The 922,746-nt window shown below is 46.8% G+C and carries 845 protein-coding genes, 14 tRNA genes, 7 pseudogenes, 13 riboswitches and 2 other annotated features (2 of these 881 only partly in view); of the genes and pseudogenes, 648 read left to right on the forward strand and 218 right to left on the reverse strand.

Translation table 11 applies throughout. The features are described 5' to 3' along the window. The 15 genes from MY7_RS03355 to thiC all read left to right on the forward strand — a co-directional run. Positions 1 to 42: transfer RNA gene (locus tag MY7_RS03355), tRNA-Met, on the forward strand (it extends 35 nt beyond the left edge of the window). A gap of 8 nt (positions 43 to 50) precedes the next feature. Continuing rightward, positions 51 to 127 (forward strand) — tRNA-Asp (locus MY7_RS03360). Positions 128 to 137: 10 nt separating this feature from the next. Further along, a tRNA-Phe gene (locus tag MY7_RS03365) sits at positions 138 to 213 on the forward strand. A 3-nt stretch (positions 214 to 216) separates the two neighbouring features. Next, positions 217 to 289: transfer RNA gene (locus MY7_RS03370), tRNA-Thr, on the forward strand. Between the two features lie 11 nt (positions 290 to 300). Beyond that, positions 301 to 385 (forward strand) — tRNA-Tyr (locus tag MY7_RS03375). Positions 386 to 395: 10 nt separating this feature from the next. Next, a tRNA-Trp gene (locus MY7_RS03380) sits at positions 396 to 469 on the forward strand. 29 nt (positions 470 to 498) lie between these two features. Then, positions 499 to 574: transfer RNA gene (locus MY7_RS03385), tRNA-His, on the forward strand. 9 nt (positions 575 to 583) lie between these two features. After that, positions 584 to 655 (forward strand) — tRNA-Gln (locus tag MY7_RS03390). Between the two features lie 53 nt (positions 656 to 708). Further along, a tRNA-Gly gene (locus MY7_RS03395) sits at positions 709 to 783 on the forward strand. 6 nt (positions 784 to 789) lie between these two features. Beyond that, a tRNA-Cys gene (locus tag MY7_RS03400) sits at positions 790 to 860 on the forward strand. Positions 861 to 867: 7 nt separating this feature from the next. Next, positions 868 to 956: transfer RNA gene (locus MY7_RS03405), tRNA-Leu, on the forward strand. Positions 957 to 1,200: 244 nt separating this feature from the next. Next, positions 1,201 to 1,282, forward strand: a tRNA-Leu gene (locus MY7_RS03410). A gap of 147 nt (positions 1,283 to 1,429) precedes the next feature. Then, on the forward strand, positions 1,430 to 3,001 hold the full coding sequence (locus MY7_RS03415) for a Na+/H+ antiporter NhaC family protein (RefSeq protein ID WP_007610201.1): 1,572 nt from the start codon (positions 1,430 to 1,432) through the stop codon (positions 2,999 to 3,001). Between the two features lie 85 nt (positions 3,002 to 3,086). Beyond that, positions 3,087 to 3,785, forward strand: a complete 699-nt coding sequence (locus MY7_RS03420) for a peptidase E (protein WP_029325987.1) — start codon at positions 3,087 to 3,089, stop codon at positions 3,783 to 3,785. A 49-nt stretch (positions 3,786 to 3,834) separates the two neighbouring features. Further along, positions 3,835 to 3,945: riboswitch (TPP riboswitch) on the forward strand. 121 nt (positions 3,946 to 4,066) lie between these two features. Then, the gene (gene thiC / locus MY7_RS03425; protein ID WP_007610204.1) at positions 4,067 to 5,836 is read left to right on the forward strand and encodes a phosphomethylpyrimidine synthase ThiC; all 1,770 of its coding nucleotides are present in this window, start codon (positions 4,067 to 4,069) and stop codon (positions 5,834 to 5,836) included. Positions 5,837 to 5,876: 40 nt separating this feature from the next. Here the strand turns inward: thiC and MY7_RS03430 are convergent, their stop codons facing one another. Then, entirely contained in the window at positions 5,877 to 7,232 is a 1,356-nt protein-coding gene (locus MY7_RS03430) for an FAD-binding oxidoreductase (RefSeq protein WP_029325986.1), read from the reverse strand. Positions 7,233 to 7,491: 259 nt separating this feature from the next. Here MY7_RS03430 and MY7_RS03435 point away from each other — a divergent pair, with 259 nt between their 5' ends. The 6 genes from MY7_RS03435 (at position 7,492) to MY7_RS03460 (ending at position 13,279) form a co-directional block, all read left to right on the forward strand. Beyond that, the gene (locus MY7_RS03435; protein ID WP_007610206.1) at positions 7,492 to 7,671 is read left to right on the forward strand and encodes an FbpB family small basic protein; all 180 of its coding nucleotides are present in this window, start codon (positions 7,492 to 7,494) and stop codon (positions 7,669 to 7,671) included. Between the two features lie 2 nt (positions 7,672 to 7,673). Further along, positions 7,674 to 9,395, forward strand: a complete 1,722-nt coding sequence (locus MY7_RS03440) for an ABC transporter substrate-binding protein (protein WP_007610209.1) — start codon at positions 7,674 to 7,676, stop codon at positions 9,393 to 9,395. 68 nt (positions 9,396 to 9,463) lie between these two features. After that, a complete protein-coding gene (locus MY7_RS03445; RefSeq protein WP_007610211.1) occupies positions 9,464 to 10,420 on the forward strand; it encodes an ABC transporter permease in 957 nt (318 codons plus the stop codon). 12 nt (positions 10,421 to 10,432) lie between these two features. Next, positions 10,433 to 11,338 carry an oligopeptide ABC transporter permease gene (opp4C, locus tag MY7_RS03450; protein ID WP_007610212.1) on the forward strand — a complete coding sequence of 302 codons (906 nt, stop codon included), beginning with the start codon at positions 10,433 to 10,435 and terminating at the stop codon, positions 11,336 to 11,338. Beyond that, a complete protein-coding gene (locus tag MY7_RS03455) occupies positions 11,335 to 12,321 on the forward strand; it encodes an ABC transporter ATP-binding protein (protein ID WP_007610216.1) in 987 nt (328 codons plus the stop codon). The genes opp4C (MY7_RS03450) and MY7_RS03455 overlap by 4 nt, the downstream gene beginning before the upstream one ends. Further along, positions 12,314 to 13,279 carry an ABC transporter ATP-binding protein gene (locus tag MY7_RS03460; protein ID WP_007610218.1) on the forward strand — a complete coding sequence of 322 codons (966 nt, stop codon included), beginning with the start codon at positions 12,314 to 12,316 and terminating at the stop codon, positions 13,277 to 13,279. The genes MY7_RS03455 and MY7_RS03460 overlap by 8 nt, the downstream gene beginning before the upstream one ends. A gap of 71 nt (positions 13,280 to 13,350) precedes the next feature. Here MY7_RS03460 and katA read toward each other — a convergent pair whose 3' ends face one another. Beyond that, entirely contained in the window at positions 13,351 to 14,796 is a 1,446-nt protein-coding gene (gene katA, locus MY7_RS03465) for a catalase KatA (RefSeq protein WP_003155420.1), read from the reverse strand. 256 nt (positions 14,797 to 15,052) lie between these two features. On the opposite strand from katA, the gene MY7_RS03470 reads away from it, so the two are divergent. The 6 genes from MY7_RS03470 to rpsN all read left to right on the forward strand — a co-directional run bounded on the left by MY7_RS03470 (position 15,053) and on the right by rpsN (position 20,422). Beyond that, entirely contained in the window at positions 15,053 to 15,988 is a 936-nt protein-coding gene (locus MY7_RS03470; protein ID WP_007610230.1) for an amidohydrolase family protein, read from the forward strand. 223 nt (positions 15,989 to 16,211) lie between these two features. Then, complete coding sequence (locus tag MY7_RS03475; RefSeq protein ID WP_007610240.1) at positions 16,212 to 16,979, forward strand: ABC transporter ATP-binding protein; 768 nt, start codon at positions 16,212 to 16,214, stop codon at positions 16,977 to 16,979. Between the two features lie 15 nt (positions 16,980 to 16,994). Next, a complete protein-coding gene (locus MY7_RS03480) occupies positions 16,995 to 17,984 on the forward strand; it encodes an aliphatic sulfonate ABC transporter substrate-binding protein (protein ID WP_007610242.1) in 990 nt (329 codons plus the stop codon). Continuing rightward, positions 17,984 to 18,817, forward strand: a complete 834-nt coding sequence (locus MY7_RS03485; RefSeq protein ID WP_007610243.1) for an ABC transporter permease — start codon at positions 17,984 to 17,986, stop codon at positions 18,815 to 18,817. The genes MY7_RS03480 and MY7_RS03485 overlap by 1 nt, the downstream gene beginning before the upstream one ends. A 24-nt stretch (positions 18,818 to 18,841) precedes the next feature. Beyond that, on the forward strand, positions 18,842 to 19,978 hold the full coding sequence (gene ssuD, locus MY7_RS03490; RefSeq protein WP_007610244.1) for an FMNH2-dependent alkanesulfonate monooxygenase: 1,137 nt from the start codon (positions 18,842 to 18,844) through the stop codon (positions 19,976 to 19,978). Positions 19,979 to 20,152: 174 nt separating this feature from the next. Beyond that, a complete protein-coding gene (rpsN, locus tag MY7_RS03495; protein ID WP_007610245.1) occupies positions 20,153 to 20,422 on the forward strand; it encodes a 30S ribosomal protein S14 in 270 nt (89 codons plus the stop codon). Between the two features lie 20 nt (positions 20,423 to 20,442). Here rpsN and MY7_RS03500 read toward each other — a convergent pair whose 3' ends face one another. Together MY7_RS03500 and MY7_RS03505 are read right to left on the reverse strand one after the other, a co-directional pair. Then, entirely contained in the window at positions 20,443 to 20,910 is a 468-nt protein-coding gene (locus MY7_RS03500; RefSeq protein ID WP_007610246.1) for a hypothetical protein, read from the reverse strand. Then, positions 20,907 to 21,110, reverse strand: a complete 204-nt coding sequence (locus MY7_RS03505; protein ID WP_003155407.1) for a helix-turn-helix transcriptional regulator — start codon at positions 21,108 to 21,110, stop codon at positions 20,907 to 20,909. The genes MY7_RS03500 and MY7_RS03505 overlap by 4 nt, the downstream gene beginning before the upstream one ends. A 190-nt stretch (positions 21,111 to 21,300) precedes the next feature. On the opposite strand from MY7_RS03505, the gene MY7_RS03510 reads away from it, so the two are divergent. Then, positions 21,301 to 21,374, forward strand: a tRNA-Gly gene (locus MY7_RS03510). A gap of 89 nt (positions 21,375 to 21,463) precedes the next feature. Here the strand turns inward: MY7_RS03510 and MY7_RS03515 are convergent. Next, on the reverse strand, positions 21,464 to 22,087 hold the full coding sequence (locus tag MY7_RS03515) for a hypothetical protein (RefSeq protein ID WP_007610249.1): 624 nt from the start codon (positions 22,085 to 22,087) through the stop codon (positions 21,464 to 21,466). An 84-nt stretch (positions 22,088 to 22,171) separates the two neighbouring features. Between MY7_RS03515 and queG the strand changes: the two genes are divergently transcribed. From queG to MY7_RS03605, 18 genes are all read left to right on the forward strand, one after another. Next, a complete protein-coding gene (gene queG, locus MY7_RS03520; protein ID WP_007610250.1) occupies positions 22,172 to 23,332 on the forward strand; it encodes a tRNA epoxyqueuosine(34) reductase QueG in 1,161 nt (386 codons plus the stop codon). A 76-nt stretch (positions 23,333 to 23,408) separates the two neighbouring features. Continuing rightward, the gene (locus tag MY7_RS03525; protein WP_012117141.1) at positions 23,409 to 24,320 is read left to right on the forward strand and encodes an amidase domain-containing protein; all 912 of its coding nucleotides are present in this window, start codon (positions 23,409 to 23,411) and stop codon (positions 24,318 to 24,320) included. 36 nt (positions 24,321 to 24,356) lie between these two features. Continuing rightward, entirely contained in the window at positions 24,357 to 24,839 is a 483-nt protein-coding gene (trmL, locus tag MY7_RS03530) for a tRNA (uridine(34)/cytosine(34)/5-carboxymethylaminomethyluridine(34)-2'-O)-methyltransferase TrmL (RefSeq protein WP_007610253.1), read from the forward strand. A 136-nt stretch (positions 24,840 to 24,975) separates the two neighbouring features. Next, positions 24,976 to 25,608 (forward strand): YhbD family protein, encoded by a 633-nt coding sequence (locus MY7_RS03535; RefSeq protein ID WP_007408428.1) that lies wholly within the window; start codon positions 24,976 to 24,978, stop codon positions 25,606 to 25,608. Continuing rightward, positions 25,599 to 26,312: a polymer-forming cytoskeletal protein gene (locus MY7_RS03540; RefSeq protein ID WP_007610254.1), complete on the forward strand. Its 714-nt coding sequence runs from the start codon at positions 25,599 to 25,601 to the stop codon at positions 26,310 to 26,312. Before MY7_RS03535 ends, MY7_RS03540 begins: the two co-directional genes overlap by 10 nt. 11 nt (positions 26,313 to 26,323) lie before the next feature. Continuing rightward, complete coding sequence (locus MY7_RS03545; protein WP_007610255.1) at positions 26,324 to 27,034, forward strand: hypothetical protein; 711 nt, start codon at positions 26,324 to 26,326, stop codon at positions 27,032 to 27,034. A gap of 358 nt (positions 27,035 to 27,392) precedes the next feature. Continuing rightward, a complete protein-coding gene (gene prkA, locus MY7_RS03550) occupies positions 27,393 to 29,288 on the forward strand; it encodes a serine/threonine protein kinase PrkA (protein WP_003155391.1) in 1,896 nt (631 codons plus the stop codon). 190 nt (positions 29,289 to 29,478) lie between these two features. Further along, positions 29,479 to 30,663 (forward strand): sporulation protein YhbH, encoded by a 1,185-nt coding sequence (yhbH, locus tag MY7_RS03555; RefSeq protein ID WP_007610258.1) that lies wholly within the window; start codon positions 29,479 to 29,481, stop codon positions 30,661 to 30,663. Between the two features lie 179 nt (positions 30,664 to 30,842). Next, complete coding sequence (locus MY7_RS03560) at positions 30,843 to 31,307, forward strand: MarR family transcriptional regulator (RefSeq protein ID WP_003155389.1); 465 nt, start codon at positions 30,843 to 30,845, stop codon at positions 31,305 to 31,307. Between the two features lie 36 nt (positions 31,308 to 31,343). Further along, positions 31,344 to 32,009, forward strand: a complete 666-nt coding sequence (locus tag MY7_RS03565) for an HlyD family secretion protein (RefSeq protein WP_007610259.1) — start codon at positions 31,344 to 31,346, stop codon at positions 32,007 to 32,009. 94 nt (positions 32,010 to 32,103) lie between these two features. Continuing rightward, complete coding sequence (locus MY7_RS03570; protein WP_139325666.1) at positions 32,104 to 33,645, forward strand: DHA2 family efflux MFS transporter permease subunit; 1,542 nt, start codon at positions 32,104 to 32,106, stop codon at positions 33,643 to 33,645. A gap of 24 nt (positions 33,646 to 33,669) precedes the next feature. Continuing rightward, positions 33,670 to 34,203, forward strand: coding sequence for an NAD(P)H-dependent oxidoreductase (locus tag MY7_RS03575; RefSeq protein WP_003155386.1), 534 nt, complete (start codon positions 33,670 to 33,672; stop codon positions 34,201 to 34,203). Positions 34,204 to 34,215: 12 nt separating this feature from the next. Next, a complete protein-coding gene (locus MY7_RS03580) occupies positions 34,216 to 34,587 on the forward strand; it encodes a hypothetical protein (RefSeq protein ID WP_003155385.1) in 372 nt (123 codons plus the stop codon). Positions 34,588 to 34,706: 119 nt separating this feature from the next. Then, positions 34,707 to 35,474 (forward strand): hypothetical protein, encoded by a 768-nt coding sequence (locus MY7_RS03585; protein WP_029325985.1) that lies wholly within the window; start codon positions 34,707 to 34,709, stop codon positions 35,472 to 35,474. A 2-nt stretch (positions 35,475 to 35,476) separates the two neighbouring features. Beyond that, positions 35,477 to 35,854 (forward strand): GntR family transcriptional regulator, encoded by a 378-nt coding sequence (locus tag MY7_RS03590; protein ID WP_025650314.1) that lies wholly within the window; start codon positions 35,477 to 35,479, stop codon positions 35,852 to 35,854. Next, complete coding sequence (locus MY7_RS03595; protein ID WP_007610264.1) at positions 35,844 to 36,560, forward strand: ATP-binding cassette domain-containing protein; 717 nt, start codon at positions 35,844 to 35,846, stop codon at positions 36,558 to 36,560. The genes MY7_RS03590 and MY7_RS03595 overlap by 11 nt, the downstream gene beginning before the upstream one ends. Continuing rightward, a complete protein-coding gene (locus tag MY7_RS03600; protein WP_007610267.1) occupies positions 36,561 to 37,478 on the forward strand; it encodes an ABC transporter ATP-binding protein in 918 nt (305 codons plus the stop codon). It abuts the gene before it with no gap. Then, positions 37,471 to 38,418 carry an ABC transporter permease gene (locus tag MY7_RS03605; RefSeq protein WP_003155377.1) on the forward strand — a complete coding sequence of 316 codons (948 nt, stop codon included), beginning with the start codon at positions 37,471 to 37,473 and terminating at the stop codon, positions 38,416 to 38,418. The genes MY7_RS03600 and MY7_RS03605 overlap by 8 nt, the downstream gene beginning before the upstream one ends. Before the next feature lie 90 nt (positions 38,419 to 38,508). On the opposite strand, the gene cspB is transcribed toward MY7_RS03605, so the two are convergent. Beyond that, positions 38,509 to 38,709, reverse strand: a complete 201-nt coding sequence (gene cspB / locus MY7_RS03610) for a cold shock-like protein CspB (protein ID WP_003155376.1) — start codon at positions 38,707 to 38,709, stop codon at positions 38,509 to 38,511. Positions 38,710 to 39,091: 382 nt separating this feature from the next. Here cspB and MY7_RS03615 point away from each other — a divergent pair, with 382 nt between their 5' ends. After that, positions 39,092 to 39,922 (forward strand): MetQ/NlpA family ABC transporter substrate-binding protein, encoded by an 831-nt coding sequence (locus MY7_RS03615; RefSeq protein ID WP_007610268.1) that lies wholly within the window; start codon positions 39,092 to 39,094, stop codon positions 39,920 to 39,922. Positions 39,923 to 39,938: 16 nt separating this feature from the next. Here the strand turns inward: MY7_RS03615 and MY7_RS03620 are convergent, their stop codons facing one another. Beyond that, complete coding sequence (locus MY7_RS03620; protein ID WP_007610270.1) at positions 39,939 to 41,018, reverse strand: GGDEF domain-containing protein; 1,080 nt, start codon at positions 41,016 to 41,018, stop codon at positions 39,939 to 39,941. A gap of 151 nt (positions 41,019 to 41,169) precedes the next feature. Between MY7_RS03620 and MY7_RS03625 the strand changes: the two genes are divergently transcribed. Next, positions 41,170 to 42,561 carry an L-cystine transporter gene (locus MY7_RS03625; RefSeq protein WP_029325984.1) on the forward strand — a complete coding sequence of 464 codons (1,392 nt, stop codon included), beginning with the start codon at positions 41,170 to 41,172 and terminating at the stop codon, positions 42,559 to 42,561. 105 nt (positions 42,562 to 42,666) lie between these two features. Here MY7_RS03625 and MY7_RS03630 read toward each other — a convergent pair whose 3' ends face one another. Continuing rightward, positions 42,667 to 43,245: a hypothetical protein gene (locus MY7_RS03630; RefSeq protein WP_007610273.1), complete on the reverse strand. Its 579-nt coding sequence runs from the start codon at positions 43,243 to 43,245 to the stop codon at positions 42,667 to 42,669. A 144-nt stretch (positions 43,246 to 43,389) separates the two neighbouring features. On the opposite strand from MY7_RS03630, the gene MY7_RS03635 reads away from it, so the two are divergent. Both MY7_RS03635 and MY7_RS03640 read left to right on the forward strand, forming a co-directional pair. After that, entirely contained in the window at positions 43,390 to 43,929 is a 540-nt protein-coding gene (locus MY7_RS03635; protein WP_003155362.1) for a YhcN/YlaJ family sporulation lipoprotein, read from the forward strand. Between the two features lie 120 nt (positions 43,930 to 44,049). Beyond that, complete coding sequence (locus MY7_RS03640; RefSeq protein ID WP_029325983.1) at positions 44,050 to 44,952, forward strand: hypothetical protein; 903 nt, start codon at positions 44,050 to 44,052, stop codon at positions 44,950 to 44,952. Here MY7_RS03640 and MY7_RS03645 read toward each other — a convergent pair whose 3' ends face one another. Continuing rightward, a complete protein-coding gene (locus MY7_RS03645; protein ID WP_007610275.1) occupies positions 44,953 to 45,618 on the reverse strand; it encodes a spore coat protein in 666 nt (221 codons plus the stop codon). Between the two features lie 192 nt (positions 45,619 to 45,810). Here MY7_RS03645 and MY7_RS03650 point away from each other — a divergent pair, with 192 nt between their 5' ends. Beyond that, positions 45,811 to 47,865, forward strand: coding sequence for a 5'-nucleotidase C-terminal domain-containing protein (locus tag MY7_RS03650; RefSeq protein WP_007610276.1), 2,055 nt, complete (start codon positions 45,811 to 45,813; stop codon positions 47,863 to 47,865). Further along, on the forward strand, positions 47,862 to 48,458 hold the full coding sequence (locus MY7_RS03655; protein ID WP_007610277.1) for a class D sortase: 597 nt from the start codon (positions 47,862 to 47,864) through the stop codon (positions 48,456 to 48,458). Before MY7_RS03650 ends, MY7_RS03655 begins: the two co-directional genes overlap by 4 nt. On the opposite strand, the gene MY7_RS03660 is transcribed toward MY7_RS03655, so the two are convergent. Further along, entirely contained in the window at positions 48,455 to 49,363 is a 909-nt protein-coding gene (locus MY7_RS03660) for an RluA family pseudouridine synthase (protein ID WP_007610278.1), read from the reverse strand. The two genes, MY7_RS03655 and MY7_RS03660, sit on opposite strands and share 4 nt — an antisense overlap. Before the next feature lie 109 nt (positions 49,364 to 49,472). On the opposite strand from MY7_RS03660, the gene MY7_RS03665 reads away from it, so the two are divergent. From MY7_RS03665 to MY7_RS03725, 13 genes are all read left to right on the forward strand, one after another. Then, complete coding sequence (locus MY7_RS03665; RefSeq protein ID WP_029325982.1) at positions 49,473 to 49,868, forward strand: DUF5365 family protein; 396 nt, start codon at positions 49,473 to 49,475, stop codon at positions 49,866 to 49,868. Between the two features lie 131 nt (positions 49,869 to 49,999). Beyond that, positions 50,000 to 50,422, forward strand: coding sequence for a CBS domain-containing protein (locus MY7_RS03670; protein WP_007610283.1), 423 nt, complete (start codon positions 50,000 to 50,002; stop codon positions 50,420 to 50,422). A 127-nt stretch (positions 50,423 to 50,549) separates the two neighbouring features. Continuing rightward, positions 50,550 to 51,239 (forward strand): HAD family hydrolase, encoded by a 690-nt coding sequence (locus tag MY7_RS03675; protein WP_003155347.1) that lies wholly within the window; start codon positions 50,550 to 50,552, stop codon positions 51,237 to 51,239. Further along, entirely contained in the window at positions 51,232 to 52,770 is a 1,539-nt protein-coding gene (locus MY7_RS03680) for a bifunctional GNAT family N-acetyltransferase/carbon-nitrogen hydrolase family protein (RefSeq protein ID WP_003155346.1), read from the forward strand. Before MY7_RS03675 ends, MY7_RS03680 begins: the two co-directional genes overlap by 8 nt. Before the next feature lie 242 nt (positions 52,771 to 53,012). Next, positions 53,013 to 54,365 carry an aspartate aminotransferase family protein gene (locus MY7_RS03685; protein WP_101670211.1) on the forward strand — a complete coding sequence of 451 codons (1,353 nt, stop codon included), beginning with the start codon at positions 53,013 to 53,015 and terminating at the stop codon, positions 54,363 to 54,365. 16 nt (positions 54,366 to 54,381) lie between these two features. Further along, complete coding sequence (locus tag MY7_RS03690) at positions 54,382 to 54,957, forward strand: glycerol-3-phosphate responsive antiterminator (RefSeq protein WP_007610287.1); 576 nt, start codon at positions 54,382 to 54,384, stop codon at positions 54,955 to 54,957. Positions 54,958 to 55,129: 172 nt separating this feature from the next. Continuing rightward, entirely contained in the window at positions 55,130 to 55,957 is an 828-nt protein-coding gene (locus MY7_RS03695) for an MIP/aquaporin family protein (RefSeq protein WP_029325980.1), read from the forward strand. A 16-nt stretch (positions 55,958 to 55,973) separates the two neighbouring features. Further along, positions 55,974 to 57,464 carry a glycerol kinase GlpK gene (gene glpK, locus MY7_RS03700; RefSeq protein ID WP_007610291.1) on the forward strand — a complete coding sequence of 497 codons (1,491 nt, stop codon included), beginning with the start codon at positions 55,974 to 55,976 and terminating at the stop codon, positions 57,462 to 57,464. A gap of 138 nt (positions 57,465 to 57,602) precedes the next feature. Continuing rightward, positions 57,603 to 59,270, forward strand: a complete 1,668-nt coding sequence (glpD, locus tag MY7_RS03705; protein ID WP_003155341.1) for a glycerol-3-phosphate dehydrogenase — start codon at positions 57,603 to 57,605, stop codon at positions 59,268 to 59,270. Between the two features lie 139 nt (positions 59,271 to 59,409). After that, the gene (locus MY7_RS03710) at positions 59,410 to 61,152 is read left to right on the forward strand and encodes a phospho-sugar mutase (protein ID WP_007610293.1); all 1,743 of its coding nucleotides are present in this window, start codon (positions 59,410 to 59,412) and stop codon (positions 61,150 to 61,152) included. A 145-nt stretch (positions 61,153 to 61,297) separates the two neighbouring features. Beyond that, a complete protein-coding gene (locus tag MY7_RS03715) occupies positions 61,298 to 62,434 on the forward strand; it encodes a GAF domain-containing sensor histidine kinase (RefSeq protein WP_007610295.1) in 1,137 nt (378 codons plus the stop codon). Then, entirely contained in the window at positions 62,434 to 63,081 is a 648-nt protein-coding gene (locus MY7_RS03720) for a response regulator (protein WP_007610297.1), read from the forward strand. Before MY7_RS03715 ends, MY7_RS03720 begins: the two co-directional genes overlap by 1 nt. Further along, positions 63,078 to 63,602, forward strand: coding sequence for an NADPH-dependent FMN reductase (locus MY7_RS03725; protein WP_007610299.1), 525 nt, complete (start codon positions 63,078 to 63,080; stop codon positions 63,600 to 63,602). Before MY7_RS03720 ends, MY7_RS03725 begins: the two co-directional genes overlap by 4 nt. A 14-nt stretch (positions 63,603 to 63,616) precedes the next feature. Here MY7_RS03725 and MY7_RS03730 read toward each other — a convergent pair whose 3' ends face one another. Then, positions 63,617 to 63,859: a YhdB family protein gene (locus tag MY7_RS03730; protein WP_003155335.1), complete on the reverse strand. Its 243-nt coding sequence runs from the start codon at positions 63,857 to 63,859 to the stop codon at positions 63,617 to 63,619. A gap of 191 nt (positions 63,860 to 64,050) precedes the next feature. On the opposite strand from MY7_RS03730, the gene MY7_RS03735 reads away from it, so the two are divergent. Then, positions 64,051 to 64,374 carry a DUF3889 domain-containing protein gene (locus tag MY7_RS03735; protein WP_007610300.1) on the forward strand — a complete coding sequence of 108 codons (324 nt, stop codon included), beginning with the start codon at positions 64,051 to 64,053 and terminating at the stop codon, positions 64,372 to 64,374. A 44-nt stretch (positions 64,375 to 64,418) separates the two neighbouring features. Here MY7_RS03735 and MY7_RS03740 read toward each other — a convergent pair whose 3' ends face one another. From MY7_RS03740 to MY7_RS03750, 3 genes are all read right to left on the reverse strand, one after another. Beyond that, on the reverse strand, positions 64,419 to 65,873 hold the full coding sequence (locus MY7_RS03740) for a C40 family peptidase (protein ID WP_007610305.1): 1,455 nt from the start codon (positions 65,871 to 65,873) through the stop codon (positions 64,419 to 64,421). A 179-nt stretch (positions 65,874 to 66,052) separates the two neighbouring features. Then, complete coding sequence (gene nsrR / locus MY7_RS03745; RefSeq protein WP_007610306.1) at positions 66,053 to 66,487, reverse strand: nitric oxide-sensing transcriptional repressor NsrR; 435 nt, start codon at positions 66,485 to 66,487, stop codon at positions 66,053 to 66,055. A gap of 130 nt (positions 66,488 to 66,617) precedes the next feature. Continuing rightward, positions 66,618 to 68,132, reverse strand: a complete 1,515-nt coding sequence (locus MY7_RS03750; RefSeq protein ID WP_007610307.1) for a mechanosensitive ion channel — start codon at positions 68,130 to 68,132, stop codon at positions 66,618 to 66,620. Positions 68,133 to 68,301: 169 nt separating this feature from the next. On the opposite strand from MY7_RS03750, the gene MY7_RS03755 reads away from it, so the two are divergent. After that, positions 68,302 to 69,708 carry a SpoVR family protein gene (locus tag MY7_RS03755; RefSeq protein ID WP_007409274.1) on the forward strand — a complete coding sequence of 469 codons (1,407 nt, stop codon included), beginning with the start codon at positions 68,302 to 68,304 and terminating at the stop codon, positions 69,706 to 69,708. A 37-nt stretch (positions 69,709 to 69,745) separates the two neighbouring features. Here MY7_RS03755 and MY7_RS03760 read toward each other — a convergent pair whose 3' ends face one another. After that, positions 69,746 to 71,125, reverse strand: coding sequence for an alkaline phosphatase (locus tag MY7_RS03760; RefSeq protein ID WP_007610308.1), 1,380 nt, complete (start codon positions 71,123 to 71,125; stop codon positions 69,746 to 69,748). 458 nt (positions 71,126 to 71,583) lie between these two features. Here MY7_RS03760 and MY7_RS03765 point away from each other — a divergent pair, with 458 nt between their 5' ends. Beyond that, a complete protein-coding gene (locus tag MY7_RS03765; protein WP_007610309.1) occupies positions 71,584 to 72,408 on the forward strand; it encodes a C40 family peptidase in 825 nt (274 codons plus the stop codon). Between the two features lie 68 nt (positions 72,409 to 72,476). On the opposite strand, the gene MY7_RS03770 is transcribed toward MY7_RS03765, so the two are convergent. After that, positions 72,477 to 73,352 (reverse strand): LysR family transcriptional regulator, encoded by an 876-nt coding sequence (locus tag MY7_RS03770; RefSeq protein ID WP_007610310.1) that lies wholly within the window; start codon positions 73,350 to 73,352, stop codon positions 72,477 to 72,479. 109 nt (positions 73,353 to 73,461) lie between these two features. Between MY7_RS03770 and MY7_RS03775 the strand changes: the two genes are divergently transcribed. The 4 genes from MY7_RS03775 (at position 73,462) to MY7_RS03790 (ending at position 78,721) form a co-directional block, all read left to right on the forward strand. Further along, a complete protein-coding gene (locus MY7_RS03775) occupies positions 73,462 to 74,565 on the forward strand; it encodes a citrate synthase/methylcitrate synthase (RefSeq protein WP_029325979.1) in 1,104 nt (367 codons plus the stop codon). Positions 74,566 to 74,644: 79 nt separating this feature from the next. After that, positions 74,645 to 75,514 carry an SDR family oxidoreductase gene (locus MY7_RS03780; protein ID WP_007610321.1) on the forward strand — a complete coding sequence of 290 codons (870 nt, stop codon included), beginning with the start codon at positions 74,645 to 74,647 and terminating at the stop codon, positions 75,512 to 75,514. 333 nt (positions 75,515 to 75,847) lie between these two features. Further along, entirely contained in the window at positions 75,848 to 77,251 is a 1,404-nt protein-coding gene (locus MY7_RS03785; RefSeq protein WP_007610322.1) for an amino acid permease, read from the forward strand. Between the two features lie 114 nt (positions 77,252 to 77,365). Next, positions 77,366 to 78,721, forward strand: a complete 1,356-nt coding sequence (locus MY7_RS03790) for a sodium-dependent transporter (protein WP_007610324.1) — start codon at positions 77,366 to 77,368, stop codon at positions 78,719 to 78,721. 36 nt (positions 78,722 to 78,757) lie between these two features. Here MY7_RS03790 and MY7_RS03795 read toward each other — a convergent pair whose 3' ends face one another. Genes MY7_RS03795 through sigM form a run of 3 tightly spaced genes read right to left on the reverse strand, consistent with a single transcriptional unit; the run spans position 78,758 to position 80,593 of the window. Beyond that, positions 78,758 to 79,048 (reverse strand): anti-sigma-M factor, encoded by a 291-nt coding sequence (locus MY7_RS03795; protein WP_003155315.1) that lies wholly within the window; start codon positions 79,046 to 79,048, stop codon positions 78,758 to 78,760. Further along, positions 79,036 to 80,112, reverse strand: coding sequence for an anti-sigma factor (locus tag MY7_RS03800; RefSeq protein WP_087920756.1), 1,077 nt, complete (start codon positions 80,110 to 80,112; stop codon positions 79,036 to 79,038). Before MY7_RS03800 ends, MY7_RS03795 begins: the two co-directional genes overlap by 13 nt. Next, positions 80,102 to 80,593: an RNA polymerase sigma factor SigM gene (gene sigM, locus MY7_RS03805; protein WP_003155312.1), complete on the reverse strand. Its 492-nt coding sequence runs from the start codon at positions 80,591 to 80,593 to the stop codon at positions 80,102 to 80,104. The genes MY7_RS03800 and sigM overlap by 11 nt, the downstream gene beginning before the upstream one ends. A 240-nt stretch (positions 80,594 to 80,833) precedes the next feature. Here sigM and MY7_RS03810 point away from each other — a divergent pair, with 240 nt between their 5' ends. Further along, positions 80,834 to 81,433, forward strand: coding sequence for a lysophospholipid acyltransferase family protein (locus tag MY7_RS03810; RefSeq protein WP_007610331.1), 600 nt, complete (start codon positions 80,834 to 80,836; stop codon positions 81,431 to 81,433). A gap of 45 nt (positions 81,434 to 81,478) precedes the next feature. Here MY7_RS03810 and MY7_RS03815 read toward each other — a convergent pair whose 3' ends face one another. Both MY7_RS03815 and MY7_RS03820 read right to left on the reverse strand, forming a co-directional pair. Further along, positions 81,479 to 82,813, reverse strand: a complete 1,335-nt coding sequence (locus MY7_RS03815) for a hemolysin family protein (protein WP_003155308.1) — start codon at positions 82,811 to 82,813, stop codon at positions 81,479 to 81,481. 61 nt (positions 82,814 to 82,874) lie between these two features. Next, positions 82,875 to 83,300, reverse strand: coding sequence for a MerR family transcriptional regulator (locus MY7_RS03820; protein WP_007409263.1), 426 nt, complete (start codon positions 83,298 to 83,300; stop codon positions 82,875 to 82,877). Between the two features lie 179 nt (positions 83,301 to 83,479). Between MY7_RS03820 and MY7_RS03825 the strand changes: the two genes are divergently transcribed. From MY7_RS03825 to MY7_RS03835, 3 genes are all read left to right on the forward strand, one after another. Next, complete coding sequence (locus MY7_RS03825) at positions 83,480 to 84,664, forward strand: pyridoxal phosphate-dependent aminotransferase (RefSeq protein ID WP_029325978.1); 1,185 nt, start codon at positions 83,480 to 83,482, stop codon at positions 84,662 to 84,664. A 32-nt stretch (positions 84,665 to 84,696) separates the two neighbouring features. Next, positions 84,697 to 85,941 (forward strand): beta-ketoacyl synthase N-terminal-like domain-containing protein, encoded by a 1,245-nt coding sequence (locus MY7_RS03830; protein ID WP_007610335.1) that lies wholly within the window; start codon positions 84,697 to 84,699, stop codon positions 85,939 to 85,941. A gap of 231 nt (positions 85,942 to 86,172) precedes the next feature. Continuing rightward, the gene (locus tag MY7_RS03835) at positions 86,173 to 87,561 is read left to right on the forward strand and encodes a hemolysin family protein (protein WP_007610337.1); all 1,389 of its coding nucleotides are present in this window, start codon (positions 86,173 to 86,175) and stop codon (positions 87,559 to 87,561) included. A 13-nt stretch (positions 87,562 to 87,574) separates the two neighbouring features. On the opposite strand, the gene crcB is transcribed toward MY7_RS03835, so the two are convergent. The 3 genes from crcB to MY7_RS03850 are packed head-to-tail and all read right to left on the reverse strand — an operon-like array spanning position 87,575 to position 89,044. After that, positions 87,575 to 87,934 carry a fluoride efflux transporter CrcB gene (gene crcB, locus MY7_RS03840; protein ID WP_007610339.1) on the reverse strand — a complete coding sequence of 120 codons (360 nt, stop codon included), beginning with the start codon at positions 87,932 to 87,934 and terminating at the stop codon, positions 87,575 to 87,577. After that, the gene (locus MY7_RS03845) at positions 87,931 to 88,326 is read right to left on the reverse strand and encodes a fluoride efflux transporter FluC (protein ID WP_029325977.1); all 396 of its coding nucleotides are present in this window, start codon (positions 88,324 to 88,326) and stop codon (positions 87,931 to 87,933) included. Before MY7_RS03845 ends, crcB begins: the two co-directional genes overlap by 4 nt. Position 88,327: 1 nt before the next feature. Beyond that, positions 88,328 to 89,044, reverse strand: a complete 717-nt coding sequence (locus MY7_RS03850) for a glycerophosphodiester phosphodiesterase (protein ID WP_007610342.1) — start codon at positions 89,042 to 89,044, stop codon at positions 88,328 to 88,330. A 169-nt stretch (positions 89,045 to 89,213) separates the two neighbouring features. Between MY7_RS03850 and MY7_RS19490 the strand changes: the two genes are divergently transcribed. The 3 genes from MY7_RS19490 to MY7_RS03860 all read left to right on the forward strand — a co-directional run bounded on the left by MY7_RS19490 (position 89,214) and on the right by MY7_RS03860 (position 91,391). Continuing rightward, positions 89,214 to 89,318 carry a YhdX family protein gene (locus MY7_RS19490; RefSeq protein ID WP_003155299.1) on the forward strand — a complete coding sequence of 35 codons (105 nt, stop codon included), beginning with the start codon at positions 89,214 to 89,216 and terminating at the stop codon, positions 89,316 to 89,318. 162 nt (positions 89,319 to 89,480) lie between these two features. Continuing rightward, complete coding sequence (locus MY7_RS03855; RefSeq protein WP_015239489.1) at positions 89,481 to 90,596, forward strand: mechanosensitive ion channel family protein; 1,116 nt, start codon at positions 89,481 to 89,483, stop codon at positions 90,594 to 90,596. Between the two features lie 63 nt (positions 90,597 to 90,659). Beyond that, positions 90,660 to 91,391, forward strand: coding sequence for an NAD-dependent protein deacylase (locus MY7_RS03860; RefSeq protein ID WP_394852442.1), 732 nt, complete (start codon positions 90,660 to 90,662; stop codon positions 91,389 to 91,391). Positions 91,392 to 91,423: 32 nt separating this feature from the next. Here MY7_RS03860 and MY7_RS03865 read toward each other — a convergent pair whose 3' ends face one another. Continuing rightward, positions 91,424 to 92,272 (reverse strand): polysaccharide deacetylase family protein, encoded by an 849-nt coding sequence (locus MY7_RS03865; protein WP_007610352.1) that lies wholly within the window; start codon positions 92,270 to 92,272, stop codon positions 91,424 to 91,426. Positions 92,273 to 92,528: 256 nt separating this feature from the next. On the opposite strand from MY7_RS03865, the gene dat reads away from it, so the two are divergent. Beyond that, positions 92,529 to 93,380, forward strand: a complete 852-nt coding sequence (gene dat, locus MY7_RS03870) for a D-amino-acid transaminase (protein ID WP_029325975.1) — start codon at positions 92,529 to 92,531, stop codon at positions 93,378 to 93,380. 41 nt (positions 93,381 to 93,421) lie between these two features. Here dat and MY7_RS03875 read toward each other — a convergent pair whose 3' ends face one another. Continuing rightward, positions 93,422 to 94,006 (reverse strand): TetR/AcrR family transcriptional regulator, encoded by a 585-nt coding sequence (locus MY7_RS03875; protein WP_007610356.1) that lies wholly within the window; start codon positions 94,004 to 94,006, stop codon positions 93,422 to 93,424. Between the two features lie 108 nt (positions 94,007 to 94,114). On the opposite strand from MY7_RS03875, the gene MY7_RS03880 reads away from it, so the two are divergent. Then, positions 94,115 to 94,666, forward strand: coding sequence for a hypothetical protein (locus MY7_RS03880; RefSeq protein ID WP_007610358.1), 552 nt, complete (start codon positions 94,115 to 94,117; stop codon positions 94,664 to 94,666). Between the two features lie 38 nt (positions 94,667 to 94,704). On the opposite strand, the gene MY7_RS03885 is transcribed toward MY7_RS03880, so the two are convergent. Beyond that, positions 94,705 to 95,205, reverse strand: a complete 501-nt coding sequence (locus MY7_RS03885) for a universal stress protein (RefSeq protein ID WP_003155289.1) — start codon at positions 95,203 to 95,205, stop codon at positions 94,705 to 94,707. 421 nt (positions 95,206 to 95,626) lie between these two features. Between MY7_RS03885 and MY7_RS03890 the strand changes: the two genes are divergently transcribed. Both MY7_RS03890 and MY7_RS03895 read left to right on the forward strand, forming a co-directional pair. Beyond that, positions 95,627 to 97,384, forward strand: coding sequence for an ABC transporter ATP-binding protein (locus tag MY7_RS03890; RefSeq protein ID WP_007610360.1), 1,758 nt, complete (start codon positions 95,627 to 95,629; stop codon positions 97,382 to 97,384). Beyond that, entirely contained in the window at positions 97,381 to 99,402 is a 2,022-nt protein-coding gene (locus tag MY7_RS03895) for an ABC transporter ATP-binding protein (protein ID WP_007610361.1), read from the forward strand. Before MY7_RS03890 ends, MY7_RS03895 begins: the two co-directional genes overlap by 4 nt. A 39-nt stretch (positions 99,403 to 99,441) precedes the next feature. Here the strand turns inward: MY7_RS03895 and MY7_RS03900 are convergent, their stop codons facing one another. The 6 genes from MY7_RS03900 to MY7_RS03920 form a co-directional block, all read right to left on the reverse strand. After that, a complete protein-coding gene (locus tag MY7_RS03900; protein WP_029325974.1) occupies positions 99,442 to 100,065 on the reverse strand; it encodes an NAD(P)-dependent oxidoreductase in 624 nt (207 codons plus the stop codon). A 28-nt stretch (positions 100,066 to 100,093) separates the two neighbouring features. Beyond that, the gene (locus tag MY7_RS19865; RefSeq protein ID WP_007610363.1) at positions 100,094 to 100,219 is read right to left on the reverse strand and encodes a hypothetical protein; all 126 of its coding nucleotides are present in this window, start codon (positions 100,217 to 100,219) and stop codon (positions 100,094 to 100,096) included. A gap of 101 nt (positions 100,220 to 100,320) precedes the next feature. Next, on the reverse strand, positions 100,321 to 100,527 hold the full coding sequence (locus MY7_RS03905; RefSeq protein WP_007610368.1) for an alpha/beta-type small acid-soluble spore protein: 207 nt from the start codon (positions 100,525 to 100,527) through the stop codon (positions 100,321 to 100,323). 224 nt (positions 100,528 to 100,751) lie between these two features. Then, positions 100,752 to 100,967, reverse strand: a complete 216-nt coding sequence (locus tag MY7_RS03910; protein ID WP_012117190.1) for a YheE family protein — start codon at positions 100,965 to 100,967, stop codon at positions 100,752 to 100,754. Between the two features lie 82 nt (positions 100,968 to 101,049). Continuing rightward, the gene (locus MY7_RS03915; RefSeq protein ID WP_007610372.1) at positions 101,050 to 102,408 is read right to left on the reverse strand and encodes a YheC/YheD family endospore coat-associated protein; all 1,359 of its coding nucleotides are present in this window, start codon (positions 102,406 to 102,408) and stop codon (positions 101,050 to 101,052) included. Next, positions 102,398 to 103,489 (reverse strand): YheC/YheD family endospore coat-associated protein, encoded by a 1,092-nt coding sequence (locus MY7_RS03920; RefSeq protein WP_007610374.1) that lies wholly within the window; start codon positions 103,487 to 103,489, stop codon positions 102,398 to 102,400. The genes MY7_RS03915 and MY7_RS03920 overlap by 11 nt, the downstream gene beginning before the upstream one ends. Before the next feature lie 237 nt (positions 103,490 to 103,726). On the opposite strand from MY7_RS03920, the gene MY7_RS03925 reads away from it, so the two are divergent. After that, on the forward strand, positions 103,727 to 104,860 hold the full coding sequence (locus MY7_RS03925) for a DUF445 domain-containing protein (RefSeq protein WP_007610375.1): 1,134 nt from the start codon (positions 103,727 to 103,729) through the stop codon (positions 104,858 to 104,860). A gap of 85 nt (positions 104,861 to 104,945) precedes the next feature. Beyond that, positions 104,946 to 105,296: a YlbF family regulator gene (locus MY7_RS03930; RefSeq protein ID WP_014720937.1), complete on the forward strand. Its 351-nt coding sequence runs from the start codon at positions 104,946 to 104,948 to the stop codon at positions 105,294 to 105,296. 38 nt (positions 105,297 to 105,334) lie between these two features. Here MY7_RS03930 and MY7_RS03935 read toward each other — a convergent pair whose 3' ends face one another. Beyond that, positions 105,335 to 106,474, reverse strand: a complete 1,140-nt coding sequence (locus MY7_RS03935) for a DNA alkylation repair protein (protein ID WP_007610377.1) — start codon at positions 106,472 to 106,474, stop codon at positions 105,335 to 105,337. 383 nt (positions 106,475 to 106,857) lie between these two features. Between MY7_RS03935 and MY7_RS03940 the strand changes: the two genes are divergently transcribed. The 3 genes from MY7_RS03940 (at position 106,858) to MY7_RS03950 (ending at position 110,727) form a co-directional block, all read left to right on the forward strand. After that, the gene (locus tag MY7_RS03940) at positions 106,858 to 107,724 is read left to right on the forward strand and encodes a Cof-type HAD-IIB family hydrolase (RefSeq protein ID WP_012117197.1); all 867 of its coding nucleotides are present in this window, start codon (positions 106,858 to 106,860) and stop codon (positions 107,722 to 107,724) included. A gap of 112 nt (positions 107,725 to 107,836) precedes the next feature. Further along, positions 107,837 to 109,339 (forward strand): coproporphyrinogen III oxidase, encoded by a 1,503-nt coding sequence (locus MY7_RS03945; protein ID WP_029325972.1) that lies wholly within the window; start codon positions 107,837 to 107,839, stop codon positions 109,337 to 109,339. Positions 109,340 to 109,437: 98 nt separating this feature from the next. Continuing rightward, positions 109,438 to 110,727 (forward strand): lysine N(6)-hydroxylase/L-ornithine N(5)-oxygenase family protein, encoded by a 1,290-nt coding sequence (locus MY7_RS03950; RefSeq protein WP_029325971.1) that lies wholly within the window; start codon positions 109,438 to 109,440, stop codon positions 110,725 to 110,727. A 26-nt stretch (positions 110,728 to 110,753) separates the two neighbouring features. On the opposite strand, the gene MY7_RS03955 is transcribed toward MY7_RS03950, so the two are convergent. Genes MY7_RS03955 through MY7_RS03965 form a run of 3 tightly spaced genes read right to left on the reverse strand, consistent with a single transcriptional unit; the run spans position 110,754 to position 112,854 of the window. Beyond that, entirely contained in the window at positions 110,754 to 111,968 is a 1,215-nt protein-coding gene (locus tag MY7_RS03955) for a cation:proton antiporter (RefSeq protein ID WP_003155266.1), read from the reverse strand. 7 nt (positions 111,969 to 111,975) lie between these two features. Continuing rightward, on the reverse strand, positions 111,976 to 112,473 hold the full coding sequence (locus tag MY7_RS03960; protein ID WP_003155265.1) for a cation:proton antiporter regulatory subunit: 498 nt from the start codon (positions 112,471 to 112,473) through the stop codon (positions 111,976 to 111,978). A 27-nt stretch (positions 112,474 to 112,500) separates the two neighbouring features. After that, positions 112,501 to 112,854: a hypothetical protein gene (locus tag MY7_RS03965; RefSeq protein WP_007610381.1), complete on the reverse strand. Its 354-nt coding sequence runs from the start codon at positions 112,852 to 112,854 to the stop codon at positions 112,501 to 112,503. A gap of 184 nt (positions 112,855 to 113,038) precedes the next feature. Here MY7_RS03965 and MY7_RS03970 point away from each other — a divergent pair, with 184 nt between their 5' ends. After that, positions 113,039 to 113,806, forward strand: coding sequence for an enoyl-CoA hydratase (locus MY7_RS03970; RefSeq protein ID WP_007610382.1), 768 nt, complete (start codon positions 113,039 to 113,041; stop codon positions 113,804 to 113,806). Positions 113,807 to 113,830: 24 nt separating this feature from the next. Here the strand turns inward: MY7_RS03970 and MY7_RS03975 are convergent, their stop codons facing one another. Beyond that, positions 113,831 to 114,016 (reverse strand): YhzD family protein, encoded by a 186-nt coding sequence (locus MY7_RS03975; RefSeq protein WP_015239502.1) that lies wholly within the window; start codon positions 114,014 to 114,016, stop codon positions 113,831 to 113,833. 105 nt (positions 114,017 to 114,121) lie between these two features. On the opposite strand from MY7_RS03975, the gene MY7_RS03980 reads away from it, so the two are divergent. From MY7_RS03980 to MY7_RS04005, 6 genes are all read left to right on the forward strand, one after another. Further along, positions 114,122 to 115,018: an ABC transporter ATP-binding protein gene (locus MY7_RS03980; RefSeq protein WP_007409231.1), complete on the forward strand. Its 897-nt coding sequence runs from the start codon at positions 114,122 to 114,124 to the stop codon at positions 115,016 to 115,018. Beyond that, entirely contained in the window at positions 115,011 to 116,270 is a 1,260-nt protein-coding gene (locus tag MY7_RS03985) for an ABC transporter permease (protein ID WP_007610385.1), read from the forward strand. The genes MY7_RS03980 and MY7_RS03985 overlap by 8 nt, the downstream gene beginning before the upstream one ends. A gap of 110 nt (positions 116,271 to 116,380) precedes the next feature. Beyond that, on the forward strand, positions 116,381 to 117,604 hold the full coding sequence (locus tag MY7_RS03990) for a metallophosphoesterase family protein (RefSeq protein ID WP_029325970.1): 1,224 nt from the start codon (positions 116,381 to 116,383) through the stop codon (positions 117,602 to 117,604). Continuing rightward, the gene (locus MY7_RS03995; protein WP_007610387.1) at positions 117,601 to 120,483 is read left to right on the forward strand and encodes an ATP-binding protein; all 2,883 of its coding nucleotides are present in this window, start codon (positions 117,601 to 117,603) and stop codon (positions 120,481 to 120,483) included. The genes MY7_RS03990 and MY7_RS03995 overlap by 4 nt, the downstream gene beginning before the upstream one ends. A gap of 73 nt (positions 120,484 to 120,556) precedes the next feature. Continuing rightward, positions 120,557 to 121,501 carry a 3'-5' exoribonuclease YhaM gene (gene yhaM / locus MY7_RS04000; RefSeq protein WP_003155251.1) on the forward strand — a complete coding sequence of 315 codons (945 nt, stop codon included), beginning with the start codon at positions 120,557 to 120,559 and terminating at the stop codon, positions 121,499 to 121,501. 114 nt (positions 121,502 to 121,615) lie between these two features. Continuing rightward, positions 121,616 to 121,843, forward strand: coding sequence for a sporulation YhaL family protein (locus MY7_RS04005; protein WP_007610389.1), 228 nt, complete (start codon positions 121,616 to 121,618; stop codon positions 121,841 to 121,843). A 38-nt stretch (positions 121,844 to 121,881) separates the two neighbouring features. Here MY7_RS04005 and MY7_RS04010 read toward each other — a convergent pair whose 3' ends face one another. Further along, positions 121,882 to 122,739 (reverse strand): peptidylprolyl isomerase, encoded by an 858-nt coding sequence (locus MY7_RS04010; protein WP_007610390.1) that lies wholly within the window; start codon positions 122,737 to 122,739, stop codon positions 121,882 to 121,884. Positions 122,740 to 122,897: 158 nt separating this feature from the next. Here MY7_RS04010 and yhzE1 point away from each other — a divergent pair, with 158 nt between their 5' ends. Together yhzE1 and yhzE2 are read left to right on the forward strand one after the other, a co-directional pair. Continuing rightward, positions 122,898 to 122,984 (forward strand): sporulation protein YhzE1, encoded by an 87-nt coding sequence (gene yhzE1 / locus MY7_RS19030; RefSeq protein ID WP_017417375.1) that lies wholly within the window; start codon positions 122,898 to 122,900, stop codon positions 122,982 to 122,984. Positions 122,985 to 123,108: 124 nt separating this feature from the next. Next, positions 123,109 to 123,195 (forward strand): sporulation protein YhzE2, encoded by an 87-nt coding sequence (gene yhzE2 / locus MY7_RS04020; RefSeq protein WP_003155248.1) that lies wholly within the window; start codon positions 123,109 to 123,111, stop codon positions 123,193 to 123,195. A gap of 56 nt (positions 123,196 to 123,251) precedes the next feature. Here yhzE2 and MY7_RS04025 read toward each other — a convergent pair whose 3' ends face one another. Both MY7_RS04025 and MY7_RS04030 read right to left on the reverse strand, forming a co-directional pair. Further along, positions 123,252 to 123,470, reverse strand: coding sequence for a hypothetical protein (locus tag MY7_RS04025; RefSeq protein WP_003155245.1), 219 nt, complete (start codon positions 123,468 to 123,470; stop codon positions 123,252 to 123,254). Between the two features lie 60 nt (positions 123,471 to 123,530). Beyond that, positions 123,531 to 124,061, reverse strand: coding sequence for a DUF3267 domain-containing protein (locus MY7_RS04030; protein WP_007409225.1), 531 nt, complete (start codon positions 124,059 to 124,061; stop codon positions 123,531 to 123,533). 210 nt (positions 124,062 to 124,271) lie between these two features. On the opposite strand from MY7_RS04030, the gene MY7_RS04035 reads away from it, so the two are divergent. Continuing rightward, positions 124,272 to 124,613, forward strand: coding sequence for a YhaI family protein (locus MY7_RS04035; protein ID WP_003155243.1), 342 nt, complete (start codon positions 124,272 to 124,274; stop codon positions 124,611 to 124,613). On the opposite strand, the gene MY7_RS04040 is transcribed toward MY7_RS04035, so the two are convergent. Both MY7_RS04040 and MY7_RS04045 read right to left on the reverse strand, forming a co-directional pair. Further along, the gene (locus MY7_RS04040; protein ID WP_007610395.1) at positions 124,610 to 125,221 is read right to left on the reverse strand and encodes an HTH-type transcriptional regulator Hpr; all 612 of its coding nucleotides are present in this window, start codon (positions 125,219 to 125,221) and stop codon (positions 124,610 to 124,612) included. The two genes, MY7_RS04035 and MY7_RS04040, sit on opposite strands and share 4 nt — an antisense overlap. A 179-nt stretch (positions 125,222 to 125,400) precedes the next feature. After that, entirely contained in the window at positions 125,401 to 125,757 is a 357-nt protein-coding gene (locus MY7_RS04045) for a YtxH domain-containing protein (protein WP_007409224.1), read from the reverse strand. 117 nt (positions 125,758 to 125,874) lie between these two features. On the opposite strand from MY7_RS04045, the gene MY7_RS04050 reads away from it, so the two are divergent. Continuing rightward, positions 125,875 to 126,066 (forward strand): hypothetical protein, encoded by a 192-nt coding sequence (locus tag MY7_RS04050; RefSeq protein WP_007409223.1) that lies wholly within the window; start codon positions 125,875 to 125,877, stop codon positions 126,064 to 126,066. Positions 126,067 to 126,126: 60 nt separating this feature from the next. On the opposite strand, the gene MY7_RS04055 is transcribed toward MY7_RS04050, so the two are convergent. The 3 genes from MY7_RS04055 to MY7_RS04065 form a co-directional block, all read right to left on the reverse strand. Then, positions 126,127 to 126,642, reverse strand: a complete 516-nt coding sequence (locus tag MY7_RS04055; protein WP_029325969.1) for a tryptophan transporter — start codon at positions 126,640 to 126,642, stop codon at positions 126,127 to 126,129. Positions 126,643 to 126,762: 120 nt separating this feature from the next. Then, positions 126,763 to 127,842: a 3-phosphoserine/phosphohydroxythreonine transaminase gene (gene serC / locus MY7_RS04060; protein WP_007610399.1), complete on the reverse strand. Its 1,080-nt coding sequence runs from the start codon at positions 127,840 to 127,842 to the stop codon at positions 126,763 to 126,765. Between the two features lie 135 nt (positions 127,843 to 127,977). Continuing rightward, entirely contained in the window at positions 127,978 to 128,415 is a 438-nt protein-coding gene (locus MY7_RS04065) for an HIT family protein (RefSeq protein WP_007610400.1), read from the reverse strand. Positions 128,416 to 128,905: 490 nt separating this feature from the next. Here MY7_RS04065 and ecsA point away from each other — a divergent pair, with 490 nt between their 5' ends. Genes ecsA through MY7_RS04080 form a run of 3 tightly spaced genes read left to right on the forward strand, consistent with a single transcriptional unit; the run spans position 128,906 to position 131,615 of the window. Next, positions 128,906 to 129,649, forward strand: coding sequence for an ABC transporter ATP-binding protein EcsA (ecsA, locus tag MY7_RS04070; protein ID WP_003155231.1), 744 nt, complete (start codon positions 128,906 to 128,908; stop codon positions 129,647 to 129,649). Next, complete coding sequence (locus MY7_RS04075) at positions 129,642 to 130,868, forward strand: ABC transporter permease (protein WP_007610403.1); 1,227 nt, start codon at positions 129,642 to 129,644, stop codon at positions 130,866 to 130,868. The genes ecsA and MY7_RS04075 overlap by 8 nt, the downstream gene beginning before the upstream one ends. A 42-nt stretch (positions 130,869 to 130,910) precedes the next feature. Beyond that, positions 130,911 to 131,615: an EcsC family protein gene (locus MY7_RS04080; protein WP_007610404.1), complete on the forward strand. Its 705-nt coding sequence runs from the start codon at positions 130,911 to 130,913 to the stop codon at positions 131,613 to 131,615. Positions 131,616 to 131,637: 22 nt separating this feature from the next. Here the strand turns inward: MY7_RS04080 and MY7_RS04085 are convergent, their stop codons facing one another. The 3 genes from MY7_RS04085 to hmoB form a co-directional block, all read right to left on the reverse strand. After that, positions 131,638 to 132,825: a M20 family metallopeptidase gene (locus tag MY7_RS04085; RefSeq protein ID WP_029325968.1), complete on the reverse strand. Its 1,188-nt coding sequence runs from the start codon at positions 132,823 to 132,825 to the stop codon at positions 131,638 to 131,640. A 68-nt stretch (positions 132,826 to 132,893) separates the two neighbouring features. After that, positions 132,894 to 134,279 (reverse strand): hypothetical protein, encoded by a 1,386-nt coding sequence (locus tag MY7_RS04090; RefSeq protein WP_007610408.1) that lies wholly within the window; start codon positions 134,277 to 134,279, stop codon positions 132,894 to 132,896. Between the two features lie 117 nt (positions 134,280 to 134,396). Next, positions 134,397 to 134,897: a heme-degrading oxygenase HmoB gene (gene hmoB, locus MY7_RS04095; RefSeq protein WP_007610409.1), complete on the reverse strand. Its 501-nt coding sequence runs from the start codon at positions 134,895 to 134,897 to the stop codon at positions 134,397 to 134,399. Positions 134,898 to 135,019: 122 nt separating this feature from the next. Here hmoB and MY7_RS04100 point away from each other — a divergent pair, with 122 nt between their 5' ends. The 6 genes from MY7_RS04100 to MY7_RS04125 all read left to right on the forward strand — a co-directional run bounded on the left by MY7_RS04100 (position 135,020) and on the right by MY7_RS04125 (position 143,947). After that, positions 135,020 to 137,161 (forward strand): transglycosylase domain-containing protein, encoded by a 2,142-nt coding sequence (locus MY7_RS04100; protein WP_007610416.1) that lies wholly within the window; start codon positions 135,020 to 135,022, stop codon positions 137,159 to 137,161. A gap of 123 nt (positions 137,162 to 137,284) precedes the next feature. Next, entirely contained in the window at positions 137,285 to 138,346 is a 1,062-nt protein-coding gene (gene hemE, locus MY7_RS04105; RefSeq protein ID WP_029325967.1) for a uroporphyrinogen decarboxylase, read from the forward strand. A 75-nt stretch (positions 138,347 to 138,421) separates the two neighbouring features. Beyond that, entirely contained in the window at positions 138,422 to 139,357 is a 936-nt protein-coding gene (gene hemH, locus MY7_RS04110; RefSeq protein WP_007610420.1) for a ferrochelatase, read from the forward strand. A gap of 27 nt (positions 139,358 to 139,384) precedes the next feature. Further along, complete coding sequence (hemY, locus tag MY7_RS04115; protein ID WP_007610422.1) at positions 139,385 to 140,818, forward strand: protoporphyrinogen oxidase; 1,434 nt, start codon at positions 139,385 to 139,387, stop codon at positions 140,816 to 140,818. A 148-nt stretch (positions 140,819 to 140,966) separates the two neighbouring features. Then, positions 140,967 to 141,539: a TetR/AcrR family transcriptional regulator gene (locus tag MY7_RS04120; protein ID WP_007610428.1), complete on the forward strand. Its 573-nt coding sequence runs from the start codon at positions 140,967 to 140,969 to the stop codon at positions 141,537 to 141,539. 74 nt (positions 141,540 to 141,613) lie between these two features. Next, a complete protein-coding gene (locus MY7_RS04125) occupies positions 141,614 to 143,947 on the forward strand; it encodes a YhgE/Pip domain-containing protein (RefSeq protein WP_029325966.1) in 2,334 nt (777 codons plus the stop codon). Positions 143,948 to 144,008: 61 nt separating this feature from the next. On the opposite strand, the gene fabHB is transcribed toward MY7_RS04125, so the two are convergent. After that, positions 144,009 to 144,986, reverse strand: coding sequence for a beta-ketoacyl-ACP synthase III FabHB (gene fabHB, locus MY7_RS04130; protein ID WP_007610438.1), 978 nt, complete (start codon positions 144,984 to 144,986; stop codon positions 144,009 to 144,011). Positions 144,987 to 145,122: 136 nt separating this feature from the next. Next, positions 145,123 to 145,344 (reverse strand): hypothetical protein, encoded by a 222-nt coding sequence (locus MY7_RS20075; RefSeq protein WP_007610440.1) that lies wholly within the window; start codon positions 145,342 to 145,344, stop codon positions 145,123 to 145,125. A gap of 131 nt (positions 145,345 to 145,475) precedes the next feature. On the opposite strand from MY7_RS20075, the gene MY7_RS04140 reads away from it, so the two are divergent. Next, complete coding sequence (locus tag MY7_RS04140; protein ID WP_394852441.1) at positions 145,476 to 146,507, forward strand: M42 family metallopeptidase; 1,032 nt, start codon at positions 145,476 to 145,478, stop codon at positions 146,505 to 146,507. A 39-nt stretch (positions 146,508 to 146,546) separates the two neighbouring features. Here MY7_RS04140 and MY7_RS04145 read toward each other — a convergent pair whose 3' ends face one another. Continuing rightward, positions 146,547 to 147,836: a cation:dicarboxylate symporter family transporter gene (locus MY7_RS04145; protein ID WP_007610442.1), complete on the reverse strand. Its 1,290-nt coding sequence runs from the start codon at positions 147,834 to 147,836 to the stop codon at positions 146,547 to 146,549. A gap of 234 nt (positions 147,837 to 148,070) precedes the next feature. Then, entirely contained in the window at positions 148,071 to 148,211 is a 141-nt protein-coding gene (yhfH, locus tag MY7_RS19040; RefSeq protein ID WP_012117221.1) for a protein YhfH, read from the reverse strand. A 151-nt stretch (positions 148,212 to 148,362) separates the two neighbouring features. Between yhfH and MY7_RS04150 the strand changes: the two genes are divergently transcribed. The 4 genes from MY7_RS04150 to MY7_RS04165 all read left to right on the forward strand — a co-directional run bounded on the left by MY7_RS04150 (position 148,363) and on the right by MY7_RS04165 (position 152,507). Further along, positions 148,363 to 149,097 (forward strand): MBL fold metallo-hydrolase, encoded by a 735-nt coding sequence (locus MY7_RS04150; RefSeq protein ID WP_007610443.1) that lies wholly within the window; start codon positions 148,363 to 148,365, stop codon positions 149,095 to 149,097. 12 nt (positions 149,098 to 149,109) lie between these two features. Next, a complete protein-coding gene (gene lplJ, locus MY7_RS04155; protein ID WP_007610445.1) occupies positions 149,110 to 150,105 on the forward strand; it encodes a lipoate--protein ligase LplJ in 996 nt (331 codons plus the stop codon). Between the two features lie 80 nt (positions 150,106 to 150,185). Next, positions 150,186 to 150,830, forward strand: coding sequence for an SDR family oxidoreductase (locus MY7_RS04160; RefSeq protein ID WP_029325965.1), 645 nt, complete (start codon positions 150,186 to 150,188; stop codon positions 150,828 to 150,830). A gap of 135 nt (positions 150,831 to 150,965) precedes the next feature. Continuing rightward, positions 150,966 to 152,507 (forward strand): fatty acid--CoA ligase family protein, encoded by a 1,542-nt coding sequence (locus MY7_RS04165; RefSeq protein ID WP_007409202.1) that lies wholly within the window; start codon positions 150,966 to 150,968, stop codon positions 152,505 to 152,507. A 49-nt stretch (positions 152,508 to 152,556) separates the two neighbouring features. On the opposite strand, the gene MY7_RS04170 is transcribed toward MY7_RS04165, so the two are convergent. Then, complete coding sequence (locus MY7_RS04170) at positions 152,557 to 152,952, reverse strand: hypothetical protein (protein WP_003155199.1); 396 nt, start codon at positions 152,950 to 152,952, stop codon at positions 152,557 to 152,559. A 154-nt stretch (positions 152,953 to 153,106) separates the two neighbouring features. Here MY7_RS04170 and MY7_RS04175 point away from each other — a divergent pair, with 154 nt between their 5' ends. Continuing rightward, positions 153,107 to 154,357: a M48 family metallopeptidase gene (locus MY7_RS04175; RefSeq protein ID WP_007610452.1), complete on the forward strand. Its 1,251-nt coding sequence runs from the start codon at positions 153,107 to 153,109 to the stop codon at positions 154,355 to 154,357. A 45-nt stretch (positions 154,358 to 154,402) separates the two neighbouring features. Here MY7_RS04175 and MY7_RS04180 read toward each other — a convergent pair whose 3' ends face one another. Beyond that, positions 154,403 to 155,551 (reverse strand): S8 family peptidase, encoded by a 1,149-nt coding sequence (locus MY7_RS04180; protein WP_007610454.1) that lies wholly within the window; start codon positions 155,549 to 155,551, stop codon positions 154,403 to 154,405. 488 nt (positions 155,552 to 156,039) lie between these two features. Here MY7_RS04180 and MY7_RS04190 point away from each other — a divergent pair, with 488 nt between their 5' ends. Further along, entirely contained in the window at positions 156,040 to 156,918 is an 879-nt protein-coding gene (locus tag MY7_RS04190; protein WP_007610460.1) for an ABC transporter substrate-binding protein, read from the forward strand. Positions 156,919 to 156,933: 15 nt separating this feature from the next. Here the strand turns inward: MY7_RS04190 and MY7_RS04195 are convergent, their stop codons facing one another. From MY7_RS04195 to MY7_RS04220, 7 genes and pseudogenes are all read right to left on the reverse strand, one after another. Further along, positions 156,934 to 157,509 (reverse strand): histidine phosphatase family protein, encoded by a 576-nt coding sequence (locus tag MY7_RS04195; RefSeq protein ID WP_007610462.1) that lies wholly within the window; start codon positions 157,507 to 157,509, stop codon positions 156,934 to 156,936. Positions 157,510 to 157,560: 51 nt separating this feature from the next. Continuing rightward, entirely contained in the window at positions 157,561 to 158,652 is a 1,092-nt protein-coding gene (locus MY7_RS04200) for an acetyl-CoA C-acyltransferase (RefSeq protein ID WP_007610464.1), read from the reverse strand. Continuing rightward, positions 158,640 to 160,076: an acyl-CoA synthetase gene (locus tag MY7_RS04205; RefSeq protein WP_007610466.1), complete on the reverse strand. Its 1,437-nt coding sequence runs from the start codon at positions 160,074 to 160,076 to the stop codon at positions 158,640 to 158,642. The genes MY7_RS04200 and MY7_RS04205 overlap by 13 nt, the downstream gene beginning before the upstream one ends. Before the next feature lie 11 nt (positions 160,077 to 160,087). After that, positions 160,088 to 160,645: a biotin transporter BioY gene (locus tag MY7_RS04210; RefSeq protein WP_007610468.1), complete on the reverse strand. Its 558-nt coding sequence runs from the start codon at positions 160,643 to 160,645 to the stop codon at positions 160,088 to 160,090. Positions 160,646 to 160,775: 130 nt separating this feature from the next. After that, positions 160,776 to 161,291, reverse strand: a complete 516-nt coding sequence (locus MY7_RS20130) for a methyl-accepting chemotaxis protein (RefSeq protein ID WP_369878811.1) — start codon at positions 161,289 to 161,291, stop codon at positions 160,776 to 160,778. Between the two features lie 243 nt (positions 161,292 to 161,534). Beyond that, positions 161,535 to 162,194 (reverse strand): annotated as a pseudogene (locus tag MY7_RS20135) (protoglobin domain-containing protein); the annotation flags it as partial. Next, positions 162,191 to 163,714 carry an FAD-dependent oxidoreductase gene (locus MY7_RS04220; protein ID WP_007610476.1) on the reverse strand — a complete coding sequence of 508 codons (1,524 nt, stop codon included), beginning with the start codon at positions 163,712 to 163,714 and terminating at the stop codon, positions 162,191 to 162,193. The gene MY7_RS04220 and the pseudogene MY7_RS20135, both read right to left, overlap by 4 nt. A gap of 124 nt (positions 163,715 to 163,838) precedes the next feature. Here MY7_RS04220 and MY7_RS04225 point away from each other — a divergent pair, with 124 nt between their 5' ends. After that, positions 163,839 to 164,696, forward strand: coding sequence for an SDR family oxidoreductase (locus MY7_RS04225; protein ID WP_007610477.1), 858 nt, complete (start codon positions 163,839 to 163,841; stop codon positions 164,694 to 164,696). A 30-nt stretch (positions 164,697 to 164,726) separates the two neighbouring features. Here the strand turns inward: MY7_RS04225 and MY7_RS04230 are convergent, their stop codons facing one another. Then, entirely contained in the window at positions 164,727 to 164,960 is a 234-nt protein-coding gene (locus MY7_RS04230) for an IDEAL domain-containing protein (RefSeq protein ID WP_007610478.1), read from the reverse strand. 315 nt (positions 164,961 to 165,275) lie between these two features. Between MY7_RS04230 and MY7_RS04235 the strand changes: the two genes are divergently transcribed. From MY7_RS04235 to MY7_RS04250, 4 genes and pseudogenes are all read left to right on the forward strand, one after another. After that, positions 165,276 to 165,854, forward strand: coding sequence for a competence protein ComK (locus MY7_RS04235; RefSeq protein ID WP_003155179.1), 579 nt, complete (start codon positions 165,276 to 165,278; stop codon positions 165,852 to 165,854). Positions 165,855 to 165,999: 145 nt separating this feature from the next. Next, positions 166,000 to 166,368, forward strand: coding sequence for an iron chaperone (locus MY7_RS04240; RefSeq protein ID WP_012117235.1), 369 nt, complete (start codon positions 166,000 to 166,002; stop codon positions 166,366 to 166,368). A 26-nt stretch (positions 166,369 to 166,394) separates the two neighbouring features. After that, on the forward strand, positions 166,395 to 166,766 hold the full coding sequence (locus MY7_RS04245; protein WP_029325961.1) for an iron chaperone: 372 nt from the start codon (positions 166,395 to 166,397) through the stop codon (positions 166,764 to 166,766). 122 nt (positions 166,767 to 166,888) lie between these two features. After that, positions 166,889 to 167,397 (forward strand): annotated as a pseudogene (locus tag MY7_RS04250) (MepB family protein). A gap of 228 nt (positions 167,398 to 167,625) precedes the next feature. On the opposite strand, the gene MY7_RS04255 reads toward MY7_RS04250, so the two are convergent. Next, the gene (locus MY7_RS04255) at positions 167,626 to 168,336 is read right to left on the reverse strand and encodes a YrpD family protein (protein ID WP_029325960.1); all 711 of its coding nucleotides are present in this window, start codon (positions 168,334 to 168,336) and stop codon (positions 167,626 to 167,628) included. Positions 168,337 to 168,531: 195 nt separating this feature from the next. Between MY7_RS04255 and MY7_RS04260 the strand changes: the two genes are divergently transcribed. Further along, positions 168,532 to 168,801: an excalibur calcium-binding domain-containing protein gene (locus MY7_RS04260; RefSeq protein WP_003155168.1), complete on the forward strand. Its 270-nt coding sequence runs from the start codon at positions 168,532 to 168,534 to the stop codon at positions 168,799 to 168,801. A gap of 32 nt (positions 168,802 to 168,833) precedes the next feature. On the opposite strand, the gene MY7_RS04265 is transcribed toward MY7_RS04260, so the two are convergent. The 4 genes from MY7_RS04265 to MY7_RS04280 all read right to left on the reverse strand — a co-directional run bounded on the left by MY7_RS04265 (position 168,834) and on the right by MY7_RS04280 (position 171,339). Beyond that, positions 168,834 to 169,151 (reverse strand): YbjQ family protein, encoded by a 318-nt coding sequence (locus tag MY7_RS04265; RefSeq protein WP_003155166.1) that lies wholly within the window; start codon positions 169,149 to 169,151, stop codon positions 168,834 to 168,836. Between the two features lie 41 nt (positions 169,152 to 169,192). Then, positions 169,193 to 170,662: a sodium:solute symporter family protein gene (locus MY7_RS04270; RefSeq protein ID WP_029325959.1), complete on the reverse strand. Its 1,470-nt coding sequence runs from the start codon at positions 170,660 to 170,662 to the stop codon at positions 169,193 to 169,195. Then, positions 170,659 to 170,859 (reverse strand): DUF3311 domain-containing protein, encoded by a 201-nt coding sequence (locus MY7_RS04275; RefSeq protein WP_007409181.1) that lies wholly within the window; start codon positions 170,857 to 170,859, stop codon positions 170,659 to 170,661. The genes MY7_RS04270 and MY7_RS04275 overlap by 4 nt, the downstream gene beginning before the upstream one ends. A gap of 120 nt (positions 170,860 to 170,979) precedes the next feature. After that, positions 170,980 to 171,339 (reverse strand): hypothetical protein, encoded by a 360-nt coding sequence (locus MY7_RS04280; RefSeq protein WP_029325958.1) that lies wholly within the window; start codon positions 171,337 to 171,339, stop codon positions 170,980 to 170,982. A 152-nt stretch (positions 171,340 to 171,491) separates the two neighbouring features. Here MY7_RS04280 and MY7_RS04285 point away from each other — a divergent pair, with 152 nt between their 5' ends. The 4 genes from MY7_RS04285 (at position 171,492) to MY7_RS04300 (ending at position 174,864) form a co-directional block, all read left to right on the forward strand. Further along, the gene (locus MY7_RS04285) at positions 171,492 to 172,118 is read left to right on the forward strand and encodes a TVP38/TMEM64 family protein (protein ID WP_007610492.1); all 627 of its coding nucleotides are present in this window, start codon (positions 171,492 to 171,494) and stop codon (positions 172,116 to 172,118) included. Continuing rightward, positions 172,115 to 172,630: a signal peptidase I gene (lepB, locus tag MY7_RS04290; RefSeq protein WP_007610493.1), complete on the forward strand. Its 516-nt coding sequence runs from the start codon at positions 172,115 to 172,117 to the stop codon at positions 172,628 to 172,630. Before MY7_RS04285 ends, lepB begins: the two co-directional genes overlap by 4 nt. Positions 172,631 to 172,775: 145 nt before the next feature. Continuing rightward, entirely contained in the window at positions 172,776 to 174,254 is a 1,479-nt protein-coding gene (locus MY7_RS04295; protein ID WP_007610495.1) for a monooxygenase, read from the forward strand. An 88-nt stretch (positions 174,255 to 174,342) separates the two neighbouring features. Then, complete coding sequence (locus MY7_RS04300; RefSeq protein WP_007610496.1) at positions 174,343 to 174,864, forward strand: MarR family transcriptional regulator; 522 nt, start codon at positions 174,343 to 174,345, stop codon at positions 174,862 to 174,864. Positions 174,865 to 174,899: 35 nt separating this feature from the next. Here the strand turns inward: MY7_RS04300 and MY7_RS04305 are convergent, their stop codons facing one another. From MY7_RS04305 to MY7_RS04325, 5 genes are all read right to left on the reverse strand, one after another. Then, positions 174,900 to 176,057: an AbrB family transcriptional regulator gene (locus MY7_RS04305; RefSeq protein WP_025284526.1), complete on the reverse strand. Its 1,158-nt coding sequence runs from the start codon at positions 176,055 to 176,057 to the stop codon at positions 174,900 to 174,902. Positions 176,058 to 176,224: 167 nt separating this feature from the next. Then, on the reverse strand, positions 176,225 to 177,421 hold the full coding sequence (locus MY7_RS04310) for an MFS transporter (protein WP_007610499.1): 1,197 nt from the start codon (positions 177,419 to 177,421) through the stop codon (positions 176,225 to 176,227). 15 nt (positions 177,422 to 177,436) lie between these two features. Continuing rightward, positions 177,437 to 178,057 carry a TetR/AcrR family transcriptional regulator gene (locus tag MY7_RS04315; protein ID WP_007610500.1) on the reverse strand — a complete coding sequence of 207 codons (621 nt, stop codon included), beginning with the start codon at positions 178,055 to 178,057 and terminating at the stop codon, positions 177,437 to 177,439. Positions 178,058 to 178,285: 228 nt separating this feature from the next. Beyond that, positions 178,286 to 178,795 (reverse strand): ferritin-like domain-containing protein, encoded by a 510-nt coding sequence (locus MY7_RS04320; protein ID WP_007610501.1) that lies wholly within the window; start codon positions 178,793 to 178,795, stop codon positions 178,286 to 178,288. A 68-nt stretch (positions 178,796 to 178,863) separates the two neighbouring features. Beyond that, positions 178,864 to 179,577 (reverse strand): DUF421 domain-containing protein, encoded by a 714-nt coding sequence (locus MY7_RS04325; protein WP_007610502.1) that lies wholly within the window; start codon positions 179,575 to 179,577, stop codon positions 178,864 to 178,866. 141 nt (positions 179,578 to 179,718) lie between these two features. Here MY7_RS04325 and addB point away from each other — a divergent pair, with 141 nt between their 5' ends. The 5 genes from addB (at position 179,719) to MY7_RS04350 (ending at position 191,845) form a co-directional block, all read left to right on the forward strand. After that, positions 179,719 to 183,219 (forward strand): helicase-exonuclease AddAB subunit AddB, encoded by a 3,501-nt coding sequence (gene addB, locus MY7_RS04330; protein ID WP_007610504.1) that lies wholly within the window; start codon positions 179,719 to 179,721, stop codon positions 183,217 to 183,219. After that, positions 183,206 to 186,910 (forward strand): helicase-exonuclease AddAB subunit AddA, encoded by a 3,705-nt coding sequence (gene addA / locus MY7_RS04335; protein ID WP_029325957.1) that lies wholly within the window; start codon positions 183,206 to 183,208, stop codon positions 186,908 to 186,910. Before addB ends, addA begins: the two co-directional genes overlap by 14 nt. Before the next feature lie 64 nt (positions 186,911 to 186,974). Further along, a complete protein-coding gene (gene sbcD / locus MY7_RS04340; protein WP_007610508.1) occupies positions 186,975 to 188,147 on the forward strand; it encodes an exonuclease subunit SbcD in 1,173 nt (390 codons plus the stop codon). Next, positions 188,144 to 191,536, forward strand: a complete 3,393-nt coding sequence (gene sbcC, locus MY7_RS04345) for an exonuclease subunit SbcC (RefSeq protein WP_007610511.1) — start codon at positions 188,144 to 188,146, stop codon at positions 191,534 to 191,536. Before sbcD ends, sbcC begins: the two co-directional genes overlap by 4 nt. 15 nt (positions 191,537 to 191,551) lie before the next feature. Further along, complete coding sequence (locus MY7_RS04350) at positions 191,552 to 191,845, forward strand: hypothetical protein (RefSeq protein ID WP_007610512.1); 294 nt, start codon at positions 191,552 to 191,554, stop codon at positions 191,843 to 191,845. A 43-nt stretch (positions 191,846 to 191,888) separates the two neighbouring features. Here the strand turns inward: MY7_RS04350 and MY7_RS04355 are convergent, their stop codons facing one another. From MY7_RS04355 to MY7_RS04385, 7 genes are all read right to left on the reverse strand, one after another. Beyond that, the gene (locus MY7_RS04355; RefSeq protein ID WP_003155143.1) at positions 191,889 to 192,107 is read right to left on the reverse strand and encodes a spore germination protein; all 219 of its coding nucleotides are present in this window, start codon (positions 192,105 to 192,107) and stop codon (positions 191,889 to 191,891) included. Between the two features lie 39 nt (positions 192,108 to 192,146). Further along, positions 192,147 to 192,542 (reverse strand): spore germination protein GerPE, encoded by a 396-nt coding sequence (locus MY7_RS04360; protein WP_007610514.1) that lies wholly within the window; start codon positions 192,540 to 192,542, stop codon positions 192,147 to 192,149. Further along, complete coding sequence (locus MY7_RS04365; protein ID WP_003155141.1) at positions 192,542 to 192,718, reverse strand: hypothetical protein; 177 nt, start codon at positions 192,716 to 192,718, stop codon at positions 192,542 to 192,544. Before MY7_RS04365 ends, MY7_RS04360 begins: the two co-directional genes overlap by 1 nt. After that, entirely contained in the window at positions 192,715 to 193,332 is a 618-nt protein-coding gene (locus tag MY7_RS04370) for a spore germination protein GerPC (RefSeq protein ID WP_003155139.1), read from the reverse strand. The genes MY7_RS04365 and MY7_RS04370 overlap by 4 nt, the downstream gene beginning before the upstream one ends. A gap of 35 nt (positions 193,333 to 193,367) precedes the next feature. Then, a complete protein-coding gene (locus MY7_RS04375; protein WP_007409164.1) occupies positions 193,368 to 193,604 on the reverse strand; it encodes a spore germination protein GerPB in 237 nt (78 codons plus the stop codon). A 12-nt stretch (positions 193,605 to 193,616) separates the two neighbouring features. Continuing rightward, positions 193,617 to 193,838, reverse strand: coding sequence for a spore germination protein (locus MY7_RS04380; protein WP_003155135.1), 222 nt, complete (start codon positions 193,836 to 193,838; stop codon positions 193,617 to 193,619). 189 nt (positions 193,839 to 194,027) lie between these two features. Beyond that, complete coding sequence (locus MY7_RS04385; protein ID WP_007610516.1) at positions 194,028 to 194,243, reverse strand: aspartyl-phosphate phosphatase Spo0E family protein; 216 nt, start codon at positions 194,241 to 194,243, stop codon at positions 194,028 to 194,030. A 217-nt stretch (positions 194,244 to 194,460) separates the two neighbouring features. Here MY7_RS04385 and MY7_RS04390 point away from each other — a divergent pair, with 217 nt between their 5' ends. Beyond that, complete coding sequence (locus MY7_RS04390) at positions 194,461 to 195,366, forward strand: fumarylacetoacetate hydrolase family protein (RefSeq protein WP_007409162.1); 906 nt, start codon at positions 194,461 to 194,463, stop codon at positions 195,364 to 195,366. A 93-nt stretch (positions 195,367 to 195,459) separates the two neighbouring features. Then, positions 195,460 to 195,816, forward strand: a complete 357-nt coding sequence (locus MY7_RS04395) for a YisL family protein (RefSeq protein WP_007409161.1) — start codon at positions 195,460 to 195,462, stop codon at positions 195,814 to 195,816. Here the strand turns inward: MY7_RS04395 and MY7_RS04400 are convergent. Both MY7_RS04400 and MY7_RS04405 read right to left on the reverse strand, forming a co-directional pair. Continuing rightward, positions 195,813 to 196,046 carry a hypothetical protein gene (locus MY7_RS04400; RefSeq protein WP_139325661.1) on the reverse strand — a complete coding sequence of 78 codons (234 nt, stop codon included), beginning with the start codon at positions 196,044 to 196,046 and terminating at the stop codon, positions 195,813 to 195,815. The two genes, MY7_RS04395 and MY7_RS04400, sit on opposite strands and share 4 nt — an antisense overlap. A gap of 35 nt (positions 196,047 to 196,081) precedes the next feature. Continuing rightward, positions 196,082 to 196,624 (reverse strand): DUF2777 family protein, encoded by a 543-nt coding sequence (locus MY7_RS04405; protein WP_029325956.1) that lies wholly within the window; start codon positions 196,622 to 196,624, stop codon positions 196,082 to 196,084. 175 nt (positions 196,625 to 196,799) lie between these two features. Between MY7_RS04405 and asnB the strand changes: the two genes are divergently transcribed. Both asnB and MY7_RS04415 read left to right on the forward strand, forming a co-directional pair. Next, positions 196,800 to 198,641 (forward strand): asparagine synthase (glutamine-hydrolyzing), encoded by a 1,842-nt coding sequence (gene asnB / locus MY7_RS04410; RefSeq protein WP_007610521.1) that lies wholly within the window; start codon positions 196,800 to 196,802, stop codon positions 198,639 to 198,641. An 85-nt stretch (positions 198,642 to 198,726) separates the two neighbouring features. Then, complete coding sequence (locus MY7_RS04415; protein ID WP_029325955.1) at positions 198,727 to 199,467, forward strand: squalene/phytoene synthase family protein; 741 nt, start codon at positions 198,727 to 198,729, stop codon at positions 199,465 to 199,467. A 35-nt stretch (positions 199,468 to 199,502) separates the two neighbouring features. Here the strand turns inward: MY7_RS04415 and MY7_RS04420 are convergent, their stop codons facing one another. Beyond that, the gene (locus tag MY7_RS04420; RefSeq protein ID WP_003155121.1) at positions 199,503 to 200,870 is read right to left on the reverse strand and encodes an MATE family efflux transporter; all 1,368 of its coding nucleotides are present in this window, start codon (positions 200,868 to 200,870) and stop codon (positions 199,503 to 199,505) included. A 122-nt stretch (positions 200,871 to 200,992) separates the two neighbouring features. On the opposite strand from MY7_RS04420, the gene MY7_RS04425 reads away from it, so the two are divergent. Then, entirely contained in the window at positions 200,993 to 201,856 is an 864-nt protein-coding gene (locus MY7_RS04425; protein WP_007610524.1) for an AraC family transcriptional regulator, read from the forward strand. 32 nt (positions 201,857 to 201,888) lie between these two features. Continuing rightward, positions 201,889 to 202,198, forward strand: a pseudogene (locus tag MY7_RS19870) (Gfo/Idh/MocA family oxidoreductase); the annotation flags it as partial. Positions 202,199 to 202,243: 45 nt separating this feature from the next. Here MY7_RS19870 and MY7_RS04440 read toward each other — a convergent pair. The 5 genes from MY7_RS04440 to MY7_RS04460 all read right to left on the reverse strand — a co-directional run bounded on the left by MY7_RS04440 (position 202,244) and on the right by MY7_RS04460 (position 206,866). After that, positions 202,244 to 202,738, reverse strand: a complete 495-nt coding sequence (locus MY7_RS04440; RefSeq protein ID WP_029325953.1) for a DinB family protein — start codon at positions 202,736 to 202,738, stop codon at positions 202,244 to 202,246. Positions 202,739 to 202,892: 154 nt separating this feature from the next. Next, entirely contained in the window at positions 202,893 to 203,519 is a 627-nt protein-coding gene (locus MY7_RS04445; protein WP_007610529.1) for a pentapeptide repeat-containing protein, read from the reverse strand. A 179-nt stretch (positions 203,520 to 203,698) separates the two neighbouring features. Then, positions 203,699 to 204,139, reverse strand: a complete 441-nt coding sequence (locus MY7_RS04450; RefSeq protein ID WP_007409151.1) for a GNAT family N-acetyltransferase — start codon at positions 204,137 to 204,139, stop codon at positions 203,699 to 203,701. A gap of 82 nt (positions 204,140 to 204,221) precedes the next feature. Continuing rightward, on the reverse strand, positions 204,222 to 206,063 hold the full coding sequence (locus MY7_RS04455) for a bifunctional homocysteine S-methyltransferase/methylenetetrahydrofolate reductase (protein ID WP_007610532.1): 1,842 nt from the start codon (positions 206,061 to 206,063) through the stop codon (positions 204,222 to 204,224). Positions 206,064 to 206,152: 89 nt separating this feature from the next. Continuing rightward, positions 206,153 to 206,274, reverse strand: a riboswitch (SAM riboswitch). A 100-nt stretch (positions 206,275 to 206,374) separates the two neighbouring features. Next, positions 206,375 to 206,866: a YajQ family cyclic di-GMP-binding protein gene (locus MY7_RS04460; protein WP_003155112.1), complete on the reverse strand. Its 492-nt coding sequence runs from the start codon at positions 206,864 to 206,866 to the stop codon at positions 206,375 to 206,377. Positions 206,867 to 206,965: 99 nt separating this feature from the next. On the opposite strand from MY7_RS04460, the gene MY7_RS04465 reads away from it, so the two are divergent. The 4 genes from MY7_RS04465 (at position 206,966) to MY7_RS04480 (ending at position 212,040) form a co-directional block, all read left to right on the forward strand. Then, positions 206,966 to 207,862: a CvfB family protein gene (locus MY7_RS04465; protein WP_170936341.1), complete on the forward strand. Its 897-nt coding sequence runs from the start codon at positions 206,966 to 206,968 to the stop codon at positions 207,860 to 207,862. A 171-nt stretch (positions 207,863 to 208,033) separates the two neighbouring features. After that, positions 208,034 to 209,011: a BMP family lipoprotein gene (locus tag MY7_RS04470; RefSeq protein ID WP_007610540.1), complete on the forward strand. Its 978-nt coding sequence runs from the start codon at positions 208,034 to 208,036 to the stop codon at positions 209,009 to 209,011. Next, on the forward strand, positions 209,008 to 210,657 hold the full coding sequence (locus MY7_RS04475) for a methyl-accepting chemotaxis protein (RefSeq protein WP_007610541.1): 1,650 nt from the start codon (positions 209,008 to 209,010) through the stop codon (positions 210,655 to 210,657). Before MY7_RS04470 ends, MY7_RS04475 begins: the two co-directional genes overlap by 4 nt. A gap of 132 nt (positions 210,658 to 210,789) precedes the next feature. Then, a complete protein-coding gene (locus tag MY7_RS04480) occupies positions 210,790 to 212,040 on the forward strand; it encodes a cytochrome P450 (protein ID WP_007610542.1) in 1,251 nt (416 codons plus the stop codon). A 49-nt stretch (positions 212,041 to 212,089) separates the two neighbouring features. Here MY7_RS04480 and MY7_RS19500 read toward each other — a convergent pair whose 3' ends face one another. Together MY7_RS19500 and MY7_RS04485 are read right to left on the reverse strand one after the other, a co-directional pair. Next, entirely contained in the window at positions 212,090 to 212,212 is a 123-nt protein-coding gene (locus MY7_RS19500) for a hypothetical protein (protein ID WP_003155105.1), read from the reverse strand. A 48-nt stretch (positions 212,213 to 212,260) separates the two neighbouring features. Beyond that, complete coding sequence (locus MY7_RS04485) at positions 212,261 to 213,112, reverse strand: DegV family protein (RefSeq protein ID WP_029325952.1); 852 nt, start codon at positions 213,110 to 213,112, stop codon at positions 212,261 to 212,263. 125 nt (positions 213,113 to 213,237) lie between these two features. Here MY7_RS04485 and MY7_RS04490 point away from each other — a divergent pair, with 125 nt between their 5' ends. Together MY7_RS04490 and MY7_RS04495 are read left to right on the forward strand one after the other, a co-directional pair. Further along, positions 213,238 to 214,080, forward strand: a complete 843-nt coding sequence (locus MY7_RS04490; protein ID WP_007610547.1) for a YitT family protein — start codon at positions 213,238 to 213,240, stop codon at positions 214,078 to 214,080. A gap of 14 nt (positions 214,081 to 214,094) precedes the next feature. Next, positions 214,095 to 214,556, forward strand: coding sequence for a BsuPI-related putative proteinase inhibitor (locus tag MY7_RS04495; RefSeq protein ID WP_003155099.1), 462 nt, complete (start codon positions 214,095 to 214,097; stop codon positions 214,554 to 214,556). A 36-nt stretch (positions 214,557 to 214,592) separates the two neighbouring features. On the opposite strand, the gene MY7_RS04500 is transcribed toward MY7_RS04495, so the two are convergent. The 3 genes from MY7_RS04500 to MY7_RS04505 all read right to left on the reverse strand — a co-directional run bounded on the left by MY7_RS04500 (position 214,593) and on the right by MY7_RS04505 (position 215,837). Beyond that, a complete protein-coding gene (locus tag MY7_RS04500; RefSeq protein WP_003155097.1) occupies positions 214,593 to 214,790 on the reverse strand; it encodes a DUF3813 domain-containing protein in 198 nt (65 codons plus the stop codon). Beyond that, positions 214,790 to 214,939, reverse strand: a complete 150-nt coding sequence (locus MY7_RS19715; protein WP_003155094.1) for a hypothetical protein — start codon at positions 214,937 to 214,939, stop codon at positions 214,790 to 214,792. The genes MY7_RS04500 and MY7_RS19715 overlap by 1 nt, the downstream gene beginning before the upstream one ends. An 85-nt stretch (positions 214,940 to 215,024) precedes the next feature. Then, complete coding sequence (locus MY7_RS04505; RefSeq protein ID WP_007610550.1) at positions 215,025 to 215,837, reverse strand: Cof-type HAD-IIB family hydrolase; 813 nt, start codon at positions 215,835 to 215,837, stop codon at positions 215,025 to 215,027. A 120-nt stretch (positions 215,838 to 215,957) separates the two neighbouring features. Here MY7_RS04505 and MY7_RS04510 point away from each other — a divergent pair, with 120 nt between their 5' ends. Together MY7_RS04510 and MY7_RS04515 are read left to right on the forward strand one after the other, a co-directional pair. Next, positions 215,958 to 216,725, forward strand: coding sequence for a prolyl oligopeptidase family serine peptidase (locus tag MY7_RS04510; RefSeq protein WP_007409140.1), 768 nt, complete (start codon positions 215,958 to 215,960; stop codon positions 216,723 to 216,725). A 62-nt stretch (positions 216,726 to 216,787) separates the two neighbouring features. Continuing rightward, on the forward strand, positions 216,788 to 217,096 hold the full coding sequence (locus MY7_RS04515) for a metal-sulfur cluster assembly factor (protein WP_003155088.1): 309 nt from the start codon (positions 216,788 to 216,790) through the stop codon (positions 217,094 to 217,096). A gap of 108 nt (positions 217,097 to 217,204) precedes the next feature. On the opposite strand, the gene fosM is transcribed toward MY7_RS04515, so the two are convergent. Continuing rightward, positions 217,205 to 217,648: a FosM family fosfomycin resistance protein gene (gene fosM, locus MY7_RS04520; RefSeq protein WP_007409139.1), complete on the reverse strand. Its 444-nt coding sequence runs from the start codon at positions 217,646 to 217,648 to the stop codon at positions 217,205 to 217,207. Between the two features lie 321 nt (positions 217,649 to 217,969). Here fosM and MY7_RS04525 point away from each other — a divergent pair, with 321 nt between their 5' ends. The 10 genes from MY7_RS04525 (at position 217,970) to MY7_RS04570 (ending at position 229,764) form a co-directional block, all read left to right on the forward strand. After that, positions 217,970 to 219,406 (forward strand): FAD-binding oxidoreductase, encoded by a 1,437-nt coding sequence (locus MY7_RS04525; protein WP_007610553.1) that lies wholly within the window; start codon positions 217,970 to 217,972, stop codon positions 219,404 to 219,406. Beyond that, positions 219,403 to 219,945, forward strand: a complete 543-nt coding sequence (locus MY7_RS04530) for an MFS transporter (protein WP_007610555.1) — start codon at positions 219,403 to 219,405, stop codon at positions 219,943 to 219,945. Before MY7_RS04525 ends, MY7_RS04530 begins: the two co-directional genes overlap by 4 nt. Positions 219,946 to 220,111: 166 nt before the next feature. Beyond that, positions 220,112 to 221,149, forward strand: coding sequence for an N-acetyl-gamma-glutamyl-phosphate reductase (argC, locus tag MY7_RS04535; RefSeq protein ID WP_014417398.1), 1,038 nt, complete (start codon positions 220,112 to 220,114; stop codon positions 221,147 to 221,149). Positions 221,150 to 221,171: 22 nt separating this feature from the next. After that, positions 221,172 to 222,389, forward strand: coding sequence for a bifunctional ornithine acetyltransferase/N-acetylglutamate synthase (gene argJ / locus MY7_RS04540; protein ID WP_007610558.1), 1,218 nt, complete (start codon positions 221,172 to 221,174; stop codon positions 222,387 to 222,389). Between the two features lie 14 nt (positions 222,390 to 222,403). Further along, the gene (argB, locus tag MY7_RS04545; RefSeq protein WP_007610559.1) at positions 222,404 to 223,180 is read left to right on the forward strand and encodes an acetylglutamate kinase; all 777 of its coding nucleotides are present in this window, start codon (positions 222,404 to 222,406) and stop codon (positions 223,178 to 223,180) included. After that, the gene (locus tag MY7_RS04550) at positions 223,177 to 224,334 is read left to right on the forward strand and encodes an acetylornithine transaminase (RefSeq protein WP_007610567.1); all 1,158 of its coding nucleotides are present in this window, start codon (positions 223,177 to 223,179) and stop codon (positions 224,332 to 224,334) included. Before argB ends, MY7_RS04550 begins: the two co-directional genes overlap by 4 nt. Before the next feature lie 69 nt (positions 224,335 to 224,403). Further along, the gene (locus MY7_RS04555) at positions 224,404 to 225,462 is read left to right on the forward strand and encodes a carbamoyl phosphate synthase small subunit (protein ID WP_007610568.1); all 1,059 of its coding nucleotides are present in this window, start codon (positions 224,404 to 224,406) and stop codon (positions 225,460 to 225,462) included. Continuing rightward, positions 225,455 to 228,550: a carbamoyl phosphate synthase large subunit gene (locus MY7_RS04560; protein WP_007610569.1), complete on the forward strand. Its 3,096-nt coding sequence runs from the start codon at positions 225,455 to 225,457 to the stop codon at positions 228,548 to 228,550. The genes MY7_RS04555 and MY7_RS04560 overlap by 8 nt, the downstream gene beginning before the upstream one ends. Then, positions 228,538 to 229,509, forward strand: coding sequence for an ornithine carbamoyltransferase (gene argF / locus MY7_RS04565; RefSeq protein ID WP_007610570.1), 972 nt, complete (start codon positions 228,538 to 228,540; stop codon positions 229,507 to 229,509). The genes MY7_RS04560 and argF overlap by 13 nt, the downstream gene beginning before the upstream one ends. 75 nt (positions 229,510 to 229,584) lie before the next feature. Further along, the gene (locus tag MY7_RS04570) at positions 229,585 to 229,764 is read left to right on the forward strand and encodes a YjzC family protein (protein ID WP_003155070.1); all 180 of its coding nucleotides are present in this window, start codon (positions 229,585 to 229,587) and stop codon (positions 229,762 to 229,764) included. 36 nt (positions 229,765 to 229,800) lie between these two features. Here MY7_RS04570 and MY7_RS04575 read toward each other — a convergent pair whose 3' ends face one another. Next, positions 229,801 to 229,986: a YjzD family protein gene (locus tag MY7_RS04575; protein WP_003155069.1), complete on the reverse strand. Its 186-nt coding sequence runs from the start codon at positions 229,984 to 229,986 to the stop codon at positions 229,801 to 229,803. Between the two features lie 260 nt (positions 229,987 to 230,246). Between MY7_RS04575 and MY7_RS04585 the strand changes: the two genes are divergently transcribed. The 4 genes from MY7_RS04585 (at position 230,247) to MY7_RS04600 (ending at position 232,877) form a co-directional block, all read left to right on the forward strand. Beyond that, on the forward strand, positions 230,247 to 230,981 hold the full coding sequence (locus MY7_RS04585) for a hypothetical protein (protein ID WP_007610576.1): 735 nt from the start codon (positions 230,247 to 230,249) through the stop codon (positions 230,979 to 230,981). An 82-nt stretch (positions 230,982 to 231,063) separates the two neighbouring features. Then, complete coding sequence (locus MY7_RS04590; RefSeq protein WP_007610577.1) at positions 231,064 to 231,630, forward strand: hypothetical protein; 567 nt, start codon at positions 231,064 to 231,066, stop codon at positions 231,628 to 231,630. Positions 231,631 to 231,719: 89 nt separating this feature from the next. After that, positions 231,720 to 232,673 (forward strand): BMP family ABC transporter substrate-binding protein, encoded by a 954-nt coding sequence (locus MY7_RS04595; protein ID WP_007610578.1) that lies wholly within the window; start codon positions 231,720 to 231,722, stop codon positions 232,671 to 232,673. Positions 232,674 to 232,685: 12 nt separating this feature from the next. Continuing rightward, positions 232,686 to 232,877, forward strand: coding sequence for a ComZ family protein (locus MY7_RS04600; protein ID WP_003155061.1), 192 nt, complete (start codon positions 232,686 to 232,688; stop codon positions 232,875 to 232,877). 28 nt (positions 232,878 to 232,905) lie between these two features. Here the strand turns inward: MY7_RS04600 and MY7_RS04605 are convergent, their stop codons facing one another. Continuing rightward, positions 232,906 to 233,124, reverse strand: coding sequence for a hypothetical protein (locus MY7_RS04605; protein ID WP_007610579.1), 219 nt, complete (start codon positions 233,122 to 233,124; stop codon positions 232,906 to 232,908). 167 nt (positions 233,125 to 233,291) lie between these two features. Between MY7_RS04605 and MY7_RS04610 the strand changes: the two genes are divergently transcribed. The 9 genes from MY7_RS04610 (at position 233,292) to MY7_RS04650 (ending at position 243,063) form a co-directional block, all read left to right on the forward strand. After that, positions 233,292 to 234,230: a beta-ketoacyl-ACP synthase III gene (locus tag MY7_RS04610; protein WP_007409122.1), complete on the forward strand. Its 939-nt coding sequence runs from the start codon at positions 233,292 to 233,294 to the stop codon at positions 234,228 to 234,230. A 22-nt stretch (positions 234,231 to 234,252) separates the two neighbouring features. Then, positions 234,253 to 235,491 (forward strand): beta-ketoacyl-ACP synthase II, encoded by a 1,239-nt coding sequence (gene fabF / locus MY7_RS04615; RefSeq protein ID WP_007610580.1) that lies wholly within the window; start codon positions 234,253 to 234,255, stop codon positions 235,489 to 235,491. An 82-nt stretch (positions 235,492 to 235,573) separates the two neighbouring features. Further along, positions 235,574 to 236,359 carry a DUF2268 domain-containing protein gene (locus MY7_RS04620; protein WP_029325951.1) on the forward strand — a complete coding sequence of 262 codons (786 nt, stop codon included), beginning with the start codon at positions 235,574 to 235,576 and terminating at the stop codon, positions 236,357 to 236,359. 173 nt (positions 236,360 to 236,532) lie between these two features. Beyond that, the gene (locus MY7_RS04625; RefSeq protein WP_029325950.1) at positions 236,533 to 237,519 is read left to right on the forward strand and encodes an ABC transporter ATP-binding protein; all 987 of its coding nucleotides are present in this window, start codon (positions 236,533 to 236,535) and stop codon (positions 237,517 to 237,519) included. Next, positions 237,516 to 238,505, forward strand: coding sequence for an ABC transporter ATP-binding protein (locus tag MY7_RS04630; protein ID WP_007610590.1), 990 nt, complete (start codon positions 237,516 to 237,518; stop codon positions 238,503 to 238,505). Before MY7_RS04625 ends, MY7_RS04630 begins: the two co-directional genes overlap by 4 nt. A 77-nt stretch (positions 238,506 to 238,582) precedes the next feature. After that, a complete protein-coding gene (locus tag MY7_RS04635) occupies positions 238,583 to 240,211 on the forward strand; it encodes a peptide-binding protein (RefSeq protein ID WP_029325949.1) in 1,629 nt (542 codons plus the stop codon). 75 nt (positions 240,212 to 240,286) lie between these two features. Continuing rightward, complete coding sequence (gene appB, locus MY7_RS04640) at positions 240,287 to 241,237, forward strand: oligopeptide ABC transporter permease AppB (RefSeq protein WP_007610596.1); 951 nt, start codon at positions 240,287 to 240,289, stop codon at positions 241,235 to 241,237. A gap of 14 nt (positions 241,238 to 241,251) precedes the next feature. Beyond that, positions 241,252 to 242,163, forward strand: a complete 912-nt coding sequence (gene opp4C / locus MY7_RS04645) for an oligopeptide ABC transporter permease (protein ID WP_007610598.1) — start codon at positions 241,252 to 241,254, stop codon at positions 242,161 to 242,163. A gap of 147 nt (positions 242,164 to 242,310) precedes the next feature. Continuing rightward, the gene (locus tag MY7_RS04650; protein ID WP_007409116.1) at positions 242,311 to 243,063 is read left to right on the forward strand and encodes a YjbA family protein; all 753 of its coding nucleotides are present in this window, start codon (positions 242,311 to 242,313) and stop codon (positions 243,061 to 243,063) included. 32 nt (positions 243,064 to 243,095) lie between these two features. Here the strand turns inward: MY7_RS04650 and trpS are convergent, their stop codons facing one another. After that, positions 243,096 to 244,088: a tryptophan--tRNA ligase gene (gene trpS, locus MY7_RS04655; protein ID WP_012117281.1), complete on the reverse strand. Its 993-nt coding sequence runs from the start codon at positions 244,086 to 244,088 to the stop codon at positions 243,096 to 243,098. 55 nt (positions 244,089 to 244,143) lie between these two features. Further along, positions 244,144 to 244,355 (reverse strand) — a binding site (T-box leader). A 476-nt stretch (positions 244,356 to 244,831) separates the two neighbouring features. Between trpS and MY7_RS04660 the strand changes: the two genes are divergently transcribed. The 8 genes from MY7_RS04660 to spx all read left to right on the forward strand — a co-directional run bounded on the left by MY7_RS04660 (position 244,832) and on the right by spx (position 252,992). After that, the gene (locus MY7_RS04660) at positions 244,832 to 246,466 is read left to right on the forward strand and encodes a peptide ABC transporter substrate-binding protein (RefSeq protein WP_007610603.1); all 1,635 of its coding nucleotides are present in this window, start codon (positions 244,832 to 244,834) and stop codon (positions 246,464 to 246,466) included. Between the two features lie 106 nt (positions 246,467 to 246,572). Further along, positions 246,573 to 247,508, forward strand: coding sequence for an ABC transporter permease (locus MY7_RS04665; RefSeq protein ID WP_014417417.1), 936 nt, complete (start codon positions 246,573 to 246,575; stop codon positions 247,506 to 247,508). Between the two features lie 3 nt (positions 247,509 to 247,511). Further along, positions 247,512 to 248,429, forward strand: a complete 918-nt coding sequence (gene oppC, locus MY7_RS04670) for an oligopeptide ABC transporter permease OppC (RefSeq protein WP_007610606.1) — start codon at positions 247,512 to 247,514, stop codon at positions 248,427 to 248,429. Between the two features lie 12 nt (positions 248,430 to 248,441). Then, a complete protein-coding gene (locus MY7_RS04675; protein WP_003155039.1) occupies positions 248,442 to 249,518 on the forward strand; it encodes an ABC transporter ATP-binding protein in 1,077 nt (358 codons plus the stop codon). Beyond that, positions 249,511 to 250,428, forward strand: a complete 918-nt coding sequence (gene oppF, locus MY7_RS04680; RefSeq protein ID WP_007610608.1) for an oligopeptide ABC transporter ATP-binding protein OppF — start codon at positions 249,511 to 249,513, stop codon at positions 250,426 to 250,428. The genes MY7_RS04675 and oppF overlap by 8 nt, the downstream gene beginning before the upstream one ends. A 106-nt stretch (positions 250,429 to 250,534) precedes the next feature. Then, positions 250,535 to 251,722, forward strand: a complete 1,188-nt coding sequence (locus MY7_RS04685) for a putative glycoside hydrolase (protein ID WP_029325948.1) — start codon at positions 250,535 to 250,537, stop codon at positions 251,720 to 251,722. A gap of 117 nt (positions 251,723 to 251,839) precedes the next feature. Beyond that, positions 251,840 to 252,418, forward strand: a complete 579-nt coding sequence (locus MY7_RS04690; RefSeq protein WP_007409110.1) for a GNAT family N-acetyltransferase — start codon at positions 251,840 to 251,842, stop codon at positions 252,416 to 252,418. Positions 252,419 to 252,596: 178 nt separating this feature from the next. Continuing rightward, entirely contained in the window at positions 252,597 to 252,992 is a 396-nt protein-coding gene (gene spx / locus MY7_RS04695; protein WP_003155034.1) for a transcriptional regulator Spx, read from the forward strand. A 56-nt stretch (positions 252,993 to 253,048) separates the two neighbouring features. Here spx and MY7_RS04700 read toward each other — a convergent pair whose 3' ends face one another. Next, entirely contained in the window at positions 253,049 to 253,705 is a 657-nt protein-coding gene (locus MY7_RS04700; protein ID WP_007610610.1) for a TerC family protein, read from the reverse strand. 275 nt (positions 253,706 to 253,980) lie between these two features. On the opposite strand from MY7_RS04700, the gene mecA reads away from it, so the two are divergent. The 3 genes from mecA (at position 253,981) to pepF (ending at position 258,005) form a co-directional block, all read left to right on the forward strand. Then, positions 253,981 to 254,637, forward strand: coding sequence for an adaptor protein MecA (gene mecA, locus MY7_RS04705; RefSeq protein ID WP_003155032.1), 657 nt, complete (start codon positions 253,981 to 253,983; stop codon positions 254,635 to 254,637). Positions 254,638 to 254,787: 150 nt separating this feature from the next. Further along, positions 254,788 to 255,948 carry a competence protein CoiA family protein gene (locus MY7_RS04710; RefSeq protein WP_007610612.1) on the forward strand — a complete coding sequence of 387 codons (1,161 nt, stop codon included), beginning with the start codon at positions 254,788 to 254,790 and terminating at the stop codon, positions 255,946 to 255,948. Positions 255,949 to 256,175: 227 nt separating this feature from the next. After that, the gene (gene pepF, locus MY7_RS04715; protein WP_139325667.1) at positions 256,176 to 258,005 is read left to right on the forward strand and encodes an oligoendopeptidase F; all 1,830 of its coding nucleotides are present in this window, start codon (positions 256,176 to 256,178) and stop codon (positions 258,003 to 258,005) included. Positions 258,006 to 258,042: 37 nt separating this feature from the next. On the opposite strand, the gene MY7_RS19725 is transcribed toward pepF, so the two are convergent. The 5 genes from MY7_RS19725 to MY7_RS04740 all read right to left on the reverse strand — a co-directional run bounded on the left by MY7_RS19725 (position 258,043) and on the right by MY7_RS04740 (position 261,288). After that, on the reverse strand, positions 258,043 to 258,210 hold the full coding sequence (locus MY7_RS19725; protein ID WP_003155026.1) for a hypothetical protein: 168 nt from the start codon (positions 258,208 to 258,210) through the stop codon (positions 258,043 to 258,045). Between the two features lie 285 nt (positions 258,211 to 258,495). Further along, positions 258,496 to 259,398, reverse strand: a complete 903-nt coding sequence (gene spxH / locus MY7_RS04725; protein ID WP_003155024.1) for a protease adaptor protein SpxH — start codon at positions 259,396 to 259,398, stop codon at positions 258,496 to 258,498. Beyond that, entirely contained in the window at positions 259,395 to 259,793 is a 399-nt protein-coding gene (locus MY7_RS04730) for a globin domain-containing protein (protein WP_007610618.1), read from the reverse strand. Before MY7_RS04730 ends, spxH begins: the two co-directional genes overlap by 4 nt. Before the next feature lie 228 nt (positions 259,794 to 260,021). Beyond that, positions 260,022 to 260,708, reverse strand: coding sequence for a lytic transglycosylase domain-containing protein (locus MY7_RS04735; protein ID WP_007610620.1), 687 nt, complete (start codon positions 260,706 to 260,708; stop codon positions 260,022 to 260,024). 4 nt (positions 260,709 to 260,712) lie between these two features. Further along, the gene (locus MY7_RS04740; protein ID WP_007610622.1) at positions 260,713 to 261,288 is read right to left on the reverse strand and encodes a CYTH domain-containing protein; all 576 of its coding nucleotides are present in this window, start codon (positions 261,286 to 261,288) and stop codon (positions 260,713 to 260,715) included. A gap of 124 nt (positions 261,289 to 261,412) precedes the next feature. Between MY7_RS04740 and MY7_RS04745 the strand changes: the two genes are divergently transcribed. From MY7_RS04745 to MY7_RS04760, 4 genes are read left to right on the forward strand one after another with little or no spacing between them, the layout of a single operon-like run. Next, on the forward strand, positions 261,413 to 261,778 hold the full coding sequence (locus MY7_RS04745) for a hypothetical protein (protein ID WP_003155020.1): 366 nt from the start codon (positions 261,413 to 261,415) through the stop codon (positions 261,776 to 261,778). A 27-nt stretch (positions 261,779 to 261,805) separates the two neighbouring features. Beyond that, positions 261,806 to 262,441, forward strand: coding sequence for a GTP diphosphokinase (gene yjbM / locus MY7_RS04750; RefSeq protein WP_007610625.1), 636 nt, complete (start codon positions 261,806 to 261,808; stop codon positions 262,439 to 262,441). Between the two features lie 17 nt (positions 262,442 to 262,458). After that, a complete protein-coding gene (locus MY7_RS04755; protein ID WP_003155018.1) occupies positions 262,459 to 263,259 on the forward strand; it encodes an NAD kinase in 801 nt (266 codons plus the stop codon). Between the two features lie 14 nt (positions 263,260 to 263,273). Beyond that, positions 263,274 to 264,167 carry an RluA family pseudouridine synthase gene (locus MY7_RS04760; RefSeq protein WP_007610628.1) on the forward strand — a complete coding sequence of 298 codons (894 nt, stop codon included), beginning with the start codon at positions 263,274 to 263,276 and terminating at the stop codon, positions 264,165 to 264,167. Positions 264,168 to 264,200: 33 nt separating this feature from the next. Here the strand turns inward: MY7_RS04760 and prpE are convergent, their stop codons facing one another. Then, positions 264,201 to 264,950 (reverse strand): bis(5'-nucleosyl)-tetraphosphatase PrpE, encoded by a 750-nt coding sequence (gene prpE / locus MY7_RS04765; protein WP_007610630.1) that lies wholly within the window; start codon positions 264,948 to 264,950, stop codon positions 264,201 to 264,203. A 228-nt stretch (positions 264,951 to 265,178) separates the two neighbouring features. On the opposite strand from prpE, the gene MY7_RS04770 reads away from it, so the two are divergent. The 10 genes from MY7_RS04770 (at position 265,179) to MY7_RS04815 (ending at position 274,090) form a co-directional block, all read left to right on the forward strand. After that, positions 265,179 to 267,023, forward strand: coding sequence for a monovalent cation:proton antiporter family protein (locus tag MY7_RS04770; protein ID WP_007610641.1), 1,845 nt, complete (start codon positions 265,179 to 265,181; stop codon positions 267,021 to 267,023). Positions 267,024 to 267,076: 53 nt separating this feature from the next. Beyond that, positions 267,077 to 267,185, forward strand: a riboswitch (TPP riboswitch). An 87-nt stretch (positions 267,186 to 267,272) separates the two neighbouring features. Beyond that, the gene (gene tenA / locus MY7_RS04775; RefSeq protein ID WP_007409099.1) at positions 267,273 to 267,980 is read left to right on the forward strand and encodes a thiaminase II; all 708 of its coding nucleotides are present in this window, start codon (positions 267,273 to 267,275) and stop codon (positions 267,978 to 267,980) included. After that, positions 267,958 to 268,575: a thiazole tautomerase TenI gene (gene tenI / locus MY7_RS04780; protein ID WP_007610645.1), complete on the forward strand. Its 618-nt coding sequence runs from the start codon at positions 267,958 to 267,960 to the stop codon at positions 268,573 to 268,575. Before tenA ends, tenI begins: the two co-directional genes overlap by 23 nt. Continuing rightward, a complete protein-coding gene (gene thiO, locus MY7_RS04785) occupies positions 268,559 to 269,668 on the forward strand; it encodes a glycine oxidase ThiO (protein WP_007610647.1) in 1,110 nt (369 codons plus the stop codon). The genes tenI and thiO overlap by 17 nt, the downstream gene beginning before the upstream one ends. After that, positions 269,665 to 269,868 (forward strand): sulfur carrier protein ThiS, encoded by a 204-nt coding sequence (gene thiS / locus MY7_RS04790; RefSeq protein ID WP_007610653.1) that lies wholly within the window; start codon positions 269,665 to 269,667, stop codon positions 269,866 to 269,868. The genes thiO and thiS overlap by 4 nt, the downstream gene beginning before the upstream one ends. Then, on the forward strand, positions 269,865 to 270,635 hold the full coding sequence (gene thiG, locus MY7_RS04795; protein ID WP_007610655.1) for a thiazole synthase: 771 nt from the start codon (positions 269,865 to 269,867) through the stop codon (positions 270,633 to 270,635). The genes thiS and thiG overlap by 4 nt, the downstream gene beginning before the upstream one ends. Beyond that, positions 270,632 to 271,642: a thiazole biosynthesis adenylyltransferase ThiF gene (gene thiF, locus MY7_RS04800; protein WP_007610659.1), complete on the forward strand. Its 1,011-nt coding sequence runs from the start codon at positions 270,632 to 270,634 to the stop codon at positions 271,640 to 271,642. Before thiG ends, thiF begins: the two co-directional genes overlap by 4 nt. A gap of 22 nt (positions 271,643 to 271,664) precedes the next feature. Further along, positions 271,665 to 272,477 carry a bifunctional hydroxymethylpyrimidine kinase/phosphomethylpyrimidine kinase gene (gene thiD, locus MY7_RS04805; RefSeq protein ID WP_007610664.1) on the forward strand — a complete coding sequence of 271 codons (813 nt, stop codon included), beginning with the start codon at positions 271,665 to 271,667 and terminating at the stop codon, positions 272,475 to 272,477. Positions 272,478 to 272,607: 130 nt separating this feature from the next. Next, positions 272,608 to 273,384: an enoyl-ACP reductase FabI gene (gene fabI, locus MY7_RS04810; protein WP_007610665.1), complete on the forward strand. Its 777-nt coding sequence runs from the start codon at positions 272,608 to 272,610 to the stop codon at positions 273,382 to 273,384. Positions 273,385 to 273,481: 97 nt separating this feature from the next. Then, entirely contained in the window at positions 273,482 to 274,090 is a 609-nt protein-coding gene (locus tag MY7_RS04815; protein WP_029325946.1) for a CotO family spore coat protein, read from the forward strand. A 59-nt stretch (positions 274,091 to 274,149) separates the two neighbouring features. Here the strand turns inward: MY7_RS04815 and cotZ are convergent, their stop codons facing one another. From cotZ to MY7_RS04840, 5 genes are all read right to left on the reverse strand, one after another. Next, positions 274,150 to 274,593: a spore coat protein CotZ gene (cotZ, locus tag MY7_RS04820; RefSeq protein WP_007409091.1), complete on the reverse strand. Its 444-nt coding sequence runs from the start codon at positions 274,591 to 274,593 to the stop codon at positions 274,150 to 274,152. Between the two features lie 148 nt (positions 274,594 to 274,741). Further along, entirely contained in the window at positions 274,742 to 275,224 is a 483-nt protein-coding gene (gene cotY / locus MY7_RS04825) for a spore coat protein CotY (RefSeq protein ID WP_007610670.1), read from the reverse strand. A 150-nt stretch (positions 275,225 to 275,374) separates the two neighbouring features. After that, positions 275,375 to 275,875: a spore coat protein CotX gene (gene cotX / locus MY7_RS04830; protein ID WP_007409089.1), complete on the reverse strand. Its 501-nt coding sequence runs from the start codon at positions 275,873 to 275,875 to the stop codon at positions 275,375 to 275,377. 91 nt (positions 275,876 to 275,966) lie between these two features. Beyond that, positions 275,967 to 276,278: a hypothetical protein gene (locus MY7_RS04835; RefSeq protein ID WP_007409088.1), complete on the reverse strand. Its 312-nt coding sequence runs from the start codon at positions 276,276 to 276,278 to the stop codon at positions 275,967 to 275,969. 39 nt (positions 276,279 to 276,317) lie between these two features. Then, positions 276,318 to 276,704, reverse strand: a complete 387-nt coding sequence (locus tag MY7_RS04840) for a spore coat protein (RefSeq protein WP_029325945.1) — start codon at positions 276,702 to 276,704, stop codon at positions 276,318 to 276,320. A gap of 170 nt (positions 276,705 to 276,874) precedes the next feature. On the opposite strand from MY7_RS04840, the gene MY7_RS04845 reads away from it, so the two are divergent. The 4 genes from MY7_RS04845 to MY7_RS04860 all read left to right on the forward strand — a co-directional run bounded on the left by MY7_RS04845 (position 276,875) and on the right by MY7_RS04860 (position 278,390). Continuing rightward, positions 276,875 to 277,231: a DUF1360 domain-containing protein gene (locus tag MY7_RS04845; protein ID WP_014417437.1), complete on the forward strand. Its 357-nt coding sequence runs from the start codon at positions 276,875 to 276,877 to the stop codon at positions 277,229 to 277,231. A 287-nt stretch (positions 277,232 to 277,518) separates the two neighbouring features. Then, positions 277,519 to 277,716 (forward strand): hypothetical protein, encoded by a 198-nt coding sequence (locus tag MY7_RS04850; RefSeq protein WP_007610676.1) that lies wholly within the window; start codon positions 277,519 to 277,521, stop codon positions 277,714 to 277,716. Positions 277,717 to 277,807: 91 nt separating this feature from the next. Beyond that, positions 277,808 to 277,969 carry a YjcZ family sporulation protein gene (locus MY7_RS04855; protein WP_007610678.1) on the forward strand — a complete coding sequence of 54 codons (162 nt, stop codon included), beginning with the start codon at positions 277,808 to 277,810 and terminating at the stop codon, positions 277,967 to 277,969. 166 nt (positions 277,970 to 278,135) lie between these two features. Continuing rightward, on the forward strand, positions 278,136 to 278,390 hold the full coding sequence (locus tag MY7_RS04860) for a stage VI sporulation protein F (protein ID WP_003154986.1): 255 nt from the start codon (positions 278,136 to 278,138) through the stop codon (positions 278,388 to 278,390). 68 nt (positions 278,391 to 278,458) lie between these two features. Here the strand turns inward: MY7_RS04860 and MY7_RS04865 are convergent, their stop codons facing one another. Then, positions 278,459 to 280,744 (reverse strand): ATP-dependent helicase, encoded by a 2,286-nt coding sequence (locus MY7_RS04865; RefSeq protein ID WP_029325944.1) that lies wholly within the window; start codon positions 280,742 to 280,744, stop codon positions 278,459 to 278,461. A 120-nt stretch (positions 280,745 to 280,864) separates the two neighbouring features. On the opposite strand from MY7_RS04865, the gene MY7_RS04870 reads away from it, so the two are divergent. Both MY7_RS04870 and bla (MY7_RS04875) read left to right on the forward strand, forming a co-directional pair. Then, positions 280,865 to 281,119, forward strand: coding sequence for a hypothetical protein (locus tag MY7_RS04870; RefSeq protein WP_007610685.1), 255 nt, complete (start codon positions 280,865 to 280,867; stop codon positions 281,117 to 281,119). 69 nt (positions 281,120 to 281,188) lie between these two features. Beyond that, on the forward strand, positions 281,189 to 281,938 hold the full coding sequence (gene bla, locus MY7_RS04875) for a subclass B1 metallo-beta-lactamase (RefSeq protein WP_007610686.1): 750 nt from the start codon (positions 281,189 to 281,191) through the stop codon (positions 281,936 to 281,938). 41 nt (positions 281,939 to 281,979) lie between these two features. On the opposite strand, the gene MY7_RS04880 is transcribed toward bla (MY7_RS04875), so the two are convergent. From MY7_RS04880 to MY7_RS04905, 6 genes are all read right to left on the reverse strand, one after another. Beyond that, positions 281,980 to 282,702 carry an ABC transporter permease gene (locus MY7_RS04880; protein ID WP_007610687.1) on the reverse strand — a complete coding sequence of 241 codons (723 nt, stop codon included), beginning with the start codon at positions 282,700 to 282,702 and terminating at the stop codon, positions 281,980 to 281,982. Continuing rightward, the gene (locus MY7_RS04885; RefSeq protein ID WP_007610688.1) at positions 282,695 to 283,432 is read right to left on the reverse strand and encodes an ABC transporter ATP-binding protein; all 738 of its coding nucleotides are present in this window, start codon (positions 283,430 to 283,432) and stop codon (positions 282,695 to 282,697) included. Before MY7_RS04885 ends, MY7_RS04880 begins: the two co-directional genes overlap by 8 nt. Next, positions 283,433 to 283,666 (reverse strand): AbrB/MazE/SpoVT family DNA-binding domain-containing protein, encoded by a 234-nt coding sequence (locus MY7_RS04890; RefSeq protein WP_007409078.1) that lies wholly within the window; start codon positions 283,664 to 283,666, stop codon positions 283,433 to 283,435. It lies immediately after the preceding gene. Positions 283,667 to 283,825: 159 nt separating this feature from the next. Next, positions 283,826 to 284,257 (reverse strand): GNAT family N-acetyltransferase, encoded by a 432-nt coding sequence (locus MY7_RS04895; protein ID WP_007610689.1) that lies wholly within the window; start codon positions 284,255 to 284,257, stop codon positions 283,826 to 283,828. Between the two features lie 4 nt (positions 284,258 to 284,261). Continuing rightward, entirely contained in the window at positions 284,262 to 284,777 is a 516-nt protein-coding gene (locus tag MY7_RS04900; RefSeq protein ID WP_007610690.1) for a YjcG family protein, read from the reverse strand. Positions 284,778 to 284,802: 25 nt separating this feature from the next. Next, positions 284,803 to 285,525, reverse strand: coding sequence for an esterase family protein (locus tag MY7_RS04905; protein WP_007610692.1), 723 nt, complete (start codon positions 285,523 to 285,525; stop codon positions 284,803 to 284,805). 174 nt (positions 285,526 to 285,699) lie between these two features. Continuing rightward, positions 285,700 to 285,825, forward strand: a riboswitch (SAM riboswitch). Between the two features lie 69 nt (positions 285,826 to 285,894). On the opposite strand from MY7_RS04905, the gene MY7_RS04910 reads away from it, so the two are divergent. The 3 genes from MY7_RS04910 to MY7_RS04920 all read left to right on the forward strand — a co-directional run bounded on the left by MY7_RS04910 (position 285,895) and on the right by MY7_RS04920 (position 288,395). After that, positions 285,895 to 287,016, forward strand: a complete 1,122-nt coding sequence (locus MY7_RS04910) for a methionine biosynthesis PLP-dependent protein (RefSeq protein ID WP_007610693.1) — start codon at positions 285,895 to 285,897, stop codon at positions 287,014 to 287,016. Next, positions 287,009 to 288,184 carry a cystathionine beta-lyase gene (metC, locus tag MY7_RS04915; protein WP_007610695.1) on the forward strand — a complete coding sequence of 392 codons (1,176 nt, stop codon included), beginning with the start codon at positions 287,009 to 287,011 and terminating at the stop codon, positions 288,182 to 288,184. The genes MY7_RS04910 and metC overlap by 8 nt, the downstream gene beginning before the upstream one ends. 138 nt (positions 288,185 to 288,322) lie before the next feature. Next, positions 288,323 to 288,395, forward strand: a tRNA-Val gene (locus MY7_RS04920). Between the two features lie 586 nt (positions 288,396 to 288,981). On the opposite strand, the gene MY7_RS04925 is transcribed toward MY7_RS04920, so the two are convergent. Then, on the reverse strand, positions 288,982 to 289,317 hold the full coding sequence (locus MY7_RS04925) for a hypothetical protein (protein ID WP_007610697.1): 336 nt from the start codon (positions 289,315 to 289,317) through the stop codon (positions 288,982 to 288,984). Between the two features lie 21 nt (positions 289,318 to 289,338). Continuing rightward, entirely contained in the window at positions 289,339 to 291,177 is a 1,839-nt protein-coding gene (locus MY7_RS04930) for a T7SS effector LXG polymorphic toxin (protein ID WP_007610699.1), read from the reverse strand. Between the two features lie 523 nt (positions 291,178 to 291,700). Between MY7_RS04930 and MY7_RS04935 the strand changes: the two genes are divergently transcribed. The 4 genes from MY7_RS04935 (at position 291,701) to MY7_RS04950 (ending at position 294,405) form a co-directional block, all read left to right on the forward strand. After that, positions 291,701 to 292,063 (forward strand): hypothetical protein, encoded by a 363-nt coding sequence (locus MY7_RS04935; RefSeq protein ID WP_007610709.1) that lies wholly within the window; start codon positions 291,701 to 291,703, stop codon positions 292,061 to 292,063. A 289-nt stretch (positions 292,064 to 292,352) separates the two neighbouring features. Then, complete coding sequence (locus tag MY7_RS04940) at positions 292,353 to 292,739, forward strand: VOC family protein (RefSeq protein WP_007610710.1); 387 nt, start codon at positions 292,353 to 292,355, stop codon at positions 292,737 to 292,739. A gap of 350 nt (positions 292,740 to 293,089) precedes the next feature. After that, positions 293,090 to 294,010 (forward strand): class A beta-lactamase, encoded by a 921-nt coding sequence (gene bla, locus MY7_RS04945; protein WP_139325663.1) that lies wholly within the window; start codon positions 293,090 to 293,092, stop codon positions 294,008 to 294,010. Between the two features lie 74 nt (positions 294,011 to 294,084). Then, positions 294,085 to 294,405 (forward strand): putative quinol monooxygenase, encoded by a 321-nt coding sequence (locus tag MY7_RS04950; protein ID WP_007610713.1) that lies wholly within the window; start codon positions 294,085 to 294,087, stop codon positions 294,403 to 294,405. Positions 294,406 to 294,504: 99 nt separating this feature from the next. On the opposite strand, the gene MY7_RS04955 is transcribed toward MY7_RS04950, so the two are convergent. From MY7_RS04955 to lacG, 9 genes are all read right to left on the reverse strand, one after another. Beyond that, on the reverse strand, positions 294,505 to 295,917 hold the full coding sequence (locus MY7_RS04955; protein WP_007610714.1) for an MDR family MFS transporter: 1,413 nt from the start codon (positions 295,915 to 295,917) through the stop codon (positions 294,505 to 294,507). Between the two features lie 142 nt (positions 295,918 to 296,059). Continuing rightward, entirely contained in the window at positions 296,060 to 296,533 is a 474-nt protein-coding gene (locus MY7_RS04960) for a MarR family transcriptional regulator (RefSeq protein WP_007610715.1), read from the reverse strand. Between the two features lie 285 nt (positions 296,534 to 296,818). Continuing rightward, the gene (locus MY7_RS04965; RefSeq protein ID WP_007610716.1) at positions 296,819 to 297,931 is read right to left on the reverse strand and encodes a glycoside hydrolase family 53 protein; all 1,113 of its coding nucleotides are present in this window, start codon (positions 297,929 to 297,931) and stop codon (positions 296,819 to 296,821) included. 51 nt (positions 297,932 to 297,982) lie between these two features. Then, positions 297,983 to 299,482, reverse strand: coding sequence for a UDP-glucose--hexose-1-phosphate uridylyltransferase (galT, locus tag MY7_RS04970; protein ID WP_007610717.1), 1,500 nt, complete (start codon positions 299,480 to 299,482; stop codon positions 297,983 to 297,985). A gap of 1 nt (position 299,483) precedes the next feature. Then, positions 299,484 to 300,476, reverse strand: a complete 993-nt coding sequence (gene galE / locus MY7_RS04975) for a UDP-glucose 4-epimerase GalE (protein WP_007610718.1) — start codon at positions 300,474 to 300,476, stop codon at positions 299,484 to 299,486. Positions 300,477 to 300,479: 3 nt separating this feature from the next. Next, positions 300,480 to 301,649: a galactokinase gene (locus MY7_RS04980; protein WP_007610719.1), complete on the reverse strand. Its 1,170-nt coding sequence runs from the start codon at positions 301,647 to 301,649 to the stop codon at positions 300,480 to 300,482. 15 nt (positions 301,650 to 301,664) lie between these two features. Then, positions 301,665 to 303,362: a PTS lactose transporter subunit IIBC gene (locus MY7_RS04985; RefSeq protein ID WP_007610721.1), complete on the reverse strand. Its 1,698-nt coding sequence runs from the start codon at positions 303,360 to 303,362 to the stop codon at positions 301,665 to 301,667. Between the two features lie 11 nt (positions 303,363 to 303,373). Next, positions 303,374 to 303,688 carry a PTS lactose/cellobiose transporter subunit IIA gene (locus tag MY7_RS04990; protein WP_007407323.1) on the reverse strand — a complete coding sequence of 105 codons (315 nt, stop codon included), beginning with the start codon at positions 303,686 to 303,688 and terminating at the stop codon, positions 303,374 to 303,376. Positions 303,689 to 303,750: 62 nt separating this feature from the next. Further along, complete coding sequence (gene lacG / locus MY7_RS04995; RefSeq protein WP_007610723.1) at positions 303,751 to 305,151, reverse strand: 6-phospho-beta-galactosidase; 1,401 nt, start codon at positions 305,149 to 305,151, stop codon at positions 303,751 to 303,753. Positions 305,152 to 305,403: 252 nt separating this feature from the next. Here lacG and MY7_RS05000 point away from each other — a divergent pair, with 252 nt between their 5' ends. Both MY7_RS05000 and MY7_RS05005 read left to right on the forward strand, forming a co-directional pair. Continuing rightward, the gene (locus MY7_RS05000) at positions 305,404 to 306,165 is read left to right on the forward strand and encodes a DeoR/GlpR family DNA-binding transcription regulator (RefSeq protein WP_007610724.1); all 762 of its coding nucleotides are present in this window, start codon (positions 305,404 to 305,406) and stop codon (positions 306,163 to 306,165) included. A 17-nt stretch (positions 306,166 to 306,182) separates the two neighbouring features. Further along, positions 306,183 to 306,866 (forward strand): HAD family hydrolase, encoded by a 684-nt coding sequence (locus tag MY7_RS05005; protein WP_007610725.1) that lies wholly within the window; start codon positions 306,183 to 306,185, stop codon positions 306,864 to 306,866. A gap of 191 nt (positions 306,867 to 307,057) precedes the next feature. Here MY7_RS05005 and MY7_RS05010 read toward each other — a convergent pair whose 3' ends face one another. Both MY7_RS05010 and MY7_RS05015 read right to left on the reverse strand, forming a co-directional pair. Beyond that, positions 307,058 to 307,405: a DUF3147 family protein gene (locus tag MY7_RS05010; protein WP_007610726.1), complete on the reverse strand. Its 348-nt coding sequence runs from the start codon at positions 307,403 to 307,405 to the stop codon at positions 307,058 to 307,060. Further along, the gene (locus tag MY7_RS05015) at positions 307,389 to 307,814 is read right to left on the reverse strand and encodes a MarR family winged helix-turn-helix transcriptional regulator (RefSeq protein WP_015239656.1); all 426 of its coding nucleotides are present in this window, start codon (positions 307,812 to 307,814) and stop codon (positions 307,389 to 307,391) included. The genes MY7_RS05010 and MY7_RS05015 overlap by 17 nt, the downstream gene beginning before the upstream one ends. 360 nt (positions 307,815 to 308,174) lie before the next feature. Here MY7_RS05015 and MY7_RS20140 point away from each other — a divergent pair. Beyond that, positions 308,175 to 308,571 (forward strand): annotated as a pseudogene (locus MY7_RS20140) (MgtC/SapB family protein); the annotation flags it as partial. 283 nt (positions 308,572 to 308,854) lie between these two features. Here MY7_RS20140 and MY7_RS19055 read toward each other — a convergent pair. The 4 genes from MY7_RS19055 to MY7_RS05035 form a co-directional block, all read right to left on the reverse strand. Beyond that, on the reverse strand, positions 308,855 to 309,037 hold the full coding sequence (locus MY7_RS19055) for a hypothetical protein (protein WP_074534190.1): 183 nt from the start codon (positions 309,035 to 309,037) through the stop codon (positions 308,855 to 308,857). A 113-nt stretch (positions 309,038 to 309,150) separates the two neighbouring features. Continuing rightward, positions 309,151 to 309,324, reverse strand: a complete 174-nt coding sequence (locus tag MY7_RS19060) for a YjfB family protein (RefSeq protein ID WP_007610732.1) — start codon at positions 309,322 to 309,324, stop codon at positions 309,151 to 309,153. A 43-nt stretch (positions 309,325 to 309,367) separates the two neighbouring features. Then, on the reverse strand, positions 309,368 to 309,769 hold the full coding sequence (locus MY7_RS05030; protein WP_029325856.1) for a ribosomal maturation YjgA family protein: 402 nt from the start codon (positions 309,767 to 309,769) through the stop codon (positions 309,368 to 309,370). Positions 309,770 to 309,867: 98 nt separating this feature from the next. Further along, the gene (locus MY7_RS05035) at positions 309,868 to 310,437 is read right to left on the reverse strand and encodes a YjgB family protein (RefSeq protein ID WP_007610734.1); all 570 of its coding nucleotides are present in this window, start codon (positions 310,435 to 310,437) and stop codon (positions 309,868 to 309,870) included. A gap of 124 nt (positions 310,438 to 310,561) precedes the next feature. Between MY7_RS05035 and fdhF the strand changes: the two genes are divergently transcribed. The 4 genes from fdhF (at position 310,562) to MY7_RS05055 (ending at position 316,663) form a co-directional block, all read left to right on the forward strand. Then, positions 310,562 to 313,519 carry a formate dehydrogenase subunit alpha gene (gene fdhF, locus MY7_RS05040; protein WP_029325857.1) on the forward strand — a complete coding sequence of 986 codons (2,958 nt, stop codon included), beginning with the start codon at positions 310,562 to 310,564 and terminating at the stop codon, positions 313,517 to 313,519. Next, positions 313,512 to 314,054 carry a DUF1641 domain-containing protein gene (locus MY7_RS05045; protein WP_007610745.1) on the forward strand — a complete coding sequence of 181 codons (543 nt, stop codon included), beginning with the start codon at positions 313,512 to 313,514 and terminating at the stop codon, positions 314,052 to 314,054. The genes fdhF and MY7_RS05045 overlap by 8 nt, the downstream gene beginning before the upstream one ends. 207 nt (positions 314,055 to 314,261) lie before the next feature. Next, positions 314,262 to 315,482 carry a cytochrome P450 gene (locus MY7_RS05050; protein WP_007610746.1) on the forward strand — a complete coding sequence of 407 codons (1,221 nt, stop codon included), beginning with the start codon at positions 314,262 to 314,264 and terminating at the stop codon, positions 315,480 to 315,482. Beyond that, complete coding sequence (locus MY7_RS05055; protein WP_007610747.1) at positions 315,479 to 316,663, forward strand: macrolide family glycosyltransferase; 1,185 nt, start codon at positions 315,479 to 315,481, stop codon at positions 316,661 to 316,663. The genes MY7_RS05050 and MY7_RS05055 overlap by 4 nt, the downstream gene beginning before the upstream one ends. A 42-nt stretch (positions 316,664 to 316,705) precedes the next feature. Here MY7_RS05055 and MY7_RS05060 read toward each other — a convergent pair whose 3' ends face one another. Beyond that, positions 316,706 to 316,891 carry a hypothetical protein gene (locus tag MY7_RS05060; protein WP_003154919.1) on the reverse strand — a complete coding sequence of 62 codons (186 nt, stop codon included), beginning with the start codon at positions 316,889 to 316,891 and terminating at the stop codon, positions 316,706 to 316,708. Between the two features lie 175 nt (positions 316,892 to 317,066). Here MY7_RS05060 and MY7_RS05065 point away from each other — a divergent pair, with 175 nt between their 5' ends. Beyond that, complete coding sequence (locus tag MY7_RS05065) at positions 317,067 to 317,885, forward strand: uroporphyrinogen-III synthase (protein WP_007610748.1); 819 nt, start codon at positions 317,067 to 317,069, stop codon at positions 317,883 to 317,885. 25 nt (positions 317,886 to 317,910) lie between these two features. Here MY7_RS05065 and MY7_RS05070 read toward each other — a convergent pair whose 3' ends face one another. Genes MY7_RS05070 through MY7_RS05080 form a run of 3 tightly spaced genes read right to left on the reverse strand, consistent with a single transcriptional unit; the run spans position 317,911 to position 320,421 of the window. After that, positions 317,911 to 318,672 (reverse strand): ABC transporter permease, encoded by a 762-nt coding sequence (locus MY7_RS05070; protein ID WP_007610749.1) that lies wholly within the window; start codon positions 318,670 to 318,672, stop codon positions 317,911 to 317,913. Position 318,673: 1 nt separating this feature from the next. After that, positions 318,674 to 319,411, reverse strand: a complete 738-nt coding sequence (locus tag MY7_RS05075) for an ABC transporter ATP-binding protein (protein ID WP_007610750.1) — start codon at positions 319,409 to 319,411, stop codon at positions 318,674 to 318,676. Positions 319,412 to 319,437: 26 nt separating this feature from the next. Continuing rightward, positions 319,438 to 320,421 carry a DMT family transporter gene (locus tag MY7_RS05080; protein WP_029325858.1) on the reverse strand — a complete coding sequence of 328 codons (984 nt, stop codon included), beginning with the start codon at positions 320,419 to 320,421 and terminating at the stop codon, positions 319,438 to 319,440. Between the two features lie 129 nt (positions 320,422 to 320,550). Here MY7_RS05080 and MY7_RS05085 point away from each other — a divergent pair, with 129 nt between their 5' ends. The 8 genes from MY7_RS05085 to MY7_RS05120 all read left to right on the forward strand — a co-directional run bounded on the left by MY7_RS05085 (position 320,551) and on the right by MY7_RS05120 (position 330,146). Then, positions 320,551 to 321,048 (forward strand): cupin domain-containing protein, encoded by a 498-nt coding sequence (locus MY7_RS05085; protein ID WP_029325859.1) that lies wholly within the window; start codon positions 320,551 to 320,553, stop codon positions 321,046 to 321,048. Between the two features lie 385 nt (positions 321,049 to 321,433). Then, a complete protein-coding gene (locus MY7_RS05090; RefSeq protein WP_003154908.1) occupies positions 321,434 to 321,850 on the forward strand; it encodes a DUF1641 domain-containing protein in 417 nt (138 codons plus the stop codon). Between the two features lie 39 nt (positions 321,851 to 321,889). After that, the gene (locus tag MY7_RS05095; protein ID WP_007610755.1) at positions 321,890 to 323,068 is read left to right on the forward strand and encodes an NAD(P)/FAD-dependent oxidoreductase; all 1,179 of its coding nucleotides are present in this window, start codon (positions 321,890 to 321,892) and stop codon (positions 323,066 to 323,068) included. A 185-nt stretch (positions 323,069 to 323,253) separates the two neighbouring features. After that, positions 323,254 to 324,651: a glucuronate isomerase gene (uxaC, locus tag MY7_RS05100; protein WP_029325860.1), complete on the forward strand. Its 1,398-nt coding sequence runs from the start codon at positions 323,254 to 323,256 to the stop codon at positions 324,649 to 324,651. Between the two features lie 24 nt (positions 324,652 to 324,675). Then, positions 324,676 to 326,067 carry an MFS transporter gene (locus MY7_RS05105; protein WP_007610758.1) on the forward strand — a complete coding sequence of 464 codons (1,392 nt, stop codon included), beginning with the start codon at positions 324,676 to 324,678 and terminating at the stop codon, positions 326,065 to 326,067. A gap of 69 nt (positions 326,068 to 326,136) precedes the next feature. Continuing rightward, positions 326,137 to 327,135, forward strand: coding sequence for a LacI family DNA-binding transcriptional regulator (locus MY7_RS05110; RefSeq protein WP_007610759.1), 999 nt, complete (start codon positions 326,137 to 326,139; stop codon positions 327,133 to 327,135). A gap of 75 nt (positions 327,136 to 327,210) precedes the next feature. Beyond that, entirely contained in the window at positions 327,211 to 328,656 is a 1,446-nt protein-coding gene (locus MY7_RS05115; RefSeq protein ID WP_007610761.1) for a tagaturonate reductase, read from the forward strand. Next, a complete protein-coding gene (locus MY7_RS05120; RefSeq protein WP_029325861.1) occupies positions 328,653 to 330,146 on the forward strand; it encodes a UxaA family hydrolase in 1,494 nt (497 codons plus the stop codon). The genes MY7_RS05115 and MY7_RS05120 overlap by 4 nt, the downstream gene beginning before the upstream one ends. Positions 330,147 to 330,179: 33 nt before the next feature. Here MY7_RS05120 and MY7_RS05125 read toward each other — a convergent pair whose 3' ends face one another. Continuing rightward, positions 330,180 to 330,944 carry a sulfite exporter TauE/SafE family protein gene (locus MY7_RS05125; RefSeq protein ID WP_007610763.1) on the reverse strand — a complete coding sequence of 255 codons (765 nt, stop codon included), beginning with the start codon at positions 330,942 to 330,944 and terminating at the stop codon, positions 330,180 to 330,182. 145 nt (positions 330,945 to 331,089) lie between these two features. Then, entirely contained in the window at positions 331,090 to 331,557 is a 468-nt protein-coding gene (locus MY7_RS05130) for a DinB family protein (RefSeq protein WP_029325862.1), read from the reverse strand. A 204-nt stretch (positions 331,558 to 331,761) separates the two neighbouring features. Between MY7_RS05130 and MY7_RS05135 the strand changes: the two genes are divergently transcribed. The 3 genes from MY7_RS05135 (at position 331,762) to MY7_RS05145 (ending at position 334,118) form a co-directional block, all read left to right on the forward strand. Next, on the forward strand, positions 331,762 to 332,898 hold the full coding sequence (locus MY7_RS05135; protein WP_139325664.1) for a Rap family tetratricopeptide repeat protein: 1,137 nt from the start codon (positions 331,762 to 331,764) through the stop codon (positions 332,896 to 332,898). After that, positions 332,888 to 333,022 carry a PhrA family phosphatase inhibitor gene (locus MY7_RS19505; RefSeq protein WP_003154881.1) on the forward strand — a complete coding sequence of 45 codons (135 nt, stop codon included), beginning with the start codon at positions 332,888 to 332,890 and terminating at the stop codon, positions 333,020 to 333,022. The genes MY7_RS05135 and MY7_RS19505 overlap by 11 nt, the downstream gene beginning before the upstream one ends. Positions 333,023 to 333,164: 142 nt before the next feature. Further along, on the forward strand, positions 333,165 to 334,118 hold the full coding sequence (locus MY7_RS05145; RefSeq protein WP_007610769.1) for an N-acetylmuramoyl-L-alanine amidase: 954 nt from the start codon (positions 333,165 to 333,167) through the stop codon (positions 334,116 to 334,118). Positions 334,119 to 334,155: 37 nt separating this feature from the next. Here MY7_RS05145 and MY7_RS05150 read toward each other — a convergent pair whose 3' ends face one another. Further along, positions 334,156 to 334,533, reverse strand: coding sequence for a PH domain-containing protein (locus MY7_RS05150; RefSeq protein ID WP_007610770.1), 378 nt, complete (start codon positions 334,531 to 334,533; stop codon positions 334,156 to 334,158). Positions 334,534 to 334,642: 109 nt separating this feature from the next. Between MY7_RS05150 and MY7_RS05155 the strand changes: the two genes are divergently transcribed. Next, complete coding sequence (locus tag MY7_RS05155; protein WP_029325863.1) at positions 334,643 to 335,248, forward strand: poly-gamma-glutamate hydrolase family protein; 606 nt, start codon at positions 334,643 to 334,645, stop codon at positions 335,246 to 335,248. Between the two features lie 138 nt (positions 335,249 to 335,386). On the opposite strand, the gene MY7_RS05160 is transcribed toward MY7_RS05155, so the two are convergent. After that, a complete protein-coding gene (locus MY7_RS05160) occupies positions 335,387 to 335,977 on the reverse strand; it encodes an ImmA/IrrE family metallo-endopeptidase (RefSeq protein ID WP_007610775.1) in 591 nt (196 codons plus the stop codon). Between the two features lie 148 nt (positions 335,978 to 336,125). Next, positions 336,126 to 336,464 carry an HTH-type transcriptional regulator Xre gene (gene xre / locus MY7_RS05165; RefSeq protein ID WP_003154871.1) on the reverse strand — a complete coding sequence of 113 codons (339 nt, stop codon included), beginning with the start codon at positions 336,462 to 336,464 and terminating at the stop codon, positions 336,126 to 336,128. Between the two features lie 190 nt (positions 336,465 to 336,654). Between xre and MY7_RS05170 the strand changes: the two genes are divergently transcribed. The 36 genes from MY7_RS05170 to MY7_RS05335 all read left to right on the forward strand — a co-directional run bounded on the left by MY7_RS05170 (position 336,655) and on the right by MY7_RS05335 (position 363,402). After that, on the forward strand, positions 336,655 to 336,834 hold the full coding sequence (locus tag MY7_RS05170) for a hypothetical protein (protein ID WP_029325864.1): 180 nt from the start codon (positions 336,655 to 336,657) through the stop codon (positions 336,832 to 336,834). After that, positions 336,824 to 337,651, forward strand: coding sequence for a hypothetical protein (locus MY7_RS05175; protein ID WP_007610778.1), 828 nt, complete (start codon positions 336,824 to 336,826; stop codon positions 337,649 to 337,651). Before MY7_RS05170 ends, MY7_RS05175 begins: the two co-directional genes overlap by 11 nt. Then, complete coding sequence (locus tag MY7_RS05180; RefSeq protein WP_032864616.1) at positions 337,551 to 338,351, forward strand: ATP-binding protein; 801 nt, start codon at positions 337,551 to 337,553, stop codon at positions 338,349 to 338,351. Before MY7_RS05175 ends, MY7_RS05180 begins: the two co-directional genes overlap by 101 nt. Further along, a complete protein-coding gene (locus MY7_RS19730) occupies positions 338,351 to 338,518 on the forward strand; it encodes a hypothetical protein (RefSeq protein ID WP_003154863.1) in 168 nt (55 codons plus the stop codon). The genes MY7_RS05180 and MY7_RS19730 overlap by 1 nt, the downstream gene beginning before the upstream one ends. A gap of 97 nt (positions 338,519 to 338,615) precedes the next feature. Next, complete coding sequence (locus tag MY7_RS05185) at positions 338,616 to 338,957, forward strand: hypothetical protein (protein ID WP_007610780.1); 342 nt, start codon at positions 338,616 to 338,618, stop codon at positions 338,955 to 338,957. Continuing rightward, positions 338,947 to 339,150: an XtrA/YqaO family protein gene (locus tag MY7_RS05190; protein WP_007610788.1), complete on the forward strand. Its 204-nt coding sequence runs from the start codon at positions 338,947 to 338,949 to the stop codon at positions 339,148 to 339,150. Before MY7_RS05185 ends, MY7_RS05190 begins: the two co-directional genes overlap by 11 nt. Before the next feature lie 106 nt (positions 339,151 to 339,256). Continuing rightward, complete coding sequence (locus tag MY7_RS05195) at positions 339,257 to 339,769, forward strand: sigma factor-like helix-turn-helix DNA-binding protein (RefSeq protein ID WP_029325865.1); 513 nt, start codon at positions 339,257 to 339,259, stop codon at positions 339,767 to 339,769. A 112-nt stretch (positions 339,770 to 339,881) separates the two neighbouring features. Next, on the forward strand, positions 339,882 to 340,679 hold the full coding sequence (locus MY7_RS05200) for a terminase small subunit (protein WP_007610797.1): 798 nt from the start codon (positions 339,882 to 339,884) through the stop codon (positions 340,677 to 340,679). Next, positions 340,676 to 341,974, forward strand: coding sequence for a PBSX family phage terminase large subunit (locus MY7_RS05205; RefSeq protein WP_029325866.1), 1,299 nt, complete (start codon positions 340,676 to 340,678; stop codon positions 341,972 to 341,974). The genes MY7_RS05200 and MY7_RS05205 overlap by 4 nt, the downstream gene beginning before the upstream one ends. Before the next feature lie 48 nt (positions 341,975 to 342,022). Beyond that, positions 342,023 to 343,414 (forward strand): phage portal protein, encoded by a 1,392-nt coding sequence (locus MY7_RS05210; protein WP_139325668.1) that lies wholly within the window; start codon positions 342,023 to 342,025, stop codon positions 343,412 to 343,414. 19 nt (positions 343,415 to 343,433) lie between these two features. Beyond that, complete coding sequence (locus MY7_RS05215; RefSeq protein WP_007610804.1) at positions 343,434 to 344,279, forward strand: XkdF-like putative serine protease domain-containing protein; 846 nt, start codon at positions 343,434 to 343,436, stop codon at positions 344,277 to 344,279. 26 nt (positions 344,280 to 344,305) lie between these two features. Continuing rightward, on the forward strand, positions 344,306 to 345,241 hold the full coding sequence (locus MY7_RS05220; RefSeq protein WP_007407274.1) for a phage major capsid protein: 936 nt from the start codon (positions 344,306 to 344,308) through the stop codon (positions 345,239 to 345,241). 16 nt (positions 345,242 to 345,257) lie between these two features. Beyond that, a complete protein-coding gene (gene yqbG / locus MY7_RS05225) occupies positions 345,258 to 345,641 on the forward strand; it encodes a protein YqbG (protein WP_007610805.1) in 384 nt (127 codons plus the stop codon). Beyond that, positions 345,638 to 345,994: a DUF3599 family protein gene (locus MY7_RS05230; RefSeq protein ID WP_007610806.1), complete on the forward strand. Its 357-nt coding sequence runs from the start codon at positions 345,638 to 345,640 to the stop codon at positions 345,992 to 345,994. The genes yqbG and MY7_RS05230 overlap by 4 nt, the downstream gene beginning before the upstream one ends. Continuing rightward, positions 345,991 to 346,494, forward strand: coding sequence for an HK97 gp10 family phage protein (locus tag MY7_RS05235; RefSeq protein WP_007610807.1), 504 nt, complete (start codon positions 345,991 to 345,993; stop codon positions 346,492 to 346,494). The genes MY7_RS05230 and MY7_RS05235 overlap by 4 nt, the downstream gene beginning before the upstream one ends. Then, positions 346,491 to 346,937, forward strand: coding sequence for a hypothetical protein (locus MY7_RS05240; protein WP_007610808.1), 447 nt, complete (start codon positions 346,491 to 346,493; stop codon positions 346,935 to 346,937). The genes MY7_RS05235 and MY7_RS05240 overlap by 4 nt, the downstream gene beginning before the upstream one ends. Beyond that, the gene (locus MY7_RS05245) at positions 346,934 to 347,143 is read left to right on the forward strand and encodes a hypothetical protein (protein WP_007610809.1); all 210 of its coding nucleotides are present in this window, start codon (positions 346,934 to 346,936) and stop codon (positions 347,141 to 347,143) included. The genes MY7_RS05240 and MY7_RS05245 overlap by 4 nt, the downstream gene beginning before the upstream one ends. Beyond that, positions 347,143 to 348,540 (forward strand): phage tail sheath family protein, encoded by a 1,398-nt coding sequence (locus MY7_RS05250; protein WP_007610810.1) that lies wholly within the window; start codon positions 347,143 to 347,145, stop codon positions 348,538 to 348,540. The genes MY7_RS05245 and MY7_RS05250 overlap by 1 nt, the downstream gene beginning before the upstream one ends. 1 nt (position 348,541) lies before the next feature. Next, complete coding sequence (locus MY7_RS05255; protein WP_003154837.1) at positions 348,542 to 348,985, forward strand: phage tail tube protein; 444 nt, start codon at positions 348,542 to 348,544, stop codon at positions 348,983 to 348,985. Positions 348,986 to 349,060: 75 nt separating this feature from the next. Continuing rightward, complete coding sequence (locus MY7_RS05260) at positions 349,061 to 349,507, forward strand: phage tail assembly chaperone (protein WP_003154836.1); 447 nt, start codon at positions 349,061 to 349,063, stop codon at positions 349,505 to 349,507. Between the two features lie 41 nt (positions 349,508 to 349,548). Next, entirely contained in the window at positions 349,549 to 349,701 is a 153-nt protein-coding gene (locus MY7_RS19510; RefSeq protein WP_015239684.1) for a hypothetical protein, read from the forward strand. Continuing rightward, complete coding sequence (locus MY7_RS05265) at positions 349,689 to 354,572, forward strand: transglycosylase SLT domain-containing protein (protein WP_007610814.1); 4,884 nt, start codon at positions 349,689 to 349,691, stop codon at positions 354,570 to 354,572. The genes MY7_RS19510 and MY7_RS05265 overlap by 13 nt, the downstream gene beginning before the upstream one ends. Next, positions 354,565 to 355,224: a LysM peptidoglycan-binding domain-containing protein gene (locus tag MY7_RS05270; protein WP_007610816.1), complete on the forward strand. Its 660-nt coding sequence runs from the start codon at positions 354,565 to 354,567 to the stop codon at positions 355,222 to 355,224. Before MY7_RS05265 ends, MY7_RS05270 begins: the two co-directional genes overlap by 8 nt. 13 nt (positions 355,225 to 355,237) lie before the next feature. Then, positions 355,238 to 356,215, forward strand: coding sequence for an XkdQ/YqbQ family protein (locus tag MY7_RS05275; RefSeq protein WP_007610817.1), 978 nt, complete (start codon positions 355,238 to 355,240; stop codon positions 356,213 to 356,215). Next, entirely contained in the window at positions 356,215 to 356,481 is a 267-nt protein-coding gene (locus MY7_RS05280) for a DUF2577 family protein (protein WP_007610818.1), read from the forward strand. The genes MY7_RS05275 and MY7_RS05280 overlap by 1 nt, the downstream gene beginning before the upstream one ends. A 103-nt stretch (positions 356,482 to 356,584) precedes the next feature. Next, positions 356,585 to 357,010, forward strand: a complete 426-nt coding sequence (locus MY7_RS05285) for a DUF2634 domain-containing protein (protein ID WP_003154825.1) — start codon at positions 356,585 to 356,587, stop codon at positions 357,008 to 357,010. Then, positions 357,003 to 358,049 carry a baseplate J/gp47 family protein gene (locus MY7_RS05290; protein ID WP_007610819.1) on the forward strand — a complete coding sequence of 349 codons (1,047 nt, stop codon included), beginning with the start codon at positions 357,003 to 357,005 and terminating at the stop codon, positions 358,047 to 358,049. The genes MY7_RS05285 and MY7_RS05290 overlap by 8 nt, the downstream gene beginning before the upstream one ends. Further along, complete coding sequence (locus tag MY7_RS05295) at positions 358,033 to 358,611, forward strand: YmfQ family protein (RefSeq protein ID WP_007610822.1); 579 nt, start codon at positions 358,033 to 358,035, stop codon at positions 358,609 to 358,611. Before MY7_RS05290 ends, MY7_RS05295 begins: the two co-directional genes overlap by 17 nt. After that, on the forward strand, positions 358,608 to 358,880 hold the full coding sequence (locus tag MY7_RS05300) for a hypothetical protein (protein WP_007610824.1): 273 nt from the start codon (positions 358,608 to 358,610) through the stop codon (positions 358,878 to 358,880). The genes MY7_RS05295 and MY7_RS05300 overlap by 4 nt, the downstream gene beginning before the upstream one ends. Before the next feature lie 2 nt (positions 358,881 to 358,882). Beyond that, positions 358,883 to 360,514 carry a hypothetical protein gene (locus MY7_RS05305; RefSeq protein WP_007610826.1) on the forward strand — a complete coding sequence of 544 codons (1,632 nt, stop codon included), beginning with the start codon at positions 358,883 to 358,885 and terminating at the stop codon, positions 360,512 to 360,514. A gap of 12 nt (positions 360,515 to 360,526) precedes the next feature. After that, positions 360,527 to 360,898 carry an XkdW family protein gene (locus MY7_RS05310; RefSeq protein WP_007610831.1) on the forward strand — a complete coding sequence of 124 codons (372 nt, stop codon included), beginning with the start codon at positions 360,527 to 360,529 and terminating at the stop codon, positions 360,896 to 360,898. 4 nt (positions 360,899 to 360,902) lie between these two features. Continuing rightward, positions 360,903 to 361,100: an XkdX family protein gene (locus MY7_RS05315; protein ID WP_007610833.1), complete on the forward strand. Its 198-nt coding sequence runs from the start codon at positions 360,903 to 360,905 to the stop codon at positions 361,098 to 361,100. 56 nt (positions 361,101 to 361,156) lie between these two features. Continuing rightward, entirely contained in the window at positions 361,157 to 361,918 is a 762-nt protein-coding gene (locus MY7_RS05320; protein ID WP_029325867.1) for a hypothetical protein, read from the forward strand. 51 nt (positions 361,919 to 361,969) lie between these two features. Continuing rightward, positions 361,970 to 362,233 carry a hemolysin XhlA family protein gene (locus MY7_RS05325; protein WP_003154815.1) on the forward strand — a complete coding sequence of 88 codons (264 nt, stop codon included), beginning with the start codon at positions 361,970 to 361,972 and terminating at the stop codon, positions 362,231 to 362,233. A 13-nt stretch (positions 362,234 to 362,246) separates the two neighbouring features. Beyond that, positions 362,247 to 362,510, forward strand: coding sequence for a phage holin (locus MY7_RS05330; RefSeq protein WP_003154813.1), 264 nt, complete (start codon positions 362,247 to 362,249; stop codon positions 362,508 to 362,510). 13 nt (positions 362,511 to 362,523) lie between these two features. Next, a complete protein-coding gene (locus MY7_RS05335; protein ID WP_007610836.1) occupies positions 362,524 to 363,402 on the forward strand; it encodes an N-acetylmuramoyl-L-alanine amidase in 879 nt (292 codons plus the stop codon). A 34-nt stretch (positions 363,403 to 363,436) separates the two neighbouring features. Here the strand turns inward: MY7_RS05335 and MY7_RS19875 are convergent, their stop codons facing one another. From MY7_RS19875 to MY7_RS05360, 6 genes are all read right to left on the reverse strand, one after another. Further along, on the reverse strand, positions 363,437 to 363,562 hold the full coding sequence (locus MY7_RS19875; RefSeq protein WP_003154809.1) for a hypothetical protein: 126 nt from the start codon (positions 363,560 to 363,562) through the stop codon (positions 363,437 to 363,439). 96 nt (positions 363,563 to 363,658) lie between these two features. Continuing rightward, positions 363,659 to 363,829 carry a type II toxin-antitoxin system SpoIISB family antitoxin gene (locus tag MY7_RS05340; RefSeq protein ID WP_003154807.1) on the reverse strand — a complete coding sequence of 57 codons (171 nt, stop codon included), beginning with the start codon at positions 363,827 to 363,829 and terminating at the stop codon, positions 363,659 to 363,661. After that, positions 363,830 to 364,576, reverse strand: a complete 747-nt coding sequence (locus MY7_RS05345; protein ID WP_007407256.1) for a type II toxin-antitoxin system SpoIISA family toxin — start codon at positions 364,574 to 364,576, stop codon at positions 363,830 to 363,832. A gap of 104 nt (positions 364,577 to 364,680) precedes the next feature. Beyond that, the gene (locus tag MY7_RS05350; protein WP_007610840.1) at positions 364,681 to 365,679 is read right to left on the reverse strand and encodes an inorganic phosphate transporter; all 999 of its coding nucleotides are present in this window, start codon (positions 365,677 to 365,679) and stop codon (positions 364,681 to 364,683) included. A gap of 12 nt (positions 365,680 to 365,691) precedes the next feature. After that, positions 365,692 to 366,309 (reverse strand): DUF47 domain-containing protein, encoded by a 618-nt coding sequence (locus MY7_RS05355; protein WP_003154804.1) that lies wholly within the window; start codon positions 366,307 to 366,309, stop codon positions 365,692 to 365,694. Positions 366,310 to 366,594: 285 nt separating this feature from the next. Next, complete coding sequence (locus MY7_RS05360) at positions 366,595 to 367,911, reverse strand: APC family permease (RefSeq protein WP_007610842.1); 1,317 nt, start codon at positions 367,909 to 367,911, stop codon at positions 366,595 to 366,597. 322 nt (positions 367,912 to 368,233) lie between these two features. Between MY7_RS05360 and MY7_RS05365 the strand changes: the two genes are divergently transcribed. The 3 genes from MY7_RS05365 to MY7_RS05375 all read left to right on the forward strand — a co-directional run bounded on the left by MY7_RS05365 (position 368,234) and on the right by MY7_RS05375 (position 372,490). After that, positions 368,234 to 369,184, forward strand: a complete 951-nt coding sequence (locus MY7_RS05365; protein WP_007610844.1) for a ring-cleaving dioxygenase — start codon at positions 368,234 to 368,236, stop codon at positions 369,182 to 369,184. Between the two features lie 181 nt (positions 369,185 to 369,365). After that, positions 369,366 to 371,507 (forward strand): glycosyltransferase family 39 protein, encoded by a 2,142-nt coding sequence (locus MY7_RS05370; RefSeq protein WP_007610845.1) that lies wholly within the window; start codon positions 369,366 to 369,368, stop codon positions 371,505 to 371,507. 11 nt (positions 371,508 to 371,518) lie between these two features. After that, positions 371,519 to 372,490, forward strand: a complete 972-nt coding sequence (locus MY7_RS05375) for a glycosyltransferase family 2 protein (protein WP_007610846.1) — start codon at positions 371,519 to 371,521, stop codon at positions 372,488 to 372,490. 43 nt (positions 372,491 to 372,533) lie between these two features. Here the strand turns inward: MY7_RS05375 and MY7_RS19735 are convergent, their stop codons facing one another. Next, positions 372,534 to 372,710 (reverse strand): hypothetical protein, encoded by a 177-nt coding sequence (locus tag MY7_RS19735; RefSeq protein WP_014417532.1) that lies wholly within the window; start codon positions 372,708 to 372,710, stop codon positions 372,534 to 372,536. A 99-nt stretch (positions 372,711 to 372,809) separates the two neighbouring features. Then, positions 372,810 to 374,159: a serine protease HtrA gene (gene htrA, locus MY7_RS05380; protein ID WP_152529878.1), complete on the reverse strand. Its 1,350-nt coding sequence runs from the start codon at positions 374,157 to 374,159 to the stop codon at positions 372,810 to 372,812. A gap of 286 nt (positions 374,160 to 374,445) precedes the next feature. Here htrA and MY7_RS05385 point away from each other — a divergent pair, with 286 nt between their 5' ends. From MY7_RS05385 to MY7_RS05430, 10 genes are all read left to right on the forward strand, one after another. Further along, on the forward strand, positions 374,446 to 376,005 hold the full coding sequence (locus MY7_RS05385) for an MFS transporter (RefSeq protein ID WP_007610850.1): 1,560 nt from the start codon (positions 374,446 to 374,448) through the stop codon (positions 376,003 to 376,005). Positions 376,006 to 376,160: 155 nt separating this feature from the next. Further along, positions 376,161 to 376,985, forward strand: coding sequence for a M55 family metallopeptidase (locus tag MY7_RS05390; RefSeq protein ID WP_007610852.1), 825 nt, complete (start codon positions 376,161 to 376,163; stop codon positions 376,983 to 376,985). A gap of 14 nt (positions 376,986 to 376,999) precedes the next feature. Then, a complete protein-coding gene (locus MY7_RS05395; RefSeq protein ID WP_007610853.1) occupies positions 377,000 to 377,926 on the forward strand; it encodes an ABC transporter permease in 927 nt (308 codons plus the stop codon). Positions 377,927 to 377,931: 5 nt separating this feature from the next. Continuing rightward, positions 377,932 to 378,879: an ABC transporter permease gene (locus MY7_RS05400; RefSeq protein WP_007610858.1), complete on the forward strand. Its 948-nt coding sequence runs from the start codon at positions 377,932 to 377,934 to the stop codon at positions 378,877 to 378,879. A 5-nt stretch (positions 378,880 to 378,884) separates the two neighbouring features. Beyond that, the gene (locus tag MY7_RS05405; protein WP_007610859.1) at positions 378,885 to 379,913 is read left to right on the forward strand and encodes an ABC transporter ATP-binding protein; all 1,029 of its coding nucleotides are present in this window, start codon (positions 378,885 to 378,887) and stop codon (positions 379,911 to 379,913) included. Further along, entirely contained in the window at positions 379,910 to 381,529 is a 1,620-nt protein-coding gene (locus tag MY7_RS05410; RefSeq protein ID WP_007610860.1) for a peptide ABC transporter substrate-binding protein, read from the forward strand. Before MY7_RS05405 ends, MY7_RS05410 begins: the two co-directional genes overlap by 4 nt. Positions 381,530 to 381,616: 87 nt before the next feature. Next, positions 381,617 to 382,552 (forward strand): S66 peptidase family protein, encoded by a 936-nt coding sequence (locus tag MY7_RS05415; protein ID WP_007610861.1) that lies wholly within the window; start codon positions 381,617 to 381,619, stop codon positions 382,550 to 382,552. A gap of 36 nt (positions 382,553 to 382,588) precedes the next feature. Continuing rightward, positions 382,589 to 383,656: a dipeptide epimerase gene (locus MY7_RS05420; RefSeq protein ID WP_394852440.1), complete on the forward strand. Its 1,068-nt coding sequence runs from the start codon at positions 382,589 to 382,591 to the stop codon at positions 383,654 to 383,656. After that, a complete protein-coding gene (locus tag MY7_RS05425) occupies positions 383,653 to 384,552 on the forward strand; it encodes a C40 family peptidase (RefSeq protein ID WP_007610863.1) in 900 nt (299 codons plus the stop codon). The genes MY7_RS05420 and MY7_RS05425 overlap by 4 nt, the downstream gene beginning before the upstream one ends. 3 nt (positions 384,553 to 384,555) lie before the next feature. Then, complete coding sequence (locus tag MY7_RS05430) at positions 384,556 to 385,527, forward strand: ABC transporter ATP-binding protein (RefSeq protein WP_007610864.1); 972 nt, start codon at positions 384,556 to 384,558, stop codon at positions 385,525 to 385,527. Between the two features lie 27 nt (positions 385,528 to 385,554). Here the strand turns inward: MY7_RS05430 and MY7_RS05435 are convergent, their stop codons facing one another. After that, positions 385,555 to 386,604 (reverse strand): lactonase family protein, encoded by a 1,050-nt coding sequence (locus MY7_RS05435; RefSeq protein ID WP_007610865.1) that lies wholly within the window; start codon positions 386,602 to 386,604, stop codon positions 385,555 to 385,557. A gap of 70 nt (positions 386,605 to 386,674) precedes the next feature. Then, the gene (locus MY7_RS05440) at positions 386,675 to 387,535 is read right to left on the reverse strand and encodes a dimethylarginine dimethylaminohydrolase family protein (protein ID WP_007610869.1); all 861 of its coding nucleotides are present in this window, start codon (positions 387,533 to 387,535) and stop codon (positions 386,675 to 386,677) included. 189 nt (positions 387,536 to 387,724) lie between these two features. On the opposite strand from MY7_RS05440, the gene MY7_RS05445 reads away from it, so the two are divergent. From MY7_RS05445 to MY7_RS05480, 8 genes are all read left to right on the forward strand, one after another. Further along, a complete protein-coding gene (locus MY7_RS05445) occupies positions 387,725 to 388,243 on the forward strand; it encodes an acyl-CoA thioesterase (protein ID WP_021493808.1) in 519 nt (172 codons plus the stop codon). Between the two features lie 99 nt (positions 388,244 to 388,342). After that, positions 388,343 to 388,888 (forward strand): GNAT family N-acetyltransferase, encoded by a 546-nt coding sequence (locus MY7_RS05450; protein WP_007610873.1) that lies wholly within the window; start codon positions 388,343 to 388,345, stop codon positions 388,886 to 388,888. A gap of 12 nt (positions 388,889 to 388,900) precedes the next feature. After that, positions 388,901 to 389,009: riboswitch (guanidine-I (ykkC/yxkD leader) on the forward strand. A 66-nt stretch (positions 389,010 to 389,075) separates the two neighbouring features. After that, a complete protein-coding gene (locus tag MY7_RS05455; RefSeq protein WP_007407236.1) occupies positions 389,076 to 389,414 on the forward strand; it encodes a DMT family transporter in 339 nt (112 codons plus the stop codon). Beyond that, complete coding sequence (locus MY7_RS05460) at positions 389,414 to 389,728, forward strand: DMT family transporter (protein WP_007407235.1); 315 nt, start codon at positions 389,414 to 389,416, stop codon at positions 389,726 to 389,728. The genes MY7_RS05455 and MY7_RS05460 overlap by 1 nt, the downstream gene beginning before the upstream one ends. Positions 389,729 to 389,802: 74 nt before the next feature. Next, the gene (gene purU / locus MY7_RS05465; protein ID WP_007610875.1) at positions 389,803 to 390,705 is read left to right on the forward strand and encodes a formyltetrahydrofolate deformylase; all 903 of its coding nucleotides are present in this window, start codon (positions 389,803 to 389,805) and stop codon (positions 390,703 to 390,705) included. An 86-nt stretch (positions 390,706 to 390,791) separates the two neighbouring features. Next, positions 390,792 to 391,005: a binding site (T-box leader), on the forward strand. Between the two features lie 69 nt (positions 391,006 to 391,074). Continuing rightward, positions 391,075 to 392,187: a glutamate 5-kinase gene (gene proB / locus MY7_RS05470; RefSeq protein WP_007610876.1), complete on the forward strand. Its 1,113-nt coding sequence runs from the start codon at positions 391,075 to 391,077 to the stop codon at positions 392,185 to 392,187. Next, a complete protein-coding gene (gene proA / locus MY7_RS05475) occupies positions 392,184 to 393,431 on the forward strand; it encodes a glutamate-5-semialdehyde dehydrogenase (protein ID WP_007610878.1) in 1,248 nt (415 codons plus the stop codon). The genes proB and proA overlap by 4 nt, the downstream gene beginning before the upstream one ends. A gap of 117 nt (positions 393,432 to 393,548) precedes the next feature. Beyond that, positions 393,549 to 393,974, forward strand: a complete 426-nt coding sequence (locus MY7_RS05480) for an organic hydroperoxide resistance protein (protein WP_007610880.1) — start codon at positions 393,549 to 393,551, stop codon at positions 393,972 to 393,974. Positions 393,975 to 394,001: 27 nt separating this feature from the next. Here MY7_RS05480 and MY7_RS05485 read toward each other — a convergent pair whose 3' ends face one another. Next, positions 394,002 to 394,511, reverse strand: coding sequence for a MarR family winged helix-turn-helix transcriptional regulator (locus MY7_RS05485; protein ID WP_007610881.1), 510 nt, complete (start codon positions 394,509 to 394,511; stop codon positions 394,002 to 394,004). Between the two features lie 75 nt (positions 394,512 to 394,586). On the opposite strand from MY7_RS05485, the gene MY7_RS05490 reads away from it, so the two are divergent. The 4 genes from MY7_RS05490 (at position 394,587) to MY7_RS05505 (ending at position 397,337) form a co-directional block, all read left to right on the forward strand. Then, on the forward strand, positions 394,587 to 394,997 hold the full coding sequence (locus MY7_RS05490; RefSeq protein WP_029325869.1) for an organic hydroperoxide resistance protein: 411 nt from the start codon (positions 394,587 to 394,589) through the stop codon (positions 394,995 to 394,997). Positions 394,998 to 395,137: 140 nt separating this feature from the next. Then, positions 395,138 to 395,722 (forward strand): hypothetical protein, encoded by a 585-nt coding sequence (locus tag MY7_RS19880; protein WP_029325870.1) that lies wholly within the window; start codon positions 395,138 to 395,140, stop codon positions 395,720 to 395,722. Positions 395,723 to 395,743: 21 nt separating this feature from the next. Beyond that, positions 395,744 to 396,205 carry a hypothetical protein gene (locus MY7_RS05500; RefSeq protein ID WP_029325871.1) on the forward strand — a complete coding sequence of 154 codons (462 nt, stop codon included), beginning with the start codon at positions 395,744 to 395,746 and terminating at the stop codon, positions 396,203 to 396,205. 4 nt (positions 396,206 to 396,209) lie between these two features. Beyond that, positions 396,210 to 397,337, forward strand: coding sequence for a glycosyltransferase (locus tag MY7_RS05505; protein ID WP_007610886.1), 1,128 nt, complete (start codon positions 396,210 to 396,212; stop codon positions 397,335 to 397,337). A gap of 19 nt (positions 397,338 to 397,356) precedes the next feature. Here the strand turns inward: MY7_RS05505 and MY7_RS05510 are convergent, their stop codons facing one another. Further along, entirely contained in the window at positions 397,357 to 398,394 is a 1,038-nt protein-coding gene (locus MY7_RS05510) for a BclA C-terminal domain-containing protein (protein ID WP_007610888.1), read from the reverse strand. A gap of 266 nt (positions 398,395 to 398,660) precedes the next feature. Further along, positions 398,661 to 399,845: an MFS transporter gene (locus MY7_RS05515; protein WP_029325872.1), complete on the reverse strand. Its 1,185-nt coding sequence runs from the start codon at positions 399,843 to 399,845 to the stop codon at positions 398,661 to 398,663. Between the two features lie 81 nt (positions 399,846 to 399,926). Between MY7_RS05515 and yeiL the strand changes: the two genes are divergently transcribed. Next, complete coding sequence (gene yeiL, locus MY7_RS05520; protein ID WP_029325873.1) at positions 399,927 to 400,598, forward strand: transcriptional regulator YeiL; 672 nt, start codon at positions 399,927 to 399,929, stop codon at positions 400,596 to 400,598. A gap of 48 nt (positions 400,599 to 400,646) precedes the next feature. On the opposite strand, the gene metE is transcribed toward yeiL, so the two are convergent. Both metE and MY7_RS05530 read right to left on the reverse strand, forming a co-directional pair. Beyond that, the gene (gene metE, locus MY7_RS05525) at positions 400,647 to 402,935 is read right to left on the reverse strand and encodes a 5-methyltetrahydropteroyltriglutamate--homocysteine S-methyltransferase (protein WP_003154751.1); all 2,289 of its coding nucleotides are present in this window, start codon (positions 402,933 to 402,935) and stop codon (positions 400,647 to 400,649) included. Positions 402,936 to 403,018: 83 nt separating this feature from the next. Next, positions 403,019 to 403,173, reverse strand: a riboswitch (SAM riboswitch). Between the two features lie 139 nt (positions 403,174 to 403,312). Further along, positions 403,313 to 404,272 carry a S8 family peptidase gene (locus MY7_RS05530; RefSeq protein ID WP_007610894.1) on the reverse strand — a complete coding sequence of 320 codons (960 nt, stop codon included), beginning with the start codon at positions 404,270 to 404,272 and terminating at the stop codon, positions 403,313 to 403,315. Positions 404,273 to 404,491: 219 nt separating this feature from the next. Here MY7_RS05530 and MY7_RS05535 point away from each other — a divergent pair, with 219 nt between their 5' ends. After that, complete coding sequence (locus MY7_RS05535) at positions 404,492 to 405,325, forward strand: STAS domain-containing protein (RefSeq protein ID WP_007610897.1); 834 nt, start codon at positions 404,492 to 404,494, stop codon at positions 405,323 to 405,325. A 45-nt stretch (positions 405,326 to 405,370) separates the two neighbouring features. Here MY7_RS05535 and MY7_RS05540 read toward each other — a convergent pair whose 3' ends face one another. From MY7_RS05540 to MY7_RS05550, 3 genes are read right to left on the reverse strand one after another with little or no spacing between them, the layout of a single operon-like run. Then, positions 405,371 to 406,132: an energy-coupling factor transporter transmembrane component T family protein gene (locus tag MY7_RS05540; RefSeq protein WP_007610899.1), complete on the reverse strand. Its 762-nt coding sequence runs from the start codon at positions 406,130 to 406,132 to the stop codon at positions 405,371 to 405,373. Further along, complete coding sequence (locus MY7_RS05545) at positions 406,107 to 407,744, reverse strand: ABC transporter ATP-binding protein (protein WP_007610904.1); 1,638 nt, start codon at positions 407,742 to 407,744, stop codon at positions 406,107 to 406,109. The genes MY7_RS05540 and MY7_RS05545 overlap by 26 nt, the downstream gene beginning before the upstream one ends. After that, positions 407,731 to 408,330, reverse strand: a complete 600-nt coding sequence (locus MY7_RS05550; RefSeq protein ID WP_007610905.1) for an ECF transporter S component — start codon at positions 408,328 to 408,330, stop codon at positions 407,731 to 407,733. Before MY7_RS05550 ends, MY7_RS05545 begins: the two co-directional genes overlap by 14 nt. A gap of 179 nt (positions 408,331 to 408,509) precedes the next feature. Continuing rightward, positions 408,510 to 408,623, reverse strand: a riboswitch (TPP riboswitch). A gap of 148 nt (positions 408,624 to 408,771) precedes the next feature. Between MY7_RS05550 and MY7_RS05560 the strand changes: the two genes are divergently transcribed. From MY7_RS05560 to mgtE, 3 genes are all read left to right on the forward strand, one after another. Continuing rightward, complete coding sequence (locus MY7_RS05560; protein WP_007610909.1) at positions 408,772 to 410,034, forward strand: glycoside hydrolase family 18 protein; 1,263 nt, start codon at positions 408,772 to 408,774, stop codon at positions 410,032 to 410,034. A gap of 87 nt (positions 410,035 to 410,121) precedes the next feature. Further along, entirely contained in the window at positions 410,122 to 410,259 is a 138-nt protein-coding gene (locus tag MY7_RS19520) for a transcriptional regulator SplA domain-containing protein (RefSeq protein ID WP_003154740.1), read from the forward strand. Between the two features lie 106 nt (positions 410,260 to 410,365). Further along, a riboswitch (M-box (ykoK) riboswitch) is annotated at positions 410,366 to 410,531 on the forward strand. 234 nt (positions 410,532 to 410,765) lie between these two features. After that, positions 410,766 to 412,121, forward strand: coding sequence for a magnesium transporter (gene mgtE, locus MY7_RS05565; RefSeq protein ID WP_007407216.1), 1,356 nt, complete (start codon positions 410,766 to 410,768; stop codon positions 412,119 to 412,121). 35 nt (positions 412,122 to 412,156) lie between these two features. On the opposite strand, the gene tnrA is transcribed toward mgtE, so the two are convergent. Beyond that, positions 412,157 to 412,489, reverse strand: a complete 333-nt coding sequence (gene tnrA / locus MY7_RS05570; protein ID WP_003154734.1) for a MerR family transcriptional regulator TnrA — start codon at positions 412,487 to 412,489, stop codon at positions 412,157 to 412,159. A 193-nt stretch (positions 412,490 to 412,682) separates the two neighbouring features. Here tnrA and MY7_RS19525 point away from each other — a divergent pair, with 193 nt between their 5' ends. From MY7_RS19525 to MY7_RS05585, 4 genes are all read left to right on the forward strand, one after another. Continuing rightward, complete coding sequence (locus MY7_RS19525; RefSeq protein ID WP_003154733.1) at positions 412,683 to 412,838, forward strand: hypothetical protein; 156 nt, start codon at positions 412,683 to 412,685, stop codon at positions 412,836 to 412,838. 88 nt (positions 412,839 to 412,926) lie between these two features. Beyond that, positions 412,927 to 413,109: a Fur-regulated basic protein FbpA gene (locus MY7_RS05575; protein ID WP_003154731.1), complete on the forward strand. Its 183-nt coding sequence runs from the start codon at positions 412,927 to 412,929 to the stop codon at positions 413,107 to 413,109. A gap of 142 nt (positions 413,110 to 413,251) precedes the next feature. Then, positions 413,252 to 413,716: a MarR family winged helix-turn-helix transcriptional regulator gene (locus tag MY7_RS05580; RefSeq protein WP_007610911.1), complete on the forward strand. Its 465-nt coding sequence runs from the start codon at positions 413,252 to 413,254 to the stop codon at positions 413,714 to 413,716. Positions 413,717 to 413,895: 179 nt separating this feature from the next. After that, the gene (locus tag MY7_RS05585; protein WP_007407215.1) at positions 413,896 to 414,450 is read left to right on the forward strand and encodes a YkoP family protein; all 555 of its coding nucleotides are present in this window, start codon (positions 413,896 to 413,898) and stop codon (positions 414,448 to 414,450) included. 9 nt (positions 414,451 to 414,459) lie between these two features. On the opposite strand, the gene MY7_RS05590 is transcribed toward MY7_RS05585, so the two are convergent. Continuing rightward, the gene (locus MY7_RS05590) at positions 414,460 to 416,295 is read right to left on the reverse strand and encodes a DNA ligase D (RefSeq protein ID WP_007610912.1); all 1,836 of its coding nucleotides are present in this window, start codon (positions 416,293 to 416,295) and stop codon (positions 414,460 to 414,462) included. A 2-nt stretch (positions 416,296 to 416,297) separates the two neighbouring features. Further along, positions 416,298 to 417,179 carry a non-homologous end joining protein Ku gene (ku, locus tag MY7_RS05595; protein WP_007610913.1) on the reverse strand — a complete coding sequence of 294 codons (882 nt, stop codon included), beginning with the start codon at positions 417,177 to 417,179 and terminating at the stop codon, positions 416,298 to 416,300. Between the two features lie 513 nt (positions 417,180 to 417,692). Between ku and MY7_RS05605 the strand changes: the two genes are divergently transcribed. From MY7_RS05605 to MY7_RS05620, 4 genes are all read left to right on the forward strand, one after another. After that, positions 417,693 to 418,328, forward strand: coding sequence for a DedA family protein (locus MY7_RS05605; protein WP_394852439.1), 636 nt, complete (start codon positions 417,693 to 417,695; stop codon positions 418,326 to 418,328). Positions 418,329 to 418,573: 245 nt separating this feature from the next. After that, the gene (locus MY7_RS05610) at positions 418,574 to 419,356 is read left to right on the forward strand and encodes a TerC family protein (protein WP_029325875.1); all 783 of its coding nucleotides are present in this window, start codon (positions 418,574 to 418,576) and stop codon (positions 419,354 to 419,356) included. Positions 419,357 to 419,632: 276 nt separating this feature from the next. After that, the gene (gene sigI, locus MY7_RS05615; protein ID WP_003154719.1) at positions 419,633 to 420,388 is read left to right on the forward strand and encodes an RNA polymerase sigma factor SigI; all 756 of its coding nucleotides are present in this window, start codon (positions 419,633 to 419,635) and stop codon (positions 420,386 to 420,388) included. Beyond that, positions 420,385 to 421,554 carry an anti-sigma-I factor RsgI family protein gene (locus MY7_RS05620; RefSeq protein WP_007610924.1) on the forward strand — a complete coding sequence of 390 codons (1,170 nt, stop codon included), beginning with the start codon at positions 420,385 to 420,387 and terminating at the stop codon, positions 421,552 to 421,554. The genes sigI and MY7_RS05620 overlap by 4 nt, the downstream gene beginning before the upstream one ends. 6 nt (positions 421,555 to 421,560) lie before the next feature. Here MY7_RS05620 and MY7_RS05625 read toward each other — a convergent pair whose 3' ends face one another. After that, positions 421,561 to 421,755, reverse strand: a complete 195-nt coding sequence (locus MY7_RS05625) for an alpha/beta-type small acid-soluble spore protein (RefSeq protein ID WP_029325876.1) — start codon at positions 421,753 to 421,755, stop codon at positions 421,561 to 421,563. Between the two features lie 135 nt (positions 421,756 to 421,890). After that, positions 421,891 to 422,592, reverse strand: coding sequence for a DUF1836 domain-containing protein (locus tag MY7_RS05630; RefSeq protein WP_007610930.1), 702 nt, complete (start codon positions 422,590 to 422,592; stop codon positions 421,891 to 421,893). Positions 422,593 to 422,739: 147 nt separating this feature from the next. On the opposite strand from MY7_RS05630, the gene htpX reads away from it, so the two are divergent. The 4 genes from htpX to MY7_RS19530 all read left to right on the forward strand — a co-directional run bounded on the left by htpX (position 422,740) and on the right by MY7_RS19530 (position 426,085). Then, positions 422,740 to 423,633 carry a protease HtpX gene (htpX, locus tag MY7_RS05635; RefSeq protein ID WP_007610932.1) on the forward strand — a complete coding sequence of 298 codons (894 nt, stop codon included), beginning with the start codon at positions 422,740 to 422,742 and terminating at the stop codon, positions 423,631 to 423,633. A gap of 158 nt (positions 423,634 to 423,791) precedes the next feature. After that, positions 423,792 to 425,144, forward strand: coding sequence for a TrkH family potassium uptake protein (locus tag MY7_RS05640; RefSeq protein WP_007610933.1), 1,353 nt, complete (start codon positions 423,792 to 423,794; stop codon positions 425,142 to 425,144). A gap of 94 nt (positions 425,145 to 425,238) precedes the next feature. Continuing rightward, positions 425,239 to 425,913 (forward strand): DUF421 domain-containing protein, encoded by a 675-nt coding sequence (locus MY7_RS05645; protein ID WP_032864618.1) that lies wholly within the window; start codon positions 425,239 to 425,241, stop codon positions 425,911 to 425,913. A 1-nt stretch (position 425,914) separates the two neighbouring features. Then, a complete protein-coding gene (locus MY7_RS19530) occupies positions 425,915 to 426,085 on the forward strand; it encodes a hypothetical protein (protein WP_007610936.1) in 171 nt (56 codons plus the stop codon). Positions 426,086 to 426,126: 41 nt separating this feature from the next. Here the strand turns inward: MY7_RS19530 and MY7_RS05650 are convergent, their stop codons facing one another. Further along, complete coding sequence (locus tag MY7_RS05650; RefSeq protein WP_007610938.1) at positions 426,127 to 427,149, reverse strand: acyltransferase family protein; 1,023 nt, start codon at positions 427,147 to 427,149, stop codon at positions 426,127 to 426,129. A gap of 255 nt (positions 427,150 to 427,404) precedes the next feature. Between MY7_RS05650 and MY7_RS05655 the strand changes: the two genes are divergently transcribed. Then, on the forward strand, positions 427,405 to 429,624 hold the full coding sequence (locus MY7_RS05655; RefSeq protein ID WP_007610939.1) for a PAS domain-containing sensor histidine kinase: 2,220 nt from the start codon (positions 427,405 to 427,407) through the stop codon (positions 429,622 to 429,624). Then, entirely contained in the window at positions 429,621 to 430,118 is a 498-nt protein-coding gene (locus MY7_RS05660; RefSeq protein WP_007610941.1) for a methylated-DNA--[protein]-cysteine S-methyltransferase, read from the forward strand. Before MY7_RS05655 ends, MY7_RS05660 begins: the two co-directional genes overlap by 4 nt. Before the next feature lie 241 nt (positions 430,119 to 430,359). On the opposite strand, the gene mtnA is transcribed toward MY7_RS05660, so the two are convergent. The 3 genes from mtnA to MY7_RS05675 all read right to left on the reverse strand — a co-directional run bounded on the left by mtnA (position 430,360) and on the right by MY7_RS05675 (position 433,748). Next, positions 430,360 to 431,421 carry an S-methyl-5-thioribose-1-phosphate isomerase gene (gene mtnA, locus MY7_RS05665; RefSeq protein WP_007610944.1) on the reverse strand — a complete coding sequence of 354 codons (1,062 nt, stop codon included), beginning with the start codon at positions 431,419 to 431,421 and terminating at the stop codon, positions 430,360 to 430,362. Between the two features lie 6 nt (positions 431,422 to 431,427). After that, positions 431,428 to 432,612 (reverse strand): S-methyl-5-thioribose kinase, encoded by a 1,185-nt coding sequence (mtnK, locus tag MY7_RS05670; protein ID WP_007610947.1) that lies wholly within the window; start codon positions 432,610 to 432,612, stop codon positions 431,428 to 431,430. A 109-nt stretch (positions 432,613 to 432,721) separates the two neighbouring features. Continuing rightward, positions 432,722 to 432,876, reverse strand: a riboswitch (SAM riboswitch). Positions 432,877 to 432,968: 92 nt separating this feature from the next. Then, positions 432,969 to 433,748, reverse strand: coding sequence for a carbon-nitrogen family hydrolase (locus MY7_RS05675; protein ID WP_007610948.1), 780 nt, complete (start codon positions 433,746 to 433,748; stop codon positions 432,969 to 432,971). Positions 433,749 to 433,839: 91 nt separating this feature from the next. Here MY7_RS05675 and MY7_RS05680 point away from each other — a divergent pair, with 91 nt between their 5' ends. From MY7_RS05680 to MY7_RS05705, 6 genes are all read left to right on the forward strand, one after another. Further along, positions 433,840 to 435,036, forward strand: a complete 1,197-nt coding sequence (locus MY7_RS05680; RefSeq protein ID WP_029325877.1) for a pyridoxal phosphate-dependent aminotransferase — start codon at positions 433,840 to 433,842, stop codon at positions 435,034 to 435,036. 36 nt (positions 435,037 to 435,072) lie between these two features. Next, positions 435,073 to 435,172, forward strand: a riboswitch (SAM riboswitch). Positions 435,173 to 435,253: 81 nt separating this feature from the next. Next, positions 435,254 to 436,468 (forward strand): 2,3-diketo-5-methylthiopentyl-1-phosphate enolase, encoded by a 1,215-nt coding sequence (gene mtnW / locus MY7_RS05685; protein ID WP_007610951.1) that lies wholly within the window; start codon positions 435,254 to 435,256, stop codon positions 436,466 to 436,468. Beyond that, positions 436,465 to 437,169, forward strand: a complete 705-nt coding sequence (mtnX, locus tag MY7_RS05690) for a 2-hydroxy-3-keto-5-methylthiopentenyl-1-phosphate phosphatase (protein WP_007610963.1) — start codon at positions 436,465 to 436,467, stop codon at positions 437,167 to 437,169. Before mtnW ends, mtnX begins: the two co-directional genes overlap by 4 nt. Then, on the forward strand, positions 437,127 to 437,756 hold the full coding sequence (locus MY7_RS05695; protein ID WP_007610966.1) for a methylthioribulose 1-phosphate dehydratase: 630 nt from the start codon (positions 437,127 to 437,129) through the stop codon (positions 437,754 to 437,756). Before mtnX ends, MY7_RS05695 begins: the two co-directional genes overlap by 43 nt. A gap of 15 nt (positions 437,757 to 437,771) precedes the next feature. Beyond that, positions 437,772 to 438,308 (forward strand): 1,2-dihydroxy-3-keto-5-methylthiopentene dioxygenase, encoded by a 537-nt coding sequence (locus tag MY7_RS05700; RefSeq protein WP_007610968.1) that lies wholly within the window; start codon positions 437,772 to 437,774, stop codon positions 438,306 to 438,308. 278 nt (positions 438,309 to 438,586) lie between these two features. After that, a complete protein-coding gene (locus tag MY7_RS05705; protein ID WP_003154690.1) occupies positions 438,587 to 438,847 on the forward strand; it encodes an aspartyl-phosphate phosphatase Spo0E family protein in 261 nt (86 codons plus the stop codon). A 210-nt stretch (positions 438,848 to 439,057) separates the two neighbouring features. Here MY7_RS05705 and MY7_RS05710 read toward each other — a convergent pair whose 3' ends face one another. Continuing rightward, entirely contained in the window at positions 439,058 to 440,575 is a 1,518-nt protein-coding gene (locus MY7_RS05710) for an ATP-binding protein (protein WP_046559543.1), read from the reverse strand. 198 nt (positions 440,576 to 440,773) lie between these two features. On the opposite strand from MY7_RS05710, the gene MY7_RS05715 reads away from it, so the two are divergent. Then, on the forward strand, positions 440,774 to 441,220 hold the full coding sequence (locus MY7_RS05715) for a MarR family winged helix-turn-helix transcriptional regulator (protein WP_003154686.1): 447 nt from the start codon (positions 440,774 to 440,776) through the stop codon (positions 441,218 to 441,220). A 35-nt stretch (positions 441,221 to 441,255) separates the two neighbouring features. Here the strand turns inward: MY7_RS05715 and motB are convergent, their stop codons facing one another. The 3 genes from motB to clpE all read right to left on the reverse strand — a co-directional run bounded on the left by motB (position 441,256) and on the right by clpE (position 445,094). Next, on the reverse strand, positions 441,256 to 442,041 hold the full coding sequence (motB, locus tag MY7_RS05720) for a flagellar motor protein MotB (protein WP_003154685.1): 786 nt from the start codon (positions 442,039 to 442,041) through the stop codon (positions 441,256 to 441,258). Then, positions 442,013 to 442,828: a flagellar motor stator protein MotA gene (gene motA / locus MY7_RS05725; RefSeq protein WP_007610974.1), complete on the reverse strand. Its 816-nt coding sequence runs from the start codon at positions 442,826 to 442,828 to the stop codon at positions 442,013 to 442,015. Before motA ends, motB begins: the two co-directional genes overlap by 29 nt. 169 nt (positions 442,829 to 442,997) lie before the next feature. Then, a complete protein-coding gene (gene clpE / locus MY7_RS05730; protein ID WP_029325878.1) occupies positions 442,998 to 445,094 on the reverse strand; it encodes an ATP-dependent protease ATP-binding subunit ClpE in 2,097 nt (698 codons plus the stop codon). Between the two features lie 401 nt (positions 445,095 to 445,495). Here clpE and MY7_RS05740 point away from each other — a divergent pair, with 401 nt between their 5' ends. The 6 genes from MY7_RS05740 to queF all read left to right on the forward strand — a co-directional run bounded on the left by MY7_RS05740 (position 445,496) and on the right by queF (position 450,338). Continuing rightward, complete coding sequence (locus tag MY7_RS05740; RefSeq protein ID WP_007611012.1) at positions 445,496 to 446,533, forward strand: YkvI family membrane protein; 1,038 nt, start codon at positions 445,496 to 445,498, stop codon at positions 446,531 to 446,533. Between the two features lie 97 nt (positions 446,534 to 446,630). Further along, the gene (locus MY7_RS05745; RefSeq protein WP_007611014.1) at positions 446,631 to 447,752 is read left to right on the forward strand and encodes a hypothetical protein; all 1,122 of its coding nucleotides are present in this window, start codon (positions 446,631 to 446,633) and stop codon (positions 447,750 to 447,752) included. Between the two features lie 108 nt (positions 447,753 to 447,860). Then, a riboswitch (PreQ1 riboswitch) is annotated at positions 447,861 to 447,905 on the forward strand. Positions 447,906 to 448,001: 96 nt separating this feature from the next. Continuing rightward, a complete protein-coding gene (gene queC, locus MY7_RS05750; protein WP_003154679.1) occupies positions 448,002 to 448,661 on the forward strand; it encodes a 7-cyano-7-deazaguanine synthase QueC in 660 nt (219 codons plus the stop codon). Continuing rightward, a complete protein-coding gene (queD, locus tag MY7_RS05755; protein ID WP_007611020.1) occupies positions 448,662 to 449,102 on the forward strand; it encodes a 6-carboxytetrahydropterin synthase QueD in 441 nt (146 codons plus the stop codon). After that, positions 449,095 to 449,826, forward strand: a complete 732-nt coding sequence (queE, locus tag MY7_RS05760) for a 7-carboxy-7-deazaguanine synthase QueE (protein WP_003154676.1) — start codon at positions 449,095 to 449,097, stop codon at positions 449,824 to 449,826. The genes queD and queE overlap by 8 nt, the downstream gene beginning before the upstream one ends. A gap of 17 nt (positions 449,827 to 449,843) precedes the next feature. Beyond that, positions 449,844 to 450,338 carry a preQ(1) synthase gene (gene queF / locus MY7_RS05765; protein ID WP_003154673.1) on the forward strand — a complete coding sequence of 165 codons (495 nt, stop codon included), beginning with the start codon at positions 449,844 to 449,846 and terminating at the stop codon, positions 450,336 to 450,338. Between the two features lie 315 nt (positions 450,339 to 450,653). Here queF and MY7_RS05770 read toward each other — a convergent pair whose 3' ends face one another. Together MY7_RS05770 and MY7_RS05775 are read right to left on the reverse strand one after the other, a co-directional pair. Continuing rightward, positions 450,654 to 450,905 carry a hypothetical protein gene (locus MY7_RS05770; RefSeq protein ID WP_007611022.1) on the reverse strand — a complete coding sequence of 84 codons (252 nt, stop codon included), beginning with the start codon at positions 450,903 to 450,905 and terminating at the stop codon, positions 450,654 to 450,656. Next, entirely contained in the window at positions 450,889 to 451,230 is a 342-nt protein-coding gene (locus MY7_RS05775; RefSeq protein ID WP_007611023.1) for a winged helix-turn-helix transcriptional regulator, read from the reverse strand. The genes MY7_RS05770 and MY7_RS05775 overlap by 17 nt, the downstream gene beginning before the upstream one ends. 168 nt (positions 451,231 to 451,398) lie before the next feature. On the opposite strand from MY7_RS05775, the gene MY7_RS05780 reads away from it, so the two are divergent. From MY7_RS05780 to MY7_RS05785, 3 genes and pseudogenes are all read left to right on the forward strand, one after another. After that, on the forward strand, positions 451,399 to 452,145 hold the full coding sequence (locus tag MY7_RS05780; protein ID WP_007611025.1) for an SDR family NAD(P)-dependent oxidoreductase: 747 nt from the start codon (positions 451,399 to 451,401) through the stop codon (positions 452,143 to 452,145). 1 nt (position 452,146) lies between these two features. Further along, a pseudogene (locus MY7_RS19080) lies at positions 452,147 to 452,242 on the forward strand (preQ(1) synthase); the annotation flags it as partial. A gap of 348 nt (positions 452,243 to 452,590) precedes the next feature. Next, positions 452,591 to 452,866 (forward strand): DUF3219 family protein, encoded by a 276-nt coding sequence (locus tag MY7_RS05785; RefSeq protein WP_007611027.1) that lies wholly within the window; start codon positions 452,591 to 452,593, stop codon positions 452,864 to 452,866. A 73-nt stretch (positions 452,867 to 452,939) separates the two neighbouring features. Here MY7_RS05785 and MY7_RS05790 read toward each other — a convergent pair whose 3' ends face one another. Continuing rightward, positions 452,940 to 453,125: a YkvS family protein gene (locus tag MY7_RS05790; RefSeq protein WP_003154669.1), complete on the reverse strand. Its 186-nt coding sequence runs from the start codon at positions 453,123 to 453,125 to the stop codon at positions 452,940 to 452,942. Between the two features lie 163 nt (positions 453,126 to 453,288). Here MY7_RS05790 and MY7_RS05795 point away from each other — a divergent pair, with 163 nt between their 5' ends. The 6 genes from MY7_RS05795 to MY7_RS05820 all read left to right on the forward strand — a co-directional run bounded on the left by MY7_RS05795 (position 453,289) and on the right by MY7_RS05820 (position 459,758). Next, positions 453,289 to 453,483 carry a hypothetical protein gene (locus tag MY7_RS05795; protein ID WP_029325879.1) on the forward strand — a complete coding sequence of 65 codons (195 nt, stop codon included), beginning with the start codon at positions 453,289 to 453,291 and terminating at the stop codon, positions 453,481 to 453,483. A gap of 274 nt (positions 453,484 to 453,757) precedes the next feature. Continuing rightward, positions 453,758 to 454,381: a cell wall hydrolase gene (locus MY7_RS05800; RefSeq protein ID WP_007611030.1), complete on the forward strand. Its 624-nt coding sequence runs from the start codon at positions 453,758 to 453,760 to the stop codon at positions 454,379 to 454,381. Between the two features lie 115 nt (positions 454,382 to 454,496). Beyond that, on the forward strand, positions 454,497 to 455,837 hold the full coding sequence (locus tag MY7_RS05805) for a polysaccharide biosynthesis protein (protein ID WP_007409593.1): 1,341 nt from the start codon (positions 454,497 to 454,499) through the stop codon (positions 455,835 to 455,837). A gap of 62 nt (positions 455,838 to 455,899) precedes the next feature. Beyond that, positions 455,900 to 456,394 carry an endospore biogenesis thiol-disulfide oxidoreductase StoA gene (stoA, locus tag MY7_RS05810; RefSeq protein WP_007611032.1) on the forward strand — a complete coding sequence of 165 codons (495 nt, stop codon included), beginning with the start codon at positions 455,900 to 455,902 and terminating at the stop codon, positions 456,392 to 456,394. 242 nt (positions 456,395 to 456,636) lie between these two features. Beyond that, positions 456,637 to 458,550, forward strand: coding sequence for a heavy metal translocating P-type ATPase (locus MY7_RS05815; protein WP_007611033.1), 1,914 nt, complete (start codon positions 456,637 to 456,639; stop codon positions 458,548 to 458,550). Positions 458,551 to 458,663: 113 nt separating this feature from the next. Continuing rightward, complete coding sequence (locus MY7_RS05820; RefSeq protein WP_007611047.1) at positions 458,664 to 459,758, forward strand: M24 family metallopeptidase; 1,095 nt, start codon at positions 458,664 to 458,666, stop codon at positions 459,756 to 459,758. A gap of 57 nt (positions 459,759 to 459,815) precedes the next feature. Here the strand turns inward: MY7_RS05820 and MY7_RS20015 are convergent, their stop codons facing one another. Further along, complete coding sequence (locus MY7_RS20015; protein ID WP_014721086.1) at positions 459,816 to 459,941, reverse strand: hypothetical protein; 126 nt, start codon at positions 459,939 to 459,941, stop codon at positions 459,816 to 459,818. 98 nt (positions 459,942 to 460,039) lie between these two features. Between MY7_RS20015 and MY7_RS05825 the strand changes: the two genes are divergently transcribed. From MY7_RS05825 to MY7_RS05865, 9 genes are all read left to right on the forward strand, one after another. Then, a complete protein-coding gene (locus tag MY7_RS05825) occupies positions 460,040 to 461,005 on the forward strand; it encodes a LacI family DNA-binding transcriptional regulator (RefSeq protein ID WP_029325880.1) in 966 nt (321 codons plus the stop codon). A gap of 50 nt (positions 461,006 to 461,055) precedes the next feature. After that, on the forward strand, positions 461,056 to 461,922 hold the full coding sequence (glcT, locus tag MY7_RS05830; RefSeq protein ID WP_007611051.1) for a glucose PTS transporter transcription antiterminator GlcT: 867 nt from the start codon (positions 461,056 to 461,058) through the stop codon (positions 461,920 to 461,922). Positions 461,923 to 462,152: 230 nt separating this feature from the next. Continuing rightward, a complete protein-coding gene (ptsG, locus tag MY7_RS05835; RefSeq protein ID WP_007611063.1) occupies positions 462,153 to 464,249 on the forward strand; it encodes a glucose-specific PTS transporter subunit IIBC in 2,097 nt (698 codons plus the stop codon). Positions 464,250 to 464,345: 96 nt separating this feature from the next. Beyond that, positions 464,346 to 464,612 (forward strand): phosphocarrier protein HPr, encoded by a 267-nt coding sequence (locus MY7_RS05840; RefSeq protein WP_003154654.1) that lies wholly within the window; start codon positions 464,346 to 464,348, stop codon positions 464,610 to 464,612. Continuing rightward, a complete protein-coding gene (gene ptsP, locus MY7_RS05845; protein WP_007611069.1) occupies positions 464,612 to 466,327 on the forward strand; it encodes a phosphoenolpyruvate--protein phosphotransferase in 1,716 nt (571 codons plus the stop codon). The genes MY7_RS05840 and ptsP overlap by 1 nt, the downstream gene beginning before the upstream one ends. A gap of 87 nt (positions 466,328 to 466,414) precedes the next feature. After that, the gene (locus MY7_RS05850) at positions 466,415 to 466,654 is read left to right on the forward strand and encodes a transcriptional regulator SplA domain-containing protein (protein WP_003154646.1); all 240 of its coding nucleotides are present in this window, start codon (positions 466,415 to 466,417) and stop codon (positions 466,652 to 466,654) included. Between the two features lie 84 nt (positions 466,655 to 466,738). After that, positions 466,739 to 467,767 (forward strand): spore photoproduct lyase, encoded by a 1,029-nt coding sequence (splB, locus tag MY7_RS05855; RefSeq protein WP_007611071.1) that lies wholly within the window; start codon positions 466,739 to 466,741, stop codon positions 467,765 to 467,767. Between the two features lie 126 nt (positions 467,768 to 467,893). Next, on the forward strand, positions 467,894 to 469,861 hold the full coding sequence (locus MY7_RS05860) for a methyl-accepting chemotaxis protein (protein ID WP_029325881.1): 1,968 nt from the start codon (positions 467,894 to 467,896) through the stop codon (positions 469,859 to 469,861). A gap of 81 nt (positions 469,862 to 469,942) precedes the next feature. Then, a complete protein-coding gene (locus MY7_RS05865; RefSeq protein WP_007611073.1) occupies positions 469,943 to 470,809 on the forward strand; it encodes an NAD(P)-dependent oxidoreductase in 867 nt (288 codons plus the stop codon). A gap of 35 nt (positions 470,810 to 470,844) precedes the next feature. On the opposite strand, the gene MY7_RS05870 is transcribed toward MY7_RS05865, so the two are convergent. After that, positions 470,845 to 471,621, reverse strand: coding sequence for a CAP domain-containing protein (locus MY7_RS05870; RefSeq protein ID WP_007611074.1), 777 nt, complete (start codon positions 471,619 to 471,621; stop codon positions 470,845 to 470,847). Positions 471,622 to 471,957: 336 nt separating this feature from the next. On the opposite strand from MY7_RS05870, the gene MY7_RS05875 reads away from it, so the two are divergent. Together MY7_RS05875 and MY7_RS05880 are read left to right on the forward strand one after the other, a co-directional pair. Then, the gene (locus tag MY7_RS05875) at positions 471,958 to 474,090 is read left to right on the forward strand and encodes a peptidoglycan D,D-transpeptidase FtsI family protein (RefSeq protein ID WP_007611075.1); all 2,133 of its coding nucleotides are present in this window, start codon (positions 471,958 to 471,960) and stop codon (positions 474,088 to 474,090) included. Positions 474,091 to 474,267: 177 nt separating this feature from the next. Then, on the forward strand, positions 474,268 to 476,088 hold the full coding sequence (locus MY7_RS05880) for a PAS domain-containing protein (RefSeq protein WP_029325882.1): 1,821 nt from the start codon (positions 474,268 to 474,270) through the stop codon (positions 476,086 to 476,088). Here the strand turns inward: MY7_RS05880 and MY7_RS05885 are convergent. Both MY7_RS05885 and MY7_RS19740 read right to left on the reverse strand, forming a co-directional pair. Then, a pseudogene (locus tag MY7_RS05885) lies at positions 476,069 to 477,282 on the reverse strand (aminotransferase A). The gene MY7_RS05880 and the pseudogene MY7_RS05885 sit on opposite strands and share 20 nt — an antisense overlap. Before the next feature lie 200 nt (positions 477,283 to 477,482). Then, a complete protein-coding gene (locus tag MY7_RS19740; RefSeq protein WP_007409608.1) occupies positions 477,483 to 477,644 on the reverse strand; it encodes a hypothetical protein in 162 nt (53 codons plus the stop codon). Between the two features lie 188 nt (positions 477,645 to 477,832). On the opposite strand from MY7_RS19740, the gene cheV reads away from it, so the two are divergent. Beyond that, positions 477,833 to 478,744: a chemotaxis protein CheV gene (gene cheV / locus MY7_RS05890; protein ID WP_007611092.1), complete on the forward strand. Its 912-nt coding sequence runs from the start codon at positions 477,833 to 477,835 to the stop codon at positions 478,742 to 478,744. A 42-nt stretch (positions 478,745 to 478,786) separates the two neighbouring features. Here the strand turns inward: cheV and MY7_RS05895 are convergent, their stop codons facing one another. From MY7_RS05895 to MY7_RS05910, 4 genes are all read right to left on the reverse strand, one after another. Beyond that, positions 478,787 to 479,251: a YkyB family protein gene (locus MY7_RS05895; RefSeq protein ID WP_003154622.1), complete on the reverse strand. Its 465-nt coding sequence runs from the start codon at positions 479,249 to 479,251 to the stop codon at positions 478,787 to 478,789. 122 nt (positions 479,252 to 479,373) lie between these two features. Continuing rightward, on the reverse strand, positions 479,374 to 480,666 hold the full coding sequence (locus tag MY7_RS05900) for an MFS transporter (RefSeq protein WP_007611093.1): 1,293 nt from the start codon (positions 480,664 to 480,666) through the stop codon (positions 479,374 to 479,376). A 75-nt stretch (positions 480,667 to 480,741) separates the two neighbouring features. Continuing rightward, positions 480,742 to 481,236: a L,D-transpeptidase family protein gene (locus MY7_RS05905; RefSeq protein ID WP_087920795.1), complete on the reverse strand. Its 495-nt coding sequence runs from the start codon at positions 481,234 to 481,236 to the stop codon at positions 480,742 to 480,744. A 74-nt stretch (positions 481,237 to 481,310) separates the two neighbouring features. Then, positions 481,311 to 482,174: a metallophosphoesterase gene (locus tag MY7_RS05910; RefSeq protein WP_007611096.1), complete on the reverse strand. Its 864-nt coding sequence runs from the start codon at positions 482,172 to 482,174 to the stop codon at positions 481,311 to 481,313. Between the two features lie 143 nt (positions 482,175 to 482,317). Here MY7_RS05910 and fadH point away from each other — a divergent pair, with 143 nt between their 5' ends. The 14 genes and pseudogenes from fadH to MY7_RS05980 all read left to right on the forward strand — a co-directional run bounded on the left by fadH (position 482,318) and on the right by MY7_RS05980 (position 492,607). Further along, the gene (gene fadH / locus MY7_RS05915) at positions 482,318 to 483,082 is read left to right on the forward strand and encodes a 2,4-dienoyl-CoA reductase (RefSeq protein WP_029325883.1); all 765 of its coding nucleotides are present in this window, start codon (positions 482,318 to 482,320) and stop codon (positions 483,080 to 483,082) included. A 113-nt stretch (positions 483,083 to 483,195) separates the two neighbouring features. Further along, positions 483,196 to 483,742, forward strand: a pseudogene (locus MY7_RS19890) (hypothetical protein). 137 nt (positions 483,743 to 483,879) lie between these two features. Further along, a complete protein-coding gene (locus MY7_RS05925; protein ID WP_007611099.1) occupies positions 483,880 to 485,100 on the forward strand; it encodes an EAL domain-containing protein in 1,221 nt (406 codons plus the stop codon). 443 nt (positions 485,101 to 485,543) lie between these two features. Further along, positions 485,544 to 485,783 (forward strand): YkuJ family protein, encoded by a 240-nt coding sequence (locus MY7_RS05930; RefSeq protein ID WP_003154613.1) that lies wholly within the window; start codon positions 485,544 to 485,546, stop codon positions 485,781 to 485,783. A gap of 122 nt (positions 485,784 to 485,905) precedes the next feature. Then, positions 485,906 to 486,424, forward strand: coding sequence for a ribonuclease H-like YkuK family protein (locus tag MY7_RS05935; RefSeq protein WP_007409617.1), 519 nt, complete (start codon positions 485,906 to 485,908; stop codon positions 486,422 to 486,424). 140 nt (positions 486,425 to 486,564) lie between these two features. Further along, entirely contained in the window at positions 486,565 to 486,756 is a 192-nt protein-coding gene (gene abbA, locus MY7_RS05940) for an antirepressor AbbA (RefSeq protein ID WP_003154609.1), read from the forward strand. 143 nt (positions 486,757 to 486,899) lie between these two features. Beyond that, positions 486,900 to 487,343, forward strand: a complete 444-nt coding sequence (gene cbpB / locus MY7_RS05945) for a cyclic-di-AMP-binding protein CbpB (RefSeq protein ID WP_003154608.1) — start codon at positions 486,900 to 486,902, stop codon at positions 487,341 to 487,343. Positions 487,344 to 487,482: 139 nt separating this feature from the next. Then, positions 487,483 to 488,364 carry a transcriptional regulator CcpC gene (ccpC, locus tag MY7_RS05950; protein WP_007611101.1) on the forward strand — a complete coding sequence of 294 codons (882 nt, stop codon included), beginning with the start codon at positions 487,483 to 487,485 and terminating at the stop codon, positions 488,362 to 488,364. A gap of 111 nt (positions 488,365 to 488,475) precedes the next feature. After that, a complete protein-coding gene (locus MY7_RS05955) occupies positions 488,476 to 488,949 on the forward strand; it encodes a flavodoxin (RefSeq protein WP_007611103.1) in 474 nt (157 codons plus the stop codon). Then, on the forward strand, positions 488,939 to 489,832 hold the full coding sequence (locus MY7_RS05960; protein ID WP_007611105.1) for a WD40/YVTN/BNR-like repeat-containing protein: 894 nt from the start codon (positions 488,939 to 488,941) through the stop codon (positions 489,830 to 489,832). Before MY7_RS05955 ends, MY7_RS05960 begins: the two co-directional genes overlap by 11 nt. 26 nt (positions 489,833 to 489,858) lie before the next feature. Beyond that, positions 489,859 to 490,314 carry a flavodoxin gene (locus tag MY7_RS05965; RefSeq protein WP_007409622.1) on the forward strand — a complete coding sequence of 152 codons (456 nt, stop codon included), beginning with the start codon at positions 489,859 to 489,861 and terminating at the stop codon, positions 490,312 to 490,314. Positions 490,315 to 490,395: 81 nt separating this feature from the next. Beyond that, complete coding sequence (gene dapD, locus MY7_RS05970; RefSeq protein ID WP_007409623.1) at positions 490,396 to 491,106, forward strand: 2,3,4,5-tetrahydropyridine-2,6-dicarboxylate N-acetyltransferase; 711 nt, start codon at positions 490,396 to 490,398, stop codon at positions 491,104 to 491,106. Positions 491,107 to 491,176: 70 nt separating this feature from the next. Beyond that, positions 491,177 to 492,301: an N-acetyldiaminopimelate deacetylase gene (locus MY7_RS05975; protein ID WP_029325884.1), complete on the forward strand. Its 1,125-nt coding sequence runs from the start codon at positions 491,177 to 491,179 to the stop codon at positions 492,299 to 492,301. A 60-nt stretch (positions 492,302 to 492,361) separates the two neighbouring features. Further along, entirely contained in the window at positions 492,362 to 492,607 is a 246-nt protein-coding gene (locus tag MY7_RS05980) for a YkuS family protein (RefSeq protein WP_003154596.1), read from the forward strand. Positions 492,608 to 492,640: 33 nt separating this feature from the next. Here the strand turns inward: MY7_RS05980 and MY7_RS05985 are convergent, their stop codons facing one another. Continuing rightward, the gene (locus MY7_RS05985) at positions 492,641 to 493,447 is read right to left on the reverse strand and encodes a mechanosensitive ion channel family protein (protein ID WP_007611108.1); all 807 of its coding nucleotides are present in this window, start codon (positions 493,445 to 493,447) and stop codon (positions 492,641 to 492,643) included. Positions 493,448 to 493,735: 288 nt separating this feature from the next. Between MY7_RS05985 and MY7_RS05990 the strand changes: the two genes are divergently transcribed. Both MY7_RS05990 and rok read left to right on the forward strand, forming a co-directional pair. Beyond that, positions 493,736 to 494,194 carry a TlpA disulfide reductase family protein gene (locus MY7_RS05990; protein WP_007611110.1) on the forward strand — a complete coding sequence of 153 codons (459 nt, stop codon included), beginning with the start codon at positions 493,736 to 493,738 and terminating at the stop codon, positions 494,192 to 494,194. A 451-nt stretch (positions 494,195 to 494,645) separates the two neighbouring features. Beyond that, complete coding sequence (rok, locus tag MY7_RS05995) at positions 494,646 to 495,242, forward strand: transcriptional regulator Rok (RefSeq protein ID WP_003154591.1); 597 nt, start codon at positions 494,646 to 494,648, stop codon at positions 495,240 to 495,242. Positions 495,243 to 495,265: 23 nt separating this feature from the next. Here the strand turns inward: rok and MY7_RS06000 are convergent, their stop codons facing one another. Continuing rightward, positions 495,266 to 496,258, reverse strand: a complete 993-nt coding sequence (locus MY7_RS06000) for a hypothetical protein (RefSeq protein WP_007409627.1) — start codon at positions 496,256 to 496,258, stop codon at positions 495,266 to 495,268. A 145-nt stretch (positions 496,259 to 496,403) separates the two neighbouring features. On the opposite strand from MY7_RS06000, the gene MY7_RS06005 reads away from it, so the two are divergent. From MY7_RS06005 to sipT, 14 genes are all read left to right on the forward strand, one after another. Then, a complete protein-coding gene (locus MY7_RS06005; protein ID WP_007611112.1) occupies positions 496,404 to 497,006 on the forward strand; it encodes a molybdenum cofactor guanylyltransferase in 603 nt (200 codons plus the stop codon). A gap of 51 nt (positions 497,007 to 497,057) precedes the next feature. Further along, entirely contained in the window at positions 497,058 to 498,077 is a 1,020-nt protein-coding gene (locus MY7_RS06010; RefSeq protein WP_007611113.1) for a molybdopterin-synthase adenylyltransferase MoeB, read from the forward strand. Between the two features lie 17 nt (positions 498,078 to 498,094). Next, positions 498,095 to 499,387 (forward strand): molybdopterin molybdotransferase MoeA, encoded by a 1,293-nt coding sequence (locus tag MY7_RS06015; RefSeq protein ID WP_007611114.1) that lies wholly within the window; start codon positions 498,095 to 498,097, stop codon positions 499,385 to 499,387. Further along, positions 499,348 to 499,869 carry a molybdopterin-guanine dinucleotide biosynthesis protein B gene (mobB, locus tag MY7_RS06020; protein WP_007611115.1) on the forward strand — a complete coding sequence of 174 codons (522 nt, stop codon included), beginning with the start codon at positions 499,348 to 499,350 and terminating at the stop codon, positions 499,867 to 499,869. Before MY7_RS06015 ends, mobB begins: the two co-directional genes overlap by 40 nt. Next, on the forward strand, positions 499,870 to 500,340 hold the full coding sequence (locus MY7_RS06025; RefSeq protein ID WP_007611116.1) for a molybdenum cofactor biosynthesis protein MoaE: 471 nt from the start codon (positions 499,870 to 499,872) through the stop codon (positions 500,338 to 500,340). Continuing rightward, a complete protein-coding gene (gene moaD / locus MY7_RS06030) occupies positions 500,337 to 500,570 on the forward strand; it encodes a molybdopterin converting factor subunit 1 (RefSeq protein ID WP_007611118.1) in 234 nt (77 codons plus the stop codon). The genes MY7_RS06025 and moaD overlap by 4 nt, the downstream gene beginning before the upstream one ends. Before the next feature lie 322 nt (positions 500,571 to 500,892). Continuing rightward, positions 500,893 to 501,591 (forward strand): Yip1 family protein, encoded by a 699-nt coding sequence (locus tag MY7_RS06035; RefSeq protein ID WP_007611122.1) that lies wholly within the window; start codon positions 500,893 to 500,895, stop codon positions 501,589 to 501,591. A gap of 1 nt (position 501,592) precedes the next feature. Continuing rightward, a complete protein-coding gene (locus MY7_RS06040) occupies positions 501,593 to 502,729 on the forward strand; it encodes an efflux RND transporter periplasmic adaptor subunit (protein WP_007611124.1) in 1,137 nt (378 codons plus the stop codon). Continuing rightward, positions 502,730 to 503,422, forward strand: a complete 693-nt coding sequence (locus MY7_RS06045) for an ABC transporter ATP-binding protein (RefSeq protein ID WP_007611126.1) — start codon at positions 502,730 to 502,732, stop codon at positions 503,420 to 503,422. After that, positions 503,419 to 504,612, forward strand: a complete 1,194-nt coding sequence (locus tag MY7_RS06050; RefSeq protein ID WP_007611127.1) for an ABC transporter permease — start codon at positions 503,419 to 503,421, stop codon at positions 504,610 to 504,612. The genes MY7_RS06045 and MY7_RS06050 overlap by 4 nt, the downstream gene beginning before the upstream one ends. Before the next feature lie 283 nt (positions 504,613 to 504,895). Continuing rightward, positions 504,896 to 505,651 carry a DeoR/GlpR family DNA-binding transcription regulator gene (locus MY7_RS06055; RefSeq protein ID WP_007611128.1) on the forward strand — a complete coding sequence of 252 codons (756 nt, stop codon included), beginning with the start codon at positions 504,896 to 504,898 and terminating at the stop codon, positions 505,649 to 505,651. Beyond that, a complete protein-coding gene (gene pfkB, locus MY7_RS06060) occupies positions 505,648 to 506,559 on the forward strand; it encodes a 1-phosphofructokinase (RefSeq protein WP_007611129.1) in 912 nt (303 codons plus the stop codon). Before MY7_RS06055 ends, pfkB begins: the two co-directional genes overlap by 4 nt. Positions 506,560 to 506,573: 14 nt before the next feature. Further along, positions 506,574 to 508,478 carry a PTS fructose transporter subunit IIABC gene (locus tag MY7_RS06065; RefSeq protein ID WP_007611131.1) on the forward strand — a complete coding sequence of 635 codons (1,905 nt, stop codon included), beginning with the start codon at positions 506,574 to 506,576 and terminating at the stop codon, positions 508,476 to 508,478. A 131-nt stretch (positions 508,479 to 508,609) separates the two neighbouring features. Further along, positions 508,610 to 509,191 carry a signal peptidase I sipT gene (gene sipT / locus MY7_RS06070; protein ID WP_007611132.1) on the forward strand — a complete coding sequence of 194 codons (582 nt, stop codon included), beginning with the start codon at positions 508,610 to 508,612 and terminating at the stop codon, positions 509,189 to 509,191. A gap of 37 nt (positions 509,192 to 509,228) precedes the next feature. Here the strand turns inward: sipT and MY7_RS06075 are convergent, their stop codons facing one another. Then, complete coding sequence (locus MY7_RS06075; RefSeq protein WP_007409641.1) at positions 509,229 to 509,498, reverse strand: hypothetical protein; 270 nt, start codon at positions 509,496 to 509,498, stop codon at positions 509,229 to 509,231. 163 nt (positions 509,499 to 509,661) lie between these two features. Here MY7_RS06075 and MY7_RS06080 point away from each other — a divergent pair, with 163 nt between their 5' ends. Beyond that, positions 509,662 to 511,281, forward strand: coding sequence for an ABC-F family ATP-binding cassette domain-containing protein (locus tag MY7_RS06080; protein WP_007611134.1), 1,620 nt, complete (start codon positions 509,662 to 509,664; stop codon positions 511,279 to 511,281). A 112-nt stretch (positions 511,282 to 511,393) separates the two neighbouring features. After that, entirely contained in the window at positions 511,394 to 512,302 is a 909-nt protein-coding gene (locus MY7_RS06085) for a ketopantoate reductase family protein (RefSeq protein ID WP_007611143.1), read from the forward strand. Between the two features lie 30 nt (positions 512,303 to 512,332). Here MY7_RS06085 and MY7_RS06090 read toward each other — a convergent pair whose 3' ends face one another. The 3 genes from MY7_RS06090 to mreBH all read right to left on the reverse strand — a co-directional run bounded on the left by MY7_RS06090 (position 512,333) and on the right by mreBH (position 514,879). Then, a complete protein-coding gene (locus tag MY7_RS06090; protein ID WP_007611144.1) occupies positions 512,333 to 513,565 on the reverse strand; it encodes an aminopeptidase in 1,233 nt (410 codons plus the stop codon). A gap of 100 nt (positions 513,566 to 513,665) precedes the next feature. Beyond that, positions 513,666 to 513,800, reverse strand: coding sequence for a protein YkpC (locus tag MY7_RS19535; protein WP_003154559.1), 135 nt, complete (start codon positions 513,798 to 513,800; stop codon positions 513,666 to 513,668). A 71-nt stretch (positions 513,801 to 513,871) separates the two neighbouring features. Continuing rightward, positions 513,872 to 514,879: a cell shape-determining protein MreBH gene (gene mreBH, locus MY7_RS06095; RefSeq protein WP_003154558.1), complete on the reverse strand. Its 1,008-nt coding sequence runs from the start codon at positions 514,877 to 514,879 to the stop codon at positions 513,872 to 513,874. Between the two features lie 271 nt (positions 514,880 to 515,150). Between mreBH and MY7_RS06100 the strand changes: the two genes are divergently transcribed. From MY7_RS06100 to ade, 5 genes are all read left to right on the forward strand, one after another. Next, the gene (locus MY7_RS06100) at positions 515,151 to 515,435 is read left to right on the forward strand and encodes an AbrB/MazE/SpoVT family DNA-binding domain-containing protein (protein WP_003154557.1); all 285 of its coding nucleotides are present in this window, start codon (positions 515,151 to 515,153) and stop codon (positions 515,433 to 515,435) included. Between the two features lie 172 nt (positions 515,436 to 515,607). Beyond that, on the forward strand, positions 515,608 to 516,912 hold the full coding sequence (locus MY7_RS06105) for an ATP-binding protein (protein WP_029325885.1): 1,305 nt from the start codon (positions 515,608 to 515,610) through the stop codon (positions 516,910 to 516,912). 1 nt (position 516,913) lies between these two features. Next, on the forward strand, positions 516,914 to 517,741 hold the full coding sequence (locus MY7_RS06110; RefSeq protein WP_007611149.1) for a gamma-glutamylcyclotransferase: 828 nt from the start codon (positions 516,914 to 516,916) through the stop codon (positions 517,739 to 517,741). Between the two features lie 40 nt (positions 517,742 to 517,781). Further along, positions 517,782 to 518,447 carry a Ktr system potassium transporter KtrC gene (gene ktrC / locus MY7_RS06115; RefSeq protein ID WP_003154554.1) on the forward strand — a complete coding sequence of 222 codons (666 nt, stop codon included), beginning with the start codon at positions 517,782 to 517,784 and terminating at the stop codon, positions 518,445 to 518,447. 148 nt (positions 518,448 to 518,595) lie between these two features. Next, complete coding sequence (ade, locus tag MY7_RS06120; RefSeq protein ID WP_007611150.1) at positions 518,596 to 520,329, forward strand: adenine deaminase; 1,734 nt, start codon at positions 518,596 to 518,598, stop codon at positions 520,327 to 520,329. Positions 520,330 to 520,362: 33 nt separating this feature from the next. On the opposite strand, the gene rnjA is transcribed toward ade, so the two are convergent. Both rnjA and MY7_RS06130 read right to left on the reverse strand, forming a co-directional pair. Continuing rightward, positions 520,363 to 522,030, reverse strand: a complete 1,668-nt coding sequence (rnjA, locus tag MY7_RS06125; protein WP_007611151.1) for a ribonuclease J1 — start codon at positions 522,028 to 522,030, stop codon at positions 520,363 to 520,365. Between the two features lie 5 nt (positions 522,031 to 522,035). Beyond that, positions 522,036 to 522,245 carry a DNA-dependent RNA polymerase subunit epsilon gene (locus MY7_RS06130; RefSeq protein ID WP_007611152.1) on the reverse strand — a complete coding sequence of 70 codons (210 nt, stop codon included), beginning with the start codon at positions 522,243 to 522,245 and terminating at the stop codon, positions 522,036 to 522,038. A gap of 354 nt (positions 522,246 to 522,599) precedes the next feature. On the opposite strand from MY7_RS06130, the gene MY7_RS06135 reads away from it, so the two are divergent. After that, positions 522,600 to 523,373 carry a Cof-type HAD-IIB family hydrolase gene (locus MY7_RS06135; protein WP_007611153.1) on the forward strand — a complete coding sequence of 258 codons (774 nt, stop codon included), beginning with the start codon at positions 522,600 to 522,602 and terminating at the stop codon, positions 523,371 to 523,373. Positions 523,374 to 523,407: 34 nt separating this feature from the next. Here MY7_RS06135 and def (MY7_RS06140) read toward each other — a convergent pair whose 3' ends face one another. Both def (MY7_RS06140) and MY7_RS06145 read right to left on the reverse strand, forming a co-directional pair. Next, positions 523,408 to 523,962: a peptide deformylase gene (def, locus tag MY7_RS06140; RefSeq protein WP_003154544.1), complete on the reverse strand. Its 555-nt coding sequence runs from the start codon at positions 523,960 to 523,962 to the stop codon at positions 523,408 to 523,410. Positions 523,963 to 524,074: 112 nt separating this feature from the next. Beyond that, positions 524,075 to 524,263: a YjcZ family sporulation protein gene (locus tag MY7_RS06145; RefSeq protein ID WP_007611154.1), complete on the reverse strand. Its 189-nt coding sequence runs from the start codon at positions 524,261 to 524,263 to the stop codon at positions 524,075 to 524,077. Positions 524,264 to 524,507: 244 nt separating this feature from the next. Between MY7_RS06145 and MY7_RS06150 the strand changes: the two genes are divergently transcribed. The 14 genes from MY7_RS06150 to lpdA all read left to right on the forward strand — a co-directional run bounded on the left by MY7_RS06150 (position 524,508) and on the right by lpdA (position 584,284). Further along, positions 524,508 to 525,146, forward strand: coding sequence for a YkyA family protein (locus MY7_RS06150; RefSeq protein ID WP_032864631.1), 639 nt, complete (start codon positions 524,508 to 524,510; stop codon positions 525,144 to 525,146). Between the two features lie 457 nt (positions 525,147 to 525,603). Next, positions 525,604 to 527,910, forward strand: a complete 2,307-nt coding sequence (fabD, locus tag MY7_RS06155; protein ID WP_007611156.1) for an ACP S-malonyltransferase — start codon at positions 525,604 to 525,606, stop codon at positions 527,908 to 527,910. Between the two features lie 21 nt (positions 527,911 to 527,931). Then, a complete protein-coding gene (locus MY7_RS06160) occupies positions 527,932 to 540,192 on the forward strand; it encodes an SDR family NAD(P)-dependent oxidoreductase (protein WP_007611159.1) in 12,261 nt (4,086 codons plus the stop codon). Further along, positions 540,192 to 544,955: a type I polyketide synthase gene (locus tag MY7_RS06165; protein ID WP_007611161.1), complete on the forward strand. Its 4,764-nt coding sequence runs from the start codon at positions 540,192 to 540,194 to the stop codon at positions 544,953 to 544,955. The genes MY7_RS06160 and MY7_RS06165 overlap by 1 nt, the downstream gene beginning before the upstream one ends. 47 nt (positions 544,956 to 545,002) lie before the next feature. Beyond that, positions 545,003 to 553,711 (forward strand): type I polyketide synthase, encoded by an 8,709-nt coding sequence (locus MY7_RS06170; protein ID WP_029325886.1) that lies wholly within the window; start codon positions 545,003 to 545,005, stop codon positions 553,709 to 553,711. Next, complete coding sequence (locus MY7_RS06175; RefSeq protein ID WP_007611166.1) at positions 553,704 to 560,708, forward strand: SDR family NAD(P)-dependent oxidoreductase; 7,005 nt, start codon at positions 553,704 to 553,706, stop codon at positions 560,706 to 560,708. The genes MY7_RS06170 and MY7_RS06175 overlap by 8 nt, the downstream gene beginning before the upstream one ends. Positions 560,709 to 560,731: 23 nt before the next feature. Then, complete coding sequence (locus MY7_RS06180) at positions 560,732 to 566,443, forward strand: type I polyketide synthase (RefSeq protein WP_029325887.1); 5,712 nt, start codon at positions 560,732 to 560,734, stop codon at positions 566,441 to 566,443. Continuing rightward, positions 566,443 to 573,822 carry a type I polyketide synthase gene (locus MY7_RS06185; protein WP_029325888.1) on the forward strand — a complete coding sequence of 2,460 codons (7,380 nt, stop codon included), beginning with the start codon at positions 566,443 to 566,445 and terminating at the stop codon, positions 573,820 to 573,822. Before MY7_RS06180 ends, MY7_RS06185 begins: the two co-directional genes overlap by 1 nt. Before the next feature lie 50 nt (positions 573,823 to 573,872). After that, on the forward strand, positions 573,873 to 577,724 hold the full coding sequence (locus tag MY7_RS06190) for an alpha/beta fold hydrolase (RefSeq protein ID WP_007611169.1): 3,852 nt from the start codon (positions 573,873 to 573,875) through the stop codon (positions 577,722 to 577,724). A gap of 32 nt (positions 577,725 to 577,756) precedes the next feature. Continuing rightward, positions 577,757 to 578,848, forward strand: coding sequence for a serine hydrolase domain-containing protein (locus MY7_RS06195; RefSeq protein ID WP_029325889.1), 1,092 nt, complete (start codon positions 577,757 to 577,759; stop codon positions 578,846 to 578,848). Between the two features lie 470 nt (positions 578,849 to 579,318). Beyond that, the gene (gene pdhA, locus MY7_RS06200; RefSeq protein WP_007611171.1) at positions 579,319 to 580,434 is read left to right on the forward strand and encodes a pyruvate dehydrogenase (acetyl-transferring) E1 component subunit alpha; all 1,116 of its coding nucleotides are present in this window, start codon (positions 579,319 to 579,321) and stop codon (positions 580,432 to 580,434) included. A gap of 3 nt (positions 580,435 to 580,437) precedes the next feature. Continuing rightward, entirely contained in the window at positions 580,438 to 581,415 is a 978-nt protein-coding gene (pdhB, locus tag MY7_RS06205) for a pyruvate dehydrogenase complex E1 component subunit beta (protein WP_003154528.1), read from the forward strand. 123 nt (positions 581,416 to 581,538) lie between these two features. Then, positions 581,539 to 582,867, forward strand: a complete 1,329-nt coding sequence (gene pdhC, locus MY7_RS06210; protein WP_007611173.1) for a pyruvate dehydrogenase complex dihydrolipoyllysine-residue acetyltransferase — start codon at positions 581,539 to 581,541, stop codon at positions 582,865 to 582,867. Between the two features lie 4 nt (positions 582,868 to 582,871). Further along, positions 582,872 to 584,284, forward strand: a complete 1,413-nt coding sequence (gene lpdA, locus MY7_RS06215) for a dihydrolipoyl dehydrogenase (protein WP_007409663.1) — start codon at positions 582,872 to 582,874, stop codon at positions 584,282 to 584,284. A 47-nt stretch (positions 584,285 to 584,331) separates the two neighbouring features. On the opposite strand, the gene MY7_RS06220 is transcribed toward lpdA, so the two are convergent. Further along, positions 584,332 to 584,706 carry a hypothetical protein gene (locus MY7_RS06220; RefSeq protein ID WP_007409664.1) on the reverse strand — a complete coding sequence of 125 codons (375 nt, stop codon included), beginning with the start codon at positions 584,704 to 584,706 and terminating at the stop codon, positions 584,332 to 584,334. A 248-nt stretch (positions 584,707 to 584,954) separates the two neighbouring features. On the opposite strand from MY7_RS06220, the gene MY7_RS06225 reads away from it, so the two are divergent. Further along, the gene (locus MY7_RS06225) at positions 584,955 to 585,755 is read left to right on the forward strand and encodes a polysaccharide deacetylase family protein (protein ID WP_029325890.1); all 801 of its coding nucleotides are present in this window, start codon (positions 584,955 to 584,957) and stop codon (positions 585,753 to 585,755) included. Between the two features lie 113 nt (positions 585,756 to 585,868). Further along, positions 585,869 to 585,988: a GapA-binding peptide SR1P gene (locus MY7_RS19115; protein WP_003154518.1), complete on the forward strand. Its 120-nt coding sequence runs from the start codon at positions 585,869 to 585,871 to the stop codon at positions 585,986 to 585,988. A 47-nt stretch (positions 585,989 to 586,035) separates the two neighbouring features. On the opposite strand, the gene MY7_RS06230 is transcribed toward MY7_RS19115, so the two are convergent. Continuing rightward, positions 586,036 to 587,508, reverse strand: a complete 1,473-nt coding sequence (locus tag MY7_RS06230; protein WP_029325891.1) for an aminotransferase class I/II-fold pyridoxal phosphate-dependent enzyme — start codon at positions 587,506 to 587,508, stop codon at positions 586,036 to 586,038. Between the two features lie 179 nt (positions 587,509 to 587,687). Here MY7_RS06230 and MY7_RS06235 point away from each other — a divergent pair, with 179 nt between their 5' ends. Continuing rightward, complete coding sequence (locus MY7_RS06235) at positions 587,688 to 587,954, forward strand: UPF0223 family protein (RefSeq protein ID WP_007611176.1); 267 nt, start codon at positions 587,688 to 587,690, stop codon at positions 587,952 to 587,954. A 34-nt stretch (positions 587,955 to 587,988) separates the two neighbouring features. Here MY7_RS06235 and MY7_RS06240 read toward each other — a convergent pair whose 3' ends face one another. After that, on the reverse strand, positions 587,989 to 588,621 hold the full coding sequence (locus tag MY7_RS06240; protein WP_007611178.1) for a DUF1054 domain-containing protein: 633 nt from the start codon (positions 588,619 to 588,621) through the stop codon (positions 587,989 to 587,991). Between the two features lie 236 nt (positions 588,622 to 588,857). Here MY7_RS06240 and MY7_RS06245 point away from each other — a divergent pair, with 236 nt between their 5' ends. The 3 genes from MY7_RS06245 to MY7_RS06255 all read left to right on the forward strand — a co-directional run bounded on the left by MY7_RS06245 (position 588,858) and on the right by MY7_RS06255 (position 590,416). Beyond that, positions 588,858 to 589,046, forward strand: a complete 189-nt coding sequence (locus MY7_RS06245; protein ID WP_007409669.1) for a hypothetical protein — start codon at positions 588,858 to 588,860, stop codon at positions 589,044 to 589,046. Positions 589,047 to 589,179: 133 nt separating this feature from the next. Next, positions 589,180 to 589,977, forward strand: coding sequence for an inositol-1-monophosphatase (suhB, locus tag MY7_RS06250; RefSeq protein WP_007611181.1), 798 nt, complete (start codon positions 589,180 to 589,182; stop codon positions 589,975 to 589,977). Then, positions 589,964 to 590,416 carry a GNAT family N-acetyltransferase gene (locus tag MY7_RS06255; protein WP_007611182.1) on the forward strand — a complete coding sequence of 151 codons (453 nt, stop codon included), beginning with the start codon at positions 589,964 to 589,966 and terminating at the stop codon, positions 590,414 to 590,416. The genes suhB and MY7_RS06255 overlap by 14 nt, the downstream gene beginning before the upstream one ends. 51 nt (positions 590,417 to 590,467) lie before the next feature. Here MY7_RS06255 and MY7_RS06260 read toward each other — a convergent pair whose 3' ends face one another. Beyond that, positions 590,468 to 592,033, reverse strand: coding sequence for a M4 family metallopeptidase (locus MY7_RS06260; RefSeq protein WP_029325892.1), 1,566 nt, complete (start codon positions 592,031 to 592,033; stop codon positions 590,468 to 590,470). Between the two features lie 322 nt (positions 592,034 to 592,355). Here MY7_RS06260 and MY7_RS06265 point away from each other — a divergent pair, with 322 nt between their 5' ends. From MY7_RS06265 to MY7_RS06280, 4 genes are read left to right on the forward strand one after another with little or no spacing between them, the layout of a single operon-like run. Then, positions 592,356 to 594,293 carry a hypothetical protein gene (locus MY7_RS06265; protein ID WP_007611184.1) on the forward strand — a complete coding sequence of 646 codons (1,938 nt, stop codon included), beginning with the start codon at positions 592,356 to 592,358 and terminating at the stop codon, positions 594,291 to 594,293. After that, on the forward strand, positions 594,283 to 594,552 hold the full coding sequence (locus MY7_RS06270) for a hypothetical protein (protein ID WP_007611185.1): 270 nt from the start codon (positions 594,283 to 594,285) through the stop codon (positions 594,550 to 594,552). The genes MY7_RS06265 and MY7_RS06270 overlap by 11 nt, the downstream gene beginning before the upstream one ends. Beyond that, complete coding sequence (locus MY7_RS06275; protein ID WP_007611187.1) at positions 594,553 to 595,113, forward strand: sigma-70 family RNA polymerase sigma factor; 561 nt, start codon at positions 594,553 to 594,555, stop codon at positions 595,111 to 595,113. It abuts the gene before it with no gap. Further along, positions 595,070 to 595,363, forward strand: a complete 294-nt coding sequence (locus MY7_RS06280) for an anti-sigma factor family protein (RefSeq protein WP_007611188.1) — start codon at positions 595,070 to 595,072, stop codon at positions 595,361 to 595,363. Before MY7_RS06275 ends, MY7_RS06280 begins: the two co-directional genes overlap by 44 nt. 36 nt (positions 595,364 to 595,399) lie before the next feature. Here MY7_RS06280 and MY7_RS06285 read toward each other — a convergent pair whose 3' ends face one another. Next, positions 595,400 to 596,017, reverse strand: coding sequence for a hypothetical protein (locus MY7_RS06285; protein ID WP_007611190.1), 618 nt, complete (start codon positions 596,015 to 596,017; stop codon positions 595,400 to 595,402). 311 nt (positions 596,018 to 596,328) lie between these two features. After that, positions 596,329 to 596,517: a YlaF family protein gene (locus tag MY7_RS06290; RefSeq protein WP_003154504.1), complete on the reverse strand. Its 189-nt coding sequence runs from the start codon at positions 596,515 to 596,517 to the stop codon at positions 596,329 to 596,331. Between the two features lie 111 nt (positions 596,518 to 596,628). Between MY7_RS06290 and typA the strand changes: the two genes are divergently transcribed. Together typA and MY7_RS06300 are read left to right on the forward strand one after the other, a co-directional pair. Continuing rightward, positions 596,629 to 598,467 carry a translational GTPase TypA gene (gene typA / locus MY7_RS06295; protein ID WP_007409675.1) on the forward strand — a complete coding sequence of 613 codons (1,839 nt, stop codon included), beginning with the start codon at positions 596,629 to 596,631 and terminating at the stop codon, positions 598,465 to 598,467. A 56-nt stretch (positions 598,468 to 598,523) separates the two neighbouring features. Further along, a complete protein-coding gene (locus MY7_RS06300) occupies positions 598,524 to 598,844 on the forward strand; it encodes a YlaH-like family protein (protein ID WP_007611192.1) in 321 nt (106 codons plus the stop codon). 42 nt (positions 598,845 to 598,886) lie between these two features. On the opposite strand, the gene MY7_RS06305 is transcribed toward MY7_RS06300, so the two are convergent. Together MY7_RS06305 and MY7_RS06310 are read right to left on the reverse strand one after the other, a co-directional pair. Further along, positions 598,887 to 599,096 (reverse strand): YlaI family protein, encoded by a 210-nt coding sequence (locus tag MY7_RS06305; protein WP_007409677.1) that lies wholly within the window; start codon positions 599,094 to 599,096, stop codon positions 598,887 to 598,889. Between the two features lie 102 nt (positions 599,097 to 599,198). Beyond that, complete coding sequence (locus MY7_RS06310; protein WP_007611198.1) at positions 599,199 to 599,822, reverse strand: YhcN/YlaJ family sporulation lipoprotein; 624 nt, start codon at positions 599,820 to 599,822, stop codon at positions 599,199 to 599,201. A 154-nt stretch (positions 599,823 to 599,976) separates the two neighbouring features. Here MY7_RS06310 and MY7_RS06315 point away from each other — a divergent pair, with 154 nt between their 5' ends. Next, positions 599,977 to 601,305 (forward strand): PhoH family protein, encoded by a 1,329-nt coding sequence (locus MY7_RS06315; RefSeq protein WP_007409679.1) that lies wholly within the window; start codon positions 599,977 to 599,979, stop codon positions 601,303 to 601,305. Here the strand turns inward: MY7_RS06315 and MY7_RS06320 are convergent. Next, positions 601,300 to 601,776, reverse strand: a complete 477-nt coding sequence (locus MY7_RS06320; protein ID WP_007611200.1) for a hypothetical protein — start codon at positions 601,774 to 601,776, stop codon at positions 601,300 to 601,302. The genes MY7_RS06315 and MY7_RS06320 overlap by 6 nt on opposite strands. A 103-nt stretch (positions 601,777 to 601,879) precedes the next feature. Between MY7_RS06320 and glsA the strand changes: the two genes are divergently transcribed. The 4 genes from glsA (at position 601,880) to pyc (ending at position 608,137) form a co-directional block, all read left to right on the forward strand. Then, positions 601,880 to 602,809 carry a glutaminase A gene (gene glsA, locus MY7_RS06325; RefSeq protein WP_029325894.1) on the forward strand — a complete coding sequence of 310 codons (930 nt, stop codon included), beginning with the start codon at positions 601,880 to 601,882 and terminating at the stop codon, positions 602,807 to 602,809. A 107-nt stretch (positions 602,810 to 602,916) separates the two neighbouring features. Continuing rightward, positions 602,917 to 603,198, forward strand: a complete 282-nt coding sequence (locus tag MY7_RS06330) for a YlaN family protein (protein ID WP_003154494.1) — start codon at positions 602,917 to 602,919, stop codon at positions 603,196 to 603,198. 205 nt (positions 603,199 to 603,403) lie between these two features. Then, on the forward strand, positions 603,404 to 604,615 hold the full coding sequence (locus tag MY7_RS06335; protein WP_007611202.1) for an FtsW/RodA/SpoVE family cell cycle protein: 1,212 nt from the start codon (positions 603,404 to 603,406) through the stop codon (positions 604,613 to 604,615). Positions 604,616 to 604,690: 75 nt separating this feature from the next. Next, positions 604,691 to 608,137, forward strand: coding sequence for a pyruvate carboxylase (pyc, locus tag MY7_RS06340; protein ID WP_007611203.1), 3,447 nt, complete (start codon positions 604,691 to 604,693; stop codon positions 608,135 to 608,137). A gap of 55 nt (positions 608,138 to 608,192) precedes the next feature. Here the strand turns inward: pyc and ctaA are convergent, their stop codons facing one another. Continuing rightward, entirely contained in the window at positions 608,193 to 609,119 is a 927-nt protein-coding gene (gene ctaA / locus MY7_RS06345) for a heme A synthase CtaA (RefSeq protein WP_007611205.1), read from the reverse strand. A 343-nt stretch (positions 609,120 to 609,462) separates the two neighbouring features. Here ctaA and cyoE point away from each other — a divergent pair, with 343 nt between their 5' ends. From cyoE to ctaG, 6 genes are all read left to right on the forward strand, one after another. Next, the gene (gene cyoE, locus MY7_RS06350; RefSeq protein ID WP_003154486.1) at positions 609,463 to 610,380 is read left to right on the forward strand and encodes a heme o synthase; all 918 of its coding nucleotides are present in this window, start codon (positions 609,463 to 609,465) and stop codon (positions 610,378 to 610,380) included. A gap of 217 nt (positions 610,381 to 610,597) precedes the next feature. Continuing rightward, positions 610,598 to 611,668: a cytochrome c oxidase subunit II gene (gene coxB, locus MY7_RS06355; RefSeq protein ID WP_007611226.1), complete on the forward strand. Its 1,071-nt coding sequence runs from the start codon at positions 610,598 to 610,600 to the stop codon at positions 611,666 to 611,668. A gap of 31 nt (positions 611,669 to 611,699) precedes the next feature. After that, the gene (ctaD, locus tag MY7_RS06360) at positions 611,700 to 613,568 is read left to right on the forward strand and encodes a cytochrome c oxidase subunit I (protein WP_007611227.1); all 1,869 of its coding nucleotides are present in this window, start codon (positions 611,700 to 611,702) and stop codon (positions 613,566 to 613,568) included. Beyond that, entirely contained in the window at positions 613,568 to 614,191 is a 624-nt protein-coding gene (ctaE, locus tag MY7_RS06365) for a cytochrome c oxidase subunit III (protein WP_003154482.1), read from the forward strand. Before ctaD ends, ctaE begins: the two co-directional genes overlap by 1 nt. Positions 614,192 to 614,193: 2 nt before the next feature. Continuing rightward, positions 614,194 to 614,526, forward strand: coding sequence for a cytochrome c oxidase subunit IVB (ctaF, locus tag MY7_RS06370; protein ID WP_007409686.1), 333 nt, complete (start codon positions 614,194 to 614,196; stop codon positions 614,524 to 614,526). A 24-nt stretch (positions 614,527 to 614,550) separates the two neighbouring features. Beyond that, the gene (gene ctaG / locus MY7_RS06375; RefSeq protein WP_007611233.1) at positions 614,551 to 615,435 is read left to right on the forward strand and encodes a cytochrome c oxidase assembly factor CtaG; all 885 of its coding nucleotides are present in this window, start codon (positions 614,551 to 614,553) and stop codon (positions 615,433 to 615,435) included. 34 nt (positions 615,436 to 615,469) lie between these two features. On the opposite strand, the gene MY7_RS06380 is transcribed toward ctaG, so the two are convergent. Continuing rightward, positions 615,470 to 615,829, reverse strand: coding sequence for a YugN family protein (locus MY7_RS06380; RefSeq protein WP_007409688.1), 360 nt, complete (start codon positions 615,827 to 615,829; stop codon positions 615,470 to 615,472). A 140-nt stretch (positions 615,830 to 615,969) separates the two neighbouring features. Here MY7_RS06380 and MY7_RS06385 point away from each other — a divergent pair, with 140 nt between their 5' ends. From MY7_RS06385 to coaD, 9 genes are all read left to right on the forward strand, one after another. Continuing rightward, positions 615,970 to 616,413, forward strand: coding sequence for a CBS domain-containing protein (locus tag MY7_RS06385; protein ID WP_014417702.1), 444 nt, complete (start codon positions 615,970 to 615,972; stop codon positions 616,411 to 616,413). An 84-nt stretch (positions 616,414 to 616,497) separates the two neighbouring features. After that, positions 616,498 to 617,538 carry a CAP domain-containing protein gene (locus MY7_RS06390; RefSeq protein WP_007611243.1) on the forward strand — a complete coding sequence of 347 codons (1,041 nt, stop codon included), beginning with the start codon at positions 616,498 to 616,500 and terminating at the stop codon, positions 617,536 to 617,538. Between the two features lie 175 nt (positions 617,539 to 617,713). Then, a complete protein-coding gene (locus MY7_RS06395) occupies positions 617,714 to 618,124 on the forward strand; it encodes a YlbD family protein (RefSeq protein WP_029325895.1) in 411 nt (136 codons plus the stop codon). A gap of 15 nt (positions 618,125 to 618,139) precedes the next feature. Next, the gene (locus tag MY7_RS06400) at positions 618,140 to 618,379 is read left to right on the forward strand and encodes a YlbE-like family protein (RefSeq protein ID WP_003154475.1); all 240 of its coding nucleotides are present in this window, start codon (positions 618,140 to 618,142) and stop codon (positions 618,377 to 618,379) included. Between the two features lie 70 nt (positions 618,380 to 618,449). Continuing rightward, the gene (locus tag MY7_RS06405) at positions 618,450 to 618,899 is read left to right on the forward strand and encodes a YlbF family regulator (RefSeq protein ID WP_003154472.1); all 450 of its coding nucleotides are present in this window, start codon (positions 618,450 to 618,452) and stop codon (positions 618,897 to 618,899) included. A 58-nt stretch (positions 618,900 to 618,957) separates the two neighbouring features. Next, on the forward strand, positions 618,958 to 619,230 hold the full coding sequence (locus MY7_RS06410; protein ID WP_014417705.1) for a YlbG family protein: 273 nt from the start codon (positions 618,958 to 618,960) through the stop codon (positions 619,228 to 619,230). Positions 619,231 to 619,320: 90 nt separating this feature from the next. Next, entirely contained in the window at positions 619,321 to 619,530 is a 210-nt protein-coding gene (locus MY7_RS06415) for a hypothetical protein (RefSeq protein WP_007409692.1), read from the forward strand. After that, positions 619,530 to 620,084, forward strand: a complete 555-nt coding sequence (gene rsmD, locus MY7_RS06420; RefSeq protein WP_007611251.1) for a 16S rRNA (guanine(966)-N(2))-methyltransferase RsmD — start codon at positions 619,530 to 619,532, stop codon at positions 620,082 to 620,084. The genes MY7_RS06415 and rsmD overlap by 1 nt, the downstream gene beginning before the upstream one ends. A gap of 4 nt (positions 620,085 to 620,088) precedes the next feature. After that, positions 620,089 to 620,571 carry a pantetheine-phosphate adenylyltransferase gene (gene coaD, locus MY7_RS06425; RefSeq protein ID WP_007611252.1) on the forward strand — a complete coding sequence of 161 codons (483 nt, stop codon included), beginning with the start codon at positions 620,089 to 620,091 and terminating at the stop codon, positions 620,569 to 620,571. An 18-nt stretch (positions 620,572 to 620,589) separates the two neighbouring features. On the opposite strand, the gene ylbJ is transcribed toward coaD, so the two are convergent. After that, the gene (gene ylbJ, locus MY7_RS06430) at positions 620,590 to 621,816 is read right to left on the reverse strand and encodes a sporulation integral membrane protein YlbJ (RefSeq protein ID WP_007611253.1); all 1,227 of its coding nucleotides are present in this window, start codon (positions 621,814 to 621,816) and stop codon (positions 620,590 to 620,592) included. Positions 621,817 to 621,995: 179 nt separating this feature from the next. On the opposite strand from ylbJ, the gene MY7_RS06435 reads away from it, so the two are divergent. Then, a complete protein-coding gene (locus MY7_RS06435; protein ID WP_014304961.1) occupies positions 621,996 to 622,775 on the forward strand; it encodes a patatin family protein in 780 nt (259 codons plus the stop codon). Positions 622,776 to 622,780: 5 nt separating this feature from the next. After that, positions 622,781 to 623,803: a SepM family pheromone-processing serine protease gene (locus MY7_RS06440; RefSeq protein ID WP_007611255.1), complete on the forward strand. Its 1,023-nt coding sequence runs from the start codon at positions 622,781 to 622,783 to the stop codon at positions 623,801 to 623,803. Between the two features lie 18 nt (positions 623,804 to 623,821). On the opposite strand, the gene MY7_RS06445 is transcribed toward MY7_RS06440, so the two are convergent. After that, a complete protein-coding gene (locus MY7_RS06445; protein ID WP_007611256.1) occupies positions 623,822 to 625,069 on the reverse strand; it encodes a nucleotidyltransferase in 1,248 nt (415 codons plus the stop codon). Positions 625,070 to 625,277: 208 nt separating this feature from the next. On the opposite strand from MY7_RS06445, the gene MY7_RS06450 reads away from it, so the two are divergent. The 3 genes from MY7_RS06450 to gerR all read left to right on the forward strand — a co-directional run bounded on the left by MY7_RS06450 (position 625,278) and on the right by gerR (position 626,730). Then, complete coding sequence (locus tag MY7_RS06450) at positions 625,278 to 625,796, forward strand: YceD family protein (RefSeq protein WP_007611260.1); 519 nt, start codon at positions 625,278 to 625,280, stop codon at positions 625,794 to 625,796. Positions 625,797 to 625,817: 21 nt separating this feature from the next. Continuing rightward, the gene (rpmF, locus tag MY7_RS19125) at positions 625,818 to 625,997 is read left to right on the forward strand and encodes a 50S ribosomal protein L32 (protein WP_003154457.1); all 180 of its coding nucleotides are present in this window, start codon (positions 625,818 to 625,820) and stop codon (positions 625,995 to 625,997) included. A gap of 157 nt (positions 625,998 to 626,154) precedes the next feature. After that, positions 626,155 to 626,730 (forward strand): sporulation-specific transcriptional regulator GerR, encoded by a 576-nt coding sequence (gene gerR, locus MY7_RS06455; RefSeq protein WP_003154450.1) that lies wholly within the window; start codon positions 626,155 to 626,157, stop codon positions 626,728 to 626,730. 39 nt (positions 626,731 to 626,769) lie between these two features. Here gerR and MY7_RS06460 read toward each other — a convergent pair whose 3' ends face one another. Beyond that, positions 626,770 to 627,252: an N-acetyltransferase gene (locus MY7_RS06460; RefSeq protein ID WP_007611262.1), complete on the reverse strand. Its 483-nt coding sequence runs from the start codon at positions 627,250 to 627,252 to the stop codon at positions 626,770 to 626,772. Between the two features lie 162 nt (positions 627,253 to 627,414). On the opposite strand from MY7_RS06460, the gene MY7_RS06465 reads away from it, so the two are divergent. From MY7_RS06465 to MY7_RS06720, 50 genes are all read left to right on the forward strand, one after another. Further along, positions 627,415 to 628,296, forward strand: coding sequence for a 2-dehydropantoate 2-reductase (locus MY7_RS06465; protein ID WP_029325896.1), 882 nt, complete (start codon positions 627,415 to 627,417; stop codon positions 628,294 to 628,296). A gap of 86 nt (positions 628,297 to 628,382) precedes the next feature. Beyond that, entirely contained in the window at positions 628,383 to 630,002 is a 1,620-nt protein-coding gene (gene bshC, locus MY7_RS06470; protein WP_029325897.1) for a bacillithiol biosynthesis cysteine-adding enzyme BshC, read from the forward strand. A 125-nt stretch (positions 630,003 to 630,127) separates the two neighbouring features. After that, a complete protein-coding gene (gene mraZ / locus MY7_RS06475; RefSeq protein ID WP_007409703.1) occupies positions 630,128 to 630,559 on the forward strand; it encodes a division/cell wall cluster transcriptional repressor MraZ in 432 nt (143 codons plus the stop codon). 69 nt (positions 630,560 to 630,628) lie between these two features. Beyond that, positions 630,629 to 631,564, forward strand: a complete 936-nt coding sequence (gene rsmH, locus MY7_RS06480; RefSeq protein ID WP_007611275.1) for a 16S rRNA (cytosine(1402)-N(4))-methyltransferase RsmH — start codon at positions 630,629 to 630,631, stop codon at positions 631,562 to 631,564. Positions 631,565 to 631,603: 39 nt separating this feature from the next. Beyond that, positions 631,604 to 631,957: a cell division protein FtsL gene (ftsL, locus tag MY7_RS06485; protein WP_003154442.1), complete on the forward strand. Its 354-nt coding sequence runs from the start codon at positions 631,604 to 631,606 to the stop codon at positions 631,955 to 631,957. Between the two features lie 6 nt (positions 631,958 to 631,963). Continuing rightward, on the forward strand, positions 631,964 to 634,108 hold the full coding sequence (gene pbpB / locus MY7_RS06490) for a penicillin-binding protein 2B (protein WP_007611277.1): 2,145 nt from the start codon (positions 631,964 to 631,966) through the stop codon (positions 634,106 to 634,108). Positions 634,109 to 634,221: 113 nt separating this feature from the next. Then, positions 634,222 to 636,141: a stage V sporulation protein D gene (locus MY7_RS06495; protein WP_007611278.1), complete on the forward strand. Its 1,920-nt coding sequence runs from the start codon at positions 634,222 to 634,224 to the stop codon at positions 636,139 to 636,141. A gap of 195 nt (positions 636,142 to 636,336) precedes the next feature. Further along, positions 636,337 to 637,809, forward strand: coding sequence for a UDP-N-acetylmuramoyl-L-alanyl-D-glutamate--2,6-diaminopimelate ligase (locus MY7_RS06500; RefSeq protein ID WP_003154436.1), 1,473 nt, complete (start codon positions 636,337 to 636,339; stop codon positions 637,807 to 637,809). A gap of 107 nt (positions 637,810 to 637,916) precedes the next feature. Next, positions 637,917 to 638,891: a phospho-N-acetylmuramoyl-pentapeptide-transferase gene (gene mraY, locus MY7_RS06505; RefSeq protein WP_007409707.1), complete on the forward strand. Its 975-nt coding sequence runs from the start codon at positions 637,917 to 637,919 to the stop codon at positions 638,889 to 638,891. Then, the gene (gene murD / locus MY7_RS06510; RefSeq protein WP_007611280.1) at positions 638,892 to 640,247 is read left to right on the forward strand and encodes a UDP-N-acetylmuramoyl-L-alanine--D-glutamate ligase; all 1,356 of its coding nucleotides are present in this window, start codon (positions 638,892 to 638,894) and stop codon (positions 640,245 to 640,247) included. A gap of 58 nt (positions 640,248 to 640,305) precedes the next feature. After that, positions 640,306 to 641,406 carry a stage V sporulation protein E gene (gene spoVE, locus MY7_RS06515; RefSeq protein WP_003154430.1) on the forward strand — a complete coding sequence of 367 codons (1,101 nt, stop codon included), beginning with the start codon at positions 640,306 to 640,308 and terminating at the stop codon, positions 641,404 to 641,406. 116 nt (positions 641,407 to 641,522) lie between these two features. Then, on the forward strand, positions 641,523 to 642,614 hold the full coding sequence (murG, locus tag MY7_RS06520) for an undecaprenyldiphospho-muramoylpentapeptide beta-N-acetylglucosaminyltransferase (protein WP_007611282.1): 1,092 nt from the start codon (positions 641,523 to 641,525) through the stop codon (positions 642,612 to 642,614). 25 nt (positions 642,615 to 642,639) lie between these two features. Next, positions 642,640 to 643,551 carry a UDP-N-acetylmuramate dehydrogenase gene (gene murB, locus MY7_RS06525; protein ID WP_015388267.1) on the forward strand — a complete coding sequence of 304 codons (912 nt, stop codon included), beginning with the start codon at positions 642,640 to 642,642 and terminating at the stop codon, positions 643,549 to 643,551. A 128-nt stretch (positions 643,552 to 643,679) separates the two neighbouring features. After that, positions 643,680 to 644,468, forward strand: a complete 789-nt coding sequence (locus MY7_RS06530) for a cell division protein FtsQ/DivIB (RefSeq protein ID WP_007409710.1) — start codon at positions 643,680 to 643,682, stop codon at positions 644,466 to 644,468. A 549-nt stretch (positions 644,469 to 645,017) separates the two neighbouring features. Beyond that, entirely contained in the window at positions 645,018 to 646,331 is a 1,314-nt protein-coding gene (gene ftsA, locus MY7_RS06535) for a cell division protein FtsA (RefSeq protein WP_007611286.1), read from the forward strand. Between the two features lie 35 nt (positions 646,332 to 646,366). Continuing rightward, positions 646,367 to 647,515: a cell division protein FtsZ gene (gene ftsZ / locus MY7_RS06540; protein ID WP_003154424.1), complete on the forward strand. Its 1,149-nt coding sequence runs from the start codon at positions 646,367 to 646,369 to the stop codon at positions 647,513 to 647,515. Positions 647,516 to 647,788: 273 nt separating this feature from the next. Further along, a complete protein-coding gene (locus tag MY7_RS06545) occupies positions 647,789 to 652,084 on the forward strand; it encodes a S8 family peptidase (RefSeq protein WP_007611289.1) in 4,296 nt (1,431 codons plus the stop codon). 215 nt (positions 652,085 to 652,299) lie between these two features. Beyond that, a complete protein-coding gene (spoIIGA, locus tag MY7_RS06550) occupies positions 652,300 to 653,229 on the forward strand; it encodes a sigma-E processing peptidase SpoIIGA (protein WP_003154422.1) in 930 nt (309 codons plus the stop codon). Positions 653,230 to 653,286: 57 nt separating this feature from the next. After that, a complete protein-coding gene (gene sigE / locus MY7_RS06555) occupies positions 653,287 to 654,006 on the forward strand; it encodes an RNA polymerase sporulation sigma factor SigE (RefSeq protein WP_007409714.1) in 720 nt (239 codons plus the stop codon). Positions 654,007 to 654,146: 140 nt separating this feature from the next. Next, positions 654,147 to 654,929 (forward strand): RNA polymerase sporulation sigma factor SigG, encoded by a 783-nt coding sequence (gene sigG, locus MY7_RS06560; protein ID WP_003154420.1) that lies wholly within the window; start codon positions 654,147 to 654,149, stop codon positions 654,927 to 654,929. Between the two features lie 128 nt (positions 654,930 to 655,057). Then, on the forward strand, positions 655,058 to 655,855 hold the full coding sequence (locus MY7_RS06565) for an ABC transporter ATP-binding protein (protein WP_007611292.1): 798 nt from the start codon (positions 655,058 to 655,060) through the stop codon (positions 655,853 to 655,855). Positions 655,856 to 655,859: 4 nt separating this feature from the next. After that, positions 655,860 to 655,965, forward strand: a riboswitch (TPP riboswitch). Positions 655,966 to 656,041: 76 nt separating this feature from the next. Then, positions 656,042 to 657,322 (forward strand): acetylornithine deacetylase, encoded by a 1,281-nt coding sequence (locus MY7_RS06570; protein ID WP_029325898.1) that lies wholly within the window; start codon positions 656,042 to 656,044, stop codon positions 657,320 to 657,322. Between the two features lie 60 nt (positions 657,323 to 657,382). Next, the gene (locus tag MY7_RS06575; protein WP_003154415.1) at positions 657,383 to 657,634 is read left to right on the forward strand and encodes a YlmC/YmxH family sporulation protein; all 252 of its coding nucleotides are present in this window, start codon (positions 657,383 to 657,385) and stop codon (positions 657,632 to 657,634) included. Between the two features lie 154 nt (positions 657,635 to 657,788). After that, entirely contained in the window at positions 657,789 to 658,625 is an 837-nt protein-coding gene (pgeF, locus tag MY7_RS06580; protein WP_029325899.1) for a peptidoglycan editing factor PgeF, read from the forward strand. 4 nt (positions 658,626 to 658,629) lie between these two features. Beyond that, positions 658,630 to 659,322 carry a YggS family pyridoxal phosphate-dependent enzyme gene (locus MY7_RS06585; protein WP_007611295.1) on the forward strand — a complete coding sequence of 231 codons (693 nt, stop codon included), beginning with the start codon at positions 658,630 to 658,632 and terminating at the stop codon, positions 659,320 to 659,322. Beyond that, positions 659,319 to 659,777 (forward strand): cell division protein SepF, encoded by a 459-nt coding sequence (sepF, locus tag MY7_RS06590; RefSeq protein ID WP_003154410.1) that lies wholly within the window; start codon positions 659,319 to 659,321, stop codon positions 659,775 to 659,777. Before MY7_RS06585 ends, sepF begins: the two co-directional genes overlap by 4 nt. Before the next feature lie 6 nt (positions 659,778 to 659,783). Further along, a complete protein-coding gene (locus MY7_RS06595; protein ID WP_003154408.1) occupies positions 659,784 to 660,062 on the forward strand; it encodes a YggT family protein in 279 nt (92 codons plus the stop codon). Positions 660,063 to 660,123: 61 nt separating this feature from the next. Then, positions 660,124 to 660,894 carry a YlmH family RNA-binding protein gene (locus tag MY7_RS06600; protein WP_007611296.1) on the forward strand — a complete coding sequence of 257 codons (771 nt, stop codon included), beginning with the start codon at positions 660,124 to 660,126 and terminating at the stop codon, positions 660,892 to 660,894. Between the two features lie 94 nt (positions 660,895 to 660,988). Beyond that, on the forward strand, positions 660,989 to 661,483 hold the full coding sequence (divIVA, locus tag MY7_RS06605) for a septum site-determining protein DivIVA (RefSeq protein WP_003154406.1): 495 nt from the start codon (positions 660,989 to 660,991) through the stop codon (positions 661,481 to 661,483). A 341-nt stretch (positions 661,484 to 661,824) separates the two neighbouring features. Beyond that, positions 661,825 to 664,590, forward strand: coding sequence for an isoleucine--tRNA ligase (gene ileS / locus MY7_RS06615; protein ID WP_029325900.1), 2,766 nt, complete (start codon positions 661,825 to 661,827; stop codon positions 664,588 to 664,590). Between the two features lie 149 nt (positions 664,591 to 664,739). Continuing rightward, positions 664,740 to 665,111 carry a TraR/DksA family transcriptional regulator gene (locus MY7_RS06620; protein ID WP_003154399.1) on the forward strand — a complete coding sequence of 124 codons (372 nt, stop codon included), beginning with the start codon at positions 664,740 to 664,742 and terminating at the stop codon, positions 665,109 to 665,111. 101 nt (positions 665,112 to 665,212) lie between these two features. Beyond that, positions 665,213 to 665,674 (forward strand): signal peptidase II, encoded by a 462-nt coding sequence (gene lspA / locus MY7_RS06625; RefSeq protein ID WP_003154398.1) that lies wholly within the window; start codon positions 665,213 to 665,215, stop codon positions 665,672 to 665,674. Between the two features lies 1 nt (position 665,675). Beyond that, positions 665,676 to 666,590, forward strand: coding sequence for an RluA family pseudouridine synthase (locus MY7_RS06630; RefSeq protein ID WP_007611300.1), 915 nt, complete (start codon positions 665,676 to 665,678; stop codon positions 666,588 to 666,590). A 188-nt stretch (positions 666,591 to 666,778) separates the two neighbouring features. Further along, positions 666,779 to 667,324, forward strand: a complete 546-nt coding sequence (gene pyrR, locus MY7_RS06635; protein ID WP_003154392.1) for a bifunctional pyrimidine operon transcriptional regulator/uracil phosphoribosyltransferase — start codon at positions 666,779 to 666,781, stop codon at positions 667,322 to 667,324. Positions 667,325 to 667,478: 154 nt separating this feature from the next. Further along, complete coding sequence (gene pyrP / locus MY7_RS06640; protein ID WP_029325901.1) at positions 667,479 to 668,789, forward strand: uracil permease PyrP; 1,311 nt, start codon at positions 667,479 to 667,481, stop codon at positions 668,787 to 668,789. Positions 668,790 to 668,931: 142 nt separating this feature from the next. After that, complete coding sequence (locus tag MY7_RS06645) at positions 668,932 to 669,846, forward strand: aspartate carbamoyltransferase catalytic subunit (RefSeq protein ID WP_029325902.1); 915 nt, start codon at positions 668,932 to 668,934, stop codon at positions 669,844 to 669,846. Beyond that, positions 669,830 to 671,116, forward strand: coding sequence for a dihydroorotase (locus MY7_RS06650; protein WP_007611304.1), 1,287 nt, complete (start codon positions 669,830 to 669,832; stop codon positions 671,114 to 671,116). The genes MY7_RS06645 and MY7_RS06650 overlap by 17 nt, the downstream gene beginning before the upstream one ends. Further along, positions 671,113 to 672,207, forward strand: a complete 1,095-nt coding sequence (locus tag MY7_RS06655; RefSeq protein WP_007409730.1) for a carbamoyl phosphate synthase small subunit — start codon at positions 671,113 to 671,115, stop codon at positions 672,205 to 672,207. The genes MY7_RS06650 and MY7_RS06655 overlap by 4 nt, the downstream gene beginning before the upstream one ends. Then, on the forward strand, positions 672,192 to 675,407 hold the full coding sequence (gene carB / locus MY7_RS06660; protein ID WP_007611305.1) for a carbamoyl-phosphate synthase (glutamine-hydrolyzing) large subunit: 3,216 nt from the start codon (positions 672,192 to 672,194) through the stop codon (positions 675,405 to 675,407). Before MY7_RS06655 ends, carB begins: the two co-directional genes overlap by 16 nt. Continuing rightward, positions 675,404 to 676,174, forward strand: coding sequence for a dihydroorotate dehydrogenase electron transfer subunit (locus MY7_RS06665; protein WP_007611306.1), 771 nt, complete (start codon positions 675,404 to 675,406; stop codon positions 676,172 to 676,174). Before carB ends, MY7_RS06665 begins: the two co-directional genes overlap by 4 nt. After that, complete coding sequence (locus MY7_RS06670; RefSeq protein WP_007611307.1) at positions 676,174 to 677,109, forward strand: dihydroorotate dehydrogenase; 936 nt, start codon at positions 676,174 to 676,176, stop codon at positions 677,107 to 677,109. The genes MY7_RS06665 and MY7_RS06670 overlap by 1 nt, the downstream gene beginning before the upstream one ends. Next, positions 677,078 to 677,797, forward strand: a complete 720-nt coding sequence (gene pyrF / locus MY7_RS06675) for an orotidine-5'-phosphate decarboxylase (RefSeq protein ID WP_007611308.1) — start codon at positions 677,078 to 677,080, stop codon at positions 677,795 to 677,797. The genes MY7_RS06670 and pyrF overlap by 32 nt, the downstream gene beginning before the upstream one ends. After that, a complete protein-coding gene (gene pyrE / locus MY7_RS06680) occupies positions 677,794 to 678,426 on the forward strand; it encodes an orotate phosphoribosyltransferase (RefSeq protein WP_007611309.1) in 633 nt (210 codons plus the stop codon). The genes pyrF and pyrE overlap by 4 nt, the downstream gene beginning before the upstream one ends. Positions 678,427 to 678,526: 100 nt before the next feature. Then, positions 678,527 to 678,631, forward strand: a riboswitch (SAM riboswitch). A 126-nt stretch (positions 678,632 to 678,757) separates the two neighbouring features. Continuing rightward, positions 678,758 to 679,459, forward strand: a complete 702-nt coding sequence (locus MY7_RS06690; protein WP_003154369.1) for a phosphoadenylyl-sulfate reductase — start codon at positions 678,758 to 678,760, stop codon at positions 679,457 to 679,459. Positions 679,460 to 679,471: 12 nt separating this feature from the next. Then, the gene (locus MY7_RS06695; protein WP_007611311.1) at positions 679,472 to 680,536 is read left to right on the forward strand and encodes an inorganic phosphate transporter; all 1,065 of its coding nucleotides are present in this window, start codon (positions 679,472 to 679,474) and stop codon (positions 680,534 to 680,536) included. A 48-nt stretch (positions 680,537 to 680,584) separates the two neighbouring features. Further along, complete coding sequence (gene sat / locus MY7_RS06700) at positions 680,585 to 681,733, forward strand: sulfate adenylyltransferase (RefSeq protein WP_007611312.1); 1,149 nt, start codon at positions 680,585 to 680,587, stop codon at positions 681,731 to 681,733. 13 nt (positions 681,734 to 681,746) lie between these two features. Further along, entirely contained in the window at positions 681,747 to 682,340 is a 594-nt protein-coding gene (gene cysC / locus MY7_RS06705) for an adenylyl-sulfate kinase (protein ID WP_007611313.1), read from the forward strand. A 124-nt stretch (positions 682,341 to 682,464) separates the two neighbouring features. Further along, positions 682,465 to 683,238, forward strand: a complete 774-nt coding sequence (cobA, locus tag MY7_RS06710; protein WP_007611314.1) for a uroporphyrinogen-III C-methyltransferase — start codon at positions 682,465 to 682,467, stop codon at positions 683,236 to 683,238. After that, positions 683,239 to 684,024 (forward strand): sirohydrochlorin chelatase, encoded by a 786-nt coding sequence (locus tag MY7_RS06715; protein ID WP_007611315.1) that lies wholly within the window; start codon positions 683,239 to 683,241, stop codon positions 684,022 to 684,024. It begins immediately after the preceding gene. Continuing rightward, positions 684,005 to 684,493, forward strand: a complete 489-nt coding sequence (locus MY7_RS06720) for a precorrin-2 dehydrogenase/sirohydrochlorin ferrochelatase family protein (RefSeq protein WP_007611316.1) — start codon at positions 684,005 to 684,007, stop codon at positions 684,491 to 684,493. The genes MY7_RS06715 and MY7_RS06720 overlap by 20 nt, the downstream gene beginning before the upstream one ends. Before the next feature lie 416 nt (positions 684,494 to 684,909). Here the strand turns inward: MY7_RS06720 and MY7_RS06730 are convergent, their stop codons facing one another. Continuing rightward, complete coding sequence (locus MY7_RS06730) at positions 684,910 to 686,616, reverse strand: Rqc2 family fibronectin-binding protein (protein ID WP_007611318.1); 1,707 nt, start codon at positions 686,614 to 686,616, stop codon at positions 684,910 to 684,912. 119 nt (positions 686,617 to 686,735) lie between these two features. On the opposite strand from MY7_RS06730, the gene MY7_RS06735 reads away from it, so the two are divergent. From MY7_RS06735 to spoVM, 17 genes are all read left to right on the forward strand, one after another. After that, a complete protein-coding gene (locus tag MY7_RS06735; protein ID WP_007611325.1) occupies positions 686,736 to 689,408 on the forward strand; it encodes a calcium-translocating P-type ATPase, SERCA-type in 2,673 nt (890 codons plus the stop codon). Between the two features lie 81 nt (positions 689,409 to 689,489). Continuing rightward, positions 689,490 to 690,365, forward strand: coding sequence for a YicC/YloC family endoribonuclease (locus tag MY7_RS06740; RefSeq protein ID WP_014417740.1), 876 nt, complete (start codon positions 689,490 to 689,492; stop codon positions 690,363 to 690,365). Positions 690,366 to 690,441: 76 nt separating this feature from the next. Continuing rightward, positions 690,442 to 690,711: an extracellular matrix/biofilm regulator RemA gene (gene remA, locus MY7_RS06745; RefSeq protein WP_003154355.1), complete on the forward strand. Its 270-nt coding sequence runs from the start codon at positions 690,442 to 690,444 to the stop codon at positions 690,709 to 690,711. A 7-nt stretch (positions 690,712 to 690,718) separates the two neighbouring features. After that, the gene (gene gmk / locus MY7_RS06750; RefSeq protein ID WP_003154347.1) at positions 690,719 to 691,333 is read left to right on the forward strand and encodes a guanylate kinase; all 615 of its coding nucleotides are present in this window, start codon (positions 690,719 to 690,721) and stop codon (positions 691,331 to 691,333) included. A gap of 3 nt (positions 691,334 to 691,336) precedes the next feature. Beyond that, entirely contained in the window at positions 691,337 to 691,540 is a 204-nt protein-coding gene (gene rpoZ / locus MY7_RS06755) for a DNA-directed RNA polymerase subunit omega (protein ID WP_003154346.1), read from the forward strand. Positions 691,541 to 691,630: 90 nt separating this feature from the next. Next, on the forward strand, positions 691,631 to 692,851 hold the full coding sequence (gene coaBC, locus MY7_RS06760; protein WP_007611340.1) for a bifunctional phosphopantothenoylcysteine decarboxylase/phosphopantothenate--cysteine ligase CoaBC: 1,221 nt from the start codon (positions 691,631 to 691,633) through the stop codon (positions 692,849 to 692,851). Further along, positions 692,848 to 695,259 (forward strand): primosomal protein N', encoded by a 2,412-nt coding sequence (gene priA, locus MY7_RS06765; protein ID WP_007611341.1) that lies wholly within the window; start codon positions 692,848 to 692,850, stop codon positions 695,257 to 695,259. The genes coaBC and priA overlap by 4 nt, the downstream gene beginning before the upstream one ends. A 24-nt stretch (positions 695,260 to 695,283) precedes the next feature. Then, the gene (gene def, locus MY7_RS06770) at positions 695,284 to 695,766 is read left to right on the forward strand and encodes a peptide deformylase (protein ID WP_029325903.1); all 483 of its coding nucleotides are present in this window, start codon (positions 695,284 to 695,286) and stop codon (positions 695,764 to 695,766) included. Between the two features lie 4 nt (positions 695,767 to 695,770). Then, a complete protein-coding gene (fmt, locus tag MY7_RS06775) occupies positions 695,771 to 696,724 on the forward strand; it encodes a methionyl-tRNA formyltransferase (RefSeq protein ID WP_007611345.1) in 954 nt (317 codons plus the stop codon). Further along, entirely contained in the window at positions 696,711 to 698,054 is a 1,344-nt protein-coding gene (rsmB, locus tag MY7_RS06780; protein WP_007611346.1) for a 16S rRNA (cytosine(967)-C(5))-methyltransferase RsmB, read from the forward strand. Before fmt ends, rsmB begins: the two co-directional genes overlap by 14 nt. 3 nt (positions 698,055 to 698,057) lie before the next feature. After that, on the forward strand, positions 698,058 to 699,149 hold the full coding sequence (gene rlmN / locus MY7_RS06785) for a 23S rRNA (adenine(2503)-C(2))-methyltransferase RlmN (protein ID WP_003154339.1): 1,092 nt from the start codon (positions 698,058 to 698,060) through the stop codon (positions 699,147 to 699,149). Between the two features lie 5 nt (positions 699,150 to 699,154). Beyond that, positions 699,155 to 699,916 (forward strand): Stp1/IreP family PP2C-type Ser/Thr phosphatase, encoded by a 762-nt coding sequence (locus MY7_RS06790; protein WP_029325904.1) that lies wholly within the window; start codon positions 699,155 to 699,157, stop codon positions 699,914 to 699,916. Beyond that, positions 699,910 to 701,853, forward strand: coding sequence for a Stk1 family PASTA domain-containing Ser/Thr kinase (pknB, locus tag MY7_RS06795; RefSeq protein WP_007611349.1), 1,944 nt, complete (start codon positions 699,910 to 699,912; stop codon positions 701,851 to 701,853). Before MY7_RS06790 ends, pknB begins: the two co-directional genes overlap by 7 nt. Before the next feature lie 14 nt (positions 701,854 to 701,867). Then, the gene (gene rsgA, locus MY7_RS06800; RefSeq protein WP_007611350.1) at positions 701,868 to 702,758 is read left to right on the forward strand and encodes a ribosome small subunit-dependent GTPase A; all 891 of its coding nucleotides are present in this window, start codon (positions 701,868 to 701,870) and stop codon (positions 702,756 to 702,758) included. A 1-nt stretch (position 702,759) separates the two neighbouring features. Next, the gene (gene rpe, locus MY7_RS06805) at positions 702,760 to 703,410 is read left to right on the forward strand and encodes a ribulose-phosphate 3-epimerase (protein WP_007611355.1); all 651 of its coding nucleotides are present in this window, start codon (positions 702,760 to 702,762) and stop codon (positions 703,408 to 703,410) included. Between the two features lie 69 nt (positions 703,411 to 703,479). Next, on the forward strand, positions 703,480 to 704,124 hold the full coding sequence (locus MY7_RS06810) for a thiamine diphosphokinase (RefSeq protein ID WP_007611361.1): 645 nt from the start codon (positions 703,480 to 703,482) through the stop codon (positions 704,122 to 704,124). Between the two features lie 86 nt (positions 704,125 to 704,210). Next, positions 704,211 to 704,291: a stage V sporulation protein SpoVM gene (spoVM, locus tag MY7_RS06815; RefSeq protein ID WP_003154329.1), complete on the forward strand. Its 81-nt coding sequence runs from the start codon at positions 704,211 to 704,213 to the stop codon at positions 704,289 to 704,291. A gap of 77 nt (positions 704,292 to 704,368) precedes the next feature. On the opposite strand, the gene rpmB is transcribed toward spoVM, so the two are convergent. Beyond that, a complete protein-coding gene (gene rpmB / locus MY7_RS06820) occupies positions 704,369 to 704,557 on the reverse strand; it encodes a 50S ribosomal protein L28 (protein ID WP_003154328.1) in 189 nt (62 codons plus the stop codon). A gap of 258 nt (positions 704,558 to 704,815) precedes the next feature. On the opposite strand from rpmB, the gene MY7_RS06825 reads away from it, so the two are divergent. From MY7_RS06825 to mutL, 124 genes are all read left to right on the forward strand, one after another. Beyond that, a complete protein-coding gene (locus MY7_RS06825; RefSeq protein WP_003154327.1) occupies positions 704,816 to 705,178 on the forward strand; it encodes an Asp23/Gls24 family envelope stress response protein in 363 nt (120 codons plus the stop codon). Positions 705,179 to 705,193: 15 nt separating this feature from the next. After that, positions 705,194 to 706,861 carry a DAK2 domain-containing protein gene (locus MY7_RS06830; protein WP_029325905.1) on the forward strand — a complete coding sequence of 556 codons (1,668 nt, stop codon included), beginning with the start codon at positions 705,194 to 705,196 and terminating at the stop codon, positions 706,859 to 706,861. 142 nt (positions 706,862 to 707,003) lie between these two features. Further along, positions 707,004 to 707,666: an L-serine ammonia-lyase, iron-sulfur-dependent subunit beta gene (gene sdaAB, locus MY7_RS06835; RefSeq protein WP_003154325.1), complete on the forward strand. Its 663-nt coding sequence runs from the start codon at positions 707,004 to 707,006 to the stop codon at positions 707,664 to 707,666. 20 nt (positions 707,667 to 707,686) lie between these two features. Beyond that, entirely contained in the window at positions 707,687 to 708,589 is a 903-nt protein-coding gene (gene sdaAA, locus MY7_RS06840; protein WP_003154324.1) for an L-serine ammonia-lyase, iron-sulfur-dependent, subunit alpha, read from the forward strand. Then, positions 708,567 to 710,615: an ATP-dependent DNA helicase RecG gene (recG, locus tag MY7_RS06845; RefSeq protein WP_007611376.1), complete on the forward strand. Its 2,049-nt coding sequence runs from the start codon at positions 708,567 to 708,569 to the stop codon at positions 710,613 to 710,615. The genes sdaAA and recG overlap by 23 nt, the downstream gene beginning before the upstream one ends. A gap of 106 nt (positions 710,616 to 710,721) precedes the next feature. Beyond that, positions 710,722 to 711,288, forward strand: coding sequence for a transcription factor FapR (gene fapR / locus MY7_RS06850; protein WP_007611377.1), 567 nt, complete (start codon positions 710,722 to 710,724; stop codon positions 711,286 to 711,288). A 13-nt stretch (positions 711,289 to 711,301) separates the two neighbouring features. Continuing rightward, positions 711,302 to 712,300, forward strand: coding sequence for a phosphate acyltransferase PlsX (gene plsX, locus MY7_RS06855; RefSeq protein WP_007409758.1), 999 nt, complete (start codon positions 711,302 to 711,304; stop codon positions 712,298 to 712,300). 18 nt (positions 712,301 to 712,318) lie between these two features. Beyond that, positions 712,319 to 713,272: an ACP S-malonyltransferase gene (gene fabD / locus MY7_RS06860; protein ID WP_003154316.1), complete on the forward strand. Its 954-nt coding sequence runs from the start codon at positions 712,319 to 712,321 to the stop codon at positions 713,270 to 713,272. After that, positions 713,265 to 714,005, forward strand: a complete 741-nt coding sequence (gene fabG, locus MY7_RS06865; protein WP_007611378.1) for a 3-oxoacyl-[acyl-carrier-protein] reductase — start codon at positions 713,265 to 713,267, stop codon at positions 714,003 to 714,005. Before fabD (MY7_RS06860) ends, fabG begins: the two co-directional genes overlap by 8 nt. 84 nt (positions 714,006 to 714,089) lie before the next feature. After that, positions 714,090 to 714,323: an acyl carrier protein gene (gene acpP, locus MY7_RS06870; protein ID WP_003154310.1), complete on the forward strand. Its 234-nt coding sequence runs from the start codon at positions 714,090 to 714,092 to the stop codon at positions 714,321 to 714,323. Between the two features lie 138 nt (positions 714,324 to 714,461). After that, positions 714,462 to 715,211: a ribonuclease III gene (rncS, locus tag MY7_RS06875; RefSeq protein WP_014417754.1), complete on the forward strand. Its 750-nt coding sequence runs from the start codon at positions 714,462 to 714,464 to the stop codon at positions 715,209 to 715,211. Positions 715,212 to 715,312: 101 nt separating this feature from the next. Continuing rightward, positions 715,313 to 718,873, forward strand: coding sequence for a chromosome segregation protein SMC (smc, locus tag MY7_RS06880; protein ID WP_007611381.1), 3,561 nt, complete (start codon positions 715,313 to 715,315; stop codon positions 718,871 to 718,873). Between the two features lie 19 nt (positions 718,874 to 718,892). Next, positions 718,893 to 719,882, forward strand: coding sequence for a signal recognition particle-docking protein FtsY (gene ftsY, locus MY7_RS06885; RefSeq protein ID WP_007611382.1), 990 nt, complete (start codon positions 718,893 to 718,895; stop codon positions 719,880 to 719,882). Between the two features lie 83 nt (positions 719,883 to 719,965). After that, complete coding sequence (locus tag MY7_RS06890) at positions 719,966 to 720,736, forward strand: phosphotransferase family protein (protein ID WP_007611383.1); 771 nt, start codon at positions 719,966 to 719,968, stop codon at positions 720,734 to 720,736. Positions 720,737 to 720,857: 121 nt separating this feature from the next. Continuing rightward, entirely contained in the window at positions 720,858 to 721,190 is a 333-nt protein-coding gene (locus MY7_RS06895; RefSeq protein WP_003154299.1) for a putative DNA-binding protein, read from the forward strand. A 13-nt stretch (positions 721,191 to 721,203) separates the two neighbouring features. Next, a complete protein-coding gene (gene ffh / locus MY7_RS06900; protein ID WP_007409763.1) occupies positions 721,204 to 722,544 on the forward strand; it encodes a signal recognition particle protein in 1,341 nt (446 codons plus the stop codon). 105 nt (positions 722,545 to 722,649) lie between these two features. Then, on the forward strand, positions 722,650 to 722,922 hold the full coding sequence (rpsP, locus tag MY7_RS06905) for a 30S ribosomal protein S16 (protein ID WP_007611384.1): 273 nt from the start codon (positions 722,650 to 722,652) through the stop codon (positions 722,920 to 722,922). After that, the gene (locus tag MY7_RS06910; RefSeq protein WP_007611392.1) at positions 722,922 to 723,167 is read left to right on the forward strand and encodes a KH domain-containing protein; all 246 of its coding nucleotides are present in this window, start codon (positions 722,922 to 722,924) and stop codon (positions 723,165 to 723,167) included. The genes rpsP and MY7_RS06910 overlap by 1 nt, the downstream gene beginning before the upstream one ends. 90 nt (positions 723,168 to 723,257) lie before the next feature. After that, positions 723,258 to 723,644, forward strand: a complete 387-nt coding sequence (locus tag MY7_RS06915) for a YlqD family protein (protein ID WP_003154291.1) — start codon at positions 723,258 to 723,260, stop codon at positions 723,642 to 723,644. Positions 723,645 to 723,648: 4 nt separating this feature from the next. Then, on the forward strand, positions 723,649 to 724,173 hold the full coding sequence (gene rimM, locus MY7_RS06920) for a ribosome maturation factor RimM (protein WP_003154290.1): 525 nt from the start codon (positions 723,649 to 723,651) through the stop codon (positions 724,171 to 724,173). Further along, entirely contained in the window at positions 724,170 to 724,901 is a 732-nt protein-coding gene (trmD, locus tag MY7_RS06925) for a tRNA (guanosine(37)-N1)-methyltransferase TrmD (RefSeq protein ID WP_007611393.1), read from the forward strand. The genes rimM and trmD overlap by 4 nt, the downstream gene beginning before the upstream one ends. Positions 724,902 to 725,041: 140 nt before the next feature. Continuing rightward, positions 725,042 to 725,389: a 50S ribosomal protein L19 gene (gene rplS / locus MY7_RS06930; protein ID WP_003154288.1), complete on the forward strand. Its 348-nt coding sequence runs from the start codon at positions 725,042 to 725,044 to the stop codon at positions 725,387 to 725,389. Between the two features lie 142 nt (positions 725,390 to 725,531). Then, positions 725,532 to 726,380, forward strand: a complete 849-nt coding sequence (gene ylqF / locus MY7_RS06935; RefSeq protein ID WP_007611396.1) for a ribosome biogenesis GTPase YlqF — start codon at positions 725,532 to 725,534, stop codon at positions 726,378 to 726,380. Between the two features lie 72 nt (positions 726,381 to 726,452). Beyond that, on the forward strand, positions 726,453 to 727,220 hold the full coding sequence (locus MY7_RS06940) for a ribonuclease HII (RefSeq protein ID WP_007611398.1): 768 nt from the start codon (positions 726,453 to 726,455) through the stop codon (positions 727,218 to 727,220). Between the two features lie 16 nt (positions 727,221 to 727,236). Next, positions 727,237 to 728,940, forward strand: a complete 1,704-nt coding sequence (locus MY7_RS06945; RefSeq protein WP_007611400.1) for a hypothetical protein — start codon at positions 727,237 to 727,239, stop codon at positions 728,938 to 728,940. After that, complete coding sequence (locus MY7_RS06950; protein ID WP_007409769.1) at positions 728,937 to 729,218, forward strand: FlhB-like flagellar biosynthesis protein; 282 nt, start codon at positions 728,937 to 728,939, stop codon at positions 729,216 to 729,218. Before MY7_RS06945 ends, MY7_RS06950 begins: the two co-directional genes overlap by 4 nt. Before the next feature lie 174 nt (positions 729,219 to 729,392). Beyond that, on the forward strand, positions 729,393 to 730,550 hold the full coding sequence (gene sucC / locus MY7_RS06955; RefSeq protein ID WP_003154283.1) for an ADP-forming succinate--CoA ligase subunit beta: 1,158 nt from the start codon (positions 729,393 to 729,395) through the stop codon (positions 730,548 to 730,550). A 28-nt stretch (positions 730,551 to 730,578) separates the two neighbouring features. After that, the gene (sucD, locus tag MY7_RS06960) at positions 730,579 to 731,481 is read left to right on the forward strand and encodes a succinate--CoA ligase subunit alpha (RefSeq protein ID WP_003154281.1); all 903 of its coding nucleotides are present in this window, start codon (positions 730,579 to 730,581) and stop codon (positions 731,479 to 731,481) included. A 65-nt stretch (positions 731,482 to 731,546) separates the two neighbouring features. After that, complete coding sequence (gene dprA, locus MY7_RS06965; RefSeq protein ID WP_029325906.1) at positions 731,547 to 732,446, forward strand: DNA-processing protein DprA; 900 nt, start codon at positions 731,547 to 731,549, stop codon at positions 732,444 to 732,446. A 181-nt stretch (positions 732,447 to 732,627) separates the two neighbouring features. Continuing rightward, positions 732,628 to 734,703, forward strand: a complete 2,076-nt coding sequence (topA, locus tag MY7_RS06970) for a type I DNA topoisomerase (RefSeq protein ID WP_029325907.1) — start codon at positions 732,628 to 732,630, stop codon at positions 734,701 to 734,703. Positions 734,704 to 734,767: 64 nt separating this feature from the next. Beyond that, positions 734,768 to 736,075, forward strand: a complete 1,308-nt coding sequence (gene trmFO, locus MY7_RS06975) for an FADH(2)-oxidizing methylenetetrahydrofolate--tRNA-(uracil(54)-C(5))-methyltransferase TrmFO (RefSeq protein WP_007611407.1) — start codon at positions 734,768 to 734,770, stop codon at positions 736,073 to 736,075. A gap of 69 nt (positions 736,076 to 736,144) precedes the next feature. Further along, complete coding sequence (gene xerC, locus MY7_RS06980) at positions 736,145 to 737,062, forward strand: tyrosine recombinase XerC (RefSeq protein WP_007409774.1); 918 nt, start codon at positions 736,145 to 736,147, stop codon at positions 737,060 to 737,062. Positions 737,063 to 737,077: 15 nt separating this feature from the next. Further along, positions 737,078 to 737,623 carry an ATP-dependent protease subunit HslV gene (gene hslV, locus MY7_RS06985; RefSeq protein ID WP_003154267.1) on the forward strand — a complete coding sequence of 182 codons (546 nt, stop codon included), beginning with the start codon at positions 737,078 to 737,080 and terminating at the stop codon, positions 737,621 to 737,623. A 16-nt stretch (positions 737,624 to 737,639) separates the two neighbouring features. Beyond that, positions 737,640 to 739,043: an HslU--HslV peptidase ATPase subunit gene (hslU, locus tag MY7_RS06990; protein ID WP_007611413.1), complete on the forward strand. Its 1,404-nt coding sequence runs from the start codon at positions 737,640 to 737,642 to the stop codon at positions 739,041 to 739,043. Between the two features lie 37 nt (positions 739,044 to 739,080). Continuing rightward, positions 739,081 to 739,860: a GTP-sensing pleiotropic transcriptional regulator CodY gene (codY, locus tag MY7_RS06995; protein WP_003154263.1), complete on the forward strand. Its 780-nt coding sequence runs from the start codon at positions 739,081 to 739,083 to the stop codon at positions 739,858 to 739,860. A 353-nt stretch (positions 739,861 to 740,213) separates the two neighbouring features. Continuing rightward, positions 740,214 to 740,603 carry a flagellar basal body rod protein FlgB gene (gene flgB / locus MY7_RS07000; protein ID WP_003154260.1) on the forward strand — a complete coding sequence of 130 codons (390 nt, stop codon included), beginning with the start codon at positions 740,214 to 740,216 and terminating at the stop codon, positions 740,601 to 740,603. Further along, positions 740,603 to 741,055 (forward strand): flagellar basal body rod protein FlgC, encoded by a 453-nt coding sequence (flgC, locus tag MY7_RS07005; protein ID WP_007409776.1) that lies wholly within the window; start codon positions 740,603 to 740,605, stop codon positions 741,053 to 741,055. Before flgB ends, flgC begins: the two co-directional genes overlap by 1 nt. A gap of 10 nt (positions 741,056 to 741,065) precedes the next feature. Next, positions 741,066 to 741,386: a flagellar hook-basal body complex protein FliE gene (gene fliE / locus MY7_RS07010; protein WP_007409777.1), complete on the forward strand. Its 321-nt coding sequence runs from the start codon at positions 741,066 to 741,068 to the stop codon at positions 741,384 to 741,386. 42 nt (positions 741,387 to 741,428) lie between these two features. Beyond that, the gene (gene fliF, locus MY7_RS07015) at positions 741,429 to 743,039 is read left to right on the forward strand and encodes a flagellar basal-body MS-ring/collar protein FliF (RefSeq protein ID WP_007611422.1); all 1,611 of its coding nucleotides are present in this window, start codon (positions 741,429 to 741,431) and stop codon (positions 743,037 to 743,039) included. 12 nt (positions 743,040 to 743,051) lie between these two features. Beyond that, a complete protein-coding gene (gene fliG, locus MY7_RS07020) occupies positions 743,052 to 744,068 on the forward strand; it encodes a flagellar motor switch protein FliG (protein ID WP_003154256.1) in 1,017 nt (338 codons plus the stop codon). After that, positions 744,061 to 744,816 carry a flagellar assembly protein FliH gene (gene fliH / locus MY7_RS07025; protein WP_007611429.1) on the forward strand — a complete coding sequence of 252 codons (756 nt, stop codon included), beginning with the start codon at positions 744,061 to 744,063 and terminating at the stop codon, positions 744,814 to 744,816. The genes fliG and fliH overlap by 8 nt, the downstream gene beginning before the upstream one ends. Continuing rightward, positions 744,813 to 746,129: a flagellar protein export ATPase FliI gene (gene fliI, locus MY7_RS07030; RefSeq protein WP_007611430.1), complete on the forward strand. Its 1,317-nt coding sequence runs from the start codon at positions 744,813 to 744,815 to the stop codon at positions 746,127 to 746,129. Before fliH ends, fliI begins: the two co-directional genes overlap by 4 nt. 4 nt (positions 746,130 to 746,133) lie before the next feature. Beyond that, the gene (gene fliJ, locus MY7_RS07035; RefSeq protein WP_007611431.1) at positions 746,134 to 746,577 is read left to right on the forward strand and encodes a flagellar export protein FliJ; all 444 of its coding nucleotides are present in this window, start codon (positions 746,134 to 746,136) and stop codon (positions 746,575 to 746,577) included. 11 nt (positions 746,578 to 746,588) lie between these two features. After that, positions 746,589 to 747,203, forward strand: coding sequence for a MotE family protein (locus MY7_RS07040; protein WP_007611432.1), 615 nt, complete (start codon positions 746,589 to 746,591; stop codon positions 747,201 to 747,203). Between the two features lie 6 nt (positions 747,204 to 747,209). After that, a complete protein-coding gene (locus tag MY7_RS07045) occupies positions 747,210 to 748,553 on the forward strand; it encodes a flagellar hook-length control protein FliK (RefSeq protein ID WP_007611433.1) in 1,344 nt (447 codons plus the stop codon). After that, on the forward strand, positions 748,554 to 748,994 hold the full coding sequence (flgD, locus tag MY7_RS07050; protein WP_007409782.1) for a flagellar hook assembly protein FlgD: 441 nt from the start codon (positions 748,554 to 748,556) through the stop codon (positions 748,992 to 748,994). It begins immediately after the preceding gene. 24 nt (positions 748,995 to 749,018) lie between these two features. Beyond that, positions 749,019 to 749,795: a flagellar basal body rod protein FlgG gene (gene flgG, locus MY7_RS07055; RefSeq protein WP_007611434.1), complete on the forward strand. Its 777-nt coding sequence runs from the start codon at positions 749,019 to 749,021 to the stop codon at positions 749,793 to 749,795. Positions 749,796 to 749,834: 39 nt separating this feature from the next. Continuing rightward, entirely contained in the window at positions 749,835 to 750,050 is a 216-nt protein-coding gene (locus MY7_RS07060) for a flagellar FlbD family protein (RefSeq protein WP_003154243.1), read from the forward strand. Beyond that, entirely contained in the window at positions 750,047 to 750,466 is a 420-nt protein-coding gene (gene fliL, locus MY7_RS07065) for a flagellar basal body-associated protein FliL (protein WP_007611437.1), read from the forward strand. Before MY7_RS07060 ends, fliL begins: the two co-directional genes overlap by 4 nt. A 33-nt stretch (positions 750,467 to 750,499) precedes the next feature. Next, positions 750,500 to 751,498: a flagellar motor switch protein FliM gene (gene fliM / locus MY7_RS07070; protein ID WP_003154240.1), complete on the forward strand. Its 999-nt coding sequence runs from the start codon at positions 750,500 to 750,502 to the stop codon at positions 751,496 to 751,498. Then, the gene (fliY, locus tag MY7_RS07075; RefSeq protein WP_007611438.1) at positions 751,488 to 752,624 is read left to right on the forward strand and encodes a flagellar motor switch phosphatase FliY; all 1,137 of its coding nucleotides are present in this window, start codon (positions 751,488 to 751,490) and stop codon (positions 752,622 to 752,624) included. Before fliM ends, fliY begins: the two co-directional genes overlap by 11 nt. A 26-nt stretch (positions 752,625 to 752,650) precedes the next feature. Further along, positions 752,651 to 753,013, forward strand: a complete 363-nt coding sequence (gene cheY, locus MY7_RS07080; protein WP_003154238.1) for a chemotaxis protein CheY — start codon at positions 752,651 to 752,653, stop codon at positions 753,011 to 753,013. Positions 753,014 to 753,027: 14 nt separating this feature from the next. After that, positions 753,028 to 753,681, forward strand: a complete 654-nt coding sequence (gene fliZ / locus MY7_RS07085; RefSeq protein WP_003154237.1) for a flagella biosynthesis regulatory protein FliZ — start codon at positions 753,028 to 753,030, stop codon at positions 753,679 to 753,681. Continuing rightward, positions 753,674 to 754,339, forward strand: a complete 666-nt coding sequence (gene fliP / locus MY7_RS07090) for a flagellar type III secretion system pore protein FliP (RefSeq protein ID WP_007409786.1) — start codon at positions 753,674 to 753,676, stop codon at positions 754,337 to 754,339. Before fliZ ends, fliP begins: the two co-directional genes overlap by 8 nt. 14 nt (positions 754,340 to 754,353) lie before the next feature. Then, a complete protein-coding gene (gene fliQ / locus MY7_RS07095; protein ID WP_003154234.1) occupies positions 754,354 to 754,623 on the forward strand; it encodes a flagellar biosynthesis protein FliQ in 270 nt (89 codons plus the stop codon). 6 nt (positions 754,624 to 754,629) lie between these two features. Beyond that, the gene (fliR, locus tag MY7_RS07100; protein ID WP_007611440.1) at positions 754,630 to 755,409 is read left to right on the forward strand and encodes a flagellar biosynthetic protein FliR; all 780 of its coding nucleotides are present in this window, start codon (positions 754,630 to 754,632) and stop codon (positions 755,407 to 755,409) included. After that, the gene (gene flhB, locus MY7_RS07105) at positions 755,409 to 756,488 is read left to right on the forward strand and encodes a flagellar biosynthesis protein FlhB (protein ID WP_029325909.1); all 1,080 of its coding nucleotides are present in this window, start codon (positions 755,409 to 755,411) and stop codon (positions 756,486 to 756,488) included. The genes fliR and flhB overlap by 1 nt, the downstream gene beginning before the upstream one ends. Before the next feature lie 33 nt (positions 756,489 to 756,521). Continuing rightward, the gene (gene flhA / locus MY7_RS07110) at positions 756,522 to 758,555 is read left to right on the forward strand and encodes a flagellar biosynthesis protein FlhA (RefSeq protein ID WP_007611442.1); all 2,034 of its coding nucleotides are present in this window, start codon (positions 756,522 to 756,524) and stop codon (positions 758,553 to 758,555) included. Beyond that, positions 758,555 to 759,646 (forward strand): flagellar biosynthesis protein FlhF, encoded by a 1,092-nt coding sequence (flhF, locus tag MY7_RS07115; protein WP_007611443.1) that lies wholly within the window; start codon positions 758,555 to 758,557, stop codon positions 759,644 to 759,646. The genes flhA and flhF overlap by 1 nt, the downstream gene beginning before the upstream one ends. Next, on the forward strand, positions 759,643 to 760,536 hold the full coding sequence (locus tag MY7_RS07120) for a MinD/ParA family protein (protein ID WP_007611445.1): 894 nt from the start codon (positions 759,643 to 759,645) through the stop codon (positions 760,534 to 760,536). Before flhF ends, MY7_RS07120 begins: the two co-directional genes overlap by 4 nt. Next, on the forward strand, positions 760,533 to 761,600 hold the full coding sequence (locus MY7_RS07125; protein WP_007611447.1) for a protein-glutamate methylesterase/protein-glutamine glutaminase: 1,068 nt from the start codon (positions 760,533 to 760,535) through the stop codon (positions 761,598 to 761,600). Before MY7_RS07120 ends, MY7_RS07125 begins: the two co-directional genes overlap by 4 nt. Before the next feature lie 5 nt (positions 761,601 to 761,605). Next, the gene (cheA, locus tag MY7_RS07130) at positions 761,606 to 763,624 is read left to right on the forward strand and encodes a chemotaxis protein CheA (RefSeq protein ID WP_029325910.1); all 2,019 of its coding nucleotides are present in this window, start codon (positions 761,606 to 761,608) and stop codon (positions 763,622 to 763,624) included. A 22-nt stretch (positions 763,625 to 763,646) separates the two neighbouring features. Then, positions 763,647 to 764,120: a chemotaxis protein CheW gene (cheW, locus tag MY7_RS07135; protein WP_003154225.1), complete on the forward strand. Its 474-nt coding sequence runs from the start codon at positions 763,647 to 763,649 to the stop codon at positions 764,118 to 764,120. A gap of 15 nt (positions 764,121 to 764,135) precedes the next feature. Beyond that, positions 764,136 to 764,765 (forward strand): CheY-P phosphatase CheC, encoded by a 630-nt coding sequence (cheC, locus tag MY7_RS07140; RefSeq protein WP_003154222.1) that lies wholly within the window; start codon positions 764,136 to 764,138, stop codon positions 764,763 to 764,765. Further along, entirely contained in the window at positions 764,762 to 765,262 is a 501-nt protein-coding gene (cheD, locus tag MY7_RS07145; protein WP_003154219.1) for a chemoreceptor glutamine deamidase CheD, read from the forward strand. Before cheC ends, cheD begins: the two co-directional genes overlap by 4 nt. A gap of 26 nt (positions 765,263 to 765,288) precedes the next feature. Beyond that, the gene (sigD, locus tag MY7_RS07150; RefSeq protein ID WP_003154217.1) at positions 765,289 to 766,053 is read left to right on the forward strand and encodes an RNA polymerase sigma-28 factor SigD; all 765 of its coding nucleotides are present in this window, start codon (positions 765,289 to 765,291) and stop codon (positions 766,051 to 766,053) included. A 27-nt stretch (positions 766,054 to 766,080) separates the two neighbouring features. Then, positions 766,081 to 766,548, forward strand: a complete 468-nt coding sequence (locus MY7_RS07155; protein ID WP_007611451.1) for a DUF6115 domain-containing protein — start codon at positions 766,081 to 766,083, stop codon at positions 766,546 to 766,548. 143 nt (positions 766,549 to 766,691) lie between these two features. Continuing rightward, positions 766,692 to 767,432, forward strand: a complete 741-nt coding sequence (rpsB, locus tag MY7_RS07160) for a 30S ribosomal protein S2 (protein WP_007611453.1) — start codon at positions 766,692 to 766,694, stop codon at positions 767,430 to 767,432. Positions 767,433 to 767,531: 99 nt separating this feature from the next. Beyond that, a complete protein-coding gene (tsf, locus tag MY7_RS07165; RefSeq protein ID WP_007611455.1) occupies positions 767,532 to 768,413 on the forward strand; it encodes a translation elongation factor Ts in 882 nt (293 codons plus the stop codon). 145 nt (positions 768,414 to 768,558) lie between these two features. Beyond that, entirely contained in the window at positions 768,559 to 769,281 is a 723-nt protein-coding gene (gene pyrH, locus MY7_RS07170; RefSeq protein ID WP_003154213.1) for a UMP kinase, read from the forward strand. A 2-nt stretch (positions 769,282 to 769,283) separates the two neighbouring features. Further along, positions 769,284 to 769,841, forward strand: coding sequence for a ribosome recycling factor (frr, locus tag MY7_RS07175; RefSeq protein ID WP_003154212.1), 558 nt, complete (start codon positions 769,284 to 769,286; stop codon positions 769,839 to 769,841). 125 nt (positions 769,842 to 769,966) lie between these two features. Then, the gene (locus tag MY7_RS07180; protein ID WP_007611457.1) at positions 769,967 to 770,749 is read left to right on the forward strand and encodes an isoprenyl transferase; all 783 of its coding nucleotides are present in this window, start codon (positions 769,967 to 769,969) and stop codon (positions 770,747 to 770,749) included. A gap of 3 nt (positions 770,750 to 770,752) precedes the next feature. Continuing rightward, positions 770,753 to 771,550 (forward strand): phosphatidate cytidylyltransferase, encoded by a 798-nt coding sequence (locus tag MY7_RS07185; protein ID WP_007409796.1) that lies wholly within the window; start codon positions 770,753 to 770,755, stop codon positions 771,548 to 771,550. Between the two features lie 55 nt (positions 771,551 to 771,605). Continuing rightward, positions 771,606 to 772,757 (forward strand): 1-deoxy-D-xylulose-5-phosphate reductoisomerase, encoded by a 1,152-nt coding sequence (dxr, locus tag MY7_RS07190; RefSeq protein WP_007611458.1) that lies wholly within the window; start codon positions 771,606 to 771,608, stop codon positions 772,755 to 772,757. Between the two features lie 6 nt (positions 772,758 to 772,763). Next, on the forward strand, positions 772,764 to 774,032 hold the full coding sequence (rseP, locus tag MY7_RS07195) for an RIP metalloprotease RseP (protein WP_007611459.1): 1,269 nt from the start codon (positions 772,764 to 772,766) through the stop codon (positions 774,030 to 774,032). Between the two features lie 31 nt (positions 774,033 to 774,063). Further along, a complete protein-coding gene (gene proS / locus MY7_RS07200; protein ID WP_007611460.1) occupies positions 774,064 to 775,758 on the forward strand; it encodes a proline--tRNA ligase in 1,695 nt (564 codons plus the stop codon). A gap of 111 nt (positions 775,759 to 775,869) precedes the next feature. Beyond that, complete coding sequence (locus tag MY7_RS07205; RefSeq protein WP_007611461.1) at positions 775,870 to 780,183, forward strand: PolC-type DNA polymerase III; 4,314 nt, start codon at positions 775,870 to 775,872, stop codon at positions 780,181 to 780,183. Between the two features lie 239 nt (positions 780,184 to 780,422). Further along, positions 780,423 to 780,893: a ribosome maturation factor RimP gene (rimP, locus tag MY7_RS07210; RefSeq protein ID WP_007409801.1), complete on the forward strand. Its 471-nt coding sequence runs from the start codon at positions 780,423 to 780,425 to the stop codon at positions 780,891 to 780,893. Positions 780,894 to 780,932: 39 nt separating this feature from the next. Then, positions 780,933 to 782,054, forward strand: coding sequence for a transcription termination factor NusA (gene nusA / locus MY7_RS07215; RefSeq protein ID WP_003154195.1), 1,122 nt, complete (start codon positions 780,933 to 780,935; stop codon positions 782,052 to 782,054). A gap of 13 nt (positions 782,055 to 782,067) precedes the next feature. Then, positions 782,068 to 782,343, forward strand: coding sequence for a glucose-induced regulator RulR (gene rulR / locus MY7_RS07220; protein ID WP_003154193.1), 276 nt, complete (start codon positions 782,068 to 782,070; stop codon positions 782,341 to 782,343). A gap of 1 nt (position 782,344) precedes the next feature. Next, entirely contained in the window at positions 782,345 to 782,647 is a 303-nt protein-coding gene (locus MY7_RS07225; RefSeq protein WP_003154192.1) for a YlxQ family RNA-binding protein, read from the forward strand. A gap of 19 nt (positions 782,648 to 782,666) precedes the next feature. Beyond that, a complete protein-coding gene (gene infB, locus MY7_RS07230; protein WP_007611462.1) occupies positions 782,667 to 784,817 on the forward strand; it encodes a translation initiation factor IF-2 in 2,151 nt (716 codons plus the stop codon). Continuing rightward, positions 784,814 to 785,092 (forward strand): DUF503 domain-containing protein, encoded by a 279-nt coding sequence (locus MY7_RS07235; protein WP_003154188.1) that lies wholly within the window; start codon positions 784,814 to 784,816, stop codon positions 785,090 to 785,092. The genes infB and MY7_RS07235 overlap by 4 nt, the downstream gene beginning before the upstream one ends. Positions 785,093 to 785,108: 16 nt before the next feature. Beyond that, entirely contained in the window at positions 785,109 to 785,462 is a 354-nt protein-coding gene (gene rbfA / locus MY7_RS07240) for a 30S ribosome-binding factor RbfA (RefSeq protein WP_003154185.1), read from the forward strand. 84 nt (positions 785,463 to 785,546) lie between these two features. Further along, a complete protein-coding gene (truB, locus tag MY7_RS07245; RefSeq protein ID WP_007611464.1) occupies positions 785,547 to 786,476 on the forward strand; it encodes a tRNA pseudouridine(55) synthase TruB in 930 nt (309 codons plus the stop codon). Between the two features lie 19 nt (positions 786,477 to 786,495). Further along, positions 786,496 to 787,437, forward strand: coding sequence for a bifunctional riboflavin kinase/FAD synthetase (gene ribF, locus MY7_RS07250; RefSeq protein WP_007611467.1), 942 nt, complete (start codon positions 786,496 to 786,498; stop codon positions 787,435 to 787,437). 165 nt (positions 787,438 to 787,602) lie between these two features. After that, positions 787,603 to 787,872, forward strand: a complete 270-nt coding sequence (gene rpsO / locus MY7_RS07255) for a 30S ribosomal protein S15 (protein ID WP_003154182.1) — start codon at positions 787,603 to 787,605, stop codon at positions 787,870 to 787,872. A gap of 174 nt (positions 787,873 to 788,046) precedes the next feature. Further along, complete coding sequence (gene pnp, locus MY7_RS07260) at positions 788,047 to 790,170, forward strand: polyribonucleotide nucleotidyltransferase (RefSeq protein ID WP_007611468.1); 2,124 nt, start codon at positions 788,047 to 788,049, stop codon at positions 790,168 to 790,170. 112 nt (positions 790,171 to 790,282) lie between these two features. After that, the gene (locus MY7_RS07265; RefSeq protein ID WP_007611470.1) at positions 790,283 to 791,242 is read left to right on the forward strand and encodes a polysaccharide deacetylase family protein; all 960 of its coding nucleotides are present in this window, start codon (positions 790,283 to 790,285) and stop codon (positions 791,240 to 791,242) included. Positions 791,243 to 791,280: 38 nt separating this feature from the next. Next, the gene (locus tag MY7_RS07270; protein ID WP_007611472.1) at positions 791,281 to 792,516 is read left to right on the forward strand and encodes a M16 family metallopeptidase; all 1,236 of its coding nucleotides are present in this window, start codon (positions 791,281 to 791,283) and stop codon (positions 792,514 to 792,516) included. Between the two features lie 78 nt (positions 792,517 to 792,594). Then, the gene (locus tag MY7_RS07275; protein ID WP_003154176.1) at positions 792,595 to 792,852 is read left to right on the forward strand and encodes a YlmC/YmxH family sporulation protein; all 258 of its coding nucleotides are present in this window, start codon (positions 792,595 to 792,597) and stop codon (positions 792,850 to 792,852) included. A gap of 156 nt (positions 792,853 to 793,008) precedes the next feature. Next, positions 793,009 to 793,899, forward strand: coding sequence for a dipicolinic acid synthetase subunit A (gene dpaA, locus MY7_RS07280; RefSeq protein WP_007611473.1), 891 nt, complete (start codon positions 793,009 to 793,011; stop codon positions 793,897 to 793,899). 2 nt (positions 793,900 to 793,901) lie between these two features. Then, entirely contained in the window at positions 793,902 to 794,492 is a 591-nt protein-coding gene (gene dpaB, locus MY7_RS07285; protein ID WP_007409809.1) for a dipicolinate synthase subunit B, read from the forward strand. A gap of 134 nt (positions 794,493 to 794,626) precedes the next feature. Continuing rightward, positions 794,627 to 795,667 (forward strand): aspartate-semialdehyde dehydrogenase, encoded by a 1,041-nt coding sequence (gene asd / locus MY7_RS07290; RefSeq protein ID WP_007611475.1) that lies wholly within the window; start codon positions 794,627 to 794,629, stop codon positions 795,665 to 795,667. Between the two features lie 88 nt (positions 795,668 to 795,755). Next, positions 795,756 to 796,970, forward strand: a complete 1,215-nt coding sequence (dapG, locus tag MY7_RS07295) for an aspartate kinase (protein ID WP_003154168.1) — start codon at positions 795,756 to 795,758, stop codon at positions 796,968 to 796,970. Positions 796,971 to 797,000: 30 nt separating this feature from the next. Further along, positions 797,001 to 797,870, forward strand: coding sequence for a 4-hydroxy-tetrahydrodipicolinate synthase (dapA, locus tag MY7_RS07300; protein ID WP_003154166.1), 870 nt, complete (start codon positions 797,001 to 797,003; stop codon positions 797,868 to 797,870). A 178-nt stretch (positions 797,871 to 798,048) separates the two neighbouring features. Further along, entirely contained in the window at positions 798,049 to 799,716 is a 1,668-nt protein-coding gene (gene rnjB, locus MY7_RS07305) for a ribonuclease J2 (protein WP_012117573.1), read from the forward strand. A gap of 115 nt (positions 799,717 to 799,831) precedes the next feature. Then, positions 799,832 to 800,569, forward strand: a complete 738-nt coding sequence (locus MY7_RS07310; protein ID WP_003154162.1) for a ClpP family protease — start codon at positions 799,832 to 799,834, stop codon at positions 800,567 to 800,569. Continuing rightward, positions 800,566 to 800,775 (forward strand): YlzJ-like family protein, encoded by a 210-nt coding sequence (locus MY7_RS07315; protein WP_003154161.1) that lies wholly within the window; start codon positions 800,566 to 800,568, stop codon positions 800,773 to 800,775. Before MY7_RS07310 ends, MY7_RS07315 begins: the two co-directional genes overlap by 4 nt. Positions 800,776 to 800,909: 134 nt before the next feature. Beyond that, positions 800,910 to 803,270: an FtsK/SpoIIIE family DNA translocase gene (locus tag MY7_RS07320; protein WP_029325911.1), complete on the forward strand. Its 2,361-nt coding sequence runs from the start codon at positions 800,910 to 800,912 to the stop codon at positions 803,268 to 803,270. A 124-nt stretch (positions 803,271 to 803,394) separates the two neighbouring features. Next, positions 803,395 to 804,120, forward strand: coding sequence for a GntR family transcriptional regulator (locus tag MY7_RS07325; protein ID WP_007409813.1), 726 nt, complete (start codon positions 803,395 to 803,397; stop codon positions 804,118 to 804,120). A 111-nt stretch (positions 804,121 to 804,231) separates the two neighbouring features. Next, positions 804,232 to 805,461 (forward strand): MFS transporter, encoded by a 1,230-nt coding sequence (locus tag MY7_RS07330; protein ID WP_017417794.1) that lies wholly within the window; start codon positions 804,232 to 804,234, stop codon positions 805,459 to 805,461. 106 nt (positions 805,462 to 805,567) lie between these two features. Then, positions 805,568 to 806,023 (forward strand): MarR family winged helix-turn-helix transcriptional regulator, encoded by a 456-nt coding sequence (locus tag MY7_RS07335; protein ID WP_003154157.1) that lies wholly within the window; start codon positions 805,568 to 805,570, stop codon positions 806,021 to 806,023. Then, positions 806,023 to 809,142 carry an MMPL family transporter gene (locus MY7_RS07340; protein ID WP_007611490.1) on the forward strand — a complete coding sequence of 1,040 codons (3,120 nt, stop codon included), beginning with the start codon at positions 806,023 to 806,025 and terminating at the stop codon, positions 809,140 to 809,142. Before MY7_RS07335 ends, MY7_RS07340 begins: the two co-directional genes overlap by 1 nt. Positions 809,143 to 809,293: 151 nt before the next feature. After that, entirely contained in the window at positions 809,294 to 810,574 is a 1,281-nt protein-coding gene (gene yfmF, locus MY7_RS07345) for an EF-P 5-aminopentanol modification-associated protein YfmF (protein ID WP_007611492.1), read from the forward strand. Then, the gene (yfmH, locus tag MY7_RS07350) at positions 810,571 to 811,857 is read left to right on the forward strand and encodes an EF-P 5-aminopentanol modification-associated protein YfmH (RefSeq protein ID WP_007611496.1); all 1,287 of its coding nucleotides are present in this window, start codon (positions 810,571 to 810,573) and stop codon (positions 811,855 to 811,857) included. Before yfmF ends, yfmH begins: the two co-directional genes overlap by 4 nt. Before the next feature lie 59 nt (positions 811,858 to 811,916). Further along, positions 811,917 to 812,645 (forward strand): elongation factor P 5-aminopentanone reductase, encoded by a 729-nt coding sequence (gene ymfI / locus MY7_RS07355; RefSeq protein WP_007611507.1) that lies wholly within the window; start codon positions 811,917 to 811,919, stop codon positions 812,643 to 812,645. Between the two features lie 75 nt (positions 812,646 to 812,720). After that, positions 812,721 to 812,978 (forward strand): DUF3243 domain-containing protein, encoded by a 258-nt coding sequence (locus tag MY7_RS07360; RefSeq protein WP_003154150.1) that lies wholly within the window; start codon positions 812,721 to 812,723, stop codon positions 812,976 to 812,978. Positions 812,979 to 813,105: 127 nt separating this feature from the next. After that, on the forward strand, positions 813,106 to 813,897 hold the full coding sequence (locus tag MY7_RS07365; RefSeq protein ID WP_003154149.1) for a DUF3388 domain-containing protein: 792 nt from the start codon (positions 813,106 to 813,108) through the stop codon (positions 813,895 to 813,897). Positions 813,898 to 813,915: 18 nt separating this feature from the next. Beyond that, positions 813,916 to 814,815, forward strand: a complete 900-nt coding sequence (locus tag MY7_RS07370; RefSeq protein ID WP_014417801.1) for a helix-turn-helix domain-containing protein — start codon at positions 813,916 to 813,918, stop codon at positions 814,813 to 814,815. A 74-nt stretch (positions 814,816 to 814,889) separates the two neighbouring features. Next, the gene (pgsA, locus tag MY7_RS07375; RefSeq protein ID WP_007611521.1) at positions 814,890 to 815,471 is read left to right on the forward strand and encodes a CDP-diacylglycerol--glycerol-3-phosphate 3-phosphatidyltransferase; all 582 of its coding nucleotides are present in this window, start codon (positions 814,890 to 814,892) and stop codon (positions 815,469 to 815,471) included. A 17-nt stretch (positions 815,472 to 815,488) separates the two neighbouring features. Continuing rightward, positions 815,489 to 816,739 (forward strand): competence/damage-inducible protein A, encoded by a 1,251-nt coding sequence (locus MY7_RS07380; RefSeq protein ID WP_007611522.1) that lies wholly within the window; start codon positions 815,489 to 815,491, stop codon positions 816,737 to 816,739. 170 nt (positions 816,740 to 816,909) lie between these two features. After that, the gene (recA, locus tag MY7_RS07385; RefSeq protein ID WP_003154145.1) at positions 816,910 to 817,953 is read left to right on the forward strand and encodes a recombinase RecA; all 1,044 of its coding nucleotides are present in this window, start codon (positions 816,910 to 816,912) and stop codon (positions 817,951 to 817,953) included. 167 nt (positions 817,954 to 818,120) lie between these two features. Continuing rightward, the gene (locus MY7_RS07390; protein ID WP_007611526.1) at positions 818,121 to 819,302 is read left to right on the forward strand and encodes a serine hydrolase domain-containing protein; all 1,182 of its coding nucleotides are present in this window, start codon (positions 818,121 to 818,123) and stop codon (positions 819,300 to 819,302) included. 292 nt (positions 819,303 to 819,594) lie between these two features. Next, complete coding sequence (gene rny, locus MY7_RS07395; protein WP_003154140.1) at positions 819,595 to 821,154, forward strand: ribonuclease Y; 1,560 nt, start codon at positions 819,595 to 819,597, stop codon at positions 821,152 to 821,154. A 60-nt stretch (positions 821,155 to 821,214) separates the two neighbouring features. After that, positions 821,215 to 822,009, forward strand: a complete 795-nt coding sequence (locus MY7_RS07400) for a TIGR00282 family metallophosphoesterase (protein WP_003154137.1) — start codon at positions 821,215 to 821,217, stop codon at positions 822,007 to 822,009. A 199-nt stretch (positions 822,010 to 822,208) separates the two neighbouring features. After that, positions 822,209 to 822,469 (forward strand): stage V sporulation protein SpoVS, encoded by a 261-nt coding sequence (gene spoVS / locus MY7_RS07405; RefSeq protein WP_003154135.1) that lies wholly within the window; start codon positions 822,209 to 822,211, stop codon positions 822,467 to 822,469. 257 nt (positions 822,470 to 822,726) lie between these two features. Further along, on the forward strand, positions 822,727 to 823,773 hold the full coding sequence (tdh, locus tag MY7_RS07410; protein WP_007611527.1) for an L-threonine 3-dehydrogenase: 1,047 nt from the start codon (positions 822,727 to 822,729) through the stop codon (positions 823,771 to 823,773). A gap of 12 nt (positions 823,774 to 823,785) precedes the next feature. After that, positions 823,786 to 824,964 (forward strand): glycine C-acetyltransferase, encoded by a 1,179-nt coding sequence (locus MY7_RS07415; RefSeq protein WP_029325912.1) that lies wholly within the window; start codon positions 823,786 to 823,788, stop codon positions 824,962 to 824,964. Between the two features lie 142 nt (positions 824,965 to 825,106). Further along, positions 825,107 to 826,636 (forward strand): tRNA (N6-isopentenyl adenosine(37)-C2)-methylthiotransferase MiaB, encoded by a 1,530-nt coding sequence (gene miaB, locus MY7_RS07420; protein WP_007611533.1) that lies wholly within the window; start codon positions 825,107 to 825,109, stop codon positions 826,634 to 826,636. Between the two features lie 2 nt (positions 826,637 to 826,638). Then, entirely contained in the window at positions 826,639 to 827,070 is a 432-nt protein-coding gene (locus MY7_RS07425) for a RicAFT regulatory complex protein RicA family protein (protein WP_003154113.1), read from the forward strand. A gap of 252 nt (positions 827,071 to 827,322) precedes the next feature. Then, positions 827,323 to 827,868: an outer spore coat protein CotE gene (cotE, locus tag MY7_RS07430; protein WP_003154111.1), complete on the forward strand. Its 546-nt coding sequence runs from the start codon at positions 827,323 to 827,325 to the stop codon at positions 827,866 to 827,868. A 118-nt stretch (positions 827,869 to 827,986) separates the two neighbouring features. After that, positions 827,987 to 830,572 carry a DNA mismatch repair protein MutS gene (mutS, locus tag MY7_RS07435; protein WP_007409829.1) on the forward strand — a complete coding sequence of 862 codons (2,586 nt, stop codon included), beginning with the start codon at positions 827,987 to 827,989 and terminating at the stop codon, positions 830,570 to 830,572. Positions 830,573 to 830,587: 15 nt separating this feature from the next. Continuing rightward, the gene (gene mutL / locus MY7_RS07440; protein ID WP_029325913.1) at positions 830,588 to 832,462 is read left to right on the forward strand and encodes a DNA mismatch repair endonuclease MutL; all 1,875 of its coding nucleotides are present in this window, start codon (positions 830,588 to 830,590) and stop codon (positions 832,460 to 832,462) included. 401 nt (positions 832,463 to 832,863) lie between these two features. On the opposite strand, the gene MY7_RS07445 is transcribed toward mutL, so the two are convergent. Beyond that, positions 832,864 to 833,073: a hypothetical protein gene (locus MY7_RS07445; RefSeq protein WP_007611548.1), complete on the reverse strand. Its 210-nt coding sequence runs from the start codon at positions 833,071 to 833,073 to the stop codon at positions 832,864 to 832,866. Between the two features lie 955 nt (positions 833,074 to 834,028). Here MY7_RS07445 and MY7_RS07450 point away from each other — a divergent pair. From MY7_RS07450 to MY7_RS07510, 13 genes are all read left to right on the forward strand, one after another. Next, entirely contained in the window at positions 834,029 to 834,706 is a 678-nt protein-coding gene (locus MY7_RS07450; protein ID WP_029325914.1) for an MBL fold metallo-hydrolase, read from the forward strand. Positions 834,707 to 835,020: 314 nt separating this feature from the next. Then, positions 835,021 to 835,890 carry an ACP S-malonyltransferase gene (gene fabD, locus MY7_RS07455; protein WP_029325915.1) on the forward strand — a complete coding sequence of 290 codons (870 nt, stop codon included), beginning with the start codon at positions 835,021 to 835,023 and terminating at the stop codon, positions 835,888 to 835,890. Positions 835,891 to 836,027: 137 nt separating this feature from the next. After that, positions 836,028 to 837,002 carry an acyltransferase domain-containing protein gene (locus MY7_RS07460; RefSeq protein WP_007611555.1) on the forward strand — a complete coding sequence of 325 codons (975 nt, stop codon included), beginning with the start codon at positions 836,028 to 836,030 and terminating at the stop codon, positions 837,000 to 837,002. A 1-nt stretch (position 837,003) separates the two neighbouring features. After that, complete coding sequence (gene fabD, locus MY7_RS07465; protein ID WP_007611559.1) at positions 837,004 to 839,244, forward strand: ACP S-malonyltransferase; 2,241 nt, start codon at positions 837,004 to 837,006, stop codon at positions 839,242 to 839,244. 65 nt (positions 839,245 to 839,309) lie between these two features. Beyond that, complete coding sequence (locus tag MY7_RS07470) at positions 839,310 to 839,558, forward strand: acyl carrier protein (protein WP_007611561.1); 249 nt, start codon at positions 839,310 to 839,312, stop codon at positions 839,556 to 839,558. 51 nt (positions 839,559 to 839,609) lie between these two features. Continuing rightward, positions 839,610 to 840,872 (forward strand): hydroxymethylglutaryl-CoA synthase family protein, encoded by a 1,263-nt coding sequence (locus MY7_RS07475; protein ID WP_007611563.1) that lies wholly within the window; start codon positions 839,610 to 839,612, stop codon positions 840,870 to 840,872. Then, positions 840,869 to 841,642 (forward strand): enoyl-CoA hydratase/isomerase, encoded by a 774-nt coding sequence (locus MY7_RS07480; RefSeq protein ID WP_007611565.1) that lies wholly within the window; start codon positions 840,869 to 840,871, stop codon positions 841,640 to 841,642. The genes MY7_RS07475 and MY7_RS07480 overlap by 4 nt, the downstream gene beginning before the upstream one ends. A 9-nt stretch (positions 841,643 to 841,651) precedes the next feature. After that, entirely contained in the window at positions 841,652 to 842,401 is a 750-nt protein-coding gene (locus tag MY7_RS07485; protein WP_003154094.1) for a polyketide synthase, read from the forward strand. 39 nt (positions 842,402 to 842,440) lie between these two features. Then, positions 842,441 to 857,389 carry a non-ribosomal peptide synthetase gene (locus tag MY7_RS07490; protein WP_007611567.1) on the forward strand — a complete coding sequence of 4,983 codons (14,949 nt, stop codon included), beginning with the start codon at positions 842,441 to 842,443 and terminating at the stop codon, positions 857,387 to 857,389. 1 nt (position 857,390) lies between these two features. After that, the gene (locus tag MY7_RS07495; RefSeq protein ID WP_029325916.1) at positions 857,391 to 870,785 is read left to right on the forward strand and encodes a type I polyketide synthase; all 13,395 of its coding nucleotides are present in this window, start codon (positions 857,391 to 857,393) and stop codon (positions 870,783 to 870,785) included. 17 nt (positions 870,786 to 870,802) lie between these two features. Then, positions 870,803 to 881,338, forward strand: a complete 10,536-nt coding sequence (locus tag MY7_RS07500) for a type I polyketide synthase (RefSeq protein WP_029325917.1) — start codon at positions 870,803 to 870,805, stop codon at positions 881,336 to 881,338. Beyond that, positions 881,328 to 897,629 (forward strand): non-ribosomal peptide synthetase, encoded by a 16,302-nt coding sequence (locus MY7_RS07505; RefSeq protein ID WP_007611572.1) that lies wholly within the window; start codon positions 881,328 to 881,330, stop codon positions 897,627 to 897,629. Before MY7_RS07500 ends, MY7_RS07505 begins: the two co-directional genes overlap by 11 nt. Before the next feature lie 13 nt (positions 897,630 to 897,642). Beyond that, positions 897,643 to 905,100: a beta-ketoacyl synthase N-terminal-like domain-containing protein gene (locus MY7_RS07510; protein ID WP_007611574.1), complete on the forward strand. Its 7,458-nt coding sequence runs from the start codon at positions 897,643 to 897,645 to the stop codon at positions 905,098 to 905,100. 134 nt (positions 905,101 to 905,234) lie between these two features. Here MY7_RS07510 and MY7_RS07515 read toward each other — a convergent pair whose 3' ends face one another. Beyond that, complete coding sequence (locus MY7_RS07515) at positions 905,235 to 906,446, reverse strand: cytochrome P450 family protein (RefSeq protein WP_007611575.1); 1,212 nt, start codon at positions 906,444 to 906,446, stop codon at positions 905,235 to 905,237. Between the two features lie 288 nt (positions 906,447 to 906,734). Between MY7_RS07515 and MY7_RS07520 the strand changes: the two genes are divergently transcribed. Together MY7_RS07520 and MY7_RS07525 are read left to right on the forward strand one after the other, a co-directional pair. Continuing rightward, positions 906,735 to 907,169 (forward strand): NucA/NucB deoxyribonuclease domain-containing protein, encoded by a 435-nt coding sequence (locus MY7_RS07520; RefSeq protein WP_007611576.1) that lies wholly within the window; start codon positions 906,735 to 906,737, stop codon positions 907,167 to 907,169. Positions 907,170 to 907,228: 59 nt separating this feature from the next. Beyond that, positions 907,229 to 907,984, forward strand: a complete 756-nt coding sequence (locus tag MY7_RS07525; protein WP_003154084.1) for a YoaK family protein — start codon at positions 907,229 to 907,231, stop codon at positions 907,982 to 907,984. Positions 907,985 to 908,017: 33 nt separating this feature from the next. Here MY7_RS07525 and MY7_RS07530 read toward each other — a convergent pair whose 3' ends face one another. Beyond that, positions 908,018 to 908,380 carry a hypothetical protein gene (locus MY7_RS07530; RefSeq protein WP_007410383.1) on the reverse strand — a complete coding sequence of 121 codons (363 nt, stop codon included), beginning with the start codon at positions 908,378 to 908,380 and terminating at the stop codon, positions 908,018 to 908,020. Between the two features lie 183 nt (positions 908,381 to 908,563). Then, positions 908,564 to 909,892, reverse strand: a complete 1,329-nt coding sequence (locus MY7_RS07535) for a S8 family peptidase (protein ID WP_007611580.1) — start codon at positions 909,890 to 909,892, stop codon at positions 908,564 to 908,566. A gap of 178 nt (positions 909,893 to 910,070) precedes the next feature. Between MY7_RS07535 and MY7_RS07540 the strand changes: the two genes are divergently transcribed. From MY7_RS07540 to MY7_RS07550, 3 genes are all read left to right on the forward strand, one after another. Then, positions 910,071 to 910,304, forward strand: a complete 234-nt coding sequence (locus MY7_RS07540) for a hypothetical protein (RefSeq protein WP_007611582.1) — start codon at positions 910,071 to 910,073, stop codon at positions 910,302 to 910,304. Positions 910,305 to 910,559: 255 nt separating this feature from the next. Further along, positions 910,560 to 911,267 (forward strand): poly-gamma-glutamate hydrolase family protein, encoded by a 708-nt coding sequence (locus MY7_RS07545; RefSeq protein WP_007611586.1) that lies wholly within the window; start codon positions 910,560 to 910,562, stop codon positions 911,265 to 911,267. 59 nt (positions 911,268 to 911,326) lie between these two features. Continuing rightward, complete coding sequence (locus MY7_RS07550) at positions 911,327 to 911,779, forward strand: OsmC family protein (RefSeq protein ID WP_003154075.1); 453 nt, start codon at positions 911,327 to 911,329, stop codon at positions 911,777 to 911,779. Between the two features lie 13 nt (positions 911,780 to 911,792). Here the strand turns inward: MY7_RS07550 and erbB are convergent, their stop codons facing one another. The 3 genes from erbB to MY7_RS07565 all read right to left on the reverse strand — a co-directional run bounded on the left by erbB (position 911,793) and on the right by MY7_RS07565 (position 912,891). Continuing rightward, complete coding sequence (gene erbB / locus MY7_RS07555; protein ID WP_007410379.1) at positions 911,793 to 912,146, reverse strand: SMR family multidrug efflux transporter EbrB; 354 nt, start codon at positions 912,144 to 912,146, stop codon at positions 911,793 to 911,795. 17 nt (positions 912,147 to 912,163) lie between these two features. Next, the gene (gene erbA, locus MY7_RS07560) at positions 912,164 to 912,478 is read right to left on the reverse strand and encodes an SMR family multidrug efflux transporter EbrA (protein ID WP_007410378.1); all 315 of its coding nucleotides are present in this window, start codon (positions 912,476 to 912,478) and stop codon (positions 912,164 to 912,166) included. A 137-nt stretch (positions 912,479 to 912,615) separates the two neighbouring features. Continuing rightward, entirely contained in the window at positions 912,616 to 912,891 is a 276-nt protein-coding gene (locus tag MY7_RS07565; protein WP_373681458.1) for a hypothetical protein, read from the reverse strand. A gap of 137 nt (positions 912,892 to 913,028) precedes the next feature. On the opposite strand from MY7_RS07565, the gene MY7_RS07570 reads away from it, so the two are divergent. The 9 genes from MY7_RS07570 to MY7_RS07610 all read left to right on the forward strand — a co-directional run bounded on the left by MY7_RS07570 (position 913,029) and on the right by MY7_RS07610 (position 919,797). Continuing rightward, positions 913,029 to 913,433 (forward strand): YmaF family protein, encoded by a 405-nt coding sequence (locus tag MY7_RS07570; protein WP_007611595.1) that lies wholly within the window; start codon positions 913,029 to 913,031, stop codon positions 913,431 to 913,433. Positions 913,434 to 913,531: 98 nt separating this feature from the next. Further along, the gene (miaA, locus tag MY7_RS07575; protein WP_007611596.1) at positions 913,532 to 914,476 is read left to right on the forward strand and encodes a tRNA (adenosine(37)-N6)-dimethylallyltransferase MiaA; all 945 of its coding nucleotides are present in this window, start codon (positions 913,532 to 913,534) and stop codon (positions 914,474 to 914,476) included. Positions 914,477 to 914,515: 39 nt separating this feature from the next. Next, entirely contained in the window at positions 914,516 to 914,737 is a 222-nt protein-coding gene (hfq, locus tag MY7_RS07580; protein ID WP_003154064.1) for an RNA chaperone Hfq, read from the forward strand. Positions 914,738 to 914,833: 96 nt separating this feature from the next. Continuing rightward, complete coding sequence (locus MY7_RS07585; RefSeq protein WP_007611597.1) at positions 914,834 to 915,109, forward strand: YmzC family protein; 276 nt, start codon at positions 914,834 to 914,836, stop codon at positions 915,107 to 915,109. Positions 915,110 to 915,191: 82 nt separating this feature from the next. Further along, positions 915,192 to 915,407 carry a hypothetical protein gene (locus MY7_RS07590; protein ID WP_003154062.1) on the forward strand — a complete coding sequence of 72 codons (216 nt, stop codon included), beginning with the start codon at positions 915,192 to 915,194 and terminating at the stop codon, positions 915,405 to 915,407. Between the two features lie 259 nt (positions 915,408 to 915,666). Beyond that, the gene (nrdI, locus tag MY7_RS07595; RefSeq protein WP_003154061.1) at positions 915,667 to 916,059 is read left to right on the forward strand and encodes a class Ib ribonucleoside-diphosphate reductase assembly flavoprotein NrdI; all 393 of its coding nucleotides are present in this window, start codon (positions 915,667 to 915,669) and stop codon (positions 916,057 to 916,059) included. Then, positions 916,019 to 918,121 carry a class 1b ribonucleoside-diphosphate reductase subunit alpha gene (gene nrdE, locus MY7_RS07600; RefSeq protein ID WP_007611605.1) on the forward strand — a complete coding sequence of 701 codons (2,103 nt, stop codon included), beginning with the start codon at positions 916,019 to 916,021 and terminating at the stop codon, positions 918,119 to 918,121. Before nrdI ends, nrdE begins: the two co-directional genes overlap by 41 nt. Before the next feature lie 17 nt (positions 918,122 to 918,138). Further along, positions 918,139 to 919,128: a class 1b ribonucleoside-diphosphate reductase subunit beta gene (nrdF, locus tag MY7_RS07605; protein WP_012117608.1), complete on the forward strand. Its 990-nt coding sequence runs from the start codon at positions 918,139 to 918,141 to the stop codon at positions 919,126 to 919,128. A 48-nt stretch (positions 919,129 to 919,176) separates the two neighbouring features. Next, a complete protein-coding gene (locus MY7_RS07610) occupies positions 919,177 to 919,797 on the forward strand; it encodes a hypothetical protein (RefSeq protein ID WP_007611614.1) in 621 nt (206 codons plus the stop codon). Positions 919,798 to 919,846: 49 nt separating this feature from the next. Here MY7_RS07610 and MY7_RS07615 read toward each other — a convergent pair whose 3' ends face one another. Further along, on the reverse strand, positions 919,847 to 920,605 hold the full coding sequence (locus tag MY7_RS07615; RefSeq protein WP_007611615.1) for an N-acetylmuramoyl-L-alanine amidase: 759 nt from the start codon (positions 920,603 to 920,605) through the stop codon (positions 919,847 to 919,849). A 306-nt stretch (positions 920,606 to 920,911) separates the two neighbouring features. Here MY7_RS07615 and spoVK point away from each other — a divergent pair, with 306 nt between their 5' ends. Next, on the forward strand, positions 920,912 to 921,880 hold the full coding sequence (gene spoVK, locus MY7_RS07625; RefSeq protein ID WP_007611621.1) for a stage V sporulation protein K: 969 nt from the start codon (positions 920,912 to 920,914) through the stop codon (positions 921,878 to 921,880). 129 nt (positions 921,881 to 922,009) lie between these two features. Further along, positions 922,010 to 922,746: the 5' portion of a GTPase HflX gene (gene hflX / locus MY7_RS07630; RefSeq protein ID WP_029325919.1), read on the forward strand. The gene runs 526 nt beyond the window's last position; 737 of the gene's 1,263 nt are visible here — the first part of the coding sequence; the start codon lies at positions 922,010 to 922,012; its stop codon lies beyond the right edge, outside the window.

Here is a 922,746-nt window from a genome sequence, read left to right on the forward strand (position 1 = left end):
ATAACCCGAAGGTCGCAGGTTCAAATCCTGCCCCCGCAACCAAAAAAAATGGTCCGGTAGTTCAGTTGGTTAGAATGCCTGCCTGTCACGCAGGAGGTCGCGGGTTCGAGTCCCGTCCGGACCGCCATTTATAAAAAGGCTCGGTAGCTCAGTTGGTAGAGCAACGGACTGAAAATCCGTGTGTCGGCGGTTCGATTCCGTCCCGAGCCACCATTTGCCGGCCTAGCTCAATTGGTAGAGCAACTGACTTGTAATCAGTAGGTTGGGGGTTCAAGTCCTCTGGCCGGCACTCTAAATGATGGAGGGGTAGCGAAGTGGCTAAACGCGGCGGACTGTAAATCCGCTCCCTCAGGGTTCGGCAGTTCGAATCTGCCCCCCTCCACCATTTTATAAATAGGGGCATAGTTTAACGGTAGAACAGAGGTCTCCAAAACCTCCGGTGTGGGTTCGATTCCTACTGCCCCTGCCACTATTTTATTTATTCATCTTCAGATTATGGCGGTTGTGGCGAAGTGGTTAACGCACCAGATTGTGGCTCTGGCACTCGTGGGTTCGATTCCCATCAATCGCCCCATTTTATCATTGGGCTATAGCCAAGCGGTAAGGCAACGGACTTTGACTCCGTCATGCGTTGGTTCGAATCCAGCTAGCCCAGTTGCATTTTTTAAAAAACAACAGCATAAGATGTATTAAGTTCTTTTACATGTTGCGGAAGTAGTTCAGTGGTAGAACATCACCTTGCCAAGGTGGGGGTCGCGGGTTCGAATCCCGTCTTCCGCTCCAAATTACGGCGGCATAGCCAAGTGGTAAGGCAGAGGTCTGCAAAACCTTTATCCCCGGTTCGAATCCGGGTGTCGCCTTTCTATTGCCGGGGTGGTGGAATTGGCAGACACACAGGACTTAAAATCCTGCGGTAGGTGACTACCGTGCCGGTTCAAGTCCGGCCCTCGGCACCAATTTAACTTTGAACGAGCTATGTTAAATTGGTCTTCAGTTTTCACATTATAAAACATATATGAGAGTGATTTGCATATTGCAGATCACTTTTTTTATATAATAAAAACGTAATGACTATCAATATAAGTTTCTTGTTTGTACGTATATACTGCATTACCATTTAAAAAACTTTGCTAAAACCGTTGACGTTTTATGAAATACATGTTATATTTATATACGTCGGTTGAACACGACGCATTACATGCCGGTGTGGCGGAATTGGCAGACGCGCACGACTCAAAATCGTGTTCCTTCTGGAGTGCCGGTTCGACCCCGGCCACCGGTATACAAAGGCTTCTACATATTGTAGAAGCCTTTTTTGTTGTATGAAAATATCCTCCAAAGCTTGTGAAAACATGATACGCATGCAGATTGTATAAATCCGCTTTTTTCAAAGATACTAACAACTAGTTCTTTGAAAGAGGTGTTTTTTATGGAAGGGACTTGGGCTTGTCTTATCCCATTTATTCTGGTCATTCCCATTTCAATCATTACAAAGCAAGTGCAGTCCGGTCTGTTTGTCGGTTTGCTGGTCGGAAGCTATCTTTTGCATCCCAGCTTGCTTGGCGGGATTGAGCATATGGTTCAATATGTAATCAGCAACATTGTCGTCACCAATAATATTAGAATCATTGTGTTTCTATATTCATTTGCCGGCCTTGTAGGGATTATAAAGCTGACCGGCGGGATAAAAGGATTCGTCCATTTGATCAGTAAAAAAGTTAAAACCAAAAAAGGTGCGATGCTGCTTGCATGGCTGTCGACATTTGGCACGTTCAGTGAACCGGACTTTCGCATCGTCACAATTGCACCGATCATGAAAGCTTTAAGCAAGCGTCTGGACCTGTCGAAACAGAAAATTGCGTATGCCATTGAGTTTACGGCAAACCCTGTCATTGCCTTGATTCCGATAGCAACGGCATTTGTCGGCTACATGGTTTCTATTATCGGACAGGCCCTCAAAACGTCAGGAATGGATCAGCCGGCTTACACGGTGTATGTGAAAAGTATTCCCTTCAATTTTTTCTCCATTGTGATTATAGTAGTCGGGATTTATTACTGCTTTTTTAAGAAACAAAAAGCGGATGAAAGCTTAGAAAAAACAGAAAAGAGCGGACAAACTTCTGCTCGCAAACATAACAAAAATACGGAACCGATTCCGCGGAACAGCGGTGTGTTGCTTTCAAAAGGCTCAGGTTCATTCAACATGGAAACAGGGACGATCTCAGATATTCACGGTGAACATACGGGAATGTTCGAAAGTGATGAGCATGCTGACCAGCAGGAGGAGCTGGATTCGGCGCACCGTGCTTATATTAAGGAAACACCGATTCGGCCGTGGAACTTAATCATTCCGATCGGGCTGTTTTTGCTATTAACACTCTTTCTCAGCTGGTGGGACGGCCATTCAAAAGCACAAGGGTTTTTGAATGCTTTTATCAAAAGCGATATGCTTGGCGTCATGTTAACCGCATTATTGGCAGCGGTTATTGCAGCATTTGCTCTTTTTATGTTTCAGCGTTTTCATGCAGGTGAGCTTGTTACCCATTTTATTAAGGGCGGAAACGAATTGGTCAACGTTATTATTATGTTATCGCTGATTTGGGCCGTAACAGCAGTTTCTGAAGATCTGGGATTCTCGAAATATGTTACTTCTCATTTAACGTCCTGGATCCCCCATATGTTTATTGCGCCGTCTCTTTTTATACTAGGGGCTGTTATATCCTATTTTATCGGGTCATCCTGGGGGACTTGGGGGCTATTAATGCCGCTCGGCGTAACGCTGGCGGTTCAGTCACATACCAGCTTATTATTAGCGATCGGGGCTGTGTTTGCGAGCGGAACATTTGGAGCGTTTGCTTCTCCTCTCAGTGATAATACGGTGACAACCTGTACGGTGTTGGGGATCGATGTTGTGAAGTATGCCCGTTCGAAGCTTGTTCCGGCGCTTATTGCCGCAGGGATCTCCGTTGTGTTATACGGTGCGTTTTCATTTTTCAGATAACAAATACTTTTTGAAGGCGTTATCCGAAATTGGGATAACGTCTTTTTATGAGCTGTTATACTAGAGGAAAAAAGAGGCGATGACATTGAAGCAGATTATTGCAATGGGCGGCGGGGGGTTTTCCATGGAGCCTGATCATCTTGTGCTGGATCAGTATATTTTAGAGCAGTCGGTGCGGTCAAAGCCGAAAGTTTGTTTTTTGCCGACGGCAAGCGGAGATTCGGAGAATTATATCGGCAGGTTTTATCAGGCCTTTCAAAAGCTGCGGTGTGAGCCGGATCACTTATCGCTGTTTAAACCGCCGGGTTCTGATCTCAGATCCTTTCTCATGAAGAAAGATATTATATATGTCGGAGGCGGAAATACGCGCAATATGCTTGTCTTATGGAAAGAGTGGGGGCTTGACCTTATTCTTCGTGAGGCTTGGGAAAACGGCATCATGTTGGCGGGTCTCAGCGCCGGGGCGATTTGCTGGTATGAAGAAGGGTTGACGGATTCAGCTGGAGATTTGAGAGAGTTAAGAGCTTTAGGATTTTTGCCGGGCAGCTTTTGTCCGTACTATGACGGAGAAGCGGAGCGCCGGCCGGTGTATCACCGTCTGATTTCAGAAAAGAAACTCAGGGAGGGCTACGCCGCTGATGACGGCGCTGCGCTTCATTATAAAGACGGTCAGCTGTTCCGGGCTGTCTCTTCCCGGGAAACCGCAAAGGGTTATCGGGTTTTTAATACCGAAGAAGGCGTTCGGGAAACAGAGCTTATGACTGTCCCGTTATCTGAATTTTGATAATATGCTTTTTTTTGTACACAACTTATGTTACGATGAGAGCGAAATCAATAGTTACTGGGGGTGCCCGTCTTAGCGGGCTGAGAGAGAAGCGGCGGCTTCTTAACCCTTTGGACCTGATCTGGTTCGTACCAGCGTGGGGAAGTAAAGGTTTTATTATTGTTGATGAAAACAATAATAGTTTCTTTCTGACTGCAAAACCGGGTTCTTCTTTGAACCCGGTTTTTTTGTGCTGGTGCTGAGCTTGGTTCTGTTATTCAAATGATAAAGGAGAGATTTGTATGCAAAATCAATCAGTACAGCAAGCGAACATTTCCATTATGTCGAGTTTTTCCGGCAGTAAAAAGGTTTATGCAGAAGGTTCTTCGCCCGATATACGAGTGCCGATGCGGGAAATCAGTCTGAGTGCGACTACGGGGGCATTCGGGGAAGAGGAGAATGCGCCGGTCCGTGTTTATGATACGAGCGGGCCGTATACAGACCCGGATGTACAGATTGATATTCATGAAGGGCTGGGGGCGCTCCGCACAAAGTGGATTACCGGGCGCGATGTAGAAGAATATAACGGACGGACCGTGAAGCCTGAAGACAACGGTTATAAAAAAGAAGATCATGCTGCCGAATACCCCGGCCTACAGCGGAAACCGCTTCGGGCCAAGGCAGGGAAAAACGTTACACAATTGCATTATGCGAGAAAAGGCATCATTACGCCGGAAATGGAGTTTATCGCAATTCGCGAGCATGTGTCTCCCGAATTTGTCAGGGAAGAGGTGGCGAGCGGACGGGCGATTATTCCTTCTAACGTCAACCACCCGGAAAGCGAGCCGATGATTATCGGCCGGAATTTTCATGTGAAAATCAATGCAAATATCGGCAACTCGGCTGTTACATCTTCTATCGAAGAAGAAGTCGAAAAAATGACGTGGGCGATTCGCTGGGGCGCCGATACGATGATGGACTTATCCACGGGAAAAGACATTCATACGACGCGTGAATGGATTATCCGCAACTGCCCCGTGCCTGTGGGGACGGTGCCGATTTATCAGGCACTTGAAAAAGTTAATGGCATTGCCGAGGATTTAACGTGGGACATTTATCGTGACACATTGATTGAGCAGGCGGAGCAGGGCGTGGATTATTTCACCATCCATGCCGGCGTACTGCTTCGTTACGTCCCGTTAACGGCCAAACGCACGACGGGAATTGTTTCCCGCGGCGGGGCGATTATGGCGCAATGGTGCCTCGCTCATCATCAGGAAAGCTTTCTGTACACGCATTTTGAAGAAATTTGTGAAATCATGAAGACCTATGATATCGCTTTTTCTCTTGGTGACGGGCTTCGCCCAGGTTCGATTGCGGATGCCAATGATGAAGCGCAGTTTGCGGAATTGGAGACTCTCGGAGAATTGACGGAGATTGCGTGGAAGCACGATGTGCAAGTGATGATCGAAGGACCGGGTCATGTGCCGATGCATAAAATTAAGGAAAACATGGACAAGCAGCTGGAAATTTGTAAAGAGGCGCCTTTTTACACGCTCGGGCCATTAACGACGGATATCGCTCCGGGTTATGACCACATTACTTCAGCAATCGGCGCGGCGATGATCGGCTGGTACGGGACGGCGATGCTTTGCTATGTCACGCCGAAGGAGCATTTGGGGCTGCCGAATCGTGATGATGTAAGAGAAGGCGTCATTACGTACAAAATCGCGGCACATGCCGCAGACCTTGCTAAAGGGCATCCGGGTGCACAGATCCGTGACGATGCTCTGTCTAAGGCGCGGTTTGAATTCCGTTGGCGTGATCAATTTCATTTGTCGCTTGATCCTGAAAGAGCAATGGAATATCATGATGAAACGCTGCCGGCTGAAGGCGCAAAAACGGCTCACTTCTGTTCGATGTGCGGTCCGAAGTTCTGCAGCATGAGAATTTCTCAGGATATTCGTGATTATGCGAAGGAAAACGGACTTACTGAAGACGAGGCCGTCAACGAAGGCCTGAAAGAAAAAGCAAAAGAGTTTGCAGAAAAGGGAAGCCGCTTATATCAATAAAAGAAAAGATGAAGATGGAGTTTGCCCATCTTCATCTTTTTTAGAAAAACGGTGAACGGCGAAGCGGCGGAATGCTCTGTTCAAAGCGGAATATATTTTCGGGATCATATTTCGTTTTGACTTGACGGAGGCGGTGAACATTTTCTCCGTAATATGTTTGCAGCCAGTTTCTGATTTCTCTATCAGGCCAATTCACGTAATCTCCCATCGGTTCTCTTGATAGGGACGTTCTCAGTCCTTCGATCCAGCGGACATTTTGTCTTTCTTCTTCAGCAGATGTCCAAGTTGTAATATATTCTTGGGCAATGATTGCGTTGCGATAGTAGAATGCCGTTTGGTCCGGAGCGATCCGTCCGGCCGCCCCGCCGAGAGATTGCTGCCAGACACTGGCGTTTTCGTTCGGAGCGTGCTCTAAATAGCGCTTTAAAGTGGAAATCGCGCGTGTTGATAATGGTTTTTCAATAAAGGATCCTGACCGCTTCATCTTTTGCGGCTGATTGCCTCCCGGGCTGTTAAAAAAGGCTGCCGCTTTAATAAATGGCACTGTCTTGACCATGCCGCTTGTCGGTTTTCCCGCTTTCATTAACGGAGCCAGCAGTTCTTTCAGCTCATCCTTTGTCCCGGTAAATTGACCGAGCGCTTCTATGCGGTTTACTTCTTTAGGCCAGAACTGAATTGATGAGGTAAGCCGGTTGTCTGTAAATGGAGCCCAGCGCTGCCATGTGTTAAATACTTCCTCAAAATCATCCCAGCCCCAAGTGACAGAAAAAACAGACACGCACGAGATCGGCACGGCTTTAAACATCATGGATGTGACAATGCCGAAGTTGCCTCCCCCTCCTCCCTGAGACGCCCAAAATAGATCAGAGTGCTTTGAACGGTTGACTGTGATCAAGTCAGCACCCGCTTTTTCGTCCGCTATGATCATTTCGAGCTGGAGGAGACGATCGCAAGTAAGTCCGGCTGTCCTTGTTAAATATCCGATTCCTCCCCCGAGCGTCAGCCCCGTGATTCCCACATTCGCAATGGTCCCCGCAGGAAGGGTCAAGCCGTACCGCCAGAGTGTCCGGTAGACTTCCCCCAATTCGGCTCCCGCTTCAATCGAGACCAGCCGCTTATCCTCATTTACTCTTATTTTCTTCATTTCACTGAGATCAATGACTAGTCCGTCATTTAACAGGGAAAAATTTTCGTAGCTGTGTCTTCCGCCTCTGATACGGAAAGGCACATTGTTCTCACGTGCCCATCTCAGCGCATTGAGGGCGTCATGTTTATTTTGACAAAACACAATGATGTCTGGATATCTTTGCAGGCTTAAATTGATATTGGTTCTCGCAGCATTATAGTCCGGGTCATCTTTTTTGACGATGCGACCGGTCAATGTTGTCTTTTCCACATTCTCACTCACTTTCACTTGTAATCTGCTATGTTTTCTAGCATATGCGGAAAAATGAGAGAGTGTATGAGGAAAACCCCCGGAAGGAAACGACATTCTAAATTATAGTTGACAGGTAGGGATTGTATGAATTAACATAATCATTACATATTTCCAAACGATGGCTGATCGGATCACCGAAGGCTCTTATCTTTTAAACAGATAAGGGCTTTTTTTGTGTGAAAGTCATTGAATGAAATGAAAAGCGGAGGGATGAAAAATGGCGTTAAAAAAGGTATCACATGTGCGCAAAAAGAGCAAAAAACGAAAAAAGTACAGAAAACGCACACTGAATTTCGAACTGCTTGTAGAGAAAAACAAACGGGAGATTATGAGAAATGAGAAACAGATGGAGCAGATTTATATAAAGATAGATGAAAAGCATGCGGGGGTTCGATAAAGATGAAGGGGAGAAAATGGAGGATAAAAACAACGGTACTCGCGCTGTCGGTATCCATCATGTTATCAGGGTGCGCGTTAGGGAGTGCCGCGGAAGAACCGTCATCTGCGGCGGATAAAAAGGAAGAAACACGTATTGCTCATGTCAAGACAAAGGAATTTAAAGCTTCTCATCCGGCGGCGATTCCCGCTAAATCGAAAGCCAGAACTGACACTTTTGTTGCTGGGATTTCCGCGCCGGGCGGCGTGTTTCTGCCGTACTTTTACGAAAACGGCTGGGACGGAAATGCGACAGATCCTATTTTTGAACCGTTAGTCAAACTGGATAAAACGGGGAAGCCTGCCCCGGCTCTTGCGGAAAGCTGGAAAATTTCCAAAGATCAGCTTACATACACGTTCCGTTTAAGAAAAAATCTCGTTTTCAGCGACGGTTCACCGCTGAACGCAAAGGATGCCGCATTCACTTTAACACTGCTGCATGATCCTGCATACGCGGGCTATGAAGATATCACCACGGCCTATATTAAAGGCGGTAAGGCTTACAAAGAAGGAAAGGCAAAGACGATAGAGGGCATTCGCGTTCTTGATGACAGAACCATTCAAATCACGACTGAGAAAGTCAGTGCGAAGTCGCTGCTTCTTTTGGGAGGGCAGGTGCTGTCAGAAGCCTACTACGGGAAGAAATATCAATTCGGCAAACTGGATTATTTAAAAGAGCTTTATGCCAAACCGCTCGGAGCGGGACCATATCAATTTACAGAATATCTTCCGGGACAGGAAATACGCTATCAGGCTAATGAGCACTATTATGCCGGAAAACCGAAAACCGAAAAGCTGATTTATAAAATTATTGATCCGTCAACTTCCCTTCAGCTGTTTGAAACGGGTGACCTTGATTACGCTTCTTTCTCACCTGATGATGATACGGTTCAGCATTTAAAAAGTCTCGGTTTTGCCAATATAAGCGTATCTGTCGTGAATGATTACGGGCTTGTGTACGTCAATCACAAGCGTCCGCCTTTTCAAGATAAGAAAGTGTCCCAGGCGCTTATTTACGGACTTGACCGTCAAAAAATCGTCGATGTCCGCTTTAAACGCTATGGAGAGGTCGCGAATGTTCCGGTGTCTCCGGTTTCGTGGGCTTATGATGACAAAGGTGTCAATCGGTACGCGTTTAACCCTGAAAAAGCCAAAAAGCTTCTCGATGAAGCAGGCTGGAAAACGGGCAAAGACGGTGTACGTGAAAAAAACGGCAAAAAGCTTGAAATCAGCTATTACACGTCTAAAGCGGATGATGATTTCATCCCGATCGCGAAAGAAAATTACGCGGACATCGGAATCGCATTAAAACCGGAAGTGATGGATTTTAATACGGAAGTAGCGAAAATAAATGACAAACAATATGACCTTGCCGCCGTTTCCACCTCGCAGATTCTTGATCCGAATGACACGGTGGAAAAGCTGGCTTCCGGCCATCCCAATAATGTAACGGGATATTCCAATCCGAAAGCGGACCGGCTGATAGAGAAAGGAGCCGGCACGCTTGATATCAGCAAAAGAAAAGAGATTTATCACCAGCTGTACCGGGAGCTCGGGGAAAACCCGCCTTACATTCTGATTCATTACCGTCAGAGCGCAAGGGCGGTCAGCGGAAAAATAAAAGGGCTTGAGCCTGACAATTATACTGGAATCAGTTCAAGTCTCTCAAATGTCTCAATTCAATAGAACGGTTGGGCAAAATACCCGGTGCATCCTGGGGATTTTGCCCTTTCAGCGGAAAGGAGGGGCTTTTTATGAAACGGTATGCCGCAGAACGATTCATTCAAATGCTTGTGATCTTATTCGGTACGTCCTTTATTATTTTTTTCTTATTCGCCATGCTGCCGGGCGACTATATTGATTCCAATGTCAATCTGACTCCGGAAAGAGCGAAGGAGTTAAAAGCGCTTTACGGGCTGGATCAGCCGATTTGGCAGCGCTATGTGACGTGGCTCGGAAATGTGCTCAGCGGAGATTTTGGGTTTTCTTTGAAATATCAGGAGAACGTCCTGTCACTGCTTCGGAAATATGTCTGGAATTCGTTTTTTGTCGCGTTTTTGGCGTTGCTTGTCACATGGTCAGCCGCAATGATAACGGGTGTCATATCCGCTGTCAGGAAATACTCATGGTTTGACGGGATCGTGACGTTTCTTGTTTTTGCTTCCATGGCGTTCCCGTCTTTTTTTATCAGCCTTCTGTTTATTAAGTGGTTTGGGGTGGATTTGAAAATATTGCCCGTCGGCGGGATGATTGATACCGGAAGCACGAGTACAGGTTTTTCGTACGTGCTTGAAGCCGCCAGACATATGATTCTTCCGGTCGTGATTTTATCTATGCTCGGCATCGGCTCGCTGACAAGGTATTTCCGCTCCGGCATGCTGGACGTGATCAGACAGGATTATATCAGAACGGCGAGAGCGAAGGGATTGAAAGAGCGCACCGTCATCTGGAAACATGCGTTGAAAAACGCGCTCATTCCGGCCATCACCCTGCTTGCTTTTGAACTGCCGGGACTGTTTTCCGGAGCCATCATTATTGAACAGATTTTCGGGTGGCCGGGTGTCGGACGTATTCAGCTGGAATCTGTGCATTATCGTGATTATCCGGTTTTGATGGCGTTTACCTTGTTTTTGTCTTGTTTAACGATTGTGGGGAACTTCTTGGCGGATATCGCTTATGCCGCGGTTGATCCGCGGGTCAGGCTGAAATAGGGGGTGTTCGGAATGAAAAAACAAAAAGGGGTGCCGCCTTCTCTTTGGAAGCAGACGTACCGCCGCCTGCTGCAGCATAAGCTGACGGTCATCAGTCTTCTTTTCTTATGTTTTATGTTTTTATTGTGCTTTATCGGGCCGTCTTTTTCTCCGTACATAACAGATCGGACGGATATTTCAAATGCCAATCAGCAGCCGGGAATCCATCATTGGCTGGGAACCGACCAGTACGGGAGAGATGTGCTGACGAGGCTGATGCTGGCGGGGCAGATTTCTCTGACCGTGGGGCTTGCTTCAATGGTGATGTCGCTTGTCATCGGTTCTTTACTCGGGGCTGCGGCCGGATTTTATCGGGGAGCCGCTGATATGATCATTATGCGCATCGCTGATATGCTCATGTCCATCCCGGGCCTGCCGCTGCTTTTGATTTTGGCTGCGGTGATGTCGGAGTGGAAAGTGCCTTCTGAATATAGAATGTACCTGATAATGATGATGTTAAGCCTGATCGGATGGCCCGGTTTGGCGCGGCTTGTACGCGGACAGATTTTGTCGCTGAAGGAGCAGCCGTTTATGATGGCCGCGGAAGTTTTGGGGCTTAGTGATAAACGGAAAATCCTCTATCATTTGCTTCCCAATACATTGCCGTTATTACTGGTAGCGGCGACTTTGCATGTGGCGGGAGCGATGCTGAGTGAATCGGCGCTGAGTTTTCTCGGGCTTGGCGTTGCTCCGCCCACACCTTCTTGGGGAAACATGATGGAAACGGCGAATCATTTTATGGATTTTACACTCCGCCCATGGCTGTGGATTCCGCCGGGAACGGCCATTTTTCTGACCGTTGTGGCGATTCATCTGCTTGGAGACGGTTTAAGAGACGCTTTTGATCCTAAGGTAAAACGGCAGGTGAAAATGAAATGAAAAAACCGCTTTTAGAAGTGAGGCATTTGGAAACGGCTTTTTATACAGAGGAGGGGGCGGTAAAGGCCGTGGACGATGTCAGCTTTACGATACATGAGGAGGAAACGGTTTGTATTGTAGGGGAGTCCGGCTGCGGGAAAAGCATAACGTCATTGTCCATTATGCAGCTTCTTCCCGAGACGGGGAGAATCGAACGGGGAGCGGTGCATTTTTCCGGACGGAACCTGTTGGAATTGAAACCAAAAGACATGCAGAAAATCCGCGGCAGCGAAATCGGGATGATATTTCAGGAACCGATGACATCTTTGAATCCGGTGTTTACAATCGGTGAGCAGCTGACCGAACCGATTCGCGAACATTTGTTGTTGAGTAAGAAAGAAGCATGGCGGAAGGCCGTTGAACTGATCACGTTAGTGGAGATCCCGCATGCCGAGCAGGTTATGCACCGATATCCTCATGAGCTGAGCGGCGGCATGCTGCAGCGCATCATGACGGCTGTCGCGCTAAGCTGCGAACCGAAATTGATCATTGCCGACGAGCCAACGACAGCGCTTGACGTAACCATTCAGGCGCAGATATTGGATTTATTGCGGGATATGAAAAAGCAATTTCGCACGTCTATTTTATTCATTACTCATGACCTTGGCGTGGTTGCTGAAATGGCTGATTATGTGATTGTCATGTATGCGGGAAAAATTGTGGAGGAAGGACCGGTTGCAAGGCTGTTTTCTGATCCGAAGCATCCGTATACGAAAGGGCTGCTCGCGGCCAAGCCGGTTATCGGTCAAAGAAGGGAGATGCTGTACACCATTCCGGGGCAGGTCCCCGAGCTTGCGGACCTGTCGGGATCGTCTTGTTATTTTGCGGACCGATGTGAACACAGCACGGAAATATGCCGGAAATCGAGCCCGCATTTTACTGAATTCGGGAAGGGGCATCAGGCGGCGTGCTGGCTTTACAGAGAGGAGAAAGCAGATGAGTGATGTGTTGCTAGAGGTCAAGGGGCTGAAAAAATATTACGAGGAGCATGGGGGGATGAGAAAGACCCGCAAAAATCCCGTAAAAGCAGTTGACGGTGTCAGTTTTACAATAGGAAAGGGAGAAGTGTTCGGCTTAGCGGGAGAATCGGGCAGCGGAAAGTCATCAATCGGCAAAACTATTTTGAGGCTTCATGAAAAAACAGAGGGAGAGGTGTTTTTTCAGGGGCGTGATGTGTTCCGGATGAGCCGGCGCGAGCTCAAAACTTTCAGATCAGAAGCGCAGCTCATCTTTCAAGATCCGTTCAGTTCTTTAAATCCCCGGCGCCGGATCGGAGAAGCTATCGGTGAAGCGATGATCGAGCATCAATTGGCGGTGAAGCGGAACGTGCGTGATAAAGCGGCGGAAGTTCTTGAAGCCTGCGGACTTTCCGCAAACTTTATCGATCGATATCCGCATGAATTTTCCGGAGGGCAGCGGCAGCGGATCGTGATTGCAAGAGCGATGGCGCTCAAGCCGCAATTTATCATTATGGATGAACCCGTGGCGGCGTTAGATGTCTCCATCCAGGCGCAGATGATCAATTTGTTCAGCAGCCTTCAAAAACAGCACGGGCTGTCATATTTGTTCATTTCTCATGATTTAAGCGTGGTGGAGCACTTATGTACGAAGGTCGCCGTTATGTATTTAGGGACGATTGTGGAATACGCGTCAAAAGAGGAGCTCTTTTCACGGCCGCTTCACCCTTATACGAAAGCGCTGTTATCAGCCGTGCCTGTTCCTGATCCCGGAGCGAAAAGGGAGCGGATAATTTTAAAGGGTGATATACCGAGCCCCTCTGATCCGCCTTCAGGCTGTAAATTCCGAACGAGATGCCCGGCAGCCAAGAAGATATGTGCTGAGAAAAGTCCGGCGCTGTCAGAAAAAGGGCTTCAACATTTTGCGGCATGCCACTTCGTGTAATTGAGAAAAAAACGGTTTTATTGATAATAAACAGGGAAAACCTGCCGCGCAGACCGGCAGGTTTTTTGATGTTATTTTGGTGATGGCAGTCCGAGTCCTTCGGCAACGCGTCTGCCGTACTCAGGATCAGCCTTGTAGAAGTGGCCGATCTGGCGCAGCTTAATTTCTTCTTTTTCCACAGGCTTCATCGCACTGACGATATTGGCGACAAGGCGCGCGCGCTCTTCCTCGCTCATCAGGCGGTACAGGTCGCCGGCTTGTGTGTAATGATCATGATGATTATAGCTTACACTGTCAGCGAAACCTGATACAGGATATGCCGCCTGTTTATCTTCAGGTGACTCTTTCGGGCCGCCGAAGCTGTTAGGCTCGTAATAGACGGAGCGGCCGCCGTTATCATCAAAACGCATTTGTCCGTCACGCTGATAGTTTTTCACTTCATTGCGGGAACGGTTGATCGGCAGCGCCTGATGGTTCGCGCCGACACGGTAGCGATGCGCGTCATGGTATGCGAACAACCGGCCTTGAAGCATTTTGTCAGGTGAGACGTCGACGCCGGGGACTAATGTGCCGGGAGAGAACGTCGCCTGTTCTACTTCTGCAAAGTAATTTTCCGGATTGCGGTTCAGAACCATGCGGCCGACTTCAATGAGCGGATAGTCTTTTTGAGACCATACTTTTGTGACGTCAAACGGATCAAAGCGATATGTGTTTGCGTCTTCTAACGGCATGATTTGAACATATAATTTCCATGCGGGGAAATCGCCGTTTTCAATCGCATTGAACAAATCTTCCGTATGGTAATCGGGATTTTCACCCGCGATTTTTGCGGCTGTATTAACATCAAGGTTTTTCACGCCTTGCTCTGTTTTAAAGTGATATTTAATCCAGACGCCTTCGCCTTTATCATTTGTCCATTTAAATGTATGGCTTCCGAATCCGTGCATATGGCGAAGAGTCGCCGGAATGCCCCGGTCTGACATCAGAATGGTTACCTGGTGCAGGGATTCCGGCGACAGAGACCAGAAATCCCAAACGGCCGTCGGATTTTTCAGATGTGTTCTCGGATCTCTTTTTTGTGTATGGATAAAGTCAGGGAACTTGATGGCATCGCGGATGAAGAACACGGGCGTATTGTTTCCGACGATGTCGTAGTTTCCTTCTTCTGTATAAAACTTAACGGCAAATCCGCGCGGGTCGCGCACTGTGTCACTAGAGCCCAGTTCGCCCGCAACGGTTGAGAAACGGATGAAGAGCGGCGTGCGTTTTCCGACTTCTGACAGAAATGCGGCTTTCGTATATTTTGTAACGTCATTTGTGACTTCAAAATAACCGTGTGCGCCCGCGCCTTTTGCGTGAACGACACGCTCGGGAACGCGTTCTCTGTTAAAGTGCGCCAATTTCTCAAGCAGATGGACGTCTTGTATTAAAGCAGGACCGCGATCGCCGGCCGTCATTGAGTTTTGGTTATCTCCGACAGGAGCGCCCCAGCTGGTTGTCAATTTATTTGAACTCATGTGATCACCTCTTTAGATTTATAAAAACATAATATCACCTATCAGTAAAAAGTCAATATTATTTTATAATGATTATAAAATGATTATTTTTATTATCGAAAAAAGAGTTTGGATTTGAAAGCCTACTTGACTGACGGGAATAATGAGTTTAAGATGAGAAAAAACAGAAACCGCTGACTTGGACACAAGAGGCTCTTATTCTTCACTGGATAAGGGCCTTTTTTTATTGTCAGGCGGTAAGGGAGGCGGCGATTGTATGCTTTTCCGGCAGCATTTTAAACCTGTCGATATTCACGGTCATCTGCCGTACAGCCTTTATTTCGGCAAAAACGATAAGACATTTTCCGATTATAACCGGGAGCGGTCAGAAAGAATGAATCTGACTTGGGATTTTCCTGATCCGCATGATGTTGATGGCGATGAGGGCGAAATCGCTTTGATGACAAGATGGGAGAATGAATTAGATAAGTACGGCATTGACGTGCTGAATTTTTTAACAGCAGAGAGCAATGACCGGATGGCGGCGTTTATTCAAGCCAATCCCACGAGATTTACCGGATTTGCATATCATCCTTTGGAGCGGGAGGATGCGTATGAAGAGCTGAAAAGAGCGGTAGAAGAGCTCGGTCTGAAAGGATATAAACTGTTCGGGCCGCTGACAGACATCGATTTTCATGATCCGTCGCTGAAAAAGCTGTGGACGTATCTGGCTGACAAAAGGCTGCCTGTATTAATTCACTTCGGGCTTTTAGGAAGAGCGGGGGGCATTGTCAGCCATCGCAACATCAACCCGCTCTCCATCTATCGCGTCGCGAGAGAGTATGCTGATATACCGTTCATCATTCCGCATTTCGGCGCCGGATATTATCAGGAACTGCTGCAGCTGTGCTGGAGCTGCCCGAATGTGTATATTGACACGTCCGGCTCAAATCAGTGGATGAGGTGGATGCCGTACCCGCTTGATTTGGAAATTCTGTTTCGAAAGACATCTGAATTAATCGGTGCTGAACGGATCATCTTCGGGACGGATTCGAACGGATTTCCGAGAGGATATGTATACAGATATCTTCAGGAGCAGGTGAGGACCTGCCGGGAAATCAATATGCGGGAAGAAGATATAGAAAACATTTTCGGCAACAACGCGCGGACATTATTGAAAATCGCCCGCCAAGAAAAGGAAGTGAATACGTGATACAGCCGATGCGCTCTCTGGCAGGGTTATGCCGGAGGGCGTATTTTAATCCTTATAAAAAACAGTTGACAAGTCGGAATAATTTGAATTAACATGATATTCAAATTTAAAAACAAACGGGTTGCCGATCGGACCGCCGAAGGCTCCCATCTCTGCAAGCAATCGGAGATGGGGGTCTTTTTGTTTTTCGATCGCACGCGGCGAAAAGAGAGGGGGAAGACAGATGGCTGTAACCATCAGCATACAAGAAAAAGTTTTTGAGCATGAAGGCCGGAAAACGCCGGTGCTGAATGATATTGAGCTGTCAATTGCATCGGGAGAATTTTTGACTGTCATCGGGCCGAGCGGATGCGGCAAAAGCACGCTTTTAAAATTGATTGCCGGTCTTGATACCGATTATAAAGGCTCTGTCACAATAAACGGCCGCAATGTGTCGGGACCGGGCATCCGTCAGGGATTTATCTTTCAGGAGCACCGGCTGTTTCCCTGGCTGACGGTAAAACAAAACATCGCTGCCGATCTCAATATGAACGACCCGGCCGTTCGGAAAAAAGTGGATGATCTGATTGAGGTTGTCAGGCTGCAGGGAGCGGAGAACGCTTATCCGCGCGAATTATCCGGCGGCATGTCGCAGCGGGTTGCCATCGCCAGAGCCCTTTTGCGCGAGCCGGAGGTGCTGCTTTTAGATGAACCGTTCGGGGCGCTTGACGCTTTTACGAGAAAACATTTGCAGGATGTGCTGCTTGATATATGGCGCGAGAAAAAAACGACGATGATTCTGGTCACGCATGATATTGATGAATCCGTCTATTTAGGCGATAAGCTGGCGATCCTCAGGGCAAAGCCCGGCCGGCTGCACAGCCTGATGCCGATTCAGCTTCCGCATCCGCGCAATCGGACGTCAGCGGATTTTCAGGCCGTCCGGCAGAAGGTGCTTTCTGAGTTTGAGAAAACGGAAGACCTCCGGTTTGCGGATGGGTCCGGGATATAGAAGGGACGAAGCGAAGTGAAAAAAATCATCATTCTTTTAGCCGCAGCAGTCATGATATCAGCCGGATGCAGTGCAAACGGGACAGGAGGGAGCGGGAAAACGGTGAAAGAAATCCGGATCGGCATCCAGCAGAGTTTAAGCCCGCTTCTCATTGCCAAGGAAAAAGGCTGGTTTGAAGAGGCCTTCAAAAAAGACGGAATAAAAGTAAAATGGGTCGAATTCCAAAGCGGTCCTCCGCAATTTGAAGGTCTTGCCGCCGATAAGCTTGATTTTTCCCAGGTCGGCAATTCACCGGTCATTTCCGGTCAGGCGGCAGGAATTGATTTTAAAGAGATCGGGCTGTCTCAGGACGGGTTAAAGGCAAACGGCATTCTCGTAAACAAGGGCAGCGGGATTCAGAGCCTGAAAGAATTGAAAGGTAAAAAAATCGCCGTAGCCAAAGGCAGCAGCGGCTTTGATTTTCTCTATAAAGCTTTAGATAAAGCGGGTCTTTCCGCCGATGACGTCACCATCATCCAGCTTCAGCCTGATGAGGCGGTTTCCGCTTTTGAAAACAAATCAGTTGACGCATGGTCCATTTGGGAGCCGTATTTGTCGATTGAAACGCTGCAGCACGGGGCGGAAATATTGGCGAACGGAGAAAGCACAGATTTATATTCTCCCGGTTTCACGTTAGTCAGAACGGGATTTTCCAAAGAACACCCGGATGAGGTGGTCCGTTTTCTGAAAGTGTTCAATAAAGCAGTTACATGGCAAAAGGAACACAAAGATGAAGCTGTCTCCTTATATGCGAAAATCAAACATCTTGATCCGAAAGTCGTCAGAAACGTGCTTAACAATACTGAGCCTCTCAATGAACCGATCAATGATGATATTGTCAAAGCCCAGCAGGAAACCGCTGATTTTCAATATCAAACAAAAGCGATTCATAAGAAAATTCATGTAAAAGACGTTGTTGACAATTCATTTATTAAAAAAGCGCTTGAAACGGGGGATGGCAAGTAATGAAAGCAGAAGCATCAACGGCTGCCGGCGCAATAAGCCAATCAGAAAAGAAAGCTCTGGCAAGATCCCGGAAGTATTCATACCAATGGATGAAGGGGGTTGTACTCCCGGCTGCGGTCATCGCAGTATGGCAGTTTATCGCAAGTCTGGGCATCGTCTCGGCCACGGTGCTCCCGTCGCCTGTCGTCATCTTGCAGACGTTTCAGGAACTTCTTCTTTCAGGTGAACTTTGGGGTCATTTAGAGATCAGCTTATACCGGGCGGCTGCCGGATTTCTGCTTGGCGCTGGCCTCGGAATTGTTTTCGGGCTGCTGGTCGGTTTCTCAAAGCGGACGGAAGCATATCTTGATCCGTCTCTGCAAATGCTCAGAACGGTTCCGCACTTGGCCGTGACTCCTCTGTTCATTTTGTGGTTCGGATTTGATGAGACATCAAAAATTCTGCTGATCGCATTGGGGGCTTTTTTCCCCGTGTACATTAATACGTTTCTCGGAATCCGCAGTGTGGACGCGAAGCTGTTTGACGTCGCGCGGGTGCTGGAATTTAATTGGTATCAGCAGATGACGAAATTAATTCTTCCGGCATCTCTGCCGAATATCCTGCTCGGCATCAGGCTCTCTCTAGGCATTGCGTGGCTCGGTCTCGTGGTGGCGGAACTGATGGGATCGAGCGAGGGCGTCGGTTATATGATTATGGATGCCAGACAATTTTCACAGACAAATAAGGTGTTTGTCGGCATTATCATTTTTGCGGCTGTCGGTAAGCTGACAGATGCATTGGTCAGAATGCTCGAACGGAAACTATTAAAATGGCGGAACAGTTATGAAGGGTAACCTATTAAAAAAGGGGAGATTCATATGGAGATTCTTTGGTTTATTCCGACGCATGGTGACGGCCGGTATTTAGGGACGCAAACGGGAGGGAGAACGGCGGATCATCTTTATTTTAGACAAGTGGCACAGGCGGCGGACAGACTCGGGTATACGGGGGTTCTGCTGCCGACGGGGAGATCATGTGAAGACCCGTGGCTGACGGCTGCCGCTTTAGCGGGGGAAACGAGTGACTTGAAATTTTTAGTGGCGGTCCGTCCGGGACTGATGCAGCCGTCTGTCGCCGCGAGAATGGCGTCGACAATGGATCGGTTGTCAGACGGCCGTTTGCTCGTAAATGTCGTAGCGGGCGGAGATCCTTATGAACTGGCGGGAGACGGTATGTTTATCAGCCACGATGAACGTTATAAGGCGACTGAAGAATTTTTAACCGTCTGGCGCGGACTCATGCGGGGCGAAACGGTGACATATGAAGGGGACCATATCAAAGTGGAAAACAGCAATCTGCTGTTTCCGCCAAAACAGTCTCCGCATCCGCCCTTATATTTCGGCGGTTCATCACAGGCGGGAATTGAGGCTGCGGCGAAACATACAGATGTCTATTTAACATGGGGAGAGCCGCCGGAGCAGGTAAAAGAAAAGATTGAAACCGTTAAAAAACAGGCTGCCAAGGAAGGAAGGACGATGCGTTTTGGCATCAGACTTCACGTGATTGTCCGGGAGACTGAGGAAGAGGCATGGGAAGCGGCTGAACGATTAATCAGCCACTTAGACGAAGAGACGATTGCGAAAGCGCAGGCTGCGCTCCGGCGCGCTGATTCATCGGGACAAAAACGGATGGCCGATCTCCATAACGGTGACCGCTCGAAGCTTGAGATCAGCCCGAATCTCTGGGCCGGCATCGGACTGGTCAGAGGCGGAGCGGGCACGGCGCTTGTCGGTGATCCGCAGACCGTCGCTGCTCGAATTTTAGAGTATCAGGCACTCGGCATTGAATCGTTTATCTTTTCAGGTTACCCGCATCTGGAAGAAGCTTATTATCTGGCTGAACTCGTGTTTCCGCTTCTGCCGTTTCAGAATGAACGGACTAAAAAGCTTGAGCGCAGACTGGGTGAAGCAATGGGCAACGACCATTTTGCAAGAGGAAATAAAGCGACAGTCTGATGACGTCGCAAGGCGGATAATTGATGGCGGGCGCTTTCTGCGGTTTCATTTCCGGGGAAATGCCGGCAGTGAAGGCGGGTATTCACCCGCCTTTTTAAGCGCTTAGCTTGCACGATACTCATATGGATGATATGATACAAAACGTAATTATTACGATTTGTTAGGAGCGCTGAAATGGCAAAAAAATCAAAAGTGATCAAAGAGCTCAAGCGGCAGAAGCTTGTTGAACAATATGCGGACATCCGAAGAGAATTAAAGGCAAAAGGCGACTGGGAAGCGCTGAGCAAACTGCCGCGTGATTCTGCTCCGGCCAGGCTTCATAACCGCTGTACGGTGACGGGGCGGCCCCGCGGATATATGAGAAAATTTAAATTGTCCAGAATCGCATTCAGGGAGCTGGCCCATAAAGGCCGGATTCCCGGGGTGAAAAAAGCGAGCTGGTAATGTAAAAAACTCCGGATCTATCATGAACCGGAGTTTTTGCCGTGCTTATGAAAAGTGAAAACATAAGCCAAATGCTGAATCATCATCAGAATGAAAATCAAAAGAATCGGAAAAAAGGGAAGATGCGGCTGAATAAGCGGATAAAACAAAAGAAGAACGGCTGCGGCCGGCAATGAGAAGTAAACGGCGATATACGAGGAACGGCAAGCTTTAGCCGTCATCATTCGTTCTCTTTCATCCTGTTCCTCAAATTCATCGGGTACAAGCCTGTGCTTTTTGCCGTTTCGTTTTTTCTTTTCGGCATAGATATACAATGCGGCACAAACGGTAAACAGCAGAAACGGAGTGATATTCAGCTCAAATGAACCGCTCCCCTCCGTTTGGAAAAACTGAGCGATCCGCGGTGCCGCTTCCATTAAGGAAATAAGCGTCCAGCAGGCCAATCCGTAGAGTGCAAGGTGAAAACACGCTTTTCTTTTCAAACTCATTTTTTCTCCTCCTCCAGCCAGAAAACTTCCTCCATCGGCAGGGAGAAAGCCCGGCAGATGTTAAGCGCCAATAAAAGTGAAGGCACATAATCTCCTTTTTCAATCGCTGCAATCGTCTGTCTGGTGGCTCCGGCTTCTTTTCCGAGCGTTTCCTGAGAATAACCGAATCTGGCTCTCAGCTCTTTTACTTTATTTTTCATCATCAGGCGTACCTCAAGTTTTCTTCTTTTTCATATTGTATGAGATTCTTAACAAAATGTAAACCCAACTTAACATATGGACAAAAAAAGAATTTTTTTCGACAAATTTTTTAACATTCCCTTGACGAAAAAAAAATAAACATGTAACATTAGAAACATCAAATCGCTACTAACAAAAAAGAACTTTGATGCGGGTGTAGTTTAGTGGTAAAACCTCAGCCTTCCAAGCTGATGTCGTGAGTTCGATTCTCATCACCCGCTCCATACATACGTTATTAACGCAGTGTTTCGTTTCTCTGATAAACGAAGTATTGCGTTTTTTTATGTGAAAAAAGACACGAAGGCGTGTCTTTTTATGAAAGCCAAGAGACGGTATGCGTGCCTCCGTGAATTTGTTCAAACATTTTTGTTAAGGATGATAGCAGCTCATCCGCCGCGTCGGCATGAAATGAAGGCGGGAAAAAGATCAGCTGCAGCATTTTCTTTGTGCCGGGCGTGACAGGGCGTGTATTGATATGTCCGGTGAAGTCGCCGAAAACGCCGTCCGGGCCGGAGAAGGACAGTACGCTTTCTTTTTCTCCGATCGTAATTGAAATTGGTTCATCTATTTCTGCGGCATCATACGCCATGATAGGCAATGAATATTTCAAGGAGAAAAAAAGTATGGTATCATGGGCTGAATTCACACTTTCAATGAATCGTTCCCGGGAAATATCGCCGAGCATAAGCTCCATCGGCGTTTTTTGTCCTGAAAAGGCGGGACTGAGCTGTTCCATCAAACGCGCCCACTCTTTTACAAAAGGCTGCTCATCTATACCGCCGTCAGCATAATCAAAGTAAAGAGATTCTTGAAATAAACGGAGGCGGCCTTTCAGCATTTGCGGAGCAGGCCCGACTTCGATCTGTTCATATAAGACGGCTGCCGCTTTGATCCCCGGCACCCGTTCAGCAATAAGTGGATCTAAACTGATGTTCAAGTGTGTTCACTCCATTTCGGGATGATAAAACTCTATTATACCTGTGCGGGAGCCTGATCACAAAGAAAGGAGGCTGTGCAAAAAATGAATATTCATAAACTGAAAGAGGAATTAATCGAATATGCCAAAAGCATCGGAGTTGACAAAATCGGGTTTACGACGGCTGATACGTTCGACAGTCTGCGGGACCGGCTGATTCTTCAGGAATCACTCGGTTATTTATCCGGGTTTGAAGAGCCGGATATTGAAAAACGGGTCACTCCGTCTTTGCTTCTGCCGAAAGCCAAATCGATCGTCGCCATCGCCCTTGCTTATCCTTCCAAAATGAAAGATGCCCCGAGGAGCACGAGGGACGGCCGGCGCGGCATTTTTTGCAGAGCTTCCTGGGGGAAGGATTATCATGACGTGCTGCGCGAAAAGCTTGATCTGCTGGAGAATTTTCTCCAAAGCAAACATGAGGATATCCGCACAAAGTCAATGGTGGATACAGGGGAATTGTCTGACAGGGCCGTGGCTGAACGGGCGGGAATCGGCTTCAGCGCCAAAAACTGCATGATCACCACGCCTGAATACGGTTCTTACGTCTATCTGGCTGAAATGATCACCAATCTGCCATTTGAACCGGATGTGCCGATTGAAGATATGTGCGGTACGTGTACAAAATGTTTAGACGCGTGTCCGACCGGCGCACTCGTCAATCCCGGACAGCTTAACGCCCAGCGCTGTATTTCGTTCCTGACCCAGACAAAGGGATTTTTGCCGGATGAGTTCCGCACGAAAATCGGAAACCGTCTGTATGGCTGTGACACGTGCCAGACGGTCTGTCCGATTAATAAGGGGAAAGATTTTCATCTTCATCCGCAGATGGAGCCTGATCCGGAAATCGCAAAGCCGCTGTTAAAGCCGCTTTTGACCATAAGCAACCGCGAATTTAAAGAAAAATTCGGACATGTATCGGGATCATGGCGCGGCAAGAAGCCGATACAGCGGAATGCGATTTTAGCTTTGGCTCATTTTAAAGATGCCTCGTCTCTTCCGGAATTAACGGCCTTGATGCACCAAGATCCGCGTCCCGTCATCAGGGGTACGGCCGCCTGGGCCATCGGGAAAATCGGTGACCCTGATTATACGGGGGAATTAGAAAAAGCGCTTCAAAAGGAGCAGGATGAGGAAGCTATACGGGAAATTGAAAAGGGACTGGAGCTGTTATCGGTTTCTGATAAGACTAAAACCGGCCGGTCCTGACATATGTATAGAGAAAAAGCACTTGGCCGGAGTTCAAGTGTTTTTTCTTTATAAAACAGTATGGTGGGTGGAGCGCTTGAAGCATATTATTGAAGATTTAGCGGAGGCCCGACTTCATTATTTAATAAACGGAACCGAAATGAGGCACAATGGGCAGCCCGGCGATCTTGAGGTCCTGACGAGAAAAAAAGAGCTGTTTGAAAAACGGAAAGTTGACATCGTGAAAGCGAAGGCAAAAGCCGTCATTGTCAAAAGCAGCCTTGAGGACGACGGCACGTTATGCGTCATGTACACGATTCATTTCGAATATTTGTGCAAGGAGCATGACGGACACCTTTACTTAGAAGAGCAGATTGAGGAACGGACTGCATTTCTCTATGATCAGCTGTTGATTAAAGACCGGGAAGTAAAGAAAAAACCGGCGGGATTTTCTGACGGGAACAGCGTAATTGAATATGAGCGGAGTGAACGGGAAGATTTCGGGCGGGCGTTTCAATACGACCGTCTGGCTGCCGTGCAGTACGCGGAGAAGTTTTGGAATAAACGAAATCCCGCTTATAAAAATTTCAGCGATAATTGCACCAATTTTATTTCCCAATGTTTACATGCCGGAAAAGCACCGATGCGGGGGCATCCGAACAGAGGCTCAGGCTGGTGGATGAAGGCAAGCTCGTGGAGCTACAGCTGGACGGTCGCGCATTCGATGAAGATGTATCTTGCCCAATCCAAGGCAGGGCTTCGCGCGGTGCAAGTATCAAGAGCTGAAGAACTGATGCCCGGAGATATCATTTGCTATGATTTTGAAGGAGACGGCCGTTTTAATCATACGGCGATCGTGGTCGCGAAAGATAAAAGCAATATGCCGCTTGTCAATGCCCAAACGTATGACAGCAGAATGAGATATTGGTCATATGAGGATTCAACGGCGTATACTCCTTCCATCAGATATGCGTTTTTTCATATTACGGATGATACGACAAAAGAGTAATTAATGATATAATGGTGGGCGGAATAAAAAACAGAGGTGAACATCGTGGCATTACATGTCGTTTTATATCAACCTGAAATCCCGGCCAATACGGGAAATATCGCACGTACTTGTGCGGCAACAGACACAACGCTTCATTTGATCCGCCCGCTCGGATTCTCAACCGATGATAAAATGCTGAAGCGCGCCGGACTCGATTATTGGGAGTTCGTCAACGTCGTATATCATGATTCATTGGAAGAGTTATTTGAGGCATATGAGAACGGAAAGTTTTTCTTCATTACAAAATTCGGCCAAAAGCCGCACACATCATTTGATTACTCAAATACGGAGGAAGACTTTTTCTTCGTATTCGGCAGAGAAACGAGCGGACTTCCGAAAGAATTGATCGAAAACAATATGGACCGCTGCCTGCGTCTGCCGATGACCGAGCATGTGAGATCATTAAACCTGTCCAACACGGCCGCGATTCTTGTATATGAAGCGCTGCGCCAGCAAAATTACAGAGATTTGACGTGAAAAAAACGCCCGCATCCGGGCGTTTTTTTATTGAATAAAAAAGACGGACAGCAGCGGTTCACGGCATTTTTATATTTCCAGACTTAACAACGTAACAGTGTTATGTTACAATACATTCATCGAAGGAGCTGGATTCATGGAGGAACAACTGATTTCTAAAAAAGAATTGCTGGAAGAAACATCAATTTCATACGGACAGCTGTACCGCTGGAAACGGAAAAATTTAATTCCTGAAGAATGGTTTATCCGAAAATCAACATTTACAGGCCAGGAAACATTTTTTCCGAGAGCGGAAATATTAAAACGCATCTCAAAAATACAGAAAATGAAAGAAAACCTGTCTTTGGATGAAATGAGAGAAATGCTGTCTCCGCAAATGACTGATGTCAATATAACGTCTGCGGAGCTGCTTCAAAAAGGACTGATTTCAAAGGCTGCGCTGCAAGTTTATGGCGAAGACGGCGTGACATTCACGTCCCGCGCGCTGCTGTCTTTATATGTGCTTGAAGGACTTTTGCGATCGGGCAATATCAGCCTTGAGGAAGGAAAATTGGCGGCAGGGGTGCTGAAAACGTATGAGGCTTCCGAACTGAAAGCAAATACGGAGCTTGTCATGCTCCGAAAGCTTGGCGTAACGACGTGCTTTATCGCAGACGCGGAACATATTTTATTTGAACCGACTGTCAAAGTGGTTGAACGTGTGGCGCTTGCTGCGGCATCGGAAGAATTAAAAACGAAATGGATGCAGGAGGACCATCAATGGAAGTAACAGATAAATTAATCATCAACGGTTCAGGAAGTTCAAAAGGAGGCCGTTTTCATACAGTGGAGATCAACGGAAGCGGCACGGTGTCAGGTGATGTGGAGTGCGCGAGCTTTTTGTTTAACGGCAGCGGAAAAACAGACGGACATGTCAAGACGCAAACGCTGACGATCAGCGGTTCGGGGAAAATTTCCGGCAGTGCCGAAGCTGAATCCATCCGTATCAACGGAACGGGTGTCATTAAAGGTGATGTCAAAACGGAGCGGCTGAACGTCGCGGGATTTTCATCTTTCGGAGGCGGTGTGAAAGCTGATGATATTTTCATATCCGGGAAAGCCGGGATTGAAGGCGATTGCGAGACAGAGACGTTCCGTTCGGAAGGCAAATGCAAGATCGGCGGCCTGCTGAATGCCGATGAAGTCAGTATTAAGCTGACGGCGGGAGAAAGCCATGTGAAAGAAATCGGCTGCCGCCATTTGAAAGTGATGAGCAGAAAGAGCGTGCTTACGCGTTTTAAGCTGATGCCGGCCCCGGTGCTGACAGCGGAGCTGATTGAAGGTGACATCATTGAATTGGCGGACACGAACGCGAAGGCAGTCCGCGGAAATCATGTGCGGATCGGCGCAGGCTGCACCATTGGGACTGTGGAATACAGCGGCGATTTTACATGTGATCCTTCCGCTTTGGTTAACAAAGTCGTGAAACGATAGGAGGAACTGCGATGGAAACGACAAAAAAATTGAGTCATTTAAAAATGTACGGAGCCGGACACGCCTCCGGCGGCTCCTACCAAAATGTAAGCATTAAGGGGGAAGGAACTGTCGGCGAAGGACTTCAAAGCGAACGCTGCCGGATATTCGGTACGGGACTTTTTCTCGGAGATGCCGAGATCAACAGGCTGAAAATTTTCGGAGAGCATGAAGTTGCAGGAGATTTATCAGCACGTTCAGCAAATGTGATGGGCACATTGAAAGTCGGCGGCTCCATGCGTTTCGCTACGATGAGGCTGAAAGGACTTGCTGAAATTGGCGGCGGGGCCGCAGGAGAGCAGTGTCATATAAAAGGAAGTCTCACCGTCGGCGGCGATTGCGAGACGGAGCTGCTTCATGTAACAGGATGTATCAATGTGGCGGGATTGTTAAACGCGGGGGACGTAAACATCCATTTGCGTTATGACCGAAGCTGCGTGAAAGAAATCGGCGGCACATCGATCACCGTCAGACGGAAACCCGGTTTTCTTAAACGGAAAGCCGGCACGCTTTCTGCTGAATTGATCGAAGGAGACGCAATTTACCTCGAATACACGCAAGCGGACATCGTCAGAGGGAAGCGTGTGGAAATCGGCCCGGGCTGCAAAATCGGAAAAATCGAGTATCAAACAAGCTGCAAATCTCATGAAAAATCAACTGTCCAAGAACATATTCAAATATGAAACATTGTTATGTTGTACAGGAAAGGGTGCTCTTTATGAAGAGCACCCTTTTGCCGTTATTTGTTTTCAGGTTTGCTGTCGTAACCCGCCGTAAAAATGGATACTAAAAAAGTGAGAATGACCCCAAGTAAAATGATCGTTTTCATCATTTCTCCTCCTCTTTGCTTTTCCATTTGATGTCCGAGTCTGGATGAAACTGTATTTCTTTCATTATGAACGGTGCACCGGACCCTTGTCAATGACGGCCTTATAACGTCTTTATTTTTAAGAAACGAAAAGCATGTATTATCACGTCACCGCATAGATTGTAACAAAGTACCTTATTTCTAGTGCATTAACCATGATAGAGGAGGTTCTTATGGATATATTAAAGAAAATTGAAAAGTACAGAGAGGAAGAGCAGCGTCTCAAATGGGAAGGGACGTTCGCTGATTATTTGGAGATCATAAAAGAAAATCCATTGGTCGCGCAGTCTGCTCATTCTCGCGTTTTTAATATGATAAAAGACAGCGGAATCGAGGAGGATGACGGTAAAAAGACATACAGCTTTTTCTCGCGGGAGCTGTTCGGCCTTGAGGAATCTCTGGAACGGCTCGTGGAGGAATACTTTCACCCGGCTGCCAAGCGGCTCGATGTAAGAAAACGGATTTTACTATTGATGGGACCCGTCAGCGGCGGAAAGTCAACTCTTGTCACCATGCTGAAAAAAGGGCTTGAAGCCTACTCATTGACAGACAACGGCGCTGTTTACGCCATTAAAGGCTGCCCGATGCATGAAGATCCTCTCCATCTCATTCCCCATCATCTGCGCGACGACTTCTACAGAGAATACGGCATCAGAATTGAGGGCAGCCTTTCTCCGCTTAATGTCATGCGGCTTGAAGAAGAGTACGGCGGCAGAATTGAGGATGTAAAGGTTGAACGTATTTTCTTCTCGGAGGATAAACGTACCGGAATCGGAACCTTCAGCCCGTCTGATCCGAAATCACAGGATATCGCCGATTTGACGGGAAGCATTGATTTTTCGACGATTGCCGAATACGGCTCAGAATCAGATCCGCGCGCTTATCGGTTTGACGGTGAATTAAATAAAGCGAACCGCGGAATGATGGAGTTTCAGGAAATGCTGAAATGCGATGAAAAATTTCTGTGGCACCTTCTGTCACTCACGCAGGAAGGGAATTTCAAAGCCGGACGGTTTGCGCTCATCTCAGCCGACGAATTGGTTGTTGCGCATACGAACGAAACGGAGTACCGCTCGTTTATTGCCAATAAGAAAAATGAAGCCCTTCACTCCAGGATCATCGTGATGCCTGTTCCTTATAATTTAAAGGTGTCAGAGGAAGAACGGATTTATGAGAAAATGATTTCTGAAAGTGATGTTTCTGACGTACACATCGCCCCCCATACATTAAAAGTGGCCGCGATGTTTTCTATTTTGACCAGGCTGAAGGAACCGAACCGCTCTGATATTGATCTCGTCAAAAAAATGAGGCTCTATGACGGAGAAAGCGTTGAAGGTTACAATTCCGTTGATCTGGAGGATATGAAGAAGGAATTCCACGATGAAGGAATGAGCGGAATTGACCCGCGTTATGTCATCAACCGCATTTCCTCAACAATTATCAGAAAAAATATGGAATCGATCAATTCGCTTGATGTGCTGCGTTCCTTAAAAGAAGGACTCGACCAGCATCCGTCCATCTCCGCCGAGGACAAAGAGCGGTATATGAATTTTATTTCCGCCGCCAGGAAAGAGTACGATGACATCGCTAAAAAAGAAGTGCAGAAGGCGTTCGTCTATTCATATGAAGAATCCGCGAAAACTCTCATGGACAATTATTTAGATAATGTGGAAGCGTACTGCAATAAAAATAAGCTCCGCGACCCGCTGACGGGTGAAGAAATGAATCCTGACGAAAAACTGATGAGATCCATTGAAGAGCAGATCGGCATTTCAGAAAACGCGAAAAAGGCGTTCCGCGAAGAAATTTTAATCCGCATATCCGCCTATGCAAGAAAAGGAAAACGCTTTGACTATAATTCGCACGAAAGACTCCGCGAAGCGATTCAGAAAAAGCTGTTCGCAGACTTAAAAGATGTGGTGAAAATCACGACCTCCACCAAAACGCCGGATGAGCAGCAGCTTAAAAAGGTCAATGAGGTAGTGGCAAGGTTAATAGATGAACACGGCTATAATTCGACTAGCGCTAATGAACTGCTGAAGTATGTCGGAAGCTTGTTAAACCGCTGATGTTTGGTTTCATTGAGAGGCCCGTCTGTAAAAGGACGGGTTCTTTTGGCTGTTTTTCGCAATTGTTTGTCAATTGGAGAGTCCGTCCGGCATAAGATGAAAATAAATCTTTTCGCCGGACTTGTTTCATAAACAGGACCAAGCCGGAATACACATGTAAAACGACCATAACGGTTAAGGAGGGGAATTCATGTCCCGTAATGACAGCGGAAATTTTTTGATTTCAGAGGAAGACTGGTCCCTCCATCGCAAAGGCTTTGACGACCAGCAGCGCCACCAAAAGAAAGTACAGGAAGCGATAAAAAACAACCTTCCGGATCTTGTCACTGAGGAAAGCATTATTATGTCCAACGGAAAAGATGTCGTGAAAATCCCGATTCGTTCGCTTGATGAATATAAAATCCGTTATAACTATGATAAAAATAAACATGTCGGCCAAGGCGACGGCGACAGCGAAGTGGGCGATGTCGTCGCAAGAGACGGCGCAGATAAAAAGCAGGGTGCCGGAAAAGGCCAGGGAGCCGGCGATCAGGCAGGCGAGGATTATTATGAAGCGGAAGTTTCATTGATGGATCTGGAAGAAGCGCTGTTTCAGGAATTAGAGCTGCCGAATCTGCAGCAAAAGGAAAGGGACAATATCGTTCATAACGATATCGAGTTCAATGATATCCGGAAAACCGGGCTGACAGGGAATATCGATAAGAAAAGGACGATGCTGTCGGCCTATAAACGAAACGCTATGACAGGCAAGCCGTCGTTTTACCCTATTTATCCGGAAGATCTGAAATACAAAACATGGAATGATGTGACGAAGCCGGAATCGAAAGCTGTCGTTTTAGCCATGATGGATACAAGCGGTTCGATGGGCGTATGGGAAAAGTATATGGCGAGGAGCTTCTTTTTTTGGATGACACGATTTTTACGGACAAAGTATGAAACGGTTGATATCGAATTTATCGCCCACCATACGGAAGCGAAGGTCGTGTCCGAAGAAGATTTTTTCTCGAAAGGCGAGAGCGGGGGCACCATCTGTTCCTCCGTTTACCGGAAGTCTCTTGAATTAATTGATGAAAAATATGACCCCGCCCGCTACAACATCTATCCGTTTCATTTTTCAGACGGAGATAACCTGACTTCGGATAACGCCCGGTGCGTAAAGCTCGTCAATGACATCATGAAAAAATCGAATCTGTTCTGTTACGGTGAGGTCAATCAATATAACAGGCATTCCACCCTCATGTCCGCCTATAAAAATGTCAAAGATGATAAATTTAAATACTACATCCTGAAACAGAAATCAGACGTATTTCAAGCGCTGAAAAGCTTTTTTAAAAATGAGGAAGCCGGTGTAAGCAAAGCATCGTATGAAATATAAAGCCGAGTGAAGAATCGTGGGCCGCGGTTCTTCGCCCGGCTTTTTTAAATTAAAAATAAAGAGAAAAAACGGCATAAAAAAAATCCTTAAAAAATGAAACTTTTCTCTTTACAAACCTTCTTTCATTTATTAATATTTTATCTTGTGAACTATTATTAAGGGAATGAGGTGAAAATACGGTGATTGAATCAGAGCTCGCTTTGCTCAGTTTTGAACAACTGTTTGATACTTCCAGATCGATTTACAAAAAGCAGAAAATGATTCTGGAGACAGTGCTTGAACCTTTTGATATTACAGTGCTGCAGTATCTGCTGATGTTCAAAATACATAAGAGCAAAAGCACGCAGCTTTCAAGGCTGGCTTTGTCGCTTGATCTGAAACCGGCGTCTGTCACGAGAATGACCGATATTCTGTATAAGCGCCGCCTAATGGTTCGGAGCGACTATCACGACGACCGGCGTGTTGTTATGATTCAGTTAACCGAAGAGGGGGAAGAACTTCTAAAGAAAGCTGCTGTTCAATATGCCGAAAAAGCGGCGGTCTTATACCGGCAGCTCAATACCGCTGAACTGCAGTACCTGCGCAAGCTTGCGGAAAGTTTAACGAAGCTTGCAAACGGCTGTGCAGTGAAAAACGGAAAATAAAAAAATCCCCACATATTTTTATCATCATTCCACAAAATGATAGAGGAAGAAACGAAAGGAGAAAACAAAATGAACAGAGGACGTTTAATTCTGACCAACATTATCGGTTTGATTGTTGTTCTTGCAATTATAGGCGGAGGTGCTTACTACTATTATCAAAGCACACACTATGTAAAAACCGATGAAGCAAAAGTTGCCGGCGACATGGCTGCTATCACAGCTCCTGCTGCGGGTAAAGTAACTGACTGGAACCTTGATGAGGGGAAAGAAGTAAGCAAAAACGACGTTGTTGCAAAAATCAAAGGACAGCAAAATGCTGACGTAAAAGCCATCATGGATGGAACAATCGTGAAAAACGAAGTGAAAAACGGCCAAATGGTGCAAGCCGGTACGACAATTGCCCAAGAAATTGACATGAAACACCTTTACATCACTGCAAACATTAAAGAAACAGACATTAGAGACATTGAAGTAGGAAACAAAGTAGACGTAATTGTTGACGGCGACCCTAATACAACATTTGACGGAACAGTAGAAGAAATCGGTTATGCGACAAATTCAACATTTGATATGCTGCCTTCTTCAAACTCAAGCGGCAACTACACAAAAGTAACGCAAAAAGTTCCTGTTAAAATTTCACTCAGCAACCCATCTGACAAGGTGCTTCCTGGTATGAACGCATCTGTAAAAATCTCTGAATAATACAGATCAGTCATCAAACCATGAAGGGAGGTTGTCTTAGGTGGCTAAATCAGATAATCAAGTAAAAAGTCCTAAAACATTGCTTATTGTGCTTATGGCCGGGTTATTCCTGGCGATCTTGAACCAAACGCTTCTTAACGTGGCGATGCCGCACTTAATGACCGAGTTCGGTGTGAGTGCGACGACGATTCAGTGGCTTACGACCGGATACATGCTGGTCAACGGTGTTTTGATTCCGTTATCTGCGTTCTTAATTACCCGGTTCGGACAGAGAAGCCTCTTTCTCGTAGCCATGTTCTGTTTTACAGCGGGAACGTTAGTCTGCGGAATCGCGCCTAACTTCTCAACCATGCTGATCGGCCGGTTAATTCAGGCGGTCGGCGGCGGTATCCTGCAGCCGCTGGTCATGACAACCATTCTGCTTATCTTCCCGCCTGAAAGCAGGGGGAAAGGAATGGGGATTTTCGGTCTTGCGATGATGTTTGCTCCGGCGGTCGGACCGACTCTTTCCGGCTGGATCATTGAGCATTACACATGGCGCATTATGTTCTACGGCCTTGTTCCGATCGGGGCAATCGTTATTATCATAGCGTTCTTCCTCTTTAAGAACTTGGTGGAACCGCAAAAAATCAAACTCGACAGCTTGGGTGCGATTCTATCCATTGTCGGATTTGCCTCATTGCTTTACGGAGTCAGTGAAGCGGGCAGCGACGGCTGGGGAGATCCGATCGTGCTTTCTACCGTCATTGTCGGTGTCATCGCGATTGCCGCGTTTGTCATTCAGCAGTTGCGCTCTGAAAAACCGATGCTCGACTTCCGGGTATTTAAATATGATATTTTCTCACTTTCCAGTGTGATTAACATCATTATTACCGTTGCACTTTACACAGGAATGTTCCTGCTTCCGATTTACCTGCAGAACTTAGTCGGCTTTACGGCGCTGCAATCGGGTCTCTTGCTATTGCCGGGCGCGATTGTCATGCTGATCATGTCGCCGATTTCTGGTATTCTGTTTGACAAAATCGGTCCGAGACCGCTTGCGATTATCGGGCTGGTCATCACGGTCGCAACGACATTCCAGTACACAAAATTGACAATTGACACACCTTACACGCACATTATGCTTGTCTATGCCATCCGCGCATTCGGTATGTCACTGTTAATGATGCCTGTTATGACAGCCGGAATGAACCAGCTTCCGGCACGATTGAACAGCCACGGCACGGCGATGAGCAACACGCTCCGCCAGATCAGCGGATCAATCGGAACAAGTTTGATCACAACGATTTATACGAACCGTACGACAATGCACTATTCGCAGATTGCGGATAAAACGAGCACGGCTGATCCGAGCTTCATGCAGTCGTTCCAAAGCGCAGTTTCGAATTTAATGGTCAACATGAACATGTCGCTTGATGCGGCGAAACAAACCATTTATTCATATCTCTACAAAACAGCTTCACTTAATTCCAACGTTATGGGGATTAATGACGCGTTTATGTGGGCGACGATCTTTGCGGTTATCGGCGTAGTCCTGAGCCTGTTCTTGCGTGACGTACGGAAAGACAAACAGCGGGCGAAGAAAAAAGAGGAGCTGTCATTGCTTCCGGCCCCTAAAGAAGTGAAGGAATCTTAATCATCTGAATGGGAGGTTTCCTGAATGAAAATTTACGTAGTGTACGATAGTGAAGGCGAACATACAAAACACCTTGCTGAAGCCATTGCCGAAGGAGCGCGAGAAAACGCTGAGGCTGAAGTCCTGATCGACCATGTCGATCAAGCGGACATCCGCAAGCTGAAAGACATGGATGCCATTATCTGGGGATGCCCGGGACACTTTGGCACCATCAGTTCAGGCTTAAAAGCGTGGATCGACAGACTCGGCTATCTGTGGGCTGAAGGCGAGCTGATTGATAAAGTCGGCGCTGTATTCTGTACGACGGCGACAACACATGGCGGATTAGAAATGACAATGCACAATCTGATCACTCCTATGTTTCACCAAGGCATGATTGTTGTCGGACTTCCCGGCAACGTTCCTGAAAACGCGCTGTACGGCTCTTACTACGGCGCGGGCGTCACATGCCCGGTTGACAGCGATGTGCTGATGACGGAAGAAGGCCTTCAATTAGGCCGAGCGCTTGGCAGACGTGTCAGCCAAGTCACAGGTAATCTAACTGCCGGACGACAGTAAGGAGAGGGTTATATGGCCATTATTATAGCGGTTATTGCTGCTGTCATTGTGATTGCACTTCTTATCACATTCAATGTCCGCAGCACTTCTGCAGGACAGGATGTCAAAGAAGAAAAGAGAGAAGCGATCGGCACTACAGCCGAACAGCCGGAAAAGCATGATCCGGCCGAGGAGCGCTCAGCCGAGCATGCTCCCGTCGTTGTGAAATCTGAATCTCCCCGTGAGAAAAAGAATACAATGGGCGATGATGTGTACCGTCAGGCGCTTCAGAAGTTTAAGACTTCTGAGACGGATCAGGAACCAAACGATCCTGATAGCGGCGGCAAAATGCAGGATAGCAGCTATCGTGATGCGCTGCTCTCCTTAAAAAACAAAAAGAAGTAATTGAAAAGGCAAATCTGCGTAATAGCGGATTTGTCTTTTTTTTATTGAAGATATTGTAATACATGATGATCTAGTGTACTATGTTACTCATACACTTGATCCGAATGGAGAGAGCAAGAATGACATCGTTTTTAGGTTTGCTGAAAAAAGATGCGAAGGTTTCATGGATTTGGCTCGCAGTGTGGCTTTGCAGCATGATTTGCTGGGCGTTTGCAGCCCACGTCATCGCTGCCCGTCAGAAAGAACCGCTCGTCATTTTCGGCTTTTTTGCGGCAATGGGGTTTTTTCAATTTCTTGTAGCGCCGCTGTTTATGTACTATCACCTTCATAAAGAAGGAAAAAACCAGCTGTGGCTTTACAATCCGAATGGAGGATTTTATCTGCTGGCTTCCAAGCTGACGGCCTCACTGCTGTATCAGTTGATCGGGCAGCTGGCGCTGACCGGTTACGGCATTTGGATGTACCGGATGCTTTCTGCAAAAGGAGCGCTGGAACACACCATTCCCCTGGCCGGCACATTAACCGGACTGAATGCTTACCTGCTGATCAGTTCAGCGTATTTATCTGTGATCGTGGCCGTATTTTGGACTGTTTTTCACTCATTAAAACATGTTCCCGTCCTCCGTTGGGTGATCTGCATCGTGCTTGCGTTTGTCTGGACCTATATTGACGATAAAATCATTACGCCTTTCACTTCATCTCAACATGATTTATGGCCGGTAAAAGTGTATGCGGATTTTGATTTTCATTATACAAAATTGACCGGCTGGACGGTGGAGCTGACGGCCGTCCACATCTCGCTTTTCAGCTTCCTGGCAGTGATCGTGCTTGCGGCGCTCTGTCTCGCGCTGGCCTCTATGCTGCTGAATCGAAAGGTTGAGGTGTAATGATGGAGAATGAATTTCAGTCATCCAAGCCGATTTATCTGCAGATTGCCGATCGTGTATATTACCGGCTGATCCGAAGTGAGCTTTCACCGGGGGACAAACTGCCGTCCGTAAGGGAGATGGCCGTACAGATGAAAGTGAATCCGAACACGATACAAAGAACGTACAGTGAAATGGAAAGGCTGGGGATCGTGGAGACGAGAAGAGGACAGGGAACCTTTATAGCGGAAAGATCCGATCTGAAAGCGGAGCTGAAAGACAGGCTGACAAAAGACGTTTTCAAACGCTTTATTCAGGAAATGGCGGAGCTGGGGTTATCTCCTGAGGAAATGCTCGACGGGATCAAACAATATGCGGAGGAAGCAAACGATGAATCTTGATTTTGAACGCGTAACAAAAAAATACGGCCGCAGGCTCGCGGTCAGCGATGTATCATTTTCATTGTCTCCGGGTAAAATCTACGGAATTTTAGGGCCGAACGGAAGCGGTAAATCAACAACGCTTAAAATGCTTGCCGGGCTTGCGTTCCCGACATCGGGCGCCGTCCGGATGGGAGACTGCGCAGTAAGCAGGAACATGCTGTTTCGTACAGCATATTTAACCGAACATGATATGTTTTTCGCCCGGACGACCGTCGGTGATATGCTCACATTTTATCATTCGCAATTCCCGGATTTTCAGCTGGAAAAAGCACATAACCTATTAACGGAAATGAATCTTTCAGCGAAGCAGAAGATAAAAGAGCTGTCCAAAGGCAGCCGGGGCAGGCTGAAAATCGTTTTGGCCCTGTCGAGAAAAGCATCCGTCATTCTGCTGGATGAGCCGTTTTCAGGTCTTGATTCGGCGGTCAGAGAGTCGATTGTCAACAGTCTCGTATCTTATATTGATTTTGACAGTCAGATCGTGGTCATCGCCACACATGAGATCGGCGAGATTGAGACGCTGTTAGACGAAGTGATGGTTTTCATAAAAGGGGAAATCGCTGAACGGCGCGAGGTCGAAGAAATTCGGGAACAGGAAGGAATGTCCGTGCTGCAATGGTATAGAAGCGTCATGCAGGCGCACGAAATAGAAGGGGGATTCTAATTGGAAACGGTATTAGAACTGCAACAGGTAAAGAAAACGATAAAAGGACGAACGATTATTCATGATCTGAGCTTCTCCGTCCGGGCGGGCGAAGTGTTTGGATTTTTAGGGCCGAATGGAGCGGGGAAAACCACTACGATCAGAATGATGGTCGGATTAATGAAACTGTCTCAGGGAGACATCGTAATCTGCGGAGAATCCATTACGAAAAACTATGCAAAAGCGGTCAGGCACGTCGGGGCCATCGTGGAAAACCCGGAGCTGTACAAATTCCTGAGCGGCTATAAAAATTTACAGCAGTACGCAAGGATGGTAAAAGGCGTTACGAAAGAAAAAATAGATGAGGTCATCGAGCTCGTCGGGTTGCAGGACAGAATACATGACAAAGTAAAAACCTACTCTCTCGGAATGAGACAGCGTCTCGGCCTCGCCCAAAGCCTGCTGCATAATCCTAAGGTGCTGATTCTGGATGAACCGACAAACGGCCTTGATCCCGCGGGCATCAGGGAAATCAGGGACCATCTGAAAAAGCTGACACGTGAAAAAGGAATGGCTGTCATCGTCTCAAGCCATCTGCTGTCAGAAATGGAGTTAATGTGCGACCGAATCGGCATTTTGCAAAAAGGGGAGCTTGTCGATATTCAAAAAGTAAGGGATGAAGGAAAAGAGGATAAAGATACATACTTCTTCCATATTGAACAAAGAGAAGAGGCTCTTGCCGTTCTGAGTCAGTTTGACTGTGTGAAGAAGACAGACGGCATTGAGATCAAGCTGTCAAAACAGGAAGTGCCTGATGTGATATCACTGCTCGTCCGTGAAAACATCCGCTTATATGAAGTGAAAATCATGACAAAATCTTTGGAAGACCGTTTCTTGGAGATTACCGGCGGGACGAAAGAGGAGGTTCAATATGTTTAAGCTGATCTATAATGAATGGATAAAAATTTTCAGCCGCGTCGGCACGTGGGCTATGATTGTGATTTTAGGCGTTTCGATGATCGGTTTTGCGCTTCTGTCAAACCATTTCACCTCCAGCGAAGCCAATCCGAATTGGAAACAGGAGCTCCAGGCCGAAAACAAAGAAATGAAACAGCAGATGAAGGAAACCGGAAATCAGACTCTCATTGATAACCTGAAACAGAATGTCGCGATAAATCAATACCGCATGGACCATAACATCCCCGAGGATACAGGGTACACAGTGTGGTCATACGTAGCTGATTCTTCGATGATGACTGTTTTGACCGGGCTGTTTACGATTATCATTGCCGCAGGCATCGTGGCGAATGAGTTCAACTGGGGGACGATCAAGCTGCTGGCTATCCGTCCGCTCAGCCGTTTTCAGATTTTGCTATCTAAATATATGACGGTGCTGCTGTTCGGACTGCTGATGCTTGTGATTTTATTTGCCGGCTCCGCTCTGTTGGGATTGGTCTTTTTCGGGACAGGCGGAGATACTGCGGCTGATGTTCATCTCGTATACAAAGACGGCCATGTTTTTGAGCAAAATATCATCGCTTTCCTCGCTAAAACATATGTCTATGAATCTGTCTCCGCTTTTATGCTTGCGACGATGGCGTTTATGCTGTCTGCGGTATTCCGGAACAGCTCATTAGCGGTCGGATTTTCTATTTTTCTATTGGTTATGGGGAACACGGCGACGGTATTTCTTGCTGCGAAATTTGAATGGACCAAATATATTTTATTTGCGAACACGGATTTGTCTCAATATATGAACGGGACTCCTTTAGTAGAGGGGATGACAATGACATTTTCGGTTGTGATGCTTGTGATTTACTTCGTTATTTTTCTGGCGCTCGCATTCGGCGTCTTCTTAAAACGCGATATTGCCACCTGATATAAAAAAGCTGTTTTGCCTTTGCAAAACAGCTTTTCGTTTTAGATGAAAAAAACCTGCCGGCATACACCGGCAGGTTTTTTAAACAATTTATGCTTTTGTTACGTTAGCAGCTTGTGGTCCGCGGTTTCCTTCAACGATTTCGAAAGAAACAGATTGGCCTTCTTCTAAAGTTTTGAAGCCTTCGCCTTGAATAGCAGAGAAGTGAACGAATACATCGTCTTGACCTTCTACTTCGATGAATCCGAATCCTTTTTCAGAGTTGAACCATTTTACTTTACCTTCTAACATGAAATTTCCTCCTAAAGCGACATAACGCTTAAATTCACTATTCTTGCTCTAAAACAAACTTCCAAGACGAAAACTCTTACAAAACTTTCTTCTTAAAGATAGTTCGAACAAAAATAATTACCTTTACTCTACCAGTAATTCGAAGAAAAAACAACTGCTAAATGTAACTTTTTTCGAAATAACATGTTTTAAGAGGAGAACGCTCTGATACGGAAATCTGATTTGAGACTAGAACAGCCCATTTTCAGCTGATAAAAACCGCTTTACAGCCTCTTAAGGAAGCAATTGACAACCCTTTTTTAAATCGGTATTGTATGTAATCATGAGCCCGAATACCATGGTGCAGCCTCTGTACATAAAAATAGATAGGGAGTAGGTCAACTTGAACCTGCGGCTTATAAACAGTCTGTTTCTTTTCATTTTGATCATATCACTTACTTCATGCCATTATCCTGACGGGAACCGGACAATTACTATCGGAATCAATGAATCTGATCAATCGATCTGGGAGTTTGTCGCGAAAAAAGCCGGTGAGGAAGGATTGCAGCTTTCTTTGGTAAAGTTTTCGGATTATGCCGAGGCCGATTTGGCGCTTGCCGGCGGGGATCTCGACGCCAATGCGTTTCAATCCGTTTCTTATTTTCAATCTTTGCCGCCTCATGTGAAAAAGAAGCTGGCTCCTTTAGGAACGACATATGCGGCATCGCTGGGGGTGTATTCCAAGCAACATAAACGGCTGAAGGATATACCGGACGGAGCGGTCATTGCCGTGCCTGATGAAGCGGCGGCCTTCGGCAGGGCGCTTTTTCTCATGCAGGAGGCCGGACTGATGACATTGAAAAAGGGATTCACCGGTACGGGTTCAACTGATATGATCAAGGACAACCCGAAGCATCTGACCTTAAAAACGGAAACAAAAAAGAACGCATATCAGGCGGCGGAACATGCTGACGCAGCAGTTCTCAGTCAAAGCGAGGCGAAAAGAGCAGGATTTCATGCGGAGAAGGACGCGCTGATCCGATCGGCGCAAATGAAGGAAGCGTATATTCATCTGATCGCCGTCAGGGCTGAGGATAAAGATGATGAACGGATGCAAAAACTCCTGTCTTTGTATCAATCAGATGATACCGCGGCGTTTATTGAAAAAGAATATGAGGGCAGCCTGATTCCTGTTTTCCTGAAAGGCGGCTTTCTCACTGAAAAGAAAGAATGATTTCCTCTTCGGGCGATCATTCTTTTTTTTCAGTGCTGCACACTTGATTGCGCCCTGATGTTTTCGCTTTGTAAAGCATCCGGTCCGCGATCAGGGGCAATGTCTGAGGATCCGATGTATTTGTCGGATAATGCGCGATGCCGAGGGAAACGGTCACGGGAATTGTATCTCCGCTCGTCAGCAGAATCGGGTTCGCGTCAATCGTGTGCCTGATTTCTTCTGCGAGGTGAAGCCCTTTTGTATACGTGCAATTGGGCATAAGCACGGCAAATTCTTCGCCGCCGATGCGGGCTGACGGGTCAGAACTGCTGAGTAAGAACCTCAGACGCGTCCCCAGTTCTTTCAGTACTCGATCCCCTTCATAATGGCCGTATTGATCATTGATCTGCTTAAAGTGATCAATATCCAAATAAATAAGCGCGAGCTGAGACGAGGGGGATTGAGACGCCCGATCGTACAGAACGCGCGAGACTTCCTCGAATTTTCTCTTATTAAAAATCCCCGTCAGAAAATCATAATTCGCTTGAAACTTGTATTGCTTGAACAAAAGGCGGGCATCGGCTTCGTGTTTGATGATATACAGCGACAGCATTCCGCCCAAGGTGGAAATAAGCCAATAATAAACGAGGGCCCCGGCAGGCTGTTCAGGCATAAGTAACAGCAGCGTAAGGGTGATAATAACATTTGAAAAAAGCAGCATAACGAACGCATTTTTGTGATTCGGCTTTTTTCCTCTGAATACGGCCACAGAAAGTATCGCAATCATGCCGACTGCGGCGATAGAATAAATGGCGCTTGTATTGAAATTGATCAGGATACGGCCTGCCACGATAATGATAAAGGCAGCTGCTGTAGACACCCAGCCTCCGTAAAGAGCGGCGATGATAATGGGGATATTTCTGAGATCAATGATGGAATCGGAGTAAGAAAAGCCGAAAGCAATCAGAAAAACCCCTAAAAGCCCGCAGACCGTCCCCTTCAGTAATTGAAAGATCAGACGGTCTTCTTTATACGAAAGCGACTCTTTAAAAAGAAGGGTGAAGAGATAATTAAATGTAATTAAAATCGTTAAATTAAGAAACAGTTCCTTCAGCATAACAATCACCCTTATATAAGTTACTAGAGAAAGGGTGGAAAGAAAAGAGAAAAGTCTATAAAAATACATATTTTGTCAATTCTTACTTGACCGATCGGAATTCGTATAATATAGTGTTAAAGGATAATGAGCAAGGGAGTGTTTACCTGTTTTGGAGAATTTATTTATAGTCTTACATGTTTTCATTATGCTTTTGCTTATAGCAGGTCTGTTTGTCATGCAAAAGAAACACGTTTCCTTTTCTAAACGTGTCTTTACCGCGCTCGGACTAGGCATTGTATTCGGTTTTGCACTGCAATTGATTTACGGGCCGGCTTCACATATCGTGACACAAACGGCCGATTGGTTTAATATTGCCGGCGGCGGTTATGTCAAATTGCTTCAGATGATCGTCATGCCGCTAGTCTTTATTTCTATTCTCGGCGCATTTACGAAGCTGAAACTGACCCATAACATCGGGAAAATCAGCGGACTGATCATCGGAATTTTGATCGCTACGACAGCAATTGCTGCGGCAGTCGGAATTGCTTCGGCGCTATCCTTTGATCTGAAAGCCGTTCATATCGACCAGGGAAGCACCGAATTATCAAGAGGCCAGGAGCTGCAGCAAAAATCTGAGGATATGACGGCCAAAACGCTGCCTCAGCAAATCGTTGAGCTTCTGCCGGGAAATCCGTTTCTTGATTTCACGGGGGCCAGACCGACTTCCACCATCGGAGTCGTTATTTTCGCCGCTTTCCTCGGCATCGCTTTTCTGGGCGTGAAACGGAAACAGCCGGAGCACGCTGCGACTTTCAGCGGAATTGTCGATGCGGTATACGCGATTATTATGCGCGTTGTGACATTAATTTTAAGACTGACGCCTTACGGGGTATTGGCGATTATGACAAAGACGATCGCGACAAGCGACATCGACAGCATTACGAAACTGGGGATGTTTGTGATCGCTTCATACGCCGCGCTTATCGTCATGTTTATCATTCACTTGCTGCTGATTACGTTCAGCGGTTTAAATCCGATCACATACGTGAAAAAAGCATTTCCTGTCATGGTGTTTGCGTTTACGTCCCGTTCAAGCGCAGGGGCTTTGCCGCTCAATATTAAAACACAAAAAAGCATGGGCGTCCCGGAAGGAATTGCGAACTTCGCCGGTTCATTCGGCTTATCGATCGGTCAAAACGGCTGTGCCGGCATTTACCCGGCGATGCTCGCGATGATGATTGCGCCGACAGTAGGGCAAAACCCGTTTGAACCGGGATTTATCATCTCCGTCATTGCCATCGTGGCAATCAGTTCATTCGGTGTAGCAGGCGTGGGAGGCGGCGCGACATTTGCGGCTCTGCTCGTCCTATCCGCTTTGAACATGCCTGTCGCGCTTGCCGGGCTGCTCATTTCAATTGAGCCGTTAATTGACATGGGGCGCACCGCCTTAAATGTCAGCGGCAGTATGACCGCAGGGCTGTTAACAAGTAAAATGACGAAGGAAACCGATACCGCGGTGTACAATGATTCCTCAATCGTCATTGAAGCTGAAGAAGCTTAACAAAAAAGCAGATCGATGGTTCATTCTCTTATAGAAAAATACGAGATAGAGCGCTAAAACGAAAAATCCTTCATCGTTGAACGAATGAAGGATTTTTTTTCGTTTCTAATGATTTCCGGGTTCAATTTCTTCCAGCATATTCATCACGGTGCTGTCATTTAAAACATTTACCGCGCTTTCTTCGAAGTGAATCGGCTCGGTATAGTGAGGCTTCGGCGAAGTTTCTTTACTGCGGCTGCGGTCTGCCTGTCCGTCCGTATGGGATGAGCCGGAGTGATTGCGGGAAGTCTGCTCATGCTGCCTTCCGCCGGATTCCCCGCCGAAAGCCTGTTTGATCAGCTCGGCAGGCTGTAATGAGCCGGTTTGTGAATGCCGGGCTTTGTCCGTGTGCTGCTGTCCGCCGGATTCCCCGCCGAAAGCCTGTTTGATCAGCTCGGCAGGCTGCGTGGAGCCGGTTTGTGAATGCCGGGCTTTGTCTGTGTGCTGCTGTCCGCCGGATTCCCCGCCGAACGCCTGTTGAATCAGGTCAGCAGGCTGCATGGAGTGTGTACCATCTTTATGCTGCATTCGGCCTGAAACCATTCCGGAGATTTTCCGGCGGATTTCGGGTGATAAAGCTGCAATCAGAATCGATGATCCGATCAGCAGCGCTGTCGGGCTGACACCGCTTTTTTTTCTGAACAAGTTAAATCCCTCCTCATTCAATTGATTACGCTTACCTTTCCCTTTCCTTCTGATATTTATCCAAACCGCTCAGAATGCAAACGGCGTGCATAAATCCCGCCGAATAGAAAAACCTATACGTAAAGTGAGAAAGGAGGAATTCACATGATAAAAAAGCAAGCAGTTATCTCTGCCCTTCTTCTGCCGATGCTGATTACCGCAGGGTGCAGTATGGGGAACCAGGGAGAAGGAAAACGAAATGACAACCGCACCCAGAATGTAAATTACCGCAACACGCCTAACGACGGTGCGACAAATATGAATACAGTGAACCGTCATAACCAAAACACCGATCACAATGACAATCGTAACCTGAGAGTGGCTGATAAAGCCGCTGACAAGGTGACTGATTTAAAAGAGGTTAAAAATGCGACTGTGATCGTTGCCGGAAACAGCGCTTATGTAGCCGTTGTTTTGACAAACGGACAAAAAGGCGCCATCGCCAACCATTTAAAAAATAAGATTACCGATAAGGTGAAATCGGCCGATAAACATGTCCGGACTGTATATGTATCAGCGAACCCGGACTTCGTTGAACGCATGCAAGGCTACGGAAAACGAATCCAAAACGGACATCCTGTATCCGGTCTGTTTGATGAATTCGGTCAAATGGTGCAGCGTGTATTCCCAAACCCCAATAAATAAATGAATGGAAAAGCCGCATTTGATGCGGCTTTTTTATTTTATCTGCCGTCACGCCCCAGCGCTCCTGAGCATAAAGTAAAGAATGAGATGAAAATTAAAGGATCGGGGAGGGGAGCTTGTTTGCGTGACGGCATGGGGAAACGGGCGGCATTCACTCTGATCCTGTGCGGAGTCCTTGTCATATTGGCTGTCAGTTCAGCCGTTTCAGTAAGTATGATGTACGTCCTGTCAGGCCAAAACAGCCGCTCTGTTCCGACGAAGGAACAAGTGACTGAACACATGAATAAAGAAATTTACAAACATACAGCGATTTACTATACGGCGGATGAAAAGCCGCTCTTGGATCTGACCAAGCTTACGCTGGACCACGCAAAGCGTATCAATCAAATCATTGTCGGCTATAAAGGTGCAGCACCACTTGAACTCATTTTCTTTTCGGATGAAGCTGAAATGGAGCAATATTCAGGATTGAAAAATGTAGTCGGTTTTTATTCAGAACAGGAGCAGATGATGGGGCTTTTGCCTGAAGAGAAAAAACAGCTTTTGAAAAAAGATGAGCTGGCCGTTTTCATGTATAAGCAATTGATTATACATGAATATACACACTACGCGTTTCATCAAAAAACGCGGCAATTGGGGACGGATACGTCTGTATTTCCGCTTTGGTTTCATGAGGGGCTGAGCGAGTGGGTCGCGCATTATGATGTAGTCATTGATCCGATTGCATTTTCCGTCGTGCCGTTTGATCAATTAACGACCGACCGAAAATGGCAGAAATCGCGTATGGAATATGAAACAGATGTCTATTTGCAAAGCTTCTATATGATAAAGGACTTAACCGAAACATTCGGAGAAGGCATTATCTTAACCATTATCAACAAAACCGCCGAAACACAGGATTTTGAAAAAGGCTTTGAAGCGGCTACGAAAGAAAGCCTGAAACAATTTGAACATGATTTCACAAAAGCATATGAAAAAAAGAAAACGGCATTGGAGAGTCAGGTTTCCAACGCCGTTTTTTAATCAATGGAGGTTTTGCTGCTGCTGTCCCATTTGTCCTTTAATCGGAGGCATTTGCGGCTGTCCCTGGGCCGGTGCAAATGAATTCAGCATGGTCTGCATATCTTGTGCATTGAGCTGAGGAACCTGATAATAACCGTGTTTATTTTGGTATAAGAAGATTTCAAACGCCATTTCGACATATTGCTGAATTTGGGCGGAGAGCACTCTTCTTGTGACGGGATTGGTCATTTCAAGCGAGCTCATCGTCAAGAGAGAAGCTTGAGCTTTAATCAGGCCGAGCATATGGCCGCTGATCCCGAGATCTTTGACATCATTTAATGATTGATTCGGTTTTTTCGGCTGAGTCGGTTTTATACCGTAGACGGCCTGGTTCTGTTCCTTCATCATATATGTCGACGTTTCCTGAGAAGGCTTTTGGCCGGTCTTAAAGCATTCTGCCGTCAGATTATAGAGTCCGAGAATGAATTGATACTGGCGGTCAAGGATGTCGGCCAGCTGCTGATCCTGTATAAACTGTCTGAGCATCATAAATTGATCCAAAACGCCGACTGTTCCGGCCAGCACTTCATGCATATCGAAAAGCTCATGTCCTCCGTGATTCACTTGCGGTGAACCCGGGATCCCCTGATTTACTGGCGGCTGCTGCTGATTCTGCTGCTGTTCCACTGGTTGTTTTCCTCCTTCATGTCAAATCATCATTAAGATGTGAAAAAAGCCGATCCGTTATACATCAAGACCTGTTTCGTTACGTGGGGATTATTTACTATTTTGCGCCAGCGAAGACAATCTTTACAAAAAAGTGATGTGATTTTTAAGAAAATAAGCTAACGTATTTCTTAGAAGACAGGGGGGAAATGAATGAAGAAAATAAGGGGTATGCGTCTTTCGTGCTGTCTGCTGACGGTTTGTTTTATGATGTTCAGCGTGAAAGATGCGGAAGCAATCGGACAAGCAGGATCACTGAATGAAGCTGGAACGGATAAAGCGTATAAAGAACGGCAGACTGAAGACTCCGGCCGGGTCCCGCTCAGAATCATCAGCATGAATGATCTGCACGGAAAAATTGATCAGCAATATGAGCTTGACCTTAACGGAGACGGTAAACCGGATGGCACTTTCGGGCGGATGGACTACGCCGCAGCGTACATTAAAAAGGCGAAAGCCGAGAAAGAACACGCCTTTGTCGTGCATGCGGGCGATATGATCGGGGGCAGCTCTCCCGTGTCAGCCCTTTTTCAGGATGAACCGACAGTAGAACTGATGGAAGACATCGGTTTTGATGTCGGAACTGTCGGCAATCACGAATTCGATGAAGGAACGAATGAGCTTAAACGGATCATCAATGGAGGAGATCATCCGGACGGTAAGGGGACAAGCGGTTATGACGGCCAAAATTTCCCGCTCGTCTGCGCCAACTGTAAACTGAAGTCAGGGGAGTCCTTTCTGCCGCCGTATGAAATTAAATACGTTTCCGGAATTCCGGTCGCATTTATCGGGGTTGTAACCAGATCGGCGGCAGGCATGGTCATTCCGGACGGAATTAAAAATATTACGTTTACGGATGAGGTAAAGGCTGTCAATGACGCCGCCGCTGACCTGAAGAAAAAAGGAATTAAAGCAATCGCCGTGCTCGCCCATATGTCTGCTGAACAAAATGGCTCAGCCATCACGGGAGAATCCGCAAAGCTTGCAAGCGGAACAGACTCAGAGATTGATGTGATTTTCGCGGCGCACAATCATAAAGTCGTAAACGGAGAAATCGACGGCAAGCTGATCGTGCAGGCATTTGAATACGGAAAAGCAATCGGAATCGCCGATCTTGAACTTGATAAAGAGTCGAAGGATATCGTGAAAAAATCAGCGGAAATCCAATATATCGATCAAAGTAAAATCAAGCCTGACCCGGCTGCGGCAGGCATATTAAGCAAATATGAAGAGAAAGTGAAACCGATTATCAGCGAAACGGTCGGGGAAGCGGCCCATGATATAACGGGCGGATATTCAAATGACGGCGACACGGCGCTCGGAAATCTGATTGCCGACGGTATGAAAGCGAAGATGAAATCCGATTTTGCGCTTATGAATGGAGGAGGCATCCGGGACGGCTTAAAAAAAGGGCCGATCACATGGGGAGACCTTTATAATGTACAGCCGTTCGGCAATGTGCTGACGGAGCTTGAAATCAAAGGAAAAGATTTGCGGGAGATCATCAACGCGCAAATTTCTCCGGTGTACGGACCGGATTACAGCATCAGCGGATTTTCCTATACATGGAACCCGAAAACCGGACAAGCGGTTGATATGAAGATGGCGGACGGGACAGACATACAGCCCGAAAAAGGATATACAGTAACAGTCAATCAATTTATGGCGACGGCAGCCGGGGCAAAATACGGTCCGATCGGGAAACTCGGCAAGAATCCGGTGACGGGGCCTGAGGATTTGGAAGCGACAGCAGACTATGTCAAAAGCTTTTCCGCACCGATTTCTTATCAGACCGACGGCCGCATACGCACGGCATCAGCCGCCGAAACACCTGATGATACCGGCAATCAGCCGGGAAGCGGGGAAACACCGGGCGGCACCAGGCCTGATAAAGGAGAAAAACCTCAAGCGGAAAAACCCGCTAAAAAACCGGATGCAGCAGAACAGCCTGATCAAACCAAAAAACCTAAACGTCCTGTCGTAAAAGAAACAGCATCTGATACAGTGCAGTCAATTCCCGAATCCCGTCCGGCATCTGCCGCAAATTCGGAACAAAGCACAAAACAGACTGAAAACGGCACACAAAAAGGCCGCCCATTGCCTGATACTTCAGCGGGCAGCCATCAGACGGCATTGGCCGGCCTGGTGATCACGGGTGCCGGCGTATATTGGCTTTTCAGAAAGAAAAGGGGAACCCGCACACGATGAACAAACTGAAACATATTCCGCTTCTCGTCATCATCGTCGGTATCATCATCACATGTTACGGAAGTTGGAAGATCATTGATTCACATATGAAAACGAACCAATCGCTTGAAGAAGCAAAAAAAGCAACAGAACCTGTATTGGAAAAGAATGAAACAAAAAGCGCTGTGCTGACACAGCGCAAAAAAGAATTTCACCCCGAAACGGGTGAGGCAAGCGGCATTTTAGAAATCCCTGAAATCGACGCTGAGCTCCCGATCGTCGAAGGGACTGACGCAGATGATTTAGCAAAAGGCGTCGGACATTATAAGGACAGCTATTATCCGGGCGATCACGGCCAAATTGTGTTATCCGGCCATAGGGACACGGTGTTCCGCCGGACCGGCGAACTGAAAAAAGGAGACAGACTGAACGTGATTTTGTCTTACGGCACGTTTTCTTATAAAATCAGCCGTACAAAAATCGTCAGCCGGGAAGATACATCTGTCATCACCCTTCAGCACAAGCGGGAGGAACTGATCCTGACCACTTGCTATCCGTTTTCTTACATTGGAAATGCGCCGAAACGATATATTATATATGCCGACCCGGTTTAAGAAAAATACGTTTCGGTAAAATGAGCCAGATCAGCCGGCATCGGCGCCTCGGCAACGATTTCTTCTCCTGAGATCGGATGGAAGACACTGACTTTTTTGGCGTGAAGCGCCTGCCTGTGAAACAGCGTCCTGCTTCCGCCGTACAGGTCATCGCCCGCCAACGGATGGCCGATGCTTGCCATATGCACCCTGATTTGATGTGTTCTCCCGGTCTCCAGTTCAAGCTCTGCCAATGTAAGCTGCGCACCGGGATGATAGCCTTTCACTTTGTAATGGGTGACGGCGGCTTGTCCGCCGGGTGAGACGCGCCGTCTGACGGAATGTGACCTGTCGCGGCCGATTGGCGAGTCAACCGTGCCTTTTTTCGGCGTGACTTTTCCTTCCGCCGCGGCGATATAGGTGCGTTTTAATGTTTTGGTTTCGAGCTGACGATCAAGGATTGCATGGGCCAGGCGGTGTTTCGCGAAAACGACCGCGCCTGAAGTGTCACGGTCAAGACGGTGAACGTGGCGCACTTTCGCCTGCTCGCCGTTGATTTGAAAATGGTAAGCGATCAGGTTGCTGAGGGTGCCGGTCTGTCCCTCTTCATTTGGATGAGTCGGCATTCCCGCCGGCTTATTTGCAATCAGCATATGATTGTCCTCAAATAAAATGTTCGGCTCTCCGTATTCAGGAATCACCGAGGAACCCGTTTTTTCCTGAAGATCAATGAATAAGCGATCTCCGGTTTTCAGTATGATGTTGTTTTTCGGTGATGTTCGATTCACCTGGATGCTTTCTTGGTTCATCCATTCCGTAATTACGGGTTTTGACGCCTGGAATTCAGATTTCAGGACTGAAAACAGCCATTGTCCGGCGTGCTTTTCCGTAATCAGGAGTTCCAGACCGCGGTCATTTTGTTTCATTTCATAAAGCTCCTTTTCAAGCGGAAAGCGGCTGTTTCAATAGGAAACACTTACCTTAGCTTTCGCGTTTTTTTCTATGCTATTCTTGATAAAGATTAAGGATATTCACATGGCAAGAAAGGTGATTGATGTGAGAATTGTGAACGCAGCGACTGACGGACAAGAAAGCGCGATACAAGAGCTTTCCTCTGAATTGTTTCAAAATGTTTTTCCTCTTTATTTCTCCGAACTGGAAATTCAGCGCTTTAAAAAAAGGGGCGTATTATCATTGCAAAACCAACGTTACCAAGGAACTTTAAAAGAAGCGTTTCAAATTATGGCTTGTCTGCAAACGGTACATATCATGCTATCAAAGCCGCACCCGGTATATGACGTCAAAGAGCGGGCGCTGTTTGATAAAAATTGCGCTTTGCTGAATGAATGCGGAATGAATTTTCCGTTTACTTATGATGATTTCGAGACAGGGGCCGGATCAGAAGCCTGCGGTCGCAGAAGGCTGATCTGACGGGTGTAAAGAGCCTTTTTACAGGCTCTTTTTTTGCTTCCTTGACATGATACCACAATTTCTTTCCTCTAACTCCCTTTATATTGAGACAAATCCCCGAGCATAATAAATGTCGAAAGGGGTGCTTTACAATGAGTTCAATCAAACAATCAATGACTACCCACGTGGCTACCGTTTCTCCGAATCAAACGATCCAGGAAGCGGCTGCGCTGATGCACCAGCATAATGTAGGAGCAATTCCCGTCGTTGACGGAGGGGAATTAAAAGGAATGCTGACAGACCGTGATATCGCATTGAGAACAACGGCTCAAGGCCGCGACGGCCAAACACCTGTTTCACACGTGATGTCTTCTACAGTTGTATCCGGAAACCCGGAAATGAGTCTTGAAGAGGCGTCACATCTGATGGCCCAACACCAAATCCGCCGCCTTCCCATTGTCGATCAAAATCATCTGGTCGGGATCGTTGCGCTTGGAGACTTAGCGGTCGATCAGCGTTCAAATGAGTCTGCGGGAGCAGCTCTTTCCAATATTTCCAGTCAAAACACACAGTAACGGATGAAGAGAGCTTGCACTCATGCAGGCTCTTCTTTCCGTGAGAATGTTACATTTTGAACGCGAAAGAAATTCACGGTATAGTGTATACATAGGTCAGTACGTTTAACTAAAGGAGCTGTAACCATTGATAAAAGCATTAATCTTTGATTTTGACGGGTTAATTTTAGATACAGAAACCCATGAATATGAAGTGCTGCAGGAAATGTTTGAAGAACACGGTTCAACATTGCCTTTATCCGTCTGGGGAAAGGTGATCGGAACGGCCGCGGGTTTTAAGCCGTTCGCATATTTAGAGGAGCAGCTGGGAAGAAAGCTCGATCATGATGAACTGACGGCGATCAGGCGCGGGCGCTTCGAACAGCGGATGAAGACAGAAACGGCGCGTCCCGGGGTCGAGGCTTATTTAGCCGCGGCAAAAGAATTAGGATTGAAGGTGGGGCTCGCTTCCAGCTCAGATTTTAAATGGGTGTCGGGCCATCTGAAGGAATTAGGCCTGTTTGATGAATTTGAAGTGATTCAGACGGCTGACGACGTAGAAGAAGTGAAGCCGAATCCGGAGCTCTATCTGAAAGCTGCGGAACATTTAGGCGTTGAACCATCTGAATGTCTGGCCTTTGAGGATTCGGTCAACGGCTCAATCGCAGCTAAACGGGCCGGCATGAAATGTGTCATCGTCCCGAATAAGGTAACAAGCGCCCTGTTATTTGAAGAGTACGATCACAGACTGGAATCGATGGCTGAAATGGAACTTGAATTACTCTTACAGCGATTGAACGATCAAAACGAACCGGCAGGGGGAAGCAGCATTGTCTGAGAAACTTGATCTGACCCGTTTTGAAAAGAAAATGGTCATACGGAATATGGAAGAGAAAGATATTAACAAAATTATTGAGCTGCAAAAGGATTGTTTTCCGGGGATGGAGCCGTGGGAGCCTGAGCATTTAATCAGCCATCTCGCGCACTTTCCGGAAGGTCAGTTTTGCGCCGAGTATGAAGGGGAAATTATCGGTTCATGCTCAAGCCTGATCATCAATTTCGATGAATATGATGACCGCCACACGTGGCAGGACATTACAGACGACGGTTATATCACGAACCACAACCCGGACGGATTGAATCTGTACGGGATTGAGGTAATGGTTCACCCGGAATACAGACGGATGAAAATCGGACACCGGCTGTATGAGGCGAGAAAAGACTTGGCGAGACGATTGAATCTGAAAAGCATCATTATCGGCGGGCGGATCCCGAATTATCATAAGTATGCGGAAGAAATGACGGCGAGAGCCTATGTCGAACAGGTGACGCGCCATCAGATTTATGATCCGGTGCTTTCTTTCCAGCTGATGAACGGATTTACGCTCATGCGGATCAATCCGAATTATCTCCCGGATGACACCGCGTCCATTAAATATGCGACATTAATGGAATGGAACAATGTCGATTACCTGCCGCAGTCGAAGCGCTATTACAAATCGGCATTTCCGGTGCGCATCTGCGTCATTCAATATGAAATGAAAAAGATTTACTCCTTCGAGGAATTTGCCAATCAGGTTGAATATTATGTCGATGTGGCTTCCGATGCGAGATCTGATTTCGCGGTGTTCCCGGAAATTTTCACGACGCAGCTGATGTCTTTCCTCGAGGAGCGTTCTCCGAGTCTGGCCATTCAGAGGATTACCGAATATACCGAGGACTATATCAGCCTCTTTACAGATCTCGCGGTGAAATATAATGTCAACATCATCGGCGGCTCCCACTTCGTTGAAGAAGAGGGGAAAATTTATAACATCGCCTACTTATTCAGACGTGACGGCACGATTGAAAAACAATATAAGCTTCACATTACGCCGAATGAGCGGAAATGGTGGGGCATCAGCGCCGGAGACAGGGTGCGCGTATTTGATACGGACTGCGGAAAGATCGCCATTCAGATCTGTTACGATATCGAATTTCCGGAGCTTGCGAGAATTGCCGCGGATCAAGGGGCGAAAATTATCTTTACGCCGTTCTGCACTGAAGACCGCCAAGGCTACTTGCGCGTAAGGTACTGCTCTCAGGCGAGAGCGGTTGAAAACCAAATTTACACCGTCATCTCAGGTACGGTCGGAAACCTGCCGCAAACAGAAAATATGGATATTCAATACGCGCAGTCAGCCATTTTTGCTCCGTCTGATTTTGAATTTGCCAGAGACGGAATCGTCGGTGAAACGAATCCGAATATCGAAATGGTCGTGATCGGGGACGTGGACCTTGAAATCTTAAGAAGGCAGCGTGAAAACGGAACCGTGCGCCAGCTGAAAGACCGGCGCAAAGACATTTACCGGATTACGCACCTGAAATAAAAAACGCCCGCTCCGCTTAAGGGGCGGGTTTTTTTATAAAAACACTTGCACCGGCCCCGGTTTCGGGATATGCTCTTGTAGCCCTTTCGCTTTCTGGGAGAAAGCGTTTTTTTAATTGCCGCCGCTTTATTGACTCGCCCATGCCGCGCCTTTATATTCTTATTAAGAGGAAAACTTCACCAAGAGAATCGGCGTCAGAAGCCGGGCAGCTTTCGATACAGTGCAATGATATTGAAAGGGAGATGAGCGGTGTGGAACATGTACAAAAAAATCAGTCACTCAAACAAAAGGATAAAGAGCTGATTTGGCACGCGATGAAAGGGGCGGAGCCGGATGACAGCATAATCGTCCAAAAAGGGGAAGGCGCCTGGGTTACGGATATTGACGGCAGACGGTATTTGGACGGCATGTCAGGACTGTGGTGCGTCAATATCGGATACGGGAGAAAGGAGCTTGCCGATGCGGCTTACAGCCAATTGAAGGAGCTTCCTTATTATCCGCTGACCCAAAGCCATCAACCCGCGATTGAGCTTGCGGAAAAACTGAATGAATGGCTCGGCGGCGATTATGTGATCTTCTTTTCCAACAGCGGATCGGAAGCAAATGAAACCGCGTTCAAAATTGCCCGCCAATACCACATTGAAAACGGCGATCACAGCCGCTTCAAATTCATCTCCCGGTACAGAGGCTATCACGGCAATACGATGGGGGCGCTCGCCGCTACCGGCCAGGCGCAGAGAAAATATAAATATGAGCCGCTCTCACAAGGTTTTTTGCACGCGGCGCCGCCTGATCTTTATCGGAATCCCGGCGATGCCGTCACATTGGAAAGCGCGCATGAAATCGACCGGATCATGACGTGGGAGTTAAGCGAAACGATTGCCGGCGTTATTATGGAGCCGATTATTACAGGCGGAGGGATACTGATGCCCCCGGACGGGTATATGGCAAAGGTAGAGGACATTTGCCGCCGCCACGGCGCGCTTCTGATCAGTGATGAAGTCATTTGCGGTTTCGGCCGCACGGGAGAGCCGTTCGGATTTCAGCATTACGGCGTTTCACCGGACATCGTCACAATGGCAAAAGGCATTACGAGCGCTTATCTGCCGCTGTCGGCAACGGCAGTAAAACGGGAGATTTTTGAGGCGTATTCGGGCGGTGAGCCGTACGGCCGCTTCCGGCACGTGAATACATTCGGAGGCAATCCGGCAGCCTGCGCCCTGGCTTTGAAAAACCTGCAATTGATGGAGGACGAAAATTTGATCGCCCGCTCCCGGGAGCTTGGAGAAAGGCTGCTCCGTGAGCTTGAGCCGCTCAGAGAACATCCGGCGGTCGGAGATGTACGGGGCAAGGGCCTTCTTGCCGGCATTGAGCTCGTCAAGGACAAAGTCACGAAGGAACCCGCTGATGCCGTCCTTGTGCAGCACGTCATCACCGCGTGCAGAGAAAAAGGCCTGCTTGTCGGGAAAAATGGTGATACTGTAGCGGGATATAATAATGTCATTCAGCTGTCTCCGCCTTTTTGCCTGTCGGACGAGGAGCTCTCTTTCATCATTTCGACCGTCAAGGAAAGCGTGCTGAGCATTGATTTTTAATGTAAAGGAGTAAAACATGAGTTTTCACAACCAGCAGATTCTACCGGCTATCCGGAACATGAAGCAATTCGATGCATTTTTAGAGAGTCCGTTCTTATACGGCGTCATTTTAGATATCCACCTTGGTCAATTAAAAGGTGTCGTGAATGAAGCAAAAAAACACGGAAAACTTCTGATGGTTCACGTCGATTTAATTCACGGCATTAAGCATGACGAATACGGTGCGGAGTTTATTTGTCAGGATATCCGGCCCGCGGGTATCATTTCGACGAGATCATCAGTCATCGTCAAAGCGAAACAAAAGAAAATATACGCGATCCAGCGTCTGTTTCTCTTGGATACGAGCGCCATGGAGAAAAGCATGGAATTCGTCGGAAAGCATAAACCTGACTTTATCGAGGTTCTCCCGGGCATTGTTCCGACTTTAATCAGAGAAATTAAAGAAATGACGGGGATTCCTATTTTTGCCGGCGGCTTCATCCGCACGGAGCAGGACGTTGAAAACGCCTTGCAGGCAGGAGCCACGGCCGTGACGACTTCAGACACCGAACTATGGGCTAAATATGAACATTCTATGACAAAAAAAGATTGACACCGCTTACACCCATTGTTACAATAGACCTAGGTTAATACTATGTGATGGAGATCCGGAGACCCACAACAGCTCTTTACGGAAGCAATAAAGCGTAAAGCGGTTTGTTGTGGGCTTTTTATTCTCTATAACTCTGTCAAACCTGCTATTTTGTCATTTAGGAGGAATGATGATGACAGCATTTTGGGGAGAAGTAATCGGTACAATGCTGCTTGTTATTTTCGGCGGCGGCGTTTGTGCGGGAGTCAATTTAAAGAAATCGCTTTCATACCAATCCGGATGGATTGTTATTGTATTCGGCTGGGGATTGGGAGTAGCCATGGCGGCATATGCCGTCGGCAGCATCAGCGGCGCCCACTTGAATCCGGCTTTAACGATAGGCCTTGCGCTTGAAGGCAGCTTTCCTTGGAAAGAGGTCCCTGTTTATATTGCAGGACAGATGATCGGAGCAATGATCGGTGCGGTTGTTGTGTTCCTTCATTATCTGCCGCATTGGAAGGCGACGGATGATCCGGCCGCTAAACTGGGCGTTTTCTCGACCGGTCCGAGTATTCCTCATACATTTGGGAATATGATAAGTGAAGTCATTGGTACGTTTGTGCTTGTGCTCGGCATTTTGGCAATCGGAGCGAATGAATTTACAAAAGGGCTGAACCCGCTGATTGTCGGATTCCTCATCGTTGCCATCGGGATTTCTCTTGGAGGGACGACCGGATATGCGATCAACCCTGCGCGGGATTTGGGGCCGAGAATCGCTCACGCCTTTCTGCCGATTCCGAAAAAAGGGCCGTCAAATTGGAAATATGCCTGGATTCCCGTAGTCGGTCCGATCATGGGCGGTGCGTTCGGCGGCGTATTTTACAATGCCGCGTTTAAAGGAAATGTGACACCTAGCTTTTGGTTTGTAAGCGTTATAATGGTTGTAGTGCTTTTCACACTCTATATTTATACCAAGAAATCTCAATCACGGAAAACATTATCAAATTCTGAATATATTTAAAAAGGAGAGCGGCATCATGGAGACCTATATTTTATCAATTGACCAAGGCACAACAAGTTCAAGAGCGATTCTTTTTAATAAAGAAGGAAAAATCGTGCATTCCGCTCAAAAGGAATTCACACAGCATTTCCCTCAGCCGGGCTGGGTGGAGCACAATGCGAACGAAATCTGGGGATCGGTGCTCGCCGTTATCGCGACTGTGATCTCCGAGTCCGGAATCAGCGCTGATCAAATTGCCGGCATCGGCATCACGAACCAAAGGGAAACGACGGTCGTATGGGATAAAGATACCGGAAAGCCGGTATACAATGCGATTGTGTGGCAATCGAGACAAACATCCGGCATTTGCGAAGAGCTTCGTGAAAAAGGATATAATGATACATTCAGAGAAAAAACGGGACTTTTGATCGACCCTTATTTCTCAGGAACGAAAGTCAAATGGATTCTTGACAATGTAGAAGGCGCGCGGGAAAAAGCGGAAAACGGAAATCTTCTGTTCGGAACGATTGATTCATGGCTCATCTGGAAAATGTCCGGAGGGGCGGCGCACGTAACGGATTATTCCAACGCTTCAAGAACGCTGATGTTTAATATACATGAATTAAAATGGGATGACGAGCTGCTTGATATTTTAGGCGTACCGAAATCAATGCTGCCGGAAGTGAAACCGTCTTCTCATGTGTACGCGAAAACGGTTGATTATCATTTCTTCGGTAAAAACATTCCGATTGCGGGAGCGGCCGGAGACCAGCAGTCTGCGCTGTTCGGTCAGGCGTGCTTTGAAGAAGGCATGGGGAAAAACACATACGGCACAGGCTGCTTTATGCTGATGAATACCGGAGAAAAAGCCATCACTTCTGATCACGGCCTTCTGACGACAATCGCTTGGGGATTAGACGGAAAAGTCGAGTATGCACTGGAAGGAAGCATCTTTGTCGCAGGTTCTGCCATCCAATGGCTGAGAGACGGCATGCGGATGTTCCAGGATTCAAAAGAAAGCGAGACATACGCAGAGCGTGTGGATTCCGCTGACGGTGTTTATGTCGTGCCCGCTTTCGTCGGATTAGGCACACCGTACTGGGACAGCGACGTGCGCGGCTCAGTTTTCGGCCTGACACGCGGAACGACGAAGGAGCATTTTATCCGGGCTACGCTTGAATCTCTCGCTTATCAGGCGAAAGATGTGCTTGATGCCATGGAGGCTGATTCAGGTATCTCTTTAAAAACATTGCGTGTAGACGGCGGAGCGGTAAAAAATAACTTCCTCATGCAGTTCCAGAGCGACTTGCTTGATGTACCGGTCGAACGTCCGGAAATTAATGAAACGACGGCGCTCGGTGCCGCGTATTTGGCCGGAATCGCTGTCGGCTACTGGAAGGACAGCACTGAAATCGCTGATCAATGGAACCTTGATAAGCAATTCAAACCGGAAATGGAAGATGAAAAACGTGATGAATTGTACGGCGGATGGAAAAAAGCAGTAAATGCAGCTATGGCTTTTAAATAAGATAAAAATGTGGTATACTGAAAACAAGTTAATAGGAACGGTCCTGAGATGAGGAGAGACCACAGCACCAAAGTGATGACATGCGCTTTGGCTGTTGTGGTCTCTTTTTCTATACCGTGACAACAAGGAGGAAACGTAATGATGAATCACCAATTTTCAAGTTTGGAACGGGATCATATGCTGGAAGACATGACTAAAAAAACATACGATCTGTTTATTATAGGCGGAGGTATTACGGGTGCCGGTACGGCGCTTGACGCTGCTTCAAGGGGAATGAAAGTCGCTTTGAGCGAAATGCAGGATTTCGCGGCCGGTACATCAAGCCGATCCACAAAGCTTGTCCACGGCGGTTTGCGTTATCTGAAGCAATTTGAAGTCAAAATGGTTGCAGAAGTCGGTAAGGAACGTGCCATCGTGTACGAAAACGGCCCGCACGTCACGACGCCGGAATGGATGCTGCTGCCGTTTCATAAAGGCGGCACGTTCGGTTCATTCTCTACTTCCATCGGCCTGCGTGTGTATGACTATTTAGCAGGGGTGAAAAAATCAGAGCGCAGAAGCATGCTGTCTGCTAAAGAAACGCTGCAAAAAGAGCCGCTCGTCAAAAAAGACGGCTTAAAAGGCGGAGGCTATTATGTAGAGTACCGGACGGACGATGCGAGACTGACGATTGAAGTCATGAAAGAAGCCGTTAAATTCGGTGCGGAGCCTGTCAACTATTCTAAAGTGAAAGAACTGCTTTATGAAAAAGGAAAAGTTGTCGGCGTTTTAATTGAGGATCTGCTGTCAGGCAAGGAATACAAAGTTTACGCCAAAAAAATCGTCAATGCGACAGGTCCGTGGGTCGACGAGCTGAGAGAAAAAGACCACAGCAAAAGCGGAAAACATCTTCAGCACACAAAAGGGGTCCATCTCGTATTCGACCAATCCGTATTCCCGCTTAAACAGGCGGTGTACTTTGATACGCCGGACGGCCGGATGGTGTTCGCCATTCCGCGTGAAGGAAAAACATACGTGGGTACGACCGATACGGTTTACAAACAAAAACTTGAGCACCCGCGCATGACGGTGCAGGATCGCGATTATGTCGTCAGCTCCATCAATTATATGTTCCCGGAACTGAACATTACGGCGGACGATATTGAATCAAGCTGGGCCGGCCTCAGACCGCTTATTCACGAAGAAGGGAAAGACCCGTCTGAGATCTCCCGTAAAGATGAAATCTGGACATCTCAATCAGGCCTGATTACGATCGCCGGAGGAAAACTGACGGGCTACCGTAAAATGGCTGAGCACATTGTCGATCTTGTCCGCGACCGCTTGAAAGAAGAGGGCGGCCAGGACTTCGGCGGCTGCAAGACGAAGACGATGCCGATTTCCGGCGGACATGTCGGGGGCTCTAAAAACTTCGAGTCATTTGTGGAAGCAAAGACAAAAGACGGCTTGAAAATCGGTTTATCACAGGAAACCGCTAAGCAGTTAGCCATCAGATACGGCTCTAACGTTGAAAATGTATTCAGCCGGATTGAGGGTCTGAAAGACGAAGCGGAAAAACGCCAGATTCCGGTTCACATTTTGGCTGAAGCAGCTTACAGCATCGAAGAAGAAATGGCTGCGACACCTGCCGATTTCTTCGTCCGCAGAACGGGAAGACTGTTCTTCGACATCAAATGGGTGCAAACGTATAAAACGGCCGTGATTGATTACATGAGCGACCGATTCCAATGGAATGACGAAACGAAAGAAAAACACACTGAGTGGTTAAATACGCTGCTGCACGACGCGGTTGTTCCGCTCGAACAATAATAACCGGAGGGCTGTGCCGAAAAGGCATGAGCCCTTCTTTTATCTGTTTACATAAAGCATTTGGTTAAGTTATCAAGTGACACGGGCAGCCGCTTCATATTAAAATATGGTCATAAGCTGAAATTATAGGAGGACGAACATGAGTTGGAGTAAGAGTTACGAACGCTGGAATCAGGCCGAACAATTAGATTCAGAATTGAAAAAATTATTGGCGGACGCAGAAGGAAACGAGCAGCTGCTGGAAGATTTTTTCTACAAAAATCTTGAGTTCGGAACAGGAGGCATGAGAGGAGAAATCGGGCCGGGTACGAACAGGATGAATATTTACACGGTCCGCAAAGCATCCGCCGGACTTGCGGCGTATATCGCGAAACAGGGGGAAGACGCGAAAAAAAGAGGGGTTGCGATCGCATACGACTCCCGTCATAAATCTCCTGAGTTTGCGATGGAAGCTGCAAAAACTCTTGCTTCCCAAGGCATTCAAACATACGTATTTGATGAGCTCCGCCCGACGCCTGAGCTGTCTTTTGCGGTGAGAAAGCTGAACGCTTATGCCGGTATCGTCGTGACGGCCAGCCATAACCCGCCTGAATATAACGGATATAAAGTGTATGGCGATGACGGCGCACAGCTGCCGCCGAAAGAAGCGGACATCGTCATTGCGGAAGTGAATGCCATAGAAAATGAATTAACGATTCAAGTTGAAGATGAACAGTCACTGAAAGAAAAAGGTTTGATTAAAATAATCGGTGAAGAAATTGATAAACCGTATACTGAAGAACTGACTTCCATCTCCGTACATCCCGAGCTTTCGTATGAAGTGGATGTCAGCGTCGTGTTCACTCCGCTGCACGGCACGGCAAATAAACCGGTGCGCCGCGGTCTTGAAGCACTCGGTTATAAAAACGTCACCGTCGTAAAGGAGCAAGAGCTGCCGGACCCGGATTTTTCAACCGTCAAATCGCCGAATCCGGAAGAGCACGCGGCATTCGAATATGCCATTAAACTCGGAGAAGAACAAAACGCTGATATTCTCGTCGCTACGGACCCGGATGCCGACCGTCTCGGCATTGCCGTGAAAAACAGCGAAGGCAAGTACACAGTGCTGACGGGAAACCAGACAGGCGCGCTTTTATTGCATTACCTGCTTTCCGAGAAGAAAAAACAGGGCGCCCTTCCTGAAAACGGTGTCGTCATGAAAACGATTGTCACGAGCGAATTGGGCCGCGCCGTCGCTTCATCGTTCGGATTAGATACGGTTGACACGCTGACAGGCTTCAAATTTATCGGTGAAAAGATCAAAGAATATGAAAAATCAGGCCAATACACGTTCCAGTTCGGGTATGAAGAAAGCTACGGCTACTTAATCGGCGATTTCGCGCGTGACAAAGACGCGATCCAGGCTGCGCTGTTAGCCGTCGAGGTATGCGCCTTTTATAAAAAGCAGGGCATGTCGCTTTATGACGCGCTGCTGTCCATTTTTAAAGAATACGGATATTACCGTGAAGGCTTGAAGTCATTGACGTTAAAAGGAAAACAGGGAGCCGAGCAGATTTCCGCTATCCTGACTTCCTTCCGAAACGATCCGCCGAAGCAGATGGCCGGAAAACAAATCACGCAGGCTGAAGACTATTCAACGGGAAAACGGACTGTATTTGCCGATCATCATGAAGAGGATATTGATCTGCCGAAGTCAAATGTCCTGAAATATTTTCTTGAAGACGGCTCTTGGTTCTGTCTTCGTCCATCGGGAACGGAGCCGAAAGTGAAGTTTTATTTCGCCGTGAAGGGAACTTCTTTACAAGACAGCGAACAGCGTCTTGCCGCATTATCTGAAGCCGTCATGAAAACAGTGGATGGCATAGTGGAAAAAACGAAATAAACAACAAACCGCCGGAAGCGACATCCGGCGGTTTTTTTATACGCCTCATCCGAAAGTATGAGGAAAATTCATGCTGAAAACAAAGGAATATACAGAAAAGAATTGATATAATATGGATAATTCTGATTGGCCGGAGTGAGGGAAATTGACGAAAACGACGGTAGAAACGTTAAAAACGTTAAAAGCGATTGCGGAAACCTTAAACCAAAGCCACGATTTAAAGGAAGCGCTTGATAAAGTGCTCCGCGAACTGCTCAGCCTGACCGGGCTGCAGACAGGGTGGATTTTTCTGATTGAGCCGGACGGGTCTTATACGCTCGCCGCAGCCGCTTATTTACCGCCGGCTCTCGGTCAGCGGGAAAATGCACTCATGTGCAGCGGGGAATGCTATTGTCTGACCAAATTCAGCAATGGGGGTTTGACAAAGGCCGTAAACATAATGAATTGTAAACGGATTGAATTTGCGGAACAGACGACGAACTGCCGCGATACGGAGGGCATTACCCATCATGCGACCGTACCGCTTGAGGACGGCGGCCGGAAGTTCGGTTTATTAAACGTCGCCGCAAGCGAAAAGACATTTTTCAACGAAGAAGAACTGCATCTGCTTGAAGCGGTTGCATTTCAAATCGGAACGGCGATTCAGCGGATGAAATTGGCCGAATTTGAGCAGCAGAACGCCCTGTTGATGGAACGAAGCAGACTTGCGCAAGAGCTGCATGATTCCGTCAATCAGATGCTGTTTTCTGTCAGCTTAACGGCAAAAGCCGCAAAGAGCTTTACAGATGATGATCGGCTCCGGCAGATGATTACGTTTATTCAAGAGCTGTCTCATGATGCGCTAACAGAAATGAGGGCGCTTATTTGGCAGCTGAAGCCGGAAAGTTTGACGAAAGGGCTGTATGCGTCGATCAAAAGCTATGCCGCTCTTATCGGCCTGGAAGCCGTTTGTGAAATGGAGGATGAGCTGGAGCTTACGGATGAACAGGAACACGCGCTTTGGCGGATCGCTCAGGAAGCCTTGAATAACTGTAAAAAGCATGCGGGAACGGACCGGGTTATCATTTCCGCCGTTAAAAAGCCGGATTGCGCTGAGCTTCACATTAGCGACCGTGGAGCGGGCTTCAGCGCTGATGCGCATGCTGTGCTCCCATCGCTCGGCGTGGCCGGCATGAAAGCGCGGGCCGAAGCGATCGGAGGCCGCTTTACATTGCAATCCGAGCTTGGCGCCGGAACGATTGTCTCCGTTCGGCTTCCGTTTCGGGACAGGAGGTCTGATTGATGAAAATTGTGATTGCTGATGATCATCACGTTGTCCGCAAAGGACTGCGCTATTTCTTCGCCACTCAGGAAGACATTGAAGTTGTCGGTGAGGCGTCCACCGGTGCTGAAGCGCTTCAGCAAGCTGAAAAGACGGAGCCGGACATCATTCTGATGGATTTATCAATGCCTGATATGGACGGCATAGAAGCGGCAAAAATTGCGGCTGAACGATTTCCGGACATCAGTATCGTCGTTTTGACGAGCTATTCTGATCAGGAGCATGTCATTCCCGCCCTTAAAGCCGGCGCAAAAGCGTATCAGCTGAAAGACGCCCAGCCCGATGATTTAGTGAAAACGCTCCGGGAAGTATATTCCGGACGTTACCGGCTGTCGGCGGATATTGTGCCTCATGTGCTGACCCATATGGTTCAGGATGATCAGGATAAGGAAAAATATTATCACCTGACCCCTCGTGAAAAAGATGTTCTTCAAGAAATAGCCAAAGGAAAAAGCAATAAGGAAATTGCGGCGGCACTGTTTATTTCAGAAAAAACAGTGAAGACCCACGTGTCCAACCTGCTGTCAAAGCTGAATCTTTCCGATCGGACGCAGGCGGCATTGTATGCAGTAAAATATAATGTTTTTGGAAAGGCGGTAAAATCATGAGCATATTAGTGATCAGCGGAACACCGAGAAAAAACGGGCGGACTAGAATTGCCGCTTCTTATATCAGAGATCGGTTTCATACCGATTTTATTGATTTGAGCGAAAGTGAACTGCCGCTTTATAACGGTGAAGAAGAACAGAACGAGCTGCCTTCAGTGCAAGAGTTAAGGCGGCAGGTGAAAAAGTCGGCGGCCATCGTCTTATTATCTCCCGAGTATCACAGCGGCATGAGCGGCGCTTTAAAAAACGCCATCGATTTTTTAAGCAGTGATCACTGGGCATACAAACCGGTGGCAATCATTGCCGCGGCGGGCGGAGGAAAAGGAGGCATGAACGCGCTGGCGAATATGCGGACGGTCATGCGGGGCGTTTATGCAAATGTCATCCCGAAACAGCTGGTCTTAGACCCGATTCACATCGACATGGAGCGCCGGACCGTATCTGAGGATATGGCGATCAGCCTGAAAGAGATGATCGAAGAGCTGAATATGTTCACAAACACAAGAAATCCCGGCGTCTGACGCCGGGATTGTTTTTATGTCAGCATGGCTAATTGATCTTCATAAGCGAGCTCTGTCGCATGATCAATATACCCGAGAAGAGAATACAGCTCTTTTTCAAGCACCGCATGATCATATTCGAAATGATACGCGTGCAGAAAGTGCTCAATACGCTTTGATAATAAATCATCTTTTGTACGAACCATCAATATTAACAAATTGTCCCATTGAGACCGGTGTGTGTAATACAAGGCTTTGTCATAATCGGCATGATCCATCTAACGCTTCTCCTTTCAATGAGAAGTTCTCCGTTAGTTTATGCCGCTGAAGCCCGGATGCAACGGGGGAAAAGTTGGTGTCCTTATCACTGCGGCATAGCAATATGAGGGAGACATAAAATAAAACCGCATATCCGTCTCTTCTTTGGACACGCTAAGATTGACAAAAAACGACTCAGGAGAACATAAAGATGAAATCCCTTCCATTTGCGCTTGCCCTCTTGTTTTGCGGCATTCTCATTGCCTCGATCGCTGAAAAAGGGCATACAGAACACCTTGATCCATCAGTTGAAAAATGGGAGCAGCTCGCATGGAACCAGCTTGAACGTGAATACAAGGGGGCCGAGCTTACCGATTATTCGTACATGGGCCGTACAAAAGTGAACCGGGAGCAGACGAAAGATGTGTTTCGCGTAACGGTGCAAACAACAAAAGAAACGTTTTCATCCCGTGCTGAAGTGTATTTCCATCCCGTGACAAAACATGTGATCAGCATTAATATTTTCAGACTGTAAAAAAAGCTGCACAGCCTAATTGAGGCCGTACAGCTTGTCAGATATCAGAAGAAACGTTTTGCGCCGAGGTAGCGCTGTTTCCAATAGGAATTGTTCATGCTGGAAATAACGACACCCGAATCGTTGGCATTAATAAACTGGCCGTTCCCGAGATAAATACCGACGTGGGAAGGTCCGGCTTTATAAGTTGAGAAAAAGACAAAGTCACCGACCGCCGGCTGGCTGACTGATGTCATCGTATTCCAGTAGCCTGCGGCTGAAAGTCTGGATACAGAAGTGACCTTATTGAGAACGTAATAAATGAAACCGCTGCAGTCAAAGCCTCTCGGCGTTGTCCCGCCCCATACATACGGTACGCCCAGTTGAGCTTTTGCGGCATCGATCATTACATTAATCTTCGCGCTTGTTGAACCTGTGCCGCCTGTGTTGCCGGACTGATTCGGTGTCGTGTTTGTCTGCTGTCCGGTAATCGTCAGCTTTTGTCCGATTTGAAGAACATCTGTTTTCAGGTTGTTTTTCTCGCGGATCTGCTGGGCGGTCACATTGAACTTTTGGGCGATCACCCATAAAGAATCCCCGCTTTTCACGGTATATGTAGTGGTTTTCCCTGTATCTCCGGACTGGTTCGGAGTTGACGGTGAAGTCGAAGAGCCGGAAGATGACGTTTTTGTCAGCTTAAGCACTTGTCCGACCCGAAGCATGTCTGACGTCAGTTTGTTGATGCTTCTGATTTGCTGAACCGTCATGTTGTATGCGTTTGCGATTTTCCAGAGTGAGTCTCCGCTTTTTACTGTATAAGAGGACGTTTGTGTCTGGTTTTTATTTTGGTTTGAATTGTCTTTTGACGGCGTGTTTCCCGAAGAAGACGTTCCTTTTGTTTTCAGGACTTGGTTTACGTAGATCGTATCCGTTTTTAAGTTGTTTAATACTTTGAGTTCCGCAATGGTCATATTGACGCTGTTTGCGATCTTCCATAGTGAATCGCCGAGTTTGACTTTATACGTCCCGGAAGATGATGACTGCTTTTTGCTGCTGTTTGAGCTGCTGCCCGGTGTGGTTTTTTTCTGATCGGTGCTTGAGGAAACTTTCCCCGTCACTTGCAGCTTCTGTCCGGCGCGGATTAAGTCGCTTGTCAGACCGTTCAATTTTTTTAGTTCCTGTACGGACATTTTAAAATCAGATGCGATCAGCCACAGCGAGTCGCCGCTTTTCACTGTATAAACGCTTTTAGTCGTGCCGCTGTTCTTTGAAGATGGCTTTGAGCTGCCGGAATCTGATTTGCCGTTAGGAATGTTGAGCGTCTGCCCGATAGAAATAACGGTGGATTTTAGATGATTCGCTGATGTAATGGCATCCACGCTTGTATTGTAGTTTTGGGCAAGCTTCCATAATGAATCTCCGCTTTTAACCTTAATCGTTTGTGCTTCTGCCGGTGTTACAGCTAACGCAGACCCGACGATCGCAGATGCAGTCAAACCGACCGCTACCTTTTTTTTCATAATGAATCTCCCTTTTCCTGCGATGATTTTACTATCCCCATTCGTTGCAGCCGCAAGGTGAGGATATCAGTAATGATAATCTTTATATCGGCACTTGTCTGCAATCGTTTATCATATTAATAGAAATAGTCCTTTTTTCTTACGCCGGCATAAAAAAAAGAAGGAATGCGGACATTCCTTCAGCTTCTGAGCAGTCTCATAATCTCCTCTTTGTTTTTGACCAGATCCCTTAACGTATATTTGTCTAAAACAGCCAGGTAAGCTTGCAGGGCTTCATTCAGAAGGTTCTTTAAGTTGCAGGCGGGAGATATGATACAGAGATTTTTTTTGGAGTCAAAGCATTCTACGATGTTAAAGTCGTCTTCTGTATTTCTAACGACTTCTCCAATGTTTATGTCTTCCGGTGTCATTCCTAATCGGATTCCGCCTCCCCGGCCCCGGATCGTTTCGACATACCCGAGCTGGCCGAGGCGGTAAATGACTTTCATGAGGTGGTTTTTAGAGATGGAATAAGTATCTGCGATTTCTTTTATGTTGGAAAGTTCGTCGGAATGTCTGGAAGCCAAAAAAATCAAAACGCGTAAAGAATAATCGGTATAGTTCGTTAATTTCATAGAATGACCTCGGAAAAAGAGATTTTGCTTCTGTTACAGTCTATCATATATGAATCTAAAATGAAAAAAAAGGAATTTGCCCCTTTAACTCAAAAAAAACGTGCGCTCCTTCTGAGCACACGTTTTTTTGTTAAGACATCGGCGGCTTACGATCGTCAGCCGATTGATGTTTTTCAATTTTGCGATCCAATTTTGCGAGATAACGGGAGGCAAATTCTTTTCCGCCAAGACCGAATGAAAGTCCGAAGGCAAGCGCGAAACCGCCCAGAATCAGAATAAACGCGGCATTTACGATCGTGTCGGCGACACCGAGCTGATCCAGCGCCATAAAGATTGAGAGAGTGATAATGGTATATTTCGCAAGCGGCGCCAGGAATCTGAATTCCTTTCCGCTCAGCATGCCGGCAAGCAGCCTGCTGACGAGCTGTCCGGCCAAAAGCCCGATTCCGAGAATAAATACAGCGGCCAGAACATTAGGCAGGTAAGCGATAATACCTGTTGCGATAACAACGAGAAATTCAAGATGGACAAGCTGCAGCGCCTCTGCCGTAAAGAGCAGGACGATGATGATTTGAACAATCATGCCGACCGTCTGAGAAAGCGTCAGCTTCGGGGTACCCGCCTGTTCAAAGCCCATTTTACCGAGAAGAGAGTCGAAACCGGCCCGGTGCAAGAGCCCGGATACAATGCTGTTGACCCATTTTCCGATCCAGATGCCGGCGATGATCAGCACGATACCGATGATGATATTAGGGAGCATTGTGAAGACCGTGTGCAGCATGGCTGACGCCGGTTCAGAAATACCCGCCACATCAAGCCGGTCAAGCGCAGAAATGATCACCGGAATGAAAATCAGCACGTAGACAATCGTTCCGATGATTGCCGACAGGCTTGTATCCTTCAGATAAATAGAAAGCCCCATACGTGCGGCGAGCCTTTCCGTGCCGATACTCGCCAGAAAGTTTGTGACGATATCACGGACGAGACGGGCAACAAGCCAGCCGATTAGAACAATCAGCGCCGCGGCAAATACTTTCGGTATAAAGGACAAAACGCTTTGGATCATATTTGTAAACGGCCCTGATACTCCGCTGATTTGGAGAGCGGCCAAGACGCCGGGCAGGAACAAGAGCAAGACGAAGTAGAAAACGATTCGTGAAGCGGCCGTAACGGATCTGCTCATCTCCGCTTCTTCAGACACCATTGTCCATTTTCTGAACCGGCCGTTTTCAGCGAGTTTCATGCCCGCTTTTTTGACGAGATAGCTGAAAAGCGAAGCGGCCGCCCAGCCCAACAGCAGAATCAAGCCGGCTTTTAAAATGCTCGGCACAGCCGCCGTTATCGCTGACAGCATGCTGACAAAAGGCGAAGCCACGGTTGTCAGATGCAGAATGTTAAAGAATAGAATAAAAACGATGATTAATGCGATAAAATAAATGACTTTACTGATGACTTTTTCTGAGGAATAGCGTGCCGGCTTTTTTTCGGCGAACAGCCTGTCGTCAATTTTTGTTTTTTGCAGGCCTTTGTATACGGCTTTTTCAATGATTTTGGCAATGCCCCAGCCGATAAGCAGGACGAGCAGTGCAATGACCAGATTCGGGAGTTTGCTGAGATACGTCGTAAGCATGTCTGCTGTATTCAAGTAGAATCGCTCCTTTTCTTTTTGGGGTATGGTGTGTGTTTTACCCACTTACATATAAAGCAAACGGCGCGGATGTGCCGAAAGTTTTCAGCCGGAAACCGGTCTGTTATTTCATCTTTTGAGAGGAGGGGTCATACATTATAAATAAGTCCAAGTAGGGGGGATTCGGTTGAACGCGGAGGAGACAAAAGGTTTACAGCGGGCAATTGAGGAAATAACCGACATTGCGAAGGGTTTCGGCCTTGATTTCTACCCGATGAGATATGAAATTTGCCCGGCTGAAATTATTTATACATTCGGCGCGTACGGCATGCCGACGAGATTCAGCCACTGGAGTTTCGGCAAACAATTTCATAAGATGAAACTCCATTATGATCTCGGTTTGAGCAAAATTTATGAACTTGTCATTAATTCCAACCCTTGCTACGCTTTTTTGCTGGACAGCAATTCGCTGATCCAAAATAAATTAATTGTAGCCCATGTTCTTGCCCATTGTGATTTTTTTAAACATAACTGCCGCTTTCAAAATACGAACCGGGACATGGTTGAGAGTATGGCGGCTGCGGCGGAGCGGATTAAGCATTATGAAAGAATTCACGGGATAAAAGAGGTGGAGTCCTTTTTAGATGCCATTCTGGCGGTTCAGGAGCATATCGATCCGTCGCTCGTCAGGCCGAAGCTGCTGTGGAGCGTCGATGACGAAGAGGAGGACGAAGAAGAAACCGCGCCATCGCCTTACGATGATTTATGGGGAATGGATAAGCCGAAGCAGGTGAAAAAGAAAAAAGGGAAAAAACCGTTTCCGCCCCGGCCGGAAAAAGATATTCTGCTGTTTATCGAAGAACATTCGCGGGAGCTTGAACCGTGGCAGCGTGACATTTTAACCATGATGAGAGAAGAAATGCTGTATTTCTGGCCGCAGCTGGAAACGAAAATCATGAACGAAGGCTGGGCATCCTATTGGCATCAGCGGATTATCCGCGAGCTTGACCTGACTTCAGATGAAGCCATCGAATTTGCGAAGCTGAACGCAGGCGTCGTTCAGCCGTCAAAAACGGGAATCAACCCGTATTATTTAGGGCTGAAAATTTTTGAAGACATCGAAGAGCGTTATGACAACCCGACAGATGAAATGAAAAAAACAGGAGTAAAGCCCGGTTCCGGACGGGAGAAAATGTTTGAGGTCAGGGAAATTGAATCGGATATATCATTTATCCGCAATTATTTGACGAAAGATCTCGTGATGCGTGAGGATTTGTATTTATTCCAAAAGCAGGGCAGGGACTATAAAGTGATCGACAAAGAATGGAAGGCCGTGCGAGACCAGCTCGTGAACATGCGGGTCAACGGAGGATTTCCTTATCTGACCGTCAATGACGGGGATTACCTGAAGAATAATGAGCTTTATATTAAACATTGGTATGAGGGAATTGAGCTTGATCTGAAATATTTGGAGAAAGTGCTGCCGTATCTGTACCAGCTGTGGGGCAGGAGCGTGCACATCGAATCTGTTCTTGAAGACAGAGAAGTGATGTTTTCTTATGACGGCAAAGGAGTGCACCGGAGATATCTGTAAAAGAAGAAAGGATGCGGGGAAACCCCCGCATCCTTTTTTATTTTCCGTGTCTCAGGATGTGAAAGATCTTTTTGGCCTGGTCCGTGTTGTTTAAAAGCCCCGTAAATGACTCTCTTCCCGGACCGTATGCGTAAACGGGAACTTCTTCGCCCGTATGATCGCCGGTTGTCCAGCCGCTGTTGGTTTTCGCATTAAAGAGCTTAATGATCGCTTTGTAGATACTCTTGTCAGCATCCTGTTTTGCGGCCGTTTCGATCTGTTTGATTTCAGCTTTTGACCATTTCAGGTCTGTATAACGCGCAAGCACGGAAGATACGGATTTGCCCGCTTTGATTTGGTCAGCCATAAATGCCGGGGTTTTTTTCGCGGCAAGAATCGGTTCAACATGCCAGTTTTTATCGTCATTCGCGCCGATCGTCAATCCGCCGGTGGTATGATCAGCCGTGGCAACGACAAGCGTATGTTTGTCCTTTTTGGCAAATGCGATCGCTGCTTTATACGCTTTTTCAAAATCCTTCATTTCGCTCATTGCGCCGACTATATCATTGTCATGTCCCGCCCAGTCAATTTGGCTGCCTTCGACCATTAAGAAAAACCCTTTTTTATTCTTGTTCAGCCTGTCGATCGCTGCCGTTGTCATGTCTTCTAATGAAGGGACGGCGTTTGAGCGGTCGATTGCTTTGTCGAGTCCGCCATCGGCAAACAGGCCGAGAATCTTCTTGTTACGATCCTTTTTGAGCTCCTGTTTTGATGTCACGTAGCTGTATCCCGCTTTTTTGAAATCCTTTGTTATATTGCGGTCTTTACGGATAAAGTTTGACTTGCCGCCTCCGAGGAGCACATCGACTTTCTGTTTTCCGTTGATGCGGTCATCAAAGTAGCTGCTTGCGATGTCATCCATGTTCTTTCGGGATTTGTTATGGGCTCCGAATGCCGCAGGGGTGGCGTGGGCAATCTCCGAAGTTGCGACAAGTCCGGTGGATTTCCCTCTTTGTTTCGCTTCTTCGAGGACGGATTTTACCCGCTTTCCTTTTTTATCGACTCCGATCGCCGCGTTATACGTTTTCACGCCTGTGGCCATTGCCGTGCCAGCCGCCGCGGAATCGGTAATATTGGAATCAGGATCGTCAGGATAAGTCATCATCATACCGGTGAGATTGGGATCGAATGCCGTCAGTTTCATACCATCCGAAGGCTTTCCTTTGTTAATGACCGAACGGTAGGCGTTCATATAGGGAGCGCCCATTCCGTCGCCGACCATGAAGATGACGTTTCTGATTTCGTTTTTGTCAGGCTGTTTTTTTGCCGCAGCCTGTTCGGAGTGCTGAAGCCCCGCGCCCGCAATCAGACCGGCTGTCAGTACGGATACGGCTGCCGCCGGCAGAAGTTTTGATCGAACCTGTTTAAATAGACTCATTCTCACTCGTCCTCCTTTAATCGTGTCTGCATGTCTAATGGTAGGGGGTGTTTGTAAAGAGCGCCTGTTTCTCCTGTAAATTTCAGGTGAAACATTGTTAGAAATGTAAATTCCGGTGTAACTTATGTTTTCAAGAAAGAGTGAAAACCATTCACTTTTTTGAAAAAGATGAGGATTTTTTTAACAAGGAGTTATTTGGAAAGTAAACTGCTTTGTTTTTCCAAAATACGAGGATCACAGGAAAAAAACATGACAAATTGACTCGTTTTTCGTCACGTTTGAAATCAAATTGAAATATTTAATACCCTTAAAAACTTTTTTCTAAAACGAATTAGTAAGAAATTTGTCACGGGAAGTCAAGTCTATTTCTAGTGGAAATTGAACCTTATAATAGGAAACAGATAAAAACTTTAAAAAAGAGACACATAAAATAGATAGAATCATTCGGGGAGGAAAATATGAAAAAGCAACTTGTTACAGTAACAACGGCAGTGGTTTTGGGGACGACTTTGTTTGCGGGCGCGGCATCTGCGCAAACGATTAAGGTAAAAAAAGGCGATACATTATGGGGACTTTCAAATCGGTATGGAACGTCAATTAATTCCATTAAATCTGAGAACAAATTAAAATCGGATATCATTTACATCGGTCAGACGCTTTCGATTAACGGTAAATCATCCTCAGGTTCAAGCTCAAGCAGCAAGTCATCATCGTCTACATATAAAGTCGTAAAAGGCGACAGCCTTTGGAAAATTGCGAATAAATATAAAATGACGGTAAACCAATTAAAAAGTTTAAACGGTTTAAAAACGGACCTGATCCGCATCGGACAAGTTCTTAAAGTAAAGGGATCAACTTCCGGTTCAACGTCTTCAGGATCTTCGTCATCAAAGCAGCCTTCATCCAGCCATAATGCTGCACAGACGAGCCTGAATGTAAACAAGCTGATTTCTGATGCGCAATCTTTAATCGGCACGCCGTATGTATGGGGCGGAACAACAACTTCCGGCTTTGACTGCAGCGGATTTATCTGGTACCTATTAAACAAACAGACGAGTGTCGGCAGAACGAGCACTGCCGGATATTGGAGCTCAATGAAGAGCGTGTCCAGCCCGTCAAGAGGAGACTTCGTCTTCTTTACAACATATCAGGCCGGCCCTTCACACATGGGTGTGTACATCGGAAACAACAAGTTCATCCATGCCGGTTCTGACGGCGTCACAACAAGTGATCTGAATAACAGCTACTGGAAACCTCGCTACCTTGGCGCGAAAAGATTCTAGCAGCGATAGAAACCCGTTCATCAGAACGGGTTTTTTATTTAGACGGGACAGAGCTCCATTTGTTTCACCTAAAAATGAAAATGTGATAAAAAATCTAAAAAGGTTTTCTTTTTTTCATTTTCATAGAGGGCGATGGCGTACGCGCCCGCGCTCGGCATCTGGACGAATTCGCACGGAATTTCAATCATGCTGCCTGCGGCGAGTTCGGCCCGTACTGCTGACAGCGGCAGAAATGAGACACCCAGCCCCTCTTTAATAAATCGTTTCGTAATATGCGTCTGTGTCACCTTCATTGTCCTGACGAAAGGGAACTGTATTCTGACCTGGCGGAGCAAATCATTCCAATAGTCAGGATGGTTATGGGTCAAAAGCAGATATTGTCCGAACAGGTCTTTTACTTCATCCGCCTTCCCTGTTCCGGGTTTTCGGCCGGGCGGCGCGACGAGGACAACGGGGTCATTGTACAGGGGGCGGCAAGTGAGGGAAGATGATTGCACCTTTAAGCAGCTCAGTCCGATATCGGCTGAGCCGTTTCTGATTTGAGAGGCGATTTCTTCCGATTCGAAAATGGTGACCGTCATTTCGGTTTCTTTATTGTCCTCTGTATAACACTTCATGACAGACGGGAGAACGGTGTCGGCGATAAGCGGCGAAACAGCGAGTGTCAGCGTGTGCGAGTAGCCCTGGCGCACTCTGTGCAGCTCCGCCATGCTGTTTTCATAGTCTTCCAAAAGCCTCATGGCAAACGGCACGTATGCTTTTCCTTCTTCCGTCAATTGTATTTTCCGGCCGCTCCGCTGAAACAGCTTGCAGCTGATTTCTTTCTCTAATAATTTTATATGAACGGTGACGGTCGGCTGAGATAAAAAAAGCGTTTCCGCCGTTTTTCTGAAATTCTCATATTTTGCCGCGGTGACGAAGGTGTGAAGCCATTTAAAATCCATAGATGCACTCCTCTGATTAAAAGTTTTAATTAATTCCCTTAAAAATATTCATTATTTTTTAAATATTATATTTACTATAATAACAGAAAGAGGATAAGGGGGAATGAAATTGATTTATCGTGGATTGAAAGGGATTACTTGTGCAGAAACGGCTATCAGCCATATTGACGGAGAAAAGGGGCATTTAATATATCGCGGCTATGACGCGAAGGATATCGCGCTGCAATTCAGTTTTGAAGAAGCGGCGTATCTCATTTTGAACGGGACGCTTCCTGATGAGCGGCAATTGCTTGCGTTTCAGGAAGAACTTGCAGCCGAGCGCGGGCTTCCGAAACATTTGATCGACTTACTGGAAACGCTTCCGGATGAAATGGACGACATGGCGGTGCTGAGAACGGCTGTTTCAGGTTTGGGCACAGATTCATTTACATATCCGCCCAAGCCGGAAGAAGCGATTAAACTGATTGCCGTCACCCCGACGATTATTGCGTACAGATACCGCCGTAAACAAGGGCAGGAAGCGTTGTCACCTGAGGCGCGATACGGACACGTTGAAAACTATTTGTATATGCTGACAGGCAGGCAGCCGTCCGCAGCCCAAAAGAAAGCGCTTGAGACGTATATGATTCTGGCGATGGAGCACGGGATGAATGCATCGACTTTTTCAGCGAGAGTCACCGTTTCGACGGAATCAGACTTAGTGTCTGCCGTCACTGCCGCACTGGGTACGATGAAAGGGCCGCTGCACGGAGGCGCACCTTCAGGCGTCACGAAAATGCTTGAAGACATCGGGGAAAAAGAAAATGCAGAAGCATATTTGACAGCGAAGCTTATGAAGGGAGAACGCCTAATGGGCTTCGGACATAGGGTGTACAAAACAAAAGACCCGCGGGCGGAAGCGCTGCGCATAAAGGCTGAAGAAGTGGCGGGAAATGATCCGTCGCTTGACTTGGCGCTTTATGTGGAGAAGGAAGCCATCCGCCTGTTAGAGCAATATAAGCCCGGACGGAAGCTGTATACGAATGTGGAGTTTTACGCAGCGGCTGTGATGCAGGCCATTGATGTCGACAATGATTTGTTTACGCCGACCTTTTCAGCAAGCAGAATGGCAGGCTGGTGCGCACACGTGCTTGAACAGTCCGCTGACAACATGATTTACAGGCCGTCTGCGAAATACACCGGCGCTTTTCCCGAAACGGCTCAGCAGCTTTAATCACCGGCATATTTGTCCGTTTAACTCCCCGCATTGCGTGGTATCGTCTCAGTAATACCAATTGCAGGAGAGTGAGAATATGAATCCGATGGACAGACAGACGGAAGGACAAAAGCCGCAGGTGCAAAAGCGCCAGCCCGGTATTGAGTCAGACATGGAGCCGAAACCGCTCTTGGAGGACCCGGATGTAAAAGGGTCGGGCAGATTAAAAGGAAAAGTCGCCGTCATCACGGGCGGAGACAGCGGCATCGGCGCAGCGGCTGCGATCGCTTACGCGAAGGAGGGAGCGGATCTTGCCATCCTGTACCTAGACGAACATGCCGATGCTGAGAGAACGAAAAAGCGTGCGGAAGAATACCAGGCCGAATGCCTGTTAATTCCGGGAGACGTCGGTGATGAGGCGCATTGTCAGAAGGCGGTCCGGCAAGTCTTAGATCACTACGGAAAAATAGATATTCTCGTTAATAATGCGGCTGAGCAGCATCCGCAAAACGGGATTCTTGATATTACAGCTGAACAGCTGGAGAAGACATTCCGTACAAACATGTTTTCTATGTTTCATATGACAAAAGCCGTGCTGCCTCATCTCAAAAGAGGGAGCGCCATCATTAATACAACGTCGATTACCGCTTATCAGGGAGACACTTCATTGATCGACTATTCGTGCACGAAAGGCGGCATCGTTTCCTTTACGCGTTCAATGGCGATGTCATTAGCCGATCAGGGGATCAGAGTAAATGCGGTGGCCCCTGGACCGATCTGGACCGCTCTGATTCCGGCGACGTTTACTGAAGAAAAGGTAGAAAAGCACGGTCTGGACACTCCGATGGGAAGACCGGGACAGCCTGCGGAACACGCCGGAGCTTACGTGCTTCTGGCTTCAGACGAATCTTCCTATATGACGGGGCAGACCATTCACGTAAATGGCGGCAGATTTATTTCAACATAATACGCAAGTATTATCCCGCGCTTTTAAAAAGTGCGGGATTTTTATTTGAACGTACATATGAATACGATTTTTAAAAAATGGAAGTCGCCAGCTGAATCACTAATGTTAATATTTCACAGCAGAGAATCTGCTGAGTTCTGTTTTATGAAAACTAAAAATAATATATAGAATTTTCAAAAAAGTTATTTTCATTTTTATATTTTTCGCTATAATATGATGTAGGAGAAAGGGATGATGTGCTGGAACATTTCGTGCGAAAAATAAGAATTTAGTCATTATTGCTATTGTTATCTGAATATTCTAACATATATTGGTTTACAAGGAGTGAAGCAGATGAAAGGGAGCGTATTCAGAAAGAAAAGCATTCAGGACCTGCTTGCTGCAACGAGCGGGGAAAAGTCGCTGAAAAGAGAGTTAGGGGCCTTTGATCTGACCCTTCTGGGGATAGGGGCCATCATCGGAACGGGAATTTTTGTATTAACTGGAACAGGCGCTGTCACGGCGGGGCCGGGGCTGACTGTTTCATTTGTCATCGCCGCTCTTGCGTGTTTATTTGCGGCTCTGTCATATGCTGAATTTGCTTCAAGCGTCCCGGTTTCAGGTTCCGTCTACACGTTTACTTATGCGACACTGGGTGAACTTCTAGCGTTTATCATCGGATGGGATTTAATCTTGGAATATATGCTCGCCGTCAGCGCGGTTTCGGTCGGCTGGTCCGGCTATTTTCAATCATTCTTGGCGGGCTTCGGCATTCATCTTCCGACCGCATTAACGGCCGCGCCGGGATCCATTAAAGGCACGGTCACATTCTTTAATCTCCCTGCATTTGTTATCGTGCTTGCGATTACATTCCTCCTCTACTTAGGCATTAGGGAATCGAAGCGGGTCAATAATATTATGGTCATTTTGAAGGTTCTGGTTGTTCTATTGTTTATCGCCGTTGCGGCCGTATATGTCAAACCTCACAACTGGCAGCCGTTTATACCGATGGGTTTCGGCGGTGTTTTCAGTGCCGCGGCGCTCGTTTTCTTCTCTTTTATCGGTTTTGACGCCGTCTCTTCCGCCGCTGAAGAAACGAAAAATCCGGCGAAGGATCTGCCGAAAGGAATTATCTTTTCATTAATCATCTGCACCGTGCTGTATGTGACCGTATCGGCGATTATGACGGGCGTCGTTCCGTTTGCCCGCTTTGAGGGCGTTGACCATCCCGTGTCTCTCGTCCTGCAGATGGCCGGACAGAATTGGGTGGCCGGGATTATTGATATCGGCGCAGTGTTGGGAATGACAACGGTGATGCTCGTCATGCTGTACGGCCAGACGAGGGTGATGTTTGCCATGTCCCGTGACGGTTTGGTGCCGGGGGCGCTTTCAAAAGTCCATCCGAAGCATAAAACGCCGCACGTGGTGACATGGATGTTCGGCATCCTGTCGGCATTACTCGGCTCGCTCGTCCCGCTTGATGAACTGGCGAAGCTGGTGAACATCGGCACGCTTGCCGCGTTTGTCCTGATTTCCGTGGCGGTTATCGTATTGAGAAAGAAACAGCCTGATCTGCCGAGGGCTTTTAAATGTCCGGGGGTTCCCTTTATTCCGGTATTGTCCATTCTGTTCTGTGTGTTTTTGATTATTAACCTTGGCGCCACCACCATATTCCGTTTCTTTATCTGGCTGATCATCGGTCTGGTGATTTATTTCTTATATTCGAGAAAGCATTCGAAATTAAACGGGGATTTGTAAGGAGCGGCACCCGCCGTTCCTTTTTATTTTTCGGAATAATGAAACATATTGAAATGGGCTTAAGTTATCGCAGCGAATAAGGGATAATATAGGGCGGAAGGGAAGTGGAAAGTCGTGTCTGACCAAAAAAGGGTTCAATGGGCCTCAAAAATAGGATTTATTATGGCCGCTGCCGGTTCGGCGATCGGCCTGGGAGCCATTTGGAAGTTCCCTTACGTAGCGGGTACGAACGGAGGAGGCGCTTTTTTTCTTGTATTCGTCCTCTTTACCGTGCTTTTAGGCTATCCGCTTTTGCTCGGTGAATTTATTTTCGGAAGACGGAGCCAGACAAATGCGATTGATGCCTACAAACAAGCCGCGCCGAAGTCGGTATGGCACCTCACGGGTTATGTGGGTGTGGCGGCCTGTTTTTTAGTTTTGTCTTTTTACAGTGTTGTCGGCGGGTGGATTTTGCTTTATGTGTTAAAAGCCGTTACCGGTTCTTTATCCGGGCTCACTCAGGAGCAGTACGGCACGGTGTTCGGGACGGTCATTGAAAATCCGATCCAGACTCTCATTGCGCAGCTTGTATTTATGATCATGACGGTGGCGGTCGTCGCAAAAGGCGTACAGAAAGGGATTGAACGTGTCAGTGCGGTGCTGATGCCGATTTTATTCGTGCTGTTTCTATTGCTTGTGCTGCGATCAGTCACGCTCGATCATGCTGTTGAGGGGATTAAATTTTTATTGGTTCCGCACTTTGAAGATTTGACGCCGGAATCCATCCTATATGCTTTAGGACAGGCGTTTTTTACATTAACGCTCGGTGTTTCCGTCATGGTGACATACAGTTCGTATCTGCCGAAAACCCAAAATCTTCCGGGTTCGGCGGGTTCCATTGTTATGATGAATGTACTCGTTACGCTGTTTGCGGGACTGGCCATTTTCCCGGCGGTTTTTTCGTTCGGCTTTAAACCGGATGAAGGGCCTACACTGCTGTTTACCGTGCTGCCGGCTGTGTTTGACCGGCTGCCGTTCGGCTCGCTGTTTTTTATCAGCTTTTTGGCGGTCTTTTTCTTCGCCGCGCTGACTTCGGCCTTTTCAATGGTGGAAATTATCGTGGCGACTGTCGGGAAAGGTGATGAAACGAAAAGAAAGAAGCTGTCGTGGACAAGCGGTCTGCTCATTTTCTTAGTCGGAATTCCGTCCTGTTTATCATACGGTGTTCTCGGTGATGTTCATTTGTTCGGAAAAACGTTTTTTGATCTTGCGGATTTCACCGTCAGCAATGTGCTGATTCCGCTCGGCGCTTTATTAATATCAATCTTCGTCCCGCTGAAAATACCGAAGCAGGAGCTGTTTGCCGAGATGAAAAGCGGTTCCGCCATCGGCTATCGTTTCTTTCAGCTGTGGTATTTCCTTCTGAAATATCTCGTGCCGCTGGCTATCATCGTCGTATTGCTGCATTTAATCGGCGTTCTTTCATTTTAAAAAAACAGGCCCCCGTAAAAGGGCCTGTTTTTATGTTTAAAAACCGAATTGCAGATTGGTATCAACGGCAACGATCGTATATACACAGACAATGACGAAAAGGTTGAGGATGACACCGAGCAGTCCCGGGCCCGTCCGTCCTTTTTTTATAAACAGCTCAATGATGCCGAACGGCACGGCGGCCATCGCAAACGGCAGCATCTGATAAGAATAGAAAGTCACATTGCTGATGATTGCCACGTTCAAAAGCAGCAGCGACAAAATCGCGGTACCGACTGATATCCAGCCGAAAACATTATGCTCTTTAAAAATTCTTACCAATTCCATAATTCCACCTCACCGATGTTTGCTGCTTTTACTGTTTTGTTTTTCAGCAGACGTTCGATTTCTTTTGTCGGCCCCGTCACGACAGAGCCGTATACGTTCATTCCGTGATGTTCAACATAGTCGATTCGGCTGCCCAGATTCATGTCTTTGCGTTTCGATATTGCATGCGCCCATTTTTTATGGCGGGACATAAATTCAAGGGCATTGATAAATTGTTCACGGTCTGTCTGTCCTTGCGTTTCGAAAGAGGACACCATCTTGGAATCTTTCCCGGGAAATCCTAACGGCTCGGCATAAGGACTGTCTTTCAGATTTTTCTCCGTTTCGACCGCGTTCCATAAAAACTTCACATCGTATTTTTTAAAAGTCGAATATACTTGAGAAGAAGGGTAGGCCCGGTCATAAGAAAGATATACCTCCGCCACGCTTCCTTCAGGCAATTTTTTTAAGGTCTGTCCGGCTTTTTCAATCGTGCGTTCCTTTAAGCCGGAAGGATGGGCGAAATAATGCTTTGCCTGTGCCGCGTCTAGATCATAGTAGTTAACGGCAGGCGATTTGACCGTATCTAAAAACATTTCAATCCGTTCTCCGCCGACGGATTTCGTTTTTGTGCCGATCTGCTTTTGCAGCGGAAATTCCGTATTCATTCCAAACAGCTTCACCTGGCTTTTCAGTCCGGAGGTATCGACGAGGACGTTCGGCATCGTTGTCGCCACCGTCACTGCCGCGGTCTCCATTAATTGATTGCCGGTGCTTTCTTTTCCTCCCAGACCGTAATAGAGGTAGCTTCCTAAAGTGCAAAGCGGCAAAATCATCAAAGTGGAAATGACGGCGAGAACTGAAATCCGCAAATACGATTTGCGTTTTCCGTATGATAAAATGGCCTTCTGTTTTTCCGGGCTGATGCCGACGTCCCATTCCCGGTCGTCCTGCATTTCGCTTTCAATCAACTCCTGATAGACTTCCAGCTTTTCCAGCTCTTCTTCAAAGGCGGCCATTTCCCGGTCGCTCATTTCTCCATTTTTGTATTGGTAAAAACGCTTTTTAAATTCTTCATTCATCATTAACACCTCTATTATAAAGTGCTTTCAGCCGCTGTCTGGCACGAAATAAAACACTTTTAAAATTAGCCTCTGAAATATTCATAATATGGGATGCTTCTTTGTAATTCAGTTCTTTTAAATAATACAGTGTTAAGGCCTCCCGATAATTGTCGGGAAGTTCGGACATATACCCTGTCAGCACTTCCTTGATTTCAATCTGATGAGCCGGGCTTTGAACAGCCGTCTGAAAAAGGCTCCCAATTAAGTCATCGGAAATGGTCACTTCCTTTTTATGTTTTCTGACATAATCTATAAACGCATTTCTCGCCACTTGAAAAAGCCATGGCTTTACTTTGCTGTGGTCGTAGGAGTGAATGTGTATGTATGCCCTCATAAAGGTTTCCTGCAGCAAATCTTCAGCGAGATGCTTGTCTTTTGTCATGGAGAGCAGGAACCGGTAAACATCATTCATATACATTTGGTAAATTTCATCGATCGTCACTGCCTTTTCTCCCCTCTATGTTATACACGCATAAGAAAGGTTTAAAGTTGCACGTTCCATGCAAACGGCTTAAATTCATTTTCACCTCATCAAACACCATTTCTCTATAGTACCCAAAATCCGTCATAAAAGATAGAGATCGGCGGAGGAAAAATATAATTATTAGTACCAGGTAATAAAAAATATTGTTATAATAGAGAGAGAGAACACTTTTGATCATTACAACAAAGGAAGTGCGTTATGTATAAGTTTTGTGCAAATGCCATCAAATGCATTCTATCCCTGCGCGGAGGAGTGAAAGTGTACAATAAAGAGAATCTTCCGTCTGATAAAGGATTCGTTATTGCGTGCACGCATGCGGGCTGGGTGGACGTCCTTACGCTCGGTGTCGGGATATTGCCCCATCAGATTCATTATATGGCGAAAAAAGAGCTGTTTCAGAAAAAGTGGATCGGAAGTTTTTTGAAGAAGATTCACGCGTTCCCGGTTGACCGTGAAAATCCGGGTCCGAGCAGCATTAAAACGCCGATTAAGCTTCTGAAGGAAGGAAAGATTGTCGGGATTTTTCCGAGCGGTACGAGAACATCAGAAGACGTCCCGCTGAAAAGAGGGGCCGTGACCATCGCCCAAATGGGAAAAGCGCCGCTCGTTCCGGCCGCATATAAAGGGCCGTCTACGGGAAAAGCACTGTTTAAAAAGGGAAAAATGCGGCTTATCATCGGCGAGCCGATTTTTTTGGAGGACTTTTCCGATCTTGCGCCGAAGGAGAGGCTTGCGGCCATGACAGAAGAGCTGAATGCCAGAATTAAAGAGCTTGAGAAAAAACTTGAACAATTGTAAATGAAAAAAAGCTTGCCGTCTGTATCAGACGCGCAAGCTTTTTTGTTATGCTTCTTTTTGTTCGGCGGTTTCCAGCAGTTCATCAAACGCCAGTTTTTTCACTTCGATATATGCGACGTGGTGGCCGTCAATTTCATTAATGATAAATTCACAGCCTTCTTCGATAATCGAGTCGTATTGTTCGACGTCGTATTTCTGGGTAAGGAACCAGCCGCCGATGGTGTCGACCTCGTCATTTTCTAAATGGATGCCGAGGAGTTCGTTCACTTGATCAATCAGGACCTTGCCGTCAAGCATGTAATGGCCGTCGCCGAGTTTACGGATTTCGTTGATTTCATCGATATCAAATTCATCACGGATTTCCCCGACGATTTCTTCAATAATGTCTTCAACGGTGACAAGCCCCGCGGTTCCGCCGTATTCATCCGACAGAATCGCCATATGAACCCGTTCCTTCTGCATTTTTACAAGCAGATCGTGAATCGGTGCCGACTCAATCACATGGATGATCGGATTGACAAAATCGGTAATCGGCGAGTCGACTGATACTTCGCCGCTGATGCAGGCGGTCAGCACTTCTTTAATGTTAATAACGCCGATAATATTATCTTTGTCACCCTCTTCGACAGGGTACCGGGTATATTTTTCAATCTGAATGATGTCCATCATTTCAGAAATTTTGATATCATGCGGCAGACTGACGATTTCCGTACGCGGAATCATGATTTCTTTTGCAAGTCTGTCGTCAAATTCAAAGATTTTGTTCACATATTTAAATTCAGACTGGTTGATTTCACCGCTTTTATAGCTTTCCGATAAAATGATGCGCAGCTCTTCTTCAGAGTGGGCAAGCTCATTTTCAGACACCGTCTCCAGACCGAACGTCTTCGTTAAAAGACGGGCGGAGTTGTTCAGAAGCCAGATAAACGGGAACATGATGCGGTAAAACCAAATGAGCGGTTTCGAAAACAGCATTGAAACGGCTTCCGCTTTCTGGATGGCGACTGTTTTCGGCGCCAACTCTCCCACGACCACGTGTAAGAATGTAATGATCGCGTAGGCGAGAATAAATGAAATAATATGTGATAATGAGCTTGGTACGTTTATCTTTGTGAAAAGCGGATGAAGCAAGCGTTCAATCGTTGATTCGCCTAAGACACCAAGACCGATGGAAGTCAATGTTATGCCGAGCTGGCACGCCGATAAATACTCATCTAAATGCGTGGTCACTTTTTTGACACCGATTGCGGCTTTATTTCCTTCTGCTATAAGCTGGTCAACCCGTGAGCCTCTGATTCTGATTATCGCAAACTCAGATGCTACGAAAAATGCCGTCAGCGCGATTAAAACCGCGACTAAAATCAAATTCACAATGTCCAATTAGAACCTTCACTTCTTTTGGGAAGATGAAGGTAACACCTCCTGTTAGTAAGATAATGGTTTAACTTAACAGCAGCATAAATGATTGAAGCACTGCAAGCTTTTCAGGAGCCAGCCTTTTTTTCAGCTGGGCGCGCTCCTCTGGTTCAAGCTTTTCAAACCGATTCAAGATCACGGAGATGTTTTGATTCATGTGATCAATTTCCGATGCCAGATTTCCAATATCGTCAGGCAGGGCTGAAGAGGGAAACTGGTTCTCCAGTCGATCTTTTATATCAGACAGGGCCAATCGCTGCTTTTTACAAGCGACTATAAACTTTAACCGATTAAGTGCAAGTGTATCGTAGTAACGATAGTTCGAACAAGACCTGTCAGGCTTTAAAAGCCCGAGGTTTGTGTAGTAATCCACCGTGCGTTTCGTTACACCGGCAAGCTCTGCTAATTCACTGATGCGATAAGTCTCAGCCCCATCTAAATCCCTCCCCAACCATCACGTTATAGTTATGAGAATAGTTTAATATATGAAGGGGAGTTTGCACAAGTTTATTGTTTTCCGTCTTTCTCCTGAAACGGCGCGGCGGGCTGTCTGAAAAAGCGTTGACTGCGCCATGTAAATCTTTCATAATCATTGTAAATAGAAACGGAAGAAAAAGACAGAAGGGACAGATGACAGTGGCCGGTTTATCACGGGAAGTGACACAGAATCTGGAGAAAGGTTCATGGATACGCAAACTATTTGATGAAGGCGCTCGGCTGAAAAAAGAGTTCGGCGCCGATAAGGTATTTGACTTTTCGATAGGAAATCCGGTTGCGGAGCCGCCTGAAACATTTAAAAAGGCGCTTTGCGAAGCGGCTGAAACAGGGCGGCACGGATACATACAAAACCAGGGGCTTCCGGAGGCGAGAGAAAAGGTTGCGCGCTTTTTGTCAGAGCGGTTTCAGACAGAAATTTCCGCCAGGCATACAGTCATGACGGTCGGAGCCGGCGGGGCGCTGAATGTCGCGCTGAAGAGCATTTTAAACCCGGAGGAAGAAGTCATCCTTCTTTCGCCTTATTTTGCGGAATATAAAGCGTATGTTGAAAATTACTGCGGCAGACCCGTCATCTGCCCGCTGACTGACTCATTTGAGATTGATATTGAAGCGGTTAAAGGTGCGATCACCCCCCGTACGAAAGGACTGATCGTTAATACGCCGCATAATCCGACGGGGACTGTGCTCAGCCAGAAAAACCTTAACGAATTAGGCGCCTTATTAAAAGAAGCCGAAGAGCGGAACGGCCAAAGCATATTTATTTTATTTGATGAACCGTACAGCCAGCTGATCTATGGAGAAGAGCAGGCGAATCCGTTTCAGGCGTATCACCGCGTGATTTTAGTCAGTTCGTTCAGTAAAGATCTCGGCATTGCGGGGGAGAGGCTCGGGTATATCGCGGCAGACACCCAAATGCCTGAGGGCGATCTTCTGACGGATGCGTTCGTTTTCTGCAACCGGACGCTCGGCTTTGTGAACGCTCCGGTCATGATGCAGCGCGCCGTGGCGAAAATGGATGATCTTTCGATTGATGCTGAACCTTACAGAAAGCGGAGAGACCTTATGGTGGACATCCTCACAGAAGCCGGCTTCGAATTTGAAATGCCGAAAGGAGGCTTTTTCGTCTTTCCGAAATCACCGATTGAAGACGAGATGGCGTTCTGCATGCATGCCGCACAGAAATACAAACTATTGATCGTACCCGGCAGCGGATTTGGAAAAAGCGGCTATTTCCGATTATCTTTCAGCGTGCCTTCAGAACAGATCAGACAGTCGCGCGATATTTTCAAAGCACTGTATCAAGATTTTTCTTCATAGCTTCCAATACATAAAGATGGGAGAACGGACAAATGTCGAGGAGAAATAATGGCACGTCAGACATCAGCATTACAGGAATCGGAGTCTTAACCGCGGTCGGACAAGGCAAGGAGGCGTTTCTCGATGCGCTCATGGAGGGGCGGCACGCCTTTGATGTGATGAAACGGCCCGGCCGGCAGAAAGGCAGTTCGTTTATCGGCGCGGAGCTTAGCGAATTAACGCCGCCGGACGCGCTGTCCAAGCGCTTGTACCGAAGGGCCGCATTATCAGGAAAGACGGCGCTTATCGCTTTATATGAAGCGTGGCATGACGCTCAATTAGACGGCGCTGACCACAGCCGCACCGGTCTGATCATCGGCGGCTCGAATATGACGCAGCGCGAATTGCTGCAGACCTTTGAGAAAAACGGTGAAAAACCGCAATTTGTAAATCCGACATACGGGCTTTCTTTTATGGATAGTGATTTGTCGGGGCTTTGTACGGAGCAATTCGGGATAAAAGGGCCGGCCTTTACGGTCGGCGGCGCGTCGGCAAGCGGCCAGGCGGCAGTTATCCAGGCTGCTCAAGGAATCAAAGGAGGCCTGTTTGACCGATGTATCGTGATCGGGGCGCTGGCCGATCTGTCGTACATGGAGTGTCATGCTCTCCGTTCTTTGGGAGCGATGGGCACTGATACATACGCTGAACGGCCTGAAGCCGCCTGCCGCCCGTTTGACCGGCATACGGACGGGTTTATATTCGGAGAGGCGTGCGGGGCGATTGTGCTAGAACGCGCTGAATCTGCCGAAGAGAGGGGCGCCCGTTCGTGGGCCGGCTTAAAGGGCTGGGGGATGGCTTCCGATGCGAACCGCAACCCGAATCCTTCAGCAGAGGGCGAAATGACGGTGATCCGCCAGGCGCTGGAGCGGGCCGGTCTTTCAGCAAAAGAGATCGATTACATCAACCCGCACGGCACCGGTTCACCGATCGGTGATAAGACTGAATGCCGGGCGCTTTCTGAAAGCGGCCTGTCGCACGCGCGGATTAATGCGACAAAATCGATTACCGGACACGGTCTGAGTGCGGCCGGAACGGTTGAAATCATTGCTGCTCTCTTGCAAATGCGGGAAAACAAGCTTCATCCGATCCGAAACTTAACGGAGCCGATTGACGATTCATTTCAGTGGGTGACCGACGGGCCGAGCGCCCATACCGTACACCATGCGTTAAGCTTAAGCATGGGATTCGGGGGGATTAATACGGCGCTTTGTTTAGAAAATCATTTCCGAAGCAGATAACGGCAGCCTTCTTTTTGAAGGCTGTTTTTTATATGATAAAAAAATCTGAAAATGATGAAAGAATGGAGTTGTGATACAATAAAATATACAAATTACAATCATGCTTTGACTTAGGAGGTGGCAGGATGGGGCCCTCTGTGTAGTCAATCACCCATTTCGTTCCTCTCGCTTAAGAAAAAACGATGAAATCAGGAGGTGACGTCCTTATCCTTCAATTCGGGATAAGGTGAAATGGACGATATTGACAGTTTGATTTTAATCGGTGTGCTCATTGCGTTAACGGCATTTTTCGTGGCGAGTGAATTTGCGATCGTCAGAGTGAGGAGATCCAGAATCGATCAGCTCATCTCAGAAGGGAACAGACGGGCGGTGCTCGCAAAGCGTATCATTACGGATCTTGATGAGTATTTATCCGCCTCGCAGCTTGGCATTACACTCACATCCATCGGGCTCGGCGTACTGGGAGAGCCTGCATTTGAGCGGATGCTTCATCCTGTGTTTCAGGGCATGGGGCTCCCGGATTCTGCTGAGCATGTGATTGCTTTTGCTGCGGCGTACGGTCTGATTACGTTTCTGCATGTCGTCGTCGGTGAGCTTGCGCCTAAAACGGTTGCGATTCAAAAAGCGGAAAAGCTGACGTTATGGATTGCCGGACCGCTTCGGTTATTTTACGTGTTCATGTTCCCGTTTATTTGGGTGCTGAACGGCTCCGCGAGAATTCTGACCGGTTTGGCCGGATTAAAGCCGGCATCTGAGCATGAAGGCTCCCACTCTGAAGAAGAGCTGCGGATCCTGCTGTCAGAAAGTTTAAAAAACGGAGAAATCAATCCGTCTGAATATACATTTGTGAATAAAATTTTTGATTTTGATAATCGGATCGCCAAGGAAATCATGATCCCGAGAAAAGAAATCGCGGCTGTTTCCACTGATATGGACGTGCCGGAAATGCTTGATATGATGCTGAAAGACAAATATACGCGCTGGCCAGTAACGGACGGGGACAAAGACAGTGTCATCGGCATGATCAATACGAAGCATCTCTTTTCAGATCTGCTGTTTATGACAGAAGATGAAAAAGCGGAAGTATCCATCACGTCTTACGTCCGCCCGGTGATTGAAGTCATCGAGACGATCCCGATACACGACCTGCTGATAAAAATGCAGAGGGAACGGATTCATTTGGCGATATTGTCTGATGAATACGGCGGAACGTCCGGTCTTGTGACGACCGAAGACATCCTTGAAGAAATCGTCGGCGATATCAGAGACGAATTTGATGAGGACGAACAGCCGCAGATTCAAAAGTTGTCCGAACGCCATTATGTGCTGGACGGAAAGGTTCGGATTGATCAGGTGAATCATCTTCTCGGCGCAGGAATTGAAGAGGAAGTCGACACGATCGGCGGTCTTGTGCTGAAACGGAATATTGACATCTGTGCGGGTGAGTCGATACAAATCGGGGGATACACTGCCCTCATATTAGAAATGGACGGCCGGTTTATTAAACAGCTTGAACTCAAAGAAGAACAGGGCCGCCCGGGCGGTCAGGGAACAATAAACCGCCAGCTGCCCGTGCCTGAAACGGTCATGCTTCATAACGCAACCTTGAGCGAAAAATAAGCTCAAGGTTTTTTTAAATGGACATGATAATGAAGCCGCACCAGAACCCCAAAAGGCTTCCGGCTGCTGAAACAGCGATGTAGAGCAGGCTTTCCTTTATGCGGTTGTTCATCATCAGCTGCACGGCTTCAATACTGAACGTGGAAAAGGTCGTAAACGCACCGAAAAAGCCTGTCGCGATGATGATGCCGGCAGAAGGATTATCCAGGCCCAGGCCGGTGAACATGCCGAGGCCGAAGGAGCCGAGCAGGTTGACCGCAGCCATTCCAAGCGGAATCGGAAAACCTTTTGTTCTTTCTGAAATTGTTTTACCCAGCAGAGACCGTAATACCGCTCCGATACCCGCTGCGATAAGCATCAGGACAATCGTCATGGTGTATCATGCCCCCTTCCCGCTGCGTGAAGGGCAATCCGCCGTCCCAAAAAAATGCCGGCGTATGCAAGGGCAAGACCAGCGAATAAAGTCGCGGCAGCATAACAAAAAGCCGCTGCGGGAGACGATTGCAGCAGAAAAATGGTTTCTTTTGCGAAGGTTGACATCGTCGTGAAACCTCCGCAAAAACCGGTTCCTAAAAAGGCGGTCAAAAGAGGGCGTTTAGCCCGAATGATGAAATAACCCGTAATAAGACCGAGTAAAAGGCTTCCCGCCGCGTTTTCGAGGAAAGTGGCCGCCGGGAAAGAACCGCTGTGAATGTGCGCGCTCATTTCAAAGCGGAGCAATGCGCCAAGCGCGCCTCCGATAAAAATTGCGATGTATTGTTTCATATCAGCCATCCTTAGAAATAAAATCCGGAAAATCAGTTACAATGCCGTCAACTGCCATCATTTGCAGCTTTTCGGCCGTCTTTTGATTTCTGACCGTCCAGGCAAATACTTTCAGGCCGTGTCTGTGAGCGGTGGAAATCAAGAACCGATTCAGACGGGTATATTTAATATTGACATAATTTACGGCTGATTTGTAGGCGTTCAGCTGGTTTTTGGAAAACATCCCAAAGCTGGGTCTTGCAATAATTGCAGTCGGAACGGACGGATACATGCCGTGAAAGGTCTGAATCGACTTGAGGCTGAATGATTGAACGATAGGGTGGATGGAAAAGGAAAACCTGCTTAACAGCTGGCCGACTGCTTTTTCAAGACCGACTTGAGAAACGTGCCCTTTCAGCTCAATTAAAAATCCGATTTCAGAATGATAACGCTTCAGAACCTCTTCGAGCAGGGGAATCCGCTCCCCTTTAAACTCAGCCCCATACCAGCTGCCGGCATCCAGAGACTGCAGCTTCTTCAGCGTAAAATCTTTTACAAAACCGGAGCCGTCCGTCGTCCGGTCGACTTTGTCATCATGGATGACGACAATCTGACCGTCTTTTGTGAGCTGGACGTCAAGCTCAATGAAATCAGCGTTCATTTCGGCAGCGATATCAAATGCCGCAAATGTATTTTCGGGCGCGTAACCGGAGGCGCCGCGATGAGCGATGGTATACAAGCTTGTCAGCTCCCCTCATGGGCATTTCTGTTATTATATCAGATTCGTATATGCACAGCGATTCAAACTGGTGAATGTGCAAAACAGTATTTTTTTGGAATAAAGATAGTGCTTTTTTCGGTTTACAATCCGCAGTGATGATTTATAATGGCAAAAAGGAGGCGAGATCATGGGAAAAGGGAGATTGAAAGTGGAAGAAAGAATTAAGGCCGAAACCGATGCTGAAATCCAAAAAGCGACTCTCCTGAAACAGACACAATCAAAGAAGAAATAGTGCCTGACCCTGTTGTATCTGGCTGAAAGATGAACGAATGTGTGAAAACCCCGGCTGTGCTCTGATGCCGGGGTTTTTCAGGCTGCCTAAAGACATTAAAAGAAGCTGATGTCCGAATGTTTTAGTATAATAGATTTTCGACAAGACAAAGGAGCATATGCCATGATGACACAATTTCAGAGCTTTTTTACGCTTGACCATATTTCGCAGATCAGTATCAGCATCGGAATTTTAGCGGCTTTTCTCGTTTTGAGAAAACTGTTTGTCAAATACTTTTTTCAGCTCATTTACAAATTGGCGAACAAGCCGAAAACCGACATATTCAAACAGATTGCCGTAGCGTTTGACAAGCCGGCCAGATGGTTTTTCGTGGCGCTGGGTCTGTTTTTGGCGATTGAGTATTCGCCGTTTTTAGACGGGCAGATGGACATTGTCAAAAAATTGTACCGCTCTCTGATCGTTGCGCTGATCGCCTGGGGGCTTTGCAATCTGACATCGGCGTCTTCGTTTTTATTTCATAAAGTCAATCAGCGCTTTGAGCTTGATATGGATGACATTTTGGCGCCGTTTTTATCCAAGGTGCTGCGCTTTGTCATTCTCGCGCTCAGCGTCAGTGTGATCGCGCAGGAATTCAATTATGATGTAAACGGGTTCGTGGCCGGACTCGGACTTGGCGGATTGGCCTTCGCGCTCGCGGCTAAAGATACGATCAGCAATTTTTTCGGCGGCATTATCATCATTACGGAAAAGCCGTTTACGATCGGCGACTGGGTCGAGACGTCATCTGTGACGGGGGGCGTTGAAGATATCACATTCCGAAGCACAAGGTTCCGCACGGCGCAGGGGGCGCTTGTTACCGTGCCCAATTCAACGCTGTCCATGGAAGCCATCACAAACTGGACGAGGATGACGAAGCGCCAGGTCACGTTTTCCGTTCGTGTTTCTTATGCGACACCGATTGATCGTTTAGAGCGGTGCATCACAAGGCTCAGAGAAATGCTTCGTGAACATGAAGGCGTGCATGATGATACGATTATGGTTAACTTTGACGTGTTTGCGGACAGCTATTATAATCTGTTTTTCAACTTTTACACAAAGACCATCGTCTGGGCGGAAAGCCTGGACGTGCGGCAGGATATCAACCGCCGGATTATTGATATTTTTGCTGAGGAAGGCGTGGAGTTCGCCTATCCGGGCCAGAATGTATTCGTAAAACAGAAAAGCCACGATGATCCGGTTCATGTGAAGGATCATTCCGGAGAAAAAGAACGGGCATAACAGGCGCCGTTCTTTTTTCATGATATGATAAAAAGAAAAGGCGGTGGAAGAGTGGAAGCGTTGATGACATTGATCAATCAGGCGGAACGTATCGTGGTGCTGACGGGAGCGGGAATGAGCACGGAATCCGGCATCCCTGATTTTCGTTCGGCGGGCGGTATATGGACCGAAGATACCTCCAGAATGGAAGCGATGAGCAGGGAATACTTTGAACGCCGTCCGCGTGAATTCTGGCCTAAATTCAAACAGCTCTTTCAGATGAAAATGAGCGGAAGTTATAAGCCGAATGCCGGCCATACGTATTTGGCGGATCTTGAAAAGCGGGGAAAGCAGGTAGACATTTTCACGCAGAATATTGACGGGCTGCATAAGAAAGCGGGAAGCAGCAGTGTCTATGAGCTTCACGGTTCAATTCAGACCGCCGCATGCCCCCGCTGCGGAGCGCGCTACGGGCTTTCTCATCTGCTGAAGGACGAAGTGCCGGAATGTACGGCGGAAATCGGTGATCATGCGGTATGCGGCACCGTATTAAAGACGGATGTCGTGCTGTTCGGCGATCTCGTTCAGCATTTTGAAACCCTTTATGAAAAGCTTGATAAAGCTGATCTTCTTCTTGTGATCGGCACTTCGCTTGAAGTGGCGCCGGCAAGGTTTGTCCCTGAGGATGCGGGCCGGATTCCCGGTTTGAATCAGGTGATCATTAACCTTGAGCCGACATATTGCGACCATTTATTTGATCTTGTCATCCATGAGAAGATCGGTGAATTTGCAAAACGGATCAGCGCCGCGACATAAAAAAGCCGGATCATATACAGATCCGGCTTTTCTTATTCATGGATGGGAATCATTTGATCCGTCAGAACATCAAAGGAGTAGCCCTGGGCTTTCAGTTTTTGGATCAGGCTAGGCAAAGCGTGCACCGTCGCAGGCAGATCGTGCATTAAAATGACATGCGGCCTGCTCGTATGAACGCTTTCCAAATATGCGAGCTGATTCAATACTTCCGGCACGTACCGTGCATTTTTGTACTTCCAGTCTTCACTGTCTATCGTCCAGTCCCAGTACACGAATCCGCCTTTTTCGAGATTCTTAATTTGGGCATCCGTCAATGACGGTTTACTGCCGTAAGGCGTGCGGACAAGATCCGTTTTTACTCCGGTGATTGCCTCGAGTGTATCGCGTCCCTGCTGCATTTCGTTCAGCGGTGATGTCGGTGTTTGATAAAACAGGTGATTATCGTGCGTCACGCCGTGCAGGCCGAGCGCGATCCCTTCCTGCTTCGCTCTTTGCACGGAATGCTGATAGGCTTTCATCCGCGGTTCAAGCATAAAAAAAGTGGCCTTTGCGCCATTTGCCTTCAATACATTCAACAGCTGTTCAGTATATGGAGACGGCCCGTCGTCGAAGGTTAAATATACCGTTTTTTTCCCTGGGTCACGCTCTCTCTGCAAATGTTTCATTAAGATGTCGGGAGAATCATTTTTCAGCCGCAGGCTTTCTGCTTCATCCCGAAGCTGCCCGTTTGCGGTCACGGTGACCTGTTTGTTTTTTGCGGCGGAAGCGGAATATCCCATTATGACGATTACCAGAAGCAGTCCGCACAAAACTGCTAAACTCGTAAGTTTAAAAGCCAATGAAAACAGAGAAGGGGAAGCACCTTCTTTTGTGTTGCGCATAACAATCTCTCCAGTAGCATAAGTTTCTGCATAATGCCGATAACAGCGGAGGCTTGCGAAGTGCCATAAGTTAACAGCATATGTATGTCGAATCAAGTATACAGGAACAAAACTGGAAAAGACATAGAAAAGATGTCGAATAATAAGATTTTAAGAAAAAAATAAACTCCGCAGCCGGCTCGTTCAGTATGATAGAATAGTTGACAATAACAGCTGAGAATGCACATCACGGCAGATAACGATGAGGAGGGTTTACATGAAGACATTAGTAAACGGCCAGTTGATTGATCGTGAAGAAGCGGCAGTTGATATTGAGGACCGCGGATATCAATTCGGTGACGGTGTGTATGAGGTCATCAGAGTGTATAACGGCGCCTTATTCGGTCTGCGCGAGCATATTGACCGTCTTTTCAGAAGCGCCGCAGAAATCGGCATCACCCTGCCTTTCTCCGCAGAGGACATAGAATGGGATCTGCAAAAGCTCGTACAGGAAAACAAACTCATTGACGGCGGGGTCTATATACAGACGACGAGAGGGAAGGCGCCGCGGAAGCACCAGTATGACGAAGGATTGGAACCGCAGACGACGGCATACACCTTTTCAGTGAAAAAACCGGAAAATGAACAAAAAGCCGGAGCGCAGGCCATAACGGCGGAGGACAAACGCTGGCTGAGGTGTGACATTAAGAGTCTGAATTTACTGTATAATGTGATGATTAAACAAAAAGCCTATGAAGCAGGCGCTTATGAAGCGGTGCTGATAAGGGACGGAGCGGTCACGGAAGGAACCTCTTCCAATGTATACGCCGTCATAAACGGCACTGTCCGGACGCATCCTGCAAATGAGCTGATTTTAAACGGCATTACGCGGATGAAACTGTTAGAGCTGATGAAAGAAAACGGGATTGAGGTGCGGGAGCAGGCTCTTACCGAAGACGAACTCAGGGATGCGGATGAAATTTTCATCTCGTCAACGACGGCTGAATTAATCCCGATCGTAACCCTTGACGGAAAACCGGTCGGAAGCGGAGTGCCGGGACCTGTAGCCAAAACGATTCAGGAGGCTTTTCAGTCGCACATTCAGCAGGAGCTCGGCGTTCAGTCATAAGCTGAAAAAAGGCCGGAACACATCCGGCCTTTTTGCTTCAGTCAGATAAAAAGAGATTCGATATGCTGAACGAGCACACGGGAGATCTTCTCTTTTGAAAGACGCTCAGGTTCAAGCATGGCATGCAGCGCCAATCCGTCGGCGATGGCGTACATTTTCTCCGCTTCGATCTCTTTATCAAGATTCGGTTTCAGAAGCTTATTTTCATCCAGCCAGTCAATCAGACTTCGGATATATGCCAAGATCCCGTCCTGCTGGGGTTGAAACTCTTCTCCCTTATGTCTGGCATAAGCTGTGAAAGCGAACCATACCTCCATTTCAGCCATCGTTTCTTCATCTGTCGGGATGATTTCAAGCATCAGACGCACCGCTTTTTCTTTCGGCGGCAGATCTTTCATGGCAACTTCGTTAATTCTGGCGGCCGCTTTTTCTTTTACGAGTGTCATCGCATACCCTAAAAGCTCATCCTGGGTGGTGAAATAGTGCCTCAGCGCGCCTAAAGAAAGACCCGCTTCCTGGGCGATGTTTCTCACTGTCGCTCCTTCCATTCCCCGCTCCAAAATCGTCCGCCAAGTGGCTTCGGCTATTTGTTTTCTTCTTTTTTCATGATCGATTATTTTAGGCATGGTTCCAGTGTAACAGGAAATATTTTTTCTTGCAATTTTGTAATACAGTTGTATTAAATAAAGAGCAGTGATACAATGCATTTTAGAAAACGATAAGGGGGAACCGGATTGAACGCGATTGCTTGGTTGATTGTCATTTGTGAGGCTGCTTTTTGGGCGGCTGTCATCTTTGGATTGGCGGCGCGCTATATATTCAGGCGGCAAAAGCTCGGAATGTTTTTTTTCGCTCTCATTCCTTTATTGGATGCCGTACTGTTTCTGGCGGCCGCAGCTGATTTATACAGAGGGGCGGCGGCGACTATGGCGCATGCGGTGGCGGCCATTTATATCGGAGTGTCTGTCGCCTTCGGGAAAAGCATGATTCAATGGGCGGATGAGCGGTTCCGCTATTATGTGGTCAAGGAAGGGGCAAAACCGGTCAGACGGTACGGACTGGATTATGCCAAACATTATGCAAAAGGGTGGGGAAGACATGTATTAGCATTTGTCATCGGCGGCGTTCTTTTAGCCGGAACGGTATTTCTCATTCAGGACGCTTCCCGCACCGAAGCGCTCAGCGTACTGTTAAAGGGCTGGTCTGTTGTATTGTGCATCGATTTTTTGATCATGGCGAGTTTTTTTGTGATGCCGAAAAAAAGAAGAAACAGCCGGGAGCTGTAAAAAAAGCAGCTTTTGATTAAGCTGCTTTACAGAAAGAATTATTTTACGATCAGCACGGGAATATCGGATTTCGATGACAGTTTTTCACTGACACTTCCGAATAAAAGTTTTTTCAGCCTGTTCTGGTCCCGGCTCCCCATGACGATCAAATCCGCCGATATACGGTCGGCATGCTCGATAATGGCATCAGCGGGGTCACCTTCTAAAATGTCGATATCCCCGTCAATCTGGCTGTCGTTCATCAGCATTCTCGCTTCCGCAACGATTTCTTCCGTACGGTCTTCATAAATCATCGGATCAGGGGAGATTCTTTCCGCCTGGAGCGGGTCAGGAACGCTTGCAATCCCGCCGCCGATATACGTTGCCCCGGCTCCCGGCCTCGGGGGATCAACAATCGTCTGGGTATCTTTTGCATTGTGGGAATGTACGACCGTTAAATCCGCGTGAAACGTTTTTGAAAGGTCTATGGCTTTTTGGAGCGCTTTTTTACTATCATCACTTCCGTCAAAAGCTGCTATCAACCGGTCCGCGTGAAACATCGGCCTCATCCTTTCAGTAAAAAAGGTTTGTTTTACAATACCCGAATGGCAGAAATGTAAAACCTGCATTGACAAAAAAAGGATTTGTTTATATGATGAAGGAACAATATAGGGAAAAAGGAGGTATGGATCATGTCAAAACTAATGCTTGTCAACTCATCTTCAGCTGAATACCGGCGTGACTCCCATACAGCTTCCGTTTTCTGAACATTTGCTTAAAAACGGGGCAGTCGCGCATAAACGGCGGGTCTGTACCTTATTTATAATAATAAGAGGCATGGAGCTGAGGCTTCATGTCTTTTTTTATACAAAAAAATGAAAGAAAGACAGGTGTGATGCATGTGGCGGTATTAGCGAAAACAATGAAAAACAATCCGGAAAAGCTTGAGGGCGGCTGATTGATGAAAGGGGATGACGGTATTTGTTTACTGTATTAAAAAAGCTCGCGTGGTTTTTTAAAGCCTATTGGCTGCGCTATACGACAGCGATTGTTCTGTTATTGATTGTGAATGTCATTGAAATGTTTCCGCCTAAACTTCTCGGTAACGCGATAGACGATATGAAGGCGGGCGTGTTTACAAAAAGCGGGATGCTGTTTTACATATGTGTTTTTCTCGCATTAACGGCAGCCGTCTATTTACTGTCTTATTTTTGGATGTATCAGCTTTTCGGCGGGGCGAATGTCATGGAGAAGATTCTCCGTTCAAAGCTGATGGGAAGGCTTCTTCAAATGTCACCGCCGTTTTACGAGAAATACAGAACGGGCGATTTAATGGCGCGGGGGACAAATGACTTGCAGGCCGTCAGTATGACGACGGGCTTCGGGGTCTTAACGCTCGTTGATTCGACGATGTATATGCTGACGATATTTTTGACAATGGGGCTTCTCATCAGCTGGAAGCTGACATTTGCCGCGATTATTCCGCTGCCGATAATGGCGGCTGCGGTCAGCCTGTACGGAAAAAAGATCCATGAGCGGTTTACGGAAGCGCAGGATGCTTTCGGATCATTAAATGACAAGGTGCTGGAGTCGGTATCCGGCGTCCGGGTCATCCGGGCTTTCGTACAGGAAAAAAATGATGTCAGCCGGTTCGGTGATATGACGGCGGATGTATATGAGAAAAATATGAAAGTGGCGTTTATCGATTCACTTTTTGAACCGACTGTGAAACTTCTCGTCGGCCTCAGCTATCTCATCGGTCTCGGCTACGGCGCTTATCTCGTTTTTCAAAACCGGCTGACGCTGGGAGAGCTGGTATCGTTTAACGTGTACCTCGGAATGATGATCTGGCCGATGTTTGCGATCGGAGAATTAATCAATATCATGCAGCGCGGAAATGCCTCCTTGGATCGTGTGAATGAGACGCTTTCCTATGAGCCTGACGTGACAGGACCCAAGCATCCCGCCGGCATAAAGGAGCCCGGGCGTCTTGTTTTTGAACAAGTGACTTTCACGTATCCGAGCGGAGCGGGACCGGCGGTTTCTGATGTATTTTTTTCCGTAGAAAAAGGGCAGACACTCGGCATCGTCGGGAAGACGGGAAGCGGAAAGACGACGATCATTAAGCAGCTGTTGCGTGAATATCCGCCCGGGGCGGGAGCAATCACGTTTACAGGCGTTCCGATTCAAGAGATTCCGCTCGAGGAGCTCCGCGGGTGGATCGGCTATGTGCCGCAGGATCATATTTTATTTTCAAAGACTGTAAAGGAGAATCTGCTTTACGGCCGGCAGGATGCAAACGAAGAGGAAATCGGCAGCGCGCTGAAAGATGCGCATTTTGAAAACGATATCGGCATGCTTTCCGACGGGCTTGAGACGCTTGTCGGCGAGAAGGGCGTAGCGCTCTCTGGCGGACAAAAGCAGCGCATCTCAATTGCGAGAGCGCTTTTGACCGATCCTGACATTCTCATATTAGATGATTCGCTTTCTGCCGTAGACGCGAAAACGGAAGCCGCCATCATTGACAGCATCCGTAAAAAACGGCGGCATAAAACAACGATTATCACCACCCACCGGCTCTCGGCAGTTGAACACGCAGATCTCATTCTCGTCATGGATGAAGGCCGGGTGTCTGAAAGAGGCACGCACCGGGAGCTATTGGCGCAGAACGGCTGGTATCGAAAACAATATGAGAGGCAGCAGCTGTCCTCTCTTGAAGAAGGGGGGACGGGCGCATGAAGACCGGAAGAAGATTATGGAATTACGCGCTTCAATATAAGAAGCTGCTGATATGGGCGGTCGTCCTGCTCATTATTGCGGTCGGCACTGAGCTGACCGGCCCGTTTATCGGAAAAAAAATGATTGACGACCACATTCTCGGCATTGAAAAAACATGGGTTAAAGCCTCTGCGGACGATCCGGACGCCGTCAGGTTCCGGGGGCATGATTATGTCAGGGAGGACCGGCTCAAACCGGGGGCGGACAAAACCGGAGAGGCGCACATTTATCAAGTCGGTGCGGGCTACTATTTTGTTGACCGTCCCGTCAGTTTTGACGGAAACCGTTCGGTGTCTGACGGCCGGCTGACAATATCAAACGGTAAAGAAAGCAGGTCATATCCCGCCATTACGTTATCAAGACAGGAGATTTTTCAATTTTACCGTCCGGAAATAAAAGGATTGCTGACGCTGACCGCCATTTACGCGGGACTGCTCATGTTTTCCGTATGTTTTCATTACGGCCAGCATTATCTGCTGCAGATGGGAGCGAACCGGATCATACAGCGCATGAGGCAGGATGTATTTTCACACATTCAGAAAATGCCGATCCGCTACTTTGATAATCTGCCTGCCGGAAAAGTCGTGGCCCGCATTACGAATGACACAGAAGCGGTCAGGGATTTATATGTAACGGTGCTGTCGACATTTATCACAAGCGGCGTTTATATGCTCGGCATTTTTACAGCGCTGTTTATGCTTGACGTCAGGCTGGCCGCCGTTTGCCTGCTGATTATTCCGATTTTAATGATCTGGTCGGTTGTGTACCGCAAATACGCATCCGTCTTCAACCAAAAAATCCGTTCCATTAACAGTGACATCAATGCGAAAATGAACGAGTCCATTCAAGGAATGCCGATTATTCAGGCGTTCCGCCGCGAGAAGGAAACGATAAAGGAATTTGAAGAATTGAATGAAGCTCATTTCCGCTACAAAAACAAAATGCTGTCCTTAAATTCCCTCATGTCCCACAGTCTTGTCAATGTGTTGCGCAATCTGGCGTTTGTCGGGCTGATCTGGTATTTCGGGGGCGCGAGTCTGAGTGCGGCTGGAATTGTTTCAATCGGTGTTTTATATGCATTTGTTGATTATTTAAACCGTTTGTTCCAGCCGGTTACGGGGATTGTCAACCAATTTTCAAAGCTTGAATTGGCCCGTGTCTCTGCCGCCAGGGTATTCGAGCTTTTACAGGAGGAGGAAACGGAAGAAGAAGGCGCTCCCGCAGACAGAAAGGCGAAAGGAACTGTGGAATTCCGCGATGTTTCTTTTGGATATCGAAAGGGAGAAGAGGTGCTGAAACACATCAGCTTTACAGCTGAAAAAGGGGAGACGGTCGCCCTCGTCGGCCATACGGGGTCCGGCAAAAGCTCCATCCTGAATCTTCTGTTCCGTTTTTATGATGCTCAAAAAGGGGATATTCTGCTGGATGGTCAGAGCATATACGGCATGTCAAGGCAGGAGCTGAGGTCGCATATGGGCATTGTGCTGCAAGACCCGTATCTTTTCTCGGGCACGATCGGCTCCAATGTGACGCTCGATGATCAGCGTATTTCTCTGGAGCAGGCGGAAGAAGCGCTTCGCCAAGTCGGTGCCGCAAGCCTTCTGCAATCTTTGCCGAAGGGCATTAGAGAGCCCGTCACCGAAAAAGGCGGCACACTGTCCTCAGGCCAGCGTCAGCTGATTTCTTTTGCAAGAGCGCTTGTGTTCGATCCGGCCATTTTAATTTTGGATGAGGCGACGGCGCACATTGACACCGAAACAGAAGCAGTCATTCAAAAAGCGCTGCAAGTGGTTCAAGAAGGGCGCACGACATTTATTATCGCCCATCGGCTTTCCACGATCAGACACGCCGACCAGATTCTCGTGCTGGAAAAGGGCCGCATCATTGAAAAGGGAAGCCATGACGAATTAATGGCGCAAAAGGGGCAGTACCACCAAATGTATGAATTGCAGAAAGGAACTGCGAAGTCCGCGGTGTAATCGGAAAGGGTGAATCTAAAGATTCGCCCTTTTTTTCATTCAGTAAGCCAGTCCCACCCGTTTTCTGACAAACTGAGGGCTGATCAGCTCATGGTACAGAAAATGCGCCGTGTCTCCGACGGTGATTTCAGCGCCGTCTTCAGGAAGGCGATCCTGTTCGAACCGGTAAACTCCGGCAGCATCTCCGTCAGGAAGGTAGGTGGGACAGATGATCGTCCAGTCAAGATCCTCTGCCAGCAGCATCTCGTATACGCGGGCGTGTTCCTTTGCGGCTCTTGTTGATTTTCGTTTTGATTCTGCCGATTCAAAACGGTATTGATCAGGCATAAGCCGTGACTGAAGGATACCCGCGGTTCCGATCGTAATCAGACGCTGAACATGATGCCATTTCATGCTGTCTATTATATGGGTCATAGCGGCTGAAAGGGTATCGTCACCGTCCGTGCCGAGACAGCTCACGACTGTGTCCGCTTTGGAAATCAATCGGCTTACATCTTCCCGCCGCCTCGCATTCCCTGTTATGATTTGTTTTTCAGGAATGGGAAGAAGGACTGTTCCGGCTGATCTGACAAGAGCGAATATCTCCATATGTCCATGTTTCTGCGCTTCTTTTATAAAAGCCTGTCCTACTCTTCCCGTTGCTCCGAGTAAAGCGATGTTCATGTAAAAAACCTCCTCGCCGCTCATTATATCATTCAAAGCAGCGGGGAAAAGAATACCTGTGAATAAACGGGAAATGGTGGGCAACATATTCATTGACCAAAGAAACACTTACGAACTGAAACAGCTCCCAATTGACTGAGGCAATGAATGACATGTTTTCCCTCCTTTTTTCCTAGGGTATGTGGAATAGGAAAAAAGGGTGACGGCATAAAAGAAGACGCGGTATCCCGCGCCTTCTGTAAGCCATTTATTGAGTTATTGTACGCCTTGGCCGCCCATGTTCTGCTGTGCGAAAGATACTAAACGTTTAGTGATTTCTCCTCCGACAGAACCGTTTGCACGAGAAGTTGTTTCTCCGCCAAGGTTTACGCCGAACTCAGAAGCAATTTCGTATTTCATTTGGTCGATTGCTTGAGCAGCGCCGGGTACTACTAGTTGGTTTGAAGAGTTGTTGTTTGCCATTTGTATGATCTCCTTTATAAAGTAGTATGGTTGGGTTTGCTGGAATTGCACCAGCCGATGGTTTTCGGAATGAAAACCATTGCCAGCTCGGCTTCACCCAATGCTGTTTGCCGCTTTGTACTACGTATTATGGTGAATCAAACGGCATCTCATTCGGAAAACGGTGTGGTAAATAGCGGAAGGAAAAAGAAAAGCCCAGCCTAGTGCGGCTGAGCTTTTAGCTTTCAGTCATATATGTGATAAAGCATTAATTCATGCAGCTCTTTTACGAGAGCCGGCTCTTCTTTTCCCGGATGTGTGTGTCCCCATTCAATGTCTCCGGACTTATGGTAAATCCCTTCGTAATGCGTACCCTGCCAATAAAATGAAATCCGCCATCCGGGCAGTTTCTCTTTTTTGAATAACGGTTTCCAGCTGAAGTGCGAAATCATGACGTTCACGCTCCTTATGGGAAATGTTGATCTTGTTCATTGTAGCTCATCGTTCATTGCCTGTCCCGGGTAAACCTAAAAAAAGACAGCCTCACCGCCAAAGTTTTTCCGGGGCGGTGATGGACCGTTCTGATAAATACGACGCGTATTCAAAATTTCTCCGTTTTGTCAGGTAATCGACCGATCTCAGCTTTGGATGGGAAAAAATGCTGCGCCCGGGGCGGGAATTGGCTTCAAACATCCAAACTTTCCCTGAATGATCGACGCCGAGGTCAAAACCGATTTCGCCGATAAAACCTTCAATGTGCTCATTTAACACGCGGCTGACCGCCAAGGCGGCTTTAGAAAGTTTCCGCATCATGCCGACTCTCTCTCGCGGATCGCCGTATAATTCAGCTAACGTCATGACTTCTCCGCCGGTTGCCAGATGCGTCGTGATGCTGTTTTCACCGGAAATTTTTGCCGCAATGGCCGTCACTGTCCATTTCCCCTCGGCGTTTTTATTCGTGTGCACCCTGAAATCGACGGGGCGCCCATCCAGCCGGATCAGGTCAATGCCTTGCTGAATTAAAAATGCGGACGGGTCATTGTTTTCTTTAAATGATGTCATGAAGGATGCCGCATCTGAATACTCTGCCGTCACCACCGTTTTTTCCTCATTCGTGTGTTTGACAGATAAGCCGGCATCTGTTTTTTCCACCTTGTAAATCCCCGTGCCGAGTGCGCCGTCTGCAGGTTTGATATAGACGGTGCCAAATGTGCTGCATAACGTCTCTAACGCTTCCGCATTCGGGTGCAGGACAGATTTTGGCAGAAGTGAAGCGGTGAGACTGTTTTTTTCCAGAAGCTTATGAATGTCCCATTTATTAAAGAATTGCGGATTAAACCACGGAATCTGATAGTCATTCATCAGCCTCTGTTTTGTCTGCTGTAAAAGCGGAACTTCTTCTGTTTTTCGGCTCGGGAGCCTGTCATATACGACATTCGGAAGCGGGACGGCCGTCCGTTTCCAGCTGTTTTCTTTATAAATCAGCGCTTGGACGGTGCCTTCTTCCCAGTTGATCTGATGGGCCCCGAAAACGAAACAATATCCGTTCGCCTGTTCATGAAGAGAGAGCATCTTGGAAAAGAAGGCTGTACGGTCTCTTAACGGGCGGGACGGCGATGATGTGAACCCGGCTGTGAAAACGCCGATCAACGGTCCGATGTGCACCGTCTGGCCGTGTATGAGAAAGTCAGCCCGGCTTTTATGCGGTATCAACAGCTCCTCAAACAAATCTTCAGAAAGGAGCGCGCTTTTTTCAAGTGATTGAGAAAAGGCTACACGGCATTTGACAACCTTGGTCCCGAAGGCAGCGGATAAAAGCCCTTCCCGTTTCATGGAGGAGGGGAGAAACAGCGTATTTTTGCTTTTTTTATCGATGCCGACAATCATCCCTTTATGATTCACGCGGTAATACTCCTTTCCGGCTTTCCTGTGACTGCAGTTCTCGGAAGCGTCTCAGCGGACTCGTATACAAATCCTCTTTCGCCTCCGGAGCCACGCTTAAAATAGCTTTCCGTCCCGGCTTTGAGTTGACATCCAAAAGCCAGATGCGTCCGTCTTTGGCGTAACAAATATCGAGCCCCAGCTCAAACAGCGGACCGAACCGTTCGTCAAGGAAATAAGGGACGGATTGGGTGATCGAAAAGACATCATCCAATAAAACGGCCTGCTGCTTTCTCGGAATTTCCTCAAACCATGTGTCAAACTTAATCGGTTCGGATCCTCCGGGCAAATGAGATAAAAGACCGTTCTGATAACCCCTTCTGACCGCTTTTCCGACCGTTTCCCAAACGCCTGACTCAGTTTTGCGCATGAAAATGCGGATGTCGCACGGATGCCGCTCTTTATCCTGGATATTTAAATAGGATTGAAGCAAATAGCGGTGCTGCAGCACTTTTTTGCACCAAGACTTAAAAGACACGTGATTGGAAAATGATTTTGTTTGTTTGTTTTTTCCGATATAGTAAGTGGCCGTAATTGATTTTTTGCCTGTTTCAAGCAGGATGATGCCTCTGCCTCCCGCGCCGAAAGCGGGCTTAAGTATACATGCCTTTTCCTTGGCTAAGTATGATTGCACCTGTTCATAGCGGCTGATTTCGGCCGTTTCAGGAATATAGGGACTGATCAGATGATGCTTTTGGAGCGCATCCGTGATCGTCCATTTATCAGGAAGCCCCCGGCCGATAAATTCCGTTTTCGGATATTTTTTCAGCCATTCGACGATCGGTTTGGCTTTTTGCGCTTCAGCGGATTTTCCGTAAAAACAGCGGTCGTAAATATATTCGGGAATATCGATTTCCGTTTCGTTCCACTTTCCGCTTTGCGGGTGATAGACGAGCGCTTTCACGCGCAAAGAATCCGGAAATATATCAAACGGTGTAAAGCGGGCTAAGCGCACATTATATTGAGGCGCTCTTTCAGCCAATTCCCCGGCGTAATCTTCCTCGTGCCGGCGGGATACAGACATAAAACCGAGTGTTGTCATATTATTACTCCCCCTTTATTCAAAAAGCCGCTGATGGAACGGCCCTTCCATCCAATAAATATGCTAAGCGCGTTATAAAAGATGATCTACTGTAAAGAGTACGAAACAGCATCTTGCCTTATTCCTCACAAACAACAATTCAGGTTCTTCATTTGCCCGCATGCCCGCCAGCCTCTATAATACGAATAGATATATCATCAAGAAAATAGAACATAAGATGGAGGCAGAAGAAAAGGAATGGGCATAGCAGGAACGTTTCTATTTATGATTGTGATCGGAGCCGCGATCGGCGCGGTGACGAATCATCTTGCCATTCAGATGTTATTTCGTCCGTACCGGCCGTATTACCTGTTCGGAAAACGGGTTCCGTTTACCCCGGGGCTGATCCCGAAAAGGCGGGATGAATTGGCAAAACAAATGGGGCTCATGGTGACGAACCACCTTTTAACCCCGGAAGGAATAAAAAAGCGGCTGTTGTCAGATACCGTTAAAAACCAGGCGCTTCTTTTCGCCGAACAATTCACACAAAAAATGGCCGCTTCCGAGATGACGGTGCATGAAGCTTTGGCTGCAGCGGGCATCCGGAATCCGCAGGAAAAGACGGATGCCTGGATTGACCGTTTTACCGATGAAAAGCTTTCGGAACTGTACCGGAAATATGAGCACCGCGCCATAAAAGACTGGCTTCCTGATGAGCTTCAGGAAAAGCTGGATGAAAAAGTCCCGCTGGCCGCAGATTATATTCTGAAGCGGAGCATTGATTATTTTGAGAGCGAAGAAGGGAAAGACAGGCTCGGAAATATGATTGACGACTTTTTGAATTCCCGGGGGATGCTCGGCAGCATGGTGCAGATGTTCCTCGGCAATTCAAGCTTGGCAGATCGTGTGCTGCCTGAGCTGTTAAAGTTTTTGCGCAATGAGGAAACGAAAAAGCTTCTGGCTGATCTGCTTTCTCAAGAATGGGGCAAGCTCAAATCTTATACACTTTATGAGGCCGATGAAAAGTGGAATGCGAAAGATCTGCTGTTCAGCATGAAAAAGCGGGCTTTGGCCGCACTTCAAACCGCGCCCTTTTTCGAATGCCGGCTCGGTGACATCATCTCCCGTTATGAAGGGGAGATTACGGGAACGTACGCGCCGAAGCTGCTTGATGCGGCACTCGGCAGTATTGCCGCTCATTTGGAGGATGTGCTGAAACGGCTGCGTCTTGAGGAAGTGGTCAAAGAGCAGGTTGATCAGTTTCCCGTTGAACGGCTGGAGGAAATGGTGCTGTCGATTTCCAAGAGAGAATTTAAGATGATAACGTATTTAGGCGGTCTGCTCGGCGGGATGATCGGAGCAATTCAGGCTTTGTTTGTCATTCTTTTCTAAGGAAAACATACGCCGATGATGAAAGTCGCTCCGCAGTCTGTTATAGTGGAGTGGTATGTCCGAAAGGAAGAAAGGAGCGGTTATTATGGCAGTTCATTTTTATGATGCAGCATATGATCTTGAAAAAGCTTTGCGAAACAGTGATGAATACAGCCGTCTGAGAGGGCTTTATGATCAAGTAAACGCAGATGAATCCGCAAAACGCATGTTTGATAACTTCCGCAATGTACAGCTGCAGCTGCAGCAGAAACAGATGTCAGGTGAAGAAATCACTCAGGAAGAGGTAGAGCAGGCACAAAAAACGGTTGCTCTCGTACAGCAGCATGAATTGATTTCTCAGCTGATGGAAGCGGAACAGCGCATGAGCATGCTGATCGGCGAGTTAAACAAAATCATTATGAAACCTCTTGAAGAGCTTTACGGCAGCCCGGAATAAGCTCCAAACCCCTCCATCTATGAAATGGAGGGGTTTTTTTATTCAACAGAAAAATCAAGCGAACCTTTTACCGTACCGTTAATGATGACAGACAGAGTGTGAATTCCCCGATAATGCTTGCGGGTGGTTAAATCTTTAAGGGAATGATGTTTGCTGAAGGCTTTTACGTCTCCGTTATCCATGGCGGACTCCGACATCTTAAACACCTTGCGGCTGCGGTGCCCCCTTTTCTTTACAAAATCAATCGCGTATTCAACCCTGACTTTTTGCCGGGCGGATGAGCGGATCTGAAAAGAAAAATGTATGCTTGTTCCGATGGCGGCCGTTTCCGAATTCAATGTAAAACGTTCCAATGAAATCCGGGAGGCGTCTTCAAACCCGAAAACTGCAAGCGCCTGTTTGTCTCCTCTTTTTAACAGTGTCCTGCAGGCGTGCTTCAAAATCCAGTCCGTGTGCGGACAGCTTCCGAACCGCTCGGCTGCGATCTGTGCCAGAAGATCCGGATGTGTTTTGGAGATGTCATTCAGGTTATTCGCCACGCTTTTTCTGACATATAACGAGTCATCCTGCATCAAGCGGTCCAGAACAGGGAGAATCGGAGAAGGATCGTCAAGAAGAGCCGGAATGGAGATTCCCCACGGCAGGCGCGGTCTTGAGCCTTCGCTGGCAAGCCTTCTGACATGTTCGTCCGGATGCTCCGTCCAGGAAAGGAACTCTTTGAACATCCGCTCCCGGTCAAGCCTGATATACGGGCGGACCGCAAATTCGGAAGTGGAAAAACGAGTGAAATACTGAAGCGCCTTCATGGATTCGTCCCAGTGATCCGTTCCGTACTGTTGGACATAATCGGGAAAAATAATCCCGGCGAGCCCTGAGAAGCGGGGAGCTGTCTCATATAAGACGTCAAGCGCCCGTATGTAATCCTTCGGCAGTGTTTCATATAGAGAGTCTGTGATCCGGCGCATCCGCTGTTTTAACGTCAGTCCGGACCAATCTTCCTGAAACATCAGCGCCCGGCACTTGTCCCGCTCAAAAGCCGGATACGCCGATTTGATTCTGTTCAGAAGTGCTTCTGCAAATTCTTCGTTATAAATATCTTTTAATAGAGACATGACAGTCACCGCTTTTTTTCTTTTATTATATGAGAATGTATGTTCTCTTTCAACTTTATCATACATTCAGCATAGATATTTCCTCTAATTTTTTTAGTTAAAAAAACCCTTGTTTTTTAACAATATAATTGAGATAATAACTCTGAAAGCGCCTACACTTACAGATGATCTAAGGATACGGTCGCCTATACTGCCTGGTATGTTAAGGGGTAGCAACAGAGAGTAAGTGAAACGAGCGCATCAACGGTCAAATAAGGGGTTCCTGATATATTTCGTAAATAGAAATACACATTGGGGAGAAGGCAGCAAATCGATCGTATCCCAACAAAACGACAGTTCAAAGTCTGCTTGAGGCAGGCTTTTTTGCTGCGGAGAAAAGGTTGTTCTAAACAAAGAGACAGGGTCATATCCTAATGACAAGTACAGTCATCAAGGAGGGGGACTTCTCTGTGTCAAAACAAATGCTGGCGTTAAATATAGACGGAGCGCTTCTTCGCTCCAACGGCAAACTTCATCAGACGACAAAGGATGCCATCGAATACGTCAAGAAAAAAGGAATTTACGTCACACTGGTCACAAACCGCCATTTTCGCTCCGCTCAAAAAGTGGCGAAAATATTAAAGCTGAATGCAAAATTGATTACCCACAGCGGCGCATACATTTCTGAAAAAATAGATGAGCCGTTTTTTGAAAAGAAAATATCAGAAGATCACACGTTTAATATCGTTCAGGTGCTGGAAAGCTATCCATGCAATATCCGGCTTCTTCACGAAAAATATTCGATCGGAAACAAGAAGAAAGTGAACTCCAATCTGGTCGGGAAAACGATGATTCACCCGTCTGACCCGATTTTTTATCCGGTGCAGTTTGTCGAATCATTAAGTGACCTGCTCCTTGATGAGCCGGTTTCAGCGCCCGTCATTGAAGTGCATGCCGAAGATGGCCTGCAGGCTGATATAACGGATACGATAATGAAAGCATTCCCGGCCGTCGATGTGATCCGCGTCAACGGAGAAAAGCTGAACATCGTGCCTAAAGGGGTTTCAAAAGAAAGCGGACTTTCGATGGTCGCCGCTGAACTCGGGCTTTCAATGGAAGAGGTTGTGGCTATCGGCCATCAGGAAGATGATCTGCCGATGATCGAGCTGGCCGGTCTCGGCGTCGCGATGGGGAATGCCTCAAATGAATTAAAAAGAAAAGCGGACTGGGTGACAAGGTCAAATGATGAACAGGGAGTCGCCTATATGATTAAGGAATATTTCCGCATGCAGCACCGCAAAGGCTTTCTCGATAAGTTCCATATGAAACGGCCGTAATCAAGAGCCGCAGACGCGAAACGCCTGTCTGCGGCTTTTTCGCGGATTGATTTTAGCCTGTTCTTTCTGTACACTAAAGAAAGTTTTGAATCTGAAAAATAAGGTGATCACATTGCAAATAAAAATAGACGGCATCACGGATGACAGGCTGCATCGTCCGCTGCAAAACATCGCGAATTTATTTTTTGAAGAGTGTGTTCTTGCATACGGCGAAACGGAGGAGCCCTCTGATCTCGTCATCTCACTTGCCATTTCTCAAGATGCAGACAGCGTGTCGGTATCCGGAGAAATCAAAGGAACCGGCGAAAAGGAACATCATACGAAACCGCTTCTTGCCGGATGGAGCGAAAAAGAAGTATTTAAACAGGTGAAAAACACGCTGTCGTACGTCTACTTAAATCTTCTTCAATCGCATACGGGCATGACACAAAAATGGGGAATCTTAACCGGCATCAGGCCTACTAAACTTCTTCATAAAAAGCTGCAGAGCGGCCTGACAAAAGAAGAGGCGCATGCCGATCTGAAAAAAGATTATCTGATCCATGATGAAAAAATCAATCTGATGCAGGATATCGTCGACCGCCAGCTCGCTGCGGTTCCCGATCTGTACAGGGTCAAAGATGAAGTCAGCATATATATCGGCATCCCGTTCTGCCCGACGAAATGCGCCTACTGCACGTTTCCGGCTTATGCCATTCAAGGACAGGCGGGAAGAGTCGGCTCCTTTTTATGGGGGCTTCACTATGAAATGCAGAAAATCGGAGAATGGCTGAAGCGGCATGATATCAAAGTGACGACCATTTATTTCGGCGGCGGCACGCCGACAAGCATTACCGCTGAAGAAATGGATCTTTTATATGAAGAAATGGTCCGCTCTTTCCCGGATGTCGCGAATATTAGGGAGATTACCGTTGAAGCGGGCCGTCCCGATACGATTACGGAGGAAAAGCTGGCCGTTTTAAATAAGTATAAGATTGACAGAATCAGCATTAACCCGCAATCTTATGAAAACGAAACGCTTAAGGCCATCGGCAGACACCATACAGTTGAAGAAACCATCGAAAAATATCATCTTTCCCGCAAACACGGCATGAATAACATCAACATGGACCTGATCATCGGCCTGCCGGGAGAAGGGACGGCTGAGTTCAGGCACAGTCTTGAGGAAACGGAAAAGCTGATGCCTGAATCTTTGACCGTTCATACGCTTTCTTTTAAACGGGCGTCAGAAATGACGAGAAACAAGCATAAGTATAAAGTTGCCGACAGACAGGAAGTGTCCCGCATGATGGATGACGCCGTCCGCTGGACAAAAGAGCACGGCTATACGCCGTACTACTTGTACCGGCAGAAAAACATTCTCGGAAACCTTGAAAATGTCGGCTACTCCTTCCCTGGTCAGGAAAGCATCTACAACATTATGATTATGGAAGAAGTGCAGACGATTATCGGTATCGGCTGCGGCGCGGCAAGCAAATTCATTCATCCGGAAACCGGAAAAATCACGCACTTCGCCAATCCGAAAGACCCGAAATCATATAATGACCGATTCGAGCATTATACAGAAGAGAAAATCAAATACTTAGATGAGATGTTCGTCAAATCTGCATTATAATATCAAAACGGCACGGAATCAGCGTGCCGTTTTTTATGTTTAACCGTCTGCAAAAACGGGAAAAGACCATCAGACTGTTATTCGTAAGAGGTGTAATTATGTATGATGTCATAGGAGCGGGAATCGGGCCGTTTAATTTAGGGCTTGCCGCATTGTTAGAGGATATACCCGGAACAGACGCTCTTTTTTTCGATAAAAAGAAAGAATTTGCGTGGCATCCCGGTCTATTAATTAAAGGGACGGATTTACAGGTGGCGTTTCTGGCGGACCTGGTCACGCTCGCCGATCCGAAAAGCCGCTACACGTTTTTAAACTTTCTCCATGAACATGACCGGCTGTACCGGTTTTATACGTTTAATGAATTTGATATTCCGAGACGAGAATTTAACGACTATTTGAGCTGGGCGGCTTCAGAAATCAAATCATGCCGTTTCGGCTCAGAGGTAATCGGCGTGAAAAATGCCGGCGACCATTATGACGTCAGCGTCAAGAACATTGAGGACGGAAGCATCAGTGTCTATCAAACGAAGCATTTCGTCATGGGGACGGGGTCTGAACCGCTTATTCCCGCAGAGATTGCTGACGAAGCGCGTCAGTACACGATGGTCAGCACGGAATATTTGTTTCGGAAAGACGAGCTCGCCGGCGCCGAATCAATTACAGTGGTCGGTTCCGGACAGAGCGCCGCGGAGATCTTTTCTGACTTATTGCACGATGAACAATACCGCCGCAGCCGGCTGCAATGGGTGACACGCTCCGCCGGATTTCGAGAATTGGAAACCGCCAAGCTCGGGCAGGAAATGTTTACACCTGATTATGTGGAATATTTTAACCGCCTGCCTTTTAAAGAACGGCTGAACACACTCCCTGAGCTGGACGGACTGCGCCACGGCATTGATTCTGACACACTTGCCGCCATTTACGATGCCCTGTATCACAGATCGATCAGCGGAGGTTCGCCTGACGTGTATATTCAGCCGATGGCGGAGCTTGAAAAAATTGAAAAGCAAAACGGGCGCTGCGTACTGAGCTTTCATCAATGGCAGATGGATGAAACCTTTACGGCCGATTCAGAAAAAGTGATATTGGCGACCGGTTTTAAACCTCATATTCCGGAATGGTTTACGGCAATTGCCCCCGATATCGAATGGGAGGATGAGAAACGATTTAAAGTGACGGCAGATTCCCGTCTTGTCTTTAAGGACGACAGGCGGCATCATTTTTTCACATTAACGAATCTTGATCATGCTCACGGAACGGGCGCTACGAATTTGAAGCTGTCTGTTTACAGAAATCAAAAAATCATCAATACCATTCTGGGAAAAGAGCATTTCTCCATTAATAAAAAAACGGCTTTTCAGCAATTTCTTCCCGCTCAAAAAAACTGACCTCTTATGAAGAGGTCAGCTTTTTTTTATGATTTCTGCGGCTTCTTTTCAGGCGTCTTCCATTTGAACACGCTGTTCAACAGGAGATATATCCGCTTCGATTCTTTCGTGAGTAAAGGGCCGAAGATGGCCAGTATCAGAACATATAAGGCGGCGAAAGGTTTAAGTGAAGCGGACAGGCCGCCGGCGATGCCGAGATTTGCGACGATAATGGAGAATTCGCCGCGGGACACAATGGTCAGCCCGATATTGGACGATGCTTTATGAGAAAGCCCCGCCCGGCGCCCGGCGATCATGCCGGCGATAAAGTTTCCGGCAATCGTCAGCAGAACGGCGCCGAGGGCGAGCCATACCGCATCTCCGAGTGAAAACGGATCAATGCTGAGACCGAAGCTGAAGAAAAACATGGCCCCGAAAAAGTCACGGAACGGCACGACAAGATGCTCAATCCTGTCAGAATGGGCCGTCTCCGAAAACACGAGTCCGAGCAAGAGCGCGCCGATCGCTTCAGCGACATGAATCGTTTCGGAAAAGCCGGCAATGAAAAAGAGCGCGGCGAAAATGACGATGACAAATACCTCGTTTGAACGGATATCAAGCAGCTTGTTCAGCAGAGGCGGCAATTTTCGGGCGGCAATGAAAAACAGCAGCATATATCCGAAAGCGATCACGATTGACATCAGCGCGCCTCCGACAGACGTCGCGTCTCCCAGAACAAGCCCGGAAACGACGGATAAGTAAACCGCCAGAAAGATATCCTCAAACATAATGATGCCGAGAATCAGCTCCGTTTCCGGATTGGCCGTGCGCTTTAAGTCGACAAGCACCTTTGCGACAATGGCGCTTGATGATATCGTGATGACGCCCGCCAATACAAGCACTTCCAAAAAGGAAAAGCCCGTGATAAAGCCGTAGATCAGCCCTAAACTGAAATTAATCAGAATATAAATCGTTCCGCCGGCGGCGATTGAACGTCCGGATTTGACTAATTTTCCGACCGAGAATTCAAGCCCGAGGTAAAAGAGGAGGAACAGGACGCCCATCCGCCCGAAAAATTCAATCACTTCCCGGCTTTCGATAAACGTCAGGTCAATGATGCCCGCTTGGGGCGCGTGCGGCCCGACGAGCATTCCTAAAATGATCAGGAAGGGGATGATCGAGAATTTAATTTTATTGGCGATGACACTCGCAATGGCCACAAGAACTAACGCCGTACCGACTTCAAATACGAGATGGTCCATAAACAGATCACACTCCGTCTCTGGAGAGGAAGTCTTGGATCAGCTTTTTCAGATGCTTTCTTTCACCTGAGAGGACGAGTGTATCGTTTGCTTCAAGGAGCGAATCAGCGCCCGGGTTTAAAAACTTTTTCTGGTCATGCTTAATGATGGCGATGACCGTCACGTCATAGTTTTGGCGCACATCCAGTTCGCCGAGCGTCCGCCCTGCCGCTTTTGCCCCTTTTTCAACTTTAAACCATTCGATAATCAGATCGCTGAATGCCATTTCAATCGATTCAAGCGCCTGCGGTTTATACACCATCCCGCCGATAATCGCGGCAATCTGTCTTGCTTCCGCATCATCAAGTGAAATGCTTGCCAGAAGCTCATCAGGGTCGCGGTCATCAAATCTGTAAATTTCCCGCCTGCCGTCATCATGAATGATGATCGTCATTTTTTCATGATTTCTCGTTTCGATTTCGAATTTTTTCCCGATGCCGGGCAGATCGTTTTCTTTAATATTCATAAAAAATCCCTCCGGAATATACTGTTTTTACACCGTAAATACAGATTGGCAATGAGAAATGGTCTGATGCCGGAGGTAATTTGACTGGTATTGTATCGGAATGGCGCATGTCCTTTCCATTGTGGAATCAATGAATTGATCAAGAGGTTTGACAGATAACAGGGAGATCATCCGGGATAACGCACCGTATCCTTTTGACAGGCCTTGCGGAGCGGTTTTGGTTTGAACCGGCGTCTTTGCCGATTCCGTTTCCTGCGGATAAACCGAAATTTGTACATGGCTGTCTGTTTCTGTCACCAATTGGGAAGGAAGAGCGACATCCGAAGGGGGGAACAGCACCATAAAAAAGCTCAGTAACAAGCTGAGTATCACATATTTCATTATCGGTGTTTTTCCCCCCTTTTGTTTTGTATATCAATTTCACTATATAAAAATGTATGTTCAGTTTCAAATGATATGCATTTTTCGGTATCTGTTGACCTTGAAAAATAAAGGAGTTTCGCTTCGGGGAAAGGAATATATCATTTGAACAAAATATGTAAGCGGATTCAAGGGGGATGTAAACATGCAGTATATTCGTTATGAAGAAAAGGGAAAGATCGCAGAGATTGTGCTGAACCGGCCTGACAGTTACAACGCGCTGAATGAACAAATGCTCCGGGAATTGGAAAATGCATGCGTTATGGCAGCCGACAGCGAAGCGCTTATCGTGCTTTTACGGGGGGAAGGCCGGGGATTTTCCGCGGGCGGTGATATTCAGATGATGACGTCGGATCATGATTCAGGAGAATATGAACGGCTCATGAAAATGATCGAATCCATTACGCTGACCCTCTATGATATGAAAAAAATTGTGATTGCCGCCATCCACGGAGCCGCGGCGGGGCTCGGGCTGAGTTTCGCGCTGTGCGCCGATGTGGTGCTCGCCGAAGAAAACGCCCGCCTCGCGATGAATTTCATTGGCATCGGATTGGTTCCCGACGGAGGAGGCCATTATTTATTAATGAGACGCGTCGGTGAGATCGAAGCGAAAAAACTGATTTGGAGCGGTGAAAAATTGCCGGCTGAAAAAGCGGTGCGGCTCAAGCTGGCCGACGGGCTGTTCAGCGGCGGTCCTGCGGAGGGGGCACAACCGTATATCGACCGATTGCTGCATGCGCCGCTGTCAGCAATGATTGAAACGAAAGCTATTTATCAGAGCCTCCATATCAGCCGGTTAAAAGACGTTTTGTCTCTTGAACGAAAGGCCCAGGAAAATATGAGAAAAACGGATGATCATAAAGAGGGCATCCACGCCTTTTTAGAAAAACGGACGCCGCAATTTAACCGGTAAAATACAGAAGCCGGAAAGCTTCTGTTATCTGTGGAATAAAATCAGCTTTCCGGCTTCATTTACCAAGCGATGAGTACTGTTCTCAAGCTTTTTTTCCTTTAATAAAGCCTCTCCGGCGGCCTTCGCCTCCGCCTCATTATCCGCTTCGATCCGTTCATTCAGCAGCGTTTCTCCCGACGCATGGAATGCGGTCAATACATATTGTCCCATCATGTCACCCCCTTTATAGAATGATATTCTGATAAAGAATTTAAAATCCTCCATTAATTTTTACCCATTAATAGTATATAATGGGTCAAGGAAGGAGTTGGATTCGTGCTTACAATTGAAAACGTAACGAAAACATTCGGCAGCTTTACCGCTGTTGACAATTTGAACCTGCAAATACCTGAAAGGGAAATGTTCGGGCTGCTCGGCGCAAACGGCGCGGGAAAAACGACGACCTTTCGGATGATTTTAGGTCTTTTAAGCCTGACTGACGGGCATATCACCTGGAAAGGGCAGCCGGTCAATTATTCCATCAGTGAAAAAATCGGCTATCTCCCGGAAGAGCGGGGGCTGTATCCGAAAGTGAAGGTGAGTGACCAGCTTGTCTATCTGGCGAGATTAAAAGGAATGGGCAAAAAAGAGGCGGAAAAAGAGCTCATGACATGGCTCGAGCGGTTCGGCATTACAGATTACAAGAATAAGAAAGTCGAAGAGCTGTCGAAAGGAAACCAGCAGAAAATCCAGTTCATTTCGGCCGTCCTGCATAAGCCTGAACTGCTGATTCTCGATGAACCTTTCAGCGGTCTTGATCCGGTGAATGTCGAGCTGCTGAAAGAAGCGGTCATTTCTTTGAAAAACAGCGGCGTTTCCATCGTTTTTTCAAGCCACCGAATGGAGCATGTGGAAGAGCTTTGCGAGAATTTATGCATTCTCCAGAAGGGAAAACCCGTCGTTCAAGGCAATCTGAAAGACATTAAGCGGTCTTTCGGCAAAAAAAATGTCACCGTTCATTCAGATGATGACCTCAGCTTTTTAAAAACGCATGAAGGCGTCGTGAAATGGAAGGAAACAAATGACGGGATCAGACTGCAGGTCGCGAATGAACCGGTTTCTCAGGATATTTTCCGGGCGCTTCAAGGGAAAGGTTTTATACGGAAGTTCGAATTGGAAGAGCCGTCACTGCATGATATTTTTATAGAAAAGGTGGGGGCCGTTTATGAGTAAATTTTGGATTATGCTGTTCCATACATATAAAAACAAAATCACGACAAAGTCATTCATTATTTCGACCGCCATTACCGTTTTATTAGTATTAGCGGTGACCAACCTGCAATCGATTATATCCGTGTTTCAATCGGATGACGGCAAGCAGCAAATCGCAGTGATTGATGAAACGGGCGGGCTGTACCCGGCGTTTGCAAAACAGCTTAAAGCGGCGGATACAGACAATGATCTGCAGGCAATGGAGACGAAGGAGTCCGAAAAAGATGCCGTAAAGCGTGTCAAAGACGGTGAATGGGACGGACTGTTTATCATCAGACAAGATCAAAAAGGAACGATAACAGGAGCATACAAGGCGCTGACCATTTCCGATGAATCAGCGTATAAACTGCTCAAGCAGGCTTTAACCCAGACAAAAACCGCTGTCGAAACCGCCAAGCTCGGCATTTCGGCAGAAAAAGTCAGCAGCCTCTACACTCCGCCGGAAGTCAGCAAAGACGCGCTGGAAAAAGGGGCGAAATCCGAGGAAGAGCTCGGTCAGGTAATGGGGCTTGTATACATCATGCTGTTTGTTATCTACTTCTCAGTTATCATGTACGCAAGCATGATTGCGATGGAAGTGGCGACGGAAAAATCGTCCCGCGTCATGGAAATTTTAATTTCAAGCATGCCGCCGATTCAGCAGATGTTTGCCAAACTGTTCGGTATCGCGCTCGTGGGGATCACACAGTTTGCGGTGCTGATTGCAGCGGGTTATCTCTCACTGAAGCTGAACCCTCAAAATGATGCGTCGTCGCCGATCAGTGCATTTCTCAATTTTACGGATGTTCCCGTCTCGACGATAGTCTATGCCGTCATTTTCTATTTGCTCGGCTATTTTCTTTACGCGACGCTTGCCGCGTTTCTAGGCAGTGTTGTCAGCCGGATAGAGGACGTACAGCAGACGATTCAGCCGATGGTTTTTTTAGTCGTGGCAGGTTTTATGATCGCCATGTTCGGCATCGGCAATCCTGACGCCGGTTTTATTACCGTTACATCTTACATTCCGTTTTTTACGCCGATGATTATGTTTTTACGCGTCGGGATGCTTGATATCCCGTTTTGGCAGGCTGCGGCCGGAATCGCCCTGACACTGCTCACTATCGTGATCTTTGCCGCGGTCGGCGCGAAAATTTACAAAGGCGGCGTTTTGATTTACGGAAACGCCAGCGGATTCAAAGCGATCAAACAAGCGCTGCGCATCTCCAAAAAATAAGTGAAACAGCCCGGAACAGCCGGGCTGTTTTTTTATTTTGCAGAACGTGCATTCGTATAAAAACGGTGCTAAAATAAGGGTAATTCAATTTGCAGAAAGGGGAGGGCAAGATGGCTGATCTGACGTTTATTCATGCCGCTGACCTGCATCTGGACAGCCCGTTTTACGGCATTTCGAATCTGCCTGAACCGGTATATGCGCGTATTAAAGAAAGCACATTTCACAGCGTCCGCCGACTGACGGACGGGGCACTCCGGGAGCAGGCAGATTTCGTGCTGCTTTCCGGGGATCTGTTTGACGAAGCCAACAGAAGTTTAAAAGCCCAGCTGTTTTTGAGAAAACAGTTTGCGAGATTACAGGAAGCGGATATCCAAGTGTTCGTCATATTCGGCAACCATGATCATTTGGGCGGTAAGTGGACGCCGATTGAATGGCCGGAAAATGTACATATCTTCACCTCGGATACACCGGAGGAAAAATCTTTCTTTAAAAACGGAGAGCTTGCGGCAAGCATATACGGATGCAGCTATCAGGAAAGAAGCGTAACGGTCAATCAGGCGGCCCGTTACCGGAAAATGACCGGCGCGCCTTATCATATCGGCATGCTCCACGGCATGTTATCAGGAGCGGAAGGGCATGACCCGTACTGCCCGTTTACGAAAGAAGACCTTGAAAAAAGCGGCATGGATTACTGGGCGCTCGGACACATTCATAAACGGCAGGTTCTGTCCGCCCAGCATCCCGCCGCCATTTACCCCGGGAATATTCAAGCCCGGCATTTAAAAGAAACCGGGCCTAAGGGATATTATCTCGTCCGGGCGGCAAACGGTGAGATGTCTTGGGAATTCAAAGAAGCGCATGATGTGTTATGGGAGGAAATTGATCTTGATATCTCCGGAGCTGAACATATGACTTCACTTCTGAAAGCCGCATCGGATACATTCTCCGGCTTGCGCGCGGCGGGCCGCCCGGCATGTGTCAGGCTGGTGCTTCGCGGCGCGGCGCCCCGCTTTTGGACGGAGGCGCCCGCAGGTATCGCGGAGGAGCTACTTTCCGCTTTACAGGAGGAAGAGGCCGAAGAGGAATGTTTCATCTGGCCGCTTGCGCTTGAGGATCGGACGGACGAAACAGACAGCGTGCCGCCCGATCCGTTTTTTAAAGGGCTGCTTCAGGACATAGAACAATGCGCGGACATGAGCGGTGTATTTGAAGCCCTTGAGCGTCATCCCGTATACCGGCGTCAGATGGCTTCATTTACAGATGAAGAGATACTGGATATTAAGCGGCAGGCTCAAGCCGTTTTAAGACGCCAAATGAAGGAGCTTCAGCGATGAAAATAACGGCGATGCATATTTACCAATATGGAAAATTTTCTGACCGAAGTTTTCAGCTGTCAGATTCTCCCGTGCAAGTGATCTACGGATTAAATGAAGCGGGGAAAACGACATTGATGTCCTTCATCAAAAGCGTGCTGTTCGGTTTTCCGAAATCAAAAAAATACGAACCGAAAAACGGCGGGGTTTACGGCGGCACTGTGGAATTGAAGCATGGCGATCACGGTGCTGTCAAAATCGAACGGACAAAAGGCGCTGCCGAAAAAGTCAGAGTGTATACGGCTTCAGGCGAAATCAAGGACGGAGAATGGCTCAAACAGCTTCTCTCCGATACAGACCGGGCGCTGTACGAAGCGATCTATTCGTTCGATGTATTCGGACTGCAGGAGATTCAAGCTTTTAACCGGGACAAAATCGGCGAGTTTCTCCTGTATTCGAGCTTATTCGGGTCGGAAGCGGCGGCAAAGCTTGACGGGCGACTGGCAAAAGAACTTGACAGGATGTATAAGCCGAACGGGCGGAACCCCCGCTTAAATCAGGAGTTGGATACATTAAAGCGGCTCAGCGCCCAGCTGAAACAGGCGGAAGCTGCGGAAGCGGGCTATCACAGCCTTCTGGAAGAGAAAAAAAGCGCCGGCGGCCGTTTGCAGGATGCCGAAGCACGATTGAAAGATATAACTGAAGAAATCAAAACAGTAAAATCGGCGATAGAAGCAAAGCCGCTCGCAGACAAAAAAACAGCCTTGGAAAGCGAACTTTCTTCTTATCCGGAAGCATTGAAGCAATTCCCGAAGGACGGAATGCATCAGCTTGAAAAATACGAATCGCATCTCCATCCGAAAGCGGCCCGTCTTGAGGGGCTTCGGGCAAAAGCGGCTGAACTCAGACGGCAGGCTGAGCTGCTCGCTCCAAATGAAGACTTGCTGCAAAAAGAGCGGCAGCTGCAGGAGCTTTCCGGCGAGCAGCATATGTATGAATCGCGCGGCGAACAGCTTGCCGCCATCCAATCACAGATCCGGCAGACATCTGCCCGCGTTTCGTCAGGATTGCAGCAGCTCGGAAGACATGAGGAAGACGGCATTCTTTCACTGAACACCGATTATGAATATGAATGGCGGCTGCAGGAAGCCGTGCAGAGCGCCGGACAGGCTAGAGAAAGAAAGACACAGCTTGATGCGATTTTCGAACAAGCGCGGCTGGAGCTGGAAGAAGCCGAACGAAAACATGCCGTGACGGCGGAAAACATTTTGGACCCCGCTGTCAGGAAAGAAAAAGAAGCCGCTTTACAATCATATAAGCAAACGGCTGATACAGAAGGAAACGAATGGCAGGCACATGTTCAGCATCTGGAAAAACAGCGCGCCAAGCAAAAAAAGCTCTTTCTCGGTGCGGGCATTCTGTTCATTGCGATTTTCGCTATGTTAAAGGAATGGCTGCCCGCCGCCCTTTTTACCGGTGCTCTGCTGCTGTATATGCTGTCCGGCATGCAAAAACCGCTGCCGTCAGAAAGAGGAGGGCCCGGACACAAGAAAAAGAAGCCGGCGATCTCCAAAGAAGCGGCTGATCTTCTGCAGGAAGAGCTTTGGCGTGACGGCCGGCACCGGCAGCAGCTGATTGCGGATCAAGCCGTGCTTGAACAGAAAGAATCGGCATATGAAAGGGTCATCCGCCAATATGAAGAATGGGAGGCCGAAATGGCGCCGTCTGCAAAACAGGCGGAACTTTTTATGAATGAACTGGGGTTTTTAGGAAGTCCTTCCCATCTTCTTGACGCATATCATGTGATGAAAGATGTCAAAAAAGAAATCCTTAACAAGCATGAGCTGACCATTGAAGCGGGCAGGCTGCAAAAGCTGCAAAGAGCATTTGAGGACCGGGTCAAAAAGCTGAGTCCTTCAGACGGAAGGGAGCTGTCCGTAAAAGAAAGACTGCACGTTTTGCTGGCTCAGGCGGAACGGGCCCGTGAGGAAGCAAAACGAAAACAGGCGCTCGAAACGGATCTGCTGCATGCACAAGAGCAAATGCGTGAATTAAACGAAGAAGTTCATTACTACGAACAGCAGGTCAAACAGCTTTTCATGGCGGCAGGCGCAAAAAACCGCGAGCACTTTTGTGAACTCGCCAGGCTGAATGAAAGCCGCCGGGAAACAGAGCGGCAGCTGCGCGAAATCAAAACGCACTTGTCCGGCATAGGCGGAAAACAGCTGGAGCCGTACATGAGCCGCACAGTGTCCGAACTTGAACATACAGTCGTTCAGAAGGAAACAGAGAAAAGAACGCTTGAGGAAAAAAGCGCCCAGCTCCGTGAGCAAACCGCTTTATTAACGGTGAAGCAAGAGCAGCTGGAGTCCTCGGGGCTTGTATCCGATTTAAAACAGCAGACAGAAATGCAGAAGGAGCGCGTGAAAAAAACCGCAAAAGAGTGGGCTGCATTACAGACGGTCAGACACATTATAAGGGAAAAAATGGAGCGGCATAAAAAAGTGACGCTTCCCCGTCTGTTAGAAACCGCCGGTGCATTATACGGACCGCTTACGGACGGACGCTATCACAAATTGTATTTCTCCGAGGCTGATGATTCCATTATGGTCATGCGGAAAGACGGAACGGTGTTTTCTGCAGGCGAACTGTCACAGGCGGCATGCGAGCAGCTTTATGCGGCGATTCGTTTTGCCCTTGCGTCAGAGAGGGAATCTGCGGTATCACTGCCGTTTTTACTTGATGACAGTTTTGTCCATTTTGACAGGCAGAGGCTGCAGCGGCTGTTTGATGTGCTGAATCAGCTTTCAGAAGGCGGGCGGCAGATACTTTATTTCACCTGCCATGAGCATGTCAGCCGGTCTTTTCAAAGCGGACAAGTCATGCGGCTCCTGTCATAAAAGAGTTTATTTTCAAAAAAGAGGTATGTGCTATACTGGTATTATGTAAGATATGGAGGGAGCTTTTAATAGAATGGCAAAAGGTATTATGCTGCACGAGGTCGGCGAGCAGGTCGATCAATACTTTCTGATTAAATCTTCGACTAAGGGAATCGCAAGCAACGGAAAACCATTCCTGACGTTAATGCTGCAGGACCAATCGGGAGATATCGAAGCGAAGCTGTGGGATGCCAAGCCGACTGATGAAGTAACATACGCGGCGCAGACGATCGTGAAGGTGATCGGAGATGTCCATCACTATCGCGGACGAAACCAGCTTAAGCTGAGAAACATCCGGCCGGCCGGCGAGAACGAAAATGTCAGCATTGATGATTTTCTGGAAACGGCGCCGATTCCGAAAAATGAAATGATGGAAACCGTCACTCAATACATTTTTGAAATGAAAAACCCAAACATCCAGCGGATCACGAGACATCTGGTCAAAAAATATGCGGCTGAGTTTATGGATTACCCGGCTGCGGCTAAAAACCACCATGAGTTCGTCTCCGGGCTCGCGTATCATGTAGTGTCCATGCTGAACCTGGCAAAAGCGATTGCCGATCTGTATCCGTCTCTTGACCGGGATTTACTGTATGCCGGAGTCATTCTGCATGATCTAGGCAAAGTAAAAGAGCTTTCAGGCCCCGTCTCCACAACGTACACCGTGGAAGGGAATCTGCTCGGACACATTTCGATCATGGTGACAGAGCTTTCAAAAGCAGCCGAAGAGCTTCAGATTGACGCTGAAGAAGTGCTGATTCTGAAGCATTTGATTTTAAGCCATCACGGAAAAGCGGAATGGGGAAGCCCGAAACCGCCGATGGTGAAAGAAGCGGAAATTCTGCACTACATTGACAATCTGGATGCAAAAATGATTATGATGGACAGAGCGCTGGAACGGGTGAAGCCGGGCGAATACACAGAGCGTGTATTTGCGCTTGAAAACCGTTCTTTCTACAAACCGACTTTCCATCAATAAGATAAAAAGGCCGATTCTCTATGATCGGTCTTTTTTACGTTCAGCTCTCATAACTTGTCTTTATCAAGCATAGCTTAGAATAAAGACTCTGGGTGAAAAAGGGAGGAAACCGACGTGTTATTTTTTCCTTGGTGGGTATACCTTTGCATTATCGGAATTATTTTCAGCGCTTATAAGCTTTTCACAACAGCTAAAGAAGAGGAAAAGCTTGACCAGTCGTTTATTGAAAAAGAAGGAAGGGTGTATATTGAACGGATGGAACAGGAACGCGAGCGCCGTATGGCGGCGCCCGCAAGTGAAAACGAGGATGCGGAAGAAAACTCCAATCATTCCATCGCATAAAAAAACTGTGCGGCTCGCCGAGAGCCCGCACAGTTTTTTTATTTAGATTGAGAAGATGATGATGTTGAAGTGTTAAACGTGTCTTTTAAGTCTTTGTCTTCAACTTTTACGTCAGCTTTTTTCATGACTTTTTGAATTGCCGCCTGTACAGCTGAGTTGTCGTTTAATTTCTGCTTAAGAACTTCTTCTTTCAGTTCTTTTTTCATGTCATCATATTTGCCGCGTTCTTCTGTCTTTTTGATGATATGATAACCGAACTTTGTTTTGACCGGATCGCTGACTTGTCCGACTTTCAGACCGAATGCAGCTTTGCTGAATGTTTCATCCATTGACTTTTTATCGAACCAGCCAAGGTCGCCGCCGTTGTCTTTTGAGCTGTCAGTTGAATATTCTTTCGCAAGCGTTTCAAACTTCTCGCCTTTTTTCAGCTTTTTCTCCACTTCGTCAGCTGTCTTTTTGTCAGCGACAAGGATGTGGCTCGCGCGGATTTTACCTTTTAAGCCGTCGTAATATTCTTTCGTATCGGAGTCAGTCACTTTGATGTTGTCTTTCGCCGCTTTTTGTGCAAGCAGTTCGTACTTCACCTGATCTTTCAGGTAATCTTCGCCGTACTGCTGTTTAAGGGCGCTGTACTGATCGCCGAGCTGCGTTTTGTACTCTTTCAGCTTGGTATCGATTTCTTTATCCGATACTTTGTATTTTTTTGCTAATACTTTTTCTTGTACGAGCTGTGTCAGCACACTTGCGCCCGCGGTTTTTTTCATGTTCGTGTAGAGCTCGCCTTTTGTTACATTTCCGGCATCCGTCTTGGCAATCACGTCGTTGTCGCCGCTGCTGCAAGCGCTGAGAGCCAGGACGCTCGTTGCCGTAATAGCTGCTATCGCGATTTTCTTCATTCCATTAAACACTCCTAATCATCCAAATTAAATTGCATATGCGTATCATAACATATTGTGGCTTTCTGTAAAAAGATTTTAAATAAAGGGCATTCGTCTAGTCAAACTTTTTCCTTATACATACAAATATATTGATCATGAAAAGGAGGTAATGAACCATGGGCGGAGGATATTCAAACGGTTTCGCACTGCTCGTAGTACTGTTCATATTGCTTATCATCGTAGGTGCAGCTTACATTTGTTAAGCGAAACGGATCGCTTTTTCTAAAAGCGGTCCGTTTTCTTACCCGGGCGCCTAATCGTTTCAGAAGTAAATTGCATATGATGTAATTGGAAAAATAAAACGTTTTGTAGGAGGTGCTTTTGGAGATGGGTGAAGTATTTGCAGGCGGTTTTGCATTATTGGTTGTTCTGTTCATCTTATTGATCATCATCGGCGCTTCTTGGCTTTATTAAGAAAAAAATATGGCTGTCGGGGGTCAGACCTCCGTCAGCCATATTTTTTTGCCTGTTTACACAGTAAAGGAGATCTCGACGAATGAAGAGATCAGTAAAATTAAAATAGATACATTAATAAAACGGAATACCTTATCCTGCCGGTCTTCAGGAATCTCTCTGACAAGGCATAATGTATTTGTGAGCCTGTTTATGAAATAAAGAATAAACAGGGCAGCCACGATAAAATAGAATAAAATGATGGGAGATTCCCCCTCTCTCTGAACTGCTCCCATATTACATTACCAAATATTTATTAAAAAAGATAGAATGTAACCTGAAAAATCAGCGGGACATCAAGACTCCGGCACTTTTTTTACTAAAATATCAAAACCGTCGGATTCCTGGTCAATCAGACATGATTTGGGCGCTTTGACCAGATGGAGCGCAAACAGAAGATCAGGCAGGCAATACCCCGCATGAATGCTCGAAATCATATAAAAGTAATGAGCGTGTCTCGGAAATGCCAGTCCGGCATAAAACAATAACGGCGTAATGAATAAAAACGGGCTGATCGTTGAAATCAGCATCGTCGTTTTCGGTATGCCTTTCCATGTCGGCATCCGCAAGAAGTACATTTTCATTTCCTTTTTTCTTTTTTTACAGATCATCGGCAGGACATGTATGACTTTATGTACAAATAAAGTAACAACGAGCAGAACACAAAAAGCAAACACGTGCCCGTCACTTAAACTGATATTCGGACGCAGCAGCCCGAATGCCAAGAAGTTGCATATAAAAAACAGGATCATAAAACCTACAGCAGTCAATAATAAACGAACCGCACCATAATCTTTGATCAGATTAATGGTTTTCCAGCAATTCATCAGAGTCATCCTTCCGTACAAAGATGGAATACAATCTCAAAATAATTTACTCTCTTCAGGAGAAAAAATCAATCCTTTTTTAAAGAAAAAAATAAACCTGGAAAGAGAAGAACAGAAGAGCTCGATGAAACATGGAAATGTACGGTTTAACCTTTCTTCTCCATTCATTATCAGCTAAAATAAGATTAAAGATAGAAAGAAGTGAAACGGATGGATTCAATGGATCAGCGTATCGGGCGTTTAGAATATTACATACAATTGCTGGTGAAAACGGTGGATATGGATAAGTACCCTTTTTATGCGATGATGATTGAAAAAGGGCTGACCGAAGAAGAAGGAGAAGAGGTCGGGCGGATCTGCCGCGAATTGGAGGACGAGCTGGAGTCGCAAAAAGCGCAAGGCTTTGTGACGTTTGACAAGCTCCTTGCGCTTTTTGCGGGACAGCTGAACGAAAAATTAGATGTTCATGAAACGATTTTTGCTCTGTATGAGCAGGGGCTTTATACAGCGCTGATGGAAGAATTTATTGAGATTATGAAGCACTTTGATTAACTGTTGATCGGTTCCAGCTCTTCAGCCGTTTCATGGGCAGCCGATTCGTCTGTTTTTTTCTTCAGCCTTCCGTCTTCACTATCAAAATCATTGTTTATGTTTGTCAATGATTTCTCGAATATCTCCATAAAATCTTCGCCGTAAATGTGGCGGATGACACAGGTTAATTCTTCAACCTCAGGAAACTTCCCGAATAAGTGGTAGATCGGCTGTGAGCCTTTAAACACAGCGTTTCTCGACGGATCAAACTCCTCAAGCAGGCTTTCGAATACATTTTCCCCTTCTTCTGTTAACTGAATGTACGTGTTCCGTTTATCATTCAGCCGCTTGGAAAATTTCAGATATCCCCGTTCTTCAAGCTTTTTTGAAAAGTTAAATGCAGTTGATACGTGCATAACGCCGAATTTGGCGATTTCTGAAATAGAAGCTCCTTTAAGCTGATAGGCAATCCATAATATATGATGCTCATTAATATTAAGGTCGTACGGCTTCAGCCAATTCTGCCAGTCTTTCTCGATAGATTTCCAGAGCGCTTTGGACAGCTGCGCCATTTTTTGGGTATAGATTAAAGCTTCTTTTAGATCGTAAGGCGGTTCAACACGATTCAATACAGATCACCTGCTTCACATTTTCTTTTCCTCTATTATGCCAATAAAATAAAGATTAATAAAGATGAAAATTTAAGAATTTTATAATAAATTCTTGATCCGTTGCTGGGAAAGGCTTTAAACCGCAAAAAAAAGTGCGGAACGCAATATGTCCGCACTTTTTTTGGTTGTATAGGATATTAGTTTTGTAAGGTTTTCTCCAGCTGTCTGATTTTCTCTTCGATATCAGCGATTTCCTTTTGGAGATCCTGCTGGTGCGGCTTGATTTCCTCCTGCCACCTTTTAATGCTGGTCTGAAGCTCTCCGCCTACGTCTTTAATGACTTCTGCGCTTTCTTTCGCCGTTTGGACAAGCTGGTCCTTAAGCGCCATTCCGTCTTTTTTTAACCGTTTGATTGTGTCCTCAATTGAATTGCAATTCGCTTTGATTTTGCCCCGCAGCTCTTTTCCGGATGAAGGAGCCGAGAGTAACACCGCTGCGCCTCCGATCAATCCGCCTACGAAAAGGCCTGTTAAAAGGGAACGTCCGTCAGCCATTTGAAATCACCCCGTTTTTTTTCTCATAACTTTTATCATTTTTGTTCAGAAGAATAAACTTCTATACATAGCTTGCTTTATTTTAGCATATTTTTTAAGGGAAAAGGAGGGAGAAGGTTGTCTGTCTTTATGATTGTTTTATCTTGTATGGCTCTTGTCTTTGCGGCGGGCGCCGTTTATTACCTGAAACTGCTCGGCCAGGCCGCTTCTTATCCGCCGAAGCGGGTCGTCCGCCAGAAGGCCATTGTCTGCTCAGCAGGAACCGCCCTCGCATTGTTCCTTATCTTTTTCACAAAACTTCTCGTATAAAACATGCTGAAACACATTAAAAAACCTCTTCCGGCCGGAAGAGGTTTCGGTATGCGGTTATTACACCGTTTCAATCATATTGGACCGTTTTAAGATCGTCTGCACAATCGGATGCATAATGATAATGGCGATCGTATTCAGCGCAGCCGCCGGAAGGACGACCGCGAGCACCAATGCGGTGAATCCGCCCGGCAGGCCGACAATCAGAAGGGCCAGCGCCAAAAAGAGCAAACCGGAGATGAAGGTGCCGGCTATCGTAATGACGGCGGCGGCCGCTGTTTTCACGCTCTTCTTCACCAAAAGCGCCAGCGCGAGAAACAGAAACGCCGTTACCGGTTTTTCAATGATATTCGGAAGCTGTCCGCCCGGAAAAGATGTCGTGAGTGCGGAAATGATTCCCGTTACAATCCCGATCATCAGCACGTTCTGCACACGGGGGAATAACAGAATACCCATAAACATCATCACAAGCATCATATCGGGTTTCATTCCGAATAATACCGGCGGCATAATGGAATGAAGCACCGCTCCGATTGCCGCAAACAGGGCCATAATGACTAATTCTTTTGTTTTCATACTAAGCTCTCCTCTGCTAAGCTTTTTCGCCATCCAATAATATGCTCGTCATTTATTGCGATGGCCGGAAAAATTGATATGCAAACAGTATATCAAAGGAACCGTTATGTTAGAAGAAATTTATTCGTTTTCCTGCTGGAACTTTCTCATAAACTGAGCCAGTTTTTCACAATCAGCCAGGCTGACGGCATTGTAGATAGACGCCCTGCAGCCTCCGACTGAGCGGTGGCCGCCGAGTCCGGTCATTTTAGCCGCTTTCGCTTCATCAACGAATTTTTTCGTGAGACTGCTGTCGCGGAGGGTGAACGTGACGTTCATGTGAGAACGGCTGTCTTTTGCGGCATGCCCAGCGTAAAACCCGCCGCTTGCGTCGATTGTGCCGTACAGGACGTCGGCCTTTTCCTGATTGCGCCGTTCAGCCGCTTCGACACCGCCGTTTTCAGCCAGCCATTCAAGGACGAGGCTCAGCATATAAATCGCAAACGTAGGCGGCGTATTATACAGTGAATCGGCTTTTGTGTGAGTGGAGTATTTCAAAATTTTAGGGACGTTGGCGTTTTCGTTTTCAAGCCATGATTTTTTCATGATGACGACCGTGACGCCGGACGGCCCGAGGTTTTTCTGGGCTCCGCCATAGATGACATCAAACGTTTTGACATCAATTTTTCTGCTCAGGATGTCGCTTGACATGTCGGCTACGAGCGGGATCGGTGAATTCGGGAACTCTTTCCACTGCGTTCCGAAAATCGTGTTGTTGGACGTAATATGCAGGTAGGCGCCGTCTTTGATTCCTGAGAGGTCCGCTTCCGGTATGTGGTTGTGGTTTGAATCTGCGCTTGTTGCCGTGACGGATGTGTTTCCGAACAGTTTCGCCTCGGCGAGTGCTTTTTCAGACCATGCGCCTGTTACGATGAAGTGCGCCGTTTTTTCCGGCGTTAAAAAGTTCATCGGCAGCATGGAGAATTGAAGGCTTGCGCCGCCTTGAAGAAATAAAATATCATAATCGTCGGGAATATCCATCAGTTCTTTCAGAAGGCTTTTGGCTTTTTGGTGCACCGCGTCATATTCTTTGCTCCGGTGGGACAGCTCCATGACGGACATGCCAGTATCATTGAAGTTGACAAATTCTTTTTGCGCTTTTTGCAGCACATCCAGTGGAAGGGCTGCGGGTCCTGCATTGAAATTCGTTGTACGTTCCATGTTTACGATCTCTCCCTGTTTTCCGCTTTAGTGTAAGAAATAATACAATTATCCTATCACAATTTTTTGATTTTTTTGATATAAAAAAATATAATTTATGTTTTTTGTGTTTCCGGACGCAAAAAAACCTCATCTTTAAGATGAGGCAAGCCGTTTTCTGACGGTTGAAGCGATCTCCTGAAGATCGTCAGGCGTATAGTCTTCGGCGTGGGTCTTCCAGACAGCCCCGAAACCGTCGCCTTTTCCGTAACGCGGAATGATATGCATGTGAAAATGGAACACCGATTGGCCCGCTTTTTCACCGTTGTTATTGAGAATATTCAGCCCGATCGGCTCGAATTCATCGCGGATGGAGCGTGCGATTTTCGGCACCGCTTCAAAATATTCTTTAGAAAGCTCAGGCGTAAACTCGTACACGTTTTCGATATGTGTTTTCGGAATCACGAGCGTATGGCCTTTTGTGACCTGGCTGATATCAAGAAACGCCGCGACGTGTTCATTTTCGTATACTTTTGAAGACGGAATGTCACCGGCAATGATTTTGCAGAAAATACAATCGTCCGCTTTGTGCATAGATGGGTTTCCTCCCTGAAAAGAAATATATGTATATTCTCATCGTACCACAAAAACGGCCAAAACAAAAAACAGGATGAACGGCTGCGCGTTCACCCTGATGCAGAAGTACGAGCTTTATCACAGAAAATTGAATATGCCTTTTGTAAGCACCTCATTTGTTTTTAAAATGAAGACTTATGGGTCTGCTTAATCATTCCTGGGACAAACACCTCATTTGATTATTTCATCATGAATGAAGAACATCATCAAAGCAGTGTGTGAAGAAATTGTAAGCACAGGACATGTTGATTTTCATCCAACTGTTCTAAGACGTCTTTTATAAACACCTCATTTTCAGTTGATTAAAGCTGTTTCCTTCTACATAGATTATGATGTCCGCCAAAACGATAACTATGCACACTTTTCACGTGAGAAAAAAAGGGAATCGTTTCAAATCAGACTTTATTTTTGGTACTATGAAGAAAAACGAATCAGAAGGGGAGAAATTATGTCTCTGCTATCGGTAAAAGACTTAACCGGCGGTTATACGAGAAACCCGGTCTTAAAAAATGTTTCATTCACCCTTGAGCCGAACCAGATTGTCGGACTCATCGGATTAAACGGCGCGGGCAAAAGCACGACGATCCGGCATATTATCGGATTAATGGACCCGCATAAAGGCTCGATTGAGCTGAACGGCAAGACGTTTTCGGAGGATAAGGAAAGCTACCGCTCGCAATTTACGTACATCCCAGAAACGCCGGTGCTGTATGAAGAACTGACGCTCAAGGAGCATCTGGAGCTGACGGCCATGGCGTACGGCCTTTCCAAAGAAACGCTTGAAAAAAGGCTTCCTCCGCTTCTGAAAGAATTCAGAATGGAAAAAAGGCTGAAATGGTTTCCCGCTCACTTTTCCAAAGGGATGAAGCAGAAAGTCATGATCATGTGCGCGTTTCTCGCGGAGCCTTCGCTTTATATCATTGACGAGCCGTTTCTCGGCCTTGACCCGCTTGCGATCAATGCATTGCTGGAGCGGATGGACGCCGCGAAAAAAGCCGGATCAAGCGTGCTGATGTCAACGCATATCCTGGCTACGGCAGAGCGCTACTGTGACGCTTTCATTATTTTACATAACGGCGAAGTGCGGGCAAGCGGCACACTGGAAGAACTGAGAGAGCAGTTCGGCATGAAAGACGCAGCTCTTGATGACTTGTATATTGAACTGACGAAGGAAGACGCCGGCCATGAATAATATGTCTACTATTTGGCAGTCCCGGCTTGAAGAGCATATAAAGGAAACCAGAATGTATATGAAATATATGCTCAATGATCATCTCGTCATTGTGCTGATCTTTTTTATTGCCGGCGCGGCGAGCTGGTACAGCAAGTGGGTCAAAGACATTCCCGTTCATTTTCCGTCATTTTGGGTGATGGCAGTGCTCTTTTCATTTGTGCTGACCGGTTCATACGTCCGGACGCTGCTAAAGGAAGCGGACCTCGTGTTTCTGCTGCCGCTTGAACCGAAAATGGGGACATACTTTAAGCATTCATTTAAGTACAGCTATCTGTCACAGCTGTTTCCGCTTATTGCCCTGTCGGTTGTATGCATGCCCCTGTTTTTTGCTGTAAGTCCGGGGGCGTCGCTCGCGTCGTATGCCGCCGTATTTATTCAGATGCTGGCGGTAAAAGCGTGGAATCAGGCCATGGAGTGGCGGATGACGTTTATGAATGACAGAAGCATGAAAATGATGGATGCGGTCATACGCTTTATCTGCAATATGCTGCTTTTATACTTCGTCTTACAGTCGTTTTATGTGTACGCTGCCGCCGTCTACATTGTGATGGCCGGCCTTTATGTGTATTTCACATCGGCCGCAAAACATAAATCATTAAAATGGGAAGCTCATATTGAATATGAATTAAGAAGGAAGCAGCGGTTTTACAGAATCGCCAATCTGTTTACCGATGTGCCTCACCTGAAAAAACAGGCAAAACGCCGGGCGTATCTCGACTTTTTGCTCAGAATGATTCCGTTTGAACAGCGGAAAACGTTCTCCTATATGTATGCGCGGGCCTTTCTGCGTTCAAATGATTATCTCGGCATTCAGGTCAGGCTCACGATTATTTTTATCCTGATTATTATGCTCGTTTCCGCCAATCCGTGGATCACGGCGGCGTTAACCGTATTTACCGTCTTTATTACGGGAATACAGCTTCTGCCGCTGTTCGGGCATTTTCATCATCTTTCTCTGCAGGAGCTTTACCCGGTCAATCAGAAAGCGAAGCTGCAAAGTTTCTTTTCGCTGATGAAATCGGCATTAACCGTGCAGGCGCTGCTGTTCTGTGCAGCGTCAGCCTATGCCGCGGGAGTCAGCGGGGCACTGTATGCGGCTGTTGCTTCAGCCGTTCTGATTTTTGTGATCATGCCTTCGTATATGGGCGGAAGATTGAAAAAGTACGGCAAGCTGTAATCAATCGGGTTTTTGAAACCTCAATGAAAGAAGGAGACACAGATGACCGACGATCAGCAGCTGATACAGGAAGCACTGCAATGGAAAGCGCGTTTTTTGCGCAAAGATTCTATGCTTGAACGTTTTTCTAAAGGAATGCAGGCGAAAATAAATGAGCGGATTCCCGACAAAATTCATGCCGTCATCACAGAAAGCATAAAAAAAATGACCGAAGCAACAATGGCGGGTTCAAATCTGGTGAAAAGCAAGCGGGATACACACGGTATGACGCTTGCTGAAAAAGATGCCCTCGCCAGACAAACCATCGCATCGTACCAAAAGGTCGCGGCAGCCGAAGGTATCGGTACGGGGGCCGGCGGAATTTTTTTAGGGATGGCTGATTTTCCTTTGCTGCTATCCATTAAAATGAAATGTCTGTTCGATCTTGCCTCCATTTACGGCTATGATGTGAAAGACAGGGATGAGCGATTGTTTTTGCTGTTTATTTTTCAGCTGGCTTTCTCAAGCGGTGAACAGCGGAAACGCATATACTCAATGATTGAACAATGGGATTCGAAAAAGCATGATGTCGATTGGAGAGTTTTTCAGCAGGAATACCGCGATTATCTGGACGTGGTGAAGTTGTTTCAGCTTTTGCCGGTCGTCGGAGCCGCCGTGGGCGGAGCGGCCAATTATAAACTGCTGTCACAGCTCGGTGAGACGGCAAGACACGTTTTTCATTTAAGAATCACAGCAGCCGGTACGTAATGTACCGGCTGTTTTTTTTATGTCAGCGGGGGTAGCTCACCGCGGCACCGATAAGCACCTTGGCGGCCGTCAGCATCGCTTTTTCATTAAAATCAAATTTCGGATGATGATGAGGGTAAATGGTTTCCGCGTTTTCTAAAGCGGCGCCCGTAAAGAAAAATGCGCCTTTTGTATGCTGCAGATAATAGGAAAAATCTTCTCCGGCCATCTGCGGCTCTCCTTCAATGACCTTCGTGACGCCCTCTGTTTCCGCTGCGGCTGCCGCCGCGTGCGCTGCTTCCTCAGGATGATTAACGACGGCGGGATAACCGCGCTTGAAACGATATTCATAGGAAGCGGAGTGCATGGAACAGATTCCTTTTACGACGGCTTCTATTTCTGCTTCGAGCAGGCTGCGCACACTTTCGTCAAACGAGCGGACGGTGCCTGATATGACTGCCTGATCGGCAATCGCATTAAACGGATTTTCAGCGATGAACGAGCCGGCTGAGATGACGGCCGGCTGCACCGGATTTACCCGCCGGCTGACGATATGCTGAAGAGCCGTGACGATTTGTGAGCCGATTAAAACGGCGTCCTTCGTATCGTGAGGAATCGCGCCGTGGCCGCCTTTGCCGATGACTTTAATCGTAAAGCCGTCAGCGGCGGCCATCACTGGGCCCGGGCGGCATAAGACCGTTCCGACGGGTTCAGTCGCCCATAGGTGTGTGCCGAAAATGGCATCGACATGCTCGAGGCAGCCATCCTCAATCATTGCTTTTGCTCCGCCGGGAGATAATTCCTCGGCGTGCTGGTGGATCATCACAAATGACCCTTTCAGTTTTTCCTGGTTGCGGTACAGCACTTTTCCGACCGCAAGCAGAGCCGCCGTATGGCCGTCGTGACCGCAGGCGTGCATGACGCCGGGAATTTGTGAAGCATAGGGCACATCTTTTTCATCCTGTATCGGCAAAGCGTCAAAATCAGCTCTGAGTGCCACGACCGGTCCCGGTTCACTCCCTTCAATATAGGCTGTGACACCGTTGCCCCCGACATTCGTCCGGATGGGAACGCCGAGCTTTTCATAAAATGAGGCGATGAACGCCGGTGTTTTTTTCTCCTTAAAGGATGGCTCGGGATTCATGTGAAGGTGACGCCTGATTTCAACCATTTCCTCATACAGCCCGTCAAGCTGAGCGTTTAAGCTTTTTTGAAGTGTCGTTAACGTCAAAAGCGATGCCCCCTCGTCTGCTTTTCCCATGATTGTATAGAAAATGTCAGAAGATTTCAATCCTTTTGCTACGGGAGAATGATGATGGCGGCGATCGTTGTGACGACTAGCCCGGCCGCAACCGGGATAAAGTTTTTCCTGGCAAGCTCAAACGGATCAACTTTACAAATAGCCGCAGCGGGAATCAGTGCCCAAGGGACCAATGTTCCGCCCCCGACCCAGATCGCTGAAATCTGGCCCAGCGCCGTTAAAACGGCCGGGTCCGTATGAAGCGCGGCGGAAAACAGCTTTGCCATCGAGCCTGCAAGAGATATACCGGAAAACCCTGACCCGTCGAGCCCGGTAATCGCACCGACTGCGGTCAGGGCGATGCCAGCGAATTCTCCGGACATCGGAAAAGAATGGGACAGGGCCAATCCGAGGTCATTGACGATCCCCGCAGATCCTTTCGGCAGCGGGGTGTTCAAAATACTTTTAAACCCCGCGTCACCGAGATAAAAGAAGGCCGCGATCGGAATGACGGGGCCGAATACTTTAAAGCCGAATTGAAAACCGCCGATAAAATACTCGGTGATCTTTTCTAAATGCCGCTCTTTATATACAATGAAATGAATGATCAGGAGAATGCCGATCGCGGTTCCTCCGACGAGTGCCGTCGCATCGTTTCCTTGCAGACGGTATACGATCATGCAGATAATATCGGCGAGAAAAACAAGCGGAATGAAAATCGCCAGGATCACCCTGAGTTTTTTCGGCAGATACATACTTGTGTCCAAAGAACCGGAGCTGTCCAAGGAGAGGGGGGCCTTCGTTTTTTTTCGATCCCGCATGATGAGGAAGAAAGCGGTGATTGTCGTCGTTAACCCCATGATCAAAACGAGCGGAATACTTGCCTGCATGACATCGCTCACGGGAATGCCCGCGGCATCGGCCGTTAATTTCGGGGCCGCCTGAATGACGTAATCCCCCGATAAAGCGAACCCGTGGCCGAACAGGTTCATCGCCATAGCCGCGGCGATCGGAGAAAGGCCCGCCCGGATCGCTGCGGGAAGCAGCACAGCGCCGATCAGCGCCACCCCTGGTGACGGCCAGAAAAAAAGAGAGATGGCAAACATCAGACAGCCGATAACCCAATACGCGACAGCCGGCCCTTTCATCAGCTTTGCAAACGGAGAAATCATCGCTTCATTAATACCGGTTTCGGTCAAGAGGCCGCTCATCGCCACGATAAAACAAATGATAAAAATCGTCGGCAGCAATTCTCCGGCGGCATACGTGAAGCTGTGAAACAGGCTGCTGACCGAAGCGGAGAATGAATGCGTCGTCCATAGCGCAATCACAAAAATGCCGGCGAGTGAAATAAAGGTTGTATCTTTTCTGAGGAGCATAAAAACGATAATGGCCGCAATAAAAGCAACATAAAGCAGATGTACCGAGTAGACGCCGATCCCCAATTGAACCACTCCGTTTATAAATAGGATTGCTACAGGTTATTCATAGGCGGGCGGAAGGTGCAAAGAAGGATGCGAAAAATCGGGACATCAAAAAAGCCGGAGAATCTCCGGCGGTTTTCAGTCTATTGCGTAATAAGCGGTTACATAAGACGGGCGTGAGAAAATGGACGTCGTGTCGATGCCGGCTGATGTTCCGCGTTTTTTATGAGCTTCCTGATAAGAGTTTGACTGCTGCCAGCCCTGAAAGGCTTTTTCTTCTTCCCACAGGGTCAGGATGACATACGTATCGCCTTCGAGCGGCCTTAATACGCGGATGGCTTGAAAACCGGGTTCATTTTCCACCTTTCCGGCGCGGTTTTTAAACCGGTTTTCAAACAGCGGACGGCCTTCCTGGGTAACGGCGATGTTGTTGAGGACGGCGTAGCCCGGCTTTTTGATTTCCCCGACGCTGTCGATGCTCTCATATGAATGGGGCGCCTGAAAAACGGTTTCTCCATTTGTTTCATGAATTAAGACCGCATTTTCCTCCCCTTGCATCAGCACCATATTCTCACTCGGGTGTTTCTTTGCAATCGTCTTTAAAAAATCGGCTGTCCCGTATGTAATATAAACCTTCATATCAGCCACCTCCTGCTTGCTAGTATATCAAAAGAGTGGTATAAGTTTCTATTGGCGACTCATTCTGACATAATTCGAAACAATATTTCCCATACTACAAGTTAAGAAAGGCGAGGTGACTTATGCTGAAAAAGAAAAAAAGATTCTTTATTCCGGCTGTAATTGCGGCGGCAACCGCTTTTCTCGCGTTAATCGGATACATTATCATCATATTTCTCGGTCATTATGTCATCGATGAAAAGAAATTAATACTGCACGCATCTTCAAAAATCGTCGATCAAAACGGTGATGAAATCGCGAGCCTCTATACGGAAAATCGCGAGCCGGTATCCATTCAGCAGGTTCCGGAAGATGTGAGAGATGCCTTTATCGCTGTTGAAGATAAACGGTTTTACGAACATCACGGCATTGATGTAAAGTCTGTCGGCCGGGCGGTGTTCCGGGATGTTTTAGCAGGCGGCAAGGTGGAAGGCGGAAGCACGATCACCCAGCAGCTGGCGAAAAACATTTTTCTGACTCATGATAAAACATTTTTGCGCAAGACGAAGGAAGTCATTATCGCCATCAATCTTGAGCGTGATTACAGCAAGGACAAGCTGCTTGAAATGTACCTGAACCAGCTTTATTTCGGCCATGGCGTTTACGGCATTCAAGCCGCGTCCCACTACTACTTTAATAAAGAAGTAAAAGATTTAACCGTTGCGGAAGGAGCCGTTCTGGCAGCGATTCCGAAGGCGCCATCTCTTTATTCGCCGATTCAGCATCCGGATAAAAATAAAGAACGCCGCGATACGATTCTTGCAATGATGAACGACCAAGGCTATATCAGCGCCAAGGAAGCCGTCAGAGCCCAGGGCCGGACATTGGGGCTTCATGTCAAGAAAACATCAGAAACGCCTTGGTTTGACAGTTATATTGATCTTGTCATCAAGGAGGCGGAAGACCGTTATTCGATGTCAGGTGAACAGCTGCTTCAAGGCGGCTATACGATCCGGACGTCACTTGATTCCAAGCTGCAGAAAACGGCATACACCCTCATGAAGGAAAGCGGCTATTTTCCGGGGACGGATCAGGCGGCAGAGGGAAGCGCCGTCTTTATTGATAATAAAACCGGAGGCGTGCGCGCGGCGGTCGGCGGACGCGACTACGTGACAAAAGGATACAACAGGGTTACGGCGAAGCGTCAGCCGGGCTCAACGTTTAAGCCGATTGCCGTATACGGGCCCGCCATGCAGGAAGACAAGTTCAAACCGTATTCGCTTCTCCAAGACAAACTCACGTCCTACGACGGGTATGAACCGAAAAATTATGACGGACAGTACAAGGGGGAAGTGACGATGCAGGATGCGATCACTTACAGCATAAATGCGCCCGCTGTCTGGACATTGAAGCAGATCGGCGTAGATACGGGAAAATCGTATCTTGAGAAAAACGGCATGAACGTTTCTGACAACGGACTCGCGATTGCGCTTGGCGGTCTGTCTGAAGGCGTTACTCCGCTTCAGCTTGCCGGAGCTTATCATACCTTTGCGGCAAACGGAATGTATACGAAGCCATTTTTTATAGAGAACATCACGGACGAAGACGGAGAAACGTTGTCCGGGCCTAAAAACGGCAAAACGCGCGTCTTCAGCGGACAGACGGCATGGAATATGACGAGAATGCTTCAGCAGGTCGTAAAAGAAGGAACCGCTTCACAAGGCAGCTATCAAGGTGACCTGGCGGGGAAAACCGGCACGACCACATTTCCCGGCGTCCCCGGCGCGACAAAGGACGCCTGGTTTGCGGGATACACTCCCGGACTGACGGGAGCCGTCTGGATGGGCTATGACAAAACGGATAAAACCCATTACCTGAAAGGCGGAAGCCAATACCCGGTCAGACTCTTTAAAGATATCGTCACAAAAGCGGGAGAAAACGGGGAGACATTCAAAAAGCCTGAAAATGTGAAGGAACTGGGCAGCCCGATTGAGCTGGAGGCGGTGAAGTCCCTGTCGGCCCGTTATACATTTAAGGCGATGGGACTGATTACGGTTCAATTAAAATGGGATATTCAAAAGGATGATCGGGTTGTTTACCGAATATATGAGAAGAAAGACGGAAAAGACAAGCTTCTGGATTCGGTGAAAGGAAAAGGCAGCTTTGACATACCGTACGCCAATCTGTTTTCAGGGGCTTCATACAAAGTCGTTCCATATAATTCACAGACGGATCAAGAAGGAGAGGGAACGGAATACGTTCAGCCGAAGCTTTTTTCTTCTTAATCATGAATTCGGCGATTTTTTGAACATTAAGCCTCAATTCTATACGCTTTTGAAAAAACAAGGTATAGTGTAATGGGCGAAGAACACGAACGTATGGTTGCAGGAGGAAAGGTGGAAATTCAGATGAGTAAACGAGAAGCGTTTAATGATACGTTTTTAAAAGCGGCACGGGGAGAAAAAACAAATCACGTCCCTGTCTGGTACATGAGACAGGCGGGGAGGTCTCAGCCGGAATACCGCAAGCTGAAGGAAAAGTACGGCTTAGTCGAAATTACGCATCAGCCCGAGCTGTGCGCGTATGTGACGAGGCTCCCGGTCGAGCAGTACGGAGTGGACGCTGCCATTTTATATAAAGACATTATGACGCCGCTTCCTTATATCGGAGTGGATGTTGAAATAAAAAACGGAATCGGCCCGGTGATCGATCAGCCGGTGCGCTCTGCTGCGGATATTGAAAAGCTCGGCGAACTGAATCCCGAACAGGATGTTCCTTACGTGCTGGAAACGATCCGATTACTCGTAAACGAACAGCTGAATGTTCCGCTCATCGGTTTTTCGGGAGCGCCTTTTACGCTGGCCAGTTATATGATTGAAGGCGGGCCTTCTAAAAATTACAACAAAACAAAAGCGTTTATGCACAGTATGCCGCAAGCGTGGCAAATGCTGATGGACAAGCTCGCGGACATGATTATCGTTTATGCGAAAGCGCAGATTAACGCCGGCGCAAAAGCCATTCAGATCTTTGATTCATGGGTCGGCGCGCTGAACCGCGAAGATTACCGGCAGTTTATAAAACCGGTGATGGACAGAATTTTCCGGGAGCTTTCAGCAGAACAAGTTCCGCTGATCATGTTCGGCGTAGGGGCAAGCCACCTGGCCGGGGATTGGCATGACCTTCCTCTTGATGTCGTCGGTCTTGATTGGAGACTCGGCATAGATGACGCCAGAAAACAAGGCATTACAAAAACGGTTCAGGGCAATCTTGATCCGTCGCTTCTTCTTGCGCCTTGGGAAGTCATCGAGAAAAAAGCGAAAGCGATACTTGATCAAGGCATGAAAACGGACGGGTTTATTTTCAATTTAGGGCATGGCGTATTCCCTGATGTCAATCCGGCAACGCTGAAAAAGCTGACGGCGTTTGTACATGAATATTCCGCGGCCAAAAAAACGGAACAATCTTCCTGAGCAGATCGTTGGTTATAAGAAGATTTTCCTGTCAAAATCAAGGTAGACAGACCATCAAAAGAGGTGTTTAACAAAATGAGCAGCAAAAAGAAAATGGGACTTCTTGTCATGGCTTACGGAACGCCTTACAAAGAAGAGGACATAGAACGTTATTATACGCATATCAGACGCGGAAGAAAGCCGGAGCCTCATATGCTTCAAGATTTAAAAGACAGATATGAAGCGATCGGAGGCATTTCGCCGCTTGCGAAAATTACGCAGGAGCAGGCGGAGAAGCTCGCACAGCGTTTAAATGAAATCCAGGATGACATAACATTCAAAGTGTACATCGGATTAAAACATATTGAACCGTTTATTGAAGACGCGGTGGCGGACATGCATAAAGACGGCATTACAGAAGCTGTCAGCCTTGTGCTCGCCCCTCATTTTTCAACATTCAGCGTCCAGTCATACAACAAACGCGCGAAAGAAGAAGCGGAGAAGCTCGGCGGCTTGACCATCAAGTCTGTTGAAAGCTGGTATGATGAACCGAAATTCGTTGATTATTGGGTCGGCCAGGTGAAGAAAACGTATGAATCAATGCCGAAAGAAGAACGGGATGACGCGATGCTGATCGTCTCAGCGCACAGCCTTCCTGAAAAAATAAAAGAATACGGCGATCCGTATCCTGACCAGCTGGAGGAATCCGCAAAACTGATTGCCGAAGGCGCCGGAATTACCGATTACGCAGTCGGCTGGCAAAGCGAAGGGAACACCCCTGATCCGTGGCTCGGGCCGGATGTGCAGGATCTCACGCGCGAGCTGTATCAAAAGCATCCTTATAAAGCATTTGTATACGTGCCCGCAGGCTTCGTTGCCGATCATTTAGAGGTGCTTTACGATAATGATTATGAATGCAAAGCTGTGACCGAAGAAGTCGGCGCAAGCTACTATCGTCCGGCTATGCCGAACGCACAGCCTGAATTTATCGACGCGCTTGCAGCGGTCGTGCTGAAAGAGCTGGACAAGTAGAATTAAACGGTAAAGAAGGCGATAAAAATGAGTGGCGATAAAAAACATCTGGTCATCATCGGCGGCGGCATAACGGGATTAGCCGCCGCCTTCTACATGGAAAAAGAAATCAAAGAAAAACAGCTGCCGCTTGAGGTCACCCTGATCGAAGCAGGCCCGAGAGCCGGCGGCAAAATTCAGACGGCGCATAAAGACGGCTACATCATTGAGCGGGGCCCGGATTCTTTTTTGGAAAGGAAAAAAAGCGCGCCGCAGCTCGTCAAGGATTTGGGGCTTGAGCATCTGCTCGTCAACAATGCGACCGGCCAGTCTTATGTGCTCGTCAACGAGACGCTTCATCCGATGCCGAAGGGCGCGGTGATGGGCATTCCGACCAAAATCGCTCCGTTCATCTCCACCGGTTTATTTTCTGTTCCCGGAAAAGCGCGGGCGGCGCTTGACTTTGTCCTGCCTGCGAGCAAACCGAAGGAAGATCAGTCTCTGGGTGAATTTTTCCGCAGACGCGTCGGTGACGAAGTCGTTGAGAATTTAATAGAACCGCTATTATCAGGGATTTATGCCGGAGATATTGATAAGCTGAGCCTCATGTCCACGTTTCCGCAATTCTATCAGACTGAGCAGAAGCACAGAAGCCTGATTCTCGGTATGAAAAAATCACGTCCGCAGCCTTCGGGACAGCAGCTGACGGCCAAAAAGCAGGGCCAGTTTTTAACACTGACGACAGGGCTTCAAACGTTGGTGGAGGAGCTGGAAAAGCAGCTTACACTGACAAAGGTGATGAAAGGCACGAAAGTCACCCATATCGGCCGCGAGGAGAAAGGATATTCCGTGACGCTTGATAACGGCAAAGTGCTCTATGCGGAAGGATGCATTGTGACAGCCCCGCATAAAGCCGCGGCGAAAATGCTTTCTGATCTGCCGGCGGTTTCATGTCTCAAAGACATGCATTCTACGTCCGTTGCCAACGTCGCCTTAGGTTTTCCTGAGGGTGCCGTCAAAATGGAGCATGAAGGTACGGGATTCGTTATCTCAAGAAACAGCGACTTCTCCATCACGGCCTGCACATGGACGAATAAAAAATGGCCGCACGCGGCGCCGGAGGGCAAAACGCTTCTCAGGGCGTACGTCGGAAAGGCCGGAGATGAATCCATCGTAGATCTTTCAGATAACGAGATCATTAAAATCGTAATGGAAGATTTGAAAAAAGTAATGAAAATAAATGGCGAACCGGAAATGACCTGTGTGACCCGCTGGAACGAAAGCATGCCGCAATACCATGTCGGCCATAAGGAGCGCATCAAAGAGTTCAGAGATGCGCTGAAAGCTTCCTATCCGGGCGTATACGCGACGGGCGCGTCTTTCGAAGGGGTGGGCATCCCCGACTGTATCGACCAGGGAAAAGCCGCCGTATATGATTCACTGGCTTATATATTTGAAACGTACCAGCCTCCGTTATCGTAAAACGGAGGTTTTTTTGCATGTTCCCGTTCTGTAAAGGGAACACCAATAAAGAGAAAAAACATTTGAATCTTCTTTGTGACTGTGATAAGTTATCTTATGTACAAAATGACTAAAACGTTCAAACGGTCAATTTAACGAGGTGGGAAACATGTCCGTCGATCGGAAAAAGCTCATTCTGGAAGCGGCAACGAAGTCTTTTACACAATTCGGCTACAAAGCAACGACAATGGATCTGGTGGCAAAGCTTGCAAATGTGGGGAAGGGAACCATCTACACGTTTTTCAAAAACAAAGAAGAACTGTTTGATGATATTTTCACCACTATTTTAAGAGAAATGAAGGAACACGCAGACGAAGCGATGAAACCGGAGCTTTCATTTCACGAAAATGTCCACCGGGCGCTTGTCGCGATTTTGGAATTCAGAAAAACACACCAGCTGACTATTAAAATTTTTCAGGAGAACGCCGAGATTGGTACAATAGCCGTTCAGGATGTCATTGTGAAAATGGAGCGGGCCATTCTGTCATACATTAAAGAAAAGATAGAAACAGCCATTGAAAACGGAAGCATTAAACCGTGTGATCCGGAACTGACCGCTTTTGTGATGCTCAAGCTCTACATCGCGCTGATATTTGACTGGGAAAAAAACCATCCGCCTCTTGAAAAAGAGACGATCGCTGAATTGCTGGAAATGTATGTTGGTCAAGGATTATCTAAATAATAGATGATCCTTCACTTTTTAGGTGCCGTGACCGTTTTGTCAAATGAGTCAGTTTGCGGAAGGAGGCAACAGGGTTGAATACAATAAAAAGCCAGTGGAAAGACATTGTAACGAACAAGAAACTGTTAATCCCCATCATTGCCATATTATTCGTTCCGCTGATTTACAGCGGAGTGTTTTTGAAGGCGTACTGGGACCCGTACGGCACGGTGGATCAGCTGCCGGTTGTCGTTGTCAACCAGGATAAAGGGGCGGACTACGAAGGGAAACATCTTCAGATCGGTGACGATCTTGTGAAAGAGTTAAAGAAAAATGATAATTTTGATTGGCATTTTTCAAGCGATCTTGATCAATCGTTAAAGGACTTATTAAATGCTAAATATTATTTATTGGTCGAGATTCCTGAAGATTTTTCTAAAAACGCCAGCACGGTAATGGATAAAAATCCGAAGAAGCTGGATCTGAAATATCATACGAATGCCGGATCAAACTATGTCGGCGCGACAATCGGGGAAAAGGCGATCGACAAACTGAAAGCCTCCGTGTCGAAAGAAGTGACAGAGCAATACGCAAAAGTCATTTTTGATAACTTTAAAGATATTGCCAAAGGGCTCGGCAAAGCCAGCAGCGGAGCCAAGAAAATAGACGACGGCACGAAAAACGCGAAAGACGGCAGCGCCAAGCTGAAGGAAAATTTAGCGAAGCTTACTGAAAGCACCGCCACCATCAGCGATAAAACGCAGCAGCTTGCAGACGGAGCGGCGAAAGTGACAAGCGGAATTCAAACGCTTGACAGCTCTATCGCAAAACTTCAGAGCGCAAGCGCCGAAATTCAAGATAAATCAGGACAGATTGCTTCAGGAGGAGGCCAAGTGGCCAGCGGGCTGAAAACAAGCCTTGACGCGCAAAAGCAGCTCCAGCAAAAGCTTCCGGATTTAACGAATGGATTAAGCGCGTTAAACAGCAAGGCGCAGGAAGTGTCGCAAAAAGCGGCGGCATTTGAAGATGCGATCAATTCAGTCAACCTGTCAGACATTGAAAACGCGGTTGGGCAGCTCGAGCAGACTGAAAAGGACCTGCAGCAGTTTAAGAAGAAGCTTTCTGATCTGAAAAACAACCTGGATGCCCGGGATGACGCGGTTAAAAAGGTGATTAAGGACAGTGATTTCTTAATGGATGAGCAAAAAGCGAAACTTGTTCAGCTTCTGAATGAGAAGCTTCCGAAAGCCGACCTTCCGGATTTAGACAATATCGTCAGCCAGCTTCCGTCCGGCGGAGATATTCAGCTTCCGGATATGTCAGTCATAAAAAGCGCGCTCAAAGATGTAAAAGCGAAGGCTGATCAGCTGAAAGCACTGCCTCAGTCCACATCGAAACTGTATAACGGCGCAGCGGCGGTACAAGACGCGATTAACCAGCTGACGGCTGGAACTGATAAATTATACAGCGGAGCGCAAACCGTTTTTGAAAGCCAAAACAAATTGACAGCCGGCATCGGCGAATACAACAGCAAGTTCGGACAGCTCAAATCAGGATCAGAAGCGTTAGTGTCAGGGAGCGGCCAAGTATCAGGCGGCTTAACGAAACTGCTGGACGCGCAAAACAAAATCCATGACGGCTCGTCCAAAATTGAGCAGGGTCAAGCGTCTCTCGGCACCGGTTTAAGCAAACTTTTAGACGGCACCGGACAATTGTCCGGCCAGCTGAAAGATGCGGCTGATCAAACCGGGGACATTAAGACAGATGACAAAACGTACAGCATGTTTGCCGATCCGGTAAAAACGGACGATAACGCGATTCATTCCGTGCCTAACTACGGTACCGGACTGACGCCTTATATTCTCTCTATGGGCTTGTATGTCGGCGGCTTGATGCTGACGGTCGTATTCCCTCTGAGTGAAGCTTCAGGGCGTCCGAGAAACGGTTTTGAATGGTTCCTCAGCAAATTCAGCGTTATTCTGCTTGTCGGACTGATTCAATCCGTTATTGTCGCCACGGTTCTGTTAAAAGGAATCGGGCTTGATGTGGAGAGCACTTGGAGATTCTATCTCTTTACGATGATTACCAGCATCGCGTTCCTGTCCATGATTCAATTATTGGCGACAACGATGGGAAATCCGGGACGCTTTATCGCTGTCATCATTCTGGTGCTCCAGCTCGGGGCAAGCGGAGGAACCTTCCCGCTTGAACTCCTGCCGGGATTCTATCAAGTGATTCACGGGGCACTGCCGATGACTTACAGCATCAACGGGTTCCGCGCCGTCATTTCAAATGGCGATTACGGCTATATGTGGCAGCAGGCATCCATTCTGTTGGGCATCGCCGTTGTCATGATCGCGCTGACCATCGTGTATTTTACGGTGCAAAGCAAAAAAGAACACAAAACGGAAGAAGAAATAACAGCATAAGAAAAAGAGGCGCTGAGCAGATGCTCAGGGCCTCTTTTTTTAGATTTCGATCGTCGTACTATTAAAATCCCCATCTTACCAACAGTCCGGTATACGTTAATCCTCCGCCGAACCCGAATAATACCAGCGTCTGGCCTTCCGACAGTTTTTTTGCTTTCACAGCTTCATCCAAAGCGAGAATAATAGAAACCGATGAAGTGTTGCCGTAATATTCAACGCTTGTCAACGTTCGTTCAAGCGGGAAGGGCAGTTTTTCGCAGATGGATTCGATCATCCGCATGTTGGCGCTGTGAGGAACGAACCAATCCAGATCGTCTTTTAAAAAGCCGGCTTTTTCTAAAAGGGCATTGCATTCCTCAGGCACGGTTCTGGCCGCCCATTTATATACTTCGCGCCCGTTTTGCACCATATTTCCTCCGCCTTTAAGCGGCTCGCCGTTTAATTCTGCGCTCAGTCCCGTGCGATACAGTACGTCCGCGCTGCCTCCCGCTGTTCCTTGCACGGCTGCCAAAAAGCCCGGCGCTGATTCGTCGCGTTCCACCAATAGGGCGCCAGCAGCGTCTCCGAAAAGAACGCAGGTTGTCCGGTCAGTATAATCCGTTACCTTTGATAATGTTTCACCAGCAATGACAATCACTTTTTGATGGGAACCGGCGGTAATTAATGCGTCTGCGAGCTGAAGGCCGTAAGTGAGTCCGGCGCATGTGGCGTTAATATCAAGCGCCCCCGTGTGCGGCCAGCCGAAGTAAGCCTGCACGCGTGCCGCAGTGCTTGGAAACGCATAGTCCGCCGTTGTTGTGGCGACAAGGATCATATCGACATCATCAAGAGTTCCGCTGTATCGTTCTGCAAGGTTTTTCACCGCTTCCACACACAAATCCGATGTGAATTCATGTTCGCCGGCAATGCGTCTTTCCTTCATACCGGTGCGCTGGACGATCCATTCATCAGATGTATCGACGATGCGCTCCAAATCCGCGTTTGTTAATCGGCGTGCCGGAGCATATGTACCGATTGCTGTAATTTTAGATTTTGACATGAAAAAATCACTCCTTTATATCAGATTATAACACCTGATATTATTACTTGGTACTAATTTTAATAAAAAAACCCAAGCAGCATTCGCTGTTTGGGGAGCATGAGAATCTATTTGTAAAACGGGCTTGTGTGAACGATTACCAATGACGGCAGCAGCGGCGGCATGAATGATGATGCTTCTTTTTTTCTTTCTTCTTTTTTTCTTTCTTCTTTTTACAAGGGTCTTCTTTTTTCTTTTTACAGTGATCTTCTTCTTTTTTACAGCCCCAGAAGGCTGCACCAGACCAATCATCCTCAAACCAATCCTCAAACCAATCATTATGAAATCTTTTCCGCTTGTGCGGTTTACGGCTGATCATACATTTCCCTCCTATGCTCATGCTCCCTTCATTCTATGAAAAAAGAGAAGGAAAAGATTGGACGGGTTGTGGATCAAAAGAGTATATTTTAAGAAGAATAAAATTGATAGGAGGAATGACCTGTGGAAAATATGAAACATACGATGGAACTGATTAAAGAATTGGTGTCGATTCCGAGTCCGACGGGCAATACATACGAGGTTATCGCCTATACAGAAAGTCTTTTAAAAGAATGGGGCGTCTCCTCTTACAGAAACCGCAAAGGCGGTCTTTTTGTCACAATTCCCGGCCGTGATGACAAGAAACACAGATTGCTGACGGCGCATGTCGATACGCTCGGCGCGATGGTAAAGGAGATAAAGGCGGACGGCCGGCTGAAGATTGACTTGATCGGCGGCTTCCGATATCACTCGATTGAAGGAGAATATTGCGAGATCCAAACTTCTTCCGGCAAAACCTATACAGGCACCATCTTAATGCATCAGACTTCAGTGCACGTCTACAAGGACGCCGGCAAGGCAGAGCGGAATCAGGAGAATATGGAAGTCCGCCTTGATGAGCCTGTCCGGACGAAGGAAGAGACGTCCGATCTCGGCATCAGGGTCGGCGATTTCATCTCATTTGACCCGCGCGTGCAGATTACGCCGAGCGGCTTTATTAAGTCCCGTCATCTTGATGACAAAGCGAGCGTGGCTCTGCTCTTGAATTTAATCCGCCGCATCACGGAAGAGAAAATCGAACTTCCGTATACGACGCATTTTCTGATTTCTAATAATGAAGAAATCGGCTACGGAGGCAATTCCAACATTCCTCCTGAGACCGTCGAATACTTGGCTGTTGATATGGGAGCGATCGGCGACGGCCAGTCTACGGATGAATATACCGTCTCCATTTGCGTGAAGGATGCGAGCGGCCCGTACCATTATCAGCTCAGAAAACATCTGGCCGGGCTTGCGGAGCGCTATGACATTGATTATCAGCTTGATATTTATCCGTATTACGGTTCTGATGCCTCAGCAGCCATCCGTTCGGGCCATGACATCGTCCACGGGCTGATCGGCCCGGGAATTGACGCTTCACACGCTTTTGAACGCACGCATGAATTATCGCTTCTTAATACGGCGAAGCTTTTGCACCGGTACGTTCTATCGCCGATGGCATAAAAAACCCTGCGCGGAAATCATTCCGTGCAGGGTTTTCGTTTAACCTGAGATGGTTGTGTTTTGTTCTGTTTTGGCGAGGCTCATGACCTTCGCGCCTTTAACGGGATCATACTGGCCTTCCCATTTTGACATCACAACGGATGCCAGCGCGTTTCCGGTCAGATTGACGACCGTACGGGCCATGTCCATAATCCGGTCAACACCAGCGATGAATGCAAGGCCTTCTGCAGGAACGCCGATTGTGCCGAGTGTAGCAAGCAGGACGACGAAAGAAGTCCCGGGCACGGCAGCCATTCCTTTGGAAGTGACCATCAAGACAAGCACAAGGGTAATCTGCTGCCAAATGGTCAAGTCAATGTGGTATACCTGAGCGAGGAATAAAGCGGCGATTGATTGGTACAGCACAGATCCGTCTAAGTTAAAGGTATATCCGATCGGCACAACAAAGGAAACAATACCTTTCGGACAGCCGATTTTCTCCATCTTCTCCATGATGCGGGGGAGTACGGTTTCGGAGCTTGACGTACTGAACGCCAATAAAATTTCATCCTTCATATAGGCGAGGAATTTGAAAATGTTTAAACCGGCAAGCTTTCCGACGATTCCGAATACAACAATGAGAAAGAAAGCCAAAGCTACATATACTAAACCGACCAGTTTACCGAGTGAAAGCAGGGAACTGAGCCCAAATTTGGAAACGGTAACACCAATCAATGCAAAAACACCAAACGGCGCAACTTTCATGACGAGGTTCACAACATGGAACATCGCATGAGAAACACCTTCAAAGAAGGCCAAGACAGGCTTTCCTTTTTCACCGATTGCCGAGATGCCGAGTGCAAACAACACGGTAAAGCAGATGATGGCAAGCAGATCTCCTTCGGCCAATGATTGGAAGAAGTTTGTCGGTACGATATGCAGGAATGTGTCCGCAACGGATTTGCCGCTTTGTTCTTTTTCTGTTTCAACATATTGACTGATATCTGTCTTTTGAGCTTCATGTATATTAACGCCTGCTCCCGGCTGAAAAAGATTCGCCAAAGCCAGTCCGAGAATAATGGCAAAAGTGGTAATGATCTCAAAATACAAAATCGTTCTGAAGCCTAATTTTCCGACTTGTTTTCCGCTCCCCGCACCGGCAACGCCGATGATTAAGCTGGATACGACAATTGGAATCACTATCATTTTGATTAAGCGTAAAAACAAATCGCCGATAGGCTGTAAATATGTTGGAATGGCGGGATTGCCGTACCAGATGACACCGACTACAACCCCTAGTATGAGTCCGACGAAGATTTGCGTCGCTAGTCCAAAGCGTAATTTTTTCATAGATTACCTCCCGAAGAAAAAAGTGCAATAAGTATCTAAAAAGATAGCTATTAGAACAAATTATAATAGAAAAGAAAACAATCCGTCTATAGAAAAATATAGATTGAAAATACTGAATCTTTTAAAACGTACAGATAATTGCTAATAATGGTGAATAACGCCCTATTCAGAAAGTATGATGAGGGCCGAAAAAAACGGGCGCCGCACAACTTAGAATTGTGCGGCGCCCTATTGTCACATATCCTTAATTTTCAAGCAGTCATTGCACAAATTAATGTGACACTCATACTGCTCAACAATCTCATTTCCGCATTCTTCGCATTTCTTACCGGGTAAATTTCTGAAAAAATCCGACATCTTTTCCAACATACCCATCCCTCTTTCATTGTTTTGTCTCTACATTGTATTATAACAGTTTTGGAAAATCAACGGCTGTTTTGGCACAATGTTTAAAACATGCAATTTGTACGAAAAATAGGTATATTGGAGGAAAGGATCTTTTTATCATAAACATTCGGAGGACCATATGAAAATTACAGTCATTGGATGCTGCGGCGGGTTTCCGGCCGCAAACGAAGCAACTTCAGGCTATCTGTTTCAGTCCGGCGGCTATTCTCTGCTCGTCGATTGCGGAAGCGCCGTATTATCAAAGCTATTTGCCTATGTTCCGGCAGAAGAGCTTGATGCCGTCATTTTGTCCCATTATCACCATGATCATATCGCTGATATCGGGCCGCTTCAATTTGCCAAACAGGTCGGCTCCTTTCTCGGAAAAGGGACGCATGCACTGCCGATTTACGGGCATGATGCTGATATAGAACAGTTTGAGCGTCTTACATATAAAACGCATACAAAAGGAGTGGCCTATCAGCCGGACCGCCCGCTTTCTGCCGGGCCGTTCACCATTACCTTTCTGAAAACGGTGCATCCGGTCACTTGTTATGCGATGCGGATTACTGACGGTTCAGCTTCTGTTGTGTATACGGCTGATTCAAGCTACCAGGACGCGTTTATCCCGTTTGCGGAAAATGCCGATCTGCTGATCTGCGAGTGCAATTTTTACGCAGACCAGGACGGCACGTCAGCCGGCCATATGAACAGTTTGGAAGCCGGACGTATCGCGAAGGAGGCCGGAGCGGGGGAGCTGATTCTCACGCATCTGCCTCATTTCGGCGAGCACCGGAAGCTGAAAGAAGAAGCGGAATCCGTGTTCGGGGGCGAAGTGACAATCGCCGCTTCCGGATTGAAGTGGGAGAAATAAAGGAGGAGCACCATGTTATTTATCGACAACCAAAACATAACCGATCCGAGGATCAACCTCGCGATCGAGGAATATTGCGTGAAGCATCTCGACCCTGAACAGACATACCTGCTGTTTTATGTCAATCAGCCGTCGATTATCATCGGGAAGAACCAAAACACAATAGAAGAAATCAATACGAAATACGTAGAAGATAACGGAATCATCGTCGTCCGCAGGCTGTCAGGAGGCGGTGCGGTTTACCATGACCTCGGGAATCTGAATTTCAGTTTTATCACCAAGGATGACGGCGACAGCTTTCACAATTTTAAAAAATTCACCGAACCCGTTATTCAGGCGCTGCGTCAGCTCGGTGTAGAAGCTGAATTAAGCGGCCGAAACGACATCGTCGCGGACGGCAGAAAAATTTCCGGCAACGCTCAATTTTCGACGAAAGGGCGTATTTTCAGCCACGGAACATTAATGCTGGATTCCGCCATTGATCATGTTGTGTCAGCCTTGAAAGTGAAAAAAGACAAAATCGAATCAAAAGGCATTAAGTCAATCAGAAGCCGTGTCGCCAACATCAGCGAGTTTCTTGATGACAAAATGACGGCGGACGAATTCAAAAAGCATCTGCTTCACCATATTTTTAATACAAATGATCTTTCCGAAGTGCCGGAATATAGACTCACCGATGAAGACTGGAAAGCGATCCGGAAGATTTCCGAAGAGCGCTATCAAAACTGGGACTGGAATTTCGGCAGGTCGCCCGCATTTAACCTTCAGCATTCGAAACGTTATCCGGTCGGATCGATTGATCTGCGTCTTGAAGTGAAAAAAGGAATCATTCAGGACTGCAAAATTTTCGGTGATTTCTTCGGTGCAAAAGATGTGAGTGAAGTCGAACAGGCGCTGACCGGAAAACAGTATGACAGAACTGCTATCAAGGAGGCGCTGGCCGGAATCGATCTGAAACAGTATTTCGGCAAAATAGAGCTGGAAGATTTCCTTGAGCTGATTTATTAGAACATTTGCCGAACGCATGATTTGAATCAGCGCTCGTTTTTGTGAAATGATAGAACCATAATGAATGGGGAGGGATCATGATGAAAGTATTTCTCATCGGAGCAAACGGACAGATCGGACAGCGTCTGACCGGACTGTTTCAAAAAGACGGCACGCATACGCTGCGGGCGATGGTCCGGAAAGAAGAGCAGAAAGAAGCACTTCAAGCCGCGGGAACAGAAGCCGTTCTTGCAGATTTGGAAGGAAGCCCGGAAGACATCGCGAAAGCCGCTGAAGGCTGTGACGCGATTGTGTTTACCGCCGGATCAGGAGGAAGCACCGGATACGATAAGACGCTTTTGATTGATCTTGACGGAGCCGCGAAAGCAATAGAAGCGGCAAAGAAAGCCGGCATCAAGCGGTTCATTATGGTAAGCGCCTTTCAGGCTCATAACCGCGGCAATTGGAATGAAGCGCTGAAGCCGTATTACGCCGCAAAGCATTATGCGGACAAAATTCTTGAAGCGAGCGGTCTGACGTATACGATTATCCGGCCGGGCGGGTTATTAAATGATCCCGGCACGGGAAATATCAAAGCCGCGGCCGATTTAGAAAGAGGCTCCATTTCAAGAGACGATGTCGCCAAGACCGTTATCGCATCCCTTGATGAACCGAATACGTATGAAAAAGCATTCGATCTGACAGCGGGCGGCACGCCGGTCAGTGAAGCGCTGAAACAATTATAGTTTCCGGTATTACGGCACTCGGGGCTTTTTGCCCTTGAGTGTTTTTCTATATTTTTCTATAATAAAAGTGAACGTTTATTCCGGATAAATGAATGACTATTCATTCATTCATTACTTTTTTAAAGGGGTGGGAAAATGAATCTGGTTTCCAAATTGGAAGAAACGGCATCGCAGAAACCGGAAAAACCAGCTTGTCTGTTTCAAGATCAGTACATGACGTATGAGGAGCTGGCAGGTAAAATCAAAGCATTTGCAAACGGCTTGGAGGACAGGGGACTGAAAAAAGGGGATCATCTCGCACTGCTGCTCGGAAATACGCCTGATTTTGTTATTGCGTTTTTCGGCGCGTTAAAAGCGGGAATTGTCGTCATACCTGTTAATCCGGCATATACACCTTCAGAAATCGCATACATGCTGAAAAACGGCGATGTCAAAGCGATCGCCGGCATCGACCTTTTAATTCCCGTATTTGAAAGCCTGCACGGCTCGCTGCCGCTGCTGGAGCATATCATTATCAGCCAGACAGCAGAGAACGCTCCATCGACAGAAGACCCTCAATTGCGCTTAAAAATGACAACGTTTACAAAAATGCTCCGCCCGGCGGAGCGCAGCAGAACTTATCCGACATTGTCCAAAGATGATACTGCCGTCATTTTATACACCTCAGGGACGACCGGAAAACCGAAAGGCGCCATGCTCACCCATCAGAATCTTTTCTCCAATGCAAATGATGTCGCCGGATACTTAGGAATGAATGAGAAAGACAAAATTGTGGCGGCATTGCCGATGTTTCACGTTTTTTGTTTAACCGTTTGTATGAATGCGCCTCTGATGAGCGGAGCGTGTGTCTTAATCGAGCCGCAATTCAGCCCGGCTTCTGTGTTTAAACTGATTAAAAGCCGTCAGGCAACCATTTTTGCCGGCGTTCCGACGATGTATAACTATCTGTATCAATATGAACACGGCAAGGCGGAGGATTTTGCGTCCGTCAGACTGTGCATTTCAGGCGGGGCCTCCATGCCGGTCGCTCTGTTGCAGACGTTTGAACAAACCTTTGACGTCACCATTCTGGAGGGGTATGGACTTTCTGAAGCGTCTCCGGTTACTTGTTTTAATCCGTTTGACCGGGGGAGAAAGCCCGGCTCGATCGGGACGAATATTTTACATGTCGAAAATAAAGTCGTCGATACACTCGGACGCGAATTGCCCGACCATCAAGTGGGAGAATTGATCGTGAAAGGGCCGAATGTAATGAAAGGCTATTACAAGATGCCCGAGGAGACGGAGCACGCGCTGAAAGACGGCTGGCTGTACACCGGTGATTTGGCGAAGCGTGACGAAGACGGTTATTTTTATATCGTCGACAGAAAAAAAGATATGATTCTCGTCGGCGGATACAACGTCTATCCGCGCGAAGTAGAAGAAGTGCTCTACAGCCATGAGGGCATTAAAGAAGCCGTGGTCATCGGCGTTCCTGACGCCAAAACGGGGGAAGCGGTGCATGCTTATATAGTGCCTGGGGACGGTGAGCTGACAGAGCAGGCCGTTTTTGATTACTGTGAAACACATTTGGCAAAATATAAACGGCCGGCGGAAGTGGTTTTTCTTGATGAGATTCCGAAGAACGCGACCGGGAAGCTGCTGAGACGGGCGGTCCGGGACATGCTTCCGAAATGACGGACGAAAAGCGAAGCCGGGGGGGCTTCGCTTTTACATGCTGATCCGGTCAGCTCTGTGATTCTTCCTTAATGATGCTTTGCACAAGCTTCGTATCATGCCGGGTCAGTTTGTAATACGTGTTTTTATACTTGTACATCATATAATTGCCGCTTTCGAGCCACATGCTGAATGAATCAAAACGGTCTTCATGGTATTTGACCGTTCCGTCGTAATCGGGAGATACGCTTTTGGTCAGTTTGACTTGTTTTCCTTGGTTCAAGATATCGAGCATATCTTTTACATTCTGCCTGTCTTTAATTTTGATTTCTTTTTTTCCGTGCTCAGACAGAATAATCAGATCTGCGTTGCTTGATGGAAACACATCGCCGGTCCGGCTGTATACATAGAAGAAAGCAATAACCAAAAGGGCGATTACTACAATAAACGCGATTATTTTTTTCATATTCATCACTCCGTCTTTTAGTCTTTCCCGCTTCCTGTTGTTCCATTCTTTTCTGTTGTGAAAAGATTAACATCCGTTTCGGAGGCTTGGTTCTATTTATTTGCATTTATGCTTACAATAGGAGTAAGTCATAAGGCTAAGGAGGGAGACTTCCATGCGCAAATGGATAGCGGCAGCGGGACTTGCCTATGTGCTGTACGGCCTTTTTTTCTATTGGTATTTCTTTATGACAGGAGACTCCGCAGTCCCGGAGGCCGTAAAGGGAACGAAAGCCGATCCGTCCTCGTTTATGGACCCGGGCCGCCTGGCAGCCGCTGAAAACTTTTCAAATGTAAAGGATTTTTTATTTTTCATCGGAGCGCCGTTAGATTGGTTTTTATTTTTTCTGCTGCTCATTACGGGGCTTGCCAAAAAAATAAAGCATTGGCTCGAAACAGCGGTGCGCTTTCGGGTGCTGCAAATTGTAAGCTTCGTATTTGTGATTTCACTCATCGTTACGGCGGCTTCGCTTCCGCTTGAGTGGATCGGATATCGGGTTTCGCTTGCGTATCATATTTCGACGCAGACAACAGCAAGCTGGATAAGAGACCATGTCATTGATTTCTGGATCAGTTTTCCGCTGTTTGCCGTGTGTGTGCTTGTGTTTTACTGGCTGATCACAAAGCATACAAAAAAATGGTGGTTTTACGCTTGGTGTCTTACTGTGCCGTTTACCCTGTTTTTGTTTTTCCTGCAGCCGGTCGTGATTGATCCTTTATACAATGATTTCTATCCGCTGAAAGACAAGGAGCTGGAAAGCAAAATTTTGTCGCTTGCCGACAAGGCCGACATTCCGGCCAGCCATGTTTATGAAGTAAATATGTCGGAGAAAACGAATGCGCTGAATGCGTATGTGACGGGAATCGGTTCGAATAAGCGAATCGTTTTGTGGGATACGACGCTTAACAAACTGAAGGATCGGGAAATTTTGTTCATTATGGGGCATGAGATGGGGCACTATGTGATGAAGCACGTGTACATCGGACTGGCCGGGTATCTGCTGCTGTCATTAGCCGGGTTCTATATCATTGACAAGCTTTATAAGCGGCTGTCCAAATTCTTCGGCCGAATGCTTCATATAAAGGGGCCTGAAGATCTGGCCGCCCTCCCGCTGTTATTACTGCTCATATCCGTTCTCAGTTTTGCTTCTGATCCGATTACGAATGCCGTCTCCAGGTATCAGGAAAATGCCGCCGACCGTTACGGCATCGAGCTGACCGGAAACCGGGAAGCGGCGATTGAGACGTTTCAGGACTTGGCCGATACGGGACTGAGCCGGGTCAACCCGCCGTTTCTCGTCAAAATTTTCAGAGGGAGCCACCCGTCGATCATGGAGCGGATTGAACATGCGGAGGAAGAAAAATAATAAAAAAAACCGGCGGGGCCATGCCCGACGCCGGTTTTTTATGTTTTACTGAGCTGCCGCCTGTACGTTGATCAGCCCTTTTCCGTAGTAGAAAGCATCACCAAGTTTTGTAGTGGTGTTTTCTAAACTGCTGCGGACTTGAGTGTTTGTCCAGTTCGGGTGCTTAGAAAGAATCAAAGCAGCCGCTCCGGCAACGTGCGGAGATGCCATTGACGTACCATTGTACGCGCCGTATTTGTTTCCAGGAAGCGTGCTTTGGATAGAGACGCCTGGTGCCATGACATCAAGCTCAGAACCTACGCTTGAGAAAGATGCTCTTTGGTTGCTGCTGTTAACAGCGCCTACCGCAATGACAGAAGGGTATTTACCAGGGTAGCCCACTGTGCTTGAGCCGCCGGAAGTGCCTTCGTTGCCGGCTGCCGCTACGACTACGATGCCGGAAGCAACGGCTTTGTCAACTGCCGCTTTTAACGCTGCAGAACCAGAAGGTCCGCCGAGGCTCATGTTAATAACGTCCATATTGTTTGCGATCGCCCACTCAATTCCGTTAATAATCCAGCTGTACTGGCCGGAACCGTCAGCGCCGAGAACTTTTACAGCGTAAAGAGATGCGCTTGGCGCAACGCCTAATACACCGATTGAGTTATTAAGAGCCGCAACTGTACCGGCAACGTGAGTTCCGTGGGAGTTGTTGTCTTGGAAAGGATTTGTTTCAGAAGGTACCATGCTGGCTCCGCCTGCTACCTTTAAATCAGAATGAGAAGAATCGATACCGCTGTCGATAACCGCTACTTTAACATTTGATCCGGTGAAGCCTTGAGAGTGCAGAGCAGGGGCTTTAATCTGTGATACACCGTAAGGCACGGACTGCGCGTACGCCTGTGCAACGTGATCTTCTTCAACGTAAGCGACGCTAGGGTCTTTTTTCAGCTCTTTTACAGCTTTTTCATTTAATGTAGCTGAAGCTGCGTCTACATATTTGAATTGCTTTTGAACTTTCCCGCCTTTTTCAGAAATGACATCTTTTTTCTTAGCGGCGCTCATCGTGCTCATTGTCTGTTTAAATCCGACAATGTATTTCTTTTCCCCGTTTGATTTCCCTGCCGCCTGGGCAGGAGACGTGCTGCCGAACGCCATCGTAAAGATTAACGCTAAAGCAAACAGCAAACTGATCCATACCTTTTTGCCTCTCACTCTTTATCCACTCCTTTTTTCATTTGCAGAACAACCAATAGACAGATTATTCTGTGGATTAATTGTATAGCATGGAATAATATTTTAGTAGACCCAATTTTTTTCAGTTTGTTTTATTTCTATTTAGGTATATCATCTCTCTTTCGTTTAATAGGAACCCGAAATATTTAAATTTTAATGGAAAAAACCGATGGAAGGACATGAGTATTTGTACACAGCCGCAATCGCTCTCTTGTTTGCTGGGTCGAACGGTTTGATTCCATTTTTGGAAGCTGAGGCAAAAACAGGATAAATGTCACCTTTTGTTGAATGCAGAAGTCTGATGGAAACGAAAGCGGAATGAAATAAAGCGGCCGGCATGAATCAGTCTTCGGCTTTCTTGACGGAGAAAAGCTGTGAAACCATTTTATAAAAATAATGATAATGAATATCATTGATACTTATATTGTCAATGATATAATTGCGGAAAAACGAAAGAGGGGGAACAGATGAAACCAATTTTCAGTATGCTGATGATCTTATCCGTTCTCTTCATAACGGCATGCTCAGAACAGGAACATGAAACCGCCGTCAGGCACGATCTGGGGACCGCGCATGTGACTGCGCACCCGCAGCGCATCGCCGTATTGAATGAGGGCTTTATTGACACCCTCCATGATCTCGGCATAAAGCCGGCGGCCGCGGCGGATAACCGGACGGAGCGAAACGACGGCAGTCCGTCCGTCGGGCCCCCGTCACATCCCGATTTGAAAAAGATCACTTCGTTAAAACCCGATCTCATCATTGCAGACTCAAGCCTGCACAGGGGGATCTACCGAAAACTGACAAAGATCGCTCCGACAATCGCTTTGAAAAATGAAGCTGCGGATTATCAGGATGCGGTTGACGCTGCCCTTACTATTGGAAAGGCGGTCGGTAAAGAGGGCATCATAGAGAAACAATTGTCGGCTCAGGAAGAAAAGCTGAATGACATCAAAAGAAAGCTGGATGCAGAAGGCGGCACGATTTTATTAATTGACGCTGCAAATGACAGCATTTCCGTAAAGGATGATCAGTTTTTTACGTCCCGGCTTTTGACGCTCGCAGGGTTTACATATGCCGTCCAGACGGATTCCGGCGGGAAATCAGACTCTATCAAAATGACGCCCAGGCAGCTTTTGCATATCGATCCTGATTACATCGTACTGTTGGACGGTGAGAAAGAACCCGAAAAAAATCACCTCTGGAAACAGCTGACAGCTGTAAAAAACGGACACGTTTACCGCGCGGACAGGGCGGTATGGACGGAGCGCCGGAGCATTGACGGTGCGGACGCCATATTACATGATCTTCAGAAAAAAATGCTCGCCAAAAAGGCCCAAAACTGAATTCGGGCCTTTTTGTTATGATTCTGACAGGTGGCTGCTTACATTGTAATCTTTGACGCGCCACTTATTTTCAATTCGTTCGATATTGCTCAGGCACGCATTGACAAGCTTAGCGTTTTGTATGTCGGTATCACCGTCTGAAATGGCGGACAGGAGGGCGTGAATGGCTGCGCCGTGAGCGACGATCAGTACTTTTTGCTCAGGAAACCGCTCCTGAACTTTCACTAAACCGGCAAGCATTCTGTCTGTCAGCTCTTCTGCGGTCTCCATGTTCGGGTAGTTTTTATCCGGGTAGCGCTTCGACCGTTCCGGTAAAGACATTCCCTCCGCATCACCGTAGCTCCGTTCTCTGAAATCTTCCATGACGACAATGGGAAGATTCAAAAACCCGTTAATAATGTCAGCTGTTTTTCTGGCCCGTTTCATCGGGCTTGAGACGATGACATCCCATTCGGATCCCTTTAAGTACTCTCCTGTTTCTTTCGCCTGACGCTCTCCCGTCGCATTTAACGGAATATCCGATTTGCCTTGAAGCTTCTTTTGGGCGTTCCAATCAGTCTCTCCATGTCTTACTAAACAAACGGCAGTCATAAAGTCTCCACTCCGATCAATTTTTTATCGATATCATCTATTATACTGCCGTTACATTAACACTTCAAAGAGAAGCGCCAGTCCGACTCCGCCTCCGCTGCCGATTGCTGCTGCTGCGTAGCGGGCATCCGGGCGTCTTTTTGCTTCATAAAAAAGCCGGGTGACAAGCGCTGCCCCGGAAGCCCCGTACGGATGCCCGACCGCCAGAGCGCCGCCCCGGACATTTATTTTAGAATACGGTACTTGAAGCTGCTGGGAAAAAACGCATATTTTGACGGCAAACGCCTCGTTGATTTCGTATATATCAATATCATCCGGTGACAGTTCCCGTTCCTTCAAAAGCTTTTTGACGGCATAAACCGGGGCTGCTGACGGATAATGCGGATGGACGCCGCTTACCGCGCTTCCGATAAAACGCAATCCCGGCTTTAAACCGAAAGACCGCGCTTTTTGTTCTTCCATCACACAAACTGCCGCCGCCCCGTCAGAAATTCCGCAGCTGTTGGCGGCGGTGACAGAGCCTCCGGACTGAAAGACGGGTTTGGCACGGGAGATGAGAGGCTCCATGTTCCGCTTTTTCAGCATGTTTTCGTCAGCGGCGAATCCGTGACAGGGAAGAATTTCCCGGCGGTACAAGCCGTCTTCGTGCGCTTTGACGCTCCGTTCATAGCTGAGAAGGGCATATTCGTCCTGCATCTTTCTCGTTACGCCGTAAGCCTGTGCCGTATACTCGGCTGCTATGCCCATATCAGGATCGCCGATGTGTTCAGGAGAAAAGCGCGCCCGGGATGAGAAAGGGGAACGGCTGCTGCTCTCCGCTCCTCCTGCGATGTACGTGCTTCCCGCGCCGGCTTTGACAAAGTGGCACGCGACCCTCACGGCGTCCAGTCCGGAGCCGCACTGCCTGTCGATGGTCGTACCGGACACGCTCAAAGGAAGTCCGGCGGCCAAGGCTGACAGCCGGGCGAGATTCCCGCCGCGGCCCGTCGCGTTTCCGATCAGGACTTCATCAATGTCTTCGGGCATGTTCCGGCTCAAATGGCGGATCAGCGGAGCTGCCAAATCTTCTGGGAGACAGTCTTTTAACAGGCCGTTTTCCCGGGCGAAAATCGTCCGTTTCGCATCCGTAATTACAGCTTCCATTCCATCATGTCCTTTGCCTGCTTTTGTACGGCGGCACGGGCGATCTTTCCGCCGGCTGTTTCCGGTATTTCTGAAAACAGCCATTTTTTCGGGATTTTATATGCCGCCAGCTGATCGCGGCACTGTTTCTTCAGTTCCTTTACATTTGCATGTCCGTCGATCACCGCAACGGCGATGCTGCCCCAATATTCATCAGGAATGCCGATGACGGCCGCTTTTCTGACGCCCGGACAGCGGTTGAGCACACGTTCTATCTCTTCGGGGAATACATTCAGGCCGCCTGATACGATCATCCCGTTTTCACGTCCTTCGATATAAAGATAGCCTTCACGATCGATATATCCCATGTCATCAACCGTCATCCAGCCGGAATCATCAGGTTTTGCGCCGTTGATGTATCCGGAAAATTTCATCGGGCTGTTCACAAAAATCTTCCCCGTTTCGCCCGGCATGCAGCGTTCTCCTCCGGGGCGGCGGATTTCGATTGTAACATTTTCAAACGGGCGGCCCGCGGCGTCAGGCTTTCGGGCGCTGTCTTCAGGCGATAAGAACGCCACGAAACTCAGCTCAGACGTTCCGTAAAAATCGTACAACCGCAAATGGGGATAGCGCTCTGACAGCGCTTGTTTTGATGAAGCGGGCCAGTCTGCACCGGAAGAAATCACCTTGAGCGGTGTATCCGGAAACGCCTCTAGTGAGAGCAGGGCGTCCGTCATTGTCGGAACGGTATATAGAACGTCAGCTTGTCTGAGCCGGTCTTTCATTCCGGCCGGATTGAATTTTCTTTGAAGGATGACGGTTCCGCCGATAAACAAAGTGCTGACGGCGCCGTATAAAAAGTGTGACGAGCGAAGCGTGCCCGGTACCAGCACTTTGTCATCAGGGGAAATGCCGAATTCACGTTTCGTACAAGAAAAGCTCTCCAGCCACGAACGGTGAGAGCGGGTGAAAGCTTTCGGCTTACCGGTCGATCCTGAGGTGAACCCGGTATAAAAGGGCAGGCCGGCGTTTTTGATCAAAGCGCCTTCCGTTTTTTCCGCCTCGATCAAAGGCCTGCATTCATCCCACAGGATGACAGGCGTTTTGACGCCGTCCAGTCTGCCGCTCAGCCGGCGGTCACAGATGACGAGGTCGGTATTGCTGATGTTCAGCTGATCCGCGAGTTCCGCCGCTGCCGAGCGGGGATCTAACGGAACCGCCGTGCAGCCGGCATGCGCCGCCCCTGCGAAAAGTTGTAAAAAAGGGATGCCGTTCGGCAGTAATATTGCAATGTTTTCCGGCTTACCTGAAAGGCTGCCAAGCCAGTTTGCGGTTTGGTTTACTAGCCTGTTCCAAGTTTGATAGGTGATCTGTTCTGTTTCTGTCTGAATTGCGATCTGTTCCGGCGCTTGTCCGGCTGTATCTGAATATGATGATGTAATCATGATGACTAAAATCAGCTTCCTTTCGTCGGCAAAAGCCGGCTTGCTTGAAGAGTTTTTCTGATTCTTACGGCTGCGAATGAGGCTGCGGCCGCTTTAAGCAGATCTCCGGGCACATAGATGAGGCTGAGCTTTACGGCAGTCAAGATATCAATGTGCATCATAAAAGCCTGAACGGGAATGCCGACGACATACAAAAACAGCACGCCGAACAAGAACTGTCTGATAAACAAATGGGGGACAGCAGCTGAGCGAAGGCCTTGGATACTGAGGCTCAGCAGTAATGCCGCCAGCGGATATGCGATGAGATATCCGGCGCTCGGCCCGAAAAAAACCCCGAACCCGCCTCTGCCGCCTGAAAGGAGAGGCGCTCCGCATGCCACAATCAGCAAAAACAGCAATTGGCTTAAAAACGCCGCTTTCGGTTTTAGGATGCTTCCCGATAAGAGCACACCGATCGTCTGGAGCGTAATTGGAACCGGCGTAAAGGATAAGAAAAGCGGCGGAAGCATCCCCAAAAGTCCCATAATGGCGGTAAACACGGCAATATGCATCATTTCTGTCAATTTCATTATGTATTCCTCCAGCTTATCAAAATATGTTTATACAATAAAGCGAGTCTTTATATATGTCAACTCTATTATATTTTGAGTTAACATTAAAAAGACCGGCCCTTTATGAAAAAGGCCGGTCGGTTTATCTTTATTCTTCTGTAAGGATAACAAGTGAATCAACGGATGATGCAACGTGGGATACGGCGCGGCTGACTTCTTGAAGACCGCCGAGAAAGGCCTGCAAATCAACGTCGATTTTGCCTGTCTGGTCTTTGCTCGTTTTCATGCTTTGGACGATGTCATCAAACAGACGGTTGATCTGCGCCATTTTTTCTTTCGTTTCACTTACAAGTCCGTTTACATCTTTAATATGTTTGGACACGATGTCGATTTGTGTATTGGTATTGTTCACGAGCTCTGATACGGTGGAAACGGTTTTTTTCGTATCCTCTGAAAGCTTTCTTACCTCCGTCGCGACAACGGCGAACCCTTTGCCGTGCTCACCGGCTCTCGCAGATTCTATTGAAGCGTTGAGTGACAGGAGATTCGTTTGCTCGGCGATCCCCGTCACGATGCCGAAGATTTTTTCGATCTGCTGGGCGATGTCATTCAGCTTGTCCATTTCTTCTTCAATCTGCAGAAGGCTGGCGTCGATTTTATTCATCTGCTTCTGCTGGCTTTCAAGCTCTTTTTTCCCGCCGATTGATTTTTCTTCGACATGTACGGAAGTGACGGTGCCGGCTTTTGACGCCTCGGAAATGCCCTCGGATTTATCGACCAGCTCCTGCACGGCTCTGCTCGTTTCTGAAAACAAATCCGCGAGTGATCCGGATGTTTCCTGGATTTTTTGATGAAGACGGGCTTTCTTTTCCTCTTGTTCGTCACGCTGGCAGTTATATTCGCTCTGGAATGCTTCAAGGACGAGCTGCTGTTCAAGATTCAATATTTTCGTCGTCGCTTTGATCGCTTTTAAAAGTTCATGCAAATCCGGGATTGCTGCTTCATATATGTTCATCATCGACAGAAGCAGATCCTGAAACGCTCCCATATACCATTTCGGTTCAAGGCCGATCCGCAAGTGGATGGAAGCGATGCGCTGTCTTTTTTCAATGAATTCATCATCAATCGTGCCGGCAAACATCTCATGGATATGACGCCGTAATGTTTTTTTCAGGCGCTCGACCGTGCTGTGGTCGTTAATGATCGTCATTAATGATTTTTCGTGATCCAGGTTTCGGTAAAAGGAATCGACGATTGTTGAGATATGTTCTTTAATTAACGGCTGCAGCTCTTCAAGCACATGAAGTTCTTCGTTTCCGAGCCTGACCATTTTCAGCTGTTTTTGGACATCTGCATATTGATTTGAAAGCGCGATGCGTTTTTTTCCATCGGCTTCTGAAAAATAAGCTGTTTCTTTTTTGCGGTCTTTTTTAAATAACAATATAAGTTCCCCCAGATATTCTCTTTTTCTTTTTATCGGTATGGAAGGAACTTGAATGAAGGAATCTGATAAAAATATTTTAATGCGGAAAAAAATAAAACCATTCGTACAGAATGGTTTAGTCAATCTTGGGTGAGGCGTTTCAGCGGCTTGATGGCGGGACCTTCGGCAACCGCGCCGTCAGGTGTGAACCGGGACCCGTGACAAGGACAGTCCCACGTCCGTTCGCCGTCATTCCATTCGACCTCACAGCCCAAATGGGTGCATGTCGTATCGACAAGATGCAGACAGCCTTTTTCATCTTTATAGGCGCCGGCCCGTTTGCCGTTTACCGTTACGATTTTTCCCTCCCCGGGCCGAAGAGTCTCAGGTGAAGCGTCCGGCCTCTCAAGTTTGCCTGAGATAAGGTGTTTGGCCACGTCGGCATTATAAGAAATCAGTTTTTTCAGTCCCGGATCTGCGTGGAAGCGTGACGGAATAAACAGGCCGGAAAACGCGTTCTTTTTGTTTTGAATATGATCAGCCAAAAGCTTCGCGGCGAGCGCTGAGCTTGTCATGCCCCATTTTTTAAAACCGGTCGCCGCCAAAATATGTTCTTCATCGCCTGAGATGGGACCGATGAACGGAATTTTGTCAATGGTGACAAGGTCTTGTGCAGACCAATGATATGGGATGCTTTCAACCCCGATTGTGTTTTCCGCAAATTGTTTCAGCGCTTCGTAATGCTCGGACATTTCTTTTCCTTGGCCTGTTTTGTGGCTTTCGCCGCCGACAAGCACCAGTTTTTCACCGTTCAAATCGGTATATCGCAGTGATCTGGACGGCTTGTCTATGCTGAGATACATCCCGTCCGGATACGCTTGTTTCGGTTTTACCGCGAGTACGTAGGATCTGCTGGCATACATTCTGGCGGCATAAAGCCCGCCTCCGTCATAAAAAGGAAAGTGGGAAGAGCAGACAATGTAGCTGCACTTGATGCCGTGTCTGTTTTTCGTGACCACTTCCGGCTGCGGTTCTTTTTTTATGTCGATCGCAGCCGTCTGTTCAAAAATCCGCGCCCCGTTTTTAACGATCTCTTTGACGAGCGCTGCACCATATAAAAGCGGATGGAATTGCGCCTGATTCTTCATGGCGAGGCCGAGCCTGCAATCAACGGGGACGGGAAGTTCTTTCACAAGCTCGTGTTCAATGCCGAGCTTGGTATAAGCTTCCTGCTCACTGCGGATTTTTTTGACGCCTGATTCTGTCTTCGTGTAAAGATATGCGTCTTGTTCAGCCAGTCTGCATTCAATCGAAAGGTCCTTCATAATCTGCTTCATGTCTTCCATGGCGCGGAGATGGGCTTCGAAATACAGCCTTGCGCTGGTCAGGCCGATCTGCTGAATAAGATCGGCATAGATGAAATCATGCTGGGCGGTGATTTTTGCGGTCGTGCCCGCGGTCGTCCCGTTTAAAATCCGGTCTGCTTCAATGACAGCGACACGGAAACCTCTTTTCGTCAGTTCGTATGCCGTTGTCAGGCCCGTAATTCCTCCGCCGATAACCGCAACGTCACATTCCGTATCTTCAGTGAGGGCGGGAAAGGAAGGAATGTCAGCTGTTGCTTTCCAATAGGAAGCCGGTTCCTCGTTTGAAAAAGTAGTCAATTCAGATTTACCTCCTCTGTTGTATATTCTTAATTTTTCCAATAAGACTCTATTCATACATGAAATTCGTATAAGATGCTCAAATTACTCATAATATAGTAATTAATGTAAAGGAGTGATCAAAATGGCTAATCAGAAGAAGAAAACCTTGCCGCCGCAGCATCAAAACCGGCAGCCGGGCTTTGAATATGTAATGGACCCGCGCCCCGTTTTTGACAAACCGAAAGCGGCGAAAAAACTTGAAGGGAAAACGGCGATCATCACGGGCGGAGACAGTGGGATCGGCCGCGCCGTATCCGTTTTATTCGCGAAGGAAGGCGCTAATGTGGTCATCGTTTACTTTGATGAGCATCAGGATGCCGAAGAGACGAAGCAATATGTAGAAAAAGAGGGGGCGAAGTGTCTGCTGATCGCAGGGGATGTCGGCGACGAAGCCTTTTGCAACGATGTCATCCGCCAGGCGGGCCAAGCCTTTCCTTCCATTGACATCCTGGTCAACAACGCGGGTGAGCAGCACGTGCAGCCGGGGATTGAGAAAATCACGAGCCACCAGCTCATCAGAACGTTTCAGACGAATATTTTTTCAATGTTTTACTTAACGAAAGCCGCGCTCCCTCACCTGAAAAAAGGAAGTTCAATCATTAATACGGCCTCCATTACCGCCTATAAAGGCCACAAAACATTGATTGACTATTCAGCGACAAAAGGGGCGATCGTCACGTTTACAAGATCTCTTTCCCAATCTCTTGTCACTCAGGGCATCAGGGTAAACGCAGTGGCGCCGGGGCCGATCTGGACGCCGCTGATCCCGGCGAGCTTCTCGGCGAAGGAAGTGGAAGTCTTCGGCTCAGACGTGCCGATGCAGCGCCCGGGAGAGCCTGTTGAAGTGGCGCCGAGCTATTTGTACTTAGCAAGCGATGATTCTTCCTATGTCACGGGACAGACGATTCATGTGAACGGCGGCACCATCGTAAACGGATAATGTAAAAAAAGCCAATCCATATGGATTGGCTTATTCACTCTGTTTGAGTGCTGCATATTCTTTTGAAAGCGTGAGGAACGCTTCTTTATTTTTATCATCAAGCGCCTTATTAATCTGCATTGTCAGCATGGCGATCCGGCGTTTATACAAGGATTCATCAAGCACCATTTGAATGTAAATATCGGCCATTGTCACATCGAATTCGTTTGCTTTTTGCGTGTTGCGGGACTTCATGAGCTCAGTGTACGACTTTTTCTCTTTCATAAAGAATCCCCCCAATGCCTTTTTTATAGTATATGGATAACGGCCGGAAAAATCAATTAATTTTTATAATCTTTAGACAACTAATACTTGGAAATATATCGACATATCCTGCAAATTGACGAAAAAACGAAAATGATCATTGTATAAATGAGGTGAAATGAAAAAGAAAAATAATATTTAAATAGTAATTTAAGACTAAATTACATCTTTAAAAGGTGATTTTTAGCTATATTCAAAAAAAACCTGTCGTTTTTCAATGACAGATGATAGATTATTAGTATAAATTTTCAAGAAAAGGATTGGAGGCTGCACATCATGTGCCAGAAAACACACGCACCCTTAGAAAGCTATGAAGTAAATCGTTCAACCATCGCTGTTTTGCCTGAGGAAATAGACGGTAAAATGGGGTCGAAGGTCATTGAAAAAGACTGCATTCTGTATGTCAGCATGAAGCCGATTCACATCATCGACAGAAGCTGCCGCTACTTTGGCTCCAGCTATGCCGGGAGAAAAGCGGGAACATATGAAGCGATTAAAATTTCTCACAAGCCGCCGATTATGGTGGACCCTTCAAATCACATCTTTTTATTCCCTACACTTTCTTCTGCAAGGCCTCAATGCGGCTGGATATCGCATGTGCATGTTAAAGATTTTCAACCGACGGCATTTGATGACACAGCGGTCACGTTCTCAAACGGCAAAACGATGGAACTGGAAGTATCCTATCATTCTTTTGAAAATCAGGTTTACAGAACCGCCTATCTCAGAACCACTTTTCAGGACAGGATGGGCAGTCATATCCCGAAGCGGCAGGAATTCATGCTGTATCCGAAAGAAGAGCGGACAAGAATGATCTACGACTTTATTTTGCGGGAGCTGGGGGAGAGATATTAGAGAAAGCTGTGATGTGAAGGGACGGGTCCTCTCCTTTTGGGGAGGGCTTTTTTCGATTTACATGCCCGGGCAGAGTTGTATCGTGTCCGTCTGTTGGCTATGATGATGTAAAGAGTAATGATATTTCATTTTAGGAGAGATGGGCATGGATGTGTTTGCAAAATATGTATCAGGAATCGATAATCCGGATCACCGTCTCAAAGCAGAGGAAATTTTGTCGTGGACGGCTGGCCAATTTCCGAACTTAGAAGCGCAGATCAAGTGGAACAAACCGACATTTACCGATCACGGCACCTATATCATTATGTTTGCCGCGGCAAAAAATCATTTGAGCATTTTGCCTGAAAAAGAGACGATGGAGCATTTTGCCGATGACATCGCCCAGGCCGGGTACAGCGCTTCTTCGCGCCTGTTCAGAATTCGATGGACTGATCCGGTGCACTATGATCTGCTTAAGAAGATCATCGAATTTAACATCAAGGAAAAAGCTGAAAATCCGGGGTTTTGGCGCTAGCGGACGTGATGTTGAAGGAGGAAGACATGGACGTTTTCAAAGACTATTTATCAAGTATCGACAGCCCTGATCATCGTCTGCGAATGGAGGAAATCCTCTCGTGGACGGCTGACCAATTTCCGAACTTAGAAGCGCAGATCAAGTGGAACACGCCGATGTTTACCGATCACGGCACCTTTATTATCGGCTTTGCGGCAGCAAAGCATCATGTAAGTGTTTCCCCCGAAGAAGCGGGAATTGCGCATTTTGCCGACGACATTGCCCGTGCCGGCTGCAGCGCCACTTCCCGTTTGTTCAGAATTCAATGGACTGAACCGGTGCATTATGAGCTGCTTGAACGCATGATTCAATTCAATAATCAGGATAAGGCGGACTGCTCAGCGTTTTGGCGGAAATAATGAAAGAAATGTTAAAAAAACAACCCTGACGAGGGCTGTTTTTTTATTGGAAACACATGATCAGCCCATTTTAATCAAGAAGCAATGGATGAAGTACTATAAAAAATAAGGAGTACGAAGCAGTGAATGAATTTTATAAGGCGTTAACATATGTAAAAAAAATTTTTATGAACCAAATCACTTAACGATACATGATATTCAAGAAGAAGCTCAAAACTCAGAGTATGGGGCCGGTATGTTTCAACTGCATTCAACATCAGTTCGATTCAGAGTCGCAAAAATAACGCCTAACAAGATAGGACAGTTTGTTGCTTTTTGGGAAAAAGACGGAGATGGTAAAAATCAAGCCTTTTCATATGAAAAAGCTGCTGATTTATTGGTTATCAATACTTTTTCCAGTAATCATCATTTTGGACAATTCGTTTTTCCAAAAGAAGTTCTTGTAAAGCAAAATATCCTTAAAACAGCCGCTGCAAAAGGAAAAATGGCAATTAGAGTATACCCTGAATGGGAAAATCCCACTAGCAAACAAGCTATCGAAACACAAAAATGGCAGTAGGCATATTTTGTTGAGGCGAACGATGCAGATCGTTTTCCAGCACAAGACCTGTTAAAGCTATATTCTAACTAAAATTGGACAGCCCTGAGCCGGCTGACAGTATGTGAAGTTAACCGGTGCGTGAGTTGGAGAATAACGGGGAACCTCAACAAATGAGGTTCCTCTAATTGTTATATAGAAATCGACATTTTGAATGTAACAGAGTTTGTTTATTAAACGTCATCCGAAAAATAAGGGATTTGCGTATCCGGCAGACCCACACGAAACGCACGATGACAGAAGTCGTGTGTTCAACATTCTTTATTTGACGACAGACATGCTGACGCTGCTGCCTGACACTGTCAATTTGGCAAAATCCTGTGTATCAATCACAGGTGTGACTGCTTTATTGTCGATCGTGATGTTCGTAAAGGCTGTTGAGAAGTTTGATTTGATGTAAGGGCGCTGATCCTCTGATGTGACCGCGACGGTGGCGAGCGCTTTCCATTTTGAAACAGATCCTACATTTGTTTGGGCGAGTTCTGAGATGATGCGGCCGGTGTATCCGTCATTATTCGTGCCCCAATATGTGGCGCGGGTATTGCCGTTCAGATTTTTGTAAATGGTCAGCTGTACGGTGCTGCCGGGCCGGAAGCCTTTCGTATAGGTGAATTGGCTTTCTCCTTCCAGATACCGGACCTGGCCTTGTCCCTTTGAACCGACTTTCATGATCGGTTTCCATACATGATAGGTGTCACTGTACTGAAGTCCGATATCAGCCTCTGTGCCTCCGGTAAATCCTGAGTAAATATAGGCTGTCCCATTTGACACCTGAATCGAGCTTGGAAGCTGAATTTTCGTGACGAGAACTGAGCCCGTGCTGTTCAGGTAGGCCCTTCCGCCGATTCCTTTGCTGAGCTGGGACGCCGCTTCCGCCGTATTGGGACTGATCAACCCCGGAATATCCGCCGTACATGCGCCGAATAGAACGGCTGAAGTGAGAACACCCGCAAGAAGCCCTTTTTTCATCATCATTCCTCCTCCTATCATCATAGTCAGATAGCGCTATCAATTCATATTATAAAAGGTTTTGGGAAAAATTCCATAAAAGATATACGGGCGGACGTAAATTAAAACTATTTTCCTATTTATCTTGTAAATGGAGATTATTTGAACTATGATATGTTCAGCAATACAGCATGATTCAGGAAAGGGGATAGGATAGAAATGAAAAAGACGGCAGCTGTGCTTTTGTCTTTCGGTCTGGTGTTCGGTTGTTCATACGGAGCGGGGCAGACGGCAGAAGCGAAAACAAAGGTAAAAACGTATCAAAACTGCAAGGCGCTGAATAAGGTGTATAAGGGCGGCGTGGCCAAATCGTCGAAAGTGAAAAACAAGGGCGGCAGAACAAAGTACAAGCCGTATGTATCAAAAGCGCTTTACAATGCAAATAAAAGACTTGACCGAGATAAAGACTATATCGCATGTGAGAAATAAAAAAACAAGCCTCTTTAAAGAGGCTTGTTTTTTTAAATGGATTCGGCGGTGACGGCGGTTCCGTATCCGATTAATTCGGATGTGTTCTGTCCTGCGGTCAGTTCGAACCGCAGGCCGACGATGGCGTTCGCTCCGAGCTGCTCCGCCTCTCTGATCAGCCGCTCTTTCACCGCTTTTTTGGAGTCTTCCAGCATTTCAGTATAGCTTTTCAATTCGCCGCCGACGACAGATTTTAAGCCTGCAAGCAAGTCTTTGCCGATGTGTCTGGACTGGACGATACTGCTTGTCACCAAGCCTTTCACTTCTGTAATCTGTTTTCCGGCGACGGTTTCGGTCGTTGTCATGATCATGCGTTTTTCTCCTTTCGTGTATCTTACCGCTATCTTACCATTTAAGCCGCCTTTTCGGCTGCGCCGATTTGTTTTTTTCTGACTGCGGCGCTGACTGCAAACATGACGGCGATGTTCAGAACCAGTGCGATAATGCCTGTATTCATATCCTTAACGATCTGCGGAAGAAACGGAAAGAGGGTTCCGATGGTTGATTCGGTCAGCGTAATGAAGGCCACCGTTCCGACCCCGGCCGTTATGCCGGCAAAAGCGCCGTGGCTTGTGATGAAACGCCGCTTCGGCAGGCTGAATAAGAGGGCGGGGAAAAGCTGGGTGACAAGGCTGTAGCCCATTAAAAGCAAGGTGACGATGGTATTTCCGCCTTTCAGCGTAAAATATACGGATATCAGCGCGATGACGGGTACGGCGTATTTTGCGAGCCGTGAGACTTTTTCGTCAGTCGTGCCGGGCAGAATGGCTTTGTACACATTTTTGGCGAACAGCGTGCTTGAGGCCATTAATATCATTGAACCGGGTACAAGCGCCGTCAGAATGCCCGCCGATCCGATCAGTCCGACAAACCAGGGATCAAAGGTTTTCACAGACAGCTTTAATAAGGCGAGATCCGTGTCCGCCCCTTTTAAACCGGGCACCTGCAGAATCGCCGCAAATCCGGTAAAGATGACAAACAGCAGGACGAGCTGATAAAGAGGCATGATGATTGCGTTTTTCCGAAACACCCGCGGATGCTCCGCCGAATAGGAAGCGGCAAATGTATGGGGCCACATATAAAAGCCGAGGGCGGTCAGCAAAACCGTTGAGCTGAACCAGGAAACGCTCTGTCCGGTTTCGGGCAGCGTGAGAAATCCGGGTTTTGCGGCGTCAATTTGTTTGAACATCTCCGTAAACCCGCCATAGTAATGAATGGGCAAATAAATGCCTAAATACAGGACGATGCCTAAAATCATGATATCTTTAACGACTGATATCCACGCCGAACCGTGGATTCCTGATATCATCACATAAATCGTGATGGAGACAGCGCCGATCCAGACAGCGGCTGAGGGCGGAATCTGTCCGTATGACGTTGCTGAAACAATTAATCCGAGCCCTTTCAGCTGCAGGACGAGATAGGGGATGAGGGATGCGATGCCGACGAGCGATACGAGAATGCCGAGGAGCGGGCTGTTGTATTTGGAAATAAAAAAATCTGACTGCGACATCAGTTTGTGTTGTTTGGCGTAAGTCCACACGGCTGGCAGAAGCCAATATGACAAAATGTAGGCAAGGCAGCCGTATGCGATAATATAAAAGGCGGGGCCTCCTTTTCCGTAAGCCCATCCGCTTCCGCCGAGGAATGTAAAGGTCGTGTATATTTCTCCCGCCATTAATAAAAAGACAAACATCGTGCCGAAGCCGCGTCCGCCCACCGTCCATTGTTCAAGGTCCATATTTTTTCCTTTTCGGGCCCGGATTCCGAGATATACACAAAACAGGAGCACGGCGGCCATTACGGGAAATGCTGCGTTCATTCCGCCTCACCCGCCTTGTTTTCTTTGTCCAATTTGTAAACGGCGGCCATCAGAACGGAAGTCAGCACCGCCCAGATGACGACATACGCGAGAATGAAAGGCATTCCGAAAACATAAGGCGTCACCCGGTTGGCAAATGGAATGCCGGCGAGAATTCCGAAAAAGGGCAGGGCGGCGAGAACATGAATCAGTTTCATAACATTCCTCCTTTTCATTGAAAACAGCGTGTCCCGATTATAAAGAAAATCATGTCGAATGTATAGTGTGAATAGTCTGAAATTTATCGACTGAAAAGGAAAAGCAGTCCCGGCTGCTTTTTAAATGGTCGCAAGAGACAGGTAGTATTCCAATAAGGCGGTTACCTGTTCCCGTATTCTCGGGTTAAAATAACGGTGTTTTTCTTCATAGCCGTTAATGGTGCATATATAAAGCGTAAATGCTTCGTCTCTTTCTGCTTCGTATATTTTAATTTTACGCTTTCTTAACTCTTTTCGAACATCACTCAAATCCTTTTGTGCTAATTTTAAAGAGCAGCCGATAAGCTGTTTATAGGGTTGTTTTAATTTGAACGGGCACGAATCAAGCGCTTCGAGGTCCCGGTTCAGGATGGCAGCCGCCATGGGCAGAAACAGCCCTTTTTCGATGAGATCGCGGGTGCCGCTCCGGATGTCAGGCATAAATACTCCTTCTTTCTTTAAAAAGAGAACGTTTGTTCCTATTTTATATTCGCTTACACGATATTTCAAGTCGGAAAATCTCGTAAACATTTTCGTTTTTTGGAGATAATGTGTAGAATAAGGATAGACAAACTCGTTAAGGAGTATAAACGTTGGAGCAATTTTTATCATATTTGACTGAGGAACAGCTGACGGAATGGTTCCAAAGCTATAGAGCTTTCGGCCCGGCGGCTGCGGCTGTACTGCCTTTTATTGAAGCGTTTCTTCCGTTTTTGCCGCTCGTTGTATTTGTGGTGGCGAATACGAATGCATTTGGTTTGTGGGAAGGTTTTTTTCTGTCATGGCTCGGGTCTGCGGCAGGATCAATGCTGATGTTTTATGCCGTCCGCCGTTTCGGACAGAAAAGAGCTTTCGGTTTCATCCGCAGGCATCAGACCATAAGGCGGATGATGCTCTGGGTTGAGCGGCACGGTTTCGGTCCGCTGTTTATTTTACTTTGCTTCCCCTTTACGCCGTCCGCTGCGGTTCATATCGTTGCCGGTCTGTCACGGGTGGGGGCGCTGCAGTTTATATCAGCAGCCGCTATGGGGAAAATGGTCATGATCTTTATGATCAGCTTTATCGGGTATGATCTTCACGCACTCATAACACAGCCTTTTAGGATGGCGGGCGCCATAACGGTGATCGCGGTGCTGTGGTATGCCGGAAAGCATATCGAACGGCGTTTACAGACGAGAATCAGTCAGCATGAGAAAGACGGAGGGAGACAGGAATCTTGAAAAAACGATTTTGGTTTATAGCCGGCGTGCTTATCGTTGTTTTGGCCATACAATTAAAGAATGCCATTTTTATTGATTATAAAGTCGAAGGAATCAGCATGAATCCGACCTTTAAACAAGGAAATGAGCTGCTGGTCAACAAGTTTTCCCATCGTTACAAAACGATCCGCCGTTTCGATATTGTCCTGTTTAAAGGCCCGCATCGCAAAGTGCTGATCAAACGAGTTATCGGGCTCCCCGGCGAGTCAATCGCATACAGGGAGGATCAGCTGTATGTGAATGGAAAACGGGTGGCGGAACCGTTTTTAAAACCGTTAAAGTCATCATTGTCCGCCGGGAGCCATGTGACCGGTGATTATACGCTGAAGGAAACGACCGGGCGCAAAAGCATACCGAAGGGACAATACTTTGTTATTGGCGACAACCGCATATACAGCCTCGACAGCCGTCATTTCGGTCCGATTAAGGATAAAGACATTGTCGGAGTCATCAGTGAATCAGACGCCAAGTGAACGGCGTCTTTTTTTCAGAAATGATTGTAAAAAAGCAGAGGAAAGACTATAATGAAAATTGTTACGCGCGAAACAAAAAAAGAAGCGTTTATTTTTTAGTGATTTTGTTACGTGTGTAACAAAAATATGAAAGAGGGCTGATGAGATGAAAACACAGGCTGCCATTATCGGGGGAGGTCCGGTCGGGCTTATGCTTGCATCAGAACTGGCGCTGGCCGGAGTGAAAACGACTGTCATTGAACGATTGAAGAAGACGGTGCCATATTCCAAAGCGCTTATCATGCATCCGCGCACACTTGAGCTTTTTGCCATGAGAGGCATATTGGAACGCTTTTTGGAAAAAGGGACGAAGGTGTCTTCCGGCCATTTTTCCATGCTGGATACACGGCTGGATTTTTCTCGGCTGGATACGAAGCAGAATTATTCGTTAATGCTGCCTCAGGCAGAAACGGAGCGGATTTTGGAGGAGTATGCATCAAGTCTCGGCGCAGACATCATCCGCGGGGCGGAAGCGGTGGCTGTCACCCAGACGGATGACGGAGTGGAGACGGTGTTCCGGGACGAAAGCGGGATCCGCACTCTTCACAGCTTATATGCCGCGGGTACAGACGGAGCGGGGAGCATTGTCCGGAAACAGGCGGGCATCGCTTTTTCGGGCACTGATGCCGACTTAACAGGAGCCCTCTGTGATGCCGCTTTGAAACATCCGCCCGAATCTTCCTTTTTTTCAACGTGCTGCCTGGAGGGATCGGTTGTGATTGTCCCTCTTACGGACGGACTTTTCCGCGTCCTCATCGTTTCTCCGCACGCCCCGCAAAAGCGGAAGGAAGAGCCGGTCACCGAAAATGAGCTGAAAGAAGACCTGCGGCGGATATGCGGCACTGATTTCGGATTGAGTGATCCGGTATGGATGTCGCGGTTTGGCAATGCCGAGCGTCAGGCCGAACAATACCGATCAGGCCGGGTTTTTGTGGCCGGTGATGCGGCGCACATTCATTTTCCCGCAGGCGGCCAAGGCCTGAACACGGGGCTTCAGGATGCCTTCAACCTCGGCTGGAAGCTGGCAGCGCAAATGAAGGGGAAAGCGGCGCCTCACCTTCTGGACAGCTATCATCAGGAAAGGCACAGCACAGGAAAAGAAGTGTTGCACAATATCAAAACGCAGATAAAGCTCATGGATTTTACCGAGTCGGGGATGGCATTAAGAGAAACGATGACCGCTTTGCTGGATTTTCAGGAGTCCAACCGTTTATTGGCGGGAAAAGTATCCGCGCTTGATCTGCATTATGAACCGGATGCGGAGCTGCCGCCGCATACCCTGAACGGAAAACGCCTGCCGGATATCGAATTGACCCTTCATGACGGGCGGCCGGCCCGGCTGTATGATTTTCTTCATAAGGGCGCCTTTGTGCTTCTGTCATTAAGAGGGAGCATTCCCGCCGGTATTGATACGGACAGTGTGGCAGCTGTCAGGGCGGAGCTTGCTGAAACACGTGCCGATTGGGATGAGGCCCACTCCGTTTTGATCCGGCCGGACGGCCACGCGGCATGGGCAGCCGGCGGCTCGGGACGTGAAGCGGAAGAAGCCGTTCTGGCCGGTTTGGAGAGATGGGGATTCATCTGATACCCTTTTATGCGCCTGTGTGATTGTTTCTTGTGTAACAAAACGTTATAGTAAAAGAAACAATCAATACGGAAGGGTGACTCAGCAGTTGGACAGAAGACAGCCAGACCATGCAAAACACATGATTCTTGAAAGGCTGACAGATATTTTTCACGAGCAGGAGAGGTGTCAGGAGGACATCAGGGCGTCGTTGGCCGGACGGATGGACGAACTCCGTGAAGAAAACGGGAAAAAATTACAGCTGACCTTGACGGAAATTCACATTTTGTCGTGTATCGGAGATCATGAACCGATCAATGTCACGTCAATAGCGGAAAAAATGAAGACGACAAAGCCGACCGTGTCGAGAAGCTGCGCGAAGTTTTTGGAAGCCGGCTTTCTGCGCAGGACCCGGCTGAGCGACAATAAAAAAGAAGTCTATTTCCGGCTGACTCCTGCCGGGAAAGAGCTGCATTCCCTACATCATGAATATCATGAATTGATAAAAAACCGGCTCTTGGCGTTTTTAGACCGCTATACAGATGAAGAACTGTTATTTGCTGAACGGCTGTTCCGTGATCTTTCAGCAAACTGGCGGTCTGTAAATGGCGGCGGAGAGCTGTTCAAATAAAAAACACGCATCCATATGCGTGTTTTTTATTCAGATCATGTTCCTCTTTCTGCCCGGCCTCTTTCGCCATGTGCCCGTTTCAGCTGAGAAAGGTGGTGCAGCAGCCGATAGAAGGGCGGAAGCATGGCGATGACGAGAACGATCCGGATGACCTGAACCGCGACGACGAAAGTCGAGTCTTCGTGCAGGGTGATCGAAGTCGCCGCCATCTCGGCGATCCCGCCGGGAGAAAAGGCGAGAACTGATGTAATCATGGAGATGCCCGTTAATTTAGAAACCGCAACCGCGCTCAGAATCATGGCGGCGATTAATCCGACGGAAGAAATAAACCCGACGGTCAGCACTCTCGTCACGCCGGTGAACATGCTTTTGTACATTTTTGATCCGATTGTGGCGCCGAGAAATATTTGTGACAGCTGGTTCGCTTCCGGCGGCCACCAGGCCAGCATGTCTTTGCCCGCCAAGGCGGACACGCCGATTTCCGCAGCAGCAACGCCGATCATGCTGCCGAGCAGCCAAGGGGCCGGAAATTTCAGCCGTTTTGCGCCTTTGCTTGCAAGCCAGGCAGCCAAAATAAATCCGGCCGTTAACAAGACGGGAGTAAGGCCCGGATGTGAAGCGCCTGCCGAAACGGCTCCGGCTGATGTCTGAGCCGCACCGTTTTGTTTGGTAAATAAGAAAATGACGAGAAACGGTATTGTCATGACGACCAAAAGGACGCGCGTCAGCTGAATAAGGCTTACAATCGCGGTGTTTGCGCCGACTTCCTGGGCGATACCCGGCATGGCGGATAAACCGCCCGGCGCCGTGCCTACAAAGCTTGTCATCATGTCCGTCCGGCTGAACCGAAAGAGCACATATCCGGAAACAAGCGCCATCACGATAGAGAAAATCAGCATGAAGCCTACCGGAAGCCAATGCTCCCGTAAAACCGAGAGAACGGACAGGTTCAGTTTCTGGCCGAGTTCGATGCCGAGGATCATTTGTCCCGCCGCAAGCCATCTGCGGTGAATCCCTCTTCTGTCAGGCGCCATGAACAGCCAGCGGGGCCTCGTCATGGAGAGGATGCAGCCGGCGGCCAGCGTTCCGAGCATCCAGGCGATCGACATCCCTGTAAGCGAAAGAAGAAACCCCCCTGCCGCACTGATGAGAATAAACCAGATATCCGTTAGGAGATGTTTGTCTTTCTTCAATGAAAACCCTTCTTCCTGAAACATTCATATTAAATTGTTAAGCTCATTAACCTTACTATTACTATAGTATAGATTTTGAGATAAATAAATAATGAATTATTTCTCATAATCCATTCATTTTTCTTATCACAAACATAAAAAAAGCTCCGGAGATGGGTGAGTGCACCCTACTCCGAAACCTCGCCCGCTTTTCCTTTCCACATAAAGGTCAATCCCAGACCGAGAAATAAAACCACACCTGCGAACAGAAACGGGAAATGAATATTCATATCAAATAAAATACCGCCCAGAGCCGGGCCGAAAATGGTGCCCAAACTCGTGTATGTTGAGTTCATACCGGCAACAAACCCCTGCTGGTTTCCTGCGATTTTCGATAGATAAGTAGTCAGTGCCGGGCGCAGTAAATCAAACGCAAGGAAAATGATGCAAGTGACAGCGAGCACCGGCAAAAATCCTGACATCACCGTAGAAACGAAAGCCAGCACAGCGCCGATGACCAGACAAAGCTGGATGACTTTTTTCTCCCCGAGGAAGTTGACAAGTCTGCCGAACGCGAGCACTTGAATGAGGACCGCCACAATGGAGCTGAACGTAATAATAATGGCGATATCCTTTGGTGTGAAGCCGAATTTATGGTTTGTAAATAAGCTGAATACTGTTTCGTACGCCGACAGTCCGAATGCCAAAACAAAAACGATGATAAAGGCGATCAAGTAGTTTGGATGAATCGACTTTTTCAAATCTTTTAAGAAGGTTGATTCTTTGACGCTTTCCAGCTGCTTTGCGCGTTCTTCTTTAGTTAACGGCTCTTTCAGCATAAAGACAGAGGAAATCACTGCGATAAATGCAATTCCCGCCGCAAAGAAAAACGGCATACGAACGCCGTGATCGGCAATAAATCCTCCTATGCCGGGCCCGATGATAAACCCTGTGCTGATGGCGGCAGATACATAGCCCATCGCCTTCGATCTTTCCTGCACCGTCGTAATATCTGCGACATACGCTGTAACAGCGGGCATGATAAAAGCGGCACTGAGGCCCCCCAGCACCCTTGCGAAATATAAAATGGAGACATGTGTGCCCAATCCGAAGGTCAGTTCGGATAATGCGAACAAAAACAGTCCGGCGAGAATCATGATTTTTCTGCCGAAGCGGTCAACCCATCTCCCCGCAATGGGAGATGCAATTAATTGCGCGACGGCGAAGGCAGCGACAAGGTATCCCATTGTGCTGCCCGTCAAGTGCATCACATTCATAAACAGCGGCATAACGGGAATGATCAATCCGATGCCTAAAAACGCAATAAATATGTTGCTTAATAAGATGATGAGTACAGCCTTTTGTTCTCTGATCGGTTTTTGCATGTTGTTTCTCCTTTGTCAGCTGTCATTCTGTTTATCAGCGCTGATCGACCCGTGAATAAACACGGAGATGGCTTCTTTTTGCAATTCGATTCTTTGCTGGATGGTATCGTTTTTATATAACACATCTAAACCGTAGAAGACGGACAGCAGGATTTTTACTTTTGATTCGACATGATGAATGGACCAGCTGCCGTCTTGATTTCCCTCTTCTAAGATCTCTCTCATCACATCGTCATATTCAATATCAATTTTGTTGAGACGTTTTACGACCTCCTCCGACGTAAACGCACTCGCATAAAACTCTTCGCTTGCTCTCATCAGCGGGTAATTGATGCTCATCCGGCTGAGCAGCTCCGCAAAGCCCGTCAGTTTTTCGGCAGCATTTTTCAGATCAGCTTCCATTTCCCTCCACGTCTCAATCATTACGCGGTGATCCTCTTCCATGATATGAAGAAACAGAAACTCTTTTCCTTTAAAATGATGATATAGATTGCCTTTACTGATCTCGGCCGCCTCTAAAATATCCCGAATCGATGTTTCTGAATATCCTTTTTTTGCAAATAAGTCACGCGAAGCGGATACGAGCTTTTTCTTCGTCTTTTCGCTCTTTCCGGCGCCGCCTTTTGTATTTGTCACTTCACACAGATCCTTTCCGCCAAATGAGGTTCGGCTCCTTAAAAACCGACCGGTTGGTTTATTTTATTATAAAGGGTTTTTGCTGATTATACAATGAAGAAGTTATCCATTGTTTGGAGGGAGTATAAAAACGGCTCGAAAAGTAAACCCCATTCTCTCATGTTGAAAGAACGGGGTTTGTCTGCGGTCTGAAGACTCCCGGCGGGGGAGTGTGATCTGCCTGAACCGTTATTTTCCGGTATTTACCTCGGTGTAGCTTGTGTTCGGCGCGTTTGATACCGTTCCCCCTGTATGGTGGAAAGGAGAGTGGGCCATATCGTATAAAAACCAGACGGCATGACGCTGCTCGTCAAATGCCGTGCGGGCAAATAACCGCTTCGCTTCAGGGTGCACCGCTCTATCGGATGCCTGCAAATAAAAATCATTCGTTTTCTGCTCATCATAAAACGCCGCCCTCAGTCCTTCTCTGTATGTGTGCGGACAATGCTCCGTCTGTTTCGGCGTCAACTGTTTTCCGGTAATTGACGTATACAGAGAAGAAAAAGCGTGCAGGTGGCGCACTTCTTCTTCTCTGATATGTTCGATTCGTCTTCTGATTTCTGCGGTCGGCGCTTTTTCGGCTAATATTGAGTAGCAAATCACAGCGCTGTATTCACCGTTTATGGATTTTACCAGATCCTTGATAAGCACAGAATCGTCACTGCAGATGGCTGTATAATGAAAAAAATTCTCGTGCATTGGACTCACCCCCGGATGTTTATAGGGTATTATACGGCGGCAGCCCGTGACATGTGCGGATGTCATTTTTATTCTTGATCCAGCGGCGATGTAATATGGTCGTCGTATGTGTCGACAAAAAGCCGGCCGTTGCTTCCGCGCACAGCGTATACGACGTCTTCCGGTTTGAGGTTTCTCTTGTCCAATTCTTCTCTCAGCCATTTTTCCGATACGTGGTTTTCCTCCAGGTTTTTCACCACCAGCCGGCCGTCCATAATCAGCTCAACGGCAAAGTTCTTTTCATGTCCGGCAAAGATGCCGAGATCCTGTCTTGTAACGGGCGCAAATTCCGGTTTGACCTCCACTGACATGCTGCCGTTTGTTTCAATGATGGCAGTCTGAACCTGAGAAATGTCAAATACGTCATTTACACGCAGCTGCTGGTTCAAGTAGTCGATGGTATAACGCATCGTTTTCATATTATGCTCAAGTATTTTACCGTTTTGAATGATAATGGTCGGTTTGCCTGCAAAGAAACCCCTAAGGACCCTGTTTTTCATAGAAAGATATGCGACAAGGTAAATGATTGCCACGAAAATAATGTAGGCAATGACATTATAATGAATCGGCAGCTTTGTATTAAACGACAGATTTGCCGTGATGGCGCCGAGCGAGATGGCCGCAATGAAATCAAAAAGCGTCATCTGTGAAATGGTTTGTTTACCGAGTATCCGGGCGCCGATAAACAGAATGCTGAACGACAGAGCCGTCCGTACAATTACTTCGGGATATTCTGACATCATATTTAATCCTTTTTTTCTTTAATTTGGACAAAAACGATATGTTTTAAAACAGTCATCCCGTTTTTACCAGCAGATGAGATTGGTCATTTTCGTCAACTTTCGATAAAATGTAGAAAGATAAAAAGAGAGGGGTCTTCTAATTTGGGTGTTGAGTTTTTAGTAGGCAGATCGGGGAGTGGGAAAACGAGGCTGATTATCGACAGCATTCAAGATGAACTGCGCCGGGAGCCGTTCGGGAAACCGATCATTTTTCTAGTCCCGGATCAAATGACGTTTTTAATGGAATATGAGCTTGCTAAAACGCCGGATATCGGCGGCATGATACGCGCTCAAGTGTTCAGTTTTTCGCGTTTGGCGTGGCGCGTGCTTCAGCATACCGGGGGCATGAACCGCCCGTTTGTGACGACGACGGGTGTGCAGATGCTTTTAAGGAAACTGATTGAAGAATATAAGCACGAGTTTAAAGTGTATCAAAAAGCGAGTGACAAAACCGGGTTCACTGAGCAGGTGGAACGGATGCTGACAGAGTTTAAGCGGTACTGTATTGAGCCTGAAGATGTCCGCCGCATGGCGGAAAGCGGAACGGCGTCAGAATATCGCGGAGAGCGGATGCTGTCTGAAAAACTTCATGATTTAGGCATTTTATATCAGCAGATGGAAAGAAGCCTCGCCGGACACTATTTGCATTCAGAGGACTATTTGACGCTGCTCGCTCAGCAGATTCCTTTGGCGGACGTTGTAAAAGGCGCCCGTGTTTACGTCGACGGATTCTATCAATTTACGCCGCAGGAATTAAGGGTGCTGGAGCAGCTGATCATGCATGCTGAACATGTCACATTCTCGCTGACGGCGGACAGCCCTTCGGCGGAACAGGCACCGGATGAGCTCGATCTGTTCAGAATGACGGGAAGCACATACTATAAGCTTTATCAGACGGCAAAGGAATTGAATGCTGATATTTCCTGCAAGGAACTGCATGGCACGAAGCGGCATCGGCATGCGCCGGAGCTTGCCTGTATAGAGTCGCAGTACGATGTGCGTCCCGCCGCGGCGTATACCGGCGGACAGGAAGCTTTTACCGTCATGCAGGCGCAAAACAGAAGAGCTGAGCTTGAAGGTATTGCCCGGGAAATTCAATCGCTTGTCCGGGACGGAGGATACCGGTACAAAGATATGGCGATTCTCATCCGTCAGCCGGAAGATTATAAAGATTTGCTGAAGGAAGTGTTTGCCGATTACGGGCTTCCTTATTTTATTGACGGAAAAGCTTCTATGCAGCATCACCCGCTTATTGAATTCATCCGTTCAAGCCTCGATGTCGTGAAGGGGAACTGGAGATATGAAGCGGTGTTCCGCTGTGCGAAAACCGAACTGTTATTCCCGCTTGATCAGCCGGAGCAGAAAATAAGAGAGCAGGTTGATCAGCTTGAAAATTACTGTATCGCCTACGGCATTAAAGGGGAGCGCTGGACAAGCGGCGAGCGGTTTGTATACAGGCGCTTCGTATCACTCGATGAGGATTTCGCGCAGACGGATCAGGAAATAGAGATGGAACACATGCTGAATGAGACGAGAGAGTGGATAGCCGCGCCCCTCGTCCGGCTTCAAAACCGGATGAAAAAAGCGAAAACGGTTCAAAGCATGGCGGAGGCTCTTTATCTCTTTTTGGAAGATACCGATGTTCCCCTGAAGCTGGACCGGAAAAGGCAGCGGGCCGAAGAGGCCGGAAACATGATCGAAGCGCAGCAGCACGGCCAGGCGTGGGATGCCGTTATCCAGCTTCTCGAGGAGTTTGCCGGCATGATGGGTGAAGATGAAATATCATTGGCGCTGTTCCAGCAAATGGTTGAAACGGGAACGGAATCGCTTCATTTTTCTTTAATTCCTCCTGCGCTTGACCAAGTATTTGTAGGGAATATGGATCTCTCAAGAATGTACGGCACGTCCTGCACATTCGTCATCGGAGCCAATGACGGTGTTCTTCCGGCGCGCCCGGATGAAAACGGCGTGCTGTCTGATGATGACCGGGAGTGGCTGAAAGCGGTCGGAGTGGAGCTGTCTTCCGCGGGGCGTGAGCGGCTGCTTGATGAGCATTTTCTCATCTATATGGCGCTGTCAAGTCCCTCTGACCGTCTTTATGTGTCATACCCGATTGCCGATGCGGAAGGAAAAACGCTCCTGCCGTCAATCGTTGTAAACAGGCTTGGCGAGCTGTTTCCCGATCATCAGGAAAAGCTGTCAGCGGCTGATCCCGAGCAGGTAAGCGAAGAAGAGCAGCTTCAGTATCTCGTCAATAAACAGGTGGCTCAGACATATACGGCAAGTCAGCTCAGGCTGTGGACAAGAGAGTACGAGATCAGTGACGTATGGTGGAGCGCATACAATGTGCTGATGAAAGAGTCTGATCACCGGCGTGCGAAAAAGCTGTTTTCAAGCTTGTTTTTCCGCAATGAGGCGAAGCGTCTTGAACGGCCTGTTTCGCGCCAGCTTTACGGCGAGCATATTAAAGGAAGCGTCTCCCGGATGGAGGCGTTTAATGCCTGCCAGTTCTCTCATTTTGCATCTCACGGGCTGCAATTAAAAGAGCGGCAGTTTTTCAAGCTGGAAGCGCCGGATATCGGCCAGCTGTTTCACTCCAGCCTGAAGCTGATTTCAGACCGGCTTCGTGAGCAGAAGCTGGAATGGCGCGATCTGACGAAAGATCAGTGCCGGAATTTCTCCTATGAAGCGGTGGAACGGCTTGCGCCAAAGCTGCAAAAAGAGATTCTGCTCAGCTCAAACAGACACTTTTACGTGAAGGAAAAACTGCAGAAGATCGTCACGCGTGTTTCTGGCATATTAAGCGAGCATGCGAAGGCGAGCGGTTTCGTCCCGGTCGGTCTTGAACTCGGTTTCGGCGGAAGCGGGCCGCTGCCTCCGCTCACTTTCACGCTGAAAAACGGCTGTACGATGGAACTCGTCGGACGGATCGACCGCGTGGATAAAGCGGAAAGTTCAAAAGGCCTGCTGCTGAGAATCGTTGATTATAAATCAAGCGACAGGGGGCTTGATCTGGCTGAGGTGTATTACGGGCTCGCTCTGCAAATGCTCACATATCTTGACTTATCGATTACACATTCTGCGGATTGGCTCGGCATGAAAGCGACCCCGGCAGGCGTTTTGTATTTCCATATCCATGATCCGATGGTTCAGGCCAGTCTGCCGATGGGGCTTGATGAAATCGAGCAGGAAATTTTCAAGAAATTTAAGATGAAAGGCCTTCTCCTCGGTGACCGGGAGGCGATCAGCCTGATGGACACGACCTTGGAGGAAGGGCGTTCAAATATCGTCAATGCCGGTTTGAAAAAGGACGGTTCTTTAAGATCCGACTCAGCCGCGGTCAGCGAACAGGACTTTCATCTGCTGACAGACCATGTGCGGCGGACATTTGAACAGGCGGGCGAAGCGATAACGGACGGGCTTGTGTCCATTACCCCGTATAAGCTGAAAGATAAGACGCCTTGTACGTACTGTGCGTTTAAGTCGGTATGCCAGTTTGATGAGTCGCTTAAGGAAAATGAATACCGCAGCCTGAAAGCGGAAAAAGACGGCACCATACTGGATTGGCTGAAAAAGGAGGCGGATGATGATGCAAATTCCTAAACCGAAAGACAGCATATGGACGGATGACCAATGGAGCGCCATCGTTTCTTCCGGGCGCGATATTCTGGTCGCTGCCGCAGCCGGATCAGGTAAAACGGCCGTGCTCGTGGAACGGATGATCAGAAAGATAACCGCGGAGGAAGATCCGGTTGATGTTGACAGGCTCCTTGTGGTGACCTTTACAAACGCCTCAGCAGCGGAGATGAAGCATCGGATCGCGGAAGCATTAGAAAAAGAGCTCGCCAAAAATCCGGGATCTCTGCATATCAGACGGCAGCTCTCTCTATTAAATCGGGCGAGCATTTCGACGCTTCACTCTTTCTGCCTGCAAGTGCTTAAAAAATATTATTATATGATTGATCTTGACCCCGGTTTTCGGATGGCTGACCAGACGGAAGGCGAATTGCTCGGAGACGAGGTGCTTGATGAGCTGTTTGAAGATGAATACGCAAAAGGGAATCAGGCGTTTTTTGAGCTTGCGGACAGATATACGACAGACAGGCATGATCTCGATCTTCAAGACCTTGTCAAACGGGTGTACGAGTATTCCCGGTCGCATCCTGACCCGGAAGCGTGGCTGCAAAGCTTTGTCCGCCTGTATGACGTGACGGAAAAAAGCAAAATGGAAGAGCTTCCGTTTTACCAATATGTGAGAGAAGATGCTGAAATGGCGCTCTTCGGGGCAAAACAAAAGCTTGAAAAGGCGCTTGAACTGACAAAAGCGCCCGGCGGGCCGGCCCCGCGCGCTGATAATTTTCTGGATGACCTTCAGCAGATAGAAGAGCTGATCAGCTGCCGGCATGACTTCGATGCGCTGTATGAACGGGTTCCCGCAGTCTCATTTAAGCGGGCGAAGGCGGTAAAGGGTGATGAATTTGACAAAGCGCTTTTGGACGAAGCGACCGATTTGCGAAACGGCGCGAAGAAACTGATCGAAAAGTTAAAGAATGATTACTTTACAAGAAGTCCGCAAGATCACTTAAAGAGTTTAGCAGATATGAAGTCTGTCATCGAAACGCTCGTTCAGCTCGTGATATCGTACGGAAAACGATTTGAAGCGGCGAAACAAGAAAAATCAATTATTGATTTCTCAGATTTGGAACATTACTGCCTGGCGATTTTAATTGCGGCTGATGAAGAAGGCAGGCGGGTGCCGAGCGAAGCGGCCGTTTATTATCAAGACCAGTTCCATGAAGTTCTGGTTGATGAATATCAAGATACGAACCTTGTGCAGGAGTCTATCCTGCAGCTTGTTAAAAGCGGGAATGAAGAGACGGGAAATCTGTTTATGGTAGGCGACGTCAAACAATCGATCTACCGTTTCAGACTTGCTGAGCCGCTGCTGTTTCTCGGGAAATATAAAAGGTTTACAGAAAGCGGGGAAGGTGCGGGGCAGAAAATTGACCTGAACCAAAATTTCCGCAGCCGCTCCGATATTTTGGACAGTACGAATTTCTTGTTTAAGCAGCTGATGGGCGGAAAAATCGGCGAAGTGGACTACGATGAACAGGCGGCATTGAAGCTCGGCGCATCGTATCCGCCGAATGACGCGGCAAAAACGGAACTGCTGCTCATTGACAGCGCTGATGGCGCAGACAGCTCCGAGGATGCCGAAGACTTTGAAACCGTGCACTGGGAAGCAAAAGCGATAGCCGGGGAGATACGAAAGCTTGTCTCATCTCCGTTTAAGGTATATGACGGCAAAACAAAAACACACCGGAATATCCAGTACCGGGATATCGTAATTTTGCTGCGCTCCATGCCGTGGGCGCCGCAATTAATGGAAGAGCTGAAAAACCAGGGCATTCCGGTTTACGCCAATTTGACGTCGGGTTACTTTGAAGCTGTGGAGGTGGCTGCGGCGCTTTCAGTCTTGAAGGTGATTGATAATCCGTATCAGGATATTCCGCTTGCTTCCGTGCTGCGCTCGCCCATCGTCGGCTGTGACGAAAATGAACTTGCGCTGATACGCCTTGAAAAGAAAAAAGCGCCGTTTTATGAAGCGCTGAAAGCATATATAGCGAACGGTGACAGGCATGATGACCTGTATCAAAAACTGAGAACCTTTTATGACAGTCTGCAAAAGTGGCGGTCATTTTCGACGAATCATTCGGTGTCAGAGCTGATTTGGGAAGTATACCGCGATACCGGATATTTTGACTATGCAGGCGGCATGCCTGGCGGAAAGCAGCGCCAGGCCAATCTGCGCGTCTTGTATGACCGGGCGCGCTCGTACGAAGCGACGGCGTTCCGCGGGTTATTCCGCTTTTTGCGGTTCATTGAACGGATGCAGGAGCGCGGCGATGATCTGGGGACGGCCCGGGCGCTCAGCGAGCAGGAGGATGTCGTTCGGCTGATGACGATTCACAGCAGCAAAGGACTTGAATTCCCCGTCGTTTTCACCGCCGGACTCGGCAGAAGTTTTAATATGATGGATCTCAACAAATCATACCTGCTTGATAAAGAGCTCGGTTTCGGCACGAAGTACATTCATCCGGAACTCAGGATCAGCTATCCGACTCTTCCGCTTGTGGCGATGAAGAAAAAGATGCGCAGAGAGCTCTTATCCGAAGAATTGCGCGTATTGTATGTGGCGCTGACCAGAGCGAAGGAAAAGCTGTTTCTCGTCGGTTCTTGCAAAAACCGGGAAAAACAGCTGGCCAAATGGCAGGCGCAAGCAGACCGGGCTGATTGGCTTCTTTCTGAATTCGACCGCTATCAGGCGTCATCTTATTTGGACTTTATCGGGCCGGCGCTCATCCGCCACCGTGACATGGAGGCGCATAGGACGCCGGGACTTTCCTCATCTGAGGATATCGCGCGCGACCCGTCGCGTTTTCACATCCGGATGCTGGAGCAAAGTGAATTGCTGGAAGAGAATCCAAAAGAACGTGCTGAAGAAAAGAGCAAACGTCTCAAAGCGATACAGCAGGGCGAGCCGATTCCTGATTCGTTTTCATTTGATGATCAGGCGCGCCGTCTGCTTGAATGGGAATATCCGTACCGAGAGCTGACGGCTATCAGAACGAAGCAGTCAGTTTCTGAGCTGAAGAGAAAGCAAGAATACGAGGATGAATACAGCGGCCGCTCTCTCATCAAACCATCAGGAGACACGCTTTTATACAGGCGTCCCGGTTTTATGATGAAAAAAGGGCTGACAGCCGCAGAAAAAGGAACGGCGATGCATACGGTGATGCAGCACATACCGCTGACGCACGTTCCGACTGCCGAAGAAGCGGAGCGGACGGTCCGGATGCTTTACGAAAAAGAGCTGCTGACAGAAGAACAGCAGGAAGCTATTGATATAGAAGAAATTGTTCAGTTTTTCGGAACTGAAATCGGTAAAGACCTTCTCGGGGCGCTGCGGATTGACCGGGAAGTGCCGTTCAGTATGGCGCTTCCGGCCGGCGAGGTGTACAAGGATGCCGAAACGGCCGGTGAACCGCTGCTCGTGCAGGGGATTATTGACTGCCTCTACGAAACTGCGGACGGTCTCTATTTGCTGGACTATAAAACAGATCGGATAGAGGGGAAATTCCGGAACGGATTTGAAGGCGCGGCTCCGATTCTGCAAAAAAGGTATGAAACACAAATCGAATTGTATACAAAAGCGGTTGAACAAATTACAAAAACGAAAGTGAAAGGGCGTGCGCTCTATTTCTTCGATGGAGGTCACGTTCTTACACTGTAACAAGATCCGAAGCTCCTTTTTGGAGCGGATCTTTTTTTCTATCAAAAAGTGAGGTGAATGCGGTATGCGCATTTTACATACAGCTGACTGGCACCTCGGCAAAACGCTGGAAGGCAGAAGCCGGCTGAGCGAGCAGGCCGAGGTATTGGAAGAGCTGAATACCATTGTCAAGGAAGAAAATATTGATGCGGTCATTATGGCGGGGGATGTATTTGATACGGTCAATCCGCCTGCGCTCGCTGAACAATTGTATTACGAAAGTCTTTCCGCGCTTTCTGACGGCGGAAAGCGCCCGGTTGTCGTCATTGCCGGAAACCATGACAATCCCGACAGGCTGGCGGCGGCTTCTCCGTTAACAAATGAGCGCGGCATTCATTTAATCGGCTATCCGCGGACAGAACCCGTGCATATTGAGGTGCCGTCGGCGGACGAGCTGTTAGCCGTAGCCGCGCTGGCATATCCGTCAGAGGCGAGATTAAACGAAGTGCTTTCTGATACGTTTGAGGAAAAGCTTCTTCGCGATCATTACGATGTCAAAATCAGAGAGGCGTTTGCTCACATGTGCGGACTGTGCCGGGACGATGCCGTGAAAATCGCGGCGAGCCACATTTATGTCGCGGGGGGAAATCAGACCGATTCAGAGCGTCCGATTGAAGTCGGGGGAGCTTACACGGTCGCCGCTGACAGCCTGCCGGCTGATGCGGCTTACGTGGCTCTCGGCCATCTTCACCGTCCGCAAACGATCAAGCGCGCCAAGACGGCTGCCCGTTATTCAGGCTCTCCGCTCGCATACAGCTTTTCAGAAGCCGGTTATGCCAAATCGGTGACGGTGGTAGAAGCGAAGCCCGGCGGAGAAGCGAAGTGGGAAGAGATTTTCCTGTCTTCCGGTAAACCGCTCGTCAAATGGAAAGCGCAGGGGCTGAGCGAAGTTCACAGCTGGCTCGATGAAGGGCGTGACCGGAATGCCTGGATCGATCTTGATATCCATCTGACGGATCAGCTTTCTCTCGAGGAAATTCATCGGCTGAGAAAGGCGCATCCCGGCTTTATCCATATCAGGCCGGTTTTTGAAGAAAAAGAGACCGAAAATGACCGGATTGAAGTGAAACACACATCAATTGAGGATCGATTTAAGAAGTTTTATGAAAAACAAACGGGCGGCGGCGTGCCGGATGAGGAGATGGTCAAGCTGTTTTTAGAGCTTGCGTCAGCAGATGATGAGGAGGATGCGACATGAAGCCGATTCTGTTAACGATAAAAGGGCTCCACAGCTTCAGGGAGGAACAGACCATTGATTTTGCCGGACTGTCAGGAGCCGGGGTGTTCGGGATTTTCGGGCCGACCGGAAGCGGAAAATCGTCGATCCTTGATGCCATGACACTCGCTTTATACGGAAAAGTGGAGCGCGCCGCAAATAATACGCACGGCATCCTGAATCATGCCGAAGATCAGCTCGCCGTCTCATTTACATTCGCGCTTCAATCCGGCCACCGGGTTTCCTACAAGGTCGAGCGCGTTTTTAAGAGAACGGATGAAACGAAAGTAAAAACCGCCCTCTGCCGCCTGATTGAAATCAAAGACGAACAAACGGTGCTGGCCGATAAAGCGAATGAAGTGAACAAAAAGGTGGAAGAGCTTCTTGGCCTGACCATTGACGACTTTACAAGAGCCGTCGTGCTGCCGCAAGGAAAGTTTGCCGAGTTTCTGTCGCTTAAAGGCGCGGAAAGAAGACATATGCTCCAGCGCCTGTTTAATCTGGAACAGTACGGGGACAGGCTTGTCAAAAAATTGCGGCGGCGGGCGCAGGAAGCGGCAGCGAAAAAAAATGAAATGCTGGCCGAACAATCCGGCCTCGGAGACGCAGGAGAAGATGCGCTGAAGCAGGCTGAACAGCAGTTCCACGAAGCGAACGAACGGCTTGAAGCAGCTGAGAAGAAACGGGTCCGGGCAAAAGAACGCTTTGAGAATCACCAGGAAATTTGGAACCTGCAGACAGAAAGAGATGAATATGAGCGCCGGGAGAAAAAGCTTGAGGAAAGACGCCCGTACATCACGGATTTGACTGAGCGTCTTAAAGAGGCGGAAACAGCTCTCGCCCTTGAGCCGTACGCAGACCGCTGCACAGAAGCCGTCCGCCGGAAGCAGCGCGCCGAACAGGAACACGAACTGGCCAAACGGAAATCAGAGGCGGAAACCGTTTCATTTACCCGGCAAAATGAAGCCTATGAAGCATGGCGGGCCCATAAGGCCGAACAGGAGCCGAAGCTTGTCAAGGAAGAAGAGCTGTATCAAAGACTTTCAGCCATTGAACAAAAACTGCTTGAAGCGAAAAAAGAAGCGGAAAAAACAAATGCGGAACACAGCAAAAAAGAGGAAGAATACGAAGCCGCCTCGAAACAGCTGGCCGCAGTGAAAGACCGCCTGACCCGCGGCCAAAACAGGCAGAATGAGCTGAAAGAAGAGCTGAAAGCAGTTCAAGTGACCGCCGATGAACGGAAAAAATGCCAGACCGCAGCACAGCTGGCGGCGGGCTTTCAGCAGACACAGGAACAAATCACGAAAGAACGGGCCAATCTGACAACGCAGCTGAAAAACATGGAGAAGCTGAACGGAGAAAGCGAGTCGCTCACAGAGAAGGCGAAAACGGAAGAGGAAGACATTACGCGAGCTTATCAAACGCTTCAAACCGTTTACCATATGGTCTGTGAAACGGAACGTTCACTGAAAGCCGCAGCCGAACGGGCTGAAAAAACGCAAGCCGATCTCCGCAGGCGCTCAGAGGAAGCGAGAACGGCTGCATTAACAAAAGAATTATCGGAAAAACTGATCGAAGGAAAGCCTTGTCCTGTATGCGGCTCGACGCAGCATGACCGCCCGCGTTCCGCTCATGAAACATTCTCGCCTGATACGGCTGTGCAGGAACATTTGCAGCAGGTGGAAGCGCTGCTTTCTGAGGCGGCGGCTCTTTCTCAGGAAGTGCTGACAGCCAAGGTTGCATTAGAAGAACAGTCGGGGCGTTTTACCGAAGAATGTCCGTTTCTGCAAAGCGCCCGGGTTCCGGAGCTGGAAGCCGCTTCCTCCATCAGCGGACGCCCGCTTGATGAAGCGTTCAGCGCCGTCCGCTTGGAGTGGAAACAAATGAAACAGGATATGCTGTCGGTAAAAGAGAAGGTCACAAGACTGATCAGCGCGCATCAGCAGACGGTGAAACAAGCTGAGCAGCTTGCCGAACGAATCCGCTACGAGGAAAAAGAAGCCGACCGTCTCAGACATTCATTAGAAGAGCTTGAATCGCTGTCAGAAAGCCGATTGAATCAGTACAACGAAGTCTGCGGTGATATTCCGTCAAACCGGATTGACGCCTGGCAGGCTTCGATAGATGAGAAGGACAGGCAGGCAGAAGAATGTGAGAAGCGCATTGAAACAAGCATCGCATTCCTCAAGGAACATGAAGAGGAGAAAGAACGCCTGCAGGAGATGAAGCATCGGCTTGAACGGGAACGGCTCGAGCTTCACTATGCGTCTGAGCGCCTGCAGCAGGTGATTGACGGATATGAACAAGAGCTCGGAACAGCAGCTGAAGAAACATCAATTTCCGCAAAGCTTGAAGCGGTGCGGCAGGAATTACAGCTGTTAAAATCGAAAGAACAGTCCTTATTCGACGCGCTGAAGCAGGCGCAGCAATCACTGAATGACGCAAAAGGCCGGGAATCCGGGAGTCTCATGTCACTCAGGGATGCCGAGACTTCCCTTGAGAAAGCGCAAAACGACTGGCGCGTGAGGTCAAAAGACACCGGGTTTACCGACCCGGACCAAGTCAAAAAAAGTCTGCTTCCGCAAGGGCGTGCAGAGGAAATGAAAAAAGAAATTGATGAGTTCCTGGACACCTCAAAACAGCTATCGGCAAATATCAGCCGTGTTACTGATAAATTAGCCGAGCGCCGGATATCGGAGGAAGAATGGACAGCATCCGTTTCTCTGCTGAAGCAGGCAGAGGCTGAGTCAGGGGCCGCCATGGAGGAAAAAGGAGCACAGGCAAAAGCCTTCGCGGTTATGCAAAAACAGCATAAGCGCTTTAAAGAGATTGAAGCCGAACTGAAAAGCTGGCAGACACAGATTGACAGGCTTGATAAGCTCCAGTCTGTATGTAAAGGCAATACATTCGTCGAGTTTTTAGCGGAAGAACAGCTGGAAAGCGTGGCTCGGGACGCCTCTGCCCGTCTCGGAGCGCTGACAAGGCAGCGGTATGCCATATTAGTCGATTCAGAAGGCGGTTTCGTCATGCGTGATGACGCGAACGGAGGCGTCAAACGGCCCGTATCAAGCCTTTCCGGCGGGGAGACGTTTCTGACATCGCTGTCGCTTGCGCTTGCCTTGTCCGCCCAGATTCAGCTGCGGGGGCAATACCCGCTGCAATTCTTTTTCTTAGATGAAGGATTCGGAACTCTTGACCAAGGGCTCTTAGACACCGTTGTCACAGCGCTCGAAAAGCTGCAATCGGACAACTTATCCGTCGGAGTGATCAGCCATGTGCAGGAGCTGAGAGCGCGTCTGCCGAAAAAATTAATCGTTCATCCGTCCGAACCGGGCGGGAAAGGCACCCGGGTCACATTGGAGATCATGTAGAAAGGAGAAGGAATTATGGCCGATTCTGCCGAGGGCACATGTGAATTATGCGGCCGCCATCATGTGCGGCTGACGGAGCACCACTTAACGCCTAAGGAAGAAGGCGGGACATTCCTTCCGACCGCAATGCTCTGCATCCCTTGTCATAAACAGGTTCACGCGCTCTATACGAATCAGGAGCTTGCGGCAAGGCTCGCGGGAATAGAAGAGCTGCGGCGTGACCCGAAACTCGCGCGGTTTGTGAAATGGATCAGAAAACAGCCGCCGGAAAAGCTTGTAAAAACAAAAAAAGCAAATGAACGAACATAACGCTGAACCAAAAGCAGCCCTCTTCTGAAAGAGCGGCTGCTTTTTAGGCGTTTCCTACCACATTTTGATCGCTGACATCGGGGTCTATATAGTTTGTCGCATTGACAACGTTGTTTAATAACAGGAAATCTCCGGTATTGCCTGCTCCCGAACCGAGCGCAGATTTAGAAGAGCTTTTTGGAGAAAGGTAAAAGGAATCACCAAAGTTTACGACTCCGCCCGATATGGAATTGATAGCTATAGGTCCGGTAATTGCTGGCATAAACGACACCCTTTATAGAAGTCTCACCGTCATTATATGTCAGGGCTGCTGTGATTGTGAGCTTGGTGTGACAATCTGCCTAATATGTTTCAGCCGCGAATCTCCCAGAACGATCGACGTCGATCCGATTTGAACCACGGACGCTGACGATACCCCTTGAACTTTCACATTCCTTACCCGAATTGAAGGGTTTTCATGGCAGAATGCGCTTTGGACTCCCGTTTCCGGTAACGGCATGACGGCCGGCTGCCGAAAGATCTGGTATTCTTTTTTGTTAAATGAGCCTTCATCGTCTCTGTATAAGGCAATAGTACGCTGATCGGCCAATACTTTGATCCGCATATTGATTTCATTCGTATCGCCTGCTTGAAAGACACTCGCAATCCCGACTGAATTGATTTTGGCGTTCCGGAGGCGTGAAATGCGCTTTAACATTATTCCGGCGCCAGCGGCACATAAGGCCCGATAATAAGAGATTCCGGAGGCGTGTCAAAGATGGAAGACAGATAGACGGAATCGGTGTCGCCGATTAATAATAAGGAAGAACTGGACACACCGGTAGACCGGATGTCGCCGACTTCAATATTCCGGTTAATCACTGTAAAAATCATGACGGATCATCACCTTTCATTTCACCAGGTATGTGCTTAATAAAGTGCTCAACGGCCCTGACAATATCACGCTTCACATGTTCGGCAATCTGCTCGGCATATTGCGCGGGCGCCGTATTTTCTTCTTTCGGGACATGGGATAGATAATACTGAATCCGGCTGTCCATCTGCTTTCTGATATCTTCAATAATATGATATTTGTTCGTTTCGTCCAGCCTGCTCTCATACTGAGTTTCGAGCTGTTCTAAAAGCGCGGGGATTTCTTCATTCAGGTACATATCGACGTTTTGGCGGATTTGCTGCATTTGCTGGCCCGCCTGTTCCTGCTGCATCATTCCGACCTGCGGAGATGTCTGGCCGACTTCGAAGTTTTGCACGGCATTCGGATCAGTCGGATTCAATCCGATATTCAGCGTTCCTTCCAGCCGTTCAATTTTCAGCTGATCAAATTTATACTCGAGCCGATCGATTCTTGTAGAAGGCTGCTGCTTCAGCGTTGAAATTTCATTTTGGAATTCTTTCAGCTGCCGTTCGAGCTCCTGAATCTGCTGCGCCTGCTGCTGGACGAAAGAATTTAAATTCTGCAGGTAGGATGAAACGGATTGATCATACATGACATTCACCTCGCGTCTCGTTTCCTTCATTAAAACTACCGGCTTGGCGGCTGGAGCGGTACAAATGATGAGGTGCCGGGACCTCCCCCTGTTGTTACAGTCTGCTGCCCCGCGGTGACAGGCGGCGCTGGCTCAACATAACTCCCTGTATTGTACAGATTGGAAAGAGATTTAATTGAACCGGCGCTTCCGATTTGCAGTATGGAGGAATTGCTGACAGATTCTACACGCATGTAATTGATATGGATCGACTGATTGACGTAAAAATTCATACGGCGCCTCCTTTATGCGTTTCCTGCCATCGGCTGATCGATTACATCATTATCGTACACATTCGTTGAATTCCTGTAATTCGTCAGTGTGAGATTGTCTCCGGTATTGAAGCTGCCCGCTCCGGCAAATGTCTTAACCTCTGCTTTTGGAGAAATGGTGATGCAGTCGCCTATATGAACGACTCCGCTCGTACCGACGGCATTAATTTTAAACGCTCCGACAATTGCGGGCATACGAGCACATCCTTTTCGTGAAGATTTTCATGACTGCACTCCAGGAGCTTATCTGGGCTGCCTGCCTAAAATAGCTTATGACAAATGCACATTTTTGTGAGCGGAAAAAACTTTAGACGTAAAAACACCGGCGCTTTACGCATGCCGGGTCTTATACATAAATGATACAGATTTATATACATATCACGTTTATGAGAAAACCTCTTTTTTTCCTGCGGTGCGGCCGTGCTCAATCTGGGCGGACGGGTTCAGCCCGCTGTCTTTCGTTTGTTGGATGAGCCCGCCCCGGCACCCGTTTAAAAGGCTGTCCAGCTCCTGGCTGCACCTGATGGTCTCCGTCGCATTGATTCCGAATTTTTGCGCTGTCTCGAATAAAGTTAATCTTTTTTCTTCAATTTTGTTCATCGTGTGATCTCCAATTCTCGATTATTTTGGAAAACATAGGATGATAATAGTATAACCCATTTTGTGCAAGAAGGTTTTATTTCGTCAATATGACTAAAAAAGTGACAATTTTTGATACTCTTTTACACTTATTTTCAGCCTGTTTAAAAGAGGAATTTCCCGCCCGGAGGAAGAATACATAAAGGAATGCCAGATTTAAAAATGATGGGGGATTAACATGAAATTTGCGACAGGGGAACTGAACAGCCGAACATTTGTCGGTCTGATCATTGATGATGACAAAATCTTAGATCTGCAAAAGGCTGAAAAAAAATTGTTTGAACTTGAGACGATTCCGGGTTCGCTGATCGAGTGCATTCAAAAAGGAGATAAGTTTGTCGCGCATGCCGGACAGCTTGCGGAATGGGCGAAAAAACCGAATGACGAGTCGGGTTCATTTATGTATGCGCTGTCTGACGTAAAGCTTTGTGCGCCTATTCCGAGACCTTCAAAGAACGTGATCTGCATCGGGAAAAATTATCGTGATCATGCCGTTGAAATGGGGAGTGAGGCGGATATACCGGAGCATCCCATGGTTTTTACGAAAGCCCCGGCTGCCGTTACAGGACACGGAGAAACAGTGAACAGCCACTTGGACGTAACGGAGCAGCTTGATTATGAAGGGGAGCTTGCGGTAATCATATCAAAAAGCGGATCGCACATCTCCAAAGAACATGCGCTTGATCATATATTCGGCTATACAATTGTAAATGATATAACAGCGCGCGATCTGCAGAAAAAACATAAACAGTTTTTTATCGGCAAAAGCCTCGATACGACATGCCCGATGGGCCCGGTCATTGTACATAAGTCGGCCGTCAGTGATCCGCAAAGCCTGAAAGTTGAAACGCGGGTGAACGGAGAACTGCGCCAATCAGGATCAACGGGTGACATGATTTTTCCGATAGCTGAATTAATCGAAACTCTGTCAAAAGGAATGACGCTTGAAGCCGGTGACATTATAGCGACGGGGACGCCGTCCGGTGTCGGAAAAGGGTTTAAGCCGCCGAAATTTTTAAAGCCGGGGGACCGCATTGACATTACAATTGAACCGATCGGCACGCTGTCGAACCAAATCGGATAATTGTGTGTCTTTCGCACGATTGATAATGCTCCGAGCGGCTTGTTGTGGTACCATAAGTGAGGCAGATTGATCTGATAGGGGGAATTGAACATAATGACACATTGGCATATTACTTCATGGGTCGTTGCGCTTATCCTGGTGTTTGTCAGCTACGGGCTGTACGGTTCCGGAAAAGCGAAGGGCGCAAAAATTACGCATATGATTCTGCGCTTATTCTACATTATTATTATTCTGACCGGAGCTGAGCTTTTCGTCCGTTTTGCGAATTGGAACGGTGAGTACGCCGGAAAAATGCTGCTCGGCATCATTACCATCGGACTGATGGAAATGCTCGTCATCCGCAAGAAAAAAGGCAAATCAACCGGCGGACTGTGGATCGGTTTTATTATCGTGCTCGTCCTGACGGTGCTGCTCGGCCTTCACTTGCCGATCGGCTTTCACGTATTTTAATCAATCGCTTGAAAAACCCGGATGCATCCGGGTTTTTTTAGTTGCGCATACATTTTGCGCAACTGTGCCCCTGAATGGGAAATGCCGTGACAGGGGGATGTTGATGAGGCGAAGGAGATTTGCAGGATGCCAAAAGCGTCAATCACTCTTGTTACCGCAAAAGCTACGGCTGTGAAGGGTAAAAGCAAACGCCGGCCGTCAATCAGCGTGAAAAACAAAGCTAAATACATCAGGCGGCACCTATTTAAATGGTGCGGCCTGTTTGTTACGCGGTTCCGTCTTGTCTTGCCGCTGAATACATAATGGAGCGCCGCCCGTCAGATGCCGTCCATTCAAATCTGTCGTGTTTACCCGAGCTGCCGCGGTGATGCTGCAGGGCGCATTGTGCGTCATCCGCCGAGAAGTGATAAAACGAAACGCCTTCACCGGAAAACAGCGCCTGATTGTAGGAAAATACGCAATCATATACAGACAGGCCGAACCCGTGAAGATGGCTGAGAAACAGCAGAAACGTTTCATCGTCCAACGAATCGAGCAAGGTTAACAGCGGCCGTTTGACCGCCTTTTCATAACGGATTTCTTCCCCGCCGAGCAGGGGGATGGTGTCTGCGCCGATTTCGGCCGCACCGCCGCAAATCCGTGCCGGCTGCCATCTGCCGCCGCGTTTCATCAATACGTCTGCGTTTCCTAGACTGTCTGCAAGCAGGATATCGCCTTCATCGTTTTCGACGAGGCAGATGCCGTCCTCTATCATCAGGGTGCCGCGCCCCCATTTGTTTTTTTGTGAGAAAAGCTGTTTTCGTTTCATAACCGTGCCGGTCTCCTTTGTTTGTTTCTTCTCTTCCGTTCTTTCCAAATCGGGCTTGTCTCATACAACTCTTAGTGGGACAAATCAACTATCTGCGTTTCTTTGCATAAACTGGGTAAAGTGCTGATAGAAACGAATTTGATACCGACAGAAACGGGATTGGAGCTGATATCACATGTGTGGAATTGCGGGTTGGGTCGATTTTCAAAAGCAGCTCGTCCAAGAGAAACATATTATGAACAATATGATAGACACTCTTTCAAAACGAGGGCCTGATGATTCAAACGTCTGGGGAGAGCCCCATGTTTTATTCGGACATAAAAGACTTTCGGTCGTTGACATTGAAGGCGGCCGCCAGCCGATGGCCTGCACGCATCAAGAGGAAACGTACACCATCATTTATAATGGCGAGCTGTATAACACGGAGGAATTGCGGAAGGAGCTTCAGGCGAGGGGCCACCGTTTTGAGAGGACCTCTGATACAGAAGTGCTGCTGCACAGCTATATTGAGTGGCGGGAGGAGTGCGTTGACCGCTTGAATGGTATTTTCGCTTTTGCCATCTGGGATGAAAAGCGCAAGCGGCTGTTCGGGGCAAGAGACCGGCTCGGCGTCAAACCGTTTTTTTATAAAGAACACGGCTCTTCCTTTCTGTTCGGGTCGGAATTGAAAGCCATCCTTGCTCATCCTGATGTGAAAGCCCGCACAGACAGCGGCGGACTTGCGGAAGTATTCGGACTGGGGCCGTCCAGAACTCCGGGCTGCGGGGTGTTTAAAGGAATTCACGAGGTGCGTCCCGCTCATGCGTTCACTTTCTCAAAGGACGGTTTGTCCATATGGCGTTATTGGAATGTAAAGAGCGAAAAGCATACAGACAGCCTCGATGAAACCGCGGCTCACATTCGGTACTTATTTCAGGATGCAGTGACACGCCAGCTCGTATCTGACGTGCCGGTTTGCACGTTTTTATCAGGGGGGCTTGATTCGAGCGCGATAACCGCGATAGCCGCCGCTCATTTTGAGAAACAAGGCAGAGATCCCCTTCATACTTATTCAATTGATTATGAGGAGAACAGCAAATTTTTTAAAGCGAGCGCCTTTCAGCCGAATGATGACGGCCCGTGGATCGATAAAATGACAAATGCCTTCGGCACACAGCATCATAAGTGCGTGATTACGCAGGATCAGCTGGTTGAACATCTGGAGGAATCCGTTCACGTCAGAGACCTGCCGGGCATGGCTGATGTTGATTCCTCGCTATTATGGTTCTGCCGGGAAATTAAAAAAGATTTTGTCGTGAGCCTTTCCGGAGAATGTGCGGACGAAATTTTCGGCGGATATCCGTGGTTTCACACCGCGGCAGAAGAAGACGGATTTCCTTGGATGAGGTCGACTGAGGAGAGAATCATGCTCTTGGATGAAAAATGGCAAAAACGGCTGAATCTTAGAGAATACGTGAATGCGAGATATGAAGAAACCATTGCGGAAACGCCGCTGTTAGACGGTGAGACAGGAACAGATAAAGCGAGACGGCAGCTGTTCTACTTAAATATGCTTTGGTTTATGACAAATCTGCTCGACCGCAAAGACCGCATGAGCATGGGCGCAAGTCTTGAAGTACGGGTGCCGTTCGCCGACCACAGACTTGTGGAATACGTTTGGAATATTCCTTGGGAAATGAAAATGCATGGCAGCCGGGAAAAAGGCATCTTGCGGAAAGCGCTTGAAGGACTGCTTCCTGAAGATATTTTGTACCGCAAAAAAAGCCCTTATCCGAAAACGCATCACCCGAAATACACCCAGGGGGTCACAGAATGGCTGAAAACGATTTTACAACAGAAAGATTCCGTGCTTCACACCCTGCTTGACAGAAAGAAGCTGGAAATGCTGCTGGAGACAGAAGGTTCATCTTTTCAGGTTCCGTGGTTCGGCCAGCTGATGAAAGGCCCGCAGCTGATCGCCCATCTTGCCCAGATCCATACATGGTTTGAGGCGTACCGTATCGATATAGAAGAATAACAGTGCCGCGACCGGTTTCCGCTGAAGGATATCGGTCTTTTTATTGTGAAACATGTGGTACACTAAAAAACAGAGGAGTGATACCATGACCGAATACGAAACATGCGCCCAGCTTGCCGAGGCGCACTTTCCTTTATATAAACGGACTTTCTCATCCCTGCCGCCAAAAAACAGGCGGGCCGCATGGGCGGTGCTTGCTTTGTTTCACGAAGCTGATCGGCTTGATGTGCAGGAACTTGGAGGATTTGAACAGGCGTCACAAGACTTTCTGAACGGGACACGCGCCGACGGCTTTTTGTGGGAGGCGCTCACCGATGTGCGGCAGCAATTTGCGCTTGAAGAAGAGCCGTTACGTGAGTTTATCGCCGGCCAAATCTCTGACAGAGAAAAAGTAACTTATCAAGAGTTTGATGACCTGCTGATGTATGCGGGCCAAACAGGCGGAGCCCTCGGCCTGCTGCTGCTGCCGGTTTGTGCGCGCCGGAACCAAGAGAAACTCCGCCATGCAGCCGTTTCATTAGGAGCAGCCATTCAGCTGACCCGGGTGCTTCTGGGGGTCCATACGGACGAGCGGGCGAAAAAGCGTCTCCCGCGCCAGGTGATGGAGCAATTCGGCTATACGGAAGAAGAGCTGGAGAGCCATACCGTCAACAAAGCTTTTATGAATGTATGGGAGTACATCGCATTCGAGGCCGAGGCGTATTTCGAGGAGGCGTCTGAAGAGCTGGAGCTGTTTCCGTTATACTCAAGGCCCGCCGTTACCGGTTTGCTGGCACATTACCGGTCAGAGCTCGGTGACATGAGACAACGGCTTTCACAAGCATAAAAAAACGCCCGGCTTCATAACGAAGCTTCGGGCGTTTATGCAATCCCTTTTTGAATCCAAATCCGTGACCGCCATCTTCTGTACATAAGAATGCCTCTGACCCATTCATCCGCGATAAATGAAATCCAGATGCCCATAAGCCCTAATCCGAAATGGATGCCGAACAGATAAGCGAGAGGCAGTCCGATACCCCACATGGAAATCATCGCCATGTAGACGGGGAATTTTGCATCTCCGGCAGCCCGCAGTGAGTTGATGATAATGACATTAAATGAACGGCCGGGCTCAAGAATGATCGTCATGGCGATCAGCATGCTCGCCGTCGCAATAATGTCAGGGCTGCTTGTGAAAATTCCGATCAGCTGCTTTGAAAACAAGGTCATGATCACGGATGTCAAAGCGGCAATGCCAAGCGCCCAGTACAGACTTTTCATGCAGCGGTCATAAGCGTCGTCAAACCGTTTGGCGCCGATATATCTGCCGATTAAAATCTGTGTGCCCTGGCTGATCGCCGTTCCGAACAGCAGGATAAACATGGTGATGTTTTGTGTATAAACCTTTGTTGTAAGCGCCTGAGCGCCCATAATGGCGATAAAATAAGTGACAACCATTTGTGAAATGTTGTAAGACAGCTGTTCGCCGGCAGACGGAATCCCGATTTTCAGGAGTTTCCGCAAGTGCTCTTTATGGACGTGAAAAATCTTTTGCCATGTCAGACCGAGTCCGATGCGTTTTTTGACGATCACAATCATCGCGATCAGCCCGATGATCCGCGCGAAGGACGTTGACATCGCAACACCGGCGACGCCTAACACCGGAAGGCCGAGCGGCCCGAAAATGACAAGAAAGTTTCCGGCAATATTTAAAATATTCATCCCGATCGTAACGAACATCGTATCCTTCGTATGACCGTAGCTTTTTAAAATGGCGCTGAACGTCATAATCAAAGCCTGAATGAAGGACAGCCCGCCGACCACCTGCAAAAAGACTTTGGCATCCGGCATCAATTCATTGGAAAGACCCATCACATGAAGCAGCGGAACGGCCGCAAAAAATATGGCGGCGCTGATGGCGAGACTGATGACAAAGTTCGCTCCTATTGATACATAAGCCACTTCCTGCGCCTCTTTTTTCTGTTTAGATCCTAAAAACTGTGAAATCACAATTGTCGTACCCGTTGCGATAAAGCTGAACATCACGATAATTAAATTTAAAATCTGATTGCTGACACCCACGGCCGCCACACTGTTGTCAGAGTATTGGCTAAGCATAAGAGTGTCGGCGTTTCCCATAAACATATATAATGAAACCTCAATAAATATCGGCCAAGTCAGCGCGTATAATGAGAGTTTGTGATCAGAGGATTGTTTGAACGCAGCCCGTTTTAAAATCGCTTGTTTCATTTCTTTTAACCCCTTTCCTGAAAAAATCAACGTTTAAAAGTGTACCTCCATTTTCTTATAATAAAAAGGGAGAGAAACGAAACTTCTTGCAAAAATCCGACTTAAAAAGGAGGGCCGAAAATATGTCCTTTCTCGAGTTCACAGTTCCTCCGTTCCCGGTCTTTATCGCTGCGGGAGAAGGAGTGTTCAAAAAAGGCGAAACCCATGTGAGACGGGTCTTCCCGGTGTTTGATCTGCTGTATGTGAGAGAAGGCGTCCTCTACATTACAGAAGACGAAAACGCCTTTTCCGTTGAAGCCGGAGAATATATTCTGCTTTCTCCCGGCCTTGAACATTACGGGACAAAAGGCAGTGAAGAAACGACATCCTATTCGTGGCTTCATTTTGAAGGAGCGGATTATGAGGTGACGGAAACAACCGGGAACAACTGGTCAGAGCTGAGGCGAAAAAAAGGGAGCTTTGAAGAGCCGTCCCGCTACAGCCTGTCCCTGCCGCAAAAAGGGAAGGTGAGACGTCCGCAGTTTATGGCCGGGCAATTCAGTGTGCTGACCGATGACAGCGCAGAGAACTCCGATCTGCCGCTCAGAAAGCAGATTCTGTTTGAAGAGCTGCTGCTCCATCTTCAGAAGGAAGCGTTCCAAATCCCGTCCGCAAAGGAAAGAGTCGCATGGGAGGCCGCCCGGTACCTGCAGGAGCACTATCAGGAGAAAACAACCATTAAAGCGCTCTCTTCGGCTCTTCATTACAACCAAGACTACGTGACCCGCTGCATGCAGCAGGTGCTCGGCGTCACGCCCGGCCAGTATACGAACAAAGTCAGAATGACGGAGGCGAAACGTCTTTTGTCCGCAACCAATGACAAAATGGGGACAATCGCGGATGCCATCGGTATGGAAGACCCGACCTATTTTTCCAAACTGTTTAAACAGATTGAAGGCATTTCGCCGCTTGAATACCGCAAATTCGTAAGCCGGAAAACGGACTGACCTAATACCAGAGAACAAAAAGTAGGAGGCAGTTTATCCGCGCCGAAGTGATCGGGACGACGCGGAGCATTTTAGTCTGTACGCTGCGGAAAAGCCATGTCACCGTTTTAACGGAGTCAGGCAGCAGCTGCGAAATTATTCCGGATTTTCAAGCACGTTTTAAAGACGCTTACCGTCTGGAGCTTGAGCACTTTGCCGAATGTGTGAAAAAGGGGAAACGCCGATTGTGACAGACATCGATGCCACGATTAACTTAGAAATCAGGATCGCCGCGACGGAATCTTTTAAAACCGGAAGGCCTGTAAAGCTCACCCCGGGGCCTCCGGCTATGCCGGATTATGATAGATTCGAAGTAAAAAAGCAAAGGCCCGGGAGGCCTTTGCTTTTTTATGATTCGTATGAGAAAAAAATGTAGTCAGTCGGCACGCCTTTATAGCCCATTTGGTGAAGCATCGCGGTGATATTGCCGCGATGGTATGTGCCGTGATTCACAACATGCCGGATCACATCGGCATATGTCGTCTGGAGCGTTCCCATGCGCGGATGAGAAATGGAGATCGGACCTTCCATGTTCTCCAATTCTCTTAAAAATTCGCTGTATTCTTTGTCCAGTTCAGTCATTCTATGTTCAATCGCCTCAAAATCTCCGTCAAGCTTTTCAAATTGATCAAACTGCGAGACGATTTGTTCGAAAGTTTCTCCGTAAAGCACGTGAAGCCAAATGTAATCAGCCCGGTATATATGCACAAGCACGGCGTTCACAGTCGGAAAAACACTATCCAGTTTCTGCTGTAAGCTTGCCGCGGGCAGGGTCTTCAAATGCTGAATAACTTGCTCATTTGCCCATCTGTGGTAGTGATACAGCTTTAAAATGTCTGACATTCCAATTCCCCCTCTTCCTTCCGGTACATTCAACATGACCTGGCCGAATTCCTTTTACCGGAACAAAAGCGCCGCAAAATAAAAAGCAGCACCCCGCATCACCAATGCCGAGCATTTATTCAGGATGCCGACCGCCGTTTCATTTAATAAAAGATCACGTCACAATGGCTCCGAGCGCTTCTGCGAATGTCACGGCATGAGACGGAGAGATGCGGCATCCTTTCAGCTTCTCAAGTGAGACGTGCAGGTGATCAAATGTGCACGTGCTGATATCCATATTAAAAAGAGACGTGCCGATAAAATTTGAGCCGTTCAAATCACAGGCGTCAAGATCTGTGTATTCAAGAACGGCATCATTCCACTCACTTTCTGAAAGGCCGCACGAGTCAAACCGGACATGCTTCATATTGGAATAGCTGAAGGAGCTGTAATGTGCGAGGCAGTCTTTAAACCGTACATGACGCATGGCGGAATCCGCCAGATTCAAGCCGAGAAGTTTTGAATGCTGAAACGCCGTTCTATGGATGATGCTTCCGCTGAAATCAGCGTTCGAGACATCACATTTGTCAAACAGGACATCCGTACATTCCATATGTCTGAAAGAGACATCCGTAAAAACGGTGTTTCTGAAAATGACTTTTTCGGCGCGCAGGCCGTCCAGTTTGCCGCTTATCACGGCGTTTTCTATGACGACTTCTTTGATGAGGTCGTCCTGAAGCGCTTCTGTGAAAGAAAGCACCGGCAATTCTTTCGGGATTTTCGGTTTTTGGATCGTATTCATCTCATACTCCCTTTTCTAAACATAATAGCTGAAATCGGCAATTGACAGATATCGTTTTCTGCCTGCCATTCTTGTTGTTGCGTAAAAGCGGGAAGGCGTCAATAGTGTCGCATATAAAAGCAGACGTGACATTCAAGGTAATGCCCTTAGAGACATGTCCCCAAAGGCTTTTGTCTGTTTCAGGCGAGTTCTTTATACATGATCACATGCGGGCCGATGCCGGGTATGTCAAAGGGGCTGCCAGTGCTTTTCCATCCGAGCTTCTCGTAATATCCCTTTACGTGACATCTGGCGTTGCACCAGACAAGCGCTGCCCCCATATCTGCCAGTTTCCGTTCTGCATAGGCGATTAACGTGCTTCCCGCTTTTTGCGTCCGGTATTCCTCAAGCGTCGCCATGCCGCGCAGCTGGTAGGCGGGCGCTGCCTGTAAAGCCTGCTGGTTCTGCGGGTAGAAAGAAGCGATGCTGATCAATGTCCCGTCGTAAAAACCTCCGAGATGAAAGGCTCCTTTGACGCTGTCCTGATCATATTTACAATCCTCAATCGTCTGATGGGGGCGCAGCACGCTGTGTCTGATCGCGTATGTGTCTTCTGCGGTGATGGGTTTTACTTCAACCATGAAAAAATCCTCCTTTGCTTGATTCTTTTTCTGTATCGTACCATGAAAAAGCCGCCTGTCATATCAGGCGGCCTCTTTCGCGTCAATGCAAATATACATCAGCCCGCTTTTCATCCTTTTGCTTAATATAAGCTGCAAGCTCTGACGTCAAATCAGAACGGAGAAACGGGGTGATTAAATAAATTCCGTTAAACAGTTCGCACGCCGTGTCGAGAAGCGATTTGGCGATGGCGAGGCCTTCGGCTTTCTGCTTTCGCTTGTCTTCGCCGGCGAGCGCCATTTTTTCGCGGATGCTGTCTGACAGCTTAATGCCCGGGATTTCATGATGAATGAACTCTGCGTTGCGGCTGCTCGTTAACGGCATGATTCCGATATACACCGGTGTTTTGAGATGCTTCGTTTCATGATGAATGTCAATGAGCTGCTGCTCCGAGTAGACAGGCTGGGATACGAAGTAGTCAGCTCCGCACTCGATTTTTTTCTCCAGCCGTTTTACTGCTTTATCAAGATGGCGGACATTCGGATTAAATGCTCCGGCTACGGAAAAGTTCGTTTTCTTGCCGAGCGGTTTCCCTGATAAAGAAATGCCCTCGTTGAATTGTTTAATCAGCCTGATCAAGTCAAAGGACGTTAAATCATAGACGGAAGTAGCCCCCGGAAAGTCGCCGATTTTTGAAGGATCGCCCGTGATGGCTAAAATGTCGGTGAGCCCGAGCGTATCCAGCCCCATTAAATGTGACTGAAGGCCGATGATGTTGCGGTCTCTGCATGTAATGTGAACGAGAGAACGGATATCAAGGCGCTCTTTCAGCAATGAACCGCAGGCGGCATTGCTGATCCGCGGTGTCGCCAATGAATTGTCGGCGAGCGTCAGCGCTTCTATGCCGGTTTCTTTTAATTCAGCCGCTGCTTGCAGAAATTTTTCAAAATTCAATTTTTTTGGCGGATCAAGCTCCACGATAATTGACCGTTTTTTAGCGGCGATTTCGTTTAAACCCGGCTCGGTCCGTTCGCTGCTGACTGAGATGACTTCTTCTTCCCGTCTGATTTTCACTTCTTTCTCAGTGACGGGGGAAAGGCCGCGAACCGCTTCAGCCATGGCTCTGATATGGTTTGGCGTCGTACCGCAGCAGCCGCCGATAATGCGCGCGCCCTGAGTGCGGAACTGTACGGCGCTCTCCCGGAAATAGGCATCGTCCGTATCATAAACAAGCCGGCCTTCTTCTAAAGACGGAAGGCTGCTGTTCGGATAGACCGATAAATAAGCGTCACGGAAAATCGGCACTTCGGTGAGCGCTTCAATCATGTGGTACGGGCCGAGCCGGCAATTGATTCCCGTTATGTCAGCGCCGAGATCGGCAATGGACCTGAGGGCTTCCCGAAGCGGCGTTCCGTCCTGCAGCACGCCCTGTTCGTGCATGGATACGTTCAGCATAATCGGAAGTTCCGTTTCTTTTCTCGCTATCTTCAGCACTTCGCGAGCCTCTTCTAAATCATAGTATGTTTCCAGAAGCAGACCGTCCGGCTCTTCATGCAGCAATAAATAAAGCTGCTCCCGAAAGCTGCGTTTAATCTCCTCCAGGCTGTAGGCGTTTTTGTTAAAGGTGCGGATGCCGCCCATCGTTCCCAATACATAAGCGCCGTCTGAGGAAGCGCGCGCGATTCTGACCGCCTCCTGATTGATTTTTTTCGTTTCATCCTCAAGTCCGTATCTTGAGAGCTTAATAAAATTCGCGCCGTACGTATTTGTCTGGATGATGTCTGCCCCGGCTTCCACGTAAGCCTTATGTATCCGCTTGATTTCTTCGGGCTTTGATACGTTCAGTTCCTCAAAACATCTGTCAATGCCGTAGGAATAGAGGAGAGTGCCCATCGCGCCGTCTCCGATTAAAATCCGTTCTTCTAAGTCTTGTAATAGTCCCATTGTTTGCCTCCTTCGTCACATTCAGCAAGGAAAAAAGAGAAATAAAAAAAGTCTTCTTAAGAAGAAGACTTTGTAATCATTTGTCTCTCTTCTTATCTTCCAAGCTGTTTTTAGCTTGCTGGATTTAGCACCTTGGTCATGGTTTGGATAAACCACTACACCGGTTGCTGAAGCGTCGTCGGGCCAGTCCCTCGGCTTCTCTTGATAAGAACGTTCATGTAATTGTCATGGGTTTCCAAAACTTAACTGTGAAAATCCCTTTCTCCAAATTTACCGAAAATAGAGACAATAATCAATAGGAATCACATAATTTATCTAAAATTAATAAATTGAACGTCAATCGGCAGGTCTGCTCCGCGGACAGCTGCAATAATCTGCTGCAGATCATCTTTATTTTTTCCGGTGACGCGTACTTGGTCGTCCTGAATCTGCGACTTGACCTTCAAGCCGGAGTTTTTAATCACCGCGTTGATTTTTTTGGCGCTGTCTTTATCAATGCCCTGTACAAGCTTCGCGCGCTGGCGCACCGTGCCTCCTGAGGCATTTTCGATTTTGCCGTATTCAATGTTTTTCGTCGGCACGTCCCGTTTGATCAGCTTGCCGCTCAGCACATCTTTGAGCTGATTCAGTTTAAACTCGTCATCAGAAATCAGGACAAGTTCTTCCTTTTCTAAAGTTACATCGCTTTTCGATCCTTTAAAGTCATAGCGCGTGCCGATTTCTTTCAGCGTCATCTGAATCGCATTCTGCACTTCGGGAAATTCAACTTTCGATACAATATCAAAAGAACTTTCTTTTGCCATGAGAAAACCTCCTATAACATTTCACTTATGAGTTGATTATAGTAGAATAAAGAGAAATGTCCAACAGCATAAGGCATGAATTTATGCATATTGGAAAAAATGAGAAAAACATCAGCCTCATACGGGCGAATCAGGAAGGACGATAACATGAGACCAGGGCAGCAGCTCACGCTTAGTATAGATCACCAAACCGATTTCGGTTATTTTTTAACCGACGGCGAGGATACGGTTCTTTTACATAACAGTGAAATCACAGAGGATATCGAAGACAGAGATGAAGTGGACGTATTTATTTACGTCGATCATCAGGAAAGACTCGCGGCGACGATGAAAAAGCCGCTCATCAGCTTTTATGACTACGGATGGGTGGAAGTGACGGACGCTGTGGAAGATATGGGCGTATTCGTCGACGTCGGTCTGTCAAAAGACGCGCTCGTCGCAACGGAGCACCTGCCTCCGTACAAATCCGTCTGGCCGCAAAAAGGAGACAGACTGTATTGCATGCTGAAGGTGACAAGCCGCGGGCGCATGTTTGCCAAGCCGGCGCCTGAAGATATCATCAGTGAATTATTTACGGATGCAGAGGAAGACGTCATGAATAAAGACCTGACGGGCACGGTGTACAGACTGATCGCATCAGGCTCTTTTCTGATTACCGATGAAGGCATCCGCGCGTTTATTCACCCTTCAGAAAGAAAAGAAGAGCCGAGACTCGGCAGCCGCGTGACAGGGCGTGTCATCGAGGTGAAGGAAGACGGCTCGGTCAACATGTCTCTGCTGCCGAGAAAGCAGGATGCGCTTTCGGTTGACGCGGAAGAAATTCTGACCTATCTGAGATCAAGAAACGGCGCGATGCCATACGGAGACAAAAGTCATCCTGACGATATCCGCGAACGGTTTCATTTAAGCAAAGCCGCCTTTAAGCGGGCGCTCGGGCATCTGATGAAAAACGGCAAGGTCTATCAGGAAGACGGCTGGACATACGAAAAACAATAAATTTTCTGCAAAAACATCGGTGAACCAAAACCGATGTTTTTTATTTTCACAAAAGCTCCTATGGCCCTCATTTGTTTATCACCCTGCCGAACATACATATTTTATTGAAATAAAATATTCTGACATCCGAACCGATATATAACTATAGAAAAAAACAAAAGGAGAGTTTCAATGAGAAAAATGGCGATATTTGCGGCTGTACTGCTGCTTGCGCTCAGCACGGCGGGATGTGCCGGCAAATCTGAGGAACCGGCGGCCGAAAAAACGAAAACAATCGGTATCATGCTGACAGACAACGGCCTCGGCGACCAATCATTTAATGATTCAGGCTTTCAAGGTTTGATGAAAGCGAGAGACGAGCTCGGCATCACATTTGACTATCGGGAAATAAAAGATACCGGTACATACGAAAAAGGACTGACCCAGCTTGTCCGGGAAGGCAATGATCTTGTTGTGGGGCTTGGTTACAGCATGCAGGCGGATTTAGAAAAGGTCGCTAAAAAATATCCGAAGCAGCGGTTTGTGCTGATTGATTCCGTATCAGACCTGGATAATGTCACCTCCGTCACGTTTAAAGAGGATGAAGGAAGCTGCTTAGCCGGAGCGCTGGCGGCCATGACGAGCAAAACCGGCACGATCGGATTTATCGGCGGTTCAGATGCCGACGTCATTAAACGGTTTAAGAAAGGCTACCTGAAAGGCGCGGAATCAGTCAAACCGAAAATCCGCGTGCTGTCGGACATCAGCGGTACGTTTGATGATGATAAGCTCGGGAAGCGCATCGCCCAAAACATGATCCGAAAAAAAGCCGATGTCCTGTTTACGGCGGCCGGCTTCACGGGTGTCGGCGCTCTGAAAGAAGCGGAGGCGCAAAAAGTATACGCCATCGGTGTTGACAGCGATCAATATTACACCGCCGAGCACGCCGTTATCTCTTCTTTAGTGAAAAACGTCGACCATGTCATCTATGAATTGGCGAAAGATTTAAAAGACAACAAGGAGATCAAAAGCGGAGAGATCGTTTACGGACTGAAGGAAAACGGCATGGACTTAGCCAAGATCAGAGTTGTCAAAAATGCAGGCGGGCTGACGAAAAAGATCACGGATATGAAAAACAGCCTGATTGAAAAAGGAGGCGATCTGAAGTGACATTACGGACAAGGCTGCTCGTTAACGCAGCCGTTACGATGATTTGCTTCGCCGCCGTCATCGGCTTTACCATTGTAAACATGATGAAGATTCAGGCTTCAAATGAAGATGAAGTGGACGCGCTGTTAAACGTCCAGGAAGCAAAAGCTGACCTTAATACGTTAAAAGAAAGCATCACCGGCTATTCCTATACGCTCGCAGACGCCCAGAAAGAAGATGTGCGAAGCTATATGAAAAGCAGCTCAGACAAACTGGCGGCGCTCAAAAAAACGATGACGGACGATGCGGACAAAGCCGCTTATGACAAACTCGCCAAAAAATACGAAACATGGCAGGCGGAGGCGGACGCTGCTCTTGATTCGAAAAGCCCGGCTGAAGCGACAAGGACGGCGGCCCGCATCAACGGTCTTCTGAATGATATTTATATGCTGAATCTGAAAACCCGGGATCACTATGAAGACATGCAGAAGCAGACGGCTGACCAGATTCAGTTTATCGTTTACAGCGCAGCCGTTCTGACCATCGTGATACTTACTGTTACCGTCATATCTTCCATCAGGCTGACGAAGAGAATTGCAGGGCCGATCCGCCGTATGGCTGAAAATGCCCGTCGTATTGCAGGAGGGAACCTTGCTGTTGAAATGTTTGATTATAAAGGGAAGGACGAACTGAAAGAGCTGAATGACTCATTCGGAATGATGGCTGAACAGCTCCGCACCTTAATTCAGGCGATCGGAGAGGTCAGCCGTGAAGTCGAGACTTTCGCGGAAGGTTTGACGAAGGAAAACCAGACGCTGAAGGACATGACCGAGCAGGTGTCCGTGTCGACGGAAGAAATGGCGCAAGGCTCCCAAACCATTTCAGAAGATCTGCAGCATGCGGTGCAATTCATTGAACAAATGGATGAACATTCAAAGGCGAACGCCGAACGTTCAAAACAAACGACGAGAAGCAGTGAAGAGACGATTGCGGCGGTGGCTGCGGGGCGCGGTGCTTTAGCTGAGACCAAGCAAGCTATTGATAAAAGCAATGAGACATCAAAAGAGATTTCCGAAGCCGCCGGTCTCTTCATAGAGCATGCGGCAGGCATCAGTATGATGGCGCAGACCGTTTCTGACATTGCGGGCCAGACCAATCTGCTGTCATTAAACGCCGCAATCGAGGCGGCCAGAGCAGGCGAGGCCGGAAAAGGATTTGCCGTCGTTGCCGAGGAGATACGGAAGCTCGCAGACGGATCAGCCAAAGCGACCGCGCAGATTTTCGATATGGTAAAGCAAATTGAAGGCGGCATCACGTCTATTACCGGAGCTGTCACGACCGGCGTCGCTTTAGCGGACAGACAGCAGGAGCTGATGGAGAAAACGTCAGAATCATTCGTCCATATTGAACAAAAAGCCGCCCATATTAAAGCGGAGCTTACTCAATTGGACGGACGGATCATCGAATCGAAACAGCTTGGTGAGCAAGTGCTGCATCATGCCGAAAGCATCAGCGCCGTCGTTCAGGAAACGGCTGCAGGAAGCGAAGAGATTTCTGCCTCCGCGCTTGAGCAGCTGTCTTCTTTTCATAAAATGGCGGAAAGCGTCAATAATCTGGTGAGCCTGACAGAGCGGTTAAACGATCAGGTCCGCCGGTTTACTTTGTAACGGGCTTTTGCCCCGCCCCTGATTTTTGCAGCCTGACATGAGTAACTTCTGAATGAAACACAAATACTGAATATACATGTGTTTATATTTATTCTTTTTCGTGAAAGGTGAAAAAAGAAGGGAGGAATCGGGATGGATGAACAAATTCCGCGGGAAAAGGGTCTTGATAATAGTCTGGCTTTATTACGCGATGGTTATGTATTTGTGAAAAACCGAGCGGAGAATTATCGCTCAGATGTGTTTCGCGCCCGTTTATTAGGGAAGACATTCATTTGTATGAGCGGAGCGGAAGCCGCAAAGCTTTTTTATGACACAGAACGATTTCAGCGGCAGCAGGCCCTCCCCAAACGGGTGCAGAAAACGTTATTCGGAACAGGGGCAATCCAGGCAATGGACGGTAAACGGCATAAGCACAGGAAGCTTCTATTTATGTCGCTGATGACGCCGCCCCGGCAAAAACGGCTTGCGGCAGCGGTGGCAAAACAGTGGAAAGCATCTGCGGAAATGTGGGAGGGTTCAAACCGAATTGTCCTTTTTGATGAAGCGAAGAAAGTGCTGTGCCGGGCTGCCTGTGAGTGGGCCGGCGTCCCGCTGAAAGACTCAGAAGTGAAAGAGCGGGCGGAGGATTTCACCGATATGGTAGATGCATTCGGCGCTGTCGGACCGCGTCATTGGAAAGGCAGAAGGGCGAGGCTGAAAACGGAGAAATGGATAGAGGAGGTCATTGAGGATGTGCGGTCCGGCAAGCTGCAAACGCCGGAGGGCTCAGCCTTGTATGAAATGGCTTTTCATACAGAACTTGACGGGAACAGACTTGATTCTCACATGGCTGCTGTTGAGCTTATTAATGTTCTGCGCCCGATTGCCGCCATTTCTTACTTCATTACGTTTTCAGCTCTTGCATTGCATGATTACCCTGAATATCGGGGCAAACTGAGATCGAGAGATGATCAGGAGGCCGAAAGATTTGCACATGAAGTTCGGCGGTATTACCCGTTTGCCCCGTTTTTAGGAGCCGTTGTGAAAAAAGATTTCGTATGGAAGAACTGTGAGTTTAAAAAGGGTGCATCCGTCATGCTTGACCTATATGGGACAAACCATGATTCCCGACTTTGGGATAATCCGAATGAATTTCGCCCGGAACGTTTTCAGGGGCGGGAGGAAAATAAATTTGATTTCATTCCCCAGGGCGGAGGTGATCCGGCTAACGGCCACCGCTGTCCGGGTGAGGGAATGACCGTGGAAGTCATGAAAACTTCCCTTGCGTTTCTTGCCAATGAAATAGAGTACGATGTTCCGTCCCAAGATTTGAGCTTCAGCCTGTCCAGAATGCCGGCATTGCCTGAAAGCGGATTCGTGATAAGTGATGTTAGACGCATATAGAACAAAAAACAGCCCTCTATCTTCATACACAAGAGGGCTGTTTTGCCTTTTACAGATGGTCCGGTTTTTTGGAATTCTGGTTTTTTCCCGCCTGCCGGTTTTTTTCGGCAAGCCGGTTCTTTTTCTGATTTACGGCGTTATTGTCCAACGGTTTTTTGTCATCATCTTTCATGCGGCAAAGCCTCCCTTCTGTCCGTTAGGATGCCCGCCCGCATTGAAATTATGGCTTCAGGAAAAAAATCGCGAGCGTGCCCGGCCCGGAGTGCGCGCCGATCGCAGAGCCAATTGAATGAAGAATAATCTCTTTCGGATGGAACGCTTCTTCAATCATTTCCTTCATTCGAAGCGCCGTCTCCTCGTTATCTGCATAGCTGATCCCCACGGTTTGATCCGCCCAATCGCCGCCTTCTTCCTTCATCATTTCTATAATCCGTTTAAACAGTTTCTTTTGTCCGCGCAATTTTTCGAGCGGCACGAGCCTGCCGTCATCCACATGCAGAATCGGTTTGATGTTCAAAAGCCCCCCGACAAAAGCGGACGTTTTTGAAATTCTGCCGCCCCGCGCGAGATAAGCGACATCATCGACCGTAAATATATGTTTCATCCGTGCGCAAAAGCTCTTTACAGACGTTTCGATTTCTTGTATTGTATTCCCGTTAACACAGAGTGTTTGCGCGTGCATCACCGCGAGGCCGCAGCCCAATGAAGCGCATTTGGAATCTACAATCCGTAAATCAAAATCGGGAAATTCCTCTTTTACTTCATTGGCGATCATTACGGCCGTCTGATAGGTGCCGGAAAGACCTGAGGAAAAGGCGATGTATATCGCCGGTTCTCCCAGTTCCGCGTATTGTAAAAATACTTTTTTTATCGTATCCGGTGATGCCTGGGATGTTTTCGGAACTTTCCCGTCCCGCATCGCTTGAAATATATGATCCGCCTGAATGGTGACCGTGTCCTCATATTCGTTTCCGTCAAGTGTTACGTGCAGCGGAATGAACCCGATCCGGTTTTCTTCAATATAAGATTTCGGCAGGTCAGAGGCGCTGTCAGCAATAAGGTGAACTGTCATCATAATTCCCTTCTTTCCGATTGGTGAGAGTGATGCCAACTATATCATATAAATGTGGCAAAATAGTGTTCAAAACTTTGTTTTAAGGGAAAAGCTAATAATGAAAATGAGCGGAGGAGCAAGCCATGGTACTAGAACAAGCAAAAAAATTAGCAATCGTCGTCATCGGCGCGTTTCTGTATGCGGCGGGACTGAATTTATTCCTGATACCGGCGAATGTATATGCCAGCGGTTTTACCGGTGTCGCCCAGCTGCTGTCAAGCGTCGTTGATCAATACGCCCCCTTTTATATTTCGACAGGAGTTCTCATGTTCCTCTTAAACATTCCCATCGGTGTGTTAGGGTGGCTGAAAGTCGGCAGATCATTCACCGTATACAGCATATTAAGCGTAGCGATGACGTCCGTCTTTATGGGAATTCTCCCGGAAATGAGACTGTCGCACGATATTCTTCTGAATACCGTATTCGGAGGAGTCATCTCAGCTATCGGCATCGGTTTAACGCTGAAATTCGGCGCTTCGACAGGCGGTCTTGATATCGTGTCGATGGTGCTGGCCAAATGGAAGGATAAGCCGGTCGGCACATATTTCTTCATTTTGAACGGGATTATCATTTTGACGGCAGGATTATTGCAAGGATGGGAGAAAGCATTATATACCCTTGTCGCTCTGTATGTCACAACAAGGGTGATTGACGCCATTCACACCCGCCACATGAAACTGACCGCCATGATCGTTACGAAAAAAGCCGATGAAATCAAAGAAGCGATTTACGGGAAGATGGTCCGCGGCATTACGACGGTGCCGGCAAAAGGCGCTTACACAAACGAACAGAAAGAAATGATGATCATCGTCATCACGCGGTACGAATTGTATGACCTTGAGAAAATCGTGAAAGAAGTCGACCCGAAAGCCTTCACAAACATCGTGCAAACGACGGGGATCTTTGGTTTCTTCAGAAAAGACTGATAGGAGCGGATAGAATGAAGTGGCTGTTTGGCCTGTTATTACCGGTCATTTTACTGATCGGATGCAGCAGTCAATCCGGGCAGAAGGAGCCCGCTGAGGAGGTATCCGGAGAGATGAATGAACAGCAAGCGGAATTAGCCGTAAACCCTGTGCAGACGGATCAGCAGATCGAATTTCAAATGTCTTTAAAAAACAAGAGCGAAAGCCCGATCGATTTCACATTCAGCTCAGGGCAGAAATTCGAATTGACCGTACATGACCAACATCACAAAGAACTGTATCGCTATTCAAAAGACAAAATGTTTACTCAGGCGTTTCAGACCGTGACCTTAATGCCGAATGAAACGTATGACTTTTCAGATGTGTGGAAAAACGTGCCCGGTCCGGGAACATACACGGTGACGGTGACGTTTTTAGGGAAGTCCGATCAGATCGGAAAAAGGCTGAAAACGGTAAAAACATTTGAAGTAAAATAAAAAAGCGGCGCCCTCGTCTAAACGGGGCGCCTTTTTTTATTGCAATTTCTCCAGCTGATCCTGAAATTGGTGCAGCTGCTGACGTTCTGCATCTGTCGAATTGGCGTACGCGGAAGATACGGCATTTTTGGCGCGTGAGACAGCTTTTTCCTGATCGCCGTCCTCGAAACCGTTAGCAATCATGACGGCCTGCTGGACAAATGACTTGGCTTGAGAAAACAGTTCGTTTCTCATTAAAAGTCAACCTGCCTTTCAGCCGAATCTTTTGCTGCATCATGCTGTGCTTCCTCTAATGTAGACCGATATGGAAATCTTGCGTCATGAAGACTGACAGAGTCCTTGCCTTGCTGAATAAACCGTTTTGATTTGTTTCGTTTACCCATTGCAATGTCCCCCTTCCATATTTAGACGAGATGAGTCGTCTGTTTTAGTATGGGCGGAAGGCTTTGTGTTATGAGCGGCAAAACCTCACAGGGAGAAATAGGATTTTAAAAATTCGGCGATTCCGTCCGCTTCATTTGATCCCGTGACGCGGTCGGCGGCCTGTTTGACTTCATCCGTGCCGTTTCCCATCGCTACGCCGCACCCGGCAAATCGGAGCATTTCAAGATCGTTGTCTTCGTCGCCGAACGCGATGATCCGTTCTCTCGGCACTTGGTAATAGTCGCTGATTTTCTTCAGGCCGACCGCTTTATTCATCCCGTGTTTAATAATTTCAATCACATGCCAAGGGGCCGCCCATCTTCTGTGGTCAATGACCTCGGCGTGCACATCGGATAAATGCGCGCGTATGTCCGCGACGTCCTCTTCCTTCGCGTGAATCAATACGGACGTCACATCCTCTTGGACCGTTTCGCGCAGATCACCGAATGTGACATTCGCCGTATTCATATGAAACGCCTCAATTAAATGCTCATCATGATAATGGAAGTACACATCATCAATGATCTCAGCGAGCACATTATGTATTTGATAGGTCTCTGTAAGTTCGGCAAGCTGTCTGACCACATCGACAGATAAAGACGTGTGGTAGCGTCCCCATGACTCGTCTTTCGGGTGGTGGACAAATGCCCCGTTAAAATTGACAATCGGCGTTGTCAGCCCGAGCTCGTCATAATACATCGAACTGGAACGGAACGGGCGGCCGGTTGAGATGCAGACATGATGACCCGCTTCTTTCAGCGTCTGAATCGTCCGTGCCGTTTCAGGGGAAATGGTTTTATCATCTTTTAATAAGGTTCCATCCAGATCTAAGGCGATGAGGTAAGGTTTTGTCTCCATAAATAACTCCTTTTGTCATGTAATTTGCTGTTTTTCTCTTATGTACAGTGTAGCTTTTTACCATCTTTATTGTCTACATGTTACACTTATGATTATGGTTATCCTAAGGAGGGAGTCAACGTGATTCTTATTGATCATCAAACCGTATCAGGCATTCCGTTTTTACATATTGTAAAAGAAGAAAATCGGGACCGTCCCGCTCCCCTTGTTTTCTTTATTCACGGTTTTACAAGCGCGAAGGAGCATAATCTTCATTTCGCTTACCTGCTTGCTGAAAAGGGTTTCAGAGCCGTGCTGCCGGAAGCTCTTTACCACGGTGAACGCGCTGAACAGCTGTCAGCAGAAGAGCTCGCCGTCCATTTTTGGGACATTGTATTAAATGAAATCGAGGAGCTTGACGTGCTGAAAAAGGATTTTGAAGCGCGCGGTCTGATTGAAGACGGGCGGATCGGTCTTGCGGGCACGTCAATGGGCGGAATTACGACATTCGGCGCGATGGCCGCATATGATTGGGTCAAAGCCGGTGTCAGCCTGATGGGAAGCCCGAACTATACGGCGTTTTTTCAGCAGCAGATTGACCACATTCAAAAGCAGGACATCGACATTGACGTCACAAAAGAACAGGTCGATGAACTGTTTGCGCGGCTCAAACCGTTCGATCTCAGTCTGGAACCGGAAAAACTCCGCAGCCGCCCGCTGCTGTTCTGGCACGGCGTTCAAGACAAAGTCGTTCCGTATGCACCGACCCGCGGCTTTTATGAAACGATTAAACCTCATTACAGCAGCCGGCCTGACCATCTTCAGTTTCTGAAAGACGAACGGGCTGACCATAAAGTCCCGAGATACGCCGTTTTAGAAACCGTCGCCTGGTTCGATAAGCATTTATAAAGCACAAAGGTGTTAACAAAACCCGCTTTTACGTTATACTGAGGAAAAAGGAGTGATGGAACGTGGAAGAAGCATTAAAAGAAAACATCATGGGCGCCTTGGAGCAGGTTGTTGACCCTGAGCTCGGCGTCGATATCGTCAATCTCGGCCTTGTATACGACGTTGATATGGATGACGACGGCCTGACGCACGTTACGATGACACTGACATCAATGGGGTGCCCGCTCGCTCCGATCATCGTCGACGAGGTGAAAAAAGCGCTCGCCGACATTCCGGATGTAAAAGAGACGGAGGTCCACATCGTCTGGAATCCGCCGTGGACAAGAGACAAAATGTCACGCTACGCAAAAATCGCATTAGGGATTCAGTAATAAGAAAATGCACCTCGGATTTTAGGTACATCCTAAAGTTTGGAGGTGCTTTTCTTTTGTCTGCATATAAGCGACAGTGAGGGTTTGTTTTGGATTGCAAACAAACCTTTATATATAAAATTTCATATGAGGTTTATCTTTTTTGTAATAGGACAGTCTGTCTTGGAGTGTACCTGTGTGGAATTCAAATTTATGCCCATCGGGATCAGTAAAATAAATTGACTTTTGATCTTGTTTATCTCTTGGACGCCCATTTAATATATTTACATTTAGATTTTTTAGCCGTTGATGTATTGCATCAAAATCTTTTGGGTCAATTGTAAAGGCCATATGTGTGTAGGATTTATGTATTTCATTTCTTGGTATATCCGCCTCTAAGTTAAGTGCAAGCCAAAGCCCGTTCAGATCAAAATATGCTGTCTTTTGCCCTTTAACCAGGAGTTGTGCATGAAATACTTTCTCATAAAATTCTATAGATTTTTCCAAATTTGAAACAGAAAAAAGAAGATGATTGATTCCTTTTATGTTTATTTTCCCCACCTCATTTAACATGTTTGTTTTAAACAATCCCTTTGGTAATACATCTGCATATATATCGATTATATACTGACCAAAAAATCATTTTAAGGATTTCTGTGTATTTTTATGCCCGGTGTTTTCCGGCTGACCGTTTCGAGCTGTACTAAACATGATTCTGTCGGGCGCCGTTTTGTCTGCTTTGTCGCTAGAGACCGGCGTGCGGAAAGAAGGGCAAGTCACTAAAAAAACCCGAGTTTCCCGCCATTCGGGGTTTTTTGCGGTATCGGGTTAAAAAGGAAAAAAACGGACGTGAGGCATGATATAATAGACCGGCTGCATGCGAGGGAGGAATCCATGAAGAAAAAATTACTTCTCATTATCCTTAGCATTCTTGTTTATACGGCGCTGTTCGCTGTTTCCGCTTTTTACAAAGAGCCGGAGCAGCAGGCTGGGACAATGACGGATGTCAGCCGTCTCATGCCCGTGAAAATTAAGCAGACGGTCAAAGGAAAAGAGAAAGAAACATTGGTCGAAACCATTAAGGAAGCAAAGCGAAAGCATCTGAAGATCTCAATAGCAGGCGCCCAGCACTCAATGGGCGGCCAGACGTATTATGAAGACGGGATCGTTCTCGACATGACGGGCTACAACAAAATACTCGGTCTCGACCGAAAGAAAAAAATCATCAGGGTGCAGGCGGGAGCGACGTGGAATGATATTCAGCGCTATGTCAATCCGTACGGGCTCGCGGTAAAAGTCATGCAATCGCAAAACATTTTTACGATCGGCGGCTCACTGAGCGCCAACGCCCACGGCCGGGATATCCGGTACGGTTCGCTGATTGATACGGTCAAATCGTTTCATCTTTTAAAGGCGGACGGCAAAGTCATCACCGTTACTCCGAAAGATGACCTGTTTTCAGCCGTTATCGGCGGCTACGGCCTGTTCGGCGTCATCCTTGACGCGGATATTGAGCTGACGGATGATGAGCTTTATGAAATGAAAACGAAACGCATGAACGCTGATACATACAGTCAATATTTTACACAGAATGTCCGGCATAACCCTGCCGTGCGCATGCATCTCGCGCGGATCGCAACCGGAGATAAAGGCTTTTTGCACGATATGTATGTGACTGATTACACGCTCTCAGACAATCAGAAAGAATTAAAGCGGCACAATGAACTGAAAGAAGATGAGCATCCGGCGCTGACGAAATTCGCGCTCGGCCTCTCCCGACGGTATGACTGGGGAAGAAATTGGTTCTGGTCCACCCAGCAGTCTTATTTTCTCAGCCAAAACGGCGTGAAAGTCTCCAGGAACAATGTCATGCGGTCAGAGTCGAAATTTTTGGAATATGAAAACACGGACAACACCGACGTGCTACAAGAATACTTCGTACCCGTCGGCGAATTTGCGCCGTACATTCATGATTTACGCAAGACGCTGTTACATGAAGATCTCAATCTCGTAAATATTACGATCCGCTACGTGCAAAAAAATGAAAAAGCCGATTTGTCATACGCAAAGGAAGACATGTTTTCACTCGTTCTTTTAATCAATGAAGGGTTTTCAAAAGACGGCCAGGCGAGTGCGGCGCGGATTGTCAGAAAAATGACGGATACGGCATTGCGCCACCGCGGCAGTTATTATCTCCCGTATATGCTGTATCAAACGAAAGAGCAGATGCGCGAGGCATATCCGAAAAGCGATATGTTCTTTCAGAAAAAACACAAATATGATCCGGATGACTTGTTTATGAATTATTTTTATCAGAGGTACAAATCATGAAACACAACCATTTAAAATGGCTGATCCTGTCTCAGAGCAGTGTCTTTTTTGCCGGCAGCCTGATCTTTCCGTTTTATATTTTATTTATTAAAAACATCGGTTCCAGCTACATGCAATTCGGTCTCTCATACGGCTTGTTCGGCCTGAGCGGCGCATTGATTCATCCGCTGCTCGGCCGGCTGTCGGCAAGACTGGACCCCCGCTGGTTTCTTATGGCAAATTCGTGGGGGATGGCGGTGCTTCTTCTGACGCTCCCGCACATTACCGGCGTGCACCAGGTTTATGTTGTGCAGGTGCTTTTGGGCCTGTTTGGCGCGATGCAAAAACACGGCGAGAAAATCATGATTGCCGATTACACCGACGGCGGGGAGCGGGGAAAAAAAGTCGGCAGCTATCATTTCTGGACGGCCGTATTTTCAGCTGCTGCCATTATTCTCGGCGGGTTTCTCGCTGATTTCTTTACGGTTTATATTATTTTTTACGCCAGCTCCGTGCTGTTTTTTATAAGCGGGCTGATGATGCTGAAGAAAACAGGCTGATCCGATCAGCCTGTTTTTCTTATGGAACTCCCTCGATCGAGAGGAGTTTTTTTGTCAGCGAAAACAGATGGAAAATGAATGAAAAAATATTAAATATACAATTGAATTAATTTTTATTCATGTTATAATGTTAAATAATTTCACAAAAACCAAGAAGGTGAACCCGTTGAAAATAGGTATTATAGGCGCTACTGGTTATGGAGGCGCCGAACTTGTCAGGATTCTTAACCATCACCCTTATGCAGAAGATTGTATATTATATTCATCGAGCGACGAAGGAAAAGAATATGCCGCTTCATACCCGCATTTGAGGAATATAGCGTCACAATCACTTCAGCCGCTTCATATAGAAACGATCCGAAACGAAATTGATGTCATGTTCATAGCCGCGCCGCCCGGCGTCTCCGGAGAGTGGTCGCCCAAGCTGGCGGAGGCGGGCATTCCGGTCATTGATCTATCCGGCGATCTGCGGATTCAAAACCCGGCCGTGTACGAAAAGTGGTATAAGCGGAAGGCCGCTCCGAAAGGAACGATTCAAAGCGCGGTTTACGGTTTAGCTGAATTGCAAAAAGAAGAGATTCAGACTGCAAAGCTGATTGCCAATCCGGGATGTTTTCCGACTGCTGTACTGCTCGGGCTCGCCCCGCTGGCGAAGAATAAGCTTTTACAAGATTCATTTCTGATTGTTGATGCGAAAACGGGCGTATCCGGCGCCGGCCGAAAAGCATCCATGGGCACTCATTATTCTGAGCTGAATGATAATTTCAAAATTTATAAGGTTAATGAGCATCAGCATACTCCGGAAATTGAACAGCAATTAGCGGCTTGGCAGCCCGGCACAGGCCCGATCACGTTTTCCGCTCATTTGGCGCCGATGACAAGGGGCATTATGGCGACGATGTATACGGAGGCTCCCCCGGGTATGTCTGCTGCACAGGTAAGAGAATTGTATTCCGAATTCTACAAAGATTCATATTTTGTCAGAATCAGGCCGGAAGGTGAATTTCCGGCGACGAAAGAGGTATACGGCAGCAATTTTTGTGATATCAGTGTCACCGTGGATGAAAGAACAAACCGTGCCACCATCGTTTCTGTCATAGATAATCTGATGAAAGGCGCCGCAGGGCAGGCGGTTCAAAATTTAAATATCATGAATGGCTGGCAGGAAGAAACGGGACTTACGATGACGCCAGTCTATCCATAGAACGAAAGAGGGATTCGAAAATATGATTCAGCTGAGTGAGGAAATCACGAAAATAAAAGGCGGCGTATCCTCGCCGAAAGGGTTTGAGGCAAAGGGCGTGCACTGCGGTCTGCGCTATTCAAAAAAAGATCTCGGAGCGATTATCAGCGAAGCGCCTGCAGTCAGTGCAGCGGTATATACGCAGAGCCATTTTCAGGCAGCGCCGCTGAAAGTGACACAAGCCAGCTTGAAAAAAGAGGGTGTGCTTCAGGCGGTTATTGTCAACAGCGCGATTGCCAACGCCTGTACGGGAGACCAAGGATTAAAGGACGCCTATGAAATGCGGGACGGCTTCGCGAGCCAGCTCGGCATTGAGCCGGAGCTTGTTGCGGTTTCGTCAACCGGGGTGATCGGCGAGCTTTTAGACATGAAAAAAATTCAAGCGGGCATTGAACAGCTCGGTCAAGCGCCGTCCGTGTCCGGAGCATTTGAAGAAGCCATTTTGACGACGGATACAGTGACGAAACAGACGTGTTATGAACTGGTGATCGGCGGAGACATCATCACGATCGGCGGAGCGGCGAAAGGCTCCGGCATGATCCACCCCAACATGGCGACAATGCTCGGCTTTGTCACAACGGACGCGGCCGTGGAAGAACAGGCGCTCAAAAACGCGCTCAGAGAGATTACGGATGTTTCATTTAACCAAATCACCGTTGACGGAGAAACATCGACGAATGACATGGTGCTTGTGATGGCGAACGGCTGCGCGGGGAATGATTGCCTGACGGAGGATCACCCTGACTGGCCGGCTTTTAAAAAGGGATTAAAGCTTGTATGCGAAGACCTTGCCAAAGATATTGCCAGAGACGGTGAAGGAGCGACGAAATTAATTGAAGCCAGAGTCGAAGGCGCGAAAAATAACCTTGAGGCGAATATTATCGCCAAAAAAATCGTCGGCTCAAGCCTTGTGAAGACCGCCGTTTATGGCACAGACGCCAATTGGGGGCGCATCATCGGCGCAATCGGGCACAGTGCGGCAAGCGTAACGGCCGAACAAGTGGAAGTTTTCCTCGGCGGCCAGTGTCTGTTTAGAAACAACGAACCTCAGCCGTTTTCGGAAACTGATGCTAAGGAGTACTTATCAGGTGATGAGATTACGATTGCAGTCCGCCTGCAGGAAGGCTCCGGCAGCGGCCGGGCATGGGGCTGTGACTTAACCTATGATTATATCAAAATCAATGCGAGCTATCGCACATAACAAAGGGGAGCGGCATGAAGAAAACCATCGTTTTTAAGTGCGGCGGAAGCGTAATCCGCGAGTTATCCGCCGATTTTTTTCAAAATGTAAAAGAGCTTATGCAATCGGGCTGGAACATTGCCGTCGTCCATGGAGGCGGCCCGGACATTTCAAGAATGCTGAAAACATTGCAGATTGAAACGGAATTTGTCGATGGACAGCGGAAAACGACCAAACCGGTGCTGGAAACAGCGGAAATGGTCTTGTCAGGGACGATCAATAAATTTTTCGTAACCGAACTCGCGAAAAACGGGCTGAAAGCCGCGGGAATATCAGGAAAGGACGGCGGTCTCCTTCAAGCATCCTATCTTAATCAAGACAAATACGGAGAAGTCGGCGAAATACAAAAAACCGATCCGTCAATCATTCAAGCGTTAATGAAAGAAGGCATCATTCCTGTTATCGCTCCGCTTTCCATGACAAGTGATTTCGAAACGCTGAACGTCAACGCAGACGCCGCGGCATCGGCCGTCGCTTCAGCCTTACACGCCGACAAACTTTTATTTGTCACGGATGTCGAAGGAATTATGGACGGAGAGAACAGGCTGGATACTTTGACGCCGCAAGAGATTCAGGCCCTCATCGATGACGGCGTGATTTCAGGGGGGATGATTCCGAAGGTAAACTCGGCATTATCGGCACTGAGTGAAGATGTCGCGGAAGTGATGATCGTAAACGGAAAAGGAGCGTTTTTCACCAATCAAGTCTTCCGAGGAACAAAAATCGTCAAAGAAAAGGAGAGCGTGTCATGAGCAGCCTATTTCAAACCTACAGCCGCTGGCCTATCGATATTAAAAAAGCGAAAGGGACAATCGCAGAGGATGAAAACGGAAAAACGTATCTCGATTTTATTCAGGGCATCGCCGTTTCCAATCTCGGCCATTGTCATGATGCGGTGACAGAAGCGGTGAAAGAACAGCTTGACAGCGTATGGCACGTTTCCAATCTGTTTGAAAATGATCTTCAGGAAAAAGCCGCGGCAAAGCTTGCCGGACATAGCGAGGGGGATCTCGTTTTCTTCTGCAACAGCGGAGCCGAAGCGAATGAAGGCGCCATTAAGCTTGCCCGCAAAGCAACGGGAAAGACAAAAATCGTAACATTCCATCAATCCTTTCACGGACGGACCTATGCGGGGATGGCCGCCACCGGACAAGACAAAATCAAGACCGGTTTCGGACCGATGCTTCAAGGCTTTCACTATCTTCCGTTCAATGATCCGTCGGCATTCAGCACGCTTTCAAAAAAGGATGATATCGCTGCCGTCATGCTTGAGACGGTGCAGGGAGAAGGGGGAGTCAATCCCGCCGATCCGGAATTCATCGAAGCCTTACAGACATTTTGCAAAGACAAACAGGCGCTGCTTATCGCAGACGAGATTCAAACCGGAATCGGCCGGACGGGCAAGGCATTCGGCTATGAGCATTTCGGCATTTCCCCGGACATTATCACTGCTGCGAAAGGGCTTGGAAACGGTTTTCCCGTCGGAGCCGTGATCGGCAAAAAGAAGCTTGGCGACGCCTTTACGCCGGGTACGCATGGTACGACTTTCGGCGGCAATAAGCTTGCCATGGCAGCTGTGAAAGCAACCTTGGACATTGTGTTTCAGCCGGACTTTCTTCAGGCGGCGGCAGACAAAGGATCATTTTTAAAAGCGCAGCTGAACCGTGAACTGACAGGGCCTTTTGTAAAAGAAATCCGCGGAAAAGGGTTATTAATCGGCATTGAATGCGCAGGTCCCGTGTCTGGCATCATCGGAGATCTGCAGGAACGCGGACTTCTCGTGCTTCCGGCTGGACCGAATGTCATCAGGCTGCTCCCGCCGCTTACGGTTTCTGAAGAAGAAATGCTGTCGGCCGTCAGTATGCTTAAGGCAGCGATCGAAGCGCATTCGGCAGTGAAACGGTAATTTTTTTTCGATATAAAAGTATAAAAATTCATATTTTTAATTAATTATTCATCAAGAGGTGGGCTTTAGATGAAAGGCTATTTAGTATTGGAAGACGGAACATCATTCGGCGGTGAACTTGAAAAAGAAGCCCGCTGTGTTGGCGAAGCTGTTTTTTTCACCGGAATGACGGGCTATCAGGAAGTGCTTACAGACCCGTCATATAAGGGCCAGATCATCGTCTTTACGTATCCGTTGATCGGAAACTACGGAATTAATGAAAAAGACCTCGAAAGTAAGATCCCTCAAGTCAAGGCTGTTGCCGTCTATGAAGCGTGTGAACATTTTTCTCACCATGAAGCAGTCTCAAGCTTGAGAGAGTATTTAAATAAATGGAACATCCCGCTCTTAACCGAAGTGGACACACGGGCCGTCGTCAAAACCATCCGCTCCGGCGGCACGATGAACGCTGCCGTGTCAACAACAGGGGAGGTTCCCGCAGCATCCGGAACAGAAAACCCGGCGGAGCTGGCGCAGTCTGAAGACATCACGTCAATGGGGAACGGAGACCGGCATATTGCGCTGATTGATTTCGGTTATAAAAAATCAATCGCCTCGTCACTTGTAAAGCGCGGCTGTAAAGTAACGGTCATTCCGTATCAGCAGATGAACGCTGTTTACGACATTCAGCCTGACGGAATCGTGCTCTCAAACGGCCCGGGCGACCCGAAAGCGATTGCGCCGTACATGAACCGGATTACATCATTACTCAGTGATTTCCCCGCACTCGGCATTTGCCTCGGGCATCAGCTGATTGCCCTGGCTTTCGGAGGAAATACGTATAAGCTGCCGTTCGGCCACAGGGGTGCCAATCATCCCGTCATTGACCGGAAAACGAAACGGGTGTTTATGACAAGCCAGAACCACAGCTATGTCGTTGATGAAGCATCAATTGACAAAAACGAGCTGTCCATCAGATTTCATCATGTCAATGATACATCAGTGGAAGGGCTCATTCATAAGCGCCTTCCCGTATTAAGCGTCCAGTTCCACCCTGAAGCTCATCCCGGACCGGCTGAGAGCGAGTGGATATTTGATGAATTTCTAGAGAAAGTGATACCAGCAAGGAGAGAAATCGCTCATGCCTAAAGATACAACCATTTCCAGCATATTAGTCATCGGCTCCGGCCCCATCATCATCGGCCAGGCGGCAGAATTTGATTATTCAGGAACGCAGGGCTGCATGGCTCTGAAAGAAGAAGGATACCGCGTTATTCTAGTCAACAACAACCCGGCAACGATTATGACGGATGAGGCGTTTGCCGATGAAATATATTTTGAACCGCTCACAACCGACAGCATCGAGGCCATTATTGAAAAAGAAAAACCGGACGGTCTGCTTGCCAATTTGGGCGGCCAGACGGCATTGAATTTAGCCGTTAAGCTTGAAGAAGCAGGCGTGCTGAAGAAGCATCACGTCAAGCTTTTGGGAACATCGGTGGAAACCATTCAAAAAGGCGAAGACCGGGAGCAGTTCCGCGCCCTGATGAAAGAGCTCGATCAGCCCGTTCCGGAAAGCGAAATCGTCGACAACGAAGAAGACGCCCTCCGCTTCGCTGAGTCTATCGGATTTCCGGTCATTCTGAGACCGGCGTACACGCTAGGCGGCAAGGGAGGCGGAATCGCGAAAACGAAAGAAGCGTTTCAGACGCTTATTAAACAGGCGCTGTTAGCAAGCCCGATCAGCCAATGCCTCGTCGAAAAAAGCATCGCCGGATTTAAAGAAATCGAATATGAGGTCATGCGCGACAGCAATCATACATGCATCACCGTCTGTAATATGGAAAACATCGATCCCGTCGGCGTGCATACAGGGGACTCCATCGTCGTCGCACCGTCCCAGACGTTAACGGATGAAGAATATCAGATGCTGCGTTCAGCAAGCCTGGCGATTATTTCGGCGCTGGATGTAGTCGGCGGCTGCAACATTCAATTTGCGCTGGATCCGTTCAGCAAACAGTACTATGTCATTGAAGTGAACCCGCGTGTCAGCCGCTCTTCAGCTCTCGCGTCAAAAGCGACCGGCTATCCGATTGCCAAAATGGCGGCGAAACTTGCCATCGGCTATACGCTTGATGAACTGAAAAATCCGCTGACGGGCTCTACTTATGCAAGCTTTGAACCGGCGCTTGATTATGTCATCGTCAAATTCCCGCGCTGGCCGTTTGATAAATTTAAACATGCCGACCGCACGCTCGGAACGAAGATGAAAGCGACGGGGGAGGTCATGGCGATCGAAAGAAATATGGAAGCGGCCATTCAAAAAGCGGCGGCCTCCCTTGAGCTGAAAACGATCGGCACCCGCCTGCCTGAACTCGGCGGCTGTACGATCAATCAGCTGTGGGAATTAGCGGTAACGCCGGATGACCGGAGATTTTTCGTCGTCATGGAACTGTTAAGCCGCGGTGAAACGATAGAAGACATCCATGCCAAAACAAAAATTGACCCGTTTTTTCTCCATGTATTCCGAAATATCATCACATTGGAAAACAAGCTGATGGAAGAAGGGGATCATCTGTCTGTCCCGCTTTTAAAGCAGGCGAAGGTAAAGGGCTTCACGGATGTCATGATCGCATCTCTCACGGGAAAAACGGAAGAAGACATCCGTGCTCTCAGAAAGAAATCAGGCATCGTCCCGTCGTTTAAAATCGTAGATACATGCGCCGCTGAATTTGATGCCAAGACGAATTATTTCTACTCCACCTACCTCGGGGAAAGCGACGGAGATATCAGCCGAAAAGAGAAAAAACGCGCCCTCATCATCGGCTCAGGCCCGATCCGCATCGGTCAGGGAGTGGAATTTGATTACAGTGCCGTCCACGGCGTTCTGACCCTGCAAGAGCTGGGGTATGAAACGATTATGATCAATAACAATCCGGAAACAGTAAGCACGGATTATGAAATCGCCGACCGGCTTTATTTTGAACCGCTGACGACAGAACATATTTTAAACGTGGCGGAACATGAAAACATTGATTTTGCCATCGTCCAGTTTGGGGGACAGACCGCGATCAATGCCGCTGAACCGCTGGAAAAAGCGGGCATTCCGCTGCTCGGAACATCCTTTGAAACCCTTGATGCGCTGGAGGATCGGGATCTGTTTTATCAGCTGCTTGATGACCTTGACCTGAAACATGCCAAAGGCGAAACCGCTTATTCAAAAGAAGAAGCAACGGAAAAAGCAAGCCGAATCGGCTACCCCGTGCTGATCCGTCCGTCTTATGTCATCGGGGGAATGGGCATGATCATCGTTGATTCAGAAGCGCAAATGTCAGAACTGCTGGAAAATGAAGCGGGCATGCCGTATCCGATTTTGATCGATCAGTACATTACAGGAAAAGAATTGGAGATCGATCTAATTTCCGACGGACATGACGTATTCGTGCCGACTTACACAGAGCACATTGAGCGCGCCGGCGTCCATTCGGGCGACAGTTTTGCGATTCTTCCGGGTCCGTCTGTCACACCTGATATGCAGCGTAATATAAAAGAGGCCGCCGAAAAAATCGCGGTAAAACTGGCTTTTAAAGGCATCATGAACATTCAGTTTGTCATTGATGACAAAGGGGATATTCTCGTTCTTGAAGTGAACCCGCGGGCAAGCCGCACGGTTCCTGTCGTGTCTAAGGTGATGGGGGTGCCGATGATCCCGCTTGCCGCCAGATTGCTGGCCGGCGCTTCCCTTAAAGACATCAAGCCCGAGGTTCAAAATCAGCACGGAACGGCAGTGAAATTCCCGGTTTTTTCTTCGCACGCCATTCAGGATGTGGACGTAAAGCCCGGGCCGGAAATGAAGTCGACCGGAGAAGGCATGTGTGTCGCGTTTGACGCAGAAAGCGCCCTGAAAAAAATCTACGCGCACGTCTGGGAGAAAAAAGGCAGCATCTATCTGGAAGGCTGTGATGCGGAATTGGAACGTCAGGCTCAAGAGGCGGGATTTACCGTATGCAAAGATGCGTTCCCGGCATGGGCAGAGCGAAAGGATAAAGCGGTCCATATCAATTTCAATCACTCTGAAGAAGCGCGTAAACAACGGATCGAAGCCATGACGCACGGTGTGACGGTCTTTACTGAACCGGAAACCGTAAAGGCATTTTTAGCAAGCGGCTCCGGCAAACCTCAGCCTGTATCGCTCAAAGATCTTTATCAAAAGGAAGTGGCATCATGCACACAATAAAAGCGGAACACACATTAACCCATTTGTACGGCAAAGATTTTCTTTCCTTAAAAGATGTCAGCCCGTCAGACATCAATGCGCTTCTGACAGAAGCTTCATTATTAAAACAACATCCGATACAGCCGATTTTCCAAGGAAAAACATTGGCGATGATTTTTGAAAAATCTTCAACCCGCACACGTGTGTCTTTTGAAGCGGGAATGGCCCAGCTCGGGGGAACGGGACTATTTCTTTCAAGCAGCGACCTGCAGCTTGGGCGGGGGGAGACGGTCGCGGATACGGCGAAGGTGCTGTCCGGATTCGTTGATGCCATTATGATCCGCACCTTTGAACATGAAAAAGTCGAAGAGCTTGCCGAGCATGCAGACATTCCCGTCATAAACGGGCTGACCGACCGGTATCACCCGTGTCAGGCACTCGCGGATCTGTTAACGATACAAGAAATAAAAGGAGAACTGAAAGGAGTAAAAGTTGCCTATATCGGTGACGGAAATAATGTGGCGCATTCACTTATGATCGGCTGCGCAAAAATGGGCTGTGACATTGCGGTTGCTTCGCCGAAAGGCTATGAAGCAGAGGAAGAGGCGGTGAATGCCGCAAAAGAAGCGGCTGCTGTTTCCGGAGCGAAGGTCACCCTTACCGAAAATCCGCAGGAAGCGGTGCGGGATGCAGACGTGATTTACTCCGACGTCTTCACGAGCATGGGGCAGGAGGAAGAGACGCAGCAGCGGCTGAATGTGTTTGCCCCGTATCAAGTCAACGCCTCACTCGTCAGTCTCGCCAAACCCGACTATACATTTTTGCATTGCCTGCCCGCGCATCGGGAGGAAGAGGTCACGTCCGAGATTATCGACGGCCCGAACTCTGCGGTATTTCAGCAGGCGGAAAACCGGCTTCACGCGCAAAAAGCGCTCCTGAAAGCTCTTCTTTACAAACAGGATGAACAAAAAAACCGCTGAATCTCATTCAGCGGTTTTTGATATTTCTCCACATACAAGCGCATACTACATAAAAAAGAAAAAGGAGGAAATGACGTGGGACAGCAGCATCAATTCCGCCCGGGACAAAAAGCGCCGAATAACGGTGTGTACGTTGAAATCGGCGAAACGGGAAGCATGGTCAAAAACCCGCAAAAAATCAAGCTTACGGTGGGAGAAATGTTCCCTGAAACTTCAAACCATAACAGATTGTGGACGTATCAACGAAAACCGTGAACACAAAAAAACCTGCTGAATAGCAGGTTTTTTTATTTAATGCTGGTTTGCATCCTGTTTGACAGGCATGATCTCCGCAAGAACAAAGACAAGCACTGCAATAACCACGGCAATAACGGATGATTGCTTGAAATTGTACGCTGCGCTGTTCATGGAGGCGACCAAATAACAGGCCATATGTGTTAAAAGGAACGTCCAAATAAAACCGATAATAAACCGCACGTTTCCACCTCGTCCTTCATTTTATTCTACGTTGTATCATACCATACATAAAGCGCGGGCGGAAGGTCATTTTCTCATCAAAAAGCGCGCCTGAAACTGACATTTGCCCGCCTGTCCGGCCGTCTGATGGAAAATTCGGTTCCTGTGCTTGGGATAATAGCCAAAACATAGCAGCAAATAGGAGTTTATCCGATCCGTTTTCATTCTTCTTACATATGATAGCCAATAGAGAGATTAGGAGTAAAAGGAGGCGGGCAGGCATGGGGATTACGGAAAGATTTTTCCAATTCGGATCTGAGCTGAACGTCATCCATCTGCCGTATCGGCCGAACGGCTTCTGTATCTTTATTCTGGGGGACAGAACCCACTTTGTCAGCCGGGACTCAAGCTTTTGGCTCGAACATGAAGGGAGAAAGCAGCTGTTACATGTGCTGCTTGACAGAGGGTACACCATTTTTAACAGCAATTTATACGGACGGCATTGGGGTTCGGAAAAAGCCGTCCTTTACGCCAGACAGCTGATGCATTATGTGCTGAAACAAGAAACCCTCAATCCGAAAATACACTTGCTCGCAGAAGGTATGGGCGCCCTTATCGCCGATCAATTGCTGCAGTCTTCACCGGAGCATATCCGTTCAGCCGCAATGTTAGATCCTTGTCTTGACCTTCAAGCCCATTTTGAATCAGAGAAAGAAAATAAGTTTTTTTATAAGCAGTTTCTGAGGGAAACGGCACAAAGCTTCGGTGTTTCTGAAAAAGAGGCAAGCTCACTGAGCTATCAGACCATTACCGGCTGCCGCACCCGCGTGCCGGTACATATATGGCAAAGAACGACCGGAGCGCCGTACCCGTACACCCTGCATGCGAACGCGTATAAAGAAGCCCGGGAAAAGACCGGAAGCAAGACTGATATCACGTATCACCTGCTTGAGAACCCTGCGCGTATGTACAGAGCCATCTGCCGGTTTTTCCGCAGTCATGAAAAAGACCTGTAATGAATAGAATACAACAGCCATCTCTTTTCAGAGGGCTGTTTGGCTTGTGTGCGAATGAAAAACCGGAAAGGCGGCAGATGTGATGAAGACAGCGCTGATCATTGGAGCAGATGAATTTCTCGGCCTTTCATTGTGCGAACGGTTGATGGATGAGGGTGTGCATGTCGATGTCATTTTGGCAGAACCGGAGGACAAAACGAGGCAGCTGTATTTAGAAGAACGTTTAATGTGGCTCGCGAGAAACGGGCTTTTTCAAATAATAGATGAAATCGGTGAAAAGGAATACGATCGTATCTGCGTTCAATACGGGAGCGGGTGTCTGCCTGAAGAAAGGGCTGAGCCTTTATATTGGATTGTTTACAGTGAGGATCACGGAGACTGGGAAAAAAACGGTCAGCGGGATACGGCAAAAGCGATTATCCTTCCTCCCCTTTACGGTCCGTGGACGGAAGCAAAAGAAGATGGCGAGAGCAGGATCTTTTTAGAAGACGCGGTCTGTGGGCTGATGAATCAGCTTGAGGCTGACGGCACAGAAGACGAAAATCAGATTATTATCCTGGAAATAAAAGAAAAAACGCAAAAAACGGAAGCGGAAGAAAAAATTAAAGAGTGGAAAAGACAATTTTCATCAATATTCGACATTTTTTAAGAAATACCTTCCATGTTATGTGCATTACCGCTACAATAAACGTATATCAATTATATATGTTATGAGTTTGAAAAGGGGTTGAACATGGCTTGATCACCAGGCTTGTCATGATCTTTTCTCTCCTCCTTTTATTGAGCGGATGCGCACAAACTCCGTTTAAAGGAAAAATTGAGAAGGTCGGAATGCTTTTTCCCGATACCATCAGTGACTTGGTATGGGGCACAAAAGGTTACAAAGGTTTATTAGCGATACAATCTGAATTTAACGTTGACGTTTATTATAAAGAAAATATCAGATCCGATGAAGATATTTTAAAAGCCATAGATGATTTTCATAAAAAAGGAGTCAATCTTTTATACGGACACGGAAATGAATACGAGGAAATCTTCAATATGATCAGCAAGGATTATCCCGACATGGAATTCGTCGTCGCAAACGGAACGGCGAAAAGCGATAATGTCACAAGCGTTCATCTTATGGGAGAAGCAATGGGTTTTTTTGGGGGAATGACAGCCGCCCATATGTCAAAAACCAATGAGGTCGGCGTCATCGCCTCCTTTTTGTGGCAGCCTGAAGTAGACGGCTTTATCAAAGGGGCGAAATATGAAAAGCCTGATATCACCGTCAATACTGAATTTACGGACCACTGGGATAACGGCAATGAAGCGCTGCATCTATACGAGAAGTTAAAAGCGGAAGGCACGGATGTTGTATATCCGGCCGGAGACGGGTATAATGTTCCTGTCATTCAGCAAATCAAAAAAGACGGGCTTTACGCCATCGGCTATGTCGCCGAGCAATCGAATCTCGGCAAAAACACGGTGCTGACAAGCACGGTGCAAAACGTAGATAAAGCCTATACATTAATTGCCGAGCAATACAATAAAGGTACGCTCAAGAGCGGAGATCACAACTTTGATTTCAGGGAAGGAGTCGTTGAAATGGGGACGTTCAGCCCTCTGGTGGACAAAGCATTTCAAGACAAAATCTCAGACCTTGTAAAAACGTATAACCGAACAAATGAACTGCCGTCAAATGAATAGAGGTGGATACACATGCAGCATGAAAAGTCTCTTGAATTTATGCAGATCGCGATGAAATACCTGCCGGAAGCAAAGGCGGAGCTTGAGAAATCCGGCATAGATCTGTCTATGGAAATGATTCAGCCGTTTATGGACCTGTTTACATCGGTCATGGCGGAAGCGTATGAGCTTGGCAGATCTGATGCCGGGGAGCTGAATAAATAAAGAGAGCCACTTTTCATGAAGTGGCTTTTCACATGATTTTTTTCTTTATAGCGGACACCATCGGCGCGAAGTCTTTAAATACGGGCTTTAATTGATCCAGAGAGTTCATGATGGACCCCAGCTGATTCATCACGTGGTTGTAATCGATCTCTTCTTCGTTTTCAGCCTGAGGCTGCTCAGGGGTTTCTTCCGGTTCTTTATCCCGGTCTCTGGAATCGCCGAACATCATTTTGGAGAAAATATCCATAGTGAAGCCTCCTTTCGTCTTCCTTTTATTCTATGAGGAGAAGCGTCCGATAGTTTAGACGAATATATTGCCAACAGAAAAAAAATAGGGTAGAATTAGTACCTGATACTAATAATTGATCATAACTAATTAGTTTTAAATTCATTATAAAAAAGGAGTCTTTTCCAATGAAAGCTGGAATTCTTGGCGTCGGCCGTTACATCCCGGAAAAAGTGCTGACAAATCATGATCTTGAACAAATGGTAGATACATCGGACGAGTGGATTCGTACGAGAACAGGTATAGAAGAAAGAAGAATCGCCGCGGAAGATATGTATTCATCCGGCATGGCCGCTGAGGCTGCGCAAAAAGCGCTTGATCAGGCCGGCATTTCCGCTGAGGAGCTTGATATGATCCTCGTGGCGACGGTTACTCCTGACCAGTCTTTCCCGACCGTTTCCTGTATGATACAAGAGAAGCTCGGGGCCAAAAAAGCGTGCGCGATGGATATCAGCGCCGCGTGTGCGGGTTTTATGTACGGTATCGTAACCGCCAAACAATTCATTGAATCGCAAACATACAAACATGTCCTCGTGGTCGGCGTGGAAAAGCTCTCAAGCATTACCGACTGGGACGACCGCAATACGGCTGTGCTGTTCGGAGACGGAGCCGGAGCGGCGGTCATCGGACCGGTCAGCGACGACAGAGGCATACTGTCATTTGAGCTCGGAGCAGACGGTACAGGCGGCCAGCACTTGTACTTAGATGAAAAAGGGCATACAATCATGCATGGAAGAGAAGTATTCAAATTCGCCGTCCGGCAAATGGGTGAATCGAGTGTAAATGTCATTGAAAAAGCCGGCCTCTCCAAAGAGGACGTAGACTTTTTGATTCCGCATCAAGCAAACATCCGCATCATGGAAGCGGCACGGGAACGTTTGGAGCTTCCGGTTGAAAAGATGTCTAAAACAGTCCATAAATATGGAAACACATCCGCAGCATCCATTCCGATTTCATTAGTAGAGGAACTGGAAGCAGGCAAAATTAAAGACGGCGACGTCATCGTCATGGTCGGTTTCGGCGGAGGATTGACATGGGGCGCCATAGCAATACGCTGGGGACGATAAAAAAAAGTGAGGTGCACACAAGATGAGTAAAAAAAGAGTAGTCGTTACAGGGCTTGGAGCCCTGTCTCCGCTTGGAAACGACGCCGAAACAAGCTGGAAAAATGCAATCGGCGGCGTATCCGGAATCGGACCGATCACACGTGTGGAATCGGACGAGTATCCGGCGAAAGTAGCTGCTGAACTGAAAGATTTCAATATTGAAAATCACATGGATAAAAAAGAAGCGCGAAAAATGGACCGCTTCACGCAATACGCTGTCGTAGCCGCGAAAATGGCCGTTCAAGATGCCGGTCTGAACATCACAGACGAGATCGCGCCGAGAGTCGGCGTTTGGGTCGGGTCCGGAATCGGCGGTCTTGAAACGCTTGAATCCCAATTCGAAATCTTCCTGACAAAAGGGCCGAGAAGGGTCAGCCCGTTCTTTGTTCCGATGATGATTCCTGATATGGCGACAGGCCAAATCTCAATCGCTCTCGGAGCAAAAGGAGTCAACTCCTGTACGGTGACGGCATGTGCCACGGGAACGAACTCTATCGGTGACGCGTTTAAAGTCATTCAGCGCGGCGATGCCGATGCGATGATTACGGGCGGAACAGAAGCGCCGCTGACAAGAATGTCATTTGCGGGCTTCAGCGCAAACAAAGCCCTTTCTACAAATCCTGATCCGAAAACGGCAAGCCGCCCGTTTGATAAAAACCGTGACGGCTTTGTCATGGGAGAAGGCGCGGGGATCATCGTGCTTGAAGAGCTTGAGCATGCCCTTGCCCGCGGTGCGAAAATCTACGGGGAAATTGTCGGCTACGGCTCAACGGGTGACGCCTACCACATTACCGCGCCTGCCCAAGACGGGGAAGGCGGTGCGAGAGCGATGCAGGAAGCAATCAAAGATGCGGGCATCAAGCCTGAAGAAATTGATTACATCAACGCTCACGGCACAAGCACGTACTACAATGATAAATACGAGACAAAAGCCATTAAGACCGTTTTCGGTGATCATGCGTACAAGCTTGCCGTCAGTTCGACAAAATCAATGACGGGTCATTTGTTAGGCGCTGCCGGAGGAATTGAAGCAATCTTCTCCGTCATGGCCATTAAAGACGGCATTATCCCGCCGACGATTAACATCGAAACACCTGATGAAGAGTGTGATTTAGATTATGTACCGGACAAAGCGCGCGAGCAGGATGTCAACGTCGTTCTCAGCAACTCGCTCGGCTTCGGCGGACATAATGCCACTTTGATCTTTAAAAAATATCAATAATACAGTTTTGACCGGCTGCCTGAAAAAGGTGGCCGGTTTTTTTGTGCGTGCATATGATAACAACAAGAGGAGGCGAACCGGTATGAGCGTCAAGCAGACATATCAATGGATGGAAAAGGCGGCATCCGTAAATGATTTGGCCCCGCATCTTTTGCCGCTTTTTTCAGGGGCCGATAAGAAAGAGTGGAAGCCGATACTCGGGATGCTGCAAAACCACGGCATGTTCCGCCATTTGAAGGACGGCGTTAGGACCAGTAAACGGCTGAAAGAAAAAGGATGCTACAGTCATATTCAAAAGGAGGAAGCCTATTTAAAGGAGAAGTGGAACGGGCCGGACGTGCCGATCGTAGTTTTGCCCGTGGATGAACGAAACCGGAAAATCCGTCAGGAATTCGGATCAAAATCCGGTCTGGCCTTTCGGGACAAAATGTTCCTCTTTCTATCGTCGGATAGTTCCAATTCAGCTGTATCCGCCCTTATGACACATGAATATAATCACGTCTGCCGGTTAGAACATGTGACAAAGGACGAAAAAGATGAGACATTTCTTGATACAATCATGATGGAGGGGCTGGCAGAATATGCTGTATATGAGCGGTTCGGCTCAAGTCTTACGGCGGAATGGACGTCCTACTATACGCCTGAGCAGCTTGATTTTCTGTTTGAAAAAAGAGTCAAGCCGAACCTCCGCTTAACGAGAGACAGCAGAATGTTTTCCCAGCTGTTATACGGAAAAGGATACTTCCCCTCAATGCTCGGCTATGCTGTCGGATTCAATATAGTAAAAAAATATTTAACCGACCATCAAAAAACAGTAAAAGAAGCATTGGCCATCCCTTCAAAAACCTTTCTGGAGGCAACGCATTAATAGATTAAAAGAATGGAAATTATTTAAGGATATTACATTTATCCTAAAAAATTCTTGCTTTTGTAATAATGATGTAATAATATACAACTATAAAATTTTTCGACTATTCTATATTTTGTGATAGCAAAACGTATGTTTCCCTCTGCTTCAGCGGAATGAGAAAGGGGCGTATCATGAGCACACTATTAGAAGTGAATAATTTAAAGACCTATTTTTTCAGAAAGAAACAGCCGATCCCCGCAGTCGACGGGGTTGATTTTCACATTAACAAAGGCGAAACCGTCGCTCTTGTAGGAGAATCCGGCTCGGGCAAAAGCATCACCTCGCTTTCTATTATGGGACTTGTCCAAGGCTCGGGCGGAAAAATTATGGACGGCTCGATTAAGCTTGAAGGCAGGGACCTGGCCTCCTTCACCGAAAACGAATATTGCAAAATCCGCGGCAATGACGTCTCTATGATCTTTCAGGAGCCCATGACTTCCCTGAATCCGGTGCTGACCATCGGCGAACAAATTACCGAAGTGCTTGAATACCATAAAAAAATGAATAAAAGAGAAGCGGCTAAAAAAGCCGTTGAGCTTCTGGAACTCGTCGGATTCTCCAGAGCGGAACAAGTGATGAAAGAATATCCGCACCGTCTTTCCGGAGGGATGAGACAGAGGGTGATGATCGCCATCGCGCTCAGCTGCAATCCGAAGCTTCTGATCGCTGATGAGCCGACGACGGCGCTTGATGTGACAATACAAGCCCAAGTATTGGAGCTGATGAAAGACCTCTGCAAAAAATTCGATACTTCCATTCTGCTGATCACTCACGATTTAGGTGTGGTTTCCGAAGCCGCCGACAGGGTGATCGTGATGTACTGCGGACAAGTCGTAGAGAGCGCGAGTGTGGAGGACTTATTTTTAAACCCTCTTCATCCGTATACTGAAGGGCTTTTAAACTCCATACCGGTGATAGATGGAGAGATTGATACATTAAAAGCGATCAAAGGCAGTGTCCCGACACCGGATAATCTTCCGGAAGGCTGCCGATTCGCCCCGAGGTGTTCAAAAGCGATGGACAAATGCAAAACAGGGCAGCCGGAGCTGATAACGCATGAAAGCGGCCGTTCTGTAAGATGTTTTTTATATGAGGAAGAGGGTGCCCAATCAAAATGACAGCTGCAGGCCAAGAAACGATTTTAGAGCTGAAAGACGTAAAAAAATATTTCCCGATCCGCTCCGGTTTTTTTCAAAGGAAAGTCGGTGATATAAAGGCTGTTGACGGTGTTTCTTTTTCACTGAAGCGTGGGGAGACGCTCGGCATCGTCGGTGAATCAGGATGCGGCAAATCAACGGCGGGAAGGACGATGATCCGTTTATACAAGCCGACAGACGGCCGGATTCTTTTTAAGGGTCAGGATATCTCCGGTTTATCAGAAGAAAAGCTGAGAAAAAGCGTCCGCAAAAACATCCAGATGGTCTTCCAAGATCCCTTCGCATCCCTTAACCCGAGGAAAACGCTGCGTTCCATCATTAAAGAGCCGTTCCAGACTCACCATATGTACAGCATGAGCGAGCGGAACGAGCGAGTGGAGGAGCTGCTGGCGAAAGTCGGCCTTCATCCGAGCTTTGCAAACCGCTATCCGCACGAATTTTCCGGGGGGCAGCGCCAGCGGATCGGGATTGCGCGGGCTCTGACGTTGAATCCCGAGCTGATTATTGCGGATGAACCCGTTTCCGCACTCGATGTCTCCATTCAGGCCCAGGTCATCAATCTGATGGAAGAACTGCAGGAAGAATTCAACCTGACCTATTTGTTTATTTCTCATGATTTGAGTGTTGTCCGCCATATCAGCGACAGAGTCGGCGTCATGTATCTGGGAAAAATGATGGAGCTGACCGATAAGCACGAGCTGTACGGCAATCCGCTTCACCCTTATACGCAAGCGCTTTTGTCTTCAGTGCCCGTCACGAGAAAAAAAGACGCCGTCAAGCGGGAACGAATCATCCTGAAAGGAGAACTGCCAAGCCCGGCAAACCCGCCGAAAGGCTGCGTGTTCCACACGCGGTGCCCGATGGCCAAACCGATCTGCAAGGAACAAATCCCGGCATTTGAAGAAGCTGCTCCCGGCCATTACGTCGCCTGCCATTTATATGCCTGAAATGACAAGCATCGAGAGGGGGTATGCCGGATTACATAACCAGTTTGCTGCATATATATCACAAAGGGGGAATTGATATGAAATTACGTAAAAGCGCACTGATGATGCTAAGTGTTTTTATGGCGCTCGCCATCTTCCTGTCCGCCTGCTCCGGCTCAAAATCCACAAGCACCGAATCCAAACCGGCAGGAAAACCGCAAAAAGGCGGAGATTTGGTTGTCGGGTCAATCGGGGAACCCACACTTTTTAACTCTCTGTATTCTACAGATGACGCAAGTACGGATATTGAAAATATGCTGTACAGCTTTTTAACGAAAACGGATGAAAAACTGAACGTGAAATTATCACTCGCTGAAAATATTAAAGAATTAGACGGCGGCCTAGCATATGATGTGAAAATTAAAAAAGGCGTTAAGTTTCATGATGGAAAAGAACTGACTGCAGATGACGTCGTATTTACGTACAGTGTCCCTTTAAGCAAAGATTACAAGGGAGAACGCGGCTCAACATATGAAATGCTGAAATCGGTAGAGAAAAAAGGCGATTACGAAGTATTGTTCAAGCTGAAATATAAAGACGGTAATTTTTACAATAATGCGTTAGACAGCACAGCCATTCTGCCGAAGCACATTCTCGGTAATGTTCCGATTGCTGATTTAGAAGAAAACGAATTTAACAGAAAGAAACCGATCGGTTCAGGACCATTTAAGTTTAAAGAATGGAAGCAGGGCCAATATATTAAACTCGAAGCGAATAATGATTATTTTGCAGGAAGACCGTATTTAGATACTGTAACGTATAAAGTCATTCCCGACGCAAATGCTGCCGTTGCTCAGCTGCAGGCAGGCGATATTAATTTCTTTAATGTGCCCGCCACTGACTACAAAACGGCTGAAAAATTTAATAATCTGAAAGTCGTTACTGATTTGGCATTAAGTTACGTGTACATCGGGTGGAATGAAAAAAATGAATTATTTAAAGATAAAAAGGTCCGTCAGGCGCTGACAACCGCTCTTGACCGCGAGTCAATCGTCAGCCAAGTATTAGACGGAGACGGCAAGGTAGCCTACATTCCAGAATCCCCTTTATCTTGGAACTATCCTAAAGATATAGAAGTTCCGAAATTTGCGTACAACGAGAAAAAAGCGAAACAGATGCTTGCAGAAGCCGGCTGGAAAGATACAAACGGTGACGGCATCCTGGATAAAGACGGAAAGAAATTCTCGTTTACGCTTAAAACGAACCAAGGAAACAAAGTCCGTGAAGACATCGCTGTCGTCGTCCAGGAACAGCTGAAAAAAATCGGCATTGAAGTGAAGACCCAAATCGTTGAATGGAGCGCTCTCGTTGAACAAATGAATCCTCCGAATTGGGATTTTGATGCAATGGTCATGGGATGGAGTTTATCCACATTCCCGGATCAATATGACATCTTCCATTCAAGCCAGATTAAAAAGGGCTTAAACTACGTTTGGTATAAAAATGCCGAAGCGGATAAACTCATGAAAGATGCAAAAACAATCAGTGACAGAAAGCAATATTCCAAAGAATATGAGCAGATTTATCAAAAAATTGCGGAAGATCAGCCGTATACGTTCTTGTATTACCCTAACAACCATATGGCAATGCCGCAAAATCTTGAAGGATACAAATACCATCCGAAACGTGATTTATATAATATCGAAAAATGGTGGCTTGCAAAATAATTATCCCTTAAAGGGGAGGGAGAGCGTGTTCTCCCTCTTCTGTTTTTAATAAGGAAAGTAAAGGGGGACAAGTATATGGCTGCATATATTATCAGAAGAACCTTAATGTCTATCCCGATTTTATTGGGAATTACAATTTTATCATTTGTTATTATGAAAGCCGCGCCCGGAGATCCGATGACATTAATGATGGACCCGAAAATCAGCCAGGCTGACAGAGAGCAGTTTATTGAAAAATACGGTTTGAATGATCCTCAGTACGTTCAATATTTAAAGTGGCTTGGCAACATGGTGCAGGGCGATTTCGGAACGTCTATTGTCAGAAAAGGAACGCCTGTTTCAGAATTGATTATGGCCCGAATGCCCAATACGCTGCTGCTGATGCTCGTTTCAACGATTTTGGCTCTTATGATTTCTATTCCGTTTGGTGTCCTGTCGGCAAAGCGGCCTTATTCAAAGCTCGACTATGGCATTACGTTTACCTCATTTATAGGTCTGGCCATTCCAAACTTTTGGTTTGGATTAATTTTGATTATGATTTTATCAGTAAATCTCGGCTGGTTTCCGACCGGCGGTGTCGAGACGCTGAATGCCGATTTCAATATATTTGACCGGATTCATCATTTAATTCTGCCTGCATTCGTATTAGCTACAGCTGACATGGCCGGACTGACGAGATATACGAGATCCAATATGCTTGATGTATTAAATCAGGATTATATCCGTACAGCGAGAGCGAAAGGGTTCAAGGAAAACCGTGTATTATTTAAACATGGATTGAGAAATGCATTATTACCCGTAATTACAATTTTCGGTTTGATGATTCCTTCGTTTATCGGAGGATCTGTCGTTGTCGAACAAATTTTCACATGGCCGGGGTTAGGAAAGCTGTTTGTTGATTCAGCGTTTCAGCGTGATTATCCCGTCATTATGGCGATGACCGTCATTTCAGCTGTTCTTGTGGTCATTGGCAACCTTGTCGCTGATATTTTATACGCAGTGGTTGATCCGAGAATTGAATATTAAAAGGGGGGACATCGATGGCTGAGCTGAACACATCTCCGTCACCGGAGATCGGGCTGAAAGAAAATATTGCTGAGAAACCGGAAACCATGACAAAAATCTTTTGGGAAAAGTTTTCGAAAAATAAACTGGCGGTTGCAGGTGCTGTTATTCTGTTCGTGATTATTATGTCAGCGATTTTTGCGCCGGTGATTGCTCCTTATTCTCAAGAGCAGCAAAGCCTGCTTGATAAATTTAAAGCGCCGGGTCTTGAACATTTGATGGGAACGGATAAATTCGGGCGTGACATCTTCAGCCGTGTTCTATACGGCGCGCGAATCTCTTTACTAGTCGGATTTGCCTCTGTTGTCGGCTCTATTTTTATCGGGACGATTTTAGGAGCGATAGCGGGTTATTTTAAAGGTTTCGCAGATGCTGTTATTATGCGGTTGGTGGATATAGTTCTTTCCATTCCTGATATTTTCTTATTGATTACGCTTGTTACAATCTTTAAGCCAGGCGTGGATAAATTAATTTTAATTTTCTGTCTGACGGGCTGGACGACAACCGCGCGTTTGGTCAGGGGAGAATTTTTATCCCTGCGATCGAGGGAATATGTATTAGCCGCTAAAACAATCGGAACAAAAACACATAAAATTATTTTTTCACATATCCTGCCCAATGCGCTGGGACCGATTATTGTGTCAGCCACTTTAAAAGTCGGATCGGTTATTCTGGCCGAATCGGCGCTAAGTTATCTCGGTTTCGGGATTCAGCCGCCGATCGCAAGTTGGGGCAATATGCTTCAGGATGCACAGAACTTTACGATTATGATTCAGGCTTGGTGGTACCCGTTATTTCCGGGACTGTTCATTCTTCTTACCGTATTGTGCTTTAACTTTGTCGGAGACGGGCTGCGTGATGCGCTTGATCCGAAAAATGTGAAATGATCTCCCGGACGGAACGGGAGATTTTTTTGTTGCAATGCAGTCGGAAATCCAGTTCCGTATTGCGGAAATCTCATATCGAAATGGAATAATTTATCTATCCCTTGCCTATACTGTGGACAACAGTTTTTATAAAGTGAGGGGTCGAATATGTTATTTCTTCATGATGTATGGGTCAATTGGTTTGAAGGGGAAGAAAACGGCTACAATGTGTGCCATTTTCACGAATGGCGGAAGGAAGACACGGTTGAGCTTTTGGATCAGACGCCGCTGCTCAGAGTGCCGTCGGTATTATTTCATTACATAGAAAACGACTTATCAGAGCTTCCGAAAGAGCTGCTTGACCAAGTCCACCAAAAGTCATACGTGCGAAAAAATCATGAGCGGACAAAGCTGGAGTACTGTTTTGTCGTGACAGACGGGATCGGCATCATTGCCGTGGATACGATCGGGTATACGATTCCGGTCAGAAAAAGCCGCCTGATTCCGAGACAGGAGCAGCTTGTTTATGAAATGGTAAAGGATGTAGAACCGGAATCGTTTCAATTTGAGCCGGCGCAATTGGAGTCTTCAAAGGAATATCACATTTTGTCATTGGCGCCGGAGCATGTCAGAGGGCTGACGAGAAAAGAGCGGCAGATCAAGCAGCTGATGTTTATGGCGCTCGACCAGCTGAAAGGGCTGAAAAACCGTGCGGAAATTGTGTATTGGTACACGGAATGGAATCCGCATATGTATGAGCAGATCAAACGGATGAGCTTTGAAGAGATCTGGGACATGCTTTACAATGAAACAATTGAAGGCTGGTCGGATAAACATCTTGCGTTCTGTGAAAATTTGATTAAAGGGCAGCCGTTTTTCGAAAAGCTTTGGGAAATGGAGCAGGAATCAAAAGTGAACTAAAAAAGAGGCGGGGATTCTCCCGCCTCTTTTCTTTATCTTCTTTTTCGTCCGAGACCCATGGCGTTTTCCATTTTCTTCACCATTTTGCCGGCCGTTTTGTTTGCGCGCGCCGCTCCTTCGTCGAGAATGCGGTCAAGCTCGTCGCTCTCAATTAATTCACGGTAGCGCTCTTGGATCGGTGTCAATGCGCCGATAACGACTTCGGCTAAATCGCTTTTGAATTCACCGTACCCTTTGCCTTCATATTTAGCTTCTAATTCTTCAATTGATGTGTTTCCTAAAATAGAATAGATCGTCAAAAGATTAGAAACGCCCGGTTTGTTTTCTTTATCATACTTTACAATGCCTTCAGAATCAGTCACGGCGCTCTTGATTTTCTTCTCGAGCTGCTTCGGCTCATCAAGCAGCGTGATGTATGCCTTTTGGTTCGGATCTGATTTGCTCATTTTTTTGAGCGGATCAGCCAGTGACATGATGCGCGCGCCTGATTCGGGAATTTTCACCTCAGGAATCGTGAAGATATCATTGTATTTTTTATTAAAGCGTTCCGCCAGGTTGCGGGTCAGTTCAAGATGCTGTTTTTGATCTTCTCCGACCGGAACAAGATCCGTTCCGTACAGTAAAATATCGCCGGCCATCAGCGGCGGATAGGTTAACAGTCCTGACACGACGGCTTCTTTGCCCTTTGACTTATCTTTAAATTGCGTCATCCGCTCAAGCTCGCCGATATATGCGACGCACTGGAGCATCCACCCCGCCTGGGCATGAGCGGGAACCTCCGACTGGATAAAGAGAGTCGCTTTCTCAGGATCAAGTCCGACGGCCACGTAAAGAGCCGCGAGATTGCGGATGTTCTTCCGCAGTTCAAGCCGATCCTGCGGAACCGTAATCGCATGCTGATCGACAATGCAGAAGTAGCCGTTGTAGTCATGCTGCAAATCGACAAATTGCTTCATTGCGCCGATGTAGTTGCCGAGGGTAACGGAACCGCTCGGCTGAATGCCAGAAAAAATCGTTTTCTTCATAGTTCTTACCTCATTTCTTAAAACATAATAAAAAAAGCCCATTCTTCCCGTAGAAAAAAGGGACGAATGAACCGTGGTGCCACCCTGATTATTCCATTACAATGGAATCGCTCGAGACGTTGGTAACGGAGGCTGCTCCGGCTGGGCCTACTAACGTTCGGTCAGCTGCTCAGAAGTCCATTCCACATCGCCCGTTACCTGCTCCCAGCACCGCAGACTCTCTTCAAACGGATGAAAATGTGTACTATTCTTCATCATCGCAATCACAACAAATGTAATTGATTGATCTATTATAAATCAATTATAGCCAAATGTCATCAGAGGAATACAAGCTTATTTCCAGTTTGCTTAAGGGATGGAAATCCTCAAAAAGAACTGAAAATGCTTAAATGATAACGCATATCAACATTTCGTATAACGAATATTATATGTAAAAAGCAATATGAACTGGAAATTGCAATAAAAAAATTTAGTTAGGTCATGCTTTAAACTATAGAAGTGTATCACCTTTTTGACAGAAAAACTGACCAAATTTAAATATTTTAAATTGAGAAAATAGTATTGCAATAAATTATTCATTTCATTATAATGAACTTGTTCACTCTATTGTTACAGCTTCTTTACATAAAATAATCAGAAAAGACGGAACACAATTAAAGTTTAGAAAAATATTAAGTTATTTTGTCTGATATTTCTGAGTATTTAGTAGTAAAGGCTGAAAAATTTGATTAGGGGGTTAGTGCATGAAAAAGCGTTGGTCTATTGTAGGTTTGATGCTTATCTTTTCGCTTGTATTAAGTGCGTGCGGCGGATTCAGCGGCGGATCAGGCGGCGGTAAAAAAGACACCAAAGGACAGACTTCACTTAATATCAATATTAAAACCGAGCCGTTCTCACTGCATCCGGGTTTAGCGAATGATTCCGTGTCAGGAGGCGTAATCCGACAGACTTTTGAAGGATTGACACGCGTAAACTCCAAAGGTGAGCCTGAAGAAGGAATGGCATCTAAAATTGAAACAAGCAAAGACGGAAAGACCTATACATTTACGATTCGTGACGGTGCGAAATGGTCTAACGGCGACCCTGTGACGGCGCAGGATTTTGAATATGCGTGGAAATGGGCGCTTGACCCGAACAACGAATCACAATACGCTTATCAGCTCTACTACATCAAAGGCGCTGAAGCTGCCAATACAGGAAAAGGCAAGATTGATGATGTAGGCGTAAAAGCCGTAAATGACAAAACATTAAAGGTTGAACTGAATAACCCGACACCTTATTTCACGCAATTAACTTCATTCTATACGTATATGCCGGTCAACAAGAAAATTGCGGAAAAACATAAAAACTGGAACACAAACGCGGGCGAAAATTATGTGTCAAACGGCCCGTTCAAAATGACGGCCTGGAAACACAGCGGTTCCATCACGCTCGAAAAGAACGATCAATATTGGGATAAAGACGCTGTGAAATTGAAGAAAATCAACATGGTGATGATTAACAATAACAACACCGAACTGAAAAAATTCCAGGCCGGTGAGCTTGACTGGGCAGGAATGCCGCTCGGCCAGCTTCCGACTGAATCTCTGCCGACATTGAAAAAAGACGGATCTCTTCACGTTGAACCGATCGCAGGCGTGTATTGGTACAAATTCAACACAGAAGAGAAACCGCTGAACAATGTCAACATCCGTAAAGCCCTTGCTTATGCGATCGACCGCTCGTCCATCGTGAAAAATGTAACGCAGGGCGAACAAATCCCGGCCATGGCTGCGGTGCCGCCGTCAATGAAGGGATTCAAGGATAACACAAAAGGTTATTTCAAAGACAATGACGTCAAATCAGCTAAAGAATTCTTAAATAAAGGACTGAAGGAATTAGGCGTCAAGAATGCCTCTGACCTTCCGGCGATCAAACTGTCCTACAATACGGATGACGCGCATGCGAAAATCGCGCAGGCCGTACAGGAAATGTGGAAAAAGAATTTGGGCGTCAAAGTTGAGCTTGATAACTCCGAATGGAATGTTTACATCGACAAGCTGCACAGCCAGAACTACCAAATCGCGCGTATGGGCTGGCTCGGCGATTTCAACGATCCGATCAACTTCCTTGAATTGTTCCGTGATAAAGAAGGCGGAAACAATGATACCGGATGGGAAGATCCTGAGTTTAAAAAGCTGCTGAACCAATCTCAGCTTGAAACGGATCCGGATAAACGTATCGAAGAGCTGAAAAAAGCAGAAAAGATCTTTATTGACGCAATGCCGGTCGCGCCAGTTTATTTCTATACGGATCCTTGGGTGCAGGATAAAAACCTCAAAAATGTGATCTTGACAGGAACAGGCGAAGTTTACTTCAGAAACGCTTCTTTTGAATAAAAGACGGTTCTGAAAACAAAAGGCCCAAGGTATATGGGGAGGATGTCCCCATATACCTTTCTTACTGATTAAGTATAAAATTGTAAAAAACATGGAGGTGTTCACCTTGCTGAAATATATCGGTAAACGATTCATTTACATGATCATCACATTGTTTGTGATTGTGACCGCCACATTCTTCTTAATGCAGGCAGCGCCGGGCGGACCATTTTCCGGCGAAAGAAAGCTGCCGCCTGAAATTGAGGCAAACTTAAACGAACACTATGGCCTGGACAAGCCTCTTTTCGTTCAATATGCCAGCTACTTAAAATCTGTGGCGATGTGGGACTTCGGACCTTCTTTTAAATATAAAGGCCAAAGTGTTAATGATTTAATCAATTCAGGCTTCCCCGTTTCATTCACTCTCGGTGCAGAAGCTATTCTCCTCGCTTTAGCGTTCGGTGTGCTTTTCGGGGTGCTTGCTGCCCTGTACCATAATAAATGGCAGGATTATACCATTGCGATTTTAACGATCTTTGGGATCTCAGTTCCGAGCTTTATATTGGCGACGATTTTGCAATATATTTTCTCAATTAAATTAGAACTGTTCCCGGTCGCAGGGTGGGAATCCTGGGCATACACCTTTCTGCCCTCTATTGCGCTCGCTTCCATGCCGATGGCGTTCATTGCCAGACTCTCCCGTTCAAGCATGATTGAAGTGTTAAACAGCGATTACATACGGACTGCAAAAGCTAAAGGACTTTCCCGTCCGTCAGTCACCGTGCGCCATGCGCTGCGAAACGCGCTTTTGCCGGTCGTGACATATATGGGGCCGATGGCGGCATCCATTTTAACGGGAAGTTTCATCATTGAATCCATTTTCGGAATTCCCGGTTTAGGCGCGCATTTTGTAAACAGCATTACAAACCGTGATTATACGGTCATTATGGGAGTTACCGTGTTCTTCAGCGTGCTCCTGCTTTTATGCGTATTAATTGTTGACGTGCTGTACGGATTAATCGATCCGAGAATCAAGCTTTCTAAAGCAAAGAAAGGAGCCTAGACCATGCAGAACATTCCTAAAAATATGTTTGAACCAGCTTCAGCTAATGCCGGCGATGCCGAAAAAATAAATAAAAAAAGCCTTTCCCTCTGGAAAGACGCCATGCTCCGCTTCCGCAGCAATAAGCTTGCGATGGTCGGGCTCGTACTGATCGTTCTTATTATTCTGATGGCGATTTTTGCGCCTATCTTTTCAAGGTATGATTATGCCACTACCAATCTATTAAATGCGGATAAAGCACCGTCGAAAGATCATTGGTTCGGCACGGATGACCTTGGAAGGGATATATTCGTCCGGACATGGGTGGGCGCGCGGATTTCCATCTTTATCGGAGTCGCAGCTGCCGTGCTTGATTTATTAATCGGCGTAATCTGGGGCAGCATTTCCGGATTCCGCGGCGGACGCACAGATGAAGTGATGATGCGCATCGCCGACATTCTGTGGGCTGTTCCTTCATTATTAATGGTTATTTTGCTGATGGTTGTCCTGCCGAAAGGATTGCTGACCATTATCGTCGCCATGACGATCACGGGCTGGATCAATATGGCGAGAATCGTCCGCGGACAGGTGCTGCAATTAAAGAATCAGGAGTATGTGCTTGCTTCACAGACACTCGGCGCCAAAACCGGCCGGCTATTGTTTAAGCATATCGTCCCGAACGCGATGGGCTCTATCCTCGTAACGATGACACTGACGGTTCCGACGGCGATTTTTACAGAAGCGTTTTTAAGTTATTTGGGCCTCGGCGTACCTGCGCCGCTTGCGAGCTGGGGAACGATGGCCTCAGACGGATTGCCTGCATTAACCTATTACCCTTGGCGTTTGTTCTTCCCTGCCGGCTTTATCTGCCTGGCGATGTTCGGCTTTAACGTTGTCGGCGACGGGTTAAGAGACGCGCTGGATCCTAAGTTACGCAAATAAGGAGTGATATGAGTGACACGCTTGCTAGAAGTAAAAGACTTAGCCATTTCATTTAAAACATACGGCGGAGAGGTACAGGCAATCCGCGGCGTGAATTTCCATTTGAATAAAGGAGAGACGCTGGCGATCGTGGGGGAGTCGGGTTCCGGAAAAAGTGTGACCTCCCAAGCGATTATGAAACTGATCCCGATGCCGCCGGGCTACTTTAAAAGAGGACAGATTCTTTTTGACGGACGCGATATCGTGCCGATGTCTGAAAAAGAAATGCAGGCTATCAGAGGAAAGGACATCGGAATGATTTTCCAAGATCCGATGACCTCTCTGAACCCGACGATGAGAGTCGGCAAACAAATTACGGAAGTGCTTTTCAAACATGAAAAAATCTCAAGTGAAGCGGCGAAAAAGCGCGCCATAGAGCTGCTTGATCTCGTCGGAATTCCGATGCCCGAAAAACGGATCGGCCAATTCCCTCATGAATTTTCAGGCGGGATGAGACAGCGTGTCGTCATCGCGATGGCGCTTGCGGCAAATCCGAAGCTGTTAATTGCCGATGAACCGACAACGGCGCTTGATGTGACGATTCAGGCACAGATCCTTGAGCTGATGAAAGATCTGCAAAAGAAAATTGATACGTCTATCATTTTTATCACGCATGATCTCGGCGTTGTCGCCAATGTCGCCGACCGGGTCGCCGTCATGTACGCAGGTCAGGTCGTCGAATCGGGCACGGTGGATGAAATCTTTTATGATCCGCGCCATCCGTATACGTGGGGACTGCTTGCCTCAATGCCTAGCCTGGACAGCACCGATCAGGAAAAACTGACGGCCATCCCGGGCACACCGCCTGATCTGACGAATCCTCCGAAAGGGGATGCATTTGCGCTCCGCAGCTCATATGCGATGAAAATTGACTTTGAACAGGAACCGCCGATGTATAAAGTGTCTGACACGCATTTCGTGAAATCGTGGCTTCTGCATCCTGATGCGCCTAAGGTCGAGCCGCCTGAAGCAGTGAAGGCTAAAATCCGTCAGCTTCCGAATACGTATCAGCATCCTGTTTTAATGAAGGAAGGTGAAAAAAATGACTGAGAAACTTCTCGAAATTAAACACTTAAAACAGCATTTTTTCACGCAGAAAGGAACGGTAAAAGCCGTAGATGATTTGTCATTTGATATTTATAAAGGCGAAACGCTCGGCCTTGTCGGAGAATCAGGCTGCGGTAAATCAACGACGGGCCGCAGCATTATCCGGCTGTATGAGGCAACCGGCGGGGAAGTTCTCTTTAACGGGGAAAATGTCCACGGGAAAAAATCCCGCAAGAAGCTGCTGGAGTTTAACCGGAAAATGCAGATGATTTTCCAGGATCCGTACGCATCTTTAAATCCGAGAATGACAGTCGCCGACATTATTGCCGAGGGAATAGATATTCACCGTCTGGCAAAAACGAAAAAAGAGCGGATGCAGCGGGTTCACGAACTGCTGGAAACGGTCGGTTTAAATAAAGAGCACGCCAACCGCTACCCGCATGAATTTTCGGGCGGACAGAGACAGCGTATCGGAATCGCCAGAGCGCTGGCGGTTGATCCGGAGTTTATCATCGCGGACGAACCGATTTCGGCGCTTGATGTCTCCATTCAGGCGCAAGTCGTCAATTTAATGAAAGAATTGCAGAAAGAAAAAGGGCTCACTTACCTGTTTATCGCCCATGATTTATCAATGGTCAAATACATCAGCGACCGCATCGGCGTCATGTATTTCGGAAAATTGGTGGAGCTCGCGCCGGCGGATGAGCTTTACGAAAACCCGCTTCACCCATACACGAAATCATTGCTGTCCGCTATCCCGCTCCCTGATCCGGACTATGAAAGAAATCGCACGCGAAAGAAATACGATCCGTCCATTCATCAGCTGCAAGACGGAGAAAAGATGGAATTCAGAGAAGTGAAACCGGGACACTTTGTCATGTGCACTGAACATGAATTTAAAACCTACCTATAAACCTATCATCCTCCAAGACTCAGTCTTGGAGGATTTTTTTGCGCACATTCAAGTTTATTAAGCCTGCTCCCGTTTTTCTATAATGGAAAAAAAGGGGGAGATCAGTATGAAAACCATTTTGTGCGCCATTTGTGCGGGACTGTTTATCAGTGCAGCCGCTTATCCGGCTCACGCCGCTGTGAAAGAGGAGCAGCCGCTTGTAAAAATAGCGCTGGCCGAAAAAGAACTGCCGAAATCAAATGCACGGTTCGCTTATCCGTCAGGGCTGCATTTTTCACATCCTGATAAGGTGCGGGGCATTTACGTCACAGGGCATTCAGCGGGAGGAAGCAAATTCGGGGAGCTGACAGACTTTGTGGACAAAACGGAACTCAATACAATGGTGATTGATGTCAAGGATGACAACGGAAACCTCACCTTTAAGCCGGACGGCCATTCTGAGTATGCCGAAATCGCCAAGCCTTACATCAAAGACCCAAAAAAGATGATGAAAAAGCTGGAGGAAAAAAAGATCTATCCGATCGCGCGTATTGTCGTATTTAAAGACAGCGAACTCGCGAACAAAAAGCCGGAGTGGTCTTTTAAAGAAAAAAACGGAAGTGTCTGGAAAAACGGCCGCGGCGAATCGTTCGTCAATCCGTTTATGAAAGAAGTATGGGATTACAATGTAAAGATTGCAAAACAAGCCGTAAAGATGGGTTTTCAAGAAATTCAGTTTGATTATGTCCGTTTTCCTGAAGGATTTGAAAAACGTGATGACGAACTGACATACGGTCACGGCGATTACGGAAAAACAGCAGACAGCAATGTGCAAAAACGCGTTCATGCCGTCACCGATTTTGTCGGTTATGCGAAGAAAAAACTCAAGCCGTATGGCGCGGATGTGTCGGTTGATATTTTCGGCTATTCAGCCACGCTGCCGGAAGCGCCTGGGATCGGCCAGAATTTCAGCAAAATTTCAGAACAGGTCGATGTCATTTCATCCATGATTTATCCGAGCCATTGGACAAGCTATTTCGGCATTGATAAACCGGATCTTGAGCCTTACAAAGTCGTCAAAGAATACGCGAAGGTGGAAAATAAAAAACTGTCTAAGCTGAAACACCCGCCTGTATCGCGTCCGTGGCTTCAGGACTTCACGGCATCATATCTCGGCAGCGGAAATTATCAAAAGTACGGAAAACGCCAGGTGGAAGACCAGGTTAAAGCGCTGCATGGTGAAGGAATTGACGAATTTTTATTGTGGGACGCGGCAAACCGCTATACCCAAAACGTCGATTACACACCATTTTAAAAAAATTGAAACCATGTTAAAGGATCACACGTCTTAATAGATGTAAGATTGTTTAAACAATCGGAAATGGGGTATATCTAAAAGTGTGAAGACAACGAACCCATAAGGAGCAAATGAATGAACTGGTACGAAAAGCTGAGTGAATATTTTCCGATTGAAGAAATGAAATCAAAAGCGCATATGGAGGCTCTGTTAAAGGAGCAAAGCGATGTTTATCATAAAGAAGAGGGGCAGTACCACGTGCTGATGTATGCGGAATTTGACTCTTTCATCTTTATTGATTACCTGTTTGTGTCAAAGAAATCCAGAGGACAAGGCCTCGGAAGCAAGCTGATCGGCAGGCTGAAAAAGAAAAACAAGCCGATTCTGCTTGAGGTGGAGCCTGTTGACGAGGATGACACGGATACACAGAAACGCTTGCGTTTTTATCAAAGAGAGCATTTCAAGCACGCGCAGTCAATCGGGTATCGGCGCCGGTCATTGGCTACGAATGAAGTGAACAAAATGGAGATTCTGTACTGGTCACCTAAGACGGAATCAGAAGAAGAAATGTTTGAAGCAATGAAACAGACATATGAAAACATTCACACTTATAAAGATGAAAAATGGTACGGAGAATCATACGAAAAAACGGATGAAGTTCTCAAAGTCATTGATGAGAAAAAACGAAAAAACATTTTCGATCAGCTGAGCTAATTGAGAATGAGGAAACATCCGCCAGCCGTAAATTTGCCGGATTGACACATTTTTTTCTCAGGAGACTGTTCACACTTACTTTTTTATAGTATAATACCTATAAAGATTCCTTTTTTAAAGTCATTTCAATTTGAGAATACAAACATGTTCATCCTACTAATTAGAGGAGTGAAGATTAATGGTTACATTATACACATCACCTAGCTGTACGTCATGCAGAAAAGCAAGAGCTTGGCTTGAAGAGCACGAGATTCCTTTTGTAGAAAGAAACATTTTCTCCGAGCCGTTATCAATTGATGAGATCAAGCAGATTCTGCGTATGACTGAAGACGGTACGGATGAAATTATCTCTACCCGTTCTAAAGTATTCCAGAAACTGAACGTAAATGTTGAATCTATGCCGCTTCAAGACTTATATACTTTAATCAATGAGCATCCGGGACTGCTCCGCCGTCCGATCATCATTGATGAAAAACGTCTGCAAGTCGGCTATAACGAAGATGAAATCAGACGATTCCTGCCAAGAAAAGTGCGTTCTTTCCAATTAAGAGAAGCACAGCGTCTTGCCAACTGATATAAGCTTACGATAAGCATGGAAAAAGCCCAAAACCATCGCGGTTTGGGCTTTTTTTATTTTTCAGTCTGCTGGTAAATCATACTGGCGAGGATAACAAATACGACGGTCAAAATCGGCAGCATCATTTGTATAATGCCGTGTTCTGCCATGAAAAATGACAGCTTGCTGTCTCTGGCAATCATTTCACCGCCGGTAAATGCGAGAAGACCGCTCCCGGCATACATCAATAAAGGCATTTTTTCCATGGCGGCATGAACGAGCTTGCTGCCCCAAATGATAATCGGCACCGAGATGAAGAGACCGATCACTACAAGTGTCAGCTCACCGTGAGAAGCGCCGGCTACTGCGATGACATTGTCAAGCGACATAAAGATATCAGCCAGAACGATTGTGCGGATGGCTTTCCAAAGAGAAGAACTGCTTTTCACATGCTGCGCATCTTTCTTCTCAATCAGAAGCTGATAGCCGAGATACAATAAAAATACCCCGCCTGCGCATTGCAAAAAAGGAACATTCAATAAATAGACCGCAGCGCTCGTCAGAACGATTCTCAAGACGACTGCGATAAATGTTCCGAAGATGATCGCTTGCTGTCTTTGTTTATGGGCCAGATTCCGGCTGGCCATCGCGATGACGACGGCATTGTCACCGCCGAGAATAAGGTCAATCCCGATAATAAGCAGAAGGGACAGCAGGTAATCGTGCGGCATGGTAACACCTCGCTTATAGATCGATTGCTTGTACAGCTAATATATGAAGCAGTGCGCTATTTATGATGGGAACCGGGAGAAAGCCTGTTTTTCGCTGTGAAAATGCTTTTTTATTTCTTTTATAACTGTTTTATCATAAAATAGAAATATAAAGAATTTGCGCTGTCTTCTATAAGGTTAAGATGTGGACGGAATGGGTAAAGTGTAGTAAAGTACTATTCATCGGGAGCTTAGATGTCCCTTCAACATCTTATAAAGAAGGGAAGGTTGGCAAAATGGAAATAGAAAGAATTAATGAGCATACTGTAAAATTTTATATGTCTTATGGTGATATTGAAGATCGCGGTTTTGACAGAGAAGAAATCTGGTACAATCGCGAGCGCAGTGAAGAACTGTTCTGGGAAGTCATGGATGAAGTGCATGATGAAGAGGAATTCGCTGTCGAGGGTCCTCTTTGGATTCAGGTTCAGGCATTGGACAAAGGACTGGAAATAATCGTAACAAAAGCCCAGCTTTCCAAGGACGGACAAAAACTCGAACTGCCGATCCCGGAAGATAAAAAACAAGAGCCGGCAGATGAAAATCTCGATGCTTTACTTGATGATTTCCAGAAAGAAGAGCAGGCCGAGAGCCGGGAAGATAAGGAGCAAAAGCTTCAGTTCACTTTGCGGTTCGATGATTTTGAGGATCTCATCTCGCTATCAAAATTGAATCTTAACGGAATTAAAACGACCCTGTATTCGTTTGAAGACCGATATTATTTATATGCAGATTTTTATGAGCAAACTGATGAAGAGGTTGAAAATCAGCTAAGCATCCTGTTGGAGTACGCGCACGAATCATCAGTCAGCATTCACCGTCTTGAAGAATACGGCAAATTGGTGATCGCTGATCATGCGTTATATACAATAAAAAAACACTTTGCATCATAACAAACCGATTTCTCTCAGCAGAAATCGGTTTTTTTTGTTCTGAATGACAGGATGAACGGCTGAAAACCGTATAACGGCTCTCATCCGCAAACAGGATTATATCTTCTTCCTGCTGAATACAACAAGATTCAGGAAAGGAGAAGATGCAACATGTTCAGTGCTGTGACTGCCGATGGACGGCTCATTCAGCTGGCCGGAAGCTATTCAAAGGAAAAAGCGGCGGAGCTGAGAAAGAAACGCTGGTTCTGCCCCGTTTGCAAAAGTGAGCTTGATATCAAACTGGGACGGGAGAAACTGCCGCACTTCGCTCATAAAAAAAGCAGGCTGTGTCCCGGGGAATCCGAACCTGAAAGCGAATACCATCTGGAAGGAAAAAGACAGCTTTTTCTCTGGCTAAAGACACAAGGGTGCAGCGTCAGCCTGGAACCGTATCTGACTTCCGCGGGACAGCGGCCTGACTTGACGGCAGAAAGCGGAGACGAGAGGCTGGCTTTTGAATTTCAATGTGCGAACCTTTCGGCGGACTCTTTAAAGAGCCGGACGGCAGGCCTGAAAAACGCCGGGTACCGGCCGGTCTGGATCATCGGGGCAAAACGGTTAAAACGGATGGCCGCGCAATTTTTCCGGCTTTCTGCTTTTCACTGGCAGTTCTTTGAAGTCAATTCATTTTCCTCCTTACTGTTTTACTGCCCCGACGCCCGCTCCTTTTACAGGCTGCATTCCATCACTCCGTTTTACACCGGCTATTCTTATGCCGGCTTAACCACAATCCCTCTTCACAAAGCAAATCTGAAAGACATTTGTCATCCGGAAGGGCGGCACAGCGTCAGACTTCCCTCGTGGGGACGTGCCGTAGCCGGCTTCCGCAACAAAAGCGGGCGGTTTTTATCAGAAGATGCCGGTCTTATCCGGCGTCTTTTTTACGAAAGACATCAGGTTGCATTTCCATTTCTCCCATCTGAAGTGTTTATTCCCGTTTCAGCGGGCTTTGTGTTTGCAAGTCCCGTTTTTGTGTGGCAGGGCCATTTATACTTACGGCTTGCGGAACTTTCTAAAAAAGGCGCGCCGATCCGATTATCCGGCATGGTTCATGATTTACGGCAAAAAATCAGGCATAAGGAGATCCGGATGCGGTATGGTTCACAAGATAGCCTTATCAGAATGGCGGTAAAACAATATGCTGATTTCTTATGCTTGCAGGATTTTTTAAGGGAAATTGAGAATGAAGTATATATGCCCTCATCTCAACGGAAGCTCCCTCAAACGGCAGAAGAGCTGCGCCGGCGGGATCTGCTCTTTTTTGGGGAATGAGAATGCTTCATTTCGTTCACCCTAACGTCAAGGTGGTGGCGAATGTGAGGGGCGTACAAGCATTTTGTTTTCGTTTTTTCACTGTATTATTGGTATGCTCGGTCTTATATGCCGCATATGATTTGACAAAAGGCAGTGAAAAGCCGGAAGATAATCACAACACAAGTTTTTGGAGAAACAATCGTTTTTTCAATTGGCTTGAAGTAAAGAAAACGAGGGGGATCACCATGACTGAGGAAAATAAAGCAGCACAGCTGCCTGACAGAAGTGAAGTAAAGGCAGAGCATACATGGAGACTAGAGGATATTTTTCCTAGTGATGAGGCCTGGAATAAAGAATTTCAAGCAGTTAAAGAATTAATCCCGAATTTATCTTCTTTTAAAGGCACGCTTGCTCATTCAGCTGATAATTTATACGCTGCGCTTACGGCACAGGATGAAGTGACGAACCGCCTTGGGAAACTTTATGCATACGCGCATATGCGCTCAGACCAGGATACGGGGAATTCTTTCTACCAAGGGCTGAACGACAAAGCCGCAAGCCTGTATTCTCAGGCTGCCAGCGCGACTGCTTACATTGAACCGGAAATTCTGGCGATTCAGGAGGACAAGCTGCACCAGTTTATTCTGGAAAAAGAGGAGCTTAAGCTTTACTCCCATGCAATTGAAGAAATTACAAAACAGCGTCCGCACGTGCTGAGCGAACAAGAAGAGGCCCTGCTTGCGGAAGCCTCTGAAGCGCTGTCGTCGCCTTCCAATACATTCAGCGTTTTAAATAACGCCGATATTACGTTTCCGTCGATTAAAGATGAAAACGGCAAGGAAACTCAAATCACACACGGCAACTTTATTAATTTCCTGGAAAGCAGCAATCGTGAAGTCCGCAAAAACGCATTTGAAGCCGTATATAAAACATACGGACAGTATAAAAACACGATGGCGACTACACTCAGCGGCACTGTGAAAAAAGATAATTTTTACGCCCGTGTGAAAAAATATAAATCAGCACGGGAAGCGGCTTTATCCAATAACAGCATCCCTGAAGAAGTTTACGATAACCTGATTAAAACGATCAATAAACATCTTCCGTTATTACACCGTTACATTGATCTGCGGAAAAAGGTTCTCGGCCTTGATGAAGTCCATATATATGACCTGTACACACCGCTCGTAAAAGATTCGGGAATGAAGGTCACATATGAGGAAGCGAAAGAGTATATGCTCAAAGGACTTGCTCCGCTGGGCGAGGAATACGCGTCTATTTTAAAAGAAGGACTTGAAAACCGCTGGGTCGATGTATACGAAAACAAAGGAAAACGCAGCGGTGCTTATTCGTCCGGTACATACGGCACGAATCCGTACATCTTGATGAACTGGCATGATAATGTCAATAATCTGTTTACGCTCGTTCACGAGTTCGGCCATTCCGTGCACAGCTACTATACGAGAAAATATCAGCCGTATCCGTACGGTAACTACAGCATTTTTGTCGCTGAAGTCGCTTCAACGACTAATGAAGCGCTGCTCGGTGAATATATGCTGAACAGCTTAAAGGATGAAAAACAGCGTCTGTACCTGCTCAACCATATGCTTGAAGGATTCAGAGGCACAGTGTTCAGACAGACGATGTTCGCTGAATTTGAGCATCTGATTCATACGAAAGCGCAGGAAGGCGAGCCGCTAACGCCTGAACTGCTGAACGAACTTTATTATGATCTGAATAAAAAGTATTTCGGTGACAACATGGTGATTGATAAAGAAATCAGTCTGGAATGGTCAAGAATTCCGCATTTCTATTACAATTATTATGTGTATCAATATGCGACAGGCTACAGTGCGGCCCAAGCGCTGAGCAGCCAGATCTTAAAAGAAGGCAAGCCTGCGGTGGAGCGCTATACCGAATTCTTAAAAGCAGGAAGCTCGGAATATCCGATCGACATACTGAAAAAAGCGGGAGTCGATATGACATCGCCTGAACCGATCGAGGCGGCCTGCAAAATGTTTGAAGAGAAACTGAACGAAATGGAAGAGCTTCTTTCGAAAGTGAACCCTTCGTAATTCAAAAAAGCCTGTGCATAAGTTGCGCAGGCTTTTTCTAAAACCCTTTAAACGTTTTTCTGTGATTCAGCCGGTACAAGGCAAACAATATGGACAGAAACAGCAGGGGAGATGTAATGTAAATCGGCAGCATGTGCATCATGGCCAGCAGATTTAAAAAGAAGAAAAACACAATCATTCCGATGATCAATACGGTACGGAGCATTGATTTCCCTCCTTGTTTTTCATTGATATATTCTATGAAAACAAGCAGTCAGTTATGTTTTGTGACAAAAATATGAACATTAATCTTATGGCTTGTCAAAACTCGACAAGATTTGATATGATAAGGATGTGAAATTGATCACAAACAAACATTACCCCTTTGTTTGACCGTGAAAAATTTCTCCCATCCCCTTTGTTGTCGTTAAGACATATGAAACCGCGCTTATCCCGGCGCGGTTTCTTTATTTGCACAAAAAAAGCCGGCTCCGTAAGGAATCAGCTTTTTTTAATGATCACAACAGGTGACATCCTCCTGGGTGCCGGCCAGAGACTTCCAAAACAGACCGTGTTTTGCTTCCACTCTGGCGACCTTTTTGGCGAATGCCAGTTTTTTCATTTCTTTTTCAACTTCTTCTAGACTCAAATCATAAACGAGTGCGATTTCTTTCGATGCGACAAACCGGAAATATTCAATGAAACATTCCAAAGGCGGCGTTTCAGAAGGCTTCGGTTCATCCCCGAGCATTTCGAATAAGATCTCTTCGTATACGTCATAAGAATAATTGCCGGGGACCTTCAGCCCTTCATCATCATGCAGGCTGTTAAAGAACGTCAATGTCGGGTTGACGGTGACGTCCATTTCCGCCGCGATTTTCATATCGCACTGAAGCGCTTTTACCGCGCTTTGCGAATGGAGGTCACGCTTGAATTCTTCAACATCCAATTTCGTCTTTTCGGCAATCTCTAAAAGAACGTCTTCATCCGTAATATTCTGCTTGGAAACAAACAGGCTTTCCTGCATGCTGCGGAGAAACAGAATGCCGGCTTTTCTTCCCTGCAGTTCGGCCGCTTTTAAAGCGAGTGCGGCAAGGTAGGGCGATGAAAGAGGCTGATCCTGCTCAAGCCAAAGGCTTCCGTCACAGGGCATCCCGGAACGGTTCGCAATTTTTTCCCAAGCTTCGGCAAGAAGGTGTTTTTTCCGCTTTTGCTTATTCAGCGATGTAATGCTCGCGGAAACAATGATCCGCAGCGTAAAAAAACGTCCGTATTTGATTTTTAATTTTTTTATGGCGGGCTCCAGCGACCAGCATTCAGGACATAAAGGGTCGACAAACATGTAAATTTCGAGCGGTTTTTTTGGATGTCCGTGGCAATGGGCGAAGTATTGCTCATGCTGATAATTCGTCAATATGATCGATCCTCCGCTTCTGACTGGTTTACCATATGCCTGGCCGTTAGTTCCAGACGCCCGTACAGAAATTCACGAATATCGCCCTCCAGCCCGACATCATCCATCGCTTTGCTCATACAGCTTAGCCACGCATCAGCCCTCTCGTCCGTAATCGGAAAGGGGAGATGCCTTGCCCTGAGCATGGGGTGTCCGTGCTCTTCAGTATAAAGAGGAGGTCCGCCCAAATACTGGGTTAAAAATTGCTTTTGTTTTCTGGCCGTTTCAGTCAAATCACTTGGAAATATCGGCTTCAGCAAGGGATGAGACGAGACACGCTCATAAAAAGTATCAACAAGTTGCGATAGAAGTTCCTCTCCAATCGCTTCATATGGTGCGTTAAACGATTGTCCCATGTTGACTACTCCTTTATATGGCTAATAGGAATCATAATTCCCATTGCGAATTTATCTTTCAGTTTTACTATCTTCAGTTACTGTATATTTTAGCAATAACATTTTATTTCTACAAACAAAGTGCCTTTCTGTCAGGCGCTTGTATTTCATATCATATCACATCGCCTTCATTCATGTGTAAGATTTCACTCCGCAAAAAAACCAGAGGGCGAAGGAAGCCTCTCTGGTTTACGCGTAATACTGTTTGGTTATGTTTTTGACATATTGCTGTGTTTCCTTAAACGGCGGAATGCCTCCGTACCGATCTACGTTGCCGGGGCCTGCGTTGTAGGCGGCTAACGCCAGAGATACATTTCCGTCGTATTTCGTGAGCATCTGCTTTAAGTACTTTGTGCCGCCCTCAGCGTTCTGGACGGGATCAAGCGGGTTTGACACCCCGAGTGATTCTGCCGTGGAAGGCATGAGCTGCATCAGTCCCATTGCCCCCGCACCGCTGACCGCTTTCGGATTAAAGCCTGATTCCTGTTTAATAACCGCGCGGATCAGCTTTTCGTCCACCCCGTATTTTTTGGCCGCTTTCTGAATGGCGCTGTCTATTGAAAAGTTTCCGGTGCTGATATCAGAAGCCGCATCCGGAGACTTTATGCCCGGGGAAGCGGTCTGTGAAGCAGCCGCGGAGCCGGATGAAACGGGAATTCTCGGTGAATATGAAGCGTGAGCGGTCCGCACACCGTTTAAAATTCCTGATTCCGGCTGCTGCCGGACGGCTGTGTCCGTATACTGGCTGAGAAGCGCGCTGAAATTGGCAAGCGGGCTTTCTGAAGATTGTCCGCCTGAAGCCGTGCTTGTATGAGAGATTGATTGCAGCGCCATTGATTGTAGCTGGAGAAGGGCCGCCCAATTCGTTATATTCACTGTGTCATTCCACCTTTTTTTGTTTCTGTTCATAAAAACGCTGGATTTTATTTTTCGTGATCCGCTCTGTGATGCCGAATTGCTTGAGCAATTGTTCAAACGCCCGTTTTCCTTCATCCCAGTCAGCAGCTTCGAATTCCAATTCAAAGTCTTCTTTCTCTAAATATCGGCTGTGATCTAAAATGATTAAGCCTTTTTCTGATTCTTTTTCCGCGCGTGCGGTCGACAGCGTCCCGAAATAGCAAATGTGTTCTGAGTTGATTCCGAGACCTTCCAGCTGACGTTTGACGGGGCCTTCCGGAATCTCGAAGACGTCAAGATCCGGTGCCGCCGCAAGCTCTTGGTGGGTTTCCAGCAGACCGACCGCGGCAGGTTCTTTTAACGTCAGAACGAACGCGCCGTCTTTTTCTCGGATGCGGAGTGCTGATTTTTTTTGTTTCAGGGAAAAATCTTTCGTGTCGAAATAATGATTGACCTGCTGTTTAAAATCATGTTCTTTCATGCAGAGTGCGTCACTCAGCTTCAGAAATTCTGATTTTGTCAGCAGGTTTTTGAATTCAATTTCTATTTCTTGGGTCATGACAGTCTTCCTTTCAGGACGAAAAATTGTATAATACCCATTATCTCTTTAGAGGTTACGTTTATCAATATCGACCTTGATATGATAAAATAAATGCTGTACTTTGTTAAAAAAGGAGAACATTATGCAAAAGAGAATTGAAATCCAAAATGCATCATTAACAGAAGACGCGCTCCGCTTGAAGTGCGGAGAGGACTTAAGCGGAGCGGAACGCAAAGCCTCAGGTCAAATGCTTGTTGATTCCGATCACTTTGCTTTTGTATACATACTTGAATCAGCTGACTCTTTTGAATATGTCATTATAAAAGAACATATCTGGCCGGATCTGAAAGAAGCCTTAGACCAAAGAAAACCGGCGGTCCTTGAGGCCGGAGGAAAAACGGTTGAACTTTCAGGGCTGCATGAAGAACTCGATTATCTTCTTGAAAATATTAAAGATAATGCAAACTACGGAGATATGGAAGAAAAAGTGAAAAGCGTATTTCTTTAGAACAGGTTCGGAATTGGGGGATGTACGATGGATGACAAACAATGGGAGCAATTTCTAGCGCCATACCGCCAGGCTGTTGAAGAATTAAAGGTGAAGCTGAAAGGCGTCAGAACCCTTTATGAGTATGAAGATGACCACTCACCGATTGAGTTTGTGACAGGCCGCGTGAAGCCGGTGGCGAGCATACTTGAAAAAGCGAGACGAAAAAGCATACCGCTTCATCAGATTGAAACGATGCAGGATATCGCGGGGCTGCGTATTATGTGCCAATTTGTCGATGATATCCAGATCGTCAAAAATATGCTGTTTGCCAGAAAAGATTTTACCGTTGTCGATAAGCGGGATTACATAGCAGAGCATAAGGAAAGCGGATATCGGTCTTACCACCTTGTCGTTTTATATCCTTTACAAACAACGTCCGGAGAAAAGCACGTTCTTGTGGAAATACAGATTCGGACGCTTGCCATGAACTTTTGGGCAACCATTGAGCATTCACTGAATTACAAATACAGCGGGAACATTCCCGAAAAAGTAAAGCTGAGGCTGCAGCGGGCCTCAGAAGCCGCATCACGGCTCGATGAAGAAATGTCAGAAATCCGCGGAGAAATCCAGGAAGCCCAAGCCGCGTTCTCGCGAAAGAAAAAAGCGGGAGACCACCAGTAGGAAAGGAGGGGAATGGCATGAAATTTGCCGTTTCTTCAAAAGGAGACGAGGTTTCAGATACACTGAAAAGCAAAATACAGGCGTATTTACTCGATTTTGATATGACCTTGGATGAAAAAGAGCCGGAAATCGTTATTTCCGTCGGCGGTGACGGAACGCTTCTTTACGCATTTCACAGGTACAGCGACCGTCTCGATAAAACGGCGTTTGTCGGAGTTCACACGGGGCATTTGGGTTTTTATGCCGATTGGGTTCCGCAGGAGATAGAAAAGCTCGTTCTGGCCATTGCCAAAACGCCGTATCATACCGTGGAGTATCCCCTTCTTGAGGTGATTGTCACTTATCATGATGAAGAGCGTGAGGAGCGGTATCTGGCTTTGAACGAATGTACGATCAAAAGCATAGAAGGCAGTCTCGTCGCTGACGTGGAAATTAAAGGCCAGCTGTTTGAAACGTTCAGGGGAGACGGTTTATGTCTGTCCACGCCTTCCGGAAGCACGGCTTATAATAAGGCGTTAGGCGGCGCAATCATCCACCCTTCCATCAGGGCGATTCAGCTTGCGGAAATGGCATCCATCAACAACAGAGTGTTCAGGACTGTCGGCTCGCCGCTTTTGCTTCCCGATCATCATAACTGTGTCATCAAACCGAGAAACGACGTCGACTTTCAAGTCACAATTGATCATTTAACCTTGCTGCATAAGGATGTCAAGTCCATTCTATGCCGTGTGGCAAATGAAAAAGTCAGATTTGCAAGATTCCGCCCTTTTCCGTTTTGGAAAAGGGTGCAGGACTCTTTTATCGGAAAAGGCGAATAGAAAGAGGAAACGGATTGGACAACTTTTTTATCCAAAAGAACATGACTGCCCGGGAAGCCGGCATGACGGTAAAAGAATATACGGCGCAGCTCGGCATTTCAAAGCGGCTTCTCGCTGACATTAAATTCGGCGGGGGAGACCTGCTTGTGAACGGAGAGCATGTAACCGTCCGCACCGTGTTAGCGGACGGAGATGTGCTTAAGATTGAATTTCCGAAGGAGCATGTGAGTGAAACGCTTTTGCCTGAGCCGGTTCCGCTTGATATTCTTTATGAAGATGACCATGTGCTTGTGGTCAATAAACAGCCCTATGTCTCCTCAATTCCATCAAGAGAACACCCGTCGGAAAGCATCGCTAACGGAGTGATCAGCCACTACCGAAAAAGCGGCGTACAATCAACGGTTCATCTTGTCACCCGCCTTGACAGGGATACATCGGGGGCGATGCTCATCGCCAAACATCGGCTTTCCCATTCTCTTTTGTCGGCAGCGCAGAAGAAGGGGCTTGTCAGCAGGCGGTATCTCGCTGTCGTACACGGGATCATGCTGCAGAAGGAAGGAACGGTGGACGCGCCCATCGGAAGAAAACACGACAGTATTATTGAGCGGATGGTAACGCCGGAGGGACAACGAGCGGTGACGCATTTTCAAACGGAAAAAGCGGGACATGCGTTTACGCTTGCAGCCCTGCGGCTGGAAACGGGGCGGACGCATCAAATCCGGGTGCACATGAGCTACCTCGGCCATCCTTTAGTCGGTGATACACTGTACGGCGGAAAAAATGAGGGAATTGCGCGCCAGGCTCTTCACAGTGAGCGGCTTTCATTCGTACACCCCATGACCGGAGAAACGCTCGTTTTTCACGCTCCGGTGCCTGACGATATGAAAACATTAATTGAACACATGTAAAGCCCGAACCGTTTACCGGTTTCGGGCTTTTTTTCATGCCTCCCTGCCGTGATCCTCGCGAAATCGTGAAGCATCATACGGCATTGAGCTTTCCACAGAGACGGTTTCATGCTCCGGAAAGCGAAAGCCTGTCAGTTGATTGCCGAAGACGCATCCTGTATCAATGTTGATTGTACGGTTGACGATCCGGGGGCGTTTTACCGGGGTATGGCCGTAAACAATCCATGCCTTGCCTTCATAAGCGGCGGCCCAGTCTCTTCTGACGGGCCTGCCGTCGGGATACGTTTCACCCGTGATATCGCCGTACAGAACAAATTCTTTTACCTTACGCGAGTATTTACCGATATCGTCAGCTTTTATGCCGGCGTGGGCGACAATGAGATCGCCATTATGTAAAATGTCATAAAGCGGTGCTGACTCATATAATCGGATAAATTGTCTGGAGACTTCCGTTCTGTCGGCGGGAGACAGCTCTTTCAGTTCGGCTGCCGTCGTTTCCAGTCCGTGCATCACTTTTACGGGGTTTCCTTTTAAGTAACGATACAGTTTGTTGCAATGATTTCCCGGGACATAACGGACGGCTCCTTTTTCATATGCTTTTGCCACAAAACGCATCACTTCTACGGATTTTGGGCCTCTGTCCGTTAAATCCCCCGCAAAGACAAGCGTCCTGCCTTCAGAATGAACGGGCGTTCCGTCTTTGACTTCATATCCGAGCTTTTGCATTAACGCGATCATTTCGTCATAACATCCGTGTATATCGCTGATGATGTCATAAGCCATTCGTGTCAGCCTCCTTATTAACGGTTTTTTATTTATTATGGGGCTAATTCCTATACCTAATTACGCTGTTTTTGCACAAATTAAAAAAAGAATTAAAGAAATAAAGCCTTATCACTTTTTTTTCGCGTTCAGCCTTGTTAGAATATGCGTTATGTTTTTAAAAAAAAGTAAGGTTTCGCCCGCTTTAAGCGGGCTTTTATAACCCTTGTTTTAAGGAGGTATTTACGAATGGAACACACATCAGTCGCATCTTTAGTCGTCGTTCTGATCGTCGCTTTTTTGACGCCGCTCCTTTTACATCGGTTTAAGCTCAGCATCCCCGTCGTCGTCGCGGAGATCATCATGGGGCTTATTATCGGAAAAAGCGGCCTGAATCTTGTCGTTCAGGGAGATACGTGGCTGGAGACGCTGTCTGTTCTCGGCTTTATCTTTTTAATGTTTTTAAGCGGCTTGGAAATTGATTTTTCTTCATTTGAGAAAGGGAAGAAAAAACAATTCCTTCCGAATGGCAAGGAAGCGCCCAACACGTTTTCTGCCGCACTGATTATCTTTTTCGGCATCTTTATTTTATCATTGCTGCTGTCCTATGCTTTTGTATTAGCCGGTTTTATACAAAACGCATTTTTAATGACGCTTATTATTTCGACGATATCACTCGGTGTGGTGGTCCCGACTTTAAAGGAAGAACGGATCATGAACTCCAATATCGGCCAGATCATCCTGCTTGTCGCCGTTATCGCGGACTTGGCTACGATGATTCTGCTCGCTTTTTTCTCTTCTCTTTACGGAGAAGACAGCGGAAATATGTGGCTTCTGTTGATTCTCTTTGCCGCGGGGGTCGTGCTGTATTTCTTCGGCAGGATCTTTAAACACCGTTCATTTGTGCAGTCGATGTCTAAAGGCACCGTGCAGATCGGGACGAGAGCCATTTTCACACTGATTATCGTGCTTGTCGCTTTATCGGAATCTCTCGGGGCGGAAAATATTCTCGGCGCGTTTTTGGCAGGCGTTCTGGTATCGCTTCTGTCTCCGAATAAAGAAATGGTGGAACAGCTGGATTCATTCGGCTACGGGTTTTTAATTCCGATCTTTTTCGTCATGGTCGGGGTGAAATTGGACATTTGGACGCTTTTCCAAGATCCGAAAACATTAACGATGATTCCGCTGCTTCTGCTTGCGCTGTTTATCAGCAAAATGTTCCCGGTGTTTTATTTAAAGAAATGGTATGACAAAAGAACCGTGTTTGCTTCGGGCTTTTTGCTGACGTCCACGCTGTCGCTTGTTATCGCGGCGGCTACGATCGGAGAAAGGCTCCACATTATCAGCGCCAATATGTCCGGCGCGCTGACTTTAGTTGCGGTTATTGCCAGCATCATCACGCCGATCGGCTTTAAGAAATTATACAAACGGCAAAGTGCGCCGCAGGAAAAAAAGCGCATTACATTTATCGGCGCCAACCAAATGACGCTTCCGGTTACGCTGGAATTGCCTGAGGAGGAATATGAAGTACGGGTCGTCCATGTGTATCAGGAAAATGCCGGGGAAACGCTTGCGGAATCCGTTTTTTCGGTTGACACGATTTCTGATTACGAGCCCGGCACGCTTGAGTCGCACGGTATTTTCAAAACGGATATTCTTGTCGTGGCGACGGGAAATGAAGATGTGAACGCCGAAATCGCCTTAATAGCGAAAGAGAAAGGGACTGAGCGTATCATCGCAAGCGTCGGCTCGGTTGAGCATGAAACAAAACTGAAAGAAGAGGGCATCAGTATTTTTTCTATCCTTCTGTCTACAAAGACGCTCTTGCGCGCATTAATTGAGGCGCCGGGCGTGATGAGCCTCCTGACGAATGAGGAGTCTTCGTTATATCAGATCAATCTGGAAAATCCGGCGTATAACGGCATCATTCTGCGGGAATTTCCGCTGATGGGCGATGTGATTTTCGTCCGGATTTTCAGAGGTGTGGACAGCATCGTTCCGCACGGAGACACGCGGCTGAAAACAGGAGACCGTCTCATCGTCACGGGCTCGCGCAACTACGTGTCGGAACTGAGAAAAATTCTTGAAGCTTGACCAAATTGCAATTCGTGATAATATAGAAGGCATAACAAATAAATCATTAATCGTATGACCACTAGGGGTGTCCTTCATAAGGGCTGAGATAAAAGTGAGACTTTTAGACCCTCATAACTTGAACAGGTTCAGACCTGCGTAGGGAAGTGGAGCGGTATTTTTTTGGGGTTCCTTTTATCCATTTAAATTCCAAACCACTTTTCCGATGCGGGAAAGTGGTTTTTTTATTTTAACAGGGGGGAAGACATGATGACATTTTCTGAAGAATGCAGACTGGCGGCTGCCGAATGGTGGGACGGAAGTTTTGTTCATCCGTTTGTAACGGGAATCGGTGACGGAAGCCTGCCGATAGATCGTTTCAGCTATTACGTGCTGCAAGATTCCTACTATTTGACGCATTTTGCAAAAGTTCAGGCGTTCGGCGCCGCATATGCCGAAGACTTGTTTACGACGGGCAGGATGGCGGGCCACGCTCAAGGGACATATGAAGCGGAAATGGCGCTGCACCGCGAGTTTACGGAGCTTTTAGGGATTACGGAAGAAGAGCGTGCGGCATTTAAACCGGCACCGACAGCCTATTCTTATACGTCTCATATGTACAGATCGGTGATGAGCGGCAATTTTGGAGAAATATTAGCTGCGCTTCTGCCCTGTTATTGGCTTTATTATGAAGTCGGCGAACACTTAAAGGAGTGCAAACCGGAGCATCCGATTTATGAAAAATGGATCGGTACATACGGCGGAGACTGGTTCAGACAGCAAGTCGAAGAACAGATCAGCCGTTTTGACGAGATTGCTGAAAACAGCACAGAGGACATCCGCGCGAAAATGAAAGAGAATTTTGTGATTTCAAGCTATTATGAATATCAATTTTGGGGAATGGCCTATCAAAAAGAAGGCTGGTCCGAGAAGGGCGGAAAAGAGGTGGAATCTTTTGGAGCTGCACGCGGTAACTGATAATCGCAAACCCGTTGCCGAGCTGGCCGAGGATATTCTTTCGATTCAGCGCGAAGTAAGCTTTATCCATATCCGTGAGCGGGATAAAACAGCGGGAGAAATCATGCAGCTTTTGTCCCTTTTGAAAAAGGGCGGTGCGGATAAGGACAAATTGATCATCAATGACAGGGCGGATATCGCGCTTTTTGCCAACATACACCGTGTTCAGCTTCCGTCCCGCAGCTTTTCCGTAAAGCAGGTGCGAAGCAGATTTCCCCATCTTCATATCGGACGTTCGGTTCATTCGCTGAAAGAAGCCATCCAAGCTGAAAAGGAAGATGCGGATTATGTGGTGTTCGGCCATGTATTTGAAACCGAATGTAAACAGGGACTTGAAGCAAGAGGCATCAGCATGCTTTCAGAGATCAAACGCACGCTTTCCATCCCCGTCATCGCAATCGGCGGAATGACACTGCAGACGATCGGACACACAAAGCAGGCGAAACCGGACGGAATTGCCGTCATGTCAGGTATATTCTCAGCTGAAAATCCTGAGGAGGCGGCAAAACGGTATGCACGCGCGGTAAGGGAGGCCGATTATGAAAAAGCACTATGATACGGCGGTGATCGGCGGCGGAATTATTGGATGCGCCATTTCTTATGAGCTGGCGAAGACGCAGCAGAACGTTGTCTTGTTTGAAGCCGGAGAAGTCGGCCGAAAAACGACAAGCGCTGCCGCGGGAATGCTGGGCGCTCATGCGGAATGCGAAAACCGGGATGCGTTTTTTGATTTTGCCATGCACAGTCAAAGGCTGTATGAAGCGGCGGGGCAAGAGCTTGAGGAAGCTTGCGGCATTGACATCAGGCGCCATAGCGGCGGAATGCTTAAACTGGCGTATACCGAAGAAGATATCGCCCGTCTACGGAAGATGGATGATCTGCCTTCCGTCACTTGGCTTTCAGCGGAAGGTGCCCTTGAAAAAGAGCCTTACGCTTCTAAAGACATTCTCGGCGCAAGTTTTATAAAAGACGATATCCATGTCGAACCGTACTATGTTTGCAAAGCGTATGCAAAAGGAGCGCGATGCTATGGCGCTGATATATATGAGCATACACAAGTCACCTCCGTAAAACGGGTGAACGGAGAATATTGCATCACAACGTCCGGCGGGGATGTTTACGCTGACAAAGTCGCAGTTGCAAGCGGGGTATGGAGCGGCCGGTTTTTCAGCCAGCTCGGCTTGGGACAGCCTTTTTTTCCTGTGAAAGGAGAATGCCTTTCCGTGTGGAATGACGATACCCCGCTGACCAAAACCCTTTACCATGATCATTGTTATGTCGTCCCGAGAAAAAGCGGCCGGCTTGTCATCGGCGCCACGATGAAACAGGGTGACTGGAGCGATACGCCTGACATCGGAGGAATTGAGGCTGTCATTGCAAAAGCGAAAACCATGCTTCCCGCCATCGAACATATGAAAATAGACCGGTTTTGGGCGGGTCTCAGGCCGGGAACAAGAGACGGAAAGCCGTTTATCGGGCGGCATCCTGAAGACAGCGGCATCATTTTCGCCGCCGGCCATTTTCGGAACGGCATCCTGTTGGCGCCGGCAACGGCTGAAATGGTGCGGGATATAATCTTGGGGCAACAAGTCAAACAGGAATGGGAAGAAGCGTTTCGAATTGATCGCAAGGAGGCTGTTCATATATGATCCTTCAGCTGAACGGAAAACAAATTGATTGGAATCGAAATGAGGGGACGGTTCAGGATTTGCTTGAATCGTACCAGCTTGATCAAAGAATCGTAGTTGTGGAGAGAAATAAAGAAATCATTGAAAAAAAGAATTATGAAAATACAAGTTTGTGTGACTGCGATGTCATAGAAATTGTCCATTTTGTAGGAGGCGGATGAGGATGTTAACAATAGGCGGAAAACAGTTTCAGTCAAGATTGCTGTTAGGAACGGGAAAATATCCGAGTTTTGAGATTCAGAAAGAGGCGGTGGCTGTCTCCGAATCAGATATTTTAACTTTTGCGGTGCGGCGGATGAACATCTTTGAAGAGTCTCAGCCTAACTTTCTCGAACAGCTTGATTTGTCTAAATACACGCTTCTGCCGAATACGGCCGGCGCCGCAACGGCTGAAGAGGCGGTCCGAATCGCAAGGCTTGCCAAAGCTTCAGGGCTTTGTGACATGATAAAAGTAGAAGTCATCGGATGCAGCCGGTCACTTTTGCCTGATCCGGTTGAAACGCTGAAAGCATCAGAACAGCTGCTCGAAGAGGGATTTATCGTGCTTCCGTATACGTCAGACGATGTAGTGCTCGCAAGACGTCTTGAGGAGCTCGGAGTGCATGCCATTATGCCGGGCGCTTCGCCGATCGGTTCCGGTCAGGGAATTTTAAATCCGCTGAATCTTTCCTTTATCATTGAACAGGCGAAGGTGCCGGTCATTGTCGATGCCGGTGTCGGATCTTCAAAAGACGCCGCCTACGCGATGGAGCTCGGGGCTGACGGCGTGCTGTTAAATACCGCTGTTTCAGGCGCTGATGATCCGGTCAAAATGGCCAGGGCGATGAAGCTTGCTGTAGAAGCGGGCCGCCTTTCTTATGAAGCCGGGAGAATTCCGGTGAAAGATTACGGAACTGCAAGCAGTCCGCGAGACGGTCTTCCGGTATGACGGACAGATATTCCAGACAGGAGCTGTTTCAGCCGATCGGTCCCTCCGGCCAAGAGAAGCTCCGGTCGTCTCATGCCGTGATTATCGGCGCGGGTGCGCTTGGGACGGCAAGTGCGGAGATGCTTGTCAGAGCAGGGGTCGGCAAGGTAACGATCGCTGACAGAGATTATGTGGAGTGGAGTAATCTCCAGCGCCAGCAGCTTTATACCGAAGACGATGTCAGACAGGAAATGCCGAAAGCCGCGGCGGCTGAAAAACGGCTTCGATCTATAAATAGCGATGTAGAGGTCGAGGGATTTGTCATGGATGTCACTGCGGAAAACGCACCCGGATTGATTCGTGGCGCCTCCCTCATCGTGGATGCCGCCGACAACTTTGAAACGAGGCTGATTGTGAATGATGCGGCTGTGCAGAAAGGGATTCCCTTTCTGTACGGCGCCTGTGTCGGCAGCTACGGGCTCTCTTTTACCGTCATTCCCGGTGTCACGCCGTGCCTTCACTGTCTGCTTGAGACATTGCCTTTAGGCGGTATGACATGCGATACGGCGGGAATCATCAGCCCGGCTGTATTGCAGACGGCCGTTTTTCAGGCAGCAGATGCGCTGAAGCTGTTAACGGGCGGATCTATCGAGCATGTTCTCCGTTCCTTTGATTTATGGAAAAATGAACGGTCAGAAATAAACGTTGCCCGTCTTAAGTCGGCTGATTGCCCAAGTTGCGGCACAAACGATTTTCCGTTTTTATCCTATGAAAATCAGACAAAAGCGGCGGTTCTGTGCGGGCGGAACACGGTGCAGATCAGAACGGGGATCTCCGAACAGTTTGATCTGCAAAAACTTGCGGGACAGCTCAGACGGACAGGGCTTGATGTTTCAGCCAACCCGTATTTAATTTCGTTTTACAAAGACAATTTCAAGATGGTACTGTTTCGTGACGGCAGAGCATTAATACACGGCACAAGTGATATCAGCAGAGCGAAATCCTTTTATCATAAATGGATCGGATAATGCGAAAGGAGCGAAAAACATCATGAGCATATGCAAAGCATTGACGATTGCCGGATCAGATTCAGGAGGCGGCGCCGGTATACAGGCGGATCTCAAAACCTTTCAGGAGCTCGGCGTTTTCGGGATGTCAGCCATTACAGCGGTAACCGCCCAGAACACTTTGGGCGTTCACGGCATTTATCCGCTCACCCGGGAGGCGCTGGGCAGCCAGATTGACGCGGTGGCGGAAGATTTGCGGCCTGACGCTGTAAAAACGGGAATGCTGTGGAGCGCGGAAATGATTGCGGAAATTGCGGAAAAAACGGATCAGTACGGGCTTGATCATGTCATCACTGACCCCGTCATGATTGCCAAAGGAGGCGCTTCCCTGCTGCGTGAGGAATCTCAGGCCGCGTTAAAAGAGCTGTTAATTCCGCGCAGCTATGCGGTGACGCCGAATGTTCCGGAAGCTGAGGTATTGACGGGAATGGAAATCCGCACGTTTGAGGACCGGAAAAAAGCGGCCGAACGCCTTTGCAAGCTTGGTGCAAAGCATGTCATCATAAAAGGCGGACACCAGCCTGAACAGGGGAGGATCGTTGATTTATTATTTGACGGTTCGTCTTTTACCCAAATCAGCCACGCTTATATTGACACCAAACACACCCACGGAACAGGCTGCACGTTCGCAGCCGCGCTGACGGCGGAAACGGCAAAGGGGAAAAACATTCAGACCGCGTTTGAGACAGCCGTCAATTTTGTGCGGGAAGCCGTGGAACATACGCTCGGCATCGGTGCGGGACACGGCCCGACCAATCATTTTGCCTTTAAAAGGAACAGTCTGCAGACGAGATAAAAAAGAGACCGCTTCAACATCCGCGGTCTTTTTCCCATGCTTTCAATCTGGACAAGGTTATGATATGATAAAAATTAAGATCAGGTACTAAAACTATGTCTTTAAGACGATTACAGGAGGCTTTATACATATGAATTTCTCACTTGAAGGCCGCAACATCGTTGTGATGGGCGTTGCCAATAAACGCAGTATCGCATGGGGAATCGCCCGTTCGCTGCATGAAGCCGGAGCGCGCCTCATTTTCACTTACGCGGGAGAGCGCTTGGAAAAATCAGTTCATGACCTTGCGGCTACATTAGAAAGAAATGATTCTATCATCCTTCCGTGTGATGTGACAAATGACGCTGAGATCGAAACTTGCTTTGCAAGCATTAAAGAACAGGTCGGCGTGATTCACGGCATCGCGCACTGCATCGCGTTCGCAAACAAAGAAGAGCTTGTCGGCGAATATTTAAATACGAACCGCGAAGGATTCCTGCTTGCGCATAACATCAGTTCTTACTCTCTGACAGCGGTCGCAAAAGCGGCGCGTCCGATTATGACTGAAGGCGGAAGCATCGTTACACTCACTTACCTCGGCGGAGAGCGCGTCGTTTCAAACTATAACGTAATGGGTGTGGCAAAAGCGTCTCTTGATGCGAGCGTCAGATATTTAGCCGCTGACTTAGGAAAAGAAAACATCCGCGTCAACAGCATTTCAGCAGGACCGATCCGTACGCTGTCTGCAAAAGGAATCAGTGATTTTAACTCTATCCTGAAAGAAATTGAAGAGCGCGCACCGCTGCGCCGCACGACAACACCTGAAGAAGTGGGCGACACGGCTGCATTCTTGTTCAGTGACCTGTCAAGAGGCATCACGGGCGAAAATCTTCACGTTGATTCAGGATTCCGTATTACCGCACGTTAAATAACAAGCAGTCCCTTTCAGGGATTGCTTTTTTCTTTCTTCTGATTTTAATCATTCCGTCATATAAATAAAACATGACAGAATCGGAGGGATGAAGATGTCAAAACAAAACAGAAACGCGGAAAAAAAACCGCTCATGTATATTGTTCAGGCGGATTATTCAGACACGCAATCATCAATGCAGGACATATTAATTAAAAAGAAGAAAGCGCCTCAGCCGCCGGAAGAAGAGCCGATGCATGGAAAGCGGGAGGAAGAATGTAAAACTCAGCCTGAAGGAGCAGTGGCTGTCGAACCAGAAAAGCAAGTACCTGAACAGCACAGCCGCGCAGAAGAAGCCGTTCAAGAAGTTCCGGCGCAAGCGGAGCAGGACACTGCCAAGCCTGACGCCGCTAAAAAAGAGCCTGATGCCGCTGAAAAAGAGCCTGAAGCGGTTCACAATGCCGCCCCAGAGGAAAAGGTTCCGCCAAAGCGCGTGAAAAAGCCGATGAGCAGAATGTCCATTCTTGAAAAAATTGATTTCTTAACGAAGCTGCCGCATAATATGCCGCGGACCCTTTGTCTGATAGAAGCCAACGGGAAAACCTACAGAGGCGTAATCGTCGGCAGAAAAAATAATGCGATCTTCCTGCGGACGACAAGCAACGGAGCGCCGGCAGAACTCGCAATAGACGATATTACCTCGCTGCATCCGCTTGGATTTTAACCATACAAAAAGCTGCCTGAATTCTTTCATCCGGCAGCTTATTTTTATGCTTTTTTGATTTAAGAATGTGTGCGGTTGATCAGTCTCGGGTTCAGGCAATTGATGGCGCAGAAGCTATGGAGATCGACTTCAACGCAATAGTTCGTTTTTTCTAAACGGAATACATCGCAGAGAGAGTCTTTATCTGTAAAATCAAGAATGTGCTTATGCTCGTCAAAAGCAATAAGCAGGCTTAATGTGGCACAGCCGTCACAGACCCTTTCAACTCTGAAAAAAACGGTGTTAAAACACGGACCGTTATCCAGCTCGCCGACGTTTCCGAATGCGGTGAACGGTTTCGATTTTGAGGTGAAGATGGCGAACGGCACTGTATCGCCTAATGTATAAGCCGGAGATAAAAGGTTAGAATAACAGCCTGTCGGGCAATCTTCTTCAACCGCATTTTGCAGGTCTTCAATATTTTCTACCGCTTCACGCACACAGTATGTTGTATGCTTGCTCATAATATCCCTCCTGACTTCACGTTTTAAATGGTACCGGTTTAAACGATAGCGGAGAGTCAGCCGCCCGGAAGTCCGGGCGGGCTGATGATTGCATCTGTAATAGAAGGTTGGAAGGGGATTCTTCTTTAGGAAAGATGCGAATCAATGACTATCCGTGATGCTTTTTCTCTTTGTGCGGCGCAGGCCGGTTAACAAGCTCGGGTGAAAGGCACTGAATGGCGCTGAAGCAGCTCAGATCAACTTCAATGCAAAATTCTGTTTTTTCTAAACCGAAGAAATCAGGATCACAAGGATGGCAGACGCTGAGGGTGTCGCCGTGCACATCTACGGGGCGCAATACTGAAAGCGTCGCGCAGCAATCGCATAGTCTTTCTACACGAAAGAAAATGGACTCAAAGCACTGGCTGTCATCCGCAAATCCTCCGACGTTCCCGAATGTGGAGAACAATCCGCCTTTTTTATCAAATACGAGAAACGGAATGGTGTCTTTACCTGCAATCGTCGGGCTCAAAAGATTCGTATAGCATCCAGTCGGGCATTGTTCTTCAACAGCCTCTTGTTCTGCTAAAATCTTCTCGACTGCATCGCATACACAATTTTCATCTCGGCCATGGTGTTTTCCGCAGCTCATGGATTTCAGCTCCTTCTTTTAGGGTATTTGACTTTTGTCTTTAACAACATATGTACGCGAGCCTCACTTGGTGTGGGTGAACGTCTATATATTCATCATATGCGGAGAAAATAAGAAAAAGCAGAGCATTTTTAGCTCTGCTTTTTCTTTTTAGAGGACGAGGGTGATGACTAAGATGGCAATCAGTGTATTTGTTGCTGTTGAGATCAATGTTGCGATATCGGCATCTACTGTTGTCACGTTTACGCCGCGGGAGTTTTCGATGAGCAGTTTTTGACGGTTGATTTGTTTGTTAGCTGTTAGCTGCAATAAGTCTTGTGCGACCAATTCAGCGATGACTCCGTCAGCGATTGAAGTGAGAGTGGCCGTTACGACTGCTGCATTAATCGCTGTCATGACTGAAGTGACTGCCTGAATATCTGTCGATGTCACGTTAATATCACAAGAATCTCTGATAATAATCGCTTCTTCAGAAACTTGTTTGTTGAGATTCGCCTGTGCCAGGTCTTGGTCGATGAAGGCATTATCTTCGCCGAACCCGTGTCCGTTACAGCAAACATTACATCTTCTGCCTTCTTTTTCTTCTTTTTCTTCTCGCGGATGTTCACATTCAGGATCAAGTGCAACCCAAGAGTATGGTCTGCTTTCCATATCTATTCCTCCTTTTCTTTTACTAATATTAAATGAGCCGGCCCCTTACTTTGACTCAGGCATCTATCCTGATAAAAATCACTATTTTTAGTTATTGACCGGGATTTTGGCGTCTTTGCCGGAGCTGTTCGATTAATTGTTCTCTGCGGGTTTGCTGCTTTGTCTGCTGTTCTTGCGCTTTCTGCTCTTTTTTCTGTTTCTGGCTTTCAAGAAAAGCTTCTGATTTCGCCTGCATGTCTTTCACTAATGCGATCAGCATTTCTTTTTCTTCATCAGGTATTTCCCGCATTTTATCTTTTGTCACGCCGTGTTTTTTGAAGACATTGCTGACAAGCACTTTTAAAAGCGGATCCACTTCTGGTAGATTTGCGAGTTCTTCTTTGAATTTTTCGTTATCTGCCATTTGTTCTCACCTCTATTTTAAAAATTTGAAAAGAAAGAGTTAAAGGATGTCTAGTTCAGCAAAAAGTATATTTAATAGCTGAAACAAAGTTTGTACAAAGGCCATGATATCGTCTGCTGTCAGTGTGATTTTAATATTGCGGCTGTTAATGACTTGAATGAGGGTTCGCTTTTTTATTTGGCAATCCTCGAGGATCAGCAGTTCGGTTGCTATTTGGTCGGCTGTGTCTTCATCTTCGATCACGAGCTGTGTCGCGAGGATAATCGCCGCAGTAACTGAAGCTTGTATAGAAAGAGCGGCCGTTATATGTGTTGTATCTATTGTGACATTTTCGCAATCAATCACTTCGATCTTCTGCTCGAATTCGTTGGATAATTGTTCGAATATTTGCGGTTGCAGTGTTTCGACTTTTTCTTCAAACGACATAACCTTCACTCCTTTCTCATTCATACTCTATATAATGCAAATGAAACGCCGAGCGGAATAAGAAAAACAACTAAACCGCACCTATTTTTTTACCGGACAAGGTGCGATTCATGAAGATCAGGGTTTTCGCATATGTATAAAGAGGTCAAGTTTTGAAAAGGAGTGAACAGGTGGTTATCAATTGGCTTTCATTTATTCTGTTATCGTTTGCCGTTTTCCGGCTGGCCAGGCTTTTCGTATTTGACACCATTATGGCGCCGCTTCGGAGCCTTTTTCACGAGGAAAAAACAGAAACCGCACCCGACGGCACGACAGAAACCTACATTGTCATAAAAGGAAAAGGCATCAGGGCATTTATCGGTGAACTTCTCAGCTGCTACTGGTGTACGGGCGTGTGGTGTGCCGCCTTTTTAATTGCGGCGCAGATTGTGGTACCCGAGGCTGCGCAATGGCTGATTTTGCTGTTAGCCATAGCCGGCGCGGCCGGGATCATTGAAGCTGCGGTTTCTCGTCTTCTGCAGGAATAAGGCGGTTCCACCAGCAACTTACCGTCACTTTCGGCATAAACTGGCATATATGACATAAGGAAAGGAAGGATCACCATGAATCAATCAAGCAAACCTTCCCAACATTCTCCATACAAGTCAACTGTGCATCAGCCTTACGAAAAAAAAATTAAGAAAAAAGGCTGCGGCTGCGGCCAAAAGAAAAAACCGAAATAGCCGTTTTCTAAAAAACCGGAACTTCCGGTTTTTTTTGTTTTTTGCCGAACGCCGGCCTCTGTTCGGCATAGATCATAGGAGGAGGGGATGTTATGAATATATTTGAATCATTCATAAACGGTAAATACCGCCGGCACAATCAAAACCAGGGGGAGCATGACAAATATATCTTATCTATTGAAAAACAGCTGTCTGAGTTTGATGAAGCGGGATCGCGCTTTGAGGAATGGATAGATGTGTTTGCCGCCGAAACAGAAGCAAAACTGAAGAAAAATGAGCATTCTCACTAAAATGAATGAAATCCGCACCGGCCCTATGCATTTATCCAAGCCAAACAAGTCGGCTCACATAGAGTATAGAGAGTAAAGGAGGTGCTTAGATATGGGATTCGGATATGGCGGATTCGGCGGCGGCTACGGCGGTTATGGCGGCTGCGGCGGATACGGAGGCGGCTATGTCGGAGGCGGATACGGCTCAACATTTGTTCTTGTTGTCGTATTGTTCATCCTTCTGATCATTGTCGGTGCATCCTTTTTTGGCTAAACCTTAGCAAGACCTTGGATAAGCGCGGGACCGTTCAGTCCCGTGCTTCCCTGATGTATGAAGGAGTATAGAGACGGGGCACTCGGAATTTTTTCCTTGTGTTACGGGCACATGTTCCGCTCTTTATTCATACAATATCGTATTACTCCACAAAAGGAGGCACACCATGGATAATCAATTTTTCAAAAATATTGAGAAGAAAACAGGCGTCAGCATGAAGGATGTCATGAACCTTGCAGGATCATTGCAAAATGCCAATTTCAAAGATGAAAACACGGTGAGAGGCGTCATTCAGAAGGTGTCCCAGCTGGCTAACAAGCGTGTTCCGAAAGAATTGGAAGACAAAATCGTTCAATCTATTACAAGCGGTAAAGAGAAACTTGATTTTGGCACCATTTCTAAAATGCTGAACAATAAATAGGCGTCAGCCGGCCTTGCTAAAAAGGCCTTTTTATGTGAGAAGAACCCGGCAGTGATCTGCCGGGTTCTTTATATCCTGAGTGCGCTCCGTCTGTCCGTCCGAAGAAGGGGCTCGAGAAATCTTGAGCTGCGCGCTGTTTTTCCCCGCCTGTACGCGGGACAAGATACATATAAATGCTGCATGGCCCTTGTCATTGCGACATACAGAAGCCGTCTTTCTTCTTCGAGCGGAGCGGGATCGCCCTGTCTCGCCGTCTCAAGCGCGAAGTCATGGGGGATCGAGCCGTCAGCCGCGCCTAAAATATAGACCGTATTGAATTCAAGACCTTTAGAGCGGTGAATGGTCAGCAGTTCGACGCCGTTTTCATCGGTTTTCAGATTCTCAGCGGCGCGCATATGATCGACATGCGCAAGAAAATCGGGAATGGTTTTGAATTTTTTGGCGGCTACTTTGACATCTCTGAGATCATCAGAGCCTTTTTCCAGTTTGTTCCCCTCATTGCCCCGTTTTTTTAAATACTCGGAAAAACCCATTTTGCTTTCTGCAAAGGTGATGGCTTCAACCGGCTTCATTGTCCGGATGCTTGCGAAAAACGGAACGATCTGCTTGATCTTCCCTATTTGAAAAGGCTTCAGGTCAGGCAGTTTCGTCAGTGCCTTAATCATCGTGCAATCTTCCGTGATTGACAGCGCCTTTAACGTTTGCAGGGCGGATTGCTTTAAAAATAAGGCGGGCAGCAGGTCTTTCACCGCATCCGGATCATCTTCATTCTGACTCGCATATAAGTAGGCGAGGATCTGACGTACGATTCTGCGGCTGTAGAACGTCTGCACGCCCCGGTCGGCATGATAAGGAATCGATGATTGATGCAGTCTTTCATAAATGGCCCGTCCGGCGCTGTTTGTCCGGTAAAGCACGGCAAAATCGTCAGGACTCGCCCCGTTTTGAATTTTCTCTTTCATATCCGAAACGATCATGGTCGCTTCTTCTTCTTCATCGTAAGGATAAAACATCACGGGGTTGTGAACGCCGTCTTTGACGGCAGAAAGTGTTTTTTCATACCGTTTTTTATTTTTCTTTACGACGGCATGAGCGCTTGAGACGATCGGATGCGGCGATCGGTAATTTGCCGTTAAGTAAATGGTCTTTGCTGCCGGATAATCCTTTTGAAAATCAAGAATGAAAGACGGGCTGCTGCCGCGGAACGCATAAATGGATTGGTCGTCATCACCCACGCAGCACAGGTTATTCTCAGGGCTTGCGATCATTTGCATAATGTTGTACTGAACAGGGTTGATATCTTGAAACTCATCAATCAAAATATGAGAAAATCTGTTTTGGTACTGCGCGAGAATATCAGGCCGGCTTTGAAACAGTTCATAACAGCCTTGGGCCATGTCATCAAAATCAAATTGCCGTTTTTCCCGCTTCTGCCGCTCGTAATGTTCGTAGAGCCTGTACACTTTTTTCTCCCAGTCGTCCGCAAGCGGAATGGTCTCATGGTGGAGATACGTGTTTTTCCAGCAGCCGATAAGCTGAAGCGCCTGGTCGACGGGAAACTCTTTTTCATCCAAATTTTCTTCATAGAGCGCCTTTTTCACATATTGTTCTTTTTGCCACTCCATTTTTAAAAGCTGGCTGCCGTTCCATTTTGAAGAATCATAATGATAGAGTATTTTATAGAAAAAACTGTGGAATGTTCCGGTCACGAGACGGGAGACTTTTCCGGCTGCCAGACCGTACTCATTCGCCATCCGCTCTTTCATTTCGGCGACGGCTTTTGTCGTAAAGGTCACAAGCAGCATATTCTCGGGTGAAATGCCGAGGTGTTCAATCATATGGGCGGCGCGTGCTGTCAGCACCCTTGTTTTTCCGCTTCCCGCTCCGGCAAGCACTAACAAAGGCCCGTCCGTTTCAGTAACTGCCTTCATCTGTTCACGGTTCAGGCCGATGCCGGGGAACAAAGATGTATCAGCCGCCTCGGATGTTGGTGAAAACGGTTCGGCCGCAGGCACTTTTTTCGGGCTTTTCCATTCTGAGACGATCGGTTTCGGATTCTCTGAAATCGCTTTTCCTTTCGGCAGGCGGAACATGCCGGCTTCCTTATACTCTTCTTTTTCTTTCTCCGCTTGCGGTTCCTCGGCCGCGCATGCTTTTTCACAGGCGGTAAAGTCTCCCTTTTGCCGGTGATAAAATGCCGGCTGCTCTAAAATCGAAAGCCGCATCAAGACGGGCTGGTCACAATGTGCGCAAAAAATATTTCCTTTCTGAGCTTCTTCAAAAAGGAATTGGTAATGTTCTCTGGAATATGTATGTAAATGTATCGTTCGGTTATTCAGTCGGGCGCATTTCAAAAAGGGGTCCTCCCATTAAAAGGTGTTCATCCATTTGATAGACAAAGAATATCATAACAAAAGAACAGCGTTTCAAAAAGTAAGATTAAGGGAAATGAAAAGCGAAGGGGAGGGGTACATATGATTTATGCAGGACGGATTCAAAACCAGCAGTATTCTCAATACGCAAACCGGGCAGCGGGTTATAAGCCTGATTACGCCAGCATTACGAAAGCGGCCGCCCTCGCCAATGACAGGTTGTACAGAGAGGTGGAGCGCCGCCAGGAAAACACCGCAGCCGCAGAAAAGAAAGTACATGAGGAAAAACGTAAGCGCTCTCTTTCCCGTCTGCCGCAAATCATGGGAAAAGGCCGGTTGATAAATCAATACGTGTGAAAAAGCCCGGAAATATCCGGGCTTTTTTTGAGTCGTATATATGAAAGATACGGAAAGGAATGATTCAATTTGAGAAAGCTTTCATTATTAATTGCGGGGTTATTTCTATTCGGCCTCTTTACTGCCGGAATGAAACCGGCACACGCGGCGGAGAGCTTCGCAGCAAAAGATGTCACTCTCACACAGCTGGCGCCGCATGTCTGGATGCATACAAGCACCGGTACGGCAGACGGAAGTCCCGTCCCTGCGAACGGATTGCTTCTTGAGACTTCCAAAGGAATCGTACTGATTGATACTCCGTGGAATGACAGTCTCACAGAGCGATTAATGACACAAATAAAACAGCGGTTTCCCGGCAAAAGGATGACCGATGCCATTGTGACACACGCCCATGACGATCGTATCGGCGGTCTGAACACCCTGTACAAATACGGTGTAAAGGTGCACAGCACGAAGCTGACCGCCGACTTCGCCCGACAGCAGGGATATGACCGGCCGCTCGGAGATTTGAAAAACGAGACAAAGCTGCAGTTTGGCGATATGAAAATTGAAACGTTTTATCCGGGAAAAGGGCATACGGAAGACAATATGACCGTCTGGCTGCCTGAGGATAAGCTCTTATTCGGCGGATGCTTAATCAAGGCTTTGGAAACAAAGGAAATCGTGCCTACTCCGGGCTTTTATCCGGATCAGTGGCCGCGCGCCGTCAGCAAAGTCATGAAAAGATATCAGGACATCAGCATTGTCGTTCCGGGCCATGGCAGTCCGGGGGATGACCGTCTGCTGCCGCATACGATAAACCTTCTGAAAGAAACGTAATAAAGAAGACCGGCGCTCCCATTACGGAGTGCCGGCTTTTTTTATCTCTTCCTGATTTTCATAACACTGAGGAAAGCAAGTGCAAGCGCCAAAACGGTATATCCCGCTATCGGCCAAATATGCTGATGAAAGGAAGAATAATCTCCGGATATGACTTCCTGGGCCAGCTCGATCGAGTGAATAAACGGTAAGGCATAAGCGATATGTTTGAATGTGTCACCGAGCAGGCTCACCTCCATCCAAGCCCCGCCCAGAAATTGCACGAGTGTAATATAAATCGTTCCGATACCTGAAATTTGTTTGTCCGTAAACACAGCCCCTAAACATAAACCGAAGAAAACGGACATCATCGCAATCGGCAGCAAGACAGCGATACCTGCGAGAAGATTCATCCACTCGGCGGATAAACCGGCAGCCGCTGCTGCGATAAAACAAATGACGATCTGTAAAATGGCTAACGGCAGCATCGGCAGTGCATAACCGATGACATAATCGGCTGTTTTTAAAGGGGAAGCAAACAAACGGGTCAAAAGGGCGGTCTGTTTGTCTTTTGCGATCAGCAATGCAGAGAACATCGTAAGAAAAGCGAAACCGAAAACAATAAGTCCGGGTGCTAAGTGCTGAATTTTAAAGGTATCAAGCGGCGCATTTTTTTCAATCGCCGTAAACAGAAACAATAGAATAACAGGCAGTGCGATTCCAAGGATAATAGACAGGGGGTCACGAAAAATTTCTTTGCGGTTGCGAATGGCGAAATCAAGCATAAAGACCCGCCTCCCCGTCACAAATCGCTAAAAAGGCATCTTCAAATGTGGCTGAATGAGTTTGCTTTTTCAGGGCCTCCGCCGTGCCCAGTGCTTTTAAAGTCCCATTTTCTAAAATGCAAATACGATCTGCCAGGGCTTCAGCCTCTTCTAAATAGTGTGTCGTTAAAATAACCGTCATGTCACCCTTTAATGCCTCAAGATTTTTCCACAACTCGCGGCGTGAACGGACGTCCAGCCCTAATGTCGGCTCATCTAAGAAATAAATATCCGGTTTTGTAATCATTCCCATTGCGATGCTGAGGCGGCGCTGCATTCCTCCTGATAATGTTTTTGTTTTTGCTCTTTCTTTCTCTTTTAATTGAAACAATTCGAGCATCTCATCTGTTCTTTTTTTTGCTTCTTTTTTCGGAATTCCGTAGACTCCGGCTATAAATTCTAAGTTTTCCCGTACGGTTAGATGAGGCGCGATAGCTGTTTCCTGCGGGGACATATTCAATTTCGGTTTTATTTTATCCAAATCAGTCAAAATACTGTGTCCAAGCACTGATGCATCACCGTCATCCGGAGAAAGGAGTCCGCAAAGCATACTGATTAATGTCGTTTTTCCGGCTCCGTTCTCACCGAGTAAAGCGAAAAATTCCCCTTTCTCAACTGAGAACTCAAGACGGTCAACGGCGGCGGTTTCTTTATAATGTTTCGTTAATTGCTTCAGCTCAATCGCGTGCATTTACTCATCCTCGCTATCTTCATCGATTTGCTTAGCGTTTAAAATATCTTTTGCAAATTCGAAAAAGAGTTCTTGTTTAACAAGTGCGATACCTTGCTGGTCATCCCCAAGCATAAGCAGTGAATCCCCCGGATTTATATCGAAAACATCTCTTGCTTCTTTAGGAATGACAATCTGTCCTTTTGTACCCACTTTAACAGTCCCGAATATGTGTTTTCCTTTTGGTGCCGTCATGTTTATCCCTCCGAAATATGAAATGTATTTTTTGTATGAATTGTAATACTTCGTATACTAAACATACATTAGCCTTCCATAAAATGCAATAAAAATTCATGAAATAGTATTATTTTCATAAAAAAAGCACTCCTGCTATAAACAGGAGTGCTTTTGATTTTATCGTTTGTGTTTCTTTATCATTTCCAGATGGGGGATGCCCGCATCGAGAAATTCTTCGCCGGATGTGACGCGGTATCCTTGTTTTTCGTAAAACGGAACCGCCTGCGTCTGCGCATGTAAGATAAAGCTGTCGGCACCCTTGGCTGCCGCCGCTTTTTCAAGCGCCTGCATAATGATGGCTCCGACGCCTGAAGAACGATGGCTTTTCATCACGCAGATGCGCTCTAATTTTCCATGCCCGTCTTTCATGCGCCATCTGCCGGCTCCGACCGGCTGGCCGCCGTCATATATGACTATATGCTCTGACGTGTCCTCGAATTGATCAATCTCTTCTTCTTCCGGAACGTGCTGTTCTTTAACGAAGACCTCTTTTCTGACGAAAAAAGCGTCGTTCAGCTGTTTTTCAGTTTTTGCGATGATGGATTCCAAACAGTTATTCTCCTCCGCCTAATAAAAATGTTTCGTACACAGTCCATGAGCCGTTATCCAGCTGATAGAGCAAGTGAAAACGGTCGATGACTTCTTCGTGGGAAATGTCCTGCATTTTCAGCTGTCCGAGTACGTCGGAATGTTCATCTGACGATAGCTTCTGGCCGACCGTGACATGCGGAACGAAGCTGTATTCCGGCTCGCCGGATAATGCTCCTGAGTAGCATTTCTCACTCAGAGATTTTAATTCCTCCGTCGGCTCCGCTTTCATATATATCACATTATTCACAGGAGAAAACGAGCTGTATTTTGTGATTTTCAGAACGAGCGGATGCGACTCTTTCGCCGTCTGTCTCAGCTGTGACACGACCTGCTCGATTTCCTGTTCTGTCGCTTCAAACGGATCTCTTAGCGTCAGGTGCGGCGGAATGAGCGCGTAGCTCGGGTCGTAGCGTTTCCGGTACGAATTTGCGAGATCCTGTAATTTTTTTGATGGAAATAAAACAATACCGTATTTCATGAAAGTTCCCTCCTTAAATGAATGGTTACAGCATTTTTTTCAGCGCCGGCGTGATGAGCGGCTGCCAGTAGGTCCATTTATGATCCCCGTCGAAGGTTTCATACGTGTATTCGGACTGTTTGCTTTCCAGCAGCTGTTTGAGCTCTTCGTTCGGCGCGGTGAAATCAAGAACCTGGCCGTCCGTCGTGTGAACGCCGGTTTCTTTTTCTCCGATTTGATGATAAACGGAAATCTGTTTGAGATCCTCCGACTGCCGGACGGCATCCAGCACGTGCCCGTCAACATACGGAGACTGCATGATGACGTTTCCAAACATGTTCGGATAGTCAATCGCCGTCATGAGCGAAACGGTTCCGCCGAGGGAATCCCCGATCATGGTGCGGCCGTATCCGACTTGATAAGTCGGGTATTCTTTGTCGATAAAAGGAACGAGCTCATTTGCGATAAACCGCTTATATGAGGCGAATTTAGAGCCTTCTGGATGGTATGTGTTTCTTCGCTCCTGCACATTTTTATAAGGGACGCCGATAATGATGCAGCGGTCAATTTCCCCTTTTGACATAAGCTCTTCCGCCTGCCGCCCGATTCTCCCTAATCTGAAATAATCATGGCCGTCCTGAGCGATGACCGTATGATATTTATAAAGGGGGGAGAAGGTGGCGGGCAGGTAGACCAAAACGGTCATTTCCTCTTCAAGCTCATGGGAGAAAAGTTTTTTCTCATGAATGATTCCGTTTTTTGATGCCACATCGCATTCCTCCAGGCCGCTTCTTGTCTTGATGGTTTTTTCCTATTGTACCATGAATTATTAGAAATTTCTTTCTTCAGATGCACTTCTTGCGAGAGTTCAGATAAATAAAAAGTTATTGAAATTCATTTTATAGTGCGTTAATATAGAACAATCAGAAAATACAAAACAATATTCTTATCACGAGAGGTGGAGGGACTGGCCCTTTGAAACCTCAGCAACCGGTTTGCTTTGCCGCGGGAAGGCAAAGTGCCAAGGTGCTAAATCCAGCAAGCGATTCACATGCTTGGAAGATAAGAGGAAGAGAAAAGCTCCTTCTTCTTATGAAGAGGGGGCTTTTTTATTTTTGAAAAAGGATGGTGCTTACTGATGACGCAGCATGTTGATACAAAATTAGCCCAAATCGGAAATAGAAGCGAAGAAGCAACGGGAACGGTCAGTCCGCCGATTTATCTGTCCACCGCTTACCGCCATAGAGGAATAGGAGAATCTACAGGTTTTGATTACGTGCGCACGAAAAACCCGACACGCCAGCTCGTCGAAGACGCCATCGCCGTGTTGGAAAACGGTGCGAGAGGATTTGCTTTCAGCTCGGGAATGGCAGCCATTCAAACCATTATGGCTTTATTTAAAAGCGGGGATGAATTGATTGTATCCTCCGATTTATACGGAGGCACGTACCGTTTGTTTGAAAACGAATGGAGAAAATACGGCTTAAGCTTTATTTACGATGATTTCAGCGATGAAGACTGTTTACGCTCCAAAATAACGGAAAATACGAAAGCGGTATTTGTTGAAACACCGACAAACCCGTTAATGCAGGAGGCGGACATTGAAAAAATCGCCCGGATTACGAAAGAAGCCGGCCTGCTTTTAATTGTGGATAATACGTTTTATACCCCGGTGCTCCAGCGCCCGCTTGAACTGGGAGCGGACATCGTCATTCACAGCGCCACAAAATATTTAGCGGGGCACAATGATCTCCTTGCCGGTCTGGCTGTCGTTAAGGATGAAGAGCTCGGCGAGATCATGTTTAATCACCAAAATGCGATCGGCGCGGTTCTCCCGCCGTTTGATTCGTGGCTTTTAATGAGAGGGATGAAAACACTCGGACTCAGAATGCGCCGTCATGAAGAAAACGCCCGTGAACTTGCAGAATTTTTAGAACAGGAAGAAGAAATCGCCGACGTGTTATATCCCGGAAAAGGCGGGATGCTGTCTTTCCGGCTGCAAAAAGAGGAATGGGTCAATCCGTTTTTAAAGGCGCTGAAAACGATCTGTTTCGCAGAAAGTCTCGGCGGGGTGGAAAGCTTTATTACATACCCCGCGACACAGACGCACATGGACATTCCGGAAGACATCCGTATCGCAAACGGTGTCTGCAACCGTCTGCTGAGATTTTCAGTGGGCATTGAACATGCAGAAGATTTGAAGCGGGATGTAAAGCAGGCATTACAGCAAGTAAAAGAGGGGGCCGTGTCATATGAGTAATCACAATTGGACGCTGGAAACCCAGCTCGTGCACAATCCATTTAAAACAGACGGAGCCACCGGAGCCGTCAGCGTCCCGATCCAGCATGCTTCCACATTCCATCAGTCTTCATTTGAAGAATTCGGGACATATGACTACAGCCGCTCAGGCACACCGACAAGAACAGCGCTTGAAGAAACGATCGCAGGTCTTGAAGGCGGAACGAGAGGTTTTGCTTTCAGCTCCGGTATGGCGGCGATTTCGACGGCATTTCTGCTCTTATCCCAAGGCGACCATGTCCTCGTTACGGAGGACGTGTACGGCGGAACATTCCGCATGGTGACTGAGGTTCTGTCCCGTTTCGGGATCGAACATACCTTTGTCGATATGACGGACACAGAAGCTGTCGCCCGCGCCATCCGGCCGAACACGAAAGCCATTTATATGGAAACACCGTCAAACCCGACGCTCGGCATCACGGATATTAAGGGCCTCGTCAAATTGGCAAAGGATCACGGCTGTCTGACATACCTTGACAATACATTCATGACGCCTGCACTGCAACGGCCGCTTGATCTCGGCGTAGATATCGTGCTTCACAGCGCGACGAAATTTTTAAGCGGCCACAGTGACGTACTGTCAGGCCTTGCCGCCGTAAAGGATGAAGAGCTCGGCAATCAGTTGTATAAGCTGCAAAATTCATTTGGAGCGGTGCTCGGCGTTCAGGACTGCTGGCTCGTATTGAGAGGCTTAAAAACATTGCAGGTCAGACTGGAAAAAGCGAGCCGGACGGCTGAGCGGCTGGCTGCCTATTTTAACGGGCATCCTGCCATCAAAAACGTTTACTATCCCGGCCTTGCCGGACACCCGGGAGCTGATACCCATAAACGTCAAGCGAGCGGAGCGGGCGCCGTCCTGTCTTTTGAATTGGAAAGCAAAGAAGCCGTCAAAAAGCTGGTCGAAAACGTATCGCTTCCGGTATTTGCCGTCAGCCTCGGCGCCGTCGAATCCATTCTCTCATACCCTGCAGCCATGTCGCATGCCGCCATGCCGAAAGCAGAGAGGGAGAAACGCGGCATCACAGACGGCCTTCTGCGCCTGAGCGTCGGAGTCGAAAACGCCGAAGATTTAGAACGGGACTTCGAACAGGCATTGAAAAAAATAACCCCCGCCCAAGTGAGATCATAAACGAAAAGGGCGCCGTCAATTTTGTGACGCGCCCTTTTTTTATTTTAGATAAAAAAAGTGTTGACGAATGAGAAATCAGGATATATAATTATAAATGTCAGAGAGACAGCAACATACCCAGCAACACATACATATCATGATTCCGTAGCTCAGCTGGGAGAGCGCTACCTTGACAGGGTAGAGGTCGCTGGTTCGAGCCCAGTCGGAATCATCCACGGCGGTTAGAGGCGTTATATCAACGTTTCTAGCCGTTTTTTATTGCGTTGACTTAGTCGATGACTTAGGCGTATTAAGGCGCAGGGTAGCGGTCCTACCAACGACAAGGTAGCGGTTTTATTTCGGTGACTTAACCGAACGGAGGCGGTAATATGTCCGCAAATAGAACAGGAAAACTCGTCAAAAAGGAACGTACTTTACGGAATACTACGAGCAATCTCGATGTGCTTTTCTACGGACTGAAGACAGTCTATCCTATTGAAAACATAGATAAAGTCCTTCTCATAAGAGAAGGGCTTTCTTTTATCTTGAGGCATTCAATGTGTTGTTTTATTTGTTCTGTAACTTGTTTAAAGCATTAGGAGGTCTACTATCAGGATTGGAGAGCCTTTTTTTATTTTACTAATGTTTTTTGGATCACTCAGAACAGAACTATACTTTCCAGACCTTTTCGGCAAGTGGTGTCTGACATGTTAATCAAATTTCACGCACTATAGAAAGCCCCCTCTCTTATGAGAAAGGCTTTAATATTTTGGTTCTCTGGGAAATTTGAATACCGGCTCGTAGAATAATGAATGTACTTAATCTTTAAATATCTCAGGAATTTTATTTCTCCATATTAATAACAACTCTTTAAATTGGTCTGTTTCTATTGAGTTTTTATAAGGGTCATCGATTAAAAAAGGGTTTTCAACATCGGTAACATCTTTTTTTATCAATACACTTATCCCATTTAAATCAATTTCAAAATCCTCATGTATCCCATTTAAAACATTCTGAATGTATTCTATATACTCATCAGTTTGTTCTATTGTTGTAATATTTTCAATGAAGTCAGAGAAAATGCTGATTTCTTCTGGTAGAACTATTTTTATATCACCAAATGGATCTTTATCAAACCTGTATGAATATTTCATGTGTCACGGTCACCTTTAAGATTATTTTTTATATAACGGATATGCTGTTGCTATTGTTCCGTCACTATTTAAATACATTTCAATTTTAATTCCTGTTGAAGTGATTCCCCTATACTTATTTGAACGTACTTGTTTTCTAGTATGATAAGCTTCGTCAATTGCTTTTAATACATCAGCGCGGTTCCATTCTCTTGGAAAGAAACTTGAATCCGCTATCTTTTTTACAGACCCGACTTCAACTTTCGCCATATACACTCCATTTTTGTCAGGTTTCTTTTCTGTACCTGGTATAATCTTCCCGCCCATCATGCTTTCATGGTGGTAGCCAACTGCTTTACCGCGTTTATTAACTTCTCCATGATAAATATGTTTCATTGTACCGGCGGTATACTTACTTTTTCCTGTACTAAAATTTGAAGTCACAGATTTACTGAGAACACTCTCTTTCTGATCTTCAATAATACTTTTCAACAAAGGCGTATTTTTCACATTGTGAGTATTTTCAATATCCTGTGCTATTCCGGCAAGTACGGGTTGGTACTTATTTTTCGAAACGGAATTGATATAGTCTTTTCCTTTTTTAATCCCGGTTTTTACATGTTTTGCAGCCGCTTTTTCACCGGCTTCCAAGACGTTATCCACTTTGGCGGCACCTGTTTTCGCGAGCTTGCTTGATACTTTTACAGCTGAGCCGGAACCTTTGAGTCCGACAATGCTCCCGATGGCGTAGGTGATGTAATGTGATCTTGAATACGCATCCCCGTTAACCATTTTATCATTCCATGAATCGGCTAGGTTTGTCCATATGATTTTTGCGTAGGAAGGCGTGTTCAGCACAGCCGATATGGTTTTAGCGACTTTTTGTTCATCCGAGAGATGGTAAAAATCCCATGCGCCGACAGCCAGATCTTTGACGCCGGTTATGGTGTCTTTTCCCACATCATAAAGGCCGACGCCTATTCCTTTGACGATATCCCAAGCTGTTTCTCCGACTTCTTCGAGCTGCTTTGCTTGTTCAAGCTGCATTACATATTGTACCTGGGCGGGTTCAAGGTTTTCATAGCCGATTTTCTTCGCGATTTCCAAATACTCATCCGGATCGGTGACACCATCGGCCAGCTTTTTCTTCAGATCCTTGATTTCCCGCTCTTTCGCTTCTTCCTTTTTAATCGTCAAATAAGCATCCGAATGTCTTGCGATATCGCCTTTTTTCTTATGAATATCACTTTCACGGTACGCTTTGGCGTTGTAGTGAAGCGGCGTGGCGTTTTTTCCTTTACCTGTGGCGTTTTGGAGCTGTTGGAAGTCAGCTTGAATGAACTGTTCGTTCGCTTCGGTTTCTGTGTATTCCTTCGTTAGATCGTGATCAAGCTTCCCGAGCTTATGTATCGTTTCGCTTCTTTTTTTGTCAGCTGAAGAAAGCTTCTGATCTGTGCTTTCGGTTGAAAACAATTCGAGCGAGATGATGTCTTCGATCTCACCGAGGATGGAGCGCATGTCCTTTTTTTGCCCTTCCATAATTGCCTTTGATTTACTGAGGGCGTGGGTGAGCTCATGCTCCAGAAATGATTCCTCCACATGCGAATTGGAAAGTCCGGCGTCTTCGACCTTGCCGGGAAGGCTTGTGAGAAATGCGATTTTCATGTCGATCAGATCAAGCCAGCTGTCTGTGACGCCGGCGTGGTCCTTGAAAAAAGCTTTGATGTTGTCAGCGCCCCGGCCTGAGAAGTCGCTGTCACCGAGATCAGCCATGCCTTGAAACGCTTTTTTCAGGTTGACCATCTGGCCGCGGAGTTCTTTGTATTCGTTTGCGCGTTGTTTGGCGGCGGCGAGGAGGGTGGTTGCTTCGAAAACTTTCATGACCATAATCCTTTCATTCGAAATACTTCAACAAGATATTACCATGGAAGAATGAAGGAAAAGACAAATAAGTATTTTGAAAGTGCAAAATGATTAATTTGTTCTGGGTAAATTTACTTATTTTATGATCGGAAATTGGGGAAGAGTTAGCTTCAGGTTGAATCGGTTATTAGAACATCATGTGATGCATCTCCTTTAAAAAACATACACACATATTAGAGGGCTGAAATTTACCTATATGAATTGGGATACGGCGGTCCACATGGCTTTTCGCATGGCACCAACATGCGGCAACTGGCCAACAGCCTTAGAAACTTCATCCTAACAGGGAAGTCCGGCGAGCATTGGGAATATAAAGAAATATAGGCTTACAGCTATGCAGGATGTATGAATATCCGTCAGACGGCGAAGGAAAGGCAAATCTCCATGTATTGTGACGGTTATAATGCGGGTGCATGGAACTTCCCGTTCATCCGGAGTTATGTGAGAGGGACGAAAAGACTTTTTTTGAGGAGGAAGCGGAATGATTGAATTTACACGGCCATCGCCTATGAAGAAAACATGCACGATGCACCCGGAAAAGGAATCTGTCAGATCGGTTTCGTTTACTGATTTTAACGGCAATTCTGTAACAGTAACCCTTTGTCAAATGTGTCTGGCTGAATTAAAAATGAAAGCCGCGACTGAATACAGGAGCATGACCGAGGAGCGGGCCAAACTGAATCGTTTCAAGATTGGTGATCATGTGTATTTAGAGCATTTGGGAGTCGTCAGCGAGATAAAAAACATGGAAGGCGTTCAAGTGGCAAACAGGACAGACACAGACGGAGTCCGAAAGGCTACCCCTAAGGAAATCGCAGAATATAAAAAGCAGGGGAAGCAATGACGATGAAAAACTATTCAGTCAATCATTCTATCAGCTGTATTACTTATAGGAGCGGCGGCTGGATGTTTACGGATGCGCGACTTACATGGCCGGAGCCTCTACGGTGGAGAGGAGGAGAATTCAAACTAAGAATGTGAATTGATCAAACGCAGTTTCATGAATCTCCGAAGGCTTTCATCAGAAATTTTGGTGCAGTATGGAAAAATTTTATGGAAACTTGACATAATGCTGTCAGGTCCCTATTGTATGATTAAATGAATGGCCAGTAAAATGATAGGAGGCGTTCAATATGAAGTTGCTGCAAATTAGACTATTGGTTAATGATTTTAAGAAAAGCGTCGAGTTTTACAAAGATTCATTAGGACTTCCAATAAGTTGGTTAGAGAAGGAAATGGAATATGCACTTTTCGATAATGGAGAAACGAAAATAGAGCTTTTATCTCGAGAAACTATGGCTGAAATAGTTGGAGAAGAAAGAAAATCTTTAGACGGAGATGTGCAATCGAGATTTTTGCTTCAATTTAAGGTAGAAGATGTTGATAAAACGTATGACTATCTGCACAAGCAAGGGATTAAATGCGTCAATGAACCACATGATCGTCAGGAATGGCGTGCACGAGTTGCTCATTTCAGAGATCCAGATAATAATCTTATTGAAATATATAAAATGATATAATTTTTTGATTGGCGAGATTAAGGTAATGCGTTTGTTAACTTACTTATGATTTTTATAGTCTGCAAGAGAAACATATATAGGTCCAAGACGGAAAGCCTGCGGACACTGATCATTGCACAGCATCACTGTGCTCTGACTGTTGTCCGTTTTTATTTGCACGGAGGGATAACAAATAGATGATGAACACGAAACATGCAAACATTCAGACGCGGCAAGGGCGGCGCATTTAAGCGCAAATAAGGGGAGGGATCAGAATACAAGATTTAATCATTCAAAGGAAATATATTGACTTTCATCCTGTTTGTAATGTTAATTAGAAGATGTATACAAAATCATTATAATGAGGAGGCCTGGATGTGAAAAATAAAGCGGGAATACAAGTTGGACTATGCATTGGACTTTTATGTTTAAGCTTTACCGGTTTCAATCCTTTATTCGGCTCAGCGCATGCTGAAGCGAAGTCTATAGAAAACACAAAAATGACAAGCTGTATAACGAATCAGAAATTTGTTCAGCTTGAGAAAAAATTTGATGCCAGGCTTGGGGTTTATGCGATTGATACAGGTTCAAACAAGACAATCGCCTATCGGCCGAATGAACGGTTTGCTTACGCATCAACCTATAAAGTTCTGGCCGCAGCTGCTGTTCTGAAGAAAAGCTCAAATGAAAAACTTAATGCCATCATCCGCTACAGCAAAGACGATTTAGTTACATATTCTCCAATCACAGAAAAACACCTGGATACAGGTATGAGTCTGAAAGAAATCTCAGAAGCCGCTGTCCGTTACAGCGATAATACCGCCGGGAACCTATTGCTGCAGCAGCTTGGCGGCCCTAAAGGTTTCGAAAAATCACTGAAACAGATCGGGGATCATGTAACAAAAGCTGATCGATTCGAGACGGATCTAAACTCGGCGATTCCCGGGGATCGGCGTGACACAAGCACCGCAAAAGCACTGGCAACTGACCTTAAGACTTTCGCTTTGGGTAACACTCTCACGACTGACAAGCGCACGATCTTAACGGATTGGATGCGGGGCAACGCTACCGGCGATGAAATGATTCGTGCAGGCGCTCCTGCAGGATGGGAAGTCGGCGATAAATCCGGAGCCGGAAGTTACGGGACGCGAAACGACATTGCGATCGTTTGGCCGCCTGACAGAGCCCCAATTGTTTTGGCAATCCTGTCAAACCGGTTTACGGAAGATGCCAGTTATAATAATGCTCTTATCGCTGAGACTGCAAAAGTCGCTCTTAATGCTCTTAAATAAACATTGCCGTTCATTTTTTATGGACGGTTTTTTATATGTTGAGAACATCGGTATTTTTTTCGATAAATGTGGTAATGAAGAGCCGTAAAATGATGGGAAGAGGGGGAATTTCGATGCATTACATAACGGCATGCTTAAAAATCATCAGTGATAAAGACCTTAATGAAATAATGAAGGAATTCAAAAAACTTGAGGAAGAAACGAACAAAGAAGAAGGCTGTATTCAGTTCCATGCTTATCCGCTCGAACCATCAGAACGCAAAATCATGCTTTGGGAGATTTGGGAAAACGAAGAAGCTGTTAAAGTCCATTTTACGAAAAAACATACAAAAGACGTTCAAAAACAAGAATTAACGGAAGTAGAATGGTTAATGAAAAGCAATGTGAATGAGTAAAAGGCTTTGTCTATTGTTGGCCGACTCTGCCGGCAACAATCATCAGTTTCATTCACTAAAACCCTTGCTGTGCAAGTGTTTTTTACTTTAAAAAGTTCTTTATATCGCAGTCTTTTTATGGGTAAGGAACAGACTTGGAATGAAGATGGCCGCAAGGATGATGACGGATACTAAGAATCCGGCATGGTAGCCTTTTAAGCTGTTCGGAATCGTTGGCTGCAATCCTTGTATGACAGTTGCGGTAACGGTTGCGATCACAGCTGACCCAAAGCTGGAACCGAGGTTTTCAATCATATGAATACCGACACCTGCTTCCGGAAGCTGTTTGCTGTCAAGACCTGTATAAGCGTCACTCATTAATGGGAGCATAATTCCTCCAAAACTGGTGCCGCGGATAAATAATACGACGGAAATCCAAATCATACTTGTGTTATCGGTGATAAAAATAAGCGGGATAGATCCGATCAGCGAAAGAACAAGACTGACCGTAACCACGTATTTCGCACCGATCTTATCAATCATTTTTCCGATCAGCGGACGAGTCACGAGCATTCCGATTCCTTGAGGGATTAAAGCGAGTGCTGCTCCGACTGCCGTGAAATGACGAATGTTTTGAAAAAACAGCGGAAGTATTAACATCGGCCCCATGATGGCAACATTCGCTAAGAACAACCCGATCGAAGATGATAAGAAGCTCTTGTTTGCAAACAAATTCATAGGCAGCACGGTTTGGTTTTTCTTGATCAGATTATATACAAGATAAATGGCTGCTGAAACAAGACCGATGCCCGTCCATAAAATGGTGTCGCTATTGTTAAATGATGCATGATCCGCCGCTTTTGTAATAGCGTAAATCAATGCCGCGCTCATTAATGACAAATTGATAATCCCGAAAATATCGAGTTTACGATCTTTGTTGAATGGTTCAAAGTCTGGAATGGTTTTCATCATAAGCGGTGCAGCAATCAAAACGATGAACACGTTGATGTAAAAAATCCAATGCCATGAAGCGCCTTGGACGATGAAGCCTCCGATGACAGGTCCTAAGATCGGGCCGAAGATCATAGGGGTGCTGACGATTGCCATCACTTTTCCCAGGTTTTCCGGACCTGCCGTTTTAACCAAGAGTGTTGACATAAGCGGAGTCATAATGCCGGCGCTGAATCCTTGAAGCAAACGGAAGAAGATGAAGTTGGAAACGTCACGGCTCATTCCCGCAAAAACAGAAATGACACCAAAGGCGATAACTGAGCCGATGAAGATTTTCTTACCGTTATATTTATTCATAAGCCAGCCGGATACGGGTACTGCAATCGCAAGTGCTAAGACATAGCCTGTAACGGACCACTGAATGGTATCCAATGTCGTGTTGAAATCTTTGGTCAGTTTGTCGATGGCGATGTTTACCATCGTAGAGTCAAGCATTGGAGCGATTGCTCCCAGTGCAATTGCCCAGGCGGCTGTGAGAACTTCTTTTGGCACCCGAAGTTCCTTTCTTTTATGTGTTGACATAGTATTCTCCTCTCAAAATTGCTGTCTTTGTTTCCTTGTCGACAAAATAATAGAGTGATTTTGTTTCTTTGTCAACAATAAGAGGGATATAAAAAGGCAGCCCGTTTTCATGGAGAAGGGCTGCCTATGGTTTTATTCATATTTATTCCGATTTCATGTCTGCACCAAGTTTCTTTATTTCTGAATCCAAATGCCTGCTGTATGTTTCCACGAAGTTCAGCATCGTGTCAAATTGTTCATCGGTTACTTGTTCAAACACGATTTTGTCCCGTTCTTGAAACTCTTTGTGCAATTCCTCGTGAATTTTATAAATGACTTTTCCTTGCTCAGTAAGCCTGAAATAGATTTCTTTCTTGTTAAGCGGCTTCTGATAGCTTTCGATAAGGCCTTTATTGATAAGCTTCTTCGTTAATTTACTTATGGCGCCTCTTGTCATATAAAGGGACTCCGCAAGTTTAGTCACATTGGCGTCTTCAATTTTTTCGATGAATTCGATGCAATGCACTTCAGAAGGTTTATGCCCCTTAAGGCTTTCTTCCATCTTCATCCTATTCAGCCACACCATCTTGTTAAAAAAGTCCCTGAAATCCGTGAGGAGCTGTTCTTTTTTGTTCATGTCCCGTCCTCCTGCTCGGTGGTGCTTACACAATATTATAAAATTTTTGTTTCTTTTTCAACAATCGTAAAGTTATGATTTAGGAACTGAGAGATAGTGCGCAGAAATTAAGAAGGAGGGGGATAGAAGAAGTATTCTATTTAAAAAGCGGCTTTTTAACCGAAACGTGGGTTTTCGAGTATTTTTCTTTCCGTATTCGTTACTTGCTCTGTTTCATAACAGGCCAACACTACAGCCTTATAAAAAAGCAGGCTGCGCAATGAGCCTGCTTGAGATTCGCATCAATCATTTTCCTGTTGCGGCGTCATGAAAAGCGTCAATTGCGGTTGTGTATTTCAAGACGTTTTTAGACACTTTGGCGGTTGCGCCTAATGGATACGCGTCTGACAGAACGCTGGAGTGAGCTTCGGGTTCCCAGTAAAATACGCCGATTCCTTTGCCGTTCGGAACGGCTTTCACCAGTTTTATGGTGTCTTTTATGGTCCAGTAGGAATCTTTCGGATTATTTTCATCTCCGCCCAGTTCAACCACCATGACTTCCCTGTTGTAGCGTGAGGCGATGTCATTCAAATTAGATGATAAATGGCTGGTGAGCTCCCAGTACGGCTTACCTTCCCAATAGGGATAGAACGAAACGCCGATGATGTCGGTTTTTCCTCCGTTTTTAAAGAATTGATCAAACCACCATCTGAATAGGCTGTTGTCCGTGCCGTGTGCCAAATGGCTGATGACCTTGGTGGCCGGGCTGACGGATTTCACGGCGTCATAGCCTTTGTTCAGTAAGGCGGTCAATTTGCTGAAATCGTTCGTGCTGCCGTCGGGCAGTAAAATTCCTGAATTCATTTCATTCCCTACTTGCACCCAATCAGGGGAGATGCCGTGATTTTTAAGTTCTTTCATGACATCGTACGTATGGTTATACACGGCTGCCTGCAGCTGGCTGCTTGAATAGCCGGTCCATTTGTTCGGCTTGATCTGGTGGCCGGGATCAGCGAACACATCACTGTAATGGAAGTCAACCATTACCTTCATTCCTAACGCTTTTGCCCTTTTGGCCGCCGCAAGTACGCCCGCTTTGTCACTATAGCCGAGCATGGTCCATGTTGTGCCGTCTTTCAGCCAATAATAGCTGCTTGGCGGATTCACAAACACTCTCAGTCTCACGGCATTTATTCCGTGATCTTTAAGAATCTGCAAGGCATCTTTCTGTTTTCCGCCGTCATCCAGCCAGCGCACACCTTCGTCTTCCATTTGTTTCAGCCATCCTATATCAGCGCCATAGGCAAACGGGGCATCCGCTTTTGCTTTAGGAGACTTCTCAAAGAATGTAAAAACAGTGAAAATGAGAGAAAGACAGATTGCGTTTACAAATACACGTTTCAATCGGTTTTTGAACATCACAATACCTCCTGATAAAAAAGATTGTTGATTGATTTCACTCTGAATGTTTCAGCTGCCATTCTCCAATAACGTCGTGAAACGCTGAAACGCCTGAATTCCTTCGGGTGTCATTTTAAAAACGCCTGCATCGGTCAGCGCGCGTAAAAATACATTCGCGGTTTCTTTTTGTATAACAGCGGCTGCATTTTCCGGTGTCACGTCTTCATCCGCTTTGATGTTTTCAGCCCACGGAAGATGAATGTCTTTGATGTCATGAGGTTTATTCAGTAAATACTTTTTCACTTCTGCCAGCTCATCTTTCAGGCGGGGAGGTAAAACGGCGAGTCCCATCACTTCAATCAGACCGATATTTTCTTTTTTGATGTGATGGACATCTTGATGCGGGTGAAAAATGCCATCCGGATAATCTTCGGAGGTGCGGTTGTTTCTGAGAGCGAGATCCATTTCGAAATTCGTTCCCCTGCGTCTGGCAATTGGAGTGACAGTATTATGGGGTTCATTTGTCTTTGCGATGATGCTGACGGTTTCGTCTGAATATTCCCGCCACTTTTCAAAAACATACGCAGCGGCATCTGTCAGCAAATCCGGATCTTTTGCGCGAAGGCGGATCACTGATACCGGCCACTTCACGGCTTCGGCCTGAACGTCTGGAAAATGACGCATATGAAAAGGGTAGAGGGAACCCGCTTTTGCCATTGGAAACTCATGGGCGCCGCCTTGATAATGATCGTGTGAAAGAATGGAACCTCCTACGATCGGCAAGTCTGCGTTTGATCCCGCAAAATAATGCGGGAAGATTTCCGTTATGGCCAGAAGCCTTCTGAAGCTGTCGCGGCTGATGTTCATCGGCTTGTGCACGCTTGAAAGAAAGATGGCATGCTCGCTGTAATACGCATAAGGAGAGTATTGAAAACCCCACTGTTCTCCCGCTAAGTCAAGTCTGATGATGCGGTGGTTTGAACGGGCAGGGTGATGCGGTGTTCCGGCATACCCCTCGTTTTCCATACAGAGCAGGCATGTTGGATACCGGTTTTCCGGACTGTTTTTTACCGCGGCGATGTCTTTAGGATCTTTTTCGGGCTTTGATAAATTAATGGTGATGTCCAATTCTCCAAAAGGTGTTGGTGAGCGGTACACGATATTTTTTCGAATGGCCCGCGTCTTAATATAGTCGTTGTTTTGACTCAATCTATAAAAATAATCTGTTGCTTTTTTCGGGCAATCTGATAACAATTTGCTGAATGCGGCATTGATCAGAGAAGGGGCCGGTGTGATTACATCCATGATCCTGCTTCCCAGCATGTCTCTTTCAGCCGGCGTATCGTTAATGATTGACCGTTTTACCGCGTCTTTCACCATTTCGTCCAAATAGTGAAGCCTGTTTTGTTTCTTGATATGCTTCGGTTCTGCATAATCCGTCAGTCCGAGCAGATCGAGAAGTCTGTTTCTTGTGTAAATCACATCTGTTTCATTTATGTCGCCTAAGACAGTGCTTTCTTTCAGAAACCCTGCCACTGATTCAAAAACTTCAATGACCGCCGCCTCCATTTCATTTGTCCTTGTATCCGTTTGGATGTTGCCGATGCCAATTCCATGCTGACGCAATGATTTCCGATATGTCCGTTTGTTTCGGATTCCAGCCCAGAATGTTCCGCGCTTTATCGCTGGAAGCGATGAGGATGCTTGGATCACCGGGTCTTCTTGCGGCCGCTCTTACTTTTATGTCTCTTTCGGTCACTTGCCGGGCTGCTTCCGCCATTTCTGATACGGAAAACCCGCTGCTTGATCCTAAATTGAAAATGCCGCTGTCTCCGCCGTTTTGCAAATATTCCAGAGCGAGAATATGGGCATCGATTAAATCGGAAACATGAACATAATCGCGGATGCACGTGCCGTCTTTTGTATCATAGTCAGTGCCGAATATCAAAACCTCCTCGCGCTGACCGAGCGCGGTTTGTAAAAGGATAGGGATAAGGTGGGTTTCCGGATGATGATCTTCTCCGATGGAACCGTCCGTTTTCGCGCCGGCAACGTTAAAATACCGAAGCGAGACATATTTTATGCCGCAGGCGGTTTCGCACCACTTCAGCATTTTTTCTGCCATGAGTTTTGATTCGCCGTATGCGCTTTCCGGCTTTTCCGGCATGTCTTCTGTGATGGGCACTTTTTCAGGTTCGCCGTATACAGCGGCGGATGAAGAAAACACAATGTGTTTCACTCCGAATTCCTGCATGACCTCCAGCGTAATTTGCGTACCGTACACATTATTATTGAAATATGAAAGAGGGTCTTTCATTGATTCGCCGACAAGGGATTGAGCGGCAAAATGGAGAACGCCTGTTACGTTCTCCTTCGCAAACACAGAGCGAAGAAACGGTTTGTCACGGATATCTCCATGGTAAAAAACTGCTTTTTCATGAACGGCTTTCCGGTGGCCTGTCTGCAGATGATCCACAGCTATCGTTTCAAATCCTTTGTTTAATAATTGATCAACCGCATGAGAACCGATATAGCCGGCTCCGCCGAGAACGAGAATCGCCATGATTTATTTTTCCCTCCATTCAGCCGCGCCATCGCTTATATCCGCGATGTAGAAAGATGCTTCAAGACCTGTCCTGCTGCGGTAGTGAGATGAAACGGCCCGGATAAAGCCGGCGGTTTCTTCACTTTCCACAATGGCTATGGCGCAGCCGCCGAACCCCGCGCCCGTCATCCGCGCTCCGAGCGCTCCTTCTTTCCAGGCTGCTTCAGCGAGCGCGTCTAATTCGTCACCGGTCACTTCATAATCATCGCGTAACGAACGGTGGGACGCATTCATCAGCTCCCCGAACGTTTTCAAATCATTCGATTTGAGAGCTTCCGCGGCTGAGAGGGTCCGCTCGTTTTCGTTGACCGCGTGCCGGGCTCTTTTACGCAAAGTTTCACAGGAGAGAAGGGATTCGAGTTCGTTGAATTCTTCTGCCGTCAATTCCGCAAGTGATGCGATATTCCGATATTGCCGCAGTTCTGAAAGAGCTGCGTCGCATTCGCTGCGGCGTTCATTATATTTTGAAGCCGCCAGCTCCCGGCGCTTGTTCGTATTCATAATGACGATTTTATATCCGTTAAAAGCAGCCGGAATCATTTCGTGCTCAAGCTTATCGCAGTTTAACAGAATGGCCATGTTCTTTTTGCCTTTTTGCACTGCGAATTGATCCATAATGCCTGAATTCACGCCGATAAATTCATTTTCGACTCTTTTTCCGATAAGCGCCAGTTCAGTATCGGAAACATCCAGGCTGAATAACTTTCTTAAAATGGAACCGGTTAACATTTCAATAGAAGCGGAGGAGCTTAAACCGGCTCCGTTTGGAATCGTACCGTGAAAAAGAATATCCATTCCGCTGTCTATTTGGCCGCCGGCTTTAAGAAGGTAATGGATCATCCCCTTCGGATAATTGGCCCAGCCGTCTTCTTTTTTGTATGCTGTGGCGGAAAGATCAAGACAGACAATGCCGCTGTCAGGAAAGTTTTCTGAGTATAACCGGATTTGATGATCTTCGCGTTTTGCGCATACGGCATATGTTCCGATCGTGATCGCGCATGGAAGAACGTGACCGCCTATATAATCCGTATGTTCCCCGATCAGGTTGATCCGGCCGGGTGCGAAAAACAGTTCTCCGTTACTTCTCTTGAAAATGTCTTCGAATCTTGATTTCAAAAGTTTGGCATCCATGATAAACCTCCGATTCTATTTTGAGGTATGCTCCAGTATGAACTGAATGGCTTTTTGTGAATTTCTGGTGAGACTGATATATTCCGCTCCTTTCGTTGCGATGAGTTTCACATGCAGGCGGTCCGCATCTTCTTTAATGTCATCATAATAAGAGCCGACCTGCGGAGCCAAAATGATCATATCGAAATCTTTCATGATGTCGTAATGGGAACCGTAGGCGCCTGCTGAGGCGGTAATCGGCACGTTGTATTCTTCGGCTCCTTCTGTCAGTGCGTTCGCAAGCATGGCGCTCGTTCCCGCTCCGGCGCACAGCACTAACACATTGGTGCCGTGTTCCAAGGCGGATGAGGATTCCTGAAGATTTGTGCTGATGACGGGGGCCGCGTCTTCTGAGGCGCCGGCCATGGCGGGCTGTAATGTTTGCGGCGCGGTTTCAGGCTCGGTGTGTTGGGCTTCTTTCGCCGCTAATACTTTGTCATAAGCTTTACAGAATGGCAGGTATATCAGGAAATCGACAATGATTAATACAGCCGTCAGCACAAAAGCCGAGAGCCCCATGCCGGTTCCGAGAATCAAGCCGGCGGGCGCCGGGGTGGCCCACGGAAGAACATACATAAAACTGTTCATTCCGATGACATCCACGAAAAATTTAAACAGACAGACATTCACCATCGGCGTTACAACAAACGGAATGAAAAAATAAGGATTTAAAATGATCGGCGCAGCAAAGAGAAGAGGTTCGTTTACTGCGAAAGACACCGGAACCGCGGATGCTTTTCCGACTGCTTTCAATTGCTTGGATTTCGCGAAAAGAAGAAAGATAAACGGAACAACAAGGGTTGCGCCGGTCCCTCCCATTGTGCCGACGAAGTTCCCGAGTCCGACGGTCAGCACGTTGGACGCCTGCTCACCGGCATTATGAAGCTGAAGGTTCGCCTCCACATTTGCGTAAATAATAGCCGCGATGGCCGGCTCCACAATAGAAGGCCCGTGAACGCCGACAAACCAGAACAGCGCCATCATTCCCCAAATGACACAAATCCCAAGATAACCGTCTGCGGCGGTAAAAAACGGCGATAAGAGAGAGGAGAGAGCCTCTGCAAAAGATACGTTCAGCGTATTCCTGATCAATAAATCAATGATTACCATGGCCAGCACGGAAAAAGCGAACGGAAAAACATCTTTAAATGTTTGTGAAATGGTACCCGGTACTTCTTTAGGCATTTTAATCGTAATATTTTTCAGCACGCAGAATCTGTAAACGTTCACTGTTATGAAAGCGGATACAAAAGCGGCTAAAAGACCTTTTGTGCCGAGGTATTCCGTGGAGAATCCGCCGTCGATTTGAGTGACGCTTAAAATGAGAAACCCGACGATTGAAGCAAGCATCGCTGAAACGGGGTTGATCCCTTTGTTTTTCGGCATTTTTCGGTTCATTGATTCACTCAGGCATTTCGCACTTGTTGCCGCAACGATCAGACCGAGGGCGCCCATTGAATAGTTATAAACTTTCCAAAGCCATTCAGAAACACTTTTAGGCCAAGTGAAACCCAACACTTCCGGCACAGCGGCGGTGAGGATAAAAATGCTGGCGAATAAAATAACAGGCATGGCCGTTAAGAAGCCGTCGCGGATCGCGCCTAAATAAATGTTCCTTGAGATTTTTTCAAAAAACGGTTTTCCCTTTTCGATTTGCTTGATGATACCGTTCATTTTTCCACTCCTTATCGGCGGCTTCGGTAGAGTTCTATAAAATCCTGAATAAGATCACGGAGCAAAAGGGTTGTCATCAAGTGGTCCTGGCCGTGAACGAAAATAAATCCTAATTCCATGTCCTTGCCGTCAGCTTCTTCAGCTAACATTTTCGTTTGCGCATTGTGGGCGAGGGTTAAATTTTCATCGGCGCTTTTCAATGCTGCTTCCGTGTTTTCGAAGTTTCCGGCACGGACTTCTTTCAGGACTTTCAATAAAGTGCTTCTGGCGTCGCCGGCATAGGCGACAATTTCAAAACCGAGCATCTGCAATTCTTCCTTTGTCATGAAAAAACCTCCTAAAGACGGCACACATGATGAAAAGAGACTCTTTTCACCATGTATGATCGTTAAATGATTGTTTTTGTTTCACTTACAAGTTTGTACCAGTAGGCCGATTCTTTCGGATACCGTTTTTGGGTGTCGAAGTCGACGTAAAAAAGACCGTAACGTTTGTTGTAGCCGTTGGTCCATGAAAATAAATCCATTAAGGACCATAAGAAATACCCCTTTACATTGACTCCGTCGGTAATCGCTTTACTGACGGCTTCTAAATAGACTTTTAAATAGTCGATTCTTGCCTTATCCATAATGATGCCGTCTTCAAACTCATCTTTATAGCCCATGCCGTTTTCGGTAATGTAAATTTTGTTATATTGCGGATAGTCCCGTTTGATGCGCATCAGCATGTCATACATGCCTTCAGGATAAATGAGCCAGTCCCAATCGGTCCGCTTCAGGCCTTCTTTGTAAATTCTTTCGCCGATTCCTTTTACTTTATAGACCGAAGTGCCCTTATCGCCCGTTCCGTTATGGTGAATAACGGTTTCTCCGTCGTACGCTTTGACGAAATGGCATTGATAATGATTGATGCCGAGATAATCATTGCGCGTTGAAGCTTTTTTCATCACGTCAAAGTCACTGTCTGAAAACTCGTATGAAGCGCCGTTTGCCTCACAGATTTCATCCAGAGCCCGCATGGTTTCCTCAGAATAATAGCCGAGGTAGGTGGCGTCGAGGAGGAATCTCACTGATAACGCGTCATCCAGAAAACAGGCGTGGCGGTCTTCTTCTGAGTCACTGGCGGGATATTTTGTTTCCAATGAGTGGACGACACCGATTTCTCCCGGATAACCGCCGTCTTTAAAAAGATTGACGGTCATCGCATGCGCTACCATCATGTGATGGAGGCATTGAATGACTTTTGTGATATCACTTTTAACAGATGGCGGAAAAACCCCGAGTAAATACTGGTTGGTGGCTGTGGGATAAATTTCGTTAAACGTGCTCCAATATCTGATTTCGCTGAATTCTTTAAAGCAAAACTCCGCATAGCTGACAAACGCTTCTATCGCAGCGCGGTTGAGAAAATCTCCCTGATCAAATAATCCTTTCGGTGTATCGAAATGATGCAGCGTGACAAAAGGGGTGACGTTGCGTTTATGGCACTCTGAGAAAATACGATGATAGTAATCAACACCTTCCTGATTGATTTTGCCCGTGCCGTCAGGGAAAATTCTCGTCCAGGCTATAGAAAGGCGGATGCCGTTTATTCCGAATTTTTCACATAGTTTAATATCTTCCGGAAACTGGCGGTAAAAATCACTTGCCGGATCAGGGCTGAATCTTCCCTGTTTTTCAAGAAATTCATCCCAGGCCACAGGCCCTTTGCCGCCTTCTTTTGTGGCGCCTTCCGCTTGATATGCCGCAGTCGCCCCGCCGAAAATAAAGTCATGAGGTAATTTGAGCATTGCTGAATCCTCCTTCGCCAATGTGTGAATTGGAGTTTGTTAATGTTCGTAATTGTTATCTTTTGTTTAATAGTAAACGCATACATTTTTGTTGTCAATAGCTTCATAAAGAAATAACATCTGTTTTCATAGGGGTTATATAAGTTTTTCATTGTTTTATATGTTGATTATGTTGTTTGTTAGTGTTTGTTTTTGTTGACCGGATTGCCGCGGTGTGTTAGATTGTGTGTAAAGTTGAGGGGATGATTGAACATGTTAAAAAAAGAACGTCTTTTAAAAATCATCGATATCGTAAACTCGCGGGGGTTTATTACGGTGAGTGATATTATCGATGAACTGGATGTTTCTGATATGACAGTGAGAAGAGATCTGGACGAGCTGGATAAGGCCGGAAAAATCGTACGTATTCACGGAGGCGCACAGAGCATTTCTTATTCCATTGATCACGAATTATCGCATAATGAAAAACTGGGTGTTCAAATGGAGGAGAAGGAGAAGATCGCGGAACTCGCAGCTTCCTATGTAAATGACGGCGATACCGTTTTTTTAGGGCCCGGCACGACGATTGAACTTTTAGCCAAACACCTGCTGCATAAGCGAATCAGGATTATCACAAACAACTATCCCGTATTTGATATTTTAAAACATGGTGACACTGCGGATACCATCCTGATTGGCGGCGATTTCCGAAAAAATACCGGTGCCTTCGTCGGGCCCATCGTGAACGGCAATCTGCAGAAATTCAATTTTACGAAAGCCTTCATCAGCGCCAACGGCATACATAATGATGAGATTTCTTCTTACAGCATTGAAGAAGGGGAGGCTCATCAAATCGCGCTGAATAATTCGCGGACGAAATTTTTGCTGGCGGATAATAAAAAATTCAACCGGGAAGATTTTTACGTGTTCTATAACTTGCACGATATGGACTATCTGATTACGGATGATAAAGTGATGAAAGATGTTCAAATTCATTACGAGCAATATGTAGATGTCAAAATCGCAAAAAAATAAAAAAGGCGGGCGGTTCGATGAAAGGGGTTATTTTTGATTTCAACGGCACGATGTTTCAAGATTCGCATCTGCACGAAAAAGCATGGTTTTTCATGGTGAAAAAATACGCGCCGAAAACCATTTCTGATGAAGACATTTTCGTGAACATTCACGGGAGAACAAACAGTGAAATCCTGACGTATTTTATTTCCGGCGATTTAACAAATGAAGAAATCGAGAAGCTGTCTTTTGAAAAAGAAGCCTACTACAGAGAATTATGCCTTGAAAACAAAGATGAGTTAAAGCTGACGAAAGGACTGACCGGTGTATTGAACCATCTGAAAAAATCAGAAACGCCGATGACCATTGCCACGGCTACGGTAAAGGAAAATGTCGAGTTTTACTTTGACGTCTTTCAGTTGGATCGGTGGTTTGATTTTGACAAAGTCACGTTTGATGACGGGAGCTTCCCCGGAAAACCGGCGCCGGATATTTTTCTCATCGCATCGGAAAAGTTAGGCCTCAGACCTGAAGATTGCTTAGTCATTGAAGATGCCTTTTCGGGGCTCACAGCGGCGAAAAAAGCAGGTGCAGGCAAGATTATAGCCATTGACCCGCTCGGAAAAAACCGCGCGCTATTTGAAGAAAAACAGCTGGCGGCTGACGGGATACTGACAGATTTCACCTCGTTTTTTGAGGTGATTGCCGGACATTCTGTTTGAGAGATCAGCCGGTTTTCACACGGGTATGGCTGTACAGGCTGCGGACTCCGTTCGCAACTCGGGATGATTTTGTGTTCGGCGGTGTCTGCTTCGTGAAGAAAGGGGTTTCGCTTTTTAATCGGAGTCACTTTTAAGACAGGGGTATCCCTGTTTTTTTAATTCCTCGTATTTACAAACAAGCGCTAAGGTGCTTATTGCTGACTGTTTATATGTTTTACGATAAAATCCTGAGCATACAAGAAAACCAGCCATCCTGTAAGTCCAAGCCCTGATGTGGCAATAAAAGACAGTGAATGGCGAAGGGCGATGCCGATAATGACCAGCATAATGACTGTGGAGGGGATGCCGGAAGCCACGCTGAATGCAAAATGACTTAATGTCTCCTTCGTTTCGCCTTGGATGTACAGCCAAACCATGCTCAGCATACTGACAATTGGTAAAGCCGCTATAATACCTCCATAACTCGGGCTTCTTCTTGATATTTCAGTGATAATCCCAATAATAGCAGCGGAGACAATGATTTTAACGATCATAAACATCTTCAGCACGCTCCTTCATCAAACTGAATGCTTTTAAGACAAGTGTTCTTTCTTCATTATTCATGCTGTCAAAAAGAAGCTGTTTAAGCTTTTCTTCATCAAGACCGGAATGCCGGTAAAGGACATCAGCTCCCAAACTGGTAAGTTTTAAAATGACTTTCCGCTCATCCTCAACGCTTCTGGTTTTATAAACGTACTTTTTCTGCAGTAACCGCTTTATATGTTCCGAAGCGGTATTATGTGATACTTGAATCGCTTCGGCAATGTCTTTTATTCCGACTGCCTTCTCTTTTTGAATGACTTGCAGAATCCGTACACCTTGGTGAGTAATTTTTTCATGGTGCTGATAACGGAGCCGGTAGTAAATATCTGTCCAGAGGTCATTTAATCGCATGATTTCGTTTGACATCATCATCCACCTTCTATCGTTTATTAAGATTATATCTTATATTACGATATATTTTTGCGGATTGAAAGCAATTTTTGAGCATGAGGGAGCGGCATTCGTTCTGTTTTTAGAAGATTGGAAGAGACAAGCGGCCGCAGCTTCAACGAATAAACTTGTTTAATATACTCTCAATAAGTTATCTCCTTTATTTTGGAAAAATCAGCTTAATGCCTTCCGCATATAAATAAGGGCGCTGACAATATGATAAAGAACCAAAGTATATATTCAAATGCAGTTTTTTCAGCAGGGCAGTCTTGTGCTGATAGAAAAAGATACGGGGGATAAAAAGCGGGTAAGAAGATAAGGAAAGGAGAGAGACGGATGGAACTTGATTTTGTGATTCGTCTGGCGGTTGCAGGTCTGCTTGGGGCTCTTATTGGATTGGAGAGAGAATTCAGGGCGAAGGAAGCCGGTTTGAGGACGCATTTTTTAGTGGCCGTCGGCAGCGCCTTGATGATGATCGTTTCCAAATACGGCTTTTTTGATTTGTTATCCAACAGCCATACGTCCTTTGATCCGAGCCGGGTGGCGGCGCAGGTCGTCAGCGGCGTCGGATTTTTAGGAGCCGGCACGATTATTTTGCAGCGGCATGTCGTGCGGGGGCTTACGACGGCCGCGGGGATTTGGGCTACGTCGGGGATCGGGCTGACGATCGGGGCAGGTATGTATGTCATTGGCATCAGCGGCACGATTTTGGCGTTAATCGGGCTTGAACTGTTAAATTTTCTGTTTAAACCGGCGGCGCATTCTTTGTCTGTCAGTTTCAGGATTGAGGAGAAAGCCGGCATGCATGATATTTTAACTTCTCTTGAGGAAAAAGGAATTCTTATTACGTCCTATGAATTGAATAAGGCGGTGCTTGAAGTGAAGGGAAGGGTGAAAAGCAAAAGCGGGAAAGCGGCGGTAATGGAAAAAGTTCAAGCCCTCCCGTATATCCTGTCGGTCAAAGTTGAATAGCAGACAGGGGAAGCCTCCTGTCTGCGGTCATTTCTTTTCAAACATTAATACCAAGGATAGAACGGGATATACGGCCGCGGATAGTATGGATACGGTCTGGGGAAATAATAAGGCGGCCGCGGGTAGTATGGATATGGTCTGGGGAAATAATAAGGCGGCCGCGGATAATGATATGGCACCCGTTCGTGGCTCTCGGCTGTGTCTTCATGATAGAAAGGATCGTACAAGAGGAAAACCTCCTTTTCAAATGTTGGTTCCGTTTACCTTATTCCTGTATGCCCGGTATGGTGTACGTACAACGGGCAAAAAAAAGACGCCGGTTATCATCCGGCATCTTTTTTTACACTTTCACATCAATTGAATGGCCGGCAGTCGGGTGCTGGGACGGCAGCATTTTCACTGTTTCTTCCGCCGCAGCCTGTGCATGCTGCATGACCGTTTTTGTTAAAGTGATATTTACATTCTGCGCCAGAGATGCTTGGTGCATAGCGATTGATAACGCAGGGATATCCATAGCTTCCACCTCCTTATCCCTTCATATCGGCGGCGTGCTCCGATTATGAAGGGGACTGGCGGTTTCTTTTTACGGCCCATTCTAAAAATGCGGCAGCGCATACCCCGAGGGTATAGGCGAAAATGTCACTCCAGACAAATTGCCAGCCGAGGATCAGCCCGCCGAGCGTGCTGCTTCTGATTGCGTCAATCCAAGGCGCGTGATACAGCTGGCTGCATTCAATCAGACAGCAAAACGAGAGGCTCAGGATAGCGGCTGTTTCCGTCCGGATGTGCCGAAATAAAAGCCCGAATCCTGTAAAAATCATTGCCGCCCACAAGGCATCTCCTAAATAAGCGTTTATGATGCCGGGCAATAGGGCGGTGATGTATGCGGTTCTGGACAGCAAACCGAGGGCGATGATAAAAACGGTACATATTCCGTATGTCAATGGATGTCTATTCACTTCACACTGTTCCCCTTTTTTTGTACTCCCATGTATTGTAAGGAACGACGGAGAAGCTGTCTATGAAAAAAACGGCCCGGGAGGCCGCTTTTTTTGCGTTATCTGGCTTTTAGGTTGACATGGTCTGCTTTTTGGTCACTGCCGATGACGAAGCGAAGCTCATACTGCCCCGTATGGTAGACGTAATCTGTTTCGCCCGTTTTTAGCACTGTCAGGATTTTGTCAGCGCTGCCGATTTGTTTGCTTAAGACGTCAGGTGTGACGCCGCCGAGGTTTAAGCGCCGCTCGACCCCTGTTCCGAAATAGCGTATTTCCGAGATTTTTCCGTTTTTATGATAGGAAAATCCATAACCGGGATTTCCCATGTTCCAGCTGTATAAATCAAATGGATTGCGGCTGTCTGCTTTTTGTTCCGGCTCGCCGATTTTATTGTAAACGTCCTGTCTTGTGCTTTGGTTGATTTTCAGGCCTTTCACATTTTGCGGCATTTCCCCTTTAAACGCCGATTGGTAAAGGCTGTTCACCAGTTCTTGTGCACGCTGGTTTTCCGTTTTTGAAGCGGCTGCGGCATGGACGGGCTGTGTATCTGAAAATGCTTCTGCGCCGAATGCGCATCCCGTGAGCATCACTGCCGATAATCCCGTGGCGAGTGTTTTTTTCTTCAACATATGTGAACGCCCCCTTTTTACCGCTCATACCCGTATGTTTCCTGAGATAAACGAGATGTTTTAGTGATAGGCCGGTTGGGAATCATAGAGGATGTATAGAGGGGTACAGAAAGGGGAAAAGAAAATGGCTGATACAAAGAAGGTTACAATCAATGGGGTTGAAATGGAAGCGCCGGACGGCCAAACCGTTTTGCAGCTTTTGAATAATAGTTCAATTGACGTGCCGCACGTGTGTTATCATCCGAGTCTCGGGCCGATTGAAACATGCGATACCTGTATCGTCAATGTTAACGGGGAACTGGTGCGTTCGTGTTCCGCGCAAATAAAGGACGGAGATGTCATCGATACGCTTTCGTCTGATGTGAAAAAAGCGCAGATTATCGGCATGGACAACATTTTGCACAACCATGAATTGTACTGCACGGTCTGTGATTACAACAATGGGAGCTGCGAAGTACATAATACCGTAAAGGAAATGAAAATCAATCATCAAAGCATTCCGTTCGATCAAAAACCGTATCCTAAAGATGAATCAAATCCGTTTTACCGATATGATCCCGACCAGTGCATTTTGTGCGGACGCTGCGTCGAAGCCTGTCAGGACGTACAGGTAACCGAAACGTTAAGCATTGATTGGGAGCGGAAACGCCCGCGGGTCATTTGGGATCAGGATGTGCCGATCAATGAATCATCATGTGTTTCCTGCGGACATTGTTCGACGGTATGTCCGTGCAATGCCATGATGGAAAAAGGCATGGAAGGCGAAGCGGGGTATTTAACAGGCATCAGCCAAGAGACGCTTCGGCCGATGATTGACATCACAAAAGGGGTCGAAACCGGATACGGATCAATTTTGGCCATATCGGACATGGAATCGGCCATGCGGGATGAAAGAATCAAAAAAACGAAAACCGTATGCACATACTGCGGTGTCGGCTGCAGTTTTGATATATGGACGAAAGGAAGAGACATTTTAAAGGTAGAACCTCAGGCCGAGGCGCCCGCAAATGGCATTTCGACGTGTGTGAAAGGGAAATTCGGCTGGGATTTCGTCAATAGTGAAAAGCGCCTTACCAAACCGCTTATCCGGGAAGGAGACTCGTTTCGGGAGGCGGAATGGGATGAAGCGCTACAGCTGATTGCTGATAAATTTACTGATATAAAAGAACATTTCGGCCCGGACGCACTTGCCTTTATCACATCTTCAAAATGCACGAATGAAGAATCATACGTGATGCAGAAGCTTGCAAGAGCCGTCATCGGCACAAATAATGTCGACAACTGCTCACGCTACTGCCAATCTCCCGCCACGGCCGGATTGTTCAGAACGGTCGGATACGGCGGTGATTCAGGGTCGATTACAGATATAGAAAAAGCTGAGCTCGTGCTGATAATCGGTTCAAATACGTCTGAGTCTCACCCCGTCCTGTCCACACGCATTAAACGTTCTCATAAGCTGCACGGACAGAAGCTCGTCGTCGCTGACTTGCGAAAACATGAAATGGCCGAGCGCTCCGATGTGTTTTTCCAGCCGCGTGCCGGATCAGATATTGTCTGGCTGAATGCCGTATCGAAGTATCTGCTTGATCACGATTTGGCGGATACTGCATTTCTGAAGGAGAGAGTGAACGGATTAGATGAATTCGTGAAAAGCCTTGAACCTTATACAATGGAATATGCGGAAAAACATACCGGTGTGGACAAGGATACCCTAATCAAAGTGGCCCGGATGATTCATGAAGCCGGCAGCGTGTGCGCACTATGGGCGATGGGGGTCACCCAGCATATCGGAGGAAGCGATACGAGCACGGCCATTTCCAACATGCTTCTTGTGACCGGGAATTACGGCAAGCCCGGCGCAGGCTCATATCCGCTTCGTGGCCATAATAACGTGCAGGGCGCCAGTGATTTCGGCAGTATGCCTGACAGCTTCCCCGGCTATGAAAAAGTAACGGATGAAAAAGCCCGCAAAAAGTACGAACAGGGCTGGGGAACAGACCTGCCGAAAGAAATCGGAATGACAAATCATGAAATGATCGAAGGCATCCACTCAGGAAAACTGAAGTCCATGTACTTAAAAGGAGAAGAAATGGGGCTTGTCGACTCCAATATTAACCATGTTCATGCCGCATTTGAAAAGCTTGATTTCTTCGTTGTGCAGGACATCTTTCTTTCGCGTACGGCCGAGTTCGCCGATGTCGTGCTTCCGGCAAGCCCGAGCCTTGAAAAAGAAGGGACGTTTACGAATACGGAACGGAGGGTGCAGCGCCTTTACGAAGTGTTTGAACCGCTGGGCGATTCAAAGCCTGATTGGCAGATCATTACGGACATCGCCAACCGTCTGGGCGCTGATTGGCACTATGAACATCCGGCAGACATTATGGAAGAAGCGGCAATGCTTTCGCCGCTCTACGCAGGCGTCACTTACGAACGTCTCGAAGGCTACAATTCACTGCAATGGCCGGTTGCAGCGGACGGAACCGATTCACCGCTTTTATTTACGGATAAGTTCCCGTTTTCAGACGGCAAAGCGATTCTATATCCTGTTCAGTGGACCGAGCCGAAAGAATTTGATGAAGAATATGATATCCATGTGAATAACGGGCGGCTGCTCGAGCATTTTCACGAAGGGAATCTGACTTACCGATCAAAAGGAATATCCGAAAAAACACCGAGTGTGTTCCTTGAGGTCTCGCCCGAACTCGCCGAAGAAAGAGGGCTGGAAGACGGAACGCTTGTCCGTCTGACATCACCGTACGGAAATGTGAAAGTCAAATGTGTCATCACAGACAGGGTAAAAGGCAAACAAGTCTATCTTCCGATGAACGATTCAAAAGACGCCGCCATTAACCTTTTGACAAGCAGCTATGCGGATAAGGATACCGATACACCGGCTTATAAAGAAACATCAGCGAAGATGGAGATTTTGAAAAAAGAAGGCGTTAATCCGCTTCCGAAAATCAATTTCCGTTACGGAAACCCGCAGCCGCAGATCGGTGTCCGGGTTGATCGGAAATGGGCGCGTAAAGATTATGTATTTCCGGGAGACGCCGTAAAAAGGGGGAAACAGCAAAATGGCTAAAGCAATCAGCAGCATCCGAAAACAGACCGTCACAGAAGAAGACAAACGAAAAAAGGACTTAGAAGAGATCGAGACGGCTCTTTTACAAAATAAAGACGCGATTTTGGAATCTCTGCACATTCTTCAGCACATGAACGAGCGCGGCGTTTTGGCGCTTCTGCGCGGGCTCTTCGGCCAAGGAGACAAAGTGATGGATATTCTCGTGAAGAAGGCGAATACTCCGGAAACGGCCAATATGCTGAAAAATCTCCTGCTGTTAAGCGGCGTTCTCGGCATGCTCGATGTAAAACAGCTTGAGCCGTTTATCGTTAAAATCAATGCGGGCGTCACAAAGGCCGTCGAGGAAAAAGACAGCGGCAGGAAGACGGGGTATTTTGATATCGTCCGCGCTTTAAAAGACCCGGAAATCAACAAGGCCGTCACTCTGCTGTTTTCTTTCCTGAAAGGCATGGGCGCTGATACGGACGATATGGAAAGAAATACGCAGCCTCCTGAAGACCAAAAGCAGCACCAGAAACCGCAGACGAATGAGTGAACATATCTCCCGAGCCTGGCCGAAGGCTCGGGTTTTTTGTGTGCTTCTGCTGTTTTCTTGGGAGAAATTTCACCTCCGGATTCATGACTTTTGTTGTGTTATGTTAATAGTTCAGGTTATGAATAGAAAAAAATTGAAAATATGTGCTAGGATAAAATTCAAGGTACGTCAACTATTCAAATATGAAACAATCAGGAGTGATGAAACATGAGTAAGCTGAGGAGCACGAGACAAGCCATCCAAAGAACCCTGATGAAAGGAAAAAACGGCCTGGACGTATACAACCCTTTTCCTTGGTACGAAAAAATGAGACGGGAAAGCCCTATACACTTTGATGAAGAAACGAAGGTTTGGAGTGTGTTTTTATACGATGATGTCAAAAAAGTCATCAGTGATAAAGAGACGTTCTCAAGCCTCATGACTGATGTGAAAAGCTCGATTGCAAAGTCCATGCTGAATATGGACCCGCCGAAGCATACCCAAATCAGATCTGCCGTCAATCGCGCTTTCACTCCCCGCGTCTTGAAGGAATGGGAGCCGAGAATTAAAGATATTACCGATCAGCTCCTTAAACAGGCAAAGAACAAAGGGCGGATTGATATCGTTAAAGATCTCTCTTACCCTTTGCCGGTCATGGTGATTTCAGAATTATTAGGCGTTCCGTCCGAACGTATGGATCAGTTTAAAAAATGGTCGGACATTCTCGTCAGCATGCCGAAAGATGCGAGTCCTGAAGCGGCGGAGAAAAATCAGCAGGAACGTGACCGATGTGAGGCGGAGCTGGCGGCGTTTTTTACGGAAATAATAGAAAGTAAACGAAAACAGCCCGGCCAAGACATTATTTCTATTTTGATAAAAGAGGAAGAAGAGGGAGAGAAGCTCACGGCAGAAGATCTGATCCCGTTTTGCAACCTGCTTTTAGTGGCGGGAAATGAAACAACGACTAATCTCATTTCAAATGCGGTTTACAGCATATTAGAGACGTCCGGCCTTTATGAAGAGCTGAGACAGGACCCTTCTCTCATCGCGCAAACGGTGGAAGAAACGCTGCGTTTTCGCGCTCCCGCTCCGTTTGTCAGAAGGACGGTCCGGCACGACACTGAACTGCGCGGACGCAGCTTGAAAAGCGGGGAGATCGTTCTCTGCTACGTTGCATCTGCCAACCGTGATGAAAACAAATTTGAGAAGGCGGGCGTATTTGATATTCATCGCCAATCGAATCCGCACCTTTCCTTCGGATTCGGCGTGCACTTCTGCTTAGGCGCTCCGCTTGCCAGACTCGAAGCGGAAGCCGCGCTGAAAGGAATTGTAAAAAACTTTTCACACCTTGAGCCCGTCCGGATTGAGCCGATCCGAAACAGTGTCATGTACGGGCTGGAGTCTTTAGAAGCGGAGATAAACGAAAATGAGGGAGAAGAAAAAAGATGAGAAAAACACACATCGCCATTATTAATGTGGCCGCTCACGGTCATGTCAATCCCACGCTGCCTGTAGCCGAGGAACTTGTCAATCGCGGGTATAAAGTGACATTCGCTACGACTGAGGAATTTGAAGCTTCCGTTGCCAAAACGGGCGCCATTCCCGTTTTATACCGCACAAGCATAAAGGCGGACCCGGAGACGATAAAAGATCGGGTAAACAAAAATGACGCGTTTGTGATGTTTCTGGAAGAAGCGGTTGAAGTGCTTCCGCAGCTGGAAGAGCTGTACAAAGACGACCTTCCTGACATCGTCCTGTTTGATTTTTTAGCTCTTGCCGGAAAATTGTTTGCGGATAATGGCGGCATCCCGGCCGTAAAGTTCTGCCCGAGCTATGCAATGAATGAGTATTTTCAATTAGGAAGAGACGAAGAAACACTGGAAGCGGCCAAACAGGCGATAGAAGAATACCAGGAGCAGATTGAAAATGAACAATTGAAACGTATGACAATGGAAGAGTTTTTTATGCCTGAAAAATTGAATATCGTCTTTATGCCAAGGGCCTTTCAGCCGAAACAGGAAACCTTTGACGAAAGTTTCTGTTTTGTGGGTCCGTCTCTTGGAGAACGTACAAATACGGGAAGTCTGGAAATTGATGCAGCCGATGACCGTCCGCTTATGCTCATTTCACTGGGAACGGCGTTTAACGCCTGGCCTGAATTTTACCGGATGTGTATTGACGCGTTTCGGGATTCGGACTGGCGGGTTATTATGTCAGTCGGCACAACAATTGATCCGGAAAGTTTTTCGGATGTCCCCGATCACTTTATCATCCGCCAGCACGTTCCGCAGCTTGATGTGCTGGAGAAAGCAAAGCTGTTCGTATCTCACGGCGGGATGAACAGTACAATGGAAGCAATGAATGCGGGTGTCCCGCTCGTTGTCGTTCCGCAAATGCACGAACAAGAGGTCACCGCAAAGCGTGTGGATGAATTGGGGCTTGGCGTGCATCTGCCGCCGAAAGAAGTCACTGTGGCCCGTTTGCAAAAAGACGTTCAGAACGTATACGGCGATAAGAACATCCTCAGCCGCGTGAAAAGCATGCAGCAGAAAATAGAAGAAACCGGCGGCCCCAAACAGGCTGTTTGCGCCATTGAAGAATTTTTGAAAACGGCGGCCGTCGAAAATTGATTGAGAAACAGGCAGCGCATCGGAAGACGGCTGCCTGTTTTGTTATATGTTTTTCTTCATGCCGCATCTCCGGCATTCCCTCAAAAATTTTCCGCCCTTCACTGAGCTTTTAAACAGCGTGTAGTCGCAATTGTCACATCGGCCGCTGTGAACATCAGGATATTCATTGAACTCATAAATGACCGAAGTATCGTATCCTTTTGTCTCGAACTCTTTTTTTGTTTCCATGATTGAAAATCCCTCCGCGAATCAAATCGTTCTGCCCGGTTAATGATACAGCAACTGCACGGGGGATTCAACGGGAGCATAGCTTGATTTTCCCGGCTGATTGCGTAACAATAATAGAAATAAATGACGGCCTGCCATAGGGCGCCCGGCATCTGAAGGGAAGAAGAAAACAGCGATGGGAAAAGGATTGAACGGGAAACGGATTGCCATCGGCGGTTCGCGGAAAACAGAAGAGATCACAAAATTAATAGAAAAGCAGGGCGGAACGGCGGTCGTCCGTTCCCTCCAAGGAACCGTATACCTGGCGGAGGATCAAATTGAACCCGACGTAAGAACATTTGCCGGGCAAAAAGCCGACTGGGCGATATTCACCACAGGCATCGGTACGGAAACGTTATTGTCGGTATCGGAAAAAATCGGCCTGAAAGAAGAATTTTTAGCGGCCGTTCATGAAGCGAAAATCGGCTGCAGAGGCTATAAAACATATGCGGCCTTAAAAAAGCTCGGCATCACGCCGCATGCCTCAGATGAAGACGGTACAACAAGAGGGCTGATCCGCTCCTTGGAACGATTTGACTTTAAAGATAAAAGAGTCATGATACAGCTTCATGGTGAAAAAGCGCCGGTCTTAACGGAGTTCCTTGAGAAAAACGGAGCGGAGGTATTCCCTGTTCTCCCGTATCAGCATATTCCGCCTGAAAGGGAGACGGTCGATAAACTGCTGGGAGAGCTGTTAAACGGAGAGGTCGATGCCGTATGTTTTACGACAGCCATTCAAGTGCGCTCTCTCTTTGATTATGCAAAAGAAAAAGGGTTCACAAAAGAATTGCAGCAGGCATTCGAAAAACAAGTGCTTGCCGCCGCAGTCGGCAAAGTGACGGCTGAAGCGATTCGGGATGAAGGGGTAAAGAGGGTTCTTGCTCCGGACATTGAGCGGATGGGAGCGATGATTATTGAATTATCCCGTTACTATGAATCTCTGACCTTATCATAAATAATTATTCAGCAGGGAAAAAAGCCTACGCTTCCCTGCTGAATTTTTTTAATTGCCAGTGTTCCGTGAAAAGGGAAGGATATGTCAAGGCGCTGAGTATGATACATGTAAGAAGAGCAGAGGTCATCGTTGTAAAAACGATCAGCAGCTGAAAGCGCACCGCCTGTATCGGATCAGCCCCCGCTAAAATCTGCCCCGTCATCATGCCGGGAAGCTGAACGAGACCCAATGTTTTCTGGCTTTCAAGCGTCGGGATCATACTGAGCTTCATACTGGACGTCAATATCTGCCGGACGGCCTGCTTAGGCGTCCCTCCGAGAGAGAGAATCAGCTGGATTTCTTCTTTCCGCAGGTCTGCTTCCGAACTGAGCCGGCTTAAAAACCGGCTTGAGAGCACCATGGAGTTTCCGATGACCATACCGCTTATCGGAATGACATATCTTGAAGTGAACGGAATGATATGCAGGGTCAGTAAAAGTCCCTGCGTCACGGTTTCCGCGATCGCCAGTGTCAGAAAAACGCGCCAAAATGAGCCGATCCGCATTTTTTTCCGTTTGGCGACATTGTGCGAAGCGGCCGTGAGCATGAGAAGCACCATTAATATGATAAATATCGGGTGATCACCGCGGAAAATCAGCGACAGCACATAGCCGATGATGAGCAGCTGAATGACGGCCCTGACGGTTGCGACGATCATATCCTTTTCGACGCCGGCTTTAAAAGATTTAGAAAGGAATAACGCAATAATGACAAATATACTTGTCAATAACAGAGAAAGATCATTCATATCAGCACCCGCTCCCTTGTAAAAGCGCCCGGGCCTTTTCATGTTTCGGTTCCTTAAAGAACGTTTTCGTTTCCGCGGTTTCTAAAAGCCGTCCCTCAGCCATAAACCATACTGTATCGGATAATCGTTCCGCTTGTTCAAGGTTATGGGTGATCCACAGGATCGTCAGCTGTTTTTGCCGATGGAGTTTCGTAATCAGTTTCTCAATGATGAGAACGGATGACGGGTCCAGCGCCGAGGTGATTTCATCCAGCAGCAGGATGGACGGCAGTCCGGCGAGGGTTCGCGCTAATGAGAGCTTCTGCCGCTGTCCGCCGGATAATTCTTTTGCATTCCGATCCAGAAGCCCGCGCGGAAGATCTGTAAAATCTGCGAGCTCTTCAGGCGTATAGTGCTGTGCGCCGTGGAGTTTTTCTGCGAGCAGAAGGTTGTCCCGCACCGTGCCGTCCATGACGGGAGCTGATTGAAATGCAAGGCCCGCGGTTTTTCTGAGCTCTCTGATGTCCCAGTGTCTTATTTCTTTTCCGAATACAAGCACTTGCCCTTCATCAGGTGTATTCATCAGATTGCACAGCGACAGCAATGTGCTTTTTCCCGCGCCGGAAGGCCCTATCAACGCCGTGATAGAACCTTTTTGAATATGTCCGGTTACACGGCTTAGGACATCAAAGGACGTATTGTTTTGTTCAAAGCGTTTGCCGGCTGACAGAAAAGATATTGCCGGAATTTCTTCTTTCATACAGGATGACACCTTTCGTAAAAAAATCAGGAACCGGTGAGATTGGCTGACGTTTGCTCAGCCGTTTTCTGGTCTGTCTGCCGGGAAGCGAATGTATGCATGACCATTCCCGCAATAATAATGAACAGTCCGGCAAATGAAAGAAGTGACGGAAACGCCGCGGATAAAAAGACAATTTCGCCGATCAGTGCAAAAAGAACCTCTCCGGACTGCGTCGCTTCAACAGCAGCGAGCTTCTGCGGCTCATTCCTCACCATATCGGTGGCGCGGAAAAATAATACTGTTGCGATAACGCCAGAGCTGAGTGCGACGATAAAGGATTGGAATGTCTGTCCCATTGACGGAAGCCCGTCTCTATGCCAGCCGAAAGCGGCGATCAAAAGCCAAAACGGAAGGCTTGCGAGCGTCATGCCGAGCACCCGCTGAAACGTATCGAGTTTTCCGCCGTATTGTTCCAGCATTTTGCGGTTGCCGAGCGGATAGGCAAAAGCGGCGATGACGACCGGCACAACGCTGAATAGTATCGTGCGGCCGGACAGAGAACCCGCATGCTGAAGCTGAATCAGCCCGGCTCCGATCAGGATGATGACGGAAGTAACCAGCGAAATAAGCGGGATCTTTTGTCTGGCGGAAACCGGTCCCGCAGGTGAATGTTTTGTTTCGTAAAAAAACGGCGACAGAAGCACACCCGCGACAATTGTAATCTGCCACGTGCCGGCGATCAGCCAGCCCGGCCCATATGCCGCGGCAAACGTAATCGGGGCATAAAAAAGCACGAACCCGGTAAAACTCCACTTCAGCCAAAAAAACGGTTTTTTTCGGATTTCATGCCAGAGCGGCGCCCATTTTCCTTTCGCATAAACGATCAAAAATAAAAACGGAATCATAAAAAGAAAACGCAGGGAAGAGCTCCACATCCAGCTTCCGCCGGAAAGCTCCATCGCCCTGTTTAAAATAAATGTGACTGCAAAAAACAGAGATGCCAATATTCCGATCACGATAGCTTTCATTAAATCCCTCATTTTGACACATATTTTTTTATACTATACTATTCACCGGCAGGCTTCGCAATGGAATATGAAAAAATAGCGTTTTAACAAATGATGAATGGGAAACAGACATATACGGAGGTGAAAACAGTGCAGAAAGAGGATATTCAAGTGCTTTATTTCGAAGATGACGGCCGCATTCCGAATAACCCGAATCTTCCGCTTGTTATTTATAAAGCGGTATTTAATGAAGAAACGGTACAGAAAGCAGAGTCCGTCCTCCGCCGGCACGATTGGTCTAACAGCTGGACGGGCGGAGTATTTTCGTATCACCATTTTCACAGCACCACGCACGAAGTTCTTGTCGCGGTAAAAGGAAACGCGGTTTTGAGGTTCGGCGGGGAACAAGGAGCGGACGCCGTTCTTCAAACGGGGGACGCAGCGGTCATTCCGGCCGGTACCGGACATAAAAAACTGTCGGGCAGTTCTGATTTTACCGTGATCGGGGCTTATCCGGGCGGCCGGCAGTACGATACAAAAACGGAGAAAAATGATAGAACTTCAGAAGAAATCAGCCGTGTCCCGCTCCCGGAATGCGACCCCTTTACGGGAAAAACGGGCCCGCTATTAAAATTGTGGGAAAAATGACAGGGGAAAAGCGGATGGTCTGTAAAAAATAGCCTAAAAGAAACGTTATTACACCCCCGCCATATAAATAATTTCATAAACGAAACAATTCACGTTCAAATTTTGTTCAAAAAGTGTTATTATATAAGAGTAAATCAAATTTGGGTTTTTTATGTTTGCTATTTTCAGAGAGGAAAAAGAAATTTTGACTTATTCAATTGTTTTTGTTGATATAAAAATAATACTGGATATGGCAAAGTGAAAAACTGGGTAGTAAACATTTATTTTTGTAAATGATTGTGCATGAATTCACAATCTTGCTTTTTCATGCTTTTCTGCATGAAGGGGGAAAGGCTACCCTTTCCAAAAAAATCAGCATACTGCTTATAGTAAAGGAGAATCGGATATGCCAGAAACAATCGATCAAACAAATGCATCTGTCAGCCAAGGCCAACGCGATCTTATTGATCAGCTGCTAAAACCTGAAGTTCAAGAATCACTGACTGTTTTAGTGGATCAGCTTCCAAAACTGACTGAGTTAGTAAATATTTTAACGAAGTCTTATGATTTTGCACAGTCTGTAGCGACAGACGAAGTATTGAAGAGCGATACAGTGGGTGCGCTTACAGAAATTCTTGAGCCGGTGAAAGAAACAGCGAAAGAAGTTGCGGCTACTGCGATCGAAGCAAAAGACCGCGCGGATGCAAGCAATGAAACGATCGGACTTTTCGGCCTGCTGCGCATGCTGAAAGATCCTCAAGCTCAAAAGCTGTTCCGTTTTGCTAACAGCTATCTTGAAATCATGAACGAAAAACAAAAATAATCTCAGATTCAAATTGATATAAAGGACGGAGGATATACGATGTCAAAACATATTGTCATTTTAGGCGCTGGTTACGGCGGAGTTCTTTCTGCTTTAACCGTTCGCAAACATTACAGTAAAGATGAAGCACGCGTAACCGTTGTGAACAAATACCCGACTCACCAAATTATTACGGAACTGCACCGCCTTGCAGCGGGCAACGTGTCTGAACAGGCTGTTGCTATGCCGCTTGAAAAACTTCTGAAAGGAAAAGACGTCGACATTAAAATCGCAGAAGTCAATTCTTTCTCAGTTGATAAGAAAGAAGTTGCCCTTTCTGACGGTTCTAAGCTGACTTATGACGCGCTTGTTGTCGGACTTGGTTCTGTTACGGCTTATTTCGGCATTCCTGGACTCGAAGAAAACAGCATGGTGCTGAAATCTGCTGCTGATGCCAACAAAGTATACAAACACGTGGAAGACCGTGTGCGTGAATACGCTAAAACGAAAAACGAAGCTGATGCAACGATCCTTATCGGCGGCGGCGGCTTAACAGGCGTTGAGCTTGTCGGTGAGCTTGCTGACATCATGCCGAACCTTACGAAAAAATACGGCGTAGATCCGGAAGAAATCAAACTGAAATTAGTAGAAGCAGGTCCGAAAATTCTTCCTGTTCTTCCTGATGACCTTATCGAACGCGCGACAAAAAGTCTTGAAAAACGCGGCGTTGAGTTCTTAACAGGTCTTCCTGTTACAAATGTTGAAGGAAACGTTATTGATCTGAAAGACGGTTCAAAAGTCGTTGCCAACACATTTGTATGGACAGGCGGCGTACAAGGCAACCCGTTAGTCGGCGAATCCGGCCTTGAAGTGAACCGCGGCCGTGCGACGGTTAACGATTTCTTACAATCTACTTCTCACGAAGATGTATTCGTTGTCGGAGACAGCGCTGTATACTTTGCGCCGGACGGCCGTCCATACCCGCCGACAGCGCAAATCGCTTGGCAGATGGGTGAACTTGTCGGTTACAACCTGTTCGCTTACTTAGAAGGAAAAACGCTTGAAACATTCAAGCCTGTAAACTCTGGTACGCTTGCAAGCCTCGGACGTAAAGACGCGGTTGCCATCATCGGAGCGAACTCTACTCCGCTGAAAGGCCTTCCGGCATCTTTAATGAAAGAAGCAAGTAACGTACGTTATTTAACACATATCAAAGGATTATTCAGCCTCGCTTACTAATCCTTAAGATCATACAGAAGACATTGCCGGACTTTCTCGGCAGTGTCTTTTTTTATATGAAAACGTTAACGGATGCAATTTTCTGAAAAATAAAATAAAAATGATTGATATGTGAGAAAGAGGAAGCTAAAATAAAAAAGAACCATTTTGTTAACGTTAACATTTTTAAGAGGGAGGATGAAAGTGTGAAAGCTTTTATGGGTGATGATTTTTTACTGGGTAGTAAAACGGCCGTAAAGCTGTACCGGGAATACGCTGAAAACATGCCGATCATTGATTATCACTGTCACTTAAGCCCAAAAGAAATCTATGAAAATAAAACCTTCGCAACCATTACGGAGGCATGGCTTTACGGTGACCACTACAAGTGGCGGATCATGAGGGCCAACGGCATTGAAGAGCGCTGCGTTACCGGAAACGCTTCAGATGAAGAGAAGTTTTTCGCCTGGGCAAAAACGGTGCCGATGGCGATAGGCAATCCGCTGTACAGCTGGACGCATTTAGAGCTGCAGCGCTGGTTCGGCATTTATGACGTATTGAATGAAAAAACGGCTGCGGCAATTTGGAAAAAAACGAATGAGCTCCTGCAGGGAGACGGGTTTGGCGCAAGGGATCTCATTCTGAAATCAAATGTCAAAGTCATTTGCACAACCGACGATCCTGCCGATGCGCTGACATACCACGAACTGTTGAAAGAAAGTGATTTTCCGGTTCAAGTGCTGCCCGGATTTCGGCCTGACAAAGGACTGGACATCAGCAGCCCGGGTTTTGCCGATTGGGTCCGTTCGCTGGAGAGCGCTTCCGGAATGGCTGTCACCACCTACCAATCGTATTTAGATGCGTTAGAATCCCGCGTCCGCTTTTTTCACAATGCCGGGGGAAGAGTGTCGGATCATGCGTTAGATCAAATGGTTTATGCCGAGACGACTGAAGAGGAAGCGGCCCGGATTTTTGCAGCCGGATTAAGCGGAGAGCATGTGTCTTTTGAAGATGAAAAGAAATTCAAAACACGGACGCTGCAATATCTTTGCGGTCTTTACGCCGAACTGGACTGGGCGATGCAGTTCCATATTAACGCGTTAAGAAATACCAATACAAATAAGTTCAGCAGCCTCGGTCCTGATACGGGATATGACTCAATTAATGATGAGAGTATCGCAAAACCGCTTGCCCGGCTGTTAGATTCCGCCGAAAAAAAGCGGCAATTGCCTAAAACGATTTTGTATTCTTTGAATCCGAATGACAACTATATTATCGCCAGCATGATCAACAGCTTTCAGGATGGGAAAACACCGGGGAAAATTCAATTCGGCACAGCCTGGTGGTTCAATGACACGAAAGATGGAATGCTCCAGCAAATGAAAGCGTTATCAAACATGGGCCTGTTCAGCCGTTTTATCGGGATGCTGACGGATTCAAGAAGTTTCCTGTCCTATCCCCGCCATGAATACTTCAGGCGGCTTGTCTGCACGCTGATCGGCGGCTGGGCGGAACAAGGCGAAGCGCCTTACGATATGGAGCTTTTAGGAAAGATTGTCGAGGGGATTTGTTACCGGAATGCTGAGGAATATTTCCGCTTTTAAAAAATGGAATGAAAGAGGTGGCCTATGAGTAATGTGCCTGTCGTGACAGCACCTGCCGCAAAAGTGAAGGAGCATAAGCTGAGTCTGAAAGAAAAAGTATCCTATGGTTTTGGAGATTTTGGGAACGGATTTATGTTTGATCTCGGGCAGATCTATTTGCTGAAGTTTTTCACAGATGTCGCAGGCATTCCGGCAGCGTTCGCCGGCAGTATTTTTTTGGTCAGCAAGCTGTTTGCGGCTTTGACTGATCCGATTGTCGGCTCGGCCATTGACTACAGAAAAAAGATCGGACCCCGGGGAAAATTCAGGCCGTACTTATTATTCGGAAGTATTATTCTTGCGGTCATGACCGTATTGATTTTTGTGTCACCGGACGTGAGCGTCACCTGGAAGCTTGTGTACGCCTATGCTTCTTACATGCTGTGGGGGGTCGCTTATTCTTTCGTCAATATTCCGTACGGCTCCCTCGGCGCGGCCATTACACAGGATGCGGAGGACAGAACGGCGCTTTCCGCATTCCGCCAGATCGGCTCCCTCGGCGCGCTGCTCATTACAAGTGTCATCGTCATCCCGATTCTCGTTCATTTTGATAACGTTCACATCGGCTACCCGGCAGTCATGGGAATGATGGCCGTAATCGGAATCGCGGGATTTATGATCTGCTACCGAAACTGCAAAGAAAGAATTATCGTCCGTGAAGCGCCGAAAGAAAAGCTGTCCGTCATGTCGGTTTTCAAATGCTTTATCGGCAACAAACCGCTTCTGACCGTCGTTTGCATGACGATTTTCTCTATATCGGCATATAACATTAAATCCGCTATGCTTGTTTACTTCGCCCAATACAATCTCAACAATGCGGAGCTGATGTCCTACATGAGTTTTATCATCATCGGTTCTTCATTTTTAGGTGTGTTGTTTATGCCGAAACTCGTCAAACGTTTCGGAAAAAAGCAAACGGTGATGATCGGTTTTGCCGTCAGCGCCGCGGCTGATGCGCTGAATTTCTGTCTCCCGTCAAATGTATATATCTTTACGGCGTTAGCGAGCATTGCTTTTATCGGGATCAGCATACCAAACGGCATTACGTGGGCGCTTGTGTCGGACATTATTGATTACGGAGAGTGGAAGACGGGTGAACGGAAGGAAGCGACGACATATTCGCTTTTCAACTTCTCCAGAAAACTCGCCCAATCTTTATCAGGTTTTCTTTCAGGCATCGGGCTGAGCGTTATCGGCTATATCCCGAATGCATCTCAGACAAAAGGCACGCTGATCGGGATTAAAGGGCTACTGCTACTGTACCCGGCTTTCGCTTTAGCGTGCGCCATGCTGATTATCGGTTTAATGTATAAGCTGACGGACCGGCAGCATGCCGAGCTCGTTCAGGACTTACATCATGCAAAACCTCAACTTTAGTGATTTTATGGACTGTCCGTTAATGGTACAATAGAAATAAATGACAGCAACAGAAAGAAAGGAAAAACGATGGTAACCATAAAAGATATCGCAAAACTCGCCAACGTATCCCACACAACCGTATCCCGGGCACTTAACGGCAGCCCCTACATTAAAGAGCATACAAAACAGAAAATATTAGAGCTCGCTTCACAGCTGAATTACACACCGAATGTAAATGCAAAAAGCCTTGCCATGCAAAAGTCCCATACGATCGGACTGTTTTTTACAAGCATCACAAACGGAACCTCACACAGCTTTTTTTCCGATACCATCAAAGGTGTAAACCGCACAATCAGTGAGGAATACAATTTGTTCGTCCGCGCGATTGACGACCTGAAAAGCTTTGAAACCATTACGCCCATGAGATATGACGGAATCATTTTAATGAGCCAAAGCGACAGTGATAATTCATTTATTTATCATATTCGCGAGAAAAACATCCCGCTTGTCGTGCTGAACCGGGACATTGATGACCGGAGCATCACGAATATCCTGTCAAACGATAAAGAAGGCTCCAGACAGGCGGTCGACTGCCTGATCGCAAACGGACACAGAGATATCGCGATCATTGAGGGAAAGGAAGGATTCAGGTCAACTTTTCAGCGGAAAGAAGGCTATTTGACATCTTTAATTGATCATTCTATTCCGATTAAGCATGAATACAGTGTAAAAGGCCGCTATGATATGGAAAGCGGCAGTCAGGCGATGGAAAAACTCTTGGCGCTTCAATCACCGCCTACGGCTGTTTTTTGTTCAAACGATGATATGGCGATCGGGGCGATGAATGCCATTTTCGCCAAAGGCCTGAACGTTCCGGAAGATATATCTGTTATCGGGTTTGATGACATCGGCATTTCCCAATACATGACGCCGAGGCTTTCGACAGTAAAACGCCCGGTTGAAAACATCAGCATACTCGGTGCAGAGAAGATCTTGGCGCTAATCGCCGACCCGGATACGGCGGCGGAAAAAATATACGAAAACACCGAGGTGATGATAAGAGATTCAATTAAAAAACTCACATAACGGCCCGTCTGAATATCCGGGTTTTCGTACGATAAAATGTTAACGTGTGCATAAATACAGAAGGAGGCGGACTGCTTGCGGCAGCTGAATAAAAAGATGTGTGGTGAATACATTCAATATCCTGAAAAAGTCCTTCAGTTCGGCGAAGGTAACTTTTTGCGGGCCTTCGCAGACTGGCAGATCGATCAATTGAATCAATTGACGGATTTTAACGGAAGCGTTGTCGCCGTACAGCCAAGAGGCTCTGAGAAAATCAAACGTTTAAACGAGCAGGACGGTTTGTTTACGCTTTTTTTGCAGGGGATAAAGGACGGAAAACCGGCTGAAGAACACACGATCGTCAAATCCATCAGCCGCGGCATTGATCTTTTTTCTGACTATGATTCCTTTAAACGGCTGGCAGCACAAGAGGAGCTTCGTTTTATCATTTCCAATACGACAGAAGCGGGAATTACGTTTGAGAAAGGCGATCGGCTTGAGGATAGACCTCAAAAAACATTCCCCGGGAAATTAGCGGCGTTCCTTTATTTCCGCTATAAGGCATTTGCGGGTGACGCCGAGAAAGGGTGCATTGTGCTTCCATGTGAACTGGTCGAAGAAAACGGACGGAAACTGAAGGCTGCCGTGCTTCAATATGCCGGGCTGTGGGAGCTGGAGCCTGATTTTACTCAATGGATTCATGCCGCGAACATCTTCTGCAATACCCTCGTGGATCGGATTGTTCCCGGATTCCCTGTTGATACCGTAGAAGAACTTACCAATTTTCTCGGGTACGAAGACCGTCTGCTTGTGGTTGGTGAGCATTATTATTTGTGGGTGATAGAAGGGCCGGAACAGCTTCAGAATGAGCTTCCTTTTGCTGAGGCCGGGCTAAACGCACTGATCACGTCTGACCTTACGCCTTACAGGACAAAAAAGGTGAGAATCTTAAACGGCGCTCATACGGCATTGGCGCCAGTGGCTTTACTATACGGACTGCAAACCGTCCGGGAAGCGGCTGAGCACGAGGTGACGGGCAGGTTCATCGAAGAGCTGATCAATGAAGAAATCCTCCCTGTGCTGCAAATGGAGGGTGTCACCCAATACGCGGCAGATGTGTTACAGCGGTTTAAAAACCCTTATATCCAACATTATCTGCAAAGCATTACCCTTAACGGCGCCGCGAAATTCAAAACAAGAAACCTGCCGACGCTGAAGGCTTATATCGAACAGGAGGGCCGGCTACCTGAGAAGCTGGTATTTTCGTTCAGCGCCATGATCTATTCATACTGGAACGGACCGAACAAACCGGCTGACGGCGAGGAGGTTCTTAACCGTTTTCAAATGGCGCGGTCCCGTTGCAAAGATGATATGTTTCAAGCGGCATCTGCTATATTAGGAGAAGAGCGATTGTGGGGGAAGAATCTGAATCATCTTCCGGAGCTGACTGAACGAACGGCTTTTTTTCTGTCTGTCATTCATAAGCGGGGTATGAAGCATGCGTTACATGAATGTTGCGGCAAAAAGGGGGAAGTGAAATGAAAGAGGTCATAAAAATCCATAAAAACGATAACGTGCTTCTCGCCATGCGCCATTTTAACAAAGGGGAGCGGCTGCATACAGACGGACTGACGATTGAAGTGAAGGACCCTGTAAAGCGGGGGCATAAAATCGCGCTGCAAACCATTGAAGAAAACGGCAGCATCATTAAATACGGTTTTTCGATCGGGCGTGCAACAAGACGGATTTCGGCCGGCGAGCATATTCATACCCATAATCTGCAAACGAATTTATCCGATGTGCAAGAATACACGTATTCACCGCGCTTCGAGGACAATCCTTTTACAAATGAGAACCGGACATTTAAAGGCTACAGAAGAGAAAACGGTACATCCGGCGTCCGAAATGAACTGTGGATCGTACCTACAGTCGGCTGCGTAAACGGCGTCGCTGAGAAAATCCTGCAGCGTTTCGTAAAAGAGGCGAAAGACATTGCGCCCTTTGACAATGTGCTGGTTTTAAAGCACCAATACGGCTGCTCCCAGCTTGGCGATGATCATGAGAATACGAAACAAATGCTGATGAACGCCATCCGTCATCCAAATGCGGGCGGTGTGCTGGTTTTAGGGCTCGGCTGTGAAAATAATGAGCTGGCGGCGATTAGGGAAGCGCTTTCTGGAGTGGACGGAGATCGGGTGAAATTTCTCGAATCACAGGCTGTCACAGATGAAATTGAAGAGGGGACTGCGCTTCTTAAAGAGATACACCTTGCGGCAAAGGGAGATAAACGTGAGGAGATTCCGCTGTCAGAATTGAGCATCGGATTGAAATGCGGCGGGTCGGACGGTTTTTCCGGCATCACCGCAAACCCTTTATTAGGTAGATTTTCAGATTACTTGATTGCACAGGGAGGGAGCACAGTCTTAACGGAGGTGCCTGAGATGTTCGGCGCTGAGACGATTCTCATGCAGCGTGCGGCGAGCGAAGAAGTGTTTCATAAAACAGTCCGATTGATCAATGATTTCAAGCAATATTTTATGAAGCACGAGCAGCCGATTTATGAAAACCCGTCACCAGGGAATAAGGAAGGCGGCATTTCAACGCTCGAAGACAAGTCGCTCGGCTGCACCCAAAAAGCCGGTCTTGCACCGGTTTCTGATGTGCTGACATACGGTGAAACACTGAAAACAAAGGGATTGACACTGCTCAGTGCGCCCGGCAATGATTTAATCGCTTCTTCAGCGCTCGCCGCGGCGGGCTGTCACATCATTTTGTTTACAACCGGAAGAGGCACGCCGTTCGGCACATTTGTCCCGACTGTGAAAGTATCAACAAATACCGATTTATTTCAATCAAAGCCTCATTGGATTGATTACAACGCGGGCAGATTGGCGGAAGACCAAACAACAGAAGATCACATTGTAAGAGATTTTATTCAATACATTATTAAAGTTGCAAGCGGAGAATTCGTCAATAACGAAAAAAACGATTTTCGGGAGCTTGCAATTTTCAAGTCCGGTGTGACGTTATAAGGGAAAAGGCGATCTGACAACAGACCGCCTTTTTTATATTAATTTTATCCCGCTGATTAAAATAATCGCCGCCATCACAAACTGCAGCGGGCGCGGTGAGAATTTCGGCGAAAAGAAGCTGCCGAGAAGCACACCCGGCACAGAGCCGATCAACAGATTCAATACAAGCAGGTAATCGACGCTTCCGAAGCTTGCGTTTAACAGACCGGCAGCCGTTACGAGCAAAAAGGCATGTGCGATATCCGTTCCCACCACTTCTGCCGTTTTCATTCTGAACAGGTATAACATGGCGATCGCAAATAATGAGCCGGACCCAATAGATGTCAGACCGACGATGAAGCCGAAAATGACGCCGATCAGTATCATGAGTGTCCGCTTTTCTTCAAGCGTTTTTTGCTGCCAGCGGTTCGGCCGCAGTTTTTTATCGAAAAAAAGGCGGGCGATAATGGAAATGGCGACAAGGGTCAGCACGTAGCCGAGCGCCTGTTTGATAATCTGCTCCTGATGCTGGTGAAAAGCGGGAAACAAGTGAAGAACACCGATGGCGGCTGTTGCGCTGGGAATGCTCCCGAGCGCCAAATAGCCGACAAGTTTAAATTGAACGGTGCGCTGCTTCCAATGAGAAACGACACCGAACAGTTTGGTGATGGAGTTATATAAAAGGTCAGTGCCGACGGCGATTGAGGGGTTGATCCCCAAAACGATCAGTAAAGGAGTCAAAAGCGCCGCTCCTCCCACACCCGTCAATCCGACCAGCGTTCCGACAAAGAAACCCATAAACACAATGCTTACAGTCATCTGTGTGCCTCCTGAATAATCCTACTATTTTTATCAGATTATATATGATTAAGAGGCGGTAATCAATTAAATTTTCGGAAAATTTTATATAGAACAAAAAAATCCGCCTGCCTGCTGTTATGTCGCAGACCGGCGGATAGCCGGATTATGATTTTTGCTGATAAAACGGAAGTTCCGTGTGGCCCATTTCTCTGACATACACGAAAAGATTGCCTTTATGATGAATTTCATGCTCCATGGCAAGCTGAAGGAGAGCCGCGCCGGTTACTTTTCTGCCGAAAGAGGCGGTCAGGTCAATTTCGCGGTTCAGCTGCTCTTCAGTCAGCTGTGACAGGATGTCTGTCGTTTTTTCAGTGCATGCTTCCGCCAGTTTGATGAGGTCTGTTTCCGCTTCTTCTTTCGGTTTGTTCTGGATGGCTGATCCGTTTCCGTCGTTAATGACGTTTGCAAACATAAGAAAAGAATAAACGATGTGTTTTACAAGTTCCTGAGCGGACATTGATGTCTCTGCCGGTTTGTAGTCGTAATGCTCGCGGCTGATTTTTTCCGCCAGTTCAATCGTCACGTTTCGATGTGACAGAAAGTGGCTGACCAATTGATTTTGTGCTGTCATGTGAAAACCCCCATTTAATACAGAATAAAAGCTGCAAGGATATGCTATATCAACGGCACGGAAGAAACAAGCAATAAGCTTGTGACGGAGATAAATCGTTGCGGATATCCGAAATTCGACAATTGCGGTCTTTTTGCGTTCTTCTTTTTCTAGCAAATATGATAAAATATGACATATCTCGGTCATTCCAAAAGGGGGGATTTATTGAGGATGAAGCAGACTATTCCGTCCTCTTTTGTCGGGCTCAAAATTAATGAATGGTATACCCATATCCGGCAGTTTCACGTCCTTGAGGCGGAGCGCGTCAAACGTGAAGTAGAGAGAGAGATCGAGGATATGGAAGAAGATCAGGATCTGCTGCTGTATTATTCATTAATGGAATTCAGACACCGTGTCATGCTGGATTACATCAAGCCCTTAAAGGAGGACCCTTCTCAGCCTGAGTTTTCAGAATTATTGGAAGACATTGAAGGCAACCAGTATAAACTGACAGGACTGCTTGATTACTACTTTAATTTTTTTCGAGGAATGTACGAATTTAAACAGAAAATGTTCCTAAACGCTACGATGTATTACAAACGGGCTGAAAAAAACCTTGCACTCGTTTCTGATGACATCGAGAAAGCTGAGTTTGCTTTTAAAATGGCCGAGATATTTTACAACCTGAAACAAACCTACGTCTCCATGAGTTATGCCGTTCAAGCCCTTGAAACGTACCAATCGTATGAGACGTACAACGTCCGCAGAATCCAATGTGAATTCGTTATTGCAGGGAATTATGATGACATGCAGTATCCAGAAAGAGCATTGCCCCACTTAGAACTTGCTTTAGATCTTGCAAAACAAGAAGGCAATCCCCGTCTTATCAGTTCAGCCTTATATAATCTCGGAAACTGTTACGAAAAAATGGGAGACCTCTCTAAAGCAGCCGAATATTTTGAGACATCCGTTTCCATTTGCAGGTCAGAAAAGTTCGATAATCTTCCGCATTCTATTTACTCATTAACACAGGTTCTTTATAAACAGAACACTACAGCAGAAGCAGAGAAGCAATACCGCCTCGGGCTCAGTATCGCCCGCGAATACAATGATGAATTGTTTGTGAATCTGTTCCAATTTTTACATGCGTTATACGGCAAGGAAATGGATAACGCATCCGTCAGGCACACGTTTGATTTTCTGGAAGAACACATGCTGTATCCGTATGTGGAAGAATTGGCGCATGACGCTGCCAAATTTTACATGAAACACGGACAGCCTGAAAAAGCGCTCACGTTTTATGAAAAAATGGTGCACGCCCAAAAACAAATCCAGAGAGGAGATTGTCTATATGAAATCTAAACTGTTGTCAGGATTGCTGCTTGTTGCTGTCGGGTTCAGCTTTACACAGGTGATCGGCCATGAAAGCCATTTGGAAAACCAAGCGGACGGCACATTCCATATTGCCGCGCGCAACCAAACATAACATAAAGACCCTTCTTTGGAAGGGTCTTATTTTTTGCATGCGTATCCATTCCATTTTTATCTGAATACAGGGTCTATATGCTCAAGTTATCTGTCCTACGAATGCCACCTATTGATGAAAAAGGCATAAGGAGAGATGAAGAGTGGGGATTGAAGTGAAAAAACGGCTCGTATCGGCTGATAAATATGCGTTAAAATGTCCGAATCCGATGACGCCGGAGTATATTACCATTCATAACACGGCAAACGACGCATCCGCCGCTAATGAAATCAGCTATATGACGGGAAACAGCGAATCAACGAGCTATCATTTTGCGGTTGATGACAAAGAAGTGATCCAGGGAATTCCGTTGGACCGGAATGCCTGGCATTCGGGAGACGGCACGAACGGTACCGGAAACCGTAAGTCGATTGCTATAGAAATCTGTTACAGTAAGTCAGGCGGCGAACGGTACAGAGCCGCAGAAGAACTGGCGCTTGCGTTTGCGGCGCAGCTTTTGAAAGAACGGGGCTGGGGGATTGACAGAATCAGAAAGCATCAGGACTGGAACGGAAAGTACTGCCCGCACCGCATTTTGTCTGAAGGCCGCTGGGATGAAGTGAAGGCGAAGATTGAAAAGAAATTAAGCGGGAGTATGCCGGCGAAAAAAGCCTCTATTTCTTCTTCCGCGTCTGAATACCATGTGAAAAAAGGCGACACCTTATCGGAAATCGCCGCATCGCACGGTGTCAGCGTAAAATCGCTGCAAAGCATCAACCATATCACCGATCCGAATCACATTACAGTCGGACAAGTGATCAAGCTCGCTCAGACGGGTTCTTCTTCAAAAAGTCAGGCTGTGTCTTCCTATCCGCTTCCATCCGGTGTGATCAAAGTGACGAAACCGCTGACGAAAGGGACAAACGTAAAACAAGTGCAAAACGCTTTATCCGCTCTTTATTTTTATCCCGATAAAGGAGCAAAAAATCATGGGGCGGACGGCGTTTACGGCCCGAAAACGGCAAATGCTGTAAAGCGTTTTCAATCCGTCAGCGGATTAACGGCAGACGGAATTTACGGCCCGAAAACGAAGGCGAAAATAGAAGAAAAACTGTAATCAATAAAACGGAAGCTCCCCGGGCTTCCGTTTCTTCTTACATACAAACTGCGGCAAGGGCCTTTTGAATATCATAAATGCTTTCATCTTTTTTAAACTGCTTTGAGACAGCGGGAAGTTCCGCGCCTGAAATCCAAATTTTCAGCTCTGAATCAAGGTCAAAGCGGCCGGCGGTTTCTACGCTGAATCTGGAAATGCTCTTGTACGGAATGGATTGAATCTCCGTTTTCTTCCCCGTGAGTCCCTGTTTATCAACAAGAATAAGACGCTTATCCGTAAAGACAATGATATCTCGGACAAGCTTAAATGCGGCGTTGACATTCTCACCTTCCAGCAGAATACGGGCCAGTTCTGCTTTTGCTTCAGCCGTCGATATTGTCGACGCATTGCCCAGCAATCCATTGATGAACCCCATGATATATCCCCCCTGATAAGTATTCTATCAAATCATACTATAAAAAGGTTTCCATTCCCAGATGAGTAGAGTAAACTGATGCTGACTGGAAAAGGAGAGCATGTTACACATGAAAGATAGATATCACAATTTCGCAGCCCTTTCAGCTGCTGAATCAGAATACAGAATTATTTATGAAGAAAAAGAGGGAAGTAAGTTCATCGTCCTCGCTCCCCACGGCGGCAGGATTGAGCCGGGTGTCAGTGAGCTGGTGCGGGCATTTTCTGACCAAAGCTCAATTTACTTATTTGAAGGGACGAAGCGGTGCGATAACCGTTCTCTCCATTTGACAAGCACACGCTTTGACGAACCCCTGGCTTTAGAAAAAGTGACCGCCCATCATTACGCATTGGCTTTTCATGGGTATCATGATCTGAAAAAGGCAAATACACTCGTCGGGGGCGCGGATCTGGAAAAAGCAAGACTGATTTGTGATCTGCTGCGTGAAGCGGGGTTTGATGCCGAGCTGACAGAGAAGAATGATCGGCTGGCAGGTGTAAATCCCGGCAACATTGTCAATCGGACAAAAAGGAAAATGGGGCTGCAATTGGAAGTGAGCACGGCGCAGAGACACGCGCTGTTCAGCAATTTTGGCTGCCGGGGAGAAAAATATACGCCAACCGATCTGTTTTTTCGGTATGTAGAAGCCGTGAAGGCCGGTTTTTATGATAAATGAACAGGGGGGCCCGTTCTTACATTCACTGGAGCTATGCGGCGCAAGAAGTGCTTGGCGGGCAGCACGGTGAGAACAGCGTCATGATGCAAAAACCTTTCCTGCGGTTTAAAATGCTGACACTCTGCCGGCGGAGAATCGCTAATTTTCAATAAAATACGGCGTTTTTTCTTCAGCGGCATGCAAGTGTGTCTGTCCGCTTTCATAATACACATTCGGCCGCTTGTCGGATAACAGACAAGCGAGCCGCTTCTGAAATTGAATACCTGCTTTACGCCGTTCAAACAGCTCCAGCCTTTTTTCCGCAAATGATGCCGTCACCCGGAAAGCGGCTGCGATTAAAATGACGGCGTGGCTCCTTCGCTGGGGAAGCTCCATGTTTAACAGCATAAAGGTCGGCACACAGAAGTGGTACATAAAATGGTTGGCCTGAAATTCCTGCAGTTCCCTGAACAGCTTGTTCATATGAAAATGGTTGCCGGTATGCTTCAGCACATGGCACAGTTCGTGCGCAAAATCCTGCCATTGCTCTTCGGGTGACTTTTTTTGATTCAGGACGATGCTGTACATGCCGTCCCGCTTCAGCATCATACTGTGCGTATCTTCAAAATGAATCCAAATGTCAAGCTCCTTGGCAATCATCTGCATATCAATATGGAGAGGGGCGGTCATTCCCATGCGGCAATATAAGTTTTTGACGTATTCCTCAAGATGTGTTAAAAAATCGCCCAATTGAATACACCCTTTCGAACATATGTTCTTTTTTAAGCGAGAAAGAAAAGCCCTGATCGGACTTTGAATCAATTCCCTTTTCTTTTAAAAATAAACATTCAGCTTTTATATCGGCTGAACGTTAAGCAGTTTAAAGGAAAAGAGCGGATTATTTATGTTTCGGCCTGCGGTTTTTCTCTTTTTCTTTTAAATAATTAATGAATTCAATGGCCTGCTGCTTGCTTTCCGGGGAAAAGTCCTGCATGTCCCGATATGCGATCTGCAAGTCTGGATCGGCAAACATGTCTTCATCTGAAGGTTCTTTTCCGGTTAACAAATAATCAGTCGACACTTTGAAATAATCCGCAAGCTTTTGCAGCGTGTCGTAATCGGGTTCAGATCGGCCGTTTTCATAATGAGAATATCTGGCGCGCGAGACACCGATATGATTTGCGACTTCTTCCTGCGTTTTCTTTCCTCTGAGACTCTTTAATCTTCCGCCTATCATCCGAATGACCTCTCTTTTTTCAACACCCTAAGTTACTTATGATTATAGATACAAAATGTATCAAAATAAAGAGATGATAAAAAAAGTATCAAAAAGGTCTTGATGATACGAAATGTATCGTATATAATCAACATCATAAGGATACAAAGTGTATCAAATTACGATAAGAAATTGATCAGGAGGATGAGAGATGCAGCCGATAATCATCCGTTTCAGCAGCAATCCGGCTGATCAGAGATGTTTAGGAAAAGCAGGCGGTTCGATATCTTTTACCGCTTGCGGACTACCAGTATTCCGATTTGATAACCGATTGCAGTATGAACGCTATATAAGTCTGAAGACAAACGGAGACGTCCAATATGAGTCGTAAAAGCTACCCGTTTTTCATCTATTCCGGATTATTGAATTCAGAACATTATGACAAAATAGGGTCCGCCATATGGCTGTTTTTATGGTTCATCAGCTCAACGACAAAGGAACACGTAAAAGACGGCGTAAAGTGGGGGATCGTCCTCGGTCATAAGCCCTTAAAAGCAAAAGAAATGGCCGACGTATTTGCCGTCAGCGAAAAAACCGTCAGACGGTGGCTTGAGGTTTTGGAACAGCATGAATATATCAAAACCGTCCGCGCCCCTTACGGACTCATCGTCTCCGTAAAATACTCGAAAAGATTCACGCAGAAAAAGACATTGACCCGCCCGGAAGTAACAGACCGGACAATATCGGCGGATCACCGGGACAAAAATGTCCGGAGAGAAATAGATATAACAAAAAATCATACTGCTGAAGAAGCGATTAACGACATTGCCGCCCATTTTATCAGATTAAGGTCTGCACAGGAGGGGCGGAGCGTATACCCGTCGCCCCGGGATTATCAGGCCATCGCCCGTATTGTTTCTCTCGGTGCGTCAGCACAAGAAGCAATCAAATGGCTCGGCGAATGCTTTACAGCTTTTGAACAGCGGCGCACCTCTTCAGCTGAAACGATCAAGGCTTTCAGCTATTGTGCCAAGTATATGGAAGACCGCTTGAATGCACGAATTGCGGGAAGGACAATCACAACAAAAAAAGAGAGGAATACGATACATGACAAAACGAACGATCGAGCAGATACTGGCCGACCTGAAAAACGGAAAACGTCCATTACTGGCGGACAGACCGGAAGAATCAGACGAAAGCCGCTTTGACTGTCCGCTCTGTAAAGATCAGGGCGGTTATCTCAAAAACCAGCTTGGAATGGATGTGTGGGTTAAGTGCCGCTGTGCCGCCGAACGAAAAGCAGAGCGCATCCTCAGTGCAAGTGAGATTACAGATGCCTTTCGGGAGCTGGATTTCAAAGGATTTATCACGCGGGGCAAGCCTCAGGCAGTCGTCGACGCATATGAGTGCGCCCTTGAATATGTTGAAAACTTCGACAAGATTAAAAACTGCCGGAAAAACAGCATTGCCCTTTTAGGGCGTCCGGGGTCGGGAAAAACCCATCTTTTGACCGCTCTCAGCAATTATGTCATGAGACAGAAGCAGACACCGGTGCTGTATTTTCCTTTTGTGGAGGGCTTTACGGATTTAAAAAATGATTTTGATCTGCTTGATGCAAAGCTTGGCCGTATGAAACAGGCGGATGTGCTTTTTATTGACGATCTGTTCAAACCGCTGAACGGAAAACCCCGGGCGACCGATTGGCAGATTGAACAAATGTACGCCGTCGTGAATTACCGCTATTTAAATCATAAGCCGGTTCTTATCTCGAGCGAGCTGGCCTGTGACGGACTGGTGCAGGTTGATGAAGCCTTGGGCACAAGAATTTATGAGATGTGCAGCGATTATTTAGTCATCATTAATGGCAATTCATTTGACGTAAACCACAGATTAGAGGGGGCGAGATAATGTGTAAGCTGTGCGGGCCGAAGAAGGTCATTGTGACGGAAACGGGTTTCGGCGCTGTCTTTCACCCTTGCCCGAACTGCAAAACAGGCACTGATTTAACGCCGGTCATTAAACGTCTCGAGCGAATGGTTCAAGACGCAAAAGCGAGGCTTGATGCACGTGTATAAATATATCAAATGGCTTTTTTGCCTGCTGTTCAGGGCGAAACGGATAGAAAAGCAAATTGAAGCATGGCATGAGGCTGATGGAAAGTGAGGATAACCATTGCAAGAAAAACACAGCCCCGCTCCATGGCGGGCCGTACACAGCGGAGAAGAAAAACCCATTTACATTTATTCCGCTTACAGCGAAGCGGATAAAGAGAAGTTCCCTTATTCAAACGGAAGGCTCATCGCGGCCGTTTTCAACTTAAGTTCATACTCACAGCAGATCAACGCGGCATTGATGGCGAAAGCCCCGGAACTTTTTGAGGCGGCCGAAACGGCTCTCCGCCTGCTCCGGGGAGAAAGTTCTGGAGAAAAAGAAGCGTTCATAAATGAGCTCGGAAGCCTCATACATGAAGTAAACATCCTGAAAAAGACGGAGGACGTAAAACATGAATCCTAAAAAACTGACTGACATTGAACATACAACATTAAAAAGCCAGCTGGAAGAAGGCAAGGTTCGGGTGATTATTGTAGACGGACTGAAGAAGGAAGCATGGCTCGCCGAAGCGCCGGAGCACGGCAAAACGCTTGTCGAAACGCGAAAAGGAGATCTGGCCCGGATCGAATATGAAATCGGCTTTAAATTGAATTAAAAACAGAATACGTCCAAGACGGAAAGCCTGCGGACACTGATCAATCGCGTACATGCTGCGCATTGGTTGGTGTCCTTTTTTTGTTCCGAAAAAGAGGAGGATCTACATGGAAGACTTACTATTTGAATATAAACGCACGCTGAAAGAGACGAAAAAGTGGTACAAGCAGCTGGAGGAAGCCGATGAAACGATGCTTACTTCAGAAGAACTGAAAGATAAAAAAATCATCAGAACGATCATTACAGATGTGGAATATGTCATCGAATGGCTTGAAAAAGGCCGGCAGCCCGGCATAAGAAGAGCGATAGACCGCAGAGACGCTTATCAGAGAATGCTGATTAAAGATCCTAGAATCATAGAAACCTATTCGCAGGCGCTGATGTTTGAACCTTCCGCAAATGTGACTGAAGAAGACAGAATCAGACTGCGGGACGCATTAGCCGTTTTAACGGATAGAGAAAAAGAAATGCTGCTGCTCCACAAAGCGGAATGCTTTTCGTATGAACGGATCGCCGCCTTGCTGAACTTAAAGAAATCAACCGTACAGACGACGGTCAAACGGGCGCTTCTAAAAATTCAAAAACAGCAGGAACAAAGAAATCAATCGCCTGCTTCATAAGTTGTCATACGTTTGCCACCTAGAAGTGAACAGACGATCACAAAAAGCGGCCCGATTAGAAGCCGCTTTTTATTATAGACAATCATGTCGGAGGTGGCGGTGATGCCGTAGCATGAAAAACGCAAAAAGAGAACAGGCATTTACAATCTATCAGTCTCATAAAGGCCGCATCACAAATCGCGCCCTTGCCGGCAAATCAGGCGTATCCGCAAGAACGATCGGCAGATGGAAAAAAGAAGGGCGCTGGGACGAGGCGCTCCATAAGAACGCGGAAAGCGGCGGAAAAAACACCCCGGGCGAAGGTGATGAGTTAAACGAACGCCAGCGGCTGTTTTGTCTTTATTATGTGAAAAGCTTTAACGCCACCCAATCTGCGATAAAAGCCGGGTATTCACCGGAAAGCGCGCATGTGACGGGAAGCAGGCTGTTAAAAAACGAAAAAGTCGCCAAAGAAATCAGCCGCATGAAAAAGGAAATGGTCAATAAAGTGTTTGTCGAAGCGATGGACGTTCTTCAAGTCTATGTGAAAATCGCTTTCGCCGATATTACCGATTATGTAACCTTCGGAAAAAAAGAGGTTCAGGCCTTCGGAAAATCAGGGCCGCTCTTTGACGAAAATGATAATCCGATTATGCAGGAAATCAGCTACGTTGACGTTAAAGATTCGCACCTTCTGGACGGAACCATCGTCACAGAAGCAAAACTCGGAAAAGAGGGCATTGCAATCAAGCTTGCCGACAAGATGAAGGCTCTTGAAAAGCTGTCCTTGTACTTTGACCTTTTCCCCGATCAATTTAAACAAAAAATCGAAAATGAAAAATTAAAGCTGGCACAGCAGAAGATGGAAAAAACAGAAGACAGCCAAAAGCCGATTGACATTGTCATTACGCGGAAAGAGGAATGGTCATGATTGAAAAAGCGGTCAACCCGCGCTTTGAAGATTATTTGTTCAATTGGAATGAAACGTACCAATTTCTCGTCGGAGGCTACGGCTCGTCAAAAAGCTATCATACCGCGCTGAAAATCATCCTGAAGCTGCTTCGTGAAAAGCGGACGGCGCTTGTCGTGCGGGAAGTTTTCGATACGCACAGAGATTCTACTTTTGCCTTATTTGAAGATATTATCGGGGAGCTTGAGCTGGGACATGCCGTAAAGGCCGTGTCTTCGCCGATGCAGCTGAGATTTTCAAACGGAAGCCGGATTATGTTTAAAGGGATGGACAACCCGGCCAAATTGAAATCCATTCATCATATTTCACTGATTTGGATTGAAGAATGCTCAGAAGTGAAGTATGAAGGCTTTAAGGAGCTGATCGGCCGTCTGCGCCATCCCGAGCTTTCGCTTCATATGATATGCACCACAAATCCCGTCGGCACCTCCAATTGGACGTACCGGCATTTTTTCCGTGATGACCAAAAAAAACGGTTCGTATTGGATGATCAGACGCTGTATGAAAAAGGCACCGTCGTTAAGGGAGATACGTATTACCACCATTCCACAGCGTGCGATAATCTGTTTTTGCCGAAAAGCTATATTAAGCAGCTGGACAGCTTACGGCATTACGATCCCGATTTATACCGGATCGCCCGCAAAGGACAGTTCGGCGTCAATGGCATCCGCGTGTTTCCTCAGTTTCAGGTCATGGAGCACAACGAAGTAACGGAGCGGATTGCTTCCATCAGGCGCCCCCTGTTTCGGACGGGCATGGATTTCGGTTTTGAAGAGTCATACAATGCGGTCATCCGGCTTGCCGTCGATCCGGATCAAAAAGAGCTTTATATTTTCTGGGAGTATTACAAAAACAAAATGACCGATGATCAGACAGCTGAGGAGCTTCAGGAATTGGCGGATCAAAAAGAGCTGATCAAAGCGGATTCGGCTGAGCCGAAAAGCATCCAATATTTCCGCAGGCAGGGCTTTTGCATGGTTGCGGCCAAAAAGTTTCCGGGCTCAAGACTTCAGTATACAAAAAAGCTGAAACGGTTCAAATATATCTATTGCTCAGACAGCTGTCAACATACGATCCGCGAATTGCAGAACTTAACGTACGCAAAAAACAAAAACGGCGTTCTGTCGGAAGATGAGTTTTCAATTGATCCCCACACACTTTCAGCCATTTGGTATGCGCTGGATGACTATGACGCGGCGGATTTGAAAGATGCATCAAAAAAACGGAGACGTCCGAATCGGGAAAGGAGGAGGTAGGCGTTGCCGAACTATCAAAACGTTAGAGCCACCGTCTTTAAATCAAAAATGGCCGCGCCGCAGGCAAGGCAGATGAACGAAGATCAATTTGCCGATCTGTACGGCGAAGACATCATTTCACCGCCCTATAATCTCATTGAACTGAAAACAATCGCCGAATATTCGACGATTCTTCAGCAGTGCATTGACGCGTATCGGGTCAATATTACGGGTTTTGGGTTCGATGTGGAATATACCTTTGATGTAAATAGCCCAGATTGCTCCCCTGCAAAAAAGACCCGGGCCGAAAAAAACTGGATGAAGCTGGAGAGCTTTTACAAATGTCTTCATTTTGATGAATCGGCCGAGACGATCCTCGGATATGCGATAGAAGACCGTGAAAAAACGGGCAACGGTTTTCTCGAAGTGCTTCGGGACGGGGCGGGAAAACCGGCGGGGATTGAATATCTGGATGTGAAACATATGCGCGTCTGCGGTGTGACTGATCCCGTTGAAGTCACATTTTCACATGAAGAAAACGGCGCATCCAAAACGATTAAAAGGCAAAAACGGTTCCGTAAATATGTTCAGATGCTGAACGGTCGGAAAGTGTTTTTTAAGGAATACGGCGATCCCCGCATGATGGACATGAGAAACGGCGAATACGTAAAGACCCTGTCTGAAGAATACCGGGCAAATGAAGCCATTCACTTAAAAATCGGCAGCGGCACTTACGGAATTCCGCGCTGGGTCGGCAATATCGTCAATCTGTACGGCGCCCGGAAAGCGGAAGAACTGAATTTTATGTATTTCAAGCAGGGCCGTCACGTGCCGGCCGCTATTACGGTTGAAAACGGCATGCTGTCAGAAACCTCGTACAAAGAGCTCCAGGATTATATGAATGACCTGGAAGGGGTGGAAAACGCCCACAAGTTTCTGCTGATTGAGGCGGAAGGTATTGCGAAGGAAAAAGACCTTCACGGAGGCGAAGACATTACGCCCGTGTCTGTGGAAATTAAATCACTTGCGGAAATTCTGCAGGATGATGCGCTGTTTCTTGAATATGACGACAAAAGCAGAAATAAACTCCGTTCCGCTTTCCGTCTCCCGCCGCTTTATACGGGCGAGGCGCAGGAATACAACAAAGCCACCGCCGATACGGCACGGAAAATAACGGAGGAGCAGGTGTTTCAGCCGGAGCGGAAAACGCTGATTAATAAGCTCAACACGTTATTTTTGCCAGAATTGGGTCTCCACGATGTACAGCTCACATTAAAAGGGCCTGATTTTCGCGATCCGCTTGAAATTGCGAAGGTGCTTACGCCATTTATTTCCGCCGGCGCGGTCTCTCCTAATGACCTCCGTGATCTGGCCGGAAGAGTGCTCGGCAAGACGCTTGAGGAATGGCCTGAAGAGTACTACAGCCGGCCGGTGCTGAAAGGGAAAAAGGAGCAATCATGAAAGGGGGTGAAAACATCTCGTGCCGAGAGAATTGAGAAATGCCGTCATCAGTTTTGTGAGCTATGTCGATAAGGCGGCGAACCAAACGGAATTCTTTTTTACAAAATCAGCCGGAGGCCTTCCGTCATTTGAAAAAAAGGTGCAGGTGTTTACAAAAAGCGAATCGGATGAGCAGAAGCTTGTTTACGGCATCGTTTACGAGCCGGATGTCCCGGATGCCCATGGCGATTATATGACGGCTGAAGAAATTGAAAAGGCCGCTCACGGTTTTTTGGCGGACGCCCGCAACATCGATACAAATCATAATTTTGAAGGCGGGACCGGCGAGGTGGTGGAGTCGTACGTCGCTCCGGATGACTTTGAAATCGGGAATGCTGTGATCCGGAAAGGATCTTGGGTGCTTGTCACCAAAGCTTCCGATGAAGTATGGGATCAGATTAAAGCCGGTATCATTACGGGCTACAGCATGGCGGGAACCGCTGACGTTTACGAAGAGCCGGCAGAAAAGCAAGCCGGCTTATTCGGCGCGGTCAAGCAATTTCTCGACCGTGACCGCAAATCAAGAAACCGCAAGGGAGAGGACTTGAACAAGATGAGAAAAGAAGACGTAAGAGAATCGATTGAACACGCGCTGCACCCGCTTTTAAAGCGGCTTGACAGCTTGGACCAAAACACGGAAGACAAAGACGGGGCGGCTGTGCCGTCTGATGAAGAAAAGCTGAAAACGCTTGTCGAGGACATGCTCGCGCCGATTATTAAACGCATTGAAGCGCTTGAAAAAGTAAGAGGCGCATCAAAGCAGCCGGAAGAAGAGACGGGCGGCCAAGAGCCTGTTAAAAAATCCATTTGGAGCGGACTGCTTTAAGCCCAGTCAGAAGGAGGAACTGTAGAGTGAGAAATCAAGATATCATCAGAAAGGCGGAAATGTCACTTTCCGCTTTAAAAAGCGGCGGTTTAATGAACCCCGCACAAGCTTCAGCATTTATCCGCATGGTGCAGAACACGCCGACCATTTTCAGCGAATCGCGTGTGATTCAAATGGAAAATGACTCGCAGAAATTTGAAAAAATCGGTTTCGGCCAGCGTATTCTGCGTGCCGCTGAGGAAGGAAAAGCCTTAACTGACGATCAGCTGACCGTCCCGGCAACAAGTACGGTGCAGCTGAATACGAAAGAAGTCATTGCGGAAATTAATATCACCTATGACACGCTTGAAAACAATATTGAAAAAGACGGCCTGCAGCAGACGATCATGCAGATTTTGGCGGAGCGGGCGGCAGTCGATATTGAGGAGCTTGTCGTAAACGGCGATACATCTTCTTCTGATCCGTACTTGGCACAGCTTGACGGAATCCGTAAGCAGACTGTATCTCACGTCATTGACGGAAACGGGGAAGAGCTGTCCAGAGCCACATTTAAAAAAGGCTTAAAAGCCATTCCGGCAAAATATTTGCGCCTGCCTCAGGAATTCAGATTTTACACATCTCAAGGCATGGAGATTGAATGGAAAGACCGTGTGGCTGACCGTCAGACCAACCTGGGGGATCTTGCGGTGCAGGGCGGTTTGTCTTCAGCATTCGGCGTTCCGGTCAAAGGAGTGTCCAATCTGCAGCCGTACTCAGTCGGAGAAGGTGATTCCCAGTACGATGCGTCTGACATCATTTTGACTCACCCGAAAAATATCATTCTCGGTTTTTCACGAAATATCCGAATCGAAGTAGATAAAGATATTCGCAGCCGCAAATTTATTATCGTACTGACGGCTAAACTTGACAGCAAATTTGAAGAAGAAGATGCAAGCGCCAAAATCGTAAACGTTAAAGAATAAGACGGGGGTGGCAGTCATGTTAATTCAGCCGTCTGACGTTGTTTCATATTCAGTTTATGATCAAGTCAAAAACAGGCCGGAGCCGCTTCTTATACAGGACATTCTGGAGGCGGAGGCGGAAGCGGCCAGAATAGCGGGGCATTCGTTCACTGACCCTATTTACTCACCGCTTCCCGAAAAGATTAAGCTTGCGTTATTAAAGCTTTCTCAATATTTTGCGCTGATCAACCAGAATGAAGCAGCCGCTTCCGCCTATCAATCTGAAAAGATAGGTGACTATTCCTATACGGTGGCAGATGAAGGCGGAATCAGAAAACCGGCGGTGCACCATCTGCTCTGTGAATATATCGCGCCGGGTTATTCCCCGGTTTCTGCACATGCAAAGGTGAGACCGTTATGAGCTACGAACGGCTGCTCACTGACAGATGCGATATTTATCATGAGACGGTGTCAGTTCCGAAGGCCGGACGCTTCGGGATTCCCGCCGAAAAGCTCCAGCCTGTCTTTTCTTATCCGGAAGTTCCGGATGCTGAAGACGTGCCGTGTCTGTTTGTTGAAAAACAGCAGCAGCTTATTCAGCTTGAGCCTGATCATAAGGTATATCAGAGGTTTCTCGTTCATTTTCCGAAAGAGGCCGTTGTGCGTGTCAATGACAAAATCATTTGGGAAGGACAGGCGTATATTCTGGAAATGCCGAAGAAAGCAAGACAGCACCATTGGGAGGTTATCGCTGTGAGAGATGACAGACTATGAGCATAAAAAACCTTGAACAATGGAATCGGTCGCTGCAAAAGGCATCATCCGGAGAATTTGCCCGTCAGGCAGGCGAATGGCTGGAACAGTCAGGAGAGGATTTTCTCGACTTGGTACGGGAGGAGCTTATTCATTCGGGAGGGATTGATACAGAAGGCCTGCTGTCTTCCTTCCGAAAAGGAGCGCAGGATCATGTATGGATCATTGAAAACGGGGGACTGACCCTTGAAATCGGCACCAATGTAGAGTATGCCTCATTCATAAATGACGGACATTGGACCATCTCAGATGAAAATGTCAGATGGGTGCCCGGGTATTTTCAAGGCTCCCGGTTCATCTATGATCCGTCAGCTTCAACGGGAATGGCGCTCAAAAAACAGTGGATCAGCGGGAATGGGTTTTGGGACAAAGCCCTTCTTTTGTATGAAACACTCTTCGCCGAATCGCTGGACAAGCGTTTCGATCAGTGGCTTAACACGTTGGGGGGAGATATCGGATGAATCGCGAAACTGGTTCAATCGCCGCTTTTTTGTATCAGCAGTGCGGCGTGCCCGTATATGAAAATGAACTGCCTGAACAATTTCAGGTGCCGTCACTATACATTCCGCCCCCGTATGTTTTTGACGAGAATGACACAGTCTCCACCTTTAAGAAGACATACAGTCTGAATGTGAAGCTGTTCCATGCCGACTCGGTGCAGGCGCTCTATGCAGCCGACCGGATCGCCGATGCGGTGAGAGAATCAAGACAGCTGATTCCGCTGCTTACGGAATCAGGGGAGGATACCGGTGATTTCGTCCGCATCAGCCGTATCGAAACAAGAGTCGGAGACAAAGGCGAGGCAGTGATCACAATCCGCTGGACGAGCCGCTACTACTATCAGAAACAAACATCTCCCGCACTGCGGGATGTGGACATTAACAGCGGGGTGATAGAAAAGTGAAACAACATAAAAAGAAAAACGCCGCAGCGGCGGAACGAGCGGTTCTTTATGACACGGCGGATTTAACAAAGCACGCGAAGGAGCTTTTCGGCGTAAAACCTGAGATTCTCCAGGGGGCTTTATTCGGCGTGAAGCAAAAACAAATGACAAAAGCGCAAGCAAAGTCTTACATTGAAGCATTTTTAACCAAGGAGGTCATGCAATAATGAACGGCGGAACATTTACGCAAGGAAAAGAAAAAGAACGTGCCGGGATCTATTTTAACTTTAAAACAACCGCCCAGGAGCGGGTATCGATCGGTGAACGCGGGATTGTCGCCCTTCCCGTCGCATCCGGCTGGGGGGAAGCGAAAACATTCGTTTCCATTTCAAGCATTGAAGATTTGAATAAAAAAGTGGGGCTCAGTATTGAAGATCCGTCACTGATTCTGCTTCGTGAGGCGAAAAAGAAAGCAAAAACCGTTTTGATGTACCGTCTGACAGAGGGAATCAGAGCGAGCGCCGATCTTTCGCAAGGTGTTAAAGCAACCGCTTTGTACGGCGGTTCAAAAGGAAATGACATCATCATCCGCATCAGTGAAAACGTCCTTGATCAGACCGCTTTCGATGTGACCACTTACATGGATGAAGCGGAAGTTGACAAACAAACGGTGAAAAAAGCCGAAGAATTAAAAGCAAACGGCTATGTCACATTCACGGGAACGGGCGAACTGTCGGCTTCCATCCCGCTGACAGGCACTGAAGAAGAATCCGGGGAAACGTTAAACCCGCAGGCAGGCATCCGTCTTGCGGGCGGAACTGATAAAGCACCGGTCAACTCAGACTATACGGATTTTTTAGCTGCGGCTGAAACGGAGAATTTCGATGTCATCGCTCTTCCTGTCGCGGAAAACGATCAGCTGAAAGCGACATTTGCCGCATTCATTAAACGCCTTCGCGATGCGCAGGGACAGAAAGTGCAAGGGGTGACCGCCCATTACAGCGGAGATTATGAAGGCATTATCAATGTTACTGAAGGTGTGCTGCTGGAAGACGGAACCGAGATTAAAGCTGAAGATGCGACCGCCTGGGTGGCAGGCGCAAGTGCCAGCGCCGCATTTAATCAATCCTTAACATTCGTTGAATACGAAGGCGCCGTCGATGTGCTGCACCGCCTGACTCATGATGAAGTGATCGAACGTCTTTCTAAAGGTGAATTCCTTTTCTCTTATGATGCCCGTGATAAGTCAGTCAGCGTTGAAAAAGATATCAACTCATTGGTGACATTTACGGCAGAGAAAAACAAAAAGTTCGCGAAAAACAAAATCGTCCGTGTGCTTGATGCGGTGAATAACGATTTGACACGTGAACTGAAAGCTTTAATTAAATCGAAAAAAGGCACGGGCAGCGATCTTCCTGCGACAAATGACGGCCTTCAATTCGTCAAAACGATGATCATTCAATATTTGACTACGCTTCAGGATGCGGGCGGCATCGCCAACTTTGATTCAGACAAAGACATTACAATCGGGCTGAATGAAGACCGCGACGGCTTTTTAATCGATCTCGCCGTACAGCCTGTGGATGCGGCAGAAAAATTCTACTTTAACGTGGAGGTAAACTAAGATGGCATTAAAAGCGCAAAACACGATTTCAGGAAAAGAAGGCCGTTTATTTCTCGACGGAGAAGAGATGGCGCATATTAAAACCTTTGAAGCAAACGTGGAAAAAAACAAATCAGAAGTAAACATCATGGGCCGCCGCATGACGGGACATAAAACAACAGGCGCCAACGGAACGGGCACGGCAACATTCTATAAGGTCACATCCAAATTCGCCGTCCTTATGATGGATTACGTCAAAAAAGGCAGCGACCCGTATTTTACGCTGCAAGCCGTTCTTGATGACAAATCATCGGGCCGCGGAACAGAACGCGTCACTCTGTATGACGTCAACTTTGATTCTGCAAAAATCGCCGGCCTGGACGTAGACTCAGAAGCACTCGAAGAAGAAGTGCCGTTTACCTTTGAAGATTTCGATGTGCCGGAAAAGCTTTCTGAAACGTTTTAATTAAGATCGGTATGAGTGAAACAGGCCTTTTACAGGCCTGTTTTTTATAAAAAAAAGAGTAAGGGAGTTTTCATCATGAGCGAAAAAAACGAACAAGTATATGATCTATCATTCTTTATGCCGGGTAAAACAGTAGAGGCTGAGGAGATTCGGGTTCCGCTTTCAAAGCGTTTTGTCGATAAAAAAGGAAACATCGTGCCTTTTATTTTTAAAGCCATTACGACTGAGCGCATTGATGAACTGGAGAAGGAAAGCACGACATATAAAAATGTGAAGGGCAGAGGCCGCGTAAAAGACTTAGACAGCCAGCGCTTCTATGCACGGATCGCGGTTGAATCTACGATTTACCCTGATTTCCGGTCTAAGGAGCTCCGCGACGCTTACAAAACGGCAGATCCGGTCGAGGTGGCAAAACGCGTGCTTTCAGTCGGCGGTGAGTATGCAAATTGGCTGAATAAAGCGATTGAGATCAATGGTTTTGAAGATGAATTAGAAGATCTGGAGCAAGAAGCAAAAAACTGATAAAAGATGGGAATAAGGAAGCCGTGTATCTCTATTACGCGATGCATGAGCTTCATTATTCTCCATCAGAACTGAAAGAGTTATATGAAGCACCGAGACATTTTAAGGCGCTGTTGTACGGTTTAATCGGTTACAAGCTGGACATTCTTGAAAAACAAGCGAAGAAAGGGGGAGCGACATCATGGCAAAGCTGACCGCCCGTTTTGAATTGGAAGATCGGGTTTCAAAGAAAATAAGGAAAATCCAAAATGGCTTCAGAGCGCTTGAGAAATACAGGAAAATGACAAAACGCCAAAGTGAAATTGATATACGCAAAGAGAGTAAATCTGTTTTAAGAACAATTGACCGCATCCAGCGCTCTATGAAAAGAAAGCTGGGCGCACAAATGATCTCTATTTCAGCTGAAGACGGAGCCAGTGCCGTCATTCAAAAGGTGCAAACCCAATTAGCGGGTCTGCCTGCGTCTTTAACCATTAAAATAGGAGCAAAAGACAGCGCGACAGCGGCATTTGAGAGATTGCGGGATCTGGCTGCCGGTTTTAAAGGATTTACCGTTTCACTGTATGCGTCAGACGAAGTGACCCCTGCCATGGAACGCATCAAACGCTACATGCAATCTGCGTTAAAGAACGGGTACTCTGTCACTATACGCGTCATAGATCACGTCATGACAACAGTCGGCCGAATTTCAGCGGGCATTGATTCGCTGACGGGAAAAAACAATGTCATTCAATTATCGTTAAACGAAAAGGTGACAGCACAGCTGGCTGTAATGCAAAAGAATATGCCGGACGTCGGAAAAGCTTCTGCATCTGCTGCTCCTGCTTCGCCGAAAAACGATTTTTCAATGCTTGACTCCATTGCAGACACCTTCATGAAAAAAGTCAATGACATCGCATCCAAATTTTATCCGGAAACAATCATAGCGGAACTGGATAAATTCGCTGCAAGCTTTATGAAGAAAGCGGACGAAATCGCAAGCAAATTCAGCCCGGAGACGATTTTAGCAGAGCTGGACAAGTTCACGACCTCTTTCATGGGAAAAGTGGATGAAATCGCGAGCAAATTCAGCCCTGAGACGATTTTAGCAGAGCTGGACAAGTTCACGACCTCATTCATGGGAAAAGTGGATGAAATCGCAAGCAAATTCAGCCCGGCAACGATATTGGCAGAATTGGATAAGTTCACGACCTCATTCATAGGAAAAGTGGACGAGATCGCAAGCAAATTCAGTCCTGCAACGATATTAGCCGAACTGGACAAGTTCACGACCTCATTCATGGGGAAAGTAGACGAAATCGCAAGCAAGTTCAGCCCTGCAACGATATTAGCTGAACTGGATAAGTTCACGACCTCATTCATGGGAAAAGTGGATGAAATCGCAAGCAAATTCAGCCCTGAGACGATATTAGCCGAACTGGACAAGTTCACGACCTCATTCATGGGAAAAGTAGACGAAATCGCGAGCAAGTTCAGCCCTGAGACGATATTATCAGAGCTAGATAAATTCGCTGATTCGTTTATGAAAAAGGTAGACGGGGTCGTGAGTAAATTCAGTCCGGAAGCCATATTGAAAGAACTGGATAAATTCGCTGATTCAATTATGAAAAAGATAGATGACGTTGTCAGCAAATTCAGTCCGGAGAACATATTGAAAGAGCTGGATCATTTTACTGATTCGTTTATGAAGAAAGTCGACGACGTTGTCGGTAAATTCAGTCCTGATAAGCTAATCGACCGCGCCGAACAATTTGTAAATGACACGATTGACCGAATTTCTGAGAAATTCGATTTTCTCAATCCGGATAAGATCTTGGAAAAAGTGGAGCAGTTTACATCCTCACTGTTCGGAGGCATTGATAAAAAGTTCGGCAAATTCAGTCCTGATGCGATCATCGAAAAAGCCGAGGCATTTGTTGATAAAATTGTCAGCAAGATTGCAAAGAAATTTGAGAAATTCAGCCCGGACAAAATCATCGAAAAAGCCGGGGAATTAATAGAAAAAATATTTTCAGGAATCGCTGAAAAATTAGGCAAACTCAATATCGGCGGATTATTAGGAGGCGGCACGAAAAAAGAAAAGAGTAAGGGCGGCCTTTCTGCCGGCGGCACCAACAGCCCGAAGCGTCCTGATCTGACAAAGGGTCCGCAGCGCACGGTAATAGCGCCAAAATCTTCAGGAAAGTCAGCCAAAAAAACCGGCGGGGCTTTGGGGGGCTGCTGTTGCTGTACCGGAGTGACGAGGGGCAAAAGCAGTAAAGTCGAAGGGCGGAATAAATCTTCAAAACGAGGTTCATCCGCAAAGGGAAGCAAACAGGCATCCGTAAATACGCCGAAAACAAAAGGGGCAGGTAAAGGCATCGGCGCGCTTTTGAAAGGCTTAGGAGATTCAAAGGCGCTAAAAGGCGGTATGAAAGGGTTAAAAGGTGCCGCTAAAGGAATTCCCGGCATAGGTGAATTGTTATCACTTACAGATTTAGCCGGCATCAATAAAGATAATGCAGGAGAGAAGGTCGGCTCAGCAGGCGGCGGTCTTGCCGGAGCCGCGGCCGGAGCGGCAATCGGCAGCGTTGTTCCCGGAGTGGGCACATTAATCGGCGGCGCGGTTGGCGGCATCGCCGGCAGTTTAGGCGGTTCCAGCTTGGGAGAGGCCTTTGATTCAGGAGCTTTGAAAGACATGTGGAATGATATTTCCAAAGCGGCGCAAAGTGCTTGGACAACAATACAAGATACTTGGGGAAGCGTTTCATCCTGGTTCATGGAAAATGTATGGACGCCGGTTTCATCAGCTGTCGTCGGAGTGGCGACAAGCATCTGGTCAAATATCGTGAATGCGTGGACGACGATTCAAGGGATTTTCAGCACGGTGTCATCCTGGTTCATGGAAAATGTATGGACGCCGGTTTCATCGGCTGTCGTCGGAGTGGCAACCAGTATCTGGTCAAATATCGTGAATGCGTGGACGACGATTCAAGGTGTCTTCAGCACAGTATCCGGCTGGTTTATGAGCACGGTGTGGGGGCCCGTAAAATCGGCTGTCGTCGGAGTGGCGACGTCCATTTGGAGTAAAATCACAGGAGCTTGGGATAAAATTAAATCCGTTTTCAGTACGGTTTCCAGCTGGTTCATGGATACTGTCTGGAATCCGGTGAAAGACATGGTGAAAAATGTCGGTAAAGGAATATCAGATGCTTTCCAGACTGCTTTAGATACGGTAAAGGGTATATGGAAAGGGTTAAGCGGCTGGTTTGAGAAACATATAAAAGAACCTCTTGTAAAAGTGGGAACAGCCATATCAGATGCTTTTTCTGCAGCATTCGACTGGGTGAAAAAGATTTGGGATAAAACCGGCGGCAAAATGATTTCAGGCATAATGAACTTTGTCACAGGAGGCGGCGGAGATAAAAAGAAAAAACCGGACAAAAACGCCACAGGCGGCTACATTACAAAGCCGACCATTTCCTGGATCGGTGAAGCCGGAAAAGAATTTGTCATCCCCGTCGACAACAATCGCGGACGCGGAAAGATGCTGCTTTCACAAGCTGCGTCTAAGCTCGGCATGCGTGTTGTCGATGATATGGGCGCGGCTTCGGCTCAGTCTTCTGCTGTTCCGGCGGGAACGGGCGGTGTTTCTTCTTCTGCATCTGTGTCGGCCGCAGCGTCTGTGGATTCTTCCGGATTTGCTGGGACGGCTTCATCACTCGGCAAACAGTTTACTGAAGGCTTTGACAGCGGAATCAGCAAAAAAGCGGTGGATATGGACGGCTGGAAGGAAAAAAACATCGGAGCGCCGTTCAATACCCTCATTTCGTCTTCATCCGGTTACGGAAAGCAAGTCGTTGCGGGCTATGCCAAAGGTCAGAATACTTCGCCGACGGGCACCGATTCATTTTTAAAAACAAAGGTGAAAACACCTTATCAATCGGCGGTTAACCAATCGTCATCATGGGGCGCCGCAACGGTGAAAGGATATTCGGCCGGACAGAATGCAAAAGATACGGGAACGTCGCAATACGTAAGCACACATATCAATAAACCGTTTGTGCAATCAAGAGATTCCGCGAACGGCTGGGGGTCAGGCCTGATCGGACACTTCGTATCAGGGATGACTGCAAAAGGAAGCGAAGTCAAACAGGCGGCCAAAGATATGGCCAAAAAAGTCGAGGACGCATTCAGGGAAGAGCTTGATATTCACTCTCCTTCCCGTGTCATGATGAGTCTCGGACGCTTTGCTTCAGTCGGCGTCGTCAAAGGGCTCAGCTCAGTTGACGTGAAAAAATACGCCGAAAAACAGGCAGGCTCGCTTGCAGCAGCCTTTTCCGGCATGGGTGCAGCGGGAGGAAGCGTCAAAGAGTGGCTTTTGGCCGCAATGAAAGCAACCAATACGCCGATCAGCTGGCTTCCGGGATTAATGACGATCGCACAGCATGAGTCAGGCGGCAACCCTAATTCCATTAATCTATGGGACAGCAACGCCAAAGCCGGACACCCGTCACAGGGGCTTATGCAGACGATTCCAAGCACCTTTGAAGATCACAAAGCGCCGGGCATGAATGATATCAGAAACCCAATTCACAACGCCGCTGCCGCTATCGGCTATATTAAAAGCCGATACGGCTCGATCAGCAATGTCCCCGGGATTAAAAGTATGGCTCATGGAGGCCCTTACGTCGGTTATGCCAATGGGGGTCTGATTACCAAGGAGCAGATCGCCCGTGTCGGCGAAGGGAACAAACGGGAGTGGATTATCCCTGAAGAGCGGGGCATCCGGGGCCGTTATCTGCTGCAAAAAGCGGCTCAAGCGCTCGGCATGGAAGTGTCCGATCCGTCCCAGACGGAACCGGCGGCGCTTTCAGCCGGCACGGTTTCCGCAGCCGTTAAAGGCGGCGGACAAACCGTTCAAAAAACGGGAACAAAAGAAATTAAAATCGAATTCAGCGGCGATCAGCATTTCCATAACGGACAGGACGCCGACAGCCTCGCCGCCAAAATCAAACAGGCGCTGATTGATGAACTGCAAAAAGACATTTATACCGGAGCAAAGGGGGCCGTTGCTTTTGACTAAATCTGTTTACGAATTTTGGCTGTCTCAGGGGAAGGACAAGCTCCGGCTTCCCGTTCTTCCTGAAGCGATTGATATCGCAAACAGCGTGCAGAATGATTCCGTGAAAGTCACCGGACTTGGAGAGGTGACGTTTATCGAAGAACCGGGAGCGAAAGAAATTTCGTTCTCTTCTTTTTTTCCGAAACGGTACAGCCCGATTGCCGAATATCAAAGCATCCCTTCGCCGGAAAAAGCCATTTCAGCCATTGAAGCATGGATGAAAGCGAAAAAACCCGTTCAGTTTTTGATTACAGGGACAAAAATCAATGTCACATGCAGCATTGAAAGCTTTAATTACAGCGAAGGTGACAATGAAATCGGCGACCGGAATTTTGATATCGTACTGAAAGAATATAAAACCGCTTCGCCGAGAAAAATCAAACAAAAGAAAAAAACGAAAGCGAAGCGCCCGTCCAAAGCTTCACCCAAAACATATACCGTCAAAAAAGGGGATACGCTTTGGGACATCGCCGGCAAGTTTTACGGAAAACACACGGAGTGGCGGAAAATCTGGAACGCGAATAAAACCGCCATGATTAAGCGAAGCAAACGGAATATCCGGCAGCCGGGGCATTGGATCTTCCCGGGGCAGAAGCTGAAGATACCGCAATGAAACGGGTGAAAAGATGATTGAACTATTTGTCATAAAAGAAACGGAGTGGCTCGAGCTTGTCACAGAAAGCGTAACGCTGGAAGGACACAGATATCAGGCGCCCCGCTCCATCGAAGCGACGATTGTCGTAAAGCAGGGCAGCCAGACGTATTACGGCGTATCAGAAGGGGATACGGTTTTGTTCAAATGGAACGGAAAAGAACTGTTCCGCGGCATTGTCTTTGCAAGAACGCCCGATGAGCATACCGTCGCCTTCACCGCATACGATATGCTTCAATACCTTGTGAAAAACCAGGACGTTTACGTGTTTTCCAACAAGCGCGCCGATCAAATATTAAAAAGGATCGCCAGCGATTTTCAAATTCCCGTCACATCCATTGCCAACACAGGCCATACCATTAAATCACTCGTTTTTAAAAATGATACAAGTCTTTACGATATGATGCTAAAAGCGTTAAAGCAGACAAAAAGCCAGACGGGGCGCAATTATCAGCTCTATTCAGAAAAAGGCAGGCTCGGCTTGCGTGAATGGCCGGAGCCGTCTGACATATGGGTGCTGGAAACAGGAGTTAATATTACAGGGTATCAATACAGCACCTCAATTGATGACACCGCAACCCGTGTCGTCATGCGGCTGCAAAAAGACGATAAAACGATAAAGGCTTCCGCCTCAGACAGCGCGGGCATGAAAACATTCGGCGTTTTGCAGTATACCGAAACGGTTTCTGACGACATTAACGAAGCTCAGCTGAAGCAGCGCGCAAAAGTGAAGCAGGCTGAGAAAAAAGGCGTTAAGAAAGAGCTGAAAAATATACAGGCGATCGGTATTCCTGGGTTGGAAAGCGGATTGCCGGTCTATATTTCAATTCCGGAAATCGGGCTGAAGAAAACCTATTATGTAGATACGGACCGCCATGAATTCCAAGGAACAAAACATACCATGACGATTGACGTCACGGAGAAAAATTCACTTCCGGAGGGGACATCCTGATGAGATTAAGTGATGCCATTAAACATTTAGCCGTCGGAGCGGTTGACGCCGAAGCGCCGGTGGAGCTGATGCCGGCCGAAGTGACCTCCGTTTCGCCGCTCGAGCTGAAATTGAAAGATCACGACAAACTTTTGATTCCGTCTGATGCACTCATTGTGCCGAAGCGGCTGAGATCCGGAGAAGATGATCAGCTCCAGGCGGGAGATCGGGTGATGACCGCCGCTTTAACAGGAGGACAGTCTTTCTTTGTACTGGACAAAATTTAACCGGCATCCGGACGGAGATGTACGAGAATATCAGCCTATTAAAGCCGCTTCATCTGCCGAAGAGGGCTTTTTTACATGAACAAATCTAAAAGGAGCGGGTGCAATGGCCCTGACACCGGAAATCGAATTTGAAGATTTGGAGGATGCGAGTGAGGCCGTTGAGACTTCACAAACCTACCGAATTGATTTTGAAAACAACCGGATTACCAATGAACTGATAAACGGACTGGACGCAATCAGGCAATTCGTCTATATCGCTCTTCACACAGAACGGTATTCATATTCGGTTTTCAGCCATGATATCGGAAACGAACTGCAGGAAGTGCTTTCAGATCAGAACACGACGGATGCTTATAAAAAAATGGAGATCCCAAGACTGATAGAAGAAGCCTTGCTGTATGATGACCGTATTTTGGCCGTTACCAATTTTGAGATTGAGAAAAAAGATGATGCCTTCATCGTCTCTTTTACCGTTGAAACTGATGAGGGCATGCTTGAGATAGAGGAGGTGCTGGGTGAGGATGTTTGAAGCTCAGACGTTTGACGACATTATGGACAGAATGCTGGCGCGCGTTACGGCGGATATTGATACGAGAGAAGGCAGCGTCATTTACAATGCGCTCGCGCCTGCGGCCGCTGAGCTCGCAAAGTCTTATATTTGGCTGGATACCGTGCTGGAGCTCGTGTTTTCCGATACGGCTCAGGGAGAATTTCTGGACAGGCGTGCTGCTGAAGCGGGAATTGAACGAACACCTGCCACAAAAGCGGTCAGAGCCGGAGAATTCACAGCGGGCATCACCATTCCGCCAGGCTCCCGTTTCTTCGTTGATAACCTGTATTTTCAATATACGGGGGATGGAACGCTTGAATGTGAAACAGCCGGTGAAGCGGGCAATGCCGGCATTTCAGGGCAGAACATGCTGCCGCTTGATACAATACCCGGGCTTGAGAAAGCAGTCATGCGCGATATATTAATTCCCGGCCGTGAGGAAGAAGATGACAACAGCTTAAGGGCGCGCTATTTTACCCGTGTCCGCCGGGAAGCAGTCAGCGCAAATAAACAGCACTATAAACAATGGGCCGAAGAGGTTGACGGCGTCGGCAGGGCGAAAATCTTTCCGCTTTGGAACGGAGCCGGAACGGTGAAGGTTGTCATCACAAATGCGAATTTGGAACCGGCATCAGATATTCTGATCAAAAAAGTAAAGGATTATATTGATCCGGACGAAGGGCAGGGAGAAGGACAGGCGCCGATCGGAGCGGCAGTAACGGTGGAAAGCGCCGTATGGAAGGAAATCGAAATCTCCGCTTCCGTGCTGCCTGAGCTGAACAGCTCGATCGATGACGTAAAAGCGGAGATTGAAAAAGGCGTCCTGAATTTATTTAAGAAAATGGCCTTTGAAGAAAACACCGTCCGTTTATCACAAATTAACAACATCGTTTATAACTCGGCATCCGTCAGTGACTACGCCGATATCAAAATGAACGGTGCGGCGGAAAACCTCGTGCTCAGTGACGTGGAAATTCCTAAACTCAAAGAGGTGACAATCCTTGAGCAGACTCGATGAGATGACGGCGTACCTCCCGCCGTTTTTAATCCGATTAAAAGAGATGGCACAACTGCTTGAGGCGGAAGCTCCTGAGTTTGAGCGGCAGAATAACGATATTTTCGATTTGACGGATCAGCTCTTTATCACGACGGCGACATGGGGGCTTGACCGCTGGGAAAAAATATTAAAAATACCGCGGGAATCAGGTGACACGGAGGATATGAGACGGCTCAGGCTGATTTCGAAGATGTCGAATATTCCGCCCATCACACATCAAGCGATCGAGCAGGCGCTAAACCGTTTTTTAAAACATCCGTCAGCTTACGTTCGGATGTTTCCGGGGCAGTATCGTTTTTATGCCGATATCGGGCTTGATGACCTGCAGCACATGAACGAGCTGATTGAAACGCTTGAAAAAATCAAACCCGCTCATTTGGCTTATACACTGAGAGCCGCATTAAACGAAACACTGGAAATCAAAGACCGGGTCATTCTCAACAATCGGAGATACCGAAAAGTCAGTGAACTGAAGGTCGGTTATTCCGTCACACTCAACAATAACGAGGTGGTCTTACCATGATATCAGCCGCTTACAGACATCGTGCCGCAGCCGATCTGAAAAACAGGATCACAAAAGTGCTGTTAAACGGCAAAGAAACTCCGATTGCGGATATTTCCGTAAAAGATGCCGCAGTCACCGTTCTCACACGCAGGGAAGAAGACGTCAAACACATTGAAACCGTGCAGATGCTTGACGAAGCAGGAAGCGTCATCACAGAACGAAAAACAAATTTAGATCTCAGCAATAACAGAACGCTTGATTTAAGATTTACCTTTGAGGTGGTGTAACGATGGCTTACGAAGAAAAAACAGACTGGCTTCCGGACGATCCGATTAACGAAGATGACGTCAACCGCTGGGAAAAAGGCATAAAAGACGCCCACACGGATCTGGCGGCCCATAAAAACGACATGAACAACCCGCACAAAACGACAAAGGCGCAAATCGGCCTCGGAAACGTGGACAATGTCCAGCAGGCAGCAAAAAAAGATTTTGACCAGCACAATCAAGATCTGGACCGGCATGTGACGAAAGCTGAGAAGGATACATGGAATGCAGGACAGCTGTTTAAATTAACGGAAGATAATGGGTTGGCAAAGTATCGAAGCGGTGCTGACTTTAATACGGTAACGGATACAGGTTTATATTATATGAGCAGTGTCACGACTGCATTAAACGCGCCAGTGAATAATAACGGGTATTTGTTTGTTCACAATTACGGAACGTATGCTTATCAGGAATATACGTCCTATAGCAGCAGCGACTCAACGTCGTCAGGCCGCCGAAAGTTTATGCGTAATAAAGTCTCAGGCTCGGATTCTTGGACGTCATGGCGTGAGTTAGAGTCAGTGGAAGGATCGCAGTCAAAGGTCGATGCACATGCTAATAAAACAGATATTCACGTAACAAAATCTGATAAGGATAAATGGAACAATGCGCAGTTAAAAAAAATTTCGAATGATGACGGCCAGCCGTTATTTAATGTCACAACTGATCTTCATGCTGAATTGTTAAATTATCCTTCATTGACCTATTTCTCATATGAAAAAACTGCGGCGAATACCCCTCCTGCAGGCGGACGCGGGTTTTGGACCTGCAGCGTCGGAAAATCATATGGTCATGTTCTTGCCATGACAAATGACAACAGAACATTCCGCAAGTCTTTGGCAAATAATGTTTGGAGTGATTGGGTTGAGCTGGATAACACAGAAGCTGTACAAAAACTAGTAGACGCTCACGCCAATAAAAAAGACATCCATGTCACACAGGCGGATAAAAATATGTGGAACGGCGCACAGCTTTCGAAAATAACAAACGATAACGGCGGCTATCTTCTTACAATTGGTGATGATGATAACTTTCTTGAAAAAATCGTTACAAACGGCAGGGCGTTCGGCACCTTTTATTCAACCGGCAAAGCGGCAAACAGTCCGAGCAACGCTTCGACCCGCGGCATGTTTCATTTTACCTCTCTTGACAGTGAGGGAAAGGGAACGTTTGGGTATGTCATTGCCGTTGATTATAAAAATAATATGTTCACGAACTATTTGGATTTGAACTTGGGCTGGCAAGGCTGGCGGCGCCTCGTTACTGAACTTGATACTGAGAATGTACCTTGGATAAATGTTCCTTATAAAAATGGCGCTAAATCAGGAGACAGGCCGCTTCAATACCGCAAAGTGGGAAACACCCTTCACCTGAACGGACACGTTCTTACGGACAGAGAAGTGGTATTCGGGAGTGTGCCATCCTCTTGTGCGCCGGCCAAAGGCGTTGTAACGATGGTTGCAGCCAGCGGCACCACCGGTTACAGCAAATTTATTATTTATTCTAATGGAGATATGAAGCTGACGGGAATTATGGCCAATATAGAAAATAATGTGAACGGCTATTATATTGACCTTGTTTTGGCACTCACGTAAAGGAGCGAGAATATGAAATTAATATTTCCGTATGACAATGACAACATTTATACAGGCACTCCGATTGAGCTTTATCCGGATTCTGAGACAGGAGATTATTTGATGCCGGCTAACGCTGCGGACTTTCCGCCGGAAATAAACGGCGAAGGCATGTGGCACCCATTTTTTGATGAAGAGAAACAAGAATGGGTGGAAACGGCTGACGAAGCATATAAAGACAGCTTAAAAAAAGATACGGCGCCCGATTCAAACCAGCTTGCAGGCCTCGGGGGACAGCTGGCGAATGAGAAATTGGCCAGAAAAGCAGCCGAACAGGCGCAACAGTCACTCGGCAGGCAATTAGCGTCTTTAAAATTAGAATTATTAAACGTAAAAGGAGAATGAAAAAATGAAGAGACTTAACTTTTGGGTTTACGCTTTGTTTTATAAGTGGGCCTCAATAGAAATGGTAAAACAAGCTATGGGCTATGATGACTGCTCTGCCGAAGATCTGGCGGAAGGTGTGGCCGCGAAGTATATCACGCCTGAGGAATTTCAAGAAATAACGGGTGAAACATACGAAAATTATAAAAATGCTGTGTCATAAGCCAAACGGCTTTTTTTATTTGTCATTTTTAATAAATGAGAAAAGGAGGACGGCCGATGAAAAAGCATTCATTTGAATTTCCCGCCGATCAACTTGGCAGACCCGGCGCAGTAAAAGCTTATCGCGGTAACAAAAACGATTATGTCACACCGGTTGCTGATTTGTCCGGAATGGCAGAGCTTCTTACCAATACGCCGCTAGAAGCGATTGAAGTTTACAGCCAATTCGGACAAGACCGTTTAGGAGCCGTCTTAATAGACAGAGCACAGGGGTGGGCTTATTCGGACCGCAGCGGAACTCTTTTTATCGAAGAGAGTGAGGACAATAATTCGTGGACGGCTTCACATTCTCTCGCAGTAAAAGGCGGAGTGCTGACCACTTCGGGGTGGGTCTGCCTGACAAAACGATATTACCGGTTCCGTTTTGAAAATGGAAATCAAAAGCAGTCCGAATTTGTTTTATACCAATCTGTCGGGACGGGCGGCGATATGGCGTTTTCATATACAGACGTGATTTTTCATGAAAATGCAGCAGAGGCGGGCGAGGGAAGCATCTTCTCGGCGGGCGCTTGGAAAAAACTTCTCGTCGAAATCACCGGCACGGCTGAGTCGGGCCATGTCGCGTTTTGGGGGAGATCCATCTCGGGAAAAAACGTGCCGATCAGAGGAATCAGGTCTGATGACGGGACATCAGCCGCCGGTACGTCAGGCACAGACGAAGTGTGGTCATTTGATATTGCCGGCTTTAAGGAAATCGTTATGGAAATCCAGAGCATTTCCGGCGGGAGCCTTTCTGTCAAAGGCACGGCATTTTCTTAAGAATGAAACTTCCGAAGGGAGGTGAGAACAATGTAAGAGGGGGGAGCGGAAGTGCTTCTGGATGAACAAGCGGTGCAAAAAGAATTCGCAGGCATCAAAGGTGAACAAAAGGTGCTTGAACAGCGGGTGGCCGCATTAGAGCGGGTATCAGACCGGCAGGATCAGCAAATCATGACGCTGAATGAAAAACTGAACAAAATTGACGAAAACACAACATGGATTAAGCGGACCATTACAGGAGCGATCGTGACAGCAATCTGCACGGGCGTCATTGGCGGAGCCATCGCCATCATGTACAATCTGCTGCAAAAGTAAGGGGGAAACCGATATGAAATTCGCGGACAAAGGCACGGTCGTCAGGACGGTGCTTCTTTTGCTTGCTTTATTGAATCAAACTTTGCTGATGTTCGGCAAATCGCCGCTGAATATTCAGGAGGACCAGGTCAGCCAGCTTGCAGATACGCTGTATGCCGCCGGGTCGGCCGTTTTTACAATCATAACGACTGCCGCCGCCTGGTTTAAAAACAATTACGTTACAGCAAAAGGGAAAAAACAGCAGGCTTTATTAAAAATAAACAATTTATCGAAATAGGAGAGATGAGAATATGGTAAAAATCACACAGGATTTTATCCCGGCAGGAAACAATAACCGCCCAGGCTATGCAATGACACCGATTTACATTACGGTGCACAATACAGCCAATACTGCAGTCGGAGCTAACGCCAAAAGTCACGCAAGCTATGTGAAAAATCCCGATACACCGACAAGCTGGCATTTCACAGTCGATGATACGGAAATTTATCAGCATCTTCCGCTGAATGAAAACGGCTGGCATGCCGGTGACGGAAACGGGGACGGCAACCGTAAATCCATCGGTATTGAAATTTGTGAAAACGCAGACGGCAACTTTTCACAGGCCGTGGCAAACGCCCAATGGCTCATCCGCACATTAATGACGTCGCACGGCATCCCGCTTGCAAATGTCGTTGCGCACAAGCATTGGTCAGGAAAGCTTTGTCCAAGAAGACTGTTGGATACATGGGATGAGTTTAAAGCGGGAATCGGTTCTGAGGAAAGACAGACGTATACCGTCCAAAAAGGAGATACGCTGTCGGCGATCGCGCGGAAATTCGGCGTCAGCGTGGCCGATCTGCAGAAATGGAATAACATCGCTGACCCGAACCTGATTAAAGTCGGACAAGTACTGATCGTCAGCCCGCCGGTTGAAGCACTGTATTCTCTCCCGGACGAGGTGATTCAGCTGACAGAGCCGTACACGTCCGGTGAAAAGGTATACCAGCTGCAAAACGCGCTCGCCGCGCTTTATTTCTATCCTGAAAAAGGAGCTGTCAATAACGGAATTGACGGTATCTACGGTCCGAAAACCGCAGATGCCGTGGCCCGCTTCCAATCTGTAAACGGACTGCCGTCTGACGGCGTCTACGGTCCCGCTGTAAAAGCGAAAATTCTGATGCAGCTTTAACAAAAAAGGCTGAGTCCCGTTCACATTGCGGGATTCAGCCTTTTTTCTTTTTTAACCGGTTCAATAGCCCGAGATTCCTCGCCCGCATCCTCAGCGAATAAGCGGAAAGCCCGAAGCGTCCGTAATCCACAAACTTTACGCGCCTGACAATTTTCTTCACATCATCACCTGTCGCATCTCTTTGTTGGTTTTATTATATGAAAGATAAGGAAAAAAGGAATAAGGACAAGAGCCGTGTCTCCTGTCCTTAGTGTAATCAAGCTTTTTTTTGTTTATACTTGTCAATCAGCCGCTCGTTTTCTTTGAAAATTCTGGCGGTATGAGGGCTGACCTGGTAACTTGCGATACTTGTCATTGAACGTTTTTTAAACATTTTGAACGGTTTCGCTCTTTGTTCCGGCTGCCCGTTTTGAAATGCCTGCTCCATTTAACCGTCACCTTCCTCTTCTATTGGCAGCATTAAATCATAAATGCTCGTTAGCGATGTGAAAAGCAAATAATCGAATTCCGTCAACAGGTTTTCCGACGTGAGTTTGATCACGTAATGGCGGTTCTGGACTGTAAACGGAATAAGCACAAGCCTGCCTTTTTGATCATAGTAGACGTCTTTACGGTTAAGACGGGACTGAACGTCTGCCGCATCAGGCATATGCTCCGTCAAGCGGTCCTTATCCGATTGTGCGGAATAGTCGCACAAGGAAGCCGTGACATTCATTTTTTCGGCATAAGCGGCCAGCAGTCTGCTGATGCCTTCCGCATAAGCTTCTGTACTTCCATAATATACATGGATCGGTTCATTTTTCAACAGATATTGATAGGTTTTCAGTTTTTCAAGATAGGAGTGAAGCATTTCGTTATTTTCTTCTAAAATTTCCCGCGTATCCGTCTCTAATTCATTGCCGGCGAGCTTTTTGATATACGCGCTCAAAAAGATAAACGCATCAATAAGGGCAAAGCAGACGGCAACAATCAAATATTGTCTCCATGCGGCAAAGAGCGATTCAGGATCATATGTCCAATAGACCATGGAGCCCAGTACAAATAGTAAATACCACGTTTTACGGATGGCAAACATTTTTTCTTTTACCTTTGCCTCATACCGCCAGGATGCGTACACATATAAAATGAGTGCGGCCGCCATCGTCCACACCATGATCTGAAAAAACAAAAGCATGAGCATCCCTCGCAATTTGAAAAATGGTCTGCTATGTTCATTCTATGTCATGACATCATTTTCCTGTCACAAAAAAAACCGCTTCTGTAAAGAAGCGGATGTCATCAGAAAAAGAGATCTAGGATGAAAAAGGCGATGGCGCCGAGTGTACCTGCAATCGGCAGGGTGATGACCCATGTAATGAGCATCCGTTTAGCCGTTCCCCAGTTCACGCCTTTTACGCGGTGGGAAGCGCCCACACCGAGAATGGAAGACGAAATGACGTGCGTCGTGCTGACAGGGAGATGAATAAACGTAGCCCCGAAAATAATGGCTGCGCCGGTTAAGTCGGCAGATACGCCGTTTACCGGACGGATTTTCATAATTTTTCCGCCGACGGTTTTAATGATTTTCCAGCCGCCGATGGATGTGCCGAGACCCATTGCCAGGGCACAAGAGAGCTGCACCCAAAAAGGAATGGCATCACTTTTATGTAAATTGGCCGTCATAAGCGCCATCGTAATGATACCCATCGCTTTTTGCGCGTCGTTCGTTCCGTGTGTATAGGACTGAATGGCAGCCGTCAAAATCTGCACTCTGCGGAAGCGTTTATTTGTTTTCGCCAGATTGCTGTCTTTAAAAATCAGCTTCACGATCGAATATACGATAAAGCCGAGAACAAAGGCGATGATCGGCGATAAGATAAGTGCTTCGATAATTTTAATGAACCCTTTATAATTAAGCGTCGCAAAACCTGACGCTGCAATGGCCGCTCCGGCGATCGCTCCGATAATCGCATGTGAAGAACTGCTCGGAATGCCGAAATACCATGTGACCAAGTTCCAGGCGATTGCGGCGAGTAGAGCCGCAAGAATGACAACTGACCCATTGTCTAATGTATAAGGATTCACAATGTCCTTTGTAATGGTTTTCGCCACACCGGTAAATGTCATTGCTCCGAGAAAGTTCATGATGGCGGCCATGACGATTGCGTGCCGCGGCTTCAGCGCTTTTGTCGAAACTGAGGTGGCGATTGCGTTTGCGGTATCGTGAAATCCGTTAATGAAATCAAATACCAAAGCGCATATGACAATTAATATCGTTAAAAGTAATAGAGTATCCATTATAACCCCTCGTTACGCGTTTTTCATAATAATGGTTTCAAGGTTATTGGCAACGCTTTGACAAGAGTCGGCAATTTCCTCAAGCGTTTCGTAAATCTCGCGGTACTGAATCACTTTAATCGGATCGGTTTCTGTGCCGAACAGATTTTTTAATGATTTACGGTGCAGGTTATCACAGCTGTGCTCGTATTCCTTAATTTTAATGGCGTGAGGGTGAATGTCCTTCAATCGGTTTTCTGCAAGCAGCTCAATCGTGATTAAAATTTCCTTCGCGCACTCTCTGATGTATCCACTGAACTTATCGATATGCTCATCGGAAGAAGTGATCGAGAAAATCTCCATCATTGCTGAAAAATGTTCGATTCCGTCAAGCACGTCATCGAGGCTGTTTGTCAGCTCAAGGATGTCTTCACGTTCAATGGGAGTGATAAAAGCTTTGTTCAGCTCTTTAATCATGACATGAACATGATTATCTCCTTTTGTTTCAAACTCTTTTAACGTATCGGCAAATTCCTTTAAAGTCGTCTGGTTCGTCACTTTAAAGTTGACAAAGTATTCTGCGGTTTCGTCTATATTTTTTGCGATTTCTGTTAAAAGGAGTGAGAACTTATCTTTTTTTCTTTTTATCATTAAAAACCCTCCATTGTTTGAATGAGACAATGCACACATCAAATTATTATATAGCCTTTTGTCGAAAAAAAACAGATAAAGTCGAAAAAAACGCCTCTTGATTTTTTCGTAAAAACGTGTCTCATCCTGTTTTTCTTATGTTACCCACTTCGCCAAAAAAACGTAACATACTTCGAATTCAGACATCTTGCTTAAAAAGTATAACAAAAGATGTGAATTTGCTGTCAACTTTTGCACGTGATTTTGCCAGAAAAAAAACGGCTCCCGTAAAAGGAACCGTTTTTATCAGTTTTTTCTGCCGTTTTTCAGCCAAAAATAAAGCGGCAGCCCGGCGAGGCCGATCAAAAGGGACAGCGCGCAGCTCAGTGTATCTGTAATGATCGTGCTGATCAGCACAAACAGTGAACCCGCGATGGCCAAAACAGGAATGATCGGATACAAAGGCACGCTGTAGGCGCGCGGTTTTCCGCCGCTTTTTTTTCTGAGGATAAACACGGCGAAAAAGGCCATGACGTAAAAAATATAAATCATGAAAATAGAGATTTCAGACAGCTTATCGGGATTGCTGGCGATCATAAAAATAATGGCCAGCGCGATCTGAAATGACACGGCAATCCACGGGGTGCGGAACGTCGGATGCACCCGCGAAATCTGTCCGGCAAACGGCAGCTGTTTCCGTTCCGCCATCGCAAACGAGACACGCGGAAAAGCGAGAATCTTTCCGTTTAAACAGCCGAAGATGCTGACGATGATTCCGACGCTGATCAATTTTCCTCCGATGTCGCCAAACAGCATTCCGGCAGCGGTGCCGGTCGCATTTTCACCGAGTTTGACGATATCGGTCGCAGGAAGAATGTGCAGCAGCGCAAAGTTAATGAAAAGATAAATGGCGGTGACGACCAAGAGTCCGCCCGTCATCGCTCTCGGGAGCAGCTTTTCCGGATTTTTCATTTCGCCGCCGAGCGCCGCAAGCAGAATCCAGCCGTCATAAGCAAACAAGGTGGCCAGTATGGCAGCGCCGAAATTCATGTCCGACATGCTGCTTGTAACGGCTGTAAAAATATGCTGATCGCCTTTCCAAAGGCCGAACACGATCATGCAGATAATCGGAATCAATTTGCCGACAGTCGTAATTCCCTGTACGATGCCGCCATATTTCGTTCCGATAATGTTAATGATGCTTAAAAACAAAACGGCTGAAATCCCGATCAATTTAGACCAGCCGGAATCCCAATTGAACAAGTGCGCCATCAAAGAGCCGAAATACAAGCCGATTGCTCCGATAATGGCGGGGCCGTAAATGATAATTTGAACCCATCCGCACAAAAAGCCCCAAAATTCGCCGTACACTTCTTCGAGATATGTATAAAGTCCGCCCGTTTTCGGGATCTGAGTGCCGATTTCCGCAACGGTCAAGCCGCCGGCAAGCGTCAAAATGCCTCCTAACAGCCACGCGATAAGCGCGGTTTTCGCATCACCGGAGTAGGCAAGCACGGCGCCTGGTTTCATAAATACGCCGGAACCGATGATGGTGCCGATAACAAGTGAGAGGGCGATGGTAAGGCCGATCTCTTTTTTAAGTCCGTTTTCTTCAATCTGCATATCCTTTCCCTCCAGATGTAAAATCGTCATGCTGAAAAAACTATTTTCCATATTGTAAACCCTAATTGCTGAAACACGAATAAAATAAATTTTCTGATTTTGTCGTTTTGCCTAAAAGATAAAGGTTTCTGCTTTTGAGAAGGAAAAAATACCGTTTTAAAAGCGAACATTAATGGTTTTTTTATATTGAAGGTTCGTTATTTAGGAAACGGCAGTCTGCAGACCGTCTGTGAAGCAGATGGGTTGACTTTACGATCCGGATAACATAAATTGTATATATAAAATATCTCGAAATCGAGATAATTGACTGGAGGATAACATAATGAAAGTTAATGGAATACACCATGTATCAGCATTGACGGCTGATGCGCAGAAAAATTTAGATTTCTATCGGAACATCCTGGGACTGAAGCTTGTGAAAAAGTCCGTAAACCAAGATGAACCGACGATGTATCATTTGTTTTACGGTGATGAAACAGCCAATCCGGGATCTGAATTGACGTTTTTCGAGATTCCGCGGATTGCGCCGTTTCATGCGGGGACAAACAGTATTTCTTCAATCGGCCTGCGTGTCCCGGATGCACAAGCGCTGCAATATTGGAAAAAACGATTTGAAGAGCACCAGGTCTCTCACAGTGAGATCGTGAAAATAGCGGGCAGGGACACACTCGCTTTTCAGGATCATGAAGGACAGCGGCTTGTGCTGACAGCTGACGAAAAAGGAAAAGACATCGGTGAAGCGGTGAAGCAAAGCGGCATACCGGAAGAATATTCTTTCCGCGGTCTTGGTCCTGTTGAATTGACCGTCCCGTATGCAGAACCGACGCTGCGTGTGTTAACCGATGTGCTGGGCTTCACTGAAATCGGGAAAGAAACGCATGAAGACCGGGGCACGGTTACGGTGCTCGAATCCGGAAACGGAGGCGCGCGTACAGAAGTCCATCTCATTGAAAGAAACGATCTTCCGCGCGAGCGTCCTGGAAAAGGCAGCGTGCACCATGTGGCCTTCCGCGTTCAGAATGAAGAGGAGCTTGCTTTATGGCACCGCATCATTACGAAAGAAGGTTTCAGCAACTCAGGCATTGTAGAGCGTTATTATTTCAAAGCGCTGTACTTCCGGGAACCGAACGGAATTCTGTTTGAATTGTCAACGGACGGTCCGGGATTTATGGTTGATGAAAAACCTGAAGAGCTAGGCAAAACGGTTGCGCTCCCGCCTTATCTCGAACACCGCCGTTCTGAAATAGAAGCGCGGCTGAAACCGATTCAGTAAATCAGAAATCATGACAGATGCCTCCCGGCTTGACGGGGGCATCTTTTTTTGCTTTTTACCCGTTTTGTCATTCTTTTTACCTATTTGTAAACGGCAAAATAATTGTCTTTGTTTATTAATAAATTTTTCACATTTGGTTGTTACACTTGTTCAAAGTTAAACAAAAGGAGTGAAAACACAGGTGAAAATGAAAAAACGCGAGATAGACGCAGTCTTAATTCTCATTTTACTCGCTTCCGCATTCTTGAATATGTACAACATCTGGAATGACGATACGGTGAATCCTTATTACACCGCAGCGGTAACGAGTATGCTTCAAAGCTTTCATAATTTCTTTTACGCTTCATTTGACGCAGCCGGGTTTATCACGGTAGATAAACCGCCTGTTACATACCAGATACAAACGATCAGCGCGCTGATATTCGGTATGCACGGGTGGAGCGTCATCCTGCCTCAGGCATTGGCGGGTGTAGGTTCAGTTCTATTCATGTACTTATTAATAAAGCCGACGTTCGGAAAAACGGCGGCGCGCATCGCCTCATTTGTCATGGCGTGTACACCGATCGCAGTAGCGGTCGCGCGGACGAACAATGTCGATGCTTTACTGGTCTTTTTCCTCTTGTTCGCCACATGGCTTCTCTTTAAAGCGATCAGAAAAGGCAGACTGATCTGGCTTTTGGCGGCATTTTTTGTCGTCGGAGCAGGCTTTAACACAAAAATGCTTCAGGCTTATATGATTTTGCCGGCCTTCTTGCTGTTCTATATGATTGCGGCAAACACCACGATTAAGAAAAAAATCATTTCATTGGTAAGCGCGTTAGCCGTTTTAACAGCTGTTTCATTGTCATGGCCGCTCATTGTTGACAATATTCCTGCCAGCAAAAGGCCATATGTCGGAAGCAGCCAGACAAACTCCGTATTGGAATTGGCTTTCGGATATAACGGGATTCAGCGGCTGACAGGGCAAAGTTCCGGCGGCGGCCAGGGCGGGCCGGACGGAAACGCATCGAAAGAGATGTCTTCTTCAGGCGGTTCTTCACAAATGCAAAAACCGCCTGGCCAGTCTTCAAGCAGCAGTTCAGCAAGCGGAGACAAATCACAAAACGGCAGTATGACGGCACCTCCATCTAACGGGAAAATGCCAAGCGGCGGTCAAGGAGGCCCTTCAAGCGGCGGAGATGGCGGCGGAGGAAAAAGCGGTGCAGGCACCGGCTCGAAAATGCAATCAGGTTCAGGAATGTTCGGAACGGGAACCCCTGGTCCGCTGCGCCTTTTCCAAACGGAATTATCTGATCAGATCAGCTGGCTCCTGCCGTTTGCGATTTTTGGAATGGCCGGTTTATTGATCGCCGGGGCGAGAGAAAGAAGACGATTATCAGCAGAACAGAAGGAAACGATCTTTTGGGCAGCGTGGCTTGTGCCGATTGCCGGATTCTTCAGTGTCGCAGAATTTTTCCACCATTATTATCTCATTATGCTGGCGCCTCCGATCGCGGCACTTGTCGGTGCGGGATGGGTCGCCCTCGTTCATCTGTACCGCAAGCAGGCGGGATGGAAAACGTGGCTATTGCCGGCCGCTATTCTTGTGACAACCGGATTTGAGCTGTTTATCCTCAGAAACTACAATGATCAAATCGGCGCAGGCTGGAGCATCGGAGCAGGCGTTCTCGGCGCAGTGGCAGCAATCGCCCTGTTCGTATTCAAACAGCGCCAAAAACCGCTCAGTTACTATGTTTCACTTGCAGCCCTTCTCGTCTTAATGGTCATGCCGATTTATTGGGCGAGCACACCGCTTCTGTACGGAGGCAACAGCTCATTGCCTGAAACAGGCCCTCAGCTCGCTTCAACAAGCGGAAAAGGCATGGGAATGGATAACGCATCTGTCAATACAAAACTGATCAACTATTTAGAGAAACACAACGCCGGAGCGGACTATCTATTTGCTACAACCGATTCCAACACGGCGGCACCTTACATTATTAAAACGAAAAAAGCGGTCATGGCGATCGGCGGATTCAGCGGGTCTGACCCGGCCATTACGCTGACTCAATTTAAAAAGCTCGTAAAACAAGGGAAAGTAAAATACTTCTTAACATCCGGAATGGGCAAAGGCGGAAATAACGATATTGTACAGTGGGTTGAGAAAAACGGAAAGAAAGTATCTTCAGATAAATGGCAATCAAGCACAGATCAGAAAACGAAAAATCATGATGCAGCTGATACAAAAAGCAGCAAGGTCGCGGGTAAAAACAGCCGAATGAGCGGCGGGCCGGGCGGAATGAATCAGTCAGCTTCACTATACGAACTTCAATCTGATGAATAGGAGGAAAAAACATGAGCAGACATATTCAATATTCAATAGTCGTCCCGGTTTATAACGAGGAACTCGTCATTCAGACAACCTATCAGCGCCTGAAAGAAGTGATGGATCAAACAAAAGAGCATTATGAATTGATCTTTGTCAATGATGGAAGCAAAGACCGCAGTATTGAGATTTTAAGAGAGCAAAGTCTGATTGATCCGAGAGTGAAAATTATTGATTTTTCCAGAAACTTCGGACATCAGATCGCGATCACAGCGGGTATGGATTATGCAGAGGGGAATGCAATCGCCGTCATTGACGCCGATTTGCAGGACCCTCCTGAATTAATCCTTGATATGATTGAGCAGTGGAAAGAAGGCTACGATGTGGTGTACGCCGTCAGAACGAAACGAAAGGGAGAAACCTTTTTCAAGAAACAGACGGCCTCTATGTTTTACCGGCTGCTGCGGAGCGTGACTGATATTGATATTCCGCTCGACACCGGAGATTTCCGCCTGCTGGACAGAAAAGTCTGTGATGAGATGAAAAGATTAAAAGAAAAAAATCCTTTTGTCAGAGGACTCGTCAGCTGGGTCGGCTTTAAGCAGACTGCTGTAGAATATGAACGAGATGAGCGGCTTGCGGGGGAAACGAAATACCCGCTTAAAAAAATGCTGAAGCTTTCCATGGACGGAATCACAACGTTCTCTCATAAACCGCTCAAGGCGGCAAGCTATGCGGGAATGATCATGTCCGGAGCGGGTTTTCTCTATATGTTTATCGTTTTATACATGAAGCTGTTTACGAACAGCACCATTACGGGCTGGTCCTCTCTGATTGTGATACAGCTGTTATTCAGCGGCATTGTTCTATTAATGCTCGGAATGATCGGCGAATATATCGGAAGGATTTATGACGAAGCAAAAGACCGTCCGCTCTATATCGTGCAAAAAGCGTACGGCATGAAAAACGAAAAGATTTATCGGGACCAGCATATGTCTTAACCGAAACACCCTGTCCGGCCAGCGGACAGGGTGCTTTTTTTATTCATCTGCGGCCGGTCTGCGTGTGCAGAGAGCGCATGATCAGTCCGGTTCCCGAAAGGTTCAGTAAAATGCTTGCGCCAAGCGTCATTCCCCAAGCAGCGTTTTGCTGAGGAAGCTGAATGCTCAGCTGCAGCAAGATCAGGCCGGTAACGACCAGCAAAAGTCCGGTTTGTTTCATGTGTATGTATCCTCCTTTGTACACTAAGTCATACGGCTGATCCAGGCCTGAAGTTTCATCTGTATATAAAAAATCCAAGGCGGCTGCCTTGGATTTTTGTTAAGAAGATGTTTCTTCTTTTTGAGTCAGTTTCATTTTTTTCGTCATTTCCTTGCCGTTTCTGATAATCTTCACGTCAACGGTGCTGCCGACTTTCGTATTCTTGTAGAGAATATTGCGAAGTTCGCTGCCCGTGTCGGTCTCTTTCCCTTTTAAGTTGATAATGATGTCTTCTGCTTTTAATCCGGCTTTGGCTGCAGGTGAGCCCTGCGCCACTTCGCGAATATAAACGCCTTTATTCAGCTGTTTGCCGAAAAGCCCGAGTGTGCCTTCCTGATAGTTTTGCGGCACTTGTTCCAAGTCGATCATGCTCACGCCGATATAAGGGCGCTCCACCTGTCCTTTCGTGAGAAGCTCTTCGGCGATCGGTTTTACATCGTTGCTCGGGATGGCAAAGCCGATGCCTTCTACATCACTTTCGCTGATTTTCATGCTGTTGATGCCGATGATTTTGCCGTCTGTATTCAAGAGCGGTCCGCCGCTGTTTCCGGGATTGATGGCGGCATCGGTTTGGATGACGTTGATGCTTGACTCACCGGCTGACGTAGAGATCGAGACGGTTCTGTTTAAGCCGCTCACGATGCCCTGTGTGACGGTGCGGGAAAGGTCTTTTCCGAGCGGATCACCGATAGCGATGACGGATTCACCCGTTCTGAGAGCGGATGAGCTGCCGAAGCTTGCCGTTTTTGTTACATGTTTATCACTGATTTCTAAAACGGCCAAGTCTGTCAGAGAGTCGCTGCCGACGAGTTTAGCTGTTACATCGGTGCCGTCATATAATGACACTTTAAGGGAAGAGGCGCCTTCGACCACGTGGTTATTCGTAATGATATACGCTTTGCCGTTTGCTTTCTTAAAAATAACGCCTGAACCCGATCCCGTTTCCGCATCATCACCCGACGAATTAGAGTTTGAATCTGAGCTTGATCCGAATCCGAATAAATCGGAACTGCTTTGCTGCTTCTGCAGATTGGTGATCCCGACGATCGCCGGTGAAATGTCTTCCACCATATTCGAAATGCTGCTTGAATTTGCCGATGAACTGTTTGCCGATTTGCCGCTGCCGGAATCAGAAGATGTCTGCTTGGCGGTTACTGATGACGTTTCCTGAGCGGAAGCCGGATTGGAAGTATCTTGAGTCTGATGGTCTCCAAGCGGCGTAAATGTATAGATGCCGAGGGCGAGCCCTCCGCCGATCACTCCGCCGAGAAGCGGTCTGAACCAGCCGAAGCTTCGTTTTTTCTTGTCCTCGTCCGGCGTAGAATATCCGGCCGGCTGCGGGTTTTCTTTTACTAAAAGGACTTCCTGTTCTTTTTGGTCTGTCCGATTTTCATCACGATAGTTATCCATCATGTTCACTCCGTTTCTCTATTTCATCATAGCATGATTTGCCTATTATTACTGACTCCATCTTAAACAAAAAGTGTGGGATAATAATGAAAAGATTGTGGGAAATTGTGAAAAAGACGAAATCGGACGGCGGCGCTTTATATTGACAATTTCCATCGGATTTGAAATAATAAATGAGATATTATGTTCAATCCTTCACATGAAAAGATATGAAAATTCTGTCAAGCTAATGGGGGAAATCTGTTAGCTTTTTCACTTTGTCAAATAGTCAGAAAGGAGCTGTCAAATGAAAGAAAAACATCACTGGATTATTTCTCTGCTTGCTGTATTGGCGGTCGGGCCGGGGCTGATGTCGAATACCGCTCTTTCGGCTGTCCAAAGCCTTGTCCGGCAGACGGTCGGCGGGGAAAACTTTGACTCTTTTCATCCGATTATTATCGGTAATATGGCATTTGCCCTATTCGTGCCGGCGGGGCCGTATTTAAGGAAAAGATTCGGCTCCCGGCCTGTCTATATGATTTCGATGGCCGCGGGTGTCATCGGAGCGCTCCTTGCTGCTGTGACAAATGATATTTATCCGCTCGCCGCGGGCCGTTTTTTACAGGGAGCTGCGGCGGGTACTATGCTGATGATTATGATTCCGATGCTGGTGCTTTCGTTTCCGATTGAGCGCCGGAATTACGCATTATTTGTGTTAATCGGCGGATTTTACGGTTCCGTCATTATGGGGACCGTTTTAGGCACGGCGGCGGCAAGCGCCGGCCATTGGCATTGGCTGTTCGGCATTTTTGGCCTGCTGTCTTTTTTCGGCCTCATTTTCAGTTATATGTGGCTGCGGGATGACGCTCATAAAAATGCTGAAAAATCTCCATTTGACGGCATCGGTTTTCTGTTAGCGGGTGTATCAGCCGTGCTGACCGCCTATACATTTATTCATCTGCCGAAATGGGGCTTTTCATCATGGCAGACATTGGCGGGATTTGGAGGAAGCATCGTCATTCTTCTGATCTTGCTGATCATGCAGTACAGAAACGAACATGCGCTGATTTCGATTAAACTTATGCTGATTCCAAAGCCGATTCTGGGTGTTTTCATGATCGCTGCGGGCAGTATTTCCATAGCGGTCAGTCTTTCTGCATTTCACGGGGAGCTTCAGGCCGCATATCATATGTCACAAACTCAACAGATATTCCTATATGCGAGCCTTTTGGGAGGCGTGGCCATCGCCGCTGTCATCAGTGCATTAGCATATGATAAAGTCGGTCCGGGCATGCTCGGCATAACAGGCTCTGTTATACTGGTGTTCGTGAATTTCCAGTGGATGACGGCGGATCATCATATACCGCTTATTCTATTTGCGGGGCTTTTCGTGATGCTGGCGGCCGGGACAGGGCTTATTGTGGCAGCCGGACTGATGGGAGCCGCGTTGGGCGGACCGCTTCCGGAACTGGTGAAACGCATGACGGCAGTTCAGTTTTTAAGGCTGTTCATTTATATGGGCGCACCTGTTTTAATAGGGTATTTTACGAAAAGAGATGCTTCCGGCACGCTTCGGGGCGCGCGCGGCACACAATCGCCGCATGACCTGCTGATGGGGACATACAGCGATTTGTTTCTTATTGCTTTCATCTTAAGTTTGCTTTTAGTGTGTTTATCATTTGTCATGAATGCGACCGGCATGGGGCATAAGCTGGCGCATAAACCGCATGCCGTTCGTAAGCAGGCGGCTGAAGAGCCTTCGCCGCAGGCTCCTGAACCGATCAGGCATCAGGTCATTCCCGATCATGAATACAGAAGTGCGGTCAGACAGTTTCAGCGTCATCATATAAGCAAAAACAGTATGTAACTTTTTCTATCAGCAAACCCTTTTCCCGGTGAAAAGGGTTTGTTTTTTCCCATAATGGCAGAATGGTATATTGCATGTTTCATCCTTTTTTAATATAATTTGTTAGAATATTCATAATTTAATATCGAAATTTTAAGTAAAAAAGGAGGCATTACATGAAACTGTATCTATCTGTGGATATGGAAGGGATTTCCGGACTGCCTGATGAAACATTTGTCAATTCCCGCATGCACAATTATGAGCGCGGCAGGGTTCTGATGACCGAAGAAGCAAACTGGTGCATCGCAGAAGCGTTTAATAACGGATGCACGGAAGTGACCGTGAATGACAGCCACTCAAAGATGAATAATCTGCTCGCGGAAAAACTTCACCCTGAGGCAGAGCTGATTACGGGGGATGTCAAGCCGTTTTCCATGATGCAGGGGCTTGATGAATCGTATTCAGGCGTGATGTTTATCGGCTATCATGCGAGAGCGTCGATGCCGGGCGTCATGTCGCACAGCATGATATTCGGCGTCCGTCACTTTTACATAAATGATAAGCTGGTCGGTGAACTGGGGTTAAATGCCTATCTCGCGGGATTTTACGATGTCCCTGTCATCATGGCTGCCGGAGATGATTGCGCCGCAAAAGAGGCGGAGGAGCTGATCCCGAATGTGACGACTGCCGCCGTCAAACAAACCATTTCAAGAACCGCGGTCAAATGCCTGTCCCCTCAAAAAGCCGGACGGCTCCTGACGGAAAAAACAGCCTATGCGCTCAAAAATAAAGATAAGGTCAAACCGCTGACTCCGCCTGAAAGACCTGTATTAGGCATTGAATTTGCCAACTACGGACAGGCTGAATGGGCCCATTTAATGCCGGGCACAGAAATCATCCCGGGAACGACAATCGTTCAATTTCAGGCAAAAGACATGCCGGAAGCCTATCAGGCCATGCTCGTCATGACAGAACTCGCCATGAGAACAACATTCTGTTAAAGGGGTGAACGGCATTGCTGCGGTATTTTATCAAACGTTTTATCGCCATGATTATGACCGTCCTCGTCATCACCACTCTGACATTTGTCATGATGAAAGTGATACCCGGCTCGCCTTTTAACGAAGAGCGGGGCACAAACGAAGCGGTCCAGCGAAATCTCGAATCCTACTATCATCTGAACGAACCTCTTATCACTCAATACGCCATCTATCTAAAATCCATTCTTACCTTTGATTTCGGTCCTTCAATTAAAAAACCGTCAGACAGTGTAAACGCCATGCTTGAACGCGGGTTTCCGGTCTCATTTGAGCTTGGGATAACGGCGATCATCATCGCTGTTATTTCCGGACTCGCGCTCGGCATAATGGCCGCTCTCAGGCGCGGCGGCTTTCTCGATTATGCGGCCATGAGCCTTGCGGTGCTCGGGATTTCCATTCCGAATTTTATTATGGCTACACTGCTGATTCAGCAATTTGCGGTTCATCTGAAATGGTTTCCGGCAGCTACCTGGACGAGTCCCGTTCACATGGTCCTGCCGACTGTTGCGCTTGCCGTCGGTCCCATGGCCATTATCGCGAGGCTGACAAGATCAAGCATGGCCGAAGTGCTGACTCAGGATTACATCCGCACGGCAAAAGCAAAGGGGCTTTCTCCCGTCAAAATTGTGATCAAACACGCATTGAAAAATGCTCTTATGCCTGTTGTGACAGTACTCGGGACGCTTGCCGCAAGTATTTTAACGGGCAGTTTCGTCATCGAGAAAATTTTTGCCATACCGGGAATGGGCAAATATTTCGTAGAAAGCATCAATCAGCGTGATTACCCGGTCATCATGGGAACGACCGTATTTTACAGTGTGATTCTGATCGTCCTGCTGTTTCTGGTTGATTTGGCATACGGCCTGTTAGACCCGCGCATAAAACTTCATAAGAAAGGGTGATCCTGATGAATCTCCCGCAAGAAACGGTAAAACACACAGAAGTGCCTGATGACTGGTTTCAGCCGGGCGCGGAAAGAAAGGGTGAAACCGAGTCAGTCAAGCGTCCGGGCCTGTCTTACACTCAGGATGCGTGGCGGCGGCTTAAAAAGAACAAATTGGCGATGGCCGGCCTTGTGATATTATGCTGCCTGTTTCTATCGGCTGTGTTCGGTCCGCTGATATCACCGCACAGCGTGACAAGGCAGACGCTCGCCGAGCAGAATCTTCCGCCGTCTTTTTCACACTGGTTCGGAACCGATGAACTTGGCCGGGACGTGTTTACAAGAACATGGTACGGAGCGAGAATCTCTTTATTTGTCGGTGTGATGGCGGCGCTGATCGACTTTTTGATCGGCGTTATCTACGGAGGCGTCGCCGGCTACAAAGGGGGCCGGACAGACAGCGCCATGATGAGAATCATCGAGGTTCTCTACGGATTGCCGTATCTGCTCGTTGTCATTTTGTTAATGGTGCTGATGGGGCCGGGGCTCAGTTCCATTATCGTCGCTCTGACCGTGACGGGATGGGTCGGCATGGCGCGGATTGTCAGAGGGCAGGTGCTGAGGATGAAGCATGATGAACACGTATTGGCTTCGAAAACGTTTGGAGCGAAAACATTTCGGATCATTAAGAAAAATCTGCTGCCGAATACGATGGGAGCCATTATTGTCCAAATGACGCTTACGGTGCCGGCGGCGATTTTTGCGGAATCATTTTTAAGTTTTCTCGGAATCGGCATTCAGGCGCCGTTTGCAAGCTGGGGAGTCATGGCAAACGACGGGCTGCCGGCGATTTTATCAGGCCATTGGTGGCGGCTGTTTTTCCCCGCTTTTTTCATTTCCTTGACGATGTACGCGTTTAACGTACTTGGAGACGGCTTGCAGGACGCGTTAGACCCGAAACTGAGGAGGTAGGAAAAATGGCGCAGCAAGTTCTTTCCGTTCAAAATCTGCATGTTACTTTTTCAACATACGGAGGCACTGTAAAAGCCGTCAGAGGCGTCAGCTTCGATTTATATAAAGGTGAAACGTTTGCGATCGTCGGTGAATCTGGCTGCGGAAAAAGCGTGACGTCACAAGCCGTGATGGGCCTTCTTCCGAAACATTCGGCAAAGATTGAATCCGGAAGCATACAATTTAAACAGAAAGACCTTTGCCAAATGTCGGATCGGGAAATGCGGGCAATCCGGGGGCGCGATATTTCTATGATCTTTCAGGACCCGATGACGGCGCTCAATCCGACTTTGACCATAGGGAATCAGCTTTCAGAAGCGCTGTTGGAACACCGCGCCATGACAAGAAAACAAGCTGAATCCGAAGTTCTCGCCATGCTGGATCTGGTCGGTATCCCGGACTCGAAATCCCGCCTGAAGCAGTACCCCCACCAATTAAGCGGGGGCATGCGGCAGCGGATCGTGATCGCGATGGCTCTGATCTGCGAGCCGGAAATTATGATCGCCGATGAACCGACAACGGCCCTTGATGTGACGATTCAAGCACAAATCCTTGAATTATTTAAGAAGATTCAAAGAAAAACAGGCGTGTCTATTATCCTGATCACACACGATCTCGGCGTTGTCGCTCAGACCGCTGACAGAGTCGCCGTCATGTATGCGGGGAAAATCGCCGAAATCGGCACGAGGCATGATATTTTTTACCGTCCGGCTCATCCATACACAAAGGGGCTGCTTCGTTCAGTGCCACGGCTGGATATGGAGGATAGTGAGCTTTCGCCGATTGACGGGACGCCGCCTGATTTATTCGATCCGCCGCCGGGCTGCCCGTTTGCCGCCCGCTGCCCGGACAGGATGATCGTCTGTGAAAAGGTATACCCGGCAACAACTATGAAATCCAAAAGCCATATCGTCAATTGCTGGCTTCAGGATCACCGTGCAGAGCGGCTGAAGCAGCAGCTGACGGCAGCAGAGGAAAAAGGGGGATTGAAATGAAAAAGAGATGGGCGATCGGTGTGATTGCTGTTGTTTCGTTTGCTCTGATGGGCTGTACAGCCAATGAACAGGCGGGGACAGAACCCGGCAAAGCAAAAGAACAGGGGGGTGAAACGGTGCTGCGGCTCAATAACGAAAATGAGCCGACCTCACTTGATCCGCCGATCGGATTTAATAATGTTTCCTGGCAGCCGCTGAATAACATCATGGAAGGATTGACGAGGCTCGGAAAAGGTAATAAGCCCGAACCGGCCATGGCGGAAAGCTGGAAGGTGTCCGCTGATAAGATGACATATACCTTCAATATCCGTGATAACGCCGAATGGACAAATGGCGATCCCGTTACGGCGGAAGACTTCGTGTACGCCTGGAAACGGATGCTCGATCCGAAAACGGGCGCATCTTCCGCATTTCTCGGCTACATGATCAAAGGCGGAGAAGAATTTAACAGCGGAAAAGGCAAACACGAAGACGTGAAAGTCACGGCAAAAGATAAAAAAACGCTTGTCGTCACATTGGCGGCGCCGCAGGATTATTTTCTGAGCGTCGTGTCCAATCCGGCTTATTTCCCGATTAATGAGAAGGTCGCCAAGGCTGATCCGAAATGGTTCACTGAAGCAAAAACTTTTGTCGGCAACGGGCCGTTCAAACTGACGGAATGGAAGCATGACGACAGCATGACGATGGTCAAAAACGAGACGTATTGGGATAAAAAGACGGTGAAATTGGATAAAGTCACATGGGCGATGGTCAGTGACCGGAATACCGATTACCAGATGTTCCAGTCGGGAGATTTGGATACCGCCTTTGTGCCGGCAGAGCTGAGCGAGCAGCTGATGGGAGGAAAAAATGTCCGCACGTGGGATCAGGCTGGACTCTATTTCTATCGTTTTAACGTAAAAATGGAGCCGTTTCAAAATGAAAAGATCAGAAAAGCGTTCGCGGCAGCGATTGATCAGAAAGAAATCACGGATTATGTGACCAAAAACAGTGAAAAGCCGGCACATGCCTTTGTATCCCCGGGATTTACTCAGCCTGACGGGAAAGATTTCCGCGAAGCGGGCGGCAGTTTACTAACTCCGGATGAATCAGAAGCCAAAAAACTGCTGGAAAAAGGCATGGCAGAAGAGCATTATGACAAGCTGCCCGCCGTTACCTTGACATACAGCACAAAACCGGAGCATAAGAAGATAGCGGAAGCGATTCAGCAGAAGCTCAAAAGTGTGCTCGGTATAGACGTTAAGCTCGCCAATATGGAATGGAACGTCTTTTTAGAAGAGCAGAAGGGGCTGAAGTTCCAGTTCTCTCAAAGCTCATTTTTACCGGATTACGCAGATCCGATCAGTTTTCTTGAGGCTTTCCAGACGGATAATTCCATGAACCGCACCGGCTGGGGCAGCGCGGCATACGATGGCTACATCAAGCAGGCAAAACAGGAAGCCGATGCCAAAAAACGTTTTGCGCTCATGCATAAAGCGGAAAAGCTGCTCATGAACGAGGCTCCGATCATTCCGATTTACTTTTACAATCAGGTGCATCTGCAGAACAGCGGCGTGAAGGGCATTGTCCGGCACCCCGTCGGTTACATTGATCTGAAATGGGCGGAAAAGTCCTGATCTTACAGCGGAAACATATGCCGCTCTTTTGCCGTTAAAGGAGCGGCGTGTTTCACTTTTCAATCCGGAAAGGAGATTGAAAAAGTCATGAACCATAAACCGAAAGCACTGCAAAAAGGCGACACGGTCGGTGTGATTGCGCCCGCAAGCCCGCCTGAGAGCGGGACGCTGCAAACCGCGCTGCTGTTTTTAGAGAATGAGCTTGGCCTTCAAGTGAAACTCGGCCGGGCGCTGAAGACCCGTCACGGCTATTTGGCGGGAGAAGACCGGGCGCGCCTCGATGATCTCCATGACATGTTTAGTGATCAGAATGTCAAAGCGGTGATATGCGCGTGCGGAGGATTCGGCACGGGCCGCATTGCTGCCGACATCGATTTTGGCTTAATCCGCCGCAATCCGAAAATTTTCTGGGGATACAGCGATATTACGTTTTTACATACCGCCATTCATCAAAATACGGGGCTCGTCACATTTCACGGCCCGATGCTGAGCACGGATGTCGGGCTTGAAAATGCTGATCCCCTGACGAAAGCGTCGTATCATCAGCTTTTTACAGAAACGGAATTCACCTATACGGAGGACATTTCTCCGCTTGAGGTGCTGACAGGCGGAAGGGCCGAGGGAGAGCTTGCAGGCGGCAACCTGTCGCTCATTACGTCCACACTCGGCACGCCGTTTGAAATTGATACGAAAGACAAATTGCTGTTTATCGAGGATATTGAAGAGGAGCCGTATCAAATCGACAGAATGCTGAATCAATTAAAGATGGCCGGAAAACTGTCAGACGCAGCCGGAATCCTGGTCTGTGATTTTCACCAATGCGAACCAAAAAACAGAGAAAAGTCCCTTACCTTAGAGCAAGTGCTGAACGATTACATTGTCAAATCAGGGAAGCCTGCGCTTAAAGGCTTTAAAATCGGCCATTGTTCACCGAGCTTCGCCGTTCCGATCGGAGTTCGCGCGGTTATGGATACGGCGGCCAAAGCGGTAACGATTGAATCGGGGGTTTCCGGAAGGGAGTGATCAGGCGTGAGGATAACAGATATTCAAACGGGACGGATGTCCGTGCCGCTGAAAAAGCCGTTTAAGACCGCTTTGCGCACAGTTTACAATGCTGAATCGGTCATTGTGAAGCTCACTTTTGACAACGGTCTGACCGGCTGGGGGGAAGCGCCGCCGACGGTTGTCATTACAGGCGACAGCGCGGACGGTATTGAAAGCGCCGTCCACGATGTGCTGAAGCCCGCTCTCTTGGGACGGAGCCTTTCCGGCACGGAAGCTGTTCTGTATGATATCAGCCGGCTGTTGGAAAGAAATCAAAGCGCAAAAGCCGCGGTGGATATGGCTGTATATGACGGATGGGCGCAAATGCACGGACAGCCGCTTTACCGGCTTCTCGGCGGCTATCGGAATACACTGGAAACAGATTTTACCGTCAGCGTTAATTCTCCTGAGGAGATGGCGGGGGATGCAGACCGTTATGTGAACAAAGGATTTCATATTTTAAAAATAAAAGTCGGCATAGGTGACATATCGGAAGATGTTGCGCGGATTCAGGCGATCAGATCACGTGTCGGCGGAAACGTCAAACTGAGATTGGACGCCAACCAAGGCTGGACGCCGAAAGAAGCCGTGACTGCGATCCGAAAGATGGAAGACGCCGGCCTCGGCATTGAGCTTGTCGAGCAGCCTGTTCATAAAGACGATATCGCCGGGCTGAAGCAGGTCACAGATGCCGTAGACACGCCGATTATGGCGGATGAGAGCGTCTTTACCCCCCGTCAGGCCTTTCACGTGCTGCAGACGAGAAGCGCCGATTTAATTAATATTAAGCTGATGAAAGCGGGTGGCATAAAGCAGGCGGAAACAATCAATGCGATGGCGGAAACGTGCGGCGTGGAATGCATGGTCGGCAGCATGATTGAGACCAAGCTCGGCATCACCGCCGCGGCTCATTTTGCCGCGGCCAAACGGAATGTGACAAGGTTTGATTTTGATGCGCCGCTTATGCTGAAAGATGATTTGATTCAAGGCGGCATCACATACAGCGGCAGTCAGATTACGATTCCCGATGAACCGGGTCTCGGCATTACCGGTGTGTCGATACAAGAGGAGGCGAAAAGATGAGAGCAGCCGTTACAGCGGCGGCAGCCAATGTATGGACGCTGCCGTCATCTCCCCGTTCAGATGATACGCCCATGCTCGAAAACCCGCCGCAGATCAGAAAATGGTTAGCGTCTATGGGATATGAAGAGCGGCTGCAATTATGCACAGACAACCTTGTCCAAACGCAAGCGCTTTTCGGGGAAGAGGTGATCATTCTCAAAGAGGAAGGGGAATGGGCTTTTGTCGCCGTTCCCGGCCAGCCTTCAAACAAGGATGTGCGCGGATATCCGGGGTGGATGAAAAAAAGCCAGCTTTCAAAAGACGGCCTTCATACATCTTCTCCCGCCGTATGGATTACCAAACCGACAGCTATTTTATATCACACAAACGGCGAACCGGACTTGGAAGTAAGTTTCTTAACGCGTCTTCGGGCATCAGGACGTGAGAAAGGCTTTTTCCGGGTGGTGACGCCGCTCGGAGAACGGTTCGTAAATGAAGCTGACGCAGACGAGTGCCGGCATACGGAAGGACGGGCGGCCGATGTCATCGAAACGGGCATGATGTTTCTCGGGCTTCCGTATTTATGGGGAGGACTGAGCGGTTTCGGGTTTGACTGTTCCGGGTTTATGTATTCGATATTTAAAGCAAACGGCTATACCCTTCCCCGTGATGCAAAGGACCAAGCAAAAGCCGGATGCAGCGCGGCGGTAAACGATATTCGGCCGGCTGACCTTTTGTTTTTCGCCTATGAAGAAGGAAAAGGCGCGATCCACCATGTCGGTTTGGCGCTGGGAGACGGCCGGATGCTGCACTCCCCGAAAACGGGAAAAACAATCGAAGTGCTGTCTTTGGAAGGAACCGTCTATGAAAAAGAATTATGCACCGTACGCCGCTGTATAAGCGAAAAGGGGGAATAGAAAATGACGGCATCTCCGCTCCTTGAAGTCAGCGGGCTGAAAATGCATTTTGACGCAGGAAGAAAGAAAGCCGTAAAAGCAGTCGACGGTGTCAGCTTTCACATTAAAAGAGGGGAAACATTCGGACTTGTCGGAGAATCGGGATGCGGTAAATCGACGCTCGGAAGGGTTATTCTCCGTCTGTATGACCCGACGGCCGGTTCGGTATCATATGAAGGGACGGATATACACCGTGCCGCGGCAGAACAGCGGTCGGTCTTCTTCCGCAAGCTGCAGATGATTTTCCAAGACCCTTACGCCTCGTTAAATCCGCGCCTGACCGTAAGGGAAATTATTATGGAGCCGATGGAAATCCACAATCTTTACAATACAAGAAAAGCCCGTCTGATGATGGCGGATGAACTGCTTGAAGCTGTCGGGCTCCATCCGGATTTCGGCAGCCGGTATCCCCACGAATTCAGCGGCGGACAGAGGCAGAGAATCGGGATTGCCAGAGCGCTCTCTCTGCATCCCGAATTTATCGTGGCGGATGAGCCGATTTCCGCGCTGGATGTGTCGGTACAGGCTCAGGTCGTCAACCTTTTAAAAAGGCTTCAGAAAGAGAAAGGGCTGACATTTTTATTTATCGCCCACGATTTATCAATGGTCAAGCATATCAGCGACCGGATCGGCGTGATGTATTTGGGCCGCATGATGGAAATTACAGAAAGCGCTGCGCTTTACCGGGAACCGCTTCACCCTTATACGAAGGCGCTTTTATCCTCAATCCCGATTCCTGATCCGCTTCTTGAGGACAAGCGTGAACGGATTATTCTGAAAGGGGAGCTGCCGAGCCCCCTTAACCCGCCGAGCGGCTGTGTATTCAGGACGCGGTGTCCTGAAGCGATGGAGCTCTGCGGTAAGATAACACCTGAGCTTGAAGAAGTGAAGGCGGGGCGTTTTGTCGCCTGCCATTTATACAAAAAAGAAAGCTGACAATATAAAGTCAGCTTTCTTTTTTGATTAAACCTGATGCAGAAATGACACGCAGACCGGATACGGAACCGGAATGTCAGATTGAAGCAGAGTCAATTTGCCTGTTTCCGGATCACGTTCAAACAAAACCAGATTTCCCGTTTCTTCGTTTGACGCGACAAGGAATGTCTCGGAAGGGTCAAACGCGAAATCACGCGGCCAGTTGCCTTCTGTCGGCACCCATTCAATAAGAGACAATTCACCGGAATATTGGTTGATCTTATAGATGGCGATGCTGTCATGTCCGCGGTTGGCGGCATAAAGAAATCTGCCGTCTTTAGATATGCGGATCGCACTGCCTTGCGATTTGTCCGTAAAGCCTTCAGGCAAAGCGGAAATGACCTGCAGCTCTCTGAATTCACCTAAGGTCGGGTTGTATTCAAGCGCGATGACTTCATTGCTGATTTCCGTCATGACGTAGGCGTATTTTTCCGCCGGATGGAAAACGATGTGGCGCGGCCCTGAACCCGGTGTGAAAGAATGAGTTTTCACCTCTGTGAGCGAACCGTTTTTCATTTGGTAAGTATACAGCGTATCCGTCCCTAAATCGACGGCTGCAATGTAGTTATGCTCAGGTGTATAGCCTGCGAAATGGGTATGCGGTTTCTCTTGTCTTTCATGAGGACCTGTTCCCGTATGAGCGGCTTCGGCAGCCGGCTCCTGCAGACTTCCGTCCTCATTGACGGGAAAGGCGTGCACTTTTCCGCTGTGGTAATTAGCGGTTAACACATATTCATGTTTATCATCAATGCTGACGTGGCATGGAGACGGGCCTTCAATCAGCTGGTGGTTCACAAAAGTTAATTCCCCGCTGTTCTGATGAATCTGATAGGCTGCGACACCGCCTTTTCCGTCTGCCTTTTCAATGGAATACAGCATGCTGTTATCAGAATTCGGAGTGACGTATGTCGGGTTGCCGAGCTTTGCTGCCAGCTTCGGCCGGCTGAGCCTTTTCGCTTCTGTATCAAGTTCGAAACAATAAATGCCTTCGCTTGCGCCTTTTGTATATGTTCCCGCGTATCCTATGTACTTAGCCATTCGGTTTCCCCCTTTAGAGTCTTGTCTTCTCTATATTAACGTATCTTGAAGGAAACTGCCTTGTAAATGTTTAAGATGTTCTGACAAGCGGCAAGGTGCAGCAGCGGAAGGAACCGCCTGATTTAATAATTTCGGAAAACTCGGTTTCAATGACTGTATAACCTCTTTTTCTGAGCTCGCGGTTCGTATGATGGTGCTGCGGCAGGCTGATAATTGTCTGATTGCCGATTGACAGGATATTCGGGCCGAGCGTGAATTGCTCCTCTTCAGGCACTTCTATCATCTCAAAACGTTCGGCGAGAAGATCAATTTCTTTCTGCCGCAAGCCATTTTTGCAGTATAGCGCTTCCGTTTCCGAGATCATATTAAATACACAGTCCAAATGTAAGAAATCCTCCTTGAGAGGGATCGGCACAACCGTCATCTCCGGCAGCGCCTCCCGCAGCTCCCGGACAGCCGCTTTATCCGTGCGCTTGCTCAGCCCGGCGTAAACGGTGCCGTCTGCGATCAAGATGTCGCCGCCTTCAATGTTCGCTTTTTTCAGTCGCGTATAGGGGATTTTCTTATTGTCAAGCAGGTTTTGAAACACTTTTTCTTCCCCCTGCCGGACTGAAGCCGCCATGTTTGAAATAAACGCCGTCTCGCCTAAGACAAATCCGATATCCCGGGTGAATACCTGCTCAGGCAATGCGGGATCGGCAGGCAGCAGGACGACTTCAATCTGATGAGATCTTAAAATGTCAATAAACTCACTATGCTGTTTGAGGGCAACGGGTATGTTAATATTTTCTTGTTTGAAATGTTTCTGCGTTCCGTTAATAATATCCTTGATGGCCATGTGTTCCGGCCGGCATAAGATGACTGTCTGCAAAGCATCAAACTCACTGCGGCAAGCCGGTTTCCGCGTGGATTTGGGAATGGATACGTTCATGTGATATCCTCCTATCGGTATTCAATGTGCGTTTATTATTCCCGGATGTGATGAATAATGAAACATTTATGAGAGAATATCTAACCAACTTAATATTTAAAATTTTAGACAAAATGGTCAAAGTATTGTTTAATAGGGTACAGATGAATGAGTCAAAACGACCAGACACCAAAGGGGAGTTTAAATAATATGAAGTTGCCAGAATCAAGATTTTGCAAAGAAACAAGGGTTGTTAAAACAAGCAGGGTTTTTCCGCTTGATACGAATAATCACAATACGCTGTTTGGCGGAAAGCTGATGAGCTACATTGATGATATCGCTTCAATTTCCGCGGCCCGCCACTGCCGGTGTGAAACAGTCACGGCCTCAATGGATTCTGTAGATTTTTTGCGCCCCATCGGCCAACAGGATTCCGTATGCCTTGAATCTTACGTCACATGGGTCGGCACATCGTCTATGGAGGTGTTTGTCAAAGTCATTAAAGAACATCTGATGACGGGCGAACGCGAGCTTGCGGCAACGTCGTTTCTGACCTTTGTCGCGCTTGATTCAAACGGGAAATCGGTACCCGTTCCGCGGATCGTGCCGGAAACCGAGGAAGAAGTCATGCTTCACAATACGGCCGTTCAGCGCGCCGGAGAACGAAAAAACCGCTTAAAACACAGCAAGGCCCTGGCCGAGGCGCTCGGAACAGATAAACCTTGGTAATCGTCAAACCGCTTTTTTAAAAAGCGGTTTTTTTATGCTGAGAAAGGACTTTTCCTGCCGGATCCATAATCTATTACAGGGAAAGGAGACGTGGCGTGCATGATGAAACATAAGTCTTCCGGCACCATCCTGACAACCGGGCGTATCCGTCTGCGGACTATGCGGGATGACGATGAAGAAAATTTGTACAGGCTGTTTACCGACAGAGAGGTCATGAAATATTATCCTTCTCTTAAAAGCAGACGGGAAACGAAGGAATGGATTGCCTGGAACAAACGATTGGCCGCAGGATACGGCGTCAGTCTTTGGATCGCAGAGGATAAAGAGACGGGCGCATTTCTCGGTCAATGCGGAATCGTTCCGCAGACGGTAAACGGACACACTTTGATGGAAATCGGCTATATGTTTGCCCGCCGCCGCTGGGGCTGCGGCTATGCGACAGAGGCGGCGAACGCCTGTCTGGACTACGGTTTTCACACGCAGCAATACGGACGCATAGCGGCGCTGATTGATCCGGAAAACGCTGCCTCCGTCCGTGTCGCGGAAAAAATCGGTATGGTGCCCGGTGAGACCGTTACCAAATGGGAGAGGCAGCTGACGGTTTTTGACATCACATCCGACGTTGAACGTTTCGGCGAAATGTAGTATGATACGAACAGACATGTTTTCTAGGGTTCCGCATGTTCATACATGGCCTGGTCCGAGAGAAAACACATATGCGGACATATCCCGCATATGCACACGGAGGGAAAAAAGCCCGGGAGAGTCAATCTCATGTGAGACGACTATCCGGGCTTTTTTGTATTGTCCGGATACAGAAAGGGTGAAGAACATGAAATGGGGTTTAGTGGTCATAGCGGCCGTATTTGAAGTGGTATGGGTCACCGGCCTGAAACATGCTGATTCGGCACTGGCGTGGAGCGGCACGATTACGGGAATCATCATCAGTTTTTATCTATTAATCAAGGCGACAGACAGCCTCCCCGTAGGAACGGTATATGCGGTCTTTACCGGACTCGGAACAGCGGGCACCGTGCTCAGTGAAATCCTGCTTTTCAAAGAACAGGCCGATCCGGTGAAAATCGTGCTGATCGGCGTTTTGCTGATCGGTGTCATCGGATTAAAGCTGGTCACACAGGATAAGCCTGAGACGAAGGAGGAGAAGGCGTAATGCATTGGATCAGCCTGATAGCCGCGGGTCTTTGTGAAATGCTCGGGGTCATTTTAATGAATCAATTTCAAAAAGAAAAGAAAGTCAAATGGATTCTTTTCATTATCGCCGGATTTGCGGCTTCTTTTTCCCTGCTTTCTTATGCGATGGAAACAATCGCGATGGGCACGGCCTATGCGATCTGGACCGGTATCGGCACAGCGGGCGGCGCACTAGCCGGCATTCTTTTCTACGGCGAGCAGAAGGATGCGAAGCGCATCTTTTTCATTGCGCTTATTTTATGCGCTGCCGTAGGGCTGAAAATTCTTTCGTAAATTGATTTTTATCAAATCTTCAGTATAATCTATTAGTAAGTTACGAATTATGAAGATACGAGGGATTAAAACAGATGAATTCATATATGACACAGCGGCTGAAAGAATACCGCCGCGGGAATGAGGAAAAAGGGCGCCTGCTCGTCAGCTGCCCCGACCAGCCGGGAATTGTATCGGCCGTGTCGGCGTTTTTGTTTGAACATGGCGCAAACATTATTGAATCAAATCAATATACGACTGACCCTGAAGGCGGACGGTTTTTTCTTAGGATCGAATTCGACTGCAAGGGCATTCGTGAGAAAAAAGAGGACTTACAGCAGGCGTTCGCCTCAATCGCCCAGACATTCGGCATGACATGGAGCCTGTCTCTGGCAAGTGAGCTGAAGCGAGTGGCGATCTTTGTATCGAAGGAGCTGCACTGCCTTCATGAACTGATTTGGGAATGGCAAAGCGGCAATATGATGGCCGAAATTGCGGTCGTCATCAGCAACCACGAAGAGGCCAAAGAAGTGGTCGAACCGCTGAATATTCCGTTCCATTACATGAAAGCTAACAAAGACATCCGCGCCGAAGTGGAGCGGCACCAGCTTGAGCTGCTTGAGCAGTATGAAATTGACGTGATCGTTCTCGCCCGCTATATGCAGATCTTGACGTCTGATTTTGTATCTGCCCATCCGAATCGGATTATTAACATCCACCATTCATTTCTGCCGGCCTTTATCGGCGCTAATCCGTATAAACGGGCTTATGAGCGGGGAGTGAAATTAATCGGCGCGACATCTCACTATGTGACGGACGATCTTGACGAGGGGCCGATTATTGAACAGGATATTGAACGCGTCGATCACAGAGATCACGCAGAGGATCTGAAGAATATCGGCAGAACGATTGAACGGAGCGTGTTGGCAAGAGCCGTAAAATGGCATCTGGAAGATCGCGTCATCGTTCACGGAAACAAAACGATCGTATTTAATTAATGACGGTCCGCCGGGGAGGCGGACTGTTTTTTATGGACGAAAATATCTTGACAAGAACCTGTTTTCTTTGCATAATATAAAAAAATCATTGAGCGTTGAAGAGGATCAGTACGCAGAACTTTCTGTGACAGAGAGCAAAATGGCCCGCTGAAACATTTTGCCGCATGAAACCTGCCGAACCTGCCTTGGAGTCCTGAGGGGAAAACTCAGGCGCGATAACCTGGCGTTACAGGAAAGCGGGACGCGTGAAAAACGCGTTCAAACAAGGTGGTACCACGGAAAGCCCATTTCGTCCTTATTTTTCAGGATGGAATGGGCTTTTTTTATTGACGAGAGCCGGTTTGGATTGATTGCCACGGAGGAGAAACGATGAAAAAACAAAGAATTGTTGTGAAAATCGGGAGCAGCTCGCTCACCAACAGTAACGGAAGTATTGATGAAGCAAAAATCAAGGAACATACGGAAGCCATTTCTTTATTAAAAGAAAACGGGCATGAAGTGATCCTCATTACCTCAGGCGCGGTGGCAGCGGGTTTTTCCGCTCTCGGCTATCCGTCGCGACCCGTTACGATAAAAGGAAAGCAGGCAGCTGCCGCAGTCGGCCAGACGCTTTTAATGCAGCAATATATGGACCATTTAAAAAGATACGGTCTGACGCCGGCACAAATTTTATTAACAAGAAATGATTTCTCAAAAAGAGAGCGGTACAGAAATGCCTATGCCACTGTAATGGAACTGTTGGAGCGCGGCGTCGTGCCGATTATTAATGAGAATGATTCCACATCAGTTGAAGAGCTGACGTTCGGTGATAACGACATGCTTTCGGCGCTTGTAAGCGGTTTGATTCATGCAGACCAATTAATGATTCTCACAGACATTAACGGGCTGTACGATGCCAATCCGAATGAAAACCCGGACGCAAAGCGGTTCGACTATCTGAATGACATCACACCAGAATTGCTCGGGTATGCCGGATCAGCAGGCTCAAAGGTCGGCACCGGAGGCATGAAGTCAAAACTTCTCGCCGCCCAGACCGCATTGTCGCTCGGGGTGAAGGTGTTTATCGGAACCGGCTCCGGACGGGAAAAACTGATGGGAATTTTAGACGGAAAAGGCGACGGCACATATATCGGCGATAAAGACCTGTCCTCAGTGAATAATACACGGCAATGGATCATGTTTCATTCTCCGATATCAGGGGAAATCATCATTGATGGGGGAGCGGAGCAGGCGATGATCCATAACGGGTCAAGTCTCCTCCCGGCCGGCGTCGCCGATGTCTGCGGCAGTTTTCCGAAAGGGGCCGTAGTGGAAGTCAGAGGACCCGGGGGCATTATCGGCAAAGGGCAGACGCAGTACTCATCCGATGAAATTTTAGAAGCCAAAGGGAAGCGGAGCGACCAGCTTTCAGGAACGAAGCAGGTGGAAGTGATTCACAGAGATGATTGGGTGAATTTATTTGACGAGGGGGAACACAAATGAGTGAAGTATTGCAAAAGGCGGCTTTGGCAAAAGAAGCGGCTGCCGAAATGGTCATGAAAACGACGGCTGAAAAAAACGAAGCGCTCCAATGTATTGCAGACGGACTCAGAAATGAACGCCGGCTGATTTTAACAGAGAATCAGAAAGATATTGAAGCGGGACGGAACAGAGGACTGACACCTGACATTATTGACAGGCTGACTCTTGATGAAAAACGCCTGCTCGATATCGCGGACGCCGTGGAACTGTTAATCGGTCTTGAAGACCCCGTCGGTGAGTCGCTGGAGACCATTCAAAAAGAGAATGGATTATCCATTGAAAAAATCCGCGTGCCCCTCGGAGTAGTGGGCATGATCTATGAGGCCAGACCGAATGTTACCGTAGACGCGGCCACACTCTGCCTGAAAACCGGAAACGCGGTTGTGCTCAGAGGAAGTTCTTCCGCCATCCACAGCAACATAGCGCTTGTCAGTGTGATGAAACGCGCACTTGGGCTGTCAAAGCTTCCGATTGATGCCGTTCAGCTCATAGAAGATACAAGCAAAGAAACCGCCAAACAGCTCTTTACATTAAATGACGGGCTGGATGTATTGATCCCGCGCGGCGGTAAAAATTTAATTGATCTTGTGGTCAGGGAATCAACCGTACCCGTTTTAGAAACCGGAGCGGGCAATTGCCACGTGTACATAGATGAGTCAGCAGATCCTCAAATGGCAAGCGAGGTCGTCATCAATGCCAAAACACAGCGTCCTTCGGTCTGCAACGCGATTGAATCTCTTTTGATTCATGAAAAATGGGCCGAAGAACACGGGCGAAAGCTGCTGAATCAGCTGACAGAAAAAGGGGTGGAGCTCCGAGGAGACCAGATGATTTGCAGACTGGAGCCTCAAGCGAAACAAGCAGAAGAAGCCGATTGGGGAGCGGAGTACCTGGCGCCGATTCTCAGTGTGAAAACGGTGCAGGACGTACAGGAGGCGGTCCGCCACATTCAGCAGTACGGTACAAACCATTCAGAAGCCATTCTGACGGAGAACGCCGAGCATGCGGCTTACTTCCAGACCGCCATTGATGCCGCCGCCGTGTATCATAATGCTTCAACCCGGTTTACGGACGGTTTTGAATTCGGATACGGAGCCGAAATCGGCATCAGCACGCAAAAGCTTCACGCGAGAGGGCCGATGGGGCTTCCGGCGTTAACATCTACAAAAATCATCATTAAAGGAAACGGACAAATCCGGGTATAATCTTTTAAGCTTATCCTTCAAAAAGGGTAGGCTTTTTTTATGCGGAAAGATTGACGCCCTCTATTATATTGTGTAATATTAAATTGCACACAATATATAAAATAGAGGTGAATTTACATGACAAAACCATTATTTACTGCAACCGTATCAGCTGCCGGCGGACGTGAAGGGAAAGTCACGTCTTCTGACGGAGTGCTGAATCTTGATGTTGCCATGCCGGGAACGCCAAGAGCAAAAAAGCTCGAACATGCCACAAACCCTGAACAGCTGTTTGCCGCAGGATATTCAGCCTGCTTTGACAGCGCTCTTCAGCTCGTAGCAAGAAAAGAGCGTCTGAGTATTGAAACAGAGGTCACTGCGCATGTCAGTCTGCTGAAAGATGAAGCAGACCAAGGATATAAACTAGGCGTTACGCTTGAGGTCAAAGCATCCGGCATTGATAAACAGGAGCTTGAAGCCCTTATCCAAAAAGCTCACGGTGTCTGTCCGTATTCAAAAGCGACAGCGGGAAATATTGAAGTGAAGCTTCTGGCAGCAGAATAAAAATAAGGATGCCCATTCGGGGCATCCTTATTTTTTGCCGTGCAGCGTATTCAAAACCTCATAAAGCGCCTGCTTTAACTGCTTTAATTCCTCTTTTGACCGTCCCGTCTGTTCCAGCATGGCAATGGGAATATCCGCCGCTGTTTTCTGCAAGGCCCGTCCTTCATCTGTGAGCCTGATCGTCACGGACCGCTCGTCTTCAGCCGATCGCTTTCTCATGATGATTCCGTGCTGCTCCATCCGTTTCAGCATCGGTGTCAGCGTTCCGGAATCAAGGTACAAAAGCTCTCCCATCCGTTTCACATTCAGTTCTTCGTGCTCCCATAATAAAAGCAGTGCCAAATACTGGGGATAAGTTACGTTGAGCTTATCAAGCAGCGGTTTGTACCGCTTCGTCATTTCCCTTGAGCTTGCGTACAGCAAAAAACAAAGCTGATTCTCCAGTTTCATATGTTCAAAATCTTTTTCTGCCATTACTTCTTTCACCAACTCTTTGTTTGTTAACGTTACCCCTATTGTAGCCGAAAAACGGCCCATTTCCTATTCCAATCATGTTTAAAAATATGAGCAGGGGCAATATATACAGTAAGTACAATGAGGAGGCTGATAATAATGGCATTATTTACTTCAAAAGCGACCGCAGTCGGCGGACGAGCAGGACATATTAAATCCGAAGACGGGGTGCTGGATTTTGACATCATCATGCCGAATGCAAAAAAAGACGGAGAAACCGGCACAAACCCTGAACAGCTCTTTGCGGCAGGATATGCTGCCTGCTTCGGGGGAGCGCTTGAGCTCGCCGCCCAAAAACAAAAAATCGACATGACCTCTGAAATTGAAGGACAGGTCAGCCTTTTAAAAGATGAGAGTGACGGAGGTTACAAAATCGGCGTAACGCTCGTCATTGATACAAAAGATCTTGACAAAGAAACGGCGGAGAAGCTTGTGCAGGCCGCTCACGAGTTCTGTCCGTATTCAAAAGCAACAAGAGGAAATGTAGACGTCAAACTTGAATTAAAATAAATCAACGAACGAATATCCCGGATTTTATATCCGGGATATTTTATTAACGAAAACATCAGTAATGATCTCTTCTCTCCCGGAATAAGAATACGATATAGCACTTTTGCATAATGACACCAAGAGAAAAGAGGGAGATATCGATGTCTCTTCCAAACATACCGAACATCACCCCCGACATTACACTCTCCAGATGTGAGACCCTGAACCTCCTTCTTTCTTCCGTGGCTATGGAAGAAATCGGACTATCCCATATTCTGCAGGCGGAAGCGGAAAGGATTCAAATGTTTCTCGGCGCTTCCGGCGATCCCTCCTTGGAGGAATTGTCATCAATCAATAGAAGCACTGAACGGCTCCTGCGCACCGTCATGAAATCACAACTCCTTTTGCAGACGAAGCTTGAGGACATTATCTTCTTACAGGATTCTGAAGCCTGTATGGACCCGGACGACCCAAGCAATCCGAGTAATCCGGGCGATCCTGATGACCCGTGGAATCCGGACGACCCAAGTAATCCGAGTGATCCGGGCGATCCCGATGACCCGTGGAATCCGGACGACCCAAGTAATCCAAGTGATCCGGGCGATCCTGATGACCCGTGGAATCCAGACGATCCCAGTGATCCGGAAGATCCGTGTGACGGCCTGTTTTACGGCCGCATTGGCTGCTGTGAGTGCGGGGATTGTGAGGACTGCGGTTGGAAGAAAAAAGGCGGGGAGCGTTCATAAAAAAAGAGACGGGTGAAGCATATGCCGTATCCAAGCATTTCAAAAGCGAAACAGGCATCTTTTGAAGCCATGCATTGTCTCACGATTGCGCTGTTACATATATTATCTGTGACCGTGGATAAAAGAAGGGGTTCAAATTACAAAGAAGAAATCAGGCTGTTCTCCGCATTGTGCCGCTGGCAGATGGAAACAGGCGGCCGTCTGTTTTTAATGATCAGCCTGGAAGAAGAGCAGAAGCAGATGTATGAGCGGCACTTTCTTGAAATGAAGACAGTTACGGAACGAACGAAAAAATTCATTTTTGAAAGCCCGCGCGAATTCCGGGCGCATCCCATTACGAAGCGGGCTGTCAGGCAGCTTCAGGAATGGGATACGGAAACTGCCGAACCTGCCGTCAGATGGGTGCGGCCTGTCATCATAACGATGAACGGCACTCCTGAACGGCCTTGGTTCAATCAACAACTCCAAAATCGGGAAAGGTGAGAAAATGAGCGGAAATGCTGAATGTAAACTGACTCTTTGCATGATTGTGAAAAACGAGGAGAGATACATCTCCCGTTGTTTATCAAGTGTACAAGACATCGTTGATGAGATTGTCATCGCAGACACCGGATCACAAGATAATACAAAAGATATATGCAAAAGCTTTCAGGCAAGAGTGTTTGATTTCGAATGGGAGAATGATTTCGCAAAGGCCAGAAATTACGCCCTGCAGCATGCCGAAGGAGATTGGATTTTAGTGCTTGACGCGGATGAAGAGCTCGATCAGGAGACGGGCCGCTTTTTAACTTCGCTGCTTCATGACGGATTACCGAGCCGGGGTCTTTTGAAAATCATCAATTATACGGGGAAGCAGCTCGATGAAAACGAAGCGTTTGAAAGCATGCAGCCGAGACTGTTCCGCAATCATAAAGGCCTTCTGTATCAAGGCAGAATTCACGAGAATATCTCGGCTCCCAATGAGGAAGAAAACAATGCTTTTTTCGCGCTCCCATGTGTGATTCATCACTACGGCTACTTGGAGCAGGAAGAAAAGATCAAGCAAAAACATAAACGGAATATCAGCATTTTAAATGAAGAGCTTTCAGAGGAAAATCCTGATCCGTGGCTTGTCTATCATTTGGCAAGTGAATGCTACAGAATAAAAGACTATGAAAAAGCATTACATCTTGTCAACGGCTCAATTTTTCAATTTTTAAGCGAAAAACGAATGCCTCCGTCTCTCCTGTATTATTTGAAATATACAATATTGCTTGAGCTCAAACGGTATGAAGAAGCCGAACAAGGGATTGAAAAAGTGCTCAAGCTATATCCTGATTACAGCAATCTTCATTATTATAAAGGCCTTGTATTATATCATTTGGAAAAGTACAGAGCGGCAATCAAAGCATTTGAAAACGGAACGCAGGTTGAAGGAGAAAACGCTGATCACTTCATTTTAAAAGGTGCTGCCGATTTCAGAGCTTTTTATTATATGGCCAAATGCCATGCTGCATTAAACCATGATATGACGGCCATCGCTTACGCCAAAAAATCGGTGAAGTTCAATCCTCAATTTAAACCCGCACAAGAGCTTCTGTCTCAATTAAAAAAGGATCAGCGGACAAACGCCTGATCCTTTTTTGCATGTTCCATTAAGATAATCGAATAATGTTTAAAGCTGCACCGGCGCTTCCTCCAAGCAATGTGGCCGCGCCCAATAATCCGAACAGCTGAAGCTGGATGGTGCTGCCTGCTGGCAATGTCACAATAAAGGAGTTATTAAAGTTTGCCAAAGACGCGACCGGGGCGATAATCGAACTTGCAGGAGGAGTGCCGTTGATTAAAATACGCGAACTTACAAGCAGGCCGGCCGTTAAATTAATATGGTAGGAAATATAGTACCGTCCTGCCGGAGCAACGGTAAATATGGTATTTGCGGCATTAGCCGTAATATCTGCCGAAAGGTTTTGTTCATTCGGTAAGGGAATGGTCGTGCCGCCGGCAATAACTGCGACAACACCGCCGCCCGTATTGCTCGCATAGCCGGAAGTTGCTGTCAGACTTGTTCCGGTGATTCCGGTCGGTCCGGTGCCGCCAGTAGCGCCGGTGCTTCCCGCCGCAGCTAAAAGTGTATAGTCAGCTGAGGCTCCAGGGGTTCCCGCCGGGCTGTTTACGTTTGCGACGTAAGAGCTGCCGTTATACAAGACAACCTGTCCGGTTGTGTAAGTGGGGGCGATCAGCGGATTAAAAGCAACAATCCCTTGAAGACCCGCACCGGTGACCCCCCTCGGTCCGGTTGGCCCCGTCGCTCCGGCCGGTCCGATTGCTCCCGTAGGTCCTGCGGGCCCGCCGGCTGGCCCCGTCGGCCCCGTAGCACCAGTCGGTCCCGCCAGTGTAGGGATATTTGAGATACTGTCCAATTTTGAACCGAGAAGAAGCTCCTGTTTCATTAAGCTGTCAAGCGTATCCCGGACGCTCTCATTCAGGTTAAGAATATCAGCAAGACTTGACGGGGGTCCTGTTAATCCGGGAATCGTTCCGAGCGCGTATTGGATTTTTTCCCCTTCCGCATTCAGAATATGTGCCATTCCCAGCTCTTCCATAGCAATTGACGAAAGAAGAAGGTTAATGGTATCGTCTCTGGAAAGTGTAACGACAGGGGTGATATTGGGCAAATTAGGCTGTGACACAATGTCCCTCCTTATGAGTTGGCTGAAAATCATTTTATTACGAACAAAGTTCCCCGAAATGAGCGTAAGCAGTACTGTATCATTATATTCACGGATTCTGTCCAAGTTTCTGATTCCCTTCATTAACCAATTGAGCGGGCTATACCGCTGTTTTTGATTTCATCATATATGAAGGAAATACTTTAAATATAGAGAAAATACATCGCACAGCATTCGCAAATCGGTCAAAATGACAGCGGGACATGTGATCGTCTATAAAGCGATGGCTATATATCTTGTGCGTTTCCTGCAAAAACTCTCTTTTTCATTTCAAGTTTTCTGTATACAAGGGCGAGTAGCATGGATGGGATCGTACAAACAATCATTCCGATAAAGGCATACCGGGGTTCAATTTCATATAAAAAACCTCCGAAAATAGTAAATACCGCAGTGCTCCAGCTGAGAGCAAGCGCTGAATATATGCCTTGGGCATTCGGGATTTGCGCGGGTGAAATATTTTTAATTAAGTATTTCATAAATGCATAGTGTCCCATCGCGAATGAACAGGCATGCAGCGTCTGCGCAATACAGAAAATGATGACATGCGGAAAGGCAAATACGAGTATCCAGCGTACGGTAGCACCAAGCGCCGCCAGAGCGAGCAAAGAGCCTGCCGTAAATTGATGAAAGTATCGGTCCGCGATTGCAAAGAAGATAATCTCCGCGATAACGGCGATGTTGATGATGATTCCGATGGCATATGCGGGCGTATCGATTTCCTGCAAAAAGAGATAACCGTAATTGTAGTAAGATGCATGTGCCGCCTGCAGTAAGATAACGATTGCAAGCACCAGACCGAAATATTTGATGCGGAATAAGGCAAACATGCCCTCTTTTCTTGCGCGGTCTGTTTCCGGCCGTTTTGAAAGAACAGCTGGCGCATGCATAAAGCTGAGACATGCGAATATCAGGGTGCCCAAAAGCAGTGCCCATAAAATCGCTTGATCTCCGAATATACCTGTAAAGACGGACAGGATGACGCCGGCTGAAACAAAACCCGCGGACCCCCACTGGCGGCTTGTCCCATAAGCCTTTAATTCGTTATGCTGTACAAGGACGCCGCAAGCGCTGTCTAAAGCAGGCATTAAAGCAGGGTAAAACACATGCAGCACTAATGTGACAAGAAGCAGGCTTTGAAAAGAATCAGCGGGAATATAACATAAAAGTGCGAGAAGCGTCCCGATTCTGGCGCCGTTTAATAAGGCTTTGCTGCTGAATTTTCCTGATAAATAAGGGAAGAAAAATAATGTGGAAATCCCTCTTGCCGCCAAGCCCAGGCTCATAATGAAACTGGCTTCGGATACGGAAACCCCTTTTATATGCACCATCCATCCCGTCCAATAGGGCAGAAAAACACCCCATGTCATAAAAAAACTAAAAAAATGCAGACTCATCCAGCGATATGCTTTCATTCCCGTTCCTCCTTTAATTGGCATGTTATCATGTAAAGACATAAAGACAATATGAGATATCTCATATTTTTGGGGTGGACGATGGAAATTTATAAAGGCGAGAAAAAGCGGCATCAGTTAAAAAAACACTCAATCGCGCATTTATTCTCTTTCCCCGCTGAAGAGTTTATGGAAGTGCGCGAATATGAGCGGGACGAATGGATTATTCAAGAGGGCAGGAGGCCTGACTTCCTGTTTTACGTGATTGAAGGAAAAGCGAAAATATATGTAACCCATCAAAACGGGAAAGTTTCTTTAATTAATTTTATCAACAAAAATGATTACATCGGAGAGATGGAACTATTACATGAAGTGTATTACACAAAAGGAATTCAAGCCTCAGCGAAGACTGTTTGTTTTGCTCTGCCTATTTACCGCTGCCGCGCGCAATTGCTGCAGGATGCGAAATTCCTGCGTGAGTTGGCTAAGTTTTTAAGTGCTAAGGCAACGCTTATGGCTTCGAAATATTCACAAAGTCTGGCGTTCCCGCTTGAAAACCGGCTGGCTGATTTTATTTTGCAGACGGCTTATGAAGGGGTTTATAAAGAGAAGCACGTAACGGTCTGTGATTATTTGGGTGTATCTTACCGTCATCTCTTGCATGTGCTGACGCAATTCTGCCAAAAAGGGTATTTGCAAAAAGAAGGGCGGGGCTATCAAATTAAGCAGCATGATTCACTAAGTGAACTTGCGGAGGCGCTGAAGAATAAGTAGCACGCCAAGAAAAAACAGCCACCCGCGATTTGCGGATGGCTGTTTTCATTATACAAGCTGAGCTTGTTTTTTTCGTGCCTGTTTCGCGGCGTCGACCATATTTTTTAATGCCGCAACGGTTTCTTCCTGCTGTCTTGTTTTCAGTCCGCAGTCCGGGTTTACCCAGAAGCGGTCAGTCGGACACACTTCAAGCGCGTCATCAATAATTTGATAGATTTCTTCAGTTGCCGGCACACGCGGGCTGTGAATGTCGTATACACCGAGTCCGAGGCCTTTCACGTAAGGATGTTCTTTCAAGTATTCTAAAAATCCTCCGTGGCTTCGGCTGTGTTCGATTGTAATGACATCCGCGTCAAGATCATTGATCGTATCTACGATATCTTCAAAGTTGCTGTAACACATATGCGTATGAATCTGCGTCTCATTTTGCACAGAAGACGTCGTTAACCGGAATGCTTCTGCGGCCCAAGTTAAATATTCATCCCAATCCTGCGTTTTTAACGGCAGTCCTTCGCGGAGCGCGGGTTCATCCACTTGGATAATCTGAATACCGGCATCTTCAAGCGCTTTTACTTCTTTTCTGAGGGCAAGCCCGATCTGGAAGGCGATTTCTTTTCTTGAAATATCCACACGCGGGAATGACCAGTTTAAGATGGTGACAGGTCCCGTCAGCATGCCTTTCATGTGTTTTTCCGTCAGCGATTGGGCGTAGACCGTATCTTTTACCGTCATCGGTTCGATAAATTCGACATCTCCGAAAATGACAGGCGGACGTACGCAACGTGAACCGTAAGACTGCACCCATGCATATTTCGTAAAGGCGAATCCGGCCAGTTTTTCACCGAAGTATTCGACCATGTCCGTCCGCTCAAATTCTCCGTGAACGAGCACGTCTAAGCCGATTTCTTCCTGAATGTCAACCCAGCGCTTCGTTTCCGCATTAATAAAGGCTTGGTACTGTTCATCCGTCCAATCTTTTTTCCGCCATTTTTGCCGTGCGCTTCGCACCTCGGCAGATTGAGGGAAGCTTCCGATTGTCGTCGTCGGCAGAAGAGGAAGACCGAGTGATTCATTCTGCAACGCCAATCGTTCTTCAAAGCTTGCCGGACGGGAGAAATCTTTTTCCGTCAGCTGATTCAGCTCTTCTTTTTGAGCTGAGTTCGCTCCTGTTGCGAATGCTTTTAAAGCCTTAAGTGCCGCTTTTGATTCTTCGATCTGCTCACTGACGGCCGCTTTGCCGGACAGAAGCCCTTCTTTTAAGACGCCGAGTTCCGCCAGTTTTTCTTTAGCGTATGACAGGCCGTTCAGCAAATCCTTTTCAAGATGCTCGTCAGGGTGTTTCGCCACCGGCACGTGCAGAAGGCTGCTTGAAGGCTGAATCCATAACTCCTCAACATCAGCGTGGCTGAGGATATCCAGAGCCGCATCAAGGCGTTCTTCAACATCGATTTTCCAAATGTTCCGGCCGTCGACCACACCGGCTGCCAGCACTTTATCTTTCGGGAAGCCGTGCTTTTTCAGCTGCTCAAGGTTTCTGCCTTTATCATGTACGAAGTCAAGCCCGATTCCCTGTACAGGGTAAGAAACGAGTTCTTCATATGCATCAACCGAATCGAAGTATGTCTGCAGGAGGACATTCAGTCCTGAAAGCTCTTTTGTGATCGCCTCATAGAGGTCTTTGGCGGCGCGGACGTCTTCAGAAGAAGCTGTCACAAGGGCAGGCTCATCAATCTGAACCCATTTGACGCCTTCTGCTTCAAGCTCTTTCAGCAGCTGCACATAAAGAGGAACAAGGCGCTTTTGAATCGCTTTCGCTTCTGATTCTTCGTATCCTTTCGCAAGCGTGACGAATGTGTACGGACCGACGATGACAGGTTTTGTTTCCGCTCCGAATTCTTCTTTGATCCGGCGGTAGTCGTCAAGCTGTTTGTTTCTCGTCAGACGGAATTCAATGCTTTCGTCATATTCAGGAACGATGTAATGGTAGTTGGTATTGAACCATTTCGTCATTTCACTGGAAACGGCGTCTTTTACACCGCGGGCAATCGCAAAGTATGTATCAACGGGATCCGTGATGCTGCGGAATCTTTCCGGAATCCAGTTAAAGCTGACGGCTGTATCAAGCACATGGTCATAATGGGTGAAATCAGAGACCGGCACGATATCGATATGTTGGTCAAGCTGTGTTTTGACAGCTGATAAGAATAAACCGTCAAGCTCTTTAAGAAACGTTTCTTTATCAGTGTTACCTTTCCAATAAGCCTCAAGCGCTTTTTTCCATTCTCTGTTCAAGCCGATTCTCGGAAAACCGAGGTTCGAAGTTTTGATTGTTGTCATTAAGTTTCCTCCTTTAAGTGAGATGTAACAAAAAAGCCTCTTTCTCATGAGAGAAAGAGGCTTTAACTTCAAAATGCAAGCCTCTCTTATCTCTCAGATCACGTCTGATGGAATTAGCACCGTGCCTTATGAGACAATCGTCTCGGCGCAAAAATCACGCGCCCCATTTCACAATGGAATTACGGTCGGTTGCTGTTGGGGTCAAAAGGCCAATCCCTCGCCCAACTCTCGATAAGAGAAAATATTTCAATTTTTTTGAAAAGTTACATCATTTGTTGGTTATCTTATCAGCTTATTCAGATCACTGTCAATAGAAAATCTCACAATTTAAAAATTGGTGATGTGACAAGCTGATTAATCATTATACGAGAAAAATATCAGAAAGACAGCAGCTGTGCCTGTTCGGCTCTTTCCATCAGCACTTCAGGCGCGTCTAAATACAGAAATCCGTTCCCGGCCAATGTTTTGGAGATGTCCAAAGGAAGGGTCCGCCGCACGAGCTGGGCGTAGACTTCAGCCTCAGAAAGCGTCCGCTGAAACGCGTCCTGTTCAAGCCCTTTTATTAAGGCAAGCGCTCCGCTCACATGCGGGGCGGCCATTGAAGTGCCCGTCAGCTTCCCGTATTTATGGTTGGGAAGGGTGGAGAGAATATTTTCTCCCGGAGCCACCAGGTCAATCTCTTTATTTGCGTTTGAAAATTCAGACGATTTACGGGCGATTGAGACTGATCCGACTGCGATCACTTCGTTGTAAGCGGCCGGATACGACAGTTCCTCTGTACGCTCGTCTCCGTCGCCTTCGTTTCCTGCCGCGCAAACGACCAGAACACCGCTTTTTACCGCATTTGTGACGGCTTCTTTCAATTCAGGCACATCGCTTGGCCCGCCGAGTGACATGGAAATGATATCGGCCTTTTGTTCAACGGCGTAGTTGATGCCGTTAATGATCCATTCGTATTTGCCGCTGCCGTTTTGACCGCCGAGAACTTTAACGATTAAAAGGCTTGCTTCCGGCGCGACACCCGAAATTCCGCCGTTTGAATCATTGGCGGCAATCGTTCCGGAAACGTGTGTCCCGTGTCCGTTATAATCGGAAATCGCGTCTTCTTTGCCTCCGTCATCATCGGTGAAGTTTTTCCCGCCGACAACCCGGTCTTTCAAATCAGGATGATTGATGTCGCAGCCTGTGTCAAGCACCGCGATTTTAATATCCTTGCCTTTAAACCCTTTTGCCCACAACTCTGGCGCCTTAATCACTTTAATCCCCTCAGGAAGCTCGTTCACATCCATGATCTGTTCATCCGTGACATAAGGAATCAAATGCATTTCACCATTCATAAAAAAGCCCTCCTTTTTTATGCTTGCGAGTGGATACAAGGGTGTTGCTACTATTTTATGGCAGAGCATGCCGGCCGGAAAGAGTCATTTGAAGCATTTTCATAAAAAAGGCGTAATCTATCGTACTAAAAAATTTCAAATAAATGGATAGTTTGACAGCTTTCATTTTCATTCATGACCCGCTGACGCTATAATTGGAAATGGGAAAGGAGAAGAGATATGAAGATAAGTGAAGCATTATACAACTATTTTTCAGAACAAGTGGATCAAATTGCGAAAGAGTGGATCGAAACGATGGAAGATTCGGATCCGAATTCGATTTATTCTTTGACAAATCCTGTCATCACAGAAGAACTGACGGAGCAGGATAAAGAATTTTACCGGCATATTAATAAAATGTATATCATGCCGGAAAAAGAATTTTTAGAAGAGTTCGAGCAGTGGGTGATTGAGCTCGCGAAAGACCAGAAGCATCTGGATACACCCGTCCAGTATGTGGTCCGTGAATTCATGAGAAACCGGAGACTATACATCAGTTATTATGATGCGTTTGCCGATAAACATGAATCTTCGTTTGCACAGGGAGAAAGGAAGAAATGGGAGAATTTAATTGTACGAGTATTTGATTTTACGATTTACACGTTTGTCGATCATGCCGAGCATAACTCAAAAATGCAGCTGAATGCGCAAAGAGAAATGATTTTGGAGTTAAGCTCGCCGGTTATCACGCTGAGCAAACGGACGGCGCTGCTGCCGCTTGTCGGCGATATTGACACGGAGCGCGCCAAATTCATTCTTGAAAATACGCTGAGCACATGTGCCAAACGGCTGATTGAACATCTGTTTATTGACCTGTCGGGTGTAGTGGTTGTCGATACGATGGTGGCGCATCAGATTTTTAAATTAATTGAGGCGCTGAACCTGATCGGCGTCACGTCCACTTTATCCGGAATCAGGCCGGAAATGGCTCAAACCGCCGTACAGCTCGGCATTAATTTCTCAGATATTACGATCAAGTCCAATCTCGCTCAGGCTCTCAATTATCATCAATAACATACATAACAAAACAGGCTGCCGAATCACTCCGGCGGCCTGTTTTTATACAAACAACAATGAAATGAGCCAGCTTGCGCCGAATAACAGAAGCACGAGCAGGAAAAAGCACCAGTCGGCGCGGCGCACAGTAACAGTTCTGTAAAACGTGCGGTTTCGGCTCCCCGTAAACCCTTTAGATTCCATCGCGATCGCCGTGCGTTCCGCCTTTCTGATTGCGCCTGCCAATAGCGGAATGGTGAAGCGCCTGACGGCGGAGATCTTGCCTTTCAGCCCGGAATCAGCCGCCGCGCCCCTGATTCTGTGCGCCTGCCGGATGATCAGGATTTCATCTTTCAGAAGAGGGAGAAATCGGAACCCCGCGATAACGCCGTATGCAAGCTTGGGCGGCAGCTTACACTGCTGAATCAGACTGAGCATGAACAGAATCGGATCGGTTGTGAAAAGAAACATCATCGACAAAGCGGAAAAACATAAAATACGAAACGCGATAGAAATCCCGAGCGCCGCGTTATCACTGTTGACGGCAATCGGCCCGAGCTTAAACAGCAGATTGCTTCCGGTTGTCGGGATGTTTCCGAATACGGCGGCTGTCCATAAAGAACCGAAGGCCAGAATGACAAACGGAATCGTGAACAGCAGCCATTTTTTCAGCGGCACACGCCCCGCCGAGAGGACGCCTCCCGCAATGATGATATAAAACAAAGCAGGGGTGTACGGATTATAAATAAACGACAGCATAATGACGCATAACAATACAGCCGCCGCCTTTATTGACGGGTTAACAGCTTCCAGCCGCAAGTTCATTTCTCCGCCTCCTGTCGTGTTTCATCCATTCATACCGCAGCGGCAAAGCCAAATGCGCCTGCTCGGCGATCCCGGTGTTATCAGAAAATAAAGCGTCGGGAGTTCCCCGGAATACCAGTTTCGTGCCGCAGAGCACAAGGATCGTGTCGGCATAATCTGAGACGAGTTCCATATCGTGTGTCACCATTAAAACAGCCGTTCCTTCCTTTTGAATCTCACGGAGCATTTGCATACACTCCCGCGCCGTTTTGGCATCCTGTCCGAAAGTCGGTTCATCAAGCATCAAAACGTTCACATTGTGCATAAGCATCGTCGCGACGCTGAGCCTGCGTTTTTGTCCTTGGCTTAAAGAAAACGGATGCTGTGAGGCATGGCGTCTCAGGCCGAATCGGGTTAACAGCTGAAGAGCTTTCTCCTTTGCGGCTCTGCTGCTTTCAAAACCGAACATCAGCTCATGAATGACGGAATCTGTGACAAACTGGTGTTCAGGATTTTGGAAAACATATCCGATCAGCCGCCGCAGCTCTTTTTCAGAATAGGAATCAATCGGTCTGCCGTCTATTTTGATGTCTCCGCCCAGCGGACGGATGAACTTGGCCGCGGCAGAAAGGAGCGTGGATTTTCCTGTTCCGTTAGGGCCGGCAATCGCGGTGATTGAACCTTTTTTTACGGAAAAGCTAACATCCTGAAAAATGACGTCTGCTCCTCTTGAGAATGACAGCTCGTGAACGCTCAGCGCGTCTTCTGCCGAAAGCGCGGCGGGCCGGGGTTCGGGCAGAGATGGTACAGGTTCGTGAAACAGCTTTTCTTTACACAATGTAAAAGGAATGCTGACGTGCTCCTGCAATGAGATCACACGCGGGATCGGAATGCCGAGCTCCATCAGCTCTCCAATCTTTGTTTCAAAGATAACGTCCGTCTCTCCGTCCATCACCTTCTGACCCGTTTCGTCAAGGACAATCGTCCTGTCCATCCACGGCGCCCAATGATCAAGCTGATGTTCGATAACGAGAAGGCCGAAGCCTTTTTTTGCTTGAAGATCTTTGATCAGCCGCACTAATTCACGTGCGGAATATGGATCAAGCTGTGCCGTCGGTTCGTCCAAAATAATGAGTTCCGGTTCCATCGCAATGATACAGGCAAGCGCCACTTTTTGTTTTGAACCGCCTGACAGCGAAGCGATCGTTCGCGTTTTCAGATGAGTGATCTCTAATTTTTCTAAAACGTCATCGATGATTGCGTCCATATCTTCTTTTGTATATTGCAAATTTTCCAGGCCGAAGGCGATTTCATCTTCAACCGACAGCATGCAAAACTGCTGGTCCGGATCTTGAAACACGACGCCGATGGATCTGGCGGCGGGTTCTGTCAGATGTGAAAGAGGTGTTCCGTATAAAGAAACGGTTCCCGATTGAACCCCATCGCATGCTTCCGGGTACAGACCGTTTAAACAGAGAGCGAGCGAGCTTTTGCCGCATCCGCTCGGCCCGAGCAATAAAGCCCGCTCTCCTTTGCGGAGCTGAAAGGACACGTTTTGAAGAATCGGCTTTTCATCCTGATCATAAGAAAAGGTAAGACGGCCGGCCGATAGAAGGGGTTCAGATGCCTGCATCTTGGTTCACCTGTTTCTTTTTCTTCTTGAATTGTTTTCCGAGCGCCATGCCGTTCAGCACCCCTGTGTAAGCCAGCGCATCACTGATTGCTTTGCCGAGAAGGCCGGCAAGAAGCGCACCTGAGACCAGACGGATGAGAAGCATGACGGCTAATAAACCCGGATTCAAAACAGAGTATCCGGAAACGAACAAGTCATAAATGAAGCTTGTCACAGAAGACCCCATACCGGATAAAAGAAGCACGGGCAGGGTATAAATGCGCCAGCGTGTCGCAAAAAAGACCGCTTCCGCACCGATTCCCTGTGCGATCCCGATCAGAATCACCATCGGTCCTGACGGATTTCCGAGTAAGCACTCCACAAACGCGGCGATGATTTCAGAAACAAGAGCCGCTCCCGGTTTTTGAATAATGTACGCGGCAATTACCGAGACGATAAACCAGATACCGTAAATCGGTTCGTAGCTCATCCGGCCGAAAAATCCTGCCGCTATATTGCTTGCATGAGTTGATACTAAATAAATGACAGCAAATACAACACTGATGACGGACATGACAACAATTTCTCTCATTTTCCAATTTTTCATTGTGATCTCCTGCTTTCTTATCGGATAGTCGTATGTATGAAAGAGTTGATTTTACAGGCGGTTTATATTCAGTTTCATATTGCGGTGTCCTCCCCCGTTTTTTAATGAAAAATAAAAAACTGCATATCCGAGGGAATATGCAGCAGCAGAACGAAAACGCATGGGGAAAAACCCTGCGCTCCGGTCAATCTGCACTTCCCCACGCTGGTATTATCCAGATCGGGTTATAAGGGATCAAAACACGCCTGCCGCATGTTTTATCTCAGCCGATAACAGCACCCCTAGTGCGTTTCCTATACAGTTTTTTATGATGACATCATCATAGTTGATCATGTCTGATTTGTAAACAGCCTTTCTCCGAACAGAGTTTGGAATCGGACCGGAAGATCATTCATAAAGATAAGAAGAGCCCTTTTGATCAAAAGGAAACGGAGGACATCTATGTTTGTTCATACAGTGCAGTCTGGCGACTCGTTATTTTCCATCAGCAGAAAGTACGGATACCCTGTAGACAGCATCAGAAGCGTCAACGGGCTTGAGGAAACGAATATCGTTCCGGGGCAGGCGCTTTTAATCCCTCTTAATGAATATACGGTTCAGCCGAATGATACGTATGCCGTTATCGCGGGTAAGGCTTATGTGCCGCAGATGCAGCTGATGCAGGCAAATCCGGATATTCCGCCGAACCGGCTGCGGGCGGGTATGAAAGTGAAGATCCCTGATATCTCTAACTATCTTGCGGGAACCCTGCAATTTTATGTCATTCGGACGCCTGAAGCGGATAGAGAGTTAATTAATGATTTTGCGCCGTATTCTTCGGCGATTTCTTTGTTTGAATATCATTTTGGCCCGAATGGAGATATCATTAACGATTTAAACGACAGAACCGCAATAGAAACCACATGGCAGAACAGAGTGCGCCCGCTTGCCGTCATTACGAATCTGACAGAAGGGGGATTCAGTCCGGAATTAGCCCATCAAGTGCTGCAAAATCCGACGGCAAGAACGAATCTCGTCAACAATATCGTCTCCTTAACCGTAAGAAAGGGATACGGCGGTGTAAATATCGATTTTGAAAGGGTCAGAGAAGCTGACAGGGACCTCTTCACAGGATTTCTCCGGCAGTTAAAAACCCGGCTTTCAGAGCATCACCTCGCGTTAACGATATCGGTTCCGGCGAAAACAAGTGATGCAGTGCCGTGGCTGAGGGGATATGATTACGGCGGAATCGGAGCTGTCGTCGATTATATGTTCATTATGGCGTACGACTGGCACCACGCCGGCAGTGAGCCGGGACCCGTGGCGCCTTTGACAGAGGTCAGGCAAACGATCAATTTTGCCATCAGCAGGGTGCCGAGAAGAAAAGTGATTCTCGGTGTTCCGCTGTACGGGTATGATTGGGTGATTCCGTACCGTCCGGGAACGATCGGATCCGCCATCTCCAATCAGCGCGCCATGGAAACGGCCATGAAGCATCAATCAGTGATCCGTTATTCCCAGCAGGAGCGTTCCCCTTACTTCCGGTATACTGATGAAAATGGAAGAACGCATGAAGTGTGGTTTGAGGATGTGCGAAGCATGAGTGAAAAAATGGTTCTCGTTCGGGAGTTCGGACTGCAGGCGATCGGCGCGTGGCAATTAACGCTCGGTTTCAAACCGGGCCCGTGGCTGCTTAGGAACTTTTTCACGATCCGAAAAATATAGCTGCATGTCCCGCTCCGCAAGTGATTTTTTTCCTATGATAACGGGTCTTCTTTTGGACAATCTAAAATTGAACAGGAGGTCTGTCATATGAAGAAAAGGGAAGAGCAGTATATCAACGAGGCTGAGTATGTACCGCATCCGACAAAAGAAGGGGAGTACGCCCTCATGCTGCATGAATCCTATCATTTCCTTTCAGAAGAGGATGAAAGCGATTTGCCGGAATAAGGGCTTTATGCCTTTATTCCGTTTATTTTATAGGCATGTGCTGAAATCACAAATTTAAGGTTGACACATTCCTTTTTTTTCTGTAATCTCAGTGTGTCAATTCAAATAAGAACTTCGTTAGGTGAGGCTCCTGTATGGAGATACGCTGCTGCCCAAAAATGTCCAAAGACGCCAATGGGTCAACAGGAATCATCGACATAAGGTGATTCTTAACGCAGCTGGATGGCTGTCCTATGCCATACAGTGCTAAAGCTCTACGATTGAAGGCCCCGCACGTTTATTTGCCGTGCTTGTTTTCGCCTTCATATCAGAAGGTTTTTTTTATGCCTCAAAACGTACACGACTGAGCATGATAAGGAGGTGCGGAGTATGGATTCTCCCCATTCGAGTATGTCAGAAGAAGTACCCATATACAGCCAGATAACCAGTGACGACATGATGAGGAGACAAACCGCCGCACTTCCCTTGACGGACGGCGCGTCTCCGTAAAGGAGGTACGAGTCCCGATGGTCCAAAACATGACCTATGACGAACTCATATTACGCATTATCATTTTATTGCGGGACGGAAAAATAAAAGAATTCCGAAACATGATAGATGAGCTTCAGCCCTATGACATGGCATTTTTGTTTAAAGAAATGCCGGAAAAGCACCGGGCCCGCTATCTGTCATATATGACGGTTGATGACATCACCGATATGATCGGAGAGCTGGAGCGGGAATTTCAGCTTGCCGTTTTGCATAAAGTCGGTAAAACGAAAGCCACTCTCGCAATGAATAAAATGGATAACGACGATCTCGCCGCATTGCTGGAAGAGATGGATGAAGAACTGAAAGAACAGCTTTTATCCAGCATGGAGGCTGAGGAATCAAAGGCCGTACAGCTTTTGATGAACTATCCGCAAGAGTCGGCGGGCCGGATGATGACGAACCGCTTCGTCTGGATTCCGCAGCATTATACAGTAAAAGATGCGGTCGTGAAGCTGAAAAGCTTTGCAGAAATCGCAGAATCAATAAATTATTTGTACGTGATTAATGACAGCAAGCAGCTTGTCGGAGTGCTCTCATACAGAGATTTAATTCTCGGCGAGCCTGACGATAAAGTGCAGGATCTCATGTTTACGCGTGTCATCTCGGCCGGGGTGCTCCAAGACCAGGAAGAGGTCGCCCGCCTGATCCAGCGGTATGACTTTTTAGCCATTCCCATCGTAGAAGAAAATCATGTGCTTGTCGGTATTGTCACTGTCGATGATATTATTGACGTCGTGATTAAAGAAGCCGATGAAGATTACGAAAAATTCGCAGCCTCCGGTAAGGCGATTACATTTGATACGAAAGCGTACGTTGCGGCGTACCGCCGTTTGCCGTGGCTCATTCTGCTTTTGTTTATCGGATTGATTTCCGGAAGCATTCTGAATTATTTTGAAGATACATTGCAAAAAGTAGTCGCCCTCGCGTTTTTCATGCCGATGATCGCGGGAACGACGGGTAATACAGGCACACAGTCACTCGCCGTCGTCATCAGAGGACTGGCTAAAGAAGAAATGAATAAAAAAACCATCTTTAAACTGATTTTCCGTGAACTAAGAACCGGTATCTATATCGGCATCGTCTGTGCGATCGCGATTACGATTGTCGCAACCGTCTGGCAGAAAGACTTAACGCTCGGTTTTGTCGTCGGTTCATCGCTGCTTGCAACGTTGATTATCGGTACGATGGCCGGAACGATCGTCCCTATTATTCTTCATAAACTGAACATTGACCCGGCGATTGCATCAGGACCGCTGATTACGACGCTGAACGATATTTTGTCCTTATTAATTTATTTCGGCATTGCAACTGCATTTCTTCATGCTTTATAAAAAAAGTCCGTCTCACAGGAGGCGGACTTTTTTGATCAGCGGTTTTTATACTTAAAATGAGCATTAAGCTGTCCTTCCAGCATTTTTTTGCGGAGCTGCGGGTCGTTTTTGAGAGCCTGTTCTTTTTTTCGCATGTCTTTTAAAATCTCAGCCGTCTGCACGCCGTCTTCCCGCTTGTTGGCAATATCCATCAGCCGCTCAACGTCCGCGAAGGAATACTTTCTCGTTCCCCGTGATGAACGCTGCGGGTAGATTAATTTCCGTTCTTCATAGTATCTGATCTGTCTGACTGACAATCCGGTTAATTCGCTTACAATGCCGATCGAGATTACTTTTTTATCTTTGTAAGATTGTTCGTCTGTCGTCATTTTTCCACCCCTGGATGTCTTTTACTCATATTATATAAGAAAAAAAGAGAAAAAACCTGACGCTTGTCAGGTTTTCTGACACGGAATAGAAAATTTTAGAAAAAAAGCGGCAGAAAAATTGACAAGGTTAATGCATGGTCCTTTGCCCCGTTTTATGCTTACTGTACAGACACAATGAGGAGGAAGGATAGGAATGGAGAAAGAAAAAGCGGTTTCGCTGGCAAAAGAAATCATTGAATTAGATATGAAACGCGATGAAATGCTGGAGGCGTTCATGCAGCTTGCCGGGGAACACGCTTTTCCGCTGCTCAGAGCCGTCCAGAACGGACTTTACCGAAAAACATCATAATCTACAGAAGTTTTACAATGGCTTTATACGTCTTTGATATAAAAGCGTTATTCTGATCATAGAATAACGGAAAACAAAGGAGGCCGCCATGAGTCGTTTGCTTCAAAATGCATTGGACAAAGAGAGAAACCATTATTCCAAAAAGCTTCTGCAGATCGGAGTCTATACGAAAGAAATACTCAATTCCATGACAATTACGGAGCTGAGAAAGGAATACGCGTATTTTTTTCGGAACATTCCCTATAAAGAACGGAACCCTTATACAAATTAAATGATGTATAAGGGTATTTTTTTATATAAAAAAGAAGGAATTCTGAAAAACGGCACGAATAGAATATAAAACAAAGAACGACTCTTATGAATTGTAAGGGTTTACATTATTTTTTTATAAAAATCTTAAATACGGGGTAGATATGATGAGATTATCATTTAACGAAGAAGAAGTGATGCGTTCGATGAATTTGTACAAAGTTTTTGCAAGGGCTTTCAAGAGTGTGTCTGAACACAGCATCCGAGACAGTAAAGAACACGGTTTTAATCCGACTGAATTTGCCGTTTTGGAGCTGCTCTATACGAGAGGACCGCAAAAGCTTCAGCAAATCGGGTCGCGCCTTTTGCTTGTCAGCGGGAATGTCACCTATGTCATCGACAAGCTTGAAAGAAACGGGTTTTTGGTCAGAGAACAAGACCCGAAGGACAAACGGTCTGTTTACGCCCATTTAACTGATAAAGGAAACGAGTATTTGGATAAAATTTATCCGATTCATTCATTGAGAATTGCGAGAGCGTTTTCAGGACTTATGCCTGAGGAACAGGAACAGCTGATAGCCCTACTGAAAAAAGCGGGAATTCACAGCCAGCATTTGCTTTTCCGTTAAAAGAAAGCGGATACAGACACTCTTCTTCACGAAGAGTGTTTTTTTTCTGTTCCGGACAGTAGAGCCTGAAGCGGTTTTTGCATAAGCTGATACAGGTCGGCATCATTATTTACCAATCATAATGTGACACGCCCCATGCCAAAATATGAGGGTGCTTTGAATATAAAGAAGGTGAACATGTGAGAAGCTGTCTGCTGTCTATATGGTACTTACTTGATCCGCTTTATTTCTTCTTTACCCGGCTGACGCTGATTGATAAACGGCAATCGAATGTATTCCGCGTCCGTTTGACTAGATATAAAGGAAAAGAAGTCATCCTGAGCGACGGAACCAGAATTAAAAAAAACGACGTATTAGTTAAGATTCATCTTCATAATGTCAAACTCCTGAAAGAGCTGCAGCCTATTGAAAGCGCGGTCAGAAGGGGGATTATGCTATATCAGAAGGTATATCAATCCATGCCTCATTTAGCGGATTATATTAACCAGCATAAACGGAAAGACGAGATTAAGGGAGTCGTCGGCATTACAATGCTTCATAAAGGAGCGGCGAGACTCGGTTTTGATGTGATAAAACCGTCCAGCGGCTGCTACAGGCTGTTTAAGAAAGCGGCCCATATTCCCATTTTATACTTTACTGCAAAACAGCTCACCCTCAAAAACATTCCTTACTCCTGCTATTTATTTATTTCCAAAGAAAAATTGATGTGCACGTATCAGACTGAAAAGAGCTGACAAAAAGCGTCAGCTCTTTCTCTTGATTTGCTCAAGCACGATTGAAAGCGGGCCGTCCTGCGGATTCCTGTAAAAATCATAAAACGGATCTCCCTCTGTCCTGACGCGGTTCACTACTGTATCGATCGTATAATCATCAGGTGTTAAAGAGGAGTTGACTTCGCTCCAATAAAGGGGAGCCGCAACCGTTCCCAATTCGTTGCCCCGGGTCGAATAGGGGGCGATAATGGTTTTCCCTTCGGCATGCTGCAAATAATCTAGGTAGAGCCTGCCGTTTCGGTTTTTGATAAACCGCTCTGTCGTAAAAAGATCCGGCCGCGTCCTGACGCAATAATCTGCGATGAGCATTGTGAACGCACGGGTTTCTTCATAGGTGAATGCTTCCGGTGAAAGCGGGATGTAAAGCTGGATGCCCTTATTTCCGGAAAGCTTCGGGAATGACGTAATGCTGAATGAGTCAAACAGCTGTTTCAGCACATGCGCAGCCTCCACTGCCATAGGAAAATCATTCCTTGACGGAGGATCAAGATCAATGACGATTTCTGCGGGCCTTTCAGAATGAACTGTCTGAAACGGAACGTGAAATTCAAGCGCCAGCTGATTAGCCAGCCATAAAAGTGACGGTATGCTGCTGCATACGATGTGCTCGTGGCTCCCGTCAAACACGCTTGAGACAAAGTCCGGCGTGTAGTCCGGTTTGTTTTTTTGAAAAAAAGATTCGCCAGGCGCGCCGTGCGGATAACGGATCACCGTGACGGCCCGATCTTTAAGAAAGGGCATAAGAAAATCGCTCATTTTCACCATATAACTAAGGAAATCTGCTTTCGTTTTTTCACGTTTTTTAAAAACAATCTTATCCAGGCTTGTGAACTGCAGCTTCGGCGGCAGCGTTTTAGAGTGAAGGATAAGCTGCTGATACGTGCATTCCGTCCAATCCATTTCAAACTGAAAAGACACAAAAGATACTTCACGCAGCGTGTCCTGCAATATGGTTAAATACTGCACGGTCATGCAGATAGAAGGCTCAAGTGTATACTCGCCGCTTTTTTGTTTTTTTCCGTGGGTCTCCATAATGGTTCTGACGGCGTTTTTTTCTTCCGCCTGCATGCCGTGGGAAACGGAAGCGATCGGGACGGCGGTGCCGTCTTTTAAAACAGAGGCCGTTACATACCCGTTCTTCGGATTAAACCCGGTTAATAGCACATGTGCCGTTTTCATATGTTTATACTTTTGCCAGTCGGGAGAGCGTTTATTTTCCGCCCAGCCGCTGGAAGCCCTTTTTGCTACGATACCTTCTCCGTCATGGCGGACGACCTTGTCCCAAAGCACATCAAAGTCAGTGTGTTCCGGAATGTATTGAATCGCTTCTTCCGCTAAGTGATGAGGGCAGGCGGGAAGATTTGCTTCGTTAAGCAGTTTGGAAAGGGCGCGTTTCCGTTTCACATACGGTAATGAGACGGTGCCCGCGCCTTCCAGAACGAGGAGATCGAACGCCAGAAAGCGGCACGGCCGTCTATCAGCGGTGCTTTCAATTGCTTCCGTCCGTTTTAAACGTCCGCGGATTTGAAGATGCTCAAAGTCCGCTCTGTACGGATTGATTAAATAGACAAGCTCTCCGTCAAGCGTAATGGGGAACCTGTCTTTCATGTGCTGAAAACACCGGGCCGCAAAAGCCGTGATTTCCGGAAATTGATTCGTCAGCGTCTGTCCGTTTCTGCTGGTTAATGTAACGCCGCTTTCGTCTATGAGGAGAAGACAGCGGAATCCGTCATACTTTACCTCATAGCGCCACTCACTGCCTTCAGGCGGTACAGAGGTCAAAATCGGCTGCATCGTCAGCACCATGATTAAGACGTTCCGGCTTTTTGTCTGGTCGTCTTCTGCTTTTTGCCTCCGCCGCCTGCTGACGCGGCGTCTTTTGTCCGCGCCGGTGCAGCCTGTTCGCGATCCGGCCGCTTCGTCCGGTCAATGCTTGCCTGAAGCGCGCTGACAAGATCGATGACATCTTCGCGCGGGCCGGCAGCAGCCGGTGTCACGCCCGCTTCTTCATGTTCGAGCTTATCGTTAATTTTAGCGAGAAGGGCTTTCCGGTATGTGTCTTCGTATTGTTCCGGGTCAAACTCGGTTGTCAGCTCATTAATTAACGTAATCGCCGTCTGCAGCTCTTTTTCATTAACGGCTGTCTGCTCGGGAACGCCCGGCACATGTCCGGCATTTCTGACTTCATCTGGATAATGAATGGATTCCATCACGATGCAGTTGTCATACACGCGAAGAATCGCAAGCTGCTGTTTAGAGCGGATCGTAATGGAGGCGATCCCGATTTTACCCGTCGTCCTCAGCGCTTCCCGCAGAAGTGTATAGGCTTTTGTGCCGTTATCTCCCGGTCCGACATAATAAGACCGGTTAAAATAAATCGGATCAATTTCCTGCAGCTGGACAAAGTCAACAATCTCAACCGCCTTTTCTTCATGTTCCTGTTTTACGTCTTTCAAGTCTTCGTCTGTCATAATGACGTATTTCCCTTTTACATACTCATAGCCTTTCACGATTTCATCAGGCTCCAGACTCTTTTCACATCCGGTGCAGATTTTTTCGTATTTAATCGGCGCATGGTCTTCTTTATGAAGACTGCGGAATTTTATATCTTTATCTTCAGTGGCCGCAAAGAGCTTGACCGGGATATTGACGAGGCCGAAACTGATCGAACCCTTCCACATCGTGTGCATGAATAAAAACTCCTTTTTGTCTTTATTGTGGATAAACGGGTCCGTTCCATGTGTAGCAACTTATGGGTGATGCGGCGCTTCATGGAGCGGCTGTTCCATTTCCTCAGGCGGAAATGGTCGGCTGAAAAGGAAATGAATTCTTGATTTACAATCAGTGAATCGGTAAGTTCTTTAAAGCGCTGAAGTCCCTGAAAATCATTCCCCGGGAAATGCCCCGCATTCCCATGTAGTGACTGAGAAAATTTCCCGCTCCCATATGAACTGAATCCGCGGTCAGCCGCCGCTTATCGCGAGGGGTGATTTTTCCGGAGAACTTAAGTGATATAACCGCCGCCAGACAAGCAATCAGGAGACAGGCGGGACGTTGTATTGCGCTTGTCATTCCCTCCCGCTATACCGATCTGAAACGACTCACATTTATAACGGGCATGTCTTAAAGATATTTCAGACTCAAGGTTTTGTGTTAAAATCATTCTTAAGTTTCGGAATATAGACGTAAGCCGGGAGTGATAGATCATCGAAGATTTCATCATATCAATAATAGAGGCGTTTAAAAGCTTATCTTACGCCGGGATTTTTTTGGCGCTCAGTATAGAATTCATCCCGGCGGAAATTGTTCTTCCGCTTGCGGGCTATTGGGTCTCAAAAGGGGATATGACGCTTGCCGGGACCGTGTTTGCCGGTTCGCTCGGCGGTGTTTCAGGTCCGCTTGTCTTATATGGAATCGGCAGGCTGGGCGGTCGGCCGTTTTTGCTGAAATATGGAAAGTATATATGGATAAAACCCGAATCCCTGCAGAAATCAGATGATTTCTTTCAGAAGCACGGAGGTTTGGTCGCGTTCAGCGGCCGTTTTATACCGGGGGTCAGGACGCTGATTTCTTTACCGTGCGGCATTGCGAAGATGAATGTCTGGGTGTTCTCTCTATATACATATGCAGCGATGCTGCCGATTACATTTGCTTACGTATACCTCGGAATGAAACTCGGGGAAAATTGGAAAAGCGTCGGTTCCATTCTCGATCAATATATGCTGCCGCTCGGTATATTCATTGTGTTGCTTCTCATTCTTTGGATGTTTTTAAAGAGAAGAAAACAGCGGGCCAAAACAGAAGAAATTTCTCAATTTGTTAAAAAAGTTAAGCGTTGACAAATGATGAAACAGGCTTTATCATGAGCGTATAAACAAATATTTCTTGAAATCCCAAAGGGGAGTAGCGTCCGGATATTCCGGAAACAAAGTCGTCAATTCATGGATCATATCCATCGGCTTTGTTGGCATGCCAATCATTCATGTCTAGCAAGACCTTTGCCTTATATCGGCAAAGGTCTTTTTTGCGTAAAAAACCGCCGGTATAAGCTCGGATGATAGAAAAAAGAAACGGAGGGAATGGATTGGACTTTGCATTATTATTGGAGTATGGATGGGTTCTTCTCGTTTTAATCGGGCTGGAAGGGATTTTGGCGGCGGATAACGCGCTGGTGATGGCTGTGATGGTGAAGCATCTTCCTGAAAAACAAAGGAAGAAGGCTTTATTTTACGGATTGGCGGGCGCATTTATTTTGCGTTTCGGGTCGCTGTTCGCCATTTCTTTTCTGGTGAATGTTTGGCAGGTCCAGGCCGTCGGCGCTTTATATCTGTTTTACATTGCGGTCAGCCATTTGCTGAAGCGGTATGTATTTAAAGATAACGCCGGTCAGAAAACGCAGAAAGAAAGCGGGTTTTGGCAGACTGTCTTGAAAGTGGAGCTCGCGGACATCGCTTTTGCCGTTGACTCCATTTTAGCGGCGGTCGCGCTAGCCGTAACGCTCCCGGGAACACAGCTTCCTGCCATCGGCGGCTTGGACGGCGGTCAGTTTCTCGTTATTTTAGCCGGCGGCGTAATCGGTTTAATCATTATGCGTTTTGCGGCATCAATGTTCGTATCCTTACTGAAAACCAGGCCGGGCCTTGAAACGGCGGCATTTGTGATTGTCGGATGGGTAGGCGTGAAGCTCGCTCTTTATACATTGGCCCATGAGGAACTCGGTATAATTCCGGCAGATGTCATCCATTCGGCGGCCTGGAAAATCATTTTCTGGGCGGTTCTGGCTGCCATTGCGGTTTGCGGATGGTTTATGTCAGGAGCAAAACAAATAGAGTCTGGCGCGCCATCGGAAAAAAGAGAACACGCGTAAAATGATCAAAAAGGGAGTCTGGCTTTTTAAAAAGCAGGTTCCCTTTTTTGTTTGAAACGCTTACATTTAAGACATATGATAACAATTTTATAACAGCATTGTTACAAAAAACACAGAGAAAACCCCCTTAATTCTGCATGGGGGCACGAAATCATGTATAGTACGTCTTATTGGCTTGTCATAATTGAGACAAATGAAATCGATTTCTCTTTTTCTTCCTTTGCGAATCCCTACTAAATTAGCTATGATTATGAGTAGTTATAGGGAGGAACTGAGGTGAAACCAGTGCTTAGCCTTTTGTTTAAATTGGGAAAAAAGAAGCAAACGCTTGAAACATCTGTTGAAAAAATACAAAAAGGCGACAAAGATCTGCAGAACGATTTAATACAGCAATATAAGCCTTTTATCGCGAAGACGGTTTCATCCGTTTGTAAACGATATATAGATGAAAAAGACGACGAATTCAGCATCGGGCTGATCGCGTTTAACGAAGCTATTGAAAAGTATTCGGCTGAAAAAGGTAATTCGCTGCTTGCATTTGCAGAGCTGATTATAAAAAGAAAAGTGATAGACTATATCAGAAAAGAAGCAAGAACCGCTCAGCATATCAATATGGATGTGCAGGAAGGCGACGACCAGGAATCTTCGCAGAGCCTTATCGAAGCGGAGCTTTCCATTGATGAATACCGCAAACAGATAGAACAGGAACAGCGCCGGGAAGAAATTCTTTTTTTTCAGAAGCAGCTGAAAGAATACGGCCTGTCTTTTAAAGAGCTGCTGGAACAATCGCCGAAGCATACAGATGCGAGGCAGAATGCGATTAAGGTAGCCTACACGCTTGTTGAAAATGAAGAGCTGGCGTCCATTTTGCACCAGAAAAAACAGCTTCCTGTCAAACAGCTGGAGCAGCTCGTGTCGGTCAGCAGAAAAACGATCGAACGGAACCGAAAATATATCATCGCCATGAGTATTATTATTACCGGTGATTATATTTATTTAAAAGATTATCTTAAAGGGGTGTTGCACTCATGAGAAGAGGGATCATAGTAGAGAAAAATAAAAAATTCGTCACGTTGCTAACCCCTGACGGACAATTTTTAAAAACAAAAAATGATCACCGCACTTGTGAAATCGGAGAGGAAATTACGTTCGAAGGCGAAACGCGTATGGGAAGAAGGGCCAGCTTTTTTGATTTTCTGAAACTGCGCCCTTTTAAATTGGGAGTGTTTACGATGACTGCTATTATTTTGTTTATTTTAATTTTGCTCCCGGTTTTTTCTGATAACAAAGCTTACGCGTATATGACGCTTGACATTAATCCCAGCATTGAAATGGCTTTAAACAGCAAATATGAAGTCATTGAACTGACACCGCTGAACCATGACGCCAAACAGGTCATCAGTGACATCGGAGATTGGAAAAGCAGCGATTTTAAGGAAGTCATCAGTAATATTATTACCGATTGCAGCAAGCACGGATATGTAAAGGAATCAAAAGAGATTTTAATTTCCACGGTTTATGAAAATACAGATGACAATACATATAAAAAAGGCGTTAAAAAACAGCTGGCTGACATGACTGAAAAATATAAGGGCACCTACCAGGTCCAATCGCTTGAATCTGATATGGAAACAAGAGAAAAAGCAAAACAGGAAGGGATGTCAACAGGCAGCTACATAAGAAGAAACGAAAAGAAAACAGAAGAAAAACAGCCTGAAAAGCAAACCGACGGCAATGAAACAGATCAAAAAGATACCGAAACAGACGCTGATCAAAGCGAGCAGCCGGACACAGAAAAGCCGGCGGCTGATGAAAAGACAGCTCCTGATGAAGAAAAGGCAGCAGAGAAGCCGGGAAACAATGAAACAACGCCCGGTACGGAAGAAGCGAAGCCGGACAGTCAGGACGGCAATCAGCAAACCGAAAAAAATGCAGCTTCCGGATCAGAGGAAAACACACAGAAGGAACAAGATGGGGAAACAGAGCAGCCCCCAACACAAAATCCTCAGGAAAACGGAAATGACAAAGAGCATAAGCAAAAGTATTACAATCATTACTGGAATCATGATCGCAATGAACATTGGGAATCCTATCGGCATCATGAAGATTCGTCAGACCGAAGGAATCCGAACGGCTACCGGCACGGAAAGGAGAATGCCGATAAATATCAAAATTCGCCGAGAAGTCCCGGCGAATAAGCTGCATTATTGATTTTTCCCGTTTAATTGTGATTGAGCCTGCTGTACAAGACGTTTTGTCATTTCCCCGCCTACAGAGCCGTTTGCGCGTGCTGCTGTATCAGAGCTAAGGTTCACGCCGAATTCTTGAGCCACTTCGAATTTAAATTGGTCAAGTGCCTGCTCAGCCCCTGGAACTAAGAGTTTATTTCTGCTCGCCATCTTTTTCATCTCCTTTTCTCTGGCAAGATGTGTTTTCGCATTTTAGTTTCAAACGGAACGGTATTGATTATGCTGGCAATTGTTGTACAGCAAAAAAACCCCGGCGCAGACACCGGGGCGAAGAAGCGTTATGAATTATAATAAATGGCTGATCATTTTGTAGGCTGAGGCTTGAATATGGAAAGTCAAAACGGAGAGCACCGTGACGGCGATTATGGATCTGATATCGTTCCATTGTCCGCTTCCGAGTTCTTTAAAGCAGCCTTTGAGCTTGTCCGTCTGCTCTTCGACGAGCTCCTGCAGGCTCGTTTCCTTCATCGGCGGGTTTGCCTTATGATGAAGATAATCAATCACTTGGGCGCAGCTTTCATAGTAGCTGATCGGGCTGATGACGTCATCTGATCTGTCTGTGATCGTGTTAAAAGCGATTTTTAATATGCCGCGTATATGTTCGAAGTCATAAATTGATTTTAAATCACGTACAATGAGAAGGATGACAGCTTGTTCAATTGTATATTTTTTGCCGAGTAAGGGGTGGCCGATTAAATCTTTAATATCGCGCTTCACCCAGTTTTGGACGGCGGTTGATTTTAAAGACGTCAGCTCGCACAGATTTCCCAGCTCGACAATCTCGTTAGTTGAAAGCCCGTATTCCTTTTTCTCTTTTTTTCGTTCGAATCTCGTAAGAAATTCAGGGATATGCAGACGGCTTTCCGCTTCATCCAAGGTCATATCCGCTGATTGCAATAAGATTTGGAGAGGGGTTGCGTCTCCTTGGCCTTTTAACGCGTAAAGAAGCCGGACCATATCAGTTCGGGTCAGTTTAAACGTGTTCATGGTTCACCTCTGATTGATTACGTGTTACTTTCTAATATCAATGAGAATTACATTAACATCATACGTCGAAAATGTTGCATTTTCAAACAGATCATTTATAATTTAAGTAAATAAGTTCTTTTGATCTTAAAAAAGACGGAGGTAATTATGGCGAAAAGAATATTTCTGTTTATTTTAACGAACCTTTTGGTCATTACGACAATCGGAATTGTGCTTACGATTATTACAAGCGTTACCGGTGTCGGCTCGTATATACAAAATGGCCGCATTGATCTGATGGCATTGCTCGTGTTCAGTCTTGTCGTCGGTTTTGTCGGTTCTTTTATTTCTCTCGGAATGTCCAGATGGATGGCCAAAACGATGATGGGCGTCCGGGTGTTAAATCCGAAGAAACAGTCGCTCAGCTATGAAGAACAGCAATTGGTTGACCGTGTGCACAGATTGTCCCGTGCCGCAGGGATGACGAAAATGCCTGAAGTCGGCATTTATCATTCCCCGGAGGTCAATGCTTTTGCGACCGGGCCTTCTAAGCGCCGTTCGCTTGTCGCAGTTTCTTCAGGTTTATTGCAGCAGATGGATGATGCTGCGGTGGAAGGGGTTCTTGCCCATGAAGTCGCACACATCACAAACGGTGATATGGTCACGATGACGCTGCTGCAGGGAATCGTCAATACGTTCGTCGTATTCCTTTCCCGAATCGCGGCATGGTTTGCAAGCCGCTTTGTCAAAGAAGACCTCGCGCCGGTCGTTCACTTTATCGCGATGATCGTGTTTCAGATTATCTTTTCCATTCTCGGCAGTCTTGTCGTCTTCGCCTACTCGCGTCATAGAGAATTTCACGCTGACCGCGGCGGTGCAGACCTTGCCGGCAAGGATAAAATGATTCACGCCCTGCGTACGCTGAAGTCTTATACAGGACATGTGAATGAAGAGGACCAGACGGCGGTGCAGACGTTAAAAATTAACGGCAAAAAGCATTCGTCACTGTTCTCCACACACCCTGATCTCGATGAGCGTATCCGCAGGCTGGAAGCAAAATAATCAACAAAACCTCTGACAATCGTTTCAGAGGTTTTTTGTTTAAAGATCGGCAAATTACATAAGGTAATGAAAAATCTTTCTAAAAAGACCTTTAAAAATTCTCCCAATATCATTAGAATAATTACGTACTACATTTGAGAGGCAGAAGGAACTATCTTATGAAATTAAAACTGAAGAAATTCATACAGATCTTGTCGCCTGCACAGCTGATTGCATTATATTATTTTCTTGCTGTAACGGTGGCATTTATTTTGCTAAGTCTGCCGGCCGCCCACAAACAAGGGGCCAGCTGGTCGTTTATAGACGCGCTGTTTACGGCTGTCAGCTCAGTCAGTGTCACCGGTTTAACGGTCGTCAACACGGCTGATACATTCAGCACGGCCGGGATTGTCATTTTGGCTTTCGTGCTTCAATTCGGCGGAATCGGCATCATGACGCTCGGAACATTCGTCTGGCTCATTATGGGCAAACGGATCGGTCTGCGGGAACGGAAGCTCATTATGGTGGATCAGAATCAATCGCAGTTTTCCGGTATCGTCAACCTGATGAAGCAAGTGCTGTTTTTGATTTTATTAATCGAGTTTTTAGGCGGCATCATCTTAGGAACATATTTTTTAACGTATTATGATTCGTTTGAACAGGCGTACTTGCATGGATTCTTTGCGAGCGTCAGCGCCACGACAAACGGCGGTTTTGATATTACGGGAAATTCACTCGTCCCGTTCAGACATGACTATTTCGTGCAGTTTATTACGATGCTTCTGATTATTTTCGGTGCGATCGGTTTTCCAGTGCTTGTAGAAGTAAAAGACTTTTTGTTTTCAAAACAGCGCAGATACTCATTCACGCTGTTTACGAAAATTACGACCGTTACGTTCGGAATGCTCGTTTTGTTCGGAGCCGTGGGCATTTACGCGCTTGAAGCAAGCCATGTCATGAAGGGGAAAAGCTGGCATGATGTTTTATTTTTATGTCTCTTTCAATCAACCGCTACGCGAAGCGGCGGGCTTGCGACAATTGATATCAGCCAGCTGTCGGCGCCGACATTATTTTTCATCTGTGCCCTCATGTTTATCGGCGCATCACCGAGCTCGGTCGGCGGCGGAATCCGTACGACGACATTTGCGCTTAACCTGCTTGCCCTGTTTCATTTTGCCCGGGGGAATAAAGCGGTCAAGGTCTTTAAACGCGAGCTTCATCAGGCTGATGTCATGAAGTCGCTGGTCGTCACGATGATGGCGATTCTGCTCGTGTTCGGATCGACGCTGATTCTGTCCGTGACGGAGAAAAATCAGACGCTCCTCGGACTGCTTTTTGAAGTGTGTTCCGCATTCGGAACGACCGGCCTGTCGCTTGGGATTACTCCGCATTTAAGCGACATCGGAAAATGCGTGATCATGATTGTCATGTTTATCGGCCGGATCGGCATTTTGACGTTCCTTTATTTGATCGGCCGAAAAGAAATCGAAGCAAATTATCACTATCCGAAGGAAAGAATGATTATCGGCTGACACCGCTTTTTAGAAAGCGGTGTTTTTTATTGCCGTAAAATGGATGAGTGGAAACAGTTTCTTTGGAGATTCTACTTGTAAAGAGGTGACGTCATTGTTTGCCGTATTTTGGAAGTCGGTAGTTATGATAGCGGTCGGTACCTTTTTATTGCGGATTGCCGGACGGAAATCAATCAGCCAGCTGTCGGTGACCCAGACAGTCATCATGATTTCGATCGGCTCGATTATTATTCAGCCGTTCATTGAACATAATTTATGGGAAACCATTTTCGCGGCGGCGATTTTTATTGCGGTATTAATCCTGATGGAATATTTAGAAATCAAATCAAGCTTTTTTGAGTTTTTATTTTCAGGAAAAACCGTCGCCGTTGTCAGAAACGGAAAAATCATCCCGGAAAACTTAAAAAAAATGCGTTTTACCGAAGCTCAGCTGTCAATGAGGATCAGGCAGGAAGGCCTCGGAGACATTCAAGATTTTAAATATGTGCTGCTTGAGCCGAACGGACAGATCGGCTATGAACTCATTGATGAGGCCAAAAACGTGACAGTGCGCGACTTGAAAGAAATGCTTGATGAATTCAAAACAGATTTGCTGACAGAAGGAGGAAATCAAATGAAACGCAAAGCAGCAAAGAATGAAGCTTTGACCAACAACAACACACCGACTGAGAGCATGGACAAAGATGCATACAAAACACAATATGACGGTGATCCCGGACTGAGAGGCGCAAACCGCAAATCAAAACACGGCAAACAAGGAGGCGAGTAACATGACGAAAAAAAACCGCCACAGCAAAGACATGCAAAACCATAAAAAGCCGATGGACCCTAAATTGCTTGAAGAAGAGTTTGCAAGCGAGCTCGGTGATTATAACGCCGGAAAATGGATTGAAACGCTTGAACAGACGAAGCCAAAGAAAAAAGAAGACGGCAAACAATAAAAAATACCTCTTAGGCGGCAACGCTTAAGAGGTATTTTGCATTATTTCGAATAAGCACCGTTTCTTGTTCCTTTCACCGCTTCAAGCAAGCCGGTTATCCGCAGCTCAATAAACGGCTGTGCGGCCGTTTTCACCGCATTGCTGGAGAGAATGGACGTAAGAGCGGCCGTTAAAATTAAGAGCATGACTAAATTCTGATAATCAGATAAGTGATCTTCAAGCCCGATCTGCCGCAGCGTTTTTATGATGAATCCATGCAGCAGATACACGTAAAACGTTCTCGTACCCCATTTCGTAAAGAAATAACGCCTTTGCGGAACGAGCGCCAAAAAGCTGAAAGTGGCGGCAAAGGCCAAAACATACCAGCCGATGCGCGACAGACCGCTCAACAGCGACACTGTGCCGAATGTAGAATAAGGCTCCGATCCGAACAGCCAAGAGTAATCAAAATCAATGCACCAGCATAAGAGGAAAACAATCCCCAGTACGCCCGCGGCAATCTGCCTGCCTCTTTTAGCCCGAAGCAAATCAAAGTGCTGTTTCTTTAAATAAAATCCGACGAGAAACATCGGAAGAAAAACAAACGTCCGTGAAAGACTCAGCGTGCTGCTGATAAAATCAAGATACCCGATTATGACGGCAAGTCCGCAGCTCGCCCCAAGCGCCCACATTTTCGGCAGCTTCGTAAAGGGATAAAGCAGCAGATTCCAAAAGAATAAGCTGACTAAAAACCAGAGAGACCACTGCGGATCAATTGGATTGACGCTTGTCATGCTTTCATCCTGAATCAAATAGTAAAAAACCGAGTAAATGCCCTGAAAAATCAGGTACGGAATAATCAGCTTCACAGCCAGCTTCTTCACATAACCTTTCCGCTTAAAGTTTTTTGCGAAATAGCCGGAAACCAGGATAAAGGCCGGCATATGAAAAGTATAAATGAATTTGTAGAGATGGAGCATAAACTCATTTCCGTTAATAAATGACCGGAGGATATGGCCGAACACCACCAGGAAAATCAAGATAAACTTGGCGTTGTCAAAGTAACTGTCTCGCGATTTTGTCATAGCATCACCTTCTCTTCAAAAATCATCCACTGCATGATTATTTCCTGTTGTTGTTCATTTTAAAATAAAAAATAAAAAATTGAAGGAGGACAAAAGGGATTGTTAGGATGATGTAATGGGGAGGTAAGGATCGTAGAAAAAGACTTTAACTTGTCATATCATTGAAATTTTCTGAAATGTATAGGGCGAATGAAGGAAGATGAGGTATTTTGTAGAAATATTGAAGGATAGGTTTTTGAAGAAGGAGTGTACTGAATGGCTGAAACTCTGGATTTGCAAACAAAAGAGTCGCTGAAAGAGCAGCTGAAGCGGATGAAAGAGGAAAATGACCGCCTGAAGAGTGATTTGAACCGGTATCACGTGATTATGAATAACACGCTTGATGCCATTTTTATATGCCATAAGGAAATGAAAATCGTCCAGGCGAACGAGGCTGCGGCCCGGATGATGCAGATTGAGGCAGAGAGCCTCATTAACCGCTCCGTCCTGGATTTTTTATATTCCGTGCCTCAGGAAGAACTGAATAAGGCCGTGAAAAAGTTTTTAAAAAAAGGCCATCTGTGGAAAGAGGTGCCGATTAAGCTTGACAGCGGCGCGACGAAATACATTGAATTCCTCGCCAGAGACGGAATTGGGGAGGATTATTTTTTTGTGGTGATGAGGGATATCTCCTCTAAAAAAATATTAGAGCGCGAATTCTCCATGAACGAGCAGCTGTTTAAAGATTTGTTTGACAGGGCTGTCGACGGCATCGTGCTGTTTGATAAGGACGGCGGGTTTATTGATGCGAACCTCTCTTTTTGCAAAAGCTTTGAGATCGGCCAGAATGAATTGTCCCATCTGTCGCTCCGCCATTTTACCGACGGAGAAAACAAAAAGCATCTGAAAGAAATCTGGGAAACCCTCCGCAGAAAAGGAAACGCCAAAGGAGAACTGCCTGTCAAGCTTCGGTCCGGCGAAGAGAAGCTGTTTGAATTTACGATTACGTCCAACTTAATCAGCGGGTTCTACATGTCTATTATGAGAGACATAACAGAGAAACGGTTGATGGAATTGAAACTCTTTAAAAGCGAAGAGCGATTCCGCGAAATTTTTGAAAACGCCATGGACGCGATTGTCATTTGGTCTGATGACGGAAAGATTGCCAAAGCAAACGAATCGGCGTGCCGCATTTTCGAACTGCCGATGGATAAGCTGGTGGAGCGGAATTTATGTACGTTTATCGTTGATCCGCAGAAAAAATATAAGCAGATTAAGAAAAAATATGAAAAATACGGAGAAATCCGTGAAGAGATGCTGTTTCAGATGGCAAACGGCCAATTTAAAGAGCTGGAATTCACATCAAAACGAACCATACTTGAAGGTCAGCATTTAACCATTTTAAGAAATGTCAGCGATCGTAAGCGGATGGAAAAAGAATTGCGGGAAAGCGAGCTGAAATTCAGAAAAGTATTCAACGGCTCAATGGACGGCAAGGTCTTATTTGACAACCAATTCCGCATTATTGACGCGAATCCTCTCGCAAGCCGTATACTCGGTATGCCGGATGAGGAGTTGAGAGCGTACACCGTGCCGGATATTCTTTCTTTATTTGATATTGAAAACGCGGGTGTTCCCGCCAGAAAGATTGATTTAGAAGGAATGGATAATGAAATCCCCTTCCTGTTAAGCAGCAGCGACAGCCGCAAACTGGAATTCTCCTTCAAAAGAAATATCATTCAAAATATGAATCTGGCCATCTTTAAAGATGTCACAGAGGCCAAAGAGCTTGAAGAGAGGCTGCGGAAATCCGATACTCTTCATGTTGTAGGGGAGCTGGCGGCGGGCATCGCCCACGAAATCAGAAACCCGATGACGGCGCTGAAAGGGTTCATTCAGCTTCTTCAAGGAAGCATTGAAGGCGAATACTCTCTGTACTTTAACGTCATTACCTCAGAATTAAAACGCATCGAGTCTATCATCACTGAATTTTTAATTTTAGCGAAACCTCAGGCGATATTATATGAAGAAAAAGACGTGACGCAGATTATGAAAGACACGGCTGATCTTTTGAATGCCCAGGCCAATCTTGTCAATGTGCAGATCCATCTGAACCTGACCGGAAACATCCCGCCGATTTACTGTGAACCGAATCAATTAAAACAGGTGTTTATCAATATTTTAAAAAACGCAATTGAAGTCATGCCGGGCGGCGGCAATATCTACGTGACCATTCAGTCTTCTGATCAAGACCACATTTTGATTTCTATTCAAGATGAAGGAACAGGCATTTCCGAAGACAAATTAAAACGTCTGGGTGAACCATTTTACACGACAAAAGACAGGGGAACGGGCCTCGGCCTCATGGTCAGTTATAAAATCATCGAAGAGCATCAGGGACGCATTCATGTGGAAAGTGAAGAAGGGAAGGGCACCGTTTTTCATTTGACGCTTCCGGTCCGGCAGAATACCGAGGAAAGAAGGAGCGGGGAATGATCTGTTTTACAAGTGTGAGAGCGCCGTTTGGAACCGTCATCGTAACAGAGGAAGAGAGCTTTATTACCGGCCTGTTTCTCACCGGGGAAGATTTTGAGGAATGGCGGAAAGACGCGCCCGGCGTAAAGCCGTGCGAAACCGCTTTGCTGTCGGAGGCGAAACAGCAGCTGGCATCATATTTTTCAGGAGAAAGAAAGCAATTCTCTCTGCCTCTGAGACAAAAAGGCACGCCCTTTCAGGAAAGAGTATGGAACGCGCTGACGATGATTCCTTACGGGGAATCCCGAAGCTACGGCGATATGGCTGAAGCGATCGGAAAACCGAAAGCGGTGCGCGCCATCGGACAAGCCAATAAACGAAACCGGCTGCCCATTTTGATCCCGTGCCATCGGGTAATCGGCAAAAACAGCGCCTTAACGGGATACGCGGGCACGAAGACGGATGTAAAAGCGGTGCTGCTGAACATCGAACAAATATCCTATAAAGAAAAATAAAGCGTATGGCACGTTCCGTTTTTTCACGTCCGACATATCATTTTATTAAGTGAAAAAAGTTGGCCTGACGAAAAAGGAGGACGAAGCCTGATGAAAATGAGCCGCCCGCAAAGGATAGCCGGTTATGCAGAGCTGTTTTTTAAAATGCATCTCATTACAGCCGTCCAAAAAGATGAAGTAATTACATTGTGCAGACAAAAAAACCGCTGACATTGCCTGAGGCAACATCATCAGCGGTTTTTCAGCTCAGCTGGCAGTCAGCGAATAATTGTTCAATTTCTTCCGTGTAAGAACCGGTCACAATTCCTTTCTCGGTTATAATGCCGGAAATCAAGCTGCCCGGTGTGATGTCAAAGGCCGGATTGAAGACCGGAACATCCTCGGGAGCGGTGCGTATGCCGGAGATTTGTCTGACTTCATCCGGATCTCTTTCTTCAATCGGAATCTGATCGCCGTTTTCAATCTGCAAGTCAAATGTCGAAAGCGGTGCGGCCACAAAAAACGGAATTTGAAAGGCGTTTGCCAAAATAGCGAGGCCGTACGTTCCGATTTTGTTGGCCGTATCACCGTTTTTTGCAATTCTGTCAGCGCCGACAATGACTGCAGAAATATGTTTTTCCTTCATTGTATGGGCGGCCATGCTGTCGGTAATGAGCGTGACATCAATTCCGCCCTGCATCAGCTCCCACGCCGTCAGCCGTGATCCTTGGAGAACGGGTCTTGTTTCACATGCGTAGATATGAAGGCCGAGGTCTTTTTGTTTCGCTAAGTAAAAGGGAGCAAGCGCCGTACCGTACCGGCTTGTGGCGATCGAGCCCGCATTGCAGATGGTCATGATCTGGTCGCCTTTTTTAAAAAGGTGCAGCGCATTTTGGCCGATCATACGGCATGTTTCTTCATCCTCAATCTGAATTTGAATGGCTTCATGGACGAGCGTTGTCTTCGCTTCATTGATTGAGATCGCATCCCTGATGGAATCCGTAAGTCTGTCAAGCGCCCACGCAAGGTTGACGGCAGTGGGCCTCGAACTGTTTAAATACGCTTTGACATCCGCGAACTGACGTCGGAAATCTGAAAGGTCGCGGGCTTCAAACGACTTGGCGGAGAGCGCGAGCCCGAACGCCGCGGTTATACCGATGGCCGGAGCGCCCCTTACTTTCAGCGTGACAATCGCGTCGAATACATCTTCCTTTGTTTCAAGTTCCGCATATTCAGTGACGTCGGGAAGCTTTTGCTGATTTAAAATGCGAATGTAGGTTTCTTTCCATTCTACAGAACGGGGGATGGCAAATTCATTGGTCATGCTGCATCATTCCTTTATACGGAGCTTAAATTGGTCCAGAACCTCGGTGATATGCTTCAGTTCTTTTCTGTTTTCGATATAATAGGCGCCGATCTCAAGCGCCAGCTTCTTCCGTTCGATTCGTTTGTCAAACGGAGTGATTTCATCTAAGTCAGCCACATGGGCGAGTCCGATCGTGCGCCGGATCAATTCGCATCCCGCAAAACCGACCGCTTCCTCAAACGCGTTTTTCAGTGTGTCTTCCAGCAGGTGTCTGCGGGAAGGCAGGCAGTCTTTCTCCCATGCTTCACTGAATGTTTTCACAAATGTATCCCATACGGCGGCAGTATGGTCATATAACGGCTGTCTGTCGTCACCGTCGCGGCTGAGGGCGTTTAAGAGCAGATTGGCGATAAATTGGCCGATGTCAAACCCGATCGGTCCGAAGAAAGCAAACTCGGGATCAATCACCTTTGTTTCATGTTCATCTGCGAAGATGCTTCCCGTGTGCAGATCGCCGTGAACCAATGTTTCCGCGGAATTCAGAAAGATGGCTTTCAATTCGTCAGCGCCTTCTTTCAGCCGGGAATTGTTCCAAACTTTTTCTGCGTATGGGCGCAGCTCCTCTTCAAAATCGTTTGTCTCATGGTCGAGAAACGGTTCTGTAAACACAAGCCTTTCTGTAATATTGCAAAGCTCAGGATTTGTAAACTGCTTTGCGAGCTGCTGCTTTACTTTCGCATCAAGCGCATAATCGGATGAGTAAAAAAGCGTTTTCCCTAAAAATTCACCGATATGAACCGATAAGTTCGGATAATGCTGCCCTTCCAACAGCCCTTTTCTTGAAATCCGCAAATGGGAGAGGTCTTCCATTACCGTGACGGCCATCTCAGTATCGGAATAGTAAACGGCCGGAACGAGGTGCGGCACGTGTTCGCCCTGGCGGATGAGGGCGCTGCTTTCGATTCTCGCTCGGTCAATGGTAAGCGGCCAGCTTTCACCGACGACTTTCGCGTAAGGGATTGCTTGTTTAATAATCAGTCCTTTTTTGTTTTCTTTATCGTAAACATGAAAGACGTAATTTAAATTGCCGTCGCCGATTTCACGGCATGTCAGAGTGCTTTTGCTTTGGAATAAGCCGAGCTTGACGGCTAACGCGGCGGCGGAGCTTTCTGTTAATTGTTCATAAAGACTTGTTTTAGTTGCTGACATGGATTTACCCTCCAATTATGTAGTGGCAGTAAGAGATCGTGACGGAGAATACGCCCGAAAAAAAGCCTCCTTCTCTGAAAGAGAAGGAGGCTGAAACAGTGCAGTCCGCCTCTTATCTCTCAGATAACATCTGATGGAATTAGCACCGTGCCTTATGAGACAATCGTCTCGGCGCAAAATGTACGCGCCCCATTTCACAATGGAATTACGGTCGGTTGCTGTTGGGGTCAAAAGGCCAATCCCTCGCCCAACTCTCGATAAGAGAAAAATATATTGATTTGTATCACAATTCGGATTAATCAGTTGATGAAAATATTAGCAGGTGCCGGATATTCTTGTCAACATTTTTTTGAAAATTAATATAAATCACGCCGCAAGTCTTGGAAAACCGGAATGGTTCCCCGCACCTCCGCGCTTTCTGACACATCGATTTCCGCCCGGACTGCGCCTTCCGTCCGGTCTCCTTCGGCTAAAATCCGGCCCCATGGGTCAATAATCAGGCTGTGGCCGGCAAATTCATTATCGGGATTGGACCCCGTGCAGTTAGAGGCTGCGACAAAACATTGGTTTTCAATTGCTCTGGCGATAAGCAGGCTTCGCCAATGATCAAGGCGGGGCAGAGGCCATTCCGCAGAGATAAACAGGACATTCGCGCCCTGGGACGTATGCTTTCTGATCCATTCGGGGAAACGGATATCATAGCAGATCAGCCCGGCGCACTTGACACCGTCAAGCTCAAAGGAACCGTCGCTGTTTCCTGCTGCCAAGTAAAGGTGTTCATCCATCAGCTGAAACAGATGGGCTTTCTGATACCGCTTCACGATCTGTCCGCTGTTATCGGCGATGTACATGGTGTTATAGACATTTTCGCCTTCTTTGACCGCAAAAGATCCGGCAACGAGGTGTACGTTGTATGTTTTTGCCGTTTCTTTAAGCCATTGTTCCGAAACTTTACCGTTTTCATCCGCCAGCTGGTCTAGCCGTGTGAGATCATAGCCGGTCGTCCACAACTCAGGAAGCACGATTACATCCGCATGGCGGCTTTCTTGCTCAATCAAAGATTCTGCTTTTTTAAAGTTTTCTGAAGGATTTCCGTATGAAATATCAAATTGCAAACAGGAAACGGTCCATTTCATTATTTAACACCTCAAGTTTCTCTTTACTTTTTTTATTTAACCATATATGATGATGGACTATCATTTCAAGACATTTTTAGAAGGTGAAAATATGAACTTTGAAATCTCAGATGTACTCAAACAGCTGCCGGAACAATTTTTCGCATCATTGGTGCAAAAAGTGAATCAAAAGCTGAAAGAAGGCAGAGACGTCATCAACTTAGGGCAGGGAAACCCTGATCAGCCGACGCCTCAGCATATCGTTGAAGAAATGAAGCGCGCCGTCGAAAGGCCGGAAAATCATAAATACTCATCATTCCGGGGCGCTTACAGCTTCAAAAAAGCAGCCGCTGCATTTTATGAAAGGGAGTACGGGGTCACGCTTGATCCGGAAACGGAAGTCGCCGTGCTGTTCGGAGGCAAGGCGGGACTTGTTGAGCTTCCGCAATGTCTTTTAAACCCGGGAGATACCATTCTGGTGCCTGATCCCGGATATCCTGATTACTGGTCGGGCGTCGCCCTTGCAAAAGCGAAAATGGAAATGATGCCGCTGACAGAAGAAAGAGGGTTTCTCCCTGATTACAGCGTAATTCCTGAAAAGGTGCGGAGCGAGGCGAAGCTGCTGTATCTCAATTATCCGAATAATCCGACCGGCGCTGTGGCGACTGAGGCGTTTTTCGAGGAGACGGTCGGCTTTGCGGAGCAAAACGGCATTTGTGTCGTTCATGATTTCGCGTACGGAGCCGTCGGCTTTGACGGTCATAAACCGCTGAGCTTTTTGCAGACCGAAGGCGCAAAAGAGACGGGAATCGAAATCTATACCTTGTCCAAAACGTATAATATGGCGGGCTGGCGGGTCGGATTTGCCGTCGGAAACGCTTCTGTCATCGAAGCGATCAACCTTTATCAGGACCATATGTTTGTCAGCCTGTTTCCCGCGGCGCAGCAGGCGGCAGCTGCCGCTCTTTTAGCGGATCAGGCATGCGTCGCAGCGCAAAATGACAGATATGAATCGAGACGCAATGCATGGATTAAAGCCTGCCGCGATATCGGCTGGGATGTGACGGCTCCGGAGGGCTCCTTTTTTGCATGGCTCCCTGTGCCTGACGGTTATACGTCACAGTCGTTTTCAGATCTGCTGCTCGAGAAAGCGGATGTCGCGGTCGCTGCCGGAAACGGGTTCGGAAAATGGGGGGAAGGCTATATAAGAGTCGGTCTTCTGACAAGTGAAGAAAGACTTAAAGAAGCTGCGGAACGGATCGGGAAACTGAATCTTTTCACCCGAAAAAGCATTGACATATCAGGATAACAATGCGATAATTCAAAATACTTTATAAAATCATTATTCTTATCAAGAGCAGGCAGAGGGACGAGCCCGATGAAGCCCGGCAACCGACTGATAAAGCACGGTGCTAATTCTTGCAGCAGGAGCTGAGAGATAAGATTCGGACATAACACGAAGCCTCTTTCTGCTCATACGGAAGAGGTTTTTTTATGTTTTGCGAAAGAAAGAGAGGCGTTCACGCATGAGCGAAGTATTGGCAACATATCTTCTGACAGACACAACGGACAGTGAAAAGCGGGCGGAACAGATTGCGGCGGGGCTGACGGTAGGCTCCTGGACTGACCTGCCTCTGGTGAAGCAGGAACAGCTCAGAAAACATAAAGGGCGGGTCGTAAAAGTTGAGGAGATAGAAGGAACCTCAGAAAACGAAACACAATCCGTCATCACCATCGCCTATCCCGAGGCGAACTTTTCAAGAGATATTCCGGCCGTCCTGACGACGGTATTCGGAAAGCTGTCACTGGACGGAAAAATAAAATTGACTGATCTTGAATTTTCCAAAGGGTTTAAACGCTCCCTTCCCGGGCCGAAATTCGGTATATACGGCATCCGCAAACTGCTGGGCGAATTTGAAAGACCGCTTCTGATGAGCATATTTAAAGGCGTGATCGGACGGGATCTCGCCGACATTAAAGAACAGCTCAGACAGCAGGCGCTCGGCGGCGTGGATCTGATTAAAGATGACGAAATTTTCTTTGAAAATGAACTGGCTCCGTTTGAAACCCGCATTATCGAAGGAAAACAAGTCCTGAAGGAAACCCGGGAGGAGACGGGGCATAAAACGCTGTATGCCGTAAACCTTACGGGAAGGACCGCTGAATTGCGGGATAAAGCGAGGCGCGCGGCAGAACTCGGGGCGGACGCGCTTTTATTGAATGTGTTCGCTTACGGTTTAGATGTGATGCAGAGCCTTGCTGAAGACAGGGAAATCCCGCTTCCGATCATGGCGCATCCGGCAGTCAGCGGCGCGTTCACATCATCTCCCGTTTACGGCTTGTCGCATGCGCTTTTGCTCGGCAAGCTGAACCGCTATTGCGGCGCTGATTTCAGTTTATTTCCGTCACCTTACGGATCCGTTGCTCTTCCGAAGGAGTCCGCACTTGCAATCCATGATGAATGTGTAAAAGACGATGTCTTTCATCCGTCGTTTGCCGTCCCGTCAGCAGGCATTAACCCCGGTATGGTGCCATTATTGATGCGCGATTTCGGCATCGATCACATCATCAATGCCGGCGGAGGCATTCACGGCCATCCGAAAGGAGCCGAGGGCGGCGGAAGAGCGTTCCGCGCCGTCATTGATGCGGTGCTTGAAGCGCAGCCGATTGAAGAAAAAGCCGCGTCGTGCAAAGATCTTCAGCTCGCATTAGACAAATGGGGAAGGGTGGAAGCCGTATGACCCGCACGCCGCTGATTATTTGTGATTTCGACGGAACGGTCACCATGAACGACAACATTGTCAGTATGATGAAAGAATTCGCGCCTCCTGAGTGGCTTGAAATAAAAGACGGTGTTCTGTCTAAAAGCATATCAATCCAAGAAGGAGTCGGCCGGATGTTCGGACTGCTGCCGAGCAGCTTAAAAGAAGAACTGACCGGCTTTATCCTGAAGGATGCGAAAATACGGGACGGCTTTTTGGATTTTGTCTCGTTTGTCCGGTCAAACGGCCTCCCGTTTTATATCGTAAGCGGGGGAATGGACTTTTTTGTGCATCCGCTTTTGGAAGGGATCGTAGAAAAGGAGCGGATTTTCTGCAATCATGCATCCTTTGACCATGAATATATTCATATAGACTGGCCGCACGCCTGTGACGGAGACTGTACCAATCAATGCGGCTGCTGCAAACCGTCAGTCATCCGGAAGCTATCCGATCAGCAGAAATTTCTCGTTATGATCGGTGATTCGGTCACGGATGTCGAGGCTGCAAAGTTATCCGATATGTGCTTTGCGAGAGATTATCTTTTGACTGAATGCAAAGAACTCGGCCTCCGGCATCTGCCTTTTCAAGATTTTCATGAGGTAAAAACAGGCATTGAAAACATCGGGGAGGTGCAGGCATGGCTGCAAAAGAAGAACGCTGGCGCGAACTTGCCGAGGTAAAACGCGAGCTGGCCGAAAGAGACTGGTTCCCGGCAACGAGCGGGAATCTTTCCATCAAAGTATCCGACGCGCCGCTGACTTTTCTCGTTACGGCGAGCGGAAAAGACAAACGAAAAGAAACAGACGAAGATTTTCTCTTAATCGATGAGTACGGTAAGCCCGCTGAGACCGGCCATTCTTTAAAACCCTCAGCGGAAACGCTTCTCCATACTTACTTATACCAAAAGACAGACGCCGGCTGCTGTCTGCATGTCCATACCGTCAATAATAATGTCATCTCAGAGCTTTACGGGGATGAAAAACAAATCACTTTTCAGGGGCAGGAGATGATTAAGGCGCTCGGATTATGGGAGGAAAACGCGTCCGTGACCGTTCCGATCATTGACAATCCGGCGCATATCCCGGCATTGGCTGAAAACTTCGCGCACCATGCGGACGCCGGCTCAGGCGCGGTGTTAATCCGCAATCACGGCATTACGGCATGGGGGCGGACCGCATTTGAAGCGAAAAGGGTGCTGGAAGCCTATGAATTTTTATTCAGCTGTCACCTCAAGCTTCTGTCACTTCGTCCGCAGCTGGTAAAATAAAAGGAGGAATAGAAAATGGCGACCATCAGAATTCATGACGAAAAGAATACGCTCATTGAAAAACAGGAAGAAGTAGCGCGCTTCTTAGACGAACAAGAGGTGATCTATGAGCAGTGGAACATTGAAAAACTTCCGTCCGAGCTTTCGGAAAAATACGATCTAACCGAAGATGAAAAAGAACGGATTCTCGCGGCGTTTGACACGGAGATACAGGACATTTCAGCCCGGCGCGGATATCAGTCTCAGGATGTCATTTCTTTATCAGATACCACGCCGAATCTTGATGATTTATTAAAAAATTTCCAAAGAGAACATCACCACACGGATGATGAAGTCCGCTTTATCGTCAGCGGACACGGCATCTTCGTCATTCAAGGCAAAGACGGCACATTTTTCGACGTTCGTTTAAATCCGGGAGATTTGATTTCAGTTCCGGAGAACATCCGCCACTACTTTACGCTTCAGGAAGACCGCCGGGTCGTCGCAATCCGAATCTTCGTGACGACTGAGGGCTGGGTGCCGATTTACGAAAATGAAAGTGTGCAAAACTGATAGACGTCCGAACCTCTCATGCCCCGCCGGCATGAGAGGTTTTTTATTGTAATGTAAAGTCAGCTGTGGCTGTTTTTTAAATCTTGAATATGCCGCATTCTGTTTATATCATTACCCGAATGGGTATTATTCTCGTATTCATGCAAAGATTCCAATACGAAATGAAAAAATAAGTTATTTAGTAAAAAAATGTTTACAAATAAAGTATAATCTGTAATAATGCTCAATAACCCAATCAAACTTGTTTCCTATTCTTTTAGCGGTGAGGGGTGAAGTGAATGGGCAGTTATTCTGAACAAGAAAAATTGCTTGTATCTATTGATAAAAAAAGAAAAATGATGATAGATGCGGCTAACAGGCAAGGGTTTACAGGATATGACACGATCAGGCACAGCCAGGAACTGGACTGTCTGATGAACGCGTATCAGCAGCTGGTAAACCGTGATCGCACACATCACCAAGGAATACAGGGCCTTGTGAAGAAAATAGGCTTGTTCTCCCGCGGTGACGTCATGCCTGCATATGAAGCAAACAAATGATTGATGATAAAACAGATAACGAAGACTGAATGCGCTTCCTGATCAAGCGCCGCATCCGAAAGATGACCGCGTACAGTCAGCACATTTTTCCGCTGGCATGGCTCACGAAGCGCCTCGTACTATCTGCCGGCTATGATGCCGTTCCTCTGGTATATCCTCTTACACATATTCTTCTTTAAATGAAAAACACCCCGATCCAGGGTGTTTTTTTCATCGAGAAGCGGCAGGGAGGGTAATAGTGACCTCTGTGCCCTTATCGACTTCGCTTTGAATGTCAATCGAACCGCCGTACATCAGCATGATTCGTTTACATACGACAAGGCCGAGGCCGGTGCCTTTTTCCTTTGACGTTACAAACGGAAGAAAAATGTGTTCAAGCATATCTTCAGAAATGCCCATTCCGTTGTCGGCCACCTTAATGACTGCTTTATGATCGCGGGCTTCTAAATAGATGGACAGCCGGCCGCCTTCCTGCATGGATTCCAAAGCGTTTTTCGCGACATTTAAAATCACCTGTTTAATATGGTCTTTCGTGCAGTTGACCTTGAGCGGCCGATTGACGAGAATCTCCACATTCACTTCCACATTATACAGATTCCCTTCAGAATAAATAATCGGCATAATCTCATCAAGAATATCCTGCAGCGAGTTCACTTCCAACCGTTCAGCAGTGGGTTTTCCAAGCACTAAAAACTCACTGACAATCTGATTGATCCGTTTAATCTCCTGCTCAATAATTGAGAAATACAGCTGATCTTCCTCCGATTTGTATTTTTTCTGCAAAAGCTGAATGAAGCCGCTGATCCCTGTAAGCGGGTTGCGGATTTCATGGGCGGTGCTGGCGGCAAGCGTTCCGATCAGCTCCAATTTCTGCGCTTCATTTTGAGCGCGCTCCAGCTGGGTCTTGCGCTTAAGCAGATAATATTGAACGAGAATGAACAGAATATTCAGCAGCACGGCAATACTGGACATCGGCAGCAGCACGCTTTTGGTCAGCTCATTCAGCTCAACCGGTTTCGGATAAACATTGATATTCCAATTAATATCATCCAGATAGCCGCTGACCGGTTTCACACCTTCTGATTGATCAGCTCGTCCGCTGGCAAATATCACTTTATTCTGATTGGTTGCCTTGACATAAACGTCAGGGCTCAGCATATTGATCATATTTCTCAAATAATCGACTTGTATGGCGGCTACTAAATAATCCGTGACTTCCCGTTTTGCGTCTAACACCGGCACGCAGATCGTGAAGATGCGCTGGCCTGTAATTCTGCTGGAGTAGTCATTTGTGATGACCGTTTTTTTCGTCTTTTTCGCCTTCGTAAAATACGGTCTGTCGGCCAAATTCACCTTTGATTTCAGATCAGTCGTGCTTGCGATGACATCACCTTTGGAATTCAGCATATACAGTCCGCTGAATCTAGGTTCATCCTCAAAAGCCTGATCGAGAATGTCAATGATCTTTTCTTCATTGACAGGCTTATCGACAGCGATCGCAAGTGTTGTCATCCGGGCTTTTGTTTCACCGATTAAATAATTGAGCTTATTGCGGTGAAGGTTGAGCATCATACTGGCTTCCTGTATGTGTTTATCGGCTATTTTCTGCTTTTCTTTTTCATAAATGAAAAAGCTGATAATAAGTGCCGGGATGATCACCAATATGAGATAAAGCTTGATCTTTCCCCGGGCACCTTTAAATGTATTCACTCTGCATCGCTCCAACATTACACTTGAATAGAGGTATTATATCATCTTTATACTTCTTTAATAAGAAAAAATAACCAAAATGATAGAAAAACAAATTATTTTATTAAGGTCAGACAAAAAGAAGAGAAATTTTGGAAACATTTTTGTTGACATTTTTCATTTTGTTTATTAATGTTTCTCTGTAACGGTTTCTTTTGTAAAAGGATGATTGAATGTATGACGGATAAAACAGAAAACTCATTGAAATTATTTATTGTACTGTCACGTGCGTACCGATCTATTAACGACCATATGAATAAACATATTCATAAGCACGGTCTGAACCCGACGGAATTTGCGGTGCTTGAGCTGCTGTACCACAAAGGCAACCAGCCGCTTCAGCAGATCGGCGACAAAATTTTATTAGCGAGCGGAAGTATTACATACGTTGTTGACAAATTAGAGAAAAAAGAACTTCTCATCAGAAAAGCCTCGCCGACTGACAGAAGAGTGACTTTCGCACAGATTTCCGAAAAGGGAATCCGTCTTTTGGACGATATTTTCCCTGATCATGCTGAAGAGATTAAGGAAATGATCAGTGTGCTGAGTGATGAAGAGATAGAAATGTGTACGGAAATGCTGAAAAGAGTGGGGTTAAACGCTAAACATTTTCATCAGAAATAAAAAAGGAAGCCATTTGAAAGGCTTCCTTTTTTATATTACTGATTTTGGTCAGTCGCGGCGTTTCTAGGCTGTATCAATACCTCGACGCGCCTGTTTTTGCTGCGACCTTCAGCGGTTTTGTTTGACACGGCCGGTTTATACTCTCCGAAACCTTTGGCGCTGAATACTTTTGCGTCAAGTTTCGGGTTTTCTGTCAGAATAGCCATGAAGTTGACGGCCCGCATGACGCTTAAATGCCAGTTAGATTGATATTGTGAGTTTTTAATCGGCACATTGTCCGTATGTCCGCTGATGATAATGTTCCTCGGCGGATTCAGAACAAGGAGATTCGAGATTTCCTTGGCAAGCGGAATATCTTCCTGACGGATATCCGCCCGTCCGGAATCAAAAAAGATACTGTCTTTAATGGTAATTAAGAGTCCTTCTTTAGTCAGCTTTGTTTCCAGCTGAGTTTCAAGCTTTTTATTTTTTATAAATTGATTGACTTGCTTTTGCACGCCTTCAAGTTCTTCGCGGTCGGCTGCTTCTCTTTCTTTCTTTTTCTGTTCTTTATCTTTTTCCTTGTCTTTTTTTAACTGATCAACGCCGTCTTTTTCGTTTTCAGGAGGGGTGACGCTTGAATATTCAAGAACACCCGTGCCTCCGGTAAACACGGCGTTAAATGATTTAGACAGCATTTGGAATTTCGCCGCATCGACCGAGCTCATGGCGAACAATACAATGAACAGAGCCAAAAGAAGGGTGAGCAAATCCGCGTACGGGATCAGCCAAGACTCATCCACATGCTCGTCATCATGCTTCTTCTTCTTTTTTCTCGCCATTGTTTGTCTCTCCTTCTTGTTCAGCGACTTTTGCGCGTTCATTCGCAGGAAGATACATGAGAAGTTTTTGTTCGATCACTTTAGGGGCCTGTCCTTCAAGCACTGACAGAACGCCTTCGATCATGATTTCACGCAGTTTGACTTCCTGCTTTGATTTGCGTTTCAGTTTGTTGGCGAAGGGATGCCATAGTACATATCCTGTGAAAATCCCGAGAAGGGTGGCGACAAACGCCGCACTGATGGCATGTCCGAGCGCCTCGGTATTGTTCATGTTGGAAAGAGCGGCGATAAGGCCGATGACCGCACCCAAAACGCCGAGTGTCGGCGCATATGTGCCGGCTTGTGTAAAGATGGCTGCGCCGGCCTGGTGTCTGTCTTCCATCGCTTCAACTTCCTCAGTCATAATATCTCTGATAAATTCTGCGCTTTGTCCGTCAACCGCCATGCTCAGGCCGTTTTTCAAAAATGCGTCATCCACGTCTTCAATGCTTGCTTCCAATGCGAGCAGACCTTCACGTCTGGCGATTTGCGCCCATTGAGAGAACATAGGAATTAATTGCGCAATTGTGAGCTGTTTGTTTTCTTTAAACAGCACTTTAAAAAGGGCGGGCACTTTTTTGATTTCTTTTCCGGGGAATGCGATGATCACCGCAGAAATCGTACCGAACAAAATAATCAGAATAGCTGCCGGGTTAGCGAGTGCGCTTAAGCTGACCCCTTTCAGCACCATGCCCACGCTTAAAGCAATCAAGGCGAGGATGATACCGATAATCGATGTTTTATCCATAGTTTTCACCAAATCCTTTATACTAGCTTTCTATGGTTAATATCGGTGGCAGTGCATGGAACTTTAGGGTGATTGAGAAATTGTTCCCGAATTCTTCACAGTTTCTCCCTTCCGGCATGGAGAAAGAAACAAAAAAGCGGCTCCCCGCGAGAAGGGAACCGCTTTTTTGTTATTGTGCCCGGACTTTGATTCCGTCCTCTTCCATTACGACATGGAAGGCTTTTATTTCGTTGTCATCCAATAAGAGATCTGTCATTTCGTCCTCGATCAATTCTTGGATGGTTCTTCTGAGCGGGCGTGCTCCGAAAGCTGGGTGGTAGCCGATTTCAGCGATTTTTTCTTTCGCATCATCGGTGACGTTCAGGCTGATGCCGCGCTCTTTTAATGTGTCTTCAAGCTCTGTGAGAAGCAGGCTGACGATTTTCACGAGATGTTCTTTTTTCAGGGATTGGAATTCAATAATGCTGTCAAACCGGTTTAAAAACTCCGGTTTGAAGAACGCGCTCAGTGAATCAATCAGCGTTTGTTCTTCCAGGACGCTCTCTTCAGATTGGAATCCGACTTTCACCTGTTTTTCGCCGGTTCCAGCGTTGCTTGTCATAATCAAAACGGTATCTTTGAAGCTGACCGTTCTGCCCTGGCTGTCTGTCAGACGGCCGTCCTCCATAATCTGCAGAAACATATGCTGGACATCAGGGTGGGCTTTTTCAATCTCATCGAGCAGCACGATGCTGTACGGATTGCGGCGCACTTTTTCCGTTAATTGACCGGCTTCATCGTGTCCGACATATCCCGGCGGTGAACCGATAATTTTTGATACGGCGTGTTTTTCCATGTATTCACTCATATCGAGACGGATAATGGAATCTTTTGTACCGAACAGTTCATCTGCGAGGGTCTTTGATAACTCGGTTTTTCCGACTCCGGTCGGTCCGACAAAGAGGAAGGAGCCGACAGGTCTGTTTTTGGATTTTAAGCCGGCGCGGCTTCGTCTGACCGCTTTCGCCACTTTTTTCACGGCTTTTTCCTGACCGATGACGCGCTGATGAAGATGCTCTTCAAGTTCCTTCATTTTGACTTGTTCATCAGCCTGGAGTTTTCCGACCGGAATGCCTGTTTTCTGTTCAATGATGGCTTGAATATGCTCCGCCCCGATTTCAGTTGAAGAGGCCGGAGCTTCTTGTGCCAGTTGCTTTTCCAATGCCGCTTCTTCATCACGCAGTTTCGCGGCAAGCTCATAATTTTCTTCATGAAGCGCTTTTGTTTTCTCCGCGTCAATTGCTTTGAGTCTCTCAGCCGCATCTTCTTCATTTACGGTATCAAGCTCCAGGTTCGCCTTAGAGCCGGCTTCATCTAATAAGTCGATCGCTTTATCCGGCAGGTGGCGGTCCTGAATGTAACGGGATGAAAGCGTAACACAGGCATTTATCGCTTCATTGCTGAATGTGACGCCGTGGTATTTCTCATATTTATCTTTAATGCCTTCCAGAATGCTGATGGCTTGTTCTATTGTAGGCTCGTGAACCATGACAGGCTGGAAGCGTCTTTCAAGCGCCGCATCTTTTTCAATCTGGCGGTACTCTTTCAGCGTTGTCGCCCCGATGACCTGCAGCTCGCCTCTGGCGAGCGCCGGTTTCAGGATGTTCCCGGCATCCATTGATCCCTCGGCAGAGCCGGCGCCTACAAGAAGGTGAATCTCATCAATGAACAAAATGACGTTTTTCCGTTCTTTTAATTCGTTCATTAATTGTTTCATTCTTTCTTCAAACTGGCCTCTGATCCCTGTATTGGCGACGAGAGAAGCGACGTCAAGCAGGTAAAGCTCTTTGTTTTTCAATTTGTTCGGCACATCGCCCTCAGCGATTTTAAGCGCGAGGCCTTCTGCAATAGCCGTTTTACCGACGCCCGGTTCACCGATAAGCACCGGATTGTTTTTATTCCGGCGGTTCAAAATTTCAATTACGCGCGCCACTTCATTATCGCGGCCGATCACAGGGTCAATCAGACCTGCTTTTGCGCCGTTTGTGACGTTTTGAGCGAGCTCGTCGAGCAGGCCTTTTTCAGGGCCGGCCTGCTGTTTATTTTGATTGGGAGCGAAACCTTGCTCAAACGGGAATCCGAATGATTGCGGCCCCATGCTCATAGACGGTTTTCGGGTTAATTCTGTATAACATGTTTCACATAAAACGAATTGTTTTTGAATGGAATTGACTTGCATGTTCAGGCGAATCGTCGCCTCGTTTTTCTGACAATGTTGACAACGCATTTGCCAAAACCTCCTCGGAAAATGTTTGATCATCTTTGACCAAATAGATTAGAAAATAAGGTCTTAACTTTGACCTTCTTTGATTAATAGTATACTCTGACCTTCTTTGACTTTCAAGGGTTTTGTTTTAAACCCCGAAAAATAAATGTTTACAGCATGATAAGTGATATTTGTCAGGTTTGATTATTTTTGACCAATATAGTCAGAAAGGAAATGAAATGCTTTGACCTTTCTTGATGAAGAGTATACGCCGGCCCTTTTTTTCTTTCAATATTTTTGCTTAGAGGAGAGAGCTGAATCTGTTTTCTCCGGGGAAGGACGATTTGTTCGTCTTTTCGGGCGACTTGTCTCATAAGCATATATAAAGGCCTGGACAAATCTGCGCTTAGCCGGAGGGTGAAATGGGACAAACAAAAGGTTCTGCAAGTCAGCTTGCATTTGTATACGTAGGCACGGTTGTAGGAGCCGGTTTTGCCACGGGACGGGAAATCGTTGAGTTTTTTCTGAAGTTTGGCTGGATCGGTCTGTTCGGTATCGTGGTAAGCGGTCTGATGTTTACATATTTAGGCGCCAAAATCATGATCATTTCCAAACGGATTCACGCAGCATCTTATCAGGAATTGAACACATATTTATTCGGCCAGTCCATCGGCCGTGCCGTAAACATGTTTATGATGTTTATATTGCTGGGAGTGACCTCTGTCATGCTGTCCGGAGCGGGTGCGCTGTTTCATGAACAGCTTGGCTGGCCCGCACAAGCGGGGATCCTTCTGACGATCGTACTGAGCTTTGTTGTCATGACAAGCGGCGTTAAAGGTGTGTTCGGCGTCAATATATTGGTTGTGCCGCTTTTAATTTCTTTCTCTTTTATCGTGACAGCTGATTCATTTGTATTTACAAGCACGAGAAACGCGGACGAATGGGTATGGCCTGACAAGTGGAATTGGCTTTTGTCCGCCGTCTCTTACGGTGCGTTAAATTTATCGCTCGCCCAAGCCGTCCTTGTGCCGCTTGCGAATGAAATGTCTTCAGAGAAGGTGATCAGAAGGGGGGCTTATTTAGGCGGCGTTCTGTTGACACTGGTGCTTGCCGCGAGCTTTTTATCATTATCGGTGCTGCCGGATGTGCTGGAGTTTGACATTCCGATGGCTCAAGTCGTCTATTCGTATTCGCGTTCGCTTCATATCATTTATTTGTTTATTATTTTCGGGGAAGTGTTTACGTCGGTCATCGGCAATCTATACGGATTGGAAAAACAATTAAACAGTTTTCTTCATATAAGAAGTATATATATTTACGGCGGCATTTTGGCGTTTGCTTTCATTATCAGCCAAATCGGCTACGGACAGCTGATTTCCACCGTTTATCCGGTGTTTGGATATGTGAGCCTCGCTTTCATCGGCGCATTGATTTGCAAAAAAATCCCGAAAGAAAAATAAGGATATAAGGAAAATGTCTGTATTTTTTGGGAATTCCCCTTCTTTTTTCCTGGCATTTCTGTATAATGAATTGGGAAATGATGGGGAGGAGTAAGAGATGAAAGCTCGACGTGTATTATTGGGATTTATTTTTATTTGTATCGGCATTGCGTTTTTTTTACAGAAGGCGGGAGTTATACATATATCCGCAGGTTCGGCGTGGCCGTTTCTTTTCATTATAATGTCCGCAGGGTTTCACGCCGGATTTATTTTTGCGAAAAAAACGCCTGAACAGGCGGGACTGCTCGTTCCGGGCGGTATGTTTCTTGTGCTGGGCTGCCTGTTTTGTTTTGAAACGGCAACGGGATGGACGTATTCAGGCGTGACGTGGCCTGTTTATATATGGGCGCCTGCTCTCGGTCTGTTTGAGTTGTGGTATTTCGGCGGGAGGAAGTTAGGTGTATTGATTCCTGCTTTCATCCTGACAGCCGTGGGAGCTCTATGCTTTGCCGGTATGCTGATGACGGGGCTGTGGCCGCTTTTGATCATCGCAGCCGCGCTTTTGTTTCACGCCGCTGCCTTTATGCAGCCGAAAAAAAGATCGGGCCTTCTTATTCCGGGCGGCATTTTGCTTGTGACGGGCGGGTTGTTATGGTTTGAAACGCTGACGGATTGGACATACGCAAATGTGACATCGCCTGTCTACCTCTTTGCCGTTGCGTTCGGCCTGTTTGAAGCCTGGCTGTTCGGCAGAAGGCAAAGAGGGCTTTTGACTGCTGCTGCGGTTCTGTGCGCCGCGGGCATTTTCGGCATATTCACCAATGCAAATGAAGTCATCAGCGAACGCGGCTGGCCCGCTCTCATTCTTTTGCTGGGCGCCGCTTTTCACATTCCGATTTTCGGCCCGAAACCTGTCAAAAACGCGGGGCTTCTCGTACCGGGCGGCATCTTATTGATTACGGGGATCTTGTTTGTCTTTGAAACGGCAACCAATTGGTCCTACTCCGGTGTGACATGGCCTGTTTACCTGTTGGCAACGGCATTCGGTTTATTTGAGCTGTGGCTGTTCGGCGGGAAAGAGAAGGCGCTGCTCATCCCGGTTGCGGTGCTGACCTTGACGGCACTTTGCTTTATGATGACGAATCAGCCGATCATTCCGGTTTCTGTTTTCTGGCCTGCTTTATTTGTTCTGATCGGGATTGCTCTGATGGTATTTCCTGGGAAAAAACGCGGGGCTTAATCCCGCTTTTGCAGCCTGACACAGGGTTCAGGCTGTTTTTTTATTGTCACGGGAAACAACATTATGGTATGATAGCAAAAGTGAAAAAAGAAGAAAATCCGTATTGATGCGGGAGAGGTTCTAGCTACACCCTCTATAAAAAACTAAGGACGAGCTGTATCCTTGGATACGGTTTTTTTATGTTTTTTAGGGCGCCTTCTCCGAAAAAGGCGCTTTTTTTATGGAATGATAGATAAGGGAGAGAAAGACATGAAAAAAGAAAAAGCAGTTGTGGTGTTCAGCGGAGGCCAAGACAGCACGACTTGTTTATTATGGGCTTTGCAAAACTTTGAAGAAGTGGAAACCGTTACATTCCATTATAATCAGCGTCACCAAGAAGAAATCGATGTGGCAAAATCGATTGCCGAAAAGCTCGGTGTCAAAAATCACTTGCTTGATATGTCTCTTTTAAATCAGCTCGCGCCGAATGCGCTGACAAGAGATGATATCGAAATTGAAGCGAAGGATGGGGAACTGCCGACAACCTTTGTGCCGGGACGCAACCTTGTATTTTTATCCTTTGCATCGATTCTTGCATATCAAATCGGCGCGCGCCACATTATCACCGGTGTTTGCGAGACTGATTTCAGCGGCTACCCGGACTGCCGTGACGAGTTTGTCAAATCCTGCAACGTCACCGTCAACCTGGCGATGGAAAAGCCGTTCGTCATTCATACGCCGCTTATGTGGCTGAACAAAGCAGAAACGTGGAAACTTGCGGATGAGCTCGGCGCGCTTGATTTTGTAAAGAATAACACACTGACTTGCTATAACGGCATCATTGCGGACGGATGCGGCGAATGCCCGGCATGCCTGCTCCGCAATAAAGGATATGATGAATATATGAAAATGAAAGGAGAGCGGAACTAATTGCTTTCTCAAATTTACCCGCAGGTTCAGCATCCTTATTCGTTTGAGTTGAATAAGGATATGCACATTTCAGCCGCGCACTTTATTCCCCGCGAAAGCGCCGGAGCGTGCAGCAGAGTCCACGGGCACACGTATACAGTAAATATTACAGTTGCGGGGGATGAACTGGACGATTCAGGCTTTCTCGTGAATTTCAGCGTGCTGAAGAAATTGGTGCATGGCGCTTATGACCATACATTGCTGAATGACCATGACGAATTTTCTGAAGATGACAGATATTCACTGCCGACGACCGAGGTCGTGGCCAAAACGATTTACGATAAGGTGCAGTCCTACCTTGAAACACTGGAGAATCAGCCGGTCTGCGTGCAGATTTTTGTCAGGGAAACCCCGACAAGCTATTGCGTATACCGCCCGAAAAAAGGTGATAGGAATGGCTAAAGGGATTCCGGTATTAGAAATTTTCGGACCGACGATACAAGGGGAGGGCATGGTCATCGGCCAGAAAACCATGTTCGTCCGCACGGCGGGCTGCGACTACTCCTGCAGCTGGTGCGACTCCGCTTTTACATGGGACGGCTCAGCCAAAAAAGATATCCGCTGGATGACGGCGGAAGACATTTACCGCGAGCTGAGAGAAATCGGCGGAGACGCCTTTTCCCATGTCACCATCTCAGGAGGAAACCCGGCGCTGTTAAAGCAGCTTGATGCGCTGATTCTGCTGCTGAAAGAGCACGGGGTGCGCGCCGCTTTAGAAACGCAGGGAACGGTCTATCAGGATTGGTTCACAATGATTAACGACCTGACGATTTCACCGAAGCCGCCAAGTTCGGGGATGACAACCGATTTTGCAAAGCTCGATCACATTGTGTCTTCGCTTGATGCGGCAGAAAGGCTTAACGCGGTCAGCTTAAAGGTCGTCATTTTTAATGATGAAGATCTGCAATTCGCGAAAACCGTGCATAAGCGGTATCCGAATATCCCGTTTTATCTTCAGGTCGGAAACGATAACGTCCATACGACGGACGACCGGGCATTGATCGCACATCTGCTCGGAAAATACGAAACACTCGTTGATAAGGTTTCAGCCGATTCGGATCTGAATCTCGTCAGAGTCCTGCCTCAGCTGCATACATTGCTTTGGGGCAATAAACGGGGAGTTTAATAGAAAGGGAGATTTATATGACAAGAAAAGAATCAGAATTAGAAGGAGTTACGCTCCTGGGGAATCAAGGGACAAACTATTTATTTGAATATGCGCCGGAGGTTTTGGAATCATTTCCGAATAAACACGTGAACCGTGATTATTTCGTTAAATTCAACTGCCCGGAATTTACGTCGCTTTGCCCGAAAACGGGACAGCCGGACTTCGCAACCATCTACATCAGCTATATTCCGGACGAAAAAATGGTGGAAAGCAAATCGCTGAAGCTGTATCTTTTCAGCTTCCGCAACCACGGAGATTTCCACGAGGACTGCATGAACATCATCATGAATGATTTGATCGAATTAATGGACCCCCGCTACATTGAAGTATGGGGCAAATTCACGCCAAGAGGCGGAATCTCCATTGACCCGTATACAAACTACGGCAGACCGGGAACAAAATATGAAAAAATGGCCGAACATCGGATGATGAACCATGATATGTACCCGGAGACGATTGATAATCGGTAATTATTCCGTTGTGTGATACGGAGTGTGAAACGAAGTGAAGTCACAGTAAAATCCGAACATTCAGTGCTGATTTTCAGCGGAATTGTGACCGAGTCACAGCGAAGTGTGACCCGGTCACACTAAAAGTGGGAAAAGTCACACCTGAAAATGGCTCTACTCATGGGAATTGTATTAAAAAGTGTGACCTGGTGCAACCTGAACTGTGACTTTTATGCAGTGAAAAATTGATAGTACAGAAGCAGATTAAGGCGTACAATTTGTACGTCTTTTCTTTTTTATCCGAAAGAAAAAATGCCTATCTAGAGATCATAGGCATTAAATATGATTATCAATATCTTCATTTATTTTTTGGCTAAGTTTCTGAACCTTCTCTTTAACATTTGAAACAGCTCTTTTTTGAATTTCATCAAAGTTCTCCTGAATATAATCCATGACACTTCTTATTAGAACTTCACTTTCAAAATTGAATATCCCATTTATTTCTGACTGTTCTTCATCTGTTAGGTGATATTGAAGTTGTTTAGCATTTACTTCAGCAGCTACATCAATCCTAACGTACAATTTCATATTCACCTTCTGCATACTCTTGCTCCGCATAATGGCTTCCCCATTGACAGAGCTCCTGCAAGATAGGTTTAAGAGATTCTCCAAGTTCAGTGGATGAATATTCAACCTTCGGCGGTACTTGATTATACATCTTTCTGCTCACAAGTCCACTGGCTTCAAGCTCTCTAAGTGTTTGAATCAGCATTTTCTGAGTTATATTTGGGATAATGCGCTTTAATTCACTCGTTCTCTTTGGACCATTCATTAAAAAGTATAATACAAGGCCTTTCCATTTTCCGCCAATAACTTCCTTTGTCACTTCAAACCCACAGCTAAATTTTTTCATGTCTAAAGCTCTCCATTCCACATTTATTACTTTTTAGTTACTATATCACAAAAAAGTGTGTACTTCCGATAATGTGCTTACTGAAGGATACTATATCTTGTAAGTTGTTCTTCAAGTACTTAAAGGTACTAGACGTAAAATAAAATTAATTCTAAAGGAGTGTTAAGTATGGGTAAATTTGAAGGTAAAATAGCGCTTGTAACGGGTGGAACAAGTGGGATTGGTCTTGCTGCAGCACAAAAATTTGTAAACGAAGGTGCATATGTTTATATCACGGGACGTAGACAAAACGAACTTGATAAAGCTGTTAACCAAATTGGCAAGAACGTAACCGGTGTTCAAGGTGATATTTCTAAGCTTGAAGACTTAGACAAACTATATGACATTATAAAGCAGGAAAAAGGTAAGTTGGACATTCTTTTTGCTAATGCAGGCATCGGCAACTTCCTTCCATTAGGTGAAATTACTGAAGAGCAGGTTGATAGAACGTTCGACATTAACGTTAAAGGAACCATCTTTACTGTTCAAAAAGCGTTATCACTATTCCCGGACAAAGCAGGTTCTATTATTGTAACGGGCTCTACTGCTGGATCAATTGGCAACCCAGCGTTTAGTGTATATGGAGCATCTAAAGCAGCATTAAGAGCACTAGTTCGCAACTGGATTCTTGACCTAAAAGGTACTGAAATCCGTGTAAATGTGGTTAGTCCAGGAGCTATTCTTACACCTGCATACGATGAGCTTTTTGGCGATGCACTTGAAGGAGCAATGGAAAATACCAGAAATACTGTTCCAGCTGGAAAAGTTGGGACGCCTGAAGAAGTAGCAAACGCTGTATCTTTCCTTGCTTCAGACGAAAGCAGTTACTTGACGGGTGTTGAATTGTTCGTAGATGGCGGGCTAGCACAGGTATAATACAAACTACGGCAGACCGGGAACAAAATATGAAAAAATGGCCGAACATCGGATGATGAATCATGATATGTGTCCGGAGACGATTGACAACCGTTAATTTTCAGACGGAGTACGGTCTCGGAATATAACCTAAATACCCCGCCTTTTAAGCGGGGGTATTTTTCGTCTGTGCCGCGCCGCCAAAAAGGTGCATGATATTTGCACAGAACTTCTATAAGGAAAAGAGAGATCATTTGGAGTAAAGAAAAAGACGAGTAAACCCGGGGGGAGTGTACTCGCCGCTTCAATACGTGACGGGTGCTGGATGGCAGCTCGTCTGTTTTATTATAAAATAGGGAACGTATGTTTGTAAAGGCCTGCGCTGTTTTTTCTCATTCGGAGCGGATCAATTGTAAAGGAATGGTCAGCATGATAGCATGTCCTGTAAAAAGAAGGAGTGTTCGTTATGGAGCCATTAGAGTTAAACGGTGTAAGGCTGAAAATGTATGATTGTAAAGAAAGTACGGGTAAAAACGGCCGCATGATTTCATTTGTATTGAAGGTGACCTCTGAAACGTATCATGATATTGCCGTTCTTTTGTATGAAAAAACATTTGACATCAAGGCGCCCGAGCGCGGGCTTGAATTCCGCGGTAAAATAACCAACTACCATACATCCGTCACTAATCTTTACAATAAAGGTGAGACTGGTGATTTTTTTGTAGAAATGACCGAGATCTGAATTCATTTGAAAAAGCTGCCGGGCGGCAGCTTTTGTGCGGGATATGTAAATGGTTCGGATTGTTCGAGGGGGTTTAATAGGAGTCTCTGATGATTTTATAATTCTTATGGTTGACGACAGTGAGGGAATCTAATTCAAGATCACGATAATTATCCATGATGGTTACATCAACGATGACGGAATTTTCATTTACTTTTTCAACAATACCGGTTAATCCGTTTTTAAATTCAATGACGTTTCCAACCTTAGCAATTTTCACGAGCTTCCTCTCCTTTATCATAAATCCTGTTTGAAAATATTTTGCAGTATTTTCTTTAAGAAGTAAAGCGATATGGGTATCAGCCCGCTCAATCATTGTCCCGGCGGTGGAAAGATGGTATATTGATTTTCGGGAAAAAGCCGAGAAAAGGAGGCTGTGTTCGTTGCTGCCTGAGGAAATTTCAGAATCTATCAACCAAATGCGCACCGGTGAAATCAAAGAATTCAGGGTGCAGAAAGAACATTTCCTTGCATTTCGAGCAGTTTTATCGAAGCAGGAAGATTTTAAGCATTTCCGCGGTATTGCACAGCAGGGCGGAGATGTTATATTTCAGTATTTAGAACAGCCAAGAAGCTGACGGCTCCTCGCACTTGAGGAGTCTTTTTTTTGGTTTCAGTTTCTCATTTCATCTGGCTGTAACAGATGTAAACAAAATGTAAAATCCCTCCGTTGGATACTTTTACTGCTATTTGGTTAATGTTGTGAAAATGACGGCTGTTTTCCTGCCAATAACAAGGCTGTTAACGAACTTCTTCCATCATAAAAGCTGATTGGGAGCACTGGAAAATCTTTAACCGTGAATTTGCGCACAGCTCTTGTTAAGGTAGTGAAGTATTTAAGGAGGAAATCGTATGACGACAAAATTTGCTGCCTTGGCTGTCTTTTTTCTATGTTTTATGCCTGCATCAAAAATTGAACATACAGAAGCTCTGTTTACTTTTGCGAAGAAGCCAAAGCAAGAACCCAGCACACTGGTTGCTGATTTAAATAAAAAAAGCTCGGTTCCGAAGCTTTCAAAAACGGATCATAAGCATTCTATCCAACCGATAAAGCTGTCATCTCATCAAGAGAAGGAAGCCAAACCGGAAGAGACGGCTTATCAGCCGCCGAAAAAAACGTATTCCCGCGCTGACAGACAACTTCTGTCGCGTCTCGTTCACGCAGAAGCGAAGGGTGAGTCTTATAAAGGGAAGGTTGCGGTAGCCAGCGTAGTGCTGAACCGCACTGAAAAAAACGGCTTCCCGGATACCATTCGGGGCGTGATCTATCAAAGGAATGCATTTGAACCGGTAGCAAACGGAAGCATTAATCAAAAGCCGGATAAGGATTCCATCGCCGCCGCAAATGAGGCGCTTGACCATCCGGGCAGAGAAACGAACGCGTTGTTTTTCTACAATCCGAAAACGGCATCTGACCACTGGATCCGTTCCCGAAAAATTATCGAACGGATCGGCAGACACGTATTTGCGATGTAAGCATAGCGGGATCAAAAATATCCCGGCTATGCTTTTTTCAATTTTGAGAAATCGAAAATATTTTCAGAACTTGTCTCATATGATGATGGAAGAACGAGAGACAAGGAGAGACACCATGAATCGATTTGTGAAAGGGATCATTCTTTTATCCATCGCCGCCTTTTTCGCGGAATGTCTGGAATTTGTTGTGAATATGATACTGGCGCGGGAGCTTGGCGAGCATGGGATGGGACTTTACATGAGCATTCTGCCCACCATTTTTTTAATTATCGTCATCGCCAGTCTGGAGCTTCCGATCTCCATTTCAAAATTCATCGCGGAATCCAATCAGAAGCTGCATGAAAGCATGCTCCGGCATGCCTTCAGAATGACCGCCGTTTTTACCGCGTTTTCAACCGCGGCCGCAAGCATCGCGCTGCCGTTCATTCCTGTATTCGATACGTATCACCCGTTTATTAAAGGGATTGTCATCGGGCTGATTCCAGTCGTCGCTTTTACATCCATCGCCAGAGGTTATTTTATGGGTGTGCAGCAAATGGGAAAAATCGCGGTTGCGAATGTCATGAAAAAAATCATTCAAGTGCTTTGTCTGTTTATCTTTTTTCAATGGTACTCTTTTGAAATTGATATGGCCGTGCTCATTTCATTATTTGTGCTGGTCGCAAGCGATGTCGTGGTGTTCGTTTACTTGTATACGCAGTTTATTTTGGCGCGGAGGGCGCTTTCCGGCCATCAGCACATTCATCTTCGCGGGAAAGACGTGCGGAAACGCCTCCTGGCCGTATCCATCCCGACAACGGGACTTCGTATATTTCATGCGGTGACAAACGCCATTGAACCCTTTTTAGTGAAAGGAGCGCTGCTGGCGTCCGGGGCAGCCGGGACAGCCGCGATTGATCAATACGGCATGCTTGCCGGTGTAGCGATGACAATCGGTTCGTTTCCCGCATTTATCGCCCATTCGCTGATGGTCGTCATGATTCCCAGCATTTCAGAAGCGTATGCGCTGTCCCAATATGATATTGTGCTGAAACGGCTCAGACAAGCGATTTTTATTACATTCGGCTACGGCATTCCGGCAGTCTGGGTCATGTTTCAGTTCGCGGGCCCGCTGACCCATTTGTTTTTTCAGTCTCCGGAAGCGCAGTATTATTTGCAGCTTTTGTGGCCGTTTTTTCTTTTTCACCTGTTTGTGATGCCGCTTCAGGCCTGTCTGATCGGTATCGGCCACGTGAAAACGGCGTTTTATCATAACGTATGGAGCAGCATTGTAGGGCTTTCGATGATGTATGTGCTCGGTTCTATGCCGGAATTGCAAATGCTCGGCATTATACTCGGCATGAATACCGGCATGATTCTTCTGACAAGTTTACATTACGCGACGATCTGCAAAGACCTCGGTGTCTCCGTGTTTTTGACGGGCGGCGGAAGAACAGCGCCCCGGATCGAAAGCTGAAAAGGCTGATACATTTCAATAAGGAAGGGCAAGCTATCCGAAACGCGTGAAAGGAAGATCATATGCATAAAAACCGCCTAATTGTATGTGCAGTCCTTTTGATAGCTGCCGCCGTCTGGATGCCTGAAGCAAAAGCCTCATCAGAAAAACAGGCAGTTCCCGCCGTGTTTCTGATGAAGACGATTGAAGGAGACGAGATATCGATTCCGAATAAAGGGCAGAAAACGATTTTGCATTTTTGGACATCGTGGTGTCCGCCGTGCAAAAAAGAACTGCCGCAGTTCCAAACGTATTTTGAACAGCATCAGTCCGATGATGTAAGCCTTGTAACGGTAAATTTGATGAATGCCGAGCGAAATAAAAATACCGTTCAAAACTTTGTCAGTCAGCACCATCTCACTTTCCCGATTGTTCTTGACACGAAAGGCGAGCTTATGAAGGAATACGATGTCATGACGATTCCCACGTCATTTCTGCTGAATGAAAAAGGAGAAATCGAAAAAAAGATCGTCGGTCCGATGACCGCCTCACAATTAAAAGAATGGTCAGAGAAATAAAAAGGTGCGGGAGGAATTCCTCCCGCACCTTTTTTGCATATAATGAACAGCTGAAGAAACGCTAATGATAATTATTATCAAAAAGAAATTAAAACAATTATAATTGAAATCTTTCGCCGGCATGCTATAATAAAGAAAACACTGCGATAACACTGTGAAAATGCTGCCTGTCAGGCGGCTGTTTTACTTTTATCGGAGAATTGAAGATGATTTGCGTTCTCAATTAGAGAGGAGAATTCATAATGAATGAACAAGTGATAACACAAACCCATTCACAACAGCACATACAAGAAGAGCGGGCCGGAAAAAAGTGGCTCCAGCATGCAGAACTCATTGCGGCGCTCGTATCCGGCGTCCTTATTCTTGCGGCCTGGTTTTTTACCGAAACAAAAGGCCTGTCCGTCACTTTGTATATCCTTGCCTTCCTGATCGGGGGATTTGCAAAAGCGAAAGAGGGAATTGAGGATACCATTGAGACGAAGGCGTTAAATGTGGAACTGCTGATGATTTTTGCGGCTGTCGGCTCCGCCCTGATCGGTTATTGGGCGGAAGGCGCTGTTCTTATCTTTATTTTTTCGTTAAGCGGCGCGCTCGAAACATATACGATGAATAAAAGCAGCCGTGATTTAACCTCTTTGATGAAACTGGAACCGGAGGAAGCGACCCTGCTTGCGGACGGACGGGAAAAGCGGGTGCCGGCTGCTGAACTTAAGATCGGTGACATGATCGTCATTAAGCCGGGCGAACGCGTAGCAGCAGACGGGATCATTGAGTCTGGCGTGACGAGCCTCGATGAATCGGCGCTTACGGGTGAAGCGATGCCGGCGGAAAAAACAGCCGGAGATTCTGTGTTTACAGGAACGGTAAACGGAAACGGCTCCTTAACGGTCCGTGTGACGAAAACAAATGAACAGTCTTTATTCAGAAAAATCATCCGGCTGGTGGAATCAGCCCAAAACAGCGTGTCACCGGCTCAGGCATTTATTGAACGATTCGAAAGTGTCTATGTAAAAGGCGTGCTGTTAGCCGTGGCTTTGCTTTTATTCATTCCTCATTTCGCTTTAGGCTGGAGCTGGAGTGAAACCTTTTACAGGGCGATGGTGTTTATGGTGGTCGCCTCCCCGTGCGCGCTTGTCGCTTCTATTATGCCCGCTGCGCTTTCCCTTATCTCAAATGGGGCCCGCAACGGATTATTGGTTAAAGGAAGTGTGTTTTTAGAGCAGCTGGGAAGCGTCCGGATGATCGCTTTTGACAAAACCGGCACGGTCACAAAGGGACAGCCGGCAGTTGCGGCGTTTCAAGCTGCGGAACATGTGAGTGAAGATGAGATCATGCAGGCGGTGTATGCGATGGAAAAGCAATCAAGCCACCCGCTTGCAAAAGCGATAGCTGAATTTGCCGAAAGCCGGGGCGCCGCGCCCGCAGGACATCTATCGATTGACGAGACGTCCGGATTCGGTGTTCAGGCTGAAATAGAAGGCGTCAAATGGATGGTCGGAAAAGCGGGGTTTGCAGGTGAAGATGCGGCAGATGCTTTTTTGCAGACATCGGGAAAAGAATTAAAGGATAAAGGTTTTACACTGGTCTTTGTTAAAAAAGATGACCGGATTGCGGGCGGCTTTGCCTTAAAGGATCAAATCCGACCTGAAGCCAAAGCTGTAATGGCTGAGCTTGAATCACTGGGCATTAAAACAGCCATGCTCACCGGCGATCAGTCTGAAACTGCGGCTGCCATCGCAAAAGAGGCGGGCATGACGACGGTTGTTGCCGATTGTCTGCCGGACCAGAAGGCAAAAGAAGTGAAGAAGCTGAAAGAAACGTACGGCACAATCGCCATGGTGGGGGACGGCATTAATGACGCGCCCGCTCTGAAAACCGCTGACGTCGGTATCGCGATGGGCGGGGGAACGGACGTGGCTCTTGAAACGGCTGACTTAGTCCTTATGAAAAATGATCTTCACAAGCTTGTGAAAATGTGCAGACTCTCAAGGAAAATGAACCGGATTATTAAGCAGAATATTGTTTTCTCGCTCTCGGTCATCTGCCTTTTGATCTGCGCTAACTTTCTGCAGGTGATGGAACTGCCGTTTGGCGTGATCGGGCATGAGGGGAGCACGATTCTGGTCATACTGAACGGACTGAGATTATTAAAATAAACATGACAGCCGCACATCGGGCGGCTGTTTTTTAAATGTTCGTTCACAGCATAAACGCCGGAAAACTGATAGAATGAATAAAGAGTCACTTTAGTAAGGAGGAAAAGCAAAAAATGAACAGATTAGAACGTGTTTCATCTTGGCTGAAAAAAGAAGGACATGATGCGGCATTTATACATACAAAGGAAAACGTATTTTATTTAACTGATTTTTACACGGATCCGCATGAGCGGTTAATGGGATTGTTCCTGTTTCAGGAACAGGAGCCGTTTTTCGTTTGTCCGGGAATGGAAGCCGGACAAGCCCGCAGCGCCGGGTGGGAGCATGGTATTATCGGCTACGGCGATCACGAAGATCCGTGGGAGCTGATCAAAGCCGAGCTCACAAAACGAAATGTGCGGCTTGATTCCATCGCGGTTGAAAAGGATTCGATCTCTCTTTCCCGCTCAGAACAGCTCAAACAAGCTTCAGGGGGCGCGGCATTTGTTTCGGCAGAAGAAACGCTCAACCAATTCCGTCTCGTGAAAGATGAGAAGGAAATCAGCATTCTCAGGGAAGCGGCAAAACTCGCGGATTACGGAGTTGAAGTCGGTGTCGCGGCGCTTAAAGAGGGTGTGAGTGAAACCGAAGTACTCGCGCAGATTGAGTTTGAGCTGAAGAAAAAAGGTGTGCAGGGCATGTCATTTTCAACGATGGTGCTGTTCGGGGAAAAATCAGGTCAGCCCCATGGGAATCCGGGTGCAGACCGGTTGAAAAAAGGTGATTTCGTTCTGTTTGATCTGGGTGTTATTCTTGACGGCTACTGTTCAGACATTACGAGAACATTCGCATACCAATCAATCAGCCCGAAACAGGAAGAAATTTATGAAACGGTGCTTAAAGCTGAACAGGCGGCGCTTCAATTAAGCAAACCAGGTGTCAGAATCGGCGATCTTGATTTAAAAGCCCGCGGCATTATTGAAAAAGCCGGATACGGAGACTATTTCCCGCACCGCCTCGGCCACGGACTCGGGATTTCGGTTCACGAATATCCATCAATGAGTAGCGCGAACGACACACTCCTCAAAGAAGGCATGGTCTACACGATAGAACCGGGGATTTACGTGCCGGATGTCGGCGGCGTGCGCATTGAAGACGATGTGTTCGTCACAAAAGACGGCGCCGAAGCACTAACGCAGTATCCGAAAGAATTAACGATTCTGAAATAGAGAGCTATGTGATAAAAAAGGACGGTTCTGGAACGCAGCGTCCTTTTTTATCACCTTTTAAATGAAAAAATCATCAAAATGCTGAAATGGTTTGATGTCATGCTTTTCATTCAGGGGCCGCATGGCAAGGTAACTGCCGCCGACTATGGCCAGACACAAACCGATTAAGCAAAGAATCCCCATCGCTGTTCTTCTCCTTTCAAACAAATAGGCTGTATCTGTTTCTAGCTTACTGTATGAAACGCATTCCAGATCAAGGGAAAAAAGAAAGGGGGGACGCAATGGCTACGATCAGAGACATTGCCGGCGCTGCCGGGGTTTCCGTTACAACGGTATCAAGAGTTTTAAACGATCACCCTTATGTAAGTAAGGACAAAAGAGAAAGAGTGAAAAAAGCGATGCAATCGCTCGGATATACGCGCAACATTCATGCTGTGCATTTATCCAAAGGTTTTTCCGATATGATCGGCGTTGTGCTTCCGTCGGTGAATCTTCCGTATTTTGCAGACCTTGTTGCAGGTATTGCCGAGGCTGCCGAAGCGTCAGGCGTGCATCTTTCTTTATACCAGACAGATTATCAGCAGCAAAAAGAACGTTTTGCTTTATCACAATTACAGGAGCGCCAAGTGGACGGCCTGATTATCTGCTCCAAAGCAATCCCTGATGAGCATCTGCTTACCGTGAAAGAACCGCTCATCCTCTGCCAGTACACTGATGCGGCAGGGCTTTCCTCCATCAGTAATCCGCATCGGGAAGCATTTCGGCACGGTCTGGATTATCTGATAGAAAAGGGACACCGGAAAATAGCGATCAGCCTGGCCAGAAAAAAGGGAAAAAACAGTCAAGTCCGCATCGCCGCATACAAAGAGGCGCTCAAGAAGATCGGGCAGCCTTACAGAGAAGAGCTGGTTGTGGAAAATGCGCTGACGCTGCTTGACGGGAAAGCCCTTTTTCATAGATGGAAGAGCTGGGATGACAAACCGACTGCGCTGTTTGCGGCGAATGATCAAGTATCCGCAGGTCTTTACCTTGAAGCCAAGGCAAATGGGACACGCATCCCGGAAGAGCTTGCGATTTTGAGCATCGACAATCATGATATCAGCAAGATGTTAGGTATTTCTACAATAGATATACAAACAAAAGAAATGGGAAAGCAGGCTTTTCACATGCTTGAGAACCGGATCAGCGGCGGGCCTCCGGCAAGGAAAGTTCTTGATTACCGCCTTATTGAACGATCAACCGTCTAAAAAAAGAATTGACGCGCTTTCCGTTCGTTTTGTACGATATGATGTATTGAATGACAAAGGAGCTGAGGATCATGAAGGGGTCCTTTACAGTTGAAAAGGTATTAAATAACAATGTGCTCATCGCAACACATGATAGATACAATGAGGTCGTCTTAATCGGAAAAGGGATCGGCTTTGGAAAAAAACAAGCGGATGTCATTGAAGATAAAGGGTATGACAAGATGTTCATCTTAAAGGATGAAAAAGAACAAAAACAATTTAAAAAGCTCCTCGGTTATGTGGACGAGACACTTGTCGACATCTCCAATGACGTCATTTATCATATCAAGAAGCGGACAAGCCAACCGTTAAATGAGCACATCCATATTGCGCTGACTGACCATATCGCCTTTGCGGTAAAGCGGCTGCAGCAGGGTTTTGACATTAAAAACCCATTTCTCATGGAAACCGAAACGCTTTATCCGGAAGAATTCCAAATTGCCCGTGAAGTCGTCGGCATGATTAATGAAAAGACGGGAATCTGCCTTCCGGAAGGAGAGATCGGCTTTATCGCTCTGCATATCCACTCCGCCCTGAGTAATCGGCCCCTTTCAGAGGTCAATCAGCATTCACAGCTGATGTCCCGGCTCGTTCAGGTGATTGAGGAATCTTTCCAGATGAAAGTGAATAAAGAAAGCGTCCACTATTTGCGGCTGATCCGGCATATCAGATTTACCATAGACAGGATTAATCGGGAAGAGCAGACAAAAGAACCAGAAAAGTTAATGTTATTATTGAAAAATGAATACCCGCTATGCTACAATACTGCTTGGAAACTGATAAAAATCTTGCAGCAAATACTGAAAAAACCAGTTCATGAGGCGGAAGCGGTTTATCTCACGCTTCATTTGTACCGATTAACCAATAAAATTTCATAATTTCAGTTGAAACCTTAAAAACGTGTCACTGATTCGATCAGGCATGAGTGATTGAGGGTAAAAAACGGGAAGAACGATCCCGTTATTTTGCACACCCTTTTTACTCATGCCTTTTTTGTTGTGTAAAAGGGCAAATGTAAACGGTTAAACTGAAGACTTGCGCCAGTGAATTCGTTGTCATGAATTTTCGCTGTAAGGTCACACTAGCTAACAGAGGAGGTACATCTTTTATGTTTAAAGCATTATTCGGCGTTCTCCAGAAAATCGGCCGTGCTCTTATGCTTCCGGTTGCGATTTTACCGGCTGCGGGGATCTTGCTTGCGTTAGGGAATGCCATGCAGAACAAAGATATGATTCAAGTCATGCATTTCTTAAGCAATGATAACGTTCAGCTTGTGGCGAACGTCATGGAAAGCGCCGGCCAAATCGTATTTGACAACCTGCCGCTTCTTTTTGCAGTAGGGGTTGCGATCGGCCTTGCCAACGGAGACGGTGTTGCCGGAATCGCGGCTATTATCGGATACTTGGTCATGAACGTATCCATGAGCGCCGTGCTTATGGCAAACGGCAGTATTCCGTCTGACAAAATTGAACGGGCAAAGTTTTTTGCGGAAAACCATCCGGCCTATATTAACATGCTGGGGATACCCACTTTGGCGACGGGCGTGTTCGGCGGTATTATCGTCGGGGTTCTGGCCGCGTTATTGTTCAACAAGTTTTATAAAATTGAACTTCCGCAGTACCTCGGATTTTTTGCGGGTAAGCGGTTCGTCCCGATTATCACATCAATTTCCGCATTAATTCTCGGTCTTATTATGTTAGTGATCTGGCCTCCGATCCAGCACGGTCTGAATTCCTTCTCCACGGGTCTTGTGGAAGCGAATCCAACCTTGGCGGCCTTTATTTTCGGGATGATTGAGCGGTCATTGATTCCGTTCGGTCTTCATCACATTTTCTACTCGCCGTTCTGGTATGAATTTTTCAGTTATAAAGATGCCGCAGGAGACATCATCCGCGGAGATCAGCGGATTTTCATGGCTCAGATCAAAGACGGCGTACAGCTGACGGCGGGAACATTTATGACGGGGAAATATCCGTTTATGATGTTCGGTCTTCCGGCGGCAGCGCTTGCAATCTATCATGAAGCGAAGCCTGAAAAGAAAAAACTTGTAGCCGGAATCATGGGTTCTGCCGCTCTGACAAGTTTCTTAACGGGAATTACCGAGCCGCTTGAATTCTCATTCTTGTTTGTGGCTCCTATCCTGTTTGCGATTCACTGCGTATTCGCGGGACTTTCCTTTATGGTCATGCAGCTTCTGCATGTAAAAATCGGTATGACCTTTTCAGGCGGTCTGATTGACTACTTCCTGTTCGGAATTCTGCCTAACCGGACGGCTTGGTGGCTTGTCATTCCGGTCGGCTTAGGATTAGCCGTCATTTACTACTTCGGTTTCCGGTTTGCGATCAAAAAGTTCAATCTGAAAACGCCGGGCCGTGAAGAAGAGGCTGCGGATGAAGGTGCGGGCGCCTCAGGCGAAGCCGGCGACCTTCCTTATGAAATCCTGCAGGCAATGGGTGACCAGGAAAACATAAAGCACCTTGACGCTTGTATCACGAGACTCCGCGTTACGGTCAACGACCAGAAGAAAGTGGATAAGACTCGTTTGAAACAGCTTGGCGCCTCAGGCGTTCTTGAAGTCGGAAACAACATTCAGGCCATTTTCGGCCCGCGTTCTGACGGTTTAAAAACACAGATGCAGGATATTATCGCCGGACGCACGCCGCGCCCTGAACCGAAAGTATCCGCACAAGAAGAAGTCAGCCAGCAGGTTGAAGAGGTTATCGCAGATCCGCTCCGAAACGAGCAGGGTGAAGAAGTGTTCGCTTCTCCGATCACCGGTGAAATCCATCCGATTACCGATGTGCCTGACCAGGTGTTCTCAGGAAAAATGATGGGTGACGGTTTTGCGATTCTTCCTGAAGAAGGAATCGTCGTATCGCCTGTCCGCGGAAAAGTACTGAATGTTTTCCCGACAAAACATGCGATCGGCCTTCAGTCTGACGGCGGAAGAGAGATCCTCATTCATTTCGGAATCGACACAGTCAGCCTGAAAGGCGAAGGATTCACTTCTTTTGTTTCTGAGGGTGACCGGGTTGAACCGGGGCAAAAGCTGCTTGAAGTTGATCTTGAAGCGGTTAAACCTCATGTTCCTTCATTAATGACACCGATTGTCTTTACAAATCTTGCCGAGGGTGAAGCGATTTCCCTTTCGGCCGAAGGTACCGTAAAACGGGAACAAAAAGATATTGTGAAAATCGGAAAATAAGCATATAAATACGCCGTGCTTGTCAGATGACAAGTACGGCTGTATGATATAATATTGTGTAGTAAAATAGCTTTAATTTAAAGGAGAATGATAATCATGGCACAAAAAACATTTAAAGTAACAGCAGATTCCGGAATCCACGCTCGTCCTGCGACAGTTCTTGTACAGACTGCAAGCAAATACGATGCTGACGTAAACTTAGAATATAACGGCAAAACAGTAAACCTTAAGTCAATCATGGGCGTTATGTCTCTAGGTATTGCTAAAGGCGCTGAAATCACAATTTCCGCTTCAGGCGCTGACGAAAACGATGCTCTTAACGCTTTAGAAGAAACAATGAAAAGCGAAGGACTCGGCGAGTAATGCAAGAATTAAAAGGAATAGGCGCTTCAGCCGGAATTGCGATTGCGAAAGCATACCGGCTTGAAGAGCCGGACTTAACGGTTGAAAAGAAAAACATTGCTGATGCTGCGGCTGAAGTAAGCCGTTTTGATGAAGCGATTGTACGTTCTAAAGAAGAGCTTGAAAAAATTAAAGAGCATGCTTTAAAAGAACTGGGACAAGACAAAGCTGACATTTTCTCCGCGCACCTTTTAGTTCTGAGTGATCCTGAGCTGTTGAACCCGGTAAAGGAGAAAATCAGCGCAGATTCAGTCAATGCTGAATTCGCTCTGAAAGAAACAGCTTCCATGTTCGTTACTATGTTTGAATCAATGGATAACGAATACATGAAAGAGCGTGCGGCGGATATCCGTGACGTAACAAAACGTGTGACGGGGCACCTGCTGGGCGTGGAAATTCCGAACCCGAGCATGATCTCAGAAGAGGTTGTTATCGTGGCTGAAGATTTGACACCGTCTGATACGGCTCAATTAAACCGCCAGTTTGTAAAAGGTTTTACAACTGATATCGGCGGACGCACTTCACACTCCGCGATCATGGCCCGTTCGCTTGAAATTCCGGCTGTTGTCGGCACAAAAGCGGCTACAGGGACAATTGAAAACGGTGTTACGGTAATCGTAGACGGCATCGATGGTGATGTGATCATCGATCCTTCCAGTGAAACGTTAAAGAAATATGAAGAAAAGCACAGTGCTTACCTGGCGCAAAAAGCTGAGTGGGCGAAGCTCGTCAATGAACCGACTGTTTCTAAAGACGGCCATCATGTAGAGCTTGCCGCAAACATCGGCACCCCGGATGATGTAAAAGGCGTTCTTGAAAACGGAGGAGAAGCTGTAGGGCTTTACCGTACGGAATTCCTTTACATGGGACGCGACCAGCTTCCGACGGAAGACGAGCAGTTTGACGCTTATAAAACGGTTCTTGAGCGTATGGAAGGAAAATCAGTTGTCGTTCGGACATTGGATATCGGCGGCGACAAAGAGCTTCCTTACCTGCAGCTTCCTAAAGAAATGAACCCGTTCTTAGGCTACAGAGCCATCCGCCTTTGCCTTGAAGAGCAAGAAATCTTCAGAACTCAGCTTCGTGCGCTGCTTCGTGCAAGTACATACGGAAACTTAAAAATCATGTTCCCGATGATTGCGACAGTAAACGAGTTTAAACAGGCGAAAGCGATTCTTCTCGAAGAAAAAGAAAAACTCGTCGAAGCCGGCGTAGCGGTTTCTGACGATATTGAAGTCGGTATGATGGTAGAGATTCCGTCTACAGCCGTTATCGCAGATCAGTTTGCCGCAGAAGTTGACTTCTTCAGTATCGGAACAAATGACTTGATCCAATACACGATGGCTGCTGACCGCATGAATGAGCGCGTAGCTTATCTGTATCAGCCATACAATCCGGCGATTCTCCGTCTGATCACCCTTGTTATTGAAGCCGCTCACAAAGAGGGCAAATGGGTCGGCATGTGCGGAGAAATGGCGGGAGATGAAATTGCGATTCCGATTCTTCTCGGCTTAGGCTTAGATGAGTTCTCGATGAGCGCTACATCCATCCTTCCGGCAAGAACGCAGATCAGCAAGCTTTCTAAAAAAGAAGCTGAATCATTCAAAGAAACAATCTTGTCTATGAGCACGACAGAAGAGGTTGTCGCATTCGTTAAAGAAACATTCAATAAGTAATACAACAGCCAGACGGTGTAAGCCGTCTGGTTTTTTTCATATTCGGAAAAAAGGGGGGAACAATAACTTTCAACAGGAGGGATTATCATGACAAAATCATTTGCAGCGGGGGATACGGTCTATGTGATTTACCGCAATCCGCATGCCGCCAATGTTGCCCATATTAAAGAGGCGGAGATCGTCCATCACCCGTATCATGAGGGAGAACTGTCTCTGTTTTTATACGAAACCTATCATCCGCTGGCCGAAGATGACGCGGTCTTTTCGACATATGAGGAAGCGGAAGCGCTTTACAGCGAGCTTTTTGAAGAAGACCGGTATCATTGATCAAAGGAAATGTTTACAACGCATATTCACTCTCTTTTAAACGGAAAGTAACAATATGAGAATATGTAAAGGGAGTGTCTGTCTATGCTGAAGCCGTTTGTGCCCCAGCTTGTTTATATTGAACCGAGAGCGCTCGAATACCCGTTAGGACAAGAGCTGAAGAATAAGTTTGAAAACATGGGGCTTGAGATCAGAGAAACGACATCGCATAATCAAGTCCGGAATATTCCGGGGAAAAATCACTTGCAGCAATACCGGAACGCGAAATCAACATTGGTAATCGGCGTCCGGAAAACACTGAAATTCGATTCTTCAAAGCCGTCCGCCGAATATGCCATTCCGTTTGCGACGGGCTGTATGGGGCATTGCCACTATTGCTACCTGCAGACGACGATGGGGTCAAAGCCTTACATCCGGACCTATGTCAATGTGGAAGAGATTCTGGATCAGGCTGATGAGTATATGAAAGAACGGGCGCCGGAATTTACAAGATTTGAAGCCTCTTGTACGTCTGATATCGTCGGAATCGATCATCTGACACATACATTAAAAAGAGCCATTGAACATTTCGGACAAAGCGAATTGGGACAGCTCAGATTCGTGACTAAATTTCACCACGTCGATCATTTGCTTGATGCAAAACATAACGGAAAGACAAGGTTCAGATTCAGCATCAATGCGGACTATGTCATTAAAAACTTTGAACCGGGAACTTCTCCGCTCGACAAACGGATAGAAGCCGCCGTCAAAGTCGCTAAAGCGGGCTATCCGCTCGGTTTCATCGTGGCGCCGATTTATATTCACGATGGCTGGGAGGAAGGCTATAAGGAACTGTTTGAGAAACTTGACGCGGCGCTTGATGAAGACGTTCGGCATGACATCACATTTGAACTGATCCAGCACCGTTTTACAAAACCGGCCAAACGGGTGATTGAGAAGAACTATCCGAAAACAAAGCTTGAGCTTGATGAAGAAAAGCGCAGATACAAATGGGGACGCTACGGAATCGGCAAGTATATATACCAAAAGGACGAAGAACATGACTTAAGGGAAACACTCGAATCTTATATCGAAACCTATTTTCCGAAAGCGAAAATCGAATATTTTACGTAAGGCGGAGCTGTCGGTACGACGGCTCTTTTTTTGCTGCGCCAAATGGCGGAAATTTTTGATATTTATTTCAAGGTTTATTCATTTTCTTGGCCGAAAGACCGATATAACTCTCAGGAGGGGATGGTTATGTTTAAAAAAATGCACATCAAAATTGCTGTGTTTGTAGCGGCAATGCTTATCGTAACGGTTGTTTTTTTAACGGTTTCTTCATATTTGACATTAAAGCCGATGATGACGGAGGAAGCAAAACGTACGACAGAGAATGTCACCAATTCACTCGGTCAGAACATTGAGCTTCAGCTGAAAAATGATGAGACCGTATTAATGAGATTAGCAGGCGGTGAATTGTCCCGGTCTTTTTTATCAGATGGGAAGAAAGAAACGGCGCGGCTTTTTAACGATGAGTTAAAACAGATCGGACAGAATGACAAATATGTCGCGCTTGCGTACGTCGGAACCGCAAACAAACAAATGTTTACATATCCAAAGGCCGATTTTGCCAAAGACTATGATCCGACAAATAGAACATGGTATAAGATGGCGGCTGAAAAACCCGATAAGGTTGTCTGGACTGACCCTTATAAAGATGCAGTGACGGGAGACATGATCGTGACGGCGTCAAAAGCCATTCAAAACAGCGGAACCGTCGTCGGGGTGGCGAGCTTAGATCTGAAGCTGTCCTCTATTCAGAGCATGGTCAACGAGCAAAAGGTCCCGTATAAAGGATTTGCCTTTTTAGCGGATGAAAACGGTTCTCTGCTGGCGCATCCGGAAAAACAGGGAAAAAATATTTCGGAAGATCAGACGTTAAAAGACATCACTGCGGATAAAGAAGGTGTCAAAGAGCTGCAGGGGAACATGGTCGTCTACCAAACGGTAAAAGAAACAGGGTGGAAAGTCGGAACGCAGTTTGAAAAAGATCAGCTGATGGGAGTAGCCGACAAAATGAACACGGTGAGCATTTTTATGTCACTGATCGCCCTTGTGATTACGATCGGTCTCAGCTATTTCCTAGCAAAAACGATAACCGGGCCGATTCAGCAGCTGATCGCCAAAACAAATTCAGTCTCAGCGGGAGATTTAACCGTCCGCGCCCAGACGAAATCAAAAGATGAAGTAGGCGAGTTAACAAAAGACTTTAACCAAATGGTTGAAAATATGAAAGAGATGGTCGAACAGGTCAAAGCCTCTTCGGAAAATGTGTCCGATACATCTGACCAATTAACCGTCATTTCACAAGAAACAAATGAAACGAGCGGACAAATCGCAAAAGCGATAGAGGAAGTCGCCGCCGGAGCGACAGAGCAAGCGTCAGAGGTTGAGACGATCAACGAAAAATCAGAAAATCTCTCGGTCAAAATAAAAGGAATCGCAGATCGCGCGGGCAGCATAAAACAACTCTCAAAATCTTCAGAGGATGCCAGCTACAAAGGACTGGACGCGCTCGGGCAGCTGCTGATGAAGTCAAACGAAGCCAATTCAGAAACGAAAAAAGTAGAGGCAATGCTGAATGACTTGGAAGAACAAACGAAAAACATAGAAGAAGTCGTGACGGCAATATCCGCCATTTCAGACCAGACGAACCTCTTGGCGCTGAATGCGAGCATTGAAGCCGCAAGAGCGGGAGAAAGCGGACGGGGCTTTGCCGTCGTCGCGGAAGAAGTCCGCAAGCTTGCTGAACAATCAGCTCTTTCTTCCGGCCATATCAGTGAGACGGTCCGTCTGATTCAATCTGAGACAAAAGAAGCGTCACACGCGATGATTGAGGCAAGCAGAATGAATGATGAACAAAACAGCGCCATTCATGAAACGGGTGAGGTTCTTAATCTGATTACGACGGAAATGCAGTCTCTCGTTCAAGGTATAGATCATATTTACAATGACATTCAAAAAATGAGTGAAGAACAAGCCGCGATTCAAGAAGCGATTCAAAGCATCTCCGCCATTTCTCAAGAATCTGCGGCAGCGGCGGAAGAAGTGAACGCTTCTACTGATGAACAGCTCGTTACGCTTGAAAAAGTGAAGCAATCGACTGATATGTTAAAGAGCGCAAGCGAAGATCTGATCAGCGCCATTTCTAAATTCACCTTGTAACGCGGACTCTATCATCCTATAATATGGTAATATAGACATGAAAGAATAATATTATGAATCGCATCAGGGGAGGAAAGCGCAGTGAACAAAACGGTCGGATTTATCGGTTTGGGCGTCATGGGAAACAGTATGGCATCGCACATTTTAGAAGCGGGCTATCCTGTTTTAGTCTACACGCGTACGAAACAAAAAGCGGAAGAGATTCTGAATAAGGGCGCGGTCTGGCAGGAGACGGTCAAAAACCTTTCAGAGAAAGCTGACATTATTATTACTATGGTCGGCTATCCGAGTGATGTCGAGGAAATCTATCTCGGCGAAAACGGCATTCTCTGTCATGCAAAAGAAGGGGCGTTTGTCATTGACATGACGACATCAAAACCGTCTCTGGCGAAGAAAATAGCGGAGAAAGCCAAAGAAAAGTCCATTCACGCCTTGGATGCACCCGTTTCCGGCGGAGACATCGGCGCGAGGAACGGAACGCTTGCCATTATGGCCGGAGGAGAAAAAGAAGCGTTTGAAGCATGCCTGCCGCTTTTCTCCGTTATGGGGGAAAACATTCAGTATCAAGGGCCGGCCGGCAGCGGCCAGCATACGAAAATGTGCAATCAGATCGCGATTGCAGCGGGAATGGTCGGAGTGGCTGAAGCGATGGCTTACGCTGAAAAATCCGGTCTGAACCCGGAACAAGTGCTGAAAAGCATTACAACCGGAGCGGCTGGCAGCTGGTCATTGTCAAATCTCGCCCCCCGTATGCTGAAAGGCGATTTTGCGCCCGGATTCTACGTGAAACACTTTATTAAAGACATGGGAATTGCCCTAGAAGAAGCGGAGCTCATGGGAGAAGAGATGCCCGGATTGGCGCTTGCCAAATCATTATACGACAAGCTTTCCGCGCAAGGAGAAGAAAACAGCGGAACTCAAAGTATTTATAAGCTTTGGGTGAAATAAAAAAGATTGCCCGCGGGGGCAATCTTTTTTATTATTTATTTTCCGATGAATTGCTGTGTCCAGATGTTTCCTGATTCTACGTAACCGACACCGATTTGAGTGAACTCAGGATTCATGATGTTCTTTCTGTGGCCTTCACTGTTCATCCAAGCTTTAACGACAGCTTCAGGAGTCGGCTGTCCTTTGGCGATATTTTCACCGGCAGTCTTATAAGTGATTCCGAAAGACTTCATCATATCGAAAGGTGAGCCGTAAGTAGGGCTTTGGTGATCGAAATAGTTTTTGTCTTTCATATCTTGTGATTTTGCGTGAGCTGATTTGCTTAATTTTTCATCAATCTGCAGAGGTTTTAAGCCTTGCTTTTGTCTCTCTGCATTTGTCAATTCAACGACTTTCTTTTCGTACGCACTGACTGATGAAGGAGTTTTCTCGCTGCTGTTGTTTGTGTTATCTGTCTGCTTTGCATTGTCAGCCGTCTGGTTTTGATCGGCTTTAGGTTTTTCAGCAGCAGCCGGAGCCGTTTTTGCCGGTGTTTCTTTTTGTACATCTTTAACTGTCATGTCAGAATGTTTTGCGTGTTTTTGCAGCAGCTGAGTCAGTTCTTTCTCATTTTTAACGTTCAGCTTTTTCATGCTCGTTTTCATATGTAGTTTTTCAACAGCCTCTTTAAGAGTCAGATGCTGTACAGTGTTTCCTTTTTTCACGGTAACGACGTGCTGGCATGACAGCTCTTTTGCAGATGCCTGCTGAATGCCTCCGAATGTAATCAAACTGACTGCCGCGGCGGCAGATAAGAGAAATGCTTTTTTCATAGTTAATAGCCTCCCAGAGAAGTTTTTTTCTACAAGAAAAATCTTATCACAGCTTTTTTGTCATAATGCAGGCAGCCATTTCCTTTGACAACAAACTCTTGTCATAATTGTAATTGAGCGCAGAAAAATGGCTCTATACCGGGAAAAACGATCTGTATTTATTTTTTAAAACCCGTTACATCTCTTCAAATTATTTGAAGTGTTAGCTATATTTTAAGATAATTTGGTCTTGACAGTTTTTTTTACCCGTTTTCGCTGTAACAACTTTTACAAAAATGTTACAATTAAAATCTGTTTATGTAAATATATTCAATGATTTGAGAGGTGTAACAGAAAGTGGCTGAAGTTGCGCGCGAACCAAAGAAAAAAACGAAACGTTACAGAGCGCTGAGAATGAATCTCTATTTTTTGATTGTTTTTCTTCTCTTTACGGCACTGATTTTTAAACTCGGCATCGTCCAGATTGTCGAAGGGGATAAACACCGCCAGGATGCGGAGAAGGCAAATGCAAAAACCGCCTATTATCCGACACCGCGGGGAAAGATGTATGACAAGCGGAACAGGGTGGCGGTTGATAACCAGGCTGTGCCTGAAATTGTATACGTTTCTACCTCAAAAACCTCGGCAAAGGACAAATTGAAAACGGCAAAAAATCTCGCCGCACTGATTCATATTGATACTGAATTTATGAAGGATCGAAATATCATTGATTACTGGCTTGCCGCACATCCGAAGAAGGCGGAAAAGCTTATGAAGGATTCAGAAAACAGCCTGAAATCCCAAGAAGTGTACAAACGCCAGATTGAACGCGTTCCGAAGCAGGAGATTGATGCGATCAAAAAAGATAAAAAAGAGCTGCAAATTGCGGCGATTTATACGCGTTTTTCAAGCGGCAACGCCTATCAGCCGCAAGTCGTCAAATCAATGGACCCGAATAAGCTGAACGGAAACGGAAACAGCGGTTCATTGCTTGACGAGCATGAAAACAACAAGCAAAAACCAAAAAGCGATCTGACATATGAAGAAGTTTCCGTCGTATCCGAGCACCTGAAAGAGCTCCCCGGCATTGACGTGATCAATGACTGGACGCGGAAATATCCGTACGACAAAACGCTTTACTCTCTGTTCGGCGGTGTGACGACACCGGAACAGGGATTGTTGGGCGAACGGAAAGATTATTATGTCACAAGAGGCTACTCACTGAATGACCGGGTGGGTAAAAGCTACATTGAATATCAGTATGAAGACTATTTAAACGCGCATAAAGAAAAAGTAGAGTATGTGGAAAACAGCAAAGGTGAAGTCGTCAGCCAAAAGCCCGTCGATGAAGGCAGCAGAGGCTACGATCTGCAGCTCTCGCTCGATATGGAATTACAGTCGAAAGTCGAAAAAGTCATTGAAAAAGAGCTGAGAAGAAGCCGCGCCGCAGGCAACTATATGGTTGACAGAGGATTTGCCGTCATGATGGATCCGAACAACGGGGATATTCTCTCAATGGCGGGGAAACGCATCGATCTCGAAACGAATAAGACACAGGATTTTGCGATCGGAGCATTTACGACCCAATATGAGATGGGCTCTTCTGTTAAAGGAGCGACTGTTCTTGCGGGTTACCAAAGCGGCCTCCCGCATTATAAAACGTTTGTCGATGCACCGCTTAAGTTTAAAGATGGAACGGAAAAGCACTCGTGGACACAAATGGGGACCATTACTGAGCTGACCGCGCTGCAAAGAAGTTCAAACATATATATGTTTCATGTGGCCATGCATATCGCGGGCATTACCTACGTTCCGCACGGCATGCTGCCGGCCGGATTAGACGATATTAAGAAAATGCGCAACTATTACGCCCAATTTGGCTTGGGTGTGAAGACCGGGATTGATCTTCCACAGGAATCAGCGGGCATGCAGTCAAATCCGCAAATGGTCGGAGGATTGCTGCTTGACTTTGCGATCGGACAGTTTGATACGTATACGCCGCTTCAAATGGCTCAATATATTTCAGCCATCGCAAACGGCGGGTATCGCGTCCAGCCGCGGATCGTCACAAGCATTCATGAACCGGACAGCAAAAACAAGATTGGAAAAGCGATTGAACAGCGAGATAGTAAAATTTTGAACAAAGTAAATAACAGCCCGAGCGATTTTGACCAAGTTCATAAAGGAATGAAGTTGGTCACAAGCTCACCCCAAGGAACGGCTTATTCAACATTCCAAGGTTCCGGCGCTGATGTTTCCGGAAAAACGGGAACCGCGCAGACGCACTATTACGGCACGAACAAAAACTGGTGGGGGCAAGAGACGTATAACCTGACCTTTGTCGGTTATTATCCGTCAGAACATCCACGAGTGGCATTCAGCGTCGTCGTTCCGTCTGTTCGAGATGATAAAGATCATATCAGTAAAAACATTGCCAAGGGAGCAGTTGACGCTTACAAAGAGCTTGAAAAGAAATACAATAAAAAATAACAAATGAAAGGGCGGCCGAACATCTCGTGCGCCCTTTCTTTCATTCAGGAAAATTGACGTTCACAATAAGAATAGAAGGAGAATGCTTATTTTTTAGCGAATCAATCTAGTGGAATTTCTTTTTATATCAGTCCGTGTCCAGCCTGCAGTGCGAGTATAATGCAAAGGAGGGATTCTGTGGAACAGGATACTCAGCATGTCAAACAGTTTCAATCGAAAACCGATCTTCATGCCGTTTTGACGTCTAACGGGCGTATTATGTATATTTCTGCAAACTGCAAATCGTACTTCAGTTATTCTCAGGAAGAGATGATCGGGGCATTTCTCAAAACGTTCCTGCATGAAGAAGATCAATTTTTGGTTGAAAGTTACTTCTATAATGAGCATCATTTGATGCCTTGCACCTTTCGTCTTATTAAAAAAGATCATACCATCGTATGGCTTGAAGCGGGTGTGGAAATTGTCACACCGCAAATGGAGGGGACGGATCGGGAAATCATCCTCAAAATCAAGGTGCTTGAGGAGAAGACGCCCCGCCGGCCTTATATGTATGAACAAAAGAAGCAAAAGGCAGAACAACAGTCGGAAGATGCGGCTGGAAACGGCGAATTCGAGCGTCTTGTCGAAATGCTGCCGAATCCTTTATATGTCAGCATCAACGGCACAATCGCCTACGCCAACAACGCGATGCTTGCCATGCTGGGAGCCGAAAGCAAAGACGAGGTAATCGGCAGGCGCTCTTATGAGTTTATTGAAGAAGAGTATCACGACATTGTGAAAAACCGAATTGTGCGGATGCAAAAAGGAATGGAAGTCGGAATGATCGAACAGACGTGGAGAAGGCTCGACGGCACGCCCGTTCATTTAGAAGTGAAGGCGGCACCGACGACATATAAAAATCAGCGGGCGGAATTGCTGCTTCTGATTGATATTTCTTCACGGAAAAAATTCCAAACGATTCTGCAAAAAAGCAGAGAGCGTTATCAGCTCCTCATTCAGAATTCAATTGACACGATCGCCGTGATTCACAATGATAAATGGGTATTCATGAATGAGTCGGGCATTTCGCTGTTTGAGGCTGAAACATATGAAGATTTAATTGGGAAAAACGTCTATGATCAGCTTCATCCCTGTGATCATGACGGCGTGAAACAGCGGATCCAAAATATTATCAACCGAAAGACCGAGTCAGAAATTATTAAGCAATCGTGGTTTACCTTTAAAAACCGGCTGATCTACACGGAAATGGTCTGCATTCCGACGACGTTTTTCGGAGAAACGGCCGTGCAGGTCATTCTGCGTGATATTTCTGAGCGGAAGCAGACGGAGGAATTAATGCTGAAGTCGGAGAAGCTGTCTATCGCAGGGCAGCTGGCGGCGGGAATCGCTCACGAAATCCGCAATCCGCTGACGGCGATCAAAGGATTTTTACAGCTCATGAAGCCGACGATGGGGGAAAACGAACATTACTTTGAAATTGTGTTTTCTGAACTGAGCAGAATCGAATTAATTTTAAGTGAGCTTTTAATGCTTGCCAAACCTCAGCAAAACGCCGTGAAAGAGCGTGTAAACTTAAAGAAAATTATAAGTGAAGTGACCGCTCTTTTAGAGACGCAGGCAAATCTTAAAGGGATTTTTATCAAAACGGATTACGAACATGACAGCATGTATATTAACGGTGATCAAAATCAGCTGAAACAGGTGTTTATCAACCTGATTAAAAATGCCGTTGAGTCGATGCCGGATGGGGGAACGGTTCACATCATCATGACAGAAGATGAGTACTCCGTTAATGTGACGGTGAAAGACGAGGGTGACGGGATACCGGAAAACGTGCTGAAACGAATAGGCGAACCGTTTTTGACAACGAAAGAAAAAGGAACCGGCCTGGGGCTGATGGTCACATTCAACCTTATTAAAAACCATCAGGGAGCCATCAAAGTAGACAGCAAACCGGATAGAGGCACGGCCTTTCATATTACATTCCCGAAACAATAAAAAACAACGGCGTTATGCCGTTGTTTAAATAGTCTGCATGGATTCTCTCGTTTTTAAAATAAATGCTTCCAGCCGGTCCAAGCCTTCTCTCAATGTATCCAGTGAATATGCGAATGACAGCCTCACATACCCTTCACCCAACTTTGAAAACGAGCTGCCGGGCACAAGAGCCACACCTGCATCCTCTAAAAGAGCCATACTAAAATCAAACGATGACATTCCGAATGACTTAATGGAAGGGAAGATATAAAATGCGCCTGACGGCTTTACGACGTCAAGCCCCATTGAAACTAGACGGTCATATACATAGTCAAGCCGCTTTTTATACTGTTCTCTCATAATAAGCGCATCATCAACACCGTTTGTCACCGCTTCAAGAGCCGCTTTCTGAGAGATTGAAGACGCGCATGTCACACTGTATTGGTGAACTTTTAAGATGTGCTTGGCAATTTCTTTCGGTGCGAAAATGAAACCGATTCTCCAGCCCGTCATGCTGTGTGATTTTGACAGGCCGTTGATAACGATCGTCTGGTCTCTCAAATAAGACGCGATCGAATAATGCGGTCTGTCATAGGTTAATTCGCTGTAAATCTCATCAGACAGGACAAAAACATTTCTGCCCTTCAGGACGGCTGCGATGTTTTGCAGCTCTTCCTCAGACAATGTCACTCCGGTCGGATTTGACGGATAAGGAAGAATGACGCATTTTGTTTTTGGTGTCAGCGATTCTTCAATGAGCCGCGCCGTCAGCTTAAATCCGTGTGTCGTCGTATCCACATGGACCGGAACGGCGCCCGACATGCGGATGATCGGTTCGTAGCCCGGATATATCGGTCCGGGGAGAATAACTTCATCGCCCGGAGATAAAATCGTCCGCAAAGACGCGTCAATCGCTTGGCTTGCCCCGGTTGTGACGATGATTTCAGTTTCAGCTTCATAATTCAAATCAGCTTTTTTCTTCATATAAAGCTGTACGGCCTGTCTCAGCTCAAGGCCGCCCGCATTCGGAGTATATGCCGTTGCGTTCTCGTCGATTGCCTTTTTGGCAGCCGCTTTGACATGGTGCGGCGTGAAGAAATCCGGCTGACCGATCGTAAGCGAAATGACATTGTCGTGCTGAGCTACAAGATTTGAGAATTTGCGAATTCCTGAAATTTCAATTTCTTTTACATTCGGATTAAGCAAATGTTCCATAATTCATCACCTTATACTATATATTGAGTTTATCCTATTTTACCACTAGCTGAGCATTTGTCATCTTTTTATTGAACTATCCCGAGTATATGTCCGATAAGTGAAAACATACCTTCTTTCAGAAAAAAATAAGACAACCAGCTGAAATGATTGTCTTCATTGTATCATGATCTATCTATTGTGATATGTGGCGAATGTCATTAATACCCGTATTCAAAGCTGACGTCTTCCCGCCATAAGATGTATGGAGCGGGCTTGTCGGGACGCTCTTTCGCCTCTTTTTTCATTTGCAGGTAAGCCGTTTTGCTGATATCTTCTAACACCGTCATTTGATCTTGGTCGAATATGACTACTGTACCCATTTATTACACCCTTCTTCCTGAAAAATCCTTGACTATTTTACCACTCGATGTCAAAAAGTCAATGGGATATCAGAAAAAAGCATTTTTTTATAAAGAGTTCATGGCCAGTTGGACCGAATACATTCACTTTTTCCGTTTCCAGCCGATATATACAGTACAATACTGAATGCGGATAGCGAGGGATTGAATTGTCTTTACAACAATACGATATTTTATTGGATTCAGGCACAAACGAATTAGAAATCGTCAAATTTGAAGTAGGCGTCAATACATTTGGCATAAATGTGATGAAAGTCCGGGAAATCATTCAGCCGGTAGAGGTCACATCTGTGCCTCAGTCTCATAAAGACGTAGAAGGGATGATTAAGCTGAGAGGCGAAATTCTTCCCGTCATCAGTCTGTATACCTTTTTCGGCGTTGATGCCGAAGGAGCAAAAGACGATAAATATATCGTAACGGAATTCAACAAGCGGAAAATCGTCTTTCACGTCGGTTCCGTTTCACAAATCCACAGGGTGTCCTGGGAGGCGATTGAAAAGCCGACTTCCCTGAACCAGGGCATGGAGCGGCATTTAACGGGAATCATCAAACTGGAAGACACGATGATCTTTCTGCCTGATTATGAAAAGATCATTTACGATATTGAATCGGCATCCGGAGTTGAGACTTATCATGTCCATCAGGAAGGATTTGATGAAAGACGGGCGGGTAAAAAACTGATCATCGTTGAAGATTCGCCGCTTCTGATGCGTCTTTTGACGGATGAGCTGACTGAGGCGGGGTACAGTGAAATCGTTACGTTTGAAAACGGAAAAGAAGCGTATGATTACGTCGTGGAACTGACGGATAACGGAGAAAACCTGTCAGACCATATTGACATGATTATCAGTGACATTGAGATGCCGAAAATGGACGGGCATCGTTTGACGAAGCTCCTTAAGGATAACCCGCAAAGCTCTGATGTGCCGATTATGATTTTCTCGTCCCTGATTACGGACGACCTGCGCCACCGGGGCGAAGTAGTCGGAGCGGATGAACAGATCAGCAAGCCTGAAATCAGCGAGCTCATTAAAAAAGTGGATACGTACGTGATTGAATAGAAAAAAGCCGATGCATGACGCATCGGCTTTTTTGCGGCGGAATTAAAAATAACTCTCACCAAGTTTTTTAAATACGGGTTTATGATAAGCGGGCTGCTGCCTGTTGGCGGCAAGCGGTTTTTCCTTTAAGCCCACATATTTTTGCAATACATTTTTCGCTTTTGTCAAAGACATTTGTGCTTTAGGATTGCGGTACGATTGATTTAACGTACCTAAATGCGGAAGATGCTGGAAGTCTTCTTTTGTTGGAGGCATGTGAAAATAGTAGTCTCCGATAGAGATAAGTACGTCTGACTGCTGTTGGCTAAACCTGGGATTATTTGAAAAGTGAAGCCCTATTTTTTTCCCTTTGCCTTCTTTCACAAGCTTTTGTAATGCCCGTTTTTTCAGCAGATAAAGGTATTTAGGGTTGGGGGCGGTTTTTGCATGGCGGTTCACAGTATAAACAGCTTTTGAAAGATTCTCGATGGTTGGCTGCAGCTCTTTCGAATAAGCGTGGTCGTCCATTATTTCTCTCCTTTGCATTGATCAAGTTCATATATAGATTATACTTTTTTAGCGTTGAAATGCAAATATTGATTATAAAAATACGCCTTTTTCTGATGAAAAGGGCGCATCTTTTTCCTTTATTAGACAGGATTCGCATGTTTTTCGGAATCAGCCTTTAATGATTGCTGCACATCGACCTCTGCTGCCTCGGCGCTGTATTTCGGAAGAGCGATAAAATAGAACACAAATACCGCTAAAATCACGATTCCCATGCCGTAATAAAGGTAATCAATATTGGTAACGAATTTCGGAAATAACAGGGCAACCAGTCCGAGTGTAATCGATTGGGCAAACATCATAAAAGGATCCTGCCAGCCGCTGACCCGGCCCATTATTTTCGGATGAACGATTTTCGGCATCCAGCCGCCGATGGCGATATTGACAGGGCCGATGCACATGCCGAGGACGAAAGCGGCCGCATAATAAATCCACAGCTTATCCGTATAGCCGAGGACAAAAATGAGCAGTCCGGCTGCCAAAATAGGAATCGACATCAAATGATGCGGTTTGACTTTTTTTGCGATCATCGTTCCGATCACACTTCCTGCAAGCAGGCCGAAGCCGAGTGCGACGGTGAAGATGGAAGTATGTGATTCGTAATGATCAGGCGCAAGTCCGTATTTCATCGTAAACATCGGCAGTACGGCAAAGCCGCCGTTGACAAAACCAAAGATAAAAAAGCCGAAAATAAGGGAAGCAAGTAATTTGTTTTTAACAATATATACGATCCCTTCCTTAAAATCAGCGACCGAGTCTTTCAGAAACGAATCTCCCCATTTAAAAGGGCCGTTCGGCTGACGGGCTTCTTTCGGAATGCGGCAGGCGCGGATCAGAAAGCCTGATACAATAAAGCTGACAAAATCAAGGATAATGGCTCCGTGAATACCGATCGTTTTATACATAAACGCGCCTATACCGACGCCGAATACCATGAAGATGCTGAACAGGATCTGGTTAAGTCCCGCCGCTTTCGCGTAATGCTCCTTAGGCAGAATAGCTTGTACAAGGCTGGCTTCCGCCGGGAAAAAGAACTTGGTCACGGCGCTTCTGATGAACAAAATACAGAACACGAGAGGGATGCTCCCGGTGTATAATGCGGCAAATAATACGATCGTCAGTCCGGCTCTGATCCAGTCACAATTCTCCGCGACTTTTTTTCTGTCAAGCCGGTCAGCTGCGACACCGACAATCAGAAATACGAAAACTGTCGGCAGTGAATACATCAGCTCAGCCAAAGTCGTGTATGCCGGCTGGTTTGAAAAATGGTCCAGCAAGTAAAAAGCGAAAGCCATATTACCTACAGTCGTTCCCATTTGAGAAGCGAGTGCTGCGAAAAAGAGACGGACAAAATTGCGATTTTTAAATATATCCATAAACACGCTCCTTACCCTAAAGGTCCCACTGTAATATATTATCATCAGCTCGTTCCATTAACAAATAAGATCTTTCTATCTTATAATAGTCACTCTTGTTCCATTAGGAACGGTAGCGGCAAGTTCAGTGACGTCCTGATTATACATCCGGATGCATCCTTTTGATACCGCTTTGCCGATGGAAGAAGGATTATTTGTTCCGTGAATGCCGTAATGAATTTTAGAGAGGCTGAGCCAATAAGCGCCGAACGGGCCGCCGGGCTTAGGCTGGCGGTTCACGATGTAAAATTCTCCGGTCGGCGTGGTCGTCAATATTTTTCCGACTGCGATGGGGTACGTACGGATGAGCCTGCCAAGGCGGTATAACTCCAGTTTTTTCGCTCCGATATACACGATGATGGAGTAGGGAATGGTGGATGGATCGGGAAGATTCGGTATGATAATATGCTGTCCCGCGTATATGGCCGATTGGATTGAGGGATTTGCCTGAAGGAGAGCAGCAGTGCTTATTCTGAAGTCTTGCGCAATGCTTGAGATGGTTTCTCCTTGTTTCACTTGATATGTCAGCAGTTTCATCACCCTCCTTTTTGCTCTTTTCCATATACATATTACGGAGGGGGTGTCTGTGCATCAGGATAAAAGTCTTATTTTTGCTCGGTTTTCAATGTGAACAGCGTGATTTCCGGTCTGGCTAAAAATCGATAAGGCAGTCTTGTCGTACCGAGCCCGCGATTGACGTAAACGGCTGTGTCATGCAGCGTATACATGCCGTCGGTATACGTTTTTCCGTAAGGAGGCGTAATGAGAGGGCCGAAAAACGGGAGCTGGACCTGGCCGCCGTGAGTGTGTCCCGACAGCTGGAGGTTTACGGGATATTCGCCTATCTTGAGAGCGGCATCAGGCTCGTGGACGATTAAAATGGAAAACGCATCTTCGGAAAGGCGGGACAGGGTGCCTTCATAATCGGGTTTTCCGAGCATTACATCATCCAAAAACGCGAGTTCAATCCGGCTTCCGTCTGTCAGCTGCACCTGACGATAGCCGTTTCGAAACACTTGAAAATCAGCCGCTTCCATCAGAGCCTTGTACGTGTTCGTACCGTAGCCGCCGTGGTCATGGTTTCCGTAAACACAAAGTTTGCCGAAGGGAGCTTCAAGGTTTTTCAGCACGGCGAGTGCATGCTGGTGATCATTAAATAAATGCGGCTTATCAATTAAATCTCCCGTAAAGATGAGCAGATCGGGTTTCAGCTGATTGATCTTTTCCGCTGCTTTATTCAAGTCACCGGATGTAAACACATCACTGAGATGCGTATCGCTGAATTGAACGATTTTAAAATTGTCAAAGCTGCGGGGGATCAGGCGGTTGGTGATTGTATGCCGGGTGATCTCAATCATGCGCGGTTCAATATACCGGGCATAGCCGTAACCTCCGCAAGCCATTGCGAGAGCTGCACCCAAAATGCCGAATCCTCTTTTTAAAAATGTTCTTCTGGTCATTTTCTCCATATGTAAAACCAACCTTTGTCAGAGTTGTTCTATTATATCATCAGCCTGGCTGAAAAATCCCTTCTCAGCATGTAATGACGCGGAAAGACATCTGTGATAAAATTATGAATGATTATTCATTCAATAAAAGGGGTGGGTTTGTTATGGATAAGAAAGCGGTAATCATTACAGGCGGTTCAAGCGGCATGGGAAAAGCAATGGCGAAAAAACAGGCTGAATTAGGATGGCACGTCATGGTGACAGGGAGGAACCATGAAGCACTTGAGGAAACAAAAAAAGAAATTGAGACCTTTGAGGGGCAGGTCGCCTGTTTTCAAATGGATGTCCGTTCTGATTCCGCCGCTTCAGACATGATTACAGAAGCGAAAAAAGCATTTGGCCGGCTTGATGCGCTGGTTAACAATGCGGCCGGCAACTTTATTTGCCCGGCAGAGAAGCTGACGCCCAATGGATGGAAAGCTGTTATTGAGATTGTTTTAAACGGCACATTTTTCTGCAGCCAAGCCGCGGCAAGGCATTGGATCGAGCAGGAGCAGAAGGGCGTCATCTTAAATATGGCCGCTACATACGCATGGGGAGCGGGAGCGGGTGTCGTTCATTCCGCTGCAGCCAAAGCGGGGGTATTGTCACTGACAAGAACGCTGGCCGTTGAATGGGGGAGCAAATACGGCATCCGCACAAACGCGATAGCCCCCGGCCCGATTGAACGGACAGGCGGTGCGGAAAAGCTGTTTGAATCGGAAAAAGCGGTGTCCCGCACTATGAACAGTGTGCCGCTCGGCCGTCTGGGGACACCGGAAGAAATCGCCGCGTTGGCAGCGTTTTTGCTATCTGATGAAGCGTCCTACATAAACGGGGATTGTATCACAATGGACGGGGGGCAATGGCTGAATCCTTATCCGTTTTAATTTTTCATATATTGATTATTTTGCAAAACAAGCGAACGTTAAAGCCGCCGTTCGCTTGTTTTATTTTCTATTCAAAATTATGATATAATTTTGAAAGATTAAGGGGCGATTAACTGAAGAAATTATTAAAATGGTTCGTTGTACTATTTGTAAGCAGTTTCGTTATCATCTTTAATATTTGGTACTTTATCATTTGCGCTTTTACTCCGGAGTATTATCAAAATACCAATCTTACATCTGATGAAATAATCAGATTTGAAAAGCTATAACATAGATTTTCCTGATGAAACGAAATTTATTAAAGCCAGGGAGTATTTGAGTGGGCTCGGAGGCAATACATCGGCTGTATTATATGTGTCTCTGCCAACTAAGCTGGCGGAAACAATTTTATCTGATTATACGTATATGCCAATAAATCATACTGATCATGCCGGTTCAATGTATGGAGTTGACGTTTCCAAGAGTGTTGGCGGGTTAACAACTCTTACATTTGGCACTTTAGATAAAAAAGGAACTTTCTTTCAGTTGAAACATGATGATGATTGGATATATAACAGAATTGATTGGAGCCATTATTTTTGGACAGCTGCCGGTTATAATGCTCTTATATTTATCCTTTTATTTGTGATTGTGAAACAAATGAATAACGTCCTTAATTAACCGGAAGAGTATCTTAAAAAGTTTTCCCCTTTTATTTTAAGCTGCTGCCATACTGCCTCCTTTTCCCCTAATCTAAACATTTGTGGTGCTGATATAATTGTGTATAATCAGACAAAGATAGAGAAGCAGGTGATAACATGTTGGACCCACTTGATATACTGACGAATATTGATGATGTCATTCCGTATTACCAAGCGATTTTTAACGCTGAGGAACAAAGAGTCGTAGGCTACGAAGTGCTTGGCCGGATTTTGGCAGATGCGGAGATTGAGAGCCTTGGGCCGTTTTTCTTAGATTCGGGCATTCCGGAAGAATATAAGCTTGAGGTCGATGACAGAGTCATCAGGCAGGCGCTGGAGAGGTTTAAAGAAGCTGATCGTGATCTGTTGATTTTTATCAATCAGGATGCGAATGTATTGATGCTTGACCACGGCGAAAGCTTTCTTGAGCTTTTAAAAGAATACGAAGAGCAGGGCATTGAATTGAACCGTATTGTGCTTGAGATCACCGAGCACAATTTCGAAGGCGACATTGAACAGCTGTACCATATGCTTGCCTACTATCGTACATATGGCATTAAAATCGCGGTGGACAATATAGGTAAGGAGAGCAGCAACCTGGACAGAATCGCGCTCCTTTCACCGGACCTTCTGAAAATAGATTTGCAGGCGCTGAAGGTATCTCAGCCGTCACCATCATATGAGCATGTGCTGTACAGCATTTCATTGCTGGCGAGAAAAATCGGCGCCGCGCTGCTGTATGAAGATATAGAAGCTGATTTCCAGCTCCAGTACGCATGGAGAAACGGAGGCCGATTTTTTCAAGGCTATTATCTGCAGGCGCCGAGCGGCGATTTTATAGACCGGAACCTGTTAAAAGCACGCTTGAAAACGGAGTTTCAGCAATTTATCACGAGAGAAAAAAAGAAGCTGGAAACGGTCTATGAACACTCTGAGAATTTTTATAAGCGGGTCAATCAGGCAGTTTCCGAGCTGAAGAAAACCCATCAGGCGGACGATGAGTTTATTAAAAAACTGGCGGAAAACCTGACCGACTGCTGCTTCAGAATTTATATGTGTGATGAAGAAGGCTATCAGCTGACGGGAAATGTGTTCAAGCAGTCCGGCGAATGGCTTTATCAGCCTGAATACATGGAGAAAAACTGGAGCTGGCGTCCGTACTTTTTAGAAAATATCATGAAGATGCGGAATTCAAGAAAAGGCTTTTTCAGTGACCTGTACAGTGATATTGAGACAGGTGAGATGATCAGAACCTTTTCATACCCGATGGATGACAATATGTATTTATTTATCGATCTGCCTTACTCTTATTTATATGAACAGGACGGATTACTTTAAAGCGGCTGCTGTATGCCGCTTTTTTTGTTCATTTGAAAAAAGTTTTAAAAAACGATTGACAATGATACTGATAATCATTATCATTTAGTTATAGAGAGAAGTTACTCTCTGTTCCCCAACCCCTCTATCAGATCAAGATCCGAAAAAACTTGGCGCTACCCCCGCCAAGTTTTTTTATGCTGTCTCCTCATAAAAAGGCTTCTTCTCACATACATCTGACAATGGCGGCTCAAAAAGCGAAAAATTATTTTTGAAAGGTGTATGACATTCCGAAAAAAGCTTCAAACTATTCGAAAACACGGTTTTCCCGTTTATTTCTTTTTGAAAATCCAGCGGGAAAATGCCATCCCGGTCTACTTTATGGTATGATGCTCTGTAGAACTTGTATTATAATAAATACTTGTTGATTTGAAGTTGTTTTTTGAAAGGAGTCTTTTTTTAGAATGTCACAATTAATGGGTATCATCACGCGGCTGCAAAGTCTGCAAGAAACAGCGGAAGCGGCTAACGAGCCGATGCAGCGTTATTTTGAAGTTAACGGCGAAAAAATTTGCAGTGTTAAATATTTCGAAAAAAATCAAACGTTTGAACTGACGGTTTTCCAAAAAGGTGAAAAACCTAACACATATCCGTTTGATAACATTGACATGATTTCTATTGAAATTTTTGAGCTCCTTCAGTAATTTGATTTGATTTTTCAGGCTGACCAAGCTTCCGGTCTTCCGCAAGCGGAGCTTTATTAAATTATGCAAAGGAACGTGCTTGTTCGTTTGGTTGTAGACTCTGGAAAGAGGAGTGTCCGTACATGGCTGATTCTTTTCTGTTTTATAATCTTTCTGAGGCACAGATGACCTTTCAAGACGTGACGGAGCGGCTGAAACGCTTTGTCAATAAAGACCCCCGTTCAGCATACGTGCTGTCTGTAGGGACTGATTCACAAGTTTACCGCGACTTCACAAAGTTTATTACGGCTATACACTTGCACCGTACAGGCAAGGGAGCTTGGGGCTGTTTGAAAAATCATGATCTTGCAAGACCGATACATAGCCTTCGCGAAAAAATTTCGCTGGAAACCGCGTTCAGCCAGGAGATGGCTGCGCATATCCTCGACGGCCGTCTTATGGAACTGACAGATTTGCTCTTGCCTTTTACGGATGAAGGGGCGGATCTTTCATTTGAAGTGCATCTGGATATCGGTCAAAAAGGGCTGACAAAAGAATTGATACAAGAAATGACCGGACGCATTACCTCGATGGGCATTGAAGCGAAAATCAAGCCCGATTCCTGCACAGCATTCAGTTATGCCAATCGTTACACAAAATAATATTTCATACAGAATCCGCAAAATGTCGAATTATGCGGTTGACGATTTTTTTCTGTTTACTTATTCTAGCGGTAGAGCTGAAAGCAAATTTCACATTGCTTTCAGAGGTATTCAGTTAAAAATAGGGGGCCTGATTACGTATGAGTCTTATCAGTGAACGATTTACGGAAGAAGAACAGAAACTTCTGCTGAATATCCTGATCAATCAAGAATATGCCATTGAGCTTTTGACCAGCGAAATCAACGATATAGAAGCAGGGTCAAAAAGCGTTGATGGAACCACTTATAAAAAACTCGTAACGCTCTATGACCGTTTTCGGAATGAAAATTAATCAGCGGCCTATAAATTGATACTCGATTGCAAAGAGTATCTTTTTTATTGACGGAAACTTTTCGACAAAAAATGATAATGTTTATATTATTGCAATATAGGGAATACATGCTTTGATGAAAAATGTAAAGGGGTCGAAGTGACATGATTAGCTTACAATCAGATCAGCTTCTTGATGCAACAGTCGGACAATTTATGATCGAGGCGGATAAAGTGGCGCACGTTCAAGTCGGAAACAACCTTGAGCATGCTCTATTAGTGCTGACGAAAACCGGCTATACCGCCATTCCCGTCCTCGACGCTTCGTACCGTCTGCACGGTTTGATCGGGACAAATATGATTATGAACAGCATTTTCGGACTTGAACGGATCGAGTTTGAGAAGCTGGATCAAATTACGGTTGAGGAAGTCATGCTGAAAGACATTCCCCGTCTCCACATCAATGATCCGATTATCAAAGGGTTCAGCATGGTCATTAACAACGGCTTTGTCTGCGTTGAAAATGATGAAGGCGTCTTTGAAGGCATTTTCACGAGAAGAGTCGTGTTAAAACAGTTGAGCAGTCATATCAGATCATTGAATAAGTAGGCTCGCACGATCAGCCTATTTGTTCTTTTGCATGCCTGAAAAAGAAAACGCATACATATGAGTGGCGCTTGCCTCGGCAGCCTTTATTTTATTAGAATGGTAGATAAGAAATACGAAAGGCATTGAAAAGGAGGACGACATGCAGCTTCAAGAGCTTCATATGCTCGTAGTTTTAGCTGAGGAATTAAACATGAGGAAGGCTGCCGAACGGTTATTCGTGTCACAGCCGGCTCTGTCCCAGCGATTGCAGACCATTGAAAAAGCCTGGGGAACAAAGATCTTTCTAAGATCTCAAAAAGGACTTACGGTAACGCCGGCAGGAGAAAAAATCATACAATTTGCAAATGACGTCACGGATCGGCAAGAAAGAATCAGAGAAAACATTGATGAACTTGAGGGTGAGATTCACGGCACATTAAAGCTTGCCGTCGCCTCCATTATCGGGCAGCACTGGCTTCCGAAAGTGTTAAAAACATATGTGGAGCGTTATCCGAATGCAAAGGTCTCTCTCATTACAGGGTGGAGCAGCGAAATGCTGAAAAGTCTGTATGAAGACCAGGTACATATCGGCATTATCCGGGGAAATCCGGAATGGAAAGGCCGGAAAGATTATTTAATGACCGATCATTTATATTTGGTCGATACGGAAATTTCCTGTATTGATGATATAGCCCATACCGATCGGCCGTTTATCCAATTCAAAAGTGACAGTACATATTTTCAGGAAATTCAGCATTGGTGGCATCAAAAATTCAAAACCTCGCCGAAACAGACCATCCTCGTCGATCAGATTGAAACGTGCAAGCAGATGGCGCTGCACGGGATCGGTTATGCCATTCTGCCGTCAGTCACCTTAGAAGAGGAAGATAAAGTAAATAAAATGCCCCTGCTTGATACAAAGGACCATCCGATCGGCCGTGACACATGGCTGCTCGGATATGAGCCGGCATTTGAATTAAAACAGGTGCAGGCTTTCGTTTCTGTTATTAAAGATATGCTGAAGCAGGAACGCCCATTTTAGAAAGACAGCAATCATGCTGTCTTTTTTTATTTTTTATTGACAATGAAAATCATTATCATTTAAAGTGTTATATATGTTAATGAAAATCATTATCAATTACGAGGTGATCATATGCAGAAAGCATTAATGATATATGCAAGCATGTCGGGGAATACAGAGGATATTGCCGGCATTATAAAAGAAACACTGAGCGGGCATCAGATAGCAGTTGACTGTCTCGACATGGACGAAGCAGATGCGGATTCTCTCGAAGCATATGATTATGTTTTTGTCGGCACGTACACATGGGGGGACGGTGATCTTCCTTACGAAGCGGAAGATTTTTACGAAGATATTCTGCACAGCCAGCTCAACGGACTGAAAACGGCCTGTTTCGGTTCAGGCGATCACGCCTACCCGAAGTTTTGCGAAGCGGTCACGCTGTTTTACGATGCGTTTGAACAGGCCGGAGCCAATTTATATCCGGAAACACTGAAAATCGAGCTGGCGCCCGAGACGGCTGAAGATCAAGAATGCTGCAAAGAATTTGTCCGCGGTTTTCTTGCATGGGCCGCTCACCACGGAGACCGGTGCCATGTTTCATAAAGGCGCGACGGCTGTCATGGCATCAGTGACTTCAGGATATTTTGTCGCAGTGAAAGACGAAGGTATTTTTCATTTTTCCGCGGAAGAAGGCTGGAAAAGACTATTCCGAGTGAAAAGCAGAATTCATGTGCTGACTTACATAGGGCCTTACATATTCGCCGCTGGAGAAAAAGGCGCCATCCTCAGATCAGCCGATCAGGGAAAGACCTGGACGGCCTCCAGATTTCCGACCAGCGCCTCCGTATGGGCCGTTGCCGGGCGGAATGACGGGTTTGTCTGTGCGCACGGCACATACTGCCTCTACTTATCTGATGATTTCGGCGTCACTTGGCATGTGGCTAAGCCCTTTTCACAATTAAAGGAGCCGCCTGTCATCCGTTCGCTTTGTTTACACGGTCAGACGATTTATATCGGCACCCGGATTCATATGAATCATGGCGGCATTTGGGCGTATGAACTGACGGAAGACCGCATCCGGCGTATAAGCCGCGAAAGGCAGCGTATGACGGCTTCAATGATGATGTATCAGAATGAATGGCTCATTGCAGCAAAGGGCGCGGCAAAGGGAGAACGGGGCGAGGTTGCCGTCCGAAACGTACGGACGCAAGAGGAGTTTGCCATTACAGCCGGGCCCGCCGTACGGGAAAAATCATTTCTCGACGTTTCTGAGGATAACGGGATTATTTATGTCACATCGTCACAGGACGAAAACGGGTTTTCGCGTATTTATCAAGCTGATCTCGCCGCCGGGGAATTAAAGTGGTTTGATACGATCCGCGGTCACGGATGGCGGGTGGCCAACCGGGAAGAAAACTTTTTTTGCGCGGGCCTTTACGAAAGTAAGTTTGTCAGACCGTATGAGGCAGTTCGGCTCGCACATTAGTTTTTATGCATAAAGGAGAGACGAAGATGGGGAATGTATTGCTTGTTTACGCTACAATGTCAGGAAACACCGAGGCGATGGCGGATTTAATTGAAAAAGGGCTGATCGAAGCACAAGCATCCGTAGACAGATATGAAGCGATGGATATTCATGCCGAACTTTTTAATGATTACGAGTATATTTTATTAGGCACATATACGTGGGGAGACGGGGATCTTCCTGATGAAATGCTCGATATTGCTGAAGATATGGAAAACCTGGAGTTTACGGGAAAAACATTTGCTTTGTTCGGTTCCGGAGATACGTCCTATGAGTTTTTTTGCGGAGCGGTTGACGAATTGGAAAAAGTAATCACGGCCCGCGGCGGGCGGGTGGTGCTGCCGTCGGTCAAAATTGAAAACAACCCTGAGGGCAGTGAGGAAGAAGAGCTCCGGGAATTCGGAAGACAGTTTGCCGCGCTGTGCAGCCAGCCGGCAGAATAAAGGCTTGTTCCTTTTTTTCTTGTCTTTGTATCCTTCCTTTGTTACAGTAATGAGGTAGAAAATCAGAGGAGGACAATACATATGAAAATGATGGATGCAAATGAAATTATTTCATTTATTCAAAATAGTACAAAATCAACGCCTGTAAAAGTGTATGTAAAAGGCGATCTCGAAGGAATCAGCTTTGGCGATTCCGCTAAAACATTCCTGAACGGCCAATCCGGCGTCGTTTTTGGCGAGTGGGCTGAAATTAAAAGCGCAATCGAAGAAAACAAAGACAAAATTGAGGATTACGTCATTGAGAATGACCGCCGCAACTCTGCGATCCCGATGCTTGATTTAAAAGATGTTAAAGCGAGAATCGAGCCCGGCGCTATTATCCGCGACCAAGTCGAAATCGGCGACAATGCCGTTATCATGATGGGTGCATCTATTAATATCGGTTCAGTCATCGGCGAAGGTACGATGATTGATATGAACGTTGTGCTCGGTGGACGCGCGACTGTCGGCAAAAACTGCCACATCGGAGCGGGTTCTGTATTAGCGGGCGTTATTGAGCCGCCTAGCGCTAAGCCTGTTGTCGTGGAAGACGACGTTGTGATCGGCGCAAATGCGGTTGTGCTTGAAGGCGTAACAATCGGTAAAGGCGCGGTTGTCGCTGCCGGAGCCATCGTTGTAAATGACGTCGAGCCATATACCGTTGTAGCGGGAACACCTGCGAAAAAAATCAAAGATATCGATGAAAAAACAAAAGGCAAAACAGAAATCAAACAGGAATTACGCCAGCTGTAAGGAATGGTTTGATAGAATGGGCGTGGATGATAAAATCCACGCCTTATTCTTATCTCAAGGAGGAATACATATGGAAAAAGAGCGGCTCATTGCCATCCGAAGAGATCTGCACCGCATTCCGGAGATCGGCTTTCAGGAATATAAAACCCAACAGTACCTGCTGAATCTATTGAACCAATATCCGGAGGAAAGAATTGAAATCGAAACTTGGAGAACCGGCATCTTTGTCAAAGTCAACGGCACGGCTCCGGAAAAAATGCTCGCCTACAGAGCGGATATAGACGCTCTGTCGATTGAAGAGCAGACGGGGCTTCCGTTTGCATCTGAACACCCCGGTTTTATGCACGCATGCGGCCACGATATGCACATGACCATCGCGCTCGGCATTATTGATCATTTTGTCCATCATCCCGTCAAACATGATCTGCTCTTTTTATTCCAGCCGGCTGAAGAAGGACCGGGCGGAGCGGAACCGATGCTTGAAAGCGATGTGCTGAAAAAATGGACGCCGGATTTGATTACCGCTCTCCATATAGCACCTGAGCTTCCTGTAGGCACAATCTCCACCAAAAGCGGATTGCTGTTTGCCAATACGAGCGAACTCGTCATCGATCTCGAGGGGAAAGGCGGGCATGCGGCATATCCGCATACAGCAGACGACATGGTCGTCGCCGCGAGCACGCTTGTCACGCAGCTGCAGACGGTCATATCCAGAAATACGGATCCGCTTGACAGCGCTGTGATCACTGTCGGAACGATTACCGGGGGCACGGCGCAAAATATCATCGCAGAGCATGCTCATCTGGAGGGAACCATCCGGACGCTTTCCGAGGAATCAATGCGTATGGTGAAAAAGCGGATTGAAGAGCTTGTCAAAGGAATTGAAATCGGCTTCCGATGCAAAGGAAAAGTTACATATCCATCCGTTTATCATCAAGTTTATAATACAAGCGGCCTGACCGAAGAATTTATGCAATTTGTCAGCGATCAGCAGCTTGCTGACGTGAGAACGGCGAAAGAAGCGATGACCGGAGAAGATTTCGGGTATATGCTGAAAAAATATCCCGGCTTTATGTTCTGGCTGGGGGCCGATTCATCCCACGGGCTTCATCACGCAAAGCTGAACCCGGATGAAGATGCGATGGAAACCGCGGTAAATGTCATGGTCGGATATTTTTCGAAGTATGCCAATTAAATCCGAAAAGAAGAATAATCTAACAAAAATTGAGCATTCTACATAACGGAGGTGTTCAATATGACGAAAAAAATTGGAATTGAACAATCTTTATCGGATGTAGAACAGGCGTTAAAACAAAAAGGATATGACGTAGTGATGATGAAGACTCCTGAGGATGCGAAGAATTGTGACTGCTGTGTCGTAACCGGACTTGACAGCAATGTCCAAGGAATTGCCGATACGTCAACTCAGGCTCCCGTCATTACGGCTTCCGGAATGACCGCCGACGAAATCTGCAGCGAAGTGGAAAAAAAATTTCATTAAAAAGAAAAAACCGAAGCTTACGCTTCGGTTTTTCTATTCGGCGGATGCGGCGTTTTTAAAACGGTCGAGCGCGATTTTTATTTCTCTCCGCAGTACGCGTTCAACCCGCCATTGCTCCATATTTTCAGTTTTGGCAATGATTCTGAGCACCATTTCTGACGAGCTTAAATCCTGAACCCCGATGACGTCCGGCCCTTCCTTAATCTGCGGGAGCTCAGCGGCTGCTTTGTCACACGCGGTTTGCAGGATTTGAATGGTTTCATCAAGATTTTTTTCAAGCGGCACTTTAATATCGACAAGCGCCTGCATCGTTCCGCGGGAATGGTTGCTCACATTCGTAATGCCCCGGTTGGGAAGATAGTGAAGCGTGCCGTCAAAGCTCCGGATTTGCGTCGTACGGAGACCGACCTGCTCGACAATACCGCTGTAGCCGGCAACCGTAATATAATCGCCGACGTCGATCTGTTTTTCCAAAAGGATAAAAAATCCGGTGACGATGTCACTGACGAGCCCCTGAGCCCCGAAGCCGACTGCGAGACCTACCACGCCGGCGCCGGCAATGAGAGCGCTCGGATTGTAGTGAAATAAATCCAAAATCATTACGATAAAAACGAAAATCAGGATGTATCCATATACATTAAGCGCGAGGCTTCGCAAAGTATAAGCGCGGCCTTTGGAGAGGTTGTTTTGTTGCTCGAATTTCTGAAACAGATGCTTGATCAGCTTTTTTCCTGCCGTCCGGAAAATAAAGTACGCTAAAATAATGAGAGCCAGCTTTATGATGAAAATCCCGGCAGATGTGAGAAGCCCGGCCCAATCAAAGTGTTTTAAATCAATCATAGTGATGTCTTCCTTTCAAGTCTATTGCAGAAAAAGCTAAAAGTGATATACCCGTTTTTAAAATAAAATAAACCTTTTAATAGAAATCAGTTATTTCATTTATGATTTGTTCATATTGCCCGGTTTCAATATCATCATTTTTGTGAAAATATGAACTAAGAAATCACCACACTCATTTTAACATGGTGATTCAGCCAAATCATATCCTTTGAAGGGAAAACAGGAGTACGTTGCCCGGCGAAACTGAAAGCCCTGGCAAAAAACCTTTTTCATAAGGAGGGAAATAAGATGAAATTACGTCAGCAAATGCCTGAATTGACAGGCGCTAAAGCATGGATTAACAGAGAAGTCACGAAGGAACAGCTGGTCGGCGGAAAGCCGGCACTGATTCACTTCTGGTCCGCCAGCTGCCGCATGTGTAAAGAAGCGATGCCTGAGATGAACGAATTTCGTGATAAATATAAAGATCAGCTGAATGTGGTGGCCGTTCACATGCCCCGTTCCGAAGATGATCTTGATCTTGAGAAAATCAAGGAAACAGCGGCTGAACACGATATCTCTCAGCCGATTTACGTCGACAGCGATCATACGCTGACTGAAGCATTTGAAAATGAATATGTGCCGGCTTATTACGTTTTTGATAAAAGCGGACAGTTCCGCCATTTTCAAGCGGGAGGAAGCGGGATGAAAATGCTTGAAAAACGCGTCAGCCGAGTACTTTCAGAATCGGAGCAGGCTTCTGAGTAATCGGGACAATCTCCGTCGGACTATTGTCTCGGTTCCGGAAACCCTTTGCTGTTAGGTAACAGGGTTTTTTTGTGTCTATTGGATAAAAAATTCCAATATGACATGTGTGGCTTAAAAAATAAGAGAAACAGCCGTAAACACGCTGTACCGCTTGTTTTATCCATATCATAATCTTTTACATATTATAGTCGAAAATTGTAGATATTACGCTAATTTTCATTAAACAAGTAATTTCAAGTTATATTTTGAAATGGTTGAATAAATTGGAACTTTGTCCAGAATCCCCTATATGATAAGGGATTTTTGTATATAAAGTACCATTTTCAGAAAATAAGCAATTTTTCATAGAGTAAATAAAATAGTAAAATGATAAAATAATAGTTGATAAAATTACTTTTGTAATCTAATATCTTAATAAAAGCGTTTAAATTTTTGACAGGGGGTTTTACACATGTTTAATGAAAGAGAAGCGCTGCGCTTACGTTTAGAACAATTGAACGAAGCAGAGGTAAAAGTCATTCGTGAATATCAAATAGAACGTGATAAAATATATGCAAAACTGAGAGAATTAGACAATACAGGCAGCCTGTCCGATACAAAAAAAGAGTTTCGTCCGGAGAAAAAAAGTGACTCTCTCCCGGTGCTTGCAGAGCTTGCAGCACAGGAAATGAGAAGCTATCAAAAGCCGCAGACACAGCCTCAATCCTCCCAGCCGCAGATGCAGTCTATTACGTCTCTTCCCGCCGGCATTCCAGACGGTTCTACAAGAAGAAGAAGAGGGACGGCGAGACCGGGATCAAAAGCGGCAAAACTGCGCGAAGCAGCGATTAAAACATTGAAACGCCACAATGCAGCGATCAAAAGTTCCGAACTGCAAAAGGAAATTGAAAAGGAAAGCGGCCTTGAAATTCCTAATATGACAACATTTATGCAAAGCTTAATTAAAATGTATCCGGAAGTGAAGAAACCATACCGCGGCCAATATATTCTTGAGGGAGAAATTTCTCAGGAAACAGCAGAAACGGCAAATGATACGGCTGCTGAATAATAAAACAGTAAAAACTGCTTGCGTTACTCAAGCAGTTTTTTTGCGCTTTCCCGCTTATTCTGCGGAAGTGACGCATCTTTTCCCGGCTTTTTTTCAAGCTTGACGACATATTTTTGGAAAGGCTTTTCGCCGTCAGCACGTTCTTTCAACGCATCCAGTTTTTCATCAAACGACTGATCGCGGGACTCTGATTGTACAAATTGTTTTTGCAGGGAGATGACTTGTTCGGTAACGGCTTTAAGCAAGTCTTCTGCCTGAACAGTCTCTTTGGAAACAGAAGGGATTTCCAGAGCTTGTTCCGCCGGTTCCGCCGTGCGGCTGTCAATATCAGCAAAATGGCCGGCAATCCAAGCATCACTTTCGTCCAGCTGCCGTTTATACGAAAGAATGGTTTCTTGAAATAACTTTTCTTTCGTTTTTTCTATTTCTACAAGCCGTTCTTTTGTTTCTAGTATTCGATCTCTCATATGATTAATTTCTATTTTAATATGTTTGAGCTGGTATTCTTTTTCTATCATTTGTGTTTGGAGCCGGGTATTTTCGTCTGCAGCGGCATGATAACGCTGTTTCATATCTTCGTGAGAAGTCCGTTCAGTTTGAATGGCGGTCTCAAGTGAGCGGATGCGGGTATGTAAGTTTTTATTTTCTTCTTCAAATTTTACATTTGTAAGATGCAGACGGTGCTTTTCTTCCATCTCATTTTTCCGCCGAAACGTTTCCTGCTGAAGCAGTTCTTGCAGAATGACGATTTTATCGAGCAGCCCGGCTCTGATTTCATGCAAAGAACGTTCCGTGTCACTTGTCTGTTTGTGTTTTTGAGCCATGGCTTCCAATTCGTCAGAAAGCTTGTGAAGCCGCTCTTTAATATTGGCGTTTTCCTCCTGAAGCTTATTATTTTTTTGATGGAAGTAGCTTGCTTCAAATTCTGAAATTAATTTTCTGCATCTGGAAAGTTCAGATTTCAAGTAAAGGTTCTCTTGAGAAGTGTCGTGGAAAAACGGACCGGATATTTTCATAAGAACCATCTCCCTCATGATGTTAACACTACAATATGGGAAAGGAACAACGGCTATTCCTCTTATTTAAACAGACAAGCACCGTAATATTGTATTTCGGCTGAGGCGTTTGCTATGCTTTTATATAGAATGGGAGAGAGATGACATGAAACGGGTGAATGTAATATTAGCGGGGGGAGCTTCCCGAAGATTCGGAGAACCGAAAGCTTTTGCAAAGTGGAAGGGCGGCATGTTTTATGAACAGGCGAAAAAAGCCTTCGGCGGCGGAGAAACGGTAATTATCAGCCGCCCTGAACATATAAAAAAGTTCTTATCAAACAGGGAGCGGCATGTTTTTGCCGATGAGCCGCGGTTTCGGGGAATGGGCCCGCTTGCCGGCATCTATACGGCAATGAAACAAACGGAAGGCGAAATATATACAGTCATATCCTGTGACACGCCGCTCGTGACAAGAAAAACGATGGCGGCGCTTGAAATGAAGCTGACCGGAAACCTGGACGCTGTCATACCGGTTTGTGAAAACAGAGAGCAGCCCCTCTTGGCGGTTTATCATAAACGGGTGCAGGATGTGCTTTTTGATCAGCTTACACAAAACAAACTGAAAATGACAGACACGCTGAAACGGCTGTCTGTCTGTTATGTGCAGGCTGAAGACATCGGCGCCGGGCCGGAGGAGTTCGCTAATATCAACACACAGGACGATTACACCAGACTTTTGGCGCATGTCGAGTCTTCAAATCAAGACTGATCGGGAAGAAACATGGTATGATGGAAATAAAAATGCAAGGGGACAACACAGATGGAAGAGCGCTATTCGCGGCAGACAAGATTTAAGCCGATAGGGGAAAAAGGGCAGCAGGCGCTGGCTGACAGCAGTGTCCTGATTGTCGGAGCCGGAGCCCTCGGAACAGCCGCGGCAGAGGGCCTGGCAAGAGCCGGAGCGGGCCGTATGGCGATTATTGACCGGGATTATGTGGAATGGAGCAATTTACAAAGACAGCAGCTGTATACAGAAGAAGACGCGAGACAGCGCCTGCCGAAAGCAATGGCGGCCAAGGCGCGTCTTTTGGCGGTAAACAGTGATATACATATCGATGCTTACGCGGCGGAAGGTACGGCGGAAACGCTCGAACCGCTGATCGAACAAGCGGATTGCATCGTGGATGCGACAGATAATTTTGAAACGAGAATGGTCATCAATGATCTGGCGCTGAAAACGAAAACGCCTTGGATTTACGGTGCTTGTGTCAGCAGTCAGGGAATGTGCATGACGATTATTCCGGGGGTTACGCCGTGTTTATCCTGCCTGTTTGAGCAAATGCCCGTGGGCGGAGCGACATGTGATACAGCGGGCATCATACCTCCGGCGGTTCATATCGTCTCCGCTTATCAGCAGGCTGAGGCGCTGAAATTGCTGACAGGAAATCATGCGGCGGTAAATCGGCGCTTTTTCACGTTTGACGTGTGGAATAACACCAATATGAGCATAAATGTGGATCAGATCAAACGGGATCATTGCCCTTCCTGCGGCGCGGAGCCCGTATATCCGTATCTGCAGCCTGAAAACAGGCCGAAAGCAAGCGTGCTGTGCGGAAGAGACACCGTTCAAATCAGATCGGAAGCCTTAAAGAGGCTGGATAAAGAAGAGCTTGTCAAACGTCTGAAGCAGATCGGTAAAGTGGAAGCAAATGAATTTCTGCTGCACATGGCGTATGAGCGCTTCAGAATCGTTATTTTTCAGGACGGACGGGCTCTGATTCACGGTACAAACGATATAAAAGAAGCAAATTCAGTTCTGGCCAGGGTGATCGGACTGTAGGAAGGGGAGATATTGCTATGCTTGAAAAAAGAACGCCGATTCAGGTGGACGAAGCAGTCCGCCGGGTGAGCCGGTATAAAAAACAGGGGGATACCGAATGGGTGGCGCTTGAGGACAGTCTCCACCGCTATTTGGCGGAGGATGTTAAGGCGGATCATGATGTGCCGGCCTTTAACCGTTCCCCGTATGACGGGTTTGCCATCAGGGCGAGCGATTCAAAAACGGCTTCCCGTGACAATGCCGTCACCTTTGAAGTCATTGACCATATCGGAGCAGGCGCCGTGTCAGAAAAAGAACTCGGGCCTTATGAAGCGGTCCGCATTATGACGGGGGCGCAGATTCCAAAAGGTGCGGATGCCGTAGTGATGCTTGAGCTGACAAAAACGTTTTCTGAAAACGGGACGAATTACATGTCAGTGAAACGCCCTTTTCATGCGGGTGATAATATTTCATATCAAGGAGAAGATGCGAAAAAAGGCAGCTCGCTATTAAAAAAAGGGACGAAAATCACGCCGGGCGTAACCGCTCTTTTAGCAACCTTCGGCTATGCTTCCGTTCCCGTGGTCAGAAAGCCGGTTGTCGGCATTATCGCAACGGGGACCGAGCTTCTTCATGTCAGCGATCCGCTTGAGCCGGGGAAAATCCGCAACAGCAACGCTGCCATGGTGTATGCCCAGGTCATTGAAGCGGGCGCGGTACCGCTGAACTTAGGGAAAATTTCCGATGATTTTGATGACAGCTATGATGCGGTGAAGGAAGCTATGAAAAAAGTTGATTTCCTGATCACGACCGGCGGCGTGTCAGTCGGCGATTTTGATTTTCTTCCAGACATTTATAATAAGCTCGGAGCGGAAGTTCTTTTTAACAAAGTGGCAATGCGCCCGGGGAGCGTGACAACTGTCGCCCGGGCCGATGACATGCTGCTGTTCGGCCTTTCAGGCAATCCGTCCGCATGTTATGTCGGATTCACCCTGTTTGTCAAACCGATGATTCAGACATGGCTTCTGAATGAAAAACCTCATTCCGGATGGGCGGAAGCCGTGTTAACAAACGACTTTCCGAAACCGAATCCATTTACGAGATTTGTGAGGGCGTTTGTTTATCATAAGGACGGAAAGATGATGGCGTCACCGGTCGGTCTCGACAAATCAAGCTCAGTCACATCTCTAGCCGAAGCAAACGCGTTTATCCTTCTGCCGGGAGGAACGAGGGGGTATGAAGCGGGCCGGACGGTTCACGCGCTCCTCATCCGTGATGAGAATGGAAGTGAATGGCCGTGGTCAATTCTTTCCCGATCGTCCAGATCGTAGGTTTTCAAAACAGCGGTAAAACAACGTTTATTGAACGTGTGCTGAAAGCGGCGCCGAAAGAGTGCGATATTGGATGTTTAAAACATCATGGACATGGCGGAGAACCGGAACCTTTTTCTGACGGAAAAGACTCGGAGCGTTTTTCAAAAGCCGGAGCCGCGGTTACGGCAGTAGAAGGGGACGGCGTCCTGCAGCTTACGGCGCGAAAAAAATGGGACCTGGCGGGTTTGATCAGTCTGTATGAATGTCTGGGAATTGACGGTCTTCTCGTAGAGGGATTTAAACATGCGCCGCATCCGAAAATCATTATGATCAAAGACAGCGAAGATTGGCAAAAGCTGAAGCATTTGGAGCGCGTGATCGCAGTTGTCAGCAGAAATACGGAGCATATGCCGGCAGACGCAGGCATGCCCGTATTCCATGCGGACGATCCGGCTGCCATGATGTTTGTGCTTTCGCAGCTGAAAGGGGAATCTGCTTAAATGGAACGTTTTCAAATTACAAGGGAACCTATCATTGCGGAAAATATCGTAAAAAAAGTTGAAAAGCGTGAAGCCGGCGCCATCACAACGTTTATCGGCACGGTCAGAGAGTGGACTGCCGGGCGGCGGACGGTACGGCTCGAATATGAAGCGTATGAACCGATGGCTGTTCAAATGCTTTCTCAAATCGGCGATGAAATCAGTGCGAAATGGGAAGGAGCCGAAGCTGCAATCACTCACCGTGTCGGCGTCCTTGATATCGGAGAAGCAGCGGTCGTAATCGCCGTGTCTTCACCGCACAGAAAGGCGGCATATGAGGCGAATGAATATGCCATTGAACGGATAAAACAGATTGTGCCGATATGGAAAAAAGAAATCTGGGAAGACGGCGAAGAATGGATAGGCGATCAGCTGGAAACAACGCCCTATCCGAACGGAAAACCGGATTTGGATAAAGGGGAATCGCGATGATTAAAGTATTATTGTTTGCCGGGCTTGCGGAGCAGGCGGGAACACCGGTCATTGAACTTGACGAAAAAGAGACGGCGGCGTCTGCTGTAAAAACACTGTTAAAGGAACGGTACGGACTTCAGACGATTGACAATGCCATGATCGCAATCAATGAAACATATGTAAAAGACAACAGCACCGTAACAGAAGGTGATACCATTGCCTTTATCCCTCCTGTAAGCGGAGGGTGAAAAAAGAGCCGGATGTGCATCATTGCCATCCGGCTTTTTTGTATATAGGAGCTGAATTCCAGAGAATATCCAAATGGGATTTAAAGGAATTTGTGATTGAGGCGGTTTTGATTAGATGAATAGGCTGAAGACAGTGCCTTCACAAGGCTTTGAGCCTCCCGTCATACCGGTCTGACAATACTTTTTTTACATAATTATGGAACGTAAAGCTGAGAATTTGTGTTACAATTTAGCATAAATACGCAAACGGCAAAAAAATTGAAACTTCTCTCAGCCTAAAGCGTACGTATAAACAGAATAATACATAGGAGGCATCAGCAATATGGAACCAAACCTGGAAAAAGGCAATACGGCAGTAACGGAAAAGCCGTCAATTTTCGGCGTCATTACAAGTCCTGTTGTGCAGTTTAAAAGATTAAAAGAAAAGCCGGTCATCGGCATTCCTCTCCTGATTGTCATCATTCTCATCGCGGCCGGCAGTATTTTGCGCGGATTGGGGATGAATTATGAAGAAGTGCTGAACAGCTCATCTCTTGACGGATTGTCGGATGATCAGATTGAAATGACCAAAACCTTCGCTAAATTCGGCTCGATGTTCGGAGGAATCTTCGGGGGCATTATCGCTCTGTTTATCGTTCCGCTCATTTATTGGCTGTGCGTCAAAATTTCAGGCGGCGTGACAACTTACAAAAAAATGCTCTCACTCAGCCTGTTTACGGCATTTATTACCAATATCGGCTTAGTTATTAACGGTCTTGTTACTTATTTTACCGGTGCGGGCTCACTGTACGCCGTTACATCTTTGGCGAGTGTCATACCGGCCGGAGACGGCGTCGCGGTCTTTTTAAGCGCGTTTGACATTTTCAGCATCTGGAGCTATATTCTGCTCGCTTTGGGACTTCGCTATACAGGCGGCATTTCGAAAAAAGCGGCCTGGACTTCCGCGATTGTCCTGTTTGTTATTATGCTTTTGGTTTCGGCAGTCGGAGGACTGTTAAGTTCAGTGACAGCAGGTGTATAACATGAAAAAAATTTGGATCGGAATCGGCATCGCCGTAATTGTTGCAGTATTCATCGGTATCAATATTTATAAGTCTGCCGCTCCCGCGGGCGGCAGCGCCGGGAAAAAAATCGAAACCGGAACCATGGAAAACAGAGAAATCTCATCTACGGTTATGGTTCCGGGAACACTTAAATTCTCTAAAGAACAGTATGTTTTTTATGAAGCGGATAAAGGAACTCTTGATAAAGTGAAAGTAAAAGAAGGCGACAAAGTAAAAAAAGGGTCGTCGTTAGTCACGTATACAAATGAGCAGCTCAATCTTGATAAAGAACAAAATGAGTTGACAGAACAATCAAAACGTATGCAAATCGAACAAGTTGAAGAAAAACTCAGAGCATTAAACAGCAAGGAACAAGATCTGGCAAAACAAGTGGGAGAAGCGGAAGCCAAAAAACAAATTGAAACCGAACGGACTGATCTGCAGCTTCAGCAAAAAACGGCTGAAATCGAATTAAAGCAATCTGATTTGCAAAAGCAGTCTCTTGAAAATCAAGTGGCGAATCTCAATGTTAAGAGTGAGATGGACGGGACGGTTATCTCGGTAAATCAAGAAGCGGCTTCTAAAAAATCGGATATTCAAGAACCGGTTATACATATAGGAGACCCGGAACACCTGATCGTTGCCGGCAATTTGTCCGAATACGACACGCTGAAAGTGAAAAAGGGACAAAGCGTTACAATTACCTCAGACGCCATTCCAGGTAAAACGTGGAAAGGGAGAGTGGCGGCTGTCGGCCTCGTTCCTGATCAAAAGTCAAGCGCTGCTTCCGGGGAAAGTACGGAACAGGCCGTGCAGTATCCGTTCCAGGTTAAGCTGATCGGAAACCTTCCGGAGGGCAAGCCGGGGTTTAAATTAATTATGAACATTGAAACCGACAAACGGAAAGCCGATACACTGCCGTCCTCCGCAGTCAAAAAAGACGGAGATGAGCACTGGGTCTTTACGGTAAAAGACGGGAAGGCCAAACGCGTGAAAGTTAAAGTCGGCGATACCGCAAATCAGCTTACGGAGATAAAAGAGGGGCTTTCAAAGGATGATAAAGTCATTCTGAATCCGGCTGACGGTTTGACTGACGGAACGGATGTGAAAGCATAGATGATTCAGCTTTCAAAGGTGAAAAAAAGCTATCAGATCGGCAAGGAGACGTTTGATGTTCTTCGTTCAATCGACCTGACGATTGAAGAAGGAGAATATGTGTCAATTATGGGACCGTCGGGATCGGGGAAATCTACGATCATGAATATCATCGGCTGTCTGGACAGACCGACGTCCGGCAGTTACAGGCTTGCGGGCGAAGATGTTTCTTCATGCACTGAAAAAGAGCTTGCGGCGGTCCGGAACAAATCAATCGGATTTGTCTTTCAGCAGTTTCAGCTGCTGCCGCGATTGAATGCAAGAAAAAATGTCGAACTCCCCATGATCTACGCCGGTATCGGCAAAAAAGAGCGTGAGGAACGGGCTGAGTATGCACTGGAAAAAGTCGGTTTGGCGGATCGGATGCGTCACATGCCGAATGAGCTGTCAGGCGGCCAGAAGCAGCGTGTCGCGATTGCAAGAGCCATCGTGAACGAACCGAAGCTCATTTTAGCTGATGAACCGACCGGCGCACTGGATACGAAAACAAGCATTTCCATTATGGAGCAGTTCACAGAGCTTAATGCAGAGGGCGTGACCGTGGTGCTTGTGACTCATGAGCCTGAAGTGGCGGACTGTACAAACAGAGTGATTTTCGTCCGTGACGGCATGATCGTTTCCCGCGATGCTGAGCAGAGGAGAGTGGGGGAATGAGCCTGTCAGAAAATCTCCGGATGGCCCTCAGTTCCGTAAGAGCTCACAAGCTGAGATCGATTCTGACAATGCTCGGAATCATTATCGGCGTCGGTTCAGTAATCGTTGTTGTGGCTGTCGGCCAAGGCGGAGAGCAAATGCTGAAGCAATCCATCAGCGGGCCGGGCAATACGATTGAATTGTTTTACCTTCCGAGTGATGAAGAATTAACAGCCAATCCGAACGCCTTACAGGAAGCGAGTTTCACAGAAGAAGATATTAATGGATTAAAAGGAGTGGACGGCGTAAAGCAGGTTGTCGCTTCCGCTGTAAAATCCATGACCGCCCGTTACCATGAAGAAGACACGGATATTACGCTGAACGGCATTAACAGCGGCTACATGGACGTAAAAAAGCTGGACGTTCAAGATGGACGGACATTTACGGACAATGATTTTCTTTCCGGGAAAAGAGCAGGAATCATCTCGAAAAAAATGGCTGAAAAGCTGTTCGGGAAAACGTCTCCGCTTGGAAAAATCGTCTGGGCCGGCGGACAGCCCGTTGAAATAATCGGCGTACTGAAAGAAGAGAGCGGTTTTTTATCGTTAGGACTCAGTGAAATGTATGTGCCGTTCAACATGCTGAAAACGTCTTTCGGTACTAACGACTACAGCAACGTTTCCGTTCAGACGGAGTCCGCTGATCAAATCAAATCAACAGGAAAAGAAGCAGCCCGTCTCTTAAATGACAATCACGGTACAAAAGAGGCCTATCAAGTTATGAATATGGAAGAAATCGCGGCGGGAATCGGCCAGGTCACGACCGTCATGACGACGATCATCGGTTCGATCGCCGGTATTTCTCTCATTGTCGGCGGGATCGGGGTCATGAATATTATGCTCGTATCAGTGACGGAACGGACAAGAGAAATCGGCATCCGCAAATCGCTCGGTGCCACGAGAGGACAGATTCTGACACAATTCTTAATTGAATCTGTTGTGCTTACATTAATCGGCGGCTTAATCGGAATCGGTCTCGGCTACGGGGGAGCATCACTCGTTTCCCTTATCGCAGGCTGGCCGTCGCTCGTTTCTTGGCAGGTGGTTTGTATCGGCGTACTGTTCAGTATGCTGATCGGTGTCATTTTCGGCATGCTGCCCGCCAACAAAGCATCACGCTTAGATCCGATTGAAGCATTAAGGTATGAATAACCGGCACCCCATGCAGTCTGCATGGGGTTTTTTGTGTGTTTTAATGATTGAATGAATATAATAGACTTTTTTCATTTATGATAAAAAGAAAATGTCATACAATTGTCCCCCTTTTTGTCGAATTTACAGTTTACAAACCCTATGTACATACGTTAATATGAACAAATGTGAAAGATTTTGATAGTTATTGAATGAATTTGAGTGATTTTAGTTGCTAGAAGTAAAAAAAGCGTTTACAATTATCTTGCAACCGAAATGAATACGTTTCCAAAGGAGGCGGAATATGCTCACTCCTGAAAGGTATCAGCTGATTATTGATCAGATTGAAAAGCGTGATGTGGTGAAGATTCAAGAGCTGATAAGCATGACAAATGCTTCTGAATCAACGATCAGAAGAGATTTATCAACACTCGAAGAGCGCGGATTTTTAAAGCGCGTTCACGGCGGGGCGTCTAAACTTTCCAACAGCAGGCAAGAACCCGATATGCTTGAAAAATCCTCCAAAAACCTTCAAGATAAACTGAAGATCGCAGAAGAAGCGGCATCTTTATTAGAAGAAGGTGACTGTATTTATCTTGATGCGGGAACAACTACATTGCATATGATTGATTTTATAGATCATACAAAGGACATTGTGGTTGTCACAAACGGAGTTATGCATATCGACGCTTTAATAAGGAAAGGGATTCCTTTTTATCTTCTCGGAGGATATGTGAAGCATAGAACAGGTGCGATGATCGGCGGCGCCTCATTAACGGCGGTCAGCCAGTACCGTTTTGACAAAAGCTTCCTCGGGGTGAACGGCGTGCACATTGAAGCCGGCTTTACAACACCCGATCCGGATGAGGCTCTTCTGAAGACAAAGGCTGTGAGACAGGCGAAAAACGCGTATGTTTTAGCCGATCCTTCTAAATTCGGCGAGATTTCTTTCGCAGCGTTCGCCGCCTTGGGCGATGCAGCTATCATTACCACTGAAGCTGAAGAACTTGCATTCGATAATTACCAAGAAAAAACTGTCGTAAAGGTAGTGAAACCATGATTTACACTGTAACCCTCAATCCGTCTGTTGACTATATCGTTCACGTTGAAGATTTTGCCGTAGGCGGTTTAAACCGTTCCAGCTATGACACGAAGTATCCCGGCGGAAAAGGCATCAACGTTTCAAGATTACTGAAAAGACACCATGTGCCGTCAAAAGCATTGGGGTTTGTCGGCGGATTTACCGGAAATTATATTACGTCATTTTTGCATCAGGAAGGTCTGGAAACGGCTTTTTCTGAGGTAGATGAAGACACGCGTATAAATGTAAAACTGAAAACGGGTGATGAAACGGAAATTAACGGACAGGGCCCGACGATTTCAGACGAAGTGTTCAATACCTTTTTAGAACAGTTCTCCGCTCTGGAAGAGGGAGACATCGTCGTTTTAGCGGGAAGCATTCCTTCTTCCCTGCCGCATAACACGTATGAAAAAATTGCTGAGGCATGCAGAAAGCAGAATGCCCGGGTAGTCGTGGACATCTCCGGTGAAGCGCTGATGAAAGCGACAGAAATGAAACCGTTTTTGATGAAGCCGAATCATCATGAGCTTGGCGAAATGTTCAATACGGTCATTGATTCAGCCGAAGCTGCCGTTCCTTACGGTAAAAAATTGATTGAACAAGGCGCTGAACACGCGATTGTTTCGATGGCTGGCGACGGTGCGCTTTTATTTACGAAAGAGGCGGTTTTCCTCGCCAATGTTCCTAAAGGAAAGCTTGTCAATTCGGTAGGCGCGGGTGATTCCGTCGTCGCGGGATTCCTTGCGGGAATTTCAAAACAGCTGCCTTTGGAAGATGCGTTCCGTTTAGGAGTTGCTTCCGGAAGCGCGACGGCATTTTCTGAAGAACTCGGAACTGAAGAGTTTGTACAGCAGCTTCTTCCTGAAGTTAAAGTCACACGTCTATAGAGGAGGAAAGAAAAGTGAAGATAACTGAGCTGTTAACAAGAGATACAATTCATCTCAATATAGAAAGCAAAGAGAAAGAAAACGTTATCGATGAAATGGTGACAGTGCTTGACAAAGCCGGCAGATTAAATGACAGAGAGGCTTACAAAGCAGCCATTTTAAATCGTGAAAGCCAAAGCTCAACGGGAATCGGCGAAGGCATTGCCATTCCTCATGCGAAGACGGCGAGCGTCATTAACCCGGCCATCGCATTCGGACGTTCAAAAGATGGTGTGGATTATGAATCATTAGACGGTCAGCCGGCACACCTGGTCTTTATGATTGCGGCAACCGAAGGAGCGAATAATACGCACCTTGAAGCATTATCAAGACTTTCAACGCTTCTTATGCGTGAGGAAATCCGCAAACAGCTTCTTGAAGCTGAATCAGAAGATGCGATCATTGACATCATCAATCAGCATGACAAAGATGACGATGAGGAAGAAGAAGAGCAGGAAGAACAGGCAGCGCCGTCAGGAAAAGGCAAAATCCTTGCCGTTACGGCATGTCCGACAGGTATCGCCCATACGTTCATGGCAGCTGACGCACTGAAGGAAAAAGCGAAAGAGCTCGGCGTTGACATTAAAGTAGAGACAAACGGCTCAAGCGGTATCAAACATAAGCTGACGGCTCAAGAAATTGAAGACGCGCCTGCGATCATCGTGGCGGCTGATAAACAGGTTGAAATGGAACGCTTTAAAGGCAAACATGTTCTTCAAGTGCCTGTGACGGCCGGTATCAGACGTCCTCAGGAACTGATTGAAAAAGCCGTTAACCAAGATGCGCCGATTTACGAGGGCAGCGGCGGAGGATCTTCCGCTTCAGATGAAGACGGCCCGAAACAGAAATCAGGCACAAGTATCGGAAGTACTTTCTATAAACACTTAATGAGCGGTGTCAGCAACATGCTGCCATTTGTCGTCGGCGGCGGAATCCTCGTGGCGATTTCATTCTTCTGGGGAATTCATTCAGCTGAGCCGAAAGATCCGACATACAATACGTTTGCCGCAGCGCTGAACTTTATCGGCGGCGATAATGCGTTAAAACTGATTGTTGCCGTTCTTGCCGGATTCATCGCAATGAGTATTGCGGACCGCCCGGGATTTGCGCCGGGTATGGTCGGTGGATTTATGGCTACGCAGGCGAATGCCGGATTCTTGGGCGGACTGATTGCCGGATTCTTAGCTGGTTATGTCGTAGTCCTGCTGAAAAAGCTGTTTGTCTTTATTCCTCAGACTCTTGACGGATTAAAACCTGTATTGATTTATCCGTTGCTCGGTATTTTTATCACCGGTGTCCTGATGCAGTTTGTCATTAACACACCTGTCGCAGCGTTTATGAATTTCTTAACAAATTGGCTTGAAAGCCTTGGAACTGGAAACCTTGTCTTAATGGGGATTATTTTAGGCGGTATGATGGCTATCGACATGGGCGGCCCGCTCAATAAAGCGGCGTTCACTTTCGGAATTGCGATGATCGATGCCGGAAACTATGCGCCGCATGCGGCCATCATGGCCGGCGGAATGGCTCCGCCGCTTGGAATCGCACTGGCGACAACATTCTTTAAACACAAATTCTCTAAACGTGACCGTGAAGCCGGTATTACGTGCTACTTCATGGGAGCAGCTTTCGTTACAGAAGGCGCCATCCCGTTTGCAGCGGCTGATCCGCTTCGCGTCATCCCTGCAGCCGTTGTCGGTTCTGCGGTAGCGGGCGGGTTGACAGAGTTTTTCCGGGTAACGCTTCCTGCACCGCACGGAGGAATATTCGTTGCATTCATTACGAACCATCCGCTGCTTTACTTAATGAGCATCGTGATCGGAGCGATTGTAACGGCGGTTATCTTGGGAATCGTCAAAAAACCGGTTGTAGAGAAATAAGCAAAAAGCGTCCTTTACGGGCGCTTTTTTCAATCATATGCGCATAGAAGCGTTATGTATTTGGTGATGAGTTGTGATAAAGTAAAGATAGTACATGAAACCGTAACAGTGATCGTCTAGGAGGAACCACGTTGACTGAAGAACAAAAACCTACTTCTGAAAAATCGGTAAAAAGAAAATCCAACACGTATTGGGAATGGGGAAAGGCCATCATTATAGCGGTCGCTCTTGCGCTTTTAATCCGCCATTTCCTGTTTGAACCGTACTTAGTGGAAGGATCATCAATGTACCCGACATTACATGACGGTGAAAGGCTGTTTGTCAACAAAAGCGTCAATTATATCGGAGAAATCGAGCGGGGGGACATCGTCATTATTAACGGCGATACATCGAAAGTCCATTATGTAAAGCGGCTCATCGGAAAACCCGGAGAAACGGTGGAAATGAAAAATGACACGCTTTATATAAACGGCAAAAAAATCGATGAACCCTACCTCGCGAGCAATAAAAAAGAAGCGAAAAAACTGGGAGTCAACCTGACGGGAGATTTCGGCCCCGTAAAGGTTCCGAAAGGCAAATACTTCGTCATGGGCGACAATCGGCTGAACTCAATGGACAGCCGGAACGGACTCGGTTTAATTGCCGAAAAACGGATCGTCGGCACCTCGAAGTTTGTGTTCTTCCCGTTTCATGATATGCGTCAGACAAAATAAAAACGCCGCGCTGCCCGATTCGGACAGCAGGCGTTTTTTATTTGGCAAACGAGGCGGCGACGGCAATGAACATTACCGTGGCCAGCACTGATCCGACAATGGCCAGAACGCTGAAAAAAAGATTCACCTGCTGCTTCTCTTTGCCGCGTTTTTCAAGCATCCGTTTTGAAAAGAGATGCGAAAACGTGTAAATGAGGGCGATTCCGACGTACAAGCCGATGTCACGTGCGGTAAAGCCTGTGACGGCCAGAAAAACCCCGGTAAAGAAAATCATAAGACAATATTCTGTGAGTGTTAAAAGCTTCAACTTGTTCCTCCGTGATGAATATGTATATATATCTATTGTATCACAGGGCTTCGGGTTTGGCGCTTGCGTCTTTTCAAAACCCTTATATTCGCAGGGAAACATTTCTCTTCCCCTTTATTCATGGTATACTTTTATTGATGTTAGACACGATGGAGGATTATAAATGATTGCTGTAAATAATGTGAGCTTGCGTTTTGCGGATCGCAAGTTATTTGAAGATGTCAATATTAAATTTACGCCGGGCAACTGCTACGGATTAATAGGCGCAAACGGTGCCGGAAAATCAACATTTTTGAAAATTTTATCCGGTGAGCTGGAGCCGCAGACCGGCGATGTCCATATGAGCCCGGGGGAACGTCTTGCCATTCTGAAGCAGAACCACTTTGAATATGAAGAGTTCGAAGTGCTGAAAGTCGTCATTATGGGACATAAACGTTTATACGAAGTCATGCAGGAAAAAGACGCGATTTATATGAAGCCTGATTTTTCAGATGAAGACGGCATCCGCGCCGCTGAGCTTGAAGGAGAGTTTGCGGAATTAAACGGATGGGAAGCTGAAAGTGAAGCCGCTATTTTGTTAAAGGGTCTCGGCATCTCTGAAGACCTGCATACGAAGAAAATGGCGGACTTAGGCGGTTCAGAAAAGGTGAAAGTGCTTTTGGCACAGGCGCTGTTCGGCAAGCCGGACGTTCTGCTGCTTGATGAACCGACCAACCACTTGGATCTGAAAGCGATTCAGTGGCTGGAAGAGTTTTTAATCAACTTTGAGAACACAGTCATCGTCGTATCTCATGACCGTCACTTTTTAAATAAAGTGTGCACGCACATCGCCGATCTTGATTTTAATAAAATTCAAGTGTACGTCGGCAACTATGATTTCTGGTATGAATCCAGCCAGCTTGCTTTAAAGCTTTCTCAGGAAGCCAACAAGAAAAAAGAAGAGCAGATTAAACAGCTTCAGGAGTTCGTGGCCAGATTCAGCGCCAACGCCTCTAAATCAAAGCAGGCGACATCAAGAAAGAAACTCCTTGATAAAATCACGCTTGATGATATCAAACCGTCATCACGCCGTTATCCTTATGTCAATTTCACGCCGGAACGCGAGATCGGAAATGACGTGCTGCGGGTTGAAGGCCTAACAAAAACGATTGACGGGGTTAAGGTGCTTGATAACGTCAGCTTTATTATGAACAGAGAAGATAAAATCGCATTTACGGGCCGCAACGAACTTGCCGTTACGACATTGTTTAAAATCATTTCCGGGGAAATGGAAGCAGACAGCGGCACATTTAAATGGGGCGTGACCACTTCTCAGGCGTACTTCCCTAAAGACAACAGCGAATATTTTGACGGCAGCGATGCGAACCTTGTTGACTGGCTCCGCCAATACTCGCCGCATGACCAAAGCGAAAGCTTTCTGCGCGGTTTCTTAGGACGCATGCTGTTCTCAGGAGAAGAAGTCAACAAAAAATCAAACGTTCTTTCCGGAGGAGAAAAAGTGCGCTGCATGCTATCAAAAGCGATGCTTTCCGGCGCGAATATCTTAATTCTGGATGAACCGACCAACCACTTAGATTTGGAATCCATTACGGCGCTTAACAACGGCTTAATCAGCTTTAAAGGCGCTATGCTGTTTTCATCTCATGACCATCAGTTTGTACAGACAATTGCCAACCGCATCATTGAATTAACGCCTAAAGGCATTGTTGACAAACAAATGTCTTATGACGAATTTCTTGAAAACGCGGATGTACAGAAAAAGCTTGAAGAGCTATACGCGTAATAAAGAAGCAGGGGAGACTCTGCTTTTTTATTTATGAAAAAAGTTTTCAATCTTCTGACTTCCCGTTACAATAAATGAAATACATATTTGAAAAGAGACGGAGGAATGCATCATGAAGTTTTTAATTGTCGGAGCTGGAGGAGTGGGCGGATATATCGGCGCGCGTCTTGCAGAAAAGGGAAATGACGTTACGTTTCTCGTCCGCAAGAAACGGGCGGAACAATTACAAAAAACGGGTTTGACCGTCAAAAGTGCAAAAGGTGATGTTTCAATCAAGCCGAAATTAATGATGGCGGGCGAAGAAGGAGCATTTGACGCGGTTATCATCGCTTCAAAAGCGTATTCTTTGCAGGACGTCATTCAGGATGTCAAACCGTTTGTCAAACCTTCGTCGGTCATTATTCCTTTTTTAAACGGATACAGGCACTATAACCAGCTGTTTGAAGCTTTTTCAAAACGGCAGGTGCTGGGCGGCCTCTGCTTTATTGAGAGCGCCCTTAACGATAAAGGGGAAATTCTTCATACGAGCGCTGCCCACCGCTTTGTTTTCGGTGAATGGAACGGGGAACGCACGGAACGTATGAATGAGCTGGAAAACGCATTTGCAGGTGTGAAAGCGGATGTCATCATCAGCCGGGATATTGAAAAGGACATTTGGAAAAAATATATGTTTATTGCCGCGCAGGCGGGAGTGACCACTCTGTTTCAACAGCCGGTCGGACCGATTTTAGAAACAGAAGGCGGCCGCAAAACGGCAAAGCGCCTCTTTGCTGAAATCGGAGCCATTTTCAAGGCTGCCGGCATCCCGAAAGATCCTGGTCTGGAAGAAGAGAGTTATCGCACATTGACAAGCATGTCTTACCATATGAAATCGTCGATGCTGAGAGATATGGAAAAGGGCAGGGTGACGGAAGGTGATCATTTACACGGATTTTTGCTTGAGAAAGCGAAAGGCTTGTCAGTTGATACACCTGTTTTGGAAACCGTCTGCGCCAACTTGCAAATGTATGAAGCGAAATAAAAAAAGGAGGCCTAAGCGCCTCCTTTTTTATTAAAATGCCCAGTTTCCGTTTCTGAAGATCGGTTCTCTTTTGCCGTCCGCCGTAATGCCGTCGATATTCATATCTTTGGAACCGACCATAAAATCTACGTGTGTAATGCTTTCATTTAAGCCCTCTTTGACAAGCTCTTCCCGTGTCATTTGTTTGCCGCCCTCAATATTAAAGGCATACGCACTGCCGATCGCCAAGTGGTTAGAGGCGTTTTCATCGTACAGTGTGTTGTAAAATAAAATATTTGATTGTGAAATCGGTGAATCGTACGGCACTAAGGCCACTTCTCCGAGATAGTGTGAGCCTTCATCGGTTTCGACGATGCCTTTTAAAATCTCCTCGCCTTTTTCAGCTTTCACATCAACGATGCGGCCGTTTTCAAAGGTAAGAGTGAAGTTATCAATAATGTTGCCGCCGTAGCTCAGCGGTTTCGTGCTGGAAACCGTGCCGTTCACCCCGTCACGCTGCGGAAGGGTGAAAACCTCTTCTGTCGGCATGTTGGCCATGAATTCGTGCCCGCTTTCATTCACGCTTCCCGCGCCTGCCCATACATGTTTTTTCGGCAGTTCAATGGTTAAGTCTGTTCCTTCAGCCTGATAATGCAGGGCGCTGTAATGTTTTTTGTTCAGGTGTTCCACTTTTTCATGAAGATTTTGATCATGTTTTTTCCATGCTTCCACAGGGTTTTCTTCATTTACACGGGTCGTTTTGAAAATTTCTTCCCATAAAAGCTGAACGGCTGTTTCTTCCGGCTGATCCGGGAACACTTTTTTCGCCCAGCCTGTTGAAGCGGCTCCGATCACCGTCCAGCTGACCTTATCTGATTGAATATATTGTCTGTATGTATGCAATGCTTTTCCGGCGGCTTTTTGGAACGCTGCAATCCGTTTGCCGTCAGTGCCTTTTAACAGGTCGGGGTCGGATGAGACGACAGAAATAAACGCAGCCCCTTTTTTCGCGAGCTCTTCTTTGCCTTTTGCTTCCCATTCAGGATACTCTTCAAACGCTTCAAAAGGTGCCATCTCGTATTTTAATTTGGACAGTTCATCGTCCTGCCAATTTACGGTGACGTTTTTTGCGCCTTTTTCATAAGAATGTTTGGCAAGCAGTCTGACAAGTTCCCGGACATCAGTTGAGGCATTGATTACGACATGCTGTCCTTTTTGGACATTGACGCCGACTTCTACCGCCAGCTGAGCATATGTATGTAACTTTTCAGTAAACGAACTCATCGTTCATTCCTCCTCATCGGTTTTTCTCATCATATCAAATATCGCCTCATAAAGGAAAGAAAGGAGCACAAACGAAAAAGACACAGCTTTTGCTGCGTCTTTACGGGTGATTCAGTTTTACGGCACCGCCGGCCGGAGAATGGGGCATATTGGCCAGTGAAATGCTCATACCCCCCAAAATAATTCCGCTTAAAATGACGGCTACTGCTACGCGTCTTCCCACATCTCTAAGCATATGCTTCCTCCTTAATGTTTCTCCAGTTCTCACAATATGAGCCGGCTGGAGAAAAAAGAAGCACAATCTTATTATTTAATTGCTTTTTGCAGCTTGTCGATGACGTCTAATGAACGTCCCGTGCCGATAGCCACTGATTCAAGCGGATTTGCCGCCAAATGAACGGGAACGACGATTTCATCTGTCAGCCATTCTTTCATCCCGTTTAAAAGGGAGCCACCGCCGGTTAACACGACGCCGCGGTCAACGATATCACCGCTGAGCTCCGGCGGGCAATCTTCAAGGGTCGCTCTGATCGCTTCAAGAATATGCAGGAGCGACTCACGCATCGCATGCTGAATTTCATTAGACTGCAGTCTGATTGTCTTCGGCAGACCGGTTACAAGGTCACGCCCGCGGATTTCCATCGTTTCCGGCACATGTTCGATCAATGCAAAGCCGATTTCCATTTTCACTTGTTCTGCCGTACGCTCCCCGATCAGCAGGTTGTATTTTTTTCTGACGAACGAGGCGATATCTTCATCAAGCTGGTCGCCGCCGATTCTGATCGAATGGCAGGATACGACGCCCCCGAATGAGATGATGGCGACTTCAGTCGTACCGCCGCCGATATCTACGACAACGTTTGCGACCGGCTCGTCAACAGGGAGGTCGGCTCCGATTGCAGCGGCTACGGGTTCTTCAATCAAGTGAACGTTTTTCGCTCCGCAGTTTTTGACAGCGTCACTGATGGCGCGGCGTTCAACGGCTGTTGAGCCTGAAGGCGTGCAGACGACGACATTCGGTTTGCGGAAGGTCATTCCGATTTTTTTCCCGGCTTTTTTCATAATGTGTTTTAATAAGTCAGTTGTCATATCATAATCAGCAATGACACCGTCTTTCATCGGCCGTACGGCGACGATTTTCCCCGGCGTCTTTCCGATCATGCTTTTGGCATCCGTTCCGATGGCAAGCACCGCTTTCGTTGTTGTATCTACAGCGACAACGGAAGGCTCGTTTAAAATAATTCCTTTATTTTTACTGTAAACAAGTATATTAGCGGTTCCTAAGTCGATTCCGATCTCAGTTGATTGAAACATGTTTTCACCCAATCCCTATCCTGATTTAATTGATTCTACATTTAAAGTTTCTGAGAAAAACCACGATTTTTGGGGGTTTCCGCCGGGAATGAAATGTTTTTGTAAAAAAGGAGGGAAAGTCTGTATCTCATATTTCAAAAGGATTTTCTTTTTGTAAAAAAACATTCAGTTCCGGATACTGAGAAACTTTTGCTCCGTTCCTTTCGTCTACGTTTATGAAGGATTTTCCTTGGACATAAAGAAGAGACATTAAAGGAAGTAGGGGATTTCTATGAAATCAATTGGTGTAGTAAGAAAAGTAGACGAACTCGGGCGTATTGTCATGCCGATTGAATTGAGAAGAGCATTGGATATCGCTATTAAAGATAGTATTGAATTTTTCGTTGACGGAGACAAAATTGTCTTAAAAAAATACAAGCCGCACGGCATTTGCTTAATGACGGGGGAAATTACTCCCGAAAATCAGGAGTACGGCAACGGCAAAATTATTTTAAGTCCTGAAGGAGCGAAAATGCTGCTTGAGGAAATCGAGGAAGCGTTAAAAGATAGATCATAATCAGCAAAAAGGGCGGAGCATCATTCCGTCCTTTTATTATGAACTTGTGCAAAAACTCACGGGAAAAGTAAGCGAACCTGCTCAATTAATTGGGAATAGTTATCATTTTTTAGTCAATAATGCAGTCAACAATGTTACAATATATGTAGAAATGCTAGCGGCAGGTGGGACTATGGGAAAATATCAAGCGCGTATCATTTCCTTAATCTTGGCAATGATTTTTATTATGTTTTGGGATTATTTATTTTATATGATTGAACGGAATCCGATTAACTGGCCCGTTGACATCACCTTTACCGCCGTCACATTAATCAGCGTCTGGCTGCTGGCTTATTATGTGGATAATAAAAAGCAGCTGCTGGCGGAGCTGAAGGACAGCGAGCAGAAAGCAAAGGCGCTTTCAGATGAGAAAAACCGGATTATGGACAATCTGCAGGAAATTGTTTTTCAGACGGATGCACAAGGGAATATTACATATTTGAATCAGGCCTGGACGGCGATTACGGGCCACTCCATCAGCGAATGTATGGGCACGATGTATAATGATTATTTTATAAAAGAAAAACATATCATTGATTATATTATCTCCCAAGTCAAGCAGCAGTCCCCGTCAGGAATGTTTACGGCCAAATATATTAAAAGAGACGGCACGATCTTTTGGGGAGAAGTCCATTATAAGCTGTATTATGACCGCAGACAGAAATTTGTCGGAAGCCTGGGGACGATGTCTGATATCAGTGAACGGAAAAAAGCGGTCGACGAGCTTCTGGAAACGAACGAACGCCTCGCCATGCAATCTCAAAAGCTGGCCATTGCCGGGGAGCTTGCGGCAGGAATCGCCCATGAAGTAAGAAATCCTTTAACATCAGTCAGCGGCTTTCTCCAGCTGATGAAAGCCCAATATCCGGAAAGAACGGATTATTTTGATATTATTTTTTCGGAGATTAAAAGAATTGACCTCGTGCTGGGGGAGCTGCTTCTGCTCGCCAAGCCGCAGACCGTGACGTTTACCGCTCATCATCTCAACCATATTTTACGGCAGGTGGCGACGCTTCTTGACACGAACGCGGTGCTGTCGAACACTGTGATTGAGAAGGATTTCAGGCAGACTGAGTCCTGTATGGTCAACGGTGACGAAAACCAGCTGAAACAGGTATTTATCAATATTATTAAAAATGCGATTGAAGCGATGCCTGATGGCGGGAATATTCATATTTATACAAAACGGGATGAAGAATACGCGGTGATCAGCATACAGGATGAAGGAAACGGCATGTCGAAAGAAAAGCTTGAAAACATCGGGAAACCGTTTTTCTCAACAAAAGATCAGGGAACGGGTCTCGGTCTTCCGATTTGTTTACGAATTCTGAAGGAGCATAATGGTAAACTTAACATTAAGAGCAAAAATGGAGAAGGCAGTACGTTTCAGGTGATTCTGCCGTTAGAAGCGGCTGCTGTCCAAAAGGAGGAAAAATAACTTGCTTCTTTTTGTATACGGTTTGTTACGGAAGCGTGAAGAAAACCATGAACTGCTGAAAGGCGCTCCGTGTGTGTGCGAGCAGGCCGCGATAAACGGCGTGCTGTACGAAACGGATAAAGGTCAGCCTGCTGCGTCTTTAGCAGAAACAGCTTTTGTGTACGGGGAATTGTATGAAACAGATCATCAGATGATCCGTAAGCTGGATGCGTATTATGCTGATTTTGATCGGAAAGAGGTTGCCGTGACGACGGATGCCGGGAATAAAACCGCCTTCGCATATGTCGTAAGGCCCGACCAGTGTGCCTCATTCAGCCGTATCAAAAGCGGAGACTGGAAAGAATACCGTTTTATGAAACGGGAGGATGACAGTCCGGTTTATTATTTCGCATACGGCTCCTGTATGGACAATGCCCGGTTTAAACAGGCGGGGGTCGATCACTTTTTTGCCGAGCCGGTCGGAGGGGCGGTTGTTGAAGGGTATTCGACGAGATTCACGTTAAGGCGTCCTGACGGTTCCAGAGCCGATCTTGTTGAAGATGGGGGACGAACTGAAGGCGTGCTGTACAAGCTTCCGTTTGAAGCGGCAACCTATCTGTACAAAAGAGAAGGTGTTGATAACCACACATACCGTCCCGCATTCATAGAAGTGTGTGCCGGCGGCCGTGTATACAGAGGCGTCCTGACGTTTCTTGTTCTTGATAAAGCTGAGGAAATTGCGCCTCCGGGTCACTATCAGGAAGAAATCGAACGCGGAGCGGACCTGTATTTATCGCCCGCCTTTTCAGAAAAGCTTAAACGCTATATGAACTCATTGCCGAAAATGTGATACTATTCCTATTAGAGATATTGTTTAAAGGAGTACTGTTATGAGAAAAGAGTTTGCCGTTATCGGTCTCGGACGCTTCGGCGGAAGTATTTGCAAAGCATTAAGTGAAGAAGGCCTTGAGGTCATGGCGATGGATATTGATGAAGATAAAGTAAATGAATACGCCAAAATCGCATCACACGCGGTCATCGGCGATTCAACCGATGAATCAGTGCTGAAAAACTTAGGGCTGCGCAACTTTGACCACGTCATTGTGGCAATCGGCGAAAATATACAGGCGAGCATTTTAACGACGCTGATCTTAAAGGAACTCGGCGTGAACACGATCACGGTTAAAGCGCAGAACGATTATCATGAGAAAGTGCTTGCGAAAATCGGGGCCGACCACATCGTCCACCCTGAACGTGACATGGCAAAACGCATCGCCCACAACATCGTATCAAATAATGTGCTTGATTATTTGGAGCTGTCCGACGAACACAGCATTGTGGAGATCGTGGCCAACAGCAGGCTTGCGGGCAACACACTGCTTGATCTGGACATCCGGGCGAAGTACGGCATTAATATCGTGGCCATCAAGAGAGAAAAAGAAGTGATCGTATCTCCCCTGGCGACTGAAATGATCCAAAAAGAAGATATTCTCATCGTTATCGGCTCTCTTACGGACATTTCCCGATTTGAAAAAAGAGTGCTTCATACAAAGTGAAAAGCCGTCCGTAAAAGGACGGTCTTTTATTATGTCAGAATAGAAAGACATTTATCATGTAAGCGGTATTTTCTGCAATTTTTATTGACTATGATCAGGCGATCCGATAGCATATTGTACCATATAAAGAAAAAGAGGAGGCCTCATTTTGAACAAAGAAACACTGGCTGAACGGCTGAACGCATCAGCCGGCAGACAAAAAGCCGATACCGTCATTAAAAACGGAAAAATCATGGATGTATTTAACCAGGAATGGATTTCTGCAGATATCGCCATTACGGGCGGAGTGATCGTCGGGCTGGGCGAATATGAAGGGGAAGAAGTCATCGATGCAGAAGGTCAAATGATCGTTCCGGGCTTTATTGACGGACATGTTCATATCGAGTCCTCTATGGTTACTCCGATTGAATTTGCTAAAGCCGTCCTCCCACACGGAGTGACTACTGTCATTACTGATCCTCACGAAATTGCGAACGTTTCCGGAGCAAAAGGCATTTCTTTTATGATAGAGCAGGCAAAAAAGGCGCCGCTGAACATCCGTTTCATGCTTCCTTCCTGTGTTCCCGCCGCTAGCTTTGAACGCTCAGGAGCCGTATTAAAAGCCGAGGATTTAAAGCCTTTTTATCAGGAGAAAGAGGTGCTCGGACTTGCGGAAGTAATGGATTATGTGTCTGTTGCGGAAGGTGAAGAGGATATGCTTCAGAAACTGCTTGATGCCAAGCGTCACGGAAAACGGATCGACGGGCATTTAGCCGGACTGTCTTCAGATTTCATCAATATATACAGAACCGCAATGGTGTCAAATGATCATGAAGTGACGACAAAAGAAGAAGCACTGGACAGAATCAGACGGGGAATGTATGTCATGCTGCGCGAAGGATCGGTGGCAAAAAATACGCTCAATGTGCTGCCGGCGGTGAATGAAAAAAACGCGAGGCGCTTTTTCTTTTGCACGGATGATAAGCATGTAGATGATCTGCTTTCAGAAGGAAGTGTGAACCACCAAGTCAAAATGGCGATAAAGGCGGGACTTGATCCATTCCTTGCGTATCAGCTCGCCAGCTTAAATGCGGCTGAGTGCTACGGCCTTGAAACAAAAGGGGCAGTAGCACCGGGTTTTGACGCAGATCTGCTGTTCATTTCAGATGTGCGGGAGGCTGCCGTCACGAAGACCATGGTCGCCGGCCGGACCGTTGCCGAGAACGGACGCACGGTTTATGAACAGTCTGCTGGTTCCTATTCGCCGGACCAGGCGCTGTTGGATACAGTGCGGCTGAAAGCGCCGTTGACTGAATCGGATTTTCATATACCGATTCAAGAAGGCAAGAAAATGAATGTAATCGAAATGATACCGAATCATTTGGAGACGAGAAAAAAAGAAGTGCCTGCACCGTCTGCTGACGCGTTTCGTCCTGATACAGAAAATGATTTATTAAAAATCGCCGTCGCAGAGCGGCACAGCGGCGAAAAAATGATAGGACTCGGAATTGTACAAGGGTTCGGGTTAAAAGAAGGCGCCATCGCCACAACCATTTCTCACGATTCCCATAATATCATCGCTGTCGGTACAAACGATGCCGATTTGGCAAAAGCAATCAACAGGCTCCGTGACACCGGAGGAGGATTAACAGCCGTGAAAAACGGAGAATTGCTTCACTCCGTTCCGCTTCCGATCGCCGGGCTTTTGTCTGATAAGTCGGCGGAATGGGTCAATGACAGCTTGGGCGTGCTTCATGAGAAGCTTCCTCTGCTCGGATTCACCGGTGATTTCAATCCGTTTCTCACATTATCGTTTTTAGCGCTTCCGGTGATTCCGGATATTAAAATGACAGCAGCCGGTCTATTTGATGTCAAAGCCTTTCAGCATATTCCGCTGCAATAAAAAAACTGCACTCGTAATGAGTGCAGTTTTTTTTTAGACCTCCATAATGATCGGAAGGATCATCGGGCGGCGTTTTGTTTTTTCGTATAGGAACGGAGCAAGCGTATCGGTAATTTCGTTTTTAATTTCGGACCACTGCGTTGTTTTCCGATCCATTACTTTCTCCAAATGGTTCGAAATCAGCTGCTGCGCGTCATTGATCAAATCACCGGATTCTCTCATGTATACAAAACCTCTTGAGATTAAATCAGGCCCCGCCGAAACCTTAAAGTCGTCCATGTTGATGCTGACAACAACGATAACAAGGCCTTCTTCTGAAAGAATGCGGCGGTCGCGGAGCACGATATTGCCGATATCACCGATTCCGCTTCCGTCAATGTAAACGGAGCCGGACGGAATTTTGCCTGCCACAGCGGCTTCTTCGCCTTTGAGGGCCAGCACTTCGCCATTATCCATGATAAAGCAGTTTTCTTCAGGTATACCGCAATCAGTCGCGAGTTTGACGTGCATTTTCTGCATTCTGTACTCACCGTGAATCGGCATAAAGAACTTCGGTTTGATCAGGCGGAGCATTAATTTCTGCTCTTCCTGTCCGCCGTGTCCGGATGTATGAATGTCATTCAATGAACCGTGAATGACTTCTGCGCCCGCACGGTACAGCTGGTTGATGGTGCGGCTTACGCTGATTGTGTTTCCGGGAATCGGAGAGGAAGAAAAGACGACCGTATCTCCGGGATTAATGGAAATCTGCCGGTGCGTCCCGTTAGCGATGCGTGATAACGCCGCCATCGGTTCACCTTGGCTTCCCGTACATAAAATTGTTACTTTATTGGCAGGCAAACGATTGATTTCGTTATGCTCAATAAACGTATTTTTAGGACAGGTAATGTAGCCGAGATTTTGTCCGATTTCAATAGCCGATTCCATACTGCGTCCGAATACGGCAACTTTTCTGCCTTTTAAAACGGCTGCTTCAATCACCTGCTGAAGACGGTGTATATTCGAAGCGAATGTCGCAAATATAATTCTGCCGTCCACTTTTCGGAAAATATCGTGAATGCTTTCGCCTACGCGGCGTTCTGACATGGTGAAATCAGGAACCTCACTGTTTGTACTGTCAGAAAGCAGGCACAGAACGCCTTCTTTCCCGATTTCAGCCATCTTTGTCAAGTTTGCCGGTTCGCCTACCGGTGTGAAATCGAACTTAAAGTCCCCGGTATGTACGATATTGCCCGGCGGTGTTTTGACGACGATTCCGTATGAATCCGGAATGCTGTGTGTCGTTCTGAAGAAGGATACAGATGTCTTGCGGAACTTCACGATGTCGTCTTCACCGATGATGTTTAGTTTGGTCTGTCTTAACAGCCCGTGCTCTTCAAGTTTATTCCGAAGTAAGCCGATCGCGAGTTTACCGCCGTAAACGGGAATATTTACTTGTCTGAGCAGGTACGGAATACCGCCGATATGGTCTTCGTGACCGTGGGTGATAAACAGACCTTTAATTTTATCTTCATTTTTTACTAAATACGTGTAATCGGGGATTACGTAATCAATGCCGAGAAGTTCATCTTCCGGGAACTTGATTCCCGCATCAATCAGTACAATTTCATCCTGAAACTGCACCCCGTACGTATTTTTCCCGATCTCGCCCAATCCGCCGAGGGCGAAAACGGCAGTCTGGTCATTTTTTACAAATTTCATTCCGCTCATAACTCCAATACTTTAAAATTTTCGCTCTGCTTCTCATATTCTAAAAAAGCACCATCCACAGGCTGAACAAATTCAATGTTGTATTTCTGATCTTTCAGTTTCGTTCTGACGTCCCGTTCTGAAACGCCCTCAATGTAAAGTGAATCTGTTTTTTCCCGAACAGGTACTTCGTCAGCCTTCTTTTGATAAAATACCTTATAAATCATCCAAATCTCTCCTTAAATGCCGTATGTTAGACTCGCTTATTCTATTATATTCGAAAACGGATTATAAGGAAAGTCTCGAGCAAAAAAGGGACTTTCAAAAACCGAAAGATCCCTTCTACGCGATGACTTTTTTCCGGAGCATTCCGCCCCACTGTCTTCTGAGTTTCTTCCGTAATCGGCGCAGCATTGTATACCTCCTTTAAAGCCCTTTATAGCAGTAGTATGCGGAAAAAATGAATTTGTTTTCGTGGGTAAAACTGGAATTTCATCAAGGCGGTTTTCCGGAAGAAAAACTTTCTGTATGATGATATTGAAAAAGACACGACTGATAAACGGGAAAAAGGAGAAATTGACATGAAACCAAAACTGATCTTTTTTGATATTGACGGCACGATCTATGACCATGATAAACATATTCCCGATAGCGCAAGAAACGCCGTGAAGGCGCTTAAAAAGGCTGGCCATCACGTTTTTATCGCCAGCGGAAGGTCCCCGTTTATGGTAAAACCGATTCTGGAAGAGCTTGAGATTGAATCATTTATTTCATACAACGGCCAGTATGTCGTATTTGAAGGTGAGGTCATTTATAAAAATCCGCTTCCTGAAGACGCGGTTGCGCGTTTATTAAAGCAGGCGGCAGAAGGGGAGCACCCCGTCGTATTTATGGCGGAAGACACGATGAAAACGACCGTCCCCGGACATCCGCACGTCTCGGAAGGAATCGGCAGTCTGAAAGCGCCTTATCCCGAAGTTGATGAAACTTTTTATAAAGGAAAAGAAATTTATCAGCTGCTTTTATTCTGCCGCGGACACGAAGAAAAAGCATATGCCGCTTTTCCGGAGTTTGATTACGTCCGCTGGCACGAATTGTCAACGGATGTGCTTCCGAAAGGCGGTTCAAAAGCGGAAGGCATTAAAAGAGTGCTTGAGCGGCTTCCGTACGGCGTAAGTGACACTTATGCATTCGGCGACGGATTAAATGACCTTGAGATGATCCGTTTTGTCGGCACCGGGGTGGCGATGGGAAATGCGGTTCCGGAATTAAAAGGTGCCGCTGATTTCGTCACAAAGCCGGTGGATGAGGAAGGAATCAGCTGGGCCGTCAAAGAACTGGGCCTTTTGAAATAAAGAAAACCGGCACTTTGGGAAGTGCCGGTTATTTTTAACGGTCAATGGCAATGGCGTTTTCAGGTTCTTTGAACGGATTTTCTTTATCGATATGGTCGTAAAACATCACGCCGTTCAGATGATCGATTTCGTGCTGAAACACGATGGCCGGAAAACCTTTGAGGCGGATGTCAATCTGTTCTCCTTCAAGCGTCACCGCCTTTACGCGGATGCGGGCGTAGCGCGGCACATAGCCGGGAATGGGTTCGTCTACCGACAGGCAGCCTTCTCCGCTCGTCAAGTAGCTTTTTTCCACTGAGTGGCTGACGATCTTAGGGTTAAAAAGAGCATAGCTGTATAAAGTGCCTTTCGCATCTTCTGCATGGACGGCGATCATCCGTTTTTTTACGTCTGTTTGGGGAGCGGCAAGACCGACGCCCGGACGAAGCTTGTATTTCTCGGCTAATTCAGGATTTTGGCTGTTTTTCACAAACTCAATCATATCAGCAAGATGCTGTTTTTCTTCGTCAGAAGCGGGAAGCTGAACTTCTTCAGCGATCTCTCTGAGCGCGGGATGTCCGTCGCGTACAATATTTTCCATAGTAATCAAGAAACTTCACTCCTAAAGCTTAATATGTAAATTATAGCGAATTTCTTTATCGCGGCGCAACGAAACAATTGGCCGGCCATAGCAGGCCGGCCGATGTTCATGGTGTATAAGGTCAGCAGCCGCAGCCTAAATAAGCGGCACCGACGATGATTAATAAGATAAACAATACGACGATTAATGCGAATGTGCGGCCGTATCCGCCGCCGCAGCCGTAACCGTAACCGCCGTAACCGCCTCCATAACCATATCCGCCGCCGCAACAACCGCCGCCAAATCCGCCGCCAAATCCATATCCGTACATAAAAAAACCTCCTCTTTTAATTACGCTGACCCTCTGTCAGCAGGGCCGGCGTCTACTATAAACTATGTAAAAGCCAAAAAGATGTATGGTCATCCGCCCTGTTTTCTCAATTTTTTACGCAAGTATTCTTTGAAAGCACCGTAAGCGTCTTTACCCGGTCATGCCAATTACAGCTCAGCTATTGTCAAAAAGCGTTCGGGCTTCTATAGTGGAAATTGTCAAGATTGGGGGATTTTAAGTGAATATGATTCAAAAAAAGGTATTAGCAGGAATCGGAGCGCTCGGCGCCGCAAGTATGCTGCTTGCCGGCTGCGGGGGAAAAGATCCGGTTGAATCGCTTCATGACTCGATGGAAAAAGCCGTTCAAGCGGAAAAACCGTTTCAAAAAGAGCAGAAAACATTAGAAAAATTGGAGAAAAAAGAGCATCAGCTATACGACAGCGCGGTTAAACTGAATATGGATGATTACCAGAAAATTGTCACACTGTCTGATCAGGCTCTGAGCAATGCAAATCAGCGAAAAAAACATCTGAAAGCAGAAAAAGACAGTATTGATGATTCAAAAAAAGCGTTTGAATCCGCAAAAAAAACTTCTCAAGAAATAAAGGATAAGAAAGTAAAAGAAAAAGCCGGGCATGCTGTCGCTTTAATGGGGAAAAGGTATGCATCTTATGATCTTTTGTACAAAAAGTACGAAAAAGCCATTTCACTTGATAAGGACCTTTATAAACTGATTAAAGATAAAAAGCTCACATTAGCGCAGCTGGAAGAGCAAATCAGCAAAGTAAACTCAGTTTACGAAAAGGTGCATAAACAAGCAGATGAGTTCAATCAATTTACTAAAGACTACAACAAAGAGAAAGAACTATTATTCCGCAAATAGTATAGTGAAGGCATATCGGCATGGGCTGATGAACTGATAACAACCGAGTTCAGCCGCCTGTAAAAAGGCGGCTGAAGAATTGGTATATACGTGTGTTTCCCATTGACAACAAGTAAATCATGGTATAGTATTTATTTAGGGAAATATTCACATAAAACCAATCGTTGTTTCGGCACGTTGGAATGTTTTTATTATATTGATATATATATAAAACAGAATGAAAATGTGATTTTAATTATCAGAAAATTACGTCTATTTATAATTACGGCAATATGATATTTGTACATGCTTTTTGCTTTTAAACCTTTATCCGGCATAAAGGTTTTTTTATTTTGCTTAGTAATGCTTATTAAGTAAGTGTGCTGAGCGTAAACGACAATTTTAAAATTGAAGTGAAAAACGTTAATCAAATCGGAACGAAAAGAAACGGCAGAAATACGGAACAGGAGGAAAACAAATGCTTGCTTACGTCTTTCCCGGACAGGGAGCGCAGTTTAAAGGAATGGGCAGAGACTTATTCGATGAATTCAGTGAGCTCATTAAAAAGGCAGATCATATTTTAGGATACTCCATAAAGGATTTATGCCTTTCAGATGAAAAAGAGAGGCTGACTGATACGAAGTATACACAACCTGCAATTTATACAGTGAGCGCACTGCAATATTTAAAGGGGTTAAAAGAAGGTCATACACGCCCTGATGCTGTTGCAGGACATAGTCTGGGTGAATATACTGCGCTTTTTGCGGCCGGCGTTTTTAATTTTGAAACAGGTCTCCGGCTGGTTGCTAAAAGAGGCGAGTTAATGAGTGAGGCTTCCGAGGGCGGAATGGCTGCCGTAATCGGACTGGATGAGCATCACATAAAAAAAATACTTCAAAAGTATGAATTCGGCCAAATAGATATCGCCAATTACAATACATCTTCACAAATTGTGATAGCAGGGGCTGCAGAAGAGATAAAGCGGGCAGCCTCTTTTTTTGAAAAAGAAGGGGCGAAAGCTTATATCGTATTGCAAGTCGGCGGAGCTTTTCATTCTCGTTTCATGGAAAGTGCACAGCGTGAATTCGCAGAATTTATCGAGGAGTTTCATTTTTCTGAATTGAATTTCCCGGTCATCTCTAACTATACGGCAAGACCTTATAAACAAGAAGATATCAAACGGAATTTAATTGAACAAATAACAAACTCGGTGAAATGGACTGAAAGCATCAGGTATCTAATGGGACAAGGCGTAACTGTGTTTGAAGAGATCGGTCCCGGCAACATTCTGACTAAATTAATTCACACCATACAAAGAGATGAGGAACCGCTTACTATCAGTGCGCCGGAAGACAGTCTCTTTTTTTCTGAAGGGAACAAGGACAATTCGGAAAGCGGGAAAGAGCATAGCCTCTTGGCTGAAAATATAGAGAGCGGTGCAGCTTCACCGGTGTCTCGATTGGGTGATCAATCTTTCAAAGAAGATTACGGTTTGACATACGCGTATTTGGCAGGTGCGATGCATAGAGGGATCTCTTCCGCTGAAATGCTGATCCGCCTCGGGAAGAAAGGAATGCTGGGGTTCTTTGGCACAGCGGGTTTAACTATAAGGGAAATTGAACAGGCCCTTATTTCTATTAAGAAGACACTCAAAAATGGCCAGCCCTACGGAATGAATCTGCGATTTGAGCCGGATCATCAAGATAGAGAAAAGGAATTGATAGATTTATATATCAAGCATGACGTACGAGTAATAGAAGCGTCTTCTTATCTTTCCGTCAGCGCACCATTAATTTATTACAAAGCGCATCAGTTGAAGATAGACAAAAGCGGCAGGGTCATACCTCATAATCGGATCATTGCCAAAGTTTCACGGCCGGAAGTTGCGGCCGCATTTCTGAGTCCGCCTCCTCAAAGTATCGTAAAGAGAATGTGTCAGCACGGTATGCTGACGGAAGAGCAGGCGGAGTGGCTCAGCCGTATTCCGGCAGCAGACGATATCATTATTGAAGCAGATTGCGGTAGTAATACTGAACAGGGCTCATTGACGGCGATGCTGCCGTTTTTTGTTAACCTGCGGGATGAGATGATGGAAACACACAAATACGCAAGGAAGATCAGAGTCGGGGCTGCGGGAGGAATCGGAACTCCCGAGTCTGCGGCGTCTGCTTTTTTAATGGGCGCTGATTTTATTATGACGGGATCCATTAATCAATGTACAGTTGAAGCTGAAACAAGCGGTTTTGTTAAAGAAATGCTGAGTGAGACAGGAATATGCGATACTGCTTATGCGCCTTCGGAGACTCTGTTTGAGTTCGGAACAAAGGTTCAGGTGCTGAAAAAGGGCACGCTGTTTCCGGTCAGGGCAAATAAATTATTTCAAATCTACCAACAATATGAGTCTTTGAGTGAGATAGATGAAAAGACAAAGATTCAGCTCGAAAATGATTATTTTAACAAGACTTTTGATGAAATCTACGAAAGCATAATAGAAAAACAGCCGAACCTGGCCCAAAAAGCTGAGCGCAATCAAAAATATAAGATGCTGTTACTATTTAAGTGGTATTTGCAAAGAGGATGTCTGCTTGCTTTGGAAGGGCAGGAAGAACAAAAGGTGAATTTCCAAGTTCATTGCGGCCCGTCTTTAGGCGCTTTTAATCATTGGGTAAAGGGCACGGATTTGGAATCATGGAGAAACAGACATGTCGATGACATTGGTGAAAAATTGATGAATGAGACCGAAAGTCTGCTAAGGCGCAGATTGGATACGTTATTTCTACACTAAAGAAGAGGCGGGTGGAGGCCAATGGTTCATTTGAATAAACAGAATGCGGATATCGCGATAATCGGGGTTGCTTGCAGATTCCCCGATGCAGATCATTATCATGAATTCTGGGAAAACATAAATAGCGGCAAAGATTCCATCCGGGAAGTGCCGATTGAACGGTGGGATCCCGAACTTTATTATTCAGCTGATATCAGTATACCGAACAAAACAATCAGCAAGTGGGGAGGTTTTATTCATAAAGCTGACCATTTCGACCATAAGTTTTTTAATATCTCTCCCCGGGAAGCGAAAAACATGGATCCTGAGCAAAGAATCCTTTTAGAAGAAACTTGGCGGTGCATCGAAGATTCCGGGGTTTCTTTGCAGGATCTCCAGCGTAAAACCACTTCTGTTTTTGCGGGTATTATGAATTCTGACTACCGGCAGACAGGTAATGCTGAATCGGAAATCGACAGTTATGCCTGTTTAGGAAGTTTCGAAGCTATGCTTTCCAACCGGCTTTCATACACATTCGGTTTGACCGGAAAAAGCATGTCTGTAAATGCCGCTTGTGCATCGTCACTTGTTGCTTTACATGAAGCAGTTAAGTCATTGCGGACAAAAGAAAGCGATTATGCAATCGCATCGGGAGTAAACTTGAATTTCCAACCCGGAAAATATATTTCTTTTTCTAAAGCCAGAATGCTGAGTCCTGACGGCAAATGTAAAACTTTTGACGCAGCGGCGAATGGGTACGTTCCCGGAGAAGGGGCAGGCGTTGTATTGCTGCAGCGCCTTGGTGATGCAGTAAAAGCCGGTCACCATATATACGGGATCATAAAAGGGACAGCTGTTAATCATGGCGGTAAAACCCGTTCCTTAACCGCTCCCAGAGCAGAAGCGCAGTGCCGGGTCATCTCAGAAGCTTTACACAACGCTGCTGTCGATGCTGCGACGGTTTCTTATGTAGAAGCACATGGCACAGGAACATCTCTGGGCGATCCGATAGAAATAGAAGCATTGACAAAAGCGTATCGGCAATATACTGAGGATACTCAATATTGCAGGATCGGAAGTGTGAAAACAAATATCGGTCATACAGAAGCAGCAGCGGGAATGGCCGGATTGATAAAAGTTCTAATGATGATGAAACACCGGAGGGTTCCGAAAAGCCTGAATGTACATACGGTAAATCCAATTATACAGTTTGAAAAAACACCGTTCAGGCCGGCGCTTGATTCAAGTGATTGGAAGGCGGCAGACGGGGCTCCGCTCAGGGCGGGAATCAGCTCCTTCGGTTTTGGGGGTGTTAACTCTCACGTCATCATCGAAGAATTTATACATACAAAAGACGAATCTGACAGAAAAGGAAGGGTACCCTTCCTTTTTTCCGCTAAAAGTGAAGAAAGCATGAAACAAATGATACATCATTGGAGAACCTTTGCTGACGATTCTGAGGAATTTTGCAAAATATCAAATGAAGTGATCAGCAGCACCCTTTTAACGGGGAGGACATCGTTTGATTACAGGGCTGGTTTATTGGCAGGCAGCAAGGAGGAATTTAAAAATCAGCTTAAAGAGGGATTAAGTTTTCGGAGGAAACAAGATTCTGAATGGGCGCTTGCCATCGGTGACTTCAAATGGGAAAGTTATAAACAATTTGCCGTTTTGAAACGGGTGTTCCCTGATTTAGAAAAGAACGTAAGGCCGGTGCTGAAGGGTATACCAACATTGCACAGTTCATTTAAAAGAAAATGGACACCTGAGAAAATCCGCTTGTATTCTTTAGTTATCAATACGGAAATCATAAAAAGTATCCTGGCATCCGGTTTTAAGCCAAGCCTCATTACAGGCGCCGGAGACGGATATTACGTCGCTCTTGCAGCAGCGGATATCATCAAAATTGAAAAGGCCATTTCTGTAATCACAGGCGCTGAAAAACCTTCGCACATATCCTGTGAGCCGCCGTCCATTCCATTTGTCAATCCGTACACTTCAAAAACGTACCCGCCGGTTCGATTAAATGAAGATTATGTAAGGATGCTGCTGAACGGTCTGAGCTTCCCGGCTGATTTTACAGACCGCCTGTACGGGAAAACACGGCTGCTTCTTGAGCACCAATATACGTTTAAAGGGTTTTTAGAAGAGTGGGATAAAGCGGGGAAGACTCAGGAAATCGAGATTTTATCTTATATTGTGAATCGCACGGCGGATAAAAGCAATGCATTGCCGGCTGATGAGGAAGCGGCGATCATGGCTATCCTTGCCTCTATGAGAAGACTGTATAAGAGATGGGATTTAACAGATTATGATGGATTCTTTAATAATGATTATGTTCTGGAAATATTAAATTTACTTGATGAAGGAATCTTGTCTAAAGAACTTTTTCTGAGCATGTTATTGAAAAAGCAAGACGGAATTAAACAGGCTGTTGCTTGTATTAATGAGCAGCCGGCAGGTTTTTATGATAAGACTCGTTTTCCGTTGATGACAGAATACAATCAAATGGATGCCGTGTCTCAGGAGATAGCTGATCATATGCCGCATCACACGGAAGAAAAGGGAACGGAGCCGGATGTGGATATTTCTGATTTTTCAGTTTTCCAATTCGGATCGCTCCCTCCATCAGCAAAACTAAACAAAGCTGCTGCTTTTGAAACGGACAAAGCAGCTGATGAGGCTCTTTATCATTCATTTATGCAAATGTGGCTTTCAGGAGAAGAGATTGAATGGGCGAAACTAGGTGACTATCATAAAAGAAAAGCCCCGCTTCCGCCTTATCCGTTTGAGCGCTCTCAATTTTCTTTAAACCCTCAGCAGGTAAAATCAGACGCGGCTTTTTCAGAAAAGAAGAATCAGGCACTTTTTACGCCGGTATGGAAAGAAACCGCACTTGAGAATGAAGCGGACAGCGGACAAGCCTGTACTATTTTGTTGTTCTCCGGAAACAAAGACTATTTTGAAGAGATGAAAAAAAGAGAGAATACGTCCGCATATCTTATTATGCCCGGTGACCGTTTAGAGCAGATAAGCGACAGTGTTTTCACGATCAACAGGCAGCGTCCCGATGATTATCAAAGTGTCATTCGTCTGTTAAAAGAAAAAGGCGCAGCGCCCGATGCAATTTTGCATACGTGGTCTGAAAAACAGCCTGAACTGGAAGAAACACTCGAATCAGGAATTTATTCCGTGTTTTATCTGACTAAGGCTTTAATCAGCGAGAACCTTATAAACAAAGTAACGTTCATTTATACATTCAGCGCAGATCAAAAAGAAAAATTGCCGTATTTTGAAGGTGTGAACGGTTTTTTAAAATCGGTAAAACAAGAATATCCGCAGCTGCATTGTAAGACGGTTTGCTTTGAACATGATTCTGCAACCGTTTCATTTTCAGAGAAGGCTGCTATTCTTTATAAAGAAATAAACACAGCGCCTGATCGGCATATTCATATCACTTACAGAGGCTGCGTAAGATATGCACGGATGTTAGAGAAGCAGAGAGAAACATACACAAAGACCATTCAATACCCTGAAAAAGATAAAGTATATTTAATTACAGGGGGATTTGGGGGGATTGGCAGTAAAGTCGCTGAATATTGCGCGAAAACTGAAAGATCCACCATTATTCTATCGGGGCGATCTGCTTTAAACGGAGATAAGCAGAAACATTTAGAATACCTGAACAGCTTTAAAGCAAAGGTTTATTATGTACAGGCGAATATATCCGATAAAGAAGCGGTAAAAAAAATGATTGACGGTATTACCGATCAGCATGCAGGTCTTCATGGCGTCATTCATTGTGCAGGAGTTATCAAAGACTCGCTGCTTTTTCGAAAAACAAAGCAGGAACTTTCAGAGGTGATTGCTCCAAAAGTTCATGGCGCATTGAATCTTGATCATGCAACGAAGTCGCTGGAATTGGATTTTTTCGCCGTTTTTTCTTCAGTCGTCTCTATTGCAGGGAACGAAGGCCAATGTGATTATGCATATGCAAACGGCTTTTTAGATCATTTTGCCGAATATCGGGAACAGAAACGGCAAAATTCTCTGCGCAGCGGCCGCACGCTGACAATCAATTGGCCTTTATGGAAAGACATCGGAATGGGGGCGAACCTGTCAGGTCAAGGGCGGACGTCTCTTTTTCATGGTTCCGGGCTCGAAGAACTTCCTGCTGAAGCCGGAACGCAATGGTTTTCGCGGATTGTAACTTCGGGTCAGCTGCATAATATTGCAGTCTGCGGTGATCATGAGCGCTTTGAACAATTTATGCGGCAGAGATTTTTGACGGACGAAACAGAGACAGGCAGTGCCATTCCTTCGGCTCAAGGCGATATTTTGGATCAGACAGTTTTGTTTTTAACCAATATCATCTCCTCTGAGGTCGGTTCAGAACGGGAAGAGATCGATCAAGATGTGCATCTGGCTGAATATGGAATGGATTCGGTTATGATTCATCAATGCAACACAAAGCTGGAGCAGTCACTGGGAGCAATTTCGAAAACGCTTTTATTTGAATTTCATACAATCAGAGATTTAGCAGATCATCTTGTAAAGGAATATCCGGATCGGCTGGGGCGTTTATTTTCACGGGAGGAAAAAGGAAAACAGATTCAGAGCATTACCCCCGCCAGGCCGGAACAAAACATCACTGCACCTGCGGCGGAGGAAAAAGAACATCTTGACGGGATAGCGGTAATCGGTATCAGCGGCCGTTATCCCGGGGCTGAAAATATCGAAGAATTGTGGAAGCTTCTATCAAAAGAGAGAACCGCAATCACAGAAATTCCGAAAGAACGATGGAATTATGAGACCTACTATGATCCAGATCCCGCTAAAGCGCATGAGGGGAAAATTTATTGCAAATGGGGCGGATTTTTAAAGAATGCTGAATCATTTGATTCTTTGTTTTTCCAAATATCGCCGAGAGAAGCAGAAGCGATGGATCCTCAGGAACGAATATTTCTTGAAACCGTGTGGAAAGCATTTGAAGATTCGGGATATACCATTGAAGGGTTGAGAAAGCAGACCGAAAAACATGTCGGTGTATTTGCGGGAGTGACAACCAATTCTTACAAGCTGCTCGGCGAAAGAATACCGACGGATAAAAACGATGTACTTCCAAATTCGTTCCCATGGTCTCTCGCGAACAGAGTGTCTTACACATTTGACTTTACGGGTCCCAGTGTCCCTGTAGATACGGCTTGCTCTTCATCCTTAACGGCAATTCACATGGCTTGCCAAAGTTTAACAAAGGGTGAGTGCTCGGTTGCGGTTGCGGGAGGAGTAAATTTGTATCTTCATCCTTCTGACTATTTATACCGATGTCAGATGGGGATGCTTTCAAAATCGGGAAAATGCAGAAGTTTTGGAGAAGGCGGCGACGGTTTCGTACCCGGGGAAGGTGTCGGGGCCGTTATTCTTAAACCGCTTAAAGATGCCATACGTGATAATGATACTGTGTACGCGGTCATTAAAGGAACGGCAATTAATCACGGCGGAAAGACAAATGGCTATACGGTGCCTAATCCTGCCGCACAGGCGGATTTAATTCAAGGAGCTCTTAAAGCGGCCGGTTGGAGCGCCAGAAGTGTCAGCTTTATTGAAGCCCACGGCACGGGGACGCCGCTGGGTGACCCGATTGAAGTCCGAGGCCTGACCAAGGCGTTTAGAGCTTATACCGAAGATGTTTCATATTGCTCTCTCGGATCGATTAAATCTAACATCGGTCATCTCGAAGCGGCTGCGGGTATTGCCGGCCTGACAAAGATTATCTTACAAATGAAGTATAAAAAAATAGCCGCAACACTGCATGCTGAACGGGTGCATCCGGATCTTTATCTGGAAGAGACACCTTTTTGTCTTCAGCAGGAAACCGCCGACTGGATAAAACCCGCGAATGAAAAACATTCTGACAGCAAATATCCGCGGCGCGCGGGATTAAGTTCTTTCGGAGCGGGTGGGGCAAATGCTCATATCCTTGTGGAAGAGTATGAGTCTGCTGCTGACTGTCATACGGATTGTGAGGAAAGTGAGGAACTTATCGTACTCTCAGCCAAGCATTCACTGAGTTTACGGGAATCGGCAAAACAGCTGGAGGAATATCTTCAAAAGGCCCGTCATAAGCAGGACGAGTTTTTGCAGCAAGCGGGAACAAACAAGCCGCTTCACCTTTCTGATATTGCGTATACCCTTCTTGAAGGGCGCGAAGCCATGCCGGAAAGGCTTGCTGTCATTTCAAATAATATCGATGATCTGATGTTGAAATTAAATCACTTTTATAATGGAATTGACGATCACGAAATATTTAGAGGGAAAAAACCGAATCATAAACGCAGACAGCAGCAATCGGATTCTCCGCTCAAATCCGGCAGAACCACATTAGCCGAAATGGCTGAATTCTGGGTATCAGGAGGCAATTTAAGCTGGGAAGATTTCCGCACCGGCAGAAAACCGGCAAAAATTGCGCTTCCGACTTACCCTTTCTTAAAAAACAGACTGTGGGTGTCAAATAAGGCGCAAACAAAATCAGCAGCCGGTACAGCTCCTTTATTTGATTTTTCTGCAGGTGAGTGCCGATTTTATAAAACGCTTTCTGATTCTGAATATTATTTAAAAGATCATGTTGTGCATGGGAATATGGTTCTGCCCGGAGCGGCAATCATCGAAGCGGCCAGAGAAGCGGGAGAGAGGCTGTACGGAAAATCAGTCAAAAAACTGAGTCAGGTTGTATGGCCGGTTCCAATAACCGTTGAAAAAGAAAAGACGATAATGATAGATCTGCTGCCGAATCAAAAAGACGGCAGATTTGTGGTGAAAACCGATCTGCAACCTGAAGCGGCAGTTCACTGCCAAGGAAACATTATCACATGCGGAGATAAAGATGCCTCTCATACAGAGCGTTTTCAATTGGACAGCTGGTTAACCGGACAGAAGAGATTAATCAGCGGCGCTGAGTGTTATAGGACCTTCCGGCAGAGCGGTTTGGACTATGGAGCCAGCTTTCAGGTAATAAAACAGCTGTTTATCCATGAAAATGCTGTTCTTGCACGAATATCACTTCCTGAGAGCATTCATAAAAAATCCGGCACGCTGCTGGAACCGTGTTTATTGGATGGCATTTTTCAATCCACAACCGGGTTTATGTCCGGTCAAGAAAGGGATCACACCGCATATTTGCCTTTTGAATTAGGTGAGCTGGAGATTCTTCATGCACCTTCGGCAAACGGCTATGCTTACATTACAGCTGCCGATGCAAGACAACATGAGGATGTCAAAAGGTTTCATATACTATTTATGGATGAAAACGGATCTGTAAGTCTTAAAATAAAAAACTTAGCGTTGAAGGCATTAAGGGCTACACCTCCGACTCAAGGTGAGCGGCATTCAGTTAAGTATTACACTGACATGTGGAAGCGCGCCCCTCTGCTTCATCAGCTTGAAGCCAGCGGTTTAAACAGCTGCCTTGTGATTTCACTCCGTCGGGATATATCAGAACCGCTGATCCGCCAGGCATATAAAGATATCGGCTTGAACATGATCTTTGTCCGCCATGGCGGCAGTTTTCAAGAAAAAGAAGCTGATTCCTTTGAATTGAACAGCGTCAAACTTGACGGCTATCAGAAATTGCTGGCGATTCTTAAAGAAAGACAAGTGACAATTGACCGCGTCATTTTAATCGGGATGAGCCCTGAAACGGGAATTGAGCATAACATTCGTGAAAAGCTGGAAGAGGCTGTTTTGCCGGTTTTCAATGTAACGAAAGCTCTGCTAGCAACAATCCCAAGACATAAAATCCTGATATCACATGTATTTTTCACAAGGGAAAATCAAATCTTACCTTATCAAATGGCAATCAGCGGCTTTTTTAGGTCGCTTCATTTAGAACATCCTATGTTGTCCGGTAAAAATATTGAAATACACAGCGACGAAATTCAGTTACAGCTGAACGCCGGTCTGCCTGAATTAAAAAACCTTGTGAAAGAAACAATCATCAGCGATGATACTTCTTCAGAAATCAGATACAGAGATGGAATCAGGCAGGTAAAGCACTCTGCAGAAATTGAAAGTGCCGAGCCCCCCAAAAAGATGGAAGTAAAAGAAGGGGGAGTTTACCTCATTACAGGAGGAACAGGCGGTCTGGGACTGATTTTCGCCAGACATCTTGTGCGAAAAGGGAGAATAAAACTTGTCCTTATCGGCAGGTCAGAGCTTTCTGAGGAAGCCATAAGCAATGTAAAAGAGCTCGAAAAAAACGGATCAGAAGTTTTTTATGTAAGAACCGATATTTCTGATAAGGACAATGTCAACAACCTGATAAAACTCGTCAAAAACAAATTAGGTCCTGTTAAAGGAATTATTCACAGCGCCGGTGTGATAAAAGATTCATTACTCATCAATAAGTGTGAAGAGGATCTCGATTCAGTCTTGGCCAGCAAGGTTTACGGAACGATATGGCTTGACCGGTATACAGACAGAGAACCTCTGGACTTTTTTGTTATGTTTTCATCTATCAGCGCAATAATAGGGAACGCGGGACAAACCGATTATGCTTATGCAAACCGATTTATGGATTATTTTGCGGAAATGAGAGCGGCGGAAAATAAACCTGGAAAAACAGTCTCGATTAATTGGCCTTTATGGAAAGAAGGCGGTATGCAAATTGACATTCATTCAGAGAAGTTCCTTTATGACCGTTTCGGAATGCTGCCTCTGGAAAAACGGGAAGGCCTTGCAGCATTTGATCAAGCAATGACAGGGTGTGAACATCAAATAATGGTATTTAGCGGTAATGAATTAAAGCTGGAACGAATGATAACGATTGACAGCGGAAAAAGTGACCCGGCAATCGCCGACGAAAATCAAGAACCGAAAGAGCTGTCAATAACTGAATCTTTAAAAAGCACTTTGACGCGCATCATCACCGGCGTATTAAAAATTGAAGAACGGGAATTTGATTTTGAACTGCCGATAAGTGAATACGGATTTGATTCAATTATGTTTACAATGCTAGGCAACGAATTAAACGAGTCATTAGGAATATCAATGATGCCGTCAGATTTTTTCGGTCTTACTGATTTTAATGAACTTCTTGAGTTTTTAAAGAGTGAGTATTCCGAGGAGCTTCATCTCTGCGGCTCTTTTTCTTCAGATGAATCTGCGGCGAAAGACAGGAGAGAAAATCTGATTGAGGGCATCGCAAAGATGATGTCAAGTATTTTAAAGATTGACAGAAAGGAAATAGAAGAAGAGACTTCATTCGGCGAGTACGGATTTGATTCTATTACGTTTACCAGACTCGGAAATGAAATCAATCAACAATATGGTACGGAGTTATTGCCGTCCATTTTTTTCGAATGCAATTCACTGGCTGAACTTACTGATTATGTAATCGAGCAATACGGAGAAATCCTTTTTGCTGAGACAGAATCTTTTTCTGCAGCTGACGAAAAAACATTGTACAGCACGCCTCCGCCGGAATCCTATGAACATTCCCCTGAGCCTGAAAACAAAACCAGGCAAGAGGAAAGACATATGAATGAGCCGGTTGCAATAGTGGGAATAAGCGGCCGTTTCCCCCAAACAGATACGCTGGAAGACTTTTGGGAAGGAATTGAAAAAGGGCGGGATATGATTACAGACATTCCTGAAGACCGTTGGGACTGGAAAGAGTTTGACGGCGATCCGATCAGGGACGTCAATAGAACAAAAATAAAAAAAGGCGGATTTATCAAAGGCGCGGACAGTTTTGATCCGTTGTTTTTCGGGATTTCTCCCGCCGAAGCAGAATTAATGGATCCCCAGCAAAGAATTTTTATGGAGACTGTATGGAAAACAATAGAAGATGCGGGCTATAAGCCATCTGATTTGGCAGGGACGAAAACCGCGGTGTTTGCAGGGGTCGCCACAACGGATTATGCTGAACGTCTGAATGAAAATGGCGTCTCTGTTCAGGCGCAGACCGCAACCGGTTTAAATCATTGTATATTGGCAAATCGTATTTCTTACCAGCTGAACCTGACGGGTCCGAGCGAACCGATTGACACTGCCTGTTCAAGTTCGTTAGTTGCGCTTCATCGTGCGGCTGAGGGAATTCAAAGAGGCGATTTTGAAATGGCGATTGCAGGCGGTGTGCATATTATGACAAGCCCTACTCTGTTTATAGCTTTTGATAAAGCAGGTATGCTTTCCAAAGACGGAAAGTGCAAAACGTTTGATAAAAGCGCTGACGGCTATGTAAGGAGTGAAGGGGCGGCTGCAGTATTGCTTAAGCCGCTCAGTAAAGCACAGGCAGACGGTGATCATATATATGGTTTGATTAAAGGGTCAGCTGTAAATCACGGCGGCCGCGCCAATTCTTTGACAGCTCCGAATCCGAACGCACAGGCGGACTTATTAACCGAAGCTTGGCGGAAGGCGGGGATCAGCCCTGCCACTGCGGGATATATAGAAGCGCATGGCACAGGGACAAGTCTTGGCGATCCGATTGAAGTAAACAGCATCATAAAGGCATTTAAAACGTTATATCAAGAATGGGACATTCCTTTTGCGAAACAGAAATGCTGCGGAATCGGGTCTGTGAAAACAAACATCGGCCATCTCGAAACCGCTGCCGGAATAGCCGGAGTGATGAAAGTGTTACTGGCTTTTAAATATCGCAAACTTCCGGGACTCGCCCATTTTTCAGAACTCAATCCATACATCAAACTGGAAAATACGCCATTTTATATCACAGAAACCGCTCAAAAGTGGAATCCGATAAAAGATGAAGAGAACAACGATCTGCCGAGGAGAGCAGGTGTCAGCTCATTCGGATTCGGCGGTGTGAACGCGCATATTGTTTTAGAGGAATATAGGGAACCTCAAAAAGAAGTGCCGGAAAACAACGGTAACACACATATTTTTGTTTTATCTGCGAAAACCAAAGATCAATTACTTGAGTATATCCGGCTTATGCTTCAGTACTTGGATCGCGTGATTGCCGGTGAAATGACCGTTAATGCCAGTGACATGGAATTTACATTGCAAAACGGCCGGGAAGCAATGAACGAAAGAATTGCCGTATGTGCAGCGAGTCTGACTGAGCTGAGAGATAAATACGTCAGCTTTCTTGATGACAGCAAGGTGCAAAAAGGCGTATTTATAAGCGAAAACACTGAAGAGCGCACAGCTGTTTCTGAATATATGATTGAGGAGGCTCTTCAAAGCGGAAAAGAGGAGCTGCTCGCACAATGGTGGGCCAATGGAGCCGAGTTTGAATGGAAGACAATCGGCAATAAGAAATTGAATAGAGTGCCGCTGCCAACTTATCCGTTTGCAAAAGAGAGTTATTGGTTTACTCCGAAAAAGAACAAAAGCGAGGTTAATAGCAAAAGTCTTCACCCATTAATCAGCGAGAATGTCTCAACATTAAAGAAACAAGCATTTAAAACTGTTATTTCCGGAACTGAATTTTTCGTCACTGATCATCTTGTTTCAGGAGACTATGTGCTGCCAGGAGCCGCTTCGCTTGAAATGGCTCTTGTTTGTGCGGAAATAAGCGGAGAAAGTAAAGTATATAAAATAAAAGACGTGATGTGGAACAGACCTATATTATATAAAGGAAAAACGCTGCACATTAATACCGACTTGGACATGAAACAAGATAAGTTGAACGTAACGATATGTAAAGAGGGTCCGGATGGCGTGCAGCAAATCTGCACACGAAGTGAAACAGTATTCGGAGACATAAACAGCAATCCTGAGTATGTCGATATTGATAAGTTCAAACGCAGCAGTGGGCCGGTCATAAGCCGGGAAGAGTGTTATCACCGCTTCAGTCGTATGGGCCTGACATATCATAGCAGTTTTCAAACGTTGAAAGCCGTATACCGCAGTGGTATGGAGTTAATGGCAGAATTGGAGCTTCCGGCTCATTTAGCGAACGGTTTTTCACATTTTACACTCCATCCTTCATTAATTGACGGCGGTTTTCAAGCGGCTGCATTTTTGTTAAGAGATAATGAGAAAGAGGGCTTATTTGTTCCATATTCACTTAGAGAGCTTCACATTAAGAGAGCGCTTACTGCCCGATGCCATGTTTCGGTGAGAGAAACCGGTTTTTATACGTATAACATTGATTTTATTAACGAGAGCGGCGAAATAGCCGTGAGCATGAAAGACTTTTCTGTCAGAAAAGTGACCGGGGGAGAATTAACCGCAGAACGTAAAAATGAAGATCAGGAAATTCTCTTCTTATTAGAACAATTGAAAAACGGTGAACTTTCTGCTGACCAAGTTTATCAGCTGCTGGAGGGAAAATAGTGCAGATCAAACAAATACTTTCCTTAATTGAAGAACAGCAAATGTCTCCTGATGCAGGACTGGAGCTAATTCGCACTTACAGAAAAGAACAAATGGAAAAAAAGGCGGAGCAAGCTCCGTCCCCAACCATTTTTTTTAAGAACGATTGGGTAAGGACAAATAACATTGATATACCGAATCAGCAGGAACCGGGGAATATGCTGATTTTTGATCAGGATAACCGTCTTTTTCAGCATGCCGAGATGTTGAATGGAGATCATAACCGTGTCATTCTCGTAACGCCCGATTCTGATTATAGAATTGAACGGAATAGATGCACAATCAATCCTTCTGATGAAAGTCATGTCGAAATGCTGCTGTCTGATTTGGCTGAAAACGGATTTACACCTGATGTCGTGCTTTATTTATGGAACGGAGAAATCAGAGAATTCACTGAAGAATCCGTTAATGAAACTCTTTGCAGAGGGATAAACTCGCTCTTTTTATTATCAAAAGCTTTAATGCGGAGAAACGAACCTGTTACGTTATTGCATATTTATTGGACAAGGGGTCTGAATCAGCCGTTTCATGAAGCTGTCGGAGGTTTCATGAAAACGGTAAACATGGAAAGCTCCAAGCTTAAAGCGAAAACCATACAGATTCGCCATGAGCATTCTGACATAAATCCTCCGGTTTCCGAGATATGGGATGCTGTAATCAGTGAAATGCAGCGCTTTCAAACGGATGAATGTGAGATTTTAATAGACTCACATACCCGTTTTGTGAAAGGGCTGCGGCATATTGATATTCCGGAACACAATAAAGGATCTGTAACGTATCAAAAAGGCGGCATATATATTATTACCGGAGGAGCCGGAAAACTCGGGCTGCTGTTTGCGGAACAAATCGCTAAAGAAAACCAAGCCGTGATTATACTTACAGGCCGTTCTTTTTTAACAGCTGATCAAAAAGAACGGATCAGTAAGCTTAATGAGAGCGGCTCTATTATTGAATATCAGCGGACGGACATAACAGATCGAACAGATGCAGAGCGATTCATTTTCGGCGTTAAACAGCGGTACGGCAGCATAAACGGGATCATTCATGCTGCCGGCATCCTTCGTGACTCATTTCTTGTAAATAAAAGTCTCAGTGATTTTACGGACGTACTGAAACCGAAAGTTTACGGGACAATCTGGCTGGATGAGCTGACAAAAGACGAAGAGCTTGATTTTTTTGTTCTCTTTTCTTCTTTTTCCGCTTACGGAAATGCCGGCCAAAGTGACTATGCGTACGCAAATCATTTTATGGACAGTTTTGCAATGCTTCGATCTCAGCTCTCCCGAAACGGAAAAACACTATCAATCAATTGGCCGTTATTGAAAGATGGCGGGATGAGTCTCGACAGCAATGGAATCAACCAAATAAAAGAAAAATACGGAATGACGCCGATGCGAACTTCCTCTGTTTTGGAAGCGTTTCTGAAAATGCTGCGGTCTTCATTTACCAGCTTAATGCCTGCAGAAGGAGAGCGGGATAAAATGATAAAAGCGCTTTCGATTCAAAGAAACACAGCTGCAGCAGATCAAGATACACTCACGGCGGAACACGATGAAGAAGAGGAATATGCTGCGAAAGAAAAAGTCAATGACTATTTAATCAAGATCATCAGCGGTGTCTTGAAAATCCAAGCTCATAAAATAAATGCGAAGGACTCTTTTGAGAAATTCGGAATCAACTCACTTATGATCATGTCACTTATTTCAAAGCTTGAAGATACTTTCGGGGATCTTCCAAAAACAATCTTTTTTGAATATCAGAACATTGAAGAGCTTTCAAACTTCTTCCTAACATCTTTTAAAGAAAAAGTGCTTAAGGCCGCAGGGGCAGCTCCGGTAACAAGAGTGCAGAAGAAAGGAGAAAATCCAAGTAAAAAACAGCACCGGCAGCAGAGGGTTGCAGCTGCACCGAGCATGGTTCAGCCGGGTGAGGATATTGCCATTATCGGTGTGAGCGGAAGATATCCGAATTCCGATACTCTTGAGGAGTTCTGGGAAAACATTGCCGGAGGGAAAAACTGTATTATTGAAATCCCCGAGGAACGTTGGGATTTCAGATCGATTTACAGCCCCGACAGAATGGAGAAGGGGAAAATCAACAGTAAGTGGGGCGGTTTTATCAGCGGTGTTGATCAATTCGATCCGCTGTTTTTCCACATTTCTCATAAAGAAGCTGAGCTGATGGACCCTCAGGAGCGAATTTTTCTCGAAACCTCCTGGCATACGTTTGAAGATTCAGGATATACAAAAGAGAAGCTTAACGGTATGAAAGCCGGTGTGTTTGTCGGAGCCATGTACGGACAATATCAATTATTCGGCGCAGAAGAAACTGCGCGGGGCAATCCGATTGCGCTCAGTTCCTTCTTTTCATCTATTGCGAACAGGGTTTCATACTTTTTTAATCTCTCCGGCCCGAGCATTGCACTGGATACGATGTGTTCATCATCGCTGACGGCCATTCACTTGGCATGTGAGAGCATTAAAAGAGGGGAAAGTGAAATTGCGCTTGCGGGCGGCGTTAATGTGTCCATACACCCCAGCAAATACCTTTGGCTGAGTCAAGGTAATTTTGTTTCCACCGAAGGATTGTGCAGAAGTTTCGGAGAGGGCGGAGACGGCTATGTCCCGGGAGAAGGTTCGGGAGCCGTCCTGTTGAAACCTCTGGAAAAAGCAATTGCTGATCAGGATCATATATACGGAGTAATTAAAGGAACATCTGTAAATCATGGCGGAAAAACCAATGGATTTACGGTTCCGAATCCGAATGCACAAGCTGAGCTGATTGCTGAAAATTTCAAGAAATCGGGCATCAGTCCGCGATCCGTCAGCTACTTGGAAGCACACGGAACGGGTACTTCGCTCGGAGATCCGATTGAGATCGCAGGATTGACCAAAGCTTTTGAGAAATTTACGGACGATAAACAATTTTGTGCCATAGGTTCAGTGAAGTCTAATATCGGACATTTGGAGTCTGCCGCAGGTATAGCAGCCCTTACAAAAGTTCTTTTGCAATTTAAGCATCAGAAATTGGCGCCATCCATTCACTCGGAACAGCTGAACCAAAATATCCGATTTGAAAAGACGCCTTTTTACGTTCAGCAGACAGAAGAAGAGTGGCGGAAAGAATCAGGCGCCTCCAACAGGAGAGCAGCAATCAGTTCGTTCGGAGCGGGAGGAGCAAATGCCCATGTCATTGTGGAAGAATATCAAAACCATGCGGACACACAAACAATAAGCGGTCCGTTTGCCGCAGTTCTCTCTGCCAAAAATGAAGACAGACTGAAAGAATACGCCCGGCGCCTTCTGCAATTCACGGAGCGGGAGACAAAGGCCTCGGCAGCTGATATCGCTTTTACATTGCAGACATGCAGGGAACCGATGGAAGACAGACTTGCTGTTGTAGCTTTCGATTTGCCGGAACTTAAGGAGAAGCTGAGAACTTTCTGTACTGAAGGAACAATTGGAGAGGGCGTATACAAAGGCAATGTTACGAAAGATTTTGATAAAGTCTTTATCTTTCATGATCAAAAGATGAAAGATAAATTCCTCGAGGCGATGATGGAGACAAAGGACTTGAATCTTCTTGCAAAATTATGGTCTTTCGGGGCTGATATTCAATGGAGAGAGTTATATGAAGAATATACCCCGCAAAAAGTCAAGCTTCCTTTATATCCATTTGCTGAGGAGTCTTACTGGGTGCCTGGAAGCCAAAGTGCAGTATTTCCGGAAATATTGCCGCAGCAGTCTTCACTGCACCCGCTTCTGGATTCGAATGAATCTACTCTGGAACAGCAGTTTTTTAAAACGACATTAAGAGACAAAGAGATTTGGTTAAAAGACCACATTGTAAAAAACAAGAGCATTCTCCCGGCAGCTGCTTTTCTTGAAATGGCATGCGCAGCGGGAACGCGGTCATATCGAAAGAAAAAGGTCACTCGTTTAAAAAACGTGATATTTGCCAGACCGGCCATGCTTTTGCAAGAGAGCCTGACCATTTACACTCACATTTCCGTAAAAGACGGCAGCATATTATTTAACATGTCACCTGACGAGGATGCTGCTGTAAGGACTGGATTTGTGACGGGGGAATTAGATTATGATCATCATTACAGTGATGATGATATAGAGAACATCGACAGACAAGAGATGATAAACAGAAGTGCTTTTGTCCGTGAACAAGATGAATGTTACGAGTATTTTCGGGAAAACGGGTTCCTGTATGGGCGCGCTTTTCAGCCGATTCAACGTTTATGGGGCGGCGGAACGGAAGCGGTTGCACACTTATTGCTGCCAAAAGAAGCCGCATATGCTCTTGAAAATTATACATTGCATCCGTCTTTAATTGATGGGGCTCTGCAATCTTTGTTCGGCATTACGGACGGAAGAGAAGAGGCATCTGTTTATGTTCCTTTTTCAATAGGAGAGATTACGATTCGGAAAAAAGTTTCAGCAGAATGCTGGGCTTATGCGCGTAAAACAGGCCAAAAAGGTCAATCCGAGCTTATTTACGATATTCAGCTGCTTAATGAACACGGAGAGAGACTTGCAGGTTTGAAGGATGTAACCATTCGTAAAAAAGAAACGTTTTCCGCGGAGGCACAGAATCGTGCAACAGCGGATTCCAATGGAAAGAACGAGAGAGTAAAAGAGCTCCTCAGACAATTAAAAGCGGGCGAACTGACTGCGGAGGAAGCAGATTATGCGCTGGAGCGTATGCAGAATTAGTTTATCATTTTGCGGCAGTGCCATTTGTAAAGGGGATGAAGATTTTTATGAAAGAAGCCCGTCATATTAGAAAAAAAGTACTTTCTGACATAGAAAGCGGCATCATTTCTTTGGAAGAAGGAGTAAAGCGGATACAGCAGCTTGGTTCTCATTCCGCAGGGGGTAACGGACAGGCGATATATTATCAGACGGTCTGGCAGCGGACAGATCTCAATATTCATGTAAAAGGCGGCCGACGTGAGGGCAGCCTTTTATTATTTGATAAAAATGAAGATGTGAGTAAAGAACTTGCTGCATTGCATGATACAAGGGTTATTTTGGTTAAGCCGGGGAAAGAGTTTCGAAAAACCGGGGACGGTGTATTTGAAATCGACCCCCGCTCTGAAAGAGATTACATAAACCTGTTAGGATGGCTTATAGAAGAAGAGAAGTCAGATATACGGGAAGCGGTGCATTTGTGGTCAGACATGCCGTTTGAAAAGACAGAGAGAGCAATTCGTGAACAATGCGACAGCGGAGTCTATTCTTTGTTTTTACTACAACAGGCGCTCTTCAAAAATAACTGCCGCAAACCGATCAAGCTGTTATATGGATATTTTTCGCATCTTTCTGGAGAACAGCCTCTTTACGCGGCGGCAAGCGGATTTTTGCGGACATTGCAGCTGGAAAATCCGTTAATCTCAGCAAAAAGCATTGAAATGGAGCAGTCAATAGCAGCCGTTCACGCAGCTGATATCATACGCAATGAGCTGAGTGATTTCCAGCCTTCAGATGTAGAGATCCGTTATAAAGACATGCAGCGTTATGTCAAACAGCTCAAAACGTATGAACCCGAAAAAAATTCCGGAAGCGGAGATGTGCCGCTGAGAGAAAATGGAGTATATATTATCGCAGGAGGCGCGGGCGGATTAGGATTTACCTTTGCAGAATATTTGGCTTTTCAAACAAAATGCTGCCTTGTTTTAACGGGGAGATCTCCGCTTTCAGATCATATAAGGAAACAGCTGAGACGATTAGAGGATGCCGGTTCTTCAGCTGTTTATGTTCAGGCTGATATTACCAATAAGGAAGAAGCCGAATATGTAGTCAAAAAAGCCAAAACTTCTTATGGAAAAGTAAACGGGGTCATTCAGGGCGCGGGAATCATCCGTGACTCTTTCCTTCTTAACAAGTCACGAGAGGAATTCGATCAGGTAATCAGACCGAAAGTATTGGGTACGATGTGGCTGAATGATGCTGTTGAGAAAGAAAATCCTGACTTTTTCATTTGCTTCTCCTCTACTTCCGCAGTGTTGGGGAATGTCGGGCAATCTGATTACGCGTTTGGAAACAGTTATATGGATCATTTCATGAATATGCGTTCTGCCCAGGATTCTGATACGATTTCTCTCTCTCTGAACTGGCCGCTGTGGAAAGAAGTCGGCATGCAAGTGGACGAGCGAACGGTAGAGACAATGAAAAAGGCGGGTTTTTATCCTTTAGAAAAAGAAGAAGGTAAAGAAGCGTTTGCAGTCGCATTGTCCTCCGGTTTTTCGCAATTTACTGTATTTTACGGAGATGAGCAAATTGACAATCATGTTCAGCAATTATATGAACGAAAAGACAATATTCAGGCAGATGAAGGAACAGGGAGAAATATCGAATCATTTGATTCAGAGAAACTGACAGCTGAAACATCTGATTTCATCATAAAAATGATTGCTGCAGAATTCAGGATGCCTGCGGACAAAATAGATGCAGAAGAAGCATTGGAAAAATACGGACTTGATTCCGTTATGATTATCAATATTACGAATGAGCTTGAAAAACATTTCGGCGCGCTCTCAAAAACGCTGTTATTCGAATATCAGACTGCGGCAGAATTGTCACAGTATTTCGTTGAGGAGCACAGGGATACTCTTCTTCATAAACTCCGGTTAGGAGAAAACGGGAGCAGCACCCCATCTCAGAAGAAAAAAGATAATAAACAGACAGCCGATGTTAACGGGAAACAGAAAATCCAGATGAAAAATCAGGTGCAGCAGGAGAAGTATCATGATAATGATATCGCGATTATCGGTATCAGCGGACGTTACCCGATGTCAAATGATCTTGATACTCTGTGGGAAAACTTATTGAACGGTAAAGACTGTATAACTGAGATACCTAAGGATCGGTGGGATTCGGGGCTGCACTATCAGCCCGCAGCGGGCGATGAAGTAAAAAACCAAAGCAAATGGGGGGGATTTATTGACGATGTGTATCATTTTGATCCGTTGTTCTTTAATATTTCTCCTGCCGAAGCTGAATTAATTGATCCGCAGGAGAGACTGTTTTTAGAGACGGTTTGGCACACCATAGAAGATGCTGGGTACGCAAAGAAAACGCTTGAAAGAAAAAACGTCGGTGTTTTTGCAGGGGTTATGTACGGCCACTATCAGCTGTACAGCGTTGGTCACGAAGCGGCCGTTTCTTCCTCGTATGCATCAATCGCCAACCGGGTATCCTACTTCTTTAATTTCAGCGGGCCAAGTATTGCTTTGGACACGATGTGTTCCTCATCATTAACGGCTGTTCATTTTGCCTGTGAAAGTTTAATCAGGAATGAATGTGAAATTGCAATTGCAGGAGGCGTCAATTTATCCATTCATCCTCATAAATATGAACTCCTGACTCAAGGCGGATTTTTATCCAGTGATGGCCGGTGCAGAAGCTTCGGTTCTGGAGGAGACGGCTATGTGCCGGGAGAAGGGACAGGTGCCGTGCTGCTGAAACCTGTGAAAAAGGCTATTGCAGACGGTGATCAGATTTATTCAGTTATTAAGGCAACAGCCATCAACCACGGTGCTAAGACGAATGGATATACCGTGCCGAATCCCAAAGCTCAAAGTGAGGTCATTACGAGAGCCTTTAAAAAAGGGTTTATTGATCCAAAAAGCATCAGCTATATAGAAGCTCACGGAACAGGCACCGCGTTAGGAGATCCGATTGAAATCACCGGTCTGACCAGAGCATTTTCAGATGCCGAATGCGATAAGAAAACATGCGCGATCGGATCGATTAAATCAAATATCGGACATCTTGAGGCTGCTGCAGGCATAGCGGGCATTACGAAAGTTATTCTTCAAATGAAACATAAAACGATTGTTCCGTCACTGACTCATTCTGCTGAATTGAATGAAAATATACCGTTTCAAAAAACACCTTTTTATGTACCGGACAGTGCCGAAAAATGGGAGTCATCCGTTCCCAGGCGTGCCGGAATCAGTTCTTTCGGGGCAGGAGGAGCTAATGCCCATGTTATTTTAGAAGAATTTGCGGATGAAGCTATCTCTCCTCACGCGGCTGAAGAACCTGAACAGCTTTTATTTGTTTTTTCTGCAAAAAATGCCGACAGGCTGGCAGAATATGCAAAACGCGCAAAAGAACATATAGCAGCCAGAGATTATCCCTTAGAAACACTTAGAAATACAGCATTTACTTTACAAACCGGCAGAGAAGAAATGCCGCACAGATTGGCTGTTATCGCTTCTACAAAAGATGAATTGCTTAAAGGACTGACAGATTATACTCTCGGAAACGCGATGGATCATATTTTTACAAGCGGCAAAGACACAACAGAAGCTCAAAGGATGAACAAAGCTGAGATTGAAGAAGCAGCCGCAAACAGGGATCTTGTGAAGATTGCTGAATACTGGGTTGGCGGTAACGGAGTAGATTGGCCGTCACTTTATAAAGATGTCACTTTGAGACGGATTTCAGCACCCGGATATCCATTTGCCAAAGAGCTATGCAGAATAGATGCGCAAAATACGGGAAGCCGCCGGATGAACGTAAATAACGATCTGCATCCTTACATTTCATGCAATATATCTGATTTTAAAGCACAGAAGTTTCTTATCAATGTAAGCGATACCGGTTTGTATATAAAAACAAAGTATCAAGACAAGGAAATGTTTCCGTTTCTCAGCCAGATTGAAATGGCGAGAGCTGCCGGAGCGATGGCTTCAGGGAATCCGATTATTAAATTAACAGAGCTCTCCTTTAGAGAACCGATGTTACAAAGCGGAAGCAATGAGCAGATCCGGATTGTATTAACCCCGGATAATCAGGGTGCATCGTATTCTATAGAAAAACAGAGCGACTCATCCATTTATTCCTCAGGGCGGCTCGAATTAGAAGGCGGAGCGTACGAGAACGGAAATATTCATCTTGAGCCGTTCCTGTCTCAGCATGCAGACCGCATACCGTACGAAGCGTTTTATCAGCGGCTTGCCGAATTCGGATACAGCTGCAGTGACAGTCTGAAAGCGGCAGAGCACTGCGTCGGCAGGAACGGACAGGTACTTTTAAAGATAAAAGCAAAGGCCGGGCCGAAAGGGTGCATAATCAAACCGGAAGTTATTGAGAGCGTATATCAAGCCGTCATATACCTTGCGGGGGAAAATGCCGGAGAGCTCCCGAAAAACATTAAAGAATGTACGATTTTTGATCATGAGACTGAACCCGTTTATGTATATGCGGAACAAACTGAAGAAAGCGATTCGGCTTATGATGTGTATGTATTAGACAATGCCGGCGGGATTTTGATGGAACTGAGCGGGCTGGTTTTTGGCGAAAAGCCTAATAAAAATGTACGTTTTTATGAGCATAAGTGGGATCAAAAAAACCCTCTGATTGAAATCAAAGATAGGGAGCCAAAAACAATTCTTGTCTTTGCAAAAGATGAAGCATTAGCTGAAGCTCTGAAAAATCAATCAGACAGCCGTGTCATTCTCGTCACGCCGGATCAGCGGCAGACCGATCAAAATCTGCTGACATTCTGTGTAAACCCGGAAGTGACGTCAGATTACATTCGTTTATTTGAAGAATTGGAGAAAAAGGGATGTTCTCCTGATGTCATCTTGCACACGGGAGAAACATTTTACGCGGGTGACCGCCTTCTCAGCGGCCTGGAATCAATTTTTTATTTATTAAAAGCCCTGAGCGCCCGCAGTGACGCCTTTCTTTATCTTCATTCTTTGCTTCTTGTTCACTCTTTTAAAGAAGGCGTGAATGATCCGTATACGGGCGCTCTTGCAGGCTGTTTAAAAACGGCAAATATGTTGGTGCCATCCGCAGAGAATGTGAAGTCAATCGGCTTTTCAGAACGTATATCAATTGAAAAAATGGCTGAATTTTGTCTTAACGAAATGGTTTCAGGCATGGAACAGCAGGCGGAAGAAGTTAAATATATAAATGACAAGAGGTATGTTAAGACATTAAAGGAGTATGTGTTCAATTATACAGAGCACTCTCATCTGCTGAAACAGAAAGGGGTTTACCTCATAACGGGCGGTTTGGGCGGTCTGGGCCTGATTTTCGCAAAATATTTAGCCTCTCAGTATCAAGCAAAATTAGTATTGACGGGAAGGTCACCGTTAACAGCTGATAAACGCCATAACATTGACCGGCTGCAGGCGCTTGGAGGAGATGCTGTATATTATCAAGCTGATGCCGCAGATCAAAAGACGATGGGACGGGTCATAGAAGAAACGAAACGGACTTGGGGCTCCATTCAAGGTGTTATTCATTCAGCTGGTCATGCCGATGATCGGTTATTTACAGAGATGAATCTGACTGATTTTTCAGAGGGCATGACCGCTAAAATTGAAGGAACGGTATGCTTAGATGAATTAACGAAAGATGAGCCGCTTGATTTCTTTATCGTATTTTCTTCTATTTCTTCGGTCTTCGGAGATTTTGGACAGGTTAATTATGCGTTGGGCAATTATTTTCAAGATCAATATATAAATTGGAGATCCGAACAGAGCCGCCGGCAAGAGAGACAAGGCAAGAGCATTTCGATTAACTGGCCGTTGTGGCGTAAAGGCGGAATGCATTTAAACAAAGAAGCGGAAGAAGCTTATCTTTCCGCATCCGGGTTTGATTATTTGGAAACGGAAGAAGGGATAGCGGCTTTTGAGACGATTTTGGCAAGTGACTGTCCGCAAATTTCGGTTGTTACCGGGGATGCCGGAACAACACCAGCAAAAAAAGACCTGCCGCATCAAAAAGTAAATACGCTTCCGGTTCGTCAAGAGGAAATTTCTTATACAGCACCGGTGTCTGCAGACAATGTCCTGGAAGAACTGAAGCAAATGGTATCGGAATTATTGAAAATTAACATTGAACAGCTGGATACGGCAGAGAATTTCGGCAATCTCGGCTTTGATTCTATCAGTTTGAAAACATTAGCTGTCCGACTGAATAAAAAATACAAGCTTAAGCTGACACCTGCCGTTTTCTTTACTTACAGCCATATTAAGTCTCTTTCAGAATTTCTAAACAGTGAACTGCGTACTGTTGCAAAAGGGAATACAGATGCAGAAAAAAACATTTCTGAAAAAAGGAAAGTAGTGCACGCTGGGAAAACCACCGGGAAAACCGTGAAGCCGCCGCGAAGTTTTCCGTTTGAAAAAAAGACAACAAGACAGGCTGACCATCATCCAGAGAAGCAGCCAGTTGCCATTATCGGGATGAGTTGTGTTTTTCCGGGAGCAAAAAATGCAGATGAGTTTTGGATCAATTTAATCAATGAAAAAGATTTGATTCAGGAAATTCCCCCGGATCGCTGGGATTGGAAAAAATACGCCGAAGGCAAAGGAAGCAGCGAAGTACATTCGAAATGGGGCGGCTTTATCACAGATGCCGATAAATTCGATGAGGCGTTTTTCAATATTAATCCGCGGGAAGCAGAACTCATGGATCCTCAGCACAGAATTTATTTGCAGGAAACCTGGAAAGCGATAGAAGATGCGGGTTACAAAGCTTCAAAGCTGTCTGGCAAAAATATCGGGGTGTTTACGGGCATTCAATTTAATGATTACCGCCAGCTGCTGATGAGGCATTCGGACGGGGCGCATGCGTTTGCGGGAACCGGAAACAGCCAGGCGCTCATCAGCAATCGTGTATCCCACTATTTTAATTTCAGAGGTCCGAGTGAGTCCATTGATACAGCCTGCTCAAGCAGTCTTGTAGCAATCCACAGAGCTGTGCGCTCGATTCAAAATGGTGAAAGTGAGCTGGCGGTAGCAGGCGGGGTTTCGCTGCTCTTAGATCCAGTCACGCATATGTATACTGATAAACTCGGTATTTTGTCTAGGGACGGCCGGTGTAAGACGTTTGATAAACTTGCCGACGGTTATGTCCGCGGTGAAGGTGCAGCTGTTCTGTTATTGAAACCATTGCAAGCGGCAATGAATGACAGAGACAATATTTACGGAGTTCTGAGAGGAACCGGAGAAAATCACGGAGGAAGATCTGCTTCATTGACCGCTCCGAACCCGGAAGCTCAGGCAGAACTGTTAACGTCTGTTTACAAAAATGCCGATATTCCTGTTGATACGATATCTTATATTGAAGCACACGGAACCGGGACAGAACTGGGAGATCCGATTGAGATTGAAGGCTTGAAAAAAGCGTTTGGATCTTTTGAGCCGCATTCAGGAAAGAATCATGATCAATATTGCGGCATCGGTTCAGTAAAAACGAATATCGGTCATTTAGAGCCCGCCTCTGGAATGCCGGGGCTGATTAAAGTATTACTATCCATGAAGTATAAAACACTGCCTGCCACACTACATGTCAAGGAACTGAACCCTTATATTCAATTAAGCGGAACGCCGTTTCATATTGTCAATAAAACAATGAAGTGGGCCAGATTAAAAGATGGACAAGGAAATGAAGTTCCGCGCCGTGCCGGAGTCAGTTCCTTTGGATTCGGCGGGGCAAATGCTCATGTCATCGTGGAAGAATTTGAATATGGACAAGATAAAGCAGTAACTGCCGAGCGGGATCAAATCATTGTTCTATCGGGCAAAACAAAAGAAAGGCTGATGGTTAAAGCCAAAGAGTTAACAACGTTTTTACATGAAGAACTATCAGTTCAATTCAGTCAGCAAGAGGTGCAGGAACGTGATTTGCAAGATGCGGTTCGGGAAGCGGCAGCGGGTATCCTGCGTTTAGATACCGCAGATATAGATGCAAAGTCACCTCTTTCTGAATTCGGATTTGATCCGTTGGCTTATTCCGAATTAATCTCTTATATAAACCAAATGTACGGCACAGAAATATCACTAGATATATTTCAGGAATTAATGACCCTGAGCGAGCTGTGCCGCTATATCAGCAGCGTCCGGAATCGATCAGCTGATAAACCGCATAACGGCAATTTTAGAGAAAAGTCCGGAATCAGTCTTGAAGAAATAGCATATACGCTGCAAACCGGAAGGGAACCATTTGAATGCCGCCTTGCGATCACTTGCTCGAATACCGGAGATCTTCTTGAAAAATTAAACGGTTACATCCAGGGGAGCAGGCTGCAAGGTGTTTATGAAGGAAATGTAACGGATTTTGATAGTCTGTACGCTCCTTTATTCGGCGGCCCCGAAGGTCATGCATATGTTCAATCACTGATTCAGCAAAACAAGCCGGCCAAACTGGCTCAGTTGTGGACGATCGGTTGTGAAATCAGCTGGGAAGACTTGTATGAGGAGGAACTCAAACCGGTTAAACTGTCTCTTCCTCTTTATCCTTTCAGCAAGAACAGCCATTGGATTCATTTAAATAAAGATGAAGCGCAGAAGGCTGAAGCTTTCTCGGGTACTGAGCTTCACAACTCAAATAAAGATACAGCAGATGGAACAATCATGTCGCTTCTTGAAAAAGCACAAACAGGTGAGATGAATACGAAAGAGACGTCAGAGCTGATAGAGGAGTTGCTTTTCCATGAATGAAAAGACGATGCAAATTGAGCAAATTGTGAAAAAGGTGAAAGAATGCAGCCTGACGCCTGAAGAAGGGCTGGAATTAATTAAGAGCTTGGGGAAAACCCATCTATATGAAATGGTATGGGATAGACATGAATTTAAAGGCAGTGAAAAATTCCCGCATACGAAAGAGCCAATTTTATTTTTTTGCGAAGACGACAGCATGTATACCGTAATGAAGAGGCAGCTTGAAGGCTATGAGGCACCTTTCATTTACGTGACTTCCGGCGAGCGTTTCGAAGATTGCCGGAACGGTCGTTTTACAATGAACTTTGCAAAAGATGAGGATTATGATGCGTTATGCGGGGTTCTGCGTTCTCAAAATATAAGACCCCGTCATATTATTCATTTTTTGGCTGCCGGGCTCTTCAAAAATACAGAAGATGCAATGAGAAAGCAGCTCAATAAAAGTCTGTTTTCCTTGTTTCACATGTTTCAGGCCTTAATGGCGAACAAACTTTGTCCAAAAGCTGAGATTTTGTACCTGTATGAAAATACCGAGGGTGAGGTTCAGCCGATTTATAACGCGGTTGAAAGTTTTCTTAAGACCGTACAGGCCGAAAATCCGAATTTCACATGTAAGGCTGCAGAGCTGAAATCAATGTTTGACGAGCCGTTTACAAAGCAGCATGTTGCAGATGTCATCTCTTTTGAATGGAACAATCAATGTAAGAAGGACCACTTTACCTGTTATGAGCCGAGGCATTATTATAAAAGGCAGCTTCAAAGAGTAAAAAAAGAAGATGGGGAGAAACATAGTTTCAGTGTAAAAAAGAACGGTGTGTATTTAATTACGGGAGGAGCCGGCGGTCTCGGGTATCTGTTTGCGGAATATCTGGCGAAACAGGCAGAAGTCAAGCTGGTATTAACCGGCCGTTCCCCGGCCTCCCGTGAAACGGCGCAAAAATTGAGCGCTCTTGAAAATCTTGGCGCTGAAGCCTTATATGTCCCGGCAGATATTTCAAAGGAAAAAGAGACGGACGCTTTGATTAAGCACATTAAGCAGACATTCGGAGAATTAAACGGAATTTTGCACAGTGCCGGACTTGTTAAAGATGCATTTATCATAAAAAAAACGAAAGAAAGCATAGAAGAAGTTATAGCGCCTAAAGTATTCGGAACCGTTTGGCTGGATAAAGCAGCTGAAGAAGAGCCTCTTGATTTCTTCGTTATGTTTTCGTCCCTTTCGGCCGTTCTGCCTAATGCGGGTCAAAGCGACTACGCCTTCGCTAACGGATGTATGGACGGATTCACTCAGTATCGAAGCATTAAAGGACGTCCCGGGAAAACACTTTCTATTAATTGGCCGTTATGGGATGCGGGGAATATGACAGTCGGGCCGGGGGAGCTGCAAGCTTTAAGACATGCAGGGCTGGAACTTTTATCAGCTCAAGCCGGGCTTGCCGCTTTTCAGGACAGTATGAGCCGCTCTGCTTCTCAGCTGGCTGTTATCAGCGGAGACAAAGATAGAATAAGTGAATTACTCTCAACGGATCATAAAGAAATAGAGACTGTGCCTGAAAACAACAGTAATCTGCCGCAATTAAATGAAAAAGATCTGAAAAAGCAAACGGTTCGTCTTTTGACAGAGATCGTCGGTGCGGAAACGGGAAGACCGGCGGACAGTATTTTACCCGAGGATACGTTTGACCGTTACGGAATTGATTCTCTAACGATTTTAGGTCTTAACTCCCGTCTGGAAAAATATTTTGGAAGAGTGTCTAAGACTCTTTTCTTTGAATACAGCAGTGTTGAAGAGCTGTCAGAGTATTTTCTTGAACACTATCATCATGAGTTGAAGAAGGCGTTTTTACCGGCAGCCGAACAGCGAATTGATCATTCGGCACCGGCGAAACGAGAGAAGCTTTCCGTTTCCCGCATACCATCCGCACCTTCCGAGGAAGATATTGCAATTATCGGTATAGCCGGCCGCTACCCGATGGCGAAGGATGTGGAACAGTTTTGGGAAAATATTTCTTCCGGAAAAGATTGTATAACGGAAATACCGAAAGAGCGTTGGGATTTTCGGAAATATTATCACACAGGTGACAATGCCCGTCATGACAGCAAATGGGGAGGTTTTATAAAAGACGCTGATAAATTCGATCCGCTGTTCTTCTCAATTTCGCCCCGTGATGCCGAGTTAATTGATCCTCAGGAACGGTTATTTTTAGAGACAGCGTGGCACACGTTTGAAGATGCGGGTTACACAAAGAAAAAGTTGAAACGGCATAAGACAGGTGTATTTGTCGGTGTCACCTACAGCCACTATCAGTTATTTGCAGCCGGTGCTTCAGATGATGAGGAACGTCAGGCGCTCCTGTCTTCTTATTCGTCTATCGCAAACCGGGTGTCATATTTCTTTGACCTGCACGGACCCAGCCTTGCAATTGATACAATGTGTTCTTCTTCACTTTCTGCTGTTCATTTTGCATGTGAAAGTTTAAAAAGGGGAGAATCCACCCTCGCTATAGCCGGAGGAGTGAATTTATCCTTACACCCGGATAAATATACTTTACTTTCACAAAACCATTTTGTTTCAAGCGATGGGCGCTGCAGAAGCTTTGGAGCGGGAGGAGACGGATATGTGCCGGGAGAAGGAGTCGGGGCCGTTCTTTTGAAATCGCTTTCTGCCGCAAAGGCTGACGGGGACAGGATTTACGGTGTGATTAAGGGAACATCTGTAAATCACGGCGGAAAAACAAACGGATACACTGTGCCAAATCCGGGCGAGCAGGCAAACGTCATCAGTGAAACTCTTGATAAGGCGGGGATTGATGCAGACAGCATAAGTTATATTGAAGCGCATGGCACTGGCACATCTTTGGGAGACCCGATTGAAATTTCAGGTTTAACCAAAGCTTTGCACAGCTCGAAAAGCGATTATCGTTGTGCAATTGGTTCGGTTAAGTCAAATATCGGACACCTAGAGGCTGCGGCGGGAATTGCTTCTATCACAAAAGTGCTGATGCAAATGAAATATAAACAGCTTGCTCCTTCCCTTCATTCCGATCACTTAAATCCTAATATTGATTTTGGGGAAACACCGTTTTACGTGCAGTCTGAACTGACCGATTGGGAGACGCCGCAAAATCAAGCCAGAAGGTCAGGCATCAGTTCTTTCGGCGCTGGAGGATCTAATGCTCACATTATCATCGAAGAGTATAAGAATGAAGAAAAGATGGAAACGGTACAGAGCAGCAAGACGCAAATTATTCTGCTTTCTGCCAAAAATGAAGAACGGCTCAGACTCTTGATTGATGCATATATAAAAGAACTGGAGCCAAACACGTCACTAGCCGATGCTGCGTACACTTCGCAGACCGGGAGAAACGCTATGGAAGAGCGGCTCGCTGTTGAGGTTAGCAGCATTGACGATCTTCGCAATAAGCTGACGATGTATTTGCGGTCAGATCAGAAGGTAAACGGTTTATATAGGGGAAAGGCCCGCCGAGGCGCTGGTCAAAAGGGTGCCCTGTCAGCCGCTCACTTTAAAAGTGCAAGAGATATGGCCATTCACTGGGTGAACGGAGGAGACGTTGAATGGGAAGAGATGTATACTTCGGAATTACCGAAGCTTATCTCTCTTCCTGTATATCCTTTTGAACGGAACAGATATTGGGTGCCTGCCGCAAAAGCAGCACAGAAAGAGAAAAAAACAGGTGTACCGCAAAGTCTGCCCCATGCACCGATTGACTTATCATTTGGTGTATTAAAAAAATCGTGGAAAAAACAAAAGGCTGCGCCTTCCGCTTTTACGAAAGGACAGGTGATGATCCTGGCTAATAGTGAAAGTGAGCAGCTTGCATTCAAATTGTTTAATTCAGATCCTCTGATTGAATCCGCTGTCATTTGCGCAGATAACTGGGATCATTCGGATGGGGAAGCCAAAAAAACGGCTCTAGCAGTCATCGAAGAAAATCCGGAAATCATCGGAATGATTGACCTGTCAGATTTGCGGAGTGATCAAAACGGGGCACACACCGGCACAATCGGGAAGCTGACACTGCTGCAGGAAATCATAAAGACACGTAAACAGCTTTTCGTTTTACATGTGACCAGAGGGCTGCAGACATTTCTGAATGACAAGCCGTCGTTAGCCGGAGCCGAAACAGCCGGACTATATAAAATGCTGAGTGCGGAGTATCAAAAGATAAAATCAAAAACAATAGATGTAGACGGGCATGTCGGGACTGCGGCGGAATTGAGACAGGTAATCACAGATGAAGCTTGCGCTGACGGGCTGTATAGTGAAATCTGCTACCGGAACGGTGAACGTTATATTCCATACGTCGAGAAATTACATGCAGCGGAAATAAACCGGAAACTATCCGGCCTGCCGGTATGCCGTACGGATCAAACCCTGGTTATTACAGGGGGAACAAGAGGGATCGGAGCAGAACTTGCCAGACATTATGCCGGCAAGGGAGTCAAAAAACTTGTGCTGATGGGAGTAACCGACCTTCCGGAATCTGATAAAATAGCCGGCATGTTAAAAGACACCGATGAAAAGTCACCTCTTTATTCGAAATTACAACTGCTGCATGAGTTGGATCAAAAGGGAGTTCAAGTAGAAGTGTATTCCGGGCCGCTCACGGAAAAAGAAACATTACATCGCTTCTTTTCAAAGGTGAGACTGAAGTTCGGCAAAATCGGCGGGGTGATTCATTGCGCTGGTGCAGCCAATCATTCGAATCCGGCTTTTATTCATAAATCTGATCAAGAAATAAGAGAAGTATTTGAGCCAAAGGTACAGGGGATGCAGGTACTTCATGACATTTTTATTGATGACAAACTTGATTTCTTCATTTTGTTTTCATCTGTTGCGAGCGCCTTTCCTTTATTAGGCGCCGGAACAAGTGACTATGCCGCAGCGAACGCTTTCATGGATTACTTTGCGGCGTATCAGCATGCAGCCGGCAGAACATATTATCAATCAATTAACTGGCCGAGCTGGAAGGACATTGGGATGGGCGAGGTGACAAGTCCATCATATCAGGCACTTGGTTTACTTTCACACTCAACAGAAACAGGTATTGCCATGCTGGATGAAATGATGACGATAAACGGATACCCCTGCCTTATACCGGCAAAGACACATCCGGAGAAATTCAAGCTGGAGCAGCTGCTTCAGACAAGAATTCAAGCTGCTATAAATAACCCGGATGCTGAAGAAAAAGAGATCTCTGGTCAGGGAGACAATGAAGCTATGATCAGGAAGTTAATGGAGATTTTTTCCGCGGAGCTGAAAATACCTTACGAGAATTTAGATCAGGATACGTCTTTTGCGGATTACGGAGTTGATTCAATCTTACTGGTTCAGCTTGTCAAAAAAGCGGAAGATGCATTTCAAATAAAAATTGAACCATCAGCTTTTCTGGAGTATCCGAGTTTTTCACAACTGGGCGTCTATTTAAACGAATTATTTGCAAGTGAGGGGATCAGTCCTCAAATTGATTCAGAAAACATTGAGATTCGGAAAAAAGAGCAACATATAAATCAAAATGCTTCCGAAGTACGGGACAGCGGATCTCAAATGCAACAAACCAGTCTGAACCAAATCGCTATTATCGGAATGGGCTGTGAGTTTCCGGATGCTCCGGACACAGAAACGTTCTGGAGAAATTTGAAGAAAGGACAAAATAGTGTCCGCGAAGTCCCGGCGTCGCGATGGGATATTTCTTCATACTACTCTGACACCTATGAAAAGGGAAAAAGTATCAGTAAGTGGGGCGGATTTCTTCAAGATATTGAGTCTTTCGATCCCGCGTTTTTTAATATGAACAAAAGTGAGGCATCAGAGCTTGATCCGTTAATCAAAAAATGCCTTGAGGTCAGCGTCCAGACATTGAGAGACGGCGGCTATACAAAAGAAGAAGTATCAAACAAAGAAGTCGGCGTCTTCATCGGTTCGCGGACCGGGACGTTTATGTCAAAAATAGGTTCCCCTTCAAAAAATACGATCGTGGGTATAGGACAAAATTTCATAGGTGCGCATATCTCACACTTTTTTAATCTGAAAGGACCGAATCTGGTTGTAGACACGGCTTGTTCTTCTTCATTGGTCAGCGTCCATCTCGCTTGTCAAAGCCTGATGTCAAAAGAGTCAGATATGGCGATTGCTGGCGGAGTTGACATTTTGCTGGATCAAAAGCCTTACGTCATGCTGAGTGAGGCTCGGGCGCTTTCACCTGAAGGAAAATGTCATACATTTGATGAGAAGGCAGATGGATTTGTACCGGGAGAAGGATGCGGCGCAGTCCTTTTGAAAAGACTTGATGACGCCCTTGCCGAAGGTGACAGAATTTACGCGGTAATTGACTCATCCGCGGTTAATAATGACGGACAGACAATGGGAATGACAACACCTAATCCGAAAGCGCAAAGCGTAGTGATAAAAAAAGCCCTGAAAAAAGGCGGAATTGATGCAGATACTCTCAGTTATGTCGAGACGCATGGCACCGGTACGATGATAGGAGACCCGATTGAATTAAAAGCGCTGACAGAAGTGTTCCGGGAGGTTACGGGAGAAACGCAATTTTGCGGAGTGGGCAGCGTAAAAACGAATTTCGGACATTTAATGAGCGCAGCGGGGATAGCGAGTATTATAAAGGTTGCCTTATCCATAAAAAATCAGATGCTCCCGCCGACATTACATTGTAAAACGCCAAATCCGCGTTTTAAATTTGATCAGTCGCCATTCTTTCCGAACACGTCTTTAAAAGAATGGCGTCCCAGAAAAGGGGTTTTGAGAGCCGGAATCAGCTCTTTTGGATTCGGGGGCACGAACGCACATATGATATTGAGCGACAGCCATTTCACATTAGGATATGGAGAGACAAAAAGACACCCGCTTTCTCCGATTATATTCAATAAGGAACAATGCTGGATCGACAATGGAGAAACTCCAGAAAAGGAAGAGTCAGAATTGCTGATTCCTTTACTTGATTTCAAAGAATTATAAAGAAAAGAAAAGGAATGAGACAGGTGGCCAGTAATCAAAACTATCAGTTCACATTAACAATTAAACATACGGACTATATTGTCAGGGATCACCGGGTGCATGGCACCCGGATTATACCCGGTGTCACATTTTTAGATATGATATACCGTATGGCGCTGAGCAAAGGTTTGCCTATTGAAGAACTAGAGTGTCAGAATATTTTGTATTTGGAACCTGTAGCAACATCTGATACCTTTGACAGAGAAATCCGCATCCGTTTTCAGGGATTGGAACAGGGATGGGAAATTCAGGCGAAGAGCAGAAAGGTAAAAGATGACCGCATTCTGGATGAAAGCTGGGATGAGAATATGAACTGCAGGCTCATGCCGAAAATCCCGGAAAGCATGAGTTCAATCAATATTGATGAAATTAAGCATGCCTCCGCCCGTGAAGCTGATATGGAGATATGTTATGACTATTTAAAAAAGGTTGATATAGAGCATTTTGAATTTATGAAGAGTCTGGGGAAAGTTTATGCGTCTGATCATTCTGTACTTGCAGAGTTGACGCTCAGCCAAATTGCCAATCAATATACCGGCTATTTTCAATTGCATCCCACTTTTCTTGATGCGTCTACCATCATATCGATCCTTTATCAGGCATGTCCCGAATATTTTACACAAGGATCTCCGGCAAGCCGGATGAAAACGTATATTCCCATTCATATTGAATCTTTCCGTATGACGAAGCGCCTGGAAGACAGGTGTTATGTGTACATAGAGAAGCAAGACCAAAATCATGATTCAGGGGATGTCATCCAAGTAAGTTACGGTTTGTACGATGCACACGGGGAGATGATCGCTTATTTTACGCGGCTGTCTGTGAAACATATTCGCTCAAAAGATTTAATTGAAAACCTGAAGCAGACTCGTTTGGAAACTGAAGCGGCTTCTCAGCCAAAAGACAGCCTGATCAGAAAAGATTCAATCATAAATCGAAGCGAAAGCATCGAGACACACCTTAAAGAATTAATATCCGGGGTTTCAAATATAGATCTGCGTGACATAAGGACAGACATTGGTTTTTATGAACAGGGCCTGGATTCAGCTTCTTTGCTTGCCATTGTCAAAGAACTTGAAAACAAAACAGGGGAACAGCTGTATCCTACACTCCTGTTTGAGCAGAAAACGATCCGGGAACTCGCCGCGTATATTAAAGAAAATCAAAAAATGTCCAGTTATTTCTTAACGCAAAATCAACCGGCTGAAAAGCCTGACATGAAAGAAAGTAAGAACGAAAATCTTTCCGCTCTTATAACAGAAGGAGACATTCAGCAGCTGATCGCAGATATCAAAGGGACTGCCCCTGAAACACTCTCTGTCGTAAAAGGTTTTTATGAACAAGGCCTCGATTCCGTAACACTTATGCAAGCCGTAAAGGCATTGGAAGAGAAAACAGGCAGGGAACTGTACCCTACTTTATTGTTTGAGTATCCGACGATTCAAAAACTTGCAAACTATTTTGCAGAGAGCGGTGAAAAAACTTCCGTTGAAAAAGACCTCCCTCTTTATCATGGAGAGAATCATACGGCTCTGACCTATTTAACGCCGCATTGGAGACAAAAGGCTGCCGCTTGGGACCCGAATTGCGGAAATAAAAAGAAAACAACATACCTGCTGTTTCAATATGACAGAGAGCTTTTTCATTTTATGCGGGAAAATGCTGAAAATGGATTCGGAAATACACAGATCATTCTCGTTTTATCAGGGAATCGTTTCTCCTATCACGGAGACGGTGTTTATGAGATAGATCACAGGGAGGAAGCTCACTTTGACAGGCTTGCAGCTGATCTGAAAAAAAGGGGGCAAATGCCCGACACCGTGGTTTACGGGTGGCCGGAAGGGTCATTTGCCGGCCCGGAAAAAATAAATGAACAGCTTTCTAAAGGGGCTTACCCGCTATTCTTTTTCAGCCGGGCATTGATGCGCAGCAAGGCGGAAAAAAAGGTTGTATCGCTTTTCCTTTATCCGTCGGACCATAAAAATGATCAGCCGCTTTACGCTTCAGTCCATGGCGCAGGGCAGTCTATTTTGCTTGAGAACCCGAAACTGGCCCATAAGACAATCGGGATATCAGTTTCAGACAAGTCATCGTTGCCGGATCTCACAGCTGAAATCATCAGATGCGAATCAACTGAAGCGCATCCGGGAGAAACCGATCTTTATTATGAAGGAAATGTGCGCTGGGTCCGTGCCTTACGGGAAGCGGAACCGGCTCAAAACTCAAGTTTCTCCTTTAAAGAAAACGGAGTATACATGATTACAGGAGGGGCCGGCGGCTTAGGCCTTATATTTGCAGAACATATCGCAGCCCAAACGAAAGCCAATATTATTTTAGCGGGCCGTTCTGAACTTACAGAAGACAAAAAGAACAAAATCAGCCAAATGAAAGCAGGCGGTTCTTCGGTTCAATATATAAGAGGTGATTTTTCAGATAGCCGCGATGCAGAGCGAATCATAAAAACCATTAAAAGGCAATTCGGAGAAATCAACGGTGTGATACACAGTGCCGGTGTGACGCACGACGCTTTATTGATTCAAAAATCAAAAGATGAAATTCAGGAAGTGATCGCTCCGAAAATAAATGGGACGGTCTTATTGGACAGCTTGCTGCAAACCGAACCTTTGGACTTCTTTGTGATGTTTTCATCAAGCACCTCGATGTACGGGAATATCGGACAGACGGATTACGCATTTGCCAACCGGTTCATCGATCTTTTCGCTGAGTGGCGTGAAGGAATGAGGCGGAAAAAAGAACGCTCCGGCGTCTCAGTAGCCATCGGCTGGCCGCTATGGGAAGACGGCGGCATGAAAGTGGATAAACAAACTGAAAAATGGATGAAACAAAAAATCGGTATGGTTCCTCTTAGTAAAACCAATGGGATCAAAGCTTTTCAAGATTCACTCTCTCTGAACGCATCACAGCTGATCGTGTTTGAAGGTGACAAAGCAAAATTGAAATCTGCACTTCAAGATACCTTCATGGAGGATGAAAACCGTGAGATCCAAATAAATGAAACAGCTGATACAAGGCATGAGGACATTGCCATTATCGGATTAAGCGGGAAGTATCCGATGGCTGAAGACTTACCTGAATTTTGGGAGAATTTAAAGAGCGGAAAAGATTGTATTACAGAAATCCCGCCTGACCGTTGGAATATAGATGATTTCTTCAGCGAAGACAGAGATATGAAAGGGAAGTCTTACAGCAAGTGGGGAGGTTTTATCAGCGGAGCCGATCAATTTGATCCGCTTTTCTTTCATATTTCCCCAAGGGAAGCAGAACTTATGGATCCCCAGGAAAGGCTCTTTTTAGAAACGGCCAAAAATTGTTTTGAAGACTCAGGGTACCCGAGAAACATGCTGGAAAAGATGAAAGTCGGTGTATTTGTCGGTGCAATGTGGGGCCAATATCAACTATTTGAAGGAGAAGAAAATGGAGTGGCTTTCTCGCCGGCATCCGTCTATTCTTCAATAGCCAATCGGGTGTCTTATTATTTTCATTTAAAAGGTCCGAGTTTGGCTCTGGATACAATGTGCTCTTCATCACTGACCTCTATTCATTACGCATGCCAAAGCATACATTGCGGAGAGAGCGATATGGCATTAGCCGGCGGAGTGAATTTGTCAATACATCCGAATAAATATAAGTTCCTCAGCATGGGACAGTTTCTATCAAGTGACGGCAGATGCCGGAGTTTTGGAAAAGACGGAAGCGGTTATGTTCCCGGTGAGGGAGTCGGAGCCGTATTGTTAAAACCATTGAAAAAAGCAATAGAAGATCAAGATCAAATATACGGTGTGATTAAGGGAAGCGCCGTTAATCACGGAGGAAAGACGAGCGGATATTCCATACCGAACCCGGATGCGCAGGCGGAGGTCATTTCAGAAGCGCTTCGTAAAGCTGACATTGATCCGAATACCGTCAATTATATTGAAGCGCATGGAACGGGTACGTCATTAGGCGATCCGATTGAAATTCAAGGACTGAAAGATTCCTATCAACTGAATCATCCTTGCGCCATCGGTTCGGTGAAATCAAATATCGGACATTTAGAATCTGCGGCAGGAATCGCTGCGGTAACGAAAGTGCTTCTCCAAATGAAGAATAAGCAGCTTGTTCCTTCTCTGCATTCCGATATTGTTAATCCGTTTATAGATTTTGAGCAGGTTCCTTTTCAAGTGCAGCGGAAAGCGGCTGAATGGAATATTCCGCAAAACAGCAATGCTGTTCATCCTTTGAGAGCCGGGGTAAGCGCTTTTGGGGCAGGAGGGACAAACGCGCATCTTATATTGGAAGCGTATGAGCCGCCAAAAGCTTTTAATCATCAAAGCGGCCGAGTGATCTTTGTTTTATCGGCTCAAGACAAACAACGGCTGATAAAGTATGCGAAGGTTATGGCTGATTTTCTATCAGAAAATGAATCGAAGGATAACAATCATAAACTGCGTCTTCAGGATATTGCCTATACACTTCAGACGGGACGCGATCATATGGAAGAACGGCTGGCGATAGTGGCAGATTCCGGGCAGGTCATTGCTGAAGAGCTCTCAGCTTATATCAGGGGTGAAAAAAGCAGCTTGAGCTATACCGGTAATACATTCGAATCAGAAGTTCACAATGAAATGCCTCACGTTTGTTCAGATTACGCCGAAGCAGCATCCAAATGGGTAAATGGAAGAAAGATAGATTGGGAGACTTTTGAGGTGAATCGGAATGCCCGCAGGATTTCTATTCCGGGACAACCGCTGATCAAACAGCGGTATTGGATAGCGGAAAAAGGGGAAACGCTTGTTTCGGCGGATGTCAGTAAGCCGACTCACCCTTTCTTGGGGAGTAACACGTCCGATTTTAATCAGTTCAGTTTCACGAAAAAAATCAGCCGTAATCATCCGTTCGCACTAAGTCTGTCTGAAGGAAACGTGTCCTTTTTCCCTTATGCATCTTTGGCTGAAATGGCTATCGTCAATGCAGCGGCAGCATTTGGACAACCAGTTCATACATTGACTGATTTATTGTGGACCGAAAGCATGAACGGAATGACTGATATACGGGAACTGATGATTACGCTGACGCCTGAGCGCGACTTTGCGCGGTTTGACATATATGCAAACACAAAACATGAGAATAAAGTATGTCTTGCCAGGGGAAATGCGCATATTGTTAAGCCTGAAAGCGGTATGCTTCCTGAAGCGCTTGATATTGCTGAAGTCAAATCAGAAATGACTGAACATCCTGCTGAATCGCCTTTTGTCATTGAATCAGCGAAAAACAGTGACGGAATGCTGTCGCTTCATTCATTGCCGGATGAGCTTTATGCAAAAAGAGAGAATTTTACGATCTCCCCTGAAGCGCTTGAGTCCGCAATTCAAGCCAGTGCGTTTTTTGTCAGCGGAGAAACCTTTCCGGAATTGATCGGAATGGGAGCGGCGGATGTCTATCAGCCTCTCGCTCAAAATTTTTATGTCTATACTCAAAAAGAGAACCGGCAGAACAGCCGTGATGTAACGTGTCATATGACATTTACAGATGAAAACGGAAGCATTCTGGCAGAGTGCAGAGATGTGAGATTCAGATATGGTCATAAAAAAGGCACTGTTCAGACGGACGACGAACTCATTCGTCTCCTGCGTCAATTGGAAACCAATGATATTGATCAGAAGGCTGTATTGAAACAATTAATGGGGGAAGAATGATGAACGGAAAACGTGAACAAATCAGCGATATTCTTGATCTGATTCAAACAGGACAAATATCGGCTGACGAAGGCTATGCCCGTGTGACATCCATTCAGAATCAAAAATCACGGGCATCGAACCATCCGCTTTTTTATTACAAGCCGGAATGGACAGAATCGTTCATTCCGAATAAGAAGAGCGTACCCTTGACGGGATTGCTCCTGATTTTTGCAGAAAATGAACGGCAAATACAAGAATTGAGCGGTTTGTTTAAGGACTGTACTCTCTTGTTTGTTATCCGCGGAAAAGAATTTGCTGTTTTACATGATGATACGATTTGTATGAACCACGTGAAAAAAGACGACTATCTAAAGCTGTTCCGATACATCCATGATCATTATCAGCTGCCCGAAAAGATTCTTCACTTGTGGTCTGATTCTCAGGCTGACATGAGTAAGGGAGGTATACAGAAACAATTGGAAAACGGATTGTTTTCTCTTCTGTATATTACACAGGCGCTGATTGAACTAAAATGGAAAAAGATAATAAAGCTGACGCATATTTTTCAAACTGAGAATAAAGAACAACTGCCGCTGCATCATGCTCTCGGCGGATTGGTGAAAACCGTTCACCAGGAATACCCCAATTTTCACTATCAGATTATCAATATCACGCAATCAGAGGGTACGGGAGCCGCTCTTCCAGCAATAGCGGATATATATCAGAGAGAGTGTGACGAAAAACGGGATACCCATTTTGAAGTGCGCTATGAAAACGGCAGACGTTTTACGAAAAGCTATAATAAAGCCGGCTCATTCGATTTAACCCAGCCGCTGAAACATCATGGGAATTATCTGATTACAGGAGGTCTGGGCGGTCTCGGTTATATATTGGCAAAACATCTGTCGGAAAAATGGAAAGCGAATCTCATATTGACGGGGCGCTCTGATTTAACTGAAGAGCAGGAGAAAAAGATCGAATATTTAAGAAGTTCAGGTTCAACAGTTGAATATATCCGATCTGATGTTTCAAAACAAAGTGATGCTGAACGGATGTTTGCTTTTGCAAAAGAGCAGTTCGGCACCTTACATGGAGTATTTCACAGTGCCGGCGTACTCCGTGACTCTTTTATCTTAAGAAAGACAAAAGAAGAAATTGATCAAGTCACAGGTTCGAAAGTTTATGGCACGTTGTGGCTGGCGGAAGAAATCAAAAAAATGAAAGTTGAATTACTTGTCTTGTTTTCATCCACATCGGCAGTCTTCGGCTCAGCCGGCCAATGTGACTATGCTTTCGCCAATGCCTGTTTGGATCAGTATGCAGCAGTTATGACCGCAAAAGAGTCTGCCGGAAGGGTAGTGTCAGTCAATTGGCCGCTATGGACTTCCGGCGGGATGAATATTGACGATGAAGGAATATCCTACATGAAACAGGAACTCGGTCTTGACCCGTTAGATGACGGTGACGGAATACAGGCTCTGGAGAACAGCTTGTGTCAATCATCTGAACAGCTGATTGCCTTGAAAGGCCGAAAAGAAAAGATTGAGGATGTGCTGAAGCGTGCCGGCACAATCAGCTTACATTCAGACCAGCAGGAAGATGCCGATTTGCAAAACGATGAATTAAGACAAAATATCATCAGTTATCTGAAAAATATAATGTCCGAAGAATTGAAATTACCTACCTCACTCATAGATGAAAAACAATACCTGGAGAAATACGGCATTGATTCAGTGATGATCATGCGTCTGACCAAAAAGCTGGAGCAAAGTATCGGCAGATTGTCGAAAACATTATTTTTTGAATATCATTCAATATCGCAGTTAGCCGAATATTTCCTGAGTCATCACAGCGAACGAATGATGAAACTGCTGAACCCGGCCGGCACACCTGAACTTGTTTCATATCAAAAAAAGCAAAAAAGAAAACCATTGGAAACAAAAGCGTCGGTACGCTTTGAAGAAGAAGATTCAAAAGAGCACATTGCGGCCGATCCCCTTTCTGCTGATATAGCCATTATCGGTGTCAGCGGCAGATACCCGGGTGCGGAAAACATCAGGGAGTTCCAAAATGTGCTGATGAATGGACAGGATTGCGTAAGCGAAATTCCTGATGACCGGAAGGAAATGCTGGAGGGAAGCTGCTATAAGTGGGGAGGTTTTCTGAAAAATCCAGATCGGTTTGATCCTTTATTTTTCCGGATATCACCGAAAGAAGCGGCTTTTCTTGATCCTCAGGAACGCCTCTTTTTAGAGACAGTGTACAATACCATAGAGGATGCGGGTTATAAACCTTCAGATCTGACCCGCAAAAAGGTCGGAGTTTTTGCAGGCGTCACATATGGAAGCTATCAATTTTTCGGCGTTGAAGAATCACTTAAAGGAAATGTACTGGCCGTCGGGTCTCCATTTTCTGCAATCGCAAACAGAATATCATATTTCTTTAACTTTAAGGGGCCGAGTATGGCGGTTGATACAATGTGTTCATCCTCTCTTAACGCCATTCACTTAGCCTGTGAAAGTATACGAAGAGGAGAAAGCACACTTGCTGTTGCGGGCGGGGTCAATCTTACGCTTCATCCGAATAAATATACATTATTAAATCAAAGCCGCTTCTTTGCAAGTGATGGCCGATGCCGTACATTCGGCGAGGGCGGTGACGGTTATGTACCGGGAGAAGGAGTGGGATCCGTACTTTTAAAGCCGGCGGCGGAAGCGGTAAGGGACGGAGATCATATTTATGCGCTGATTAAAGCGACAGCGGTTAATCACGGAGGGAGAACAAACGGTTTTACGGTTCCTAATCCAAATGGTCAGTCTGAACTGATACAGGACGCGCTTCAGAAAGCTTGTATTGACCCTCGTACAATTAGTTATATTGAAGCTCACGGAACCGGAACTGCTCTGGGAGACCCGATTGAGATCACCGGGTTAACAAAAGCGTTTCGGGAATTTACGGAGCACACTCAATATTGTTCAATCGGTTCTGTCAAATCAAATATCGGCCATCTTGAGGCCGCAGCGGGAATTGCCGGTTTGACAAAGGTTCTTTTGCAAATGAAACTGAAAAAACTGTTTCCTTCCATACATGCGGAGACGTTGAATCCAAATATTGATTTTAAAGCATCTCCCTTTTATGTACAGCGGTCATTGCAAGACTGGAAGAAACCGAAACTGCAGGAAAACGGAAAAACAGTAACTGTTCCGAGAAGAGCGGGGATCAGCTCATTCGGAGCGGGAGGAACGAATGTTCATATCATTATAGAAGAATATGAAGAAACAAACGTCTCAACAGAACATGTTGAGAACGAACCGCATATTGTCCTGTTATCTGCCAAAGACAATGAACGTCTTCTTGAGTATGCCGAAAACATGAGAGATTTTATCCAACGTTCACTAAGTCCTGAAGTAAAGGATAAACAGCCTGATATGAAAGAAAAGGTGAATGAAGTACTCAAACCGTTTGTTTCGGAATTGCTTCATATCCATCCGGAAGAAATTAATATTGCTGATCACCTGAGTGAATTTGGCGTAGGACCTTTGGAATTAAGCCGGATGGCGGATTTTATTAACGAAATGTTTCATATTGAACTCACGATGTATGAATTAACTGATTGCCCCTCCATTCAAGCGGTTACTGAATACTTATTGAAGGAATATGCCGGAGCGATAAGAAACATGTTCCCGAATGAAGTGATGGAAGCCGGCCAATCGGAAAGCGTCGTTTTACGGGATCTGGCATACACTACACAATCGGGCAGAGAAGCGATGGAGGCCAGAGCGGCGATTACCGGTACCTCTCTTAAAGAAATTAAGGATAAATTATTTGAGTTTTGCCGCGGTGACAAGCAAGTTCCAGGCGTATATGTTAATCAGCAATCAGATGCGTTTGCTGAAAAAATGAAGGCGTTAACGGAAGGCAGAGCAGGTGAATTGTTTGTAAAGACCATTATTGAGAACGGTGAAGAGGAAAAGCTGGCTCAATTATGGGTTTGGGGGGCGGATATCGACTGGAAATCCGTTCATCAACATTTACAGCAGCCGGGTAAACGGATCTCAATTCCGACTTATCCGTTTGCGAAAGAACGTTATTGGGTTCCGTCCAGGACTGAGAAGACAGAGATCCCTCAGCATTCTTTTCAACATCACTTGCAAAAAAAATGGAGGGAGAATCCGTTTGTAAATCCATCCGAAACAAAAGAGTACGGACTGACAGTAGCATTTGTAAATCAAGACACAGAATCAATTGCCCGCACCATTTGTTCGGATATAGATCAGGAGAATCTGATTGTCATAAAACATCACTCTTCATTTATAAAACACTCTGATCAAATGTTTGGGTGTTCTTTATTAGATGAAAACCACGCATACGACGTTATCCGTGAGATCTTCTCGGGCGGTGAGCGGCAGGTCGAAAATATATTTGATTTCTCAGATATCGGAAACCAGAGTGAAAATCAGAACGGCATCCCATATGGTAAATTCTTATTTATACAAGAAATAATTAAGAGGAGTAAAAAGGAAACACCATTATCCATTTTACAAATCACCAATGGCTTGCAGGTATTTAAAGCGGAAAAACCAAAGCTGACGGGGGCAGAATCATCGGCTTTTCTGAAAGCCCTTTCTGCGGAATACGGCTTTGTTCATGTGAAAACAATAGATATAGACAGCATGAAAGAAACGCATGAGCTGAAACAAATCTTTGAGAATGAAAGGGCGCAATGTACCGGAGAGAATGAAGTATGCTACCGCGGCGGCGTCAGATATGTTCCGTATTTTGAAGAAGAAAGAATCCATACCGGCGAGCCTGTTTCATTTCCTGCGGATAAAGCCATCGTGATTACCGGCGGGACAGGGGGCATTGGCAGAGCAATAGCTGAAGATTTGGTGAAACGGGGAGTAAAAAAACTCGTGCTGACGGGTACGCGTCCATTACCTTTGCGAAGTGAATGGGATCATTTGCTGAAAGAGGGCAGACAGGACGAAAAGACAGTCAGCAATATCAAACTGTTTCAAAGTTTTGAAGAGAAAGGTGTCAACTATCTGTATTACAGCGGTTCTCTCACAAATGAAGAGAAGCTGCGTTCATTCTTTCACCAAGTAAGCCTTGAATTTAAAGATATAAGCGGTGTCATACACTGTGCCGGACTGCACAGCGGCGGAAATCCGGCCTTTATTCATAAAAGAATGAGTGAATTTAAGACGGTGTACGGGCCGAAAGTCACTGGACTTCAGAATTTGGAGCGGATTTTTAATAATACGCCGCTGGATTTCTTTATTCTATTTTCATCAATTGCTGCACAGTCACCCAAACTGTCGAAAGGAATGACTGATTACGCGTCTGCAAACGCATATATGGACTATTTCGCGGCTTATCATTTTCAAAAGGGGAGAACGTATTTCACGTCCATCAATTGGCCGAGCTGGAAAGAAGTCGGAATGGGTACTGTGACAAGTCCTTTATATGATGAATTGGGATTGGACTCTCTTTCCACACGGGAAGGACTGGCGATTTTGTATCATGCACTGGAGAGAAAATCGGCCAATATCATTCCTATCGTGAAAAAAGGAACAGTGTTTCATGCAGACAGTCTCCTGAACATCAATAAAACCGGCGGAGCTTCGGTTCCAGTCCGAAGACAGGAGACTCCCGACACTTTTGATCATTCAGAAGGGCTTGTCAGTGAACTTTCTGCCGTATTTGCCGAGGAATTGAGCATTCCCCTTGAAAAGCTTAACCCAAATACGGATTTTCAGGAATACGGTGTAGATTCTATACTTCTTGTCAGCATTATACATCGTATAGAAGCAATGATTCAGAAAAAAATTGACCCTACTGTGCTTCTTGAACACAACACGATTCATGGTCTTGCGGAATATATCGGTAAGACGGCGCCGCCGTTGAAAAAACAAATCGAACAGACTGATTCTCAAAGCAGCAACCAGCATGATATGCAGTCTGTGACGAGCCGAAATACAGAACCGCAGGCGGCTTCCTCTGCAAAGATAGCTGTTATCGGAATCGGATGTAAGTTCCCTGGAGCGGCTGATAAAGAGGAATTTTGGGACAATCTGAGAAAAGGGAAGAATCATATTAAAGAAGTACCTGATTCCCGGTGGAATATAGAAGAAAATTACTCTCCGGTGCAGCAAAAGGGAAAAAGCATCAGCAAATGGGGAGGATTTATCAATGGAATCGGCAGCTTCGATCCGGAGTATTTCCGCATGGAAGAGGAGAAGGCGATCCAAACGGACCCGCTGATAAGACATTTCTTAGAAACGAGTGTACAGACTGTACGGGATGCCGGTTATGAAGAAACGGAATTATCGGGAAAAAAAGTCGGCGTATTTGTCGGTTCCAGAATGGGCGGCTACGGTCACAAACTGCCGAAAGAAAGCAGCAGCCACATCGTCGGGCTTAGTCAAAACTTTATTGCTTCACATGTGTCGCATTTCTTTAATTTTCACGGTCCAAGCATGGTTTCTGATACCGCTTGTTCTTCTTCATTAGTCAGCATTCATTTAGCCTGCCAAAGCATAAAAAACGGTGATTCAGAGATGGCGCTGGCAGGAGGGGCGGATCTGCTTTTGGATGAAATTCCTTACCTGATGTTAACAGAAGGGGGAGCTCTTTCGCCGGACGGTCAGTGTTTTACTTTTGATGAAAGGGCAAACGGCTTTGTACCCGGAGAGGGTTTTGGCGCTGTTCTGTTAAAACCGCTGGAGAAAGCAAAAGCAGACGGAGATCGGATATACGGTATCATTGAAGCATCAGCTATTAATAACGACGGTGCGACAATGGGAATTACGACCCCGAATCCTAAGCTTCAAGAGCAGGTTATTCAAGATGCATTTGAAAAAGCCGATATCACTCCCGGATCAGTCAGCTACGTCGAAACTCACGGCACAGGCACGATGATTGGAGATCCGATTGAGCTTCAGGCTCTGACAAAAGTATTCCGAAGAGACACAAACAAAACGCAATTTTGCGGAGTAGGAAGTGTAAAAAGCAATATCGGACACTTATTAAGCGCTGCCGGAGCGGCAAGTTTCATTAAAGTGATTTTATCAATATGGCATAAGGAAATTCCGCCTACATTGAATTGTGAAACGCCAAATCCCCGCTTTGAATTTGAAAAGTCGCCTTTTTATCCGAATACAGAGCTGAGAAGCTGGAAGGATGGAAAACGGAGGGCGGGCATCAGCGCTTTCGGTTTTGGCGGAACAAACGCCCACCTTTTGGTAAGCGGCCTGGATGATTCATATCATTCCGTCAGAACTCCGCTGCCGCCTGCCGAGTTTGTCAGAAAAGAGTACTGGCCGGATTCAAATCGGAAAAAACAAATCAAACAGAATAAAAAACGGCTTCTTGAAATTATTGATGAAACAGAGTAGCACCTGCTCTGTTTCTTTACTTTGTAAAAGAAGAAAGGTTGTCGAGTTGCATGAGGTTCAGCGTATTAGTCAAACATGACGATTATATTGTTTCAGACCATGTCCTTCATCAAGTGCGTACGATACCCGGCGTAACGTATATGGATTTAATAACCCGATTTTTAGCTGAGAAAGGGATATCACCCCGAAGTTTTGAAATCAAACATGTTTTATTCCGTGAACCTGTTGCGACGTCAGTCCATTTTGATAAAAAAGTCACCTTCCAGTTTACGGAACAAGAAAACGGCTGGCTTGTTGAAACAACAAGCAGGAAATGGGTCGCTGAAAAGGCGGAAGGTGAAGCGTCAGTCAACTTGCAGGCGGAAATCATAAGAAAAAATGCGATAAACGAAAAGACAATATCAATCGAAGCATTAAAGAAAGGGGCCGTCCGGACTTCGGATGCTGAAGCCGCCTATCGTAATTTGCGCAGGGGCGGCCTGATTCATAAAGATTTTATGAAATTGGAAGGTACGGTATATGAAGGTGAAAATTATATTCTGGGAGAGGTCAGTTTAAGCGGACTTTCAAAAGAATATACAGATGACTTTTACATGCATCCCGCATTTTTGGATGGGTCTCTCAGCTTGTTGGGAATCCTTACATCAGACTTGCCGGATGAAGGAACAAATGCGTTTATCCCTATATATATTGAGACGTTCCGGGCACTGCATAAAACAACTGGGTCTTGTTTTGTGTATATTGATAAAAACAGTATAACGCAGCCGCCTTCTAAAGACATTTTATATGCGGACATAGAAGTATACAGACCTGATGGAGAGCTTGCTTTTTATTATGAGCGATTCGGTGTGAAAAGAGTCAGAAATGAAAAATCAATACAAAGGCTGGAGCATTCCCAAAAAGGTAAAGAGGTCAGCAGCGCAACGAACAATAAAGAAATGATCAGAAATAATTTGATCCAAGAGATAGCCGGCATGATTGAAAAACCTGCTGAAACAGTGAAGAATGATATTTCCTTTTACGAGATGGGCTTGGATTCTAAACAATTATTAGACTTATCCAAAAAAATAGAACTGATGTTAGATACAAAGCTGTACCCGACTTTATTATTTGATTACTCCACAATCGGTGAATTGACGGAATATCTGCAGGAGAAATATGGAGCCGACATTACAGACTCTATCTCTGTTACAGTTCAGCACCAAGACAGTCATAAAACATTAACAGATGAGCTGTCATCCATTATTGGAGAGGTTACAAACACACCGCCAAATAAAGCGGACAAACACCAATCTTTTTACGAACTGGGTCTTGACTCAAAACAGCTGCTGCATATATCGAAAATGCTCGAGGAAAGATTGGATACACAATTGTATCCGACATTGCTTTTTGATTATAACAATATTCATGATTTAGCGGCTTATTTAGAAGAAAAATATGATGTGCGTAATACGCCGGCCGCAGCTTTTAAAGAAAAAACGCAAACGAAAGAGCCGTCTGAAAAGCCGATGCTTGAATCTTTGTATTTACAAAAAGAATGGATAGAATCGCCATTAAAGTCCGGAGAAGTAGCTAAGGAAAATACATTGATTTTCGATTTCGACAGTTCATTGAGTGATGAAATCCGAAAGTACATCGGCAGTGAAAATGTTATTTATGCGGAAGCCGCCGCTGAATATGAAATGGTAAATGAAAAGCATTATAAATTTAATCCGGAGCAGTCTGCTCATTACTCCAGACTGTTGGAAGATATGAAAAAGTCCGGAGCGTTTCCGGCGTCAATCATTCATTACCTGTCAAAAAAAGCTTATACTGAAGCAGCGTTAGATCTGACTCACAGCTTTTATTCAATTCTTTATTTGAGCAAAGCTTTGATCCGTCAAAAAGTAAAAGAAAACATCAACATTCTGTATGTACATGACAAGGGTCAATATACAAATCCGGTTTACGCCGCGATTGGAGGCTTTTTTAAAACGCTGAATGCGGAGCAGCCGAATATAAAGTGTAAAACGGTTGAGATTTCTTCAAGACAAACCATTGAAAAAGCACCTTTGCTTCTCAATGAATTAAGTGCCGGACATCATCAGGCTGTGAAATATGACGGCGATCAAAAAAGGTGGGTGACAGCATATAAAGGCGCTTCGCTGCAAACAGGACAAAAGGCCGCAAAGTTTGCAAAAAACGGGGTGTATCTCATCATCGGAGGGTTAAGCGGCATCGGCTGGATTATTTCAGCGTTTCTTTATGCAAATCACGGAGCCAGCGTTATCATTGCCGGACGATCGAAAATGACAGCAGACATGGAAGAAAAATTAGACAGCATCCGCTATGACGGGGCAAGCATTTCTTATATTCAGGCTGACATGTCAGATAAGCAGCAGGTCATCAAGTTAGCGGAAAAAATTCATGCTGATTATTCCGAAATCAACGGGGTCATTTACAGTGCAGGCGTGTTAAAAGACTCTCTCATTATGAATAAAACAGACGCGGAAGCTCAAGCGGTGCTGCAATCAAAGGTCAATGGTGTGATTCATTTGGATGAAGCGCTCAGAGATATGCCTTTAGACTTTTTTGTTTTGTTTTCTTCCATCTCCTCAGAAATCGGAAGTCTGGGTCAAGCCGATTACGCCTACGCCAATCGTTTTCTGGAGCATTTTGCCGAGTGGAGGGAATGTATGAGAAAGGCGGGGGGAAGATCAGGAAAAACCATCGCTGTAAATTGGCCTTTCTGGAAAGACGGAGGCATGTCAGTTGATCCCGGCATTCAAGATATTATGAAAATGGAGTACGGACTTCACCCATTAGAAAATACTGCCGGAATCAAAGCATTTGAACACTCGCTTCTCGGCCAAGGCCACCAGCTGATCGTGTTATACGGAGAAAAAGAAAAAATACAAAACGATTTCAAGCCGTTATCCGCCCGTTCAGCACCGCCTCTAGTAAGAGATTCAGCGATTGCAGCCGATTTTGATGCTTCGTCGTTCGTTACGGAAGAAGCTGAAAGTCCTTTCCGAATACTCGGCACGGCCTCCAATCGTCATCTCGACGATTATTTGCATTATTGGAGCAGACTGAAGAAAGGAGCCCTTCAGCACGATCAAAGCGATGCCGCAAAAAAACTCATCGCTTTTTACCAGGCAGAAGAAACGGAAACCGTTCATTTTCTGGCAAACACAGAAAATGCCCGGCATATGGAAATATTGATGAGCGGTAAGGGTGAAACAATTTTACTGATTTGCGGTTTCGCTACCACTGCTTACATGTGGAAAGAACAAATGAAGGAGTGGGCAGATCAATTTAATGTCATTGTCATACACACACCGGGTTACGGGCTGAGTGAGGGGAGCGCCGATTTTACACTGAGCGGGCTGGCTCAGACTTTTATCGAAGTGCTGAACGAGATAGGGGTTGCTTGGCCGATCCACATTGCGGCAGCTTCTTGGGGAGGCATGATAGGGCAGAGGATAGCCTATGAATACCCTGAAAAAGTAAAAACACTCATTCTTTCCGGAAGTTACACCGAATACGAAGAAGACCCTGAAAGCAGTGTCGAGGAAAAACTGAAAAATGATTTTATAGCTATAGGAAAGTCGCATGAATATGAAAGTTTATACAGTAATCAATTCTTAAATGCTTCTATTGAACGTTTTATGAAGATACATCAACAAGAAGGCTATTCTACAATCGGCTTTTTAAAAGACATTCATACAAGAACGCTTATCCTTACAGGTGAGAAGGAAAGCGTAGTTGATCAGAAAGAAACAAAAAGGCTGCGGAAACTGCTGAGCAATGCAGAATTAAAGAAAATTAAGGGAGCGGGGCATCTTCCGAACATCACACATCCGGAAGAATTTAATAAAGCGGTGTCAGAATTCATCAAGAAATCGGTAAGTAAAGGATGAAAACGATACATACAGTACAGGGGGAGAAAACAATGAAACAAACAATAAGCAATCCGGCATTTGATATGAAACAAATTAACGTTCTTAACAGCCATTATCAGACGATGATAGACAATGGAGTTCTGCAATGTGCGAGTTATATGATGTCAAGAGGAGGTGAGGTTTTTGCAGCTGAGTCGTTAGGGGAATTTACCGGCGGACAAAACGAAAAGCAAACATTTCAGCTTGATACAATCAGAGAAATCGGTTCTTTGACAAAAGTGTTTACCGCTGTAGCCGTCATGCAGCTCGTCGAAAAAGGTTTGCTCGATCTGAAAATGCCGGTCAAGCTCATTTTGCCTGCGTTTGATAAACCGGGTTTCGGAGAAATTAAAATTTTGCACCTTTTGACTCATACGGCGGGACTAAGTTTTGAGCTGGATATTCAAAAGGCTGAAGGCATTGACTTAACGAATGAGGAAGAATGGATAAACTATCTCGTCAGTACGCCTTTGGAGTACGGAGTGGATGAAGCATGGAACTATTCCAGAACCGGTTTTGTTATACTTGGCATCATTATTTCAAAAGTAACAGGCGTATCCTACGAACAGTATGTAACAAAGCATATTATTGAAGCGCTAGGATTAGAAAGAACGTATTTTTATGTGCCTGATGCTTTAAAAGAAGAAGTTTGTGTGATCAATGAGCACGAGTGCGTACAGCTGGAAAAAAGTCATCACCCGTATTTTCCGAATAAAGCGACAAGCGGTCTGTACTCTTCGTTGCGAGATATTTGGAAGTTGGCTGAAATGTTTAGAAATAAAGGCAGATTGAAAGATAAGAAGCTGCTTGGAAGAAAAACAGTCGAGGCTATGCTGAGAAATCAAATAAAGCCCGGTCTTCCTTTTTACTTCTTCGGAGCGCCCAGAGAGGAAGGCGGCTTTGGTTTAGGCATTAATTTGTGGCCGGCCGGTGACCATTATTTCATGACAGAAGGCACCTTCTCACATCTTGGAATGGGTTGGTGCGGCATGTTTTCTGATCCAGCCGAAGATTTTACGTATGTATTTTTCACTCCGATTTCCGAGTTTCATCCTCATGCCGTGCTGACGCCGCTGAATATCGTGTGGGCGGGTATTGAATAATTAGACAAAAGCATCGTCCCGTCTGTTCGGCAGGCGGGACGATTGCTAACTGCCCGTTTTTATCCCGCGGCATCTTTTCAAAGCCCGCCCCTAAGTTAAATAACTTAATTTACTCTTTGTAATTTTTTTTAATTATAGTACAGTAGAGCATTTTTATAATACAGTTTAAAGTCTTTTATAGTACAGTTTGGCGCAATATGATCTTAAGTTTTATAAGCGGTTTCAAAATGAGGTTATAAATGATTGACGGCTTTGTTTAATTACTGTAAACTATGGTTGTTGATCATATTGTACTAATAAAAAATCTTTTTTTATTAGTACAGTTTAAACGTCATTATCTTTGCTTAAGCGCTATGTGAATTTCTGAATGATTAATTTTAGAATTGCAGAGCATGATAAGACTGTTTTTAATACGGATGGCTAAACGGTATCCTAACCCTGTTAAATCAAAAGAAGAGGTGGTTTAAAAAATGGCTGCAAAGACAAAAACTTCAATTGTTGATAGCAAAAAACAATTTGATGCTATTCATAAGCAGTTTGAAACGTTCCAAATTTTAAATGCTGAAGGTGAAGTTGTAAATAAAGACGCAATGCCTGATCTTTCAGATGATCAGTTAAAGGAATTAATGAGAAGAATGGTGTATATCCGCATTTTAGACCAGCGTTCAATTTCTCTTTCCCGTCAAGGACGTTTAGGTTTCTATGCACCGACAGCGGGCCAGGAAGCTTCTCAAATTGCATCACACTTCGCGCTTGAACAGGACGATTTTATCCTTCCGGGTTATCGTGACGTTCCTCAGCTGATTTGGCACGGTCTTCCTTTACATCAGGCATTCCTGTTCTCAAGAGGCCATTTTAAAGGTAATCAGATGCCTGAGGGAGTAAATGCTTTATCACCTCAAATTATTATTGGTGCTCAAATTATTCAAACCGCAGGTGTAGCTTTAGGTCTTAAAAAGCGCGGTAAAAAAGCGGTAGCTATTACTTACACTGGTGACGGCGGAGCTTCTCAAGGTGACTTCTATGAAGGAATGAACTTTGCCGGAGCATTTAAAGCGCCAGCCATCTTCGTTGTTCAGAATAACCGCTATGCGATTTCAACTCCTGTAGAAAAGCAATCATCCGCACAGACAATTGCCCAAAAAGCAGTTGCCGTCGGTATTACAGGTGTTCAAGTAGACGGAATGGATGCACTTGCCGTTTACGCCGCAACCGCAGAAGCACGCCAGCGCGCAATTAACGGTGAAGGTCCGACTCTGATTGAAACTCTTACATTCCGTTACGGACCTCATACAATGTCCGGTGACGATCCGACTAAATATCGTACGAAAGAAATAGAAAATGAATGGGAGCAAAAAGACCCGCTCGTACGTTTCCGCAAGTTCTTGGAAAACAAAGGACTATGGTCTGAAGAAGAAGAGAACAAAGTGATTGAACAGGCCAAAGAAGAAATCAAACAAGCTATCAAAAAGGCTGACGGCGAATCAAAACCGAAAGTAACAGAGCTGATTGAGAATATGTTTGAAGAGCCGACGTTCAACTTGAAAGAACAACTTGAAATTTACAAAGCGAAGGAGTCGAAGTAAGCCATGGCGCAAATGACAATGATTCAAGCAATCACTGATGCGTTACGCACAGAACTGAAAAACAATGAAAACGTTCTGCTTTTCGGGGAAGATGTAGGCGTTGCCGGAGGCGTATTCCGTGCAACTGAAGGCCTTCAAAAAGAATTCGGTGAGGACCGCGTATTTGACACGCCGCTTGCTGAATCCGGTATCGGCGGTCTCGCTCTCGGTTTAGGCCTGCAAGATTACCGTCCTGTTATGGAAATCCAATTCTTCGGATTCGTATATGAAGTAATGGATTCAATCTCAGGACAAATGGCTCGTCTCCGCTACCGTTCTGGCGGACGCTGGACTTCTCCGGTGACAATCCGTTCTCCATTCGGCGGAGGGGTTCATACACCTGAACTTCACGCTGACAGTTTGGAAGGCCTTATCGCTCAGCAGCCGGGTATTAAAGTTGTTATCCCTTCCACTCCTTACGATGCAAAAGGACTGCTGATTGCCTCTATCAGAGACAATGATCCGGTTGTTTTCTTAGAGCATATGAAACTTTACCGTTCTTTCCGTCAGGAAGTTCCTGAGGAGGAATACACAATCGAGCTTGGCAAAGCTGATGTGAAACGCGAAGGTACTGACCTTTCTATCATCACATACGGCGCGATGGTTCATGAGTCGCTTAAGGCTGCTGAAGAGCTTGAAAAAGAAGGCGTTTCTGCTGAAGTTATCGACCTTCGCACTGTAAGTCCGCTTGATATTGATACGATTATTGCTTCTGTTGAAAAAACAGGCCGCGCAATTGTCGTGCAGGAAGCTCAAAAACAAGCCGGCATCGCTGCCAACGTTGTAGCTGAAATCAATGACCGCGCGATTCTGAGCCTGGAAGCTCCGGTTCTGCGTGTTGCGGCGCCTGATACAGTATTTCCTTTCTCGCTTGCTGAGAGCGTATGGCTTCCAAACCATAAAGACGTTCTTGAAACTGCGAAAAAAGTTCTTGAATTTTAATCAGGCATCATAAAAGACGGTAAAGAGAGTCCTTTTCTCTTATATGAAGGAATCTGTTTACTAGGTTCAATGCTTGCGAATGCATAACTAAAATTTGCTTAATCAACTAGGAGGTCGAAAACTGTGGCATTTGAATTTAAACTTCCGGATATCGGGGAAGGTATCCACGAAGGCGAAATCGTAAAATGGTTTGTTAAGCCGAACGACGAGGTAGAAGAAGACGATGTTCTGGCTGAAGTGCAAAATGATAAAGCAGTGGTAGAAATTCCTTCACCTGTTAAAGGAAAAGTATTAGAATTAAAAGTTGAAGAGGGAACAGTTGCAACTGTTGGACAAACGATTATTACGTTTGACGCACCTGGTTACGAAGATCTTCAATTTAAAGGAAGCCATGATTCAGGAGATGCGAAAACTGAAGCTCAAGTTCAGTCATCTGCTGAAGCAGGGCAGGATATCTCTAAAGAAGAGACTCCTAAAGAGCCTGCAAAAGAAACCGGCGCAGGACAGCAGGACCAAGCGGAAGCTGATCCGAACAAACGCGTGATCGCGATGCCTTCTGTACGCAAATATGCCCGTGAAAAAGGCGTGGATATCCGTAAAGTAACAGGTTCAGGCAATAACGGACGTGTTGTAAAAGAAGATATCGACAGCTTTGCAAATGGAGGAGCGGCTCAAGAAGCGGCACCGCAAGAAACAGCTGCACCTCAGGAAACAGCTAAACCTGCAGCGGCTCAGGCCCCTGAAGGCGAATTCCCTGAAACACGCGAAAAAATGAGCGGTATCCGTAAAGCGATCGCGAAAGCAATGGTGAACTCTAAGCATACTGCACCGCACGTAACTCTTATGGATGAAGTTGACGTAACAAATCTTGTTGCTCACCGCAAACAGTTCAAACAAGTTGCTGCTGATCAAGGCATCAAGCTGACTTATCTGCCTTACGTCGTCAAAGCATTAACATCCGCTTTGAAAAAATTCCCTGTTTTAAACACATCTATTGATGATAAAACAGATGAAGTGATCCAAAAACATTACTTCAACATCGGAATTGCAGCGGATACCGAAAAAGGCCTGCTTGTGCCGGTAGTGAAAAATGCCGACCGTAAAGCCGTTTTCGAAATCTCTGATGAAATCAACAGCCTTGCTACAAAAGCGCGTGAAGGCAAGCTTGCACCTGCGGAAATGAAAGGCGCTTCTTGCACGATCACAAATATCGGTTCTGCCGGAGGCCAATGGTTCACACCGGTTATCAACCACCCAGAGGTTGCGATTCTCGGTATCGGCCGTATTGCTGAAAAAGCGATCGTCCGTGACGGTGAAATTGTAGCTGCTCCTGTCTTAGCTCTTTCTCTCAGCTTTGACCACCGTATGATTGACGGAGCAACTGCACAAAATGCGTTAAACCACATCAAGCGTTTACTGAACGATCCACAACTTATTTTAATGGAGGCGTAATGTTATGGTAGTAGGAGATTTCCCTATTGAAACAGATACTCTTGTGATTGGTGCGGGACCCGGCGGCTATGTAGCTGCCATCCGCGCTGCTCAGCTTGGACAAAAAGTAACAGTCGTTGAAAAAGCAACTCTTGGAGGCGTTTGTCTGAACGTCGGCTGTATTCCTTCAAAAGCGCTCATCAATGCAGGCCATCGTTACGAGAATGCAAAACATTCAGATGACATGGGAATCACTGCTGAGAACGTAACGGTTGACTTTACAAAAGTCCAAGAATGGAAAGCTTCTGTTGTAAATAAGCTTACCGGCGGTGTTGCAGGTCTTTTAAAAGGAAATAAAGTGGACGTTATAAAAGGGGAAGCTTATTTCGTAGACAGCAACTCTGTCCGTGTAATGGATGAGAACTCTGCGCAAACATACACATTTAAAAACGCAATCATTGCTACCGGTTCTCGCCCTATCGAATTGCCAAACTTCAAATATAGCGAACGCGTTCTGAACTCTACAGGCGCACTTGCGCTTAAAGAAATTCCGAAAAAGCTCGTTGTTATCGGCGGCGGATATATCGGTACTGAGCTTGGAACAGCGTATGCGAACTTCGGAACTGAATTGGTTATTTTAGAAGGCGGAGATGAAATTCTTCCTGGCTTCGAAAAACAAATGAGTTCTCTCGTTACCCGCAGACTGAAGAAAAAAGGCAACGTTGAAATCCATACAAGCGCCATGGCTAAAGGCGTTGAGGAAAGACCTGACGGCGTAACAGTTACATTCGAAGTAAAAGGCGAAGAAAAAACGGTTGATGCTGATTACGTATTAATCACTGTCGGACGCCGTCCGAACACTGATGAGCTCGGCCTTGAGCAAGTCGGTATCGAAATGACTGACCGCGGTGTCATTAAAACAGACAAGCAGTGCCGCACAAACGTACCGAACATCTACGCAATCGGTGACATCATTGACGGACCTCCATTGGCTCACAAAGCGTCTTACGAAGGTAAAATCGCTGCGGAAGCTATTTCAGGAGAGCCGGCTGAAATCGATTACCTCGGTATTCCGGCGGTTGTATTCTCTGAGCCTGAACTGGCTTCTGTCGGTTACACTGAAGCACAGGCGAAAGAAGAAGGCATTGAAGTCGTTGCAGCTAAGTTCCCGTTTGCAGCGAACGGACGTGCGCTGTCTCTTAACGAAACTGACGGCTTCATGAAGCTGATCACTCGTAAAGAAGACGGTCTTGTAATCGGTGCGCAAATTGCCGGCGCAAGCGCTTCTGACATGATTTCTGAATTGAGCCTTGCGATCGAAGGCGGAATGACTGCTGAAGATATCGCAATGACAATTCACGCTCACCCGACATTGGGCGAAATCACTATGGAAGCTGCCGAAGTAGCAATCGGAAGCCCGATCCATATCGTAAAATAATAATGTAATAAAGAAACAGCCCCCGTTTGTAAAAGCGGGGGCTGTTTTTATTGTGCAAGCACATGCTGCATAGGTTTGATGATATCCTCTTTTTTCTTTACGGATCCCTCAATCTTCATGACCACATGCCGATGATTGATCACCATCAGCGCAGGGAACGTGTTGATTTCCTCTTCCCATCCCTTTCTGTTGTCATAAACCTTCATTTGATCGACATGATGGGGATATTTCTTTTCTAAATCAAGGATCGCGTCGTAATAAGGCACTTCTTTATCTATATGATTTTCATCGGAAAAAAACAAAATTTGAGTGTGATGAATGCTGTCGATCCGGTTTTTTGTAAATGGACTGACAGTAGAAACCGAACAGCTTGACAGAACGAACAGCATCAAAAAAAAGGGAATCACCGTACGGTAGCGCATCTATCTTACTCCTCTGTTTTATATAATATATTGGTTCATCCATTTATAAGGACTATATCAAGTGTATCACGAGAGGTGAAAAACCTAAGGCTTGTTACTGAATTGTTATATAATTGAAACCGTTTTTAATGAAGAAATAATACGTGTGACAACTTGCGCAGCCGATGTGTAAAAAAGGCACATTGTTTTTCGTGAGAGCGCTGTTTTTTCGTTATACTGGGGGCAAAACCATATCAGGAGGGATTGTCATGTATAAAGCCGCTGCAGCCGTCATATGTATGTGCTTACTCGCCGGCTGCCAATCAAATGAAAAGATGCAAACAAACAAACCCCATTCTCAAGCCGCGGCCAATCACGCCAAACGGGAAAACCACCATACAAAAGAGGAAAAACAGAAAAAACAAAAGGCGGAGCCCCGTTACTATATCAATCCGAAAAGTTTTTCTGTGGAAAAAATGGATGAACAGAAAGAGAAAAAACCGATCGCATTGGTAACGATCGATGACGCGCCTGATCAGCATGCCGCTGAGATTGCGGACAAACTGCACGATCTCAATGCGTCAGCGATCTTTTTTGTGAACGGACATTTTTTGAAAAAAGATGAAAATAAGAAAGCGCTTAAGCATATTCATGAGTTAGGTTTTATGATCGGAAATCATACAATGACTCATCAAAACTTAAAAGATCTTTCCGAACAAAAACAACGGGAAGAAATCATTGGCGTCAATAAAGCGGTTGAAAAGGTAATAGGAGAGAAGCCCGCATTTTTCAGGGCGCCTTTCGGAAGCAATACGGACTACAGTGACAGACTTATAAAAAAAGAAGGTATGGTGAAAATGAACTGGACCTTCGGGTATGATTGGGATCAGAAATATCAATCCAAAAAAGCGCTTACCGATATCACACTGAGCAGTCCTTATCTGCGGGACGGGGCCAACATATTGATGCATGACCGGAAATGGACGGCGGAAGCCATGCCGGACATTGTAAAAGGATTGCGTCATAAAGGATATACTGTGATTGACCCTCGAGCTATAAAAAGACCGTAAAAAATAAATGTGTTATACAATTTATCAGTTGACATATTAAATGTGACATAATAATATAATAACAACAAGTAAAAATTAAGCGTTTTCAAATTCTGAGAAATGGGGAATGACAGATGGGTACAATTGTTTGCCAAGACTGTAACGAAGCGATTCATTACTTTGAGGATGAGAAGGTCACGACGTTATACGGAACATGCTGCGGACAATGCCAGTGTCATCTTGAAGAAGAGTAAAAAGCGTAAAAAGGCCCGAAACGATTTCGTTTCGGGCTTCTTTATGTTTATTGGATGGCTTTTTGCTCTTTGATGACTCTGATCATTTCAAGCGTTGCATCTTCGGGACCCTGCACAGGAAGGCCGGCGTCCAAGTTTTTAAAAATGTAGCTGATATTTTCTTCAGTAATGATCTCACCCGGAATAAAGATCGGAATTCCCGGCGGGTACACCATGACAAACTCTGCGATGATCCGTCCTGCGGATTCTTTTAACGGAATGACTTCCGTATTTGCGTAAAACGCGTCTCTTGGCGTCATCGCTAACAGAGGAATTTCAGGAAGCAGAACTTCGGTTGGCTGATGAGCATAGTCATTGTCGGAAGCCTGCTTTGAAATGTCTGTAAGCGCGCTTACAAGACGGTCGGCATCTCCTGCTCTGTCTCCGGGGGTGAAAATACATAAAATATTATACAAATCGGACAGCTCGACTTCGATATTATATGATTCGCGGAGCCATTTTTCAACGTCATGGCCCGTCAGGCCGAGGTTTTTGACCGAAATGATTAATTTAGTCGGATCATAACTGAATGCAGCTTTAGACCCTGTGATTTCTTCGCCGACACAGCGGATGCCTTCAATTTGATTGAGGCGTTCCCGTGTCTGATCCGCCAGCAGAATCGTATCTTCAAGAAGATCGCGGCCTTCTGTAGCGAGGCGTTTTCTTGCGACATCAAGTGAAGCGAGAAGCAGATAGGATGTTGACGTTGTCGTCAGCATGCTTAAAATCGACTGTACTCTTTCTTTGGAAACAAGACCTTCTCTCACATTTAAAATGGAGCTCTGCGTCAGGGAGCCTCCCAATTTGTGCACGCTTGTGGCTGCCATATCAGCGCCCGCCTGCATGGCGGACAGAGGAAGCTTATCATGAAAATGAATATGCACGCCGTGCGCTTCATCGACAAGCACAGGCACATCGAAAGAATGCGCGAGCTTTACAATGCTGCTCAAGTCCGCTGCCACACCGAAGTACGTCGGATTTATGACAAGCAGGCCTTTTGCGTCAGGGTGCTCCGTCAAAGCCCGCTCTGCGGACTCAAGCGTAATGCCGTGAGAAATTCCGAGCTCATCGTCAATTTCCGGGTGTATAAAAATCGGAACCGCTCCGGAAAATACAATGGCCGACATAATGGATTTATGAACGTTTCTCGGGATGATGATTTTATCTCCGGGTCCGCATACGGCCATGACCATCGTCATAATGGCGCCGCTCGTCCCTTGTACGGAAAAGAAGGTATGGTCTGCACCGAATGCTCGAGCGGCCAGATCCTGGGCTTCTTTAATGATGCCTTTTGGCGCATGTAAATCATCCAGGGGTTCGATATTAATTAAATCTATACTTAACGCGTTTTCTCCGATAAATTGTCTGAATTCCGGATCCATTCCCGCGCCTTTTTTATGGCCCGGAATGTGGAATTGGACAGGCTGTCTGTCCGCGTGCTTTTTCAGTCCGCTGTACAGGGGTGTTTCATGTTGCGGCAATTGTTTTCCCACCTTTATCATAATACCTACGGATTAGTTTGTATTACATTCAGTTTTATTACCCGTTTTTTAAACGTAAAACAAATGAATTATATTATGAACTTGAAAGAAAGTAAAGAACAATTTATGATCTATGGAAGATGCTTATTTTGAGCATGATTATAAAGGAGTGAAGACATTTGGAATATCAATATCCGATGAATGAGGACTGGACGACAGAGGAGGCCGTGGATGTCATTGCTTTTTTTCAGCAGGTGGAAAACGCCTATGAAAAAGGGGCTGACCGAGACAGACTTCTGAATACGTACCGCCGCTTTAAAGAAATCGTTCCCGGGAAAGCGGAAGAAAAGAAAATCTGCAGCCAATTTGAAGCTGACAGCACCTATTCCCCGTATCGGACTGTGAAACAGGCGAAACAATCAGGTCAAGCGATGATCAAAATGTAGACAAAGCGAGCCGGCAATCGGCCCGCTTTTTATGTTATGAGACTTTCTGAGTCAGTGTGTATAAAAAGGAAAGCTTCCTAAAAGCATCTTCAATGGTTTGCAGGAATTCATTGTTGTTCATGTTGATCACGTCTTCTTTTTGCAGCTGAATGCCGCACAAAAGCTCTGCTTTTTTCACTGTCTGCAGGCGTTCAAATAATGTTTTCAGCTGCTCCTGATCCATGTCGGACTGCTTGTACGCACCTGGCTTCGTATGATCCGGCGACCATACAAAATGACCGGGAATCTGTTTTATGATGTCCTCCTGCTTCGCTTCCAGCAATCTGCCGTATTCCTCTTTTATCGGAGATTCATAAATGATGGCAAACCATACAAACATATGGGTGTCCCATAAACCGATCTGAAAGTGAGGGAGTTTCTTATACCCGCGTTTGCTGTTGGCAAAGGCAACCCAGCTGTCAGCCGGCGGGTTGACAGATCTTCTCGCGTGCTTGGCGACATGCGGGAACATTTCATCTCCTGTCAATGCTGACAATGTCGGTGCGAAATGCTCTCCTAACAAGGTCAGCTTCGGACGGACTTGTTCTTTTAACACCTCCATGCGCGGATCTAAACCTTCTATTGTAAATGTATCGAAGTCTTCTTTTGTAAAACGCATCTGAGTCATCTTTTTCCTCCTTATCGTAAGTATTCATATTTTACCACAGCCGCCGCCGGCCGCAAAAACATTGAGAACGTTTGAGCCGAGAGGATTGGTGGTAAAAAACGAATAGGTAAACACACAATTTTAAGAATGTTGTTACAGCCGAATATAAGTTTCCATACGATATAAGAAGTATCATTAATAAATTGGAAAAATGGGATGCTTTTTTAACAAATGATCTCTGGAAGGGGCGAAAGACAATGAGGCAAGTGGTGAAGGAAGGATTCAGGGAGGAAAAAAATAACCGTGTAGCTGTCTGGAGACTAGAGGTTGATTATGAATTGGCAACCCTGTATGAGGCCATGCAAAAAGAGAATGCAGATCAAATCGATCTCAGCAAAAGAAAACTGGAACGTCTCAGAAAAGAATGGATTCGGCTTAACGGATAAAGAATAGTAAAAACGAACCGCAGGAAATGGTTCGTTTTTACGTGAGAAGGCATTTTTTTCATTTTCCTTGCTTTTTCATCGCCTTTATCAGTATGCTATAGAATAAGCTATACATAGAAAAGAGGTACACGGTATGACAAATTGGACGGAAATTGATGATATCGCAAAAAAGTGGGTAAAAGAAGCCGGAACGAGAATCAGACAATCCATGCAGGAAAGCTTGACGATTGAAACAAAATCAAATCCGAATGATTTAGTCACAAATATTGATAAAGAGACGGAGCGCTTTTTCATTGACCGTATACAGGGAACTTTTCCCGGACACCGGATTCTCGGAGAAGAAGGGCAGGGGGATAAACTCCGCTCCCTTGACGGAATCGTCTGGATTATTGATCCGATCGACGGAACGATGAATTTTGTCCATCAAAAGCGGCATTTCGCAATCTCCATCGGCATCTTTGAAGACGGAAAAGGCAAAATCGGCTTAATTTATGATGTGATGCAGGACGAGCTGTATCACGCCTTCAGCGGAAAAGGGGCTTATCTGAACGACACGCCGCTTGCTCCTTTAAAAGAAGCTTCCATTGAAGAAGCCATTATTGCAATCAATGCCACATGGGTGACGGAAAACAGAAGGATTGACCCGAGTATTTTGGCGCCGCTCGTAAAACGGGTCAGAGGAACGCGTTCCTACGGTTCGGCGGCACTTGAGCTGGCCAGTGTTGCGGCCGGCCGCATTGACGCATACATTACGATGAGGCTCGCGCCGTGGGATTACGCTGCCGGCTGCGTGCTGCTGAACGAAGTCGGGGGCATTTACACGACCACAGACGGCGAACCGTTTACGTTTTTAGACAACCACAGCGTGCTTGCGGGCAATCCGGCAATACATAAAATTATCTTTGACGACTATTTACATGCTGACAGGTAGAGATTTTGAAGAAGAAGATCTCGGGTTTCTGGAGCAGCTGGCGGCATCACACCCGGTGTGGAAAAACGAAGAGTTCGGAACAAAAAATGCGGCGGAGTTTATGCTTTCATACTCTATGTACAATGGAACGTGGCTCGTATGGGAGATTGACGGCGCTCCTGCCGCCGTCAGTTTTCATTTGGAATGGGCCCCTTCAAACGGAAAACCGTGGCTCGGAACCGTGGCCGTCGCTCCGGAGGCAAAAGAGAAAGGAATCGGACGCGCGGTCATTGAAGAGATTGCGGGCCGGCTGAGAGGAGAGCATAAAGCGATGTTTTCAGCCGTTCCCCTGGACAGGCAGGAATGGGTTTTGTTTTTAAGCCAATGCGGCTTTGAACAGCTCAAGCTTGAAAAAGACGATCGGGAAAAGACATATATGATCATGGTGAAGCCATTGTGAAATGTTTCAGATATAAAAAAGAGACCGGATTTCTCCGGTCTCTTTTCTTGTTTACAAGCCGACCGCATTCCAGGCCGCTTCTACGCTTGCAGCGTCTTGAGAGCCGTAAAGGTCCCGCGCTGATTGAATCAAAGCTGCTTTTGCATCTTTAAAGTTTGATGACGGAGTGAGATATACCGTTAGTGCGCGATAGTAAATCTGCTCCGCTTTTTTCACGCCGATTTTTGTAATCGTGTTGTAAGCGGCTTTGTTCGGAATTCCGCTGTTTGTATGCACGCCGCCGTAGTCGCCGGCATCAGTGTTCGGAAGGTTTCGATAATTTTTGTAATGGTCGGGCTGTCCGTATTTTGTCGGAGTGGATAAACTGCGGAGAGCCGGCTGGCTGACCGTAATATCTTCACCGATATCCCAGTCCTCAGTATCGTTGAAGTATCCGAATACATCAGAGAAGGATTCGTTTAAAGCGCCCGGCTGATTTTCATAGTTCAGGTTGGCTGTTTCCTGTGTAACACCATGTGTCATTTCATGAGCCGTTACGTCCATTGAACCGGAAAGAGGCGAGAAGAATGAGCCGTCACCGTCACCGTAAATCATTTGGTCGCCGATCCAGGCCGCGTTATTGTATTTGCTTCCGTAATGAACGGAAGATACGATTTTGCCGCCTTTATTGTCGTAGCTGTTGCGTTTAAACGTCTGATAGAAATAATCGTACACTTTGCCGAGATTGTAATGCGCATCAACGGCAGCGCGCTGAGAAGAAGTTGTGAACTGGTTTGTAGTGCTTGATACGAGCGTGCCCGGCAGGTTATATTGTCGGTTTTGCAGATCGTACGTAATAATTTGCGTTCCGGTAGGTTTAGAAAGATCACGCATTACATATTTGCCGCTTTCAGAAGAAATATTTAATGAGACCGTTTTTCCTTTAAGAGTCGTACCTGTTCCGGTTGCAGCGGCATGCTCCACTTTGTTTTGCTTTTTCAGGACTTTCCCTGTTTCCGCATCAACGGTTACTTCCCAGTTAGCTGGTTCCGGTTCGATGTAGCGGATGGTTACATCATAGGCGAGGCGGTATTTACCGTCTTTTGTGGCCGCTGCTTTCAGCTCGGCTTTGTTTTTGTTTGCAACGTTGCCGTTAGAGACGGCTTCAGGTGATTTGCCGATTGCTTTAAAAGCATGATCCAGCGCCTGATTTGCAGATAATTTTTTGTTGTTTGCCGTTTTGGCAGAAGCATCGTTGTTTAATTCACCGTTAATCGCATAGACATTGTTGGATTTATCGACGTGAATAATGACTTGCGAGTCTTTCACAGGCACACCGTTAACGACAGGCACATAACGGAAGTGTTTGTAGCCGAGATCATCAGTCGTGTGGTCAATCAGCTTCAGTCTCTCAGAAGGGTTGCCTTTGAAGACTTTGCCGTTTTGTTTCAAGTATTGCTTGATTGCTTTGTCACTGACTGAAGGCAATTCAGATTGCACCAAAGAATGCTTCGGCACAAAGTTCGTCAGGTTTTCTTTAAGCTGAGGATTCTCAGCGGCCTGAACACCCGGAAGACTGATGGTTAAACTCATAAAGGAAGCGGCGACAGCAACAGACAATTTCTTACCTAAACCCACAATAAATCCCCCTTTTTGAAAATAATGAAAACTTATATTGTTATAATAAACCAGCATTCTCTCATTCTGCAATATAAAACTAGACTCCGCTGATGAATTGATAGAATCGTCCCGGAAAGGCTTCCGGCGGCCAGCATCGGGGGATAAGCCGAGAGGCACGTGTTGAATCAGACATGAGTCGAATGATGCGATTTATTCTGAAAAAAATGACAAATGAAGTCGGGAAAAATGATAGGGGAAAAATGTTCCGATCTGTAAAACTTTTTTTATAGCCGTTTGTCTAAACGGGTGAGGCCTTAATAAACGAAAAGGATTGTTTCAGATGTCAGAGATTTTCAGTCATTTTATTCAGCATTTCGACAGGTATTTCATTTTAAGCAGACAGAGCGTGTTGATCATTCAGTGGTCAGCCGTCTGCCTTGCTGTTTTATACGCGTTGACTTTTCATCCGAAAATCAGCCGTGAGAGAGTTTGGTTTTATTCAGGAATTCTGCTCAGGGCCGTATTATTAGCGGGCATAACAGTTGAATTGGTTCATCAGGTGCAGAGTACTCACTTTAGCGCGCACTATTTGATATCGGAAGAAAGAGAGCTTATTCCGATCGTTCATCTCTTAATGTATGGGTATGTGCTGCTTACCGCGTTTCACTATATGCTCATGCCGCGGGAGCAGAGGGGAAAGGGCATGTTTTATACGTTTGATCTCACTGTGGTGACACTGCCCGTCATTCAGCTGATCTTCAGCTTTTTCGCTTTCTGGAATATCAGTCCCGATGCGATGACGGGGGAGGACATAGTTTCGATGCTATGTTTTATTACGGTTGTTTTACTTCTGCTGATTTCTATGAATGTTTTATTCTTTAAAATGTATTGGAAACCGAGACCTGTTTTTATCGGCGTGTTTTATGCCGGGGTCATCGGGCTGTTGGTGTGGGTGCTCGCTGCGCCCTCGGCCGGTGTAACAAAAGATTACGGCAGACTTCTCCCATTTACGGTGTATTTAACGATGGCCGGTTTTCTGATGACCCATCATTTATTTCATCGGTCAGACAGGATCAGACAGCGGACGAAAAACTTTCTTGCGGGAGCAACGGCCGCTGGTTTTATTGTCTTTTTGAATCCGGCATACAATGCGGGAGATGCCGCTTTTGCGGTTTCAAAGCCAATGGCTGAAGATACTGTTGAGGATGTTGGTGGACATATCACTTCAGACCAAGCGGAACGGATCCTTACATCATTTTTTTCGGCAGAGAATCCGATTTATTTAACAGAAACCAATCAGGATCTCCATTACTTTTACCGTTTTAAAACGAAAGATTATGAAGCGGAAGTGGACGAGGTTTCCCGATTGATTACAAATTACCAATATCTTAAAAAACCGGAAGGCCGCACTTTAACAGAAGAGGAATACCGGAAAAAGTTGCTGGATTTCTTGTCGGCGCACGGCCGAAAAATAAAAACACAAGGGATTCAGACAACAGTGAGAAAAGAAAACGGACAGTTTGTCGTGGAGATTGCGCCGAAAACACAAGGGACGAAACACGAACATTCGGGCACAGTATTTTACTGGGAAAAAGACACCATTATGGGTTTTTCAGAAGATCCGTCTATTTATCAGCTTGAGTCACTGTCGCAGGTGCATATGACGGAAAAAGACATAGTGAAAGCATCAAAAGCCGCCTTTCGTACGCTGCAAATGCCTGATCAGACATTTGAAATCACAAATACAAATATAAACAGCCTGATCGGCAGCAGTTTGACCGTAACTGCGAATAACGGAACGGAGCTGATATTTGATGCAGTATCCGGACGTCTTATGAAAATCAGAGTCTCACCTGACAGCACCGTTTTAACAAAAACAGAACTTCAGAAGAAGCTTTTTTCATTGCTGGACGCGGATACTTCAAAGCTTAGACAAATTGATAAATCGGAAGGCAATCTCGTTTTTGAAAACTCTGAAGGCACATTCGTTTATACGCTCCGGAATGAAGAAGGCATGAAAGAGGCTTCATTCTACGGACAGGTAAGTGCCAAAACATTCCCGCATACATACAGAGACGGACAAACAGCCTTCAACAAAGTGGCGGCAGCTTATAACGGCATCATTTACAAAAAGCGGGTGAAGCCTGTCATAGCGGTGAAAGACGGCGTAACATATAACGCATGGCTCGTCATTATTCAGCCGTTCGGTTCAAACCGTCATGACGCATATGTAGTGAACGCGGATACTTACGAGGCGGTGAACCTTTATGAACAATAAAGAAAAAAAGGCTGTCTTCTTCGATTTATACGACCTATATAAGGAGGGGGAACTCGAAGGCGGCACGCTCCAGTGGATGAAAGAACATGAGCATTTATTCGGAGCTGAGGCGGAAAACAGAAAAGGGCAGTATGAACATGGTTTGAATGCGCCGTCCGGCGATATCCGCCAGATTAAATACATGAAATGCCTGACGTATGGATTGTACGGATTCTTCATAGTGCTCTCAATCTGGATGACAGTGTGGTTTTATTTTTAAATGAAAAACAAGATGTCAATTGAACAGCTGTACCGTGAACATTATCAAGATATTATGTATTACCTTTACAGACGCACACATCATGCTGAGACCGCTAAAGACCTCGCTCAGGATACATTTATGAAAGCATTTAACGGGCTTGATTCGTTTAAGGGCCATTCGTCTATCAGAACGTGGCTCTATGCAATTGCCCATCATACCTTCATCAATTGGTACAGACGTGATAGAAAATATCAATTTTCAGATATCACTCTGAATGAAGGGCTTCAGCAAACAACATATGAACTTCCGGAGCATTACGTCGCCCGGACAGACACTCAGAATGCGCTGACCGGGCAGATTCAGCGTCTGAAAAGCGATCAGCAGACCGTTTTAATTTTAAGGGAATTTCAAGAGCTGTCTTACGAAGAGATTGCTGATGTTTTGGACTGGAGTCTTTCGAAGGTGAAGAGCACCCTGTACAGGGCGAGAATGCAGCTGAAACAGCACTTGGCGGAAAAAGGAAGGACGGACAGATATGACTTGCTGTTTAGTGAGAGATTTACTCCCTTTATATATTGAAGGCGATTGTGAAACAGAAACGGAGCGGTTTATTTCCCGCCATCTTGAATCATGCGGTAAGTGCGGGAGTTTATATCATATGATGAAGGAGCCGCTTGACCTCGGCAGCCCTGAGATGAAGGCGCCAGCCTGTTATGCAGAAGAAGAAAGGCGGTTTAAGGAACGGTATTACGGGAAACTGCTGATAAAAGCAGCCTGTATGTTCGGCGCTGTTTTCTTTATCATGCTGATCCTTAAACTGCTGATTTAAAAAAACGCCCGGCTGAATGACCGGGCGTTTTATCCGTTACTCAGCCGGATGAAAGGCTGTATAAATGCCTTCAAGCAATTCCTGGGGCAGTGAATTAAAGAATCCGGCACACAGCTTTGCTTCTTTTTTTCCTGCTCCTGCTTTTTCAGCAAGGTCCTGATCAAACGTATACACACCGTCTTCTTCAATCAGTGCAGATTGAAGGATATGAAGACTTTGGGAAAAAGCGGTGAACAGCTGATCAACGATAAGGGCCTCTTTTTCCGTAAAGCCGAGCTCCACCGCTTTTTCTTTATTAAATGTATATTCGCCGTCCGTTTTCTCAATACATTGGGAAAGAACGGTTAAAAATTCGGTTGAACTGTCCCACAGCTTTTGAATGATCTGGGCTTGTTCTTGATCTAATCCCAATTCAACCGCTTTTTCACCGTCAAAATAATAGATACCGTCTTTTTCGTAAAGCGATTGGCTGATGATGTCAATGAGTTTTGCCGCGTCTTCCGGTGTTTTCTCTGCGGAAGCCTGCAGGGCATGCGGCTCATTTGCCTGGATCGTTTTTGCGCCGGCAGAATCAAGCGGACTGAATGCAAGCAAGGCGGCTGAGGCGGTTGCGGCGGCAGTTACAGCGGTTTTCTTCAAAAAAGATGTTTTCATTTCATTCTCTCCTTGTCATGTGTATTTGCTTACAGCCACAAGTATAAAAAGACAATGATGGAATTGATATAGGAGGTATGGTATTTTCTGCATAACGATGCCGGACTATTTCAGACTGCATTTTCTGAGGGAATCTGCTGATGTAACTAGAATGGGAGCTGTCATTTCCGGCTTCCTGACTAGGCGGCGGGGGAGATAAGCCTTACATCTAAAGCCTGTTTTGAGGATGTAAAAAAGCCTGAATCTTTGATTCAGGCTTCATTAGATATTGTGCTTTTCATGTTTACGGAATTTTGCAAAGGGTCATGCTTTTAATCAAGCAGTCCCTGTTCGCGCATTTTTTTCTTTACGGTGAAACCGCTTCCCATCATGGCGATAACGAGAACAATGCTTCCGATGATGCCCCATGCGCTTTTCTCAGCGATTGATACGCCGATCAGCATCATGCTGAAGACTGCTGCGAATGCAAATAATAATAAGAGCCAATTCAATTTTTTCATATTTCCATCCCCTTTAACGTCATACTTTCAGTTTACAGAAAAACGTAACGCTTTTAAAGAGGATGTGTGGTATAATATGAAAGTTATCTAATTTTTTTAGGAGATGAAAATGTGAAACTTCGAAACGATCTTCGCAACATCGCGATTATTGCCCACGTTGACCATGGGAAAACGACTTTGGTAGACCAATTGCTTCACCAAGCCGGAACATTCCGTGCCAACGAAAATATTGCCGAACGCGCAATGGATTCAAACGATCTTGAACGTGAACGCGGTATTACAATTCTTGCGAAAAATACTGCGATTAACTATAAAGATACACGCATTAATATTTTGGACACTCCGGGACACGCCGACTTCGGCGGAGAGGTAGAACGGATTATGAAAATGGTTGACGGCGTTCTGTTAGTCGTTGACGCATATGAAGGCTGCATGCCGCAAACCCGTTTCGTACTGAAAAAAGCCCTTGAGCAGAACTTAAATCCGGTTGTCGTTGTAAACAAAATCGACCGTGATTTCGCCCGCCCGGAAGAAGTCATTGATGAAGTGCTTGATTTGTTCATCGAGCTTGACGCAAACGAACAACAGCTTGAGTTCCCTGTCGTCTACGCTTCTGCGATTAACGGAACGGCAAGTCTGGATCCGAAAAAGCAGGACGAAAATATGGAATCACTGTATGAAACGATTCTTGAACATGTCCCTGCCCCGGTAGATAACGCCGAAGAGCCTCTTCAATTCCAAGTGGCGCTGCTTGATTACAATGATTATGTCGGCCGTATCGGTATCGGACGCGTTTTCCGCGGCACGATGAAAGTGGGTCAGCAGGTTTCATTGATGAAACTTGACGGAACGGTAAAATCATTCCGCGTAACGAAAATCTTCGGTTTCCAAGGATTGAAACGCGTGGAAATTGAAGAAGCGAGAGCGGGAGACCTCGTTGCCGTTTCGGGCATGGAAGACATCAACGTCGGTGAAACGGTTTGTCCGGCTGACCACCATGAGCCGCTGCCGGTTCTGCGCATTGATGAGCCTACGCTTCAAATGACATTTGTTGTAAACAACAGCCCGTTTGCAGGCCGTGAAGGCAAATATGTCACAGCCCGCAAAATTGAAGAGCGTCTGAACGCCCAGCTTCAAACAGACGTCAGTCTTCGTGTCGAACCGACTGCATCACCTGACGCATGGGTTGTTTCAGGACGCGGTGAGCTTCACCTGTCCATTTTAATTGAAAACATGCGCCGTGAAGGCTATGAGCTTCAAGTGTCTAAACCTGAAGTTATCATTAAGGAAATCGACGGCGTAAGCTGCGAGCCTGTTGAGCGCGTACAGATTGACGTGCCTGAAGAGCATACCGGTTCTGTTATGGAATCAATGGGTGCGAGAAAAGGCGAAATGCTTGATATGATTAATAACGGAAACGGCCAGGTCCGCCTGATCTTTACCGTACCTTCACGCGGACTCATCGGCTATTCTACTGAGTTTCTGTCACTGACACGCGGTTTCGGTATCCTGAACCACACGTTTGACAGCTATCAGCCGATGCAAAAAGGCCAAGTCGGAGGCCGACGTCAGGGTGTGCTCGTTTCCATGGAAAACGGAAAAGCGACATCTTACGGAATTCAAGGTATTGAAGACCGCGGCGTCATCTTCGTTGAGCCTGGAACAGAAGTATATGAAGGCATGATTGTCGGCGAACATAACCGTGACAATGACCTTGTCGTCAATGTCAGCAAAATGAAACAGCAGACAAACGTCCGTTCCGCTACGAAGGATCAAACGACTACGATTAAAAAAGCGCGCATTATGTCGCTTGAAGAATCACTCGAGTACTTAAACGAAGATGAATACTGTGAAGTAACGCCGGAATCCATCCGTTTAAGAAAGAAAATCCTGAATAAAAACGAACGTGAAAAAGCGGCGAAAAAGAAAAAAACAGCAGGAATGTCTTAATCACTTGCAGAATTTGAAGAGGTAGAACCCGAACGGAAAAGGGGAGGGGGATCCTTTTGAATGAAGTAAGTGAACGGCTGTCGTTCTTTGCGGCTCTTTACCAAGTGGATGAGCATCCGCTGACGGGAATGTGGCTGTTATACGGAACGATCGTCGTGCTTTCGGTGATTGTATTTAAACTCGGCTTTGCCAAACGGCTTCCGGTGTTGAAGGCTGCGGCAGTTTATCTCTTTCTCGTGCTCGGCTGCACCGTACTGACTTTTTTCGGTGTGTTTCTGCCGGTCGGAGAAGGGCTTGTTGTCGCCGCCTTGATTTTGATCGTTTACAAAATCCGTCTGCACCAGTCCAAAAAAAGCCAGTCAGCTAAACCGCAATAAAAAAATGACCTTGCCTTCCGGCGGGTCATTTTTTTATTCGGTTTATTTTTTCAGTTTATCTTTTTTCGCTTTTTGTCCGGGATGAAAGGAAAAGTGTCCGGTATTCAGCCGCGCCTCCGTTTTGACTTTGATTCGGTCATGGCATTCCCGGCACATATATGTATGAATCGGACGATTGCGGAGGCGTTTGGCTGTCAGTGTTTCATCATCAATTTGTTCGATTTTGTCGCAAATGGAACATTTTACTCTCATTGATTTTTCACCTCTTTCACTATGACAAGCATTATATCATGGATGCCCCTCCTGCCAAAGGGAAAGAAAGCAGCGCCCTTCCTTTGGAGCGGGCGCTGCTTTTTACCGGCGGTTTCTCATATGATGATCCGATTGATCGTTCTGTTCGTTCTGCAGCTTGTTCTGGTCTCTTTGGTTCAGCTGATCATCATTCGATTGAGTCGGTGATTCTTTTTCATTGTCGGTCACATCATTCGGGACTTCCGGCATGACACGACCGACGATGGCGGCAAGTTCGTCCAAAATGCCTGAAACGGGGCGGCCGGCCTTAATGTCGCTGCCCATGCCTCTCAGACGGGAAACCGTATCAGGATCAGCCACGACAACGGCATTGGCGCCGTAAGGATCGTTTTTTAACGCCTGGGCAACCGTGTATTTAATGCTCTCCACTTTACTTCTTTCTAAATTGTCATCCACATCGATACCGACAACGGAGTATCTTCCGAGTACAACCGCGGTGGCATCTGAAATGCCGGGGATTTTTTCGGTTACCTCGACGAGATGCTTAGCGATGTCTGTCCGGCCGGGATTTTCAGCTGTCTCAGGAGCCGTATTTTTCACATGGATCGGTTTTGCATCGCGCTGATCGGCTGATTCGTTCTGAATATTGCGGCCGCGGCCGTCCTGTACAGCAGTGCAGCCGGTAAGGATAAACAAGGCTTGTATGATAATGAAAAGAATTCGCACGTCAGATTTCCTCCTTGAATGCTTTCATTTATTTTATTGTTGAATTAACCTTCTATCTTTATGCACCAAATCATATATTTTAGCAGGCATCCCCGTTATTCGCGGAAAGAGAAGCACACGATGGGCTTTGATCCTTATTTCAGGAGGCTGAGACTTGAGTAAAATTTATGTGTTAGATACGAATGTACTTTTGCAGGATCCTAACGCCATTTTTTCCTTTGAAGAAAACGAAGTTGTCATCCCCGCCGTCGTGCTGGAAGAGGTCGATTCAAAAAAGCGGTATATGGACGAGGTCGGGAGAAATGCGAGGCACGTATCTAAGCTGATAGACGGGCTCAGGGAGAAAGGAAGGCTGCACGAGAAAGTTCCGCTTGAAAGCGGAGGAACGCTCAGAATTGAACTGAACCACCGGTCGTTTCACCAGCTCCAAGAAATTTTTATCGAAAAAACGAATGATAACCGCATTTTGGCGGTGGCAAAAAATTTAAGCCTTGAGGAGGAAACGAAAGAAAACGGCCGCCTCGTCATCCTGGTCAGCAAAGATGTGCTTGTCAGGGTAAAGGCGGATGCCATCGGGCTTTTGGCGGAGGACTTTTTAAACGACAGAGTCGTTGACCATGATGAAATATATAGCGGGTACAAAGATATATTTATGAATAAAGAGCGGTTTGCCTCGTTTTATAAAAACAAACAAATTTCAGTCAAGGAGCTTCAGCAACATCAGGTTTATCCGAATCAATTTGTGCTGATGAAAGATGAATTAGGAGGATCTTCGTCTGCGGTCGGCATGACAGATAAGAAAGGCGAGACCGTAAAAAGACTCGTTTTCGATGATGAGCACGTATGGGGTATCAGGCCGAAGAACGTCCAGCAGACAATGGCGCTTGAACTCCTGCTGAGGGAAGATATCCCGCTTGTCACCCTGATCGGAAAAGCGGGAACGGGTAAAACCTTGCTTGCTCTCGCGGCAGGGCTTCTGCAGACGGAGGATCTCGGTATTTATAAAAAGCTGATCGTCGCGCGTCCCATCGTCCCGGTGGGAAAGGATATCGGTTATTTGCCGGGCGAAAAAGAGGAAAAGCTCAAGCCGTGGATGCAGCCGATCTTTGATAATCTTGAATTTTTATTCAATGCGAAAAAGCCGGGTGAACTTGAAGCGATTTTGGCAGGAATCGGATCGATTCAGGTGGAGGCGCTGACATACATTCGGGGAAGAAGCATTCCGGATCAGTTTATTATTATTGATGAGGCTCAGAATTTGACGAGGCACGAGGTCAAAACGCTTTTGACTCGGGTGGGAGAGGGCAGCAAAATTGTCCTGATGGGCGATCCGGAGCAAATAGATCACCCATACTTAGACAGTTTAAACAACGGACTTGCTTATGTTGTAGAACGGTTTAAAGAACAAACCGTCTCCGGCAGCGTGAAGCTTGTGAAAGGTGAGAGATCCGGCCTTGCACAGCTTGCAGCCGATTTGTTATAAAACTTCGATTTCTGTGACGCCCGTTATCGGTTTTTCAAAGTCTCCGTCCACGTAAAAATGGACCGGGCCGCCGTCTTGAAGGGGTTTCCCCGCATCGCTGAAATGCGCGATTGCGTCCATCGCCTTTTCGAGCGGCACTTCGGTTCTTTCTGATTTTGAAATAAATGCGCACAGGACAGCGCTTTCTTTCGGCTCGGCATTTGCTAAAACAGCGCCGAGCTTCATGGCGAAGCTGCCGTTCATCAGTCTTTCTTTTTCATAACTTTTTTCGCTTTTTAAAGTCGGCGGCGAAATGCGCCCTTCTCTGATCACTCGTTCCGGATCAAGCGTATGCTCCTGGGTTTCTGCAGAGCCGTCCGGATGAACGGGCTGATTTTTTTCAAACGGAAACTTACGGTCATCGAAAATCCAGACACTCGGATCAATTGTAATCGGGTATGTAACATTGCCTTTTACTTGAATAACGCTCATGGTGAAGCCCCCCTTTACTTAAAGTATAAAAGTTTTCGCATGAATTGTCACTTTGCGTCGCAAATTAGATGTATACAACGGCAGCGAAGTGAGGATGATCGACATGGTATGCCGGCATTACCAAGAGCTGGACGCATTAGTTCAGGAAGCGAAAAAAAGAACCGAAGAAGGCAAAGTGGCAGACTATATTCCGGCTCTGGCTGAATCTGAACAAGACAGCCTTTCGGTCACAATTTATCATGCGGAAAATACATGTCTGACGGCAGGAGACGCCGACCGGACATTTACGCTGCAGAGCATTTCGAAAGTGCTTTCTCTGGCGCTCGTACTGATGGATTACGGAAAGGAAAAGGTGTTCAGCTGCGTGGGTCAGGAGCCGACCGGCGACCCATTTAATTCCATGATTAAGCTTGAAACAATGAATCCGGGCAAGCCTTTAAATCCGATGATTAATGCGGGGGCTCTCGTCGTTACGGGCTTAATTAAAGGGCATTCGCCGAAAGACCGCCTGGATTACCTGCTCGGATTCATCAGAAGACTTGCGAATAATCAGGACATTACATATTGCAGCCATGTCGCGGAATCGGAATTCAGTTCATCCATGATTAATCGGGCCATGTGTTATTACATGAAGCAGTATGACATTTTTAAAGGCGATGTTGAAGAGGTCATGGATTTGTATACAAAACAGTGCGCGATTAAGATGAGCAGTCTGGATTTAGCCAAAATCGGCTGTGTATTCGCCCTTGACGGCAAGCATCCGGAAACCGGGGAGCAGGTCATTAAAAAAGATGTGGCGAGAATCTGCAAGACGTTTATGGTGACATGCGGCATGTACAATGCGAGCGGGGAATTCGCGATTAAGGTCGGCATTCCCGCTAAAAGCGGCGTTTCGGGAGGAATCATGGGCATTTCGCCGTACAACTTCGGAATCGGTATATTCGGCCCGGCGCTTGATGAAAAAGGCAACAGCATCGCGGGTGTGAAGCTTTTGGAAATCATGTCTGAGAAATACAGGCTGAGTATTTTTTGAAACATTTTTTATCATAACATCTGCTTAAATCCTCTTGCAATTTCACCTGATACCCTTTATGATAAATAGAAGAATTAGGTACTCGCCTGGGGAACGGAGGGATACTTTTGGCTTCAGAGATTATAGTTGACCATCAGCAGAAAGCATTCGAGCTGTTAAAGTTAGATGCTGAGAAGATTTTGAAGCTGATCCGAGTACAAATGGATAACTTAACGATGCCTCAATGTCCTCTGTATGAAGAGGTCTTGGATACTCAGATGTTCGGACTGTCGAGGGAAATCGATTTTGCTGTCCGCCTGGGATTAGTTGACGAAAACGACGGCAAAGAGCTGCTGGACAGACTTGAAAGAGAACTGTCTGCTTTGCATGACGCGTTTACAGGAAAATAAATGATCAAACTCAAACTATTCAACGGTTTGGGTTTTTTTATAACCGTAAACCGTTTTTTTTGCATCTTCTTTTCGTAAGACGGTCTCTTAATCTGCATTTCATCCGAAAAAGTATAAAGAAACTGCGTAAATTGTTTATGAATTATAGTAAAATATAATACGCTATAGGTATTAAACGTAAGCTTTAAGCAGGAAAGAGGATGTTATGTTTAAAAGAATGTTAAAATCTTACGATTATTCATTGATATGCGCTATCATTCTGCTGTGCTGTTTCGGATTGGTAATGGTATACAGCTCAAGCATGATTACCGCCGTTATGCGTTACGGCGTGAGCAGCGACTATTTCTTTAAACGGCAGCTGTTCGCCGTCATCGCGGGGTTTGTGCTGTTTATCATCGCGGCCGTTTTTCCGTACAAAGTGTTCGCCCATCAAAAGATTCAGAAATTCATACTGCTTGCGTCAGTGGCTGCGCTTTGCGCGCTGTTTGTTTTCGGACATGTTGCCGGAAACGCGCAAAGCTGGTTTAAAATCGGCGGAATGGCCATTCAGCCGGGGGAATTTGTCAAGCTGACCCTGATACTGTACCTTGCCGCGGTATACGCAAAGAAACAAAGCTACATCGATCAGCTTTTGACGGGGGTTGCTCCGCCGGTGATCGTCACCGTAGTTATTTGTGCGCTTATCGCCATTCAGCCCGACTTCGGAACGGCGATGATTATCGGTCTGATCGCGTTTTGCGTCATTATGTGTTCGGGATTCAGCGGAAGGACCCTGCTCAGGCTGGTTCTCATGGCGGGAATCGTATTACTCCTTGTCAGCCCGATCATCTATCTGAAATGGGACGATATTTTGACACCCGGGCGTATGAGCCGGTTTGAAAGCCTTGAAAATCCATTTAAATACGCCAGCACATCAGGCCTGCAGATTATAAATTCGTATTATGCGATCGGCTCAGGCGGTTTTTTCGGTCTCGGTCTTGGAGAAGGCATTCAAAAATACGGTTATCTGCCTGAATCGCATACAGACTTTATTATGGCGGTTATTTCAGAGGAGCTCGGCATTTTCGGCGTTCTGTTTGTCATTGTGCTGCTGGCTTTTGTCGTGTTAAAAGGTTTTTATATTGCGAGAAAATGTGAAGATCCGTTCGGGAGCCTTTTGGCAATCGGGATATCCAGCATGATTGCGATTCAGACCTTTATCAATCTCGGCGGTGTCAGCGGTTTAATTCCGATCACAGGTGTTCCGCTGCCGTTTATCAGCTACGGGGGCTCATCAATGTTTTTGTTATTAACGAGCGCCGGTATATTGGTGAATGTCAGCATGCATGTCAAGTACTCAGAAAAGAAGAAAAAGAGGGAGCCCGTTCCGTCTAAGGGGGTAAAAAGACGGCAGACGGAAAAATCTGTGTATCTCTAAAAAACAAGTGTATACACAGGACGGATATTCCTTTATTATAAACTACATATTTATTAGGCCAAGGGGGAGAAAAGTTTGTCACAACAATCCATCCAAAAAGTGTTAGTAGCAAACAGGGGAGAAATTGCGATCCGGATTTTCCGGGCGTGCACAGAATTGAACATCAGAACGGTAGCCGTTTATTCAAAAGAAGATTCGGGCTCCTATCATCGCTATAAAGCGGATGAAGCTTATCTAGTGGGAGAAGGCAAAAAACCGATTGACGCGTATCTTGATATTGAAGGGATTATTGAGATCGCAAAAAGAAACGGCGTAGATGCCATTCATCCGGGCTACGGATTTCTCTCAGAAAATATCCAATTTGCGAGACGCTGTGAAGAAGAGGGCATCGTATTTATCGGACCGACGTCAGCGCATTTGGATATGTTCGGAGATAAGGTAAAGGCGAGGGAGCAGGCAGAAAAAGCCGGCATCCCCGTTATTCCGGGGAGTGACGGACCGGCTGAAACATTAAAAGATGTCGAACAATTCGCAAAAGTACACGGATTTCCGTTTATTATTAAAGCATCGCTCGGAGGCGGAGGCCGCGGAATGAGAATCGTCCGAAGCGAAAGTGAATTGAAAGAATCGTTTGAGCGGGCCAAATCAGAAGCGAAAGCCGCATTCGGAAACGATGAAGTGTATGTTGAAAAACTGATCGAAAATCCTAAGCATATTGAAGTTCAGGTGATCGGAGATAAAGAAGGCAATGTCGTCCATCTGTATGAGCGGGACTGTTCCGTTCAGAGACGCCATCAAAAGGTCATTGAGGTGGCGCCGAGTGTATCTTTGCAGCCTGAATTAAGGGACGAAATCTGTGAAGCGGCTGTGGCGCTTGCGAAAAATGTCGGCTATATCAACGCGGGGACCGTGGAATTTCTCGTAGCGGGCGGTGAATTTTACTTTATTGAAGTGAACCCGCGCGTGCAAGTGGAGCATACGATTACGGAAATGATAACGGGGGTTGATATCGTTCAGACGCAAATCCTCGTCGCGCAGGGCCACGGACTGCACAGCCGTGCCGTCAATATCCCTGAGCAGAAAGACATTTTTACAAACGGGTATGCGATACAATCACGTGTGACCACTGAAGATCCGCTGAATGACTTTATGCCTGACACGGGTAAAATTATGGCTTACCGCTCAGGCGGCGGCTTCGGCGTCCGCCTTGATACGGGAAACAGCTTCCAGGGCGCCGTCATCACGCCTTACTATGATTCACTGCTCGTCAAGCTGTCGACATGGGCGCTGACGTTTGAACAGGCATCAGCAAAAATGGTCCGCAACCTGCAGGAATTCAGGATCAGGGGCATTAAGACCAATATTCCGTTTCTTGAAAACGTGGCAAAGCATGAAAAATTCCTGACGGGCCAATACGACACATCGTTTATCGACACAACGCCTGAGCTGTTTGTTTTCCCAAAACAGAAGGACCGCGGAACAAAAATGCTTTCCTATATCGGCAATGTCACGGTGAACGGTTTTCCGGGAATCGGGAAAAAAGAAAAACCTGCATTTGATAAGCCTCAGACCGTTACGTTAGGTATCGAAGAAAAGCCGGCAAGCGGTACGAAACAGATCCTTGATGAAAGGGGCGCTGAGGGGCTTGCAGACTGGGTGAAAGAGCAAAAATCCGTGCTCCTGACCGATACAACGTTCAGGGATGCCCATCAGTCCCTGCTTGCAACCCGGATCAGATCCAATGATTTGAAAAAAATCGCGAATCCTACGGCTGCCCTGTGGCCTGAACTGTTCAGCCTTGAAATGTGGGGAGGCGCGACATTTGATGTAGCGTACCGTTTCTTAAAAGAAGACCCTTGGAAACGCCTTGAAGATCTTCGCAAAGAAGTGCCGAACACATTGTTCCAGATGCTGCTTCGTTCATCAAATGCCGTGGGTTATACAAACTATCCGGACAATGTCATCCAAAAATTTGTCCGGCAGTCAGCGGAGTCAGGTATTGACGTATTCCGGATCTTTGACAGCCTGAACTGGGTAAAAGGGATGACGCTGGCCATCGATGCCGTCCGTGAAACCGGAAAAGTGGCGGAGGCCGCGATTTGTTACACGGGAGATATTCTTGATAAGACCCGGACGAAATATGATTTGCAATATTATCTTTCTATGGCGAAAGAGCTTGAGGCGTCTGGTGCGCACATTCTCGGTATTAAAGACATGGCCGGTCTTTTGAAACCTCAAGCCGCATACGAACTTATCTCAGCGCTGAAGGAAACGATTGATATTCCCGTTCATCTTCACACGCATGATACGAGCGGCAATGGCGTCTTTCTCTATGCCAAAGCTGTTGAAGCGGGTGTGGACATCGTGGATGTCGCCGTCAGCTCAATGGCGGGTCTGACTTCACAGCCGAGCGCAAGCGGATTTTATCATGCCCTTGAAGGAAACAGCCGCCGTCCTGAAATGGATGTCCGGCAGGTGGAAAGACTGTCGCAATACTGGGAATCCGTCCGTCAGTATTACAGTGAATTTGAAAGCGGGATGAAGTCTCCGCATACTGAGATTTATAATCATGAAATGCCGGGCGGCCAGTACAGCAATCTGCAGCAGCAGGCAAAAGGAGTCGGCCTCGGTGATCGCTGGAATGAAGTGAAAGACATGTACAGCGTCGTCAACCGCATGTTCGGCGACGTCGTGAAAGTAACACCTTCTTCCAAAGTCGTCGGAGATATGGCGCTTTACATGGTGCAAAACAATTTAACAGAACAAGATGTTTATGATAAAGGCGAAACGCTTGATTTTCCGGATTCAGTCGTTGAGCTCTTTAAAGGGCAGATCGGCCAGCCGCACGGCGGATTTCCGGAAAAACTGCAAAAGCTCGTTCTGAAAGGACAGACGCCGATCACGGTAAGACCGGGTGAGCTGCTTGAACCGGTATCTTTTGAAGGCATTAAAGAAGAATGGAAAGAAACACATCAGATGGAATTGAGTGATCAGGACGCAATCGCGTATGCTCTTTATCCGAAGGTGTTTACTGAATATGTTAAAACGGCTGAACGCTTCGGTGATATTTCCGTATTAGACACACCGACTTTCTTCTATGGCATGACACTCGGTGAAGAAATCGAAGTGGAAATCGAGCGCGGAAAAACGCTGATCGTGAAGCTTGTATCTATCGGTGAACCGCAGCCGGATGCAACACGTGTCGTTTATTTCGAATTGAACGGCCAGCCGCGTGAGGTGGTCATTAAAGATGAAAGCATTAAATCGTCCGTACAGGAAAAATTAAAAGCAGATCGGACAAACCCAAGCCACATTGCGGCATCCATGCCGGGAACCGTCATTAAATTGTTAACGGAAACCGGGGCAAAGGTGAATAAAGGCGATCATCTGATGATTAATGAAGCGATGAAAATGGAGACGACGGTACAGGCGCCGTTCTCCGGGACGATACAGCAGATTCATGTGAAAAACGGTGAACCGATTCAGACAGGCGATTTACTGATCGAAATTGAAAAAGCGTAAAATGAATATAAAAAACCTGATCCGCCCCCGTGTGCGATCAGGTTTTTTATGTGCCTCAGATGTTCCGCTGTTTTGATTCATAGCGGAAGCGGGCGATTAATAATAAGAAATAGCATAAGACGCCGAACAGGCCGGCAATAAAGAGCGAATGGGCAAGTGCAAAGCCGGTGGCCATTTCTGAATAAACAACCATGATTCCGGAGAGCGCCTGTAATACAACAAAGGCAAGAGCCGCTATCCAGCCCCCAAGAATCTGTTTTTGGTCTTTGTAGGAGCGCACCGCATGCGCAAAAGCGACAAGAATCCATACGAACAGAAGCAGCGCTGCCGTTCTGTGGCCCATCTGCACCCATTCCTGAAAATGAGACGGAAGCCCGTGGTTCAGCCTGCTGCAAAGCGGAACGTCAGGGCAGGCAAGGCTTGATTTCGTATGGCGCACATAAGCCCCCGTATAAACGACGATATACGTGTAAATCGAAAGGCCGATCATATGAAACTGCATTTTCCTGCCGATTCTCAGCGGCTTGACGAGCTTTTTGTCTGATTTATCAGCTTCAAATATGAGCAGCGTCAAAATCAAAACAGAAGCGAAAGAAATCAGCGATATGCCGAAATGAAGCGCCATAACGAGCGCATTTGATCCGAAAACAACCGCTAATGCGCCGAGAAGCGCCTGTAAAAATAAAAAGATAATGGACATAATGGCGAGAAAGGTTGTTTCACGGAAAACAGGCGTGACTTTTCTCCATGCCCAAAAAGCGAGACTCAGCACGAGAACGATTGAGACACCGCTTGCGAGTCTGTGGCTCCATTCAATGATAGAAGCGGCGTTAAGCTCCGGGAAAAACCGGCCGTGGCAAAGCGGCCACTGCCTTCCGCATCCGAGACCCGATCCTGTCTTTGTGACAAGAGCGCCGCCAATCAGCACGACGAGCATGACGAATGTCGTCAGCACTCCGAGCGCTTTCAAAGCTTTATTCATTTTACATTCACCTTCTTAACAAACTGGACAAAATGATATACGTACCAAGTGTAAGCGAATATGTGTTTTGTGGCAATTCTCAATTCTGTTTGTTCACAAAAATATAATAGAATCAGGACTTCTTAGATAATGGGGTTGATTATTCCAGATGGGTCTGATAGAAATAAAGTAACCGCTTTATTATGAAACCGGCGGATTTGGTAAAATTCATAAAAAGTTCACAAATAAATTCCTGTTTCTCGTTTAATATTTAAGAGGATGTTTTTTTACAGGTCATTATCTTGTATGATAGAGTTGCAGGTCTTAAAAAACCTGCTTTAGGTTTGTAAGGGAGGTTTACGTTATGGCTAATTCCAGAATTTTAAACGATACAGCTATAGACGGACAGATTGAAGAGACGACGGCATGGAAGGATTTCCTTTCGCTTATCAAAATAGGAATCGTCAATTCGAATTTAATTACGACTTTTACCGGCATGTGGCTTGCGTTACATATATCCGGTCTGAGTTTTTTAGGCAATTTAAACACCGTGCTTCTTACATTAATAGGATCTTCTTTGATCATCGCCGGTTCTTGTGCGGTTAACAACTATTACGACCGTGATATTGATCATTTAATGGAACGCACGAAAGTAAGACCGACGGTAACCGGAAAGATTCAGCCGAATCAAGCGCTGTGGTCAGGAATTTTACTCATTGCTTTAGGACTTATCATGCTTTTGATGACCACCGTGATGGCAGCAGTCATCGGTTTTATCGGCGTGTTTACGTACGTTGTTCTTTATACAATGTGGACGAAACGCCGTTATACGATTAATACGGTTGTCGGAAGTGTATCAGGCGCCGTGCCGCCGTTAATCGGCTGGACAGCGGTTGAAGGACACATCGGTGTTGTCGCGTGGGTTTTATTCATGATTTTATTCATCTGGCAGATTCCGCACTTTTTAGCGCTTGCGATTAAGAAGACGGAAGATTACAGAGCAGCGAATATTCCGATGCTTCCGGTAGTGCACGGCTTTGAAGTGACGAAAAGACAGATTATCGTCTGGGTCGCATGCCTGCTGCCGCTTCCGTTTTTCCTCGGCAGTCTCGGTCTTCCGATCGTCATTCTCGGCACTTTGCTGAATGTCGGATGGCTTGTTCTCGGACTGATGGGATTCCGCATGAAAAACATCATGAAGTGGGCAACTCTTATGTTTGTCTATTCGCTTAATTACATGACCATTTATTTTGTAGCGATGGTGGTCTTCACGCTGTTTTAATTGAATAATGAGCTTGTTTGATCGCCAAAACAAACAATGACAACTAGTAAACGCCGCCTTGACCTTTTGTTTAATCAGGCGGCTTTGCTTTTATACATAGATGGAATTTTAAGTAAAAAATCTCATATTTTAAGAAATGGGGAAATGAAGTATTTCGGCTGGAAGCAGTTTTACTGCTTGTGCATCTCGTACTGATTCAAAAAAGGGGTTGGGTGAAATGTTAAAGCGTTGGCGTCTTTTATCATTATTAGCCTTAGTGCCGCTTTTATTGAGCGGCTGTGGAAAACCGTTTCTGTCCACACTCAAGCCTGCCGGCGAAGTGGCTGATAAACAATATGATCTGACGGTGCTCAGCACACTTATCATGGTTGTCGTCGTTGCGGTCGTAGCAGTTATTTTCTTTTACGTCATTGTGAGATTCAGACGGTCGCGTATAGGGGAAGACACGATACCGAAACAGGTGGAGGGGAACCGTTTTTTAGAAATCACTTGGACCGTTATTCCGATCCTGCTTCTGATTATTCTTGTCATTCCGGTTGTCATCGATACATTGGCGCTGGCGGATACGTCGCCGATGGATAAGAAAAACCGTAAAGCAGAGGATGCGCTCGTGATTAATGTAAGGGCGAATTTATACTGGTGGGAATTCGAGTATCCTGATTACGGGTTTGTGACAAGTCAGGAGCTGATCGTTCCCACAGATGAACGCGTTTATTTCAAGCTGAAGTCCTCAGATGTGAAACACTCTTTCTGGATTCCGTCAGCCGGGGGAAAAATCGATACGAATACGGATAATGATAATACTTTCTTTCTGACCTTCGATTCTAAACGCAGCAAAGAAGCGGGAGAATATTTCTTCGGGAAATGCGCAGAGCTGTGCGGACCTTCACATGCGCTGATGGATTTCAAAGTGAAACCGCTGCCGTCAAAAGAATTTAAACAATGGACGAAAGCGATGAAAAATTATAAGCATACAACAGATTCCGGTTTAGCCGCGCAAGGAGAAGAGGTGTTTAAGGAAAAAAACTGCCTGAGCTGTCATGCGGTTGAGCCCAATGATAAACGGGCTGAAGCGGCAAGAACGGCTCCGAACCTCGCTACCTTCGGTGAACGGGTCAAAGTGGCCGGCATTAAGGATGCGAATAAAGAGAATATAAAAGCCTGGCTGAAAAATCCGGACAGCATTAAACCGGGCAATAAAATGACAGGCACTTATCCGAAGCTCTCGGACGCTGAAACGGATGCGCTGTATGAATATTTAAAAGGGCTGAAAGCGGAGAACAAGTGAGGACAGGGAGATATCAGGGGGGAGGTCGTAAATGATGAATACGCTTACAGGACAGCAGAGAAAAAGCTCTTTGCTTTGGGATTATTTGACGACGGTTGACCATAAGAAAATCGCGATTTTATATATGATCGCCGGGGGATTTTTCTTCGTCGTCGGCGGACTTGAGGCCATGCTTATCAGGATTCAGCTCTTGAGGCCGGGGAACGATTTTATGGGTGCGCAGCAGTTTAATGAAATTATGACGATGCACGGCACGACAATGATCTTCCTGGCGGCGATGCCGCTGTTATTCGGGCTGATGAACGCGGTTGTGCCGTTGCAGATCGGGGCGCGTGACGTATCATTCCCATTTTTGAATGCGCTCGGATTTTGGCTGTTTTTCTTCGGAGGCATCTTTTTGAATCTGAGCTGGTTTTTAGGAGGCGCTCCTGATGCAGGCTGGACGTCGTACGCGTCGCTTGCGCTGAATTCGAAAGGGCACGGCATAGACTTTTTCGTGCTCGGCCTGCAAATATCAGGCTTAGGTACGCTCATTGCGGGGATCAATTTTCTCGCCACGATTATTAATATGAGGGCGCCGGGTTTGACGTATATGAGACTGCCGCTGTTTACGTGGACGACATTTGTGGCGTCGGCACTCATTTTATTCGCATTTCCTCCGCTCACCGTCGGTTTGGCGCTGATGATGCTGGATCGTTTGTTCGGAACCAATTTCTTTAATCCTGAATTGGGAGGCAATACGATAATCTGGGAGCATCTGTTTTGGATTTTCGGGCATCCGGAAGTATACATTTTAATTCTTCCCGCCTTTGGGATTTTTTCAGAAATCATTCCCGTATTTGCGAGGAAACGTCTGTTCGGTTATTCGTCTATGGTCTTTGCGATCGTGCTGATCGGCTTTCTCGGGTTCATGGTTTGGGTTCACCACATGTTTACGACGGGACTCGGACCGATCGCTAATGCGATATTTGCGGTTGCGACGATGGCGATCGCGGTGCCTACCGGCATTAAAATTTTCAACTGGCTTTTGACCATCTGGGGAGGAAACGTCAAATTCACGACGCCTATGCTGTATGCCGTCGCCTTTATTCCTTCTTTCGTACTCGGAGGAGTCACGGGTGTCATGCTGGCGGCCGCAGCGGCAGATTATCAGTTCCATGATACGTATTTTGTCGTAGCGCATTTCCACTACGTCATTATCGGCGGCGTTGTGTTCGGCATCCTGGCGGGCGTGCATTTCTGGTGGCCGAAAATGTTCGGGAAGGTGCTTCATGAAACGATGGGGAAAATTTCGTTCGTCTTATTTTTTATCGGGTTTCATCTTACCTTCTTCATTCAGCATTTCCTCGGTTTGATGGGAATGCCGCGGCGCGTTTACACATATCTGCCCGGCCAGGGGCTTGATACCGGCAACCTGATCAGTTCAATCGGCGCGTTTTTCATGGCGGGCGCGGCTGCTTTACTCGTCGTCAATATTATTTATACCTCAATAAAGGGGAAATACGTCGGGAACGACCCGTGGCTGGACGGTCGTACGCTTGAATGGGCGGTCTCTTCGCCGCCGCCGGAATATAATTTTAAACAGCTTCCGTTTGTCCGGGGACTTGACCCGCTGTGGATTGAAAAGCAGGCCGGAAATGAAGGGATGGCGCCTGCAGAGCCTGTAGAGGACATTCATATGCCGAACGGCTCCATCATGCCGTTTATCATATCTTTCGGGCTGTTTGTCGCAGCGTTCGGGTTTTTATACCACTCCGATTATTCATGGGGGCTTCCGGTTATCTTCATAGGGCTCGGCATCACATTCTTTACCATGCTGCTTCGCTCTGTGGTCGATGATTACGGCTATCATATTCACAAAGAAGATCTGCCGAATGATGATAAAGGGGTGAAGGCGTAATGCAGCTGCAGGAAAAAATGACGGCTGAAACCTTTCCGGCTTCTCCTGAAAAAGCAACGCTGGAAGGGAAAAATAAGTTTTTGGGATTTTGGCTGTTTCTCGGCGGGGAAACGGTTCTGTTCGCCTCGCTATTTGCAACATTCCTTGCTTTACGGGAATCAAAAGCCGGAGGGCCGTCAACGGCTGAGATGTTTGAGCTGCCGATCGTATTTATCGCGACGATGCTTCTTTTAACGAGCAGCTTAACGAGTGTGTATGCGATGTATCATATGAAGAATTTCTCCTTTAAAAAAATGCAGGTGTGGCTTTTGGTTACCGTTTTATTGGGAGCAGGATTTTTAGGGGTGGAAATCTATGAATTTATGCATTACACTCACGAATTCGGCTTTACCATTACAAGCTCTGCGCTCGGCTCAGCGTTTTACACGCTCGTCGGCACACACGGAGCACACGTGGCGTTCGGGCTGTTGTGGATCAGCGCGCTGATGATCCGGAATGCGAAAAGAGGGCTCAGCCTTTATAATGCGCCGAAATATTATGTGGCCAGCTTATATTGGCATTTTATCGATGTCGTGTGGGTCTTTATCTTTACCGTTGTATATTTGATGGGGATGGTGGGATAACGATGGACGATAACAAAAACAGAGGGACTGTCAGTACGGATCTCGAATATCGGAAAAAGAAAAATGCCGAGGAGATGAAATATCAGGTCATATCCTTCGGTTTGATGATCGGCCTTACGCTTGTCGCGTTTTTGACGGTGGCTGCTGACGGCATTGCCGGATGGTTTACGATGCCGTTTCTGATCCTGCTTGCGGTCATCCAGGTCATCTTTCAGCTGTTTTACTTTATGCATATGAGCCAGAAGGGGCATGAAGCGCCGTCATTATTTCTGTATTCGGGAATATTTGTCGCGTTTATCACCGTGCTTGCATTTGTCACGATTATTTGGTGGTAATCGGGACGGCGGGGAGTGAGAGATTTGATTAATTTGGAAATGTTCGGGTTTCGCGCAATGTGGAGCCCGTATCTGTTTTGTATAACTGCCGTGATAACAGGTGTTTACTTTTACTGGTGCAGCCGGCATAAAGGACGTGTGGCCGCTAAGGAGAAGGTGCTGTTTGTGCTTTCCGCGCTATTTTTTTACACGGCTGCGGGAAGTCCGGTTGATTTATTGGGCCATGTGATGTTCAGTGCTCATATGACGCAGATGGCGGTTCTGTTTTTAGTCGTACCGCCGCTGTTGATTTCCGGAATTCCCGGCTGGGCATGGAAAAAACTGATCTTCCGTCCTGTCGTAAAGCCGCTGTTTTCGTTCTTTTCAATGCCGCTTATCGCATTAGTGCTGTTTAACGGTATTTTTTCACTGTATCACATCCCGTTTATATTTGATTTCGTCAAAACGGATTCGCTGTATCACACGCTGATGAACGGACTCATCTTTGTAACGGCGTTTTTTATGTGGTGGCCGCTTGTGCATAAGGTGGACGGTCTGCCCCGTCTCAGCGGTTTAATGAAGCTGGGGTATATTATGGCAGACGGGATTCTGTTAACGCCCGCCTGCGCGCTCATTATGTTCAGCGGGGCGCCCATGTATGCCACGTATACAGATCCGGCGGCTTGGGCCGAAGCAATGAAGCTTTGCGTTCCTTTAGATTTGCTGGAGGAGATCCCTTTATCCGGACCGGAGATGTTCAACACGCTGCCTCCTCTGGAAGATCAGCAGCTTGGGGCAGTACTGATGAAAATCATTCAAGAGGCAGTCTACGGAACATATTTGGCTGTCATCTTTTTTCAGTGGGTCAGAACGGAACGGGAAAAAGATACGCCGTCAGAGCCGCCGTATATCGAGCATACCGTCTCATGAAAAAAAGTACAGCAGAATATGCTGTACTTTTTTATTACATTTGCACTGTTTTTAATGACTCTTCCAATTCAAGCAGTAAAGCTTTGCTTTCAGCGACGACATGTTCCGGAAATTCTTCAGCGCTGCCGTATTCTACGCCGTGCGGATAATAATGCTTTCCTAAAAGAGGGGCCTTCAGCTGAATCACGGCCCGGCTGCCGCCGACATCGCCCTCTTTTGCCGTTCCTTGAATCCGCAGATAAAATGTCCCCTCAGGTACTGAAAACTTTTTGTCGTAAGTCACTCTTTCATAATCCCATTGTCCAGCCAGAATGAGCCCTTTACCTTCCATCAGATCATTCAAGCGGCTGAGCTCCGCTGTTACCCCTTCAAGACCGCTGTTTTCAAACTTCAAACCTTCCCCCTCCTTTTAAAAATGCCCTTTCCTGACAATCATAGTATGAAAGCGTTACACTTTCAATGATTCATACGGTGAAAGTATGCAAAAAGAAAAATTTGACGACAATAGTAGCAGAAAAAAGGAGGAATTCCGCAATGACAAAGATCAATAAGCTCATGACGTCAGACTTGCAATATTGTACAGTATTAGATAATGTATATGAAGCTGCGGTGAAGATGAAAGACGCGGATGTCGGCGCCATTCCGATAGTGGATGAAGACGGCGCCACCCTTGTCGGGATCGTGACAGACAGAGATCTCGTATTACGGGGAATTGCTTCAAAAAAGCCGAACTCTCAAAAAATAACCGACGCAATGACAGAGCGGGTTATCAGTGCAGAAGAAGACGCCTCTGTGGAGGAGGTGCTCCATTTGATGGCTGAACATCAGCTCAGAAGAATTCCCGTCACAAAGGATAAAAAACTGGTCGGCATTGTTACGCTCGGCGATCTTTCGTTGGCCGAGCAATCAAATGAGCAAGCAGGCCGGGCGCTGTCTGACATTTCTGAAGACGGCGGTCCGGAGGGGTTTATCCATTAAACATAAATCACGGACGATGCAAATAGGCTGTACTGTATAAGAGTAAACAAAAACAGAACGGTTTGAACATATGGGGGTGAGAGGTTGAAAAATATCGCAAGGGCTCTCGTTATCCTTTTGCTTATTTACGGAGCGTATGTTCTGTTTATACAATATGGATCGGCTCCTCAGAAAAAGACGGATCAGGAGGAGCCTCAGGTTTCCAATGAAGAAGAGAGCGGAAAACGGCTGAAAATGCCGTCATCCGGACTGCTTTCTCTCATGGGGAAATCTGCCGCCGATGTGAAAAAGAAACTTGGGGAACCGTCTCGGAAAGATCCTTCTGCCTACGATTACGAGTGGTGGGTGTACAACCAGGGGAAAGACCAATACGTACAAGTCGGTATTTTGAATGATAAGGCCGTGACTTTATACGCTTCGGGAAGCGGCATCAACGCAAAACCGTTTAAGATCGGCGAATCGACGGGCGAAGTTTTTAAAACGACGCAGGTTTCTCCTTTTGTCAATGTGACTGACAAGGGAAACACGTATCGGTTCGAATTTTCTGAAGAAGATATCAATACCCGTCCCACCGTTAAGATAGGCGGAATGTATGTTCAGCTGTACATGGACAAATTTGACGGGAATCTGTCAAGCATCAGGGCATTTGATGCGGAAACACTTGTGAAACAAAGGCCGTATGAAGTCATGTACAGAGGAAAGCTGACAGAATCCGAACCTGTTTCTGATAAAAAATGGAACGACATTGAACGAGCGAGTGAGCAGCAGATTCTCGACATTACAAATGTCATCCGCGTGAAACACGGACTTGCAAGGCTGAAATGGGACGAAGGCGCCGCAAAAGTGGCATTCGGCCACAGCAAGGACATGAAGGATAACAAGTATTTCTCTCACGTCTCAAAGAAATACGGGACACTGAAGGACCGCTTGGAAAAAGGCGATGTGAAATACCGGGAGGCCGGTGAAAATATTGCCTACAACTATGTGGACGGTCCTGCAGCCGTGGAGGGCTGGCTGAACAGCGAAGGCCACAGAAAGGCGCTGTTAAGCCCGGATTATACGCACCTCGGTGTCGGCGTGGACCGGAAGTATTATACGCAAAACTTCATTAAGCCTTGGCAGTAAAAAACCGCAGAGGGGCGCGTCCTCCGCGGTTTTTTTATGTTTTTTCGCGAGCGGCGCTCCTGCCGAAAAAAACAATTTATATATATACCTGCTTTTTTTCGCAATTTAGGCGAACATTAAGGCGCATGAACCGATACATTATAGCAGGCAAAACTTTTCGGAGGGGGTGAGAATTGTGGCGAATCAGCAATCACGGCAATCAATCGATGATTTTAAACAATTCGTAAAAAAGCATCCCAAACTGATCCAAAATGTTCGCAAGGAACAAAGAAGCTGGCAGGAAGTCTATGAAAATTGGGTGCTTCTGGGCGAGGATGATCCGATATGGAGCCCTTTTAAAGACGAGGCCGTTCAGCCTTCTTCCGACGCGGAAACCAAACAGGAACCAGCTGAAAAAAACGATTTCGTTTCAAAAATGGTCACTGCCGTCAAAAAGATGGATATCAACCAAATGAATGAGCAGATCAATAAAATGAGCCAATCCATTTCATCATTGCAAAGCCTTTTAAGCCAATTTTCGGGGAGCAGCACGAAGCAGCCCCGGCAAGGCTCCGGACAACATCCTTTTTCGTTCAGGAAGGATTAAAGAAGGGGATCGTGTATGCGAAAAGAGGTTCAGGAATTCATATCCGCAGATGAGGAACGGAAACGGTTTATACGGCAGCGTCCCGTCTGGTACCGCAGACTTGCGAGAAAACCGGACGATCTCAATTCCTTTCAGCTTGACATGATGAATTTTTATGAAAAGACGATACCGCATCGGGTAAGCCAATTCTCAAACGGGATTCAAATGGCGCAGATGATGATGCAGATGGTTCACGCCATGCGTTCACAGGATTAAAAAGCGTTTAAACGCCGCATTTTCCAATTGGGTGGTTTCATGGTAAACTAGCAACTGGAGGTGCGTATTTATGTATGCAACAATTGAGTCCGTCAAGCTTCAAAGTGAAGCGGAGCAGCTTGCCGGCATGATTCTGCAGTCTGAGACGGCTGAAAATTACCGCGATTGTTACAAGCGTCTCCGTGAAGATGAAGAGGCAGGGCGGATCATTCGTTCTTTTATGAGCGTTAAAGAGCAGTATGAGGATGTGCAGCGCTTTGGCAAATACCATCCTGATTATAGAGAGATTTCCCGCAAAATGAGAGAAATGAAGCGGGAACTGGATTTAAACGATAAGGTGGCCGAATTTAAAAAAGCGGAGACTGAGCTTCAGTCGCTGCTTGACGAGATCAGCATTGAACTCGGAACGGCCGTCTCGGAGCATGTAAAAGTTCCGACGGGGAATCCTTATTTTGACGGCCTGTCATCCTGCGGCGGCGGCTGCGGTTCCGGCGGCGGCTGCGGATGCAAAGTTTCCTGACGAGACGGCCGTCTCGTCTTTTACATAAAATGAACAGAAAGTCAGGCGGGTGATCATGATGGAAAATAAGCGCCAAGGCATAATCGTATATCTGCATTCCTTAAAACACAGCAAAATGCTGAGAAAATTCGGCAACGTTCATTATGTTTCCAAGCGGCTGAAATACGTTGTGCTGTATTGCGATATGGATCTAATCGAAAAAACAATGGAAAAGATTTCTTCTTATTCTTATGTGAAGAAGGTAGAGCCTTCTTATAAACCTTTTTTAAAGCTGGAATTTGAATCAAAGCTTGATAAAGCGAAAGAGTACGATTATAAAATCGGCATATAAAAAAATCCCCGCAGATACCTGCGGGGTCCTTCTATTCCTTAACAAGTTAAGGAGAAGGAAAAGGGAGAGGAGAAACCGGAGGAAGAACTTATGGGGAAACGTAAGTCTTCTCCGCGGTTGGCAACAACATCATTCATTGATGCTGTTACACGTAGTCTTGACAGGAATGTGAATATGTATACACGTTTTTCACGTTCATTGTTTGAAAGAATGCTTTATGATAAGATAGGGATTGTTTTGATACATAACGGCTCAGCCGATGAGAAACATCAAAGTTTTCAGAAAAAGTGGTGTGAATAATGAGAGTAATTTCCGGTTCAAGAAAAGGACGAGCCTTAAAGGCTGTGCCGGGCACATCAACAAGGCCGACGACGGATAAAGTAAAAGAGTCTATTTTTAATATGATCGGCCCGTATTTTGACGGAGGAACGGGGCTGGATTTGTTTGCGGGGAGCGGCGGTCTCGGGATTGAAGCGCTGTCGCGCGGATTTGACCGCTGTATCTTTGTGGATCGTGATTTCAAAGCCATCCAAACGGTAAAAGCGAATATCAAAGCGCTTGATCTGCTGTCTTCAGCGGAAGTATACCGCAATGATGCAGAGCGGGCCCTCTATGCCGCGGCGAAACGGGAAGAAGGTTTTGACGGAATTTTCTTAGATCCTCCGTATAAGGAACAAAAGCTGAAAGCGCTTATCGAAATGATTGATGAGCAGAACATGCTGAATGAAGACGGTTTTGTCGTAGCCGAGCATGATAAAGCCGTTGCGCTTCCTGAAGCCGTCGGCGCGCTTTCTGTAACAAGAAGGGAAATTTACGGGCTTACAGGAGTGACGATATACCGAAATAGGGGGTAATGATGTGGCAAGTATAGCTGTATGTCCCGGAAGTTTTGATCCCGTTACCTACGGACATCTGGACATTATCAGACGGGGGGCAAACGTGTTTGAGCAGGTGTACGTATGCGTGCTCAATAATTCTTCTAAGCAGCCGCTGTTTACAGTTGAGGAACGATGTGAGCTGTTAAGAGAAGTGACAAAAGACATACCGAATGTTACGGTCGAGACGTCACAGGGACTGTTAATCGACTATGCGAAAAAAAAGCGGGCGAAGGCGATTATCAGGGGGCTCAGAGCCGTTTCTGACTTCGAATATGAGATGCAGGGGACTTCCGTCAACCGCGTGCTCGACGAATCAATAGAAACTTTTTTTATGATGACGAACAATCAGTACTCTTTTTTAAGTTCAAGCATCGTAAAAGAAGTCGCAAAATATAACGGGCCTGTTTCAGAGTTTGTTCCTTCGGAAGTTGAACAGGCGCTGAAGCAGAAATTTAAAGGATGAGAAGCGCTGATTGGCGTCTCATCCTTTTTTTGTCCGTGCTGACAGCCTGTAACAATAAATCAATGCGTATACGGCGAGAGCTGTCAGCGTGATAGCGGGCCCGGTTTCAACAAGCGTATTCCATCCGCTGACGGCAGCAGATCCCGCTTCCTGATCGCGGAAAGGGAGGAATACGGACTGGTAAGGTTCGTCCAATGCAAGGTAAAGCGGCTTCCACAGTAAGAGAATAAAGAGTGCGGCATAAATGCCCTGAAGGATACGCGCCGCGAAAAACGGTTTAAAGCGGATATCTGTTTCCGATAAAATACCGGCTACCTGGGCCTGTACGGAAAGGCCGCTGAACCCGAGAATAAAACTCACAATCATGGCTTTCGGCAGCAAGGCGGCATCAGCTTCACTGACCAGCTTGCTCCCAAGTGTAATTTCAAACATCCCGCTGATAAGAGGGATGTCCAGATTTGCCGGAAGATGAAAAAGCGAAAGCAGCGCGTTTGTAAATACAGAAAGCACATCCATGACTTGTACGATTGATAATAACCGGCTGAAAACCGAAAACAATATAATAAAACCGCCCACCATCAGCAAGGTTTGTACAGAAGAGGTGACGGCGTCGCCCAAAATTTTTCCGAGCGGCCGCTTTTCCGAAAGCCGCGCCTTGTGGAGGGCCAGAAATGCTTCCTTCAGAGAAGGGAGAGCGATCGTCTTTTTACCGGTATACACCGCTTCTTCTTTCCGTCCGTATGAACGCATCGTCAGGCCGACGGCGATGTTTCCGAGATAGTGAGCCGATGCCAGCAGAATGCCGAGAGACGCGTTATGAAAAAAGCCGACCGCCACAGCAGCGAATATAAATAACGGATTGGATGAATTGGTAAAAGAGACGAGGCGTTCAGCCTCTACTCTGGAGATTTGTTTATCCTGGCGCAGCCGTGCAGTCAGCTTCGCGCCGGCCGGATTGCCTGAAGCCATGCCCATAGCCAGTACAAATCCGCCGACCCCCGGCACTCTGAAAATGGGACGCATAAAGGGTTCGAGTAAAAGGCCGACAAACTTGACAATGCCGAATCCGATTAAAAGCTCAGATAGAATAAAAAACGGAAGCAATGAAGGAAAAACTACCTCCCACCACATGGAAAGACCGGTTTTGGAGGCTTCGAATGAGGCCTGAGGGTGTGAAATAACCGTCGCCGTCAAAAAAATGAAAAACAATGAAATCAAAAATGTATGAAACTTAGACAAATTCATTCTTACCTCCCCGATGCTAAAATTGCACACTGACATTTATATCATGATAAAATATAGAACAGACCTTAAAGGCGGCCGGGCAAGTACCTATTTGTCATCCTGTACTAATATACGAGCATAGGGGTTCAATTTAGACCATAGAATTCATGTATAGGATGTCTATTAGGGGGTTCGTCGCGTTGGCCAAACCTACAATCGGGTTAGCGTTAGGTTCGGGAGGGGCAAGAGGCATCGCTCATCTCGGAGTGTTATCCAGTTTACATAAGCATCAGATTCCAATTGATATGATTGCCGGCAGCAGCATGGGAGCATTAGTCGGAAGCTTTTATGCGGCCGGGCATGACGTGGCCACGATGAAAAAAGTCGCCAAAGCATTTAAGCGGCGGCTGTACGCGGATTATACGATGCCGAGGCTCGGATTTTTAAAAGGAGACCGCATCAGGCAGCTCGTTCATGCCTATACGTACGGCAAGCCGATAGAAGAACTGCGGATCCCGCTCGGCATTGTGGCCTGCGACCTTCAGACCGGCGAAAAGCTTGTTTTTACGAAAGGTTCAGTATCCGAAGCCGTCCGTGCGAGCATCAGCATACCGGGCGTTTTCGTCCCGCAAAAAATGAACGGACGTATGTTAGTCGACGGCGCGGTGGTCGACAGAATCCCGGTTTCCGCCGTAAAAGATATGGGTGCTGATATCGTCATCGCCTCTGACGTATCCCGGGTGAAAAAAACGGAAAAGGCGGCACATATTTTTGATGTAATCATGCAAAGTATGGATATACTGCAAAATGAATTGGTCCGTCACCAGACCATTGCCGCAGACGTCATGATCCGCCCTTCTCTTGAATCATTCAGCTCAAGTTCTTTTGCCAACATTGATCATATGATCACAGCGGGCGAAGAAGCCGCAGACCGGATGATCGGCCGGATTAAACAAGAAATAGAGAACTGGGAGGGCTAGCTCATATGAAAGCAAAACATTTTCGCTGGGTGTTTATCATCCTGATCTTATTAATCGCTGTTACATTTATTAAGCTTCCGTATTACATCACACAGCCGGGAGAAGCATCAGAGCTGAGACCGCTGATTAAGGTGGACGGAGGCTATCCTGAAAAAGGAAGCCTTTCCTTGATGACTGTCAAAGTAGGCCCCGCCAATCCGTATACATATCTTTGGGCGAAAGTGCATCCTTACGATGAAATCGTCTCTGATGAAAGCATAAAAGAAGAGGGCGAATCGGACTCGGATTATATGAAGCGCCAGCTGCAAATGATGAAAAGCTCCCAAGAAAACGCGGTCATTGCCGCTTATCAAAAAGCCGGGAAACAGGTGAAATACTCATTTAACGGCATTTATGCCAGTTCAGTCGTCTCTGACATGCCGGCAAAAGGAAAAATAGAGGTCGGTGATAAAATCATCAGCGCGGACGGGAAAACATACGAATCCGCTGAAAAGCTGATTGATTATATCAGCAGCAAAAAAGCGGGGGAAAAAGTAACGTTTCACATTGAACGGGACACGAAAGAAAAGACCGTTGACATTGTGCTGAAATCATTCCCGGACGACCCGAAAAGAGCGGGAATCGGCGTCGCATTATATACGGACCGGAACGTGAAAGTGAAGCCGGATCTTCATTTCAGCATTGAAAACATCGGCGGGCCTTCTGCGGGTCTCATGATGTCTTTAGAAATTTACAATCAGCTGACAAAACCTGACGAAACAAAAGGCTATAATATAGCCGGAACGGGGACAATCGACGTGGACGGCAAAGTCGGACCGATCGGCGGAATCGATCAGAAAGTCGTCGCCGCAGACAAAGCGGGAAAAGATATTTTCTTTGCGCCGAATCAAAACGGAGCTGAAAATTCTGATTACAAAAATGCGGTAAAAACGGCGAAAGCAATCAAGTCCGATATGAAGATCGTCCCTGTCGATACCATGCAGGACGCACTTGACTATTTGGATCAGCTGAAAGTAAAAAGCACCTGATACAGACAGGTGCTTTTTTTACGCATTCAAAAAACGCTTTTCGTCTTCATCATAGCGGATCGGCGCTTGTGAAAATTCCTGTTTCTCAAACAATGTGCGTTCAGGTTCGTTTATCGGCAGGCTGTAAACCCGTCCCGCCAGTATGTCCAGATCCAGAGCGGGATGAGAGAAAGAAGAGAGCTTGCTGACGAGAGGTGCGGTAAGCTCTTTTTTCTTTGCTGACAGGTACGCCTGTCCTTTTTTCGTCATTCCGAGAAGACGGATATAAGGAGCGCTTGAAGGCTGTAAGAGCCGATGTATGTCTTCCTTTTTCGTCCGTGTCAGAATGTGCGTGTTCATCCGCTGCAGCCTCGTCCACGTGTATCGTTTTGTTTTCAATCGTTCCATCATTTCGCGATAGGATCGGGCTTGTCTGATGGTGCGCAGAATTCTGTGCTCAAGGCCTTCTTCCACTTCATAGATTCGGCTCAATTCTTCAGCGGAAAGAGTGCTGAGGCTGTATTTTACATATGAAAAATAGTCTTCCGTGCTGTGCCATATTCCGTATGAATTTCTGTATGCCTCCAGCTCACGCGCAGACGCTTCCGGGAGAAAGCTCCTTGCGGCCGCCGTTCCTTTTTCTATCAGCGCTTTCCGGATGCTTGTTGCGCTGGCTATCCGGCTGTTATCTCCGGGAAGCTCGGCGTCATGATACTGGGAAGCGATTCTGGCTGTCGTATAAGGCTTCATAGCGGAACCGGAGGTGTGTATCGCTCTAACGTAGTGAAAACCGAGAATATTGTTCGGCTTGGACAAATCGAGCATGTCCCGCCCTTTGAATATGTGTGAAAAAGCTTTTGAGGCGGCAGCCGGATAGCTGAGACCCTTTTTCAGCTCCTCTTTCAGAATCAGGCTGCAGTCATCTTCCTTTCGGCTGAACGCTTCAGACGCTTCAATAAAGGCTTCGATCCGCCCGTTTTCGCTGCCGAAAAACAAGCTGCTGCATCCTAAATGATGAAGAAGCGAAACGCTGCCGCGCGCGAATAATTCCGCTTTTTGTACGGCATATATATAAGGGAGCTCAATGACGATATCCACGCCGTTTTCCAGCGCCATTTTTGTCCGGGCCCACTTTGAGACGGCGGCCGGTTCCCCACGCTGCAAAAAAGGGCCGCTCATCACCGCCGCCGCGACGCTGCTGTCCGTTTTGATTTTTGCTTGTTCCGCATGATAGCGGTGTCCGTTATGAAAGGGATTATATTCAACAACCAGGCCGACTGCTTTCATATTTGTCCCGCCTTTCTTGCTATGTTTTGCTTCGTGTGGTACATTTGCAAATGAAGTGCATATTTTAGTCCGTTTCGTTTAGTGTATGCATAGCCTATCCGGCTGTCAACGATTGCATGACGGCGGCATTATGCTGTAAAGAAAAAATATTGACAAAAACATTCTGAAAAGCTATAATCATGTTTGTTGCTTTCCTGAGGTGATACAAATGAAATGGACGATTTATCAGCTTCATCAAATGGCGAAAAAGAGCTTTGAATTTGATGAAACAGTTGAGTTAAATGAGCTGACAAAATTGAATTCTGACATCCGCCGCATTTCTCCTGTCCGGGTGAAGGGCCGTGCGGAGATTGAATCCAAGCAAGTTTCGTTTGACTTTACGATTTCAGGCGAAATGGTTTTGCCGTGCTCAAGAACTTTAGTTGATGTGCCGTATCCATTTACAATCGCGACAAAAGAACTGTTTAGATTTCATAAGTCGGATGATATAGAAGATGAGGACGTTCATATTGCTGAAGACGATATCGTCGACTTAACTCCGATCATAAAAGAAGAGATTCTTTTAGAAATTCCTATGCAAGTCTTTTGTGAAACTGAACAAAAAGAAGGAGCCGCTCCCCAAGTGGGGAAGGATTGGCAAGTGATTTCTGAGGAAGACAAGAAAAATCAAATCGACCCCAGACTTGCAGATCTGAAAAAGCTCTTAACACAAGATGATGAATCTTAACTCTTTAAGGAGGTGGGAATAATGGCTGTACCTTTTAGAAGAACTTCTAAAATGAAAAAAAGATTGCGCCGTACACATTTCAAACTAAATGTACCTGGTATGACAGAATGCCCGTCATGCGGAGAGATGAAATTGTCTCACCGTGTATGTAAAGCATGCGGATCATACAACGGCAAAGACATAAATGTTAAAAGCAATTAATGTATGAAGAAAAGCGCGGGAATCTCGGTTCCTGCGCTTTTCTTTTTTTTGTCCCTCCCGCCTGCTTCCGCCGAAAAAATTGTGAGCCCCAGTAGTCTATCTAATCTATCAGCGGCATATGTATGAAGTAAATGAGCAAATATGGAGGGAGATACGATTGACGATAACGAGACAAGACGCGTGGACGCAAGATGAAGATTTGCTGCTGGCCGAAGTGGTGCTCAGGCATATTCGGGAAGGCGGGACCCAGCTTTCCGCTTTTGAAGAAGTCGGCAGAGCGCTGACGAGAACGGCTGCCGCCTGCGGGTTCAGATGGAATTCTTATGTCAGAAAACAATATCAGTCAGGGATAGAACTGGCGAAAAAACAGCGGAAGGAATTAAGAAAGCAGATCGGGGTGCATTCCGCCAATCTGCCGGGAACCGTCAAACAGCCTCCGATCCGCAGGGCGGAAGGAGAAAAAGAGCTGTCCATTGATGATGTCATTTTGTTTCTGCAGCAATTTAAAGAGTCGCCGGCCGCAGCGGATGTGCGTCATGAAAAAGAAAAACTCACAGAACAGCTGACCGCGCTGCAAAAAGAAGTCGAGGATCTGCGTGAGGAAAATGAAAGCTTGAGAAACAAGCTGGAGATGACGGAAGAAGATTATAAAGCGCTAATTGACATTATGGACAGAGCGAGAAGGATGGTCAATTCAAAAGAAGACGACAGAAAATCGGCGCAGAGCCTGTAAAATGAACCGGCCTGGGGGCGGCGCCCGGCCGGTTTTTTATTATGCCGTTTCTCCGGATGTCATTTCACCGTCCATATCGGGATGCCAGATATAAGGATTTTCTCCTTTATCACGCGCCATATCATATTTAACGGGCTCAAAATTCATCTTATCCCAGAAATCTGCAGATTTCATGCGTGAATTTGTCCTGATCGGCATTCTGAAGGATTTTGCAAAATCAACAAGCGCTTTTCCGTATCCGTTGTTTTGATAGCCCGGAAGAACCTCAAGCTTCCAAAGTTCCAAAAAGTCCTGACGCTGATCAAAATACGGATTCGCGCCTCCGTTTACCTGATATAAACTCATTCTCGCCACTAGTTTATCCCCGAAGTAAATCCCGTAAAAAGGCGAGGTGCTGTCATTTTCAATGATATTATCCTGAAGATCTTCAAGCATCGACAGCTCCTGCATCCCGTATTCCTTAAACCTTTTAAATTCTTCGAGTGTCTTAAAGTTGATGAGCAGTCGCTCTATTTTCAACACAAACTCCCCCTTTGTTGTGTTCTACCATTATTGTAAACGCTTTAATTGAAAATTCCAACTATAATATGCTTGCCAGTCTTTTTGCTCAAAACGAAATTGAAGTAATTTGCGGCGGCTTCTGCTATGATAATATGGAAAAATGCAGATATAGGGTGTGACAGTGTGAAAATCGGAATTATCGGCGGCGGAGCGGTAGGTCTTTTATGTGCTTACTACTTATCGTCCCGCCAACAGGTAACGGTCATTACGCGGCGGACGGAGCAGGCTGATGCGATTAACTCAGGCGGTATACGGCTTTTGAAAGACGGAATAGAATGTACGGCGGCATGCAGAGCGCAAACAGGCATCACTTCCGGATTCGACCTCTTAATCGCAGCCGTTAAACAGCACCAGCTAAGTGCTGTGTTGCGGGATCTTGAGATGATAAAAGGGACGAATGTGCTGTTTTTGCAAAACGGCATGGGACACATACACGACATTAAAGATTGGCATACGGATCATTCGCTTTATGCCGGCACTGTTGAGCACGGAGCAAAAAAGATTTCAGATCATGCCGTTGAACATACGGGAGCGGGAGCCGTAAGGTGGAGTGTATTCAGCGCTTCCCGGCCGGAAACGCTCAAAAGCATCTTTTCCGGCATGCACCGGGATTTTCCCGTATATGATGAAAACGACTGGTATCGGCTATTAACGGGAAAACTGATCATAAATGTATGCATTAACCCGTTAACTGCATTGCTGCGCGTGAAAAACGGAGAGCTGGTAACAAATGACGCTTACAAAAAATATATGAGAAACGTGTTTGAAGAAGCGGAGACAATACTTGGCCTCGCCGATAGGGAAAAAGCGTGGAACAAGGTTTGCGAAGTTTGCAGACTGACGGAAAAAAATCATTCTTCCATGCTCGTCGATATCATGGCAGGCAGGCGGACAGAGGCCGATGCGATTATCGGCTACCTTGTAAAAGAAGCGGAAAGCCGCGGATTGCCGGCCGTTCATCTCACGTTTTTACACCGCAGCATAAAAGCGTTAGAAAGAAACTGAAACAAAGTCTTTTGAGGTTTTCCGGTAACATGCTATACTCATTTCGGAAACCTAACTATTTATTGGAGAAAGGAAGTTCCAGACAGATGCAGCTAACTGAACTTTCCATCAAAAGTCAAAATAAGTTTGTGCAGCACTATATAGATGGAGAAAACATGTCTTCATTTTTTGATTATGATATTCATTCAGAGGACGTATGGCAAAAGCGGCTTCATGACTTGTCTTCGCGGCCGTTTGCCAGAGAAGAATTAGCGGATTATTTATCCTCCTATCACGAAAAATTTCACTCCGCCGCCATGCAGGCCTCCATCGAAAAACTGAGAGATCCAAAAAGCGCAGCGGTTGTAGGCGGCCAGCAGGCCGGTCTTTTAACGGGGCCTCTTTACACCATACATAAAATTATCTCCATTATCGTACTTGCCAGACAGCAGGAAGAGGCGTTACAGATTCCTGTTGTTCCGATTTTCTGGGTGGCGGGTGAAGATCACGATCTGGAAGAAATCAATTTTGTGCATACGTCAGCAGAGAATAAAGGTCCGGTGAAACAGAAACTGCCGCAGTCGTACTGGAAAAAAACATCGGCGGCTAAAACCGAGCTTGATCAGGAAAAATGCGAGGCTTGGATTGATGAAGTGTTCGCTGCTTTTGAGGAAACGGATCACACAAACACACTCCTTCAGAACGTGAAGCGATGTTTACGCTCATCAGAGACATTCACGGACTTTTTTGAGCTGTTGATCGCCGACTTGTTTCAAGAAGAAGGCCTTATTCTGATGAATTCGGGAGATCCGGGGATTAAAAAGCTGGAAACGGGTATGTTTCAGCAGATTTTAAAACACAATCATGAGCTTGCCAAAGCCGTGTCAGACCAGCAGAGTCTTATGCGGGAAGCCGGTTATCACCCGATTATTGAATCGGACAAAGATCAGGCCAATCTGTTTTACGAACACGAGGGAGAGCGTTTCTTAATTGAAAAAGAAAACGGCGTTTTTGTCATTAAGGAGCTTGACCTGAAGTGGACGAACGACGAGCTTCATACCCATATGGAAGAAAAACCGGAATGTTTCAGCAATAACGTTGTGACAAGGCCGCTTATGCAGGAGTTTCTCATTCCGACTCTGGCGTTTATCGCGGGGCCGGGGGAGATCAATTATTGGGGTGAGCTGAAGCAGGCTTTCTCATTAATGGGCTTTCGCATGACGCCGGTAGTGCCGAGACTGAACATTACGATTCTTGAGCGCCATATTGAAAAGAAGCTTTCAGAACGGAATATCCCGCTTCAGGAAGCGATCGAACACGGCACCGGACACCTGAAAGACACTTATTTTGAAGAGCAGATTCCAAAAGAGTTTTCTTCTGTAATGGAACAGGCGAAGTCGCAGATTGAAGCTGTCCATAAACGCGCAAGGGACGAAGCGCTGAAAGTCGATTCAAGCCTTGAGCCGCTCTTACAGAAGAATGCCGCCTTCATTCAAGATCAGCTCTTGTTTTTAGAACGGACGGTAACGAAAAGAATTGAAGAAAAAGAAGGCTTTGTGCTGCGTGACTATGAAAGAATCCAAAACAGCATCAGACCGCTCGGCGCTCCGCAGGAACGGATTTGGAATGTGATGTATTATCTGAACCGCTACGGTCCAAAATTCTTCACAACCTTCAAACATCTGCCATTTTCTTTTCAAAACCAACATCAGATTGTCAAACTTTGAAATAAAGTTTTAAAGAACCCTGAATAGTTCAGGGTTTTTTTTTATGTGTAAACAGTGTAAAATGAGGTTGTGGAGAGAAGTGGCGGATAGTGGTGAGTTTAGGGGAGAAAGTGGGGGTCCTTATCATGTTTATGGGTGAATACCGGCATACTGTTGATGCAAAGGGCCGCATGATCGTACCCGCAAAATTCAGAGAAGGCCTCGGTGAGCAGTTTGTGCTGACCAGAGGACTGGACCAATGCCTTTTCGGCTATCCGATGAATGAATGGAAGCTGATTGAAGAAAAGCTGAAGGCTCTGCCGCTCACCAAAAAAGACGCCCGCGCATTTACCCGATTCTTTTTTTCCGGTGCGACCGAATGCGAACTGGACAAGCAGGGAAGGGTTAATATTGCGTCATCTCTTCTGAACTACGCAAAACTGGAAAAAGAATGTGTTGTCATCGGGGTTTCCAATCGAATTGAATTGTGGAGTAAGGTAATATGGGAACAATACACAGAAGAGCAAGAAGATTCATTCGCTGAAATTGCTGAAAACATGATTGGATTTGATATATAATGGATCTTCGTGCATCACAACAACAACTGACAATTCAATTCATTCCTTATAAAGGTGGGACCGACACAAATGTTTCAGCATAAGACAGTACTTCTTCGTGAAACCGTCGACGGTTTAAATATCAAACCGGACGGAACCTATGTGGACTGCACCCTTGGCGGCGCCGGGCACAGTACATATTTATTGCAGCAATTATCGGAAAAAGGACGCTTGATCGCCTTTGACCAAGATGACACAGCACTTGAAAACGCAAAGAAAACATTGTCCGAATACAAAGGACAGCTTATTCTGGTGAAAAGCAACTTTCGTTATTTAAAAGAGTGTTTACATGAACACGGCATTACGAGTGTTGACGGAATTTTATTTGATTTAGGAGTATCCTCTCCGCAGCTTGATACACCGGAACGGGGATTCAGCTATCATCATGACGCACCGCTGGACATGAGGATGGACCAGTCGGCCGCCCTTACGGCGAAAGAAGTCGTAAATGAATGGCGGTATGAGGACCTTGTGAGGATTTTCTTTAGATACGGAGAAGAAAAATTCAGCAAGCAGATCGCCCGAAAAATTGAAGAGGCAAGAGAAAAATCGCCTATTCAAACAACCGGCCAACTGGTCGATCTAATAAAGGACGCGATACCGGCTCCGGCGAGAAGAAGCGGAGGTCATCCGGCCAAACGTGTTTTCCAAGCCATTCGAATCGCCGTAAACGACGAGCTTCAAGTATTTGAAGAGGCCCTCTTGCAAGCGATAGAGGTGCTGAAGCCGGGCGGAAGGGTGTCTGTGATCACTTTTCACTCGCTGGAAGACAGAATGTGCAAGACGACATTCAAGGAAAAATCATCACTTCCCGAACTGCCTCCGGGTCTTCCCGTGATACCGGAAGAATTTGAACCGGAATTAAAACTGATTACGAGAAAGCCCATTACGGCATCAAAAGAGGAGCTTGAAGAAAATAACCGCGCCCGGTCAGCGAAGCTCCGCATTGCGGAGAAACGAAAATAACGGGCAGCAAATGACAACATTAAAGGAGGTCATCAGCCTATGAGCAACTTAGCTTACCAGCAGGAAAAACAACAACGGCCAGTGATAAGTCCCGAAAAAAAGGTGATTGTCAAAAAGAGGGCTTCCATTACACTCGGGGAAAAGGTGCTGCTCGTCCTGTTTGCCATTGCCGTTCTCTCCACATCAATGTTTATCGTATCAAAGGCATACGCGGCGTACCAATCCAATATTGAGGTGCAAAAACTGGAGGAGAAAGTATCTGAGAAGAATAAGCAGATCGGTGATCTCGAAAAGACGGCTGCTGACTTAAGCCAGCCGCAGCGCCTGATGGATATCGCTAAAAAGCACGGTTTGAATCTGAAAGATAAAAAAGTGAAAAACATACAGGAATGATAACCCATGCCGAAAAAAAATAAGTTTATGAACAGAGGAGCAGCGATACTCAGTATTTGTTTCGCTCTCTTTTTCTTTGTCATTCTCGGGAGAATGGCGTACATTCAATTAACCGGTAAAGCAAACGGTGTAGAACTTGCAACAAAAGCGACCGAGCAGCACGAAAAAAAGCGGACGATAGAAGCGAGCCGCGGCTCTATTCTTGACCGGAACGGCAAAGTGCTTGCAGAGGACACGGCGACATATAAGCTCATTGCCGTGCTTGATAAAAAAATGACGAGTGATCCGAAGCATCCTCAGCATGTCAAAGACAAAGAGAAAACGGCGGAAAAACTGGCGACCGTTATTAATCTTGATAAAAGCAAGATTCTGGACATCTTAAACAGGGATGGCGCGAAGCAGGTGGAATTCGGTTCAGCCGGCCGCGATATCTCTTATGCGAAAAAACAAAAGATCGAAAAAATGAATCTTCCGGGTATTTCTTTCTTAAGAGATACGAAGCGTTACTATCCGAACGGCATATTTTTGTCAAATGTTCTCGGCTATGCCGATGTGAATGAAAAAACAAACGAGATACAAGGCTCTTTAGGGCTTGAAAAAATACTGAACAACTATCTGACGGAACGCGACGGATCCGTCACTTACGAAAGTGATAAATCCGGCTGGAAACTTCCGAACAGCAACGAAAAAATCACCGCACCTAAAAACGGTGACAATGTATATTTAACCATTGATCAGAAAATTCAAACCTTTTTAGAAGACAGCATGACGAAAGTAGCGGAAAAATATAAACCGAAAAAAATTATGGCGGCTGTCGTAGAACCGAAAACAGGCAAAGTGCTTGCGATGGGGCAGCGTCCGAGTTTTGACCCGAACATCAGAAACGTCACCAATTATTACAACGACTTAGTGTCGTACGCATATGAACCGGGATCGACGATGAAGATCTTTACGCTTGCCGCGGCGATTCAGGAAAATGTGTTTTCTGCAAACGAGAAATATAAATCAGGAACATATAAAGTGGGAGGCGGACCTGTTAAAGATTGGAACGACGGCGCCGGCTGGGGCATGACAAGCTTCCATGACGGCCTTATGAGGTCTTCAAATGTTGCTTTTGCCAAACTGGCCAACGAAAAACTGGGGTTTGACCGGTTTAATGAGTACCTGCACAAATTCGGGCTCTATCAAAAAACAGGGGTTGATCTGCCCGGTGAAGTATCAAGTAAAATTAACTACAAATATGATTTTGACAAAGCGTCTACGGCTTACGGCCAAGCATCGGCGATAACGCCGATCCAGCAGCTGCAGGCGGTCACGGCGATTGCCAATAACGGCAAAATGATGAAACCTTACGTCATTGATCATATTGTCGACCCCGATACGAAAAAAGTCGTCAAGCAGACAAAACCAGAGCAAGTAGGCACGCCGATTTCAGCCGATACGGCGAAAAAAGTCCGGAATCTGCTCGGAGAAGTCGTGACGTCAGACATCGGAACGGGAAAACCTTATAAAATTGAAGGATTTGACGTCGCGGGTAAAACGGGAACCGCACAAATCGCCGGGACGGGCGGATATTTAAAGGGAACGAGCAACTATGTGTTTTCATTCATGGGCATGGCGCCGAAAAATGACCCTAAGCTCGTCATCTATGTAGCCGTGCAGCAGCCGCAATTAAAAGCGGGGCAAAGCAGCTCTGATCCCGTCGCGGAAATCTTTAACCCGACGATGAAAAACAGCCTCCACTACATGAATATCGAACCGACGGAAAAAACAGATTCCGGTCAGGAAGAAACGAAAAGCCAAAAAATGCCTGACCTGACAGATAAGACGGTCAAGAGCGCTGAGAAGGAAGCAAAAAGTGAACATCTCACACCGATTGTCATCGGCAGCGATGTTGCCGTAAAAGAGCAGTACCCGACAGCCGGAGAAGATGTGATCACCAATCAGAAAATCTTCTTAAAAACAGACGGAAAGATGACGATGCCGGATATGTCCGGATGGTCGAGACGGGAAGTGCTTCAATTCAGCAAAGTATCAGGCATTCACATTGATGTGAGCGGTGAAGGTTACGCTTCAAGCCAAAGTGTGAAAAAAGGCAAAGAACTGAGAGAAAATACCGTGATCAAGGTGAAATTTAAAAATCCTGATTAACGGGACAGAGAAGTCCGCGGATGCCCGCGGGCTTCTTTTTTATGCGCCGCCGTTCTATGTGTCCAAGCTGAGGCATAAATTGAAACAAGCCTAAATAAGGAGTGGACGGTCCCTTGCGCGTTTCAAATGTAACGGTTCGAAAACGTTTATTACTGGTTTTGCTTTTTGGCGTAATCATTTTTTTGATTATTGACAGCAGATTAGGCTATGTCCAATTTGTGATGGGAGAAAATCTGACTTCACTGGCTAAGGATTCCTGGAGCCGGAATTTGCCGTTTGAGCCTGAGCGGGGAGAGATCCTTGACCGAAACGGCGTGAAGCTGGCTACTAATAAAAGCGCGCCGACCGTCTTTGTCGTACCGCGCCAGATCCAAAATCCCATAAAAACGGGCAAACTTCTCGCGTCAGTTTTAAATATGTCGGAAGAGAAGGTCTACAAACACATTACTAAGAAAACCTCCATAGAAAAAATCTCACCCGAGGGGCGGAAAATTTCTAATAAAAAAGCGAAAGAAATCAAAGCGCTCGACTTAAAAGGGGTTTATGTGGCTGAAGACAGCATCCGCCATTATCCGTACGGAAGCTTTTTGTCCCATGTTCTCGGTTTTGCCGGTATTGATAACCAGGGCCTTCTCGGATTGGAGGCTTATTATGATGATGACTTAAAAGGTGTCAAGGGATCCGTGAAATTTTATACGGATGCCAAGGGGAAGAAAATGCCTGATGAAGCGGATGATTACACCCCTCCGAAAGACGGACTTGATATGAAATTGACGATTGACGCCAAGGTTCAGACGATTATAGAAAGGGAGCTCGACAATGCAGCGGCGAAATATAACCCGGACGGAATGATTGCGGTCGCAATGAATCCGAAAAACGGGGAAGTGCTCGGTATGTCAAGCCGTCCTGATTTTGATCCGGCTGACTATCAATCGGTGGATCCGTCCGTATACAACCGGAACCTGCCGGTATGGAGCACATATGAACCGGGTTCGACCTTTAAGATTATTACGCTTGCGGCGGCGCTCCAAGAGCAAAAAGTAAACTTGCAAAGAGACCACTTTTATGACAAAGGATTTGCCGAGGTCGACGGCGCCCGCCTCCGATGCTGGAAAAAGGGCGGCCACGGTTCGCAATCTTATCTTGAAGTTGTTCAAAATTCCTGCAACCCCGGGTTTGTACAGCTCGGGGAACGGCTCGGAAAACAAAAGCTGTTTCAATATATTAAGGACTTCGGCTTTGGAAAGAAAACAGGCATTGATCTGCAAGGGGAAGGAACGGGGATCTTATTCCCGCTTGACAGAGTCGGCCCGGTCGAACAGGCGACAACCGCTTTCGGACAAGGGGTTTCCGTCACGCCGATTCAGCAGGTGGCAGCCGTTTCCGCAGCAATAAACGGCGGAACGCTTTATACTCCGTTTATCGCCAAAGAGTGGGTTGATCCCGTTACGAAAAAAACTGTTAAGAAACAATCGCCGATTGCGAAAAGGCAAGTTATTTCCCAGGAAACGTCAAAGCAGATCAGATATGCTTTAGAAAGCGTCGTCGCTCAGGGAACGGGGCGGAATGCCTTTGTGGAAGGATATCGCGTCGGCGGAAAAACAGGTACCGCACAAAAGGTCAAAGACGGCAAATATCTCGAAAACAACCATATCGTCTCTTTTATCGGTTTTGCGCCGGCTGATGACCCGAGCCTTGTCGTGTATGTCGCGGTTGATAATCCGAAAGGCACGATTCAATTCGGGGGAACCGTCGCCGCGCCGATTGTCGGAAATATGATGAGAGACAGTCTGCCTGAGCTCGGCGTGAAACCGCGAAAAAATCAAATCGAGAAAAAATATCAATGGAACGACACAAAAACAATAGAGGTTCCGAATGTTGTAGGGATGTCTGTCTCTGATCTTGAGTCGCTGCTTGTCAATTTGAATATTGACTCCTCAGGAAAAGGAAGCAAAATTGTGAAACAATCACCTGCAGCCGGAACGAAAGTAAAAGAAGGCTCAAAGATCCGTGTTTACTTGAGTGAAGAATGAGTCTTTTTGAGGCAGCCGATTGTTTTCGGCTGCCTCTTATCATAAAGAGAAAAAAAGAAGATAACTTTTAAGATTAACTGGATGTATCCTTTTATTTACGCTAAAATATGAACTGTATGTTTAAAAGCCATTCTGACTTTTATAAACGGTTATCATGATAAAAGAATGAATAGAATTTCTGAGAGGTTTGATACAATGAAACTTACAAAGCTGCTTACATATTTAATGGCCGAACCTGTTCAAAATGACTTTCATGACCCTGACATAACTTCAATTGAGATGGACTCCAGGGAAGTGAGAAAAGGGAGTCTTTTTGTGTGTATAAAAGGGTATACGGTAGACGGACATGATTTCGCCCAAAAAGCCGCAGAAAACGGCGCGGCGGCCATCGTTGCCGAGAAAGAGCTTGACGTCGATGTTCCTGTCATTATCGTCCGCCGGTCACAGCGGGCGCTCAGCGTTCTTTCTGACGCGTTTTACGGGCAGCCGACAAAGCAGCTTCAGCTTATCGGCATCACCGGAACAAACGGCAAAACATCAACGACGCACATGGTTGATGAGATTTTCAAAAAAGCGGGAAGACAGACCGGTTTAATCGGAACGATGTACATTAAAATCGGGGATGAGACATTCCCGGTCAAAAATACAACGCCCGAAAGCGTCACACTGCAAAAAACGTTCAAGAAAATGAATGATGAGCATGTTGACACAGCTATTATGGAAGTGTCTTCTCACGCTCTGTCACTCGGCAGGGTTCACGGCTGCGATTATGATATCGCCGTATTCACGAACCTGACGCAGGACCATTTAGACTATCACAAGACGATGGAAGACTACAGACAGGCTAAAAGCCTCCTGTTTTCCCAGCTGGGCGGCTCCTTTAACCATGAAAAGCCGAAGCGGGCCGTTTTAAACGCAGATGACAAAGCCAGTGCTTATTTTGAAAAAGTGACGGCGGCGCACATCCTTACATACGGAATCGAGAACGATGCCGATGTCATGGCGAAACAAATCGAGATCTCTGCGCAAGGCACAAGCTTTGAACTCGTTACGCCAAAAGGAACAAAGCAGATCACGGTTTCACTCGTCGGCCGCTTCAACGTGTATAACGTACTGGCTGCAGCGGCGACAGCGATCGCAGCGGGTCTGCCGTTTGATACGATCACAAGCGCTCTTGAAGAGCTGCAAGGTGTCAGAGGCCGGTTTGAACTGGTGAATCACAATCAGCCGTTTCCTGTGGTCGTCGATTACGCACACACGCCTGACAGTCTGGAAAACGTTCTGAATACATGCAAAGACATGACAGAGGGCAAGCTTTTCGTCGTCGTCGGATGCGGCGGAGACCGGGACAAAACGAAACGCCCGAAAATGGCGGAAATTGCGGTACGGATTGCCGACGAACCGATTTTCACTTCAGATAACCCGAGAAGCGAGGACCCGCTGGCCATATTAAGAGATATGGAAAGAGGGGTAGAAGGCACCTACTATCACAGTATCGCAAACCGCGAGCAGGCTATCTTTTTTGCCATTGCCAACGCGAAAAAGGGAGATGTGGTTCTGATTGCCGGGAAAGGGCATGAAACCTATCAGCAGATCGGCAATGAAACATTCGACTTTGATGACGCCGAAGTAGCGGGAAGAGCTATTGTTGAGCTGAATAAAAAGTAAAACAGGAAAGAGTGTTAGTATGAGGGAAATGAAAAGAATTACGGGGACACAATGTGAATATGATAAATACGTATGTCGTTTGAACGAAACGGGAGGAGAAAAGAGCAATGCTTGAGCAAGTGATTTTATTTACAATAATAATGGGATTTTTAATCAGTGTTCTGATATCTCCGATTCTTATCCCGTTTTTAAGACGTTTAAAATTCGGCCAAAGTATCAGGGAAGAGGGGCCGAAATCACATATGAAAAAATCAGGGACGCCGACGATGGGCGGGGTCATGATTATTGTATCCATCGCCATTACGGCGATTGTCATGACGCAGAAATTTTCGCATCTGAGCGCGGAAATGTTTCTTCTGCTGTTTGTCACGATCGGATACGGCCTGCTCGGCTTTCTGGATGACTATATTAAAGTAGTAATGAAACGGAATCTCGGATTAACGTCGAAGCAGAAATTGATCGGCCAGATCATTATTGCCATAGTATTTTACGGAGTATATCATTATTGCCATTTTTCAACCGGCATCAGGGTGCCGGGCACACATCTGTCAATCGATCTCGGCTGGGGATACTTTATCCTCGTTCTCTTTATGCTTGTCGGAGGTTCAAATGCCGTCAACCTGACAGACGGTCTGGACGGTCTCTTGTCCGGTACCGCGGCTATCGCATTCGGCGCTTTCGCCATCCTTGCGTGGAACCAGTCACAATATGACGTTGCGATTTTCTCGGTTGCCGTTGTCGGCGCCGTTCTCGGTTTTCTTGTATTCAACGCCCATCCCGCCAAGGTATTTATGGGGGATACCGGTTCGCTTGCGCTCGGAGGAGCGATCGTGACCGTTGCCATTTTGACGAAGCTTGAAATTCTGCTCGTCATTATCGGCGGAGTATTTGTTATTGAGACCTTATCTGTTATCTTACAAGTCATCAGCTTTAAAACGACAGGAAAACGAATCTTTAAGATGAGTCCGCTTCACCACCATTACGAATTGGTCGGATGGTCTGAATGGAGAGTTGTCGTCACATTCTGGACTGCGGGACTGCTGCTTGCCGTTTTAGGAATTTACATCGAGGTGTGGTTATAAGTGGAAAACGAACTTTTTTTGCAAAAACAAAACTTTCTGGTCCTCGGACTGGCGAAAAGCGGATATGCGGCTGCGTCGATTCTTCATGAAAAAGGCGTTAACGTCGTCGTGAATGATCAAAAAGCCTTTGAAGAGAACGAACCTGCCCAGAGGCTTTCAGAAAGAGGAATTGAAGTCATCTGCGGTGAGCATCCGACGTCACTTTTTGATCAGCATCACATTACCATTCTGATCAAAAATCCCGGAATCCCGTATGAAAATATCATGGTGGAGGAAGCGCAAAGAAGAGGCATCCCGGTCTGGACGGAAATCGAGCTTGCGTATTATATCACCAATGCAAAATTCATCGGCATTACAGGTTCAAACGGGAAAACAACAACGACGACCCTGATTTATGAAATGCTGAAAGCTGATTCGATAAAGACGCTGATCGCAGGGAATATCGGCACTGTCGCTAGTGAAGTGGCTTATCATGCTGACGGTGATGAATGGATCGTCACAGAGCTTTCTTCGTTCCAGCTTATGGGGACTCATGCGTTCAGACCTGAAATCGGCCTGATTTTAAATGTGTTCGACGCTCATTTGGATTACCATCACAGCCGTGAAAACTATGAAAAAGCCAAGCAGAACGTGTATCTTCATCAGCTTGAGAGTGATACGGCCATCGTGAATCAAAGCGATGAAACAGTCGTGCGGCTTGCCGAAAGCGGAAAAGCCGGCACCGTTCCGTTTTCAGTTCACCAGGAACTGTCAAGCGGCGCATTCATTAAAGACGGAATGCTGATGTTCGGCGATGAAGCGATTCTGCCTGTTGATGACATCGTACTGCCGGGCGCGCACAATTTAGAAAATATTTTAGCCGCTGTAGCCGCGGCCAAAACGGCGGGCGCATCTAATAAAGCGATTCAGAAGGTGCTGACAAGCTTTACCGGTGTCAAACACCGTCTGCAGTATGTAACAGCGATCCAGAATCGTAAATTTTATAATGACAGCAAAGCGACGAATATTTTGGCCACAAGCAAAGCGCTCTCTGCGTTCAAAGCTCCGGTTATTCTGCTTGCAGGCGGACTGGACCGCGGCAACGGTTTTGACGACCTGAAACCGTATATGGACAATGTCAAAGCGGTCCTGACGTTCGGACAGACAGCGCCGAAGATAGAAAAACTGGGCAATGAGCTGGGAATACAACATGTCAAACGTGTCGATAATGTTGAACAAGCAGTATCTGCGGCGTTTGCGCTCTCAAATGAAGGAGACGTCATCCTCTTGTCACCCGCGTGTGCAAGCTGGGATCAGTTCAAAACATTTGAAGAACGCGGTGACATGTTTATAGATGCCGTGCATATGCTTAAGTAAGGGCTTGTCTCTGTTCATCGGCAGCCCTAAATGACTTATGCTTGGGGTGTCGATTGCTTTGACTACTAAAAAAACAGCGCCTGATTTGTTATTAGTTATCATTACGTTATTGCTTTTAACAATAGGATTAATTATGGTCTACAGTGCAAGTGCGGTATGGGCGGATTATAAATTTGACGACTCGTTTTTCTTCGCGAAACGGCAGCTGCTGTTTGCGGGGATCGGCGTCATTGCCATGTTTTTCATTATGAATGTGGATTATTGGACATGGCGCACATGGTCGAAGCTGCTTCTGATCATTTGTTTTTTTCTGCTTGTGCTTGTGCTGATTCCGGGAGTCGGAATGGTGCGGAACGGTTCAAGAAGCTGGATCGGAGTGGGAGCGTTCAGCATTCAGCCTTCGGAGTTTATGAAACTCGCGATGATTGCGTTTCTGGCTAAATTTCTTTCTGAAAAACAGAAGAATATTACGTCATTCAGACGCGGATTCGTTCCCGCGCTCGGAATCGTGTTTTCTGCATTTATTATTATTATGTGCCAGCCGGATCTGGGAACGGGGACGGTAATGGTGGGCACGTGCATCGTGATGATTTTTGTTTCCGGTGCGCGAATCGCTCATTTTGCGTTTCTCGGACTCATCGGTTTAAGCGGATTTGCGGCACTAGTTCTGTCTGCTCCTTATCGGATTAAACGGATTACCTCTTACTTAAACCCGTGGGAGGATCCGCTTGGAAGCGGATTTCAGATCATTCAGTCGCTCTATGCCGTAGGTCCGGGCGGACTTTTCGGAATGGGGCTGGGTCAAAGCCGGCAAAAGTTTTTTTACCTGCCGGAGCCGCAAACCGATTTCATTTTTGCTATTTTATCTGAGGAACTCGGCTTTATCGGCGGTTCGCTCATATTGCTGCTGTTCAGTATTTTATTATGGCGGGGCGTCAGGATTGCCCTCGGCGCGCCGGATTTATACGGAAGTTTTGTCGCCATCGGTATTATTTCTATGATAGCTATTCAAGTCATGATTAATATCGGCGTTGTGACGGGGCTGATCCCGGTAACAGGAATTACGCTGCCGTTTTTAAGCTACGGAGGCTCATCACTGACGCTGATGCTCGCAGCGGTCGGCGTGCTTTTAAATGTCAGCCGGTACTCGAGGTATTGATCTGTATCTTGCCTCATCACTCATGATTTATTCGTTATCTATAAAAAAACAGACAACATCAATAACCCTGTCCTAAAAAACAGGGTTATCGCTATGTGATTAAGGGGGACATACGAATGCGTATTGCAGTAAGCGGAGGCGGAACCGGAGGACATATTTATCCGGCCCTGGCCTTTATTAAAGAAGTTCAGCGCCGGCATCCGGATGTGGAATTTTTGTATATCGGAACAGAGAACGGTCTTGAGAAAAAAATTGTTGAACGGGAAAATATTCCGTTTCGCGCCATTGAAATTACAGGTTTCAAACGAAAACTTTCTTTTGAAAATGTAAAAACCGTCATGCGTTTCTTAAAAGGCGTGACGAAAAGCAAATCATATTTAAAAGAGTTTAAACCGGATGCCGTTATCGGTACAGGCGGCTATGTATGCGGTCCGGTCGTATACGCCGCAGCAAAAATGGGAATTCCGACGATCATTCATGAGCAAAACAGCCTGCCCGGCATCACAAATAAGTTTCTCTCGAAATATGTTAATAAGGTGGCAATTTGCTTTGAAGAGGCAAAATCGCATTTTCCTGCTGAAAAAGTTGTGTTTACGGGAAACCCGAGAGCCTCTGAAGTCGTCTCAATTAAGACAGGCCGCTCATTAACTGAGTTCGGGCTGAAAGACAATCAAAAAACGGTGCTCATTTTCGGCGGAAGCAGAGGCGCGGCTCCCATTAACCTTGCCGTTATAGATATGCAGGAAGAATTGAAAACGAGACCTTACCAAGTGCTTTATATTACCGGGGAAGTGCATTACGAGAAGGTAACGGCTGAGCTGAAAGGCGGAAAAGCCGCTGATAATATGGTGACAAAACCGTTTTTGCACCAAATGCCGGAGTACTTACAATCAATTGATGTCATTGTGGCCAGAGCCGGAGCGACGACGATTGCGGAGATCACCGCTCTCGGCATTCCGAGCGTGCTTATTCCGAGCCCGTATGTGACAGCCAATCACCAGGAAGTCAATGCGAAGGCGCTCAGCCAGCATGACGCTGCAATCGTACTGAAGGAAACCGAGCTCAGCGGAGAAAAACTGATCGCTGCGCTGGACAAAATCGTCATGAATGAAGAAACCTTAAAAGACATGAGTGAGCGGACAAAATCACTCGGTGTTCCGGATGCGGCAGCCAGACTGTACAGTATCATGGAAGACATAAAAAAATAGAGCAAATGGAATGCGGAGGTTTATGATGGAGAACGTAATTCAGGAATTAAGAGACCGCGAAGTCGGCAAAGTACTGGAACAAGAACCGCTCGCGAACCATACAACGATGAAAATCGGCGGTCCGGCGGACATTTTGATCATCCCCAACCGTGTGGAAGCGGTCAAAGATATTATGGATATTGTGAAAAAACATGATCTGCCATGGACGGTTATCGGCCGCGGTTCAAATCTGCTCGTGCTTGATGAAGGCATAAGAGGAGTTGTCATCAAACTGGGCGCGGGTCTGGATCATTTGGAGATTGACGGTGATCAGGTGACGGTCGGAGGCGGCTATTCGGTCGTCCGGCTTGCGACTTCCATGAGTAAAAAAGGAATGTCCGGTCTCGAATTTGCAGCGGGCATTCCCGGATCAATCGGCGGAGCCGTCTATATGAATGCCGGGGCGCACGGATCTGATATGAGTGAGATTCTTGTGAAAGCCCGTATCTTATTTGAAGACGGCACAATCGAATGGCTGACGAACGAAGAGATGGATTTCAGCTACAGAACGTCTGTTTTACAGAAAAAACGCCCCGGTGTCTGTCTCGAGGCAGTTCTTCAGCTTGAGCAAAAGGAACGGGAAGCCATTACGGCGCAAATGCAGCAGAACAAAGATTACAGAAAAAATACGCAGCCGTATTCGAGCCCATGCGCCGGAAGCATATTCAGAAATCCGCTGCCGAATCATGCTGGAAACCTCGTTGAAAAAGCGGGATTAAAAGGACATCAGATCGGCGGAGCGAAAGTGTCCGAAATGCACGGGAATTTTATCGTCAATGCCGGCGGAGCGACTGCCAAGGACGTTCTCGACCTGATTGAATATGTGAAAAAGACAATCCGTGAGCAGTATGATGTTGACATGCATACAGAAGTTGAAATCATCGGAGGGAATCGTTAAAAGGTTCTCTGATTACATGAGCTCATGTGATATACTTTTAACAAATGTCAAACGGCATCAGAGCATGCCGTTTGTTTTTCAATCAGACGAATGTCAAGCTGTTTCATTCTTAGTGAGGTGGACAGGCAGTGAACCCAAATCATGAAAGAGAAAAAATCGTAAATATTGAAGAGCGGATTCCGAAAATCAAAGAGCAGCGGAAACAAAAAGCAAACCGCCGGCTGATTTCATTCATTGTGCTCTTTTTTATGATGGTGCTGATTATCGTGTACTTGCAGATGCCGATCAGCAAAGTGTCTTCTGTCACCGTTTCCGGAAACGAAAACGTGTCTGTAAAAGAGATCAACGCGCTTTCTGATATACATAACGGACAAACCGAGTTCTGGAGTCTGAACAAGAAACAAACAGAAGAAAAGATTGAGCAGAATAAGCTGGTGAAAAAGGCGGAACTTTCAAAAGTATTTCCTAACAAAGTCAGCATTCACATTGAAGAATACAAGACGATCGCGTATCTGCAGCGACATGATGTGTATTATGAAGTGCTCGAAAACGGCACTGTGCTGCCGAACGAAGTCACGCCGGATGACGCGGGCCCGATTTTGGTTGACTGGACAAACGCGAAAAAGCGGGTCAAAATGGCGGAGCAGCTTGATAAGCTTTCCGGTTCGCTTAAGCAGTCGATTTCTGAAATCTATTATACACCGGTAAAAATGGATCAGGACCGGATCAAGCTGTATATGAACGACGGGTATGTAGTTACCGCTTCTATTAAAACGTTTGCCGGCCGGATGAAGACCTATCCTTCTATCGTTTCCCAGCTGGATGGCGGGAAAAAGGGGATTATCCACTTAGAAGTCGCTACGTATTTTGAAGAATTTAACAAAGGTAAATCCGGCAAGAAAAAAGAAAATGATTAATAGTTCTAAAGAACTAATTTAAAGGCGGTTCAAAAGAATCTATTACAATCAGCGGGGCAGCCGATATAACCGATAGCGGAATCATTATGACTATGTTTGTTTTTGCCCGGGATATGGCTGCCGGACAAGCGGAAAATTCTCAATGCAATGGGCGTGTCTTCTGCAGTGAGCATTACATTTGGAATTTTCCTCCTGTTTCTTCTTTTTTCGGATGTTTCTGGCAATATCTATAGCTTTTCTGGAGGTTCATCTTAGTGTAGACTAAGGGAAAGCGGATATATTTGCATCTGGATTGCACAGTATGACACCGTGACAAGAAATCTTACGGTAAGGTGGGCCGTCTCTAAAAAAAATAAAAAAAATGCGATATAAAAGAGGATATACATAGAATATAACGAATAGTTTCATTAAACATAAATTGTGAGAAATCAGTCAAGAATTTGTTGATGCTGTTGTTTTTGTTACACACTTGTAAAGCCACATTCATTGTATTGTTGTTCCGCAAATAATAGAATAGAATTTGATCGAAATGTGAGGAGGTGCCATAGAATGAACAACAATGAACTTTACGTCAGTCTTGACATCGGTACGTCCAATACAAAAGTGATCGTCGGAGAAATGACAGATGATTCCCTTAACATTATCGGAGTGGGAAATGTACCGTCTGAAGGGTTGAAAAAAGGCTCAATCGTTGATATAGATGAAACCGTTCATTCTATAAGAAAAGCGTTTGACCAAGCTGAAAGAATGGTAGGTTTTCCGCTGAAAAAAGCCATTGTCGGCGTTAATGGAAATTATATTCATATTCAAGATACGAACGGCGTTGTCGCTGTTTCCAGTGAAAACAAAGAAATTCACGTTGAAGACGTCCGCAGGGTAATGGAAGCGGCACAGGTCGTGTCAGTTCCGCATGAGCAGCTGATCGTTGACGTCGTTCCTAAACAGTTTATCGTTGACGGAAGAGACGAAATTACCGATCCGAAAAAAATGCTCGGCGTGCGCCTGGAAGTAGAAGGCACGCTGATTACCGGCTCCAAAACGATCTTACATAATTTACTTCGCTGTGTGGAGAGAGCGGGCGTTGAAATTACTGATATCTGCCTGCAGCCGCTTGCGGCCGGTTCGGCGGCTTTGTCAAAAGACGAAAAAAACCTCGGAGTCGCCATGATTGATATCGGCGGCGGCTCGACGACGGTGGCGGTATTTGAACAGGGGCACCTGAAGGAGACAGCCGTCATTCCGCTCGGAGGCGAAAACATCACGAAAGATGTATCGATCGGATTGCGCACTTCCACCGAAGAGGCTGAAAGAGTAAAAAAACAATTCGGACATGCATTCTACGATGAGGCTTCAGAAGATGAAGTATTTGAAGTCACCGTCATAGGAACGAATCAAAAGCAATCTTTTACACAGCAGGAAATTGCCAATATTATTGAAGCAAGAGTGGAAGAGATTCTTGAGATTGCCGCATCCGAAATTGAGCATATGGGAATTACAGATCTGCCCGGCGGCTTTGTGCTGACCGGCGGACAGGCCGCAATGCCCGGAGTGCTTTCATTGGCACAGGAAGTGCTGAGGCACAATGTAAGGGTCGCAAGCCCGAATTATATCGGTGTAAGAGACCCTCAGTATATGACGGGTGTCGGCTTGATACAATTTGCCTGCCGAAATGCCAGAATTCAGGGAAGAAAAATAGGCTTTCATATGCCGGAAGAAGCCGTGCAGGAAATCGCGGTCTCTCACGAAGAAGAACATCATCAGCGGCCAGAGGCGCAGCAGCGTCCAAAAGCAAAACAAAAAACACAAGCCGAACACAACAAACCGAGCAAAATGAAAAAACTATTAAGCATGTTTTGGGAATAGATTGATAGTCATTCGGCAGATTAGGAGGATTTAGCATGTTGGATTTCGAAACAAACATAGACGGCTTAGCATCAATTAAAGTAATCGGAGTAGGAGGCGGCGGTAATAACGCGGTCAACCGAATGATTGAAAATGAAGTGCAGGGTGTAGAGTACATTGCGGTAAACACGGACGCGCAAGCTCTTAACCTGTCAAAAGCGGAAGTGAAAATGCAGATCGGGGAAAAGCTGACCCGCGGTCTCGGAGCGGGAGCGAATCCGGAAGTCGGCAAAAAAGCCGCTGAAGAAAGTAAGGAACAAATCGAAGAAGCGCTAAAAGGCGCTGATATGGTGTTCGTTACAGCTGGAATGGGAGGCGGTACCGGAACGGGAGCCGCACCGGTTATCGCGCAAATCGCAAAGGACTTAGGCGCTTTGACTGTCGGTGTCGTAACAAGACCGTTTACATTTGAAGGAAGAAAACGCCAGCTGCAGGCTGCAGGCGGTATCACGGCAATGAAAGAAGCCGTTGACACACTGATCGTTATTCCGAATGACCGCATTCTTGAAATTGTCGATAAAAACACACCGATGCTTGAAGCATTCCGTGAAGCTGATAACGTGCTTCGCCAAGGGGTGCAAGGTATCTCTGACCTCATCGCAACGCCTGGTTTAATCAACTTGGACTTTGCCGATGTCAAAACCATCATGTCCAACAAAGGTTCAGCATTGATGGGTATCGGGATCGCTACGGGCGAAAGCCGTGCTGCTGAAGCCGCCAAAAAGGCGATCTCCAGTCCGTTACTGGAAGCGGCAATCGACGGAGCGCAAGGTGTTTTGATGAACATTACGGGAGGTACAAACCTGAGCCTCTACGAAGTGCAGGAAGCAGCCGACATCGTCGCTTCTGCATCTGACCCTGATGTCAACATGATTTTCGGTTCAGTTATCAATGAAAATCTGAAAGATGAAATCGTCGTCACCGTTATTGCGACCGGTTTTATCGAACAGGAAAAAGATGACTCAAAACCGCAGCGACCGACTTTAAACCAAGGATTGAAGTCTCAAAGCCAAAACGCTGCGAAACGTGAGCCGAAACGAGAAGAAACACAGCATCAAAACACGGTGAACCGCCATACATCACAGCCGGCGGATGATGCCCTCGACATTCCTACATTTTTAAGAAACCGTAACAAACGCGGCTGATGTAAAAAAGGACAAGACCACATGGTTTTGTCCTTTTTCTTTTGTGCACAGTCTTCCTTCCTATCCCCGTAATCTATACAGTGAAAAAAGCAACTTTATACCTATGACGAATTGATTGTTTTTTAGTTTCATACGGTTTTCTACAGAATGTGACAATATCTGGATGGGAGATTGTCTACATTTAACGTACAGCATCGAAAATGACAAACGATTCCAATTTATGAAGGAGGGATACACATTTTATAGGGCGTTACCAAATAAGGGGGGATACGATTGAAGAAAAAAACGAGAAACAGATGGACAGGCTCCGTTTTAAGCGCGATTGTCGTCAGTTCCCTGTTGTTTCCGGGTGCAGCCGGAGCGAACAGCACACCGGGAGCAGTTTCTTTCACCAAAGATATTTCTTCCTCTAAGAGCATTCAGCATAAGATTTCCGATTCAGTCAAGAAGCGTTTTGAAAAAAATGATAAAGTCACGTTTCTTATCAAATTTAAAGAGAAAGCCAATACGAAAAAAGCAGTCAAAGAAGCAGAAAAAAACGCCAAGTCTCAATCGCTTTCCGCAGCAAAAACCGAATATCAAAAGCGGTCAGCCGTCGTTTCTTCTTTAAAACTGGCGGCTCATGATGCGCAGCAGAATCTGAAAACATATTTGGAAAAACAAAAAAAGAAAGGCAAGGCTGATCACATCCATTCCTATTATATTGTCAACGGAATGGCAGTCACTGCTTCGAAAGAGGTAATGGAAAAAGCCGCCTCATTTCCTGAAGTAGAAAAAGTTCTTCCGAATGAAAAACGTCAGCTTACTCAACGACAATCAAAAGCTCCTTTTCAAATGAAGAAAAAACAAAAAGAGATCAAAGCAAAGGAAGGCATCGAATGGAATATCAGCCAAATTGATGCGCCGCAGGCCTGGGCCTCAGGATACGACGGAACCGGCACGGTTGTCGCCTCCATTGATACGGGAGTTCAGTGGGATCATCCGGCGCTTAAGGAAAAATACCGGGGTTACGATCCTGAAAATCCCGCAGCGCCGAATCATGAAATGAACTGGTATGATGCCGTGTCCCATAAAGACGCTCCCTACGATGATCTTGAACACGGCACTCATGTAACAGGGACCATGACGGGTTCAGAACCTGACGGCTCAAATCAAATCGGTGTGGCTCCGGGGGCGAAATGGATCGCAGTAAAAGCATTTTCAGATGACGGAGGAACTGATGCCGATATTTTGGATGCCGGTGAATGGGTGCTCGCGCCTAAAGATAATAACGGGACGCCGCATCCCGAGATGGCGCCGGATGTTGTCAATAATTCCTGGGCAGGCGGTTCGGGAATGGACGAGTGGTACCGCGATATGGTGAATGCGTGGAGAGCGGCAGGGATTTTTCCGGAATTCTCTGCGGGAAATGAAGACTTATTTACACCGGGAGGACCGGGTTCAATTGCAAATCCGGCCAATTATCCTGAAGCATTTGCGACAGGTGCGACTGACATCGACAAGAAACTCGCTGATTTCTCACTTCAAGGCCCCTCACCGTATCATGAAACAAAACCGGACATTTCGGCTCCGGGAGTGAATATCCGTTCTTCGATTCCTGGAGGAACATACGAAGGCGGCTGGGACGGAACTTCAATGGCCGGGCCGCATGTGGCGGCGACGGCGGCTTTGTTAAGGCAGGCGAACGCCTCTATTACGGTCGATGAAATGGAAGACGTTTTGACGCGCACCGCGGAAAAGCTGACAGATTCCGTTTTTCCGGAATCACCGAATAACGGTTACGGCCACGGCCTCGTTAACGCTTTTGATGCCGTTTCTGCCGTAACGGACGGAATCGGAAGCGTAGAAGGCAAGGTCTCTTCTGCGGGCGAAGATCACAATCCGCCCAGCTTTCATCATGAACCGGTCTCAGTGGCTTACAAAGGGGCAAACCTTCCGTTAACGGTTACAGCAGAAGACGATGTAAGCGTAACTGAAGTCATCCTTTCCTATCAGGTTGATGAAGGAGAGTGGAAAACGACAGCCGCCATTCAAAAAAGCGGTGATGAAAAAAAGGGAACATACCAGGCGGAAATTCCGGATGTAACGGGAAGCAAGATAAGTTATAAATGGACCATAAAAGATTTCGGAGGTCACTCTGTAGAATCTGATACGTACCGGGCTGACGTGAAACCGAGCATTACGGCGGGATACAAAGAGGATTTTGAATCACAGCCGGCGGGCTGGTCCAGTTACGGGACACATGACCAATGGGAATGGGGGAATCCGAGTTCAGGGCCCGGCGCAGCATTTTCCGGAGATAAAGTGTATGCGACGAATCTGTCCGGCCCTTATGCAGATTCAGCCAACATGAATTTGGTGATGCCTCCGATTCAAGTTCCGGAAACAGGGCGGCTGTTTTTGCAATTTAAAAGCTGGCATAAGCTCGAAGAATTTTTTGATTACGGGTATGTGTTCGTTCTTCCGGAAGGAAAATCAAATTGGGAGCAGGCGGCCGTTTACAATGGTGACTCCGCAGGATGGAACGATGAAGAGGCAGATTTATCTGCGTATAAAGGCCAAAACATAAAACTCATGTTTAATATGCAGTCAGACGAAGTACTGAATGAAGACGGATGGTATATCGATGATGTCCGGCTTTCAAGCAGCTCTCTCGGCAAGGCGGCTAAAAAAAGTAAACACAATAGACAAACACCTCCCGGCCAGCTGAAGAAAAAAGCTGTCAGTCCGAAACAGGCCAAACCGGCAGTGAAATCACCCGGAAAAAGAGTAAAACGTGAAACAAACCTCCTGCCGCTCAGAGCGCAAATCAGTGTCGCCGAGACGGGGAAATCCGTATATTCCGACCCTGCAAGCGGAAGCTACAGCCTGTCGCATAAGGCGGGAAGCTATACGCTGAAAGCCGAGGCTTACGGATTTAAGTCCGCTTCGAAACAAGTTTCTATTCAATCAGACAAAACCGCACAGGCGGACTTTACACTGGAGCAAATGCCGTCCGGCACGCTAAAAGGAACCATCACCAATCAGTCAACAGGCAAACCGGTAAAAGGGGCTGCGCTTTATGTGGCCGAGGATGCCGCAATTGAACCGGCGGTGACAAACGATAAAGGGGAATATTCGCTTAAGGCGTACGAAGGCTCCTACACAATCAAAGTAGCGGCAAAAGGCTTTTACAATAGCGAATTTTCTGTTGACATCAAAGGGGATGCTGAAAAAAACGTCAAGCTTAAGCCGTATATCGGTTATGAAGGGGAAATTGCCTATGATAACGGGACAGAAGAAGCCGCGCTGTCATATTTTAAAGCCGGCAGCAAATCTGCCGTTAAGATGACGCTTAAAGACGGAAAAGAACACGGTATGCTGACGGGAGGCCTTTTTAAATTTTGGGGCGCAGACTGGCCTGATCCGGGAGGTACCGAATTTCAAGCAGAAGTATATGATGCATCCGGCCCTGATGGAGCTCCGGGCAGCAAAATTGCCGGCCCGTTCCAAGCTGAAGCGCTTCGAAACGGAGAATGGACCAAAGTGGATCTCAGCTCAAAAGGAATCGCGGTCGGAAAGGATTTTTATCTTGTGTTCCGCCAGACGAAACCTGACCCTTATACACCTGCCCTGTCATCTGATGACGGCAGTCCGTACTCGAACAGAAACTGGCAATATCTCGACGGCCGCTGGTCTAAAACCGATAAATCAGACGGAAACTTTATGATCAGGGCTTTGGTCGACTACGAAGCTTCTGTGCCTGACATAACGTCGCCTGAAGACCGGTCATTTACAAACAAGAAGTCAATCACGGTGAAAGGAACGGCTTCACCAAAAACCGCTGTCCGTCTTACCAATAACGGTAAAACCGCCGCAGAAACGAAAGCAGATGCATCCGGCAATTTCCAGGCCGGCGTCACACTCACTAAAGATGCCAATCGGCTGACGGCAGCATCTGTGACAGACAGCGGGTCAACCGATGAGTCAAGCCCTGTCACGGTCATACTGGATGAGGATAAGCCGGATGTGACGATTGACAGTCCGGCAAACGGTGATAAAACAAATAAAGAAACAGTGACCGTAAAAGGAAAAGTGCACGACGCCCATTTAAAATGGGTAAAGGTGAACGGAAAAAAAGCTGAAGTAAATAACGGTTCTTATCAAGCGAGAACCCTTCTGGAAAACGGCAGCAATGAGATCAAGGTGACGGCCTCAGATGAAGCGGGTAACAAAACAACGAAAAAGACGGTGATCGATGTCAATTACAATGCTCCCGTCATTTCCGGATTGGTTCCCGGAGCGGATAAGGAATTAAAAGCCGGAGAATCAGTGAAAATCGCTTTTTCAAGTGGAAAGAAATTAGACGCTTCCTTCGTTATCCGTCTGCCTCTGACAAACGCCCGGGCAGGGAGCCAAAACGCAACAGAGCTTCCGCTGAGAGAAATTTCTCCGGGACGATATGAGGGTTACTGGACGGCGACTTCTTCCATCAAAGCAAGCGGAGCGAAAATTGACGTTATCGCTAGAGATGACTACGGAAATGAAACGAGACAGACGGCTAAAGGAAAACTTTATATCAATGAGTAAAACAGAGCGCTGCCAGATCACGGCAGCGCTTTTTTAGTTGAAGCGGACAATAGGAAAGCAACCCTTTCGGCCCTCGACAAATAAAACGGTTATCCCTTAAAAATTGTACTTTACCCTCAACATTAATTGACAGACTTTCCCACAGAGCTTGCTTTATACTTATGAAACAAGAGAGAGAAACAGATATGTAAGACAAAAGAGGAAAGGGGTCAGATGTGAAAATCTATCTGGATGTCATTTGGCTGTTGAACTTTTGTTTTGATTCTCTTTTGCTTTTATTGACCGCCTTTATTTTAAAACGCCAGGTGAAAAAAAGAAGAGTGGCCGCCGGCGGTTTCATCGGGTCAGCCATTGTGCTTCTGATGTTTACGCCTGTTTCTCCCTTTGTGGAGCATCCGGCGGGAAAAATGGCGTTTTCAGTAGTCATCGTGCTTACGGCTTTTGGCTTTAAACGGTTCCGATACTTTTTTCAAAATTTGTTCGCCTTTTATTTCGCGACTTTTCTCGTCGGCGGGGGAATGATCGGCGTACATTCCCTGCTGCAGACAGAATCAATTGTGCAGCAAGGCGTAATGGTCACAAGCCAGACAGGATTCGGCGACCCGATCAGCTGGATGTTTGTAGTTATCGGATTTCCGGCCATATGGTTTTTTTCGAAAAAGAGAATTGAAGACATCGAGACGAAGTCCATTCAGTACGATGAACTTGTCATGGTGCAGGCGGAATTCAGCGGACAGACAATCCGCGCGAAAGGATTGGTGGATTCCGGGAATCAGCTGTATGATCCGCTGACGAAAACGCCGGTCATGATCCTTCACATTGACAAATTCGCTCCGATTCTCAGCGAAAAGGAAACGGACCTCATCAAATCCGCCAGTCCGCTTGAAGTGATAGAGCAGCTTGATGATTCGTTCCGCCATGCGGATAAGCTGAGGCTGATTCCATACAGGGGCGTCGGCCAGGACAATCAATTTTTACTCTGTTTAAAGCCGGATTACGTCACGATTTTAACAAAAGACGAAATGATCGCTTGTGAAAAATGCCTGATCGGCATCAGCACGAAACCATTATCCGCGGACGGTGAATTTGACGGAATCGTTCATCCGAAGATGCTGACAGGGAAGGCTGTAAAACATGTTTCCTGACGAAAAGTCTGTTATTCATCATACTCAAAACGCGTTGTATTTAGAAGGGGGAGGAAGATGAAAAAACTTAAGCTGCGTCTGACATATTTGTGGTATAAATGGCTGATGAAACTCGGACTGAAAAGCGATGAAGTGTATTACATAGGAGGAAGCGAGGCGCTGCCGCCGCCTTTGTCTAAAGAAGAGGAGCAGGTGCTCTTATTAAAGCTGCCGAGCGGGGATCAGGCGGCGCGGGCCATTCTGATTGAGAGAAACTTACGTCTTGTTGTTTACATTGCCCGCAAATTCGAAAATACCGGCATCAATATCGAGGACTTAATCAGCATCGGCACCATCGGTTTGATCAAAGCGGTAAATACTTTTAATCCGGAAAAGAAAATCAAACTCGCCACCTACGCGTCGCGATGTATCGAAAACGAAATTTTAATGTACTTGCGCCGAAACAATAAAATCCGTTCAGAGGTGTCCTTTGATGAACCGCTGAATATTGATTGGGACGGAAACGAGCTGCTGCTTTCGGATGTGCTCGGCACAGATGATGATATTATTACAAAAGACATTGAAGCCAATGTGGATAAAAAACTTTTGAAAAAAGCGCTTGAGCAATTAAACGAAAGAGAAAAGCAGATTATGGAACTGCGTTTCGGGCTTGTCGGAGAAGAAGAAAAAACACAAAAAGATGTAGCCGACATGATGGGGATTTCACAATCTTATATCTCCCGGCTCGAAAAGCGGATTATCAAAAGACTGAGAAAAGAGTTTAACAAAATGGTGTAAAATTTTTTCCATCTGACAGCCCTTACTGCTGCAAGGATTGCCGCCGCCGGATGTTTATTTCTGTAAAATGGCGGTGCATATTTTTCCCACCCGAGGAGATACTTAACGTTGTACAGCAGCTCCTAGTGGGAGGGAAAAACGTGTCAAGAAATAAAGTCGAAATTTGCGGGGTGGATACCTCCAAATTACCGGTGCTCAAGAATGAAGAGATGAGAAAGCTGTTTAGGCAATTACAGGATGAGGGCGATGATTCAGCGAGGGAAAAGCTTGTAAACGGCAATCTGCGCCTTGTCTTAAGCGTCATTCAGAGGTTTAACAACAGAGGAGAGTATGTTGATGACTTATTTCAGGTCGGCTGCATCGGACTAATGAAATCCATTGATAATTTTGACCTAAGCCATAATGTTAAGTTTTCAACATACGCTGTACCGATGATCATCGGAGAAATCCGCAGATATTTGCGGGATAACAACCCGATCCGCGTCTCGAGGTCGCTTCGCGATATCGCATATAAAGCGCTTCAAGTAAGAGAGCGGTTAATCAGTGAGACAAGCAGGGAGCCGACAGCAGAGGAAATCGCCAAAGTTCTTGAAGTGCCCCATGAAGAAATTGTGTTTGCCCTTGACGCCATTCAGGATCCGGTTTCACTGTTTGAGCCGATTTATAATGACGGCGGCGATCCGATTTACGTGATGGACCAGATCAGTGATGAGCGCAACAAGGATACACAATGGATTGAGGAGCTGGCTTTGAAAGAAGGCATGAGAAGACTGAACGAACGGGAAAAAATGATTTTGCGAAAGCGCTTTTTCCAAGGGAAAACCCAAATGGAAGTCGCTGAAGAAATCGGCATATCCCAAGCTCAGGTCTCAAGGCTTGAAAAGGCAGCCATTAAACAAATGAATAAGAATATCCATCAATAACGGAAAAAGCCTTTAAACCTTGTTTAAAGGCTTTTTTCATGCGATGGTTTACGTTTGCAAAAAAGTGATGTATTCTAATGTGTAAAAGTTTTTAGAAAATTTAAACAAAGCAAACGGGGGAAACGGCAATGATTTTACAGCTGGACAGTGTGTCATTAAAAAGAAACGGGAAATGGATTTTGAAAGATATTAACTGGCGCGTCGAGAAAAACGAAAATTGGGTGCTGTACGGATTAAACGGAGCCGGAAAAACGGCTTTGCTGAATATGTTATGCTCTTATTACTTCCCCACTTCAGGAGAGATGCAGGTGCTCGGCCATCAATTCGGCAAAACAGAGCTCGGTGACAGGCTCAGAAGGAAAATCGGCCTTGTTTCGGCAGGTCTTCAGCACAAATTATATGCCGCGGACTCCGCTTTTGAAATCGCCCTCAGCGGCGCGTACGCCTCAATCGGGCTGTACGAAACTCCGAGTGAGCAGGTAAGGGAAAAAGCAATCGGTCTTCTGAAGGATTTGGGCGCCATCGGTTACGCCGACAGACGGTATGAAACATTATCACAAGGGGAAAGACAAAGAGCCCTGATTGCGCGGGCGCTTATGGCTGATCCGGAGCTGCTGATTTTGGACGAACCCGTGACGGGTCTTGATTTTATGGCAAGGGAGCAGCTGCTGGACACGATTACGTCGATCGCCGAAAAAGAAAATGCGCCGTCCATCCTTTATGTCACCCATCACGCTGAAGAAATTCTGCCGGTATTTGATCAGGCACTTCTTTTAAAACAAGGCGAGGTGTTCGCCTCCGGGAAAATCAGGGACATGCTTTCTGACGAGCGGCTTACAGCGTTTTTCGATATGCCTGTCAATGTCTTATGGAACAATGGCCGCCCGTTTTTAACACGTGCAAAAGAGGCATCATCCGTAAAATAACATAAATTCACCCTGGGGGTGCTGCCATGCGGCTGAGAGAGACGTTTGTCTCAACCCTTAACGGACCTGATCCGGATCATGCCGGCGGAGGGAAGCGGTGAAAAAAGCGGAGGAAGATCCGTTTTTTACCCGTTTCATTTCATGAATGAAACGGGTTTTTTGATACAGCCAAAGGGGAGATTTCCAATGCATCAGATTGATATGCTGTTACACCAGGCGGAGAAACGGCGGCACGACTTGATACATATTGCTGAAAGACTGATAGCCTTTCCCACTCCGGCTCCGCCAGCAAGAAATACGGCAGAAGCCCAAAAGTGGGTGGCCGGCTTTTTAAAAGAAACGGGCTGCTCGGTCAATATGTGGGATGTGTATCCGGAAGACCCGAATGTAGTCGGTGTTTTAAAAGGGACAGATTCAAGCAGGCATCAAAGCCTGATTTTAAACGGACACATTGATGTGGCAGAAGCCGGGGGCGAAGACTGGCACTCTGACCCGTTTCAGCCGCTCGTAAAAGACGGCATGTTGATCGGAAGGGGCGCCGCTGATATGAAAGGGGGTTTGGCGTGTGTTCTATTCTCTCTGAAGCTGATCCATGATGCCGGCATTAAGCTTCCGGGCGACCTCATTGTACAGTCTGTAATCGGAGAAGAAGTCGGTGAGGCGGGGACGCTGGAATGCTGCAAACGCGGCTATCACGCGGATTTTGCGGTTGTCGCGGATACGAGCAGCCTGCATATTCAAGGGCAGGGCGGAGTCATCACCGGCTGGATAGAATTGAAAAGCAAACAAACATTTCATGACGGCATGAGGCGCAATATGATTCATGCGGGCGGAGGCACATTCGGAGCGAGCGCCATCGAAAAAATGGCGAAAATCATCGCTGCCTTGGGAGAGCTGGAGCGCCACTGGGCGGTAACGAAAAGCTATCCCGGCTTTGCGCCCGGCACCAATACGATCAACCCCGCCGTCATTGAAGGCGGAAGACACGCAGCGTTTGTCGCTGATGAATGCCGGTTATGGATCACCGTCCACTTTTATCCGAACGAAACGCACGAACAAGCAGCCGCAGAAATCGAAGACTATATTAATCGTGTCGCTGACAGTGATCTGTGGCTCAAAGAAAACAGGCCGGTGTTCAAATGGGGCGGATCTTCGATGATTGAAGACAGAGGAGAGGTGTTCCCGGCGCTGGAAATCGACCCGGACCATCCGGCAGTTTCTGTCTTGGCTGCATCACACTCAGCCGTCAAAAAACAGGAGCCCGTCATTGATGTTTCCCAAACCGTAACTGACGGAGGGTGGCTTTATCATGCCGGGATTCCGAGCGTCATATACGGTCCCGGCGATTTAAAAAACGCCCACTCCGTAAACGAGGAAGTGTCTGTTGATGAGCTTATGGACTATACGAAAATCATGCTGAGATTTATCCTCGGCTGGTGCAGCCGCAAAAAAGATTGCCCGATGTGACAAGGTTCAGCCCGGCCGTTCATATAATAGGAAAAAGAACGGGCAAAGGGCGTGATACGGATGATCAGCATATCTGAATTTCAAATAAAAGATGTGGTAAACGTGTCGAACGGAAAAAAACTCGGAAGCATCGGTGATATTGATATTAACGTGACAACGGGAAAAATTCAGGCGATTATTTTAGGCGGCAGCGGAAAAGTTCTCGGTTTTTTCGGAAAAGAAGAGGAAATGATCATTCCTTGGCGAAATATAGTTAAAATTGGGGAAGATGTCATCTTAGTGCGTGTAAACGAACCAAAGGGGGGAGCGTAATCCTCCCTTTACTTGTAAAATGCCGGAAATCTCAATGTTTCCGGCACATTTATTTATCTCATTTTTCAATCAGCCGCTAAACGTATGCTCAAAATTGTGTTAAAATGATTGGGAAATTACGCTTTTTTAATGTTTGTCGAAAGGTTGGATCTCCATGAATACATATCACCCGTTTAGTCTTACCACCCCCTCGGCACTCATGATAGAAGACTGGAACTGTGTGAATCAGCTTAACACAAAGGTCATCGCCGGATTCACAACGAAAAACGGCGGGGTCAGCAATCCTCCGTATGAGTCATTAAATACCGGATTGCACGTCCGGGACGAAGCTCATGATGTTGTGACAAACCGTGAAGTCATAGCGTCCTTATGCGGTACTGATCTGGATTCCTGGGTGTTCGCCGACCAGACACATGAAAACCGCGTCCGGCGCGTGACAGCCGGGGATAAAGGAAAAGGAGCGAGAGACTATTCTTCCGCATTCCGCGGGACGGACGGGCTCTACACGAAAGATGCGAATCTTTTTTTGGCCCTTTGTTTTGCGGACTGTGTGCCCTTGTATTTTTATGACCCGGTAAAATCCATTATCGGCGCTGCCCATGCCGGATGGAAGGGGACGGTCAAACAAATCGGACGCATCATGACGGAACGCTGGGTAAACGAAGAAGGCTCCCGTTTAACAGATATTCAAGCTGTCATCGGTCCGTCCATCAGCGCGGGAAGCTATAAAGTCGACGATCGCGTCATCAATGAAGTGCGGGCGCTGCCTTTTACGGCAGAATCCGCCATATGCGAAACGGAAAAAGGCCAGTATCAGCTTGATTTAAAAGAGGTCAACCGTCTTCTTCTGATACATTGCGGCATTCCGGAAGAAAACATTTCAGTCAGCGGTTTATGCACTGAACGAGAGCGTGAACTATTCTTTTCACACCGCCGCGACAAAGGGAAAACGGGACGCATGATGTCCTTTATCGGAATGAAGGAGGCGTAAGATCTTGCGTGTTGCTGATCAATTACGACATATAAACGAAAGAATAAACGAAGCATGTAACAGATCGGGCCGAAGCCCCGAAGATGTTACCGTCATCGCGGTTACAAAATACGTATCAGCCGAAAGGGCTCAAGAGGCCGTTGATGCCGGTATTACAAGTCTGGGAGAAAACCGGGATGCAAGCCTTATCCATAAGCAGGAAGTCATCAAAGGCAGCCCGGAGTGGCACTTTATCGGCAGTCTTCAGTCCAGAAAGGTGAAGGCCGTCGTTGACCGTGTATCTTATATTCATTCCTTAGACAGACTGTCATTGGCAAAAGAGATTGAAAAACGGGCGCAGCATACGGTTCGCTGTTTTGTGCAGGTGAATACTTCGCTTGAGCCGTCTAAGCACGGTTTGAAAACAGAGGAGGTCATCCCCTTTATCAGAGAGCTTTCTGAGTTTAGAAACATTTCTGTAGAGGGCCTGATGACGATGGCTCCCCTGACAGACGATACAGAAACGATCAGAGCCTGCTTCCGGCAATTGCGTGATCTGAGGGATCAGGTGCAAAAACTGAATCAGAAAAACGCACCGTGCCGGGAACTGTCAATGGGCATGTCAAATGATTATGAAATCGCTGTTGAAGAGGGCGCAACTTTTATCAGAATCGGCTCTTCATTAGTCGGAAATGAACCGGGGGGTGTAAACAAATGAGCATGAAAAATAAACTGAAAAACTTTTTCTCAATGGATGAGGAGGAGTACGAGTACGAATACATTGAAACAGAGCAGGATCATCAGGAAGAGCATGAACAGCAGAAAGATAAACAGCCTGCTTACGCTCAGAAGCCGCAGGGCAAGCAGAACGTAGTAAGCTTGCAAAGTGTTCAGAAATCCTCTAAAGTGGTCTTGAGTGAACCGCGTGTATATGCGGAAGCGCAGGAAATCGCCGATCATTTAAAGAACAGGCGGGCGGTTGTCGTCAATCTGCAGCGCATCCAGCATGATCAGGCGAAAAGAATCGTCGACTTTTTAAGCGGTACCGTCTACGCCATCGGCGGCGACATTCAGAGAATCGGTTCAGATATTTTTCTGTGCACGCCTGATAATGTCGACGTTTCCGGCACGATTTCGGAGCTTATAAATGAAGACGAACATCAGAGGTGGTAAAGCAGGATGATTCTTTATCAAATTTTTTCCGTTCTGAGTTATTTAATTTACATCTACTCGTTTGCCCTGATCATCTATATCTTTATGTCATGGGTGCCGAGTACGAGAGAAACGGCGGTCGGACGGTTTCTCGCAGCGATTTGTGAACCGTATTTAGAGCCGTTCAGAAGGATCATTCCGCCCATTGCCATGCTGGATATATCCCCGATTGTAGCGATTATCGTGCTTCGGTTTGCCACGACGGGACTTTGGGGCCTATACCGCATGATCGCAATGTATACTTGAATGCGACAGTTTGATACGGGCTTGGCACCAGCCAAGCCTCTTTACATAGAAAGGAAAGAACATGAGCGATATTTACCAGCACTTCAGACAAGACGAGCGGCCTTTTATTGATCAGGCGCTTGAATGGAAACAGATTGTCCTGGACCAGTATCGGATGAAGCTGACTGATTTCTTAGATCCCAGAGAACAGGTCATTGTAAAGGCCGTTATCGGCGACGCCTGCGGTCTTGCGTTTTTCGGAGGATATGACAGAGCCGAGCGCAAACGCGCGATTTTATACCCTGAATATATGGAACCTGAACAGGATGATTTTGAGCTTCGGGCTTTTGACGTTCAATACGCTGAAAAATTCGTCAGCATTGACCACCGCTCTCTTCTCGGATCATTAATGGGGATCGGCTTAAAGCGGCAGAAATACGGCGATCTGATTTTCTCAGAGGAAGCCGTGCAGCTGATCGTCTCCGGTGAAATCGCCGATTTTGTCAGGACTCAGCTGACCAAGGCGGGCAAAGCGCCGGTAAAGCTTGAGAAAATCGAGCTTTCCGCTCTTCACATTCCCGCTTCAGATGTCGAAATAAGGGATGACACGGTTTCTTCATTGCGTCTCGACGCTGTCTGCGCTTCAATGAGCAGGCAATCCCGTCAGAAAGCGCAGGCGCTTGTGAAAAACGGGCTTGTTAAGGTGAATTGGAAAGCCATTGAAGATCCGTCTTATCAGGTTGCTGAAGGGGACATGCTCTCGATTCGCGGCTTCGGACGATGCAGTTTGGCAAAAGTTGACGGAAAAACGAAAAAAGACAAATGGAAAGTTACATTTGAACGGCAAAAATGAGTCGTTTTTTCAGTTTTTTTCTCCATCTGTGCCGTATTTGTTTTATAATGTGAACTAGATAACCGTACTGAAATGTAAAAATGGAGGTGGCAATATGCCATTAACGCCGAATGATATCCATAACAAAACGTTTACAAAAGGTTTTCGCGGATATGATGAAGATGAAGTAAATGAATTTTTAATGCAGGTCAGGAAAGATTACGAAATCGCACTCCGTAAAAAAACGGAGCTTGAGGCGAAAGTGAACGAGCTGGACGAAAAAATCGGCCACTTTGCCAATATCGAAGAAACGCTGAATAAATCAATTCTCGTAGCCCAGGAAGCCGCAGAAGACGTAAAGCGCAACTCGCAGAAGGAAGCGAAGCTGATCGTCCGTGAAGCAGAAAAAAATGCCGATCGCATCATCAATGAGTCGCTTTCCAAATCAAGAAAAATCGCAATGGAAATTGAAGAGCTGAAAAAACAGTCTAAAGTCTTCAGAACACGTTTCCAAATGCTGATTGAGGCGCAGCTCGACCTGCTGAAGAACGATGATTGGGATCATCTGCTGGAATACGAAGTCGACGCGGTATTTGAGGAAAAAGAATAATTTTCTGATTTTCTTGACATTCTCCGGCCCGTTCGAATATAATACGTTCATAAATTCAGATGAAAAGACGATTGAAAGGGACCGGCATGACTCAAAACAGGCTATAAAGCGACCCGGGGAAGGTGAAAGCCCGGGATGGCCGGAATCATGCAGATCAGCCCTTTAGTTTCCTTTCTGAACCGAGAGTAGGATAGGACGTTCCATCACGTTACGATGTTCGAGAGGAAAAGACGGATGATCCGTTTTTTCTAAAAGGGTGGTACCGCGAGATAAGCTTTCTCGTCCCTTATGGGATGAGAGGGCTTTTTTTATTTTCTGAAAAATGTTGTGGAGGAATGAAAATGGATTACAAAGATACGCTGTTAATGCCGAAAACAGATTTTCCGATGCGCGGAAATCTGCCGAATCGTGAGCCGGACATGCAAAAAGACTGGGAGGAGCAGGACATTTACCGTCTTGTTCAAGAACGGACGAAAGACCGCCCGAAATTCGTGCTGCATGACGGACCTCCTTATGCAAACGGAGACATCCACATGGGCCATGCCCTGAACAAAATCCTGAAAGACTTCATCGTCCGCTATAAATCAATGAGCGGCTACAACGCACCGTACGTGCCGGGCTGGGATACGCACGGACTGCCGATTGAAACGGCGCTGACGAAAAACAAAAAAGTAAACCGGAAAGAAATGTCCGTCGCTGATTTCCGCAAGCTTTGCGAAGATTATGCATGGCAGCAGATCGAAAGACAGCGCGAACAATTCAAGCGTCTCGGCGTCAGAGGCGATTGGGAAAACCCGTATGTTACGCTTCAGCCTGAATTTGAAGCGCAGCAGATCCGCGTTTTCGGCGAGATGGCGAAAAGAGGCTATATTTATAAAGGTCTGAAGCCGGTCAACTGGTCGCCTTCAAGTGAATCTGCCTTAGCGGAAGCGGAAATTGAATATCAGGACAAACGTTCCGCGTCTATTTATGTTGCGTTTAAGGTGAAAGACGGTAAAGGCGTTCTGGAAAACGGAGAAAGCTTCATCATCTGGACGACGACGCCGTGGACGATGCCTGCCAACCTCGGAATTTCCGTTCATCCTGATCTTGAGTACAATGTCATCAAGGTTGGAGACAAGCGTTATGTAGTGGCTGCTGAACTGATCGAAAACGTAGCGGAGGCATGCGGCTTTGAAAATCCTGAAGTTGTCGCATCATATAAAGGCAGAGAATTAGAATACATCACTGCAGAACATCCGCTGTACGGCAGAGATTCACTCGTCATGCTCGGTGACCACGTCACAACCGATGCCGGAACAGGCTGTGTTCATACTGCCCCGGGCCACGGGGAAGATGACTTTATCGTCGGCCAAAAGTACGGCTTAGAAGTACTGTGCCCTGTTGATGAAAAAGGAAACATGACCGACGAAGCGCCGGGCTTTGAAGGAATGTTTTACGATAAAGCCAATAAACCGATCACGGAGAAGCTTGAAGAAAACGGCGCGCTCTTGAAACTCGAGTTTATTACACACTCCTATCCGCATGACTGGAGAACGAAAAAACCGACCATCTTCAGAGCGACGGCGCAATGGTTTGCGTCAATTAAAGATTTCAGATCCGATCTGCTTGATGCCATCAAACAAACGAAGTGGGTGCCGGAGTGGGGCGAACAGCGCCTTTACAACATGGTGCGCGACCGCGGTGACTGGTGTATCTCAAGACAGCGCGTCTGGGGCGTTCCGATCCCGGTATTTTATGCAGAAAACGGTGAGCCGGTCATCACTGACGAAACGATTGAACACGTGTCTGAGCTGTTCAAACAGCACGGCTCAAACGTCTGGTTTGAAAGAGAGGCAAAAGACCTTCTGCCGGAAGGATTTACACATCCGGGAAGCCCGAACGGAATCTTCACGAAAGAGCAAGACATTATGGATGTATGGTTTGATTCAGGTTCTTCCCATCAGGCTGTTCTTGAAGAACGTGATGATCTTGTCCGTCCGGCTGATTTATACCTTGAAGGCTCTGACCAATATCGCGGCTGGTTTAACTCATCTCTTTCCACCGCTGTTGCAGTCACCGGCAAAGCGCCGTATAAAGGCGTATTAAGCCACGGATTTACACTTGATGCAAACGGCCGTAAAATGAGTAAATCACTCGGCAATACGATTGACCCGACAAAAATCGCAAAACAGCTTGGAGCTGAAATTCTGCGTTTATGGGTATCTTCCGTAAACTATCAGGCCGATCACCCGGTTTCTGAAGATATTCTGAAGCAGGTCGCGGAAGTATACCGGAAAGTCCGCAACACGTTCCGCTTCCTTCACGGCAACCTGTTCGATTTCAATCCAAGCGTCAATGCCGTTGATGTAAAAAATCTCCGCGAAGTGGATCAATATATGCTGATCAAGCTGAATAAGCTGATCGATAAGGTGAAAAAAGCGTACGATGAATATGAATTTGCGGTTGTTTATCACAGCATTCACAATTTCTGTACGATCGAGCTCAGCTCCTTCTATCTTGATTTTGCAAAAGATGTTGTGTACATCGAGCATGCGGATCATCCGGACCGCCGCAGCATGCAGACCGTCTTTTATGAAACGCTGCTGGCGTTAGTGAAGCTGACGGCGCCGATTCTCCCGCACACGGCGGATGAAATGTGGTCTCACTTATCATTTGTTGAAGAAGCGAGCGTACAGCTGACAGATATGCCGGAAACCATTGCTGTTCCGGACAGTCAAGCGACAGAAGAAAAATTCGACCGCTTCATGGAGCTTCGAAACGACGTGCTGAAAGCTTTGGAAACAGCCCGTAACGAAAAAATTATCGGAAGATCATTGGAAGCGAGCCTGACTTTGTATCCGAACAAAGAAAACCGCGACCTCTTGTCATCCATTAAAGAAAATATCGCGCAGCTGTTTATCGTTTCAGAACTGACAGTAAAAGACGAAAGTGAAGCGCCGGAAAATGCGCAAAGCTTCACAACAGGAAAAATGACCGTAGAAAAAGCGGAAGGCCAGATGTGTGAACGTTCCCGCGTAATTTCTAAAGATGTCGGAGCCAATCCGAAATATCCGACATTATCACTGCGCAATGCGGAAATCGTTGAAAAATATTATCAAAAATAATAAATGAGAAAGCGCCTGGTGACAGCCGGGCGCTTTTTTACATGCCAGCAATGTCATCGATTAGAACGACAGGAAAAATCTTATGGGCTTCAAATGGCGCTCTGGGGGCAACAATAAAGCCATAACATCAAGAGCAGGAGTTGTGATGAATGAATGATCAACTGACCGCAATCCACACGGAGCTTCTCATGATGAAAGAAGAACTTCAATCAAGATTATTTGAATATTCTTGCTTTCAAATGTCAGCATCTGTTGAACCTTCAATGAACGACCAAGAAGCAACTCTGATCTATCATATAAAAGAAGAACTTCAGGACGTTCTTCTTGCCCTGTCTAAGTTTGAAAACAATACGTACGGTTATTGTGAAAAAACAGGCGCCCCCATTCCGATTGAAAAACTTGCGGTGTTGCCGACGGCCAGAACCGCTGATGATTTTTATTATCCCGCTCAATTTGAAAAGAAAACCCTTCCATATTGGGAACCCGGAGATTATGCATATGATCAGGCGCTGTATGAGTGACAGCGTCTGTTTGCATGCGCTTATGATCTGCCTTTACTCTGGCATCTTTTACTGATAAAATTCATAAAGGATAAAAGTAACTGTATACTGGAGGAACGTGTGTGCTTTATTATCTTATCGCTCTTTTTATTATTATTGCCGACCAATTGACCAAATGGCTTGTCGTCAGCCATATGGAATTGGGACAAAGCATACCTGTCATCGATCAGGTGCTTTATATCACATCTCATCGCAACACGGGAGCGGCGTGGGGTATTTTAGCCGGCCAAATGTGGTTTTTCTACGTCATTACCATCGCCGTGATTATCGGAATCGTTTATTACATACAGCGTTATGCAAAAGGGCAGATGTTACTCGGAATTTCTCTCGGCTTAATGCTGGGCGGTGCGGCCGGAAACTTTATAGACCGGGCGGCGCGCCAGGAAGTGGTGGATTTTATTCATGTCATCATCGTGGATTATCACTATCCGATTTTTAATATCGCGGACTCCTCACTGTGCGTCGGTGTAATACTTTTATTTATTCATATGCTGTTTGACAGCGGGAAAAAGAAGGAGCAATAACATGAATCAATTTGAGATAACCGTTCAGCCTGAACAAAAGAGCGAACGGATTGATAAATTTTTGGCTTCAACGGGAGAAAACTGGTCACGCACTCAAGTGCAGCAATGGGTAAAAGAAGGACTGGTATCCGTTAATGGCAAATCCGTAAAAGCGAATTATAAAATGCAGCCCGGCGATCAGGTAAACGTCACCATTCCTGAACCGGAAGAATTGGACGTGCTTGCAGAACCGATGGATTTGGACATTTACTATGAAGACCAGGATGTCTTGGTTGTGAACAAGCCGCGGGGCATGGTTGTACACCCGGCGCCCGGCCATGTGACAGGGACGCTTGTAAACGGACTGATGGCTCACTGCAACGACCTTTCCGGCATTAACGGCGTCATGCGCCCGGGAATCGTCCACCGGATTGATAAAGATACTTCCGGTCTGTTGATGGTCGCTAAAAACGATATGGCGCATGAATCACTCGTTAATCAGCTCGTCAATAAAACCGTGACCAGAAAGTACACAGCGGTTGTCCACGGGGTGATTTCACATGATGACGGAACGATTGACGCTCCGATCGGGAGAGATAAAAAAGACCGCCAAAGCATGACCGTAACAAGAGAAAGCAGCAAAAACGCCGTCACGCATTTCCACGTGCTTGAGCGTTTTCAAGATTTCACGCTCGTAGAGTGCCGGCTTGAGACCGGAAGAACGCATCAGATCCGTGTTCATATGAAATATATCGGGTTTCCTTTGGCGGGCGACCCGAAGTACGGACCGAGAAAAACCATTGATTTCAATGGTCAGGCGCTTCATGCCGGAATATTAGGTTTTGATCATCCGCGGACGGGCGAATACATTGAGTTTGAAGCGCCCCTTCCTGAAGATATGAAAAAACTCATTGAAGATTTAAGAAATAGCCATTGACAGCGACTTTCTTTTCTGAAATAATAAAAACAAGCTGAATAGATTCTTTAACACAGTCCAGAGAGGCTGAGAAGGATAACGGATAGGACAGAAGAGATACGCATGTGTCTTCGTCCTGGAAAGGAACCCCTCTATGCTCTGGCAGGAGGGGTTTTTTCTTCTTATATACGAATGGAGAGGTGTCACGAGTGAATCAAAAAGCTGTTATTCTCGACGAACAGGCGATCAGGCGGGCGCTGACAAGAATAGCCCATGAAATGATCGAACGGAATAAAGGAATGAATGACTGCATTCTAGTAGGGATTAAAACAAGAGGCATTTATTTAGCGAAGCGGCTGGCCGAGCGGATCGAACAGATTGAAGGAAATCCGGTCACCGTCGGGGAAATCGATATCACCCTTTACCGTGACGACCTGACGAAAAAAACGAGCAATGAAGAGCCGCTTGTAAAAGGCGCGGACATTCCGGCCGATATCACAGACCAAAAGGTCATTGTGGTTGATGATGTGCTTTATACCGGTCGGACAGTAAGAGCTGCGATGGATGCCCTCGTTGATGTCGGGCGGCCGTCATCGATACAGCTTGCCGTGCTTGTCGACAGAGGGCACCGGGAGCTGCCGATCAGAGCGGACTATATCGGGAAAAACATTCCGACCTCAAAAGCTGAAAAAGTGATGGTTCAGCTGAGCGAAGTTGATCAGACTGATATGGTCGCCATTTACGAAAATGAATAATCACCCTTTTTAAATGCATTCCAGAGAGTTTGCAAAGAGGATTTTAAAACACAAAGCCGGGCGGATCGACGCGGCCGGGTTTTGTATGCCTCTTTGCGCAAAAAGCAAAGAGGTTTTTTTATACCATTTGAAAGTCAACTGGGAGGAAAACGCCATGAGTAAGAAAAAAGTAAACCTGGGAGTCAGGGACGTCCCCAATCCATTGTCCTGGCTGTCATTCAGCCTGCAGCATTTATTCGCCATGTTCGGTTCAACCATACTCGTGCCGAAACTGGTCGGAATGAGCCCGGCAGTGGCGCTTGTCACGAGCGGAATCGGGACACTCGCCTATCTCTTGGTGACAAAAGGCCAGATTCCCGCTTATCTCGGCTCATCATTCGCCTTTATATCACCGATTATCTTGGTGAAGGCGACGGGAGGGCCGGGGGCTGCCATGGTCGGCGCCTTCCTGGCGGGAATTGTGTACGGCCTGATCGCACTTCTCATCAGGCAGCTTGGAACGGGGTGGCTGATGAAGCTGCTGCCCCCGGTGGTCGTCGGGCCGGTCATCATCGTCATCGGCCTCGGACTGGCAAGCACAGCCGTCAATATGGCAATGTATGCTGATCCGAATGCGAAGGAACTCGTCTACAGCTTGAAACATTTCAGTGTAGCCGGCGTCACTTTGGCAATCACCATTATCTGCGCCATCTTTTTACGGGGATTTTTAAGCCTGATTCCGGTATTGATCGGCATTATAGGCGGATATCTGTTTGCGCTGACACAGGGCATCGTCAATTTTCAGCCGGTCATTGATGCAAAATGGTTCGCCGTTCCTGAATTTATCATCCCTTTCAAAGACTATACGCCGTCAGTGACATTTGGCATTGCGGCTGCGATGGTGCCGGTCGCTTTCGTGACAATGTCAGAACATATCGGCCACCAAATGGTGCTGAGTAAAGTCGTCGGACAGGATTTCATTAAAAAACCGGGACTGCACCGCTCCATAATGGGGGACAGCGTAGCGACGATTATCGCTTCGTTAATCGGCGGTCCGCCGACGACGACATACGGCGAAAACATCGGTGTACTGGCAATTACGAGAGTTTTCAGCGTCTTTGTCATCGGCGGCGCGGGAGTGATTGCGCTGTGCTTCGGATTTATCGGAAAAGTTTCAGCGCTGATCAGCTCTGTTCCGTCCGCGGTTATGGGAGGCGTTTCCTTCCTGCTCTTCGGAATTATCGCCTCCAGCGGCTTAAGAATGCTGATTGACAACAGCATTGATTATGAAAACAAGAGAAATTTAATTATCACATCCGTCATCCTCGTGATCGGCGTCGGAGGGGCTTTTATTCAAGTATCAAAAGGCGGGTTCCAAATATCCGGCATGGCGCTTGCGGCAATCGTCGGAGTCATCCTAAACCTTATCCTGCCCCATGCAAATGAAGAAGACGCGATTGCATCAGAAAAACAAAATCATATGTAAAACCTTTTAAAGAAAGTCCAGAGAGGCTTGGAAGGGTTATAACGGGAAGAAGCTGTACGCTGCTTCTCTCTTTAACCGCACCCCGAGTCTATAGACCGGGGTGTTTTTTTACGGCCTTCAAGCGGAAACGGAGGAGAAAAACATGAATCATTTAACGGCGATGTCTGAACTGAGCACTGCTGAAATTACAGAACTGCTGCGTGAGGCAAAAGCGATAAAAGAGGGAACAGTCCGTCCCGATCTCGCGGGAAAATTCGTTGCGAATCTGTTTTTTGAACCGAGCACGAGGACGCGGTTCAGCTTTGAAGTGGCGGAAAAGAAACTCGGGATGAACGTGCTCAGCTTAGACGGCACGAGCACAAGCGTTCAAAAAGGCGAGTCCTTATATGACACGGTCAAAACACTGGAATCAATCGGAGCGGACGCCTGCGTCATCCGGCACAGCACGGATGAATATTACAAAGATCTGACCGGCAGAGTCAATATTCCGATCTTAAACGCCGGCGACGGCTGCGGCCAGCACCCGACTCAGTCATTGCTCGATTTAATGACGATTCAAGAGGAATTTGAGACCTTTCAGGGCCTGACGGTTTCCATTCATGGCGATATCAAACACAGCAGGGTGGCAAGGTCGAATGCCGAGGTGCTGACAAGGCTCGGCGCACGCGTGCTGTTTTCTGGTCCGCCGCAATGGCAGGATGAGAAAAACGCCTTCGGCACCTGTGTACAGACGGATGAAGCCATACAAGCTTCAGATGTCGTCATGCTGCTCCGCATCCAAAATGAAAGGCATCAGACAGAAGCCGACCAAAAAGGCTACCTGGAAGCATACGGGCTGACCGCAAAGCGGGCGGAGAGCATGAAGCGGCATGCCATCATCATGCATCCCGCACCGGTGAACAGAGGAGTCGAAATTGACACAACATTAGTGGAATGCGGAAAATCAAGAATCTTTAAACAAATGGAAAATGGCGTGTATATCAGAATGGCAGTCTTAAAAAGAGCACTGCAAACCAATGTGAAAAGGGGAGAAGCGGCTTATGTCTTATCTCATTAAAAACGGCTGGATGTTAAATGAACAAGGAGAAAAAGTGGCACAGGATATCCGGGTAACGGGTGAATTCATTTCGGAAACCGGGCTTCTGACAGCGAAAGACGGAGAAACGGTGATCGACGCTGGGGGACTGTTCGTTTCACCGGGACTCGTAGACCTTCATGTCCACTTCAGAGAACCGGGCGGAGAGAAAAAAGAAACCATTGAGACGGGCTCTAAAGCCGCGGCGCGGGGCGGCTTCACCACAGTCGCAGCCATGCCGAATACAAGACCGGTGCCGGATACGAAAGAGCAGATGGAATGGCTGCAAAACCGGATCAAAGAAACCTCATCTGTCAGAGTTCTTCCTTACGCATCGATTACGATCAGACAAACCGGCGAAGAAATGACAGATTTTGAGGCGCTTCATGAAGCCGGCGCATTCGCCTTCACCGATGACGGCGTCGGCGTTCAGACTGCCGGAATGATGTATGAAGCCATGAAACGGGCGGCTTCAATAAATAAAGCGATTGTCGCTCATTGTGAGGATAACTCACTGATTTACGGAGGAAGCGTGCATGAAGGTTCTTTTTCAAAAGCGAACGGCCTGAACGGCATACCTTCCATTTGTGAAGCGGTACATATCGCCCGTGACGTCCTGCTGGCGGAAGCGGCGGGCTGCCATTACCATGTGTGTCATATCAGCACGAAAGAATCCGTCAGAGCCGTAAGAGACGCAAAAAAAGCGGGAATCCGCGTGACGGCGGAAGTATCGCCGCACCACCTGCTGCTTTGTGACGAAGATATCCCGGGACTTGATACCAATTTTAAAATGAATCCGCCCCTTCGCAGCAAAGAGGACAGGGAGGCGCTGATTGAAGGGCTTTTAGACGGCACGATTGATTTCATCGCCACTGACCATGCGCCGCATACAGAAGAAGAGAAAAACACGGACATGAAGCTTGCGCCTTTCGGTATCGTCGGTTTAGAAACTGCCTTTCCGCTTCTGTACACACATTTTGTGAAAAAAGGGACGTGGACGCTGAAGCAGCTGGTTGATTTCATGACGGTAAAACCTTGCGAGGCATTTGATCTTCCGTACGGAACGCTTGCACCGGGGGCGCCGGCTGACATCACCCTGATTGATCTGGAAAAAGAAGCGGCCATTGACAAAGATACGTTTTTATCTAAAGGAAAAAATACGCCATTCAACAAGATGAAGTGCTTCGGCTGGCCTGTTGCAACGATGGCTGCCGGTAAGCTTGCATACGAAGAAGGGAGACTCGTCAAATGAAAAGAAGACTAGTGCTGGAAAATGGAGCGGTATTTGAGGGTGAAGCATTCGGGAGCCTGGAACATACAGCGGGTGAAGTCGTATTCAACACAGGAATGACCGGTTATCAGGAAATTTTATCAGACCCTTCTTACTGCGGGCAGATCGTGACGCTGACGTATCCACTGATCGGCAACTACGGAATTAACAGAGATGACTTTGAATCCATCACTCCTTTTGTAAAAGGGCTGATCGTAAAAGAACTGTGCGAGCTGCCTTCCAACTGGCGTTCGGCTTACACGCTTGACGAGTATTTGAAAATGAAAAATATCCCCGGCTTACAAGGGATTGACACGAGAAAGCTCACAAGAATGATCCGCACGGCCGGCGCATTAAAAGGAACGTTTGCTTCAAGTGAGGAGAATGTCGGAGAGGTTCTTGCAAGGCTGAAAGAAACGGAACTGCCGAGAAATCAAGTCGCTCAAGTATCTGCGAAAACGGCATATCCGAGTCCGGGCCGCGGCAAACGCATCGTACTCGTCGATTTCGGTATGAAGCACGGCATTTTAAGAGAGTTAAACAAAAGAAAATGCGATGTCATCGTTGTGCCGTACAATGTAACGGCGGAAGAAGTGCTTCAGCTCAAGCCGGACGGCATCATGCTTTCTAACGGACCCGGAGATCCGAAAGATGTGCCGGAAGCCATTGAAATGATAAAAGGCATACTCGGGAAGGTGCCGTTATTCGGAATCTGCCTCGGTCACCAATTATTTGCGCTGGCATCCGGAGCGGAAACGGAAAAAATGAAATTCGGACACAGGGGTTCCAATCATCCAGTTAAAGAGCTTGCGACAGGGAAAGTCGCTTTAACCGCCCAAAACCACGGATATACAGTTTCTTCAATAGATGAGACAGAGCTTGAAGTGACGCACATTGCGATCAATGATCAAACGATCGAAGGACTCAAGCATAAAACATTGCCGGCATTTACGGTTCAGTACCACCCTGAAGCTTCACCGGGGCCGGAAGACGCCAATCATTTATTTGACAGATTCATTGACTTGATCGAAACAACTGAGAAAGAAGGGGAAGCGGTATGCCAAAACGCGTAGATATTAAAAAGATTTTAGTGATCGGATCAGGCCCGATTATTATCGGACAGGCGGCGGAATTTGATTATGCGGGCACACAGGCGTGTCTCGCTTTAAAGGAAGAAGGCTATGAAGTCATTCTCGTCAACTCGAATCCGGCAACGATTATGACGGATACGGAAATGGCTGATCGGGTATACATAGAACCGCTGACGCCGGAGTTTCTCACGCGTATTATCAGAAAAGAACGGCCGGACGCCATCCTGCCGACTCTGGGAGGACAGACCGGACTGAATCTTGCCGTCGAGCTGTCTGAACTCGGGGTTCTTGAGGAATGCGGAGTGGAAGTGCTCGGCACAAAGCTGTCCGCCATCCAGCAGGCGGAAGATCGCGACTTATTCCGTACGCTGATGAATGAGCTGAATGAACCGGTGCCGGAAAGTGAGATCATCCGCACTTTACAGGAAGCCGAGGAATTTGTCGGCCGGATCGGGTTTCCGGTTATCGTGCGCCCTGCTTACACATTAGGCGGAACGGGCGGCGGCATCTGCTCGAATGAAGCGGAACTGAAAGAGATCGTCGAAAACGGATTAAAACTCAGCCCCGTCCATCAGTGCCTTCTGGAAAAAAGCATTGCCGGTTACAAAGAGATCGAATATGAAGTCATGAGAGACAGCAGAGATCACGCGATCGTCGTCTGCAACATGGAAAATATCGATCCGGTCGGCATCCATACGGGTGACAGCATCGTGGTTGCCCCGAGCCAGACTTTGAGCGACCGGGAATACCAGCTTTTGCGCAATGTTTCATTAAAGCTGATCCGCGCGCTCGGCATTGAAGGCGGCTGTAATGTTCAGCTCGCGCTCGATCCCGACAGCTTCCAATATTACATTATCGAAGTGAATCCGCGGGTGAGCCGCTCATCTGCCCTCGCCTCAAAAGCGACGGGTTACCCGATCGCAAAGCTTGCGGCGAAAATCGCAGTCGGGCTTTCTCTTGATGAAATGATGAATCCCGTAACGGGAAAAACATATGCGGCTTTTGAGCCCGCGCTTGACTATGTTGTTTCTAAAATCCCGCGCTGGCCGTTCGACAAATTTGAGTCGGCAAACCGCAGGCTCGGGACGCAAATGAAAGCTACCGGAGAGGTCATGGCCATCGGGCGCACCCTTGAAGAATCGCTGTTAAAGGCGGTCCGCTCACTGGAAGCCGATGTCTATCACCTGGAACTGAAGGATGCGGAAGAGATTTCTGACGGACTTTTGGAAAAACGGATCAGAAAAGCCGGGGATGAACGCCTGTTTTATCTTGCTGAAGCGTTCAGAAGAGGCTATACAGTGGAGCAGCTTCATGACTTTTCCGCAATTGACGTATTCTTTTTGCACAAGCTCTGTAAGCTGGTCGCTTTTGAAACAGAGCTGAAAGCGGAAAAAGGCAGCCTCGCCGTGCTTCAGACAGCGAAGGAACTCGGTTTCTCCGACAAATATATCAGCCGGGAATGGAATATGCCGGAACAAGAGCTGTATCAAATGCGAAAAGAAGCAGACATCAAGCCTGTATATAAAATGGTGGATACATGCGCGGCGGAATTCGAATCAGAAACCCCGTACTTCTACAGCACATATGAGGAAGAGAACGAGTCTGAGGTTACTTCAAGAAAAAGCGTCGTCGTCCTCGGTTCCGGGCCGATCCGTATCGGACAGGGCGTCGAATTTGACTATGCGACCGTTCATTCTGTCTGGGCGATCAAGCAGGCAGGCTATGAAGCGATTATTATCAACAACAACCCTGAGACGGTGTCTACTGATTTCAGCATATCAGATAAACTGTATTTTGAACCGCTGACGGTTGAAGATGTCATGCACATCATCGATTTGGAACAGCCGGAAGGCGTTGTTGTCCAATTCGGCGGCCAGACGGCGATCAACCTTGCGGAAGAATTGAGCGCCCGCGGCGTCAAAATTCTCGGTACATCACTTGAAGATTTAGACCGTGCGGAAGACCGGGATAAGTTCGAGCAGGCGCTTGAGGCGCTGAATGTGCCGCAGCCGCTCGGGAAAACCGCCGTGTCGGTGAACGAAGCGGTCAAAATCGCCGCATCCATCGGCTATCCGGTACTTGTCCGCCCTTCGTATGTGCTCGGCGGCCGGGCGATGGAAATCGTCTATCACGAAGAAGAGCTGCTTCACTATATGAAAAACGCGGTCAAAATCAACCCGCAGCATCCGGTGTTAATTGACCGTTATCTGACGGGGAAAGAAATCGAAGTCGATGCCGTATCTGACGGCGAAACAGTCGTTATTCCGGGAATTATGGAGCATATCGAGCGGGCCGGCGTCCATTCAGGGGATTCAATCGCCGTCTATCCGCCTCAAACTTTAAGCGAAGACATTAAGAAAAAAATCGAGCAATACACTGTAGCCTTGGCAAAAGGCCTTAACATCATCGGGTTGCTGAACATCCAGTTCGTACTGTCGCAAGGTGAGGTGTATGTGCTTGAGGTAAATCCGCGGTCAAGCAGAACCGTGCCGTTCTTAAGCAAAATCACAAAAATCCCAATGGCGAACCTGGCGACAAAGGTCATTCTCGGCCAAAAGCTTGCTGATTTCGGCTATCAAGAGGGGCTGCAGCCTGAACAGCAGGGGGTATTCGTGAAAGCGCCTGTCTTCTCATTCGCGAAGCTGAGAAGAGTGGATATCACGTTAGGCCCTGAAATGAAGTCGACGGGAGAGGTCATGGGCAAAGATTCAACCTTGGAAAAAGCGCTCTATAAAGCGCTGATTGCTTCTGGCATTCAAATTCCGAACTACGGCTCAGTGCTGTTGACCGTTGCCGATAAAGATAAAGAAGAAGGACTGCTGATCGCCAAGCGGTTCCACGCCATCGGCTATAAAATCTTGGCGACGGAAGGAACGGCGGCTTATTTGAAAGACGCTCAGATTCCGGCTCAAGTCGTCGGGAAAATCGGCGAAGAAGGGAAAAATCTGCTCGATGTCATCAGAAACGGCGAAGCGCAATTTGTCATCAATACGCTGACAAAGGGCAAACAGCCGGCCAGAGACGGCTTCAGAATCCGCCGCGAATCTGTTGAAAACGGAGTCGCCTGCCTGACATCTTTAGATACGGCTGAAGCCATTTTGCGGGTATTGGAAAGCATGACATTCCGGGCGGATCATATGCCTGCATCCGAAACCAATCAAAAGGCGGCAGCCACGATATGAAGAAAGCGCATTTGACTGTTCAATCCAACTTAGAAATTGCCGACCGGATTTATAAGATGGTGCTGAAAGGAGAGCTTGTCCGGCACCTTACCGAGCCGGGACAATTTCTTCATCTGAAGGTGAGTGACGCGGTCACGCCGCTATTAAGAAGACCGCTCAGCATTGCGGACGTCAATTTCGCCGCGGATGAAGTATCCGTTATCTACAGGGCTGACGGTGAAGGAACGCGTCTTTTGTCCGAGAAAAAAGAGGGCGGCAGGATAGACGTTCTCGGCCCTCTCGGCAACGGATTCCCCGTCGGGCGGATTGAACCCGGCAAAACCGCGCTGTTAGTCGGAGGCGGAGTGGGGGTTCCGCCTTTGCAGGAACTGTCAAAGCGCCTGACGGAAAAAGGCGTAAACGTCATTCATGTGCTTGGATTTCAATCAGCAAAGGATGTTTTTTACGAACAGGAATGTCGTGCGTACGGAGACACTTATGTGGCGACGGCTAACGGAACATATGGAGAGAAAGGATTTGTCACCGATATCATCCGTGAAAAGCAGCTCGAATTCGATGTCCTGCTAAGCTGCGGGCCGACACCGATGCTGAAAGCTCTGAAGCAGCAGTACGGCCATAAAGAGGTTTATCTTTCGATGGAAGAGCGGATGGGCTGCGGCATCGGTGCCTGCTTCGCCTGCGTGTGCCGCACGGGTGAAAGCGATACATCATATGTAAAGGTCTGCCTTGACGGGCCGGTATTTAAAGCTGAGGAGGTGGCGCTGTAATGTTAGAGGTGAATCTGCCGGGTCTCCAATTGAAAAATCCGATCATCCCCGCTTCCGGATGTTTCGGATTCGGGAAAGAATATGCCGGATTTTACGATTTATCATGCCTCGGAGGCATTATGATTAAAGCCACGACGAACGAAGCCCGCTTCGGAAATCCGACACCGAGAGTGGCGGAGACAAGCGCGGGAATGCTGAATGCCATCGGACTGCAAAATCCCGGCCTTGAGCATGTGCTCAATCATGAGCTGCCTTGGCTCGAACAATTTGACACGCCGATTATCGCAAATGTCGCCGGTTCTCAGGTGGACGACTATAAAGAAGTGGCCGAGCACATCAGCCAAGCGCCGAATGTGCATGCGCTTGAGCTTAACATTTCATGTCCGAATGTCAAAACGGGGGGGATTGCTTTTGGTACTGATCCCGTCATGGCGGCCGAACTGACAAAAGCGGTGAAAGAAGTTTCCGCAGTGCCTGTGTATGTGAAGCTTTCGCCTAATGTCGCAAACATAACCGAAATTGCCAAAGCGATTGAAGCGGCCGGTGCTGACGGTCTGACGATGATTAATACACTCATCGGGATGAGGCTCGACCTCAAGACGGGCCGGCCGATCTTAGCAAATAAAACGGGCGGACTGTCAGGACCGGCGATCAAACCGGTCGCCATCCGGATGGTATACGAAGTCAGCCAGGCCGTTCAAATTCCGATTATCGGGATGGGCGGCGTTCAGACCGCAGAGGATGCATTAGAATTTCTTCTTGCGGGAGCGAGTGCAGTTGCCGTCGGCACAGCGAACTTCGTCAATCCGTTCGTCTGCCCGGAAATCATAGAACAGCTCCCCCGTGTGCTGCGCCAACACGGCTTTCAATCTGTAAGTGAATGCATCGGAAGGAGCTGGAAACATGAAAAACAATCTGCCCATCATCGCGCTTGATTTTGCATCAGGGGAAGAGACTTTAGCGTTTTTAGATTTGTTTGAAAAGGAAAGGCTTTTTGTCAAAACGGGGATGGAGCTTTTTTATCAGGAAGGCCCCGCCATCATTCACCAATTAAAAGAACGGAACTGTGATATATTTTTAGATTTAAAGCTTCATGATATCCCGACTACGGTCAATAAAGCGATGAAGCGGCTGGCCGGCCTCGGCGTTGATCTCGTCAATGTGCATGCGGCAGGGGGCGCACGCATGATGCGCGCGGCCCTTGAGGGGCTTGAAGAAGGCACGCCGGCAGGCAGAAAACGCCCGTCTTTAATCGCGGTGACCCAGCTGACCAGCACTTCAGAGCAGGTGGCGAAGGAAGAGCTTCTGCTGCATAAGCCGCTGTTAGAAACGGTTGTGCATTACGGCAAAATGGCGGAAGAGTGCGGGCTGGACGGAGTGGTATGTTCGGTACATGAAACAAAAGCCATTTATGAAGCGGTCCGGTCTTCATTTCTGACAGTCACGCCGGGCATCCGCACGGCCAGTGACGCAGCTGACGATCAAGTCCGGACGGCGACTCCGTCATTTGCGAGAGAAAACGGTTCGTCAGCCATCGTCGTGGGCCGCTCAATTACAAAAGCGGAAAACCCCGTTGAAGCATATGAAGCAATTAAACTGGAATGGGAGGGCGTTCGCCGATGAAACAGGCTATCGCAAAACATCTATTACACATTGAAGCTGTCTTTTTACGCCCGAATGAGCCGTTTACGTGGGCGAGCGGCATTTTATCACCGATCTATTGTGACAACCGTCTGACATTGTCGTATCCAAAAGTGAGAAATGATGTGGCGGACGGGCTCGGCAAACTGCTGAAAGAGCATTTCCCCGAGGCGGAGATGATCGCGGGCACTGCAACGGCGGGCATTCCGCATGCTGCGCTTCTCGCAGACCGTACAGGCGCGCCGATGTGCTACGTCAGAAGCAAACCGAAAGCGCACGGCAAAGGAAATCAAATAGAAGGCGCCATTAAGAAAGGACAAAAAACAGTCGTGATTGAAGACTTGATTTCTACCGGGGGCAGCGTGCTTGAAGCTGCGGCGGCCCTTCAAAGAGAGGGCGCGGAAGTCCTCGGCGTCATTTCCATTTTTACATACGGACTGCCGAAAGCAAAAGAAGCCTTTAAAAAAGCGGGTCTTCCTTATTACTCGTTAACGGATTATGACACGCTGATTGAAGTCGCGCTTGAAAACGGAACGATTCATTCAGCTGACATTGAAAAACTGAAATCATGGAAATTGAATCCCGAGTCAAAAGATTGGTTTAAAAAATAATGACAATAAAACAGGCCTCAGGGCCTGTTTTATTATTCCTATCAAAAAACTCGGGTTGACTTCTGTTAGAATTGTGCTAAAATTTAGTACAAATCTAAAAAGCTTATCAAGAGCGGCTGAGGGACTGGACCGATGACGCCCGGCAACCTGCGTGTCATGCAAGGTGCCGCATCCAGAAAAATGCACAGCATTTTGAAGATAAGGGCTATACCGGGTCACTGTCTTTCATTCCGCTGGATTGAAAGTTTTTTATATGAAAAAAGATTGAGGGATAAGACAACCGGCAGAAAACAACAGCTGTTTGATTGTCTCCGGGAGGAGGAAAGGAAAAATGCTAACGTATGACACATGGGAAGAGCCGGCGATTACATTTCCGGAAGACGATTCCTATAAAGGCGCGCTGTCCGTTTTAAAATGGGCATACGGCCACTACGGAGACCAGCTTGTTTACGCGTGCAGCTTCGGGATTGAAGGCATCGTCCTGATCGATTTAATTTCTAAAGTAAAGAAAGACGCGGAAATCGTGTTTCTCGATACGGGCCTTCACTTTAAAGAAACATATGAAACGATCGAAAAAGTGAAAGAACGTTATCCGGGGCTGAACATTATCTTGAAAAAACCAAGCCTTACTCTTGAGGAACAGGCCGAGGCTCACGGAGATAAACTGTGGGAAAGAGAACCGAACCAGTGCTGCTACATCAGAAAAATTCTGCCGTTAAGAGAAGCGCTCGCGGGGCATCCGGCATGGCTGTCCGGTCTTCGCCGGGATCAAGGGCCGAGCCGGGCGAACACGAATTTCCTGAATAAAGACGACAAGTTTCAATCGATTAAAGTATGCCCGCTGATCCATTGGACATGGAAAGACATCTGGAGATATACTTCCAAGCATGAGCTGGATTACAATATCCTCCACGATCAGGGGTATCCGAGCATCGGCTGTGAACCGTGCACTTCACCTGCGTTTACCGCGGAAGATTTGCGGAGCGGCAGATGGAACGGCATGGCGAAAACAGAATGCGGACTGCATGAATAAAGGAGCTGCACGATGGAATTAGCCGCTATTTTATTCTGCCTGTTTTTTGCCATGAATATCGGAGCCAGCGGAGCCGCGGCTTCAATGGGAGTCGCTTACGGGTCCGGCGCAGTTAAAAAGAAAACGTATGCGCTGATCATCTGCGCGGTCGGAGTCCTGTCAGGGGCGGTTATCGGCGGCGGTGAAGTCGTTAAGACGATCAGCGGCGGAATCATTCCCGAACAAACCATTACGCTCACCATTGTCTGCATTATTATCGGATCGGCGGCGCTATCGTTATTCACGGCGAATGTGCTCGGCATTCCGCTGTCGACGAGTGAGGTCACTGTCGGGGCGATTGTCGGTGTCGGCGTCGCGTACAAAGTATTGTTTTTACAGCATCTTTTGGTCATCGTGAGTTTTTGGGTGCTCGTACCGTTCGTCGCGTTCTGTTTCACGTTTCTCGTCTCGAAGGTATTCAGTTCTCTGAATATTCGAGTCATTTCGAATCGGAAACAGAAGATTTTAGGGATTGTGCTGCTGATTGCGGGGTTTTGGGAAGCTTTTTCAGCCGGAATGAACAATGTCGCAAATGCGGTGGGCCCTTTGGTTGCTGCGGGCGTGCTCAGCGTGTCCAAAGGAACGCTGTACGGAGGCATCTTTGTCGCTCTCGGCGCTCTGCTTTTAGGACGTAAAGTGCTTGAAACCAACGGGAAAAAGATTACGAGATTTTCAGCCGGAGAAGGCATACTGCTTTCAGGAACCGGCGCGGGGCTTGTCATTATCAGTTCCGTCTTCGGTCTGCCGGTCCCATTGGCGCAAGTCACATCATCATCAATTATCGGCATCGGAATGGCCAAAAACGGGCCGAACGTTTTTCATAAAGAAGTCGTGAAAACGATGCTCAAAGTATGGGTCGTTTCGCCGTTTTTGTCACTGTCGATTTCGTATTTGCTTGTCTCCCTGCTGTTAAAAGGAGATTACTATTCCATCTTTATGATGGCCAGTGTGCTTTTGGCAGCTGGCGGAGCCGCCAGTCTGATGAAAGCCATCCGAAAAGAGAAACGCTCTGTCCATGAACAAGGCGGGGGCATTTAACTATTAATCTGAGTTTATTTATCTGTTAACTGGGAGGAATCATGTATTATGAGTTTAGCACCGCACGGAGGAACATTAATTAACCGGGTGAATGAGCAGTATGATCTTACATCCGTCCAAAAAGAAATTGAGCTTGATTTGATTTCGTTCGCTGATTTAGAGCTGATCGGGATCGGAGGGTACAGCCCGATTGAAGGATTTTTCACAGAAAAAGATTACGTGTCAGTCGTTGAAAATATGCGTCTGGCATCCGGGGTTGTCTGGTCCCTGCCGATCACGCTTCCGGTCGATTCAGAAAAAGCGGCTGAGCTTGCCGTCGGCGACACGGTGAAACTGACTTACGGCGGAGAAACATACGGCGTAGTCGACATCGAAGATATTTATACGCCGGATAAACAAAAAGAAGCCGTTCACGTGTATAAAACCGATGATGCCGCGCATCCGGGCGTGAAAAAATTATTTTCACGCGGCGATACGTATGTCGGCGGGCCGATCACATTAATTAAAAAAGCGTCAAAGCAGTTTCCCGAGTTTACATTTGAACCTGCTGATACAAGACGAAGCTTCGAAGAAAAGGGCTGGAAAACCATTGTCGGTTTCCAAACGAGAAATCCGGTCCACCGCGCCCACGAATATATCCAAAAAACCGCGCTTGAGACGGTAGACGGCCTGTTTTTGAACCCGCTCGTCGGTGAAACAAAATCAGATGATATTCCGGCGGATGTCAGAATGGAAAGCTACCAGGTGCTGCTCGATCATTATTATCCGAAAGACCGCGTTTTCCTCGGTGTATTTTTGGCGGCTATGCGGTATGCGGGGCCGAGAGAAGCCATTTTCCACGCGCTTGTCCGCAAAAACTACGGCTGCACGCATTTCATCGTCGGCCGCGATCATGCCGGCGTCGGTGATTACTACGGCACATATGAAGCGCAAGAGCTGTTTGATCAATTTACAGCGGATGAACTCGGGATTACACCGATGAAATTCGAGCACAGCTTCTTCTGCCGGAAATGCGGCAACATGGGAACGGCCAAAACATGCCCGCATGACAGAGAAGACCACGTCATTCTGTCAGGAACAAAGGTCAGAGAAATGCTGCGAAGCGGCGTCATGCCGCCGGCGGAATTCAGCCGTCCTGAAGTTGTCGAGGTGCTGATTAAAGGGCTGAAAACGAAAGAAGAAGCAGGCGTTTCTTAAGGAGGAAAATAGAGTGACAAATCGTGATATCGTGTGGCATGAAGCCTCAATAACGAAAGAAGAATACCAGCAGAAAAACAAGCATAAAAGCTCTATCCTCTGGCTGACGGGCTTAAGCGGTTCAGGGAAATCCACGATTGCAAACGCCGCAGCGCGCGAGCTGTTTGAACAAGGCTATCAAGTCATCGTGCTTGATGGTGATAACATCCGCCACGGCTTAAACAAGGACTTAGGTTTTTCCGATGATGACCGCAAGGAAAATATACGCCGCATCGGAGAAGTGGCGAAGCTTTTCGTTCAGCAGGGAACCATCGTCATCACGGCTTTTATTTCTCCGTTCCGTGAGGACAGAGATCAGGTGAGAGAGCTTGTGGCAGAGGGCGAATTTAATGAAATCTATGTTAAATGCGACCTCGATATATGTGAAAAGCGCGATCCGAAAGGTTTATATAAAAAAGCAAGAAATGGTGAAATTCCGTTCTTTACGGGGATCGACTCACCGTATGAAGAGCCGAAAGCGCCTGAGCTCGTACTTGATTCAGGCAAATGTGAACGCGAAGAATGCACCGGAAGACTGGTTGACTTTGTGAAAAACAGCTTAGCATAATAGGTCCAAAAAGGCCGCGCAATCAGCCGGATATCCCCCGCAATGGCGGGATATGGTAAAATAGCTGAAGTGCGGCCTCGCGGCTGTTCTGGGAAGATTTCAAAACGGATCGGGGAGACATGCTATGGGGAAAGTATTTATCGTTGGAGCCGGTCCGGGAGATCCGGACTTATTAACGGTGAAGGCAATGAAAGCCATACAGAAAGCGGACGTTATATTATATGACAGATTGGTAAGCAAAGAGATTTTACAGTACGCCGGAGAAGAAGCGGATCTGATTTACTGCGGCAAGCTCCCGGATTTTCACATTATGAAACAGGATACGATCAACCGTTTCCTTGTGAAGTATGCGAAAAAGGGGAAAACCGTTGTAAGGCTCAAGGGGGGCGACCCGTTTGTTTTCGGCCGAGGAGGCGAAGAAGCGGAGGCTCTCGCGCAAAACGCCATTCCGTTTGAGATCGTTCCCGGCATTACATCAGGAATCGCGGCTGCTGCTTATGCCGGCATTCCGGTGACGCACAGAGAGGCGAGCTCCAATGTCGCATTCGTTACGGGGCATTATAAACAAGAAGACGACTTTGAAGAAAAATGGAAAGCGCTGGCGACGGGTATTGATACGCTGGTGATTTATATGGGAATTAAAAATATCCGGCAGATTGAAAGAATGCTGCTGGAAAACGGCAGAGACGGCGGCACCCCGGCAGCCTTTATTCATTGGGGAACGACGGACAGGCAAAAAACAGTCGTCTGCACCGTCGGCACGCTTTCAGACACAGTGATAAAAGAAGAAATCAAAAACCCGAGCTTAATTGTTATCGGTGATGTCGTCAATTATCACTGCAAACTGGACTGGTATGCATCTGATCAGAAAAATCTGGATTTGAGCGAGGCGTTGTAAATGAAGCAGGCGATTTTATACATCGGGCACGGAAGCAGGCTGAAAAAAGCGCAGACAGAGTCGGCGGCGTTTTTAAAAGGGTGCATGCCGCACGCTGACGCTCCCATTCAGGAAATTTGTTTTTTAGAACTGCAGGAACCGTCTATTGAATCGGGATTTGAAGCATGTGTCAGACAAGGCGCCACTCATATTGCGGCCGTGCCTTTGCTGCTGTTGACCGCTGCCCACGCAAAACATGACATTCCGGCTGAAATCGCCCGTGCGGCGGCCCTGCATCCCGATATAAAAGTGACATATGGTGTTCCGATCGGAGTGGACGATGAAGTCGTAAAAGCGGTGCATCATCGTATTGAAGATACCGGAGTGCCCATTGAGATGGCGAAAGTGGTGCTGATCGGAAGAGGAAGCACAGATCCGGCAGTTAAAAACGCAGTCAGTGAGATTGCCGGAAAACTTGAGGCGATTACACCTGTTAAAGAAGTCATCCCTTGTTTTTTAACAGCATGTGACCCGCACTATAAAGAAGTATTTGCCGGCCTTGAAGAGGATGACGGAGCACCCGTTTTTATCGTTCCATATCTTCTGTTTACCGGGCTTTTAATGACTGAGATTGAACGGGAAGTTCAAAAGCTTCAAACGATCAATCAAAATGTTCATCTCGCTTCATACTTAGGTTTTCACCCTCATATTAAGCAGGCGTTTTTGAACCGTGTGTCAGAAGCTGTTCGAAACCCCGGCGGTCAGTTTGATTTTAAGGGGGGACAGTATGCTGCCTCTGCACATTAATTTAAGCGGAAAAAGAATTATCATCGCGGGCGGAGGCAATGTTGCCTTAAGAAGGCTCAAAACGGTGCTTCCGGAAGGCGCGGATATTACTGTAATCAGTCCCGATGCCCTGCCTGAAATTAAACAGCTGGCGGATGAAGGACGTATCCGCTGGGTTTCCCGTAAAATTGAAATGAAGGATCTCGCGCCCGCTTTTTTCATCATTGCCGCGACAAATGACCGCAGCGTGAATCAGGAGATAGCCGTGAGCGCTTCTGAAACGCAGCTGGTCAATTGTGTAAGCGATGCTGAACAGGGCAGCGTGTATATGCCGAAGATCATCCGCAAAGGGCGCATTCAAGTATCCGTATCAACAAGCGGCGCAAGCCCGGCACATACGAAAAGACTGGCTGAGGACATAGAGCATCTCATTACTGCTGATTTGACTGAAGAAGTGGATCGATTATTTGAGAAAAGAAGAAGACCATAAAAAACACCTTGTCTGTCATCAGGCAGGGTGTTTTTTATACTGTCCTGACAGTCCGTCGAATGTGAACAATTCAAAACGAAAGCGGGCAGTTTGAACGGTATATGCCGACAAGCGGTCAGGGTTGCGAAAAGATGCGGAATATCTATTTGATCCCAATGCCGCCTGGATTCCGCCCGCATACAAAGGAAAGGTCAGAGACCCGCCCGGATGTGCTCAGGTGCGGCGAGGGAAGTTGACAGCATCCGCCGCCAAATCAGGTGTGACCGCTTTAATCAGAGACGGCCCCGGCGGATCAGGCAGACATGACGGGAAACTGATCAGATACTGTAAAGATCGGTTCTGACGGCTGGGAGAGTTTCGTCTCCGTAATAAAAAACACCTCCAAGCTGAGTGCGGATTTCAGCTTGGAGGTGCGTTTATTTTTTCAGCCGTATGACAAGGTCGGCATCAGGTGTGACAAATACGGTATGCTGGCTGTCATAGGTGACAAATCCGGGCTTTGCGCCGTTTGGCTTTTTCACGTGTCTGATTTTTGTATAATCAACCGGAACAGAGCCGGAATCTTTCGCTTTGGAAAAATAAGCGGCGATCGCAGCCGCCTCCAGTATGGATTGTTCATCCGGATCGCTGCTTTTAATCACAACGTGGGAACCCGGAATGTCTTTCGTGTGGAACCATAAATCATCCCTTGCGGCAGCTTTTGTCGTTAAGTACTCATTTTGTTTATTGTTTTTGCCGACAAGAATCGTCAATCCCCGTGAAGATTCATATTGCTCCAAAACAGGAACGTGCTGCTTCTGTTTTTTCTGTCCCCGCTGCTGTTTCGGTCGCAGATATTTGCCTTCCACAAGCTCTTCCCTTATTTCGTGAATATCCTTTGTGGACGCGGAGGAGAGCTGCTGGATCAGCTGATCGAAATAAGCGATTTCCTCCTCGGCCAGACGGATCTGTTCTTTTACCACCTCGACGGAATTCTTCGCCTTTTGATACTTTGTAAAATACATCTGTGCGTTTTCTGACGGTGTTTTGTTCGGATTTAAAGGGATGGTCACTGTCTTACTTTCTTCATCATAATAATTGATGACTTCCGCTTCTTTGTCACCTTTTTTCAGCATATACAAATTTGCCGTCAGCAGTTCGCCGTATAGCTGGAATTCCTTCGCATTCTCTGAGTAGTCGAGAGTCTTTTCCAGCTTTTTTATCTTATTGGCGTTCTTTTTCCGTTCATTTGCGACAAACCGCTCGAGATCCTGAGCCTGCTGTTTGACGCGGTCGCGTTCCGCCTTGCCGAAATAAAACCGGTCCAACAGCTCACTCAGTGAGTGAAAGGTGCGCTCCTCTCCGTTTACATGTGTGAGAGACAGGAGATAAAAGTATTCCTTTCCGCCGGCTGTCGTAATGTTCGGTGTAAACCTGCAATCTTTCACGGCATGGAACATTTCAATCAGCGTCTTCGGCAGCGTTATTTTGTTAGCGAGACCCGCTCTGTGAACGGCTTCTTTTGCAAACAGCGGAGAAACACCGGAGAAATGTCTGACGATCTGCTGGTCAAGCCGTCCTTCCTGGAAACTGAGATAACGCAAAACGTCTTCTTCATCCGCGGCGAGCGGCGAAATTTTTTCCTGAGCGGGAGGAAGCTTGTAATCATAGCCCGGCAGAACGGTCCGGTAGCTGTTCATCGACGGAGATAAATGCTTCAGCCCGTCGATGATGGCTCCTTCTCCGTCAGTCAGAATAATATTGCTGTGCCGTCCCATAATTTCAACATACAGCGTTCTGACGGTTTCGTCGCCGATTTCATTTCTGCTTTTTATGCGGAATATCATAATCCGGTCTAATCCGGCCTGTTCTATTTTCTCAATAAATCCGCCTTCTATATGCTTTCTGAGCAGCATACAAAACATCGGCGGCTCGCTCGGATTTTCATAAGCCTGATTCGTCGTGTGCACCCGTGAATAGCTCGGATGCGCCGATAATAATAATTTATGGTTTTTTCCGTTAGCGCGGATATGGAATATCACATCGTGCTTAAAAGGCTGATGGACTCTCGTAATCCGGCCTCCGGCAATCCGGCTGTTTAATTCATGTGTCATTCCGTATGTAAACATGCCATCAAAAGACATATAAAACACCCTTTCCTTCTTCCTGCATTCGATAATTATAGCATGAAAAGGGACGAGTCAGAATAAGCTTGTTTACAGAGTGACATCTCTAAAGCGAGGCAGGGGAGTGGACGAGAAGAATGAAGTTTCATGAAATGGGACAAACCGATTTGCTGAAAGCAACAAATACGTCCATTAAACAGGGGTTGACCGAAAAAGAGGTGAAAAAACGCCTTGAAAAGCACGGACCGAACGAGCTTCAGGAGGGCAAGAGGACACCGGCGATCGCCGTGTTTTTCGCCCAATTTAAAGATTTTATGGTGCTCGTGCTGCTGGCGGCAACCTTAATATCCGGGTTTTTAGGCGAATATGTAGATGCCGTAGCGATTATGGCGATTGTATTTGTCAATGGGGTTCTCGGTTTTTTTCAAGAGCGGCGTGCGGAAAAGTCTTTACATGCATTAAAAGAGCTGTCAACGCCGTATGTGTCAGCGTTGCGGGACGGGAGCTGGAAGAAAATTCAGTCCAAGGAGCTCGTTCCCGGCGATATCATGAAATTTTCAAGCGGCGACCGGATTGGCGCGGATGTGCGGATCGTTGAAGCGAAAAGCCTTGAAATTGAGGAATCGGCGCTGACCGGGGAATCAATTCCGGTGGTTAAACAAGCTGATAAACTGAGAAAGCCGGATGTTTCGTTAGGCGACATCAGCAATATGGCGTTTATGGGTACGATCGTAACGCGCGGCAGCGGTGTCGGCGTCGTCGTCGGTACAGGAATGAATACGGCAATGGGGAAAATCGCCGATATGCTGGAATCCGCCGGCAGCCTTTCAACACCGCTGCAGCGAAGACTTGAAGAGCTCGGCAAAATTTTAATTATTGTCGCGCTCCTTTTAACGGTATTGGTCGTTGCAGTCGGCGTCTTACAGGGACATGAGCTTTACAGCATGTTTTTGGCCGGAGTGTCATTGGCCGTCGCCGCGATTCCGGAAGGGCTTCCCGCCATTGTTACGGTGGCCTTATCAATCGGCGTCCAACGCATGATCAAACAAAAATCAATTGTCAGAAAGCTCCCGGCGGTTGAAACATTGGGCTGCGCCTCTGTCATTTGTTCTGATAAAACCGGCACGCTGACACAAAACAAAATGACCGTCACCCATATGTGGTTAGGGGGAAAAACATTTAAAGTGTCAGGCATCGGCTATGAGCCTGAGGGCGTTTTCACTCGAGATGAGCGGGAAATCAAGCCGAAAGATGAAAAGATTCTTGAACAGATGCTGGTTTTCGGCGCGTTGTGCAACACATCCGAAATCGCACTGAAAGACGGCCATTATGTACTCGACGGCGATCCGACAGAAGGAGCGCTGCTGACGGCTGCAAGAAAGGGCGGCTATTCAAACGATTGGCTCAGCGGGCAATACCGCGTGGTTGCCGAGTTTCCGTTTGACTCCGTCCGCAAAATGATGACCGTCATTGTAGAGGATCAGGAAAAAAAGCAGTTCGTCATCACTAAAGGAGCGCCCGATGTGCTGATTGACCGCTCGTCACATCTGATGTACGACGCAAGAAGCGCGCCATTTTCTGGAGAAAAGAAAGCAGAAACGGAAGCGGTTCTGAAAGAGCTGGCGTCGCAAGCTTTGCGTACGATCGCGATTGCTTATAAACCGCTTAAGCCCGGAGAAAAGCCGACAATGGAGCAGGCGGAAAAAAATCTGACGATGCTCGGCTTGTCAGGCATAATTGATCCGCCCCGTCCGGAGGTCAGACAGGCGATTAAAGAATGCCGTGAAGCCGGCATTAAAACGGTTATGATCACAGGGGATCACGTCGAAACGGCAAAGGCCATTGCAAAAGATTTGCGTCTTCTTCCGAAAAAGGGGCGTGTGATGGACGGCAAGACGCTGAATGAGCTTACGGAGAAAGAACTTATCGAAACGGTCGATGATGTCTACGTCTTCGCACGCGTGTCGCCTGAACATAAATTAAAAATTGTAAAAGCGTTCCAGGAAAACGGACACGTCGTCGCCATGACGGGAGACGGGGTTAATGACGCGCCGGCCATAAAGCAGGCAGATATCGGTGTTGCCATGGGCGTGACGGGAACGGATGTGGCAAAGGAAGCCTCTTCTCTCATTCTGGTAGATGATAACTTTGCTACGATTAAATCAGCCATAAAAGAGGGACGGAATATCTATGAAAATATAAGAAAATTCGTCCGGTATTTGCTCGCCTCCAACGTCGGTGAAATTTTAGTGATGCTGTTTGCGATGCTTCTCGCTCTGCCGCTGCCGCTCGTTCCGATTCAGATATTGTGGGTGAACTTAGTCACTGACGGGCTGCCGGCGATGGCCCTCGGTATGGATCAGCCGGAAGGAGATCTGATGAGGCGGAAGCCGCGGCATCCGAAAGAAGGAGTGTTTGCGAGAAAACTGGGCTGGAAAGTCGTATCAAGAGGGTTTTTAATCGGAGCCGCAACCATTTTAGCGTTTATCATCGTCTATCACCGCAATCCTGAAAATCTGCCCTACGCACAGACCGTTGCATTCGCGACTCTTGTCCTGGCTCAGCTTATACACGTGTTTGACTGCCGGAGCGAAACGTCTGTTTTCTCCCGGAATCCGTTTGAAAATATCTATCTGCTCGGCGCCATCATTTCTTCTATCTTCCTGATGGTCATCGTCATCTATTATCCGCCGCTGCAGCCGATTTTCAAAACAGTGCCGATTACGCCGGGCGATTGGATGCTGATTATCGGTATGTCGGGCATACCTACTTTTTTGCTGGCGGGTTCACTTTTGACAAGAAAAAAATAATTCCATATGATATAATCTTAGGGGTAATAGCATGTCTATTGCCCTTTTATTTTGATAACGGGAAAGAATTGGGTGTTTCATATGATACGGAGTATGACAGGCTTCGGCAGCGCAAGCAGCACAAAAGGCGATCTCTCGGCAACCGTTGAATTGAAATCCGTCAATTACCGGTTCAAAGAAGTGAACGCCCGCCTGCCACGGCCTTTGCTATATGTAGAGGATAAGCTGAAACAAACGATATTGCAGCATATACAGCGCGGAAGAGTAGAGCTGTTTCTCACTGTAAACAGTGACGCGCTCATAAAAAGAAGCCTGAACATCGATTGGGAGCTCCTTGATGAATATGTGAGCGCCGCACGCGTCATGAAAGAGCGCTACAGCCTGGCCGCAGAACCCGATGCAATGGATTTCTTTAAATTTGAACATATTGCGCAGATACACGAAGAACAGATGCGTGATGACAAGCTTGAAGAAGTCATCAGGGAAGCCGCTGAGCTGGCTGTAAAGGAACTTTGTGACATGAGGGAAAAAGAAGGACGGCTTTTGGCGGAAGACTGCTTTCTGCACATTGAGCGGCTTGAGACGCTGTCCGAACAGGTGAAAGAGCGCGCTTCGGCCGTTGTTATTCAATATCGCGAGCGTCTTTACGCCCGAATGAAGGAATGGACGGAGGACGCGCTCGACGAAAGCAGGCTGATCACGGAATGCGCCATTTTCGCCGACCGTTCTGATATCACGGAAGAAATTACCAGATTGAAGAGCCATTTTGTTCAATTCCGTGATATATTAAAAGAAGGCGGGGCAGTCGGCCGCAAACTTGATTTCCTTGTTCAGGAGCTTAACCGGGAAGCGAACACGATCGGCTCAAAAGCCAATGATCATCAAATCACAAAGCTTGTCGTTGAAATGAAAAGTTCTATTGAAAAATTGAAGGAACAAGTGCAAAATATAGAATAGCGACTGTGCGTATTGTTTACAGACGGCCTCTTCAGGTTACACTAGAGACGTCTATTTTACAGGGGGAACGTAGAAGATGACGATTAAACTGATTAATATCGGATTTGGCAATATCATCTCCGCCAATCGGATGATTTCGATTGTCAGCCCGGAGTCTGCGCCAATAAAGCGAATGATCCAGGATGCAAGAGACCGCGGAATGCTAATAGACGCTACATACGGACGAAGAACCCGTGCAGTTGTCGTCATGGATAGTGATCACATTATCTTATCTGCCGTCCAGCCTGAGACAGTTGCACACAGACTTTCTGTGAAAGAAGAAATTATGGATGAAGGGCAGGGGTAATTGCCGCATGAAAGAAAGAGGGTTATTAATCGTTCTCTCAGGTCCCTCCGGAGTTGGAAAAGGAACGGTTCGGCAAGCAATATTTTCACAACAGGACACGAAATTTGAATACTCAATTTCAGTCACGACGAGAAACCCGAGAGAGGGCGAGGTCGACGGCGTCGATTATTTCTTTAAATCTAGAGATGAATTCGAACGCATGATTGAAAACAACAAACTGCTTGAGTGGGCAGAATATGTCGGCAACTATTACGGAACGCCCGTTGATTATGTCGAACAGACGCTTCAAGAAGGAAAAGACGTCTTCTTAGAGATTGAAGTGCAGGGCGCGCTCCAAGTGCGGAATGCATTTCCGGAAGGCCTGTTTATCTTCTTAGCGCCGCCGAGTCTTTCTGAGCTGAAAAACAGAATCGTGACTAGAGGGACTGAAACCGACGATTTAATCGAAAACAGAATGAATGCCGCAAAAGCTGAAATCGAAATGATGGACGCGTATGATTATGTCGTTGAAAACGACGATATCCAAACGGCTTGTGATAAGATTAACGCAATCGTTCTCGCCGAGCACTTAAAACGTGAACGCGTCGCTCCGAGATATAAGAAAATGCTGGAGGTAGAATAACTTATGTTAGATCCGTCAATTGACTCTTTAATGAATAAATTAGATTCTAAATATACGCTGGTGACCGTGTCTGCAAGACGCGCGCGTGAAATGCAGATCAAAAAAGACCAGCAGATTGAACATACCATTTCTCACAAATATGTAGGCAAAGCTTTAGAAGAAATTGACGCGGGCCTGCTTTCGTTTGAAAGAGAAGACAGCGAATAACAAGCACACGTAGCAACCTATCTCTACATAGGTTGTTATTTTTTTCCGTTTGGGATTTGTCCAATGCTTTCATAAAGGGGAGAAGACTTCATGAAAAACCGAAACATTTTGCTATGCGTAAGCGGAGGAATTGCCGTTTATAAAGCTTCCGCACTCACGAGCAAGCTGGTTCAGGCCGGCGCAAACGTCAAAGTGATTATGACTGAGTCCGCGCGTGAGTTTGTTTCTCCGCTGACATTTCAGGCGCTGAGCCGGAATGAAGTGTATACAGATACATTTAATGAACAAAATCCGAAGGTGATTTCTCATATTGATGCCGCTGACTGGGCGGATTTAATTATTGTCGCGCCCGCTACGGCAAATATCATCGGCAAGCTTGCCAACGGAATTGCTGACGATATGCTCACAACGACGGTGCTGGCCGCTGAGGCCCCGGTCTGGGTGGCGCCTGCGATGAATGTCCATATGTATGATCATCCGGCGGTGAAACGGAACATCTCTGTGCTTTATCAGGACGGGGTCCGCTTTATCGAACCGAGTGAAGGCTATTTGGCATGCGGATATGTCGGCAAAGGAAGGCTGGAGGAGCCGGAGCTTATTGTTGAGCGTGTCAGAGAGCATTTTAAGGAGTCTGAAGACGATGCACCGCTGAAAGGAAAACATATTGTCATTACGGCCGGTCCGACGCGCGAAGCCGTGGACCCTGTCCGCTTCTTCACAAATAAATCCACCGGCAAAATGGGCTACGCCGCTGCTGAAGCCGCCGTCCGTCTCGGGGCGCGGGTGACGCTGATTTCAGGCCCGGTGTCAATAGAGCCGCCAGTCGGGCTGTATCAGTTTCTTCCTGTGCAATCGGCAGCCGATATGAGAGAAGCCGTGCTTTCTGTGTTTGATTCATGCGACATGGTGATTAAGACGGCGGCCGTGGCCGATTTTACGCCGGCGGCTGTTTCTGATCACAAAATGAAGAAGAAAGACGGTTCGCTCGTGATCGAATTCAACCGTACGGCAGACATACTGAAAGAACTCGGCGAACGGAAAACACACCAGCTGCTGGTCGGATTTGCGGCTGAAACGCAAGACGTCGAACGCTATGCGCGCAGAAAACTCGAACAGAAAAACCTTGATATGATCGTTGCGAATGATGTGAAAGCAGAAGGAGCCGGATTTGGCACGGATACGAATGTCGTCACCTTCTATTTCCGGGACGGAAGAAAACGGGAGCTTGCGCTTATGTCTAAACTTGACGTTTCCTTTGAAATGCTGAAGGAAATGACCGCTTTGAAAGCCGAGGACCGAAAACCCGTATGAATGTAGCAGAAGTCATTGTCGATGTCAGCTCCAAAAACATTGACAGACCCTTTGATTACAAAATTCCCGATCATTTAAAAGGGATGATCGAAGTCGGTATGCGGGTGATTGTCCCGTTTGGCCCGCGCAAGCTTCAAGGATTTGTGACCGGTTTGAAAGATTCGTCTGAATTAAACGGCGGCTCAATGAAGGAAGTCGAGAAGCTTCTTGATTTGACGCCCGTTCTGACTGAGGAACTGATGCAGCTGTCTTCATGGCTTTCTGACAAAACGCTGTCGTTTAAAATCACGGCGCTTCAGGCAATGCTGCCCGCCGCACTGAAGGCGAAGTACGAGAAAGAGCTGAAAGTCGTTGACGAAGAAGCGCTGACACCGGACATCAAACAGCTTTTCAGGAATCAAAAAAGTCTTCTGTACTCGGATATTACCGATGAAAGCATTCTTTCGTCACTTCAAAAATTCGTGCGCAAAGGAAGCATTGATGTCACATATAAAGTCGCCCAAAAAACGAATAAAAAAATGATCCGCATGATCGAAGCGGGGGCAGACAAAGAAGAACTCGCCCGGCACGCAGATTCATTGACAAAGCAGGCTTCTAAACAGCTCGCCGTGCTTACTTATTTTATCGGCGGGGGAGCAAAGATTTCCGCGGCCGAACTTTGCAAAAAGACCGATTCCAGTTCAGCGACGCTGAAAACGCTTCTTAAAAAGGGGCTTCTTACGGAAAGCTTTGAGGAGGTTTACCGCGATCCTTATCAGGACAGAATGTTCAAAAAAACAGAGCCGCTCTCTCTTACAGAAGAGCAGCGGGCCGCTTTTGAGCCGATTAAACAAGCTGTAGCCGACCATGTCCATCACGTCTTTCTGCTTCACGGCGTCACGGGAAGCGGCAAGACGGAAATTTACCTGCAATCCATTGAAAAAGTGCTGGCAAAAGGACAAGAAGCCATCGTGCTCGTTCCGGAAATCTCGTTGACACCGCAAATGGTCAACCGTTTTAAAGGCCGCTTCGGCTCACAGGTTGCGGTCATGCACAGCGGATTATCCACAGGTGAAAAATACGATGAATGGCGGAAGATTCAGCGCAAGGAAGTCCGGCTTGTCGTCGGAGCCAGATCGGCCATCTTTGCCCCGTTTGAAAATCTCGGCATGATCATTATTGATGAAGAGCACGAATCTTCCTATAAGCAGGAGGAAATGCCGCGGTATCATGCAAAGGACGTAGCCATCCGCCGGGCCGAGCATCACAGCTGTCCGGTCGTCCTCGGGAGCGCCACGCCGACATTGGAATCATTTGCGCGGGCGAAAAAAGGCGTTTATGAGCTGCTTCCGTTAAAACATCGCGTAAATCGCCAGCTCATGCCTGACGTTTCTCTCGTTGATATGAGAGAAGAACTGAGAAACGGCAACAGATCAATGTTTTCAAGAGAGCTGATGGAACAGCTGGAAGAGAAGCTTGCAAAAAAAGAGCAGGCCGTCCTTTTTCTGAATAAACGGGGGTATTCCTCGTTTGTGATGTGCCGGGACTGCGGTTATGTGCCGCAATGTCCGCATTGCGACATTTCAATGACTTATCACCGCTACGGACAAAGGCTGAAATGCCATTACTGCGGCCATGAGGAACCTGTACCGGGAACATGCCCGGAATGCGGCAGCGAACATATCCGCTTTTTCGGCACGGGAACGCAGCGTGTGGAGGAGGAGCTAACCAAAGTGCTGCCTCAGGCGCGCGTAATCAGGATGGATGTGGACACCACTTCAAGAAAAGGCGCCCATGAAAAACTGTTGTCAGCGTTCGGTGAAGGGAAGGCGGATATCCTGCTCGGTACGCAAATGATCGCAAAAGGGCTTGATTTTCCGAACGTGACGCTCGTCGGAGTATTAAGCGCAGATACGACGCTTCACATCCCTGATTTCAGGGCCGCGGAGAAGACATTCCAGCTGCTGACACAGGTAAGCGGACGGGCCGGGCGGCATGAAAAGCCGGGAACGGTGGTCATTCAAACGTATACACCGTCTCATTACAGCATTCAGCTGACGAAAACGCACGACTATGAAACTTTTTTTCAGCAGGAAATGGCGCACAGAAGGGCCCAGTCATACCCGCCTTATTATTACGTGGCGCTGGTGACTGTTTCTCATGAAGAAGCGCCAAAAGCCGCGGTCACCGCAGAAAAGATTACAAACTATTTAAGAGCGGGATGCGGGCCTGATACGAAAATTCTCGGGCCGGCGGCTTCCCCGATCGCCAGGATCAAAGATAGATATCGCTATCAATGCGTGATAAAATACAGACAGGAAAACGAGTTGCAGATTCAATTGAAAAAGATACTGGAGCACTATAAACGCGACATTGCGCAAAAGCATGTAATGATTTCAATCGATATGAATCCGTACATGCTGATGTAACATTAGTTTTTGGAGGGCAAAATTTTGGCTGTGAAAAAAATCGTCACACACCCGGCGGAGGTTCTGGAAACACCTGCCGATGAAGTGACAGTGTTTGATAAAAAATTAAAAAAACTGCTTGACGATATGTACGATACGATGCTTGAAATGGATGGCGTCGGCCTTGCCGCGCCGCAAATCGGCATTTTAAAAAGAGCGGCCGTCGTGGACATCGGTGAAGAAAGCGGCCGGATCGACCTTGTAAATCCGGTTATTCTTGAAAAAAGCGGTGAACAGACCGGAGTCGAGGGCTGCTTAAGCTTTCCCGGGGTTTACGGCGATGTCACCCGCCCGGATTACGTAAAGGTAAAAGCCCACGACCGTAAAGGAAAACCGTTTATTTTAGAAGCGGAGGGTTTTTTGGCCAGAGCCGTTCAGCATGAAATGGATCATTTAGACGGCATTTTATTCACATCAAAAATTACGGCTTACTACACTGAAGAAGAACTGGCAGAAATGGAAGGATGATTGGATGACAAGGATCGTTTTTATGGGAACGCCCGACTTTTCAGTTCCCGTCCTGCGCACGCTTATTGAAGACGGGTATGAAGTAGTTGGCGTCGTTACGCAGCCTGACCGCCCGAAAGGCAGAAAAAAAATCATGACGCCCCCTCCTGTAAAGGCTGAAGCTGAACGTTACGGCATTCCCGTGCTTCAGCCCGAAAAAGTAAGGCTCGAAGAAGAAATAGAAAAAGTGCTCAGCCTGAAGCCGGACCTGATTGTTACGGCGGCATTCGGACAGATCCTGCCCAAGCAGCTGCTGGACGGCCCGAAATACAGCTGTATCAACGTACACGCGTCACTATTGCCTGAATTAAGAGGCGGAGCGCCGATACATTATTCGATTCTCCAAGGAAAGAAGAAAACGGGCGTAACGATCATGTATATGGTTGAAAAACTTGATGCGGGCGATATGATTTCTAAAATCGAAGTGGAAATTGATGAAACGGATAACGTCGGCACGCTACACGACAAATTAAGCATAGCGGGGGCAAAGCTTTTGTCAGAGACCGTTCCGAACGTCATTTCCGGAAATATTAAACCGATCAAACAGGACGAATCAAAAGCGACTTACGCGCCTAACATTAAGCGTGAGCAGGAGCGGATTGATTGGGCAAAGCCCGGAGAAGAGATTTACAACCAGATCAGAGGTTTAAACCCTTGGCCTGTCGCCTATACAACTTTGAACGGTCAAAATATTAAAGTATGGGCTTCTGAAAAAGTTGCGGCAAAAACTGAAGCTGCGCCTGGAACAGTCATCCGCACGGAGCAAAACGGCATTGTCGTCGCAGCAGGAAACAGCACCGCCCTTTTAATCACAGAGCTGCAGCCGGCGGGAAAAAAACGGATGAAGGGCGAAGATTTTGTAAGAGGCAAAAATGTGCAGCCCGGTGACGTGTTAGGAGAAGCAAATGAAGAAAATTAATGTCCGGGAGCTCGCTCTTGAAGCGCTTGAGAAGCTTGAGCAAAATCAGGCATACAGCAACCTGCTTCTTACATCGGTTATCAAAACGAACACGCTCAGCGATCAGGACAGAGGACTGCTGACAGAGCTTGTCTACGGAACGCTGCAAAATAAAATCGCCTTAGACTATATGCTGAAGCCTTTTATCCGCAAGCCGAATAAAGTGAAACCGTGGGTGATTCAGCTGCTTCGTCTGTCCGCGTATCAAATGGAGTATTTAGAAAAAATACCGGATCGCGCCGCCATTCATGAAGCGGTTGAGATCGCCAAAAAACGCGGGCATAAGGGCATTGCGTCCTTTGTCAACGGCATCCTCCGCTCCCTGCAGCGTGAAGGGGCGCCGTCATTCGCTGAAATCGAAGACCCGGTTCTCCGTCTTTCCACAGAGACAAGCCATCCCGAATGGCTCGTAAAAGAGTGGGTCGAGGCGTACGGCTTTGAGGCCGCTGAAAAGATCTGCCGGATTCATCTCATTCCGCCGAAGCAGACGCTCCGTGTCAATCACATAAAGAGCGACAGGGAAACGGTGCTGAATGAGATGGAGAAAGCCGGTCTGGAAGCGGAAGCCGGAGACCTTTCTCCTGATGCGATTAAGCTTTTAAAAGGAAGCATCGCGAACACGGCATTTTTCCAAAACGGCCGGGTATCCATACAGGATGAAAGCTCAATGCTTGTCGCGCGGGCGCTGGACCCGAAGCCTGGCGAAACCGTTTTAGACGCATGCGCCGCACCGGGCGGAAAGTCGGCTCACATTGCGGAACTGATGCAGAACGAGGGGAGCCTCACATCGCTTGATCTTCACCGCCATAAAGTGAAGCTGATTAAAGAGGGCGCAGAACGGCTCGGGCTTACGATCATCGACGCGCAAACGATGGATGCGCGAAAAGCGGGAGAGGCCTTTGGCGCAGAACGGTTTGACCGTATTCTCGTTGATGCCCCTTGCTCAGGTTTCGGCGTCATCAGAAGAAAACCCGATATGAAATATACGAAGACGCCGGAGGACAGCAGACGGCTGTCAGAAATCCAGCTTGGCATTTTAAGGGAAATCGCCCCATTAGTAAAAAAAGGTGGCACACTCGTATACAGTACGTGTACAATGGACCGGACAGAAAATGAAGAAGTTATGCATGCGTTTATACAAGAACACCCTGAGTTTGAACCCGATTTGTCTCTTGAAAAGCGGCTGCCTGAAAAGGCGAGACCCTTTGTTCAGGATGGAAGCCTTCAAATTCTTCCGCATTATTTCGGAACAGACGGTTTCTTTATTAGCAGCATGAGAAAGAAGGGATAAAAAATGACACAATTAAAAAAGACAAGCGTACGGAAAGAGCTGCGGACTGAGCAGCCGTCCATTTACTCTTTTGAATTAGATGAAATCAAACAATGGCTGACCGAGAATGGCGAAAAGCCGTTCCGCGCAGCACAGATTTTTGAATGGCTCTATGAAAAGCGGGTTTCTTCATTTGATGAAATGACAAACCTCTCAAAAAGCCTGCGTGAAAAACTCGAGAGCAATTTTGTGCTGACAACGCTGAAAACGGCTGTAAAACAGACATCTCAAGACGGCACGATGAAATTTTTATTTGAGCTTCATGACGGTTATACGATCGAAACGGTTTTAATGAGACACGAGTATGGTAATTCTGTATGTGTAACGACACAGGTCGGCTGCCGGATCGGCTGCACATTTTGCGCGTCAACGCTCGGCGGACTGAAACGGAATCTTGAAGCGGGAGAAATCGTCGCTCAAGTCGTGAAAGTGCAAAAGGCGCTTGATGAAACGGATGAACGCGTCAGCTCAGTCGTCATCATGGGAATCGGAGAGCCGTTTGATAATTTCAATGAAATGCTCGCTTTCTTAAAAATCATTAACCACGATAAAGGGCTGAACATCGGAGCGCGTCATATCACAGTTTCCACCAGCGGAATCATTCCGAAGATTTACGATTTCGCCGATCAAAAAATGCAGATCAATTTCGCGATTTCTCTGCATGCTCCGAATACAGAAATCAGAAGCCGTCTGATGCCGATTAACAAAGCCTATAAGCTTCCTGACCTTATGGAGGCCGTCAAATATTACATCGAGAAAACAGGCAGACGGATCAGCTTTGAATACGGGCTGTTCGGCGGCGTAAATGACCAGGTCGAACATGCAGAAGAGCTTGCAGAACTGTTAAAAGACGTGAAATGCCATGTCAATTTAATTCCGGTAAACTATGTGCCTGAACGGGATTACGTCCGCACACCGAGAGATCAGATTTTCGCATTTGAAAAAACGTTAAAATCCCGCGGTGTAAATGTCACGATCAGAAGAGAGCAAGGCCATGACATTGACGCGGCCTGCGGTCAGCTTCGCGCGAAGGAGCGTCAAGACGAGACGAGGTGAAGAGGTTGATTACAGCCTTGAAAACAGATACAGGTAAAGTCCGCCGGCATAATGAAGATGCGGCGGGCATTTTCACAAAAGAAGACGCGGTGCTTGCGGTTGTCGCCGACGGCATGGGCGGTCATCTTGCCGGAGATGTAGCGAGCAGGATGGCGGTTGCGGCGATGGAAGAGCAGTGGAACCGGACCGAAACGGTTCCTTCTCTGCCGTCTGCTTGCGAGGATTGGCTGAAAGACCGGATTCATGAGGCGAATGTCAAAGTACATGACCACGCTAAAGCGAATGAAGAATGCCGGGGAATGGGCACCACCGTTGTTTGCGCCTTATTCACCGGGAAATTTGTCACTGTGGCTCATATCGGAGACAGCCGGTGCTACCTGCTTCAAGAGGGGGAATTCACTCAGCTGACTGAAGACCATTCGCTTGTGAATGAGCTGGTCAAGACAGGAGAAATTTCGAAAGAGGACGCCGAGCACCATCCGCGGAAAAATGTATTGACGAGAGCGCTGGGGACAGATGAAACCATCAGTCCCGACGCCCGTTCTTTTGAACTGTCTGACGGCGATCAGCTGCTTTTATGCTCTGACGGACTGTCAAATAAAATAGAAGATCACGAGATCAAACAAATGCTTCAAGCTGAATCTGGTCCTCAGGAAAAAGTAGACCTTCTCATCAGCAAAGCGAATCAAAACGGCGGCGAAGATAACATCACGGCTGTGTTGATTGAGTTTTCCGCAGATGCAAAAGAGGGTGAAGACAAGTGCTAACCGGCAAGCGGATCAGCGGGCGTTATCATATCCTCCGGCCCATTGGCGGCGGCGGAATGGCAAACGTTTTTTTAGCTGAGGACATCATTCTCGAACGTGAAGTCGCAATTAAAATTCTGCGGTTTGACTTTGTGAATGACATTGATTTTATCAGGCGTTTCAGAAGAGAAGCACAGTCGGCATCAAGCCTCGATCATCCGAATATCGTCAGTATTTACGATATCGGGGAGGAAGGCGATATTTATTACATTGTCATGGAATATGTGGAAGGCATGACATTAAAGGAATACATAAACGCACACGGGCCGCTCCATCCGAAAGAAGCGCTGTCCATTATGGAGCAGATCGTCTCGGCCATCGCCCATGCCCATCAAAACCATATCGTGCACCGGGATATTAAACCGCACAATATATTGATAGATCATTTAGGGCATATCAAGGTGACGGATTTCGGCATCGCCACAGCGCTTACGTCTACGACAATCACACATACGAATTCTGTGCTGGGCTCGGTTCATTATTTGTCTCCGGAGCAGGCGAGAGGCGGTCTGGCAACGAAAAAATCAGATATTTATGCGCTCGGCATCGTGCTGTTTGAGCTTTTAACAGGTAAAATTCCTTTTGACGGAGAATCAGCCGTCAGCATAGCGCTAAAGCATTTGCAAACAGAAACGCCTTCCGCCAGAAAGTGGAACCCTTCCATTCCGCAGAGCGTCGAAAACATTATTTTGAAGGCAACCGCTAAAGACCCGTTTCACCGCTATGAAAGCGCCGAGGACATGGAAGCGGACATCAGAACGGCTTTTGACGCCGGCAGGCTGAATGAACAAAAGTTTTCCGTGCAGGATGATGAGGAAATGACAAAAGCCATTCCCGTTATTACTGACGGCGCAAAAGCCGCGCCTCAGGCGGAAACGCCGGGGGAGACGGACGATAAGGAACAGCAGCCCGCCAAAAAGAAAAAACGGAAATGGCCGTGGGTTTTGCTGGCCGTCTGTTTCATTTTCATTATGGCGGCTGTTCTTGCGGTCACCGTGTTTCCGTCTTTATTTATGCCTAAAGATGTAAGCGTCCCCGACGTACGGGGCATGAAGTACGAAAAAGCGGAAGCCCTGCTTGAAAAGAACGGGCTCCGGGCGGATCCTGATATAACGGACATTGAAGATGAAAAAATAGAAGAGGAATTAATGGTCAAAACGGACCCAAAAGCGGGGTCTACCGTTAAAGAAGGCTCTTCTGTAAAACTGTACAAAAGCATTGGAAAACCGAAAACCCAGCTGATCGACGTGAAAGGACGGCAGATCGGCGACGCAAAAAAAGCGCTGAAGGAAAAAGGCTTCAAACATGTCAATGTCAAAGAAGAGAACGATGACAGCGAGGCCGGCACCGTAATTGATCAGAACCCGTCAGCCGGCACCGACATGGTCGCAAGCGACGATGAAGTCAATCTAACGGTCAGTCTCGGCCCGGCGGACGTTACGCTGAGGGACTTAAAGACTTACAGCAAAGAAGCGGCTTCAGGGTATCTTGAAGATAACGGCCTGCAGCTTGTTGAAAAACAAGCCCATTCAGATGACGTGCCGGAAGGACAAGTCATGAAGCAAGAGCCGTCAGCCGGCACTGCGGTTAAGCCGGGAAGTAATGTTGAAGTGACGTTCTCGCTCGGACCTGAAGAAAAACCGGCGAAAACGGTAAAAGAAAAAATCAGCATTCCTTACGAACCCGAACATGAAGGGGACGAGCTTGAAGTGCAAATCGCCATCGATGATAAGGACCACAGCATCTCTGATACGTATGACTCATTTAAAATAAAAGAGCCGACTGAAAAAACAATTGAACTGAAGATTGATCAGGGACAGAAGGGGTATTATCAAGTGATGGTCGATCATAAAGTCGTCAGCTACAAAACGATTGAATACCCGAAAGATAATGACTGACAAGGAGGGACCCTATGCCTGAGGGCAAAATTATAAAAGCGTTAAGCGGATTCTATTATGTCTTGGATGAATCACAGGACAAGATCATTCAATGCAGGGGCCGGGGCATTTTCAGAAAAAATAAAATAACGCCCCTGGTCGGCGATTATGCCGTTTATCAGGCTGAAAATGATAAAGAAGGCTACCTGCTGGAAATCAAAGAACGAACAAACGAGCTGATCAGGCCGCCGATTTCAAATGTCGATCAGGCCGTTCTTGTCTTTTCTGCCGTTCAGCCGGCGTTCAGCACGTCTTTATTGGACCGTTTTCTCGTCCTTGTGGAAGCCAACGGCATTCACCCGATCATCTGCATAACCAAAATGGACTTAGCTGCAGACGGGGAATCGAAAGAGGCGATACTTTCTTACGTGAAAGACTATCAGGGGATCGGTTATGACGTATATGTGACGTCATCAAAAGAAAACAGCGGTTTAACAGGCATTGTGAAACACTTCGAGAACAAAACAACGGTGTTTGCCGGTCAGTCGGGAGTCGGAAAATCTTCGCTTTTAAATGCGATCAGCCCGGAGCTTGAGCTGAAAACAAACGAGATTTCCGCGCATTTGGGACGCGGAAAACATACGACGCGCCATGTGGAGCTCATTCATACATCAGGCGGTCTGGTGGCGGATACTCCGGGATTCAGTTCGCTTGAATTTACCGGCATTGAGGAAGAAGAGCTGGGCAGCACGTTCCCTGAGATCAGAGAAATAAGCGCCTCTTGCAAATTCAGAGGCTGTCTGCATCTTAAAGAGCCGAAATGCGCGGTAAAGCAAGCGGTGGAAGAAGGAGAGATTCAGCCGTACCGCTATGAGCATTACAAAGAATTTATGCAGGAAATAAAAGAGAGAAAGCCGAGGTATTAATATGATTAAGGTTGCGCCATCAATTCTTTCCGCCGATTTTGCTTCACTGGGCGAGGAAATTAAAGACGTGGAAAAAGGAGGGGCGGACTATATCCATATTGATGTCATGGATGGCCATTTCGTCCCTAACATTACAATCGGGCCGCTTATCGTTGAAGCCGTCCGTCCGGTGACTGATCTGCCGCTGGATGTCCATCTTATGATTGAAAACCCGGACCGCTACATCCCGGCATTCGCAAAAGCCGGTGCGGACATCCTTTCCGTTCATGCTGAAGCGTGTCCGCATCTTCACCGGACCATTCAATTGATAAAAGAGCAGGGGTTAAAAGCGGGAGTTGTGCTCAATCCGCATACGCCCGTCCAAATGATTGAACATGTGATCGAGGAGCTTGACCTTGTGCTGTTAATGACGGTTAACCCCGGTTTTGGCGGACAGCGCTTCATTCATTCGGTTCTGCCGAAAATCCGTCAGGTCAAACAGCTGGCTGAGGAGAAAGGCCTGTCTGAGCTTTTAATCGAGGTGGACGGAGGCGTTAATAAAGAAACAGCCCCTTTATGCGCTGAAGCGGGCGCCAATCTGCTTGTTGCCGGGTCTGCCGTATATAATCAGCCGGATCGGAAAAAAGCCATCGCTGACATCCGAAACGCGTAATAAACATGCTGAAAAAGAGCCCGGTAGAAAGCCGTCGGCTCTTTTCGCGTCTAAGAGAGAGGAAAACATATGAAGACAATCAATATCGTTGCGGGCGGCCCGCAGGAGCTTATTCCCGATCTATCCGAATACACTGACGGAGATACGACGTGGGTCGGAGTCGATAAAGGGACGGTTGCTCTTTTGGAGGCCGGAATCATTCCGCAGGAAGCTTTCGGTGATTTTGACAGCATTACGGAAGAGGAGCTCATGCAGATTCAAAAAGCGGCGCCGGCCCTCCATGTATATCAGGCGGAAAAAGATTATACCGATCTTGAACTCGCCCTTGACTGGGCTTTACAACTAGAACCGGAAACCATTCGGATATTCGGTGTGACGGGCGGAAGAGCCGATCACTTTTTAGGGAACATCCAGCTGCTGTATAAAGCTTTACATAAGAATACCGATGTCGAGCTGATCGACCGGCAGAATGACATTCAGATGTTCGGGCCCGGCCGTTATACAATTGAAGAAAAAGCAAGCAGACGCTATATTTCTTTCATTCCGTTTACGGAAGCGGCAGACGGCCTGACGCTCGACGGTTTTAAATATCCCCTTGATAATTGTCATATTCCTCTGGGTTCCACACTATGTATTAGTAACGAACTCATTCATTCACGAGGTACTTTTTCGTTTGCAAAAGGCATATTAATAATGGTAAGGAGCGCGGATTAGAAAAGCGGCTTCTGCCATATGCGGAAAAAACCATGAATCCTAAAGTGATGAACGCAGCGGATACGGGACTTATAGGAGGGGACAAAATGAAATTTTATACCATTAAATTGCCGAAGTTTTTAGGAGGAATTGTCCGGGCGATGCTGGGCTCATTTAGAAAAGAGTAAGCCCAAGAAGCTGAAATTGCCCTCTTTGAACGCATAAAAAACGCCTGCCGCATAAAAGGGCAGGCGTTCATTTTTGCTTATACACGCTCAACTTTACCGGATTTTAAAGCCCGGGCAGATACATACACTTTTTTAGGTTTGCCGTCAACGAGGATGCGGACCTTTTGAAGGTTGGCGCCCCAAGTACGCTTAGAAGCGTTCATTGCGTGAGAACGGTTGTTTCCGGCTTTTGTTTTTTTACCTGTAATAAAACATTTACGTGCCATTTGTTTCCCTCCTAACTGCGCGAAACATCTTTTCAAACATAGTGTCTCAGATGCTTTCGTTATACAATACTTTAAATAATTTACCACAGCTAAAAACCGTTTGCAACTATTGTTTCCCTTACTTTCAAGAAAAATCACTTGACATGTAAAACCAATCACATTTCCGCGCTGAAGGCCGCTGTCTGTATCTTTTCTTTTCATAATGGGATACATATAGTAGAATAATGATAACTCTATGCACCTGAAGGAGGAACCTGTGTGTCCATTGAAATGAAGACAAAATACGGACAGATTGATATATCCAACGAAGTCATCGCAATGGTTGCCGGAGGCGCTGCCATTGACTGTTACGGAATAGTGGGGATGGCCTCAAAAAACCAGATTAAAGACGGTTTGTCTGAAATCCTCCGGAGAGAGAACTTCGCAAAAGGCGTACATGTCCGTCAGGAAGCCGAACAAATACATATCGACATGTACATTATTGTCAGCTACGGCACTAAAATATCCGAAGTAGCCCACAATGTTCAGACGAAGGTAAAATACACAGTAAATCAAACAATCGGACTTGCAGTTGATTCTGTAAATATTTATGTCCAAGGCGTACGAGTAACGAACCCGTAGTGAGGAGGATGAGTATTGTCTAGACGAAACTTAGATGGGAGAGCTTTTGCGGCAATGATTCTGGCGGGGGCTGAGACATTGTCTCAAAACGCATCCGCGGTGGATGCGCTGAACGTGTTTCCCGTGCCTGACGGCGATACCGGAACAAATATGAATTTATCGATGTCATCCGGTGCAAGAGAGGTAGAGCACATTGACTCACCCGACATCGGCAAAGTCGGCATCGCCCTGTCAAAAGGCCTGCTTATGGGGGCGAGAGGAAACTCAGGGGTGATCTTGTCCCAATTGTTCAGAGGTTTCACAAAGAGCATTGAAAACAAAAACCAAATAGACGCCCAAGAATTTGCCGCAGCACTCCAAGCGGGAGTGGATATGGCATATAAGGCGGTCATGAAACCGGTTGAAGGAACGATTTTAACCGTGGCCAAGGATGCGGCTAAAAAAGCGGTCGCCTCGGCCAAAGAAGAAACCGATATCATTGCTCTCATGGAGGCCGTTATTGAAGAAGCGGAAGCGTCGCTGAACCGCACGCCGGATCTGCTTCCTGTTTTAAAGGACGTCGGTGTCGTTGACAGCGGCGGAAAAGGTCTGCTTTGTGTATATGAAGGCTTTTTGTCTGCTTTAAAAGGAGAGGCCGTACCGAAAAAAGCGGTTCTTCCGGCACTCGATGATATGGTGAATGCCGAGCATCATAAAAGCGCGCAGAGCATGCTGAGTACAGAAGATATTGAATTCGGATTTTGTACGGAAGTGATGGTAAGGCTGGATCAAGATAAACGGACGTTCAAGGAAGAGACGTTCAGAAACGAACTGAGCCGTTTCGGCGATTCATTGCTGGTCGTGGCTGATGATACGCTGGCGAAAGTCCATATTCATGCCGAAGAACCAGGGAACGTACTCAATCTCGCACAGCGTTACGGCGATTTGATTAAAATTAAAATTGAAAACATGAGGGAACAGCATACTTCAATCATCAGCCAAGAACATGATGAAAAAAAGCCGGCCGGCGTTATGAAAAAAGCCCGCAAGCCTTTTGGCATCGTGACTGTGGCAATGGGAGAGGGCATTTCTGAATTGTTTACGAGCATCGGCGCTTCACACGTAATCGAAGGCGGCCAAACAATGAATCCGAGCACGGAAGATATTGTTGAAGCCGTTCAGTCTGTCAATGCGGAGACGGTTTTCATTCTTCCGAACAATTCTAATATTGTGATGGCTGCCAATCAGGCGGCGAGCGTGGCTGAAGAAAATGTCATTGTCATTCCGGCAAAAACGGTCCCTCAAGGCATGACCGCCCTGCTTGCGTTTAACCCTGACCAGCCGGCTGATGTAAATGAAGCCAATATGCTTGAGGCCATTCGGAATGTGAAAAGCGGACAGGTGACATATTCAGTCAGAGACACCCATATTGACGGCAAAGATATTAAAAAAGGTGATTTTATCGGCATTTTAAACAGTTCAATTATCGGCAGCGCCGAAGATCGGATGAGTGCGGCGAAATTGCTGCTGGATGAAATGATCGGGGAAGAAGATGAAATCGTCACCATCCTGTACGGAGAGGACGCGCCGGAAGAAGAAGCTGAGAAACTTGCTGAGTATATTGCAAGCGTCTGTGGAGATATCGAGGTTGAAATCCATAACGGCAGACAGCCCCTGTATCCATATATATTTGCGGCAGAATAGAAGGGCTTATCAGGCCCTTCTATTCTTATGCCTTTATTTACCTGCGGCAGTGCGGCAGTGTGCCTGCTTGCCAATTGAGAAATGTTCAATTAGTCTAAAGAAAAGCGCTGAATAGAGTGATGTTAAGGAGGAACAAACCAGCATGAAGTATAGAAGCGTTTTTGATATTATCGGCCCGGTAATGATCGGTCCGTCCAGTTCACATACCGCAGGCGCCGCCCGGATCGGCAGAGTGGCCAGAAGCCTATTCAGGCGGGAGCCCCGCCGGATCGTTGTGTCTTTTTACGGATCATTTGCGGAGACGTATAAGGGTCACGGCACTGATGTCGCGATTATCGGCGGCCTGCTTGATTTTGATACATTTGATGAACGGATTAAAACAGCGATTCAAATTGCGGAAGAGAAGGGCATATATGTAGAGTTCCGTACAGAGGATGCCGTGCCTGTTCATCCGAATACAGCGCGTATCGTCATTTCTGATGATGAGGGAGAGCTTGCCCTTACCGGTATTTCCATCGGCGGCGGAAAAATAGAAATCACGGAGCTCAACGGCTTTGAGCTGCGTCTTTCCGGAAACCATCCGGCTATTTTAGTCGTTCACAATGATAAATTCGGCACGATTGCAGGCGTTGCCAATGTGCTTGCGAAATTCTCTATCAACGTCGGACATATGGAAGTGGCGCGTAAGGACGTCGGCCAGCTTGCGCTGATGACGATTGAGGTCGATCAGAATATTGAAGAAGAAGTGCTTGACGAGCTTTCAACACTTCCTAATATTATACAGGTTACTAAGATAGCTGACTAAAAAGTCAGGAGGAAAATGACATGTTTCGTAATGTAAAAGAATTAATAGAAATTACTCAAGAAAAACAAATTCCGATTTCGGAAGTGATGATCACCCAAGAGATGGAAGTAACGCAAAAAACGCGGGAAGAAATCTTTCAAGGAATGGAGCGCAATCTCTCCGTCATGGAAGCAGCTGTTGAAAAGGGGCTGAAGGGCGTCACGAGTCAGACCGGTTTAACAGGCGGAGATGCCGTGAAACTTCAGGCATACATCCAATCGGGAAGAAGCCTGTCGGGCAATCTGATTTTAGACGCCGTTTCTAAAGCTGTCGCGACAAATGAAGTCAATGCGGCCATGGGAACGATCTGCGCTACACCGACCGCCGGTTCTGCCGGGGTTGTGCCGGGAACGTTATTCGCCGTAAAGCATAAGCTGAACCCTACGACAGAACAAATGATCCGTTTTCTGTTTACAGCCGGCGCGTTCGGTTTTGTCGTAGCAAACAATGCGAGTATTTCAGGAGCGGCAGGAGGCTGTCAGGCGGAAGTCGGGTCAGCATCAGGCATGGCAGCGGCTGCGATTGTGGAAATGGCGGGCGGAACGCCTCAGCAATCAGCGGAAGCAATGGCGATTACACTGAAAAATATGCTCGGTCTCGTATGTGACCCGGTCGCCGGATTGGTAGAAGTGCCGTGTGTCAAACGAAACGCAATGGGAGCATCCAACGCAATGATCGCGGCGGATATGGCGCTGGCCGGGATTACAAGCCGCATTCCTTGCGATGAGGTGATTGACGCGATGTACAAAATCGGCCAGACAATGCCGACAGCACTGCGTGAAACGGGACAAGGCGGTTTAGCCGCGACACCGACGGGAAGAGAATTAGAGAAAAAAATTTTCGGAGGAGCGCTGAAATCAAGTGACACACCATCAGCAAACTAGTATAGCGGAAATTAAGGGCATTGGGCCGGAAACAGAAAAAACATTGCGCGAACTTGGTATCTATGACATTTCTGATCTTCTGAATTATTTCCCTTACCGTTATGACGACTATGAGCTGAGGGACTTAGAAGAAGTAAAACATGAAGAAAGAGTGACGGTAGAAGGGAAGGTTCATTCAGAACCTTCTCTTACCTATTACGGCAAAAAACGAAACAGGCTGACATTCAGGGTGCTTGTCGGCAATTATTTAATTACCGCGGTCTGCTTTAACCGTCCCTACTTAAAAAAGAAACTGACGTTAGGTTCTGTCGTCACGATATCCGGGAAATGGGATAAACACAGACAGACCGTTTCCGTGCAGGAATTAAAAAACGGTCCTCATCAAGAAGATAAAAGCATTGAGCCTGTTTATTCCGTTAAAGAAAACGTCACCGTAAAAATGATGAGACGGTTTATTAAGGAAGCGCTGCAGCATCATTTGGACAGTGCGGCCGATCCGCTTCCTGAAAAATTGAGAATCCGCTACAAGCTGCCTGATTACAAACATGCCCTGCAGACGATGCATCAGCCTGAAACGAGGGAATCGTTACAGCAGGCAAGACGCCGGTTTGTTTACGAGGAATTCTTATTATTTCAGCTGAAAATGCAGGCGTTCCGTAAAGCGGAAAGGGAACAGTCAAAAGGCATCAGCCATGTGTTCCCTGCTGAAAAGCTCGCCGCTTTCACAGACAGCCTGCCGTTTTCGCTCACAACCGCACAGACGCGCGTGCTTCGGGAAATTACCGCTGATATGACATCTCCTTACCGAATGAACCGTCTGCTGCAAGGTGATGTCGGTTCAGGGAAAACGGCCGTCGCCGCCATCGCTTTGTACGCTGCGATTCTGTCGGGGTATCAGGGGGCATTAATGGTGCCGACTGAAATTCTGGCCGAACAGCATGCAGATTCTCTCGTATCGTTATTTGCAAATGAAGATGTGAATATCGCGCTCTTGACGAGTTCTGTTAAAGGAAAGCGGCGCATGGAGCTTTTGGAGCGGCTTGCTCTCGGAGAGATTGATATTTTAGTAGGGACCCATGCTTTAATCCAGGACGAAGTGGAATTTAAAGCGCTGAGCCTTGTCATTACGGACGAGCAGCACAGGTTCGGAGTCGAACAGCGCAAAAAACTCAAGAATAAAGGCCAGGATCCGGATGTGCTGTTTATGACAGCCACCCCGATTCCGAGAACGTTGGCCATTACCGTCTTCGGAGAAATGGATGTTTCCGTGATAGATGAAATGCCCGCGGGGCGAAAACAAATCGAAACGTATTGGGTGAAACACGACATGCTGGAGCGGATTTTGGCTTTTATAGAAAAAGAGCTGAAACAGGGAAGGCAAGCCTATATTATCTGCCCGCTCATTGAAGAGTCGGATAAACTGGATGTACAGAATGCGATTGACGTATATAACATGCTGTCTGACGTTTACCGCGGGAAATGGAATGTCGGCCTGATGCACGGGAAGCTCCATTCTGATGAAAAAGATCAGGTGATGAGAGAATTCAGCGCCAATCAATGTCAGGTACTTGTGTCAACAACCGTCGTAGAAGTCGGGGTGAACGTGCCGAATGCGACGATTATGGTCATCTATGACGCCGACCGTTTCGGATTATCTCAGCTCCACCAGCTCCGCGGCCGGGTCGGGCGGGGAGACCACCAATCTTTCTGCATCTTGATGGCAGATCCGAAATCCGAAACCGGGAAGGAACGGATGAGAATCATGTCGGAGACAAACGACGGCTTCGAGCTGTCTGAAAAGGACCTTGAACTGCGCGGCCCCGGGGATTTCTTCGGAAAAAAACAGAGCGGTATGCCCGAGTTCAAGGTGGCGGATATGGTTCATGACTACAGAGCTTTGGAGACGGCCCGCCAGGATGCGGCCAATCTGGTGTCTTCAGAGGCTTTTTGGAAAGATGACGAATACCGCATGCTGCGCGGTCAATTACTTTCGAGCGGCGTCCTGGAAGGGGAGAAATTAAGCTGATTCTGTAAAATTCGGCGGCTTTCAAAAAACAATCATTGCATTCCAATCTATGAGATTATATACTACTATTAGTACCTAGTCTTAATTGTCCGGATGGTGTTTACAGATGAGAAGAAGCAAAAAAGAACGCCAAAAATTATTGCAGCAGACGATCAAATCGACACCCTTCATCACAGATGAAGAATTAGCGGGGAAATTCGGCGTCAGCATTCAGACGATCCGTTTAGACCGCTTAGAGCTCTCAATACCGGAGCTGAGGGAAAGAATTAAAAACGTGGCAGAACAAACGCTTGATGATGAAGTGAAATCACTGTCTTTAGACGAAGTGATCGGTGAAATTATTGATCTGGAGCTTGACGGCCAGGCCATTTCCATATTAGAAGTAAGACGCGAACATGTCTTCAGCCGCAATCAAATTGCGCGGGGGCATCATTTGTTTGCGCAGGCGAACTCACTCGCCGTAGCCGTCATTGATGATGAGCTGGCGCTGACCGCAAGCGCAAATATCCGCTTTACAAGACAGGTGAAAGAAGGCGAGCGCGTCGTTGCGAAAGCCAAAGTGACGGCAGTCGAAAAAGAAAAAGGCAGAACGGTAGTTGAAGTCAACAGCTATGTGGGAGAAGAAGTCGTGTTCTCCGGTAACTTTGACATGTACCGTTCAAAACAATCATAAAGGTGGAGCATGCATGAGAATAGCTGTAGATGCAATGGGAGGCGACAACGCACCCAAAGCTGTTATTGACGGAGTAATGAAGAGTATTGAGGCATTTGACGATCTCCATATTACGCTGGTCGGTGACAAGACAACGATAGAATCACACTTGCCAACAACATCAGACCGCATCACTGTGTTGCACGCCGATGAAGTGATTGAACCGACGGATGAACCGGTCCGCGCCGTACGCAGAAAGAAAAACTCTTCTATGGTGCTGATGGCGCAGGAAGTGGCTGAAAACAGAGCGGACGCCTGCATCTCAGCGGGGAATACAGGCGCACTCATGACAGCGGGACTGTTTATCGTCGGCAGAATTAAAGGAATCGACCGGCCTGCGCTTGCGCCGACGCTTCCGACCGTTTCAGGCGACGGTTTCCTTCTTTTGGACGTGGGAGCCAATGTCGATGCCAAACCGGAGCATCTTGTCCAGTACGGAATTATGGGATCTGTATATGCCCGGCAGGTTCTCGGAATCAGCTCGCCCCGCGTCGGCTTGTTAAATGTCGGCACGGAAGAAAAGAAGGGAAACGACCTGACAAAAAAGACGTTTGAATTATTAAAAGAAACAAACGTGAATTTTGTCGGAAACGTAGAGGCGAGAGACTTGCTCGAAGGCGCTGCTGACGTCATCGTCACAGACGGCTTTACGGGCAACGTCACGTTGAAAACATTGGAAGGTTCAGCGTTATCGATTTTCAAAATGCTGAAAGATACACTGACTTCAAGTTTTGTTTCTAAGCTCGCAGCGGGAGTGCTGAAGCCGAAGCTGATGGAAATGAAACTGAAAATGGACTATTCTGAGTACGGCGGGGCGAGTCTTTTCGGTTTGAAAGCGCCCGTCGTTAAAGCGCACGGCTCCTCTGACGCACGCGCTGTTTACCATGCGCTGCGCCAGGCGAGAGAAATGGTCAGCCAAAACGTGGCCGCATTTATAGAAGAAGAAGTAAAAGAAGAAAAAACAGATGAGTAGTCTGGAGGTTACCGCATCATGAGTAAGATTGCATTTTTATTTCCCGGACAGGGATCACAATATATCGGTATGGGAAAAGACCTGTACGAACGCGAAGAAGCGTCAAAACGTATTTTTGATGAAGCGGATGAAACGCTTGAAACAAAGCTGAGCTCGCTCATTTTTGAAGGTGACGCCGAAGAATTGACCCTTACATACAATGCGCAGCCCGCGCTGTTGACAACAAGCATCGCCGTATTGGAAAAGTTTAAAGAATCCGGCATCACCCCTGATTTCACCGCCGGCCACAGCCTCGGAGAATATTCGGCGCTTGTTGCGGCGGGAGCGATGACATTTAAAGATGCCGTTTACACGGTAAGAAAACGGGGAGAATTCATGAATGAAGCCGTGCCGGCCGGAGAAGGCGCCATGGCAGCTATTCTCGGCATGGATGCGGAGTCCTTGAAAAAGGTGACGGATCAAGTGACGGAAAACGGTCATCTCGTACAGCTTGCAAACCTGAACTGCCCCGGCCAGATCGTCATTTCCGGAACGGCAAAAGGCGTGGAGCTCGCTTCAGAAGAAGCGAAAAACAACGGAGCCAAACGAGCAATCCCATTAGAAGTAAGCGGACCGTTCCATTCTGAATTAATGAAGCCGGCAGCGCAAAAACTCGAGGAGGTGCTCAGCGCCTGTGAGTTAAAAAATGCGGCTGTTCCCGTGATTTCAAACGTTTCGGCTGACGTTATGACAGAAAAAGACGATATCAAGAAAAAATTGATCGAACAGCTGTACTCACCTGTACGCTTTGAAGAAACCATTAACAAACTGATTGACGAAGGTGTCACGACGTTTGTTGAAATCGGGCCCGGAAAAGTGCTTTCAGGCCTTGTGAAAAAAGTGAACCGCCGCCTTAAAACAATCTCGGTTTCTGACCATGAAACCATCGAACTGGCGATTCAAACGCTGAAGGAGGAGAATCAGGATGCTTAATGAAAAAACAGCAGTGGTAACGGGAGCGTCCCGCGGAATCGGGCGGGCGATCGCGCTTGGTCTTGCGAAAAACGGCTGTAACGTAGTAGTCAACTACTCCGGGAATGAAGCGAAAGCGAACGAAGTCGTAGATGAAATCAAATCTTTGGGCCGAAACGCGATCGCGGTAAAAGCCGATGTATCAAATTCCGAAGAAGTACAAAACATGATGAAAGAGGCTGTCGCTGCATTTTCTTCAATCGACATTCTCGTGAACAATGCGGGGATCACAAAAGACAATCTTCTGATGAGAATGAAAGAAAATGAATGGGATGATGTCATTAACATTAACCTGAAAGGTGTATTCAACTGCACGAAAGCCGTGACAAGACAGATGATGAAACAGCGCTCCGGCCGGATTATCAACGTATCATCAATTGTCGGCGTCAGCGGAAACCCCGGCCAGGCGAACTATGTGGCGGCAAAAGCCGGTGTAATCGGCTTAACGAAGTCATCAGCCAAAGAGCTTGCGAGCCGCAATATTACGGTTAATGCCATTGCTCCGGGCTTTATTTCTACAGATATGACGGACAAGCTTTCTAAAGAAGTCCAAGATGAAATGCTGAAGCAGATTCCGCTCGCGCGTTTCGGTGATCCTTCCGATATCAGCAGCGTTGTTACGTTCCTTGCGTCTGAAGGATCGCGTTATATGACGGGCCAAACCCTTCATATTGACGGCGGAATGGTGATGTAAAGATTTGTTTTTAAAATTTCATCCTAGTTTCTCTAGTTTTTTAAAAACGAATCCTCTATAATACTTGAGGGGAGGTGAATTGCTATGGCAGATACATTAGAGCGTGTAACGAAAATCATCGTAGACCGCCTTGGCGTTGATGAAGCTGACGTCAAACTTGAAGCTTCTTTCAAGGAAGACTTAGGTGCTGATTCCCTAGATGTAGTTGAGCTTGTTATGGAACTTGAAGACGAGTTTGATATGGAGATTTCTGACGAAGATGCTGAAAAGATTGCAACAGTCGGCGACGCTGTGAACTACATACAAAACCAGCAATAAGCTGATGCTAAAAGTCCCGCCTGACAGCGGGGCTTTAGCCCTTTAATCGTTCGGTTACCGGCGTCTGACGCTGTACGCGCTGCCGATTCCGTTTACGGCGGGGAGCGCGGTGAACCTGATGTGCCTATGGAGGTTACTATGTCAAAACACTCACATTTTAAAGATAAAAAAAAGTTCTATAAAAAAATAGAGCAATTTAAAGAGTTCCAAGAACGGATTTCGGTTCATTTTCAAAACGAGAAACTTTTGTATCAAGCATTTACACATTCATCTTATGTGAATGAGCATCGGAAAAAGCCGTATGAAGACAATGAAAGGCTTGAATTTTTAGGTGACGCTGTTTTGGAACTGACGATCTCCCAATTCTTATTTGCCAAATATCCGGCCATGAGTGAAGGAGATTTGACGAAGCTGAGAGCCGCTATCGTATGCGAGCCGTCACTCGTCTCACTTGCCCATGAATTGTCATTCGGCGATCTTGTTCTCTTGGGAAAAGGAGAAGAAATGACGGGCGGCAGAAAGCGTCCTGCGCTTTTAGCGGATGTGTTTGAAGCGTTTATCGGCGCACTGTATCTGGATCAGGGCCTTGAGCCGGTTCAGCAATTCCTGAAAGTGTACGTGTTCCCTAAAATAAACGATGGTGCTTTTTCTCATGTGATGGATTTCAAAAGCCAGCTTCAAGAATTTGTACAGCGGGACGGAAAAGGATCGCTTGAGTACAAAATTCTCAATGAAAAAGGGCCTGCCCACAACCGGGAATTCGAGGCGCTTGTCTCTCTTAAAGGTGAGGCGCTCGGTATCGGGAACGGACGTTCCAAAAAAGAAGCCGAGCAGCATGCGGCACAGGAAGCTCTTGCAAAAATGCAAAAACATCATACGAAACAATAAAATCCCCCTGTTTCCCTAGGGGGATTTCAGTATGTCTGCGCCTGATATAAGCGGGTGATTATGATAATATTGAGATACTTATACGATAAGGAGGATCTGGGATGTTCCTCAAACGTTTAGACGTTATAGGATTTAAATCATTTGCAGAACGGATATCCGTTGACTTTGTAAAAGGCGTCACGGCCGTTGTCGGTCCGAACGGCAGCGGAAAGAGCAACATTACCGAAGCCATCCGCTGGGTGCTCGGCGAACAATCAGCCCGCTCGCTTCGGGGCGGAAAAATGGAAGATATCATTTTTGCGGGAAGTGATTCGCGCAAGCGGCTGAACCTTGCCGAAGTCACGTTAACGCTTGATAATGAAGATCATTTTCTCCCGATCGATTACCACGAAGTCAGCGTGACGAGACGGGTGTACCGTTCCGGAGAGAGTGAATTTCTCATCAACAATCAGCAGTGCCGCCTGAAAGATATCATTGACTTATTTATGGACTCCGGGCTCGGGAAAGAAGCATTCTCTATTATCAGCCAGGGGAAAGTTGAAGAGATTCTCAGCAGCAAAGCGGAAGACCGCCGCAGTATTTTTGAAGAAGCGGCCGGCGTGCTGAAATATAAAACAAGAAAGAAAAAAGCGGAAAACAAACTGTTTGAGACGCAGGATAACTTAAACAGGGTGGAAGATATTCTCCACGAGCTTGAAGATCAGGTCGAACCGCTGAAAATCCAGGCTTCAATCGCCAAAGACTACTTAGAAAAAAAGAAAGAGCTTGAACATGTCGAAATTGCCCTTACCGCCTTTGACATCGAAGAACTGCATGGCAGATGGTCGGGTTTAAAAGAAAAGGTGCAGGCGGCTAAAGAAGAAGAATTGGCGGAATCATCGGCTCTGTCCGCAAAAGAAGCGATGATAGAAGAGACGAGAGATAAAATCCACGCGCTTGATGAATCCGTCAACGAACTGCAGCAGGTTCTGCTCGTGACAAGTGAAGAGCTGGAAAAGCTGGAAGGCCGGAAAGAAGTGCTGAAAGAGCGCAAAAAAAACGCCGCGCAAAACCGGGAACAGCTTGAGGAATCCGTTACACATTACACGAACAAAGAAGCCGAACTGAAAGCGGACATTGAAAAACAGTCTGCCGTCTATGATAAGCTGCGTGCGGAAGTGAAGCGGTTAAACGCCCAGGTGAAAGAAAAGCAGCAGGCTCTCAGTCTGCATAATGAAAATGTAGAAGACAAAATTGAACAATTAAAAAGCGATTACTTTGAATTGTTAAACAGCCAGGCGTCGATTCGCAACGAGCTGCAGCTTTTAGATGACCAGATGTCCCAATCTGCGGTCCAGCAGGCGAGACTGACCGCAAACAATGAAAAATACCTTGAAGAACGAAACGATATTGCAGTCCGCAAAGCGGCATGCGAAGAAGAATTGGCCGCCATTGAAGAGGATATTCACAATCAGGTCGTCCGCTTTCGCGAAGTCCAGACAGCATATGAACAGAAAAAACGCCAATATGAAAAGAAAGAATCTGCGCTGTATCAGGCATATCAATTCGTCCAGCAGGCCAGATCCAAAAAAGATATGCTTGAAACGATGCAAGGCGATTTTTCAGGATTTTACCAAGGCGTAAAAGAAGTGTTGAAGCAGAAAGAGCAGCTTGGCGGCATCCGCGGCGCCGTTCTCGAACTGATTGCCACCGAACAAAAGTATGAAACGGCGATCGAGATTGCACTCGGCGCAGCGGCGCAGCACGTTGTCACAGACGACGAGCAGGCGGCGCGGAAAGCGATTCAATATTTAAAACAGAATTCATTCGGCCGCGCGACGTTCCTGCCGCTTACGGTTATGAAACCGCGCCAGCTCCAAACCCGTGATGAACAGACGGCTTCAAAGCATCCGTCTTTCCTCGGCACAGCGAGCGGGCTTGTCACATATGATGCCGCGTATCGGAATGTCATTCAAAACCTTCTCGGCACCGTGCTGATCACTGAAGATTTAAAAGGCGCAAATGAACTGGCCAAGCTTCTCGGGCACCGCTACCGCATCGTGACGCTTGAGGGCGATGTCGTCAATCCAGGCGGATCAATGACAGGCGGCGCGGTCAAAAAGAAAAACAATTCTCTGCTCGGCAGAAGCCGTGAGCTTGAGACGGTGACTGCGCGGCTTGCCGAAATGGAAGAAAAAACAGCTCTGCTCGAAAAAGAGGTCAAAACGCTGAAGCAGGCCATTCAAGAGCTTGAACATACGCTGAGCGGTCTCCGTGAAGACGGTGAAGCTTTCAGAACAAAGCAGCAGGATGTAAAAGGCAGGCTGTATGAACTCGAAGTCGCTGAAAAGAACATCAATACCCATCTGGAGCTTTACGATCAGGAGAAAGCATCGCTGACGGAAAGCAGCCGGGAAAAAGAGACGCGCAAATCAGCTCTGGAAGAACAGCTGAGTGAGGCATCCGGCCAGCTGAAAGAGCTTGAGGAAGAGATGGAAAGGCTGACAAAACAAAAGCAGACCCTATCCTCAACAAAAGAAACGCTCTCTCATGAACTGACGGAATGTAAAGTGGCCGCTGCGAAAAAAGAACAGGCGTGCTCGAGTGAGGAAGACAACCTCAAAAGGCTGAAAAAAGAGCTTGAAGAAACGCAGCTCGCTCTGAAAGAAACACGGGAAGATTTAAGCCTCCTGACCTCAGAGATGACGTCCAGCACAAGCGGTGAGGAGCAGCTTGAAGAAGCAGCCCATCATAAGCTTCACGATAAAACGAGAACGATTGAATTGATCGCCAGCCGGCGCGACCAGCGTGTGAAGCTCCAGCGGTCTCTTGATACGAACGAGCTTGAGCTGAAAGAGATGAAGCGTCTGTACAAGCAAAAAACAGAAATTTTGAAAGATGAAGAGGTAAAACTTGGCCGGATGGAAGTCGAGCTTGATAATCTCTTGCAGTATTTACGCGAGGAGTACAGCTTATCCTTTGAAGGGGCAAAAGAACAATATCAGCTCGAACTCGAGCCTGAAGAGGCGAGAAAACGGGTCAAACTGATCAAGCTTTCAATTGAAGAGCTCGGAACGGTCAATCTCGGCAGCATCGATGAATTTGAAAGAGTAAACGAACGGTATCAGTTTTTAACAGAGCAGAAAAATGACCTGACGGAAGCGAAAAACACACTGTTTCAAGTCATTGAAGAAATGGATTCTGAAATGACGAAGCGATTCCATGAAACGTTTGTCCAGATCCGTTCTCAATTCAACGACGTGTTCCGTTCTTTATTCGGAGGAGGACGGGCTGAACTGAAGCTGACTGATCCGAATGATCTTCTTAATTCCGGGGTGGACATTATCGCGCAGCCTCCGGGCAAAAAACTGCAAAACTTAAATCTTTTGTCAGGGGGAGAACGGGCGCTGACTGCCATTGCCCTTTTGTTCTCCATTCTGAAAGTAAGGCCCGTGCCGTTCTGCGTCCTTGATGAAGTGGAAGCTGCGCTTGATGAAGCCAATGTATTCAGGTTTGCGCAATATTTAAAAAAATACAGCGGCGACAGCCAGTTTATCGTTATCACCCACAGAAAAGGCACCATGGAAGAAGCGGATGTCCTCTACGGTGTTACGATGCAGGAATCCGGCGTTTCCCGAATGGTTTCGGTCAAACTGGAAGAAACAAAAGAATTCGTTCAGTAACGAGGAAAGAGGTTGAAAGATGAGCTTTTTTAAAAAATTAAAAGAGAAAATCACGAAACAGACAGACTCCGTCTCTGAAAAATTTAAAGATGGTCTTGAAAAAACAAGAAATTCCTTCTCAAATAAAGTGAACGAACTCGTCTCCCGCTACCGGAAAGTCGACGAGGATTTCTTCGAGGAGCTTGAGGAAGTGCTGATTGGCGCTGACGTCGGTTTTACAACCGTTATGGAGCTGATTGATGAGCTCAAAAATGAAGTGAAGCTGAAAAACATCCAGGATCCTCAGGAAGTGCAGTCCGTCATTTCTGAAAAGCTTGTCGACATTTATAACAGCGGCGACGAACAGATTTCTGAATTAAATATTCAGGACGGGCGCCTGAACGTTATTCTGCTTGTCGGGGTAAACGGCGTCGGAAAAACGACAACGATCGGAAAACTTGCCCATAAGCTGAAGAATGAAGGCAAATCCGTTGTGCTCGCTGCCGGAGACACCTTCAGAGCCGGGGCGATTGAACAGCTTGAAGTGTGGGGGGAGCGTACAGGCGTGCCTGTCATTAAACAGGCTGCCGGAAGCGACCCTGCTGCGGTTATTTATGATGCCGTACACGCGGCTAAAGCAAGAGGAGCGGATGTGCTGATTTGTGATACGGCCGGCCGCCTTCAGAATAAAGTAAACTTAATGAAAGAGCTTGAAAAAGTCAAACGCGTCATCGAACGCGAAGTGCCTGAGGCTCCGCATGAGGTTCTCCTTGCGCTGGACGCGACGACAGGCCAAAATGCGATGGCGCAGGCGGAAGAATTCTCCAAAGCGACGAATGTGACGGGTATCGCGTTAACGAAGCTTGACGGCACCGCAAAAGGCGGTATCGTCCTGGCGATCCGCAATGAGCTTCACATCCCCGTGAAACTGGTCGGCCTCGGAGAAAAGGTTGACGATCTCCAGCGATTTGATGCAGAATCTTACGTATACGGTCTCTTTTCTGATTTAGTTGAAAAAGCCGAGGATTAATGAATAAAAAACGAGTATAAAATGGACGGTTTTATACTCGTTTTTTTATACGCATTGATAGATCGGAATGGAGGGGGCAATTGTTGGACAAATGGCTGAAAGCTGAATTGGAAAGTAAGATCGGCTCGATAAACCATATGTCGCTGTTGGATGAACAGGGAGGCACTTCAACCGTTCGAAAAATAGTGACCGGCCAAGACGCATTTCTGCTGAAAAGTTCTTTTCAACAGAAGTATCGGGAATGGTTAATGAGAGAAGCCTTCGTTTTACAAAAACTGACGGAAACTCGTCGTCTGCCTGTTCCTATTTATTATGGGATGATACAGGAACAGCATGCCAGCCATATCCTAATGTCATTTGAGGATGGAATCACCCTGACTTCGGCTTTAAGAAAAGCAAAAGGGGATACTGAAAAGAAAAAGCTGATCAAAAGTTTCGGCCAGTTTCTGCAACGGCTGCATGAAACCGAAATGGTCTCTGGTTTACAGCCGGAGACAGACTGGCTCGATCTGCAAATCAAACGAGCCGGAGAATATGTCAAAAAAGGACAGGCTGAAGGAAGTGCAGAGCTTTTGAAGGAATTGGACAGGTGCAGGCCTGTTCCTGTTCAGCAGACAATGATTCACGGTGACTGCACGACTGAAAATGTGCTGGTGAAAGACGGAGAGGTCTATCTGTTTATCGATGCTGCGGGAATATCGGCGGGAGATCCGCGATATGATGAATCATTAGCGATCAGTCATTTTGTCACAAATGAAACATGCCTCAATGCTTTTTACGAAGGCTATTGCCGCTATCGTGTATCAAAACAAGAATTCGAGTATTTTAACGACGGTCTATATGAATTTTTTTAAAAAAACTTATTATGTAAAAAGAGCATCATGCTTTGACAAGATAAAAACTTGACACACGCTCTGAAACCATGTAAACTAAGTTTTTGTAAAGGGATTTGACTTAACAAAGGGGAGAGCTCAAATGTCGCTCGAAAAAACGACGAGAATGAACTATTTATTTGACTTCTATCAGTCGTTGCTGACGTCAAAACAAAAGAGCTATATGTCGCTTTATTATCTGGACGATTTCTCCCTTGGTGAAATAGCCGAAGAGTATGACGTTTCAAGGCAAGCCGTTTACGATAACATCAAACGGACTGAAGCGATGCTTGAACAATATGAAGAAAAACTGCTCCTTTTTAAAAAGTTTCAGGAGCGTAAAGAAATGTTTACAAAGCTGAAAGAGCTTGCTTCCGGGTTGCAGGAAGAGGAAAAAATGACGGCTCTGATTGAAGCGCTTGAGAAATTAGATTAGGAGGCGGCAAACAATGGCATTTGAAGGATTAGCCGACCGACTGCAAAAGACGATTTCAAAAATCCGCGGAAAAGGAAAAGTCAGCGAACAAGACGTAAAAGAGATGATGCGTGAAGTTCGTCTTGCGCTTCTTGAGGCTGACGTTAACTTTAAAGTCGTAAAGGATTTTGTGAAAAAAGTAAGTGAACGGGCTGTCGGACAGGACGTTATGCAGAGTCTGACACCCGGTCAGCAGGTTATTAAAGTCGTAAAAGAAGAGCTTACCGAGCTGATGGGCGGCGAAGAAAGCAAAATTGCCGTCGCCAAACGCCCGCCGACCGTTATTATGATGGTCGGGCTCCAAGGTGCCGGTAAAACGACAACCACGGGGAAGCTTGCCAACCTGCTGCGCAAAAAACATAACCGCAAACCGCTGCTCGTGGCTGCGGATATTTACCGCCCCGCCGCGATTAAACAGCTGGAAACACTGGGGAAACAGCTTGATATGCCGGTCTTTTCGCTTGGCGATCAGGTCAGCCCGGTGGAAATTGCCAGACAGGCGATTGAAAAAGCGAAGGAAGAGCATCATGATTATGTGATTTTAGATACCGCCGGACGGCTGCACATCGATCATGAACTGATGGATGAGCTCTCCGGCGTAAAGGAAGTCGCAAATCCTGAGGAAATTTTCCTTGTCGTCGACTCAATGACCGGTCAGGATGCGGTAAACGTCGCCAAAAGCTTTAATGACCAGCTCGGTTTAACGGGTGTCATTTTAACAAAGCTTGACGGGGATACCCGCGGAGGTGCGGCGCTTTCTATCCGCGCGGTCACCGAAACGCCGATTAAATTCGCCGGAATGGGAGAAAAGCTAGATGCTCTTGAAGCGTTCCATCCTGAACGGATGGCATCCCGGATTCTCGGAATGGGTGACGTGCTGACGCTGATTGAAAAAGCTCAGGCGACCGTTGATGAAGACAAAGCCAAAGAGCTTGAGCAGAAAATGAGAACGATGAGCTTCACATTGGATGATTTTCTGGAGCAGCTCGGCCAGGTCCGAAACATGGGGCCTCTTGACGAACTGCTGCAAATGATGCCCGGCGCAGGCAAAATGAAAGGCTTAAAAAACATCCAAGTCGATGAAAAACAGCTGAATCATGTGGAAGCAATCATTAAATCAATGACTGTTCTTGAAAAAGAACAGCCGGATATCATTAACGCCAGCCGGCGGAAGCGGATTGCCAAAGGAAGCGGAACATCCGTTCAGGAAGTCAACCGTCTTTTAAAGCAGTTTGAGGAAATGAAAAAAATGATGAAGCAGATGACCAACATGACAAAAGGGAAGAAAAAAGGCTTTAAATTACCTTTTATGTAATCGGTTATACATGATAAAACCGTTGTTAAGAAAAAACACTTTACAAACACTTTTATCATTGTTAATATACTATCTTGTTGAAATATTTTCGGAGGTGCTAGTAAAATGGCAGTAAAAATTCGTTTAAAACGTATGGGAGCAAAAAAATCTCCTTTCTATCGTATTGTTGTAGCAGATTCTCGTTCACCGCGTGACGGCCGTTTCATCGAAACAGTCGGCACATACAACCCGGTTGCAAAGCCGGCTGAAGTGAAAATCAACGAAGAGCTTGCTCTTAAATGGCTTCAAACAGGAGCTAAACCTTCTGATACAGTCCGCAACTTGTTCTCAAACCAAGGAATTATGGAAAAATTCCACAACGCTAAACAAGGCAAGTAATGACTGATCAGAACTTGGAAGATTTGATTGTCAGCATTGTGGCTCCGCTTGTCGACCATCCGGAAGACATAACGGTCACAAAGGAAGAGACTGATCAAAAGATTGCGCTGCGCTTATCTGTCAATAAGTCAGATACCGGTAAAATTATCGGAAAGCAAGGCCGGACTGCAAGAGCGATTCGAACCGTCGTTTTTGCAGCTGGCGCACAGTCTTCTAAGAAAGTTCAATTTGAAATATTTGACTGAAAAAGGGAGAGGGCCGGCACCTCCCCTTTTTTTACACGTAAAAAAGGCAAATGAACAGAAATATGTTGGAAGAGTGGGGAGTCTGGTCCTATGCAGATTATTCACAGGGTAACCGTTATGCAGGTTCTGACCGAGCAAAGCAAGGAAAAGCTTTTGGCCTCTTTTGCAGAAAAAAAGCAAACGCTTGAACGAGAATGCAGCCAGCTCTATTTTCAGCTTAGAAAACATGAAAAAGATCAGCAGAATCCCGATGTAGCGGAATCTTTTAAAAAAGCCATTGAAAAAAGACAAGACAAAATCAAAATGATCGATTTCCAAATAAGCCAGACAGAGTCGCTCCCGCTTGGAAGCGAAGTGAAGGAAAAGGAGATCGATGCGCTGCTTTCAATCAACGTCGGTGATAACTGGCATGAAAAAACAGCGGCAAATACCATCGTCATAAAAGACGGGGTAGTAATTGAAATCCGCCCGAGGTGATAATATGACAAACAGATGGTTTAATGTAGGCAAAATTGTAAATACCCACGGCATTAAAGGCGAAGTGCGGGTCATTTCTAAAACGGACTTTGCCGAAGAACGGTACAAGCCCGGCAATACGCTTTATTTGTTTGCGGAAGGGGCTGCGGAGCCAATCAAAGTAACGGTCAGCGCCCACAGGCTTCACAAGCAGTTTCACCTGCTGCAATTCAAAGAAATGCCGAGTCTCAATGAAGTCGAACACCTAAGAAACATGGTGATCAAAGTCCCTGAAGAAGACTTGGGAGAGCTTGAAGAAGATGAATTTTATTTTCATGAAATCATCGGCTGCGAGGTTGTGTCAGAAGACGGGGAACTGATCGGCACAGTGAAGGAAATCTTGACGCCCGGGGCTAATGACGTATGGGTGGTTGCAAGAAAAGGCAAAAAAGATGCGCTCATTCCGTATATTGCTTCTGTGGTAAAGGATATTAATATAAATGAGAAGAAAATTAAGATTCATGTAATGGAAGGGTTAATAGACGAATGAAAATCGACTTTTTAACACTGTTTCCCGAAATGTTTCAAGGGGTGCTCGGCTCATCCATTCTGCAAAAAGCACAGGAAAAAGAGGCTGTCCGTTTTGACGTCATCAATTTCCGGGCTTTTTCGGATAATAAACACCAAACGGTTGATGATTACCCGTACGGCGGGGGAGCCGGGATGGTGTTAAAGCCGCAGCCCGTATTTGATGCGGTTGAAAAGCTGACATCCGGTACGGACGCCAAGCCGCGCATTATCCTCGTCTGCCCGCAAGGTGAGCGTTATACGCAGAAGAAAGCCGAGGAGCTGGCGGAAGAGGAACATCTCATGTTTATTTGCGGACATTATGAAGGGTATGATGAACGGATCCGGGAACATCTTGTCACTGATGAAATCTCCATCGGGGATTTTGTGCTGACCGGGGGAGAGCTCCCTGCCATGATGATTGCCGACAGCGTTGTCAGGCTTTTGCCGGGCGTCCTCGGAAAAGAAGCATCCCACGTGGAGGATTCCTTCAGCACGGGGCTTTTAGAGCATCCTCACTATACGAGGCCAGCAGATTATAAAGGCTTAAAAGTGCCTGAGACCCTTCTGTCCGGCAACCATGCCAAAATACAAGAATGGCGCAATAAAGAATCAATCAGAAGAACCTTTTTAAGACGTCCGGATCTTCTTGAAAAATATCCTCTCACTGATGAGCAAAGAAAATGGATTTCCGAGTGGGAAAACGAATAGATTCTATTGCGCAGGCGATGAAGATATGATAAGATACTACTTGTGGCTTAAGGAGGCTTATCCTTCAGAAGCTTGAAAACGATGTTCCGCTGTGCCTTGCAGTTGTGGCCAAGAGCATCTGTTGGAAGGAGTTGAAAACGATGCAAAAACTAATTCAAGATATCACAAAAGAACAGCTTCGCACTGATCTTCCTGCGTTCCGTCCTGGTGACACTTTACGTGTACACGTAAAAGTTGTTGAGGGTAACCGTGAGCGTATCCAGATCTTCGAAGGTGTTGTGATCAAGCGTCGTGGTGGTGGAATCAGCGAAACGTTCACAGTTCGTAAGATTTCTTACGGTGTTGGCGTTGAACGTACATTCCCTGTACACACACCAAAAATCGCGAAAATCGAAGTTGTACGTTACGGTAAAGTACGTCGCGCTAAGCTTTACTACCTGCGTGAACTTCGCGGAAAAGCGGCTCGTATTAAAGAAATCAGACGATAATGATAACGAACGAAAAGAGCTTGTTACCCGTAACAGGCTCTTTTTTTATATGAAATTTGTAAAAGCAGAACAAGCAACGTAAAATACATAAGAGATCATCGGAACATCCGGTTCCGGTAAATAAGGCAGGTGTCGAAGTCACATGACCATTCAATGGTTCCCAGGCCATATGGCTAAAGCGAGACGGGAAGTAACAGAAAAACTGAAATTAATTGATATCGTATACGAATTGGTGGATGCGAGAATCCCGATGTCATCGAGAAATCCGATGATTGAGGAGATTTTAAAAAATAAGCCGCGCATTATGCTTTTAAATAAAGCCGATAAGGCGGATGCGGCTGTGACTGCCCAGTGGAAGGACCACTTTCAGGAACAGGGCATTCCCTCTCTTTCAATAAACTCCGTTAACGGGCAGGGACTGCATCAAATCGTGCCGTCCTCAAAAGAGCTGCTGAAAGATAAGTTCGATAAAATGAAAGCAAAAGGCATTAGGCCAAGAGCAATCCGCGCATTAATCATCGGCATTCCGAATGTCGGCAAGTCTACTCTCATTAACCGGCTGGCCAAGAAAAACATTGCCAAGACGGGAGACAGGCCTGGCATTACCACTTCACAGCAGTGGGTAAAGGTAGGCAAGGAATTAGAGTTGCTCGATACACCGGGAATTTTATGGCCTAAATTTGAAGATGAGCTTGTCGGCTTGCGCCTGGCAATCACCGGGGCGATTAAAGATACGATTATCAACCTGCAGGATGTGGCCGTCTTCGGGCTGCGCTTTCTGGAAGAGCATTATCCCGACCGCTTGAAGGAGCGCTACGGACTTCAGGAAATCCCTGAGGATATCGCCGCTCTTTTCGACGCGATCGGTGAAAAACGCGGCTGTTTGATGGGCGGCGGAATGGTTGACTATGATAAAACAACGGAAGTCATCATTCGGGACATCCGGACGGAAAAATTCGGCAGGCTTTCATTTGAAACACCATCAGAATAAAGACGCGCAGCGATGCGGGTCTTTATTTTTTCCGCAGAATACCGATATACATAATGTAAGGGAGAAGAGAACGTGAATACATTAACCGTAAAAAGCGTAAAAGAACGCCTGCAAGAGGTCAGGGACGAAAGCGACCCCTTCCTTGCCCAATGTGAGAAAGACCCGAGAAAAAGCGTACAGACGCTTTTAGAGCAATGGCTGAAAAAGCACGCGAAGGAAAAAGCTCTTAAAGAGCAATGGCTGAACATGACGGCATACGAAAGACTGTCATCCAAAAAGGGCTTCCGCCTGATTGCGGGTGTTGACGAAGCCGGAAGAGGGCCGCTTGCCGGACCGGTTGTCGCCGGCGCCGTCATTTTGCCGGCAGAATGCGAGATTCTCGGTCTCACGGACTCGAAGAAATTGTCGGAAAAGAAGCTCGAGGAGTATTACAGCCGGATCACGGAGGAAGCGGCGGCTGTAGGAGTCGGCATTGTCCATGCGGACGTCATTGACCGGATCAACATTTATGAGGCCGCGAGACTGGCGATGGTAAAAGCCGTCAATGCTTTAACGGAAACACCTGATTATCTGCTTGTTGATGCCATGACCCTTCCGCTTGACATTCCGCAGTCATCAGTTATAAAAGGGGATGCCAAAAGCGTGTCAATTGCCGCCGGAGCCTGCATAGCAAAAGTAACGCGGGACCGTCTCATGGCTGAGTACGCCAAAACCTACCCCATGTACGGCTTTGAAAAAAATAAAGGCTACGGAACGAAAGAACATCTTGAAGCTCTTCAGGCATACGGACCGACAACTATTCACCGAAAAACGTTCGCTCCCGTTCAATCTTATTGTTAGAAAAGAGGCTTAAGACATGAACATAAGCGGCGAAATCCAAGCGGCTTTCAGACAGCTGACGGCGGAAATTCCTCCGGACCGGCAAGACGGCGGTAAAGACAGCGGCGCTCAAAGGCTGCTGTTAGGGAAGGTTCTCCGTTTGCTGGACGATCAAAGCGCTCTTATCCAAATCGGCGGCCGGACGATGCAGGGAAAACTTGAAACCGCCCTTCGTCCGCAGGCGTATTACTGGTTTTCTTATGACAAACAGCCAGTGGAAAAAACGGGCCGGCTTCATGTCATCGACCAATTTGAAGGAAGCCCGAAAACCGTTCAGGAAGCGGCGGGAAGACTGTTAAACGCTCTTTCCGTCAAACCAGGTCCTGTGTCTCTGCAGATTGCCGAAACATTTATGCAGCAGAAGCTGCCGATGACGGAAAACAGTCTCAAAGCCTGCATCCGCTGGGCTGAATCGCTTCCGGCCGCTGAATTGAAAAAAGCGGCGGAAACAATCGTATTTGCGCTGAAACGGGAACTGCCCGCACATCCGGAAGTCTTGTCAGCCATTCATGCCGTTAAATATCCGGTTCCGACCCGTCGCCTCCTCTCAGGACTGCTTCAGGCAATCAATCAGGCTCCGCAATCGGCAAAAGAGCTGTCTGTGCTCAAAGAGGCGGTTTCTGACGTGTTAAACGCGGAAACGGACCTTCATGCAGAACGTCTCTTGAAGAAGCTTGCCGAGGCTGCACGCATGCCGATTTCAGAAACCGGGCTGATGAATGAAGGAGAACGGACGGAATCAAAACAATCACCATTTGTCCGAGAGACTCGTGAAAACGGAAAGGCAGTCTCAAGCCAACCTTCTCCTCCGAGTGCACGGACAGATACGGAACTGCCTGAAAAAACGGCAAAACAGATTATAGAGAAATTAATGACATCGGCAGAAAAAACTGAAAACCGTCCCGTAAAAGTAACGGCGGAGATCATTAAGACTTTCATTTCTCAAGAAAGAACATTGAAAACAGCACCTGTTCTTCAAAACGCACGTCTGACAGAACAGGAGGCGGCTGTTTTCGAAAAAGCCGCTCAGCTCACCGAATTGAAATATGCGGAAAAACATGATGTATTAAGCCTTTTGCAGAAAATCAAAAAAGGACTGGGCACGCGTGATGAATTATCATTCATTACAGCGCTTGAAAAAGGCGTGTCTCCGCAGCCGGAGAAACAAGCGCTGAAAACAGCCCTCCAAGCCGTCCGGACGCTTCAAGAAGCGCCCCAATCCGTTAAACAAGAGGCGGAACCGCTTCTTCATAAATTAAACGGCCAGCTGTTTATTGAGCAGCATAACCCTTCTTTTACGCAGATGGTGCTGTCATTTCCGCTGGGTGCGTCCGCGTATGAGAATGACATCACAGTTCTCTTTAAAGGACGGAAGAAGCCGGACGGAAAACTCGATCCGTCACATTGCAGGCTCCTGTTTTTGCTGCATCTTGAAACACTGCAAGAAACCGTTGTGGACTGCATGATTCAGCAAAATGTAATGACCATTACGGTTGAGACTGATTTTGAGCTTCAGGCGGCCATCGACCCTCTCGTACCGGCTTTAAAAGAAGCCGTAAAAGAAACGGGCTTCAGCCTGTCAGGCGTCACGTCTAAAAAACGGCGCCCGAAAGACCAGAGCGCTCTTGTGGAAGAGTTTATAGAAAAAGACGGCGGAAGAAAAGTGGATGTGAAAATATGAAAGAGCAAACGCCGTTAAGAAGAGCTGTCGCCCTGCATTACGACCGGCAGAAAGACCAAGCCCCGAAGGTTGTCGCAACAGGCAGGGGGCACGTGGCGGAAAATATTATAAAAGAAGCTGAGAAGGCTGGGGTCCCCATTCAGGAAGACAGAACCCTTGTCGAATTAATGCGCCATTTGACGGTTGACGATCAGATACCGGAGGCGCTTTATGAAACCGTTGCCGAAATTTTTTCATTTGTTTACAGACTGGACGAAACCTTGAAAAACGAAAAATAAGGACCATTCATTTCCCGGACTCCGTTTAAATTTATATTTTCAATAAAATAAAAGTTAGAATGTTTGGAAGGATATAAAGATTTTGTTTTGAACCCTAGACAATTCTTCCAGTATTATATAGAATGAAAGCGCAGTCTATTTTTAGTTTTGCTACATAAGTTAGGAGGATGGGAAATGAATATCCATGAGTACCAGGGAAAAGAAGTCCTCAGAAAATACGGGGTGTCTGTTCCTGAAGGTAAAGTGGCTTTTACAGCAGAGGAAGCAGTTGAAAAAGCAGAGAGCCTGTCAAGCTCGGTTTATGTCGTAAAGGCGCAAATCCATGCTGGCGGCCGCGGCAAAGCTGGTGGGGTAAAGATTGCAAAAACAAAAGATGAAGTGAAAGAGTATGCCGAAGAACTGTTAGGCAAGACGCTCGTCACACATCAAACGGGTCCGGACGGACAAGTAATAAAACGCTTACTTATTGAAGAAGGCTGCGATATTAAAAAGGAATACTATGTCGGGCTTGTACTTGACCGCGCTACTTCAAGAATCGTTTTAATGGCGTCTGAAGAAGGCGGAACGGAGATTGAAGAAGTAGCGGAAAAAACTCCTGAAAAAATTAAAAAAGCGGTAATTGATCCGGCTGTCGGCCTTCAGGGCTATCAGGCAAGGGAAATTGCATTCGCAATTAACATCCCGAAAGAGCTTGTCGGCAAAGCCGCTAAATTTATGCTCGGCTTATATAAAGCATTTGTTGAGAAGGACTGCTCCATCGCCGAGATCAACCCTCTCGTCGTTACGGGGGACGGAAACGTCATGGCGCTGGATGCTAAGCTGAACTTCGACAGCAATGCGTTATACAGACAAAAAGACATTATGGAATACAGAGATTTAGATGAAGAAGATCCGAAAGAAATCGAAGCGTCAAAATACGATTTAAGCTACATTTCCCTTGATGGAAATATCGGCTGCATGGTAAACGGCGCGGGTCTTGCAATGTCTACAATGGATATCATTAAACACTACGGCGGAGAACCTGCAAACTTCCTTGATGTCGGGGGCGGCGCAACCGCAGAAAAAGTTACGGAAGCTTTTAAAATCATTCTTTCCGATCAAAACGTAAAAGGAATTTTCGTTAATATTTTCGGAGGCATCATGAAGTGTGATGTCATCGCCGAGGGCGTTGTTGAAGCGACGAGACAAGTCGGATTGACATTGCCGCTGGTCGTGCGCCTTGAAGGGACAAACGTAGATTTAGGAAAGAAAATCCTGAATGAATCAGGCTTAAACATCACATCTGCGGAATCAATGGCAGACGGCGCACAGAAAATCGTATCCTTAGTTTAGGAAAGAATGAAAGGCAGGGGACCAGATAATGAGTGTTTTTATCAATAAAGATACAAGAGTTATTGTACAGGGGATTACAGGTTCTACCGCTTTATTTCATACAAAGCAGATGCTGGAATACGGCACGAATATCGTTGGCGGTGTAACACCTGGAAAAGGCGGAACGGAAGCGGAAGGCGTACCGGTATTCAATACGGTCGCAGAAGCGGTTCATACAACGGGCGCTGATGCGTCAGTTATTTACGTGCCGGCTCCGTTTGCGGCGGACGCAATTATGGAAGCGGTTGACGCGGAAATTGATCTTGTCATTTGTATCACTGAGCACATTCCGGTTTTGGACATGGTGAAAGTGAAGCGCTTTATGGAAGGCAAGAAAACGAGATTAATAGGGCCGAACTGCCCGGGTGTTATTACACCTGAAGAATGCAAGATCGGCATTATGCCGGGATACATTCATAAAAAGGGTCATGTAGGCGTTGTATCCCGTTCAGGAACATTGACATACGAGGCCGTCCATCAGCTTTCAGAAGCCGGCGTAGGCCAATCTACCGCTGTAGGGATCGGCGGCGATCCGGTCAACGGCACGAACTTTATTGACGTGTTAAAAGCGTTCAATGAAGATCCAGAAACACATGCCGTCATCATGATCGGAGAAATCGGCGGCACAGCTGAAGAAGAAGCGGCTGAGTGGGTGAAAGCGAACATGACGAAGCCTGTTGTCGGCTTTATCGGCGGTAAAACCGCGCCTCCGGGAAAACGCATGGGCCATGCGGGCGCCATCATCTCCGGAGGAAAAGGCACGGCAGAAGAAAAAGTCAAAACGATGAACGCCTGCGGAATTGAAGTCGCGGAAACCCCTTCTGTAATGGGTGAAACGCTGATTAAGGTGTTAAAAGAAAAAGGCTTATTTGAAACGTGCAAAACGCACTGATCGAAGCAGGGGCAGCCGTAACGGCTGTTCCTGTTTTTGCTGAAAAAAAGAGGAGGTTGCCAGATTTGGATCAAGCATCGCGCTGTTTAATGGTCTGCAGTATTAATCAAATCATTTCCCCGTCTCTTCTATTAAAATGGTGGAAAGCTGATCACTCTCTGTCTTTTTTACCGGATCCGCATCCATTAACTGTTTTATCAGAAGGGAAAACAGCCCCGGAAGCAATTTTTCGGGAAATAGAGCGCAAGGATCCGGAACTTGATGAAGTTCTGTCCGATTACCGCCGCAAAGGCATTACTGTCATTCCGATTTCATCAAGCCGTTATCCAACATGGCTTAAAGCGATTTATGATCCGCCGGCTGTCTTGTATGCAAAAGGGAACACGCTGCTTCTTGAAAAAGGCAGAAAAATCGGGATTGTAGGAACGCGGAAACCGACGGAAGACGGAATAAAAGCGGTTGGGCATCTTTCCGCCGAACTCTCAAAAAAAGGCTGGGTCATTGTAAGCGGGCTTGCATCCGGTATAGACGGATTGTCTCATAAGGCGAGCATCAGGGCAAAAGGGCTTACGATCGGCGTGATAGCCGGCGGATTCCATCACATCTATCCCCGGGAAAATCTCCTGTTAGCAGAATACATGGCTGAACACCATCTCCTACTCTCAGAACATCCTCCTGAAACAAAGCCGAAAAAATGGCACTTTCCGATGAGAAACCGCATAATCAGCGGACTAAGTGAAGGAATTGTGGTCGTGCAGGGAAAAGAAAAAAGCGGTTCATTAATCACAGCTTACCAGGCTCTCGATCAAGGCAGAGAGGTATTTGCCGTTCCGGGTTCCATATTTAATCCATATTCCGGAGGACCTATAAAACTCATTCAAGAAGGGGCGAAAGCTGTATTATGCGCAGAGGATATTGACGGAGAGCTGACCGCCCGATGCGTTCAGTATACGGAACCCTTTTGAAATATCGTTTGACAAACGGTATTGTAATATTTAATAATAGTGAGGATTTAAAGTTGCACATTATTTTCATGTATAAAATGACGTTCATCATAAAGAATGAAATGTTGAAAGCCATAAAAAGGCAGCTCTAAAATGAATTGATACTTGAAAAGAGAGAGAACACCTCTTGAGGGGGATGAAAATGTCTGATTATCTAGTCATCGTGGAATCGCCGGCAAAGGCGAAAACGATTGAACGTTATTTAGGGAAGAAATATAAAGTCAAAGCTTCAATGGGACATGTCCGGGATCTTCCGAAAAGTCAAATGGGAGTTGACATCGAACAGAACTTTGAACCGAAATATATTACGATCCGCGGAAAAGGCCCTGTTTTAAAAGAATTAAAAACAGCGGCAAAGAAAGCAAAAAAAGTCTATCTCGCGGCCGACCCCGACAGAGAAGGGGAAGCGATTGCATGGCATCTCGCACACAGCCTTGATCTGGATCTCAGCTCGGACTGCCGGGTCGTCTTTAATGAAATAACGAAAGACGCCATTAAAGAATCATTTAAACATCCGCGCATGATTAATATGGATCTTGTCGATGCGCAGCAGGCGCGCCGCATACTAGACAGACTCGTCGGATACAAAATCAGCCCGATTCTTTGGAAAAAAGTAAAAAAAGGCCTCAGTGCGGGCCGTGTGCAATCCGTTGCGCTCCGGCTGATCATCGACCGGGAAAAGGAAATCAACGACTTTAAACCTGAAGAGTACTGGACGATTACCGGCTCATTTTTAAAGGGAAAAGAGACGTTTGAAGCCGGATTTTTCGGAAAAAACGGCAAAAAGCTTCCTTTAAAAAACGAAGAAGACGTAAAAGCCATCCTTGCCCAGCTGAAAGGCAATAAGTATACAGTTGACAAGGTTACGAAAAAAGAGCGCAAACGAAATCCCGCTCTGCCGTTTACAACGTCCACTCTGCAGCAGGAGGCTGCAAGAAAGCTGAATTTCAGAGCGAAGAAAACGATGATGATCGCTCAGCAATTATATGAAGGAATTGATCTCGGCAAAGAAGGGACAGTCGGGCTCATCACGTATATGAGAACGGACTCAACGCGGATTTCCAACACAGCCGTTGAAGAAGCGTCAGCTTTTATTGATCAGGCGTACGGAAAAGAGTACTTAGCGGGAAAACGGAAACCGGCAAAGAAAAATGAAAACGCTCAAGATGCCCACGAAGCGATCCGCCCGACTTCGGTGCTCAGAAAACCTGCCGACTTAAAAGCGGTGCTTGGAAGAGACCAGCTCAGATTATACAAGCTGATTTGGGAGCGCTTTGTTGCAAGCCAGATGGCGCCTGCCGTCCTTGATACGATGAGCGTCGATCTCAGCAATAACGGATTGACATTCCGGGCAAACGGAAGTAAAGTCAAATTCGCCGGCTTCATGAAAGTCTATGTAGAGGGTAAAGACGATCAGCTGGAAGAAAAAGACCGCATGCTTCCGGACCTTAAAGAGGGAGACACGGTTTTATCGAAAGATATTGAGCCTGAGCAGCACTTTACTCAGCCGCCTCCGCGTTATACAGAGGCGCGCCTGGTTAAAACGCTTGAAGAACTGGGGATCGGCCGTCCTTCGACATATGCGCCGACTCTTGACACCATCCAGCGCCGCGGTTACGTGGGATTAGACAATAAACGGTTTGTGCCGACTGAGCTTGGGCAGATCGTGCTGGATCTTATCATGGAGTTTTTCCCGGAAATCATCAACGTTGAATTCACGGCTAAAATGGAAAGAGACCTTGACCATGTTGAAGATGGCCAGACAGAATGGGTTCAAATCATTGACAGCTTCTATACTGATTTCGAAAAACGCGTGAAAAAAGCGGAAGCCGAAATGAAAGAAGTGGAAATTGAACCTGAATACGCCGATGAAGATTGTGAGTTATGCGGCTCCCGGATGGTTTATAAAATGGGCCGATACGGCAAATTTATGGCGTGCTCCAACTTCCCTGACTGCCGAAATACAAAACCGATTGTCAAACAAATCGGCGTAAAATGTCCTAAGTGTCATGAAGGAAACATTGTCGAACGAAAATCAAAAAAGAAACGCATCTTTTACGGCTGTGACCGTTATCCTGAATGCGACTTCGTATCTTGGGACAAACCGATTGAACGAAAATGCCCGAAATGTGAAAATATGCTCGTAGAGAAAAAGCTTAAAAAAGGCATACAAGTCCAATGCGTCGAATGCGATTATAAGGAAGAACCACAGAAGTAGCGGTGAGCAGAGCCTTGCTCACCTTCTTTGTGTGGAAGGGACAAACAACAGGAGATGAAAAGAAATGAACCAGCAAACAGTTAATGTAATCGGAGCAGGCCTTGCCGGAAGTGAAGCGGCATGGCAGCTTGCAAAACGAGGAATTCAAGTGAAACTATATGAAATGCGGCCCGTCAGGCAGACGGCAGCCCATCATACTGATAAATTCGCCGAACTGGTATGCAGCAACTCCCTCCGTTCAAATACACTCGCCAATGCGGTAGGCGTATTAAAAGAAGAAATGCGGGCGCTTGACTCGGCAATCATTCAATCTGCTGATAAATGCTCGGTTCCGGCCGGGGGAGCGCTTGCCGTTGACCGTCATGAATTTGCGCAAAGCGTGACGGATCTCGTGAAAAACCATCCGAACGTAACGGTTCTTACTGAGGAAGTAACAGAGATTCCGGAAGGCCCGACGGTGATCGCGACCGGACCGCTTACGTCAGAATCGCTTTCACAGCAGCTGAAAGAGCTCACGGGAGAAGAGTATCTGTATTTTTATGACGCGGCGGCGCCGATTGTCGAAAAAGACAGCCTTGATATGGAGAAAGTGTACTTAAAATCCCGTTATGACAAGGGAGAAGCGGCGTACTTAAACTGCCCGATGACAGAGGAAGAGTTCGACCGTTTCTATGAAGCATTGACGACGGCTGAGACGGTACCTTTAAAAGAATTCGAAAAAGAAATCTTCTTTGAAGGCTGCATGCCGATTGAAGTCATGGCGAAAAGAGGCAAGAAAACGATGCTGTTCGGACCGATGAAACCGGTCGGACTGGAAGATCCGAAAACAGGCAAGCGCCCTTATGCAGTCGTTCAGCTCAGACAGGATGATGCGGCGGGAACGCTTTATAATATTGTAGGTTTTCAGACACATTTAAAATGGGGAGACCAAAAAGAAGTGCTTAAACTGATCCCCGGTCTTGAAAATGTTGATATCGTCAGATACGGCGTCATGCACAGAAACACATTTATCAACTCGCCGAGCCTTTTGGACCCGACATATCAATTTAAACAGCGGAACGATCTGTTTTTCGCGGGCCAAATGACCGGCGTAGAGGGTTATGTTGAATCTGCCGCTTCAGGTCTTGTAGCGGGAATCAATGCCGCCAAACTTGTGCTCGGTCAGGATCTTGTGACATTCCCGCAGGAGACGGCGATCGGAAGCATGGCTCACTACATTACGACGACAAATCAGAAGAACTTCCAGCCGATGAATGCAAACTTCGGCCTCTTAAAAGAATTGCCTGTAAAAATTAAAAACAAAAAAGAACGAAATGAAGAATACGCTAAACGCGCAATTGAAACTATTCAAACTATTTCGAAAACGATATAGCTTTTCATTGCAACTTCGATGCATTATATGATACCATTTAAAAGCCCTTCGGAGAGGGAGGTCTTCATAATGACTGAGAATGTTAACTTTTTTTTAAAGTTATTCGTTGAATATTTACAAATTGAAAAAAATTATTCACAATATACTATTGTGAATTATGTTAATTCGATTGAAGAATTTGGGATGTTTCTGCATGCTCAAAATATAAATGGAATGAAAGAAGCTGCATATCATGATGTGAGAATATTTTTGACAGAGGCTTATGAAAAAGGCCTGTCAAGAAAAACAATCAGCAAGAAAATTTCAGCTTTGAGAAGCTTCTATAAATTTTTAATGAGGGAAAAGCTTGTTGAAGAGAATCCGTTTCAGCTTGTTCATCTGCCGAAACAAGAGAAACGGATTCCGAAGTTTCTTTATGAAAAAGAACTTGAGGAACTATTCGCTGTTTCAGACAGAAGTCAGCCGTCAGGGATGCGCGATCAGGCTCTGCTTGAGCTTCTTTATGCGACCGGAATGAGGGTCAGTGAGTGCTGTACGCTCACTGTCGGCGATCTTGACCTGTTCATGGATACGGTGCTCGTTCACGGGAAAGGCAAGAAGCAGCGCTATATCCCGTTCGGCTCATATGCCCGTGATGCGCTGGAGCTGTATATCAACAGCGGAAGGCAGTGCCTGCTTGAAAAAGCAAAAGAGCCTCATGATGTGCTGTTTGTCAATCAAAGAGGCGGCCCGCTGACCGCCAGAGGAATCCGGTATATTTTAAGCGGGCTTGTAAAAAAAGCATCCGGCACTTTACATATACACCCGCATATGCTTCGGCACACGTTTGCGACTCATCTGCTGAATGAAGGGGCTGATTTAAGAAGCGTCCAGGAGCTTTTGGGCCATTCCAATCTGTCTTCTACGCAGATATACACGCATGTATCGAAGGAAATGCTGAGAAACACATATATGTCCCACCACCCGAGAGCTTTTAAAGAAAATTAAAAGGAGGCCCTTCTCATGTCATCTTTTCATGCGACAACGATTTTTGCCGTCCAGCATAACGGGAAAAGCGCTATGTCAGGAGACGGCCAGGTCACATTCGGTCAGGCTGTAGTCATGAAACATACCGCGAGAAAAGTGAGAAAGCTGTTTAACGGAAAGGTTCTGGCCGGATTTGCAGGATCTGTTGCAGACGCTTTCACACTTTTTGAAATGTTTGAGGCGAAGCTTGAAGAATACAACGGCAATTTAAAACGTGCGTCGGTTGAGCTTGCGAAAGAATGGCGCAGCGATAAAGTGCTGCGCAAGCTGGAAGCCATGCTGATTGTCATGAACCAGGATACCTTGCTTCTCGTATCGGGAACAGGTGAAGTGATTGAGCCGGATGACGGCATTTTGGCAATCGGCTCCGGCGGAAACTACGCCCTGTCAGCAGGAAGAGCGCTGAAAACCTATGCCGGAGAGAATCTGTCCGCCAAAGATATTGCAAAAGCCGCTTTGAAAATCGCGGGCGAGATTTGTGTGTACACAAACGATCAGATCATTTTGGAAGAACTTGAATAGAAAGGACTTGAGGCGCATGGAAAACAAACCGTTAACACCGAGACAAATCGTAGATCGGTTGGATCAATACATTGTAGGACAGCAGGATGCAAAAAAAGCTGTCGCCGTGGCATTAAGAAACCGCTATCGCAGAAGTCTTCTTGATGAAAAACTGAGAGACGAGATCGTTCCTAAAAACATCCTGATGATGGGCCCGACCGGGGTGGGGAAAACAGAGATCGCCAGACGGATCGCCAAGCTTACCGGTGCGCCATTTATAAAAATTGAAGCGACAAAATTTACAGAAGTCGGCTATGTAGGCAGAGATGTCGAATCAATGGTCAGAGACCTCGTTGAGACATCCGTGCGGCTCATTAAAGAAGAAAAAATCAGCGAAGTGAAAGAACAGGCTGAAGAAAATGCAAACAAACGTATAGTGCGGCTTCTCGTTCCGGGCAAGAAAAAACAAGCGGGTGTGAAAAATCCGTTTGAAATGCTTTTCGGAGGAAGCCAGGCGGCAAATGATGATGAAGCCGACCAGCAGGAAGAAGCAAGCCTTGAAGAGAAAAGAAAGCGCATGGCGCATCAGCTCGCATTGGGAGAGCTCGAAGACCATTACGTCTCCGTAGAGGTGGAAGAGCAGCAGCCGTCGATGTTTGACATGCTGCAAGGCTCCGGGATGGAGCAGATGGGCATGAATATGCAGGATGCGCTGAGCAATCTGGTGCCAAAAAAGAAAAAACGCCGCAAAATGACGGTCAGAGAAGCAAGGAAGGTTCTGACCAATGAAGAGGCAGGCAAATTAATCGATATGGATGAAGTCGGCCAAGAGGCCGTGTTAAGAGCTGAAGAGGGCGGCATTATCTTTATTGACGAAATAGATAAAATTGCAAAAAACGGAGGGGCTTCTTCCTCAGCAGATGTATCGAGAGAAGGCGTTCAAAGAGATATCCTTCCGATTGTCGAAGGATCTACCGTCGTCACGAAATACGGCTCCGTCAAAACAGATCACGTGCTGTTTATCGCAGCCGGGGCATTCCATATGGCCAAACCGTCTGATCTGATTCCGGAGCTGCAGGGCCGCTTTCCGATTCGTGTAGAATTGAGCAAGCTGACAGTAGATGATTTTGTGAAGATTCTCGTCGAACCTGATAACGCCCTGTTAAAACAATATCAGGCTTTATTGCAGACAGAAGGTATATCTCTTGAATTTTCTGACGAAGCTATTCGTAAGATCGCCGAAGTAGCTTATCATGTGAATCAGGATACGGACAACATCGGAGCGAGAAGGCTTCACACGATATTGGAACGTCTCTTGGAAGACCTGTCGTTTGAAGCGCCGGACGTGACGATGGAAAAAGTCGCTATCACGCCGCAATACGTTGAAGAAAAGCTCGGAACGATTGCAAACAACAAAGATCTAAGTCAATTTATATTGTGAAAATTTAATAAGAGGAATTCTAGGAGGATTATTTATCATGGCTTTACTACAAAAAACACGAATTATTAACAGCATGCTGCAGGCTGCGGCAGGCAAACCCGTAAACTTTAAAGAAATGGCTGAAACGCTTCGTGACGTCATTGATTCTAATATTTTCGTCGTCAGCCGCAGAGGAAAGCTTTTGGGCTACTCTATTAATCAGCAGATCGAAAATGACCGCATGAAAAAAATGCTTGAAGACCGCCAGTTCCCGGAAGAGTACACGAGAAATCTGTTCAATGTTCCGGAGACGTCTTCAAACCTTGATATCAACAGCGAATACACGGCGTTTCCTGTAGAAAACAGAGACCTGTTCCAAGCGGGCTTAACAACGATCGTGCCGATCATCGGCGGAGGAGAGAGACTGGGCACGCTCATTCTGTCCCGTCTGCAGGATCAATTTGAAGATGATGATCTCATTCTTGCTGAATACGGAGCAACCGTTGTAGGAATGGAGATTTTAAGAGAAAAAGCGGAAGAAATCGAAGAAGAGGCGCGAAGCAAAGCGGTTGTTCAAATGGCGATCAGTTCTCTGTCTTACAGTGAACTTGAAGCGATTGAGCATATCTTTGAAGAGCTTGACGGAAACGAAGGCTTGCTTGTGGCAAGTAAGATTGCGGACCGTGTCGGCATTACGCGTTCAGTAATCGTTAACGCGCTGAGAAAGCTGGAAAGCGCAGGCGTCATTGAATCCAGATCACTGGGAATGAAGGGGACGTACATTAAAGTTCTGAACAACAAATTCCTTATTGAATTGGAAAACCTTAAATCTCATTAAGACAAAAGCAGGATCCCTAAAAATGGGGGTCCTGCTTTTTTTATGGACAATAGGTGAAAAGTTGCAGTTTAAAGTTGCTTATTGGAATCTGATCTGAGATAATCCATCTTGCTGTGTGAAAAAAGGAGGAAGAAACAGAAATTCTGCTATTTTCAGTCTAATATTAAACAAATCCTTGTAGTACAAATATTCTAGGACTTAATACCTACATGCAAAATAGATATAATTGAGCACTTTTTTTTAGCCTAACTTCATAGACTTTAAGCCTGTTATTTCTTACAATAAGCATATGGTTTTACAATTCTCGACAAGGATTTTTAGGAGAAAAATATCTGAAATGGAGGTAAGTGGATTTGGACTTATTTTCTGGAACTATACAAAATCTTGAGAATGCCTTGGGGAGAGCGGACATTAAGCAAAAAGTCTTAACTAATAATATCGCCAATATAGATACACCGAACTACAAGGCAAAAAAAGTCTCTTTCCGAAATTTGTTAGATCAGGAAACATCCAATCTTGAGGCTGTAAAAACCGACTATCGGCACGTTGACTTTACGGGTTCGGGGGACGATTATTCTATCGTGTCCAGCAGTGATACATCGTACCAGCAAAACGGAAACAATGTCGATATCGACAAAGAAATGACAGATTTAGCCGAAAACCAAATTAATTATCAGGCTTTGGTTGAAAGAATGAGCGGCAAATTCAATTCTCTGAAAACCGTCTTGACAGGAGGAAAATAATGAGTGGCTTTCAAAGCTTAAATATTTCGGGTTCCGCTTTAACTGCACAGCGTGTCCGGATGGACGTCGTATCGTCCAACCTGGCCAATATGGATACAACGAGAGCGAAGCAGGTAAATGGCGAATGGGTGCCTTACAGAAGAAAGCTGGTATCTCTCCAATCCGGAGGCGAATCATTTTCGTCCCTTTTACATTCAAAGATGAACGGAACAGGAAGCGCGGGAAGTGGCGTAAAGGTATCTGGTGTTACGGAAGACCCGTCCGCTTTTAATCTCGTTTATGATCCGGAGAATCCTGATGCGAATAAAGACGGATATGTACAAAAACCAAATGTAGATCCATTAAAGGAAATGGTGGATCTTGTCAGCAGCTCGAGATCATATGAAGCAAACGTAACTGCATTAAACGCCTCCAAAGGCATGCTTTTAAAGGCTTTAGAAATCGGAAAGTAAGGTGATGTAAGTGGTTAACGCTATTACTCCTTTTCAGCTTCAACAAACCCAAAACACTCAAAACGTAACGAATCAATTAAACCAAACTCAAAAAACTGATTCTTCAAACCAAACAAGCTTTTCGGAGCTTTTAAAAAACTCTATTGATTCGTTAAATGAGTCACAAGTAAAATCTGACCAAATAACGAACGAACTGGCTGCAGGAAAGGATGTAAACCTTGACGAGGTCATGATCGCTGCCCAAAAAGCAAATATTTCTCTGACGGCCGCTACCGAATTCCGCAATAAAGCCGTGGAAGCCTATCAGGAAATCATGAGAATGCAGATGTAGTGGTCAGATTGAAGAGAATGACTGGAATGACCGGGGGTTAACATGAATCGTACTCTAATGCAAATGAAAACCAAAACGGCAGCGTTTTGGAACAACAGATCAAAAACACAGAAGATACTCATGGTAAGCGGCTTGGCCGCATTCATTATTTTACTCATCGTCGTTATTATTTTTACTTCGTCTGAAAAGATGGTGCCTCTTTATAAAGATTTGTCCGCGGAAGAAGCGGGGAAGATTAAAGAAGAGCTCGATACGAAAAAGGTGTCTTCTGAACTTGCTGACGGCGGCACGGTCATTAAGGTTCCTGAGAGCCAAGTGGATTCGCTTAAAGTCCAGCTTGCCGCAGAAGGCCTGCCGAAAACGGGATCAATTGATTATTCGTTCTTCGGACAAAATGCGGGCTTCGGCCTGACAGATAATGAGTTTGACGTTTTAAAGGTTGAGGCGACTCAGACCGAATTGTCAAACCTGATAAATGAAATGGACGGTATTAAAAGCTCGAAGGTCATGATCAATATGCCGAAAGAAGCCGTGTTCGTCGGTGAAGATCAGCCGGCCGCATCCGCTTCAATCGTTTTGCAGATTAAACCGGGCTACTCGCTTGATCAAAACCAGATCAACGGGCTGTACCATCTCGTTTCTAAAAGTGTTCCGAACTTAAAAGAAGATAATATCGTCATAATGGATCAAAATTCTACATATTATGACAAAAGTGACAGCGGTGCAGGGTCCGTTTCTGACAGTTATGCTTCTCAGCAAGGTATTAAGTCGCAGGTCGAAAAGGACGTTCAAAAACATGTTCAGTCACTGCTCGGCACAATGATGGGACAGGATAAGGTCGTTGTTTCCGTAACGGCGGATATTGACTTCACGAAGGAAAAACGCACTGAAGACACTGTCGAACCTGTCGATAAAGATAACATGGAAGGCATAGCGGTAAGCGCCGAAAAAGTTGCGGAAACGTATAAAGGCGACGGCGCGGCCAACGGCGGCACGGCCGGAACGGGAAGCAATGACACCGCGAACTATGCCGAGACAAACGGCGGTTCAAACAGCGGGGACTACGAAAAAAGCAGCAATAAAATCAACTATGAAGTCAACCGCATTCATAAAGAAATCGCTGAAAGCCCGTATAAAGTGCGTGATTTAGGGATTCAGGTCATGGTGGAGCCGCCTAATCCGAAAAATGCCGCTTCCTTATCAGCACAGAGACAGGCTGATATACAGAAGATTTTAGGAACGGTCGTCAGAACGTCTCTTGATAAAAACGAAACGCAAAATCAAAACCTGACAGACAATGATATCAACAATAAAATCGTTGTATCCGTTCAGCCGTTTGACGGAAAAACAAGCCTGAACACGGATTCGGCACAATCTTCAGGTCTTCCGATCTGGGTATACATTACAGGCGGCGTACTGCTTGCGGCCATTATTCTGCTTATTATTCTCCTCATCAGAAAGAAACGCTCACAAGAGGATGAATACGAAGAATATGAATATGAAACACCGCCGGAGCCGGTTCGATTGCCTGATATCAACGAAGAGAAAATTGAAACGGAAGAAACAGTCAGACGAAAACAGCTTGAAAAAATGGCTAAAGAAAAACCGGAAGACTTTGCTAAATTGCTTCGAAGCTGGCTGGACGAGGATTAGGGGGAATGGAAAATGGCGAAACGTGATCAGAACAAGCTTACAGGAAAACAAAAAGCAGCCATCCTCATGATTTCCTTAGGCCTTGATGTATCAGCTTCTGTATACAAGCATTTGTCTGAAGAAGAAATTGAAAGATTGACACTCGAGATTTCGGGAGTCAGAAGCGTCGATCATCAAAGAAAAGATGAAATCATTGAAGAATTTCATAATATCGCAATCGCTCAGGACTATATTTCACAAGGCGGTTTAAATTACGCCCGCCAAGTGCTTGAAAAAGCGCTCGGAGAAGACAAAGCGGTAAGCATTTTAAACAGGCTCACCTCTTCTTTGCAGGTAAAGCCGTTTGATTTTGCGAGAAAAGCGGAGCCCGAACAGATTTTAAATTTTATTCAGCAGGAACATCCGCAAACGATGGCGCTGATTTTATCCTACCTTGACCCGGTGCAGGCCGGACAGATTTTGTCTGAGCTGAACCCGGACGTTCAGGCTGAGGTGGCAAGAAGGATTGCGGTTATGGACAGAACGTCTCCTGAAATCATAAATGAAGTGGAGCGGGTCCTTGAACAAAAGCTGTCCTCCTCCTTTACGCAGGATTATACGCAGACTGGCGGCATAGAAGCCGTTGTTGAAGTGTTAAACGGCGTAGACAGAGGAACGGAAAAAACGATCCTTGATTCATTAGAAATCCAAGATCCTGAGTTGGCGGATGAAATCAAAAAACGGATGTTTGTCTTTGAAGATATTGTCACCCTTGATAACCGTGCGATTCAGCGCGTGATCAGAGACGTTGAAAACGACGACCTCCTGCTTTCATTGAAGGTTGCGAGCGAGGAAGTCAAAGAAATCGTCTTCAGCAATATGTCACAGCGTATGGTTGAAACGTTTAAAGAGGAAATGGAGATTATGGGGCCTGTGCGTTTGCGTGATGTGGAAGAGGCGCAATCAAGAATCGTGGGCGTCGTCCGCAAGCTGGAAGAAGCCGGTGAAATTGTAATCGCGCGAGGCGGAGGAGACGATATTATTGTCTAATATCATTAAACAGCAATCATCATTTTCTCCTGAACAAAAACGGCGCAAGCTTTCCTTGCAGGAAATCAGGAAAACACATTCCCAGCCAGACCGGGAGGAACCCGAAAATCCAGAGGCTCTCATGGCTTTTGCCAAAGCAGAAGCCGACAGGGTGTCTGAAGAAGCGAAAAATCAATTTGAGCACACTCTTCGGCAGATTGAAGAAGAGAAAAACCGCTGGGCGGAAGAAAAACAAAGATTGATAGAAGAAGCAAAGGCAGAAGGATATGAAGAAGGCATGGCATTGGGAAAAGCCGAGGCTCAAACTGAATACGCTAATCTCATCAGCCGGGCCAATGCCGTTATGGAAATGGCGAGACAGTCAGTCGAGGAAAAACTGGAAAGCGCTGAGGAAGAAATTATTGAGCTTTCCGTTGCGCTCGCTAAAAAAGTATGGCGGCAAAAAAGTGATGATAAAGAGGCTTTCCTTCTGCTGGTCAAACAGGTAGTAGCCGAAGTAAAAGATTATGATGACATCTCCATCTATGTGGACCCTGAATATTATGAGACGGTTCATCAGCATATGGACGAAATTCAGCAGCTGTTATACAAAGAATGCAGATTAAGCTTATATGCCGATGAAAAAGCCGCGAAGGGAACGTGCTCGATAGAAACTCCGTTCGGACGTGTTGATGCAGGCATAGACACCCAGCTGATGCAATTAAAGCAAAAACTTTTAACGGCGCTTGAGGCGGGAGCGGAGCAATGAAGACACAGTATTTAATAGACTCAATTGAAACAGCGGATCCGTACAAACGCTACGGCAAGGTTAAACGGGTGATCGGGCTGATGATTGAATCAAAAGGGCCCGAAAGCTCAATCGGAGATGTTTGTCTCATTTATCCGAAAGGCCATGCGAAAAAAGCGATTAAAGCTGAGGTTGTAGGCTTCCAGGATGAAAACATTCTGTTAATGCCTTATCTGGAAGCGGCCAGCATCGCGCCGGGCAGCATTGTGGAGGCCACTGGCGAGTCGCTCCGCATCAAAGTAGGCGCGGGTTTAATCGGACAGGTTGTCGACGCGTTCGGCGAACCTCTTGACGGCCGGGCGCTTCCGAAAGGTTTGTCCCCCGTTTCGACGGAGCAGCCGCCGCCAAACCCGATGAAACGCCCGCCGATACGGGAAAAGATGGGTGTCGGCGTCAGATCGATTGACAGTCTGCTGACGGTAGGAAAAGGGCAGAGAATCGGGATTTTTGCCGGAAGCGGAGTCGGAAAAAGCACCCTGATGGGAATGATCGCGAAGCAGACTGAAGCTGATTTAAACATTATCGCACTCGTCGGTGAACGGGGGCGCGAGGTGCGTGAATTCATCGAGAAGGATTTAGGCGAAGAAGGCCTGAAACGCTCGATAGTCGTAGTCGCGACCTCTGATCAGCCTGCCTTAATGCGTTTGAAAGCGGCGTATACGGCCACCGCCATTGCAGAGTACTTCCGCGATAAAGGCCGGAATGTGATGTTCATGATGGACTCTGTCACGAGGGTCGCGATGGCTCAGCGGGAAATCGGCCTGGCAGCGGGAGAACCGCCGACAACAAAAGGATATACACCTTCTGTGTTCGCTATTTTGCCCCGTTTGCTGGAAAGAACGGGCGCGAATGAACAAGGAACGATAACCGCTTTTTATACGGTTCTCGTTGACGGAGATGACATGAACGAACCGATTGCCGATACGGTGCGCGGAATATTAGACGGGCATATTGTTCTCGATCGGGCGCTTGCCAACAAAGGGCAGTTCCCGGCCGTGAACATCCTGAAAAGCATCAGCAGGGTCATGTCTAATATTTCAGACACATCGCATATAGAGGCGGCCAACAAATTCCGCGATCTTCTGTCAACTTATCAAAACTCTGAAGATCTCATTAATATCGGAGCTTACAAAAGAGGATCATCAAGAGAAATTGATGAAGCGATTCAGTTTTATCCGCAGCTTATTCAATTTTTAAAACAAGGAACGGAAGAACCTGCTCAATTGGAAGACAGCATTGCGGCATTGACGAGTCTGACAGGAAAAGAGGAATAACATCGTGGCTTACCAATTCAGATTTCAAAAGCTGCTGGAATTAAAAGAAAATGAAAAAGACCAAACATTGACTGAATACAGACAATCGGTTTCTGAATTTGAGACAGTGGCTGAAAAACTATATGAAAATATGAGCAAAAAAGAATTGCTCGAACAAGACAAAGAATCAAAGCTGAAATGCGGGATGAGCGTTCAGGAAATGAGACATTATCAGCAATTCGTTTCCAATCTTGAGAACACCATCTATCATTATCAAAAGCTTGTCATCATGAAACGAAATGAAATGAATGAGAAGCAGGAACAGCTCACCGAAAAAAACATTGAAGTAAAGAAATTTGAAAAAATGCGGGAAAAACAATTTAATATGTTCGCACTTGAAGACAAAGCTGCAGAGATGAGGGAAATGGACGACATTTCAATCAAGCAGTTTATGATTCAGGGGCATTAGGAGCGAATGAAATGGCCGATAAAGAAAAGAGATCTGGAAAGTTCGGTTCAATCCTGCTTTTTATCATGATCCCGCTGATTTTTCTGATCATCGTCGCAAGCATCATCCTTTGGGCTGCCGGCGTTGATGTAATGAAGCCGATTCAGGAAACAGCCGCTAAAACGCCTGTTTTAAAAGAATTGGTTCCCGAAACGAAAGAAATGAAAAGCGCGGCGGAAAAGCAGAAGGAAGACAGAACGGCTTCTCTTGAAAAGACCATAAAGGAACAAAAAAGTGAAATTAACATTTTGAATAAAGATTTAGACACAAGCAAGTCCGAAATCGATAATCTGAATCAGAAAATCCGTTCACTGAAACAGGAAGCTGAACAACAGCAGAAAACGAAGACGGATGAAATGAAAAAAGACGCTTCGGAATCAGCCGGAAAAGATAAAATGATCAACATCTATAAAAGTATGGACAGCGGTAAAGCAGCAAGCATTATCGTAAAGCTGAAAGAAAAAGAAGCCCTCGATATTTTAAACGGATTAAGTAAAAAGCAGCTTGCTGAAATCTTGACGAAAATGACTCCTGAACAAGCGGCTAAATATACAGAAAAACTATCCGCTGACGGAAATAAGGAGTGATGTAAGTTGAAGCTGCTTGAATTAACGGGTAATCGTACGCAGACTGCGCAAAACAGCAATGTGAAGATGAATGTAAACAGCTTAGGTCTATTTCAGAACTGGCTCCTGTCGGAAATCACTTCTCCCCGGCAGCCCGGAGATGAAACAAAAACAAGTGACGCAGAGCTGAATGATGCCCTATCGAAGATCGGTGATTGGCTGAAAGCCGGCGCGGAAGATAAAGAATTGCAGCTAAAACAGCTGCTTGAGGCGGTAAAAGCTCTTGAAGGAAAGCAGACGGCTGAAACAGCTCTTCCTTTATTGAAACAGCTTGCCGAATCTATTGAAGACATGTTAGCGGGCAAACAGCATGGGGCGAAGCCTGAAACGGATGAGCCGGATTCTTCCGCAAAAGACGGGGATTCCGTCAAGGATGCGCTTGAGAAGGGTCTGCTTTTCATTCATGAAGCCGTATCCCAGCTCTTCACATCTCAGCAGGAACTGCCTGACAGCGCGCAGGCAAAGGCGGTTTACCAGGAAGGCGCCCGTTTATTAGAGGCATTGAAAAAACAAGGCGTTCCGGACCGCGTGATTCAAGACCTGCGGCAGACATTTTTTCCGAAAAACGAATCTGCATCTAAACTTTACTCCATGACAGCCGCTGAGCTGAAGAGCTTTCAAAGCGTCGCGGAGCAGCTTGCGGGCCTTTCTCAAAAGGGAACAAAGGAATGGGATATGGCTGAAACTGAGCTGAAAGCTTTTGTGTTATCTCAATCATCTGAATCATCCCAAGAGTCAGCCGGGAAAACAGAACAGCAAAACGGCGGCACGGTTTCTCACGCAAAGGCGCCTGACAGCAAATTGTCTGCACATATCCTGTTTTCGGGAACGAGAAGCCTTGCCGGCATTCAGCAAACGTCCGCAGGAGCTGAACAGCAGCCGGCAGAAAATAAACCGTTAACGGATCAGGTCATCAGCGGCTGGAAACAGATGAAATACACGCCTTTCGGAAAAACAACCGGAAGCTTTACGATTCGTCTTAATCCCGAGAACCTCGGATTTGTCACAATTAAGGTGACAAACGAAAACGGGATGTTTCAAAGCAAAATAATCGCATCCAGCCAGTCCGCGAAAGAGCTGCTGGAACAACATCTTCCTCAGCTGAAACAGTCGCTTCCGAATATGTCGGTCCAGGTCGACCGTTTTACAGTCCCGCTTCAAAGCGGGGATCAGCAGCCTGTTTACGGGCAGACGGCCGATCACAATAAACAGCAGCACCAAGGACAGAGAGAGCAGAAGAACCAGCAGCAGTCAGGCGATTTCGGAGATATGCTGGAGGAGCTTTCTCTCAATGAAATGGAGGAAGAATAGTTGACATCAGTAAACTCGGATTATGCCGCGGCGGGCGCTTCAACCACTTCAAGCGCGAAGAGCACCTCCGCAGTAAACAGCAGCACGAATTTAGGGAAAGACGAATTTCTGAAGATCTTAATGACACAGGTTCAAAACCAGGACCCGCTCAATCCGGTTGATGACAAAGAATTCATCAGCCAGATGGCGACATTTTCTTCATTGGAGCAAATGATGAATATGAATACGACGATGACTAAATTTGTAGAAAATCAAGATCCGTTTACGATGTATGTGAACTGGATCGGTAAAAATGTCACATTCAGCGACAGCGACGGGAAGGATCAGACAAGCCCGGTCAATTCAGTCAAGCATTCAAACGGCAATTACGTGCTCGTGCTTGAAAATGGCAAAGAGGTCAGTCCGTGGAATGTCACGGCCGTCAGCGAAACATCTAAATAAAAAGAAACCCAGGGGGAATTTAACATGTTACGTTCATTATATTCCGGTATCAGCGGCATGAAAAACTTTCAGACAAAACTAGATGTAATCGGCAATAACATCGCCAACGTCAACACAGTGGGATTTAAGAAAAGCCGCGTTACATTTAAAGATATGATCAGCCAGACAGTCGCCGGCGGTTCAAACGTGACCAATTCAAAACAAATCGGCTTGGGTGCCGCGACTTCTTCCATTGATGTTGTTCATTCAACCGGCGCCCCGCAGGCTACACAGAATAAAACCGACCTAGCCATTGACGGAGATGGCTACTTCCAGATTAATACAGGGGAGGGAGTTGTTTACACACGTGCAGGGAATTTCGGAAAGGACAATCAAGGGAACCTTGTTACGACTGACGGGTACTACCTTGAAAAAATCGGCGGCGGCAAAATCAATATTCCGACTGATGCGAAAGATTACAGCATCGGTGCAGACGGAACCGTTACATACACTGATGCAGGGGATGAGGTTCATGATGCCGGACAAATCGGTCTGGTCACGTTCCCTAACAGTGCCGGTCTGGAAAAAATCGGAGGCAACCTTTACAGAGAATCATTAAGTTCAGGAGCTGCGAGCGCAGTCACCACTCCGGGCGAAAACGGAACGGGTAAGCTTTTGGCAGGCTATCTTGAAATGTCAAACGTAGATCTGACAGATGAATTTACCGAAATGATCGTTGCTCAGCGCGGTTTCCAATCAAACTCAAAAATCATTACGACTTCAGATGAAATCCTTCAGGAGCTGGTTAATCTGAAACGGTAAGGAGGGAGGAGAGGCGGTTAGGCCGCTTCTCCGGATTGCATGATTCAAGTCACCCGTTTAAACGGCCAGCCTTTTACGCTGAACGCGCTGTTTATCGAACAGATTGAGTGCTTCCCCGACACGACGATTACACTGTCCAACGGCAAAAAGTTCGTAGTGAAAGAACCGGAAGAAGCAGTTCTCAAAAAAGTCATATCGTTTTACCATAGCATACAAATATTTTCACTGGATCAGGGAATAGAGGAAGAAGAATGAAGAAAAAATTAGTCATCATTTTGCTGATTATTTTAATTGTCATCGCCGGCCTCGGAACGGCAGCATATTTTGTCGTCAGCGGAAATTCCGACAAAGATAAAAAACCGACAATTGACGAAGTCGTTGCAGCCACTGTGTCTGTCGACGATATCACGACAAACTTAAAGTCTGACAGCATCATCCGTATCGGCATCAAGCTTGAAACCGACTCGGCTAAAGCGAAGGAAGAACTTGAAAAACGCGATTTTCAGGTGAAAGACAACATCATTTCCATTTTAGCCGACACAAGCGCCGGAGAGATTGAGGGAGATAAAGGAAGAGAAGCGTTTAAACAATCATTAAAAGAGAAAGTAAACAGCTATCTCCAAGAAGGAAAAGTTCAGAAAGTGTACATTACCTCCTTTAATCTGCAATAAAAACAAATTTGACAGAATACGGAGGTGAAGAAAATGTCAGGAGAAGTTCTCTCCCAAAATGAAATAGACGCACTGCTTTCCGCCATTTCCACGGGTGAGGCGGATGCGGAAGAGCTGAAAAAAGAAGTTAAAGAGAAAAAAGTAAAGGTATATGATTTTAAACGGGCTCTCAGATTCTCGAAAGATCAGATACGCAGTCTAACCCGGATACATGATAACTTTGCGAGGCTTCTCACAACACACTTTTCCGCCAAGCTCAGAACGTATATTCATATATCCGTCAGCTCAGTTGATCAGGTGCCGTATGAAGAATTTATCCGTTCCATACCGAACATGACGATTTTAAATTTATTCGATGTTCATCCGATGGAAGGCAGAATCATGATGGAGGTTAATCCCACCATCGCATACGCAATGCTTGACCGCGTCATGGGAGGCATCGGCATCACTCATAACAAAGCTGACAGCCTTACGGAAATTGAAACGAATATTATTTCTAACTTATTTGAAAATGCACTGGGCAACTACAAAGAAGCTTGGCAATCGATTGCTGATATTGACCCTGAAATGACTGAATTTGAAGTGAATCCTCAGTTTGTACAGATGGTTTCCCCAAATGAAACAGTCGTTGTCATTTCTCTCAATACACAGATAGGTGAAATCAGCGGTGTCATTAATCTTTGTATTCCCCATGTCGTACTTGAGCCGATTATCCCTAAGCTTTCCGTACATTATTGGATGCAATCAGACCGGAATGAAGCGAAGCCCGAAGAAACGAAGTTGCTTGAAAAGCGCATCATGACGGCTCAAATTCCCGTTGTGGCTCTCTTGGGCGCTTCTGAACTGACAATAGAAGAATTTTTAAGTTTGGAAGTCGGGGACTGTATAACTCTGGACAAATCAGTGACTGATCCTCTTACTGTATTGGTCGGAAACAAACCGAAGTTTTTAGGGCAGGCCGGCCGGGTGAATCGAAGACAGGCAGTGCAAATTTTAGATCACGACATAAGAGGTGAACAAGATGAACAATAGATTATCTCAAGATGAAATCGATGCTCTTCTTAACGGCACAAACAGTCAATCAGAGGATACAGAACAGCCTCAAGGGGCGAACTTGTCTGAACTTGAGCGCGATGCGATCGGAGAAATCGGGAATATTTCGTTCGGCAGCTCGGCTACGGCGCTGTCCACTCTTTTAAATCAAAAAGTGGACATTACGACGCCGAGTGTGACCGTCATTTCAAAAAGCAAAATCAGTGATGAATTTCCTCATCCGTATGTTGCCATTGAAGTGAACTACACAGAAGGCTTTGACGGCAGCAATTTGCTCGTCGTCGAACAAAGCGACGCGGCCATCATCGCGGATTTGATGATCGGAGGGGACGGCCGGGGCGCCGATCCGTCACTCGGTGAAATCCACCTGAGCGCCGTGCAGGAAGCAATGAATCAAATGATGGGCTCGGCTGCTACGTCAATGTCGACCGTGTTCAGTAAAAAGATTGACATTTCTCCGCCAAGGGTTGAACTTCTGGATGTGACGGAAGAAAAAGGGACCGACAGAATACCTGAGGATGACCTGCTCGTAAAAGTGTCATTCCGTTTGAAAGTCGGCGAATTAATCGATTCGAGCATCATGCAGCTTTATCCGATTACGTTTGCGAAAGATCTGATCGCAGACCTGATGACTGCAGACCAGCATGAGTCAGAGGCCGCAGAAACCGTATCAGAACCTCAGCAAACATACGAAACGCCGCAGCCGGAACCTGCCATGCAGCCGGAGCCGCAGGGAAAACCCGAGCTTCCGAAGAGACAGGGAACCGCCAAAAAAGCTGCTCCTGTTCAAGTTGCTCCGGTAGAATTCCAGGCGTTTGATCATAACGAAGCGGCGCAAGGATCAAGGAATAACCTTGATATGCTGATGGATATTCCGCTTTCCGTTACGGTTGAGCTCGGCAGAACGAAGAGAAGCGTCAAAGAAATCCTTGAACTTTCTGCGGGAAGCATTATTGAGCTTGACAAGCTGGCTGGTGAACCTGTTGACATCCTGGTCAACCAGCGGATCGTGGCAAAGGGCGAGGTCGTTGTCATAGAAGAAAACTTCGGCGTGAGAGTCACTGATATTTTAAGTCAGGCAGACCGCCTTAACAATTTAAAATAAGCGAACATAGAGGAGAGAAACAGATTATGGCACACAGAATTTTAATTGTAGACGATGCAGCATTTATGAGAATGATGATCAAGGATATTTTAGTGAAGAACGGTTTTGACGTTGTAGCTGAAGCTTCAGACGGAGCGCAGGCAGTCGAAAAATTCAAAGAGCATTCCCCCGACCTAGTGACAATGGATATTACAATGCCTGAAATGGACGGGATTACAGCTTTAAAGGAAATTAAACAAATCGATCCGCAGGCGAAAATCATCATGTGTTCGGCTATGGGTCAGCAGTCAATGGTTATTGACGCGATTCAAGCCGGCGCAAAAGACTTTATCGTGAAACCGTTCCAAGCGGACCGCGTGCTTGAAGCCATTAATAAAACATTAAGCTAAAGGGTGTACGACTGTTGAAAAAGAGTCATGGTTTACTAGCTTTGATTTGTTGTTTCGTTTTACTCAATGTACATCCGTTCCCTGCTTTTGCGGCGGAGTCTGACAATTCCACCGTCAATGAATGGTTTGACAAACAATCAACAAACAAAACAGAGAAAAAAAGCGATACATCGAAACAAACGGCTGATCAAGAGATAGGGGATGCTTCTGCATCTTCTGTCTCCGCTTTTGATTTTGTAAAGATGATTGGGGCGTTATTATTTGTCATTCTGCTGATCTATGGATTTGTCAAACTGATGAATAGAAGAAACCGTCTGCTGAAGCCGTTTCAATATGTAGAAAATATTGGCGGAACGTCAGTCGGCCAAAACCGTTCCGTGCAGCTGATTAAAGTGGGAAACAGCGTTCTCGTAGTCGGTGTGGGCGAAACGATACAGCTTTTAAAAGAAATTGAAGATGAAAAAGAGCGCGAGGCGATTCTGAGCCAATACGAAGAGTCGATGTCTTCAAAAGTGGAATGGACCAAGCTCGTAAATCCGCGTAAGGATGGAGAAAAAAAGCCGCAAACGATGCTTCCGTCGTTTTCGAAAGCGCTGAAAGAACAGCTGAACGAGCTGAAACAAAGCCGTTCTGAAGGAAAGAAGAAAGGCCCTTATCATCATGAATGAATTTATTAATCTTTTTAATTCAAGCAGTCCGACCGAAGTCAGCTCCACTGTTAAATTACTGCTGCTATTGACTGTCTTTTCAGTGGCGCCGGGGATTCTGATTTTGATGACCTGCTTTACGAGAATCGTCATCGTCCTGTCTTTTGTAAGAACCTCACTGGCGACGCAGAACATGCCTCCCAACCAGGTTTTAATCGGCCTTGCGCTGTTCTTGACGTTTTTTATTATGGCGCCGACTTTTTCAGAGATTAATAAGGAAGCCTTAACGCCGCTGATGGACAACAAAATCAGTCTCGATGAAGCATATACAAAAGCCGAGAAGCCGATTAAAGAGTATATGAGCAAGCATACAAGGCAGAAGGATCTGGCGCTGTTTATGAACTATGCCAAAATGAAAAAACCTGAATCGATTCAGGATATTCCTTTGACGACGATGGTGCCCGCTTATGCGATATCAGAACTCAAAACCGCTTTTCAAATGGGCTTTATGATTTTTATTCCGTTTTTAATTATCGATATGGTCGTGGCGAGCGTCTTAATGTCAATGGGAATGATGATGCTACCGCCGGTTATGATCTCTCTGCCCTTTAAAATATTGCTTTTCGTTTTGGTCGATGGATGGTATTTAATCGTGAAATCTTTGCTTGACAGCTTTTAGGGTAGGTGCTAATTGTGAGTTCAGAATTTGTAATTTCCATGGCGGAAAAAGCCGTATATGTAACACTAATGATCAGCGGGCCGCTGCTTGCGATCGCGCTGATCGTCGGTTTGCTCGTCAGTATCTTTCAAGCGACAACTCAAATCCAGGAACAGACGCTTGCGTTCATTCCGAAAATCGTGGCGGTGATGCTTGGACTGATCTTTTTCGGTCCTTGGATGCTATCGACGATTCTTTCGTTCACAACTGATCTGTTCTCTCATCTGAACCGATTTGCAGGGTAGAATCAAATGAATTCCATCATTGATTTATTTCCCGCTTTTTTATTGGTCTTTATCAGAATCTCTGCTTTTTTTGTAACGGTGCCGGTGTTCGGACATCGGAATCTGCCGGCGGTTCACCGAATCGGCTTTGCTTTTTTTCTTTCGGTGATCTGCTTCATCACGCTGAAACATGCGCCGGAAATAGAAATAGGGGAACAGTATATGCTGCTTGTCATAAAAGAGGCCGTTGTGGGCTTGAGCCTCGGGCTGATTGCTTTCATGATGATGACAGCCATTCAGATAGCGGGTTCCTTTATTGATTTTCAGATGGGCTTTTCCATCGCCAATGTCATTGATCCGCAATCAGGAACGCAAAGCCCGCTAATCGGACAATTCGTTTATACGCTGGCGCTGTTATTTATGCTCAGCGTAAACGCCCATTATCTTTTATTGGACGGGATTTATTACAGCTTTCAGTATATCCCGCTTGATCAGGCATTTCCGTCGTTTGGAAATGATCACTTTGGACTTTTTATCGCAAAAAGCTTCAATGCCATGTTTATTATCGCTTTTCAAATGTCTGCGCCGGTTGTGGCCAGTCTGTTTTTAGTTGATTTGGCGCTCGGTATTGTGGCGAGAACGGTGCCGCAGCTGAATGTTTTCGTTGTCGGGCTTCCTCTGAAAATAGCCGTGAGCTTTATTATGCTGATCGTTTGTATGGCGGTGATGTTTGTCGTTGTCCGCAACATCTTCAGCCTTACCGTTGAAACCATGCGGAATCTATTGGCATTGGTCGGTGTGACATGATGAGACTCAGACTGAATCTGCAATTCTTTGCCGGTGAAAAAACGGAGAAAGCCACTCCGAAAAAACGGAAGGATACAAGAAAGAAAGGACAGGTCGCGAAAAGTACGGATGTGAATACAGCCGTTTCTTTACTGATTATCTTTCTTTCGCTGATCGCGATCGGTCCTTATATGCGGGACAGGCTGCTGTCCTTTATTAAAACGTTTTATACGAAATCGATATCATTACATCTGTCAGCATCTGCCGTGCATGAACTGTTCGTGGATACGGTGAAAGATATCAGCCTCATCCTCGCGCCGGTTATGCTGGTCGCACTTGTGGCAGGTGTCGTGAGCAATTACATGCAGGTGGGTTTTCTGTTTTCTGCGGAAGTCCTCAAGCCTGACTTGAATAAGCTCAGCCCGCTGAAAGGATTTAAGCGGATTTACAGCATGAGGGCGATTGTTGAACTGGTCAAATCCATTTTGAAGATTACCGTGGTCGGTTTTGCCGCCTTTATGGTGCTCTGGATTCATTATGGCGATATTCTCCGCCTTCCGCTTTTAACGCCTGCGGAAGTGCTCACTTTCGTTTCTAAGCTCACGCTTTGGATGGGGCTTGCGGGATCAGGGGCTTTAATGCTGCTGGCCGGGCTTGATTATTTATATCAGCGTTTTGACTATGAGAAAAATATCAGAATGTCAAAGCAGGATATAAAAGATGAATACAAAAAATCGGAGGGTGATCCGATTATCAAGTCCAAAATTAAGCAGAAGCAGCGGGAAATGGCGATGAGGCGGATGATGCAGGAAGTGCCGAAAGCGGATGTCATCATTACCAACCCGACCCATTATGCGATAGCTTTAAAATATGATGAAAAGAAAATGGACGCCCCTTACATTGTTGCCAAAGGGGTCGACCATCTCGCATTAAAAATCAGGCAGATCGCCAAAGAACACGATGTCATGACGATTGAAAACAGACCGCTCGCGCGTGCGTTATATGATCAGGTTGACATTGACCAGGCTGTGCCGGAAGAGTTTTTTAAAGTCATTGCGGAAATTTTGGCTTATGTATATAAAACGAAACAAAAAGTATAGTGAATTTCAGATTCAAAAGGAGAGAAAAACAGCATGTCAACAAGAGATTTATCGGTTTTAATAAGTGTTGTCCTCATTGTGGCAATGCTGGTGATTCCATTCCCTCCATGGTTGTTAAGTATTTTGATCATCATTAATATCTCTCTTGCGTTGATCGTGCTTCTCACCACAATGAATATGCAAGAACCGCTGCAATTCTCGATATTCCCGTCATTGCTGCTGTTATTGACGCTGTTTCGGCTTTCGCTCAATGTGTCGACGACACGTTCGATTCTTTCTCACGGAGAAGGGGGAAAGGTTGTTGAGACATTCGGGAATTTCGTTGTCGGCGGAAATGTGCTGGTAGGGCTTGTTGTCTTCATTATCTTGATTATTATTCAGTTTATCGTCATTACAAAAGGCGCCGAGCGGGTATCGGAAGTAGCGGCGAGATTTACGCTCGATGCGATGCCCGGAAAGCAAATGAGTATTGACGCGGATTTAAATGCCGGCATGATTACGGAGCATGATGCAAAGCACAGACGTGAAAAAGTCGCCCGGGAAGCGGACTTTTACGGCGCCATGGACGGTGCGAGCAAATTCGTCAAAGGGGATGCCATCGCGGGGATCATCATCGTGATGATCAATATTATTTTCGGAATCGTAATCGGCATGCTGCAGCAGGGGATGAGCATACAAGAAGCTGCGTCTCACTTTACAATGCTGACGGTCGGTGACGGTATCGTTTCTCAAATGCCGGCCTTGCTCATTTCAACGGCTACGGGGATTGTCGTGACGAGAGCGGCATCTGAAGGAAACCTCGGTCATGATATTACAGGTCAGCTGTTTGCTTATCCGAAGCTCTTGTATGTAGCCGCGGGGACTGTGCTTTTGCTCGGTCTTCTTACACCGATCGGCATTCTGCTGACGGGGCCGATCGCCGGTCTGCTTGCATTCGGCGCTTACATGCTGTCCAAAGCGGATAAGCCGAGCGAAGAAGAGGAAGAAATTCTTGAAGAAGAGGCTCAGGCGGATGAACTGAAAAGCCCGGAAAGCGTTGTGCAGCTTTTACATATTGATCCGATTGAATTTGAGTTCGGATACGGACTCGTGCCGCTTGCAGACGCGGGGCAGGGCGGTGATCTTCTTGACCGCATCGTCATGATCAGACGTCAGCTTGCGCTTGAATTGGGACTTGTCATTCCGGTTGTGCGCATCAGGGATAACATCGCGCTCCAGCCGAATGAATACAGATTGAAAATTAAAGGCAATGAAGTCGCTAAAGGAGAGCTCCTGCTGGATCATTACTTAGCGATGTCACCGACGCCTGAAGATGACGTCATTGAAGGAATTGAAACGATAGAGCCGTCGTTCGGACTTCCCGCAAAATGGATCAGCGAAGCTGCAAAAGATGAAGCGGACATGCTGGGATATACAGTTGTTGATCCGGCGTCAGTCGTATCTACGCATATTACAGAAAAAATTAAGCAGCATGCCCATGAACTGGTCGGCAGACAGGAAACAAAACAGCTGATCGATCATCTGAAGGAAAATTATCCTGTGCTTGTTGAGGAAGTCACGCCAAACCCTCTTTCTGTCGGCGATATTCAAAAGGTGCTTGCCAAATTGCTGAGAGAAAAAGTTTCAATCAGAAACTTGGTGACCATTTTTGAAACTCTTGCCGATTATGGAAGATTAACGACAGATTCAGACCTTTTGACAGAATACGCGAGACAGTCGCTTGCCAAACAAATCACGGCACAATATGCGAGAGAGCATGAAACGCTGAAGGTCATCACATGCTCAGGCCGGGTGGAAAAAGCGATTGCAGACGGGGTACAGCAGACTGAACAGGGCAATTACCTGTCACTCGACCCTGAGGTTTCAGACAGCATCATCCGTTCTGTTGCTAAAGAAGCCGAGCAGCTTTCCATCCGACAGGAGTCGGCGATTCTTCTTTGCTCGCCTGCTGTCAGAATGTATGTTAAACAGCTGTTAGAACGCTATTTCCCTGATCTTCCGGTTCTTTCTTATAATGAGCTGGAAGCAAATGTTGAAGTACAGAGCATTGGAGTGGTGGATATTTAATGAAAATAAAAAAATTTACAGCCGCTTCAATGCAGGATGCCGCGAAGCAAATCAAAAAGGAACTCGGCAATGATGCCGTTATTTTACATTCCAAACAAGTAAAGAAACGAAAATGGCTGGGGCTGCGGTCGCAGCAGGCCGTCGAAGTGATAGCGGTTTTAGATCGTGACGTCAGGGAAGCGAGAAAAACGCCGCCGGCTGCCGCTGAAGAAATGAAAAAGACGGAAACGGCGGAGAAAACTGAGCCTGTTCAGCCGCCGCGTCTTCCGGATCAAAGCATTTCCGGCGAACTGGCGCATTTTAAAGAGGTGCTCCCTGAACCATTAAAAAAAGCCGAGAGACTATTGAAGCAAGCCGGGCTTCCTGATCATACGCAAAACGCCGTACTCAGTGAATTGCTCCGTTCTTCAATTGTTTCCGGAGATTTAACTGAAGATAATGTCAGCTCAAAACTGCAGGATTTGTTACTGAAAAAACTCCCTTCGGCAGACAGGTGGCAGGAAGGGATTCAATCAAAATACGTGGTGCTTTTCGGTTCAACCGGGGCCGGCAAAACGACTACACTTGCGAAACTCGCGGCCTCATCAATGCTGACAGAGCATAAAAAAATTGCCTTTATGACGACGGATACTTACCGGATTGCCGCGGTCGAGCAGCTGAAGACATATGCGGAGCTGCTTCAGGCTCCTCTTGAAGTATGCTATTCAAAGGAAGAATGTCTGAAGGCACTGGAAAAATTCGCTGAATATGACCATGTTTTCATTGATACAGCCGGTAGAAACTTTAAAGAAGAGCAGTATATTACGGAATTACAAGAGATGATTCCGTTTGAATCAGGCTTACAATCCTTTCTCGTATTATCGGCATCTGCAAAATATGAAGATATGAAACAGGTGCTGAAACAGTTTTCAGGTGTGCCGGTCAATCAATTCATTTTCACGAAAACGGATGAAACCGCCTCACTCGGCTCCGTGTTTCAAGTGCTGTCGGAATCAAGAATCGGCGCCGCCTATTTGACAAATGGACAGGATGTGCCTGAAGACATCCTATCGGCTTCACCAAAAGAGTTTGTAAGGATGCTTTTGACATGAAACCCGATCAGGCAGAGTCATTAAGAAGGAAAATGAGAGAGCGGCAAATGATCAAGCCGGAGCTTTATGAGAAAAAAGCGAAGACATTAGCCGTCATCAGCGGTAAAGGCGGCGTCGGAAAATCTAATTTAACATTAAACATGGCAGTTGCCCTGCAGGAAAAAGGAAAAAAAGCACTCATCATTGATCTTGACATCGGAATGGGCAACATTGATGTGCTGATCGGCGCTGCTTCTTCCCGCACCATTATTGATGTGATGGAGAATCGGCACGCGTTGGCTCAATCACTTTCCTCCGGTCCGAAAGGCCTTCGCTACATATCCGGCGGAACGGGGCTTGAGGCGATCTATCAAGCAGACGGAGAGAAGTGGACGGCTTTTATGAATGGTCTTTCCGCTGTATTAAGCGATTTTGATTACGTTCTGTTTGATATGGGAGCGGGCCTTTCAAAAGAACAGCTGCCGTTTATTTTATCGGCGGAAGACATTCTCGCCGTGACAACGCCTGAGCCGACGGCCATTATGGATGCCTACAGCGCGATCAAACATCTTTTGCTCGCGGATGAACGGCTGACCGTAAACATTGCCGTCAATCGCGCCCGCGCCCAAAAACAGGCGCTGGACACGTACAACCGCCTTTCTCATGCGATTCACACGTTTTTAGGCGCAGGGGTGCGTTTCGCCGGCTCCATACCCGATGACCCGCTAGTAAGTCAAGCCGTCATTGACCAGGTGCCTTTTTTAATAAAAAGTCCTCAAGCAAAAGCCAGCAGGTCCGTCCGTCTTCTGACGGATGTCTTGTTTCAAACGGAAGAAAACAAACCAAGAGAAGAGAAACCGGCATTTATTGAGAGATTATCTTCTTTTTTATTGAGGAGGACTTTACAGTGATTCGTGTGCTTGTCGTTGATGACTCAGCTTTTATGAGAAAAATGATTACCGATTTTCTGGCTGCGGAAGTGCAGATAGAAGTCATCGGGACAGCCAGAAACGGGGAAGAGGCGCTGAAGAAAATAGAGCTTCTTAAACCGGATGTTGTCACGCTTGATATTGAAATGCCGGTCATGAACGGAACGGATACATTGCGGAAGATCATCAGCATATATAAACTTCCCGTAATCATGGTATCGAGCCAGACACAGCAAGGGAAGGACCGAACGATCAACTGTCTGGAAATGGGCGCTTTTGATTTTATCACCAAGCCTTCCGGAGCGATTTCACTTGATCTTTATAAAATTAAAGAGCAGCTGATTGAGAGGGTGATTGCAGCCGGGCTGTCCCGCGCACAAAAACCTGAGGCGGCAGTGAAAGAGTCTTCTATCCCGGAACGTCCGGCTTTGGCGGGATTTGAAAGACCGAAAGTAAAATCCGCCAAGCAGGCCGTATTCATCGCGACCTCTACAGGCGGACCGCGGGCTCTGCAAAAGGTGATTCCGAAACTGCCGAAGGATTTAAAGGCGCCTGTATTTGTCGTTCAGCACATGCCTGAAGGCTTCACCGCTTCACTTGCAGACAGACTCAACCATTTGTCAGATATTCAGGTCAAAGAAGCGGAAAACGGTGAAGAAGCGAAAGACGGATGGGTGTACATCGCGCCCGGCGGAAAAAATATGACGGTTGCAGAGGAAGGCGGAAGGCTCCGCATCATTCTTGACGTTCATGATACGGAAAGCCGGCATAAACCGTCAGCCGATTATTTGTTTCGGTCGGCAAGCCGCTTATCCGATTACGAAAAGGTAGCCGTCATTATGACAGGCATGGGCAGCGACGGAACCGAGGGCGTAAAAGAAATGCTCAGAACAGGCGGCGTTAAAACGATTGCGGAATCGGACGAATCCTGTGTTGTGTTCGGAATGCCGAAGTCAGCGATAAAGGCGGGCCTCATTCATGAGATTAAACATGTGGAAGATATCGCGGCATCCATCACCGGATGTGTGAAAAAAGAGAGGGTGTGAATCAATTGGATATGAATCAATATTTAGATGTCTTTATTGATGAAAGTAAAGAGCACTTACAGACATGTAACGAAAAGCTGCTGCTGTTGGAAAAAGATCCGGCAGACCTTCAGCTTGTGCATGACATCTTCAGAGCTGCCCATACGCTGAAAGGCATGAGCGCAACGATGGGATATACAGATCTGGCGCATTTAACCCACCTGATGGAAAATGTGCTGGACGCTATCCGCAATGGAGAAATGCCCGTTACATCGGATTGGCTGGACGTGCTGTTTGAAGCGCTTGATCATCTTGAAGAGATGGTGCAGTCCATTATTGACGGTGGAGACGGCAAACGTGATATTTCTGAAGTGAGTGCGAAGCTCGACGTAAATGCGGTGCATGAGACTGCGGCTTCAGCCGAAACAGCAGAACCGCCGGCTTCAAAACAACAGGCTTCAACTGAATGGAATTATGATGAGTTCGAACGGACTGTTATTGAAGAGGCGGAAGAGCAAGGATTCAGCCGCTATGAAATAATGGTTTCCCTGAATGAAAGCTGCATGCTCAAAGCCGTGCGCGTGTACATGATATTTGAAAAGCTGAATGAAGCCGGGGAAGTCGCAAAAACGATACCCGCCGCGGAAGTGCTTGAGACGGAAGATTTCGGAACGGATTTTCAGGTGTGTTTCTTGACAAAGCAGCCTGCTGAAGAAATTAAAGAACTCATCAGCGGCATTTCAGAAGTGGAGAATGTCGAAATTTCTGCCGGGGCGCCGTTAAAAACGGCCGAAAAACCGCAAGCAGCTGAATCGGTGAAGGAAACTCCGGTTAAAAAGGCTGAGAAACAGCCTAAGCCGCAAGCGAAAACGGAAGAACAGCCGAAGCATCACAGCGGCTCGAAAACGATTCGCGTCAACATTGAAAGACTGGATTCTTCAATGAACCTTTTTGAAGAACTTGTCATTGACCGCGGACGTCTTGAGCAGATCGCCAAGGAGCTTGACCACAATGAGCTGACTGAAACCGTTGAACGCCTGACCAGAATCTCGGGCGACCTTCAGTCTATTATTCTTAATATGCGGATGGTGCCGGTAGAAACCGTCTTTAATCGTTTCCCGAGAATGATCCGCCAGCTTCAAAAGGAATTAAACAAGAAGATCGAATTGTCCATCATCGGAGCTGAAACGGAGCTGGACCGCACGGTGATTGATGAAATCGGCGATCCGCTTGTCCATTTAATCAGAAACAGCATCGATCACGGCATTGAATCGCCTGAAGTGCGGGTGAATAAAGGAAAACCGGAATCTGGCCATGTCGTGCTTAAGGCATATCACAGCGGCAACCACGTCTTTATTGAGGTTGAAGATGACGGGGCCGGCCTGAACAGAAAGAAAATTCTTGAAAAAGCGCTCGAGCGGAGTGTAATCACCGAACGTGATGCTGAAACGCTTGAAGATAATGAGATTTACGAGCTTATTTTTGCTCCGGGCTTCTCGACTGCCGATCAAATTTCTGACATTTCAGGGCGGGGCGTCGGCCTGGATGTCGTAAAAAATAAACTCGAATCACTCGGCGGCTCTGTCAGTGTCAAATCCGCGGAAGGCCAAGGTTCTCTTTTCAGTATCCAGCTTCCGCTGACACTTTCAATTATATCCGTTCTTCTCATTAAACTGGAAGAGGAGACGTTTGCGATACCGATTTCTTCTATTATAGAGACGGCTGTTATTGATAAGAAAGATATCCTGCAGACGCATGACAGAGAAGTGATTGATTTCAGAGGCCAAATCGTTCCGATCGTCTATCTGAAAAAAGAATTCGGCATTACGGATTCAAAACAGGATGCCGATCAGTTCCATGTAATCGTTGTGAAAAAGGGCGATAAATCCACTGCTTTTGTCGTGGACTCTTTTATCGGACAGCAGGAAGTCGTACTGAAATCACTCGGCGACTATTTAACGAACGTCTTTGCGATTTCCGGCGCTACGATTCTCGGAAACGGAGAAGTGGCGCTGATTATTGATTGCAATGCGCTGATCTACTAAAACGACACGAGGAGGTGCCCGAATGACTGCTGAAATCAAAACAGGTGAAAAAATGATTGTGTTTATGATAAACGGGAAAGAATACGCTATCTCAGTTTCCCAGGTGAAATCAATTGAAAAGTGGCAAAAGCCGACGAGGGTCCCGGGTGTGGAATCTTATATCCGCGGCGTTATCAATCTGCGCGGAGTGATTACCCCGGTTCTTGATTTAAGAAAACGTCTGAATCAGCCTGAACAGGACATCACAGAAGAGACTCGGATTATCATCATTTCTTACCGTGACGCTGATGTCGGATGGGTCGTGGATGAGGCCAATGACGTCATCACCGTGCATGAAAATGAAATCGAATCCGCGCCTGAAAGCCAGACAAAGGAAACGGATGTGTGGATTAAACAGATCGTTAAGCAAGATAACAGGCTCCTCAATATTATCGATGCGCATGCGGTACTGGATAAAGGTGCTTCGGCATCTGCGTCCGGAGAGCCTAATGCTTAAAGGGGAAAAGACAACATGAGTAAGTTTGAAGCGATCAAAGAAGAGCAGATGGATATTTTGCGGGAAGTCGGAAATATCGGGGCGGGTCACTCGGCTTCTGCAATGGCTCAGCTGCTGAACAGAAAGATAGACATGGAAGTGCCGTTTGCGACTTTATTGACATTTGATGAGCTCGCTGATTTTTTCGGCGGGGCTGAAACGCCGGTCGCCAGTATCTTTTTAAGAATGGAAGGCGACATGACCGGCTCTATCTTTCTCATCATGCCTTTCCATCAGGCGGAACAGTTTATCAGAGAGCTGATCGGAAATCCGGATTTTGATATTGACCAGTTGGGCGAAGATCATTTGAGTTCTTCTGCTTTACATGAGTTCGGCAATATTTTAGCAGGTTCCTATTTAACGGCATTGGCTGATTTGACGAAGCTTGAGATTTACCCGAGCGTGCCGGAAATCTCACTTGATATGTTCGGCGCGGTTATCAGTGAAGGGCTGATGGAGCTCAGCCAAGTCGGAGAGCATGCCATTGTCGTGGATACTTCTATTTTTGACCAGGGCAGCCGGCAGGAGCTCAAAGCTCACATGTTTATGCTTCCGGACTATGATTCTTTTGAAAAGCTCTTCGTCTCATTGGGTGCGGCTTTATGAGCCGTGCGGAAGCCGCAGTCGTTAAAGTGGGGATTGCGGATGTTCAAGTCGCGCGTTACCCGGATAAAATCCGGACCTCGGGACTCGGTTCATGCGTGGGGCTGGTTTTATACGATAAAGACAAACAAACGGCAGGACTCGTTCACGTCATGCTGCCGGACTCCGGTTTATCAAAAACGGCGGAACTGAACCGCGCAAAATACGCGGACACCGCCGTTAAGATGACGATTGATATGCTTTTGAAAGCCGGCTGCCGCAAGTTTGCCCTGAAGGCAAAACTCGCCGGGGGAGCGGAGATGTTTAAGTTTAAAATGACAAACGACCTGATGAAAATCGGTCCGAGGAATGTAGCGGCCATCAAAGAGCAGCTTTCATTGTATAACATTCCGGTCATCAGTGAAGATACGGGCGGCTCAAGCGGCCGGACGATTGAATTTGAGCCAAAGTCCTGCATGCTGCACATTCGAACTGTTAAACAAGGTGAAACAACGATTTAATAAAGGTATGAGGTAGGGGGATAACAATGCAATCCTTGAATTATGAAGATCAGGTGCTTTGGTCGCGCTGGAAAGAGTGGAAAGATCCTAAAGCCGGTGATGATTTAATGCGCCGTTACATGCCGCTGGTCACATATCATGTCGGCAGAATTTCCGTCGGACTGCCGAAATCGGTGCATAAAGACGATCTAATGAGCCTTGGTATGCTTGGTTTATATGATGCCCTGGAAAAATTTGACCCCGGCCGGGATTTAAAATTTGATACCTATGCCTCGTTTAGAATTCGCGGTGCAATCATCGACGGGCTGCGTAAAGAAGATTGGCTGCCCAGAACTTCACGGGAGAAGACAAAAAAAGTCGAAGCGGCAATCGAAAAACTTGAACAGCGCTACCTTCGGAATGTGACGCCTTCAGAGATCGCAGAAGAGCTGGGGATGACGGAGCAGGACGTAGTATCAACGATGAATGAAGGGTTTTTTGCCAATCTCTTATCCATTGATGAAAAGCTTCACGACCAGGATGACGGTGAGAATATTCAAGTGATGATCAGAGATGACAAAAATGTGCCGCCGGAAGAAAAAATCATGAAGGACGAGCTGATCGCTCAGCTTGCGGGCAAAATTCACGAGCTCTCTGAAAAAGAGCAGCTTGTCGTCAGTTTATTCTATAAAGAAGAACTGACTTTGACCGAAATCGGACAAGTCCTGAACCTTTCGACGTCGCGGATTTCACAGATTCATTCAAAGGCGCTGTTTAAATTAAAGCACCTGCTTGAAAAAGTAATTCAATAATGAACTCATGGTTAGCGAGTGAAAAACATGTCAACACTATTATGGCTTTTAAGCTTTGTGCTTCACGGCGTACTGCTTTATGCCGTCATTATTCTGTACACGAGGTTTTCAGCCCTCAAGGAGACGGAGCGCCAGCAGAAGAAGATTCTTGAAGAGACGGAAAACACCCTTGCAGCGTTTCTGCTTGAGCTGAAAGAAGAAAATGAAAGACTCGAAGACGCAAAAAGCCGTCAAGCGCCGGACGCAGAAGACGCCGAACCCCGGCCGGAACCGAAAGAAGAGCCTGATATTCCGGACCACATGGAAAAGCTTATCAGTGCAACGGAACGGGCTGAAAGTGACGAAAACAGGGGCGCGCATTCGTTTGAAGAACGTGTTTCAGAATTATATGAACAAGGGCTCACTCCCGCGGAAATCGCCAAACGGATGCAGAGCGGAAAGACAGAAATCGAGCTGTTTTTAAAATTTCGCGGCAAAGCTGTAAAGGATTCTTGATTGTCGCATAAAGCTGTGTTATATTATGTCTTGGTGTTAAATACACACGCTTAACGATTTATGCAGAGGGTGCTGCAAACGGCAGTTCTGTACAAAAATGACCTAAGCGGAGGAAAAAAACCATTTTATTAGGAGGAAATCACATGTCAGTTATTTCTATGAAACAATTGCTTGAAGCTGGTGTTCACTTCGGCCACCAAACACGCCGCTGGAACCCAAAAATGAAGCGTTACATTTTCACGGAGCGTAACGGAATCTACATCATTGACCTTCAAAAAACAGTGAAAAAAGTAGAGGAAGCTTACAACTTCACGAAAAACCTTGCTGCTGAAGGCGGAAAAATCCTTTTCGTCGGCACAAAAAAACAAGCTCAGGATTCTGTTAAAGAAGAAGCTGTACGCTCTGGCATGTACTATGTCAACCAACGCTGGTTGGGCGGTACACTGACAAACTTCGAAACAATCCAAAAACGCATTAAGCGTCTGAAAGACATCGAGAAAATGCAAGAAAACGGTACATTTGAAGTACTTCCGAAAAAAGAAGTTGTTCAATTGAAAAAAGAATTAGAGCGTCTTGAAAAATTCCTCGGCGGAATTAAAGACATGAAGGATCTTCCTGATGCATTATTCATCATCGATCCTCGCAAAGAGCGCATCGCTGTTGCGGAAGCTCACAAATTGAACATTCCTATCATCGGAATCGTAGATACAAACTGTGATCCTGATGAAATTGATGTCGTAATCCCTGCAAACGATGACGCAATCCGCGCTGTCAAACTTCTTACTTCTAAAATGGCAGATGCTATTCTTGAAGCGAAGCAAGGCGAAGAAGAAGCGGAAGCTGCTGAAGAGACTGCACCTGAAACAGAAACGACAACTGCGTAACCTAATCAAAAGGTGATAAGAGGGACTGCCTTTTATCACCTTTTTTCAAGAAAAATGTATCTATACATATCTTGTTTACACATATAAGGAGGAATTCAAATGGCTATTACTGCACAGCAGGTAAAAGAACTGCGTCAAAAAACAGGCGCTGGTATGATGGACTGTAAAAAAGCATTGACTGAAACTGACGGAGATATGGACAAAGCAATCGACCTTCTGAGAGAAAAAGGAATTGCGAAAGCGGCTAAAAAAGCTGACCGTATCGCTGCTGAAGGTTCTACTCTTATTAAAACTGACGGCAACAAAGGCGTTATCTTAGAAGTAAACTCTGAAACTGATTTCGTTGCGAAAAACGAAGGCTTCAAAGAGCTTCTGAACACGCTTGCTGACCACCTTCTTGCAAACGCTCCTGCTGATCTTGAAGAAGCGATGGGTCAAAAGATGGAAAACGGTTCTACTGTTGAAGAATACATCACAAGCAACGTTGCTAAAATCGGAGAGAAAATCACTCTTCGCCGTTTTGCTGTTATTTCAAAAGAAGACAGCGAAGCGTTCGGTGCTTACCTTCACATGGGAGGCCGCATCGGCGTATTATCCGTTCTTAGCGGAACAACTGACGAAGATCTTGCAAAAGACATCGCGATGCATGTTGCAGCGGTAAATCCTCGTTACATTTCCCGCGACCAAGTGTCTGAAGAAGAAGCAAACCATGAGCGTCAGATCCTGACTCAGCAAGCTCTTCAAGAAGGCAAACCGGAAAACATCGTAGCTAAAATGGTTGAAGGCCGTCTGAACAAATTCTTCGAAGAAATTTGCTTATTAGACCAAGCTTTCGTTAAAAACCCAGACGAAAAAGTGAAACAAGTTGTGGCTGCGAAAAACGCATCTGTTAAAACTTACGTCCGCTACGAAGTTGGAGAAGGTATTGAAAAACGCCAAGAAAACTTTGCTGAAGAAGTTATGAACCAAGTGAAAAAATAATGGCGGAAAGCCTTGGCGAATCTTTCGCGGCTTTTCAGGCAGTATAGGGGACACTACTTGTGTTCCCTATTTTTAAAACTATATTTACAAACCTTTTTTTCTCTTGCATAATAGGAAACGGCAATGTTTACACTTGGAGGTTATTATGGAAAAACCAAAATACAATCGTATCGTTTTAAAGCTTAGCGGAGAAGCATTGGCAGGAGAGCAGGGAAACGGCATTAATCCGACTGTCATCCAATCCATCGCTAAACAGGTAAAAGAAATCGCTGAGCTTGACGTCGAAGTGGCCGTAGTCGTAGGCGGCGGCAACTTATGGCGCGGAAAAACGGGCAGTGACTTAGGAATGGACCGTGCGACGGCCGATTATATGGGCATGCTTGCTACTGTCATGAACTCACTTGCCCTGCAGGACAGCCTGGAAACGCTCGGAATTCAGTCCAGAGTGCAGACATCAATTGAAATGCGTCAGGTCGCTGAGCCTTACATCAGAAGAAAAGCCATCCGCCACCTGGAGAAAAAACGCGTTGTTATTTTTGCCGCGGGAACAGGAAACCCTTATTTCTCTACGGACACAACCGCAGCGCTGCGTGCAGCTGAAATCGAAGCGGACGTGATCTTAATGGCGAAAAATAATGTCGACGGTGTGTATAATGCTGATCCGAGAAAAGATGAGTCAGCCGTTAAATACGAAAAATTATCTTATCTCGATGTGTTAAAAGACGGGCTGGAAGTCATGGATTCTACGGCTTCTTCACTATGTATGGATAATGATATTCCGCTGATCGTCTTTTCTATTATGGAAGAAGGAAATATTAAGCGTGCCGTAATCGGCGAATCAATCGGAACGATCGTAAGGGGGAAATAACGTTGTCAAACGAAGTATTAACACAAACAAAAGAACGCATGGAAAAAGCGGTTGCCGCTTATTCACGTGAATTGGCGTCAGTCCGCGCAGGACGTGCCAACCCATCTCTATTGGATAAAGTGACAGTAGAATACTACGGAGCCCAAACACCTTTAAACCAGCTGTCTTCCATCAATGTGCCTGAAGCGCGTATGCTTGTTGTCACACCGTATGACAAAACGGCAATCGGCGATATTGAAAAAGCGATTCTGAAAGCTGATCTTGGGGTAACGCCGACAAGTGACGGCACAATTATCCGCATCGCGATCCCGGCTCTGACGGAAGAAAGACGTAAAGAACTTGTCAAAGTCGTGAAAAAATACGCGGAAGAAGCGAAAGTAGCAGTCCGTAATGTCCGCCGTGACAGCAACGATGACCTCAAAAAACTTGAGAAAAACGGAGACATTACAGAAGACGAGCTTCGTGCTTCCAGTGAAGACGTTCAAAAGCTGACAGATGAATATGTGTCAAAAATTGACAGCGTCACGAAGGACAAAGAAAAAGAAATCATGGAAGTTTAATGAAAAACTATGTACAATAGATAATGTGAAAAGACCCTCTCATGTTTACAGGGGGTTTTTTTGTTAATACTGTTGATTACATTGATCATCAGCAACGCAACCTTTTTGGGTGACGGAGGAATCTCATGCTCAACATACTCAAAAATTGGAAGAATCAGCAGAATGCGGCTTCCAACTTAGAACGGTATACAAAAGAAGACATACTGAAGGGTGAAATTCCCGCACACATTGCCATTATTATGGACGGAAACGGACGCTGGGCGAAGAAGCGCTCACTCCCTCGGATTGCAGGACATCATGAAGGAATGAAAGTGGTAAAAAGGGTGACAAAGCTCGCAAGTCAGCTCGGCGTTAAAGTTCTGACTCTTTATGCGTTTTCAACGGAGAACTGGAAGCGCCCGAAGATGGAAGTCGACTTTTTGATGAAGCTTCCGGAAGAGTTCCTGAATACGTATCTTCCTGAATTAATAGAGGAAAATGTACAGGTGAAAATTATCGGAGATGAATCCGCGCTCCCTTCTCATACGTACAGGGCGATTGAGAAGGCCGTAAAAGATACAGAACAAAATGACGGGCTGATTCTCAATTTCGCTTTGAACTACGGCGGACGCACGGAAATCGTCAATGCGGCAAAAGCCCTGGCTGAACAGGTGAAAAGCGGCACGCTGAATATTGAAGACATTGATGAAGCGCTCTTTTCCGGGCATTTAATGACAGAATCAATCCAGGACCCGGAGCTGCTCATCAGAACGAGCGGAGAAATCAGATTGAGCAACTTTATGCTTTGGCAGGTGGCTTACAGTGAATTTGTTTTTACAGATGTCCTGTGGCCCGATTTTAAAGAAGATCACTTTCTGCAGGCAGTGGGAGAATTTCAGCAGCGGGGCCGGAGGTTTGGCGGAATTTAGAGGATGGTGGAAATGAAACAAAGATTGTTAACAGGTGTTCTGGCAGCGGCACTATTTTTATTTTTGGTTATTTTCGGAGGATTGCCGTTCACCGTATTTGTTTACGTGATGGGAAGTATAGCGCTTTTTGAGCTTTTGCGGATGAAAAAGCTCAGATTTTTTTCTTTTCCGGGTCTGATCAGCCTCTTGTTGTTATGGCTGTATATGATGCCGGACAAGTATCATTTTTTCGATGCGAAAATGGAAGTAACGATTTTCGCCGTATTGATTCTGCTCAGCTATACGGTGCTCGTGAAAAACACCTTTACGTTTGACGAAGTCGGGTTTATCGTTCTCGCGACGGTATATATCGGACTGTGTTTTCATTATTTTATTGAAATCAGAAACATTGAAACAAACGGGCTTTTGTATATCTTTTATGCCTGCGTTGTCATATGGTCAACGGACTCAGGCGCATATTTCGTCGGAAAGTCGCTCGGGAAGCGGAAGCTGTGGCCTGAAATCAGTCCCAACAAAACAGTGGAAGGGTTTCTCGGCGGTATTGTCATTGCCCTTATTTTTACGGCTGTTTTTCAGCTGTTTGCGCACCTTCCGATTTCATACCCGGTTCTTTTGGTCATCACGCTTGTTTTGTCTGTGTTCGGACAGATCGGGGATTTGGTTGAATCAGCGCTTAAGCGGCACTATGATGTGAAGGATTCGGGGAAAATCCTTCCCGGGCACGGCGGCATTTTAGATCGATTTGACAGCTTTTTGTTTGTCATGCCGTTCTTATACTTTCTGCTTGCGCTTTTTTCATGAGAAAGGCTAATATGAAAATAAGACCGATCTGGACGCATAGAATGGGAGTGGCATTTTGAAGAATATTTGTCTTTTAGGAGCAACAGGATCAATAGGGGAGCAGACGTTAGACGTATTGCGCATGCATCAAGATCAGTTCCGTCTCGTCTCGATGACTTTCGGTAAAAACGCCGCGAAAGCGATCCCGTTGATCAGAACGTTTCAGCCGAAATATGTAGCAGTCGGCGACATGGATACATACCAAATAGTGAAAGAAGCGTCTTTTTCTCATGAATGTCAAATCGGCATCGGAGAAGAAGGCCTGATTGAAGCGGCAGTCATGGACGAAGTGGATATCGTGGTCAATGCGCTGCTTGGAAGCGTCGGTTTAATCCCGACTTTGAAAGCGATTGAACAGAAAAAAACAATTGCGCTTGCAAATAAGGAAACTCTCGTCACTGCCGGGCATATAGTGAAAGGACACGCAAAACGATACGGCGTTCCTCTTCTTCCGGTCGACAGCGAACATTCCGCTATTTTTCAGGCGCTGCAAGGCGAACAGAGCAAAAATATCGAGCGCCTGATCATTACGGCATCCGGCGGCAGTTTCAGAGATAAAACGCGGCAGGAGCTTGAGTCTGTAACGATTGCCGACGCCCTTAACCACCCGAACTGGTCGATGGGCGCAAAAATTACGATTGACTCAGCTACAATGATGAATAAAGGACTTGAAGTCATTGAGGCGCATTGGCTGTTTGACATTCCGTATGAACAGATTGACGTTGTATTACATAAGGAGAGCATCATTCATTCGATGGTTGAATTTCACGACAGAAGCGTCATCGCCCAGCTCGGAAATCCGGACATGAGGGTGCCGATTCAATATGCGCTGACATATCCGGACCGGCTGCCTCTGCCTGAAACAAAAAGGCTTGAATTATGGGAGATCGGAAGCCTCCATTTTGCGAAAGCTGACTTTGAAAGGTTCCGCTGCTTACAATTTGCCTTTGAATCAGGTAAAATAGGGGGAACGATGCCGACGGTTTTAAATGCGGCCAACGAAGAAGCCGTTGCCGCTTTTCTTGCCGGACGGATTTCATTCTTATCGATTGAGGACCTGATTGAAAAAGCATTGGACCGCCACAGCGTAATTCAGGATCCGAGTCTTGCGGATATCCAAGAAGTGGACAAAGACACCCGGGGATACGTTAATTCAATACTCACATAAGGTGGTATGTTCGTGAATACAGTTATCGCGTTTATTATTATTTTCGGAACGCTCGTTTTTTTCCATGAGCTGGGGCATTTATTGCTCGCCCAAAGAGCGGGAATCCTTTGCCGTGAATTTGCGATCGGCTTCGGCCCTAAAATCTTTTCATTTAAAAAGAATGAAACCGTGTATACGATCAGACTCCTTCCGGTCGGCGGGTTCGTCCGCATGGCCGGTGAAGACCCGGAGATGATCGAAGTCAAACCCGGTTATACCGTCGGGCTTCTTTTTAATAAAGATGACGAAGTGGAAAAAGTCATCATTAATCAAAAGGAAAAATATCCCGACGCTTTAATTATCGAGGTGGAGACGGCTGATCTTGAGCACGAAATGAAGATTACCGGGTACGAGCAGGGGAAAGAAGATGAACTGGCGGGCTTTACTGTCAGTCAGACCTCCTTTTTTATCGTAGACGGAGAAGAAGTGCAGATTGCGCCTTACAATCGACAATTCGGGTCTAAACCCGTATGGAAGCGGATTAAGGCGATTGCTGCCGGTCCGATAATGAACTTCATCTTAGCGTATGTCATTCTCGTCATGCTTGGATTCATTCAAGGCGTGCCTTCGAATCAGCCTGAGCTCGGGAAGCTGACAGACAATGGACGCGCAGCGGCTGCCGGTTTAAAAGAAGGCGACTATATCCAGAGCATTAACGGGGAAAAAATGAGGTCATGGACAGACATCGTGACAGCGGTAAAAGAAAATCCCGGAAAAAAAATCGATGTCGCCGTCAAACGGGACGGCAAATCGTTTCATATCTCGGTTACACCTGAAGCTGTAAAAGATGAAAATAAAAAAACAATCGGCCGCTTCGGCTCTTATGCGCCGACTGAAAAAGGCGCGCTTGCAGCGATTGCCTATGGCGCGACATCTACCGTTGATGTCACAAAAGCGATCCTGACCAATCTGAGCAAACTTGTGACAGGCCAGTTTAAGCTTGATATGCTTTCGGGTCCTGTCGGCATTTATGATATGACGGATCAAGTTGCAAAAACCGGTATTATCAACCTATTCCAGTTTGCGGCGTTTTTAAGCATCAACCTGGGAATTGTCAACCTGCTGCCGATACCGGCGCTTGACGGCGGGCGGCTGCTGTTTTTATTCATTGAAGCAATCCGCGGCAAGCCGATAAACCGTGACAAGGAAGCATTTGTCGTATTTATCGGCGTAGCTTTCTTAATGCTTCTTATGCTGGTTGTCACATGGAACGATATCCAGCGTTTATTCTTATAATTGACTAGTAAAAAATCAGAGGTGCGAAGACATGAGACAAAGTTTGACGCTTATTCCGACCCTGAGAGAAGTGCCGGCTGATGCTGAAGCAAAAAGCCATAAGCTTCTGCTGAGAGCGGGATTTATCAGACAAAATACGAGCGGGGTTTACAGTTACATGCCCCTGGCTTACAGGGTCATTCAAAACATTCAGAAGATCGTGCGTGAAGAAATGGAAAAAATCAACGCGGTGGAAATGCTGATGCCGGCCCTTCAGCAGGCTGAAACATGGCAGGAATCAGGCAGGTGGTATACGTACGGGCCTGAATTAATGCGTCTGAAAGACCGCCACGGCCGTGAATTTGCTTTAGGCGCGACACATGAAGAAGTCATTACTTCTCTCGTGCGCGATGAGGTGAAATCTTATAAGCGTCTGCCGCTCACTCTTTACCAGATCCAGTCTAAATTCAGAGATGAAAAACGCCCGCGTTTCGGGTTATTGCGCGGACGCGAATTCATCATGAAAGATGCGTATTCTTTCCATGCTTCTGAAGAAAGTCTGGAGGAAACATACCAAAACATGTACGGCGCATACAGCAGCATTTTCGCACGCTGTGAATTAAACGTCCGTCCCGTTATTGCCGACTCGGGCGCGATGGGCGGAAAAGACACGCATGAATTTATGGCTCTTTCTGAAATAGGGGAAGATACCATCGCTTATTCCGATGGATCCTCTTACGCAGCCAATACGGAAATGGCGGAAGTTGTCATGAACAGCGAGCCGTCAGATGAAACACCCGAGGCATTGGAGAAAATTGATACGCCGAATGTCAAAAGCATTGAAGAGCTCGCTTCGTTCTTGCAGATCGAGCCGAGCGCCTGCATCAAATCAATGCTGTTTAAAGCGGATGACCGATTTGTTCTCGTGTTAGTAAGAGGCGATCATGAGGTCAATGACGTGAAAGTGAAAAACCTTCTGAACGCGGAAGTGGTTGAACTTGCGTCTCATGAAGAAGTAGCCGAGAAACTTGGCACGGAACCGGGATTTGCGGGGCCGATCGGCGCTGCCGGCGACATTGAGATTTATGCCGACCAAGCCGTAAAAGTAATGGTAAACGCCGTTAGCGGCGCGAATGAAAAAGACCGTCATTACCGAAACGTAAACATCGAACGTGACGCGTCAGTAAAAGCATATGCCGATCTTCGAATCATTCAGGAAGGCGATCCGTCACCTGACGGAAAAGGCACGATCCGTTTCGCTGAAGGGATTGAGGTCGGACAAGTCTTTAAACTCGGCACGCGTTACTCTGAAGCGATGAATGCGACATACCTTGATGAGAACGGGCGTGCGCAGCCGATGCTGATGGGATGTTACGGAATCGGCGTGTCCAGAACGCTTTCAGCCATCGCTGAACAGCATCACGACGAAAAAGGCTTGATCTGGCCGAAAAGCGTTGCTCCGTATGATCTTCATATTTTGGCGCTGAATATGAAAAACGAAGCGCAAAAAGAGCTTGCTGAACAGCTTTACGGCAAATTCCAGGCGGAAGGTTATGAGGTATTATACGATGACCGCGCTGAACGCGCAGGCGTGAAGTTTGCTGATTCTGATCTGATCGGCCTTCCGATCCGTATCACTGTCGGAAAACGTGCCGATGAAGGCATCGTAGAAGTGAAAATCCGCAAAACCGGTGAATCTGCCGAAGTTTCAGTGGATGAGCTTTCTGAATTTATCAAGACGAAGTAATCACCATAACGAATCATACAAAATCATGTTAAAATAGAGAAAAAAGAAGGTACCTCATCACCTGCGGAGGTACCTTCACTTATGATGTTTTAAGGGAGGGATACTGTCTGAATGGAACAGTTATCAGTAAACAGAAGACAGTTTCAGATTCTTCTGCAGCAGCTTAATATGACAGATGATACCTTCATGACATACTTTGAAGACGGAGAGATTGATAAACTGACAATCCATAAAGCAGAAAAGGCCTGGCATTTCCAATTTCGCTTTAAGGCTCTTCTGCCGTATCAAATATATGACTCATTCATGATGAGGTTAACACAATCGTTTGCTCACATCGCCCGTGTCACATCGTCTGTTCAGGTCATCGACCCTACAGTGACAGAGGAGCTTGTACAGGATTATTGGACACGCTGTATCGAAGAGCTTGAAGGAACCTCGCCGCCGATGGTGGCTCTTTTGAATCAGCAGAAGCCGAAGCTCAAGGGAAACAAACTGATCGTGAAAACAAAAACAGATACAGAAGCATCTGCGCTCAAAAATAAATACAGCGCGCTGATTCAGCACAGCTACCGCCAATTCGGCTTTCCGGAACTTCAGCTGGATACCGAAATTTTCGTATCTGACCAAGAAGTCCAGAAATTCCGAGAGCAAAAGCTTGCTGAAGATCAGGAGCGGGCGATGCAGGCGCTTATCGAGATGGAGAAGAAGGAAAAAGAGGGCGATGAGGATCAGGCACCGTCCGGACCGCTTGTCATCGGCTATCAAATTAAAGAGAACGAAGAAATCCGGACGCTTGACAGCATCATGGATGAAGAAAGAAGAATTACGGTGCAGGGGTTTGTGTTTGATGCTGAAACACGCGAGCTGAAAAGCGGACGCACGCTCTGCATTTTCAAAATCACGGACTATACAAACAGCATTTTAGTAAAAATGTTCGCCAGAGAAAAAGAAGACGCCGCTTTGATGAAAACGCTGAAAAAAGGCATGTGGGTGAAGGCGCGGGGAAGCATTCAAAACGATACATTCGTCAGAGACCTCGTCATGATTGCAAATGACGTGAATGAAATAAAAGCCAAAACCCGTGAAGACACCGCTCCTGAAGGCGAAAAACGGGTTGAGCTTCATCTGCATTCTCCGATGAGCCAAATGGATGCTGTAACGGGCGTCGGAAAGCTTGTCGAACAGGCGAAAAAATGGGGACATGAAGCGATTGCGTTAACTGATCATGCCGTTGTGCAGTCTTTCCCGGATGCCTATTCCGCCGCGAAAAAACACGGCATTAAAATGATTTACGGAATGGAAGCCAATGTCGTAGATGACGGCGTTCCGATCGCATACAATCCAGCTCACCGTCTCTTGGAAGAAGACACATACGTCGTCTTTGACGTTGAAACGACAGGTCTGTCCGCAGTGTATGACACGATCATTGAGCTTGCCGCAGTCAAAATAAGAGGCGGAGAAATCATCGATAAATTCGAAGCGTTCGCCAATCCGCACCATCCGCTGTCAGCAACGACGATAGAGCTTACCGGGATTACGGACGACATGGTCCGCGACGCTCCCGATGTCGTTGACGTCGTGCGGGATTTTAAAGAATGGATCGGCGATGACGTGCTTGTGGCTCATAACGCCAGCTTTGATATGGGATTTTTAAATGTGGCGTACAAGCGTCTTTTGAAAACGGAAAAAGCGAAAAATCCGGTCATTGATACGCTGGAACTCGCGCGTTTCCTGTATCCTGAGTTTAAAAATCACCGCTTAAATACGTTATGTAAGAAGTTTGATATCGAATTAACCCAGCATCACCGAGCGGTCTTTGACGCTGAAGCAACGGGCTACCTGCTGTTGAAAATGCTCAAAGATGCCGCTGAAAAAGACATTTTTTATCATGATCAGCTGAATGAGAATATGGGACAATCCAATGCTTATCAGAGATCAAGACCTTATCACGCTACATTGCTTGCCGTAAATGAGACCGGCCTTAAAAATCTGTTTAAGCTCGTGTCCATTTCTCATATTCAATATTTCTACAGAGTGCCGCGCATTCCGAGGTCGCAGCTTAATAAATACAGAGAAGGTCTGTTAATCGGCTCTGCCTGTGACAGGGGTGAGGTCTTTGAAGGCATGATGCAAAAATCTCCTGAAGAGGTTGAAGATATCGCATCCTTCTATGATTATCTTGAAGTGCAGCCGCCGGAAGTATACAGACACCTTCTGCAGCTTGAGCTCGTCCGGGATGAAAAAGCGCTGAAAGAAATCATCGCCAACATTACAAAGCTCGGAGAAAAATTGAATAAGCCGGTCGTGGCTACGGGAAATGTCCACTATTTAAACGATGAGGATAAAATTTACCGGAAGATCTTAATATCTTCCCAAGGCGGCGCCAACCCGTTAAACAGACACGAACTGCCTAAAGTGCACTTCAGAACGACAGATGAAATGCTGGAGGCTTTCTCCTTCCTCGGTGCGGAAAAAGCGAAAGAAATCGTGGTTGACAATACGCAGAAAGTCGCTTCGATGATCGATGAGATCAAACCGATCAAAGACGATCTGTACACGCCGAAAATTGACGGGGCCGATGAAGAAATCCGTGAAATGAGCTATCAGCGCGCCAGAAGCATTTACGGTGAAGAGCTTCCCGAAATTGTGGAAGCGAGAATAGAAAAAGAATTAAAAAGTATTATCGGTCATGGATTCGCCGTTATTTATCTCATCTCTCATAAGCTTGTAAAACGGTCTCTGGATGACGGTTATCTCGTCGGCTCCCGGGGGTCCGTCGGTTCATCGCTTGTGGCGACCTTAACGGAAATCACTGAAGTGAACCCGCTCGCTCCGCACTACGTGTGTCCGAGCTGCCGATATTCCGAATTCTTTAATGACGGATCAGTCGGTTCCGGTTTTGACCTTCCGGATAAAAGCTGCCCGTCTTGCGGCACCCCTTTGAAAAAGGACGGACATGATATCCCGTTTGAAACGTTCTTAGGCTTTAAAGGTGACAAAGTACCCGATATCGACTTGAACTTCTCAGGTGAGTACCAGCCCCATGCCCATAACTACACGAAAGTATTGTTCGGTGAAGATAACGTGTATCGCGCGGGAACGATCGGCACCGTCGCGGAAAAGACGGCTTACGGATATGTGAAAGGCTATGCGGGTGATCACAACCTACACATGCGCGGCGCGGAGATCGACCGTCTGGTGCAAGGCTGTACCGGCGTTAAGAGAACGACCGGCCAGCATCCGGGGGGGATTATCGTTGTCCCGGATTACATGGATATTTACGATTTTTCACCGATACAATTCCCGGCAGATGCGACGGGGTCTGAATGGAAAACGACTCATTTTGACTTCCACTCCATTCATGACAACCTGCTGAAGCTTGATATATTAGGGCACGATGATCCGACCGTTATCCGGATGCTCCAGGATTTAAGCGGAATTGATCCGAAGACGATTCCGACAGATGATCCGGAAGTTATGAAGATTTTCCAAGGCACAGAATCGCTCGGCGTTACTGAAGAGCAGATCGGCTGTAAAACGGGGACGCTCGGCATTCCTGAATTCGGGACGCGATTTGTGCGGCAGATGCTTGAGGATACGAAGCCGACGACGTTCTCCGAGCTTGTCCAGATTTCCGGGCTTTCTCACGGAACGGACGTATGGCTCGGCAATGCGCAGGAACTGATACACAACAATACGTGTGAACTGAGCGAAGTGATCGGCTGCCGTGATGACATTATGGTTTACTTGATCTATCAGGGCCTTGAGCCTTCACTGGCCTTTAAAATCATGGAATTCGTCCGTAAAGGCAAAGGCCTGACGCCGGAATGGGAAGAAGAAATGAAAAAGAACAATGTGCCGAACTGGTATATTGATTCATGCAAAAAAATCAAATACATGTTCCCGAAAGCCCACGCCGCCGCATACGTGCTGATGGCGGTGCGGATTGCCTATTTTAAAGTGCATCACGCGCTTTTATATTATGCTGCGTATTTTACCGTCCGCGCAGATGACTTTGACATTGATACAATGATTAAAGGCTCGACCGCCATCAGAGCGGTGATGGATGATATCAGTTCTAAAGGGCTTGATGCTTCGCCGAAGGAGAAAAACCTCCTTACCGTGTTAGAGCTTGCGCTTGAAATGTGTGAGCGCGGCTATTCCTTCCAGAAGGTCGATCTATACCGTTCGAGCGCTTCGGAATTTATCATTGACGGCAACAGTCTCATCCCGCCGTTCAACTCAATTCCGGGACTTGGAACCAACGCCGCTCTCAATATTGTGAAAGCGCGGAAAGAAGGGGAATTCCTTTCAAAAGAGGATCTCCAAAAACGCGGAAAAGTGTCAAAAACCATTTTAGAGTATTTAGACCGTCACGGCTGTCTTGAGTCGCTTCCGGACCAAAATCAGCTGTCTCTGTTTTAAGCTTTGTGAACAGCCTCCGAGCGGAGTTTGATTTGCATTAAATATATGGTTATGGTATAGTTTTATTGGAAATGCTAACGATTACCGAGGCAAAGAGTGGGGAAACCCGCTCTTTTGTATTGAACAGGCAATTTTGCCTCGACATGTCCATCGTTTTCTCAATGCCCCTGCTCTTTTGAAGCAGGGTTTTTATGCAGAGGAACGGCTGATATGATATCGACAGCACAAGGAGGAAAAACATGAGCAAAAAAGTGACTGATACCGTTCAAGAAATGGCTCAGCCCATACTGGATGACCTTCAGCTTGAACTCGTAGACATTGAATTTGTCAAAGAGGGTCAAAACTGGTTCCTTCGCGTGTTTATTGATTCCGAGAACGGTGTTGATATTGAGGAGTGCGCCAAAGTCAGCGAAGCGTTAAGCGAAAAGCTGGATGAGGCCGATCCGATCACCCAGAACTACTTTCTTGAAGTATCTTCTCCTGGAGCCGAGCGTCCATTAAAGAAAAAAGCCGACTTCGAAAAATCACTGGGCAAAAATGTGTACATGAAAACGTACGAACCGATTGACGGTTTAAAAGTGTTTGAAGGCAAATTGGCTGAATTCGATGGACAAACTGTTACAATAGAGATGACGGTCAAAACAAGAAAGAAACGGGTCAATATTCCGTATGAAAAAATAGCTAACGCAAGATTAGCTGTAACATTTTAATGAATGAAGTATTAGTGTTTAAGGGGGGAGACCGCTAACATGAGCAGTGAACTATTAGATGCTCTCACTATTCTTGAAAAAGAAAAAGGCATCAGTAAAGACATTATCATCGAAGCAATTGAAGCTGCCTTAATTTCCGCGTACAAGCGAAATTTTAACCAGGCGCAAAACGTACGGGTCGATCTGAACCGTGAGACGGGCACGATCCGCGTGTTCGCAAGAAAGGATGTCGTAGACGAGGTATACGATTCAAGACTTGAAATCTCGCTTGACGACGCCCAACACATCCATCCGAACTACCTTGTCGGAGATGTCGTTGAAATAGAAGTAACGCCGAAAGACTTCGGCCGCATTGCTGCGCAGACGGCGAAACAAGTGGTGACGCAGCGTGTCCGTGAAGCTGAGCGCGGCGTGATTTACTCAGAATTTATCGATCGTGAAGAAGACATCATGACGGGAATTGTACAGCGCTTAGACAGCAAGTTTATTTACGTGTCTCTCGGCAAGATTGAAGCGCTGCTGCCCGTCAATGAACAAATGCCGAATGAGAGCTATAAACCGCACGATCGGATTAAAGTATTTATCACAAAAGTCGAAAAAACGACAAAAGGGCCGCAGATCTATGTATCAAGAACGCATCCTGGTCTGTTGAAGCGTCTTTTTGAAATCGAAGTGCCGGAAATTTATGACGGAACGGTCGAACTGAAATCCGTTGCCAGAGAAGCGGGCGACCGCTCTAAAATCTCCGTCCGCACTGATGACCCTGACGTTGATCCGGTCGGTTCATGCGTCGGTCCTAAAGGCCAGCGCGTGCAGGCGATCGTCAATGAACTGAAGGGCGAAAAAATTGATATCGTTAACTGGTCTGATGATCCGGTTGAATTTGTTGCCAATGCGCTCAGCCCGTCTAAAGTGCTGGATGTCATCGTCAGCGAAGAAGAAAAAGCCACGACTGTCATCGTTCCTGATTACCAGCTTTCTCTGGCAATCGGAAAAAGAGGGCAAAACGCCCGCTTAGCCGCGAAACTGACAGGCTGGAAAATCGATATCAAAAGTGAAACGGATGCAAGAGACCTTGGCATCTATCCGAGAGAGCATGAAGAAGATGACGATTTAGAGCCGCTCTTTATGGAGCCTGAAACAGCCGAATCGGATGAATAAGAGGTGACTTTAGGTGAATAAGCGAAAAAAAATTCCTCTGCGCAAATGCGTGGTAACGGGGGAAATGAAGCCTAAAAAGGAACTGATCCGAATTGTCCGTTCTAAAGAAGGAGAGATTTCAGTCGATCCGACCGGAAAGAAGAACGGGCGGGGTGCCTATATCACCCTTGAGAAAGAATGCATCTTAGCTGCGAAAAAGAAAAACACATTGCAAAATCAATTTCAATCACAAATCGATGACCAGATTTTCGAAGAATTGCTGGAACTGGCGGAAAAGGTGAAAAAATAACATGTCTGGAATGGAATGGTTTCCCTTGCTGGGTCTGGCCAATCGAGCTCGTAAGGTCGTGTCGGGCGAGGACTTGGTTATAAAAGAAATTAGAAATGCGCGTGCAAAACTTGTTCTGCTGACAGAAGATGCATCTGCGAATACTGCAAAAAAAGTATCCGATAAATGCAATTATTATAAAGTGCCTTATAAAAAAGTCGAAAGCCGCGCGGATCTCGGCCGCTCTATCGGCAAGGAATCACGTGTCGTTGTCGCCGTCACTGACCAAGGTTTTGCGAATAAGCTGATCAGCTTGCTCGATTAATATTTTTGGGGGTGAACGAATGGCTAAAATGAGAGTTTACGAATATGCAAAAGCCATCAATGTTTCAAGCAAGGAAATTTTGACTGCGCTGAAAAACATGGATATAGTAGTAAATAACCATATGGCAATGCTTGAAGAAAAGACCATTAAGCAGCTTGATGCGAAATTTAAAAAAGGCGGCGCCGGCGTTACATCTCAGAAGCCTGCGGAAACGAACAAAAACAAGCCGCAAGGGATTAATCAGCAGCCTGCTGGGAATCAACCAAACAAAATTCGAGACGGAAAGAAGAATGACGTGCAGAATAATCAATTTAACAAAAACAAGAAGAATAACAACAACAACAAAAACAAAAACAAACGCAATCATAACAACAAAAATCAGTATCAGCAAAAACCGCTGAAACCGAAAAAAGAGCTTCCTGAGAAAATTACGTTTTCCGGCTCTTTAACAGTCGGGGCCTTAGCCGAAGAACTTGGCAAAGAACCGTCTGAACTCATTAAAAAACTGATGCTTCTTGGCGTAATGGCTACCATTAACCAGGAGCTTGACAAAGACACAATCGAACTGATCGCATCTGAATACGGTGTGGAAACAGAAGAAGTGATTGTGCTTGAAGAAACTGAGCTTGAAAAATATGAAGAGGCTGACAAAGAAGAAGATCTTCAAATCCGTCCGCCTGTCGTGACGATCATGGGCCACGTTGACCACGGGAAAACGACCCTCCTTGACAGCATCAGAAAAACAAAAGTTGTTGAAGGTGAAGCCGGCGGAATCACCCAGCATATCGGGGCTTACCAGATCGAAGAAAACGGCAAAAAAATCACGTTCTTAGATACTCCGGGACACGCGGCGTTCACAACAATGCGTGCGCGCGGTGCGGAAGTAACTGATATTACCATTTTAGTCGTAGCGGCTGATGACGGCGTTATGCCGCAAACAGTCGAAGCCATCAACCATGCGAAAGCGGCTGAGGTTCCGATTATCGTTGCCGTGAATAAAGTGGATAAAGAAAGCGCGAACCCTGACCGTGTCATGCAGGAGCTGACTGAATACGGACTCGTTCCTGAAGCATGGGGAGGAGAAACGATTTTCGTTCCTCTGTCCGCTCTTACAGGCAAGGGAATTGACGAGCTTGTCGAAATGATTCTGCTTGTCAGTGAAGTGGAAGAGCTGAAAGCCAATCCGAACCGTCAGGCAAAAGGAACGGTTATTGAAGCTGAGCTCGATAAAGGAAGAGGATCTGTCGCGACGCTTCTCGTTCAAACGGGAACATTGAATGTCGGAGATCCGATCGTTGTCGGAAATACATTCGGCCGCGTGCGGGCCATGGTCAATGATCTCGGCCGCCGCGTGAAAACAGCCGGACCGTCCACACCTGTAGAAATCACGGGCTTAAACGACGTACCGCAGGCTGGCGATCAATTCCTCGTCTTTAAAGACGAAAAAACAGCCCGTTCTGTCGGTGAAGCACGTGCTTCCAAGCAACTGGAAGAACAGCGCAGCGACAAAGCGAAGCTGAGCCTCGATGATCTGTTTGAACAAATTAAACAAGGCGATGTCAAAGACATCAATTTAATCGTAAAAGCTGACGTTCAAGGTTCAGCCGAAGCGTTAACAGCCGCTCTCCAAAAAATTGAAGTAGAAGGCGTAAAAGTGAAAATCATTCACACAGGCGTCGGTGCGATTACGGAATCAGACATCATTCTCGCATCTGCTTCAAATGCAATCGTTATCGGGTTTAATGTGCGCCCAGACGGAAATGCTAAGAGCACGGCTGAAGCTGAAAATGTAGATATCCGTCTTCACCGTATCATTTACAAAGTCATCGAAGAAATTGAAGCGGCGATGAAAGGAATGCTTGATCCTGAATACGAAGAAAAAGTCATCGGTCAGGTTGAAGTGCGCCAAACATTCAAAGTGTCGAAAATCGGCACGATTGCCGGCGGATATGTAACAGACGGCCACATTACACGTGACAGCGGACTCCGCCTGATCCGTGACGGCGTGGTCATCTTCGAAGGGGAAGTAGACGTTCTGAAACGCTTCAAAGATGATGTGAAAGAAGTTTCACAAGGATATGAATGTGGTATTACAATTAAGAAATACAATGACATTCGCGAAGGCGACATCATTGAAGCGTATGTCATGCAGGAAATCGAAAGAAAGTGATCGGATTTGCGGAATGTGAATGCATCATTTATGATGCGGGATCATTAAAGGAGAAACGAGCCGTTCTGAAGCGGATTATAACGAGGGTTCAGAATAAGTTCAACGTGTCGGCTGCAGAAATCGGCTATCAGGACACTTGGCAGCGGACCAGCTTCGGAATCGCCGTCGTCTCCTCCTCTCACGTTCAGGCGGAAAAGGAGATCCAGCGCGTACTCGCGTTTATTGACTCCTTTCCCGAAATAGAACGGACGATCACTAGAACAGAGTGGTTTTAACTTAGAGGTGATTGAATTGAGTATGAGAGCAAACCGTGTCGGCGAGCAGATGAAAAAAGAGCTCGGGGATATTATCAGCCGAAAGCTGAAAGACCCGAGAATCGGATTTCTCACTGTAACAGACGTACGTGTTTCAGGTGATTTACAAATAGCGAAGGTGTATATCTCCGTTCTCGGCGGAGAGAAAAAGAAAGAGGAGGCGCTGAAAGGGCTTGAGAAAGCGAAAGGATTTATCCGTTCCGAAATCGGCAGCCGAATCAGACTCCGCAAAACGCCTGAGCTTGAATTTGAATTTGATGAATCAATTGAGTACGGCAATCGTATTGAAACATTGATTCACGAACTGCATTCAGATAAACCGTCTGAATAACAAGGAAAGAGGATGGGCGAGTGTCGTCTGTCCTCTTTTCTGCGTTTTACGGGATACAATTGATAACAAAGGAGCGAAAGACAGATGGTTAACGGAGTTCTCCTTTTACATAAGCCGGTCGGCATGACTTCTCACGACTGTGTAATGAAAATAAGAAAACTGTTAAAAACAAAGAAAGTCGGACATACGGGAACGCTTGATCCGGAAGTGTCAGGCGTACTGCCGATCTGTGTCGGACGGGCCACAAAGATTGTTGAGTACGTCACCGACAAGTCAAAAACGTACGATGCTGAGATCACTCTCGGCTTCTCCACATCGACCGAAGACCAGACGGGAGAAACGGTCAGCGTAAAACCTGTCAAGGAGCCGCTGAAAGAAGCGGATATCAAAGCCGTTTTAGACGAACTGAAGGGACCGCAGGAGCAAGTGCCGCCGATGTATTCCGCTGTAAAGGTCAACGGAAAAAAGCTCTATGAATACGCCAGGGCGGGTATTGAAGTGGAGCGGCCGAAGCGGAATATCACGATCGAAGATATCGCGCTCACTTCCCCTGTCACTTATAACGAAGACACAGCATCATTCCGCTTTACAGTCACGTGCTCAAAGGGCACTTACGTGAGAACATTGGCGGTGACAATCGGTGAAAAACTCGGCTATCCCGCGCATATGTCGCATCTCATCCGCACCGCTTCCGGCGATTTCAGTCTTGATGAGTGTTTCACGTTTGAGGAACTTGAACAGCAGGTTTCAGACGGCACGGTTGCAGAGCATGCCGTGCCGATTGAAAGAGCGCTCAATCATTTGCCGAAATGGGTCATAAGTGATACATTAGCTAAGAAAGCTGAAAACGGGTCGGTGTTTGACATCCCGGCGGAATTTTCTGCAATGACAGCTGACGCCCGTATAGCGGTCTGTACTGAAGACGGAGAATGTGTGGCCATTTATATGCCGCATCCTTCAAAAAAAGGACTGCTGAAACCGGCTAAAGTTCTCATGCAAAAAAGCGAACAATAAGAAAAAAGGTGACCGTTCTGTGAAGACGATACATATTTCTCATCCGCATCATTTACAAAAAGAAGAGCAGCCGGCGTCTGTCATGGCGCTCGGCTACTTTGACGGCGTTCATTTGGGACACCGGAAAGTAATCGGAACAGCCAGACAAATTGCCGAAGAAAAAGGCCTGTCGCTGGCCGTTATGACGTTTCATCCCCACCCTTCCCATGTGTTGGGCAGGGACAAAGAGCCAAAGGATCTGATTACGCCGCTTGAAGATAAAATCAGCCAGATCGGGCGTTTAGGCGCTGATGTGCTGTATGTCGTAAAGTTTGATGAAGCGTTTGCGTCTCTGTCTCCAAAACAGTTTGCCGAGGAGTATATTTTAGGGTTAAACGCGCGGCACGCTGTGGGAGGCTTCGATTTTACGTACGGAAAATACGGAAAAGGCACGATGGAGACGCTGCCGGACGATTTAAACGGCAAGGCCGGATGCACGACTGTCGAGAAACAGACCGAGCAGGACAGAAAGATCAGCTCCACTTATATCCGGTCAGCGCTGCAGGATGGTGACGTTGAACTTGCGCACACTCTTCTCGGCCAGCCGTATTTTATCCGGGGCACTGTGATTCACGGAGACAAAAGAGGCCGCACCATCGGTTTTCCGACCGCGAATGTCGGCCTGCACAACAGCTATATCGTGCCGCCGACAGGCGTGTATGCAGTGAAAGCCGAAATAAAAGGCGAGGTGTATGAAGGCGTCTGCAACATCGGCTACAAACCGACCTTTTATGAAAAGCGTCCCGATCAGCCGTCAATTGAAGTACATTTGTTTAATTTTCAACAGGATGTATACGGAGAAGACGTTAAAATCGAGTGGTACAAACGAATCCGAAGCGAACGGAAGTTTAACGGCATCGATGAACTGACGGCTCAGATCGGGAAAGACAAACAAGAAGCGATCCGTTTTTTCAGCAAATAACGGAAAAAACATCAAAAGTACACAAATTTTCTTCTAAAAGATTTGCATATGGGCGCGATTTTTAGTATCATATGTTTCGTAGTCTTAAAACCATTGCTTGGCAATCCGAAGTCACCGACGGTTGCTAGGTAACTGGGGCTAATTATGATATGGAGGTGAAACAGGATGGCAATTACTCAAGAGCGTAAAAATCAACTCATCAGCGAGTTCAAAACACACGAATCTGATACTGGATCTCCAGAAGTTCAGATCGCTATCCTAACAGACTCAATTAACAACTTGAACGAGCATTTGCGTACTCACAAGAAAGATCACCACTCACGTCGCGGTCTTCTTAAAATGGTAGGTAAACGTCGTAATCTTCTTACGTATCTGCGTAATAAAGACGTAACTCGTTACCGTGAGTTAATTAACAAACTAGGCTTACGTCGATAATCGTAAAAAGCGGGAGGATTCCCGCTTTTTTATCGTATTAAAGCGAAAAAAATAATGATAAAAAAACAATGAAATCCTTTTACATACTACTTTGACATTGATATGTTCAATTCATTTCGTTCATAATAGGAGTAATTGATTATTTCACACATTAAGAGAGGAGCTCGTAATCGAATGGGACAAGAGAAACATGTCTTTACCATAGATTGGGCCGGCAGACAGCTTACAGTAGAAGCCGGCCAGCTTGCCAAACAGGCAAACGGCGCTGTCATGGTCCGCTACGGCGATACTGCAGTGCTCAGCACAGCAACCGCATCAAAAGAACCGAAACCGCTAGATTTTTTTCCGCTTACCGTTAACTATGAAGAAAGATTATACGCAGTAGGTAAAATTCCGGGCGGTTTTATTAAAAGAGAAGGCCGTCCAAGTGAAAAGGCCGTTTTAGCCAGCCGTCTGATCGACCGTCCGATCCGCCCGCTTTTCGCAGACGGATTCCGTAACGAAGTACAGGTCATCAGCATTGTCATGAGTGTTGATCAGGACTGCTCATCTGAAATGGCTGCAATGTTCGGTTCATCACTCGCTCTTTGCGTTTCCGATATTCCGTTTGAAGGCCCGATCGCGGGTGTGACGGTAGGCCGCATTGACGGTAAATTCGTTATCAATCCGACGGTTGACCAGCTTGAAAAAAGTGATATCAACCTCATCGTTGCAGGCACAAAAGACGCCATCAACATGGTGGAAGCCGGAGCGGATGAAGTTCCTGAAGAAATCATGCTTGAGGCGATTATGTTCGGTCACGAAGAAATTAAGCGCCTCATCGCATTCCAAGAAGAAATCGTCGCAGCAGTCGGCAAAGAGAAAACAGAAATCGAACTGTATGAAATTGACGAAGAGCTCAGCGAAAAAGTAAAAAGCCTTGCGGAGCCGGATCTTCTCAGCGCCATTCAGGTTCACGAAAAACATGCTCGCGAAGACGCAATCAATGAAGTGAAAAATGCAGTTGTCGCGAAATTCGAAGAAGAAGAGCATGATGAAGATACGATTAAAAAAGTAAAACAGACACTGTCTAAACTCGTGAAAAACGAAGTGCGCCGTTTGATCACAGAAGAAAAAGTCCGTCCGGACGGCCGCGGTGTTGATCAGATCCGTCCGCTTTCTTCAGAAGTCGGCCTTCTGCCGAGAACGCACGGCTCCGGGCTGTTTACGAGAGGACAGACGCAGGCGCTCAGCGTATGTACATTAGGCGCCCTTGGGGACGTTCAGATTCTTGACGGTTTAGGCGTGGAAGAATCAAAACGCTTTATGCATCATTATAACTTCCCGCAGTTCAGCGTAGGGGAAACAGGCCCGATGCGCGGACCGGGACGCCGTGAGATCGGTCACGGTGCTCTTGGAGAGCGTGCGCTTGAGCCGGTCATTCCGAATGAAAAAGACTTCCCGTATACGGTCCGCCTCGTATCCGAAGTGCTTGAATCAAACGGTTCCACTTCACAGGCCAGCATTTGCGCGAGCACGCTTGCCATGATGGACGCAGGTGTTCCGATAAAAGCCCCTGTTGCGGGTATTGCGATGGGACTTGTGAAATCAGGCGAGTACTATACGGTATTAACGGATATTCAAGGGATGGAAGACGCCCTCGGTGACATGGACTTTAAAGTAGCCGGCACGGAAAAAGGCGTGACAGCGCTGCAAATGGACATTAAAATTGAAGGCCTTTCAAGAGAAATTCTTGAAGAAGCGCTTCAGCAGGCGAAAAAAGGAAGAATGGAAATCTTGAACAGCATGCTCAGCACGCTTGGTGAATCAAGAAAAGAACTTTCTCAATATGCGCCGAAAATTTTAACGATGAACATTAATCCGGATAAAATCCGTGACGTTATCGGACCGAGCGGTAAACAAATCAACAAAATCATTGAAGATACCGGTGTTAAAATTGACATTGAACAAGACGGCACTATCTTTATTTCTTCTACTGATGAAAGCAGCAACCAAAAAGCGAAAAAAATCATCGAAGATCTTGTCAGAGAAGTCGAAGTCGGCCAGCTTTACCTTGGTAAAGTCAAACGGATTGAGAAATTCGGCGCTTTCGTTGAAATCTTCAGCGGAAAAGACGGTCTCGTTCACATCTCTGAACTAGCGCTCGAACGAGTCGGCAAGGTTGAGGATGTTGTGAAAATCGGTGACGAAATCCTTGTGAAGGTAACTGAAATTGACAAACAGGGACGAGTGAATCTGTCGCGTAAAGCAGTGCTGCGCGAAGAGAAAGAAAAAGAACAGGAACAACAACAATCTTAAATGAAAACCTAACAAGGAGCCTGGGAGACCCGGCTTCTTTATTTTGAGAAAGACAACAGACGGGTTCTACCTTGTCCTTCTCATACATAATGTGTGATGAGGGGGGAAGGACATGTTGAAAAAATTCGTGCCGTTTGCCGTTTTTTTATTTCTTTTTTTTGTTTCGTTTGAAATGTTAAAAAACCCGTATACAGTTGATTACATAGACGCAATGAAAAAAGACGCTGTAACTGTGTCAGCATCAAAAGATCCGCTCTATGAAGAATTACTGCAAAAAGCGTCAGAATATGAAGTGAAGCCGCAAGACGCGCGGATTGATAAAATATGGAAGAGTATACCGGGATATAACGGTTTAAAAGTCAATGTGGAAAAATCCTATAAGCAAATGAAAAAGGACGGAGAATTTTACGAAGACGGCCTTGTCTATGAGCAGGTAAAACCGAAAGTCCATCTTGATTCTCTCGCGCCCGAACCCATTTATAAAGGAAATCCCGACAAACCGATGGTCGCTTTCCTGATAAATGTCGCCTGGGGAAATGAATACGTGGAGCAAATGCTGCCTATTCTGAAGCAGCACCAGGTCAAAGCAACTTTCTTTCTTGAAGGGAAATGGCTGAAAAACAATCAGGAACTGGGGAAAAAAATAGCGGCAGACGGACATGAAATCGGAAATCATTCATACAATCACCCTGATATGAGCAAACTGACTTCAGGAAGCATTTCCGAACAGCTTGACAAAACCAATGCACAAATCAGCGAGACGCTCGGCATAAAGCCGAAATGGTTTGCGCCGCCAAGCGGCAGCTTCAGAAAAGCGGTGGTCGACCTTGCGGCGGAAAAAGGAATGGGCACCATCATGTGGACGGTGGACACCATTGACTGGCAAAAACCGTCTCCGGCTGTTTTACAAACAAGGGTATTGAGCAAAATACATAACGGAGCCATGATTTTAATGCATCCGACTGATCCGACTGCGAAAAGCCTGGATACACTGATTGCAAAAATCAAAGAAAAAGGCTACGCGCTCGGCTCAGTGTCTGACTTAATGGATGAAAACAGGCTGATGAAGTAGCAGGCGGCAGTTGCCTGTCTTGAATAGGAGGAACAGACTTGATAAAACGCTATACATGCCAAAACGGTGTAAGAGTTGTGCTTGAGAATAATCCAACGGTGCGGTCTGTGGCAATCGGCGTCTGGATCGGGACGGGATCACGTCATGAAACGCCGGAGACAAACGGTATTTCGCACTTTCTTGAACATATGTTTTTTAAAGGAACAAATACCAGATCCGCACGGGAAATCGCAGAATCCTTCGATCGGATAGGCGGCCAAGTGAATGCCTTCACTTCAAAAGAATATACGTGCTATTACGCCAAAGTGCTGGATGAGCATGCAAACTACGCACTTGATGTGCTGGCTGATATGTTCTTTCATTCTGCTTTTGACGAAGAAGAGCTCAAGAAAGAAAAGAACGTCGTATATGAAGAAATCAAAATGTATGAAGACGCGCCGGATGACATTGTCCACGATCTGCTGAGCAAAGCGACATACGGCAATCATTCGCTCGGCTACCCGATTCTCGGGACGGAGGAAACGCTTTCGTCATTTAACGGCGATTCTCTCAGACAGCATATGGATGACTTTTACACGCCGGACCGCGTCGTCATTTCTGTCGCCGGAAATGTAACGGAACAATTCATTAAAAACGTGGAGAAATGGTTCGGTACATACGAAGCGAAGGGCAAAGCAAGCGGCATCAGCGAGCCTGAGTTTCATTATGAAAAGCTGACCAGAAAAAAAGACACCGAACAGGCGCATCTCTGTCTCGGTTTCAAAGGCTTGAAAGTCGGAGATCCGGACATTTACGATTTGATCGTCTTAAACAACGTGCTGGGCGGAAGCATGAGCAGCCGTCTTTTCCAGGATGTGCGCGAAGATAAAGGACTGGCCTATTCTGTATACAGCTATCACAGTTCCTATGAAGACAGCGGTATGCTGACGATTTACGGAGGCACCGGCGCGAATCAGCTCGGACTTCTGTCTGAAACCATTCAGGAAACGTTATCGGTTCTAAAACGTGACGGTATCACCCCGAAAGAGCTGGAAAACAGCAAAGAGCAAATGAAGGGAAGCTTAATGCTCAGCTTAGAGAGCACAAACAGCAAAATGAGCCGGAACGGGAAAAACGAACTCCTGCTCGGAAAGCATAAGACCATGGATGAAATTATCACTGAATTAAATGCGGTCAGCCTGGAAAGCGTCAACGGCCTCAGCCGCCGCTTATTTACGGATGATTACGCACTATCGCTCATCAGCCCGACCGGCAATATGCCGGCCTCGTCTTAATCGGCAAAGCAGTCTGCCTCTATATGGGGCAGGCATTTTTTTTTGCTCCGGGTCATATAGTACAAGGGGGTGGCTATCATGAGGCTCAGTGAACTGTCAGGTAAAGAAATTGTGGACATTAAACGGGCAGAGCGGCTCGGCGTGCTCGGCCAGACCGATTTGGAAATTAATGAACAGGACGGACAAATTACCGCGCTGTTGATACCGACGGTAAAATGGTTCGGATTGCGAAAACAAGGCCACGACATCCGCGTCCCCTGGAACCATATCCAAAAAATCGGGTCAGACATGATCATTTTAGACGTTCCGGGGGAGATCACGCCTCCCGAAGAGTAGATCTTATTCATTTTTTTCAAGCACCGGCTCATACAGCCGGTGCTTTTTTTATGAAAAAGACGCTGTACATTCACCGCCCTTTCTCTTTGCACATACGATGAAGATGAGGATGACACTTAAAAGATCCAGTAACTGTAAAGAAGGTGAACGTTTCAGATGTTAACCGGATTGACAATTGCGATCATTGGCGGTGACGCAAGACAGCTTGAGATTATAAGAAAGCTGACAGAACAGCATGCCGATATTTATCTTGCAGGGTTTGACCAATTGGATGACGGTTTTACAGGAACCGTCAAATGCAAAATCGATGAGATTCCCTTTCAAAAAATAGACAGTATCATCCTGCCCGTATCGGCAACGACCGGAGAAGGCGTTGTTTCCACGGTTTTTTCAAATGAAGAAGTGGTATTAAAGCAGAGCTATCTTGAGCGGACACCGGAGCATTGCGTCATTTATTCAGGCATCTCCAACGCGTATCTTGAGGGGATCGCCAGCGAAGCCGGCCGCAAGCTTGTGAAATTATTTGAGCGGGACGACATCGCGATATTCAACTCGATTCCCACTGTTGAAGGAACAATCATGATGGCGATTCAGCATACGGATTATACCATTCACGGATCAAATGTCGCCGTTCTCGGCATGGGGCGCACCGGTATGACGATCGCCCGGACGTTTGCGGCGTTAGGGGCGAAGGTAAAAGTGGGCGCGCGGAGTTCGGCTCATTTGGCCCGTATAATGGAAATGGGGCTTTCTCCTTTTCAGCTTGAAGAGCTTACTGAACATGTAAATGATATTGATATCTGCATTAACACCGTACCGAGCTTGATTCTGAATCAAAGCGTTTTATCGCGCATGACGCCGAAGACCTTGATTTTGGATTTAGCATCCCGTCCGGGCGGAACGGATTTCAAATATGCTGAAAAACAAGGCATTAAAGCGCTGCTTGCTCCGGGTCTTCCGGGAATTGTGGCCCCGAAAACAGCCGGACAGATTATTGCGAACGTATTGAGCAAGCTTTTGGCAGACTTAAAGAAAGAGGGGGAATAACCATGTCTCTGAAAGGGAAAAGAATCGGATTCGGATTAACCGGCTCGCATTGCACATATGAGGAAGTTTTTCCGCAAATAGAGGCGCTTATCAGTCAAGGAGCTGAAGTCCGGCCGGTCGTGACGTCAACCGTTCAATCGACCGATACCCGCTTTGGGGAGGGGGGAGATTGGGTCAGAAAAATTGAAGAAGCAACAGGCTTTGAGGCGATTGATTCCATCGTAAAAGCGGAGCCTCTCGGGCCGAAACTTCCGCTCGACTGCATGGTCATCGCCCCCTTAACCGGAAATTCAATGAGCAAACTCGCAAATGCGATGACTGACAGCCCCGTCCTTATGGCTGCGAAAGCCACGATCCGCAACGGCCGCCCGGTCGTGCTCGGAATTTCGACAAACGACGGACTCGGTTTAAACGGAACGAATTTAATGAGGCTGATGTCCGCAAAAAACATATATTTCATCCCGTTCGGCCAGGACGACCACGTGAAAAAACCGACATCGCTCGTCGCCAGAATGGATCTCCTTCCGATTACGGTAGAAAAAGCTCTTTTGCACCAGCAGGTTCAGCCGGTGCTCGTACACCATCATGAATAAAATATCATGATGACAGAAAATCATTCCCGAATAAAAAAATTCGGTCAATCCGTGACTATTCTATGGTAAAATAAAACGTAAAATGCAAAGTCAATTCAACAAATGATGCTTAATTGGCGGAAGGAGTTTTACAGATGGGAAGAGGATTACACGTAGCAGTTGTCGGAGCGACGGGAGCCGTAGGACAGCAAATGCTGAAAACACTGGAAGACAGAAACTTTGAAATCGAAACACTCACACTACTATCCTCAAAGCGTTCTGCTGGTACGAAAGTAACGTTTAAAGGCGAAGAATATACAGTGCAGGAAGCTGTTCCGGAAAGCTTCGAAGGCGTCCATATCGCGTTATTCAGCGCCGGCGGAAGCGTATCACAAAGCTTGGCGCCTGAGGCTGTAAAACGGGGAGCCATCGTGATTGACAATACCAGCGCATTCCGGATGGACGAAAATACACCGCTCGTGGTGCCTGAGGTGAACGAAGGTGATCTGCACAAACATAACGGCATTATCGCCAACCCTAACTGTTCAACGATTCAGATGGTGGCTGCGCTTGAACCGATCCGCAAAGCGTACGGTTTGAATAAAGTCATTGTATCTACTTACCAAGCTGTGTCCGGGGCCGGCAATGAAGCGGCGAAGGAATTGTACAGCCAGACAAAGGCGATTTTAAACAATGAACCCGCAGAACCGTCCATTATGCCGGTTAAAGGCGACAAAAAGCATTATCAAATCGCATTTAACGCCATTCCGCAAATTGATAAATTCCAAGACAACGGCTATACGTTTGAGGAAATGAAAATGATTAATGAAACGAAAAAAATCATGCATATGCCGAAGCTGGAAGTGGCTGCGACATGTGTCAGACTGCCGATTGAAACAGGGCACTCAGAATCTGTTTACATTGAGCTTGACCGTGATGACGCAACCGTTGAAGATATGAAACAGCTTTTAAAAGAAGCTCCGGGTGTTACGCTTCAGGATGATCCGGCGGAGCAGCTTTACCCGATGCCTGCTGATTGCGTCGGCAAACGCGATGTATTTGTAGGAAGAATCCGTAAAGATTTGGACAGAGCAAACGGTTTTCATTTGTGGGTTGTTTCTGATAACCTGTTAAAAGGCGCCGCTTGGAACTCAGTCCAAATCGCGGAAAGCCTGCAAAAACTGAACCTCGTATAAAACAAACGTATTTTCTATAGGCGAACAGAAGAGAGTAAGGCTCTGCCTGCTCTCTTCTGTTACGTCAGACTAATTTGGAGTGAAAATAGTGAAGATCATTGTTCAAAAATTCGGCGGAACATCCGTAAAAGATGACAAAGGCCGCAAGCTTGCGCTAGCACACATTAAAGATGCCATCAGTGAAGGTTATAAAGTTGTCGTTGTCGTATCGGCGATGGGAAGAAAAGGAGACCCGTACGCGACAGATTCTTTAATCGGGCTCCTTTACGGCAGCCAGTCCGACATTTCTCCGAGAGAGCAGGATATGCTTCTGTCTTGCGGAGAAACGATTTCGTCCGTTGTTTTTTCCAGCATGCTGAAGGAAAACGGCATAAAAGCCGCAGCTTTAACAGGAGCCCAGGCCGGCTTTTTAACCAATGCCCAGCATACTGACGCCAAAATTATAGAAATGAAAACAGAGCGGCTTTTCGCTGCACTCGCCAGCCATGACGCTGTCGTTGTCGCGGGATTTCAGGGAGCGACTGAAAAAGGCGACACGACGACGATCGGCAGAGGAGGAAGCGATACTTCAGCAGCGGCGCTCGGCGCGGCGGTTGATGCTGAATTTATCGACATTTTTACGGACGTGGAAGGCGTTATGACAGCCGATCCGAGAATCGTGGAAAATGCTAAGCCGCTTCCGAACGTCACATATACGGAAATCTGCAACCTTGCCTATCAAGGCGCGAAAGTCATTCATCCGCGCGCGGTGGAAATCGCCATGCAGGCAAAGGTGCCGATCCGCGTGCGCTCCACTTATTCAAAAGACAAAGGCACTTTGGTGACGTCCCATCATTCGTCTAACATCGGCAGCGATGTATTCGAACGGCTGATTACAGGGATCGCCCATGTGAAAGATGTGACGCAATTTAAGGTTCCCGCCAAAATGGGGCAATACAACGTTCAGACTGAAGTCTTTAAAGCAATGGCAAATGCCGGAATCAGCGTAGATTTCTTTAACATTACGCCGAGTGAAATCGTATATACCGTAGCCGGCAGTAAAACGGAAGCCGCGCGCAGCATTTTGGCTGAATTAGGATATGAACCGACAGTGACGGAGAGCTGTGCGAAAGTGTCAGCGGTCGGCGCCGGGATAATGGGTGTTCCGGGTGTCACGTCAAAAATCGTCTCCGCACTTTCTGATAAAGGCATTCCGATTCTGCAATCTGCCGACAGCCATACGACGATCTGGGTGCTCGTTCATGAAAAAGATATGGTAACGGCCGTAAATGCGCTGCATGAAGTGTTTGAACTTTCAAAGTAAATGTGATTGAATCATGATGAGGTGAAAAAAATGAATGTCGGAAATATATCTACAGCGATGATTACCCCCTTTGACAGTAAAGGGAATGTAGACTTTCAAAAACTGTCTACATTAATCGACTATTTGTTGAAAAACGGCACGGATTCTTTAGTCGTCGCAGGCACGACCGGTGAATCTCCGACACTTTCAACGGAAGAAAAAATTGCACTCTTTGAATTTACAGTCAAAGAAGTGAACGGACGCGTGCCTGTTATTGCGGGTACGGGAAGCAACAATACGAAAGACTCCATTAAACTGACAAAAAAAGCTGAAGAAGCCGGCGTCGATTGCGTTATGCTTGTCACGCCGTATTATAATAAGCCTTCCCAAGAGGGGATGTACCGTCATTTTAAAGCCATAGCTGAAGAAACGTCTCTTCCTGTGATGCTTTACAACGTGCCGGGCAGAACGGTCGCTTCGCTTGCGCCGGAAACGGCCATCAGACTTGCGGAGATTCCGAATATCTCTGCGATTAAAGAAGCGAGCGGCGATCTTGATGCCATTACGAAAATCATTGCCGAAACACCGGAAGATTTTTACGTCTATTCAGGTGATGACGGGTTAACGCTTCCTATTCTCGCAGTCGGCGGAAGAGGAGTCGTGTCAGTGGCCAGCCATATCGTAGGTTCTGACATGCAGCAGATGATTAAAAACTATACGAATGGGCAGACGGCAACCGCGGCACTGATTCATCAGAAGCTTCTGCCGATCATGAAGGAGCTCTTTAAAGCGCCTAATCCGGCTCCGGTCAAAACGGCGCTACAGCTGAAAGGCCTTGATGTCGGATCTGTGCGTCTTCCTCTTATCCCGCTGAATGAAGATGAACGTCTGAGCCTGAGCAGCGTCATCAGCGAACTGTAAGAAAAAATTTATACAGTTAAAATACGCGGTCATTCTCATTTTTATCGTGAGTTTGACCGTTTTGTATACATATTGGTTTTCCCTAAACCTTCCGCTTCTTCTTGTTTTCTAAAATTGATATCAGTTATAATAGGAACAAGTGATGATGGACGGGTATGAGACTAGGAGGATACAGATTTTGAAAAAGAAAAATACAGAAAACGTCAGAATTATCGCCCTTGGCGGCGTTGGAGAAATTGGGAAGAACCTATATGTCATTGAAATTGACTCAGACATATTTGTAGTGGATGCAGGGCTGATGCACCCTGAAAATGAAATGCTCGGTATTGATGTCGTCATTCCGGATATTTCCTACTTAGTAGAACGGGCTGACCGCGTGAAGGCCATCTTTCTGACACACGGGCACGATGAAAACATCGGGGGCGTCTTTTATTTATTGAACAAGCTGTCGGTGCCCGTATACGGAACGAAGCTTACGCTTGCATTACTGAGAGAAAAACTCAAGCAGTACGGGCATAATCGAAAAGCTGATTTGCGTGAAGTTCATTCTAAATCAGTCATTACATTTGAATCAACGAAAGTATCGTTCTTTAAAACGATTCACAGCATTCCGGATTCAGTGGGAGTCAGCTTCAAAACATCACTTGGCTCTATTGTATGCACGGGAGACTTCAAATTTGACCAGACGCCTGCTTATCACCAATCATGTGATATTGGCGAAATTGCCAAAATCGGAAACAGCGGCGTGCTCGCCCTGCTTTCTGACAGCGCCAATGCGGAGCGCCCGGGGTATACTCCGTCAGAAGCATATGTAAGCGGTGAAATTGCCGATGCGATGAACAATTCAGAAAACCGTGTCATCATTGCTGTATTCGCGTCTAATATCAACCGGATCCAGCAAGTGATACAGGCTGCCGTCCAGAACGGCCGCAAACTTGCAATCGCCGGAAAAAATCTGCAAAACGTGCTTCAGCTGGGGCGCAAGCTCGGCTATATTGAAGCCGAAGATGAAATGTTTATTCCTGTGCAGGATGTGAAAAAATATCCGAAGCGGGAAGTGGCAATTGTTACAGCCGGAAGCCATGGTGAGCCGCTGGCCGCTCTTACGCGGATGGCCAAGCAGGCGCACAAGCAGCTTAACATTGAAGAAGGAGACACCGTTGTCATTGCATCAACACCGATTCCGGGGCATGAATTGATATATTCTAAAACCGTCAACCTGCTTGCCCGAGCCGGCGCTCAAGTCATTTTCGCCCAAAAACGCGTGCATGTGTCCGGTCACGGTTCGCAGGAAGAATTGAAACTCATGCTTAATTTGCTGAAACCGAAATATTTAATTCCGGTTAACGGTGAATTCAGAATGCAAAAAGCGCATTCCAAAATCGCTGAAGAGATCGGCATGAAACGCAGCGACATTTTCTTGATTGAAAAAGGTGACGTCGTTGAATTCCGCGGACAGAATGTGAAAATCGGCGATAAAGTCACGTACGGAAACGTTCTGATTGACGGCCTCGGAGTCGGCGACATCGGCAACATCGTGCTGAGAGACCGCCGCTTATTATCACAAGACGGCATTCTCATCGTCGTGATCTCACTCGATAAGCAGAAAAAGAACCTCGTATCAGGTCCTGAGATCATTACGCGCGGTTTCGTGTATGTCAGAGAATCAGAAGGTTTAATTGTACAAGCTACTGAGCTCGTCCGCTCTATCGTGACTGAAGCGACGGAAACATCTGCCGTAGAATGGTCCACGCTGAAACAGGCAATGCGTGATGCGCTGAATCAATTCCTTTATGAAAAAACAAAACGCAAGCCGATGATCATTCCGATCATTATGGAAGTATAATGTATACACAGCCGGAGCGCATGATGCTCCGGCTGTGTTTTTGTTCATGTCCCGGATGGAAATCATCATCTTTGTTCATAATACAAAGAGACATTCGGAAAGGGTGAAAGATAAAATGGATCATCGTATGGAAAACACCGAAGAACAGCAGCCCGAAAAATCAGATGCGAAAGACAGCATTATGAGCAAAATTCAGCAGCTGGGAGAGACATCTCTGCCGCAAATGTCCCAAGATACCAATATTCACTGCCTGACGATCATCGGCCAAATTGAGGGGCATGTCCAGCTCCCGCCGCAAAATAAAACAACCAAATATGAACACGTCATTCCGCAAATCGTCGCGATTGAGCAAAATCCGAAAATCGAAGGACTTCTGATCATCTTAAACACCGTCGGAGGCGATGTGGAAGCGGGGCTTGCGATTGCGGAAATGCTCGCATCCTTATCAAAACCGACCGTTTCAATCGTACTCGGCGGGGGCCACTCGATAGGTGTGCCGATCGCCGTGTCATGTGATCATAGTTTTATCGCGGAAACAGCGACTATGACCATACACCCCGTTCGGCTTACAGGTCTGGTTATCGGCGTTCCGCAAACATTTGAATACCTGGATAAAATGCAGGAGCGGGTCGTCAACTTTGTGACCCATCATTCAAATATTTCCGAAGAAAAATTCAAAGAGCTGATGTTTTCAAAAGGAAACTTAACCAGGGACATCGGAACGAACGTAGTCGGCAAAGATGCGGCTGATTACGGATTAATTGATGCCGTGGGCGGCGTCGGACAGGCGATAAAAAAGCTGAATCAGCTGATTGAGGAACGAAAGGGCGAGGAAGGAAGGATGATTCAATGATCCTTTATACCGTCATGCCCCAAGAAGTCGTTTACGGTCAGGATATAGAGCAAAGCGTGCATGAACAGGTAGATTACGCCGGTGTGCCGCTGCTAGTTGAGATGAAGGGAAATGAAGCCGAAGTCGTACAGATTTTAAGTACGAACCCGATGGATTTTCTGAATCCGGACATCGCTCCGGGACAAAAAATCAAGCTGAAAATCTAACCGGCATTCAGTCCGTTTCTCGGGGGCAAAATATGCTATAATAGGGGAATCCTACAGAAAAATGCAGCCGGCAAAAGGCTGCTTTTCTTCATGATGTATGATTTTACATTTTTTAACGCAGTAAGGTGATGAGTGTGGCAAAGAAAAAACGGAAATCTAAAAAGAAACAAGAGAGTAAGCTCAATCTAAAATACGAACTAAGCGGACTGCTCTGTGTTGCAATCTCAATTATTGCTGTTTTGCAGCTCGGCGTTGTGGGACAGACATTTGTGTACTTGTTCCGTTTTTTTGCCGGAGAGTGGTTTATTTTATGTTTAATTGCGCTCTTCCTTCTCGGAATTTCGCTGTTTTGGAAAAAGAAGAGTCCAAGCCTTTTAACGAGAAGAAAGGCAGGGTTGTACTGTATTATCGCCAGTATATTGCTGCTGTCTCACGTGCAGCTCTTTAAAAATCTGTCTCATCACGGGTCGATTCGGTCGGCAAGTGTCATCGGCAACACGTGGGAGCTGTTTATGATTGACATGAAACAGCAGGCTGCTTCCCCTGATTTGGGCGGCGGCATGATCGGCGCGGTACTGTTTGCAGCTTCCCACTTTTTATTTGCATCAACGGGTTCACAAATCATGGCGATCGTGCTGATCTTAATGGGGCTGATTCTTGTAACAGGGCGTTCACTGCAGGAAACGCTCAAAAAGTGGACGAGCCCCGTCGGCCGGTTTATCCGCGGCCAGTGGCAGGCATTTCTTGAGGATATGAAGACGGTCAGAACGAATATGTCTTCGCCGAAAACAAAAACAAAATCGGGCAAAAAACAAAAACGGGTTCAAAAGAAAAAAGAAGAGCCTGAACCGGAGGAAGAGGATGAGGAAATCATTTCGCCGATCATCCATTCAGAGCCGATTATTTCAAGCTTTTCAGACCGTCAGGAAGAGCACGCCGAACCGCTGATTCCGGAAAAAACGCAGGAGACGGCACAAGCGCCAAAAGATGAGCCTTCCGGCGGCGCTCAAGACAGTAGCGAAACGGCTGCGGCTCCGCCGATGACGTTTACAGAGCTTGAAAATAAAGATTATCAAATGCCTTCATTGGACATACTGGCTGACCCGAAACATACCGGCCAGCAGACCGATAAGAAAAACATTTACGAGAATGCAAGAAAACTCGAGCGGACTTTTCAAAGCTTCGGCGTAAAGGCGAAAGTGACGCAGGTTCATCTCGGTCCGGCGGTCACAAAATATGAAGTGTATCCGGACGTCGGGGTCAAAGTCAGTAAAATCGTGAATCTGAGCGATGACCTCGCGCTCGCGCTTGCCGCGAAGGATATCCGGATCGAAGCGCCGATTCCGGGTAAATCGGCAATCGGCATCGAGGTGCCCAATGCTGAAGTTGCGATGGTTTCGTTAAAAGAAGTGCTTGAATCCAAGCTCAATGACAAGCCGGACGCGAAGCTTCTGATCGGCTTGGGACGAAATATTTCCGGGGAAGCCGTGCTTGCCGAACTGAACAAAATGCCCCACCTGCTCGTAGCGGGGGCAACGGGAAGCGGAAAAAGCGTCTGTGTCAACGGTATTATTACGAGCATTCTGATGAGGGCCAAACCGCATGAAGTGAAGATGATGATGATTGACCCGAAAATGGTTGAGCTGAATGTGTATAACGGCATTCCTCATCTGCTTGCGCCGGTCGTGACAGATCCGAAAAAGGCCTCGCAGGCTTTGAAAAAGGTCGTCAATGAGATGGAGCGCCGCTATGAGCTGTTCTCCCATACGGGTACGAGAAATATAGAAGGCTATAACGACCATATTAAGCGGTCAAATGCCGAAGAAGAAGTCAAGCAGCCTGAGCTGCCGTACATCGTCGTCATCGTTGACGAGCTTGCCGATCTGATGATGGTCGCTTCTTCCGACGTGGAAGATTCAATTACGAGACTTTCACAGATGGCGCGGGCGGCGGGAATTCATTTGATTATCGCGACACAGAGGCCTTCAGTTGACGTTATTACCGGTGTTATTAAAGCCAACATTCCATCAAGAATTGCCTTCAGTGTCTCATCTCAGACCGATTCACGGACAATTTTAGACATGGGCGGCGCTGAAAAGCTTCTGGGGCGCGGAGACATGCTGTTTCTGCCTGTAGGCGCAAATAAGCCGGTGCGTGTGCAAGGGGCATTTTTATCCGATGAAGAGGTTGAGCATGTCGTCGATCATGTCATTACGCAGCAAAAAGCGCAGTACCAAGAAGAGATGATTCCGGAAGAAGTTTCGGAAACACACAGTGAAGTAACGGATGATCTCTATGACGAAGCGGTCGATTTGATTATCGGCATGCAGACGGCATCAGTCTCCATGCTTCAAAGGCGGTTCAGAATCGGATATACGAGAGCTGCCCGTCTGATTGACGCAATGGAGGAACGGGGCGTCGTCGGGCCGTATGAAGGAAGCAAACCGAGGGAAGTACTATTATCTAAGGAACAATATGATGAGCTCTCTTCTTAAAAAGGAGAGAGTTTTCACTGAAAATGTTATCACCAAAATCATTCCTATTTATTTTTTTATTAAAACATGATATAGTTGTCCCAATTGTTCAATAATTTATGAAAGTGGTTTACGGAGGGGAAACATGTCTACAAAAGCTGACAATCGTCACTTGTATCTAAAAGTGATTGAGCGAATCAAAGAGGATATACAAAACGGAATTTACACCGAAAAGGAAAAGCTTCCTTCTGAATTTGAGCTTTCAAAATCAATGGGTGTCAGCCGGGCAACTCTGCGTGAAGCTTTGCGTATCCTTGAAGAGGAGCATGTGATTATCAGAAGGCACGGTGTGGGCACTTTCGTCCATACAAAACCGCTGTTTCTTTCAGGTATTGAACAGCTCAACAGCGTGACGAAAACGATTCAGCAGGCGAACATGGTGCCGGGTACGATTTTTTTGTCGTCTCAGGTCATCACGCCGTCTGATGAAGATATCGCTAGATTCCGGCTTGAGCCTGAGCAGGAGCTTTTTTATTTGGAACGCGTGAGAACGGCAAGCGGCACTCCGGTCGTTTACTGTTTAGATACGATTCCGATGCACATTCTGCCGAATTCTTTCTGTCATGAACAGGAGTCTATTTTCGATCTTTTGGAAAAAAACTCCGGGTCTGTGATCAGCTATGCCGTTGCTGATATCGAACCGATCGGATATCACGATACGATTTCACCGGTTTTGGAATGCGAGCCGGAGACGGCGCTTTTATTGCTGAAGCAAACCCACTATAATCAGAATGATGAACCTGTGCTGTATTCATTAAATTATTTCCGGGCTGATAAGTTCAGTTTTCATGTTGTAAGAAAACGTTTTTAAGACAGACGCGTCATGTGTCTGTTTTTTTATTTGCCGTTTCAGTACATACTTTGTTTTCTGCAAGGCACAATAAAACAGGAAACAACCAAGTATAGTGAATGGGTGAATAAGTTGAGTAAGAAGAAAAATGGAACGAAAAATATCATTGCTCTGGCTTCTGTACCGCTCGTGATGACACTCGGGAATTCCATGCTGATTCCTGTGCTTCCGATGATTGAAAAGAAGCTGTCCATATCGTCTTTTCAAGTATCGTTAATTATAACGGTCTATTCGATTGTGGCGATTATTTGTATTCCGATTGCCGGATATCTGTCCGATAAATTCGGAAGAAAAAAGGTTCTTCTGCCTTGTCTTCTCATAGCCGGTGCGGGCGGAGCGCTTGCCGCGATAGCTTCCACCGCGTTCAAGCATCCTTATCCCATTATCTTGGCGGGGCGGGTGCTGCAGGGAATCGGTTCGGCAGGGGCGGCTCCTGTAGTGATGCCGTTTATCGGTGATTTATTCAAAGGGGATGATGAGCGGATTACCGCGGGGCTCGGCGATATTGAGACGTCTAACACTGCCGGGAAAGTAATAAGCCCGATTCTCGGTTCGCTCTTGGCTGCATGGTTTTGGTTTATGCCGTTTTGGTTCATTCCGTTTTTTTCGCTCATCAGTTTTTTTCTCGTATTGTTTTTGGTGGCAAAGCCGGAGGAACAAAAAGAAGCGCCTTCTATTTCCGAATTTGTGAAAAATGTCGGCCGCATATTTAAGCGTGACGGACGCTGGCTCTTTACGGTTTTTATCATCGGCTGCGTGATTATGTTTTTGCTGTTCGGGGTTCTTTTTTATTTATCAGACTCACTGGAGAAGAAATACGGCATTGACGGTGTGGCTAAAGGAGCGCTTTTGGCAATCCCGCTTTTATTTCTATCCGTCAGTTCATATATATCAGGCCGAAAAATCGGAAAAGACCAAGGCAAAATGAAGTTTTGCATCGTTTTCGGAATGAGTGCCGTGACACTGTCGTTTATCGGCCTATGGTGGAATCACAGTTTTTATTTATTATTTATCTTTTTGTGTGTCAGCGGTATCGGTATCGGAATGGCATTGCCGGCTTTAGACGCTGTCATCACAGAAGGCGTAGACAACGAGGAATCGGGAACCATCACCTCATTTTATAACAGCATGCGGTTTATCGGAGTAGCGGCGGGACCGCCGATCTTTGCTGCCCTGATGTCAAATGCAGGCTGGCTGATTTTTATTTTATCCGCTTTTTGTGGCATTGTGTCTGTATTTTTAGCGCTGTTAAATATCTCATCACAAGCAAAAGAAAAAAAGGAATCATTAAAGACGGTGTAATCTGCACTGTCTTTTTTTATTTTATTTTGAAGATTGACATGATACCGTCAAGTCGTTATCCTTTTTAATAGTTAAACATTTTAACTATCGGAAGGAGGGGGAAAAGGTGCATGAAGAAAAAGTAAAGCAGCTGATTCAGCGTTATTCCGATGTATACCTGCACGTCTTAAAAAAAATTGACAGCATTATCGCTGAAAAAGTGAACAAAGAGCTGACATTGGATCAATATTACATCCTCCGCTATATTATGCTCAATCCGGATTGCAAATCAATTGAACTGGCCGCGGTGTGCCACGTCAATAAAAGCGCCATTACATCTATGACGAACCGCCTGTATGAAAAAGGCTACATCAATAGAGAACGCAGCCAAAGCGACCGCCGGAGCATACTTTTAAATGTCACGGAAAAGGGGACGGAAGTATTTCACCGTGTGGAGCGGCGGATTGAGGAACTCGTCCGTTCATATATTATGTATTTTGATGAAGACGAGGCGGAGATGTTCGTTAATACATATGAAAAATTATATCGATTGATGATGACAGAGGAGGATCAGCAGACATAATGAAAAACATTATCCGAGCTCGCTGGATCATCGCCGCGGTATGGGTCGCCGCAACGGTGATATTTATGCTTACAGCGCCTGATATGGCTGAATTGACACGGGAGAAAGGGCAGATTTCCGTACCGGACGGGTATTCCTCTTCTTACGCCCATGAATTGCTTGATGAAATGTCTGATTCAGATGCACCGTCTTCTTCTGCCGTCATCGTATTTCACGAAAAAGGCTTAATGACAGACAAAAAAGATCGTCTGGAAGAAGCCGTCAGCACTTTGTCTGAACAGAAAAAAGCGCTTCAGATTAAAACGGTGACTTCATACTTCGGGGAGAAAAATGACGACATCAAAAAACAGCTGCTTTCAAAAGACAGACAAACGATGCTCGTTCAGCTGCAGCTTGATACATCCAAAAACGATATCCTCGAAATAAAAAATAAAATTGATAAAGAGCTGAAACCGTACGGCGTATCATACGGCATTACAGGCCAGTCGCTGATCGACGAAGATGTGTTAAAAAGCTCGCAGGACGGCTTAAAAAAGACTGAATATATAACGGTTGCCTTTATCCTGATCGTGCTGATTCTTGTATTTCGGTCAGTGGTCGCTCCGTTTGTACCGCTTTTATCAGTATTGATATCTTATTTAGTCAGCCAGTCGATTGTCGCATTTTTAGTCGATCAACTGAATTTTCCGCTCTCAACTTTTACTCAGATTTTTATGGTTGCGATTATGTTCGGAATCGGTACAGACTACTGCATTCTGCTTCTCAGCCGGTTTAAAGAAGAACTGTCGCATGGCGCTGATATAAGAGAAGCGATCGTCGTCACCTACAAAACGGCCGGAAAGACGGTTTTGTACAGCGGCGGTGCAGTGCTGATCGGATTTGCCTGCATCGGATTTGCGACATTTAAGCTGTATCAGTCGGCAGCCGCCGTTGCGGTCGGTGTCGCGGTGCTGCTGCTTGCGCTCATGACGATCGTGCCGTTTTTTATGGCTGTTTTAGGAAAAAGACTGTTTTGGCCTGTGAAGGGCGATATTTCCCATCCTCAAAGCAAAGCATGGGAAACGTCAGGACGGTTTTCATTTAAAAGGCCGCTCATCAGTCTTGCAATCGTTGCGGTATTCACCGTCCCGCCTATCCTTCTTTACAAAGGGTCGCTGTCTTACAACAGTCTTGACGAAATCGGGGATAAATATGAATCCGTCCGCGCGTTTAATACGATTTCAAGCGCATTCGGCCCGGGAGAACTTCTTCCGGCCACAGTCGTCATCAAAAATGATGAGACATTAAATACCGAAAAACACCTGATTGATATCGAAAAAATCAGCAGAGAACTTGAAAAAACAGAGGGTGTAAAAACGGTCAGAAGCGCCACGCGCCCTGCTGGAAACGGATTGAATCAATTATTTGTCACAAATCAGGCAAAGCAGCTTCAAGAAGGACTTGATAAAGGCAATACGGGACTTGAAAAAATCACGGACGGATTAGGGCATGCCGCAAAGTCGTTAGCTGATTCACAGCCGCAGATCGAAGAGTCGGGGAAAAGCGTCAATCAGCTTATTGACGGAACATTGTCTCTGAAATCCGGGCTTTCTGATATAGGAGAAAACCTGAATAAACTGCAGGCTGGCGTGAACGGAAATAAAGCCGGCGTCGCCCAGATGAGAAAGCGGATTGAAGAGCAAAAACAAATGCTGACTTCACAGCTCAAACAAAACAGCGGTCTCGCTTCAGAAACGCAAAACGCTTTAAAATTGGTAAAAACCGTCCTGCCGATGAAAGATGAAGCCAGCAGACAGCTTGCCGATTTGAACAATCAGCTTGCCCGGCTGCCGTTTGCAAAATTGGAAGCGTCAATACCGTCAGTCAAAACCGATCCCTCTTACCAAGAAATCAAATCGGCCTTTACGGGTGTACAGTCAGCCGTTTCCAAGGCAAACGCGGATGCAGAAGCTTTTTCTAAACAGGTCGACAGTCAAAAGGCTCATCTGCAGCAAGCGGAAAAACAATTTGCCCGACTGGCAGTCGCTCAGAAGAAGATTGACACTCAAATTAACGCAATGATCAACGGTCTGACCAGTATTGAAAACGGTCTGCAGCAAGTGTCATACGGACAGGGGGCTCTCGCAGGACAAATGCCGCGCCTTGAATCGGCGGCAGGACAGCTGGCGGAGGGCCAGAAAAAAATGAAGAGCGGTCTCGGTGATTTTTCTTCCCGGCTCAGCGATCTTTCTTCCGGCCTTAACGACAGTGTAAAAGGGCTTAAGAAAGTATCAAGCGGCATGATGGGGGCGAATGATTACCTGGGTGAGCTTCACAAGGCGTCAGACAAAGAAATGACAGGCTGGTTTGTGCCGAAAGACGCGTTGACAAACAGTGATTTCACAAGCGTGTTTAATACGTACATGTCAGATGACAGAAAAACGACAGAATTGACCGTCGTTCTTGATAATAATCCTTACTCAAATACGGCCGTTCAAGATATTCAAGCGATCAAAGCGAGCGTAAAAAGGGCCATTCCGAACACGGATCTGAAGAATGCTTCCTTCGGCGTTTCGGGAGTCTCCAGCATGAATGCCGATCTGAAGGAAGTATCGGATTCAGACTTCAAACGGACGGCAATGTTTATGTTGGCGGGAATTTTTCTGATTCTCATCGTGATGCTGCGCTCCCTCATTATGCCTGTTTATTTAGTGGCGTCGCTCGTACTGACGTATTTCGCATCCATCGGCGTAACGGAATACATCTTTACACACTTCTTCGGGTATCCGGGCGTAAACTGGGCCGTGCCGTTCTTCGGCTTTGTCATTTTGATGGCTCTAGGCGTGGATTATTCCATCTTTTTAATGGACCGTTTTAATGAGCTTAAAAAAGAAGGAACGGAACCCGCAATGATCAGCAGTATGAAAAATATGGGTTCCGTCATCATTTCTGCGGCGATTATTTTAGCGGGAACCTTTGCGGCCATGCTGCCGTCAGGCGTTCTTTCCTTATTACAGATTGCAACCGTGGTATTAACAGGCCTTCTCATGTACGCAATTGTGGTCCTTCCGTTTTTTGTACCGGTCATGGTGAAAATATTCGGAAGAGCCAACTGGTGGCCTTTCAATTTGAAAAAATAACGTTCAATGCCTCTGCCTGTTTTCGGGCAGAGGTTTTTTGTTTCCTTATAAATCCTCCAGTTGATATAATTACATCTGCGCACTCATTTTTGCGAATGCTGAAATTTGGTCATAATACATACTATGAAAGAATGAACGAAGGAGGTTTCACATGACTTACGTAAATGAAATGAAGTCAAAGCACGGCGGGATCACCGCCCACATCGTAAAGACCGAGAAATTTAAAACCGTTTCGCTGACGTTTAAAATGCTGGCTCCTTTAACGAAAGAGCTCGTAACAAAAAGAGCGCTGTTTCCGCATGTGCTTCTGCGCGGAACAGAAAGCCGCCCGAAAACCGCTGATCTGCGGTCTTATTTTGATGAGCTGTACGGCACATCCGTTTCAGCTGATCTGACAAAAAAGGGAGAACGTCATGTCATTACGTTCAGGCTTGAGATTCCTAATGAAAAGTATCTGAAGGACCGCACACCGTTATTGGAAAAAGGCCTTCAGCTTTTATCAGAGCTTGTCTTTTCGCCCGCTTTGGAAAACGGCGCCTTCCTGCCCCTTTATGTCACGCAGGAAAAACGGACGCTGAAACAGCGGATTCAGGCCGTATATGATGATAAGATGAGATATTCTAATCTGCGTCTCGTTCAGGAAATGTGCAAAAGCGAACCGTATGCCCTTCACGTCAACGGCGAGTTCGATGATGTTGAACACATTACACCGCAAGATTTGTATGAAGCCTATCAAAAAGCCATACGCGAAGATCAGCTGGACCTGTACGTCATCGGCGATGTTGATACAGATCAGGTGAAAACGGCCGTTGATACGTATTTTAAAACGGAAGAACGGGAGCTGAAGCCTTTTGAAAGAAGCGCGGCGAATGAACAGCCCGATCCGAAGGAAGTCATTGATGAAGAGGACGTCAAGCAGGGCAAGCTGAATATCGGATTCCGGACCAATACGACATATACAGATCCGGATTATCCTGCATTGCAGGTGTTTAACGGGCTGTTCGGAGGTTTCTCTCATTCAAAGCTGTTTATAAATGTCCGTGAAAAAGCGAGCCTCGCCTATTATGCAGCCTCAAGGGTGGAAAGCTTCAAAGGGCTTTTGATGGTCATGTCGGGCATTGAGGTGAAAAATTACAAGCAGGCCGTCACCATCATTGAAGAACAGTTTCAGGCTATGCAAAACGGTGACTTTTCAGAAGATGATATCGCCCAAACGAAAGCCGTTATTAAAAATCAAGTATTAGAAACCATTGATACGGCATACGGTTTAGCGGAATTTCTGTATCAGCAGGCCTCAGCCCAAGTAGAGATACCGATCGAAAGATTCCTTGATAATATCGAGAAAGTGACAAAAGAGGACATTATCAATGTCGGAAAGAACATTAAGCTGGATACGACTTATTTCTTAAAAGGGACGGGGGGAGCATCTTGACTAAACCGATAAACTTCGAACAGCTTCAGGAAACGCTGTATCATGAAAAAATGGCAAACGGCCTTGATGTCTATGTGCTGCCGAAACAGGGCTTTAATAAAACATACGCCGTGTTTACGACAAAGTACGGTTCCATTGACAATCAATTCGTTCCTTTAAATAAGGAAGAAATGGTACACGTCCCTGACGGAATCGCGCATTTTCTGGAGCATAAACTGTTTGAAAAAGCGGACGGCGACGTGTTTCAGGACTTCAGTAAGCAGGGGGCGTCGGCAAATGCCTTTACATCATTTACACGAACCGCTTATCTGTTCTCCAGCACTTCTAATGTGGAGAAAAACCTGGAAACACTCGTGGATTTTGTTCAGGACCCGTATTTCACGGAAAAATCAGTTGAAAAAGAAAAAGGCATCATCGGCCAGGAAATCAATATGTATGATGATAATCCGGATTGGCGGCTGTTTTTCGGCCTTATCGAAAATATGTATAAAGACCACCCCGTGAAAATTGACATTGCCGGAACGGTGGAGAGCATCTCACATATTACGAAAGATCTGCTGTATGAGTGCTACGAAACGTTTTATCACCCGAGCAATATGCTGCTCTTTATCGTCGGTCCCGTAGATCCTGAAGCGGTCATCAGCCAGGTGCGGAAAAACCAGGAGAAAAAGCCGTTTACAGACCAGCCTGAAATCAAACGTGAAGAAGTTCAGGAGCAGGAAGCGGTCTTCCGCCGGGAGCAGGAGTTAAAAATGAACGTGCAAGGCTCAAAATGTCTTGTCGGTTTAAAGGCGAAAGACCCTTATAAAACGGGGCGGGAGCTGTTGAAGCACGAGCTCAGCATGAACCTCATGCTTGAATGTCTCTTCGGAAAAAGCTCACCGCATTACGGTGACTTGTACGACAAAGGCTACATTGATGAAACCTTCAGCTTTGATTACACGGCTGAATACGGATTCGGTTTTGCCTCTGTCGGCGGAGATACACCGGAGCCGGATAAGCTCGCTGACGAATTAAAACACATGCTGCTTGATGCGGAATCAGCCGTGACTGCGGAAAAACTTGACCTTGCGAGAAAAAAGAAGATCGGGTCATTCTTAAAAGCGCTCAATTCGCCTGAATATATCGCCAACCAATTCACACGCTACGCCTTTTTAGATATGAGTCTGTTTGATGTCGTAACCGTACTGGAGCAGATTACGCTGGAAGACGTAAAGCGGGTCATTAAGGAAGAAATATCAGAAGACAGGCTGACAGTCTGCAAAGTCGTGCCAAAATCATAACAAAAACATCCCTCACGCCCTGAGGGATGTTTGTCTGGGGAAAGAAGGAGTATTGATTGATGAAACAGACAGCGCTCGTAACCGGAGCAAGCGGCGGAATCGGACAAAGTATAAGTGAAGTCCTCGCAAAAAACGGGTATGACGTCCTCTTGCATTATCATTCTAATAAGGAAACCGCACACAGGCTTGCGGAAAGGCTGAGCGCATCATTCGGCGTAAAAGCCTCCGTTATTCAGGCGGATCTGTCCTCACCGGATGGCGCGGAGACACTCAGCCGTTCCGTTAAGCAGCCTGTGGACGCTCTGATATTAAACAGCGGCAAAAGTCATTTCGGCCTGATTACGGACGTTACGGATGACACGGCGCGGGAGATGGTGCAGCTGCATGTGACGAGTCCGTTTCTTTTGGCGCGTAATCTGGTGCCCGGCATGATACGGAAAAAAAGCGGCGGCATCGTCGCGATCGGTTCCGTCTGGGGAGAAACAGGGGCATCGTGCGAGGTATTATACAGCATGGTCAAGGGAGCGCAGCATTCGTTCGTCAAAGCGCTTGCCAAAGAGCTTGCTCCGAGCGGCGTCCGCGTGAATGGAGTCTCGCCGGGCGCCGTTGATACAAATATGCTTGATCAGTTCACGTCTGATGAAAAAGAAGCGTTGGCAGAGGAAATTCCCGCGGGCCGGCTGGCAAAGCCGGAGGAAATCGCCGAAGCGGCGGTCTTTTTATTATCGGAAAAGGCTTCCTATATTACGGGGCATATATTATCCGTAAACGGCGGCTGGCACTGCTGAAAAAAATGTGTGTATAGTTTGCATCTGTACGGACAAAATAATTTTGTAACAACAGATGAAATGGAGGAACCCAACATGTCAGTATTAGAAAACTGGGATAATTGGAAGAATTTCCTTGGCGACAGATTGAACTATGCGCAGGAAAAAGGGATGAGTGATGAAACGATCACTGACCTCGCTACAGAAATCGGCGGTTACCTTGCGAACGAAGTCGACTCGAAAAACCATCAGGAAAAAGTGCTTGCTGATCTTTGGAGCGTTGCTTCTGAAGATGAACAGCGCGCCATCGCAAATATGATGGTGAAGCTTGTTGAAAATAACAGCACTCATTAAGAGGGGGGATTTCTCCTCTCTTTTTTTATGTTTTCCTCTATAGAGCAACATTCTTCTTTCTAATTAGAGAAAAATGTTTTATGATAAAGGAAGGTAAAAATTTGCCACAATGGAGGGGGTATATCATTTGGCAAAGCTCGAATGGTATTTTGAATATGAAATTCAAGTGAACCGCCCCGGCCTGCTCGGGGATATTTCATCTCTTCTCGGGATGCTGTCAATTAATATTGTCACAATTAACGGTGTCGACCTTTCCAGAAGGGGAATGCTGCTCAGATGCCGGCATATAGATCAAATTAAACGATTGGAATCAATTTTAAAAACAATGGAGACCATTAAAGTAACGAAGCTGAGAGAACCGAGGCTTCGCGACCGTCTCGCAGTCCGCCACGGAAGATACATTCAGCGTGATGCCGATGACAAAAAAACCTTCCGTTTTGAAAGGGACGAGCTCGGTCTTCTGGTTGACTTTATGGCCGAGCTGTTTAAAAAAGAAGGACACAAACTGATCGGAATCCGGGGAATGCCGAGGGTCGGAAAAACGGAGTCCATTGTTGCGTCAAGCGTTTGCGCCAGCAAAAGATGGCTTTTCGTATCATCAACGCTGCTAAAACAAACGATCCGGAGCCAGCTGGTTGCCGATGAATACAGCACGGAAAACGTGTTTATCCTCGACGGCATCGTTTCGACAAGACGGGGATCTGAGCGCCATCTTCAGCTCGTCAGTGAAATTATGCGGCTTCCGGCGACAAAGGTCGTGGAGCACCCCGATATTTTTGTTCAAAATTCGGAGTATACGCTCGATGATTTCGATTATATTATCGAACTCAGAAATGATCCTGACGAAGTCATTACATATGAACATGCAGAAGAACCGCAAATGTTTGATCAGACCGGTTTTTCAAGCTTTGATTTTTAATATTGGAAGGTGTTTGTTGTGACAGAATTAGCAATCCGGCTTAAAGAAGCCAGAGAGGAAAAAGGGATGTCGTTGGATGAACTCCAGGCGGCGACGAAAATTCAGAAAAGATACTTAACCGCTCTGGAAGAAGGCAATTATGACGTCATTCCCGGCAATTTTTATGTGCGGGCGTTTATCAAGCAATACGCTGAAGCTGTCGGGCTTGATTCAGATCAGTTATTTGAAGAATATAAAAAAGACATCCCTAACACGTACCATGACGATGTGTCGGAAAAAATCTCCGGTCTCGCCATGCAAAGGGAGCTTCCTAAGTCCGCTTCAAAGGCGGCGGAATGGCTTCCGACCGTCCTTGTCGTCATCGGTGTCATTATCGTCATCGCGATCATTTATGCGATTATTCAGCTCGGAATGAGCAAATCCGGGCAGACAGACGGAGATAAAGCCGTCACCCAAAGTGAGAGCAAATATGAGATTCCTAAGGATTCTGCGCTGAAAAACGACGGCAATACAAATGACGAAGCGCAATCTGACAGCAAAAAAGACAAAAAGGACACAAAAGCGTCAGAGCAGAAAAAGAAAGAAAAAAGCAGTGAAAAGACGGAGATCAAAGCGGCCGGAACGGAAGGCTCAGCTTCTTCATACAACGTCTCCGGGGCAGATAAGTATAAGCTTGAACTGATTGCTTCTGACAGCGCATGGATCCGCGTCCGTGATGACAGCGGCGGTTCCTTAAAAGAAGGAACGCTGCAAAAAGGCGAAACCTTTAAAAAAGACGTCACGGATCAAAAGCAGATTGAAATCCGCACGGGCTATGCCCCTAACCTGAAAATTAAAATCAACGGAGAGGTTCTGTCCTATGAACTCAATCCGCATGATGTGATGGCGCAGACCATCACAATCAAGATGAAAAAATAAAAGGGGAAAAAGTCATCTGAACGATTAAGATGACTTTTTCTTCACGTCCGAGTACATATTATTGGAGGGGCTTTATGTTTAACTTACCGAATAAAATCACACTGGCAAGAATCGCTTTAATTCCTGTATTTATGATTATCATGCTTGTTCCTTTTCAGTGGGGCAGCGTTCATATAGGGGATGAATCGATTCCGGTCGCGCATCTTACGGGAGCTGTTTTATTCATTATCGCATCAACGACTGACTGGGTGGATGGCTACTACGCCAGAAAACTGAACCTCGTGACAAACTTCGGGAAATTTTTAGATCCGCTGGCTGACAAACTGCTGGTATCCGCGGCATTAATTACGCTTGTGCAGTTTGACCTTGCGCCGGCGTGGATGGTCATCATCATCATCAGCCGCGAATTTGCCGTAACGGGATTAAGACTTGTGCTGGCGGGAACGGGGGAAGTTGTAGCCGCCAATATGCTGGGGAAAATTAAAACATGGGCTCAGATCATCGCTGTTGCCGCGCTTTTGCTGCATAATCTTCCGTTTGAGCTCGTTTCTTTCCCGTTCGGCGATATCGCTTTATGGGTGGCCGTGCTCTTCACAGTCATTTCCGGCTGGGAGTATTTTGCGAAGAACTGGGATGCGTTAAAAACATCTAACTAAGAAAGAAGGACTTAAAGATGGAAATAGCAAAAAAAGCAGAAATCATTGCAGTCGGCTCGGAGCTTCTGCTAGGCCAGATCGCCAATACGAACGCGCAGTTTATCAGTAAAGAGCTGGCGGAAATCGGTGTAAACGTGTTTTATCATACCGCTGTCGGTGACAATCCGGAGCGGCTTAAGCAAGTCATCCGCATTGCCGAAGAGCGCTCAGACCTGATTATTTTTTCAGGCGGCCTCGGACCGACCAAGGACGATTTGACGAAAGAAACCATTGCAAACACACTGGGGCGCCCGCTCGTTCTGAATGACGAAGCGTTCCGGTCGATCGAAGAATATTTCGCGAAAACAAAACGGACCATGTCGCCGAATAACCGCAAACAGGCGCTCGTCATTGAGGGCTCAGACGTTTTGGCGAATCATTTCGGCATGGCGCCGGGAATGCTTGCAGAGCACGGCTCAAGGCTTTATATGCTGCTTCCCGGGCCGCCGAGCGAGCTGTGTCCGATGTTTGAAAATGAAGCGAAGCCGCTGCTTCTTAAAAAGCTCGGTTCTAATGAGAAAATCGTTTCAACCGTGCTGCGGTTTTTCGGAATCGGTGAATCCCAGCTTGAAGCTGATTTAGAAGATATCATTGATGCGCAGACGAACCCGACGATTGCGCCGCTTGCTGCTGACGGCGAGGTCACGCTGCGTTTAACGGCGAAACATGCTGACGAAAAAGAAACAGAACGGCTTTTAAAAGAAACGGAAGCCGCCATTTTAGAACGTGTCGGTGAATTTTTCTACGGATATGATGATACGTCTCTGGTGAAGGAGCTTTCAAAAGCATGCAGACAAAACAAAATCACGATTTCTTCTGCCGAAAGCTTTACAGGCGGCCTGTTTTCAGAGTGGGTGACTGATTTAAGCGGTGCGTCTCAACTATTTGCAGGGGGTGTTGTCTGTTATTCCGACAGCGTGAAACAGCATGTGCTCGGCGTGAAAGCTGAGACGCTCGCAGCAAGCGGAGCGGTCAGCAAAGAGTGTGCGAAAGAGCTTGCAGCCGGTGTGAGAAAGCTGACCGGAAGCGATATCGGCATCAGCTTTACCGGGGTTGCGGGTCCCGACCCGCAGGAAGGGCATGCGCCGGGCCGCGTCTTTATCGGCATTTCAGCGGAAGGAAAAGAAGAGGTGCACGAATTTAACTTTGCCGGCTCAAGAACCGGAATCAGAAAGCGCGCCGCTAAATACGGCTGCCATCTCATTTTGAAAATGCTGGATCAAAAATAAAGTTTTAAAGAGGCGATTTCTCTGATTTTTAAGTTTTACAAGGGAAATTATGCTCTTTTGCAGAAAAGCGAACGCGGAAAAAATCCGAATATGCGTTCGCTTTTTTCTTGGCAAATGCCAGTAAACAAGGTATAGTATATGTAGTGGCAAGATAAAGGAGGAAAAAATAAATGAGTGATCGTCAGGCAGCCTTAGATATGGCTCTTAAGCAAATAGAAAAACAATTCGGCAAAGGTTCCATCATGAAGCTCGGAGAAAAAACAGATACAAGAATTTCAACGGTGCCAAGCGGTTCCCTTGCACTTGATACCGCTCTCGGAATAGGCGGATACCCGCGCGGACGGATTATTGAAGTATACGGACCTGAAAGCTCAGGTAAAACGACTGTAGCGCTTCACGCAATCGCTGAGGTTCAGGAAAAAGGCGGACAGGCAGCATTTATTGATGCTGAGCATGCTCTTGATCCTGTTTACGCGCAAAAGCTCGGTGTCAATATCGAAGAGCTTCTGCTTTCTCAGCCGGATACGGGAGAGCAGGCGTTAGAGATTGCTGAAGCGCTGGTGCGAAGCGGAGCTGTTGATATCGTAGTCGTTGACTCTGTTGCGGCGCTTGTTCCAAAAGCTGAAATTGAAGGTGACATGGGTGATTCACACGTCGGTTTACAGGCGCGTCTTATGTCTCAGGCGCTCCGTAAGCTTTCCGGCGCCATCAATAAATCTAAAACAATCGCAATCTTTATTAACCAGATTCGTGAAAAAGTCGGCGTTATGTTCGGAAATCCGGAGACGACACCAGGCGGCCGCGCGCTGAAATTCTATTCTTCCGTGCGCCTTGAAGTGCGCCGTGCCGAGCAATTAAAGCAGGGCAACGACGTCATGGGGAATAAAACGAGAATTAAAGTCGTAAAAAACAAAGTCGCTCCTCCGTTCCGTACGGCTGAAGTGGACATTATGTACGGTGAAGGAATCTCCAAAGAAGGGGAAATCATCGACCTTGGAACTGAACTGGATATCGTGCAAAAAAGCGGTTCGTGGTATTCTTATGAAGAAGAACGCCTCGGTCAGGGCCGTGAAAACGCCAAGCAGTTCTTAAAAGAAAATAAAGACATCATGCTGATGATTCAGGAACAAATCCGTGAATATTACGGTTTAGACAATAACGGTGTAACGGACAAAGCGGAAGAAGTTCAGGAAGAGATGGAATTAGAAGAATAAAAACACGATCAAAAGAGCGGAATAAGCAATTTCCGCTCTTTTTTTTGTGTGTTTCAAAAAACACTGGCTGTTTCGGAAAATTTTATCTGGAATGTTACAACTTTTTTCACCCTTCACTCGTCTAACATCATGGCGAAAGTTGAAATTATATCTGAGGAGGAAAAAAGATGACGAGCCCCCGCCGCACAAGAATAAATAAAAAAAGAAAGAAGAAGCTGATGAAAACGGGAGGGCTGTTTCTTTTTCTGCTGCTTGTTACTGTTTTTATTATGATCTGGACCGTCACGGCGCATCATCGGGAGAAGGAATCCGTTAAAAGCGCTCCCGCCGCTCAATCTGATACTTCAAAAGACCAGACTCAACAGAAAAAAGAAAAGACGCAAAAAGAGAAAACACCTAAATCAATCGATCACAATAAACAGATCAGCAATTACTTGCAACAGATCGGGTTCAGCGGCACTGCAATGATCGTAAAAGATGGAAAAGTTGTGCTGAAAAAAGGCTTTGGCTATGCGGACCGAAAACAAAAAATTAAAAACAATCCGGAGACATCATATTATATCGGTTCTTCACAAAAAGCGTTAATCGCGACGGCTGTCCTGCAGCTTGAAGAAAAAGGGCTGCTGCAGACGAGTGACCCCGTCAGTACATACTTGCCGAATTTTCCTAACGGTACGCGCATTACATTGAAAAATCTGCTCAATCATACGTCTGGCATAAACGGGCATATTGAGGGTCAGGGACCGATTGCTCCAATTGATTTAATCAAGGATATAGAATACCGCGGAATTAAACGGCAGCCCGGGGTTTGGGATTACAGGGATTCCAACTATTCAGTGCTTGCTTATATCGTATCTCAAGTCAGCGGGGAGTCTTATGAACAATATATAAAAGAGCACGTGTTCAAACCGGCCGGAATGAAGCATGCCGGATTTTACAAAACATTTGCCAAAGCCAAATATCCTGCCGTCGGCTACAAAGTCGATGAGAGCGGCAGTCTTGTAACGCCGCACCTTCTGGACTTATCGCAGCTGTACGGGGCGGGCGACATGTATATGAGCGCTGAAGATCTCTATAAATTTGATAAAGCGATCGTAAACGGCACGCTCCTTTCAAAAGAAAGCTTCACAAAAATGTTTACAGCAGGAAGCAGTGCCGCTTACGGCATGGGGTTTTACATTGATCCGGGAAGCTATTCCAATCACGGTGTTATGCCCGGTTACAACATTTTGAACAGCTTCAGCCATTCAGCAAGCAAATATGTCATATTACTGTCAAACATTCAGAATAACGCTAAATTAGGACAGGTAAACAATAGAATTTACCAATTGCTTAACCAGGCGGACTAACAGAGCCGTCATTCACGAAAAGCGGATGAAGGTATGGTATGATATATACATGGGCGAAGATCCGTGCTGAAGGCGAATCGTTAAGCTGGCAAGCTTGACAAGTATTTCCGACACAATTACAATGAAGTTGTAACATTTGTTTTTTTAACATGATTGTTAAACCATTTAAACTTGACAAGGGCATGAGAGACTCATTCCCTGTGAAGGTTCTGTATGTTGAGAAAATCAGACAATGTACATGCCGGCACTTATTTAAGCAAAAACCAAGTTCATAGCAAGAGGAGGTGAAAGTATGACCCCAATGACGGTTCTCATCTCCATTTTGCTGACTCTGCTCGGTTTAGTTGTTGGCTACTATGTTCGTAAAACCATTGCCGAAGCAAAGATTGCGGGCGCACGCGGTGCTGCCGAGCAAATCCTTGAAGATGCAAAGCGTGATGCTGAAGCACTGAAAAAAGAAGCTCTGCTTGAAGCAAAGGACGAAATCCATACACTTCGAATAGATGCTGAACAGGAAGTTCGTGAAAGACGAAATGAGCTTCAAAAACAAGAAAACCGTTTACTTCAAAAAGAAGAAAATCTTGACCGTAAACATGAAGGAATTGATAAACGGGAAGCGATGTTGGAGAAGAAAGATCATTCTCTGAATGAACGACAACAACATATTGAAGAGATGGAAAGCAAAGTGGATGAGATGATTCGTATGCAGCAGTCAGAACTCGAACGCATTTCGAGCCTGACACGGGATGAAGCGAAACAAATCATTCTTGACCGGGTTGAAAATGAGCTTTCACATGACATCGCCATCATGACAAAAGAAACCGAAAACCGTGCGAAAGAAGAGGCAGATAAAAAGGCGAAAAACATTCTGTCGCTTGCTTTGCAGCGCTGTGCAGCAGATCATGTTGCCGAAACGACGGTATCGGTCGTCAATCTTCCGAATGATGAGATGAAAGGACGTATCATCGGCCGTGAAGGGCGTAACATTCGTACGCTTGAAACGCTTACAGGTATTGACCTGATTATTGATGACACACCTGAAGCAGTCATTCTTTCCGGATTTGATCCGATCAGACGGGAGACGGCAAGAATCGCTCTTGATAAACTCGTTCAGGATGGCCGTATTCACCCGGCGCGCATTGAAGAAATGGTTGAAAAATCCCGCCGTGAGGTTGATGACTATATCCGGGAAATGGGTGAGCAGACGACGTTTGAAGTCGGCGTTCACGGACTCCACCCGGATCTGATCAAGATCCTCGGCCGGTTGAAATTCCGTACAAGCTACGGGCAGAACGTACTGAAACATTCTATGGAAGTTGCGTTTTTAGCCGGTTTAATGGCTTCCGAGCTTGGAGAAGATGCAAAGCTTGCCAAGCGGGCCGGTCTTCTGCATGACATCGGAAAAGCAATTGACCATGAAGTGGAAGGAAGCCACGTGGAAATCGGAGTGGAGCTTGCGACCAAATATAAAGAGCATCCAGTCGTCATTAACAGTATTGCGTCACACCACGGAGACGAAGAGCCGACTTCCATTATCGCCGTTCTGGTCGCTGCCGCTGATGCACTGTCAGCCGCAAGACCGGGCGCGAGAAGTGAAACGCTCGAAAACTATATCCGCAGACTTGAAAAGCTTGAAGAAATCTCCGAGTCTTACGAAGGTGTTGAAAAATCATTTGCGATTCAGGCCGGCCGTGAAGTTCGCATCATGGTGAAACCGGACTCCATTAATGATTTAGAAGCCCATCGTTTGGCACGTGATATCCGTAAACGAATTGAGGACGAGCTTGATTATCCGGGCCACATTAAAGTGACCGTAATCAGAGAAACTCGAGCCGTAGAGTATGCAAAATAAAGTGATGCTTAGCGCATCACTTTATTTTTTTGAGTCCCTGAAAAGGAAGGAATGGAATGTATGAGAATTTTATTTATCGGAGATGTTGTCGGTTCCCCGGGCCGCGACATGGTAAAAGAATATGTCCCGAAACTGAAAGCGAAACATAAACCGCATTTTACAATTATTAATGGAGAAAATGCAGCACACGGAAAAGGACTGACAGAAAAGATCTACCACAGCCTGATGGAAGCGGGAGCAGATGCCATTACAATGGGAAACCATACGTGGGATAAAAGAGAGATCTTCGACTTTATTGATGATGTGCCGCATCTTGTCCGGCCGGCGAATTTCCCGGAAGGTACGCCGGGCAAAGGCATTACCTATATTAAATCGAACGGAAAAGAGCTTGCCGTCATTAATTTACAGGGACGGACGTTTCTTCCGCCGCTTGATGATCCGTTTGCTAAAGCGGATGAATTAATAGAAGAAGCGAAAAAGCGCACGCCGTACATTTTTATTGATTTTCACGCCGAAGCGACAAGCGAAAAAATTGCGATCGGCTGGTACACAGACGGAAGAGCCTCTGCCGTGGTAGGCACCCATACACACGTGCAAACGGCAGATAACCGCATTTTGCCGAAAGGAACGGCATATATTACTGATGTAGGCATGACGGGTCCGTACGACGGAATTCTCGGTATGGACAGAGAAACGGTCATCAAGCGGTTTAAAACCAATCTTCCTGTCCGGTTTACGGTGGCGGAAGGTAAAACTACGCTGAGCGGAGTGCTCATTGACATCGACGATCAAACGAAAAAGGCCGTAAATATCGAACGGATATTAATCAATGATGACCATATGTTCTTTGAATAGGTGATCATGTGTTTATTTTATAAAAATATTAAAAGGAAAAGCAGGAATATAGCAACTTCTTAGTGAATATAGTAGAAATGGAAGGTAGCCCGCTATTTTTGAAAAGCATTGTGGGGATGGCTTTTTGGATAGCAACATCTAATAATGATTGTTCTAATGAACACTCACTTATCCATTGTAAAACTAAGGGGGAGCAGAAATGGAAATCTTAAAAGTTTCAGCAAAATCAAGTCCAAATTCAGTAGCAGGCGCGCTTGCCGGTGTATTGAGGGAACGCGGAGCCGCCGAAATTCAAGCAATTGGGGCGGGTGCCTTAAATCAGGCTGTTAAAGCGGTTGCGATTGCCAGAGGCTTTGTCGCGCCAAGCGGCGTAGATTTGATTTGTATTCCGGCTTTTACAGATATACAGATTGACGGAGAAGAAAGAACGGCGATTAAGTTAATCGTCGAACCCCGTTAAAAACAAAAACATGACATTCTCAACCTGCTTGCGTAAGGCGAGCGGGTTGTTTTTATTGTTGTCATATTTTCTCACAATATTATATTGATAGTACGAAGAGATGATAAATGGCTTTATTCATATAATATTCAAAAAAAATCACGCCCATTTTTCCGGACGGAAGCAGTTGTTTTCTTGGAGTGGACACTGGTATTTACCTCCTTTTTATCTCATGTTACAATCCAGTTATTACAGTGTTTTTTCGAGGAGGAGTGTACATGTTGGGAGGAAAGATGAAAGCTATCGTCAAAAATGAAAACGCTTTCGGAGCAACTCTGAAAGAAATTCCCATACCTTCCATAAATGAGAATGAAGTTCTTATTAAAGTACAGGCCGCATCTATATGCGGTACAGATGTGCATATTTACAATTGGGATCAATGGGCGCAGAAACGAATCAAAACACCTCAAGTATTCGGACATGAATTCAGCGGTATCGTAGCGGAAACGGGCAAGCACGTCACAAATGTCAAAATAGGTGACTATGTTTCGGCTGAAACCCACTTCGTCTGCGGTACTTGTGTCCCTTGTTTAACAGGAAAACATCATGTGTGCACCCATACAAAGATCCTCGGCGTAGATACAGCCGGTTCCTTCGCTGAATATGTCAAAGTGCCGGCTCGAAATGTTTGGAAAAATCCCGCTGATATGGACCCCGCCGTCGCTTCTGTTCAAGAGCCGCTTGGCAACGCGGTGCATACGGTGCTGGAAAGCAGCCGGCTTGCGGGCGGTTCCGCTGCAATTATCGGCTGCGGACCGATCGGGCTGATGGCGGTGGCAGTGGCTAAAGCGGCCGGTGCATCCCGTATTGCGGCCATTGATAAAAATGATTACAGGCTGGCTCTTGCAAAGAAATTGGGAGCCACGATCACCATTTCAGCTGATAAGGAAGATCCGCTTGAGGTGATCGATACCTTAACAGGCGGAGAAGGGATCGACCTTGTCTGCGAAATGTCAGGCCACCCGGCAGCTATCGCACAAGGATTAAAGATGGCGGCCAACGGGGGAAGGTTCCATATGCTGAGTCTGCCGGAACGTCCGGTGACGGTTGACCTGACAAATGACGTGGTGTTTAAAGGACTTACCGTCCAAGGCATCACAGGCAGAAAAATGTTTGAAACATGGCGGCAGGTATCGCACCTGCTTGAATCCGGCCTTGTTGATCTGACGCCGGTGATCACGCATCAGTTTCCGCTTGAAGACTTTGAAAAAGGGTTTGACCTGATGAGAAAGGGCCAGTGCGGCAAAGTCATTTTGATTCCATAAGGGGAGGGTTCAATAATGAAAGAATTTGAATTTCTAAAAGCAGAGCTTGATAAAATGAAAGAAAATAAAACGTGGCAGCAAATGAAACAAATTGAAACGAAGCAGGGTCCGTCGGTGGAAGTCAAAGGGGAAAACGTGATACAGCTTTCATCGAACAATTATCTCGGTTTGACGTCGCATCCAAGACTTGTCGAAGCGGCCAAACGCGCCGCGGAAGAATTCGGAGCGGGTACCGGGTCCGTCCGGACAATCGCCGGAACATTCACAATGCACAATGAGCTTGAGAAGAAATTGGCAAACTTTAAAAAAACAGAAGCGGCACTTGTTTTTCAATCGGGGTTCACAACGAATCAGGGCGTCTTATCAAGCATTCTTACAAAAGAGGATATCGTGATCTCTGACGAACTGAACCATGCTTCCATTATTGACGGGATCAGGCTGACGAAAGCAGATAAAAAGGTGTACCGCCATGTTGATATGGACGATTTGGAAAGGGTGCTGAAAAAATCAATGAATTACCGCATGCGCCTGATCGTCACCGACGGCGTATTCTCAATGGACGGCAACATCGCTCCTTTGCCTGACATCGTCAAACTTGCAGAGGCGTACGATGCCTTTGTGATGGTCGACGACGCGCATGCTTCCGGCGTACTCGGAAAAAACGGAAGGGGAACGGTTAATCACTTCGGGCTTGACGGAAGAGTCCACATTCAGGTGGGCACATTAAGCAAAGCCATCGGAGTGCTTGGCGGTTACGCCGCGGGATCGCAGGTTCTGATCGATTACCTGCGCCATAAAGGGCGTCCTTTCTTATTCAGCACTTCTCATCCGCCTGCGGTAACGGCCGCATGCATAGAAGCCATTGACGTCCTGCTGGAAGAGCCGGAGCATATGGAAAAGCTATGGGAGAACACGGCGTATTTCAAAGACAAACTGGTTCAAATGGGGCTGACCCTCACAAAAAGCGAAACACCGATCGTGCCGATATTAATAGGGGAGGAAGAAAAAGCCCAGGCATTATCAGACCTTTTATTGACCCGCGGCGTCTTTGCACAAAGCATCGTGTATCCGACGGTCGCCCAAGGAAAAGCGAGAATCCGCACCATTATTACGGCAGAGCATACAAAAGAGGAGCTTGACCGGGCCCTGGAAGTAATCCGTTCAGCCGCAAAAGAGCTTCAGCTTGTGTAAGGGGGAAATGATTCCCTCTTTTTTATTTCTTATTGATTCTTATTCTCAATAAGGTGTACAATAATAGGCTGGCGGTTGTGCCAAACGCTTTTAACCAGTATACTTGAGGGTGGAAGTTTCGGTTGAAAGGAGACATTCGAACATGAATGAAAAGCAAAAGCAGGAAAGCGGACAAGTGAATCCGGCGGACAAAAAATCCGAAAAGGATTACAGCAAGTATTTTGAAGCCGTATATATTCCGCCTTCTTTAAAAGATGCGAAAAAACGGGGCAAAGAATCCGTTCAATATCATAACGATTTTAAAATCTCAGAAGAATTTAAAGGCCTCGGTGAAGGCAGGAAATTTTATATTCGCACGTACGGATGCCAAATGAACGAGCATGATACGGAAGTCATGGCGGGTATTTTTATGGCGCTCGGTTATGAAGCGACAAATTCGGTTGATGACGCGAACGTTATTTTATTAAACACTTGCGCTATCCGGGAAAATGCTGAAAACAAAGTGTTCGGAGAGCTCGGCCATTTAAAGGCGCTCAAAAAAAATAACCCGGACCTGATTCTCGGCGTCTGCGGCTGCATGTCACAGGAAGAATCAGTCGTAAACCGCATCCTTAAGAAGCACCCGTTTGTCGATATGATTTTCGGCACGCACAACATTCACCGTCTGCCGGAACTGTTATCAGAGGCATATTTATCAAAAGAGATGGTTATTGAAGTGTGGTCGAAGGAAGGGGATGTCATTGAAAACCTTCCGAAAGTCCGCAACGGAAAAATTAAAGGCTGGGTCAACATTATGTACGGCTGTGACAAGTTCTGCACATACTGCATCGTACCGTATACCCGCGGAAAAGAACGAAGCCGCCGTCCTGAGGAAATTATCCAGGAAGTCAGAAGACTTGCAAGCGAAGGCTATAAAGAAATCACGTTGCTCGGTCAAAACGTGAATGCTTACGGAAAAGATTTTGAGGATATAACGTACGGTCTCGGTGATTTAATGGACGAACTGCGTAAAATTGATATTCCGAGAATCCGATTCACGACGAGTCATCCGCGTGACTTTGATGATCATCTGATCGAGGTGCTCGCCAAAGGCGGCAACCTTCTTGACCATATCCATCTTCCGGTTCAATCAGGAAGCTCAGCGATGTTAAAAATGATGGCGCGCAAATATGACAGAGAACGCTATCTGGAGCTTGTCGGAAAAATTAAAGCGGCGATGCCGAACGCTTCACTGACGACCGATATTATTGTCGGTTTTCCGAATGAAACCGATGAACAATTTGAAGAAACGCTTTCGTTATATCGCGAAGTGGAATTTGACAGCGCATATACGTTTATTTACTCTCCTCGTGAAGGCACGCCGGCAGCGAAGATGAAAGACAATGTTCCGATGAGGGTCAAGAAAGAACGTCTTCAGCGCCTCAATGATTTGGTGAAAGAAATTTCAGCCAAAAAAATGAAGGAATATGAAGGCAGGACTGTCGAAGTATTAGTTGAGGGAGAAAGCAAAAATAACCCTGACATTCTTGCCGGCTATACGGAAAAAAGCAAGCTCGTCAACTTCAAAGGGCCGAAAGACGCCATCGGCAAGATTGTACGCGTCAAAATCGAACAGGCGAAAACATGGTCGCTTGACGGTGTGATGGCAGGAGAAGCAATCGAGGTGAAATAATAATGACGCTTTACTCTAAGAAAGACATTGTACAGCAGGCTAGGAACCTTGCGAAAATGATTTCTGAAACAGAAGAAGTTGATTTTTTCAAACGCGCCGAGGCGCAGATTAACGAAAATGAAAAAGTCTCTGCGATTATTAATCAGATTAAAACCCTGCAAAAGCAAGCCGTTAACCTGAAGCACTACGAAAAGCTTGAAGCACTGAAACAAGTGGAAAGTAAAATTGACGCCCTGCAGGAAGAGCTTGAAGGGATTCCGATCATTCAGGAATTCAGAGATTCCCAGATTGAGGTCAATGACCTTCTTCAGCTTGTCGCACATACGATCTCAAATCAGGTGACAAACGAAATCATTACATCTACCGGAGGCAACCTGCTGACGGGAGAAACCGGTTCAAAAGTAAAACATTCGAATAACAGCTGTTCTATTTAAACACGGGGCCTTCGTCGGCCCGTGTTTTTTTGCTGTTTGAGAACTAATTGTAATATGTACTAAATTTTCATCAGATCACCGTTTTGTCCCATTTTACTGGAAAGTTTTATCATACTTAAAAGTAAAGTTTCTGGGCAGGGCTGCATACAATGAAACAGAAACTTTGTATTTTTATATTTTTATTATAAAAATGCACATGAGACAAATGCCCAGCATAAGATAACACGAAGAAGAACAAGGAGGCCTGCCGGAATGTCTGAATACAGGGAAATTATTACGAAAGCGGTAGTTGCGAAAGGAAGAAAATTCACCCAATGCACCAACACGATCTCACCTGGAGAAAAACCGTCAAGTATATTGGGCGGCTGGATTATCAACCACAAGTACGATGCCGAAAAGATCGGGAAGACTGTAGAAATTGAAGGGTATTATGATATAAACGTCTGGTACTCTTACGCCGATAATACAAAAACGGAAGTTGTAACCGAGAGAGTAAAGTATGTCGATGTGATTAAACTCAGATACAGAGACACAAATTACTTAGATGACGAACACGAAGTCATTGCCAAAGTGCTGCAGCAGCCGAATTGTCTTGAAGTCACCATTTCTCCTAACGGAAATAAAATCGTGGTTCAGGCAGAGAGAGAATTTTTAGCAGAAGTGGTCGGTGAAACGAAAGTCGTCGTCGAAGTCAATCCTGACTGGGAAGAAGACGATGATGATGATTGGGAAGACGATCTTGATGAAGAATTAGAGGACATTAACCCTGAATTTTTAGTCGGAGATCCTGAAGAATAAGTTGAGGCTAGGGGAGTTTAACACCCCAAGTCTCTTTTTTATATATAAAGATATCACTCTTTTGTTTATGTTATAATGGGATTCGGATAAGAGAAGATACATAGTGAGGGATTAAATGATGGCTAGTTACACGCCTATGATACAGCAATACTTGAAGATAAAGGCAGAGCACCAAGATGCCTTTTTATTTTTTCGGCTTGGTGACTTTTATGAAATGTTTTTTGAAGATGCAAAAAAAGCGTCACAAGAGCTTGAAATTACACTGACAAGCAGAGACGGAGGTTCGGCTGATAAAATTCCGATGTGCGGCGTGCCGTATCATTCCGCCGCGGCTTATATTGAACAGCTGATTAAAAAGGGCTATAAAGTGGCGATCTGTGAACAGACGGAAGATCCGAAGGCGGCTAAAGGCGTTGTGAAAAGGGAAGTCGTCCAGCTGATCACACCGGGAACCGTGATGGATGGAAAAGGCATTCATGAATCGGAAAACAACTTTATCGCTTCCGTTTCCGAATTCCGTGACGGATACGGTCTCGCTTTATCAGACTTAACGACTGGAGAAAACCTGGCCGTATTTATTGAGCGGATTGAAGATGTCATGTCAGAAATTTACTCAGTCGGCGCAAAGGAAATTGTCGTATCGAGCAAGTTTAACGAACATACAGCTGCTCAGCTGAAAGAACGGTGCGGCGCAACGATTTCCATCGAAGACGGGGAAATAACAGAACGCATTGAAATCGCAAAGCACTTGCCGGGCGAAGAGCTGACAGAGACGTTTATGCGTTTATATACGTATTTGCAGAAAACGCAAAAACGGAGCCTGGATCACCTGCAGCCGGTTCAAGTATATGAATTGGAAGAAGCGATGAAAATTGACCTGTATTCAAAACGGAATCTTGAGCTGACGGAAACGATCCGTTCGAAAAGCAAAAAAGGGTCATTGCTCTGGCTTTTAGACGAGACGAAAACAGCGATGGGCGGCCGGCTTCTCAAACAATGGATTGACCGCCCGCTGATCAGGGCATCCCAAATCGAAGAACGCCAGGAAATGGTCGAGACGCTGATCAATCATCTGTTTGAGCGTGAAGATCTGCGAGAGCGTCTGAAGGAAGTATACGATTTAGAACGTCTGGCGGGCCGGGTCGCATTCGGAAACGTCAACGCAAGGGATTTAATCCAGCTGAAAGAATCTTTAAAACAAGTGCCGAGCATCAAAGAGCTTGTAGGGTCTCTTAACCATAAAAAAGCAAAAGAACGCGCCGGCTTGATTGATCCGTGCGGAGATTTGCTTGACCTGTTAGAAGAAGCCCTTCATGAAAACCCACCGTTATCGTTAAAAGAAGGCAATTTAATTAAAGACGGCTATCATCAGAAGCTCGATGAGTACCGTGACGCCAGCAAAAACGGTAAAGACTGGATTGCCAGACTGGAGCAGCAGGAACGCGCTTATACGGGCATCCGTTCATTAAAGGTCGGTTTCAATAAAGTGTTCGGCTATTATATTGAAGTCACAAAAGCAAATCTTCATCTGCTTGAAGACGGACGGTATGAGCGGAAGCAGACCCTCACAAACGCCGAACGGTACATTACGCCGGAATTGAAGGAAAAAGAAGCGCTTATTTTAGAAGCGGAAAACAACATCTGCGAGCTGGAATATGAGCTTTTTGCCGGACTGCGTGAAAAGGTGAAACAATTTATTCCGCGTCTGCAGCGTCTTGCCAAACAAATGAGTGAGCTGGACGCACTGCAATGCTTTGCTACGATCAGTGAAAACAGGCATTACACAAAGCCCGTCTTTTCTGATAATGAAGTAAAAGTCATTGAAGGGAGACACCCCGTCGTTGAAAAGGTGATGGACAGTCAAGAATACGTCCCGAACAACTGCCTGATGGGCGATTCGCGGGAAATGCTCCTGATTACGGGTCCGAATATGTCAGGTAAAAGCACGTACATGAGACAGATCGCACTTCTATCGATCATGGCCCAGATCGGCTGTTTTGTGCCCGCAAAAGAAGCGGTTCTGCCGATTTTTGATCAAATCTTCACGAGAATCGGGGCAGCGGATGATTTGATTTCCGGACAAAGCACCTTTATGGTGGAAATGCTGGAAGCCAAAAACGCGATTGTGAACGCCACAAAAGACAGCCTGATTCTGTTTGATGAAATCGGCCGCGGGACATCAACGTACGACGGAATGGCGCTGGCACAGGCGATTATTGAATATGTCCATGATCATATCGGCGCTAAAACACTGTTCAGCACGCATTATCATGAGCTGACGGTGCTTGAAGATAAGCTTCCTCAGCTGAAAAACGTTCATGTGCGCGCAGAGGAATATAACGGAACGGTCGTGTTTCTCCATCAAATCAAAGAAGGAGCCGCAGATAAAAGTTACGGCATTCATGTCGCCCAGCTTGCCGAGCTTCCGGACGATCTGATCAGCCGCGCGCAGGAGATTTTGAAACAGCTTGAGCAGACGGGAGATAAACCGGAGCTTCCGGCGGTATCTGAGAAAAAGTCCGCCGTCAGAGAAGAACCGGCACAGCTGTCCTTTTTTGCTGACGGTGAAAAAGAACAGAAGGCACCGGCTGTTTCTAATAAAGAAAAACAAGTGCTTGAAGCCTTTAAGTCAATCAATATTCTCGATATGACGCCGCTTGAAGCGATGAATGAAATGTACAAGCTGCAAAAAAAATTAAAATAGAAAGAGGTGACGGACTTGGCAAAAGTCATCCAGCTGTCAGATGAACTTTCAAATAAAATAGCGGCCGGCGAGGTGGTCGAACGGCCTGCCTCAGTCGTTAAAGAATTGGTGGAAAACGCCATCGACGCAAACAGCACAGTCATTGAAATCGACATAGAGGAAGCGGGGCTTTCGTCGATTCGGGTGCTCGATAACGGCGAAGGGATGGAAACCGATGATTGCAAGCGGGCTTTCCGCCGCCACGCGACCAGTAAAATCAAAGATGAAAACGACCTGTTCCGGGTGAGAACCCTCGGTTTCCGCGGAGAAGCTTTGCCAAGTATCGCGTCTGTTTCTCATCTGGAAATCAAAACGAGCATCGGCGAGGGAGCGGGCACCCATCTCATTCTTCAGGGCGGGAATATCATTTCTGAACAGAAATCCTCCAGCAGAAAAGGAACGGAGATTATCGTTACCAACCTGTTTTTCAATACACCCGCCAGATTGAAATATATGAAAACCGTGCATACGGAGCTCGGCAATATTACGGATGTTGTCAACCGGATCGCTCTTGCGCATCCGGAAGTATCCATCCGTCTCCGCCATCAGGGGAAAAATCTGCTGCAGACAAACGGTAACGGGGACGTGCGCCATGTGCTGGCCGCAATTTACGGGACGGCGGTTGCGAAAAAAATGATACCGCTCCATGTCAGCTCGCTTGATTTTGAAGTCAAGGGCTACATTGCGCTTCCGGAAATCACGCGTGCATCCAGAAACTACATGTCATCTGTCATTAACGGAAGATACATTAAGAATTTCCCGCTTGTAAAAGCGGTGCATGAGGGCTATCACACACTTCTGCCGATCGGCCGCCATCCGATTACGTTTATCGAAATTACGATGGACCCGATTTTGGTTGATGTCAATGTCCATCCGTCGAAGCTTGAAGTCCGCCTCAGCAAAGAGACGGAGCTGCATGAGCTGATCCGTGACGGGATAAAGGAAGTGTTTCAAAAGCAGCGGCTTATTCCGAGCGCCCAGCTCCCGAAAAAATCAGCGCCGGCACCGGCCAAAAACGAACAGCAATTTATGACATTCGAGGAAAGCGCGCCTGAGCGGAAACTTCCTGAAAAAACGCCGGAGCCGTCTTACTCACCAATGAAGCTGAGTTCGGTCGTAAAAGAGCCTGAGCCGGTAATAATAGAAGAAGAGATCCTCCCGAATGAAGCGGATCACGGAGTGCCGCCGGAGATCGGTATGCCCGAAACGGCAGCGCCTGTTTCCGATATTCCGGAACCGGAAGCTGTCTCTGAAGAAACACGTGAAGAAAGAGTTCCGGTGATGTATCCGATCGGCCAAATGCACGGGACATATATTTTAGCCCAAAACGAAAACGGCTTGTATATCATTGACCAGCATGCGGCCCAAGAACGGATTAAATACGAATATTTCCGGGAGAAAGTCGGGCAGGTCGAGCCTGAAGTGCAGGATATGATCGTGCCGCTCACCTTTCATTACGCGGCAAATGAAGCGCTGATCATTGACCAGCATCAGCATGAGCTTGAAAGCGTCGGAGTATTTTTAGAAGCATTCGGCACGAACAGCTACATCGTCCGCTGCCATCCGGCCTGGTTTCCAAAAGGGGAAGAAGCTGAACTGATTGAAGAAATCATTCAGCAGGTGCTTGACGCCAAACAGATCGATATTAAAAAACTGCGGGAGGAAGCGGCCATTATGATGAGCTGCAAAGGCTCAATCAAAGCGAACCGCCATTTGCGAAACGACGAAATCAAAGCGCTCTTGGACGACCTGCGCCGAACGACAGACCCGTTCACATGCCCGCACGGCCGGCCAATCATTATCCACCACAGTACGTATGAGATGGAGAAGATGTTTAAGCGTGTGATGTAATAACAACGTTTATGTGAGACTAAACCGTTATTTGCCCACAAGCAGCCTTACTAGTTTGAATGACCCAGCCGTTCAGAGATAACTTTTGAGTTTTTTAATTTCTGGCATAATTGTTGCATCGGTATGCCGTCAATCATGAAAATGATTTGTTTAACATCCAGCTGCTTTTCTGTCATATAAAAATTGTTTTTGGAGAGTATTTGGGGTTGGCGATGTAGTATCCTGTGTTTGGTGTAACCGTCTATATCGTCAATTGACTGCATTAATAGTGAAATAATTGGAGAAAACGGTTCCTGAAAAATCTCATGTTATTTGTGAAGAATTTAAATAAAATTGGAATTTGGCGGGTTATACTATCCGCAAGTTAGTCAAGGGGGACTAGTAATTAGCCCCCCTTACATTTAGTTCTTCCTGCGGTTTTTTCTATTTTTGATCAAACTGAAAACCACTAAGAGAACCACACCGATAGCAACAATATAAAATGAAATTTCTGCTGCTGCGGTATTAATATTCTTAAGAACAAGGATAAGCCCTATTAAAACTATAGGAATGATGTAAGTTAGAATTCTTATGGCTTTTGGGCTCGGTTCAGCATTACTTTTATCTTCCATAGTTACCCCCGATCTTAACACTTTAGAAAATAATCACTTTAAAGCTTAACACAGGATAAATTTGTTAAACACCAACAATAGCCCCGTTTAAATGAGAAGCCTAAGAGTTTTAGTAATCCACCAAGCGGCTGTTGGGTTGCCAGTTCTTTTAGAGCACCCGCATAGCACGCATCTTCAACTGCACCAGTAAAATTGTCGATCGTATTAAGAATTATTTCAAAACGCCGATTCCGCCCATAGCGGCTTTAACTTTAGCAGGTATTGCATCCCAATCTGCTCTTAGTGCTTTTGCATCCCAGGGCAATTTACCTTGAGCGGTAAACTCCGACCCATATAACATAGTCTATTTGTCTAATGTTTAATATTTACTTTTTACACTTAATGATTTTATGTTAGTTTTGTTTTTGCACAGTAAAAAGCTGAGCGGCGCTTTCGTGAATTGTTGCAGCTAGGGCTGATTTGAAAAGAGTGTAAATCACGCCGTACTTTTCTAAGTTCAATTATGTTAATGTCAACATAACGTTGAATTCGGTGTAAGAACTAAGGTATTCTGATATATTTCGAGAGCCCGTATGGTTTCGTTTATCTTGAAGAAAAGGATTAAAATAATAATCTTGATTGCGGATCATTTCTAAAAACTGATTATCCCCTTCGGCAATTGCTTTTCAAAACAAAAGCTCAATTTGTTTTCTTTTTATCTGAAACCCATATTCATCCTTCATTTTCTGAATAAAATTCCCTAAAGAATTCATCTAAATTAATATTCTAATTTCCTTATATATCAGCATAGCAATTTGTAAAAAAGGTCCAGACTGGTGCTTTTGGCGGGAGCAGAAAGTTTTTTTAACTTTACCGGAAAATCCATGGAAAAACGTGGTGTCATCTGGTAAAGTGGTTACAGTCGGCTGGGCGGCGGCAGCAGTCTGCCCGGATCTTTTAAATGGGAATGGTGACAATGGATCATACATATGAAGTGCATCAAATCAAAACTTATCACCAGATGTGGTCCAACTATTGTTATATTATCGCAGACCGCTCAAAAAAATCTGCGATAGCGGTGGACCCGTCCTGGGAAATCGATAAAGTAACCGATAAACTGCATGAATTGGATGTTGATTTATCAGCTATTTTATTAACACATTCGCATTATGACCATGTAAACTTGGCGGAGCCGCTTCAGCAAATCTATCATTCTGATATATACATGTCGTCGGCGGAAATCGATTTCTATCAATTCCGGTGCAGAAACTTAATAGCGCTTGAAGACGGCCAAACCTTTGCGGCCGGAGGGTTTATCATCAGAAGTATATTGACCCCGGGACATACGGCCGGGGGAATGTGCTATTTGCTATCTGATCATCTTTTTACCGGTGACACCGTGTTTACAGAAGGGTGCGGTATATGTGAGGACAGGGGCAGCTCAGCTGAAGATATGTTTCACAGTATACAGAGGATCAAAGCCTCCATTCCCTCGCATGTGCGTGTGTATCCGGGGCACTCCTTCGGGGAGAAGCCGGGTCAAAAAATGGAGAGTCTTTTGAAAAACAATATTTACTTTCAGATTGAAAAAAAAGAACATTTTGTGAATTTCCGCAACAGAAAAAATCAAAAAGGGCTGTTTCATTTTAAGTAATGTGTAATTTAGTTCTATCTAACTAGCTTTTCTTTTGAGGCAAGGAACTTCTGAAATGGAATGGAAGTTATTACTAGATTTCTGGTGATGAATGGCTGAGTAACGGGAGTTTGCGGAAGAGAACGCCGGGCAGGCCGGATGGGACATTCTGCTTACGCCTGTTCCGAAAGCCCTGAGTCCGCCTTCCGACAGGGAAAAATAGGTATTATTCAGGAGTTCGCATAGGATAAATTAACTTGACATGGTATTTTTGTGAAGTTACTATCAACTTGAACATGCTTCTTATCTGAATCCGAGAAAGGATGGCTGAGAAAATGATCACATACTTATTCCCCGGACAAGGTTCTCAAAAGCAGGGAATGGGGAGCTCATTGTTTGATGAATTTAAAGACTTAACGGAGCAGGCTGATGAAACACTCGGATATTCTATGAAACGGCTTTGTCTTGAGAATCCGTATTCCAACCTTCACAAGACGCAGTTCACCCAGCCTGCTTTATATGTTGTAAACGCGTTAAGCTATTTGAAAAAAATCCAAGACAATGACATAAAGCCGGATTATGTGGCCGGCCACAGTTTGGGAGAATATAATGCGCTGTTTGCAGCAGGTGCTTTTGATTTTATTACCGGTCTGCAGCTTGTCCGTAAAAGAGGCGAATTAATGAGTATGGCCACTGACGGAAAAATGGCCGCTGTTATGGGGTTAACTGCAGCTCAAGTGTCAGACGCCCTTCAAACGCACGGATTACATACGATTGATATTGCCAATATGAATTCTCCTCACCAAGTTGTCATATCCGGACGCAAAGAAGACATTGAAAGAGCCAAAAGCGTATTCGAAGGATTAAAAGACGTTACGATGTTTCATCCGTTAAACGTAAGCGGCGCTTTTCACTCGAGATATATGAGTGAAGCAAAACAAGAGTTCGAAAAATTTTTACAGTCATTTCATTTTTCTGCTATATCAATTCCTGTCATTTCTAATGTGCATGCCAGACCTTATGAGCAAGACGGAATCCACTCCGTTCTGGCCGATCAGATCGACCATTCAGTGCGATGGAACGACAGCATCCGCTATCTGCTGGACAAAGGGCGGATGGAATTTGAAGAAGTCGGCCCGGGCCAGGTGCTGACAGGACTTATTCACCGCATCAAAAAAGAAACTGAAGCTTCACCCGCCATGTAGCGGAACGCAAGACAAAATTCTTATCTCACACAATAGTGCCCAGCCATACAACATCACGACCACTTCACCTGCACACGACATCACGAAACACTCACAAATCAATATTTTGAAAAAATAAAGAGCAAAAAGGAGAACAGATGAACCAGCCAATTGTTTTCATGTTTTCTGGACAGGGTTCCCAATACTATCAAATGGGGAAAGAGCTGTTTGCACATAACGCCGCTTTTCGGCAGAAAATGCTTGACTTGGACGATTTTGCAGTCAACCGTTTCGGTTACTCTGTCCTAAAAGAGATGTATCATACAGGCAATCGTCTGTCTGATCCATTTGACCGCCTTCTTTTCAGCCATCCTGCCATTTTTATGGCTGAGTACGCACTTGCATATACTTTGGAGCAAAGAGGCATACGTCCCGATTATGTGATCGGAGCAAGCCTCGGAGAGTATGCAGCGGCCGCTGTGTCGGGCGTGCTGAGCGCCGAGGATGCTTTAGATTGCGTGCTGGAACAGGCCCGAATCGTTACGGAAACTTGCCGTAACGGCAGCATGCTTGCGATACTGGGTGATCCGGCTTTATATCAAGATGATCCGCTGCTCGGCGAACATAGTGAATTGGCATCTGTAAACTATCATTCTCACTTTGTCATCTCAGGAGAGCGGGAACATATCAAAAAGATCATGGACGATCTGAGAGAAAAGCAGATTCCTCATCAGCTATTGCCGGTATCTTACGGGTTTCACTCAGCGCTGGTTGATCAGGCGGAACAGCCGTACAAGCGCTTTTTAGCTCAGAAATCAATCCGGACTCCGTTTATACCGTACATCTCCAGTGCGACCGGAGAGGCTGAGACCGATATACAAGCGGACTTTTTCTGGGATATCGTAAGAAAGCCGATTCGATTCCGCGAAGCGCTTCAATTCGCAGACAGCCGCCAAAAAGGATTGTATATTGATGCCGGGCCTTCCGGAACATTGGCCGCATTTGCCAAACAGATTCTTCCTGCAGGATCGGCTGAACGCATCCGTGCCATTATGACGCCGTTTCATAAAGAACAAACACATTTGCAGCAAATAGAAGACAGCATTTTATCACCGCCCGGAAGGAGACTGTAAGATGATCAGCTTTGTTTTTCCAGGCCAAGGCTCGCAAAAAGTAGGGATGGGGGAGAACCTGTTCGGCCGCTATCCTGAATTAACCGCAAAGGCCGATCACATTCTCGGATATTCCATTCAGGAGCTGTGCCGGGACGGAGAACGTCTCAATCAGACTCAATTCACTCAGCCGGCGCTCTATGTCGTCAATGCCCTCAGTTATTTGAAAAAAACAGAAGAGACCGGCTTGAAACCGGATTTTACCGCCGGACACAGTTTGGGCGAATATAACGCGTTATACGCTTCGGGCGCCTTTGATTTTGAAGAAGGCTTACAGCTGGTCAAAAAAAGGGGCGAACTGATGAGCCGCGCAAAAGGAGGCGGCATGGCAGCGGTGATCGGCCTGACCCATGAGCAGGTGACGGATGTTTTAAGAGAAAATCACTTGGATATGATTGATATCGCCAACATGAACACACCGCAGCAAATTGTCATTTCCGGATATAAAGAAGATATTGAAAAAGCCGCATCCGTTTTTGAAGCCGTAAACGGCGTAAAAATGGTTCACCGCTTAAATGTCAGCGGCGCCTTTCATTCCAGATACATGCTGGAAGCGAAGGAAGAGTTTTCACGCTTTATTGAATCTTTCCGTTTTAAGCCGCTGTCCATCCCGGTCATTTCAAATGTGACGGCAAGACCCTATGAGCAGAGAGAGCTGAAAGAGACACTCACCGGACAAATAACGGGATCTGTGAACTGGACAGACAGCATCCGTTTCTTAATGGGAAGAAAGAACATGAGCTTTGAGGAAATCGGTCCCGGAAAAGTGCTGACGGGGCTGATTCAAAGAATTACGGCTGAAGCGGAGCCGATAACAGATGAAATCAAAGTCCCGGCCGAGGCTGGAAAAAGCTCAATTACGGCGGCGTCTTTAGGGAATGAAGAGTTTAAGCGCGATTATCAATTGAAATACGCCTACTTGGCTGGCGGCATGTACCGCGGAATTTCTTCGAAGGAAATGGTCGTCAAACTGGCCGAAAAAGGAATGATGGGCTTTTTCGGAACGGGCGGTTTGAACATCGCGCACGTTGAGGACGCTATTTTGTCAATTCAGCATGAGCTTCGTGACGGCGGTTCCTTCGGCATAAATGTTGTACATAATATGAAGCATACAGATTCAGAAGAAAAAATGATTGATCTTTTATTGAAGCATGGGATTCAGAACTTGGAAGCATCAGCGTTTTTAACGGTTACTCCCGCTTTAGTAAGGTTTCGCGCTAAGGGGTTAAAACGCGGTGCCGGCGGACAAATAATAGCCCGTCAGCGGATTATCGCCAAGCTGTCCCGTCCGGAAGTAGCGGAAGCGTTTCTCAGCCCGGCGCCTGATCACATTCTGCAGAAACTTGCAGCCGAAAACAAAATTACCGCAGAAGAAGCAAGTCTGATGAGAGAAATACCTGTTGCGCATGACATCTGCGTAGAGGCTGATTCAGGCGGCCACACTGACGGCGGGGTTGCTTATAGTCTCATGCCGGCGATCATCCGTTTACGAGATGACATGATGAAAAAATACCGATACGGCAAAACCGTCCGCATCGGAGCCGCAGGGGGAATCGGAACGCCCGAGGCTGCCATGGCCGCATTTATGCTCGGCGCTGATTTTATTGTGACCGGATCTATTAACCAATGCACCGTTGAAGCAGCGACGAGCGGCCTCGTAAAGGACCTCCTGCAGCAGATGAATGTACAGGACACGGCCTACGCGCCGGCCGGCGATATGTTTGAATCAGGCAGCAAGGTGCAGGTATTAAAGAAAGGGCTGTTCTTTCCGACCCGCGCCTCTAAGCTGCATGAACTGTATCAGCGTCACCGCTCAATTGAAGAAATTGATGAAAAGACACTCAGACAAATAGAAGAGAAGTATTTTAAGGCAAGTGTAAGCAGTATTTATGACAAAGTGAAGGCTCATTATTCGAATGAAGACATTTCAAAAGCCGAACAGAATCCGAAACAGAAAATGGCGCTCATATTCAAATGGTATTTCAGGCAAAGTTCTGCTTCGGCGATTAAAGGAGACCCGGATGCCAAGGTAGACTTCCAGATTCATTGCGGCCCGGCATTAGGCGCCTTCAATCAATGGGTGAAAGGTACGGAGCTGGAGTCCTGGAAAAACCGCCATGCCGATGGTATCGGCCTGCGGCTTATGGAAGAGACGGCCTCGCTTTTGAATCAGAAGTTAGGTTCATTTTTGCAAACGTGTTGACAAGACGAAATGATAGATTGAAAACATGGAATATTCATAAAAGATGAAACAGGGAGGAACTGACAATGAGTAAAGAAAGAATCTTTGAATTGCTGCAGAACACAATCTACGAGGTTTTGCCTGATTTAGAAGGCGAACAGCTTTCACCGGAAGACCGTTTAGTTGATCTGGGGGCGGATTCAGTGGACCGCGCCGAAATTATCACGATGATGCTTGAAGAATTATCACTGCAGATCCCGCGTGTTGAGCTGACGGGAGTGTCAAACATCGGCGAATTGGCGGAAAAGCTTTATGAAAAGGTACAGGCTGTCTGATAAAGCGGTGAAACAATCGGAAACTCAAAATTCATATTGGAGGCGAAGTTCATGGCGGCTGCCGGAATAGAAGCGATAAATGTGTTTGGCGGGACAGCATACCTTGATGTCATGCAGCTGGCGGAGTACAGAAACTTAGACCCTGCCAGATTTGAGAATTTACTGATGAAAGAAAAAGCGGTGGCGCTTCCGTACGAAGACCCCGTTACATTCGGCGTTAACGCGGCAAAGCCGATTATCGACCGATTGACAGAGGCTGAAAAAGACAGAATCGAGCTGCTGATTACCTGCTCGGAGTCCGGCATCGACTTCGGAAAATCACTCAGTACATATATTCATGATCACTTAGGCCTCAACCGGAACTGCCGTTTATTTGAACTGAAGCAAGCCTGTTATTCAGGAACGGCGGGCTTGCAGATGGCGCTTAATTTTATTTTGTCGCAGACATCCCCCGGAGCGAAGGCGCTTGTCGTCGCGACGGATATTTCCCGGTTTTTAATTGCCGAAGGCGGCGATGCGTTAAGCGAGGATTGGTCTTACGCAGAACCGAGCGCCGGAGCGGGTGCCGTCGCCTTATTGATCGGTGAAAATCCCATTGTATTTCAGGCGGATGCGGGCGCCAACGGCTATTACGGCTATGAGGTAATGGATACATGCCGTCCGATCCCGGACAGTGAAGCCGGTGACGCCGACTTGTCATTGATGTCTTATCTCGATTGCTGTGAACAGACATTTCGCGAGTACAAAAACCGTGTGCCGGGCGCTGACTACAAAGAGACGTTTCACTATCTTGCCTTCCATACACCGTTTGGCGGCATGGTCAAAGGAGCCCACCGGACGATGATGCGCAAGCTTGCAAAAGCGAAAAACGCTGAAATCGAACAGGATTTTCAAGCCAGAGTAGAGCCGGGGCTCCGCTACTGCCAAAGAGTCGGAAACATTATGGGAGCAGCCTCTTTACTGGCTCTTGCAAGCACGATTGACCAAGGGGCATTCGGCACTTCTAAGCGGATCGGCTGTTTCTCCTACGGCTCCGGGTGCTGTTCAGAATTTTACAGCGGCGTTGTGACGCCTGAAGGACAAACGCGGCAGCATTCTTTCAAAATAGAAGAGCACTTGAACAACAGATACAGGCTGTCCATGGAAGAATATGAAGAACTGTTTAAAGGCAGCGGTTTGGTGAAGTTTGGAACCCGGAATGTCAAATTGGATGTGAATATGATTCCGAACATTTTAGACCATCATACCGGAAGCCCTCGTTTGTATTTGGAAGAAATCACGGAATTTCATCGGAAATACAGGTGGATCCCGTGACCTATGAAACGATAAACGTCCGTTTTCAGCAAAATGTCTGCTTCATCACCTTTGATCGGCCTGAAGCCAACAATACGATTAATGAGTGTTTAGTGGAGGAATGCCTGCACGTTCTTTCTGAATGTGAAGACTCCGTGACCTCCGTAGTGCTTGAAGGGCAGCCGGAGGTATTTTGTTTCGGGGCGGATTTTGATGAGATGTACCGGAAAATGAGGCAGGGAATGCAGCATGCGGAATCGCAGGAGCCGCTTTACCGTTTGTGGCTGGCATTAAAATCCGGGCCGTACATCACAATCGCCCGCGTCCGCGGAAAAGTAAATGCGGGAGGTGTCGGTTTTGCCGCCGCCTGCGATATCGTCATTGCAGAGGAGAGTGCTTCGTTCAGTTTATCTGAACTGTTATTCGGACTTTATCCAGCCTGCGTTCTGCCGTTTTTAATTCAAAGAATCGGATTTCAAAAGGCGCATTATATGACGATCATGACAAAGCCCGTGCCGGCACGCCAGGCGCTTGAATGGGGACTTTGTGACGTATGCGTCCCGGACTCAGCAACAGAGTTGAGAAAGCATTTGCTGCGCCTCCGCCCGCTGTCGAAAAAAGCAGTCGTCCGCTATAAAAAATACATGGATTCCTTAAACGACCTTGTTCATCGTTCGAAATCCATTGCTCTAGCCGAAAATCAAGCGATGTTTTCAGATCCGGATAACCAATCAGCCATCACCCGTTATGCAGAAACGGGGCGGCTTCCTTGGGAAACGGAGAACAGTTAGGAGGATATCATGCCGAACGCCGCAGTTGAACTGCTCGAAATTGAACCGGATATTATCCAAGTGACAATGCAGGATAAAGCCCATAAAAACGCCTTCTCCAAAGAACTGACGGATGGATTGATGGAAGCATTCACCCGTATAAAAAAATCGTCAGTCTATAAAGCTGTGATCTTAACAGGATACGGCCATTACTTTGCTTCCGGAGGCACACAGGAAGGCCTGCTCAGGATTCAGCAGGGCATCACGAAGTTTACGGAAGACCGCATGTACTCTTTGGCGCTGGAATGTGATATCCCCGTCATTTCCGCCATGCAGGGCCACGGAATCGGAGGCGGGTTTGTCATGGGGCTTTTCAGTGATTTTGTCATTTTAAGCAAAGAAAGCGTGTATACCGCAAACTTTATGAAATACGGTTTCACCCCCGGAATGGGCGCTACCTTTATCGTTCCGGAGAAGCTTGGGGCAAGCCTCGGCCATGAAATGCTGTTAAACGGCGGCCACTACCGCGGCGGTGACCTGGAGAAAAGAGGAGTGCCTTTTCCGGTGCTTCCTCGGCAGGAAGTATTAGACTATGCGCAGGAATTGGCCCGTGAGCTTGCGGAAAAACCGAGAAACTCTTTAATTACATTGAAAAGGCACTTGGTGACGCCGTTTCGCGAGCAGCTTCCGGCCGTCATTGAGAAGGAGTTAATCATGCACGATGAGACGTTTCATGATGATGAAGTGAAAAAACGAATCACGACGATGTACGGAGTATAAGACATACATCTTACATACAGATGAAATGGAGGCAGCTCTATGAAAAGTGATATGAAGGCAAGCGGGTTACTCAAGCCATCTGTCAGCTATGGAAAATCATTGCGGCTTTCAGCGGATCAGCCGATGACGATTCCTGAAGTCCTGCACAAAACCGCCGCGGCAGCGGGAGATCAAAAGGGCATCACATATATACAGCCTGACGGCACCAAAGTGTACCAGACTTACAGCGGCCTGAAAAAGATCGCTCTTTCGATTGTGAAAGGGCTCCGCCAATCAGGAGTGAAGGCTCAGGATGAAGTCATATTACAGCTCAGTGACAATTCCCAGCTGATTCCTGCTTTTTGGGGCTGTGTTTTTTTAGGAGCGATCCCGGTTCCGCTTGCGGCCGCTCCGGCTTATACAGAAATGAACAGCGGGACGCAAAAACTGAAAGACGCCTGGATGCTGTTGAATCGGCCGTATGTCATCACAAGCCGTGACGTGCTGCCGGAGATGACTGAATGGGCGGAGGAGCAGGAGCTTTCCGGGTTTTGCGCTTTGGCGGCAGAAGATCTCAGTGCGCACGAAATGGATACGGACTGTCATCATCCCCGTCCGGAAGATTTGGCGATGCTGCTTTTGACCTCGGGAAGCACGGGCACGCCGAAAGCCGTGATGCTCAGCCATGAAAACATCGTCTGCATGGTCAAAGGAAATATTCAGATGCAGGGCTATACAAGTGAGGATGTCACGTTTAACTGGATGCCTTTTGACCATGTCGGCGGCATCGGAATGCTTCATCTGCGTGATGTTTATCTCGGATGTGAGGAAATCAACATACCGAGCGAATCCATTTTGATGGACCCTTTAAAATGGCTCGACCTGATTGATCATTACCGCGCTTCGGTTACGTGGGCTCCCAATTTTGCCTTTGGACTGCTTGCCGATTTTGCAGAAGAGATTCAAACGCGGAAATGGGACTTATCTTCCATGCGTTACATGCTGAACGGCGGGGAGGCCGCGGTTGCGAAAGTCGGACGCAGAATTATGGAGCTTTTAGAGCCGCACGGTCTGCCGGCTAATGCCATCCGACCCGCATGGGGAATGTCCGAAACGTCTTCAGGCGTTATTTTCTCAGATGAGTTTACACTGGAAAACACGAGTGACGACGATCGTTTCGTCGAGATCGGTCTGCCGATCCCGGGATTTAATATGAGAATTACGGATGACCGCAATCAAGTGGTGGAAGAAGGAGAAATCGGCCGCTTCCAAGTGTCGGGTCTGACTGTAACGAGCGGATATTATGAGCGCCCGGACTTAAATGAGAGTGTCTTTACAGAAGACGGCTGGTTTGAAACGGGAGATCTCGGATTTCTGCGTGAAGGCCGCCTGACGATAACAGGGCGCACGAAAGATGCCATCATTATTAACGGTGTGAATTATTACAGTCATGCCATTGAATCAGCCGTTGAGGAATTGCCGGAAATTGAAACGTCTTATACAGCGGCATGCGCCGTCCGGCCGAATCAAAGCACGACAGATGAGCTGGCGATTTTCTTTGTGACATCTGTTCCGTTGGATGAGAACCGCATGACGAAGCTTCTTCATCACATTCACCAGCACGTGACACAGAGAATCGGCGTTACCCCTGATTATCTGCTTCCGGTCGCAAAAGAAGACATTCCTAAGACGGCGATCGGGAAAATCCAGCGCACTCAGCTGAAACATTCATTCGAACAAGGGCAATTTGATTCTTTACATAATAGCAGGCAAGAAGGCGGCAATTCAGAAACCGCTTCTGCCGAGAAAGATATTGAACGGGATTTTATCCGTTTTCTGAAAGAGGAACTTTCCATCGCGGATGAGCTCGTTGATCCAAATACGCCGTTTCAAAGTCTTGGCGTCAATTCCATCAAGATGATGAAACTCGCCAGATCAATTGAAAAAACGTATCACATCCGGCTGACGACAAGAGAGCTGCACAAAAACCCGACGATTGGCACTTTAGCGGCTTATACTGCTGAAAAAGCGGCAAACATGTCAGCGGAGCATCATCCCCAAAAAGCCGAACCGCCGGCAGAACGGGAGAGACGGCAAACGGCGCCAGCGCTTTCAGAAGTCCAAAAAGGGCTGTGGACATTGCAGAAAATGTCGCCTGAAACGACTGCATACCATGTCCCGCTCTGTTTCCGATTCACATCCGGAATCGACAAAGAGAAACTGAAACAGGCGTTTCAGCTCGTATTAAAGCAGCATCCGATGCTCAAAAGCGCCGTGAATGAAACAGACGGCGGGTTATATTTCATAGAAGCGGCAGATCCTTTTGTATTCTCGGAAGAAGATATTTCTGACGTCAATGAATCACAAATATCCGCTCTGATACGAAAAAAAGTGAAAGAGCCGTTTGTCAAAGAAGGCGGGCCTTTGCTGCGCGTGCAGCTGCTTTCAAAATCCGCCGAGGAACATTATCTTTTGACGGTCATTCACCACATCGTGTTTGACGGCATTTCATCCATTACATTTATTCACAGTCTGCTGGGTCATTATCAGGCGCTGATGGAGGGAAAAGAAGAGTTTGCGGCCGCTGCTCCCGGCATTCATCCCGATTTCGCGGCTTGGGAAAAGCGGTATTTAGCGGGTGAAGAAAGCAAAACTGCCCGCGCTTACTGGATGAAACAGCTCGGGGGCGATCTGCCTGACCTTCAGCTTCCGCCGACGCGCACGGACAGCAGTGTTCCGGAGTTTACAGAAGATACGATGACACGCCGTCTTCCCGAACGGCTGCTGAATAATATAACGGCGTTTGCCGCATCCCGTTCGATTCATTTGTCTACCGTCATGCTGAGCTGTTACATGGTGCTTTTAAGCAAATATACGGATAAGGAAGATATTGTGACAGGCATGCCTGCAATGGTCAGACCCGAAGAACGCTTTGACGGAGTGGTCGGCCATTTCCTCAACATGCTTCCCATACGGAGCAGAGCCGGACGAAAAGAAACATTTGCTGACTTTGTTCAAAAGGTGCAGGATGCCGTTCTGGACGGACTGGATCACTCATTTTATCCGTTTCCGAAAATGGTGCGTGATGTGCATGCGAACCCCCGGCAGAACGGTTCGCCTGTTTTCAGCAATGCCTTTTTCTATCAGAACTTTCTGCAGCATTCAAGCTATCAATCGATGCTTGATGAATACAAGGAATTCTCCTGTGAGTTTGTAAAAGACATTCATCAGGAGGGGGAATATGATCTTGTATTTGAAATGTGGGAAGAAGCATCGGGCATGGATCTTACGATTAAATACAGCACCGAATTATTCGACGAAGCGGGGGCGGCCAGACTTTTCAGCCAATTTGTACAGGCTGCTGAAGCTTTGACGGCGAATCCGGATACGCCGCTTGAGAACGTTTCTCTCATGACAAAAAGAGAGGAGCACATGATTCTTAAGACTTGGAATGAAACAAGCCGTGAATATCCGGATGCCTGCTTCCATGAATTATTCGAACGTCAGGCGGCAGAAACGCCGGACGCTTGTGCGGTCGTGTATGAACAGCACAAGCTGACGTACCGTGAGCTTGATGAAAAAAGCACGAAGCTGGCGCTCTATTTGCAGGCGCACGGTGCAGGCCCTGATGATCTCATCGGCATTTATACAGACCGATCATTGCATATGGCTGTCGGCCTTCTCGGTATTTTAAAAGCCGGGGGAGCGTATGTGCCCCTTGATCCTTCTTATCCCGCTGACAGATTGGAATATATGATCGCCGACAGCAGGATTTCAATGTGCCTGACGACAGCTGATTTAGAGCACTCTTTGAACTGGGGAGGCGTGCAGACCACTGCCATTGACCGCGATTGGTCTCATATTGAAAGTACAGCCGCGGAAAGAACGTCGCTGAAGCGGTTAGTGACACCTGACGATCTGGCGTATGTCATTTACACGTCGGGCAGCACGGGCAAACCGAAAGGCGTGATGATTCCGCACCGGGCGCTGACCAATTTCTTACTCTCGATGGCGAATGAACCGGGGCTTTCGTCCGAAGATAAACTGCTTGCCGTCACGACATATTGCTTTGACATCGCGGCCCTGGAGCTTTACCTTCCTTTAATCAAAGGAGCGGAGTGCAACATCTGTAAGACAGAAGTCACAAAAGACGCACGGAAGCTGAAAGAGCTGATTCAAGAGTACAAACCGACGATCATGCAGGCGACGCCGTTTACGTGGAAAATGCTCTTTCATTCCGGATGGTCAAATGAAGAACATGTGAAAATCCTTTGCGGCGGAGAGGCGCTTAGCGAACAATTGAAGCAGCAGTTTCTCGATACGAAAAGCGAGGCTTGGAATATGTTCGGGCCGACAGAGACGACAATCTGGTCCGCGGTGCAGCGGATTACGGAAAATGAGAGCGCGCTTACGATCGGGCGCCCGATCGCCAATACCCGCGTGTATATTATGGATTCCGGTCTCAACCCTGTTTTAGAAGGGGTGCCGGGAGAACTTTGTATTGCGGGAGACGGATTGGCAAGAGGGTATTTCAACAAGCCTGAGCTGACAGATAAAGCTTTCGTCAGCCACCGGCTCGAACTGGGATCAAAGCTTTATAAAACAGGCGATATGGCGCGTTTTCTTCCCGGCGGCCGCATTGAATACATGGGACGGATGGATACCCAAGTCAAAATCCGCGGATACCGCATTGAACCCGGAGATATTGAGAGCAGGCTGAATGCCCATCCGGCCGTACAGGAAAGTGTAGTGGTTGTGAACAATCACTCCGGAAATGAAAAGCTTTGCGCGTTTTATATCCGGAAAAACGGAGAGCCGCTTCCGTCTGCAAAGGAATTGCGCAATCATTTGAAGCAAGCGCTGCCGGCCTATATGACGCCAGCTTCGTTTATCCGTCTTGAAGAGCTGCCGCTCACACCGAACGGAAAAGTGGACCGCAAGCTTCTTGCTGCCCGCGATCTGACGGAAAAGCAGCCGGACACACAAACATTTTCATCATCTCATATCCAGCAGGCGGTACTGGCGATTTGGCAGGATGTATTGAAAAGCAAAGATATAGAGCTTGATGACCGCTTTTTTGATGCCGGGGGAGATTCGCTTCTTGCCGTGACTGTCACTGACCGGATGACACAGGAATTGGATTGTGAATTCAGTGTAACGGAGCTGTTTGAATACGCGACGGTAAAAGACATCAGCCGGTATATCGCTGAACAAAAACCGAAAGAAGCCGTTTGGGCTCCTGTACCGCAAAAGAAAGTGAATGCAGAAGACCGGGAACATCCGGCGGGAGAATTTCCCGATTATTACGAGGACAGCCTTGCGGTTATCGGTATATCCTGTGAGTTTCCGGGAGCGAAAGATCATTATGAATTTTGGAATAGCATCAAAGAAGGCAAAGAAAGCATCACCTTCTTTTCAAAAGAGGAGCTCCGCCGGTTCGGTATTTCTGAAGAACTGGCTGATCATCCTGGCTTCGTTCCGGCTAAATCAGTTTTAGAAGGGAAAGAAATGTTTGATCCCGGTTTCTTCGGCTTTTCACCGAAAGATGCGGAATATATGGATCCTCAGCTGAGAATGCTTTTGCTCCATTCATGGAAGGCAATCGAGGATGCGGGATATATCTCCAAAGAAATTCCGGAAACAAGCGTGTATATGTCTGCCAGCACGAACTCTTACCGCAGCCTGCTGCCGGAGGAGACGACAGCACAGCTGGAAACGCCGGATGGCTACGTGTCATGGGTGCTTGCCCAAAGCGGTACGATTCCGACGATGATTTCTCATAAACTCGGGTTGAAAGGGCCGAGCTATTTTGTCCATGCCAACTGCTCATCTTCGTTAATCGGCCTGCATTCGGCTTTTCAAAGCCTGCAGTCCGGCGAAGCCAAGTACGCCCTCGTCGGCGGTGCGACCCTTCATACGGAATCAAGCGCCGGATATGTTCATCAGCCGGGGCTGAACTTTTCAAGCGACGGGCATATTAAAGCGTTTGACGCGGATGCTGACGGAATGATCGGCGGTGAAGGGGCCGGCGCCGTGCTCTTGAAAAAAGCGTCTGATGCCGTTAAGGACGGCGACCATATTTATGCGCTGCTGCGCGGAATCGGCGTCAATAACGACGGAGCGGATAAGGTCGGATTTTATGCGCCGAGCGTCAAAGGACAGGCTGAGGTCATTCAGAAGGTCATTGATCAGACGGGCATCCATCCTGAAACGATCGCGTACGTCGAAGCTCACGGCACGGGAACAAAACTCGGCGATCCGATCGAACTGTCTGCACTTCAATCGGTGTACGGCCGATATACAGATAAAAAACAATACTGCGGCATCGGTTCAGTCAAAACAAATCTCGGGCATTTGGATACAGCGGCCGGAATGGCGGGCTGCATCAAGGTTGTTATGAGCTTATATCATCAGGAAATCGCGCCGAGCATCAATTACAAAGAGCCGAACCCGAATCTTCATTTAGAAGACTCTCCGTTTTACGTAGCGGAAGAAAAGAAAGAGTTAACCCGTGAGAACAGAGCGCACCGCATGGCTTTAAGCTCTTTCGGTCTTGGCGGAACAAACACACACGCGATTTTTGAACAATATCCGGATGCATCCGAAGCAGCAGACGCTGCCGGTCCGTTCATCATTCCGTTGTCTGCCAGAAAAAAAGATCGTCTGAAGGAGTACGCAAAACAGCTGCTGGCTTTTCTGGAAAGAAAAACGGACGCCGACCTTGCTGATCTTGCCTACACGTTCCAAGTCGGAAGGGAAGCGATGGAAGAGCGCGCTGCCTTTATCACAAGCGGCATTGCGGAGCTGAAGCGGCAGCTTGCCGATTTTATCAATGATAAGCCGGCTGTAACAGGCTGCTTCAGAGGAGAAAAACAGCAGGCGAAAGATATTGCCTGGCTTTCTGATGATGATGACAGCGCTGAACTCATTGAGAAATGGCTTGCGAAAGGAAAAGGATCGAGGCTCTGTGAAATGTGGAGTAAAGGTGTCGCCATCAATTGGCACAAGCTTTACAAAGACAAGCATCCGAAACGAATCAGCGTGCCGGTCTACCCGTTTGCAAAGGAGCCGTACTGGCCGAAAAAAGCAGAAAAGAACACATCTGCCGCACACAACGGAGTCTCAGTTTTACACCCGCTCGTGCAGCAAAATACGTCAGATTTGGCCGTTCAGCGGTTCAGCTCACAGTTTACAGGCTCAGAATTTTTCCTGAAGGATCATGTGGTCAGGGAAAAAGCGGTGCTGCCGGGAGCGGCATATTTGGAAATGTCTTATGAAGCGGTAAAACGGGCGCTTGGCGGCTTATTAAAAGACCAAGACAGAATAACGCTCCATCATACCATCTGGATGAAACCGATCGTCGTTCATGAACAAGAGCGCCAGGTCCATATTGCGCTGTTCCCTGAAGAGGACGGCATCATCTCATATGACATTTACAGCGTAAACGCTGACGATGAAGAAGTGCTGCACAGCCAAGGACGGGCCGAAATCATAAAGGCTGAACAAGATCCTGAGACAGACCTTTCTGCCATACAAAACAGATGCACAGCGGACATTCTTGATCCGGCGGCCTTTTATCGGGAAGGCCGGAGCAGGGGGATGTTCCACGGAAAAGCCTTCCAAGGCATTAAGTCCGCCTTTATCGGCGAGAAAGAAGTGCTTTCGGACATACAGCTTCCGGATTCTGTTTCTCACACAAACGGACAATTTACGCTTCATCCGAGCATCATTGATTCGGCTATTCAGACGGCGACGATCTGCATTATGCAGGAGTTTTCCGGACAAAAGCTGATTCTGCCGTTTGCGCTGGAATATCTTGAAGTCATCAAAGCATGCACGCCGACTATGCGGGCGCATGCACGCTTCAGTGAAGGATATCAAACCGGTGATTCCGTGCAGAAAGCCGACATTGACTTGTTCGACGAAACAGGAGCGCTTTGCGTGAAGGTGAGAGGATTCTCCACGAGAGTGCTTGAAGGCGATGCAGAATCGGCTCAGCCGCCATCAGGCTCGGAAAAGGTCTTGTTTGCACCGGTCTGGAAAGAAGCCGCCGCATCCGAGAAAGCCTCTGTCCATGCTGATGAGCATTTGATCATACTTTGTGAAGATGCCGGCCGTATAAAAGATGAAGCGGCAACCGGCCTGAAAGACGCCGAACTGCTGATTGCAGAAGGTGAGGGTGAAACAGCCGCTGAACGCTTCCAAAGCTTTGCGCAGACAATCGCTGAACACATCCGGCAGATCATCAGCGAAAAAAGGCAGGGCCGCATTCTGATTCAGACTGTTATTTCAGCAGACGGCAGCCAGCAATTGTTTGCGGGGTTAACAGGTTTGTTAAAAACAGCCGAGCTGGAATACGGAAAACTTGACTGTCAGCTCATCGAAATGGAATCAATCGGCGAAATGCCGGCTGTCGCTCAAAAACTGAAAAACGACAGTCATCGGCCGCATGATAAACATATCCGTTATAAAGGAGAAAAACGGTATGTGAAGGCTTGGGAAGAAATGCATCCCGCAGGGGGCGGCATCGTCTGGAAGGACGAAGGCGTATATCTGATTACCGGAGGGGCAGGAAGCCTGGGGTTGATGTTCGCAAAAGAAATCGCAGGTCGCGTAAAACATCCGAAAATCATTCTGACCGGCCGCTCAAATCTGACAGAAGCCAAACAGCGTGAGCTTGCTATGCTTCAGCACTCAGGCGCAAATGTCGTCTACAAAAAGCTGAATGCGGCAGACCGGCGGGAAAATGAAGCGCTGATAAAAGAGATTACGGCGGATTTCGGAAAGCTTAACGGAATTATTCACGCTGCGGGAGTGATACAAGACCGCTTCCTGCTGCAAAAAACGAAGGAAGAGTTCAGGGAAGTGCTTGATCCGAAAGTCATCGGAACCGCTTATTTAGATGAAGCCAGCAAAGACTGCAATCTTGACTTTTTCGTATTGTTCTCCAGTGTTTCCGGCGTTCTCGGCAATGTCGGGCAGGCTGATTATGCCGCCGGCAACGCGTTTATGGATGCATACGCCGCTTACAGGCAATCCCTTACGGAGAATGGCCTTCGGCACGGAAAAACGGTCGCCTTTAACTGGACGCTGTGGAAAGATGGCGGGATGCAGGCGGGAGACGAGACGGAGAGAATGATGAAAAAAGCTTTCGGCATGGTTCCGCTTCAAAAGGCGTCAGGCCTGGCTGCATTTTATGAAGGGATGGCTCAGGAAAAGCCGCAGCTTTTAGCAGCCGAAGGACACGCAGCAAAATTAAAACAGTCGTTCCTATCCGTTTCTGAAACTGAAAAGCCGCAGGTGCAGAGTATAGAGCCTGTATCCGCCGTTTCGGGAGACAAATGGCACGGTGCGCTTATCAGATTGGTCAGTTCAATTTTAAAAGTCGGCCAAGACGAGATCGATATTGATACGGACCTGAGTGAATACGGTTTTGATTCCGTATCGTTTACCGTCTTTACGAATCAATTAAATGAAGCGTATCAGCTGGAGCTGGCGCCGACGATCTTCTTCGAACACGGGACGATCCGCAGTTTAGCAGAGTATTTGACGGATGAGGCAGAAGCCGGCCTTCCATCTCAGCCGGAAGAAAAACACGATGCAGAAGAATCCCTTCAAACGCTTCACACCGCTTTGACAGCCATGGTAAGCGGCATTTTAAAAGTTGACCGTGAGGACGTTGAGACAGATACGGAATTGAGTGAATACGGTTTTGATTCCGTATCGTTTACCGTCTTTACGAATCAATTAAATGAAGCGTATCAGCTGGAGCTGGCGCCGACGATTTTCTTTGAGTACGGAACGATCAGCGGTCTCGCCGGATATTTGGCAAAAGAGCATCCGGGCCGTTTCGGCGAAAAGAAGAAAGAGTCTCCGAAAAAAGCGCAGCCAAAAGCCCAAAAACCGAAAATGCAGCGGAAAAAGCGCTTCGCAACGGTAATGAACGCCGCGGCAGCGACACAAAAGCCGCGCCGCTTGGACCCGGTTGCCATTGTCGGAATCAGCGGCCGATTCCCGGGTGCAAAGGATATAGAGGAATTTTGGCGCAATTTGAAAGAAGGAAAGGATTCGATCACAACCATTCCGAAAGAACGCTGGGATTGGCAAGCGTTTGATGGCGACCCGAATCTTGAAGGGAACAAAACGAATATCAAGTGGGGCGGCTTTATTGACGGAATAGCTGAATTTGATCCGCTGTTCTTTGGGATTTCACCGCGGGAAGCCCAATATTTAGATCCGCAGCAGCGGCTGTTATTGACTTATGCATGGCGGGCGATAGAAGATGCGGGCTGTAAGCCGGAAAGCCTTTCCGGCACAAATACGGGCGTCTTTATCGGCACCGGAAATACCGGTTATAAAGATTTGTTCACAAGGGCAGGTCTTGCGCCGGAAGGACATGCGGCGACAGGCAGCATGATTCCTTCCATAGGTCCGAACCGTTTGAGCTATTTGTTAAATCTTCACGGGCCGAGCGAGCCGATTGAAACGGCATGTTCAAGCTCGCTTGTGGCGATTCACCGGGCGGTATCCGCTATAGAAAACGGAGAATGCGACATGGCGATTGCCGGGGGAATCAATACGATTCTGACGGAAGAAGCGCATATCAGCTACAGCAAAGCAGGCATGCTCAGTAAAGACGGAAAATGCAAAACCTTCTCCAAAGATGCCAACGGGTATGTCAGAGGAGAAGGCGCGGGAATTCTGATGCTGAAGAAACTGACAGATGCAGAACGTGACGGCAATCCGATTTACGGCGTGATCCGCGGTACGGCTGAAAACCACGGCGGCCGGGCGAATACGTTAACCTCGCCGAATCCGAAACTGCAGGCTGATTTATTGGTGAAAGCATACCGGAAAGCGGGAGTGGACCCGAGCACCGTCACGTATATTGAAGCGCACGGTACAGGAACGGAATTGGGCGACCCGATTGAAATAAACGGTCTGAAAGCGGCGTTTCACGAGCTGGCGAAAACAAATCAAGAGCCTGAAGTCTCCGGTCACCGCTGCGGCATCGGTTCGGTCAAAAGCAATATCGGCCATTTAGAGCTTGCCGCGGGGGTATCAGGCGTGATGAAAGTGCTTTTGCAAATGAAGCACAAAACGCTGGTGAAAAGCCTGCATTGCGAGACGATCAATCCGTACATTCAGCTCGATGACAGTCCTTTCTACATCGTGCGGGAAAATCAGGAATGGACGGCAGCAAAAGATAGAAACGGAAATGCCATTCCGCGCCGGGCCGGGGTCAGCTCGTTTGGCATCGGCGGGGTCAACGCCCATATCATCATTGAAGAGTATGTCCCGAAAGCAGCCGCTCAGCCTGAGCACAGCCCGGAAAATCCGGCAATCATCCTTTTGTCCGCCAAATCAAAAGAAAAACTGTTTGAACAGGCGCAGCAGCTGCAAAAAGCGATCCGTCAAACGCCGTATACAGATCAAGACTTGGCTGGCGTCGCTTATACGCTGCAAACCGGAAGGGACGAAATGGAAGAGCGCTTGGCCATTCTTGCAGCGACGATGGCGGAATTGGAAACAAAGCTGGAAGCATTTACGAAAAATGAGAAAAACATCGCCGGGCTGTATACCGGCCAGTCTCACCGCAATAAAGATACGTTTGCCTTGTTCACGGCAGATGAAGATATGGACATCGTCATTGACGCCTGGATTAAAAAAGGCAAATTCGCCAAGCTGGCAGAGGTATGGGTGAAAGGCGGCGTATTGAATTGGAACCGGCTGTATGAAAAGGGTACGCCGCGTTTACTCAGTCTTCCGTCTTATCCGTTCGCAAAAGACACATATTGGGTGCCTGAGAATCCTGACAAAAAGAAGGTCCATACAGAGGAACGGATGAAACGTATTTTGACGAAACAATGGGAACTGAGCCCGCTCGAACTGCGTGAACCGTGCGCACGTTCCGTTGCGATTTTGACAGGCGGGGACACGATCAATCTCGCAGAAGAGATCGCAGCGCATATGCCGAATCACCGTATCATCACATCATCAGACCTTACCGGTGAATATGACTGGCAGGCGTTTGACGGAGTCATCGACCTCCTCGGCGCTGCGAAAGAAGATTCTCAAGACATGGCCGGAATCAAATGGCTTCAGCAATTGATTGAGCATGGGCATAAAGAAGGGATGACACTGCTTTGTGTCACGAAAGACCTTGAGTCATTAAATAAAGAGGCCAATCAAACAACAGGAGCAAAACGGGCCGGTCTGTACAGAATGCTGGCATGCGAGTACGGTCACCTGTCTTCAAGGCATCTCGACCTTGAAGGAGCGCTTTCGGATGACGAACTGGCGAAGCAGATTGCCGATGAGTTTCATGCCCGCACTGATGACGCGGAAGTTTGCCGGAGGGACGGCTTGCGCTACCGCGCTGTATTAAGCGGATCAGAAAATATGAATATGCAAGGCGAGAGAATTGATTTTCCGGACAACCATGTGCTTCTGATCACCGGGGGGACGAGGGGGATCGGTCTTTTATGCGCACGCCATTTTGCCGAACATTACGGAGTGAAAAAACTGGTGCTTACAGGCCGTGAGACCCTTCCGCCGCGAAGTGAGTGGACGGGCGGACTGAATGGGGTGACGGCTTCTGTAAAAGCGAAAATTGAAGCTGTTCTCGACTTGGAATCCAAAGGTGTACAAGTGAAGGTTTTGTCAGTCCCGTTAGCTGATGAAGCCGGGCTGAGACAGGAACTGAGTCAGATAAAACAGACGCTCGGACCTATCGGCGGCGTGATTCACTGCGCGGGTGTGACCGATAAAGAGACGCTCGCATTCATCAGAAAAACCGATGAAGACATACAGCGCGTGCTCGAGCCGAAAGTAGACGGGCTTCAGGCGTTATACAGTGTGCTCAGCGAAGAGCCGCTGAAGTTTTTCGTCTTGTTCTCTTCCGTGTCAGCTGCGATACCGGCGCTTTCGGCAGGACAGGCCGACTATGCCATGGCCAATGCGTATATGGACTATTTTGCAAACTCATACAAAGAGCAGCTGCCGATCGTAAGCATTCAGTGGCCGAACTGGAAAGAAACGGGAATGGGCGAAGTAACGAACAAAGCTTATAAAGAGAGCGGGCTATACAGCATCACGAATGCAGAAGGATTACAGCTCCTTGACGGAATACTTCTTGAATCAGCAAGGGGCCCGGTGCTGCCGGCCGTTCTGAATCCTAAGCTGTGGAAGCCGGAGCGATTCCTGCGGCGGAGCAGGCAGGATCAGCCAATGAGTCCGGCTATGGTAAAACCGGCGGAAAAAACCGCTTATGCTGCCGCAGACAACGCTCAATTAACAAGGAAAACAGAAGAATGGCTGAAAGAATTATTTTCTGAAGAGCTGCGGATTGACCAGGACCAGCTTGAGACAGACGTATTATTCCAAGATTACGGAGTGGATTCCATTATTCTTGCTCAGCTTCTGCAGCGGATCAATCGGAATCTCTCGGCATCGCTTGACCCGTCCATTCTGTATGAATATCCGACGATTCAATCTTTCGCAAATTGGCTTCTCGAAGGATATACAGAAGTTTTGTCAGAACGGTTTGATTTGGCGGCGGAGCCTGTTAAGAAGAAGCCGGCGGAGCCGGTGATTGAAACACAAGCCGTTAAGGTGCAAGAAGAGGCGGCCGGAAAACAGATTCACCGGGAAGATATCGCGGTCGTCGGCATGTCCTGCCGGTTTCCGGGGGCGGCTTCCTTAGAGGCGTACTGGTCGCTTTTGGCTGAAGGCCGTTCGGCTATCGGTCCTGTTCCGGCTGAGCGATGGGGTTTGAAGACGCCTTATTACGCGGGGGTGCTTGATGGAATTCATCAATTTGATCCGGACTTCTTTTTACTGGCTGAAGAAGATGTAAAGGCAATGGACCCTCAAGCTTTGGCCGCTCTGGAAGAATGCCTTAACCTATGGTTTCACGCTGGCTATACGCCGGATGAGATAAAGGGAGAAGCAATAGGTGTGTATCTCGGCGGACGCAGCCGTCACAGACCGGGTGAAGAGAAACTGCTGGACGCGAAAAACCCGATCGTCGCGCTGGGTCAGAATTATTTGGCCGCCAATCTCTCTCAATATTTTGATATGCGCGGCCCGAGCGTTGTCCTCGATACAGCTTGTTCTTCTGCTTTAGTCGGAATGAATATGGCCGTGCAGGCTCTTGTAACAGGAGAAATAAAAGCGGCCGTCGTCGGCGGGGTGAGCCTGTTTGAATCAGAGGAAACCCATAAATTATTTGAACAGCGCGGCATATTAAGTAAAGCGCAGTCGTTCCATGTATTTGACGAACGCGCCGATGGAGTCGTGCTGGGCGAGGGTGTCGGAATGGTTCTTTTAAAAACTGTGTCGCAGGCGATTGAAGACGGAGATTCTATTTATGCCGTAGTGAAGGCGGCATCCGTCAATAATGACGGAAGAACGGCAGGCCCGGCTACGCCGAGTCTGGAAGCGCAAAAATCCGTCATGAAGACGGCTCTTGAAAAAAGCGGAAAACAGCCGGAAGACATTACTCATATTGAAGCGAACGGTTCAGGCACGGTCGTGACGGATCTGTTAGAACTGAAGGCCATTCAATCCGTCTACCGTTCAAAAGACGCCGGCCCGCTCGGAATCGGATCTGTGAAACCGAACATCGGGCACCCGCTTTGCGCGGAAGGAATTGCAAGTTTCATAAAAGTTGTGCTTATGCTGAAAGAAAAGAGCTTTATCCCGTTTTTATCAGGCGAGCATGAAAACACACATTTTGATAGAGAAAAGGCCAATATTCAGTTCAGCCGCACTCTGGCAGACTGGCCGTCACCAATGCCGGCGGCAGGAATTAACTGCTTTGCCGACGGCGGAACAAACGCCCACGTCATTGTGGAAGCGTGGCAGGAAGACGAAGGGCGCCGAATCAAGCGCCATCCTTTAACACCGCCTGCATTAAATAAGCGGCTGATTTCGCCGGACAGCAAAGAAGAAACGAACGAAAAAGCTGCGGCAAACATCTGGGATACCTATGAAGTGGAGGTTTAACGTGAAGAACTTCAATAAGCAAATCACTTTATCGCTGAAAAATCCGTTTATTTTACATCATGACGTTTACGGACAAAAAGTCCTTCCGGGATTGGCTTATATTGATATGTTTTATCAGATTTTCAAAGAGCGCGGCTATTCATACGACGGGCTTCAGCTGCGCCATTTATCCATATATCAGCCGCTTATTGCGAAAGAAGACAGCGCCGTCAAGCTTACGGTTGAATGTACAAAGGTAAAAGAAGGGCGCTGGAAACTTACCGCAAAAGGGGCTGAGGTCAGCGGCGGACGAGTCCAGCCGGAAGAACGCATTTACGTCAAAGCGGAAATGCACGAGACGGCACCCGCAGTTTTCAGTGACACGCTTGATCTTGACTCTGTCAAACGCGAGGCGGAACGCACCATTGATTTAAATGAGCTGTATGCACAATGCAGAAGCCAGGAATTGGTTCACAGCGGATATATGAAAGCAGAAGGAGAAGTGTTTGAGGAGCGGGACGGCGTCACCTTTGATGTATCGCTCGGAAAAGACGCGATGGGACAGGCCGGAGGGTTTTTGTTCCATCCGACTCTTCTTGACGGAAGCGGCGTCGGCGCAAACCTATTGATCTCATCGCTGTTAAATGGGGAAAAGAGGCTGTTTCTGCCTCTTTTCTACGAATCTTTTACAGCTTCCGAACCTTTGCAGGCCGGCTGCATCACGAGAATCAAACGTTCGTCGCTTCGGCAGGAAAAGGAGCTTATTTACATTACACTGGAGTTTTTTAACGCATCCGGCCGGAAAGTAGCCGAGCTGAAAGATTTCACAAGCAAGCTCGTGCGGGATGCCGAGCTGATCAATACAGACCGAAAGACTGCTGAGAAGTCTCCTGAAAAAGCCGGTTTACCGGAAGTTGCGGCATCGCTTGAAGGCGGACACCCGCATGAAGAAGCAGAGCGGTATGTCATGAATCTGATGGCGGAAAAAATCGGCAAGCCGCTTGAACAGATTGATTCTCAAGTCGGCTACTATGAAATGGGGCTGACATCGTCCGGACTGCTTGACGTCGTCGAAACGATCAGCGAAAAAATCGGCGAAACCCTTTCTCCGACTTTGCTGTTTGAATATACGACGGCAGCAGAGTTGGCGGCTTTCCTGACTGAGCAGTACGGGAGCCATTTCAGCGCGTCTCCGGCAAAAATGGAGAAGCCGGTTGAGACGCAAACAGAAAAAAGGCGGAAAAGCAGTGTGCCGCAAGATGAAGATATCGCCATTATCGGCATGGCCGGCCGCTACCCGCAGGCCGAAAATATTCATGAATTCTGGGAAAACCTGAAAGAAGGAAAAAACTGTGTCACCGAAATTCCGGAGTCTCGATGGGACTGGCGCCGGTTTGAAAATGTAAAGTCGCCTTCCGGGAAGAGCATTTCAAAATGGGGCGGATTTATTGATGATCCGGATTGCTTTGATCCCCAATTTTTCCGGATTACGCCGCGGGAAGCTGAAACAATGGACCCTCAGGAACGGCTGTTTTTACAAACATGCTGGGAAACGATTGAGGATGCCGGATATACGCCGAAGTCGCTCGCAGAGGCGCGCGGACGGAATAAGAGACAGCGCGTCGGCGTCTTCGCAGGGGTGATGCATAAGGATTATACGTTGGTCGGGGCTGAAGCTTCTTCTGAAGATCATGTATTCCCGCTTTCTCTTAATTATGCGCAAATCGCAAACAGAGTTTCATATTTTTGCAATTTTCACGGGCCGAGCATGGCGGTCGATACGGTCTGTTCATCTTCGCTGACTGCGGTTCATCTTGCTGCGGAAAGCATTCGGCGCGGGGAATGTGAATCGGCGGTTGCCGGAGGCGTCAACTTGTCGCTGCATCCGAATAAATATCTGACATACGGTTTATGGGACATGTTTTCAACAGACGGGGTTTGTCATACATTCGGGAAAGACGGAGACGGCTATGTACCGGCTGAAGGAATCGGTGCCGTTTTATTAAAACCGCTGCGAGAGGCGGTAAAAGACGGAGACCGGATTTATGCGGTGATAAAGGGCAGTGCCGTCAATCACGTGGGGACAGTGAGCGGAATTTCCGTGCCGAGTCCTGTCGCGCAGGCCGATTTGATTGAAGAATGCCTGGACAAAGCGGGCATCGATCCGCGCACGGTCAGTTATATTGAGGCGCACGGGACGGGAACTTCTCTCGGCGATCCGATTGAGGTTCAAGGCCTTGTCAAGGCGTTCCGCCAGTACACACAGGACAAACAGTTCTGTTCGATCGGATCAGTGAAGTCCAATATCGGCCATGCGGAATCGGCGGCGGGCATCAGCGGCTTAAGCAAAGTTGCCCTGCAGCTTCACCATAAAACTTTGGTGCCGTCTCTTCATTCCGAGGAGCTGAATCCGTATTTAGATTTTGAACAATCACCGTTTTACGTCCAGCATCATACCGAAGAGTGGCAGCAGCCTTCAGTGAAGGAAAACGGAAACGAAACCGTATATCCCCGGCGTGCTGGGATCAGTTCTTTCGGGGCGACAGGTTCAAATGTGCATCTCATTCTGGAAGAATTTATTCCGGAAGAATCACTCGGAACAAATGCTGAACCGGCAGGAGAACAGACATTCATTTTTCCGGTTTCAGCCCGGAATGAAGAACGGCTAAAAGAGTACGTTGCGAAGCTGTCTGCATTTATTCATCCCGGCCTGCCGCTTGAGGATGCGGCATATACACTTCAGATCGGCCGTGAACAGATGGAGGAGCGGGTTGCGTTCACCGCTCAGAATATGACACAGCTCAAAGAGCGGCTGGAAGGCTTTCTGGCAGGTAAAACGGTCAGCGGGTGCTGGCGGAACCGAGCTGATAAAAGCAAACAGGCAGAGCTTGCTCCAGACTTGATACATAAATGGCTTTCTTCCGGGAGTCTGGAGATGATTGCCGAAAAGTGGGCCGGCGGAGGAACAATGGATTGGAATCTCTTATACGGTGAAAACAAACCGAATCGGATCAGCCTGCCGACATATCCGTTTGAAAAAACACGGTATTGGGTGCCGAAGGCGGAGAATAGAGAATCTCTGCCGCAAAAAAATGCAGGCATGCTGCACCCGCTCCTGCATGAAAATGTATCAAACATGTCAGGCGTCCGTTTCCGCTCTGCGTTTAGCGGCGGAGAATTTTTCCTGCAAGATCACATCGTCAAAAACGAGCGGACGTTACCGGGCGCGGCTTATCTGGAAATGGTTCGGGCGGCCGTTGAACACGCGGCAGAAACGAAGGAAGAAGGAACAGTCCGTCTGAAACATGTCGTATGGATACGTCCGTTTACAGCGGCGGATGAGTCCGCAGAACTGTATCTCCGTCTTTATGACGAAGAAAATGGGGAGATGGGATTTACGGTTTACAGTGAATCGGCTTCCTCGGAACAAGAGGCCGTTCTCTATGCGCAAGGAAGCGCAGCGTTTGTCCGAGCGGGCGAACCGGCCAAAATCGAGATTGACAAATTAAGAGAGTCACGCCGTCTGATCACACCTGACGCTTGCTATCAGGCATACAAACAGATGGGGATTGAATACGGGGATGCTCACAAAGCGGTCACGGAAATCTATGCAAAAGACAGCAAAGTGCTCGCGAAGCTCTCACTCCCGTCATCTATTTCTCATACAAAAGATCAGTTTGTCCTCCATCCGAGCCTTTTGGATGCGGCCTTCCACGCGACAATCGGGTTAATGCTTGACAGAGACGGGACTGACATACGCCCGATGCTGCCGTTTGCTCTCGAACAGATTGAAGTGTTGAAAAGCTGTAAAAGCGATATGTGGGTATCCATTGCGTACAGCGGCGAAAGCAAGCCTGAAGATGCCGTGCAGAAGCTGGATATTGATGTATGTGACGAACAAGGCAATGTATGTGTGGAAATAACTGGTTATTCCGCACGGGAAATTGAAACGGATAAAACAGATACACTATATTTTGAACACGTATGGGAAGAGAAGGCCGCTGTACATGAAAAAGCGCCGATCCATTTCAAAGCCCGTCACGTGATGATATCTGACCGGTTTACGGATCAAATGAACAGCATACAGACAGACTTCAGCTGTCATGTGCTCCGTGATCAGCATAAGAGTGAAGACGAACGGTTTGAAGCTTGTGCGCTTCAGGCGTTCGAAGAAGTGAAGAAAATCCTCGCTTCAAATTCCGGCGGGCGCGAGCTCATTCAGATTGTCGTGCCTCAAGAAGCGGATACGCAGCTCCTTTGCGGCTTAACGGGGCTTTTGAAAACAGCGGCGCTTGAAAACCCGAACCTGACCGGCCAGCTGATTGAATTGGAGCCGGACGTCAAGGCAGACACGCTGTCACGATATGTAAAAGAATGCAGCGCTCATCCTGATGACAAGTATATTCGCTATGAAAACGGCAGGCGCTATACGGCACAATGGCAGGAAACAGGGCTTGAACAGTTCGGCGCCAAAAAGCCGTGGAAGGATAAAGGTGTTTATCTGATCACTGGCGGGGCGGGCGCTCTCGGATTTTTGTTCGCCAAAGAAATCGCCCGGCATGCAAAAGACGCCGTTCTTATTTTAACGGGGCGTTCTCTGTTGGATAACCGTAAAAAAGCCCAGCTTCAAGAACTGTCCGATCTCGGCGCGCAAGCCGTGTACAAACAAACGGACATAACGGAAAAACAAGAAGTTCAATCGCTCACAGCGGACATCTGCCGGCAGTACGGCGGATTAAACGGTATCATACACAGCGCCGGAACGATAAAAGACAACTATATTCTGAAAAAGGACCAGGATGAAATCCGTGATGTACTGGCGCCGAAAGTCTCCGGACTGGTTCATCTGGATGAAGCGGCAAAGGACATTGAGCTTGATTTTCTGATTCTTTTCTCTTCCGGAGCCGGAAGCGCCGGAAGCGCGGGCCAGGCTGATTATGCGATGGCCAATGCGTTTATGAACGCCTTCAGTGAAAAAAGAAACCGTAAAAAAGCCCGAAATGAACGCTATGGACACACCCTTTCAATCTGCTGGCCGCTTTGGAAAGACGGCGGCATGACGGTTGATGCTGAAACGGAAGCCATGCTGACAAAAGAAAGCGGCATGGTCCCTATGCAAACAGGAAACGGCATTCAGGCTTTGTACCGCGGGTGGGCGGCAAACACATCCCAAGTCATGGTGACGGAAGGCTACGCCGCAAAAATCCGGGCGTTTCTGAAAAAATCAGCGGATGATCAGCCGGATAAGGGCAGCGAAACGGAAGAAACGGCAGGTCTTACAGCAGGCGGAGAGAACATGCTTGCAGAAAAAACGGAGCATTTCTTGAAACAAGTGCTTTCGGAAGTGACCAAACTTCCTGTCGGCAAAATTGACGCCAAGGCACCTATGGAAGATTACGGTATTGATTCGATTATGATTATGCATTTGACGGGCCGGCTGGAAAAGAGCTTCGGCTCATTGTCAAAAACATTGTTTTTCGAGTACCAGAATATCGAATCGCTGGCGCAGTATTTTATGAAAGCACACCGGGACACGCTGCTGGAAGTGACCGGGATGAAAACAGAAGAAACCCCTGCAGCCAAACCGGCGCTGTCTGAGAAAGCGAAAGTAAAGCCCGTTTCCAAACGGAATGAAGGCAAAGAAGGCTTTGCGCAAGTCCGTCCAGACACGCGGAAAAATCAGCAGCTGACGGAGCGTGAAGATATCGCGATTATCGGTATATCAGGACGATATCCGCAAGCCGAAAATCTTCAGGAATTTTGGAAGAATTTGAGTGAAGGCACTGACTGCATAACCGAAATTCCAAACGATCGCTGGGATCACAGTCTTTATTACGACGCTGATAAAGATAAAGCAGGCAAGACGTACGGAAAATGGGGAGGATTTTTGAAAGACGTGGACAAATTTGATCCGCAATTCTTCTCTATTTCACCCCGGGATGCAAAATTGATGGACCCGCAGGAGCGGTTATTCCTGCAATGTGTCTACGAAACGATGGAAGATGCCGGTTACACGCGCAAAAAGCTCACGGAAAAATCGGGTGATTTGCTTGGCGCCAATGTCGGTGTTTACGTCGGCGTCATGTATGAGGAATATCAGCTTTACGGAGCAGAAGAACAGGCGCGCGGAAAATCGCTTGCGCTGACCGGAAATCCGTCATCAATTGCGAACAGGGCTTCCTATGTATTCGGTTTTAACGGCCCGAGCATGGCTCTGGATACGATGTGCTCTTCTTCTTTAACAGCCATTCATCTGGCATGCCAAAGCTTGCGGAACGGGGAATGCGAAGCAGCATTTGCCGGGGGCGTCAATGTATCCGTTCATCCGAATAAATATTTGATGCTCGGCCAGAACAGATTTTTATCAAGCAAAGGCAGATGTGAAAGTTTCGGAGAAGGCGGAGACGGTTATGTGCCCGGTGAAGGAGTGGGCGCCGTACTCCTTAAGCCGCTTTCTAAAGCGAAAGCGGACGGTGATCATATTTACGGCCTGATCAAAGGAACGGCCGTGAACCATGATGGAAAAACAAACGGGTATTCCGTACCGAATCCGAACGCCCAAGCCGCGGTGATCAAACAGGCGTTAAAAGACGCGGGAACCGATCCGAGGGCGGTCAGCTACATCGAAGCCCATGGCACCGGGACTTCACTCGGCGATCCGATTGAAATCACGGGTCTGACAAAAGTCTTCTCAGAACAAACACAAGATAAACAGTTTTGCGCCATCGGCTCAGCGAAATCCAATATCGGGCACTGTGAAAGCGCGGCGGGCATCGCGGGGCTGACGAAGGTGCTGTTGCAAATGAAATACAAGAAGCTTGCGCCGTCACTGCATTCCCGGACGCTTAACCCGAATATTGATTTTCCGAGTACGCCGTTTAAAGTGCAGCAGACGCTTGAAGAGTGGAAAAGACCGGTCATAAATGATAAGGAATTGCCGAGAACCGCAGGACTTTCCTCATTCGGAGCCGGCGGCGTCAACGCTCATATCGTCATCGAAGAATATTCCGCTGATGAGGATAAGGAGACGGCTTTTGCTGCGCCTCATCCGTCGATGATCGTCCTTTCCGCGAAAAATGAGCAACGGCTTCAAAAACGGGCGGAACGTCTTCTTGATGCGCTGCGGAGCGGGCGTTACCGGGAAGCGGATCTGAGCCGGATCGCATATACACTTCAAATCGGCCGTGAACCGATGGAAGAGCGTCTCGGAATGATTGTCAGCAATTTGCGCGAGCTTGAAGAGAAGCTTGACGAATTTACGGGCGGCAAGGAGTCAATTGACCAGCTCTACCGCGGACAAGTCAAACAGAATAAAGACACGATGGCGCTGTTTGCGGCTGATGAGGACATGGAAAAAACCATTGAGGCGTGGCTTGAAAAAGGCAAAGCCGCAAAGGTATTAGAGCTTTGGGTGAAGGGCCTTCCGCTGAATTGGGATAAGCTGTATCAATTGGGCAGACCGCAAAAAATCAGTCTCCCGGCCTACCCGTTTGCAAAAGACCGTTATTGGATCGACATATCAGCAGATGCAGCTGTCAAAAGACCGACAGAAACACAGTCTGCGCCGATCGCACCGGCGGCCGTCCCGGAACCGGTCATTGAAGTAACAACTCTTCACGAGGAGACTGCCAAAGAAAAACCGTCAAACATTTCATTGCAGCCTTTGAGCGGCGCGAAACCGAAAAGAATCGTACAGTCTGTTTCCCGTCCGGCGGTTTCCGCTGAAAAAGTAAGTGCCGTATTGACCGAAAGTTTGGCAGACGTTTTATATATGGATGCCGACAATATCGACGCAGACGACACATTTATTGATATCGGCATGGATTCAATTACCGGTCTTGAATGGATAAAGTCTGTTAATAAAACGTACGGCACGTCCCTTACGGTGACGAGAGTATATGATTATCCGACAATCCGCCAGTTTGCGGCCTTCTTGCAAAAAGAGCTCGGAACAGAACCGATCCTTGAGGAAGCAACCGAACCGCAGAAAACAGAGGCCGTGAAAAAACCGTCAAACATCATGCTGCAGCCTTTAAACGCTCATAAGCAGCATGTGATACAAGCAGAAGCGGATATTCTGGAGGCGATGTCTGAAACGGCAGCTTCCGCCGAACCGGAAGAACCGATTGAAGCGGTGCATGACGAGTTATCAAAAGCACTGGCTGATGTATTGTACATGGAGCGGCATGAAGTAGATATTGATGAGGCCTTTATTGACTTGGGTATGGATTCGATTACCGGTCTTGAATGGATAAAGGCCGTCAATAAACGGTACGGCACGGACTGTAACGTAACGAAAGTGTATGATTATCCGACAATCCGCCAATTTGCCGATTTTCTGCGTACGCAGCCGTCCGTCCGCGGCAGAAAAAAACAGGCGGTTCCCGTACGTCCAAAGCCGCTTACGCAGCAACATGCCCTGCAGGAGAAAACACCTGACGAGTCTGAGAGATTAACGGTTCAAAAGGAACCTGAACCGGTGCAGGCCAAACGGGAGCCTAAAGATGAGATAGCGGACGCGATAGCCATCGTCGGCATGTCGGGCAAGTACCCGGATGCGCCGGACCTAAAGACGTATTGGGACAACTTAGCCCGTGCGAAAAACGCCATTCGCGACATCCCGCTTTCCCGCTGGGATGTAAACAAATACTATGATCCGGCCTTAAACAAGAAGGGCAAAGTATACTGCAGATCAATCGGTATGCTTGACGGCATCGAAGAGTTTGATCCGCTGTTCTTTAATATATCTCCGTCTGAAGCGGAACTTATGGACCCGCAGCACCGGATATTTTTACAGGAAGGTTTTAAAGCCTTTGAAGATGCGGGTTACAGCTCAAAAGAATTAAACGGGAAAAATTGCGGCGTTTATTTGGGGATTATGAACAATGAATATGGCATGATGTTAAACAAACATCAGACAGGAGGAAGCGCGACGGGCAACAGTTTCAGCATCGCGGCGGCCCGCCTGCCTTATTATCTCAATTTGAAAGGGCCGGCCATTCCGATTGATACGGCATGCTCTTCATCTCTCGTCGGGACTCATTTGGCGCGTCAGGCGCTGTTGAATCATGAAATTGACATGGCGCTTGTCGGCGGTGTCACCTTGTATTTAACGCCTGAATCATACATCAGCATGTGTGAAGCCGGAATGCTGTCTCCTGACGGCCAATGTAAAGCATTTGATAACAGTGCGAACGGATTTGTGCCCGGCGAGGGCGCGGGGGCGCTCGTTTTGAAGAGGCTGAAAGATGCGGAAGCCGATCAAGACCATATTTACGGAGTCATTATCGGATCTGGAATTAACCAGGACGGAAAAACCAACGGCATTACCGCACCAAGCGCGAAAAGCCAAATGGATTTAGAGCGCCAAGTGTATGAAGCGCACAACATCCACCCTGAGAGCATCACCTATGCGGAAATGCACGGCACCGGCACAAAGCAGGGGGATCCGATTGAATTAGAAGCCTTGTCTTCTGTATTTAAGGAAAAAACAGATCGCAAACAATTTTGCGCCATCGGTTCGGTTAAATCGAATATTGGGCATACGTCGGCAGCAGCAGGTGTAGCAAGCGTCCAGAAGGTTCTGCTGTCGATGAAGCATCAGCAGCTTGTGCCGACCCTTCATTTCAGCACGCCGAATGAACATTTTGATTTCGATGACTCGCCTTTATTTGTCAATACTGAACTCAAACCTTGGGAAACAGGCGGAGCGCCGCGGCGGGCCTGTGTCAGCTCATTCGGCTACAGCGGCACAAACGCTCATCTCGTTATCGAAGAGTATCAGCCGAAAGACCGGGGAAGCCGTAAGCCTGATGAGACAAACATTTTTGTGCTGTCGGCGAAAAAAGCGCCCCAGGTAAAAACCTATGCCGAGTCTGTGATCGAATTTGCAAAAGCCAATCAGAATATCAATCTTTCAGATATGGCGTACACGCTTCAAACCGGGCGTGATGCGATGGATTACCGTCTTGCGGTTACAGCCGGTTCGAGAGAAGAACTGATCAGCCGTTTAACCGATTTTGTAAACGGAAATACGGGTGAAGGGATATATGAAGCCCATATCAAAACGGCTAAAAAAGAAATCAAAGCATTTGAAACGGACGATGACCTGAAGCAGCTCGTAAGGTCATGGTTCGATAAGAAAAAATACGCCAAAATAGCGGAATTGTGGGCCAAAGGGCTTCAGATGGACTGGGACAGACTCTATCAAGGCGAAAAACCCCGCAGAATCAGTCTGCCGGCTTACCCATTTGCGAAGGAGCCGTACTGGCTGCCTGAGCCGAAAGCCGTACCGCAGGAAACAGAAGACCGGCGTGAGGCTGTGCTTTTAGAAAAGCAATGGGTTCCGTCTGAGATCGATTCGGCCGGTGAGAAAAGCGGCAGGACGGGGACGGTCATGATTTTGGCTGATGCAAGAACAGCGGAGCTAGCCGAAGAGACTGCGAAGCATTTCGCTGACTCATTCATTCTCCCGGTGGATTCCGCTGACACTGCAGCTAGCGATTCGAATCACATAGATGGCGCAATCGATCTGACGGGATGCGGAGACGAAGACCCTTCACTGGAAGGGCTCAGCAGGCTCCAGACTCTGATTGATACAAGCCGCTGTCAAGCGCGGCCGCTGACGCTGCTATATGTAACAAAAGGCTTGGAGCCATTTCAGCAGAAAACGATTCATCTTGCAGGAGCGGCAAAAAGCGGCCTGTACAGAATGCTTCAAAATGAGTATCAAAACGTGACGTCCAGACACATGGATGCCGATACAGATACGGATCAGCAGACGCTTGCCAAACAGATTGCAGATGAATTTTCGGCGGACAGCACAGAACCGGAAATCTGCCGCCGAAACGGACAGAGATACCGTGCTTTATTCAGGGAGATTCCAAGCAGGAAGCGAGCAGAACAGAAGCCCGCACCGTTTCCTGAAGACCATGTGCTTTTCATTACCGGAGGCACGAGGGGACTGGGTCTCTTATGCGCCCGCCATTTCACAGAAAAACACGGGGTGAAAAAAGTAGTGCTGACAGGCAGGGAGCCGATTCCTCCCCGTCATGAACGGTCAGTCGTTAATACGAGGCTGAAAGAGAAGATCCGGGCGATTGAAGAGCTCGAAGCAAAAGGAGTGCAAGTGGCGGTGATCAGTCTGAAATTGTCTGATCATGATGCGGCGGCAGCGGAAATTGAAACGATCCGGCGCACGATGGGACCGATCGGCGGCGTCATTCACTGTGCGGGATCGGTTAATTCAGTAAATCCGGCGTTTATCAGAAAGACTGCCGACGACATACAAGAAGTGCTTGAACCGAAAGTCGCCGGGCTTCAAACATTAAGCAGCCTTTTCACAAATGATCCTTTGCAATTTTTTGTCTTATTTTCTTCAGTATCTGCAGTCGTTCCGGCGCTCGCGGCGGGACAGTCGGATTATGCGATGGCAAATGCGTACATGGATTATTTCGCGGCGGCTCATCAGCATCAATATCCGTTAGTCAGCATTCAATGGCCGAACTGGAAGGAAACCGGATTAGGTGAAGTCCGCACAGAAAGCCTGAAGCAGACCGGGCTGCTGGGACTGTCCAACGCGGAAGGACTTGACTTGCTGGACCGCATTTTATCTGAAAACATCCGCCCGTCCGTTCTGCCGGCTATCGTTGATCGGAGCGAATGGCATCCTGACAGGCTGCTCTGTCAAGAGAAAACACAAAAAGCCGCGGAAAAACATTCAGACAGAGACCTGCTTCTTGATACGAAGGCGTGGCTTGTGAAACTGTTTTCCGATGAGCTGAAAATCGCTCCGGAAGAACTGGAAACAGACGAACCGTTTCAGGATTATGGGGTTGATTCGATCATTTTAGCGCAGCTTTTACAGCAAATGAATCAAGCGCTCAAAGAGGACTTAGACCCATCTGTTTTATATGAACATCCGACGATTGACGCGTTTGCCGAATGGCTTGTATCCAATGGGCAGCCGCTGCTTACAGAAAGGGAGGAACCTGATACAGAAATGTTGGTTCCGGCTGCCGTACAAACGGTTCACACTGAACAAAAGCGTGATGCCGTAACTGAAGACATTGCTGTCGTCGGAATGAGCTGCCGTTTTCCGGGAGCGGAATCGTTAGACCAATATTGGGACTTGCTGAGAAGCGGCAGGTCCGCAATCGGCTCCGTCCCGGCGGAACGTTTCGGATATGCAAATCAATACGTTGCGGGATTGATTGACAATATGGATCACTTTGATTCCGAATTCTTTTTCATTCCGGAAAACGACGCGAAAGCGATGGACCCTCAGGCGTTGGCGGTGTTGGAAGAGAGCTTGAAACTTTGGTGCCATGCCGGCTATACCCGTGAAGAAATCAAGGGCATAGAAGCCGGTGTGTATATCGGAGGCCGCAGCCAGCATCAGCCTGATCCTGAAAGTCTTGCGAATACCCGCAACCCGATCGTTGCGGGCGGGCAGAATTATTTAGCGGCAAACGTTTCGCAATTTTTTGATCTGCGCGGGCCGAGCATCGTGCTTGATACGGCTTGTTCATCGGCTTTGACAGGAATGAACATGGCCGTTCAGGCACTGAGAAGCGGCGATATCAAAGCGGCGGTAGTTGGCGGCGTCAGCCTGCTGAACACGGATGCGGCGCACCGGATGTTCCAAGAGCGCGGGCTGTTAAACGAAAAACCGGCATTTCACGTATTTGACAAGCGTTCAGGCGGTGTTGTCCTCGGTGAAGGCGTCGGCATGGTGCTGTTAAAAACAGTAAGCCAGGCGCAAAAAGACGGCGACACGATACACGCAGTCATTAAGGCCGCCGCCATGAACAATGACGGCAGAACGGCAGGCCCGTCAGCTCCTAATATGCAGGCGCAAAAAGACGTCATGCAAAGCGCGCTTTTCAAAAGCGGCAAAAAGCCGGAAGACATCAGTTATATCGAAGCAAACGGATCGGGTTCCGCGGTAACTGATTTGCTTGAGCTGAAGGCGATTCAATCCGTATACCGCTCAGGTCAGCATGTTCCGCTCGGCATCGGGTCAATCAAGCCGAACATCGGGCATCCGCTTTGCGCAGAAGGCATCGCAAGCTTCATTAAAGTCGTATTAATGCTGAAGCATAAACAAACGGTTCCGTTTCTCTCAGGAGACGAACCGATGCCGCATTTTGATATAACAAAGACAGATTTTCATTTTCATAAAACAGCCGGCGAATGGGATGCAGCCAGACCGTCAGCAGCCATCAACTGCTTTGCCGACGGCGGAACGAACGCCCACGTCATTCTGGAAGCTTGGGAAGAAAAAGATACCCGAATGAAAAGAAAGCCGCTGCCGGTACCGTCATTAAGACGTAAGGCTCTGGTAAAAGAGCCTGACGCACCGGCGGAGAAACAAGAGCTTCCTGCGAAAAAAATGTTCTGGAAAGCATTTAAATGAGAGAGGAGTGGGAAGGAATGATATCGGAAAAAATCAATATCTCACTGGATCATCCCATCATGAAGGGCCATATGGTCTTTGGTGAAGCGGTATTGCCCGGTCTTGCTTATATCGATTTGATTTATCAGGTTTTTCAGGAACACGGTTATGTATACAATGAGCTTGAATTGAAGCACGTTACGATTTATCAGCCTTTAACCGTCAGTGAAACGGCTGCAATCATTCTGACCATTCAATGTTCTGAAAACGGAGATGGAAAGTGGCTCATCTCCCTTTCGGGGCAGAAACAGCAAGGTGACAAGCTGTCAGACAATATACAATATGCGACGGCTGAAATGGTGAAAAGAGACGCTGTGACATTTGACGAAACCATTGATTTCGACGATGTGAAGCAGTCAGGCAGATCTCTGAATCTTGATGACATGTATAACCGCTGCCTGGATCATGACTTGGTTCATTCCGGGATGATGAAATCGAACGGACGATTGTACGAAACAGAAGGCGGCATGCTGGCTGAGCTTTCTTGCGAAGAAGGAAAGGATTTCTTTTTATTCCATCCGGCCCTTTTGGATGCGAGCGGAATCGGGGCGAGCGGTTTGCTTTCTGAAACAAACCGGCTTCATCTGCCTTTATATTATGAATCGTTCACGGCCGCCGACAGGCTGCAATCAGAGTGCACGGCGCGTATCGCCGCTTCCGGCGTCCGTCAGGAAAAAGAACTCACAACGATGACAATCGAGTACTTCAGCCGATCCGGACAAAAGGTGGCGGAGCTTAAAAACATTACGGGAAAAGCGGTTCGGCTCGAAGAAGACGCGAATACAGCCGAACAGAATCAACAGGCTGCAGCTGAGCCGGAAAGCGCAGATGAAAAAGACATCATTCTGTTTTTAAAGAAGCTTTTGGCTGATAAGCTTGGTCAGCCCTGGGTGACGCTGGACGTTCTAGCCGGCTACTACGAGCTTGGGCTGGATTCATCTTCTTTGCTTGAGATTGTACAGGATATCAGTAAAAAGACGGGTGCGGACCTCGCGCCCACTCTTCTCTTTGAATATACAAATATAAAAGAACTGGCAGCCTATCTGAAAAAGACCGTTTCATTTGAATGTGAGGAACGTACAGCCGAACCGACACAGCCTGAAGCTGAAGCACCGGACGCGCCAGAACATCATAAAAACACCGGAGACATCGCGATTATCGGAATGGCCGGCCGCTATCCGAAAGCGAAAAGTGTGGCGGAGTTTTGGGAAAACCTGAAGGCAGGCGCGGATTGCATCACTGAAGTTCCGAAGTCCCGATGGGATTGGAAAACATATCAAAACGTAACGTCCCCGTCTGGAAAAACAGTATCAAAATGGGGCGGTTTCATTGACGATGCCGACTGTTTCGATCCGCAGTTTTTCAGAATCTCACCGCGTGAGGCGGAAATGATGGACCCGCAGGAGCGCCTGTTTTTAGAAACATGCTGGGAAACGATTGAAGATGCGGGGTATACACCTGAAACGCTGGGGAATAAAGGGAAGAAACAGCATCCGATCGGCGTATTTGCAGGGGTGATGCATAAAGATTATTCCTTAATCGGCGCAGAACAATTATCTGAAACTGATCCTTTTCCGGTTTCACTGAATTATGCGCAGATCGCCAACAGAGTGTCCTATTATTGTGACTTCCACGGGCCGAGCATCGCAGTGGATACCGTTTGTTCCTCATCATTGACCGCCGTTCATCTGGCCATTGAAAGCATCCGCCGCGGCGAATGTGAAGCCGCGCTTGCGGGAGGGGTGAACTTGTCGCTGCACCCGGCGAAATATCTCAGCTACGGGAGCGTGGGCATGCACTCAAGTGACGGCCGCTGCCGTACATTCGGCGAGGGCGGGGACGGCTACGTTTCCGGAGAAGGAGTCGGTGCGGTCTTGCTCAAGCCGCTGGAAAAAGCCGAACAAGACGGCGACCGCATTTACGCGGTCATTAAAGGAAGCGCCGTTAACCACGTCGGGAAAGTAAGCGGAATTACCGTCCCGAGTCCTGCTGCACAGGCAGAAGTCATTAAGGCCTGTCTGAAAAAAGCAGGTATCAGCCCGCGGACCGTCAGCTATGTGGAAGCCCATGGCACGGGTACTTCGTTAGGAGACCCGATTGAAATTGAAGGTCTGTCAAAAGCGTTCAGCCAAGGGACGCAGGATCAGCAATTTTGTTCCATCGGTTCAGTCAAATCAAATATCGGCCACGCAGAATCAGCGGCGGGGATCAGCGGGTTAACAAAAGCAGCGCTGCAGCTTCATCACAAAACGCTTGTCAAATCACTGCATTCTGCGGAATTAAATCCTTACCTGAAATTTGAGGGATCTCCTTTTTACGTACAGCAGCAGACTGCTCCGTGGAAGCAGCCGGAAGCTGAAGAAAACGGAAAAGTCACACATTATCCGCGCCGGGCCGGACTCAGTTCCTTCGGTGCATCAGGTTCGAACGCCCATATCATTTTAGAAGAATACATTCAGCCTGAACAAAAAGCGGCTGCGCCTGAGAGCGATGCAGCAAAACTCATCCCGCTGTCAGCAAGAAATAAAGACAGGCTTCTGGCCTATGCGGAAAAATTAGCCCGGTCGCTTTCAGAAAAGACGGTGCTGTCTGAACTGGCTTATACTCTTCAGACGGGACGTGAAGCAATGGAGGAGAGAGCTGTCTTCCTTGTAAATGACACCCGCGACTTGAAAGAAAAGCTGAATGATTTCGTAAAAGGGAACGAAAACATCCCCGGTTTTTGGCGCGGACAAGCCGAGCTGCCGGAACTGAGCGAAGCCGCTCCTGAGACGGATGATCCGATACGGCTTGCGGCGTTATGGGCAGAAGGGAAAATAATAGATTGGAATAAGCTGTACGGTTCGGATAAACCGCGTAAAACTAGCGTTCCGACGTATCCATTTGCAAAAGAACGCTATTGGATTCCGCAGCAGAAAAAACAGGAGAAAAGCCTTTCAGGCACAGTGCTGCACCCGCTTTTACAAGAAAATACGTCAGATTTTTCACAGCAGCGCTTCACGTCTCTTTTTACGGGAGATGAATTTTTCCTATCTGACCATGTCGTCAACGGACAAAAAATTCTGCCGGGCGTCGCCTATTTGGAAATGGCCGCAGAGGCGGTCAAAAAGGCCGCTGCCGTGACGGAAAAAGACCATAGCGTCACACTCAGACAGGTCGTTTGGGTCCGGCCGGTCATGATTGAAGACAAACCGAAGGAAATACATATTGCCCTTTATCCGGAAGATGATGGTGAGATTACCTATGAAATATACAGTGAGGCAGAAAACGGCGAAGATCCAGTTATTCACAGCCAGGGTGAAGCGGTCATTACCGAACCGGGCAGCGCGCAGATAGATATCGAGTCTGTCAAAGCTTCCTGCAATTTAGGAACCGTGACTGCAGAAGAATGTTACGGAGCTTTTGAAAAGATCGGTCTGGATTACGGAGAGGCATACAGGGGCGTACAGCAATTGCTGATCGGAGAAGACCGATTATTGGCACGTATTTCACTCCCAGCTGCCATACATGACAAAAAAGAACAGTATACGCTTCACCCGAGTATGATGGACGCCGCTTTTCACGCATCCGTCGGTCTGCTTGTCCGGTCGATACATGACGATGCAGACAGCCACGGGCTTTCTTTGCCGTTTGCGATGCAGGAAGTGGAAGTGTTCGGACCGTGCCCTGAACATATCTGGTCATATATCCGGTACACAGAAGGCAGCAAAGCAGATGACAACGTAAGAAAATTTGACATTGATATGTGCGATGATGCCGGTACGGTTTATGTACGGATGAAAGGGGCGTCCGTCCGTGCGCTTGACACAAGCCAAACAGCGGGCGAAGAAACCTCGGAGGCGCCTGTCGGCCATACGATGCTGATTCCGGCTTGGGAGCCTGTTGCGCTTGAAAAAGCCGGGGAAGCAGCGGTGGATAAGCAGACGGCAGTATTCGGCGGAACGGATTCGAGACATACGCGCATAAAAGAACATCTGCCGAACGCTTCCTATTATCCGATCAGAGGTACGGATGATATCACATCTCTTACGCACATGCTTGAAGGACAAAAAGAACTGGAGCAAATCATTTGGCTTGCTCCGCAGGCTGAGAGTGCGGACAGCCTCAAGGAACAGGAAAGGAACGTCCTTCATGTGTTTAAGCTGATGAAAGCTTTACTTGCCTTAGGATACGGAGAAAAACATTTGGACTGGTTCATCGTCACGGCAAATGCCCAGCCGTTTTCCGATCAAGACAGCGCCGACCCGTCACAGGCCGCAGTCAGCGGACTTGCCGGAACAATGGCGAAAGAATATCCGCATTGGAATATCCGCATGATTGACACAGAAACGGACGGCAGCTGGCCGATCGAAGAGGCGCTTCGTCTTTCTGCCGGAAAAAACGGTCAAATTTGGGCGTACCGCAATCAGCAGCTGTTTGAGCGGCAGCTGATACCGCTTGACAATATGCCGAAAAACGGCACGCTGTACCAAACAGGCGGGGTTTATGCCGTGATCGGAGGCGCCGGATATCTTGGCGAGGCATGGAGTGAATACATGATCCGCCGCTACAAAGCACGCATCATTTGGATCGGAAGAAGCACACTGAATGGTTCCATACAGGCGAAACTCGACCGGCTCAGCGCATTCGGCCCGGCGCCTGAATATGTTTCCGCCGATGCCGCTGACAGTGCTTCCTTAGAGAGGGCTTATCAGTTCATAAAAGAGCGCCACACAAAAATGAACGGAATCATCCACTCGGCAATGGATCTGTCTGAGCAAAGCTTAAATAATATGAAGACAGAAGAGTTCAAATCGGTGCTGCGGGCAAAAGCCGATGTAAGTGTGTCCATGGCGGAGGTATTTGGACGGGAGCCGCTTGACTTTGCGCTCTTCTTCTCCTCGCTTGTGGCATTTATTCATAACGTGAAACAAAGCCATTATGCCGCAGGATGCGCTTTCAGTGACGCATTTGCGAAAGAACTTGATCAGACATGGAATTGTCCGGTCAAAGTGATGAATTGGGGCTATTGGGGCAACAGCGAAGCGGCTGAAGACGGCGATTTTATTCAGCTGATGGATCAGATCGGATTGGGATTGATCGAACCGGACGCTGCGATGGAGACGCTTGAAACCCTTATGACGCTGCCGGTTAATCAAGCAGCCTTCATTCATACGACCAAACCGGTCGCAGTCGAAGGGATGAGTGAAAGAGAAAAGATTTCTGTTTATCCGCCTCAGCCGATTGTCTTTTCACAACAGCCGAAGGTCGCTCCGCCCGGCGCACGTCTTGTAAGAGAGGCTGAGCATCAGGAGCTCGATGATTTTCTGTATCAGCTTTTGATCGCCCAGCTTAAAGAAGCGGACTTGCTGACGCCGCAAAGCCTAAAAGTGTATGAGCCCGTGCATGAATACTTTAAAAAATGGCTCAAGCAAACGATCGCCTTCCTTCTGGAACATGGCTATCTGGAAGGGAATGCGGATTCATTTACACTGTCGGCACGCGCCGAAAACACAACCGCCGCGCTGTGGCAAAAATGGGAGCGGGAAAAGGCGGAATGGCTCAATAACGCCGATACAAAAGCGATGACTGTTTTAGCCGAGACGATGCTTAAAGCACTGCCGGGCATTCTGCGCGAAGACGTGCCGGCGACAGATATCATGTTCCCGCATTCTTCAATGGAACTTGTTGAAGGAATTTATAAGCGCAACCAAGTCGCGGATTACTTTAACAGCGCCCTGTCAGATACATTAACGGCATATGTGAAAGAAAACATCAGCAAACATTCAAAAGCCGAGATCCGCATACTGGAAATCGGAGCGGGCACAGGCGGCACAAGCGCAGGCATATTTGAAAAGCTCAGGCCGTATCAAAACCATATAAAAGAATACTGTTACACCGATGTATCGAAAGCTTTTCTCGTGCATGCGGAGACGGAATACGGCAAACGGAACCCTTATCTGACGTATAAGCTTTTTAATGCAGAAGCGCCGCTTGCCGGCCAGGACATAGAGCCGGGCGCATACGACATCGTCGTTGCGGCCAATGTGCTCCACGCGACGAAAGACATCCGCCAGACGCTGAGAAACGCAAAAGCCGTTTTAAAAGACAACGGTTTGCTGCTCTTAAATGAAATGGCGGGAAACAGCCTGTTCCCGCATATTACTTTCGGACTGCTTGAAGGCTGGTGGTTGCATGAAGATTCCGCCCTTCGTATTCCGGGGTGCCCGGGCTTGTATCCGGAAAGCTGGAAGCGCGTGTTAGAAAGTGAAGGCTGGCATTCTGTCTTCTTCCCGGCAGAAGCGGCACATGAATTAAGCCATCAGATTATAGCGGCAAAAAGCAACGGCATTGTTCGCCAAAAAACGCTTCAAACAAAGACCGGAAAACGGACCGCTCAGCCAAAAGCAGTACATGCGCCGGAACTTCAGGCGCAAACAACGGTGCAAAAAGGCGACACGTCTTTAACAGAAAAAAGCACCGAGTACTTGAAAACGTTAATCGGAGAAACATTAAAAATTCCGCCGGCTCAAATTGATCCGAAAGCGCCGCTTGAAAAATACGGAATTGATTCTATCGTCGTCGTACAGCTGACAAACGCGTTACGAAATGTATTGGACCAAGTCAGCAGCACTTTATTTTTTGAATATCAGACGATTGAGGCGCTCGTCGCTCACTTAATCAAAACGAAAAAAGACGCGATGATCAAACTGACGGGACAAACGCCTGTTCAGGAAGAACGGAAGGCATCACCAGAACCGCAGGCTGTACAGCCGGCTAAGCCGCTTCGCACTGACTGGCGGCGGAGGGAAAAACGGGCAGCCAAAGAGACCGTCCGGCAAAGTTCGGTTCGCGACGTGGCCATCATCGGTGTTTCAGGACGCTACCCGCAGGCAAAAACAGCGGCTGAGCTTTGGGCTAACATTAAAAAAGGAAAAAACTGCATAGAAGAAATCCCGCGGGAACGCTGGAACTGGCAGGATTACTACGATGAAGAGAAAGGTAAAGAAGGCTCTATTTATACGAAATGGGGCGGCTTCATTGAGGATATGGACAAGTTTGATCCGCTGTTCTTTCAGATTTCTCCTTTGGAAGCAGAGCGAATGGACCCGCAGGAGCGATTATTTTTAGAAACGGCGTATGCGAGTATCGAGGATGCCGGCTATACGCCTGACAACCTGTGCCAAAGCAGAAAAATCGGTGTTTTTGCCGGCGCGATGAACAAAAACTACCCGACAGGCTACGGCTATTGGTCCATTGCCAACAGGGTATCTTACCTTTTTGATTTCCAAGGGCCGAGCATTGCCGTTGATACAGCCTGCTCCTCTTCTTTGACGGCCATTCATCTGGCGCTTGAGAGCATATACAGCGGTTCAAGCGAATGCGCGATTGCCGGTGGCGTAAACATAGTGACCGAGCCGATCCATTATATGAATCTGTCAGTCATGAACATGCTTTCCGCAGGCGACACGTGCAAATCGTTCGGAGACCGCGCGGATGGTTTTGTCGACGGAGAAGGGGTAGGAGCGGTCGTATTAAAGCCGTTAGACCGAGCGATTGCCGATAACGATCACATTTACGGTGTAATTAAAGGAAGCACCATTAACAGCGGAGGCAAAACGAACGGATACACCGTTCCGAATCCGAATGCGCAGGCCGCCTTAATAAAAGAAGCTTTCCAAAGAGCAAACGTCCCGGCGCGCACCGTCAGTTATATTGAAGCCCACGGTACGGGCACCGCATTAGGAGATCCGATTGAAATCGCCGGATTAACGAAAGCATTTGAAGAGGATACAACAGACAAACAGTTTTGCGCCATCGGCTCCGCAAAATCAAATATCGGCCATTGTGAAAGCGCCGCGGGCATTGCGGGTCTGACAAAAATACTATTCCAGCTCAAAGACCGCCAAATTGCGCCGTCCCTGCACGCGGAACAGCTGAATCCGAATATTGATTTCGCGTATACGCCGTTTGCCGTTCAGCAGGAGCTCGGTGAGTGGAAACGTCCCGTCATCGGCGGCAGAGAGCTTCCGAGAAGGGCGGGGTTAAGCAGCTTCGGCGCGGGAGGAGCAAACGCCCACCTCGTCATAGAAGAATATACGGCAGATAAAGAGCCTGATGAGACGCCGGCAGATCAGCCCGCCATCATCGTCCTGTCTGCGAAAAACAGCGAACGGCTCACCGAAAAAGCAAAACAGCTCAGAGACGCCATCCGTGAAAAAAGATACAGCGGCCGCGACCTTATGAGCATAGCCTTTACTCTTCAGACTGGCCGGGTGCCGATGGAAGAGCGTCTCGGTTTTATCGTCCATTCACTTCATGAACTTGAGGAAAAACTGAATGGATTTATCGCCGGACAAAACAGCGCCGGACTGCACCGTGACGGCACGGAAGAAAACAAACGGATGCTTGCCGTATTTTCGGCGGATGATGATATGGAAACAATCATAGACGCTTGGATCAGCAAACGGAAATATTCTAAGCTGCTTGAGCTTTGGGTAAAAGGATTGGACATCGATTGGGCGAAATTATACGGAGACCGTCCTCCGGCCCGCATCAGCCTGCCTGCTTATCCGTTTGCGAAAGAACGCTTCTGGCATCAGCAGCCTGTACAAAGCAAGGCCGCGCCCGTTAACGCGCCGGCTGATGAAAGTGATCCGGCGGAACAATTTGAAGTAATGGCTTTTAGAGAAGTTCTTAAAGAACAGGCTCTGCCGGCAGCCGGAGAAAAGCAAGTCAAAACGGTGATTTCTTTCTTATCTGATCAGAAGAAGCAGCAGGAAGCCATCTCTGTGATCAAATCGTACGACAATGACATTGACGTTATTTTTATCGCTCAGGGAGACCGGTATGAGGCTCTGTCCACCGGCCGCTGCCAAGTGGTGCGGGAAGATCCGCAATCATATGTGAACGCTTTTGCGGATATTCAAAAAGAGTACGGTGAAGCTTCTGCCATTTTGTATTTATGGGCGCTTGAAGATAAAAGCTGTATCGAAGATTATTCATGTATCGTCCATATTCTCAAAGCAATGGCTGAGACCGGTCTGCAGCCGGAAAGGCTGTTATTGGCGGGGGAATATGCATCCGGTCTGGAAAAGTGCTACTTGGAATCATGGATCGGCTTTGAGCGTTCGCTCGGCATTGTTCTCCCGAAAACAAGTGTTACCGGCCACTTCAGAAAAGCCGGTGCGGCCATAACGGACTGGATGAGAACCATTTGGGACGAGCTGAAAGCTGAAACAGACCATACCGTTTTCTTGGAAGAGGGAAAACGATATGTCTATCACACCGAACCAACCGGACTAACGAAAGAAAACAGCAGGATCAGAACCGGCGGAACATATCTCATTACAGGCGGATTAGGAGGGCTCGGCTACTTATTTGCCCGCCATCTCGCCCGGAACTACCAGGCAAATGTCATTCTCACGGGGCGGTCGCCGATCAATGAAGAAAAGAAAGAAAAAATGAAAGACCTGGAAAATCTCGGCGCGGGTGTTCTTTACGCTGAAGCCGATGTTTGTGATCCGATCGGAATGGGCGACTGCATCAAGCGCGCGAAAGAACGATTCGGAGCCATTCACGGCGTCATTCATGCGGCGGGCATCGAAAGCAGAACATCCGTCTTTGAAAATGAAATCGGGAATTTCCGCAGTACGCTTGAACCGAAAATAAACGGAAGCCTGCTTCTTGACGAGTGGCTGAAAAACGAAACGCCGGATTTCATCTGCTACTTTTCATCCACATCGGCTGTTTTAGGGGATTTCGGCTGCTGTGATTACGCGGTCGCGAACAGGTTCCAAATGGCGTATGCCCACTATAAAAACGAACAATCAGAAAGCGGAAACGCTTTTGTCATAAACTGGCCGGTCTGGAAAAACGGCGGAATGGCCGTCGGCGGTGAAGAGACGACGGGCATGTACCTGAAATCAAGCGGCCAGCGCCTGTTAGAAACAGATGAAGGCATTGAGCTGTTTGAGCGCATCATTTCTCAAGACAACACCCAGTGCCTTGTCATTGCCGGCAAAAGAAGCCGTGCCGAACGATTTTTAGGCATACGGCGGGACGATTCATCAAAACCGGATGCGCTTTTGGAAACCGTGAGCCGCCGCATCCCGGAAGAAAGCACGGAAAAACGGCTCGAAGCGGATTTGAAAGAGCAGATACACAGTCTGCTGAAAATATCCAAAGATAAACTCGTCCTGCATAAAAACTGGGCGGAATTCGGATTTGATTCCATCTATTTAGCCAAATTTGCCGCTCTTTTGACGAGTCATTACGGCATTGAAGTCACTCCGGCGTTATTTTACAGCTATGCCACGCTCGGAGACGTCATGAGCTATTACCTGACAGAACATAAAGAAACGATCGAAACGTTTTACCGAACGGAAGAAACCGAAACAGAAGCCGCCGCTCCGGAAAGCAAGGAGTATACGGATCAGGAGATTATCGCCATGATGAAACAGGTCTCTGAGGGGACATTAGATTTTAAAAGAGTGCAAGACATCATAGAAGGGAGTAAGACCTATGAATCATAAAGAACTTCTCGATGCCTACAGATCAGGAACGCTCACCATCGCTGAAGTAGAACAAAAGCTTCAGGCTTCTAAGCGGACAACTGCAAAACGTCCGCTTTCAGAAGGCCAGAAAGGTTTGTGGATGCTTCAGAAAATGTTTCCGGAGATGAGCGCATATAACATTCCGTTATGCTTTCGTTTTCAAAAGCTGGATATCGAGACATTCAAAAACGCCCTTTTGTCCGTGCAGCGCCAGCACCCTATTTTGACCAGTGTGATAAAAGAGGAAAACGGCCTTCCGTATCAGATAGAAGATACGGATCGGCATTTTCCGATTGAAGAAATGGATCTTTCTGACTTAAGCGGGCGTGATGCGCTCACGTTTATTAAAGAAAAAGCAAAAGAACCGTTCTCGCTTGAAACCGGGCCGCTCCTGCGTGTTCAAGTATTCCGACAGGCGAAGCGGGAGCCGATTGTGTTAATCACCATTCACCATATCATTTTTGACGGCGTCTCTCTTATGACGTTTATGTCGGCGCTGCTGGACGCTTATGTAAAAGCAAGTGAAGGCAAAGAACCTGTCATGCTTCAGCAGGCCGCAGATTATCATGACTTTGTGAAATGGGAAAAAGAGCTGCTTGAAAGCGAAGCGGGAAAAACGCATCTCTCTTATTGGAAAAAGCAGCTGGAAGGACCGCTGCCGGTGCTTGAGCTTCCGTCGGATTATCCGAGATCATCGGTTCAAACTTGCAAAGGGCAGGCGTATCAGCGCTTGCTTCCTGATGAACTGAACCGGCAGATTAAAGTTTGCGCCCAAAAACATAATGTCAATGAATCCGTTGTGTATCTCGCTATTTTCAAAGGACTGCTCTATCAATATACGAATCAGGAAGATGTCATCGTCGGCATGCCGACGATGGGGCGTTCTGAGGCTCAATTTGAGTCTGTCATCGGATACTTTATTAATATGATCGCGGTCAGAAGCAGGGAGACGGGCGCCAAATCTTTTACGTCGTTTTTGAAGGAGCTGCAGCTGACACTGGCAGAAGGGCTGGACCATGCCGCATATCCGTTTCCCGCGCTTGTCAAAGAATTGAAGACGGAACGCTCGCCTGCGGTGTCGCCTGTTTTTCAAACCGCGTTTTTCTATCAAAACTTCTTCCGGACGGAAGGAGCGGAAAAGCTGGCGGAACTATATCAATCACTCGGCATTGAAATGATAGAAGACATTCATCAGGAAGGCGAATTTGAGCTTGCGCTTGAAGTCTATAAAAAGGAAACGGGAACCGTCCTGCAATTTCTGTACAACCCGGATGTCTACAGCCCTTCTTTCATCGAACGGCTGGCGGAGCATTATATGAAACTGGCGGAGAAGGTGCTTTCTGATCCGGAGATCGCTTTTGAAGCCTGTTCCGGCCTGCTCAATCAAAAACGGGATGAAAGCCGTTCATCCCATCAGCCGAATGAGCGCTGCATTCATGAAGTGTTTGCGGAAAAAGCCGGACGCCACCCTGACAGAGAAGCCGTCACATTCGGTGAAAACAGTCTTACATATCGCGAATTAGATGAACGAAGCACGGCGCTCGCTGTGTACCTGCAAGAAAAGGGCGTCACACCGGAATGCCCGGTCGGCATTTGTACGGAGCGTTCTTTTGAGATGGTCATCGGCATCCTCGCCATTTTAAAAGCGGGAGGCGCGTATGTGCCGCTGGACCCGGCTTTTCCAAATGAACGGATGGCCCACGTGTTGACTGACAGCGGCGTGACAATCGTATTAACGCAGGAAAAGACGCGCGGCATGATTGAACAGTTGGCCATCGGCGGTGTGAGCACGGTGGAAATTGAAAACAGCGGACGTTCTGTCAGCGGGGCAAAACTGACGCCGCGTTCAAAACCGCATCATCTCGCTTATATTCTATATACGTCCGGAAGCACGGGAAAACCGAAAGGCGTCATGGTTGAGCACAGGGCCATCATGAATACGCTGCAGTTTTTGGAAGCTGAGTATCCGGTCGCTCAAGAGGATGCCTATCTGTTAAAAACGAATTACGTATTTGACGTTTCGATTTCTGAATTATTCGGCTGGTTTATCGGAAACGGACGGCTAGTCATTTTGCCGCCTGGTGCAGAAAAAAATCCGCAGCTTTGCATGGAATATATCCAAACCCACCAGGTCACGCATCTGAATTTTGCGCCCGCCGTGTTTAATGTATTTCTTGAAACGGTAAAGCGGCATACGGCATTTACAGAAGACGGCCCTGTGAAGTATGTGATGGTGGCCGGTGAGGCGTTTCCGAAAGATTTAGTCAAAAAGTCAGTTTCCATCTTCAAACATGCCAGAATTGAAAATATATACGGCCCGACGGAAACATCCATTTATGCCGCTTACTACAGCTGCGGCCAAAAGGAAATCACAAGCAGGAATACGCCGATCGGGAAACCGATTCACAATACGCGGCTTTATATCGTCGATGAAAAGCTCAGCCCCGTCCCTGACGGTGTGGCCGGGGAGCTTTGCGTGGCCGGCGCCGGTCTGGCCAGAGGCTATTACAATCAGCCTGAGCTGACGGCGGCATCATTTATTGATAATCCGTTTAGTGAAGGAGAAAAACTTTATAAGACAGGTGATTTGGCCAGATGGCTGCCTGACGGAAATATAGAATATGCCGGCCGTATTGACAGTCAGGTGAAAATTCGCGGCTTCCGCATCGAATTGGGAGCAATTGAAACGAAATTGAGCGAACATCCGGATATCCTTGACCAGGCGGTTGTGGTTCAGGAAAAGAACGGACATAAAAAGCTGATTGCTTATTATACGGCCCGCTCCGGTCATACGGCAGACGAAAAAGCGCTCCGCAACCATCTTTTATCAAGCCTGCCGGATTATATGGCGCCTGCCCATTTTATCCGTCTGGATGCGCTGCCGTTAACACCGAGCGGAAAAGTGAACCGCAAAGACCTAAAACAGCGCAAGGTAATCGTTCACCGGTCTGAAAAGACGGGCAGACTGCCGTTATCAGAAGCGGAAGCGAAAGTGACCGCAATATGGGAAGACCTGCTGAATACGGCGGGCATCAAAATCGAAGACGGCTTTTTCGATGTGGGAGGCGACTCGCTTCTGGCTGTTGCGGCGGCAGAACGCATTAAACAGGAGCTGGATTGCGATTTTACCGTCACGGATTTATTCGAACACTCTACCATTCAGGCGATCAGCCGATTTATTGTTGAAACAAAACAGGCGGCTGAATCAGAGGTGTCCGGCCAAGATGAAAGAGAAAAAGAACATACACCGCAAAACGGGATGCCGTCTTACTTTGAAGACAGTGTGGCGATAGTGGGGATTTCCTGCCAGTTCCCCGGCGCGAAAAATCATCATGAGTTTTGGAAGCAGTTAAGAGAAGGAAAGGAAAGCGTCCGGTTCTATTCAGAAGAAGAACTTCGGGAAGCCGGCGTGCCTGAAGATTTGATCGAAAATCCCGACTATGTGCCGGCATTATCGACGATAGAAGGAAAAGATCTCTTTGACCCTGAGTTCTTTCACATTTCTCCGAAAGACGCAGAATTTATGGATCCTCAGCTTCGGCTTCTGCTGCTTCATTCTTGGAAAGCCGTCGAGGACGCGGGATATGTATCGAAAGAGATTCCGAAGACAAGCGTATATATGTCGGCAAGCAATAATTCGTATCGGTCGCTTTTGCCGGAAAAAACGACAGAAGGCCATGAATCTCCCGACGGCTATGTGTCATGGGTGTTAGCGCAGAGCGGCACGATTCCGACGATGGTTTCCCATAAGCTCGGATTAAAAGGGCCAAGCTATTTCGTTCATTCCAATTGCTCATCATCATTAGTCGGTCTTTATTCAGCCTACAAAAGCATAACGAGCGGAGAATCGGAATACGCGCTCGTCGGCGGAGCAACTCTGCATGCAGCGACCGGCATCGGCTATGTGCACCAAAACGGATTGAATTTTTCAAGCGACGGGCATGTCAAGGCATTTGACGCTTCAGCCGACGGTATGGCGGGCGGAGAAGGAGCGGCCGTCATTCTGCTGAAAAAGGCGTCACAAGCCGTTCAGGACGGAGATCACATATACGCCATGCTCAGAGGCATCGGTCTGAACAATGACGGAGCGGATAAAGTCGGTTTTTACGCACCGAGTGTAAAAGGTCAGACTGACGTCATCCAGCATGTTTTAGACAGCACGAATATTCACCCGGAGACGATTTCCTATATCGAAGCGCACGGCACAGGAACGACATTGGGTGATCCGATTGAAATGTCCGCGCTGCAGCAAGTGTATAAACGTTACACAGACCGGGAGCAGTATTGCGGGATCGGCTCCGTAAAAACGAATATCGGACATTTGGATACAGCAGCAGGTCTGGCCGGGTGCATCAAAGTCGCCATGAGTTTATATCATCGGGAGCTGGCGCCTACCATTAATTACACGTCACCGAATCCGAATATCAAATTCAGCGGTTCGCCGTTTTATGTGGCGGATAAGAGAAAACCGCTTCCGGAGAGAGAGACGCCGCACCGCGCAGCGTTAAGCTCATTCGGACTCGGAGGAACAAACGCACACGCCATTTTTGAACAGTATGAAAACAAAACGATCAGCGGATCAAAGGACGGACAGCCGCCTTATATCGTTCCGCTGTCAGCGAGAAATAAGCAGTGTCTTACTGCCTATGCATCCTGTTTATCCAGCTTTCTGGATGAAGCCGAAAACGATGTTTCCTTGCATGATCTGGCATTTACGTATCAGACCGGACGTGAAGCGATGGAAGAGAGAGCCGTTTTTATCAGTCATGATCGTCACGATTTGAAGCGTCAGCTGCAGGATTTCATCAATGGCAATGAAGAAAACATCTTACGGGGCGAAAAAGTGAGAAGCAGAGAAGTGTCAGCTCAGGAGATGGAAGAGCTTGCGGCATGTCAGACACGGGATGAAAAGCTGAAAGCACTGGCGGCACTCTGGGTTGAAGGAGCGCGTGTCGATTGGGGCTTATTGTATCAGGATTCCGCGCCGCAAAGAATCAGTGCGCCGACCTACCCGTTCGCAGAGGAGCGCTTCTGGCCGGAAGAAACGGTGAAGCAAACGGATACCAAGCTTTTGCATCCGCTGGTACATCAGAATACATCCGTCTTGCAAGAGCAGCGGTTCAGTTCGGAATTCACGGGAAAAGAGTATTTTATTGCCGAGCATATCATTAAAGGAATGGCGATCGTGCCGGCTGCCGTTACCCTTGAGATGGCACGGGCCGCGGCGGAGAAAAGCATCGGCGGGGCAACAGAGGATTCTCTGGGCTTGCGCTTAAAGAATATTGTATGGGTCCGCCCGGTGATAGCCGATCAGGAGGCTGTCCGTGTCCATATCGGACTTTATGAAGAAGAGGACGGACAGATTCAATACAGAATGTACGGGGGTAACGATTCTATCGGTGAAGAAGCTCCTCTTTATAATCAGGGCATCGCTGAAATCATCCGGAAGGAACCGGAGGAAGCGGCGGATATTGAGCAGCTGAAGCGCCGGTGCACACAGGGAACAATCGAATCTCAAGCGTTTTACAAAGGAATGATCGGTGCTGATTACGGGCCCGGATACAAAGGGGTGCAGCTTGTATACAAAGGCGAAGACCGTCTGCTTGCTAAATTGAAGCTTCCTGAATCCGTCTCTCATACAAAAGCTGATTATATCCTTCATCCGAGTATGATGGACGGTGCGCTTCAGGCCGCCGAATATTTGCAAAACGTGACGAGAGCGCTGCTTGCAGAAAGCGGGGAACCATTCAAAGCCGCATTGCCGTTTGCTTTAGAGGAGCTGGACGTTCTGAATCCGTGCGCTGATGATATGTGGGTGCACGTCACATTCAGTGCGAACAATAAAGCCGGCGATCCTATCCAAAAAGCCGATATTGATCTATATGACAATAACGGCGGGCTTTGTGTGCGGATGAGAGGTTTCTCAACGCGGATCATGGAAGAAAACGCGGGTGCCGGCGTTTCCGGCAGCCGTACGGACACATTGCTCGCTGAACCGGTCTGGAAAGAGCAGCAGGAACCGGCCGATCACGAGCCAACGTATGAAGAGCATATCATTTTCCTTTGTGAGTACGATGAAGCCGTAAAACAAGCTGTCGAAGCAAAGCTTGAACATGCAAGCGTCATTATCTTGGACGATCGTCCCGCATCTATTGCAGAGCGGTATCATTCTTATGCGGGCCAGCTGTTTGACCATATCAAAACCATAATGAAAAGCAAGCCGAAGGACCGCGTTCTATTTCAGGCTGTTACGCGGTCAGCAGGCTTACAGCAGGTGTTCTCAGGCATTACCGGCCTCTTCAAAACCGCATGCCTTGAACATTCCAAGCTGATCTGTCAAATGATCGAAGCCGAAGAGAAAGAAAGTGCTGAAGGCATAGCGGAAAAAGCGTCCGAAAACCGTATGCATGCCGAAAGCGTCCATGTGAAATATGAAAACGGCAAGCGCTTTGCCGCTGATTGGGGAGAAATGGATATTTCTCAAGCGGAGCCGGACATTCCGTGGAAAGACGAAGGCGTTTATCTCATTACAGGAGGTGCCGGAGGTTTAGGTCTGATCTTTGCAAAAGAGATCGCAAACCGTACAAAAGACGCCGTCATCATACTAACCGGCCGGTCCGCTCTCAGAGAAAAGCATAAAGACATGCTGGAAACAGTACGTGCTGCCGGCGCTTCTGTTTTCTACGAGCAGACCGATGTCACGGACGAAGCAGAAGTATACCGATTGATCCGCAATATACGCAAACGGCACGGCAAGCTGGACGGGATTGTTCACAGTGCCGGCATCATAAAAGACAACTACATGGTGAAGAAGACGGCAGAGGAATACCAACACGTTCTCGCTCCGAAAGTGAAGGGCCTTGTGTATCTTGATGAAGCGTCACAACATGAGAAATTAGATGTCTTTATTGTCTTTTCATCCTTATCAGGTGTGCTTGGAAGCGTCGGCCAGGCTGATTATGCGTCTGCAAATGTCTTTATGGAGATGTATGCCGAGTACCGCCGTTCTTTACAAGCCGCAGGACAAAGATACGGAAAGACGCTTTCTGTCAGCTGGCCGTTATGGAAAGAAGGCGGAATGCAGGCAGGAAAGCAGACGGAAGATATGCTGATGCAGGAGGCGGGAATCGCACCGCTCGGCACAGATGCCGGCATCAAGGCTTTATATCAAGGCTTGATGAGCGGGACAGCCCGGATGACGGTTCTTGAAGGAGATGTGAAACACATGAAAGCAAAACTGTTCCGCAAAGAGAATGATCATCCGGAAGCAGAGACCGGCGTACGTCATGACATTGATGCTGACAGCCTGCTTGAAAAAGTGAAGCATTTGTTAAAACAGCAGACGGCCTCACTGTTAAAAGTAAACATTGACAAAATTGATCCTCATGAAGAAATGACAAAATACGGGCTGGATTCTATCTCGATGACTGAGTTTACGAACCAGTTAAACAAAACGTACCGGCTTACGTTAACGCCGACGATTTTCTTTGATCATCCGACAATCCATGAATTTGCCGTTCATTTAATCAGTGAATACGAAGAGGAATTTGCCGGACGGTTTGCGGTAAATACAAAAACGGTTCAATCGGCAAGACCGGTAAAAGAGACTCAAATCACGCGCCCGGCCGTTAAGCGACGCCGCACTCTGCCTGAGACACTTCCGCAGACAGTGCAGCGGGACCAAGGGCCCGAACCGATCGCAATCGTAGGCATCAGCGGGATTTTCCCGATGGCAGAAGACATTGAAGCTTTCTGGCAGAACCTGAAAGAAGGCAAAGACTGCATGACCGAGATTCCGAAAGACCGCTGGGACTGGCGGGACTATTACGGGGATCCCGCAAAAGAAGCCAATAAAACAAACGTCAACCAAGGCGGGTTTATTGACGGAATTGCTGAATTTGATCCGTTATTTTTCGGGATTTCACCCCGGGAAGCGCAGCAAATGGACCCTCAGCAGCGCCTCTTGCTGACGCACGCGTGGAAAGCGATAGAAGATGCCGGATATGCGTCAAAGAGTCTCTCAGGCACAAAAACAGGTGTGTTTATTGGGACCGGAAATACCGGCTACGGTTCTCTTTTAGCCAATGCCGATGCGGAGATTGAAGGGTCATCCGCGGCGAATACAAGTCCGTCTGTCGGACCGAACCGTGTCAGCTATACGCTCAATCTGCACGGGCCGAGCGAGCCGATTGATACCGCCTGCTCAAGCTCGCTCGTTGCCATACACCATGCCGTTTCTTCAATTGAAGAAGGGACGTGCGACATGGCTTTGGCGGGAGGAATCAATACGATTGTTCTTCCGGATGTGTATATCAGTTTTGACAAAGCGGGCGCGCTGAGTAAAGAAGGAAGATGCAAAACGTTCTCTGATCAGGCTGACGGTTTTGCCCATGGTGAAGGGGCAGGGCTCTTTTTCCTCAAAAAGCTGAAAGCCGCTGAGGCGGATGGGGACCATATTTACGGCGTTATTAAAGGAAGCGCGGTGAATCACGGCGGCCGCGCGGCATCTTTAACAACGCCTAACCCGAAACAACAGGCGGAAGTCATTAAAGCCGCATACAAAAAAGCGGGCATTGATCCGAAAACAGTCTCTTATATCGAAGCGCACGGCACCGGAACAGAACTGGGAGATCCTGTTGAAATTAACGGCCTGAAACAAGCGTTCAGCTCGTTTGCAGACGGAAAAGAGAAAGCGGCCGGCTATTGCGGTTTAGGGTCGGTTAAAACGAATATCGGCCATTTATCCCTTGCCGCGGGAGCAGCGGGCATTATTAAAATTTTGCTGCAGATGAAGCATCGGACATTAGTAAAAAGTCTCCACTGTGAGACGGTAAATCCGTACATTCAGCTTGAAAACAGCCCGTTTTATCTGGTGCGGGAGACGATGGAATGGAAGACGCAGACGGACGTACGCGGAAACGAACAGCCGCGCCGCGCGGGCATCAGCTCATTCGGCATCGGAGGCGTAAATGCCCACGTCGTCATCGAAGAATACATTCCAGAAGACAGAGAGGAAGCAGATGATTCTCATATCGACCCATGTCTTTTCGTTCTGTCCGCCAAAAATGAAAAACGCCTGAAAGAACAGGCAAAACAGCTGAAACGTGCGCTTACTGAAAAACGGTACGATCAATCCAGCCTCGTTTCTATGGCTTATACCCTCCAAATCGGAAGGGACGCCATGGAAGAACGCCTGGCGGTTATTGCCGAATCCGCAGAAGAACTGCAGGAAAAACTGTCACAGTTTATCACTGGAGATAAGCACGCGGATTTGTACAGAGGAAGAATAGACAAAGGCACGCTGCAAATGCTGACGGAAGATGAAGAAATTCAAGAAGCCGTTGAAAAATGGATGGCACGCGGCAAATACGCGAAGCTGCTTGAATTATGGGTCAAAGGGCTGAACGTCGATTGGGCGAAGCTGTATGGAGACCGGCCGCCTAAACGCTTGAGCCTGCCGTCGTATCCTTTTGCAAAAGACCGCTATTGGGCGGCAAAAAGCACCGGAAAACACGAAAAAACAAGCACTGTGTCTGCCGGAAAACAAGACGCGCTTCATCCGCTTCTGCACAGAAATACTTCAAACCTTGCAGAACAGCGGTTCAGCTCAATCTATACAGGAGAAGAATTTTACCTTGCGGACCATGTTGTAAAAGGCGTGCCGATTTTACCGGGGGTGGCACATCTTGAAATGGCGCGCGCAGCAATGGAACAGGCATCTGAAGTTCCGCCCGGACAAGGAAGCGTCAAGCTTAAGAATACGGTTTGGGTGCGGCCGATCACCATTGAAGACGAGCCGGTTCATGTCAACATCCGTCTCATTCCTGAAACGGCAAATGACGTTCAATTCGACATTTACAGCGGTCAGGAAACAGATCAGCCGTCCGTTTACAGCCAAGGGGCAGTATCAGTCCGCCCTGACGCAAAGGCACCGGTCATTGATCTCCAAAAGCTGAGATCACAATCCGCCGAGACACCGTTTTCTGCAGATGAAGTATACGATATGTACCGCAAAATCGGTTTTGATTACGGCCCGGCTTTCCGGGGTGTCAAAGCGATTTATACAGGTGATGATTTCGTATTGGGCAGACTGTCACTTGATGCGGCTTGTGCGGACACGGTACAGGAGTATGTCATGCATCCGGGCTTAATGGACTCTGCATTGCAGGCATCAAGCATATTAACCGGAACAAATGATGAAAAACTGATGCTTCCGTTTGCGGTTCAGGAGCTTGAAGTATTCAGCGCATGCGCTGCCGAGATGTGGGTTTACGCCAGACTTTCTGAAGACCACAAAGCCGGCCAGATTGAAAAACGCGATCTTGATATTTGTGATGAAAACGGCAAGGTGTGCGTAAGGCTGAAAGGTTTGTCATTCAGAACGGCTGAAAAAGAACCTGAGAAAAAAGGAAAAGCTCCGGAAACGCTCATGCTTGAGCCGGTATGGACCCGAAGTGATGAAACTGCTGCTCAAACGGAACCGGTTTTTGCCCGGCATATCGTAATACTTTGTGACACAGACGCCGGATTAAAACAAGCCGTTGAAGCCGCGGGAGCTGAATGTATTGAAATGACCTCCTCGCACGGGAAAGCGGCGGCGCGCTTCCGTGATTATACAGGACGGATATTGGAGACGCTGCAAAAACTGCTGAAGGAAGAGACGGAAGGAGACGTCCTTATCCAGACGGTTCTCTCTAAAACAGATAAGCATCAGCTGCTCTCAGGCATTTCAGCTCTGTTAAAAACAGCCGGCCTGGAACATAAAAAACTGAAAACCCAGCTGATTGAAATAGAACCGGCGGAAAACGGCAGAATCACAGACATCATCAGAGAAAATAAAACACGGGCTGATGACAGCCATATCAAATATGAAAACGGCATCCGATATAGCGCAGATGTCAAAGAAACGGCCGTGTCCGGCGGCAAAATACGCATTCCGTGGAACGACGGAGGCATTTATCTCATTACCGGAGGAGCCGGGGGCTTAGGCTTTATTTTCGCGAGAGAAATCGCCTGCAAAGTCAAAGAGCCGACACTGGTTTTGACAGGCCGTTCCGCTTTAAGCGAGAATCAGCGGATGCAGCTGCAATCGCTTGAATCACTCGGAGCAAAAGCGGAATACAAACAGGCTGACGTAACAAACGCTCAAACTGCGGCAGACCTGGTCAAAACAATTGAGACGGAATATGGCGGCCTTCACGGCATCATTCATAGCGCGGGTGTGATGAAAGATCAGTATATTGCAAAGAAAACAACGGAAGAGTTTTACAGTGTACTGGCCCCTAAAACGGACGGATTTGTCAACCTTGATGAAGCAACCGAGCATTTAGCGCTGGACTTTTTCATCGTTTTCTCATCCATTTCCGGCGTCACCGGGAATGCGGGACAGGCGGATTATGCGGCGGCAAACGCATTTATGGACAGCTATGCGGCATACCGCAACGCGCTGGTTACCGCAATGTACCGCCACGGTCACACATTGTCAATCAATTGGCCGCTTTGGAAAGACGGCGGAATGCAAGTCGATGAAGAAATGGCGAAGCTCACCGAAAAAAGAACCGGCGTAACGCCGATGCGCACTGAAACCGGAATAGAAGCTCTTTACAAAGCATGGAGCACGGGGAAAACAAGCGTGCTCGTCATGGAAGGAAACGGCACCGTAATGCGGGAAAAGCTGCTTCAAAAGACTCCTGCAGCCGCTTTTGCACCGGTTAAGAAAACGGATGAAACGCCTGCGCCGAAAGACCTGACGGCAAAACTTCAGGAATTGCTGGCAAAAGAGGTTTCCGGGCTTCTGAAAATCAACATTGAAGAAATCGATATCGAATTGGAGTTCAATCAATACGGATTTGATTCCATTACGCTGACGGAATTCGCCAACAAGCTGAATGACACTTATCAGCTTGATCTGACACCGACCGTATTTTTTGAATATGCGACGATTCAAGCCTTGGCGCATCATTTAGCAGAAGACTATCAAACACAATTTACCGGCAGCACACAGCCGAAAGAAGAAAAACAAAGCGGTGTGACAGATGATGGCGGCATCAGACTGGCAGGGAACAAACGATTTGTAAAAACTGCCGTACAGCCTGTTCAGACTGCAGCTGAACATAAACCGGAACCGATCGCCATTGTCGGCATGAGCGGGGTGTTTCCGAAGGCCGCAAATATTGATGAGTATTGGCGCAACTTAGAAGAAGGAAAAGACTGTATAACAGAGGTGCCGGCGGATCGCTGGGACTGGCGGGAGTATTACGGTGACCCGCTTAATGAAGCCAATAAAACAAATGTAAAGTGGGGCGGGTTTATTGACGGAGTTGCGGATTTTGATCCGCTGTTCTTCGGAATTTCACCGCTGGAAGCCGAACAGATGGATCCCCAGCAGCGCTTGTTAATGATGTATGCGTGGAAAGCGATAGAAGATGCGGGATATTCCGCTAAAAGCCTTTCCGGCACGAAAACAGGCCTGTATATCGGCACGGGGAATACCGGATACGGCTCACTGTTTTCCGACCTGGATATCGGCGGTGCGTCAGCCGCAAATATGAGTCCGTCAGCGGGGCCGAACCGCGTCAGCTATATGCTTAATCTGCACGGACCGAGTGAACCGATCGACACGGCTTGTTCAAGCTCGCTGGTCGCGATTCATCACGCCGTATGCGCCATTGAAAACGGGAACTGCGATATGGCGATCGCCGGCGGCGTGAATACCGTCGTCACACCGCAAGGCCACATCGCTTATGACAAAGCGGGGGCGCTGAGCAAAGAAGGGAAATGTAAAACATTCTCCGACAGGGCGGACGGATTTGCCGTCAGTGAAGGTGCCGGAATTCTGTTTTTGAAAAAGCTGTCAGAAGCGGAAAAAGCGGGCGATCATATTTACGGCGTCATTAAAGGCAGCGCGGTCAACCACGGCGGACGCGCGAACTCCTTGACGACACCGAACCCGAAAGCCCAGGCGGAAGTCGTCAGAACGGCTTATGACAAAGCAGGCATTGATCCGAGAACCGTCACTTATATAGAAGCGCACGGAACCGGAACGGAGCTTGGCGATCCGGTCGAAATCAACGGCCTGAAGTCCGCCTTTCAAAAGCTGTACGAAAAAACAGGCGATTCCGCCGTTTACGCGAGTCACTGCGGTCTGGGATCGGCTAAAACCAATATCGGCCACCTGTCACTGGCAGCCGGTGTCGCGGGTGTGATCAAAGTGCTGATGCAGATGAAGCATAAAACACTTGCAAAAAGCCTCCACAGCGAGGTCATCAACCCGTATATCAAGCTGAAAGACAGTCCGTTTTACATCGTACAGGAAAAAAGAGAATGGACGGGATTGAAAGACGAAAACGGCAATCATCTGCCGCGCCGTGCGGGAATCAGTTCTTTCGGCATCGGCGGCGTAAACGCCCATGTCGTCATTGAAGAATATATCCCGAAGGAAGAAAGAAAAACAGCTGTTTTCACACACCCTCAAATCTTTGTGCTGTCGGCCAAAGAAGAAGAGCGTCTGCAGGAACAGGCGCAGCAGCTGGCGCAAGCTTCTTTTACGGATGCGGATCTTGCCGATGTTGCTTACACGCTTCAGCAGGGACGTGATGCGATGGAAGAAAGAGCGGCCATTATCGCTTCTTCGGCCGAAGAACTTCGGGACAAGCTAAAGAGCTGTGCGAAAGGACGTTATGATATAGCGGGCATTTATAAAGGAAAAGCGGGTAAAACCTCCCTGAAATCCATTCTGGCAGGCGCAAACGGCGAAGCGGATATCGAAGAGCTGATAAGCCGCCGAGAGAATGACAAGCTTGCGGAATTATGGGTGCAGGGCGCGGATATCAAATGGGACGGCTTATATTCTGATATCAAGCCCCAACGGATGAGTCTTCCTGCTTACCCGTTTGCGAAAGAGCGGTACTGGATCACGGACAACCGGCCGAAAGCAGAGAAACCGCAAGCTGTGCCGACGTCGCGGGTACTGCACCCGCTGCTTCACGAAAATGTATCAGATTTAACAGAGCAGCGGTACCGATCCGAATTTACGGGACAAGAGACGATTTTCACCGATCATCTTATTAAAGGCAAGCCGGTTATGCCGGGCGTTGCCTACTTGGAAATGGCTAGGGCGGCGGTTGCTCAGGCAGTCAAAGGGCAAAAGGAAGTTCCGTCTGTCACCCGCCTGAAAAACATCGTTTGGGTTCGGCCGATCGAAGCGGGAAACCGCCCGATTGAAGCGCAGATCAGCCTGATTCCGAGGGAAGACGGTGAAATCGTGTATGACATTTACACGGACTCACAAACAGAAGCAAGCGGCAGGCAGATACACTGTCAGGGGGCTGCCGGCATTCTCAGCGCCGGGGAGGCTCCGCACCGTGATATAGGCGCACTGAAAGCTCAATGCGGCCTCAGTATACTGACTTCTGAACAGTGTTACGGCTTATTCAGCAAAATCGGCATTGACTACGGTCCCGGACAACAAGGAATTCAGCAGATTCATATCGGAAGCAATCAAGCATTAGCTGAGCTCCGGCTGCCTTCCTTCCTCGAAGAAACGGCAGATCAATACGTTCTTCACCCGTGTATGCTTGATTCAGCTTTGCAAGCGACAATCGGACTGAAGCTGCACGCAGATGATAACCAGCTGTCACTGCCGTTCGCCCTTGAAGAACTGGACATTTTCAGCCCGTGCACGACAAGCATGTGGGCGTATGTCAGCTCCCGGGGAACGGATGAAAAAATACAGCGTATGGACATTGACTTATGCGATGAGACAGGCCGGGTCTGTGTCAGAATTAAAGGGATTTCTTCCAGAATGATGGAAGGCCCCGCGCCGGAAACATCATTGAATGGAGCAAACCTTCTGGCTCCGGTGTGGGATCTCGCGGAATTCCGTGATCAAAGCCCGGCATATAAGACGGAAGAGGTTGTCTTTATCGCGGGGGACGAGGAAAGCGCAGCTTTTCAATTACATCATCCTTCTGCGAAACGGCTTCATATCAACCCGGAGGATGAAATAGAGGCTGTTGCGGCTGAACTGAAAGCAACAGGGTCTTTCGGGCATATCGTATGGATCGCTCCTTTTCACAGCGCTGATGACATGGTGAAAGCTCAAGATGCGGGCGTCATCCAGATGTACAGAGTGATTAAGGCAATGCTTGCTTTAGGATATGGAGGCAAGCGAATCAGCTTGACTGCAGTCACAATAAAAACACAGTCCGTACAGCCGGCGGACATTATTGATCCGGCTCATGCAGGCATTCATGGTTTGGTCGGCTCGCTCGCAAAAGAGTATCCGAACTGGCAAACAAGGCTGATTGATGCCGGATGTCCGGAAGATGTTTCAAAGGCGGAGCTGTTCTCAGCGCCGTTTGATGAGCAAGGCAATACATGGGCGTACCGGAACAATCACTGGTACAAACAGCGCCTTATTCCTGTACAGCAGCCGGTGTCAAGCCGGCCCGCTTACCAAAAAGGCGGCGTTTATGTCGTCATCGGCGGCGCGGGGGGCATCGGCGAGGCATGGAGCGAATATGCCGTGAAAACATATCAGGCGCGAGTCATTTGGATCGGCAGACGAAAACATAACAGCGCCATCCAGGAAAAAATCGACAGACTCAGCCAATTCGGCCCGGCGCCGATTTATATTGAAGCTGACGCGGCAAATCCGAATGAGCTCACACGGGCGTATGAAACGATCAAACGCACGCACCCGCAAATTAACGGAATCATCCATTCCGCAATTGTTTTAGAGGATCAGAGCCTGGCAAATATGCCGGCAAGCCGTTTTAAAAGCGTGCTCGCTGCAAAAGTCAATGTCAGTGTGAATATGGCCCGCGTGTTCCGAAATGAGCCGCTGGACTTTGCTTTGTTCTTCTCATCTGTTCAATCATTTGCACGAGCGGCCGGACAAAGTAATTATGCTGCCGGATGCAGTTTCAAAGATGCCTTTGCCGCTCATTTGGCTAAAACGCGGCCGTATTCGGTGGCAGTGATGAATTGGAGCTACTGGGGCAGTGTCGGAATCGTATCATCTGCCGACTATCAAGAACGGATGAAACAGGCGGGAGTCGGATCAATTGAAGCGCCGGAAGCAATGGCGGCGCTTGAACGATTGCTCGGCGGCCCGTTGAATCAGTTCGTCATGATGAAACAGGCGGAAGAGCCGGAGGAAAAACCGGAAGAAATGATAGAAGTATACCCTGAACATCACGGCTCGGCGATGCAAAAACTGCGAAGCTATCAGCCTAAAGTAACAAGACATGTACAACAATTGAGTTAAGGAGGGGACGGCTTTGCAAAACACTGAAGATCTTCTTTACAAACTATTGGCAGGCCAGCTGAAATCTGTCGGATTTTTTACGGAAAACGAAACGCAGCCTGTCATGCAGGGGTTTTACGGCAGGTGGCTGGAAGAAAGCATCTCCATCTTGGTGCAAAAAGGCTTTTTGAAACAGTCAGGCAGTACGTATGTGTTAACGGGTCCGATAGAGCGTGCGGACGTACTGTGGCAAGAATGGGATGAAAAGAAAGCTCCTTTACTCAAGGACAGCAGCAAAGAGGCTATGATCACCTTAGTGGAGACCGCTCTCAGAGCTTTGCCGGATATTTTATCCGGCAGAGTTTCTGCCACTGATGTTCTGTTTCCTGATTCCTCAATGGAATTGGTGGAAGGAATCTATAAAAACAATGAAACGGCAGACTACTTTAATGAGGTGCTCGCTGACACATTGACGGCTTTCATTGAAGAACGCCTGAAAGAAGACCCGAACGCGGAAATCCGGATATTAGAGATCGGAGCGGGGACGGGCGGGACGAGCGCGGCCGTTTTCAAAAGATTAAAAGAGTACAAACATCATGTGAAAGAATATTGCTACACCGATCTGTCAAAGGCCTTTTTCATGCATGCTGAAAAAGAATACGGTCCCGACAATCCGTATTTGACTTATAAGCGGTTTAATGTGGAAGAGCCCCCGGCTTTGCAGGGTATAGAGGCGGGCGCATATGACGCGGTAATTGCGGCAAATGTGCTTCACGCGACAAAAAATATTCGACGGACACTTCGCAATGCCAAAGCGGTGCTTAAAAAGAATGGGATTTTGCTATTAAATGAGATCAGCAGCCATTCGGTTTATTCTCACCTGACATTCGGCCTTTTGGAAGGCTGGTGGCTGTATGAAGACGCCAAACTGCGCATTCCCGGATGCCCGGGGCTGTATCCTGAAGCGTGGCAGTCTGCGCTGGAAAGCGAGGGATATCGGTACGTTACATTTATGGCGGAATCGTCACATCACCTCGGCCAGCAGATCGTGGCGGCAGAAAGCGACGGCGTTATCAGGCAAAAGCAGCCGGACGCGCAGGCGGTTGAAGAAACTGCGGCTTCCAAAGAGCCGGCTGATTTCACAGAACCGTCTTTCTCAGTCACAGACCGGACTGTGCAATTCATAAAAGAAACGTTAGCCAAGTCCATAAAGCTTGCTCCCGAGCGCATTCAGCCGGAAACCAGCTTTGAAAAATACGGCATCGACTCCATTTTGCAGGTGAATTTTATCCGCGAACTGGAAACATTGACGGGCGAGCTGCCGAAAACGGTCTTATTTGAACACACGAATACGAAAGAACTTGCCGAGTATTTGCTGGAAAATTACCCGGATAAGCTGCAACAGGCATTCGGAGCCGAACAAGCGTCTCCTGAAACGGAGCATCCGGAACCTGCAATGAATGAACCGGTGCCGCTTGTCACGGAAACGCGGCGATTTATCACTGAACAAAAAGAGCCAAAAGCGCCAAAGCCGGAAACAGAAACCGTCACCGTTAATCGTTCTGATCGTAACGACATTGCCATTATCGGCATCAGCGGCCGCTATCCCGAGTCTGAAACGCTCGATGAGCTGTGGGAACATTTAAAAGCCGGAGACAGCTGTATTACGGAAGCCCCGGAAAACAGATGGAAGTCCGGTCTTCTGAAAACAATGGCAAAAGAAACACGAAAAGAAGAACGCAAAACACGGTACGGCGGATTTCTGCAGCATATTGACGCTTTTGACCATCACTTGTTTGACATGCGGGAAGACCATGTGATGGAGATGACGCCTGAGCTCCGTCTAAGCTTAGAAACCGTATGGGAAACATTTGAAAACGGCGGTTACTCGTTAGAAAGAGTAAACGAATGGCAGGAATCAGACAGCGGCATCGGTGTATTTATGGGCAGTATGTACAATCAATATTTCTGGAATATCCCGTCATTGGAAAAAGCCGCGCTCAGCTCTAACGGAGGGGATTGGCATATCGCCAACCGCATTTCCCACTTTTTCAATTTAACGGGTCCGAGCATGGGCGTTACGACCGCATGCTCCAGCTCACTGAGCGCCATTCATCTCGCCTGTGAAAGCCTGAAGCTTAACAGCTGTTCCATGGCGATTGCCGGAGGGGTCAATCTCACGCTTGAACCGTCTAAATATGATGCGCTCGAACGGGCGAATTTGCTTGAACAGGGAAGTGAGAGCAAAAGCTTCGGAACCGGCACGGGCCTGATGCCGGGAGAAGGAGTCGGGGCGGTGCTCTTGAAGCCGCTCTCCAAAGCGCTTGCCGACAAAGACCATATTTACGGGGTCATTAAAAGCAGCGCGTTGTGCCATAGCGGCGGAAGGCAGATGTACACGGCTCCGGATCCGAAACAGCAGGCGAAGCTCATGGCGGCTTCCATCGACAAGGCCGGAATCAATCCGGAAACAATCAGTTATGTTGAATCAGCGGCAAACGGCTCTGTATTGGGAGATCCGATTGAGGTCATTGCCCTGACAAACGCGTTCGCGCAATATACTGATAAAAAACGATTTTGCGCGCTTGGATCCGTCAAGTCAAATCTCGGCCATTTAGAGGCGGCTTCCGGCATGTCCCAGCTCGCGAAAGTGCTGCTGCAAATGGAGCGGGAAACATTAGTCCCGACGATTAACGCAAAACCGCAAAATCCGAATATCAACCTTGAACAAACGGCTTTTTACCTGCAGGAAAAAACCGAGTATTGGGAACGTCTGAAGGATGCCGAGACGGGAGACATCATACCGCGGAGAAGCATGATCAATTCCTTCGGAGCAGGCGGGGCATACGCAAATCTCATCGTAGAAGAATATATCAGCCCGAATTCCGATCAGGCCCGTCACGACGATGAGGAATATATTTTCCCTGTGTCAGCGAAAACAAAATGGAGTTTTGAAGCCTATCTTGAGAGACTGGCGGCCTTTTTAGAAAAGACGCCATCTCTTCATCCGGCAGCCATCGCATCCGCGCTGCAAAAAAGAACGCATCATTCGGAGTATCGGGCGGCATTTACGGCTGCTTCCGTTCAGGAACTGCTGGAAAAGCTGGCCGCTTACCGCATGGATCAGCGGAATCTCAATTTCTCCGATTCTGATATTGGCCGGCGTGCGCGGCAATGGGAAAAAGGAGAGAGTATCGCGTTTGATCAGTTGCAGCAAGAGCACGCCGTTCATCTGCCGGCCTACGCTTTTGACCACGGGACTTCTTTTCAATTCGGTGAATCAGAAAACGCTGCCGGCGTTCAGGCGGTATACAGTGATGACGACCCATACGTGAAAGGGCATCAATTCAGCGGAGAGCCGGTACTCGTCGGCGCTACATATAACAGTCTGGCAGTCGATCATTTTTGTGATCTTTTTCCTGAAGCGGAAGGAGGACAAATTAAAAAACTGAATTACGCGAGCCCCATTACCGTAAAAAAAGGCGATCGCATCGAGCTGAAAACAGAATCGAAACAAAACGGGGATGGATTTGAACTGAGCATAATGCACCGCAGCCTCACGTCTCCTGATTGGAGCATAGCGGCGTATGCCGAGTGCAGCCCGTATCCGTTTCAAAAGCAGCACGCGGATCTGGCGGCCATTCAGCGCGCTTACCGGGAAGTGGGCCGGATAGATGAGTTATACGGAGACGGAACGGGAACCGTCGTGTGGGGAGAAGAATTTAAAACGATCACCCGCCTGTACCAAGGCTCTGATGCCGTTTTAGCGAAAGTGAACCTGAACAATAGCGACTCACAACAAGCGCATCATTATGCCGTAAATCCGTTAATCGCCAACAGTGCTTACTTGGCCTCGCTTTCTTTATTGGACCAAACGGAGGCGGAAAGCTATCTGCCGTTCGGCATTAATTCCGTCACCTTCAGCAGCCCGGAAGATCTTACCGATTGCTGGCTGCACATCAAGCTGGCCAAACAAACGGGGGAAATGATTCTGATTAACGCAGATGTCATCAGCAGGCGATCGGAAGTGGTGATGCGTTTTGAAGGCTATGCCCTGAAACGGTTCCGCCCGAAAACCGAACAGATAAATCAGCCGGCCCGAACGGCTGTGAAGAATGCGGGAGCACCGATTTCTGCCGGCAGTCTGACAGATGATATCCGCAGCTACGTCCTTGGCAAGCTCGCCAAGATGATGGATGAACCCGCGCCATCTCTTCGTTCTGACGCAAATATCATGGAATTGGGACTTGATTCAGCGAGCCTGATCGGGCTGACAAAAGAGATCGGCCAAGAGGTGGACATCGATGTGAATCCAACATTGTTTTTCGAGTATCCGACCGCGGAGGAGCTGACCCGCCACTTCGCGTCAGCATATGAGAGCAAGTTTTCTCAATTGCTTGCCGATCATAAGCATTCAGAAGAGGCCAGGGTCACGGAAACAGAAGAGCGCACTTTACCGAAGAAACAGCATACGCCTTGTGATCACGCCGATATCAAGCAAGGAATCGCGATTATCGGTATGTCAGCTCAGTTTCCGCAATCCCCGGATATCCAGTCTTTTTGGGAGCACATCATAAACGGGGATCACTGTATTACCGAAATTCCGGCGGACCGCTGGGACTGGCGCCGTTACGCTGGTGATGAGAATGACACGAGTCTCAGATGGGGCGGTTTTATTGACGGTGTCGGCGAATTTGACCCGCTCTTTTTCGGAATTTCCCCTAAAGAGGCATCACAAATGGGGCCGGAGCAGTTTCTGCTTTTGATGCATACATGGAAGGCAATGGAGGATGCGGGCCTGACAAATAAGGCATTATCAAGCAGACCGACAGGCGTTTTCGTTGCCGCAGGCAACAGCGATCCGAACAATGGAACAGCCATCCCGTCCATCATTCCGAACAGGATATCATATGCCTTGAATTTACAAGGACCGAGTGAATATTACGAGGCTGCCTGCACGTCAACCCTAGTGGCATTGCACAGGGCGGTTCAATCAATCCGTCATAACGAATGTGAGCAGGCTGTCGTGGGAGCCGCCAATATTCTGCAATCGCCGAAGGGCTTTATCGGTTTTGACTCAATGGGATATTTAAGCAAAAACGGCCGGGCGAAATCGTTCCAAAAAGATGCCGATGGCTTTGTCAGAAGCGAAGGGGCGGGCGTGATCATCATCAAACCGCTTGAGGCGGCAATTGAAGACGGCGATCATATTCACATGGTCATTAAAGGAACAGGAGTGTCTCACGGCGGTAAAGGCATGTCGCTTCACGCGCCGAATCCGGCGGGAATGAAGACCGCGATGAAAAAAGCGTACGAAGACACCGATGTTGATCCGCAAACTGTCACTTATATTGAAGCGCACGGCATTGCTTCCGAAATGGCAGATGCGTTGGAGTTTAATGCAATCAAAGCGGGTTACGGAGAGTCTGCAAATCAAGAGGAAAGCGCGCCTTGTTATATCAGCACCGTGAAACCTTGCATCGGGCACGGCGAACTCGCTTCCGGACTGGCTGCCCTTATAAAAGTGGCGATGGCCATGAAGCATCATACCATCCCGGGCATTCCCGGATTTACAGCTGCAAATGAGCAAATGGCCATTCAGAAAAGCCGCTTCCGTTTCACCGAAGACAATCAGGAATGGACACAGCTCACCGACCATACGGGCAGACCGATCCCGCGCCGGGCCGCAATTAACAGCTATGGCTTCGGCGGCATGAATGCGCATGTCGTCTTGGAACAGTACAGCCCGAGCCATAAAGACAAAGAATCTGTGCATGAACCGCAGCTTATCGTCCTTTCTGCTAAGAGCGAAGGGCGCCTAAAGGCGGCCGCAGGTCAGCTGGCCGATTTTGTGCAAACTGGAGATACTCCGTCATTGCGGGATATTGCTTATACGCTTCAGACCGGCCGTGAGGCGATGAACTGCCGCCTGGCACTCGTTGCCCGCAATCAAGATGAATTGCTGGAAAAACTGAAAGAGTACAGAGCATTTTCCGAAGAAAGCAATGGAATGAAAAGCTTCTTTACAGGCAGTCAGCAGACTGGATCAGGAGATATCGGCGTTTTACTGGAAGGGACTCTCGGTACAGTCGTCACGGAGACGCTGTTGGCTGAAAACAATCTGGAAAAGCTTGCATTTTGCTGGGTGAAAGGTGCGGATATACCGTGGGACAGACTCCACCAAGGCAAATCTGTTCAAAGAGTGCCGCTTCCGACATATCCTTTTGAAAACCATAAGTATTGGAACGGCGGTCAGCCAGAAGACATCGTCCTTGCACCGGTTTCACAGAATCCTCAGATCCGCTGCGAGAGCGCAGCTGACATTGTGGCAGACATTTTGGGGATGGAGCCAGCGGAAATGGATCAAAATAAGCCGCTGACTGAATACGGTTTCGATTCAATCTCCTCTATTCAGCTGCTGAAAAAACTTGAGGGCGGAGACAGCCGCATCAGTCTGGAGGCTCTTCAGAAATGCAGCACTGTTCAGGAGATTAGCATGCTGTTAAAAACGAACCAATCGCAGGAGGCGGGCCGGAATTTTCCCGAACTCGTCAAGCTGAACGATAGAGAAAAAGGCCGTCCTGTTTTTTGGTTTCACGGCGGAACGGGAGGCGTTGAAGCATACCAGCCATTCGCCAAAAAGAGTCAGCGACCTTTTTACGGCATCCAGGCAAGAGGTTTGACAGGGAAAGAGCCGCTGCAAGGAATCGAAGAGACGGCCGCTTCTTATAAGAGAATCATCCAAGCGGTACAGCCGAAAGGCCCTTATGACCTCGGCGGATATTCCTTGGGCGGAATGTTTGCATACGAAACCGCGCGCCTCTTGCAGGAGGAAGGTCATACGGTAAAAAGCGCCGTCATGATCGACACCCCGTACAGTGAAAAATGGAAAGAAAGAAAACCATCTGTTAAGTCAGTCATGCTGCAAACGATCAATACGATGCTTACAGCATATCTTAAGCCTGAAAACCTTGAAGAGGCATTAATCAGCAGAGAAGACATTACCGTCCAGGCTGAGGAAGAAGAGGTATTGAAAGAATTGATCGGCCTTGCCAAAAAGCGCGGTCTGCCAAAATCCGAAGAAGCGATCCGGATGCAGCTGGAGCAAATGATGAAGACGCAGCTCGCTTACGGAATGGAAGAGTATGACATGAAGCCGCTGCCTCATCCGGAAGCGCTGCAATGCTACTACTTCCGTAATAAAAGCGGTTTGTTCCTCGGAGATCTTGAACGTTATCTGACAGCAGAGGAAGAACAAATTCCGTTAGACCATGATGCGTATTGGAAAGAATGGGAACGCCAGATGAAACAGTTTCACCTGTTGGACGTTCACTCTTCCAATCATGTCACAATGCTGTCGGAACCAAAGCCGCAAAACGCCATTAAAGCATTCTGCGAAAAACTGTACGCAAACAAAGGAACGATAAGCGCAAATTTCCTTAAATCTTTCAGAAAAAAGCTGGACGAAACAAATGAGTTGGTAAAACGGTAATAGAGAACGGCCGGAGCAATCCGGCCGCTTTTTTATTTATATAGAACTAAATTAACTATGTACTAAATCTTCAATGTCATATTGATTTCTGTTTATAAGACATTAAAAAACCCCCGATAAACAGGGGGGCGATATTAAAATCTGACAGGCAATGTTTCAAGCCCTCTCAAAAACACATTTTTTCTCCATGTTACATCCTCGGGCGCGCCTTTCAGCTCTATATTCGGAAACCGTTTTAAAAGCGCGGTAAAGGCAATGGATGCTTCCATCCGGACGAGCGGAGCCCCGAGACAAAAATGAATGCCGAATCCAAAAGAAATATGACGGTTCGGTGTTCTCGCTATATTTAATGTATCAGGATCATCAAAATATTCCGGGTCCCGATTGGCTGAACCGATGCCGATAAATATCATATCACCTTTTTTAAAAGAAACATCTTTATAAGTGAAATCTTCAATCGCCCATCGATTCGCCATCATGATGACGGGAGAGGTATAACGCAAAAGCTCTTCGACCGCCGTCTGGATATTTTCGGGCTGCCGCTTTATCTTCTCCATCTGATCTTTGTGCAGAAGAAGCGCCAGGGTGCCGGAGCCAAGAAGGTTAACCGTTGTTTCAAGCCCGGCAACGACTAACAAAAACAGCATGGAATACAGCTCTGATTCACTCAGCTTTTGGCCGTCCTCTTCAGCGTAAATAAGCTTGCTCGTCAAGTCTTCACCCGGATGTTTTCTTTTTTCTTCGATCAGTGTTTTCATATATTGTTTAAATTCTTTGAGAGCCTGGTTGGTCGCATCTTGTCCGCTTTCTGACGTGTCGACCATTGCGTTTGTCCACACTTGAAATTTGGCGCGGTCCTCTTTCGGAATTCCGAGCAGCTCGGAAATGACGATAAACGGAAGCGGTGCGGCGAAATCTCTCATGATATCAGGGTCTGCTTTTGTTTCCATTTCATCCAGCAGCTCTTCTGTGATCTGCTCTATCCCGGTGCGAAGCTGCTCAATCATCCGGGGAGTGAACCCCTGATGCACCAAAGATCGAAGACGTGAATGATCCGGGGGGTCTTTTGCCAGCATATGCTCTGAGACAAAATCGATATCTTCACTGACATTCAGCTTCGCGATCAGCTCCTTCGGCATGACCCGTTTTACATCTCTCGTAATTCTGCCGTCTTTTAAAAACGCCATACAATCATCATAACGCGTGATGAGCCAAGCCGGAAAGGTGCCTCCGAAACGCTGCAGTTCGAATTTATGTATGGGGTCCTGCTCTCTGAATCTGCTTAAAACCGCAAAAGGGTTTTCGTGAAACTCGGGTGAGTGTGGGTGAAACATTGTTTTTTCCATCTGGATTTCCCCGCCTTCATGTTTTTGAAAAGACATAACAAACAGCCGGTGCCTGCCGACCGGACGGCATTCCTCCTTTTATCTGCCGAAGACACTGATCACAACGGCTCATAAGTATGTCTAAAATATATAAGGAAACAGAAGCCGGTTCAATAGACAAATCGTAAAGCCGCCATTTTCGTTGATTATCAACAAAACAGCAAACTTTTTTTGCCATTTCATCATGTGTGTTAAATCCGGCTAATATACATATTTACGCTTCATATCAACTTCTTAAGGAGGATGTGAATGAATGCGTTTATGAAATGGGCGGCAAGTCTGCTTTTGGTGATCTCTCTTCAGTTCGGCCTTACGGGCGCCGGCATCCATTCGGACAGTGCTGCTCGTGCCGCATCCCGATACGATCAGGTGCTGTATTTCCCGCTGTCAAAATATCCGGAGACGGGAAATCATATAAAAGACGCCATTTCGGCAGGTCATTCTGAGATTTGTACAATTGATAGGGGCGGAGCGGAGAATAGAAGGAAAGAATCATTGAAAGGAATTCCGACAAAGCCCGGGTTTGACCGTGATGAATGGCCCATGGCAGTCTGCACAGAAGGCGGGGCGGGGGCTGATATCAGATATGTAACCCCGTCGGATAACCGCGGGGCCGGTTCATGGGTTGGAAATCAAATGAGCGGATATTCCGACGGCACGAGAGTATTATTTATCGTTCAGTAGCTTCTCCGGTTCGCCGGAGTTTTTTTATGCTCTGAAAAAGCGGCACGCCGGCTGGACATATGAAATGGCAAAGAGTAAACTTATATGTTGGAATCAGCATGAGAAAGGATTGGATCACATTGACAGTGACTACATACCGAAATATTGCACTTTTACTTCTTTGTTTAACAGCGGGAATTGTGGATGTGATCGGTTATTTAAGCCTGGGACATATCTTTACCGCCAATATGACGGGGAACATCGTTCTGTTCGGCCTGGCGATCGGCAACTCATGGCACCTTGCCGTACTCAAATCGTTAACCTCGTTAATCGGATTTATTGCCGGTGTTATTGCCGCGGCCCTGCTTGTGGGCAATAAAAAGAAATCATTCTGGCCCCCTGCGGTAACTGCCGCTTTAGCTATTGAAGGAGCTGTTTTGCTGCTGTTTGCTTTGTTCTCTTGCTTTTTTGCAGATGCCATTTCTGTTTATGTGCTGATTATGCTGCTCAGCTTCGCAATGGGAATGCAGACGACAGCCGCGAGAAAACTTGGTGTAGCGGGGATTTCCACGACCGTATTAACAGGAACGCTCGCTAATTTTTTTGAAGATCTTACCGCAAGGTTTTACAAAGCGGACAAGCGGAAGCAGTTTACGAGAGATGCTGTTTTGCGCGCGCTTGCCTTGGTGCTGTATTGTTTTGGGGCGGTCATAGGCGCTTTTGCCGAACCGGATTATAAGTTTGCCGTGATCTGGCTTCCGATTATCATTATTTTAGGCATTATGCTTTGCGCATTCACGATGTTCCACGGATATTCTGAAGAAAAAAACCAATAAAAAAACGCCGCTGATTCAGGGCGTTTTTTCTTTTTATTGCTCTTTCCGGGTCCCGATTGTATAAACGGCCCGATCTGTATGTACCTTTAATCCGTCTTGCTCTTTTTGGATGGTAATGTCGCCGAGCAAAGGGATTTCATACGCATCTTGAGGGAGCGGGACATTTCCTTCCTCCGTATAGGTTGTGCCGTGTCCTTTTAGGACGAGTTCTTCGTCAGCTACATAGTCATCGGGATGATTTGTCCGGCGGACGAGAACATCATCAAGGTGAAGCATGATCTGGTCCATATCAGAAATCTCGTTTCGGCTGTCTGTCAGCTCTCCTTTTCTGATATCAAGCGTTTGTCCGATCTGTTTTTGCAGCCATTCAGACAATTCGGTGTTTGTAAGTGCCATTGTGATTCCTCCTTTTATCTACACCATACTTATTCCCTATTTTTTTAGAAATACACTGCCTTGCATTGATCTTTTTTTCTGACAGCCGGTTTTGAAGAGTTACTAGTTTCTTCATTATAATTGTTTACTAAAAACGGGGTCATCTTCCGGTGCAGACGACCCCGTTTACTCATCATATAAAGATTACTCTTTCGGCACGGCGTTTTCAGCGTTTACTTCGCCCGCTCCGTAAATGTTCGGATCTTCATTTGTCCATTGATCCGGACTTTGTTTGATCAGTGTTTTCACTTCGTCAGGCGAAAGCTGCGGGTTCTGCTGAAGAATTAAGGCGGCAATGCCAGCACAGATCGGAGTGGCCATGGACGTGCCCGACAGACTGAAATACAAGGAGCCTACACGGTTTGATTTCTGTAATTTGTCAAGGTATGAACGCGGAGAACGGAGAGATACGATATCGACCCCGGGCGCAAGAATGTCAGGCTTCTCTTTTCCGTACACCGTCGGGCCGCGGCTTGAGAATGAAGCGACCGTATCGTCCTCATTGCTGGCCGTATCATTGTCATCATAGGCGCCTACCGTGATGACCTTCTCGCTGACACCGGGGCTTGAAATCGTTTGAGCTTCCGGACCGGAGTTGCCCGCGGCGACGCAGACGACGATTCCTTCATTCCATGCCTCTTCAACGGCCTTGACGAGCGGGTCGTCCGTTTCTTTATCATATCTGAGCGCATCTCCGCCCAGTGACATGCTGATGATTCTGATCGGATTCTTTGTGTGTTCTTTATTATATTGTATGCACCATTCCACACCCTCAATGATGTCAGCCAAGGTTCCTGATCCTGATTTGTTTAAAACCTTGACTCCGATCAGATCGGCTTCCGGCGCCGGCCCCTGATATTTACCGGAAGATGAAGCGCCGCTGCTTGCGATATCACCGGCGCAATGGGTGCCGTGCCCGTTGTCGTCATACGGTTCTGTCTTTTGGTTGACAAAGTCCGCAAATCCGATAACTCTGCCTTCTAAATCGGGATGCTGATAGATTCCGGTATCAATAACGGCGACGGTTACGCCTTTTCCTGTTAATACGGTGCCGTTACGGGTCACTTCTTTTGCATGAGACGATTCAGCTGCCGTATCAAGGAGCGCTTTTACTTCACGGTTTAAATAGATTTTACGGATATCCCGGCATTGCGAAAGAAGCATGTGAAGGGCGGACGGAGTGACTTCGGCGCTGCAGCAATTGATTGTTTGAAACTGCTTTTTTATGGTGCAGCGTTTTTCTTTTGATAAGACCTGTCCTGTGCTGTGAAAACCGGATTCATGGCAGCCCTCTTCAAATTCAATGATGACTGACATTTTCTTTCTGTTTTTCACCTTTTTTTCGAAAAACTTGTGCAAAAAGCAAGGTGTCCATTTGAAAGGTTTATATAACTGTAATACGTTTTCTCTGAGCGGCCAGTCCAGCTTATGAGCATTTGACCGCACCATTTGTACCATTGAGTAACCAAACATATATTCTTTTCCTCCCATTCTGGCGATTCTCTCTATACCATATGAACAGGCCGTATGTTCGGTCAGTTTGTTTGTCCTTCAGGAGCGCTGGTTACTTGCGGCTTTTTCAGGAGAAGAAATCGAGTTGGAACGGAACGTTTGTTCGTTTATAATGAAGCCGGTGGAAGGAGGTATATACATGAACATAATATTGAGACATTCCTTGGAAAAACAGCTTCCGATTGATATTATATATATGAAAAAAGACGACTCCATTTCAAAACGGACCATTATTATAAAAAAAGGGGATGAGCGGGCTGTAACGGCATTTTGCTGTACGAAAAGGCAGATGAGAACTTTTTTGACGGGCTCCATTCTGTCCTGTGCATTTGCTTCGGGAGGCGGATATTCATTTTTAAAAGCGTATTCTTGATGCCGTCCGTTTCCGGCCGTGAATCTCCCGCCCCTGAAAATTCGGGCGTTCCTCCCTTTTTTTTTGCCCTCTCTCAACCTTTTTTCACTGATGCCCGGCATTTGAGCGCTTGAACCGTGACAATCCATTGATTTTTCGAAACCGGGAAGTTTTTCACTGATGATAATGTTAATAGAATGTTAAGATAAGACCTATTGACAAAAATCCATATAATGAACATGTCATTTTTCAGAAAGGAGCAAAGAAGGAGAGCTGATGAAAAGAATTTTACTTAATGTCATCATTATCGTAGCAATGGTCTTACTAATAAGATGTGCTCATTATGCGTCAGATCCTGATCCCTCGAATTCTTCTGATACATACACAGATTTTAAAGATCTGGCTGAACATGAAGACCCCGATGATTATCATATATCGTACAATAAGCGAAAGGGGAGCCCCGTATTGATCATGTCGCCGCACGGAGGGAGAATTGAGGGCGGGGTGAGCGAGATCGTCCGCTCTTTCAGCGATGATTTTTCAACCTATCTGTTTGAGGGATTAAAACCGCATGATAACCAGACTCTTCATATTACGAGCACCAAGTTCGATGAGCCTTCAGCAGTCGAAAGCATTAAGCAGCACCATTATGTTATCGCAGTGCACGGTTATAAAGGCGACGAGAAAAATACTCTTGTCGGAGGAAGCGATCGGAAGCGGGCGAAAAAATTGGTGAGAGCTCTCGAACGAAACGGATTTTCTGCAGAATTGGCAACCTCAAAAACCGGTCTGGCCGGGGTTAACACCGAAAATATCAATAACCAGGCGCAAACCGGGCTGAGCATACAGCTTGAGATCAGCAGAGAACAGCGGGAAGCGTTTTTTGATAATTTTGATTATCGCGAAAGGGAATTCACAAAAACGGAGGAATTTTACCGGTTTGTCCGTACGATAAAAAGAGTGATCAATCAAGAGTATTCGTGAGCTTAAAAAAAGACAAACGAGTGAAAGATGAGTAAACTGAAAAAAAGGAGGTTTGTCCCATGGCAAAACATCACTTTTATTTAAAAGCAAATTGGCCCGGAAATCGCAATGACGTCGGCGATATTAAAAGCGGCCGGCTGGAAACGGCTGTGTCCATTCCTAAGGAAATGGACGGACCCGGAGAAGGCACAAATCCTGATGAAATGCTGCTTGGAGCGGCCGCTACCTGTTATATTATAACGCTTGCGGCGATGATGGAAAGAAGCGGCCTGAATAAAGAAGATCTACATATGGAATCTGAAGGAATTGTAGACGTCACGAACGGTGTGTTCACTTACCAGAAAATCATTCACCGTCCGTTTATATTATTAAAGCCGGATGCAGCCGAAACGGACTTTACGCTCGCCAGGAAGTTAGCGCAAAAAGCAGAGTCCTCGTGTATGATTTCACGAGCGGTCCAAGGAAACGTGGAGATGGAGCTTGAGGTTGAAGTAAAAGCTGCCCGCGCTTGACGAGTTCAAACGGTCAGCTCCGGGCCGTTTGATTTTTTTTAGCTTTTTGAGACTTGGAACGGTTCAGCAGGATGACGCCCGTGATGACCAAAACAAGCCCGATCATCATTTTGACTGTCATGGCCTCCTTAAAAACAAAAAAGCCGACAATTGCCGTTAAAGCGGTGCCGACACCTGACCATGTCGCGTATGCGGCGGATAAATCAAGGCTTTTCAATGAGAAGCTCAAAAACATAAAAGAGGCTCCGATTCCGGCAATGACGCCGAGAGCGGGCCATAAGTGCGTAAAACCGTCCGACAGCTTCAGCATCGTGCTCCCGAACACTTCTGATACAATGGCTAATGCCAAGCAAAGTAATCCTTTCATCAGTATGCCTCTCCTTTCTACCAATTCATCAAAATGACACCGGCCAATAAGAAAAAGAGTCCGATGACGGCCTGCTTGTCCAGTTTTTCATGAAACCATTTCGCTCCGATAATGGATGCGAGCACTGTTCCGGCTCCGCTCCATGTTGCATAGGATAAGCTGAGCGGAATGAGATTCAGTGTCAGTGAAAGCATATAAAAGGCCAATGAATAGCCTGCCACTACAAGCGCGCTCGGCAAAAATCGCGTAAATCCGCGGGAGACCTTCAGCATGGCCGCGCCGATTGACTCTGATAAAATAGCAATTGTGAGGAAGATATAACCCAGAATCATATCAAATCCCCCTCTCATCATAATCCTTATGCCTTTTGTTTAAGGCAGTAAAATAAAATAATATCCGAACTTTGCCCGCCAAGTCAAGACATTAGGCCTATACAAAAAGGCCCCCGGGGAGGAGCCTTTTTGATTCGTCAATAGTAATACGGATAGCCGTAGCCGTAACCCCCGTACAAGTACGGATTGAATAAAGCGCTTCCGACAAGCCCCCCGACAAGCCCTCCGAAAAACGGTCCGCCGTAAAAACCAAACGGCCGTCCGAATCCATAACCAAACCAAGGTCGGCCAAATCCAAAACCCGGCCGTCCGAATCCAAATCCGAATCCGGGACGCCCGAAGCCGAAGCCCGGCCGGCCAAACCCAAATCCGGGCCGTCCGAACCCAAATCCAGGCCGCCCAAACTGTCTCATATCACTATCTACTGCGTATGTGTATTCTTCATTCATAATTAAGGTACCTCCAAGAATAAATTTGAGATGATAACAGAGTATTCAGCCCACCAATTTTTGATTGGGCGTTTATCAAAAAAATAAAGGAGTGAGCTTTTGTGGGCCTGTATCAGTCCGATTGGTCAAAAAAACCTCCGCACACACACGCATACCGGGCGGTTACGGATGTAGTGCAGGGGCATTACCATTTGATTGAAGGCTTTTCGCAGCCGGAGAACGGCAGCAATACAGATGAGCATACACATTTCTATACGGGCATCACCTCGTTTGAAAACGGCCATTTTCATAGGTATTACGGCATTTCTGGCCCTGCCATCCCGAGGGTTGACGGAACACATTACCATGAGCTTTCAGAGACCACCTTTGCCGCCTACAATGAGCCGATTCAGATCCAGCACGGCGGCGTCGTTTACGATCCGCAGGAGGAAGGACGGAAAACGCACCGCCACACACTCAAAGGAAAAACGAGAGAGGTTGTCGGAAACGAGCCGATCGGGTGGTAGTGGACGTTTAGCGCTCAGGAAAAAGGGCAAAATGGATAGGTGCCTGAAGAAATGAATGCTATAATTAGGGGGAGATTTATAAAAGAGAGTGATACATATTGAAAAATAAAAAACAGCCTGTCGTCATACTTGTCGGACCGACGGCAGTCGGAAAAACAAAACTAAGCATCGGACTCGCGAAAATGCTGAATGCGGAAATCATCAGCGGAGATTCCATGCAGGTATATAAAGGGATGGACATCGGAACGGCCAAAGTCACCGAAGAAGAGACAGAAGGCGTGCCGCATCACCTGATTGATATTTTGGAGCCGTCCGACACTTTTTCAACGGCGGATTATCAGAAAATGGTAAGGGGAAAAATCACCGAGATTGCCGATAAAGGAAAGCTGCCGATGATTGTCGGGGGAACGGGTCTGTACATTCAGTCCGTGCTGTATGACTATACGTTCACGGAAAACTCCGGTGACCCTGTATTCCGGGAGCGCATGGAGAAACTGGCGGCTGAAGAAGGGGCGGAAGCGCTTCATGCCAAGCTTGCGGCAGCCGACCCGGAAGCGGCGGCAGCCATTCATCAAAACAATACGCGAAGAGTCATCCGCGCGCTCGAAATTCTGCATGTATCGGGAAAAACAATGTCAGAGCATCTTAAAACCCAAAAACGGGAGCTGCTTTACAATGCGGTTCTTATCGGTCTTACAATGGACAGAGAAGTGCTGTACGGCCGGATTAATGAGCGCGTTGACCTGATGCTGGAAACCGGCCTTCTTGACGAAGTAAAGCGGCTGTATGATATGAATATCCGGGACAGCCAATCGATTCAGGCGATCGGCTATAAAGAGCTGTATGAATATCTTGATGGAAAAGTGCCGCTCCCTCAGGCTGTGGAGCAATTAAAACAAAATTCTAGGCGATATGCGAAACGCCAGCTGACCTGGTTTCGCAATAAAATGCCCGTTTCATGGACAGATATGACGCCGCCTGTTGATATTGAGCAGAAAAAAAAGGAAATTTTCGAGTGCATAGCAGGAAAACTGGAAATTTAATCGAAACAGTATTGTATTGAGAACCAAGGAGGACGAAACATGAAACCGATTAATATTCAAGATCAGTTTTTGAATCAAATCCGAAAAGACAATACGTTCGTCACGGTGTTTTTACTCAACGGCTTCCAGCTTCGCGGCCAGGTAAAAGGCTTTGACAACTTTACCGTTTTGCTCGAAACGGAGGGGAAGCAGCAGCTTATTTATAAACATGCCATCTCCACGTTCGCCCCGCAAAAAAACGTCCAGCTTGAGCTTGAATAGACTTTTTGAAAAAGACCATGAACAATGGTCTTTTTCTATGCGCATCTGTATATTGCAGGCTGTATATCGGAAGCATAAAAGGGGGTTCGGAAAATCGTGTTCGAAAGTGAAAATGAACTGAGAAGAATCAGAATTACGCTCGTTTGGATCGCTGTTTTTTTGCTGTTTGGAGCTTGCAGCAATCATGAGACGGTGGTAACGGATGATGACGGCGGCTCAACGGATACCGAACCGCAGACAGAAGGCATGGTGCAGCTGGAACATAATCGTTTCGGCATCGTTGAGGACGGATACTTAAAAATATACCGCTATGATGAAAAAACGAATAAAATTGAACTGAAAAAAGAAACGGCGCTGGATGAGCTTGAATAAATTTCACAAGCGTTCGAATTTACAAAGCGGGCCGCACAAGCTACACTAAGTACTGACATTGATCATGCAGAGGGTGAGACGATTGAAACACAAGGTGATAATCAACCATTGGGAAGAAACTTGTGAAGATGATTCCTGCTATGAATATGGAACCAGCATCATCGTTGACGGCAAAGAACTGATCAGAGAGGCTTCCATCACAAGCGCTCTGAAAGCCGTACTGAAAGAAATCGGTGCTGATGTGGAGATTGAAGAAACCGTTGAAAGCGAAAAAAAATGTGATTCTTACAAAAAATAAGAATAAAAGTCTAGACTACTAAGCAGTTTTTTTTCATGTTATGATAGACATCGGCTTACACATGACACCTTGAGTAGGATGAGAGATGATTCTCGTTCTGCTCTCTTTTTTGGGCGTTAATCGGGCCAGAGCCAAAGTCCGCTCTTTCAAAAATATGAATTTTTTATAAATCGATCTCAATATGTTGTGTTTTTCTGAGAGGTTAGTATACTATATATAGTGTTAAGAGATTCATTATTTTTGATAGGTCGTGATAAGGATGGTTCAAATCATATTTGATTCAAAGACAGGGAATGTTCAGCGTTTTGTGAATAAAACAGACTTTCAGCTGATCCGCAAGGTGGACGAAACGGACCACGTGGACACTCCGTTTGTTTTGGTCACCTACACGACAAACTTCGGTCAGGTACCGGCATCAACACAATCATTTCTCGAAAAATACGCCCATCTCTTATTAGGAGTCGCTGCGAGCGGCAACAAAGTATGGGGCGATAACTTTGCAAAAAGCGCCGATACCATTTCAAGACAATATCAGGTGCCGATCTTGCACAAATTTGAACTCAGCGGCACATCTAAAGACGTTGAATTGTTTACTCAGGAGGTAGAAAGAGTTGTCACAAAATCAAGTGCCAAAATGGATCCAGTTAAATAACGAAATCATGATCCAACAAGATGGAAAATTCCAGTTTGATAAAGATAAAGAGGCTGTACATAGCTATTTTGTTGACTATATCAATCAAAACACAGTTTACTTTCACGATTTAAAAGAGAAGCTGGATTATTTGATTGAAAACCAATACTACGAAGAGGAATTCTTAAGCCTTTACTCTTTTGAAGACATTAAAGAAGTGTTTAAGACAGCTTACGCAAAGAAGTTTCGTTTTCCTTCCTTCATGAGTGCGTTTAAATTCTATAATGACTATGCTTTGAAAACGAATGACAAGAAAAGAATCCTCGAGCGTTATGAGGACCGAATCTCAATCGTTGCGCTGTTCTTCGCAAACGGCGACACTGAGAAAGCAAAAGAATATGTAAACCTGATGATCAATCAGGAATATCAGCCGAGTACACCGACGTTTTTGAATGCCGGCAGAAAACGCCGCGGAGAACTGGTGAGCTGCTTCTTGCTCGAAGTCAACGATTCCTTAAACGATATTTCACGGGCGATCGATATTTCCATGCAGCTGTCTAAATTGGGCGGCGGGGTTTCTCTTAATCTGTCCAAGCTTCGCGCGAAAGGCGAAGCGATTAAAGATGTTGAAAACGCCACAAAAGGTGTTGTAGGCGTCATGAAGCTTCTTGATAATGCGTTCCGTTACGCTGACCAAATGGGCCAAAGACAAGGCTCAGGCGCGGCGTATTTAAATATTTTCCACCGCGATATCAATGATTTTCTTGATACGAAAAAGATTTCTGCGGATGAAGATGTGCGCGTCAAAACGCTTTCTATCGGTGTCGTCATTCCGGATAAGTTCGTTGAGCTTGCACGTGAGGATAAAGCGGCTTATGTATTCTATCCGCATACGATTTATAAAGAATACGGCCAGCATATGGACGAAATGGACATGACGGCGATGTATGAAGAGCTTGTCGACAACCCGCGTGTCAAAAAAGAAAAAGTGAATGCGCGCAAACTGCTTGAAAAGCTTGCCGTTCTCCGTTCTGAGTCAGGTTATCCGTACATTATGTTCCAGGATAACGTAAACAAAGAGCACGCGAATAACCACGTATCAAAAGTGAAATTCTCGAACCTTTGCTCTGAAGTGCTTCAGGCGTCACAGGTTTCGGCTTACACAGATTATGACGAGGAAGACGAAATCGGCTTGGACATTTCCTGCAACCTTGGTTCATTAAATATACTGAATGTCATGAAACATAAATCGATTGAGCGCACGGTGAAACTCGCGACGGATTCCCTGACTCATGTATCTGAGACGACGGATATCCGCAACGCGCCGGCAGTCAGACGCGCGAACAAAGCGATGAAGTCCATCGGTTTAGGCGCTATGAACCTTCACGGTTACCTGGCCCAAAACGGCATCGCGTATGAAAGCCCGGAAGCAAGAGATTTCGCGAATACGTTCTTTATGATGGTGAACTTTTATTCCATTCAGCGTTCAGCTGAGCTTGCGAAAGAAAAAGGCGAAACGTTTGAGCATTATGAAGGCTCCACTTATGCAACGGGAGAATATTTCAATAAATACATCGAAAAAGAGTTCTCACCGGCATACGAAAAAATCGCTGCGCTCTTTGAAGGCATGCACATTCCGACAATCGAAGACTGGAAAGAGCTGAAGGCGTTTGTCGCTGAAAACGGCATGTACCACAGCTACAGACTGTGCATCGCGCCGACAGGCTCCATTTCCTACGTCCAATCCAGCACGGCGTCCGTTATGCCGATCATGGAACGGATCGAAGAAAGAACATACGGAAATTCAAAAACGTATTACCCGATGCCGGGGTTAGCGTCTAATAACTGGTTCTTCTACAAAGAAGCTTATGATATGGACATGTTCAAAGTGGTGGATATGATCGCGACAATCCAGCAGCATATCGATCAGGGAATCAGCTTTACCCTGTTTTTGAAAGATACGATGACAACTCGTGATCTGAATCGTATTGATCTGTATGCCCACCATAGAGGCATCAAAACCATTTACTATGCAAGAACGAAAGATACCGGGCAGGACAGCTGTCTTTCTTGTGTCGTTTGATTAAAGGAGAGTTTACAGTGACAAAAATTTATGACGCAGCAAACTGGTCAAAGCATGAAGATGATTTCACCCAAATGTTTTACAACCAAAATGTAAAGCAGTTTTGGCTTCCGGAAGAGATCGCATTAAACGGCGATCTTCTCACTTGGAAGTATTTGGGTAAAAATGAGCAGGATACGTACATGAAGGTGCTTGCCGGCCTGACACTGCTTGATACAGAGCAGGGGAACACGGGCATGCCGATTGTGGCCGAGCACGTCGAAGGTCATCAGCGAAAAGCGGTTCTTAATTTCATGGCGATGATGGAAAACGCGGTGCACGCAAAATCATATTCAAATATTTTTATGACGCTTGCTCCGACTGAAACGATTAATGAAGTATTTGAATGGGTTAAACAAAATAAATATTTGCAGAAAAAAGCGCAAATGATTGTCGGGCTTTACAAAGCCATTCAAAAAGATGATGAAATTTCACTGTTCAAAGCGATGGTTGCTTCCGTCTATCTGGAAAGCTTCCTTTTCTACAGCGGTTTCTATTATCCGTTATATTTCTACGGACAAGGAAAACTGATGCAAAGCGGTGAGATCATTAACCTGATCCTTCGTGACGAAGCGATTCACGGCGTGTATGTCGGTCTCCTTGCTCAGGAAATTTATAATAAACAGACAGAAGAGAAAAAAGCAGAGCTTCGTGAATTTGCGATTGACCTTCTGAATCAGTTATATGAAAATGAGCTTGAATATACAGAGGACTTGTACGATCAAGTCGGACTCTCACACGATGTAAAGAAATTCATCCGCTATAACGCCAATAAAGCTTTGATGAACTTAGGGTTCGATCCTTACTTTGAAGAAGAGGATATTAATCCGATCGTATTAAACGGATTAAACACCAAAACAAAATCACATGATTTCTTCTCCATGAAAGGGAACGGCTACAAAAAGGCGACGGTAGAACCGATTAAGGACGAAGATTTTTATTTTGGCCAAGATGAAGAGCAGATATAATATCTGCTCTTTTGGCTTGAGTGGAGAGGTAAGACAGGAGGAACGGGCATGAATAAAATGGATGAAATCATCTTGGCTGTACCGCGGAGTGACGTTTTTCAAAACGAAATGCTGACATTTCAGGGAGTCAACAGCGAGGATGAACGTATCGTAAAAATTATGGCTCAAATTGAGGCGCATTTTTTTGAAATCAGAAGAGGCGACGCGGAAGAGGACCCGCGATTTAAACAGCCGATTCCGTATGTCGTCATCCGCCGCGATGATGAGGTGTTTGTGTATGAACGGCTTGCGGGCGGAGGGGAATCGCGCCTCCATAATAAGCTTTCTCTCGGCTTCGGCGGACACATGAACCCTATGGAAGGGGCGGCTTCATTTTCGGAAGTGCTGAAACAGAATACCGACCGGGAGCTGGCAGAAGAACTGTACATTCGCGAGGAGGACAAACAAAACATTGTCACACTCGGCCTGATCAATGATGATGAAAACGATGTAGGGAAGGTGCATATCGGCATCCTTTCTGCGCTGCAGTTAGCGTCTGCGGCACAAGTCGAAGTGAAAGAAAAAGATCAAATCGCCGGGCGCTGGATGAAACTGAGCGAACTGAAAGAGGAAAATGTGTATCAGCGTCTTGAAGCTTGGTCTCAGTTTGTCGCCGATATACTTCAATAACAAAAAACCCCTGTTCGTCCCAAAAAAGGGAGAGCAGGGGTTTTTTCATTTAGTCTTGCACAATGAAGGCATCAAATCCGGCTTTTTCGGCCCGCGCGGCCAACGCTTCAGCATAATCTCTGGAAGAGAATGCGCCGATCTGCACTTTAAATAAGCCGCCTTTTGGAAGCACAATCGCGTCAAAACCTTTAGACTCCGCATCGGCGGCAAGCGCATCAGCATTTGCTTTCACTTTGAATGCACCGATTTGCACTTTATATAAGTCAGCCTTTTTTTTTAGACCGAAAGCTTGCTCCAAGCCCTTGGCATGTCCTCTTGCAAGGCTTTCAATAAAACTGGCTGTTTTCAGTTTGTTTGCATCAGCTGACGTATCAACAAAACCATTCTCCGTCAAAATCGCCGGCATACTTGTCTCCCGCAGCACATGGAAGTTGGCTGTTTTTTTTCCTCGGTCATTAAAACCCGATGCTTGAATCACTTGCGTGTGGACGGCTGATTGGTAAGTCGAGGTCGGCGCTCCGACACCGGGGTAAATATAGCTTTCGAATCCGGTTCCGCCTCCTGAGTTAATATGAATGGATAAAAAATAATCTGCGCCCCAGCTGTTGGCGGCATCCGTTCTTTCCGTCAGGCTGACCGTCTTATCGCTTGTCCTGCTCATCAAGACAGAAACTCCTTCATACTCATTCGTCAGAATCGTGCGCAAAGCCAGCGCGATCTCCAGCGTGACCGCTTTTTCCTGAAGTCCGTTTCCGGTTGCACCTGAATCAGTTCCGCCATGACCGGGGTCTATAAAAATTTTAACCATTCTCCATCACCTCATTACAGCATATGATGATATTCAAAAGGTGCTTGTACGGCTGTCATTCATGAAAAAAATGAGAAATACACCCAACATTTCCCGGAAAATAAAAATAAATGGTTTGTCCCCCCGTTTCTGTTGAATACAATAAGAAATGAAAAATATTTCTCGGGAAAGCGCAGGATTCAACATCATTCCCGAAGAGAACGGAAAAAGTGACAAATAAAGAGGAAAACGGGTCTCATGATGATAGGCGGATGTCACGGAACCGCTTCATCATGAGTAAGATAAAGAGAGAACAGAGAGGTGAGCATGTTGGAGCGCGCTGTAACCTATAAAAATAACGGACAAATTAACATCATTCTTAATGGCCAAAAGCAAGTGCTGACAAATGCGGAAGCTGAGGCGGAATATCAGGCCGCCCTGCAAAAAAATGAAGCCAAACACAGCATTCTGAAAGAAATTGAAAAAGAAATGAACACATTAGTGGGTATGGAAGAAATGAAACGCAATATTAAAGAAATTTACGCGTGGATATTCGTCAACCAAAAACGGGCCGAACAAGGGCTGAAAGTCGGAAAACAAGCTCTTCATATGATGTTCAAAGGGAACCCCGGCACCGGGAAAACCACCGTTGCGAGACTGATCGGCAAGCTTTTCTTCGAAATGAACGTGCTTTCCAAAGGACATCTGATCGAAGCGGAACGTGCCGATCTGGTCGGTGAATACATCGGACACACGGCGCAAAAAACGAGAGATCTGATTAAAAAATCGCTCGGGGGCATTTTATTCATTGATGAGGCATACTCACTTGCAAGGGGCGGAGAAAAGGATTTCGGTAAAGAGGCGATTGATACGCTTGTCAAGCATATGGAAGACAAACAGCATGAATTTATTCTGATCCTGGCAGGGTACTCGAGAGAAATGACACATTTCCTGTCATTAAATCCCGGCCTGCAATCGCGTTTCCCTATCAGCATCGACTTTCCGGATTACTCTGTCACTCAGCTGATGGACATCGCAAAGCGCATGATAGCAGAGCGGGAGTATCAATTAAGCCAGGAAGCCGAGTGGAAGTTAAAAGATTACTTAATGACAGTGAAAAGCACGACAAGCCCCATTAAATTCAGCAACGGGCGCTTTGTCAGAAACGTGATTGAAAAATCGATCCGCGCTCAGGCCATGAGACTTTTAATGGGAGACCAATATTTAAAAAACGATTTAATGACGATCAAGAGCCAGGATTTACTTATACAAGATGAGGCGGCAGCTCACGAATAGACCTCTCAGCCGGTCTGAGGGGTCTCTTTTTTATTTCTCTCTTTAAAACCCGCCGGATGTGTGGTATACGCCCTGCGGGTTTGGTATGATAGTACTACTGCCCAATACGACACAGAAAGGAACATCCATTTGAACGAACAGGAAGGAAAAAAAGAAACGGTCATTTTGGTCGGCTGCCAGCTTCCGCACATGACAGATGAGCACTTTGAACATTCCATGGAAGAGCTTGCTTCATTGACAAAAACGGCTGACGGAACGGTGCTGACCCGGATTACGCAAAAACGGAACAGAGCGGATGCCGCTACATATATAGGCAAGGGGAAAGTAGACGAGCTGAAGGCGCTGTGTGAAGAGCTTGAAGCGGATCTGGTCATTTTTAATGATGAACTGTCACCGAGTCAGCTTAAATCACTCGCCACTGCAATTGAAGCGAAGATCATCGACCGCACGCAGCTTATTTTGGATATTTTCGCAAAAAGGGCGAAGACGAGAGAAGGAAAGCTTCAGATCGAATTGGCCCAGCTTCAATACGCGCTGCCGCGTCTGAGCGGACAAGGAATCAACCTCTCAAGACAAGGCGGCGGAATCGGGACGAGAGGGCCCGGTGAGACAAAGCTTGAAACAGACCGGCGCCACATTAGAAACCGCATACACGAAATTAACGTGCAGCTTTCAACGGTTATCCGCCACAGAAGCCGTTATCGGGAGAGACGAAAAAAGAACGGCGTGCTTCAGGCTGCGCTCGTCGGGTATACCAATGCCGGAAAATCAACATGGTTCAATAAATTAACGAGCTCAGACAGCTATGAAGAAGATCTGCTGTTTGCAACACTTGATCCGATGACGAGAAAGATGGCGCTCCCAAG

Origin of the sequence: Bacillus sp. 5B6 (genome assembly GCF_000259405.1) — a bacterium.
GTDB lineage: Bacteria > Bacillota > Bacilli > Bacillales > Bacillaceae > Bacillus > Bacillus velezensis.

Coding starts and splice junctions, on each gene's coding strand:
- MY7_RS03415 (WP_007610201.1), top strand. CDS start 1,430: ATGGAAGGGACTTGGGCTTGTCTTATCCCATTTATTCTGGTCATTCCC.
- thiC (WP_007610204.1), top strand. CDS start 4,067: ATGCAAAATCAATCAGTACAGCAAGCGAACATTTCCATTATGTCGAGT.
- MY7_RS03435 (WP_007610206.1), top strand. CDS start 7,492: ATGGCGTTAAAAAAGGTATCACATGTGCGCAAAAAGAGCAAAAAACGA.
- MY7_RS03440 (WP_007610209.1), top strand. CDS start 7,674: ATGAAGGGGAGAAAATGGAGGATAAAAACAACGGTACTCGCGCTGTCG.
- MY7_RS03445 (WP_007610211.1), top strand. CDS start 9,464: ATGAAACGGTATGCCGCAGAACGATTCATTCAAATGCTTGTGATCTTA.
- opp4C (WP_007610212.1), top strand. CDS start 10,433: ATGAAAAAACAAAAAGGGGTGCCGCCTTCTCTTTGGAAGCAGACGTAC.
- MY7_RS03455 (WP_007610216.1), top strand. CDS start 11,335: ATGAAAAAACCGCTTTTAGAAGTGAGGCATTTGGAAACGGCTTTTTAT.
- MY7_RS03460 (WP_007610218.1), top strand. CDS start 12,314: ATGAGTGATGTGTTGCTAGAGGTCAAGGGGCTGAAAAAATATTACGAG.
- katA (WP_003155420.1), bottom strand. CDS start 14,796: ATGAGTTCAAATAAATTGACAACCAGCTGGGGCGCTCCTGTCGGAGAT.
- MY7_RS03470 (WP_007610230.1), top strand. CDS start 15,053: ATGCTTTTCCGGCAGCATTTTAAACCTGTCGATATTCACGGTCATCTG.
- MY7_RS03475 (WP_007610240.1), top strand. CDS start 16,212: ATGGCTGTAACCATCAGCATACAAGAAAAAGTTTTTGAGCATGAAGGC.
- MY7_RS03485 (WP_007610243.1), top strand. CDS start 17,984: ATGAAAGCAGAAGCATCAACGGCTGCCGGCGCAATAAGCCAATCAGAA.
- ssuD (WP_007610244.1), top strand. CDS start 18,842: ATGGAGATTCTTTGGTTTATTCCGACGCATGGTGACGGCCGGTATTTA.
- rpsN (WP_007610245.1), top strand. CDS start 20,153: ATGGCAAAAAAATCAAAAGTGATCAAAGAGCTCAAGCGGCAGAAGCTT.
- MY7_RS03500 (WP_007610246.1), bottom strand. CDS start 20,910: ATGAGTTTGAAAAGAAAAGCGTGTTTTCACCTTGCACTCTACGGATTG.
- MY7_RS03505 (WP_003155407.1), bottom strand. CDS start 21,110: ATGAAAAATAAAGTAAAAGAGCTGAGAGCCAGATTCGGTTATTCTCAG.
- queG (WP_007610250.1), top strand. CDS start 22,172: ATGAATATTCATAAACTGAAAGAGGAATTAATCGAATATGCCAAAAGC.
- MY7_RS03535 (WP_007408428.1), top strand. CDS start 24,976: ATGGAGGAACAACTGATTTCTAAAAAAGAATTGCTGGAAGAAACATCA.
- MY7_RS03540 (WP_007610254.1), top strand. CDS start 25,599: ATGGAAGTAACAGATAAATTAATCATCAACGGTTCAGGAAGTTCAAAA.
- MY7_RS03545 (WP_007610255.1), top strand. CDS start 26,324: ATGGAAACGACAAAAAAATTGAGTCATTTAAAAATGTACGGAGCCGGA.
- prkA (WP_003155391.1), top strand. CDS start 27,393: ATGGATATATTAAAGAAAATTGAAAAGTACAGAGAGGAAGAGCAGCGT.
- yhbH (WP_007610258.1), top strand. CDS start 29,479: ATGTCCCGTAATGACAGCGGAAATTTTTTGATTTCAGAGGAAGACTGG.
- MY7_RS03565 (WP_007610259.1), top strand. CDS start 31,344: ATGATAGAGGAAGAAACGAAAGGAGAAAACAAAATGAACAGAGGACGT.
- MY7_RS03570 (WP_139325666.1), top strand. CDS start 32,104: ATGGCCGGGTTATTCCTGGCGATCTTGAACCAAACGCTTCTTAACGTG.
- MY7_RS03575 (WP_003155386.1), top strand. CDS start 33,670: ATGAAAATTTACGTAGTGTACGATAGTGAAGGCGAACATACAAAACAC.
- MY7_RS03580 (WP_003155385.1), top strand. CDS start 34,216: ATGGCCATTATTATAGCGGTTATTGCTGCTGTCATTGTGATTGCACTT.
- MY7_RS03585 (WP_029325985.1), top strand. CDS start 34,707: ATGACATCGTTTTTAGGTTTGCTGAAAAAAGATGCGAAGGTTTCATGG.
- MY7_RS03590 (WP_025650314.1), top strand. CDS start 35,477: ATGGAGAATGAATTTCAGTCATCCAAGCCGATTTATCTGCAGATTGCC.
- MY7_RS03595 (WP_007610264.1), top strand. CDS start 35,844: ATGAATCTTGATTTTGAACGCGTAACAAAAAAATACGGCCGCAGGCTC.
- MY7_RS03605 (WP_003155377.1), top strand. CDS start 37,471: ATGTTTAAGCTGATCTATAATGAATGGATAAAAATTTTCAGCCGCGTC.
- cspB (WP_003155376.1), bottom strand. CDS start 38,709: ATGTTAGAAGGTAAAGTAAAATGGTTCAACTCTGAAAAAGGATTCGGA.
- MY7_RS03620 (WP_007610270.1), bottom strand. CDS start 41,018: ATGCTGAAGGAACTGTTTCTTAATTTAACGATTTTAATTACATTTAAT.
- MY7_RS03635 (WP_003155362.1), top strand. CDS start 43,390: ATGATAAAAAAGCAAGCAGTTATCTCTGCCCTTCTTCTGCCGATGCTG.
- MY7_RS03650 (WP_007610276.1), top strand. CDS start 45,811: ATGAAGAAAATAAGGGGTATGCGTCTTTCGTGCTGTCTGCTGACGGTT.
- MY7_RS03655 (WP_007610277.1), top strand. CDS start 47,862: ATGAACAAACTGAAACATATTCCGCTTCTCGTCATCATCGTCGGTATC.
- MY7_RS03660 (WP_007610278.1), bottom strand. CDS start 49,363: ATGAAACAAAATGACCGCGGTCTGGAACTCCTGATTACGGAAAAGCAC.
- MY7_RS03665 (WP_029325982.1), top strand. CDS start 49,473: ATGGCAAGAAAGGTGATTGATGTGAGAATTGTGAACGCAGCGACTGAC.
- MY7_RS03670 (WP_007610283.1), top strand. CDS start 50,000: ATGAGTTCAATCAAACAATCAATGACTACCCACGTGGCTACCGTTTCT.
- MY7_RS03685 (WP_101670211.1), top strand. CDS start 53,013: ATGAGCGGTGTGGAACATGTACAAAAAAATCAGTCACTCAAACAAAAG.
- MY7_RS03690 (WP_007610287.1), top strand. CDS start 54,382: ATGAGTTTTCACAACCAGCAGATTCTACCGGCTATCCGGAACATGAAG.
- MY7_RS03695 (WP_029325980.1), top strand. CDS start 55,130: ATGACAGCATTTTGGGGAGAAGTAATCGGTACAATGCTGCTTGTTATT.
- glpK (WP_007610291.1), top strand. CDS start 55,974: ATGGAGACCTATATTTTATCAATTGACCAAGGCACAACAAGTTCAAGA.
- glpD (WP_003155341.1), top strand. CDS start 57,603: ATGATGAATCACCAATTTTCAAGTTTGGAACGGGATCATATGCTGGAA.
- MY7_RS03710 (WP_007610293.1), top strand. CDS start 59,410: ATGAGTTGGAGTAAGAGTTACGAACGCTGGAATCAGGCCGAACAATTA.
- MY7_RS03720 (WP_007610297.1), top strand. CDS start 62,434: ATGAAAATTGTGATTGCTGATGATCATCACGTTGTCCGCAAAGGACTG.
- MY7_RS03725 (WP_007610299.1), top strand. CDS start 63,078: ATGAGCATATTAGTGATCAGCGGAACACCGAGAAAAAACGGGCGGACT.
- MY7_RS03730 (WP_003155335.1), bottom strand. CDS start 63,859: ATGGATCATGCCGATTATGACAAAGCCTTGTATTACACACACCGGTCT.
- MY7_RS03735 (WP_007610300.1), top strand. CDS start 64,051: ATGAAATCCCTTCCATTTGCGCTTGCCCTCTTGTTTTGCGGCATTCTC.
- MY7_RS03740 (WP_007610305.1), bottom strand. CDS start 65,873: ATGAAAAAAAAGGTAGCGGTCGGTTTGACTGCATCTGCGATCGTCGGG.
- nsrR (WP_007610306.1), bottom strand. CDS start 66,487: ATGAAATTAACGAACTATACCGATTATTCTTTACGCGTTTTGATTTTT.
- MY7_RS03760 (WP_007610308.1), bottom strand. CDS start 71,125: ATGAGTCTATTTAAACAGGTTCGATCAAAACTTCTGCCGGCGGCAGCC.
- MY7_RS03765 (WP_007610309.1), top strand. CDS start 71,584: ATGAAAAAGCAACTTGTTACAGTAACAACGGCAGTGGTTTTGGGGACG.
- MY7_RS03770 (WP_007610310.1), bottom strand. CDS start 73,352: ATGGATTTTAAATGGCTTCACACCTTCGTCACCGCGGCAAAATATGAG.
- MY7_RS03780 (WP_007610321.1), top strand. CDS start 74,645: ATGAATCCGATGGACAGACAGACGGAAGGACAAAAGCCGCAGGTGCAA.
- MY7_RS03785 (WP_007610322.1), top strand. CDS start 75,848: ATGAAAGGGAGCGTATTCAGAAAGAAAAGCATTCAGGACCTGCTTGCT.
- MY7_RS03795 (WP_003155315.1), bottom strand. CDS start 79,048: ATGGAATTGGTAAGAATTTTTAAAGAGCATAATGTTTTCGGCTGGATA.
- MY7_RS03800 (WP_087920756.1), bottom strand. CDS start 80,112: ATGATGAATGAAGAATTTAAAAAGCGTTTTTACCAATACAAAAATGGA.
- MY7_RS03810 (WP_007610331.1), top strand. CDS start 80,834: ATGTATAAGTTTTGTGCAAATGCCATCAAATGCATTCTATCCCTGCGC.
- MY7_RS03825 (WP_029325978.1), top strand. CDS start 83,480: ATGACAGTGGCCGGTTTATCACGGGAAGTGACACAGAATCTGGAGAAA.
- MY7_RS03830 (WP_007610335.1), top strand. CDS start 84,697: ATGTCGAGGAGAAATAATGGCACGTCAGACATCAGCATTACAGGAATC.
- MY7_RS03835 (WP_007610337.1), top strand. CDS start 86,173: ATGGACGATATTGACAGTTTGATTTTAATCGGTGTGCTCATTGCGTTA.
- crcB (WP_007610339.1), bottom strand. CDS start 87,934: ATGACGATTGTCCTGATGCTTATCGCAGCGGGTATCGGAGCGGTATTA.
- MY7_RS03845 (WP_029325977.1), bottom strand. CDS start 88,326: ATGAAACAATACATCGCAATTTTTATCGGAGGCGCGCTTGGCGCATTG.
- MY7_RS19490 (WP_003155299.1), top strand. CDS start 89,214: ATGGGAAAAGGGAGATTGAAAGTGGAAGAAAGAATTAAGGCCGAAACC.
- MY7_RS03855 (WP_015239489.1), top strand. CDS start 89,481: ATGATGACACAATTTCAGAGCTTTTTTACGCTTGACCATATTTCGCAG.
- MY7_RS03860 (WP_394852442.1), top strand. CDS start 90,660: ATGACATTGATCAATCAGGCGGAACGTATCGTGGTGCTGACGGGAGCG.
- MY7_RS03865 (WP_007610352.1), bottom strand. CDS start 92,272: ATGCGCAACACAAAAGAAGGTGCTTCCCCTTCTCTGTTTTCATTGGCT.
- dat (WP_029325975.1), top strand. CDS start 92,529: ATGAAGACATTAGTAAACGGCCAGTTGATTGATCGTGAAGAAGCGGCA.
- MY7_RS03875 (WP_007610356.1), bottom strand. CDS start 94,006: ATGCCTAAAATAATCGATCATGAAAAAAGAAGAAAACAAATAGCCGAA.
- MY7_RS03885 (WP_003155289.1), bottom strand. CDS start 95,205: ATGTTTCACGCGGACCGGTTGATAGCAGCTTTTGACGGAAGTGATGAT.
- MY7_RS03895 (WP_007610361.1), top strand. CDS start 97,381: ATGAAGACCGGAAGAAGATTATGGAATTACGCGCTTCAATATAAGAAG.
- MY7_RS03900 (WP_029325974.1), bottom strand. CDS start 100,065: ATGAACATCGCTTTACTCGGAGCAACGGGAAGAGTAGGACAGGCTTTT.
- MY7_RS19865 (WP_007610363.1), bottom strand. CDS start 100,219: ATGTCATTCATTGCCTCAGTCAATTGGGAGCTGTTTCAGTTCGTAAGT.
- MY7_RS03905 (WP_007610368.1), bottom strand. CDS start 100,527: ATGGCAAACAACAACTCTTCAAACCAACTAGTAGTACCCGGCGCTGCT.
- MY7_RS03920 (WP_007610374.1), bottom strand. CDS start 103,489: ATGACAACACTCGGTTTTATGTCTGTATCCCGCCGGCACGAGGAAGAT.
- MY7_RS03925 (WP_007610375.1), top strand. CDS start 103,727: ATGGGCATAGCAGGAACGTTTCTATTTATGATTGTGATCGGAGCCGCG.
- MY7_RS03930 (WP_014720937.1), top strand. CDS start 104,946: ATGGCAGTTCATTTTTATGATGCAGCATATGATCTTGAAAAAGCTTTG.
- MY7_RS03935 (WP_007610377.1), bottom strand. CDS start 106,474: ATGTATGATAAAGTTGAAAGAGAACATACATTCTCATATAATAAAAGA.
- MY7_RS03950 (WP_029325971.1), top strand. CDS start 109,438: ATGTATGATGTCATAGGAGCGGGAATCGGGCCGTTTAATTTAGGGCTT.
- MY7_RS03955 (WP_003155266.1), bottom strand. CDS start 111,968: ATGGACCATCTCGTATTTGAAGTCGGTACGGCGTTAGTTCTTGTGGCC.
- MY7_RS03960 (WP_003155265.1), bottom strand. CDS start 112,473: ATGAATATTAAAGAAAACGATCTGCCCGGCATCGGGAAAAAATTCGAA.
- MY7_RS03965 (WP_007610381.1), bottom strand. CDS start 112,854: ATGAAATATGTGATACTCAGCTTGTTACTGAGCTTTTTTATGGTGCTG.
- MY7_RS03970 (WP_007610382.1), top strand. CDS start 113,039: ATGCAGTATATTCGTTATGAAGAAAAGGGAAAGATCGCAGAGATTGTG.
- MY7_RS03975 (WP_015239502.1), bottom strand. CDS start 114,016: ATGGGACAATATGTATTGACCGCATTCCATGCGTCGGGAGAAACGCTG.
- MY7_RS03985 (WP_007610385.1), top strand. CDS start 115,011: ATGAGTAAATTTTGGATTATGCTGTTCCATACATATAAAAACAAAATC.
- MY7_RS03990 (WP_029325970.1), top strand. CDS start 116,381: ATGGCTGATCTGACGTTTATTCATGCCGCTGACCTGCATCTGGACAGC.
- MY7_RS03995 (WP_007610387.1), top strand. CDS start 117,601: ATGAAAATAACGGCGATGCATATTTACCAATATGGAAAATTTTCTGAC.
- yhaM (WP_003155251.1), top strand. CDS start 120,557: ATGGCAAAAGGTATTATGCTGCACGAGGTCGGCGAGCAGGTCGATCAA.
- MY7_RS04010 (WP_007610390.1), bottom strand. CDS start 122,739: ATGAAGAAAATCGCGATAGCAGCTATTACGGCAACGAGCGTCCTGGCT.
- yhzE1 (WP_017417375.1), top strand. CDS start 122,898: ATGGGCGGAGGATATTCAAACGGTTTCGCACTGCTCGTAGTACTGTTC.
- yhzE2 (WP_003155248.1), top strand. CDS start 123,109: ATGGGTGAAGTATTTGCAGGCGGTTTTGCATTATTGGTTGTTCTGTTC.
- MY7_RS04025 (WP_003155245.1), bottom strand. CDS start 123,470: ATGGGAGCAGTTCAGAGAGAGGGGGAATCTCCCATCATTTTATTCTAT.
- MY7_RS04030 (WP_007409225.1), bottom strand. CDS start 124,061: ATGAATTGCTGGAAAACCATTAATCTGATCAAAGATTATGGTGCGGTT.
- MY7_RS04035 (WP_003155243.1), top strand. CDS start 124,272: ATGGATTCAATGGATCAGCGTATCGGGCGTTTAGAATATTACATACAA.
- MY7_RS04045 (WP_007409224.1), bottom strand. CDS start 125,757: ATGGCTGACGGACGTTCCCTTTTAACAGGCCTTTTCGTAGGCGGATTG.
- MY7_RS04055 (WP_029325969.1), bottom strand. CDS start 126,642: ATGAAAACAAAAGAATTAGTCATTATGGCCCTGTTTGCGGCAATCGGA.
- serC (WP_007610399.1), bottom strand. CDS start 127,842: ATGGAACGTACAACGAATTTCAATGCAGGACCCGCAGCCCTTCCACTG.
- MY7_RS04065 (WP_007610400.1), bottom strand. CDS start 128,415: ATGCACAAAGCGGACGATTGTATTTTCTGCAAAATCATTGCCGGTGAC.
- ecsA (WP_003155231.1), top strand. CDS start 128,906: ATGTCTCTGCTATCGGTAAAAGACTTAACCGGCGGTTATACGAGAAAC.
- MY7_RS04075 (WP_007610403.1), top strand. CDS start 129,642: ATGAATAATATGTCTACTATTTGGCAGTCCCGGCTTGAAGAGCATATA.
- MY7_RS04080 (WP_007610404.1), top strand. CDS start 130,911: ATGACCGACGATCAGCAGCTGATACAGGAAGCACTGCAATGGAAAGCG.
- hmoB (WP_007610409.1), bottom strand. CDS start 134,897: ATGAAGGTTTATATTACATACGGGACAGCCGATTTTTTAAAGACGATT.
- MY7_RS04100 (WP_007610416.1), top strand. CDS start 135,020: ATGCTGAAAAAGAAAAAAAGATTCTTTATTCCGGCTGTAATTGCGGCG.
- hemE (WP_029325967.1), top strand. CDS start 137,285: ATGAGTAAACGAGAAGCGTTTAATGATACGTTTTTAAAAGCGGCACGG.
- hemH (WP_007610420.1), top strand. CDS start 138,422: ATGAGCAGCAAAAAGAAAATGGGACTTCTTGTCATGGCTTACGGAACG.
- hemY (WP_007610422.1), top strand. CDS start 139,385: ATGAGTGGCGATAAAAAACATCTGGTCATCATCGGCGGCGGCATAACG.
- MY7_RS04120 (WP_007610428.1), top strand. CDS start 140,967: ATGTCCGTCGATCGGAAAAAGCTCATTCTGGAAGCGGCAACGAAGTCT.
- fabHB (WP_007610438.1), bottom strand. CDS start 144,986: ATGTCAAAATCTAAAATTACAGCAATCGGTACATATGCTCCGGCACGC.
- MY7_RS20075 (WP_007610440.1), bottom strand. CDS start 145,344: ATGATCAGCCGTAAACCGCACAAGCGGAAAAGATTTCATAATGATTGG.
- MY7_RS04140 (WP_394852441.1), top strand. CDS start 145,476: ATGAAACATACGATGGAACTGATTAAAGAATTGGTGTCGATTCCGAGT.
- MY7_RS04145 (WP_007610442.1), bottom strand. CDS start 147,836: ATGAAAAAATTACGCTTTGGACTAGCGACGCAAATCTTCGTCGGACTC.
- yhfH (WP_012117221.1), bottom strand. CDS start 148,211: ATGGGTATGTTGGAAAAGATGTCGGATTTTTTCAGAAATTTACCCGGT.
- MY7_RS04150 (WP_007610443.1), top strand. CDS start 148,363: ATGAAAATTACAGTCATTGGATGCTGCGGCGGGTTTCCGGCCGCAAAC.
- lplJ (WP_007610445.1), top strand. CDS start 149,110: ATGTTATTTATCGACAACCAAAACATAACCGATCCGAGGATCAACCTC.
- MY7_RS04160 (WP_029325965.1), top strand. CDS start 150,186: ATGAAAGTATTTCTCATCGGAGCAAACGGACAGATCGGACAGCGTCTG.
- MY7_RS04165 (WP_007409202.1), top strand. CDS start 150,966: ATGAATCTGGTTTCCAAATTGGAAGAAACGGCATCGCAGAAACCGGAA.
- MY7_RS04170 (WP_003155199.1), bottom strand. CDS start 152,952: ATGAAAAAAATAATCGCGTTTATTGTAGTAATCGCCCTTTTGGTTATT.
- MY7_RS04175 (WP_007610452.1), top strand. CDS start 153,107: ATGCGCAAATGGATAGCGGCAGCGGGACTTGCCTATGTGCTGTACGGC.
- MY7_RS04190 (WP_007610460.1), top strand. CDS start 156,040: ATGAAACCAATTTTCAGTATGCTGATGATCTTATCCGTTCTCTTCATA.
- MY7_RS04195 (WP_007610462.1), bottom strand. CDS start 157,509: ATGACTGCCGTTTGTTTAGTAAGACATGGAGAGACTGATTGGAACGCC.
- MY7_RS04200 (WP_007610464.1), bottom strand. CDS start 158,652: ATGGAAGCTGTAATTACGGATGCGAAACGGACGATTTTCGCCCGGGAA.
- MY7_RS04205 (WP_007610466.1), bottom strand. CDS start 160,076: ATGATTACATCATCATATTCAGATACAGCCGGACAAGCGCCGGAACAG.
- MY7_RS04210 (WP_007610468.1), bottom strand. CDS start 160,645: ATGAAATTGACAGAAATGATGCATATTGCCGTGTTTACCGCCATTATG.
- MY7_RS20130 (WP_369878811.1), bottom strand. CDS start 161,291: ATGAATAAAATCGACGCCAGCCTTCTGCAGATTGAAGAAGAAATGGAC.
- MY7_RS04225 (WP_007610477.1), top strand. CDS start 163,839: ATGGCTAATCAGAAGAAGAAAACCTTGCCGCCGCAGCATCAAAACCGG.
- MY7_RS04230 (WP_007610478.1), bottom strand. CDS start 164,960: ATGAAAGAGAAAAAGTCGTACACTGAGCTCATGAAGTCCCGCAACACG.
- MY7_RS04235 (WP_003155179.1), top strand. CDS start 165,276: ATGTGCCAGAAAACACACGCACCCTTAGAAAGCTATGAAGTAAATCGT.
- MY7_RS04240 (WP_012117235.1), top strand. CDS start 166,000: ATGGATGTGTTTGCAAAATATGTATCAGGAATCGATAATCCGGATCAC.
- MY7_RS04245 (WP_029325961.1), top strand. CDS start 166,395: ATGGACGTTTTCAAAGACTATTTATCAAGTATCGACAGCCCTGATCAT.
- MY7_RS04255 (WP_029325960.1), bottom strand. CDS start 168,336: ATGATGAAAAAAGGGCTTCTTGCGGGTGTTCTCACTTCAGCCGTTCTA.
- MY7_RS04260 (WP_003155168.1), top strand. CDS start 168,532: ATGAAAAAGACGGCAGCTGTGCTTTTGTCTTTCGGTCTGGTGTTCGGT.
- MY7_RS04265 (WP_003155166.1), bottom strand. CDS start 169,151: ATGATCATGACAACGACCGAAACCGTCGCCGGAAAACAGATTACAGAA.
- MY7_RS04270 (WP_029325959.1), bottom strand. CDS start 170,662: ATGAACGCAGCATTTCCCGTAATGGCCGCCGTGCTCCTGTTTTGTGTA.
- MY7_RS04275 (WP_007409181.1), bottom strand. CDS start 170,859: ATGAAACTGATTCATGTTCTCGCCGCCCTGCCCTTTTTCGGAATTCTC.
- MY7_RS04280 (WP_029325958.1), bottom strand. CDS start 171,339: ATGCCTGACATCCGGAGCGGCACCCGCGATCTCATCGAAAAAGGGCTG.
- MY7_RS04295 (WP_007610495.1), top strand. CDS start 172,776: ATGAAAACACAGGCTGCCATTATCGGGGGAGGTCCGGTCGGGCTTATG.
- MY7_RS04310 (WP_007610499.1), bottom strand. CDS start 177,421: ATGCAAAAACCGATCAGAGAACAAAAGGCTGTACTCATCATCTTATTA.
- MY7_RS04320 (WP_007610501.1), bottom strand. CDS start 178,795: ATGCACGAGAATTTTTTTCATTATACAGCCATCTGCAGTGACGATTCT.
- MY7_RS04325 (WP_007610502.1), bottom strand. CDS start 179,577: ATGATGTCAGAATATCCCGAAGTAATTGTACGGACGGCTCTGTCGTTC.
- addA (WP_029325957.1), top strand. CDS start 183,206: ATGCAAATTCCTAAACCGAAAGACAGCATATGGACGGATGACCAATGG.
- sbcD (WP_007610508.1), top strand. CDS start 186,975: ATGCGCATTTTACATACAGCTGACTGGCACCTCGGCAAAACGCTGGAA.
- sbcC (WP_007610511.1), top strand. CDS start 188,144: ATGAAGCCGATTCTGTTAACGATAAAAGGGCTCCACAGCTTCAGGGAG.
- MY7_RS04350 (WP_007610512.1), top strand. CDS start 191,552: ATGGCCGATTCTGCCGAGGGCACATGTGAATTATGCGGCCGCCATCAT.
- MY7_RS04355 (WP_003155143.1), bottom strand. CDS start 192,107: ATGCCAGCAATTACCGGACCTATAGCTATCAATTCCATATCGGGCGGA.
- MY7_RS04360 (WP_007610514.1), bottom strand. CDS start 192,542: ATGTTAAAGCGCATTTCACGCCTCCGGAACGCCAAAATCAATTCAGTC.
- MY7_RS04365 (WP_003155141.1), bottom strand. CDS start 192,718: ATGATTTTTACAGTGATTAACCGGAATATTGAAGTCGGCGACATCCGG.
- MY7_RS04370 (WP_003155139.1), bottom strand. CDS start 193,332: ATGTATGATCAATCCGTTTCATCCTACCTGCAGAATTTAAATTCTTTC.
- MY7_RS04375 (WP_007409164.1), bottom strand. CDS start 193,604: ATGAATTTTTACGTCAATCAGTCGATCCATATCAATTACATGCGTGTA.
- MY7_RS04380 (WP_003155135.1), bottom strand. CDS start 193,838: ATGCCCGCAATTGTCGGAGCGTTTAAAATTAATGCCGTCGGTACGAGC.
- MY7_RS04385 (WP_007610516.1), bottom strand. CDS start 194,243: ATGAACAAAATTGAAGAAAAAAGATTAACTTTATTCGAGACAGCGCAA.
- MY7_RS04390 (WP_007409162.1), top strand. CDS start 194,461: ATGAAATTTGCGACAGGGGAACTGAACAGCCGAACATTTGTCGGTCTG.
- MY7_RS04395 (WP_007409161.1), top strand. CDS start 195,460: ATGACACATTGGCATATTACTTCATGGGTCGTTGCGCTTATCCTGGTG.
- MY7_RS04400 (WP_139325661.1), bottom strand. CDS start 196,046: ATGTATTTAGCTTTGTTTTTCACGCTGATTGACGGCCGGCGTTTGCTT.
- MY7_RS04405 (WP_029325956.1), bottom strand. CDS start 196,624: ATGAAACGAAAACAGCTTTTCTCACAAAAAAACAAATGGGGGCGCGGC.
- asnB (WP_007610521.1), top strand. CDS start 196,800: ATGTGTGGAATTGCGGGTTGGGTCGATTTTCAAAAGCAGCTCGTCCAA.
- MY7_RS04415 (WP_029325955.1), top strand. CDS start 198,727: ATGACCGAATACGAAACATGCGCCCAGCTTGCCGAGGCGCACTTTCCT.
- MY7_RS04420 (WP_003155121.1), bottom strand. CDS start 200,870: ATGAAACAAGCGATTTTAAAACGGGCTGCGTTCAAACAATCCTCTGAT.
- MY7_RS04425 (WP_007610524.1), top strand. CDS start 200,993: ATGTCCTTTCTCGAGTTCACAGTTCCTCCGTTCCCGGTCTTTATCGCT.
- MY7_RS04440 (WP_029325953.1), bottom strand. CDS start 202,738: ATGTCAGACATTTTAAAGCTGTATCACTACCACAGATGGGCAAATGAG.
- MY7_RS04445 (WP_007610529.1), bottom strand. CDS start 203,519: ATGAATACGATCCAAAAACCGAAAATCCCGAAAGAATTGCCGGTGCTT.
- MY7_RS04450 (WP_007409151.1), bottom strand. CDS start 204,139: ATGGTTGAAGTAAAACCCATCACCGCAGAAGACACATACGCGATCAGA.
- MY7_RS04455 (WP_007610532.1), bottom strand. CDS start 206,063: ATGGGACTATTACAAGACTTAGAAGAACGGATTTTAATCGGAGACGGC.
- MY7_RS04460 (WP_003155112.1), bottom strand. CDS start 206,866: ATGGCAAAAGAAAGTTCTTTTGATATTGTATCGAAAGTTGAATTTCCC.
- MY7_RS04465 (WP_170936341.1), top strand. CDS start 206,966: ATGAGAAAAACATCAGCCTCATACGGGCGAATCAGGAAGGACGATAAC.
- MY7_RS04470 (WP_007610540.1), top strand. CDS start 208,034: ATGAGAAAAATGGCGATATTTGCGGCTGTACTGCTGCTTGCGCTCAGC.
- MY7_RS04480 (WP_007610542.1), top strand. CDS start 210,790: ATGGATGAACAAATTCCGCGGGAAAAGGGTCTTGATAATAGTCTGGCT.
- MY7_RS19500 (WP_003155105.1), bottom strand. CDS start 212,212: ATGAAAGATGATGACAAAAAACCGTTGGACAATAACGCCGTAAATCAG.
- MY7_RS04485 (WP_029325952.1), bottom strand. CDS start 213,112: ATGACAGTTCACCTTATTGCTGACAGCGCCTCTGACCTGCCGAAATCT.
- MY7_RS04490 (WP_007610547.1), top strand. CDS start 213,238: ATGGTACTAGAACAAGCAAAAAAATTAGCAATCGTCGTCATCGGCGCG.
- MY7_RS04495 (WP_003155099.1), top strand. CDS start 214,095: ATGAAGTGGCTGTTTGGCCTGTTATTACCGGTCATTTTACTGATCGGA.
- MY7_RS04500 (WP_003155097.1), bottom strand. CDS start 214,790: ATGAGAAACGAACTGTTTTCTCAAGCCAAGTCATTTGTCCAGCAGGCC.
- MY7_RS19715 (WP_003155094.1), bottom strand. CDS start 214,939: ATGGGTAAACGAAACAAATCAAAACGGTTTATTCAGCAAGGCAAGGAC.
- MY7_RS04505 (WP_007610550.1), bottom strand. CDS start 215,837: ATGGAGACAAAACCTTACCTCATCGCCTTAGATCTGGATGGAACCTTA.
- fosM (WP_007409139.1), bottom strand. CDS start 217,648: ATGTTAAATGAGGTGGGGAAAATAAACATAAAAGGAATCAATCATCTT.
- MY7_RS04525 (WP_007610553.1), top strand. CDS start 217,970: ATGAAGAAAAAATTACTTCTCATTATCCTTAGCATTCTTGTTTATACG.
- MY7_RS04530 (WP_007610555.1), top strand. CDS start 219,403: ATGAAACACAACCATTTAAAATGGCTGATCCTGTCTCAGAGCAGTGTC.
- argJ (WP_007610558.1), top strand. CDS start 221,172: ATGATTCAGCTGAGTGAGGAAATCACGAAAATAAAAGGCGGCGTATCC.
- argB (WP_007610559.1), top strand. CDS start 222,404: ATGAAGAAAACCATCGTTTTTAAGTGCGGCGGAAGCGTAATCCGCGAG.
- MY7_RS04550 (WP_007610567.1), top strand. CDS start 223,177: ATGAGCAGCCTATTTCAAACCTACAGCCGCTGGCCTATCGATATTAAA.
- MY7_RS04555 (WP_007610568.1), top strand. CDS start 224,404: ATGAAAGGCTATTTAGTATTGGAAGACGGAACATCATTCGGCGGTGAA.
- MY7_RS04560 (WP_007610569.1), top strand. CDS start 225,455: ATGCCTAAAGATACAACCATTTCCAGCATATTAGTCATCGGCTCCGGC.
- argF (WP_007610570.1), top strand. CDS start 228,538: ATGCACACAATAAAAGCGGAACACACATTAACCCATTTGTACGGCAAA.
- MY7_RS04585 (WP_007610576.1), top strand. CDS start 230,247: ATGGGGATTACGGAAAGATTTTTCCAATTCGGATCTGAGCTGAACGTC.
- MY7_RS04590 (WP_007610577.1), top strand. CDS start 231,064: ATGAAGACAGCGCTGATCATTGGAGCAGATGAATTTCTCGGCCTTTCA.
- MY7_RS04600 (WP_003155061.1), top strand. CDS start 232,686: ATGCAGCATGAAAAGTCTCTTGAATTTATGCAGATCGCGATGAAATAC.
- MY7_RS04605 (WP_007610579.1), bottom strand. CDS start 233,124: ATGGATATTTTCTCCAAAATGATGTTCGGCGATTCCAGAGACCGGGAT.
- MY7_RS04610 (WP_007409122.1), top strand. CDS start 233,292: ATGAAAGCTGGAATTCTTGGCGTCGGCCGTTACATCCCGGAAAAAGTG.
- fabF (WP_007610580.1), top strand. CDS start 234,253: ATGAGTAAAAAAAGAGTAGTCGTTACAGGGCTTGGAGCCCTGTCTCCG.
- MY7_RS04620 (WP_029325951.1), top strand. CDS start 235,574: ATGAGCGTCAAGCAGACATATCAATGGATGGAAAAGGCGGCATCCGTA.
- MY7_RS04625 (WP_029325950.1), top strand. CDS start 236,533: ATGAGCACACTATTAGAAGTGAATAATTTAAAGACCTATTTTTTCAGA.
- MY7_RS04630 (WP_007610590.1), top strand. CDS start 237,516: ATGACAGCTGCAGGCCAAGAAACGATTTTAGAGCTGAAAGACGTAAAA.
- MY7_RS04635 (WP_029325949.1), top strand. CDS start 238,583: ATGAAATTACGTAAAAGCGCACTGATGATGCTAAGTGTTTTTATGGCG.
- appB (WP_007610596.1), top strand. CDS start 240,287: ATGGCTGCATATATTATCAGAAGAACCTTAATGTCTATCCCGATTTTA.
- opp4C (WP_007610598.1), top strand. CDS start 241,252: ATGGCTGAGCTGAACACATCTCCGTCACCGGAGATCGGGCTGAAAGAA.
- MY7_RS04650 (WP_007409116.1), top strand. CDS start 242,311: ATGTTATTTCTTCATGATGTATGGGTCAATTGGTTTGAAGGGGAAGAA.
- trpS (WP_012117281.1), bottom strand. CDS start 244,088: ATGAAGAAAACGATTTTTTCTGGCATTCAGCCGAGCGGTTCCGTTACC.
- MY7_RS04660 (WP_007610603.1), top strand. CDS start 244,832: ATGAAAAAGCGTTGGTCTATTGTAGGTTTGATGCTTATCTTTTCGCTT.
- oppC (WP_007610606.1), top strand. CDS start 247,512: ATGCAGAACATTCCTAAAAATATGTTTGAACCAGCTTCAGCTAATGCC.
- oppF (WP_007610608.1), top strand. CDS start 249,511: ATGACTGAGAAACTTCTCGAAATTAAACACTTAAAACAGCATTTTTTC.
- MY7_RS04685 (WP_029325948.1), top strand. CDS start 250,535: ATGAAAACCATTTTGTGCGCCATTTGTGCGGGACTGTTTATCAGTGCA.
- MY7_RS04690 (WP_007409110.1), top strand. CDS start 251,840: ATGAACTGGTACGAAAAGCTGAGTGAATATTTTCCGATTGAAGAAATG.
- spx (WP_003155034.1), top strand. CDS start 252,597: ATGGTTACATTATACACATCACCTAGCTGTACGTCATGCAGAAAAGCA.
- MY7_RS04700 (WP_007610610.1), bottom strand. CDS start 253,705: ATGCCGCACGATTACCTGCTGTCCCTTCTGCTTATTATCGGGATTGAC.
- mecA (WP_003155032.1), top strand. CDS start 253,981: ATGGAAATAGAAAGAATTAATGAGCATACTGTAAAATTTTATATGTCT.
- MY7_RS04710 (WP_007610612.1), top strand. CDS start 254,788: ATGTTCAGTGCTGTGACTGCCGATGGACGGCTCATTCAGCTGGCCGGA.
- pepF (WP_139325667.1), top strand. CDS start 256,176: ATGACTGAGGAAAATAAAGCAGCACAGCTGCCTGACAGAAGTGAAGTA.
- MY7_RS19725 (WP_003155026.1), bottom strand. CDS start 258,210: ATGCTCCGTACCGTATTGATCATCGGAATGATTGTGTTTTTCTTCTTT.
- MY7_RS04730 (WP_007610618.1), bottom strand. CDS start 259,793: ATGGGACAATCGTTTAACGCACCATATGAAGCGATTGGAGAGGAACTT.
- MY7_RS04740 (WP_007610622.1), bottom strand. CDS start 261,288: ATGACCCAAGAAATAGAAATTGAATTCAAAAACCTGCTGACAAAATCA.
- MY7_RS04745 (WP_003155020.1), top strand. CDS start 261,413: ATGCAAAAGAGAATTGAAATCCAAAATGCATCATTAACAGAAGACGCG.
- yjbM (WP_007610625.1), top strand. CDS start 261,806: ATGGATGACAAACAATGGGAGCAATTTCTAGCGCCATACCGCCAGGCT.
- MY7_RS04755 (WP_003155018.1), top strand. CDS start 262,459: ATGAAATTTGCCGTTTCTTCAAAAGGAGACGAGGTTTCAGATACACTG.
- prpE (WP_007610630.1), bottom strand. CDS start 264,950: ATGGCTTATGACATCATCAGCGATATACACGGATGTTATGACGAAATG.
- MY7_RS04770 (WP_007610641.1), top strand. CDS start 265,179: ATGGAACACACATCAGTCGCATCTTTAGTCGTCGTTCTGATCGTCGCT.
- tenA (WP_007409099.1), top strand. CDS start 267,273: ATGACATTTTCTGAAGAATGCAGACTGGCGGCTGCCGAATGGTGGGAC.
- thiO (WP_007610647.1), top strand. CDS start 268,559: ATGAAAAAGCACTATGATACGGCGGTGATCGGCGGCGGAATTATTGGA.
- thiS (WP_007610653.1), top strand. CDS start 269,665: ATGATCCTTCAGCTGAACGGAAAACAAATTGATTGGAATCGAAATGAG.
- thiG (WP_007610655.1), top strand. CDS start 269,865: ATGAGGATGTTAACAATAGGCGGAAAACAGTTTCAGTCAAGATTGCTG.
- thiF (WP_007610659.1), top strand. CDS start 270,632: ATGACGGACAGATATTCCAGACAGGAGCTGTTTCAGCCGATCGGTCCC.
- thiD (WP_007610664.1), top strand. CDS start 271,665: ATGAGCATATGCAAAGCATTGACGATTGCCGGATCAGATTCAGGAGGC.
- fabI (WP_007610665.1), top strand. CDS start 272,608: ATGAATTTCTCACTTGAAGGCCGCAACATCGTTGTGATGGGCGTTGCC.
- MY7_RS04815 (WP_029325946.1), top strand. CDS start 273,482: ATGTCAAAACAAAACAGAAACGCGGAAAAAAAACCGCTCATGTATATT.
- cotZ (WP_007409091.1), bottom strand. CDS start 274,593: ATGAGCAAGCATACAACATACTGTGTGCGTGAAGCGGTAGAAAATATT.
- cotY (WP_007610670.1), bottom strand. CDS start 275,224: ATGAGCTGCGGAAAACACCATGGCCGAGATGAAAATTGTGTATGCGAT.
- cotX (WP_007409089.1), bottom strand. CDS start 275,875: ATGGAAAGCAGACCATACTCTTGGGTTGCACTTGATCCTGAATGTGAA.
- MY7_RS04835 (WP_007409088.1), bottom strand. CDS start 276,278: ATGGCAGATAACGAAAAATTCAAAGAAGAACTCGCAAATCTACCAGAA.
- MY7_RS04840 (WP_029325945.1), bottom strand. CDS start 276,704: ATGTCGTTTGAAGAAAAAGTCGAAACACTGCAACCGCAAATATTCGAA.
- MY7_RS04850 (WP_007610676.1), top strand. CDS start 277,519: ATGAATATATTTGAATCATTCATAAACGGTAAATACCGCCGGCACAAT.
- MY7_RS04855 (WP_007610678.1), top strand. CDS start 277,808: ATGGGATTCGGATATGGCGGATTCGGCGGCGGCTACGGCGGTTATGGC.
- MY7_RS04860 (WP_003154986.1), top strand. CDS start 278,136: ATGGATAATCAATTTTTCAAAAATATTGAGAAGAAAACAGGCGTCAGC.
- MY7_RS04870 (WP_007610685.1), top strand. CDS start 280,865: ATGATTTATGCAGGACGGATTCAAAACCAGCAGTATTCTCAATACGCA.
- MY7_RS04880 (WP_007610687.1), bottom strand. CDS start 282,702: ATGCTTGATTTCGCCATTCGCAACCGCAAAGAAATTTTTCGTGACCCC.
- MY7_RS04885 (WP_007610688.1), bottom strand. CDS start 283,432: ATGCACGCGATTGAGCTGAAGCAATTAACGAAACATTATAAAGAAACC.
- MY7_RS04890 (WP_007409078.1), bottom strand. CDS start 283,666: ATGACGGCACCAAAAGGAAAACACATATTCGGGACTGTTAAAGTGGGT.
- MY7_RS04900 (WP_007610690.1), bottom strand. CDS start 284,777: ATGAAATACGGTATTGTTTTATTTCCATCAAAAAAATTACAGGATCTC.
- MY7_RS04910 (WP_007610693.1), top strand. CDS start 285,895: ATGACGCAGCATGTTGATACAAAATTAGCCCAAATCGGAAATAGAAGC.
- metC (WP_007610695.1), top strand. CDS start 287,009: ATGAGTAATCACAATTGGACGCTGGAAACCCAGCTCGTGCACAATCCA.
- MY7_RS04925 (WP_007610697.1), bottom strand. CDS start 289,317: ATGAAATATTCATACAGGTTTGATAAAGATCCATTTGGTGATATAAAA.
- MY7_RS04930 (WP_007610699.1), bottom strand. CDS start 291,177: ATGAAAGTTTTCGAAGCAACCACCCTCCTCGCCGCCGCCAAACAACGC.
- MY7_RS04935 (WP_007610709.1), top strand. CDS start 291,701: ATGATTGAATTTACACGGCCATCGCCTATGAAGAAAACATGCACGATG.
- MY7_RS04940 (WP_007610710.1), top strand. CDS start 292,353: ATGAAGTTGCTGCAAATTAGACTATTGGTTAATGATTTTAAGAAAAGC.
- MY7_RS04950 (WP_007610713.1), top strand. CDS start 294,085: ATGAAGAGCCGTAAAATGATGGGAAGAGGGGGAATTTCGATGCATTAC.
- MY7_RS04955 (WP_007610714.1), bottom strand. CDS start 295,917: ATGTCAACACATAAAAGAAAGGAACTTCGGGTGCCAAAAGAAGTTCTC.
- MY7_RS04960 (WP_007610715.1), bottom strand. CDS start 296,533: ATGAACAAAAAAGAACAGCTCCTCACGGATTTCAGGGACTTTTTTAAC.
- MY7_RS04965 (WP_007610716.1), bottom strand. CDS start 297,931: ATGTTCAAAAACCGATTGAAACGTGTATTTGTAAACGCAATCTGTCTT.
- galT (WP_007610717.1), bottom strand. CDS start 299,482: ATGGAGGCGGCGGTCATTGAAGTTTTTGAATCAGTGGCAGGGTTTCTG.
- galE (WP_007610718.1), bottom strand. CDS start 300,476: ATGGCGATTCTCGTTCTCGGCGGAGCCGGCTATATCGGTTCTCATGCG.
- MY7_RS04980 (WP_007610719.1), bottom strand. CDS start 301,649: ATGGATGCCAAACTTTTGAAATCAAGATTCGAAGACATTTTCAAGAGA.
- MY7_RS04985 (WP_007610721.1), bottom strand. CDS start 303,362: ATGAACGGTATCATCAAGCAAATCGAAAAGGGAAAACCGTTTTTTGAA.
- MY7_RS04990 (WP_007407323.1), bottom strand. CDS start 303,688: ATGACAAAGGAAGAATTGCAGATGCTCGGTTTTGAAATTGTCGCCTAT.
- lacG (WP_007610723.1), bottom strand. CDS start 305,151: ATGCTCAAATTACCTCATGACTTTATTTTCGGCGGGGCGACTGCGGCA.
- MY7_RS05000 (WP_007610724.1), top strand. CDS start 305,404: ATGTTAAAAAAAGAACGTCTTTTAAAAATCATCGATATCGTAAACTCG.
- MY7_RS05005 (WP_007610725.1), top strand. CDS start 306,183: ATGAAAGGGGTTATTTTTGATTTCAACGGCACGATGTTTCAAGATTCG.
- MY7_RS05010 (WP_007610726.1), bottom strand. CDS start 307,405: ATGTTTATGATCGTTAAAATCATTGTCTCCGCTGCTATTATTGGGATT.
- MY7_RS05015 (WP_015239656.1), bottom strand. CDS start 307,814: ATGTCAAACGAAATCATGCGATTAAATGACCTCTGGACAGATATTTAC.
- MY7_RS19060 (WP_007610732.1), bottom strand. CDS start 309,324: ATGGATATCCCTGCGTTATCAATCGCTATGCACCAAGCATCTCTGGCG.
- MY7_RS05035 (WP_007610734.1), bottom strand. CDS start 310,437: ATGTTGAAGAAAAAAACACTCGCCACGGGATTATCGGCAGTGATGCTC.
- fdhF (WP_029325857.1), top strand. CDS start 310,562: ATGGCTGATACAAAGAAGGTTACAATCAATGGGGTTGAAATGGAAGCG.
- MY7_RS05045 (WP_007610745.1), top strand. CDS start 313,512: ATGGCTAAAGCAATCAGCAGCATCCGAAAACAGACCGTCACAGAAGAA.
- MY7_RS05050 (WP_007610746.1), top strand. CDS start 314,262: ATGAGTAAGCTGAGGAGCACGAGACAAGCCATCCAAAGAACCCTGATG.
- MY7_RS05055 (WP_007610747.1), top strand. CDS start 315,479: ATGAGAAAAACACACATCGCCATTATTAATGTGGCCGCTCACGGTCAT.
- MY7_RS05060 (WP_003154919.1), bottom strand. CDS start 316,891: ATGGAAACAAAAAAAGAGTTCGAGACAAAAGGATACGATACTTCGGTC.
- MY7_RS05065 (WP_007610748.1), top strand. CDS start 317,067: ATGGGAAAAGGATTGAACGGGAAACGGATTGCCATCGGCGGTTCGCGG.
- MY7_RS05070 (WP_007610749.1), bottom strand. CDS start 318,672: ATGAATGATCTTTCTCTGTTATTGACAAGTATATTTGTCATTATTGCG.
- MY7_RS05075 (WP_007610750.1), bottom strand. CDS start 319,411: ATGAAAGAAGAAATTCCGGCAATATCTTTTCTGTCAGCCGGCAAACGC.
- MY7_RS05080 (WP_029325858.1), bottom strand. CDS start 320,421: ATGAAAGCTATCGTGATCGGAATATTGGCATCTCTGTTTTTTGCAGTC.
- MY7_RS05090 (WP_003154908.1), top strand. CDS start 321,434: ATGCCAGAAACAATCGATCAAACAAATGCATCTGTCAGCCAAGGCCAA.
- MY7_RS05095 (WP_007610755.1), top strand. CDS start 321,890: ATGTCAAAACATATTGTCATTTTAGGCGCTGGTTACGGCGGAGTTCTT.
- MY7_RS05105 (WP_007610758.1), top strand. CDS start 324,676: ATGAGTAATGTGCCTGTCGTGACAGCACCTGCCGCAAAAGTGAAGGAG.
- MY7_RS05110 (WP_007610759.1), top strand. CDS start 326,137: ATGGTAACCATAAAAGATATCGCAAAACTCGCCAACGTATCCCACACA.
- MY7_RS05120 (WP_029325861.1), top strand. CDS start 328,653: ATGAAAGAGGTCATAAAAATCCATAAAAACGATAACGTGCTTCTCGCC.
- MY7_RS05125 (WP_007610763.1), bottom strand. CDS start 330,944: ATGACTGTAAGCATTGTGTTTATGGGTTTCTTTGTCGGAACGCTGGTC.
- MY7_RS05130 (WP_029325862.1), bottom strand. CDS start 331,557: ATGACAGCACAAAATCAATTGGTCAGCCACTTTCTGTCACATCGAAAC.
- MY7_RS19505 (WP_003154881.1), top strand. CDS start 332,888: ATGAAATCTAAACTGTTGTCAGGATTGCTGCTTGTTGCTGTCGGGTTC.
- MY7_RS05150 (WP_007610770.1), bottom strand. CDS start 334,533: ATGGGGTTCATCAATGGATTGCTGGGCAATGCGTCGACAATATCGACG.
- MY7_RS05155 (WP_029325863.1), top strand. CDS start 334,643: ATGAAAGATAGATATCACAATTTCGCAGCCCTTTCAGCTGCTGAATCA.
- xre (WP_003154871.1), bottom strand. CDS start 336,464: ATGATAGGCGGAAGATTAAAGAGTCTCAGAGGAAAGAAAACGCAGGAA.
- MY7_RS05170 (WP_029325864.1), top strand. CDS start 336,655: ATGCAGCCGATAATCATCCGTTTCAGCAGCAATCCGGCTGATCAGAGA.
- MY7_RS05175 (WP_007610778.1), top strand. CDS start 336,824: ATGAGTCGTAAAAGCTACCCGTTTTTCATCTATTCCGGATTATTGAAT.
- MY7_RS05180 (WP_032864616.1), top strand. CDS start 337,551: ATGACAAAACGAACGATCGAGCAGATACTGGCCGACCTGAAAAACGGA.
- MY7_RS19730 (WP_003154863.1), top strand. CDS start 338,351: ATGTGTAAGCTGTGCGGGCCGAAGAAGGTCATTGTGACGGAAACGGGT.
- MY7_RS05190 (WP_007610788.1), top strand. CDS start 338,947: ATGAATCCTAAAAAACTGACTGACATTGAACATACAACATTAAAAAGC.
- MY7_RS05195 (WP_029325865.1), top strand. CDS start 339,257: ATGGAAGACTTACTATTTGAATATAAACGCACGCTGAAAGAGACGAAA.
- MY7_RS05200 (WP_007610797.1), top strand. CDS start 339,882: ATGAAAAACGCAAAAAGAGAACAGGCATTTACAATCTATCAGTCTCAT.
- MY7_RS05205 (WP_029325866.1), top strand. CDS start 340,676: ATGATTGAAAAAGCGGTCAACCCGCGCTTTGAAGATTATTTGTTCAAT.
- MY7_RS05210 (WP_139325668.1), top strand. CDS start 342,023: ATGGCCGCGCCGCAGGCAAGGCAGATGAACGAAGATCAATTTGCCGAT.
- yqbG (WP_007610805.1), top strand. CDS start 345,258: ATGTTAATTCAGCCGTCTGACGTTGTTTCATATTCAGTTTATGATCAA.
- MY7_RS05230 (WP_007610806.1), top strand. CDS start 345,638: ATGAGCTACGAACGGCTGCTCACTGACAGATGCGATATTTATCATGAG.
- MY7_RS05235 (WP_007610807.1), top strand. CDS start 345,991: ATGAGCATAAAAAACCTTGAACAATGGAATCGGTCGCTGCAAAAGGCA.
- MY7_RS05240 (WP_007610808.1), top strand. CDS start 346,491: ATGAATCGCGAAACTGGTTCAATCGCCGCTTTTTTGTATCAGCAGTGC.
- MY7_RS05250 (WP_007610810.1), top strand. CDS start 347,143: ATGAACGGCGGAACATTTACGCAAGGAAAAGAAAAAGAACGTGCCGGG.
- MY7_RS05255 (WP_003154837.1), top strand. CDS start 348,542: ATGGCATTAAAAGCGCAAAACACGATTTCAGGAAAAGAAGGCCGTTTA.
- MY7_RS05260 (WP_003154836.1), top strand. CDS start 349,061: ATGAGCGAAAAAAACGAACAAGTATATGATCTATCATTCTTTATGCCG.
- MY7_RS19510 (WP_015239684.1), top strand. CDS start 349,549: ATGCATGAGCTTCATTATTCTCCATCAGAACTGAAAGAGTTATATGAA.
- MY7_RS05265 (WP_007610814.1), top strand. CDS start 349,689: ATGGCAAAGCTGACCGCCCGTTTTGAATTGGAAGATCGGGTTTCAAAG.
- MY7_RS05275 (WP_007610817.1), top strand. CDS start 355,238: ATGATTGAACTATTTGTCATAAAAGAAACGGAGTGGCTCGAGCTTGTC.
- MY7_RS05280 (WP_007610818.1), top strand. CDS start 356,215: ATGAGATTAAGTGATGCCATTAAACATTTAGCCGTCGGAGCGGTTGAC.
- MY7_RS05285 (WP_003154825.1), top strand. CDS start 356,585: ATGGCCCTGACACCGGAAATCGAATTTGAAGATTTGGAGGATGCGAGT.
- MY7_RS05290 (WP_007610819.1), top strand. CDS start 357,003: ATGTTTGAAGCTCAGACGTTTGACGACATTATGGACAGAATGCTGGCG.
- MY7_RS05300 (WP_007610824.1), top strand. CDS start 358,608: ATGATATCAGCCGCTTACAGACATCGTGCCGCAGCCGATCTGAAAAAC.
- MY7_RS05305 (WP_007610826.1), top strand. CDS start 358,883: ATGGCTTACGAAGAAAAAACAGACTGGCTTCCGGACGATCCGATTAAC.
- MY7_RS05310 (WP_007610831.1), top strand. CDS start 360,527: ATGAAATTAATATTTCCGTATGACAATGACAACATTTATACAGGCACT.
- MY7_RS05315 (WP_007610833.1), top strand. CDS start 360,903: ATGAAGAGACTTAACTTTTGGGTTTACGCTTTGTTTTATAAGTGGGCC.
- MY7_RS05320 (WP_029325867.1), top strand. CDS start 361,157: ATGAAAAAGCATTCATTTGAATTTCCCGCCGATCAACTTGGCAGACCC.
- MY7_RS05330 (WP_003154813.1), top strand. CDS start 362,247: ATGAAATTCGCGGACAAAGGCACGGTCGTCAGGACGGTGCTTCTTTTG.
- MY7_RS05335 (WP_007610836.1), top strand. CDS start 362,524: ATGGTAAAAATCACACAGGATTTTATCCCGGCAGGAAACAATAACCGC.
- MY7_RS05340 (WP_003154807.1), bottom strand. CDS start 363,829: ATGGAGCAGGCATTTCAAAACGGGCAGCCGGAACAAAGAGCGAAACCG.
- MY7_RS05345 (WP_007407256.1), bottom strand. CDS start 364,576: ATGCTTTTGTTTTTTCAGATCATGGTGTGGACGATGGCGGCCGCACTC.
- MY7_RS05350 (WP_007610840.1), bottom strand. CDS start 365,679: ATGGATACTCTATTACTTTTAACGATATTAATTGTCATATGCGCTTTG.
- MY7_RS05355 (WP_003154804.1), bottom strand. CDS start 366,309: ATGATAAAAAGAAAAAAAGATAAGTTCTCACTCCTTTTAACAGAAATC.
- MY7_RS05360 (WP_007610842.1), bottom strand. CDS start 367,911: ATGCAGATTGAAGAAAACGGACTTAAAAAAGAGATCGGCCTTACCATC.
- MY7_RS05365 (WP_007610844.1), top strand. CDS start 368,234: ATGAAAGTTAATGGAATACACCATGTATCAGCATTGACGGCTGATGCG.
- MY7_RS05375 (WP_007610846.1), top strand. CDS start 371,519: ATGAGCAGACATATTCAATATTCAATAGTCGTCCCGGTTTATAACGAG.
- MY7_RS19735 (WP_014417532.1), bottom strand. CDS start 372,710: ATGAAACAAACCGGACTTTTGCTGGTCGTTACCGGCCTGATCTTGCTG.
- htrA (WP_152529878.1), bottom strand. CDS start 374,159: ATGGATAACTATCGTGATGAAAATCGGACAGACCAAAAAGAACAGGAA.
- MY7_RS05385 (WP_007610850.1), top strand. CDS start 374,446: ATGAAAGAAAAACATCACTGGATTATTTCTCTGCTTGCTGTATTGGCG.
- MY7_RS05390 (WP_007610852.1), top strand. CDS start 376,161: ATGAAACTGTATCTATCTGTGGATATGGAAGGGATTTCCGGACTGCCT.
- MY7_RS05400 (WP_007610858.1), top strand. CDS start 377,932: ATGAATCTCCCGCAAGAAACGGTAAAACACACAGAAGTGCCTGATGAC.
- MY7_RS05405 (WP_007610859.1), top strand. CDS start 378,885: ATGGCGCAGCAAGTTCTTTCCGTTCAAAATCTGCATGTTACTTTTTCA.
- MY7_RS05410 (WP_007610860.1), top strand. CDS start 379,910: ATGAAAAAGAGATGGGCGATCGGTGTGATTGCTGTTGTTTCGTTTGCT.
- MY7_RS05415 (WP_007610861.1), top strand. CDS start 381,617: ATGAACCATAAACCGAAAGCACTGCAAAAAGGCGACACGGTCGGTGTG.
- MY7_RS05420 (WP_394852440.1), top strand. CDS start 382,589: ATGTCCGTGCCGCTGAAAAAGCCGTTTAAGACCGCTTTGCGCACAGTT.
- MY7_RS05425 (WP_007610863.1), top strand. CDS start 383,653: ATGAGAGCAGCCGTTACAGCGGCGGCAGCCAATGTATGGACGCTGCCG.
- MY7_RS05430 (WP_007610864.1), top strand. CDS start 384,556: ATGACGGCATCTCCGCTCCTTGAAGTCAGCGGGCTGAAAATGCATTTT.
- MY7_RS05435 (WP_007610865.1), bottom strand. CDS start 386,604: ATGGCTAAGTACATAGGATACGCGGGAACATATACAAAAGGCGCAAGC.
- MY7_RS05440 (WP_007610869.1), bottom strand. CDS start 387,535: ATGAACGTATCCATTCCCAAATCCACGCGGAAACCGGCTTGCCGCAGT.
- MY7_RS05445 (WP_021493808.1), top strand. CDS start 387,725: ATGAAGTTGCCAGAATCAAGATTTTGCAAAGAAACAAGGGTTGTTAAA.
- MY7_RS05450 (WP_007610873.1), top strand. CDS start 388,343: ATGATGAAACATAAGTCTTCCGGCACCATCCTGACAACCGGGCGTATC.
- MY7_RS05455 (WP_007407236.1), top strand. CDS start 389,076: ATGAAATGGGGTTTAGTGGTCATAGCGGCCGTATTTGAAGTGGTATGG.
- MY7_RS05460 (WP_007407235.1), top strand. CDS start 389,414: ATGCATTGGATCAGCCTGATAGCCGCGGGTCTTTGTGAAATGCTCGGG.
- purU (WP_007610875.1), top strand. CDS start 389,803: ATGAATTCATATATGACACAGCGGCTGAAAGAATACCGCCGCGGGAAT.
- proB (WP_007610876.1), top strand. CDS start 391,075: ATGAAAAAACAAAGAATTGTTGTGAAAATCGGGAGCAGCTCGCTCACC.
- proA (WP_007610878.1), top strand. CDS start 392,184: ATGAGTGAAGTATTGCAAAAGGCGGCTTTGGCAAAAGAAGCGGCTGCC.
- MY7_RS05480 (WP_007610880.1), top strand. CDS start 393,549: ATGACAAAACCATTATTTACTGCAACCGTATCAGCTGCCGGCGGACGT.
- MY7_RS05485 (WP_007610881.1), bottom strand. CDS start 394,511: ATGGGCCGTTTTTCGGCTACAATAGGGGTAACGTTAACAAACAAAGAG.
- MY7_RS05490 (WP_029325869.1), top strand. CDS start 394,587: ATGGCATTATTTACTTCAAAAGCGACCGCAGTCGGCGGACGAGCAGGA.
- MY7_RS19880 (WP_029325870.1), top strand. CDS start 395,138: ATGTCTCTTCCAAACATACCGAACATCACCCCCGACATTACACTCTCC.
- MY7_RS05500 (WP_029325871.1), top strand. CDS start 395,744: ATGCCGTATCCAAGCATTTCAAAAGCGAAACAGGCATCTTTTGAAGCC.
- MY7_RS05505 (WP_007610886.1), top strand. CDS start 396,210: ATGAGCGGAAATGCTGAATGTAAACTGACTCTTTGCATGATTGTGAAA.
- MY7_RS05515 (WP_029325872.1), bottom strand. CDS start 399,845: ATGAAAGCATATCGCTGGATGAGTCTGCATTTTTTTAGTTTTTTTATG.
- yeiL (WP_029325873.1), top strand. CDS start 399,927: ATGGAAATTTATAAAGGCGAGAAAAAGCGGCATCAGTTAAAAAAACAC.
- metE (WP_003154751.1), bottom strand. CDS start 402,935: ATGACAACAATCAAAACTTCGAACCTCGGTTTTCCGAGAATCGGCTTG.
- MY7_RS05530 (WP_007610894.1), bottom strand. CDS start 404,272: ATGAATGGTGAAATGCATTTGATTCCTTATGTCACGGATGAACAGATC.
- MY7_RS05535 (WP_007610897.1), top strand. CDS start 404,492: ATGAAGATAAGTGAAGCATTATACAACTATTTTTCAGAACAAGTGGAT.
- MY7_RS05540 (WP_007610899.1), bottom strand. CDS start 406,132: ATGAACTTGCGGCTGGAAGCTGTTAACCCGTCAATAAAGGCGGCGGCT.
- MY7_RS05545 (WP_007610904.1), bottom strand. CDS start 407,744: ATGCAGGCATCTGAACCCCTTCTATCGGCCGGCCGTCTTACCTTTTCT.
- MY7_RS05550 (WP_007610905.1), bottom strand. CDS start 408,330: ATGAAAAATTGGAAAATGAGAGAAATTGTTGTCATGTCCGTCATCAGT.
- MY7_RS05560 (WP_007610909.1), top strand. CDS start 408,772: ATGTTTGTTCATACAGTGCAGTCTGGCGACTCGTTATTTTCCATCAGC.
- MY7_RS19520 (WP_003154740.1), top strand. CDS start 410,122: ATGAAGAAAAGGGAAGAGCAGTATATCAACGAGGCTGAGTATGTACCG.
- mgtE (WP_007407216.1), top strand. CDS start 410,766: ATGGTCCAAAACATGACCTATGACGAACTCATATTACGCATTATCATT.
- tnrA (WP_003154734.1), bottom strand. CDS start 412,489: ATGACGACAGACGAACAATCTTACAAAGATAAAAAAGTAATCTCGATC.
- MY7_RS19525 (WP_003154733.1), top strand. CDS start 412,683: ATGGAGAAAGAAAAAGCGGTTTCGCTGGCAAAAGAAATCATTGAATTA.
- MY7_RS05575 (WP_003154731.1), top strand. CDS start 412,927: ATGAGTCGTTTGCTTCAAAATGCATTGGACAAAGAGAGAAACCATTAT.
- MY7_RS05580 (WP_007610911.1), top strand. CDS start 413,252: ATGATGAGATTATCATTTAACGAAGAAGAAGTGATGCGTTCGATGAAT.
- MY7_RS05590 (WP_007610912.1), bottom strand. CDS start 416,295: ATGGTGCTGACGATGCAGCCGATTTTGACCTCTGTACCGCCTGAAGGC.
- ku (WP_007610913.1), bottom strand. CDS start 417,179: ATGCACACGATGTGGAAGGGTTCGATCAGTTTCGGCCTCGTCAATATC.
- MY7_RS05620 (WP_007610924.1), top strand. CDS start 420,385: ATGAGAAGAGGGATCATAGTAGAGAAAAATAAAAAATTCGTCACGTTG.
- MY7_RS05625 (WP_029325876.1), bottom strand. CDS start 421,755: ATGGCGAGCAGAAATAAACTCTTAGTTCCAGGGGCTGAGCAGGCACTT.
- MY7_RS05630 (WP_007610930.1), bottom strand. CDS start 422,592: ATGAACACGTTTAAACTGACCCGAACTGATATGGTCCGGCTTCTTTAC.
- htpX (WP_007610932.1), top strand. CDS start 422,740: ATGGCGAAAAGAATATTTCTGTTTATTTTAACGAACCTTTTGGTCATT.
- MY7_RS05640 (WP_007610933.1), top strand. CDS start 423,792: ATGAAATTAAAACTGAAGAAATTCATACAGATCTTGTCGCCTGCACAG.
- MY7_RS19530 (WP_007610936.1), top strand. CDS start 425,915: ATGACGAAAAAAAACCGCCACAGCAAAGACATGCAAAACCATAAAAAG.
- MY7_RS05650 (WP_007610938.1), bottom strand. CDS start 427,149: ATGACAAAATCGCGAGACAGTTACTTTGACAACGCCAAGTTTATCTTG.
- MY7_RS05655 (WP_007610939.1), top strand. CDS start 427,405: ATGGCTGAAACTCTGGATTTGCAAACAAAAGAGTCGCTGAAAGAGCAG.
- MY7_RS05660 (WP_007610941.1), top strand. CDS start 429,621: ATGATCTGTTTTACAAGTGTGAGAGCGCCGTTTGGAACCGTCATCGTA.
- mtnA (WP_007610944.1), bottom strand. CDS start 431,421: ATGACCAATGAATTTGCCATCCCCCGTTCTGTAGAATGGAAAGAAACC.
- mtnK (WP_007610947.1), bottom strand. CDS start 432,612: ATGTCAGCAACTAAAACAAGTCTTTATGAACAATTAACAGAAAGCTCC.
- MY7_RS05675 (WP_007610948.1), bottom strand. CDS start 433,748: ATGAAATGGACCGTTTCCTGTTTGCAATTTGATATTTCATACGGAAAT.
- MY7_RS05680 (WP_029325877.1), top strand. CDS start 433,840: ATGAACTTTGAAATCTCAGATGTACTCAAACAGCTGCCGGAACAATTT.
- mtnW (WP_007610951.1), top strand. CDS start 435,254: ATGAGCGAAGTATTGGCAACATATCTTCTGACAGACACAACGGACAGT.
- mtnX (WP_007610963.1), top strand. CDS start 436,465: ATGACCCGCACGCCGCTGATTATTTGTGATTTCGACGGAACGGTCACC.
- MY7_RS05695 (WP_007610966.1), top strand. CDS start 437,127: ATGGCTGCAAAAGAAGAACGCTGGCGCGAACTTGCCGAGGTAAAACGC.
- MY7_RS05700 (WP_007610968.1), top strand. CDS start 437,772: ATGGCGACCATCAGAATTCATGACGAAAAGAATACGCTCATTGAAAAA.
- MY7_RS05705 (WP_003154690.1), top strand. CDS start 438,587: ATGGGCAGTTATTCTGAACAAGAAAAATTGCTTGTATCTATTGATAAA.
- MY7_RS05710 (WP_046559543.1), bottom strand. CDS start 440,575: ATGTTGGAGCGATGCAGAGTGAATACATTTAAAGGTGCCCGGGGAAAG.
- MY7_RS05715 (WP_003154686.1), top strand. CDS start 440,774: ATGACGGATAAAACAGAAAACTCATTGAAATTATTTATTGTACTGTCA.
- motB (WP_003154685.1), bottom strand. CDS start 442,041: ATGGCGAGAAAAAAGAAGAAGAAGCATGATGACGAGCATGTGGATGAG.
- motA (WP_007610974.1), bottom strand. CDS start 442,828: ATGGATAAAACATCGATTATCGGTATCATCCTCGCCTTGATTGCTTTA.
- clpE (WP_029325878.1), bottom strand. CDS start 445,094: ATGCGTTGTCAACATTGTCAGAAAAACGAGGCGACGATTCGCCTGAAC.
- MY7_RS05740 (WP_007611012.1), top strand. CDS start 445,496: ATGGGACAAACAAAAGGTTCTGCAAGTCAGCTTGCATTTGTATACGTA.
- MY7_RS05745 (WP_007611014.1), top strand. CDS start 446,631: ATGAAAGCTCGACGTGTATTATTGGGATTTATTTTTATTTGTATCGGC.
- queC (WP_003154679.1), top strand. CDS start 448,002: ATGAAAAAAGAAAAAGCAGTTGTGGTGTTCAGCGGAGGCCAAGACAGC.
- queE (WP_003154676.1), top strand. CDS start 449,095: ATGGCTAAAGGGATTCCGGTATTAGAAATTTTCGGACCGACGATACAA.
- queF (WP_003154673.1), top strand. CDS start 449,844: ATGACAAGAAAAGAATCAGAATTAGAAGGAGTTACGCTCCTGGGGAAT.
- MY7_RS05770 (WP_007611022.1), bottom strand. CDS start 450,905: ATGAAATTGTACGTTAGGATTGATGTAGCTGCTGAAGTAAATGCTAAA.
- MY7_RS05775 (WP_007611023.1), bottom strand. CDS start 451,230: ATGAAAAAATTTAGCTGTGGGTTTGAAGTGACAAAGGAAGTTATTGGC.
- MY7_RS05780 (WP_007611025.1), top strand. CDS start 451,399: ATGGGTAAATTTGAAGGTAAAATAGCGCTTGTAACGGGTGGAACAAGT.
- MY7_RS05785 (WP_007611027.1), top strand. CDS start 452,591: ATGGAGCCATTAGAGTTAAACGGTGTAAGGCTGAAAATGTATGATTGT.
- MY7_RS05800 (WP_007611030.1), top strand. CDS start 453,758: ATGACGACAAAATTTGCTGCCTTGGCTGTCTTTTTTCTATGTTTTATG.
- MY7_RS05805 (WP_007409593.1), top strand. CDS start 454,497: ATGAATCGATTTGTGAAAGGGATCATTCTTTTATCCATCGCCGCCTTT.
- stoA (WP_007611032.1), top strand. CDS start 455,900: ATGCATAAAAACCGCCTAATTGTATGTGCAGTCCTTTTGATAGCTGCC.
- MY7_RS05815 (WP_007611033.1), top strand. CDS start 456,637: ATGAATGAACAAGTGATAACACAAACCCATTCACAACAGCACATACAA.
- MY7_RS05820 (WP_007611047.1), top strand. CDS start 458,664: ATGAACAGATTAGAACGTGTTTCATCTTGGCTGAAAAAAGAAGGACAT.
- MY7_RS20015 (WP_014721086.1), bottom strand. CDS start 459,941: ATGGGGATTCTTTGCTTAATCGGTTTGTGTCTGGCCATAGTCGGCGGC.
- MY7_RS05825 (WP_029325880.1), top strand. CDS start 460,040: ATGGCTACGATCAGAGACATTGCCGGCGCTGCCGGGGTTTCCGTTACA.
- glcT (WP_007611051.1), top strand. CDS start 461,056: ATGACAAAGGAGCTGAGGATCATGAAGGGGTCCTTTACAGTTGAAAAG.
- ptsG (WP_007611063.1), top strand. CDS start 462,153: ATGTTTAAAGCATTATTCGGCGTTCTCCAGAAAATCGGCCGTGCTCTT.
- MY7_RS05840 (WP_003154654.1), top strand. CDS start 464,346: ATGGCACAAAAAACATTTAAAGTAACAGCAGATTCCGGAATCCACGCT.
- ptsP (WP_007611069.1), top strand. CDS start 464,612: ATGCAAGAATTAAAAGGAATAGGCGCTTCAGCCGGAATTGCGATTGCG.
- MY7_RS05850 (WP_003154646.1), top strand. CDS start 466,415: ATGACAAAATCATTTGCAGCGGGGGATACGGTCTATGTGATTTACCGC.
- splB (WP_007611071.1), top strand. CDS start 466,739: ATGCTGAAGCCGTTTGTGCCCCAGCTTGTTTATATTGAACCGAGAGCG.
- MY7_RS05860 (WP_029325881.1), top strand. CDS start 467,894: ATGTTTAAAAAAATGCACATCAAAATTGCTGTGTTTGTAGCGGCAATG.
- MY7_RS05870 (WP_007611074.1), bottom strand. CDS start 471,621: ATGAAAAAAGCATTTCTCTTATCTGCCGCCGCGGCAGTCAGTTTGATT.
- MY7_RS19740 (WP_007409608.1), bottom strand. CDS start 477,644: ATGGGTACAGTAGTCATATTCGACCAAGATCAAATGACGGTGTTAGAA.
- MY7_RS05895 (WP_003154622.1), bottom strand. CDS start 479,251: ATGGACGACCACGCTTATTCGAAAGAGCTGCAGCCAACCATCGAGAAT.
- MY7_RS05900 (WP_007611093.1), bottom strand. CDS start 480,666: ATGGATATATTTAAAAATCGCAATTTTGTCCGTCTCTTTTTCGCAGCA.
- MY7_RS05910 (WP_007611096.1), bottom strand. CDS start 482,174: ATGGAGAAAATGACCAGAAGAACATTTTTAAAAAGAGGATTCGGCATT.
- fadH (WP_029325883.1), top strand. CDS start 482,318: ATGGATAAGAAAGCGGTAATCATTACAGGCGGTTCAAGCGGCATGGGA.
- MY7_RS05925 (WP_007611099.1), top strand. CDS start 483,880: ATGTTGGACCCACTTGATATACTGACGAATATTGATGATGTCATTCCG.
- MY7_RS05930 (WP_003154613.1), top strand. CDS start 485,544: ATGTCACAATTAATGGGTATCATCACGCGGCTGCAAAGTCTGCAAGAA.
- MY7_RS05935 (WP_007409617.1), top strand. CDS start 485,906: ATGGCTGATTCTTTTCTGTTTTATAATCTTTCTGAGGCACAGATGACC.
- abbA (WP_003154609.1), top strand. CDS start 486,565: ATGAGTCTTATCAGTGAACGATTTACGGAAGAAGAACAGAAACTTCTG.
- cbpB (WP_003154608.1), top strand. CDS start 486,900: ATGATTAGCTTACAATCAGATCAGCTTCTTGATGCAACAGTCGGACAA.
- ccpC (WP_007611101.1), top strand. CDS start 487,483: ATGCAGCTTCAAGAGCTTCATATGCTCGTAGTTTTAGCTGAGGAATTA.
- MY7_RS05955 (WP_007611103.1), top strand. CDS start 488,476: ATGCAGAAAGCATTAATGATATATGCAAGCATGTCGGGGAATACAGAG.
- MY7_RS05960 (WP_007611105.1), top strand. CDS start 488,939: ATGTTTCATAAAGGCGCGACGGCTGTCATGGCATCAGTGACTTCAGGA.
- MY7_RS05965 (WP_007409622.1), top strand. CDS start 489,859: ATGGGGAATGTATTGCTTGTTTACGCTACAATGTCAGGAAACACCGAG.
- dapD (WP_007409623.1), top strand. CDS start 490,396: ATGAAAATGATGGATGCAAATGAAATTATTTCATTTATTCAAAATAGT.
- MY7_RS05975 (WP_029325884.1), top strand. CDS start 491,177: ATGGAAAAAGAGCGGCTCATTGCCATCCGAAGAGATCTGCACCGCATT.
- MY7_RS05980 (WP_003154596.1), top strand. CDS start 492,362: ATGACGAAAAAAATTGGAATTGAACAATCTTTATCGGATGTAGAACAG.
- MY7_RS05985 (WP_007611108.1), bottom strand. CDS start 493,447: ATGATTGATTTAAAACACTTTGATTGGGCCGGGCTTCTCACATCTGCC.
- MY7_RS05990 (WP_007611110.1), top strand. CDS start 493,736: ATGAAATTACGTCAGCAAATGCCTGAATTGACAGGCGCTAAAGCATGG.
- rok (WP_003154591.1), top strand. CDS start 494,646: ATGTTTAATGAAAGAGAAGCGCTGCGCTTACGTTTAGAACAATTGAAC.
- MY7_RS06000 (WP_007409627.1), bottom strand. CDS start 496,258: ATGAAAATATCCGGTCCGTTTTTCCACGACACTTCTCAAGAGAACCTT.
- MY7_RS06005 (WP_007611112.1), top strand. CDS start 496,404: ATGAAACGGGTGAATGTAATATTAGCGGGGGGAGCTTCCCGAAGATTC.
- MY7_RS06010 (WP_007611113.1), top strand. CDS start 497,058: ATGGAAGAGCGCTATTCGCGGCAGACAAGATTTAAGCCGATAGGGGAA.
- MY7_RS06015 (WP_007611114.1), top strand. CDS start 498,095: ATGCTTGAAAAAAGAACGCCGATTCAGGTGGACGAAGCAGTCCGCCGG.
- mobB (WP_007611115.1), top strand. CDS start 499,348: ATGGCCGTGGTCAATTCTTTCCCGATCGTCCAGATCGTAGGTTTTCAA.
- MY7_RS06025 (WP_007611116.1), top strand. CDS start 499,870: ATGGAACGTTTTCAAATTACAAGGGAACCTATCATTGCGGAAAATATC.
- moaD (WP_007611118.1), top strand. CDS start 500,337: ATGATTAAAGTATTATTGTTTGCCGGGCTTGCGGAGCAGGCGGGAACA.
- MY7_RS06035 (WP_007611122.1), top strand. CDS start 500,893: ATGGAACCAAACCTGGAAAAAGGCAATACGGCAGTAACGGAAAAGCCG.
- MY7_RS06040 (WP_007611124.1), top strand. CDS start 501,593: ATGAAAAAAATTTGGATCGGAATCGGCATCGCCGTAATTGTTGCAGTA.
- MY7_RS06045 (WP_007611126.1), top strand. CDS start 502,730: ATGATTCAGCTTTCAAAGGTGAAAAAAAGCTATCAGATCGGCAAGGAG.
- MY7_RS06050 (WP_007611127.1), top strand. CDS start 503,419: ATGAGCCTGTCAGAAAATCTCCGGATGGCCCTCAGTTCCGTAAGAGCT.
- MY7_RS06055 (WP_007611128.1), top strand. CDS start 504,896: ATGCTCACTCCTGAAAGGTATCAGCTGATTATTGATCAGATTGAAAAG.
- pfkB (WP_007611129.1), top strand. CDS start 505,648: ATGATTTACACTGTAACCCTCAATCCGTCTGTTGACTATATCGTTCAC.
- MY7_RS06080 (WP_007611134.1), top strand. CDS start 509,662: ATGATTGCTGTAAATAATGTGAGCTTGCGTTTTGCGGATCGCAAGTTA.
- MY7_RS06085 (WP_007611143.1), top strand. CDS start 511,394: ATGAAGTTTTTAATTGTCGGAGCTGGAGGAGTGGGCGGATATATCGGC.
- MY7_RS06090 (WP_007611144.1), bottom strand. CDS start 513,565: ATGAGTTCGTTTACTGAAAAGTTACATACATATGCTCAGCTGGCGGTA.
- MY7_RS19535 (WP_003154559.1), bottom strand. CDS start 513,800: ATGCTTAGAGATGTGGGAAGACGCGTAGCAGTAGCCGTCATTTTAAGC.
- mreBH (WP_003154558.1), bottom strand. CDS start 514,879: ATGTTTCAATCAACTGAGATCGGAATCGACTTAGGAACCGCTAATATA.
- MY7_RS06100 (WP_003154557.1), top strand. CDS start 515,151: ATGAAATCAATTGGTGTAGTAAGAAAAGTAGACGAACTCGGGCGTATT.
- MY7_RS06105 (WP_029325885.1), top strand. CDS start 515,608: ATGGGAAAATATCAAGCGCGTATCATTTCCTTAATCTTGGCAATGATT.
- ktrC (WP_003154554.1), top strand. CDS start 517,782: ATGAGAAAAGAGTTTGCCGTTATCGGTCTCGGACGCTTCGGCGGAAGT.
- rnjA (WP_007611151.1), bottom strand. CDS start 522,030: ATGAAATTTGTAAAAAATGACCAGACTGCCGTTTTCGCCCTCGGCGGA.
- MY7_RS06130 (WP_007611152.1), bottom strand. CDS start 522,245: ATGATTTATAAGGTATTTTATCAAAAGAAGGCTGACGAAGTACCTGTT.
- MY7_RS06135 (WP_007611153.1), top strand. CDS start 522,600: ATGAAACCAAAACTGATCTTTTTTGATATTGACGGCACGATCTATGAC.
- MY7_RS06145 (WP_007611154.1), bottom strand. CDS start 524,263: ATGTACGGATATGGATTTGGCGGCGGATTTGGCGGCGGTTGTTGCGGC.
- MY7_RS06150 (WP_032864631.1), top strand. CDS start 524,508: ATGATTCAAAAAAAGGTATTAGCAGGAATCGGAGCGCTCGGCGCCGCA.
- fabD (WP_007611156.1), top strand. CDS start 525,604: ATGCTTGCTTACGTCTTTCCCGGACAGGGAGCGCAGTTTAAAGGAATG.
- MY7_RS06160 (WP_007611159.1), top strand. CDS start 527,932: ATGGTTCATTTGAATAAACAGAATGCGGATATCGCGATAATCGGGGTT.
- MY7_RS06170 (WP_029325886.1), top strand. CDS start 545,003: ATGAAAGAAGCCCGTCATATTAGAAAAAAAGTACTTTCTGACATAGAA.
- MY7_RS06175 (WP_007611166.1), top strand. CDS start 553,704: ATGAATGAAAAGACGATGCAAATTGAGCAAATTGTGAAAAAGGTGAAA.
- MY7_RS06185 (WP_029325888.1), top strand. CDS start 566,443: ATGAACGGAAAACGTGAACAAATCAGCGATATTCTTGATCTGATTCAA.
- MY7_RS06190 (WP_007611169.1), top strand. CDS start 573,873: ATGAGGTTCAGCGTATTAGTCAAACATGACGATTATATTGTTTCAGAC.
- MY7_RS06195 (WP_029325889.1), top strand. CDS start 577,757: ATGAAACAAACAATAAGCAATCCGGCATTTGATATGAAACAAATTAAC.
- pdhA (WP_007611171.1), top strand. CDS start 579,319: ATGGCTGCAAAGACAAAAACTTCAATTGTTGATAGCAAAAAACAATTT.
- pdhB (WP_003154528.1), top strand. CDS start 580,438: ATGGCGCAAATGACAATGATTCAAGCAATCACTGATGCGTTACGCACA.
- lpdA (WP_007409663.1), top strand. CDS start 582,872: ATGGTAGTAGGAGATTTCCCTATTGAAACAGATACTCTTGTGATTGGT.
- MY7_RS06220 (WP_007409664.1), bottom strand. CDS start 584,706: ATGCGCTACCGTACGGTGATTCCCTTTTTTTTGATGCTGTTCGTTCTG.
- MY7_RS06225 (WP_029325890.1), top strand. CDS start 584,955: ATGTATAAAGCCGCTGCAGCCGTCATATGTATGTGCTTACTCGCCGGC.
- MY7_RS19115 (WP_003154518.1), top strand. CDS start 585,869: ATGGGTACAATTGTTTGCCAAGACTGTAACGAAGCGATTCATTACTTT.
- MY7_RS06240 (WP_007611178.1), bottom strand. CDS start 588,621: ATGACTCAGATGCGTTTTACAAAAGAAGACTTCGATACATTTACAATA.
- MY7_RS06245 (WP_007409669.1), top strand. CDS start 588,858: ATGAGGCAAGTGGTGAAGGAAGGATTCAGGGAGGAAAAAAATAACCGT.
- suhB (WP_007611181.1), top strand. CDS start 589,180: ATGACAAATTGGACGGAAATTGATGATATCGCAAAAAAGTGGGTAAAA.
- MY7_RS06255 (WP_007611182.1), top strand. CDS start 589,964: ATGCTGACAGGTAGAGATTTTGAAGAAGAAGATCTCGGGTTTCTGGAG.
- MY7_RS06265 (WP_007611184.1), top strand. CDS start 592,356: ATGTCAGAGATTTTCAGTCATTTTATTCAGCATTTCGACAGGTATTTC.
- MY7_RS06270 (WP_007611185.1), top strand. CDS start 594,283: ATGAACAATAAAGAAAAAAAGGCTGTCTTCTTCGATTTATACGACCTA.
- MY7_RS06275 (WP_007611187.1), top strand. CDS start 594,553: ATGAAAAACAAGATGTCAATTGAACAGCTGTACCGTGAACATTATCAA.
- MY7_RS06280 (WP_007611188.1), top strand. CDS start 595,070: ATGACTTGCTGTTTAGTGAGAGATTTACTCCCTTTATATATTGAAGGC.
- MY7_RS06285 (WP_007611190.1), bottom strand. CDS start 596,017: ATGAAAACATCTTTTTTGAAGAAAACCGCTGTAACTGCCGCCGCAACC.
- MY7_RS06290 (WP_003154504.1), bottom strand. CDS start 596,517: ATGAAAAAATTGAATTGGCTCTTATTATTATTTGCATTCGCAGCAGTC.
- MY7_RS06305 (WP_007409677.1), bottom strand. CDS start 599,096: ATGAGAGTAAAATGTTCCATTTGCGACAAAATCGAACAAATTGATGAT.
- MY7_RS06320 (WP_007611200.1), bottom strand. CDS start 601,776: ATGAGCGTTATTCAAGTAAAAGGCAATGTTACATACCCGATTACAATT.
- glsA (WP_029325894.1), top strand. CDS start 601,880: ATGGTATGCCGGCATTACCAAGAGCTGGACGCATTAGTTCAGGAAGCG.
- MY7_RS06335 (WP_007611202.1), top strand. CDS start 603,404: ATGTTTAAAAGAATGTTAAAATCTTACGATTATTCATTGATATGCGCT.
- ctaA (WP_007611205.1), bottom strand. CDS start 609,119: ATGAATAAAGCTTTGAAAGCGCTCGGAGTGCTGACGACATTCGTCATG.
- cyoE (WP_003154486.1), top strand. CDS start 609,463: ATGGCTAATTCCAGAATTTTAAACGATACAGCTATAGACGGACAGATT.
- coxB (WP_007611226.1), top strand. CDS start 610,598: ATGTTAAAGCGTTGGCGTCTTTTATCATTATTAGCCTTAGTGCCGCTT.
- ctaD (WP_007611227.1), top strand. CDS start 611,700: ATGATGAATACGCTTACAGGACAGCAGAGAAAAAGCTCTTTGCTTTGG.
- ctaE (WP_003154482.1), top strand. CDS start 613,568: ATGCAGCTGCAGGAAAAAATGACGGCTGAAACCTTTCCGGCTTCTCCT.
- ctaF (WP_007409686.1), top strand. CDS start 614,194: ATGGACGATAACAAAAACAGAGGGACTGTCAGTACGGATCTCGAATAT.
- MY7_RS06385 (WP_014417702.1), top strand. CDS start 615,970: ATGACAAAGATCAATAAGCTCATGACGTCAGACTTGCAATATTGTACA.
- MY7_RS06400 (WP_003154475.1), top strand. CDS start 618,140: ATGCGAAAAGAGGTTCAGGAATTCATATCCGCAGATGAGGAACGGAAA.
- MY7_RS06405 (WP_003154472.1), top strand. CDS start 618,450: ATGTATGCAACAATTGAGTCCGTCAAGCTTCAAAGTGAAGCGGAGCAG.
- MY7_RS06410 (WP_014417705.1), top strand. CDS start 618,958: ATGGAAAATAAGCGCCAAGGCATAATCGTATATCTGCATTCCTTAAAA.
- MY7_RS06415 (WP_007409692.1), top strand. CDS start 619,321: ATGGGGAAACGTAAGTCTTCTCCGCGGTTGGCAACAACATCATTCATT.
- rsmD (WP_007611251.1), top strand. CDS start 619,530: ATGAGAGTAATTTCCGGTTCAAGAAAAGGACGAGCCTTAAAGGCTGTG.
- ylbJ (WP_007611253.1), bottom strand. CDS start 621,816: ATGAATTTGTCTAAGTTTCATACATTTTTGATTTCATTGTTTTTCATT.
- MY7_RS06440 (WP_007611255.1), top strand. CDS start 622,781: ATGAAAGCAAAACATTTTCGCTGGGTGTTTATCATCCTGATCTTATTA.
- MY7_RS06445 (WP_007611256.1), bottom strand. CDS start 625,069: ATGAAAGCAGTCGGCCTGGTTGTTGAATATAATCCCTTTCATAACGGA.
- MY7_RS06450 (WP_007611260.1), top strand. CDS start 625,278: ATGAAATGGACGATTTATCAGCTTCATCAAATGGCGAAAAAGAGCTTT.
- rpmF (WP_003154457.1), top strand. CDS start 625,818: ATGGCTGTACCTTTTAGAAGAACTTCTAAAATGAAAAAAAGATTGCGC.
- bshC (WP_029325897.1), top strand. CDS start 628,383: ATGCAGCTAACTGAACTTTCCATCAAAAGTCAAAATAAGTTTGTGCAG.
- mraZ (WP_007409703.1), top strand. CDS start 630,128: ATGTTTATGGGTGAATACCGGCATACTGTTGATGCAAAGGGCCGCATG.
- rsmH (WP_007611275.1), top strand. CDS start 630,629: ATGTTTCAGCATAAGACAGTACTTCTTCGTGAAACCGTCGACGGTTTA.
- ftsL (WP_003154442.1), top strand. CDS start 631,604: ATGAGCAACTTAGCTTACCAGCAGGAAAAACAACAACGGCCAGTGATA.
- pbpB (WP_007611277.1), top strand. CDS start 631,964: ATGCCGAAAAAAAATAAGTTTATGAACAGAGGAGCAGCGATACTCAGT.
- MY7_RS06500 (WP_003154436.1), top strand. CDS start 636,337: ATGAAACTTACAAAGCTGCTTACATATTTAATGGCCGAACCTGTTCAA.
- mraY (WP_007409707.1), top strand. CDS start 637,917: ATGCTTGAGCAAGTGATTTTATTTACAATAATAATGGGATTTTTAATC.
- murG (WP_007611282.1), top strand. CDS start 641,523: ATGCGTATTGCAGTAAGCGGAGGCGGAACCGGAGGACATATTTATCCG.
- murB (WP_015388267.1), top strand. CDS start 642,640: ATGGAGAACGTAATTCAGGAATTAAGAGACCGCGAAGTCGGCAAAGTA.
- ftsA (WP_007611286.1), top strand. CDS start 645,018: ATGAACAACAATGAACTTTACGTCAGTCTTGACATCGGTACGTCCAAT.
- ftsZ (WP_003154424.1), top strand. CDS start 646,367: ATGTTGGATTTCGAAACAAACATAGACGGCTTAGCATCAATTAAAGTA.
- sigE (WP_007409714.1), top strand. CDS start 653,287: ATGAAAAAACTTAAGCTGCGTCTGACATATTTGTGGTATAAATGGCTG.
- MY7_RS06565 (WP_007611292.1), top strand. CDS start 655,058: ATGATTTTACAGCTGGACAGTGTGTCATTAAAAAGAAACGGGAAATGG.
- MY7_RS06570 (WP_029325898.1), top strand. CDS start 656,042: ATGCATCAGATTGATATGCTGTTACACCAGGCGGAGAAACGGCGGCAC.
- MY7_RS06575 (WP_003154415.1), top strand. CDS start 657,383: ATGATCAGCATATCTGAATTTCAAATAAAAGATGTGGTAAACGTGTCG.
- pgeF (WP_029325899.1), top strand. CDS start 657,789: ATGAATACATATCACCCGTTTAGTCTTACCACCCCCTCGGCACTCATG.
- sepF (WP_003154410.1), top strand. CDS start 659,319: ATGAGCATGAAAAATAAACTGAAAAACTTTTTCTCAATGGATGAGGAG.
- MY7_RS06595 (WP_003154408.1), top strand. CDS start 659,784: ATGATTCTTTATCAAATTTTTTCCGTTCTGAGTTATTTAATTTACATC.
- MY7_RS06600 (WP_007611296.1), top strand. CDS start 660,124: ATGAGCGATATTTACCAGCACTTCAGACAAGACGAGCGGCCTTTTATT.
- divIVA (WP_003154406.1), top strand. CDS start 660,989: ATGCCATTAACGCCGAATGATATCCATAACAAAACGTTTACAAAAGGT.
- ileS (WP_029325900.1), top strand. CDS start 661,825: ATGGATTACAAAGATACGCTGTTAATGCCGAAAACAGATTTTCCGATG.
- MY7_RS06620 (WP_003154399.1), top strand. CDS start 664,740: ATGAATGATCAACTGACCGCAATCCACACGGAGCTTCTCATGATGAAA.
- MY7_RS06630 (WP_007611300.1), top strand. CDS start 665,676: ATGAATCAATTTGAGATAACCGTTCAGCCTGAACAAAAGAGCGAACGG.
- pyrP (WP_029325901.1), top strand. CDS start 667,479: ATGAGTAAGAAAAAAGTAAACCTGGGAGTCAGGGACGTCCCCAATCCA.
- MY7_RS06645 (WP_029325902.1), top strand. CDS start 668,932: ATGAATCATTTAACGGCGATGTCTGAACTGAGCACTGCTGAAATTACA.
- MY7_RS06650 (WP_007611304.1), top strand. CDS start 669,830: ATGTCTTATCTCATTAAAAACGGCTGGATGTTAAATGAACAAGGAGAA.
- MY7_RS06655 (WP_007409730.1), top strand. CDS start 671,113: ATGAAAAGAAGACTAGTGCTGGAAAATGGAGCGGTATTTGAGGGTGAA.
- carB (WP_007611305.1), top strand. CDS start 672,192: ATGCCAAAACGCGTAGATATTAAAAAGATTTTAGTGATCGGATCAGGC.
- MY7_RS06665 (WP_007611306.1), top strand. CDS start 675,404: ATGAAGAAAGCGCATTTGACTGTTCAATCCAACTTAGAAATTGCCGAC.
- MY7_RS06670 (WP_007611307.1), top strand. CDS start 676,174: ATGTTAGAGGTGAATCTGCCGGGTCTCCAATTGAAAAATCCGATCATC.
- pyrF (WP_007611308.1), top strand. CDS start 677,078: ATGAAAAACAATCTGCCCATCATCGCGCTTGATTTTGCATCAGGGGAA.
- pyrE (WP_007611309.1), top strand. CDS start 677,794: ATGAAACAGGCTATCGCAAAACATCTATTACACATTGAAGCTGTCTTT.
- MY7_RS06690 (WP_003154369.1), top strand. CDS start 678,758: ATGCTAACGTATGACACATGGGAAGAGCCGGCGATTACATTTCCGGAA.
- MY7_RS06695 (WP_007611311.1), top strand. CDS start 679,472: ATGGAATTAGCCGCTATTTTATTCTGCCTGTTTTTTGCCATGAATATC.
- sat (WP_007611312.1), top strand. CDS start 680,585: ATGAGTTTAGCACCGCACGGAGGAACATTAATTAACCGGGTGAATGAG.
- cobA (WP_007611314.1), top strand. CDS start 682,465: ATGGGGAAAGTATTTATCGTTGGAGCCGGTCCGGGAGATCCGGACTTA.
- MY7_RS06715 (WP_007611315.1), top strand. CDS start 683,239: ATGAAGCAGGCGATTTTATACATCGGGCACGGAAGCAGGCTGAAAAAA.
- MY7_RS06720 (WP_007611316.1), top strand. CDS start 684,005: ATGCTGCCTCTGCACATTAATTTAAGCGGAAAAAGAATTATCATCGCG.
- MY7_RS06730 (WP_007611318.1), bottom strand. CDS start 686,616: ATGTCTTTTGATGGCATGTTTACATACGGAATGACACATGAATTAAAC.
- MY7_RS06735 (WP_007611325.1), top strand. CDS start 686,736: ATGAAGTTTCATGAAATGGGACAAACCGATTTGCTGAAAGCAACAAAT.
- MY7_RS06740 (WP_014417740.1), top strand. CDS start 689,490: ATGATACGGAGTATGACAGGCTTCGGCAGCGCAAGCAGCACAAAAGGC.
- remA (WP_003154355.1), top strand. CDS start 690,442: ATGACGATTAAACTGATTAATATCGGATTTGGCAATATCATCTCCGCC.
- gmk (WP_003154347.1), top strand. CDS start 690,719: ATGAAAGAAAGAGGGTTATTAATCGTTCTCTCAGGTCCCTCCGGAGTT.
- rpoZ (WP_003154346.1), top strand. CDS start 691,337: ATGTTAGATCCGTCAATTGACTCTTTAATGAATAAATTAGATTCTAAA.
- coaBC (WP_007611340.1), top strand. CDS start 691,631: ATGAAAAACCGAAACATTTTGCTATGCGTAAGCGGAGGAATTGCCGTT.
- priA (WP_007611341.1), top strand. CDS start 692,848: ATGAATGTAGCAGAAGTCATTGTCGATGTCAGCTCCAAAAACATTGAC.
- fmt (WP_007611345.1), top strand. CDS start 695,771: ATGACAAGGATCGTTTTTATGGGAACGCCCGACTTTTCAGTTCCCGTC.
- rsmB (WP_007611346.1), top strand. CDS start 696,711: ATGAAGAAAATTAATGTCCGGGAGCTCGCTCTTGAAGCGCTTGAGAAG.
- rlmN (WP_003154339.1), top strand. CDS start 698,058: ATGACACAATTAAAAAAGACAAGCGTACGGAAAGAGCTGCGGACTGAG.
- rsgA (WP_007611350.1), top strand. CDS start 701,868: ATGCCTGAGGGCAAAATTATAAAAGCGTTAAGCGGATTCTATTATGTC.
- rpe (WP_007611355.1), top strand. CDS start 702,760: ATGATTAAGGTTGCGCCATCAATTCTTTCCGCCGATTTTGCTTCACTG.
- MY7_RS06810 (WP_007611361.1), top strand. CDS start 703,480: ATGAAGACAATCAATATCGTTGCGGGCGGCCCGCAGGAGCTTATTCCC.
- spoVM (WP_003154329.1), top strand. CDS start 704,211: ATGAAATTTTATACCATTAAATTGCCGAAGTTTTTAGGAGGAATTGTC.
- rpmB (WP_003154328.1), bottom strand. CDS start 704,557: ATGGCACGTAAATGTTTTATTACAGGTAAAAAAACAAAAGCCGGAAAC.
- sdaAB (WP_003154325.1), top strand. CDS start 707,004: ATGAAGTATAGAAGCGTTTTTGATATTATCGGCCCGGTAATGATCGGT.
- sdaAA (WP_003154324.1), top strand. CDS start 707,687: ATGTTTCGTAATGTAAAAGAATTAATAGAAATTACTCAAGAAAAACAA.
- fapR (WP_007611377.1), top strand. CDS start 710,722: ATGAGAAGAAGCAAAAAAGAACGCCAAAAATTATTGCAGCAGACGATC.
- plsX (WP_007409758.1), top strand. CDS start 711,302: ATGAGAATAGCTGTAGATGCAATGGGAGGCGACAACGCACCCAAAGCT.
- fabD (WP_003154316.1), top strand. CDS start 712,319: ATGAGTAAGATTGCATTTTTATTTCCCGGACAGGGATCACAATATATC.
- fabG (WP_007611378.1), top strand. CDS start 713,265: ATGCTTAATGAAAAAACAGCAGTGGTAACGGGAGCGTCCCGCGGAATC.
- acpP (WP_003154310.1), top strand. CDS start 714,090: ATGGCAGATACATTAGAGCGTGTAACGAAAATCATCGTAGACCGCCTT.
- rncS (WP_014417754.1), top strand. CDS start 714,462: ATGTCAAAACACTCACATTTTAAAGATAAAAAAAAGTTCTATAAAAAA.
- smc (WP_007611381.1), top strand. CDS start 715,313: ATGTTCCTCAAACGTTTAGACGTTATAGGATTTAAATCATTTGCAGAA.
- ftsY (WP_007611382.1), top strand. CDS start 718,893: ATGAGCTTTTTTAAAAAATTAAAAGAGAAAATCACGAAACAGACAGAC.
- MY7_RS06895 (WP_003154299.1), top strand. CDS start 720,858: ATGTCGCTCGAAAAAACGACGAGAATGAACTATTTATTTGACTTCTAT.
- ffh (WP_007409763.1), top strand. CDS start 721,204: ATGGCATTTGAAGGATTAGCCGACCGACTGCAAAAGACGATTTCAAAA.
- rpsP (WP_007611384.1), top strand. CDS start 722,650: ATGGCAGTAAAAATTCGTTTAAAACGTATGGGAGCAAAAAAATCTCCT.
- MY7_RS06910 (WP_007611392.1), top strand. CDS start 722,922: ATGACTGATCAGAACTTGGAAGATTTGATTGTCAGCATTGTGGCTCCG.
- MY7_RS06915 (WP_003154291.1), top strand. CDS start 723,258: ATGCAGATTATTCACAGGGTAACCGTTATGCAGGTTCTGACCGAGCAA.
- rimM (WP_003154290.1), top strand. CDS start 723,649: ATGACAAACAGATGGTTTAATGTAGGCAAAATTGTAAATACCCACGGC.
- trmD (WP_007611393.1), top strand. CDS start 724,170: ATGAAAATCGACTTTTTAACACTGTTTCCCGAAATGTTTCAAGGGGTG.
- rplS (WP_003154288.1), top strand. CDS start 725,042: ATGCAAAAACTAATTCAAGATATCACAAAAGAACAGCTTCGCACTGAT.
- ylqF (WP_007611396.1), top strand. CDS start 725,532: ATGACCATTCAATGGTTCCCAGGCCATATGGCTAAAGCGAGACGGGAA.
- MY7_RS06945 (WP_007611400.1), top strand. CDS start 727,237: ATGAACATAAGCGGCGAAATCCAAGCGGCTTTCAGACAGCTGACGGCG.
- MY7_RS06950 (WP_007409769.1), top strand. CDS start 728,937: ATGAAAGAGCAAACGCCGTTAAGAAGAGCTGTCGCCCTGCATTACGAC.
- sucC (WP_003154283.1), top strand. CDS start 729,393: ATGAATATCCATGAGTACCAGGGAAAAGAAGTCCTCAGAAAATACGGG.
- sucD (WP_003154281.1), top strand. CDS start 730,579: ATGAGTGTTTTTATCAATAAAGATACAAGAGTTATTGTACAGGGGATT.
- topA (WP_029325907.1), top strand. CDS start 732,628: ATGTCTGATTATCTAGTCATCGTGGAATCGCCGGCAAAGGCGAAAACG.
- trmFO (WP_007611407.1), top strand. CDS start 734,768: ATGAACCAGCAAACAGTTAATGTAATCGGAGCAGGCCTTGCCGGAAGT.
- xerC (WP_007409774.1), top strand. CDS start 736,145: ATGACTGAGAATGTTAACTTTTTTTTAAAGTTATTCGTTGAATATTTA.
- hslV (WP_003154267.1), top strand. CDS start 737,078: ATGTCATCTTTTCATGCGACAACGATTTTTGCCGTCCAGCATAACGGG.
- hslU (WP_007611413.1), top strand. CDS start 737,640: ATGGAAAACAAACCGTTAACACCGAGACAAATCGTAGATCGGTTGGAT.
- codY (WP_003154263.1), top strand. CDS start 739,081: ATGGCTTTACTACAAAAAACACGAATTATTAACAGCATGCTGCAGGCT.
- flgC (WP_007409776.1), top strand. CDS start 740,603: ATGAGTGGCTTTCAAAGCTTAAATATTTCGGGTTCCGCTTTAACTGCA.
- fliF (WP_007611422.1), top strand. CDS start 741,429: ATGAATCGTACTCTAATGCAAATGAAAACCAAAACGGCAGCGTTTTGG.
- fliG (WP_003154256.1), top strand. CDS start 743,052: ATGGCGAAACGTGATCAGAACAAGCTTACAGGAAAACAAAAAGCAGCC.
- fliI (WP_007611430.1), top strand. CDS start 744,813: ATGAAGACACAGTATTTAATAGACTCAATTGAAACAGCGGATCCGTAC.
- MY7_RS07040 (WP_007611432.1), top strand. CDS start 746,589: ATGGCCGATAAAGAAAAGAGATCTGGAAAGTTCGGTTCAATCCTGCTT.
- flgG (WP_007611434.1), top strand. CDS start 749,019: ATGTTACGTTCATTATATTCCGGTATCAGCGGCATGAAAAACTTTCAG.
- MY7_RS07060 (WP_003154243.1), top strand. CDS start 749,835: ATGATTCAAGTCACCCGTTTAAACGGCCAGCCTTTTACGCTGAACGCG.
- fliL (WP_007611437.1), top strand. CDS start 750,047: ATGAAGAAAAAATTAGTCATCATTTTGCTGATTATTTTAATTGTCATC.
- fliM (WP_003154240.1), top strand. CDS start 750,500: ATGTCAGGAGAAGTTCTCTCCCAAAATGAAATAGACGCACTGCTTTCC.
- fliY (WP_007611438.1), top strand. CDS start 751,488: ATGAACAATAGATTATCTCAAGATGAAATCGATGCTCTTCTTAACGGC.
- cheY (WP_003154238.1), top strand. CDS start 752,651: ATGGCACACAGAATTTTAATTGTAGACGATGCAGCATTTATGAGAATG.
- fliP (WP_007409786.1), top strand. CDS start 753,674: ATGAATGAATTTATTAATCTTTTTAATTCAAGCAGTCCGACCGAAGTC.
- fliR (WP_007611440.1), top strand. CDS start 754,630: ATGAATTCCATCATTGATTTATTTCCCGCTTTTTTATTGGTCTTTATC.
- flhB (WP_029325909.1), top strand. CDS start 755,409: ATGAGACTCAGACTGAATCTGCAATTCTTTGCCGGTGAAAAAACGGAG.
- flhA (WP_007611442.1), top strand. CDS start 756,522: ATGTCAACAAGAGATTTATCGGTTTTAATAAGTGTTGTCCTCATTGTG.
- flhF (WP_007611443.1), top strand. CDS start 758,555: ATGAAAATAAAAAAATTTACAGCCGCTTCAATGCAGGATGCCGCGAAG.
- MY7_RS07120 (WP_007611445.1), top strand. CDS start 759,643: ATGAAACCCGATCAGGCAGAGTCATTAAGAAGGAAAATGAGAGAGCGG.
- cheW (WP_003154225.1), top strand. CDS start 763,647: ATGACTGCTGAAATCAAAACAGGTGAAAAAATGATTGTGTTTATGATA.
- cheC (WP_003154222.1), top strand. CDS start 764,136: ATGAGTAAGTTTGAAGCGATCAAAGAAGAGCAGATGGATATTTTGCGG.
- cheD (WP_003154219.1), top strand. CDS start 764,762: ATGAGCCGTGCGGAAGCCGCAGTCGTTAAAGTGGGGATTGCGGATGTT.
- sigD (WP_003154217.1), top strand. CDS start 765,289: ATGCAATCCTTGAATTATGAAGATCAGGTGCTTTGGTCGCGCTGGAAA.
- MY7_RS07155 (WP_007611451.1), top strand. CDS start 766,081: ATGTCAACACTATTATGGCTTTTAAGCTTTGTGCTTCACGGCGTACTG.
- rpsB (WP_007611453.1), top strand. CDS start 766,692: ATGTCAGTTATTTCTATGAAACAATTGCTTGAAGCTGGTGTTCACTTC.
- tsf (WP_007611455.1), top strand. CDS start 767,532: ATGGCTATTACTGCACAGCAGGTAAAAGAACTGCGTCAAAAAACAGGC.
- pyrH (WP_003154213.1), top strand. CDS start 768,559: ATGGAAAAACCAAAATACAATCGTATCGTTTTAAAGCTTAGCGGAGAA.
- MY7_RS07180 (WP_007611457.1), top strand. CDS start 769,967: ATGCTCAACATACTCAAAAATTGGAAGAATCAGCAGAATGCGGCTTCC.
- MY7_RS07185 (WP_007409796.1), top strand. CDS start 770,753: ATGGTGGAAATGAAACAAAGATTGTTAACAGGTGTTCTGGCAGCGGCA.
- rseP (WP_007611459.1), top strand. CDS start 772,764: ATGTTCGTGAATACAGTTATCGCGTTTATTATTATTTTCGGAACGCTC.
- proS (WP_007611460.1), top strand. CDS start 774,064: ATGAGACAAAGTTTGACGCTTATTCCGACCCTGAGAGAAGTGCCGGCT.
- MY7_RS07205 (WP_007611461.1), top strand. CDS start 775,870: ATGGAACAGTTATCAGTAAACAGAAGACAGTTTCAGATTCTTCTGCAG.
- rimP (WP_007409801.1), top strand. CDS start 780,423: ATGAGCAAAAAAGTGACTGATACCGTTCAAGAAATGGCTCAGCCCATA.
- nusA (WP_003154195.1), top strand. CDS start 780,933: ATGAGCAGTGAACTATTAGATGCTCTCACTATTCTTGAAAAAGAAAAA.
- MY7_RS07225 (WP_003154192.1), top strand. CDS start 782,345: ATGTCTGGAATGGAATGGTTTCCCTTGCTGGGTCTGGCCAATCGAGCT.
- infB (WP_007611462.1), top strand. CDS start 782,667: ATGGCTAAAATGAGAGTTTACGAATATGCAAAAGCCATCAATGTTTCA.
- truB (WP_007611464.1), top strand. CDS start 785,547: ATGGTTAACGGAGTTCTCCTTTTACATAAGCCGGTCGGCATGACTTCT.
- rpsO (WP_003154182.1), top strand. CDS start 787,603: ATGGCAATTACTCAAGAGCGTAAAAATCAACTCATCAGCGAGTTCAAA.
- pnp (WP_007611468.1), top strand. CDS start 788,047: ATGGGACAAGAGAAACATGTCTTTACCATAGATTGGGCCGGCAGACAG.
- MY7_RS07265 (WP_007611470.1), top strand. CDS start 790,283: ATGTTGAAAAAATTCGTGCCGTTTGCCGTTTTTTTATTTCTTTTTTTT.
- MY7_RS07275 (WP_003154176.1), top strand. CDS start 792,595: ATGAGGCTCAGTGAACTGTCAGGTAAAGAAATTGTGGACATTAAACGG.
- dpaA (WP_007611473.1), top strand. CDS start 793,009: ATGTTAACCGGATTGACAATTGCGATCATTGGCGGTGACGCAAGACAG.
- dpaB (WP_007409809.1), top strand. CDS start 793,902: ATGTCTCTGAAAGGGAAAAGAATCGGATTCGGATTAACCGGCTCGCAT.
- asd (WP_007611475.1), top strand. CDS start 794,627: ATGGGAAGAGGATTACACGTAGCAGTTGTCGGAGCGACGGGAGCCGTA.
- dapA (WP_003154166.1), top strand. CDS start 797,001: ATGAATGTCGGAAATATATCTACAGCGATGATTACCCCCTTTGACAGT.
- MY7_RS07310 (WP_003154162.1), top strand. CDS start 799,832: ATGGATCATCGTATGGAAAACACCGAAGAACAGCAGCCCGAAAAATCA.
- MY7_RS07315 (WP_003154161.1), top strand. CDS start 800,566: ATGATCCTTTATACCGTCATGCCCCAAGAAGTCGTTTACGGTCAGGAT.
- MY7_RS07325 (WP_007409813.1), top strand. CDS start 803,395: ATGTCTACAAAAGCTGACAATCGTCACTTGTATCTAAAAGTGATTGAG.
- MY7_RS07340 (WP_007611490.1), top strand. CDS start 806,023: ATGAAAAACATTATCCGAGCTCGCTGGATCATCGCCGCGGTATGGGTC.
- yfmF (WP_007611492.1), top strand. CDS start 809,294: ATGACTTACGTAAATGAAATGAAGTCAAAGCACGGCGGGATCACCGCC.
- ymfI (WP_007611507.1), top strand. CDS start 811,917: ATGAAACAGACAGCGCTCGTAACCGGAGCAAGCGGCGGAATCGGACAA.
- MY7_RS07360 (WP_003154150.1), top strand. CDS start 812,721: ATGTCAGTATTAGAAAACTGGGATAATTGGAAGAATTTCCTTGGCGAC.
- pgsA (WP_007611521.1), top strand. CDS start 814,890: ATGTTTAACTTACCGAATAAAATCACACTGGCAAGAATCGCTTTAATT.
- MY7_RS07380 (WP_007611522.1), top strand. CDS start 815,489: ATGGAAATAGCAAAAAAAGCAGAAATCATTGCAGTCGGCTCGGAGCTT.
- recA (WP_003154145.1), top strand. CDS start 816,910: ATGAGTGATCGTCAGGCAGCCTTAGATATGGCTCTTAAGCAAATAGAA.
- MY7_RS07390 (WP_007611526.1), top strand. CDS start 818,121: ATGACGAGCCCCCGCCGCACAAGAATAAATAAAAAAAGAAAGAAGAAG.
- rny (WP_003154140.1), top strand. CDS start 819,595: ATGACCCCAATGACGGTTCTCATCTCCATTTTGCTGACTCTGCTCGGT.
- MY7_RS07400 (WP_003154137.1), top strand. CDS start 821,215: ATGAGAATTTTATTTATCGGAGATGTTGTCGGTTCCCCGGGCCGCGAC.
- spoVS (WP_003154135.1), top strand. CDS start 822,209: ATGGAAATCTTAAAAGTTTCAGCAAAATCAAGTCCAAATTCAGTAGCA.
- tdh (WP_007611527.1), top strand. CDS start 822,727: ATGTTGGGAGGAAAGATGAAAGCTATCGTCAAAAATGAAAACGCTTTC.
- miaB (WP_007611533.1), top strand. CDS start 825,107: ATGAATGAAAAGCAAAAGCAGGAAAGCGGACAAGTGAATCCGGCGGAC.
- MY7_RS07425 (WP_003154113.1), top strand. CDS start 826,639: ATGACGCTTTACTCTAAGAAAGACATTGTACAGCAGGCTAGGAACCTT.
- cotE (WP_003154111.1), top strand. CDS start 827,323: ATGTCTGAATACAGGGAAATTATTACGAAAGCGGTAGTTGCGAAAGGA.
- mutS (WP_007409829.1), top strand. CDS start 827,987: ATGGCTAGTTACACGCCTATGATACAGCAATACTTGAAGATAAAGGCA.
- MY7_RS07445 (WP_007611548.1), bottom strand. CDS start 833,073: ATGGAAGATAAAAGTAATGCTGAACCGAGCCCAAAAGCCATAAGAATT.
- MY7_RS07450 (WP_029325914.1), top strand. CDS start 834,029: ATGGATCATACATATGAAGTGCATCAAATCAAAACTTATCACCAGATG.
- fabD (WP_029325915.1), top strand. CDS start 835,021: ATGATCACATACTTATTCCCCGGACAAGGTTCTCAAAAGCAGGGAATG.
- MY7_RS07460 (WP_007611555.1), top strand. CDS start 836,028: ATGAACCAGCCAATTGTTTTCATGTTTTCTGGACAGGGTTCCCAATAC.
- fabD (WP_007611559.1), top strand. CDS start 837,004: ATGATCAGCTTTGTTTTTCCAGGCCAAGGCTCGCAAAAAGTAGGGATG.
- MY7_RS07470 (WP_007611561.1), top strand. CDS start 839,310: ATGAGTAAAGAAAGAATCTTTGAATTGCTGCAGAACACAATCTACGAG.
- MY7_RS07475 (WP_007611563.1), top strand. CDS start 839,610: ATGGCGGCTGCCGGAATAGAAGCGATAAATGTGTTTGGCGGGACAGCA.
- MY7_RS07485 (WP_003154094.1), top strand. CDS start 841,652: ATGCCGAACGCCGCAGTTGAACTGCTCGAAATTGAACCGGATATTATC.
- MY7_RS07490 (WP_007611567.1), top strand. CDS start 842,441: ATGAAAAGTGATATGAAGGCAAGCGGGTTACTCAAGCCATCTGTCAGC.
- MY7_RS07500 (WP_029325917.1), top strand. CDS start 870,803: ATGATATCGGAAAAAATCAATATCTCACTGGATCATCCCATCATGAAG.
- MY7_RS07505 (WP_007611572.1), top strand. CDS start 881,328: ATGAATCATAAAGAACTTCTCGATGCCTACAGATCAGGAACGCTCACC.
- MY7_RS07515 (WP_007611575.1), bottom strand. CDS start 906,446: ATGGAAAAAACAATGTTTCACCCACACTCACCCGAGTTTCACGAAAAC.
- MY7_RS07520 (WP_007611576.1), top strand. CDS start 906,735: ATGAATGCGTTTATGAAATGGGCGGCAAGTCTGCTTTTGGTGATCTCT.
- MY7_RS07525 (WP_003154084.1), top strand. CDS start 907,229: ATGAAATGGCAAAGAGTAAACTTATATGTTGGAATCAGCATGAGAAAG.
- MY7_RS07530 (WP_007410383.1), bottom strand. CDS start 908,380: ATGGCACTTACAAACACCGAATTGTCTGAATGGCTGCAAAAACAGATC.
- MY7_RS07535 (WP_007611580.1), bottom strand. CDS start 909,892: ATGTTTGGTTACTCAATGGTACAAATGGTGCGGTCAAATGCTCATAAG.
- MY7_RS07540 (WP_007611582.1), top strand. CDS start 910,071: ATGAACATAATATTGAGACATTCCTTGGAAAAACAGCTTCCGATTGAT.
- MY7_RS07545 (WP_007611586.1), top strand. CDS start 910,560: ATGAAAAGAATTTTACTTAATGTCATCATTATCGTAGCAATGGTCTTA.
- MY7_RS07550 (WP_003154075.1), top strand. CDS start 911,327: ATGGCAAAACATCACTTTTATTTAAAAGCAAATTGGCCCGGAAATCGC.
- erbB (WP_007410379.1), bottom strand. CDS start 912,146: ATGAAAGGATTACTTTGCTTGGCATTAGCCATTGTATCAGAAGTGTTC.
- erbA (WP_007410378.1), bottom strand. CDS start 912,478: ATGATTCTGGGTTATATCTTCCTCACAATTGCTATTTTATCAGAGTCA.
- MY7_RS07565 (WP_373681458.1), bottom strand. CDS start 912,891: ATGAGACAGTTTGGGCGGCCTGGATTTGGGTTCGGACGGCCCGGATTT.
- hfq (WP_003154064.1), top strand. CDS start 914,516: ATGAAACCGATTAATATTCAAGATCAGTTTTTGAATCAAATCCGAAAA.
- nrdI (WP_003154061.1), top strand. CDS start 915,667: ATGGTTCAAATCATATTTGATTCAAAGACAGGGAATGTTCAGCGTTTT.
- MY7_RS07610 (WP_007611614.1), top strand. CDS start 919,177: ATGAATAAAATGGATGAAATCATCTTGGCTGTACCGCGGAGTGACGTT.
- MY7_RS07615 (WP_007611615.1), bottom strand. CDS start 920,605: ATGGTTAAAATTTTTATAGACCCCGGTCATGGCGGAACTGATTCAGGT.
- spoVK (WP_007611621.1), top strand. CDS start 920,912: ATGTTGGAGCGCGCTGTAACCTATAAAAATAACGGACAAATTAACATC.